The following is a 773,198-nucleotide window of genomic DNA, read 5'->3' on the forward strand; positions in this document are numbered from 1 at the left end:
ACAGCTCTTCCTCGAGCTCCGACTCGACGGTCCTTTCGGAGCTATCCAAGGCGGTGCTCGGCGTGGCCACGAGGCAAACTTCCCAATTATCCGTGATTCTGTCCACGAAAGTGGCGAATCCGCTCGGCGCGGTTGGACGCTGCTCCGCGCCCGTCTGCGGTGGTCGAGGTCGCGTTCCCCGAAGAAGCGCGTCCTGACATCTACGCCCAGTTGCGCGAAGAATTGACGAGCTGCCGCCCGGGGGCCACGACGGCCGGAGCGCGAGGTTCCGCGGCGGGCCGACAAGCCCTGGAAGCGGACGGATGACGGCGTTTGTCAGGCGTGGGGCTCGTTGGCTTGTACGGCGCGCAGCGTCTTCTTGCCCTGGAGCTGGGTGATCCATCGGGTGGCGGCTTCGCCGCGGTTCACGGTGTCCAGCGTGAAGCTCCCGTCGGCGCGCACGGTGATGGTCGTCTTCAGACAGCGGCCGCGCACGTAGTCGGCGTAGAAGTGCAGGGTGCCGTCCGCAAAGCGCAGATGGCGGAGCATGTCCCCCGCGGTCCACTCGTCGCCATCTTCGAAGTGCATGTCGGATACGCCGCGCGGCCGGGCGTGGGCGAAGGAAAGGACGCCCAGGGCGTAGATGAAGCCGAACGCATAGTGCTCCACGTCGCTCGAGAGCTCGCCGTCCTCCTCTTCGATGCCGAGCCGCCCTTCCATGCGCACATGCCGGTCGTCCGCGCTGGTCGGCGTGATCTCGGTGTCCAGTACCGTGATCTCCGCCAGCACCGCGTCCTTCAGTAGCTCGTACTCGATGGGTACGTCGTCTTCCCCTGCCATGGAGCGATTGTGCAGCACTCTCGCCGCCGTCACAACGGGGGAGGAGCTGTATCGGACCGCCATCCGGAGCCAAGCGTGCGGTACTCAGCGTTTCGGGAGGACGAGCCTCCCAGTGCTCTGGGGCGGACTCCTTGGTTCTTTTGCACAGCGCCCGTTGTGGCAGTATTCATCGAGTTCGCAGTCGCTCCTTTCCACGCACAGACGCCAACCTCGCGCTTGCGTGCACGCGCTCGCCGCCATGCAAGCTGAGCCGCCAGGCACGAGGCAACAAACCTCGCCCGTCTGACAGTCGCCAGGTTCGTCGCACGTGATGTCGTATCCCGGTTCCGGACAAGCGCTCGTGGCAGCAACGCAGGTCTTGGATTCGGACTGCGCCGACATGCAGCAACGCTGCTGTGGAACCCTGCACGGTGCGTCTCCGCAGGCTACGAGGCCGGGATCGCGTCTCGCGCGATGAACCCAACTCCCTGCATCCGGTCGTCTCACGCGTGTCGCGGCGGGAGGCTCAGGCCGTCGGCGCTGCTGTGCAGAGGTCGAAGCATTCACCCGGGCTTCTGTCTTGCGGCTCATCCACCAGGCCGCCGCCACCGCGACCACCAACCCTGCGATCGCGACGAACCCGCGGGTGGATTGCCTCACACTAGCCACCGACCTGGCAGTTCACGAGGTCCGTGCAGTTGTTCTGACAGCATACGTGGCCGCCTTGACAGCCGCCCGGCACGCCCGAGGGAAGATCTCCACACCAGCATTCTGGTTTGGACTGGCCCTTGAACTGCAAGCACTTGCCCTCACAGAGCTTGCCATTGCAGCAGCTCCGCTTGACGAGAACGTAGTTCGGCCCAAGCTTCGGCAAGCACGCCGAGCCGCCGTCGACCTCAACGTATTCCCCGGCCTCGAGCGGATATGCGCCGTCGCATTTGGGGCTGAAAGGTCCGACGCATTGGAAGCCACAACACACTTCCGGCCACAGGCAGCCACCCGTTGCCTTTCCGCACTCGCAGCTTTGCCCGAGGTAGCACGCCCCCGCACAGTACTTGCCTTGGCAGCATGTGGCGTATCCTGGGTACCCTCCGACATCATCGCATGATGCTGGCGTGCCGCCGCCGACGCCGGCGGAGGCGCCGCCTCCCGCTGTGCCTGCGGCACCGCCCGACATGGTGCCTCCCGACCCGGCAACGCCACCATCTAGGAGTGGTGCGCCTCCGGAGCCGCTGCCGCCATCTGGCGAAGTCCCACCGCCACCTTGAGTTGGCCCACCCCCGAGTCCAGCGTTTGGCGGAGAGCTGGACAGGTCCGAAATCCCGGAACGCGTGCCGCAAGCGGCCAAGACAACGGCCACGGCGACCACAAGGGAGAACCCTACTCGTGTCACGGCACGAAATCCGTGCTCACCCAAGCGTTGCTGGACAGGTGCTGGGGAGATCCCAAGACACTGGTCTCATTCGTACACTCGAGCTCCGGTGCCGGTCTCGAGTCTGTGAACGCGGCGACGTTCTGCCAGAAGCCCACCGGCGCGAGATCGAATCCCACCGGATTCCACATTTGAGTCAGTCCGAAATAGTCCCCCCAATAGCCTTCCGAGTTCGGACACGAGTACCACTCGATGACATGGTCAGAGCCACCTTGCGGCAGGACCAGTGGTGCCAGAGGATGGAACCCCGTGAAAGCAGGGACGCTCACTCCGCCCACGGTCCGGCTACCAATCGTTGTGCCCCACGGCGCAACGTAGTGGTCAGTAGGGTCAACCACGAAGGTCGTGGAAAGGTAGGCCAGCTGCCACTCCAACGGGCTTGATACGGGATCGCTGCGCAGTGCGTAGTCAAGCGTAGGCTGGAATTGCTTCCCGTCGTTCGTTCCGACCAACAGCTCCTCTGTGTTCAGAAAGGGAGAAGTGGAACATTCAGCAAAGTCCTGCGTCTCGCCGACCTGAATCCGGTCAATGCCTTTGGCGTCCTTGTAGTGAAACGCAAAGCGGAACACTCCCGCGTCACCCTCGAATCCAACGTCGAAGTCATGCCGAAATGCGTTCCGGATCGTACGTTGTTTGGCGCCTACCCCTACCTGTGCATTGGGCGTGGCGGACCCTGGGATCATTGCGTTCAGGTCACAACCCGCGAGAGAGTTGATGATGAAAGCCCCGAACTGGCCTTGCCCGAATTCCAGTACGCGAAGTTCCGGCGCAGAGGTGGAATCAGACACGTGAACGGACTCCATCCAGACGTTTCCAGCGAGATCCGACTTGATTCTAGGCTCCCGCTGACCCACCCCAAGCGAAGCTTCTCCGGCCGGCACCGCCACCTCTTGGAAGTTCCGCCACCCTGGTTCAGTGCCAGATTTACTACGAAGAGGCGGACGCTTCCTAGATTCGGCTCGCTCGGATCCGGGTGCTGGGCGAAGAAGTCCTCTACCGCAACCCACACCCGGCCTTCATCGTCCACCCCGACGGCCGTCTTGTCGAGCAGTCGCGTTCGGCACCACCCCTCTTCGCACTTGAATCCAGAGTTGGGGCAGTCAGAGTTTGCTGTGCACGTTTCTTGGAGTGGGTTTGCGTACGGCACCGCTACGCATTGCGGGCTGAAGGTCGTTCCACCGTCTTCGGAGCGCGCCACGCAGAATCCGTCGACTGCGGCCAAGACGTGACCGCTAGGTTCGGAGATGGTGTCGGCTCCCCCACTTTCGGCGAGAAACGAACTGTCTGACGCTCCGAGCTGAGCTAGGTACACACGGCTCGCGTTCAGTGGGTCGGTCACGTTGGACGGATCGGCCCAGATCGTCCAGCCGGAGAAATGGATCTTCCCTCCGTAGGCCCAGCCTACGCCAGCGGGACTTGGGAATCCCGTTGCGAATCCCATCAGGGAGGAACCCTTGCGGACTTCGCGCACCGTGTTGGCGTTCGAGAACACGTATTCGAGCTGGCCGCTCAACAGCGTATTCGTGTAGTCGTTGAATGACATCACGGCAACATCTGTCACGCCGATGCCGGGCACGTTGTTCTTCGCGGTCGTGAGCGCCGTTTCGGATTGGACTTCCTGGTCGGATATTCCAGGCCCGATGATTGGATCTTGGAAACAGCTCACCGCCAGCGCCCCACCAAGCACGCTAGCAGCAACAATTTGCCGCTGGATTCGCATAGTCCCTCCCATTCCGTGATCGTACTCCGCGCGTGGGCTCGGTCAACCACGCATCCCGTTTGCGCCGCCCCAACATCCACCTGCTACCCCTTCCACAACCTCCACAAACCTTCCGGCAGTTCCACGTCCAGGCGCCACCACACGCGCATCGGCTGTTCGCCTTCGTGGCGGAGGTAGTGCGGCGTCAGGAAGCGATCCGCGTAGCGGTGCTCCGGCTTGGTACCGCTGCCTTTGCGGAGCTTCACCATCAGCACCGTGTGCGGCTGGCCTTGCACGTTCACGTCGCGGTGGCCCACCTGCCACGAAGGATTGTTCGCGTGGCCAAGGGTGACGGAGCAATTGGCCTGAGTGTAGGTCCGGGTGCCACCTCTGTCCGAATGCCAGGTCCGCTTGAAGCCTGGGCATCGTCGCACCTTGGAGGTAGGCTTCGAGGTAGTTGGAGGTTCGCCATGGCGACCGGGGTGATGGGATATGGGGAACGGGTATCCACCGTGGCATTGAGTGCACGGCATGGTTCGGTTGAACCGCTGCGAAAACGCACCCGGCGGAGACTGATGGCAGGAATTGTCGGAGTTGTTCTCACCTTCGGTTGCTCGGTTTCGGACCCAGCAACCCCACCTCTCATTGGGGCCCCGCAGGAGCCCAACCAGTCTGGCGAACAAGCTGAGACCGACGCAGTCGTGGCTCAGGCCCTGGATGGAACGACAACAATCGTCGTCGGTCACCGGTTTACCGGCCCCTACTTCCTGAACAACGAGCCAGGGCAGAATCCGGACATTTTCTACGGCCCGAACACGGCGGACGGCGTCGTGTTTCGTCGAGGCTCTTCCATCATGGGCCGCTCCTTTAGCACCAACGGTGGCTTTGCTTGGCAGGCCCCCGGGAAGATCTACCCTGAGTTCGGGTTCGGGGATCCCGTTGCCCTCCTATGGAGCGACCCCGCGCTCGCGGTCGGGTATGCCAACAAGTCCCTGGTCGCATACGCGAGCCTGGCAGTGAGCAAGCAATCCTTCGATGCCGTAACGTCAGGAACCGATGCGCAAGACTTGCTCTTCGGTTGGCCGCCAGACGTGGACACGCCAGACGGGCAAGGCATAGTGGACAGCGTCTGCGTGGCGCTGTCCTTCGACGGTGGGCTCCAGTTTCAGGACGTTGTCTGCGCTCGCGACGCAGATGTTGGAATTGTTGGGACTGATCAAACGACGGCAGCGATTGGTCGAGGTGACCGAGTCTATGTTGCGGTGGACGACTTCTCCGATGACGAGATCCTCTTGTACGAGCTCATCTATCTCGGAGTTCCCGCTCCATTCCTCAACAAGATTCCCGTTGACCCTCTGATGGGTAGCGCTTCGCACGGACCGGAGCTTCGGCGCGACCAAAGTGGCGAGGTGTGGATGTCGGGCACCGACGCGTTTGGCACGGTGAAACTTTGCCGCGTGACCGACCAAAGCTGCGAGTTCGTTGGCAATGTCACGTCGAATGTAGACCTGTTCGCGATCTTGCCCGCAGGTGTAGCCTCGCCGCAAACGCTCCGGTCTGGTTCTTCCGCTGACTTCGCCGTGAATCGCGTGGTTGCTGCGGAATTGATGCTTCGCGAGTTCATTTTCGCGTACTCCCGAACCGGCAACCCAACACTCGGACCGTATGTGGGCTTGACGCGATGTGTCCTTGCTTCACTCTCTGGCGCACTAACGTGCGAGGACGTCGATGAGTGGGGGACTCTAGCGCGCCTTGGAATGCAGCTTCAACCGAACATCGACCTAGTAGACAAGAGTGAGGCACAGGACGGATTCGGGGCAGACTGGCGCTACGCTTTCTACGAGTTCGATAGACCTGAGATTGGCAACGGAAGAGCCCAGATTGCCTTGGCGACACTTTCGGGCACGTTGCCCTCTGCGATTTCCCCTACCGTGACGTTCCAACCACTTGGCGCCCCGGACCCATTGGTGTGCCCAGCGAGGTACCCAAGCGGGGACTACTGGGGGGACTACTTCGCTCTCGTTGCCGTGCCGCCGATTCCGACCAACCCAAACTGGCGCCATGTTGCGGTGTACTCCAGCGACGAATCACGCGGTTGTGAGTCGAGCCATCCACGTCAGGGCAGGAATCTTCACGTCGTATCGTGGGGTTGGGTGGATTGATGCGTGCTCTATGGGTCGTTGTTCCATTCGTCCTGCCGTGCTGTGGAGGAGAGACTGACGCGGTAGGAACTGGCGGGGGTGGCACGGGTGGCCTGGACGCCAGCATGCTGGACGCGTCTGACGCCTCATCTTACGACGTTCAGGTGGAGACGTCGGTAGGAGGGGCGGCTGGGGAGACCGCCGACCAGAAGTACGCATGGGTCTGCAAGGATGGTGGCCATCCCAACACCGGAAAGCTCCGGTTTTCCTGCTGCAATGGGCACGTGTGCCTAGGAACGTGTGAACAGGGACAGTGTCAGTGCGGGGACATAGCCGGCGGCTGTGCGTTGCCGTCACTTTGCTGCCTGCTCGCGAAGGACAGCGACCTCTTGGTCTGCGGCGGAAGTGGCGTGTGCGATTCGCTTGGATGAACGTTTCGGCGTTGTTGATTGCGTGCGGGGGGCTCGCTGCGCCCGACGTCGCGAACAATGACGCGTCCCGTGACCAAGACGCCGACGGTGCTGGCCAAGGTGACGCGACCGGAGTGTCGGATGCAGCGCAGGAACAGCAGGAGAAGGACAGCGCGTCCACCGAGGGTGGATGCAGCCTGGTTGGTTCTGGCCCGGGACTGGAAACATGCTGCAACGGCCAGATGTGCCACGGCGAATGCAATCCAGCGGCGGTCTACGCCTGCAGCTGCAACGGCTCCGTGTGCCCTCCAAACGCAGCTTGCTGCCTCATTGAGACAGATGCTGGCGGCCTCATCGGGCCGTACTGCGTCGCGGTCAAGGACTGCGCGCTGCCATGAACCCCCACCGTCCAGCTGAATGCGGGGTTCGGTCGCGAGCTTCCGCGCCGCCCCAACATCCACCTGCTACCCTTTCCACAACCTCCACAAACCCTCCGGCAGTTCCACGTCCAGGCGCCACCACACGCGCATCGGCTGTTCGCCTTCGTGGCGGAGGTAGTGCAGCGTGCCGCAGTAGACGAAGTCGTCGCGGTCGTCGTAGCGCGTGAACAGGTGCACGCGGCGGCCTTCGGCGTCGTGCTGGGTGATGTGCCGGCCCTTCGCGGACTCCAGCTTCGTGCTCGCTTGGCTCTCCCACTGAAACTCCGCCGGCGTCAGGAAGCGATCCGCGTAGCGGTGCTCCGGCTTGGTGCCGCTGCCCTTGCGGAGCTTCACCATCAGCACCGTGTGCGGCTGGCCTTGCACGTTCACGTCGCGGTGGCCCACCTGCCACGAAGGATTGTTCGCGTGGCCAAAGGCGCGGGCGATGGCGTCGCGGTTGTACTTGCCCCACAGCGTGAGGCCCGTCGCTTCCTTCACCACGCCCAGCACCCGCGCCACCGGCTCCACCTTTGCGCCGGCGGGCAGCGCGCGGTCGGCGTGCGCGGGGTTGTCGCTCCGCAACAGCCAGCCGCCATCGGGCTTCCGGATCGGGACCTTCAGCGCCGCGAACGTGGTGTCCGGCGCATCGTGTCCCACTATCAGGAAGGGACGTCCTTCCACCTCGGTTACCGCGCCGCCCCGCCACCATTCTGCCAACACCAGATCCCCGTCTTGGATCGGGTGGTCTCCGCCATTCATGGAGTCCCCCGAAGCGCGCACCACGAAGTGGCGCTGCGCATCCACCGCGCGCTCCGTCTCCACCGCGAGCGCGCTCTCCGCATCCACCGTGGGGTTGCCCTTGCCAAAGGCGCCGCACGCCACTTCCAAGTCCGGATAGAACGGCAGCTTGGGGAAGGGGATGACCTCCGCCCCCGGCGCCGTCTCGAGCGCGGGGCTCTCCGCACGCCGTAGCAGCCAGCGCTCGTTCGTGCGCAGCAGCTCCACCGTGTGATGCGTGCCCGGCTGCCCCGCCGCGGGCCCGAACCACCCGCGCATCAACGCCGGCAGCACGTTGGCGCCGCCCCCCGCCGCCGTCACCACGTTCACGGCGATCTTGGCGAAGCGAAACGTGTACCTCTCGCCGTCCACCTCCACCGGCGTCTCGCCGCTGGGTGTGTCCGATCGCACCGCGCGATCGAAGCGCAAGATCGGACGCCCGCCGGAGTGCGAAACGGCCAGCACGATCGGCGCATCCCCCGCGCCCACCGGCGTCTTGCGCTGCAGCTTGTGGAGGTGATCACGCAGGCGTAGCTCCACGAGCTCCGCCGTCATCGCCTCGAAGCCCTCGCGATCGGCCTCCGCCACCGCGTACGCAGGCTCGAAGCGATCGCCCTCCAGCCGAAACCACGGCTCGCTCGTGCTCTCTCCCCGCGCCCACACCCGAAGCGGCATCTCCCGCCACTTGCGCGCCGCCGCGGTGGAGAACGGATGCCGCTCGGTGTCTTCCCGAAGCTCCGCGAGCAGCAGCGGCTGCCGCGCGATGGCCTCGTGGGAGCGCTGCGCGTTGTCCGTCACGTCCATCCCCTCGAACAGCGCATCCGCATCCAGCAACGTTTGCAGGGCCACGGCCTTGTAGGCCTTGGTCATTTTGGTGTTGGTCAGATCGCGGAACCACGCGGCGTGACGCGTGAGCACCCGCGCTTCTTCTTCCGTGAGATCGCCCTGCGCCTGCACCAGCTCGAACCAGCCGCCGTAGCGTTCTTTCGCGGGCCTCAGGCTCACACCGGTGCTGAACAGCTCCGCCGCCGTCGGCCGCCGCCCGTGGCTGTCGCGAAAGGTGACGTACTCGTACAAGAGCGCGTCCTCCTTGCTCACCCGCGCCAGGCGCTCGAGCATGTCCAGCGCTTCGGTCTCGATCTCCACGGAGCAGCCCTCCGGCAGCGTGAGCGCGTGCTCGCGAAGCCGCGCGAGCGCCACCGCTGCCGGCAGCTCGTCCCCCGCCAGGTACACCAGGCCCTGCGGCTTCTGCAGAAAGCTGCGATGGTTGCCGATGAAGTCCACCACCGTGAGGTGTGTCTTGTCGTCCGCCCGGCGCAGGCCACGCCCCAGCTGCTGCAGGAAGATCACCGGGCTCTCCGTGGGGCGCAGCATCAGCACCACGTTGATGTCCGGCACGTCCAGCCCCTCGTTGAACACGTCCACCGCGCAGATGATCTCGAGCTCCCCCGCCCGCAGCTGCCGCAGGGACTCCGCCCGCGGCGCGCTCGTCGCATCACTGTGCACCGCCGCTGCGGCGATGCCGCGCTCCCGAAAGAACCGCGCCATGAAGTCCGCGTGCGCCGTGCTGCAGCAGAACGCCAGCGTGCGGCGTGGCAGCGTGGGCGCCTTGTTCAGGTACTCCGCGAGCGCTTGCTCCGCACGCGCGCCCGTCTCCAGCGCCGCTGTCAGCGCCTCCGCGGAGAAGCGACCGCGCCACGGGATCGGCTCGTAGTCCACCACGTCCTTCGCGCCGAAGTAGTGGAACGGCACCAACAGCCGACGACTGATGCCCTCGATCAGGTTGGCCCGGTACACCAGGTTGTCGTCGCAGAGCTCGAGCAAGCTCGCGCCGTCCAACCGATCCGGCGTTGCCGTGAGCCCCAGCAAGAAGCGCGGCCGAAAGTGCCCGAGCACCTTGCGATACGTGGCCGCCGCCGCGTGATGAAACTCGTCCACCACCACGTAGTCGAAGTGGTCCGCCGGAAACCGCGCCAGCTGATGCTTCCGCGCCAGCGTCTGCACCGAAGCGAACAGCACCTCCGCCTCCGTCTCCGCGCGCCCCATGCCCAGCGTGCCCAGGGTCTTGTCCGGATGCACCCGCGAAAAGCTCTCCTTGGCCTGGTCCAAGATCTCTTCTCGGTGCGCCACGAACAGCGCGCGCTCGCCGCCCATCGCCCGAAAGTCGAAGGCCGAAAGGAACGTCTTGCCGAGCCCCGTGGCCAGCACCACCAGGCCCCGCCGCTTGCCCTCGCCGCGCGTCTTCTTCAACGCCAAGAGCGCGGCTTCCTGCACTGAAGTGGGCTTGGGAGCTGCTGCTCGTTCTTCTGGTTGGTGCGCCGCGGCCACCGGCACGGGCGCGCGCTGCTCGTAGTCGCGAATCACCTTCGCGCTGAGCGGCACGGCGGCCTCCGACTCCCAGAGCCGCGCAAACCGCGCGACGATCTCCCGGAACGCCGCGCCGTCGCTGGACGACACCAGCCGGAGGTTCCACTCCACGCCGTCCTCCAGCGCGACGCGGCTCAAGTTGCTGCTCCCCACGTACGCCACCCCGTCGTCACTCCACGCGCCGTCGTCACTCCGCCCACCGTCGTCACTCCGCCCACCGTCGTCGCGCCTCGCACCGCCGTCGCGCCGCGCATCGCCGTCGCGCCGCCCACCGTCGTCACGCCGCCCATCGCCGTCGCGCCGCGCATCGCCGTCGCGGGGCGCGGCTCGGAAGATGTACGACTTCGGATGGAACGTCGCGGGCGGTTCGGCGTGGTACAGCCGCGCCTGCACGTGCTCGTGCTCCTCACTCAGGCGCCACAGCGCGCGCAGCGCGTCCGCACTGGTAACGCCCATGTAGTCACCGGTGAGCACGCGAATCTGCGCGCCTCGGCGCGCCGCATCGGCAATGTCCCCCGCGAGCAAGGCGAGCCCAGAAGGTTGCACGAACGCTGCCAGCAGATCTGCCCTGTCCGCCCGCGTCAGCGCGGCCCGCAGCGCCCGCACGAAATGCTGCTCTTGTCCCGCAACGAGCGCCGGCAAATCCTCGAACCTGCCCGCGCCCACCACGCTTGCCCTGTCCGTCGAGCCCGCGTCCCGCGACGCGCCCGCGCGTCGCGTCGCATCGGCGCCGCCCGTCGAGCCCGCGTCCCGCGACGCGCCCCCGCCCGGCACGTCCCTGCCGTCGTTCCGCGCATCCGCGTCGTACTTCTGCCGCGTCGGGATCACGCCGCGCACGCCGCCGCGGGGGTCGTCCATGTCGCCGTGGCGCCGCGGTATCACGTGAATGTGCAGGTGCATGACCGTCTGCCCTGCGGCCTGGCCCGCGTTGAAGCCGACGTTGTATCCGTCAGGCGCACTGCCCGCGTCGAGGTCGCGCTTCACGTGCTCCACGGCGCGCCACAATTCGCCCTGCTCGAACGCGTTCGCGTCGAAATACGTCGCCACGTGGCGTCGCGGAATCACGAGCGTATGCCCTTCCGTCACCGGGAAGCGGTCGCGGAACGCCACCACGAGCTCCGACTCGTACACGAGCGGCGTGTCGCCCAGAGAGCAGAAGGGGCAGTCCGGCACGAAGGTAGGGTACGCGAAGTTCCGCCGTCCGGCGCCGCTTCACGTCCCAGATGCGACCAGTCCCGTCGCTCTCGCGCGTTTCCGCGGCGGAACGACAGCATCAGCCAACGCATGACGGCGGCATCTTTGACGCTGGAGTGTGCGCACCCGTTGCGAATGCGTCCGCGCTACTCGCGTCATGGCTGACCCCATCAACTTGGCGGACCCAGCATTCGAACCCAGTGGCGAGCAGCTTCAGGGCCTCGCCTCGAGAGCGTGCGCGGGCGTGCGTGCGGCTCGTGAAGCAAGGCAGGAACGCATACGCCTCCAGATTGCACGCCAGCGCGAGATTGCGTTGCAACACTTGGCCGAAGTGGGCGCTGCGAGGGCAGAGCCAAGCGCTTGAAACCTGTCCTGCTGGCGGAACGCTGGCTCGCTCAGGTGCCGATCTACTTGCGAAAAGTGACATTAAGCAGCGGATTTCGCAATCGCGACGGCGAATGTCGGCCGATATTATTGCGTAATCTAACGAAAATAGTAACTTTTCATGAGTCCAGTGGCGCGGCCCGTATCCAGACCCAAGAGGCTCGCAACCCAGATTCGCGAGCTGCAATCCCAAGGGAAGTACAGCTTCACTCGGCAGGACGTGGTTGCGCCGCAGCGTTCTGGGGTTGCCTTCGAGGCAGCGGCTCGTCGTCTGAAGAAGCAAGGTCGACTGGCAACTCCTCGGCGGGGCTTCTTCGTGATCGTGCCTCCAGAGTACAGCGAGGCTGGGTGCCCTCCCGCGAGTTGGTTCGTCCACGACCTGATGAGCTTTCTCGGCCAGCCCTACTATGTCGCCCTGCTCAGCGCTGCGGCGATCCACGGAGCGTCGCACCAGCAGCCGATGGCTTTCCAGGTGGTGACCGATCGTCCGACGCGCACAGGGAAGGCGGGACGGGTGCGGATCGAGTTCCATATGAGCACGATGGTCGACCACGCGCCGGTGGTCGACGTACTGACGGAGACCGGCGCCATGCGCGTCGCCACGCCCGAGGTTACAGGCTACGATCTGGTGCGCTTTCCTGAAGCGGGGGGACATTGGAACAACGTGGCCACTGTGCTCGGTGAGCTTGCGGAGAAGATGGACGCTGCAAAGCTCGTCGAGCTTGCCTCGAAGTACACGGTCCCCGACGTTCAGCGCCTAGGCTATCTGCTGGACGTCATCGGGCGGCAGGACCTCGCCGTACCTCTACTGAAAGCGCTCGACCAGCGGCGCCGCCGTCCGGTCTTGTTGGCGCCCGCTGAAGGGAGCGGGACAATGGCGCCCGACGAGCGGTGGCGCGTCGTCCCTAATGTGACCGTGGAGGCGGACCTGTGATCCCCCGCGCGCAGATCACCGGCTGGCGCCGACGTGCTCCCTGGCCGAGCGACGAACAGGTGGAGCAGGACTTGGTTCTTTCCCGTGCGGTCGTGGAGCTGTTCAGCCAACCTCTGGTTGCCGAGGCGATGGCGTTTCGCGGAGGAACGGCGTTGCACAAGCTGTTCCTGAATCCGCCCGGGCGCTACTCGGAAGACATCGACCTGGTGCAGGTCGATGCAAGTCCCATCGGGGCGGTGCTCGACGCCATTCGCGCAGTGTTGGATCCATGGCTGGGCGAACCGAGAAGGAACCTTGGCCAGGGACGTTTCTCCCTCGTCTACCGCTTCGAGACCACCTTTCAGCCGGTCCGGCAAATGCGGCTCAAGGTCGAAATCAACACACGAGAGCACTTCACCGTGCTGGGACTCCACCGGTGCGCGTTCGCGGTCGAGAGCGCTTGGTTTTCTCGCGCCGTCGACGTCAACACCTACCAGCTCGAGGAATTGCTCGGTACCAAGCTCCGCGCGCTGTACCAGAGGAAGAAGGGGCGCGATCTATACGACCTCTGGCTTGGGCTTACGACGCTGAGCGCCGACGCCTCGAGGGTGGTCCAGTGCTTCGAGCGCTACATGGAGCACGGTGGCACATCTGTTTCGCAAGCAGAGTTCGAGATGAACCTCGCGGCCAAGCTGGAATCCAAGCAGTTCCGCGAGGACCTCCAGCCGCTGTTGCCGTCGGATACCAAGTACGATGTGGCCGCCGCGGAAGCGTGCGTGCGAGCCGCGCTCGTGGAGCGGTTGCACGGTCAGCCCTGGAAGAGCCGGAAGCGTTAGGCCGCCGACCGGGCCCGCAAGCCTGGAGAATCGTAGAGGACAGTCCGGTGCGTTTCCGCGGGGGAACGACAGCATTCGGAAGGAGCCGTGAGCGACTGCGGCGCGGCTCAGTGCAGCGAGTTGGCATCGAGGGCGGGCTCGGGATCCATCGGACCGCTGGCCCAGGGCGTGTGTTCCCAACCGCTGATGAAGATCTCGTCCGCTCCGCAAGCGGGACACCACGCGTTGATTCGGTTGTCAGTGAGCTTCTCCACCCACAGCAGGCCCATGCAACGCTTGCGACCGGGACGCCGCGAGCACTCCACCGGGGTTTCCCCCATCGTCTTCGGCCGCAGCGTTGCCGCGTACTCGATCAGCCGTGCAATGCGGAGTGCCTGCTGGCGGAGCCGTACCGGTCCTTCCGGCAGCTGCCCGGCGTCGTCCAGCCAGTGACGGATATCGACGACGAGGATGGTTGGCTTCATCGCTCCCTGCCCGACGGCATTGTGCACCACCGAGGGCGCGCTGTCGTGCTTGACGCTCGCGGCGCGCGCTCACAGCGTGCGAGCCCATGATGGTGCAGGAACGCGGGCGGGCGCTGGACGCAGGCGGCCACTATCCGTTGTTTCCCGCTGGGGACCACCGAGAGCCGGGCGAGCGCAGCCACGCCGTCGCGCTGGACGATGGCGTGGGGGACGTGAGCGCGCCGCTCGCATCCTTCGGCAGCGAGATCGGGCGTTGCCTGCGCGCGTGATCCTGGACGCCCAGCACCACGGCGCCCCTATGACGACCTGTACCAAGCGGACTGGGACATCCTCGTGCGGCATGAGGGCTGGCTCAACGACAACCACTGCGTGAACCGAGCTGTCCGTGCGCAGGTGATGGTCGAGGTGCCCCCGCTCTCCGGCGAACCGTCGAAAGCGGTGGGCGACGAGAGGCTGAACCTGAACAAGCGAGGCTTCGCGCCCGAGCCCTCCAACGCGCTGGTGCGGGGCATTTTGCTGCACGCGAAGGGCGGGGGATCTGAGTCGGGGTCGAAGGCGTTGGTCAGGGCGGAGCATCTCTGCCGCAACGACCGTGCGTGTAGCCAAGTCGACGACCTGATCGCGGCAAGCTATCGTCTGCGTCGTGGCAGGTCGCGTCCTCATTCCGACGGGTCACGACCTCACGCCACTCCTCGTGGTCGGGTGTGAGGTGGACGGCTCCGTGGTTCCAGCACCGGGGCAGTCGGCGCTCTATACATTCGACCACCAGTTCCAAGGAACCGCCTGCGCGCAGATGTCCATTCATGGGGCGGGCCTGCTGCTCGAGCACAACCTGGAGCGCCTGGCGTGGTCCGAGGCACCCGCGACCGCCCTGCTGGCGATGAAGAGCCTCGGTGAGCACCCCATCGCGCGTGACGGGTGGACCGCCCGGGAGCGACGCGCAGTGGACGACTGGCTGGCGGACTCTCCGCTCGTCGCCCGAATGCCGCAGGCGTGGGTCACTGATCCCAAAGCCGTCGCTGCCTTTGCCGCTTGGCTGAGGCGCGTTGTGCTCAAAGACTGTCCCGCCATCGAGCGCTACACCGAAGCGCTGGCCATCTCTCAGTACTTGCCGGCCTTGCCGCCCACACTGGCCGATTGGCGGGTGTTGATCTGCCACCCGCGGCGTGCCCCCGAGTACAACTTCAACTCGGGCGGCAGCATCCCGGAACAGCCGACGCCCCGCGCAGCGCTCGGCCCGACGCTCGGCGAGGTCTGGTCGCGAATCGAAACCACCGCCGTGTCGCTGTCGCGTTGTGACAGCGCGCCTCGCTTGTACTTCGTCTGGGCCAACTCGGATTGACCGAACCGTGCCCATGCCGCCCGTCCACGACAGTTTCACGGTGAAACACGCGCTCCCAGTGTGCCCGGTGGAAGTAGCGCGAGTAGTCGTGCGCGACGGGCATCGCGTCGCGCCAACAGCAGCGAGCGCTTCGTGCAAATCGCAGGTACGCGCGGATCCGAAGCGAGCGCGCGTACGTGGTATCGCCTTGGCGGAGCCGCTGCTGACGTTTCGATGTGCGGCTCCGTTCAGGAGGACGACCATGACGCTCGATACCGCCACCGTGAGGCGCACCGCCCTGTCCCTTTCCGTTGCCGTCGGCCTGGCCGGCTCGTTCTACGCGGGCATGGCGTACGCGCACGACAGCCAGCTCGACGACGCCCACGCGCACTTGGTGAAGGCCGTCGCACTGCTGAAAGCTTCCACCAACCCCAACGCCACCCACGCCAAGCGGCCGTTCGGCGGACACCGCGGTCGCGCGATCAGCCTGATCGAGCGCGCCGAGAAGCAGATCGCCGCCGCGGCGGCGTACGCGGACAAGTAGCGGCGGAGGCGGCGGGCGACCTCGGTTCAGGCGTGCCAGTCTGCGATCGGGTCCGTCGCAACTTCGTCCGATGCGAGTGGTTCCGCGCCGAGCCAACAGCCTTGCGAAGAGAGATCGGACAGACAGTGTCAGTGCTTGGCCATGTCGCCTGGACTGGCGGAGCGGGCGAGCTAGCATCGGCGGATGAAGCCACGCGGGGGACGCGAAGTGGGAAAGGGGCACGAGTTCGGCGGGGACTGGACGACCCAGAAACTCGACGTTCTTCAAAAGTACATGCGGGCGTACACGACCGCTCTGCGCGACAAGCCCAGCGTTGAGCGGCCATTTCGAAAGGCGTTCATCGACGCGTTCGCTGGGACTGGATATCGGAATGCCCGCCGATCCGATGGCGAGTCGCAATCGCAGGAGCTTCTGTTCCCAGACTTGGCCGAGAAGGAGCCCCAAGACTTGCTGGATGGTTCGGCGCGGCTGGCTCTTCTGACCGAGCCGTCCTTCGATCACTACATCTTTGTGGAGCGCAGCCCTGCGCGTTGCGCAGAGCTCGAAGTGCTCAAGAGCGAGTTTCCGGATAAGGCCGACCGGATCGACATCCAGCAGGGCGACGCGAATGACAGAATTCAGAGCCTGTGCCGGAAAAACTGGACATCCAATCGCGCCGTGCTCTTTCTAGACCCCTACGGGATGCAGGTGGAATGGGAGACCATCAAGGCTATCGCCTCGACCAAGGCCATCGACATGTGGCTCTTGTTCCCTCTCGGGATGGGTGTGAACCGGCTGCTCACGAGGTCTGGGGACATCCCCGACGGCTGGAGGCACCGATTGGACCTGCTGCTGGGGTCTACGAGCTGGTATGAGGAATTCTATGAGGTGGAGAGCACACGGACGCTCTTCGGCGACCACCAAGATCACGTCGTGAAGGCGACCATGGAAACCATCGGCCGGTACTTCAACGATCGATTGAAAGATGTGTTTGCCGGCGTTGCCGAAGAGCCCGGTGTTCTGCGCAACTCGGCCAACAATCCCCTCTACCTCTTGTGCTTCGCCGTAGGCAACCAGCACGGTAGGCCCACGGCATTGCGCATTGCGGAGAGCTTGTTGAAGAAGGTGCGTTAGTGGCTCGAGGCTCCGGCATCGAATGGACCGAGTCCACCTGGAACCCGGTCACCGGCTGCACGAAGATCAGCCCCGGGTGCAAGCACTGCTACGCAGAGCGCATGGCAGCGCGCCTGCAGGCCATGGGGCAAGCGAACTACGCGAACGGCTTCGGGCTCACGTTGCAGCCGCACATGCTGGAGCTGCCACTCGGCTGGAAGAAGGCGCAGACCATCTTCGTCAACTCCATGAGCGACCTGTTTCATCACGATGTGCCGCTTTCCTACGTCCGCCGCGTCTTCGACGTCATGGCTCGGGCGCACTGGCACCGCTTTCAGGTGCTCACCAAGCGGGCGGATCGCCTCGCGGAGCTGAGCCCAAAGCTCGAGTGGGCGCCCAACATCTGGATGGGCGTGAGCGTGGAGAGCGACAAATACCGGAACCGCATCGACGGGTTGCGTGCGACGGGCGCTGCGACGAAGTTTCTGTCGCTGGAGCCGCTGCTGGGTCCGCTGCTAGATCTGGATCTGCGCGCCGTGGATTGGGTCATCGTGGGCGGAGAGTCCGGGCCCCGCTCGCGGCCAATGGACGCCGAGTGGGTCTTGGATCTCCGCGACCAATGCCGCCGCGCCCAGGTTCCGTTCTTCTTCAAGCAGTGGGGCGGCAAGAACAAGAAGAAGGCCGGCCGAGTACTCGACGGACGCACCTGGGACGAGGTGCCGGACTACGTTACAACGAAGTCGGCCGCACCTGCCCCGCGGGCTCTATCCACTGTCGCAGCGCCCTCGCGAACGCTCGGCTGACGTCGTCGTCGTGCCCATTCACGATGGCGGCGTACTCGGCGAAGCCAATGGTGTTGGCGGCGCTCTCCGCTTCGGGCTGCACGTACAGGATTCGAAGCGGCGGTTCGGGCGTTCCCACGAGGTTCCGGACCTGCGCCAAGCCTCGCGTTGCGCGTGCGCGAACGCTCGGAAACACCTCGTCATAGAGCTGCGCGGGTACTTCAACCAGCCCCAGAGCGGACAGATCGCTCAGCAGATGCAGGTACTTCTGGAGGTACTTCGAGCTGGATGCTGCCGCCACCGCGATCACGCCATCCACGATGGCGCGTAGGCCGGCCTTCTTGGCAAGCTCGAGGTACTGGTCTTGCTTGGTTCGGCGCGACGTCTGCGCCGTCTTGAGCTCCAGCAGATAGAACGTGTCGCAGCTCGCCGTCGCCAGCAGGTAGTCCGCCTTCGCGGTCTTGTTGGGGGATGGCTCCCCGTCGCCGTACAGCATGCCGCGGCGGAGCGGCAGCTCGGGGATCATCACCGTGTGGAGCTCGACCCCGACATGCGCGCTGACGACTTCTCGGAGGTACAGCGCGAAGAAAACGTCCGCGCGTCGCTCGAGCTGGTACGCCGGAAGGTGACGCCAGCGGTCGAGCAGGGCGAACACAGTGGTGATGCTTGGGTTCGAAGGAAGACTGCGGCCGGCGGATAACCGCTGGCTCTGCCGGTCATCGAGCTCGCGTGCCATTTCTCGAGCCACCGTCTCACGGGGCGCAACCGCTGTCATGGGCCCGCCGCCTTGACCTCCGGGTATGGTGGCCTGAACGTGACACTGTGACCGAGTCCAAGACGGAGACCGACGACCATGCGGGGCCGTCGCCGGAGCCGGAGGAGCAGTACGAGCCTGCGCTACTGGTCGCCTACCCGACGCCGGCCGTGCTTCCGCTGCCGCCGTCGGGCGCCGTGGTAGGGCGTGTCTGGTTCGAAGATCGCGGCGTGGCGGACTCCAAGATCTCCCGAGAGCACGTGAGCTTCGCGCGGGCTGGAGCCGCGACCGGAATCACTGACGCCCGCGCGCGCAACGGCAGTTGGCTGGACGGCATTCGGTTGCAGCCAAATGTCCGCGCGCCGCTTCGAGACGGCAGCGTCATTCGCCTTGGACGCACCCTGTTGGTGTTTCGCGAGCGCTATCGGGGCGAGGCCCAGCCGCAAGCGCCCATTGGAGAACTCGTCGCACCGCTTGGACTCTCCGCGCTTCGTCGGGAGATGCTGGCGCTTTCAAAGCGCCCCACGCAGAACGTTCTCATCGAAGGGGAAACCGGATCCGGAAAGGAGCTCGTTGCTCGCGCAATCGCGGCCCAGCTCCGTCCAGGTCGCCCGTTCGCTCCCGTGAACGTCGCGGGTGTGGCTTCCGGAGTGTTCGAGTCGCAGTTCTTTGGCTATGTGGCGGGCGCGTTCTCGGGGAGTGGGCGTGGCTCCCCAGGAATCGTGATGCGGCACCACGGCGGATGCGTCTTCCTGGACGAGATCGGCGAGCTTCCCGCTGAGATGCAGCCCAAGCTCCTGCGTCTGCTCGACAATCGCGAACTGTTGCCTGTGGGTGCAGACCACGCGACCACGGTGGACGTGCTGATCATCGCAGCCACCAACCGCCCTCTCGACGAGATGGTCGAGCAAGGCGCATTCCGCCGCGACTTGCTCGCGCGTTTCGCCGCCGCGCGACTCGAGATCGCGCCACTGCGGGAACGCCCCGAAGATGTGTTCGCGATCGCCGCTGCGCTGCGTGACCGAGCAGGAATGCCGCTGGACCCGCTTCAGGTAGAGGTGGAAGCAGTGGAGCGACTCATGCTGCACGCGCTTCCCGCCAACGTGCGCGAGTTGGAGGCCGTACTGTTGCGTGCCGGGTCACTCGATCCGTCCGGCGCCCTGAGGCTGTCATCCGTGGAGAAGGTGGTCGGGCCCGCTCCAACGTCGCGACCCGCGCCGCTGGTCCCGGAGCGGGTGCGACAGGTGTTGGACAAGTGTAATGGAAACCGCAGCCGCGCAGCACGCGAGCTCGGCGTGTCTCGAGGGCAGCTGTTGCGGTTTCTGGCCGCGAACGGGATGGGTTGAGTCACCGGCAAGAGAACTTGCCGCAACGTCGCGGCGGAGGGTTCTTTGGATCGTCCAAGAAGAAGGTCAGGTTCTTCACATGAAGTCCGATAGCGCTTGTGAAACGCCCGCCCTTCACCAGTCCCCTGCAAAGCACGCCGCGCTGCAGGTCGGCGTGCACTTCTCCTCTTGCTATTACCATCGCCCCGTTCTTGATGGTTACTGAAAGGCCGTGCTGGGCTACCAAGCCAGCGGTCACCTCCAGATACTCGGATGCGAGCTGGTTGTTCTGAGTGGTCTTGAGAGCGGTGCACGCCTCGTCTCGTCCCACGCCAGCGATCCGGAAGCACACCTCGGCGTTTGGGTAGCGACATTGTATGTCGGCCGTCTTGCCATTGTCCTCGACCGCCGCACCACCCGTTCGCAGGCGGAACGTTGTCTTCGCAGGGATTACGTCGTTGCAGCGTCCTCCGCAGTCCGTGCCAGAGCCGCATTGCCCAAGCGTGTCGGACGGACAAACGAACTCCGTCGCCGGCGCTGATGTTGCCTCTGGCAAGCTCGGGCTGAGTGAAGTCTCCTCACTTGTCCCGCCGGCGGTAATCGTTGGAAGCGGCGCTGGCGCTTCGCCTCGCGTCAGCACCTGCCAGGCACCCGCAGCGCCCAGCGCCAACGCCGTGCCCACTCCGAATAACCCGGCCCACAGCACCAGCGGCGAACCGCGCTCGGCCGCACGCTCCGGCAGCGAGACGTGGGGCGCGCTGGTCGGCTCCTGGCTCGGGCGCACGCCCGAGAGTGTTGGCTGTGCTGTTGTTGCTAGCAGCGCGGAAGCCTCGAGGTCCGTCACCGGTGCTGCGACGGAGGGTAACGGCCCCGGCATCACGTCGAGGCGTGCTGCCAGGTGTGCGCCGGTCGGGAAGCGTTGGGAAACCTGGAGCGCCAAGCACCCTGCCGCCAAGTCGCGCCAAGCTCCGGGGGGCACACGCGTGAGCCACGGCGCCCCGCCGTGGGCAAAGCGTCGGTACTCCTGCAGGTACTCCGCGTGCTCGGAGCCCGCACCGAGCCCGGTGGGATGCACGCCGCCCATCAGCTGCCAGAGGATGACGCCATACGCGAAGACGTCGGCTGCAGGACTGGGCAACGATGTTCCGAAGGCCAGCGGGTCGAGCAGTTCCGGTGCCATGAACGCGGGCGTGCCGACGACGTGACCCGCCGCTGTGAGCGGACGTGGGTTCTTGTCGCGGACGGCGATGCCGAAGTCCACCAGCTTGACGCCCGCTGGGTCGCCAGCGTTCGCCCAGAACGTGTGTGCCAGCAGAACGTTCTGCGGCTTGAGATCCCGGTGCACCAGGCCTTGTGAGTGGAGGTACCCGAGCGCATGGGAAATGTGACGTGCGACCCACGCGCGCTGGTCTGGACCGAGCTGTTGATCCGCGAGCGCCCTCGTCAGCGTGACGCCGTCGACGAAGTCGAGCACGATGCCCAGTGTGCTGCGCGAGAGATCTTCGAAGAGTCCGTGACAACGAACCAGTGAGGGATGACTGAGGGCGGCGAGGGCACGTGCCTCGCGGCGGGCACGCTCCATCTGGGAAGTGCGCGCGTCGCTGATCTCCACGAGCTTGACGGCTCTGGGCTGCCCTTCGAGTGCATCGGTCGCCTTCCACACGGACCCCTGGCCGCCTTGGCCAAGTGGCGCCGTCAGCACGTACCGGTCGATGCGTTCCCCCGCAGCGAAGTGCACGACGGCATTGTAGTCGACTCAGCTCTGGCGGCGGCGTTCATCTAGCGTCTGCGATCACCTCTCACGCTGGGTTCGGCGATCGCGATCACCCCTGCTGCCAAGGAAATGCAGCGCTTTTCCTGCAGGTACGCCGGCATGCCGGTTGCTGAGGCCCTGGACGAAAGGAGAAGCCATGACTTCGACGTCCGAGCAGAACACCCCACGCGAGTTCGTGAGCGCCGTGGAACGACTGATGTATCCACCGGAGATACTGGTCCGCCGCGTGCGAGAGCATCTCGCCGCCCGGGGCGGCAACCTGGAGCGTGCCGCTCACAGCATCATCTCCGAGCAGTCCATGTCGTCCGCCATTGCCGGCGGCCTTGCGGCGGTGCCTGCCGTGATGCCAGGCGTTGGTACCGCCCTGACGGTAATGGGCGGCGTGCTCACGGAGATGCTCTACGTGCTCAAGATGGAGTCCGAGCTGTGCATGATGTTGGCGTCGCTTCACTCCTTCGACATTCATAGCCCCCAGGAGCGGCGCCTCGCCATGTTGCTGGCCTCTGTGGGCACCTTCGAGGTGCAGCAGAAGGAATCCGCGCTCGCGAGCCTCGGTATTGCGTCCATGGAAGCCGTGTGGAACTACGCCCCGCGGGAGACCGGAAAGTTGCTGCTCGAGGTCGTGGGTCAGGGCCTGGTTCGGAGTGCCGCCGGACGTAGCGCGCGCACGTTGTTCCTGGCTGTTCCGTTCGTGGGAATCGGCATCGGCGCGATGACGAACAAGATGCTCACGCAACGCGTCGGCGTACGGGCGCACGCCGAGCTCGGGTTGCGGCGCCAGGTACTGGGCAAGGGAACGCCCTGGGCTACTTCCGACAAGGAACCCTCTCCAGCGACGTGACGTCTCGTCGTGTTCAGTCGTGAACCGCCTGTCCGGATGCGACCCGTCTCGTCGCATGGGCCCCCTACAGTGAGGGGTGAAAGGGGTGATCAGTGATCAAGCGCGTATTGGGATTCATGCTCTGGGCTCTGCTCGTGGCCTGCTCCGGTGGCACGGATGACGGCGGTGGCGCCGCGACCAACAAAGCAAACCCGTGTGCGACGCCCGGGGCCACCTACCTGGTGCATTGCAGCGAGCAGTCCGGGGACTGCGGGTCGATTCCGGATTCGGTCACGAACATCGGCAGCGATGGAACCGTGGCGAATCCCATCAAGTGCGCCAGAATCGAGCAGGATGGCTGCACGGCGCGGGACACGGACTGCAAGCAGAGCGCGAACGGCTGCAACATCAGCTCCACATTCAAGACCACGTTTGCGCAAGACGGCAGCTCCGCCACGTCCCTCAACACGATCTCGGTGACCTGCTCGGACGGCTCCTTCTGCACGTCCACCTACGCCTGCACGCTCACCCGCCAGTAGCCCGGCGCCGCTCTCGCGGCATCGACCGTGCGAGACTACGGTCGACCTTGGGGTGCGGGCGCACCAGGCGCAGTCGGTCGCGCCGCCCAGCACTGTACAAAGAGATGTCCTTCGTACTTGCTCTCGGTCTCGACTCTGGCCGCTGCTACGTTGGGGCCGCCCCACGCGGCGCCCTGTGAGGTCTGGCCAACGATGGTGCCGTCGTCGCGCAGCACGGCGTATCCGTGAGGGCAAAGCAGGCCAGCCTTCTCGTAGCATGCGCCTTGGTCACGCTTGCAGGTGATCCACGCGCCGGGGATGCCGTTTGGCGCGGTGACCAAGCGATAGCTGACGGGGTTCTTGTGACCACCGCACGCCGTACACGCGAGGAGCGTCAAGAGCGAGACGAGGCGCATGACCGTGGCATGATCTCCTGGCAAACGCCTCGCGTGCAAGGGGCGGATCCAGGCGTACTTGTGGGACGCACGGGAGGTGGCTGGAGCACGATTCGTCACGCCGAAGTCGGAGCAAACGCGGCTTCCCATTGTGCAAACCCTGCACAACTTGTCTGCCAACTTGTGCGAGCTCTGCACAAGCGCCGCCGTGGCCGAAAACCCATGCGCCTGAGATCGTTCGGTTCCGAACGAATTTCGGCGCGCGAAACCCCCTGCGAAGCCGCGGAATCACCCGGGCGTGTTTCGCCACAAAGCAAAAATTGTCATGACTTTTTTTGCTTTGTAGCTAAATTTGCCGGCATGCACGCCCGGGCTCTCTTGCCCATGATTCGCGAAGATTTGGCAGAAAAGATGGTCTTCCTGGCCGGCCCTCGGCAGGTCGGGAAGACCACACTGGCGCGGCAAGTCTTGGAGCTAGAGGGGGCTGGCGCCTACTTCTCCTGGGACAACATCCAGCATCGGCGGGCTGCCCGCGCCGGACAGTGGCCGGAGCCGCCGGCGCTCTTGGTGTTGGATGAGCTGCACAAGCAGCGCGGTTGGAAGCGCTGGCTGAAGGGCGAGTACGACGCGCACGTTGGGGAGTATCGCTATCTCGTGACTGGAAGCGCGCGGCTCGACGTGTACCGCCGCGGCGGGGACTCGCTCCAAGGGCGCTACCATCATCATCGCTTGCACCCCTTCAGTGTGCGCGAGTTGGCGGGACTGCTCCCCGGCGCGGAGCCCGGCCAGCCGCTGGCATTGGGTACAGGTGCGGGCTCGGCGAAGGAGAGCACGACTCAGCTGCTGGAACGTGGCGGCTTCCCCGAGCCGTTCCTGAGCGGGAGTGAGCGCAGCCGCCGCCGCTGGCGAAAGGAACGCAGCGAGCGCTTCGTGCGCGAGGACGTGCGCGAGCTCGAGGCCGTGCGAGACCTGGCGAACATCGAGCTGCTGGTGGACATGCTGCCCGAGCGCGTCGGTAGCCCTTTGTCCGTCAACTCGCTGTGCCGGGATCTGGAAGTCAGCCACCGCGCGGTGTCCAACTGGCTCGAGATCCTCTCGCGGCTGTACTTCTCCTTTCGTCTGCCGCCGTACACACACCGCGCCATTCGGGGCCTCAAGAAGGAGCAGAAGACCTACCTCTGGGATTGGTCTCTGGTATCCGACCCCGGACCCCGCTTGGAGAACATGCTGGCCAGTCACCTGCTGAAGCTGTGCCACCACTTGGAAGACGTCGAAGGCCGCGCCGCCAAGCTCCACTATCTTCGTGATCGTAACGGTCGTGAGCTGGACTTCCTGGTCACGGTCGACAAAAAGCCGTGGTTCGCCGTGGAAGCGAAGACGACGGAAACCGCCATTGGCTCGCCCCTGCGCTACTTCCGGGATCGCCTCCACATTCCGCACGTGTACCAGTGCGTGCTCCACGGCACGCGCACCTACGTGCAAGACGGCGTCACCGTCGTTCCCGCGTATCGCTTCCTCGAAGCCGTCGCCTGATGTCGCCTCGCCGCGGAAACGTCCAAAGCGGGCGTCGCGCCGAACCAACATCAAACCGCTGAAGGTCGGGATCCACTGGATCCGCGCGCTCGCCCTGGGGCGAGAGCCAACGGATCCGCTGGCGGCAGCGGCGGCCGGCGTGTCGCGGAAAACGCGGTTGGCGCGCGGCGTGCTTGTGTCCGGCGCGCCGGGAGATCCTCGGCGGGAGGAAGTCGAAGAGCACATGAAACGCGCGTCGCAGTCATCGCCCCCGCGCCTGATTCCGGATTTGCCTCCGTGCGCGCCTGCGCGCCACGTGCCGGCACCGAAAGGGGTGGGACGAGCCCTCGCTGCGGCGGTGTTGCTCTTCGTTTCGAGCGCTCACGCCGACGTGCTGGTGGACGAGCCCTTCGACGACGCCAACGTGGCGGCGCGCGGCTGGTTCGATGCCACCAACGTCACGATCGACAGCAGCGGTTGTCAGCAGGGCGGCTGCCTGCGCTACCACTACGCACCGGGGGACGTGACGCCTGGCGGCAAGGGCACGTTGCGCATCCAGTTCCCGGAATCCGAGGTGCTGTTCGTCCGCTACTACACCAAGTACAGCGCCACCTGGAAGTTTCGCCCGAGCTACGGCCCCCACGAGCTGTACGTGCTCACCAACCTGGACGGCAAGTGGATCGGCCCGGCCGAAACCCACCTCACGGGCTACATCGAGCACGTGGAGGGCAAGCCGACCATCTCGGGACAGGACACGCTGAACGTCGATCAATCCCAGATCGGCGTGGACCTCACCCAGATCACCGAGCAGCGCGGCGCCCACGGCTGCAACGGAGCCAGTGACGCCTACGGCAAGGGCGACTGCTACTCCACGGGTACGCTGTATCGCAACGGCAAGTCCTTCAAGCCGTCGGGGCTCACCCCGGTGTTCACGGCGACGGCGGGGCCCTACTTCCAAGGAGATTGGCACGAGGTGATCGTCGAGATGCGCCTCAACAGCGTGACGCCGACCTCCACCAGCAAGGACGGCCACGTGCGTTACTGGTTCGACGGGCAGCCCGTGATCGACATCTCCGACATGGTGTGGCGTACCGGCAAGAGCTCGAGCATGCGCTTCAACGAGTTTCTGATCGGGCCCTACTATCACGACGGCGCGCCGCAGAATCAGGACTGGTACATCGACGAGCTGCGCATCGCGACCACCGCCGGCGAGGTCGGCCTCAATGCCACTCCCACCGACGCCGGCACGGGCGGCACTCCCGGCGCGGGCGGAAGCGCCGGCACGGGCGGCACTCCCGGCGCGGGCGGCACTCCCGGCACGGGCGGCACTCCCGGCGCGGGCGGCACTCCCGGCACGGACGCAGCCACCGGCGGCAATCCCGGCACTGACGCCGGCGCGGGCGGCGCTCCCGGCACTGACGCCGGCGCGGGCGGCGCTCCGAGCGGAGCGGACGACAGCGGCTGCAGCTGCCGCACACCGCGGAACGACTCGTCGCCCCGCGGCTTCGGTTGGCTCGCGCTGCTGGCCGTCGTCGCGGCGAGACGAGCGCGACGGGCATCGCGCCGCACCGACAATCAGTTGAAGTCGATGAAGGGGACGTAGGTTCCGGCGAAGACGCCGAAGCGAGCCACGCCACGGGTGCCGTCACCGTATTTGATGCCCGGCGCGTAGCCGCCGTCGACGCCCACCAGCAGTGACGCGTTCGGCAGTCCGATGAGCAGACCCGCGCGCCCGCCCAGGAACACGGCGGTTCCGATCTCGGGCTCCGCGGTGCTGTCGCCGTCCGTGGAGGCGTACTGGGCTACGTCCAGCAACGTGAGACCGAAGTGGCAACCGAAGGGCCCAAAGACGCGCGCGTTGCCGATGCCGCAGACCGACGGCGCTCCGGGCAGGGACTCCACGGAGAAGCCGACGGGGAGCGTGAGCTGGCCGCGGCGATCGCCCTCGGTGGCCCAGGTGCCGGGCGTGTACGCAGCGCCCACGGCGGCGCCGGCGGAAACGACGACGTCTCCCTTGCGGTCCTGACGCTCCGTCGCGGCGTCGATCAAGGACTCCATCGCCTTCTTGCGTTCCTCTGCGCGGGTATCGAGCTCTTCTTGGCTCAGCGTGCTGCCGTCGGTGCTGGGGCGGTACGACGCGCTGTACGCCACGAAGGCGCCCGCGATGCTGAAGGCCTTCCGCGCCGTGGCGGTGGACACCGGCAGCTTGCACAGCTTCGGCTTGATGGCGTCTTCGTCGCAGGCGGTGTCGATCGCGTCACCCACGAAGGCGCTGGCGCTCTGCACCGCGCGCCCCACGTCGTCGTCCAGCACCGCGTTGACCAGCGCCCGAAGGTGCTCGATGGTCTCCGACCAACTGGCGAGGCGTCCGTTCAAGAGCTCCGGATGTTGCTGCACCCGCTCCGCCGCGGCTGCCAACACCGAATCTACCGTCGGGCTGTCGCCTTGATCTTCGATCGCCAAGACCACGGGCCCGAGCCAGCGGAGCTGGGCGCTCACCTTGCCGAACTTGCCCGCCAGCTCGTCGAAGTCGCAGTGCTCGCTCTTCAGGCACTGCTCCAGCGCCGGCCCCGCAGTGGCGCGCAGCAGCTCCACGTTGCGTTCGATCTCCCCGCTGACCCGCTCCTGCAACGCATGCAGCAGCACGTCGAGCTCCACGTTGATCGCCGCCTTGGCGGTCGCGCGGGCGGAAATACCGGGCGGCGGCCGAAGCACGTCCATGATGTGGGACAGCACTTGGGGCAGCTCCGGCCAGGCCTCGGCGTACTTCACGCCCTGCAGCTGTTTCAGGAGCTGGTCTGCGGTGCAGGGTCCGTCTTCCAAGCACGTGGCGAGGGCGGCGAGGCCCTTGTCCAAGAGCTGCGTGGACTTCTTCCCCGCCGATGCCCAACGCATGATGTCCAAGACCGCGACCTGAACGTCCCGCTCGGTGGTGATGCTCCGGCCGTCGAGCAGATCTCCCACCAGCCGTTCGATGCTCTCGAGGGGTTGGCGGAACTGCGCCTCTCCCTGCGAAGGCACGGCGACGCGAACGATCTGCGTCACGCCGAGATGAATCAGATCCTTGGCCAGTGCGCGCTGCAGAAGGCGTCCGGAGGCGGCAATGTCTTCGATGCGCACGGTCTTGAGCACCGCACAGGTGCTGGGAAACGCGACATCGTGGGGCGGAACGATACCCCGGAACGGTCCTTTGCTGCCGCCCAGCTTGTCGCTGCAGAAGAAGTCTTCCATCGCCCGGCGCAGGAGCAGGCTGCCCGTCTTCTTCGCGCGCTCCACGGCCACGTTGGCAACGACGCGCAGCGCATCCTCCGCCAACGGGGTGAGCGGCTCCAGCGACCGCGTCCGCGCAACCGGCGTTGCGGCGCGCCGCAAGAGCTCTGCGCCCGTCATGCTCACCGGGTTGGCGCCGAGCTTCACCGTCACGCTCGAAAGCGCCCCGCCGCCATCGGAGAGGGAGTCCCGGAGCTCGAAGGGCCACTCGTTGGTCTTCGACGGCAGCATGAAACCGCCGCACAAGAGCGGACCCGCGTCCGCCGCGGCGGGGGGCTGCTTGGGGGGCGCGTACTGCAGCAAGTGCGCGCGGCGCTCCTCGCCAAGCGCGAGGATCTCCGAGCCGCACTCCAAGCAGGTGGCAACCCCAGCGGAGCGAATGCTGCGCGTCAGCGGCGCGGACGCTTGCGGATCCCACTCCAGCACGTGAGGCTCTTGCGGATCCCCGGCGTTGAAGGGCGCCGTGTACAAGGTGCAGCGAAAACGCGTGGCCGGCTGGGTGGATAGGGCGACGGTGTACACCTGGTACTCGCCCGCCGGCGCTTCCTGTGATGCGAACGCCGGATACGCCGGCGCCGGCGTGGTCGAGCGCTCCTTCGGCGCCGAGCCGCACGCCGTGAGCAGCCATCCGCAAAGCCCTACTGCCGCCGTTTTCTTCCACGCCATGACTCGATCTTCCTTTCCGTGTCCGAAATGAACCCGGCAACGACATCCGCCCGCACGTACACCCCGCCGTCGCCACACGGCAGCAAAGAGCTCGCCACCGCTCGCGACGTGATGCCCACCACCACCCAGCGATGCTTCACCCACGACAGAAGCGGCCCGCCGCTGTCGCCGTTGCAGGTATCCAGGCCATTGCTGCGCGGCAGCACCAGCTCCACCCCCGGCTTGCAGGCCGTGCTCACGCTGCTTGCTGGATCACACGACCAGCCGCGAATGCGCAGATCCCAATAGCGCCGCTGTCCCGCGCCGCGGCTGGCGTGGGCGTCCGTGGCGCCGTAGCCCACGGCCCGCACGCGCTGGGGCGGCTGCGTGCTGTGCGACACTTTGTAGGCCGTGACGGGCGCGTCCTCGGTCAGCTCCAGCACCGCGATGTCCAGCCCGCGAGCGGGCGGCAGGTAGTGGCGCCGCACGCGCCGCTCCGCCACGGGCTTCGAAGCGTCCTGTCCAAAGCGCACGCGAGTGATGGGCAGACAGTGCCGAGCCGTGAGCACCGCGCGCTTGCCGATCACCACGCCCGAGCATGCAAAGCCGCGCTCCGTGAACAGCGCCGCCACCTGCACGTGGCCCGCCGGTAGCGCGGTGGACTTTCGGTACTGCTTGCCGTGCTCGCTGGCCCTTCGGGTTTCCGGTACGGGTGGCGGCACTTTGGTCGGTGCGGGCCGGTCCGTATGGATCGTGCCTTGCGGGTCCTTGTCGCGATGGCCGCCGAGGAGCGTCGGCCCGACCCGCATCGGCTCATCCTGGCGATGGTTCGCATGCCCGGCTGGCGCTGCGTTCGTCTCGCGATGATCGGCGTGTGGCGCTGCCGGCGGCGGATCCGCCTTCGCACTGCTCGGTAGCGAGGCGCTCAGCACGAACGCCAGCACCCGCCCAATGCACCTCGGTCCGCTCCCGATTGTCCCCATGTGCCCCCGTGCCACCGCCAACCCTCGGTAAAACAGAACGAAAATACTCAATCGCGATCCGCGCCGTCAAGGACCGAGAGCGCGTGCTCACCGAATGGACAGTAGGAATCGTAGCTATTGTAGTTTTGGATTCATGTCGGCCCGCCGCGGTAACGTCGCGGCGCGTATCGCACTGCAAGCCCAACGACCGACGCGTGCACGCACCGTCGTCGTTTCCTCGCATCTTGCAGGCCCGCGAGCACCGCGCGGACGTGTTCGAGCTTAGGTGCGTGTAGCGTGCGTCATTCGTTCGTGCGCCGGACCGCGGCCGTGAAGCGCCGAAGGTTTCCGGGCATCGCGCCGGGCCGACATCATTCGTCAGCTGGGTGTAGTATTGGTTCATGGTGGGGCGCTTTCTCTGGGTGGGCATGGCCGCAGTGGCGGTCTGTGGCTGCGGTTCACGTTCGACGCTGTTGGACGACGGACCCGTGGGCAGCGGCATCGGCGGCGCGATCGGTGGGCTGGGTGGCACGTCGAGCGGCGGCGCGGACGCGGGCTTGGGCGGCGCGCCGAGCGGCGGCGGCACGAGCGGAGGGGGCGGCACCGCGGGCACGGGCGGCATCGCGGGCACCGGCGGCACCGCGGGCACCGGCGGCAGTGCCGGGAGCGGCGGCAGCATCAACGACTGCGCGAGCCTCACGCCGCTCGATCCGGTCCTCGAGCTCGAGCAACTCAGCGGCGAAGACCACCGCTCGCCAGCTCTGACGTACTTGAGCGCAGACCATGAGAAAGTCGTGGTTGCGTTCGTGCCGCAGAGCCAAGTCGCGTTTACGCCGCTAGACGTCGCTACGATCTCAGCCTGGGAACCGTGGCCATCAGTGCCCGGCTTGAACACGAAGCACTTCAACATCGGTGGGCCGCTGCTCCCAGCAGACTATCGAGCATGGGCAACGGAGTCCTTCGACGGGACGTTCTCGGTGGGACTGAAGGCCCAAGCTCCCTTCCCGAGCTTTTCTTGCCGCAGCTTCGATCCGAGCTGGACGCAGGCGGACCTCTCGAAGTGCTTCCCCATGCTGGGCGACTTCTTCGCCAAGGGGCCGGCGCCGTTGCATCTGGCGGCTACGTTCCAGGACACCTGGCTACAGGTTCGCCTCGTCGGAGATCCGTCAACGACCAAGACCGGCGCGATGGGCTGTACGCCCGGCGGCATCGTTGCGAGCGCGGTGGGGCACGGAGACGGTTGGCTCGTGGCGCATTCGAACTCGCCCGGGCTCACCCTCACCGACTGCACCTTCAACGTGCCCGGTCCGGCGACAGTCATCGAGATCGAGCGCGTGGCAACGGACGTGAGCGTGACACCAGTGTTGAAGATCAAGGAATCGGCGCCCATCGCCGCGGTGCAAACCGTGGCGCATCCGTCGGGGCTCTACGTCGTGTGGCGCGTGGTCAGTGGCGGCAAGAGCGCCCCGATCCGCATCGCGCGGGTGGACGTGAGCACGTCGTCCGTCGTCGGGCCGGTGGATCTCACCGCGCCGAGCGACGCCCCCCTCGAAGGCTTCTCCGCCACGGCCATCGGCAATCGCTTGGCGGTCGCGTGGGGAAACGACGACGGCAACGGTGGTCCCGACATCGTCGTGAGCGTCGCCGACGAGAACGGCACGGTCTTGGGCCGTGGCACCCTCGCAGACCACTTCAGTGAACGAGTGTCCGCCGTCGGATCGCCGAACGGAGACAGCGTGGTCGTGGGCTGGGCCGAAGGCCCGTCGTCCGGCGCGCACCAAGTGAAGCTCGCGCGCTTCGACTGCCTTGCGGGCAACTGACGCGGTCGCGCGCCACGACGGGCATCGCGCCGCACCAACATGAATCGGCATGAGTCGTTCGGAACCGAACGGATTTCCGCGGGCGGAACCCCCGTGGGGCTAGCGCCGGTATCGCTCGCTCCACGCTCGCGCGCCGTCGAGGCCCAGCCGCGTGAGCCGCGGGATTACGAGGCGTTCCACCGCGTCGTAGAAGACCTCGATGCGCACTTCCGGGTGCAACACGCCGAGCGCGGCGTACGCGGGATCGAACGCGCGCCGCTGCTCGAGCCAGCGCAGAGCCGGCACCGCCTGCTGGCGTTCGCAGGCGGCGAGCCCCGCCGCCGCCTCGCGCTGCAGCATGGCGCGCTGGCCGGGGAGCAACAGCGGCCAAAGGGTGGCGAGCGCCGTCCAGCCAAGACGCTGATGGCGTGCTTCGTCGGTCAAGATGGCCGCGAGCGCCGCGCGCGTGAGCGGCTCGCTCGCCCTCTGTTTGCCGGCGCGAAACAGCAGCATGGAGAGGGTCTCGCCGATCGCCACCTCCACCAACAGCAGCGCCGCCGTGCGCCGCCACGGCTCGGCCAGCGCCGCGAGCCGCGCGCGCACGGGCTGCGCGTCGTACTCGGGCTGCGGCGCGCCGAGCGCCGCGCCAACGCGAGCACACAGCTGAGCGTGGCGAAGCTCGTCACGCACCGCATCGCGAAGCCGCGCCGGCCAGGGTGGTGGTAGCAGCTGCCGCGCAGAATGGGCGAGGGCGCGGAAGATCAGCGCGGAGCGCAGCTCTTCCGCTGCGCGCATGGGCCAGGCCAGTGTCGCGAAGCGCAGTTGCTCATCGGAGAAGCACTCGAGCTGCGGCGGGGGCAGCTCACTGGTCAGCGGCCGCATCGCTGGCGTCCACGCTGGCATCGCCGCCGCCGTCCGTTCCCGCGTCTCCGGGCCCACACGTGTCGAAGGTCGGATCGTACGCTCCGCCGTCGAGCTTGCAGGCACACGCCGGCGACATTGGCTCGCCGCAATACTCGAAGCGACAGCACGGATCGTAGTTGGCGTTGCAGCACGGAACTCCGCCGCTTCCGGACGTGCCGCCACTCCCGCCGGTACCCCCCGCGCCGCCGTTCGAGGCGCTCCCGTCACCGTTCTCACTGGAGCACGCCACCATCGCGAGCGTCCCTCCGGCGAGCAGCAGGTCACGCAGGCGGCGTTGCCAAGTCATGGCGGAAAGGGTGCGCCGGAGCTAGCTGCTCCGCAAGGCATACGACCAGAGTCGTCGTGCTGGCACAGTTTGGCGTACGCGCCCCGGCCAGAAACGCATCCGTGGCACAGCCTGGCATGCTCTCGCGCACCCGAGTGAAGCTCGCGCGCTTCGACTGCCTCGCGGGCAGCTGATGAGAGCGCGCGCCACGACGGGCATCGCGCCGCACCAACATCAATTGGCATGAGTCGTTCGGAACCGAACGGTTTTCTGCGGGCGGAACTGGGCAACTTGGAGCGTTGAGCTGGCACAAGTGTCTGCGTTTGGACCCGCGCGAAGCAGGCGCAAAATATTTTGCACCCGCACGGTGGGTCGAGAATGTCCACGCCAATGCGACATAATGTGTCGCGCAATGCACCTGGTTTCGGGGCGTGCGCGACGTTAGGATGCGCTCTCGGGAAGGAGGTTTTGATGCGCTACGCGATCCTGTTCGTCTTCGGTTTGATCACCCTTGGCGCCTGCTCGTCGGGAGGCAGCTCCGGCGGAAACAACAACAGCGGGGGTGAGAAGTGCGTGCTCGACTATCTGGACACCTTCGGTGGCACGACGTGCAAAGCCTCCGTGGTCTGTGAGTCGCAGAACAAGTATCAATTCATCTGTGATGCCTCCACCGGCGGCGGATGGGATTGCCACTGCGAGAAGAACGACCAAACCGTGGGCCAACCGTTCGTGACCGGTGACTGCAAGGCCACGCAAGACGGCTACCTCTCGGTGATCCGCAACGACTGCGGCTGGTGGGACTTGCAGCTGTAGCCGCCGCGCGTCGCGACCGCGCGCTCAGCCGCCCTTCGTGGCGTCTGCGAGCGCGCGGTCCAGCGCTACAGCGAGCGCACGTCGCCGCGCGTCGACGTAAAGGCTGCCTTCCTTTTCGGCTTCGCCATGGCCGCGCAGCCGCTTGCCGTCGGTCTCCACTGCGACGTCCACGCTCAGCTTGGCGCTCTCCAGCTTGACGCCGGCGGGGGCGGCGACCAACAGCGGCACCGCGCCGCAGCCGTCGTGCGCCCCGACGATGGCCGGGTAGTTCTGCTCGTCCTTTAAGTCCACGTGCACGCTCATCTTGGCTGCGCGCGACCCCGGATGGGGCGGCGCGGCGTCTTCGAGGATCTCCTGGGTGGCCTCGTGGACGTACGCCGCGATCTCCTTGGGAACCTCGACGCCGTTGTTCACCACGGTGACCTCGGTGAGCTCCAGGCGGTGCTTCGAGAGCTGCGCCGAGCGCTCGGGGGCGTGCACTTTGGGCGTGGCGTAGGTGCAGCCGAAACAGCGGGTCGCCGCCACGACGAACAGCGCGATCCCGACCTTGTAGCCCCTGCTCACGGGCTCGACGCTTCCACGACGCGATGTGCTCGACAAGGGACGGCATCGCGCTGCACCAACAAAGGCAGCCGACAAGTGATTTCAGTATTGAGCGCGGCTGAAGAAAGTTACCTTACGTAACGCTTGTCCGCCCGCTTCGACCAGGACAAGGCCGGACGCGAGGTAGGTCCGAGAACCACGTTGCAATTGGAGCGCTGATTGGATGGACTGGCTCGTTGATGCACGAGAGGGGAACCGGATGCGAGCTGGATTCGACGACGCAGCGCGGGTGAAGGCGCTGCGTGACTACGAGGTGCTGGACACGCCTCCGGACATTCTGTTCGACAGCATCACGACCTTTGCCGCATCGCTCTTCGGAGTTCCCATCTCGCTGGTGAGCTTGGTGGACGCGGACCGCCAATGGTTCAAGTCCAAGGTTGGACTGAGCGCGGAGGAGACTTCTCGAAACGTCTCCTTCTGTACGCACGCCGTGGAAGACGACGGTCCCCTCGTGGTTTCCGACGCAACGGCGGATCCGCGCTTTGCCAATAACCCCTTGGTGTTGGCGGACCCCAACATCCGTTTCTACGCCGGCGTCCCATTGCGTTCGCCGGAAGGGCACGGCCTGGGCACCCTGTGCATCGTCGACTCCCAGCCCCGCAGCTTGGACGCCGATCAGCTGGCGCAGCTCGACGCGCTGGCCAAGCTGGCGACGTCCGCCCTCGAGCTCCACCGCAAGGAAGCCATCTTGCAGCAACAGTTCGACGCGATGGAGCACCGGCAGAAGACGAAAGAGATGCTCGCCTCCATGGTCGTCCACGATCTGCGTGGACCGCTTACCGCGATCCTGGCGCTGGCCATGAGCAACGCGGATCAGAGCGATCTACTGCGGGATATCTTGGCGTCCGCTCGGCGCATGCAGCGCATGCTGCTGGACGTTCTGGACATCTGCCTGGCAGACGTGGAGTGCCTGAAGGCACGCACGGTGACCACGGATCTCTCCGAGCTGGTGCGCGGGATTCGTACGCAGCTCCACGAGCCGCTGTATCGCGATCGCCTCGAGCTCGAGCTCCCGCCGGAGCCCGCCGTCGGTCAGCTCGATCCGGATCTGATGGAGCGCGTCTTGTCGAACCTGATCGAGAACGCGTTCCGCTACTCGCCCGCGAAGTCGCCGGTGAAGGTGCGCGTGTCCGCCTCCTCCACTGGGCTCGAGGTGGACGTGGTGTCCCAGGGCGAGCCGCTCTCCGCCGGAGAGGCCGCGAAGGTGTTCTCGCCGCTCGCCCGCGGTGAGGTGGGGCGCGGCCACGGCCTCGGCTTGGCCTTCTGCAAGCTAGCCGCAGATGCGCATGGCGGATCCATTCGGGTGGAGCCCGGTAGCCCCAGTGGCAACCGCTTCGTCCTCGCCCTGCCCGTCGGCAACATCGCCTGATCCCCGCTCGGCAGCGTCGCTTGCCACGAGAGCGTCCGAAAAACGCTCACGAGAGTGATCAAACCGGGACACATGGTCGACCATGCCCCCCGGTTCGATCACGAATCGGAGCAAATAGTTGCCCTACATCTGGATGTCGGGACGGCGCGATACCCGTCGCGACGCCGAGCGCGTCACTTCAACGCCGGCAGCAGCACGGCGATCGTCTTCTTGACACGGGCGGACCCGTCGCTCGCAGCGAACGCCTCCAGCCGCGCTTTCAGCTTCTCGACTGCGGGGGCGTCCTCCAGCAGCCATTCGGCCTTGGGGCGCGCTTTGCCGCTTCGCGTCTCAAAGGGCAGCAGATTCGTGGTGGCGACCAAGATCGCGTCGAGGGCAATCAGACTCAGGGGCCGGCCCCGCGTGAGCCATCCTTCCAGTCGTGCCCAGCGCGGACGGCTGGCGGCCACGACGGGTCCCCACTCCCGCGCGGCGATCTCGGGCGGCGAGCGTTCGAGATGATCGAGCAGCGCGGCGCTGGCCACGGGTTCGAGGAGCTCCACGCGACCCCCGTAGCGGGTCAGCGCCAGCTCCACCGCACGGCGGGGCGGAAAGACCGCGGCGGCGCTCTGGATGCGTGCGCCGTTCGAGAGCTCGGGGTCGTCCCAGTGCCGCGTCAACCACTCCGCGGCGTCGAGCCGTAGCGCCGCGGTCACGCGCACGAGGATCTCGTCGCGCTCGGTCCAGCTCGGCGCGACGCTGAGGCGCTGGTCGGCCGCTTCCAACACACTTTGGGGCTGCCCGACGAGCCACGCCCCGTCCTCGTCCTTCGTGTCGCCGGCGCGCGTCAGCCAGTGCTCGCCGTCATCGTCCTTCCAGCTCCACAGACCGTCGTTCAGCTCCCGCGCCAGCTCTTCCAAGTACGCGCGCAAGGATTCCGCGCGCTGGAGCATCTCCGTGGTCTCGTGGTCGCGCTCGAAGACGGCGCCGGAGTCGGCGTCGATGAGCAGGAAGTTACCGCCGAAGTCGCTCGCGAACGGCAACCAGCGCGAGCTCCACTCTCCGAGCAGCCCCTGCGCGTGCAGCTCCTGCAACTGCTCCCACTCCGAGCCGAGGGACGCACAGCCCAGGAGCACATAGCCGCCGAGCAGGCCGCCGACCTCGCGCTCGCCGTCGTTGATCTTCAAGAGCTGTTCGAGCTCTTCCGGAAGGGGTCCCACCAGCTTCCGCGCCTGCGCGAGGGCTTCCGCGCCGGCGCCGGGCGCAAGCAGCACCGTGCCAACCCGCGCCAGTGCCAGCGCGGCCAAATGTCCGCGAGTGAGAAGAACGGCGTAGCAACCCGCGCCAGCGCGGATCGCGTCTAAGACAGCGCGGCAAAATGTCCGCGGGTGAGAAACACGGTGAAGCAACCCGCGCCAGCGCCAGCGCGGCCAAATGTCCGCGGGTGAGAAACACGGTGAAGCAACCCGCGCCAGCGCGGATCGTGTCTAACCCCAGTGCTCACCTGAGTCGGTCCTCTCTCACAAGCTGCGGCCCAGCGTCCGTTCGGCGCGGAATCAGCCCGCGCGCATCGCGCTTACCGCGGAACGAGCAATGCCAGTGCACGACGGAGCAGCTCTTCCAGCGAGAGGCTGCGGGCTTCGGCAGCGAGCTTCTCCGTCGCCTTCTTGGCTTCGGCCTTCTTGAAGCCTTGGCTCGTGAGCGCCAGGAGGAGCTTGTCTTGCTTCTCCCGCGCCTCCGCATCCGCAGCGTCCTCGGTGTCTGAACGCCTTCGCTGACGAAGGCGAATCTTCTCTTCGACGTACTCGCGACCGAAGGTCTTCTTGGCCGCATTCAAATTGTGGCTCCTGCAGTACACCCGACCATTGGAGGCGCCATCGCCACCACCGATGCCGGTGGCTTCGATGTGGTCGTACTGGAGAAACGCCGTCGCCGTGCAGCGCACACCGGACTCCGACACGAAGCAGCACTGGGCACCGTCGCGCTCGTACACCTCGCGCCGGGCTGCACGGCCGGGCTCGCCCGGCTTCGTTCCGCGGGAGCGGCGCGGCTTGTCCGTCTTGCCCCAGCGCTTCTTCTCCAGCTCGCGGATCAGCGCGTCGAGCGCCCGCTCGACCACGACCTCCAGCTCCCGGCTCACGTGGCTCATCAGGTTCTGGGCGTGCTCGAGCTTCGCTTTCAGGCTCTCGCTGGCGCTGAAATGTACCTCGAAGCGCCCTTCCGAGAGCGGCTCGACGCCGGCCCGCGACCCTTTCCCGGCACTGGGTTTGACCCGATCCGGGACGTCGGGCTTCGGGAACCAGCGCGCGAGCACCACGCGAATCCCCGCGCTCGTCTTGCCGGCGGCTTCTTCCAGGAGCGCACTGTGATTTTCCTGCGTGAGCCGCGGAGCCAAGAGCGAAAGCCCGGAGAGGTGCAGATCTCCGCTCGCGAGCAGCGTGAGCACGACCGGAAACGAGCGCGCTGCCCGCGCCCCGGCGATGCTCCGATACGCCGTGCCCTCGCTCATCCCGAGGCCACGCACGCAGAAGTCGTACATGGACGAGTATCCCTCGTCGTACACGAGCTCGCGCCGGTCGATTTCAGCGAGATGCGCGACCAAGTGCGCGATCGCCTTGCGCCGCCCGGCGTTGGCCACGACCGCGCTGGACCAGAGGTCGCGATTGGAGAGGTCTTGAAGTGCGGAGAGCGCAGTGCGCTCGGTGGCAGACGGTTCTACGGAAATGGCTTTGGACGATGACATGACAAACCCCCGTGGTTTCCCCGGGCATACCATGGGAAATTTCGCCTTCTTCAGCGCCCTCTCGAGACGCTTTCGCAGACGCGGACAGCTCGAAGAGCGATTTGCTTTCGAACGCGCGCCCAGTGGGCGCACGCGTGCTGCGCAGGCACTGTGCGAACGAGAGCGACGAAATGAGAGCGCAGAGCGTCCGAAATCTCGTCAACTGAAATCGTCTTCGCGGTGTCGAATTCTGTCGTCCGCTTCGCACTCGTCTCGGATCGCCATCGTTGCAGACATTCCGGCCGCTTGGTCCGCCATCGAGCGACGCGCGGCAGCGGCGGCACCTGTCCGTCGCTCTCGCCGGAGTGGCACCGATGGTGGTCAACCCAGGTGAACAGTGGGTCTAAGCCCAGTGCTCACCTGAGTCGGTCTCTCTCACAAGCTGCGGCCCAGCGTCCGTTCGGCGCGGAATCAGCCCGCGCGCGTATCCCGCTTATCGCGGAACGAGCAATGCCAGTGCACGACGGAGCAGCTCTTCCAGCGAGAGGCTGCGGGCTTCGGCAGCGAGCTTCTCCGTCGCCTTCTTGGCTTCGGCCTTCTTGAAGCCTTGGCTCGTCAGCGCCAGGAGGAGCTTGTCTTGCTTCTCCCGCGACTCCGCATCCGCAGCGTCCTCGGTGTCTGAACGCCTTCGCTGACGAAGGCGAATCTTCTCTTCGACGTACTCGCGGCCGAAGGTCTTCTTGGCCGCATTCAAATTGTGGCTCCTGCAGTACACCCGACCATTGGAGGCGCCATCGCTACCACCGATGCCGGTGGCTTCGATGTGGTCGTACTGGAGATACGCCTTCGCCGTGCAACGCACGCCAGACTCCGATACGAAGCAGCACTGGGCCCCGTCGCGCTCGTACACCTCGCGCCGGGCTGCACGGCCGGGCTCGCCCGGCTTCGTTCCGCGGGAGCGGCGCGGCTTGTCCGTAACGCCCCAGCGCTTGTTCGAAAGCTCGCGAATCAGCGCGTCGAGCGCCCGCTCGACCACGACCTCCAGCTCCCGGCTCACGTGGCTCATCAGATTCTGGGCGTGCTCGAGCTTCGCTTTCAGGCTCTCGCTGGCGCTGAAATGCACCTCGAAGCGCCCTTCCGAGAGCGGCTCGACGCCGGCCCGCGACCCTTTCCCGGCACTGGGTTTGACCCGATCCGGGACGTCGGGCTTCGGGAACCAGCGCGCGAGCACGACGCGAATCCCCGCGCTCGTCTTGCCGGCGGCTTCTTCCAGGAGCGCAGCGTGATTCTCCCGAGTGAGCCGCGGAGCCAAGAGCGAAAGCCCGGAGAGGTGCAGATCTCCGCTGGCGATCAGCGAGAGCACCACCGGAAACGAGAGCGCTGCCCGCGCCCCGGCGATGCTCCGATACGCCGTGCCCTCACTCATCCCGAGGCCGCGCACGCAGAAGTCGTACATGGAGGAGTAGGGTTGAATTACGTGTCCAGACCGACAGCGCCCCGCGCCTGTGCTCATTCGATGCCAGTCGGCGCCGGCCCCGCCGGCATTCTCGGTGGGGCTGCGCCCCACACCCCGCACGGGGGCCCAACCCCGTGCCGCGACCATTCCAGCCGGCTGCCTGATCCAACACCGCGCCGGTCGATTTCGGCGAGGTGGGCGACCAAGTGCGCGGTGGCTTTGCGCCGACCGGCGTTGGCCACGACCGCGCTGGACCAGAGATCGCGATTGGAGAGGTCTTGAAGTGCGGAGAGCGCAGTGCGCTCGGTGGCAGACGGTTCTACGGAAATGGCTTTGGACGATGACGACACAAACCCCCGTGGTTTCCCCGGGCATACCATGGGAAATTCGCCTTCTTCAGCGCCCTCTCGAGACGCTTTCGCAGACGGGGACAGCTCGAAGAGCGATTTGCTTTCGAACCGCGCCCAGTGGGCGCATGCGTGCACTGCGCAGGCACTGTGCGAACGAGAGCGACGAAATGAGAGCGCGGAGCGTCCGAAATCTCGTCAACTGAAATCGTCTTCGCGGCGTCGAATTCTGTCGTCCGCTTCGCACTCGTCTCGGATCGCCATCGTTGCAGACATTCCGGCCGCTTGGTCCGCCCTCGAACGACGCGCGGCAGCGGCGGCACCTGTCCGTCGCTCTCGTCGGAGTGGCACCGATGGTGGTCAACCCAGGTGAACAGTGGGTCTAAGACAGCGCGGCCAGTGTCCGCGGGTGTGGCGCCGCCCGCGTTTCGTGACGCGAGGTTCCGCGACGGCCTTCGTGTTCGTGACGCGAGGTTCCGCGACGGACCAACAAACCCATTACATGAAGGTGGAGGGCGACCGCGCTTGGCGCGGCTACGGGCTGGCCAGGGCCTTCTGCAGCAGGGCGCGGATCTTGGTGTCGGCGTTGCGCTTGGCGTGGGCGGTGCCGGCGGGGGTGCCACCGAGCGCGAGCCACTGCTTCGTGATGGGATGGTAGGCGCGATGCAGGCCGACCGTGGGGGAGCCGACGACGGGGGAGAAGTGCCCGGCGTCGGGCGCGCACACCAGCTCGTCACCGTACTTGTCGACGTGGCCGCTCTTCTCGAGGCGGTCCCACGCGATCTGCGCCAGCTGGCAGCTGGGCCACAGTTGGTCGTCCGCGCCCGCGATCATGAGGATGGGGCCTTGGGTTTGTTCGACGCGGAAGCTCGCGAGATCGAGCTCCGTGGGCGTTGCTTTGGCGATGGAGGACTCGAACAACGCGCGGTCGTGCTCGAGCTCCACGCCGTCGGCGTCTTGTGTGAACGTGGGTTGCGCCGTCCAGTCGAAGGGGACGAAGGCGAGGCCTTGGCTTTGGTAGGTCCAGGAGCTGACCTCGGTGTTGCCCAACTGCGGCGCGCCCCAAGAGACGCCGCTGGGTACCGACGCAATTACGGCCTTCACCCAGGGGAAGGTGGCGCCGAGGGCGAGGGCGAGCTCTCCGCCGCGGGAGCCTCCCATCACGGCGATGCGAGTCGTATCGGCTTCGGGGCGCGTTTCGAGCCACTGGCGCGCGGTGTCGAAGTACTCGAGGGGTACCTGGGTCAGGTACTGCGGTAGGCCCGGGACGTTGAAGTACGCGAGGGCGAGCACGCTGTAGCCGAGGGAGGCGTAGTACCACGCCAGGGTTTGACCGCCGGTGAGGCCGCCTTCGGAGCCGCCGAAGGTGATGAGCGTGGGATGGGCGCCACCCGGGGGCGCGTAGAAGGCGCCGACGAGGCCGCTTTCGACGACGTCCATCTGCGTGACGTCGTCCGCGAGGTAGTAGCGACCGAGCGTGCCTTCGGCCACCGTGGCACCCTCGCTCTCGACGCGGACGCGAAAGTCGTCGAAGGCGAGCTCGTCCGCGGTGTCCGTCGCTGGAGTCATCGACCACACGAGCCCTTCGGGCTCCACGCCGGTGTAGCTGCCGTCGACGGCGGACGTGGTGTCGACGTTCACGGTGCCGCTCGCGTCCGCGGTGTACGTCGCCCACGACTCTGCCTCTTGATTGACGATGTCCGCGCGGGCGCGCAGCGTGACGCTGCTGCCGGGCGGCATGCCGGTCACCTCGATCGTGACGGGGTCGCCCCAGAACGCGCGCACGGCTTCCTTGCCGTCCATCAAGAAGCGCACCGCGGGCTCCGGCGCCGCGGCGTCCGCGCCCCCGTCGACCTTGGGCGTTGCGGGGTCGTCGTTCGAAGAGCTGCAGGCGAGGGCGAACACGCCTGCGACCAGTGCCAAGCGACGCATGCCGCGCCCCAAAGCAACGCGCGTGCCCGCGGAAACGCTGGAAAATCGCGGGCGCCGTCGACCGCCCGTGCGCGGCGGTCGTTTGCGGGTGTGCGTTCCTTGACGGCTCAAAGGGGGGCGAGCGCGCCGCGAACAGTTTACATGTCAACCGATTTCGCGCCGCGAACCCCCCTTGAAATGCCGCCGGACCCGTGGATTCGAGCCGGTAGCGCTTCCGTTCATGCTCGCCGCCGCGTAACCATTCCCCCTCGTGGAACCCCCTCACGAGAGCTTTGGCCGGGTATTGTTGGAGCGCCGCGGAAACGAGGGCCGCGTCACCGTGCGCGGCTGGCCGCCCGCGAGCGTGCTCGCAACGCCGCTGTTGGCCGTCGCGGTCGCCACCAATGTGGTGCTCGCCGCGGTAGTGGTCTACGCGCCCGCGCAGCGCACCCTGCACTGGGTCCTGTCGTTCGTGGGCGCCGCGCTGGCCGTCGCTGCCACCGTGTTCGCCAGCTTGGAGCCGTGGGTCCAAGAGGTCCGCGAGCTCGAAGTCTACGAAGTGCCCGGCGAGAGCTCGGACGACTATCGCACGGCATCCACCCGCAGCACCCTGCGCCTCCGCGCCCCCGGCGTGGACGTGCCCGTGAGCGACGTGCGCAACGTTACCCGTACCACGTGGCGCGTGAAGCGAGACTACGGACCGGACGAAGATCGCACCGCGGTGTTCGTCGTGCTGCCCCGCAAGGTGCTGCGCGTCGTCGAGCTCCGCAAGACCACCGACGGCGTCGCCTTTGCCAGGGCCATCGCCTCTTTGCTGCAAGACGCACCCCTCCGCACGCCGAACGCCGAGCAGGCCCCCACCAGCTACGGGTCCCTCGCCGCGGGCCCCTTCGGCGTCGTGTGCATGCTCCTGGCGCTCACTCCCATGGTCATGGATGACGCGAGTCTCGTCGTCCGCGTGGGCAGTCTGCTCAGTGGCGCCGGACTGCTGCTCCTGGCCTGTCTCGCGGTGCTCCCCTTGGTCGCCCGCCGCGTGGATCGCAAAACCGCCGTGAAGTACTTCGACATGACCTCCTAGCGCCCCGCGCGCCGCTCGGGCATCGTTCCGTCATGGAAGCCGGGACCGTCCGCCTCGAGCGCAAAGACAACACCGCCATCATCACGTTGGATCACCCAGAGCGTCGCAACGCCATGGGCGAAGCGATGTGGGTCGCCCTCGACGAACGCATCGCCGAGGTGGAGACGGACCTGCCCCGCGCCGTCGTGCTCACCGGCGCCGGGGACAAGGCATTCTGCGCCGGACAAGATCTGTCCCCCGACAATCCCCAGGTGCAAGGCTTGGTCGAGGCCATCCAGAGCCACGACCAAGGCCCCGTGCGCACGTTCCTGGAGCGCGAGCGCCGCGTCATCGATCGCCTGTGCGCGCTGCCCGTCCCGCTGATCGCCGCCGTGAACGGCCTCGCCTATGGCGGCGGCGCCGAGATGGCCACCCGCTGCGATCTGCGCGTGGTCGATCCCGGCGCGGTGTTCTGCTTCTCCGAGGTGCGCCTCGGGCTGATGCCGGACTGGGGCGGCGGCGTCGCCCTCACGCGCCTCATCGGTCCCGGCCGCGCGGCGGATCTCATCCTCACGGCGCGCAAGGTCTCCGCGGAAGAGGCGCTGTCCCTCGGTCTCGCCAATCGCGTCAGCGAGAGCGACGGCGCCCTCGCCGCGGCCCTCGAGCTCGCCGGCGCCATCGCCAAGAACGGCCCCCGCGCCGTGCGCCGCGCCCTCGAGGTGCTGCGCCGCACGCCGGGCCTGTCACAGTCCGACGCCCTCACGCTGGAAATGGATCGCGCCGTCGCCCTGATCGCCTCCGGCGAGTGCGCCCACGGCATCACCGCCTTCATGTCGCGCAAGCAGCCCGAGTTCCCCGACCTCTGAGCGCTCCAACAAACCTGGACCAGGCTGAAAGATGCATTTCGAGTGATCGAACGGCACCGTGCCGGCCATCTCGATGACGTGAACCGGGCCATTTCGTTTCTTCAGCATCAGGATGTTGGTCCGGCGCGATCCCCGTCGCGCCCCGGACGTCGCGACCCATCGCGGTGCCCCTGGCGTCGCGCCGGCAATCGGGTCAGAGTCGGGTGCATGCGGGGCGGAGGCGGCGCGGGCCGAGCGGTAACGGCACTGGCACTCGTGCTCGCCGGGTGCGGCGGCAAGAGCACGCTCGACACGGACGGCGCGCCGCACATGAATCCACAGCCGGAGGTGCCCGGCGGTGTGTACACCCTGGACTTCACGGGCACCGTGGGCGGCGGTTTCGAGGTGAGCGCGTGGCAGCACGTGGCGTTCTCCGTCGACCTGGCGCATCACTTGCGGAGCTACGCGCTTCCGAACACGGGGTACGAAGCCACGGCGCCCGGTGTGTACGCTGCCCCCTTCACGTACGCGGATTGCAACGCACAACACACGCAGATGCTCGACCACGTCGAGTACCCGGACTCCGACCTTCCCGCCACGGATTCAGCCCACGTCGCCACCCTGAGCGTCGAGATGCTGCCGTCGCAGTACGAGTCCAACTTGGGCCAAGGTGAGGTGTGCTTCGGCTACCGCGACGTCGGCGGCACTTGGCACTGGAAGTTCGAGCCAACGGACGTCACCTGGGACGCCGCCGCTGAGCGTTTTCGCGCGGAGTTTTCCACGAACGTCGACTCCACCACCGGCCTCGCGCTGTTTTACGACGCGTACGACAGCCAAGGCCGGAAGATCACGAAGATCCAGTACACCGCACAGCAGTGACGGAAGCAGCGCCGCCGGCTATCTTCGTGCCATGGCGGCATCGGCGGGGAAGCAGGCGAAACGCTCCAAAAAGAAAACAGCTGCGGTCGGAGCGTTGATGCACGGCACGGCGGCCTACGGCGCGCGCTACTTGAAGAAGGGATTCGGCTTCACTGCCGAGGACGACCTGGCTTGGGCGCTCGGCTATCCGCATCTCCGAATGCTGACCGACGAGCCCGACGAGTACTTCGCGCGCTGGAAGCTCGGCTACCCGCTGTCCGAGGAGTACGCCGCGCGGATCAGAACAAGAACGAACGCGTGCTGTTTGCTTTCGACACGGACATCCACGCCAAGATGTCCTGGGGTGACGAGCAGAGCGTGTTTCTGTTCGTGGCGGAGCGGGCGCTCATGAACGGCAAGCTCGAGCGCGTACGCGTGGGCTGGTGAGGTTCCGCGGCGGACCGACATGAATACGAAGAAGGCCCTGGCCAGTGTCCTGATCACGACGGCGTGCTCCACCGGCACGGCCGGGCCCGCCATGCCGAAGCCCCGCGTGGCGACGGGCGAGGTCGGTGCGCCGCCGGCCATCGCGTGCTCGCCGAGCGCGCACTACGAGGCGGAGCGCGGCTGCACGGAGGACTTGTACGGCGTGCCGCTGCGCGTGACGCATCAGAACGCCATGACGAGCAGCTTCCGGCTGGTGGGCGTGGCCCTGGCGCTGGACGGCGATCTGGTGTTCGACAGCAACGATCCGGCGCTGCTCGAGCGCAAGGCGTTTCCGGTGCTCACTACTAGCGTGCGCTCCGGGCATCACGATCTGGGCGTGCTGCTCGTGTACCGAGGGCACGGGTACGGCGTGTTCGCCTATCTGAAGGGCTACAAGTTCGAAGCGCGGGCGAACCACGCCTTCGAAGCACACGGCGACCGGGGTGTGAACGTCCGCGTGGTGGGGTACGAGAAGGGCTCGCCGACGACGCCGGTGGAAGAGCGTCCCGCCGTTCGCTTCGAATAGTGCGATACTCGGTGCATGAACCGAGGGCTTTGGGTGCTTGCGGCGATGGGGATGCTCGGCTGCGGGAGCGACGACGGCGCGGCCCCGAGCGGCAGCGGCGGCTCCGCGGGGACGAGCGGAAGCGGTGGAGTGAGCGGAAGCGGTGGAGTGAGCGGCAACGGTGGAGTGAGCGGCAACGGTGGGGCGAGCGGCAGCGGTGGTGTCAGTGGCAGCGGTGGTGTCAGTGGCTCGGGCGGCAGCGGTGGCTCGGGCAACGTGGTGACGGCCGCGTCGTGCGCGCAGGCGGACGTGGAGAGCGCGATCGCCGGTGCAGGCGTGGGGGACGAAGTGGCCGTACCCGCGGGCGACTGCACCTGGTCCGGACTCACGCTCGACAAGGCGGTGCACCTGCGGGGCGCCGGAAAGGGTCAGACGAACATCACCCTGGGCGGCAACAACACCCTCACCAAGCAAGCGGCGGGTGTGGTGCGCGTGTCGGACTTCAGCTTCGAGAAGAGCGGCGGCGGTAACGAAAGCAAGGGCTGGACCGTCGGCGGATCCTGGAAGAACGCCGAGCCCGTCGTGATCGAGAAGAACGAGTTCACGATCTCCGGATCGGGACTGTTCCTGATCGACGTCGTGGGCGGCGTGGTCATCGCAGCCAACGATTTCACCGGGGAGTGGGACGACTCCTTCTTGCAGCTCAAGGACACCCAAGACGCGGAAGGCTCTTGGTCCAGCGCGGACAGCCTGGGAGACAAGGACACATCCGGAAAGCTGAACGTGTACGTGGAAGGCAACACCTTCTACGGTGGCACCAATCAGGGCATCGACGCGGACGATGCGTCGCGTGTCGTCTACCGCCACAACGTGCTCACCTATTCGTCCTTCAACACACACGGCTGGGCGTCGTCCCCCGCGGGGGTGCGCCACTTCGAGGTGTACGACAACCAGTTCAAGCACCTCGGCGGCTCGGAGCCCATCGCCAACCAGAACTGGGCCATCTGGATCCGCGGCGGCTCCGGCGTGATCTTCGAGAACCAGATCGACGACCTGGCCGGCTCCTACTGGGGACAGAAAGAAGAGATCCGCTTCACCATTCGCGGCGCCGAGGATGATCGCCCTCAGGGTTCCTGTGCGAACACGAGCTACCCGGTGCCGCACCAGATCGGTCAGGGCCACGACGGTGCAAAGACCATCACCGACCCGCTCTACCTGTGGGGCAACACCGGCGCACAGGAGATTTCCGCTGGTTGGAACTGGGGCAACCCCTGCGGCTTCAGCTTCGACGACTTCTTCCAGTGGGGCCGGGACGCCGTGAAGGACGGCACGCCCAAGCCCGGCTACACGCCGTACACCTACCCGCATCCGCTGGTATCATCGAAGTAGTGTCCGAGCGGCAGATCGAGATGACCTGGCGCTGCACGATGTGCGGCTACCAGAATTTGGGGCGGCACACCGTCTGTCAGAGCTGCGGCGACGCGAAAGACGCCAGCGAGAAGTACGAGATGCCGGCGGACACCCGCAAGGCGCGTACCGTCACCCAGCCGTCGCTGCTCGCCATCGCCCGCGGTGGCGCCAACTGGCGCTGTCCATATTGTCGCAGTGATCAGCGCCGGGCGGATGGAACCTGTCGCCAATGCGGCGCGCCCTCCGGAGATGCGAAGCCGAGCCCCCTGCGCGCCGTCGCCGCCAAGGTGGCCATCGGCATGCGCTGGGCTCGCATGGCGTTCTACGTCGCGCTCGTGGGCTTTGTCTTCTTCGTGCTGATTACCTGCGGCATCTGGCGCTACCAAGCCAAGACTCAGGTCATCTACAAGATGGCGAAGGTGAGCGCCGAGCGCTTGCGCCTGCCCTTCGAGGACGTGCACGGCACCGTGCAGCAAGTGAAGTGGCAGCATCGCATCGAGGTGCAGCGCTACAAGAAGGTCGCCAAAGAGGGCTTTGCCGAGAGCCGCCCGCCAGATGCTCTCGAGGTCAAGGCGGCGGGACAGCGCTTCCACCACAACGAGACGGTGCAAGTGGGCTCCCACACCGAGCACTACACCGTGACCGAGTCGGACGGCTTCGACACCGAGAGCTACACGGAGCAAGAGGCGTGCGGGCAAGACTGCACCAGCACGCCTCAAAGCTGCCGCGAGGTGTGCACTCCCAACGGCAACGGCTTTGCTACTTGCCGCACGTCGTGCAGCGGTGGTGGGCAGAGCTGCACCACGCGCTACTGCTCCGTCACCAAGTATCGTCAGGTGCCGCGCACCAAGCAGGTGCAAAAGAGCCGCGAGGTGCCCGAGTACGGCCAGCGCGCCGTGAACCAGGCTTGGTTCACCTGGACGGTGTGGGAGTGGGCACCCCAGCGCACCTTGGAGAAGCACGGCACCGGAACGCAGACGGAGTGGCCTACGGACAAGGAGGTCGCTCTCGGCAAGAAGCTCGGCAAGGGCGAGCAGGAACGCGCCCAGCGCGTCGAGGTGTACACGGTCGTCGTGCGCACGCCCGCGGGACTACGCGAAGCGCCGCTCCCGAACGAGGCGGCCCTCGCCACGCACTCCGCGGGTGAAAAGCTCACGCTCCGCACCTGGCCCAGCGGCCTCGTCCAACTCCTGTGAATGCCTCTGGGCATTTGGATGTTGGTCCGGCGCGATCCCCGTCGCGAGCCGCGTCTCAGAAACTCCCGTTCAGCCCCAACACGGCTCCCCCCGGCCGCACCCTGAATCCGAGCTGCGGCGCGGCCGCACGTGACGTCGCTGCCGAGCGCTGCGGCGTGGCCGCGCGTGACGTCGCTGCCGAGCGCTGCGGCGTGGCAAAAGCCAACGCGATCATCAGCCCACCGAGGATCTGAGGCACGCCTGCGACGTTGCCGTAGAAACTTCCGCAGTAGTCCGCATGATCCGGCGCGCCTTCCACCGCGTGCGACGAGAAACGCTCATCGCCGTCATTGCACCGACTGCTGTCGTACATGAACGGGCCCGCAAACGGGATGTACAGCAACTTCTCGTTGCCGAGGGTCCACTTGCCGTCGGGACCAATATCGTCGCCGCCGGATAGCGCCGTGCCCAACGCGAGCCCATAGCCCAGGGCGAAGAACGCTCCACCCGCCACCCAGAGCCAGGTTCGGGGATGCGTCTTCGTCTGGGTCGTTGGCGGGTTGGTGGGCGTCGGCTGGGCGTGGACCGGAACCACCATGGTGAGCAGTGCTACGGTGAGCGTGATCACGCGAACGCAGCGCACCGAAAGACCCCGACCCATGCTCCAATCGTAGCACAGACGCGCGACGAGTCCTGACGCCGTTGGTCGAAGCCGCGTCGAGTGATACCCTGCTCGCATCGTGAAGTCGTATCTGAACGCGGGAAGTGCGCTGCTCGCTGCCCTGGTGTTGCTCGCTTGTGGCGGCGCGGAAGACGCCGCGTCCAACGAGGGACCGCCCCAGAGCACGCCGGACGACGGCGGCATCGGGCTCGCGGATGCGGAGCCGGGCACCTTCGAGGCGGGCGCGCTGGACGCCCAGCCACAAGAAGACTCCGGTGCCGAGCCTGTGGACGCTGCGGCGGGTACGGATTCAGGTACGGGTCCGGGCCCGGGTCCCGATCCCGGACCGCCGGCTCAGTACCAGGTCGAGATGGTGTACACGACCGCGAACATTGGGCGGAGCTACAACACCAAGGCCGACGTGCAAAAGGTCTTCGACAAGGTCGGAGACGTCATCGGGGGCAAGAGCGGTCCCAAGTTCATCGGTTGGCAAGAGATCGGTGAAGGAGACCCGTGCGGAGCCAGCTGCGAGATCAACGCCCTCTTGGCGCGCTTCACCACTGCCGGCGGTTGGAAGACGGTACATCCCAACGGCAAGAAGCCGGGCGGCGGCAGCGAGCTCGTGAAGGTGCCCATCACGTCCAAGGGCGCCAACGACACCATCAGCACGCGCGCCACATTTGCCTCGCCGGGGTGGGCCGGCGTGAGCCCGACGCGCTTCGTCGTCGTTTCGTTCCACAAGAACCGGAACCTCTCCACCATCAACACGCATTTCATCGCCGGTGCTTGGTCCTGCAAATCGAACGTGGCTCAGCGCAAGGACTACTGGAAGCAGGCGTGGAAGGTGCTGAAGTCGGAAGTCGCCACCGAGATCGGCAAGGGCCGCAACGTCGTGGTCACGGGAGATCTCAACCGCCCGCGCGCTCAGGACAGCTGTAACCCCGCATGGGATCCGAGCTCCCTGAACGCGCGCGCTTCCGTGGTGGGCGGCGCGGGCATCGACTACGTGTTCGCGGTTCCCGCCGTGGGCTACAAGTTCGTTGTCTCCAAGAAAGCCGACGGCACCAAGAAGCAGGGTGTCATCGATCTCGGCATCGACGGCCACAACGCCCACTGGGTCATCGGCAAGTTCGTGGCGAACTGAGCGCCAAATCCGTCATCGGCGGTGCGTGGCGCCGGCAAGCTCGCGGCGAACGGAGCGCCAAAAGCGTCATCGGCGGTGCGTGGCGCTTGGACGTCGGCAAGTTCGCGGCGAACGGAGCGCCAAAAGCGTCATCGGCGGTGCGTGGCGCTTGGACGTCGGCAAGTTCGCGGCGAACGGAGCGCCAGCAGGTGTACGTGGTCTGGCCGGACATGTCCCTTCACGATGACGATGTCATGTGTCCGACATATCTCGCGAATCAGCTCACGCGCCGACCCACCTCCCCCTTGAGCGCCGGCTTGCGGTACTTCGTGGAGAACACGAAGTGGTAGCGCAACCGGTAGACGGTATGAGCGGCCCGGCGGCATTCACTCATCCGGTAGAATGTACCGCAAGCCTCCTAAAGGCGTCGTCTGAAGGCGAGGGGTTCCACCCTCCCAGAGTCAGGCACCTGAGCGCCAAAAGCGTCATCGGGGCGGTTATCGTTGGTGGCGGTGCGTGGCGCTTGGACGTCGGCAAGTTCGCGGCGAACGGGCGTCATCGGCGGTGCGTGGCGCTTGGACGTCGGCAAGTTCGCGGCGAACGGAGCGCCAAAAGCGTCATCGGGGCGGTTATCATCGGCGGCGGTGCGTGGCTCTTGGACATACGCGGCGATAGCGCTCTTGGCCCTCGGTTGTGCCAGTGAGCCCAAGGCGGATGAGAGCGCGCCCACGCCGAAGGCGGATGAGAGCGCGCCCACGCCGAAGGCGCCCACTCCGCCTGTAGCCTCGCCGCCATCGGCCTCGGCTCCCGCAGCAAAGGCCGAGATCCACGCGTCCGTCGCGCCGATTCAAGCGAGCGGGCGCACCTGTCGCGAGCAGCCCGCGCAGGACTTCCTGCTGCGCAAGGATCAGATCGCGAAGATTGGCGCGTCCAAGGAGGAGCGCGCCAGCATCTTCGCGGCGCGCAAGCGCTCGGTCGACTATCGCACGCAGCAGTACGGTCACGTGTCCGGCTTCGGCAGTCGGCGGGACAACAAGTTCCCGCCCTACCACTACGCCAAGCGCACCAAGTTCATGGGTGTGCCGGTGGTGGTGCACGAGAAGATCATCCCGGCCCTCGAGTGCGTGGAGGCCGCCCTCCGGCGCGACTGCACGGAACACCCCTACCAGCCGAAGTCCGTGGGCGGCATTCGCGTGGACAACACCTTCAAGGACTACGAAGTCTCGAATCACCTGTACGGTATCGCGGTGGACATCGATTCCCATCTGAATCCGTGCTGCCACTGCGTCGGACATTGGCCGGACGCGGACGCCTGCAAGAGAAAGGTGAGCTCGGTCTACGAGCGTATGAAGATGCCGCGCTGCTGGGTGGAGGTGTTCGAGCGCTACGGTTTCCACTGGCTCGGTCACGACGAGCTGGAGGACACGATGCACTTCGAGTTCCTGGGCGATCCGGACAAGATCGTCGAGTAACTCCGCAATCGCCCCTCGCGAACGCACGTATCAACGGAGCGTGCCGCAAGTCGTCCTGGGCATGGGCAGGTGGCGCCAGGGAGCGCACGTCCGTGCGCGGAGATCGCCTGCAACCCGGCGGGCTTGAGGGGTAAGGAGCCCGAAAATTAGTACGCATATCAACCGATTTCGGCGCGCCAAGGCCCCCGAAACCCGGAGTAGAAGGCCGTTGCAGCTGACAACGGGTGAGCCAGCGGCACCTCCGCCGTGCGCGGAGATCGCCTGCAACATGGCAGGGTTGAGGGCTAAGGAGCCCGAAATTAGTACGCATATCAACCGATTTCGGCGCGCCGAGGCCCCCGAAACCCGGAGTAGAAGGCCGTTGCAGCTGACAACGGGTGAGCCAGCGGCACCTCCGCGCGGGCGCGGACGAGGGCTGACGCGGGCGGAAGGGTAGACGAAGGGCAACGCAGGTCGCGGAGGCGGGCAGCGACGAGGACTGACGCAGCGTGATGCGCCAGCGCGGTAGCGACGAGGGCTGACGCAGGTTGTCCAGGACATGATCCGCGCCAGCGCGGGTGGCGACGAGGGCTGACGCAGGTTGTCCAGGACATGATCCGCGCCAGCGCGGGTAGCGACAGGAGCAACGCAGGTTGCGCAGCCGGGTAGCGACGAGGGCTGACGCAGGTTGTCCAGGACATGATCCGCGCCAGCGCGGGTGGCGACAAGAGCAACGCAGGTTGCGTAGCCGGGTAGCGACGAGGGCTGACGCAGCGTGATGCGCCAGCGCGGAGCGCCGAGGGCTGACGCACCGTGATGCGCCAGCGCGGAGCGCCGAGGGCTGACGCAACTTGTCCAGGACGCGATCCGCGCCGCCGCGGGTAGCGACGAGGGCAGACGCACGGGAAGGGTAGCGACGAGGGCGCTGACACACGGGAAGAGCCAGGGGTTGGGGCGCGCGAAAATTAGTACGCATATCAACCGATTTCGGCGCGCCCGCCCCCTGAGATCCGAAGCAGAAGGCCGGTGCGGCTAGGCAGCGGGTGAGCCAGCGCACTTCCACGCCAGCGCGGGTACCGACGAGGGCTGACGCGCGGGAAGGGTAGCGACGAGGGCTGACGCAGGATGTCCAAGACATGATCCGCGCCAGCGCGAGTGGCGACGAGGGCTGACGCGCGGGAAGGGTAGCGACGAGGGCTGACGCACGATGTCCAAGACATGATCCGCGCCAGCGCGGGTGGCGACGAGGGCTGACGCAGGTTGTCCAGGACATGATCCGCGCCAGCGCGGGTAGCGACGAGGGCTGACACACGGGAAGAGCCAGGGGTTGGGGCGCGCGAAAATTAGTACGCATATCAACCGATTTCGGCGCGCCCGCCCCCCCCCGAAATCCAAGGCAGAAGGTCGTTGCAGTTAGGCAGCGGGTGAGCCAGCGCACCTCCGCCCCAGCGCGGGTAGCGACGAGGGCTGACGCAGGGGGAAGGGTAGCGGGACGAGGGCTAACGCAGGGGGAAGGGTAGCGACGAGGGCTGACGCAGGGGGAAGGGTAGCGACGAGGGCTGACGCAGGTTGTCCAGGACATGATCCGCGCCAGCGCGGGTGGCGACGAGGGCTGACGCAGCTTGCCCAGGATATGATCCGCGCCAGCGCGGGTAGCGACGAGGCGTGACGCAGGTTGTCCAGGACATGATCCGCGCCAGCGCGGGTACCAACGAGGGCTGACACACGGGAAGAGCCAGGGGTTGGGGCGCGCGAAGATTAGTATGCATATCAACCGATTGCGGCGCGCCCGCCCCCCTGAGATCCGAAGCAGAAGGCCGTTGCGGGTAGGAACGGGTGAGCCAGCGCACCTCCACGCCAGCGCGGGTAGCGACGAGGGCTGACGCAGGGTTGGAACCAGGGGTTGGGGCGCGCGAAAATTAGTACGCATATCAACCGATTGCGGCGCGCCAGCCCCCCCGAAAATCTTGGGGGCGGGCGACGAGCGACGTAGCCCTCAGCGCGGGCTCGCATCCCATGGATCGGCGAAGAGCAGGTGCAGGGCGTCGCGCCGGAGGTCGTCGTCCAGGCGCTGGTGCCGCGCTGCGCGCCACGCTTCGGCGAGCTGCTCCGCGGACGCGATCCTGCGCTCCGGATCCTTGGCCAGTGCCAGGGCGAGCACGGCGTCCACGTCGGAGGGGACGTCTGCGAGGTCGCTCGGGCGGATGGGTTGCGCGTGGACGGCGGCGTACATGGTCGCCGCCCCCGTGGTGCCGGTGAACGCCGGCCGCCCGGTGACCACGCGGTACATCACCGCGCCCAGGGAGAACACGTCCGCGCGGCGGTCCACGTTCTTGCCCAGGGCCTGCTCCGGCGCCATGTACGACGGCGTGCCCACGGCGCCCCCTTGCGTGAGCGTGCCCGCGCTCGTCAGCATGGTGGACACTCCGAAGTCGAGCACCTTCCACACGCCGTCTGCAGTGAGGAACAAGTTCGGTGGCTTGATGTCGCGATGCACCACGCCGGCTTCGTGCGCCGCGTGCAGCGCCAGGCACACGTGCTGCACCAGCGTGTCGACCTCGTCGAGGGTCAGGGACTTGCGCTGGCGGAGGTCGGCCCCCAGGTCCGCGCCGTGCAGCAGCTCCAGCGCCAGGTACGGCGCGCCGTCGTCGTCCACGCCGGAGGCGAACAACCGCGGAATGTGGGGTGACGAGAGCGCGGCGATGATCTGCGCCTCGCGAAAGAAGCGCGCCACCTGGTCGTCGGACTCCGTCATGTGCGGCAGCAGCACCTTGAACGCGACCTCGGCGCCGTCCTTGGTGGCGCGATACACCTCGCCCACGGCGCCGCGGCCGATCACGCTGTCGAGCACGTAGCCATCGACGCTACGCCCCGTCAGTCGCCCCATGCGGGCGCCAGCCACGGCGCGATCCAGGTCGTCCCGCGCTTCGTGCAGCAGCGCGTCGCGCTGGCGGATCCCGCGGCGCGCTCGCTCGAGCTCCGCCATCGCGAGCAGCGTGTTGCGCCGCCCGCGGGACGAGAGCCAGTAGGTGACCACGAGCAGCGTCGCCACGCTGAGCGCGGTGAAGATCACGTGGCGACCGCCCAGGAACACTTCCGAAGGGATCATGCCGGTGGGCGGCACCACGTGGAGCACGACCAGCGCGGAGAGCGCCAGGTAACCAAGGATGGCCACCGCGGCTACCACGCGCCGCCGCGTCTTCGAATCCCCGAGGCCGTAGTAGTACACGATGGCCGGCAAGATCACCGTGGGCCCACCTACGAGACCAAAGTACACGCACGACCCGAGCACCAACACCACCACCACGAGGCCAATCACGGTGGACGTGCCATCGCCATAGGCGCGATGCCGCGTCGCCACGATCAGGATCAGGAGCGCCACCGCCGCCGCGGTGTAGATGCCGAGCAGCGTCCAGGTGAGGCCGGTCTTGTTCGGCATCAATGCCACGATGGCGATGAACACGACCAGCGCGAAGAACACCGCGCGCAGCGCTCCACGCCGAGTGCGCGTCTCTTCGCTTGCCAGCACACTGCCGTCCACCACGGGGGACGTGTCTTCCGGCTCGCTGACGGTCACCCGCTGACAGTGCCGCGACCCCCGAGAGCAAACAAGGGGTCCAGATCATGCTGGTTCGCCGCGGAACCAAGCGTGAAACGCGCGGGGGGGTAGTCGCTGGACGAACGCTCTGGAAGTTCGAGAATTGTTCTCTGCAATGCAAAATAGAGAACAAAGTGGCCCGCCTGTTCACGACCCACCCACTCTCTCTCCAGACGGAGTATTCGGAGCTCAAGCGCTTGGCGCAGGAGCAGCACTCCGTATTCGTCGGCACCCCCGGTTCCGTCACGATTCGCACGGTGACCGGGCGTGGGTTCTACTACCGGCAGTACTACGACCCCAACGGCAAGAAGGCGGCGGACTACATTGGCCCGGTGGGCGCCGACGAAGCCGAGCGCGCAGCGCAGACTACGTCGGAGCGAATCGAAGAAGCCAACGCTCTGCTCGCCCGCGCGCGCATTCTGGCGCGCGCCGGCTACGCGCGCGTAGACTCGAGAACGGACGCCATCCTTTCGGCCCTCTTCGACAATGGCCTCTTCGAAGCCGGTACCGTCTTGGTGGGCTCTCACGCCTACGGCGCGCTCTTGAACGAGCTGGGTGTCCGCGCTGCCGGCTACGCGACGAACGACGTGGATCTCGCCCGGCCCCGGTCTCTGGCGCTGCCGGAGCTGAGGTCGTTCGAGGAGATGTTGAAGGATTCCGGTCTCGAGCTGCTGCCCGTTTCCCAGTTCGGAAAGAAGCCGCCGACTTCCTTCAAGCCCGCGGGGGCAGACCCCCTTCGCATCGATCTACTGGCACCCACGCGGCGAACCAGCATCGGCGTGCTGGCGATCCCCGAGCTTTCGGCCCATGCAACGGCGCTGCCTCACTTCGCCTGGCTCCTGGAGCACGTGGAGCACTCGGTCGTACTGGGCAAGTCCAGTGTGATCCCTGTCAACGTTCCTCGCCCGGAGATCTTCGCGTGGCACAAGATGGTGCTTTCGCAGCTGCGTTCGCGGTCTCGGGACAAGGTCCAGAAGGATCGCATGCAAGCAGCAGTGCTCTTTGCGGCGCTCGCCGCGCTGGAGCCCAGCGCGCTGGAGGCTTCGTATTCCGGGCTTTCCCGCCCCACGCGCTCGCTGGTCAAGGCGAGCGCCCGCCACGTGGCGGAGCGACTCATGACGTCCAAGCACGAGAGCGCTGCGGCCCTGCTCCAAGAGCTAGCGGGTTGAGGCGTGCCGCGATGGGCCCGCGGCGGACCAACAAGAGCAGCGAGTGATAGGATGTGGGCATGCGGTGGAAGGTCGCGCTGTGGGTGGCGGTTTCGGTGCTGGGTTCGTCGCAGCAGGGGCACGCCGAGGGGGCGACGTTTCGTTCGCGAGTGCCGGCGGCGCTGAGCGCCATCAACGGCGGTGACGGCTACCTGGGGGACACCAACGAGAACGGTGTTCTCGGCTGGGGCGAGAGCTACCTGATGATGTCGCGGGTGGCGCTGTACCGCACGACGCACGATCCGGCGCTGTTGGTGGCACTGGCGCGGGAAGTCCAGGGCATGCTGGACGCGACGGACGCGGCCCGCGGCGTGAAGGACTTCTTGGGACGCAGCCGCGAGTGCTGGCAGGCGACGAAGTATTCGGGCGCCGGCAAGGAACCGTACTGTTGGGCGGTGCACAGCGGCATGCTGCTGGCGCCCATGATCGAGTTCGTGGGGCTGGTGGCGGAGCACCCCGAGCACGCGGAGCTTTCCGTGGAGGGGCTCGGGACCGTGCAGAGCATCGCGGACGCGGCGAAGCCAAAGCTCATCGAAGCCGTGGACGTGTTCGACGCAGATCTGGTCTCGGGACCGGGCAGCGGCGAGATGCATTACATCGCGGAGGCCAAAGCCACGTTCACGTCGTTCGCGGGTGGCCCTTTGCCGCTGAACATGATGAACGCCCTCGGTCGGGCGGAGCTCGCGCTGTGGCAGCTCACCGGCGACACCAAGTACCGCGACCGCGCGGAGGGCCTATCGCGCTACCTGAAGAACCGCATGAGCAAGAACGGCACCGCCTACGCCTGGACCTACTCCGGGCAGGCGTGGTCCAGCGGCAAGGGCGAGGACATTTCTCACGCGGCCATCAACGTGGACTTCGCGGTGAAGAGCTTCGAGGCCGGTTTGGTGTTCGACGCGAGCGACATGACCCGCTTGTGCCGCACGCTCTTGGATCACGTGCACGTGGACACCAACACGGCAAAGGATCTGGTGGACGGCGGCGGTGGGACGAACACGTATCAGATGCAGCTGGGCGCGTGGCTCGGCCTCGTTCCGTACTGCCCCGGAGCGTGGCCCACGGCGGCGAACCTGTATCGCGACGTGACGAAGGGCAGCGCCAGCGTGGTGTACGGGCTCGCGTCGCTGGCCACGACGGCGCCTGCCGTCACCGGGCACGGCTTCTACGTCGCGGACTGGAGCGACAAGGGCGACTACCAGAAGGCGACGGCCTTCGGCGCCAACCTGGTGTACCCCGCGCCGGACTCCACCAAGAGCAGCGTGATGGCGGTGCGCTACCGCGCCTGGAAGGCCACCCAGGTGGAGCAGTGGGACGGCGCCGCGTATCACTTCCAGCAGACGCTGGCGCCCGCATCCGCGGAGAGCCTCGCGTACGTGCCGTTCGATCCCAAGTTGTTCTTCGCGTACTACAAGGGTCAGGCGCTGTATCAATTCACCGACAGCTTCGTGGCGAGCGAAGGTATCGAGGTGTGGAAGAGCGCGGCCACGGAAGCGCCGGCGATCACCACGACCAGCTTGCCGGAGCCGACGAGCGCGGGGGCGTATCAGACCACGCTCACGGCGACGGGAGACGCGCCGCTGCTGTGGTCACTGCCGAAGTCCCCCGCCGGCGTGACGATCGACGAGCAGAGCGGCGAGGTGACCGTGGAGTCCTTGGCCGCGCCCGTCGAGATCAGCGCGCGGGTCGACAACGACGTGGGCCACGCCGAACGGAGCTACACTCTGAGCTTCGGCACGGCCGGCAGCGGCTGGGGCGGCGGCGCCGGGATCAGCGGCGTTGGCGGCAGCGCCGGCGCTTCCACCGGCGGCAGCGCGTCCGCGAAGCCGACAGAAGACGACGGCGGTTGCGGCTGCCGCACCCAGCGCGCGCCGAGCGGTGCCGGCGCGTGGCTGGTGCTCGGGCTCTTGGGCTTGGCCCGACGCCGACGGCTCTAAAGACCCGTGACGCGGAACACCAGGCCCTCGGCCACCTTGCTGTCACCGCGATCGGCCCCCACCGCGAAGTAGAGCGACTTGTCCGGCGCCACCGCGAAGGACGGGATCCACGCGGACTTGAGCCCGAACAACTTGTCCAGCTCGACCTTGCCGACGAACTTTCCCGTGCTGCTCCACACCACGAGCTTCTTGTAGTTCGCGTCCAGCACGCAGATGCCCGCGCTGCAGCCGCTGGAAGCGTGCACCCAGCCCAGGCCGTCGTCCGCGAAGCTCTTGTCCAGGTTGCCCAGGCGGAAGAGCTCCTTGCCCGCGGCCGTCATGGCGATCACCACCCGCGGCTCCTTCGGGTTCTTGTCCTTGGCGACGACGCCGCCCACCAGCACCGTGTCCCCCATGAAACCGATGCTGTTCACGTTCTGCAGATCGCCCTTGCGATTGGGCTTGCTCAGGTCTTGCAGCACCCAGGGCTCGCTGGTGCACGTGGTATCGGAGAAGCTCACCTTGGCGGTGGTCGCGTTGGCAAAGCTACCGATGCCCCACTTGCCGGAGGGATGGATGGCGACGTACCCCTGGGGCCGAGCGTCACACTTGTAGAAGACCTTGCCGTCCTTCAGCACGGTGCTTCCGAACACGCCGTTGGAGGCCACCACCAGGTTCTTGGAGGCGCTCACGGTGCGCGTCTTGGGGTCCGTGGTCATCACGCCGTCGGTGCCGAAGTCCTTCACGGGGGTGAGCTTGCAGCCGCCGCTGGTGGAAATGTCGTATGCGCGCAACTTCTCGTCCGCGTCCGCCACGTAGGCGCGGTTGCCCTGAATCGCGATGGACGGCATCACGCGCGTGCGGCTATTGCCCAAGGGGCCACCGCCCTCGATGCTGCACACCTCCGCCTTCACGGTGATCGTGCCCATCGGCTGGTCCGCGGGCGACGCCACCACCGGCTTGGACTGGGCGACTTGTTCTTCGAAGCTCGGCTTGCCGGCGCTCGCCGTGGCGGCCGGCGTGGCCGCCGGAGCCGCGCTTGCCGCCGGGGCTTTTTCTTCTTCCTTCTTGCAGGCCAGGAGCGCGACGCCCACCACCATTACCGGGACCAGAGTCGTGTTTCGGATGCTCATGATAAATCGCCGCATGGTCTCCCAAGCGAGCGGCCGTAGCAACTGATTAAGGTCGTTTTGAGATCCTTGAACCGCTCTGCGACGCGGACGATGACCGGGGAGCCCGCGCTACACTGTCGCCCATGCGCGCCCTGATGTGCCTCGCGGTGCTGCTCACGGCTTGTGGCTCTCGCAGCGCCTTGAACGATTCGACCCCGCCCGCCCAGGTTTCGGATGCGGATCCGTGTGCGCCTCCGCTTGTGGACGCCTGCGCCGAGTCCTACGCCAGCGCGCCGGCGGGCACGGAGCTCTGGAGCACGAGCCCCGACGTGGGCACCGCCTCGCTCATCGGACCCGCAGCCGCCGACGAGCGCGGGACGACCTTCTTCTTGGCGGCCGAAGGCGGACTGTACTTGAAGAAGGTGTTCGCCCTCGACGCCTGCGGAGCGCTCCGCTGGCAGGTCGACGTGTCGCAGTGGTTGCCGGGCAGCGGCTACGTGCCTCAGGTCATGGTGACCGGCGGGCATCTGTTGCTGGTCACTGTCGGCGCGCTGGTGGCGCTGGATCCGGACACCGGCGAGCTCGTGTGGATCGCGGATCTGGATGCGTTCGCCGAGGGCGGCGGCCTGGGCGTGAGCCCCGGCAAGGTGCAGTCCCTCGGTTACACCGCCGCCCGCAAGGACGGCACCGTGTTCAGCGTCGTCGCCAACGACAGCGATGCGTGGATCGTGAAGGTGACCCCGAGCGGCAAGCCCAGCCCCGTCGCCAAGGTGGCGAGCTACGTGGGCGGCTTCGGATATCCGCTCGGGAAGCAGCAGTTCGTCCTCGATTCCGCCGGGCACATCGTGCTGGCAGGGGGCACGCAAGATCGCGTCGAAGCGTTCACGGCGGCCGGAAAGAGCGTCTTTTCCGCGGAGGTTCCCAGCTGGGGCGTGGGCGGCTATCTCGCATCGGGGCCGAGCTACGTCACCGGTTGGTACCTGTGGCTCATGTCGCTGGATGGCACGCTCATGAACGATTCCGTCGGCGGCGGTCCGAACTTCATCTCCTGGGGCAACGCGACGGTCATCGACGAAGCCGGAGAGCTCTTCAGCATCGGCGCGCGGAACCTGAGTCCCGGCACGTCCAAGCAAACCTTCGATCTCGTGGGGCGCTTCTCCGCCACTGGAGATCCGAAATGGAGCATCATCGGTTCGGACTCCTGGATCGGAGGTCCGATCTTGGACGACGGCGACCACGTGCTCTTGATCACTGGGCCCAGCTTCGAAGCCGGAACCACGACGAAGCTTTCGGCGCTCAATCGCGCCAACGGCCTGCCCGCGTGGCAGCGTGAGCTACCGCCGTCCGGCAAGGTGCCGAGCCGTTGGCTGCTGCAGAATGCGGCTGGCGCCCTCGTGACGGTCGTCGATGATCGAGTGCACGCGTACGCGAGCGGCGGAACGCAGCCGCCCACTTGCGCGTGGTGGCCGACGCCCCAGGGCGGTCTCGGGCAGCGCCGCGCGCCCCGTGGGATTTGACGTCCGGGACGGGTATCGCGCCGAGCCGAAAACCTCTGGCATGGGTATGTTGGTCCGCCGCGGAAACATCACTTGGGCACCGACCGCAACGTCCAGTTGCTGCCGTAGCCCAAGGGCTGCGCGCTCTCCATGAAGTAGTAGTGGCCGGCGTCCCAGGTGAGCCCGCGCACGCGATAGCTCCCCGTGGAGATCGTCGTCACGCTGCCGCCGACGATGGGCATGCGGTAGACGTTGGGCGCGTCGAGCTGGTACCAGACGACGTCGCTGCCATCCACGGCCATTTCCCAGGCCTTTTGTGGGCCGGCGATGGGAGTCGGTGTGCCGGCTGCTTGTGGGATGCGTAGCAGGCCCAGGTTGCTGTGGACGTACACGTAGGCGGCGTCGGCCCATACCACGTGGGCCTTCAAGAGCCCCGTCGCGCTGGGGACGGACGTGGCCAACACCGTTTCGGTGAGCGTGTCGCGAGCGACGCGCAGGATGGTGTTGGAGCTTCCGCTCGTCTTCGCTCCATACAGCGCATTGGCGTCGGTCCAAGAAGGAACGAAGCCTGCCGGCCCCGGCACCTTCTTGGTTGCGAGGGCCGGGAGCTCGATGCGGGTGAGGTACGATCCGTAGTTCGCCCACACGGAGCTCTCGGTTCGATCGAAGTGCAGGTAGCTGGTGTTGCTCGGCTCGAAGGGCAGCACCACCTCGCAGGGAGACTGGGCGTTCGCATCGATCGAGAAGCGCTTCAAGAAACGCGCGCCGCTGGTCGCGCTCACCATGCGCGCGTACACGTCGGTGCCGCGGATGGTGAAGTGTCCGATGCTTCCGATGAACTGGTTCTGGAACGGCTCCAGGCAGTTCCCCGGCTCGAAGTGATGCAGCCCGGTGCCGTCCGTCCCGACCATCCACACGAAGCCGTCGTGGGCCCAGATCAGCTTCTTGCCGTCGGTGCTGAGCCCTTCCAGGCGATCGAAGTCGAGGCCCGCGGCCACCACGTTACAGCTGGTGCACGGGACCTGGCACACGCCGTCCACGCAGGCATTGGCGCAGGTTTCGCCATCGTCCCAACCCGTTTGATCCGCCTTGCACGTCTGCACCTGCTGAGGCGCACTCGGGTTGCAGCGCTTGTCCGTCAGGTCGCACGCGGGATCCTTGCAGACGTTCGCGGTCGCGTCGCAGCCGAAGTCGCACAGCTTCGAGACCTTCACGCCGCCCGTGTTGCAGATCACGAGCTCGCTGCCGTTGCAGCCGGGAATGCACGCTTCCGGCTTGCCGCCCTCGCCGCCGCTGCCCCCCGTAGGCATGCCGCCAGTACCACCGGAAGCGGTGCCCCCCGTGCCACCGGTCGAGGTGCCACCGGCGCCGCCCATCGCGGCGCCTCCCGTGCCGCCATCGACGACGCCGCTGCCGGCTGCGCCACCCGCCGCGTCCTTCGTGTTGCCGCTGCTCGAGCCGCAAGCGGTTGCCGAAAGCAACATACCGTAGATCCACGCACGCATTTCGGAGCCTCCCTGCAAGGACTCCTCAACGTTGCATTCGCCGCGCGGCAGTACCACCCGCGCGGCGCGCAAATAAGCCGATGTAAGAGGCGCGGACCCCACGGACCCCCGGGACGTCGATCGGGGATCCGCGGGAGCCGATAAGGACTAGTTCGCCGCCAAAGATGCGCTGAAGGCCGCGGTGGACAACGGATACGTCGCTTGCGTGAGCGGCACGACGAAGCCATCGTCGAAGCGATTGAAGAACACTGCGAACGCGAGCCCAAGGTTCTTGGACTGCTGGCGCACGTCCTTGAAGAAGTACTTCGCCATGTCGGCGTCGCTGTGTTGCGCGCCGAACTCGGAGAAGCCAATGGGCTCGCCCTTGTACCAGGACTGGGACTTGAGCCAGCTCACCCTGCCGGAGCCCATTTGCTCGAACGTCTCCGTGGCGGGATGGCTCGAGCCGGAGTACGGGTCGATGGTGTACATGTCCGGCGTGGGGGAAAGCTGTGAGCCCACGGCGGCGATGTCCGTCACGTCGAAACCGCCGTACCAGTACACGGTGATGATCTTGGGCGCCTTGCTCTCGGTGAGCGCGATGAAGTTGGAAAGCGCCTTGGCGTAGGTCGCGGGTGCCGTCGCTCCGCCCGTCAGGATGCCCTGGTTGACCTTCACTTCCCACTCGTGCTCGAAGGTGGCGTACACGTCGACGTTCTTGCTGGCCGCGTAGTCGCTCACGGCCTTCAGGGCATTCACGTAGTCGTTGATCCAGGTCCAGCCCGGACCGGACTTGGCGGCGATGTCCACCAGGTAGGTGGTGTTCTTGGACGTGATGGTGATGAGCGGGCGGATGCCCTTGTCGACCCGCGCCTTTTCCCCGTTCACGTTGAAGCTCGCCTGGTTCGGCTGGTAGTAGGTGGAGGCGATGTCGGGGTACTTCCCGAAGGTCGTCTTGGTGTCGTCGTCGGTGTTGGGGCCCCCGTTGTAGACGCCAAGGAGTGGGAGCGGATTGCTCCCGCCCGTGCCGCCGCTACCAGCGGCGCCGCCCGTGCCGCCGCTACCAGCGGCGCCGCCCGTGCTGCTGCCCGCCATGCCGCCGCGCTGCCCGCGCTGCCGCCGGTGCCGCCGCCGGCCATGCCGCCGCTGCCAGCGCTGCCGCCGGTGCTGCTGCCGGCCGTGCCGCCGCTGCCCGCGCTGCCGCCGGCCGTGCCGCCGCTGCCGCCGCTGCTTGCGCCGGCCGCGCCGCCCGCCGCAGGGTTGCTCGCGGACTGGTCGTCGCTGCAGCCACCCAAGATCGTACCCGCCAACACAATGATCGCCCAGCTCGCCCGCATGCCCACGAGCGTTGTCGATCTCCGAGCCGCGCGCCAGCCCTCCCGCGTGCGAAATAATCGGATGTAATGCTCAGCTCTTGCCGGCGCTCTGCACGCGCTTGGCGAGATCCAGCAGGTCCGCGCCACGCAAGGCGCCCTCGATCAGCTCCGGCAGGCGCGTCGGGGTGCAGCCGAAGCACGGCACGCCCAGCGCGGACAGACGGCGCGCGAGGTGGTCGTCGTAGCTGGGCACGCCGCTGTCCGACAGGGCCAAGAGGCAAATGGCGCGCACACCGGAGGCGACCATCTCTTCCATGCGGCGCACCAGCTCCGCCTGATTGCCGCCTTCGTACAAGTCCGTGATCAGGATGAACAACGTTTGCGAAGGCTCTTGGATGAACTGCTGACAGTAGGCGACGGACTTGTTGATGTCGGTGCCGCCGCCCAGCTGCACGCCGAAGATCATGTCGACGGGGTCGTCACCGCACTTCTCCGTGAGGTCCACGACTTCCGTGTCGAAGGCCACCACGCGGGTATCGAGGGCCGGGAGGGAAGCGAAGATGGCGCCCATCACCGAGCCGTACACCACGGACTCCGCCATGGATCCGCTCTGATCCATGTCCACGATCACGCGCCAGTTGTTGCTGCGCTGCGCACGGCTGAAGAAATAGACGCGCTCGGGAACCAGGCAGCGCCGCACCGGATCCCAGTTCTTGAGATTGCGCCCGATGGTCCACTTGTAATCCAGGGACGCCACGTGGGGGATGGGGCTGTGCTCGTTGCGGTTCAACGCGCCGGCCACGGCCTGGCGGATGCGCTGTTCGAGCAGTTGCTTGATCTGCTCCACCACCGCTCGCACCACCATGCGCGCGGTCTCCTTGGTGCGCTCCGGGATCTGACCGCTCAAGGACATGAGCGTGCCCACGAGGGCGACGCTGGGCTCGACGTTGGCCAGCATCTCCGGCTCGAACAGCAGCTGCTTCAGGCCCTTTCGCTCGATGGCGTCTTGCTGGATGACGGTGACCACGTCTTCGGAGAAGTAGGTGCGCACGTCCGCCAGCCACTTGGCCAAGCGCGGCGCGGAGGCGCCGAGTCCGGCACTGCGCCCGCCCTCGGCGGCGCCTTCGGTCTCGTCGTAGATGGCGGCCAGGGCCTCGTCCATCAGGAGCTCGTCCGCGTTCAGGGCGCAGCTGCCGCCGCCCAGGTTGTCGAACTCCGACTGGGTGCCCTTGCCCAGCACCAGGCGCCAGCGCGTGAGCTGTTCTTTGTCCAGCTTGGTCATCACAAGTCGTCGAAGTCGAAGTCACCGAGCTCTTCGAGCTTGGTCTCTTCGGCTTCCGTCAAGGGGCGCTCGAGCTCCTGGCTCAGCTCGTCTTTGCCCACGCCCCAGCACTCCGCCAGGTTCTCCGTGATGGTGCGCTTCTCCGGAATGCTGAAGCTCCCGAAGGCGCGCCGCAGAAACACCAATGCCCGCCGGAACTCTTCGCCGTCCAGGGACGCGACGTAGTCCGCCAAGCGCTGCCACAGTCCGAGGCGAGAGAGCAGCACGTAGCGGTTGCGCGACGCGAGCCCCTCGAACCACCCCGCGCCCAGATCGGCGTCGATACCGGGAGACAGGCGCCGGCTCACCTCGCGAGAGAGCTCCGCGGTGTCGATCAGGTTCCGCTCCAAAAGCAGCGCGCAGGCGTAGCCGCTGAGCAGCGGGTTCAGGTCGTCCGCGGCGGACAGCGCCGAGAGCTCCGAGAGGTACAGCTCTTCGTCCACCAGCTCGTCGTTCTCCACCGCCACGCGGTCCAGATCCGAGAGCGCGTCGCGCACGCCGCCGGCGGATTGGTTGTCGCACTTGGCGGCTTGCGGCAGGGCGAGCACGCCCTGCACGAACAGCTCGCTCACCAGGGGCATGAGCGGTTCGCGATCGAACTGCCGTACGTCGCCGTAGCGGATCACCCGCGCCAGCTCCGCCGCGGCCTCCGCGATGGTCACGAAGTCGCTCGTGGTCGCGGCCAAGGCCTGCACCGTGGCCCGCGCCGCGTCCGCGGTCTTCGGCATGCCGCAGTCACACGCCTGCCGCACGATGCGCGCGGCGTCCGCGGCATTGCCGCAGCTCTCCAGGCGCTGCTTGAAGGCGTAGCTGGCGGCCAGGTCCACGGTTTCTCCGAGCAGCACGGCTTCCACCAGCTCGATCTCGCTCTCCGGCGTCCACTGGAGCTGCCACATCTCTTTGTAGGAAGCGCCGCGATCGTCGAGCCGCACGGGCTTGGCGAAGCTCACGTTCAGCACCGCCAGGCGGTGCAAGAAGAAGCTGCGGTTCAGATCCAAGAACGCCGCGTCCTCGCTTTTCGCCCGGCGGTTCTCCCGCAGGTCCAGCGCGAGCTCCGCCTTCACCGTGGTCTTGTACTTCTCCAGCTTGAGGCGCCGGAGCTGCTCCGCGAAGTCCAGCTGGATGCTGGTTTGGCTGACGCCCGGCGGCAGCTCGCCGATCTCCGTGCCCACCTCCACCCGCGCGCGGGCATCGCCGATCACCGAGGCCTGGCCGTGGCCGATGAGCGTCCGGGCGGCATCTTGCAGATCCAACAGCGTGGGCGCCTGCCCGGAGTGCAGCGCAGACAGCGTGCGCGCGAGACGCACGCCCTCGATAACCTCCGCCGTGGAGCGCGAGGTGCCGCCTTTGCGAAGGCGCCGTACGATCTGCGAGAGGTAGTTCGCCGCCAGGTGGTCCATCTCGCCGGCTTGCATCGCGTCCCACAGCATCTCGAAGTACGCGGGAGCGTGGTTGCCCGCGCCGTAGCCGGACTGCGAAGACAGCCGGAAGTAGGAGTAGGGCATCAGCGTGAGCTTGGTCTCCGCCCGTGGCAGCTTCTCGAGCTCTGCGTCCGTCATGGCGGGCAACGCGGTGTCGATCACCGGCGCGTGGAACGCGCCCACCAGCACCGCGATCTTGTCCGGGGCGTGTCCCCGCTTGATGGCCTTCTCCACCTGGCGCCGCATGAACGCCTCGCGCACCAGGTTCTCCGCGAAATCCCGCGGCTTGCCGGCTTCCAGCTCCCGCAGGCCGCGGCCCAGCTCCAGCGCAGCGGAGCGGTAGCTGTCGTCCGCCAGGTTGTGCTCGAAGTGCCGCTCCCAGTAGCTGGTGTAGCTCGGTTCACCGAAGCGCTCGGCGATCGCGTCGTAGGTGCTCTTCCGCGGCGGGTCGTCCGCCGTGGTCTCGGGCTCCGCGTCGTGCTCGCGGACCAAAAGACCCAAGAAAATATCCGATGGAAGATCGATGAGCTCGACCTCCACGTCGTGCTCCAGCGCCCACGCCATGGCCTGATACTCCGGGCTGTAGCGCGCCAGCGGATACACGATGGTGCGGATGGGAACGGCCTGCGTGTACGCCAAGATGGCGACCGGCGGACGCGTGCGGCGATCGCAAATGTGCTCGATGAGCTCGTTCGCGTCGGACAGTCCCTCGATCTGCACGAGCGTGGGCTTCACGCGATCGAGGAACGCGCGCACGTGCCACGCGCCCGCGGGCGACAGGTGGCGTGTGCCGAAGACCTGCACCACGACTCAGGCTTCCTTGCTCTCCGCGCGCTTCTTGCTGGGGTTCATGGTGTTGCACGCTTGGTACAGGTCACGCCACTCTGCCCCGCGCTTCTTCATCACGTTCTTGAGGTACTCGATCCAGATGCCCTGATCCTTGTCCTCGTCCTTCACCACGGCGCCTTGCAGGCCTGCCGCCAAATCGTGCGCGCCCACTTCGCCGTCTCCGAAGTTGCCGGCCAGGGCCATGCTGTTGGTCAGGAGCGAGATGGCCTCTGCAGTGCTCAGCACGCCGGAGGGCGTCTTGACCTTCGCGGAGCCATCCAGGGTTTGCCCTTCACGCAGCTCGCGAAACACCGTCACCACCTTGTCGATCGCGTCCTCTGCGGGCACCGGCGCTGCCAGCTGGAGATTTTCCGCCAGCTCCGCCACGCGCTTCTTCACGATCTCGATCTCCGTATCCAGATCCGCCGGCGGCGGCAGCACTACGATGTTGAAGCGGCGCTTGAGAGCGGCAGACATGTCGTTCACGCCGCGGTCTCGGGTGTTCGCCGTGGCGATCACGGAGAAGCCGCGCTTGGCCGGCACCTCCCGCGCCAGCTCCGGCACGGAGATGCGCTTCTCCGACAGCAAGGAAATCATGGCGTCTTGCACTTCCGGCGCGCAGCGCGTGATCTCCTCGAAGCGCGCGATGCTGCCCTCTTCCATGGCTCGGTAGATTGGGCTCTTGATGAGCGCTTCCGGGCTGGGACCGTTCGCGATCAGCATCGCGTAGTTCCAGGTGTAGCGAATCTGCTCTTCCGTGGTGCCCGCAGTGCCCTGCACCACCTTGGTGGAGTCTCCGCAGATCGCCGCCGTGAGGTGCTCCGAGAGCCAAGACTTGGCCGTGCCCGGCTCCCCGATGAGCAGCAGCGCGCGATCCGTGACCAGCGTGCTGATGGCGATCTCCACCAACCGCTGATGGCCCACGTACTTGGGCGTAATGGCCGTGCTGCCCGCCTTGCCACCGCAAATGTAGGTGAGCACGGACCGCGGCGACATACGCCAACCGGTGGGGATCGGATGGCTCTCGTTCGCCATCAACGCTTCCAGCTCCGGCTGGAACAGGTGCTCTGCGCTCAGGCGCAGCGTGTCCGAACCGTTCTTGGCGTCGCTCTTCTTCTTGGATGTTGCCATTCAGCTGCTCGCGTCTCGTATGAGGCTGTCTTCCAGCCAGTCCGTCTTCTTGTCCGGGAACTTGGCGATGGCCGCTTCCACCAGCTGCTTCGCGGTCTGTGCCGGCAGCATCTGGAGCAGGCGTCCGATTCGATACTGATCGTAGGCGTAGCGCGCTTTGAGATTGGTCTCGATCTCCTGCGCCACGACCTCCGCGGCCTTCGGGTGCTCGCTCATCACCAGGGCGTACACCAGCTCACCGCGGTCGTTCGATTTTTGCTTGGGTAGGCGCTCGAACAAGTACTTCTGCGCCTTTTCATGCCCCGGGCGCACCAAAGCGCACACCAGCCGCGTGTGATCCACCTCCAGCGCGCGATCGAGCCAGCGTTCGTCCAACGGTGACTGTGCGAGCTCTTCCGACACTCGGCGCGAGAGCACGTAGTCGTAGTAGCCGTAGTAGCCGCGCCCCGAGCTGATCAGCAAACCAGCGACGCCTTCGGCTTGTGACTTGCCCTTCCCTTTCAGGCTCGAGAGCAGCGGAGCGAAGGCGTCGTACACCTCCGACGGAGACTTGGTGAGGATGGCCGAGCCGAGCACGGCTTGGGTTTCGTTGGCGCCCAGATCCGAAAGGGCGGAAACCAACGCGTCGGTGGCGGCTTCGTCCTCCAGGTGTGCGATGGCGTGCACCACCGCTTCCTTCAGATCCTTGCCGAATACTGGTGCCTTGCCGCTGTCCTTGCGCTTCTCGTACTTGCCGCGCTGTTCGAACAGACGCAGCAGGAGCTTCTTCGTCGCGGTGTCCTTGCGGCCCCAAAGCCCCGGCAGCAGCACCGACACCGCGGCGATGGGGCCGCCGTTTTCCAGCTCGTTCACTGCGTGTTCGAGCTTCTTCAGGAATGCGGCGTAGAGCGCCTTGCTGGGCGTGGCGGCGATGGACGCGCAGGCGGCCGCGACGTCCTTGCCGTCCAAGCTGGAGACCAAGAGCTCCGTCACGTCCGCGTGCTCGTGGTGGCCCAAGGCCGCCAGGGCCGCGCGCCGCACGTCCTGGCTTCGAGACTTGGCTTGCGCCAAGAGCACCGGGATGTCCTCCTTGGAATGGGCCAGCGCTTCCACCGCGGCCACGCGCATCTTGGCGGAGGCCTTGTCCTCCAAGGCGGTACGCGCGATGGGATAGCCGCGCGCGGGATCCAGCCGGCACAAAATCTTCAAGCGCCGGGCGTCTCCCGCGCTGCCGTTCAGGTCGATGTCGTCGCGCAAGAGCGGCACCACGGCTCTCTGCCCGAACGACGGCAGCACCGTCTCCGCCAGGAAGTCCGCGAGCTCCGGGTACACGTCGTTGGTACCCCGCACGATCAGCTCCGTGAGCCGGATGTCCTTCAGGGCGCCGCGTTGATGCGCCTCCTGCACGATCTCGAGGCGTCCACTGCCCGTGGTGGTGAGTGCGTCCACGATGGGCTTCAACGTGCGCGCCGACGTGCGCTGCGTGCCGAAGCCCACGTCCTCGCTCTCGAGATCTTCGAGGCTGCCGTCCCGACCGGTTTCCGCTTGCGTCACCACGATGGCGTTGAGCAGCGTGCTCAGCTTGAGCAGGTTCTCGGCGGACTCCTTCTCGCTGCCGCCGATCAGCGTTTCCACGGCTTCGGCCACCTTGGCGAACACCGGCGCCTTCTTGCCGGTGGCCTTCAGCGGATCCACCAGGCGTTTCAGTCGGAAATCGTCCACCGCCAGGTGGCTGCCGGCGATGGCCAAGCGTCGTACCTCAGTGAAGCAATCGATCAGGACCGGGATGCTCATGGTCGATCCTCCTTCAGAACGTCAGGCGCAGGACCTGGTCCGGGTCCACGAAGGTCAGTGGCTTCAGCTGCAGCTTCCGCGTGTTGAAGTCGTAGTGAAAGCGCCCGAGCAGCGTACCTCGCTTCATCAGCTTGGCCGGCAACAGCGGCAGCAGGTGACAGGTGCGCGGCTCCTCCCACGCCTGGTCGTCCGCGAGCACCAGGCGCTCCCCGCCGGCTTCCAACACCGGCGTGCCCTGCACCTGACCAATGCGGTCGAACTTCAAGATGGCCAGCGGCGTCTTGTCCGCCAGCGGGGTCCGAAGCTGATTCTTCACTTCCTTGATCAACGCTGACAGATCCGTACGCGCCAGGGAGCACACCTTCTCTCTGTCTTTTTTGTTGGTGTCCCGCGGTACCATCGCTTCCCAGCGCACCCGCGGGTTCATTTCCCCCGGATAGGTGCAGAGCTCTTTCGCCTGCACGATGTGAAACACGCTGTCGTCGCTCTTGATGAAGCGCGCGGCGTGGTACGGTCGATACGTCTTGGTCAGCACCACGCGACCGGAGCCCAGGTGCACCCACACGCCGGTGTCCACGTGCTCTTGCCGCGCGCGGTCGTCGTGCGTCGCGAAGGCGAGCTGCATCAGCTCCGCTTCCGGCTCCACCAGGCCCGCGTCCGCGAGCTCCCGGAGCTTCCAGGCGTGGCCCAACCAGGCCGCGATGCTGCTCTCGGTATCTTGCGTCATTTCCGGGTTTTCGCGCTGCTTTTCCAGCGCTTCCCGGCCGCGGCGCACCAGCGCGTAGAGCCGCCCCATGCGGTCCAGCGCTTCGCTGTACACGGCCTCCCGAGCGTTCGCGGAAAGCTCTTCCTGCTCGTAGCCGCCGTCGGAATAGAAGCAGCGCGTGAGCTCGAGCAGCGCGGTCTGCGCCCCCGGCAGGTAGGCGTCGCGCAGCTTCTTGGCGTCCGCCTCGATGCGCTTCGCGCTCTTGGCGTTCAAGTTGGAGAGCCCCAATCGAGTGAGATCGAAGAGCAGCGCTTCGAGCAGGTCCAGCCCTTCCAGCTGTACCTTGATCTTCTTCTCCAGCGCTTTCTTGTCGACCTGGACGGGCTTGTCCGCGCGCTCCTTGCGCTTCTCTTCGCGCTTTTCGATCTTGTCGCGCTTCGAGGCGACGTCCTCGGGCACCTCGCTCACGGAAAAGGCCTTGCCCTGCGCGTAGGCGTACATCAACGCCAGAGTGTGCTTGCACGGAAACTGCCGGCTCGGACACGAACAGCGATACACCGGACTGTCCGGCTTCACGAAGTCCGCCGACATGGCGTAGGGCTGCTTGCCGCTGCCCTTGCATTGGCCGAAGACGATGGTCTCCTCGGCGTCCTTCTTCAGATCCAGCAGCTTGCCCTTGAGCAATAGCGCGCGCGCGTTCTTGATGGCGGCGGCGTTGGGCGCTGCAGCGTCCACGAAGCTTTCATCGATGCTCAGCATGTTCCCCGGCAGGGGAGGTTAGGGCGTCTACCGCCGCGTTGGAACTGCTACGGCAAACCGCGGGGGAATCGCGGGCACGGGCATGGAGAAACGGGCACGGGCAGGCTGCCACCTGCAACCGTGGCGCGTGGTGGATTCAGGCAGCCGACGGCACGGGCACGAAGATGGGCACGCGCACTCGGTCGCTCGATGACAAAATACGCGCGGCGACGGCCCACCCAGGCCGCCGCCGCGCGCGTCTCGATACCTGGAAGGGGTCAGGGACAGTAGGTGCAGCAGTCCCCGAACTGGGCGCAGCTGGAGTCGCAGTAGCACTGGCCGCCGTTGCCGCTGCCGCCGCTGCCGCTGCCGCCGGGGCAGCTGGCGCAGCAGTCGCCGTACTGGGCGCACTGGGCGTCGCAGTAGCACTGGCCGCCGCCGGCGCTGCCGCCCGCGCCGCTGCCGCTGCTGCCGCCGGTGCCGTTCGGGCAGCTGGCGCAACAGTCGCCGTACTGAGCGCACTGGGCGTCGCAGTAGCACTGGCCGCCGCTGCCGCTGGAGCCGCCGGTGCCGGCGCCACCGGTCCCGCCGGTGCCGCCGCTGCCCGTGCCGCCGGTGCCGTTCGGGCAGCTCGAGCAGCAGTCGCCGTACTGGGCGCACTGAGCGTCGCAGTAGCATTGATTCGGATCCGTGCCGCTCGGGCTCGGCGATCCAGCGCCGAACTTGCTGGCGCGGATCGCGTGGTATCCACTGGCCTGCAGCGAGCTTACCGTGCGCGCGCGGAACTGCATGTCCTCTGCGGTGCTGGCTTGTTCCAGAACGCAGGCTTCGGTCTGCGCCGCGTCGTTCCAGCCTACGAACATCATGATGTGACCCGAGCTACCCTTGCGGTACACCATCGCGTCTGCGGGGCTCAGCTCGCCGAAGGAGCCGAGGCTCGACCACTCGCCGGTATCCTGGATGAAGTTGGCCGTCGTGTAGGAAGTGCCGAGCTCCCAGCACATGGACACGAACCCAGAGCAGTCCGTGCGGTAGCCGCTGTAGCTCTGGCTCTGGCTGTAGGGCACGTTGGCATCCAACCAACCGAAGCCGCGCTCGATGGCCGTTCGCCGGCCGCCGGACACGCTGTTCAAGATCGTGTCCCGCGACAGGTTGCACGCCGTCTTGAGCTCCGAGCTCGAGGTGTCGCCGATGTCGCCCTTGATGGGCGGCGGCGCGGTTTCCACCGCGCAACCGGTGGCGATGACGAAGAACACGAACGCGAGTGAGGCTCCCGAGGTACGCATGCCCGATGGGTTTGCAACCCGTGTGCCGACGGATCCGGACGCGGATTTCCGGGCAAAACGCTCGATCTTTTGCCCCAAATCCGGATTGGGTCGCTCCGGCGTCCGGACGAACCTCACGCTGCGTCGCGTCGATGGTCGCTTGCGTCCGCTCGTTCGGCGGCAAAGCCTTCAAGGATGAACCGTCTTACTTCGTGTCTTCTCGTAGCGATCGCGATCACGGGTTGTGGCGGGCAGTCCACCGACAGCAGCGGAGGAGGTGGCACGACCCAGAGCCAGCCGCTGTGTGATGGTTCGGAGACCCTTCGGTTCGTCTTGTACAGCGGCGGCGGTTACGTGGAGCAGGAGTACGGGTTCACCAATCCGTACGGCTACTCCCTCTTGGCGATCACGGGGCAGTGCGAGGCCTACGTGAGCCAGAGCTACATGATGGGGGTGCGTCACCTCACGCTGACGAAGGAGCGAGCGGAGACCGTGGCTCAGGAAGTGCGCCGCGCGTCCATCGCTGCCTGGAGCTCGCATCAGGACATGAGCTGTCCGGACGCTGGGGGCAACTTCATCTCCGACGGCCAAAGCCTCGCGTCCTGCTCTTGCGGCTGCGATCCCGACGCCCCCGCCGGGCTGTCCGACGCGCTCGAGAAGGCCTACCAGTGGCACGACACGCTATGGGCGGAGGGCAGCCCCCTGACGGGGCCGGTGGCAGTGGCGGCGGCGCCGGACAGCTCTCCGGCCCCGGGCGTGACCGCGGTGCCCTGGAGCCTGTCGTGGCCCATCACGGACCTTCCGACGCCCAACACCAGCGCCGGAAAGGTCGTGACGGACACCGCGGATCTGGCCACGCTGCGCCAGCTGAGAGCGGACGCGGCGCTGAGCTCGCTCTCGTACGTTCCGGTCGTGGACGGCGAGCAGTATCGACTCTACGTGCGGGACGAGCTGCCGACGGAGCTCGCGACGAAGCTCGACGTGCTGCTCGGGAAGTGACGGTTCCGCGGCGGACCGACATTCAAACGAACCGGGTCAGAAATCGAAGCGACCCGCCATGGATGGCGAGAGCAAGAAGAAGGTCCCGAAGCCGTCTTCCTTGGGCAGCGCGAGAATGCCGGAGCGCGCGAGGTTGCCATCGGGCCGACGTACGTCGTCCAACGCCACCCGGCGGTCGCCGTCGTCGTGGCTCTGGGCGTTCGACCCGGTTCTCGGTGCGTCGGGGGCGAACATGATCAGCAGAGCGACGCCGAGGTCTACCGACACGTGCTTGGAGAAGCGATAGCCGAGACGCGCTTCCGGTCCCACGAAGGGGATCCAGAGCCGCTGCTTCTCTTCCGGGATGCTGGCGTACTGTGTGCTGGGCGTTGCTTCCGGACTGGCGGGCGGCGCTGGCTGGTACACCGCGTTGCCGCTGAAGCGACCGCCGTTGGTGAAGTTGGCGGTTACTCTCGTGGCCCCCGCCCACACCCGGAAGGTGAGCGGCGTGGTCTCGAAGAAGCGATAGCTCACCGAGGCCGCGGCCAGAGGGCCGAGGATTTGCGTGGAGTCCTCGTAGTCCGTGGAGGTCCAGTCGCCGGTTTCACTGCTGCCGACGATGGGACGTGCGGTCGTTTCTTTCAGATATAACGCGCCCAGCAGTAGCTCGAGACCGAGCCCAGGCGTGAGCTGATAGCCACCGCGCGCGCCGGCCAAGAAGCCCAAGGGGCGTGCACGGTCGCAACCGCTGCTGCAGCTTGCGTCCGCGCCGCCACCCAACGACGGCGCCCACGCGGGGCCCGCCACTGCCTCGAGGTACACGTGGGGAACGAAGCCGGCCTGCCAGATCGGGTCGGAGAGATCGCGCTCGAGCTCGACGCCGACGACGCGGAGCTTGCCGGCCGAAAGGTGAAGGCTCTTTCGATACGGATTGAAGCCCTTCTGCGCTACCTCGAGGGAGTGGCTGCCGCTCGCGAGCCTCCCCTCCCACACGCCGTTGCCGACGTTCACTCCGTCGATGTTCACCTGTGCGCTGGAGGGAGTGGGCACTACGCGAATGGGCGCGTCCAAGACGACGGCGCGCAACGAGAGCGAAGTCGTCGTGTCGAGCCGGACGACGGTTTCGCTCGGAGGCGTGCCCACCTCCCCCTCTCCCCGAAGCAGCACGGAGTGTGCGCCGACTGCCAATGGTCCGCTCCATGGTGTCGTGCCCACCACGGCACCGTCCACCACTACCTTCAGTCGTCCTCCGGAAGCTTCCGCGACCGTGAGGGTGCCCGTTGCCCGCAAGCTCACCAGACGGGCGCTGACGGTCTTCAGCTGTCGCCCAGCCACCTGCACTTGGGTTTCGAAGGTCTCGTACCCTGGCTTGTAGGCCCGCACGGTGTGACTGCCGGCGTCCACGTCGAGCGGTCGTTGTAGCGGAACGGTTCCTCGTTGTCGGCCATCCACCACGACGACGGATCCCGCCGGCGCGATCTCGATGGACAACTGCCCCACGCGCTGCTCCAGCTGCGCGATGGCCTTGTTCACGAGCTCCGCCTTGTCCGGTGGCAAGCTGCTGCCGAACTTGGCCAGCAGCTCTCGGTACATCTCCAGCGCTTCTACGTGGCGCTTCAGCTGCCTCAGGCTGATGGCGGCGTTCTCCAGCGCGACCCGAGTGGGGTACACCTCTCGGGATGCCAGGAACTCGGCCAGCGCGGCATCCCAGTCGCCGTTCTGAACCAGCTCCACGCCCTTGATGAAGTGGTCCTTCGCCTGTTGCTTCTTCTGCACCAGCGCCGGATCGTCGTCCGCGGGGTACGCCGCGGCCGGGGGCGATTGGGCCCAAGCCGGTACCGCGATCAGCAGCAGCAACGGGGCAACGAGAAACCTCAGCGTGACGCGCCCCATGTCAGTTGAACTCTCCAAGGTCCTTGGCAATCTGCGGAGTTCCGTTGTTCGGCGGCGGCTTGGCGGATGTCGTTGGCGGAGGCGTGGCCTTGACCGGAGCCTTCGTGGGTGCGCGGCCAGCGGACGTCGGCGCCGTCGCTTCTTCAGGCGGCAGTTCCAATTTGGACGGGATCAGGCCGGTGCGAGTGACGGCAATCGTCCGGTCGATCGTGCGATCCCCGAGCAGCACGATGATGTGACGAGTTTCTCCCGGGTTACCGGTGATCTGTACTCGCCCGTCCGGCGCTGGCGTCAGCGTCCCGTCCACGCTCACCTGCACACCCGGCGGACCCACGCGTAGAGAAAACGTACGGAGCTCGGAGTGGGTGGCAGTAGGCTCTTGAGATTCTGCGGCCACTGGCAGTGGCGCAGACGCTGTCCCGAAGCTCGTTGGTGGCGGCCGCGTCTTCCACAGCGCCGTGAGCCCGACACCCACGACCACCGCGCCGAACAGGCCCGCCAGCGCCAAGGGTACCACCGGCCGCCGCGTTGGGATGGTGACCGAGTCCGCCGGCGACGTGGTCAGGCCCGTACGAGTAGTCGCGCGTAGCAAGCCGTCTTCCGACAGCTCGAGGCGTGGGGCGATGTGCGTGCGATGGTCAGGCGACACGGACACGAGCATGTCCCGGGTGATGCTCGCCACGTCTGGTTCCGCGAGCGCCTCCAGCAGTGCCGCGCGCATTTCTCCGGCGTTTGCGTAGCGGCGTTCGATGTCCCGCGACATTGCTCGGTGGGTGATTTCTGCGAGCTCTGGTGGCACCCACGGAGCGCGATCCTGCAACAACGGAATGTCTGCCGTCAGGATCCCCACCATCAGCTCCCCCAATGAGCGCGCACTTGCGAACGGCAGCGTGCCGGACAGCAGCTGGAACATCATCACGCCCAGCGACCACACGTCGCTTTGCGGATCGATGTCCGTGGAGCCTTGCGCTTGCTCCGGCGACATGTACAGCGGGGTGCCCAGCATGGCGCCTGTGCGGGTGAGGCCGTGTGACGTCTCGAGGAACTGCTCCATCTTCACCTTGGCGATGCCAAAGTCGAGGATCTTGATCATCAGATCTCCGGAGTCTCGCTCCGTGAGGAAGACGTTGGCGGGCTTGATGTCGCGATGAACGATGCCCAGCTCGTGCGCCTTGGCCAGTCCCGTCGTGGTCTGCAACATGAGCTTGGCCACGACTATTGGATCCAGGGCGCCCAGGCGATCGGCGACCTGCTCCAGGTCCTCCCCGTTCAGGAGCTCCATTACCATGTACGGAGCGCCTGTGTCCGGATCCGTCCCGGAATCGAAGATCTGCACCAGGTGATCGCTCTCGATCACCGAGCTGGCGCGAGCCTCCCGGAAGAAGCGCTTCACCACATTGGCGTTCTGGGCCAGCTCCGGACTCAGAAGCAGCTTGACGGCGCAGCGTTTGAGAAGCGCAAAATTTTTTGCCTCGTAGACGGCGCCCATTCCTCCGGCGCCGATTTTGCGAATGAGCTCGTATTTGCCCGCGATTCGCCGCCCCGAGAGCTCGGGAGAGACGTGTGGTTCGTGTACGAGAGTCCCCGCCATTCGCGACGAGAAAGCGTAGCCCAGGACGACGCAAGTGCGAAGCCATTGCGTCGTCCTGGGCTATAGTGAGCGCGATGATGCGGTGGGTGTGGGGTGCAGTCGTGCTGTGCGTGGCGACAGGAGCGCAGGCAGCAAGTCACGAAGTCGTAGTTCCCGAGCACGCGGACGGCGCTTTCCGCCTTCGCGCGGAACGCGCTGAAATATCGGTGCACTTGCTGGACGCGGTGCATGCGCCTCGACGCGGCGATCGATATCCCGAGGCCGTGCGTGGCGGCGCGTTGGAGTTCCGCCGCACTCGGGCGGGCGTAGAAGATTTCGTGACCATCCGAGGGCCGGATGCGCCAGCTGAGTTGCGCTACGACGTCGAGCTCGTAGCGGGCGTGGAGGGGCTCCGCTTGGTGTCGAATACGCTCGAGCTGCTGGATGCGAGCGGTGCACCACGCTTACGCGTGACGCGCGCGGTGGCGCGCGGCGCGGACCAGCGGGAAGTGGCCTTGACCTTGAGCGTCGAGGGCTGCGCGGTGGACACGAGCCCGCGCCTGCCATGGGGCCGCCCACCCCTGAGCCCTGGTAGCGACCATTGCACGGTGGTCGTGAGCTGGACGCCTGGCTCGCTCGCGTTGCCGGCCGTGGTGGACCCTGGATGGGAGACCACGGGGGAGATGTCCCAGCTCCGCAGCATGCACGCGAGCACGCTGCTAGCGGACGGCCGGGTGCTGGTAGCGGGCGGCCGTTTGCTCTCTGGAGGAAAAGCGGCAGAGGTCTACGATCCCGCGACGGGCACATGGGCGACAACCGGGAGCATGCTCACCAATCGCGGTCGCAGCGTGGCGGTGACGCTCGACTCTGGGCGGGTGTTGGTGGCCGGCGGTACCACGGAGACTTCGTCGAGCCTCGTGCCAACGGAGGCATGCGAGATCTGGGATCCCGCGACGGGCAGTTGGTCCGCCACAGCGAGCCTGACCCAGGCGCGCAGTTCCCACACGCTGACGCGGCTGGCGGACGGTCGTGTGCTGCTCGCCGGGGGAATTTCCGCGGCAAAGACGACGCTGTCCACGGCCCGCATCTACAGTCCGACGGCGGGCACTTGGGGGAGCGAAATCGCGATGTACGCGCCTCGCTCGAGCCACCGAGCGGTCACCCTGGACGACGGTCGCGTGCTGCTGGTGGCCGGCTCGCTCGATGCCTCCTCGGAGATCTTCGACCCTGCGGGCGACTCGTTTCTTCCCAGCGCGACCATGTCTTCCCGCCGCGATGACCCGGAGGTCGTGAAGCTGCCGGATGGCAGGGTGTTGGCGGCTGGCGGTCTGGACCTGACGACGTCATTGAACAGCGCAGAGCTGTACGACCCCGCCCAAGGCGTCTGGACACCGGTGGGGAACTTGAGCATTCCGCGCTTCAGTGGCTTCGCCGCGGCCAGTGCAGGGGTCGTCATCGTGGGTGCAGGGAGCGACGATCTGTTCGCCCTGGAAGGCTTCGCCACGACGGAGACTTTCGATCCGGCGACGCTTCAGTTCAGCGCCGGGCCGCCGCTGAACGAGAAAAGGAAGTCGCCTTCCGTCAACGTACTCACCAACGGCGCGATTCTGCTCGTTGGCGGCGGCACGAAGGGGGCGGAGTTGCTCGCGGCGCAAGCCGCTGGCGGCGCGTGCACCGCGTGTTCCGACTGCTCGACGGGATACTGTGTGGATGGCAAGTGCGCGGACTCACCGGGCGGCACGGCAGCGGCATGCGCTTGCGATGCCGCTTGTGGCAGCGGTTTCTGCACTGACGGCGTGTGCTGCGATACACGCTGTGATGGCACCTGTCAGGCGTGCACGGCGGTGGCCAAGCAGGCCGGAAATGACGGGGAGTGCGGTCCCGTAGCCCCGGCAACGGATCCAGACTCGGAGTGCCAAGCCAACTGTGCCGGGGCCGGCGTGTGTGGCGATCAGGGCGCCTGCGTGTGCGTGCCGCAGGGTTCGGCTACGTGCGTTGGTAGCCAGCTGGTGACGGAGTCCTCCACGGTGGACTGTGCGCCCTACGCTTGTGAGCAGGGGCAGTGCAAGAATGCATGCTCCACGAGCGCGGACTGTGCGGGTGGCGTTCCCTGCAACGGGGGCAAATGCGGGGGGACTGCAGCAGCATCCAACAGCGACGATGGCGGTTGCGGTTGTCGAGCGGAGCGAACTTCGGGGGCGGGTAGCGGCCTGCTTGCGGCGCTTTCACTACTGCTCTTGATCTCCTTGCGGCGGCGGCGATGAAGCGCGCGGTCGGGGTAGTGCTGCTATTCGGGCTTTCCTGTGGCGCTCAGGGTGACCCCGTTCACAGAGGGCGGAAGGATTTCGGACTCGCCCTGCACGCAGAGGTGCCCGTGAACGTGCGGGTGCTTCTGCCGGAAACCGCGGGGGACTGGGCGAGGGTGGATGACATCCGGAGCGATCTGTGGGTCCGCTGCCGGGCGCTGGACGAAGAACCCGTGCCCGTCGAGCTTCGCGATGGCGCCTTCGTGTATCCCGGCGCGGCACCGGGAGGTGGGGACGTGTTGCAGGTCACGGGTCGGGGAGGGGTAGAGGACTTCGCCTTCTTTGAACGCCGTCCTGTCCGTCAGCGCCTCCGTTACGAAGTGGACGTCCGTCACGTTGCGGGTCTGCGCTGGGTCGGTGGCAGCGTCGAGTTCTTGGACCAGAGCGGCAGCCCGCGCCTTCGCGTGGCTCCGCCCTACTTCGTGAACGCGGCGGGACAAACGCGGCCCGCTCGCCTCGAGCTGCGCGGCTGCGCGGCGAGCCGAGATCCACGCCCCCCTTGGGGGCGCCCGGTGATCGCGCCAGGGGCGCCGTCGTGTGAGCTGGAGGTCGCCTGGAGTGCGACGAGCTATCCCATCGTGGTGGATCCTGCGTGGACCTCTACCCAGCTCATGGCAGAGACCCGAAGTCACCACGCTGCCGTGTTGCTACAGAGCGGCCGCGTATTGGTAAGCGGTGGCGAGGACGAGGGGGTGGATCGCACCAGCGCCGAGATCTACGACCCGCAAACCGACACTTGGGCCAGCACCGGAAGCATGTCCAAGGCTCGTGACTCCCACACACTCACGCTGCTCTCGGACGGGCGAGCGATTGCCGTAGGTGGCGCCCAGTCCGGCGCTGCTCTGGCCAGTACCGAGATCTACGATCCGAACACTGGGACTTGGACCGATGCCGCCGACTTGGTCACGGCGCGGACGAATCACGGCGCGGCGGCGATCCCCGCCGGAGTGTTGGTGGTCGGAGGCGAGTCCGGCGCGGAATACAGCGCCGAGCTCTTTGCTGGCGGAACGTGGTCGGCGCGGATGTCGTCGACCCACTACCACAAGGATCCCATCGTGGCGCTGGCCGACGGACGCGTGTTCGCGGCTGGTCCGCTGCCGGAGATCTACGATCCGAATGCCGACGCTTGGTCGGACCCGTCATACATCAAGAACTCCCGAATCGGTGCGGCTGTAGCCAAGCTCTCGGACGGTCGCGTGGTGCTCGTGGGGGACGTCGGAACCTACGACGACAGCGCTGACGTCTACGATCCCGTGGCGGACACTTGGCAAACGGTTACGCTCCAGGAGCCGCGCTATCTTGCCGCAGCGGCATCGCTTCAGGGCGGCGGTATCTTGGTCGTCGGAGGCACCGACATCACGAAAGCGTCCTCCAGTGCCGGGGCCGAGACCTATTCCACGGCCAGCGGTGCTTTCGCCACGACGGCGAGCATGACCGATCGCCGCTACGCCCACTCCGCGACCACCCTCGCGGATGGTCGCATCCTGGTTTCCGGCGGCATCGCGGTGAAGGCGTTCGCCAAGAACACCTTGCGCAGCGCCGAGGTGTTCTCTCTGCAAAACCAGGGTTCGACGTGCACGAGCTGCGCGGATTGTTCGAGTAAGATGTGCCAAGGCGGCACGTGCATCGACAGCCCCGCGCCAACGGGAGAAGTCTGCAGCTGTGACGCCGGCTGCGCTTCCGGATTCTGCGTAGATGGCGTGTGCTGTGATCAAGCGTGCGTCGGAAGCTGCATGGCGTGCGCTAGCGAGAAGACCGGCCAGAGCAATGGCCAATGCGCTCCAGTCGCCAAGAACACCGACCCCGACGACGAGTGTAATCCCGATCCCACCTCTCCCCGCGTGTGTGGCGCAGACCCGGTGTGTGATGGCGCGGGCGCTTGCTACTGCGCTCCCGCGGGGGCGGGCCAGTGCGTGAACGACCATACGCTGGTGGTGAACGGCAGCGCGCAGGACTGCTCCCCTTACAAATGCGAGGTGAGCGGGGCATGTCGCACGAGCTGCAGCGACTCCAACGACTGCGTGGCTGGCACGGTGTGCGATAGCGGAAAGTGCACTTCGACGACTGCTCCGGCCGGCGGAGACGAGAGCGGATGCGGCTGTAGAGCGGCACCGCGTCAGAGCACGGCGCGCTTTTGGCTATTCGGTCTCTTGCTCTTGCTTTGGAGGAGGCGGAGGTGAAGCGCAGCGTCGTGTTGCTGCTTGGAGCATTGGCGGCATGCACGCCCTCGCGGGAGGAGCCCACCTCCCGTCTCGAACGCGCATTCGGTGTGGAATTCGGCGCGGAGCTCGAAAGCGCTCCGAAGCGGGCAGGGGACTTCGTGTGGTTGGGGCAGCTAGGCTTCCGCTTGTTGGATGCCAACCCCAACGTTGCGTCCACCGGTGGTGGCGTTTACGTGGGCGCTGCGCCCGGGGGCGGAGACGTCGTGTTGCGGGCAGTGTCGACGGGTATCGAGGACTTCGTGGAGCTTCGCGAGGCTCCGCCCCACTCGTGGTTGGACTACGAAATCGACGTGCGCGGCGCGGCGGGGCTCCGGGTGGTGGGAAACCAGATCGAGCTCTTGGAAGCGAGCGGCGCACCGCGCTGGCGGGTGGCGCACCCTTACCTGATCGACTCCCGCCGCAGGCGTTTTGCCGCACGACTCTCTCTGCACGGGTGCGCTGCCGATACTTCGCCGCGTGCGCCGTGGGGTCGACCGGTGCTACCGCCCGGTGCCTCGCGCTGCCGCGTACGGGTGAGCTGGCCGGACGCGAAGCCGCGCTATCCCGTGCTCGTGGATCCAACGTGGACGACGACGGCCGCCATGACGTCCATCCGGGCGCAGCACACGGCTACGACACTGCCCAATGGCAAGGTGTTGGTCGCAGGAGGCCATACCTCCGCTGCTTTGGGGAGCGCAGACGAGACGCCGTCGGCGGAGCTGTTCGATCCCGTCACGGGGACCTGGGCGGCGACGGGCGCCATGAGCCTGGCCCGCGCGCACCATGCGGCGGCGGCCCTGGTGGATGGGCGAGTGTTGGTCGCGGGAGGTTGGGGCACGAACGGAGACGCCATCGCCCAGGCCGAGGTCTATTCGCCTTCGAGCGGAGCCTGGGCGCCGACGGGTAGCATGCTCGACGCCCGAACGTGGTTTCCGGCAACGGTCTTGACCAACGGCGAAGTGCTGGTCACCGGCGGTGCAGATCTCGCGAACGACAACCACGCCGAGATCTTCGATCCCGTGGCTGGAACTTGGTCTGCCGTGCCAAACATGCTTGCTGGGCGCAGCGGCCACACCAGTACCCTGCTGGTGGACGGGCGTGTGTTGGTGGCCGGCTCCGAGCCCGCTGCGGAGATGTTCGACCCCAACTCCAAGACCTGGACCGAGGCGGGTCAGCTCAACCAGAATCGCTTCGATCACCAGGCCATTCGCTTGATCGACGGACGGGTGCTGGTGGTCGGTGGACGCGGTGGGCAAGACAGCCGCGCCAGCGCCGAGGTGTTCGACCCGCAAGTGGGCGCTTGGAACCTGCTTCCATCGAAGATGAGCGTTGGGCGTGCCGAGCTCGCCCTGGCGCGACTGCCTTCGGGCGCGGTGCTCGCTATTGGTGGGTACGACTTGAGTTCCTCCTCCGCAGTTTCGAGCGTGGACAGCTTCGACTCGACCGCGATGCAGTGGACGCCCTTCCCTCCCATGGCCGAGCCCCGTTACGATGCTGCCGCTGCGCAATTGCTCGACGGGCGTGTCTTGGTCGCTGGCGGCGTCGGCTTGTCCAGCGCCGAGATCGTGGCTCTCGTGCCGGCGGGAGGGACGTGCCAGCAGTGTGCGGAGTGTGCCTCCGGCTTGTGCGCTTTGGGCAAGTGCGGGACCAGCAAGCAGCCAGACGGTGAAGCCTGTGTGTGTTCTACCGCCTGCGCTTCGGGCTTCTGCGTGGATGGCGTGTGCTGCGATTCGAAGTGCGCAGAAGGGTGCTTCGCTTGTAGTGCCGCAAAGAAGGGCAAGGGTGACGACGGCACGTGTGAGGCCATCGCTGCGGGTTTGGACCCCGACGGCGAATGCTCGCTCGGCGATGGCGGCGTGAGCGCTTGCGGAAAGCAGCCTGCTTGCAACGGAAGTGGGGATTGCGTCTGCGAGCAGGTCAGCCCCGCGAGCTGTGATGGCGACCACACCCTCACCACGCTGGACAAGGCGGAGGATTGCTCACCGTACCGCTGCGATGAGAGCCCACCGCGCTGTCTTTCGGCGTGTGAGTCCTCCAACGACTGCGTTCCGGGGTACGTGTGCGACCAACTCCCGAGCGGCGGCGTGTGCATTCGGCCGCAAACGGGGGAGACTGAAGATCCGAGCTGTGGCTGCCGCAGCGTACCGCGCCGGGGCGGCGGAGCCGCGCTGTTCGCGCTGGTCGGATTGACGCTCTTCGTCGTGCGGCGGAAGTGGGCAGCGTGACGGTTCCGCGGCGGACCGACATTCGAACGAACAGCTACGGAGTCCAGTGGATGATGGCCGAGCAGAAGCCTTCCGAGGCGCCGCGGGCCACGCAGCGCTCCGGTGACACCGCGGGGGACTTCACGCCCATGGCCACGAACATGGGCGCCACGCACGCGAAGGTGATGCGACAGATCAGCGGATGGTGCGCCTGCCAGTCGTGGTACTCGTGCCGCTGGCGGCCCGGGCCGAGCTCCTGGATGCGCACGCGGCCGGTGTCGAACTGCCGGTTCCAAAACGTCTGCGCGTGATCTCGCATCAGGGCTGGGGAGCCCACGACGCGGAACACCGCGCGATGCACGCCGCCGAGGCTCTCTTTCATGATGAACTCGGCCGCGTCGTTCACGAACGTGTCGAGCTCGGTCACGGGAACATCCGCCATCATCGCGTCCAGGAATGCGCCACAGGCCACCGCCGGGTACCAGGAGCTGGCCAGCACGCCGCAGCCCTCGGCGCGGATCGACAGATTCAGTGCCTGCTGCGCGTCGAGGGGCATGGCCGCGAGGCGTCGCTCGATGCTGTCGACGGGCGTGACGGTCTTCCAAAAATCGAGGATGGCCCGGAGCGGCGCACCTTGGACACGCCCACCGCTGGGCTGGGCCGGGGAGACCATGCACCTCGAAGCTTAGCAAATCCGCATCGTTCCAGGTTTGTCGCGCCAGCGCGGAACCGCGCGGCCGCTCAGCCCAGCTCTGCCACGACGAAGTCCACGAAGGCGCGGACGCGCGCGCTGACCAGGCGCAGCGACGAGTGCACGATGCACAGCGCGTGGCGATCGGCGAGGGCGCCCAATTGCACCAACTGGCCTTCGCGAAGCGGAGCTTCCACCAAGCTCGTGGGCAACAGCGCAGCGCCGGCGCCGGCGATCACCGCGTCGCGGATGGCGACCTTGGACGGCAAGCGCAGCACGGCGCGGGCCGTTACCTCGAAGCGTTTGCCGGACCGGGTGAGCTTCCAAGTGCGGCTGGCGGACGCGGCGGCGAACCGCTCTTGGCTCTGCAAGCGGGCCGGAACCACGGCGGGCCAGGGCTCGCCGGGCGGTGCGGCTTCGCGGGAGGCGATGAGCTTCGGGGAAGCGACCATGAGCAGCTCTTCCGCGCGGAGCTTGCGCACGACGAGGTCCGTGCGATCCGGCGGATCGACGGTGATGGCGACGTCGAAGCCTTCAGAGACGAGATCGCCGATGGTCTCCGCGATGACGGCTTCGAGCAGCACTTCCGGATGGCGCTGAACGAAGCGCGCGAAGAGCGCTCCGGCGTGGAGCTGGGCGAACGCATGCGTGATCGCCACCCGCAGAGGACCGCGGGGCGTGGGGTCGCGATCGGTGAGCTCGCGCTCGGCTTCGTCCAGCTCGGCGAGGGCGGCGTGAGCCCGGGCGTGGAGCGCTTCGCCCTCCGGCGTGAGACGAAAGCCGCGGGTGCTGCGCTCGAGGAGGCGCACGTCGAGCTGCTCCTCGAGCTCCCGCACGTGGCGCGAGAGGGTGGACTTCGGCGCACGGAGCGTGCGGCTGGCCGCGGCGAAGCCACCGTGGGTGACCACGGCGAGAAAGCTGCGGAGCGCGTTCAGATCCACGTCGGGGCACTGTTCCATATTCGGGACAGTGCGTACAGATGGCGCCGTCTACCACCGCAGGCGGAACGCTCCAGGCTATCGCCATGGCTGACCGATTCGAGATCCTGAGGACGTTCTATCGCGTGTTCTACAACGAGCGGCGCTTCGCCGAGGCAGCACCACTGGTGGCAGCGAGCTTCGTGAATCATCACCCCGGCGCACGGGGAACCGGGCCTGAAGGCCTGGCCGCGGACTTCGCCCAACACGGCCCGCCGCCGGAGTTTCGGCTCGAGCCGGTGCGCATGGTGGCGGACGGGGATTTGATCTGGGTGCTGGTGCGCGGCTCCGGCGTGGGCAATGGCGGCGTGGCCGTGGACATCTGGCGCTTCGCGGGCGAGCAGCTGGCGGAGCACTGGGACGTGTTTCGCCGCCTGGACGAGACCGAGGACGCCGACGGACTCCTCGCGCGCCTGCGCTGATTCGACACTTTCGGACGTTTCCGCGGCGGACCAACAACCAGAATTGGAAGTACGAGTATGTTTCCGGGATGATCCGCTCTTTGCTTGGGCTCGCGGTCCTGCCGCTGGCGCTGGGTGCCTTCTATGGTTGTGGGGACGACTCCAGCGGCACGCCGTCGGGTAGCGGGGGCGCCGTGGATGCCGGCACGGATGCGTCCGGTGGCGCGGCGGGGTCGGGCGGCAGCACCGGCGGCAGCGCCGGGGCCGATGCGGGAGGCGCGGCGGGCATGGCGGGTGCGGCGGGCAGCGGGGGTGGCGGCATGACCAAGAGCCAGTACGAGGTGCCGCTCTCGCCACCGGCCTGCGACGAAAGCGATCCCACGGTGCGCATCATCGAGAAGGACGCCGATTGGGCGGACATCAACGACGCGGCCTACCGCGTGTTCTGCGTGAAGCCCGGGGACTACACGGGGCTCGGTACCGTCTCGCTGACGGCGGACGGGAGCGCGGGGAAGGAGCGCTGGATCCGCTATTGGGATCCCGCCGTGAGTGGGGAGGCGCCGCATCCGGCGAAGCAAGCGGAGAGCGCCCGCGCCGTCGTGGAGGAGCTGTACCTGAATGACGCGGACTACTGGGTGATTCAAGGCCTGACGGTGCGCGGAGGTTGGAGCCGCGTGGGGCTCGAGCATGGAACGGAGCACGTGGTGCTCGATCGCCTGCTGTTGGAGTCTGCGCGGGTGGAAATCCGCGACGCATGCAACGACAACACGCTCCAGAACAGCGTGCTCCGAAACGCGCCGCTGGTACCCAACGCCGACCGCATCTGCATCGTGCTGTCGGGGGGCAGCACGAACGACACGGACGTGGCGATTCACGGAACGCGCGTCGTGAACAACGAAGTCTACGACTGCACGGACTCCATCCAGCTGTACCAACCCGGCGGTGTGACCCACAACACGGACTTCGGCGGCACCATCATCGACGAGAACGACATGTACCTCACGCCGGCGATCTATTCCGACTGCAACGGCAACCTGGATCCCAACGGTGATTGCGCTTGCGCCGAGAACGCCGTGGACATCAAGGCCGGCGGCACCAGCGACCAGAACATGGTGCAGGTCAGCAACAACCGCATGTGGGGCTTCAAGCGTTCGGATCCCGCGTGCGGCAGCACCGGCTCTTGGGGCGAGGCGATGGTGGTGCACGTGATCGCCAACTACGTCTTGGCGCAGAAGAACGTGGCCTGGGACAACGCCAAGGGATTGGTGCTCGGCAACTCTCACCACTCCGTGATCGACAACGTGGTGGTGGACACGGAAACGCCCGTGACCACCGAAGATTTCGGGATCCAGCTGAGCGGCTCCAAGAACGAAGCGTATCGCAACATCGTGGTGGACGCGCAGTACTGGGGCCACGTACCGGGGAGCGAAACGGACTGGCGCTGCAACACCTTCATTCGCTCGAACGCGATCTACACGGCGCCGAGCGGCAGCAACACCTTCGACTACAACTTCTACTTCGAGTCCACTCAGCTGGCGCAGCCCGGAGATCACGACATCGTGGCCAGCGCGGCGGAGGACTCGAAGAACGAGGACTTGTGCTTCCTCGCCAAGCGCTGGACCGGGCCGGAGCAGGTGTGTCTGCCGCTCGCCAAGCCCACGGCTCAGAGCCCGCAAGCGAACGCCTGCGATCCGAATCTGGGATCGGTGCCCGGCGTCGGCATTGGCGACGACCCGTGGTGAGCTACCGGCCGCGGAACTTCTTTCGCCAGCGGAGCCACACCGCCTGGATGTGCTCTGCCGCGGCAGCGCGGCGGTCGGCGAACTGAAACTGGAACTCCGCTTCGTCGTAGTGGCGGTGACTGTCCTTCATGACGGCGTCGTCCACGGCGATGGCGTCGTGATCGGGCAACGTGCGGCGGAGCGCGAGCTCCTTCGCGCCCTGGATGTCGTCCGGGTAGGTGGTGAACCAACGCCACCACTGGCCGCTGATGATCTTGCCTTGCCAAAGCTTGGCGGCCGCCTCGGCGGACTTGTTGCTGCCGGGGATCGGTGTGTACCGCGTGAAGTCGTAGCTGGGAGTGCGGGCCAGGCGTTTGGTCTGCGGGTTGTAGGGCACGATGGCGTCGCTCCCTCGGCGCCGCGGGGCGAAATCCGCATAGGTGCTATGGGCGTAGAAGTCGCCGATGGCGTGTAGCGCCAGAGCCAGATCCCAGAGCTTGCCCGTCTCGAGTCGCTTGCGGGCGCGGGCCCAGCCTTCGTCGATGTACGCGAAGTCGAAGTGATCCCGCGGGTCGTAGGCGAGCGTGTTGGCGTCCACGATCAGGCTCGCGCGCTCGACCGTCGCCAGGTCCGAAGACGAGATGCCGCTGAGGGCGCTCTTGAAGATGCTGTCGTGCACGCTGGCCGCAAAGGTCGGGTCGAACTCGCCGAAGAATTTGCGATTGGCCAGATAGTCCCCGAGGGGCCGCTGCGCGTCGTCGTCGCTGCTCCGCACCCGCCAGAGGTGCTCGCGATTGAGAACGAAGTGGGGCGTGTATTGGTAGCTGGGGGTTGGTTCGGCGCGGGCACGCCGCGATTTCGAACGTCGCGGTCCTCGTGCCTTCGACCCTTTCGTCAGCACGGCGAGGGGCTCGAGGATTTCCCACGCGCCGCCCTCGTTCATGTACACCACCCACGCGTGGTCCCACGTACGGCTCTTGGCGCCGGCGCGGTGCTCCGTGATGCTGCCCAGGGCGACGCGCAGGCAATAGCCGGAGATTCCGCTGTGCTCCAGCAGGGCGGCGAGCAAGAAGGCGATGTCTTCGCAGTCGCCGCCGCCGGCCGCGAGCGTCTCGCTCGGCACGAGCCAGCTATCCGCCTTGCGCGACCCCGGCGTGTAGCGCAACGTCGCGCGAAGGTGCTCTTGCACGGCTCGCACGCGGAAGTCGAAGGAGCCCTGCCCGCGGGAGTCGAAGAGCGCGCGATCTTCCGACCCGAGCCCTTTACGGACCTCGTCGAGGTGCCGGCGAATGAGCGCGCTGCCGTCGAGGCCCAAGAACTCCCGGATGTCCACGTCGTATCCGCGCTTGCCCTTCGCAACGGGAACGCGTCGCGCCGCCGGCACGATCGGATCGTGGACAATCTCGTCGCCACACCAACGAAAGCTCTGATGCGGCCGCACCGCGGTCGTCTGCATGCACATGTCGCCACCTCCCGTCCGCATCAGAGCACGAAGCTCGCAGCGCGCAAAACGCCGCGGCGGCGGGCGGCGCGCGGCGGCGAGCGGGCAGCGCGGCAGCGCGAGGGCGGCGCGGCGGTGGGCGGCGCGGCGGTGAGCAGCGCGGCGGCGGGCGGCGCGGCGATGGGCGGCCGGCTGGCCGTCGAGGGATCGAGACAGCGCGGGCGGCAGCGCTGCGGGGCAGATCGAGGGGATCTGTCGCGCCGAAACCGGTTGATATGTAAAGTAGTTTCGGGACGACGCGGTGCCCCCCTGATGTAGGCGGGAGGCCGGTGGGCCTTTGACGCCCCCTGCGCCAGCGCGGGTCGTGTTCAGGACGGGGACCGGGGCAGCAACGCGCTCGACGCAACACGCGCCAGCGTGGGACGAGGCGGGGCCGCAGCGTAGCGTTGCGGTAGCCGCCCGCCGCGCCAGCGCGGATCGTGTCTAGGACGAGGAGTTCAGTATCACCGGGACATCGAGGGGGCGTGTCGCGCCGAAACCGGTTGATATGTAAAGTAGTTTCGGGACGCGGTACCCCCCTGATGTAGGCGGAAGCTAGACGACTACCATCGACGCAACACGCGCCAGCGTGGGACGAGGCGGGGCCGCAGCGTAGCGTTGCAGTAGCCGCCCGCCGCGCCAGCGCGGATCGTGTCTAGGACGAGGAGCGCACTATCGCCGGCAGATCGAGGGGGATCTGTCGCGCCGAAACCGGTTGATATGTAAAGTAGTTTCGGGACGACGCGGTACCCCCCTGATGTAGGCGGGAGGCCGGTGGGCCATTGACGCCCCCTGCGCCAGCGCGGGTCGTGTTCAGGACGGGGACCGGGGCAGCAACGCGCTCGACGCAACACGCGCCAGCGTGGGACGAGGCGGGGCCGCAGCGTAGCGTTGCGGTAGCCGCCCGCCGCGCCAGCGCGGATCGTGTCTAGGACGAGGAAGGGTGCAGCGACGCCTTCGCCGTCACCCGCGCCAGCGCGGATCGTGTCTAGGACGAGGAGGGGCTCAGCGTCGCCCTGGTCGTCACCCTCGCCAGCGCGGATCGTGTCTGGGACGAGGAGTGCAGTATCCGGGAGATCGAGGGAGGATCTGTCGCGCGGAAATCGGTTGATATGTAAAGTAGTGTCGGGGCGCGGAACCCCGTCGGCGGCCATAGACGCCACCCGCGCCAGGGCGGATCGTGTCTGGGGCGGGGGGACAGCGCGGCGACGTCCTCGTCGCCACCCGCGCCAGCGCGGATCGTGTCTGGGACGGGGGACGACGCGGCTACGCCCTCGTCGCCACCCGCGCCAGCGCGGATCGTGTCTAGGAAGAGGAGGGGCGCGGCGTTGCCCGCGATCGAGGGTGATCTGTCGCGCGGAAAGCGGTTGATATGTAAACTAGTTTCGGGGCGCGGGGCCCCCCCTGATGCGGCCGGAAGCCGGCGGCGGCCTTAGACGCCACCCGCGCCAGGGCGGATCGTGTCTGGGACGGTGAACGGCGCGGCGATGCCCCCGTCGCCACCCGCGCCAGCGCGGATCAGGTCCTGGACAATGCGACCGTATCTGTCGCTGCTGGACGCGAGGGCCTCGAAAATTTGCTCAGAATCGTGATCACCTCGGGGGGCATGGTCGACCATGTGCGCCCGTTTGATCACTCTGTCGCGCACTTTGTTGCCCTACCTCGTCGAGGCGCGCGCTCCCGTGGGAGCGCCGGCCGTTGTCGGGTAAGCTCGCATCCAGAGCGTCATGGATTGCCCGGACTGCGGTGCCTTCAACTCCTCCACAGAACGGGAGTGCTCGGAGTGTGGGGCGGTGCTGACGGACAAACCGGGCAACAAACCGGGGAAGGTTGGCGGCCGTGCATCTGCGACTTAGGCGCAGCGGTGGGCTGGAGCGCTGCTCCTTGCATGGGCGGGTATCGGCCTCGCGTTCCTCGTCAAGGGAAGCGCGGACGGAGGCGCGATCATGCTGCTCTCCATCCTGGTGGACGTTCTCGTTGGCGGCTCGCTGGTCGCGGGCAGCAACCGCCTTCGCGCGCTTGCGGTGATTCGGGTGGTGCTGGGGGGCGGCCTCATTGGGCTCTCCACAGTGCTGGCGGGGGACGCCCTGGGGTTGGCGTTGCTCGGAATGGCCGCTGCCGTCCTGATGCTGCTGTTCGGCGACCCCAAGCGGGATCGACGCATCCTGTTTGCAGGAGTCTTCGTTGCGGCGGGAGCATTCACGCTTTCGGGGCTTCGCACCGAACGAAAGAAGCCGAACCAGCTTCTCACGTTGGAGCTCGGCGGCGAGGCGCTTGGCGCTGCGGTGCCTTACACGATCCAGATGCCGCCGCGGTGGCTGCAAGACACACCGCGGAAAGGTTGGGACGCGAGGCTCATCCGTACTGGGACGGGTGCGATGGTCGACGTGAAGATCGAAGCAACACCCCAAGGCCCGATCGTCGACCAGCTTGCGGCGGAGGCCCTCCAGCCCGGGGAGCAGGTGGTACAGCGTCACCGACTCCAGAAGTTCGGGGACGCTTCGCTCGTTCAGGAGGTAGCGGGCGAGGGGCAGACAACGCTGATGGTGGCCACGGTGGTCACTCGTCGGCATGTGTACACGTTGGTTGGCATCGCTCAGCGCAATGACTACTCAGTGGTGGCTAGCGAAATGGAGAAGATGTTCGAGAGCCTCCAACCACCGACTGAAGAGGAAGCGCTACCTCTCGAAGCGGGCAAGGTCCTTTTGGGTCGCGTGGGCGGTAGAACCACCGGTTACAGTTTCGACTTCCCCGACCACTGGCATGCGCACCGTGCGCAGGCAGGCGACGAAGGTCCATGGGACTTGTGGGCCATGCGCCCTTTCCGTGGTGCAATGCTTCAGGTCGAGGTATTTGCGGCACCAACCGCTCTGGATGGAAATGCCTCTGGCCAACGTTGGCTGCGTTCGATGCGAGAGAAGTTCGAACGCGTGAACGTGCTGGAGGAGTCGGGTTCTGCGACGGACAGGTCTCGCTACAGCATGCACATCGAAATTTCCGACCAAGGGCATCGTTGGTTCGAGCTGCGGCGCTTTGGTCGGCGCGGCATCATCGTGCACGGGTTTGCTCCGACCGCATCTGGGACGGAATTGCGTGCCGAGGTTCAACGACTCGTAGCTTCGCTGCGCTTCGACTGACCGCGTGGTTCCGGGACGGAGCGGGTGACCGCGTGGTTCCGGGACGGAGCGGGTGACCGCGTGGTTCGGTGACGGAGCGGGTGACCGCGTGGTTCCGCGGCGGAGCGACATGGAAATGTAGAGGGACGGGTCAGGCGTGGCGGTAGTCGACGCTGAGGCGGAGGCGCGGTGCGCGCTCGCTGGACACGGCGCAGTGCACCGAGAGCCCGCTGAAGGAGAGCACGTTTCCCTCACGCGTAGCGGTAGTCGACGCTGAGGCGGAGGCGCGGTGCGCGCTCGCTGGACACGGCGCAGTGCACCGTGAGCCCGCTGAAGGAGAGCACGTTTCCCTCACGCGTAGCGGAAGTCGACGCTGAGGCGGAAGCGCGGTGCGCGCTCGCTGGGCAGGGCGCAGTGCACCGTGAGCCGCTGAAGAAGAGCACGTTTCTTCAGGCGTAGCGGTAGTCGACGCTGAGGCGGAGGCGCGGTGCGCGCTCGTTGGGCAGGGCGCAGTGCACCGTGAGCCCGCTGAAGAAGAGCACGTCCCCGGCGGCGAGATCTTGGCTGTGCCAGCGCGTGTCGGGCGGCAGGGTGATGGCTTGCTTCATGGGTTCGCCGGAGTGCGGGAGCAAGCCGCGGCGGTGGGACCCGGGGAGCAGCGCGAGGGCGCCGAGCTCCACAGGGCAATCGCCGAGGGGAAGCCACGCGGTCCATAGCTCGCCTTCGCCGGATATGTAGAAGCGATCTTGGTGGGGGCGCGTCGCGCGTTCGTCGCCGTCGCCGGAGACGACGCGGCACAGGTCGCCGCGCTCGGCGCGGGGCGCTCGGCCGAGGACGCGTGTGAGCGTCTGGATCAGGGCGGGATGATCGCGGAGCGCGCTGAACAGCGGGTCCGGCAGCAGTCGTTGCAGGAACGTGATCCAACGCGGGTCGTCATAGGCGCCGAGGCCGAGCCCCGGCGTGGAGACGGCCGCCAGGCGCGGCGATCCCTGCGCGAGCCAACCGAGGTCCGCCGCGATGTCGAGGGCGCGGGCGCGCAGCTCGAGCACGACGGACGTCGGCAACAGGCGCGGGAAGAACAGGTAGCCGTCGCGCTCGGCGAGCACGTGAACGTCGTCGGCGTTGGCGTCGATGAATGGCAGCATCAGCGCGCTCCAGCGGCGGGCACGCGGGGCGGAGCTGCGAGCTTTTCCAGCGTGTACGCCGCCTTCTTCTCGAGCACTTCACGGGCCAGGACCAGCACCGCCGGCGGGAGCTCGTAGAAGTTGCGATCGAGGGCCGGGTCCGTCGCGTAGGCACGCCGCACTTCGGCGGTGGACCACTCCGTCGGAAACGGCGCGTAAGGCAGCGGCGGCTCGCGGAGCCACCACTCCGTGAAGCCGTGCGCCTCGTGGTGGAGCTCGTACTCCGGCGTGCCGGGGTGCGGCACCAGCACGCCCCGAGCATTGAAACCACCAGCCAGCGGCCGCGCGCGCTCGATGAACCGGAGCGTGCCTTCGAGCTCGCGCTCGGTCTCGCCGGGCCATCCCACCATCACGTTGACCACGGTGGTGATGCCGACCCGCGCGGCGTCCGCCAACACCTCCAGCACACGGGTCGTGGTGACGCCCTTGCCGATGCGCAACAGGCGTTCGCTATCGCCGCTCTCCACGCCCAGGTCGATCCCGGTGCAGCCCGCGCGCGCGAGCAACGTCAAGATTTCGCGATCGAGGTGGGCGGGATGCGCGGTGCAGGTGAAGTGCATGCCGAGGGGCGCGAGGGCCGAGCACAGCTCGCGCACGCGGCGGCGGCCGACGGCGAAGCTGTCGTCGAAGAACGCAAACGCGGTGATGCCGTGCTGATCGCGCAATGCGGCGGCCTCGCGTGCGACGCTCTCGGCGCTGCGAAAGCGGAAGCTCCGTCCGGTGACTTGGTTGGCGCAGAAGGTACATGCTTCGGGGCAGCCGCGGCTCGACAGCAAGCCGCTGTACACGGGGCAGGTGTAGTGCTTCGGATCGAACAGGTGCAGCGCGCCGAGGGGGCTCGGCAGCGCGTCGAGGTCGCGTAGGAAATCCTGAGTCGGAGTGAGATGCGCGGGGCGCTCGAGCAGATCCGGCAATGCGCGCTCGGCCTCCCCCACGATCACGTGATCGAAGCCGTGGGCCAGCGGTTCCGTCGGGCGCACCGTGGCGTGCGGCCCTCCCGCCACCAGCGTCTGCTCCGGCAGCGCCTGCGCGAGCGCATACGCGGGCTGTGCTTCCAGCGTCTTGACGTGAATGCCGACCAGCGTCGGCTCCGCCGCGCGCACCGCCGCCGCGACCTGGTCGGTGGGCGCGCGACTCGCGGCCGCGTCCACGATCTTCACTTCGTGGCCGCGCGCCTCGAGGCTCGCCGCGAGGTAACCGAAGGCGAGCAGCGGCGAGCGCACGGGCTCGCGCCCCGCCGGGTTCACGAGAACGACGCGGGCCACGGGGCTACGGCAGGATCCCGCAGCTGGAGATCACGTCACCCATCACCACCGGACCCACGGGAACGTAGGGCGGCGCGAAGGTGGGCACGGGTCCCTTGCCCATCAGGTTTTGCACCACCTGTGTCACCTTCCACACCTCGAAACGCAGCGACACCGCCTGGGCGAACGCCTGGATGCCCGCCGTTGCGTCTTTGCTCTTCGCTTGCTCGCCGAGTCGGCTGATCACTGCCGCCTCCAGCGCGCTCACGCGGAATGCGGCATCGCCCTTGGGGGAAGCGCCAATGACCAATGGAAAGGGCACGTTCGCGGTGGGGGGCGCTGCCGGCGCAGGCACTGCTGCGAACGAGGGATACGCCGCGAAGGACGACAGCACGAAGTCGTCCGCCCAGGTCTTGTAGGCCGCGAACACGGTCTCCATGAACGCCTTGGCGACGTCCTCCGGCACGCCGTGGTTCTTCAGGTTCAACGCATGCAGTGGGCTCGCGCTCGACGTCGTCACGTTCAGACGCAGGTTGCTCAGCGTCACGGATTGGATCTGCCCACCCTTGGCGCACGTGAACTGAGACGCCGTCTGCTCGATCAGATCTTCGGCCTCCTTGCTCGCCGCGCTGGCCCAGGTAGCCCAGGTGTTGTCCGCCGCGACCACCGGCACGTCCAACGTCACCTGATTGGTGACCCGCGCCGACAGCGGCTCGTTGATGCGCTTGGAAGGATCGAGGGCGGCCTGCACCTTCGTGGCCCCGGCTTTCGGCGCCTTGAAGGCCACGGTGACGACCTTCTTCTGCCCCGCCGCCAGGTTGAGGGTTCCCTTTTTCGCCGTGGCGCCGGTGGTGATCACCCAGTCCAGGTTGGTGACGGGCGCGTCGCCTTCGTTCACCAGTGTGAGCTTCACGGTCACGACGGTGCCGGGTTTGGCCACCGGTGGGCTCACGGACAGCCCAAGAACCCGCACCAGGTCCGGGTTCTTCGCCTTCTTGAGCACCGGTTTGGGCGCGGGCTTGGTGCCCACGGGCTTGGGCGTGTCCGCGTTCGCGGTCGCCGCCGTCGCCAACCCAGCCGCCGAGAGAAGTGGCACACCCCGTCGAAGCAAACCGCGCCGCATCATGATGTCCTCCGGGCCGTGCAGTATCCGACGGACCCGCGCGCTAGTCTATTCGGGCCATGCCCGGGTCGTTTGCATTTGGTTGGGACGCCGCGGAAACAGCCCGGACGTACGAGCACTTCTGCGAGCGGCACGACCGGTACCGCCGCGCCAACGCGGAGCTCTTGACCGACGCGGAGCTCTTTTCCGCAGCGCAGGTCCTCGACTTTGCTGCCGGCACGGGGCGGACGGCGGAGGCGGCACTGAAGACCCTCGGTAGCGACGGCCGCGTGCTGTGCGTCGAGCCGGCGCGGGCCATGCGCGCGATCGGCCAGCGGCGCGTGACGGACCCGCGGGTCGCGTGGTTTCCGGAGCTTCCCGCCGAAGGAACGTTCGATCGCGTGCTGTGCGGCGCCGCGCTGTGGCAGATGGACGAGATCGAACGTGTCGTAGCGGAGCTTTCCGCGCTCGTACGTCCAGGTGGACGGCTGTGCTTCACGCTGGTCGCGAGCTACGTCGGCGCCGCGGAGGGGGACGACGGCATGGCCGCGTTTGCACCCGCGCTGGCACGCCTGGCGAAGGGGCGCGCCCCGCGCGCGGAGGCGAGCTTCGCCGCGCCCACCCTCGAACGGATCCTGGCGGCCCTGTCGCCATTGCGCGCCACCACTCGGCCCTTCACGCACCGGCAGACCGCGGAAGAGTACCGCGATTGGCTGAAGATCCCGGTGCTGACGGACGCGCTCCTGCCGGATCTCTCGCCCGACGAGCGCGCGCGTCGCATCGACGCCGCCTTCGCGGGGCTGAGGGCGGAGCGGGAGGAGACGTGGATCGTGGTGACGGCGACGTAGCGGGATCATCGATGTACACTCCCCCCTCGCGATGGCGTGGTGGGACAAGCTCAAGGGGTGGTTGGCGAGCGGGACGGACGTCCCCGAAGTCGCACGAGACGAGGCGAGCGAATCGGACGTACGAAGTGAGGCGGCGGCGGGCGAGCCGGTGCGATCCGACACCGAGATCGAGCGCGAAGCGCGCGCGCTGTTCACTGCCGGCGACTCAGCGGGTGCCATTGCTCTGCTGCGTAACGCGGCCGTGCTCTTCGCTGCGCACCAAGATTCCGACTTACCCTGTCTCTGCGCTGGCTGTCTCGAGCCCGAGCTTGCCGGTGCCGAGCACGACGGCATCCGCTACGTGCGGGAGTTCACCATCGCGAGCCATCGCGTGCTGTTCTTCTGGATGCCGGAAGAGCTCGCAGCGAATGCCAAACAGGTTCGCAAGTCGCTGCGGGCGGAGCTCCGGCGCCAACTGGACCGACGAGCGAGGCAGGTGGACAAGCCCCGGACGGGCATCAATCCCTTCACCAAGGAGCGCATCGAGATTCCGCCCCGGCGGCCGCGCCCTGTGACCAATCCGTTCATCGGGGAGAAGGTTGGGTGACTGAGTCGCGTCGCGAGCGGATCGAGCATATCCGAAGGCTCCAACCGAGTCGTGTGGAGGACATGTTCGAGCTCCGTGACGCGATCCTCTGCGATCGCAATGCCTCGGTGCGCGCGGTGGCCTTGCTGCGACTCAAGGGCCCGGCCGCGCGGGCGTGCCTGCCGTACGTGCGGGAAGCCGCCGTTGATCGGGCGCCGACCGTACGCGAGGCCGCGTTTGCGGTACTGGCTCGAGCCCGCGACACCGAGTCTCTGAATAGGGCCGAGGCGGCCTGTCGTTACGATCGCTCGTTCCGGGTTCGGCGTGCCGCGACGCTCTTTGCGGCACGCAGCTGCGGAGCGGCGGGGCAGAACGTGCTGCGGCTCGCTGCCGCGGACCCGTTCTGGCGGGTTTCCGTGGTTGCCCGTCGCGAGCTCGCGAGACTGGGCATGGAGCTCGAGCTCGATGCGCCCCCCGAGCCCCCATTCACTCCGTTCGAGGGCGGTGATCCGGATCCCGCCGTCGTGGCCGCGCGTCTCGCGCGCGCCGTCGAGCCTCTAGAGCTGCGCGGGCTGCTCGCCGCTCTGGGTCACTCCCACGAGTCGCTGCGGCGCTTCGCAGTCAAGACCATTGCCGCATCCGGTTCACTCGACGTCCTGATCGAAGCCACCCGCTGGTTCGACGACGAGCGCTTTGCCTACGGTCCCGAGGCGGCGCAGGCGACGCTGGCGCGGGCCGGAACGTTGGGTAACGATGCGGCGCGCGCGGTGTTGCAGTGCGAATCCGCTTCCTCGGGCGCGCTTTCGTGGGCGCTGTCTGCCACGCCCCAGGCGCTGGACTGGCGGCAGTTGGAAGCGCTGGCCGTCCATGCGGACTCTCGCGTGCGCCGCGCCGCGGTCGCCCGTCTGCCCGAAGTGGCGCCGCACAGAGATGCATTGTTTTCACTGATGCGGCAGCTGCTCAGCGATGCCGATGGACTCGTCCGCGAGCATGCCGCCTTCTGGTTGGCTCGCACGAAGAGCCGCGACGCCCGGGCCGCGCTCCTCGAGCTCGATCCCTCCGAGCAGCTCACGCCCGTGCGAGCATTGCTCGTAGAGCTCCACGCGGATCTGCATCACTTCGACGGACTTCGCTCACTGGCCTCCGACGCGCACGTCGCCGTCCGAGCGCCCGCCCTTCGCGCACTGAGTGAAGCACGGTGTCTTTCGTCCGGCGAGCTCGATGCCGCCGAAGCCGACCCGGACCCGTGGGTTCGGGCTGCGGTGGTCGCTCAAGAGCGCGCGTTCAAGGGCCTTGCGGATGCTTCGTCCCTCGTGCGTCGTGCCGCGCTCGACATCGCGGAAGACGACGTGCGCACCCACTGGGCGCTCCACGATGGCTTTCGCGATGTCGAACCGTCCATGCGAGCGGAGGCCGCACGCATCGCTGCACACGACGCGAGTGACGCCGCGGCCCTGGCATTGCTCGCGCTCGCACGCGACGGGGACTTCGGAGTCCGCGGCTTTGCCGTCGAGACGCTCTACGATCGATTGCCGCAGTTGCGCGCCCTGCTCACCGCCGGCACGCCCACGGCCGATCAACGTGTCGCACTGTACACGGCACTGCGCCTCGGCGGTGAGCGCGATCTGCCGGATGACGTCGACCCCAACGTCGCCGCGCACATCGCGCTCTTGCAGGACGTCGAATCGGGTGGCGTTTCTCGCGTCCCCGTACAGCGGGTGGTCGCCGCGGAGACCAAACGCGAGCTCCCGACGGGGCCACGCCGCCCTCTCGGAAACAGCGGGATCGTCGTCGGCCCGTTCGGGCTTTCCGGCGCATACGACTTGCGCCGGCGCGACTTCGCCTTGGCCAGGGAGCGCGGCGTCAATCTGTACTTCTGGGAGCCGACCCACTTCGAGTTGGCCCGTTTCCTGAGAACGCGGGAAGGAAGGGATTCGATCGTCGTCGCCGGGACCTACGAGGCCGATCCGAATCTCATCGAAAAGGACGTCCGGCGCGTGCTCAGGGCGCTACGGCGTGATTCCATCGACGTGTTCCTCGCCTTCTGGACTCGATCGTCCACGCGGCTCGACGAGATCGCGGAGTCGTTCGAAGCTCTGCAACGCCGCGGCTTGATCCGCGCGCGTGGCATCTCCACTCACGACCGTTCGTTGGCGTGCGAGGCGTCGGCACGCGGCCTCGAAGTCGTAATGGTGCGGCACAACGCGGCGCACCGCGGCGCTGAAGCGCACGTGTTCCCCGACTGCGTTCGCCGTGGTACCGGTGTGCTCACGTTTTCGAACCTCTGTTACGGCCGCATGCTCCAGCGCACACCGGTACGGCTCTCAGCTCCCGTGACGGCGCCCGATTGCTATCGCTACTCGCTTTCGCAGCCGGGGGTGAGCGCCTGTGTGGCGGCACCGCGTCGCTACCGCGAGCTGATCGAGAACCTGGAGGTGCTCTCGACTCCGGAGCTGGAGTCCGGCCGGGCGCGGGAATTGCGTGAGCACGGCGACCACGTCTACGAGCGATCAAAGGGTTGGCGCGTCGAGAGCGCTCCACCCCAGGAGCAGCGGGTTCCACTTCTCGAACCGGCGCACTTCGAGGCCACCGCAATGCACCCGTGATACAGTTCGCTGGCCCTCCCGTGTTATTCCCTGAGCTAGCTATTCGTCCGCGATGTTCCGTCGCGGCTGATCATCACCGGCATTCTTCGCACGGTCGACACGCGGGCCGCACAGCGGCTCGTTTCCCGCGTTCGTTCCTGCTGAGCAAGTAGATCGGGTAACCGGGAGGGCACTCGATGGACGTCGCGACGCTGATCTCGAAGCTCTACCCCCTGCTTGACGATCCCGTCGCGAACAGCAGCACCATCCTCTCTCTGCTGCGGCGAGGCGGAGGCCTCGCGGAGTACGAGGTTGCGCGCTCCCTGGTTTCCAAGCGTACGGAACCCATGGTGCGGCAGATGTTGGCGGACCCGGATCCCGTGGTCCGCCGTCGGGCCGTGCGCTGGGTTCAGCTCACCTTTGCGTACTCGCCAGCGGTCAGGATCGTGCGCAACGCCGCCAAGGACCGCTCACGCATGGTGCGCAGTGCCGCCTTTCGAGCGGCTCGCGCGTTGCGGGTGACGGACGTGGCGCTACCGGCGCGTCGCCTCGCCAAGGTTCCTGCGACCACGCAACGCGAGGGCATCAACCCGTTCACCCGGGAACGGATGGTCATTGCGGCAAGGTCGCCAAGTGTCAGGGAAATCCGCGGATACGCGCCCGCGGGCTGGCACTTCGGCCTATTTCGGGCACGCCCGCCGAGCCGTAGACCAGCGCCCCCCCTCGCCGCCTTGAAGGGGAGACAAGACGTTCTCGAGCTATTGGGCGTGTCCGAGCAGGAGGTGACTCGTTTGCTGCGGCCCGGCTCTGGGCCTGGCACTTCCTACGTGGCCTTCGAGATCCCCAAGGCCAGCGGTGGCGTCCGAACGCTGCATGCTCCCAAGCACGTCCTAAAGCGGCTACAGCGCAAGATCGCGACCGAGCTCTTGGATCCGATCGAGCCTCATGCGGCGGCTCACGGTTTCGTTCGTGGTCGTTCTACCGTGACCAACGCGCAGCCGCATGTGAACGCACGGCTGTTGGTAAAGATGGACATCGCGGACTTCTTTCCGACGGTTCACTACGGTCGCGTCGTCGGATTGCTGGAACATCACGGTGCGGGAAAAGAAGCTGCCAAGCTCCTTGCGGCCATCACCACGTATCGCCCCAAGCTCCCGGATGGGCGAGTCTCGTGGCCCAGCGTGCTGCCCCAGGGAGCGCCCACGTCGCCCGTGCTCTCGAATCTCGTTTGTCGACGCCTCGATGCACGACTCACCGCGCTGGCCGCAAGGCTCGGCGCCACCTACACGCGCTACGCCGACGATCTCACCTTCTCCTTCCAGGGTGATCCCGAGCAGGGGCTTGGCCGCTTCTTCTGGTGGGTGAATCAGATCCTCCATCAGGAGGGGTTCATCGAGAACATTGGTAAGCGCCGCGTGCACAGACCGTCGGGTCAAATGCGCGTGACAGGGCTGGTCACCAATCAGGGCCTCTCCGTACCGCGGGAGGAAAGGCGTAGGTTTCGCGCGATCCTCCACGCTTGCGAGCAACGCGGTGTCAGCTCCGAGACCACCGGCCATAGTGAACCCCGCGCCTACCTGCTCGGGTTCGCTGCCTACGTCGAGATGGTGCAACCCGAGGTTGGTAAGAAGCTGCGCGCTCAGGTGAAGCGGCTCCTGGCAAAGAGCTGATTTGCTGCGCGACGGGATTCGCGCCGCACCAACATCCAGCTGGTGCTCAGGAGGTCCATGCTCGACGCCTTCTCAGCAACACCACGCCCAGTAATGCGAGCGCGCTCGCGGCCCAGGGCGTGCCTCCGGCATTTGGCTGCGACAGGGAGCAGCCGCCCGCGGTGGCCGTGTCGGGGCTCGAGTCCGCGTCGCCATTGAAGCCGTCGTCCTCGAAGTCCGCGTCGTCCATGGTCTCGTCGGGATCTTCGTCGCCGTCGAGCAGCTCGATGCCATTATCTGCGTTCTCGCTGCCGTCTTCCGCGTTCCACTCCTCCGCCGCCGTCGTGCCGCCGCTGCCCGTCGCGCCGCCGCTGCCCGTCGCGCCGCCGCTGCCCGTCGCGCCGCCTTTGCCGCCGGAACCGGGGTGCGGATCCGGGACGTCGCACGCCTGGTAGTCGTGGTCGAGGTACTTTGCGGGCTTGCAGTACGTCTGGGCGACGGACTTGCACATGGCGGCGCTGTCGATGTTGGCGGAGAGCTTGTGGCTCTTTCCGTCGCTGCACCACACCCGGCAGCCGCACGCCTGCTTCGGCAGCTCGCAGCTCACCACCTTGAGCGACAGATCCACCTTGGGACCGAAACCGTGGGAGTGCTTGCCCCACGGCTTGCTGTAGTCGCGGAGGCGCCAGCGCGAGTGATAGATGCCCGGCTTGTTGGGCGCCTTGCCCTTGATGGCGCCCTGTACGAACGTTGTCTTGCGGCAGCCGTTCTTGTTGCTGCAGTTCTTCGCCTTGCGATCACCGCGCACCACGCTGTTCGCATCGTTGCGCAGGCTGTAGCGCTTGTGCCCCGTGATGCGATCCTTCTTGCCGTTGGCGGTGACCAGGAACACGTCGTTGCCGATGTGCTGGCCGCGGCCCTTCACGTCGCGCCACACGGCGGTGCCCACGTTCTTGAAGGTGAAGGACATCTTCACCGTGTCGCCCGCGCAGGCGATGTAGTCGGCCTTCTTGCCGTGGTAGCGGCGCGCGTTGCTCCACTTCCGTGTGGCCTTGGCCTTCAGCGTCTTTTCGACCGTGATCTTGTTGTAGCGGATGGCGTGGAACGTCTCGCCCTTGGAGGAGACGCTGATGATGGCGCCGTTCAGGGAAACGTCGGAGCTGAACTGGTGCGCATAGTTCGGAGTGGCGCTACAGCCAGGCTCCTCGATGAACACGGCGCTCTTGCCCTTCTGCACCCAGTTCTTGAACAGCATCACGTGGCCGTCGTTGTTCACCGCGTCTCCGGGGCGCAGGTCGATGGCCTTGATCACGTGTGTCACCGACGTGTTGAAGGGTGCGAAGCCCAACGTGGTGAGCCCCGGCGCCGGCAAGCCCCAGGACCAGGACACCAGTCCGGAGCAATCCGAGCGGTACGGGTCCCACTTCGGGTTGTTCTGACGGCTACAGGTGCTGGAGCAGGCGACGTCGTAGTCGTGAGCGTGATTGGGCGCCTGACAGTACTTGAGCTTGGCGTTCACCCACTCCATCGCGCGCTTCACGGCGTCGTCGGAAGAGATGGCCTGTGCGGCCTTGGCCACTTCTTCTTCGTCCGAGACGTAGGCGTCCCCGGGGCTCCCGCCGCAGGCGGCCAGGGAAAGGACGGCGATGAGCGCTGCCGCGACGAGCTTCTTGACCATGCGGCGTGCGAATGCACGCTCCGTTCCGACGCGGAATATCCGCGCTGGAGCGGTTCCGCGCCGAACACACAAAAACAAGCAAACAGCAGCAGGGATGCCGTTCCGGCGATCGACGGTGTCAGAACATGTTAGCGGATGGCTGACACGGCGAGCGGCGCTTCCGATGAGATACAATCGCCTGCATGTGGGGCCGAGCCATCGTTCTGCTCGTGCTCGCGCTTTCCGGCTGCAGCGTCACCAGCGACTTGAACGACCTCAAGGGTGGCGTGGCGATGGACGCGGGCACGCAACAAGACGCGGCGGAGGAGTCGGCGCTCAGTTGCACCCCGGGAGGGTCGGCGTGCCAGTCCACCGCGGGCTGCTGCAGCGGCGTGTGTCTGGCGGACGACACTTGCGCCAGCTGCAAGCCGGAGGGCTCGACCTGCGGCGCGGACTCCGAGTGCTGCGCAGGGCTTGGTCAGGCGTGCTCCAACGGCGTGTGCTCGGGGTGCCTGCCAGTGCAGGCGAGCTGCAAGCTCGGCAGCGATTGTTGCTCCGGAGTGTGCGGCTTGGATCAGTGTCGCGCGTGCGGCGCACCGGGAGACGCCTGCGATCTGGCCACGCCTTGCTGCTCGGGCTCGGTGTGCAACGGTGGCGTGTGCACCACGTCGCCCTGCGAGAAATGCATGACGGCGAGCTGCCAGACCGAGCTCGATCACTGCGATAGCGTGCCCGAGTGCGCCGCCATTCGGCAGTGTCAAAACGACTGTGCGAACACTGGGCGCGACCCGCAGAGTTGCTTGCAACAATGCTTCGCCGCCCACCCGGACGGCACCGACGCCTTCAACGAGCTGCTGGCGTGCGTGCTGTCGAGCTGTTTGTCGATCTGCGGTCAGCCTTGAAGCACGTCGCCCTGGCGCAGCACGCGGATGGTGCTCGCGTGCGCGTCGAAGAAGTCCGGATAGTGGATCAGGCGCATCTTTTCTCGTAACGCTGCCGGCAATTCCGCCAAGCGTTCGTAGGGCGTGTGCGCGGGGCCCAAGTTGGTCTCGTGCACGATGACGTTGGCAGGCTCGAGGAACTCGATGAGTGAGGGATCGAACGCGGTGTCGGCCGAGTACCCCAGGGAGTGGCCGTCGGCTTCGATGAACAGCGCCGTGGTGGGGATGTGATGCAGCGTGCGCCGCGTGCGAATGCGAAACGGGCCCACCTCCGCGCAGCGTTCCCACGGCAGCGCCCGCGCGTCGAAGTAGTCCGCGAAGCGCATCTCGCGAGTGCGCTGACCGTCGTACAGCTCGGACATGCTCGCCGCCAGGCGCCGAGGCCAAATGTCCGCGAGCACCTCCGGTGAGGCGTACAAGCTCAGACGCTTGTCTTCCGCGAAGTGCTTGAAGAAGCCGTAGCCCTCGAGGCCGTTCACGTGGTCGCCGTGCAGGTGGGTGATGAGCACGTGGTCCACGTCTTTGGCGTGCGACTTGGCGAGCACCCGGCGGTAGCTGTCGGGGCAGTCGATGGCCAAGCGAAAGCCGTCGTACTCCACGAGCAGCGCCGAGGTGTCGTAGAGCTCGGAGAACGCGTCGCCCACGCCCAGGGCCGTGACCTCAAAGCGCGCCAAGGGACCCCCTGCGCGCGAGCTTCGCCGAGAGCGCCCGCGCCACGTTGGGTGTGCACAGCTCGGAGAGGTCGGCCCCGGCTTCCGCGAGCTGCTTCAGCCGGCTCGAGCTCACCTCCGAAAGCGCCGGATCCGCCGGCACGAAGAAGGTGGTGATCTCCGGCGCCAGCTGGTGATTCACGTTGGCCAGCGAAATCTCCGCCTCGATGTCGGTCACGCCGCGCACTCCGCGCACGAGAAATCGCGCATTCACCTGGCGCGCGAGCTCCACCACCAAGCCGTCCGTTTGCGCCACCTCCACGTTTTCCAGTTGGCAGCTGCACTCGTGCAGCAGTGAGACTCGCTCCACCGGCGTGAGCAGCGATCGCTTTGCGGGGTTGTCCGCGACGACGACGAACAACAGGTCGAAAGTCCGCGCCGCGCGTTCCACCACGGAGAGGTGTCCGCGGGTCACGGGATCGAAGCTGCCGGCGTAGACGGCTATGCGCATGACCGAGCCTCCAGTCCAGGTTCATGGTCTTGTTGGTCCGCCGCGGGAAAGAACCGGACGACCGCCACGAGGGCCAGCGCGGCGACAAGGATCAACGCTCCGGGCTTCATGACGCGAGCTCCGGGAGCGATGCCCCCAGCAAGCCTTCCGCCATGCGCAGGGTGGACCGCGCGGCGCTGCCACGGGGGATGCAGCTCCGCGCGGTGGCAGCGAGCACGAAGTAGCCCTGTATGCTGGCGACGATGGCGGCGGCGGCCGCGACGGGATCCTCCGCGTGAAGCTCTCCCGCGGCGATGCCGGCGCGGAGGATGGTGCTCACGAGCTCCACCAGATCGCACACGGCGCGCTCGTACTCGAGCTGCACCTTCGGCTGCCGCAGCGCCTCCCCACTGAGCAAGATCCAACACGCGAGGGCCTCGGGATCCGCGGACTTGCCGAGACCCAAGTGGAAGTCGACGAAGGCCGACACCTGGTGGGCGGCGGAGCCGTCGAGCGCTGCGAGATGCTCGAGCAAGCGCTCGCGATGGCGCTGGACGACCCGCGCGAGAGCGACCAGCAAGATGTCGAGCTTGCTCTGGAAGTGGTAGTGCACGAGACCCGGCGTGAGCCCCGCGCGCTTCGCGATGTCCGCGATGGAGGCGCCGTCGTACCCGCGCTCCGCCATTACTCCGATCAGGGCGTCTGCGATCTGGGCCCGGCGGGCTTCGGTGTTGGAGGGGCGCGGCACGATCTTAACTTGGTTGGTTGACCAACCAATATATGAGGCCTGAAACAAAGGCTGTCAACTCACCAAGAAAGCCCGTTGAAATGCCAGCGCTTCTCTCACCAAGGAGGAATACCTACGGCCCTTCCCGGGTTTCTCGTCCATGCGCGGGCGAATATTTGCGGTGATCGCGGCGGTCTCGCTGCTGGTTGGCTGTGACCACACCACCAAGCACCTGGCGGAGACGTCCCTGCGCTACAGCGGTCCCAAGGTGCTCGTTCCTGGCGTGCTCGACTTGAGCTACGTGCAGAATCACGACGTCGCCTTCAATTTGCTCAGCTGGATGCCGACCACCTGGCGCGCACCGCTGTTGCTGGCCATCGGCGTGCTGGCCGTGGTGGGCCTCGTGGTCTGGCTCGCCAAACGGCGCAGCGCGCCGCCGCTACAGGCCGTCGCCGTAGCGCTGATCTTGGCCGGCGCTCTCGGCAACACGGCGGACCGCTTGCTGCGCGGCTACGTGGTGGACTTCATCCACGTGCACCGCTGGCCGGTGTTCAACGTGGCGGACATCGCGGTCGTGGTTGGAGTGATCTTGCTGCTCATCGGGCCCAAGATCACGGAGTGGCGTTCCCGCGCCGCACCAACACCCTCATGATCAAAGGCAGACACGGGCGTCATCAATGCAAGACTGCTTGCCCTTGCAACGCCGTTTGACCCTCTCGCAGGCGAGCTCGCGGTAGTCCGCGGCCTTCTCCGTGTCCTGCTTCACGCCCCAGCCATTGCGATAGGCCTCCGCCGTCTGGATGCAAGGGCTGTCGTCCTCCGTGTGATTGCACAGGGACTCCTCGAGCTGTGCGGCGAAGGGGCGCTTGCGGGACTCGGGCAGCCAGCGATACAGGTGGAAGAGCTCGTAGCAGGCGGCGCCGTAGCCCAGGCGACAGCTCCGCTCGAGCAGGTCCATACCGCGCTGCTTGGGCGTGCCACGCACGAAAGTGAGGCCGAGGCGTAGGCAGCCCGGCGCATAGTCCGCGTCGCACTGTTTTTGGCAGTCGGCAAACTCGTTCGGCGGCGCGGGGGTGTCCCAACGGGGGACGCGTCGGACCTTGCCGGGCTTGCCGCAATGCATTTGGCACATGAGGTCGCGCGGGCTGCAGCCGCAGATGGGACGGAGGTCTTGTTTGCTGCCCGCGTTGCCACAGCGGCCGGCGGGGATCTTGCTCTGCGAGACGCAGCCCTTTTCGTCGGTCCAGGTTTCCGCTGGATGACAGAACGTGTCGGGCTTGCCCCAGCGGGAGAAATCGATGTCGATGCGGGGCACGCTGCTCACCGGGGGCGAAGCGCTGGCGCTCGCCGTGGTGGGCGGCGGAAGCGGCGTGCTGACGGTAGCGGTGGCGGGCGGAGAAGGCTCGGGCTGCGCCGCCGGGGGCGCTGGCGACGTGCAGCCCGCCGCGAGGACGAGAGCGAGCGCGGCGGGCTTCATGACGCTCAGTTTAGTCGCTACGGCGCTTGCGTCACCACGAAGCTCCGACCGCAGGAGCGGGTGGCCAGGTCGAAGATGCAGATTTCGTGGTCACTCTTGCGAAGGAACAGCGCGCTGTCGTCCGCGGCAATGTTGATGTTCTTGGCCTCGAAGCCGGTCTCGATTTCGCTGGTTTGCGCGTCATCCACGTTCAGGTCGTAGAGCAGGCTCTGGAGCACGTAGGCGTGCTTCGAGTCGCTGCTGATGACGAAATTGTCGAGGGTGATCTGCGGACCTTGGATGTGGTGGAACGTGCGGCTGGTGACGTCGAACAGGCGCGCGCCCTCGCTCTCCACGTAGGCGGAGTCGACCAAGAGCACGTTGCCGTTGGGGGTGATGGCGAAGCGCGGGAGCTTGGACCCCGCTTCCGCGAACTCGTACTTCAGCGTGGCGGTGTCGATCAGCATCAGGTGATAGCGCTCGGCCGAGCTCGTGGGCGCCTGGCTCGGGTCGTCGAACAGCGAGAGATCGACGGCGTCGCGATCCAGGAACGCGACCGCGGTGGTGCCGTCCGGCGACAGGGCTACGGGGCCGAAGCCGGGTAGGTTGTGATCGAAGCCCTCCTTGCCGGGGCTCAGATCGATCACACTGATGGGATCCTTCTGGCAGGTGGTCGGCGCCAAGAGTGCCCGCGTCGCGTCGCCGCTCACCGCCAGGCGATCCGCGCAGTTGGGTACCGTGATCGTGGTCTTGGCCTGCGTCTCCAGGTTCAAGATGGTCACGCGCGTGGAGGGCGCATCGCCGTCCCACTCGTTGAGCTCCACGACGATGGCGCGCTGGTCGTCCGGAAGGATCTGCACGTCCACCAGGGCTTGCGGGAAATCGAAGCTACCGAGCTCCTTGCCCGTCTGGGCGTCGAGGATCTCCACGTCCTGCAGCTGCGCCGCCACCACGAAGCGGTCGTCCTTGGAGGACATCAGGCGCGTCTTCGCGCTGTCCGTGTCGGACACCGCGGTGTGCCACAACACTCGGCGATCGTTCACGTCTACCGCGAGGATCTCGTCGCTCGCACTGGAGCCCACGTACACCACGGGTCGCTGTTTGGAGAACGCGAGGCGCTCCGGCGAGCTCACCGGCAAGCCGCTCACCTTGCCGCTGTCGACGTCGCCCACGGCGAGGCCGTCTCCCCGGCGAAACAGGACATAGTTCCCCACCGGGGCAACCGCGATGTCCCCAAACCCCAGCGCCACACCCCCGGGTTCGTCCCCGACGCCGTGCTGATTCTCGTTGGCGCCGCCGCCTCCGCACGCGAGCAGCGCGCCGACCAGCAGGGTGAGGGCCCCCGTAAGCTCGAAACGATTAAGCATAAGCCACCTCCACGGGTAGCTACAGCAAGCGTCGTGCCGAGCGATTCGCGCAGGGGTTCGCAGTGCGCGGGCGCAGGACCGCGGCAGTCCGGTCAGCGGGTGTTGCTCGGGCGCACACTCTGGACGACCAGGAATGGACCGGCGCGCCCGACGAGCTGGGTCCGTCCCAAGTAGTCGCGCATCTCGACGTGCTTGTCCTCACCGACCCAGGTGCGCAAGAGCCCTGGGATTTCCAGCGCGTGCCAGCGGGGCTGGTCGAACAGTGCGCGGAACACGTCCGCGAGCGTCCCTCCGCCCGACGGGAGCGCCTTGCCGTCCATGGCGTCGTGCAGTGCCTTGCCCTGTTGAAATGAAAGCGACGGACCGCGCTTTCGGATCTCGCCGAGCTTTCCGAAAGACACGACGTCGCCGTCCGCCAACGCCGCGTGCACCTGGTCCACGAATGCTTGCAGTGCCGACGCTTCGACCACCTCCGAGGCGGGGATCACCACGTCGGGCACGTTCTCGTGGTCCTTCGCCGGCTTCCACGGGTCCTTCGCCTCACGCTCGGCCGCGGTGAGCCAAGCTTCGATCCAAGCGTCGAAGGTGAGCCCATCTTCCGGACGCAAACCGCAGCGGTTCGCGCGATCGTCCACCCAGATCTTGCCGCGCTCCGCGCCCGCCGTGACCAGCAGCGCGAGGATGCCGCAGCCGAGATCCGACACGGGCATCGCTCCCGGAAGCTTCCCAGCGTGCTTGTCGACCTCCGCGGTGTACGGGAAGTCCTTTCCCAGCGGGCCGAAGCGCCGCTTCCAGGGTTTCGGACCACCGCCATTGTCCAGCATGCCGGGGGTGAACAGCCCGTTGCCCGGTCCCGCGCCGCTCGCGCCCACCTCCAGGAGCCAGCGTCGGTATTGCTCCGGAAGCGCGCCGCCATGGCTCTTCTCGAACTTCCGCACCTCGTCTTCCGACCAAGGCTCCGCCAGCTGCCATTTGTGGTGCGCTGCTCCGAACACGCTCATGGCGTTCGCGAGCTTCTCGATGCGCTGCTTCATGCGTCGATACTAGCGACGTCAGCCTTCAGGGGGCGCCCAAATCAGAAGCAGCTGCCCCTCGTCCATGTCGAAGCAAGCGATCAGTGTGTCGAAGGCCTCCGAAAAGCTCACCTGCCAACACGTGGTGCCGGCCGCCAGGTTCGCGATGTCCCCGTACAACAGCGACGTCGAGTACTCCGTCTCCGAGAGCGTGTCCTCGACGGTGTGGCGGAGCTCGCCGCAGTCGCCAGATCGCGCCGAAGGATTGCCGCGCCCGTGGGTCATCACCTCGTCCCAGCGCTGTGCCGCCGTCGGATGCGAAGACTCCAGCGCCGTCCGTACCCGTGGCCACAGCTTCTTGAAGCGGCGCACCGCCTCGGCCGCATCGGCAATCGGACCTGTCGGCGCGATGGCGGGAGACGCCGAACGCGGCGGAGTCGTCCGCGGCGGTGTGCTGGGCGCTGGGCGTACCGAAGGGCTGGGCGTTGGGGTGGGGCGCGGCGGAGAGGTCGGGCGTGGCGCGACGCTCGGCGCCGGGGACGGGCGTGGCGCGACGCTCGGCGCCGGTGGCGATCCGCACGCCACGAGCAAGATGGTTCCGGTCCAAGTCAGCCCAGCCGGCCTCATACGTCGGGACTATCCCATGTTCCTGGGGTTGTTGGTGCAGCGCGGAAACCCCGCCGAAAGGGCCCTTTCGCGCCGTCAACTTCGCCGCGCGCGCTCAGCACGTCACCTGCGACAGGAGCCGCCGCAACCGCGCTGGCGCGAGAGTCGGGGCCTGAGTCTTCGGCAATGGGGGGGCAGCCCGAAGACGCGCCGTCGCGCCGAACGAGACTAGCTCTCCTCCTGCGACAGGAGTCGTCGCACCCGCGCTGGCGCGGAAAATGGGGACGGGACCCCCAGGGGCTGAGGCCAGCGGCCGAAGCCGGTGCTCAAGCCCGTGCCCAGCTTCTCCACTGCGACAGTATCCGGCGCATCCGCGCCGCTCTCCAGCTATGGCAGCGTGCGACGCAGCCGCGCTGGCGCGGAAAATGGGGGCGGTGTCCCCCGAAGAGAGCTCGTGCTCGATGGAGTTCTCAGGCCTACGCTTCGGCCTCCGCTAGGGCAGTTGGGCCTAGCTCTCCTCCTGCGACAGGAACCGACGCACCCGCGCTGGCGCGGAAAATGGGGGCGGGTTCCCCGAGGCTGAGCTTGGCAGACCGAAGACGCGCGGTTGCGCCGAACGAGCCTAGCTCTCCTCCTGCGACAGGATTCGACGCAGCCGCGCTGGCGCGGAAAATGGGGGCGGTGTCCCCCGCTGAGCGAGGCCTGTGCTGAACATGGACCGGCAATTGCCTGCGGCCGTGGCGACAGAAAGTGTCGCAAGTGAGTTGCCTTCGGAAGAACGTGGTTCCGCGGCGAACCAAAAAAAGAACGATTCAGGTCGATTTCCTGCGCCCCGGGGTTGACAACTTTTGTAGCCACTTCGCCCGATCTTGCCGCTCGCGAGAATAGCGGCCCTTCCTCGCGCTGAGCCAAGCGCTCACGCGCGATCGCACGGTCAAACGCTTCGAGAGTCGTTCTTTCTCCGATCGCGCAACCTGAGCCAACCTCGAAGCAACGAAAACCCGATGATTATGTTTCCCCCATGCAACAACCCGAAATTTCGGCCTCAGGGCCGTCGCCGGATGGACAGTGGGGGGCCGCGACGCGGCCGAGCGCCGATGCAACTGAGGAGGGCACGCCCGCAGAGGCAGTGAATGCGGTGCCGAGCTCGCCGACGGGCATTGTAGAAGGTGGCGAAGCGGCACTGCGATCGCTGCACGGCGCGCTCGAAGGCGCCTCGCGGCTGCAAGGGAGCGGTGCGGATCCCTCGCCAACGAATGAGGAGTGCGCGAATTCGATACCGCGCACGGCACAAGGTGGCGAAGCGGCACGGCGCGCGCTGGCCGAAGACCGCGTTGGGAGGCCCCCACGGCCTGGTGTCGCTGCGGCCTCGCACGGCGAGGCTTTGCGGCCTGCGCCGATGGACCGGGACATCGCGGTCTCGCGAGCGTCGTCGGACTCGGCGACTTCGCGCGCTTCCTTCGACGACGTGGATAACGCGGAACTGCTCGAGTCGACGAAGCTCCTGGTCGGTCGCTCGAATGGGGTCACGGCACAGTTGCTCGCCCACTTGGCCGAGGTGGACGCGCGCAAGGCGTACCGCAAGATCGCGTGCGCCTCGCTCTACAAGTACTGCGTTTACGAGCTGCGCATGAGCGAGGACGAAGCGCAGCGTCGCGTGAAGGCGGCGCGCGCGGTGCGGCGGTTTCCGGTGCTGCTCGACATGCTTACGGATGCGTCCCTCCACCTGACGGGTCTCTTGCTGCTGGCGCCTCATCTCACCGAGGAGAACTGTGACGCCGTGCTCGAGCGCGCCAAGTTCCGCACCAAACGGGAGGTGCAGGAGCTCGTGGCGGAGATCGCGCCGCGGCCGGACGTCGAGCCGTCGCTCGCGCCCATCTTCAAGCCGAAGCACCGCGATCCGTTTCGCAAGCCGAGTTGGTCGCGATTCATGGCGGCGCTCGCAGGGCCGATTCGCGCCATGCAGGCGAGCAACGAGCCGTTCGGCGTGCCGACGGATCCTGACGGAACGCCTGCGCCGATCCCGGCGCCGCCGTCCCCCAACGCCCCACCGCTCACGGCAAAGGAGGGGCCGTTTCCGGTTCTCGAACCTTTGTCGCCCGGGCGCTGGCGTCTCGAGATCTGTGTCGGGCAGGATTACGTCGATCAGCTCGAGGAGCTGCGCGACTTGTTGCAGCATCAGATCCCGGACCGCGACATCGTGGCCGTTCACGAGAAGGCGATGAGCATGCTGTGGAAAGCTGCGCGCAGCAGCCGAAGAGGTGCGACGGATCGACCGCGCAAGCGCACAGTCGTTCCGGATGATGATGGTCGGGGCGGCGCGGAATCAGCGCTGAGCGTGGGTTCGTGGAGCAACGGCGCGAGCGGCGAATGCGCGAGCAGCGAAGGCGCGAGCGGCGAAAGCGCGAGCGGCGAAAGCGCGAGCGGCGAAAGCGCGAGCGGCGAAAGCGCGAGCGGCGAAAGCGCGAGCGGCGAAAGCGCGAGCGGCGAAAGCGCGAGCGGCGAAAGCGCGAGCGGCGAAAGCGCGAGCGGCGAAAGCGCGAGCGGCGAAAGCGCGAGCGGCGAAAGCGCGAGCGGCGAAAGCGCGAGCGGCGAAAGCGCGAGCGGCGAAAGCGCGAGCGGCGAAAGCGCGAGCGCGCGCGGCGAGCGCGAGCGGCGAAAGCGCGAGCGGCGAAAGCGCGAGCGGCGAAAGCGCGAGCGGCGAAAGCGCGAGCGGCGAAAGCGCGAGCGGCGAAAGCGCGAGCGGCGAAAGCGCGAGCGGCGAAAGCGCGAGCGGCGAAAGCGCGAGCGGCGAAAGCGCGCGCGGCGAAAGCGCGAGCGGCGAGCTTGCACGCGGCGAGCTTGCACGCGGCGAGCTTGCACGCGGCGATAGCGCCGACGGCATTGTCGACGATGTGCAAGACTTCGACGAGCGAGGTGGAGTTGCCAACGCCGCGGGAGCCCGGCCGAGGTCTACATCGAAGGCAGCCTCGATGACGCGGTCCCTCGCTCGGCGGCACGTCCCTGCGGAGATCGTGCGCGCGGTCTGGGAGCGTGACGAAGCACGCTGCACCTATGTGGACAATCGCGGCTGTCGCTGCCCGGAGACGGGAGGGCTCGAGATCCATCACGACCGCGCGTTCGCCAAGGGAGGGGACGAGACGCTTGGGAACTTGGCGCTTCGGTGTCGAGCGCACAATGACCTCGCGGCAGAGGAGGACTTTGGGGCCGAGCTGATGGACCGCAAGAAGAGCGCGCGGCGGCGACCCAATGCAGGGGGAGCTGCGCTGGGGCCATGAGAGCTTTCGGGCGTGGGAGAGCGAGCATCCGCGCTGGCGCGGGACGAAGATGGAGAGAGCATCCGCGCTGGCGCGGGACGGAGATGGAGAGAGCATCCGCGCTGGCGCGGGACGGAGATGGCTCCCGCGCGGCGCAAGTGAGAGAGCTTGCGCGGGACAAAGATGGCTCCCGCGCGGCGCAGGTGAGAGAGCTTGCGCGGGACAAAGATGGCTCCCGCGCGGCGCAGGTGAGCGAGCATCCGCGCTGGCGCGGGACGAAGATGGCTCCCGCGCGGCGCAGGTGAGAGAGCTGGCGCGGGACGAAGATGGAGCGAGCTCCCGCGCGGCGCGGGTGAGAGAGCTTGCGCGGGACGGAGATGGAGCGAGCTCCCGCGCGACGCGGGTGAGAGAGCTTGCGCGGGACGGAGATGGAGCGAGCTCCCGCGCGGCGCGGGTGAGAAGAGCTTGCGCGGGACGGAGATGGAGCGAGCTCCCGCGCGGCGCGGGTGAGAGAGCTTGCGCGGGACGGAGATGGAGCGAGCTCCCGCGCGGCGCGGGTGAGAGAGCTTGCGCGGGACGGAGATGGAGCGAGCTCCCGCGCGGCGCGGGTGAGAGAGCTTGCGCGGGACGGAGAGGGAGAGCATCCGCGGGCGGAGCTCCCGCCGGCGGGCGCGCGACGGGAATCCCTGCGGGCTCGCGCGGAGCTCGTCTGACTGCAGAACGCGTCGCGCGCTGTTCCGCGGCGGACCAACCCACAAGACATGTTGCGTGCGCGGCGACGTTGGCAAAGGCTAAGGCGAGCTGTGTTGCGTCTTGTCGGCACCATTGGGTTGGCGCTCGCGCTCGTGCTCTGGGCGACGCCGAGCGTTGCCCAGGGCGTGACGATGCCGAAGGTGACGCACGAAGTGCCCGTCACCTATCCGCGCAGCGCGATCGACGAAGGATACTTCCAGCGCGTCGAGGTGATCCTCGAGCTGGTCGTCGACGCCACGGGCACCGTGACGAACGCGAAGGTCGACACTCCGCGCGGGTACGGCTTTGACGAAGCGGCGGTGACGGCCGCGCGGCAGCTCCAGTTTGCCCCCGCGCAGAAGAACGGCACGCCCGTCGCAGCGCGCATCAAGTTCAAATACGTCTTCGACCCTCCGCCGGCACAGCTTGCAGGTCGCGTGTTCGACCGGGACACGGGGAAGCCGCTGGCCGGCGCCACGATAGAAGTCGTGACCTCCGACGGCGCGGTCCAGCGCACGGAATCCGCCGCGGATGGTCGCTGGAGCTTCCCGGCACTGCCGCCCGGTCCGGCCAAGTTGACGGTCAGCGCGGACGCCCTCGAGCCCATTTCGCGCGACGCGACCCTCGCCCGCGCGGAGCGCGTGGACGTCACGACGCGCCTCGGCGCGGCCCCCGAGGTCACGCCACCCGAGACGGCCAAGCCAAAGGTCCTCGAAGTCACTGTCCACGGCGAGAAGCCGGCTCCGGCGGTGTCCAGCCTCACGCGCGCGGAGGTGCGGCAGCTCCCGGGCGCCTTCGGCGACCCATTCCGAGCCATCGAGTCGCTGCCCGGCGTCACCCCGATCATCTCGGGTTTGCCCTTCTTCTACATTCGCGGCGCGCCACCCGGAAACGTCGGCTACTTCCTGGACGGCGTTCGCGTTCCGTACCTGTATCACATTGCGATCGGTCCTTCGGTAGTACAGCCAGCGATGGTCGATCGCGTGGATCTGTACCCCGGCGGCTATCCCGCTCGCTTCGGTCGCTACGCCGGCGGCATCGTGTCCGCGGAAACCACTGAGCCCCTCGCGAAGCTGCACGGCGAAGGCAACATTCGCGTCTTCGATGCCGGCGCGATGGTCGAAGGCGGCTTCGCGGACGGCCGGGGCACGGTGCTGCTGGGCGGGCGCTATTCCTACACCGCCAAGATCATCTCGCTGCTCGCGCCGGACGTGACCATAGACTACCGGGATTACCAGGCGCGAGTGAGCTACGACGTCACCTCGCGGGATCGCCTCACGCTGTTCGCCTTCGGGTCTTACGACCTGCTCGGTCAGACCACCATCGGCATCTTTCGCGTGCTGTTCGGCTCCGAGTTCTACCGCGGCAACCTGCGCTACGAGCACCGCCTGAACGACGGCATGGTGCGCACGGACGTGACCCTCGGCTTCGACCAGACTCGCGTGGCGGATCAACAGAACGTGCAAGACCGTTCGCTGGACGTGAAGAGCGAGCTCCACAAACGCCTCAGCTCCAAGAGTCAGTGGCGTCTGGGCACCCAGGCCACGCTCGATCACTACACCGCGGACAAGGCGGCGTACGCCGATCCGGAGGACCCCGACACCATCGCCTTCAACAATCGTTTTCCGCCGCGCAGCGATCTGGCGCTCAGTGCCTGGACCGACTTCGTGTTGGATGTGGCGCCCGGCATCGAGGTGACGCCCGGCTTGCGCTTCGACTTGTACACCTCCGGATCGTCCACGCTGCCCGCCTTCGACCCGCGCATCGCGGCGCGCTTCGCGGTGAGCGACAAGGTGCACATCGTGCACGCCTACGGCCTGGTGCATCAGCCGCCGGCCTTCGTCGTTCCGGTTCCCGGTCTCACGCCGGGCAACCTCCAGGGCGGCCTGCAGTCCGCGCTGCAGAGCAGCGCCGGCGTGGAGGTGGACCTGCCGGAGGCCACCACCGCCAAGGTGACGGCGTTCGAGAATGCCTTTTTCAACATGAGCGACGCTCTGGGCACGGCCAGCGGGCGCGGCGGAATCCAGCGGGATACGCGGAGCCTCGGCTCCGCCGTCGGCGTCGAGCTGTACCTGCACCGTCGCCTCACCAAGCGCTTCGGCGGCTACCTCTCGTACACGCTCTCGCGCTCCACCCGCAGCCTCGGAAACGAGAGCTTTCCGAGCGCTTTCGACCGCACCCACGTGGCGAGCGGCGCCTTGGCCTACGATCTCGGTCGCCGCTGGCGCGCCGGCAGTCGCGTCGTGTTCTACACGGGCGCCCCCAAGACCTCGTCCACCGGCGGGCTCATCCGTGGGCCCCGGTCGTCGAGCCCCGAGCGCGATCCGAGCTTTTACCGCATCGATCTTCGCCTCGAGAAGCGCTGGTACCTGACCAAGACCGCGTGGCTCGCCTTCGTGGCCGAGATGCTCAACGCCACCTTGCACAAGGAGGTGTTCCGCGGCACGGAGATAGGTCCCGTGAGCATTCCCAGCGTCGGTTTGGAGGGAGGGTTCTAACGTGCGATCGACCATCGCCATCCTGGGCCTCGCCTTCACCGCCTGCCTGCCGAAGGACACGCGCCCGGTGCCCGGCAGCATCCACGTGACGGTCAGCGCCAAGAGCGCGCCCAGTTGGATCACTTCCGACGGCTGGTCGGTGACCTACGATCGCTTCTTGATCGACGTCGGCCACGCCAACCTGAGCGGCGACTCCTGCGCCGAGTACTCCGACGCGCGCTACGATCGCATCTTCGACGGTCACCAGCTGGGGCCGCAGAAAGTGAGCGAGAGCTACGCCCTCGGTCACTGCTCGTTCCGCTTTCGGCTCAACAGCCCCGACCTCGAAACGTTGCTCGGCGCCGGCGTGACGGAAGCCGACAAGACCGAGATGCGCACGCCCGGCAGCGACTTTTCGGCCAAAGACCGCGGCGTGAGCCTGCTGGTCGCGGGGCACGCGACCAAAGAGGGCGTCGAGAAGTCCTTCTCCTGGTCCTTCCGCCGCCGCGTCGGCTACTCCGACTGCGCGGTCAAGGAAGACGACGCCAACCGCAGCGGCGTCGTGCTGCGCAGCGGCGAAACGCTGCCCATCGACATCGAGCTCCACGGAGAAGCACTGCTCCAGGTGGATTCCGAGCCGGAAGACGCGCCCCTGGTGTTCGACACCTTTGCCCAGGCGGACGCCGACGACGACGGCGTCATCACGCTCGAAGAGCTCGACGCAGTGCCCTACCTCGTCACCTCCACCAAGGCAGATGCCGGGGGCCCTCCGCAGAGCTTTGGTCAATTCGTGTACGTGACCCAGGTTCCCCGCGTGGCGCGCTACCTCGGCACGGGCACCTGTACCATCGTCCAGCAGGCCGACTGACATTTGTCGGTGCAGCGCGGAACCTCGCTTTCGACGCGGCCCGGAGCCGTTATCATCATGGTAACCCCGTGCCCGACCCCACCCAGAAAGTGCGCGTGCTGGTCATCGATGACGAGCCGATGATCCGCACCATGATGGCGCGGCTGCTGCGCAAGCACGAGGTGACCGTCACCGACGGCGGCAAGGCCGCGCTCGCGGAGCTCGAGGCCGGGCGCCGCTTCGACCTGATCTTGTGCGACGTGAGCATGCCGCTGATGACCGGCATCGAGCTGTTCATCACTTTGAAAGAGCACTATCCCGAGCAGGCCGCGCGGGTGGTGATGATGACCGGCGGCGTTACCGACGCGAAGGCCCGGGCCTTCCTCGAAAACGGCGTGCCGCGGTGGGTGGAGAAGCCGTGCTCCGCGGCACTTTTGCGGGAGCTCGTGGAGAAGGCGACCGAGCAGCCGGCTTGAACCTTGGGGCGTTTTGCGCCGATTACGGAGTTTCCGCGCCGGGCCAACAAAACCAAAACGTGCATAATGGCTCTCGTGCGTCGCTTCTGGAGCCAATGCATTGCGCTGCTGATCTGCGTGGGGTGCGGAGAATCCATCCCGCCGCCGGTGCGCTACGCCTCGACCAAGGTGGACGATCACAGCGCCAAGCCGAACCCCGCCAACAGCGATCCCAAGCTCGAGCCCGGCTTCGGTCCGTACGACGTGCAGACGGTGTTCTACATCGAGAAGAGCAACGACAAGGACCACGTCGACTACGCCATTCGGCTGGATCAGCACTGCACGCCCACCAGCGACGGCGCCATGTTTCCGTACTGGCGCGAGCTGCAGCACGACCCACCCACCGGCTCCCATCCGCTGAAGGGTCTGCAGTACATGGCGTACGGCTTTTCGGATCAGCGCATCCAGAAGAAGAAGCGCGTCGGCGGCGAGTACCTGGCCAAGCTCAAGCAGGTGGACCGCGTGCTCCTGATCGTGACCAAGCAAGGGCCGGACGGCTACTGCACGGCCACGGCCTACACGACCATCAAAGGCGTGAAGAACGCACGCCTGGATCACATCTACGTGAAGGTGGCGGGCATGATGAGCGCGGACTGGGTGGACGTGTACGGGGAGAACATCGTCACCGGTGAAAAGCTCGTGGAGCGCCTCACGCCATGAAGTGGCTGGCGCTCGCGCTGCTCTTGCTTTCCTGCAACCGAGAACAGCGCGCGCAGCACGAGGCCTTGGCCCAAGAGCTCCGGCCCGCGGCCGCGGAGCTGTGCAAGATCCAGCGTGGAGAAGGCGGGGGCTGCTTCGGAGATTGCGTGATCTGGTCCGCTGCGCAAGAAGGCGTGGCCCTGCGCAAGGCCGGTGCGACCCTCTCGCAGCTCGCCAAGATCGCGGATCCGGACACGGAGCGCATGCTCGCGGACGTGCGCAGTAGGGCACGCTCGCTGCATGCCGCCTTGAGCGCATGCGACCTGCAGGTCGAGCGCACCGGCAAACCCGGGGACGACGTCAAGCGCTGCGCCCAAGCCCGCCAGGCGCACTCCAAGGAGTCGTGGGCGCTCCTCAAAGCGGTGGACACTCTGGAAGCCTCAACCGAGGAGCGCACCGGAGTGGAGCTGCCGCCCACGCGATCGTGTGTTGATTGACAGCAGAATGTTGGTACGGCGCGAAACCCGTCGCGCCTCCCGTCACGGCGATGAACCCATGAGCGAAAACGACCTGTTCAATCGCGCGCTGCCCCACGACAGTCGCAGCGCGCTCTTCGGCGGCAAGAATGCCGTGCGCGTGTGGAGCTTGGATTCGAGCCCCATGCCCCCCTTCACGGCCCTGCTCGCGTGTGAGCTCGAACCCGACGGCAGCGTCGGCGCGCACGTGCAGCAAGAGTTTCCGGAGGTGGTGATCGTGATCGAAGGGCGCGGGAGCGCGACGGTTTCCGGTCGCACCGTGCCACTGCATTCCGGCGTCGTCGTATCACTACCGCAAGGGCAGACACTCGCAATCGAGAATGCGTCGAGCTCGGAGCCGCTGCGCTACCTCATCGTGAAGGCCCGCGACGTTTGAACGTCGCGGCGTTGGATGGCAGACTCATGCCTTCTTACTTCGTGTTGCTTCGGGCGGGAGACAGATGCCATCGATCGTACGAGGTGGTTCCGGTGTGGGTTGGCGATTGCCGGCGGAGAGTGATCGCTGGATCTTGTGGCTGGAGGGCGGCGTTCAGGCACTCTTGAGCGTGGAATCGGCGCCCACCGGGGCAGCCGTTCGGGTGGATCTGGTGCGCCCGCAGCTCACCCGTTTCGTGGAGGTGGTGTTCAGCGAAGGCATCGGCGGGCTGACCGCGACGCTGCTCGAAGAGATCGTCTCGGCCGCGGTGGAGGGCGATCTGGTGTTCGCGCCGGCGCACAGGAACGCTTGGGCCATTGCCATTCGTTCCACCGCGCAGCTCTTGGGGGGTTCCCGAGGGGCTCGCGACGAGCCAACAGGCTCGTAAAACTACAACCGCACGCCAAGCCCTCGATCAACGCGAGCAGAGGCTCTAGATTTCGCGAATGCTCGGGCGTGCGCTGACGGGTCTCTGGGTGCTGACGTTCGTCGTCGGCTGCGGCGGCGAAAGCGACGCCGAGCTGTACGGCAGTGGTGGCGCGAACAGCGGCGGCGCAGCAGGGAGTGTGAGCACGGGCGGCAGCGCGGGCAGCGCCGGCAGCGATGGCGACGGCGGTAGCGCGGGAGCTGCGGGGCAGCCGGCGACCGGCGGCGCGGCGGGGACGGCTGGCGCGGCGGGGGGTGGCGGCGCGTCAGGGTGCGGCTTGCCGCCGGTGGCGGCGGGCACGGAGGAGCGCACCATCACGTCGGGTGGCAGCGAGCGCAAGGTGCGGGTGCACGTGCCGGCGAGCTACGACGCGAGCAAGAGCGTGCCTCTGGTGATGATGTTCCACGGCTACACGGAGACGGCGGAGCAGTTCGAGACCATCAGCCAGATGACCCCGGTGAGCGACGCTCAGGGCTTCATCGTGGCCTACGGGCAGGGCATCCAGAACAGCTGGAACGCGGGCAAGTGCTGCGGCACGGCTTCGGCGCAGAAGGTTCTCGACGTGCAGTTCGCGAGCGACATCATCGACACCCTGGCCGGCGTGCTGTGCATCGATCAGAAGCGCGTGTACGCGGCGGGCTTCTCCAATGGTGGCATGCTCAGCAATCGCTTGGCGTGCGACCTGTCCAACCGTATTGCGGCGTTCGCCCCGGTGGCCGGGCCGCTGGCGATGGACGGCTGCAATCCCACGCGCTTCATGCCCATGATCGAGTTCCACGGCACTGGGGATTTCGTCGTGCCCTACAACGGCGGCGGGCTCGGGGGCGCCGTCAGCGTGCCGGAGAACTTCGCCTTCTGGAGCAAGAACGCCGCCTGCACCGACAAGAACCCGGCGCAGGTGTACGACAACGGCGACACCCAATGCGTGGAGGCGTCCCAGTGTCAGGGCGGCGCCGCGGTGCGGCTGTGCACCGTGAACAACGGTGGCCACCAGTGGCCGGGGGGCAAGAGCGCGGGCCCCACCGGCAAGCTGACGCAGGACATCAACGCCAGCGAGGAAATGGTGAAGTTCTTCCTCGCCCACCCGCTGCCCTGAAGTATCAGCAGGTGTTGGGGCCGGCCACGCCGTTGAACTGATCGCAGAGGCCCTGGCCGCCGGCGTGGTCGCCGATCTCGTCGCACTCGCCGGGTTGGTCCTTCACCAGGCCGGGGCAGTCGTAGCCCATGGGACACTCGTTGTCGGTGGAACAGAGCGGCGTGCAATAGCCGTCGCTGGAGCTGCCGTGCTCCGTGTCGCAAGCCTGGCCCGTCGGGCACTCACTGTCCGTGGTGCAGTGCTGATACGAGCCCGGGTTGGCGCCGCCACCTCCGCCCCCGCTGCCACTCGAGCACGCCGCCGCGAACGCTCCCACGATCGCGATCGCCATCAACTTCCGTGTGATCATGACCACCTCCGCCCGTGATCACCCGTCAGTCTAGCGTTCAGCCGCGCGAGCTCGCCGGACTTCGTTCGCTGAGCTGCTCCAAGAGCTCGAGCTGGGTGCGTTGGATCTCCGCCATGTGTTCCCATTGGGTATGCAGCAGGTGATCCATTTTCTCGTGAAGCAGCGCGATCTCGAGCTCTGCCTTCAGATTCACGCGATAGTCCTGTTCCGCTTGGGCACGGTCACGCACGGCCGACCGGTTCTGCGACATCATGATCACCGGCGCTTGGATCGCGGCCACGCAGGACAACACCAAGTTGAGCAAGATGTAAGGGAAAGGGTCGAAGGCTCGCGTGGCCAGCACGACGGTGTTGAGCGCCATCCAGGCGACCAGCACGATCAGAAAGCCGATCACGAACGGCCAAGAACCGCCGACGCGCGCTACGCGGTCCGCCAGAGCTTGTCCGAAGCTCAGGTTCGCCTCGGGAGCTTCGTCCAGGGGAGCGTGCTGCGCGGCGCGGCGTGCGACGTCGGCGTCCACCGCCGAGAGCTCGCCTCGCTCTCGCTCCAGTCGCTCTACGACGTTCTCGACGCGCGCGGCGTTCAGACAGTGGGCGCAGGCGCGGGCGTCTGCTGGCAGCGGGTGCCCCGCGGCGTTCTCCAGATAGGGGCGAATGTTGGGACGAAGCACGGCGACCGAGCGGAGCTCGTGAGAGCCAAACGGTTTGCCGCACACTGCGCAGGGGACGGACTCGTGATGGGGACGAGCGGACATGGCGCACGTCTACACCCGCCGCGGGCGCGTGACATGGAGCACTTCGCTACCGCCGGTGCCTCGTCTTCTCACCCAGCGGGTACTACGGTGGCGGAGCCATGAAACGCACCGCGAAGATCGCCATTGGAGTGGGGGCCGCGCTGGTCCTCATGCAGTTGGTCATTTTGCCCCACGACAATCCGCCGGTGACGGCCGAGGTCCAGGCCCCCGACGACGTGAAGGCCGTGCTCCACCGCGCCTGCTGGGACTGCCACTCCAACCAGACGGTGTGGCCCTGGTACAGCCGCGTCGCCCCGGTCTCCTTCCTCGTCTATCGGGACGTGGTGGAGGGGCGAAAGCACCTGAACTTCAGCGAGTGGGACAAGCTGAACGACAAGCGCCGCGCCCACAAGCAGAAGGAAGTGGGCGAGCAGGTGCAAGAGGGGGAGATGCCGCCGTGGTTTTACACTCCGATGCATCCCGACGCGAAGCTCAGCGACGCGGACAAAGCGCTGCTCGAGAAGTGGGCCGAGGGTTCGGCGAGCGAATGACGCGTTGACGACCCGCGCGGTGCGCCCTACGCCTCGGGGCATGCTCCTGCGCCGCGCACTCCCCCTGCTGCTCCTCACTGCCTGTTCCTCGCCGCCGCCGGCCAACTCCCCCGAGCCCACGCCGCCGCGCGCGGACGTGGCTCCGGTGATCGTGGAACCGCCCACCTCCGCCATGGCGGAGAAGCCCGAGCCTGCTCCCAAGCCGAAGCCGCCGGAGCCGATCCCGGTGCCGGAGGCCATCGCCGCGCTGATGCGCGCACCGGACCGCAGCGAGGCGGATCGCGCGCTGGATGCTGGGCGCAAGGAAGACCAGCTGCTCGCGTTCATCGAGCTTCAGTCCGGCGCCAAGGTGGCCGAGCTCGGCGCGGGCTCGGGCTACACCACGGAGATCCTCGCGCGCGCCGTGGGCCCCAAGGGCAAGGTGTACGCGCAGAACAACAAGTTCATCCTGGAGCGCTTCGCGGAGAAGCCGCTCACCGAGCGCATGAAGAAGCCGGTGATGAAGAACGTCACCCGGCTGGACCGCGAGTTCGACGACCCGTTTCCGAAGGACGTGAAGGACCTCGACGCGGTCGTGAACGTGCTCTTCTATCACGACACCTTCTGGATGAAGGTGGACCGCGACAAGATGAACAAGGCCGTGTTCAAGGCGCTCCGCCCCCGCGGCTTGTACGTGATCGTCGATCACAGTGCGCAGAAGGGGCACGGCGCCGAGGACGTGAAGACGCTTCATCGCGTGGAGAAGTCGGTGGTGCAGCAAGAGATCGAGCGCGCCGGCTTCCACCTGGCCAAGGAGGGCCACTTCCTGGAAAACCCGGAGGACTCGCGGGACTGGAGCGCTTCCCCGGGAGCCGCCGGGGACAAGCGTGGCAGCAGCGATCGCTTCGTGCTCGTGTTCGAAAAGCCGGATCCGAAGTCGATGTGAGGCGTCACTCCGCTTTGCGCGGCAAGGTCATGGCACAGCGGAAGCCGATGCCGTGGCTCAGGGCCTCGGGGTCCTGCGCGTAGCGGAACGAAGGCCGGAGCCAGCTCTTGTAGCTGCCGTTCCAGCCCCCGCCGCGGATCACCTTGCGGGTGCCGCTGGCGGGGCCCTTGGGGTTCACCTTCTCGCTGGCGGTGTAGGGGCCTTGCCAGTCCGCGACCCACTCCCACACGTTGCCCACTACGTCCATGGGGCCGAAGCGCGAGCGGCCGGCGGGGAAATGACCGACGGGCGCCGTGGTGGGGAAGCCGTCGCTCGCGTCGTACAGCGCGGTCAGGGACTCGCCGTGCTCTTCCCCCCACTTCACGCACTCCGTACCGCAGGCGTTCAGGTGCGCGGCCGTGGGTTCTTCGTCTCCCCAGGGGTAGATGCGGCCATCCGGACCGCGGGTGGCGTACTCCCACTCGGCCTCCGTGGGCAGCCGCGCGCCGCGGGTCGTGCAGAAGTGATCGGCCATGTCCCAGCTCACGCAGTTGACGGGATGATCTCCGCGATTGGAGCTGTTCACGTTGCACAGCGGTCCGTACACCTCGCGCTGGTGCTCGGTGATGCCGGGCCAGCGCACGTCCGCCGAAGGGCGCTTGCACTTGCCGTCGTTCGAGCACGACAGATACGCGCTCATCGTCACTTCCGTGAGATCCATGCAGAAGGAGTCGAGCTTTACGCTGAAGGACGGCTTCTCCGTGGGCAGGGCTTCGTCCAGGTCCGAGCCCATGTAGAACTGCCCGGCCGGGATCTTCACCATGTTGTCCGGACACGAGAAGCGCCGAGCCGCCCAGGCGGCGACCTTCTCCGGCGCCGCGACGGACTTCGACTCCAGCGTCCGCGTCGGTTCCGCGGTCTTTCGCCAAAACCAAAATCCACCTCCCCCCGCAACCAATAGTCCCAATGCTCCCGTCATCGCCAGCAGGATGCCGGTTCGCCGCGAGGGCGCGGGGGGCACCGGCCGGGAGATGGTCGCCGCGGGAGTGCTGTGGGAGTGCATGCTCGGCCCCGTCGCGGACAGCTGCGTCGCGTCCACCGGCGCGCTGTGGCGAGCCTGCGGCTGCTGCGCGGGCGGCGCGAAGGAGCCCGGGGAACCAAAGGGCGTCGTGGGGGGCGCGGAGTGCTCCGTGAGCGGCGCGCTCTGCACGGTGGTGTCCGGCTGGGAAGAGAGGGCGGACAGCTGCGCGGGGCGCAGCGTGGGGGCGTGAGGATTGCTCTCCGCCAGGCCCGCCTCCAGGGCCGCCCAGAACTCCCCGGCGCTGCCGTAGCGCGCTTCCGTGTTCACGGCGACGGCGCGAGCGAGCACCGCCTCCACGGCGGCGGGCACCTTCACGCCCAACGCGGCGGGAGTCGGGCGCCGTGCCTCGTCCATGCTGGCGTGGGCGAGATCCACGATCTCTTCACCCTCCAGCGCGCGCCGACCGGCGAGCAGCTCCACCAACACCAACGCCAAGGCGTACACGTCCGTCCACGGCCCCGTGGCACCTTGCCCTTTGCTGAACTGCTCCGGCGCTCCGTAGTCCGGCGTGAAGGTGCGGATGGTGCCGCCGGTGGTGGCCAGCGCGGCGCGCACGCGCTTGTCTTCCATGACCTTGGCGACGCCGAAGTCCAGCAGCTTGACCTTGGCGCTCGCCGAGCGCGGCTTGCCGAGGACCAGAAGGTTCCCCGGCTTCACGTCGCGATGCGCGACGCCGCGCTGATGCGCGGCATCGAGGGCGGACGCCACCGGGGCGAGCAGGCGCATCGCCTCTTCCAGGGACCAGCGGGTGCGATCGCGCTCGAGATACAGATCCAGGGCCTCCCCCGCGAGCCACTCCAGCACCATGTACGGGAGCCACTCCCCGCTGGGGCTCGTGTAGGTCCCCACGTCCCAGGCCTGCACGATGCCGGTAGAGACGCTGGACAGCTCCGCGAGCAGCGCACCCTCCCGCACGAACGCGTCTTGCAGTCCGCTGCGCAGTTCTCCCGCCGGCACGGCCAGCGCGTTGAAGAACTTCACTGCGACGGGCTTTTTCCAGATGCGATGCCGAGCACGGTAGACGACGGAGAACCCACCAACGCCGGCCACCTCCTCGATGTCGTACTTCTGCGCGAGCGTTTCGCCCTGAAGCCCTAGCGGATCTGCCTCACTCTTGGGCATGGGCTTACGTTCATAAGGCTACGGCGGCGCGAGCGGAACGGTTTCCGACTGTTTTTTCCGCGTTCGATCCGACCGCCAGGCTGCCTCGTAGGCACCTGATCCGAGCAAGATTCGCCGAAGGCGAATCTTCGAGCCGTCAGTCCGTGCCGGCGTCGGAGATGGCCCCGGCCGGCGCCGCAGTGGCGGTGACCCGCAGATAGAACTCGGCGCAGGTGTCGTTGTGGATCTGGATGAACTCGTCCGTTACGGCCTCGAGCACCGTTTGGTTGCCCGCGCTCTCGGCGGCCTGGAAGTTGTCGCCGGTCTGATACTCGTGGAACGCGAGGTAGGTGTCGTAGCAGCAGGGTGCCTTCCCCAGGTGGTGGTAGAGCCTGTAGCGACGCCCCGCTGGGAAGTAGAGCCAGCGGCCGTACCAGGGCGAGGTCTCGTACACCGTCGCTGTCGAGTCCACCGTGCCCTCCTGGTAGCTCACGGGATCCGAACCGCTGACCTCGCAGTTGGAGCCGCACCCGGAGGTGGCGCCGAGCAACATCGCAGCGGCGAAGAACGCGCGCGGGAGGGACATGGCGCGGGAGTGTAACACCAACCCGCGCAGCGCTACGCCCTGTTCAATTCAGCCAATTGGCGTCGAGGATCCGCTGGGCGACGGCGTCCGCGACCTCTTCCACGCGGGCGATCTCTCGTGCCTTGAAAGGCCGCGAGGTGCGCCCCACCTCGATCATCGCGAACATCGCGCTGTTCAGCATGACCGGCACCATGGCCACGCCGCGCTGACCGGAGATGGCCCGCGACAGGCGCCCGGCGATGTAGCGTCCGGCTTCGCCGAGGCGCTGCTCCCCCACGACGGTGTGGCCGGCTTGGGCCGAGAGCAGCGACGGATCGTTCTCCGCCAAGCGCTCACCCAGGAGCTGCTCCGTGTTGGGGCCGTGGGCGAAGCTGCACACGATGGCGTTCAGATCCGGCCGCACGCGATGCACCAAACCCAGGTGCGACGAGGAAGCCGTGACCGAAGTGGACAGCGCCAAGAGCAGCGCCTGATCCAGATCCGTGGCGCTCTCGAGCACGCCGACGGGATCCACGGCCACCGGGCGAATGGACGGCGGCACCGGATCGTTGGCGGAGGCCGATAGCTCTTCGGAGCTCGGCGGCAGCGGCGCTTCGTGGTGCGGGTTGCTGGCGCGCACCTCCATGCTGGCGCTGGCCTCGGCCAGCTTGGCCACGGCTTCGTCCCGCTTGGAGTCACTCAACCCTTCGAGCTCCTCCAAACGGCGCCAAACCTTCCAGGAGGCGTGACGAACCAGAGCGCCCTCGGGGATGCGCCCAGCGGCGACGCCCCGGCTCATCAGCTCGAAGCTGACGGGACCCACGGCTTCCACGCCATTGGTGACGAACCAGCGGTCGTCCACCGTCATCTCACTCGACTCCAACTTCACGTCTACCGCTTGCATGGTGCACAACCCCTCGTGTCGTAGGACGTGGAGAAACTCCCCACAGACGCCCACAGAACGGAGCCACTTGTCCCAGGCCCGGGGGAAAGTCAAGGAAGGGCCGGGGCGTTCTTGAATGACGCCTCATTTCCGGCATTTATGCCGGGCAGGCGGCGTTCGTCAGCGGGCATCCCTGCTGTACAGCCGTTCCCGTCCCGATCCGAGCTACGGTTCCGCAGCGATGTCCCAGGGAAAGGTATGGCTGGTGGGCGCGGGGCCGGGAGAGCCGGGGCTCATCACCGTGCGCGGGCTCGAGGTGCTGAGCCAAGCGGACGTGGTGCTGTACGACGCCCTCGCGCATCCCTCGCTCCTCGATGCCTGTCCGGGCGCCGACAAGCGCTACGTTGGCAAGCGCTACGCCTTCGACAACCCGCCGCAGGCCGGCATCAATCGCGTGCTCATCGAGGAAGCGAAGCAGGGCAAGAAGGTGGTGCGCCTCAAGGGCGGCGATCCGTTCTTGTTCGCGCGCGGTGCGGAGGAAGCCGAAGCCCTGGCGGACGCTGGCATTCCTTTCGAGGTGGTGCCCGGTGTTCCCTCGCCGGTGGCAGCCGCGGCCTACGCCGGCATGTCGCTCACGCATCGCGATCTGTCGTCGAGCACCACGTTCATCACCGGAAGCGACAAGGCCGGCAAGGAGTGGTCGCCCGACGCGTGGAAGAAGCTCGCGACCGCGACGGACACCATCTGCGTGCTGATGGGCATGCGGCGTATCGAGGACATCACCCGCGCGATCATCGACGGTGGTCGCGACCCCGGTACTCCCGCGGCCGTGATCCAGTGGGGCGCGCGGCCGGAGCAGCGCGTAGAGGTCGCCACGCTCGGGACCATTGCCCAGCGTGTGCGCGACAGCGGCATCACGAACCCGGCCATCATCGTGGTCGGGCAGATCGTGTCTTTGCGCGACAAGCTCTCCTGGTACGACTCGCGGCCGCTGTTCGGGAAGCGCATCTTGGTGCCGCGCCCGGCACACCAAGCGGTGGCCACGGCGGAGGCAGTGCGCGCGCGTTCGGCTCGGCCCATCGCGTTCCCGGTGATCGAGATCGTGGATCCACCGGAGCCGGAGCGGCTCTTGGCCGCCGCCCGCGACGTGCAGCGCTACGACTGGGTGCTGTTCACCAGCGCCAACGGAGTGGATCGCTTCTTCGCTGCTCTCGCCCAGGTGGGCCGTGACGCCCGCGCTTTCGCGACGGCGAAGATCGGCGTGATCGGGCCCAAGACCGGCAAGGCGCTGGATCGCTTCGGTCTCAGGCCGGATCTGGTGGCCAAGGAGTACGTGGGGGAAGCCTTGGCGGAGGCCATCCTCGGCGCCGGGGACGTGCGCCGCGTGCTCATTCCGCGAGCCTTGGAAGCGCGGGAGGACTTGCCCAAGCTGCTCGAGGCCAGCGGCGCCGAGGTGAACGTGGTGCCTGCCTACGAGACACGCCCGGTGGGGAAGAAGCAGGCGGAAGAGCTCCGCGACATGATCGAGAGCGGCGACGTGGACGTGGTGATGTTCACCTCCGGATCCACCGTGAGCTCCACCGTGGAGCTCTTGGGTGACCGCGCCGTCGAGCTCCTCGGCCGCATCACGGTGGCGAGCATCGGACCCATCACCACACGCGCGGCGGAGGCCCGCGGCGTGACGCCTGCGGTGACGGCCAGTGAGTACACCGTGGACGGGCTGCTTGACGCGCTGGAGGCGCAGTTCCGTCCCTGACGGGCATCGCGCCGGACCGACATGATCCCGTAAGCTTTGCACGTGAGCGGTTACCTCTTGCGGATTAGCCACGCCGGCGCGGAGCTCGGAGAGTACGCCGTGCGGCCGTTGAGCAAGCTCCGCATCGGACGCGCGCCGGAGTGCGATGTCGCGATCGAGCACCCGACCGTGTCACGGACTCACGCGATCTTGGACGTTGGCCCGTACCAGATCGAGATTCGAGATGCAGACAGCGCGTCCGGGACCTGGGTGAACGGTCTCCACGTGCAGCGGCAAGTGGTGCGTGCGGGGGACGTGATTCGCGTGGGCGCCGTGGAGATCGAGATTCGCTCTACAGATACGGCGTGAGCCAGGCGAGCTGCGGCGCGTCGACCGGTGAGCTGCCGAGGTTTTGGGGCTCGAGGGTGAACATGTAGTTTCCCCACCAGGGCCCCGCGGCCCACCAGGTGAAACCGATCCACACGTCCTGGTGTTGCTTCATGTAGCCGAGCATGTCGGCGATGGCGGCCTGACAGGTAGCGTTGTTGCCGCCGGCGACCTCGCCCAAAAACCCCTTCTTGCCGTTGGAGGAGAGCCAGGCGGTGACGTCCGCGAGCTTTTGGGACCCGATGGTGGCGCTCTGGCAATTGGCGTTGGTGCCGGAGTAGTCCGCATCCAAGTACTGATGCAGCTCGAAGGCGAAGTTGTTTGCCGAGTCGACGACGCCGTTCATCACTTGGCTGTTCGGCGTGCCGTACCAGTTTTGCGTCCAGCTGTGGGCGCCGGTCCAGGCGTTGCCCGGCACCAGCACCAGCTGCGTCGCGCCCGCGTTGCGAATGGCCGTGATGGCGGCGTTGGCCGCGGCCAGCCACTGTTCCGTGGGCATGTCGTGGGGCTCGTTCATGAGGCCGAACAGCACGTGGGCGTCTGCCTTGTAGTGCCCAGCGAGCTTGCCCCAGAAGTCCGCGAAGTCGGCGTTGCTCACGACGCCGCCGCCGATCACGTCGCCGTAGTAGCGGGCGTAGTTGTGGGGATCGAGGATCACCGAGGCGCCCTTGCCGGTGGCGTAGCTCACCACGGTGTCCAAGCGTGACAGCTCCGTGGCGTCCAACGCGGCGCCCTTGCTCTGCTGCAGGCGCTCCCAGCGGAACGGCACGCGGAAGATGGAGAGCCCCTTGCCGATGAAGTAGTCGAGCTCTTGCTGGGTGGGATACGTGTACGTGGTGCCGTAGGTGCCGGGCAGATTGCTCTCGCCGAACTCTGCCCCCGAGAGATTCACGCCGGCGTACCAGCTGGTACCGCCGCCACTTCCCGCGGCGCCGCCACTGCCACTCGCGCCGCCACTGCTGCCCGCAGCACCCCCGCTGCCCGCAGCACCGCCGCTGCCCGCAGCACCCCCGCTGCCCGCAGCACCCCCGCTGCCCGCGGCACCTCCAGTGTTCGACCCCGCGGCGCCACCCGTGGCGCTGGCGCCGGAGCCGCCGTCCGGATTGGCTCCGCCGCCGCCGCCACTGCTGCCGCAGCCGACAGCCATCGTCACCGCGACCAGCACACCGAAAGCTCGCGACATGTCGAAAAAATAGCACGCTATGCCGGCCCCTGCGCGCCCGTCGACAACTCCCGCTTATCGTTGGCGTTACTGCTATTGCATTGGGAGCCACGCCTCTCGGACGTATCGTCCAGCCCATGTTGCATTTGGGGTTGGTCCGCCGCGGAAACCGCGCGCCGCGCCGAGACGTCGCGGTCGTCGCGGCTCTGCTCTTCACGTCCCTGCTCGCCTGCAAGAGTCAGCACTCGGTCGACGGCACCATCACCGTGAACGGCGCGCCCTTCGTCGCGAAGCAGTGCGTCGTGGGTAGTCTCACCATGAATGGCGTCACCACGCATTCCGTCACGCTCACGGACGCGACGGACAACCGCCTCTCCTTCAGCGACTCCAACGGCGTCACGGTCAGCTTCACTCCCGCGGGGGGCAGCATGGAGAACGGCGGCACCGGCTGCGGCGTTGCGCGGTTCTCCGGCAGCGTGAAGGATCCGCACACGCTCAAAGTCCAGCTGGACGTGAGCTGCCGCGGCGGCGGTTACGCGACGGTCGCCAAGGCCGACGTCACCAAGTGCGGCACCTTCGGCCTGTGACGTCCGTCCGGGACGGGCAGCGCGCCGGACCGACAAACTCCCGGCCTTTGGACCTGGGGCGGGGGGCCGGCGGGGCACAAAACCCTGCGGATTCTGGGGAAACGCCGCAGCAAGCTTGCAAATTGGCGCCGGGCGGCTACTTTTCCGCGCCTCACTGACGTTCACTGTTACGGACGGACGACGCCCTCTCGAGCTCGAATCGGGATTGCGGAGCTCGCTGCAACGGCAACGACTCCTGAGATCCACCACCCAATGCCGGCGTTGGGCGTGGGAACTTCGAGCCGGGACAACGAATCGAGACAAGTCATGGGTAATCGTCTTTACGTGGGCAACCTTTCCTTCAACTCCGACAACGACACGCTTCGCCAGGCCTTCGAGCAGTTCGGCGAGGTGACTGACGTGCACGTCGTTTCGGACCGCGAGACCGGTCGGTCGCGAGGCTTCGGCTTCGTCACCCTCGGCTCCGACGAAGCCGCGCAGAACGCCATTCGCGAGATGAACGGCGCGATGCTCGACGGTCGTGCGCTCAAGGTCAACGAGGCCGAAGAGCGTCAGAACCGTGGCGGCGGCGGCGGTGGTCGCGGTGGTCGCGGCGGCGGCGGCGGCGGTCGCTGGTAGTCAGCGTCTTCGCCAAAGGAACGGTGGCTCACCCGGCTTCGGGTGGGCCACTGCCTTTTTGTGCTGGATGTCGGGGCGCCGCGGAACCTCGCGGGACGAGCGTATGCTGAACGCGGACCTGCATGAGCGCCGCCACGAAGAGACCGCGCCGAGGCATTCGAGCGGCCATCCGCGCCAACGTCCTGGTGCTGGGGCTCGGGAGCCTGTTCACGGATTTCTCGAGCGAGATGATCAATCCGCTCTTGCCGCTGTTCTTCGCGGGGCTGGCCCCTGTGATCGGCGCGGCGTTCTGGGTCGGCCTGTCGGAGGGCGTCGCCGAGACCACGGCGAGCATGCTCAAGATCTTCTCGGGTCGCATCAGCGATAGACTCCACAAGCGCAAGTCGCTGGTGCTCGCCGGTTATGGTGTTTCCAGCCTGGCCCGGCCGGCCATCGCGCTGGCCGCCCTCGCCTGGCACGTGGTGGCGCTGAAGTTCTTCGACCGCGTGGGTAAGGGTCTGCGCACGTCACCGCGCGACGCCTTGATCGCCGATTCGGTGGACGCGGGGCACCGGGGGCTCGCCTTCAGCTTCCACCGCGCGATGGACCACACCGGGGCCGTGCTCGGTCCGCTGACGGCGATGGCCCTGCTTTATCTCTGGCTCGGCTACGCGCGGTGGGGCGGCGTTGGTGGCGGCGTGAGCGCCGAGGAGATGCACGCGATGCGCGTGCTGTTCGGCGTCGCGCTGGTTCCGGGCGTGATTGCCGTAGCCGTGCTCGCTCTCGGCGTGCGTGAGATCGTCCCTGCGGCGGAGTCCGGACCTGGAGGCACGGGGGAATGGCGTCAGCTGCCGCGGCGCTTCAAGCTGTTCGTGGCGATCGTGTCGCTGTTCGCGTTGGGGAACAGCTCCGACATGTTCCTGCTGCTCTATGGGCACGAGCTGTTCGGATGGGGGCTCATGCCGTTGATCCTGCTCTGGATCGCGCTGCACGTTTCCAAGATCGTGTTCAGCATCCCGGGCGGCATCGTGAGCGACAAGCTCGGGCGCCGTCCGGTGATCATCAGCGGCTGGATCGTCTACGCGCTGATCTATCTCGGGTTGGCCGTGGTCGCCGCCGAGTGGGCGTTCTGGCTCCTGCTCATCGCCTATGGCTTCTACTACGGCATGACGGAAGGCGCGGAGAAGGCGCTGGTGACGGACTTCGTTCCGAGCAGCCAACGCGGGACGGCGTTCGGCATCTACCATGGTGCAATCGGCTTGGCGGCGCTTCCTGCGAGCCTGCTCTTCGGGGTGTTCTGGGAAGCGATCGGGCCGCGCGTCGCGTTCGGCATCGGCGCGGTTCTCGCCGGATTGGCCGCTGTCGGGCTTTCCGCGCTGGTGTCTGTGGACGGGGCTCGGAGCTGAACGGCTCCCGTGCCGCGGCGCGCAACGCAGCGCACGCCTTCCGTTTTGCGGCACGACGCACTAAACGTGAGACTTCGTTCCCGGAGGAGAATCGCGATGGACGTGCGCGCTGCAGTGGCCCGAGAGGCCGGCAAACCCCTGAGCATCGAGACGGTTCAGCTCGAAGGCCCGAAAGCGGGCGAGGTGCTGGTGGAGCTCAAGGCGACTGGCGTGTGCCACACCGACGAGTTCACGCTCTCGGGCAAGGACCCGGAAGGGATCTTTCCGAGCATCCTCGGTCACGAGGGCGCCGGCGTGGTGGTGGACGTCGGGCCCGGCGTCACCAGCGTGAAGAAGGGGGATCACGTGATCCCGCTGTACACGCCGGAATGTCGCGAGTGCGAGTTCTGCCTGAACCCCAAGACCAACCTGTGCCAAGCGATCCGCGCGACCCAGGGCAAGGGCCTGATGCCGGACGGCACCAGCCGCTTCTCTTCCGGCGGTAAGCCGCTGTTCCACTACATGGGGACCAGCACCTTCGCCAGCCACACGGTGCTGCCGGAGATCGCGGTGGCGAAGATCCGCGAGGACGCGCCCTTCGAGAAGGTCTGCTACATCGGCTGCGGCGTGACCACGGGGGTGGGCGCGGTGATCAACACCGCCAAGGTGGAGCCGGGCTCCAAGGTGGTGGTGTTCGGTCTGGGCGGCATCGGCCTGAACGTGATCCAGGGCGCGCGGCTGGTGGGCGCCGACATGATCGTGGGCGTGGATCTGAATCCGGGTCGTAGGGCGATTGCCGAGAAGTTCGGCATGACGCACTTCGTGAACCCCAAAGAGGTGGAAGGGGATCTGGTGCCGTATCTGGTGAACCTCACCGGCGGCGGCGCGGACTACACCTTCGAGTGCGTGGGCAACGTGGAGCTGATGCGCCAGGCCCTGGAGTGCTGCCACAAGGGCTGGGGCGAGTCGGTCATCATCGGCGTCGCGCCGGCGGGCGCGGAGATCGCCACTCGGCCCTTCCAGTTGGTCACTGGTCGGGTGTGGCGCGGCTCCGCCTTCGGCGGTGCTCGGGGCCGCACGGACGTTCCCAAGATCGTGGACTGGTACATGGACGGCAAGATCGACATCGACAGCCTGATCACCCACACGCTGCCTCTGGATCGCATCAACGAGGCGTTCGACTTGATGCACGAGGGCAAGTCCATCCGCACCGTCGTGACCTACTGACGCATGGCCATCGAGACGCTGAAGCAGCACCGCATGTTCGGCGGTGTGCAGGGCTTCTACACCCACGACAGCTCCGAGACCGGCACCCGGATGCGTTTCTCGGTGTTCCAGCCCGCCGGTGCGGAGCGCGGCGCGCCGGTGCTCGTGTATCTCTCGGGGCTCACCTGTACGGACGAGAATTTCACCACCAAGGCGGGGGCTCAGCGCGTCGCCGCGCAGCACGGCCTCGTGCTCGTAGCGCCGGACACCAGCCCCCGCGGCCTCGAGCTACCGGGCGAGCACGACAGCTACGACTTCGGCAGCGGCGCGGGCTTCTACGTGGATGCCACCGAGGAGCCGTGGTCGAAGCACTACCGGATGTACAGCTACGTGGTGGAGGAGCTGCCGCGCTTGCTCGAAACACACTTCGGCGTGGACCTCGGGCGCATGGGCGTGTTCGGTCACTCCATGGGTGGCCACGGCGCGCTGGTCACGGCCTTCCGCAATCCTGATCGCTTTCGCAGCGTGTCGGCGCTTTCGCCCATCTGCGCGCCCACCCACTGCCCGTGGGGCAAGAAGGCCTTCAGCGGCTATCTCGGGACGGACGAAGCCGCGTGGAAGCAGTACGACGCCAGCGAGCTCGCGGCCACCACCCGCTTCCGCGGCGAGATCCTCGTGGATCAGGGCAGCGCGGACGAGTTCCTCGAGCGCGAGCTGATGCCGGAGCGGCTCACGGCGGCCTGCAGCGCGGCCGGCATTCCCCTCACCCTCCGCATGCACGACGGCTACGACCACAGCTACTACTTCATTGCCACCTTCGCCGCGGACCACGTCGAGCACCACGCGCGGGTGCTCTGCAACTGAAGGGCCCTGCTCTCTTTCAGTGAATGTCGGTTCGCCGCGGAACCGCTCTGCCAACCCGCGGTTGGCGGCCGGTAACCGAAGGTTGGCGTTGGCTCGCCGCGCTCGCTAGCGATTTCGCGAGGTTGGCGGCCTAGGGCCGTGGCTTGGCGCTTGCTGTGCTTCGGAGCGTGAAGACGACTCGGCGATACGCCTCTCGCTCCTTGGCTCTGGTCTTGCTGGCCGTGGGCGCGCTCCTCGCCGGCGGTGCCGCGATGACGGGCTGCACCGCCGAGGTGGGTGACGGCGAGCCTCTCGGCTTCTCTCAGCAGGCGGTGAGCGCGCCACTGGCGAAGGCGTACTGCAGCATTCCGGTGACCGGCAAAGGCACCAAGAGCATGGAGGAGGACTACCTGCCCCATGTCATCCAGTGCGAGAACGGCGGCGCCAATCTCCAGGCCCTGAAGGCGCAGGCCATCGCCGCGCGGTCCGTGGCCTACTACGCGATGGCGACCAAGGGCTCCATCTGCGACGGCCAGGGCTGCCAGGTGTACTCCTGCGGCGCGACGCCTACGGCGAAGCAGAAGCAGGCCGTGAAAGAGACCGCGGGCATGTACCTGTCCTACGGCGGGATGCTCACCTACGGCTTCTACGTGAACGGTGACTCGAAGACGTCGCCGCCGAGCTGCAAGGGCAGCACCAGCGTCTCCATCGAGAAGTACATCACCTACAACGAGGGCAAGACCGGCACCTCGGTGAAGCAGACGTCCCTCGGCTACATCGGACCGCCCGGCTACGGGCAGAACCGCGGCTGCATGGGTCAGTGGGGCGCGCGCTGCCTGGAGAACGGCAAGGGCTACGATTACAAGCAGATCCTCCAATTCTACTACGGCAAGGACATCAAGATCCTCACGGCCTCGGGCTCCTGCGTGGCGCCCACCGACACCGACGGCGATGGCGTGCCGGACAGCAAGGACAACTGCAAGACCACCAAGAACGCGAATCAGACGGACACCGACAAGGACGGCAAGGGCGACGCCTGCGACGGCGACGACGACGGCGATGGCGTGGCCGACACCAAGGACAACTGCCCGCTGAACAAGAACGCCGGCCAGTTGGACACCGACGGCGATGGCAAGGGCGATGCGTGTGACGCCGACGACGACAATGACGGCGTGAAGGACGCTGACGACAACTGCCCGAAGACGGCCAACAAGGGCCAGGCCGACGCCGACAACGACGGCATTGGCGACGCCTGCGAGAAGGACACGGATGGCGACGGCGTGGTGGACGACACCGACGTGTGCCCGAACGACAAGGACCCGGAACAGGTCGACACCGACGGCGACGGCGACGGCGACGTGTGCGACGACGACGATGACGACGACGGCGTGCTGGACGTGGACGACAACTGCCCGCTGGTGGAGAACCCCGCGCAGGCGGACAAGGACGAGGACGGCGTGGGCGACGCCTGCCAGAGCACCGGCGGCGCCGGAGGGGCCGGCGGCCTGAGCGGCGAAGCCGGCGGGGGCGGGGTGCAGCAGAGCACCAAGACCCTGGCCGGGGACGACGGCGGCTGCAGCGTGGGCGGGTCCGGCAAGGGCTCCGGCGGAGAGCTCCTGTTGCTGGCGGCCGCAGGGATCATTCTCGCCCGGCGCCGGTCGTGCTCGAATGGGAGCAAATCATGAAACCGTTTCGTGCCATCGCTGTGCTTCTCGGCGCCGCCGCCGCGTTTTCGCTCTCCTCCGGCTGCGCCCTGCAGACGGCGGACGAGCCGGACTTCCACGGGGAAGAAGAAGAGCCCGTCGCGTCCGTGCAGGAGAAGCTGACCACCGTGGCCAGCGTGGTGAGCACCAGCTGCTCCACCTCCAGCGTGAAGGGGCTCAGCGAGCAGATCGTCGCCCAGATGAACTGCAACGTGCCGAACTCCATGGCGCAGGTGCCCTCCCGACCCAACCTGACCATGGGCAGCGCGGTGTTCCCGTTCATGCAGTCCCCCGCCAAGAACGCGTTGGTGAAGGCCCTCGACGCGCACCCGGGCACCAACATGAAGGTGAACTCGATGTTCCGCACGGTGGCGGCGCAGTACGTGCTCTACCGTTGGTACAAGCTGGGCAAGTGCGGCATCAGCCTGGCCGCCACTCCGGGGTCGTCCAATCACGAGTCGGGGCTGGCCATCGACGTGAGCCAGTACAGCACCTGGAAGAGCGCGCTCACGGGTAACGGCTTCAAGTGGCTCGGCTCGTCGGATCCGGTGCACTACGACTACGCGGGCAGCGGCGCCAAGAACTTGAAGGGCGAGGACGTGCTCGCGTTCCAGATGCTCTGGAACCTGAACAACCCCGGCGACAAGATCGACGAGGACGGCTCCTACGGTCCGCAGACGGAGGCGCGGCTCGCGAAGTCCCCCGCGGCGGGCTTCACCAAGGAGCCGAGCTGCGGCGTGACCGACACCGACGGCGACGGCGTCGCCGACGACAAGGACAACTGCCCGAAAGACAAGAACAAGGACCAGCTGGACACCGACGGTGACGGCAAGGGCGACGTCTGCGACGGGGACGACGACGGCGATGGCGTGGCGGACGCCGCGGACAATTGTCCCCTGGTCGAAAACCCGGAGCAGGCGGATCTCGACGGCGACACCGTGGGCGACGCGTGCGATGACGACATCGACGGCGACGGCATCCCCAACGACCAAGACGCTTGCCCGCTCGAGGATCCGTGCAGCGGTGCAGCCGGGGCCGGGGGCCAGGGCTTTGGGGGCGCCGGGGGTGCCATCGGCGTCGGGGGTGAAGCCGGCGCGCCGAGCGGCACTGGGCAGGGGACCAAGCTGCTCAGCGGCGACGATGGCGGCTGCAGCGTGACGGCACCGCGGCGGACCAACAAAGGAAGCCTGACCTTGGTGGCGTTGGGGTTCGGTCTGCTGCTGCTTCGCCGTCGTCAGGCGTCGAGGTCGCGCAGGCTCTTGGTGTAGCCGCTGGGCGGCGCCACGAAGGCGGCGCTGTGGAACAGCTCCAGCAGCAGGCCGCGGTCGCTGCGGCCGAGGGCGGCGAGGGCGGCGGCGAGCTCTTGCAGCAAGGGACCGGGAATGCGGCTGGAGGCGACGATGGCGTCGGCGGGTACGGTCCCCGCGGTGGTGACCATCGAGAGCTCGTCCTGGCGTGAGCCGGCGCGGAACCAGCCGGCATCGAGCACGCGACGCGTGCCGGACTCGAGCACGGCGTAGGTGGCGCCCACCTCGGCGGAGCCGCGTAGCACGTGCTCGACGACGCCTTCGTGCGTCCTGCCGAACACGCCGTGGGAGAAGAAGGTCTCGGGATCCTTCTGCGCGGCGGCCACGAAGCGTCGCGGGACCACGTAGCCGGCGGCGCTTCGGGGATCCACCCAGGCTACGGACTTGCCCTCCAGGGCCGAGAGGCCGTCCCAGCCCTTGTCCTTCTTGGCGAAGAAGGCGGAGTGGTACACGCCCGAACCGCCGCGTGCGAGACAGGCGACGGGTACGGCGCCGCGTTGGCCGATGGCGCTGGCGGCGAGCAACGGGGGAGCCCACAAAAGATCCACGCTGCCCGTGGTGAGGCGCGAGAGCAGCTCTCCGTAGCTGCGTTCCACCTGGGGGTAGATGACGCGATTCACTCGAGCGCTGAGCGCGGTGCAGAAGCGATCGAGTCGCGTCCTGGTCGCGGGGTCCGTCGATGCGATGGCGAAGGCCCATGCACCACGACGCCGCGAGGAGGCCTCGCGTTCCGTCTCTCCGCTCACTGCGGAGTTAGCATAGCACCGCTTACTGACAGACGCCGGGCTGCACGCAGCTCTGGCTGCTGCTGCAACCATATACGGAGGCGTTGGGGTCGTTGCAGTCCGGGTCCCAGGCGCCGCATTCGCAATCGCAGCCGTCCAGGGCGGCGAAGTAGCTGGGATCACACGTCCAGCTGCCGGGCACGGCGATGTCGCTGATCGTCAGGGCATAGGTGCCACAGTCCGAGGTGCTGTAGCCGTCCACGATCACGTAATACGTGGCGTCGGCGGAGGACGTGTTCTCGAGGGTCAGGCTCTCGTTGCCCAGGGTGTCGGAGATGTCCACGCAGGTGTTGCCGGTCTTGTCGGCGCAGCTGGTGACGACCCACAGCGCCGCGTCGAAGGCGATGTTGGTGAGATCGACGCGCACCTTGGTGCCGGGCTGCAGCGTTAGGGCGTACAGGCGCTCGGGGCCCGGGGAGTCGTTGAAGCTGCAGGCGCTGGTCGGGCTCTGGGCCACGTCGTACTGGCTGGTGGCGGTGCAGGTGTCGCCGGTTTCGTTCAGCGTGGTGCCCGCGAAGGTGCCGAGATCCGTGGCGGAGCACGAGAACCCGGTGCAGCCGGAGGTGTCGTACTGGCAGCTGGAGGAGCAGCCGAGCTGACCACCGGTGAAGCCGAAGGTGCTGCAGGTGCTGCTGCCAAGGGCGGTGCCGTCACACGCTTCCCCGGACTCCAGGACGTTGTTGCCGCAGCCGGCATCGAAGCTGGCGGAGGATACGTGCAGGCACGCGCCGCCCGGCACCGGCGTGGAGACGTAGTTGCTGTCGATGGTGACCTCCACCAAAGTCACGTTCGAGAGCGAGCCGCTGATGCCGCCGGAGCTGATGGGCGGCTTGTTCACCTGGATGCTTCCGGCGGACTGATAGAAGTACTTCGACGCGGTGGTGCCGCTCACGTCTTGGGTGACGAGCACGCACTGATCGCAGGTGGCGAAGCTCGCGTTGTTGCCGCTGGCCAGATCGAAGCTGCCGGTGGTGTCGGAGTAGAACTGAACGTAGAAGCTGTCGGGCAGCGCGCCGCCGAGGGTGGCGCCGGGGGAGCCGACCACGCCTTGCGCGGTGGACGTGCCGTTGGGATCGATGCTGAACGCGGTCGGAGACAGCTCGATACAGGACGACGTGCCGCCGGCGCCTGCGCTCCCAGCGGCGCCCGCAGTGCCGCCGGTGCCGGCGCTGCCTGCGGCACCTGCAGCGCCGCCGGTGCCCGCAGTGCCGCCGGTGCCCGCAGTGCCGGCGCTGCCTGCGGCACCTGCCGCGCCGCCGGTGCCCGCAGTGCCGGCCGTACCGCCGGTCGCACCGAAGCCACCAAAGGCGCCGTTCCCCGCTCCGCCGTCGAAGAACCCGCCGGAACCACCACCCCCCACGCTGTCCTCGCTGTTGGCGCAGGCCGCGAGCAGCACGGGCACGAGCAACAGAATCGCCGTCTTGGTCATTGGCAGGCGCTGACCTATGTCCGAAACCGCCGCCGCGCAAGCGCGGGGCTTTCCGCCGTCATTCCGCTATGAGATAACTGCTCGATCATGACGGATGGGCCGACGCGCGCCAGGCCTCTGCCGACCGTGGTTCGCTACGCGAAGGTTCGCGTGACGGTGACCCGTGGGCCGGACGTGGGGCTCTCCTTCGAAACGGCGGGGCTGCCCATCCACATCGGGACCGCTCCCGAGAACGATCTGGTGCTGACGGACGACACCGTCTCGCGACGCCATGCCGAGTTCGAGCCGACGCCCCTCGGCATGCGGCTGCGGGACGTGGCGTCGACGAACGGCATCATGCTCGGTGGCGTCCGCATTCGCGACGCTTTCGTCCCGGGGGACGTGCAGGTGGCGCTCGGCGAGACTTGGATCGCCGTCAACTGGCTCCAGGAAACCGTGGGCCGCATGCAGGTCTCGGTGGATCGCTTCGGCGACGTGCTGGGGCAGTCGCCGCGCATGCGCGAGATGTTCGCGGATCTGGACCGCATCGCACCCACGGACGTCACCCTGCTCTTGGAGGGAGAAACCGGCACCGGCAAGGACCTGATTGCCGAGGCGGTGCACGCCGAGTCGCCTCGGGCCAGCGGCCCCTTCGTGGTGTTCGACTGCGGAGCCGTCGCCCCCACCGTGATCGAGAGCGAGCTCTTCGGTCACGAGCGCGGCGCCTTCACCGGAGCGCAGAGCCAACACGTGGGCGTGTTCGAGCAGGCGGACCGTGGCACGTTGTTCTTGGACGAGATCGGTGAGCTGCCCCTCGAGCTCCAGCCGAAGCTGCTGCGCGTGCTCGAGAAACGTGAGATCCGTCGCATTGGCGGTCGGGCGCCCATCTCCGTGGACGTGCGCATCATCGCGGCGACCAATCGCAACCTGCGTTCGGAGATCCAGCGCGGCAACTTCCGCCAAGATCTGTTCTTCCGGCTGGCGGAAACCCACCTGGTGGTGCCGCCCCTCCGGGACCGCATGGAAGACCTCGACCAGTTGGTCGAGCACTTTCTGTCCCTCGAGCGCCCGCCAAAGCAGCTGTCGGACGTGCCGCCCAGCGTTTGGGAGATGTTCCGAGCCCACCGCTGGCCGGGCAACGTGCGCGAGCTCCGCAACGCCGTGCAGCGCCTGACCATCACGCCGGAGCGGCCGATTCAGGGCGGGGTGATGGAGCACTCGAGCGTCGGGCGGCCGGCGCCGAGCTGGGTGGTCGGGGACCGCGTGGTTCCGCTGCGAGTGGCGCGGCGTCAAGCCGGGGACGATTTCGAGCGGGAGTACCTGGAGCAGGTGCTCGGGCGCAGCGACGGCAACGTCACCCGCGCCGCGGCGCTGGCGGAGGTCTCTCGGCAGATGATGCAGAAGCTCATGCGCAAGCACGGCATGGGCGAAGGGCGCTGAGCGCACCAACCTGGAGCGGTGCCCCCTGAGGGCGCGCCAGCACGGCGCAGCGTTCGGAGTTTTCGAGGGATTTCTCGACGGCACGCCCTTCGCAATGGAGCTCGTCCAAAAGGAGAGCTCAGATGGCATTCAGCATTTGTTTTTGGGGCGTTCGCGGAAGCATCGCTTCGCCCGGTCCCGACACAGCGGCCGTGGGCGGCAACACCAGCTCGGTGGAAGTGCGCTGTGGTGCTCAGCGCGTGCTCTTGGACGCGGGGACCGGCATTCGCCGCTTGGGTGAGTCCCTGCTCGCCGAAGGCCCGGTGCGGGCGACGCTGCTATTGAGCCATCACCACTGGGATCACATCCAGGGGCTGCCGTTCTTCGTTCCGCTGTACGTGCCGTCCACGGAGCTGACCGTGATCGGTCCCACGCCGGAGCGGGTGAGCGTGCACGACGTGCTGGAGCACCAGATGACGAGCCCCGTGTTTCCGGTGCGCCTCGACGAGGTGCCGTGTCGTCTGGACACGCGCGAGGTCGTGCCGGGCGCGGAGCTCTTGCTGGACGACGTGCGGATCCGTGTCGCGAAGGGCAACCACCCCGGCGGCTCCCTCGCCTATCGCATCGACTACGACGGCAAGAGCGTGGTGTACGCCACGGACACGGAGCACTACTCCTGCGTGGATCCGGCGCTGGAGCGCTTGGCGCAGGGCGCGGACGTCCTGATCTACGATTCGCAGTACACGCCGGCGGAGTATCGCGGCGAGACCGGGCCTTCGAAGGTGGGCTGGGGGCACTCCACCTACGAAGAGGGCGCAGCCCTGGCCCGCGCCGCCGGTGTGCGGCAGCTCGTGCTGTTCCACCATGATCCCAAGCGCACCGACGCCGCCGTGGCAGAGCTGGAAGCGAAGGCTCAGAGCCAGTTCGCGGGCTCGGTGGCCGCGCGGGAAGGCATGGTGATCGACGTGGGGCGACGCGCGCAGGCGGCGTGACGTCGGACGGCGATGCAGCCTATGCTCGTCGCGCGGTCCGTGCCGCTCGCCATGTCACGCCTGTCCCTGCTCGTCGATCTTTCCGCGCTGCTGGCGCGAGAAGTCGATCTGGACGCGCTGTTGGCGTCCGCGTGCGAGCGCCTGAGCGAGGCGCTCTCGGCCGATCGCGCGAGCATCTGGCTGGTGGACGCCGAGCAGGGGGACCTGGTGACGCGCGTTGCCTTGTTGCCCGAGGTGCCTGCCCTGCGGCAGCCCGTGGAGCGCGGTATCGCGGGGTACGTGGCGCGCAGCGGCGAGACCGTGCGCGTGGACGACGCGGCCAGCGACGAACGCTTCGACCCCAGTGCGGACCGAGCCACGGGGTACACCACCAGGTCCATGCTGGTGGTGCCGATTCGCGAGCATGCGCGAGCGCCGGTACGCGGCGTGGTGCAATTGCTGAACAAGCGTGGCGGGCCCTTCGACGGCGAGGACGAGCGCTACTTGGAGGCACTGGCTACACAGCTGGGCCGTGCGCTGGCGCTGACCACGTTGCGGGCCCAAGACGCCAGCGAGCCGGGCGTCACCCTGCGCGGGCCGTTCAATCGCATCATTGGTCGCAGCGATGCGATGAAGAAGGTGTACGAGCGCATCGGCCTCGCGGCAGAGACCGATGCCAACGTGCTCTTGTGCGGCGAGACGGGTACGGGCAAAGGGCTCTTCGCCCGGGCCATTCACGTGAACTCGCCGCGCCAAGGCGGTCCGTTCGTGACGGTGGACTGCACCACGCTGCCCGCTCAGCTGGTGGAGAGCGAGCTGTTCGGTCACGAGCGCGGCGCCTTCACCGGCGCAGAGCGCCGCGTGCGTGGCAAGGTGGAGATGGCCCACGAGGGCACTCTGTTCGTCGACGAAATCGGCGAGCTACCCCAGGAAATGCAGGGCAAGCTGCTGCGCTTCCTGCAGGACAAGAGCTTCGAGCGGGTGGGCGGCCGCGAGACCCTCGCTTCCGACGCGCGGATCATCTGCGCTACCCACCGCGACCTCCGCCAGCTGGTGGCGGAGGGGAAGTTTCGCGAGGATCTCTATTATCGCGTGCGCGTGGTGGAGGTTTCCGTGCCGCCGCTGCGCGACCGCGGGCCGGAAGAGATCGAGATCCTGGCGCGGCACTTTGCTGCCACCTACGCCGAGCGCTACGGTCGGCCCTCGCTGGAGCTGTCGCCCGAGGTGCTCACGCGCTTGCGCGCACACCGCTGGCCTGGCAACGTCCGGGAGCTCGAGCACTGGGTGGAGAGCGCCGTCGTGCTTTCCCCCGACGGCCACGTGACGGAAGACGCGCTGCCCGCGTCGAGCTCCGGCGCCGTCGCTTCCGCGCGGGGTGACGGTGTGTGGCTGCCCTTGGGTCTGCCCCTCGACGAGGCGTCGCGACGCTACGTGGACGCAACCGTGAAGGCCGTGGACGGCAACAAGACCGAGGCGGCCCGCAGACTCGACGTTGGGCGCAACACGATTGGTCGCGTGCTCAAGCGCCGAAAGTGATCAGTGAGCTTCCAGGGCGCCGCGCCGGAGCAGGCCGGCGAGCATGCGAACGACGTCGCGCCGCGGATAGCCGCTGGCGTCGATCACGTCGTCCACCGTGGCGCCTCCGTCGACCAGTGCCAAGAGCGCGGCCGCGCGGGGGGAGAGGTTCAACGGTCGGGGATCCTGTCCCCGCGGCGTAACGACCAACAAACGATCATGGCCACCCACGCGCGCTTCGAAGATGCGATCCAGAATCGGGAACGCGATGCCCATGAGCTTGTAAATCCCCGAATCCTTACCAGAAACGGCCAGCTCCAGCAGGCGCTCGGCGTAGTAGACAGCGTCGTCCAGGGCGCCTTCCGCGTGGGCCGCCTGGGCGTCGTGGAGCAGATGCTCGGCGCGCTCCACGGAGGAGTCCGGCGGCTCCGGGAGAGGCGTGAGTGACGCGACCGGCGACGACGCGTACTCCACCGCGTGGCCGTCCGGCGGGGTGGTCATTCGATAGCTGCCCTTGGAAAGCTTGGAGCCCGGGATCACGGGCTCCGTCCGCGACACGCCGGCAGAGCGCGCGGCGTTCTCGAGCGCCCAAGCGAACTGCGAGACACTCGGGTAACGCTCGCTGGGGTCCTTGCTCATGGCGCGGGCGATGACCGCGTCGAGCGCATCAGGAACCCAGGGCGCGACCTCCGATAAGCGTAGCGGTTCTTCGTGCACCACCTGGTAGAGCACGGAAGCGGGATCCTCTCCCTCGAAGGGAAGCCGCCCCGAGAGCAGCTCGTAGGTCATCACCGCGAGAGCGAACTGGTCCACTCGATGATCAATCAGCTGGCGGCCGCGGGCTTGCTCCGGCGCCATGTACTCCGGCGTGCCCACGGCCGTGTGCTCGTCGGTGATGCGCGAGCGGGAATCGGCCATCTTGCTGACGCCGAAATCGAGCACCTTGACGAAGTCGCGCTCCCCATTGACCTGAACCAAGAACACGTTGTCCGGCTTCAAGTCGCGATGGACGACGCCGCGAGCGTGGGTGGACGCCAGGGCGGAGGCGATCTGTCCGGTCAGCGCCAGCGCCTCTACGACGGACAGGTGGGACTCGCGATCCAGGCGATCTGCCAGGGTCTCGCCTTCTAGGAACTCCATCACCAGGTACGGCTCGCCCGTGGGCGTCACGTCGACGTCGAACACCTGAACGATGTGAGGATGGCCGAGGAGCCCGACGATCTCCGCTTCACGCTGGAAGCGCGCGACGGCTTCGGGCTGCTTGCAGAGCCGCCCGAGCAGCACCTTGATGGCGACACGGCGGTGGAGCCGCACGTGAGCGCCTTCGTAGACCGCTCCCATGCCCCCCTCCGCGATGAGTCGGACCACCTCGTAGGTGTCTTTCAAGACTCGTCCGACGAACGCGCTGCCCGCCACGCGCCCGCTCGATCCTTCCGTAGGGGGAGCTGGCTGTGTCTCGTTTTGGGAGCGATCGTCCGCAAGCACGATGCAAAGCGAGGCAAGCTGCGTGCCCGCGGGACGAATGGCCGCTCCGTCCGTCGATCGGACAAACCTCGCGCACATGTCGCTGAGCAGGCGCAGTACATGCGCCGCCGCCACCGCCGAGGGAAATGCCTGCGCCTCTAGAAACGCACTCGCGCGATGAAGAACTTGTTGTTCAGCTCTTCGTTCGTGATCTTCGTGAAGTCTTTGGGATTGCCGAGCTCGCTCTTGAGCGACCCGATGCGTCCGTGCTCGGTCGTGAAGTACATGGTGGTGACGCCCTTGGCGCGCTCCGCCGCGACCCAATCTTTGAACTTTTGACCGGAAGCAACGAAGGCCGGCACGTGATTGCCAGTGTAGAAGTTCTCGCCCTTCCAGTTCATCTGGTAGGCGACCAACGGTGCCTCTGGCCCCGGCCGGTCCTTGTAGTAGGCCATTACCGTTTCACGCTGACCCCAGTGGGGCGCTGCGCGGAACAGGTACACGTTCACGCCCCAGGCCGCCCACATCACGCTCACGGCCAAGAACAGCGCCGCCGCGTGGGTACGGATCCTGCGGAAAATGAACAGGGCGCTCACCCCGCTGGCCACTACCGTGAAGCCCGTGAGGATGCCCTTGAAGTCCAAGGACTGGGGCCACGGACGGCGGTAGTTGTAGGTGAACAAATGCATCAGCCTCGCCTGGCCGTCGATGTCTCCCGTAGAGGTGACGAACATGTCGCGGCCGGCGAGCAGTACCACCGCCGCTGACGCGAGCCCCAACGCGCCGAGGATTGCGCTGTCGAAGCGGCGCGACTGGTCCAGCTCACCACCCTTGCGTCCGTAGATGGCCATCACGGCAACCGCGAGGGCCAGTCCCAAGCACAGCGAGGTGATGGCGAGCCACGGCGTGGCGGCCGGAGCTTTGTGGTCTTCGAGCGTGCGCCCGACGATCGATCCCGGGAACAGACGGAACGCGCCGTAGACCAGCAGCGTAGCGGAGCCGAGCATGCCGCTCACGTAGGGGATCAGGCGCTTTCGCTCCGGGAGCTCCGCGCGATCGAGGCAATGATCGACGAGCACACCGACCAACGCCGCCGTGGGCGGGACCACCGGGAAGATGTAGTGGTGGAACTTGGTCAGCGTGATCGTGAACATGCTGAACGCGCTGATGAACCACAGCGCGAAGAACGCGCCCGCGTCGCCGCGGGGATCGGATACGTCGTTGCGGCGCCGCGCCCACCACACCAGGGCGCCGGCGGAGAGACCGGTCCAGGGGAATAGGCCGTAGCCCAGCTGCCAGATGTAGTAGCGGAAGCTGACGTCGTCTCCCACGTTGGTGTCGTGCACGTGGACGAACGCGCGCTTGTACATGTCGTGGAACAGCAGCCGATCCGTGAACGGCTGGCCGTGGCGCATGAACATCTGCACGTACCAAGGGAGCGTGACGCAGCACACGAGCAACCCGAGGCCGAGCAGCTCCATGCGCGTGAGGTCTTTCCAGCGCTTGGTGGCGGCGATGTACATGCCCGCGATGAAGATGGGCAGCACCAGGCCCGGAGCGCCCTTACCCAACGCGCTGAGCGCCACCATCAACCACGCGGCGATGAAGTACAGCCGCGCCTTGCGCCGCTCGCCGCGGTTGATCCACAGCAGGAACGCGCCAATCCCGCCCCACACCAGCGACGCCATCCAGGGCTGGAAGTCGCGGTTGACGGGCAGTGCCTTGCGGCAGGGCTCGTTACCCGGCAATCCGCAGTTGCCGCCACCGGAACCCGAGAAGAAGTCGTCCAGGTGCGGCCGGAAGCCGTGGGGCGTGGCGTCGAGCTGTAGCGTCAGGTTGCGCGAGGCCAGGTACAGGACTTGCGGCAGCACGCACAGGGCCACCAGGGCGAACACCAAGTGGTAGCCGGAGATGCGCAGCGCGCGCTTCCCGAGCTTCACCTCGTACACCTTCACGCGCTCTTCGGGATCCGTGAACAGACCGAGGAGCAAGAGCCCCATGGCCGCCGTCAGCGGCCCGACATAGGGCATGTCGGTCATCGTTTGGTGCCCGATCAGGAACCAATAGGGCATGGTGACCAGCACCAGGCCACTCAAGAGGCCCGCGCGCCGCCCGTAGACCTTGGCCACGCCCTTGTACAGCAGGTAGCCGCCCACCACCGTGAGCAGGAACACCGGCATGCGCGCGGCCCACTCCGGCTCGGGAACGCGTCCCTGGGAGGCGCCGATGAGCATCTTGTCGGGCATGAAACCCACGCCCAACGCCGAGAAGAACAGCGCCTGGATCCAGAAGTCGAAGACCGGCTTGGACCAGAACCAGCCATCTTGAGCCCACCACAGGGAGATCCAGTCGTCTCTCGCGAGCATCTCGCGAGAAACCTCGCCGTAGTGGGTCTCCCAGGGATCACTCAGGGAGTAGGCCCCCAAGAGCGGCAGGTAGATGAGGGCGGTGATGACCACCAGCCAGAACCCGTGACGGTGGAGCAGGCTCCGCACCTGGCCCGTCTCGTCGGTCTTCCAGGGACCGAGGGCTTCACCCACTCGATACATAGCGACCACACACCATATGAAGGCCGCCGTGATCAGCAGGGCGCCGGTCAGCCGCGGAAACGGCAAGGTCCCCGCCACGGCCAAGCGCAGGAACAGGAACAGAGCCGAGCCGGCAGCGGCGAGCTCGATCAAGCGACCGCCGACGGCACTCCCGCTCACTGTCTCCACCACCCGGACGACGGGATCGTCGAAGGTTCCGAGCAGATCGAAAATGCCGATGACCGCGACCAAGCAGCCGAGCAGCCCCACCGGAACACTGAATCCAAAGTGGCGATCCGTCGTCATCAGCAGGAACGGGATCGCCGCGCCCAGCACAGCGATGAGGGTGCCGCGCACCGGGTGAAGGGGATTGCCCGGCGGGATGACTTCCTCTTCTTGCTCCTTCTTGGACGCCGGCGCTGCGGCAGCGGGCTCCTGCGCCGGCGCCTCCTCCTGCTCGCCGTGCTCCTGCGCCTCGTCTTGCTCGTCGCCGTGCTCGGAGACGGGAGCCTCGTCCTGCTCGGAGACCGGGGCCTCGTCCTGCTTCTCCGGCGCGTCCTCAGGGGCGCCCGAGTCCCGAGTGGACTCGTCTTTCTCGCCGTCGCTCATGGCCCTCGATTGGGTCGCCTTCCTAGCCTGAAAACCCCGGTCAGTCCATCTTGGCCGTGGGGCCGGCCCGGGTGCGTCGAGCTTCCAGCAGAACCCAGCCGTCGCTGGTGGATTCCCCGCAAATCGAGAGGTCCGAAAGCAGCGCGGCGAGCTCGCTGCGCCGCTCCTCCAGCACGCCCGTGACCAGCAGGGTGTCGCCGGTGACGCGGACCAGGTCGGGGGTGAGATCGAACAGCGCTGGGGCCTCCACGTTGGCGACGACCAGATCGTGTCGCTGCTTCACAGCCGCCAGTGGTCGCGCGGAGAAGCGACACGCCAAGCCGTTCAAGCGCGCGTTGGCGCGAGCGTTGTCGACGGCACGTCGATCCACGTCGATGCCCAGGCAGCGACGGGCGCCACAGGCTGCGGCGATCATCGCCAACACGCCGGTGCCGGTCCCTACGTCCAATACCGCCGTTCCCGGGTGGGCGCGCACGTAACGCTCCACCGCCGTGGCTGCCAATCGCGTCGTGGCGTGGCTGCCGACCCCGAACACCAGATCCGGCTCGAACCAGAGCACGCGCGCGCCTTCGGTGGGGCTCGCGTCGTGCCCGGTCGGTGCCAGCACGAAGCCCTCGGCGACCCGCACCGGCTCGAGGTATTCCGTCCACGGCGTCTGCCACTCGCTGGCGGAAAGCCGGCTCAGCTCGGGCTCGAGGCCGCATTGCTGCACCGCCGCCACCAGCGGTGCCAGAGCACGGCGGCTCTCGGCGTAGGCCACCAGAGCGCCGTCCCGCTCCTCGAGTCCGCCGGCCGCCGCGGAGAACAGCGCCGCGGCCACGCGCTCGGCCTGGTTCGGCGCCACACGCACCTCCAGCATCCACACGTCGCCCCGCGTCATGCCGTCCTCGTGCGACAATGGCGCCCATGGGGAGCGAACGGCCGCTGTGTATCTTCGTGAGCGACATCCATCTGACCGATGCGCTGCACGGTTCGGCGGTGCCGAAGGTCGACGCCTTCGAGCGCTTCTGGATACGCATACAGGCCGCGCGGGGTCAGCGTCCCGCACGTCTGGCGTTCGTGGGGGACCTGTTCGACATCGTCCGCTCGCCCACCTGGCACGAGACGCCGCATCGGCCGTATCACGATCCCAACCCGGACACCGTCGCGGTGGTGGAGCGCATCGTGGACGGTATCATCGAGCGCGAACGGCTGTTCTTCGAGGCCATTCGAACGCGTGTGGAGAGCGGCGAGCTCGAGGTGCACTACGCCCTCGGAAACCACGATCGGCTGCTGGCCTACGCACCCAAGGCCCGGCGGGCGATCTGGAAAGCCCTCACCGGGAAGTGCGTCGACGTGGAGCTCCCGCGTGAGCTGTCGTTTCCCGATCACGGCGTGCTCGCGTACCACGGTCACGCGGGCGATCCCATCAACGACGATCCGGACGGCGGCGGTACCATCGGGGACGCCCTCGCCTCCGAGCTCATCGTCAGGTTTCCCAGATCCGTTCAGACGATGATCGGGCAGCGTCACGAAGAGCTCGAGGACATCGACGACGTGCGTCCCATCTACGCCGTGCCGGCCTGGGTGCGGGAGATCGGCATTCGTCAGCGCGAGCTGTTGGGACCCGTCGGACGGACCTGGCGGGAGCTCGTCGGCGAGTTCCTGGACAATCCCTTCGTACGCCGCTGGATGCGGGACCAGCACCGGGCGCTGGGTCTGGATACCGGCAAGAAGCTCAAGCTGATGCTGGAGCTGTCCACCGGGCGCCTCATGGCACACACCCATGATCAGCGGCTGACCAAGCTGTACAAGCTGTTCCAACACGCCTTCGATGGCCGCATGGCCCAACGTGCCGTGGCGGAGCTCGAGGCGCGCAAGCAGGCTCGCTTCGTGGTGAACGGCCACTCGCACTTCGCGTCCATGCTGCCGCTCGGCAATCGCGACGGCGCTCCCGCCGTGTACTTCAACACCGGCACCTGGCGCACCCTGCATCAGATAGGGCACGGGCTGGCGGGCAGGCCGAGCTTCCTCGCCTACGACGCCATGAGCTATCTGGTGTTCTTCCCCGCCGACGACCCCCTGGGGCGGGACTTCGAGTGGTGGAATGGCGCGCTGGTGACGCGTCAGAAGGGCCAGTAGATGTCCGGCGGTGGGTAGCCGGGCCGTGCGAGCAGGTAGCCTTGACCGAAGTCCGCGCCGGAGTCTCGCACGGCGGAAAGCTCGTCCACCGTTTCGATTCCCTCCGCCACGACTCGGGCCCCGAGGTCGTGGCACAGCTTCACCACCGAGCGTACCAGCACCTGCTGGCGGTGGTACTGGTGCAGCTCGCGAACGAGCTCGCGATCGAGCTTGATGACCGCGGGCTCCAAGTCCAACACGCGCTTCAGGTTGCTGTGCCCCGAGCCCAAGTCGTCCACCACCAGGTGCGCGCCGGTGCGATTGCACACTTCCTTGAGCACGCTCTTGCACAAGTCGAAGTACTGAAACGCAGCAGATTCCGTGATCTCCAGATACAGCTCACCCTCGTGGAAGTTCACCGGGTCGTCCGGGCGCACGAGCCATCGTGAGCTGAGCTCTTCGGGGTGGATGTTCAGGAACAACCGCGTCCCCAGGGCGCGGGCGATGGCGACTTCTCGGATGGGTCGTCCGAGCCGCCCACACGCGCGCTCTTCCACGGCGCGTTCGAACAACTTCGACGGATCCGCATACTCCGGCCACTTGCAGCGGGTCAGCGCCTCCACGGCGAACAGGCGCCCGCTTCGCAGGTCCACGATGGGTTGCATCGCGATGTCCAGGTCTTCCGCCGTGATCAAGCGGGTGCTCCGCGCGCGCGGGTCCCCGGGGCGGCGGGAGCTCAACTCCTCCTCCGAGTAGGTCCAGCGAATGCGCTTGCCGCTCATGGTCGAAATCCCCCGAAACGAACCGCCAGGATACCACGAGGGCAAGCCCTCAGTCGGCGCGCTTCGAGCTACCCGTGAAACGCAGGCCTCGAATGCGCACCGCAGGTGCGGCGACGGAACCGCTCTCGGACCACCAGTTCGGCAGCAGTTTTCGCTCCTGCGTCATTCCGTCACAGCGGGCGAAGGCCTCGAGAATGCTGTCCGTGAAACGCAGGGTGACGACCGGCGTGGTGACCTTGCCGCCTTCCACCAGGAAGGTACCGTCGCGGGTCAGTCCGGTCATCACGGCGCGACGAGGCTCCAGCATCCCATTCACGTAATGTAGGCGCCGCACGTACAGCCCACGCTCCATGCCCTGAATGAGCGCTTCGGTGCTCGGTTCACCGCCACCCGCCACGACCAATGCCGAAGGGGCAGGGGAGCTCCCTCCGAAACGAGACGGCGCCGCCGCGTTGCCCGTGGACGTCGTTCCCATGCGCTCAGCCCAGGTGCGGTCGCTGACGAACCCCTTGGCGATGCCGCCGTCCAGGAGCTCCACGCGCCGTCGGAGCACCCCCTCGCGATCGAAGGGTGGCGCGAGGGAAAGCTCGCCGAGGGGATCTTCCGTCACCGTGAGCAACGGTCCGGTGATGCGCTCGCCCAGGCGTCCCGACAGCGGGCTCGAGCCTTGGTGCACTTCTTGGGCGCCGAAACCGATGACGGCGAGCCACTCCAAGAGCTCCGCCACGGCCTCCGGCTCCAGCACCACGTCGTAGCTCCCCGGCTCGATGGGCACCGGATTCTTGCCGCGCAAAGCGTCCGCGATGGCGCGCTCCGTTTCGGCCTGGAGAGCCAGCGCGTCCAGATCCCGGTGCGCCGACTGGCCATGGCCGGCGGCGCCGCCGGCGCCGGCACTCTCGAGCGCCCAGACCTTGAAGTGCGCGAGCGTCGCTCGGTACGAGCGCGCCACGCCCCGCGTGTTCGCCACCGCGTCCATGCTCGTGGTGGTGTCGAGCACCCCGGTGGCATGAAGGCCTGCCTTGGCAATCGAGTCCAGCACCGGCGCGAGCCGCGCGACGCGTTCTTCCGGAGTTGCCCGGGCCGTGCTGTCCGAGTAGCGCGCGGGCAGCACCGTGACCGTGCCTTCGTTGGGGGCGAAGCCGGGAAAGGAGTCGTCTTCCGGAAGGGACGGCGCCATGCGCGCGGCGGTCTGGATCGCCTCCACCAGGCCGGCTTCGTCGAGCGAGCTGGTGGACACCTCGGCCACGCGCTTGCCCTTCGCCACGCGTACCGTCGCGTGGGGCTCTTCGAGCTGCATGTGCTGGCCCAGGTCCCCGACGTAGAACCGCGCGAAGCCGCGGCGGGCGAACCGCCCCGTCGCCTCGGCCTCGGCCTCTCCCGCTCTGTGGAGGGCGGCGGTGAGCAGATCCAGGAGCTCCGTCGGGGTCACGAGTGTCCGACCTCCGTGTTGCGGAAGCGCGCCGGCGGCGCGCCATGCGCGACCTGCATGGCCTGGATTGGATCGCCCTTGCCGCAGTTGGCCAGGCCCCAGATGCGTGTCTCCTCCGGCCCGCAGATGGCATCACAGCTCCGCCACAGCTCTGGGGTCACTCCGGTGTAGCGGGCGTCTCTCAAGAGCCGCACGCGCTTCCCGTTCTTGATTTCCCAAGCGAGCTCGCAGGAAAACTGAAAGTTGAGGCGCAGGTCGTCGATGCTCCAGCTCTGGTTGGTGTCGAACAGGATGCCGTCGCGCGTGTCCAGGATCAGATCTTCGAGGGAACCGGAGCGCGGCTCCAGCGAGACGTTGATCATGCGGATCATCGGGACGCGATTGAAGCCGTCCGCGCGCACCGTGCCCGTGCTCGCGCGGCCGAGCGCCGCGGCGGTCTCGCGGGAGGACAGGTAGTCGACGAAGATGCCGTCCTGAATCAGGGGCGACTTCTTGGCGGGCGTGCCCTCGTCGTCCCAGCCGAAGGTGCCGAGCCCGCGGGGCGCGACCGAATCTGCGGTGAGGGTGACGATGTCCGAACCGTAGCGCAGCTTGCCGAGCTGCTCGGGTTGCAGGAACGAACCGCCCGCCAGGGAGATCTCCGCGCCCAACGCGCGGTCCAGCTCCGTGGGGTGACCACAGGACTCGTGGACCTGGAGCGCCAGCTGGTTCGACGCGAGGATCACGTCTCGCTTGCCCTCGGGGCACTGCGGCGCCGAGAGCAACTCGATGGCTTCTCGACGAATGCGCGGGGCCGCCTGAGTGAGCCCGGCTTCGGCGATGGCCTCGTAGCCCGCCTGTTGGCCGTTGGTGCCTGGGGTACCGGGGAAAGAGCGACGCTGAGAGCGACCGTCGTCCGCCACCGCGACGGCGAGCATGCCGATGTCGCCGTACACCAGGTGTTGCTCGACGTCGGTCCCCTCCAGGGTGAGCAACAGCTTGTCGATCTCGGTCCAGCTCATCCACGCTTCGGCGCTTCGAATTGGCGGGCCGCCGCGTCGGAGCTCCGCTTCTGGTACGGAAAGGTCCTCGAGCTTTTGCTCCAGGGACACACCGAAGGGATCGACGGCCACCGGGGTTTCGTAGTGGCCCACCTGGGGCTCGATGGGAGCGAGCACCACCGGCGCTCGGATCAACCGGGAGCTCGCCAGCGCAATGGCCACGGCGTCGTCCACCATCTGGGTCATGGCCTTGGCCGCGGGTATCGCGGTGCAAGCGAAACCCCAGGCTCCGCGTGCGATCACGCGCACCGCGAAGCCCGCGCTCTGGTGCTCGCCGATGCCATCCGGCGCGCCGTCCCGGACCCGTAGGCGTTCACTCCGATCGCGGTGGTAGCGCACTTCGGCGTGGGTCACGTCGGGGTGGCGCTTCGCGCGATCCAGGGCCGTGCGACACAGCTCTCGGACGTCGGCGGAAATGGGCATGAAGGAGCGAAAGTGTACGGGACCCGAGCCGCCAAAAAAAGCTGTATGCTGACGTGTGATGCCCGAGCCCGACAGCTCTCCGGTGACGATCGAGAGCGAACGGCTGGTGCTGACCATGCCTGGGCCCGAGGCGGCCAAGCGCCAGCTCTCGTACTTCGCGAACAACCGTGAGCATCTCGCGCACTGGTCGCCTCCCAATCCGCCGGGCTTCTACAGCGAGGAGTTCTGGCGCTGGCGCCTGGCGGAAAACCGCTCCGAGTACGTCGCGGATCGCTCCATGCGGCTCAGCATTCTGTTGCGAGGGGACCCCGCGGGGACCGTCATCGGGACGGCCAACTTCAGCGAAATAGTGCGCGGCCCGCTGCAGGCGTGTTTCCTCGGCTACTCCATCGACCACCGGCACCAGGGTCGGGGTCTGATGAAAGAGGCCCTACGAGCCGCGATCCCGCACGCTTTCTCGCGGCTGAACCTCCATCGCATCGGTGCCAACTACGTCCCCACCAACGAGCGGTCGGGGAGGCTGCTCAGGAGCTTGGGCTTCGTGGTGGAAGGCTACGCCCGGGACTACCTGTACATCGACGGCGCGTGGCGGGATCACATCCTCACGGCGCTGACGAACCGCGAGCTCACGAGCCCCGGCGTCCGCAGGCAGGATTTCAGCACCAATCCCATCCAGAAACTGTCAACAGACTCTAGCTCGTCGACGCGAGAGCCACGCCAGCGCGAGCCCTGCCACCGACAGCGCGCCGAAGCCGCCCGCCGGCGCCGCGGGCGCGCTGCACGCGCAGCCACCAGCCGGCGCCAGGTCCTCGTCGGTCGTTGCTTGGGCGCCGCCGCTGCCCGCCGCGCCGCCCAGCCCGCCGCTACCGCCGAAGCCGCCGGTCCCAATGGGCGGAGGCTTCGGCGCGGGCGCGTCAAGGCTCACGGCGCGGTACATCGCGTCCCGGTCGCCGCGATTCACGATCATCACGTACACGTCCGTCGCGCCCTCGGGGATCGGGATCTCCGCGCGGTAGGTGTCCGCGAGCTTCTCGACCTCCACCGGATCGCCGGCGTTGCTGACGGGGGACGGCGAGTACGAAAACTGGATCGGGTCGGCGTCGAAGCGCACGAGCAGCGCAGGGTCGTAAGGGTCGCCCTGCCCGCCGTAGATGTTCTGCTGCCGCTCCTGGTGCGCCCACACCACCTTCAGCGTCTTGGCGCCCTCTTCCAGTGTGTCGTGGATCTGGATCAGGCCCGGGACGTAGTCCGCGGACGGGGCCACCGGCGCGGCGAAGCGCCCGGGAGCCATGAAGGCGTTGCCCACCACGTAGCTGTTGGCGTTGATCGGCTTGCCTTCGTACTCGAGCACGCGCTTGGTGGTGGGCAGCACGCCGCGGCTCTGGAGCTCGTCCCGCAACGCCTTGCCCACCGTGGTGCCCAGCGGGGAGGAGTCCACGCTGGAGGCGATCAGCTCACCCAAGTCGTCGTAGCCCACGTCGCCGCTGGGCGCCGCCATCAGCGCTGCCAGCACCGCCGCGTCGAAGGTGTTGCGATCCGTCTCTGGAAGCGACTTGCGCACGGACCATAGCCCGCCCGAGAAGAAGTTGGAGTCCTCGTGCACCTCGCCGGTGAGAGACTCGGGGCACGTCGCCTTGTTGTCCAAGGTGCGGATCACCCCGCCGTAGCCGGCGGACACGTTCTTCGCCGCGTACTCGCCCACGTTCGGGTCGCCGGTGATGGCACTCGAGAAGTAGTCCGCCAGGCCCTCGTTCATGGCGCCGGGCGAGACCGACGAGCCCCACTGATCGAGGTGCCAGTGGCTCACGAAGTCGATGGTGCGGTTGGCCATCGCGTGGCCGAACTCGTGGTAGACCACATCGCCATCGTAGGAAAAATCGGCGAAGGTGCCCTGGCCGAACCACAGCCCTTGCCCGTCCGGGCCAAAGCCACCACCGAAGGGATTCTCCGGCGTGAAGAAGGCGTTGTCGTACGGCTCCAGATCCAGAGTCGTGTCCTTCATCTTCTTGTAGTTGCCGCTGGAGTACCCGGCGGGCATCCGTAGGTTCACGATCGCTGGGATCGGCACGGCATCCAGCTGGGGCATGCCCAGTTGCTCGAAGAAGTCGTACACCACCGTCAGGTGGTAGAACATGCTGACTTCCGCGTATTCGTCCTCTTTCAGCGTGTCGCCGGTGTACGTGTAGGGGAAGTCTCCCTGGGCATTCGCAACGGCGTGCTGCTCCATCTCGCAGGCGTGGATGGAGAACTGACCACCGGACAGGGTGTGCTTGTCGATGCAGTTCTGCACCGTGATGCGGGGCCCCGTCAGGGTGGTCGCTCCTTGAGGAAGATCCACCAGCTGCACCATTTCGGTCTGCGGCGTGGTCACCGGGTTCTGCGCGTGGACGGTAGCCTCGCGGTCGAACACCACCGCGTCGTACATCATCGCCACCTTGCCGGTTCGCGCGTCCACCATCACCACGGGCGCTGACGGCAAGTTCGCTACGTTGCCGCGGTACAGGCCCCACACCAGGCGCGCCGTCGACCCCGTGGGCAGCCACACCAGACGGGCATCCTTGGCCGTGAAGCCGGACACCTTGCTCGCTGCTTGCGCCGCGCTCACGAGCGGCGTGGTGTCCGAAGGAAAGTCACGCACCAGGCTCACGGCCGCGAAGGATCGACTTCCCGAGACGACGCTGGCGCCGCGCCCCATGACCGGGATGCCGGCGTGGCGCTGCTGGAAGCGATACACGCTGCGTCCGTCCGCAGTCTGCATCACGGGAGTCGGAACCAAAGTTGCCGTGCTCGCATCCACGAAGCGCGCGCTCAACGCAGAACGTGCGGAGGTCGCAGTGGTGATCGATCCCAGAGCGTGTGCGATCTCGGTGCGGGCTTGCGCGGAAGCGTTGGTCGACAGCGTCAGCCCGGCGAGCAGTCCGAGGCCTGTGAGTGCGCGGAGCGTGGTCTTCACGGTGCTCCCCTTGGCGGTGTGGGTGGAGGTGTGGGCCGGAAGCGTTTCCCACCACGCCCCTCCATGCAACCGGTGGAATCTTCCGTCCCAGCCGCAGCAGTAGACCCGCAAATTCGTGCCAGTTTTTCGGGCTTCTCGATCTTTTTGGAAACTTCGGGCCCCGCCCTCGTGTCAATTCACAGCGAAACCGAACGACACGCCGCGAGCGCAGCGGGGCCCGACACGCGGGCCAGCGCTCTTGTCACCCGGGCGTGCACCACCCCCAACCCGGCATCTGCCAGGAGAGAACCGTCATGGCCCAGCTCCATCTCGATAGTCCCTTTTTCGTTCCCAACGCCGCGACCAACCCGTTCCGTCCCGTCGCTCGCACCGTGGAGCCGGAGCTGGAGGGCCCGTCGACCTACGCGATGGTGCAGAACGGTCCTCCCGTCGCCGCGAGCGAGGTCGAACAGATCGGCGCCACTGCCATCGAGGTGATGTTGCTGTGGGGCGACAACGTGCTGCACGTCGAGCACCTCTCTCCCCCGCGTCCGTTTCACCTGGGTGAAGCCGGCGACTACGAGATGCCGGCGGAGCGCCTGGGCGCGACCCGCGCACCTCTCGTCGTCATGGACTCCGGCGAGCCGCGCGTCGTCGTTCCCGCCGGCGCCACGTTGACCATCAACGGTTCGTCAATCCCCGAGACCAGCGCGGCGCCCGTGGCCGAGCTCGTGGGTGCCAAGAGCTACCCGCTGCCCGAGGGCGCGAGCTTCGAGATCGCGATGGGCGACCTGATCTGTCGCGTGGGCGCCACGGCCGCCGGCAAGCGCGCCAAGCGTAGCTTCTTCGCCACCGACGACCGCTCCACGGGGCTGTACTTCGGTCTGTCCACCTTGGCGGCGGCCGCCATGGTCGCCGCTGCGGCGTTCTTCGTGCCGCCCATGGGCCTGACGGACGACGAGGGCTTGGACCAGGATCGCATCTTGGCGATCCAGCAGTACCTGTCGGCGTCCGCCGAGCGCGAGCGCACCCAGCAAGATACGCAAGACGTTGCCGACGACGCCAACAAGGGCACGGGTGAGGTCGGCGAGGCCGCCAAGGGCGAGAGCGGCAAGATGGGCAAGGTCAACGCCGCCAACACGAACAAGCGTGTCGGCGTGAAGGGTCCGAAGGACAACACCGATCCGCACCTGGCCCGCGAGGCCGCCCTGAGGGAAGCCTCGAACTTCGGCCTGATCGGCATCCTGAACCAGGCATCCGGCGATCCCAACGCGCCCACCGTACCGTGGGGCCGCGCCGATTCCTCCGGCACCGACGACATGAGCGCCCTCGGCAACATGTGGGGTGACGACATCGGCGAGAGCGGCGGCACCGGCGGCCTGGGCCTGTCGGGTCTCGGTCTCGGTGGCGGCGGCCGCGGCGAAGGCATCGGCATGGGCATGGTCGGCACTTGCGGCTCCGCGGTGTGCTCTGGTCTCGAGCACGGCTTCGGCTCCTCGAACGGCCTGGCCGGCGGCGACCACAAGCCCAAGGCCCCGCAGGTCCGCCTCGGCAACACCGAGGTCACCAGCGGCACGCTGCCCGCCGAGGTCATCCAGCGCATCGTGCGGCAGAACTTCGGTCGCTTCCGCATGTGCTACGAGAACGGCCTCAAGAGCAACCCGAACCTTGCCGGTCGCGTCGCCGTACGCTTCGTCATCAACCGCGATGGCGCCGTCACCCAGGCCAGCAACGGCGGCAGCGACTTGCCCGACAGCGGCGTGGTCGGCTGCGTGGTCAGCGCCTACTACGGGCTCAGCTTCCCGGCGCCGAAAGACGGCATCGTCACCGTGAACTATCCCATCATGTTCTCGCCCGGTAGCTGAGCGAGCCCTTTCACCCCCGCGGCCATCGAGATCCCCTCGGTGGCCGCATTTCTTTTGGGCTCTCCTCACACATTCGTGGGTACCCGAGCGCGATGAGGAGGGCTCAGAGGGACGTGCCATTCGACTGGGTCATGGTTTTTCTGGTCCGGCGCGGCAAAAGGCCGAAGCGTCCCCTCTGCGCGGAAGACGTTCGCCAGTGAAGGCCGGCGAGCTCAGCGCGGGGTGAGTCTGCGCAGGGCCTCGCGGATCAGCTGGTCCAAGGGCAAGCGTTCGGCCTCTGTGCCGAGTGCCGCGACCACGCGTTCAGAGCGCGGGATGCTTCAGAAATCGAAGCTGAACCGAAACGCCCTCAGCGCGCGCGGACGTGCGCCCCTGCGCGCATCGTGACGCGAGACGCAGTGGCGAGGCATTGCGCGCCCGAAATCCTGTCTACTGAATTCGACATCGCGTCGCGACTTTCTTCGGGGGGCTCACGCCACGCGCTGCGCGGGTTCCATTCGCTGGCGAAGGTTGTTGGTCCGCCGCGGGACCTCACGTCACGCCCTTTCGCCTCTTGGGCCACAAGAAGAACGCCGCGAGCAGCGTGCACAGCCCCGTCGCGGCGAACAGCGGAACGGCTTCCTGATGTCGAGCCTCGGGGACGTCCGGAACCACTTCGTTGGGGTCCTTCGGATCGTAGCGAATCTGGACCTTCGCACCAACCGCCGCCGGTGCGTCGCAGTAGTTGGATTCGGCTTGCACGCCGCGCCCGTCGATATCCCAGGAATAGACGGGACACTCGGATTGGGTGTGGTTCGAACCCTCGTAGTGATGCAGCCGCACCACGGTCGCGGTTGCCGTCGCCGTCATGGTGTCGGGGCTGGTCCAACGGTACAGCCCGTAGCCGACCAGCGCGCCGGGGCCCAGGAGGAAGAACAGTCCGCCGATCACGAGTCGCGGGAGGTCTTTGGCGGTGAGGTGCACTCTCTGCTTCGCGTTGAAGACGTCGTCGACGCTATGGGACGCCCGAATGCGGGTCAACCGACACCATCGTGCATTTTTCAGCGACAATCACCCGGTGGACGACGAGGTCGAACGCCTGAAGCAGCTGCTCCAGGGCACCCTCGCTCCGGAGGAGCGAGGGACGCTCGAAACCGAGCTGACCGAGCGTCCCGCGCTGCGCCGCAAGCTCGCGGACTTGGCCATCGCTCAGGACGCCAAGGGCTGGGAGCAGACGGCGCGTGTCTCCCACGCGTTACCGCGACCGGAGGCGGCATTCGTGGAGGGCGTCGACGTCGGCGCCACCCTGGGACAGGGCGGCATGGCCATCGTCCGCATCGGGCGTCAGCTCAAGCTGGACCGCCCGGTCGCGGTCAAGACGCTGCGCGGCGATCGGCGCAGTGATGGTGACGTCGCTCGCTTGCTTCGGGAGGCGCGCATCACCGGGCGTCTCGAGCACCCGAACATCGTGCCGGTTCACGACATCGTCCGCGGGGAAGACGACGTTCCACAGGTCGTGCTCAAGCTGATCGAGGGCTACACCTGGACCGAGCTGATGCGCGACCAGGATCGCGTGGAGATGCTCTTTGGCGCGACCGACCTGTTGGAGTGGAACCTCGACGTGCTGATGTCCGTGACCCGCGCTCTCTCCTTCGCCCACAGCCGCGGTGTCATCCACCGCGACGTGAAACCCGCGAACGTCATGTTGGGCTCGTTCGGTGAGGTGTATCTGCTCGATTGGGGCATCGCACGAGACCTCGACGATCCGATCGAAGAGATGGAAGAGCTCGAGCTGGCGGGCACTACCGGCTACATGGCACCGGAGCAGTTGCCCGGCCGCACCGCGCCGCTAGGACCGTGGACCGACACCTACCTGCTCGGCGCGACGCTCTATCACGTGCTCGCGGGGCGGCCGCCCCACTCCGGCGTTCCTCTGGAAGAGCGCGTTCTCGGCGAAACGACCGTGGCGCCGTTGCCGGACGACGTGCCGGCGGAGCTGCGCCGCATCGCCGCTCGGGCGCTCGAGCCGGATCCGAAGCAGCGGACTCAGCGGCCCGAGGAGCTGCGGCTGGCCGTCGCCACCTTCCTACAACACCGCTCGGCGCTCCGTCTCGTGGAGCGGGGCGAGCGGGAGCAAGCTGCCGCGGAGCGCGCGCAACAGGTCGGGGACGATAGCGAGTGGGAACGCGCCGTGGTCTCGGCGGAGCTGTCCTACCGGGCTGCCCTCGACGACTGGAAAGACTGCGAGGCCGCCAGCCGAGGCCTCGACCAGCTCACCGTCGCTCGTATCGAACGCGCTCTGGCGGGCGACGATCCGCTCGCCGCCCGGCGCTTGGTCGAATCCCACGCCGGGCTCTCGGAGGAGCTCGTGGCGCGGGTGGAGACCGCCTGCACGCTGGCCGCGAACGAGGAAGGCCGACTCCGCCGCATCGTCACGGATCTGGATCGCGGCTTTGGCTACAAGGCCCGCGGCGTGTTGGGAGCGCTGTTCGGGCTCATCTGGGTCGTGTTCTGGTGCGTCGTCGCGTTCCGGCCACCGAAGACCGTCGCCGTGCTCGTTGGCTTCACTGCGACCGTCACCGTGGTGGGCGTGACGGTCGTCCTGACCCGCGCCAAGGAGCTCCTGGCCAGTCGCCTGAACCGGCACAGCATGTTCGTGGTGCTGGCCGGTCTGATCGCCGGCATGGTCTGGTGCATCGGGGCCAGCCTGCTAGGGCTCGAGATGCGCGTCGTCGTCATCGGCATCTTGCTGGTGTCCGCCATGTTCACGAGCGGCATGGCCACGCTGATGGACCCCTGGGGCACCGTCTCGGCCGTAGGCTTCACCTTGTGCTTCCTGGCGGCGTGCTATCGCCCGGCGTGGACGCCGTGGGCGGTCGTCGTGGGAAATGTCGTGCTGATCGTGAATCAGATCGCGCTCAGCATCCTCCGCCCTCGCATCGGCTTCGAGAAAATGCCGAAGGTGCGCCTCCGCGGCCGCGCCGCGAAGCGCTGACGCGGACGTTCTCCGTTCCTCTGGATGTTGGCTCGCCGCGAGCCCGTTGAGGACCCCCACCTCCTCGAGCATCGCAGAGCTCCGGGTTCGTTCAACGGTGAGCCTTGGCCCAGCTCACCAACGCTCGGAGCTTGCCCGACGACCTGAGGGACTCGAGGTCCAGACCAAAGCGCAGCACCAACTACGACGCCCTCCCGACGAATGCTCTCGTCCTACAGCTCCTCGGCTCCGAAGGTGTCGCAGCGTGTCGGATCGCCGGATTCCATGCCGCGTTGGAACCAGCGCACGCGCTGTGCGCTGGTGCCGTGGGAGAAGCTCTCGGGATTGACGCGCCCGCGCGCGCGACGCTGCAAGGTGTCGTCGCCGATGGCGGCGGCGGCTCCCAACGCCTCCTCCACGTCGCCCACCTCCAGCAAGCCCTTGCCCTTTGCGTAGGCACCCCACACGCCCGCGTAGCAGTCCGCCTGGAGCTCCAGGCGCACCGAGCTACCTGTCGGACCTTCGTCCTTGCCGCCGCCGGCCACGCGCTTGGAGGTGCCGAGCAGGTTCTGTACGTGGTGGCCGATCTCGTGAGCGATGACATAGCCCTTGGCGAAGTCCCCCTCGGCCCCGAGCTTCTTCTGCAGCGCGTCCAAGAAGTCCAAGTCCACGTAGGCCTGGCTGTCTCCGGGGCAATAGAAAGGACCCACGGCAGCCTTCTGAAAGCCACACGCGCTCTGTACTGCGTCGCGGAACAGCACCAAGGTGGGCGCGCGATAGGGCTTGCCGAGCTTGGGCAGCGCTTGGCCCCAGGCGTCTTCGGTGGTGGCCAGGATCTTGCGGGCGAAGATCGCTTCGGGATCGTTCGGATCCGCGGGAGCGCTCTGAGTCGTCGGCGTCGCCTCGCCGGACACGTTCGACAGTAGCTCCAGGGGGTTCTTACCGGTGACGACGGCGAGCACGAGCACGATCAGCACCGTGGTGCCCGACAGCGCGACGGCGCCCTTCTTGGCGGGGCTCCCGCGCCGATCTTGGACGTTGTCGCTCTCCCGTACGCCGCCGAGCTTCATGAGCGCGGTCTACAGCCGCCGGTGGGCAGCGGCAATCCGGGCCTGACCACCACCCTTTTGGCGGGAAGCCAATCGCGGTACGCAGGTCGGAATGTCGTTTCGCACCGTCCTGTCCAGCGCGCTGTTTCTTCTCGTCGGCTGCGGAGGGGCAGCACCGCCACCCGCGGTGAAGGCACCGACCCAGGCCACGAAACAGGGCGAGGAACCGGAGGCGAAGACGACGAAGGGGAAGCTCGCGCAGCTGCTGTCGCAAATCCCCCCGGCGGCTCCCGTCCTCGACGCACTGCCGGTCAAGGCCCGGGCGGATCTCGAGTCCCTCAGCAAGGCCCTTGGACCCGAGGCCAAGGCGCAGGTGCTTTCGGTCCAGGGGGCAGAGGTACGCCCCCTCCTGCACTTGGCCCTCGGCGGCAGCTCACCGCAGGCGTACCTCGCTCTCGGCAGCACCCGGCGCGGAGCCGACGAGCTCTTGGGTCTGCAGCTTCCCGAAGACGCCGCGGGTTGGAAGCAGCTGGTGGAGGCGACTCGAGAGATCGGACTTCGCGCAGCGGCACAGTGGCTGCGCGGCCGCGGAGACGACGTGAAGAACCGATTCACGGTGGAGCTCGCGGAAGGCATCGACCACGCGGCGACCACCCTGGACCGCGACGACCTTCGACGTCTCGCTCGACGTGCTGCGGTGGAGGCGGAGCCGACGCCCACGCGGTGGATCGCCGTAGTCAACGCGGAGGCGTGGATGCTGCACGTGGATGCCGCGAAGCAGGCCCTGGCGCAGGTGAAGGCTGGCGATCCGGCGCTGGCCGACGCCATCATCGGCGCCAAGAAGTCCATCGCCCGTGCCGAGCGCGCACTGAAGAAGCCGAGCACTTTGGATGAGGCCATCGACGTGGCGCGGGCCTATCTGGCTTTGGGGCTCACGGACGAAGCACAGAAAGTGCTCGAACCCTACCGCGACAAGGCGAGCAGCCATTTGGCTCTGTCCGCCACGCTCGCCGTAGCTGAGGTGGGCGGTGGCATCTGCCCGCGGCTCGTGGGCGTGGTGGCCAACGAGCTCTTGTGCGCTCACTCCTGGAACGGACTTGCTGCGGCCAAGAAGTACACGGACCTGATGAAGAAGGCTTGGACCGCCGGCCAGGGTCGGGACGAGCAGGCGATGGAAGCGTACATCGGTCTCGTCTACGTGGTGCCGTGGATCTACGCGGCCATGATCTCGACGGGACAGGATCGCGCGGCGTTGGCGGAGTCCTTCAAGCGGCGCATCGGCGAGCTGGTCGTTGCGAGCAAGGACGCCGTGAAGGTGAGCCCGAGCTTCGAAGGCTTGTCGCTGTTCGTGGATACCCTCGCAGCGGCCCTGGCCGCCGCAGAGCGCAAAGGCAAGGACGAACGCGTCGTCGTGAAGAAAGAGACACAGGACGCGCTCTTGGCCCGCGCTCGACAGCTGACCAAGACACGCCCGAACGATCGCTTCACCCACGCTGGCGTGCTCGCGGTAGCCGCCATGCTGGCGCAGGAGCAGGACATGCTGCCCTTGGTGGACGCGCTGCCCGACGACATGAACGCTCACGATCGGCTGATCAAGCAGGTGCTCCGCGTGTGGTCCGCCGTGGGCGCGCGCAAGGCTCCGCTAGCCAGTGACGCCGCCGGTGACATCGCGCAGCTCTTGCCCGACGAGAAGTCCAAGCCCCTGGAGCGAGCCAAGCTGGTGCTGATCTTGGCGGAGAGCGAAGCGGCGGTCACGCACGACGCACGCTCTCAGGCGATCCTCTCCAAGGTCGCTTCGCAGCTCCTCGCGGAGGGCGTGCCGGCGGAGCTCCGGCTGCGGGCCGTGGCCGATCGCGCGGGGGTGCTCGCGGACCAAGGGGACCCCGGCGCGGCGGCGGACTTGTTGGAGAAGGTGGTGTCGACGGCGGCGCCGACCATTGCCTCCACCACCGACAAGGACCTCTTCTTCGTGACCCGGGCGTATTTGTTCGCGCTTCGAGGCATGAGCACCAAAGGCGATGAGCGCGTGGAATACCGGGACAAGCTCCAGGCGTTGCTCGAGAGCCCGGACGCGGACGAGGCGCCGGCCAGCTTGGATTTGTTCGCCAAGCTGTGGCTCCGGGAGCTGAGCTATCAGATCGAGGTGGAGCGTTGCGGCACGTTGAAGGTGTGCGCAGATCGTGCCGCGACGAAGCGGAAGATGCCGGAGAAAGAGATCGTGGATCGCATCGGCGCGCAATCCGCGACGCTGCTGCAGCACGGCGTCGTGCCCGCGGGGACGTTGAACCTGTCGTTCAATTTCTCGGCGACCTCGGGACTGGAACCGCTGGTAGGCTTCGAGCCGCGCATCCTGGCCTTGCCGGCTCCTGCCTGGGCACTGAAGTGACGGCGGGGCGCGACGGGGATCGCGCCGGACCAACATCCATGAAGAAGAGCACGATAGTGGCGGTGCTGTTCGCCATGTTGGGCATCGCCGGCTGCCGCGACAAATCGAAGGCTCCGGTCCCCGCAGCATCCGCGTCTGCTTCCGTGAAGCCTTCTGCCGACGTGGTGTCCGAAGCGAGCGAGGCAGCACCGGAGGTGGACGCTGGGCCCAGCGTGGTGGCCTCCGGCAAGGTGGACGGCAACGCACTGGTGGAGCGCCACTTGCCCGCGCTCCAGAAGATGTCGCCGGTGACGGTGCTCTTGGGAAAGTCACCCTTGGAGCTGGGCGAGGCGATTTGTCAGGCGGTGGTGCCCAAGCGGCGTTGGGACACGCCGGTGCTGCTCAAGCCGAACCTGTGCGGCTTCGACGGCATTCGGGATCCGGACAAGACCAAGGGGGACGACGGATTCGTGGGGCGCACCACCCACGTGGACTTCACCCGCGGCGTGATCCACTGCCTGAAGAAACGAGGTTTGTCGAAGATCACCATCGCCGAGGGGTGCGGCATCTCCCACGACTATTGGGAGCAGGTGGCCAGCCGCACCGGCTACACGGCGATGGCCAAGGAAGAGCACGTGGCGCTGGTGGCGCTCGATGACGATGGCGTGTTCGACGTGCAGGGCGACAAGCCCGGCCTGCCCATGGCCATCACCGGCATCGCCAAGAGCCACGTGCCCTCGCTGTTGATGCCCAAGATCCTGGCGGAGCACCTGGATCACGGACTTTACATCTCGCTGCCCAAGATCAAGGCGCACCGCTACTCCGTCACCTCCATGGCCATCAAGGGCATGCAAGGGACGGTGATGCGCAGCGACGCGCGGCCCGCGTACCGGCAGAAGTACCGCATGCACGCGGAGCTGAACGCGATCATCAAGGAGCACAAGGCGGCGCGCAAAGCGGCCAAGGAAGGAGACGCGGCGCCGCCGCCGGAGGATCCGATGGAGCGCCGCAAGGCCTACGTCGCGTCCTTGCGAGCCTTTGCCGAGCGCATGGTGGACGTGCTGCAGCTGGAGACGCCCGACGTGGTGCTCGCGGACGGAGCGCCGGCGATGGGCGGTGACGGTTTCTGGAAGCTGTATCCCACGGCGGAGATGCTCGCCGTGGGCGGCGAGAACCCCGTGCTCGTGGACCGCGTGGGGGCCGAGATCTTGGGCCTGTGGAAGAACGATCGACTGAAGAACGAGCTCCTCGGTTTCGATACCTCACCGCTGATCCGCATTGCGGAGAAGCGCTTCGGTCTGAAGCTGGACGAGACTCGGGTCACGGGCAACGGTGCCGGGCTCATCGGCAAGCCGCGCCCGACGCACTACGTGTCGATGGATCGCTTCTCGATCCACTCCGACACCACGCCGGCCTGGTCGCCCATCTCGCTGTCCGTCGCCCCGATCACGGCGTCCACGGCAAAGGAGAAGCCGACGGCCCACGCCGCCGCGCTGAAGGGCGACACCATCGCCGTGGACGGCAAGCTGGACGATGCCGCCTGGCAGCGCGCCACCCCCGTGAGCTTTTCCACGGATTGGTCGGGCAAGCCCACCAGCACCAAGACCCGCACGCGTTTCTTGTGGTCGAAGGACGCCTTGTACGTCGCCTACGAGATCGAAGGCACCGGCCTCCACACGGATCACGCAAAGCCCGTGACCCAAGAGCGCGAGTACTTGTTCCGGGAAGACTGCGTGGAGCTGTTCTTGGGCCACGACGCGAGCGAGCCGCGTCACTACCTGGAAGTGGAGCTCGGCCCCTTCGGTCACTTCCTGGACATCGACGTGCACCTCGGCAAGAAGCACGACCAGAGCTGGTCCAGCGGTCTGACGGTGAAGACCACCCAGGACCCGGCGCGGCACACGGCCATCATCGAGGCGCGGCTCAGCGCGCCGGAGATCCAGAAGCTCTTGAGAGCCGGCGCGAAGATCCCGCTCGGCTTGTTCCGCGTGGAAGCGACCAAGCCGAAGCAGTACTTGGCCTGGAGCCCCACGCGCACGGCGAAGCCGAACTTCCACGTCCCCGAAGCCTTCGGCCAGCTGCTGCTGGATTGATCACGGACACAGCGCGGTCGCGCAGTCCGGCCAAGTGGGCTCCGGATTCGCCGAGCCCGTGATGCGACACGGCGTGGCTTGACACGTCGCCAGCGTACCCCCCGAGAACACCTGTTGCGGAGCGCAGCTTTGGGCGGCGTCGGTGCCCAGGCTCGCGCCCACCAGCTCGTGGCTCGTGGCGTCGAAAGTGAGCGTGGGCGCGGCGGTCCCGGCCTTGGGTGCAGCTTGCACGGTGAGCGTGTCCGCGCAGCTGACGAGGCCCCACACGGTGTCGGGCTTGGCGCACACCTCCGAAAGGTAGTCGTCGTAGCTTCCTTGGAAGCACGAGAACTGCGTGCAGAAGCAGGCGAGCCCCTGAGCGCTCGCCCCGTAGCTCGCGCCTTGGGCGCAGGTGCAGCCCTTGATCTCGGGTTCGTCGCTCGACGACGAGCCGCAGGACATCAACGCCAGCGCCAGGACCATTGCCCACCCCGATTGCATGCGCAGAGTTTAGCACCTTGCGGTGCGTCCGGCGCGCCACTACCGAGAGCACATGATCCGCGCCCTGGTGACCTTGGCTCTCGGCCTGTCGGCGTGCACCCCGGCGCCGGCTTCCCCGCCGGTGTTGCCGGACAACACCCCCGTGACGCCGAACGAAGCTCCGGTGCACTTCGTCCCGGGCCCGTTGGTGGTCGAGCCCAAGCTCCCCGCGGAAGTGTCGGGCTGGGCCGGCATCGGCATGTACGAAAACCTGATCGCGTCGGGTTTCTCCGCGGATTCCAAGCTGTTTGCGAATTGCCACGTGGCCGAAGGTCAAGGCCTGCAAAAGACCTGTGAGCTCCTCGATAGCGGCCACCACGTGGCCCGCAGCGTCACCTCCAGCGTGGATTACGGCGACGGCCATCCGAGCAAGGACGACCCCGAGATCCAGAAGCAGCTCGCTGCGCTGGGCGTGCCCGCGGCGGAAGCACTGTTTCGCTATGCCGAGGACCTCGTGATCGTGTGGGAGACCCCGGACGAGAGCGAGCTCGACTTCGCGCTGAAGGAGAAGGCCACGGGTGTGGAGACCCCCGTGGCGCGCTTTCAGCGCGACGACGGCATGAGCCTCGCGCCCGAGCGCGTCGTGGTTTCGCCCAACGGCCATCGTCTCGCCTTCGTGAGCTACGTGATCGGCGGCCCGCCGCTCACCACCGCCGCCGAGATCGTGGACGCGGACGCCGCGGCAAAGAAGGCATACGAACACGCCGCCGCGGCAGCCTCGGGCGGCACCAAAGATCGCCTCCTCGCGCGGGCCAGGGCCATCTCCGGATCCTCGTAGTCTGGATGTTGGCTCGCCGCGGAAACGTCGCGCCGCGGACGTCTCACTTCCGCGCAGCCACGTCGATCACGCGCGGCGCACTGCGGTGGCCGGCGAGGTCCACCGCCACGATGGCCAGCTTCATCGGCCCTTCGTCGCGGGAGTCGAAGCTCCAGCCGTCGCACTCGAAGTAGCCGAAGCCGAGCAGCGGCGCGAGCTCGGGCTTGGCGTAGTACTTCGCCTCTTGCATCCGTGCGAACCCGGACGCCGGAGCCCGGAAGTCGAAGGCCCCGTCCTTCTGGGCGCGCCACACCTCGTAGCGGACGGGACCCGCGTCCTTCGCCGGCTGGGCGTTCACGAACACCGGAGGTCCTTCGAGGTAAGGGTCGAGCGTCACGATTCCGGGCGCACGTTTCGGTCGTTCTGGCCGGTAGGCGGACACGGGACCCGTCCAGGTCGGCGGGTCGCTGTCCGGACCCGCGCCCACGCGGAACGTTCCGGCGAAGAGCTCGGCCTCGGGACCCAGAGCGTGGATTTCGTAGCGCGAGCCCGGACGCAGGCTCTTCTGCGGCACCAGCTCGTACACGTCTCGTTCTTCGAACTTGCCGCGCTGCGCGCTCACCGTCACTCGGTCGATCGCCTTGCCCACGACGGGCGCGCTCCGAAGCTCGAAGCTCAGAGCCGGCGCGCTGCACGGGCCGTCCGGTGTGCAGCCTCCGAGCGTTCGCCACGCCTCGTACTCGACGGTCACCCACAGGTGCGTGTTGGTCGGGGCACGCACCAGCGGCCCAGGGAATACCTCGAAGGCGTGCGGCTTGCCGCAGGTCATCGCTCGCACGCCCGGCGCGAGGGCAATGCCCGCCACTGCCGCTAGCTTCGCTGCCCACCTCACCGGTACCATCCAGCGTGATGATACAACGGGGACTCCTGGCGCTGGTGCTGGTGTCGTGTGCCGCTCCTCCCGCGCCACGAGCGCCCACGGTGCAAGTGCCGAAAGGCGCTTCGCTGCCGCCGACCAAGGAACCGCAGCGGAGCCTGAGCCTGGAGCTGGTGAGCGAGGCCGGGGAGTACCTGGGCAAGGCTCCGAGGATCGAAGAGCGTTTTGCGACGTGCGGCACCCCGAGCGAAGGTTGGGCGCTCCTCCGCTGGGAAGAGCCAGGGAAGATCGAGGTCGTGGAGTCCGCGTCCCTGAGCTCGACCTTCCTCGGCTGCCTGCTGGAAGAGGCGCGTGCGGTGCCCGGCGCCGACCGCCCCACGTACCCGTCGAGCTACCTTTTGTACGTGCGCATTGGCTGAGAAAGACGTGATACCCTCGCTCCCATGTCGCTAGAGCTACCGGCCGAGTCGTTCATCGCAATTGCTGCCGTGGGTTGGGCCGACGGTTGGATGCGCAAGGCGGAGGCCGAAGGGCTGATGCGCGCCGCGCAGGCGTGCGGTGTGGAGGGGGAAGCGCTGAGCCGCGTGGAAGAGGCAGTGAAGAGCGGCTCGAAGATCGCCGACGTGGACGTGAGCGCCATGAGCGGTTGGCAGCGGGCGCTCACGTACTCCATCGCGTGCTGGCTTGCGCGCTTGGACGGCGTGGTCAACTCCGAGGAGCTGGCGCACTTGAAGGAGCTCGGCGGCGTGCTGGATCTACCGCAGCCCAAGCTCGACGCGGCCGGTTCCGCCGCCTTCGACATCGCCATGCTGCCCGGCGGTCATCGGCCCGAGAAGTTCGACTTCGACGCCCTCGCGGAGCGCTTGAAGGTGAAGCTGCCGTCCCTCGTGGGTAGCTGAGACGATCCGTTCGGTTCCGCGGCGAACCAACAAAAAAACCACGAGAAGCCGACGGGGTCTGACCTCAGTCCGGTCCCCATCCCACGCGATGCCAGGGGCCGAGGCTGCAGCCGGTCTCCACGCAGCGGAAGAAGCCGCTCTTGGGCGCGCCGCCGGGGGGAGCCGGCACGTCGGTGAAGGTTTCGCCGCCATCGAGGGTCTCGCGCAGCTCTCCGGATTTCGAGATGAGCAGCGCCCGATCGTGGATGCTGGCCATGCGTCCTTCCAGCTGCTCGCCGGTGACGCTGTCGTCTGGGTGGATCTCGAGCACGCCGGGGGAATCACCGGCGATCAGGAAGCGCAGCGTGCCGTCGTGAATGCCGAGGGCGTCCCAGCGGATCCCCCCCTTGGCCCACTTGGGAAACCGGTTCGCGTCGATGCGGCGTACCTTCTTCTGTCCCGAGTCGGTTACGATCAGATCGCCGTTTCCGTTCATCCAACCGAAGCGATACACGGCGCCGTTTTCCGCCGCGGTGCTCACGTTGAAGGGAACCTTGGACAAGAGCTTCTGCGGATCCGGCGGTGCGGGCACGTCGACCCAGGTGCCGTCGCTCTTGCGCAGGCAAGCGGCCCCGGGGACGTTCGAGCCGTCGCAACGCTTGGGCAGCGCGAGGGGTGCGCCGGAGGGCGGATCGCCGAAGTCTTGGGTGTAGGTGCCCTTGAAGCTCCGCTCCACGGTCGGCTTTTCCGTGGTCGACTCGATGCGCATCAAGGTCATGGCCGGGCCGTCGTTGCAGCCGATGAACGCCGGCGTCCCTCCGCGGATCGGAAAGCAGTTCTCGTGTCCGGCAAACGCACCTTGGATCGTGTTCGTGATCGCTCCGGTGCGTCCATCGAGCACCAGTAGGTCTTCGCCCTTCACGGCCAAAGCCGTTTCGGCGTCCATGGCGGTGACCAACGGGTCGAGCAGACGCTCCGCTGCCGACGGTTCGGGCGGCGGCCGCGAGAAGTCCGGCCACGGCTCCTGGAACGCATCCACGTTGTCGCTCACCGTCATGCCGGGCTCGTTCGGACGCGGCACCAAATGTCCGTCGGCGTCCAGACGTTCGCTCCCGCCTTTGGAGCTGACGACGATGCCCTTGCCGTCGTAGCCGAGGTACTGCACGCCGCTGGCCGGGCTCTTCTTGAATGGCTGGCCATGGGCCGTCGAAACGTACAAATCGCCGGTTTTGCTCACGGCGGCGACGACGCCTTTGGGCGTGCCGAACAGCATGACCATGTCCTTCACCGGAGGCGCGATCTTTTCTCCGTTGGGCAGTGCATACAGAGCGCCTTCCACGAAGACCTGACTGCGGCCCACGCCGATGCGCGCTTCGCTGCTCGCGCGCCGGGTGATCAGACGAGGTGCGGCTTCGAAGGCGGAAGCGAAGTACACGTGGCTGTCACTCGTGAACAGCACACCGCCTCCCAAGAGCTCGGGTACGCGTACGGGGCGCCCCAGGCCGGGTAGCGGCTTTTCATCCAGCACCGTGGCCTCGCCGTCGCTGATCAGAATGCGCCGACCGGCGACGACGGCGGCTTGCTTGCCGTTGTCGAAGTGCCGGAAGATGTCTCCCGGCACCCAGCGGGAGAGCTTCTGGGGTGGCAGCGAGGGCGCTGGGACGTCGGGGGCGGAGGTCGGCGTGGCGCTGGGGATGGGCGTCGCGGGGGCTGGGGGCGGCGCGCCGCCGCAGCCGCTGAGCAGGGTCGCGCCAAGCAGAGCTCGGAACTTCATTCCACGGATGCTACCCCCGCGGAGCGCGCTTCTTCCACGGCGCGAACGAGCTGCGACGGGTGGAAGGGCTTTTGCAGCAATCGCGCGCCGGGCGGCAGCTCCACCTCCGCGCCGGAGTAGCCGGACATGTAGACGAAGGCGACGTCGATGCGCTCCTGGATCTCCTGTGCCAGCTCCGGCCCCGACATTCCAGGCAAGATCACGTCGCACACCACGACGTGAGGCCGTCTGCCGGCGTCGATCTCGGCCAAGGCGACCTCGGGCCCGGCGGCTTGCACCACTCGGCAGCCCGAGCGCTCCAGCATCCGACACAGGACCTTGCGAATGATGGGGTCGTCTTCCACCAACAGCACCATGAGGTCCTCGCTCGAAGGAGCCTCGTGCACCGGCTCGCTGCGATCCCGCGTCACGGGCTGCGTGGTGGCTCGCAGCAGAACCGAGACCGTGGTGCCCTGTCCTTGCTTCGACTGGATGCGGACATGCCCGCCATAGGCGGTGACGATGGAGCTCACCGTTGCCAGCCCGAGCCCGGTGCCGCGATCCCCCTTGGTAGTGAAGAAGGGCTCGAGAGCGCGGCGTTGGATCTCTTCCGGCATGCCGACGCCCGCGTCGATCACCGACACGCTGACCCAGTCGAGCTTCTCGTACACGACGAGCTCGCTCGCGATGCGGATTTCGCCTCCACGCGGCATCGCGTCCCGCGCGTTGACCACCAGGTTCAGGAGTATCTGCTCGAGGTGAGTGGGATCCACCTCGATGCGACAGTCCTTGCCGAGCTCGGTGCCGAGCTGCCAGCGCTCACCGAGAAGACGCGACAAGAGCGGAGCGAGCTCGGAAATGGCACGCGCCACGTCCACCACGCGCGGCTCGGCGCTCTGGTGCTTGCTGATCGCAAGGAGCCGGCGGGTGAGCGCGGCGGCGCGCTCTGCGGCGTTCAAGATTTGTCGCAGGTCCTCGGCCACGCTTTCCGTGGGCGCAACGCTGTCTCGGGCCATGCTCGCGTAGCCCATGATGGCGCCGAGGAGGTTGTTGAAGTCGTGGGCGATGCCTCCCGCCATGGAGCCCACGGCCTCCACCTTCTGAGCCTGAATCAGCTGTTTCTGAAGCGCCTGGCGCTCGCTGCGATCGACCAGCATGGTCAGGGCGCCGACGATCTTGCCGTGGCCGTCGCGAATGGGCGCCCGCGACAGCGAAACCTCCACCAGGTTGCCGTCCTTGTGAAGGCGCTGTGCCTTTCGTCCCGAGAACGTCACACCGGACTGAATACGCTGGAGGAATCCGGGACGTTCGCTCTCCGACATGGGCGCGGGCTTGCCGACGATCTCGCCTTGCGACCAGCCCAAGAGCTTCTCCGCCGCCGGGTTCCAGAGCGTGACCACGCCATCGAGGTTCACGGAGTAGATGGCGATGGGAGACGCCAGCACCACGTCCTCGAAGGCACGGCGCTCGGCTTCGCGCTCGGTCACGTCCCTCAAGATTGCGAGATGGCGACCGGGTAGCACGTTGGCAGTGGCCTTGTACTCCAGGAGGGCGGTGCTTCCGTTCGGACGTCGAAGCCCCACGAGGTCGCTCTGCGCGCCGTCGTTCATGAACGCGGACCAACGCTCCGGCACGTCGTAGTCTGGTAGCGTGAAGTCGGAGATCTTCCGGCTCAACAGCTCTTGCCGCGTCACGCCGAAGATGCGACACGCGGCGGGGTTCGCCTCCAGGTAGCGTCCCTCGTCGTCGGCCAGCAGGATTGCGTCGCGCGCCCCTTCGAAGATGGCGCGTAACAAGAGCTCTGCGTCGGACTTGCGCAAAAGCTCCGCCCGGCATCGGGCGAGCTCCTCACGCAGGCGGCTGAGTTCCTCCCCGCTCACCCTTCCAGCCTACGCTTCGTCAGCGCGGCGGAAAAGAGAGCCGTACCGTCTCGAAACGAGGCACATACCAAGCAGAACTGCCGCGAACCATCTCGAAGAGCGCTGGCGAGATGCAGTGCGACAGCCGCATCCGGAGTCGTCCCCAGGGGACGCCGAGCCTTTGGCGAATCCGCCACCACCCCCGCCGCCATCTTGTGTGGGAATGGCTCCGCCATCGTCCCACCCCGCATCACTTCCACCTGCTCCGGCGGTCGCGACGGACTCGATCACGAGCTCCGGATGGGCGTTGGGAGATTCCTTGGAGTTGTAGCCGGAGCCGTCCACGTCCTTCGACGTGATGGCGAAAGAAACCAGGCCGTCGTGCTGCACGGCGGAGGTCACGTCGAAGGCGTAGACGCCGCCGACTGCCACCGCGCCGAGGCTGTCCAGAACGGCGGTTTCCACGGCGGGACGGTTGTCGTGGGAGAGCGTGGATTCCTGCCAGCTGTCGTCGAGCACCCGGTGGATGTCCCCACCACCGCCGGCGTTGAATGCCTCCAGGAACAGCTTGGCGCTCTTCACCTGCTGAACGCCCTGAACGTCGAAGCGCAAGAAGATGGTTCGGCCGTCGCCGCCTGCCCGAAGCTCGGGGTCGCTGCCGTGGGTGGCGCTGGGCGCCGCGGGCTCGCTCCAGGTGTCCGCCACCGGCTCGAAGGAGAGGCTCTGGGGGGCGCCGGCGCTGCCGCCGCTGCCGGCGTCGGCGACCGGCGTCGCGGTGCCGCTCACCTGCAGGTTCTTGTAGATGACGTCCTTCTGCGGGCCGTAGGTCCCCGGCGGTGCGTTGTCCGTGCCGATGAACACGTAGCGCAACCGCAGCGGCGTGCCGTGGTTGTGGGTCACCAGGGGCTGGCCGTCGAGGTAGGTGCTGACGTCACCGTTCAGCGACCACTTCACCTCGATGGTGTAGGTCTGGCTCGGGTCGATGAACCCCAGGGGTTTCATGACGCGCGTCTCGTCGCGGCCGGCCGGAGGTGGGTCGAAACCCGCGGTGCTGGACAGGAACTTGAACAGGTTGTCGTAGCTGGCTCCCGTGCGGATGTTCCAGAACGCGCCCTTGGGCACGTCGGCGTCGGACTGGTGTGGCGAGCCATGGGCCGCCTCGTACATGTTGATGATGTGCTGCTTGTCGAACTGGTGCTGGGCGCTGTCGCTGTTCGGGTTCCAGTTGGTCACCTGCACCGAAAGGGCGCCTTCGGTGAGCACCTTGCCCAGGTCCCACTGGATCTGCTGTCCCGCTTGCCACCCACCACCGCTGACGAACTGGCCGCCGCTCTGGGAGCCGGACGTGGATCCGTTCAGCGGGTCGTCCAACACCACCTGGGCCGCGGCGGTGTTCGAGACGCACACCACCGCGACGAGAGCCCCGAGTCCGAGCCGACGCATTTTGCGATCATACGCCCACCGGGAGAGGCGAGCATCCGGTAGTCTTTGGCTCATGAGGCGGGTGCTGATCGGGTTGTGCGTGGCAGCCGTGGTGCTGCTCGTCGTGGGGTTCGTGTTTCGGAGTCGGACCGCGACGCCGCCCGCGGTTGTGGAGCACGCGGAGCGAGCGAGCCAGGGAGACCAGCCGCTGTTCGCGCAGCGCAAGGGGCCGCCCACGGCACAGGTACTGGCCACCGCGCCGGAGCGAACCGTGCGGGACAAGAAGCGCCGGGACGAGCTGCGCGCGAGGATCTACCGTGCTTTCGGGCAAGCGCTCCCGGTGGAAGGAGATGCCGCGACGGGTATCGCGCCGAACCAACCCAAGCTCGGCAAGAAGTACGTCCAGAACCGGATCCGGGACGACTTCGTGCCCCTCGCCAAGGAGTGTTACGAGGCGGCGCTGGAGCGGAGCCCGGAGCTTTCGGGAACCATGGTGCTGGAGCTCACCATCGTGGGGGACCAGAGCGTGGGCGGCGTGGTGGACAGCGTGCGCCTGGCCGAGGAAAGCACCCTGGCGGACCCGGAGCTCAGCGAGTGCATGCGCCAGTCCATGATGAGCATGAGCTTCGTGCCCCCAGAGACGGGCGGCGTGACCACCGTGCGCTACCCGTTCGTGATGAACCAGAGCGACGCGGGCACTCAGGGGTAGATCGAGCGGCGGGTGAGGCGTCGGGCCTCTTCGCACAGGCGTGACAGCGCCAGCGCGTGAGCGCGCCCGGGGGCCACGTAGGCGTGAGCACCGAGGGCCTTGCGCAGTACGTTCTTGCTTTCCACGTCCAGATCCAAAAAGCCGCGTTCGAGCTGACTTCGGAGCTCCGGATCGAGGCGCGCGCTGGTGCAAATGCAGTCCGAGGGCACGCTCCCGGCGTTGACGATCACGTCCACCTCCGCGGCGTTGGCCTGGGCCAGCTCTTGCCATCCGGACTCCACGGCGGCACCGGCACCGCCCGAGAGGCGAGCGAAGGTGGCGCCGGCATCGGTCTCGCGACGAAGCACTGCCCGCGCGACCGCGTCGTGGGTGCCGAGGAAGCTCTGGCGGCCGAACAGGTTCTCCGGTGACAGGCCGTTGTCTCGGAGCCAGATGCAGGGAACCACGTAGCCGGAGGCGCTGCGTGCATCCACCCAGGCGACGTGCTTGTCCCGCAGATCTTGAACGCCGCGGATCCCCGAGTCCCGGCGCGCGAAGAGCACCGAGCGATAGGTAGCGGCGTTGTCTCGCTGGGAGAGCACCAACACGCGCGCCGAAGCGTCTTCCACGAGCTCGGCGGCGACGAGAGGCGGAGCCCACACCATCTCCACCGTCCCCTGACGAACGTTTCGGGCCAGGTCCGAGTAGGAAGGCGCGACTTGCGGATACACGATGACGCCCACGCGCCGGCTGAGCACCTCGCAGGCGTTCTTGAGCCAAGAGCGCCGCGCCGGATCCAACGTCACGACGCTGAACGCGACCGTTCCCTTCGCTGCTCGCCGCTGCACTGCTTCCCCTCTCCTCGACCCGCGAGTGTACCAGATGGTATGTCGCGATAGATGACTCGAACCGAGGTTCTTCTGGGATTGGCCATCGGACTCTTGTCGGCCTGTGGGGGCGCGCCCCCTGCGCCGAAGACGAGTGAAGCCCCGGCTGCCGTGGCAAGCGCGCCGGGCGAGACGGACGGTACTGCGGAAAACGGGGTGGAGGCCGTGGCCGAGGGCTCCGGCACGGTGATCAAGTTCCAGGTGCCTCCGGTGGGCGCCGTTCGAACGGATAGCCAGAGCTTCGACTTGGCCATGGACATGACCGTGAAGGGAAAGGGCAAGCCTCAGACCCAACACACGGTCGAGCAACGCAAGAGCGTGGTGCGGTCCACGGTGCTGGCGATCCAGGGCAAGGCCATCACCAAGAAGAAGGTGACCTACGAGAAGGACGAACGCGTGCAGATCGTGGGTGCTCGCACGCAATCGATGCCGAGCCCGCTGACGGGCAAGACCTACGTGCTGTCCCTGAAGGGCGGGAAGCTGCACATCGAGCGCGAGGACGGCGAGGCCGTGAGCGAGATGGAGGACAAGGCCATCCGCGTGCGGAATCAGAGCTTCGGAAAGCCCTCGCGCTTCGCCGCTTTCGTTCCGGAAAAACCCCTGGAGAGTGGGCAGACCTTCGAGCCGAATGCCGAGGCCCTGAGTGAGATGTTCGGGGGTGGCGACAAGCGCTTTGGCAGCGTGAAGTTCCGCTTCGAGGGGCGAGAAGGCGACCTGGCGCGCTTCTCGTTCACCCTGGTGATCACCGAGAAGTCCGGCGTCACCATGAAGTCGAAGGGGCACGTGCTCTTGCGGGTGGACACCGGCTGGCCCACGGAGATGGCGCTGGATGCCGACGTGAGCCTGAGCACACCCGGAAAGGCTCCGGGGGAATCCGTGTCGGGCACTGGCACCGCGCACATGGAAGTATCCGCGAGCTACGAAGGCTGATGTTTGTCGGGGCGGCGCGATACCCGTCGCGCCGCGGTCCGCGTCGGGGTTTACGCGCGCGGCGTCCGCGCTATGAACGATCCATGAGCCAGCGTCCCGAAAGCATTCCGCCCGGTACTCGCGGTCCCGGCTATCAGCGAGCTCCCGACCACCGCGTGGCGTTCCTGCCGTCCGCCAAGAAGGTCGTGGTGAAAGCAGGGGATCAGATCATCGCCGAGAGCACGGACGTCGTGATCCTCGAAGAAGCGAACTATCCGCCGCGCTACTACTTGGCGCGGAAAGACGTGAATGCGGAGCGCATCCAGCGCGTGGAGGGCAAGACCACGTTTTGCCCGTTCAAGGGCCTGGCCAGCTACTTTTCCGTGGTCGGTCCCGACGGCTCCATCGCGGATGCCGCTTGGAGCTACGAGCAGCCGTATCGCGAAGCGGAGATCCTCAGGGATCGCATCGCTTTCGATCGCGACAAGGTCAGCGAGGTCGTCTGACAAGCTCTTGGCGCGCGTGCCACTGCATTGTGCCTGGTTGAACCAATACCGTGCGTGACGACGTAGTCTCCCTCGACTAAGGCATCCGACTTCGGTGGCGCATCGTCGCCACGAGGGAAGGTTGTCATGAGCAGCGGACTCACGATCGTGGGCTCCGGGCATCATCTGCCCGGTCGTCCGATCACCAATCACGATCTCGCGCGGGTGATGGACACCAATGACGAGTGGATCCGCCAGCGCACGGGCATCGCGCAGCGACACTTCTGCCCCGAAGGGCAAGGGGTCTCGGATCTGGCGCTACCGGCGGCCCAAAAGGCCCTCGAGGGCGCCGGGCGCTCTGCGGAAGACATCGACTACATCTTGTTCAACACCATGACCCCGGATCACATGTTCCCGGGATCCGCTCCGCTGCTCGCGGAGCAGCTCGGTTGTCGTGGGGTGCCCGCCCTCGACCTGCGCGTGCAGTGCGCCGCCATGGTGTACAGCTTCCAGCTGGCCGACTCCCTGGTGAAGAGCGGCGCTGCCCGTAGCGTCTTGATCGTGGGCGCGGAAGCCCACGCCGGCTTCATGCCCTGGCGCGATTGGGAGGTGGTGGAGGGCAAGAGCCAGCGCGCGGTGCCGCAGGAAGACTGGGAGCGGGCCACGCGCCACCGTTCCCTCGCCATCATCTTCGGTGACGGCGCCGGGGCGCTGCTACTGGAAGCCGGCAGCTCGCCGCGGTCGGGCATCTTGGCCGTGGACGTGCACAGCGACGGCCGTCACACCGACAAGCTGTTGATCCCCGCGGGCTTCCGCACGCGCCCGTTCATCTCCGAGACCACCGTCGCGGAAGACTCCTGGATCCCCCGCATGGAAGGCCGCGAGGTGTTCCGCCGGGCCGTCACGCTGCTACCCAAGTCCGTACGCGCGGCGTGCGCCAAGGCCAAGGTGAAGCTCGACGACATCGACTGGTTCATCGCTCATCAGGCGAATCAGCGCATCAACGATGCCGTGCGCGAGCGTCTCGGCGTTCCAGAAGAGAAGGTGCCGAGCAACATCGAGCGCCTGGGTAACACCAGCGCTGCCACCATTCCCATCTTGGTGGACGAGATGCGCCGCGACGGCCGGCTGCGGCCAGGTCAGCTGGTGTGCTTCCTCGCTCTCGGCGCCGGGCTCCATTGGGGCAGCGTCATCTGGAGAGTCTAAGCGTCGTCGCTTCCGCCGTCGCCCAGCCAGCCCTTCTTGCGGAAGTACAGCAGCATGCCGCCGGCGATCACCACCATGGAGACGATGGCCGTCGGGTAGCCCCAACGCTGATGGAGCTCCGGCATGTGGTCGAAGTTCATCCCGTAGATTCCAGCGACGAGGGTGAGCGGGATGAAGATGCTGGCCATGATGGTGAGCACCTTCATGACGTCGTTGGTGCGATTGGCGACCACGGACATGTAGGTGTTGGTCAGCTCGCTGGCGATCTCGCGGTAGGAATCGGTGACCTCGGCCACCTGCACGCAGTGGTCGTAGGTGTCGCGCAGGTACGGTTTGGTGGCATCCGTGATGCGCGGGGCTTGGTCCCGGAGCAACATGTTGAGCGCTTCCCGCAGCGGCCAAACGCTGCGGCGCAGCGCGATCAGCGTGCGCTTGGTCTTCTGCACCTGCACCAAGACGTCCGGTCGCGGCCGCGCCATCACCTGCTCTTCCAGATCTTCCAAGCGGTCGGCGAAGGCTTCCAGTAGCGGGAAGTATCCGTCTACGACGGTGTCGATGATGGCGTACGCCAGATAGTCCGCGCCGAGCTCGCCGATGGGCCCGACGCGTTCTCGAAATCGCACCCGCACCGGCTCCAGCGGATCGCCATAGTGCTCCTGAAAGGTGAGCACGAAGTCGTCGCCGATCAGCACGCTGAGCTGCTCGACGTCCATCCCGCCGGCATCGTTCAGCTGCAGCATGCGCACGAAGGCGAGCTCGTGATTGGGGTAGCTGTCCACCTTGGGGCGCTGCGGAGTGTGCACGACATCCGCCAAGGCCAGGCGATGGATGGAGAAGCAGCCCGCGATCTCCTTCAACACGCCTTCGTCCCCCAGACCTTGCACGTCGATCCACGTGAGCCTGGAAGCTTCCACGATCTTCGGCAGCTCCGCCGGATGCTCGACGGCGTGCTCCACGATGCCCTTCGCCGTCTGCGCCAAGACGTGGATCTTGGGCTTGGGCAGGTCCGTATCGATGACCAGGGCACCCGGTGGGGCGCCCACCGGCGCAGAGCGGCGGCTGAACAGATCGCTCACGCCGCGGATCACCGCGCCGGGCGCCGCGGTGAGCACCGTCACGCCTTTGCCCACGGTTTCCACGGACTTCTCGACCGTCTTGCCGACGACCTCCACCGTCTTCTCGACCGTGCCCTTGCTCATCCGCCGAGGAGTCTACAGCGTTGTCACGAGAATCGGGCGGTGCTCGATTCGTGATCTGGCTTCGATCCAGGCCGTTCGAGCCACGCAGGCCCTCCCTGAGCGGTCAGCGGGGCGCGTGTGGATTGACGCAGCGGCCGCCGGCGCGCCACCGTTTGCGGATGCGTCGATGGCACGCGATTGGGCTCGCCGCTCTCTTCGGTAGTGTTTGGATTCCGGCCTGCGGTGAATCGTCGGACGCCGACAAGGCCAAGGATGGCGGCACTGCCGGCGGCGGCGGCTCCCTCGGAGATGGCGCTGCGCCGGCTGACGCGGCGCAGAGTGACGGTAGCTCCGTCGTTCCGGTGCCCGGCAGTGGCGAGTGCGCCTGGACGCCGGGAGAGCGGCCGACGGCGGCGCTGCCCCCCGCCCATGACAACGAGTACGTCGTCGACCTGACACAGTGGAACATCTCCAACAGCGGGAAGGATCCCGTGGAGACCCGCACGCGGCTCAACGACGCCATCAAGTGGGCGACGGACAACGGCTACGACAAAGTCGTCATTCCCCCCGGTACCTATCTCGTGGGTGAGGCCACGAACGACGCCTACATGGCCGGCATCGACCTCCAGGGAGACATGACGCTGGAGCTGTCACAGGGGACAGTGCTTCAGATGGCCGCCAACGATCGCTGGAACTACTGCGTGATCAACGTCGATAGCCACAGTAACGTCACCATCCGCGGGGGTGAGATCGTCGGTGACCGCGGCAGCCACGACTACGGCAATCCGCCCCAAGCCCACGACGAAGGTCACGGGATCTGCGTGTGGACCAGCGCGGATCGTGTCTTGATCGAGAACACGGAGATCCACGACATGACCGGCGACGGCGTGCTGATCGTGGGCGCCAAGGAAAAGGACGGCGTGCCCGAGAAGCCGACGACCAACGTCACGATTCGCAACAGCGACATTCACCACAACCGCCGGCAGGGGGTGTCCATCGTGGGGGGTAAGAACGTCGTCATCGAGAACAACCGGATCCACCACATGGAGGGCACGTCGCCGCAGTTCGGGATCGACATCGAAGGTGCCGGGCGAGTCGACCAGGACATACTGATCTACCAGAACGCCTTTCATCACAACGCTGGTGGCGACTTCGTGACGTCGTCCGGTCACAACGTCTGGGTCGAGGAGAACACCATGACCCAGTGCATGGTCGATGCCCAGGGCAACTACGATCCGTCTCTGCCTTGCCTCCTGGACAAGCAGGTAGACGGCCCGATCATCATCTGGAAAGAGACCGACAACGTCATCATCAACAACAAGATCCGAATGTCCAAGCCGAGCGTGAACGGCTTCTGGGGGATCCTGGGCTACGTCAGCTCCGCGGACAAGACGCCCACGCGCGAGAACGAGGTGGGCAACTACATCGCGGGCAACACGTTGTACGACGCCGGCATCCACATGGCGCACAACATGCGCTACTTCGTGTCCAACAACACCTTGAACAACGGCTTGATCCTGGGCTTCGACTTGGCGTGCACGCGCTTGGAGAACAATCGGATCAATCGAACCAAGAGTGAGAACTACAAGCTGAGGAACGTTGCTGGTGTCGCGAGCGGCAACATTCTGAACAAGAGTGAGGGGGCGAAACCGGAAGAAGACGTGGAGCTCTACTTCCCGATGGCCGACGACGCTCCCTTCCGCAACTCGTCTCCGGTGTTCTGGTGAAGACGATGCACAAGGTCGCCATCGGCGCCGCCGGCTTCTTGGCGCTCCTCGCCCTGGCAGCGACGGCGTTGAATCCGCCTGCGGACATCCAGAAGGAAGCTCCGCTGCGCAAGGTCGACCACCGACCCGGTGAGGGGACGTGTCCCGGGACCTTGGGGCCGGACATGCTTCGGCTGCCCGAAGGCTTTTGTATCGACAAGACCGAGGTCACCCGTGGGCAGTACGAGGCCTGGCTCGACGGCAAGCCTTCCACCAGCGGCCAGCCCAGCGCGTGCGCCGACAACGACGACTACACACCGACGTGTAGCTGGAGCCCCGGCTCCAACAAGACGGAGCAACCGGTGGTCTGCGTCGATTGGTGCGACGCCCAAGCCTTCTGCCAAGCCGCCGGCAAGCGACTGTGCGGCAAGCTGGGAGGCGGCGGCGCTTCTCCCTTCGAGAGCTACGACGATCCGAAGGTCAGCGAGTGGCAGGCGGCGTGCACTTCCGGCGGCAAGTACGAGTACACCTACGGCAACACCTTCGATACGGACATCTGCCGGGATGCCGACGCCGACGACTACACCACCTGGGGTCTTGCGGACGTCGGCAGCTTTACCCAGTGCCACTCGCCGGATGCCGCGTACGCCAAGGTCTTCGACCTGAGCGGGCACGTTGCCGAGTGGGAAAACAGCTGCGTGGACGACAGCCCCGAGGCGCCTTGCAGAATTCGGGGCGGCAGCTATCAGCACCACGCTCACGGCACGCGCTGCGCCATGGGCAAGGAGCTGAAGTGGCCGAGAACCCGCAAGATTGACTCGGTCGGCTTCCGCTGCTGCGCCGATTAGCTCCTGCTTGTCGGTGCGGCGCGACGCCTCGCGGACGTCGCCTGCGCGTCACCCATTTGGGTGACGTTTCCGCGGCGCACCAACAAAAGAAGACGACGAAGCTCGAATCGAACGGCGCTGGTCTCCGTCGGACGCTAGTCTACACACTTGCCTCGAGTGCGTTGACGGGGGCCGGCGCGACTCGGGGTTTCAATCGGCTTCTGGCTCCGAGGGGTATTGATGGCGTTACTTTCGAGTCCTTTTGCGCGGGCCCGCGCACTGGGAGCGGTGTTTCTGGGCGGCGTGCTGTTGTTCGGATGCTCGAGTGAAGGGGACTCGGGCGGCGGCGGGACGCAGAAGAAGGCGGCGCGCGTGAGCTGCGCCGACGTGAAGCACGAAGTAGTGCCGGTGCCGTCGGTCGCCGGAGTGGGTCCGGACTACCTGGGCGACGCGGACACGGACGACAACGGCATCTCGGATCGTGACGAATGGGGCTTGTTGGAGTTCGCGCCCGTGGACACGGACGAGGACGGCACGCCGGACTACCAGGACGTGGACGACGACGGTGACGGCCTGGTGGACGTCAACGACGCCGAACGCACCGAGGCGCTGAGCGTGACGGACGAGCTGGGGCTCACGGAGAAGTTCGGCATGCTCTCGAATGCGTGGACGGAGCTGCCGACCGGCGCGGCGCCGCGAGCGGCGCGGCCTGGGGATCACCTGATCGTTTCCGGGACCGGTCTATCGTGCGATGCGCTGGTGGCGTTCGAAGGCGGTGCGGAGACCAAGAACGCCTGGCCCGTCTCCGCCAGCGACACGGAAGTGGAAGTGGTGGTGCCCGAAGGCGCCGGGGACGGCGTGGCCGTGATCCAGGACGGTGTGCGCAGCAACACGCTGACCGTGAGCGTGGTGGACGCGGGGGCGCCGCTGGTGTTCGAGCTATCGCCGGCTTCCGCGGCGGTGGGCAGCACCCTGGAGCTCACAGGGGTGGATCTCTCCGGCGTGACGTCCGTGTTCTTCGGCAGCACCGAGGTGGCGCCTACGGCCAAGAGCGCGAGCAGCGTACAGGTCGTGGTGCCGGCGGACGCCAGCGCGGATGTGGTGCGCGTGTCCGCGGGGGACGTCTCCAGCAACGCGGTGTTCCTGCGCACGACCACGCCGGCCACGGTGAAAGTGACGGCGCCCTCGGGGATCACGCCCACGCGGGTGGTGTACGGGCCGGAGCAGGAAGTGCCGCTCGGCGCCGATGGAACCGCCGCCATCGAGATCGCCGCGCGCGGGCTTCGGACCATCGACGTGTTCGCGGGCGACCAGGGGGTGCTGCAAGCGCTGTCGGCGCCGGGCATGAGCGAGGTGACGGTGGATGCATCGTCCACGGCGGTGGCCCTCGCGGTGCAGGCGAGCGGCGCGGCGCATCGCATCTCGCCGGAGTCTTTGGAGAAGCTCTTGCAGATCGCCGCGCCGCTGTCCGCCACGCAGGCGCTGGCGGCCGCCGTGGAAGCGGATCCGGCGTCGCTTTGGACTGCGCCCTCGGCGGAGCTCTCTGCGCTGATCTACGAGGCGGCGAGCAGCGTGCAGACGGAGGTCGATGCCGCGGTGGCCGCGGGCACGCTGGCCACGCCCCAAGCCGCTCCATCGCCCGTCGCGGGGCCCATTCCCATGGCGACCATCGACCCCAGTGGGCCACAAGCCGACATCTCCGTGACGCAGACGCAGGGCACGCCGAACATCAGCGTGGACAACGACACGCAGCTCAACGTCAGCGTGAAGGTGTGGGACACGGAGCGAAAGGTGGCGCTGCAAGACCACTCCGGCTGGGGCTACGGCAAGAGCGTCGTGGGCGGCCAGACGCCCATCACGTTTCTGTTCACCGCCAACCACGTGGACCTCGACCAACCGCGGGGGCGTGACAGCCGCGTGGAGATCGTGACCCCCGGCATACTCTCGCCGCAGCCCACGGACCCGCTGGCGGTGAAGACACAACGCATGCTCCAGCTCCGCACGGTGATGGAGAAGGTGATCTGGCCCATTCTGACCACGGCCATCGAGGTCAAGGTGAACCCCAAGATCTTGGTGGAGCTGTTCAAAGCTCACGCCCCGGGTGCCACCGCGGACTTCTTCGACAACATGAACAAGGGCGCCGTCACTGCCGCCGTGAAGGTGGTCGTGAACGCCTTCATTCGCGACGCGCAGAACGTCGGCCCTCTGGTGCGCGGCGCGGTGGGCTTCCTGGCGGCCAAGGCCGGACCCAAGGTCATCGAGTACGTGGCCAAGCGCTTCGCCAAGAACATGGTGCCGGTGCTGAACGCGCTGGATGCCGCGTTGTCCGCGGCCAGTACCGCGATTGCCGCCATCGACGCCCTGAAGGCGGCTGCGGATCTGGGCTCCACGCCGGGGCAGCTCGAGTGGAGCGTGCTGTTCGACCTGGGCATCAGCAAGCTGAGCCCGCTGACGATCAAGAAGCTGGACGTGGACGTCTCGAACGTGGAGCTCTGGGGTAACCAGTTCTATCCCAAGTTCGAGAACGGAAAGTACGTGATACCGACCGTCACCTTTACGGACAAGGGTGCCACCGGCTTTGGCACCTACTTGAACGACCGCTCCGACGTGAAGTTCTTCATCAGCTCGGACGGAACCCGCATCGATCACATCCGCTTGCCAGCGTACTACGTGCGCACCGCCGTGGGCCCGATCGAGGTACGCGTCGACAAGGGCTCGGACAGCGCCGTGGCTCCGGACGACATCAAGGTGCTGACGGACTTCGAGCTGACCAAGCTCGAGCCCGCTACGGGCGTGGCGGACGATCACTTGACGGTGACGGGCAAGGGTTTCGCGAACGACGTCCACTTCGAGTTTCGCGAGGCCAACGTACCCGAGGCACAGGCCCAGCTGGTGGACGCCACCCTGGTGAGCCATACGGACACCTCTGCGGAAATCATCGTGCCCCAGCTACCCGCCGGAAAGAAGCAGTGGCTGGTGCGGGCCTATCAGAACGGCGCGCTGGGCGTTCGCAGCAACGGCCTCTTGTTCGTGGTGAAGGGTGGCGCGTATCAGTTGGTGCCCATCGGTACGCCGACCTCTGGCGAATACGGAGAAGGCGTTGCCGTCAACGAGAAGGACGAGGTGCTGGGCATCGCCTGGGGTGGCGTGAACAGCGGCGGCAAGGGCCGGGTGTTCATCTGGAGCCAGGCCAAGGGCATCCAGATTCAGCCGGACGCGACGGCGACCAACGGTGAGCTATTGGCCAGCAACGTGTACGGCCTCTCGGACAACGGCGACATCATCGGAACGTTCAACGGCGGCATCTTGTACACCGGCGGCGCCGTGAAGCCGCTCTCCCAGCCGGCGTCTCCCGTCTCGGGTTGGACCTGCTCTCAAGCGCTGTCCACCGGTGCGTTCTTCCGCATGACGCCCGGCGGAAAGCTGGTCGGCACCGCCAATTGCGGCGCTGGCGGCTTCACGCCGGTGGGCTACGCCGCCACCTGGGAGCCGGCCGCCCTCTTGGCACCGGGCTTTTCGGGACCCAACACCAGCAACACCGAGGCTCACGGCATGAACGGCTCAGGGATGGTCGTGGGTTGCGCGGATTTCACGCCCCTTCGGCAGGCCGCGGTGTTCTCCGGGGGAACGGCGCAGCAGCTCCAAACGGTGGCGGAGGCTCCCAGCTCCTGCGCCATGGACGTGAACGACAGCGGCGTGATCGTCGGCTCCGGCGGCAACGGCACCACCAAGGTCGCGTTGATGTGGCCGAGCGCCGGCGCCGCACCGGTGACGTTCCCCAATGCCCCCATCGGCGGCATCATCGACATCAACAACGCCGGCGTGATGCTGGCGGGCCCCACGCCGGAAACCTTCGCCTACGCGCCGGTGTACGTGAGCGACGACGGCGGTGCTACGTGGACCAAGGTGGGCGGGGATCCCGTGGACGTAGGCGGCGTGACCTACGCGGTGACCCGTGCCTACGCCATCAACGACAACGGCGTGATCGCCGCCACGGCGGCGATGGGCTCCTTCGGAACGCTGGTTCCCGTGGCCCTCGTGCCCAGCGGCTGACGGCTCAGTTTGCGGGCGCCAGCAACAGGTAGTGGAACACGCCGCGCGCCACGAGCGTTCCGTCGGCCGCCAACACGAAGTCGTAGACGTAGTTGAGCTCCTGTGGCGGTGTCACGTCCTGCCAGGTGGCGCCGCCATCGCTCGAGCGAAACAGGTGCGCGACCAGCAGGGCGTAGACCGTGTGCTTCCCCGGTCGTGGATCCCAACCCACGCGCCAGGAGGGGGACACGTTGTCGGAGGACTGGAGATTCTGGTTGAAGGTCTGCCCGCCGTCCGTCGAGACCAGCCCATAGTATTGGTCTCCAATGCGGCCGACGGCGCCGATGTGCTGCCCATCGGTTCCGTAGCTCACGTCCACCACGGTGGGGGTCACGCTGGTGGTCTGGCAGCCGGTCTTGCCGCACACGGCCACGGCATTGCCGCAGGGAACGACCACCTGACTCCCGTCCTCGGGATTCACGTCGAAGGTGTTGACGGCGGCCGAGGACGAGCAGCCCGTCGTCTGGATCACGTCGCTCACGGTTTCGCCGTCGTTCGTGAAGCTGACGCTCGCGTCGGTCCGGATCGCGAGCACGCCGTCGGACGTGTAGCGAACGTCCGCGAAGGCGAGGGAATTGAACGGAAGCTGGGAGCCAATCGACGAATCGGTGAAGGATTGCCCGCCGTTGGTCGAGTAGTAGACGTGCCCGCCGCTCGCCGGATCGTTCTCCGGACCCTGGATCCAGAGCGCTGCTGCGATGTTCTCGGGGTTCTTCTTGCTGTAGGCGATGCCGTGGGGCTCGGCCATGGCCGTCTGGGCCAAGTCCATGAGGGACGTCGCTTGGGGGAACGAGTTGCCGCGATCGTGCGTCGTCGCGGCGACCAGCGTCGTTCCGCTCAGGGAGAATGTGCTCGCCAGGACCGTGAACGTCTGGGCGTCCACCGGGTGCGGCGCGATGCTCGGACCGAAATCGAGAGGAATGGGCAAGCTCGTCCAGTCGGTCGTCTTGCTCCAGCTGCCGCCACCCGCGGAGCCGCCCGCTCCGGCCGACCCGCCGCTGCCCGCAGCGCCCCCGCTACCCGCCAGGCCGCCGTTGCCACCGCTACCGGTGCCCGCGGCGCCGCCCCCACCCGTCGCGCCCCATCCGCCGCCCCCGGCGCTGCCCCCGGCTCCCCCGCTGCCACCGTTCGAGGAACCGCTCCCGCCGCAGCCGACGGCAGCCAATGCCAACAGGCCCGCCCAAGCTCTCAATCGTAGTGTCACGAGCCGTATGTGTTGCGCGAGACGCACGTGGGTTCATCGAGAGCCACGACTATCCCTCGGGGCAGACCGTGGCCTCGAACGTGCCCTTCACGGTCGTGCCGACCACCGGCGAGAGCGTGAGCGTGCCGGAGACCGAACCCCGCATCCGCTCTGCGCTCACGGGGGTGAGCGACAGCTGCACGTTCGACGTGCTGGGACCAGCGGCCTCGTGCACCGCTTCACCGGTCCCGGGCTTCGAGTAGTAGAGCCGCCAGCTGGTGTAGCGTCGACCGCCCGGTCCGTTCCAAGGGCCTTCTAGAGCGAGCAGGAACGCGAAACCGTCGCCGCCGATCGGCCCGACAATCTGCCATATCGGCACCTCGAGGTCTGGCACCAGGCCGACGGCATTGCAGTCCGCGCCCCACGCCCCAGCGTTGAAGAACGCGATGGCAGTTCCCCCGCGCGGAAGCCGCTTCACCAGGACCGGGCCCGCGAGGACGACCGCGTCGACGCCGAAGCGCTCCCGCTGGACCTGGATCTCGAGCGGCGGAGCGGCCGTAGCTGCCGCGGTCTTCGCGGGCGCGGGTTCCGCCGTCGGGCCACAAGCCAACAGAGCCGGCCCCAACGTGAGAGCCCAGATCCGAACGAGGTGAGTCATGGGCGCGGCGGATCGTACCCCGTCTTCGAGCGGGTGGACGGACTCGCGACGGGTATCAAGCTCTCAGAGCTCTTTGGCGAGCTCGCGTGCTTCTTCCAGGCGTGCCTTCTGGCGCTTCAGGCCTTCGAGCTGCTCGCGGGCATGTGGAGTTCGAACAGCGGCGCTTGCCGTGAGTGTGCGGCGGATCCTGTCGCTGTCGAAGTTGCTAAGACGACGCGGAAACGCCGAATCTCGAAACAACGCGGTGGACACGACGTGGGCTCGGGCGTAGTCTTGAATGGTCGGGGGAAGGCGGGAGGCAAGCATGAACGTCCGAGAAGTCGCTGGTGCGATTGGCGCGATCGTCGTCGTAGCCGTTGGGGGGGGGTGCACGAACTCCACGGTCAGTGAGGGAACCGGCGGCCCACCAGATCCAGCCAATGTCCAGGAGCAGGCGGAAACGGCAATCGCGACCGGCTATGACGGAAGCGACGCGCCCGTTCTGTCTACGACGTACAACGACTTCAGTATCGGCAAGACCTTCGCTGGACAGGACGAGTTCGACTATCCGATACCGCCTGGCGGGGCACTCGGCGACCAGAGGATCATCAACCGGGGCGCGTCGCTCATGAGCACAGCCTGGAGCTCGGACGGTGATTCCTGGACGTATCAAGCCAAGATTCGCCCGCCTCGAGAGCTGCCGTTCTGCGTTCACAACGCAGAGTGCCCGTCGAACACCTGCCTGAATGGCAGGTGCTCCTGCACAACGCACGCGGACTGCATGCCTCCCGCGGCGTCCTGCAACGCCGTCACCGGGCTTTGCGAAGGCACCACCTGCGGTGTGGACGGTGACTGTCCTCCCGGATTCGTGTGCGGCACCGCAGGAGAATGCAAGCAAGAACCGTGGGCGATGATATTTGGCGATCCATCGATGGCGGTGGATGAAACCCGTCCGTTTTTCGTCTACGCGGTGCAAATGGGCTCGTCGGACGCGAGCTACGATCTGGCGCCCGATCCCGGTCTGCCCAACGTGCACTTTGCATTCGATGGGTTTTGCATCGCGCGCGCTGCCGACGGCGGCTACTCGTTCGGGGCGGGTCCCTATCCGAATCCGCCAATCATCGTTCCAAACCGCGCCTACTGCCAACGCGTTACCGCCCCGAGCCCTCCCGGGACAGACACCAATCCCAACGTGGGGATCGACAAGACGGCGGTTACGGTGGACTGGCAGGGGCGGGTGTGGGTGGCTACGGAGGATCGGGTAGCGGGAACCATTGCCATATTCCACTCCCAGGATTTCGGAGCGGGCTGGAATCACTTCACGCGAGTCGAGATGTGCACTGGTTCGGCAGGCGATCCGGAAGACTGCATCCCGCAGTCGGAAGCGCAGCACCTCGGGTCGTTCGAACCGGTGCTCAGAAGCGCGCCGAAATGCGAAGACAAGCTCGACTCGCCGCACTGCTTCTTCGCGCCGAATGGACTCGGCAGCGTGTGGCTGGAGAGCGTGCGGTTCGACGCTGGCGGGCCACACCTAGTTCAGTTGAACTTCGGTCCAGATCCAGACCCGAATCTGTCACAAGTCTGCACGAGCGGGAGCGACTGCGCGAGCGGCTTGTGCACCCCCAATGGTTGCCATTGCGATTCCACGGCCCAGTGCCCGACAGGCTTCACCTGCGATCCCGGGTCGAGCCTCTGCGGGCCCCCAGCGTGCAACACCGACCAGGATTGCCTGGCGGGCTGGTCGTGCGACATCGCTGATCACGGATGCACGCAGCCGAATCGGTGGGCGGGTGTCGACCTCACGACTGAATGCGTCGGTCCCGCCGTAGCCACGCTGACGAACCTCAATGCAACGTATGGGACGAACGATCTGGGAGACGGTGACCAGGACGGAGCGCATGGCATTCGCGGCGCATTTCGGCATTCGTTTGACATTGGTATTGATCCGAACGGGAACGTCGTGGACCGGTTCGCATACCTGTACCAGCTTGCAGATGTTGGGCAACTGAAGATCCAGGTGGGTCAGCTGTCGACGCCGGAAGGCGGTCCAGCCCCGGTCTGCAGCGTCCCGATGGGATGGTCGACCGAGACTCTGAGTGCAGTGTCCAGTGACCCCTCCGGCGGGCAGCAGTTCTGGCCAACCTTGGATTGGACGGATCGCTCGAACGTGCTGGGTGCTGGCAGTACCCGGAACGAAGAGTGGCAGCTCGGCTATCTATCCAACCACCGCGCTGTGGACAGAACGAAGAGCTATGTCGTGCCCTACGGGTCCACGGTGGCAACCTCCTTCGGCCAACCCGCGCTGTCCTCCTACATTCCGCTTCAGCCAAATGGCCAGGGCGCATACCTCGGAGGCGACGTGGACGATGGGTTCCCATGCGCGCGCGAGTCTGGGTACTGGGGAGACTACTTCTCAATCACACAGTTCCCCAGGACTGTGCAGTTAGGCGGAGTCTTCCCTTCCGTCTGGTGGTACAACGCTGCCACGTTCACGTTTTCTGGGCATCGACCGGATGGGGCTGGACCGATCTGCAACGTGTACGACAGCACCACGCTCGGCGCTCCAATGGACGTGAACTCCGCTACGTGGCCCAGCCTGGTTCTCAATCCATGACGGCGCCGTGTCTACGATTCGAGAGGGACGTCGTGCTGATGTTGGTGCTGGTGAGCGCTTGCGGTGCGCGCAGTAGCGCCAGGGCACTCCAAAATCCCGTTGCCGACGGCGCGGGCGGAGTCGGTGGGCAGCGCGAGGATGCCGGAACGCAAGGGGAGGATGCTGCGGCTGCGAGTGGCGGGCCGGGACAGCCGGACGCAACTTCGGTTGATGCGATGGACAGTATGGACGGTGCAGTTGGCGTGACCGACGGCGGTCCGACCTGTGCGGAGGTTGGCAAGCACACTGGCATCTCTGCTTGCTGCAGTGGTAGCTACTGCGCGGGCGGCTGCGTCGGCAAACAACCGTACTGTGTGTGCGGGGCCATTGTTGGAGGGTGTCCCTGGCCCCTGGTGTGTTGCGCAGCCAAGGGTGGGGGCTGCTGGGCGGAGGAATGGTGTCCGCAATGACAAGTCGAACAGCAGCACTTCTGATCCTAGTGGCGCTCGCGGTACGGTGTGGCGGCCAATCGACGACATCTCCTGACCCAGCGTCCGAGAATACCATCGGAAGGGACGCTAGCGTCTCGAGTCCCCGGCCATCGCTAGACGGAGGCGCGGCTTCCGATGCAAAGAAGCCCAAGACTGGCTTGAAGCTTCCCAAGGAAAGCGGTCCTCCACCCAGCTACGACTTCGTGGAAGTCGACGGCGGCAAGGATTGCGACGGTGGGAACATCAACGTGTGCTTGAACGAAGTGCGAGGCTGTTGCAACGGCGTGATGTGTAAGGGCTACTGCTTGCTGTTCGAAGGACATTCTGATCCGGTCTGCATGTGTGCCGGAGTGGACGGAGGCTGTCCTGGCGACTGGGTTTGCTTGGGAGCATGCGCGCCTTCGGAGGGCTGCAACAAGACCCCAGGCCCGTACTGATGCTCTCGGCCAAGCGCCGCATCGCCTATGCCGCAATTGCCGGCTGCTTTGCGTACATGGCGGCGGTTCTCGTCCGCTGCACTTTCACCTCGCCTCCGCCGGTGCTGGAAGCGCACTCCCCACCGGAATCGGCAGTTCGCACGACGCCCCACCCGACCACCGGTGGATCACGAAGCGCTGTACCGCCTTATCGGCGGGTGCACTGTGGCACCGACACTTGCGGTGCGGCGGAGGCCTGCTGCTTCGGTTTGGCGCCGCATTGCGCAAGTGCCGTATCGGACTGCGATCCGAGCGAGCTTGCCATGCTTTGCGACGACGCGCAGGACTGCCCAGGAAACCAAGTTTGCTGCGGCCAGAATCGACAGTTCCGGTGTCAGGCGAAGTGTGAGGTTGCGGGTTGGCAGCTCTGCGCGACCGACAGCGAGTGTGCCACCGGAGCGTGTGCAAACGGCAATTGCGTATCTCTCGTCAAGCCGAGCGGCCTAGCACTGCCACGGCGAATCAACGTTGATGGTGCTGCTCCGCGAACCGTGCCGGTCGGTCCCAGAGCTCCGACAGCGACCGCTCTGCCGCCGCCGCAGGGCGTGCCCCGTCGCTGACTCTCGACCGGTGGGAAGCTAACTGCATTGCGCTGACCGCGACGGGTATCGCGCCGCCCCGACAAGCTCTCAGAGCTCTTTGGCGAGCTCGCGTGCTTCTTCCAGGCGTGCCTTCTGGCGCTTCAGGCCTTCGAGCTGCTCGCGCGCTTCGGCGACCACCTCCGGCGGCGCCTTGTCCACGAAGCCCTTGTTCGCGAGGCGCTTTTCGAGGCCCACGATGTCCTTTTCGAGCTTCTTCAAAGAACGCTCCACGCGCTCGAGCTCGTGAGCGGCGTCCACCAGGCCGAGCAGGCCCACGAGCACCTCCACGTCTCCCGCAACGCTGAGCACGGACCCGCGGGGGCGCTCGCCGCCGGGCGCTTCCACCACCGGCGCGCCGTCCGTCCGCACCAGAAATTCGATCAGCGCCGCGTGCTCCGTGAGCACGCCGCGGATCTCTTCGCTCGCCGTGCGCAGCCGTAGCGGCACCTTGGCGCTGGGCTTCACGTCGTGCTCCGCGCGGGCGGCGCGCGCGGAGCCGATGGCGCCCATCAACGCCGACATGTGGCGGTCGGCCTGCGCGTCGGCGCGGCCATCCGTGGCGGTGGGGTAGGGCGCCAGGGCCACGCTCACCGGCCGCGACGCGGGCCGCGGTACGGCTTGCCACAGCTCCTCGGTGATGAACGGCGCGTAAGGGTGCAGCGCGCGCAGCGTGGTCTCGATGGCGTGGGCCAGCGTCTGCCGCGTTTCGGCCTTCTCGGCGTCCGTGCCGGAGTTGAACACCGGCTTGCACGCTTCCAAAAACCAGTCGCAGAGCTCGTCCCACACGAAGTGGTACAGGGCGGAAGACCCTTCATCCAGCCGGAACTCCTCGATGCCGCGAGTGCTCGTGGTCACCGCGTCGGCAAGCCGCGACAGGATCCAGCGGTTGGCCAGCAGCGTGGGCTTCGGTGCTTCTCCCGTGAGCGTTTCGCCCTCGATGTTGGGCAGCGCGAAGCGCACGGCGTTGTACAGCTTGTTGCAGAAGTTCCGGTAACCCTCGATGCGCTTGGGCGAAAGGGCGATGCGCTTGGCCTGGGGCGAGTAACTGCACAGCGTCAGGCGCACGGCGTCGGTGCCGTAGGCGGGAAAGCCCGTCCCCATCTGGGCGGCGGAGGGATACGCCTTCTTGAACTTGGCGAGGGCTTCCTTCACCGGCGCGCCGGGCAGCGCCTTCTGTACGATGGTCTCGAACTCGGCGCCGTGGATCAGATCCAACGGGTCTATCGTGTTGCCCTTCACCTTGCTCATCTTGTCGCCGGTCTCGTCCACCACCAGACCGTGGAGCAACACCCGGCGGAAGGGCACCTCTCCCAAGAAGTGCAGGCCCATCATCATCATGCGGGCCACCCAGAAGAACAGGATGTCGTAGCCCGTCTCCATGTCGCTGGAAGGGTAGAAGCGCTTCACCGCCGGTGTCTCGTCCGGCCAGCCCTGCGTGGAGAACGGCCACAGCGCGCTCGAGAACCAGGTGTCGAGCACGTCCGCGTCGCGCTCCAGCGCGCCTTGGCACTTGTCACAAGCCTTGGGCTCGGGGTCCCGCGTGACCAGGATGTGGCCGCAGCTCTTGCAGTAGAACGCCGGCACCTGGTGCCCCCACCACAGCTGCCGCGAGATGCACCAATCTTGGATGTTGCCGAGCCAGTGGTCGTAGGTCTTCACCCACTCTTCCGGGATGATCTGGGTGCGGCCGTCCTTCACGGCCTCCAGTGCGGGCTTGGCCAGGGGCTCCATCTTCACGAACCACTGGGTGCTGATCATCGGCTCCACCACCGTGTGGCAGCGCTGGCAGTGGGGCAGCTGCAGGGTGTGGGGCTTGCTCCCGCGTTCCAGGCCTTTTTCCGCCAGCGCGGCCTTCACCGCCTTGCGGGCCTCGGGCACCGTCATGCCCTTGAACTCGCCAGCTTCCGCGTTCAGCCGGCCGTCGAGCTCGAGGATGTTGATCTCCACCAGCTGGTGGCGCTTGCCCGTCGCGAAGTCGTTGAAGTCGTGGGCCGGCGTGACCTTCACCGCGCCGGTGCCGAACTCCATGTCCACCAAGATGGCGTCCGTGATCACCGGGATCTGACGATCCAAGAACGGATGCTGGAGCTTCTTGCCGTGCAGGTGCTTGTAGCGCGGGTCGTCCGGGTGCACCGCCACCGCCGTGTCGCCCAGCATGGTCTCCGGTCGCGTGGTGGCCACCACCAGCTCCGTCACTCCCGCTCCCGCGTCCGCTTCCGCCACGGGGTAGGCGAGCTCGTACATCTCGCCCTGGGCCTCGTCGTTGTCGACCTCCAGGTCCGACAGCGCCGTGCGGCAATCGTGGCACCAGTTGATGAGCCGCGTGTCGCGATAGATGAGCCCCTCTTCGTACAAGCGCACGAAGCTCTCGGTCACCGCCCGGCTCAAGTCCGGGTCCATCGTGAACTTGCTGCGCTCCCAATCGCAGGAGCAGCCCAGCACGCGCATCTGCTCTTCGATGCGGCCGCCGCTTTCCTTCTTCCACTCCCACACGCGCTCCACGAACTTCTCGCGCCCGAGGTCGTGCCGCGTCTTGCCCTCGCGCCGGAGCTGCCGCTCCACCACGGTCTGCGTGGCGATGCCGGCGTGGTCCATGCCCGGCTGCCACAGGGCGTTATAGCCCTGCATGCGCTTGTGGCGGATGAGCGCGTCCTGCAGCGTGCCCATCAGCGCGTGGCCCATGTGCAGGGAGCCCGTGACGTTCGGCAGCGGCAGATCGATCACGTACACCGGGCGCTCGTCCCCGGGCTCCACGCTGGCCCGGAACACGCCCTTGTCCATCCAGAATTGGTACCAGCGGGGCTCGACGTCTTTGGGCTCGTAGGCCTTGGGCATCTCGGTCATGAGGGGGCGCACTTTATATCGTACGCCGCGCGGCGTGCCAGCTCCGCTCGCGGAGGCGCGAGATCGCGCCTCCCGCTGTCCGCGCCGCGCCTCGCCGCCCAGCGCGGCCGCGAAGGTGCCGTCCGTGCTGGGCTCGCGGCGGACCAACAAGAAAATGCAAGAAGGGTTTGTTGGTCCGGCGCGGAAGGAGCTCGTTGCGGGCAGCGCATCACAGGCCCGCGATTGGACGACGCTCGCGACTTCGGGGATGAGCAACGAGCCGATGCGCTTGCCGTCGCACGTTCCGCAGGAGCTGCGCCGCGTCGAGCTGATGTTCTATCTTTCCGCGCGGCGGTCGCTGCAACGCCGGACCTCGACCACTTCTGCGGGGAGTGGCCGCGATGCTACTCCTGCTTAGAGGACTCCTCCGCGATCAGCTCGAGCTCCGCAATGCGCTCGAAGTCCTTCGGCCGGCCCGCAGCTCGCTTCAAGTGGATGAGCGTGGGCAGGTCGACGAAGAGGCACTCGCCTCCAAACACCTCCCGCCGCTCGGAGTGTGGAAGCAGCGCTTCGTAGCTTCCGCCGCCCGTGGCTTCGCCGAGCGCGTCCAGATCACCGGCGGTCGTGGTCAGCGTGAAGTTCAACCCCCGAGTGATCGTCTCCGGTTCGAACTGGAACGGAAGGCCTGGTGGTGCGCCGCGCAGGTAAGGGGACAGCGGACGGAGTGCGGTGGCGAGCCGCTCGATGTTCTCCGGCGTCCGGCGATAGACGATGTCGAGATCGACGGTCACGTGGGCCGACCCATGTGCCGTGGCAGCGAAGCCGCCGATGATCACGTACTCGACACCGGATGCGTTCAGCGCCGCCAACAGCGTCTCGAAGTCGGTCATGCCCCGTTCGCCTTCACACGCGAGTGCCGTACCTCTTCGGCGAAGCGAAGCGCGGCGATCATCTTTTCTGCGCGCTCGGTCGTGGTGAGCCTGAGGTTCTCGCGAAGGAGCGTGCGATCGACACCCGGCTTGTACGCTTCCACCACCGGATCCGGAGCGAGCTCTGCGTCGTGCTTCGGCGCGGGAAGTGCCACGCGCGTACTATACCCCACCACTGCGCGGGACAGCGTGGGACGTCCGAGCCGGGCATCGCGCCGGACCAACAAGAAAATGCTTCAAGGGCTTGTCGGGACGGCGCGGAAGCTCACTCCGAGCTCAGCGTCGCGGCGGCGGCACCGCGGCGAGGGGCAAGAACACTGGCGTCGGGCGCGGAACCACGTGTGAGGCTCCCTCTACGCAGGATACTTCGATGAAACCCAGGCGCTCGTAGGACGGAGCTGCCTCCGACTTGGCATCGACCAAGATCCCGACACACCCGACCTCCTCACGCATGCGCTCGGCCAGCTCGATACAATGGCGCATCAGCGCTTTCCCGATGCCTGCGCCGCGCGCCGCTTCGTGCGTGGCGAGGCGGGCGATGCGCAGTAGTGGAACGGGGTACGGCGGAAGCCGGCGTTTGCCTGGCACCCCTTCGGCGTCGAGCGTTGCAGGACTGACGGTGGCGAAGCCAAGCACGCTTCCATCGGCGACCGCGACGTAGGTGACGCCGATGTGGTGGCGGAACTGATTCTGCCCCGCGTAGCGATGAAAGAAGAGATCGAGGGCTTCGTCGCCGGAGCGAAACGAGGCGCGGTCGTCCTCGGGGCGAAGTGCACGGATCTCAACGATCATCGAACAGGCGCTTCATGTCCTCGGTGGGTGCGGGAGGATGCTCGAGGAGTCGCTTGATCTCGCGTGCGCTTGCTTGTTCGAGCACGACGCGCGCGGGCACGATGGCGTCCGGTGGCAGCTCCTCCAGCGCCTGCAGATGATGGAGCAAGGCCTCCTCGATCAAACGGCTTCGGGTCACGCCCGAGGACCGTGCATAGCGCTCGAGCCGCTCCTTGGCGGCGGCAGAGATGTGGGCAGAAATCTGAGTAACATCAGCCATTTCACCACGAAGCATACGATCTACGTCAACGTAGGATCGCCCGGGGACCGCCAGCTCAGCGCGCCGCGAGGGCCGTGGCGAGCGCGTGGTCGAGCTCGGTTCGCGTGTAGGGCTTGGGCAGCACGGCGGCGAAGCCGTGCTCGGCGTAGTCGGACATGGCGCCGTCGTCCGAGTAGCCGCTCGATACGATGGCTCGCACGTTCGGATCCAGCTCCTGAAGGCGCGACAGGATCCACACGCCGCCCTGACCCCCGACCAGCGTCAGGTCGAGAATGACGACGTGGAAGGGCTTTCCAGCGCTCCGTGCGCGTTCGTAGCTCTCGACGGCGCCCTCTGCGTTGTCCGCTTCCTCGACCTCGGCTAGCCGGGCGCCGAGCATGCGCCGGAGCACATGGCGCACGGCGGGCTCGTCGTCGACCACCAGCACCCGCAGGTGTGTCGGCAGCTCCGCCGGCGTCGTGGAGGCCGGCTCCGGCCGTGAGTCTTGAACGGGTATCTCGACGTGGAACGTGGAGCCCTTCCCGGGCGTGCTCTCCACGCGGATGCGTCCGCCGTGGCGGCGTACGATCGAGTCGGTGGTGGCGAGGCCAATGCCGGTGCCCTCGGGGCGCGTGGTGAAATAGGGCTCGAAGATGCGCCCGAGCAAATCTTCAGGGATGCCCGCGCCTTCGTCGCCGACCGTGAGCACGAGATGCGGGCCGGGCTCGAGGGGCGGGGCCGATGCCTCCAGCATGCGCCGTTCGAGAGCAACGCTGATGCGCTGGCCCGGCTCCGACGCCTGAACGGCGTTCAGCACCAGATTCTGGACGACCTGCGCCAGCTGCGCCGGGTCGATGTCGATGACCCCGAGGTCATCGGAAGCCACCACGCTACAGACGACGTCGCGGCCGTGCAGCACGAAGCTCGCGGCGTCACGCACGATGTCCGCCACGTTCGCAGTGGCGCGAACCAGCGGCGCGCCGCCTCGCGAGAAGGTCAACAGTTGTCGGACCAACGCGCCCGCGCGCTGAGAGGCGTCTTCCGCTTCCCGAAGTAACTTCGAGAGATCCGGATCGTCGATCTTCCCGCGCGCAATCGAGAGGCTGCCCAATATGGCGACGAGCAGGTTGTTGAAGTCGTGCGCGATCCCGCCCGCCAATACTCCCAGCCCCTCGAGTTGCTCGGCGCGCCGCATGCGCTCGTCGAGGGCGCGGCGTTCTTCGGCCGTGATGCGATTGTGCATCGCGATACCGATGGTCCTGCCGATGGACAGCAGGGTGCTGCGCTCGTGCTGAGACAGATCCGCAGCGTGCTTGTAGATGAGGTTCAGCGCGCCGATCACCTCGTCGCGATACAGGACCGGGACGCTGGCGACCTCCACGAACCCGTCGCGTTCGAGCGCCGCGCGGGTCTTCGGCTCGACGCGCCCGTCGCGGGTCAGATCGCGAGACGTGACGACGGACTTGCCGCGCACGGCGACGCCGGTCAAGCTGCCTTCGAGGGGAAGTACGCGCGCGGCTTGGAGGACCTCCGCGCTGAAGCCGCGGGCCGAAACCAGCTCCAGCCGCTGCTTCTCGCGATTCACGCGGAACAGCCCGACGGACGGATAGTTGGTGTACGTCACTATCGCGTCCACGGAGCGCTCCACCAGGTCCGCGAAGTCGCTGGACAGGTGCACGGCGTCCGACACGGACACCACGGTCCGTAGCGCGCGGGCGTGTTCTTCCAGCTCGCTGCGCGGCAGTTGTCCGACGTCGTCGTCGGGTTCCGGCCGCCCTCCTGGCGTCATCGCGAGGTCGATCCTACGGCCGGAGTCCGCTGGAGCCCAGTGAGACGAACGATCGGCCCCGGAAGACGCGTCAGAACGGCATGGGCGCGCTGAGATCGCTCAGGACATCGCTCCGCTCCGCGTGCCTGGCCGTCTCAGACTATTTAGTCAGGCAGCAGCTGGCGAGCTGGGCATCGCGTGGGGCGGTCGCTTCCGACTGGGACAGTTCGGATGCCGCTGGCGAAGGAGTCATCGTTGGCATAGCTTTATGCTCACGCGATGAAGGTTCGATTGTTTGCATCGGTGGTTGGTCTCTCCACTGTGGCCCTTGTTTCCAACGGATGCTCGGGTGACTCCAGCGACGGGAAGACGCCCGCTGGCGGCGGCGGAAGCGCCGGCGCTGGCGCAGTGGGTGGTGGCGGCACCGGCGCGACGGGTGGCGGCACGGGCGCGACGGGTGGCGGCACGGGCGCGACGGGTGGCGGCGGCGCTTAGCGGGGTTGCCGGTACGGCTGGCGCGGGCGCGACCGGTGGTGGCGGGATCGGCGGCGTTGCCGGGACGGCAGGCACGGACGCCGGCGCCGACGCCGATGTCGATGCGGGGCCGGATGGGTCCGATGACGGTGGAGCTGACGCGACGGTAGCTTGTAGCCCACAGTGCGGTAGCGCGGAGCTGTGCGACGGCGCGCACGCCGGAACTGACGACAACTGTGATGGTCAGGTCGACGAGGGCTGCCCCTGCGTGCCAGGGCTCACCGAGCCCTGTTTCAAGGGTGATCCGGGCTACCGCCACACTGCGGGTTGTTTCGACGGCACTTCGACCTGCACGGAGCAGGGGACTTGGGGAGCCTGCTTGGGCGGTGTTCATGCAACCGACAGTTGCTTCAACGTGAACCCCGGATGCCACGCGATCGAAGCAAAGCCCTTCGTGCCGGTTCAGCTCAAACCGGGTACGGGCAACTTCAGCTCGGACGCCGTCCCCGGCACGGAGGCGTTCAGCATCACGTGTCCTCCAGGAGTGCCCAAGTGCCCCCAGGTTCAGTCGGGCGACCAGCTCGTAGTGCTCCAGTCCGGTGAGTACTCCGTGAAGTATTCCAAGGTGAGCCAGGGCACTTCCACGACGGACACTTGCGACTATCCGTTGATCGTTCGCGAGCAAGGGCTGCGCGTCGAGTTGTCTTGGGAGCACACCGCATCGGACAGCGGCGTCGATCTCGACCTTCACCTACACGAGCCCGGCACCACGACACCCTGGGGGTTCGCTGGCACCACAACGCAGGACTGCAACTGGTCGAACTGCACTGCGGACGCCTTCGTGGGCGGCCTCCCAGCACCCAAGTGGTTTGCCGATCCACCGGCGACTCCGCCCGCGGCAGTCAACTGGTGGCTCGACGGCGTTCAACAGAACAACACCTGCTACTTTGCTCCGAAGGGGGCCGGGGCCACGTGGCAAAGCATCGGCAAGGGATGCCACAATCCACGACTGGACCTGGAGAGCGTCAGCTGCGACTTCACTTCGACCGACCCGAATTCGGCGCAGTTTTGCGCGCCGGAGAACACGAACATCGACTACCCGCCGACGGACAAGTGGACTCGCGTTGGCGTCCACTACTTCTCGAATCAAGGGCAAAGCTACTCCGTACATCCCGAGGTGAAGATCTTCTGTGACGGAGCCCTGGTCGCCCATTTGGGTCCGCACGGATACTATTCGCCCGAGAAAGCCGTTACCTTCGCGTCGTCCGACGGCAGCGGCACCAGCGGCAACAAGTTTTGGTCGGTTGCCGACGTCGCGCTCACCTCCGACGCGTGCGGCAAGCCGCGCTGTGAGGTTCAACCCATCTACGCGGATGCCAGCGCGCGCACGCCCTTCTTCGGCACGGATACCACGGCGGCACTCAGCTTCGTGCCGGCCTATCCACCGCCTTGATGATCGGCTCGCCCAGCCGCTCCTGGACGGTCGCGGAAATGCGAGCGGAGATCCGAGCCTCAGCCGTTCGATACACGACGGAAACCCAACGTGCCGGGGTCGCCGCCATCTAACCGAAATGGCGACGCTGCTCGAGGTCTACGCGCCGGAGTCGCCGTGACGTGTCGCGAGGAATCGCGCCGGACCAACAAGAAAATGCTTCAGGGGCTTGTCGGGACGGCGCGGAACCTCATTCTGCGCGGGGCGTACGCAGCACGAGCTGTGCGCGCTCGGGCGTCATCAGTCGCGAGAGCAGCGGGTCCGTCAGTAGCACTACCGGTAGCACCTGTGCGGCGTCCACCGGATACCAGCGGCTCAGACGGCTCTCGAGGACCTGCCAGGCGCGTTCCGGCTGCCTCTTGCGGATCAAGGCGCGCGCAACGTCTGCGGCCGCGTCGAAGTGCAGGTACGGGTGCTTCGGATCCCAACGCGCGATGATCTCGTCGTCGATCTCGAACACCACCGCCAGGGAGAAGCAGTGTACGGCTAGCTCCTTGGGCTTGCCTTTGAAGCGCTTGCCCGTGCTCGCCTCCGCTACGGCTTCGTCGTAGCGCCTGCGCTCGGGCTTGGGTCGTGGCGGAGTAGCACGGCGCTTCGACTTCACCCGCAGCAGCGCCTTCATGTCGTCACTGACGTTGCCGGCGTACACCGCCCCAGGGTTATTCAAGAGCGCCTTGGCGCAGGGCACCATCTCCGCCCAGCGCCCTTGAAACGCCAAGATCTCCGCCGCCGAGGCCGAAGCGGCGGCGTCCCCGGCCGCGTGCTGCGCCAACAGCGTTTCGAGAGCGGCGTCGACGTCGCCCCGGAGTGCTGCTTCGACGGCGGCCTTGCGCGTCCTCGGTTTGCCCTTCGGCGGTGCTTTCGGCTTCTCCTTGGGCGCCACGTAGCGGAGCAAGACTCGCGGTTTCTTCTTCTTGGCGGGCCACAGCTCGATGCGGATCTTCTCGCGCTTGGCAATGCCGCTATGCGTCGCCCGCAGGCGCCAGCTCCCGGGGCTCACGCGGAAGCGCTTGGCGTCCGGCAGGTAGTCCGTGCAGCCGAGCACCGCCACTTCGCGTTCGAGCCGGATGCTCGCTTCAGTGACGTGGTCGGCGCCGTCCGCCAACGGCGGCTCTTCTTTCAGAACGTGGACCGTCACGGTCACGTCGTCGGCGTTCTGGGTGCCGATGCCCACGATGTCGCCCGCCGCAGCGATGCGATCGGACGATGCCTTGGCCGTCCAGGCGTCCGCCAGATCGCCCTGGGCGTCCGGTGCTTGCACGTGGATCTGGTGATGGTCTGCAAACAGCTTCATGGCGGCTCTACCTCTTCGTGGTGCCGAGCTCGACCGCATGTGCATCACGCGCGAGCTGCCCCTGCGCGCAATTCAGCGACGACCAGCTCGGCGTACTGACCATGACGATTGGGTACGCCGGGCCCGGGCGTGGCTCAAGGCGCGACGGGCATCGCGCCGGACCAACAAGAAGATGCTTCAAGGGCTTGTCGGGACGGCGCGGAACCCTCAGTTCCCGCGCTGCGTCGGGATGGGCAGGCACTCCATGATTTCCACTGAGTCTCCAGGGAAGATCGTGAAGTGGGGGTGACTCTCGAAGAGCGCGGCGGCTGCATCGTGGGTCTCCGCCTGCACGACGACATAGGCGGCCAGGGCGTTCTTGATGTCGGTGATGCCTTCGGGAGAGGCGCTCTTCGTCTTGCCAAGCGGGGCGCCTCGGTCGACGATCGCCCCCGCGTGCTTCGTGCTCCAGTCCACCCAGGCCTGGAAACCGGCCGCCTCGCGTTCCTTGCGGCTCTTCTCGTCCAGCGCGTTCCACCCTGATTTCTCCATCGCTTCTGGAGTGCCCACGAATACTGCCAAAAACTGTTTCATTGAATGGCTCCTCAGTTAGTCCTAAAGTAGGACTAACTGGTCCTGGTTTGCAAGTAACACTTTCGTCCTCATGACGGGTCCCCGCAGCTACGCCGATCCTTGCGGGATCGCTCGCGCCCTCGACGTGATCGGGGAGCGTTGGGCGCTGCTCATCGTGCGTGAGCTGGTGTTCGGTCCCAGGCGCTTCACCGATCTGCGCGCGGCGCTCGGGGCGAGCCCCAACGTCCTGTCGCAGCGCCTCGGTGATCTCGAGCAGGCGTCGGTCGTGCAGCGAACCGCCAGCGGTGGCTCGCTCTACGAGCTGACGGACTGGGGTCGCGAGCTGCACCCCATCCTGCTTCAGCTCGGACGTTGGGGCGCGCGCTCGGCCCATCGTCCACAGGGCAGCATCAGCTCTGCGGCGCTGCTGCTCGCCCTCGAAGCGACCTTCACGCCTCAGCGCGCCGCGGGCCTCAGCGCAACGTACGATCTGCGCCTGGACGGCGAGCGCTTCGGCGTGCGCGTCGACGCAGGAACCATCGTCGTCTCGCCCGGCAGCCCGCGCCAGGCCGACGTGCTGATCGCGACGGACGCGAACACGCTGCGCGCCGTCGTGTTCGGCGATCGTGAGCTTGCGGAGGCGGGCGTCGAGACGAACGGCGACGCCCGCTTGGTGCGGCGTTTCTTTCGGCTATTCGCGCGCCCAGAGCTCAGTTCGCGTTGAACTGGATGTTGTCGAAGAGCGCGACCTCGTAGTTGAACACCCACATGGTGGTGTACGTACCCGTGATGCGCGTGTCGTTGGCGGTAGCCGTCACCATGGCTGGCAGCATCGCTTCGTGGTAGCCGTCGGCGCCAAGGTAGAACGGGGTGCGAACTTGGATCGTGTCCACGTAGGTTCCGGTACAGGCTGGCCCAGTGTACATGGTCACCGTGTAGTTGCCGTTTTGGTAGTAGGAGTACAGCCCGCAGGGGTAGGCATTCAACGGATGCGTCGTCCCTGCCTTGACATCCGAGGGTGCAGCGAACAGCGTCACTGCCCCGACAGCAATCAATGCGCTCAGCTTGAGAATGTTCATGGACTTGCCTTCTGTTGGGTTCGGGACAGCTCGTGGCTCAGGGTCCGCATCCGCTGTCTGAATGCGGCCTGCTTTTGCAGGCGGTGCATCGTGTCGATGCCCTCGAGCCGAGCGATGGCCTCGTGACCGGGCTCGACGGTGAGCGCGTTGACCTCGCCGCTCGCGTGGGCGCGGGCCACGAGCTGGTCGAGATAGCGATCCACCTCGGCTTCGCTCTTCAGAGGTACGACCTCCGCGTCCACGACGCGTTGGATGCGCGCTCGCATGGAGCCGTCCACGGGAGCCGCCTGCCCTTCACGGTGCATCAGGTTGAGGCCGCCCACGACCGCGACCATCGCCAGCAGGCTGACGAGAGCTGGGGAAGCGCTTTGGCTCATGGCCGGCGTTCAGTTCACGAAACGTGCCGTTGATCAGGGCGCAACAAACTTCGGCGAATGGCCGTGCCCTGGGTGCGCGCGCACGTGCGCCGCACGTGCACTGCACGACTTGATCGCGATCTGGTTCGGGGAGAACCCCGCGGGCCGAGCGTACGCGCTACCATGACGCAGGCGCTCAGGTGGCTCGGTCTAGTGTCCTTCCTCGGAGTCACGCTGGCGTGCTCCTCCTCCAATTCCAGCGGATCCGGTGTCGGAAACGACGGCGGGGGCGGTAGCGGGGGAACCAGTGGCGACGCCGGCGACTCGGTCAGTCAAATCTGCGCTGCCGTCGCCGAGTTGCCGTGCTCGTCCCTCAAGGACCCCGAGGCCTGCAAGGACCTCCTACAGCAACAACAGCAGCACGCCGAAACCGCCGGCTGCGGCGCCGAGAACCAAGCGCTCTACGACTGCCGAGCCGCCCATCCGGACGTATGCAACAACGGACAACAGTCAACGAACCCTGAATGCTCAGCAGCCGAGAGTGCGGTTTACGAGTGCGCAAAGGCCGCCCCCCAATGCACGGGTGGCGGGCTCTTTGGAGACGGCGGTTCGACATGCGGCTGGAGCTGTGACGACATCGCCGAATCTTGCACTTCGGCGGGTGGCGACTGGTCTTGCACCTGTACTTCCGGGCCCAAGGCCGGGGCGACGTTCACGGTTACCGGGGACGCCTGCAACACGGCCACGCTCAACGCCAATTGTGGTTGAGGAAGCCCGCAGAGGGTCGTGCGGACGCGACGAAGTTGCGTGAGTGTCCCGGCGCGCCCCTCGTCGAGCGCCGTCGCGCCGGACCCGCCTTCGCCACGCCCGTCCGGCGAGCTTCGCGTGCTGTTGCGGGCAGCGTCGTCGACGACCTGGGCGACGTTCGAATCGTTCGCGTGAACACTGCGGCACGCCGTCCTTCAGGACGTTTTCGGCCGTCGAGTCCGCCTCACAGTCCGAAGTAGAAGCGCAGCTCGAACATCAGCTGGAAGACGTCGAAGCCCGTGCGAGTGCTCGGCAAGCGAAAGCGCCCGCCCAGGTCGCCCAGCGCGCGGCTGCGGCTCTTCAGGGTGTAGCCCGCGAAGACCCCCACGAAGCCGTCGGTGTTGCCGAAGTTCGGCAGCGTGAGGCCCGCCTCGGGGCCGAGGTACACGTGATCGCTCGGGCCGATGGGCAGCTCGAAGGGGACGACGAGATCCGGGTCGTCGCCGGAGCGGAAGCGTTTGACGATGAATGGACCCGTGTCGAGGCGGACGACATCTCCCAGGTGAAACGCGAGCGGCATGCCCGCCGTGACGCGCTCCCGGTCTTGAAGGGGCAGTGAGACCTCGCCGAACACTCCGAGCTCCACGTCCCGGCGCAAGAAGCGGTGCTCGCAGGCTTCGTCCTTCGAGTCCTTCGAGCTGGCGGTCCGCAAAGTCGATTCGAAACGCCGCGTCTCGGGCGCGGTGCTCTTCGTGACGTGGGACGAGACGGGATTTTCGCAATTGGGCACGCTCCCCGCCTCGAGCGGCGCCACGCTCGGCGTCGACTACGGCACCATGCCGCTGCTCGAGATCCGGGCCAAGGAGTCCGCGTCGCCGCCCACGCTGTTCCGACTTACCGCCGATGTGGCAGCATGAGGTGGATGGCCGTTCAACGCGGGGACCAAGTCACGGTTACGGGGGGCAGGAGCAAGGGCCAGACCGGAGTGGTCTTCTGGATCGGCCCAGACAAGTACGGCTCCGGGCAGCGCGTGGGCATTACGACCGCGGCGGGAGAGAAGGTCTGGGCCAAGGACACCCAGGTCCGTGCGGTCGATGGTGCGGGGCGCTCCGAGGACGGCGCCGCGCCGAAGTTCGAGTACTTGGAAACGGAGGACTACGACAATCCCTGTGTGGGCGCGCAACTGCGCTTCGTCGACGAGCTCGACGAGGCGTCTTTGCGCAAAATCGGTGAACGCTGGATCACGTTCCGCCGTGCCCGCACCCATCTCCAGTGCTGGCGCTTCTCGGATACCGCGGCGGAAGTGATGATCGAGCCGAAAGGACTCGATCGCGATGCGTTGGACGCACTGGAGTCCTGGCTGCGCGACTTGCACCGAGTCGTTCCCATCGCATCGGCGCGCCTGTTCATGGGGTCCGGGCCGCCGCTCGAAGGAAACCCCGCGCCGCACCCCGCGCTGGAAGCCGGGGTCTTGGCCAAGCTGCAAGAGGCCGATAGCGGTGCACGGGGCGAGCGGATCGCCGCGCTGGAAGAGCGCTTCGCGAAGCTGGGCTTCACCCTCGTGCCCGTCGACGAACACGACTACGCCTCGCGCAATCCCCAGGGAGCGGAGGCTTGGGCCAAGCGCTGGTCGAAATCAGGCAAGCTGATCGGGACGCGATCGCACCCCGCCGTTCCCATCGAGGCCGCGAAGCTCGACGAGCTCGACCTTGCGAAGAAGCTTCGCCCCTACAACAAGCTGGTGCCCTTCCCGAACGCGGCGCTCCTGGGGGCCGTAGATTCGAAGCAATACTTGCTGCTGCTCTGCGACGAAAGAGGCGTTCGTCGAGTCTTCGAGCCCAGCGACGGCTTGCTACGGGACTTCACGTGGCTCGATCAGGATCACGTGGCCGTGCTGACCGGTGCGCGCCTGGTGTTGCTCCGCGTCACCGCGTCAGGCGCGTTCGCCGAGATCGCCTCGCTGGACGTGGCGGGCGCGAACATGACGCTCTTCGACCACGGCCTGATGGCGGTCCGCAAAGTCGATTCGAAACGCCGCGTCTCGGGCGCGGTGCTCTTCGTGACGTGGGACGAGACGGGATTTTCGCAATTGGGCACGCTCCCCGCCTCGAGCGGCGCGACGCTCGGCGTCGACTACGGCACCATGCCGCTGCTCGAGATCCGGGCCAAGGAGTCCGCGTCGCCGCCCACGCTGTTCCGACTTACCGGCAAGCCCAAGCGCAAATCCAAGCGCCCGTAGGTGGCCTGCGCCGGACCGCGGAGCTCCTGGCACGCTCCGGCACGAGTCCGCGGGCATGGAAGCTGCAGCATTCTCGGTCCGTGCAACACCGATGGAAGTCGCAGGTTGGTCGAGCAGCTGAACAACGACACCGACTGCGATCCCGTCGTGACCCATTGCGAGCTCGGTTGCCTGCGGATGCGCGCTGCGGCGTCTCCGGCGTGTACGCTGGAGACCCGGACTGCGTCAGCGCCGAACCGAGCGCGCCGGACGACGAGAGCTGGCCCAAATGGGGCTCTTATCCGGGATGCTGCCGGGCCGACGGGACCTGCGGAGTCTCTGATCCCGCTCCCGGAGCGGGTTGCGTTGCCAGCGCCGAGCTCGGCCTCGAGACCGTGTACTGTGATGGCGGCCCAGCGGACGCCGGTGCCACCCTCGACGCCGCGCCCGACGCGAACCCTGACCCAAACTGACGATCAGATCTACGAAGACCACTTCGGCGGCAGCGCGAAGCGTCGCCGTGCCCGGCCGTTGCGGTCTCGTACATGGCGTTACTGGCAGAACGTCGTGGTCAGCGTTCCGCTGAGTGACTGGCCGGGCCATTTCCCGCTGGCGCGGGACAGATCGTTGACGGTGACGGTCCAATCTTGTCCGCTCTGAGTCGCGTTGCCGCTACCGACGCAGATCAGGGTGTCCGCTTCCGAGCCGGTGCCCGGCATGGTCAGCGCGCCGGCCATGGCTCCGGGCGGCCCCTCCAAGAAGAGCCGGCCGTGGTCACCGAACTTCGCATAGAAGCGCTCTTCGCCCTGGTAGGAAAACCATGAGTGGACTCCGTCGGACACGGTGAGATCCAGCGGCGCGCCGTCCAGGCTGCCCGTGATGGTGTCGTTCATACCCAGGTCCGGTAGGAACAACTGGAGCGAGCCGCTGGCCGCCGTTCCCGGGCAGTTGCCGAGGGAGTGGAGCCCCGCGAACACCATCGGTGACTGGTTGCCCAGGGTGGTGCTCACCGAGTCGGCGAGCAGCTGTGCGCCGTTCAGCGCCATCCCGACTGGCGCGCTCAGCCAGCCGGGCCCGTTGACGTCTTTCGCGCCGAGCGGGAGATCCCAAATGACGATGCCGCCGCCGGTCAAGAAGTCCAGGGACTCGATGCCGCCACCGGAGTACCCGCGGTATCCGCCGAGGAGGCCGTCAACCGCGGCACCGTCGAGATCACCGTTCACCCACAGGGAAAGCTCGCCACATGGGCCGGCGTCACCCCCGGCATCGGCGCCCGCGCTGCCTGAGGACCCGCCCGTACCTCCGGCACCGCCAGTTTGCACCGAACCACCGCTGCCGCCGTTGCCGAGCGGAGGTCCGCTGCCCGAGCTCGATCCACAGGCAACCGCCAAGAGCGACAGGACCACAGCGAAGAGCGCGCCCCTCATTCCGTGAGCATACGCTGATCGGGGGCACGGCTACCTCGTCGAGTCGATTTCTCGCGCATCTTCCTCGGGTTGCTGACCTCTGCGGTTCCGCGCCGGACCAACAAACCAGTCAAACGGCTTCGCTGATGGCTTTTTCCAGGCGTTTCACGCCTTCGGCGATGGCGTCCGCTTGCACCGTGAGGGTGGGCCGGAAGCGGATGGAGGGGCGTCCGCAGGGCAGCACGATCATCTGATCCTCGAAGCACTGGCGGATGATCTTGTTGCGGAGCTCTTGGGTGGGCACGTCACATGAGCCCGCGGCCGCGCGCGTTGTCCACGGTGCCCGCGAAGCGTTCCTGGATCTTCTCCAGGCCCGCGAGCAGCTCGGCGCGCGCGTAGGACAAACGAAGCGGGGGTGATTGGGTATGGGCGGCGGGGTTGATTTGGGTATGGGCGGTGGTGGGATTGCAGGGGATGTCATTGTTGGGGGTTGCCGGCACGACGCGGGCACGGCTCGAACGCTGCGGCAGGCGTCGGAGGAGGCGGCGATGAGTCGCCTACCAGCTCTGGTGCACGGCGAACTCGGAGCGTCGCGTGTCCAGGCTGAGGAAGCTGTACGCGCCTTCGCTGCAGGAGCCGCTGTTCAAGAACATGGCGCCGGGGTGCTGGGCGCGGGTGGCCATGTGCGTGTGGCCGGTCACGACGATGTCCGCGCTTCGGAGCTCGGCGACGCCCACGGCCCAACGCTGGAAGGTGCACGCGCCGGAATCCAGCGTCACGCCGCCACGTCCGGCGTCCAGCTTCTGGAAGAAGCGATACAGCGGCGAGAGCCCGATGCGACGGATCCAGGCGCCCAGCCACACGCCCAGCTCGCTGAGCCAGCGGGCGCGCTGGAAGATCAGATCGTGGTGATGCCCGTGGGTGAACAGGATGCGAGTGCCGTCGGCTTCCAGCGTCAGCTCTTCCGGAACGCCCAGAGCACTGCCGGCTATCAGATCGTGGTTGCCGTGCACGTAGGTGTACTTCGGCAGCTGAAAGCGCTGAGCGATCTCCGGGTGTGCCGCCTGCGCCGCTCGGAGCTCCTGTAGGGGCTGCCCCAGCGCCGCGCCGGTGAGCGTTTCCCAAATGTCACCGAGCAGCACGATGCGCTCGAAGTTCTGCTCCAGGTGCGCAAGAAAGCGCAGGAACTCCGAGTCGTCGTGCCCGAAGTCGTCCGCCGCGTCCCGCGCGCCCAAGTGCAAGTCCGAGATGACCGCGATTTCCATTTCGGTTCTCCCGAGCCTGCTAGGTATTCCCTTCGGGTGACGTGAGGGTGTGGGCACGGAAAGATCCGTGAAAACTACGGGGCTCGACGTGACAGCCGTGTGTCGTCGTTCGCGACGGGTATCGCGCCGGACCAACATGAAGACGTTCCAGAGGATTGTCGGGGCGGCGCGATACCCGTCGTGAACGGACGACGCGGCCGGCGCATCCGAGGCGTCATGCGAAGCGGGTGGATGCTGGGGGCCATGGTGTTTTCCCTGTGTGCGGCGTGTGGCAGCTCGGATAGCGGCGGCGGCACGGCGGGCAGCGGCGGTGGTGCCGGGAGTGGAACCGGCGGCGCGGGCACGGGCGGCAACGGAGTCGGCGGCGCGGGCACGGGCGGCAACGGAGTCGGCGGCGCGGCGGGTGGCGGGACAGGAGGCAGCGGAACCGGCGGCGTGGCCGGCACCGGCACCGGGGGCAGCGGCAGCGGCGGCGTGGCCGGCACCGGCACCGGGGGCAGCGGAACTGGGGGCGCGGCGGGCAGCGGCGGCAACATCCTCACACCACTGCCGCCGGCAGGAACCACGCAGTGCGGCTCGGGCGTGTTCACGGCGGCGGAGCAGCAGACGACGTGCTCGTCTCCGCCCACGGTCGGCTCGCTGCACCCGAGCTATCCGGCGCAGTGCTCGCTGGCCACCACCGGCGGCGGGCAGTGGGAAACGTGGTGCACCGCCACCGGCGTGAGCTACGTGTGGGTGCTGTTCCACGACGTCGCGCTGTCGCAAAGCTGCAGCTACTTCGCGCCAGATTTCACCTTTTCACATCAAGAGCTGGCGTACGGCGCTACGGGAGAGAGCGGTAACCCCTACGAAGCCAAGCCGTTCACCAGCTCGAGCTTCTCCAGCAAAGCGCAGGACGTCGGCATGCACTTCGACATCTCGGGTGGCGCGAACGCCTCGAAGACGGGGGGCGGCCAGATCTGGATCGCCGCCGACGGCAGCTGCGGCTCGCCGATCCCGAACGACGTGAAGGCGACATTTCTGTCCTTTGCATTCACCTGGAGCGGGTAACTTCGGAGCATCTTTACCCGTGGGATGCCGCGCCAGAACGCTCTCGAGCGAGCGCGTCGTCGTCAACCTCGAGCTCGTGCAGGTCGTCGGCTGCCCGTTGGCGGAGCGACCCCAGGGCACACGCTTTCGCGTCTGGCCCTGACGGGTATCGCGCCGAACCAACAAGCAGGCTTTGTTGGTCCGGCGCGGCAACGGATTTGCGTTTGGGCTCGGGCGTGGGACCCTCGGAAGATGGCCGGTACCCGCGTGTTGCCCGTCGATGCTTCGCGCATCGAAGAGCTGTCTCGGGCCCTCGGCGCGCTCCGGGCCGGGCGGGACCCGGCGGGGATGCGCGTCTTTCTCGCGCGCTATGAAGCGGACCAGCGGCAGGCCGAGCGCGGGGAGTCTCTCGTGATTCCACGGCGCGCGTGGCAGGAGCGCTGGCTCGAAGTGCGGGATCTGCTCGGCAATCGCATGCCTCGCGTCACGGTTCCCAATCAAGGGAGCGACGTGGTCGTGCGCAAGCTCGGCTGGAAGCGGCTGCAGAAGGAGACGGCACGCGCGTGGGAGCTCTTGCGCGTGGCAGCGCCGGATGCCGTGGTGGCCAAGCAGAAGGACACGGTTCGGGCGGCGTATCGCGCGGCAGGCTGGGCGGACAAATACGCGCCCGAACCGCCGCCGGCCATCGACCTGGACTTCTGGTCGCTGCCCGTACACGAGGAGAGCGACGGCATCTGGATCGGGGAGCTGGAGCCAGAGGTCGCGGAGCAACACGCGTGGCTCCACGCCCAGGAGCTGATGGAGCGTGGCGTGGCGCTGTGTGCGCCACCGCTGACGGAGCCGGACGAGCTCGAGCAAGCGCTGCCGGTGCTGGGCAAGCCGCTGCTCGACACCGCGCGCCCGGCGGCGCGGGGCTGGGTGGAGCCGAGCCTGCTGCCGCGTTACACCGTCGGAAGCGAGGCAGAGCGCGCGGCGGGAGCCGGCGCCGTGGTGTGGTGGCGCGTGCTGTGAGCGCGCACAAAAGCCTCGGCCTTTGGCTAGGTGCGCAACGGGTGCGCCAGAACGACTGATTTTCGTGCAGTTTCGAGGGCGCGGCGATTGCATTGAAAGGGAGCGTGTACGAGCTCCTCGGTGCAACGGTGGACTCGGTGCATGGCCTCGCGATGATCGCGTGGGGTCTCGGTCTGCCGCTCCTGTTCTGGCATCGCTGGCGGCGGCTCACCCGCGCCTACGTGATCTACTCCGTGGCGTTCATCTTGATTTCCGTCGGCTCGCACTTGCTGCTCGGAGAGTGTCTGCTCACACGCCTGGCCCGCGAGCTGTACGACGCCGGGCATCACCCCGAGCTTCGGGATCAAGTCTCGTTCATCGTGCGGGCCACGGAGGCGGTGGCCGGCATCCGCCCGAACGAGCGTTGGGCCGTCTTGGTGTGGGAGGGCGCGCTCTTGATCGGCAGCGCGGGCTTGCTGCTGCACTTGAGGCGCGAGCGCTCGAGGGAAAAGCCGCCGCGGGGCGGCGCGTCGCGGCCCGCGGTGTAAAGCTTCTGCATCCGTCGCTTCTACGCCTTCGCCCTGCCGCCCCTCACGGTGCTGCTCATTCACGTCGTGTTCCGCGCGTCGGTGGCCTACGCCATCGCGTACGCCCCGAACGGCGGCGGCCTCGGACGCGCGCACCCGGAGCTGGGACCGCCCCCCGCGGGGGCGCGCGCCGTGTCCGTCGCTGCCGGCGATGCCACGATTGCGGCGTGGGTGCTCGCGCCGCCCTCCCCGCGAGCCACCGTGGTGCTACTCCACGGTTTGCGGCTGGACCGCAGATCGCTGCTCCCGTTCGCGGAGAAGCTCCACGCCGCGGGCTATCGTGCCGTGCTGCTCGACCTCCCGGGGCACGGCGAATCGACGGGCACACACTTGGGCTACGGCGCGCCGGAAGCGCGGGACGTCTCCCAGCTGCTCGACGCCCTTCACGTCGCGGGCCCCGTGGGCGTCTTCGGCTACTCCTACGGCGGCGCCGTCGCGCTGCATCTCGCTGCTCGCGATCCCAGGGTGCACGCCGTGCTCACGGTGTCCACCTTCGCGACGCCGCGGCGCGCCGTCTCCGACTACGAACGGCGCTACTTCCCCGCGTGGGTACCGGATCGCTGGGTGGACGACGCCCTGGGCGACGCGGCCTGGATCGGCGCGTTCGATCCGGACGTCACACCCACGCCTTCACGCGCGTCCGTCGTGCTGATGCACGGCGGCGCGGACACGCAAATCTCCCCGGACAATGCCCGGACCCTCGCGCGGGCCGTCCCGGGCGCCCGGCTCGTCGTGCTGCCCGGTCAGTCGCACGCGTCCATGCTCGGAGATCCGGGCGGTGCCGTCAGCGATACGGCCCTCCAGCTCTTCGCGTCGATGCGATAGCCTGCACGGGATGCGCACCGCCCTTCTCGTCGCCGCGCTGTCGCTCGTCGGCTGCAGCAGCTCCGAAGACGCGACGCCAAAGGTCGATGCGGGCGTCGACGCGCCGGCGCCCTCTGTGGCGAGTTTCGAGCTGGAGCAGAGCTTCACCATCGCCAGCGGCGGGCACCTCGCGTTTCCGGATCTCGCGCGCCTCGCCGATGGCTCGCTGCTGCTCGTGTATCGCAAGGGTGCGACTCACGTGGACGCGAGCGGCCGCATCATGAAGCAGTTCGGCAGCGCGGACGGAACCAGCTGGAGCGATCCAGAGGTGCTCTACGACGCGCCGGACATCGACGACCGCGATCCTTCCGTGACGGTGCTCCACGGCGGAGACGTGCTGGTGAGCTACTTCCAGTACCTGACCGAGGCGCTCAGCGGAGGCACGCTGGCGACGCACCACGTGTTCTTGGGTCGCTCCACGGACGGCGGTCAGAGCTTCGGTCCCTTCACGCAGATCGACGGCGGCAGCATGTCCCCGTCGTCTCCCGCGCTGAACGCCGATGGCCTGTGGGTGGACGCCCAAGGAACGCTGCTCGAGGTCGAGGCGTGCTCGAGCCCCGTCGTGGAGCTCGGGAGCAAGCTGGTGTTGCCGGTGTACGGCGGCCATCCGTTGAACCTGGCCAAGCTCGCCGCCATGCCGCGTTCGCAAGTGTCGTTCCTGGTCTCCACGGACGGGCAGACCTTCACGCAAGAGGCCGTGCTGGCGCTGAGCGACGTCTGGCTCCAGGAGCCCGCGCTGCTGCCGCTCTCGAACGGCACCACGCTGCTGCAGGTGCGCACGGCTTCGGGTGCCAGCCCCAGCAGCCCCGGGCCGCTCATGCAGTCCACGTCCACGGATCTCGCGACCTGGTCGGCGCCCGAGGGTCTCGGCTTCGTCGGCCACGCGCCGAGCCTGATCGAGCTGCCCGGCGGCTTGGTGCTCAGCGCCTACCGCTGGCTCGACGACGCCTTCTCCGAGGAGCGCGTGTCGTTCTCCTGGTCCCTCGACGCCGGAACGACCTTCAGCGCGCCCATCGACGTGGCCGACTGCGGCGGCGTCGAGTGCGGCTATCCGTCCATGGTGTCGCTGGGCGCGGATCGCTTCCTGCTCGTCTACTACGCTCCCGGCGGCAGCAGTATCGAGGGCGTCATCTACCACTACACGCTGAGCTGATGCGACGAGGGATCCTGCTCGCCGTCGCGTTCGTCGCTTGCAGCCCCGCAGCGCCGCGCCCGCTGCCGATGCCGGCTCCACAGGTGGAGCGTCACGGCGTCGAGCTTTCGTCCGGGGATGGCGTGGTGTGCGCGCGGCTGCCCTCGGATCGCGTCACTTGCGTGAGCCTATCGGACATCACACGGCCGAAGCAGCTGGATGCGACGGGCGTGGAGGAGCTGTCGGTCCGCGGTCGCACCGCGTGGTTGCGTACCGCGAGCGGCTGGACCTCCGTCACCCTCGGCGACCCCGAAAAGAGCGCACCCCCGGAGCCGGGCATCCACTACCGCGACTGGAGCTGCGCTTTGAGCGGCGGCACACTTTCCTGCAATGGCGCCAGCTTGGCGCGCGACGTCACGGGCGTGTGGAGCGGCGGCCACCTGTGTGTGCAGCGGAGCGACGGCATGCTCGCCTGTCTGCGGGACGACGCCACCCTCGAAAAGCCCAGCTGGGACTCCATCGCGCGCTACCCGAAGCTCCAAGGCATGGGCGCCGGGCGCGCCATCGGCTGCGCTGCGGTGGATGCCGGGCGCGTGGAGTGCTGGTGGTGGCACGAGCTATGGGACGACGAGGTCGACGCCGGCATGACCTACGACGGCGAGCTCCGCGGTGAGCCGACGCCCATCCCGGGGCTCTCGGGCGTGGTGTCGCTCAGTGTTGGTGCCGCTCACGCCTGCGCCCTCGAGCGCGACGGTCGCCTGTCGTGTTGGGGGCAGGTGAGCCCCGTGCCGGAGCGCCCGCCGACGGGCGTTCGCTTGCCGCTCACCCGCGCCACCGCCGTAGCCGCCGGCGCCGAGCACGCCTGTGCGCTCCAGAACGAGCGCGCTTGGTGTTGGGGCTCGAACGAAAACAAACAGCTCGGTCGCAACAGCGGGCGCAAGGATCTGCCGCTGCCCATCGACTCCGTCGGCGGCGTGGAAGAGCTCGCTCTCGCCGGCGATCACACCTGCCTTCGCACCCGCCGCGGCAGCGTGCACTGCTTCGGCGATCCGACCGCGCGCGCGCCGGGGCAGAGCTCCTTCGTCAGTGCCGTCCCCGGCATCAAGGACGCGACGGCCTTGGTCATCTCGCAAGATCTCGGCTGCGTCGTGCAGGGCGGCAACGTCAGCTGTTGGGGCAAGCTCGCGGGCTCGCTTCCGAAGCTCGCCGGCGCTTCCGAGCTGAGCATCACCGAGCGCTGGGTGTGCGGCCTCGTGCAGGGCGCCGTGCGCTGCCGCGATCGCAAGAACGCGGAGGTGCGCACGGCGTTCCGCAAGGACATCGCGCACCTGTCCGGCAGCTGCGCCCTCGGCATCCGTGGTCGTGTCACCTGCTTCGCCTGGATGCCGCACGAGTCCCACGATCCGGAGTTCGGCGAAGTGCTGCAAACCGCCGACATGGGCATCGAGCGCGCGGAAGCCCTGTGGGTGAGCGCCGGCGAGGGTTGCGCACGCATCGCCGACGGCTCCACCCGCTGCTTTCGCATTCCGCCCATGGACATGCCCGAAGCGGGGGACGCGGAGCCATTGCCTTCGCCCCTCGCCTTCGCGAGCACGCTCACCGGCGTCACCTCCGTCGCCTTCGGCCGTCACCGCGTGTGCGCCACCACCATCGATGGACACCTCCACTGCGCCGCGGAAACGCTGCCGCCCTTCGCTCCCCGGGAGCCCTGGACCCTCGAGCCCCAGCGCGTGCACCTCGAGTAGCCGGATTTCATGTTTGTCGGTCCAGCGCGGTACCCCCGCGGTCCGTCCCCATTGCGCGTCTCCGATTTCGACCCAATGCTTCGCGGGTGAGCGTGGTCGCGCTGGGCACCTGGGGTACCTGGGCCGTGGTCGTCGTGTCGGCGGCCCTGCTGCGGAGTCGCGCGTATGCGATTTTTCGCGGTATCACCCTGGGCGTTCATTCGCTCGTGTTTCTCGCGCTGTGGCCCACGTTTCAGGCCCTCGGCGTGTTGCCCATCGCGCTGTACCTGCACGCCATCGTCTTCTTGCAGTCGCTGGTGCTGGTGAAGCCGCGCATGCGCTCCTTCGCGTACCGCGCGCTGGTCAGCATTCCGGCTTCGTACTTCGCAGCCGGTACCCTGCTCGCGTTCCCCTGGGCCATCGCCGCGGCGTTCGGCTTTTCGCCGCATGGCTTCTGGCTGCCCTATCTCGTTGCCCTCGTCGGCATCGTGCAATCCCTCACCGGCAAGGAAGAAGAAGTGGACGTGGTGGTCGCGGACGGTCACGTCGTGGACGGCGTACAACGGCATCGCCCGACCACTGCGCCGGTGGGGCGGCCGCTACGCATCGTGCAGATCACCGATCCGCACCTTGGCCCCTTCATGTCCGTCGCGCGGCTGCGCCGCATCGTGGAGCGCGCCGTCGCCAAGAACCCGGATCTGGTCGTGCTCACCGGGGACTTCCTCACCATGGAGTCGCAGAAGGACCCAAAGCTCCTGGCCACCGCCCTCGAGCCACTGCAGGCGCTCCCGGGGCGCGCCTTCGCTTGCATGGGCAACCACGATCACGAAGCGCCGGACACGGTGCGCTCGGCCCTGGCCCACGCGGGCGTGACGTTGCTCGTGGACGACGCCACGGAGGTGGAGACCGCCGTCGGCCGCGTGCAGATCCTGGGAATGGATTTCCACTGGGGCGGGCGCAAGGAGCGGATGGCCGCCGTGTGCGAACGCTACCCGCGCGTGGCCGGCGCCTTGCGCATCGTGCTGCTGCACGATCCCGGTGCCTTCAAGCACCTGTCCAGCGGACAAGCGGATCTCGTGCTGAGCGGCCATACCCACGGCGGCCAGGTGGGTCTCCTGAGCCTCGGTCTTCACTGGACCATGCTGCGTCTACTGATGAACGCGCCGGATCACGGCCTGTGGGCCAACGGCACCAATCGCCTCTACGTCCACCGCGGCACCGGCCACTACGGCTTCCCGCTCCGCCTCGGCGTCCCCGCCGAGCAAAGCGTCTTGCGCGTGCACGCGCCTGATCGCGATGGGGAGTCCTACTTGCAGCAATACGCGACGTCGTAGGCAACGCCAGCGCTCACCTTGCCGTGCTCCGCGCAGGGCGTGGTGAAGGCCGAGGTTCCGCCGATGTTGCCGCAGGCCGCCAAGCACTGCCCGTTCTTCACGCCCCACGCAGGAGCGGGCTGGCTCAGCGGGTCGCAAATGCTCGCGGGCTCCTTGCAGCAGTAGTCGACGTCGTAGGCAACGCCAGCGCTCACCTTGCCGTGCTCTGCGCAGGGCGTGGTGAAGGCCGAGGTACCACCGATGTTGCCGCAGGCCGCGAGACACTGGCCGTTCTTCACGCCCCAGGCGGGAGCCGGTTGCGTGCTCGGGTCGCAGACGCCCGCCGGCTCCTTGCAGCAGTACGCGACATCATAGGCAACGCCAGCGCTCACCTTGCCGTGCTCTGCGCAGGGCGTGGTGAAGGCCGAGGTGCCGCCGATGTTGCCGCAGGCCGCGAGGCACTGGCCGTTCTTCACGCCCCAGGCGGGAGCCGGCTGGCTCTGTGGGTCGCAGGTCGCCGAGGGCGGCGGCGGCGCGGCTTCGTCCCTGCAGCAGTAGTCGACGTCGTAGGCGACGCCCGCGTCCTGCTTGCCGATCTGGTCGCAGGGCTTCGCGGAAGCCAGCGTGCCGCCCAGCTTTCCGCATTGCGGCAAGCATGCACCGCCCTTCTCTCCCCATTCCGGCGCCGTCTGGCTCGCGTCGCAGGGTCCGCCCGCCGGCTGCGTGCAACAGAAGGCGACGTCCCAGGCTTCCCCCACGTCCGTGAAGCCCTGGCTCGCACACGGAGACGGGGAAGCGATGGTACCGCCGAGGGCGCCGCACGACGGCAGACACTGTCCGTTCTTCACGTTCCACGACGGCGCTGGCTGCGTCTCGGGGTCGCACGTGGAGCTGGCCGGTGTGTTGGGCTGAGCGCCGGCCACTTGGACGGCCTCCCCGATCACGCGGTGTAGGCCGAGGAGATCGCTGTCTGCGTAGCCGGTGTCTGCAGGGTCGCTCGGATCCCAGTGGCTCTCGTCCCAGCGGTACCAGATCACCACGGGCACGGCCGCTTTGCGCAGGCTCGAGAGCATCTGGGTGACGTACTTGGCGTGCTGAGCGTGGCTCAGCGCCCGGCCAACGCCGCCATCCGCGTTGAGGATCCCGGCTTCGGTGGCCCACAACGGCTTTTTGATGCCGCGGTCGTTCAGCGCCTTGCGGAACTTCTTCGTGATCGTACCCACCGACGCCATGTCCCACTCTTTCTTGCTGGGCACCTTGTAGGGGTACGGGTGGTACGAGACGGCATCGGTGTACTTCGCGCCGCCGGCGTTCAGCCACTTGAAGAACGCCGTGCCCGGCTTGTTCACGGAAAGCCGGTTCCACCCGCAACACGTCACCAGGCCCTGCTGCCCCGGAGCCTCGTCCTTGACGGCCTGATACGCACGCTGGCTCAGCTCGAGCAGCTGTCCGTGGCTGCCGTCCCAGTACATCGCGAGATTGGGCTCGTTCCACACCTCGTAGGCAGGCGGCTCGTCGTTGGCGCTGCGCTTGCCGAGGTATCGTTTCACCACGGCGCGCACGAAGGCGGACCAGTCATCGAGGTTCTTCGGCGCGGTGGCGCAGGTGTCGATCATTCCTGGCGCTTTCTTGCACGCGGGTCCGTCCACCGACGCCCAAGTGGGCGAGCCGTAGAAGACATAGACCGGTCGCATGCCTGCCGCGACGATGTCGTCCATGTCCTTGTCCAGCTGCGTCCACACGTAGCTGTGCACGCCGTTGACGGGCGGCTTCGGCTCGATCTGCGCCCAGGTGACGTTCATGTCCCAGATGCGGCCCAGGGCGAGCTGTTGGGCACTGCCCTTCGCTGGCCAGTCGCCGTATCGGACCCCACCTCCCACCAGGTTCACCGCCGGGACGTTGGCGCCGAGCTGGATTGGCGCTCCCACGATGGCCTGGCCTGCCTCGGCATTGCCCGCGCTCTCGGAGTTGCCCGGATCCCCGATCTGGCCCACCGAACAGGCGGAGAGGGCCAGCGTCCAGCACAGGAGCCAAGGCGCAGGGAGCCGAGCACTGATGCGGACATGGGGCATGTAACGCCTGGGTGTGCACGTCCCGTTCCACCCGCGCGCGTGCGAAAAGCCGGTGTCCCGTTGCACCGGGCCTGACAGGGCGACGCCAGGGTGGCGCGCTTTTCCCGGTCGATCCGCCTACACAGGTGTCAGACATGTTCGCTGACACCGTGTTCGGAGCACCCTCGACAGACTTTACATTAACGGACATCGAGCTCCCGCGCGGCTCGGGCCGTGCGCGCGGATGCTAGCAAGCAATTGGAGGGGGCCGTCGAAGGCGACGCTTCGTCGGTCGGCAGCCGGACCCTCGACAATCGCTGACGGAAAGGATCATGGTCATGAGGTCTCTCGCGCTCGGTATCGCCTTCTTCTTCGTGGCGTCGAACGCACACGCGGCAGATCACTACGTCGACAACGCCGCTTCCGGCAGCAACGATGGCTCTTCCTGGGCCGATGCCTGGAAGTCTTTCAAAGACATCGACTGGGGCACGGTTCAGCCTGGCGAGACGATATACGTCAGCGGTGGCGGAGACACGAAGACGTACCTCGAGCAATTGACGGTCGGAAAGAGCGGGGCTGCGGGGAGTCCGATCACCGTCGCCGCGGGCAGGTACTCGTCGAGTCCGTCAGGTCACGATGGCCGCGTCGTGATCGACGGCGGCGGAACCGGGTCGCAGAGCATCTACGTGCAGAACAAGAGCTACGTGACCCTCAAGGGGTTCGAGTGCACGAATGCGCAGAAGGGCATCTACGTCGAGGACAACGCCGACACCATCGTTCTCGATTCGATGGACATTCATGATTTTCGGGGTCAGGCGGGCATCATGCTCAACGGTGCCAGCTCGTACACCGTCGAGAACGTCACCATCCAGAACTCGAAGATCGTCGCTCCCGAGATGTATGACGCGGAGACGGACGCCATCTACATCCAGCGGGCCCAGCGAACGACCATCCACGACAACTACATTCACCAGCGGAACCAGGATCCGAAGGCCCACACCGACGCGCTTCAGGCGTACTTGGCGAGCGGCTTCGTCATCTACAACAACTACTTGATCAACGACTCCGTCTACAGCCCCGAGGGCGGCGGGACGCCGATCATCCTCGGCTCCGAGGGCACCAACCCTGTCGTCATCTACAACAACTTCCTGTACATGGGCGGGATCTGGGATCCGTCCGGTAATCACAACTCGGCGCTGTGGACGCGCTGGTACGACAACGATCCCATGCCGCCGACTTGGGTGATTCACAACACCATCGTGGTGGCCGGTCCGCGCTGCAGGGATTTCATCCAGGAATACGACGCCGTCACGGTCAACAACATCTTGGCGATCTTCAATGCGGGCGAGAGCTTGGCCAACCTCGAAGAGAGCCTGCCGCACCCCATTCCCGTCGACAAAACGAGAAACAATCTCTTCTGGCGGAGCTCCGGCGGTCCGGGATTCTCGGGCCAGTTCACGGGTAATGGCCAGACGGGAAGCGTGTCCGGGTGGACGAGCTGGGTGAACGACTATGGCGGAACAGGAGTCAACGCAGACCCGTTGTTCGTCGACGACTTCATTCATACCTTCGGCGACGGAACCGACGAGGGCGCTTTGAATGGCGAGCTGCAGGCGGGCTCTCCCGCCATCGACCAAGGGGAAGACGCCAAGCCCCTGATCGACACGTTGAACTCGACCTACGGGCTCAGTCTGCCGTGGACGGACATCAACGGGAATCCGAGGGACAACACGCCCACGATCGGCGCCTACGAGTACTGCGAGGGCGCGGCCTGCGCCAAGCCCGATGGCGGCGCCGGCACCGGCGGCGGTGGCGGTACGGGCGGCGGCGGTCTGGACGCTGGCGCAGGCACCGGCGGTGGTGCTGGTCTGGATGGTGGCGCCGGCACGGGCGGATCGAACGCGGGCACCGGGGGCAGCACCGGCAACGGAGCCAGCTCCAGCGACGACGGAGGCTGCGGCTGCCGCATGGAGCGTTGGAGCCCCGTCGACGGCCTGCTCGCGCTCGTCGCCCTCTGTGGCCTCGGGCTGTTCACCCGACGTCGACGGCGAACGCGCCGGTGGTAGTTGAGCCTGTTTCGGGCGGCAGCGCGGCCCAAAGAAGATCCCAGCAGGTAATGGTTTGTTGGCTCGGCGCGGAATCCCCCGGGCGCGCTTTCTACCGCGGAACGAGCAGCGCCAGCGCACGGCGAAGCAGCTCTTGTAGCGAGAGGGTGCGAGCTTCTCCGGCGAGCTTCTCCGGCGCCTTCTTGGCTTCGCACTTCTTGAAGCCTTGAGTCGTCAGCGCCAAGAGGAGCTTGTCTTGCTTGTCCCGCGCCCCGGCATCGGTAGCGTCCTCGGCGTCTGAATGCCTTCGCTGACGAAGGCGCATCTTCTCTTCGACGTGCTCGCGGCCGAAGGTCTTCTTGGCCGCACTCAAATTATGGCTGCGGCAGAACACCCGACCATTGGCGGCGTCATCGTCACCACCGATGCCGGTGGCCTCGATGTGGTCGTACTGGAGAAACGCCTTCGCGGTGCAGCGCACACCAGACGGCGACACATAGCAACACTGGGCGCCGTCACGCTCGTACACCACTCGGCGAGCTGCGCGGCCGGGCTTGCCCGGCTTCATTCCGCGGGAGCGACGCGGCTTGTCCGTCTTGCCCCAGCGCTTGTTCTCTAGGCGCGATCGCCTTGGGCCGATCCGCGTTGGCGACGACAGCGCTCGACCAGAGCTCCCGATCGGAGAGGGATAGAAGTGCGGAGAGCGAAGCGCGCTCGGTGGCAGGCAGTTCTGAAGAAACGGCTTTGGACGGTGACATGATCCACCCCTTTGTTTCCTTCGGCATACCACGGGAAATTTCGTCTTCTTCAGCGCCTCGCATGCGCGCTTTCGAGCACGCGGGTACTTCCAAGATCGATTTCGTTTCGAACACGCCTCCACGCGGGGCACCTGCGCTGTGCAGGCGTTGTCAGAACGACATCGGCGAAGTCGGAGCGCAGAGCGTCCGAAAGCTCGTCCACGGGATTCGTGTTTGCCGTGTCGACTTCCGTGATCCAACGAGCATTGCCATCACAGGAACTTCGGCGCGCCGCTCTGTTTCTCGCACTCTCGGGGGAGACACAGATAGCCACTGTGGCCGCGCCCGCGCGGGATGTGCTTGATGCCAGGACAGGAGCGTCGGTACCGTCTGGTGCATGTCTGCACGCCTCATCGAGCGGAGAGACATCGGTACCGCCCAGGAGCTACTTGCGACGTTGGCGTTCACCGATCGACAGTGGGTGGAAACCGGGGGCCAGTCGAACTGGTGGTTTCGCGGCCAGAGCGATGCCGAGTGGGAGCTGAGTCCTTCCGCAATGCGAGACACGAGTCGCTTCATTCAGCGGGGAAAGCACTGGGGCATCGGAGCGCTCGACGCGCTCGTAGCAACGTCGCTGAAGCAACAGCTCGAGTGCGAGCACAACGCCTTTCTTCAGTTCTTCGAGAAGTGCCTCGAGTCTGGCTTATCCATCCCAGAAGACAGCCAGATCTTCCGAACTGATTTCGTGAGTAAAACGTTTCCCCAGGTCGAGGCCCAGTTGCAAAAGGGCATCGACTTTCCCTTCGTGCTTCATCGCTCGATTTACGCCCTCGCGCAACATCATGGCGTTCCAACCCGGTTGCTGGACTGGAGCACCAACCCGCTCGTCGCAGCGTACTTTGCAGTCAAGGATGTCGCCCGGTACCAGGCACGTTTCGCCTACGCGCAGAAGCGGGAAGAAGAGAGCCCAGACTATCAGGAACAGGTACGGGAGGGTGCCGAGCCCAGAGAGGAAGCTCCGTACCCCCCGAAACCGAAATGGCACAGCGATCGGTGCTCGGTGATCGCGCTTCGGACTCCAATCGCGTTCGACCGGCTCTCATCACTGGATCCGGGTCTATCGCGCATTACGGCACCCTACGCTCAAAATCCCCGGCTGCGCGCGCAGCAGGGCCTGTTCACGATCTTGCTGAACAAGACCGAACCCACTGGCGGCGCATTTCGTCAACCGTCGATCGAGCGATTGATCCGAGACGTATACGCACACGATGATTGGGAAGAACCAAGCGAAGAGGGCCCCATCGTGCTCAAGCTCACGCTGCCGCACTCCGAGTGCCGCAAAGCTCTCCGAATGCTCGCGGAAGCCAACGTGCACGCTGGATCGATCTTCGCTGACTACGACGGCGCGGTCGAAGCGAACAACGAGATCGGATACCACCAAGGCTGAGCTGGCACCTGCTGTGGCCGGGTCGGGCTCCTTCGTCAGCGGTGGTTCCGCGGCGAACCGACAAGAATGCTCAGCTGGAGAGTGCCTTCAGGTGGGTGGCCAAGCCGTGGAGCTGCGCGCTGCCGATGATCTCGGCCTGCCGCTTGATCCGGCGCGCGAGGGCGCCCACGTGGGAGAGGGCGCCGGTCCATTCCTCTTCGGAACGGATGCGCGTTTCTCCGCTCTCGGTGGTTTCGAAATAGAAGCGATGCTCGGCGCGGAGCAGGGCGTTGCCTCCGCTCCAGGCGATCTCCTTGGGTGCGCGCACCCACAGGATTTGAATCACGGCGGGGAGCATCAGCATGCCGGTGTCGAGCTTCACGTGCACGCGGTCGCCGCTCTTCAGGATGCGAGAGGGGCCGCGCATGGGAGTGAACTCCGGCGGCATGAACGCCTTCCAGCTGCGGAAGTCGCTGAGCTCGGCGAAGGCGCGTTCCATGCTGCCACTCACGGTGACATCGGCGTTGGCGAAGAAGGACATCAGCGAAAGCTCTTTACGATTTGGTACAGACCGAAGCCAAGCGCGCCGAAGGCCAAGACGTAGTGGAGCGGACTCGACTCACCACGGAAGCTGAGCCAGGTCATCAACGCGCCGCTGGCGAGCCACAAGCCGCCGTACAGACGATTCTTGCCGCGCCGCTCGTGCTTGGCGAGCTGAATGGCACGCTCGAAGGCGGCCTTCACCTCGTGCTCGTCGAGACCCTGTTGCACGAGATGGATCACGACTTGCTCCCCCTTCTCGCCGCGCTTGAAGCGCGCCATCACCTCGGGAGCCCAACGCTCGGCGGCTTTCTCCGGATCGCTGGGCTCGCTGCGCGGCGGCGGCGCTTCCCCGCTTTCGGGGGACTCTTCCGCGGTCACGTCACTCCGCAGTCAAACGGCGGATTTCTTCCTTGATCAGCACTTCCGCGAGCTGCGGGACGACCTCCCACACGACCTGCTCGAGGACCTCGCGGGAGAGCGCCAAGACGCCGTCCACCTGATCCTTGGTCAGACCGAGGCCCGCCAAGCGATCGGCGAACTCGCCGTCCCCGCTGGTGGCGGTCGCGGTCGCTTCGGTCGCTGCGGGTGCCGGGGCGGAACCGCCGAGGGGCAAGCCCGTGGCGGGAGTAGGCGCGAAGGGGACCGTCGCCGGCTTGGGCTGCGGGGGCGGCGGTTCCGGCGCTGGAGGCGGAGCCGCAACGGGAGCGGGCGCGGGCGACGGTTCCGGCGCGGGGGGAGGCGGCGTGCCATACGACAGCGTTGGCGAGCGCCCCGCCGCGGGGCGCGCCCCGAGGGGTGCCGCAGCGGCCGGCGCCGGTTCGGCGGCGGGCGGCGTGCGGTAGGGCGTCGCTTGAGGAGGCGGAGCACCGACGGCGGCCTGCGGTGCCTCCGCCGCTTTGCGGGCCACGGTGCCGGTCTTGTCGATCAGCTGTTGGGTGTCGAACGGCTTGTCCATGAAGTCGTCCGCACCCACGGTGGAGCCGCGCGCCTTGTCGTAAGGCTGGTGCTTGCTCGAGAGGATGATGACCCCGGTGCCCGGCGCCTCGCGCTTGATGGCTTGGCACAGGTCGTACCCGCTCTCGCCACCCAAGATGGCGTCCACGAGGGCGACGGTGGGTCGTTCAGAACGCAGCAAATCGAGCGCTTGCTGTGAGTTCTCGGCGAGGACCACCTGGTAGTCCTCCCCTGCAAAGGTGATTTCAAGCACCTTTCGCATCGTCTTGCTGTCGTCGACGGCCAGGAGCGTGGTGGTCAAAGGTCCTCCCTGAAAGGGCTCAGAAAACCGCGACGGGATCATGGCGGGGGCTCAGGAAAAGTGTCAAGGATTTCGCCGATCGCCGGTTCACGGCCGGCCGCTGGGCCGGGAGCGGATTGACGCCCTGGGGACCGCGGCGCACTTTTTCCCCGTGAGCCTCCAACTTTCCAAGCGTGCCCGCGCCATCCTGTACGCGGTGATGACCGAGTTCATCGCCACCGGTGAGCCCGTCGGTAGCCGCACGCTGGCGAAAAAGTACGGTTTTTCACTGTCCGCCGCGACCATCCGCAACGTGCTCGCGGATCTGGAGGAGGCCGGCTACCTGGCGCAGCCCCACACCTCCGCAGGGCGGGTGCCCACGGAAGCGGCCTTCCGCTTGTTCATCGACGCACTGCTGCAGGTGCGAGAGCTGTCGGCGGACGAGCGCTCGCGCATCGCCGAATGGTTCGAGGATCTGTCCCCCGGGGCGGACATCGTGCGGGAGACCGGCAAGCTGCTCGCGGATCTCACGGGCTCGGCGGCCGTCTTGGTGCGGCCCCGCATCGAGACCCGGACCGTGCGCAAGGTTCGCTTCATCCCGACGCGGCCGGGGGAGCTCTTGAGCGTGATCGTGCTGTCCGACGGCACGGTGGAGAACCGCTACATCGCCGTGGACGGGGGCCTGTCCGAGGGCGACCTCTCCCGCGTGCACGCCATGTTGGAAGAGAGCGTGGAAGGCAAGACGCTGGCCGGCATTCGCGATCACTTTCGTCAAGAGATCGAGGAGAGCCGAGACGAGCTGGCCAAGCTGCGGGAGATTGGTCTGTCGCTGGTCAACGCCGCCATCGATCGTGCGGACCGTTTGATGGACGTGGTGATCGAGGGGCAGGCGCGGCTGCTCGAGAGCACGGAGTTTGCGAGTACCGACAACCTGCGCGAGCTGCTGCGAACTCTGGAAGAGCGCGAACGTCTGGTGATGCTCCTGGATCGCACGTTGGCGTCGAGCCGGGTGCAGGTGTTCCTGGGCGCGGAGACCAGTGAGGCGCCGGTGAGCTTGGTCGCGGCGCCCTATCGCGAGGGTGGGCGCCCGGGTGGAGCGGTGGGGGTGATCGGTCCCACACGCATGGACTACGCGAGCGTGGTGCCGTTGGTCGGGGCCACCGCGGACGCCATGAGCGCCGCGCTATCCCGAACCCAGGAACGGTCGAAGCCGGCGGACCCCGAGACGCCGGATTCGTCGGACTGACGAAAACCCGTGGTAGGCTGACCGCGATGCCAACCGCGCCTCCCGGACTCCCCGGCACGCCCGCCGGCGACAGCCCCGTCGATCGTGCTTTGGCGCTTTCTTTGGCGGACGAAAAGGACTCCGCGCTGCGCTGGGCCGCGGCGCTGCTGCGCAGCGAGCCGGCCTCGCCCTTGGCGCTGCTCATCACCGCGCGGTTGGTGAGCGCCCTCGGTCGCCGAGAGGTCGCCATCGAGGGACTGGAAGCGTGCGTCGCGCGCGCCGTGGATGCCGGCAATCTGCCGCTGGCCGTGGCGGCGTGTTGCGATCTCCGCACCCTGCGCGTGGATCCAGCCCAGCACCTGGACGACGTCGCGCGCACTTTCGCGCGCCGCTCCACGCGCCTATTGGGCAAGGGTGCCTCGCCGCCCGAGCTACCGGGCAAGGCGCAGGAGTTTCAGCCGCTGGCCTCCGCCCTGAGTGGCAAGGCGCTGCTCAACAAAGCGCAGGAGATGATCCACACCGCGCGGCAGCTCTTGGAGCAGGACCAGGAGGAGCGCGAAGAAGAGCCCAAGGTCGTGCCGCATCCGTTGTTCTCCGGCCTCGACGAGTCCGAGCTTCGCTCGATGGTCGGCATCTTCGAGACGCAGACGGTGCAGAGCGGCGCAGTGCTCATCGAAGAAGGCACCAGCGGCGCCGAGGCGTTCATCGTCGCTCGCGGAGAGCTCGAGGTCCGCCGCGAGGTGTACGACGACAGCGGCAACGCCACCGGGGAGTCGCTCATGCTCGCGCTGCTCGGCAACGGCGCGTTGTTCGGCGAGATGGCACTGCTTTCCCGCGCTCCCCGCGCCGCCAGCGTCATCGCTCGCCGCCCCAGCATCATCTTGGTGGCCCGCAAAGACGCCCTGGACGCCATCGCGGAAAAGCAGCCCGAGGTGGGCGAGCTGTTCGCCGACCACTGTCGCCGCCGGATGGTGGAAAACCTGGTCCGCACCAGCAGCATCCTGTCCGCCGTGCGCCCGGACGAGCGGCCCGCCCTGGTGGAGCGCTTCGTCACCCGCACCTACGAAGAGGGGGAACGCCTCATCTTCCAGGGCCGGGAATCCGAGGGCCTACACCTGATCGCCTCCGGCGAGGTCGCCGTCATGCATCAGGAAGACGACGACTCCACCTTGATCGCCAAGCTGGGCGTCGGCGAGGTCGTGGGCGAGGTGGCCCTCGTGCTCCACCGCGCTTCCAGCGCCGACGTGATCGCGAACTGTCCCACCGTCACGCTGCACCTGCCGCGGGATCGCTTCTTGGATCTGATCAAGAAGCACCCGGCGATCCTCGCCCAGCTCTACGAGCTGGCCATCAAGCGGGACGAAGAAACGACCAGCCTCGTCGCCCAAGAAGCCACCGAAGCAGACGACTACGTCCTCGTCTGAGCTCCGCCTCTCTACATTTGCTTGTTGGTCCGCCGCGGAACCACGCGGCTCGCGCGCTCTCAGCGGAGCTGACTGTCCTTGCTACCGCGGCGGTTGTACGCACTGACGGCGTGCTGCCCTTGGTCTTCTTCTTGCTGGCAGGCAATGCACTTGCGCACACCGGGGAGCGCCGTGCGCCGAGCTTCCGGGATGGGCTCGCCGCAGCTCACGCATTCCTTCCGGCTCTCCCCGGAGCCCAGACGACGGCGCGCGCGCAGCACTTCGTCCTCGATGCTGGCGTCGATCTGATCTTGTACGGCTCCGTCTCGGGCCCATCCGTTGGCCATGCGCTGCTCCTCGCCGCGGCGTTGCCGCGGCTTCAACTATGGGACCAAAGCCGCCGAGAGCAAGCGCGGAAGGGGCGCGACGCGACGGGGCTCGCGGCGGACCGACATACTCGAAATTCAGATGGGGGCGGCCATGCCTTTGGTGGTCGGCGCCACCTTGGAGGGCTGGGTTGCTGCGTTCGGGGTGTCTGCGCCATCCTTGTCTTCCAGTTGGTCGATGTACTTCTGCAAGCTCGGGTCGAGCTTCTTCAGGTACGGATCGCGGCTGCCCCAGAACTTGCCGAAGACCACCACCTTGCTGGGCTTTTTCGGGTCGCTGCTCTTCTCGCCTCACGGCAGTGCGCGATAGCTCACGGTGATCACCGGCACGATGTCCGCGGGCTCTTGGACGTCCAGTGGGCGGAGCACGCCGAGATCGAGGGCCCAGTTCTCGTAGGGGAGGCGGAAGCCGGGGCCCACCGCGATGGCGTGGTACTCGCCGGCTTCGTTGCCGAGGGGCACGACGGTGTCCACCTCGAGCAGCAGCGACGCCCAGTCCGCCACGTTCCAGATGAAGCCGACGCCGGTGAGCACCAGCGTGGCGGGGCCCGCGAGGAGCGCCGTGCTCGCGACGGAAGCGCTCGACTTGCAGGGCGTGTCGAAGCACAGCTGGGCGGCGCCGCCGATGCGTCCGAGGAAGAAGTTTCCTTCGTCGAGCCCCGCGATGCCGGTGATGGATCCGATGGCGGCGACGCGCACCGGGCCCTCGTTCACGAACGCGTTCTTGAGGCTCAGGTCCAGGGGGAAGACGTTGTCCTCTCCCAGGGGCGGCGTGCCGCTGAGGGTGACCTGGGTGTCGTCGCTGATGGCGTAGCCCGCCTGCAACAGCACGATGTCGATGCTCGAGAAGTACACCGTGCCCGCGGGGTGGGTGTACGCGGTGGGCATCAAGATGACGTGATCCGCGTGCGCCTCGCCGGTGCGCAGGCGGCGTTGCTCGACGCGGGGATCCGGCGGCGGCGCGTAGGTCGGGGGTGGGTAGCCGTAGCGGGGGTAGTAGGGGTAGGGGTTGTAAGGAGGCGGGAAGGCGGGGTACCCGGGCGTCGGGGCCTGACTGGGAGCGGGCGCGGGCGTGACGGCGGATTCACGCGGCGGCGTGACCACGGGTGCACCCGCGTCGGGCTCGGGAGCGGGCGGCGGCTGTGGCGCGGGTTGGGCGCGGAGGCTTGCGGCGGCGAGCGTCACAGCGACGATCGGGCCGAAAATACCGCTGATCCGAGGCCTCATCCTGTCCCGCCTGCGACGATAGCCGCGATGATGGCGAGCTGCTACGTTGAGAAAGGTTTTGCTCATGGCGGGGTTGGTGCCGTCATTGCATTCACGTGGTGTTCCAGTGCGACGCTTCGTGTGGATGACAGCCCTGGTGCTGGTAGGCGCCTGTGGGCGTAGCGGCCTCGACGCCGAGTGGGACGAGCAGTGGCTCGACGGCGGAGGTCCGGATGGGCAAGTGGTGAAGCCGCTGCCGGACGGCGCGCTGCCGGATGGTGGCAGCAGCACCTGCACGCCAACGGAAGAGGTGTGCAACGGCGTGGACGACGACTGCGACGGCCAGGTGGACGAGGTGCCCTCCATCCCCTGTGAAGGAGGCGGCGCGCAGTACTGCGTGGCAGGGGCCTACAGCCTGTGCCCCGATCGCTGCGAGGTGTGCATCCCCGGTGCAGAGCGCGTGTGCTTCAACTCCTACTGCAAGTACTGGGGGCAGCAGACCTGTGCGGCGGACGGCAAGGGCTACGGCAAGTGCAAGGAGAACGAGCCGCCGCCGGAGTGCAAGTCCATCGCCAAGGACAAGCAGTACTCCAAGGAGCTCGAGCAGTGCTGCGTGGACAACGGCTATTGCTGCGTAGACGACTTCGATTTGGACGAAGACGGCAACAGCTCCGAGATGATCGGCCAGTGCGAGGACGTACTTTGCAAGTAGCCCGATGGGCGCTCCTGCTCGTCGTGCTGGCCTGGTCGACGGTGGCGGCAGCTGCGCCCTGCAATCGACCGGACCTGCTGGACACCATGCCGCCGGATGGCGCGGACGGCGTGCCGCTGAACGCGGTGTTGTTCGCGCACTATGCGCCCAGCGCCGAGTACCTGGACGAGGAGATCACGCTGGAGCACGTGGGCGTCGGCGAGCAGACCTTCAGCGGGACGTTCAACGCCAACGAAGGCCTGGTGAGCATCGATCCCGGCGGGCTCGTCGCCGGCGACGAATACAAGATCATCTGGCCGCGCCTACGCGGGCACTCCACCGCCAACCTCGGTCGGGGTGCGGAGGTCACCTTCACCGCGGGCTCGAGCACGGACGACGCAGCGCCGAGCTTCGACGGGCTCACCGGTGTGGACTGGGACTTCGTTCGCGAGAAAGACGACTGCACGGACTCCGTGGAGGAGCGCTTTACCTTCGATCTGGATCTCGGCGCCCGCAGCGACGACGGCGGAGCGGAATCCCTCACCCTGCTCGTGTTCCAGACCAAGGGACCGCACGTGTCGCCGAGTGCGCCGGAGCCGGTGCTGGTGCAGCGGATGCCCGGCGGCTCCAAGGTGCGCGTCGTGCGCGCCCTCTCCGACAGCATCGGCGAAGTGTGCTTTGCCGCCATTGCTCGGGACCTCACCAACAAGGCCAGCGCCAGCGGCAATCGCGAGACCTGCGTCACCACGGTGAAGCCGCCCTTCTTCGAAGGCTGCAGCGCGACGGGACAGGGAAGCACGGCGGCAGGGGCGAGCGTCGTGCTGCTCTTGGGTTTGGGCCTCCTGCTCCGACGGCGGGCGTAGCGGAATGCGCCTCCGAATCGTGCTCGTGGTTCTGTGCTGGGCGCTGGGCGCCAGCGCGCAGCCCTATCCGCCTCCGCCCATGGCCCGGCCCGCCCCGCCGCCCCCTCCGCAGTTTTCGGAGTGGCACCTCGCGGTGCAGACGGAAGCCGCCTTCGGTGTCGCGCCGGACACCTTCTACAATCATCTCGCCGGCGCGCGTATCGATCGCCGCTTTGCGCCGGACGTGAGCCTCGGGCTCTATCTCGGGTACGCGAACTTGAAGGGCAAGGACGGCCGCGCCCACAACGGCCTCGGCTGGGCCATGCTCGAGTATCGCCCGATGGTGAGCGACACCATCGGCATCCCACTGCGCTTCGCACCGGGCTACCTGCCCAAGAACGGCCCGCTGCTTCGCTCGTCGGCGGGCGTCTCCTTTCAGCTGGCGGACGGCGTCGACATGGTCCTGGACTTGATCACGCCCACCGTGTGGGTCACCCACGACCAGACCGTGCTGTCCTTCGACGCGAGCGCGGAGCTGGGTTTCGACTTGTGATTTCCAGCGCGAAAGCGCGTTCCCACCGCTTCCGCGCCGGAAAGACCAAGGCTTCTTGACCCGCAGCAAACCGACGGCTAAGCCCGCGGCATGAAGTCGGGTTCCTTCGTGAAGCTCTTTTCCGCAGTGCTGGCTTTCGGGGCTCTCACCGCGTTCGCTCCGGCCGCTTCGGCCGAATCCAAGATCGCCGTGGTGGACACCCAGCGCGCGATCATGGAGACCGAAGACGGCCTGCGGGCGCAGGCCACGCTGAAGAAGCTGTTCGACAAGCGCCAGCGCGAGCTCGACAAGAAGCAGGTCGATCTCCAGAAGGAGCGCGAGGACATCGAGAAGCAGAAGGACGTCCTCAGCAAGGCCGCGCTGCAGAAGCGAATCGAGAAGTGGCAGCGGGAGATGATGAGCCTCCAGGGCGTGTTCGTGGAGTACAACAAAGAGCTGCAGAAGAAGCAGAACGAGCTGACGCAGCCCATCTTCCAGAAGGCCATGGGCCTCATCCGCCGACTGGCCACGCAGGACGGCTACGACATCGTGGTGGACAAGCAGGCCGTGCCCTACGTGCGCAGCGATCTGGATCTCACCGACAAGATCATCACCATGTACAACCAGGGTGGTGGCGGTGCACCGGACCCCAAGGCCGGAGGCAACGACAAGGCTCCGGCTCCCAAGGCGCCGACCCTCAAGGCTCCGGCCAAGCCCTGAGCTCGTGCCCGGCGTCGACCTTCTGGCATCCGTCGGAGTCGTCGAGCTAGCCGAGCAACTGGGGGGCACACTCGACCCGGAGCTGGCGGCGCGGCGAGTGGCCCGCGTGGCCGAGCCCGGTGCCGACACCCGGGAGTCGGATCTCGTCGTCGTTGCCTCTGCTCGCTGGGTTCCGCCGGCGGCGGCAGGGCGTGGCGTGTTGCTGTGTACTCCCGGGCTCGCTTCCCGCTTGCCCGAAGGGCGGCGCTTTCGTCACGAGCACCCGCTATGGGTGATGGCCACGCTGCTCGCGGAAGTGGCGGCGGAGCGCATGGCGCCCCCCTCGTCGCGCGATGCAGTGGTGGCCGTTGGCGCCGAGGTGGATCCCAGCGCGCGGGTGCGGCCGGGCGCCGTGGTGCAGACCGGCGTGAGCATCGGCCCTCACTCGGTGATTGGCGAAAACGCCGTGGTCTGCACGGGGAGCAGCATCGGCGCGCGGGTGGTGATCGGGCCGAACGCCGTGATCGGACGCCCGGGCTTCGGCTGGGCGCCGGGGCCGGAGGGCCGCGTGCGGCGCATTCCGCAGCTCGGCGGCGTGGTGATCGAGGACGACGTGGAGATCGGCGCGCTGTCCACGGTGGATGCGGGCACGCTTTCGCCCACCTTCATCGGCACCGGCGCGAAGCTCGATGCGCACGTCCACGTCGGACACAACGTCCGCATCCACGCTGGCTGTCTGGTTGCGGCACAGGTCGGCTTCGCCGGATCGGTGGAGCTCGGCGAAGGAGCCATCGTCGGTGGGCAAGCCGGCTTCAAGGATCACGTGAGCGTGGGCGCCGGCGCGAGCGTCGCGGCCAAGTCCGGCGTCATCGGGGATATACCAGCGGGGGCGACCGTGGCAGGATTCCCTGCCGTTTCGCGTTGGCGCTGGCTGCGCGGCATGGCGGCGCTGCTTTCCTCCAAACGCTCATGACGACCAACCCGAAGATCCTCGAGCTGGACATCCAGGAGATCCTGGAGATCCTCCCCCACCGCTATCCCTTCGTGATGGTCGATCGCGTGACTGAGATCGTGCCGAACGAGCATATTCGCGGCATCAAGATGGTCAGCGTGAACGAGCCTTGGGCCAGCGGGCATTTCCCCGGCCGGCCCATCATGCCTGGCGTGCTCATCGTCGAGGCCCTGGCGCAGATCGGCGGCATCCTCACCTATGCCTCGGACCCCGTCGATCCCAGCCGCCACCTCATGTACTTCCTGGGTATCGACAAGGCGAAGTTTCGCCACACCGTCACCCCCGGGGATCGCTTGGACCTGCACGTGAAGGTGTTGCAGCATCGCACCAACGTCTGGAAGTTCAGGGGGGAAGCGACGGTCGACGGAACCCTGTGCGCCCAGGGCGAGCTGCTCGCCTCCATCGTGGAACGAGAAGGCTGAGGCGTGGCCACGCAGATTCACCCGACCGCCGTGGTCGAGCCCGGAGCCGAGCTCGATCACGACGTGGTGGTGGGTCCGTTCTGCTACGTGGGCCCGGAGGTGAAGATCGGCGCCGGCAGCGAGCTCTTGCTGCACGCGTCCGTCCTCGGCCCCACCACGCTCGGGCGTGACAATCGCGTGTTCCCCCATGCCACCCTGGGGGCCGAGCCTCAAGACCGCAGCTATCGCGGCGAGCCCACGCTGCTCTCCATCGGAGATGGCAACGTTTTCCGAGAGCAGGTGTCGGTCCACCGCGGAACCGTGAAGGGCGGAGGCTGCACGCGCATCGCGGACCGGTGCCTGCTGATGGTCGGCGCGCACGTCGCGCACGACTGCGTCGTGGAAAGCGACGCAGTGCTCACCAATCTCACGACCCTGGGCGGCCACGTCGTGGTGGAGCCAAGTGTCGTCTGTGGCGGCCACGTCGCGGTCGCGCCCTTCGTGCGGCTCGGCCGCGGCTGTTTCGTCGCGGGCGGCGCGCGAGTGGAACGTGACGTCCCGCCGTTCGTGATCGCTCAGGGAGACCGCGCGCGGGTCCGCGCACTCAATCGCGTGGGTCTCGAACGGCTCGGCGTGCCGGACGCCTCGCGCAAGGCCTTGGAGCGAGCGTTCCGTCTGCTGTGGCGCTCGCGCGAGCCCCTCGCGGTAGCGCTGGAGCAGGTGCACGCGGAGCTGGGCCAGGACGAGCTCGTCGCGGAGTTGGTGCGCTTCATCCGTCCGCGGCTCCCCGCGCTGGCGGTCGTGGATCGCGCGTCCGCGTAGCTCCCTCCCTCGAGCGCGCTGCACGATGCCCGCCGGGGCCGCGGCGGACCAACAAAAGAAGACGGCTACTTGGACTCGAACAAGTCGTCGAAGACGCGATCGAACTCGTCGTCGTCGTTGACGGCGCGGGCGCTGGACTCACGCGCTTGCGACTCCGGCGACAGCGCGGCGATGCGGTCGCTCACGTCGCGGTAGCCGGGATCGCGCCGCGCGATCTTCTGGAAGTAGTAGAGCGCCTCTTTCGGACTGCTCTTCATCTCGTAGACGTTGCCCAGGTCGTAGTAGAGCGCCATCTCCTGCTCCACCGTCTTGTGGGGCGATTCCAGTGCTCGAATGTAAGCCTTGGCGGCGTCGTCCAGCTCGGTTCGCTCCAGGCGAATCATGCCGATCATCGCGTAGCACATGCAGTCGCGCGAAGGATCCTTGGCGGCGAGCTCGAACTCCGAGATGGCGTCGCCCAGGAGCCCCATCTCCTTGTACGCCACGCCCAGGTCGTAGTGGGTGGCGCTGTCGTTCTCGGCGACCTGTGCGCGGACGCCTTCCTTGAACTTGGCGAACACGTGGTCGACGTCGATGTCGTCGCCGCCGATGCTCTGCGCGGGCGGGGCGTCGGCAGGCTCGAGCTGATCCAGCGCTTCCAGCGACGCAGCGATGTCGAACGCGCGATCCCCGTCGTCTTGCTCCGTGGCCGCGGGCATCGCTGCGGGCTCGAGCTGCGAGCGATCGATGGTGCGGCTCTCGCCGGCCGCGGCAATGGCGCCGTCGATCTCGCGCAGGCGCTCGATGAGCAGCGGGTGGTTCGGAGTGCGGGCGAGCTGATCCGAGATGATGGCTCGGGCGTCGTCGTACAGGCCGCGCGCACCGAAGAACTCCGCCTCCTCCAGGGCCTCTTCCACCGCTTCCGAGCCCTGGCCGGAGGTTGGCTCGGTGCTCGTCTCTTCTTGCAGCAGCCCCTGGGACGTGGGCGCCTCCGGACCGTAGGCGATCTCCTCTTCGTCCACCTCGGCCACGGCTTCTGTCCCGAGGGGGAACGAGGGCAACGGGCCTTCCACGAACGGTTCGTCCATGGACGCGGAGGCGAAGGGATCCTGCGTGGGCGGGTAACCCTGATCTTCCGTGAACGGCTCGGCGCTGGCCATCGCGCTGGAGGCGCTCACCTCTTCCAGATCGTACGAGGGCAGCGGCGCGTTGGGGTCGTAGCCGTCCGGCGAGGTCTGGCCGGCGTAGGGATCGTAGCTCTGCTCGGGGTACTCGTAGCCCTGATACTGGTCGTAGCCTTGCTGCTGGTCGGCGTACTGTTGCTGCTCGCCGTATTCGTAGCCCTGGTCGGCGTACTGCTGCTCGGCGTAGCCACCCTCATCGGGGTTCCAGGCGTAGTCCGCTTGAGTGGCTTCCCCCGTGAGCGCTGCCAGCATCTCGAGCGCGGCGGCGTGATTGGGCTCGGCCTCCAGCACTTCGTAGAGCAGCACCTCGGCGCGGGCCGGATCCCCTTGCTCCGCGTGGATGGCGGCCAGCGTGATGCTCTCTCCGATGGCGCCGTCGCGATCCCCGCTCTCGATCAGGATTTCGCGCAGCTTCTCGCGAACCTCGGTGGAGCCCGGATCGATCTCGAGGGCGATGTGAATCACCTCGAGGGCCTTGGAGTAGAGGCGCAGACGCCGGAAGGACTCCGCGTCGATCACGGCCTTGCGAGCGTGGGCGCGCGCGTCCAGAGAGTCGGGATCGACGAGCTCCTCGGCGACCTCGACCTGGTCGTCCACGACCACCACGTCCGGCGAGCTTCCCCGGAACGGCCGCATCTCCGGGTGGCTCGGCCGGAGCTCGAACGGCTCCTCCGACGCGATGGCGCCGTCGTCGTCCATCAGCTCCACGTCGGCGTCGTCCACGTGGACGGCCGATGGCTCGTGTACGGGTTCCGGCTCGGGCGCTTCCGCCTGGGACAGCGCGCGGACCTGCTCGTCGTTGGGGGCGACCGCTACCAGGTGTGCGACCAGCTCCCGGAACAGGTCCATCTGGTTCCCGTCCCGGGCGATGCGCGCCATTTCCTTGTACACCTCGATCGACTTTTCCGGCTGGTCGATGAGGGTGAAGGCCTGCGCCAAAAGGGACAGGGTTTCGAGGTCCTTGGGGTCCGCCTGGAAGCAGAGCTGGAGCTTTGCCAGGGCTTGCAGGCCGTCTTCGCGGGTGCCGCGCTGGAGGTACAGCTCCGCGGCCACCTTGGCGAAGCGCGGCTGGGCCTTGAAATGCAGGATGCGCTCGATGACCTTGAGCGCGTCGTCGCGACGGCCGAGTTGGAGCAGCAGCTCCGCAGCCGTCCAGAACGCGTCGATGGCGTCGTCCAGCGCCTGGACTCGACAGCACGCCTCCGCGAGCCTCAAATGGGGCAGCGGGTTGCTGGCATCGAGCTCGACCATCTTGCGGAAGATGTCGATGGCGTCGCGGTCTCGGCCTCCGCGTTGGAGCCGGGTGGCGACCTCGTCGTAGGCCTGCAGCGCGTCGCTGGTGAGGCCCAGCTGCGTGTAGATTTCCGCCAGCCGCGGCACCAAGTGCCCGTAGCGGTCCGCGAGGTGGGGCGCGTGCTTGCGAATCAGCTCGCGGATCTGTTTGTAGACGGCGATCGCCTTGAGCGCGAAGCCCTGGGAGGCGTAGTACTCGCCGACTCGATCGTAGGTGGCGATCGCTTCGGGGTACGCCTGCATGCGAGCTTGCAGGTCACCGATCTTGAGGAGCGTGCGCGCGTCGTTCGGATCCTGCGCGACGATCTTTTGATACTCCTCTACCGCCCGGTCATACCGTTTCTTGTCGACCCACTTCTGGGCGGCCTGGATGATCTTCTCGCGATCGGTAGACACGACGATGCCGCGCGCCCTTACGAGCGACGGTGATCAGAGACGAGGGAGCGCCAAATCCTACGCGATAACGGGGGGTTTGGTCAAGAAACGCTCAGCCTCAGAAGGGCTTGAGGATGACCAGGGCGGCGGCCCCCAGAGCGCACACGAAGAGGGCACCGCCCAGGGCAGCTATGGGCCCGGCCTCACTACGCTTTCCGCTCTCCAGGGCCTTGGCCCGGGCGCCGATCACGTGGTGCAGGGCGATCACGGCCAAGGCCAGCGGGAGTTTGCCATGCATCCAGTGGGTCTGGACGAAATAGAGCTTCAGGTTCAGGAAAAGGAGGGCCAACGCTGCCAAGAACGAGACGCCGAAGGCCGGGGCGGCCAGCTTTCGGTAGATGTTGCGGCCGATCTGACCTCGGATCTTCGGCTCCGCGCTGCCCACCAAGGCAACGGCCACCGCGAGGATCGAGCCGATCCACACCAGATTGGCGATCACATGAACCAGCAGGAGCAGGCCGTGGGTGCTCATCGCGCGGGAGCATAGTGCCCCGCCCTCCAAACGACGAGATCGGGGCGCAAATTCCCAGGCCCGGGGTGCCCTTGCGGAGGCGTGCCGGCCGGAGCATGGTCCCTCTGATGCCGACCGCCAGCGCCACCTACCGTGCCCCCTTCGCTCCCGGTGGGGCGCAGGAAATCGACACCGAGATCTGCCGCAAGCTGCTCGAGATCGCCCTGTCCCGTGGTGGGGAGTACGCCGACCTGTTCTTCGAGTACCGGGCCGCCGGAGGCATGGCTTTCGAGGAGGGCATCACCCGCAGTGCCACCCGGGGCGTGGCCCTCGGTCTGGGCGTGCGGGTCCAGCGGGGGGACGCCACGGGCTACGCCTACGTGGAGGACTTGACCTGGGAGGCGATGAAACGAGCGGCCGAGACGGCGGCACGCATCGCGACGGGTGGGGGCTCGCCGGCGCCTCAGCGCTTGGACCCCATCGTGTTGCCTCAACGCTATGAGCTCGATGCGCCCACGATCGACGCCCCCGGCCTCGACAAACGCTCGCTGCTCGAGCGCGCCAGCAAGGCCGCTCTGGCTCACGACCCCAAGATCGTGAAGGTGGAGGCGTCTTTCGCCGAAGAGGTGCGTGAGATCTTGATCGCCACCAGTGACGGCCGCTTCATCCACGACGTGCAACCGATGATGCGTTTCGGCGTGAGCGCCCTGGCGGAGGACGGTGGGCGTCGCGAGTCGGGGCGCAGCGGCGGCGGTGGTCGCATGACCTTGGGCTACTTCGGGGACAAGAGCCCGGAGTGGCATGCGGAGCGCGCGGCGCGACAAGCGCTGACCATGTTGGATGCGCGGCAAGCGCCCGCCGGCCAGCTCGAGGTAGTGCTGGCGCCGGGGGACAGCGGCGTGCTGCTGCACGAGGCCGTCGGTCACGGTCTGGAAGCGGACTTCAATCGCAAGGGCACCAGCAACTACACCGGTCGCGTGGGTGAAGACGTGGCCAGTGAGCTGTGCACGGTGGTGGACGATCCGACCTTCTCCCAGAGCCGCGGTTCCATCAACGTGGACGACGAAGGGCTCGAGCCTCACCGCAGCGTATTGATCGAGAACGGCAAGCTTCGCGGCTACATGCAAGATCGCATCTCGGCCAAGCATTTCGGCGTTACGCCCTCCGGTAACGGGCGACGGGAGAGCTTTCAGTGCGCGCCAATGCCGCGCATGACGAACACCGTGCTGCTGGCGGGGCCGCACGATCCCGAAGAGATCGTCCGCAGCGTCAAGCGCGGCGTGTACGCCAAGACCTTCGGCGGTGGTCAGGTGGACATCTCCAATGGGGATTTCGTCTTCTCTCTGACCGAGAGCTACCTGATTGAAGACGGAAAGCTCACCGCGCCCCTCAAGGGCGTGAATCTGATCGGCAACGGTCCGGACACGCTCAACCAGGTGACCATGCTCGGCAACGATCTCGAGGTGTCCGACGGCATCTGGACCTGCGGCAAGGATGGTCAGAGCGTACCGGTGGGGGTCGGCTGCCCGACGATCAAGATCGCGCGGATCACCGTCGGTGGCACCGAGATCGGGTGAGGTCGTCCGCAGCCGAGCCCGCGCGTTCATCGGCGTGATCGGACACGGCCCGCTGCTGGAGCGGGAGGACGGCGCTGCGTCCGTACTGCGCCAGCTGGGCGCCACCGTACGCACGCTGGATCTGTGGGACGATCCCGTGAACCTGATCGAGGACGAGGACGACGAATGCGGGATCTCCGCCCGCGCCCTGGTGTTCGAGGCCTTGGATCGCCCGGACCTGGCCATCGCAGCGCTCAGGGCGGTGCGCAAGGAGCACTACTTCGACGGAGTGGGGGCGCTCATCGCCGTGAGCGTGGGCCAGGTCGCGCGAGTGGATCCGGCTTCCGGCTTCGACGACTTCGTCATGAACCCCTACGTTCCGGAGGAGCTCTACGCGCGGATCCGCTCGCTGGAGTGGCGTCGCAGCGAGTTCGCTTCGGAGGAGCGCCACAAGGTCGGCGGCATCGTGGTGGACAAGGCCGCCCACGAGGTGTCGGTCGACGGTCGCCCGATTTCGCTCACCGCCAAGGAGTTCGCGCTGCTCGCCTATCTCTGCGATCGCCGCGGCAAGGTGCTCTCCCGCGAGCACTTGCTCGCGAACGTGTGGGGCAACCGCTACGAGGGTGGTCCGCGCACCGTGGACATCCACGTGCGCCGCTTGCGAGCGAAGCTCGGCGACGCGCTGCCGCTGGAAACGCTGCGCGGTGCCGGCTACAAGCTGCGCGCGCCGGACGACACATGATCGTCGTGAGCATCGGCTGCCCGGCGGGAATCGGCCCGGAGGTGAGCGTCCGCGCCGCTGCCCGCCTCAGCCGAATCCCTCGGGTTTTGGTGGGAGACCGCGGAACCATTCTGGCCGCAGCTCGGCTGTGTGGCGTAGCGGAGAGTCGCTTCGCGGACTTCGGTCCGGCGTCGCGGGGCGCCGGCAAGATCTGGATCCAGCACGTGGGGCCGGAGCTTTCGGAGCGCGATCGCCAGCGGCCGACGCGCCAAGGCGGGCGCGCCCAGCTCGCCTGGATCGACGCCGCCTACGACCTGGTGCGCGCGGCGCCGCGTCGCGCCCTGTGCACCGGTCCGGTGAGCAAAGTCGCCATCGCCCGCTCCGCCGTGCGCGGCGCGGCAAGCTTCCGCGGTCACACGGAGTGGCTCGAAAAGCGCGACGGCGCTTCGTACAGCGTGATGTGCTTCGTCGCGCCCACCTTCGCCACCAGTCTGGTCACCACGCACCTGCCGCTCTCCAAAGTGCCGCGCCGCGTGGACGCCAGCAAGGTGCGGGTCGCCACCGTCGAGCTGGCGCACATGCTCCAGCGCCTCGGCACTCCGCGCCCGCGCATCGCCGTCGCGTCCCTCAACCCCCACGCGGGAGAAGGGGAGCTGCTCGGAACGGAAGAGCAGAAGGCCATCGTCCCGGGCATGCGCGCCGCTCGCCGAAGCCTCCGAAGCGTGGAGCTCGTGGGGCCCATCGGCGCCGAGACGGCTTTTCGTCGCGCCCACGCCGGTCACGTGCACGGTGTCGTCGCCATGTATCACGACCAAGCGACGATCCCGACCAAGCTCGTCGCGTTCGGTTCCGCGGTGAACGTCACGCTCGGTTTGTCCGTGGTACGCACCAGCGTGGATCACGGCACGGGCTACGACATCGCATGGCAAGGCCGTGCGGACGAAAACGGCATGATCGCGGCAATGCGCCTCGCCGAGCGCTTGTCCCGGGCTTGACACCCGTCGCGCGGCGGGCCAAGCGGTCCGCATGCGCTGCGTCGTCTTCTCTCTGCTGTTGGTCGCGTGTCAGAGCGCACCGCCCCCCTCGGGCGCCGCCACGCCGAGCGCGCCGCCCACCGCGAGCCCCGATACGCCGGTTTCCTCGCCTCCCATGCAACCCGGGCCCACCCCGCCAGGAAACGAACCCGCGTGGGTCACCAAGGCCGTCGACCCGAATGCCCCGGACGATTGGCGCACTTGCTCCGAATCCAGCGAATGCACGCTGGTGCAGACGACCTGCTGCGACGTCTGCAACGGCGGCAGCGTGGTCACCGTCAACAACGCGCACGTAGCAGATGCAGAGCGTCAGTACGACCGTGGCGACTGCAGCCGCTCCGTGTGCACCGAGCGCGGGTGCATGACGCGGGCCGCCTGCGAAGGCGGGCGCTGCGTGCTGCAGTGGGGAAACTTCCGCTGACGCTCAGCGCGGCGGCAGCAGGTTCTCCGGGATGATTCCGGGTGGAATCAGTCCCGCGAAGTACGCGCCCACGGCACCGGCGACCAGGAGCAGCACCAAGAGCAACGCGATGATCCCGCCCTTGCCGCCCTTCTTCTGGGGTAGCTCCCCTTGACTGATGGGAGGCGGGAGCTGTTGGCCCGGCGCGGAAGCCGGCATCGGATGCGGCTCGGACTGAGGTATCGGATGGGGCACCGAGACCGGCGCTGACGCAGGGGCCGACGGGTAGTGCTCTTGCCGCATGTTCTCGTCTTCCAAGGCGGCGAGATTTCCCAGCTCGAAGCCTTGCTCCGAGGGCACGGGGTTCTGCACGCTGGAGCCGAGCCCCAGATCCTCTGCCCAGTCCATTCCCAGATTGAGGGGCGCCGAACCGATGTCCGCCGAGGAGCGATCTTCACTGCCCTCTTGCAGTGAGGTGAACTCGAAGAGCGCTTGCTCGATGAGGGAGCCGATGATCGACTTCTTGTTGGCCTTGCGGGCCGCATCGGTCTGGCGCTTCTTGACGACGGGCTCCACCAAAGCCGCGATGTCGAAGGAAGAAACGGGGCTTCCGAGGCCAAAGAGCACCGCGTTCAGGTCTCGCCCGAGGTCCCGCGCGGACTGGTAACGGGCCGTCGGATCCTGCGCCAGCGACTTCGCGATCACCGCTTCCAGATCCGGAGACACGGCGGGGTTCAGCTGTCGGATGGGCGGAACCCGTGCGGACTGTACCTGGCGTACCGTCTCCAGGTCCGTCTCGCCCTGGAACAGACGTCGGCCTGCGAGCAGCTCCCACAAGATGATGCCCACGGCAAAGATGTCCGTGCGGCCGTCGACGGGCTGGCCCAGGGCGGCCTCCGGCGACAGGTAGCTGAACTTGCCCTTGATGATGCCGGGCTCGCTCTTCTCGAGCTGGCTATTGGCTTTGGCCAGGCCAAAGTCCACGATCTTGACCTCGCCGTGCCGCGTGATGAGCACGTTCGGCGGCGACATGTCGCGATGGACGATGTGGAGGTTGTTGCCCTTGGCGTCCATCAGCTCGTGGGCGTAGGCGAGGCCCTCGCAGATGCGTACGCAGATGAGGCAGGCCACGCCGGGCGGAATCGCCTGGCTGTGCTTACGGCTGTACTCGATGATCGCCTTGAGGTCGGCGCCATCGACGTACTCCATGACGATGAAGAAGGTGTCGTCGCCGACGCCGATGTCGAACACCTGAACGCAGTTGGAATGCGACAAGTGCGCCGACAGCCGCGCCTCGTCGAGGAACATCCCCATGAACTGCTTCTTCTCGGCGAGGTGCGGAAGAACGCGTTTGATGGCGACGGTCTTCTTGAAGCCTTCGAGACCCGCGCTCTCCGCGCGGAACACCTCGGCCATGCCGCCAGAGGCGATCTTCTCGATGACTCGATAACGCTGTTGCTGCTGGGCCATCGTCCTTGCGCGCGAAAACGGAGCCTAGGGCTCGGCGGAGGGAGCGGTCAAGCCGAGGCTTCAGCTACGGGTTTCCGAATAGCGGGACAGCTTGCGCAGCATGGTGAAATGACCGTCCGGCACCGGATCGAAGCGACTGGCTTCGAACAGCGCGATCTCGCCCCGGAGGGACAAGAACGCCGCGGTGAGCTGGCGCTGGGCCGTGGGCGACAGACGCGTGCTCGCCATCAGCACGTCGCCCGGGATCGGTCCGATCAAGAGGATGACGCGGACGGCACCAACGGCTGCGGACTCCGAAAGCCAGGGGGCGGTCTTCAGCTTGCCCGTGACGGGGTCGAGCCCCACGTGCGTGGCGCCGGTGTCCGCGCGGCCTTCCAGCACGGCCTCGAGCACGGCCTCGTGGCTGCCCAAGAACTGCTCGTCGCGGAATGCCGCGTCCAGATCGATGCCCAGGGAGCGCAGGTGCCAGCGTGGGACCACGTAGCCGGAAGCGCTCTCTCGGGTGACCCACGCGGGCCGCGCGCCGTGGAGGTCTTCGGGCTTCTTGATGCTGGAGCTGGCTCTGACGAAGACGGCGCAGTAGTACCCCGAACGCTGCGTACGCTGCACGACGGCCACGGAGCTGGCGAGTTTCTGATCCTCGAGCTCCACGGCGACCAGCGGCGGAGCCCAAGCGATGTCGATCTCGCCTTGCCTCACGCCGTTCACCAAGGCGGAGTAGCTCTCCGCCGCCTTCGGTTGGATGGACATTCCCGTCGCGCGCTCGAGGTCGCCGCAGAACTGGGCCAAGGCTTCACGAGCCTGCTCGGGGTTCGCCACCACGCCGAAGTGAAGAGTCGTCACGGTCTCCGCGATGGTACTCTCCTCGGAGCCGCCTGCCACGACATCCAACCGTCGCGAAATGACGACGCAAATTTCACGCTGGTGCGGCGCCGGGGAAGCGATGCTAAGACGCGATCATGGCACACGACGAAGCGGTTCTTGCCAGTCACCCGGACGAGCTCGAGCCTGACGAGCCGCGCACGCCGTTGTGGATGCCGTTGCTCGGTGTCGTGCTGTTCTTGACTGCCGCCATCTTCTGGATCGCGACTCGTCCAGCGGGCAAGACCGCGGACGAGCTCAGCAAGGCTGCTGCGGCCAAGGTGCAGCAGGAGGAGCCCCCGGCTCCGGCGCCCGAGCAGGCGGCCCCCACACCCACGCCCGCCCCCATGCCTGGGCGAATGCCCGCAGGGCGCCCAACTGGCGGGCGCCCAACCGGCGGTTGAGGCAGCTAGGGCTTCCCGGTCGGGAAGCACGATAGCTCGAAAAGCCGCTCGCATTTTGGCCGGAGCTGTGTCAGGCTCCGCGCCCTTCCCGGGGCCGTAGCTCAGCTGGGAGAGCGCCTGACTGGCAGTCAGGAGGTCAGGGTTCGATCCCCCTCGGCTCCACTTTTCATAGTCCCACCCGCCCACCCCCACCGTAATCCTCCTTGGGGGCAAGCCCCAAAACCCCCGACGCGACTCGCTCCGCTTCGCGGTCGCTCGTCGCGGGCTCGCTCCGCTCGCCGCAACGCAGACTCGCGTGTGGCGATAGTTCCAAAGAGCACCCAGCCGGCGCCGGTCCCGGCCGGTGTTCCCACTCACCTCTCAGTTCCGAGACGTGATCTGATCGTGCCAAAGTCGGACTAAGGGGTTCCAGCTGCCGGGGCCCCAGCCCCAGCAGCCTTCGCGCGAGCGAGTGGTTCGCTGGCAAGCCCCCAAACCCCCGACGCGACTCGCTCCGCTTCGCGGTCGCTCGTCGTGGGCTCGCTCCGCTCGCCGCAACGCAGACTCGCGTGTGGCGATAGTTCCAAAGAGCACCCAGCCGGCGCCGGTCCCGGCCGGTGTTCCCACTCACCTCTCAGTTCCGAGACGTGATCTGATCGTGCCAAAGTCGGACTAAGGGGTTTCAGCTGCCGGGGCCCCAGCCCCAGCAGCCTTCGCGCGAGCGAGTGGTTCGCTGGCAAGCCCCCAAACCCCCGACGCGACTCGCTCCGCTTCGCTCGTCGCGGGAATGCGACTCGCTGCGCGAGGCTTGTCGCGCGCGGGTGTGCCGTCGCTCGTCGTGGGCTTGCTGAGCCCGATCGACGGTGACTCGGCGGTGTCCCGGGGGCTTGCGGATTGCTTGTTGGCTCCACGCGGAACCTCGCGGAACGCGGGCGCCATGGTTGGCCGGGCGCGGTGTGTGCGATGGACTCCACGCTGGTCGCTGGCGTGTTGTCGCGGATCGTGACCAGGGTGCGGCGACGCGAGGGGCCCTTCCTTCGAACGCGCTTCGCGATGCCCAAGGCGGTCGGGCCCGGAGTGGCTCGCGGCGGACCAACAAGAAGACGTAGATCAGAGCTTCGCGAGCTTCGGGGCGCGGGCGGCGAGGAACGTCAGGATCTCGTTGCGGGCGTCGCCGATGTCGAACAGATCGAAGACCACGGCGTCGAGCTCGCGGCGCAGTGCGGTGTCGATGCCGGAAGCGGTGGCGCGGCGGCACAAATCGGAGAGGCGCGCGTGGCGCTCGGGGTCGCTGGGGGGCGCGGGCAGGGCGCGGAGGTGGGCGACCTTCATCTGCGGGAACGCGGCCTGGCGCGCGTCGCGGCGCGCGGCGAGGTGCAGCGCGCGGTAAAGGGCGCTGTTGAGCAGCGCGACCACGAGCTCCGGCGCGAAGGCGTCGTGGGCGAAGCCGGCCAGCAAGCTGTTGCGAAAGGGCAGCCCGCCGTGGAGCGCCGCGATGGGCCACGCGGCGGTTTGGCGGATCACGAAACGCGCGCGGCGATAGTCGTCCAAGGGGCGGACGCGGCAGCGCGAGCGCGCGAGGACGTCCGCGTCGCGGTGCAGGTAGAGGCGCGGCGCGTCTTGACGGAACTCGTGCACGTTCCGCCCCTCGAGCAGCGGATAGTCGTGCAGTGCGTCGGGGGCATCCGCGCGCCGGAACAGCCGGCGCGACACTTCGCCGCTGCTCTGAAAGCCCATCTCGCCGAACAGCTCGGCGGGCAGCGGCGCGCGCTCGGCGAGACGTGACAACGCCGCGGGGACGCTCACCTCCGCGGCCTGGGCGGCGCTTCGCTGCCGCTCCACCAGACGCCAGGCGCGATCGCCGCCCCGCGGGTCCGCTCCGGGGTCGGCGATCAGGACGATGCACGGCTGCGTGACCCCGACGAAGGCGTCCTGGCCGAGCTCGAGCAGCGGCTCCCGCGGGGTGTGACTCTCCGCGAGGACGTGTCGCACGGGGCGATAGCCGTCCAGATCCGAAAGTGGGCTCGGGACGATGAGGGCGATGGTTCCGCGGGGCGCGAGGGCCGCAGCGCGCTCGACGAACAAGCCGTGCAGCGTGGGATAGCCGCGCAGCGTGCGGTAGTGCTCGCGGAAGTACGCGCGGAGCTCCGGCGCGAGGGGCTGTGCGGCGCGCCCGGCGTAGGCGATCCAGGGCGGATTGCCGATCACCACGTGGAAGCCGTCCGCGGCGTCGGGGAAGGCGGCGCGCCAGTCGAAGCCGCCGGTCGGAAATAGCGTGCGCGCCGGACCGGGCGGCGCGCCGACCAGCGCGTCGCCCACCGCGAGGCGTGGCACTGCGCCCGCGGCCAGCGCCACCGAGGCCTCGGCCACGGCGACGGCCAGGGCGCTCTTGTCCACGCCGAACAAGCAAGAGCGCGCGACGGCGGCGGTCGGCGCGCCGCTCTCGGCCGCGATGACGCCCAGCGCCGCGAGCAGGAACACGCCGGCGCCCGCCGCGGGGTCGCACACCCGTGTGGCGAGCCACGCGGCGCGCCGCTCGCTTTCGGGCAGCGCCGCGATCTCCGCTGCCCGTGGTGTCAGCGCTTCGCGCGCGACGCGCGCGGCCACCGCCGGCGGCGTGTAGAAGCTGCCGCTCTGCTTCCGCGCTCGCGTGCGCACCCAGCGGCCGTCCTTCACGGAGTGAGCCACGAGCAGCTCGTAGGCGCCGCCCACGGCTTCCACGGGCTCCTTTGCGAAGGCATCCACCAGAGTGTCGTGTCGCTCGACGCTCGGAAGCAGCCGGAGCGCCTTCGGCAGCTCTTGCTGGTGGCTCTCGGCCCAGGCCGACACCACATTGCGCATGGTGTCTTCACGCACCTGGTCTGCGTCCGCGCCCTCCTCCAAGAGGGCTGACGCCACCTCGAGCACGCTGCTCTCCATCGCCGAGCGGGCAGCCATGAGCCCGCGCAGCTTAACTCCTACTGGCGCAGTCCGGGGCCTCCGAGCTCGCCTCCACACCGAAGTCCGCGCCTGGGATCGCTCATCTCGTTCGCGAGCGCGTCAAACGGCCGGACGACGGCCGCGGGATTCCGCGCCGAGCCAACAGGAAAATCAGAATGTTGGTTCGGCGCGATACCCGTCGCGCTGCGAGCTCCGACGGAGTCGTCAGGGCCCAGCCCTCCCGCTGCCCCGAAGCTTCCTGCGTGGTAGTGTTCACACGCATGGTTTCACGCGCGCCGACGGTCTTCACCGAAGTCGAGTACCTCGCGCTCGAGGCCGCGAGCGACACGAAGCACGAGTTCGTCGATGGCGCCATCGTCGCGATGGCAGGAGCCTCCCCGGCACACAACGCGCTTGCGGCGAACATGACCGCCTCGTTGCGAGCGTTGTCGCGGGGCAAACCCTGCGTGACGTTGACGAGCGATCAGCGTATCCACGTCCCTACCACTGGCCTCTACACGTACGCGGACGTGCTCGTAGCGTGCGGTGAGCGCCGATACAAGTCGGGCCCGCCGGCGTCGATCCTCAATCCTATGGTCGTCGTGGAAGTAACGTCGGACTCTACGGAGGACTACGACCGCGGCAAGAAGTTCGTCAACTATCAGAGCATCCCCGAGCTACGCGACTACGTGATCGTTTCCCATCGTGAACGCCGGATTGATCACTACCGGCGTGCCGAAGGTGGTGAGTGGATCGTCGCCACGCACACGACGCTGGACTCCCGCATCGCTTTGACCGGTCTCGATGGCACCCTCACACTGGGCGACATCTACGACGGTGTCGACCTGGCAGAGGGAGCGTAGCCCGCCGAGTCAGGGCGGACGCCGGTCAGTCCCCGGGGACGTCGAGCGCCACGCCGAAGCGATCGCACAGTGACACGGGGTGCCCCGTGGCTCGGGCCGCGGCGATCAGGTTCGCGAGGGATCGACGCGTCGACTCCAGAAACGTCGGCGGGAAGGGGCGCCACTCCACCTTCAGGCTTTCGAGCGGCGGATCGTCGTTTCCCGTGCGTGCCGGCGTCACGCGCTCGTCGTCCAAGCGCACGTGGTACCGGGGCCCGCCGGGGTTTGCGCCGCCGAGGGTCACTGTCGTTCCGGAGGTACGCACGAGCATGCCCATGGGCGACGCGACGACGTCCCCGCTGCGCTCGTCGACGACCCAGGGACCGGGGGTCTGGGCCAGCCGCTCGTCGAGGGCCGCCGGCCCGAGGGCGTGCCGTTCCTCGATGCCGAACGCGAGCGGTCGGACCCCTGTCGGGGGCAAGCGCAGGCGACCTTGGCGGGGATGATGACGCCCATGGCGACGCGGCAGGGAGACTCGCGAGCTTCCGCGCCGAACCAACAAGAAAATCAGAATGTTGGTTCGGCGCGATACCCGTCGCGCCCCGAGATCAGGCGGAGTCTTCGGGCTGCGCGGGAGCTTCGTTGTCCGGCACGGAGTGGCTGGCGGAGCTGCCCTCGGCGCTGCCCTCCTCCTCTGCCTCGCGCTTGGCGCGCTCGTTGGCGATGCGCTGCATCACGGCGGGCCGCGGCGCTACCGTCAGGGCCATGGTGCGGCCCTCCATCGCCGGGGATTGCTCCACGTGAGCGATGTCGTCGAGGTTCTCGAGAATGTAGGTCAGCTGCTTGTGCGCGATCTCGGGGTGGGTGATCTCGCGACCACGGAAACGGCAGGTGACCTTCACCTTGTTGCCACCCTCGATGAACTTGCGCGCCGCCCGAACCTTCACGTTCAAGTCGTGGTCGTCCGTCTTGGGGCGAAGCTTGATCTCCTTCACCTCCACGACGGTCTGCTTGCGCTTGGCTTCCCGCTGCTTCTTCTTCTCCTCGTACTTGTACTTGCCGAAGTCGAGGATCTTGCAGACGGGAGGCATGCTCTTCGGGTTCACCTCGACCAAGTCGAGGCCCTTCTCCCGGGCACGCTTGAGGGCATCTTCCGTCGCCATGACGCCGAGGTTCTCGCCATCCTCGGCCACGACCCGGACCTCGGGCACGCGAATGCGGTGGTTGATACGGATTTGCGGACCTCGCGGCTCGCGGCTGAATCGTCGCCCCATTGCCATGTGCTGGTACTTCTATGCCCTTCTCCGGCCGAGCCGGTTCATCCGTCTTTCACGTGCAGGCGCGGCGGCTTGGCTTCAGCCAGTAGTCGCGCCTGAAACTCGGAAACTTTCATGGCCCCGAGCTCGCCGTCTTCCCGGGAGCGCGGGGTCACGCTGTCGCTCTCTGCCTCTTGATCGCCAATCACGGCGATGTACGGCGTGCGCATCATGCGGGCGTTGCGGATCTTGGCGCCGAGCTTGTCGGAGCCGGCATCCAGCAGCACGCGCAACCCGGCCTCCGAGAGCCGCGCGCGCACGCCCTCGGCGTACTCCGCCTGCTTCTCGCTGACGGTCACCAGGGTGGCCTGCTCCGGCGAGATCCAGACCGGGAACTTGCCGGCCACATGCTCGATGTACATGCCGAAGAAGCGCTCGATGGATCCCAGGATCGCTCGGTGCAGCATCACCGGCGTGTGCACGGCGCCGTCCGCCCCCACGTATTCCAGACCGAAACGCTCGGGCATGGAGTAGTCCACCTGGATGGTGCCGAGCTGCCAGCTGCGGCCAATGGCGTCCGTCACGTGGAACTCGAGCTTGGGTCCGTAGAAGGCGCCCTCTCCGGGCAGCTTCTCGAAGGGAAGCTTGGACTCCACCAGCACGCGCTCGAGGGCCGCTTCGGCTTGGTCCCAGAGCTCGTCCGAGCCCACGCGCTTTTCCGGTCGCAGGGCGAGCTTCACCCGGACGTCCGCGAATGAGAACGCGTGGTACACCTCGAACAAGAGCTGGTTGAAGCTCTTGATCTCGCTCTCCATCTGCTCCGGCGTGCAGAAGATGTGCGCGTCGTCCTGGCAGAAGCTGCGCACCCGCGCCAAGCCGTGGACCACGCCGCCGCGCTCGTAGCGGTGCAGCCGCCCGAAGTCCGCGATGCGCCAGGGGAGCTCGCGATAGCTGCGCTTCTTCTGTCCGAAGATGAGGCAGTGGCTGGGGCAGTTCATGGGTTTCTGGCCCAGCGTCTTCAGGTCGAAGGCTGCCGCGGAGTGCTTCTCTTCGAACTCGCTCTTGGCTTCGTCCACGTCGTCCGCGGTGACCGGCAGGTACATGTTCTCGCGGTAGTTCGCGAGGTGACCGCTGGTGGCGAACAGCTCCAGATCGAAGATCTGCGGGGTGATGACCTCGTCGTAGCCGTAGTCGACGTACAGCTCGCGGATGTAGTCCACCAGCCGGTTGTAGATGGCGGCGCCGCGCGGCAAGAAGAACGGCATCGCCGGCGCGTAGTCGTGGAACATGAACAGCTCGAGCTCTTTGCCGAGCTTTCTGTGGTCCCGCGCCCGCGCCTCTTCCAGGCGCTTCATGTGCTCGTCCAGCGCCTCTTGGGTCGGGAACGCGGTCCCGTAGATGCGCTGCAGCATCGGGTTCTTCTCGTCCCCGCGCCAGTAGGCGCCGGCCACGCTGAGCAGCTTCACTGCGCCGAGCTTGCCGGTGCTGGGCACGTGCGGCCCGCGACACACGTCCACCCAAGTGCCCTCCGGGCGGCCTGGGCTGCCGTGGCGATACAGGCTCACCGCCTCTCCCTCGGGGATGGCGTCGATGATCTGGCACTTGTAGTGCTCGCCCATCTCCGCGAAGAGCTTCTTCACCTCTTCGCGATCCACCTCTTCCCGATAGAACGGCTTGTTGGCCTTGATGATGCGCCGCATCTCTTTCTCGATGCGGGCCAGGTCCTTGTCCGTGAAGGGGCCGTCGGGGCGATCGAAGTCGTAATAGAAGCCTTGGTCGATGGCCGGGCCGATCGTCACCTGCGTGCCGGGGAACAGCCGCTGGACTGCGTCCGCCATCACGTGTGCAGCGGAGTGACGCAGCACCGCGAGGGCGCGGGGGTCCTCCACGGTGAGGGGAGTGACGTCGCTGTCGGGCGCCACCGGCGTCATCAAGTCGACGACCTCGCCGTCCACGAGCACGGCGAGCACGGCCTTGTCGAGCTTGCCCGCCTGTTCGAGAAGCTCGCGCGGAGTGGTGCGCTGAGACTCCGTCACGGCCGTCACGAGGTCACGGTCGAGCGCACGCGGTTTGTAGGCGCGGGCAGGATTGAACTGCCGACCCCTACCGTGTCAAGGTAGTGCTCTACCACTGAGCTACGCGCCTGGATCTGTGGAGATCGGGAAAGCAGGGGACCGATCGACTACATCCCGGCCTTCAGGGTGTCAAGACGTGCAGACTGCAGCCTGACGATCCTGTACGGGCGTGCACCCTCGACGGAACCCCCAAAATCGGCCCGACCCCCCAGCTTGCGCGGCCCTCGGAATGTCGGTATAGCCGGCGTCCCTCGTGGCCCGGCGACGCGCTCGCCGCGCACGTGGATGAGCGTTCGCCGCCCGGGTTTCGGCGCGTGCGGACCAACCGATTCGCTTCAGCTGGCAACGCACAAAGAGGTAATCGCTTGGCAACGGCCGCATCCTTCTACCAAGCCGTGCCCCCGGCACCGGGCCGCCCCCAGCAAGGGCAGCCCGCCGAGGTGAAGCCCGCCGTGACCCAACCGGAGAAGCCGGGAGGGAAAGACGCCCCGCCCGCAGGTGGCGAACAGCCGGGCTCCCTCAGCTTGCTGTTCCCCATCTTGCTGCTGCTCCCGCTGCTTCTCATCATGTTCTTCTCCTCGCGCTCGCAGCAGAAGAAGCAGCAGCAGGTGATTTCTTCGTTGAAGAAGGGGGATCGCGTGGTTACCCAAGCCGGGCTCGTCGGAAAGCTCGTCGAGCTCGGGGATCGCTACGCCAAGGTGGAGGTCGCACCGGGCGTGAAGGTCGAAATCTTGAAGTCCGGCCTTCTCGGCAAGGACACGGGGGACAACGCCCCCGAGAAGAAGTGAGCGGCAGGCGTGGTCCAACACATCATCGCGTACATCTTCGGCGGCATCTTCGCGGTGTTCGCGCTCGGCGGTTACCTCAGTCGATCCAAGCGGCTTCCGCTGTGGGTCGGGGCTCTGAGCGCAGCGGCTGCGGGTGGAGCCGCCTGGAGCGATGCCTTCTGGCCCATGGTGGCCCTGGGTGTCCTGACTCTGGCGGCGGGCTTCGCCGCTACCAACCTGGTGGACCTGAACTGGCGGGTTCGCGCCGGCGTGGTGCTCTCCGTGGGGCTGTTGGGCTTCTTCGCCCTGTGGCCCACGCTGGAGGTGCTGACCAAACACAAGCTGCCGTGCCCCACTTTCGTGAAGGATCGCATCGGCTTCCGTCTGGTCGCCGGTCTGGATCTGCGGGGTGGCTTGCGCCTGGTCTACACGGTGGACGTGGACGAGGCCATCAAGGACAAGCGCGACCGCTACTACGAGGAAATGCGGGCGGAGCTGGCCAAGATCCTCAACCTGCACTCCGGGGACGAGCGGCCCAGCGAGGAAACGCTGGCGAAGCTTCGTGAGAAGGTGAAGCTCGAGGCACCCCGGCGCCCCGCCAACGTGATCCGCCTCACGCTTCTCGGCGACACGGATCCCAACATCATCGATTCACGCTTTCTGGAGCGCTTCCGGGGTGACCTCACCTATTCCCAGAGCGCGGACAAGAAGAGCTGGAACTTCCGCATCAAGGAAGAGGCGGAGACGGGCATTCGCCAGCGCGCTGTGAATCAGGCCCGGGAGATCATCCTGCGCCGCGTGGACGAGCTCGGCCTGCGCGAGGCCGCGGTGAGCACGCGAGACGAGGACATCATCGTGGAGGTCCCGGGCGAGGACGAAAAGAGCTTCGCCAACATTCGGGACATCATCAGCCAGACGGCTCGCCTCGAGTTCAAGCTCCTGGACGACGACACCGACTTCATGGGTGAGGTCGCCAAGAAGGCCACCAAGGAGAGCCTGCCGGAAGGCCTGGAGTTCCAGCGGGAGAGCGCTCCCGTGGGTCTGGACGAGAACGGCGACCAGATCAACAAGCAGCTGGTCTACGCGTTCCTCCCCATCAAGAAGGACGAGAAGGCCCAGCAGACGCTGCAGCGCTTCAAGGAGTGGGTCAACACGCTGGAAGTCCCGCCCGATCGCGAGGTGGGCTTCGAGCTGGTCTACAAGACGGACCCCGACACCCTGAAGGAGACGGAGAACGGCTGGCGCACCTATCTGCTCAAGAGCCGGGCCGAAATCACGGGTGATCTGGTGCGGGACGCCGCTGCGGTGCCGGATCAAGGGCAAGGCAGCCTGGGCGGCTGGCACGTGGCCATCACCTTCACGGACCAGGGCGGCCACATCTTCGACAAGATCACCAGCGCCAACGTGAAGCGGCGCTTCGCGATCATCTTGGACAACCGCGTGGAGAGCACCCCGGTCATCCTGACGCGCATCGCCGGCGGCAACGCGAGTATCACGCTGGGCTCCAACGATCCGGAGATTCAGCTGCGAGACGCGCGAAAGCTCGAGCTGGTGCTGCGGTCCGGTGCGCTCCCGGCCCCCATCTCACCCACCAACGAGCAGCGCATCGGTCCGTCCTTGGGGCGGGATTCGATTCGCCTGGGCGTGGAAGGCGCGTTCGGCGGCGGCCTGTTGGTGCTGATCTTCATGGTCCTGTACTACCGGCGTGCCGGGTTCATCGCGGATATCTCCGTGAGCATGAACCTTTTCCTACAGCTCGCCGTGCTCGCCAGCTTCAGCGCTTCCATGACGCTGCCCGGCATTGCGGGTCTGGCACTGACCATCGGCATGAGCGTGGACGCGAACGTGCTCATCAACGAACGCATCCGTGAGGAAATACGAGCCGGAAAGAGCCCAAGGGCTGCCGTGGAGCTCGGCTACAACAAGGCACTGTCCGCCATCGTCGACGGGCAGCTCACTACCTTGATCTCCGGCATCGTGCTCGCTCAGTACGGCACCGGTCCCATCAAGGGCTTCGCCGTCACCCTCATCGTGGGCGTGACCATCAGCATCTTCACCAGCTTGGTCGTCAGCCGCGTGCTGTTCGACCTTTGGGTCCGCGGTTTCGGCCGCCTCAAGCGCCTCGACATCGGCTGAGCCATGCAATTCTTCCCAATCGGCAAAGTCTTCGACTTCATGAGCAGCCGGCGAATCTTCGTCGGCGTCAGCGTCGTCGTGGTGCTGAGCTCCATCGTCGCCATCATCTACCCTGGCCCCCGCCTGGGAACGGACTTCAAGGGCGGTACGGAGATCGAGGTCGCCTTCAAGGCCCCCACGTCCAGCGGAGAGATTCGTGAGGCCGTGCGGAACGCCGGGTTCTCGAACCCGGACGTCATCAAGGTGGACGACGAGAACAACCCGAACCGATTTCTGATTCGGGTGCAGGAAGTCTCCACCATCAGTGAAGGCAAGCGCGCGGAGATCGAGGGGCAGCTCTGCTACGGCGAGAACCTCGACGCGACCCAGTGCCCGGAGGCCAAGCAGAGCACCGAGGTGAAGTTCTCTCCGGGCGGCGACAAGATCACCGTTCGTTTCCGGGATACGCCGGATCTCGCTTGGGTGAAGGAGCGCATGAGCAAGGTGGGGGGCATCGAGCTCCGCGCCGGTGCCAACAACCCCACCATCCAGAATGCCCGCGATCACAAGGTGGAAATCCAGCTGATGAGCAAGGGCGACCAGCTCATGGCCGGCCTCCGCAAGACGCTGGGTATGGACAAGGTGCCGGATACGGCCCTCCGCGTGGAGTGGATCGGTCCCAAGGCGGGCGCCCAACTCCGGGACGCCGCGCTGAAGAGCATCGCGATCTCGCTCGTCTTCATCATGGCCTACATCGCGTTCCGCTTCGATCTGCGGTTCGCTCCCGGCGCCGTCATCGCCCTGATGCACGATGCCGTGGCCACCATCGGTGTGCTGATCGCGCTGCACAAGGAGCTGAACCTCACTACCGTAGCCGCAATCCTCACCATCATCGGCTATTCGGTGAACGACACGGTGGTGGTCTACGACCGTGTTCGCGAGAACCTGGGCAGGCTCCGTGGGGCCACCTTCGTGAGCCTCATCAACGTGAGCCTCTCGGAAATGCTGAGCCGCACCATCCTCACCAGCGGCACCACGGTCATCAGCTTGTTGGCGTTCTTCGTGTGGGGCACCGGCGCGCTGAAGGACTTCTCCCTCACGCTCATCATCGGCATCCTGTTTGGTACCTATTCGTCGATCTACGTCGCCTTGCCGCTTACCGAGTGGCTGGACCGACTGCTCTTTGCCAAGGGCAAGGACAAAGGCAAAGGCAAAGGCACCGGCAAGAAGTCGAAGAAGCGGACGACCAAGAAGGCGTCCGCCACCATCTGACGTAACAGCACCCTCCGGCGCCGTTGCCCTCGGGTAACGGCGCTTCTTTGTTTCCATCGACGTTCCGCCGTGAGTCCTCCGGCACGGCGGTTGCTGAGGTGCTCTCGGCGCCGCCATGGCGCCGGAAAGGGCGACGTGTGATGAAGACTCGGAGGATCGCTTCGTTGGCTGTCTTGCTGGCGTTGGCGTCGGGTTGCAAGCAGCAGCACGCCGACGGCAAGCTGTACTTGGCGGGCACGGACAACGGTTCCCGCTCCGTGATCTCCCTCGATACCAGCGCGGAGCCCTACAAGCTCGAGGTGGTGCTGAAGTACGGGTCCACCATCGACACCGCCTTCACCGTGGGCACGTTTCGTCGTGCTGCCGATGTTCGGCCCTGGCGGAATCCCTGAACGGCTATCAGATGCTGTACCGCAAGGACGATTCCGTGGGCGCAAACCCACTCTCTTGGGTGAACGCGTCCTACTGGGCGAACGGTGGCGGAAAGAGCTACCAGATCCTCGACCTCGAGGAGCACGGCGGGAAGTTCTACGGCTGCGGCGCCACGATTTCCGAGCCGCCCATGATGTTCTTGCCGAACCCCAGCGCCAGCGAGCCATGGCAGATGAGCGTGGTGCAGCTGGGATCCTTCAGCGGCGAGATGTGGGGCATCGACGTGGATCCGTCCGGCGGCGTGGTGGTGGGGGGCGTGAACCAGGACACGCACCGCGGAATGATCTACGTCTCGCAAGCGAACCCCAGCGACCCCGCGGACTGGCAGGCCTTCGACGTGGGTCAGCTGTTTCCCTCTGCCGCGACGTGGATTCGGGGCGTGTGCACCAACGGCTCGCGCATCGTGGCGGTGGGCGAGTATCCGAAGACCAGCGATCCCCTGCTCTTGGTTTCGGACGACGGCGGCAAGACCTTCACGGACATGACGCCGAGCGCCCCCGACGCCCTGAGCGAGTGCGTGGTGTATCCGAGCGGTGCCTTCACCGTGGCGGGGGGTGAAGGCTTCGTGGGCAGTTACGTTCCGGGCTGAACGCGACGGGTATCGCGCCGGACCGACATCCAGAAATCCCTGATGGATGATGATGTTGGCCCGGCGCGGAAGCCCGCGCAGAGGAAGCGCGTACAATGCGGCCATGCGAGTGGGGCTCCTGGCGCTTTTCGCCGGCATTTCGCTGATCGCGGCGTGCCGGCGAACGACCGCACCGCGCTACCCGACCCCGCCCGCCAGCCTCGGCGGAAGCGGCAGTGGCGCCGTGGTGGCCGAGGGCTGGGGTGGACCGCCGCCGAGCTGGCCGCTTCCCGGAGGGCCGCACCCCCTCGCCGCGCAGCCTCCGCCCGGCGCGGAGCAGAGCATCCAGGCGTTGGGGAGCGCCATCGCGGCGCAGGTGCAAAACCCCTACGAACGTCTGCGCGTGCTCCACGACTGGGAGATCCTCCACGTGCAAGGCACGGGTGGCGAGCTGCCGCGCGGGCAAGCGGCAGATCCCGAGCTCGTGTTCCGCCAGCGCACGGCGACGAGCGCGGGCTATGCGGCGCTGTTGGCGGAGCTGGGCAAGGCGGCGGGGCTCGAGGTGCTGGTGGTGACGGGCGTCGTTCGCGCGCCGTACGCGACCGCCGCCACGGCGGATCACGTTTGGAACGTCGCCCGCATCGGCGACGGCTGGTTCGCCGTGGACGTGGCGTGGGACGGCGGCCACACACGTCCCGGTGCGCCGCCGGGCTACCGGACGGACTTCCTGTTTCCACCGGCGGAGCTCCTTCTCAATTCGCACTTCCCGGACGACGCGCGCTGGCAGCTCCGCGAGCGGCCCGCGAGCTTTGCGGAGTTCGCGGCGCAGCCCGTTCTCGAACGTCCGTTCTTCGAACGCGGTTGGGAGCTCACGGCGCCGCTGCCTTATCGCGCGCCGGCCCAAGGGCAGATCGCGGTGCAGCTCCGCACGCGCGTCACGCAGCGGGTGCCGGGCCAGCTCATGGCGCTGTATCAGGGGCAAACCGCGGGGTTTCGCGGGGCGCCGTGTCAGGTGCTGCCGCCGCCGGCAAACGGGCAGACGGAGGTGGTGGTGGAGGCCGGAGCGGCGCTCACCGTCACCTGTGCGCTGCCCGAGACGGGTGAATACGCGGTGCAGCTGTCGTCGCGTCTCCCCACGCAGTCGGTCAGCACGCCGTTCTTCACCGCCTACGTCGACAATCTCGTCGCTGCAGCACCACAGAAGAAGAAGCGTCCGCTCACGCCGTTGGGCTTGCCGCCCGGATTGATCCCACCCGGCATCATCCCACCGGGACTCCTGTCTCCCGGCTGAACGCGATCACTGCGACGTGCAGGCGGACTCGCGCTGCAACTTTTCGAACGCAGTGTTGTTGCGCATTTCAAATTGCAGCGAACGAGATCGCTCGCTTGAAGTGGTCGGCTTTTTCATTACGGTCACGCACTTCCGTCGCCTGCTGTCGCTACGTGTGGGTACGAACGGTACACCGACGTGCTGCGCATGACGCGCGCGGCGGTCACTCGTTTCGGGAGAGCAAAGATGCAAGCACGTTATCTGACACCCTTGTTGTTGTTCGTTCCTCTTGCCTGCGCGGCGCCGACTGACAGCGGCGTGCTCAAAGGCAACGGGGGTAGTGGTAACGCGACGGGGAGCGGCGGCGGAGGTGGCGTCGGCGCGGTCGGTGGTGGTGGTGGCATCGGAGCCACGGGGGGCAACGGTGGCTTTGGCGCCGGCGGCACCGGCACGGGTGGTTTCGGTGCCGGCGGCACCGGCACCGGCGGCTTTGGCGCGCAGGGCGGCACGGGTGGCGGCGGCGTTGGGGGCGGCACGGGGGGCTTCGGTGCCACGGGCGGCGGAGGCGGATCCGGCGGCACCACGGTGACCAGCGTGGAGTGCAACCCATGCTCCACGGACTCCCAGTGCGGGGATGGCCAGAGCGCGGGGTGCTGGATCGGCAATGGCACCGGGCAGCCCGCGTATTGCGCTCTCGACTGCACCTTGGGTCAGGTGTGTCCGTCGGGCTCGAGCTGCATCCAGGATACGGGGGACCAGTACAAGACGTGCATCCCGGACGGAGGGTCCTGCGGCGGTGGCCCCACCACCGTGCAATGCCAGCCATGTGCGAGCGACTCCACCTGTGGTGATGGCCAGAGCGCTGGCTGCTGGCTACAGGGTGACAGCACGACACCAGGCTACTGCGCCCTCGACTGCACCAACAGCAACGCGTGTCCGTCGGGAGCCACCTGCATGCAGGATCCCAACGACCCATACAAGACCTGCGTTCCCAGCAGCGGCAGCTGCAGCGGCTTCGGTGGTGGCGGTGGCACCGGTGGCTTCGGCGGCGGCGGCGGTACCGGCGGCTCCGGTGGTGGGACCGGGGGCTTTGGCGGCGGTGGCAGCGGCGGCACGTCCGGCGGTGGCGGTACCGGCGGGAGCACCACCACCTGCACGGACACCTGGGCGAGCTACGGCCAAGCCTTCTTCGCGAACAACTGCGCGAAGTGCCACAGCTGGGCCGGATCGCACTCTTCCGTCCAGAGCAAGCTCAGCTCCATCACCGGACGCATCCAGTCCGGGAGCATGCCGCCCGGTGGCATTTCCGCGGCGGACAAACAAAAGATCTTGGCTTACCTGGGCTGTGGAGCACCCTGATCAGGCGCCGGCGATTTCCGCTTCCAGCTCTTCCCAGCGTTCCATCAGCTCTGCGACGGTGGTTTCCAGCTTGGTTTCCTCCGCCCGGAGCTTGGGCGCTTCGTCCGTCTCGAAGAATCCGGGCTCGCAGTAGCGCTCCCGGATCTGCGCCAGCCTGAGCTCCGTCTGCTCGATGCGCTCCATCACCGAATCGCGCTCTTTTGGCAGCGCGCTCTGGCGATTCTTGCTGACCTTCTTGTCCTTCTGCGGGCGCTCGCCCCGTTGCGCTTTCTTCTCGCTCTTGGCGCGGAGCTCCACGCTCTCCGCGTCCAGGTGGTCGTCGCCTTCGCGCTCCAGGTACTCGTCGTAGCTGCCCGCGAAGTCGTTCAGGCCGTCGGCTTTGACCTCGATCACGCGGGTGGCCAGCTGGGACACGAACCAGCGATCGTGGGACACGAAGATCAACGTGCCCTCGTAGCTTTCGAGAGCGGCCACCAGCGCCTCGATGGATTCCAGATCGAGGTGGTTGGTGGGCTCGTCCAGCACCAGCACGTTGGGTTTTTGCACCATCAAGCGGCTCATCACCAAGCGGGTGGCTTCCCCTCCGGAGAGCGCGCCGATCTTCTTTTCCACGTCCTCCCCCGAGAACAACAGGCGTCCGAGCACACCGCGCACGAAGCTGGTGCCCTCCTGCGGGCAGATGTCCCACAGGTAGTCGAGGGCGGTCTGCTTCGGATCCGTGAGCTGATCTTTGTGGTCCTGCGCGAAGTAGCCGACCTGCGTCTCGTGTCCCCAACTGACGGTGCCGGCGTCGGCGTCCAGGTTTTCCGTCACGATCTTCAGCAGCGTGGACTTGCCCAGGCCGTTGGCGCCGATCACCGCCACGCGCTCTCCCCGGCGAATGGTGAGTGACACGTCGCTCAGCACCTGCTTTTCGCCGTAGGCCTTGCTCACGTCCTCGAGAGCGATCACGTCCTTGCCGCTGGGGCGGACGATGTCGAAGCGGAACTTCGGATAGCGCCGGGAAGACTGCGGCAGTTCGACGATCTCGATCTTCTCGATCTGCTTCAGTCGGCTCTGGGCCTGCCGCGCCTTGGTGGCCTTGGCGCGAAAGCGCTCCACGAACGCCTTCTTGTCGGCGATGGCCTTCTCGGCCTTGGCAATTTCGCTCTCCTTGCGGTCGCGCGTGGCGACCTTCTGCTCCAAGAAGTCGTTGTAGTTGCCGGGGTAGAGGTTGATGGTGCGGTAGTCCACGTCCAGAACGTGGGTCGCCACGTTGTTCAAGAATCGGTGATCGTGGCTGATGATCACCGCGCAGCCCTTGTAGCTCGAGAGAAAGCGCTCCAACCAACGGATGCTCAAGATGTCCAGGTGGTTGGTGGGCTCGTCCAAGAACAGCGCGTCGGGCTGGCCCACGAGCACCTGCGCCAGCAGCACTCGGAGCTTGTAGCCGCCGCTCAACGTGCGCAGCGGTTGACGGATCGCGCTCTCCGGAATGCCGAGGCCGACCAGCACCTGCGCCGCGCGGGATTCCAGGGTGTAGCCGTCGTGCGCGCGCAGGATTTCGTCGAGCTCGCCCATGCGGTGGGCGTCGGGCATCTCCTGCTCGGCGAGGGCGTCGTGCTCCGCCAGCGCCTTCCAGGCGATCTCGTCGCCCATCATGGCCACGTCCAGGATGATCTGGTCGTCGTTCAGGAAGCGATCCTGACGCAGCACCCCGACACGGGCGTTCTTCGGAAAGGTGACCTCGCCGCCGCTCGCGGGCTCGTCCCCGGTGAGGATGCGCAGGAAGGTCGTCTTGCCCGAGCCGTTGGCGCCCACCAGGCCGTAGCGGCTGGCGGGGTTCAGCTGCAGCGTGACGCCCTCGAACAAAGTCTGCGGGCCGAACGCTTTCTCGAGGTTCACGATGCCAATCACGGGGCCGCCACCTAGCATGATTGTGACAGGTTGTCCGAGCACTCCGGTGCGCGAGACATTCTGGCTGGGTTCGAACGCGCGTTTGTGCGATTTCCTGCGGCGTTTCGCGTGGCACGGCGATCGCATTGGAGTGCGTCGTGCTCCGCCCGCGCGCTCCCCACGGCATCGTCACCGGCATCGTCATCGCGGTGCTCTCGGGGGGCGCGAACCTGTCCGTCGCCGGAGTGCTTCCGGAGCTATGGGCGCAGGCGGAGCCGGTCGTCATCGAGCCGGTCCAAGAAGTCGTGCCACCCGCGCCCGCGGGTCGCGGGCCGGCGCCGGTGCTCAGGGCGGACCCTTTGGCAGCGCCGCGCTGCGCGGGCCTGACGCTCACGGCCGTGAGCCAGCTCGACGACGACCATGCATCGCTGGCCAGCATCCGAAGCGCGCGCGGCAGCGTGACGCGCGGCTTCAAGGGATCCGTGGAAGACCGTCGCGTGGTGTACGTCGGCGAGAACCCACGGCTGCGGCGGCCGGCGGTGTGGTTGACGGCGGGGAAGGCGCTGTGCCAGGTGGTGATGGGCGACGCGCAGAGGCTCGTGGCGCCCCCGCCGCCATCCACGTCGGGCGAGCTCGAAGTGGACCGCTCCGTGCTGGAAACCGCGCTGGCTCACCCGGAGACGTTGGGCGCGCGCATCGACCTCTCCACTCTGTCGGGGGCGTCGGGCCTCCGGCTGCAGGCCGTGACGCCGGGCAAGTTGCTCCATCGCTTGGGCCTTCGCCGCGGCGATCGCATCGAGAGCGTCAATGGTTTCACGCTGAAAGACGCCGAACAGGCCATGCGAGCCCTAGCGACGCTGGCCCGCGCGACGCACTTGACCGCCGTCGTGGTTCGCGACGGCGCCCGGCGGACGGTCGACGTTTCGCTCCGGTGAAGTAAGCTCGGGGTCATGCGGGCGTTCGCTCTCGTGCTGTTGCTCACGGCCTGTTCCGCGCCGGTCCAGCATCAGGATGTTGGTTCGCCGCGGAAGCCCGCGGCCTGGTACGCACCGCGCGTCGCGCGCCCCGGCCTTCCGAACCTGCATCGCGTCTCGTCGCGGCTGTACCGCAGTGCTCAGCCCAGCACCGAGGGCATGCGCGAGCTTCCGGCGTTGGGCGTGACCACGGTGGTGAACCTCCGCTCGCTGCATTCGGACAGCGAAGAGATCGGCACGCTGCCCCTGCGCAGCGAGCACATCCGGATGAACGCCTGGCACCCGGAAGACGAAGACGTCGTGCGCTTCTTGCGCATCGTGACCAATCCCGAGAGTGGAACCGTGCTGGTGCACTGTCAGCACGGAGCAGACAGGACCGGGCTCTTGGTGGCGGTGTATCGCGTGGTGGTGCAGGGCTGGTCGAAGGAGCGCGCCATCGACGAGATGACGAACGGCGGCTTCGGCTTCCATCCCGTGTGGAAGAACCTCGTCGCCTATCTGCGCCACTTGGACGTGGCGCGCATCCGCGCCGAAGCAGGCCTGGTGGCAAACACGCCCGCGTAGCGTAGACTCGTAGAGTGACTCAGTCGCTTCACCAGCGTTTCACCTTTGCGGAGTACGTGCTCCTGGAAGAGATGAGCACGGTAAAGCACGAGTATCTCGATGGTCAGGCTTGGGCGATGGCAGGCGGTTCGCCACAGCACGCGGCTATCGCCGGTAACGTGATTGGCCACCTTCGCCAGAGCCTGAAGGGGAAACGCTGTCGAGTCTTTACCTCGGATTTGAGAGTGCGTGTCGTCGAGACCGGTCTCGGAACCTACCCCGACGCATCCGTGATTTGCGGCGACATCGAACTCGATTCGGAAGATCCCAAACGCCACACGGCGGTAAACCCGATCTTCCTGCTCGAGGTACTCAGTCCGACCACGGCCGATTACGACGCTGGGGAGAAGCTGGAGCATTACAAGCGGATTGAAAGCTTGAGGGAGGTGCTGCTCGTATCTTCCTCGGAGCGAAGCGTGACTCACTGGCAACGCGAGCGCGGCGGAGAGTGGACAGCTTCGACGGTGCTCGCGCGCGGCGAAGTCGAGCTTCGCAGTATTGGGTGCATCCTCCCCCTCGACGAGATCTACTTCGATCCGCTCGAAGCGTGACGCCTCCCGCCACGCCGCACGGGCAGCGTGGCGGGAAGCGGCGGCTCACATCGGTTCGATGGTGACCTTCACCACGCTGGAGGCGGCGGGCAGCGGCCACAGGTCGGAGCTCGACGCGCGCACGGTGCCGTCCCCCTCGCTGGCGCCCATGTTCGGACCGGACTGAAGCCCGGGGCCCGCCATGTCAGGCCCCAGCGCGGAGCCCTGGTTCTGTTCCGTGCCCGCGTCCCAGGCCGCCAGCTGCGCGCCGACGTCGTTGGCAATGTCGGTGTCGCTCCGGGCAGCGCCGCTGCCGTCCAGAAGCGCAATGCCGCCCTCGCCCAAGGACAGGAAGGTGTCGTTCGAAGGTACGGCCATGCTGGCGATGCTCAGGAAGCGATGGCTCGCGTCGGCGGTGACCTGGAACGTCACGCTGTTGCCGGGCATGATCGGCCCGCTGCCCTCGGAGCCGGAGCTCATCACTCCGCTCATGGCGGAGAGCTCGCTCAAGAGGGTGGTTCCCTTGCCGTCCTCGGCCAAGGCTTCCAGCCCCGGCGAAGCGGGCATGCCGGTCTTGAACATGCTGGCGGTCGCGTCGTGGATGGCCCAGGCCACCGGAGAGATGAGCCCCACGAAGGCCGTGTTGGCACTGACGTTCTCGACCGTTACGTCGAACTTGAGGCCGCCCGCGTTCTTGATGGTGACGCCGGCGAACTTGCTCAGGTGGGTCGCGTCCCAGTCGTTGGTGGTGTCGGAGTAGCGGCGCACCTTGTCGTTCGGATCTGCGGGGCCGGTGTTGGGAGCGGCTTGCCGCGGCGCTTGGTTCGGACCCACGCCGGGCGCCTCGTTCATTTCCGTGCCCACGTCCCATAGCGAGAGCGTGCGCATGATGTCGGCCTGCACGTCGGCGGCGGGGCGCGCGGTGCCAGCGTCCATCAATGCCACGCCCTCGGGCGGCGTGCCGACGATGGTGTCGTTGGTCTGCCCCACCATGCTGGCGAAGGAGAGCATGGGCGCTGCCGCCGTCGGCGTGACGGAGAAGGAGAGGGACGCGCCCGGCAGCGTCAGCGAGCCGGCGGAGTCGACCTCGCCGATGCCGCTGGCGCCGGTGTTGGCCGTCACCAACATGGAAGGATCGCCGTCTTCCGCCAGGTTCTCGAGGCCCGCGGGTGCGGTATTGCCCAGGGTGAACAGGCTCCAGCTCGAGTCGTGGGTGGCGTAGAACGCGGGCGAGATCGGCGACATGGCCACGCCCATGGCCTTGGACACGTTCTCCATGGTGATGGTGAACGTGCCGCCGCTCTCGCTGACGGTCACGTTGGCGATGGCCGATGCCACGGGCAGCGCGCGAGTCGGGTCCGTGCGCGGCGCCACCACGCCTTCGGCGGGGCCGGTGTTGGGGGCGGCTTGCCGCGGGGCCTGGGAGCCGCCGAATCCCGGTGCTTCGTCGCGCTCGGTACCGGCGTTCCAGAGCGCGATCTGCGAGGTGACGTCTTGCGCCGCCAGCGGCGCGCCGCTGCCGTCGAACAGCGCGATGCCGCTGCCGTCGTCGCCAATGAAGGTATCGTTGGATTGTCCGTACATCGCCGCCATTGAGAGCTTGTCGCCGGGGTGCGCGGTGATCACCGCTTCGAAGCTGTCGCCGGGCAACGCGGGGCCTGCGCTCGACTTGCCCACCGGCGTGTCCACCGCCATCGCCGTCATTCCGGCGGTCGTCAGGCTGGTGACCAACGCGCTCGGGTCGCCGTCCTCCGCGACGCTCTCGAGTCCGAGCCCCGGATCCGCCTTACCCACCTCGAAGAACGGATTGGGTGCAGTGTGCAGCACGAGCAACGTGGGCGATACGCCGGAGGGCAGCGCGCTCGAGCCGGACACGTTCTCGATCTTCACCTTGAAGCTCGATGTCGCGCCGGCCATGCCGCCGCTGCCCGCCATGCCGCCGCTGCCCGCCATGCCGGCCATGCCCCCGCTGCCCGACGCGCCGCCACTTCCCGCCATGCCACCAGTGGCACCGCTGCCGGCCGTGCCGCCACTGCCGCCCCCGTCGTCGTCGCTCCCGCAGGCGGGAAGGCCGAGGGACAAGATCGCAGAAAGAAGTACGAAAGTTCGTGTGCGCATCATGATGATCGATCCCCTTTTGTCGGTGGTTCGTATTCGCAAATGAAGAGACGGCGCCGCCCGAAGGGGCAGCGCCACGAGAGAGACCTCGACGGGATCCGAGAGCGATGGGGCTCTGGGATCGCCGAGGCTCACCCTCCGTGTGCGCCTACGCGTTGCCGCCGGCGGGAGTTACCGCCGACCTCGATCTTTTTTGTTGGTGCGGCGCGAAGTCCCGTCGCGTTTTGTCTCTTCCGCGAGCAGCTCGAGGAACAGTGAGGCGGAGCGCCCCGGATCTCGTCGTCGTGTCACGAGCTGTGGCGTGAACACGTATTCGTCGCCTTCCACGAAGCCGACGCGCGTGAGCGCGCCGGACCTCAAGTCTTGCTGCACGAGGTGCTCCGGCATCCAGCCGAAGCCCACACCGGCGAGCAACGCCTGACGCTTGGTGTGGAAATCCGAGAGGCGAAACACCTGGGGGCTGCCGAGGGACAGGCGTCCGGTGCGCGGCTCCGCGTCGCGTGCGGAATCCTCGACGATCAGCTCGACGTGCTCGGCGAGCCGCGCGCGGTCCACGCCCCCTGCATTCAGCACGGGGTGATCCGCTCGTGCCAACAGCAACATGGAGATCGGCGGTAGCGGCTCTGCCACGTGGTGTGCATCGCCAACGTAGTCGATGCTCAGCATCAGATCTGCGCGCTCTCGCACGAAGCGTTCGCGCACTCCTGCAAGATGCTCGATCCGAAGCGCGACGCGCGTGGGCACGCCGCGTTCGCCGAAGCGACGGAGGGCGCCGAGGATCGGGGGCATCGGCAAGATGCCTTCCACGACGATGGCGAGCCGTGGTTCCCATTCGTCCCGGAGCTCCCGCGCCATGCGGCGCAAGCGGTCCGCGTGCTCCAAGAGGCGCCGCCCTTCGTCGAGCACGCGCCGCCCAGCGGGGGTGAGGGCGGCGCGGTGACCGCTGCGGTCGAACAGCCGCAACCCCAGGGACTCTTCCAACGTCTTGACCGAGTAGCTGACGGCGCTGGTGGCCCGGGAAAGCTCCCGGGCCGCTCGGGCAAAGCTGCCCAACCGCTCGATCGAGTCCAGCACCCGCAGCTGGTCCAGGGTGAGGGGGTTGTTCAAAGAATCTGAATGACTTTTATCAGGTCTTTGTAATTTCTAGAATAGCGCTCGGCTGCTACCCCATCGTTCGCGAGAGCGAGGAGGAACGATGCATCACCACGTGCGCGGCCGCGTCACCCGTCAGGCCCATGTCGATCTGCCCACCGGAACCGTGGAAGAGGAGTTCGGTCGCGGCGGCTTCTTCGGCGCCGCGAGCCACCTGTATCGGGCGGAAGCGCCCGTGGGTTGGACCCGTATCGAGGGCGAGCTCCGTCCCCACGCGCTGCACGCCGCCGAGCTCCAAGGACTGGGCGGCGACTACCTCGCTTCGCGCGCGGCCTTCCTGCAGAACGACGACGTGACCCTGCGCTTCGCCCGCGTGAGCGAGCCGGTGCCGTATCACTTCCGTAATGCCGACGCCGACGAGGTGCTGTTCGTCCACACCGGACGCGGTCAGCTCGAGAGCGACTTCGGCACCATCGACTATCGCCCGGGCGACTACCTGGTGATCCCCCGCGGCACCGCGCATCGCCTGGTGCCCGCGGACGTCACCAACCTGCTGGTGATCGAGTCTCGGGACGAGGTCACTCTCCCGGAGCGCGGCATCCTCGGTCATCACGCGCTCTTCGATCTCGACGTGGTGGAGGTTCCCGAGCCGGCGCCGAGCACGCTCTCCGCCGACAATGGTGAGTGGGAGCTGCGCGTGCAGCACCGCGGCAAGGTCACGAGCATCTTCTACCCCTTCAACCCTCTCAACACCGTGGGATGGAAGGGTAACCTCAGCGTATGGCGGCTGAACGTGGGCGACATCCGTCCGATCCTGAGCGAGCGCTATCATCTGCCGCCGAGCGCTCACGCCACCTTCGCCACGCCGAGCTGGGTAGTGTGCACCTTTCTGCCGCGACCGCTGGAGACGGGTGATCCGGGCGCGCTGCGCGTGCCCTTCTATCACTCGAACATCGACTACGACGAAGTCATCTTCTACCACTCGGGAGACTTCTTCAGCCGCGCGGGCATCCGGCCTGGGATGGTCACCTACCACCCGCAGGGCATCCACCACGGACCGCAACCCGCGGCAGTGTTGGCGGCCAAGGACAAGACGCGCACCAACGAGATTGCCGTGATGGTGGACACCCGGCGGCCCCTCGATCTCACCGAGGCCGGCAAGGGCGTGGAGCAACCGGACTACTGGAAGAGCTGGCAGTCGCCGGCGGAGGGCAAGGACCGATGAACGCAAATCCCCTGGGCATCGACGGCATCGCCTGCGTGGAGTTCTCCGCACCCAGCGCCGAGGGCCTCGGCGAGCTCGGACGTCTGTTCAAGGCGCTGGGTCTCTCGAAGCGCATGCGCCACGCCTCCCTGGAGGTGGACGCCTACCTCGACAAGGACGTGCGCTTCCTCGTCAACCGCGAGCCCCATGGCTTCGCCGCGGATTTCGCGCGGGCCCACGGCCCCTGCATCTCCAGCATGGGCTGGTGGGTGAAGGACGCCCAGCTCGCCATCGAGGAGGCCGTACGCCGGGGCGCGCGGCGCTATGAGGGTGCCGGCCTGTTTGGTGACGCTCCGGCCATCTACGGCATCGGCGATTCCTTGATCTACTTCCTCGAGCGGCCGGCGACGGGTTTCTCGGCGCAGTTCATCGCGCTGGATCGACCGGAGCTCGTCTCGAGCCGCGGCTTCCATCTCATCGACCACCTCACGAACAACGTGGAGAAGGGCACGATGGAGCAATGGACGCGCTTCTACATGGACGTGTTCGGCTTCACCGAGGTGCGCACGTTCGACATTCGGGGCAAGAAGACCGGGCTCACTTCCTACGCGCTGCGTTCCCCCTGCGGCCAGTTCTGCATCCCGATCAACGAGGGCAGCGAGGAAAAGAGTCAGATCGAGGAGTACCTCCGGGAGTACCGCGGGGCCGGCATCCAGCACCTCGCGCTCCTCTCGAGCGATCTGCTCGGCAGCTTGCAAGGGCTGGGCGTGCCCACGCTGGACATCGACGACGAGTACTACCGCACCGTGTTCGACCGCGTTCCCGGTGTGCGGGAGGATCACGGCGCCATCGAAGCGGCGAAGGTGTTGGTGGATGGTGACGCCGACGGCTACTTGCTGCAGATCTTCACCCAGAACGTGATCGGTCCGATCTTCTTCGAGATGATCCAGAGGGAGAATCACCTGTCTTTCGGAGAGGGTAACTTTGGTGCCCTGTTTCGCAGCATCGAGCGGGACCAAGAGCGGCGCGGCGTGATCTGATCGCGGGGAGCGCTATGCTTGCCGCGTGACGCGAGTTTTTCTGCTATTTTCCGTGCTTCTGGTGGCGTGCGGCAGCGCGCACCAGGAGCAGAAGGCGCCCCAGGCGGCGGTGGTGGTGCCGGAAGCGGCGGATGCCGGTTCCGGCAGCGCAGCGCCGCCGCCGCGGGTCAGTGCGCCCGCGCCCGCGCCGCGCGACGATGGCGTGCGTGCCAGCGTGCGCGTGGAAGTGACGAACGACGGTGGCGTGGTGCAGCTGCACTCGACGCCGGATGCCGGCGTGAAGGTGTGGGGCACCGCGAAGCGCACCGACGGAGGCTTCACCTTTCAGGGTGGCTTTTCCTTTGGCAACGCCGACGCGGGGCCGTGAGCGGACCGCGCTCGGTTCCGCGGCGCACCAACATCAAACCCCCAAGAGAGGGGCCAACGGGTCCGGTCGATGACCCGTTGGCCCCGAGGCGGGACTGGTCTCGGTTCAGATGCAGGAAGGGTACGCTCAGACCTGACCCGGGCACATCAGTCGCACGCCACGATTCTCTTCCAACTTGCGGTACTCACCGTCCACGCAGGGTGCGGGAACGATGGTGGGGGCCGGTGCGGGGGTGGGCGCAATGACCCGCGACCGATGCTTCCGCATCTTTTGCTGCACGGAGGGTGCCAGGGATGCGGGAGCCACCTTCAAGACTTCCTCTCGGATCTGCACGACGTTGCCCGGCTCGATCTCGATGGTGACGGGCTCGATCATGGTGGGCGTCGCGCGCAGCGCCGGCGTGAGCTCCGCCGGGTGAGGGCTGGTGAGAGTGAGGGGGTCGTTCTGGATCGCCAGCACGAGCCCGAGCGCGCCGGCTCCGAGCCCGAGCGAAACTACGGTGACGAGGGCTTTCATGACGGCACCTCCTGCGCTGCCGCGCGCGTACTCTCTGCTGAAATGTGGGCTGCATCCCACATGCCAGCGCTCGCGGCTGGTGTGTAACTGGCGATAAACGTTGAAGAATGACGATGGCGCGGGTCGACCTCCGGGACCCCGTTTCCAGAAAATCGTGCGGCGCGCCGCCCCTTCGACGCAGCTGCCGCGCGCCTCGGCGGAGACCGTAGACGCGTCGACGGCAGCGCCGCGTGACGCTGCCGTCGGGGGCTCGGAGTGCCGATGCCTACGCTGCGGTTTCCAGATCCAGGCCCGCTGCGGCGTACTCCAGCATGCCTCCCGCCATGTTGATCACGCGGGTGAAACCCTGGGACGCCAGGTAGCCGGCGGCGCGCCCCGAGCGAGCACCGCTGCGACACACGAGCACGTAGAGGTCGTCCTTGTTCCAATGCGTGGAGGCCGCGGCGAACTCACCCAGCGGCACCAGCTCCGATCCGGGCACGCGACCGCTGACGAACTCGAAGGGCTCGCGCACGTCGATGATGCGGGCTGCGTCCAGGGCTGCGACGACGGCGTCGGGGCCGGTCTCGCGGTAGCCCGCGGGGTGCTTCACGGCCTGATTCCACAGTTGATCTTGAGTCATCTTCCTTCCTTCCGGTCAATTCAGCGTGCTTTGGCCGCAGGCGCGATTGGCGGGGACTGCGACGTCGATCTTCTTGGGGTTGGGCAGCCCGAGGTTCTGCATCAAATCGATGAAGGTCGTCTCGTTCTTGCCGGCCACCCGTGGGTTCAAGAGCTTCTCTTCGTGGATGGTGGACATCGTCATGCCCTTGTAGTCGTGGCCGGGCCACACCCGGGTTTCGTCGGGCAGAGCGAAGAGCACCTTGGTCAAGGAGTGCCACAGCGTCTTGGGATCGCCATTCTGGAAGTCCGTGCGGCCGGTGCCGCGGATCAGGAGCGCATCACCGGTGAACACGTTGTCACCCACGCGGTAGCTCAAGCTGTCGTCCGTGTGTCCGGGAGTCTCCAGCACCTCGACGCGCACCTCGCCCAGCTCGATCACGTCACCGTGCTTCACCTTCTTGTCGACGCAGTCAGCGCCCAGGGGAGAGCCGACGGTGGTCGCCCCCGTGCGCTCCCGGAGCACGCCGCTGGCCGTCACGTGGTCCGCGTGCACGTGGGTGTCGAGCACGTAGGCGAGCTCGAGGCCGAGCTCGGAGATCACCCGCAAGTCGCGATCCACTTGTTCGAGCACGGGATCGATCAGTAGGGCGCGCTTCGTCTTGGGGTCGGCGACGAGATACGTATAGGTGGACGATTCCTTGTCGAAGAGCTGTCGGAAAATCATGGTTCGTTTCTCCCGCCAGCCCTCGTTGCAGTGCACGTGCCATCCGCATTTGTCGCGAGAGTTGACCGTCTCTGAAACCGCCTGAAACGGCGATCGAAACGTTCCGCTGCGGAATGTAACGGCCGCACCCCCGGCAATCCCGCAAGAAGCGCGGCGGATCGCCGGTCCATGGTCGTGGCACGGGCCCTGCACTGGGGCTGCCGCATGGACACCTTCACTCCCTTTGCGTCGCTCCTCGGCGGCGTGCTGATCGGCCTTTCGGCCTCGGCAATGCTGTTCCTTCACGGACGCATCGCCGGCATCAGCGGCATCGCCGGCGGCCTCGTGAACCCGAAGCGTGGGGACACCGCGTGGCGGCTCTACTTCATCGGCGGCCTCGTTGCCGCGGGCATCATCGCTGCGCTGCTCGCGCCCAGTCAGTTCCAGGTCGGCATCGAGCGCTCCAGCTGGGCAGTGGCCATCGCCGGCTTGCTGGTGGGCTTCGGTTCTCGCCTGGGTAGCGGCTGCACCAGCGGCCACGGCGTGTGCGGCATCACGCGCTTCTCGCCGCGTTCCTTGATCGCGACGGCAACGTTCATGACGACCGGCGCCATCGCCGCCTTCGTCGTGGGTCATCTGTTCGGAGGTTCGGTCTGATGCACGGCATGCGCATTGTCACGATGTTCGGCTCGGGCCTGGTGTTCGGCCTGGGTCTGGTGGTCGCGGGCATGACTCAGCCCGCAAAGGTGGTCGGCTTCCTGGACTTCACCGGCAAGTGGGATCCCAGTCTCGCCTTCGTGATGGTCGGCGCCATCCTGGTGCACTGGGTGCTCTACCGCTTCATCCTGCATTGGCCGAGCCCCATCTTCGCGAGCGACTTCGGCATTCCGAAACGCCGCGACATCGACAAGCGCTTGGTGCTCGGCTCGGCGGTGTTCGGCCTGGGCTGGGGTCTCGCGGGCTACTGCCCGGGGCCGGGGCTCGTGAGCCTGGGCTCGCTGGGCGCCAAGTCCTTCGTGTTCGTCGCCACCATGCTCACTGGAATGCTGTTGTTTTCGGCTTTCGACAGCTGGCGCCAGAAGAAGCCCGAAGCCGAGAAGAAACCTGCTCCCCGCATCGACCTGATGGATGCCGGAAGCATCGACGCCTGAGCCTCAAAGGAACGAAAACGATGTTGATTGTTGCTCTTCTTCTCTCGATTCTGATCGGCGTCTCGCTCGGCGTCCTCGGCGGTGGTGGCTCCATCCTCACCGTTCCCATTCTCGTCTACGCCATCGGCATGCCGCCCAAGCAAGCCATCGCCACCTCGCTGTTCGTGGTCGCGGTGACCAGCGCGGCCGGCATGATCAGCCACGCGCGAGCCGGCCGCGTTCGCTGGCGCACCGGCGTCATCTTCGGCATGGCCGGAATGTCGGGCGCCTACGCTGGTGGACGCATCGCGCAGTACATTCCCGGCAACTGGTTGCTCATCGCCTTCGGCCTGATGATGGTTGCGACCGCAATCGCGATGCTCCGCCCCAAGAAGAAGGCGGCCAAGGCCGAGGCGGCACCGGCGGACGACAAGCGCGAGCTGCCGATCTTCCGCGTGCTGCTCGACGGCGTCATCGTCGGTCTGGTCACGGGCTTGGTGGGCGCCGGCGGCGGCTTCCTGGTGGTTCCCGCGCTCGCGCTCTTGGGCGGCCTGCCCATGGGCGTGGCCGTTGGCACCTCGCTCCTGGTCATCTCCATGAAGAGCGCTGCGGGCTTCGTTGGCTACATGCACAGCGTTCCGGTCGACTGGACCATGGCGCTGATCGTGAGCGGCGCGGCCATCGTGGGCAGCCTCATCGGCGGCAAGCTCGCGGGCAAGATGTCCCAGGAAACCCTGCGCAAGTCCTTCGGCTGGTTCGTGGTGGTGATGGCCATCTTCGTCCTCGGCAAGCAGCTGCCGGCGGGGTTCGTGTCGAACCTCTTCGCCAGTGGTCTCGGCTGGGCGCTCGTGGGCGCGGTGGCGCTGGCCATCGGCGGCACCGTTGCCTACCGCTTCCTCGCGGCTCGGCGGGGCGACGCGGAAGAGGTGCTGCCCGCCGCCGAATAGTCTTCGTTGCTCCCTCCCGCGCGCGGTCCGTCCCATCCGGGGCGGACCGCGTTTCTTCTGTTTGTCGGTTCGCCGCGGTGCCGGCGCGCCCTCGGGGAACGGGTCGGGCACGGAGAACGGACACAGGAGATCGGGCGCAACACCAGCGTGGCCTGGTGGCACGACGAGTCAATGCTTGGCCTTGGCCCTCGCGCTCCTTAGGCGCTCACTCACTTCATTGCTTTCGATGCTGGCGTCGAGCCTTTCAGCCCATTGACTCACGTAGTTCAGGTCGAGTGGCGTGACTTGTAGGAGCGCCACTAGATCGTCCAAGTCACGTGGACGATCGGAGAATGCTTTCAACACGGCCACGTCCTCGGCACTGGCAAGCCAAGTATCGTGCTCGCCCAACCGAGCTTGCTTTCGCCTGTCGAGGATCGACTTGCCGAGCGGACCCACCGCGTTGAACATGTCGATGAAGACACCCGTTGCAACGTGTCGAGAGCGGAAAACCCCGAAATTTTCTAGCTCTTCTGCCATGGCCGGAACATCGAAACCAGCGGAGCGAAGTTCCACGACAAGGTCGTTCTCATGTCCTTCCAGATCGACCCAAAGGTCGGCGTCACGCGTAGCGCGCGGAACGGCCCAGGCGCTCACCGCCAACCCACCCACCAGGGCGTAGCGTAGCCCGAGATCGTGCAGGACCTGGAGCGCGGCTCCGAGCGCCTCGTGCAGTCCAGGTTGCATCAACGGCCCACGGGGTAGCGGCGTGCCTTCTCGCCGAGGTCTGCCGGAGGCGACGTGACCCAAGCGGCCCCCACGGACTTGGCAAGCTCGCGCGCGATGTCGCTCAGCTCCAGTGCCTGCGTCAACCGCTCCGAAGGGGTGGTGTGCTTCGCCTCGCGCACACGGAGCTCATACTCTTCATCCTTTCGCTCGGACAGGCGTCGGATCCGCTGAAGCTGGCTCACCACCTGAGTATACCGGCTGTGTCGCGCTGCGGGCCAGGTCCTCTGAACAAGATTGGGGGCTGCAGCTATGACGACACAACATGCCCGTGCAGTAATCGCGCCGCACCAACAAGAGAAACGAGGGGATGCTACTTGGAACGACGCAGCAGCACGACGAAGGCGCCGCTGCCGCCGAGCACGCCGGGGGCCGAGCAGAAGGCGAGCACTCGGTGCGATAGCGTCTCGCTGAGCAGCGTGATCATTTCGTCGCGCAGGACGGGGCCGCGCGCGCCGGAGTGCAGGCCGCGGCCGAACACCACGAGCACGCTGCGCTGGCCGCGGCTGTGGGCATCCTGCAGGAACTTGGCGACGGTGCGGCGCGCGTCCGCGGCGACGCTTCCGTGCACGTCCACGCTGGAAACGGGGCGCGGCTGCCCGCGGCTCAGCTGCGTGAGGCGGCGTTTGTCGAGGCCTTCGGTGTAGCCTCGGGCCCACTCCACGCCACGTTCCACGATCAGTGGCGGCAGCGTCGAGCTCTCGAGCTCGGAGCGCGATGGCGGTGCCGCGGGTGCGTCGGGCTCCGGTACTCGGGCGGGCTTGTCGGGCAGCGGCTTCACGTCGGGCGCGAGGTCCCGAAAGCTGTCTCGTTTGCGCGCTGCCACACGAGACATTTCACCAACGGCCCGCGCTTCCGCAAGCGTCAAGCTACGGCGAGCGTCACCAGCATCGCGATCACCGCCGGAGCGGCCTGCAAGAGCAGGATCGTCTTCTTCGCGGTGAAGCCCCCGTAGATCCCCACCACCACCACGAAGGCCAGCACGGCGAGGGTGGCGGAGCTGTCCCCGCGGAACGCGAACCAGAGCAGCAACGCGGCGAGCGCGCCGTTGTACACGCCCTGGTTTTGCGCCAGGACCTTGGTCGTTTCGGCCTGCTCGGACGTCTGGCCGAAGATGCGACGGCCGGTGGGCGTGGTCCACAGCACCGCTTCGAGCACCATGAAACCCACGTGGGCGACGGCGACCACGACGACGGCGGCCAGGGCGGGGAGCGGAAGCATGGGTGGCATTCTTGAGCGATCACTCAAGAATGCGCAAGCCCGATGGCGAAAAGCACGCGATCCGCCGCGCGGCGCAGCTGGCGCGGGGAGGCGCCCGCCCGGGCGAGGACGTGGATGCCGGCCACCGAGGCCGCCAGCAGGGCCGCGTCGGCCTGCGCCTGGCGCTTGCCACGGGCGGCGAGGCAGCGCGCGAAGAACGTCTCCATGGCCGTCAGCTTGTCGGCGACCAGCTTCTGGGACGCGTCGTCCAGCTGGGCCGTTTCCATGGCGGAGGCCACCAATAGGCAGCCACGAGGTGTGCGCTTGGGGCTCACGATCGCATCGAGCCAAGCGATGATGGCGTCCTCGCTCGGATTCCGGGGTAGGCCTTGAGTCGCCAGGTAGCGCTCCAAGGATTTGCGGAAGCACTCCTCCTTGCTGCCGAAGGCTCCGTAGAAGCTCCCCGGCTGGATGTGCATCGCCTCGCACAGCTCCCGCACGGAGGTCGCGGAGTAGCCGCGGGTCCAGAAGACCTTGACCGCGGCGTCCAAGGCGGCTTCGAGGTCGAAATCGCGAGGGCGAGGCACCCGGTCTGAATACCAGAGGTTCACAGACTGGTCAGCGCGTCTCGGCGCGCCTGCGCGAGCTTCGGCCACATGGCGACGAGGATGTCACGAGAAAGGCTCGCGTAGGACGCCTCACCGGAACGAGCGAGCTCGTCGGCGAAGTCCTCGTCCAGCTCCGGATTCTTGCGCAGCTGATACTCCACGCTGTTGGCCAAGCGCATCAGCGCCACCGTGAGCCCCACGCTGCCGCCTTCTTGATAGGCGCGGCCGGGTTGGTGGTGCCAGGCCACGGCCCGTCCAATCTCCGCCGGTAGCTGCCAGTAGTGCAGTAAGTGGCCTCCGAGCACTGCGTGGTCCCAACCGACGATCATCCGCTCCATCACGTGGACGCGGTCGGGAACTTCCAGCACGGACGGCGATGCCTCGTAGTTCAGCTCCTTGGACTGCAGCGCGAACAGCTTGCCCACGTCGGACAAGAGCCCTGCTGCAAACGCGGTGTCGAGGCACTGGCTGCCCCACTCCGTGGCCAAGGTGTGGGTCATCGCCGCCACCGCCACGCAATGGTCGCGCACCACGCTGGCAACGCCGGCCGCGTCCTCGAACATCCCCAGCGCCGCCGCGCTCAACACCAGCTGACCGGTCTGCCGGAAGCCCAGGCGCACCACCGCCTCGCTCACCGTGGCGCACGGGCTCCGGCCTGCGAAGATCACCGAGTTAGCCACCTGCAGCAGGCGCGAGCTGAGCGCCAGGTCGTGCTCCAGCACCCGCGTGACGCGCTCCACCGGCGTTTCCGGGTGAGCCAGTAGCCCCATCGCTTCGGACGCCGTCTTGGGAAAGGGTTTCAGGGCCAAGCTCCGGCCCAGAGCCGCCGCGAAGGAGCCCGACGCTTCACTCAGGGTGCGCTCGGGGTCGGGGTCCCCGAACCACAGCTGCTCGACCACGGACTGAGCGAGCTCATCGGAGACTCTTGGCGCCGGTTTGGCAGGGGCCGGGATGGGAAGGGGCGGAGGAATGGCCATGCACTGGGAGAACGGCCGCTCGGGCGGGGGCTTGAGCCAAGGGCGGGTGGCCAGGGCGCGTCCCATGGTTAGGTTCGAACACTGATGCTGGAACGTGGCTACCTCACCATCGGTCGACTTCGGGGCATTCCCATCCGCCTGCACTGGACCATTCCTCTCGGTGCGTTGCTGTTTTCCGGCTTCACCTTCGCGCCGGCGTTCTGGGTCGGCTTCTTCCTCTTGGTCCTCATCCACGAGCTGGGCCACGCCACCGTGGTCCGCGCCTACGGTCACCAAGTCCTGAAGGTGGACGTGACGGGCTTCGGCGGCATGTGCCACTGGTTCGGCAACGCCAGCCGCATGGAGCGCGGGGCCATCGCTTGGGGCGGCGTCCTCGCGCAGCTCGCGCTGTTGGGGGTGAGCGTGGCCGTGCTGGCGCTCACGGGGGGAGCGCATTCTCGCTGGAGCCTCGAGCTCGCCAGCGTGTTCGTGCGCACCAACGTTTGGATCATGCTCTTGAATCTGTTGCCCATCCCACCGCTGGATGGCGCGGAGGCTTGGCGCTTCGTGGCGGATCTGATTCGGGGCAATCCGTTCCCGCGTCCCCGTTGGCTGCGACGACGCCCTCCAACGCGGCCGTCTCCTCCCCCCTGGCAAGCGCCTCCCCCCGCCAAGACTGAAGAGGATGCCGCGGCAGCGCGGAAGCTCGCGGAAGCCCTGCGCGACATTGGCGACGCCGCAGGCCGCGCGCGGCGGAACTGACGTCAGAGTGCCTGAAGCCCGTAGGGCGGCGACGCGTTGACGAGCACGTTGGCTCGGCACTTCGCGTGCACTGGCACGAACTTCACGCCGTCCTTGTGCGCCGTCAGGGTGTACTCGCCTTCCGGCACGTTCAAGAACACGACGCCGCCGTCCTCCGAAGACTCGGTCAGTGTCCGGTCCGGAATCACGTTGGCGTTGAAATAGATGGGGCCGCTCGTCGCGTCCACCGCGGGCTCGATGGTAACGGTGGCGCCGGCCTCACCGTGGGCGCCCGAATCGTAGATGGATTTGCCGACCCGCGTGATGGTGCTGACGATCTGGCAGCGCTTTGGGTCCGGTGTGATCTTCAGCCCGGAGGCGAGGATGTCGAACAACGTCTGGTTCGGCACCTGGAACGTCACCTTTTCCAGGTCACCGCGCGGGAGCGTGAAACTCTTGGTCTGCGCCTCGGGAAAATCTTGCGCCACGAGGACGAAGGTGGCCGTTTGCCCGGACATCAAACCATCGAGCTCGAAGTGGCCGTTGGTGTCGGTGACGGTGCTCACGTCCGGAGCTTCCAGCACGCTGAGGGTGCCGCCATCGATGTGTCCGTAGGGATTTCCGGGCAAAGTGAAGGCGAAGGCGTCACCGGATACGTGGACCGGGATGGGCTCCGGTGGCTTTGCGCCATCGTCGCTGCTGGAGCACGCCAAGGTGCACATCAAAGGGATCAGGGCGGTGCTGCGGATGCGTACCGAGACCATTGCCGGAGTCTGTCGGAGTCCCGGGCCCGTGTCGACGTCTCTTGATGAGACGGACGCAACCTTTTCGTGTGGTCGGGAGTGGGAGTACGCCCGACCGAAGTTGCGGGATGGCTCAATCCTCCCTGCGGACGCGTATATGATGGACGCTTAGAGATCTGTGCCCTCCATCCCGGTGAACAACAACGCACGTGAGAGTGCCTCGACCCCACGCCCCGTCAGCGGTGTGGAGGTGCGGTCGTCCGGTACGTTCTCCATGCCGGCGATCGACGACACGCCCGTCATCACCGGGCCGCGGCTGCGGCAAGCAATCGCGCGACAGAGAAGCCGCAACGCGCGCGTGCTCTCGTGGGTTCGTGCTGTTGGTGCTGTCGCCCTGGCGGCGGTGTTCGTGGTCTATCGAAACGTGTCGGAGTGGCAAGACGGGGTGTGGCTCGCCGCGCCCTATGCGTGCATCGCCATCGCCTTGGCGGTCGACGCCCAGCTGAGCGAGGCAGGCACGCGGCGTTCGTGGCGGGCGGTTCCGCTGCTGGACGTTCCGGTCATCGCCGGACTGGAGTTGCTGTTCGTTCGATTTGCTCCCAATCCGTCGGCCCTCATCAACTTCAACTCCGCGACGCTCCTCTTGTGCGTGTTGGGGGTTGCACTTTCGCTGAGCCTTCGCTTGACGGTTCTCACGGCCGTCGAAGCTGCGGCAGTGCACGTCGCGCTCCAGGTTCACACTGACTCGCCACTGCGCCACTTGGCCGTGACAGGGGTTCTATTCCTGCTCGGCGCTGCTCTTGGCGTGGTCTTTTCGGTGGCGCAAACTCGCCTGCTCAAGGACAGCGAGCTTCAAAAAGCGGCGCGACGTCAAACGCAAGACCGCCTTCACGAATCCGAGGATGGCTTCCTGAACCTCTTGGATCGGCTGCCGGATGCAGTGCTCGGCTGCCAAGATGGACTGGTAGTGTTCGCGAATCAGCGCGCGGCGGTCTTGTTCGGGTTCGACGACGTGAGCGAGCTCCACGGGCTGAATCCCGACGATTGGACCCATCCAGAGGACGTGGACATCGCCAGCAAGCTACCGCGGGCGAGCTTTGCGTCCGTTCATCCGCGAGACATCCGAGTCCGGAAGCGAGACGGGACCGAGCTGCCGGTGGAGGTGCGCACGGCGTGGCGCCTGATGAACGGGTACCCGACGGCCATCGCCGTGTACCGCGATCTTTCCGAGCGCAGGCGGTCGCAGGCTCAGCTGATCGCGGCCGATCGGCTGGCGGCCATGGGTGCTTTGGCGGCGGGCGTCGGACACGAGATGAACAACCCGCTGAACGCGCTCGCGCTGAACGTGGATCTCGCGGAGGAACAGGTCGCGGAGCTCGCGCAGGCCGGCGTCGACGTGGGGGAAGCCGACGAAGCCTTGCGAGACGCACGTTTGGCCATCGACCACTTGAAGACGATCGTGCGGGACCTCGGCACGTTCTCCCGTGCCGACGAAGCACGGGTCGAGCCGGTGGACATTCGGAGCGTGATCGATTCCACGCTGCGGTTGGCGGCGGCGGACCTGCGACACCGAGCTCGAATCGACAAGCGGTTCCAAGAGGTGTCCTTCGTGGCCGCCAACCCGGCGCGGCTAGGGCAGGTGTTCCTGAACCTGATCGTGAACGCGCTTCAGGCGATGCCGGAGGGGCGCACCGAGGACAACCAGATCGTCATCAGCGTGTACCAGGCGGAATATCAGGTAGTAGCCGAGGTTCACGACAATGGGCCGGGCGTTCCGCCCGAGCAGCTCGAGCGGATCTTCGAGCCCTTCTACACGACCAAACCTCCGGGCGAAGGCACGGGGCTCGGCTTGGCCGTGAGTCTGCGGTTGGTTCAGTCGTTCGGCGGCGAGCTGCGTTGCGAGAGCACGTTCGGAAAAGGAACCACGTTCTCCGTGACGCTGCCCGCGACGGTGGCCCGCCCCTCGCATCGGCCCCGGGTGGAACCCTCCGGCCCGTTCCCGATCATTCGCTGATGTCTTTGCAGCAGCGAAAACCGAGGTGGTAGTTCATGTGGCTCATGGGGTCGTCCACGCGAGTGGCGTGCCACGCTGGTGCCCGCCAGCGGCAGTCGTCCTCGTGAGCCTCCTCGCGTAGGAAGATGAACCAACTGCCCTTCATCTCGGTCTCGCCGAGCCCACCGCGGCTGCCCAGGTCTTCAGGCTTCATCGGCAAGCTCATGTGCTCCGCGGCGTTGCCGTGCTGGTCGTACACGCCGAAGGAGCTCACGCACTTGGGGAAGGCGCCCGCCGGGTAGGTGTTGCTGCCGCAGGTCTCCCAGCCGCCGCCGTTGCACTTGCGGCTCTTGTGAGACGCCGTCGCGCACAGCGCGTGGTTCTTCTCGGGACCGTACGCCCACACCTTCTGGCGGTCCTTGTTCTTGAAGTACCACATCTCCATGCGCCGAGGGCGGTCCCACAGGTACTCGTCTTCGGCCTTGCGCAGCTCTCCTGCACAAGCGCCTTCCCACTCGTGGGCGTCACATAGACGCTTGCCGACGGCGCGGCACATGTCCGACGCCTGCTTCGCGCTGGCGTACACCGTGGGGTACTCGCAGGGGATGTCCGGGAACTCGTACTGATCGATGCACACCGGCGTGACGCCGGCGTCGGGCTTTCCCGTGACCGGAACCATGTAGCGCGCCTTGCACACCGACTCCTTCTTCGCGAGCTCGGCCAGCGCCTTGGGGGACTCGAGGCCCGCATCCTTTCGAATGCGGTAGCACTCGGAGCGCTTCATCGGATGCTCGCTGATGTCGGGGTTGCCTTCGCTGATCACTCGCGAGTCGCCGATGATCTCTCGCAGAGCGGCGATTTCCTTGTCGCCGTAGCCGAGCTCCTTGCGCATGCGGGCGTACATCCGCTCGCGCTCCTCGTGGGCGTTCTTGCCTATTTCGTCGCCGGGGGGGCTCAGCGGGGCGCGCGGGGGGGAGGGGGCGGCGTCCGGCGCTTCGGCAGAAGCGCTGGGCGGCGTCGCCGCGGACGCGGCGGCGGCCGGCGGGCGGTGGCGGGTGTGGCGCGCAGGCGCCACGCCACGGCACCGACCACCAGGCCGGCACCGACGACCACTCCGAGCAGGGCGATCCGCGCTTTCACGACGGGGAACCTTAGCTGCTTGGCCGGCTTTCGGCACCACGATGAAATAACGCCCGAGCCGCCGTCGAAGAGCCGGGCATGAGGCAGACGCTCGTGGAATTCGAGGGGCTCGGCCGGAGCTATCCGTCCGGGGAAGGCTGGGTGCACGCGCTCGAGGGCATCGATCTCCGGGTCGGCCGTGGCGAGCTGATGGCCATTACCGGCGCGTCCGGCTCGGGCAAGTCCACGGCCCTGAACATCATGGGCACCTTGGACACGCCCAGCAGGGGTCAGTACCGCCTGGACGGCATGCCGGTGGAAGGGCTCGAGGACGGGGAGCTGGCGCTGCTTCGGAACCGGAAGATCGGCTTCGTCTTCCAGGCGTTTCACCTGCTGCCGGGCTCCACGGCGCTGGAGAACGTCGAATTGCCGATGATCTACGCGGGCCTGTCACCCCGCGAGCGTCGCGAACGGGCCCACCGGGCTCTGGAGAAGGTGGGCCTGGGAGACCGGACCGCGCATCGTCCGAATCAGCTGTCCGGTGGGCAGCAGCAACGCGTGGCGATCGCTCGCGCCATCGTGAACGAGCCCCTGCTGCTGTTGGCGGACGAGCCGACGGGGGCGCTGGATTCCAGCACCACGCGGGAGATCCTCGAGCTGTTTCGTGACTTGAGCGAGCAAGGGGTGACGCTCGTGATCGTCACCCACGATCCCAATGTCGCGGCGTTCGCGGCGCGCGTCGTCGAGTTCTCCGACGGTCGCATCGTGCAGGACACGGGGAGGGCGGCATGAGCGACTCGACTCATCCGGTGACCGTTCCCGCGCGCAGGCGGTCGCGACGCAAGCTCGGCTGGGTGCTGCTGCTGGCCGTGCCCGCCCTCGCCTTCGGCGTCTGGCGCGCCACGCGCTCGGGCGAAAAGCCGGTGGACCCGGCATTGGTCGTCACCGCCGCGCGGGCGCCCCTGGCCGTCGAGGTCGTGGACGTCGGGCGCATCGAGGCGGTGGATACCGTGGAGCTCGCGTCGCGCGTGCCGGGACGCGTGCTCGAGGTGTTGGTGGACGAGGGCGACCGGGTGAAAGCGGGTCAGCTCCTGGTGCGCCTCGACGGGCGCGAAGCGAAACGCGAGCTTTCCCGCGCGGGCGCGGAGCTCGCCCGAGCGAAGGCGCGGCGCGCCTTCGCTCGGAGCGAGGCGAAGCGCAAAGGGCGGGGGGCCGCGCAGGGCATCGTTTCCGCGGTGGACCGACAAACAGCGGAACAGGAAGCAAAGCTCGCTGGCTTGGACGCGAGCCTGGCCGCCGTCGCGGTGCGCCAGGCTCGGGACCAGCTGAAGGACACGGAGCTCGTGGCTCCCATCACCGGAACCGTGACTCGGCGTTCGATCGAGCCGGGGGAGATGGTCAAGCCCGGTGTGCAGTCGTCGTTCGAGTCCGTGGCGCTGCTCACCATCGCGGACTTGTCGCGTTTGGTGGTCAAGACGGAGCTCAATCAGATTGACGTTGCCAAGGTGAAGCTCGGGCAGCGCGTGAAGCTCTCGTTGGATGCGCTGCCGGGAGAGACCTTCGCGGCGCGCGTGACCAAGATTGCACCGGCCAGCGTGCGCCCTGCCGGCAAGGACCTGGACGTGTTCCCCGTGGAGGCCGAGCTCATCACGGCGGACGCCAGGATCAAGCCGGGCATGACTGCGGACGTTCGCATCTCCATCGAGGACAAGCCCAGTGTGGTGGCGCTGCCGCTGGAGTCGGTGCGGCGCGATGGCAAGCAGACCTTCGTCACGCGGCTGGTGGGCGACAAGGAGCACGAGCACACCGAGCGGGTGACGGTGGTCTTGGGCTCCGAGAACGACCACCAGGTGGAGATCGTATCCGGCGTCGGGGAAGGGGACCGCGTGGTGCTGGATCCGCCTTCGGCCGACGAAAACCAGACGAAAATCTGATGCTCGCGGCGCACTTGAGAGTCGCCGCATCGGCGCTTTCCGCTCGAGCCGGGCGTTCCCTGCTCACGGTTTCGAGCATCACCTTGGGCACCCTCGCGATCGTGTTGATGACCTCGCTGGCGGGGAGCGGCCTCGAGACGTTGATGCGCGGCATCGAAGAGCTCGGCGCTGCGCGCATGCTGTTGCTCTCGCCCAAGACGCCGGAGCGGGCGGAAGATCGCGCGGCGAAGCCTCGACCCTTCACGCCGGAAGAGCGTGACGCCCTGGTCGCGGGTGTGCCTCATCTCCGCAGCTCGTCCCTGTGGGCGTCGGTGCGAGGGCGCGAAGCCGTGAGCGATGGGGGCAAGACGGTACGTACGGACCTGGTGGCGGCGGATCCGGACTTCTTCGAGGTGATGCACATGGCGGTGGCGCGGGGTCGTGCGCTTTCGGCGGTGGACGAAGCCGCTGCGGCGCCGGTGTGCGTGGTTGGCCCCGAGCTCGCGAAGAAGGTCTGGCAGGACGGCGCGATCGGACATCGCCTTGCCCTGGGGACGCTCCGCTGCCGGGTGGTGGGGGAGCTCGCGAAGAACTCGCGATTCGGAACCAACTTCGGCTTCGACTGGGACGACGTGGTGGTGGTTCCGTTTCGCCTGGGCCGGGAGCACGACCCGGAGATTGCCGCGGGCGCATTGATCACGTTGGAGACGGACGCCCCGGAGTCCAACGACATCGTCTTGCGGGTGGTGAACGCGCGGCTCGCGGCTCGCCGCCGCGGCATCGACGACTTCACGTTCTACGACCTGTCGAGCGTGGTGACGAAGTTCCGCACGACCTTCGCTCTGATGCAGGCGCTCGTGGGTCTGGTGGCGGGCATCGCCCTCGTGATCGGTGGCGTGGGCGTGATGAACATGATGCTGGTGAGCGTGAGCGAGCGGGTTTGCGAGATCGGCGTGCGCAAGGCCTTGGGCGCCAGCGCACAGGCGATACGAACCCAGTTCGTCGTCGAGGCAGCCCTGTTGTCCACCACCGGCGGCACCCTGGGCGTCGTCATCGGCGTGCTCGCATCTTTGGGGGCAGGCGTCGTCCTGCGGCACCTGCTGCCGACCTGGGTTGCGGTGGTATCTACCGGTGCGGCCCTGACCGCGTTCTCGTCCGCCGTCGTCATCGGGCTGGTGTTCGGCTGGCTCCCCGCCCGCCGTGCGGCGCGACTGTCTCCCGTGGAGGCCATGCGGCGATGAGCTTCATCGAGATCACGCGGACGCTCCGCTCCCTGACTCAGGCGCCCGGGCGCCTGTTCTTGACACTGCTCGGCATCGTCATCGGCAGCGCGGCGATCGTGCTGGTGATGAGCTTGCTCGAGGGCGGTAAGAGCGCGTTGATTCGAACCAACCAAGGCGTGACGGGCGCGGACTTGGTCGTGGTTTCTGGCAAGCGCCTGCCGGAGCGGGCGCGCCTCTTGGGCCGTCCGGAGCTTTCCCGAGCGGACGGAACGGCGCTGGCGAAGACTCGGCTCTTGCAGGACCGCAGCGTCCATGCGGACGCCAGCCGGGACACCCGCGCGTACTTTCGCGGCAAGAACAAGCGCGTGCGGGTGGTGAGCGGCAACCCTCGCGTCGCGGAGCTGTATCGCGTCGAGACCGCGAAGGGGCGCTTCTTGGTGGCGTCGGATCTGGTTCAACGCCGCCGGGTGTGTGTGGTGGGCGACGAGATCTACGAAGAGCTGCTGCGCCGGGCGCCCCTCGATCGCGAGCTGGCGCTGTCGATCGACGGAACGCGCTGGCAGATCGTCGGCGTGCTGAAGAAGAAGCCGATGATCGGTTCCACCACGGGAACCTGGGTGTGGGGGCGCAAGGTCGTCGTGCCGGAAACGAGCTACGACCTCCGCTACGCCCCCGAGCACGGCGCGGACCGACTCATCGTGCGCGCCGGGACGCGCGTTCGAGCCGTGCGCAGCACGATTCGCGCGCTCGTCTCGCATCTGCACGCCGGCGCGGAGAACTTCGAGCTCGACGATCCCAGTGGCGCCAAGCAAGAGGAGCTGATCCTCTCCGTCATCGGGCTCCTGCTCCTGGGGACGGGCGTCTTGGCGCTGTTCGTGGGTGGCATCAACGTGATGAACGTGATGCTGGTGCGGGTGACGGAGCGGACCCGGGAGATCGGATTGCGCCGGGCTCTGGGCGCCACGCGGGGGAGCATCCTGAGGTTGTTCCTGGCCGAATCCGTGCTGCTGTCCGGGGTCGGCGGGTTCTTGGGCGTGCTCCTGGGCAGCGGTCTTGCGGCCCTTTGCGCCCTCGGCCTGTCACAGGTCTTTGGCAGCTTTCCGATCCAGGTGTCGAGCCTCTCGCTGCTGCTGGGAGCGGGGCTGTCCCTGGTGACGGGGGTGGTGTTCGGCGTATTGCCGGCGTGGCGTGCGGCGAAGTTGGATCCGGTGGTCGCCCTCAGGGTGGAGTGATATGCCGCGCGGAACAGGTGACTTCAAGCTCGAGTGAGAAGCAATCCTCCGACGTCGAGGAGAAAACACGGCCCACCACGTCCGTGCGCGCCCGCCGCTTCTTCGCCAACGTGCGCGGTGCCATCGTGTTTTCGCTCGGCCTCGCCGCCGTGGACTTCGTGCTCCGCTTGGGCGCCGTCGGATATCAGAACCCTCGCCGCTGGGAGGCCAAGGAAGTCGGGCTCTATGCCCTCGGCTTGCTGTGGTCCTTGTTCACTTGGATGCTCTTCTCTCGGCTGCTTCTTCGGCTCCGAGGGCGTCCACGGTTGGCTCTGGGCCTGCGCATCGCGACGGCTTTCGTCGCCGCGCTCTTGTTCTCCCTGAGCTTCGCCTACCTGAAGAACTTCGATCAGTCTCCGAGCTGGCAGGTGTTGAAGTTCGCCGTAGCCGAACCGAAGTGGCTCATTCGTCTCGGCTCTTGGGGGCTCAAGGCGAGGGACCTGCTCGCCTTCGCGATCACCGCGGCGGCCGCGTTCTGGCTCTTGGCACCAGCGAAGAGCGCGATCCTCCGCCGTCCTCGTCCCATCCTGCGCTGGGTCCGGAACTTGTCCTACGTCGCCCTCGGTGTCGTCGTGCTCGGAGTTCCAGGGTTTCAGTCGCCGCTGCCGGTCGACACCAACGCCGCTGCCGCCGTGGTGCAGTTCGCCATTGCCCAGAGCCAGAGCCGGCGCCATCTCGTGGCTCCGGTGCGGCCCCCCATCCCCAAGCGAGACCCCAATGGGCGGCCCAACGTGCTGGTCTTCGTGCACGAGTCCCTGCGGGCGGATGCCGTCTTTCCGGGTCTCGACTACGCGAACACCAAGCTCGATCCCAAGAAGATCTCCCCCTATCAGTCGTCGATTCCGGAGCGGCAGGAGGAGGGCTTTTTCTTCTTTCCGTACGCCCGCACCAACTCCACCGCGACGGAGTCCAGCGTGCCCAGCATCGTGTCGGGCATCGATCCGGGCGGTCCGGCGGACGCCTACGGGCGTGCTCAGTCCCTGTGGTCCGTGGGCAAGGTGTTCGGTGCCCGGACGTTCCTGTTCGCTGCCGAGGCCTACTCCTGGTCGCATTTCGACGAGTTCTTCATCGACAAGAACGTCGACCAGGTGCTGACGGGCACGGAGCTCTCGGAAGCAGTGCCCATCGGAAGCACCGCTGCCGACGACGGCGCCGTGGTCGACGCCGCCATCGGTCACCTGAAGAGTCTCGCGCAGACGCCCGGACCCTTCGTGGGTGCGATTCACTTCGACGCTACCCACCTTCCGGGGTGGGCCGGGCCCGGCACACCACCTTTCACCGGTGCCCCCGGGGATCCCGAGCGCTACGCGATGTCCATTCGCTACGTGGATGGCCTCGTAGAGCGCGTGATGAAAGCGCTGCACGAGACCGGGCTCGACCGAAACACGATCGTGCTGGCCACGTCGGATCATGGCGAGAACATCATCCCTCGACGCACGCCGGATCGCTTGGGCGCCTACTACGAGCCCACCGTGCGTATCCCGTTCTGGATCCGCGTCCCCCCGGAGCTTCTGAAGAAGCACCCTGCTTGGCAGAAGGAGCTCGAGGCCTGGCACGACAAGAACGTGCAGAACCTCGACTTCTTGCCGACCATTCGTGACTTCTTGAGCTTGGGGGACGAGCCGGAGCTCTTGCCGCCCCACATTCCGGGCCAGAGCCTGCTCCGGCCTCCACCGGTCGACAACCAGATCGCCGGGCAGAGCACCTGCGCCATCCGAGCATGGGCACTGGAGGGCTTCTACGCGGTGCGGGGTCGCACCAAGGTGATCGTCTCCAACGATCGCACCACGGCACAGATCTACGATCTGGACGCGGATCCCTTCGAGAAGAAGAACCTGTGGAAGGACGACGCTTGGAGAAAGCGCGTGATGCCTTGGTTGGAGCCCCTGGTGAGGGCGGGCGAGGGCCGCAGCGCCGTGTGTCGCCGCCTGGAACAGATCTGCCCGGTCAGCGTCACTGACAGGTGAGCGCCACGCCCCACAGGTCGGTCCGGCGCCCGTCCTTCACGCGATAGACAATCGTCACACTGGAGCCGTTGCTGGCGACGGCTCCGCGCTCCATGGAGATGGGGGTCTCGCGTTCGGTCAGGAATAGCGGAGCGCCAATGGGCTCGAGCTCCGACGACAGCACGCGCACCGTGAGCCGACCCGTGTCTCCGTCGATGAAGCTCACCAGCCACGAGCCGCCCGTCAACGTTGCCGCGCTAATCGCCACCGTGTCGCCGTCGGTGATCTTGGTGGGTTCCACCTTGGAGGGCGTGGCACCCGTCTTCACTCGGGCCGCAAGCGCTCTTCGCGGCCCGCCTTGGCGCTCCCGCGCCGTCACCAGCAGCAGCGCCGCGTCATCGCTGGCCGCCACCGTGGGCGCCCCGATGTCCGTGCCGGTCACGGACACTTCCGCGAGCTCGCTCTCCTTCTCTCCGCGCTCCGAGATCCAGCCGAACAGCACGAAAGGGTCTTGGACGCCGCGGCGGAAAGTGACGGCGAAGCGGTCCCCGCTCTTGGCGAAGCCGGGGTCGGTGATGTCCACGCCGCGGCCACCTTCCCACACCACTGCGGGCTCGGAGCCGGGCTCCCCGGGGCGCACGATGCCGAAGTAGTTGATCCCGAGGCGAAAGGGTGTGCTCGCGGGAACCGTGCGCACGGAACGCAGCCGTGGGTCGTCGTGGTCCACGGCGAAGCGCTTGCCCCCGAGCGGCGTGACGCGGAACACCGGGCGGGTGAAGTCCTCGTGATAGAGCGACGTGGCGGAAAGGTCCGAGCTCACGCTGACGCCCTCGGCGCCGAAGCGCGCGGACGCGAACCCGACGAGGGTGCGATCACCTTCGCTGCGAGCGGTGACGGGGGATAGGGGGAAGACGTCGCTGGCAATGCGTGTTGTCGCGTGTGCCACCCGGCAGCCCTTCAGGGTCTTCTCGACGACCGGAGCCGCAGACGCCGATGCCGTCGGTTCCGGTGCTGCGCTGGAAGCCGCGGCGCTGGGTTCAGTGGTCGGAGCCGGCACGCGCTCGCCTTCCCGCGATAGGAACCACAGCGCACCGCCAACCACTACGACGCCTGCGAGCAACACTGCGCCGATGGCCGCCGCGACCAGGGGCGCCTTCGATTTCTGCGCTGCCGGCGCCGGCGCTCCAGCCCACGCCGGCGGTGCGGAAGGCGCCGGTGGAGGTGGTGGCGGAGGCGCTGGCGCATCCGGAATTCCCCAGCCGGGAGCCGGTGGCGCTGCATACGGCACCGTGTCGGGTTCTACAGGGGATGTTGGTGCGGCGCGGGCCACGGGCGGCGCGAACGGCGAGGCCGGCATCGGCGGCGGCGCGCTCGCGGGCGCTGGCGGCGGCGCGGGGGACGACGCCACGAGTACCGGCGCTGCGGGCGCATCCGACGGCAACACGTCGGAGCGCGACACGCTGTGCAACGTGGTGGTCGGCACCGGCGGCGGGGACGGCGCGACGTCGGAGCGCGTCGCTCCGTGCAGGGTCGTCGTGGGCGGAGCTGGCGGCGCTTGCACTCGCGGCAGGGCCTCGCGGGCGGGCGCCGGCGGCGCGGACGCCCCGTAGCGCATCGTTCCCGGCGCAGCCTCGTCTGCACCCTCGCCCCCATAGCGCACGGTGCCTGGCGGCCGGGACGACGCGGGCGCTTTCTGCGGCGCGGGCACTTTGGACGGCTTCTCCACCCCGGTGCGCGTCCAAGGGATCGGGTACGGCTGCGTCGGTGCCGTGTGCTCGCTGTGGTCGAACGGCTCGAAGGCGCCCATCGTCGGCACGGTTCGGTCGTCGTGCTCGTGATCGTCGAGAGGTACCTCCATCGTTACCGTGGGCAGGTCGTGGACGGCCTCCACCAGGGTCGGCAGGTCGTCATAGGACTCGCGCTGAGGCTCGAAGGGCGTCCCCGACACCGTGGACTCGTCGTCGTGGGAGCTCGGCGGCGCGAGGTCCCGCATCGTCGGCTCCTCCGGCGCGGCCACGAACGCGGGCCTCCGCGACGACGGCGGCGGAGGCGGCGTCGGGCGACGTGGCGCCGAGGGCGGCGCCGGCCGCGGCGGCCGCGGCGGGGGAGGAGGACGTTGAGAGCTCGGCATTCGATGCCCGGACGACTGTAGCGCTCTCGGGGCGTAGGATTCACCTCGACGGGATTTCCGGGCGGAACTAGCGGTCTGCGCGCACTTCGGCCCATTGCTGGACGGGAACTCTCCACGCCCTTCGTTGTCAAAGGCCGCATGAGAGGCGGCCTGGCGCTGGTGAGTGTGACGTTCGTGGTGGGTTGCTCCGCGGGCCCTCCGCCGGCGGTTGCGCCAACGTCACCCTACGCGGCCCGGCACACCATGCGCACGTCACCCCCGGTCCAATCGGAGAACGACGCCGTCGAGCTTGCCCGACTCCATGCCGGTATCGAGGCCGCCCTCTCCCCCGTGGCCGTCGATGCACCAGCTCCGAGTCCGGAAGAGCTGACGCCCATCCCGCCTCTCGTCCGTGAGGTGCCCGTGAGTGCGTGGGTCGCCCCCGACCCCAACGTGCGCTTGCCGGCGGACGCCATTCGTCGAGTGGTGCGCCAGGCTGCCGGCAAGTTCCGCGGCTGTGCCCTCCAGCGTCATCCGGACGCCCACGGTCGCGTCGACGTGCGTTTCACCATTGGTCCCGATGGCGCCGTGTCCGTCGCGCGAGAGGAGAACGTGACCTTGCCGGATCGCGCGCTCCGGCGCTGCATCCTCGAGACGTTCTTCGAGCTTCGTTTCCCGGTGCCGCCGGGCCAAGTGATCGAGGTCAGCTATCCGCTGGTGTTCGCCGAGGGAGAGCGACCCGTCGAGCTGCGCGAGGCGGCACGGGTCGCACAGAAGCCGCCGCCGGGGTTCGAAGAGGCGTATCGCGCGGGCCGGCCCGTGCCGGGGCTCGCGCCGACCCGACATGAAAGCGAACAAAGCCCGAAACCGGCGTCGAGTTGTCCGTCGGGAGATCCCATGTGCCCGGAGCTGTGATGCTACCGTGAGCGCGTGAGCATCCTGATTCGGAATGGTCGCGTGGTGACCGCGGCGGACGACTACTTCGCCGACGTGTTGGTCGAGGGTGAGCAGGTCACGCGCATCGGCAAGAACCTGGAGGCCACGGCGGACGAAGTGATCGACGCTGCGGGCAAGCTGGTGATCCCCGGCGGCATCGACCCGCACACGCACCTGGACATGCCCGCCGGCAACGTGACCAGCGCCGACGACTTCGATACGGGGACGCTGGCTGCGGCTTTCGGCGGGACCACGACCATCATCGACTTTCCGACGCAAACGATCGGCAAGTCCATGCTCTCGGCGCTGGACGAGTGGCACGACAAGGCGAACGGCAAGGCGCACATCGACTACGCCTTCCACATGATCGTCTCGGATCTGCCGGAGAGCCGGCTGCCCGAGATGAACGAGCTGGTGGAGCTCGGGATCCCGTCCTTCAAGTTGTTCATGGCCTATCCCGGTCGCCTGTACTTGGACGACGGCGTGCTGTATCGCGCCTTCCGTCGGGCGGGGGAGCTCGGGGCGCGCATTCTGATGCACGCCGAGAACGGCATCGTGATCGACGAGATCGTGAAGGCGGCGGTGCGGGACGGAAAGGTCGGCCCGGAGTGGCACGCGCGCACGCGGCCCACGCGCATGGAAGCCGAAGCGGTGCATCGCTCCATCGCCATCGCGGAAGTGGCGGACGTTCCCTTGCACATCGTGCATCTTTCGAGCGCGGACGCGCTGGAAGAGGTGAAACGCGCGCGTGCGAGAAACCAGGACGTGCAGGCGGAAACCTGCCCGCAGTACCTGTTCTTGGACGACACGCTGTATGACAAGCCGAGCTTCGAGGCGGCCAAGTGGGTGATGACTCCGCCGCTGCGTGACAGGTCGAACCTGGAAGCACTGTGGCGCGGGCTCTCTTTTGGGCACCTGGCCATGGTCGCAACGGACCACTGTCCCTTCTGCTTCGCCGACAAGGAGCTGGGGCGCGGCGACTTCACCAAGATCCCGAACGGCGCTCCCGGAATCGAAAACCGAATGAGCCTCATCTACCAGGGCGTGGCGGCGGGGCGCTTCGACCTGAACCGCTTCGTGGAGCTCACGTCCACTGCCGCGGCGAAGAGTTTCGGCCTGTTTCCCAAGAAGGGCACCCTTGCCGTGGGCAGCGACGCCGACATCGTGATCTTCGATCCCGACAAGCGCTTGACCATCGGTGTGAACGAGAAAGCGACCCACCACATGCGCGTGGACTACAACCCTTACGAGGGCGTGGAGGTCGTGGGCTATCCGGAGACGGTGATCTCACGCGGGCGAGTGATCGTGGAGCGCGGCAGTCAGCGCACCAAGGGCGGTGGTCGCTTCGTTCCGCGGGCGCGCGTGGGCGAGCTGATCAGAGCGTGAGCACGCCGCCAGCTTCCGGAACTGACGCGCCCGCGTCTCGGGCGTCCGGCAGCGGTCGCGGCTCTTCACCCGAGCCCGACGGCGGGGCATTGGTGTTGTCGAAGCCGCCGTACGCGTTCGGGTCCTTCGCTTCGCGATCGTCGGCCTGGGCCTGCTTGTCGCCCCACTGATCTCCACCCCCGGCGCCGCCGTAGCCCGGCGTCGCGGTCACGCCGCCGTCGTCGCCGTAGTCCGTGTTGGTCTCGTCGTCGCTCGGCACCTCGGGCTGCGGATTGATGTCGCAGCTCGATAGGGCGAGCAGCCCTGCCAAGAGTAGCCAGCGATGACGTAAGCGCATGGAAGCCGAATCCCCGGCACAAAGGGCACCACACAAAGCCCCGGCGCGCAACTCGACGCTGTGTGAGTTCTACTGATGCTGAAACGGCGTGCAGTTCCAACCCCACGCCAGTAGAAGCCGAGCATGAGCTTCGTTGGCTACGCCTGCTCGCGCTGCGGCGGCCGCTTCACCCCGGAGCAAGCGACCTACCGCTGTCCCAAGGGCTGCGAGAACCTCGACGTGGTGCTGGATTTCTCGGCGGCTCAGAAGCAGGACATCAGCCAGAGCCGGGACCCCTCGCTCTGGCGCTACGCCCCGCTGCTGCCGGTGGAGGTGCCTCCGGACGAGGCGGGGCCCCTGCGCGGGGTGGGCGGGACGCCGCTCTACGCGGCGCCTCGCGGAGCGGCGCGACTCGGCCTCGGCCAGCTGTGGCTCAAGGACGAGGGCCGCATGCCGACGGGCTCGCTGAAGGACCGGGCCAGCGCGGTGGTGGTGCAGCGCGCCAAGGCCATCGGTGCGCCGCGGGTGATCACCGCGTCCACCGGCAATGCCGGCGTGGCCCTCGCAGCGATGGCACCCTGCGCGGGCGTGGAAGCGATCATCGTGGTGCCCGAGACCGCGCCTGCTGGCAAGCTCGCTCAGCTGGCGATCTTCGGCGCCCGGGTGGTGCTGGTCAAAGGCAGCTACGACGACGCCTTCGAGGTCAGCGACGCGGCCGCCCGGGAGCTCGGTTGGTACTGCCGCAACACCGCGCACAACCCGTTCACCGTCGAGGGCAAGAAGACCGTCGCCTTCGAGATCGCCGAGCAGCTCTCGTGGCGCGCGCCAGAGTGGGTGGTGGTGAGCGTGGGCGACGGCAACATCCTGGTCGGTGTGCACAAGGGCTTCCGCGAGCTGGTGGAAATCGGCTTCATCGACCGCATGCCCAAGATCCTCGGCGTCCAGGCCGAGGGCTCGTCGCCCATCGCGCGCGCCTTCGAGGCCGGCACCGACGTGATCGAGCCGGTGGTCACCCACACCCTGGCGGACAGCATCGCCGCGGGGAAGCCGGCGGACGGACCGCGCGCGCTTCGCGCCGTGCGCGACACCGAGGGCGCCTTCGTGATCGTGTCCGACGACGAGATCCTCGCCGCCATCGCCGCCTTGGGGGCGGACGCCGCGGTGTTCGCGGAGCCCGCGGCAGCCGCCGCCTACGCCGGCCTCGAGCGTGCGCGGGTCGGGGGCATCGTCCCCGCCGGCGCGGAGGTGGTGACCCTGGTCACCGGCAATGGCCTGAAGGACGTAGCTGCCGCCACCCGTGCCGCCCGCCACGTGGCGCCGGTCATCGATCCCACTCTCGATGCCCTGCGCGCCGCCCTCGGGGTGTAGAGTCCCGCAAATGATCGATCTGACCGTCGACCCAAAGGGCCTCGAGAAGGCCGTGGCCCGGGCCCGTGAGAAGAACATCCTGATCCCGACCTTCGCGCAGATGGCGGATCCCAAGAAGATCCCCGCGAAGATCGTGGAGCAGCTCCGGGGCGTGGGCTTGTGGGACGTGAACCCCCTGAACCTGTTCCGCATCACCTGGCACAACGAGCCGGTGGAGAAGGGCGGGGGTTTCGGTTCGGTGAACTACCTGGAGCTGCCACCGGAGCTCACGGGGGTGGAGGCGCGCATCATCGCGTTGGTGGGCAAGTGGTTTCCGACCGGCGCCCACAAGGTGGGGGCCGCGTTCGGTTGCCTCGCACCGCGGCTGGTCACCGGGCAGTTCGATCCCACGTCTCAAAAGGCGGTGTGGCCGTCCACGGGCAACTACTGCCGCGGCGGCGCCTACGACTCCGCGCTGCTCGGTTGCGAATCCATCGCCATCTTGCCCGAGGGCATGAGCCAGGAGCGTTTCCGCTGGCTCGAGAGCGTGGCCGGCGAGGTGATCAAGACCCCGGGCACCGAGAGCAACGTGAAGGAGATCTTCGACAAGTGCTGGGAGCTCAGGAACAGCGGCCAGTCGTTGATGATCTTCAATCAGTTCGAGGAGCTCGGGAACTACCTGTGGCATCACGAGATCACCGGCCGGGCGATGGAAGAGGTGCTCCAAAAAGAGCTCGGCCCAAAGGGCAGACTCGCGGGGCTGGTGGTCACCACCGGGTCGGCCGGCACCATCGCCGCCGGGGATTACTTGAAGAAGCAGTTCCCGGGCAGCCGCATCGGTGCCAGCGAGGCGTTGCAGTGCCCCACGCTGCTCTTGAACGGCTTCGGTGAGCATCGCATCGAGGGTATCGGCGACAAGCACGTGCCCTGGATCCACAACGTGAAGAACACGGACGTCGTGCTCGCCGTCGACGACGAAGCCACGATCTCGGCCATTCGTCTGTTCAACGAGCCTGCGGGGCAGAAGTACCTGAGCGCTCGCGGCGTGCCGGACGCGTTGGTGAAACAACTGCCCTTGTTCGGCATTTCCGGAGCCGCCAACCTGGTGAGCGCCATAAAGTTCGCCAAGTGGTTCGAGCTCGGTCGTGAGAGCGTGGTGATGACCGTGCTGACCGACTCCATCGACATGTACCAGAGCCGCCTCGCCGAGCTTCGGACCGAGCGCGGTCAGCTCACCGAGGCCGATGCCGCCGTGGCGCACCAGCGCTGGATCGCCGGGGCCACCACGGACGCCATGGAAGAGCTGTCGCACCCCGCCAAGAAGCGAGTGCATAACCTGAAGTACTACACGTGGGTCGAACAGCAGGGGAAGACCTACGCCGAGATCCAGCGCCAGTGGCACGACGACGAGTATTGGACGAGCATCCCCGAGCTCCGCTCCAAGCTGGACGAGCTGATCCTGCAGTTCAACGAGAAGACGGGCCTCGGCTGACACCTCGCCGCGGCAAGAGGAGGGCGCGATGAGCGAGTGGGACAACAACCGAGACGAGGCCCTGCGCCACGCGAAGAGCCTCGCACGCGTGAGCGTCGTGACTCGGGTCGTGGGCATCCTGGCGACGGTGGGTGCCGTATTTCTGCTGTTTGCCGCGCTCGACATGAGTAGCCGGAGCGACCGCACGGGTTTCTCCATCATGTCCATCGCCGTGATCTTGTTCGGCATCGTGGTGTGGAGCGTGGGGGCGTTCCACGGTGCGGCGTCCCGCGCCATTCCCGCGCTCTTGGAGCGCGTGGACCATCTCTGCGCGCTGAACGCGCCGTCCGCGGAGCTGCCGTCCGTGCTCGCGCCCGCCGTCGAGGCCGCGCCGCTCGCGGCGGAGGCTCTGCCGCCCCCCGAGGCCGCGGACCCCGCCGCCGAAGCCGCGGCGTCCCCCGAGGTCGAGCCCGCTGCTTCCGCGGCGGACCAACCAAAAATGCCCGAGTCAGAACCAGAGCCGGAGCCCGCTCTGGAGGCGGAGATCGACAAGGCGCCGTGTCCGCATTGTGGCGGTCTGATCCACCCGCAGGCCACGCGCTGCGTGCACTGCATGAAGAAGATTCAGCGGTAGCTTCTTGTCGGTGCGGCGCGGAAACGTCAGTAAGAAAAGCGCACGCTGAGGTTCGGTGACACCACGGGGTGCGCTCCGCGCTTGGCGTTGCCGAGGAACGCGTACACCCGGGTGTTCACGTCGACGGCGATGAAAGACGTCTTCCATACGTCGACGCCCAGACTTCCGCCCAGCGCCATCTCGTTCAGCCCCAGGTTTCGCACGTAGCCGGCGCGGAAGCCGAGGTACGGGTTGAAGAACGTGCGGTCCCCGCCGCCCAAGAAGTCCGAGTAGAGCTCGCTGCCCAAGGTGGCGACGAAAAGATCCAAGCCACGCTGCCCATCGCCGGACGTGCTCTCCATGAAGTCGGCGTCCAGATTCAGCGCCCGGAAGAAGTACACGGACACGCCGCCACCCGCAAAGGAGCGGTTGTCCGCGTCACTCGGGAAGTCCCAGGCCATGGTCGCGCGCAAGCCGGGGTGGAGCTGCGCGGTGGGCTCCACCGTCTCGTGATCCGGCTTGGCCTTCAGCGTGATGTACACGGTGGAGCGCTGAGCGCGGTCCTTCAGGTAGCGTAGGTCGCCCTGCACGCGATCGAGGCGCGTGCGGACTCGAGCCATGGCGGCTTCGAGCGCGACCATGTCTTTCACGTTCTCCGCCTTTTGGAGCAGCTTCTCGTAACGCGCGAGGGTTGCCTGCAGGTTCTGCAGCAGGATCTGAGCGTCGTGGTACTCGCGGCCGATGTCGCGGCTCTTGATCTGGCGGGATTCGAGCTTGCCGATGCCGCTCAACCCGCTCAAGAAGGACTGGATCTGCGCCGAGGGAACGCGCACCGAGACGGAGGCCCCGGCGGCGGAGGCGTTGTCTTCGATGACCTCGTTGACCACCTGGCCCCTGACATCCGCAACGGCCTTGCGGACGCGCACCAACGCCGATGCCACCGACGCGACCTCGAGCGTGACCCGCGCTTCGATGTCGATCATCTCCTTCGTGGTGCTGGCTTCGGACTTGTCGGTCTCTATGGGGGCGGGAGGAGGAGGCGCCGAGCTCGCCGCGTTGCCAGAACCCGTCGCGCCGAACAGCTCCAATCCGGCGCTGGCGACGTCGCGAACGGCGGGCGCTCCAGCGATGGGTCCCGAGAGCGCCACGGTCTGGGCGACTTGACCGGACATGATCTCTTCGTCTGCGTCGCCCTGGCTCAGACTCTCGTGCTCGGGCCGGTAGTCGGTTGCGGGCTCGATCTGGATGGGAGCCGGCGCGCGTGGAGGGCCGTTGTCGTAGTGGTAGCTGGAGCACGCAGAGGCCGTGAACAGCAGCGCGAGAACAGGCAGGAGCCGCCGAGACATGCCTCCGTTATACGCGCCTCGGCCGGGGTTGTCGGCCGTCAGCCGACCGCGGGAACGGGTACCTCTTCCCGGCTCTCCTCCGAGGCGCGGTGATCCCGCGCCAACAGCACGTAGATGGCCGGCACTACGAACAGCGTGAACAGCGTCCCGATGGCCATCCCGCCCACCAGCACGATGCCGATGGAGTTTCGAGCAATGGCACCGGCGCCGGTCACCAGCGTCAGCGGAAAGTGCCCGGCCACGGTGGCGACGGTCGTCATCAGGATGGGGCGCAGCCGGGTTTCCGCCGCCATCTTCACGGCCTCCAGCTTGCCGTGACCCAGGGCCTGCTGGGCATTGGCGAACTCCACGATCAAGATGCCGTTCTTGCTCACCAGGCCCACCAGAGTGACCAAGCCCACCTGGGAGTAGATGTTCATGGTGGTGGTCCAGCCGTCCGTGAGTGCGAATCCCATCCCGGGTGGCCCCGTGAACTTCAAGAACGTGAAGATCATGGCGCCGAACATGGCCAGGGGGACGGAGCCGAGCAGGATCACCAGCGGGTCTCGGAACGAGTTGAACTGGGCGGCAAGCACCAGGAAGATCAGCAGCAGCGCCAAACCCATGGCCGGCAGGAACTTGCCGCTCTCCTGGCGTAGCTGGCGGGACTCTCCCGTGTAGCCCACGCGATAGCCCGCCGGCAGGATCTTCTTCGCCTCCTTTTCGAGCACCTGCAATCCGCCATCGAGGGAGCGCGTTGCGATGCCCGAGAGCTTCACGGCGTTCAGCTGCTGGAAGCGGTTCAGCGTTCTCGGCTCGATCTCGTCTTTGATGCTCGCCACGGCCCGCAGGGGCAGCGGCTTTCCGGCAGGGCCGGTGATGTACACGTCCTCCAGCTGGTTCGGTGTCAGGCGGCTGGCTCGCTCAATCTGAGGGATCACCTTGTAGCTGCGCCCGTCGATGTCGAAGCGATTGACGAAGTTGCCGCTCAAGAGCGTGCTGAGATCCGTCCCCACGTCTCGCATGTTGAGCCCGAGCGCGGCTATCTTGGAGCGGTCCAGCGTGATCTCGGCCTTCTGCTGATCGATCTTCACGTCGATCATGGGCGGGAAGGCGAACTGGCCGCTCTCCCCGGCGACCTTCGAGAGTTGCTGAGCGAAACGCAGGATTTCCTCGTGGGGAGCAGTGGACGCGATCACCACCTCCACCGGGAACAAGCCCGGACTGGGCAGCGGTGCCGGGACGAACATGGGCGCGCGAATGCCCGCGAGGTTCTGGGACTTCTTCGACAGATCTTGCTGAACCGCGAAGATGTTCCGATCGCGCTCCTCCCAAGGCTTGGTCAAGATCCCGCCGAAACCCCCGGTGGGGAAAGTGATCTGGAAGCTGTGATCGAACTCCGGCTCCGAGGCGAACATGCGACCGACCTCGGTGGCGCTGGCGCTCACCTGCTCCAGGCTGGCATTGGCGGGCACGTCCAGCGAGGTGAACACCACGCCTTGGTCCTCCTTCGGCGCCAGCTCCGTGGGAGAGAACATGAACATCGGAATGCAGGCCAGGGACAGGCCGCCCCACACCACGTACACCGCGCCGCGGCGCTCCATGGCCCAGCCCAGCATTCGGGCGTAGGTGCGGCGGATCCAGTCGAAGCCGGCGTTGATGGAGCGGGTCAACCAGCCGTCGGACGGCTCGTTCCGCAGCAGCAGCGACGACATCATGGGCGACAGAGTGAGCGCCACGATGCCGGAGATGAACACGGCGCCCGCCAGGGTGAAGGCGAACTCGCGAAACAACGCGCCGGTGAGCCCGCCCTGGAATCCGATGGGCGCGTAGACCGCCGCCAGCGTGATCGTCATCGCGATCACCGGGCCCACCAGCTCTCGAGCGCCGGCGAGCGCCGCTTGAAAGCGCGACTTCCCGAGCTCGATGTTCCGTTCGACGTTCTCGACCACCACGATGGCGTCGTCCACCACCAGACCTACGGCCAGCACGATGGCGAGCAGTGTGAGCAGGTTGAGCGTGAAGCCGAACACCTGCATCAAGAACACCGCACCGATGAGCGACACCGGGATGGCCACCACCGGCACCAGCACGCTCCGCAGCGAGCCCAGAAACAGGAAGATGACCACGATGACGATGAGGATCGTCTCCAGCAAGGTGCTGACGACCTCGTGAATGGCGCTGTCGATGTACTTCGTCGAGTCGAACGCCACCTGCGCCGTCATGCCCGTGGGCAGCTCCTTTTGCAGCGTTTCGATCTCGGTGCGGACCCGGGAAATGACGTCCAGGGAGTTGGCGTTGGGCAGCACCCACACGCCCATGAACACCGCGCGCTTGCCGGAAAGTCGCACGTCCTGGTCGTAGGTCTCGGCGCCGAGCACTACCTCCGCCACGTCCTTCAAGCGCACCAGGGTGTCGCCGTCGCGCTTGATCACGAGCTGGCGAAAGCCCTCCACGCTCTGCACGTCGGTGCCGGCCGTGAGGTTCACCTGCACCAACGCGCCCTTGGTCTGGCCCACGGCGGAGAGGTAGTTGTTTGCCGCCAGTGCTTGCCGCACCTCCCCGGGCGTGACGCCCAGGGCGGCCATGCGCGCGGGCTTGAGCCAAGCCCGGATGGCGTAGGAGCGTCCGCCCAGGATGTCGGCACGCTGCACGCCCTCGATGGCGGAGAGCCGCGGCTGTACCACCCGCACCAGGTAGTCCGTGACCTGATTGTCCTCCAAGATGGTCGAGCCAAAGCTCAGATACATCGCAGCGATGCGCGCGTCCGAGGGCTCGATGCTGATCGACGGCACCTGTGCTTCCGGCGGTAGGTCCGCGCGGACCTGGTTCACCCGCGCGGTGATGTCTGCCAAAGCGCCGCTGGCGTCGGTGTTCAGCTTCAGCCGCACGTTGATGGTGGACAGGCCCTGCGTGCTCTCCGACTCGATGTAGTCGATGCCATCGGCGGCGGCGATGGACCGCTCCAGCGGTGTGGTGATGAAGCCGCGTACGAGATCCGCGTTGGCGCCCACGTAGGCCGTGCGCACCACCACGGTGGCGCTCTCGAGCTTGGGATACTGCCGCACGTTGAGCGTGCGGATGGCCTGCAGCCCGGCCACGATGATGACCAGGTTCACCACCACGGCCAGCACCGGCCGACGAATGAAAAGATCGGTCAGCTTCACGAAATCCTCAGCGGTTTTCGACCTTTGGCGCGAGCGAGGGCTCGAGCTTCACGTTGTCGCTCTCGAACACCGGTGCGTTGTTGCGCAGCTTGAAGGCGCCCAGCGACACGATCTGCTCGCCGGCTGCCAGGCCCTTTTCCACCGCCACGAAGTCCCCGCGGCTGGGGCCCGTCACCACGAACTTCTGATGCGCGATGAGCGCGGGCTTGCCGTCCTCTGTCTGTTTGGCGCCGGGATCGTCCTCGCCCTTCTCGCCCACGACGAAAATGGAGTCTCCGTAGGAGGCGTGCACGATGGCGGTGGCGGGGACCGCCACGATCTTGCGTCGGTCCGGTAGCACCACCTGAACCCGCACGAAGGCTCCGGGGGGCAAGGTCGCCTCGGCGTTGGGAACGGTGGCGCGCAGGCGCACCGAGCGCGTGGTGGCGTCCACGTTGGGCTCGACGGCGCTGACGCTGCCGGCGTGCTTCTTCTGGGTGCCTTCGATCCACACCCGCACCGGCGTGCCGACCTTCACCTCGTCCAGCTGTTCCTGGGGCAGCGTGAAGTCCACGAAGGTGCCCTTTTCGGCTTCCAGCTCCGCGATGGGGGTGCCGGGGCTCAGGTATTGCCCGACGTTCACCTCGCGAATGCCGAGCTTGCCCGAGAAGGGCGCGCGGATGATCTTGAGCGCGATCTGCGCTTGGCTCGCGGCGATGTCGGCGTTGGCCGAGCGCAGCGCAGATTCGTCGGCATCCAGCTGGGCCGGCGTGGCCACGCCGTTCTTGGCCAGCATGCGCGTGCGCTTGACGTTGGTCTCCGCCAAGTCTCGCCGGACCCGTTGCGCGGTGAGCTGCGCCTGCTCTACCCGAGTGTCGAGCTGCACCAGCACCTGGCCCTTCTTCACCGTGTCCCCCGACTCGAACTGAATGCGGGTCACGGTGCCGGCGGCCTGGGTGCTGACCGCCACGCCGCGGGAGGACGCCACGCTGCCCACCGCGTCCAAGGTGGACTCCCAGGTCTCCACCTTGGACTTGGCCAGCGCCACCGCTTCCGGGGGCGGTCCGGCGGCCTTGGCTTTCTCGCCGAAGGAAATCAGCGACGCGATCTGGGCTCCCTTGATGGCGCCCAAGCCACCCAAAACGATTAGAACTGCGATGACAGCAACGAAATAGCGCCTCCAGTCAGCGGGATAGATAGCGTCCGACTTGACGATCGTCAGCTCCCGCCCGAGCCCATCTGTCGCGCCGCCCGTCCGACGATGAAGCGCGCGCGTCCAACCCGCGACGCCGCGCCTTCGTCCTGTCACACCCCTGGCAGGAGCCCCCCTCGCTCACGGTGTGTCGCTAGCCCCGGGGCCAAAAGCAGCGGAGATCCAGGGTGCTTTTGGCTGCAAGCGTCTCATGCTCGGGTCTGGGGTATACGGGGCGAGATGGTTCGAGTCTGTATCGACCTAACCCCCAACGAGATGATCGACCGGTTCGGTGGAATTGGTCGCTACGGATACCTCCTGCTGGAAGCATTGCAGTCGTTGCCCGAGTCGGAGCGCTTGGGCGTGGAACTCTGCGCACTGGAGAGATCGACGGGGCCCATCTTGGGTGCCGGACAAGCCTTGTCCAAGCGCGTTCTCGAGCGGAAACCCATCCCGCTGCGTCAGCATCGGTGGCAGAGACGACTGCTTTCCGGCCGGCTGTTGGCTACAGCGCGGGTCGATGTGTTTCACGCGGTACAGCCGCTGGCGCTACCTCTCTTCTCCAATGTGCCGACGGTCGTTACTTGCCACGACATCATTCCGCTCGCGTTCCCTAGACCGAACCCGCCGCTGAAGAGCGCGTGGATCAAGTCGAGAGAGACCGTGACATGGACTGCCCGTTTGCGCCGAGCATCCCGCATTCTCGCGATTTCCCGGCAGACCGCGGATGACTTGAACGAGCTCCTACGAATCCCGAGCTCTCGCATCAGCGTCGTCCACCACGGCGTAGATCTCGACTTGTTCAGACCAGATGTGGACACAGCAAACGCGAGAAAGAAGTTCGACCTTCCTCCGCGTTGGTTCGTTAGTGTCGGAAGTGATCACTATCGCAAGAACCACACGACGCTATTCGACGCCTGGTGCGAGGTGAGCAAGGACATACCGGAAGGGTTGGTCGTGGTCGGAAAGGCACTCTATGAATCGACGCTGCAGTCGATTCATGAGCGGGTCGCGCAACTGGGGTTGCAAGGTCGGTTCCGTTGGCTGGACGACGTGGAAGATCCAGATCTACCCGCGCTCTACAGCGGGGCGACAGCTGCCGTTGCTCCCTCGCTGTACGAGGGTTTTGGCATGACGCTACTGGAAGCGATGGCCTGCGGTGCGCCTGTAGCCGCGGCCAGGAATGGCGCATACGAGGAAGTTGGTGGCGAAGCTGCCCTGTATTTCGACGGGAGGTCGGTGAAGAGCCTGGCAGGGGCATTGCGCGAGCTCTCTCGGGATTCCCACTTTCGTGAACGACTGCGGAGACAGGGCCTCGAGCATGTGCGCGACAAGACATGGGCAAACACCGCTCGCGCAACTCTCGAGGTGTATCGAGACGTAGCTCGAGCCGACAAATGAGCGAAGAGGCCGAGCACTCTCAAACCGGAAGTCAGGCGGGGCACACCGGACGTGCCCTGGTGTCAGGCACGTTCTGGATCTCGCTCTCAGAGGCAATGACGACCCTAATGGGGGTTGTCAGCAACATCGTGGCGGCACGCATCGTCGCGCCGGCGCAGTTCGGCATCATGGCGACCGTTACATTGACCGTCGCCATATTGGAAACCTTCACGACCTCCGGCTTCGACGAAGCACTCGTTCAACGGGAGGGTGATGTCTCGGCATACCTTGACACGGTGTGGAGCTGGAACGTGCTGCGGGGGCTGGTCTTCGTGGTTCTTCTCGCTGGAGCTGGCCCGCTGCTCGCCGCCTGGTACCACGAGCCGGCGCTGAACTGGGTTGCTTTGGCCACTGCGCCCTACGCCTTGTTTCAAGGACTACGGAACGTTGGCCCGGTCGCGTATCAGCGAGAGTTGCGGTTCCGACGCATATTCGCGATGAACCTGGGACAAGCGGGGCTGATGCTCGTCGTGTACTTGCCCGCGATACTCATACTCCGCGACGTAAGAGCGCTCATAATCGGATATCTCGCCTCGGCATTTGGCGCCCTAGTCGTTTCATACGTAGGGCACCCCTATCGGCCACGCTTCAGGCTTTCCGGCTCCAAGCTGCGTGAGTTGGCGCGTTTTGGCAAATGGGTGACGGGGATGGCGGCGGTAGGATTCGTGGTGACTCGAGGCGATGATCTGTTCATCTCGAAGTACCTTGGGCTCACCGCGTTGGCCTACTACCAACAGGCGTATTCGCTCTCCAATCTTCCCGCGACGCACGTAACACACGTGTTGGCCCGAGCGAGCTTCCCCGCCTATTCCCGCTTGCAGGGCGACCCGAAAGCCATGCGCAAGACTTTCGTCGACGTTTCTCGCGCCACGCTCTTGGTGAGCGCCCCCCTCTCCGTGCTCCTATGGGCTGCCGCGCCGGACCTGGTCGATCTCGTGCTCGGGCCGCGATGGCATCCGGTGATCCCGCTTATCCGAATTCTCGTCGTAGCTGGGTTCTTGCGGTCATTCGCTGCGCTGGCGGGCTACTACTTCTATGCTGTGGGTCGTCCTGACTTGAACTTCAGGATGAACCTTCCTCGGCTGTTCGTGACGCTGGCACTGCTGTGGCCGTTCAGCGCGATGTGGGGGCTGGCGGGTGCGTGTTGGGCGATCGTGCTTGCGATTGGCTCTGCCCTGCCGGTCTGGTTCACTGGAATGCGCAAGGTGGCGCAGCTTGGAGTCGTAGAAGTGGTCCGCCATCACCTGTTGGCAGGTCTGGTGAGCGTTGCGCTTGCGGCGGTGCTCCTTCCCAGCAGGCACCTGTTCCACCCCATCGACGGAATTGCCGGCGCGTTGCTGTGGCTGGTCCTTGGTCTTTCAGCTTGGCTTTGTGCTTTGTGGGTGCTGGGGAAGCTGACTCCGTGGTCCGTCTTCGCCGAGATGCAGCGGCTGCGTACCGCCAGCCGAAGTCCTACAAAGTAGCCGAACTCATCCTGGCCTACGCAGCACGACCCAAGTGACGATGGGCCAGGCGGGGTCGTCTCGTGTGGCAATCTTGTGCAGAGGATGCCAAGTCGCGTGGGGGATCGGGTCGAAGCGCATGCCCAGGGCGTCAACGAGCCACACTAGGCGGTTTCCCCAGCCCCCCACACCGACGATCTCATAGTCGCGACAAAGCAGGTGGAGCGCCTCGGGCGTGAAACGCCAGTAGTCCGCTGGTGCATCGTGGATCGGATTGATGAAACAGGTCGTATGAATTGCAACGCCTCCAGGCACCAGCACGCGTACTGACTCCGCGATTGCGGTACGAGGATCGTTCACGTGTTCCAAGACCTGATCGGTGACGACGTTGGCAAAGGTGCCGTCCTCGAACGGTAGGCTCAGCAGGTCACATTCGGGATAGTTGGCTTCGAGCACGCTGGCTGGCGCGATACCGAGAACTTCGCACAGCGGGCGTGAGTGACTCACAGCCAACGTCCGGCCATCGTTCCGAACGACGGGCGCGTACCGGCGGAGCGCTTCGTACATGGCGTAGCGAGTAATGTGTGGCCCGCTGCGCAATCCGCGCGCCGTGAGCCGCACGGTCGTTCGCACGAGCGACTTGATGATTTGTGACATCACGAAACACGCATCTTGAAAAAGTGGTGGTACGGAAACTCCCGCACTCGGAAGTCCTCATCTACGACCAGTCCCGCATGCTCGAAGGTCTGGACTACTCGCGGGAGAGGGTAGCCTTCCTTCCCTATTTCCCAGTAGTGCTCGCCGTTGAACTCGTGCCGCTTTGGGTTCGGGTCGGGAATTGAGTGAAAGACGTCCACGAGTCGCCGCTCGAAGCCGTAGCGTATTTCCACGCTCACGTAGGGTGTCACGTCTGGAAGGCTGACCAACACCCATCGGCTGGAAACACGCGCAAGTTCTGAGGTGGCGCCGGCAAGCTGGTCCCAAGGGAGATGCTCCAAGGTCTCGAAACAGCAGACCAGGTCGAACGAGCCTTGGTCGAAAGGAAGTTCGGTGACGCTCCCCACTACGTCGGGCTCGAGCCGCGCATCCGCATCCAGGGTCGTGACCTGCATGCCGTGGCGGCGGAGCTCGCGGTGGACGAAGCCGTTTCCGATGCCAATCTCGAGCACGCTCGACGGCTCTGCGCTGACTACTGTCTGGATCTGATGCCAGTAGCTGATGTAGCGCTCCTTGGAGTCATACACGAGGTTCCGGTAGTGCGAAGGCTCGACCTGCGGTGTGAAGGGCATGGGCGCGACGAAGCCTACACCAGCTCAGTGTCGCGTCTAGCCGTGGCGTGGCGTCGGCCTATGCGCTCGCGTCTTCTGACAGCATTTCATCGACGAGTGACCAGAAGCGAGTCGCCGCCGAAGAAAGCACGCTCAGGGCCTTGTCGTCTGGTAGCTGCCACCAGGGTTCGAGGGCGACGCCTACGCGATCATTCGTGATGACCTTGCATCCCATGAATCTCGCTTCGACCGGGAGCCGTCCGGCCCATTCCGGAGACGGTGGCAGATGAACGAAACGCTTCGAGTCGAGAAACACCTCGAGGACTTCGTTCGGGGGCAGATTCCTGATCACGAAGGGATCGTCAGAGACGCGGCGCGCGTAGCGCATCGACTGACTGAATCCCTTGGCGCGGAATGCAGAGTACGACAAACACACGTCGATCGGGCGTTCCTTGGTCGTTGGTCTTTGCCGGAATTCGTCCAACGTCTTGCTCGAGAATACGCTGGACCCGAGTACTCGAGAGCGCGCGCATGTGTACCAAGGATTCCGTTCGAAGAGGCCCTGCTGGTATCGGGTCAAGAACATCACGCCCGCGCTCGCTCGAGTGAGCGTCAGCACGTCGCTTCGTTTGCAGGTACACCAATGGAAATGGCGGTGAAGTGGACGCTTCCAGAAGGTCATGTCCCCGCGTACCCTGCAGATTCGCATGTCGTGTTCGAACAGGATGACCCGCGAAAGCCTCGCGAGACGCAGCAACTGCTTCGTTGTCGCTTTTGCGGAGTTGCCGATGACAAATGCCGTGGCCTCACTCAGGTCACGTTCCGTTAGCTGGGCAAAGGTACGAGTCTGAACGGAACAGGGGGCCGCTTCTATCACCGCTTGGTCAGTGAGCTCCGCGCCGCCCGGGTACTTGTGGACCTCGTCGCGGTCCACGTCCGAAAACTGATCGGCCACGAAGAGGACGCGGTCAGAGGACGACAACGAGCCGCTCGACATTGGCCAGGACTATACCCTCTCGGCGGAGCATGGGTCATGGCCAGGAGCGCATGGAATTGCTCGCTCAAAAGCCAAGAAGCGCCCTTCCACCGTGTCGAACCCCCCATGCGGTGGACGATCCCAGGGGCAGCGTTCTTGGCGTTTGTTGGTTGTGGCGGCGCGGAAACAGCCCAGCCGGAAACCCCGACGTCGGACGGGCAGTCCCTGGTTCAAGCGGTGAGCTTGATGTGCCGCGCGGACACCCTCTCCGGCGCAGCCGCCGAAGAAGATCCCCTCGACCGCAGCGCGAAGCGCGACCAGTGGCTCAGCGACAACGTCAAGAACCCCGACGCGATCTACTTCCGCACCATCGCGCGCACCCGCGCCCCGAAGGAGCACGCCGCGCTGCTTCGCGAGCAAGCGGCGGAGCTTGGCGTCCGGCTCTGTCCCGAGGCGGACCGCATCGAGAACGACGAGCTGTGACGTCCGGGGCGCGACGGGCATCGCGCCGGACCGACAAGCTCTCGAGTCAGGGGCGGCGGCGGCGCTTCGAGGGACGGCGGCGCTGCTTCAGTATTTCGGTGGCCTTGCGTTGGGTGTCGAGCTGCTCCTCGGTGGCGCCCAGGGCGCGCAGCAGCTCGATCTGCCGCTTGGCGTAGTCCTCGGAGACGAATGCCAAGTCGCCAGCGACCATCGCGTCGAGCATGCGCTCGTAGGCCTCGACGGCTCGCGCGAGCCAGCTGTTGGCCGTGGGCTCGATCTCGGGGTGCGTCCTCAGCAGCGTCACCACCATGCCGACGAGGGTGACCCGGTGGTTCAGGGTCAGCTCGGGAGCCGCGCGCACCAGCTGCTCCCGAGTGGCGTCGAACAGCAGCAGGGCGTAGCGACGGAGCATCCTGTCTGCGAACAGCTCGATGCGCGGCTCGCTCTCTTCGTCCGGGTGCATCTCCATCGACAGCAACGTCTTCGCGCCCTCGTCGAAGGCGATCAGGGTCCAGTGGTCGGCCTGGGTGTCCAGATCGCGGGCGTAGCCGGGGTTGGAGCGTCGGATCTCGTCGAGCAACTCTCGTGCGGCCTTCAGCTGGCGGGTAGCGCGGCGTGCCGCTTCCCGGGCGATGACCTGGCGACCCGCCGCCGCGAAGCGGGTGGCCGCGAAATCGTAGGCCAGCGCCAAGCACGAGTGAGTGGTGAGTCGATCCAGCTTCTTTGCCCGGGGTGCATCGCGCTCGTAGCGGGCGACGACCTGCGCAATGACGCTGAGGGCGGCATCTGACGGCACCCGCACGAGCTCGACCTGCGACGTGCCGCTCGGCGTGGTGAGGTCGACGCGGGCGTGGTGAAGCGACTGCGGTCGCAGTGGGCAGCGTACGAGCTTCGGAGCGCCGGCCATGGAGCCCTGAACGTGCGAGGGCGGCAGCGCGTCCAACGTGTCGTCGCTCAGCATCTCGACCGGCGCAGCCCGGGCGCGTGTCCCGGCGCCGTCGGGCGTGCTCGCTGCCGACGCGCGCTTGGCGAACAGCGGGGCGTCGGCCTCGAAGACATCGTCGTTGGTCGGGTAGGCGAAGCTCGCCACCGCCGCTTCGTCCACCCGCGGCCGCTCTCCGTGGGCTGGCGGCGGCAAGATCCCGTGCGCCCGCGCATAGGCTTCGATCAGACGGTCTGGCGGTAGCGAGACGCCGCCCGCGTGCACCGGCGCTGCGGTCACCAGATCGAACGTCACTGCATCTTCTCGCCAGGTGGCCGTGACGTGAGTGGCCCCTTGCGTGTTGACACCGCCCCAGTAGCGCAGCGCGAGCCCGTGGCGCCGACGCAAGTCGTACAGGCACGCGCCTCGGATCTGCGCCGCGGGCCCGCAGGCGCCGACGCCGGTGAGGACCAGATCCGACAGCCGATGAACCGCCGACGAGTACGCCAGATCGGAGAACGCGCGCCCGCTGGCGACCACCACGGAAGGATCGCGCCCGAGCTCGCGTTCGAGCTTGGCGCACAGGGTGTCGTACCGCTTCTGCGCTTCGGCAAGGTCCAACTCGGCGCGCTCTTCCTCGGCGTCCAGCGCGTCCGCCGCGAGCAAGAAGCGCCCAAGACGCAGCCGCCCCGCGGCGCGGTCCGAAAGCGCGCGCGTCACGAGCTCCCGGCGCGCTCGCTGGATCTCCTCCGGCGAGCGAAACGTGGCCTTGTTGCCCAGGGTCACGTTCACCTCGGGCTCCGCGCTCCGCCCCGCGAGCACTCGTGTCACCCAAGTGTACGCGCGCGGCAGCGCCGCCGGAGCCGTATGCAGCAGTCCGGAGAGCAACAGCGCGAGCACCAACGCTTGCCGACTTGTGCGACTTCGTGCCAAGAGAACCCTCGAGGGGAGTGTAGGGGAGCGTGCATGTGTCCGGAACCAGAACAGCCGCACTCGACGTGGCAGAGCACACTGGACCAGTCCATCTGTTTCTTGGCCTCCATGCCGGGGCAAGCGCCCGATGACCCGCGAGATCTCGCCGAGCGGTTTCTGGCAGACTGCCGTCCGCGTCACCTTCGGCCCCACGCGCTTCTTCCAGGCTCCGCCGGGTTCCCGCAGTCGCTGGACGCCACGCACCTTCGCCATTGGAGTCATGGCCATCGCCCTACCCGTCGGACGGCTGTTCGACGTCTTGCTGTGGGAGGGCGGCGGGGCGGCGCCGGCGATCTTCTCGGCGTTGGGCTACTTGGTGCTGAGCCCCATCTTTGCGATCGTCTCGCTCTACGTCTCAGCCGGCCTCACCCACCTGCTACTACGCGCGGTGCGTGGGGCGAACGCACGCTTCTCTGAGACGCTTGCCTGCGTCGGATACTGCATGGCGCCCGCTCTCATCGGTGTCGTGCCGGTCTTGGGCGGTGTCGTTGGCAACATCTGGCAGCTCATCCTGCTGGTGCTGGGTCTCCGAGTGGTGCAGCGAACATCCAGCGTTCGCGCCGCGGTCGCCGTCGTGGGGCCGCCGGTGTTCCTGGTCGCGTTCGCGTTGTTCCTGCGCGCAGACGTGCTCGAAGCGTTCAAGATCCCATCGGGAGCGATGTTGCCCACGCTCGAGATCAACGATTACGTGTTCGCGAACAAGTTAGTCTATGGCCCCAAGGTGCCGCTGTCGCGAGCACGGATCTACTCGCGGCTACCGCCGCGGTACGGCGACGTCATGGTGTTCGAGTATCCCGATCCGAACCCGGAGAACGAGCGGCAGGACTTCATCAAGCGCGTGATCGCACTCCCCGGTGACGAGCTGGTGGTGGAGGAAGGGCATCCGATCGTCAACGGCTGGCGGGTGCCGTCGTGCCGAGTCGGGCGCTACGAAGTGCAGGTCGACGATGGCAAGATTCCCGGTGACCTGTTCGTGGAGTACCTCGGCAGCACCGCATACCTGACCTTCTACGAGGCAGAGCGTTACGACGGTCGGCAGGGCCCCTACCGCGTCGCTCCGGGTGAGGTTTGGGTGATGGGCGACAACCGCAACAACAGCTCCGATTCGAGAGCTTGGGCTGGAGGCAGAGGCGCGGGTGTTCCTTTCGAGAACATCAAGGGGCGAGCGAGCATCATCTGGATGGCGTTTGGCACCGACGGCACCATCACATGGCCGCGGCTGTTTCATTCGGTGATGGGCCCGCCACTGCTCCCGAGCTCCGCGCCGCCGGAGGTGCGGGAGGCACTGCAGCACTGCCTGGCCACGCGTCCACCCGCGGACGCCGCCACGCCGCCTTCCCCGTCACCCTGAGGCTTTGCGCCGTCTTGGCGACGCGAGACGGCGACGACGACTCTCAACAGTCCGGAGCTCGGGTCACGGCGTGTCCTTTGGGTCGCTCGAAGTCTAGCGCCTTGGGCTCGGGGCCAGACTCGACGCCACGTCAAATTCGTTCGGGTGCACGTTCCTGTTCGATTCCTTGTTGGTCCGGCGCGAACCCCGTCTCGCCCCGACACGCTTTGGCGCGATGCCCGTTGCGGTCCGGCGCTTCCGCGCCGGACCGACATAGGAACATCAAGCATCGACGTGGTGGAGCGGGCTGGCGCCGTTCTGCGGATGGGGATCGGCCTGGGTCGCTTGCGGGGTGTCGCTCGCTTCGGTTCCGTCATGCCCTTCGTTCAGGAGCACGGGTTCGGGCGGCGTATCGCTCTCGGGGCGCATGGCGTCTTTGACCAAGCCCTTCAGATCGAGGCCGCTCAGGGTTTCGAGCAGCGCCGGCATTTGCGTCAGTACGTCGCCCACGCCGCGAGTGATGCGCTCGACACCGGTGTTGGATGCCTCGCCAGCGGAGCCACTGTTGACCAGCACGATGCGATCGATCTTGCTCAGGGGCGCGGCAACGGCAGCGGCCATCTCCGGCAGGCGTGTGATCAAGAGCTCGGCAAGCGCGGCGGAGTTGTAGCTCTGCCACGCCTGGGCGCGCTGCTTCATGCCGTCGGCTTCCGCCTCTAGCTTGGCCTTCAGGCCCGCGGCTTCCGCCAAGGCGCGCTCGTGGACGGCATGTGCCTCGGCCTCGCCGCGTGCCCGGATGACCTCGGCCTCGGCGAGGCCGCGCAGGCGCTGTGCCTCCGCTTCGGTCTCGGCCAAGATGCGTTGCTCTCCGCGATGAGCTTCGGCCAACGTGAGCAGTCGGCGGCGTTCGGCCTCCGTCGGCTTGTCCACGGTTTCGATCAGCTGCTTCTCGCTGATCTGAATCGACAGGTCGCGGAGGGCGATCTGCTCGGCCAAGAGCTGCTGCTGGGAGCGGGCCAGGCCCAAGTCGTAGGCGACGTCGCTGACGGCCTTGGCGTCCGAGACCTGGGACGAGAGCTCGTGGAGGTGGCGTTCCTTCTCGGAGCTCTTATCAGCGATCTTCTGTTCCGCCTCGAGGCGCGCCAGCTCGGCTTCGCGGTGCGCCGCCGAGGCGCTGACCTTGGCCTCGCGTTCCGCGGCAGCGCGACCCAGGGTGGCGTCGCGTTCTGCGAAGGCTTCACCCAGCACGGCGTTCTTCTGAACCTCCGCCAGCTGCGGGCGCCCGAGGGCTTGCAGGTAGCCGGATGGGTCCTGCACCTCGCGAATGGTGAAGCTCACGACCTCGATGCCCATGTGCGCGAGATCTGCTGCCGTGAGACGTTGAACGGTCTGCGCAAAGGCTTCGGGATTGGCGTGAATTTCTTCGAAGGGCAGCGTGCTGATCACCGCACGCAGGTGGCCTTGCATCATCTGATGGGCGATCTCGTTCATCTCCTGCGGGGTCTTGCTCAAGAACATTTCCGCCGCCGTCGCCACGGCGATGGGATCGTCGCTGCGCACTTTGATCTGAGCGATGCCATCCACGACGATGGGAACCCCGAACTTGGTGAAGAACTCGGGCGTGCGGATCTCCAGCGTCATGAGCTCGACGCTCATGACGTCCAACCGTTCGCGGAGGGGGATCACGAGGGTGCCGCCGCCGTGATAGATGGAGAAGCTCTTGCGTACGAATTCTCCGCTTTCGCGGTCGTGATACGTCGCGGGCCGACCCGACACGATCAGCACGCGGTTGGGACCCACCTTTCGGTAGCAGGTCGTCAAGACGGCAGCCGAAGCCACCAACAAACCGAAAACTACTGCGGCAACCATTGCGATCATTGAAATACCTCCTTGAGATCGCCAGGCAGGAGATCCACACAAACGAAACGCTTCTCGGCTTTCACGATCAGCACCGTTTCGCCCGTTGGGATCGGCCCTGCTTCGAGAGCCTTTGCCGGAACGCGCACGCGCTTTCCGTTCGCGACGACGGTGACGGCTCCTACGCCACGAGCGGGGATCGCGATCACCACCGTGGCCACGGCGCCGACGAGCGGCGCTCCGCGCAAACGGCCGTGGCTCGTCGCGCGCAGCGTCTCGACGAGAGCTGGCAGGGCCAAGTACGCGATGACGGCGACGAGAAACACCAGCGCCGCCAGCGCGCAGAAGGTCCTCGGACTCTCCGGGTCGTCGAACATGCGAGCCGCTGCTGGAACTTCCGTGCCAAGGCGGAGCGTGGAAGGCCCGCGGCGCGTTCCTCGGAATTTCAGGCGGTGTCCCGTCGCGGCGGGCGTTGGGTCGACCCGCTCCAGCTGGTGAAAAACCTCAACCTGAGGGAAAGTCTCACCCTGGGATGGAGCGGCAGATCTTGGTCTTGAACGCGCCCGCCGGAGAGCTCGACGAGCTTTCGGGGCTGCTCTCGGAGCTTCCGGGGGCTGTGCTCACGAAGGTCCGGACCCGCGCCCAGCTCTTCGCTCGCCTCGGCGAGGAGCCGCCGGTGGAGCTGGTCGTCATCGACGTGGACGTCGCGGACGGCCAGGCCGACGGGCTCTCGCTGCTGCGAGAGCTTCGCGCGCAGAGTGACGATTTGGCGCTGATCGCCGTTGCCGCACGCGGCAGCGTGGACGGAGCGCTGCGCGCCATCGAGGCGGGAGCGAGCGACTTCTTGGTGCGTGGCGAGCACCTGCGCGAGCGCGTCGCGACGCAGCTCGGCAAGGTGCAGCAGCTCTGGCGGCTCGCCGAAGCCCGCCGCGTGCTGGTGCTGGAGAATCGCGAGCTGTCACGCCACGCCGAGCAGAACTGGCACATGATTGCGCGTTCCAGCTCGATGCAACGGTTGTTCGAAACCGTCGCGCGGGTAGCGCCGGTCCCGCGCCCAGTGCTCGTGCTGGGCGAGCGCGGCACGGGCAAGGAGCTCGTCGCGCGCGCCATCCACGAGGCCTCGAAGCCGAGCGGACCGTTCGTCGCCGTGAACTGTGCGGCCTTCTCCGACGCCCTGCTCGAATCGGAGCTCTTCGGTCACGAGCAAGGCGCGTTCACCGGTGCCAGCAAGAGGAGCTTGGGCAAGTTCGAGCTGGCTCGCGGGGGCACGCTATTCCTCGACGAGATCGGCCACATGTCGTTGGCCTTTCAGCAGAAGGTGTTGCGCGCCGTCGAGTACGGGACGTTCCTGCGGGTGGGGGGCAACCAGGAGATCCACTCGGACGCGCGCATCGTGGCGGCCACCAACTCGGAGCTCTCGGCCAAGATCCGAGAGGGCTCGTTCCTGGCCGATCTCTACGACCGCCTCGCCTTCGAGGTGCTGCGGATCCCGCCGCTACGCGAGCGCCCGGAAGACGTGGAGCCGCTCGCCGAGCACTTTCTGCAGCGCTTCATGCGGGAGGTGCCCGGCTTTCGAGGTAAGCGGTTTGCGGCCGAGTCCCTCGACCTGCTCCGCGAGTACGCGTTCCCGGGCAACGTGCGGGAGCTCAAGAACATCGTGGAGCGGGCGGTGTATCGCGACACCAGCAGCACGCTGGATCCCGCGGACATCGGTATCGCGCCGGACCACTCTCCGCATCTCGCTGCTGGTAGCTTCAAGCAGCGTATCGAAGCATTGGAACGCGAGCTGATCGAAGCGGCACTTTCGGAGGCGTCGGGCAATCAAGCGCAAGCGGCGCGCGCCCTGGGCCTCTCCTATCATCAGTTCCGCTACTATCGACAGAAGCACCTGGGCTGAGCGGGCCCGCTTTCCAACGGAGGTTCCGCGGCGGACCGACAATCCTTCAGAAATGATAGCGGAAGGAGAAGTCGTTTTCCGTGATGGTCTGCGCGGGGCAGAGCTGGACGAACAGGTTCGCGGAGTCGTCGCTGACCAGGGACGTCACGGAGTCTTCGCACGAGTAGCGCACGCTGAGCGTGTCGCGGTTTTCGGTGCAGCAGCCCCGGGTGCCGAGGGCGGACTCGGAGTACACCGGCTCGGTCGCGTTGCCGTGGCAGCTCTTGATGTGCGTCGCACCCACGTCACAGGCGACGAAGATGCACACGTGGAGCTTGTCCGTCAGAAGCTCTACGGTGGGGTCGTTCAGCTTGGTGAGGCTCTCGTCGCTGCCGTGAAACGTGAACATGCGCTGCGGCTGGCAATCGCTGAAGGAGGCGTTCTTGGATTGCCAACTGTCGGCGTCCACGGCGGCGGGCAGCGGTGTGGCGTTGACCTCGTCCGGAAGCGGGCTGTCGGGCGGGCAGCTTTGAGCGTTGTCCCCGCAGCCCAGAGCGAAGAGCGAAAGGCAGAACAGCGCGCGTTTCATGGGCACCCCGTGCCCGGCGCGGGGGGCGGCACGATGGCGGGAGCGCCTTCGGGAAATGGCCGCGGGTGCTCGAAGTCGAACAGATCCAGGAGCGGCCAAGCATTGGCGTCGCGCCGCGTGAGGGCGCCGAGGTCCCAGCGGTTCTCGATGAAGCGCGTGATGCTGGTGTGATCCGTCACCACCTGGCCGACATGGCCGGGAACGGACCAGGGCGAGACGGCCAGCAGCGGCACGCGCACGCCCAGGCGATCGAAGGCGTGGCTCGCGGGCAGCTCGTCGTCCGGGGGGCAAGCGGGCGGCGGTGGTACGTGGTCGAAATAGCCGCCGTGCTCGTCGTAGGTGACGAACAGCACGGTGTGCGGCCAGCTCGCGGGCTCGGCCACGGCCTTCACCACGCGTTCGATGAAGGCTTGGCCGCGGCGCACGTCCGCCGGCGGGTGATCGTCGCTGCGCTCGTCCCCGGTGAACATCGGCTCCACGAAGGAGACGCCGGGCAGCACACCGGCCGCGGCGTCCGCTTCGAACTCGCTCACTGCGTGAGGCCAGAGCGTCACCGCCGAATCCGGAAGCATCAGCGGGGTGAGCGGCACGCTGTTGTCGGAATACAGGCGCACCGACACGCCCTTGTCGACCAGACGATCGAAGATGGACAGGGACGATAGCGGCGGCGGCTCGATCTGCTTCCAGTTTCCTTCGTTGGGCGTGGAGGTTCGGCCCCAGGAGGTGCCGGCCAAAAGGAAGTAGCGGTTGGGCCAAGTCGGCCCCAGGAGCGACGAGAAATGGCGTTCGCTGGTCGCGAAGGTCTCGGCGAGCCAATAGAAGTACGGCAGCTGATCGCGGGTGAAGTAGCGCATCGGCTCCGGGGAGTCGTGGTTGGTCACCACGAAGCCGTCCATCTGTCCGAAATGCCACTGAGCGTGGACCTTCTCCCACTCGTGGTTCACGTCACCGTCGGCGCAGAACTGCTGCTCCACGGCTTGAGGAATGGGGATGCCGTGAGAATCGAGGTTCACTCCGCTGGTGCGCACGTCGGCGCCTGGGAGCTCGGCCAGGAAGTGATCGAAGGAGCGGTTCTCCAACATCAAGATCACGACGTGATCGAAGGGCAGCTCCGTGCCGTGGGGCAGTGCGCCGACGCTTTCCGTCGTGAGGCTGCCCGGACCGAACTGGCAGGCGTGGCGCTCGGCGCGCTTGTCGTCCCACGCCGGCGTTGCCGCGTCATCGGCCACCTCTTGGATGGTGGGTGCGGCGTCCGCGCAGGGGCTGAGCGTCGGTTCGGGGAGCGGATCGCAAGCGTTGCACGCGGGCAGCCCGAGGGACAGGCCCAAGCAGGCTACGGCGCGTCTCGTCGTTGCCCCCATGCGGCGACAATACGCGGTTCGAGGTTGGCGGCAAGTTTGCCGTGTGGTGGCGTGGCTTGCGGGAGGTTCCGCGGCGGACCAACAGGCCCTTGCTGGAGATGACTCGAGGGTCGTCGTCGAAGGAGGGCAAGCTGCCGGCGGAGAAGCCGACACCACCCCGTGCAGCGCGACGACATCGGCCCCGCGTGCTGCCAACCGCGGGGCTTTCGCGCCAACCCGAAGTTGGCACCATGGAGGCCGTTTCTCCGATCTTTTGTCGGGGCGACGCGGGCACGACGCTTGCGTAGGGAAACGACGTGGTCCGCCTTCTACGTCTGCTCCCCTTCACGCTCGTGCTCTTGGCCGTCGCGTCCGGCTGCGGCGCTCCACCCCCCGGCACGTCGGAAGACGACGTCGTGGGAACCACCTCGGAGGCGATCGCGAGCTCCGACGTCATCGCCCGAGCGCAGGCCTGGGTCGACGCCAAGGTCCCCTACTGTCAAGCGCCCAATCACAAGTGGGACGCAGCGTGCCAGAAGACCTGTAACCGTACGGGAGCGGCGGCGAAGCCGGAGTGGGACCCGTACCGTAGCGATTGCTCCGGTTACGTCTCCTACGCCTGGGGGCTCCCGCCGCCCGGGCTGGTGGTGACGGGTCTGGTGCAGTCGTCCGTGTCCAGCTCGATCAATGCCGTGGACCTCCAACCGGGAGACGCGCTGCACGCCTCGGACAACTCGCACATCATTCTCTTCGCCGGCTGGGTTGGGGGCGGGCACTCCCAGATGACGATCATGCACGAAGGCGACTGCGGCAAGGTCGCGGAGAAGAAGAACTACTCCGTCACCTCCATCAGCGGCAGCACCGTGCACTTTAGCTGGGGTGGCACGTACAAGGCGCGCCGCTACAACTCGATCAGCTTCGAGCCCCCGTCCTGCGATCGCAGCGCCGGCGGCTTCACCTTCAGCTGCGATGGCGAACAAGCTGGCATGCATTGCGCCAACGTGAACGAGCCCGAAGACACGGACAGCTGGAGCGACAATTTCTTCTGCAGCGAGAGGGATCTGGGCATGCAGTGGTCGACCTCGGGCCTCATTGACGGCATGGACTGCACGGCCGTGGGAGAGCCCGCGGAGGCCGAGAGCAGCGGCTGGAGCGACGACTACCTGTGTCTACCCGAGCAGAGCATCTTCGCGCTGTCCTACTCCAGTGCCGGCCCAATCGAGGGCAAGAGCTGCGTGCAGTGGAACGAGCCCGCCGAGAAGGACTCCTGGAGCGACAATTACGTGTGCACCGAGAAGGTGCATGTCTTCGCCAAGGGGCAGTTCACCTTCAGCAGCGTGGGCCCCATCGAGGGCAAGCACTGCGTGTCCGTCGACGAGCCGGACGACGCCGAGGCCTGGGACGACAACTACTTCTGCAGTGACCAGGACCTCGGCATGCAATGGTCCAGCGCCGGGCCCATCGCCGGCATGAAGTGCACCCACGTCGGCGAGAGCGCGGACGCCGAGGGCGCCGCCTGGGACGACGACTACCTGTGCCTACCGGAAGGTGCTTCCTACGCGCTCACCTGGAGCGAGACGGGGCCCATCGCCGGCAAGAGCTGTGTCCGCTGGTACGACCACCAAGAGAAGTCCGACGTGTGGCTCGACAACTGGCTGTGCGCGGAGACCCTGGCGGCGTGGTCCGACGCGGACAACGGTGACCCGATCCCCGCCACTGGAGACGGCTCGCAGTCGCAGCAGACCAAGCGCCTGCCGGCCGACGCCAGCTCGGGCTGCGCCCTGGGCGGGCGCGCGGGCGGCGACGCCGGCAGCTGGGGCGTACTCTTGGGCCTCGCGCTCTTGCTCCGCCGGCGCCGCACCCGCTGATCCTTTCTTGAAGCGACCGGAGGCGTGCGATGCTCCGGGCCATGTTGCAGGTTCCCCGCGGGCACTTGTTTCTGGGCGCGGAAATCGATCCCGCCACCAAGGAGCGCTTACCCGATCGCGTCTTTCTCGACTCGTCGCGCTTGACCACCCACGGCGTGGTGGTGGGCATGACCGGCTCCGGCAAGACCGGCCTCGGCGTCGTGCTGTTGGAAGAAGCACTGCTCTCCGACGTGCCCACTCTGATCCTCGATCCCAAGGGAGACATGGGGAACCTGCTGCTCCACTTCCCGGAGCTCAGTCCCGAGAGCTTTCGCCCGTGGATCGACGAGGACGCCGCGCGCCGCGACGGCATGGATCCCGACGCCGCAGCGCAGAAGGTGGCAGAGAGCTGGAAGCAGGGTCTGGAGAGCTGGGACATCCGTCCAGGGCGCATTCGCGCGATGGACAACAGCGCCGTGTTCTCCATCTTCACTCCGGGCTCCAGTGCCGGCGCGCCCCTTTCGATCCTGGGCAGTCCGGTATCCAGCACGTCTCGCGACGTCGAGAGCGTGCGCGACGAGATCGAGGCCTTCGTCTCGAGCCTGTTGCGATTGGCCAGCATCGAGGCCGATCCGCTGTCGAGCCCCGAGCACGTGCTGCTCGCCACGCTGCTCGAGAACGCTTGGCGCGACGGTCGCACCCTGGACGTGGGCGCGCTCGTGCTCGAGCTCCTGGATCCGCCGCTACGGCGCGTGGGCGTCTTCGAGGTGGACGCCTTCTACCCCAAGAAGGAGCGGGAAAAGCTCGCGCGGCGCCTGAACACGCTGCTCGCCTCGCCATCCTTCGCCAGCTGGCTCGAAGGGCCGCCGTTGGACATCGGCGCCCTTCTGTACACGCCGGAAGGCAAGCCGCGCGCGTCCATCTTGTATCTCGCACACCTGTCGGACGACGAGCGGCAGTTCGTGGTCACGTTGGTGCTCTCCAAGCTCGTCACCTGGATGCGCGGACAGCCCGGCACCTCGAACCTGCGCGCCCTGGTGTACATGGACGAGGTGTTCGGCTACGCGCCGCCCACGGCGTCGCCTCCGTCGAAGAAGCCGATCCTCACGCTGCTAAAGCAAGCGCGGGCCTTCGGCGTGGGGCTGGTGCTCGCGACGCAGAACCCCGTCGATCTCGACTACAAGGCCATGAGCAACGCGGGCACCTGGCTCGTCGGGCGCCTGCAGACGGAGAGGGACAAGGAGCGCATCGTGGAGGGACTGCGCTCGGCGGGCGGCGGCATCGACGTCGCAGAGCTGTCGGCACGCATCGGTGCCCTCGACAAGCGCCAGTACGTGCTGCACCAGACCGGTGAGCCGCTGCGGCTACTGACGACGCGCTGGGCGATGTCCTACCTGCGCGGTCCGCTCACCCGTGACGACGTGCGGCGCTTGTCGGACGGCACCACGGGAATCGCTCCACCAGCTCCGGCGCCGACGTCCACCGCCGCCGCGCCGGCGCCTGCGACTCCGGTCTCCGGCGCGTGGCAACCGCCGGCGCCGCCACCCGCGACCGAGGTCGTCTCCGGCGCGTGGCAACCGCCGGCGCCGCCCGCGCCCGGCTCTTACGCGGATCCCGGCGCGCCGTGGCTCTCCACCGTGGGCGGCGTGCCGGGTGGACGCGTGCTGGCGCCCGCTGCGGTGTTTCGTGTCGGGCTGGTGTTCGACGAAGCTCGCGCGGATCTCCGCCACGAAGAAGAGCTCGAAGCCGTGCTGTTCCCCCTCGGGGACAGCTTCGACACCAGCCGCTTGACGCTGGTCGACTACGACGATCGCGACTTTCGCCCGGAGCCGCCGGCCGGAACCGTGTTCGCTCAGAGCGCCGCGCCGATCCTTGACGCCAAGTACTTCGACGCCCTGAGCAAGGCGCTCATGGAGCACCTGTATCGCACGCGCACGGTCACCATCTTCGCCAACAAGGAGCTCGGCCTGTACTCGCGGCCGGGCGAGGATCTCGGTGCGTTCCAGGCGCGTGCCCAGCAAGCCGCGGACGAGCGCGCCAACCAGGACGCTGCCAAGCTGCGAGACAAGTACGCCTCCCGTATCGACAAGCTCCGCGATCAGATCCAAACCGCGCAGCAGAAGGCCGCCGACGCGCGCTTCGCGGCGTCCCAGCGCAGTCGGCAAGCCACCGCCAGCGGAGTCGGAGAGCTCGTCGGTCTGCTCGTCGGCGGACGAAGCAGCGCCAAGAACCTCGCTCGCATGGCGGTGCGGGGCTCGGGCAGCTCCAAGGACCAGCGCCGCGCCGAGGTGGCCGACCAGCGCGCCAACGACAAGCTCACGGAGCTCGCCGCTCTGGAAGCCGAGCTCCGCACGGAGCTCGAGCAGATCGGCGAAGCCGCCCGAAGGCGCGCCCAAGCCATCGAGACGCTGGACGTCAAGCTCGAGCGCGACGACATCCAGCTGCGCGCCAGTCGCTTGGCGTGGCTCCCCGCCGGCTGATCCTGGCCTCGAACGAATTTCGCGAAAGGTGAGGCTCGCGGTTCGGGTTGGCGTGGGGTTTTCGGGCGTGGGCGTGAGACTGCGGGCGTGGGCTGATGGCGCGTTGAAGCTACGCGAACGTGCGGCTTCGTGTGAGACTACCGCGAGGGTGCCGCGGCGGACCAACACTAGCGGCCGATGAGAGGTTGACGGCAGCGAGGGGCGCGACCATCACGCAGGCATGTCGCGATCGATCTTGAAAGGCGCCCTCCTCTTGGCAACCCTGAGCGCATGTGGGGGAGCGCCGACAGAGGAGCCCGCCATGCCGCCCCCTTCGCCCATCGCCACCACGGACAAGCCCGCGGCCGCGGCTGACGCGGGGTACGAAGTGCTGCTGGCGGAGTGGCAAGGACCGGATGGCGGCGTGCCGCCGTGGGACAAGGTCGAGACGCGGTTTCTCGAGCCCGCGGTGACGAAGGGCGGCGAGATGTACTTGGCGGAGATGCGCGCCATCGGCGAGAGCGCGGAGCCCGCCACGTTCGACAATACGATGGCCGCGATGGAGCGTGCGGGCAAGCCGCTGGATCGCGTGCTCACGGTGTACTCCGTGATGAGCAGCAGCATGAACACGCCGGAGGTGCAGAAGCTCTCCGAGGTGATCGAGCCGAAGCTCCAAGAGATCATGGACAAGGTGCACTTCGACGCGAAGCTCTTTGCGCGGGTGAAGGTCGTGTACGACGCTCGCGAAAAGACCGAGCTGTCCCTCGAGCAGCGTCGCCTGGTGGAAAAGACGTACGACGACTTCGTGCGCCGCGGGGCGCAGCTGGATGCCGCCGGAAAGGCGCGGCTGGGGACCATCAACCAGAAGCTGGCGAAGCTCTTCACCGACTTCGGCAATCGCGTGCAGGCCGATGAAGACACCTGGGTCACCTTGAAGAAGGACGACCTCGCGGGCCTTCCGGAATCCCTGGTCAAGAGCTTCAAGGCCGCCGCGGAGGAGCGCAAGGCGGACGGTTGGGTGGTGGTGAACACGCGCTCCGCCGTGGAGCCCTTCTTGAGCTTCTCCGACAGGCGGGAGCTGCGCGAGAAGGTCTGGCGCGCCTTCGTGGACCGTGGAGATCACGGCGACGCGCACGACACCAACGACATCATCAAGCAGATCGTGAAGCTCCGAGCGGAGCGCGCCAAGCTCCTTGGCTACCCGAGCCACGCCCACTGGCGCATGAGCGACACCATGGCCAAGGACCCCAAGAAGGCCGAGGCTCTCATGATGCGCGTGTGGCCCGCGGCGGTGGGGCGCGTGAAGCAGGAAGTCGCCGACATGCAGAAGCTGGCCAAGAAGGAAGGCCAGAACATCACCATCGAGCCTTGGGACTATCGCTACTACATGGAGAAGGTTCGGAAGCAGAAGTACGCGCTCGATCAGAACGAGTTCAAGAACTACTTCGTGCTCGAGAACATGATCCAGGCGGCCTACTACATGGCCGGCAAACTGTATGGCTACGCCTTCGAGGAGATCACCGGCAAGGTGCCGGTGTTTCACCCGGACGTGCGGGTGTATCGCGTCACCAACAAGAAGGACGGCAGCTTCGTCGGCATCCTGTATCGAGACGACTTCGCCCGGCAGTACAAGCGCTCCGGCGCCTGGCAGGACACCTACCGCACGGCCCAGAAGGTGGACGGCGTGGTGCACGCCATCGCCTCCAACAACAACAACTTCGTGAAGGGCGCCAAGGGGGAGCCGGTGCTCATCAGCTTGGAGGACGCGCGAACCCTGTTCCACGAGTTCGGCCATGCCCTCCACGCTCTCACCAACGCCACCACGTATCCGTCCATGGCCAACACGCCGCGGGATTTCGTCGAGTTCCCGAGCCAGGTTCACGAGAACTGGGTGCTCACCCGGGAGATCCTCGACAAGTACGCCCGCCACGTGAAAACCGGCGAAAAGATGCCGGAATCCCTGATCAAGAAGATGCGCGCCGCGTCCACCTTCAACCAGGGTTTTGCCACCGTGGAGTACCTGGCGGACGCCATCTTGGACATGCAGATCCACACGGATCCGAGCGGCGAGATCGAGCCCGATGCCTTCGAGAAGAAGGCCTTGAAGGACATCGGCATGCCAAAGCAGATCGTGCTCCGGCACCGCTTGCCGCAGTTCATGCACCTGTTCACTTCCGACGCCTATTCCGCGGGCTACTACAGCTACCTGTGGTCCGACGTGATGGCCGCGGACGCCTGGCACGCCTTCGAGGAAACGAAGGATCCCTTCGACCCGAAGACGGCGGAGAAGTTCAAGAACGTCATCTTGGCCACGGGCAACGCCGTCGATCGCGCCGAGGCCTACCGCCAGTTCCGGGGCCGCGATCCCAAGGTGGAAGCGCTGCTGGAAAACCGCGGGTTTCCCACCAAGTAGCAAGAGAATGTTGGTGCGGCGCGATACCCGTCGCGTCGCGCCGCCCTTGACCGGCGCGGTGCTCGCGGGCACACTCCGCGCGTCCGTCATGATTCGTCACTCTCACAAAGCAACCGAAGCGCTCCGGCAAAATCCCGGAAACGCCACCGGTTTGTGGCGAGTGGCGGCCCGACGGAACAGCGATTGAGACTCCTCAGCGACTGAAGCTCCAGCGGGCCGCCCACCAGGTGGCCCGATTCGTTTTGTGCTTCGGGTCCCTCGGGCCGGCGCGCGTTCAAAAAGGCGCGTTGATCATGCTCCTCACCATTTCCACGTCCCACGTTCCGGCGACCGACCTGGGCTTCCTGCTCGCGAAGCACCCGGACAAGTGTCAGTCCTTCGAGCTGAGCTTCGGCACGGCCCACGTGTTCTACCCCCAAAGCTCGCGGGAGCGCTGCGCGGTGTCGCTGCTGGTCGACGTCGACCCGGTGGCGCTGGTGCGCGGCAGGAGCGCCGACGCGGCCGGGTCGCTCCAGCAGTACGTGAACGACCGCCCCTATGTCGCCTCGTCGTTCCTGAGCGTGGCCATCGCGCAGGTGTTTGGCAGCGCTCTGCACGGCAAGAGCCGGGAGCGCCCGGAGCTGGCAACCCAGTCGATCGAGCTGGAAGCGCGCCTCTCGGTGGTGCCCTGCCGCGGCGGTGAGGCGCTGCTGCGCGCTCTGTTCGAGCCCCTGGGCTACGCCGTGGTGGCGGAGCGCATCGAGCTCGATTCGGAGTTCCCCGAGTGGGGGCCGAGCCCGTACTTCGACGTGACGCTCTCGGGCAGCGCGCGGCTCTCGGAGCTCCTGTCCCAACTGTACGTGCTGCTGCCGGTGCTGGACGACTCCAAGCACTACTACGTTTCGGAAGACGAGATTGAAAAGCTCGTTGCCAAGGGCGAGGGCTGGCTTGGAGGTCACCCGCGGCGCGAGCAGATCGCGAAGCGCTATCTGAAGCACAAGCACGTCTACGCGCGCCAAGCGTTGGCGCAGCTGTTGGTCGACGAGCAGTGTGACCCCGAGGCGGCGGACGAGGACAAGTCGCGGGAAGAGACGGAGCTCGAGAAGAAGCTGAGCCTGAACGAGCGGCGTCTCCGCGCCGTGGTGGAGGTGCTCACGGCCGAGGGCGCCGAGTCCGTGGTCGATCTCGGCTGCGGCGAGGGCAAGCTCTTGCGAGCGCTCGTGGGGGACAAGCGCTTCTCGCGTATCGTAGGGGTCGACGCCTCCCTCCGCGCGCTGGAAGTGGCCGAGCGGAGGCTCCGCCTCGACGAGCTGCCGCCCAAGAAGCGCGCGCGCACCCAGCTGTTGCACGGCGCGCTCACCTACCGCGACGCCCGGCTCGCGGGCTTCGATGCCGCATGTTTGGTGGAGGTCATCGAGCACGTGGACCTTCCGCGCCTCGCTGCGCTGGAGCGCGCGGTGTTCGAGTTTGCGCGGCCGCGTCTCGTGGTCGTGACGACGCCCAACGTGGAGTACAACGTTCGCTTCGAGGGCCTCTCGCCCGGGCGGCTCCGGCACCAGGACCACCGTTTCGAGTGGACGCGGGCGGAGTTTCGCGAGTGGGCGCGCCGCGTGGCCGAGCAGAATGGCTACCGCGTGCGCTTCTCGGACGTGGGGGACGTGGACGAAGCCGTCGGTGCTCCGACGCAGCTGGGAGTGTTCTCCAGATGACGATCCAGATCCCCAAGCTCTCCCTGGTGGTGCTGGTGGGCGTGTCGGGTTCCGGCAAGTCGACCTTCGCGCGGAAGCACTTCCTGCCGACGGAAGTGCTCTCCTCCGACGTCTGCCGCGGGCTCGTCTCGGATGACGAGAACGACCAGAGTGCGACACGCGATGCGTTCGAAGTGTTGCACTACGTCCTGGCCAAGCGCCTCGCGCGGGGTCTGCTCACCGTGGTGGACGCCACCAACGTCCAGAAGGACGCTCGAAAGCCGCTGGTGGCGCTGGCGCGGGAACATCACGTCATCCCCGTGGCCGTCGTCTTGAGTCTGCCCACGAAGCTGTGCCTGGCGCGCAACGCGTCGCGTCCGGATCGCACCTTTGGCGCGCGCGTCGTCGCGCAGCAGCAGAGCCAGCTGCGCGGTTCCCTGCGAACGCTACGTCGCGAGGGCTTCCGTCACGTGACGGTGCTGTCCAGCCCGGAAGAGGTCGACGCAGCGGTCGTCGAGCGGGTGCCGTTGTGGAACGACAAGCGCGACCAGCACGGCCCCTTCGACATCATCGGTGACGTGCACGGCTGCTTCGCGGAGCTGTGCGCGCTGCTGGAGAAGCTCGGCTACGCGGTGCGCCGCGAGACCGCCAGCGCCGAGCCGCCGCCGGGGCGCAGGGTGGTGTTCCTGGGGGACTTGGTGGACCGCGGTCCCGCCACGCCCGCCGTGCTGCGCTTGGTGATGAACATGGTCGCTGCGGGCCACGCTTTGTGCGTTCCGGGCAACCACGACGTCAAGCTGATGCGCAAGCTGCGCGGCAAGAACGTTCAGCTCAAGCACGGCCTGGCCGAGTCCGTGGCGCAGCTCGAGCCCGAGCCCGAGAGCTTCAAGACGCAAGTGGCCGACTTCATCGACGGTCTGGTGAGCCACTACGTGCTCGACGACGGCAACCTCGTGGTCGCCCACGCCGGCATGCGTGAAGCGCTGCAGGGTCGCGGCTCCGGTGGCGTGCGCGAGTTTGCGCTGTACGGCGAGAGCACCGGAGAAACGGACGAATACGGTCTGCCGATCCGCTACGACTGGGCTCAGGAGTACCGAGGCCGCGCCATGGTGGTGTACGGCCACACACCCGTCCCCACGGCGGAGTGGGTCAACCGCACGATCTGCGTCGACACCGGCTGCGTGTTCGGTGGCGCTCTCACGGCGCTTCGCTATCCGGAGAAGGAGATCGTGGAGGTGGAAGCGGAGCGGGTGTACTTCGAGCCCCAGAGGCCGCTCGCGCGCGTCCCCACTGCGCGCGAATACCCGGATCTCTTGGACATCGCCGACGTCCGTGGCAAGCGCATCGTCGACACGCGCGTCCACCACACCGTCACTTTGCGCGAGGGCCACACGGCGGCCGCGCTGGAGCTGATGAGTCGCTTTGCGGTCGATCCGCGCTGGCTGATCACCCTGCCGCCCACCATGTCGCCCTCGGAGACGGCTCCGGAGGGGCCGCTCCTCGAGCGGCCGCGGGAGGCCTTCGCCTATTTCCGGCGCCACGGGGTGGAGCAGGTGGTGTGCGAGGAGAAGCACATGGGCTCCCGCGCAGTGGTGGTCGTGTGTCGGAGCGAAGCCGCGGCGGCGCGCCGCTTCGGTGTCGCCGACGGCCGCGCGGGCGTGGTGTACACGCGCACCGGTCGTTCGTTCTTCAACGAGCCCGCGTTGGAGCGTGAGCTGATCCAGCGCGTCCAGAACGCCGTCAGCCACGCGGGTCTGTGGTCGAGCCTGGCCACGGACTGGCTGTGTCTGGATGCCGAGCTGCTGCCGTGGTCGGCCAAGGCGCAGGCGCTCCTGCGCGAGCAGTACGCAGCCGTGGGCTCTGCCGCTGGTCGATCTCTCGACGCCGCGAGCATCGCGCTGGCCCAGGCGCGCGCACGTCTGACCGGCGAGCACGCCCAGCACCTCGAAGCCCTCCAAGCGCGGGTTGCCCAGCGAAGGGCGGCCGCCGCCGGCTTCGTGGCGGCGTATCGGCAGTACTGCTGGCCCGTGTCGTCCCTCGAAGGCGTGAAGCTCGCGCCCTTCCACCTGCTCGCCAGCGAGAGCGGCGTGCACGTGGACCGCGACCACGTGTGGCACATGGGTACCCTCGCCGCCCTCGCGGAAGCGGAGCCGTTGTTCTTGGCGACGGAGCATCGGGTCGTAGATTTGGCAGACGCGCAGAGCGAAGCCCGAGCCACGGAGTGGTGGGAGTCGCTCACGCGCGGAGGTGGCGAAGGCATGGTGGTGAAGCCGCTGGGCCTCCTCGCGCGTGGCAAGCGCGGCCTGGTGCAGCCGGCCATCAAGTGCCGGGGTCCCGAGTACCTCCGCATCATCTACGGTCCGGAGTACCTGCTGCCGGAGAACCTCGAGCGCTTGCGCCGCCGCGGCCTTGGCACCAAGCGCGCCCTCGCGCTCCGGGAGCTGGCTCTCGGCATCGAGGCGCTCTACCGGTTCGTGGAGCGCGAGCCCCTGTATCGCGTGCACGAATGCGTTTTCGGAGTGCTCGCCCTCGAAAGCGAGCCCGTGGACCCGAGGTTGTGATCATGGAGTGCATCCTGTTGATGGGCGTTCAAGCTTCGGGGAAGTCCACTTTCTTCAAGCAGCGATTCGCCGACACCCACGTGCGAGTGAACCTCGACATGCTGAAGACGCGTCATCGAGAGTTGCTGCTGCTGCAGGCGTGCATCGACGGCAAGACGCGGTTCGTGGTGGACAACACCAACGCCACGCGTGACGCTCGCTCTCGATACATCTCGAGGGCAACGGCGGCGGGTTTCGCGGTGCGCGGCTACTACTTCCAGTCGCAGGTGGCGGCGTGCCTGGCGCGGAACCAAGCGCGTGAAGCGGCGGTTCCAGCCTCCGCAATCCGGGGCACCCGCCGGCGCCTCGAGCTGCCGTCGCCGGAAGAAGGGTTCCGGCAGTTGTTCTACGTCCGCGCGGCGGATGGCGCTTTCTTGGTGGAGGAGTGGTGCGATGAAGTTCGATGAGATCGATGCCAAGCTGCGGGTGTTCGAGACCTCCCACGACCACTGCGTGCTGCCGGGAGTGTTCATGGTGGCGCGCCTCGATGGTCGCGGTTTCACGCGCCTGACGAAGGAAGTCCTCGATCTCGAGCGCCCCTTCGACGTCCGCTTTCGCGACGCCATGCTCGCGACGGTGGAGCACTTGATGTCGTGCGGTTTCCGCGTGGTCTACGGCTACAGCGAGAGTGACGAGATCTCCCTTCTCTTCCACCTCGACGAGAACGCGTTCGGTCGCAAGCTCCGTAAGCTCCACTCCGTGCTGGCGGGGGAGGCCAGCGCCAAGCTGAGCCTCACCCTCGGGCGGCTGGCTGCCATGGATTGTCGCATCTCCCAGCTGCCCACGGAGAAGTTGGTCGTGGACTATTTTCGTTGGCGCCAGGCGGACGCGCACCGCAACGCCCTCAGTGCGCACTGCTACTGGGCGCTTCGAAGGGAAGGGCTCTCCGCCGCGCAAGCGACGAGCCGGCTCAGGAGCCTGACCGTCGCGGACAAGAACGAGCTGCTCCTCCAGCGGGGCGTTCGCTTCGACGCGCTGCCCGCGTGGCAGAAGCGGGGCGTGGGCGCGTACTTCGAGCGGGTGACACGCGCCGGAGTGAATCCCAAGACCGGGGAGACCACGACGGCGCGCCGCCGCGTGCTCGCGATCGATGCCGAGCTGCCCTTTGGTGCAGACTACGACGCGTTCGTGGAGGGACGGGTGCGCGACGCTCGCGCCGAGGACGAACCTGGGACGTGACGTGCGTTCGTGGAGGGACGGGCGCGCGACGCTCGCGCCGAGGACGAACCTGGGACGTGACCGGCGGCCGCGAGGTTCCGCGCCGGAGCGACAATCCCTGGAGCGTCAGGCAGGGCTCTTGTCGATTCTTGTTGGTGCGGCGCGATGCCCGTCGCGGTCGTGCCCGCAGTTTGCGGCTGCGAGCACGACACGTCGCTACACGCTCACGGCAGTGCGCGTGGAGCGGCGGTACGCCCCCGGCGCTTGGCCGATCCAGCGCTTGAACGCCTTGCTGAAGGCCGCTTCGCTGCCGTAGCCCGCCCGCTCTGCGGCTTCTGCCACGGCGGCGCCGTCCCGCAAGAGCGCGGACGCCTGCTGCATGCGCATGCGGGTGACGTAGTGCAGCGGCGGCTCGCCCACGAGGCTGGTGAAGCGATCCGCGAAGGCGGAGCGCGACATGCCCACGCGGCGCGCCAAGGTGGCCACCGTCCACGCGCCCTCTGGGTTCTGATGAATCAGGCTCAGCGCCGAAGCGATGTGCGGCTCACTCAAGCCGCGCAGCCAGCCGGACTCCTTGCCCAAGTTCTCCGTGAGGTGCGTGCGCGCCACTTGCACGAACAGCACGGTGGCGAGCAGTCGGATCACGGCTTGCCCGCCCGGACGCTCGGAGCCGAGCTCGTGGGCCATGAAGCTCAACATGGGCTCGAGCCAGGGGGCGGCGCGACCGTGCTCGCCCCGGCTGACGATCAGGTTCGGCAAGATGCCGACGACGGGGTTCTCGCTCGCTGCTTCGAGCTCCAGGGCGCCGCCCACCAGGGTGCAGCCCGGGCCGGGGCCGCCGAAGCGCACCGGATCCGAGCCGCAGCCCGCGATCAGCGCCTGGAGCGACGTGGCCTCGGTGGTGAGCGCGTCCCGGAGCACGTGTCCGCTACCGTGAGGGAAGACGCACAAGTCCCCCTTGCCCAGGGGAATGGCGTCGGGCTGACCATCGACCTCGAGGAGCGCTGCGCCGTCCAGGATGGCGATGAAGGAGGTCTTCTCGTGGGGTTCCACCGCTACGCCCCAGGGCGCGCCGAGCTCCATCTTGCCGTAGCACACGGAGCTGACCCGCACGGTTTGCAGCACGTCGGCCAAGACCGTGGACGCGGGATCCACGGCGCGGACGTGTTCGATGGGTTGGGGATAGAAAGCCGAGAGTGCCGCTGTCATGTTGCTTTCTCCTCACGAGCTGCTGGGCGGGTGGATAGGCCCGGCGCGGCGGCCAGGCGGCGCATGCAATCGAAGTTGACGTTCTTGAAGCGCGCGAGCTCTTCCGACGTGGGCACTCGATCAGCTGGCAACATGGCGAGACCGACCGCCAGCTTGGCCCCTTGCAGGATCGTCATGAGCGCCTCCACGTCGATGTCCGAACGAACGGCTCCGAGCTCCTGCCCTCGGCGATAGAGCGCGGTCAGATGCTCCCGCACTTCCTTCATGAAGGGACCGAGGCGATCCACGAGGTCGGGGTTGCGAGCGAGGGCGACGCTGAGGCGCGCCAGTAGATCTCCACGCACCGGAGATCCTTCCAGCTCTGCGGTCGCGCGCGCGTTGAGCTGCTCCATCTCGTTCCAGAACTGGTCGGCGGACGATGGGATGGGGAGTGCGGTGAGGCTGGCGATCCACGCGGCCCCCGCCTTGGCGATCACGGCCGCAGCGAGATCCGCCTTGTCGTCGAAGTAGTAGTAGAACGCGCCCTTGCTCAGGCCGGCCCCGGCCAGGATGCGATTGATGGACGCACCGTCGTAGCCATGCTCGGCGAACTCCTGAGTGGCCACCTCCAAGAGGGCGTTGCGTTTCTCCGGGGCAGCACGTTCGAATCGGGGACGGGGCATCGGACCAGGGGCACAGACCAGGTGGTCTGTTCGCGTAGTCTGTACCATGAGGTCTAGCCGATGCAAGCTCGTTCTCCGGCTGTGGGTGCCCAGAGGTCGGGGAATCGTTTACCGAAATCCTGGGGATTCCAGCGCCAATGACGATGCAGCGAAGTCCTGCGTGACATGTCAGCGCCGGATCACTGCCCCGCCAGAGAGGTCGATGATGGCGCCTGTGATCCATGCGCTCTGGTCGCTGGCGAGAAACAGCGCGGCATCGGCGACGTCTTCGGGGGTTCCCAGGCGGGCCAAGGGATGGGCGTCCGCCAGCGAAGCCCGCACGTTCTCCGGGATACGCTCACGGTTCCGCGCGGTGAGGATGGTTTCCGGCGCAATGCAGTTCACGCGCACACCGTGGGGCCCTGCACGCAGCGCGAGATCTTGTGTCAGTTGTTCGAGCCCAGCCTTGGCTGCGGCGTATCCCAGTGGGTTTTTCACGTGGGGTCGGCGCGCCGAGGCGGATGAGATCGTGATCACGGCGCCGCGGCCACGCTGCTGCATTCCGGGCAGGAACGTCTTCAACGTGAGGAAGGCCGAGGTGAGATTGCCGCTCACCGCCGCGTGCCACCCCGCCTCCGTGGCATCTTCGATGCCGCAGGGGGGCTCGAAGGAGCCGCCCGCGTTCACCACCAACACCTCCACCGGGCCGAGCTCCGACTCGATGGCGGCGCGCATGCGCTCGAGCTCGTCGGCGTGGGTCACGTCCGCGGTGAAGGCGCGAGCGCCCGGGATCTCCGCCTGCGTGCGTGCCAGTGCGTCTGCGTCTCTGCCATGCAGCGCGACGCGAGCCCCAGCATCGCCAAACCGCTTGGCGATCGCTGCGCCGATGCCCCGCGAGCTTCCCGTGACCAAGGCGACGCGACCTGCCAGCGCGCTCATTGAAACACCATGCACAGCACCGTGATCGCCAAGAGCCCAGCGGCGATGCGATGGCCAAGGGCCGCGCGCGCTCGCGCTCGCTCTTCCTGGTCGATTGCAGTTCGTACCCGACCGACGACCAACGCCTGCACGATTGCCGCGATCACGGCTGCCAACGCGCCGAGCCCCAGCACCGTGTGCCCCCCGCTGGTTCCGAACATCTGAGCCCACAGGTAGGCCCCGGCGACCACGGTGACCGCGGCAGCACCCATTTGCGCGCCGAACAGCTCCGCCGCCCCTTTGCCTGCGTTGCGCGCCAGGGTGAACGTGGACCCGGCCCAGAAGGTCGCGCTCAGCACGTGCAATCCCAAGGCGAGATAGATGACGATGGCCATGGTTTCCTCCTCGGGGATCGTATTTAGATATACAATCTGTATAGTCAATGGCTGAGCCCAGAAAAAAGACGAAACGGCCGTATCGCAGCGAGAAGCGCGATGCGGCGCGGGAGGCCACCCGAGCGGCCATCGTGTCCGCGGCGGGCCAGCTGCTGCGGGATGAGGGGTGGCAGAGCTTCTCGCTGGACGCGGTGGCGCGCGCTGCGGGCGTGACTCGCCTTACCGTCTACAACCAGTTCGGTGGCCGTCGCCCGCTGCTGGAGGCGGTGTTCGACGCACAAGCGCTACGCGGCGGCCTGACGGACTTGGTCGCTGCAATGCAGATGTCGGATCCGCGAGCGGCCCTCGTGCGGGTGGTGCGGACGTTCTGCAGGTTCTGGTCGGGGGCCGGACCGATGCACGGGGTCATGGCCGCTGCGATGGCGGACAGCGAGCTCGCTCAGGCCATCGCCCAGCGCAACGAGCGTCGCCGACAGTTGTTGGAAAGACTCGTCGAGCGCATGCCGGACGTCCCCAAGAAGCGCACGCCGGTGCTGGTGGACACGCTGTTCGCCCTCACGAGCTTTGCGTTCTACCAGGAGCTCGCTACGTCACGTCTCGGCGCCGAGAAGGCCTGCGGCACCGTGGTCGATCTCGTGGTCGCCACCCTCGAGCGCGCTACGGGATAGTCAGCCGCACTTGTCCTTCAAGCATTGCTTGAAGGCGGCGCACGTCGCGTGCTCCGCGGCGCAACCGAACAGGGCGTTCGTGTACGTGGTGGTGGCCTTGGTGGTGTCGCACGCCGCAACGCAGGAGCTTCGGACGTCCGCGTAGGGGTTCGCGCAGCCGTCGTTCTTCTCGAAGTCCACGAAGTGGGTGCACGCCGTGGAGCAATCGACGGACCCGTAGGGGTTTTGGGTAGCGCTGCAAACGTCGGCGCCGCCGGCAGCGCCTCCCAAACCGCCGCCGGCGACGCCACCCGTCGCCCCTCCTGCCCCGGAGCCGCTCGCTCCGCCCGAAGTCGATCCAGCGCTGCCTCCGCTGCCGCTGTCGTCGTCGCTTCCGCAGGCGCCAAGCCCCACGACGAGCGCGGCTGCCCCACAGAACCAGATCGACTTCATGCTCAGCTCAATACGTTCTGGCGTGACGGCGCCTTCCTCACGTCAGTCCACTAACGGCAACGTGCACGACGCACGAGGAATTTCGCGGCACACGTCTTGCCTGATGCGCGCCCCATGTCGCTGCGCGGATTCACGCTGGGCTTGGTTTGCTTTTCGCTCTTTGCCTGCGGAGGCTCGGACGACGCCGCTCCTGCGAGCGGAGCGGGGGGAAGCGCCGGCATGGCGGGAGCAGCGGGAGCGGCCGGCGGGTCGAGCTGCCCAGCGGGATCCCATGCGGTGGGCTCCGAGTGCGTGTCGACCCTTGCAGCTTGGAGCTCGGGTCCGTCCCTGTCGGGCTCGCGAGATCACCACGTCACCTTCGTGGTGGACTCCAAGTACCTCTACGCCGCTGGCGGCGTTCGCGACATGAAGACGCCGCTCTCCTCCGTGGAGCGCAGCGCGATCGCTTCCGATGGCAGCTTGGGGCCCTGGGAGGCCGCGACCCAGCTGCCGGAAGCATCGGTAGGAGCGGGCCTCGGCCAAGTGGGTGACACCATCGTCGTCGCCGGCGGGATCCGGATCTCCGGCAACAGCGGCGCCCCCAGCACCCGCACCGATGTCGGCCACGCTTCGGCGGATGGCTCGGTGAGCTGGTCGGTGGGGCCAGAGCTCTCCGTGTCGCGCTTTCATGCAGCCGCCGTTGCCGTAGGGGCTCACGTTTTTGTGATTGGGGGTTTGACCGGCGCGGGCACGGACAACACGCCCGCCGTGGAGCGCGCGGAGGTGCAGGCCGACGGCAGCGTGGGCGCGTGGCAGATGGCCAAGGAGCTGCCCGAGAAGCGCAGTCATCAGAGCGTGGCCGCCACCGAAGACGCGATCTACGTCGTGGGCGGCCTCACCGGGGATCCCGCGGGCGTGCACACCACCTTTTCCGACGTTTTGCGGGCCACGGTTTCGGCCGACGGCAGTCTCGGGGATTGGACCACGGTGGGCTCCCTGCCCGTGCCCCTGGCCACGCACTCGAGCCTGATTCACCTCGGGTACCTGTACGTGCTCGGCGGCGTTGAAGGGAATCCGCCGTCGGAGCAGAACACCGCGGCGGTACGCCGAGCCAAGATCGAAGCGGATGGCAGCGTTGGCGAGTGGGAAAGCCTCGAGTCTTTGCCCAAGGCTCGCGCGCATTGCCACCAGACGCCGCTCGTGAATGGCATCATCTACTCCGTTGCCGGCGCCTTCGAGCACGCGAGCATGACCGACGTGTTCTTGGGCACGCTCGAGTGACGGCCCGCGGGCGGCGCTTCTTCGCGAAGAAGCGCCGCCCGAAAGCTCATCCGCGGATCAGTCGATCCGCGTCACCACGCCGGCACCCACGGTGCGGCCGCCTTCGCGCATGGCGAAGCGCATGCCCACCTCGAAGGCCACCGCACGCCCGAGCTCGACCTCCACTTCGGCGCGAGCACCGGGCGCGAGCTCGGTGGCGTCGAACAGCAGGCGGCCCGGAACGTCCGTGGCCCCGAAGTACAGCTGCGGCATGTAGCCGGAGCGGCAGGGCTTCTTGCGGCCGCCTTCCGCGCTGGAGAGCAGCACCACCTCGGCCCGGGCGTGACGGTGCGCGGCCACCGAGCCCGGTGCCACCAGCACCTGACCCCGCACCACGTCGCCACGACCCACGCCGCGGAGCAAGAGCCCCACATTGTGCCCGGCCACGGCGCTCGGTACGTCGCGGTGAAACTCCTGGATGGAGGTCACTACCACGCGACCCAGCGCGCTACCGGCGATTTCCACCTCGGATTGAGGTGCGAGCACGCCCCGCACCACGCGCCCCGTCACCACCGTGCCGCGACCGGGGATGGTGCAAACACCCTCCACCGGCATCAGGAACGGCGCCGTGAGGTCACGCGCGGGCTCGACGATGCTGGCGTCCATCGCCTCGAGCAGCTCCAGGATGGGACGAACGTCCCCGTCCGTCTCACCCCGACGAGCGGCTTCCAGCGCGCGCAGGGCAGAGCCCCGCACGATGCGCACGTCGGCATAGCCGGCGCCCGCGAGCAGCTCGCGTACCTCGAGCTCCACGAGCTCGAGGAGCTCGGGATCCGCGATGTCCACCTTGTTGATGAACACCACGAGATGCTCGACGCCGATCTGCCGCGCCAGGAGCACGTGCTCTCGGGTTTGGGATTGAGCACCGGAGGAGCCATCCACGAGCAGGATGGCGCCGTCCATCTGGGACGCACCCGTGATCATGTTCTTCACGTAGTCGGCGTGTCCCGGACAGTCGATGTGGGCGTAGTGACGCTTCGCCGACTGATACTCCACGTGGGACGTATTGATGGTGATGCCGCGCGCGCGCTCCTCGGGAGCCGCGTCGATCTCGGCATAGTCCCGCGCCGTACCGCCGAAGGCGCTCGCGCTCACGAGCGACAGCGCGGCCGTCAGCGTGGTCTTGCCGTGATCCACGTGTCCGATGGTGCCGACGTTGACGTGTGCTTTGTTGAACATGACGGGTTCTCGCTTTCCTTTCCTCCTCGGGCGAACCGTTCGCCCGACAAGTGCTTGCGAGGCCCCGAAATCAGGGAAAACCGGCACGAAAAAGCCCCTCAGGCATTCGCGCCGGAGGGGCCTCGGAAGGCTTTCTGATGTGCGCTGCTAAGCGCCATCCTCCGGCAAGCTCGCATACGAATCCGACCGCGAGCTCGACGAGAGCTCGGCCGAAACGAAGCGCGATGCCGAAAGACGGAAGACCATGGGGAGCGGGAAAGATACGGATCCGGAGACCGCTGTCAAGCTATCGTGAGCGAATGCGGATCTGGATCGGAGTGATCTTGGCAACGGCACTCGTTGGTTGTGGCGAGAGCTCGAGCAACGCGTCGGCGACTGGTGGCGCTGCGGGTAGCGGTGGCGCTGCAGGTAGCAGTGGCGCTGCGGGTAGCGGTGGCGCTGCGGGTAGCGGTGGCGCTGCGGGTAGCGGTGGCGCTGCGGGTTTCGGTGGCGCTGCGGGCAGCGCGGGTGCTGGCGGCGTGTCGAGCTGCACGCTCACGGACTCCGGCCCCGTGACGGTTTCGCAGGATGGCCAAGTGGTGGAGAAGCTTCGCATCACTTCCAACGGCGGTGCCGCCATCACGGTGGACGGCCACAGCGGAGTAACGATCCGTGACGTCGAGATCCTGCACGACGGCGGGCCGGGCATCGCCTTCTCGAACGCCACCAATCTGCTGATCGAGCGAGTGCACGTGGTGCACACCGGCGCGCCCGCCGTGGGCGAAAATCCGTCGGACGATCGCGTGAACGTCTCGGGCTACGGCTCCACCGGCGTCGTCATCCGCCACGTGAAGCTCGAACGCGGCTCCTCCGGCATCTACTTGGTCGAGTCCCCCGGGGCCAAGCTCTCGTTCATCGAAGGGCACGACTTCCGCGGGCCTTTCCCCCGCGGGCAGCTGGTGCAGTTCGACAAGTCCTCGGATGGCGTGCTGGAGGACTTCTCCTGCATCAATCCACCGGACTCTTCCTGGCCGGAGGACAACGTGTCCGTGTATCGCTCGTCGAACGTCACCGTTCGTCGCGGGCTCCTGTCGGGCAACAACTCGCCCTCCGGCGTGGGGGTGATGTTCGAGCTGAGCGACGGCACCTCCAGCGGAGGGCTCGCGGAGGACGTCGACACCGTTGACCAGGGCAACGGCAGCTTCTCGGGCTATCCGGCGAAGGACGTCGTCTTCCGCCGCACGCGCGCTCGGGATAATCACTGCGTGGGCCAAGCCGGCCGGGACGCGCCGCTCTCCAACGCGTTGGTCTGGGCCGGCAGCCCGGACTCCTCGAACCTGACGCTGGAGGACTCGCGCTACTTCGGTCTGTGCAACCCGGGCAACACGGTGTGGGACCAGAGCGTGTTCACCAAGGTCGACATCCAAGAAGAGGACTTCACGCCGCGCGCGCCCATCGTGGAAACGTTTTGTTGGGAGTAGCTACGGAGCGCCGTTCACGAGCACCAAGGTGGGCGATTCCGTCACCGTGAGCGCGATGCTGCCGCTCTGTGGCGTCACCGTGCTCTCGTCCCCGGTGGTCGAGCCGTCCTTCAGTGTCACGAGGGTGGCGCTCGTGGCGTTCACGCTCAGCGCGTAGTCACTGCTGCTGCCGTCGCTGGTGGGCGACCACACCACGTACGCGCCCTCGTTCGCCGCGGCGTCGTACAGCTTCACGACGCGCACTGGTGCTTCCACCGTGCCTGCGTAGGCCATGCTGCCCAGTCGCGCCCGCACCGTGGCCAGGAAATAGAAGGCCGCCTTTGGGGAAAAATCGCCCTTTTCGTTCATGAGCCCGCTGGTGGAAAACTGGATGTGGTTGTCCGGGCACTTGCTGTCGCTCCCGGTGCAGGCGTCCCGCGACACGAACACGAAGGCGCGATCCAGGCCAGAGCCCATCAGCTCGAAGAAGCTCCGCACCAGCCACTCGGCTTGCACCACGTCTGCGGAGGTGGAGCCGATCGCCGGAGCCCGCAGTCGCGACTTGGGATGGGTGTCGTAGCCGAACTCCGTCAGCCAGATCTCTTTTCCGGCCAGGTGCTGGTCGCGATAGCTTGCGATGCTCTTCATCAAGCCCTGGATGTCGCACGCTTCCGGGGCCAGCGCCGGCACCGGATTGGCATCGCCGAACTGACTGTCGCCGAAGCAGTAGTAGTGCACGTTGATCACGTCCGCGGGAAAGCTGCCGCCGCGATTCTTGTCCGCCCAGGCGCGCATGCCGTCCAGGTAACTGGTGACGTTCTCCACCCACTCCTTCTTGCCGGCCCCCGCGAGCCCGGCCATCACCAACTTCGCGTTCGGGTCCGCGTTCTTCACTCCGAAGGTCTTGCCCATGGCGCCCTGGTGTCCGTCGTAGTCCGCGCTCGACATGGCCGCGAACTCTTCCGGCGTGAACAAGTACGAGCCGTCGGAGTGGGTCCAGTCGTTGTCCGGCTCGTTGCCGTTCTCGAAGTAGTCGAGCAAACCGAGCCCCGTGGCCACCTGCTGGTTTGTGGCCAATTTCAAGGTCTTTTCGTCCACCTTGGCGTGTCCGTACCGCGCTGCGTACTGGTACATGAAGCTCGAGTGCGCCAGGTAGGACGTGGCATTGGTGGTGCTGGCGCCGCCCTTCACGGGAGGCACCGCGTCGTTCAGGTACTTCACCGTGCCTTGCAGTGCCGGAAACACCATCACGCCGTCTGCGCCGAGGGTGGAGTAGTAATCATCGAAGTCCCAGAAGCCGTTCCACATGGAGAACTCGAGTTGGTTGTCGGGGTAGCCCGAGTAGCCCGACGCGCCGTTGCCGTCGGTCCAGCTCCAGTTGTGGTACTCGCGCACGTTGCCGATGGCGGCGAGCTTGTCCTTCGGATCGTCGATGAACGCGTTGAGGCCGAAGAAGTCCGATACCGTGGGTCCCGTGCTGGACCCACCGCCGCTGCCCGCCGCGCCGCCCACGCCTGCGCTGCCGCCGCCGCCCGCGCTGCCGCCGCTGCCCGCCGCGCCTGCGCTGCCGCCGCTCCCCGCGCTGCCGCCGCTCCCTGCCGCCGCGCCGCTGCCTGCCGACCCTCCGCCGCCCGCGTCATCGCCGCCGCCGCAACCTGCGACGCTCAGAGCCAGAGTCAGTGCCAGTGCCGCAAAACGCGTGCGCCCAAAGAGGTCCATGGTGGTGCTCTTCGCAATCGCCGTGCCCGCGTTGCCCCGACAAAATCCCCAAGAAAACTCGGAAGCGTCGTGCGACAGATGGGTCGCACCGGACGATTGGGTCGCACCCGATTCGTGAGGTGCATGTGGGTGTTTGTCCGTCGCGATGCCCGTCGCGAACAGAAACCGGTTCTCGCCGTGGACGTGAACTTTGGGCATCAGCGGACGTAAAAGGCGCGCGGATCCGGCTTGGATCCAGTGGTACGACAATTGCTCCCCGCCGACCCATGAAAACGCGACACCTCGTGCTCTCGGGTCTGACGGCGCTCTCCTTCGCCTTCGTGGGTTGTGGTGGCAGTAGCGACGGCGGTGGGGCGAGCTCGTCGACCGTGGCCATCGACGACGTGCCCAAGCTGTACGCTCAGGCGCTGTGCTCCGCGCAGAAGAAGTGCTTTGGCGACGTGCTCGATCTGTTCTTGGCGGGAGAGAGCTGCACGGCGAACTTCGAGACGGCGATCGGCGACGAGCTTCCGAAGATCAAGCAGGGGATCGACGACGGTACCGTCAGTTACGACGGCACCAAGATGCAGGCGTGCTTCGACGCCATCGCCGCGCGGGGCTGCAATCTCGAAGGCGAGCCTCCGGAGTGCACCGCGGCGATCGACGGTACCGTCGCGATCGGGGGCGACTGCCAGATGAACGTCGAATGCGCTGGGGCAGACACCTACTGCAAGAGCTCGGGGACCTGTCCCGGAGCCTGCGCCAAGCGTGAGCAGGCGGGCTCGGACTGCAACCACGACGACGACTGCGCCGCGGGACTCAAGTGCTCGGGCACGACGAGCAAATGCGTAAAGCCTGCGGCCGCGGGGGAAGCGTGCGGCGGAGGCGGCACGGCGCCGGATTGTCAGAGCGGTACGTTCTGCGTTGGCTCCGACGATCAAGGCAAGGTGACGGGAACCTGCGACACCGTGGACCAGGCCTTCAGCGGCAAGCAGGGCGACGAATGCTACTTCGGGGGCAAGCCACTGTGCACGACGGATCTGCGATGCATCGTGGAGAGCGTGGACACCACGACGGGTAGCATCACCGCCAAGTGCGGCCCGCCGGTCTCCTCCGGCGCGGCGTGCAAGGTGAGCCTGGTGGATGCCTGCCCGGCGGACGAATACTGCAAGGTCCCGCAGAACATGCTGGACGGCACGTGCACGCCCAAGCCCAAGTCCGGTGAAGCCTGCGTCCAGGTGTTCGAGGACCCGATTTGCGGACCGGGGTTGCGGTGCGACGACGGCACCTGCCGTCCGCTTCAGCACCTGGGGGCGTCCTGCGCGGGAGACGACGTCTGCTATAGCGGCAACTGCGTGGGCGGCGGCTGCGTTTCGGCGGGTGGCTGCCAGTAGATTCCAAGCGCGACGCTCGAGGGTCCGTGCGACACTCGCCGTCGGAGAACGGGTTCTCTCCGACGGCGAGGTGACGGATGCGACGCATACTCGGGATCGGTACGGGACTTTGGGCGCTTTCGCTGCCGGGGGTGGCCCTGGCAGCCGGCATCTCCGACGTGCACGTGCAGGGCTCCTACGAGACCGGCGGTGTGATCGTCACCCTGAGTGGCGCCAGCGGCAACGAGAGCGCCACCCTGGAGGTCAAAGGACCGGGAGACGCGGACTTCAAGCCGGCGCATCCCTTCGTTCGCTACGACGAAGAGAACCTTGCCTCGAGTCTGTTTTCCCTGGCTCCTGGCAGCGACTACCAGGTGCGGGTGACGCTCACGGATCCCGATGGCGTCAGCGGCGAGAACCCGGTCAGCGCCACGCTGTCCACCCTCGCTGTGCCCGCTTTGCCCACGCCGAAGCGTACGCGCTACGTGGGCCCGGGCGGACAGGACGCCGCGAGCGCGGGAGATTCCGAGACGAACCCCTGGGCCACGCTGAGCTACGCCCTCGGCCAAGCGCAGCCGGGGGACGAGATCCGCCTGCTGCCCGGAACCTACGCGCCGGGAAGCCTGAGCGACGTGCAGGCCACGGCGGACGCGCCGATCGTGATCCGCGCCCACGATGCCGCGAACAGGCCGGTGATCGACGCCGGCGGTGGTGCGACGGCCCTCGAGCTCTATCAGGTCAGCCACGTGGTGCTCGACGGTCTCGAGATCACGGGAGCCGGCGGGGACGCCGATGGCGTGGGGCTGAAGCTCAGCGCTAGAGTCTGTTGACAGTTTCTGGATGGGATTGGTGCTGAAATCCTGCCTCGATGAGAGTTTAGCTTGACATGCGTTCAGCTATTGGTAGGCTGCGCGAATGGGGGTTCGAGTCGCGCTTTCCGACGCCGAGTGGGCACACATTGCACCGTTGGTTTCCGCTCTCACGTCACGTGGTCCAAAGGGCGACGATAATCGTCGCTTCATCGAAGCAACGCTGTGGATCCTACGGACGGGCGCACCGTGGCGCGACTTGCCGGAGGTGTTTGGGAAGTGGGGCAGTGTGTATCGGCGCTTTCGGCGCTGGGCGCTGGCGGGTCGCTGGCACCAGCTTCACGAAGTGCTGCAAGTGCGGCCTTCCGATGACCTGTTGATGGACAGCACCATCGTGAAAGCGCATCCACATGCGGCGGGCGCGCTGAAAAAGGGGGCGGGCAATCATCAGAAGGTCTCGGCCGTTCTCGCGGTGGCTTTTCCACAAAGGTTCATGCGCTCGTTTCAGCCGAGGGCGCGCTGGTGCGCTTCATCGTCACGGGAGGCGAGGCGGCTGACGTGACGCAGGTGAATGCACTCGTCGTGGAGCGGGGTGCGGGACAGGCTGTCATCGCTGACCGGGCCTACGACAGCAATGCCGCACTGGCGCATATCCAGGCGTCAGGGTTCGAGGCGGTCATCCCCTCGCGCAGGAATCGCAAGGTCCAGCGCGAGCTCGACCGCGACAAGTACCGGCTCCGCAACACGGTGGAGCGCTGGTTCGGGCGAGTGAAGGCGTTTCGCCGCGTGGCCACGCGCTACGAGAAGACCACGCGGAGCTACGCCGGATTCGTGATTCTTGCGGCTGCTCGCGTTGCTCTCACGGGGTGGCCCGGGTGACTCGGCACACCACCTTCAGCTTTACGCTCCAGCCAACGCGCGAGCAGGAGGAGCTGCTCCGGCGGCACGTGGGAGCGGCGCGCTTCGGCTTCAATCAGTGCCTGCGCTTCGTCATCAACGCCCTCGAGGCCGAGGAGAAGCCGCCATGGTCGGGCTTCGATCTCATCAACGACTTCAATGAATGGAAGCGATCGGAGCGAGCCGGGGTGGACGAGGACGGGCGCGTGGGGCTCTCCTGGCGCTCCGAGGTCGTCCAGCAGGTGTTCGAAGAGGCGGCGGTCGATTTGGGGCGGGCGCTGCAAGCCTTCTCGGCGGGTCGCAAGGGAGAGCGCTCGGGTAAGCCTCCCGGCTTTCCCCAGTTTAAGAAGAGGTCGGAAGCGCGGCAGTCGTTCCGCATCCGTAACAAGAAGAACGACGTCCGCGTGGGCGAGGGCGACCCGCGCTCCGTGCGGCTGCCGAAGCTCGGCAGCATTGCCGTCCGGGAATGCACGCGCCGGCTGCGCCGCATGCTGAAGAGCGATCGCGCCAAGGTGCTGTTCGCCACGGTCAGCACCCGCGAGGGCGGCCGCTGGCGCGTGACCTTGAACGTCGAGGCCGCCGAGCTGCATCCCGCGCGGCGCCACGGCAGCGCGGAGGCTCCGCCGGTCGGCATCGACCGCGGGCTCAAGACCTTCGCGGTGCTTGCCAGCGAAAGCGGCGAGCAGGTCGAGCACATCGAAAGCCCACGTCCACTCCGCGCCGCGCTACCGAAGCTGCGGCGCAAGAGCCGCAGCCTGTCCCGGAAGCAGCCGGGCTCGCGCAATCGGTACAAGGCCCGCGCCCAGCTTGCGCGCGTGCACCAGCGCATTCGCAACATCCGACACGATTTCACCCATCGCCAATCGAGCCGACTGGCCCAGACCCACGGTCACTTGGTCATCGAAAAGCTGAGTATCTCGGGGCTCATCAAAACCCGACTCGCCCGCGCCATCGCGGACAGCGCCTGGGCGCTGTTCGGAGCACAGCTCGCCTACAAAGCGAAGTGGTACGGCGCAACGCTCACCGTGGCTGACCGCTTCTACCCCAGCACACGCCGCTGCAGCGCGTGCGGGGCCATCGGCGAGCGGCTCGACCTCGGGGAGCGCACCTTTCACTGCAGCAGTTGTGGTCACGAGGCCGACCGCGACGAGAACGCTGCGGTGTGCTTGGCTCAGTACCCTCGCGTACTCGGCCAAGGAGACTGGCCTCCTGTCGCCGCGAAGCACGCGGAGACGCAAAACGCCTGTGGAGAGGGAAGCTCTGGCGAACCACCGCTCTTGGTGGTCCGTGAAACTACCCTCGTCGAAGCAGGAAGGGCCTATGCCCAACGCCCGAGAAGGGCGGTGTTGGCCAAAACTGTCAACACGCTTTAGCTCTCACGTGACGGTTCGAAACTGCAGCGTGCACGACAACGGGCACTGGAACGTGCTCGTGACCAAGAGCGCACAGTTTTCCGGCGGCATTCTGGAAGGGGGCTTTCACCTGATCGAAGACAACGAAGTGTTCGACGGCGACGCGGCCACCTGTGGAGGCGCCAGCAACTCCGCCTGCCCGGGGCAGACGTATTATGGCATCCACCTCGACAACAATCCTGGTGCGGGCACGGTGATCCGCAACAACGTGGTTCACGGCAACGTGGACAACCTGGTCGTGTGTGGTGACGAGTCCGCGGGGAGGGATCTGGCGGAGGCCACCAGCCACGTGCTCGAGCTCACCGGCAACGGAGAGGGCTGGACCAACCACGATACCGTGGTGAGCGGCAACCACGCCTACGACGCCAAGGACGACGACATCGAGCTCGACGGCATCTGCGTCAACGCGCGCATCTTCGACAATCGCTTCGGCAATGCGGAGAATCCCATCAGCATGGCGCCGGGGCTACCGGGCCCCTACTTCGTCCTGCGCAACGTGATCAGCGGGGACATCCAGCAGGCGGCCATCAAGATGAACACCGCGGGAACGCCCAACAGCCTGATCCGCAACTTCTATTTCTATCACAACACGATCGCCCGCTCGACGCAGGGCACGCTCCTGAACCTGTGGTACGCGGTGCCCGGAGATCACGACGTGCCCATCAAGAACGTCGTGTTTCGCAACAACGTGTTCTGGGCCATGGCTGGTGGCCGGGCCACGGACGTCAATAACCAGGGCAGCGAGCATCCGAGCTTCGACTACGACCTCTGGTACACCTCGGACACTCAGAACGTGTTCCAGTGGTGGAACGGCTCGAGCACGGACAAGTACGACACGTTCTCCGAATGGCAGGCCGGTACGGGACAGGAAACCCACGGACTGTTCGCCGAGCCGGGCTTGGATTCGGACTTCGTCCCCACGAGCTCGAGCCCGGTAGTGGACGCCGCCCTCGTGATCGATGGCGTCAACGACGGCTTCGCTGGCGCCGCGCCGGACATCGGCGCGTATGAAGTGGGCGACACGCCGGCCGGGGGTACCGGGGGCGGCGGTGGTGGAGCCGCCGGCGCCGGTGCCGCGAGCTCCGGCGGCAGCGGTGGCGCGGGGGCGGTGGCCGGCAGCTCCGCGGCGACGAGCAGCGGCAGCGACGACGGCGGATGCGGCTGCCGCAGCACGCCGAGAGGAAGCACGGGGCTCGTCTCGGCGCTTCTGCTCGTGGGCTTGGGGCTGCTGCGTCGCTTCAACGGCGCCCGGTCTTGAGGCCGAGCTTCACGGTGGGCGTGGTGGAGTTCCTGTGCACCACGATGGCGATGGCGACGGTGCTGGTGCGGTAGCCTGCCGGAGGCGCGCTGCCGCCCAAACGGACGCTGGTCGTGTGCCCCTTGGTGATGCCCTCCATGCGGCGTCCGTAGAGCGCCTTCAAGTCGCTCAGCTGGAAGTTGCCCCAGCTCTTGGCCGAGGTCTTGAGCGCGTAGTGGCAGACGACCAACGCGCTCGCCGAGGCGTCATCCACGGGGGTGTAGCTCAAGCGCGCGTAGGCGGTCACCGCCGAGAAGGGGATGCTGACGAAGCCCGCACCACGGAATCTGTCGGAGTCTCGCTGGAGCTTCGCTTGCAACGGAGCCTTGTTGATCTCCAGCTTCTTCGCGCCACCGGTGACGATTTCCTCGACTGTGCGAGCTGGCTTGCCGGTGAGGTAGGTGTACGCGAGCGACTTGTGAAAGTCGTCTTCGCAGCGCGTGCGGTAGTCCGCGGAGGACGATTGCGCAAAGGCGGCGGGAGCGAGCAGCAGAGCGGAAGCGGCGGCGGCAAAGGCCCAGGCGGTACGAAACATGAGGTGTCTCCTTGGCAGCTACGGGTGGGCGCGACCGCTGCAACCTCCGGACCAACGCCGAACCTGGCTTGGATGCCCGGCAAGTAGCGCGGGACGTTGCGCGCATGAGCAATCCATTGCCTACGCAAGGAGCGCGGAAGCGGTCGCCCAGTCGGAGGCAAATCCCGACTTTCGAACCTGATTAAGATCCTGGCTCGCGCCTTGCTGTCTTGGCTGCACAATGCAGGTGACAGAAGAGATGTCGGGAGATCGCTGGCTCTTTCACTACGCACCGCCCACGGAGCTGCGGCGCCATCCTTCGGTTCGCATCTGCTCCACCCGGTTGATCTCGGATGGCTCGCCCCGGTTGGTGCTCACCGCCAGCCCCGGCGCCAGCTCAACGCTCACGGCGGCACGCTTCGACGAGGTGCGTCGTGTCCATCAGCTCGTCTCTCACCCGCGGCTCCCTGTGGTCGCGGAGCGGGGACGTCGCGACGGCATCGAATACCTGGCCTTCGAGTGTCCGGCCATGGCCGATGGGAATCACGTGCTCCGTCAGCTGGCGGAGCGCGGGTTGAAGTTGAGCTATGCGGCGTCGGACGCGTTCATCTCTGGCATCCGGGAGGCGATGCAAGCCGCCCACGCCGTCGTCGATCCGGTGACTGGAAAGCGCCTCGCGTTCGGTCGCGTGTGCTACGGCAATCTGCTGTTCGACGCCGACGGGCGCTACTGGCTCCTGGCCTTGGGGAAGAACTTGCTGACGGAGCTCGACTCCGGCGCGCCGAGCGGGGAGCTGTCGTTCCACGCGCCGGAGGTTGCGGCGGGGGGCCCGGCTTCTCCGGGCGGAGATTACTTTGCGCTCTTGCTGCTGATGCGTTCCCTGCTGCCCTACGTTGAAGTCCCGGCGCGTATCGGTCGTGTGCTGCGCGGTGATCTTCAGGCCGACGACGAGGAGCTTCTGCGGGGACTGATGTGGTTCGACCAACGCATCCTGGCGGCACCTGCGCCGAAGCGGGCCACGGTGGAGGAAGCCGTCGCGATGAGCGCACGGGTGCGCGAGCTCCTGGGAACGGGGCTCGACCACGATGGCTTCGCAGCCGCCGTGCAGCACGCGTTGGGGCGGGACTCCTCCCCTCTCGAGACGGCCACTCTGGTGGTGGGTCCGGAGGGACGCTGGTTCCGTCCCCTCGGCGGGCCCCTCATCGATCTCGAGCCCCATTCAGCCCAGCGCCGCATCTTGATCGCCTTGGTAGATGCCCACGAAGAAGGGCGTTCTCTCACGGTTCCGGACTTGATCAGAGTCGGTTGGCCTGGCGAGCAGGTGGCGGCCTTGGCCGGGGCCAACCGCGTGTACGTCGCCATCGCCACGCTCCGACGCCACGGGCTCCGCGGGTTTTTGCAGCGGAAGGGCAAGGGCTACCGCCTCGCTCCGGGCGTCGCGGTCGAACAGCGGGACAAACCTTAAGGTTTTATTTAGGTCGAGCCGCGGGCTCGGCGGGGTATCAAGAAGGGTCGGTTAGTGTTGGCTCGCTCGAGCGGAGGACCAGAGATGAAGCGGCTCACATGGCTGGGTGTGATGGGCACGGTGGGGCTCTTGGCGGCGGCGTGCGGGGATGCCGGGACCCCCTCGGTGGACGAGGCACACCAGCCCCTCGGCCCAGCTCCCTCCGGGCCAATCATTCCCGGACCCGTGGGCGGGCCGCGATTCACGCCCTCCGTCGCGGTGCACGGCATGTGCTCCACCATGAAGGCCATCGACCTTTCGAGCGAGCGCTGCACCTTGGCCGACTTGCCGGACCTGCTCGCCTTCCTCGCCTCCGACGCCATCAACCAACCCGTCTTGGATTTCCTGAACGATGCGGTGGCCCCTTTCAACGGCGAGCTGCAATGCTCGTCTTACGTGGATGCGGGCGTGACGAAGTATTGCGTCGACGTGGTCGATCGCGACGTCAATGGCTTGCCCCTGGATCAGGGGATGAAGAACTACTTCGTCGCCTACACGGCGGACATGCGCATGCCGCTGGCCCCTGATGCACCGAACTGGGACCAAGCTCTCTTGGACCCCAACTACATTGCGCCGCCCGTAGAGCTCTCCGTCGCCGGCTACGTGACCCGGGATTGCGACCTCGCGCATCCGGCGTCGTGCTGGAAGACCAGCACTCCTGCGACCTTTCCGCGAGACCTGCGGGTGCTCAAGTTCGACCCGCGCGACTGCATGACCTGCGGCAACTACAAGGGGCCGGGCTACAAGAACTACTGGCTCTCCCGGGTCGGCTTTTCGGACGCGGACTACGCGCACTTCTGGCCGGCGCTGCCTTCGTTCTCCTACTGGGGCTATTCCTGTGCGTACGAGCGGGATGCCAGCGCGTCCAGCTACATGCTGCTCACCAAATCCCAGTGTGACTCGGAAGAGCTCTACTACCGCATGCAGCGCTGATTGATCTCCCGCAGGGGGGAGCGGTACCTTTCGAGCAGGGCTCGGGCCCTGCCCCATGAACCGCTCCACCACAGCGACGGATGGCTGACGGGAGCGCGGAGCTCCGGAGCTACGCGAGCGTTCTCCAGACCGAAGCGCCGCTGGAACCGGACGCCGCGGCGCGAGTCGTTCGCCAGGTGGCCGAGCTACTCGCGCCGCTGCATCGCTCCGGCGCGGCGCACGGACCGCTGTCTCCGGATTCCGTGCTCGTCACCAGCGACGCGGACGGGCGATGCATCGTCCGTCTCACGGACGCCGATGCTCCGGACACCTTTCGCGCGCCCGAAGGCGGAGCGCCCACCGCGGCCAGCGACGTGTGGTCGCTCGGGGCGCTGCTCTATCTCTCTCTCACTGGGCAAGACGTCGAGGTCACGCCCGATGGCGTGCCGAGCCTCCAGCGCGTGGCTCCCTGGGTCGATGGGGATCTGACCCAGCTCACGCACGGTGCCTTGGTCATCGATCCGGCGCTCCGATGCCCCAGCGCTGGGGAGCTGGCCTCCGCCCTCGCTGGCTACTTGTCCGACGCCGAGCCCGAAGCCTGGACGCTCACTACCGTAGCGGACAACGCCCGTGCCCGCGTGGCGGCGGTTGCCGCGCCGGTCGCCCGCTGGAACGCGCCGACGCGACCGGCCGTGGCTGGCTTTCCCGAGGCGCTGCTCGGCACCGAGCTCGGCGGCTATCGGCTGCGCGCCCTGCTCGGCAGCGGGGGCATGGGAGCGGTCTTCGAGGCCGAGGGCGCGGACGGCGTGCCCGTGGCCGTGAAAGTCATTCGCCCGGAGGCCACCACGGACGACACCGTGCGCCGTTTCGCTCGGGAAGCGAAGAGTGCGATGCGCATCGAGAGTCCTCACGTGGTTCGCGTGTTCGACGTGAGCACCGAGGGCGAGATGCCGTTCATGGTCATGGAGCTCCTGAAAGGGGCGGACCTGGCGGCCACGCTGGAACGCACCGGAGCGTTGGATCCAGCCGTGGCGGCGCGCATCTTCGTGGAAGCGTGCGCTGGTCTCGGCGCGGCTCACGACAAAGGCTTGGTTCACCGGGACATCAAGCCCGGCAACATCTTCCTGCATGTCGACGACGACGCGGTCACGGTCAAGGTGTGCGACTTCGGCATCGTGAAGCCGGTGCCCACGATGACGCAGGAAGCCACGGAGCTGACGCGCACTGGGGGCCTGGTCGGGACCCCGGCCTACATGTCTCCCGAGCAGGTGCAGGACCCACGGGCCGTGGACGCGCGCAGCGACCTGTGGAGCCTCGCCCTTTCGTTGTATGCAGCGCTCAGCGGCAAGCCCGCGTGGCACGCATGCAAGAACGTCGGGGAGCTGATGGCGGCCCTCTACACCAAGGAAGTGCCGCCGCTGCAGGACTTGGCTCCCTGGATCGACCCCCAGCTCGCCCAGGTGGTTCACTCCGGTCTGATGCGCGACCGCGACCGGCGCGTGTCCACTGCCGCCGAGCTCGCCGCCAACCTGGAGAGATTTGCGGCACCGGCCCCGCTGCGGCAATCGGACATCGTCGGGATCCCCGAAGGTGAGCGCGAGCGCGTTGCACAGCGGGTGTCGACCATCGCGGGAACCGAGCTATCGCCCACACGCAGGGCCACGACAGGTCTGATGGCCCTGGCTGCCGTCGCCGTGGCCGCCGCGGGCGTGTTCGCCTGGCAGCGCAGCAAGAAGCAGGAAACCCCCGCAGCCGTGGCCGGCTGCCAGAGCGCCGCGGGGTGCACGGCGGAGCTCGGACGAGCCGCGCGCTGCCGGAGCGACGGCCGTTGCGCGCCGCTGGCATCCGACCTGTGCAAGGTGGACGCCGAGCCGCGCGCGCTGGAAAGCGACGCGACGATCTGGATTGGCACCATGTTTCCCGCGGATCACGGCGATCGCAACATGGCGGAGTTCGGCCGCACCGCCCACATGGCGACGTCCCTCGCGGCCCGGGAGGTGATGTCCATCGCCGGCGGCATCACTTCCGTGGGAGGCGGGGAGACGCGCCCCATTGGCCTCGTCGCGTGCAACGACGCCAAGGACCCGAAGGCCGCAGCGGAGCACCTGGTGAACACCGTGGGCGTGCCCGCGGTGATCGGCTTCGGCTCCAGCAAGAGCGTGGTGGAGCTTTCCACCAGCTTGTTCCTGAAGCACGACGTGCTGGTGGTACCGGCGCTCAACTCCAGCGCGCTGATCGCGTCCATTCCCAGCGAGAAGCCTCGCCTGGTGTGGCGCACTGCGGGCAACACGACGACGCGGGCGCAGGCGCTGGCCAAGGTGATCCCCGCGTATCTCGAACCGCGGCTCCGCCGCGAGGTTCCGCGGCTGACCAACAAACCCCTGAAGGTGGGGCTGTGCGTTCGGCACGATTCTCCCGGCATCGCGTTTTCTTCGGAGCTCACGCAAAGGCTCGTGTTCAACGGCAAGTCGGTCACGGAAAACGGTCGCGACTTTCGCGAGCTCAGCCTCTTGGAAGGCGAGGAGAGCATCGTGAACGATCTCACCATCGCCGACTTGGTCGACTTCCAGCCGCACGTGATCGTGTTGCAGAGCATCGACGACGTCGTGACGCGACGCGTGCTCTCGCCCCTGGAGGAACGCTGGTCCGAGAGCGTGCCCTATCGCCCGTTCTATCTGGTGGCAGGCTCGCTGGAGGCGGGGGCGCTACCGGAGTTGATCCGCCGCTACCCCACGGTCCAGAAGCGGCTGATTGGCGTCACCACGCCGAGCAGTACGCCGGCCAACGAGGCGTTCACCCGGAGCTTCAACGCGGCCTATGGAACGAAGCTCGCTCCGACGGAAGCGCCGGCGGCGCCGTACGATTCGGTGTACATGCTGGTGTACGCGCTCGCGGCCGCGGGAGACGGCGCGGTGACGGGCTCCGCCATCGCCAAGGGCATCGAGCATCTGTTGCCACCGGGTAAGGCCGTGGACGTCGGACCCATGCCGCTGCTCTCGGCGCTGACCACGTTGCGGAAGGGCAAGCACATCGATCTGCAAGGTGCCTTTGGGCGCCTGGATTTCGATCCCAAGACGGGGGAGTCGGCGAACGACTGCGCGTTCTTGTGTGCGCGCGCCGCGGACGAGTACGTGGAGTCCGGTCTGGTGTACGACACCGCGAAAGACGCGCTGAAGGGCGAGTTTTCCTGCTACGGCTTGCCGTAGCCGAGCTTCCTCAGCCCGTGCACCTTGATCTTGTGCACCAAGGTCCTGAGGGGCATCTGCAATCGGCGTGCGGCGTGGGTTTGATTCCAGCCGCAGGCACGCAGCGCGTCGAGCAGTACCTCCGCTTCGAGGCGATCCATCTTGGTGCGGAAATCTTCTGTTTCGCCCGAGTCGATGGCTGGTGCCGGGGTGGAAGGCCGCGCTTTGGGCGCACCGGCGCCGGCCAGGCTCATGGGCAAGTCGTCCACGCCAACGACCTCGGCCTCCGCAATCACCACGGCGCGCTCGATGGCGTTCTTGAGCTCGCGCACGTTGCCGGGCCAGGCGTGCTCCATCAAGAGCGCCATGGCGTCCGGGGCGATCTCTCGCAGGGCTCGATCGTTGGCCGCGTTGGCTTCGGCCAAGAACCGCTCCGCCAGAGCCGGGATGTCTTCCTTGCGCTCCCGCAGCGGCGGAATCTGCAGCGTCATGGTGTTGAGTCGGTACAAGAGATCTTCACGAAAGCGTCCCGCTTGCACCATCGCGGGCAGATCTCGATGGGTGGCGGCGACGACCCGGGCGTCCACGGAGATCTCCTCCGTGGAGCCCACCCGTGTGATGGTCTTCGCCTCCAACACCCGGAGCAAGGCGGCCTGAGCCGAAGCCGGAAGCTCGCCGATCTCGTCCAAGAACACGGTCCCGCCGCTCGCGCTTTCGAACACGCCGAGACGCTGACCGGTGGCGCCGGTGAACGCACCTTTCTCATGGCCGAAGAGCGTGCTCTCCAGCAAGGACTCTGGGATGGCGGCGCAGTTCACCGACACCATTGGCCCGCTCTGCCGTGGGCTCGTCTCGTGCACGTAGCGCGCCAGCACCTCTTTGCCCGCGCCGGTCTCCGCCAGCAGCAGCACGGGGATTGCGCTCTTCGCCACGCGCAGGGCCGTCTTGAACAGCTCCTTCATCGCGGGGCTCTCACACACCGGAGCATCGGCGTCCGGCGTGACGAGGCGCGTGCCTTCGTCCTCCGCGACCACCACCGGTGACGCCTTGGTGGCGCGCCGGAGGGCACGACGCGCCACTTCCGAGAGCTCCTCCGCTGACGTCGCGCTGGAGGGGAACAACGCCACACCGCAAGCGAGCCGAGGCTTGATGGTGCTCACCAGATCCCGGGCGAAGAGCAGAGCCTGTTCCAGGCTGGCCTCCGTGAGCAGGATCTCCGCCGTGGTGGCGCTGTAGGCCGCCAGGCGATCCACGGGACGCATGCGCTCCTGGAGCTCGGCTACCCATCTTCGGAGCGGCGTGCCCTCGTCGTGGAGCGGTCGGGTCATCACCACCGCAGCCGGTCGCTTGAAGAACCTCGCCCGATCGAGCTCCCGCGCCAGCGTGCGCTGGAAGCGGTCGTGTCCTTCCATTTCCCGTGCGTCGTCACCACTGAGGGACAGCACGTGGAGGGAAGCGACGGCGCCGCCAAAGGTGACCTCCTGCTCGCTACCAATGACCGTCGTCTCGATGCGCTGCGCGGCGAGCCAGGTGCCGTTGGTGGAGCCCAGGTCCGTTACCTCCACCTGACCTTCCGTCAACAGCCTGAAGCGCACGTGCGTGCGAGAGAGGCTGGGGTCGTCGATGGTGATGGTGGCGTCGTCGCCGCGGCCCACCACTACGGGTTCCCCCGCCCGCAGGGGGACCAACGTGGCCTCGTCGCCGTGGTAGATGAGGAGCGATACCTTCGAGGCCCGGGGCTGGTCACCAAATGGCCTCAGTGCATGCCCAGGATCGACCCGCTCGGTTTCCGCGCGATCCACCATCGCGCGAGAGTGTACGCCGGTTCACGCTGGCGCGGTAAGCCTGGGCGTGAAGCGGTCCATGAACCAACGAACGATGGTCGGAAACCAGCGTGTGATGCCATAGACCCGGGGAAACACCAGTCGCGCTCGGCGGCGCTCCATGCTGACGCGCACTTCGCGGGCCAGCTCCTCGGCGCTCGCCGTGGGCTGCCAGCGCAGCGCCGCGTTGGATTCGTAGGCGCTCAGCGCGGCGGTGGCCATGTCCGTTTCGGCGATGATACCGGGATACACCGTGAGCACCGAGACGCCACTGCCGCGGAGCTCGCCCCGAAGGGCCTCCGAGGCGGCAGCCAAGCCGCCCTTGCTCGCGTTGTAGTAGGTCATGCCCGGAGTGGGCGCGAGGGCCGCCATCGACGCGACGTTCACCACGTGACCCGAGCCCCGGGCCGTCATTTGAGGCAGCACCTTCGCGATCAAGCGAAGGGGCGTGAGCAAGTTGAGCCGTACGGAGGCCTCCCCTCGGGTCACGTCCACCGCGGCGGTGGGCGCGACGACCTGCGCGCCGGCGTTGTTGACCAGGACGTCGACCGGACCCTGCGCTTCTTGGGCTCGTTCGAGCCAAGCGTCGTCGTCTTCGCTCAGGTCGGCGCTCACCACGTGGGTCGGTACTGGCAGCTCTGCGGCCAGCTCTTCCAGGAGTGCTCTGCGGCGCGCCACCAGCGTGAGTCGCGCTTCGGGCATCTGTGCCAGCTCCCGCGCGAGTGCAGCTCCAATGCCCGACGACGCGCCCGTGATCACGATGTGCATGGCATTCTTCTACTTGGCGCTCGGCATCCGGCTGCCCGAGCGAATTCGCACAGCGAGTGTGCGTCTGCGAAAACGCGTGTACGGTGGTTCCATGAGATGGCTGGCGCTGGGGATGGCGATGGCATTGATTCCGCTGGGTTGTGGCAGTGACGACGACGCCGGCGGGAGCGCCTCGGGGGGCAGCGGTGGCGCCTCGGGAGCGGGTGCCACCGGGGGCACCGGCGGGGGCAGCGCGGGAGCCGGCGGCGGTAGTGCGGGCACCGGCGGCGGCGCCGCGGGGGCCGGCGGGGGCAGCGCGGGAGCCGCCGGCGACGACTGCAACACCACGGCGGAGTGCAAGCAGAAGTACGGCTCCGGCGCGACGGACTGCCTGAACAGCCAGAGCGACCAGAGCGTGTGCATGTGTGGCACCAGCCCCTGCACCCAGGGTGGCTTCAGCGGCCGCATCGCCGTGAGCGCCGACGGCAACTTTCACGATCGCGACGACATCGGCGCCACGCCAGTGACCCTCGCGATCCTGGCCCAGGCCAAGCTTCAGGCGAAGCTCGTGCACTACGATCACAGCTCGCACCTGGCCCAGAACGACAGTGACCAGTACGGCGACATGATCGCCAGCACCACGGGGCATCTTTCGGAGTTCGGCTTCGATCAGAACGTGGTCTTCGACGACCAGACTCAACTTTCCGCGGCAGTGGCGAACATCGCCAAGGTGATCGACGCTTCGACCGCCAGCGATCCGCTCACGTTCATCGTGGCGGGACCGTTCGAGGTCACTTACCAGGGCGTTGCTGCGGCTTCTGCCGACAAGCTGCAGTACGTTACCCTGCTCTCGCATTCCACCTGGAACGAGGACCACGAGCACGTGCCGGCGGAGCACACGAAGGACGAGCTCCTGGCCGATTTCCCCGCGGTGAAGTTCATCAAGATCAGCGACCAGAACGCCAACGCCTTCAAGAGCAGCCCGTCTGCGTGGGATTGGATGAACGCCGCGGGAGCGGATCTGACCTGGGTGCGTGGCCGAATGGTGCAGGCGGAGTACGCCGAAGGCGACAACTCCGACGCCGGCATGGCCTTCTATCTGGTCACCGGCAACGAGAAAGCGACGATGAACGACATCAAGACGTTCTTCGGTCAGTAGTTGGCAAAGGGTTCACCGCGCACTATCCCCCTGCTCGATGGCCTCCGTCTCCCAGCTCAGCGCACGGCTCGGGGGGAATCCGACGGTGCTCGCTCTTTCCGCCGCGCGTCTGGGTGACGCCGTCGGGAACAGCATTCTGTTCATCGTCATCCCTCTCTACGTCGCCAAGCTGCCGGCCCCTTGGCTTCCGCTGCCGGAGCCCACTCGTGTCGGGATCCTGATCAGCATGTACGGGCTGATCTTCTCGCTGCTTCAGCCCGTGGGCGGCGCCCTCACGGACCGCGCGAAGAACCGCAAGGCCGTCATCCTCCTGGGCTTGGGCATCACCGGCGCGGGCATGTTGGTGTTCGTCGCAGCGTCGCGCTTCTCCCACCTGTTGCTGTTGAGGGCGCTGCAAGGGTTCGGCGTCGCGCTCACCATCCCAGCGTCTCTATCCATCATGGCGTCGGCCACGGATCGGAGCTCTCGGGGCGGCTCGATGGGCATCTACACGTCCATGCGCATGGTCGGCTTCTCCATCGGCCCCGTGCTCGGTGGCTACCTGTTGGACCACGTCGGCTTCGACGCCGCTTTCTACGTGGGCGCGGGCTTCATCGCCCTGGCCATGGTGCTGGTGCAGGCCTGGGTCCGGGAGTCCGGGGACCGCGACGTGTCCATGGAAGCCCGTGCGAAGCTCGCGCCCTCCGTGTGGCGCTCCCCCGTCGTTCCGCTGGGCGCTGCCACCTTCGTGATGGCCGCTGCCTTTTCCATGCTTCCCACCCTCGAGAAACAGTTCAACGCGCGGCTGCATCAGGGCGCCTTCGGCTTCGGTCTCGCCTTCAGCTCCTTGATGTTGAGCCGCCTCCTGTTTCAGTTTCCCCTCGGGCGCCTGTCGGATCGCATCGGCCGCAAACCCCTGGTGGTAGGGGGACTGCTGCTCATGGGTGCGGTCACGGCGCCGCTCGGCCTGGTCGCCACCACCGCGCAGCTCACGGGGCTTCGCGTGCTGCAGGGCATCGCGTCCGCGGGCATCGCGGCGCCGGCGTTCGCGCTGGCTGCGGATCTGTCCAGCCGCGGCGGGGAGGGGCGACAGATGAGCGTCATCACCATGGGTTTCGGCCTCGGCATCGCCCTCGGGCCGCTGCTGGCGGGCGTGCTCGCGCCGCTGTGGTTCGACCTGCCGTTCCTGCTCGGCGGTCTCTCGGCCATTCCCGCCGCCTGGATCGTACAGCGCTGGGTGCCCGAGACGGTCTCGCGCTCCTGAGTCACGGCTCCATGGCCCTTTACATTTGTATGTTGGTGCGGCGCGAGCCCCGTCGCGCTCAGGCGCAGGCCATGTAGCAGTCGTGGTCTTGGAGCGAGCAGCCACTTTCCGCCGTGTCGGCACAATACGGAGGTGGCGGTGTGCACGGATCGTACTCACAGCAGTTGGCGCCGCTGCACCCTGCCGGTCCACCGCTGTTGCAGCCGTCGTGGGATCCCGCCGGACACTCGCCGCCATCCGGCCTGTCGAAGCAGCCGGGCAGCGCGCCGCCGCAGCATGGATGAATGCACACCTGAGTCCCAGCGCACGTCTGTGTGCCGCAGGCGAAGGTGCCCGTCATTCCTCCGCTGCCGGCGTTGCCACCGGACCCAGTGCCGGCGCTGCCGCCGGCTCCGCCGCCGTCACCGCCGTCCACTGCCGTCTGTCCCGATCCGCTGCCACTGCTGCAGGCTGCCACGGTGAGCAGGACCATCAGTGTCGAGAGCCATCGCTTCATGGTGCCCGCGCCAAGCAACCCGCGTGCCCGTAGTTCTGTGCCGACCTGTGCCGGTGCGCACTTCGAGGTCATTGGGTGTATCCTCCGTGGGTCATGCCTACCGTCGAGCTCACGTTGAACGGCGAAAAACGCCAACTGGAAACCGAAGATGGGGAATCCCTGCTGGACGCACTGCGGGAAAGAGCCGGGATCTGCTCCACCAAGGACGGCTGCCAGCCCCAGGGTCAGTGCGGCTGTTGTCTCGCGCTGATCGACGGTCAGCCCAAGGTCACCTGTGCCATGACGGCGGAGCGCGCCGCGGGCAAGGACATCGTCACCCTGGAAGGCGTGGCCGAAGAAGAGCGGGCGCAGATGGCCAAGGCCTTCTTGTCGGCGGCGGGGCTGCAGTGCGGCTTCTGCATTCCGGGCATCGCGCTGCGGGCCAAGAGCTTGCTCGACAAGAACCCCGACCCCTCGCGGGAGGAGATCGCCAAGGCCATCGACGGCCACCTGTGTCGCTGCACCGGGTACGTGAAGATCGTCGACGCCATCCAGCTGATGGCCAAGGCGCGCCGCGGGGAGCCGATCCCGGAGCCCTCGGAAGAGGCGAAGGTGGGCAAGGCCTACAAGCGCTACCGGGGAGACGAGATGACCCTCGGGATGCGCCCCTACGTCGCGGACATGACGCGCGAAGGGATGCTGCACGGAGCCGTGCTGCTGTCCAAGCACGCCCGCGCCAAGATCGTGCGTATCGATGTCGAGAAGGCCAAGGCGCATCCGGGAGTGGTGGCCGTGGCGACGGCCAAGGACGCTCCGGGCGATCGTTACAACGGGCTCTTGTACAACGATTGGCCGGCGTTCATCGCGGAGGGCGAAGAAGCGCGCTGCGTGGGGGACGTGTTGGCTGCCGTCGCCGCGGTGGACGCCCGCACCGCACGCCTTGCCCTGGAGCTCATCGAGGTGGAGCTCGAGGTGCTTCCCGCCGTGACCACGCCGCAGGCGTCCCTGGAAGCCGGCGCGCCCCAGGTGAACCCCACGCACGCGAACCTGCTCAGCCGTTCGCTGATTCAGCGCGGAGACGCGGACGCTGCCTTGAAAGCGAGCGCTCACGTGGTGAGCGGCACGTTCAAGACGCAGCGCATCGAGCACCTGTACCTGGAACCCGAGGCGGCCCTGGCGGAGCCTCTGCCGGACGGCAAGATCGGCGTGTTCACCCAGGGGCAGGGCGTGTTCGACGACCGCCGGCAGATCGCTCGACTGTTGAACGTGAGCGAGGACGAAATCTACGTGGAGCTGGTGCCCAACGGCGGCGCCTTCGGCGGCAAGGAGGACATGTCCATCCAGTCGCAGACGGCGCTGCTCGCCAAGATGACGGGCAAGCCCGTGCGCCTGGTGCTGTCGCGCGAAGAGTCCATTCGCATGCACCCCAAGCGCCATCCCATCACCATGGACTACACCGTGGGCGCCGACGCCGAGGGCCGCATCACCGCCGTGAAGGCCCGCATGATTGGCGACTCCGGAGCCTACGCCTCCGTGGGGGGCAAGGTGCTGGAACGCGCGGCGGGTCACGCCTGCGGTCCCTACCGCGTTCCCAACGTGGACGTGGAAGCGCTGGCCGCCTACACCAACAATCCCCCCTGCGGCGCGATGCGCGGGTTCGGCGCCAATCAGGCCAACTTCGGCATCGAGAGCTGCCTGGACATGCTGGCCGAGAAGGCGGGGCTGGACGGCTACCAGATCCGCGAGCGGAACGCCGTCGTCGTGGGAGACACCTTCTCCACGGGGCAGATCTTGGACAAGTCCGTCGGCATCAAGAAGACCCTCGAGGCCGTGAAGGCCAGCTACTACGAGGCGAAGAAGGCCGGCAAAGCCGTGGGCATCGCTTGCGGCATCAAGAACACCGGCATCGGCAACGGCGTGGAGGAGTGGGGCAAGTGTCGGCTCGTGGTCGAGAAAGACGGCACCGTCTCGCTCTACAACGGCTACACGGAGATGGGGCAGGGGCTGCTCACCATCTTGATCCAGTTCGCCGGCGAGGTGACCGGGCTTCCGGGCAAGGTGTTTCGCCCCAAGGTGGACTCCACCTTCGCCCTCGGTTGCGGACAGACGACGGGCTCGCGCGCCACGCTGTTCGCCGGTCGCGCCGTGAAGAGCGCGGCACAGAAGCTCAAGGTGGATCTGGACAAGGGCATGACCCTCCGGGATCTGGTGGGCAACGTGTACGCGGCGGACATCGTCATCGACGACACCACCGCGCTCGGCGCAGAGGCCGCCCGCATCAAGACCCACACGGCCTTCGGCTACGCGACGCAGGTCTGCATCCTCGACGACAAGGGCAAGATCGAACGCTTCATCGCAGCCCACGACGTAGGGCGCGCCATCAACCCCGCCCTGTGCAGCGGTCAGATCGAAGGCTCCATCCACATGGGCCTCGGCTACGCGCTCACGGAAGAGCTGCCCTGCGACAACGGCATGCCGGTCACCTTCAAGCTCCGGGAGATCGGCGTGCTGCGCGCCCGGGACATGCCGAAGTGCGAGGTAATCCTGGTGGAGGATCCCGAGCCGGAAGGTCCCTTCGGTGCCAAGGGGGTCGGCGAGATTGGTCTGGTGCCCACCGCGGGTGCCGTGGCCGGTGCGCTGGCCGCCTTCGACGGCGTGCGGCGCTTCGAGCTGCCCATGAAGGACTCGCCTGCCGCCAAGGCAGTGAGCGTCGGGCGTATCAAGGGAGATCGCACCCAGTGGACGTGATCTTCGTCGACGGCGGCGACGGGCCGTCGTTACACATCGAGAACGGCATCATCCGCAGCGTGGGACCGGGCATCACTTGCCCACCGGAGGCCATTCGCCTCCAAGGCGGTGTCGCGCGCCCTGGGGCGGTCAACGCCCACACTCATCTGTACAGCGGGCTCGTGCCGCTGGGCATGCCGCCGCCCGCAGAGCCGCCGGAAGATTTCGTCCAGATCTTGCAGCGGGTGTGGTGGCGCTTGGATCGCGCGTTGGATGCTGGCTCGCTGTCCGCCGCGGCTCACCTGTACGTCGCCGAAGCGCTGCTCTCCGGCACCACCGCGCTCGTCGATCATCACGAGTCCCCGGCGTTCATCGAAGGCTCGCTCGACATCTTGGCGGACGCTGCGGAAACCCTGGGCTGCCGTTTGGTCACCTGCTACGGCGCCACGGACCGCAACATGGGCGAGATGGAGGGGGCACGCGGCCTGGCGGAGTGCGCGCGGTTCTTGAAGCACAACGAGCGCAGCCTGGTGCGCGGCATGGTGGGCCTGCACGCGTCCTTCACCGTGACCGACGACACGGTGCGCGCTGCGGGAGAGCTCACGCGGGAGCTCGGCGTCCCGCTCCACGTGCACGTTGCAGAAGATCTGGCCGACGTCCACGACGCCGAAGCCCACGGTCACGATGGTCCCCTCGAACGCTTGCTCTCCCTCGGTGCGCTACCGCCGGGGTCCATCCTGGCGCACGGCGTTCACTTGACGGAGGCGCAGGTGGAGCGGGCGGAGCAGGACGAGCTCTGGTTGGTGCAAAACCCCCGCTCCAACGCCGGCAATCGTGTCGGCTATCCCCACGCCCTCCGGGTCAGCCATCGCGTGGCCCTCGGGACGGATGGCTACGCCGCCGACATGCGCGCGGAAGGCGCGGCCCTCGAAGAGCAGTCCCGGGTGAACGGGCAGCCCATCACGGCGGAGCGCCTCGCGGAGCGCCTCGACGGAGGCCATCGCATCGTGGGTGAGCGCTTCGGCCAGCGCTTCGGCTCCAAGCTGGAGCCGGGCATGGCCGCGGACGTGGTGGTGTGGGACAGCGACGCGGACGCCGAAACGCCGGGCACCGTCGCACGCCACGTGATCGTGGCGGGGCGCGTCGTCGTCGAAGACGGCCGCCTCAAGAGTGGGGATCTGGCTCAGATCCGCGCCCACGCTCGAGACGAGGCCCCGCGCCTGTGGAGCCGTATGGAGCGCTACTGACCGGGGTGTGACCGCGCCGGACCGACAAAAGAAAGATACGTCTGCTTTTGTTGGACCGGCGCGATACCCGTCAAATCAAGCTCTTCAAGTCGAGCATTTCCTCGACGTTGGGCATCAAGATCAGCTCCACGCGACGGTTCTTCGCGCGGCCCGGCTTGGTGTCGTTCTCACTGACCGGATCGGTGTCTCCGTAACCCGCCGCGCTCCAGTGCTTCGAGTCCAGCCCGCCGCCGCCACCCTTCTCTTCGGGTGACGCGATCAGGAACACGAGCACCTCGCGGGCGCGCATCAAGGACAGGCCCCAGTTGTCGCGGAAGGTCTCTGCAGCGCGCCGCAGCGGCTGATTGTCGGTGTGGCCGGCGACCTGATACTGCCGATCACGAAGCGCGTCGTCCCCGCGGATCACCTCGGCGACCTGCAACAGGATCTTCTGGCCGTCCTTCTTGAGGGTGTCGCTGCCGGACGCGAACAGCACGTCCCCCGGGAGGGAGATGACCATGCGGTTGTTCCGAATCTGGACGTTCAAACCCAGGTTCGTGAGCTTTTGGAGCTTGTTCCTCAGCGCCTCGAAGCGCGCCTTGATGCGCTCCAGTGTCTGCGCGCGCTGGCGGTACTCCTCCAGCGCGCTCTTCATCTGCTCCAAGTTCTGCGACAGCGCTTCCTTGGCGGTGCCCTCTGCGCTGAGCTTCACGCCCATCTTCTCGAGCTCTTCGTTGAGCTTGCGGACGCGGTCTTGCTCCTTGGCGAGCTCCGCTTCCACGTCGTGGTTCTTCTTGGAGAGCGCGTCGTATTTCGCGAGCTGCGCTTGCCACTCGTCTTCCGAGTATCCACAGCCCACGGCGACAGCCAACGGCACCAACAACAGAGCACGCTTGAGCACGACTTACCCCTTTCTCGATTCGCGCAGAGCCTACAGCGCTTTTCGCAGGCACGGAATAGTGACGGCGCGGGGCTCGGGCCGCGGTCAGCCGGCGAGCGCGCGAAGATTCGCGGCGGAAAAGCGCTCCACGCGTGAGCGGAGCAATTCAATCACCTCCGCCTCCGTGCGCTCCGGCGCTTCCGGCAGCTGGACGAACCGTCGCGCCAGCGCTTGCCAGCGTCCCAACATGAGCAGGACCCAGACCTGGAAGAAGTCCACCCCGTCGAACACGATGGCGTCCTGGCGACCATACTCCGCGCGGTTGGCTTCGAACTCCGCCGGGTACTCGCTCCAGTGACAGCGCGCGTGGACGTGATGATGAATGTGATAGCCGTCGTTGAAGCAGCGGCGGTTGTAGCGCGTGTTGATGCAGGTGATGCTGTTTCGGTAGGGGTTCTCCGGCTGCTCTTGGCACACGAATGCGTGCTGTCCCCAATTGCCGATCATCATCAGGACTCGCACCAAAAGCAGTGGAAGTACCAGCACCACCAGCGTGGCGCGCCAGTTCAGGACGCCGAGCGCCAAAGTGCCGAGCCAGAAACACAGCTCACCAATCAAGAGCCGCCGGAGCAGCTTCGCGTTGCCCCGCCCCGCGTGGTAACGCGAGAGATCGAGCAGTCCGAAGCACAAGAACCGCGTGACGTAGGCCAGCCAATCTCCGAAGCGATCCCGCTGGTGGAGTAGCGTCGAGCTGGTATCGCGCGGCAGGTTGCCCTCGCGGTGGTGCATGCCCAGGTGATGCACGAAGTAGCTTTCCGGCGTCTGACCGAAGAACGGCGCCAGGACCCAGGCGGGGATCTGATTCAGGAAGCCCACCTCGGAGCGAAACAATCGCCGATGCGAGGTGCAGTGCAGCATGAGGATGTAGCGGTCGAGCACCCAAGCCGCCCACACGGCGAGGTACGCAGCGCCCAGAAGCCAGAAATGCTCGCGCACGAAGAACAGCCCCACTCCCGCGAGGGCCACCAGGAAACACTGGAGGATCAGGCGAATGAAGGGGAGATCGCGAGGGTCGTTGAGCAGGCGCGCAGCGCCGGAGGTCACGGGCGTAGCTGTTTGCGGATCTTGCGAGTGAACGTCTTCGTGCATTGGCCGTGGCTGCCCTCGTAATCGATGATCTCGCGGATCAATCTGGTCTTGGCATCGTCAGACAAGGCGCTCTCCTTGACCTCGGTCGCGAGCTGCGCGCCTTGGTGGGTAGCGGGCCAGGTCTGCTTCTTCGCCTGCTCCGCCGCGCTCTCCTTGCGGAAGTGGGCAGGCTTGGTCTTGGTCACGTCGCGGATCCCGGGCTCGTCCAAGCCGCGGCGGCCGGAGCCATGGCAGGCCGGACAACTCGAGGAGCGTCCGTACGCGTTGGTGATTCGACCTTCCCCGCTGCAGATCACGCAAACGTCAGAGTCCATGGCTCACGCCTTCAGCACTTGACCGGCGCGCGAGCTTTTTCATCCGCGCACCATACGCCGGCTCGAGGCCAACTGCACGCCCGCTGTGGACCACGCTATGCAAGTTGCAGGAAAGCGCAGCACTTTTGCCTGTGCTAAATGCGTTCCCCTGATGCGAATCGTCGGAGCCTTCGGGTTGGTCTTGGGCGCTTGTCTCAGCTTGGGTTGCGGTTCGAGTGATTCGGGGGACATCACTGGCTCCGGGGGAAGCGGCGGCGCGGGGGCCAGCGGCGGCAGCGCCGGCAGTGCTGGCAGCGCGACCGGAGGCAGCGCGGGAGTGGATGCCGGAGGTGCAGCGGGCAGCGGTGGCGCGGCGGGGGCCAGCGGCAGCGGCGGTACGGGTGGCGGGCCTTCCCACGCGCTGAAGACGGTGTTCGTCATCATGATGGAGAACCACAGCTGGTCCACCATCCAGGCTTCCAAGTCCGCGACCTACATCAACGATACGCTGGTCCCCGCGGGCGCCCACGCGGAGCAGTACTTCACGCCGCCCAAGCTCCACCCGAGCCTCCCCAACTACATCTGGCTGGAGGCGGGCAGCAACCTCGGAATCCTGGACGACAACGATCCCAGCATCAATCACCAGGCCACTGCCAACCATCTGGTGACGCAGCTGGAGACGGCGGGCATCTCGTGGAAGGCGTACACGGAGGGCATCAGTGGCCAGACCTGTCCGCTGGTGAGCTCGGGGCTGTACGGCGCCAAGCACACACCGCAGCTCTATTTCGACGACGTGACCGACGCCAACGACCCGAACAGCAAGCATTGCATCGAGCACGTGCGTCCGTTCAGCGAGCTGGCGGCCGATCTGAAGTCCGGGAACGTCGCGCGCTACAACTTCATCACTCCGGATCTGTGTCACGACATGCATGGTGAGGTGCTGGGTCTGAGCTGCAACCCACTCACCACCGACATGATCAAGCTCGGGGACCAGTGGCTCGCCAGTGTGATCCCGACTCTCACCACGTCTCAGGCGTTCAACGACGGTGGGGTCATCTTCGTGATCTGGGACGAGGGCGACGAAAAGACGCTGCAGCCCGCCAGCGATGGCCCCATCGGCCTGATCGTGCTCTCGCCCGTGGCCAAGGTGGGCTACGCCAGCACCACGAAGCTCACCCACAGCGCGACGCTGCGCACCATCGAGGAGATCTTCGACGTTCCGTTTCTGGGCGGCGCCAAGACCTCGCCGGACCTGGCGGAGATGTTCACGGCGTTTCCCTGAGTCAGAAGCCAAGCCTGGGGTCGAAGCCCGCTGGCCGATGCGGCCGCACAGGCCGGGGCTTCGGTGCAGGAGCGGGCTTCGCGGCGCTCGGCTCCGGCTTTGGTTCCGGGGGCACGTCGAACTCGACCGTCGGCGCCGCGTGTAGCCGAGGCGGTTGTTCCGCTGGGTTCAACCCGACCCACAGCGCCGCGGTGGTGGCCGCGATGGACAGCGCACCCGCAGCGAGGAGCCCGCTTCGACGACGTCGGGGCGGGCGCAGCTGAATCTGGGTCGTGCGGTTGCGGACGCCGCTCACGGAAGTCCTTCGCGGCGCCCGCAGCCAGCGGGTGGCGATGGACGTTCCGGTCAGGTCTTCGGTCACGCCACGATCCAAGAGCCAGTGACACAGCGCGCGGCCGAGATCTTCCGCCGACTGCCAGCGCCGGCCGGGCTCGTGCTCCAAACCCCCGCGGATGATGGAATCGAGCACCGGGTCCTGCAGCCCGCGCGCCGAGGGGGGCACAGGTGCTTCTTCGGCGATGCGACGGAGCAGCACCAGCGGCGGATCGCCATCGAAGGGCGGGCGACCCAGCACGCATTCGTGAAGCAGGCAGCAGAAGGCCCACAGATCCGAGCGTTGATCGACCGCGGCGCTGCCGCGAGCCTGCTCGGGTGACAGGTAGCTCACGGTGCCGAGCACGGTGCCCTCTGCGGTGAGACGGCGATCTCGGCTCTCCTGGACTCGGCGAGCGATGCCGAAGTCGAGCAGCGTTGGCCACAGGGCGGTGCTGTTTGGCCTGGTCGCGAGGAACACGTTTTCCGGCTTGAGATCCCGATGAATCACACCTTGGTCGTGGGCGTGGCCCAGGGCGTCGAGCACCGGAAGCAGCGTCTGCACCGCGAGGGTGACCGGCAGCGTCTTCTCGCGATCCAGGCACTGTCGCAGGTCCTCACCATCGAGCAAGTCCATCACCAGGTAGGGAGCGCCGTACGCCGTCACGCCCAAGTCGTGGACGGCGACCACGTGCGGATGGGCGAGCCGGGCAGAGAGGCGAGCCTCGCTTTGCATGCGAGCCGCGAGCTCCTCCGCGTCGTACCCCTGACGCAAGAGCTTGATCGCCACTTGCACGTCGAGGTCGCGGTGATACGCGGCCCACACAGTGCCCATGCTTCCACTCGAGATGGGGCGGAGCAGCCGGTACTTGTTCGCGATGACGGCGCCCGGGCGGGGCGAAATGGTCGGCACTCGGGGGACGATGGGGACGGACACGGTGACGGCGTGAGAGCAACCCGCGTGCCGCGCGCGGAGCAAGGAAATGCGGGGTAGAGCGCCGGTTCGGTGGGAGGCGCTTTGCCCCGCCGCGGCAGGAGCGCCTCGTTCAGGAAGCGAGTTTCCCCCGACCTTTCGTGGCATTCGGCTTGCACTGACGCCGAGCATGGACGGCCGAGGCGCGAGGGCGCTGATGCTCGCGGCGTGCGCCGCGGTGGTGAGCTACGGGATCCATTTCTGGAGTCCCGTGCTGGTGCCGGTGCTGTTGTCTCTGTGCGTCGCCGCCGCGGGTCAGCCCGTGTTCGAAGGCGCGCAGAAGCGTGGAGCCCCGAGCTACCTGGCGGCGGCCCTGGCCATGCTCGTGGTGATGGGCGCCGTTTTCGGCTTTGCCGTGCTCATGGCGGTAGCAGGCAACGAGCTCGCGGATTCGCTCCCCAAGTACGAACGCGCCATCCACCAATTTCAGACCCAGGCCGCCATCGAGCTGCAACAGCACCACCTGACACGGCTGTCGGTGAGCGTGGCGCGCTTCGATTTCGGCAAGACGTCCACGGCAGCAGCCGAGGGCATGCTCTCATCGGCGGCCGGTATCTTCGGCAACGTGGCATTGGTGCTGGTGCTCGCCGCCTTCTTCATGCTCGAGCGCGCCGTCTTCTATCAAAAGCTCTCTCGCATCCCGAGCGCGCCTCGCGCCCGGGACGTCTTTCATCGTGCCCTGGGAGACGTGCAGAAGTACCTGTGGCTGAAGACGCTCATGAGCGGCGCTACGGGCATTCTCGCGGGCGCCCTGTGCGCGGCGCTGGACGTTCCCAACGCAGTGCTCTGGGGCTTGGTCGCCTTCGCGCTGAATTACGCACCCAACGTCGGCAGCCTGGTCGCCGCCATCTTGCCGGTGGGTCTCACGCTGATCTTGCGTGGTCCGCAGCCGGCAGCTGCGCTGGCCGCCGGCTATCTCGTCATCAACGTCGTGATCGGTAACGTCGTCGAGCCCAAGGTGATGGGCCAGAAGCTGGGGCTCTCGCCCCTGGTCGTCGTGGTCGCCATGGTGGCGTGGGGCTTCCTCCTGGGTCCGGTGGGAGCGCTGCTCTCCACTCCGCTCACCATGGTGTTCAAGATCACCGTCGGACACTCCGACGATCTGCGCTGGGTCTCGCGGCTGCTCGGAAATTTCTCCGAGGCGCGGGACACCACCGAGCCGCCGCTCCGCGGCAGCTTGGCGCCGAGGGAAGCGCAATGAACGACTCCCGAGCTTACGTGCGGCGCCGCACCCGCACCGCCATCGGCATCATGCTGCTGGGCGCGGGGGCGGCTTCCGGATCCATGCTGCTGGCGGCGGTGGGCTGCGCCCTACTGCCGCTCCGGACGGCGGCGACGGCGTCGTCGCGGAGGCGTCGCGTCGGAACGAGGGGGGCGCGGCGCGTCGCCTCGGGCCGGGGGACGCCCGCCGAGGGGAGCGTCGACGGTGATACGCCGGCGGATGAGTCGCTCGATGTCGCCGAGGAGCTTTCGCTCGTCGCCGTCACAGAAGGAAATCGCGCGTCCGCTGTTACCCGCGCGCCCCGTCCGCCCGATTCGGTGGACGTAGCTCTCGGCGACGTTCGGTAGGTCGTAGTTGATCACGTGGGAGACGCCGTCTACGTCGATGCCCCGGGCGGCCACGTCGGTGGCGACCAGCACCCGGGTGGATCCCGCGCGGAACGACGCCAAAGCGCGATCCCGGGCAGACTGGCTCTTGTTGCCGTGAATGGCCGCCGCCACGATGCCCACCCGCTCCAGATCCCGCGCGACGCGATTGGCGCCGTGCTTGGTGCGCGTGAACACCAACGCCCGCGCCACCTCCGGCCCGCGGAGCAGCTCGTGCAGCGCACCGCGCTTGTCCGCGCGGGCCACGAACATCACGGACTGCTCCACCGTCTCCGCGGTGGAAAGCTCCGGACGCACGCTGACCCGCGTGGGGTTCTTCAACATGCTGGCGATCAGCGACTCCACGGACGCCGGCAGCGTCGCCGACAGCAGCAGCGTCTGCCGCTCCCGCGGGGTCTGCGCCACGATGCGCTTCACGTCGTGGATGAAGCCCATGTCCAGCATGCGGTCGGCTTCGTCCAACACCAGGTGCGTCACCCCGCCCAGGTCCACCAGACCTTGGCTCATCAGGTCCAGTAGGCGACCCGGGCAGGCGATCAAGATGTCCGGCTTGGCGTTCAGCGCGCGCTCTTGCGGACGCTGCCCGACGCCGCCGTACACCAGCGCTTGGCGCAGGCGGAGGTGATGGCCATAGGCTGTCACGCGAGACGCGATCTGCGCCGCGAGCTCCCGAGTGGGAGTGAGGATCAACGCACGGATGCGGCCGCTGGAAGGCTCCCGAGCCAGCCGCTCTAGAATGGGCAGCACGAAGGCGGCCGTCTTGCCGGTGCCCGTCTGAGCACAGGCCACCACGTCCTTGCCGACGACGGCGTGAGGCACGACCTTGGCCTGAACCGGCGTGGGCGTCACGTAGCCCTCGCGCAGCACGGCGTTCACGATGGGGCCCGACAGGCCCAGAGCGGAGAATGCGGACGAATCCGCAGAAACGATGTCAGTCACTAGGTTCTCTCTCGCGGCACACGCCCAGCGAGGGCGCAGGTGATATCGCTGTTTCCGTCTGTGCCGCGGGGCCGGAAGGGCGTGGCTCGAGCCGAAAGGGGCTCGGCCATCACGCCTCGACCGTGGTTCGGGTGACGTGAACGGCGGCTTACTAGCGCACTACCCCGACTCTGGCAAGCCGCGTCAGCTGCCGAGGCAGCCGAGCCGGAGCTCCACCTTGGCGGCGAAGTCCGCCTGTACGGTGGTGCACGTCGTGGGGCACAGGTTCACCTGTGTGGGGCTCGCGGGGTTGTCGTAGTACCAGCCGTCGCCGCTGCACTGCGCCGCGCCGGTGACCTTGGGCAGGGTGGTGGCGGGAGGATTGCCGCCCGGGTAGTAGTCCACCTCCACCTTGCTCCAGTCCGGCACGCCGCCGGAGGGCGTGGGGATCGCCAAGGTGCAGCCGATGGCCTGCTGCTGGATCACCTTCAGCGCTTCCACGAACACGGCGGGGTCCCCGTTGCCCACGTTCCAGTGGTGGCAGGGCCCGGCGCCGTCGCCACACGTATCCAGCAGCGTGCCCACGGCGTCTGCGTGGGCCTGGGTGCCGCCCCCCGCCGCGATCGTCTCCAGTCCCGCGAAGTCCGCGCCCGTCATGCCGATGACGTAGCTGGGAATGCCGGTGCTGGTGAAGTGCTGCGACACGATCTGCGCCAGGCCGCTCCCCGTGCTCACCGGACAGGTGTTGGGCTTGCCGTCGGTGATCAGGATCGACACCATCACGCGGTTGGGATCTTGATTCGCCTGACTGAAGGCGTTGGCGCCGACGATGGCATCTTGCGTCGGCGTGAAGGTGCCGAGGGGCCCCTCCGTGTTCAGCGAGCTCACGAGGGCTTGCGACGCCGAGGGCAACAGCGTGAGGCCCACGGCGGGCGTTCCGTAGCCGGGTGCCGGGCAGGTGCCGGCGCTCGCCAGGGGGAAGTACTGCAGCGCCGCGCGGTTGCCTTGCGCCGCGCTCGACTGGAAGTACTGGCCCAGAGCATTGACGGCGCGACACCACTTGCTGTCGACGATGGGGTCGCCCACGTTGCAGTCGCTGGCCGGGGCGTACCAGGCGAAGCCCGGCTCGGACATGGATCCGGAGCGGTCCAGCATCACGACCATGTCCAGCTCCTTGAGCTTCGCCTCCACGTTCACCGATGCGCAGGCGTCCGCCAGCGAGCCGTCGTCCACCGGGCCGTCGTAGCTGAACACCACGTCGGGGATCGCCGTCGCGTCGGAGGCATCGCTCACGCTCGCGTCCGTCAGCCCACCGCCCGCGCCGCCGCTTCCGGCGCTGCCCGCCTGTCCCCCGCCGCTGCCGGCGCTGCCCCCGCCTCCCGTCGCCGCGGATCCGCCGACGTTCCCGCCGCCCGCCACGCCGGCTTCGCCGCCCTGGGCACCAAAGCCACTGCCGCCGCTGCCCGCAAGCTCGGGATCCCCGCTGGAGCACGAGCTCATCGCTGCCACCATCGATAGCGTCAACACGCCGAAAGCCGCCGTCCGGGTCATGGGCGGCGGAAGCTAGCTCAACCCGATAGCGGGTGCACCTGATGGGACGCACGTGTGCTCGCGCTCCGCGAGTTTCCCGCGAAGCGACGATCGATTCTCGCGAGCGGCCAGGTGCCCGCAGTACCCGTTCTGATCAGGTGGCCGCGCTGGGCGAGATGCGCTCCATCGCGGCGTGGTGCATCTCGAGCACGAAGGTGAGGCTCACCGCGACGAACAGGGCGATGAGCAAGATCGAGATCCACGCGGTGGCGACGGCGTGCTCCCCCATGGGCTGCTTTTCGGAGTCGGACATGTGAGCCTCCCTCACGTCGAGTAAAGCGACGACGTGCTCTCATTGTTCCATGAATTTGTTGGGACGGCGCGAGCCCGACGCGGCGCGTGGTTCCGCGCCGTCCCGACAAACCCTTGCAACACGCAAAGCTACAGCGGCGGCTTCTTCGCCTTCTCGACGTCGAAGGTGTCGGCTTCCACGAAGATGTAGCGGGCTCGGGGCACGGCGGTGCGAATGCGCGCTTCCATGTCGTTGGTGCGGCGCGCGACGTCTTCCACCTTGAGATCGCGCTGCCACTGGAGCTTGAGCGCGACGAGGAATTCGTCTTCGCCCAGCTGCATGCTGCGCATGCTCATCAAGCTCTCCACCCCTTCGGTTTGCAGGACCTCCTTGCGCACCAGGTGCTGCGCCTCCTTGGAAGCGGCTTCGCCAATCAGCAGGGATTTCGTCTCTCGCGCCACGAAGAACGCGATCACCACCAACAGCACGCCGATGCCGAAGGTGGAATACACGTCCCAGAATGGATTGCCCGTTAGCAGCGCCAGGATGATGCCCAAGAGCGCGAAGCTCAGACCGATGAGGGCGCCGGTGTCCTCCATCCACACCACGATGATCTCGGTGCTCTTGGAGTCCTCGATGAAGCTGATGAGACCTTGCTCCCCGCGGAGTTGGTTCACCTGACGTGTCGCCGCGAGCCAGGACCAGCCTTCCAGCGCGATGCTCACCAGCAGCACGGCGATGGCCACGCTGGGATGCTCCATCTCCGCGGTCTTGCCGGCGGCGAGGGTGGCGCGTAGCTCGTGGAGCTTCTCGAAGCCTTCGTAGATCGCGAACAGCCCGCCCAAGCTGAACAGCATGATGGCGACGATGAAGCTCCAGAAGTAGCTCTCCATCTTGTAGCCGAACTCGTGGCGATCGTCGGGCGGCTTCGATGCGCGCGCCATGCCCAAGAGCAGCAGGAATTGATTGCCCGTGTCGGCCAGCGAGTGGATCGCCTCCGCGAGCATGGCCGACGAGCGGGTGAAGACGAAGGCGGTGAACTTGGCCAGTGCGATGCCGAAGTTCGCGCTGAGCGCCAGCAGGACGACTTTCTTGGACGCGTGAGCCGACACGGGGCCGGAGTCTGTCTCAGGGGATTTCCGGAGACAACGCGCGAGTCACTTCTTCTTCTTTTTCTTGGTGGGCAGCTTGGCGGTCTTGCCGCTCTCCACGGCGTCGCGCAGCACGCGCTCCATTTCCTGCCCGAACACCACGCGCATCGCCTCCGCGCTGGTGGGGCGAAGCTCCTGGAACAAGCGGGACCAGTCGCCATCCGACGGCGGCCGCACTCGGCCGCTCTCGGCGTGCGCGAAGAACAGCTTGGTGAGCTCCCGCGCGGCGCGACCCACGTGCTTGCGCAGCACGCTCTCCGCTTCCTTCGCCGTTTCCAGATCGATGCCCGCGCTCTCCAGGCGCATGGCGACCGAGAGCAACGCCGGGCTCTTCACCAAGAACACGTCCCCGCGACGCTCCATGGCGCCCAGGCGGACCAGCTCCGCGGCCAGACCCGGACGCTGGCTTCCGGTGAGCTCGGCCAGCTCTTCCTTGCTCACGGTGCGCGGCTGATCCTGGGCCCAGGAGCGCGCCAGCTCCTCGTCCAGTCCCAGCCACTCGCCGATGTCGAGCTCGCCCTTGTCCATGCGGGTGACCAGCGCCCGAATGGCGTCGATGCGAAGTCCGCGGTCCTGCAGTTGGGCGATGAGTGCCAGGCGTTCCACGTGGTCCGGCCCGTAGTAGGCCACGCGCCCCTTCTTCTCCGGAGGCGGCAGCACGCCCTTGGATTGATAGAAGCGGATGGTGCGGCTCGGTACCTCGCTTTCGCGCGCGAGCTCGTCGATCGTGAGCTGTCCGGGTTCGGGCATGGGCTGAAGGTCGTCTTCGACCAATACCCCCGTCGGGGTAGCGAGCGGTAGTGAGACGTGCATGGCTCAGCTCATCGATTGCAGGGCCGCGCGAGTGGCGCCCAGCGGGCCGTGGTCTTTCGACAGTCTTCGGATCCAGCGAAGCGCGTCAGCGAGCACCCGTCCCCAGCTCGCGCTGTGGTACTGGACGCCGTACTTTTCGCACGCTGCTCGCACCTCGGGGGCCACTTGACGCAGCCGCTGGGGCGGCAGCTTCGGAAACATGTGGTGCTCTATCTGGCGGTCGAGGCCGCCGCACAGCACGCTCACCGGCCAGCTGACCTCGTAGTTGTTGGTGGCCTCCGCCTGCATCGCGTACCACTCGCCGCGGCCTTTGGCCTTGTGCCCGTGGGGGTAGCTCTTCACGTGCTCACCCACGTGACCACAGAAGATGGTCGCGGCGGAGTAGATGTCCCGCAGGGTCTCCGCGAGCCAGTTGCCGAGCATCACCTTCCAGAAGAAGGGGCCGGCGAGCAGCGGGAACAGCACGTACTCCTTGGCGTAGTAGGGGACGAACTTGCGCAGCGCCCGCTTCCAGGCGAGCCGCCGGCTTTGCTTCGAGCGGTCGGGCAAGAAATCCAGGCCGCCCGGTTGCCCGTTGTCGAAGTACAGATCGTTCAAGCCGGTGAAGTGCAGGTTCATCAAGAAGCCGAAGTTCGGAAACAGCACCAACAACGTGAACGGCAGCTGAAAGCGCTGGCGAGGGTGATAGGGCGTGCGCTCCGTGAGGCGCACGGGACCAAAGTGAATGTCCGCATCGCGCCCGGCGACGTTGGTGGCGCCATGGTGGCGCCCGTTGTGCCCATAGCGCCAAGACTCCTCGTCGATGGGCGTGGCCCAAGAGAAACGCTCCGAGTGGAAGCGCTGCGCCTCGGGCAGTTTGTCGTAGGCGCCGTGGAGCGCGGTGTGTCCGATCTCGGTGGCTTCCAGCTGCTTGTGGAGCCACAGCGAAAGCACTCCGGCGCCGAACCCCAGCGGCTCGAAGCTCACATGGATCAGCACACGTCCGACGACCTCCGCGGCACGACTCACGAAGCGCAGGCGCTTCACGTAGCGGACGTCTTCGTCCCCCATCTCCCCTTCGACTCTCTTCTTGATGGCGTCTATCTCGCGGCCGAACGCACGTAGGCGCTCGTCGCGAGCCAGCTCGGTGTGCATGGAGCTCTCCTTCCCCGGCGGCTCGCCGTACTTGCCCCCAGTTGGTGAGACAGTAATAACCGTAACAGTTATTACTGTCAAGATCGAAGGGCGGGGATTTGCCGGGGATTGCCGGCGGCGCTGCCCGCGGTCGGGATTACGGGATAGGCTGTGCGCTGATAGCCTTGACGGGGTACCCCATGACGGATTCTGAAGAGTACGGGCCGGATTCGATCGAGCGGCGACGCGCGGCGCGCTACGCCATCGAGGTGGAGCTCGGCGTGCACAGCGAGAGCAACTTCTTCACGGGGCTGACCCAGGACATCTCCGAAGGCGGCTTGTTCGTCGCGACCCACGTCCCGCTGCCGGTGGGCAGCGAGGTCACCGTCAACTTCACGCTGCCGGCATCTCCGGAAATCTCGACGGAGGGCGTGGTGGTGTGGGTGCGCGCACCCGTGGAAGGCAAGCCCGGAATGGGCGTGCGCTTCAAGCAGCTCGCCCCCAACCACGAAGCGCTGATCCACCGCTTCATCGCAAAGCGGCCGCCGTTGTACTACGACGTGGACTGAGTGATCCGTCTCGACTCGGTTTCCAAGCAGCACGGCAAGCAGATCCTGTTCCTGGAAGCGTCCATGGGCGCGTTCCGCGGGGAGCGGGTGGGTCTCGTGGGTCCCAACGGGTCCGGCAAGTCGACGATCTTTCGCCTGATCGTCAAAGAAGAGGAGCCGGACGGGGGTCAGGTGATCATCGATCGAGGCGTCACCATCGGCTACTTCAGCCAGGACGTGGGAGAGATGGCCGGCCGCTCCGTGGTGGAGGAGACCATGGCGGGTGCGGGGGAGGTGAGTGAGGTCGGCCACGAGCTGCACGCTCTCGAGCAGGCGATGGCCGATCCGACTCGAGCGGACGAGCTCGAAGCCCTGATCGAGCGCTTCGGCGTGGTCCAGGCGCGCTTCGACGAGCTCGGCGGCTACGGTCTGGAGGCGAGAGCTCGGGAGATCCTGGCTGGCCTCGGCTTTTCGCCGGAGGTGGTGGAAGGCGACGTCAAGAAGCTCTCCGGCGGCTGGAAGATGCGGGTGGCCTTGGCGCGCATCCTGTTGATGCGGCCGGACGCGCTGCTCTTGGACGAGCCCACCAACCACCTGGACATCGAGTCCATCATCTGGCTCGAGCGCTTTCTGAAGGACTTCGATGGTGCCCTCGTCATCACCAGCCACGATCGCGCGTTCCTCAATCGTATCGTCACCAAGATCGTGGAGATCGACGGCGGGGAGCTGACCAGTTACTCGGGCGACTACGATTTTTACGAGACGCAGCGCGAAATCGCCGCGGCGCAGCAGCAGGCCCAGTACGAACGGCAACAGGCGATGCTGGCCAAGGAGCAAGCGTTCATCGATCGCTTCAAGGCGCGGGCGAGCCACGCGGCCCAGGTGCAGTCCCGCGTGAAGAAGCTCGACAAGATCGAGAAGGTGGAGCCGCCCAAGCGCCGCCGCGTGATCGAGTTCGATTTTCCGAAGCCGCCACGCTCTGGGGACGACGTGGTTCGCCTGGAGCACGTCGGCAAGCACTACGGCTCCAAGGTGATCTACGACGGCTTCGATTTCCTGATTCGTCGTGGCGAGCGCTGGTGCGTCATGGGCGTGAACGGTGCGGGCAAGTCCACGCTGCTCAAGCTGGTGGCCGGCCAGAGCCAGCCGGACTCCGGCCACGTCGTGCTCGGGGCCAGCGTGAGCGTGGGCTACTTCGCGCAGCACGCGATGGAGCTCCTGGAGCCGGACCGCCGCGTGCTCGAGACGCTCGAAACCACGTTCCCGCGGGCTTCTCCGGGGGTGTTGCGGACGCTCCTCGGGGCCTTCGGCTTCTCAGGGGACGACGTGGACAAGCCCGTCCGCGTGCTCTCCGGAGGAGAGAAGGCCCGCGTGGTGTTGGCCAAGATGCTGTACGACCCGCCGAATTTCCTGGTGTTGGACGAGCCGACGAACCACCTCGACATGGCCACCAAGGAGACGCTGCAAAAGGCACTCGCGAACTTCGATGGCACCCTCTTGTTCGTGTCGCACGATCGCGCGTTCCTCTCCGCGCTCTCCAATCGCGTGTTGGAGCTCACAGCGGACGGCGTGCATCCCTATGGCGGCGGCTACTCCGAGTACGTGACCGAGTCTGGCCACGAAGCCCCCGGCGTCAGCTGACGAAAACACGACAAAAATGTGCTCTGCTTGCCTGGGCCGAGGCTCGGCTGTATGTTCCGCCGGTCACAGCGTTTTCGGTATCGCCTGCCTGCCTCTCGCCTGAGATTGCGGAAAGTCGTTCCTCCGACAGCGGTCCTGTGGAGCAGCGGTAAGCGCTGCACCGTCGATCCAAGGGCGCGGCACCTCGAACGGCGGACGCGATGCGGATGCATCTCTGCCGCGCGAGAGTAGCTAGCAAGATGAACAATCGACTGTATGTAGGCAACCTGGCGTTTCACACCACCGAAGACACCCTGCTTCGCGCCTTTGGAGAGTTCGGCGAGGTCTCCGAAGCGAAGCTCATCATCGATCGCGAGACGGGTCGCTCCCGCGGCTTCGCCTTCGTGTCCATGAGCTCCGAGCAGGACGCGCAGCGCGCCATCGAGCAAATGAACGGCGCCGACTTGGATGGTCGCCCCCTCAGAGTGAACATTGCCGAAGAGCGCCGTCCCCGCGGTGACGGCGGCGGTGGTGGTGGTGGTGGCGGTGGCGGTTTCCGCGGTGGTCGCGGGAACGATCGCGGCGGCCGCCGCGGCGGTCGCTGGTGAAACCAAACGTCCACGGACAAGGTGCGCGGAGCTCCGCGCACCTTGGTAGCGTGGCAAACCCCGCTGTCGGGGCACCTATGAGCCGATCGCGAGATCTCCGTGCTCTCGAACTTGCCGTGGATGCGGCAGGCAAAGCGTGGGCAGTTGGCTTTGCCGAAGCCCTCGGTCGTGAGGGCCGTTCCGTTGCTGGGGGATTCCCGGGAACGATTTCCGAAGCGCGGGCACGCGTCGTGCAATGCATTGCCGGCCGGCCCCGCGCTCTCAGCCAGAGTGAGCTGGATGCGCTCACTCGGCGGGCCTACGATGCAGCACGCCGTTTTTGGCTGCAAACCGCGGGCCCTACACCCAACGACGACACCTGAACCCAACGAGAGGAGTCTGATGGCGACGAGTCCCAGTTTCATGAAGCGTCAAAAGGAACGCGCACGCCAAGAGAAGAAGCGAGACAAGGCCAGGAAGAAGGAGCAGCGCAAGGCTCAGAAAGACACTCGGCCGGACAACGTCCCGCCGGGGGAAGATCCCGACATTGCTGGCATCGTGCCGGGCCCTCAACCGCTCCCCGAGGAGATGGACGACGCCTGACTTCGGCGCCGCCTTTCCCGGGCCGCGGCTCATGACATAGACTCCGGCGTTCCCCATGACGGAGCGCCTCAGCATCGACAGTGAACGGCTTTATGCCTCGCTCGACGAGCTCGGTCGCATCGGAAGCTACACGGACGAGCGCACCGGGCTCGTGGGCGTGAATCGCCTCGCGCTGACCGCCGCGGATGGCGAAGGGCGCCGCCACGTGGTGGGCCAAATGCGTGCGCTGGGCCTCGAGGTCCGGGTGGATCGCATTGGCAACGTGCTCGCCACGTTCGCCGGCCGCGAGCCAGAGCTGCCGCCCGTGATGATCGGATCGCACATCGACTCCGTGCAGACGGCCGGTCGCTTCGACGGCTGCCTCGGCGTTCTCGGCGGGCTCGAGGTCGTGCGCACGCTGAAGGGCGCGGGCATCGTGCCGCTGCGCTCCATCGTGGTCGCCTTCTTCACGGACGAAGAGGGCTCGCGTTTCGGTACCGACATGTTGGGCAGCGCCGTGGCGACCGGGCGCATTCCCTTGGAAACGGCCTACGCCCTCGAAGACAAGGCGGGCGCCGTGCTCGAGAGCGAGCTTTCGGCCATTGGCTTTTTGGGTAGCGCGCCGGAGCGCCTGGCGCCGCCCCATGCCTACGTCGAGTGTCACATCGAGCAAGGGCCCGTGCTCCGCGCCGCCGGATTCGACGTGGGCGTGGTGACGGGCGTGCAAGCCATCGCCTGGTACGAGCTCTCCATCGTGGGCAAGAGCGCCCACGCGGGCACCACACCCATGAGCTTGCGTTCGGATCCCACGGTGGCGGCTGCGCGCATCGCACTCGAGCTCCGCGAGATGACCCGCTCGGGAAAGTTCGGCGATGGCATGCGCACCACCGTGGGCTCGGTCCGCACGCTGCCCGGGTTGGTGAACGTGGTCCCCGCGGAAGTGGTGTGCACCGTGGACCTCCGCAACCCGGACGACGCGCTGATGCGTGCCGCGGAGGAGCACTTCTTGGCGCGGCTCCCGCAGATCGCCGCGGAAGAGAAAGTGACGATCACGGAGCGCCGCACCGCGCGCACCGACACCGTGGCCTTCTCGAAAAAGATCATGGATCGGGTTTCTTTTGCCGCTCAGGCGCGGAACCTCGCTGCCACCCACATCGTCTCCGGTGCCGGCCACGACGCGCAGGAACTGGCACGTCTGTGCCCCACGGGCATGGTGTTCGTCCCGGGGGAGCACGACGGCATCAGTCACAACCCGCGAGAGCTCTCCACCAAGCAGCAGTGCGCAAACGGCGTGAACGTGCTGTTGGACGTTGCTCTGGAGCTCGCGGAGGAGGGCGACGGCGCATGACGCGAATCGTGCGCGTGGCCCTGACGCAGACCCGAAACGCCTATCCGCACATGCCGAGCCGGATGGAGGATCTCCATCAGCTGAAGGGCCGCCTGGAAGACGTGCGCAAGGCGAACGTCGACCATCACGTCGAGCTGATGGCCGAGGCCAAGCGGCAGGGCGTGCAGATCATCTGCTTCGGCGAGCTATTTCCGGCGCCCTACTTCGCGCTGCAGCGCGACCCGATGTGGTTCGCCCTGGCGGAGGACGCCGAGACCGGGCCCACCATCTCGGAGGTGTCGCGCGCGGCGAGGGAGCTCTCCATCTCAGTCATCGCGCCCATCTACGAGCAGGGCAAGAACGGCCGGCGCTACAACACCGCGGTGGTTATCGACGACGAAGGCAAGCTGCTCGGTCGCTACAAGAAGACGCACATTCCGTGGGGGGCGAACGATCACGGATCCTTCGACGAGCTCTTCTATTACGACGCGAGCGACGGCGACAATCGCTCGTCCACCGCCAACATCTCGAGCAATCGTTACTTTCCGGTGTTCCGCACGCGTCACGCCAACATTGGCGTGGCCATCTGCTACGACCGCCACTTCGAAGGAGTGATGTACACCCTCGCGGGGCAAGGCGCGGAGATCGTATTTTCCCCCGCCGTCACCTTCGGGAGCAAGAGCGAGCGCATGTGGCCGCTGGAGTTCCCGGTGGACGCCGCGCGCCACAACGTGTTCATCGCCGGTTCGAACCGCGCGGGCAGCGAGCCACCCTGGAACCAGCCGTACTTCGGGCGGAGCTACGTGGTGGGTCCCAATGGCCCGTGCGAAGACGTGAGCCGTCACGAGCGCATCGTGATCGCCGACGTCGATCTGGCGATGCTCGATCACCCGGATCCCAGCGGCTGGAACCTGCCGCGGGACACCAAGCCCGAGATCTACGACGATCCCGGCTGATCGGTGGTAAGTGGGCTTCATGAAGCTGGCGCCGCTGTTCCTGTTCGCGCTCCTCTCGTCCGGTTGTCCGGGGAACACGCCGCCGGCGGAGCCGGATCCGGGGCCGTCCAGCTACGAGACGGACATGCCGGCGGAGCCCACTTCCCTCGAGCCCGCGCCGCCGCCGCCCGAAGCCGGACGCATTCACCTAGGTGCGGCGATGCTCATCGGCGGTGAAGGACTCACGGACGACGCTCAGAGCGCCGCGTCGAAGGCCTTCATGAAGGCTTTCGACGACGGCATCTCGCATTTTCGCCAGTGCTACGCGCCGGGTCTCGAGAAGAACCCTTCGCTTTCTGGGCAGGTGGACGTGCGCGTCGTCCTCGATCAATCCGGGAACATCTACGAGCTGAAGCTCACCTCCGCCGAGCTCGACGATCCTGCCGTCGTGGACTGCATCGTGTCCGCGTTTCGCAAGCTGCGGTACGCGCCCCTACAGGGCGGTCGGTTCTTCAGCGTGACCGCTCCGGTGAAGCTCGATCCCAAGTGATCCGCCAAGCGGCTCACAGCATGGATTCGACCAGGAACGCGGCGATGATCAGGAGAAACACACCGACCGCGATGAGCAGCGCGAGCAGCTCGGGCCGGGACGCACCCAGGTGGTGCGGCGACGGGATACCGCTTTTCCGTTCGAGGACCTCGAATTCCAGGTCTTCGTTGGTTGTCGTGTGGGCTGACATGACCTGTGCCTCCACCAACGGATCCGTGCAACTGTCGTTCCGCGCGAGAATTTCCGGGTTGCGACGGCGCTTCGAGCGCACACGACGCGCCGAGCCGCGGCGCGAGCGCGAGCATTGCGCCTTGACGAGCGGGGCGGACGGACACAGTCGAGTCAGGGCGACACGGCGACGTTCGGACCGCGGTGTGGCCGCGGCGGACCGACAATCAGAAGACGGTGAGGGGCGCCAGTGCCGATCCTGAATCGCTTCGATCCCTGGGTCGTTCCGCTGCTCAGCTATCGAGTTGCGTTGCCGTTCAAGGCGACGGAAGCAGCAGAGCGGGTGTTGCCGCTGGTAGCCGCGCCGCTGGAAGCGACCACGGAGCAACGTCCGTTCCGCGGCGAGGTGAAGGACGGCGAAGCGCGCTTGACCGTGCGCGTGCCCACGTCCGGGGTGGCTTCGGGGGTGATCCAGCACGAGCGCGCGTTGGCCGTGGTGCACGGTCGCTTCAGCGACAGCGACGGCGGCTCGGAGCTCGAGCTGGTGGTGCGTCAGCCGCTGCCGGCGTTCGTAGTGCTGCTACTGGTGTGGATTGGGTTCATCTTCACCGTGGTCCGCGGCGCGGAGCCGGTGCTCTTGTTCATGCCCATCTCGGGGCACGCCATCCTGCTGATCTTCTTCCGCATGACGGCCCGCGAGCGCGCCTTGGGACCGCTGTCCCGAGTGCTCGGCGAGAAGTTGTAGCGTTCTGGCGGCTTCGGCACGTTTGGGGGAGCGCTCGACACCGACGGCGTCCAGACCGTAGGCGTTGGCTACCGCGAGCATCGTGCCCATGCCGCAGAAGGGATCAACGACCGTACGGCACTGGGTCTCGGCGATCAGAAACCGGGCTACCACCTCACAGGCGCGGCTGCCCATTGCACGGGCCCACGGCATTTCCCCGAGACCCACGATCACGTCCGCGCTGGCATTCCGTGGATCCAAGCGAAGCTTGCGACTCATGCACAAGAGGTGCGCGTAGCCGGGGCGCCCGTGAGTGACCGTACCCGGGGCGGCGCGACACACCATCTTGTGCCACAGACACAGAGCGCCGACGCGAGCAGCTCCCTGTTGCACCAGGTACGACTTGTCGGTCCACGCCCCGTCGCTCTTCACGTCGGTCTGAAAGAAGATGGCGACGGAGTCCTCTGCCACCGTGCTGCAGACGAGCGCCACGGTGTCCACGAACCACGCCTCCCACGAGGCCCGACGTGCCTTGCGGAGCTCGGAGCGGTCCGGCAGGGACGTGACGACGGCGTGGTCCGGACGTAGCTCTGCTGCCTGGAGCCAGGCCACGCCGTCGGTGGTGTGAACGATGCGTGACGCCACGGAGCGCTTTTAGCCCGTGGCGCACGGCGCAGCTATACCGTCCGCCCCTGAACGGCGTTCGCGATGATCGAAACGACGGCCAGGATCAAGAAGGCGAAGAACAGAAACTTCGCGATGCCGGCGGCGGCACCGGCGATGCCGAAGAAACCAAACACTGCCGCGAGCAGTGCGACGATGAAGAAGACGAGAGCCCAACGGAGCATGACCTTTTCCTTTCGCTGAGGGTTCGGACGCCGAGCGCCCTGCAGGATGACGATGGCAACCCGCATGCCAGCGCGGGAACGCGGAATTCCTAGGGGAAAGAAGCGGATTTGGTGCGAGGCACAACGCCGCACTGGGGTGACGCTGTGCGCTCGCGGTGAGCCTCGCCTCAGGGCAATTGCGTCGTTTTTGAGCGGCACGCCCGTTGCTCAATTGCAGCCGGGCGCATGGACACCACCTCCGCACACGCTGCATCCCTGGCAGTCGCGATCGCTCTGGCCGCGGGCATGCTCACGCAGGTCATCTCGCACCACTCGAGCATCCCGGCGATCCTCTTGCTGCTCGTCACCGGTGCGCTGCTCGGGCCCGATGGCCTGGGCCTGGTGAACCCGACAGTGCTCGGCTCGGGGCTGAGCGGCGTGGTGGACGTGGCCGTCGCGGTGGTACTGTTCGAGGGCGGACTGAACCTGAACGTGGCACGCATCGCCAAGCGCGCGTCGCCCATTCGTCGCCTGGTTTCCATCGGAGCTCTGGTGACCGGTCTCTCGACGGCCGCCCTCGCGCGTTGGCTCTTGGGCTGGGACCTGCGCCTGTGCGTTCTATTGGGTGCGCTCTTGGTGGTGACGGGGCCAACGGTGGTCAATCCGCTGCTCAAGCGCGTTCGTGTGGATACCGGCGTCGCGACCGTGCTCGAGGCGGAGGGGATCTTCATCGACGCCATCGGCGCCACGCTCGCGGTGATCGCGTTGGAGGGCGTGCTCAGTCCGGGCAGCGCCGGCTGGGGGCCGGTGCACTTGGTGGCGCGGCTCGGCGTCGGCGCGGCGCTCGGTCTCGTGGGTGGCATCGCGGTGGTGGGCATCTTTCGGTCGCGCTCCCTGGTGCCGGACCGCTTGGAAAACGTCACCGCTTTGGCCCTGGCGGTGCTGCTCTTCACCGGCTCGAACGCGGTGATGCCCGAAAGCGGCATCGCGGCGGCGGTGGTGGCGGGCATCGTGGTTGGGGCGAAGAAGCCACGCTTGTGGCGGCGACTGCACGACTTCAAGGAGCAGCTGACGGTGCTGCTACTAGGGCTCCTTTTCGTGCTGCTCTCCGCCGACGTACGGTTGAGCGAGGTCTTGGATCTCGGCTGGGCCGGGCTCTGGGTCGCTCTCGGTGTGGTCTTCGTGGTGCGCCCGCTGGCCGTGCTGCTGTCCACGATTGGAACCGAGCTCTCGTGGCACCAGCGCGCGCTGCTCGCCGCCATCGGCCCGCGGGGCATCATCGCGGCAGCCGTCGCGACGTTCTTCGCCACCGTGCTCATGGAGCAAGGAGTCGAGGGTGGGCGCGAGCTTCGGGCGCTGGTGTTCCTGGTCATCGTGGTCAGCGTGGCGAGCGCCAGCGTGCTCTCGGCGCCGTTGGCTTCTGTGCTCGGCCTACGCCGGCAAGGGCGTCGAGGTTGGGTGGTGTTCGGCGCCAATGCCCTGGGACGCCTGGTCGCGCGGTTGCTCCAGGACAGTGGTCAGCCCGTCGTGTGCGTCGACTCCGACCCCGTCCTGTGTCGCAAGGCCGAGGACGCGGGGCTCAGTGTGTTCCACGGCAACGCCATGGACGACGTGATGCTCGCGCGCTTGGAGCCGACCTCCCGCACCGGTGCCGTGGCGCTGTCCCCGAGCGATGCGGACAACTACGTATTCGCCCAGCGCTTTCGCGAGCGGGCGGATCAGGCGGAGCTCTTGGTGGCGCTGTCCGCGGGCGGCACCGAGATCACCGACGAGATGCTAGAAGAGCATGGCGTCGGAAAATTCGGCGGAGCGCAGTTCGACGTCAGCCGCTGGAGCGGGTGGATCGAAGCCGGCGCTGCGCGGCTGCGCCACTGTGTGCCGGTGCCCGATGCGCTGGCTCAGCGCGAGCAGGACGCTCGTCGAAATCAGCTGGTATTGCCCGTCGCCCGTGATCGCAGTGACGGCGCGCACCCCGCTGCCGACGCGGGGAAAGGAGCACCCGTGTGGTTGCTCATCAACGAAGAGCGCAAGGACGAAGCTGTCGACTACCTGAGCGTGCTCGGCTTGCGAGAGATGTCGCGGCGTTCGTTGCCGACCTGGCGAGGGAGCCGAGGATGAAGAAGAGATGGTTCTGGGTGGTGCTTGGAGCGCTCGCCGTGATCTGGCTGGCGCCCAACGTGTTCTTGTGGTCCCACTGGTTGAATCACGACATCGGAACCTACGCACCGGGGGTGAAGCTGAGGCTGGACGGCGCGTGGGCTCCGTTGCCGTGGATGGTGCGGGCCGACCGAGCTCGCTTCGTGGTGGACGAGGACGCCGTGGACTTCGAGGTGGTGCTTCGCGACGTCAGCCTCACGGTCTCGCTGTTCGGCCTTCTGGATCGAACTCTCTCCCTGGACGACGTGGAGGCGGACAGCGGCACGGTCGCGCTGAGGAGCGCCTCTCCAGGGACCGGTAAGCGACGGGCCGCGCTTCCGGAGATCGCGGGAGTGCCCCTGAAGCCACCCACCCACGCGCCCTCTACCATCGATAGGGACAAGGCCTGGCTCATCGAGATCGCCGGTATCGATCTCCATCTTTCGGAGTTGTGGGTGGACGCGATTCGACTCCAGGGCAGTGCACGTGTTCGCGGCGCGTTTCGCTATCGAGCGCTCACGCTGCTGGACATCAACGACGCTCGGGTGGACGTGCGCGACGCGGCGCTGGCAATGGGGAAGGACGAGCCGTTCGCGCGCGCGATGTTCGCGGACGTGGAGGCCAGCACATCCCGCATCGACGTCTCCAAGGACGCCTGGGGGCTGGTGGACCAGCTCTCGGCCACGCTTTCCGCGCACACCGAGCTTTCCGGCAGCAGGTGGCTCGCCAGCTATTTCCCCGAGTTGCCAGCGAGCACGACCTCGCCTGGGCACGTGGACCTCGCGCTCGCGGTCGACGAAGGGCGTCTCGCGTCTCCGTCCTGGGCGCACGTTGCGTTTCCAGAAGCGGAGCTGAGTCATGCCAACGTTCGCGCGACGGGGAGCATCGACCTGGCCCTGCTCGTGGACGACGCGCGGAGCTCGCCGCGGGTCTTGGTCGAGGCGCCGAAGCTGAAGATCACCGAGCCGCGCGCGTTCTCAGCGACCGGAGCGCGAGCCTGGGTGCCGTTGCCCACTCGTCGCTTGCGAAGGCTCGGCTCCGTGACGGACGCGCACGCTGCGGTGGATCGCCTGGAAAGCGGCGACATGGAGAAGCTGACGCTGACGCCTTCGTTCGGGGTTCACGGCGGCAGCCTCGTGGCGTCGGGGAGCTTCGACCAATGGCACCAGCGGCGAGCGGTACGGCTCGACGCAACGCTACGGCGCGTTTCCGTTACCTACGACACGTACGGCCTCTACACCGACGCGCGGCTCGAGGGTCGCGTTCGGCTGGCCGGCGACCGGCTGGCCTTCGCTCGGGGCAGCCTGAACCTCGACCGCGCTCGGCTTCGCATCGAAGACGACACGGTCGAGGATTGGAGCGCGCAGATGGACGTGAAGACCACTCGCTCTTCCACGGGCTGCAACCGCGGCGTTGTCGCCCTTGCGGCGTCTTCTGCCGAGCCGATTCACGCCTTCGCGGGCGGGGGCTTGCTGGAAAAGGCGCTGGCGCCCGAGGGCGCCGTGAAGGTCGACGCGGATCTCACCGAGAGCTCCAAGAGCTGGAGCCTCCGCCTTCGGAACGGCCGCGTTGGGTCCACGCCGGTGCGAGGCATCGTGTCCCACCGCGACACGACTGCTGCGGCGTTCTTCATCGACGGTCCCGTGATCTCCGTGGGGGTGCGCGTCGACGAAAAAGGCGTTCACGTGAAGCCCTTTGCGGGCTCGGTGCCCGACGGCGTAGCGGCCGTCACTTGTGGCGCCTGAGTGGTACGGCGCTTGCTGGATGACCTCAGCATGAACACGAACGAAACCAGTCACCTGCTGGACGTCGTGTCGCAGTTCGAGACCGCCATGCTCGTTACCCATGACTTGAGCGGAATGCTCCGAGCGCGCCCGATGTCGATCGCGGAAGTGGAGAAGAACGGCACGCTGTGGTTTTTCACGGCGCACGACTCCGGCAAGGCACCAGAACTCGAGAAGGACTCGCGGGTCGCCGTCGTGATGCAGGGCCCCTCGCGCTACGTGTCCATCACTGGCACCGCGCGGCTCACCCGAGAGCCCGAACGGCTCGAGCGCCTGTGGCGCGAGAGTTGGCGACCATGGTTCCCCGGTGGAGCCCAGGATGCCACCGCCGTCGCCGTGCGAGTGCTGCCCGTGGCCGCGGAGTACTGGGACCTCAGCGGTCTCTCCGGCGTGCGCTACGTGGCGGATGCCCTCGGTGCCATGGTCCGCCGCCAGCGCGCCAGCGACGACGGCGACGCCAGCTATCACCAGAAGTTCGCGTGAGCTACTGAGGCACGACCTGGAAGAAGTCCCAGGCCGGAGTGTGGTTGTTCTCTTCCGGCACCTGCGCCGTGACGTACAGCGCGGGGTAGGTTTCGTCCACCGTCACGCTGCCGCCGCTCTCGCTGGTGACTACCGCGGAGACGAACAGCTGAGGGTTGGACGCGTCTCGCCGTGTTGATGAGAACACCACCCAGTAGTACGTCTTGCCTTCGAAGGTTTCTGCGGTGGGCGCCCACCGCGGCCAGGAGTTGGTGAGCCCCGGGCTGGTCTTGCCGGTGCAGGCCGGCGGGTCATTGGCGGAGAGGCGAGTGGCGGTACCGCCGCCGGACGGCACGACGAACACTTCGCCACCGGGCTCGTTGTAGGAATCCGCCCAGCCGTTGGCGTCCTGGTAGGGCGCGGCGCGGTTGAAGGCGAGCAGCGTGTCCTCCGGTGAGATCACCGGATAGTACTCCCAGTATGCCGGGTCGCTGGCGCCTGGCAGCGGCGTCGCCGTGCCCCCTTGCCGGTTGGCGAAGGGGATCGTGTAGATGTCCATGTGCGGATCGGCGTCCGTCACGCGGGCGATCACGCCCTCGGAGGTGACCGGTGCGGACACGTAAGCGATGGTGGAGCCGTCGTGCCAGAAGGTGGGCGACGCCACCTGGCCGGGATCGCCGCTGCGCGCGAAGATCCCCCAGCCGGCGTTGGGATCCGTCGTGTGCAGGTCCGTCCACACCAGCTCGTTCTTGTTCTGGGTCAGCGTCGGGTCGAAGAACACCGCTACGGCCACGGCGTCCGTGGCCGAGTAGTGCGCGGGAGACAGCACCGGTGCCGATTGCTTGGTGCGACCCAGGAGCGAAAGCGCCGTGGCACTCACCACCGTGTCCGCCGGCGCCGTGCCCTGGCCATCCACGCTGCGCACGTCCACGGACCGGGTGCCCGCGCTGCCATCGCGCACGTAGAAGGTGAACTTGCCGTCCGGCGCAGAGGCGTGACACGCCACGCAGGTGGTGTCGCCGCCGACGATGGCGGGAGTGAGCACGGTAGAGACTGCCGTGTCGCCAATCGTGAAACCCTTGAGCGCCGTCGCCCCGCTGCCGGGCGCGCCGCTGGTCCAGTACACCACGGAGCCGGGGGCCGACACGGGCGCGATGTGCAGCTTGCCTTCTGCCCCCGTGGCCGGACCGCTCACCACGTTGCCGTTGTCGATCTGTGCACCGCGCAGGGTCACGTCGATGTCGTGCCCGGAGCTGTGTTGGGTCAGCGCCTGCCACGTGGTCTTGGCGAAGGTGTAGGAGGTTTGCGAGGTGTACACGACCAGGTCGTTGTCTTGGTTGTCCACGTGGAGCCGCAGCTCGAACACGTTCTGACCGGCCCCTGGTGTCCACTCGAAGCGCAGCGGCGACCAGTTCTTCGGGATCAACGCGCCGAGCGCCGGCTCGAACAAGCAGGGGCCACCGGTGGGGTCCCCGGCGCCCGAAAAGTGTGACGGCGTGTCCGACGGCAGCGTGCTCTCGACTTCGGGATCCTTCGGAAAGTCTTCGTAGCTGGAGGGAACGCCGCCGGTCCCGCTAGCTCCACCCAAGCCGCCTTCGGTGGCTGAACCGCCGGACCCGCTCGACCCGCCGCCGGTGCCCGGGCCGTTCTGGGCGACCGTGTTCTCGTCCGACGAGCAGCCCCCAAAGACTCCCGCGATGCCCAACGTGAACGTCAGAATCAGCGTCGGTACGTTCCAGCGGCTCATGGACGGAAGGATACACCATCTCCGCGTTCAGACACGGAGCCAGGAGTACGCCTCCGCGAACACCTCGCGGCCATCGCGGGGCACCGGACTGCCGTGAGCGAGGACGATACCGTCGCTGTCCCATTCGAGGATCCGCCGCACCTGCTCTCTCGCCCGCGCTCGGTTGCCCACCACGATGCGTTCCAAGTAGCCTTTCCCCGGCGCCGTGTTCGCCATCAGCCGCGCGACCATGCGGGTGGAGCGCGCCGGGTGCGTGCTCAGGTTCAGGAGCGCGTCCAGGCACAACAGCGTTCGGGTCGCAGTGTGGAAGAACACGACCTCGTCCTCGAAGCGCGCGGAAAAGTGCACCTGTTCCAGGTCGCCGCCCCAGATCTCGTGGGGCTCGTCCCGCATCACATGGTCGAACCTCAGGTCCTGGCGTTTGTCCACGAGACGCGGACAGGCGCATAGCGCGGCGTCGGGATAGGCATCTGCCCATTCGCCGGCATACAGGTGGTGATAGCGACTGGCACACACGATGGCGCGCACCGGTCCCAGCGCGTCCACCTCGTCGCGCAGCCGGGCCTCGAGCGCCACCGGTCCGTGCACGAAGAGCCCGCCGTCGGACAGCTGCACCACGGTCATGCGCGTCCCCGTCTCCACGCCCCAGAACTTCTGTGGTCGCGCCACCATCCAGATCCGCTCGCGAAACGGCGTGAGCTGCATGCCAAAACGCTATCATCGGAGTTTCATTTTTTTGTGGGTCCGCCGCGGAATCCGCCCGTTGTCGCAGCGCAATGTCCGTCACTGGAGCGTCGCGGCGGCCTTGACACAGCCGGGGCCGCGGAGCATGTTCACCCCACCCCACCAGGGGTGGGGCTCGAAGGGAGAAGCGATGATCGCGCTGAAAGTCACCGGCATGACCTGTGGGCACTGCGAAATGGCCGTAAAGAAAGCACTTTCTCAGGTGCCTGGAGTCAAGAACGTAGTGAGCGTGGACCGCCAGAAGGAGGAGGCCGTGGTCGAGGGGGATGCCGCGATCCCCGCCCTCGTCGCGGCCATCGAGGAGGAGGGCTACCAGGCGGAGCCGCGCACGTGAAGCACTGTGCCCACGGTCTGAAGTTGGATCCCGAGACTCGGGATCAGGCGAAGAAGCGGCTGCTCAGCATTCGCGGCCATGTGGAGGGCATCATGCGCATGCTGGAGGACGATTCGGTCTACTGCGTGGATGCCCTCAAGCAGATCAAGGCCGTGAACGGCGCACTCGAAAAGGTGGGCTCGCTGGTACTGCAGAGCCATCTCAAGGACCACGTCGTCACCGCTGCCCAGCGGGGCGACGTGGACGAGATCGTCGCCGAGCTCATGGAAGTACTGAAGTACCGCTGAGGTTTCGGAAGATGAGCGATGGACAACAGAACCTCCTGAAGTTCGACGTCGGCGTTCAGGGCATGACCTGCGCGAGCTGCGTGGCTCGCGTGGAGCGGGTTCTGAAGAAGCAGCCGGGCGTCGTGAGCGCGACGGTCAACCTCGCGACGGAGAAAGCGAGCGTCGAGTACGATCCGCAGGCCGTCAACCCACAGCGCCTCAAGGTCGTGATCGTGGACGCGGGCTACGAAGCCGTGGATCTCGCGCGCGAGACGGACACTCAAGAGGAAGCGCGTCAGGAGGAGCAACGCGCGCTGACTCGGGATTTGGCCGTCGGCGCGGCGCTGAGCGTCCCTTTGGTGCTGCTCGCCATGGTGCCCATGCTGGTGCCTGCGGCGATGCATGCCCTGCATCGAGTGGCGAGCATGCAGGTTTGGGGCTTCGTGCAGCTGCTGCTGGCCACTCCCGTCGTGTTCTGGGTGGGCCGTCGCTTCTTCCGGCAGGGCGCCGCGGAGCTCCGGCACCTGTCCCCGGGTATGAACACGCTGGTGATGATGGGATCGAGCGCGGCGTACTTCTATTCGCTGGTGGCGCTGGTTGCGCCGGGCATCTTTCCCGAAGGCACCGCCCACCTGTACTTCGAGGCCTCGGCGGTCATCATCACCCTGATCCTGCTTGGCAAGCTCCTGGAAGCGCGCGCCAAGGGCCGCACCTCCGATGCCATCAAGAAGCTGGTCCAGCTGCAGGCAAAGACTGCGCGAGTGATCCGCGACGGCGCCTCGGTGGAGATCCCCGTCGACGCAGTGGTGCCCGGCGACCGCGTCCAGGTTCGTCCCGGTGAGCGAGTTCCCGTGGATGGCGTCGTGGTGGAGGGACAGAGCTTCGTGGACGAAAGCATGATCACTGGCGAGCCCATACCCGTGGAAAAGGGCGCGGACTCGACGGTGGTCGGTGGCACGATCAACAGCAGCGGCGCATTCGTGTTCAAGGCGACCCAGGTGGGCGGGGACACCGTGCTCGCGCAGATCATACGCCTGGTGGAGCAGGCCCAGAACGACAAGCCGCCCATCCAACAGGTCGCGGACAAGGTCGCGGCCGTGTTCGTGCCGGTGGTCATGGTCGTCTCCCTGCTCACTTTCGTGGTCTGGATGCTGGTCGGTCCGAGCCCCACCTTGAGCTACGCGTTCGTGGCCGCCGTCAGCGTGTTGCTCATCGCTTGTCCCTGCGCCATGGGACTGGCGACTCCCACTGCGATCATGGTGGGAACCGGCAAGGCCGCGGAGCTCGGTGCGCTGTTCCGGGAAGGAGCGGCCCTTGAGACCATGGCCCATGTCGACACCGTGGTGCTGGACAAGACCGGTACGCTCACGAAGGGTCGGCCCGAGCTCACGGACGTGGAGGTGTTCGGAGGCGAGGAAGCGGACGTGCTCGCGTGGGTGGCCGCTGCGGAAGATCAAAGCGAGCATCCGATTGCTCGCGCTTTGGTCGCTGGTGCCAAGGAGCGTGGCATCGAGGTGCCCCGGGCCGAGTCCTTCCAGGCCGAAGCCGGCTACGGCCTTTCGGCGCGAGTCACTGGCCGCCGTGTGGAAGTGGGCGCGGATCGCTTCATGAAGAAGCTGGGCATCGACGTGTCGTCGTCGGCCGACGTCGCTCGACGCTACGGAGAGGACGCCAAGACGCCGATCTACGTGGCCGTGGACGGCGCGCTGGTGGCGATCCTCGCCGTCGCCGACCCGCTCAAGAGCGGTGCTGCGGAGGCCATCGCTGGCTTGAAGGAGCTCGGGCTCACGGCAATCATGCTGACCGGGGACAACCAGCGCACGGCCCACGCGGTCGCCGACCAAGTAGGGATCGACCAGGTGCTGGCAGAGGTGTTGCCGGATCAAAAGGCCGCGGAGGTGAAGCGCCTGCAGGCCAAGGGCTCCAAGGTGGCCTTCGTGGGCGACGGCATCAACGACGCGCCGGCCCTGGCGCAAGCGGATGCGGGCATCGCGATCGGTACGGGTACGGACATCGCCATCGAAGCGGGCGACGTGATCCTCATGCGCGGCGAGCTCTCGGGCATCGTGGACGCAGTGCGCCTCGCACGCCGCACGCTGCGGACCATTCGCCTCAACTTCTTCTGGGCCTATGCCTACAACGTGGCGCTCATTCCCGTAGCCGCGGGGGTGCTCTACCCGGTGCTGCGCATGCTGCTCAATCCGATGCTCGCGGCCTTCGCCATGAGCCTGTCGAGCGTGTTCGTGGTGTCGAACAGCCTACGTCTTCGGGGCTTCTCGCCGCGCTCGGCCCACTGACTCAGCCGAAGCCGCAGCCGCCGGTGCCACAGAACCCGGAGGAGCAGCCACCACCCGTTGGGGGCGCCGGTTCTGCCCGACTGCCGCCGATGGCGAAAGCGCTGAGCTGCTTTTCCACGTTGGCCGACTCGCAGGCCGGGCAGCGCGCGTCGCTGAGCTCGCGCACCAAGTCCTCGAATTTCTGACCGCAATCGTTGCACAAGAAGTCGTAGAGCTTCATCAGGCAGTCCTTCCCAGCGTTTGGAGCCAGGAGGGCTCACAAAGGGTTCGGGCTCAGCTCGGAACGTGGGCGAGAAGCAGAGAGAGCTGCGCTCGATGGTAGGCGACCACGTCGTCCGGCGTGCCCCAGCCGGCGGCCCGAGCGCTCAGGGCCGCCACCACGCGCTGGAGGTCTTCCCGAGACGGCCACCCGTAGTCCGCACCGACCTCGTGGAACACCGCCTTGACCGCCGTGCGAACGCTCCGTTCCACGTCGGCCTCCTCGTCCGTCAGACCGACCGAGCGCCGGGTGCGGGCAAAGGTCTCCTTCTGGGCCTCCAGGAAGCACCGCGTGACGAGCTCTCGAGCCTTCGGGGGCGAGAGGTCGAGCAGGTCCGGCGGGGTGATGCTCCACCGCTGAAACTCCCGCGAAGCCTTCATGACTTCATCAGGGTAGCCGGCGGGACGTGGTTGGCGATGATCGACGTCGTGTGAGCCCGAAACTCGCGCAATTTCGCCCCGCTCGTGACAGGGTGCCGCCATGGAAACGTCGGGCTTCGCGATCACCGTCGAGCTCCCGGTGCTGTGGGGCGACATGGACGCCTTGGGCCACGTGAACAACGCGGTCTACGCTCGCTGGTTGGAAGAGGCCCGGATTCGCTATTTCGAGCGCGTTGCTCCGTTCGAACCCGACGGCGTCGGGCCCATCCTCGCCCACCAGGCGATCGACTTCCGCCTGCCGGTCGTCTACCCGGATCGCGTGACCGTGGGCGTGCGTGTGTCGCGCGTGGGAACCACGTCTCTGACCCTCGCCTACCAGGTGCGAAGCGAGGCCGCCGCCGCGGTCGTGGTCGATGCCCAGTCCGTGATCGTGCTCTACGACTACGCAAAGGGCGGCAAAGTACCGATCGCGGACAATCTGCGCGCGCGCATCGAGCAGCTCGAAGCGGCGTCAGCCGTGAAGACGACGACGTGAAACGAGCTTGACCAGCTCGAGCCACGCGAGACAGAGCACGGCACCTCCCACGATTGCCACCACCAGCTGCCCGGCCGGCACGGGGGCGAAATGAAAGATGTCGCGCACCGGCGGCACGAATAGCGTCGCCCCGAGCACCACGACGGCGCCCAAGAAAATGAGCCGCGCGGGCAAGTTCGGCACTCGCAGATTCCCGATCACCGAGCGCGTCCAGGAGCGATTGGTTGCGATCAGCCCAAGGTTGCCGACCATCAGCGTGGCGAAGGTGAGCGTCCGTGCTTGAGCCTCGGAGGCCCCGTTCGCGAGGGACAATCCGAACACCGCCAGCGAGGCCGCGAGCAGGCTCGTTCCCTGCACGACGCCCAGGCCCACCATGCGAGCGTCGAGCAGCCGCTGGGCGATGGGTCGCGGCGGTCGTCGCATGATGTCCTTCTCTTCCGGCTCTGCTTCGAAGGCGATGGAGCAAGAAGGATCGATGACCAGCTCCAAGAACACGATGTGCAACGGATACAGCGCCAGGGGCCAACCCAAGAGCACCGGAATCAGCGACATTCCAGCGATCGGAACGTGGATCGCGATGATGTACACCATCGCCTTCTTCAGGTTCGCGAAGATGCGGCGCCCGATCCGTACCGCAGCCACTATGGACGAGAAATCGTCGTCGGTGAGCACCAACGCCGCGGCTTCGCGAGCGACGTCGGTGCCGCGGCCGCCCATGGCCACGCCGATGTGTGCGGCCTTGAGCGCTGGAGCGTCGTTCACGCCATCGCCGGTCATGGCCACGACCTCGCCCTCGGCCTTGAGCGCCTGAACCAAGCGGAGCTTCTGCTCCGGGACCACGCGAGCGCAGATGCCCAGGTGCCGAACTCGCGCGCGGAGCTCGTCGTCGCTCAGCGCGTCGAGCTCTACGCCCGTGATCAGATCCGCGTCGGAAGCGAGGCCGGCCTCCTTCCCGATGGTGCGCGCCGTCTCCGCGTAGTCGCCGGTGATCATCACCACGCGGATGCCCGCGCTCTTGCACTCCGCGACGGCGTTCTCGACCGTGGGGCGCAGGGGATCGGCGAGGCCCACGAGACCGACCAGCTCGAAATCGTAGTCGTGCTGCTCTGGCGGGAGCTTGTCGCCGTCGAAGTAGGCGCGGGCAACTGCGAGCACCCGAAGCCCCTCCTGTGCCATGGCCCGAACCCGCTGCTCGACGCTCTTGGCCGCGGGCGCATCCAGGTGGCACAGGTCGATGATGGCTTCGGGAGCGCCCTTGGCGGCGATCACCCGAGCGGCGCCTTCGGGCTCCCTCCACACGTGGGAAACGCTGAGGAGCTCGGGGGAAAGCGGATACTCCCGCAGCAGCGACCAACTGTCATGCAGGTGCTCGGTTCCCAGGAGCTTGCTCTGGCCGAGCTCCTTGAAGGCGACTTCCATGGGGTCGAACGGGTCGCGCTGGCTGGCCAGGATCCCGAACTCGACGACCGAGTGGACCGACTCCGGCAGCGCTTCGTCACCTACCGCGTGAGCCCCCGCCGGCGTCCAGAGCTCGGCGATGGCCATGCGGTTTTGCGTCAGCGTGCCCGTCTTGTCGGAGCACAGCACGGTGGCCGCTCCCAAGAGCTCCACCGTGGGGACACGGCGTGTGAGGACCCCGCGCCTCGATATTCGCCAAGCACCCAGAGCCAGGAACACCGTGAGCACGACGGGGAACTCTTCCGGGAGCACCGCCATCGCCAGGGCGATGCCCGCCAAAAGCCCGCGCAGCCAGTCGCCGCGAGAGAGACCGAACACCACGATGAGCAGCACGCACAGCGTGAGCCCGCCGATAGCGAACTTCTTCACGACCGAAGACACTTCGACTTCGAGGGGTGTCTTTTCCGCCTTCAGCGTGGAAAGAGACGCGCCGATCTTGCCGAGCTCGGTGTTCACCCCGGTTTCGAGCACGCGCACGGCAGCGGTCCCGCTCACCACCAGGGTTCCGGAGTACACGAAGGGTAGGTCGTCGCCCCCGGGGCGGGCGGTTTCCGGCACGCCGAGCGTGGCCCGCTTTCTGGCGGGCACCGCCTCGCCGGTGAGCAGGGACTCGTCCGCCGAGAGGTTCATGCACTCGAGCACGGCCGCGTCCGCGGGCACGCGGTCTCCCTCCGCCAAGAGCACGAGATCGCCGACGACGACCTCGCGGCCCGGGATCCGCTTCTTGGCGCCGTCGCGCACCACGGAGGCTCGGGGACTCGACAGGTCCCGGAGCGCGGCGAGGGCCCGCTCCGTCTTCCGCTCTTGGTAGAAAGTGATCGCGATGATGACCACCACGAAGGAGAGCAGCGTCAGCGCATCCTTCAGGTCCCCGAGCAGCAGGTACAGCGCGCCACCCCCCAAGAGCAAGAGCAGCATTGGCTCGCGGAGCACCGCAAAGAGCTGGGCGAAGAAGCTCGGGCGCTCGTCTGTCGGCAGCTCGTTGGGGCCGTCCGTCACCAGGCGTCGCTGAGCTTCGGCCTCCGTCAGGCCTCGCGCCGAGCTGAGATCGAAGGCATCCGCATCCATGGCTAGCAAGCAGGGTTTGGAGCGGCTGCGGTCCGCTGTCCATGGACGTCCGTCATGGCTGGAACGAGCGTGTGGTGCCGATGTCGGCTTCCTGCGCCCCTTGCCTCACCGTTTCTGAGTCGTCGACGGTTTGGTACCATTTCGAGATGAGCTTCTTCAGGTACTTGGGGATCGTCATCGTGGGACTTGCGGGTGCTCTCGCCGCATCCGGCTGCGCGCAGGGGGATTCCTCCAGCAGCCTGCCGGGCACGGGCGGGGGCTCGGGACAGTGCGGCGCATCGGAGGCGGTGTGCAACGGTAGCTGCACCAACCTGGCGGTGGACGCCAAGAACTGCGGCGGTTGTGGCGTTGCGTGCCTCGCTGGCCAGGTCTGCTCTGCCGGGACGTGCGCCACGGGCTGCGGCGCGGGGACCACGCAGTGTGGAACCGAGTGCGTGGATCTTCAGTCCTCGCCTTCCAACTGCGGCAGCTGCAACAACGCGTGTCCCACGGGGGATCTCTGCGCACAGGGGGAGTGCATCGGCTCCTGCACCCCCGGCACGACGGCCTGTGGTGGTTCCTGCGTGGACCTGCAGACGGATCCGGCCAACTGCGGCGGCTGCGGCACGATCTGCGGCGCGGGGGAGCTCTGCTCTCAAGGCCAGTGCACGCTGCAGTGTGCCGGCGGCCTCGACAACTGCGGCGGCAAGTGCGTCGACACGCAGGCGGACCCGACGAACTGCGGAAGCTGCGGCACGGCGTGCTTGCCCAGTGAGGTGTGCTCCGTCGGCCAGTGCAACCTCCAGTGTCTGGGTGGTACCACCGCCTGTGCTTCCGGAGCTGGCGGCGTCACCAAGTGCGTCGACCTTCAGGTGGACGCCAACAACTGCGGAACCTGCGGCAACGTCTGCCCCAGCGGCCAAGTGTGCTCCGCGGGTCAGTGCCAGCTTTCGTGTACGGGCGGCACCACGGACTGCAGCGGCAAGTGCGTGGACACCAGCCTCGACCCGAACAACTGCGGAAGTTGCGGCAATGCCTGCGCTTCGGGGCAGACGTGCCAGAACGGCGCTTGCGGTCTCGTCTGCAGCGGTGGGCTCATCAAGTGCGGCAACCAATGCGTGAACCTGCAATCGGATCCGGCCAACTGCGGCGCCTGCAACTACGCTTGCAGTCAAGGCCAGGCTTGTACCAACGGCAACTGCACCTTGGTGTGTACCGGTGGCACTACCAACTGCAACAACAAGTGCGTGGACACCAACGTGGACCCGACACACTGCGGGGGTTGTGCCGTCGTGTGCAGCGCAGGACAGAGCTGCGTCAACGGAACCTGCACGGTGGTCTGTGGCGGCGGCAGCGTGAACTGCGGCGGCCAGTGCGTGCAGCTGAGCACGGATCCGAACAACTGCGGTAGCTGTGGCAACAAGTGCGCGTCGGGGCAGTCGTGCCAGAACGGCGTGTGCACGTTGGTGTGCAGCGGCGGCACCACCAACTGCAGCGGCCAGTGCGTGCAGTTGAGCACGGACCCGAACAACTGCGGCAGCTGCGGCCACAAGTGCTCGGCGTCCCAGGCATGCCAGGGCGGTCAATGCGTGACCACTTGCAACCCGACGAACAACATCGGACTCACGGCGACGGCGAGCTCCAGCGGTGGCGGCACCGTGGCGTCCGGCTACGGTCCGGAGAAGATGCGGGACGGCAAGATGGAAGCGACCTGCAGCACCGACAAGTTCCACTGGGTGACCGCGGACAACACGCCGGGCAGCGCTTGGATCGAGCTCGACTGGACCAGCGCCCAGACGGTGGCGCGCATCAGCATCGACACCACCCAAAACACCGTGGTCGCGTGCGGCGGCAGCGCCGCGGGCCGCACGCTGGCGGGCGGCACGATCCAGTACTGGACGGGCTCGACCTGGGCCACCGCGGGCACCGTATCCGGCAAGACCAACGATTGGTCCTTCACCTTCCCGTCGCCGGTGAACACCACGAAGATCCGCATCTACGGCGTCCACGCGACGAACACGACGGGTCAGCAGTCCAATCCCATCATCATCGAGTGGCAGGTCTTCTCCTGTTGATTCACCGTCGCTTCTTGCGGCGCGCGTGCTCGACCAGGTCGGCGAAACCGTCGAGTCGCGCGCCGCTGAAAGCGTGTCGAAACAGGTAGACCTCACGTTCGTGGAATGCGGCGCGAATGTACGGGGTCTTCGACGTCCAGATGCGTAGCGCGTGATCCCCGACGCGCACGAACGCCTGCGCCTTGCTGCCACCTTCGCCGAACAGGAACGTGCAATCCAGGGACGGACAGTGGGCGGCGGTGTGAGCCTTCGGCGTCTTGATCCGGACCGCCTCCACCCAGCGTTTTCCGCGCCGCTCCAACCAAACCAAGCTCGTTTCGAAGAACAGGACCACGCAGTCGGCGTCGTGGATCTGAAAGGACGGCACCTTGGGGTGCACCGTCTCTACGGCCCCGGTCTCGAGGTCCATGCGGCTCAGGGTGCGGTGTCCCGAGAGGAAGGCCCAGCGCCCGCTGGCGTCGATGTCGAGCTCGACGATGCTGCGGTCCATGTAGGGCGAGAAGCTCTCGCTCACGTCGGTGAGGCTCTCGTCTCGATAGCCGAGCCGCGTGCGGCGCGGCAGATCCCCGCCCAGGTCCTCGCGCGGATCCCAGGCCACCAAGAAGCGCCCCGAGGCGGACCGCGCCAGCCGCGGCTGCCCGGGAAATTTCGCCATTTCGTCGTTCACGCGCCAGGGGGACCACACCTCGGGAGGCGCCTCCGTGAAGGTCGCTTCGGTCACCAGCGGAGGCGGCTTGTCGCGCGTGCGGCGCTTCTTGGGGACGTCGTCCTCGAAGGCGCAGACGGCCGCGAAGGCGCCGAGCATCTCGTAGAAGCGTCCGTGAGACTCGAACAGCAAATGCTCACCGAGCACGCGCGCATTGTCCACCCTCGCTCGAGTGCTGCCCAGCCGCTTGAGGCGATCGTGGGACACGCCATATAGCATGGGCTCGCCGTAGTCGCCGTAGACGACGAGCGCGCGTCCGTCGAACACGGGCTCGAGCTCGTCGCGCCGAACGCTGGCGCTGTCCAACACCTGCCACTCTTCGTCCACGAGTAGCAGGCGCTCGACGGTGAGCACGGCGCGGCGCCCTGCGCCGAGACGAACGACGTCGAGCACGTTGTCCGCGGGCCCGAAGCGTGCTGCGAGCTCTTGGAGAGCAGCGGCGCGGCGCTCTTCGTGCTGCGCGCGGTGGTGCGCGCTCTCGGGATCGGGACCCTGCCAAGGAACCAGTCGCACCGGGTGCGCGGCCTCGCGCTCCATCTCTTCGGCGATCTGGTGCTGGTCCAGCGTGGTCCGCGCTCGCTCCTCTGCGGCGTGATCGACGTCGTCGTCGCCGAGGGCCTCCACGTGGTCGAGATCGATCCACAGCGTCTTGCCGTGATCCGCGTGGATGCCGAGGCGCACGCCGGGGCCGTACTTGTTGGCGCCCACCCAGAACACCACGCCGGTGGCACCCAAGGCCCGGCGGCCTCGCACGACCTTTACCCGCGTGCCGACTTCCACCTGAAAAGCGAAGCAAATCGGGGCCGCGGCTTCAAACGCCCACATTTGACTACCGGGTCGGCCGGTCGGCCGATATAGTGAGGGCGATGAGGGCAGTGGCGCTTTGGATGGCAGGGCTGGTGGTCCTTTCTGCGTGTGGCTCCAGCGACTCCTCCGAGGGAGGGGGTGGCTCGGCGGGCACCATCGACGCAGCGACCGGCGGTCAGAGCTCCGGTGGCACCAGCGGCAGCAACAGCGGTGGGGGCGGCAGCGGCGGCACGGGCACTGGGGGCACCGCCACCGGAGGCAGCAGCACGGGAGGCGCGGCGGGTCAGGACGGTGGCGTGACGCCGGACGGCAGCGCGGGCGCTCCTGCCGAGGCCGGTGTCGACGCCGCGCCGGACGCTGGCAAGCTCACGGCCCAGAGCTGCTTCGACAAGATGTTCCCCAACGCCAGCGCTTCCGCGTTGGGGCTCGACTACGATCAGTTCAATCCCACGATTGGCTCGCACTGCAAGGGCACCAATCAGCAGGACATCAAGGGCGTGCAGAAGGTGGTGTTCCTCGGGGACTCGGTCACCGTGGGCACGCCCCCTACGAATCTCAATCCGGGCGCGGTCTACCGAGCAATCTTGGCGAACAAGCTGGCAACGCTGTTCAACATCCAGCCTCCGGGATTTGGTTGGGGCGCCGCGGATCCCATCAATGGCGTGGCGCTTCCGCACGAGTCGGGCGACTTCATCAGCTGCGCCAAGTGGGGAGCTCGCACCGACGACCTGATGCAGGACAACACGCAGGTGGAAGACTGCATCCCGCCGGACAAGCGCAACCTGCACTACCTGGTGATCATGACCATGGGCGGCAATGACATCGCCTCCATCACCAAGGCCGGAGGAGGAAGCAACCCGTCCAAGACCATCCCGGAGCTGTGGCAGCAGACGCAGACTTTCGTTCAGCTGCTGCGGGACACGGTGGAGTGGTTGAAGAACCCGGCCAACGTGCCCGGCGGCGTGGACGTGGTGTTCGCCAACAACTACGAGTTCACGGATGGAACCGGCGAGACCAACGCCTGCGTGTTGGCGGGCCTCGGTGGCATCGAGCCCTGGCAGGACAAGCAAGCGCAGGCGGACATGGTGATCTGGGCCAACGAGCAATACATGAAGATCGCCACGGACACGCAGAGCGACATGATCTTCATGCTCGAGTCGTTCTGTGGTCACGGCTACAAGCGCGACGATCCGACGGGCCCTTGCTATCGCGGCCCGAACACGCCGCTGTGGTTCGACACCACCTGCATCCACCCGAATGCCCCCGGGCACGCCGCCCTGGCGGACTTGTTCTACGAGACCATCGCCGAGTAGCTCAGCGATCGCGTCGCCGGGGCTGGGACCTTCGAGTGGGCGCTGGGCGCGCTACCGGCGAGGCAGCGTGACGAGAGGGCGCAGAGGACGAGGAGGACGACGCGGATTCGGTGGCGTCGTCGTCATCGTCATCGTCGTCGTCTTCACCGGCGGCCTTTGCTACTCCCGCCCAGAACTCGAAATCTGGATAGATGCGCGTCTCCACGGTGACGCAATAGGTGCCGGGAGCCTCCGTGGCGGCGTTGCAGCGACCGGGGGTCTTCGACAATCCGGGGCAAGCGTCGAGGCAGGCCGCAACGTCGTCCCCCGCGAGCTCGCAGCTGGCGGCGCACGCCCGAAGGTCCGCGATCTCCGAGCGCTCTTGGAAGTGCGCTCGATACGCGGAGGAGGACACACAGCCCGTGCACAGAGACAGAAGCAGAAGCGAGTACCAACGCATGGGACGGGCCATAGCAACCGACATACCAGGCAAAACGCCCGCATTTCGGGCGCCAGCCTGAGGTCGTGTCGAGACGATTGTGGCTGCCGCTCCACACCTCCGAGTTCACGCCTCGGGAAGCCCGCCCGGCGCTATGTCGTAGGGCGCCGTATGCGGCGTCTCGCCCTCGCGGCCTTCCTCGCGCTCTGCTTTCGCCCGGCCAGCGCTCTCGCTTGGGCGTGCCCGGACGAACGCGCTGCGGTGCTCGAGAGTCCCCGCGCCGCGCCGGCGCCCCTCAACACGCGCCTGCGGGTTCGCTTTGTCGCCAAGCCCACTCAGCAGGATCTTTCGGAGATCACGCTGGCGAGCACTTGGCCGGCAACAGGAGCGAGCCGCGCTTCGTGCTGCTCGACAAGAAGCAGCTCAGGCGCCGCGTGCCCAAGGCGTTCCTACCGTGACGGGATCTTGCTCATCGCGCGCTCGGCCAAGGCTGTGATCGTCAACGACGGATTCACGCCGGGGTTGGCCGACACGGCCGCGCCGTCGATCACGTACAGGCCCGGGTAGCCGAACACCTCGTGGTTGTCGCTGATCACGCCTTCTTCTGCGCTGCTCCCCATGGTGGCGCCGCCCAAGATGTGCGCCGTGGAGGGCACGCCCAAGAGCGTTTCCGTGAGCAGCGTCATGCGCACGCCACCGGTCTTCTCCGCGAAGCGCCGCGCGAGGTCGTTCGCCTCTTCCATGAAGGCGGTGGGCGCCACCGCATCTTCCGGCAAGCGCGTGACGAGCCCCCTCTGAAATGCCGTCCATGCGCTGCGTCCTCGGGTGAGCGTGATGGTGCTCTCCAGCGTGCGCATGTAGAGCAAGATCTGGCTCTTGGCCGCCCAGTCGCGCACCGTCAGCGCTCGCGCCCAGGCCAACGGATGGCGGGCGAAGCCGCGGGCGGCGCCGACGATGCGCCCGGCCGCCGTGGCCGCGGACGCGTGGGGCAATGCCATCAAGCGGAAGAAGCCGGAGCCCGAGCCGTAGCGCACCGGCTCGATGTGGCTGTGCTCGTCCGTATGCAGGATGGACGTGATGGCCACGCCTTCCGAGAGATCTTGTTGGTCCGGCGCGATCACGCCGATCAGCGCCTCGTTGTTGGTACGTACCCGTTCTCCCAGCCGTCGCGACAGCTGGGGAAGTCCCGCCGCGTCCGCCTGCATCTCGAGGAGAAGCGGCACCGTGCCCAGCACGCCGCCGGCCAAGATCACGCGATCCGCCGTGAAGCTCTGGCGACCCCCGCCGAAGCTGCCGCGGGTCTCCAGCACGTAGCCCCCGCCCGCGCGCGGGCGAATGGCGACGACCTCCGTCTCCGCTCGCACGGTGACGCCGCGCTTCTCCGCCAGGTACAGGTAGTTCTTGTCCAGTGTGTTCTTCGCGCCCGGACGGCAACCCGTCATGCACGCACCGCAGTGGATGCACCCGACGCGCTCCGGACCTTCACCACCGAAGTAGGGATCCGGCACGCGCCTTCCCGGCTCCCCGAAGAACACGCCGACGTCTGCCAGGTGGTGCTGATCCGGGCGGCCGATGTCCTGGGCGATCTCCGCGAGCACGTGGTCTCCCGTCGTCCACCTGGGGTTCCGCGCGGCGCCCAGCATGCGCTGCGCGGTCCGGTAGTGGGGCTCGAGCTCGCTCTTCCAGTCCGCCAGATGGCTCCAGGAGTCGGCCCGGAAGAACGAGTCGGACGGGATCGGTAGCGTGTTGGCGTAGGTCAGCGAGCCGCCGCCCACGCCGACGCCGTGCAGGATGGTGACGTGCTCGAAGAACGACATCTGGAAGAAGCCGCGCAGGCCCAGGTTCGGCATCCACATCCAGCGGCGCAGATCCCAGTTGGTCTTCGGGAAGTCCTCCGGCCGAAAGCGCCGTCCCTTTTCCAGCACCAGCACTCGGTAGCCCTTCTCGCTCAGCCGCAGCGCGGAAACGCTGCCTCCGAAACCGGACCCGACGATGACGAAGTCGTGATGGTCGCTCATGCCGTGCGATCATGGGGCAGGGCCGCGCGGTCGTCGAGCACGCTCGTTCAGCCCGCGTCGTCGTCGAACTCTTTGCGACGACCGTGCTGCACCATCAGCGCGTCGTATTCCTCGAAGGGAGTGCGTCCGTTGGGCAGCTTGCGCAGGTCCACGCCCAGCACCCGCGCCGTGAGCAATCCCGTGAGCGCCAAGACCCGATCCCGCTCCGTGTAGCGCCCCACGCTGCGGAGATCGTTGAGGCAGCGCTTGATGGTGGTGGCCAGCTTGTCCTCGATGCGCTGGGAGACTCCGGGCATGGCGAAGCTCTCGGCGATGTCCGTAGCAAAGCGCGAAAACGGCGGCGCGAAGTCCTCGTCCTCTTTTCGCATGCGCGCTTCGCTGCGGGCCCGGGCGCCGACGAGGTAGTCGTCAATCAGCTGCTCGATTTGGCGCACGTCGAAGGGCTTGCTCACGAAGGTGATGTTCAGCGCCTTGGTTTGCCGCAGCAGGCGCTGATCCGATTCGCCGGTGATCAGCGCGATGGTCATGTCGGCGTTGTTCCGGCGCAGGTACTCCCCGAGCACCAGGCCTTCCATGCCCGGTAGCTTGTGATCGATGAACGCGACCTGAAACGTCCAATAGGGCAACGTCTCGAGACCGGCTTCGGCGGACGCAGCGGGCACCGCTTGGTGGCCACTGCGCGTCACGATGTCTACCAGCAGGTGGCGCATGGCCTCGTCGTCGTCGATGACGAGGATGTTCAGCTGGTCGTGCTCCCCTTCCATGGCCCCAGCAGCAAGGATAGCGGAAACCGAGCAGAGTCGCGCCTTGGCCGCGATTTGCTTGCGGTTTCGCGGGTCTGATGCTCAAGGAGCGAGCGGATTGTGCGCGACGAACACGTCCGTCGCGCCGTTGTCGTCGCCGGGTAGGATGTTGTCGGCGTCGGACTGGAAGGCGACGAAGCGTCCGTTGCCGGAGATGCGCGCTCCGCGACTGTGGCCGTTGGGAGGCTCCGCCCCGTGGCTCACCCACGCGACCTCGCCGCTCACGGTGTCCACGACGAAGACGTTCCAGCCCGTCGTGCTCTCTGCGACGAGGTTCGTCGCGTTCGACGAGAACGCGACGAAGCGTCCGTCCGCGGAGATACTGGGTGCCTCCGCGTCGCCCTGAGCGGGGACGCCGCCGAGCCCATGGCTCGAGAGCCGGAGCTTTCCGGTCGCGGCTTCCCAGAGGTACACGTCGCTCCCCGGGTTTGCGTCATCCGACGTGAGGGGCCGCTTGGAGACGAACACGACCGCGCTGCCGTCCGCGTTGACTCGCGGCGCCCAGGCAAGAAAGAAATCCTCCGAAACACCGGTAGGATCCGTCAGGCGCTGGACTTGCCCCGTGTCCAGGTCCTTCAAGAACACGTCGAAGGTGAGCTCGTTGTCGCCCGCCACGCCCTGACTGCCGGACGAGACGTAGGCCAAGAAGCGGGCGTCCCTCGAGATGCTCGGGGCAAAGCTCCCAGAGCTCGGGAAGGTGTCGGGCTCGGGCACGCTCTCCAGGGTGGGGCCGCCGGGGCCGCGATCCACCATGTAGACATCCGAGATGGAGTTGTCGTCCTTGGGCAACAGGGCCCCATCGGAGGCGAACACCATGCGGCTGCTGTCCCAGCTCAGGGACGAGACCGTGGAAGCGCCGGGCTGGGCGTTGCCGGCTTCCGTGAGGCTCAGCATTTCTGGGCTCAAGCTGTGCAGATCCACCACGAAGACGTCGAAGTTGCCGTTGTCGTCGAGCTTGAAGATCGAATCGCTGGAGGCGAGCGTGAGAAACTCGCCGTTGGGCGAGAGGGCGGGGAGGCGGTTCTTGCTGCCGGGTGCGGAACCGATGGTGACGAGCTGAGTGGTCTCCCCGGGCAGCCAACGAGTGAAGACGTTCTCGGCGGTCGAGGTCTCCGGCGCGAGGTCCGTGGCGTCGGAAGTGAACGCGACGAGGTGGCCGTCACTGGAGATGTCGGGCTCGCGGCTGGATCCATTCGCGAAACCGCCGCCCTCGGCCACGCTGACCAAGCGTAGAGGGGCGACGCAGGCGCCGTCGTCGCACACCTGAGGTGCGGGACAGCTGCAGCTGCCCGCGGCGCCGCCGACGCCGGCCGCACCCGATGCCCCGCCCATGCCCGCTCCGGCGGCACCACCCGTCCCAAAACCGCCTCCTGCTCCCGCTCCGTCCGCGGCGGTGGAGCCGCCACAGGCGACGAGCAGACACGATGCGATCAAGAAAGGCAGGCCCCTCGACATGGTTGGAGCTTACTTTGAGGTCATCGACGGTGCACGCTGGGATTCACGGCGGCTTCACCCCAAGGGCGTCGAGGACCGTGACGGCGAGCAGTATGGCGCCGAGCGTCATGAAGATGCCGCCGACGATCCAATCCGTCTCGAGGTTCTCCGCTTGATTGCGCACGAGCATTGGACCTACTCGGTGCGCACGATCACGTGGAACCCGCGGTCCGTCTCGACCACGTGGCTGAGCTCGTTCACGTCGAGCGAAAACGCGGCGTTGGCGAAGGTGGGATCGAGATCGCTCTTCGAAACGCTGCCGAGCGCACCGCCGGTGGCGGAGCCGGCGTCGCTGTACTTCTTGACCACGGCGTCCCAATCCGCGCCGCCGAGGAGCTCCTCACGAGCCTGCTCGGCCCGAAGACAAGCCTCGCCGCGGGAACGCGTGGCTTCGGCGTGCTTCACGCCGGCGTGGCGCACCAGGATGTGGGCCACGGTGATGTGCTCTGGGGCGTCGCTCTTTGGTGTGCGCGGCGCCGTCGCGTCCGCGAGGCAGCGATCGGCGGCGGACACGGGGGCGTCCGCCGTCTTTTTCGCGGGCGCTTCCGCGGCGGGCGCCGCCCCGCCGCAGGCGGTGAGGAAAAGGGCCAGAGCGATGGTACGCATGGCCCGAAGATAGCAGCTCAGCGCACGACGATGGGCTGCATCCAAGGGACGTCGTCCGGCGTCTTTGCGGAGATATCACTGGACCACTGCTCGTCGTCCAGGCGCTCGAAGTTCTCGGTGATCTTCTCGAAGTAGCTGGAGACCAGACCCACGTAGGCGCGCGGTCCGCTGCAGCCGTTGGTGGTCACCACCATGGTGCGCGGCATGCCAGTGCCCACGTGCAGCACGCGGCCGACGGGAGCGCCGCCCTCGTCCGTGGGCTGGGTGTGGACGTCGGCCACGACGGGGTCGAGCTCGATGGCCTTGGCGGGATTGAAGAACAAGCTCGCGTACCAACCGTCGAAGCCGGAGGGCTCGCCACACCCCTCCTGGATGACCACGGCCTGATTGATGAACGCGATGTGCTCCGCGCTGTGGGGTGCGCCGCTCTGCTGCTCTTCGGCCATGGCTTTCAGGGTGAGCGCCGTCGCCTGCGTCTTGTCGAAATAGCCGGAGACCCAGCTCTGGAAGCCAGGATTGTTGCCGTAGTCCAGCGAGGCCGTGAGCGCGGCGCCGCGCGACGCGATCTCGGCGATCTTGCCGTAGAGCTCGGGATACGGATCCACGAAGGCGTCTGGATAGTCGCAGCTCGCGCCACCGGTGTAGGACTGCTTCACGTACAAAATGGTGTCGTGGCGGAGCTCGGCCCAGGACGCATGCTGGGTGTTCAACAGCCGCCGACCCCAGGCCTCGGTGCCCGCGACGCTGGGCAGGCCGGCCGGGGCCTTCCCTGGAGAGAGCGTTCTGAGCGCGCCCAGCCACAGGTTGTACAGGTTCTCCTGCCAGTAACTCGCGGGGTGGGCGTCGGCCAGGATGCGCATGGACGCCAGATCCGACGCGTACGAGTACTTCTCGAGCTCGGGCCCCAGCAGCAGGCCGGCCTGGTCGTTGCCGAGGGCGGCGAAGCTCACGTCCAACGGATTCGGCATCATGCGCTTCACCGAACCGCCCTGAACGCGGTCGTACACCACGTTCGAAAACACGTGACTGTCGAGCACGTAGCGCTGTCCGAAGAGCAGGAAGGTGCTCGAGAGCGGCATGGTCCCGCTGCCGAGGCCGTTGATCATGATGTGGCTGGAGATGCGCTGCGTGCCGTAGCCGCCGGCGGTGATTGCCTGCGCGATGGTGGCATCGTCCACGGCGGCGAGGCTCGCGGCGTCCGCCACGCCCAGGTCGGCCAGCAATGCGTCGAGCTCCGGCAGCACCATGTTGTCGTGCTCGCCTACGAAGGTGCCGATGGCCGAATCCACGTTCTTCCAGTCTTTCATCGACTGGTCGTTCATCAGCGCGCGCAGCACGTAGGCCGCTTCCAACTGGCGGCGATTGAAGACCTGAGAGTGATCTTGCTGTGTCTCGAGAATGCGAAAGTCGATGCGCCCGAGCCACATCATGGCGCGGAAGTAGCGGCTCAGCTCTTCGCTGTCCTTGTAGTGACCACGCGGCTCGAACTGGGAGAAGTCGACGTCCCGCGAGACGTCGAACAACACCACGTTCTTCCACCCGGAGTGGGCGACGGCGCCTTCGTACAGGGCTTTGGCACTGTCCGCGTCTCCGCCGGCCACGGGCGGCGACCAGCTGCCGGCCAAGAGACTCTTGGCGACGCTGAGGTACAGGTCCGCGTCCAAGCGCGCTTGCTTGGGAAGATCCGCGGCAGCGCCGGATGCGAGGGCGCTTTGCATGGTCGCCAGCATCCGCTGCAACGTCGGGCTCAGGGACACCAGCTCCAGCTGGGCCAAGATGGTGTCGTAGGACTCGTGCACGGCGTACAAGATCGAGTCCGCCGACACGTATACCGGAAGGTCTTCCAGGTAGATGCTCTTGTAGCCGTACACGAAGCTCGGGAAGCGGTGCCGCTCGCTGATGACGAAGCCGTTCTTGCCCAGCGCGGCGTTCTCGTCGGCGTTCAGCTCCAAGCTGGACGCTTGGATGAGATCCAATCCGGAAGCCGCAAGGGGGTCGTAGCCGAGGTTCGAGGTGAAGGGGACGGCGTACTTCTCTTTGAAGCCGTCAGCGTCCAGATCCTTCACGGACGCCAGCGCTTGATCGATGTCATTCAGCTCCGTCTTCTGCTGCTCCGTGAGGCTGGTCTGAACGGGAGTCCCCGGATGCTGAGGGTGGTCCCCCTTCGGATCCGCGGATCCGGGTGTGCCATCGTCGCTGCTGCAGGCGGGAGTCCCGAGCGCCAGCAGCAGGGAAGACAAAAGCGTGTAGCTGCGGAGAGTTGTCATGGTGGCCTCCAAGCGGGAGTGGCACACGGCAACATCGATGTCAGCAAGCGCCATGCCGCAACGGGTCGGATCTGCACCAACGTGGCGGAGCGCCCCGCCTTTTCATTGAAAACCAGCGGGATCCGCCGCGGCACCCTTGGCACGCGGCATGCTGTTTTTGCGGGGGTCATGAACAATGAAGACAGAGCGATCCAGCGGCTCCGCCAGCCGGAGCCAAAGAGAGAAGAGAAGACCGCCCGCCCCGCCGTCGAGGCGCTTGGGGGCGTGAGTGAGTACGAGGCAGAGAGCGCCGGGAGCGTGCGCCGCGCTCTGCGGAAGCCTCCCGAGCCCAAGCATCGCCGCGAGCCGCTCTCGGCACGGCCGGAAGAGCTTGGAAGACGCTTCTTGGAGCGGGCGACCCAAACCCAGCGGAGCTCCGCCCGAGGCACGCCGCCGGAACAGATCGAGCTCCGGGAAGGCGAGGAGAACATGCTCGATGCCGTGGAAGGTGAGGTCGAGACCGAAGACCGCTTGGTGACGCGACTGACGCTCCCGACGGACTGACCGCCCATGACCGACGCGCGAGGCCGCGAGGCGAAAACACCGAGACAAATCCCGTGGCGCGGCCTCGTGGATGTCGGCTGGCGCGTATGGCGCGAAGCCTTCGACGACAAGCTCACCATCGTAGCCGCCGGCGTGGCGTTCTTCGGGATGATCGCCATCTTCCCCGCGTTGATTGCCGTCGTCTCCGTCTACGGCTTGCTGTTCGATCCTCACGACGTGCTCGGTCAGATGCGAGACATGGCGCCCGCTCTGCCCTGGAGCGCGCGCCGCGTCGTGATGACGCAGCTGTCGGAGATCGTACAGGGCTCCGGGACGCAGCTCGGCTTCGGCCTGGTCTCCAGCTTGGTCTTCACGATCGTGGGCGCCTCCAGTGGCATGCATGCCCTGATCGACGGTATCAACCACGCTTACGACGAGAAGGAGACGCGCAGCTGGTTCCGCGTTCGCGCCACGGCGCTGGGGTTCACCATGATCGCCATCGTGTTCGTGGTGATCAGTATCGCCCTCATCGCCGTGTTGCCGCCAATGCTCCCAGTGCACGTGGGCTCTTGGGTGTCCGTGCTGCGCTGGCCGGCGCTTGGCGGCGCATTCATCTTGGGACTCTCGTGGCTGTATCGACACGCGCCCAACCGCAGGCCCCCACGCTGGCAGTGGGTGAGCTTCGGCGCGGTGTTCGCAACGGGAACTTGGCTCCTCGTGTCCTGGCTGTTTTCGCTGTACGCGCAGAGCTTCGGACGCTTCAACCACACCTACGGCACGCTCGGCGGGGCCATCGTGTTGCTTCTCTGGATGTTCCTCTCCAGCCTCGCCATCTTGCTGGGTGCCGAGCTCAACGCGGAGCTGGAGCACCAGACCGAGGTGGACACCACCATCGGTCCCGAGCGCCCGATGGGGGAGCGACATGCGTTCATGGCCGACACAGTGGGACCTTCCGCGCCCAAGCGTGTCTCGCGCCTGCTGGTGCGCGGCGGATCGGCCTGGCGGGCGGACTCGAGGCGTGCTCGAATACCCCCATGAAGCACATCGTTCTTGCCGTCCTCGTCGGCGCGAGTGTCACCGCCTGCGGGTCGAGCCAGTCCGAGCCCCAGAGCCAGCCGCCGCCGCAGGGCTACTACCAGCAACAGCCGCCGCCCACTTATCAGCAGCAGCCCGCGCCGGCCCCTGCGCCCGCGCCGGCTCCCGCCCCGGTGGCCACGCAGCCTGCGCCCGCCCCGGCGACGACGACGGACCCCGCTGCTGCTTCCACGGGTACGCCAACGGCGATCCCCGGGGTCATGAAGAACGCAGATGGCACCTGCTCCATCACGCCCCCCTCCATGAACGGGCAGCCTGCTGCTCCGCTCACGGGTCCCTGTCCTCCCGGCATCTGAGCGGCACCGTGAAGACGCGCTCTTTCGCGCTGGCCGTCTCCATCTTGGCGGGCATCGGGGGCGCGTTCGCGTGCTCCGCGAGTGGCAACAAGAGCTCACCCGGAGGCAGCAGCGGAACTACGGGTTCGGGGGGCACCGGCGGTAGCGGCACCGGCGGCGGCGGGGGCATCGCCATCGACGCCGGCACCGGCGGCAGCGGCGCCAAGCCCGGCGGCGTGCCGCAGACCTGCGAGGCCGCCAACGCGTCGCAGAGCTACATCGGCTGCGAGTATTGGCCCACGGCGACGATGAACGATCAGCTCAACAAGCAGTTCAAGTTCGCCATCGTGGCCGCCAACCCCACGACTACGGACGCGGTCGTCACGGTGGAGCAGAAGGGCTCGCAGGTCGCTCAGGTCACGGTCAAGCCCGGTGGCCTCGAAACCGTGGAGCTGCCCTGGGCCATGGAGCTGCAGTCCGGCTCCGCCCTCGCGCAGGGCGCCGCGTTCCACGTGACGAGCTCCGTGCCCATCACGCTGTATCAGTTCAATCCGCTGGAGTTCCAGCTACCCGGCTGCACCGGTGATCCCCTGGGGTGCTATTCGTACACCAACGACGCCTCGCTGCTCTTGCCCGTGAGTGCCATGCGCGGTGAGCACTACGTCGTCAGCTATCCGGCGCTGCACTTCGGCAGTCAGGATCCGATCGGCGGCACCAGTTGGACCAACCTGCCGGGTCTTCTGTCCGTCACCGCCACGCAAGACGGCACCAACGTGAAGGTGCGCACCAGCGCCAACGTGGCGGCCGGTCCCGGTGTCACCGCCCTCACCGCCGGTTCCGAGACCACGTATCAGATGAACGCCGGCGACGTGCTCCAGCTCACCACGCAGAAGCTGCCGGACCAGCAGATCGTCGCGCCGGGCAAGAAGTGCACGACCGTCACGGATGGCATCCCGCCCCTCGTGACCACGGACTACTTCTGTCCGCCGCCCCAAGAGTACGACCTCACCGGGACCTACGTGAACGCCGACAAGCCCGTGGCCGTGTCGGGCGGGCACGATTGCACCTTCATTCCCTTCGACAAGCGCGCCTGCGACCACCTGGAGGAGACCATCTTTCCGGTGGACGCGTTGGGACAGGATCTGATCGTCACCTCGCCACAGGACGTCGGTTCCATCAGCACCGGTCCCGGGACACCCGCGTACCACTACGTGCGTGTGCTCTCCGCCGCGGACGCCAACGAGATCCAGTTCGACCCGCCGTCCATGCATGCCCCGGTGACCTTGAACGCCGGGCAGTGGATCGAGGTCGGGCCCATCGCCGGGGATTTCCGCGTCACCGCCACGAACAAGATGCTGATCGCGCAGTACATCGCCGGGCAGGAGTTCACCGGCAACGCGGAGGCCGGAGATCCGGCCATGTCCGTGGCCATCCCCACCGAGCAGTATCGCCTCGAGTACACGTTCTTGGCGCCGACCACGTACACCTACAACTTCGTCAACGTGGTCGCCCCAGCCGGCGCTTCCATCACGCTCGACGGCACTGCCATCCCCCCGAGCGAGTTCCAGCCCATCGGCGGCAGCGGCTATGGAGTGGCCCGCCACAAGATCACGGGCGGCGTGCACACCATGAAGGGCGATCAGAACTTCGGCATCGTGGTGTACGGCTACGCTTCGTACACGAGCTACATGTATCCCGGCGGTCTCAACTTGGAGACCATCGTGATCAAGCCCAGGTGACGCATCCTGATGTTGGCACGGCGCGATACCCGTCGCGCCGTGCCGTGTAGTCTTTGGCGCGACGGGGCTCGCGCCGCCCCGACATCAAGAAGCGGAGGAGAGCAAGCCCGCGTGCTCGAACGCGCGGCGCAGGAAACGCACCGGCATGTTTCCGGACTCCAGGAACACCTGGTGGAAGCGGCGATCCAGCGCGAGCCCGTCGAGCCCGTCCGCGTTTTCCTTGGCGACGTCCCGCTCCAGCTGCAGCACGAGGCGGTTGCCGGTGAGGTAGGAGAGCGGATAGCCGCGCTCCTGGGAGTACCAGTTGAGCTCCGCCTGCACGCGCCCCGGCACGAAGCCGGTGACGGCGGTGAGCAGGCTGCCGGCGAGGGCGAAGGGATCGCTAGAGCTTTCGTCGTAGCGCACGCCCACGTCCAAGTACTTGCGGTCGCCCGTCATGAAGAACAGATCGATGGCGACGCGGGCCCCGATGCGATTGATGTCCCGCTTGCCCACCAGTCGCGCTTCGTCGGCCAGGTCGCTCAGGTAGCCGACGTCGAGCATGTAGTCTTCCAGACGCGTGGTCCAACCTTCCGCCTGGTCCATGGCGTCCATGTGGCGCCGGATGACGGATGGATGCCCTGCCGCAGTGGCGAGCTGCAGGTGGTGCCCGGGGATCCCCTCGTGGATCATCATGTTGGGGATGGCCAGCTCGGTGTGCTCGTCCAAGAGCTCTTCGCTCAGGGTGAGGTACACCAAGCTGGTCTTGGTGCCGGCGCGGAAGGGCGCTGGCGAGACCATGGCGCCGGCAGGAATGCTGGGGGCCAAGAACGATGGCGTGCGCAACAGCACCATGTCCTGATCCGCCGGGATGGGGAACAGATCCCGCTCACGAATGAACGAGAGAATGCGGTCGCGCTCGGCTTGGTAGCGATCGAGCACGCTCTCCAATCGGCCGTCCTCGAGCTTCACCGCGTAGCGCTGGTTCAGCACCTTTTCCAGGTCCTCCACGCTGGCGTCCTTGGGCAGATCGTACTTGCCCACCAAGCGCCCTCGAAGCTCTTCGATGGTGGCCGCGTTGTCCGCCAAGAAGCTCTTGGCCATGGCCAAGAGCTCGTCGAAGGAACGATCGATGCCGCGCAAATCCACGATGCGGCGCGCTGTTTCGTGGCCCAGATGAAATTGACGGGTACTCGGCAGCGCCTGGACCTGGCTGACGTAGCTTTCGAGCGCGCCCTCTGCGCGGGTGCGCGCGGCCTTCAGGCGTTTTCGATCCGCAAAGCCCACGCGTTCGGCCCAGGCTTCTGCGGTGTCGAACAGCTGACCGAGGCCGCTCACTTTCTCTACGTCCATGCTCACCCAGCGCGCCACGGGGGTGTCGAGACGAGCGAGGAGTGCGGGCACGTAGTCCGCCACCTGCTCGAGGCGCGTGGTGATGTCCTCCAGACGAGCGGCGTCGGGGCGCGGATCGTTGACGAACAGCATGAAGATGCCGTTGCCGATGTCGTCCCCGGCGGTGGGCATTTGCGCCAGGCGGGTGCGGTCGTTGAAGCGATAGCTGTCGGAGTGGATCTCCGCTTCCAGCATCAGTCCCGCGAGCTCCATGTCCAGCTGCTCGTCGAAGCTGTCCGCGGCAGGCAACTCACCCAGGAGGTCCTTCGCCTCGGCGAGACGTGCGTCGATTTCCGTCTGGCTCGGGTCCGGCAGGTCGCCCAGGTCCCGCTCCACCCCGAGGGTCACCCGGCGATTCGGGTTGCGGCTGAAATGCGCGTGAAAAGCCTCGGTGAAAGCCTTGAAGTCCGCCATGGCGCGGGAGCATACGTCAGCCGTGGGCGCGGAGCCATTCGATGGCGGCACGCACCCGAGCGGGCAGCTGTCGCGACGGGTACACGACGTACACCGCCCGTGGCGCCACCTGGTGCCCGGTGATCTGCACGCGCACGAGGTCTCGGAGCAGGCTGTCGGGAACGCACACCAGACCGAGGCCTTTGCGGGCAGCGTCGACGGCCAGTCGAGGATCGCTGACCACCACGCGTGCCGCTGGCCGTACGACCCGCGGCTGGCCGCGTTGCAGGAGGTGCCAACGCGGACTCTGACGCGTGACGATCGCCGGGAGCTTCGTGACCCGCGCGCGAGAGATGCGCGGCTTGCCTCCGAGCTCTCGCGCCACCAACTCGCGGGAGGCGCCCAGAGCGAAAGGGACGCTCCATAGCGGACGCGCCACCAACTCCGCGCTCTTCACGGGAGCCGCGCGCACGGCGAAGTCGAGCCCTCGCTCGATGACGTCCACCGTCGCGTTCTCCAGCGTGACCTCGAGCTCGACCTTGGGATGTCGCGCCGCAAAGGCGAACAGCGCCGGCGCAACGCGGTCGGCACCGATGCTCACCGGTGCCGTGACTCTCACGGGGCCGCTGAGCTCGCGGTCGTCGCCGAGCTCCGTGGCCGCCCACAGCTCCTGCATCAACGGCGCCGCGCGCTCGAGCAGGGCCGCGCCCTCCGGCGTCACCGCCACCGAGCGCGAGCTGCGCTGCAAGAGCCGCAGGCCGAGTCCCTGCTCCAGGGCGTGGATGCGTCGGCTCAGGGTGCTGGTGGGCACGCGAGTCCGCTCCGCCGCTCGCGAGAAGCTCTCGAGCTCCGCCACGGCCAGGAACAGATTCACGTCGTCCAGGGATATCGTCCCAATCATGGGATGAAGCATCTCAGATCATCCTGATGACGGCGAGAGCCGACGACGTTCTTCTTCCGCCATGCAAGACCAGAAAGTGATCGTGATTGGAGGATCTTCGGGAATTGGTTTGGCCGTCGCGGAAGCGTGCGTGGCCGCCGGTGCGGCCGTCACCATCGTGGGTCGCAACGCGGCACGGCTCGCTGCGGCACGGGTGGCGGCGCGCAAGCTCTCGGCGGACGTCACGCTGGAGGACGACGTGCAGCGGCTGTTCGACGTCCCGGTGCACCACGTCGTGCTCACCGCGGTAGACGCGCGCTACACGCCGGTGCGGGACGGAAACGTCGCGGACTGGCGGCGCACTCTCGACTCCAAGATCGTCGCGGCGCTCTTGATCGCAAAGCACGCCCGCTTCGAACCGGGAGGCTCGTTGCTGCTCACCGGCGGGGTGGCGGCACATCGGCCGGCCCCCGGCGGCGCCGTCGTCGCCGCGGCCAACGGCGCAGTAGAAGCGCTGACGCGAGCGCTGTGCGTCGAGCTCCGCCCGGTGCGCGTGAATGCCGTGTCTCCCGGCTGGGTCGACACGGCCATCTGGGACACGCTGGCGGGGGACGGCAAAGGCGAAGTGTTCGCGCGCCACGCGGAGCGCTTGCCCGTGGGGCGCATGGGGCAGCCGGCAGACGTCGCAGCTGCGGCGCTTTTCCTGCTGAGCTGCGGCTTTGCCACGGGATCCGTGCTGCACGTGGACGGCGGCCACCGCCTGGTGTGACGCCGACACCCCCGTCGGAACTCGACGTCTGTGATCCCGTCCGGGTGGGATTCACTCTTCTTGCAGACGACTTGCCTGGAGGTTTCTCATGCGCACCCTTTCCACGACTCTAGCCTTTGCCGCGTGCCTCGCGCTTTCCGTGTCCGCCTGTGGCAGCGATGACAGCAGTGGCGGCAGCTCGGGCTCGGGCGGAGCTGCCGGGAGCGGCGGTATGTCCGGCAGCGGCGGTATGTCCGGCGCCGCCGGTGGGGGCGGCATGGCGGGCAGCGGCGGCATGGCGGGCAGCGGCGGCATGGCGGGCAGCGGCGGCATGGCGGGCAGCAGCGGGATGGCCGGCAGCAGCGGCGCCGCCGGCATGGCCGGCGCTGGAGGGCAAGCCAACGTCGAAGTGGTGGATTGCGCTTCGGCGACGACCACCACGAACGTCAACATCGAAGGCACCATCGGAAATTTCAAGTTCAACCCGGCGGACGTGACGGTGTCCGTGGGCGACGTCGTGAAGTGGAAGAACGGCGCTGCGGTACCCCACACCACGACGAGCGGTGATCCGACGAACGGGCCCGACGGAAACTGGGACTCCGGCTCCTTGCTCGTCGGCCAGGAGTACTGTGTGAAGTTCCTCGTCGCCCAGAGCTACGACTACTACTGCACGATCCACACGAGCATGACCGGCAGCGTGACGGTGCAGTAAGGGACCAACGCGGGGTTCCGAGCCGGGCCGACATACCCCAACACCCTCCGTTCGGTTCGGCTCGGGACTCCCGCTGCGGACGCAAACGACAGCCAGCAATATTTTTATAGTTGACACTAATTCTCAGGGAATTAGAGTTAGCTATAAAATAATGGCAAACAACACAACTGCTCCGCAACCGTTTGAAATAAAAGCGAATTCACGGCGGCGCGCGCGCCGTTGGGCCCTTGGTGTTGGGGGCATCGCCCTCCTGGGCGCCTCCGCGGCCTTGGCTGCACCACTGCTCGGTGCCAAGGCGGAGAGCGCGCCTACGGTGGTGAAGACGCCGCGCCGAGTACGGGTGGCGAAGGTCACGGCGGCGCCGGAGCAGCGGGGCCAGCGCTACCCCGGCACGCTCCGCGCACACCAGCGGGCAACGTTGGCGTTCGACCTCGGCGGGCGGCTCACCGCGCGCTCCGTCCAGGTGGGAGATCGCGTGAAGAAGGGGCAAGTGCTCGCGCGGCTCGATGCCCGGGCGCTGTCGAACGCGGTATCCAGCACCCGCGCCGAGCTCGACCAGGTGCAGGCGCGGCTCACGCAACAGAAGCGCGATCAGCGGCGCACGGAACGGCTGTGGAAGAGCGACGTCATCTCGGCTCAGGAGCACGAGTCTTCCGCACTCCAGGTGGACGTGCTCGCGGCCTCGGAACGCACCATGCAGGTGCGGCTGCGTGAAGCCCGCCGCATGCTCGGCGAGTCGGTGCTCCGCGCGCCCTTCGACGGTATCGTCGCCGCAGTCCATCGCGAGCGGGGGGAAATGGTCGCGCCCGGGACGTCCATCGTCGAGCTTTCGGGCGATCACCGGCTGGAGATCGAGATCCAGGTTCCAGAGCAAACCCTCGCGCACCTCTCCCCGGAGTCCGACGTAAGGGTGGATCTTCCGTTGGCCGGCAAGAAGAACCTGAAGGGCACGGTGCGCCAAATCGGCCAGGCCGCTTCCGGCACCGGGCGACTGTTCCCGGTGATCGTGGAGCTGCTCGACAGCAGTGGCCTGCGCGCCGGGATGACGGCCGAGGCGGTGCTCGAGCTCTCGGCACAGAAGGCTCTCGCCGTGCCCGTCGCCGCCGTGCGGGATCCCTCCGGGGAGCGCCCCAGCGTGATCCGGGTTCGGGACGATCGAGCGGAAATCGTGCCGGTTTCGTTGGGTGAGCTGCTCGGGGACCAGGTCGTGGTGGAGGGGCCCCTGGCCGTCTCGGACCAAGTCGTGATCGCCGGTCACGCGTTCTTGTTGGATGGAGACAGCGTGCAGGTGGTGCCGTGATCTCGCGGCTGCTCCTGTCGCGGCGGTTGGTGCTCACCGTCGCCCTGCTCTTGTCTCTGGTCGGCGTGCTCGCCTTCGTGACCATGCCGCGGCAAGAGGATCCCAGCATGCCTCCGACCTGGGGCATGGTCATTGCGCCCTACCCCGGTGCGGACGCCGAGAAGGTGGAGCGCCTGGTCGTCCATCGCGTGGAAGAGCGGCTCGCGGAGGTGGAGCAGCTGAAGCACGTGTCGGTCACGGTGCGCCAAGGCGTGGCAGTGATCAGCATGGAGCTCCGGGATGACGTGGCCGATCACGAAGGCGCCTGGGACGAGGTGGAGCGTCAGCTCGAGAGCGCTCAGCGCGAGCTGCCCAAGGAGGTTCCGCCGCTGGAGCTCAAACGCGACCTCACGGACAACCAGAGCGTGGTGTTGGCCATCACGGGCTCCCCCGATCCGCTGGTGCTGAAGGACGCTGCCGAGACGCTGGAGAAGAAGCTCTTGGCTCTGGCGGACGTGACGCGGGTCGAGACGGCCGGTGCGCCGGCGGAAGAGATCCGCATCGAGCTCGACGACGCCGCGGCGCGCCGGCTGGGCATCGGAGAGGCGGACATCGCCCGGGCGATCGGCAGCAACAACGGCGGAATTCCCGGCGGATCCGTGCGCGCCGGGGAGCGCGTGACCACGCTCAGGCCGAGCAGCGAGCTGGCCTCCGTGGAGGACATCCAGGCGCTGCCGGTGATGCTCCCAGGGGGCGCCAGCGTCCCGCTCTCCAAGGTGGCGAAGGTGCGCCGTGTGCAAGCGGCTCCCGTCGGAGAGCGCGTGCGCTTCCAGGGCGAGCCCGCCGTGACCCTGGGCCTGGTGCCCCGCGGCAAGATCGACGTGGTGGCTTTTGGCGAGCACGTGCAAAAAGCCGTGGACCAGGCACGCCCAGCGCTCGCGCCCCTCGAGATCCACCAGCTCACGTTTCAGCCGGCGCGCGTGGAGCACCGGCTCTCGGACTTGAGTCAGTCGTTGCTCTTGGGCGTCGGCATCGTGGCCCTCGTACTGGTGCTCGCGATGGGCTTTCGCCTGGGCCTGCTGGTGAGCAGCGTGGTCCCCCTGGTGGCGGCGGCGTCCCTCGGGGTGTACGCGATGGGCGGCGGCGTGCTGCACCAGATCTCGATTGCCGCACTGGTGCTCGCCCTGGGCATGCTGGTGGACAACGCCATCGTGGTTGCGGAGGGCATCCAGCGCCGCGTGGACGGCGGCATGCCTCGCAGTCAAGCGGCCGTGGAAACGGTTCGCGAGCTCGCTTGGCCCCTGGGCTCGGCCACCGGCACTACGCTGGCCGCCTTCGTGCCCATGCTGTTGGCCGAGGGGCCCACGGGAGAGTTCACCCGCAGCATCCCCGTGATCGTGATGCTCACGCTGGCCATCAGCTACGTGTTCGCCATCACGGTCACCCCCGTCCTCGGGGGTTGGTTGTTGCGCCGCGGAACCTCCAGCGACGGCTGGATGGAGCGGCTGGGGAGCTTTCTGGGCGGCCTGGTGCTGAATCGCAAGAAGAGCGTGGTCGCCTTCGCCATCGCGGCGGTCAGCGTGTCTGGTCTGCTCGCCTCGCGGGTGGAGCAGCGCTTCTTCCCCGGCGCGGACCGCAATCAGCTGGTCGTGAGCTTGGAGCTCCCGGAGGGCGCTCACATCGATGCCATCGACCAGCGGGCGCAGAAGGTGGAGCGGCTGCTGTCGGAGGACTCACGGGTGGAGTCCATCGCTGCATTCGTGGGCCGCGCCACGCCGAAGTTCTACTATAACCTCCTGGATCGTCCTTCGAGCCCGCACCTGGCGCAGCTCTTGGTCACGACCAAGACCAACGCCGACGTCGAGCCCGTTGCAGCCGAGCTCCGCAGCTTCGTCGAGAGAGAGCTGCCGGAGCTCGAAATGGTGGCGCGGCCGCTGGAGCAAGGGCCGCCCGTGCGTGCCCCCATCGAGGTGCGTCTCTACGGCGACGACTTGAAGGATCTGTCCAGCGCCGCGGAAACGGTGCTCGCGAGCGTGCGCCGGGTGCCCGGCGCTCGCGACGTGCGCCACGATCTCGGCATCGGGGTTCCCACGCTGCGCTTCGACGTGCAGGACGCCGTGGCCCTCGACAACGGCCTCGGCCGGAACGCCGTGGCCCAGACGCTCCTTTCGTCCACCCGCGGCGCGCGGGTGGGGGAGCTGCGGGCGGGGGACGACCTGGTGCCCATCGTGGTCCGCAATCCCGATGGCGAGCGCACGCCCGCGGATCGCCTCGCAACCTTGGGCGTGGCCACCCCGGCGGGATCGCGCCTGCCCCTGGCGCAGCTCGGCACCACCAACGTCGAGTGGCAGCCGGCGATGATCCAGCGGCGCGACCGCAAGCGCTTGGTGCGGGTGGAGGCGGAGCTCGATCCGAGCGTTCCTTTCAGCCGCGCTCTCGGAGATCTCGATCAACGACTCGCGGGCGTGAAGCTGCCGCCCGGCGTCAGCCTGGAAATGGCGGGCGCCAAGGAGGGGTCCGGTCAGGCCAACGGAGCCATGCTCCGCACGCTGCCCATCGGCATGCTGCTCCTGGTCTTCATCCTGCTGGCGGAGTTCAACTCCTTCCGGCGACTGTTCATCGTGCTGGTGACGATTCCGCTGGCAGCTACCGGCGTGGTCCCGGGATTGGTGTTTGCAGGACAACCCTTCGGCTTCATGAGCCTGCTCGGCGTCTTCGCGCTGATCGGCATCGTGGTGAACAACGCCATCGTGCTCATCGACGTGATCGACAGCCTGCGCCGCGAGGGCATGCCGGTGGAGGCCGCCGTGCGCGAAGGCGTGCGGCGCCGCACACGGCCGATTCTATTGACCACCACCACCACCGTCGCCGGCCTCTTGCCGCTGGCCCTGTCGAGCACCTCCCTGTGGCCGCCGCTGGCGTGGGCCATGATCTCCGGTTTGATCTCGTCCACGGTGCTCACGCTGTTGGTCGCCCCTGCGCTCTACCTGGTGCTGCTTGGCAAAGAGCGCGCGTCCAAGCCGGAAAATCCCCTCCCTGTGTCGACGGAAGCCGAGGTCGCGGTATGATGAACGAAACCCCCTACATGCCCCCAGTCGCCAACACCGCAGACGTGAACTTGCGGGACACCATTCCCCTTCGCGAGCGGAAGTTCGCCCGCACCAAGCTCGCGCTGCTCGACGCTGCGCTCGAGCGATTGAAGCAAAAGCCCCTCGCAGACATCACCGTGCGGGAGCTGTGTGACGCGGCGGAAGTGTCGGAAGCGACGTTCTTCAACTACTTCAAGAAGAAGGACGACCTGCTGCGCTACTTCATCCAGATCTGGACGCTGGAGGTGCAGATCGTCGCGGAGCAGCGAGCGGGGGCGGATGGCGGCGTCTTCTACATCGAGTCCATCTTCGCCCACACCGCGGAGCGCATCGCCGACAACCCCCGGGTCATGCTCGAGATCGTCGGCCACATGGCCCTGCACGGGGAGGAAGAGGAAGACTGCGAGCCTCCCGCGCTCACCTTTGCGGAGCGCGTGCAGGCGTTCCCGGAGCTGGCAGATGCCGCCGTCAGCGCGGACGAGTGCCAGCTCGATGCCATGTTCCGCGCTGCCATCACCCGCGCCATCGCCAAGAAAGAGCTGCCAGCGGGCGTGAACGTGGACGTGGCCGTGGGCACCATCATCTCGTTCTTCTTCGGCACGCCGCTGTGGCACACACGCATCGATCCCAAGGACGTGGGCGCGCTCTACGCGGCGCAGCTTTCCACGCTCTGGGAAGGCCTTCGCTGTACGAACGCCTGAGGCAAAACCATGACGGCACCTCTTTCGGTCTTCCAGCCCGAACCGCTGGGTCGTGTCTGCGCGGCGTCCGCCGTGCTCGCCGACGTACTGCAAACCGTGCGCGTGACGCGCGTGTGCTACGGACGCATGGAGCTCGCTGCCCCCAGTGGCGTGGCCGTCGAGCCTCAGAACCGGACGGCCTTCGTTGCCGTGGTGCAGGGCAATGCCCGCCTCGAAACGGACGACGTCACGCTCCTCGGTCCGGGCGACCTGTGCGTGTTTCCTCGAGGCACGGACGACGTGGCTCGGCTTTTGGCGAGTGGTCCGGCGCCCACGTGCACGGTGGTGGGGGGCGTGCTCGATCTGGAGGGCTCGGAAGAAAACCCCGTGCTCCGGATCCTGCCGCAGCGAGTCGTCGTGCGGGGTGAACGGGGGCGCGCTGCGCCGTGCCTCGAGCCGCTGCTCGCCTTCATGGAACACGAGCACGATCGTGAGCGCCCGGGTGCCGAAGCAGTGCTTCGGTTGCTCTCGACGGCGCTCTTCGTTCAGGTGGCCCGTACGCACCTCACGGAAAACGCGGAGACGGACGTCGGATGGTTGCGGGCCCTCGGGGAGCGCCACATCGCGAGCGCCCTCGGCCTCATCCATCAGAGCCCAGAGCGCCCGTGGACCGTCGCGACGCTCGCCCGCGAGGTGGGCATGTCGCGCTCGGCCTTCGCGGATCGCTTCACCACGCTGGTGGGGGAGCCGCCGCTCCACTACCTGACTCGCCGTCGCATGCGCGCGGCCGCCGGCTTGCTGCGAGATGGTGCCGCCGTGGCGGAAGTCGCCGAACGCGTGGGCTACGGCAGCGAGGCGGCCTTCAGCAAAGCCTTCAAGCGTTCCGTGGGCGAGGCTCCGGGCGCCTACCGCCGCGCCGCCCGCACCGGGCTTCACGTTTGAGGGCGTCGCTCCGAAGCCTCATCAGTGAGGTCTTCTTGTCGGGCCGGCGCGATCCCGTCGTGGCCGCGCCGAACCGACAAAAGGATCGACGATTTCAGGAGTGGGACCGGCGCGGTTGGATGTTCAGCTCGCGGCGAAGCTCTGCCACGGGACGATGGAAGTCGTCCCAGGGGTTCCAATCCACGCACAGGTCGCGGTTCACCTGGGTGCCGCGCACGAAGGCCTCGAGCATGAGCTTGGGGTCCGCCACCAGCTTCTCGGGTCCGGTGGTGGGCGTGACCTGCACTCCGAGGTGGAATTGGGCGAGCATGAACAGCATGCCGAAGAGCGGATCTTTCTTCAGCATGCCGGCCTGGAAGGACGCGATCTGCGTCTCTTCGATGCTGCTCGTGTCGTACTCCGTGAGCACGTGCACGCAATCGTGGAACAGGATGACCTCCGGCCCGGAGTTCTTCTCTCCGGGGAAGGAGAACTCGTTCTTCGTGACGAAGTCGTAGTAGCCGCGGCCCAGCGTACCCGGCGGGCTGTCGGCCAGGGCGCGATAGCGGGCGGCGAGCTTCGCGTCCTCGATGCCGAAGACGCCCTTGAGCGCGCGCACGAAGCCGCGCACGCCCTGTTCGCTCACATAGGCGCGGGCGCGCTGTCCGATGAACGCGCGGCGCGCGATGTCGATGCGCGCGATCAAGAGGTGCTTGTCGATCAGACGCTGCACGTCTTTCAGCGCCTGGCTCTGGATCCCAAACGCGTCGGCGATGGTTCGAAGCAGCTTGCCTTCGGGCTCCGTCGCCTCTCCATCGATCAGGGCCATGATCACGGCGGCGGACAGGATGCGCTCGCGAAGCTCCGGTATCGGCACGGCTTCTGCGAGGGCCTCGGGCGTGATCGGCTCCAGGGCGTCCAGATCGAAGTCGGTACGCAGGATGTGCTCTTGGGCGCCCTCCAGCAGGCGGCGTTCCAGGTCATGGAGCTCGCCGTCGGCCATGGCCACCATCTTCAACATGCGGAGGCCGGCGCGGGCAATTTCCGGCGGCGGGACGATGAGATCCATTCGCTGATTCGACACGAAGGGCGCGCTGCGATCAAGCGCTGCCCGCTCTTGCGTGTTGCAGGCGCGCGCGCTCGCAAAGTGGTGGTGGATCCACGATTTCGTGGCGCCGTGAGCTGAGCTACCTCAGGGGTATGGAGTTCCTGGTCACGGGTCGCACTCCGCCGGATGGGCGACTCCCGAAGTCCGCGTGGATGGCGGTTTGGTTTCGGAGTGACGTGGAGGAGGCGAGGCGCAAGGCCTTGATCCGCAACAAGCCCGTGGCGCTACGCCAAGCGTGGTGGGGGCCGCGACACCTCGAGCTCACGAGCGCCGGGGACGTGTTCGACAGCGAGATCGCGGGAGCGGGCGGGCTGGCTGCATTTCATGCGAGTCTCGACGCCTTCCTCGAGAAGCTCCACGGGCAACAGGCCGTGCTGTTCGTGCTCGGGTGCTGGCACGACGCCGAGGACGAAGCGAGTGTACGTGATCGCCGCGCGCTACTTGGCGTTGCGACCCCGGAGTTGGAGGCTTCGCTGAAGCAGCATGCAGGGCAGCCCGGGGTTCTCCGTGTGGTGACTGAAGTCGTGCGGGTGGTGCAGCAAGACTCGTGGAGCAAGGAGGACCCGCTCCTGAAACGCATGCTGACACTGCTGGCGACGACGGAGAGCGACGTGCTCTCTGAGCTCGTAGCGGGGCGTTCGGAAGCCGAGGTCGAGCAACTGATGCACGTCTTGCCAGCCCTTGCGCAGCTCACTCTGTATTCCGACGCCGCCAGTGGGATCCCGAGGCTGCTCGCTCTCGCAGAGCCTCGCGCAACGCTGGAACGTCTGCTGCAAGCCGCGGACAGCGCGGAGAGCGTCGGGGTCGCTTCCGCCATCGCCAACAACCTGGGACTGGTGCGCGATCGGGAGCACCCGGAGCGTCCGCTGCGGTTGGCGTTGGAAGTGTATGGCCTCGCGGAACGCCAGGGTGCGCTGTCTCCTCACGATGCCGGCGTGCGCAAGAAATATCAGCAAAAGCTCGAGCGCCTGGCCAAGCGCTGAGCTACTGGGAGCGGGTCTTTGCACGCTTGGGAGGCACGCTGCCGCGCGGGCCCCAGGTTGCGTTCAAACGCAGTACCCGCTGGGCTTCGTTGCGGGAGACATCGACGCTGCCGGCCACCTTGGTGATCTCGTAGAAACCGAGGACTACGGACTCGAGGACGATGGCATAGAAGGGCTCTTTCCAGAACACTTCCGAGTGAACGCGAAACTGCAGCCACGCGGAGCTCGTTTCGAGTCGGACGACCTCGACGTCGAACACGTTGCGAAACACGGTGGGGAACACCCGCGGCATCCATTTCATGAGCGACGCGGGAGTGGTGCCGAGGAGCCGAAGAGCAGCGCGGACCGGCCCTGCGAGCAGCGGCGACTCCACGTGATGGGCGGTGAATCGCGTCCAGAAGCGCCGCGAGCCTTCCGAGCCGAGCAGCTCGAAGACGGCGCGCCCCATGGCCGCGTCGGCTTCGATGGGGATCCAACCGGATGGCAGCGTGGAGTCGATGATGTCCAGCACTTCCGGGGAAAGCTGACCTCGCACCTCGGCCTGCGCACCAGGCCGGAACCGGTCCAAGAAGGCGAGGGTGTCCTGGCTGCTGCGCGCGCGGCACGCCGGGAAGTCGTCACCGTTGCTCATCGCTGATCCAGGCGACGATATCGCCGGGGGGCTCGCCGGTACAAGGAGGGACGCTCAGGGGTGACGGCGGCGTGCGACGAGCAGGCCCGCGGCGAGGAGCGCGAGCGCCGAAAGGCGCGAGGGCGACGGCGGTCCCGGAACGTGACAGCCGCAGCCGCCGCTGTCGTCTCCGGCCGGCGCGGCGTTCGCACCGCCGCCGCTTCCCGGGACGGCGCCCGCCGCTCCCGCGGCGGAAATGGCGCCGCCCGTTCCCGCGCCGCCCCAACCAGACCCTCCAACACCCGCATCGGAAGTCGGCAGCGTGTCCGGCGCCACCCGGAGGGCATCGATGCCGATCTGCTTGCCGTTGTCTCCGGCGTTCACGTAGTTGTCGCCCAAGCGCACCCACTGATCGGCGCCTGCCGCGAAGTCGAAGCTGCCGAGCTCCATCCAGTCGTCGGACACCTGGCTCTGATCGACGAGCACCTTGTCCGAGGTGCCGGCGTGCTGGACCTTGTAGCTGGCGCCGCTGGATGGATCCCCGAGGGCCGGCACCCAGGCCCACACGCGGTACTTGCCGGCTTGATCGAAGGTGAGCTGCCAGAAGATGCCCTGGGCGTAGTCCGGATCGGCGTTGTCCTGCGTTGTGACGTAGGCGTGGCCGCCGTGGCCGGATATGTCAGGCAGCGCGCCGCCGGTGAGCTGGCCGCACTCTTCCTCGATCAGGGTCTCGCTCTGGCCGATCGACGTTGGACACGTGGGAGGTGGCGGAGTGACGGTGCCGCCGTTCTTGCTCACCAGCGTTTGCCCTTGCTGAATGCCGCTGGCGCCGTCCATGGGTTCGGGGATCACGGCGTGACCACCGTAGGAACCGCCGCTACCGGTGCCGCCGAAGCCGGGATCGCGATGCACGGCGAAGTGGACGTGGGGCGTCGAGAAGCTGCTGCAGCTGAGCGCGCCTTGGCAGGATTGGCCCAGGGTTCCGATCTGCTGCCCCTTGGCCACCTTCTGGCCCTTCGTCACCTTCAGGGTGTCGAGGTGGGCGTACATGGTGACGTACTTGTGGCCGTCGCCGAAGTCGTGCTCGATGTAGACCCGCTGTCCGTAGTTGGCCCAGCCCTCGGACCCCCAAGCGGCGTCCAGCACGGTGCCCGCCGCGGCGGCGAGCACCGGCTGACCCTTGCCGGAGCTCGGATAGCCCTCGAGATTCAGATCCAACGCGTACCAATCGTTGGCGCACTGGGAATCGCTCGCGCGGCAGTGCAGGCTGGAGCCCGCATTCGGTCCGTAACCGGACAAGACGTGTACCTTCTCGCCGTTCGCGAAGGGCAACGAGAGATCGGCGCCGTTCGGCAGCTGGACGGCGCCCTCGCTCTGGCAGCTCGCGTATTGACACGCCGCTGCCCTTCGCCCGCTGAGGGAAATGACCAGTGCCATGAGGAGCATCAGCCAGCGATTCATCGTAGTGAGAGTACCGCGTTGCCGAACGCCGGGCAGCGTGGGTGGGGCGCCCACATCGACCTCGATCGTGGCCTGATATAGGCTTGGGTCATGTGGCGCAGCATGGGCTTGGGAGTTTCGCTCGCGCTTTGTCTCTCGTGCTCCAGCAAGTCGAGTCACAGCGTGGAGCCGGCGCCGGACTCCGGCACGGGCGGCGGCGCGGCGGGCAGCGGTGGCGCGGCGGGCAGCGGTGGCGCGGCGGGCACGGGCTTCGGCGTGCCCCAGCTCTTGATCAAGACCGACGCGGACGTGAAAACGATGGCGCTGGGAGGCACCTACGCGCTGTTCGCGGGGGCAAGCCCCGGCACGCTGGGCATCGCAGCCGACTCCACCAACGACAGCTGGTCCGATACTGGGAGCGATCTGTGGGGCGTGGCCACGGACGGCAGCACGTTCTATGCGGCGGACTCCACGCAGAGTCGGCTGGTCTACGGCGGCGTCGGCATACCCCTCGAGCCCAAGTTCGTCGACGTTGCCCCTCTCGTCCCGTACGTCGTCGCGATGTCGCCCAGCGCCGTGTTCTTCGGCGACGAGTCGAGCGCGTCGCCGTCGCTTTGGCGCGTGGCCACTGCTGGCGGAGCGCCTTCTCAGATCGCGAGCGGGATCCCGTCTCCCATCCGCTTGGTGCTGGATCAGGGATGGGTTTGGTTGACGACCCTGGACGAGCCTGTGCTCTACCGAATCGATTCCAAGGCGACGAGCGTCACCCCGCAGGCATTCCTCTCTCTGGCGACAGGCTCCGGAACCCAGGCCATTGCCGTGGGATCGAGCGACGTCTTCTTTGCCAGCTACGAGACGGGCAAGTGTCCGACGGACACCACCAGCACGGCGTATCGCGCCTCGATCGCCACGGCTCAGGCCCAACAGCTGTTCGAGTCCCCTCAGGGCATCACGGCCATGGCGCTGGATGGCGACTGGCTCTATTACAGCACCATCGGCTCGTGCCCGAACTTCGAGGACGCGACCATCATGCGCTTCAACGTGGCGGGGGGGCCAAACGCCGCTCCCGAGCCGGTGGCGACGGGGCAAGCGCGGGTGCGCGACATCGCCGTGGATGCCACCGCCGTCTACTGGCTCAGCGCCGGCGGCTTCGACGTGGGCGGTCCGCCGGCAGGCATCATCAAGCTGCCCAAGGGCTGACGCACGCGCGCCATTCGATCATAGAATGCGCGCGTGGCTGAGCTGGTTCCCTATCCCTTCGAGCGTTTGATATCCCGCGTTTTCCGCGAGCTGGAACAAAACCAGAGCATCTTCGACCTGCCGGTGCGCAAGTTCGTGCGCGGGGTGGGCAAGGACGTTTCCGTGGACTTCCACGGCCGCCGGGCGTCCACGGTGCTGGGCCCAGCAGCAGGGCCGCAGTCCCAGCTGGCGCAGAACGTGGTGCTCAGCTTCCTGGGTGGCGGTCGCATCTTCGAGCTCAAGACCGTCCAGATCATGGACGAGCTCGAGATCCCGCGGCCGTGCATCGACGCCCAGACCATCGGCTATAACGTGGAGTGGTCCCAGGAGCTCAAGCTCGAGCAGTCCCTGGAGGAGTACGTCAAGGCCAGCATGCTGGTGGACATCCTGGTCGCCAGCGGCAAGCTCGAGCTCGAAGAAGGGTTCGACCAGGCCATCTTCGACATGAGCGTGGGCTACGACCTGGCCGGCATCCAGACGGACCGGGTGCAGGCCTTCTTGCACGGCATGCTGGACGCGACGCAGATCGTGGACTGGCTGCGAAAGCAGATCCCGGACGAGTACAAGCAGTTCCGCGATCTGGATTTCCGCACGCGTATCAGTGACACGCTGACGCTGTCCACGTTCCACGGCTGCCCGCCGGACGAGATCGAGCGCATCATGGAGTTCCTCCTCGAGAAGGTGGGGCTCCACTGCATCGTGAAGCTCAACCCCACGCTGCTCGGCAAGGCAGAAGTGCGGCGCGTTCTGAACGACGTGCTCGGCTACTCTGACCACGTTCCCGACGAGGCCTTCGACAAGGACACGCATTGGGACCAAGCGGTGGCGTTTACCGAGCGCCTGGGTGAAAAGGCGAAGAACCTGGGCCTCGGATTCGGCGTGAAGTTCAGCAACACGCTGATCGTGAAGAACGAGCGGAGCTTCTTCCCGGAAACGGAGAAGAGCATGTACCTGTCCGGACAGCCGCTCCACGTGCTGGCCATGAGCTTGGTGGGGCGCTTCCGGGAGACCTTCGGCGACCGCTACCCGATCTCGTTCTCCGCGGGCATCGATCAGAAGAACTTCCCCGACGCCGCGTCCCTCGGTCTGGTTCCGGTGACGGTGTGCACGGACCTGCTGCGCCCCGGTGGCTACGGGCGAATGCAGGGTTACTTCAAGGAGCTGACCGCGCGCATGGACAAGGTCGGCGCGCGCACCTTGGACGACTTCGTGGTGCTCGCGCAGGGTCGAGCACAGGCGGCGCTCGAGAAGACCGGCGCGACACCGGAGCAGCTGCAGGCGTGCCACGCGGCGCTCGAAAAGGGGGAGGACCTCCTTGCGGCCGCTGGCGCAGAGCTCCACGCGCGTTGGAAGAGCAAGGCCAAGCTCCTGAACACCCAGAGCTACGTCGAGAAACTGCTGGCCGACCCGCGGTATGGCCGCGGCGCCACCAACAAACCCCCCAAGAAGGTGGGCTCCCTGCTGGTCCTGTTCGACTGCCTCACTTGCGACAAGTGCATTCCGGTCTGCCCCAACGACGCGAACTTCACTTATCCGCTCCCTGCGCAGGAGGTTCCCATCCTGAAGGCCACGCCCCAAGGCGACGGCAGCTTTCGCGTACGGCAGGAGGGGACCGTGAGCGTGAAGCAGAAGCACCAGATCGCGAACTTCGCGGACTTCTGCAACGAGTGCGGCAACTGCGACGTGTTCTGTCCAGAAGACGGCGGGCCTTACGTGCTCAAGCCGCGCTTCTTCGGCAGCCAGGAGCAGTGGCGAGAGTTTCCGGACCATGACGGCTTCTACGTGGAGCGCGAGAACGGCAGCGTGTCGGTGCACGGACGCTTCGAAGGTCGAGACTTCGTGGCTCGCTTCGAAGGTGACCGCGCCAGCTACAGCGGCGAGGGTTTCGAGCTGTCGTGCCGAGCGGAGGATCCGTCTGCGGAGCTATCCGGCAAGGCTCAGGGAGAGGTGGATCTCACCTACCTCTCCCTGATGCGACTGCTCGGCCACGCCGTGCTGGAGAGCGAGACCATCAACTACGTGAACGCCTGATCACGGCGGACACTTGGCAACCTGAGTGCCGGCGCCGCTGGAGAGCGTAGGACACGCCTCACCGGGGGCGCTGCAGTCGCACACGTGGTCACCGTTGTCGGTGCCCTCCACGCAACAGCCGATGCCGCCGTCCACGTCGCCGCAGCTGGCGACCTCGTCGGAGCAGCCGCCTACGCTGTTCTGATCGATCTCGAAGCAGTGGCACGCTTGGAACAGCCCGGCGCAGCAGATCCACTTCGCCGGCGCGGCCTTGGAGTCGTCCGACGAGCAAGCGGAAGGCGCCAGCGCCAGCAACGCGGACAGTGAGAGTGCGAGAGCCAGTGGAGCTTTCAGCTTCATGGCCGGATCCTGCCCGAGATCCCTTCGTAGGCGGAGAAGGCACATGATTTATGCCGCGCCGGCGTGAGGTCGGCGGAATGACACACCTTCTTTTTGTTGTTGGTCCGGCGCGGAACCCGTCACGGAGCGAGCGGCAAGCGCCGTCGCGCTTCCGTCGCGCCATCCCACGGCTCTTCCACCAGCTCGAACGACGCGTGATCGAAGGGGCGGCCCGGCGCCGGCGCCCTGAGCTCGATCCGCTCACGCACGCCGCGCTCCGCGAGCTCGAGCACCCGGTGGTGGCAGTACGGGTTGTTCCCGGGCTTGCCGAAGATCGAATGCGCGGTCCAAGTGCAGCCGCCGCGGCACTCGTCGGCGTAGTAGCACGTCGCGCAAAAGCCCCACAGATCCGTCCGATCACGATCGCGCGTGTAGCGGAGCTCCCGCGTCTCGTTCCAGATGCGCGACAGACTCTGCTCCCGCACGTTGCCGCCGCCCCAAGCGGCCGTCGGCAGCGAGGGGCAGCCCTTGATCGTGCCATCGGCCTCGATGCCGAGGGCGAACTTGCCGGCCGGACACCCTTGCCACGCGCGAGGCCCTTCGCCTCCGCGGTTTCTCAAGATCGACTCGAAGGGACCGAAGTAGCCGATGTTGTTCGCGGGCCACAGGCGTACTCCCTGGGTCAAGCCCCGCTTCGCGAGCGCCGCGAGGCGGGGGTAGAGCTCGAGGAGCTCGTAGGGTTGCAGCAGCCACTCTGGACGATCGGCGGCGCGACCCATCGGCACGGTGAGCTGGACCTGCCAGCCTTGGGCGCCCTCGGCGACGAGTAGATCGAGCACGGAGTCCAGATCCGGAACGCTCAGACGGTTGAGCTGCGTATTGCCGGTGTGAGGCACCTTGGCCTCACGAAGATGGCGGAGCGCTCGGACCGCGGCGTCGAAGCTTCCGACCAGGTTTCGCTGCCGATCGTGGGCTTCCGAGAGGCCGTCGATCGACACGCTCACGGCCGACACGCCCGCGGCGGCGAGCGCCTGGGCGCGCTTTTGGGTGATGCCCCGACCGCCAGTGGTCATGGTGCAGCGCATCCCGCGCTCCACGATGGCGGCGGCGATCACCAGCCAGTCCTCACGCAGGTAGGCCTCGCCGCCGATGAGGGTGACCTCGCAGGCGCCCATCTCAGCAAGCTGGCGTATGACGTCGAGCGCTTCGTCCGTGGTCAGCTCGCCAGTGCGCGCCTTGCCGGCGCGCGAGCCACAGTGACTGCACGCGAGATCACAGCTCAGCGTGATCTCCCAAACCACGTACAGCGGGCGCGGTGCGTCCGCCGCGTGGGCGGCCCTCATTCCGGTGCCGTGTCCGTGGCCACGTCCGCGGCGGCGTCGTGAGTGCCACCGTCAGTGCCGGCGTCGCTCTCGTCCGGGAGGCCGTAGGCGCAACCGAGCCCCGCGGTCATCGCTGCCAGACCCGCCGCGCCGGCGACGATGACCTTGCCCACGGCGTGACGGCGCCGCTTGGCGCGGCGCGCGCAGAACGGGCACCGGGTCTCAGTGGCTCGCACGTGACGTTTGCAGTCAGGGCACGGAACAAGCATTCGCAAACCTTAGCACGGGCGCACGACGATGCCGCCGAAGCGCGCTTCCTCCGCGCGGCAGCGAACGCCGTCTATGGTGCAGCCTTGGTCGTGCGTGCGCTCGTTGGTGTCGATCACGACGGCGACCAAGCCTCCGAACGGACCTGCGTTCTCGAAGCGGAGCGCGTGCCCGTTCTGGTTCACGGCGCGCCGCACGCAGTCGGCGCACACGTGGTCCGGGTAGCGAGGGCTCCCGGGACGCGGCTCCCTGCAAATGGGGCATGGCGTGTCCGGCCCTGGGTTGGGCTGCATGAAGCTGATGCCGGCCATCAGAGCCGTCCCAAGATCTCGCGGTCGATCGCCGAGTAGTCCACGCTCGCGTCCAGGCGCGCGAGCACGGAGTAGAAGCCGACCTGCAGGCGATTCACGAACAGTACGTTGGCGGGAAAGGAGGTGAAGCGACTTCGCTTCTTGAACGCGAACATCTTCATGTCTTGCACGGCTGCAACGATTTCCGTGACGTACGGGCGGGTGACGCGATACGGACGCTCCAACATCGGCGCAAAGCAGCGCTGCATGTAGTGGGTGAGGGCGTCTTCGTAGTCGCCGGGCACGGTTTGGGCCACTTGCCGCACACCGAGCTGGAACGCTCGCATGTCTCCCGCTGCCGCCGCGCGATGCATGGCGCGGGCGCCGCCAAGGTGCTCGGCCTCTACCGGGAGCACGCAGCCGAAGTCGATGAAGGTGACGCTGCCGTCGGGCTGAAAGAAGTAGTTCCCCGGGTGAGGATCCACGTTGAGCTCCCCGGCGGCGAGGTAGCTGGTGAAGACGAAGCGCCACAGGGCACCCGCCCAGCTCGCGCGCAGCTCCTCCGGTGCGGCGGCGGCCTGCTCCAGCGTCTGGCCGCTCACGAGCTCACTGGTCAAGACCCGCGTGCTGGAGCGTTCGGCGATCACCTTGGGAACGTGGATGTCCTTGCGCTCGGCGAACAAGGCGCGGGAGCGCTCCTGGCGTTCGGCCTCCAGGCGGTAGTCGAGTTCCTCGCGGAAGCGCAGCGCCAGCTCGTCGAGCATTGCCCGCGAATTCATGGCGCGAGGCGTGAGGGCCCCGGCGAGCTTCTCCAGCACGAAGGCGTTGGACAGGTCCGCCTCCACGGCGCGCTCGATCCCTGGATGCTGCACCTTGACCGCGACGTTTCGGCCATCCGGCAAGCGAGCGGCGTGCACTTGTCCCAAGGACGCGCTCGCCAAAGCGTCGTCGTTCCATTCCGAGAACAGCTCGCCGATGGGCGCGGACAGCTCGCTCTCGACAACGGCGCGGATGTCCTCGGGAGACGAGCGTGGCGCGGCATCTTGCAGTACTCGGAGCGCGCGGGCGTACGCTTCTTGGTGCGCCTCGGGAACCAGGCCGTCGATGTAGCTCGCCAGCTGGCCGGCCTTGGCAGCCAGTCCGCGCAGGTTGCCGAGCAGCTCGGCGGCTTGCAGCGCGGCGCCCTGGGCCTCCTTGGACGTGACGAAGCCGGCGCCGCTGCGGATGCCCACGCGGGCGAGCCGCGCGAGCCGCACGATGCGGCCAACGGGGAGCCTCTTTTCCGTCACGGCGCTTCGCGCAGCAAGAACGAGGTCATCACGAACTCTTCCGCGGTCTTCTTCGGACCCGCCGCGTTGGTGAGCGTTCGGTACTGGGCCTTCACTCGGCGTTTCTTGTAGCTGGTGTACAGGGCCTGCGGTCCGTCCGGATGCGGCGCCCAGGAAGGCGCGCGATTCACGGCGGCGTGGGCCTGCTCCCGGGAGATGGTGCTCTGGTTCTCTGCGCGCATCCGCTCCCGGAGAGCCGTGAGCTGCTCGAAGGAGAGACCGAACAAGAACTCCTCGAAGGCCTGCATCTGCTCGTCCGGCACGTCCCCCTCGAAGTACTCCAGAAAGCGCGTGTCGCTGCACTCCCGGAGCAGACGAAAGAACTCGTGAGTGCCCATGGTGGTGCCGATCACCGGTCGGACCTTGTTGCGAGCGCGCCACACGGACTCGAGCACCGGGGCAAAGTCGTCAATCTCCGCCTCCAAGCGATCGTCCCAGATGTGGATCAACGCGTTGGCCGCAGCCAGCTTCACACGATGACTACCGCCCACGTCCGTGAGGATGGAGATGAACAGCTCTTCCGCGAGCTTGGAGTAGATGGATTGACCCAGCTCCAGCTGAGCCCGCTCCGTGAGGGACTCTTCGGCCGCTGCTGCCTCCAGCCCGTAGCAGATGGCCTTCAAGAAGTTGATCTTGGCCACCAGGTAGGACTGCCCAAAGATCACCCGCACCGGTACGTGCAGGTCGAAATCCCACTCCGGGACCGTGCACAAGAGCTCCAGCAGGGGCTCGCCGCTCACGCCGGTGGCGTGGCGCGCTTCCCACGAGCCGACGATGCGCGGTGTCTTTCGCACCAGCTCCGCGGCGTGGGACAGGCGGGCCAGATTGTCCCGGAGCAGGCCGGCCTCGTCGGGCTTTCGCTCTTCGATCACGGAGAGCGCGGCGCGCACCAGCTCACGCTCGAGCTCGTCGAGGAAGTAGAGGTCGCTTTGCCCCCGATCATCCACGCGGGCGAGACTACACCCGCCCGCGACCAGGGGGTAGGGGCGTCACGCCGGGCCGCAGGTGGCGGTGACCGAAGCGCTCTGGTTGTTGTCGTCGCGACACTCGTTGAACGTCTTGTTGTTCGGGTCGATCAAGATGCGCCCGAAGAAGGTGTCGGCGTTGGTGGCGGAGCCGCCGGGTACGGTGAAGTCGATCACCTCCGTCTGCCCCGCGAGCAGCACCTTGGTGGTCTGCACGGTGCCGAGCTGGGATTCGGTGCCGCCCTTGTTCACGAACACGCCGACCGTCACACCGGCGGGCAGCCCCGCGAGCCCGATGTTGCGCACGGAGACGTGCACGACCACCGGATTGGTGCAGTCCACGCTGATGCTCACGGTGGCGTCCGGCGCGTCGAAGATGCCCTTGTCCTGCACGTTCTGGCGGAAGTTGTTGAGCCACGGGAGCTTCCAGTTGTCCTGCTGATTCGCCGGGATGGAGCCGTAGACGTTGGGCGCTACGCAGGCGCTGTCGCGCGAGTCGCACACGTTCGAAACGGAGTAAGCGTGCTGGTTCCACAGCGTGCGCGTGCCGACCCAGGAGTTTTCCTTGTCGCCGAACACGGTGATGCCGCGATACGCCGTGGCACCCGCGGGCGGCTTCCAGGCCGGGCGGTTGTTCGCCGGGTCGTCCTTGTTCCAAGGCGCTACGTCGCAACCCCAGCCGCCGGCGCTCGGATCCGCTCCGTTGGAGACCATCACGATCTCGGAGTGGCCGTCGCCGTCGACATCCGCCACGAGGGACGCTTCCGTCGCGGTGAAGGAGGTCGTGTTGGTGGCCAGGCGCACGGCACCGGTGGTGCCGTCGTACACCCACAAGAAGCACTCGTCGGCGTAGACCACCTCGGCTTTGCCGTCGCCCTCGAAGTCGAACACGCTGGAGCCGGTCACGCTGCTGGAGAGGTCGTGGTTCGGAGCGGACCACATGACGTCCAGCTTGCCGGTTACGTAGTTCGGCTTGACCATCGCGTACTTGTCTCGCTCTGCGATGCCGATCTCGGGCTTCTTGTCGCCGTCGAAGTCCGCGACGGTGGGCGGACCGCTGCCGGTGCCCGGCAGGGTGACGGGGCCGAGCTCCACCTTGCCGTCGGCGCCTTCCAGCACCCACACCTTACCGCCGCTGCTGACGACGACCTCCGGCTTCTGATCTCCATCCAGATCCGCGACGGCATTGAAGCCGTTGGGCACGCCGCTCGGCGCCTGCCACAGCATGGAGCCGTCTTTCTCGTAGGCCGCGTTGCCCGCCACCAGCTCGAGCTTGCCGTCCTCGTCCAGGTCCGCAAAGAACGACAACGCTTGGTTGTTGCCACCGCCGCCGCCCGCGGCGCCCGTGAACAGGTACGTGATGGTGTTGCCGTTGGTGGTCCACACCGAGCCCGCGTAGGCGATCTCCGGGTGGCCATCGTTGTCCATGTCGCCCAGCGCGAGGCCGCCGCCCCAGCCGAAGCTCGCGGAAGCCGTGCCCGTGGGGTGGGGCTTGTCGCTGACGCCGAGCACTTTCCCGTCGCCGTCGATGACGGCGATCTTTCCTTCGCCGGTCATGGCCACGACGTCCATGCGTTGGTCGCCGTCGATGTCTCCCAGGGCCACGCTGATGCCGGCCGCGAAGCCGTTGCTGCCAGCTTCCGCCTTGGCCAGCGTCCAGAGCGTGTCGCCGGTCTTGCCGTCCACCGCGCGCAGCACGCCGTTCTGGCAAGCGCTGACGGTGTCCCCGGTGCAGTGGCAGCAGGTGCCCTTGGAGTTGCCCGATACGAACACGATGCTCGGCGAATCGCTCTCGTCCACCTGCCCATCGCAGTTCGCGTCGTACAGGCGGCCCACCGCGGGCGTGGCCCACACGTCGATCTTTCCGGCGTTCTGGGGCGGCACCTTCTCCTGGCCCCACTGCCACTTCTTCACCGGCGTCAGGTTGCCCGCGGGCGGGAAGTATTCGCACTTCTCGATGCAGGCACCGGCGTCCGGCACGCCGCCATCTCCTGCGCAGATCGGTGGCAGATCCAAACAGCGCCCGTTGGGAGGCACGGGAGCCGTGCACACCTTGCCGCCCGCATCCACCGCGCCCGCGTCACTCACGCCGCCCTCGGGGTTCTCTCCCAACGCCGTCTCGCAGTACTGACCCGGGTCGCAGTCCGCCTGACTCTGGCAGGTCTTGCCGGGAGTCACGCACTGGTCGAAGAGACAAATGTCACTGCCCGTGCAGCACGCACCACCGCAGGCCTTGTCCGCGCTGGAGCAGCACACGCCGTTCACGCACACACCGCTCTCGCAGGGGTTGCCGGGTCCGCACTGAGCCGCACCCCCGGTGCCGGTGTCGATGCCGCCCTCGTTGCTTCCTCCACCGGTGCCCGAAGTTCCGCCCACGGCTCCCCCGCCGCCGAAACCACCTCCCGCCACCTCGTTCGAATCACCGCCGCAGGACAGCGCCAGCACCAAAGGTGCACCGGCGAGACAGGTCGCCAATGCCAAGCGAAACACGCGCATCGTGAGCCTCCAAGGGGGACGAAAGGATTTCCAGGATAACACCCACCGCCCGCGTCCTCACGCCTTCAGAAAGAAGCGCCGCGTCATCCCCGCCGTCCGTCAGCCTACGCCGCCGCGATCTGCATTCCGCTCGTCGGACGTCAAATGATGCAGCCCACCGCATGGGTGTTGGTCCGCCGCGAAACCACGCTTCCCGGACGTCAAGACCCGAGCAGGGGTACGGCCTGGGCGAACGGAAACTCCTCCGGCGCGCTGAAGCCCGCCGCGGGGTAACGCGCGCGGGCCTCCCGCAGGAAGTACGTCCAAAGCCGTCGCGCGAGCGCGTTCGTGCGATCTCGAACGAAGGCCGCGCCGATCCACGCGCCGAAAGCCGCGGCTTCGGCCACGGGAACGAAGGCGAGCTCGTCGGGGTGAGCGTGGGCGAAGTGAGCGGCGAGGTGAGCGAAGACGATGCCGACGTCGGCGTGGCGTTGGAGCAGGGCGTAGGGCACGTCTCGGTGCTGGATGGAGAGGCGCTCGGGAAATGCGCCGATCTCCCGATCTTCCGCCTGCCGGCGCGCGTCGCCGCCGACCAGCGCTTCGATGGTCCGAAGGTACTGCTCCCGCGCCCCGGCCTCCTGCTCCGTGGCGAACACCAAGCGCAGCTCGCTGTGGCTCAGGGCTTCGGCGAGGGAGCGAACCGTACACGACCGATGGACCAGGAGCCCGAGGCCGCGATGCCGCGCGAACGGAACCGCCACGGGCTCGATCACGCCGCGCTCCGCCAACGTCCGCAATGGCGCTTCACCGGCCATCACGATGTCCGGGTAGGTGGCGGCCGGGTGAATCGGCAACACCGCACGTCCCAGCCGAATCCGCTTCGCCGCCAGCATGTCCACCAGCAAGCGCTGGGGCAGCGTGACCAACAGGATGTCGTCGGCGAGGGACGCATCACCGGAATGCAACGCCGCGTCGTCGAAGAGCAGCGGCGTCAGCACCGGAAAGTGATTGCCCTCCGAGAACACCGTGAGCTTCGCGGCGCCGCCGAGGGGACCGACGAAATCCAGCAGCGTGTTGGTATGGCCGGCGAGGGTGGGAACCTTCACGCGCGGAGCATAGTCCCGCCTCCGGCATTCCGCCCGCGACGCCCGAGCATCTGGGTGTTGGTCCGCCGCGAGTCTTCGAGAAACGACCGCCCTCGGCGGACCAAAGCCTCGCGAGCGCGCTGCCGCGTCAGGTGTGCACGAAGGCCAGCGCCACCATGGGCAGCAAGCCGAAGTACACGGCGGCGCGCAGGCTCACGCGAGACGGTTCATAGGCCAAGTGCGCCGTGATGAACGGCACGATGGCTGCAAAGGGTCGCGGAAAGCCGCTGGCGCGTCCGGTGAAGGCGAAGAGAGCAAGTCCCGCGACCGCAAAAGCAAGCAGTGGCAACAGGTGGCGGCCAGACGAGAAGCGAGGCGCGCCGGTGCGCACCGAAGGGTCCACGGAGCTCACCAGCCGAAGAACCAGCACCGCCGCGAGCGCCGCGAGACCGTAGCCCGGGGTCCGCGGTGCCGTGGGCCAGGGACCGACTAGCACTGCGAAGGCGCTGGACACGAGCGCTGCCTCGAGGAGGGCCGCTCGTTTCGTCTGGGCTGCCGGCAACGATGCGGCAACCAGGCCGAGCCCCGCCACGACGGAAACCACGGCGATGGACGTCATCATTTTCCAGACCTGCACTTGTCCGCGACAAGCACCGCAGCGCCGCAGGCCATGCCACCGAAGTACATCACCGCAAGGTCCGCCGGGCCGACCGCCGTGCCCGCCGCGGCGGCGATGACAGCCGCCCCGCACGTTCCTGTCTCCACCACCTGTTCGATCGCGCAATCTGGTGCGGGGCGGCCGGGAGCGGGAGCGCTTTGAGCTCGGCCGGTCGTGTGCGACGGCACGGGCTTGGGCTCGGGTTCCAGACCCGCTTGCTCCTGGAGCGCGCGAGCGATCTTCTCGCGATCGGAGAGCGCCCTCGGTGTGGGGCCGTGGGTGACGGTGATCTTCGGCGCGAACTGTTTCATCAGGGCCTGAACGCCAGCGCTCGGTTGCTTCTGCGCGGGTGCGGGCTTTCGCGCGGGAGCGCCGTCCGGGGGTGCTTCGGGGGCTTCGATGGGCTTTTGCGGTCGCGCGCCGCGGATGGGGTTCGGCATCGTGGGCGTCCTTCGGACGCCGTGACGCCGAGTTGCGGAGGGACTCGAAGCGTCGACGGCGTGAAGTGAGCTTGGCAGAGGCGGGGCGCGGCGTCCGTTCGCGGTGTTTCCGCGGCGGATCGACAAGCAGATGTGGAAGGGTGGGTCGTCGTCGGGGAGGGACGGTGGTACGGGTGAGCATGGTCACGCTGGTGACGGGGGCGACGGGGTTGGTTGGAAATGCCATCGTGCGCAGCCTCGTGGAGCGGCGGCGCGAGGTGCGCGTGCTGGCGCGCACGCCGGACAAGGCGCGGCGCCTGGTGCCGGAGGGCGTGGACGTGGTCCGCGGTGACGTGACGGAGGGCGACAGCTTGAAGCGCGCCTTCGAAGGAGTGAGCGTGGCGTATCACGCGGCGGGGCTACCGGAGCAGTGGCTGCCGGACGAGGGCACCTTCGATCGCGTGAACGTCGAGGGGACCGCGAACATGATCGAAGCCGCGCTCGCGGCAAACGTGAAGCGCTTCGTGCACACCAGCACCATCGACGTGTTCCGGGCGGCGCTGGGCGAGGAGTACGACGAGAGCGTGATCGATCCAGAGCCCAAGGGGACGGCCTACGAGCGCTCCAAGCAGGCGGCGGACCGCGCGGTGGTGAAGGCGCTTTCGCGCGGGTTGCCGGCGGTGTTCCTGCACCCGGCGGCGGTGTACGGCGATGGGCCGGCGGGCTCGCCGGGGCTCAACGACTTCGTCGACAAGCTCGTCAAACGGCAAGCTCCGGCGCTGCTGCCCGGAGGCATGCCGGTCGTGCACTCGGACGACGTGGGTGAAGCGCACGTCCGCGCGGAAGAGCGCGCGGAGGTCGGCGCGCGGTTCATTTTGAGCGAGCGCTACGCCACCCTCGAGGACATTGCGCGCATCGTGCACGAGCTGCGAGGCGTTCCGGTGCCGCGGACGTTGCCCCTATCGGTGGCGAAGCTGGCGTCGCGAGCCACGGAGCTGGTTGCGTCGATCACCAAGAAGCCGCCCCTCATTCCTCGCGGCCAGCTCGAGTTCATGCAGTGGCAAGCGCGTCCCAAGAGCACTCGGGCGCGTGCGGAGCTCGGCATCGATTTCTTGCCCCTCCCGGACGGGATCGCGCGCTTGCTCGGCTCGGAAGTGTGAACGCGCTTCGCGGACTGGTGTTGGCAGCGCTGCTGCTCGTGGCCTGCGCGCCGGCGGAGCGCGCTCCGACCGTGATCACGATTTCCGCGAGCGGCGTGGGCAAGGAGGGAAAGCTGCTGTCGCGGCAGCTCGACCGTTTCATGCAGTTGCACCCCGGGGTGCGCGTGGTGCGGGAAACCACACCGGACGACGCCGAGGTGCGGCACCGCGGCTATGTGCAGCGCTTGGTCGCGGGCTTGCACCAGCCGGACGTCTTGCAGCTGGACGTGATCTGGACGCCGGAGCTGGCAGCGGCGGGGTGGCTGCTCCCGCTCGAGGCTCCGGACGCGCAGGACTTCGTGAAGCCCGCGCTCGATGCGCAGCGCCATCAGGGCCAGCTGTACGCGCTACCGTGGTTCGTGGACGTCGGCATGCTGTACTACCGCAAGGACCGCGGGCCGCCGCCGACGAGCCTGGCGGACCTCGAGCGCGGCGGCCTCGCATGGCAAAACGCGCGCTACGAAGGACTCGTCACGGTATTCCAGGAGGTGCTCGGGGCCTTTGGCGGTCGCATGAAGGACGACCAAGGCCACTTGGTGGTGGATTCGCCCCAGGGTGACAAGGCGCTTTCCTTCATGCGCAGCGCGATCACGCGGGGCTCCGTGCCGCGCGCTGCGCTCTCCTGGCACGAGGAAGAAACGCGCTTCGCGTTCGAGAACGGGCGCGTGCGCTTCATGCGGAACTGGCCCTATGCGGCGTCGCTGCTGACGGTGCCCTTCGGCGTGATGCCGTTGCCGGCAGCTCCGGGCGGGCAGCCCACGGCGGCGCTGGGCGGAGCGGCCCTGGCCGTGAACGCAGCGAGCGAGCACCCGCGGGAAGCCCGCGCGCTGATCGAGTATCTCACCGCGCCGGAACAGATGCTCGAGCGCGCGCGGATTGCGGGACAGCTGCCAGCGCGTCTGAGCGTGTATCGCTCGCCCGAGCTCGAGCTGGCGATCTCGCCGGCGGATGCCCTGCGCATCGTGCGGAGCGCGCGAGCTCGGCCAGCGTCGCCGATCTATTCCGAGCTTTCGGAGCTGCTCCAGATCCATCTGCACGACGCCCTGAGCGGGCGCGCCGAGCCCCATGCCGCGCTCTCGGCAGCGGCGCGGGAGATGAACGCGCGCATCGAGCGGAAGCCGCCGCGCGAAACGTCGCGAGCGCCGTGGATCGTCGCCTTCGGGCTCTTGGCGCTGGGCCTCGGTTTGCTGTTTTTGCGTCGCCGCCCGCGGCCAGAGCCGGACGACCGCCTCGGCTGGCTGCTCACGGCGCCGGCACTGGGCGTCGTGTTGCTCGTAGTCGGCGTGCCGCTGGCGCTCACCGTTTGGGAGTCCCTGCACGCGCACCGCCTGGCGATGCCCTGGCAGGGGCGGCCTTTCGTGGGTGCGCGCAACTACGCGGAGCTGTTCGGCGATCCGCGCGTGAGGGGTGCGCTCGTTCGCACCCTCGGCTTCGTGGGGGTCAGCGTGGCGTTGGAGCTGGCTTTCGGCTTTGCGCTGGCGTTGGGCATGAAGCGCGCGCTGCGAGGGCGGCTGTCCCGCGCGCTGGCCCTGGCACCTTGGGCCATGCCCACGGTGGTGGTCGGGCTCGGTTTTCGCTTCTTGTTCGACGACCAAAGCGGGATCGCTCGCGCCGTCGCTACGGGTTGGCTCAGCTCGCCGACCTTGGCCTGGGTGCCGCTGGTGAGCGCGGACGTGTGGAAGACGACGCCTTTCGTCGCCCTGCTTCTGCTCGCGGGTCTGTCGGCGATTGACGAACGCTTGTACGAAGCTGCGGCGCTGGACGGTGCCGGCGTTTGGCAGCGCTTCTGGTACCTCACGTTGCCGCTGGTGCGGCCCGCGCTCTTGGTGGCGCTCGTGTTCCGAACGCTGGACGCGTTCCGCATCTTCGATCTTGCCTTGGTGCTCACCGGCGGCGGTCCCGGCACCGCCACGGAGCCAGTGGCGCTGCTCGCCTACACATCGCTGTTCTCCCACCTCCGTTTTGGTTACGGCTCCGCCCTGGGCGTCGTCATGTTCGCGGTCACGTTGGCACTGGCGTGGGCCTACGTGCATCTCCTGGAGCGTGCGCAGTGAAACGCTGGGCTCTTGCTTTCGCGACGCTGTTCGGCATCGTAGTGCCCATCGCGTGGCTCATCCTTGCGTCCCTGCGGCCGGAAGCAGAGCTGTTCGATGGTCGCGTCCTGCCCAGCGCGATCACGTTCCAGCACTATGCCGAAGTGCTCTCCCGGCGCGAGCTCCGCGGGCCGCTCTCGAGCTCGCTGTGGGTCGCGAGCATCACGGCCATCTCCTGTTTGGCACTCGGCACTTCTGCTGCCTACGCTCTCGGCCGCCTGCGCTTTTCCGCCCGTAAGAACGTGCTGGCATTGCTGCTCGCGGTCAGCCTGTTTCCCCCGGTGGCGCTGGTGTCACCGTTGTTTCTGCTGCTTCGGGACGCGGGTTTGTTGAATACGACGCTGGGCCTGGTGCTGCCCTATGTGAGCTTCGCCTTGCCGCTGACGGTCTGGCTCCTGACGGGGTTCTTTCGCGAGCTGCCGTCGTCTCTGGAAGACGCGGCGCGCCTGGACGGCGCGTCTCGCTGGCAGGCCTTCCGCTGGGTGCTGTTGCCCGCGGTGATGCCGGGACTCGCCGCTGCCGGGATCGTCACCTTCGTGTTCTGTTGGAACGAGCTGCTCTTGGCCTCTGCCTTCACGTTCACGCCCGAGCATCAGACCCTGCCGGTGGCGCTCACGTTGCTCCGGGGTCGGCATCAGGTGCCCTGGGGTCAGGTGCTCGCCGCCTCGGTGGTGACGACGCTACCGGTGGTGGTCCTGGTGGTGGCGCTGGAGCGCCGCATCACGCGAGCGCTGACCGGCGGCTGAGCTCAGCGACGCGACGACAGCAACCCAACGAGGGACGCCGCGCCGCAGAACCCCACCACGCCCAACAGGAACAGCGCCGTGACGCTCCACCCGGGACCGCTCTCCTTGGAGAGCAGGAACACGAAGCCGAGCAGCGGCAGCAGCACGAGCGCCGTGGTCAGGCCGCTCATGGCTCTCGCGGTGCCCAGTGTGCCGCGGAAGAAACCCGGGCCCGGCGTGAGGCCGACGCCGCGCAGCGTCAGCTCGGCGGAGCCCAGCAACAGCACGTAACCCATGAGCCCTGCTCCCAAGAACAGCCAGTGGCCGAGCGGTGTCGTGCGAATGGACAGCACCATGCAGCAGAGCGCCACGAGAAAGGTGATGCCGGCGCCGATCAGCTGGATCGGATTGGACTCTGGCTCACTCACGACCCAGCAAGCCTAGCGGATCGTGGGCGTTGAAGATCTCGATCTCGTGGCCATGGGCAGAATGCAGGGCGGAGAGTTGCGCCTGATTGGCCCTGCGGAGGGCGCGGTCGGTGTCCGCCCGACGCTGGAAATAGCGGAGTCCTAGCGGTGTACGGCCACCGGTGATTTGGGTCTGGTGAAAGAAGGCGTCCCCGGCGTGCAGCAGCCACTTGTCGGGGCCGCGGACAGCCACGCCGCAGTGTCCTGCAGTGTGACCGAACAGCGGGATCAGCAGAATGTCGGGCTCGCCGTCCAACAGGGAACGAACGGCGTCGAAGCCGAACCAGCGCTCGCCGTCGTGGTTCCAGAGCTTCCAGCGGGGACCGTGGCGGAAGTGGGCTGGAATGTAGCGCCCCGCACGGACCGACACTCTTCCCATCAGTGCGTCGTGCTCGCGCTGATGGACGTGAACCGTCGCATCGGGGAAGTCCTCCAGGCCACCGGCGTGGTCGAGGTCCAGGTGCGTGAGCACGATGTGCCGCACGTCGCTCGGTGCAAACCCCAACGCTCGAACCCGAGCGATGGCGGTCTCCGAGGGATCCAGCTTGGGAGTGACAAGGCGCACCCAGCTCTTTCCGAGACGCGCGGGATCAGCAATGTCTCGGGTGCCGAGCCCAGTTTCGACCAGCACCAACCCGTCCTCGGTTTCCAACAGCAGGGCGTGGCACACGAGGCGCGCTCGCTGAAACGGACCGCCGGTTCCGTTCACCCAACGAGCGCCTCGCGGGCACAGAGTGCCGACGTTGAGGTGATGGATGCGCATGCGGCATGAACTCGCACGAGCCTAGCCATGTGTAAAATATGTTATTTTGATAGTATCAATAGGATTTGCCTATGGATATTCGGTCCCTCCGCTACTTCGCCGCGGCGTTCGAGGAAGGCAGCATCACCCGGGCTGCCCGACGTTGCTTCATATCCCAGCCATCCGTCTCCGGGGCCATCAGCGGACTGGAAGAAGAGCTCGAGACGCGGCTGTTCGTCCGCCACAAGAAGGGCGTGGTGCCCACGCCGCAGGCGAAGGAGCTCTACCCCTTCGCCCGCAAGATGCTGGACGAGACCGAGGCTTTGCGTCGGCGCTTCAAACAGCCGGCGGTAGAGCGCAGGCTGACTCTGGGACTGATGCAGAGCCTCGACATCGCGCGGACGATGGAGCTGCTCCGGCCCTTCAGTGAGGATCCCGATCTTCGGCTGCGGCTGGTAGGCGGCGATGACGAATGTGACGCACGCATCGTTTCTCGTACGTTGATTCGCAAGAACGAGTCCTTCGTCGTCCTGTGGAAAGAACGCTACGTGGTGGCGCTGCCGGCAGCGCACCCGCTGGCCCTTCGCGAGAAGGTGCGTGCCATGGATCTAGTGAGCATCGATCTCGTAGCGCGCTGTCATTGCGAGAACGCCGAGCTCTTCGCTCGAGCTGGCAAGCGGTTGGAAACGGTGGCGGTGGCACAGTCCGAGGAGTGGGCGCTGGCCCTGGTCGCGGCGGGTCTGGGGGTGGCTTTCGTCCCAGAAGGAGTGGCAGCAAACGCTGTGGGCGTCGTGCTCCGACCCATCGCGGACGCGGACTTTTTGCGGGAGGTCGGCCTTGCCTATGGTCGCTCGCCCAGCGCGGAGGTGGAGCGCTTGATCCGCGTCATTCGCCCCCCGCGCCGCGGCCGGCGTCGCGCCTGACCACGGGTCTGCTAAGCTCAGGCCGTGCGAACGGCTTGGATCCTCGGCGCGCTCGTTGTGGGCGCATGTTCTTCCGACATCCAGTACGTGGACGACGACGACTCCGGCGTGAGTGGAAGCGCGGGCACGCACTCCCTGGATGCCGCCTCGGAGTGGGGCACGGGGGGCGGCGCTGGTGGCACGTCGCCCGCGGATTCGGGGACGGACGTGGTGGAAGACGTGACGACGGATGGCCCCGCGCCGTGCGGCAACGTCGTGCACTTCGATCTGCCGGCGTCGGCGGACACGCAGTTGGACCTGCAAGCCGCGAGCTGTGGCACCAACTGCGACGCATCCTCCAACTGGGGTCATGACATGAACCTCGTGGTGGGGCTGGGTTCTTGCCCCGGAGGGTCGACGCACGTGCTCGTGCGATTCGACATCGACGCGCCTTTGAAGGCAGCGATTCTCGGCAGCCGTATCGAAACCATGGACCTCGTGCTGACGACAGATCCGAAATTCACGGTAAACAACATCGCGGGGACGCTGAATGTCTTCGGGATGACCAGCACTTGGGAAGAAGGAACTGGGCTCGAGCGCGATGGCGCCAACTGGTGCTACGCGACCGTGAACTGCTGCACCCAGCACACTGGTTCCAATTGCTGCCAGTATGGCCAGAAGTGGGGCTTGGCTGGCGCCCTTGGCATCAACGACAGCGGCCCTCAGGCGGGCTTTCTCCCGATCACGACATTCGACCAGGACACTCTGAGCGTGACCGTGGATCCAGCCACGATCGTGAAGTGGGCGAACACCGAGCTCAGTTTCATGCTGCGCAGCGATGGCGCCTTGAAGCTGTATCTCAAGTCTCGCGACGCGGGCTACGGCCCGCGCCTGCAAGGCACTTACTGCGACATCGACGGCTCCAACTGACTCAGTTGCAGCCGTCTTTCTGCGCCCACTCGTCCGGATTCGGCTGCGTATTGCAGTACAGGCCGCCGTTCGGGTAGCAGCAGGTGATGGCGCCCGGCGTGTTGCACTGACTGCCCGTAGCGGGCATCTCCGCCGGGCAGCACACGCGATTGGGCGAGGTCGTCCAGTGCGGGTTGGTGCCGGTGCCACCCGTGCAGATCAGCGGCTTCTCTCCTGCGGCGTAGCAACAGATGGCGAAGGCGTTGCAGGGGTCGTTCACCGCGGGCGGGGAGTCCGGGCATGGACCGCTGTTGATGAACGTGACACCGCTCGAGCCGCCGGTGCCCGTTCCGGCAGCGCCGCCCGTTGCGGAGCCCGCGGCCCCGCCGCTGCTGTTGCCCGCGGCGCCGCCACTTGCACTTCCCGCGGTGCCGCCGGTCCCGGCTCCGGAGGCGCCACCGGTGTTGCTGCCACCGGTCCCGGCTCCGGCAGCGCCGCCGGTGTTGCCGCCGCCAGTTCCGGTTCCGGAGGCACCGCCGGTGCTCCCCGCGCTACCGCCGGAACCACTCAGCCCCGCGTCGTCCGATCCACCACACGCGACGAGCGCGATGCCAACCACGAAAGCCCAAGCCCCAAAGCTCTTCATGCTTACCAGCTTACGCTGGTTCTCGTTGAATTGGCATCGCGCACCTTTGCCTACTTCAGCTCCTGTGCCTTCTCGATCAGGCCCACGAGCTCGCGTCGCGCGCTCTGATCGCGACCGCTGCCCACGCCCTCCCGCGCCAACGAAAGCACGCTCTGGTAGCTGGCCGTTCCCTTGTGCGGAGAGTCCCTGAGCAGCATGCCGAAGCCCGCGACCGCCGAAGCGAAGCGGAAGTCGGTGGAGGCTCGTGAGGGCTCCTGGCCGCCGTCGCGCACCGGGAACTCCAGGAGTTGGCTGGTGTTTCCGTCCGGCTGCTTGTAGCGGAGCTTCAGGGTCAAGAGCTCACCACTCGCCGCTGCGGCGCTCGGCTGTCCCGGCGCTTGGTACTTGAGGTCGTCCACGCCTCCCTGTGGCGGCTTCGCGCCCACGGGCACGATCTCGTACAGCGCCGTGACGGTGTGCCCCGCGCCAATGTCGCCGGCGTCCTTGGTGTCGTCGTTGAAATCTTGGTGAGCGAGCACGCGGTTCTCGTAGCCGATCAATCGGAACGACTGCACCACCGCGGGGTTCATCTCCACCTGGATCTTCACGTCCTTCGCCACGGTGATCAGCGTGCCCGCGGCCTGTTCCCCGAGGACCTTGCGCGCTTCGCTGGCGCTGTCCACGTAGGCGTAGTTGCCGTTGCCCTTGTCTGCCAGCTTCTCCAACGTGGAGTCCTTGTAGTTGCCCATGCCGAAGCCGAGCACGCTCAAGAACACGCCGCTCTTTGCCTTGTTCTGAACCAGATCCACCAGGTCGCTCTGGTTGGTGACGCCGACGTTGAAGTCACCGTCGGTCGCCAGCAGCACGCGATTGACGCCGCCCTTCTCGAAGTTCTTCTCTGCCATGGCGTACGCCAGCTCGATACCGTCGCCCGCGTTCGTGGAACCTCCGGCTTCCAGACGATCCAGCGCCGCCAGGATCTCGCCTTGCTGGTCGCCCGCGGTTGGGGGCAGCACCAACCCCGAAGCGCCGGCGTAGACCACGATGGACACTCGGTCGCGATGATCGAGCTGTTCCACCAGCATGCGGAAGGCGCGCTTCAGGAGCGGCAGCTTGTTGGCCGCGTTCATGGACCCGGACACGTCCAGCAAGAACACCAGGTTCACGGGTGGCCGCGTCGCGGCCGTCACTTCCTTTGCCTTGATGCCGATGCGCACCAGCCGGTGATCCTTGGCCCACGGCGCCTGATTCACCTCGGTGGTCACCGAGAAGGGCTTGCCGTCGTTCGGCTGCGGATACTGATAGGAGAAGTAGTTGATCATTTCCTCGATGCGCACGGCGCCCTTGGGCGGCAGCCGCCCGTTCTGCGTCAGGAAGCGCCGCACCAGGGAGTAGCTGGCGGTGTCCACGTCTATCGAGAACGTGGAGCGCGGATCCGTCTTCACGGAGATGAAGGGGTTGTCCTGCAGAGAGTCGTAGCTCTCCGTGTTGTGATCAGGTTGTCGGTCCGGCGCGATTTCCCCGCGGTCCGCCCGTCCCAGGGGCGGCGGACCCATGGCCTTGCTCTTCAGGTCCGCCGGGGCGGTCGCCATCGGCGCAGGTGCCGTCACGGGCGCGGGCTCGTCCAGCATGGCGATCTTGCCAGCTTGCTCCGACAGCTGAGGGGCCGCGCGTTGGTTCAGCGTCGCCAGCGCCACGAGCGTGAGCGGCAGCGCCGCGGCTACGGCGGAGATCGCCCAGAAGCTCTTCTTGCGCAGCAGCGAAACCTTCGCCGGCTGCTTGCTAGGCAGCGCGCTCTCGATGCGTGCCCGGCCCTCCCTCGAGAGCTGGACGTCGTCGCTCTGGAGCTCGTTCGTCAAGAGCGCCGTGGTCTGGCGAATCGCCGATAGCTCGCTTCGGGCGGCTTCGTCTTCGGCAAGCAGCGCTTCGAAGCTCGCGAGATCTTCAGCTTCGAGCTCGCCGAGAGCGTAGGCCGTCAGGCGGGGGTCGTTGGGCTCGATGCTCATTTTGCGCTCCTCGTGCTGGCCAGCGCGGGCGTGAAATCGCTGCCGAGCTCAGCTCGGATCTTCTGCACGGCGGCGTGCAACAAAACGCCGACGTTGTTCACCGTGGTGTCCATGACCTCGGCGATCTCCTTGTAGCGAAGACCCGCCGAGAACTTGAGCTGCACCGCTTGTCGTTGCTTGTCCGTCAGGCTCGCGAGTGCGGCTTCGATCCGGCTCATGGATTGCCGGCGTTCGACGTGGCTCGCGGGCCCGCTGTCCGGGCTTTCCATTCCCTCGTCCTCCAGGTTCATGAGGCGACCCTGTTGACGGAAGACGTCCCGTGCGCGATTGCGACACACGGTAAAGAGCCATTGGGTGAGATGGCCTTCCACCTTGGACCGCTCTGCTTTGCAGAGCGCGACGAAGGTGTCCTGTACGATGTCGGCGGCGTGCTCGCGTCCCGCCAAGCTGGCGGCGTAGCGCAAGAGTGGCTTCTCGAAACGCGCGAGGGCGTCCAAGACGAGCACTCGCCTGTCGTCTTCCGTCACGTCCTGACCTCGAAGGGACAACGCGAGAGCGTGAGATTTATTAGGCCGGTTCGCGACGATTTCGCGGCGGACCGACAAAAATCAAAGGATTCCAAGTGGATCAGCCCGGGGGTGGAGGACGGGCGGGGCGTTTCGGAGGCGACAAAACTTGACCGAAATCAGGCGAAGCCATGCGAAAGTTCGCTTCCATGAGGCTCCGTATCTCCGCTCGGGTACTGGTCGTGCTGGCGCTCGCCTGCGTTTCGGCCTTGATCGCCACCGCAGCGTGCTCTTCCTCGGACGACGCGACCTTCCCATCCTCGGGCGCCTGCACGGCGGATCTCGCGGGGGTCGAGAAGATTTTCGCGAAGTCCTGCGCCACGAGTCAGTGCCACGACTCGAAGAACCCCGCGGGCGGGCTCGATCTCCAGTCGCCGGGAGTGGAGGGGCGGCTCCTGGCCCTCGCGTCCGCTGGCTGCTCGGAGGCGACCGTGCGCGTGGCTCCCGGGGACCCGGACCACTCTCTTTTGTACCTGAAGGTGAGCTCCGACACGCCAGCGTGCGGGGGTCTTCGGATGCCCCAGGGCGGCAAGCTCTCGGACGCGGAGATCGAGTGCATCCGTGGGTTCATCGAGAACCTCCCGGCGGCGGACGCGGGAGTGGATGCTTCACTGGAGGGCGGTGCGGACGCCGGCCCCGACGCCGAGGCGGACGCCGACACGGATGCGTCCACGTGCGACGGCGGCCAGTGCTCGTGCGCCACCGGGCAGACCTTCTGTGGCGGTACCTGCGTCGATACCCTGAGCGACAACGACAACTGCGGCGGCTGCGGTCTGAGCTGCGGCGCCGGCAAGACGTGCTCGGCCGGGGTCTGCGCGTGCACCGGCTCGCAGACGGAATGCGGCGGTACCTGCGTGGACACGCAGACGGACTCGGCCAACTGCGGCGCGTGCGGCCAGGCGTGCGGCACGGGCATGACCTGCAGCGCGGGTAGCTGCGCGTGCACGGGCTCGCAGACTGCGTGCGGTGGCACCTGCGTGGACACGCAGACGGACTCCGCGAACTGCGGCGCGTGCGGCCAGGCGTGCGGCACGGGCAAGGCCTGCACTGCCGGGAGCTGCACGTGCACGGGCTCGCAGACGGAGTGCGGCGGGGCGTGCGTGGACACACAGACGGACTCCGCGAACTGCGGCGGCTGCGGCCAGGCGTGCGGCACGGGCAAGACCTGCAGCGGCGGGAGCTGCGTGTGTGCGGGCTCGCAGACGGAATGCGGGGGAGCCTGCGTGGACACGCAGACGGACTCGGCCAACTGCGGCAGCTGTGGCAACGGCTGTGCCACCGGGGCGTCCTGCACCGGCGGGTCGTGCCAGTGTCCGAGCGGCCAGACGGCGTGCAACGGCGCATGCGTGAACACGCAAACGGATGGGACCAACTGCGGGAGCTGTGGCAACACCTGCGCCACGGGGGCATCCTGCAGCGGAGGCTCGTGTCAGTGTCCGAGCGGTCAGACGGCGTGCAACGGCGTGTGCGTGGACCTCGGGAGCGACGGAGCGAACTGCGGCAGCTGCGGCAACGTTTGCGGCAGCGGCAAGATGTGCTCGGCGGGTGCTTGCGTGGTGGACTGCGGATCCCTCGCCACCTGCGGAACGTCCTGCGTGGACTTGAGCAGCAACGCGCAGAACTGCGGGAGCTGTGGCAACGCCTGCCCCACGGGAGGCTCGTGCGTGAGCAGTGGTTGCCAGTGCCCGAGCGGCAGCAGCAACTGCAGCGGAACCTGCACGGACATCACCACCAGCCAGAACTGCGGCGCCTGCGGCAACGTGTGCAGCGGCGGTACCAGCTGTCAGGGTGGGAGCTGTCAGTGCCCGAGCGGGCAGGCGCTGTGCGGCGGCGTGTGTAAGAGCACGCAGTCGGATTCGCAGAACTGCGGCGGCTGCGGCATCGTCTGTGGCGGTGGCACCAGCTGCCAGGGCGGAAGCTGCCAGTGCCCAGTGGGTCAGACGCTGTGTGGCGGCGTGTGCAAGAGCACCGGGTCGGATTCGCAGAACTGCGGCGGCTGCGGCATCGTTTGCGGCGGCGGCACCAGCTGTCAGGGCGGAAGCTGCCAGTGCCCGAGCGGACAGACGCTGTGCGGCGGCGTGTGCAAGAGCACCGGGTCGGACTCGCAGAACTGCGGCGGCTGCGGCGTGGTGTGTGGTGGCGGTACCAGCTGCCAGGGCGGAAGCTGCCAGTGCCCGAGCGGTCAGACGCTGTGTGGCGGCGTGTGCAAGACGACCGGCACGGACCCGAACAACTGCGGGGGCTGCGGCAACGTGTGCAGTGGCGGAACCACCTGCCAGAGCGGGAGTTGCCAGTGCCCGAGCGGTCAGACGAACTGTTCTGGCGTGTGCAAGACGACCAGCACGGATCCGAACAACTGCGGGAGCTGCGGCAACGTGTGCATGGGCGGCATGACCTGCCAGAGCAGTGCTTGCGCTTGCCCGAGCGGTCAGACGAACTGCGCCGGCGTGTGCAAGACGACCAGCACGGACCCGAACAACTGCGGGAGCTGTGGCAACGTGTGCATGGGTGGCAAGACGTGCCAGAGCAGCAGCTGCACGTGTCCCAGCGGCGAGATGGACTGCTCCGGCGTCTGTGAAGACACCCAGTCGGACCCCAACAACTGCGGTGGTTGCGGCTTGGTATGCGGGATCGGGACGGACTGTTCCGGCGGCGCCTGCGTCTGCAGCCCGGCGAGCGTGTCGTTCGCGGCGGATGTGCAGCCGATCTTCACGGCCAAGTGCGCGAGCGCAGGCTGCCACGCCAGCAGCTCGCCGCAGGCCGGCCTGGTGCTGGCGTCCGGCTCCGCATATGCGAGCATCGTGAACGTCAACGCCGCCCAGTGCGGCGGAACGCGCAAGCGCGTGTTGCCGGGGGATCCGGACAACAGCTACATCATCGACAAGCTGCTGGGCAGCAACCTGTGCGGAGGTGCCAAGATGCCCGCATCCGGAACCATGGACCCCGGACAGATCGATACCATCGCTGCCTGGATCTGCGCGGGCGCGCAGAACAACTGATCAGCCGCGGATGGCTTCGGCCAGGGCGACGAGACGTTCGGCGTTCGCCACGTGCAGGCTCTCCACCAGCTTGCCCTTGACGACGACGACGCCGGCGCCTTCGGCCGACGCCTTCTTGTGGGCTTCGATGATCTCGCGCGCGTCCGTCACGTCCTGCTCCGTGGGGGCGAACACCTCGTTCGCCGCCTCCACCTGCTTCGGGTGGATCAACGTCTTGCCGTCGAAGCCGAGCTCGAGGCCCTGGGCGCAAGACGCGCGGAAGCCCTCGGCGTCGTCCAGATCCAGATAAACGCCATCCAGGATCGAAAGATCGTGGGCGCGGGCGGCCAGCAGGCACAGGCCCAGGGAGGTGAGCATGGGCAGCCGCAGCTGAGTGTGGTGCGCGTGAAGATCCTTGGTGAGGTCCGAGGTGCCCATCACCAGACAGCGGACGCGCGGGCTGGCACCGGCGATCTCCTTCGCCGAAAGCACGCCGATGGGCGTTTCCATCATGCACCAGATGCCCACGCTGTCCGGCGCGCCGTGCTGCTTCATCAGGGCCTCCACCTCTTGAACCTGCTCCGCGGAGTCCACCTTGGGCACCAGGATGGCCCCTGGCGCGGCGGCCGATGCGGCCTTCAGATCCTCTGCGCCCCACGGCGTGGACAGCGCATTGATGCGGATGATGAGCTCGCGCCGGCCGTAGCCGCCGTCCTTGACGTTCTTGCACACGAGCTCCCGCGCGGCGCCCTTGGCGTCGGGCGCGGTGGCGTCCTCCAAGTCCAGGATCAGGCCGTCGGCAGGGAGTGTCTTGGCCTTCTCTTGCGCGCGGGCATTGCTGCCCGGCATGTACAGCACACTGCGGCGGGGGACGATCGGCGTGGTCATGCGCGCCGTAATACCACGCGCGGAACGCGACGGGGATCGCGCCGAACCAACAAGAAAATCAGAACACGAGGCCCAGGGTGTTGTTCAGCTCGGCGTCGGTGCGCTGGACGCCGGTGGGGGGCTCGCTGTCGTAGCGGAGGGTGAAGGTGAGGCCGGCGGTGAGCAGCTTGGAAATGGCGAACTTCGCCGCGGTGACGCTGAGCACTCGGTAGTCCGACGGCTCGTCGAAGCGCGGCTGGAAGTAGGTGGTGGAGACCAGCGTCACGCGGTCGTCGGGTTGGGCCAAGAGCGAGAGGTAGCTGCTGGAGCGGTGGGCGAGGGGAGCGCTGTCGTCGCCGGAGCCGGCTTGCACGTCCAGGGTTTCCGACTCGAGCATGTAGGCAGTGCCCAGGTAGGCGGCGAGGGGCTCGCCCTGCATGAGGGCGAAGCGGGGCCCGGTCCCCAATAGCTTGCGGAAGGTGAGGCGGCGGAAGCGATCGTGCTCTACCTGGGCGAAGACCTCCCACCACCAGCGGGTGGCGAGCGTGAAGTTGTAACGAGCGTGGGCGAAGTAGCGTGCGAGCTGGACGCTGCCGTTCAGCCGCGAATAGTCGCCGTTCAGGGCGAGGAAGCCGAAGTGCGGCTCGCTCCGCCCTCCGATCAAGGCGTCTCCGCCGGCGGTGAGCCCCTCGCTGTTGCCGAGCCGGCCGGCGAAGCGCGCATCGACGCTGCCGCCCAAGCCGTCGTCCTCTAGCTTGGCGCGCATCGGCTCGACGTTGACTTGGGCGGCGGCGGGCCTGGCAAAGGCAAGGCCCAGGACGACCAACGAACGACCGATCGCCTTCTTTCGAGGCGTGATCATCAGCGTTCGTCTCTAACCGAGACTGTTGAGCTTCTCAACACCACCAACGTTGAAGACTTCAACACATGTCCCTGAGGACGGCGGTGATGGACGGCTTTTGTGTGGTGTTTTTCGTCGGGGATCGTTGGCACGGCTGGTGCACTAGGAGCGGCACAGGAGAGTGCCATGACGACCCCCAAAGAGAACAACCACTCGTTCAAAGACACCTTCATCGTCGCGGGGCTCACCCTCCTCGTCTTCGCGCTGCTGCCGCTGATCGCGGCTCTGGGGCTCGCGTTCCAGTTCGTGTTCGTAGCGGTCGCTCCCGTTGCCCTGGTGGGTACCGTAGCCTACGCGCTGTTTACCAAGGCGGAACCGATCATCGCGATGATTCGCGGCATCCAGGTTCCGTCAGACGTCAAGTTCTGGCGTGGACACACCTGGGCGCGCAAGGTCGCTCCCAAGTGCGTGGTCGTGGGCGTGGATGACTTCGCGCAGCGGCTCATCGGACCGGTCGAGTCCGTCGAGACCGTGGCCGAGGGAAACGAGGTCGCGGCGGGTGACGTCATCGCGACGATTCACCGCCACGGTCGTGCCATCCCCGTCGCGGCTCCGATCGCCGGAACCGTGACCAAGGTGAACCCGGTGCTGGTCAGTGAGCCCGGCGCCGTGAACAGCTCCCCCTACGGTCGCGGCTTCATCGCCGAGATCGCTCCGGTGGAGAAGGGCCTCAAGGGCCTGGCGCGCGGTGGCAAGGCCATGCGCTGGATGCGTGACGAGGTCGATCGTCTCGTGATGTTGGCGCAGGGCGGCGTGCCGGTGGCGTCGTTGCCCGACGGTGGCGAGCTCGTTGGCGACGTGTCCGCCACGGTGGACGAAGAGACCTGGCAGCGCTTGGTCACTGCCTTCTTCGAGAGCTGACCGAAACAACGCACAGGAAGGTGTGCCGTGACCCGCTCAATTCCGATTCTACTGGCGATGGTACTGGTATCCGGCGTTGCGCAAGCAGCGTCGCCTGACAACGCGGAGTGTCTCACCTGTCACGACGCGAAGAAACGAGGGGTCACGGGCAAGGCTGCCGTCGACATGGGGGCGTACGGGAAATCCGTACACGCCGACGTGGCCTGCGTGGAATGCCACACGGACGCCAAGGGCGACTCCTGCAAGAAGGGGCTGGCCAAGGCGACGTGTGGCGGCTGCCACGAGAAGGAACAGAAGCAGTTCGCGATCAGCGCCCACGGCGCCGCCAAGACCAAGGGCGGCGCCGCGGCCGTTTCCTGCTCGAACTGCCACGGCACGCACGACACGCTGAAGAAGACGAACCCGAAGAGCTCGGTCTATCCCAAGAATCAGCCTGCGACGTGCGCCGAGTGCCACGAGAAGAAGGACGGAAAGAAGTCCGGGTTCCACCTCGATACGTACCTGCAGAGCGCTCACTGGCAGGGCGTGGCGAAGGACGGCCTGGTGGTCTCCGCAACCTGCGTGAGCTGCCACGGCAACCACGACATGCGTGGCAAGGCGGACGCGAAGTCCACCATCAGTCGCGCGAACGTTCCGAATACCTGTGGCAAGTGCCACGAAGGCATCACCGAGAAGTACTTCACCGGCGTACACGGGCAAGCGCTCAAGCGCGGTAGCTCGGACACGCCCATCTGCACGGACTGCCACGGCGACCACGGCATTCGTGACCACGAGGACCCGAAGTCCAGTGTGTTTGCGACCACCGTGAGCAAGATGACGTGCCCGCAGTGCCACAAGGCGGAGTACATCAACCGCAAGTACGGGCTGCCCACCGGACAGGTGGAGAGCTACGAAAAGACGTTCCATGGCCTGGCGGACCAGTTCGGTGACGCCACCGTCGCCAACTGCGCGAGCTGTCACGGCGCGCACCAGATCCTGCCGCCTTCGGACCCGCGCAGCAGCGTGAACGCGGCGAATCTGCCGGAGACCTGCGGCAAGTGCCATCCCGGCGCGGGCCCGAACTTCGCCAAGGGCAGCGCGCACGAGCCGGCCGCCAAGGCCGCCATTGGCGCGACCGCGGTGAACTGGGTGCGTTGGGTCTACATCGGCATCATCGCCGTGAGCCTATCTGGCATGTTCTTGCACAATGCCCTCGACTACTACGCCACCCTGCGTGAGCGCTATCGCGCGAACAAGGGCAAGAAGCGCTACCAGCGCTTCACCGTGGGCGAGCGCATTCAGCACCTTGTGCTGGTGTTGACCTTCGGCGTGCTGGTGTTCACGGGCTTTGCGCTCAAGTACCCGGATGCCTTCTGGGTGAAGCCTATACTGAACTCTCAGTTCGGGTTCTTGGCTCGAGGCTACGCGCACCGCGTGGCGGCGGTGGCCTTCATGGTCGCGTCGCTCTACCACGTGTACTACCTGATCGTGACGAGCCGCGGGCGGAGTCAGCTCAAGGCGATGATTCCGGGCAAGAAGGACGCAGCCGATGCCTGGCACCAGATCAAGTACTACCTGGGCCTGGCAGAGAAGCCCGCGTTCTTCGAGCGCTTCACCTACGCCGAGAAGTTCGAATACCTGGCGCTGATCTGGGGCTCGATCGTGATGATCGTGACCGGGCTCATCTTGTGGTTCGAGGAAGGCGCCTTGGGATGGCTGCCCAAGTGGGGTTGGGACATCGCCGACATCATCCACCTATACGAGGCGTGGCTGGCGTCGATGTCGATCCTGATCTGGCACCTCTATCACGTGGCCTTCAAGCCCAGCGGCCACGGCGTCAGCATGGTCATGGCCACCGGCGACATGACCGAAGAAGAGATGAAGCACGAGCATCCGGCAGAGCTCGAGACGCTGAAGGCGAGCGACGCCGAGCAGTCCGAACAAGATAGCGAGGCCCACCATGGCAAAGGCACTTCGTACCAGCCCGTGTGAATGGGCCCTGGTGCTCTTGGCCGTGGTCGCGACCGGCTGCGGGAGCCCTGCTGAAGGGGCTCCCGCGACCCAGAGCAAGTCGCGCATCGTGACCGAGGTGGACTGGGAGAACGACGTAACCCTGGAAAGCCTGAAACAGTCGGTGCACGCCAAGCTGGATTGCGCAGACTGCCACACGCCCCGTGAGGGTGCTTCGCCCGAGGAGACGTACAAGGGCGTGGTGCAGTGCCGAGGCTGCCACGAAAAGTCCGAGGCGGTGTACGACGAGAGCGTCCACGGGAAATCGCGCTTGGCCGGCAAGGACGGCGCGGCGCGTTGCCAGGACTGCCACGGAGCGCACAACGTGTTCCCGGCCAAGGACTCGCGGTCCCTGGTCAACAAGCGGCGACTCCCGAACACCTGCGCTCGCTGCCACGACAACCCCATCTTCGCGGACAAGATGGGCCCCGAGGCGGACCCCAGGGCCGCGCGGCACTACGCCGAGAGCATTCACGGCGCGAAGCTGTTGGAGAAGGGCACGGTGGTCGCGCCTTCTTGTGTGGACTGCCATGGTGGGCACGACATCGCGGCGATCAAGGACCCGAAGTCGAAGGTCAGCGCTGCCAACATCGTGGGCACCTGTGGTGATTGCCACGAAGGCATCGTGCAGAAGTTCTCCAAGAGCGTGCACGGCAAGGCGCTGGCGAAAGGCGACGCCGACGCCCCGGTGTGCACCAGCTGTCACACCGCGCACAACATCGACTCCGCCAACGTCTCGTTCAAGCTGGCCAGCGACCAGCGTTGCGGCAAGTGCCACCAGGAGCGCTTCCAGCAGCACCTCGGGACCTACCACGGCCGCGCCCACGTGTTGGGCGGAGCCGAGGTGGCGGCCTGCTTCAATTGCCACGGCAGCCACGAGATCCTGTCGCAGAAGGATCCCGCGTCCATGGTGAGCCCCGAGCACAAGCTCGAGACCTGTCGCACCTGCCACGCCGACGCGCCGCCGAAGTTCGCGAGCTTCATGGCTCACGGTGACTCGAACGATCGGAAGAACTACGCGGCCTTGTACTGGACCGCGCGTCCGTTCCAAGGGCTCCTGTGGGGCGCCGTGGCGTTGTTTGCCCTGCACACCTTGGCCTGGAGCCTACGGTCGGGCATCGCGTTCCTCGCGTCGCCCAGGATGTACCTGGCGGAGCGCCGCCGCCGCCGGCAGCTGCGGGCGGCAGCGCACCCACAGCGCTTCCGCTTCGTGGATCGCTTCTGCCACGTGTTGCTCCTGGTGAGCTTCGTGATCCTGGTTTGCACGGGCATGCCTCTGAAGTTCCACGCAATGACCTGGGCCCAATGGTTCTTCGGTCTGCTGGGTGGAGCCGACGTGGCACGGGCTCTACACAAGCTGGGCGCCGGCATGACGCTGGCCTACGTGGTGATCCACCTCGCCAGCCTGATCGGTCCGGTGTGGCGCGAACGCGCGTCCTTCGCCGGGGCGAGCGGCCGCTTCTCCTTCCGGAAGCTCTTGGCCTACGTGTTCCGACCGGACTCCCCCATGCTCGGCCCTTCGGACTTCCGCGCGATGTGGAAGCACCTGCGCTGGTTCTTGGGTCGCGGTCCGGAGCCCACCTTCGGTCGCTTTGGCTACTGGGAGAAGCTCGACTACTTCGCAGTGGCGATCGGGATCGCAGTGATCGGCGCTACGGGACTCCTGACCTGGATGCCGGAGGTGTTCACCACCGTGCTGCCCGGTTGGTTCGTGAACGTGGCGCAGGGCGTGCACAGCGGTGAAGCCCTGATCGCGGCAGCGTTCCTGGTCATCGTGCACCTGTTCCACGTCCTACCCGGGAAAAGGAGCGAGGTGACCCGGCACGCCAAGAAGTCGGCGGCCAGTACGCGCCTTCCAGCGATGCTGAGCCACTGAGCCCGAGGCCTACGCTCGGGCACCGATGCGCGCCTTCGCCAGGGCGCGCATCGGCCTATTTGGGGAGCCTGTTTCGGCAAGCGAAACACAGCTCGGCGCTCTTCAGGTCCACCTCTTCCACGCCTCCTGCGGCGTACATCACGCACTTGGAGTCGTGGCAGTGCACCAGCCCGTGGCAATGGCCGAGCTCGTGCACGGCTTCCTTGAGCAACCGCGTGGCGAGAAGCTCGGGGTTCCTTGCCAGGCCATACCGCTGATCGTCCAGGCGAAAGGTGGAGATCACCGCAGCCCGGCCGCCCAAGTAGGCTTCGCCCAGCACGAAGGTGAACACAGGCATGAAAAGGTCCGAGCCCGTGACGCCCAGGACGAAGTCCGTGGTCGCGTGCTCCGCCAAGTTGGCAAGAACCTTGCGCGCGTCGTACTGCCGCCGAGCTTCCACGTAGCACGCCTTGGCGTCGCACACGTCTGGTAGCATCCTCACCCGCAGCGCGAAGGCTCGCTCCAGACGCAAGCCGAGCCAGGGCAAGAGCTCACGGCTGTCGGGTAGATCGAAGTGCACCAGCGACAGCTCCTTCACGAGCGATCCTCAGCGGCGCAGTCCGTACTTCTTGATCTTGTTGTAGAGCGTCACGCGGTCCACTTCCAAGAGCCGCGCGGCCTGACTGATGTTCCAGTCGGACTTGTCCAGCATGCGGAGCACGTGGGCGCGCTCCACGTCCGCGAGCGTTTCCCCCTGAGCCGCGGACGGTTCCGCGCGGTGCCCCAAGCGGAGTGCAGCCAGGTCCTGTGCCCTCAGCACGGGTGGCTCCGCCATGACCATCGCGCGCTCGATGGCGTTCTTGAGCTCGCGGATGTTTCCGGGCCAATCGTGCTTCTCGAGAACTGCTAGCGCTTCTGGGTCGATGTCTTGGATGTCCTTGTCCACCTTGGTCGCGAACGCCTTCACGAAGTGGCGCGCCAACAGCGGAATGTCGCCGTCGCGTTCGCGGAGCGGTGGCAGGTCGATGCGAAACACGTTGATGCGGAAGTAGAGGTCCTCGCGGAACGTCTTTTCTGCGACCAGCTCTTCCAGGTCTTGGTTGGTGGCGCACACCACGCGAAAATCCACGCTGATGGGGCGCGAGCCGCCGATGCGGGTGAACTCCTTGGAGTCCAGCACGCGCAAGAGCTCCACCTGAGTGCGCGGGCTGATGCTTCCGATCTCGTCCAAGAACAGAGTGCCGCCGTCCGCTTGCTCGAACTTGCCCTTGCGCCGGTACTGCGCCCCGGTAAAGGCACCCCGTTCGTGCCCGAACAGCTCGGTTTCCAGCAGGGTTTCCGGCAGCGCGCCGCAGTTCACGGGCACCAGCGGGAAGTAGCGGCGGATGCCACGGGAGTGAATGGCCCGCGCCACGAGCTCCTTGCCGGTGCCGCTCTCACCCCGGATCAACACCGTCACGTCCGTGTCCGTGAGGGACTCCACCAGGCTCATCACTCGCGCCATCTGCGGGCTCTGCGCCACGATCTCGCCCTGGTCGCTCAGGGCCGCGACTTGAGCGCGGAGCTTCGTGTTCTCCGTGGCCAAGCGCCGGGTCTGCAGCGCCTTGTTCACCGCGCGACTGAGCTCGTCCGGGTCGACCGGCTTGGTGAGGTAGTCGAAGGCTCCGGTCTTCAGCGCCTCCACCGCGGTCTCGATGGTGCCGTGGGCGGTGAGCATCAAGTACACGGTGTCCGGTGCCACCTTCTTGGCACGTTTCAGCAGCTCGATGCCGTCCATGCCGGGCATCTTGATGTCGAGCAGCACGACGTCCCACGGCTGCGCGGAAAGCTCCTTCAGCGCCGCCTTGCCGTCCTCTGCGGCTCCGGCTCGGAAGCCTTCCTTCTTGAACCAGTGAAAGAGCGAATCTCGAACCGAGAACTCGTCGTCCACGATGAGAATGGATTGGCTGTCGTCCGACATGTTCAGTCTCCGGAAGGTTCTGCCGCCTGCCGGGGCAGCGTGATGCGGAAGGTCGTGCCTTTGTCGAGCTCGGACTCCACGTCGATCTGACCACCGTGGCGGCGCACGATGCCGTAGACCACGGCGAGGCCGAGCCCCACGCCCTTCTCTTCCTTGGTGGACACGAAGGGCTCGAACACATGGGGGAGGACATCGGGCGGGATCCCGATCCCGGTGTCCTTCAGGACCACCGCGATGTCCTTACCTGCGTCCTCGATGCTCAAGGTGAGCTCACCGCCGGAAGGCATGGCCTCCACGGCGTTCACGATCAGGGCTACCAGCGCTTGCTGTAGCTGGTTCGCGTCACAGCTGACTTCGTCCGACGCCGCGGTCCGGGTCAGGGTGAAGTCCACCCCAGCGTGCTTGATCAAGTGCTCCACCGTTTGCACCGCGCGCTCCGCCACGGTGGAAAGGCTTGCCGGGGAGAGGTCCGCCTTGGACTGCCGCGCGAAGGTGAGCAGGTTCTTGACGATGTCACCGCAGCGCGTGGACTCTCGCTCGATGACACCTACGCAGCGGAGCGCCTCCTCGCGGTCGTCGGGGCTCATGTTCTCGTCCTTGATCTCGCGCGCAACGAGCTTGGAGTAGACGAGGATCCCGGCCAGTGGATTGTTCAGCTCATGGGCCACGGTGGCGGCGAGCTTGCCCAGCGACGCCATCTTCTCCATTTGCATCAGCTTGCCGTGGGCGCGCTCGAGCTCTGCAGTCTTTTGCTCTACGGCGGCTTCCAGCTCGGACTCCCACCGTGCCGTCTTCTCCTGCGCGCGCTCGAGATCTTCCGTCATGCGATTGAACGCCTTGGCAAGGTCGGCAAACTCACCGGTGCCCTCCACGGGAATTCGCGTGTCCAGACCGGCGGCCGCCACCCGCTGCGTCCCATCCACCAAGCGTTGTACCGGCCGCCGCACGAAGGCCCAAACGAAGGCAGCCGTCACCAAGCCGCCCACCAGGGCCATGAGCAGCGTGGCGTAGGCGGTGGTCTTCTGCGCCGCCACACGCCCTTCGTCCACGACCTCCATGTCCATCTGCAGGTCCAGCACGCCGAGCACTTTCTGCTTGGGCGGGTGCGCATGGCACGGACCGTTCGAGCACTCCGGGGAGTTTTCGATCAGATGGATGTGGCTCATCACGAGCTTGCCTTGCTCGTCGCGGAAGGTGCGTGAGAAGGGACTGCGAGAGGGCTCGTGGAAGGCGGCTTCTTGGGCGTGACACAGCTGGCACAGCGCGTCCTTCTTGGTCAGCTTGTGCCCTTTGTCGCCGTCCAGACTGGAGAACGCCACCTTGCCCTTCTTGTCGAAGATGCGGATGGCCTTCACGCCGGGCTGCGCTGCCAGCGTCGCAAGCTCGGAATGAACGCCCTTCTTCTTCTTCAGCAGCATGCCGTAGCGCAGCGCCCGCTCCAGCACGGCGCTGGTCTGGCGTGCATGCTCGTCGAAGGAGTGGCGCCACGCTTCTTCGCTACGCCCTTCGCTCCAAGCCGAAACCGCAAGGAACACCGCCGCCATCGATACGAATATCGAGACGAACAGCTTGAATCCGACGGAGCGCTGGATGCGCTTCATGTTCCGTCCTGCGGCAATGGCGAACACTTCGCCTGACGCTCTCTTCCATAGCAAACGGCAGTTCAGAATGAAGCTTCAGGGGTGCGCGCCACAGACGTCCGTCATCCGCAAACTCTGCGCGAATTCGCCGTCCGATTTCGGTCTAGGATGTGACGAGGGGAAGGGGTTTCAGCGATGCGCAGAGCAGTTTTCGTAGCGGTACTGTCGTTGTCCACCGTCGCCGGGGCGCAGCCCGCCGGAGAGCCGCCGGAGCAGCCGGCTGTCGTCGATCCGGCCGTGCCTCCTGCGAGCTCCGCGCCACCCACGGCTCCGGCCCCGCCGGCGAATGGCCCGCCTCCGGCGGGTCAAGGTCAGCCCACTCCTGCGTACGGCCAGCCGGCTCCCGCATATGGCCAGCCCGCTCCCGCGTATCGTCCGCCGGCGTACGGTCCGGCGTGGGGCTACGGGCAGCAACCACCCCCGTACTACGGGCCTCCGCCTCAGGGCTATGGCGCGCCGCCGCCGCCACAGCCCCCGCCGCCTCCTCGTAGCGGCATGGTCGGTGTCGCGCACATGGGGCTCGCGATCGGAGGCAGCGGTGACACGGACCCGTCCTGCGACGGTGCTGGATGCGGCGGGTCGGCGTCAGGCAACGGGTACGACGACGAGTCCGATTTGGTCTTGGGCTTGGACGTCTTGGGTCATCTGAGCCCGGAGCTCAGGGTGGGCGGTGGCTTTCTCTTCTTCCCGAACTCGGCGGCTGATTTCGACGGTGAGAACGTGGACTTGGGCAGCGACCTTTCGCTGCTCCTCGTCGTCGAGGGCGTGTTCGACGTCGGACCCAAGGTGGCGCTGACGGTACGGGGACAGGGCGGGGCGTTCTTCCTGTTTCCAGGAGGAGACCTGGGTGACGCCATCGATAGGCAAAAGGAGGTCTGCGACGCCGTCGGGAACGATTGTGAGGTGAAGGACGGGCCCTACGTTGGGTGGACCGCCGGCGGCGGCTTCGGCGTGTTGGTTGCGGCGGGCAAGATCGGCATCCGTGGGGACATCACGCTGCAGTGGTACGGCGTCGAGACGTTTGGAGTGAACGGATCCACACCGGTCGGCAGTATCGACTCCTCGCTCGGTTTCGCCGGCGACCGCGTGCTGCTCACCGGCGGCGTGGAGTTCTGAGGTCCAGCTTCGAGCTCAGGTCCACGCCAACCGGACAGTGGTCGCTGCCGCGCACGTGGGGCAGCGTGAAAGCGTTCGTCACGAAGCGCATCGCGGCGGGGTTGGCGAGCACGTAGTCGATGCGCCAGCCCACGTTCTTCTCGCGCACGCCGGGGCGCTGGCTCCACCACGTGTAGTGGCCGCCTTCCGGGCAGTGAGCGCGAAAGGTGTCCACCCAACCCGCGCGGAACCACTGCTCCAGCGTGCGCCGTTCTTCCGGGCGGAAGCCGCTGTTCTTCACGTTCTCACGCGGGCGGGCCAGATCGATGTCCTCCCGCGCGGTGTTGAAGTCCCCCATCACCAGCATCGGCTCGTCGAAGTGGCGCGACAGCTCTTTGAGGAGCGCGCGGTAGAACGCGAGCTTGTAGGGAATGCGACTGAGATCCCGGTTGGGGCCGTCGCCCTTTGGGAAATACGCCGAGCACACCACCAGCCTTCCATAGCGGGCGGCGACAGCGCGGCCTTCCCGCTGGAAGCGCGGAGCCAGGCCCAGCTGCACGGGCTCCGGCTCGTAGCGCGAGAGCAACGCCACGCCGCTGTAGCCCGGGCGCTCCGCGGGCGCGTAATGCTGATGCCAGCGGCTCTTGCGGATCTCCTCTGGCACCTGCTCGGGAAAGGCGCGCACCTCTTGGAGCCCCACGATGCTGGCGCGCGATCGGGACAGAAATGCGCCCAGCCCCTTCTTGCTGCAGGCGCGAATGCCGTTCACGTTCCACGAGAGGACGCGCATGCGTGGGAGCGTAGCCTGGCCGGGCGCGGCTCTGTCACTTACACTTCGACAATCGATGCGGCACGCGCGGCTCATGTTGTTTCCGGAGTCTCCCGTGCATGGGTTTGTCGGGACGGCGCGGGGCCTCGCGGAGCCCAATCCCGTCCCGGACGTCGCCGCCCTGGATCCCGCGGTCGAGCGCGTGACCTTCGCGGGCGGCTCCCCCCTGGCGCACCCCGCGTTCTGGGAGCTCGCGACGGACTCGCGGCTCACCAACAAAATTCTGGGAGTCGAAACACCCGCCGCTGCGGTCGCGGAAGCGGGCGTCCTCTTGCGGCTGAAAGAAGCGGGCATCGCGGAGCTGTTCGTCGTTACGCGCGGAACCGACGACCTGTCCGTCGCGCTCGAAAGTGGGCTTCGCGTGTACGTGGTGCTCGTCGCCGAGCGGCGCGGTCTGCGCGCGCTGCTCTCCACGGCGGACACACTGTGCGGCAGGGCCCCGCGCCCGCACGGCCTGCTCGTCGCGTTGGCACGCCCGCGGGCGCTCGCGCCCGAGGCGCGCGCACGACTGTTGCCGCCCGGTGCGGCGGCGGAGCTCTCCGCCCGGGTGTTCGACCGGGCGCGGCGCGCCGGCATGGAATACGGCTTCTTCGACCCGCGGGGCGTCTCGCCCTGTCAGTCGGGCGGCGCGCTGGACGCCTTCGGCACCGTGTTCCACCAACGCTTTCGGCTGCTCGCGCGCCAAGAAGAAGCGCTGGTGCGCGTGCCGGCGTGTGACGGCTGCTCCCTCGCGGACGCCTGCGGCGGTCTCGAACCGGACGTCGTGGAAACCTTCGGCAGCGCGGCGCGGCCCGTCCCCCTCGAGACCAGCATGGGTTGGAAGCTGCGGCCCATCCACTCGCTCGATCGCGTCGACTACAAGAACGCCTCGCCCTTCCAAACCCCGGGTGGCCGCGCGCCGCGCACGCTGCTCCGGGTGAACGGGCACTGCAACATGAGCTGTTCGTTCTGCTTCGTCGACCGCACCGTGCCCGACTTCGCGACCGCGGAGCTGAGCCGCACCATCGAGCAGATGTACCGGCAGGGTGGGCGCCACCTGGTGCTCTCCGGCGGTGAGCCGACGTTGCATCCGGATCTCCCGGAGCTCTTGGCGCTCGGCAAGCGGCTGGGCTTCGACACCATCGAGATCCAGACCAACGGCGTGCGGGCCGCCGACGAAGCCTACGCGCGGAGCCTGGTGCAGGCAGGCCTCACGCGCGCCACGATGTCGCTTCACAGCGTGCGGGCCGAGGAGTCGGATCGGGTCACGCGCCTCCCCGGCGGCTTCGACAAGACCGTTCGCGCCATCGACAACTTTCGCGCCCTGGGCATCAGCACGCAGATCGCCCACGTGATCACCAAGGCGAACTACCGCGAGCTGCCGCAAACGGTGCGTTGGCTCGCGGAGCGGTTCCCCGAGTCGGGCGGGCACCTTTCTCTGTGCCTGGCCATCGCCCAGGGCATCAGCGATCTGGTGTACACCTGGGTGGTTCCGACCTTCACGGAAATAGAGCCGTTCGTGCGTGCGGCGCTCGACGACTGCCTGGAGCAGGGCGTCGGCTTCGGTGGGATGATCGGCCAAGGCGGCTATCCACCGTGCATGTTGCGGGGGGACTTGCGTTACTACCGGGCCGTGCTCGACCAAGTCTTCTTGAGCGAGGACTTCGCCGACCAGTTCTACAAGGCGGAGCGCTGCACCGCGTGCAGCTTCGAGCCCTATTGCGTCGGCGTTCGCAGATCCTACGTGGAGACCCACGGTGACGCGGAGCTGCGGCCTTTCCGCGCCGACGTGTCGGAGCTTTCGAGGCTGAAGCCGGTTCCGGCGTCGTTGGTGCAGCTTCGGACCAAGGATGACTTGACCCGCGTCGCAAAAGAGGGGACTTCTGCGGGCTCCTGATGGCGCGAGACATCGAGAACGATTTCGCGAAGCTGGAATGGCTCGACGACGGCCTCATCCGCATCACGCGGACGTCCAAGGCGCTGGAATCCATGGCGGACATGACGGCCGCCTGGGACGACATCTGTCGTGGCCTCCTGTTCGTGGACCGCGCTCGCGTCCGCATGCTGATCGACACCAGCGCGGCGCCAGGTCGCAACGATCCCGCCTTCGAGCGGGCCTTCGCCCCGATTCGCACGGAGCTGACTCGCGGTTTTGCGCGCTGCGCCGTAGTGGTCCGCATGGCCGTGAGCCGGCTTCAGGTCAAGCGCCATGCGGCCACGGACGGGGCCGACGTGCGCGTCTTCACCGACGCCGACGAAGCCCTGCGCTGGCTGCGAAACGGCGACCTGACGGACGCCGCTGTCCTCAAATAGTGGCCTCCCGCTCGCCGCTGGCGGCATGCTAGGAGCGGGGGATCGGGGCCGCGTGTGAAGCGGCCAAGGAGCAGCACCCCGTGGCCAAGCGCAAGACGATCACCAAGAAACGTTCCCCCCTGGCGCCGAGGACGGCGCACATGCGACAGCCGGCCTCGGCCTTCGACAACGCCTTGGTCCAGTTCTCCCGCGCTGCGGAGATCATCGATCTCACGCCAGATCAGGTAGCCGTCATTCGGGAGCCGCGGCGCATCGTCGAGGTGAAGCTGCCCGTTCGCATGGACGACGGGAGCATTCGTGTCTTCAAGGGGTATCGGGTCCAGCACAACATCGCCCGGGGCCCCGCCAAGGGTGGTGTGCGCTTTCACCCGGACGTGACGTTGGACGAGGTGAAGGCCCTCGCGTTCTGGATGACCTTCAAGTGCGCGACCATCGGCATTCCGATGGGCGGCGGCAAGGGCGGTGTGATCGTGGATCCCACCGAGCTGTCCGTCGGCGAGCTCGAGCGCCTGTCGCGGCGCTACTTCGCCGAGATGATCGAGATGTTCGGGCCGGACCGCGACGTCCCGGCGCCCGACGTGAACACCAACCCGCAGGTGATGGCGTGGTTCATGGACACCTATTCCATGCACTACGGCGGGGACTACTTGCCGGCCGTGGTCACCGGGAAGCCGCTGGAAATCGGCGGTTCGCTCGGTCGTGCATCCGCCACGGCCCAGGGCATGGTGTTCTGCGTGAAGCGCGCAGCGACGCACCTTTCCCTGGAGCTTCAGGGAGCCACCGTTGCCATTCAGGGCTTCGGCAACGCCGGTTCCTACGCCGCGAAGCTGCTTCATGAGCAGGGATGTCGGATCGTCGCGATCTCCGACGTGGCCGGCGCCTTCGTCGACCTGGAAGGCATCGATCCCAACGTCGCGATCGAGCACGTGGCGCGTCACAAGAATCTGGCGGGGTTCGACAAGAAACGCGGCATCGAAAAGCTCGATAACCCCATGAAGCTCCTCGAGCTCCCCGTGGACATCTTGATCCCCGCCGCTCTCGAGAACCAGATCACCAAGAAGAACGCCGCGCGGGTGAAGGCCAAGGTCGTCGCCGAGTGCGCCAATGGGCCGTGCACGCCGGATGCGGACGACATTCTCGCCAAGAAGAACGTGTTCGTGATCCCCGACATTCTGTGCAACGCCGGTGGCGTCGGCGTCTCCTATCTGGAGTGGGTGCAAAACCGGATGGGGTACTACTGGCGCGAGGAACGCGTGAGCGAAGACCTCGAGCACATGATGCACACTGCCTTCGACAGCGTGCTCGAGACCTCGAAGGAACACGACGTCCCCATGCGCACTGCGGCGTTCATCGTCTCGATTCAGAAGGTGCTGAAGGCGTCGGAGCTTCGCGGGCTGTACGCCTGACGTGCCGTAGCGGCGGTGGTCCGCATCCGCGACCGGCCCCGCATCCGGCCCTGTGTCTGGCCTTCCCGGCGGCGGGTTTGCGTGGGGGTGGGGGGAGGGACGTAGACTTCGGCCATCATGAGCAGCGAGAACGATATCCGTCGGGTGGGGTTGGTGTTTGCCGGAGGGCCGGCGCCGGGGGCGAACTCCGTGATTCAAGCGACGACCATGGCCTTTCGCCGTCATGGGCGCGAGGTGCTCGGGTTCCAGAACGGCTACTCCGCGCTCATCGACTACGACGCCGAGCGGCGGCCGCTGGTGTATGGCGACGATTACTTCAAGTTCGAGGACCATCACCTGCGTGGGCTTCGGAACAGCCGCGGCATCATCATCGGCACGGCGCGGGCCAATCCTGGCAAGGCGGTGCACTCGGCGGCGGACCTGGAGAACCCTGAGAAGACGGCGCCCCTCGATCGCGTGGTGCGCGGGCTACTGTCCTTGGACGTGGACGCGCTGGTGAGCATCGGCGGGGACGACACGCTGAAGACCGCGAACTTCCTGTTCGAGTACCAGAAGCGCCTGCCCCCCGAGGCGAAGCGGGTGCGCGTCGTGCACGTGCCGAAGACGATCGACAACGATTACCGCGGGATCGACTTCACCTTCGGCTTCTTCACGGCCGTGGACACCATGGCCAAGGAGCTCCTGAATCTGCGAGCGGACGCCTTGGCCACCAAGAGCTACTACGTGGTGGAGACCATGGGGCGCAAGTCCAGCTGGCTCGCCTACGGAACGGCCGTGGCCGGTGAGGCGCACCTGGTGGTGGGGGTGGAGGACATCAGCGGGGATCTCGCGGTCGAAGAAGACGTGGTGGACAAGTCGGGAAAGCGCGTCAAAGAGACGCGGCTCAACCTGGATGGCCTGTGCGACCGCATCGTCGATCTGATCATCACCCGGGAGAAGCGCGGCAAGAAGTACGGCACCATCGTGCTCGCCGAGGGCTTGGCGGAGAAACTGCCGCACAGCTACCTGGACGGCATTCCGCGCGACGAGCACGGGCACGTGTCCCTGGGCCGCGTGGACATCGGTAAGCTCGTTGCGCAGCTTGCGGCCGAGAGGTACCGCGCTCGAACCAACAAAAACAAGAAGCTCACGGGAGTGCAGCTGGGCTACGAGTCGCGCTGTGCGGCGCCGCATGCGTTCGACGTGATGCTCGGAACGCAGCTGGGTGTGGGCGCGTATCGGGCGTTGGTGGAGCAAGGGTTCGACGGTCACATGGTGAGCGTCACCGGGCAGCTGGATCTGCAGTACGTGGCGTTCTCGGAGCTGGTGAACCCCAAGACGTTGGAGACGGAAGTGCGCTACGTGCGACCGGACAGTGACTTCTACCGCTTGGCTCGCCAGCTCGAGACGCGCGTCGAGCACCAGGATTAGAAGGCCGCGCTGACCATCACGCGGAACATGGGTCCGCGCAGCGCGAGGGTGCCCAGATCCAGGGCGGCCACGCGCTGGGGAGCGCTCTCGTCTTCTTCGTCCGGCGAGAGGCGCAAGTCGCTGGCGGTGCTCCAGCCGTAGCCGCCTTCGGCGTGCACGAACATGCGGAGCTCGCCACGCTCGCCGGAGAGGTTCAGGAACTCGAAGGCGCCGCCGGCGACGGCGTCCACCGCAAAGTCCCAGTTTCGGGCGTACAGCTTGGTGCCGGTGGAGGTTTCGTCCATGCGCGCGATGGTGCGCAGGGCAGAGGCCGAGGGGCGGGCGTAGAAATAGAGCTCCGGCATCATGTGGAAGCGCGCCTCGGGGCCGAGGGAAAAGTGATGCATCTCGAGCTCCGTGCGCTCGCCGCGGGCGGTGCTGCGCTGCATGCCGAAATCCCAGAACGCCACCGCCGCGAGGGACAGTTCATCCTTGGTGTACACCGTGCGAGCGCCACCCAGGCTCAGGTGCGGGACGACGTCATCCTCGGAGAAGGGATCGAGGCCCTTGTCGTTGATGAAGCCCGTGCGCACGCCGATGAGCGCTTGCCAACGCGGATACAGGGACTTGGGGCGGGGCGGCTTGGCCGGCTCGGTGGTGCCGGTGTCCATCGGTGGCGCCCCCTGGGGCGGTGCGTTCACGCCGAAGGGCATGAGCGCGGGCGCCGGTGCGGGAGCGGGGGGCGCCGTCTGTTCCACGGGCGGCGGAGGAGCTGCCGGCTCGGGCGCCGCTTCGGGCTCTTCTGTCGTTGTCGCGGGCGCCGGAGCTGCCGGCTTGGCCGGCGGTGCATCCGGGGCCGCGGGCTGCGCCTCTGCGCCGACGGCAAACAGCGAAATCGCGAGAGCGAGACCAAAGGTGAGAGTGCGCATCACTGGAGCCCTCCGAGCAGCAGACCGGGAAAGAACTTGGACCGAGCGGTGTCGGGGGCGAGGCCGTCGAGCACCGTGGCGCCGAGAGCGCCGTGGGCGTCGTCGCCCGCGGTGCTGGCATGCAGCGCGATCACCGCGCGGCCGCCGTCGGCGCGTTCGAAGTCGTGCACCGCCACTACGTTGCGCTCCACCTCCAGCGAGGTGGGGTGCAAGTCGCTCAGGGAGATGCTGGCAAAGTCCGGAGTCCCCGGCCGGAGTGCCCAGGCGCGCTCGCCATCGGGCGATACCGTGAGGTCGAAGCCCGGCGCGTTGGTGAGCATCGGGAAGCTCTGGCGCTGGTCCAGATCCAACACGTAGAACTCGGCGGCGGACGCGCTCTCCAAGATCTTGAGGTGCGCGTACTTGTCGCCCGGGACGTTCTGCACACTCGCGACGCTGATGCCGATGTCGTACGGATCCACGCTGCGGAAGGGCGTTCCGCTGGTCTTGCCCAGGGACCAGAAGGCGATGCCGGTGGTGGAGTCGCTCCACAGCAACGCCACGTCACTCTTCACGGGCTTGTCCGCCACGTCGTCCGTCACGCGGGTGAGGCGCGTGTAGGCCTTCTTCAGATCCACCGTCTCGATCACGGTGGTTGCCGGATCCACGAGGGTCGCTTGCTGCGCCGAGGGCACCAACGCCGCCAAGCGCAGTCCGCCGTCGGTCTGGACGAAGGCGATGTCGCTCGGCACGCCGCCCACGTCGGCGACGTTCACCGTGGGCTTGAACGGCTTGGTGTCGCCGGCCGCGGGCGCGCCTAGCTCCACGATCACCACGTTGGAGTCGCTCGCCAGGCGCACGGCGATGCGAGCGTCGCTCGGATCGTCGGGCTCGCCGTCGTGGTAGGCGACGGACAGCGGGCGCCCCGCCTTGCCCGAGGGCGTCTGCGGCAAGATGATGGTCACCTCGTCCCGCGTCAGATCCGACAGATCCACCAGCGTGACGTCTTGCTCGGTCTCGACGATCAGGAAGCGGCGGGGCTCGCCGTTCGGAACCTCGAGCTCGGTGGTGAAGGTCAGCCGCTCCGGGCGTCCGCCGAAGCTGCGAATGGTCTTCGGGAAAGGCTCGGAGGTGCCGTCGAGCTTGACCAGGATGAGCTCGTTGGGGTTCACCACGATGCCGCCGGCGTCGTACACCACGGCCCACTCCCCCTGTGGATCGATGGCCAGGCCCTGGAGCGGATCCGTCAGCGTGTAGCGAGCGTCGACCTTGGGATTGATGCCTCCGTCGATGACCGTGAGGCTCGGCCGCTCGTCATCGGGCTTGCGTCGCGGTTGCACGCCCTTCGACAGCACGAAGAGCTTCTCGCGGTCCGGCGAAGCGCTGGTCGCCACCACGTTCTTGCCGACCTTCAGCGGCGTGGCGCTCAAGTTCTGGCCCGATGGGGACGTGAGCATCATCACGCGATCGAGCGGCGAATCCACGATGGCCACCGACCCGGACAGGCCCACGTCTTCCACGGGCACGCTGGTGCGTGCGTCCCATGCGTCGGGGCGCCCCCCGCAGGCGACGGTGATGGTGGCGAGCAAAGGAAGTAGGAGCTTCTTCATGCTTGGTCCTCGTCAGTCCACGACCTTGGCGCCGAGCTCGAAGCCGGTGAGCGTCTTGGCGCTGCCGTCTTCGAGATCGACGAACGTGATACGACCCTCGGGGTGCTGCTGCGCGACGTAGCCCTTGCCGGCCAGGGGCACGATGCCGGTGGCCAGGGGCGGGCTTGCGAGGGGGAGCAAGTCCACTTGAAGGTTCGGCAACCGAACCACGTACACGCCGTACACCTTCTTGCCGTCGTCCCGGATGGTGATCAGGGCGCGATCGCTGTTCGGGGCCGGCCGCAGCGCCACGGCGGTGGGCGGTGCGTCGGTACCGACGATCTTGGGGGACAAGAGCGCCGCGGTGGGCACCACAGAGAAAGCTCCCGCCTTGCTGCTGCCCGCGGTGGTGGAGCCGAGGGCGATGGCGTGCTGCGCGTCCGGCGCTGGGAACACCGCCTGGACCGGAGCCTTGAGCGCCACCGTTCGATGGCCGAGATACCCCGCGCCCGCAGCCAGCGAGAGGATCGTCATGTGATCGTTGGGGACGGCGTTGGTGTACAGCAGCGCCACGCTGGTGTCGGCCGACAGCGCCACGCTTCCGAACAGCTCACCGTCCACTTGCACCTGGTCCATGTCCGCCGGGGCGGCGAGCACGCCGGGAACGGGCAGCACGAACACCTCCGAGCTCTCCCGGACCACCGCCACGGCGCGGGTGCCGTCCTCCGAGAGATCGAGATCCGTGACCTCGCCGGAGAGCGTGATGGGCGTGCGGGTACCGGTCCCGAGATCCACGAAGCTCACGTCGGCGCTGCCGTCTCGGCGCACCAGGGCGTAGCTGCCGTCCGGCGTGATGGTCACGTCTCGAGAAGCGGGGTTTTCGAGCGGGTCGTCGGTCACCTCGATCAGGCTGTCCACGCTGGGCTCGCCGCTGCTCGGCAGCGCCACCACCGAGATGCCGGGCTCCGTCACGGCGAAGGCGCGGGTCTCGTTTGCATCGAAGGTGATCTTCGTGGGCCGATAGCCCACGGAAAGAATGGTCGAGCTCTCCTGTCCCGGGTCCACCCGCACCACGGTCACGTCCTGGAAGCCGTCGGTGGGGTCGGGGTTCTTCACCTGGCTGGCATCGGTCCAGGCAATGGCCCAGTGCCCTTTCGGGCTCACGGCCCAGGCGTTGGCCCCCTGGTGTGTGGCCAGCGTCTTCTGGCTGATGGTCGCGTCGTTGCCCACGCGAAACAGCGTGGCGTCGTGACTGAGCACGTTCAGCACGATGGCCACGTTCGCTTCTGCGTTCGCCGGGTCTGCAATGGCCGCGAGATACGTGGGGCCGAAGCCGGCTTCCACGATGCTCAGGTCCAACGTGAAGGCGTCGATGAGGGCCACGCGGCCGCTGGTCGGGTTGGCAGACCACACGTAGCGGCCCGTGGCTACCGGCGCACGGAAGGAGCTCTCGAGCTCCTTCTCCGGCGGGGGCTTGGCGTCCACACCGGCGTCCAGGGTCGGCGCGCCCCCATTGCCACCCGTGGCGACGCCCCCGTTGCCGCCGCCGCCGGAGAACCCGCCCGTGCCGGACGAGGCACCCGCGGAATCGTCGGAGCTGCCGCAGTGGGCCAGCGCCACGACGAGCGCGGCGAGGAATGGAATCGCGAACAGCGAGTCTCGCATGTCAGTTTCCGTCCACGACCTTCGCGCCCAGCTCGAAGCCCGTCAGGGTCCGCGCCTTGCCGTCGGAAAGGTCGATGAAAGTGATGCGCCCCTCGGGGTGCTCTTGCGCCACGAAGGCCACGTTCGCCACGGGCACCATCCCGGTCGCCAGGGGCGGGCTCGGCAGGTCGATGCGATCCACCTGCAGCTGGGGCATGCGCGCCAGGTAAGCGCCGTAGATCTTCTTCACGTCGTCCCGGGTGGTCACCACCGCGCGGGTGCTGGGTGCAGGCCCGATGGCGACGCTCATGGGCGGCGCTTCCGTGCCTTGGATCTTCGGCGGTAGCACGTTGGCGATGGGAACCAAGCTGAACGCTCCGGCCTTCTGGCTCGTGCTTCCGGGAGAAAGCAGGGCGACGGCGTGGCTGCCGTCTTCCGCCACGAAGGCGGCCTGAACCGGAGCCTTGAGCGCCACGGTTCGATAGCTCAGGTAGCTCGCGCCGGAAGCCGTATCGAGCAGCGTCAGGTGGTCGTTGGGGATCGCGTTCGTGTACAGCACCACGACGTCCCCGCTGGGCGAGAGAGAGGCACTGCCGACGATCTCTCCGTCGATGGTCACGGTGTCGTACTGCGCCGGTGTGGTGAAGATTCCGGGGATGGGCAGCACGAACACCTCGGAGCTCTTCGCGGGCGGCGGCGCGCTGGCTTCGGGCAGGCCGGCTTCTGCGTCGCCGCCGTCCACGTCCGCGTCGCCTGCGCTCGCGTCGATGGCGCCCGCGTCCGGGGTCCCGGCGTCGCTCGTGTCGGTGCTGCCGGGGGCACGCACGACGGCCACGGCGCGACTGCCGTCGCCACTGAGATCCAGATCCGTCACCGGACCGCTGAGGGTGACCGTGACCCGGGTGCCGTCCGCGAGCGACACGATGCCCACGTCCGGGCTGCCATCCCGCCGCACCAGGGCGAAGCTGCCATCGGGCGTGACGGACACGTCTCGCGAAGCCGGATTTTCCAACGGATCGTCGGTGACCGGAACGTCCTTCAGCACCGAGGGGCCGAGCGGGGATTCGAGCTCGATGACGCTCACGCCGGGCTCCGTGATGGCAAACGCCCGCGTTTCGTCCTCGCTCAGGAAGATGCGCGTGGGGCGGTAGCCCACCGAGAGCCGCGTTGCCTGAGCCGCGCCCGAGAGATCGACCACCGTGAGATCCTGAAAGCCTTCGGTGGGGTCGGCGTTCGTCAGCTGCGCGGCGTCGGTCCAGGCGATGGCCCAGTGCCCACCCTTGGAAAGCGCCCAGGAGTTGGCCTCGGGGTGCAGCGGTACGGTCTCGGTGGTGACGTTCGCCTTGGCGTCCGCGCGCAGCACCGTGGCGTCCTCGCTCTTGACGTTGATCACGATCGCTTGGCTCGCGTTCGGATCCGCGGGATCGGGGATCGCCGCGAGGTAGGTGGGACCAAAGCCTGCTTCCACCGTGTGGACGTCCAGCGACGTGGCATCCACCAGCGCGATGCGTCCGCTATCCGGGTTCGCCGTCCACACGTACTTGCCGGTGGCGACGGGCGATCGGAACGAGCTTTCGAGCTCCTTCTCCGGGGGCAGACCCGCGTCCGCGGTACCGCCGAACCCACCGGTGTTGCCGCTGCCGCCGGTGGCGCAACCTGGCCCAATGCATGGGGAGGCTCCGCTACCGCCCGCGGCGCCTGCCTTGTCCGACGAGCCTTCGTTCGCTGCGCAGCGCGCGAGGCCCAATACCACCACAAGCATCGATAGACGGCGGACGTCGATGCCCCTTCGACTCCACATCACCCGCATGGGGCGCGGGAAGATGCAATCGCCGCGCCACGTACCATGAGCCCGGGATTTCGAGGGGTGAGCGTGTCCCAGCCCTGACAGTCCTGTCGCACGGCCCTTCTTGGCGACAGAAGCTGTCGCTACGGCTCGGCCTGCACCCGCCGTTTCAGAGTGAGACCTCGCTTCTTGAGCAGCCGATACATGGTCACGGTGTTCACGCCGGCGCGCTCCGCAGCGGCCCGCACGTTGCCGTCGCAGGTCGCCAAAAGATCAGTCAAATAGCGGGTTTCCAAGGGCGCGAGCCAGCTCTCGCGGAGCTCCGCCAGGGTGGCCTCGCGCTGCTTCTGCCGCTTGGGGGCGGGGCGTGTCGCCGTGAACGACCGGGGCAGGTCCTCGGGGCGGATCTCGTCCCCCGTCGCCATGATCACGGCGTGCTCGATGGAGTTTTTCAGCTCCCGGACGTTGCCCGGGAAGTCGTAGGCATGGAGCACCGCGCTGCAGGCCGCGGAAATGCGCGGGGTGGGCTTTTTGTGGCGCTCCGCCGCCTGTTGCACGAACACCTGGGCCAAGATGTCGAGGTTGTCCTTGTAGCTGCGCAGGGGCGGCAGCTCCAACGTCACCACGGAGAGGCGGTAGTAGAGGTCGTCTCGGAACTGCCCGTCCCGCACCATGGCGGGGAGATCACGGTTGGTCGCGCACACCACCCGGACGTCCACTCTCCGTGGGGGCTTGTTGCTTCCGAGCGGCTGCACCTCTCCCGACTCCATGGCCCGCAGCACCTTGGGCTGTAGCATCAGCGGCAGCTCGCCGAGCTCGTCCAGGAACAGCGTGCCCCCGTCGGCCTTCTCGAACTCGCCCACCTTGTTGAAGCTGGCGCCCGTGAAGGCGCCCTTCACGTGACCGAAGAGCACGCTCTCGAGCAGCGTCTCGGGAATGGCAGCGCAGTTCACCGCGACGAACGGACCGCTCGCGCGCCGGCTGTTGAAGTGGATGGCGTGCGCGGTGAGCTCTTTGCCGGTGCCGCTCTCCCCGTGGATGAGCACGGGGGCGTCCGTGGGCGAGACGCGTTCGATCTGTTGCTCCACCCGCAGCCACGCGGGCGACAGTCCCTTGATCAGGAACGGCCGCCCCGACAGCTCCGCGCTGGCCCGATACAGCTGCGCGCGTCGCAAGAACTTGGCGGACGATTGCGCCAGGGCGGAGAGCTCCGCCACGTGCGCTTCGGTGAAGGCGCCCGTCTTTCGCGACGAAGCGGTGATCACACCGATGGGCTTGCCCTGATACGGGATGGGCACGGCCGCGATGCTGAGCACCTCCTGGAAGTAGTGGGCGTAGTTCGCGTCGGCCCGCGTGTCGTTGCTCAGGTAGGCCTCGTTCTGCTCGAAGGCGGTGAGGGCAATCCCGTTGGGTCGGCCGTCGCGCCGCGGTCGCAACACCACGCCGGGGATGTTCACGACCACGCCGTCCACGATGTGAAAGGTGATCTCGAGCCCCTTGTTCTTCTTGTCCCACAAGAAGATGGCGCCGTTGTTCGCGCCCGTGCGCTCGAGCGCCATGTCCATGATGCGGCGCTCGAGAGACTCGATCTCGGCGGCGTGGAGGATCTCGTCAGCGTCCGAAGCCATTTCGCCATTGAGCAATGAATTATTAGAAAGAGCAATGCTTGTTGCATCTGTGCAACAAGCCGCAGGGGCTTTTTCAGGGGTTTGTTGGTCCGGCGCGCTTGGCACGCGGCTCGCACTAGCGCGGCCCGTCGTCATGGAGTTCCCGGTTCTGATTCAGCCCAGCCCCGCTGGGGACAGCGTCCAGGCCTTCTGCCCGGACCTACCGGGCTGCTCTGCGACGGCGACCAGCGTGGACGAGGCCCTCGAGGTCCTCGGCCGTCGCATCAACGACTACTTCGCGCGGGATGCCGAAGAGGCTCTGCCTCCCGGCATGCGGCGCACCGTCATCGTCCTTTGAGACTCGACAGGAGATTTCCGATGTTCGCTCGCTTCTTCAAGACCGCCTGCATGCTCACCCTCGCCGTCTCCGCTGCCGCTTGTGCCAGCGAGACCGGGAGCTCCGAGAACGTTGCCGGTCAGGGTCAGACGATCACGTTCCCCGCGAACGAGGTGGATCTCGTCGTGCAGTTCGTGAACGACCCCGCGACGGACCTTGCCACGTTGGACGAGAGCGTGGGCCTCGACGTGCGTGCTGCCGAGAACATCCTGTCTCACCGCGCGGGTGCCGACGGTGCGTACCCCAGCGCCGACGACAACGCCTTCGACAATCTGGAGGAGCTGGACGCGGTGGCCTACGTCGGCAACTCCGCACTGCAGAAGCTGCGTGACTACGTCGTGGCTCAGCCGGCGTCCACGGCGGAGCTGGTGGAAGGCGTCGAGTTCACCGCCGCGCAGTCCGACGCCGTCGTGTGGGGCGTCAACACCGCCACGGTGGACGAGCTCCGTTACGACGTGGGTCTGGTCCGCACCGCCGCCGAGAACCTGGTGGCGGGCGCGCCCTACGCCTCCGTGACCGAGATCGGCGAGGTGGCCTACGTCGGCCCCGCGGCCCTCGGCGCCCTGCGCACCCACGCCCCGGTGTGGAGCAGCGAAATGGGCCAGGGCGGCGTGAGCCAGGCCGGCACCTACGACGGCGTGACCTTCGACGAGAGCACGGCAGTGACCGCCCTCGCCATCGCCAACACTGCCACGGAGCTGCAGCTCACCTCCGTGGGCCACATGTACCCGGGCGGCGCGAACGCCGTCGTGGCGGGTCGCCCCTACGTGACGCTGGCGGCCGTGGCCGACACCTACGGCGTGGGTCCGTCGTCGATGCAGTCCCTGCACGACTACGCGAAGAGCGGAGAGTTCACCGGCTCCGGTAACTGAGGGGCACCGAGCCGGTGCGGCGCGCGAGAGCGCGCCGCCACGAAGCGCGCCGCGATCACGAGTCGCCGGCGCGCTTCGCCTATTTAGTCTCTTCCTGTCGTCGTTCGCGTATGGCCTCGGTGAGCGCGAAGACGAGTTGGGCGAGCCAGCACACGGCCAGGCCGTTGGTGGCAAGAGCGGCGTAGCGGGCCGGAGCCCACATCATGAGCAGCGTGCAGAGCGCGGCCAAGGTCGCGATGGCACCAAGCACTCGAAAGCCGGCGCTACACGATGAGAGGAGGAAGGCGCCGGCCGCCACGCCTGCGACCATCAAGCCTCCGAACTTGAGCCACACGCGGTAGCGTAGAAGCGCCAGATGTGCTGTCGCTTCCAAATCTGACGTGAGGCCCAGCAAGATCCAGTTCTCTGCCGCGTCCGCCAGACCCGCTACCACGCCGATGGCGGCGAACAGCAGCCAGCCGCCCCGGCCACGGCTGCGCGCAGCGCCGATGAAGAAGCTGGCAATGAAAGAGGAGTAGGTGGCCAGGAAGAGATAGTCCCAACGATTGCCGCGATCCATGGCGGCAATGCGCGCTGCCCGCGCCGGGTCCCCCGGGGGCCCGAAAACGGCGAGCAGATCGGCCGCCGAGCGCGCCACCTCAAACGCCATGACGGGCTTGCCATAGCCCGCGGCGACGTGCGCGCCTTCGGACGGGAACATGGGTAGCAAGAGCAGCGCGACGGCGACGGTTGCGAGTCCGCACGCCGCGCAGAGTGTCCAGGTGAGGTTCCGCGAGCTCATGGCGGGGACGCGACGGGTATCGCGCCGAACCAACAATAAGGTAATCCGGGCTATTTCGGATCCGTGCAGCAGCGGAAGCTCTGGTCGTAGCGCACGTACATCGGCCCGTGCCCGCGCGTCTGGGGGCGGCAGCGCTGGCGCGCCGGGCCCCAGTGGCCGCCCTTGAGGATCATCTTGTAGCCGTACTTACGCACGCTCGTGGTCCATTCGTCCACGTTGCCGGTGGTGTCCATCACGCCGAAGGGGCTCTTGCAGCGCGGGGACTCGCCCGAGCGCTTGGCCTGCCACGCGAAGTCCACGCCCCAGGCGGTGTGCGCCGTGGTCCGCGGTCGAAAGGTGTCCTTGTCCGGCCCCGCCGCCAAGATGTCGATGGTGCACGCGGTCTTGTCCCGCTCGTAGCCGTAGGGATAGGGCAGGCCTTCTTCGCCCTCGCAAGCGAAGGTCCACTCGCTCTCGGTGCACACGCGCTTGTCGACTTTTTCGCAGTACTGCTTGGCCTCGGCGTAGCGCACGACCACCAGCGGGAACTCGCCGTAGCGGTTCGGGAACTCGTAGCGATCCACGCACACGTCCATGCTCTTCTTGGGCAGCGTGGCGACGGTCTCCTTCCAGCGCGTTTCGTCGAAGCTGTCGCACAGGCCCTGGATGGAATGGTCGTTCGTGCGCCAGTGCTTGCAGGCGCGGTCCTGCAGCACCTGCACGCCGTCGGTGTCGTCGCGACCCTTCTCGTCCAGGAGATACTGCCCGCGCACCCGCGCCATGCCGGCGGGGCAGCCTTCGGGATCCAGCGGCGGCTCCGGGGGCAGCGCCGGCAAGCCGTCGGCACTGGCCTGCCAGTTGAGCTTCTCCACCTGGCGCCAGGTGAGGTGCTTCTCGTCGTAGCTCTTCGTGATCTCGAAGCCCAGGGTGGCGAGCAAGGGCTTGTCCGGGCCCCGCGGGGGTGGCGCGCTGGCGGAGGGGGGCGCGCTGGCCACGGGCCGCGCAGACGGTTTCGCGACGGCCGGCGACGACGCGCTGGGAGTCGGCGCGGGGGCCGGCGCCGTGGGGTGTCGATCGCAGCTCGAGGTTCCGAGCCAAACCAACATCCAGATGCAACAGGGAGCGCCGCGCACGTTTCCGGGAGGCAGCTTGTCCGAAGAGCCGCCCGCACTGCAAACGCTCGAGGACCGGGCAGCATTCGGCTGAATTCGCGACCTCGTTGACGCGGGGCGCGCCACGTGTTCCATACGCGGGGTGCAGCCGGCGGAGATCCTCGAGCAAGAGAGCGCGCTGCCTCTGCCCGCGGAGCCCGGCGCCGAGGCGCGCGAGCTTTCTCGGGCCCTCGGCATCTCGCTCACCCTCGCGGACTGGCTCCACCGCCGGGGTCACCGGGATCCGGCGCTGACCAAGCGCTTCCTGGATCCCAAGCTCTCCGAGCTCACTCCCCCCGACGCGATGGCGGACCGCGAGCTGGCGGCGGAGCGCATCGCCCACGCCCTGGGCAGCAGCGAGACCGTGTGCGTGTTCGGGGACTACGACTGCGACGGCATCACTTCGGCGGCGATCACGACGGGGATCCTGCGCGCGCTGGGCGGGCAGGTGGTTCCGCTCCTGGCCAGCCGCTTCGACGGTGGCTACGGCGTGTCGCCGGCAGCGGTGAAGCGCATCGTCGCGAGCGGCGCCAAGCTGCTCATCACCTGCGACTGCGGCTCATCGGATCACGAGACCTTGGCGGAAGTGCGACGCCAGGGCATCGACGTCATCGTGATCGACCACCACTTGGTGCCGGACGAGCCACTGCCCGCCCTCGCGTTCCTCAATCCGCACCGACCGGAGTGCGGCTTTCCTTACAAGGGGCTCGCGTCCTGCGGCCTTTCCCTCAGCGTGGGGGCCGCGGTGCGCGCCCGCATGGGTCGCGCCTTGGACGTGCGACCCTGGCTCGATCTGGTGGCCATCGGCACCATCGCCGACGTGGCGCCGCTGGACGGCGACAATCGCGCGTTGGTGCGGGCGGGCCTCGCACGGGTGGCGCAGGGCGCCCGCCCCGGCGTACGCGCCCTGTTGGAGCTCGCGAGCTTCGACGCCGCGCGGGTGATCACCGGGGAGGACGTCGCCTTTCGTCTGGCGCCGCGGCTCAACGCGCCGGGTCGCCTGGGCCCGCCGGATCTCGCCCTCGAGCTCTTGCTCGCCGAGACCCACGAAGAGGCGCGCGCCGTCGCCGCGCAGATCGAGCAGCTCAGCAAGGAGCGCCGCGCGATCCAAGATCGCATGCTGCGCGAAGCCGTCGAAGAGATCGAAACCGAAGGTTGGGCGGAGCGCGCAGCCATCGTCGTCGGGCGTGAAGGATGGAACCACGGCATCGTGGGCATCGTGGCGGGGCGTCTCGCGTCTCGCTTCGGCAAGCCCGTCATCGTGGCCGGGTTCGAGGGCGAGCGTGGCCGCGGTTCCGTGCGCGGTCCTGCGGGGGCGCGTCTGCACGACGCCCTCAGCCAGATCGCTCCGGTGCTCGAGCGCTTCGGTGGACACCAAGCGGCAGCGGGGGTGGAGCTGACCTTCGACAAGCTCGGCGAGGTGCGGGAAGCCTTCGAGGCCGCCTGTGCCGCAGCGCCCGCTTGTGGCGAGGCTCCCATCGACACGGACGCCCTCGTGCGGCTGCTGCCCGAGGACGAGCCGGACAAGGTGCTGGAAGATCTCGCGCGCCTCGAGCCCTGCGGTCATCAGAACCCGGCGCCTGGAGTGGCGGTGGAGGCGGCGCTCTTGAGCGCTCGGGAGGTCAAGGGCGGCCACCTCAAAATGGAGCTCCAGCTCCCCGGCGGCCGGCGCCTGGCGAGCTTCGCGCCGTCCATGGGATCTCGCGCAGAAGAGCTTTCCGGTCGCGTGGTTGTCGTGGGCAAGCTGCGCTGGGATTCCTGGCGTGGCGGCCGCGCCGTCGAGATCAAAGTCGACCGTATCGTCGGCTGAGTTACCTTTGGACGCGGATGACCGAGCCGCTGATCCAGTTCCGGAACGTGCACAAGGCCTTCGGCGAGAAGGTCGTGTATCGCGGCTTGTTCCTCGAGATCCACAAGGGCGAGGTGCTCACCATCGTGGGTGGCTCCGGCGTGGGCAAGAGCGTGATGCTCAAGATGCTCATCGGTTTGCTCAAGCCGGACCGCGGCACCATCAAGTTCGAGGGCAACGAGGTCACCGTGATGGGGGAAGAGCAGCTCAGCAAGGTGCGTCAGCGCATCGCGATGCTGTTCCAAGCCGGCGCGCTGTTCGACTCCATCAGCGTGGAGGAGAACGTCGCTTACGGTCTGGAGGAGCACTTCCGCTACAAGATGAGCAAGAAGGAAATCTCCGAACGCGTGGAGTGGGCCCTTGGGCTCGTGGGCCTGCCCGGCATCCAACAGATGTGGCCAGCGGATCTCTCCGGCGGCATGCGCAAGCGCGTGGCCCTGGCGCGCGCCATCGCCGTGCGGCCCGAAGTGCTGCTCTACGACGAGCCCACCACGGGTCTCGATCCCATCAACACCGCGCGGGTGAATCACTTGATCATGGGCTTGCAGGAGCAGCTCCACATCACCAGCGTGGTCGTCACCCACGACATGAAGAGCGCCTTCACCATCAGTGATCGCATCGCCATGGTGCATTCCGGGCGCATCATCTGCGAAGGCACGGTAGACGAGTTCCAGGCTTCGCAGGATCCGCGCGTCAGCGACTTCATCGAAGGCCGCGCCCCCGTCAAAGAGAGCGTCGAGACCCTGCTGGTCAGCGGCTAAGGCCTGTTGTCGGTCCGCCGCGGAACCTCGCGCACGCTCCGCCAGCTTCGTCTTGGTCAGGGCCAGAACAGAGCTCAATGCCGCGTTCCTCGTGCCGTTCCATGTCTCAGTGGCCCATCCTGGGCCCGAGGCGGAGGAAGTGACGATGCGGAACGTCAGGTTGAGCGTGAAACTCATCGTTTTGTTCGTCCTGGTCGGCGTGCTCCCGATGACGGTTGGCGCGTACCTGAACTACCGGAGCACCGCGCAGGCACTGGAGGACGCGAGTCGCAGCAAGCTGGAGGCGACACTCACCCAGAAAAAGGGACAGATCGAAAGCTGGTTCGGCGAGCGCCGTGCGGACATCACCGTGCTGGCCTCGTTTCCCGAGGTGAGGGACGCCGCCGAGCAATACGAGTTGGCCTTCGACGACGGAGGTCCACAGGGCGCCCGGTACCAAGCGGTTCAGCAGAAGTTCGATCCCCTGCTGAGAGGCATCAAGGAGGGCTACGGATACTACGATCTGTTCCTGATCTCGCCCTCCGGAACGGTGCACTACACCGTGGCCCACGAGGCGGATTTTGGCAGCGATCTCGTGAAGGGTTCGTACAAGGACACTGCGCTGGCGAAGGTGTTTCGCAGAGCACGCTCGGGGGAGGTGGCGCTCAGCGATTTCGAGTCCTACGCGCCGTCCAACGGCGACCCCGCATCGTTCATTGCGGCGCCCGTAAAACGTGGCAACGAGGTCGTCGCGGTGCTTGCACTGCAGATGCCGCTCGGAACGATCGATGACATCATGCAAGAGCGTACCGGCCTGGGGGAGACCGGTGAGACGTATCTCGTGGGAAGCGACTTCAAGATGCGAAGCGACTCACGGTTCTCCAAGAAGTCGACGGTGCTCGAGCAAGAGGTTCGCACGCAGGGGACAGAGGCCGCCCTCGGTGGCAAGGCGGGGGTTGGCAAGATTGCCGACTACCGCGGCGTGCCGGTGTGGAGCGCGTATGCCCCGCTCGACGTGCACGGCTTGAGTTGGGCCATCTTGGCCGAGATCGACCAGGAAGAAGCCGAGGGCCCCCTGGTCGGCATCAAGCAGCGAATGGCGATCGCCCTCGTCATCATCGCGTTCTTGGTGGCTGCGGTCGGCTACGTCTTCTCCCGGACCATCACGCGGCCCGTCGAGAAGCTCCGGGCGCTTCTCGACAAGGTCGCGCGTGGAGATTTGAGCGAACGCCCGGACATCGACTCGAAGGACGAAGTGGGCCAGATGGCCGTCTCGATTTCCCAGATGGTCGACAACGTGGCCGAAATGCTGGAGAGCATCCAAGCGTCCTCTCGGACGTTGGCCACCAGCTCTCAGGAGATCGCGGCGAACTCCCAAGACCTGTCCAACCGCACTCAGGAGCAGGCGGCTGCGCTGGAAGAAACCTCCAGTACCATCGAGGAGCTGAGTGCAACCATCAAGGGCAACGCGGACCGCGCCGAGCGCGCCAACGCCATGGCGACGAAGACGGCCGGATTGGCTCAGGGCGGAGGTAGTGTCGTGCGGAACGCCGCTCGAGCAATGGAAGAGGTGACGACTACGTCCAAGCAGGTGGCTGAGATCGTGGGAATGGTCGACGAAATCGCGTTCCAGACCAACCTGCTCGCGTTGAACGCAGCAGTAGAAGCGGCGCGCGCCGGCGAGCAAGGGAAGGGCTTCGCCGTGGTCGCTCAGGAGGTTCGGACGCTCGCCGGTAGGAGCGCCGACGCCGCCAAGGAGATCAACGCGCTCATCAAGAACAGCATCGCGAAGATCGACGACACCAGTCGATTCGTGAGTGATTCGGGTCGCACTCTGGAGGGAATCATCGAAGCAGTGCGGGCCGTCGAGTCGGTCGTTTCGGAGATCAGCCTTGCGAGTCGCGAGCAGGCAGATGCCATCCAGCAGGTGAACGTCGCAGTGACTCAGATGGACCAAGTCGTGCAGCAGAACGCTGCGCTCGTGGAGGAGTCTTCGGCCTCCGCAGAGAATCTCGCCCGGGAGGCCGGCGACCTGCGGCAATTGACCACCGCCTTCAAGTTGAGAACGGACGCCGTGGATCTGGCGCCGGAGAGGCGCCGGCCCGTCCGCAGCCTCGCGCCAGCCGGCGGTTTGGCGGGTCATCCAATGGACGAGTTCTTCTGACGCCTTAGAGGGGCGACAGCAGCCAGCGGAACTTGGTGTAGGCTGGCGACGGAATGCAGCCGGGTGACGTGATCGCGGGGCGCTACGAGGTCGTGCGACAGCTCGGCGCCGGCGGAATGGGCACGCTCGTGGAAGCCGTGCACACCGAGACCGGTCGCAGCGTCGCCCTCAAGCTCCTGGTCGTGGACGCGTTCTACGATGCTCGCGCCGCCCGCTGGACGGAGCGCTTCCGTCGCGAGGCCCGAGCCGCCGGCTCGCTGGACGTCGAGAATGTGGTCGAGGTTCTCGACGCAGGGCGCGACGACATCACGGGCCGGCCTTTCATCGCCATGGAGCTGCTCCACGGGAAGGACCTCTCGCAGCTCCTCCACGACGTCGGCGCTCTCAGAGTGGACACCGCTCTCAAGATCGCCGGGCAAGCGCTCGAGGGCTTGGCCGGGGCACATGAAGCGGGCGTACTGCACCGCGACGTGAAGCCCGGGAACCTGTTTCTGGACACGGACGGCCAAGGTCGCATCACGGTGAAGCTGGTCGACTTCGGCATTGCGAAGATCACCCGGGACGAGCGCCTCTCCAGCATCACCCGCACGGGGCAGCTGGTGGGCACACCGCTGTATCTGTCGCCCGAGCAGGCGCGGGGCATCCCGAGCATCGATGTTCGAGCGGATATCTTCTCCCTCGGAGTGGTGCTCTATCGCATGCTGAGCGGCGTGCCGCCGCGGGTGATGAAGACCGGCCTCGTGGATTTCGTGCTGGAGCTGTGCAGCACGCCCACGCCGCCGATCCGGGAGCGTGCGCCCTGGGTGCCCACCCCCGTTGCGGCTCTGGTGCATCGCGCGCTGCGGTCGGATCCCGACGACCGCTATCAGAGCGCCCGCGAGATGCTCGACGATCTGCGACTCTTGGTGCCGGACCTGGCGCTTTCGGAAGTCGACTTGGTCGCGAGCAGCAAGGCACCACCGCCGCCGCTCTTCGATTCCAGGACCGCGGGCAAGGCCATCATCGCGCCCACCATGGACGACCCCGCGTTGGATCCGGACCCCGTCGAGATCCCGGTCCGCCGCCGCTATGGCGCGGCAGTGGTCGTGGGCGCCCTCGTGCTCGCCGCGGCGGCGGCCGCGACGGGCTACGTGTGGATGCGCTGACGCGGCGCGGGGGAACCGTGGCGAAATGGGCCGGCGCCTCGCGACGGGGATCGCGCCGGACCAACAAAAAAAGCCCCGGCCCTGAGACCGGCTTTCGCCTTCGGCCCGTCGATACTACGCTTTGACTTCCTTCGACGGTCCTCATGGCCATCAAGCGCGACATCAAAGTGGGGCTCTTCGTGCTCGTGGGGCTCATCCTCATGGGGGTCGTGGTGTTTCTGATCGGCGACGAGCGCTCGCTGTTCGAGGCCAAGGACGACTACAAGGCCGTGTTCGAGGACGTCCAGGGTCTGAAGCCCGGCTCGCCGGTGCGCATGGGCGGTATCGACGTGGGCAGCGTGTCCAAAGTCGCCTACTCCGACGACCCCAAGGACCTGAAGCTGTACGTCACCCTGAGCATCGTGCGGGCGGAGGCGCGGCGCATTCGCGTGGACAGCACCGTGAGCATCGAAGGCAAGGGCCTGCTCGGCGACAAGATGGTGGTGCTCACGGCGGGAGATCCGGAAAAGGACCGGATCCCGGCGGGGGGCGTGATCTCCACGGAGCAGACCGCGAGCATGGAGGCCACCATCTCCAAGCTGACGGGCATCGGCGACAAGGTCGACAAGGTCGTCTCCAACTTGGAAAAGACCACCCACGCCCTCTCCAACGAGCAGTTCACCAACGACCTGCAGGGCACCCTCAAGTCCCTGAACAGCATCCTGCGGTCCGTGGACCAGGGGGACGGCTACGCCTCCAAGCTGCTGCACGACAAGAAAGAGGCGGAAAAGCTGTCCCGTACGCTGTCGAACCTGGAGCGGTCGTCAGCGGAGCTGGACCGCACTTTGCGGGGCGTGAACTCCATCGTGGGCCGGGTCCAGACGGGGCCCGGCTTCGCCCACGAGGTGCTGTACGAGAAGGGCCCAGGGGAGTCCTTGAACCAATTCGGCGGTGCGGCCCAGGAGCTGGCCCTCACGCTGAAGGGCATTCGTGAGGGCAACGGCCCCGCCCACAGCATCATCTACGGCGACGATCAGAGCCAGCAGCTGATGGGCAACATCAACGCCATGAGCCGAGACCTGAGGCACATCGTCGCGGACGTGCGGGCGGGCAAGGGCACCGTGGGCGCGCTGCTCGTGGACCCCAGCGTGTACGAGGACATCAAGATGGTCCTCGGCAACGTGGACCGGAACAAAACCCTCCGCGCTCTGGTTCGATATTCCATCAAGCAGGACGAGAAGGCTCCCCGAGTGGACGTAGCGGACCCCAAGCCCGCGCCCATCCCCAAAGCGGCGGAATCCGGATCGGCCTCTTTGCCCGCAGAAGAGAAGCCCTGAAGGACCCAATGCAGGGCAGCGGTTTGTCGTCCATCGTTCTATACTCCCCGTGATGCGTATTCTCGAGCGCCTCGGCCGAGCCCTCGTGGTGCTCGGCGTTTTTGGTCTGGCCTCCTATTTCGCCCTGAATTTCGGCACCGGTGGGCTGTGGCGCGGGCTCGAAGCCGCCCACGCCGTCACTGCTCCGGGCGGACCCAAGGCGCCCTACGATCTCACGCAGCTGTCGGCCGTCAACGAGACGCTGAAGACGATCCGCGACAAGTACGTGGACCCGTCGCGCATTCGGCCCCAGCAAATGTTCCTGAGCGCCCTGAACCAGGTTCAGAAGGAAGTCGCCCAGGTCATCATTCTCCACGACGAGAAGGCCCCCACCGTGAAGGTGCGGGTGGACACGGAAGAGCGTGAGTTCCGCGTCGACAACGTGCAGGGCCCCTGGGACGTGGCGGCGCGGCTGCGCGAGGTCTTCGCCTTCTTGCAGGCCAACCTGAAGGACACCGAGGTCGATCTTCGGGACGTGGAGTACGCCGCCTGCAACGGCATTCTGCGCACGCTGGATCCGCACAGCATCTTCCTGTCGCCGGAGGCGTACCGGGAGATGAACCTGTCCACCTCCGGTCACTTCGGCGGTTTGGGCATCGTGATCTCGATTCGCGATCAGATGCTCACCATCATGCGGCCGATGCCGGACACGCCGGCGGGGCGCGCCAGCCTCAAGCGCCTGGATCGCATCACCAAGATCAACAACGAGTCCACGCTCAACATGCCGCTGGACGACGCCGTGAAGCGGCTGCGCGGCAAGCCTGGCTCCAAGGTCACCATCTGGGTGCATCGCGACGGCACCGACGGCTGGAACGGCTCGCGCCCCTTCGAGCTCACACGCGAGGAAATCCGCATCCATAGCGTGGATTCGCGACCTCTCGGCAACGGCATCGGCTACGTGCGCATCAAGCAGTTCCAGAGCAGCACGGACGACGAGCTGGAAGCGGCGCTCACGGAGCTCGGCAAGCAAGAGCGCATCAAGGGCTTGGTCATCGACCTGCGCGGCAACCCCGGCGGGCTCCTGGACCAGGCGGCGAAGGTCGCCGACCGCTTCCTGGACCACGGCGTGATCGTGGCCACTCAGGGTGCCAGCGAGGGGCGCGAAGAGAAGCGCGCCACGCGTCGCAACACCGAGCCGCCGTATCCCATCGTGGCGCTGGTGAACGGCTCCAGTGCCAGCGCCAGCGAGATCGTGGCGGGGGCTCTCAAGAATCTGGACCGCGCGGTGCTGGTCGGCCAGACCACCTTCGGCAAGGGCTCCGTGCAGCTGGTGTTCCCGCGCATCACTCCAGACGGCGCCGCGCTCAAGCTCACCATCGCGCAGTACCTCACGCCGGGAGACATCTCCATCCAGGGCGTGGGCGTCGCGCCGGACGTGCAGCTGGATCCGATGACCGCCGACAACCTGGAGATGGACCTCTACAGCGAAGAGAGCCCGCTTCGGGAGCGCGACCTCACCAAGAGCCTCACCGGTGCGGCCAAGCGCCCGTCGGATCGGCCGTTCTTCAAGCTGCGCTACAACCTGCCCGAGGCCGAGCGGGCCAAGATGCGCGAGCTGGGCGGGGACATCGAGGACGAGTTCACGCTGGATTTCCCCATCTCCTTCGCGCGGGATCTGGTCGGCAAGCTGCCTCCGGGCCGCCGGCAGGACGAGCTGCGCGCCGCCAAGGGCTTCCTCGAGCACACGCAGGACGCGCAGGTGGCCTCCATCGCCGCGGATCTGTCCAAGCTCGGCATCGACTGGAGCGCTCCGCCGAAGGACGTGAAGGAGGGCCCCAAGGTCACGGACTTCGACGTGAAGGTAGAGACGGACCGCAAGGGCGACACCGTGACTGCCGGCGAGCCGATGACCTTGAAGGTCACGGTGAAGAACAACGCCAAGGAGCCCATCTATCAGCTCCGCGCCATCACCAAGAGTGACAGCGGCTACTACGACGAGAAGGAGCTGGTGTTCGGCCGCGTGAACGCGGGCGAGGCCAAGTCCGCGACGGTGCCGCTCGGTTGGTGCGACATCGACGGCCGCAAGCCCGGTTCCACCAAGCCGCTACCCACGGACGCGAAGCGCAAGTGCAAGCTGCCGATGGACGCCGTGGAACGACAAGACGTGGTCAAAGTTCGCTTCCACGCGGAAGGTGGCGCATCGCCCAAGGAGGCGGAGATCCGCCCCACGGTGAAGAGCCAGCCGCGGCCGATCTTCGCCTACACCTATCAAATCGTGGACAACCGTCCGGGCAACGGCGATGGCCAGCTCGCCCGTGGCGAAGGCGCGACCATGTACCTGACGGTGAAGAACGTCGGCAAGGGTCGTTCCTACGAGACGCAGGCGAACCTCAGAAACCTCACTGGGGACGGCCTCTTGCTCCGCGCCGGGCGCTTCGACGTGTCCAACATGAAGCCCGGGGACGTGCGCCAGGTGGCCTTCACCTTCGACGTGCTCGATGCCCTGAGCGAGAGCTTCGCCAAGGTGGAAGTGAGCGTGGCGGATCGCGATCTGCGGGCCGTCGCCAGCGAGAAGATCACCATTCCCATCACGCGCAGCGGTCTGTTCGTGAACAAGGCGAACGGCACCGCCCGCGTGAACGAGAATGCGCCGGTCCGCGGCCAGCCGGTGGACGATTCCCGTGTCATTGGTGACGTGGCCAAGGGCAGCGTGGTGGAGAAGCTCGGCACCTTCGGCGGCTACGCCAAAGTGAAGCTGGACGGCACGCGCTTCGGGTTCGTTCCCAGCAATCAGCTCACGGACGGTGGCGGCGCCGCCAAGGTCAAGCTCACGCCGCGGCTCACGCACTCCCCGCCGTTGCTCGAGGTGGAGCCCGCGGCTTTGGCTACCCGCAGCAACAAGGTGCACTTGCAGGGCACCGCCACGGACAACGATCGCGTGCTGGACGCCTACGTGTTCGTCGGCGCGCGCAAGGTGTTCTACCAGTCCAACCGCAAGGGCAAGGATCCCAAGAAGCTCAGCTTCAGCTTCGATGCAGAGCTCAATCCTGGCATCAACGTGATCACCGTCGTCACTCGCGAGAGCGAGGACACCGCTACCCGTCGCACGATGATCGTCCGCCGGGATGGCGCCAACGGAGAGGCGCTACCCACGCCCAAGAGCGACGATTTCGGCGAAGACTGGGAGTTCTCCGGCGAGTGATCCCGATGCGGGGGCACGTCCATCGCCAGCGGGGGTTGCTGTTGGGATCCGCCCAGCTTGTTGGTCCGGCGCGAGCCCCGTCCCTGACGGCCGCCCTGCTGCTCACGGCCTCCGTCGCGTTCGCTCAGCCCGCGCCCAGTGCCGCGCCCGCGCCCAGTGCCGCGCCCGCGTCCAGTGCCGCGCCCGCGCCTGCGCCCACCGCCGCGCCCGCGCCCACCGCCGCGCCCGCGTCCAGTGCCGCGCCTGCGCCCAGCGCCGCATCCGCGCCCAGCGCCGCATCCGCGCCCAGTGCCGCATCCGCGCCCAGTGCCGCGCCCGCGCCCGCGCCCCCACCCGGCGCCGCGCCGCCTCCGTACTACTATCCCCCACCGTACTACTACCCCGCGCCGCCGCCTCCGCTCCCCCCGCGGGAGCTTCCCTACAAGGGCGAATCCACCGCGCCCCAGGGCTACCACGCCGACAGTCGCGTGCGCCGCGGGCCGATCATTGCGGGAGCGACGCTGGCTGGCTCGACCTATTTCGTGAACCTGATGGCCGCGAGCATCATAGAGAACGCCGGCGATTCCGATACTCGTACCACGCTGTTGTACGTGCCCGGCGTCGGCTCCTGGGGTTACGCGTTCGAGGGCTGCAGCGGCGCGTGCAGCGCCATCGCGCTGCACTCCGCCGCACACACCGCCGGTGTGGTGTTGTTGGTGTACGGCATGGCGGTGCCCAAGCAGATCTGGGTACGGAACGACGTGGGCTTCAGCGTGGTTCCGCTCGCAGGTCAGGGCATCCAGGGCATCAGCGCCGCTGGAACGTTCTGAGCTCCCGCTTGCGTGGCGCTCACTCGCGAAAGTCGCGGCGTTCGAGGATGAAGTGCTCGAGCACGTGGTCGTAGTAGGCGTCGGTGGTCCCCACGTGGCGGAGCCCGATGCGTCGCGCCACGGCGAGTGAGCGCGCGTTCGGCGTTTCTACGACGGCGTGCAGGACGGGTAGCTTCAGCTCGTGGAAGCCGTAGCGGAGCAAAGCGCGGCCCATCTCGGTTGCGAAACCGCGGCCCCAGTGGGCGCGCGCGAGGTGCCAGCCGACTTCGATGTCGTTGCTGGGCTCGCGGTCGGTGCCTGATTTCGGCAGCGGCTTGAGCAGAGCCGTGCCGACCATCTCGCCGCTCTCGGCGTCGAAGGTGGGCCACGAGCCTTGCCCCTCTGGAAAGCGGGCAATCCGCCCGATGATTTGCCGGAGGTGTTCGCGCTGGGCGTCGAGATCCGCGACCAGGTTCCCGCCGATGAAGCGCACGACCTCCGGATCTCCGTACAGGGCAAAGGCCCCGGCTACGTCACGCTCCGGGTCCCACGCTCGCGCGAAGAGCCTCTCTGTCGTGAACACTGCGGGGGGCTCGGGGTGCGCTGGGGACCGGCCGTTCGACACTGGAGGTGCCTCCTTCGGGGAGCTTGCCATGCTTTGGAGTCATTCGGCGCGTGCGCTCGCACGTGCGCCGTGCGTGCGAGCACGCGATTTGCGGCTTGCTCGTGCGGCGCTGCAGGGGATTTCTGCATGGCACGGAACATGGATCTCGTCGCGACCTCACGGCGAGGGGCGAATCTCCGCTCAGCGCGAATAGAGGAGTGAACCATGCATGTCCGCAAACTCGTCCAAGGCGCGACGCTTGCTGTGCTTCTGAGCGGAGCGGTGACCGCGTGTGGTGGCGCCGACGGTTCGGAAGAAGCGACCGAGCAGTCCGTGCAGGAGCCGATCACGGTCTTGGACAACTGCGCCACGGGGGCGAATGCAAACGCGATTGGCTACTTGACCAACGCGGGTGCAGTGGATGCCTACACGCGAACCTGGCAACAGATCGTCGCCTGCAAGATCATGGGCAGCTACAGCCCCACGACCATCGTCGATTTCAACGTGAACGGCGTGCTCACGCACACCTACGACTTCTATGCGTCACCGCAGTGGACCGTCGCACCCAGCACGAAGTCCGACTGCGAGGACGTCGTGGTCGCGCTCCGGGTGCAACGGCGCAATACGACGACCGGCGCCTGGGAGAACTTCCCGGGCAACTACAAGGAGAAGCGGGGGAGCTGGCAACCCTTCGTCGGCTGCGTACTTCCAGGGTACGTGTCGATCCGCCGTATCAACTCCAACTCGTACGGGCAGACGGAGACGAATCGGTACCGTGCCCGGGCGGTGGCGAACCAACCCAACGGTACCAACGGGTCGATCACGATCACGGGCGTCAACCGCGGCTGACAAGGACTGAAGAACGAGCACGGCGGGTTCCGCGCCGGACCAACAATCCGGCGCGGAAAACTCGGGACGCGCGGCCATTGGCTCTCTCGGCGCGCGGAGTGTCGGCGGCGACCGTTGCGCGTCACTTTACACGCCGGGGCGGCGAGCTTACGAAATCGGTCATGCGCCGCCTTCCCAGCCTGATCGCATTGATGCTCTCCTTTGCGGTACCCGTGCTTGCGGCAGCCCAGCCCGTCGACCCGCCGGCGGAAGGCGCGGCGGGGCAGGACAACGCGGGCACCTTGCCGGACGCTCCGGACGCGCCGCCGAGCGAGCCTGCGGAAGCCGCGCCCGCGCCGAGCGCACCCGCGCCCGCCCCGACCACGGATGCGCCGCCACCTGGTTATGGGCAAGCGCCGCCTCCGGGGTACGGTGAAGCGCCGCCGCCTTCGGACCCGTATCTTCCGCCCTTGGAGCGAAGCTACCCCGCGCCGCCGCCGCCCCAGGCTCCGGACAAGGAAGGCTTCTCGATGCCGCCGTGGTCCGCACGTATCGATCCCTTCAACTGGCTGCTCGAAGGGCGCTTGGGGTTGGAGCTCGAGGCGGGCGTGCTCGACTTCATGACGGTGGAGCTGGTGCCCACCTTCGTGGTCAACGACAGGCCGCCGACGTTGAACCTCAGTGGTGCGCCGGACGTGCTGCGGCAGGAGTCCAACGGTCTCGGGCCCATCAGTGGTGGAGCGTTGGATGTCGGGCTGTGGCTGGATGGCAAGGCGTTTCGCGGCTACGTGATTCGCGTGGGTGTGGCCACCTACGGCTACACCTATCGCACGGAGGACGACGCGGGGGACATCGACAGCGTCGACTCGAGCGAGACCGAGGGGTTTGCGATGTTCGGCAGCCACGCTCGCTGGGGCGCGTTCACGATCGCCGGGGGCATCGGCCTCGGCGTGCAGCTCTCGAAGGAATCTCGCTGCTTCCCGGATGGCGCCACGTCCGTGACCCAGGCCCGGAGCAGCGGATGTGACGATGAGCTTCAGATATCGACGAAGCGAGATGCCAGCGAGATCGTCAACCTCCACAGCAGCATCTATCCCGTGGACTTGTTTGGCCGTTTCTCCCTGGGAATCGTGATCGACTGAGGCAGCGTGTCAGATCCGCCCAGGGTCCGGCGAAGACCCTGGAGTGTGGTTTTCCCGAGGTCACCGACCCCTGCGCCGGCGCTCCAGCCGGCTCAGGAACTCTTCAGACTGCGCTGAGGCGGCCCTCAAGCAGGCAACCGCGGGAGTCCGCACAGTAGTCGTCGGGTCGACGGGCTTCCCGAGGGGCAGAGCGCATGGGTGCGCTCTCAGCCTTTCGTGGAACGAGGTGGGACCCGCCAATCCCGGAGAAGAACATGCGAAACACCGTACTGCTGTTGGCTTCCGTCGTTTTCCTGTCTGCCGCCGCGTGCGACAAGGCGCCCAAAGAAGACGCCGTAGAGAACAACTTCAACCTTGGCGCCTTGGGCAAGGACAAGGACAAGTTCAACCTGGCGAAGGACAAGGACAAGTTCAACCTGGCGAAGGACAAGGACAAGTTCAACCTGGCGAAGGACAAGGACAAGTTCAACCTGGCGAAGGACAAGGACAAGTTCAACCTGGCGAAGGACAAGGACAAGTTCAACCTGGCGAAGGACAAGGACAAGTTCAACCTGGCGAAGGACAAGGACAAGCTTCAGGGCGCCACACCACTGCTCGCCAAATGAAGCGTCTCCTGGTGTTGGCCTTTGCCGGCTGGCACCTGGCGTTCCTGCTGTTTCGAAACCCCGTCAGCGTTCGTCAGGCGTCGTTCGACGCTTGGGTGAGCGAGCGGCGCGCCGGCTCGAGCTGGGCCGGCCGTGCCGCGGCGGAGGTGCTCGACGGGTTGGATCGCGCCTTCATGCGCTACGAGCACGCGCTGGGGCTGGACCAGGGCTGGCGCATGTTCGTGGCGCCACTGGCGCGGGACGTCGCGTTCCCGGCGGTGCGCATCGAGCTCGATGACGGTACCAGCGTGACGCTACGGTCCGAGAACGAGCCCGCGGATCCCGACGGGTTCTTTCTGCGGCCCGCCAAGGAACGTCTGCGCAAGCACGAGACCCAGGTGGTGAGCAGCGAGCTCGCGGACATGGGCCTTTCCAGCTACTGGGAGCGGTACTTGACGCTGACCTGTCGTCAGTGGCGCGCCGCTCATCCCGAGGATGGCCGTCGCGTGGTCGGCCTCACGCTGCTCCGGCGCAGCTATTCCTTGCCCGCGCCGGACCAACAACACCCGGCCTATGGGCAGGCGCGAGTCGATGAGGTGGGGAGCATGAGAGGGGACGCGTGCAACTCTTCCGGCGAGTGAGGCGTTTCTGGACGGAACCGGTGCGACCCGAGCCGTTGGCGGCGTTTCGCATCGCGGCTGGTGTCAGCATCACGCTCTCCGTGCTGCTCGGCATGGCCGGCAACCTGAAGCTGATGTTCGGCGACGGCGGGCTCATCCCCGGCTCCACGGCAGAGGAAGTGCTGGCGCGCACCGGGCGTCTGTCGCTCAAGCACGGAGCGCTCGACGGAGCGCTGGGGTCGTGGCTCCTGATGGGGCTGCTCTTGGGTGCTCTCGTGTGCGTGACGCTCGGCTACCGCACACGGATTGCCGCGGCAGTGGGCTACGTGATCTTGGTTTCCTTCACTCAGCGCAGCCTGACGCTCACCAACGGCGGGGATGACCTCGCGGTGCACGCGCTGTTCTACTTGGTGCTGGCTCCCGCGGGGGCGGTATGGAGCCTCGATGCCCGACGCAGCGGGGGGAGCAGCGCGGTGCCGGCCTGGGCGCTCCGGCTGATGCAGATCCAGCTGTGTTTGATCTACTCGGCTACCGCGCTCTCCAAGATCGCCGTGGCCGGACCGCAGGATTGGCTCACAGGGGAGGCCGTGTACTGGGCGTTGAACGACATCACTCTCACGCGCTGGTCCTACGCGCTGTTGCCGGTGCCGATGTTCCTGTGTCGGATCCTGACCTGGAGCACGCTCCTGTTCGAGGTCTCTTTCCCGCTCTTGGTGTGGTGGTCGAGGACGCGAAAGTGGCTCTTGCTCGCCGGGCTCGGCCTGCACCTCGGGATCCTGCTCACGCTGCAGGTGGGCTTCTTCAGCCCGAACATCCTGGTGTTCTATCTGCTGTTTGTTCCGGCCGAGTCCCTGGTGGCGGCGCGGCAGTGGCTCTTGGAGCGGAAGCGCGCTTGGGGCTCGACGTCAGTGGCCGTCGCTCGGCTCGGTGACGAAGCGCGTTAGGAAGAACAGCGCGCCCATGGCCGCGTATCCGGCGGCCCACGGCCAGGCCGGTGAAAGATCCACCACCGTGTCTCCCGGGGTGAAGCGGTACGAGTGCATCAGGCCTACGGCAGAGAGCGCGGCGCCGGCCCAGCACCAGATGGCGGCGCGGGTGAAGCGCCGCTCGATCAGCTCTACCGTCGCTGCGGAGAGGATCATCGCGGTGAAGATGAAGCCCTGCTCCAGAGCGAAGGCGCCGTGGATCCAGGTGTCGGAGGCGCGGAAGGCCTCGATCAGATCAGGGCCGAAGGCTGGGCCCGCGGGGCCGCCGACACCGGCAGCGCGTAGACCGTTCTTCGCGAGCAGCGCGCCCCAGGCGCCGACTCCCGGCAGCAGCCCGACGACCACGGCGGGGGCATGCGCTTTGGGGACGGCTTGGAACGCCTGAGCGCTGATCACGATGCCTATCCACAGCACGATGGCCATGCCGGCATCCACCGGCACCGCCCACACGATGTGCGCCAGGGTGCCAGTCAAGCACACGATGGTGAAGAAGCCGGCGTTCAAGATGGAGTAGCCGGCGCGAGCGCCCATTGCCTTCCAGCCTGGATGGCCGATGTAGATGGTGGTCGGGAAACAGGAGCCGAAGGCGGCGGCGGCCAGGGTGCCGAGACCGTTCACGGCCAGGGAGGGCGCGGTCGGGTAGCGATCTCCGGCAGCCTCCGCGGACTCCAGGTTCTGGAGCGAGCCGACCACGTTGAAGAGGCCCATGGGGATGATCACGGCGAAGTAGCTGGTGAGATTGCCGGCCGCGATGGACGCCAGCAGATCTCCGAGCACGGGGACTGGGGCGTGCAACGAGATGCCACCGGGCGAGCCGCCGGTGGGAGCGATGCCGGTGATCCAACCGAGCAGCGTGCCGAGGGCCACGGCGACGAAGCCACCGGGGAGGCGTCCTTTGAAGCGCACGCGACCGAAGTAGACGAGCAACACGACGGCGAGGGTGGTCATGCCCACGATGGGCCGCGCGAAGGTGCGGAACAGAAAGCCCAAGGAGATGAAGCCCAGGGCGATGCCCGCCAAGGTGGAGAGCATGGCGGCGCGTGGGGCGGCGCGGCGAAGCTTCTCGGCAACGAACGCGCCGGATAACTCGATGACCCCCGAGCCCAAGGTCGCTGCCAGGCCGGCTTGCCACGCCACTCGGGCCGGATCCGCGGCGCCGGCGCCTTGGGCGGCGAGCTTCGCCGGCAGCATCACCAAGAACACGTGGCCAAAGAGGGACACCGTGTTGATGCCGTAGGGCAGGGCGCACACGTCGGTGCGACCGGTTTCGTCGGCCAGCTTCTTCGCTTGGCGCGCGTAGTACAGGTTGCCGACCACCAGGGACACGGCCACGCCGGGGAGCACGCGGCCGTACACGAGCTCGTTCGAGAAGCCGAGGATGTGACGACAGAGGGCGTCGACCAACAAGAGCTGGACGAGGTTGTCGAGGGCCAGACCGAAGAAGCCGTCCACGTCCCCACGCGAGAACCAGCGCATGGCGCTCTTCTATCTCCGTCCGCCGTCGGCGCGCTAGCCGAGGCGCTCGCGGATGGCCTCGGCCGTACGTTCCCGCACGAACCGGTGACGCGCCTCCGTGGTGTGGCGCGGGTGCCAGAGCAGCATCATGGGCAGGGCCGGCAGGTCCAGCGGGGGCTTGGCGAGCACGAGCTTCACGGTGCTGGTCCTCACCAGATCGTCCGGCAGCGTGGAGACGAGCGTGGTGCGCGCGACGATGGCCGCTGCCGAGGCGAACGAGGAAACGGACGCAGCTACGCGGCGGGAGAGCCCGTGCTGTTCCAGATAGTCGTCCACGAAGCCGCGTCCGCTGGCGTCCGGTCCCGCGAGCACGTGATCCGCAGCGGCGTAGGACGCCAGAGTGAAGCGCCGACGCGGGTGCTTGGGGGAAGAAACCACCACGAAGCGGCGGTCGTACACGTGCTTCTGGACGAACTCCGACAGATCCACGCGCCCCGCGGATGCGGGCAGCGCCGCGAGATCTGGGCTGAGCGCGAGATCCACCTCGCCTCGGCGGCTCTCACTCACGCTCTCCAGTGACAGGCGCCGCAGCCGGATGTCGAGGTTCGGAGCCTCGCGCCAGATCCGAGCCAAGATGGCGTCGGCGAAAGCCTGCTGAGTCTCGTCGCCCATCGCCAGCGTCACGATGCCATGAGCCGTATTGGGGTGAAACGGCGCCTCACTTTCGAAGACCAAGCGGGCGGCGTGGATGGCAGCCTCCACCTTGGGCTCGAGGGCCTGTGCCCGTGGGGTTGGCACCAACGTGCGACCGGTGCGCACGAACAGCGGATCATCCAGTGCGCTGCGCAGGCGCGCGAGCGTGCGGCTCATGGCGGGCTGGGTGACCCCCAGCTCCCGCGCCGCCGCGGTGACGCTACGGGTCTCCAGCAAGCGGTCGAAAGCCACCAACAGGTTCAGATCGAGAGCGGCCAGATTCATGAGTCTTGTGCATGAATAATATCAAAAACATGCATTGGTGGTATTCGAAGATCCGCCCCATGCTGAAGCTCATTGAAGGAGGAAACAGCCATGAATCAGGAGCTTCACGTCGTGTTCGGTGCCGGTCAGATTGGTCCCCATCTGGCGCGAAAGCTGATTGCCAGCGGGCATCGCGTCCGCATCGTGCGTCGCTCCGACAAGCCCGTGGGCACTCCCGGGGTGGAGGTCGTCGCCGGCGACGCTCGGGACGCGGGCTTCGCGATCCGTGCCAGCGAAGGCGCCACCGTGATCTACCACTGCATGAATCCAGGGGAGTACTCTAGCCGCGTGTGGGAAGAGGACGTACCGCGCCTCGGCGAAGCGCTGATCGCGGCAGCCCTCGAGCACGATGCTCGGCTGGTGGTGCTCGACAATCTCTACGCCTACGGTCCCCTCCAGGGGCGCAGGACTGAAGAGACGCCGCTCTTGGCTGCGGGGCGCAAGGGCCAGGTGCGGGTGCGCTGGGCCGAGCGCCTGGAGCAGGCGCGCGTGGAGCAAGGGCTGCGCTACGTCGCCGGCAGGGCCGGGGACTTCTTCGGCGAAGGCGCCGACCAAGCCCTGGTGTCCCCCGACGCCGTGCGCGGCATCCGCAAGGGCAAGCGTCCCATTGCCCTCGGGGACGTGGACGCGCCCCATGCCTTCAGCTACACCCTGGATGTCGCGGCGGCCCTCGCGGCGCTGGGGGAAGCGAAGCAGGACGTGGAGGGAACGGTGTTCCACCTTCCGGTTCATGAGGTGAGCCCCCGCGAGCTGTTCAGCCGCATCGGACGCGAGCTTGGAGTAGAGCGCGTCGAGCCGCGTCGCATCGCCCGTTGGGTCTTGTGGGTTCTAGCGCCGTTCGTCGCGTTGTTCCGCGAGCTGCTCGAGACCTACTACCAGTGGGATGGTCCGTTCCTGGTGGACGATTCGCGCTTCCGGGCACGTTTTTCGGGCGTGGGTGTCTCGCTCTCCGAGGCCGTGCAGAAGACGGCCGCCCTGGCCCACTCGGAAGGGGGCACGATGGCGCGGGCGGCGCATGCGTGAAAGACTCGTCGCGTGCGTGGGGTCATCGGAGTCGTTGTTTTGGTCGCCGGATGTGGCGGTGGCACGAGCTCCGACCTCGAGCCCGGGGGGCCGGACGCCGCGTCGGCGTGCGCCATCCCTGCGCAGACCAGCTACCTGAAGACCAACCGGACCATCGGCAAGTGCCCGCCGGCCGCAAGCCCGGCGTGCTCCAGCACCCTCTTCTCCGGCCCGCCTTTGCTGACGTCCGACGACCTCCAACCCGGAGCGCATTTCGTGGCGGTGTCGGGCGAGTACTTGCTCGCGGAGACGGCGTCGATGGAACCGCTCGTGGTTCGCATGCATCCGGAAGATGCGCCTGTCGCGTACTCGTTTGCCGCGCCTCTCGCGGCAGGGCAACGCGCCGTGGACCTCGATGGGAACTATGTGTTGACCTGCTCGACGTCCGACTGCCGCGTGTTTCGCAGGGAAGGGCTGTCTTTGTACGAGCTTCCGGCGCCCCCCATGACTGATGCGACCAAGGTCGTGGACTGGCTCTCTCAGGACGCCGTGTGCGTCGTCGGAGACGGTGCAAGCTGCTTCGACGGAACCGCTTGGCACGAGCTGGTTCCCAAGGGTCAGCGCTTCGCCGCAGCGAGCGCCACGCTTTCCGCAATCTGGCTGGCCGGCGAGGGCGGGCACGTCGCCCTCGCGACATGGTCCTGTGTAGAGGCGATTGAAAGTGGCACCGACGCCGACTTGACGTCCATCTCCGCAGACACCCAGCGTGAGCTGTGGGCGGTGGTATCCGGGAAGCAAGGGGCGTTGAGCTACGTGAGCCCCGAGGAGAGCGTTTCCTGCAATGTGAGCTCGACCTCTCCCGTGGTGCTGCGAGACTGGGGTCGAGACTGGGGCTGGGACGTTGCGGATCAGCACGACCAGCAATGGATTTTCGGTGAAAGCTCAGTCCTCCGGGGCAAGCCGGCGGTCGATGCCGACTGGTGCGTGTCGGAGATCGGAGAGCCCGCGCTGGACGTGACGTCGTTTGACTGCGGCGTCGCGGAAAACGTCCGCGTGCTCACGTCCACCCGCCTGCTCGGGAACGCGCAATGCGCTTTGGATTGATGCGAGCTTGATGTAGACACGAGACCGTGCCCGACGAGACACCCCGCCGCGGACGCTTCGGCTTCGCGGTGTTTTCGGCCGTGCTGTTGGGGAGCGGCGCGCTCTTGACCATGACGCTGGCGCGCGATTGCAGCGCGGGCAAAGACACCGTCCAGAGCTACATTGCTGCCGTACGGGGGGGAGAGGCCGTGAGCCCTGCCGTGGGCGGCAGCGAGGCCGCGGTGTTGACCGCTGTGCTCAGCAAGAGCGAAAGCGTCTCCGTCGACAACTTTCAGTCTCAAGCCGGCACCAGTTGCTACTGGCTCGACGTACGCGCGGCGGGCAAGTCGACTTCCGTCCAGGTGGTGCTTTCGGAGTCCGAGAGCGGGATGCGGGTCATCGCGGCGTCCATCCGGCGCGATTGCAGCTGTCCCGATCCGGACTTCGAGCAGCGCTGCCACCTGGTGGATTGACTCAGAGCGGCTCGAACTCGCCCCAGCCGCGCTTGTCCGGATACTCGCGCCACGGGCCTTCGCAGCGGTGTCGCGCTTGGCAAGCGTTGCACGGTGGTCCGTACGCCTTGCCTTCCGCGATGCGCCACTTCGTGTAGTCCCCGGACGCGCCGCCCAGATCCACGACGGTGGTGGGCGGGATGCGCCCTTCCACTGCCAGCTCTGCCATGCCGCGCAAGAAACACAGCGGAATGGCTTCCGTCACGAGGTGGGCCTCGTGTGCCTGTGCGCGCTCGCGAGCCCGCCGCAAGGGTTCGACCACGTCTGCCAGCCGCGGGACGACCTCGTCGAACAGCTCGTAGGCCGTGCCGACGGGATGCACGAACGCGAGCTGCAGATGGCGCGCGCCGAGCTCTCCCAAGAGGTTCACCGTGTCCGCCAGGTACGCCAGATTGGTACGCGTGATCACCGTGTTGGTGAGCAGCGGTACGCCTCGAGCCACGACGTTTCGAATCCCGTTCACCGTCTGCTCGAAGCTCCCTGGCGTGCGCGTGAGCGCGTCGTGGACTTCCGCACGTGGACCGTGAAGGCTGAGCGCGAACTCGCTCGCCCCGGCCTCGATCAGCTCCGTCAAGCGGGCGGGGTACGACAGCAAGCGCCCGTTGCTCTGGATCTGGATGTGTCGGTAGCCCCCGAGCTTGGCCCCCTTGACCAGGGATACCAGGCGCTTGTGCACGGTCGGCTCGCCTCCGGTGAACACCACCGAGCTCGCGTGTGCTCGTGCCGAGAGTAGCTCCGCCAACAGCCGGCGGCCGTCCACGGCGGGGAGCCGCTCGCGCTTGTCCCCTTGCGCGCAGAACACGCAGCGGTTGTTGCAGGCGAAGCCCACCTTCAGATCCAGGCGACGCGCGGCGGACACGATGAAAGTGTGAAGCCCAGGGGCGACTCAGCCCATGATTTGAGTCAATCCCCCCGCGGGAGCTTCATCACGTACGCACCATCGACCCAGTAGAGAGCCTCGGGCTCGAGCACCATCGCCTCCACCGAGCTCGCGCGCGGTGCCACCACCGTGAGGTTCGTCGTGCTCGTGGCATCCGCAGGCAGGCGCACGATCTGGTGTCGCGTCACCCCCAGGGTGAGAGCCACGTAGATGCTTCGAGCATCTGCTCGAATGCCCCGGGCGCCTTCGATCCTGCCCAGGGAGGTCGGCGCTCCGCCCTTCGTGTCGAGGGACATCAGCTGGTCTCCTTCAGCCAGCCACAGCAGCCGCTGGCCAGCGACCGTGAGCTGAGGGTTCCCTGCGGCGTGCGCTTCGCGGCAGAGCTCCCGCGGGGCCCCGTCGTTGGGCGCGAAAGACAAGGAGTAGGTGGAGGACAGAACGCCGCCACCGGTCAAATAGTAAACCCCGGCGTCGTCTGCTGCTGCGCCGTGGATGGACCCGGTCGCGATTTGTTCCGCCTCTCCGCCGCTCCAGCTCACTTTGAAGAGCCCGCTCTGGACGTAGTACACGTATCGAGCGTTCGAGGTGAACGGGGAGCGGTGGACCGAGTTCTGAGCCAGCTGCCGGACGACCCCCCCGGATGCATTTCTGAGCTCGAGGTCGTGGACCCAGTCTGCCTCGTCCTTCACCCGTGACAGTGTGAACAGCGCGCCGACCTGCGCTTCCACGGCGTGCGTTTCATCTGCGGTGGAGACGCTGGTCACGGCACCACCGGTCTTCGACAGCAACTCCAGGTCTCCCGTAGCCAGCACCAGCCGCTTGCCGTCCGTAGCCATGTCGTGAACGTCGTCCACCATCAAAGCGTCTCTGTGTGCCAGCTGTGCGATCCGCGGTGTCCGCGGGAAGCAGGTGCCCATGGCCTCCACGTCCTGGTTCATTTCCTCGTGGTCCACCATTCGGAGCAGGTTCACGGAGCGATCGACTTCCGTGCGTAGTACGCGTTTCACCTTCAATACTCGGTTCTCCGGACCCACCACCTCCAATCCCACGAGGTCCTTGATGGACAGCTCCGAGAGCTTCTGGTCGGTAGGTACGGAGAGGCGGGCCGCCATGCCGGGCGCAGGTGGGTCCTTGAAGTTCAGGATGCGCTTTCCGTCCTTGGTCTCCACCCGCGCCAAACACTCGCCGGCCGGCGTCGGGTAGCGGACGTAGTGCACCGTTTCGTCGGGTGGGAGCTCCATCTGCGACAGACCCATGAGCACGATCACGGCGACGGCGAAGCAGGCGACTGGTGCTCCCAGTGCCATCACCACGACGAACCCGTTGACGAGCAGCGTCTGCATGCCAAAGGACGACGCATTCCGACGCACGGTGTCTTCCAACCCCGTGGTGACGACGGCTTGTCGGTGCGCCACGCGCGCCATCGCTTCGTTGGTGACGATGTTGTCTGCCTGGCAGTAGCCGCAACGCACCAACGCCTTGGCTCCGGCCTGGAGGGAGGCGCCGCACACGTGGCACCGCGCCGGCTCACCGGGGGCCGCTGGCGGCGCGGCGGCGCAGCTCTCCAAGAGCTTCTGCCGACTGCGCCGAAGCCACCACACCCCCGCTGCCCCTGACAACAGCACCAAGAGCAGGGGTCCGAACCCCAGGGTGGCGGTGAGCCAGACGTTGTCCGGGCCGGGCCCGAGCACGAGCACCAAGGCGAACAGGGCGAATGGCGCGACCACGAGGACGAGCACCACCAGGAACAGTGCGGAGTAGAGCCAGGACCGCGTGATCGCACGACGCTGCAGTCCGCCGAGCTGACGGCGTCGTGTGCTCATGCCCCGCAGAACCGCGATGGCGGCGTAGATCTCACGCCGGGCCTCCTCCGGTGGCGGCCCAGAGTAGCGGCAGTGTCCGCACGTGATGGCGTCCGGCAACGCCAACGACACCGAGCATGGAGCACCGCAGCGCGGACAGGAAGCGCCGATCATCCCGCGGCATCAAAGCCCGGGACGGGTGGGAGCGTCAATGCAAGTGATGCTACGATCCGACGTGATGCCGAGTGATCTGGTCCCGCTTTCCAAGAAGCCGACGGCGGGGCTCTTGCCCGTGCGCTTTCGCAGGCTGGGGGACGCCGTGCTGCTCACCACGCCCTTCGGAGATTGGGCGTTCGTTTCGCCGGAAGAGCTCACGGAGCTTCGTGCGGGCAAGCTCGAGCAGGGCTCGGAGCTCGAGACACGTTTGGCCCAGGCCGGTCTGCTCGCGAACCAGGTGGACCCTGCGCGCCTGGCGGCGAAGCTCCGCGCCAAGAAGCGATTCTTGCAGAACGGACCGCACCTGCACGTGCTGGTGGTCACGCTGCGCTGCAACGAGACCTGCGTCTACTGCCATGCCAGCCGGGCCAGCATGGATCGCGTGGACACGGACATGTCGAAGGAGATGGCCGAGCAGGTCGTCGACATGGCGCTGTCCACCACGTCGCCCCACGTGACCCTCGAGTTCCAGGGTGGGGAGCCGCTGGTGAACTTTCCGGTCGTGCAGCACGTCATCGAGGTTGCGCGCCGTAAAAACCAAAAGATCGGCAAGAGTCTGGAGTTTTCGTTGGTCAGCAATCTCTCGCTGATGAACGACGAACGGCTCGACTACCTGGTGGAGAACCGGGTGCAGATTTGCACCAGCATCGACGGGCCGGAAGCGCTGCACGACAAGCAGCGCAAGCTCCCGAGCGCCAGCGCGCACCAGGCCGCGAGCCATTGGATCCGTCGCATCAACGAGCGCTACGCGGAGCTCGGGCTGGATCCGTCGCTCTATCACGTGGAGGCGCTGCTCACGACCACGCGGGCAGCGTTGGACCGACCGCGGGAGATCGTCGATGCGTATCTGGAGCTCGGTTGCCGCGCTATTTTCCTGCGGCCGGTGGATCCTTTCGGATTTGCCAGCGCTACGCGCGACAAGATCGAGTACCCCCGCGAGGAGTATCTGGAGTTCTACCGCAAGGCGGTGGACTACATCATCGAGCTGAACAAGCAGGGCACCCAGGTGCTGGAGCGCTTTGCGGCGATCTTTCTCACCAAGATCCTCACGGCCGAGGATCCGAACTACCTCGACATTCGCTCCCCGTGTGGCGCGGCCATCGGACAGCTGGCGTACAACTACGACGGTCGCATCTTCACCTGCGACGAAGGGCGCATGCTGCACGAGATGGGGGACGACACCTTCGCCATTGGCCAGGTCGGCGAGTCTCGCTATCGCGACCTGATGCGCCACGACGTGGTGGCCGCGCTGGCCACCGCCTCGAACCTGGACGCCCAGCCCGATTGCGTGAACTGCACCTACAACCCGTACTGCGGCGTGTGTCCGGTGCACAGCTACCGCACGCAGGGCTCCATCCACGGTCGCATGCGGGAAAGCACGCTGTGCGCCGTGCACAAGGGCATTCAGGACTATCTGTTCGACAAGCTCCGCACCGGGGACGAAGAGACGCGCACGATCCTGCGCCGCTTCACGACCGTGCGCGAGCGCGCTCACTTCATCCAGAGCTGCGCCGCTCCCTGAGTCTTCTTTTGTTGGTCCGGCGCGAGCCCCGGCGCGTGTGCCACGCAGCCCCCGGCGCGCGGCAACGATTGGCACAGCCTGGCGCAAGCCTGCCGCAAAAGGACGGCGTTTCTTGCTTGGAACGTTCCTTGTCTTCTAGCGCGGCGTGAACGTCCTTTCGGAGCAGTGGCTGGCTCGGGTGTCGGCCCTCATCGCGGGGGGCGGCTGCGTGCTCTTGTACCTCGAGAGCCGTCGCCGGCAGCTCGGGGCGCGGCGTTTTGCGGTGGTGGGCGGGCTCTTCGCGGTGCTCGCGGTCGCGGCCTACTTCCACTTCTTCATGCGGCCGAGCTCGATCAGCTACCACCGCTGGGAGATGTTCCACTACTACGTGGGCGCGCGCTACCAGCCCGAGCTCGGCTACGGTCGGCTGTATCGCTGCGCGGCCGTCGCGGACGCGGAGACCGGCGGGCGCGACGCCGTGCTGCATCGGCGAATGCGCGACCTGAAGGACGACACGCTGGTCGAGGCGTCCACCGCGCTTGAGGATCCGAGCGCGTGCAAGCGCGCGTTTTCCCCCGAGCGCTGGCAGGCGTTCAAGAAAGACATCGCGTTCTTCCGGAAACGCTCCGGGCAGCACTGGTGGGACGCGATGCAGACGGATCACGGCTACAACCCCTCGCCGGTGTGGACTCTCGGCGGTAGGGCGCTCGCGTCCCTGGCGCCCGCCAGTGATCGTTGGCTCGGCCTGCTGGCCCTCGTGGATCCCGTGCTGATGGGCGCGGCGATCGCGGCGCTGTGGTGGGCTTTTGGGGGCCGCGTGGCTGCGCTCGCGGTCGTGTTCTGGGGCACGCAAGCGGCGTCGCCCTTTGGCTGGACCGGTGGCGGCTTCTTGCGGCAAGACTGGCTGTTCCTGGCCGTCGCGTCCGCGGCGCTGATGCGCAAGCGGCACTTCTTCTGGGCGGGGTTCACCCTGGCGTGGGCGGGCCTGCTGCGTGTGTTCCCGGTGCTCTTGTGGGGCGGGCCGTTGGTGGTCATGGCTGCCTACGCCGTCCGCAAGCGGACGCTGGCCAAGGAGCACCGGCGCCTGCTTTGGGGTGGCGTCTGTGCGGCGGCGCTCTTGGTGCCGCTGGCCGGCGCGGTGGTGGGCCCGCACTCCTACGCGGAGTTCGGAGAGCACATCGCGATGCACGCGAGCCGGCCATCGTCCAATCGCATGGGGCTTCGCACGCTGTTCTCCGTGGTGCCGGAAGCGCGGCTGGCGGTAACGCTGGACCCGACCGCGGTGGATCCCGTGGAGCAGTGGACCAACGCGCGGAAGGCGCGCTGGGCCGAGCTCCGACCGCTGTTCGCGCTGTGCGCGCTGGTGCTGGTGGGCTTCTTCGTGCGGGCGACGGCTCGGGTGCGAACGACGTGGGTCGCGCTCGGCATGTCACTGAGCCTCGTCGTCATCCTCACGGAGCCCGCTTGCTACTACTACTCCATCTGGCTCCTTGCAGCGCCGTTGGCGCGCGCTCGCCGCTCCCTGGAGATGGCGCTGCTCGCCTTGGCGGCGACGGGTCAGTTCCTGATCCTGCGGGAACGCTGGATGGACGACCGCTTCGTGGCGCTGGCGGCGCTGTACGTGCTGTTCGGCGTGCTTCTGATCGCGCTCTTCAGTCGGCGGCCGCGCAGGCCCCCGCGGCGGGTGCTGGTTTCGGAATGAGGAACGAACGAGGATGAAATGGCCAATCGATTCGAGCAGTGGGTGAGAGTGGGCGCGCTGGTGGGAATGGCGGCGGTGGGCCTCCCGCTCGCTTGCGGCGGCAAGAGCGAGCGCGCGGCCACGGGGAGCGGGGGCACGCAGGGCGCCGACGGGCTCTATGGCGACGCCGTGCAGGACGGCTTCCATTCGGACGGTGCGGCTCCGGACGGCTTCTACGGCGATGCCTATCCGGACGGCTTCCACTCCGACGGAGCGGACGGCTCCTACGGCGACGCGTATCAGGACGGCTTCTACGGAGATGGCGCATCGCCCACCGACGCAGCCGCGGACGCGCCGTCGGACGCGCCTGACGACGCGGCGGCGGACGCCGACGACTCCGGTGAGGACGCCGCCTCCTGGGACGCCAGCTCCGACTGATCACTTCTTCTCGGGCCGCACCCCAAGGCCGAGGTCGATGGTCGCGGGTTCCTTGCCCCGCAGGCGGAAGCCGAAGCGAAAGTAGTTCTTCGGCCGCTCCTCGAACTCGACGCCGTCGGCGCTGAGCAGCGGCGGTCCATCGGAGCGAAACAGCACGTAGAAGTCCCGCTTGGCGATCACGACGAAGTCTTCGTCCTGTGCCTTCATCAGCTTGGAGTCCAGGGTGAAATCGACGGGGATCACCTGGCCGGCCCTGAACTTCACGATGTACGGTGGCTTCTGGAGCTGCGAGAGGAGCGCTGAAGAGCGGTCGCTGTCGAAGCGATCGAAGGGAACGGTGGGCGCATTGCGGGCGACTTGATTGGCACCGCCGCACCCCACGGCGAACAACAGCGCCGCCGGGATCATAAAACTACGATTGTAGTAATTGTGAGCGAGACGAAACATGGGTCGAGCTCCTTTCCAGTAGTTCAGTCGTAGCCGCAGAACTGACTGAGCATCAGCCCGACGGCGATGTAGGTGGCGGCGAGCATCTGCAGCGAGAGGCGCATTTTGGATGTGTTGTGGGGAGCCGTGAGGCGCTTCACGCGGGTCGCCGCGGTGCTACCACCGAGCGCAACGGCGGAAGCGCGTCCTTCGCCTTCGCACACGATGGCCTCGGCGAGCGCCAGCGCGCTGCTACCACGCCGCACGGCGCCTGCATCCGCCGAGAGCTCCGCCGCCGCGTGGATGCGCCGCTCGAGCCAGCGCGCGCCGGGCACGAACCAGAACAGGTCTCGTAGCACGCTCACGATTCCGAACACGAGCACGTCTGCGTGGCGCACGTGGCTGAGCTCGTGCTGAACGGCCGCTTCGCGCACGTCGTCCGGGGCGGACGCGATCGATTTCGAGAGCCAGACGCTCGGGCGGAAGATCCCAGTGACGGCGGTGGGTCGATCGTCGCTTCGCGCGAGCAAGGGAACCCGGCGACCAAACACTCGGCGCTCACCGAGCAGCTGCGCGCCAGCGCGCCCTCTGCGCTCGACGACCCAATACCCCGTCCAAGCGACCAGCCGCCGACCCACCCGGGCGAGCGCTACCAACAGCACGACGCTGAACAGCACGACCACCAGCCCACCGTAGCCGCGAGTGACGAAGAAATGCGTCACGCCGTCGCCCACGCTGAGGGAAAACCACTCCTCCGCCTTGAGCGCAGCGAGCCGCCCGATGAAGCGCGGCATGAAGCGGCTGACGCCGACCCCGAGCTGAAAGCTGCCGAGGTCCCAGCGCTGACCGGCGAAGGGACTGGTCACGTAGGCACTTGCGGGCACGCTCGCGACCAGGATGGCCACGGCCTTGGCGAAGGGCACGCACAAGCACCACTTCTTCAGGCCGTCCGTTGGTGCGATGCGGGCACAGAGCAGCGCGCCGGCCAGCACCAACACGAACGCGAGGGTGACGTTCACCAACTGCGCGCTGCCGATGTAGACGAAGCTCGGCATGCTCACTTGCCCTTGCCCTTCAAGCGCGCGTCGATGTGACGCCGGAGCTCGAGGAGCTCCGCCTGGCTCAGATCTTCGTCCAGGAGCGCGGCGATGGGCGCCAGCCGATCGGAAAAGAGCGCCCGCTGCACCCGCTTCAAGAGGCCGCGCTTGAGAGCGCTGTCCCGTGCCGTGGCGCGGTAGTGGTAGCGATTCTTGCGCTTCTCCCGCCGCACCATGCCCTTGTCGTGCAAGCGCGACAGCACCGTCATCACCGTAGTGTAGGCGTACTCCGCGCCGGCCTTGCTCAGACGCGCCTGGATTTCCGCCACGGTGCTGGCTTCCGTTCGGTCCAGAAGGCCCAGCACCTGCATCTCCAGCGGCCCCAGCGTTTCCGCCATGGGCCAGTACTACTACCGCCGTAGTACGAGTCAAGCCGGTTTTTCCAGCAGCATGTTGGTACGGCGCGAACCCCGTCGCGCAATGGCTTGCGCGATCGCGCACGGTTCGGCCCGCTCGGCGTCGCTTTGTCCGCGGTTTCGTCCTGGTCCGGCGGTTGCACCGCCCCTCGGCGTCCCACTCAGCCGGAGCTCTTCATGTCCATTCATCGTCTCGTCGCCAGTGTCGTCCCCGCGCTCGTGGTCCTCGTCGGTCTCGCCGGAAAAGCCCAAGCCTCGCCCTTCAGCTGCGACAGCGACATCAGCAAGAAGTCCGTCATCAACCTGCTCGCCAAGCACTACGGCAAGGCGCAGGTGTACAGCTTCAATCCTTATGAGCGCCAGTGGGCGCCCTACCTGCTGGAGACGGTGAAGAAGGGGGGCTCCGTGAAGAGCTCGATTCGCTACTATTACAACGCTCACTTGGTGCTGGCGCAGGACCGTGTGACGGCGACGCTCGCCATCACCGGCGGGCAAGCGCAGGGGGTCGAGGTGTACGTGTGCCCCTACAAGGTGACTGGCAGCTTGTCGTCGGCGCGCCTCGCCAACATCCAGGACACTTCACGCAGTACCTCCGATGGCAGTGAGAGTCGGAAAGCCACCGGCAGTGCTCGCGGCGCGAACGTGTTCATGATCTTCCTGCGACCGAAGACCCGAACCGCGAAGAGCTGGTACACGCTATCGGCGGATTGACGCTACAGCATCTTTCATTGATTTGTGACACGTTGCCGCCTGGCGACTCAAGTGAACGGTAGCCAGCCGGCGCCGGCCTCGCCGGTATTCTCGGTGGGGCTACGCCCCACACCCCGCGCGGGGAACCGAGAACCCCGCGCCGCCACTGTTCCATGCTTCTGAAAGACGCTGTAGCCGATCAACGAAGCTACGCGGGAGCATCACGTCCGCTGCTCTTCACCCCCGTAGCCCTCTTCTTGCTGCCCTTGGCGGCCTGCATGATGCCTCGCGGCGGCGGTTGGGGTCAGGGAAGCAACGGACAGGCGGCTTCGGTCTCTCCGCCGTGCGAGCGCGCCTGCGCCCACTACCTGCAGTGCAAGAGCGTGGAGGACGCTCAGGCCCAGAGCGGCTGCGTCAGCGAATGTACGGCGAAGGCGACGGACCCGGCGGCGGTGGACCGCCTGGCCGTCTCGGAGTGCTCGGAGATCGTCGCCGTCTTCGACGCCGCGGCCGGAGGCGGGCAAGGCTTTGAAGGCAGCGTCACCGGCGGCGGCACGGCGCCCGCGAGCTGTCCGGCGACGGGCAGCGGTGAGCTGGCGTCACTGTTGACGCGCTCACCGTGGTGCCACTTCTCCTACAGCGGAACCTCGGGCGGCGGCACCAGCGCGCAGGAGCGCGTCGTGTTCGACGGCAGTGGTCACTTCAGCCTGACCGGCGGAAGCGAGTCCTCCTACAGCGGCCAGACGCAAAACCAGTACGGTGAAAGCACGGGCGCTTGGGGTACGAACGGAAGCTCCTCCGCAGGACAAAGAGGCTGCTGGAAAGCCGAGGCCGGCGTGTTGTTCCTGTCGAAGGACGGGCAATCCTGGAATCAGACGCCGGTCAACGTGTCGCAGAACTCCAACGGCTACCCGATCATCACGGCGAACGGGAAGGAGTACTACACCTGCAACTAACCCCAGTGCTCACCTGAGTCGGACCTCTCTCACAAGCGGCGGCCCAGCGACGATTCTTCCCACCGGGCAGCTTGTCGGTCCGGCGCGGAATCAGCCCGCGCGCGCATCCCGCCTATCGCGGAACGAGCAGCGCCAGGGCACGCCGAAGCAGCTCTTCTCGCGAGAGAGTGCGGGCTTCTCGGGCGAGCTTTTCCGTTGCCTTCTTGGCTTCGCCCTTCTTGAAGCCTTGAGTCGTCAACGCCAAGAGGACCTTGTCTTGCTTCTCCCGCGCCTCGGTGTCTGAACGCCTTCGCTGACGAAGGCGAATCTTCTCTTCAACGTACTCGCGGCCGAAGGTCTTCTTGGCCGCATTCAAATTGTGGCTCCTGCAGTACACCCGACCATTGGAGGCGCCATCGCTACCACCGATGCCGGTGGCTTCGATGTGGTCGTACTGCAGAAACGCCCTTGCCGTGCAGCGCACGCCGGACTCCGACACGAAGCAGCACTGGGCACCGTCGCGCTCGTACGCCTCGCGCCGGGCTGCACGGCCGGGCGACAGTGGGTCTAACCCCGCCCAGCGAGCTGATCGTCCTGAAGAAGGCACGCTTCCCTCCGCGTGGTTCCTTGCGGTAGGGCCGGATACCTCGGAGAGGTCCAGCGTGTCCGGACTCGAGTCCGGCCAACGGAGCCGGGGGCCTTGTCCGCCGAGCTGATGGCGGTACTGATGGCGCATGTTGAAAGCACCTTTCCCGTCCCGTCCGCAGCGCCTGGTCGGTCGTGCGAGCGAGCTGTCGGCTCTGCGCCGGCTGCTCGCGCTCCATCCGACGCGCGTGGCTTTGGTGGGTGGTGGCGGGTCGGGCAAGACTACCCTGGCCCGCGAGCTGGCGCACCGCACTCACCGCAAGTTCAAGGGCGGCGTGCACTGGTTTCGCGTGGGGGACTGGGACGAGCGAGTGCTGGCGGAGATGATCGCGTTGCGACTCGGATCGAAAGAGCGGCGGCTCGCGGACGTGGCTCGCCTGCTTCGCCAGGGTGAAAGTCGCCTGTTGGTGCTGGACAATCACGAGAACGACGAAGCCTCGGCAGCGCTTCTGGACGCCGTCGGTGGGGACGCGCCGGTCAGCTTCGTGGTCACTGCGCGTCGTTGCCTGGTCGCAGGAGTGCATATCTTGCCGGTGGTCCCGCCGCTGGTGCTGGCCGAGCGGCCGCCGTTCCCTCGTGTCGCTCGGCTCACCCGGCCCTTGCGCTCGAATCCAGTGGCCTTGCAGCTCGCCGACGCTCTGGTGGCCGAGCGGGTGGTCACGGCATCCGCACTCTCGCGCTGGCTATCGCAACACGGGATAGGTCGCGTGCGGGCCCTCGCCCACGAAGACGACGTGCCAGAAGTCGCGCTCCTGGTGCGCTTTGCTTGGTCCACTTTGAATTCGCCGGCTCGGCGCGCGCTCGCAGTGCTGACCCACATGGGGGGCGACCACATGGATCGCGCAAGCTTGATGAAGCTCGCGCCGACCCGAGGCAGCTCGCTCGAGCGCTTGAGAGCACTTCGACTGGTCGAGGAGCCCGTTGCCGGACGCTTCACCCTTCATGCCACGGTTCGCCACGCACTTGGCGACCAGACGAGCTTCGACATGCGCGCGTTGTTCGAGCACTACCTCGCCTTGCTGGAGCGCGACCCGTCGCGCCGGATGTTGGAGGAGCAGCACTTGTTCGCGGCGATGGACTACGCCCACGATGCCGGACGACTGGACGACGTCCTGCGAGTGGAGCGGCTGCTCGCGAGCTTCGGAAGCTGACCGAGGCTCGGCCGCTCCGGAGTTCGCGGCGGACCAACAACAGGATTCAGAATTGGTCGTAGCGACCGGGGGCGATGATGCCGTGGGGGTCGAGCACTTGGCGGATGCGCCGGAGCACGGCCCCGAAGTCGTCGTTGGACGGCGGCAGCGCGCGCATGGATTGGATGCCGAGACGAAACGGCAAGTAGCCGAGGGCCGCGAGCTCCGCGAGGAGCGCGTCGTGGCAGGCGCGGGCGCGGGCGTCCTCGCCGGCGACGTCGCGGTCGTAGACGACGAGGGGGAACAGGTACACGGTGCGTTCGGTCTGGGCGACCATCGCGATCAGCGGCTCGAAGCCGTGCTCCGGCATCACGCGCTCGGCCACGGTCACGGCGCGAGTCACGTCCGTGCCACGGAAGGGCAGGGTAGGGCATAGCCACAGCACGCCACAGCGATCGCGATCCGGATCCGGGGACGCGGGCGGAGGCTCGCGCTTGCGCCAGTACACGCTCTGGATGCTGCCTTCGTGGGGGATGCCCTGCAGGAATTGGAACGCGGGCTCGGCTTCGGTGAAGAGCTCGGCGCCGCTGACGGGTGCGCCGCTCTTTTGCTCGATGACGAGCTCGTCGACGTGGGGCTCGAGGAGCTCGCGAACGCGCGCCACGTGGGCGCTGCACTGCGCCTCGGTGGCGGCGTATACCGCGCTCAGGCCGAACCAAGTGGCGCCGCCCCAGGCTTCGCCGATGCGTTCGAGCACACTGCGGTCGAGGGGCGTGCGCTCGCCCGCGGCGTGCCACGGGTACTGCCCTTCCACGCTGAGCACGCGGTAGTCGTTCCAGATCCCGGCGACGGAACGCAGCGTGCCTTCGAGGCGCAACCTGCGGAGCGCGTCCATCGTCGGGGCCAGACGCGTGGGATCCCTGAACCAGAAGCGAATGGCGGCCAGCGCCCCCGGCAGCGGGGTGAGCCACAGGCTCATGCGCGTGACGATGCCGAGGTTCGACTGGCTGAAGATGCCGTCGAGGGCCGGCCCCACGCCCCAGCGGTGGAGCGGTCCAAGGGGCGTGGCGTCGTAGCGGGAAAAGCCCGTGCGCAGGACCTCGCCACTGCCCAGCACCACCTCGAGCCCCGCGACGTGATTGAAGCGATCTCCATTGGGGCCGGTGCCGTCGCCTCGCTCGATGGCGTTGCCGAGCACGCTGGCTTCGGGGCTGGCGCCGGTGGTGTTGGCGAACAGACGGGATTTCCGTTCGGAGAGGAAGCGATACAGCTGGGCGAAGCTGACGCCGGGCTCCACCGTGACGGTCGCGAGCTCTTCGTCGAAGGCCACGATGCGATCCATGCGCGCGAGCTCGAGCAAGACGGCGCCGTCGGCGGTGGGCACGCGGGAGCCGAGGCCCCAGTTCTTGCCGCGGCTCACGGGATACAGCGGCACACCGTGGCGGGCTGCGGCACGCACCAAGTCCTGAACCTGCGACAGGTTTTCCGGACGCACGATGGCCGAAGGCCGCGCGCGGGTGGCGAAGGTGGCGGTGGCGGCGCGGTCGAGATCCGCCGCGTCCGTCAGCACGTGCGAAGCCCCCACGATGGCGCGGAAGTCGAGGAGCGCCTGCATCTTCGAAGACGGTAGCACGGCGCCTCCGGGGTGAACTACGCTCCGCCCGTCATGATGCGCTTCCACGTGAACGTCGACCACGTTGCCACCGTCCGCAACGCCCGCGGTAGCTCCTATCCCGATCCCGTGCTCGCCGCCGGCATGGCGGAGCAGTTCGGCGCGGATGGCATCACGGCGCATTTGAGGGAAGACCGGCGTCACATCAAGGACGCGGACCTCACGCGCTTGCGCGAGAGCGTGACCACGCTGTTGAACCTTGAAATGGCGGCCACCGACGAGATGCGCGGCATCGCGGAGCGGGTGCACCCGGACGTGATCACCCTGGTGCCGGAGCGCCGAGAGGAACGCACCACGGAGGGCGGTCTGGACGTGATCAAGAACCGGCAGGCGATCGAGCGGGTGGCCGAGATGTGCAAGCGCACCGGCATCAAGCTCTCCCTGTTCATCGCCCCGGACGAGAAGCAGATCGCCGCCAGCCGTGCGGTGGGGGCGACCCAGGTGGAGCTGCACACCGGGGAATACTGCAACGCGCGCGGCAAGGAGCAGGCTGAGGAGCTCGAGAAGCTGCGCCTCGGGGCACGCCGGGCCAAGGAGCTGGGGCTGGAGGTCGCGGCGGGGCACGGGCTCACGCGTCACAACGTCGGTGCCGTCGCCGCCATCGCCGAAGTCGTCGAGCTGAACATCGGCCACGCGTTGATTTCCGACGCGCTGTTCGTGGGCTTGGATCGCGCAATCCGGGACTTTCGCGAGGCCATCGGCCGATGATCCTGGGGCTCGGCATCGACGTCGCGTCCATCGAGCGCATGGAGCGTGCCCTGGCTCGCCACGGTGAGCGCATGTGGGAGCGCATCTTGACGACGGAGGAGCGGCGCGAGCTCGAGGGACGGAGCGCGGATCGCGCGGCCGCCTTGGCGGGGCGCTTCGCCGCGAAGGAAGCGCTGAGCAAAGCCTTGGGGGCGCCGCGGGACGTCTGGTTCCATGACGTGGAAGTGCGCCGCGGCGCGCTGGGGGCGCCGGAGATCCGCCTGCTGGGGCCCGCGGTGAAGCGCGCCCAAGAACGCGGTGTGGCCCGCTGTTTCGTGTCCATCACCCATGACGCGGGGGTTGCGGCGGCGGTGGTGGTGCTCGAAGGAGATGCAGGATGATCGCCGTCCTTTCGCGAGAGCAGATGCGCGCCTTCGACCAGCACGCCATCACCAAGTGCAAGGTGCCGAGCGTGGTGTTGATGGAGAACGCCGGACGCAACGCGGCGGAGGTCGTGGAAGGCGTGCTCGCGCTGGGCTCCCGTGTCGCGGTGGTGTGCGGCCCGGGCAACAATGGCGGGGATGGCTTCGTCGTCGCGCGCCACCTGGCGGCCAGTGGCAACGACGTGACGGTGTATCTGCTGGCGGAAGCGCGCAAGCTCTCCGGAGATGCGCTCTTGAACCACGACGCCTGGCTGGGGCTCGGTGGCGCGGTCACGTATCTGCCCACTGAAGATCTCTCCGCCCTGGAGCTCGGAGACGTGGACGTGATCGTGGACGGCATCTTCGGCACCGGGCTGGATCGCGACGTGGGCGGGCGCCAACGCATCGCCATCGAACGGATCAACGCCGCGGGGGTGCCCGTCGTCGCGTTGGACATCCCGTCCGGTCTGCACGCGAACACGGGCGCGGTGTTGGGCGTGGCGGTGGACGCGGACGTGACCGTCACCTTCGCTCATCCCAAGCTCGGCTTGCTCACCTCCGCCGGCGCGGCCCACGCGGGAGAGGTGCACGTGGTGGACATCGGCGTGCCAGCGGAGCTCTTGCACGACCATGGCGCGGAGATCGTGGAAGCTTCGGACGTTGCGGCGCTACTCGAGCCGCGTCCCATCGACGCCCACAAGGTGAGCGTGGGGCACGTGTTCGCGGTGGCCGGATCCGCAGGAAAGACCGGCGCGGCGCTGTTGGTGGCGCGCGGCGCGCTGCGCGCGGGCGCGGGGCTTGCCACGGTGTGCACCTTCCCGGACGCTGCGGACTCCATCGACCTGCGCGCGCTGGAAGAAATGACGGCGCGCATCGACCCGAACGCGCTGGAGTCGTCGCTCGACGAGATCCTGTCCCGGGCCGGCGCCATCGCCATCGGTCCCGGCCTGGGTCTGGACGAGCGCGCTCGCCGAGTGGTGGACCACGTGGTGCTCGGCTGGGACGGTCCCAAGGTCGTGGACGCTGACGCCATCAGTCATTTCGCCGGGCGCGCCGCGGAGCTCGCCCGAGCCAAGGGCAGCTTGGTGCTCACGCCGCACCCCGGAGAGCTCGGTCGCCTGCTCGGCATCGAATCGAAGGACGTGGAGGCGGATCGCTTCGCCGCGGTGGCGCGCGCCGTGGAGCTCACCGGTGCCGTGGTGTTGCTGAAAGGTCCCCGCACGCTGATCGCCGCACCGGGAGAGCTTCCGGTGGTGAACGTCAGCGGCGCTCCCGCGCTGGCGACGGGCGGAGCGGGGGACGTGCTGACCGGAATCATTGCCGCGCTGTGCTCCACGCTGGCTCCGCGTTGGGCCGCCATCGCCGGGGCGTACGTTCATGGCGCGTCCGCCGAGGAATGGTGCGAGCGCGTGGGGGCGGATCGTGGGCTGGTCGCGCACGAGATTGCGGATGGCGTCCCCGCAGTGCTGGCGAAGCTGCGTTCGGAGTGACGTGCTAAAATCCCCGACCATGCGTGCGGCTCTCGCGCTCTCGATGCTGCTGAGCGCTTGCGCTCTGGACGGCCAGGGCACCCTGAATCCGGGAGCCGGAGCGGAGGGTGCAACGACGGGAGGAAGCGGTGGCAACGCGGGGACCACCACTGGCGGAACGGGCGGCACCGTGCCGCAGGACGACGCGGGTGTCGATGCCGCGCCCCCGAAGGACGCCGCGCCGGACGTGCCCACGGGTCCCTGCCTCACACCTCCGGGGACGTGCGTGCAGAGCGTGCCTGGCGGTTGGGAGGTCGTCGGCTTCGCGGTGGATCCCGGTAGCGCTTGCCCGGCGGGCTTCGATCAGACGAACTTGAAGGCGAACCCCACGGCGCCCGGCGCGTGTGATTGCTCCTGCACCATCACGAGCCCACCCTGCGTCACGGGAAGCTCCCAGACCTACGACAGCAACTCGAGCTCCTGCGGCAACACTGGAGCAAAGCTCGACATCAACGGGACCGGCTGCAACTCCTTGGGCTTCAGCGGCAACCTGTCCAACTATCACAAGGCCATGCCGCTGCCCGTGGGAGGCGCCTGCGCCGGAGCTGCCGTTACGGACTCCAGCAAGCTGCTGGTCCACGCCGCCACGCTGTGCGCGCCGTCGAACGCCTGTTTGGAGGAAGTGTGCACCGGAACGTTCCCCGGACCGTTCGGTTCCTGTATCCGTGCGCCGGGAGACGTCGCCTGTCCGGCCGGTCCCTTCGTGAACAAGACGCTGGTGATGGCCGACGTGACCCTCACCTGCAGCGCCTGTGATTCGTGCACCGTCAGCGCGACCTGCGCCGATCCGAAGCTAGCGTTTTTCGGTGATGCCAACTGCACCTCGCCGGTGGCGACCCTCGCGGCCAATGGAACCTGCGTTCCGGTCACGGGCAACGGCAGCGTGAGCGCCTTCAAGTACTTGGTCGACGTCCAGAATGCAGGCTGCGCTGCGAGCGGAGCCAAGCAAGCCAACTTGGCTCCCGTCGGCCCCGTCACGGTGTGCTGCCGCTGAGTGTCCGACTGGCAGTGGACTCGCCGGCGCTGCCAGTTTGACACGCGGGGTGCGTCTCTCGGGACGCGCGGGATTCCCGAAAAATAGGCGAATTTTGCGCTACGCCGCTTGGCACGTGGCTTGCGAAGGCGTCTGCCCGGAGGTTTTCTTCGATGACAGCGACCCGCCCCTTCCGCGACGAGCTCACCTTGCACCTGCCGTCGCTCCATGCCCGTGCCCTCAAGCTCTGCCTCAACGCGACGGAAGCTCAGGACCTGGTGCAAGACACCGTCGAGCGCGCGCTGCGCTTCGAGTCGAGCTACCAGCCGGGTACCAACTTGCGCGCCTGGGCTCAGCAAGTGTTGTTCAGTGTGTTCGTGACGCGCTGCCGGAAGAACCGCCGCGAGCGCCGCGCGCTGGAAGTGCTCACCACGGACCCCTGCGCTTGGACGCGCCCGGACGCCTCGCCGGCGATGGTGGCCCTGTCGCCTCGGGTGGAGCGGGCCATCAGCGAGCTGCCGGAAGCGTTCGAGTCCGTCGTGCGCCTCGTGGATCTCGCCGAGCTCTCCTACAAGGACGCCGCCGAACGTCTCGGCATTCCCGTGGGCACGGTGATGAGCCGTCTGTTCCGAGGCCGCCGCCTGTTGGCCGCCGTGCTCGACAACGAGCCCGCCGCTCCCGCCATCGCCTGCGCCGCCTGACCAACCGCCGCCGGCGAAGCTGGCGATCGCCACCCCAAGCAGCGCCATTCTTCGGGATTTTTTGTTGGTCCGGCGCGTGCAAGGTGGCTGGGCGGAAGGTTCCCAGCATGAGCGTTACACTAACGGCGATGCACGACCCGGAGAGCATCGAGGTCAAATACCGGATCGTTCCGGCGCTCGACGCATGGGAGCTGCCGGAGGAGCCGGTGCCCGAATCGCGTGCTCACGATCTGTTGACGGCCTGCGTGGTCGCGTTGCTGGCCGCCTGGGTCGCCCGCACCAAGCGCGACGCGATTGTTGCTCGAAACTTTGCGATTCGTTGGGTTCGTGAGCGACCGAAGGTGGGAGTGGACCCCGACGTTTGCTTGGTCGAACCGGCGCCGCCCAACGCAGACCAACTGAATAGCCTGTGTTTGTGGCAGCCGGGTCACGTCGCCCCGCGACTCGCCGTCGAAGTCGTGAGCCCCAGCCATCCCTACAAGGACTACGCAGAGATCCAACACAAGTACGCGGCTTGCGGAGTGGCCGAGTTGTGGGTGCTCGATCCGTTGTTACTCGGACCTCGTCGTCTAGGAGGGCCAGTCCCGCTTCAGATCTGGATGGCTGGGGATGCCGGTGGTTTCGAGCGCGTGTACTCCGGGAGCGGGCCGTATCATTCCGATGCCGTGGACGCTTGGCTCTCGTTCGAGACACCTCGAGATTTGTGCATCAGTGACGACGCTCTCGGTCAGCAGCGGTGGATGACGGGCGAAGCGCAGGAGCGGGCGCTTCGTGAGCAGGAGCAGGCGCTTCGTGAGCAGGAGCGGGCAGCGCTCGAGCAGCGAGTGAGAGAGCTCGAAGGCGAGCTTTCTCGGCGCGGGTGAGTCAGCGGTACTCCACCGTGCCGGCGATCACGCGGTGCGTGTGGCCATGGGCGTCTTCCAGGAGCAGCGCGCCGTCCTCTGCGATTCCGCGCCCGACCCCTTCGAGACCATCGACGCGCAGGTCGGCGCCGAACAGGGCGTCGTGGCGTTCGAGCTCCGCGTGCACGCCCGCCAGGCCGGCGTGCCGATAGCTTCCGAGCCGGACCAACATTGTCTCCAGTAAATCGGCCAACAAGGCTTCGCGCTCGACGTCTTTTGCGCCCAAGAGAGCGAGGGACGTGGCGATGCCGGCGAGCTCCGGCGGCAGCTCCCGGGACAGCACGTTGAGGCCGATGCCGGCGACCACGGCGACCACTCGACCCGCCTCGATCTGACTCTCGAGCAAGAGGCCCGCGAGCTTCTTCCTGTCCACCACGACGTCGTTCGGCCACTTCACGGCCACTCGTGCATCGACCTTGGCGGCCACCACGTCGCGCACGGCGAGGCCCAGGGCCAGCGTCAGGGCGCCCAGAGCGGCGGGCTCGAGCTCGGGCCGAAGCATGACGGAGAAGGTCAGGTTCTCGCCGGCGGCCGAGTGCCAACGGTGGCCGCGACGTCCGCGCCCGGCGGTCTGCTCTTCCGCGAGCACCACGGCGCCGTGCGGTGCTCCGCTCTTGGCGGCGCGCATGGCGTCGTCGTTGGTCGAGGTCGTGGACGTCTTCACCGTGAGCGGTCGTCCTAGCGGCAAGGATCGCGCTTGCCGCAGCGCCTCGAAGCGGTCGGCATCGAACGGCGTCATAGCCGCTCGATGTCCAACGCGATGTCCGCCGAAGGCGCGGAGTGGGTGAGGGCGCCAACGCTGATGACGTCCACACCGGCCTCCGCGAGGCTCTTCACGCGCTCCAGGGTGATGCCGCCGGACACCTCTACCAGGGCTTTGCCTCGCGCCTTCGCCACGGCCGTGGCGACCTCCGCAGGCGCAAAGTTGTCGAGCATCACGATGTCCGCCCCGGCAACCAAGGCTTCTTCGAGGGCGTCGAGAGATTCCACCTCGATTTCGATGCGGGAAGTGTGCGGCGCCCGCGCCCGGGCACGCTCCACGGCCAAGCCGATGCCACCGGCGGCCTCGATGTGGTTGTCCTTGATCAGCACCGCGGAGCCCAGGGTGTCGCGGTGGTTGTGCCCGCCGCCGACGCGTACGGCGTAGCGCTCCAACGCGCGGAGTCCGGGGGTGGTCTTCCGCGTGTCGGTCACGCGAGCATGCTTGCCCTCCGGGAGCGCGTCCACGAAGCGCCGAGTGATGGTGGCGACGCCGCTCATGCGCTGCGCGAAGTTCAACGCGGTGCGCTCGGCCATCAGTATGGAGCGAGCGGAGCCTTCCACGACCCACAGCACGTCGTCGCGCTTTGCGCGCGTGCCTTCGTCCAAGAGCAGCTCGACCCGCAGGCCGGGATCGACGCGATAGAAGACTCGGGCGAACACGTCACCGCCCGCCACAACGAGATCCGCCCGCGCGATGGCGCGCCCGACGGCCCGTGCGTTCGCCTCCACAGTGGCTTCCGTGGTGAGGTCCCCACCTTCCAAGTCCTCGGCCAGGGCTCGATCGACGGCGGCATCCAAAATGACGTTTGAAATCACGACCGTGGAAGTTAGAGCGTCTTCGCTTCGGATGGAACGGCGGCGGCGCCGGCTCGGGTGCTATGTTCCTCTGCTTGGAGGATTCCCTCAAACCGACGGTGCTCCTGGTCCTCGACGACGAGACCGAGCGGACGCTGATGGTTCCGGCGCTGGCGTCCGAGGGCTGGGACGTGGCCGAAGGCCTGACGCTGGATTCGGCGCTGCAGGTGCTCTCGGAAGGGGCACAGGTCGTGGTGCTGTACGAGCGAGTGGCAGGCGGACGAGGCACCGAGCTCTTGGCGGAGCTCCATCGGCGGCCGCTGCGCGCGCCGGTCCTGTTCGTGACCCGGGAGCCGATGGATGCGGACGCGGAGAGCGAGATGCGCCGTGCCCACGGCTTGCACGAGCTGTTGCACGAGCCCCTCTCTCCGGCGGTGTTGGTTCAGCACGTTCGTCACGCGTTGAGCAGTCGCCCCGTGCCGCTGGACACCCTAGCCGAGCAGATGCACCGCCTGCGGGCGTCCTACCCACGCAAGCTCAGCCGCCCGGCGATCCCGATCCCGACGCTGCCGGGCAGGCCCACCATCTTGGTGGTGGACGACGAGCTCACGTTCTTGAACGAGGTCCGTAAGTACGGGCGCGGCTTGGCGCTCAACGTGACCACGGCCACCACCAGCGACGCTGCGCTGGAGCGCGTGCAGAGCCAGGCCATCGACGCGGTCATCGTGGATGCCCATTTGGAGCACGGTGAGAGCGGCTTCGCTCTGGCGGCCACGTTGCGGACGCTGCCGGGTTACTCGGAGCTACCCATCGGCGCGGTGTCCAGCGACGGCACCATGAAGAGCCGCATCTCCGCCGCCCACGCGGGCGCCACCGTATTCTTGGAGAAGCCCCTCGACGAGCCGACCTTCGGCGAGGCCGTGCGGCGCTTGCTCGAGAGCGACAAGGGCGGTGAGGCCACCGTGCTAGTGGTGGACGACGACCCCTCCTTCGCTGACGCCGTACGCTCCATCTTGGAGAACCACGGCAGCAACGTGGTGTACGAGAGGAATCCGCTTCGGCTTCTGGAAGTGCTCAGCGAGGTGCGCCCGGACGTGCTCTTGCTGGACGACGAGATGCCGGAAATGAGTGGCACGGAAGCGTGTCGCGTGTTGCGGGCGGCGGACAAGTGGCGAGACCTCGCCGTAGTGTTCGCCAGCTCGTCTACCAGCGTGGAAGATCACCTGGCGTGCTTTCGCGCCGGCGGGGACGACTGCATCTCCAAGCCTCTACTGCCGGAGGAGCTGGTGGCGCGGGTGGGCGTTCGCATCGAGCGGGCGCGCTGGTTTCGCGAGCGGACGCAGCGCGATCCGCTGACGGGGCTCTTGTCCCGCAAGGCTCTTTCCGACGCCGTGGAGGCGCGCATCTCCGACGCCGCCCGGCGGCAGCGTCATTTGGCGATCTGCATGTTGGACGTGGACGGTTTCAAGAGCGTGAACGACGAGCACGGCCATTTGGTGGGGGATCGCGTGCTGGCCAGCTTGGGACGTCTGCTCCGGGCCCGCTTCCGCAACGTGGACCTCCGTGGCCGTTGGGGCGGGGAGGAGTTCGTCGTCGCCCTCAACGAGGAAACGGGGGATTCCGCTGCGGCGGTGGTGGCGCGCGTGCTGCGAGAGTTCGGAGAAGAGACCTTCACGGACGATGCTGGCGAGCCCTTCCGCGTGAGCTTCAGCGCGGGCGTTTCCACGTTCCCGGACGACGGTCGCGCTCTCAAACAACTCCTGCGAGTCGCCGATCAACGCATGTACGAAGCCAAGCGCTCCGGCGGTGCCCGCGCCATGGGTCCGAACGGCATCGCCGAGTAGCTCTGGAGCGGACCCACCTTGGGGTTGGACGAATGAGTCCCACGCCCGGCTGGAAATGGGCCGACGTTCGTTCCGGCCGCCGAGAAATCCCAGCGGATGGATCGGGGCACGCATTTTGAAAGGCGGCGTCCCTCGATGCTCCCGAACTTCGTCCGTCACGTCGTGGCCGGCGCGGCCACCTGCTGCGCGCTCCTCTCTTGGTCCTGTAGTAGCGACCCCGAAGCCCCCGAGGCCACCAGCGCGCCGCCACCGCTTTCGGTCGAAGTGGTGCGTCCAATCGAGCTGACGGACGACGCTCGCCTTCCCGAGCAGGACCCGAACTTCGCGAGCGCGGAGGTCCATGCCGATCATTTGCTGTTTCAGTACAAGGCAGCGCCAACCCCGAACTTCGAAGTGGGCAACGTCGTCGGTGGCGTGCAGGCCGGGGGCTACATCCGACGCGTGACGAGTATTGCCGTCGACGGAACGATGCTGACGGTGAGCACGGAGCCGGCCGAGCTCGTCGAGTTCATTCGCGACGGCGCCTTCCGCGTGAAGCAGCATCCGCCCGACGGTGCCTGGGCAACCGGCGACCCGATGATTGGCGGACACCAGGCTCCTCTCAGCGTCCGGGTACCGCTGCTCAAGCTGGGCAAGCCGGTGAGCTGCGCAGTTGGTTCCGATACGACCGTTGGCGGCGGCATCGCGCTGCTGGACGTGGTTCCGATCTTCGACCTGATCGATTCGGACCTCGATCTGGCTCTCGACATCAAACCGGACCCCGTAGCTGGGCTTGGTAAGCTGGAACAGGCTCGCTTCGTGTTCAGTGCCAGTGTGGAAGCGGGCATTCAGGGTTCGTACGTGGGCAGCGCCGTTGGCACCTGCACGCTGGACATCACCAAGCTCATCGAATCCCAAATCGGCATCTCGCCGAAGCTCCAACTTCCGCCAATCGCCTTCGCCGTCGGACCCGTACCGGTGGTGATCACGCACGCCATCAAACCGACGCTGAAGCTCGACGGCAAGGTGAGCGCGACCTCCGACGGTATCCACGTCAGCTACCTGAGCCGCCACGATTTACGTGTCGGAAGTGAGTACCAGAACGGGCAGTGGCAAGGGATCTGGGAGCCGAAGCGTACGGGAAAGGTGGACGTGTCCGTGCCCTCCGGCCTGGGCTATGCGAGCGCGCAAGCGAGCTTGTGGTCCGGCCTCGAGTATGGCGCCTATCTGTATGATCTGGCGGGCCCCAAGGTCGGGCTCGAGTCGGGCTTCACGGGGAAGGTGTCTACGAATCCCGAAACCTGCGTGTGGAACGCTACGCTACGCGGTGACATCCGAGCTTCGCTTTCGGGGTCGTTGAAGGTGCCGGTGATAGACCGAGAGATCTTCAAGGTCACCGGCTACTGGAGTCTTTTGACCGGCGAGCTCGGCGCGGCGTCCGGTGATCTGCCGAAAGCCATTTGTGAGAAGCCCGTCACGCCTCCGGACGTTCCACCGCCGCCGCCGACGGAGCCGCCGCCGCCCGGAGCACCGCCCGATGTCTTGGAGTGGTGGACGCAGAAGACGACGAAGAGCTCCAAGGGCAACGGCGGGACCAGCGACGAGAGCGCCACGACCGAGGTCTGGGTGGCGCCTTCCGGCTGGGAGCATGCCTCCGTGTCCAAGTACACCTCCGACAACGACTACGCATCCGTGTCCAAAGACTCGACGGTCGTCATCCGTTACCAGACCGGTACGGGCATGAAGACGACCACGACGACCTCGAGCTCGACCGCCACGATCCACGCCACCGGGGAGACCGTGACCAGCAACGACAGCCCGCCACCGACGACGGAACCCTGCGCAAATGGCTGTGCCTGGTCGGGGATCGAGAAGCCTGGCTACGACTACGACCTGAAGCTGCCGAAGCCACCGTACTGCAACGTCAGCGGTGATCTGATCGGCTACGACGGTCAGACGTACACATCCACCACGACGACGTCGGGCGGCGTGACCATCACGGATACCTTCACTTGCAAGAACTGCGGCGGGAAGTCATCTGAAGGTTGCAGCTGCAGTCCTTCGAGCTCGGTCGTTTGCGAGTGAGCTGCAGTGCTGGGCGCTCAACGCTGGGTCAACATTGCTGCGCCTTCGTCCACGGCCAGACCGATGGGCGACAGGCAACAGCCTTCCCGCGCGGCGCCGTCACTTGCGAGCTTGAAGCGACAGTCCATGCCGTCGAAGTAGCAGCCGCGTTCCGTAGCCGGTGTCGCCGCGGAAAGCCCGGTGTTGAGCACGTGGCGCGCCTGATCCCACTGCTCCATGCTGATGAACCGCGGCGAGCCGTTGGCCTGCTCCACGCGCACGCTCTTTTCCTCCACGCGCACGTTCAGCGTCCGCACGTTGGTCCCGTATCGGCTTCCGGTCACCACTTGGAGCTCCACGTGCTTGGCGCTCTCCGGGATCGGCTGATTGGGCGCGACCTGGACCGCACTCTGGGCGGGTTTGGCCGCGCCGCAGGCGGACAAAGCGATGGCCAGGAGACCCGTCCCCAAAAATCGGCTCGAAGGCATTTGTCCCCTCCGTTGCCCCCGAGGGGGGCGGCGTTCACGAGGCGTCGTCGGTGGGACGGGGTTTCTTGCGGCTGACGCCTGCCGTGAGGTCCACGGTGAAGGTGACGCGATCGGCGCTGACGGCGACGGTTCCGCCGGTGACTTCGACGGAAAAGCGGTCCAGCGGCTCCAGCCGCTCGGGAAGGATCGCGGACTTGGTCAGAGCCTGCCCGAAGCTCCACACCATCTTGGTGGCTCGCGGCGTGAGTGCCTCGTTCACCACGCCCACAAAGGCCTGATCCAGGAGTCCGGGCACGTGGGCCAGATCGCCGTCCTCGATGGTGAGCTCGAAAGCCAGCCGATGAGCGAACGAGTCGGCCTGTACCACTTTGGGCGTGAGGAGCAGCTGCAGCCGGTCAATGGTGGCCGGGATCTTCAAACCGCCGACGGCATATCGCAGCCGTCCTCGGGTCACGATGCGCACGCCCCGATCCGGCACCAACGCGATGCTCTCAGGGCGCTCCAGCTCCAACCAGCGCCGGTCCTCGTCCGTCGGGGTCATGTGGATTCGAATCGGAGTCAGCTCGTCGAAGAGCTTCTCAAGCTCGACGTGTCCAATACCCAGTGTGAGTTGCATGAGACCTCTCTCTCGTCAGTAGCGGTAGCGCCACAGCAGCTCGAGCAAAGAGCTGCCGCGGTCGCCGAAGGTGGTAGCTAGGGACCAGCGCCGACTGAGTCGGAAATCCAAAGTGAACTGCGTTCGGTCCGGAGCCTTGCCGGGGGCGGGCTCGCCGATGTTGTAGCCAACCTTGGCGGTGACTCGACGCGTGACCTGCACCGCGAGCTCCGGTCGTGGCTGTTGGCTGTCGCTGGTATCGATGCGGGCGGTCACGTCCACGTCGGTCAGCCGCCGGAAGGCGGCGTTGAGACCCTTGGTGGCGATGCCGCCGCCCACGCTGGCGGCCGTGGCTGCCTTGCCACCATCGCTGCTGCTGCCCGCGCCGATCATTCCGTCCGTGCTCCCGAACAACAGCAGGGCGAGGATCTGACTCTCTCCCAACGCCGGGTCGGAGCGCAGGTGCAGATTGCCGGACTTCACGGGGCCCGAGAATTCGGCAAAGACCACCACGCCGTCTGGGGACTCCCAGCGTGCGGTGGCGACCACCGTGGGGTTCGAGACGTCACCGTCGAAGGTCACCGTCCCGTTGACGATCTCGAACAGCTTGCCTGAGACGTCGATGCGCCCCTGTGTAAGGTGGATGGTGCCGCGGGCCGCGGCCGCCTTGGCGACGTCGAGCGTGACGGCGCCGTCGAGCTTCACTCGCGCCGTCGTGTCCTGGCGCAGCCAAACGTCGTTGCCTAACGTGACCTTCACGCGCAGCGTCGTCGGATCGGGGTTCTCCTCTTCCAGCGGCTGTAGCGGCAGCACCGTGAGCGTACCGTCGTCGTGCCGGACCCCCACCCGCACGTGCTCCGCCGGCTCCAACGACTGCACCGAGCGGGGCGTCAGGGACGGCATCTCCAGATGGAAGGAGGCGACGTCCACCTTCAAGTCGAGATCCCGAGAACCCGTGGTGCGTCCGTCCACGTGCACGCGCCCCCACATGTTGCCGAGGGAAACGCCCTGAAGCGTGAGGGGTATCTTCTCGCCCTCGTCGATCTTCGCGTTCGCGGAGAACGCGACCAGCTCGAAGCCTCGGAGGCGCGCCGATGCAGCCGCCCGCACGCGGCCCACGAGGCCTCGGGCGGAGACGTCGTCCAGGTACAGCGTCCCATCTTTCCGTGCCCGGAGCTTGCCGTGGATGGCGTGCAGCTCCTGGCCAATGGCCGGCACCTGGACCACGCCGTGGGACAGCTCCGCGCTGCCCGAGAGCGTTCGTTCGCCAGGGCCGATACGGGCAGACAGGTCCGCGTCGATGCGGCCGTCGAGCTTGGCGACGGAGCCGCTGACCAGCGGCAGGAAGGTTCCTGCACGAAAGCTCTTGGCCTTGACTTGGGCGGAGAGCACGCGCTCGTCGTCCAGCTTGGGCAAAAGCTCCTTTTGCCAACGGATGCCCGCGTCCAGGGTCGCGTTCAGGTTTCCTCCAGGATGTGCCAAGTGCGCTTCTGCGTGCAGATCGCCATCGCCGGCCTTCATGGAAATCTCCGCCGAGCTCAGCTTCACGCGGGCCACGTGCAGCTGCCGCAGCTGCAAGCGCCCTTCGACCCGAGGGTCCGTTCCCAGCCCAGAGGCCACGATCGTCCCGCTCAGTCGACCCCGAAACTCGCGCGCGCTCAGGATCGGGATGCGATCGAGGGCATAGTTCCTCGCCGTCAGGCGCACGTCCCCGCGAAGCTCGGGCGAACGTCCGGCGAGCAGCGCGCTCCAGGATGCGCTGTAGTCACCCGTGAGGCTCATCTCACCGTCGCCGTGCGACAACGAAACGCCCGCGTTGCCGCGACCGTCGGCGTAAGAGAGCGACGCGCGGAGCGTCGCCGGGGAGACGCGGCGGTTGGCCTTGGAGTGCAGGCCTTCTCCCTGCAGGCGCACGCTCAGCGAAGGATCGCGCAGAGTGCCCCGGAGCTTACCGTGGCCGCTCACCTTGCCGAGCAGACTTGGAGGTCGAAAGCGCGCGGGCCACGTCGACAGCTCGCGCCGAGGAAGCTCCACGTCCGCCTCGTAGCGGACCTCGGCCAGGCGCCGTGCCGCCTCATTGGGGTGCCTGAGGAGTGCGGGGAGCGGCACGTCGCCTCCGAGCTGCAACCGCAGCAACGGGCCATGCTCGTCGAGCACCTTGCCGGACAGCCGAGAGTGCTCCGGGGTGAGCTCCCCTCGGAGGTCGAGGTCGAGGCCATGGAACGCGAGCGGCTGGCGTCGGAGCGCTTCTTGTCGCGTCTCGATCTCGCCACCCTGGACTCGCTCGGTGACTTCCAGATTGAGCGTGCGAAGCTCGAAGCGAACACGAGGGTTCGACTCGCCGAGCTTCGCGCGCAGGTCGACGAACGCTCGGCCATCGATATCGTAGCCGATCGGGTCGGGCAACAGCCGCGCTGCCTCCGAGAGGTCGACGCTGCTGGAGACCAGCAGCTCGCCGCGCAGCTCCGCGAGCCTCAGGGCGCCGTGCTTCGGCAAAGTGAGCTTGGACGTGACCACGCTCACTCGCGCGATGTCCCCAACGGTGATCGTCGCGGAGCCGTCCACGCGATCGTCGGTCACCGCGGCGTCCAGGTTGACGTTCGCGTCGTGCACGCCGAATGCGTCCACGCCGGTCGCGGATACCTTCACGGTGCCGTTCACCAGACCATCGTCGTCGCGAAGCTTGGCGTGGAAGGTCGCGCGTCCGCTCCCGAGTTGCTGGATGCCGAGCAAGCTACCCAGACGATCCAACCGAACGTCTTCCCCACGAACTTCGAAGTCGAAGCCCCGTGGCGCGAAGACGCCATCCGCGGAGAGCTCTCCGATCCCGCTGATGCGCACGCCCTTGGCGCGGACGCCCCCCGCGGCGGGCGTCAGCGTCCCCGCGTCGATGCGAGCACGGACGCCGTCGCCCCCCAGGATGGTGCTCACGTCCGAAACCACCACGCGGGGCGCCAGGCGCAGAGTGAAGGTGGCGTCGGTCTCGGGCAGCGTTCCGCCTTGGGTCTCGACGGAAACGCGCAGGCGACCTCGATCGCCGCGGACGCGCGCGTGCACTCGACGCGCGCGGCGACCCTGGAACGCGACGTCGTGGGCCGTGAACTGCGCGCTGGCGTGGAGCGCGTCGAGGGCGCCTTCGACGTGGCCGCTACCCGACGCCGACGCCGCGGACGCCCCAGCAAACGCGATCCCCGCCCCGCTAGCTTCGAGATCCGCGGACAGCTTCGGCGGCCCACTCTTCGGGAGCGTGACGCTGCCGCTGGCTTCGCCACTCACCCGTCCCTGCGCCGTCTTCCGCAACCGTGACAGATCCGTCACGCTGCCGCTGGCATCGAAGTCGACCCGATGGGCGCCAGTCTCTCCCGCAGCGGGGACGAAGCTCGCGTCCACGTCGAGTCGCACGCCGCGCTCGTTGGCGCGCACTTCGCCACTCACGCGCCGGCCGTTGTAGTGCGCCAGCACGCCGAGGGGCGGCACGCGCGTGCCGTCCACCATGACGGACTTGGTCGTGACCCGCGCGGAGACGCTTGGCTCACCGTTCTGCTGCTGCCGCGCCGTTACGGTGCCGGCGGCGGACACCGGAGCGTCAGGAGCATCCGGGCTGAAAGCCCGGGGGTTCACCTGGCTCGCGTCGAAGCTAACGGTACCCTCGGGTGAGGAGCTCACGCGTCCCGACACCCGCGCACGCACCTGGCCGTCGCCGATGCGGGCGAGCAAGGCCCCCTCGAGATTGGGCAGCGTGCCGCTCACGCGCGCGTCCATGCCCACGCTCTGGTACAGCGGCGCGCCCAGCGCGCGACGGAGCTTGCTTGCCCGCGTGGGTGGCACGTGGACGGTGGCGCGTACACTGCCGGCGGCGTAGCTGCCTTGGGCGTCCACGTTCACGTCCCCCATTGCTCCCTGAAACAGCGCCGTGGCGTCGATGCGAGCGCTCCGCGGATCCAGCGCAAAGGTCCCCCGCACGTGCCCAGCGGGATCGAGATCTCGGAGCAAGCCTCGAGTGGCGATCCCCGCTTGGTCGACGGACGCCCGCAATCGCTCGGGCTCGTAGTGAAATGAGCCCGAGAGTCCGCTGACGCGCCCATCGAACTTCGGCGCTGATGATAGAGCCAGCGACACACGCGTGGATTCGATTCGGACCGCGTCGATGCGAACCGTGACGCTACGGCCCGTGCCACCCCCGCTGGCGCTGCGGGGCTCGAAGGCGCGTGCGATGCCGATGCGTCCGTCGGTGTCCGACACCGTGAACTCGGCCTCGGCGACGCTGGCCGTGGGCAAGTGCACGCGGATGGGACCGCTGCTGCGCCAGCTGGAAGCGAGCGCCCAGAGGTCCACCTCCGCGCTGGCGCCATGCACTTCGAGCACTTCGTGTCCGTCGGGGTCGTGCACCGTCACGCTCGCGCCTGCGATCTCGCCGCGAAGTAGCGACGTGGAGCTCAGCTCTTCGATGCGCACGCTGCCGCGGAACGTGCTCGAGAGCAGCGCGTTCACCTTGCTCAGGGCAATGCGCCGCGCCGGCGGGGTGTCGAGGTGCAACAGCAGGCCGAAAACGCTGGCCAGTAGGAACACCAGTACGAGGCCGATGGCGGCGAGCGCTCGACGCATCAGAACGCCTCCCCGATGGCGATATGCACCGCGATGGGAGCACCGAACAGGGTGGGCGGGACGCCCTCGCCGCTGTCGTCCCCCAGAGTCTGCAGCCCGGGAACGCGATACCCGAGGTCGAGGCGCACCGGACCTACCGGCGTGCCGTAGCGCGCGCCCACGCCGCACGACAAATGCGGTCGATCGAAGCGGAACGTCAGCTCGGTGGGCGCCACGTCGCTGCTGTCGCAGAAGACGGCGCCGGAGAGCGGATCGCTGATGTCGTAGCGGAGCCCGATGGACGCCTCCCAGCGGGTGAGACCACCGAGGGGCAGGGCGCAGCGCGCGCTGTCGTAGTCCGGCGATTGGGGATCGCAGCTAGTGGTCAGCTGCTGCGCCGCCAGATCCGGGCGAAAGAACGGAATCACGCCATGGGGCCCGACTCCGTGAAGGCCATAGCCGCGGTTCGAGCTGGGTCCTCCGGAGAACAGTGCGCGGAAAAAAGCGATTTGAACGTCGCGCGCCCAGGCATCACGACTCACGCCCGGTGGTGGGCGTCGATTCTTGGCGTTGGACTCGATGCTGTCGCCGTAGTTGCGCGGGAACACGAAGCCCGTCGCAGCGCGCATCGCCAACGTCAGATCGCGACCCAGCGGAACGTAGAAGCGCGCCTCGGGCTCGAGCTTCACGTCCTGGGCGTCGCCGCCGAAGGGCCCGCCGGCCACTTGCACTTCTCCGGCGAGGAACACGCCTTGGTGCGGCTCCACGTCGTCGTCACGAAAGTCCAGAGTACCGAACAGGCTGCCGTAGGAGATGAACAGCGGATCGAGGGCGCTATCCAGCTGCCCGGCGTAGGCGAACGGCGTGTTGTATTCGACGTTGTAGCTGGGCCGCGCGTAGAAGCGCCAGAACTTGCGGTCGACGCCGACGGTGCCCTTCGCCTCGCGGTAGCCCAAGATGGGCGCCTTGGAATCCACCTCCGTGGAGAGCAGCACCGGGTAGATGTTGTACTCGCCGCGGACGAAGCCGTTGGTGCGCCCCTCGATGAACCCGGGTTGTCGGAGCTCGCTGTGGAGTTTGGCTTCCGGAAGGTAGTGCGTGGGCGGCTGCAGCGATGGAAAGCGCGTGGGGTAGAACACCAGCCCGGGGCGCAGCTCGACGCTGAAATGGCGCAGACCGCCGAACAGGTTCTTGTGCTCCCAGCCGGCGATCAGATGCACGTCGGCGCGGGTGACGTCCAGCTGGGCGCCCACGCCGAGCTTCACGGCGTGCAGAGTGCTCGGCTGCACCTGCACGTGCAGCGGCACCACACGCTCCGGATTCGGACCCTCGCCCAGCTTGGATTGGATCTCGACGGAGCTGAACACGCCGAGATCCAGCGCCGCTTGTTGCGCATCCTCTATCTCGGCCGTGGAGTAGCGGTCGCCCGGGGTCAGCAACAGGGCATTCCGGAGCTTGCTCTCCGGCAAGTCTTCGAGGCCGGAGACGCTGATCTGGCCGTAGTGGGCCACCGGCCCCGGCTCCACGTCGAAACGAACGAAGGCACGGTCGCTCGGCAGGTCGACCTGCGCCGTGCGCTTCACTTTCGCCCAGGCGTAGCCGTTATCCGTCAGGGCGCGCCGCAGCGCGTCCTCGGCTTCCGAGAAGCTGTCCTCCTCGAAGCGTGCGCCCTTCTCGAGCCGTAGATCCACCGCTTCCCGGGCCAACGTCGCCGTGTCGTCGTCCACGCCGTCGAGACCTTGGATCGCGATCTTCGCGATCGACGTGGGCGGACCTTCCAGCACCTGCACCTCGACGCGGACGTGGTGCGGATCCACGTAGTAGACGCGCCCCGCCCGGGCGCGCGCCTTGTAGAAGCCACGCGCGCGGTAGTAGCGCTCCACGCGCGCCAGATCGCGTTGCAGCACGTAGAGGTCGAATACCTCGTAGTCGAACACCACTCCGCGGAAGAGCCCGAGGAACTTCGGGCTAGAGCGCGTGGCCATCTTCTCCTCGATGTCTCCGCCCGACACCGTGTCGTTTCCCTCGACGTCCACGGCGTCGATGGCCGCGCGCCCGTGTGGCAACTTGGCACACGCAAGCATCATCAGCGCCCCACAGCACACGATGATTTCCGGTATTCGTCGGCAAAAGCTCCACACTCGGGGCGTGGATGTGCAAGGGCCGGACCGCGCGTCGTGCATGCGCTTTGCATGTTCGCTCCGCGTGCTGAACCGTGTGCTTGCGCTGGCCGTGACGCTCGCGCTCTCGTCGTGTGGTGGCGCTTTGCCCCAGCCCAACGCAAAAGCGCCTCCCGACGAGAGCTTCGAGGTCGTGCCCTATCCGCCACCATCCGCGCTGGTGGAGATCGTTCCGCCAGCGCCGCGCTCGGATGCCGTGTGGGTCAACGGCTACTGGTCTTGGGGCGGACGTTTCTACGTGTGGGAGCGCGGCGGCTGGGTGCTACCGCCCGTCGGAACCTACGTCTGCCCCTGGTCTGCACGCTACGAGGACGACGGGACTCTGCTGTACGCGAAGACCACGTGGCACGCGGCCAACGGTCGCGTCATCGACGCACCGCCCTTCTTGCTTCCGGCGGCAACGCCGCCAACGGAAGAAACGCCGGAGCCCGCGACGGTTCCCTGAGTGGCGAGGCACAGCGACCCGCTGGGCGATCTGCCCCAGGGTGTTCACCACTTTTCCCCGGTTTCGCTCCGGCACGGCCATTGCTCGAGAGCTTCGCCGAACGCTTTCAGGGAGAAACACATGAGCAAAGAAATCGACGTAGTTGGTGGATTCAAAACGACACAGGGCGCAACCAACGCCGCCGATCGCCTGGTCGCCGAAGGATTCGATCGTGACGCCATCAGCATCGTGCTCGCTGAACAGGCACGCCAGGAGTTCGTCACCGTGAAGGACGGCAACAAGGGGCTCGAAGGTGCCGCTGCCGGCGGTGCCGCCGGTGGTGTTGCCGGAGCCGTGTTCGCAGGTCTGGCAGCCGCGGCCACGGTCATCGTGCCGGGTCTCGGTCTGGCGGTGGCCGGTCCTCTCGTCGCTGCCTTCGCGGGCGGCGGTGCCGGCGCCACGGCGGGCGGCATCATTGGTGGCCTCGTGGGGCTCGGCATGCGCGAGCACGAGGCCAAGCTGTACGAGAAGACGCTGAAGGAGGGCGGCGTGCTGGTTGCCGTTCGCGTTTCCTCCACGGAGCGCGCCAAGCGCGCGCAGGAGGTGTTGTCGGAAGTTGGCGCCCTCAGGACCGAGATGGAATCGGGCCACGCCATCCACGCCTGAGATCCGTTTGATTTTGTCGGTGCGGCGCGAGCCCCGTCCCGGACGGGCGTCGCGCCGCACCAACATCAATCGGAAAGGCAGCCCTCAGCGCCCCAGCATGTAGCTGTGCGCTAGGTACGCCGTCAGCAAGTTGGATAGCGCGTGGAACACCATGCCGGCACCGATGCCGCGCGTGCGCACGCGCAGCCAACCGAAGACCAACGCGGGAAAGAACACCGCCAGGCGATTGGGGTGCACCTCGGTGGCGATGTGACCGAGGGCGAACAGCGCGCTGGCGATCAAGATGCCCGGCCCGAGCTCGGCACCGAGCACGCGCACCCGACCGCGAAAGGCATCGTCGAAGGACGTCTGCAGGTAGCCGCGATAGAACGCTTCTTCCGGAAGCGCGATGACGAGCAGCTGACCGAGCACGTCTTGTGAGAACGACGGCGGCGGTGCGGGGTGAAACGCCTGATGCGGATGCCACCAGTACAGCCAGCCGAGCCAGAACGGCGGAAAGACGATGAGCGCCATGCCCGCGCCCCAGGCGAGCGCGCGGGCGCCGTCGGTCAACAGGCGCCGCAACGACAATGGCTCGGGCTCCAGCAAGCCGCCGAGGGCGAGGCCGTAGTGGGCGGGTGGATCGGGAGCGCGTTGGCGCAGCGCGACGGCGTAGGTCACGGCGAGGAACGCGAGCCCCACGCCGGTGGCGGCATACGCATCCGGCAGTCCATAGGAAAGCGCGGTCACGAGCGCCGTGGTCAGCGTCGCCACGAGCAGCGGAACTTTCCAGCTGCGGCGCGCGTCACTCACGCGAGGCCCTCCCCTCGGTGAACATACTGGCAGGTATGTGAACGAATTCGCTGCGGTGGCTCCCCGTCGGTAGCGTCCTGGGATAAGGTCCGGACCGCTCAATTCGGGGGTGCGTGGGGCAAACGAATGGCCCGCACCTCACGAGCGATCTCGGAGGAACTATGGTCGACGCGCAACTCGACATTGGCGACGGGAACTTCAAAAAAGGCCGCTTCAACCCGTTCGTGATTCTCATCGGCTTCGTCGCCGTCGTGGGGCTCGCCGTCTTCTTGTTCATCGGCCTGAAGCAGGACGCCGAGAAGCTTACGGTAGAGCAAGCCGAGGAGCAGAAGAAAGCGCTCTTCGTTCTACCCAAAGACGAGCAGATCCCGAAGTGGCGGGAGTGGGCAAAGACGGATCGGAGCGACGAGCTCCGCGCCGAAGCGCTGAAGCAGCTGGCGTGGGCCAAGGACCCCGAGGGCGTGGACCTGGCCATCGCTGCGCTGAAGAGCGAGTCGGAGCCCGTGCAGGCCATGGCGGCCACGGCCCTCGCGGAATACGGCAAGCCCCTCGCGGACAAGGCGCGGGGGCCGCTGCTGGAGGCGCTCAAGAAGGCGGGCCCGGGTTGCAAACCGCAAATGGCGTGGGCGCTGGTGGTGCTGGGCGAGGCGCAGGCCTTCGATCAGATCATGGAGCTGTATCGCGCCGGACACCTGTCCAAGGTGCAACGCCTGGGGGGTGGCGTCGCGTTCGACCCGGAAAAGATCGTCAATCTGGTGAGCTTGGACAAGCTCGCCACCCTCGCCGACGACAAGAGCCCGGCGGTGCGGCAGCTGGTGGCCACGGTGCTGAGCCGCAACGCCGAGCCCAAGTGGACCGACGCGCTGATCAAGCTGGTTCAGGACAACGACGGCGAGATCGCGCGGCAAGCCGCGCCCGGCCTGGGCAAGATCGGGGACGAGCGCGCTCGCGAGCCGCTGCTCAAGGCGCTCAAGGGCGCCGACAAGGACAGCCGGGTCAAGTACCTGGAGGCGCTGCGCGACGGTATCGGCACTCAGGGTCTGGTGCTCGCCCTCGATAGCGTGAGCGACGAGGTCGAAAAGGGCTGGTTCCAGACCAAGCAGATCTTCGACATGATCCACCTGCTGGCGGATCCGCGTGGCGGGGACTCCCTCGAGAAGTACATCGAGACCAAGCCCCACATCCACTGGCAGACGGAAGCTGCCATCGCCATGGCGGAGGTGGGAGACGTACGGGCGGCGCCGACCCTGGCTAAGCGCCTGCGCATGGACCCGCTCAAGATCTACAGCGACCAATACGACCACGAGCAGCTCCTCAAGCGCGACGACAACGAACGCGTGGTGAGCGCCCGCATGCTCGCGGATCTGGCGATCCTTCATCCCGACAAGCGCGACAAGCTCCGCGAGGACGCCGAGGACGCGGTCATCTTCTGGATCCACGAGCTGCCCTCGCCCCATGCCAACGGCCTGCGCGCCCTGGCCGCGATGGGCTCCGAGAAGGACATCGACGCCCTGCGAAAGTGGGCGAATCCGGACGCGCCGTTGCCCAAGGAGGGGCAGCAGCCGCCGTTCCCGGAGGAATGGGTCATCGCCCAGAGCGCCATGCGCTACGTGGGCTGGCTGAAGGACGAGCCGTCCTGGAAGGTGCTGGACAAGTCCCTCACGCGTCGTCCCGCAGATCTGGACGTGACCATGGACGGCCTGATGCAGGGCGGCGTCGCGATCTTGGGCATGGCCCTGCGCGCCATCGGCGTGGGCGCGGCCCACGGCTTCTCCGAGTGGGGTGACGAGAAGGCCTTCAAGCCCCTGCTCGAGTACGTGGAAGAGCCGAAGAACAACGAGCAGAGCCGGATGGAAGCCTGCGGCGCGATGGCGTGGGTCGCCAACAACGACGACATGCTCACCGTCGCCAAGAAGATCCAAGAGTATGACAAGGCCGACAAGGCCGACTCGTTCCGTCGTGCCTGCCTGCTGGAGACGCTCATCACGCGGCCCATTCCGGGAACTTCCGCGGCCATGATGGAGCTGCTCAAGCCCGAGGCGGCCATCGCCACGCGGCACCAGGCGGCGCGCGCCATCGGCAAGGCGGGTTTCGACAAGGAGACCGAAAACAAGCTGTTCGAGCTGATGGGGACCGAGACCCTGATGAACGACGCAGCGCTCGCTCTGATCTTGGGTGGAACCCCGGATGTCGCGGCGCGAGCCGTGGCCATGTACGCCGACAAGCACAAGACAGCTCTCGAGGAGCTCGGTGACCTCTGGTACCGGAGCTTCGGCTACTGGTCCAACGAGGACCTGGAGAAGGGGCGCATCTTCCGCTGGGTGGACAACGCCGTCGCCATCTCCCACGTGGAGATCAAGCAGACACCGCAGGAGTGGGCGCCGGTGCTGCTGATGAAGCAGTTCGACAACCTGCAGTTCGACAACGGCCCGCACTCCTTCACGCGCGTCGTGCTGCGCTACCGTTTGTGGCAGATGGCACAGGACGAGAGCAAGCCGGAGCTCATGACCGGGGCCATTCGCAGCCTCAAGTTCATGAAGGAGCAGGGCGTGCTCTTGGCGCTGCGGGATGGCAAGGGCAAGAGCGGCGAGCTGGCCAAGCAGGCCTACTTCGAGCTCATGAACCCCAAGGTCATCACCGGCGTGAAGGTTCCCGAGGAAGACAAGAAGTGAAGTCGCGGTCGGCGTGGGCTCCGGCACTTTGGGTCGGAGCCGGCGTCGCGGTCATCCTGTCGAGCTGCGCCGGTGGGCATCCCAATGGATCCGAGGGCGGCCTGCGGGTGCTGCGCCTCAGGGCGACCCCCGGCGCTGTGATTCAGGAGGCGTGTACGCCCTCCGGCCCGGAGCAGTGCTTCAACGCACGCGACGACAACTGCAACGGCATCATCGACGAAGGCTGCGGGGTGAACACTGGCTTGGTGCAGTTCGCGGCGGCCTGGGACGAGCCCAACGCGGACGTGGACCTGCAGGTCACGGATCCGGCTGGAGAGCTCGTGGAGGTGGGACGCGCTACTCAGAGCGGTCTGGTGAAGGATCGAGACTGCCCGGGCAAGCGCAAGGAATGCCATGGTCAGAACATGGAGAACGTGTATTTGGAGGACGGGGATCCGCCTCGCGGCAGCTATCGACTGCGCCTCCGGCTGGAGAGCCTCGGCGGTGAGAACCCTCCCATCCACGTGACCGTGGGGGCCCGCGTGGGGCCGAAGACCTACTCCCTCGAGCTCACCCTCGATCGCGTCGGCGCCGAGCGCGAGGTCGTGCTCGAGCTCTGACAATTCCGAAGCGCCAGGGGGATTTCTCCTTTTGAGCTTCGAGGCTCCGGCGTTATCCTAGAAAGTTGGGTGTCCAGAGTCCAACTTGGTCGTGTGACGGGGGCCGTCGACGTGCCGCGCGGCCCCGACGTGAAGCATCGCGTGCGGGTGCTGGCGGAATGGCTGGACGAAGGTGCGGAAATCGAGCTGGAGCTGCCCCGCAACCTCAAATGCGCGGCGTGCGACGGCGGCGGGTGTGATCGCTGCGAGCGTTCCGGGGCCATCAGCATTCGAGGGCGGAAAGAGCTCGGGGAGCTGGTGCGGATCACCCTTCCCGCTCGCGGTGCGGACATGGAGCAGACGGCAAGCGGCCGCGCCATCGTGGTTCGCATCCCCGAGCGCGGGGGTATGGCCGATGATCCTCGGCTGCCCCGCGGTCTGCTCCTGCTTCAGGTCGTCCCCGCAGACCAGGCAGACCCGGGCGTGGTGCGGGTGGAGACGCGCATCGAGCCGGCGGCGGTGCAGAAGCTGCCCAGCGAGCATCCACCGACGATCCAGGCCCCGGCGCGCCGGTCGCGCCTCCTGCTGTGGCTGACCATCGCCGTCATCTTGTGGATATCGTTCCTCATTTGGCTGCGCCTCAGCGGTCGCGGTTGAATCCCTGGCGCTGTTTTCGGACCCTGGTACATGACTGACGTCGCGTGACCTTTGGCCCAACGTTCGGCCTTGGTTGACGCGCAGCAGCATGAGCCCCTAAAGGTTCTGAAGAAGCCATGAATCCCGTAGCAATGGCCGTCGTCATCCTGAGCCTCGTCGGCGTGTTCCTGTGGAGCGCGCACAACCGCTGGGGCTTGCTCAAGGTCGGTGATCACACCCACGAGAGTCGCTTCGATCAAGTCGGCGAGCGGCTGGGCCGGGTTTGGACCTTCGCCTTCTTCCAGAAGAAGATGCGCTACTACCTGGCCGCGGGGCTGGCCCATAACCTGATCTTCTTCGGGTTTTTGGTGCTGCTCTTGCGCTCCCTGATCCTGTGGGGGCGCGGCTTCGATCCGAGCTTCAGCTTCTGGGTGCTCGGGCCGGAACAGCCCCTCGGTCAAGTCTACGACTTCCTCAAGGACATCTTTGCGGTGTTCGTGCTCGTGGGCGTGAGCGTGTTCGTCTACTTCCGCGTGATCAACCCGCAGAAGCGGATGGCCCTCGGCTGGGAAGGCCTGCTCATCCTCGGGATCATCGCGGTGATGATGCTGGCGGACATCTTCTACGACGGTGCCGCGATGAACCTGAGCCATGGCTACGCCACTGCATGTGGCAGTGGTGCGCCGGACGAGTGGTGCCAGCGCGCCCAGACGATCATCGCGCCCTACGGCGGCGTGGCGGCGCACGCGAGCTTTGCGCCGTATCCGTCCCCGGCCGGGTCCCTGGCCGCCACTCTGGTGGCCGGAGCCAGCGTTCCGACCCTGGTCGTGATCGCCCACGTGGGGTTCTGGACGCACGCCACCCTGGTGCTCGTGTTCCTGAACATCCTGCCGTACTCGAAGCACTTCCACATCATCACCGCCATTCCCAACGTCTTCACCAGCGACATCTCTCCCCGGGGCCGGCTGCGGCCGATGGCGAAGGACACGGAACAGCTGATGGGCTTCGTGGAGAAGGCCATGGAGCGCGAGGACATGCTGGCCGCGCGCATCGGCTACGCCCGTATCGAGCACTTCACCTGGAAGGACGTGCTCGATTTCTACACCTGCACCGAGTGCGGGCGTTGCTCGGACAACTGTCCGGCCTACACCACCGGCAAGATCCTCAGCCCCAAGCACCTCACGTTGGATCTGCGCGATCACCTCTACGCGCGCCAAGAAGAGTTCCTCGAGATGGGAGACGTTCCCCGCGTCAAGCTCGAGCTACCCCCGGCGGACGGCGAAGAAGCCGCCGAGGAGGAACCCAAAGAGGAAGAAGCAAAGGCCGAGGGCGAAGAGAGCAGCACAGAGGAGAAGGAGCCGGCGTACAAGCCGGTGGATCTGGTGCCCAACGTCATCCACGAAGACGTGCTGTGGGCCTGCACCACCTGCCGCGCCTGCGAAGAGCAGTGCCCGGTGATGATCACCTACGTCGACAAGATCGTGCAGATGCGTCGGAACCTCGTGATCATCAAGGGCGAGTTCCCGGCGGAGCTGCAGAAGCCCTTCGAGGGCATGGAGGTCAACGGCAACCCCTGGAACCTGTCGCGCATGGATCGGGCGACCTGGACCGAGGGGTTGGACGTGAAAACCTTCGCGGAAAAGCCCGACGCCGAGGTGCTCTACTGGGTCGGTTGTGCCGCCAGCTACGACGACCGCGCCAAGAAGATCGCCCGCGCCACCGCTCAGCTCCTGAGCCAGGCCGGCGTGGATTTCGCCATCTTGGGTGAAGAAGAGACCTGCACCGGGGACTCGGCGCGCCGCGCCGGCAACGAGTACCTGTTCACCATGCTGGCGGAGACCAACATCGCCACCATCAAGGGCTACCAAGAGCAGGGCGGCGCCAAGACCATCCTCACCACCTGCCCGCACTGCTTCAACACGCTGGCCAACGAGTATCCGGATCTCGGAGGCAAGTTCGAGGTCGTGCACCACGCGGACTATCTGCTCGAGCTGGTCGCCAAGAAGAAGCTCGATCCCAAGAAGAGCGTGAAGGCCAAGGTCGTCTATCACGACTCCTGCTACCTCGGTCGCTACAACGACATCTACGATTCACCGCGGGAGATCTTGAAAGCGATTCCGGGCGTGCAGCTCTTCGAGCCGGAGTACTGGACCAAGAACAAGGGTCTGTGCTGCGGCGCCGGCGGCGCGCAGATGTGGATGGAAGAGCAGAACAAGGACCGCGTGAACGTCAAGCGCACCAAGCAGCTGATCGAGACGGGGGCGGAGACCATCGCCAGCGCGTGTCCGTTCTGCATGACCATGCTGACGGACGGCATCAAGGATCAGTCCAAGGAAGACGACGTGAAGAACATGGACGTCGTCGAGCTCCTGGCCATCGCGTGTGGCATCGACGAAAAGGCCAAGGCCGCGCCGGAGCCAGAAGAGAGCGAAGCCGAGACCGAGAAGGAAGAGGCGGAAACCACCGCTTGAATGCCGATCTTTGTTGGTCCGGCGCGAACCCCGTCGGTTCCGCGCCGGACCGGCAAGAATGCCCGAAGCAAAAGTCGCATTCCGGCCATTTCCCCGCCGCGCGTCCTTCTGCGTGCTCGCAGGTCCGCGCGAGGTATACTCGCCGCCAGATGGCGACTCCCCGCGTGCACCCGAACGACTTCGTGCTTGCCGACTGCGAGCCGGAACCGGTGAGTGAGCGCGCGCTGGTGGACACCTTCGCGTGTGACGCCTGCGGTGAGCAGTTTCACGGCCCGCCGGCGGGGTCGGGCCTGTTGCTGTGGACCCGCGGAGAAGAGCTGCGTCTGGAAGAGCCCCCACTGTGCGAGGAGTGCGCGCTGAAGATCACCATCGGCGCGCTCATCAAGTGGGAGAGCGAAGAAGAAGAAGAGGGCTGAGCCCTTCACTGCAGAACGGCGTCGGCCTGATCCACCACGGCCAACGGTGGGCGGCGCTCCAGGAGCTCGAGCGCAGTGGCGCGCAGCACGTTGCTCACGTCGGTGCCGCGGAGCACTTCGACCAGCTCGGTGCGCTTGCACACGGACAGCATCGGGATGGCAATGGCCGGCGGCGAGCCGGGGTTGAGCAGGATGCTCAGGCGCACGCGGCTACGGGTCAACCAGCGAGGGTACTGCACGACCTCGCGCAGCACTTCCAAGCGAGCGGGGCGGCGGGTTACCAAGCGCAGCACGTCGGCTTCAGTCAGCTTCGGGTTCTGCAGCAGTTGGCGAATCACCAACGGGTGCGGGTCGCTGAGCAGGCGGTCGAAGGCGCGACGATTCGGGCGGCGCGCCAGGCTGCGGCGTTCGCCCAAGGTCAGCTCCCGCCCCACCCCGTAGTCCGGCACCGGCAGCTCCGTGGCCGGTCGCTCCACCACCACCGGCGCGGGGCCCGCGCGGACCAAGCGATCGAGCGACAGCAGGCGGCGGCCCGCGGCTTCCTCCCGCAGCGCCTGCACCAGGGCGTCGTCGCCCCGCTGCGCCAAGAGCATGACCACAGAGAGCAGCGCTTCTCGCGCTTCCGGATCGCTGCGTTCGCTCTCTTCGCACAACCCGTGGAGCAGGGTGGCGGCTTCCGACACGGACCACAGCTCGAGCTGCTCCTCGAGCCAGCCGATGCGAAGAGCGGGCTCCGAGAGGGCGAGCAGGAGCCGCTTGAGGCGAGCGACGGTGACCACGCGCCTTCGAGGGTAGCGCAGGGCACCGGCACGCGGAAGGTCGGGGCAAGACGGAAGAGGACTGGGGACGGGGCGTTCCTGGCGCTAAGCTCCCGACCGTGAACGACGCGACGCCGCTCCTGTCTCGCCTCGCGGCTGCTTGGCGCAAGCCCGTGGGCGTCTCGTCGCGTCAGGCGCTGAGCGCGCTATTCATGTGCGCGCTGTTCGCTGGAGCGCACCTCGCGCGCATCGGCACCCCGCTGGCCCGCATCACCACGGGCAGCCTGCTGCTGGGGTCCATCGCGCTCTTCTTCGTGCGCTGGTGGAAAGAGCGGCGGGACTGGTTCGATCCGCGGCGCACCCTGGAGCGCACGCTGCTGCCCGCCGACAAGAAGCTCGGCGAGCGCGCGCTGCGAGCCCTGAGCCTGGTGCAGCGGACCCATCGGGAAGACGGCGCCGGCTCCAAGGAGCTGGCCCAGGTCCACTTCGAGCGCCTGTTGGCGCGGGCGTCGGTGGATGCCGTGGCGGAGGCCGCGGATCGGCGCGCGACCACGTTCCGTCGCATCTCGCTGGCGCTGGTGCTGGCGGCGTTCGCGGCGCTGGCGGTGGGGCCGCCGCGGGTGCTGGAGGGGATCGACGTGCTCTTGGCGCGGGGCGGCCGCGCGCCGGTGCCCATGCCCTGGCTCGACGCGCTGAGGGTCACGGCCCAGCCGCCTTCGTACCTGCGGCAGTCGGACCGGCACTTGTTTCCGAGCATTCCAGCGCGGCTTCCGGCGGGGACGCTGCTCTCCATCCACGGCGTGCCGCTTCGCGACGGGCGGCAGCTGGTGCTCACCGACGGCGACGGCGAAGTGCCCTTCGTGAGCGACGGTCGCGGCGGCGTGGTGGCGCGCTGGACGGTGGAGCGCGACGCGGAGCTGGTGGTCGCTGCCCGCTTCGGCAAGGTGCTGATCGAGGAACCGGACAAGGTCACGGTGGAGAACCAGCCGGACGAGCTGCCCGTCGTCACGTTGGAGGGGGCCCCCAAGACCCTGAAGTTGGCGGACGTCTCGCGGGTGGAGCTTCGCTACGAGGCCCTCGACGATCACGGGCTGAGGCAGGTGGACCTGGTGCTGCGCTCCGGAGGGCGGGAAGAGCGCCGCACGCTGGCCAAGCTCGACGGCAACAAGACCAGCGAGCGTGGTGGTCACGCGCTGACGCCGCGGGATCCGTTCCTGCGCCGCATGTTCCTTCCCGTGGTGGTGACCGTTGAAGCGCGCGATGACGATCCCGTGGGCGGCCCCAAGTGGGGCGTGAGCGAAGCCATCACCTTGATTCCGCCGGCCGTGGGGGAGCCGGAAGCCAATCGCTACGCTGCCCTGCTCGGCGCCCGCAATCTGACCACGGACTTCCTCGCGTGGCAGATGCTGGAGAAGGGCGAGCTAGCGGCCAAGGACCGCAGCAAGGAAGAACGGCGCCGAGCCGAGCGCGTCGCGGATGCGATGCAGAACGCCGTGGACGACGTGTACGGTGGGCTCACGGTGCCCGACGGCCTGCGCGCGTTTTTGCTGGGACAGATGCGCATCCTCACCCGTGCGCCGCGGCCGGGGGAATCGGTGCAGCGCAAGACGGAGGAGGTCGTGCTGGGGGTGGACGTCGCGCTCTCCACCGTGGCGACCCACGATGCGCAGAGCGTGGCCAAACGCTTGGGTGACGTCGCCGAGGAAGCGGCGGCGGGCGCGGAGCAGGCGCGGGAGAGCGAGAAGCGAAAGCTCGGGCTCACGCGGCTGGATTCGGCCATCGCGGCCCTCGACGAGGGCGCCGAGCGTCTGGGAACGCTGGGGGCGTTGGGTCGCGACCTGGGCAGTGTGACGCTGGCGGATCTCGGTCGCGTCAAACGCGCCCGCAAGTCGGAAGATCTGTTTCACGCCGAGCTCGCCGCACGGCATCTGGCGGCCCGGCTCCGGCGGCCGACGCCTTCCTTCGGCAGTGCTCAGCGCGGCGGCGTGGAGTCCGGAACGCCGGGGCAGAACGGCGCTCACGGCGGTTCGCCCTCGCAGGCGTCGGAGCGCTTCGATCAGCTGGCCAGCGAGCTGGAGCAGCTGGTGCAAGAGCACGCGAGCGAGATCGACCAGGTGGAGCAGGCGCTCGGCGAGGCGGAGCAGGGCGTGGATCTCGACAGCCTGAAGGACGAAGCGCGGGAGCGTGCGGATGCCATTCGCCGCTCTCTCGGCGGCTTGCCGCAGACGGGTGCGGACCCCGGTTCCGGTCGTGCGGCGGCGGCGCTCGGGAAGGAGCACGCGGGCTCGATGGCGCAGTCCCTGGAACGGCTGTCGCTTTCCGATGCGGTGCAGAGCGGCAAGGACGCCCTGAGCGCCCTGGAAGACGCCGAGCGCAAGGCAAAGTCGCCGCGCAGTCCTTCGGACTGGGTCGACGAAGAGGATCTCTCCCGCAGCCGCGAGGAAGTGAAGCGTCAGCTCGGCTGGGCCCAGGAGCAGCTCGACAAGCTCAAGCGCCAGGCCGAAGCGAAGGCCAAGGCTCAGCTGGAGAAGTCCGGGGAGCGCGAACAAGGCCATTCGCGCCGCGCGGGTAACCTGGCGGCCCGGGGCAAGAACGGCGAGACGGCGCTGCCCCAAGACGCTCTCGAGGCGCTGGAGCGCGCCGAGGGCTTGATGCGGCAAGCGGCGCGAGCGTTGAGCGAAGGCAAGGGGGAGAAGGGTCTGTCGCTGCAGCGCGAGGCGCAGCGCCAACTGGAGCGCTCGAACAACGGCAAGACGACGGACACCGAGAGCGATCGACCGGAACCGAGCTCCGGCAAGGAGAGCGGCAACGGGGGCATCCGCACCGGCGGGGACGTGCCCAAGAAGGACGACGGCAAGCGGGCGGAGGAGTTCCGCCGCCGCGTGCTGCGTGGCCTGGGCAAAGCCAAAGACGGGCGTTTGGCGCCCGCCGTTCGACGCTACGCGGAGGGGCTCTTGGAATGACCCGAGCGCTTCGCATCGTGTTGGCTTCCGTATTCGTGGTCAGCGGCGCCCTCGCCGTGCCCGGTGGGCGAGCGCAGAGCATTGCCGACGCCATCACCGAGCTCGACGTCATTCACGCCAAGGAGCTCTTGGACAAGACCGACTCGGACTCACCGACGCTGTCCTTCGAGCGTGCGCGCTTGGCCATCTACGTGGGGGACTGCGATACCGCGGCGGCGATCTTGTCTTCTCCCTCTTTGGCCAACACACCGGAGGGTGCCGGCCTGGCGGAGCTGGCAAAGAGCTGCGCCGGGGCCACGGCCGCATCCGTGGTGGTGGAGGACGAGAAGCACGGCGTTTGGGTGCGGCTGCAGGACGAGCGAGATCGCGTGCTGGTGCCGATCATCGTGGACGTCGCATCGAAGGCGCGCGCCCGCATCGGGGCGGATTTGGGCAGTACACTCCCGCGTCCGCTCCGCATCGATCTGGTGCGCGACCTGTTCTCGCTCTCCGCCGTATCTGGCCTGCCGCTGCAGGCGGCGGAGACCACGGGCACCGTCGCGGTGGCCCGCTGGGGTCGCGTCACGATGATCTCTCCGCGCGCCACGGCCTTGGGCTTCCCTTGGGAGGACACGTTGGCGCACGAGATCACGCACCTCACTTTGTCGCGAGCCACGCGGGACCGCGCTCCGCTGTGGCTGCAGGAGGGCATCGCCAAGCGGGAAGAGACTCGCTGGCGTCCGGCGGAGCCCTTCGACGCAACACCTTCGCCGGACGAGACGGCGCGGCAAGCGCTGCTCACGGGGCGTTCCGTCGGTATCGACAAGCTGGGCCCGAGCATCGCGATGCTGCCGACCCCGGAGGCCGCGTCCATCGCCTTCGCCGAGGTCACTAGCTTCATGGAGTACTGGATCCACGAGAATGGCACCGCGGCCCTGGCGCTGTTGCTGGCGGATCTGAAGGGCCTGTCCACGCCCGATCCCAGCGCGGCCATGCGCAGCGTCACTGGCTACGATCTCTCGTTCTGGATCCTCCGCTGGCGCAAGTACCTGCGAGAGCTGCCCGAGCCCAAGCACGAAAAGACCCTGGGTCCCCACGGCAGCAGCTCGGAGATGGGGGAGGTGGCCCGCCGGCTGCGCCTCGGAGACCTGCTCTTCAACCGGGGCTACCCCAAGGCCGCGGCGGAACAGCTGGCGGCGGGGGTAGCGGCAGTGCCGGACGAGGCCATCCTCCGGTTCCGCGCGGCTCGAGCCTTGGCGGCCAGCGGGGACGAGGACCAGGCCCGCGAGACCCTGGGCACGCTGAAGGACATCCGAGCCGTCCACGGCGGCTGGTTCGCGCTCCACGGACGCTGGCAGCGTCCGGCCGACCCAAAGGCCGCCGAACGGTCCTTCGGCCTGGCCGTGGCGGTAGACCCCCTGAGCGAGACGGTGGCCTGTGAAGGGGTCTGGACCCCCCGGGTTCCGCCCGGGGCCAAGCCGGGGCCGGTGCCCCCACTGCCCCACAACGCGGCGCGGCGCGGGCTGTGTGAGGACGCACGAAAAAGCCCGCAGAATTGACCGTTTCCGGCCGACCGCCTACCATCGGCTGCCCATCTCCGCGATATTTCGAGATTTCCGGTGAGTGTTGCCACCTACGCCGCGGCTCAGCTGCTTCGCGCGATCCCCCGGGTTCGCCTCAGTCGGGCTGTTGGTCGCCTGTGTGAGGCGCCGTTGCCTGCGACGGTGTCGCGTGCCGTGACGGGGATCTACTCCCGTGTGTACGACGTCGATCTCGGCGAGGTCGCACCACGAACGCTGCCCTACGACAGCTTCGACGAGTTCTTCACGCGACCGCTCAAGGACGGCGCGCGGGACATCAGCGAGGACGCGGTCGTGAGCCCCGCGGACGGGCTCTTGGCCTCCACCGGTGGCGTGGACGCGAGCGGGCGCATCTTCGTGAAGGGACGACCCTACGACACCAGCGAGCTCGTCGGGGATCCCCGCGACGCTGCAGGCTTCGCCGGCGGCAGCTACGCGGTCGTGTACCTGTCGCCGCGGGACTACCATCGGGTGCACTCACCAGTGAGTGGCAAAATGGATTTCGTTCGCGGTATTCCTGGGGACCTGTATCCGGTCAATGCCATCGGCGAACGTCACATCCCCAGGCTGTTCGTGCGCAACAACCGCGTGGCGATGTTCCTCCAAACGCCGGGCCTTGGCCGCGTGGCGGTGGTCATGGTCGGCGCCGTGATCGTCGGACGCATCAGCGTCCGCGCCATTCCCGAGCCGGCCGTGCCGGAAGGGGACCACACCATCGACCCGCCCCTCGAGCTCCAACGCGGTGACGAGATCGGCGTATTTCACCTTGGATCCACTGCCGTGCTCCTGGTCGAGCCCGGCATTCAGCTGGCCCGCAGCGTTGGCCCCGTGCGCTATGGCGAGTCGTTGTTGAAGGCGGCATGAGCGACGAGCAGAAACTCGACGACGAGGCGCCGCCGGAGATCCCCGACATCTCCTCGAGCCCTCCGCCCCCGCCCAGCGAAGGTGTGGGTGACGAGCTCGAGGACGACATCGAGATGGACGAGCACGACGACGAAGACGTCGCCGTGGAAGACGAAGAAGTATCCGTCGCCGGCGACGACGAAGAAGAGATAGAGCCGGAGCCGATCTCTTCCGCGCCGCCTCCGAAGCGACGTCGCGAGCGCGCTCAAACCGCGCCGCACACGCCCGTCGCCCGGGCCAGCGTGCAACCGCCGGCGGGCGATGATCCGATGCTCGGTGTGCCCGAGCCGGGCTCCCTGAAGCCGCCACCTCCGCCGAAGCTCACGCCGCCGCCGGCGAACATCTCCGTCACCACCCGCGACGACGACGCGCGCCCGGCGTCCGTACCGCCGCGCCCGGCGTCCGGTCCGCCGCGTCCCGCGTCGGTTCCTCCGCGTCCGGCGTCCACGCCGCCGCGCCCGGCGTCCGGTCCGCCGCGTCCCGCGTCGGTTCCTCCGCGTCCGGCGTCCACGCCGCCGCGTCCGGTCAGCGCGCCGCCGCGTCCTGCGTCCGTGCCGCCGCCGAAACCAGTGTCCAAGCCGCCCAAGGTCGCGGCGGCGGACAAAGAAGAGTCGCCCTGGCCGCCGATGGCGGAGGGTGAGGTCCCGACGCCGTCGCCCCCCAGTGTTCGCGCGATCCCGGCGGAAACCGACGCTTCTGCCGCCACCTCCTACCCGCCGCCCCCAGTGGCGCCCAAGTCGGAGCCCGCGCCCGAGCCGGAGCCCGAGCCCGAAATCGAGCGCGCCCCCGAGTCGCTGCGTCCGGCGCGCATCATCTCCGTGGGTTCGAGTGACGAGCCCGTTCCGGAGCCGGAGCCGAAGGCGGCCTCCGAGCTCGCCGGCGCGGAGGAGCTGTCCGACGACGACATCGCCCCCGACTCTGTCGAAGAAGAAGAAGAAGAGCTTCGCGATGAGGACATCGCTCCGAGCTCCGAGCCTCCCGATGCGCTCGACATCGACGTCACGGTGGAGCCCGCGACGGACGACGACGCCAAGCCCGCCAAACCCCCGCCGCCGCCACGCCGTGGGGCGGAGGCCGAGCTCAAGCCGGAAGCCCTACCGCCCCGGGAGAAGACCCGGCGCGCGTGGTGGGAAGAGCTCTTCGGCGAGGACTTCGCCCGTGCCTTCAGTCACGAGAGCCCAAAGCAGATCACTCGAGATGCAGACTTCATCGAGGAGTCCCTCGGCGTCGCCAAGGGCGGGGTGGTCTTGGATCTCGCGTGCGGCGCGGGGCACCACGCGGTCGAGCTCGCCCGTCGAGGCTACGGCGTCGTGGGCTACGATCTGTCGCTGTACCAGCTGGCCCTCGCCGCTGACGTCGCGCAGGAATCCAGTCAGAAGCTGAATCTGCTGCAGGGCGACATGCGGGAGATGGCCTTCGAGGAGATGTTCGACGGCATCTTCTGCTGGGACACGAGCTTCGGCTACTTCGAGGAAGAGAAGAATTTCGCGGTGGCCCAGCGGGTCTTCCGCGCCCTGCGTCCCGGAGGAATGTTCCTGTTGGACGTGGCGAATCGAGATTTCGTCGTGGCGAACCAGCCCGCGCAGACCTGGTTCGAGGGCGATGCGTGCGTGTGCATGGATGACATGAACGTCGACTTCATCACCAGCCGGCTGCGCGTGAAGCGCTCGCTGATTCTGGACGACGGTCGCTCCATCGAGTGCAACTACTCCATTCGGCTCTACGGGCTGCACGAGCTCGGCAAGCTCCTGCACGACGTGGGCTTCCGCGTGACGGAAGCCAGTGGGCATCCGTCCACGCCGGGGGTGTTCTTCGGCGCCAGCTCGCCGAGAATCATCATCCTCGCTCAGCGCCCGTGAAACCCGCCGGGCGCTTCTCCCTGGCGGTGGAGCGCCCCACCAGCGTGCTTCTGGGCGCTAACGTACTGGTCTACCTCGCCATGCTGGCGGTGGGGGGGCGCGCGGAGTGGTCGGCATTCTCCACGCGGACGCTGATGCGCTTTGGCGCGGACTACGCGCCCCTGGTCTTGGAAGGACAGGCGCAGCGTCTCGTCACCTCCATGTTCTTGCACCTGAACCCGCTGCATCTACTGATGAACATGGCAGCGCTGGTCACCATCGGTCCGGCGCTGGAGGAGCGCTACGGGCGCCTGCGCTTCGTGATCCTGTATTTCGCCTCTGGTGTGGTGGGGTCGCTGGCCTCGGTGGCGTGGCACCATTTGAACGCGCCGGCGGTGAGCGCGGGCGCCTCCGGGGCGCTGTGCGGGATCATCGCTGCCGGAGCCGTGGCGGCGCATTTCGCTGGGGCCGAGGGTCGTTCTACCCGCAACTCCCTGGTCGGTTGGCTTTTGGCCACCCTCGCTTTCGGCGTTCTGATCCACGCCGACAACGCGGCTCATCTCGGTGGCATGGCGGCGGGGGCGCTGGGCGGCATGCTGTGGGCCAAGCGCCCGGCGGGTAGCACGAGATCCACGCTTCCGAGCTATTTGTCCGTGGCCGTGATGGTGGCCGCGTTCGGCGTGACCATCGCCAAGCGCCACGACAGCGAGACGGCGGGGCAGCTCGTGAATCGCGGCGTGGAGCTGTCCCGCGGCGACGACGAAGAGGGCGCGGCGCGCCTGTATCGCCGCGCCGTCGAGCTCGAGCCCAAGGACCCCATTGCTCACTATGATCTGGGCCTCGCTCTCGAGAATCTCCAAGACTACGACGGCGCCATCGCCGAGCTCGGGCGGGCGTTCGAGCTCGAGCCCAGCGACGATCGCAAGCGCGCTCTCGCCCTGTGCCACTACAACAAGGGCGTGATGCTCGCCGGCAAGAAGGACACCGCGGGAGCGATCGACGAGTATCGCCGTGCCTTGGAGCTCTTGCCGGACGACGCCTTGATTCGAAGCACCCTCGGCCTCTCGCTGTTGGCGGGCGGGGACGGCGTCGCCGGCGCCACCGAGCTCGGTCGCGCCCACGAGCTCGAGCCCAAGAACACGGACATCGCCAAGGCCTACGCCCAAGCGTTGGTCCTTCGCGGCAATCTGCTGCTGCATGACGACAAGCCCAAGGAAGCCATCGCGCAGTACAAGAAGGCGATCGCCGTCGACGAGCGCTCCTTCGGGGCCCACCTGAACCTGGGCCGAGCGCTGCTGAAGACGAAGGACTTCGACGCGGCGGTGAAGTCGCTGGAGCGCGCCCATGAGCTCGCGCCCTCGGACGTGACCAAGGACGCGTTGGCGGCAGGTCTCGAGGCGCGGTCGGCGGTGCGGGACCAGGCGGGCGACACGCTGAACGCGCTGGACGACGTCGGGCGCGCGACGACCCTTCGGCTCGCGCCGAAGTGACGCTACTCGCAGAAAACGCCGCCGCTCTTCTCGGTGCAGGAGCAGTCGCTGCCGAGAACCTTCGTCACACAGCCACAGGAAGCATCCGCGGCGCACTCCGGAAGCCAGCTGCAGGCGGCGCCCCCGGTCGCCTTTTCGTCACAGTAGAAGCCCTTGGGGCAGAGCCCCTCGCCGCACTGGAAACAGGTCCCGTCGTCGCAGCTGGGCAACGTGGGGCCGGCCGGCTCTGCGTTTTCGCTCCCGCCACCTTCGCCGCTGCCACCTTCGCCGCCCGCCAGGGAGCCACCGTTCTTGGCGTCCGCGCCGCCGGCCGCACCGCCTCCGCAGGCAGCGACGAAGAGCCCCAGGGCGATGACGATGCGCGTTCGATTCACCAACGGTAGGTATACGTCCCGCGGCCCGCGCGCTACAAGCGCTGTGTGGATCTCACCCGAGAGCTCGCGCACGTCGTGCCGGGTGCGCGCGTGAGCGCAGCGCCGTCGGACCGCATCGCCTACGCACGAGATCTGTGGCCGCGGCGCTTGATCGAGGTGCGCGCCGGTCGCCCCGCGGAGCACCCGCCCCGCGCCGTGGTCTGGCCCCGCTCCACGGACGAGGTGGCGCGGGTGGTTCGCTACTGTCACGAGCGCGGCATTCCCATCGTGCCCTTCGGGGCCGGCAGCGGCGTGTGCGGCGCCGTGGAGCCGGACGCCAGCGTCGTGATCGATCTCAAGGACATGGCCGGCTTCCACATCGACGCCGAGGCACCGCTCATCGACGTGGAGCCCGGCGCCATGGGCATCACGTTGGAAGAGGACATCCAGGCCCGCGGTTTCACCATCGGACATTTTCCGTCGAGCATCCTTTGCTCCACCGTGGGCGGCTGGCTCGCCGCTCGCGGCGCCGGCCAGTGCTCGGGGTTGTACGGCAAGATCGAGGACATGGTGGTGAGCGCCGAGTGCGTGCTGGGCGACGGCGAGGTCGTCGAGCTCCAGCGGCGCTTCGGGGGACCCAACATGGTCCCTCTGGTGATTGGCAGCGAGGGCACCCTCGGCGTGATCACCAGGACGAAGCTCCGCTTGCACCGGGCACCGGCGGCTCGCGCCTACGGCGCCTTCTCGTTCCCGACCATCGAAGCCGGCTGGGACGCGTTGCGGGTCCTGTTCCAGGCAGGCCTCCGCCCGGCCGTCGCCCGGCTCTACGACCCCATCGACTCGGCGCTCATGCGCCAGGGTACGGTGAAGGCGCCGGTCGTCGCTCGCCCACAAGCGCTGCCGAAGAAGCGCAGCACCCGCCTGGTTTCCGTGCTCAGGAACGCGCTGCGCGCGCCGCGTGCGTTGAACGCCGTGATCGAGGCCGCGGAGGGCAATCTCCTCGGCGGCTGTACGCTGGTGCTCGTGTTCGAGGGCGAGAGCGAGGCGGCCCACTCGGATCTCGAGCGCGCCACGCTCCTATGCCGCGAGCTGGACGGCGCGCTCTTGGGTGAAGGACCGGCCCGCCGTTGGTTCCAACACCGCTACGGCGTCAGCTATCGACAATCTCCGGTGTTTCGCCTGGGTGCCTTCAGCGACACCATGGAGGTGGCCGCCCCCTGGTCGCGCCTCGCGGATCTGTATGACGGCGTGCGCCACGCCCTCGGCGAGCACGTGTTGGTGATGGCGCACCTCTCCCACGCCTATCCCGATGGCTGCAGCATCTACTTCACCTTCTCCGGCGTGGGGAAGGACGACGACGATGCCCTCGCCATCTACGAACGCGCCTGGCGTGACGCCCTCGGCGCCGCCATCGCGGCCGGCGGTACCCTGAGCCACCACCACGGCGTCGGTCGCAGCAAAGCGCCGCGCCTCGGGGAGGAGCTCGGCTTCGGCGTCGAGCTGATCCGCCGCGTGATGCGCGCCTGGGATCCCGCCGGCATCTGCAATCCGGGTGCCCTCACGCCCCGCGAGGACGGGCCCGCTCCCCAAGCCACGCCACCACCCACGCTGCCCCAGATCGACGAGCACTCGCTGCTGGCGCGCTTCTCCGGCGACACTCCGCTGGGCGTTGCACACGAGCTCCTGGCGCGCTCCGGCCTCGAGCTGGGCCTGTCCGAGCCCCCGGATCCGTCCCTCACGATCGCGCGTTTCATCGCCGAAGGCCTGCCGGGCGCGCCGGATCCGTGGAGCGACCCCGTGGCACAGCCCATCGCGGGCTTCGACGCCACGCTCTCCACCGGCGAGCAGCTCAGCGTGCGTCCGTCCCCGCGCCGCGCGGTAGGACCAGATCTGTCGTCCTTGTTCGTGGGTGCTCGCGAAGCCGTGGGAAGCATCGATGGTGCCACGCTCACGGTTCGCCGCCGCGGCGCGCCCGCCGCACGCCAGCTGCCCTTCCACCGAGACCGCCACCCGAAGCTGGAAGGTCCGGAGCAAAATGCGTGGGAGCGGCTGGTCCGAGCCGCGCACAAGAAGTAGATCCTGCTTTGGCCGCCATCCGTAGTGCAGGTTGCCGAATCAAGAGCAGAGGACATGAGTCGGGGACCAAGAACGCTTCTTTTGGCAGCGAGCCTGGCGCAGCTGGTCGCTTGCAGCCGCCCCACGCCGACTGAAGGCGCCGGTACTGCGACCCGTCCCCAACCTCCCCCACGAGCATCGAGCACCATGCAGGCAAAGCCACCGCCCGAGACCCAGGCCACGAGCCAAGAGCCGCCTGCCACCGTGACGCATTCCGGCGACCTTGCCAGCTGGAAGCAAGACGCCGAGAAGCGAGCGCACGGTCGGCTCCCCGAGTCCCCCAACAAGCTCCGCTGGTCGCTTCGACCGACCCCGCCGTTCCCCGAGCACTGGCCGGTGACCGGCACGCCCACGGCGGTCGCGTACTACGCCGGGGCCTACGTCTTGGGCCTGCCCAACCTTCGCGACGGCGAGTACAGCGCCGGTTTGGCCTATCGCATCGAAATCAGGACCGACGGCAGCGCAGCGACCACCATTTTGGCCGATCCCACGCGTGAGGTGGGCGTCCAAGGCGTGCGACCGCTGACGGGCGACGAGGTTCTCATCGTGAAGAAGCGTGCCGAGGTCGAGCAGGCCTTGCTCGCCGCCGCCCGCACCGGAGTCATGCCCAACCCGGACGCGGCGAACGAGCTGCGCGCGTACTACAAGCTGTGGTTTTCCACCAACGGCATCGGGAGCGACATCCGCAAGTACCACACGGAGTTCGCCAAGTGGTTGGGGCTGCCCTGACCGAGTCTTGATGTTGTTGTCGGGGCGGCGCGATCCCCGTCGCGCCCACCCTGAGACACCGTGTCACGAAGCGGCACGCCGCGGCGTGACAAGTCGTCAGCACGACCATCGCGCTCGCAACGTTGTCAAAGCGTGCGGCGGACGGAATCGCACGTCGCGCGCCCGCGTCTTCTACGTCGAACGCACGCCACTTCGGCGTTCGTCGAGGAGGACGAAATTTGACGCACATCAACACAATTGCTCCCATTGCGGCCGCGCTCGCGGCCACCACACTGCTCACCGTTTCCGCTGCCGCCCAGGAGTCGCCTCCCGCGGGCATCCCGCCTTGGTCGCTGGGCGTCGGCGCCCAAAGCTCTGCGGTCATCGGCAACAATCCCACGCTCGCCGGCGTTGGCCCCGCCGGCGTGATTTCCCTCGAACGCCGCCTGAGCGCCCCGCTGGCACCAACATCCCCATTCCCCGCATGGCGACGACATCTGCCACGCGTACGAAGCTGGATTTCGAGCGCGCCCATTTCCGAGCGTGGGTCTTCCGTGGTGCCACCGTCGTCTACTTGCAGGTGCCGCTGTCACCGCCCTGGCCGGAAGGCTTGCAGGTGACGAGCTGGGCGGGGAATCCGCCGACCGCGCATGGGACGGCTGACGGGCAGCCCAGGGACTGCCATTCGTCCTTGAGCTCCGCGAGGTCACTGATGGCGTCCTTGTTGGCGCCGTTCACGTTGTCGAAGTAGCCGCACGCGTAGACGGTCCGATCGACCGGGAACTCGCACTGGGATTCCGTGGCGGCAAGGGAGCACTTCTTCGCCTGGGCCAGCGCGCTCTGGTGTTGCTGCTCGAGCGCATCGCACTGAGCGCTTGCCCCCGAGCTACCCGCAGCTCCGCTGTTTCCGCCTTCGCCGCTGTCTCCTGCCGTGGCGCCGCCCACGCCCGTGCGTCCACTGAGCGCCCCGGTTGCGCCGCTCCCCGCACCGCCATCGACGGCGCCTTGGCTGTTCGAGTCCGTAGAGCCTCCGCAGGCCGAAAGGAGAACGACTGCGAGCACGATGGTGTTTTTCATGAACAACGACACAGCAAGTCGTGTGCCGCCCCACGTGGCGCGAAGCGCCGCTAATCGCTGCGCGCCGAGGCGCAGCAGGTAACACCTGCCCAAGATCTGGGAACGGCGAGGTTACAGAAGGCCGCGTTCAGAACGGTCTGCTGCCTCGCCCGGCCGAGCCTGCGGCATCAGGGGAAGGCAGGGCAGCCGGTGGTGACGTGGGTGGCGCCCGCGACGCGATCCACGCCGCCCTCCATTTCCTGGACGAAGCTGCCGTCCGCGAGTCGATTGCACTCGAAGCTGTGGGTCTTCGGCGAGCTGCCGTAGAAGAACAACAGCTTTCCGTTGAATCCCGGCTGAATCATGTTTTCGAAGGCCTGCGCGTAGACGTTGGTGCGCACCGTGCACTGGGCGTTGCCGCCGCAGCGCAGGGTGCGAAGGCCCCAGATCGCGAAGAAGTTGTCTTCCACCGTGATCGCGTTTTCGGCGAAGTTGGTAGCGAACAGGACGTCGTTCTTGCCGCCGCTGGCATCGGGGTCGATGTAGTTGCCGCGGAGGGCGATGGCGCCGGTAGTGGTGGCCGCCTCGCCGATCTGAAAGCCATCCGCGTGGGAGCTGGGAGTGAGATTCAGCGAGTGCATGTAGTTGTACTCGACCAGCAGGCCGTCCACGTCACCGTTGACGTAGAAGAAGTCCTCGCAGCCCGTGATCTCGTTCTTGGAGATGGTGACGCTCTGCTGGTTGTCGATCAGGAAGACCTTGGAGTTGCTGCCACAGCTGATGGTGCTGTGAGAGAGCGTGAAGTTCTTGTGACCGGTGGCCTTCACTGGATACAAGCCGTTGCAGTCGATGGTCACGTTGTCGAGCGTCACGTCGTCGCTCGCGATTTCCAAACAACCGTCGATGGTCACGTCCTTCAAGGTGGTGGGCGCGGTGATCGTCAGAGGGCCCGCGTAGGGTGTCGTCGGAGCAGGCACCCCGGCCCCAGCGCCAATGGTGACGCCGACGTCGGCAGGCACCACGTGCCCGTAGGGGCCCGACGTCGAGCCGCCGCTGCCTCCGGCGCCGCCGCCCGCGGCACCACCGGTTCCGCTGCCCGCCGTTCCGCCGGCGCCGCCGGCCGCGGCGCCACCGCTCCCCGCGTTCCCACCGACGCCAGTTCCGGCACTGCCGCCGCTCGCGCTACCAGCACTGCCGCCCAGCCCCGCGCTTCCGCCGGCGCCCGAAGCGGCCGGATCGTCGCTACCACAGCCACTCAGCACCAACCCCATCGCCACCAGCACGCCCACGCTTCGCATGTATCGGAGGGTAGACGCCGGCTCGGGGCGCCGCCCTTACAATCCCTGCGTCGATTCACTCCGCGCTGGGACGGAGCTCGGGTCCGAGGCGGCTCAGGGCGGCTTCCACTTGGTCCTTGTCGGCGCGGGTCGCCTTGCCGGCACCGGCGCGGGAGAGCGCGAGGCGCAGCGTGGCCGCCTCCAGGGCGGACAGCGCCGTGGTGCGCTCGAAGGAGAGCTCGGGCACGCGCAGACGCAAGAGCACCTGGCCGTCTTCCAGCACTTGCTCGCCGATTATTTCGCCCTTGGGGCGGCCTTCGCCCAGGAGCTGACGGATGAGGCCGCGTACGCGCGCCGCACGCCGCCGCACGCGGCGAACGCTGGCATCCTGATACAAAGCGAAGAAGCGATTGCGCGAGAACGTCCGCGGCGCCAGCACCAGAGCCACCAAGAGCCCCTCCAAGTCCACCTTCGGACGCCGCGGGGTCACGCCGGCTCGTCCTCGGGCGGACCGCCCGGATCTTGTTCTTCCAGCAGCGCGGCCTGTTGGAAGCTGACCACGGCGTCGATCAGCTCGTTCAGCTCGCCCTCCATCACGCGATCCAGCTTGTACAGCGTGATCCCCACGCGGTGATCCGTGATGCGATTCTGAGGGAAGTTGTAGGTACGGATCTTCTCCGAGCGATCACCGGCGCGCACCATGCCGCGGCGTTCGTCTCGAATCGCTTCGTCCTGCTTCTTCTGCTCCAGATCCAAGAGACGGCTGCGCAGCACCTTGAGCGCCTTCGCCTTGTTCTTGATCTGGCTGCGCTCGTCCTGGCACTTCACGATCATGCCGGTGGGCAGGTGGGTGACTTGCACCGCGCTGTTGGTGGTGTTCACGCCCTGGCCGCCGGGGCCGCCGCTGGCAGCGATGTCGAAGCGCAGATCCTTGTCGTCCAGCACCACGTCCACGTCTTCGGCCTCGGGCAGCACCGCCACGGTGGCCGTGGAGGTGTGGATGCGACCCTGCGCTTCCGTTGCGGGTACCCGCTGCACGCGGTGCACGCCGCCCTCGTACTTCAAGCTGGAGTACACCCGGGTGCCCGTGACCAGCGCGATGATCTCCTTCAGCCCGCCGGCGGCCGCTTCGCTCTGGCTCATCACCTCCATGCGCCAGCCCTTGCCCTCGGCGTAGCGGGTGTACATGCGAAACAGATCCGCGGCGAACAGCGCGGCTTCCTCGCCACCGGTACCCGCGCGGATCTCGAGCAGCGTGTTCTTTTCGTCGTTCGGATCTTGCGGCAAGAGCAGGATCTGGATCGACCGCTCGAGCTGGGTCTTCTCTGCTTCCAGCCCCGGCAGCTCCTCTTCCGCCAGCGGCCCCAGCTCGGGATCCGAGAGCGCCTCGCGGTCGTCGGCGATCTGCTTTTCGAGCTTGCTCCACTGATCGAACGCCGCCACCACCGGCTCGAGCTGCGTGCGCTCGCGGTTCAGCGTGCGCAGCTTGCCCGGGTCGGCCAGCACCGACGGATCGCACAAGAGCTGTTCCAGCTCCTCGCGTCGCCGAACGATGGAGCGAAGCTTGTCGACGGGGATCACGTCACGCTGCCGATGGAGTCTCCGAGGCCAGTGACTCGAAGCTCTCGAAAGTGGCGTCGCCGTCGGCGTTGGCTCGCGCGCCCAGCTCCCGGCGCAGCGTTGCTCGAAGGGCCGCCAGGGCCACCTCCAGCTGCGCGTCGTCCGGCTCGATGGTGGTGATCTTCTGCACCAGGAATCCCGGCCACAGGAGCAGCTTCAGCGGTCCCTTGCCGTAGCGCGCGAGCAGGCGCTGCATCTCGAAGGTGATGGCCGCGATCACGGGCAAGAACGGCAGCTTCATCAGGAAGAAGAGCACGTTGTCGCCCAGCTTGCCGAGGCCCAGCTCCGGCAAGAACGGTCCCAGCGCGCTGAACACCAGGATGGACACCAACGCCACCATCACCAAGAAGGTGGTGCCGCAGCGCGGGTGGAGCGTGGTCTTCGTGCGTGCGTTGTCCACCGTGAGATCTTCGCCCGCCTCGTAGGTGTAAATCGATTTGTGCTCCGCGCCGTGATACTGAAACACGCGATAGATCTCGGGCATGCGCCGGATCACGAGCATGTAGCCGATGAGAATGCTGAGCTTGGCCGCGCCCGTCAGTACCTGGAAGCCGACGCTGCGCACGTCCAAACCCAGGTGGAACACCTTGCTCGTGCCCGCGGCAAACGCCTGGGGCAGCGCCACGAACAGCCCGATGGCGAAGGCGATGGACAGGAACGTGAACAGCTTCTTGCCGCCCTCGCCGCTGCTCTGCCCCGGGTCGTCCGGCTCCGTCGTGAGCAGCGCGATGATGGGCAGCGATAGCATCGCCAGCGTGCCCGGCTTCTTCGCCGCCTTCTCTTCTTCTTCCAGGTCCGCTTCGTAGATGTCGGCGCTGAAGCGCAGCGCCTTGCTGCCGAGCTTCAACGCTTCTACCAGCGTGATCACGCCGCGCACCATGGGCCATCCCCGCATGCCGGTGCGGGTATCCAGCATGGCTTCTTCGCGCACCACCAGGGCGCCATTCTTGCGGCGCACCACTGCGGCAAAGGATTGCGGCGAGCGCATCATGACGCCCTCGATCAGAGCCTGCCCACCGATGTACGGACGGGCGACTCCATCAGGGCCTAGGACGGGAGGCTGATTCGACACTCCGGGCAATATAGCGTCGATCCGGCCCCTGCGTAGCCCGTCCCTCACCCAAAGCTCCTCCCCCCGCTGGATCCTGAGGATGTCGCTCCGGCGCGGAACCTCGCGGCCACCCGGAAGCCTCGAATCAGGGGCAATACGCCGACTTCGGCGCGAGCGTCAGTCGTGCCCCGGATCGTAGCTGAGCGTCGCGTCGAAGCTCCCGGAGAGCTCACTGCCGTCCGCAAGCTCGCCTGCAATCAGGAGGCGCATGGGGCTGCCTTTCACTCGACCCCGAACAGCGAAACCAACACGGCAGCTCCGCTGCCATGGACTGTTCGGAGTGGGACGCCGTCGCCGCGAGTGACTCGGCGACGCGCGTCCCTCCACGGTGTCTACGAAGCGGTGCCGTACTTCTTGCGGAACCGGTCGATGCGGCCCTGGGTGTCCATCAGGCGCTGCTTGCCGGTGTAGAACGGGTGACACGCACCGCACACGTCCACGGTCATTTCCTTGGCGGTGGAACGGGTCTTGAACGTGTTCCCGCAGGCGCAGGTCACCTCGATCACTTCGTACTTGGGATGAATGCCGTCCTTCATGGCGGTGCTCCGGCGCTGGCGGCCACGGGGGCCGCTCGAATTGGGGGGCGCAACCTAGCTCCGAACAGGGCCCTGTTCAAGCCCCCCAAGTGCCGGTCGGGCCCCGAGGTTCCGCGGCGGACCGACATAAGTCATCGAAATCACGGCGATGAAGCGCGGCTGGCAGCTGTTTTCGGCCCGCAAAGAGCGCGCGCCGAGGCCGATGCAGGCTGCCGGCAGCGGAAATGGGCCCTTCGAGATTGATGACCCTCAAGTCCTGTGCCGGCCTTCCGTTCCCCTCACTGTGCCGCTGAGTCTCGAGGTTTCCGCCGCGTCGGACGGGATTGCCGTTGGGAAATTGGGTCCCGTGTGCATCGTCCTGTGGCGAGCGGCCGTGACGCACCCCCGCTTCCACGAGCAGCGTGTGGGCCTGCTCGACGTCGCCGAGGGGAGCGGCGGCAACGCGGGGTTCTTGTGTATCATCGAGCCCACGGCAGACCCGCCCAACGCGGAGCTTCGGCAAGCTTCCGCCGATCTCATCAACGGTCTCGACATGAAGCTCAAGTGTGTGGCGTGCGTCGTGGAAGGAAGCGGCATCAAGGCCGCCATTGGACGCAGCGTGCTGACGGGCATGTCGATGTTGAGCGGCCGGGGCAAGACCCCCTTCGAGGTCATGTCCGACGTGGACGAGGCGGAGGACTGGATGCGCGAGCACTTGTCGGTACCAGCGGGGAGCGTCGTTCGGGCTGCCGAAACCCTTCGGCACGCGCTGGACGCCACGGAGGGTTCGAGGAGTGGGAGCGGTGTCGGACGCGTCGATTCTTGGGGTCTGCGCCTTCGACGCTCGACATAGCGCTTCCGGTCTCGCCGGACTTGCCCTCCACCATGCCCGGCACTAGCGCGCGCCGTCGGGCGCGTCGTGATCGCTCCCAGCATCCACGGCGGCGGCGTGGGAGCGAGCCTCGGACCAACATAGCTCGGCAAGATCACTCGGGTTTGTCAGCGATTGGGCAGGGTGGGTGAGTGGGGGTATGGTGGTCCCGTCACGCGGTCAGCGCCCACGTTGGGCGTTCAAGTGCACGGAATCGTTGGCGTATGCGGCAAGGTCCGTAACTTGACGTTACGTCATTCCTGGCTCATAGCTGGGGAGAGGCCCATGGATCCCACGCGTCGTGATGCTCTCAAGCGCTTGGCAATGACCGGCGCCGTGCTCGGCGGAGCCGCCGCGACGGTGAAGCTCAGCTACGACCGCGGTGGCTTCGGCCTGGCGGACGCCGAGGGCGAGCGCCAGGTGCGCGACTTCGAGGTGAAGCACGACCAAGGGCCGATCATGGCCATCGCCAAGAGCTCCACCGATCCGGCGGAGCTGGTGCGGCGAGCGGTGAATGCCCTGGGCGGGATGAAGCGCTTCATCTCGCGCGGGGACATCGTGGCCATCAAGCCGAACATCGGCTGGGACCGCATGCCGGTGCACGCCGCGAACACCAATCCGTTGGTGGTCGCCGAGGTGGTGCGGCTGGCCTTCGACGCGGGCGCCAAGAAGGTGATCGTGACGGACGCCTCCTGCAACGAGCCCAACCGCTGCTTCCAGCGCTCGGGGATCTGGCGCGCGACCTACGCTCTGGGGGCCACGGTGATCTTGCCGGCGGCTCATCGCTTCCGCGACGTCCGCATGCGCGGCGACGTGCTCGACCAGTGGCCGGTGTACACGCCGCTGGTGAACGCCGACAAGGTCATCAACGTTCCCATCGCCAAGCACCACAACTTGAGCAAGTTCACCGCTTCGATGAAGAACTGGTACGGCCTGCTCGGCGGCCGCCGAAACCGCCTGCACCAGAACATCGACGTGTCCATCGCGGACCTCGCTACCTTCATGCGCCCGACCCTCACGGTGATGGATGCCACGCGCGTCTTGCTCCGCAATGGGCCGCAGGGCGGCAACATCGACGATGCCAAGGACATGCACCAGGTCGTCGCCAGCCTCGATCAGGTGGCGGCGGACGCGTACGGCTGCACGCTGATCGGGGAGAAGCCCGAGAACGTGAAGTACCTCGCCCTCGGTCACGAGCGTGGCATCGGCAACATGCACGTCGACCAGGTTGCCAAAGTGGAGGTCTGAGTGTCCGGGCACACCGAGCCGGTCGTCAGCGATCTGCCCGAGCCCATCCCGTGGCTGAGCGGGGCGGGAGCGGTGCCGCCGCTGGATCGCGCGCCCGAGCCGGAGAAGACCTGCGGCTCCGGTGCCTGCAGTTGCTCCACTCCGTCGCCCGAGCCGCCACCCCCCGTGGTGCGTGCAGAAGCCAAGGGTGTTGGGGCTTGGGGACGCATCAAGAAGAAGATCCGCCCCAAGAAGAAGAAGCGTCCGGGCTCCGGCATTCCGGCGCGCAAGGGTATCCGCATCCTGCTCTGGGTGCGGCGGGCATCGCAGATCGGCTTCTTCGGTCTGTTCATGTTCTTCCTGTTCCAGACCGCGTTCCGCGGCACCTTCAGCGCCGCTGCGGATCAGCCGGTGCGTTTGCCGCTCCCTGTGGAGGGCTTCCTGCTCGCCGATCCGTTCGTGGCGGCGATGACCCTGCTCAGCACTCACACCATCTACCGGGGCCTCGCCTGGTCCCTGGTGGTGCTGGCCCTCACGCTGGTGTTCGGGCGCGTGTTCTGCGGGTGGATCTGTCCCTTCGGGACGATGCACCATTTCTTTGGTTGGATCTTTCCGAGCCGCTACCTCAAGGGCAACAAGCGGGTCGACTCCAACAAGACACACTGGTGGCAGGCCGGTAAGTACTACCTGCTCTATGGTTTTCTCGGCGCGGCCGCGGTGGGGAGCGCCATCGGCGGGTTGATGGACCCCATCTGCGTCGCGGTGCGCACCGTGGGCCTGGGCGTCGTGCCCGCCCTGCAGTACCTGGGCGTTCGCAGCGCCACCGTCGCCGCGGAAACGAACCTGCGCTCGGTGCAGACCGTGAGCGACGGCGCGCAGGATTTCTTCGCGCAATCCGTGTGGACCGCGAACCAGGCGTACTTCAACCAGACGTGGTTCATCGTCTTCTTCCTGGCGGCGATCTTGTTCATGAACCGCTTCATCCCGCGGTTCTGGTGCCGAGCGCTGTGTCCGCTGGGCGCGTTCCTCGGCGTGTTCGCGCGCTTCAGTCTGTTCGGCATGGAGAAGGATCACGCCAAGTGCACGGACTGCAACCTGTGCCTGGTGCACTGCCAGGGCGCGGACAGCCCCCAGGGCGGCGTGAAGCATCGGCAGGACGAGTGCCACATGTGCCTCAACTGCGAGTCCGCCTGTCCGGAGGACGTGATCAAGTTCCGCTTCTTGCCGAACCGGCGGAGCGAGATCAAAAAGCCGGACCTGGCACGCCGTACGGTGATGGCGTCCGGCGCGGCCGGCGCCGTCGCCATCCCGGCGATGCGCATCGCGAACTGGCCGGACAAGGACTACAGCCCCAAGGTCATTCGACCGCCGGGGTCGGTGGAAGAGCGCGACTTCTTGGAGCGTTGCATCCGTTGCGCCGAGTGCATGAAGGTGTGCCCCAACAACGCCTTGCACCCCGCGTTCTTCGAAGCGGGGCTCGAAGGCCTGTGGACGCCGATCCTGATCCCGCGCATCGGCTACTGCGAGTTCTCCTGCGTGCTCTGCGGTCAGGTGTGCCCCACCGGCGCCATCCAGAAGATCGACGAGAAAGAGAAGATGGGCATCGGCCAGAAGCCCATCTCCATTGGCACTGCCATGTACGACCACGGCCGCTGCCTGCCGTGGGCCATGGCCACGCCCTGCATCGTGTGTGAAGAGTTCTGCCCCACGTCCCCCAAGGCCATCTGGGCCGAAGACGTGGACGTGCCCAAGCGCGACAGCAAGTACGAGGAAAAGGGCGAGAAGGCGAAGATGCTCACGGTGCACGTGCAGCGCCCGCACGTGGATCCCAGCTTGTGCATCGGCTGCGGCGCCTGCGAGAAGGTGTGCCCCATCGTGGACAAGCCCGCGGTGTACGTCACCAACGCCGGCGAGACCCGTTCCAAGACGAACGTGATCCTGCTCGAGAACACGAGCTACTCGCAGAAGAGCTGAGCGGCCCCGTCCGCCGGCGTCAGTGCGTCGCCCAGAAGTCGAAGAACACCGAGGGGTCGAAGGACGCGTCGAGGATGTGTCCCTGGCCCGCGAATTCCACGAAACGCGAGTCGATACCCAGGACCAGCAGGCGCTCGTCGGTGGCGCGGGCGTCGGCGCCGGAAGAACCCGAAGGCGAGCGAGCAAGAGCTCCAGCGCCTGTTCGAGCTGTGGTTGACGGAGAATGACTGAGCAGAGCTCGAGCACCTTGCCGTAGCACGAATCGTCGATCCGCCGCGGCGCGCTGCGCGGTATGCTGGCGGACCATGAAGTCCGCGAGCCGCGTCCTCTTCGCCGCGTTCGTCCTGATCGGCTGCAAATCCACGCCGGAGCACTCGGCGGCGGCGGAAAGCGCTACCGCCAAGGTCGTAGCGCCTCCCGCAGCGTCGCTGCCTTCGGAGGCACCGCCGCCCTCCGCCGCGGCGGCCTCTGCCGCGCCCTCTTCTTCTGCACCGCCGCCGGCAGCCTCAGCGGCGAAGGAAGCGTCGCCGTGTCCAGAAGGCGCTCGCAAGAACGACGCCGCCCGCTACTGCATCACCCTGCCGCCGAATCCCCTCGCCGTCAGCTACGAGGGCGACAGCCCCGCTCAGGGCATCCGCGAGGAGCTCGAGATCGCCGGCGACCGCGTCGTGATCACGATTGATCCCGCCAAGTCCGGCAAGTCTGCCGCGGCGCTGAAGAAGGAGGCCGTCGCCGAGCTGGGGGCGTCCCTGGTGGAGAGCGGCGATCTCCCGAACGGCTACTGGACGGACGCCAAGAACGAGAGCGGCGACGGGCACATCATCCAGGGTGTCGTCGTCTCCAAGTACGAAATCACGTGCACCTACTGGGTGAACAAGGACGAGAAGATCAAGGACGCTCGCGCCGTGTGCGGGTCGCTCCGGACGTTCTGAGCTGATTCCGCGGCGGACCAACAAGATCTGTCACAACCACTCGCCGAAGCGTTCGCCCATCATCAGCACCGTGAGGTGGATGTTGGCGGTGGGGATCGTCGGCATGATGCTGGCATCCGCCACCACCAGGTTCTCGACGCCGTGGACGCGGCCGCGGGCGTCGGTCGCGGGCCCCATGGGCACGGTGCCAGAGGGGTGGTAGCCGGAGTCGCAGGACTTCTTGATCCAGGCGTGGGCCTTGTCGTCGCTGCCGAGCACTTTCGCGCTGGGCCAGAAGGGCGCGGCGAGCTTGTGGAGCACGGGGGTGTGGGCGAGCTCCTGGGCCAGGCGCATGGCCTGCACGGCGCGGGTGCGATCCTGATCGTCTTCCAAGAGGCGCGACTCGATGACGGGCTTTTCTCGCGGGTCCGCCGAGCGCCAGTGCAGGCGGCCGATGCCGCGGGACTTGTTCACCGCGCACATCAAGCTCACCAGCGGGAAGTCCACCCGCGGTAGGTTCACCTTGGAGCCGGGCTGCAGCATCATGTCGTTGTCGAGACCGCTGCCCTCGGAGCCGTAGCGCAGCACGGTTTGGATCAGCGGCGCCGTGCGCGCGATGCCGGAGCGGAAGCGCGGCCGCAGGAAGATCGCCGTGCCCGGGTGATCGAGCAGCTGCTGTCCGACCGGGACGTCGGCCACGAGCTCCACTGCCAGGCGTTCGAGGTCGGCTTTTGGGCCCACGCCGGAGCGCAACAACAGATGCGGCGTGTTGATGGCACCGGCACAGAGCACGACTTGCGAGGCCTCGAGGCGAGTGCCATCCACGAGCTCCACGCCCCAAGCGCGGCGGCCCTGGAAGAGCACGCGGCGCACCAGTGCGTTCGCGCGGATTTCCAGATTCTGTCGCGCACGGGTGGCGGCGTCGAGGTAGGCCGCGGCGGCGCTGATGCGCCGTCCGTCGATCTTGTTCATCGCGTGGGGCCCCACGCCGTGGCTACCGGGCGCGTTCGAGTCCGGGCAGTCCGGAAAGCCGAGCGCGCGACACGCCTCCACGAACGCGGCCTGCCAGGTCACGAGCTCTTCCGGCGGGTGCCGGCGGATCGGCAAGGGGCCGCTCGTGCCGTGGTGCGGTCCGTCGAAATCCAGATCTGTTTCCAGGCGCTTGAAGGCGGGCAGACACTTTTCCCAGGTCCACTCGGGGAAGCCCCACTCGTCGTAGTCCTCCGGCTGACCGCGCAGGGCAATGCAGGTGTTCACCGCGCTGGAGCCGCCCACCACACGGCCCCGCGGGAACGGAAACACCACCTGCGGCAGCGTGGGGCGATGCTTGTAGCCCCAGTCGTGGTGCACCATGGAGTTGCGCCCGCCGTCGGCGAGATCGGCGGGCAGCGTTTCGGGATCCGGGTAGTCGGGGCCCGCCTCCAGGAGCAGGACGTCACGATCGCGTTCGGCCAGGCGTCGGGCAATCACCGAGCCCGAAGAGCCCGCGCCGACGACGATCGTCCTGGCCATCGGCCGAGAGCATCGTCGCTCCCGCGCCGAAGTGCCAGCGCCCGATCACGGCGTGGGCAGCATGCCTTCGTTCTCGGCGCGCTTGATGGCGCGCTCGTCCTTCTTTTGCTGCGCGGGCGAGCCCTGCTTGGTCTTCTCGGCGGCGTCCGTGAGCTCCTTGCCCTGCGGACCTTCCACGGCCTCTTTCGCGCGTTTCGCAGCATCCGCGACCTCGCCCTTGTCGATCTTCTCGCGCACGCCGGCGTCATAACGCCGCGTTCCGCGATAGCTGCCTTCTCCTTCGAGCTGGTTCTTCTTGTCGGTCATGACGACTCCTTTCTTCGACGAGAAGCAGTGCAGCGGCCATGCCAGCTCGGATCTGCGCGTTTGTCGGCTCGTGAGCGAGGCGAATTGTCACGGCGTGCACGGGCCGTCACGCCGCACCCACAGCGTGAGACCGGACAGCTGCACGCGTCCCTCGTCGTCCACGGCTGTGGCGTGGGTGAGCTTGCCCACGGGCGTGCCGTCGGGTGCATCGAGCAAGCAGCTGCCGGCGGGCGCGCCCTCTGGCGCTGCGCCACCCACGACCTCGGCCACCTTGTCGAGCTCTGCCTCCGGGGGCGGAGTCGGATGCAGCGTGCGCGCGGGGATGAACCCCTGCACGGTCACCCAATAGCCGTCATCGTCCTCCATGCTCACGCTCACCTTGGCGCGGTCGCCCTTCTTTTCGATCAAGCGCGCGCTCCAGCCGAACACCCTGCCACCTTGCTCCAGCGTGGCGACGGGAACGCCGCCGGGGTGGGTCAGGACCGCGAGTGGAGCCTTGTCGTAGTCCGCGCCGGGAAACTCGATGTCGTGAGTGTCCGGGGATTGTCGGGGCGGCGCGGAAACGACGTACTCGGTGCCCACGGCGCTCGCCGGCAGCGTGGCGTCGAGGCTCAGCGTGTTGCTCCCGAAGTACAGCTTGGTGCGGACATGGACGCGGCCGCCCCGGGTGTCGATGACGTCCACGGCGATACCGCCGCCCAGGGTGCCGACGTTCTTGCTGCCGTCCACGCCGTCGATGGGCGTCGCGCCGGTAGTGACGCGCGTGAGCGCGACGTCCGGGACCCAGAGCCACAGCTCCGCCGTGGGCAGCTCGGCGATGACGCGCGCCGCGCCGGGCGCCCGGGCGAGCAGCGCCGCGCGGCCCGCGACGTCCGTGGCGGGCGTGCCCCCCAGACGGAAGCTGCCGTGGGTGCCGTCCTTGACGAGGACGGACGTGGTGGCGGAGGCCACCGGCGTGCCGGTGGCCTCCGCCGCGGCGGGCGGCGCCGGCGGCGCCGCGGCGCCGGCGGCGCGGACACTGCGATCGGCGCGGGCGGCGCCATGCGGCGGCGCCGGCGCGGTGCGCCCGCGCACGACACGATCACGACGGCACACGGCAGCAGCGCTCGTCTCATGGCCGCCGAGGGTGCCTCGCCTTCACAGCTCGAGCAAGAACCACTCGAGGTCCGTCCTCTGGAGCTTTTTCCGCACCAGCGGGTGCCGGCAGCGCGAGAGCGCTGCCGGCCGCTCGCTGGTGCGCCGGAAGCAGAAGCGCCGCGGCAGATCGGTGTACAGCGAGCGCGGCGGCCGGTACGTCTGGTCGTCGAGATCCTTGAGGTACGTCCCCGTCTCGTACGTGTTGTAGAACACGCGCCGGATCTGGAGCACTTCGCGCAGGTACCACAGGGCTGCGGCCAGCGTCGCTTCCGCCCACATGCGCGTGTGCGGCGCGAGCACGTGCTCCACGTAGGAGAGCACGTGGTACACGCCGACGTGAGAAGGAAATCCGAACAGCTCCGCGTGGCTCAGCTCTTCCGGGCGGAGGCTCGCGAGCTCGCGAGCCTCCGCCAACGCGTTGCGCACCCAGTCGCTCTGGATCTCCTCGATCAGCGCCTCACTGGAGTCGAAGGCCACGTCGATGCGCGCCCACGCGAGCGTCAGCTCGTGGCGCGCCACCGGGTGCCCCGCGCAGATCCAAGGGTGCTCGTCCCAGAGTCGGTCCCGCGGGTAGGGCGCCACCAAGCCGAAGCACGGCCGGTGGTGGCTCCGCGGGAAGTTCAGCTGCAGGACGAGGTTCTCCCCAGGCCGCGTGGTCTGAAACGCGGCCGGGCGCCACTCCCCGACACGCCGCGCGCCCCAGCGCCCCAGCGTGATGCGGTAATGCTCGACGCTCGGCGCCGAGACGCCCAGGAGCAGGTCCCGCGTGAGCTGCGGCGCGCGCGCCGCCACGTCCTTGACCACGGGCTTGTCGAACAACGCGCTGAAGCGTCCCTGCTTGAGGGCGCGCACACTTTCGCCCTCGTCCGCCGCCCAGGCAAGCAGCAGGAGTGCGTAGCGATCTTTGAAATAGGGGAACACTCTCGGGTGCTTGCGTTCGAGCACCCACTCGATGTCGGCAGTTTCCAAGACGCACCTCGGCGTCGAAGCGCGCGCCAGCGGCACGCGACGGACAAAGCTCGAGCGGTACGCGCCGAGGCGCGCCCAGCTATGGCACCACGCGACGCGCGCTCAGCCGACCGCGAATGGACGGAGGCCGCGCCGCGCGTGGACGGCGAAACTGCGCAAGATGTACAGCTCGGTACGCATGGGGGCTCTCCTGGCGCGCAAAGATATCCGCCGCGGAAGCTCTGTCAAGCGACGGGCTTCGCGCCGCACCAACAAAATCTAGGGGATGGCCACGAAGATCGGTGCGCCGCCGTCGCCGCCGGTGTTCAGGTTCACGCGCGTCGGCTTCTTCCTGAAGAGCGGAAAGGAACCGAGCATCCCGCCTTGGTTGATGTCGACCTGGACGCTGCACGGACCGTTCATGGAGCTGGTGTCTTGCATGTCCCAGGTGCCTTGGTAGCTCGGACCCGTCCCACGAACGGCGGCGCCGGTTTCGTCCTGCACCAGCAAGTACCAACGGCCGTCGTCGGCGAACTCCACGCCCACGGAGTCTTGTGTCGCGTAGAGGAAAGTGCCCGAGCACTGCCACCAACGCCGGCTCAAGCGATAGCGCATCTCGCTGGTGGTGCAGGCATCCGACACCGGCGTGCCCGCCATGGCGCACAGCTCGTCCAGCGTGGCCCCGCCGGAATTCCACGGCTCGTCCAGCACGGCGCCGGAGCCGCCGTTGCCTGCGCCCGCGGCAGTTCCGCCCGCTCCTCCGCTGGCAAGGCCGCCGGTGCCGTGATTGGCGGCGCCACCCGGCAGGGGTTGTTCCGTCTTCCCTCCGCAGGCGGCGACCAACGAGAGCAACGCCGCCCCTACCTTCGTTGCACGATAAGCCATGGGGCAAGCCTAGCACCCAGACAGAATCAGTCGCGCTCGAACACGGGCTCGCCGAAAAGCCAGGTTTGCTCCACTCGCAGGTCACGGGTGACGCGCGGATCCGCGCTCAGCACCGCGATGTCAGCGCGCTTGCCGACCTCCAGGCTACCCACGCGATCTTCCAGCCCCAGGGCCCGGGCGGCGCTCTTGGTGTAGAGCGCCAGCGCTTCGCTCGGCGAGATGGCCTGCTCCGGATGCAGGCGGCGCCCAGAGAGGGTCTTGCGCGTCACCGCCGAGCTCATACCCACGAGGGGATCGAAGTGCGTGACCGGCGCGTCGGAGCTGCCCGCCACCAGCACGCCGGCGTCGAGCAGACGGCGCAGCGGCATGAAGCGCAAGCTCGGCGGCAGGTGCAGGTGGTCGCTGGTGGGCAGCAGCAAGAAGCCGGGTTGCGTCACCACCGTCACCCCTTGGTCGGCAATGCGCCGGACGTGGTCCGCGTCCAAGATGCTCGCGTGCTCGATGCGCGGCCGGAGCTTGCCGCGGTCGTTCCTCAGCGCGGTGAGCGCTTGGCTCACGGCGGCGTTGCCGATGGCGTGCAGGGCGACCGCAAGCCCTTGGCCGGTGGCTTCGGCGACGATGCGCTTCGCGCTTTCGTCGTCGTAGTACATCAGCCCGGTGCGAATCGCCCCCCGGGAGTAGCGCGCGTCCACGTCGGCGCTCGGGCGCAGGGGATCGAGGGATCGACGCAGCAGCGCCGACGCGAGGGTGCGCAGCGCCATGCCCGCGGCCTGCCCCGGCCCCAGGCACAGCGCACAGCGATTGGCGCCGTCGAGGATCAGCTTCAGGGCGCCGGTGGACAGCGCGTCGTCGCCCTCCCCGGTGGTCACGTTGCCCACTCGGTCCCACGCCGGCTCGAGGATGCCGCGATCCGAGCTCGGCATCATCACCACCGGCAGTCGGAAGCCGCGCTCGGCGCGAGCCTTGCGGTACAGGAGCGCGAGGTCGCTCGACACCGTGGCATCGGCGATGCGGGTGATGCCCACGGCGAACAGCTCGCGCTCGTACTCCACGAAATGATCGAGGATGTCGTCGAGCTTCTCCGCGATGCGCGACGCGCGCGCCTTCGCTTCGGCGGGGCCCAGCGCTGCTTCCACCAGGCGTCCAGTGAGCCGCCCACGAGCATCGCGATCGAGCAAGCCGCCGGGAGGGTCGGGGGACTTCGCGTCGAGCCCGAGGAGCGCGAGCGCCCGCTCGTTCACCACGCCTTCGTGGCAGGAGTAGTGATACGCGAACACCGGGTGCTCCGGTGCAGCGGCTTCCAGCTCCGCCGCGGTGGGATGGCGGCGCTCTGCCAGCACCTGCTCGTCGTGCCCGAAGGCGTAGATCCACTTCCCCACCGGTGTGCGCTCGGCCGCTCGGCGAATCTCCGCCAGTAGCTCTTCGATCGCGCGGCTGTGTCGGAGATCCACCGCGCTGCGATGCACGCAGGCGATGGACAGGTGATGGTGCGGATCGATGAATCCGGGCACCGCCACGCGACCGTCGAGATCCACCTGCGTGGCATCGTCGAAGCGCGCGAGAAGCGCCCGCGCGCTGCCCACCGCCGCGATCTTCCCCGCCTCGATGGCGATGGCCTCGGCCGGTTCGGGCGTGAGCACCGTCCCCGTGAGAACGGTGGTCATGGATCCCTGCCTACCAGACCACGCACTTGTTCTGTGGGTTCATCGGCGTTCCGGCTTGGCACGAGAAGGCTTCGGCGAACTCCGGCAGATTCCGGAGCGTCCCGTTCACGCGCCACTTGGGCGGAGAGTGAGGATCGATCTGCGCCGCCATGCGCGCGTACTCGTCGCGCTGCCGGCTGCACCACACCTGGCCCACGCTCAGGAAGAATTGCTGGTCCTCGGAAAACCCGTCGGCAATGCCTTCCTTGGCGTCCTTGCTGAGCTCTCGGTAGGCATGGAAGGCGAGCTTGGCGCCGCCCAGATCGGCGATGTTCTCTCCGAGGGTGAGCTTGCCGTTGAGCTTCACGCCGGGGATCGTTTCGAACTGGGAGTATTCGTGGGCGACGCACTCCGTCTTGTCGTCGAAGCGGTTGCGGACCTCTGCGTTCCACCACTTGCGCAGGTTGCCGTTCTTGTCGAATTGGGAGCCCTGGTCGTCGAAGCCGTGAGTGAGCTCGTGACCCACCACCATGCCCATGGCGCCGAGGTTCACGGGAACGCTCGCCTTCACGTCGTAGAACGGGGGCTGCAGGATCCCCGCCGGGAACACCATCTGGTTCTTCAGCGGGTTATAGTAAGCGTTCACGGTGGGCGGGGTCATCTCCCACTCGCCGCGGTCCACGGGCTTGCCGATGCGCGCCAGGATGCGCGCCTGGTCGAAGGCGCGACCCCGGAGCGCGTTCCCCGCGTAGTCTCCCGCCTTCACCTCGAAGTCGTACGTCTTCCACTTGTCCGGGAAGCCGATCAAGAACGCCATGGCCTCCCGCTTCTCCCGGGCCGCCTGCCGCGTTGGGGTGTCCATCCAGTCCACGTGGCCGAGCTCCTGACCGAAGGCGCTGCCGATGGCGTGCACCAGTGACTCCGCCGCCGCCTTGCTGTCGCCGCCGAAGCGTAGCTTTACGAACGGCTGCCCCAGAAGCTCTCCCAGTGCTTCGTCGGTGGAGTCCACGCAACGCTTCCACCGGGCTCGGATCTCTTTCTGCCCGGTCAGGGCTCGAGCCATCTTGAAGTTCTCGTCGACGAACTTCTTGCCCAGGAGCTCCGCCGTTCCGTTCAGGATTTGCCAGGTGAAGTAGTTCTGCCACTTGGCGACGGGCACCTTGGCGACCAGCTCGCTCACGCCGCGGAAGAACGGCTTGCTGGTCACGTTCACGCTCGGCACGCCCACCAGTCCCACGCCTTTGAGGTAGACGTTCCAGTTCACACCTGGCGACAGCTTCTCGAGCTCGTCGCGGCTCACCTTGTTGTAGAGCCCTTCGGGATCGCGCCGCTCGACCCGCGTCTTGCTCACTTTGGCGAGCCCGGTCTCGATCTCCATCACGTCCGCCGCGGCAGCCTTCGCCCGGGCCTTGGGCATGCCGCCCAGGGTCAACATCGCCTCCACGTGCGCGAGGTACTTCTCTCGAAGCTCCTTCGATTTGTCGTCGTCCTTCGTGTAGTAGTCCCGGTCCGGCAGTCCCAGGCCGTTCTGGTCCAAGTAGGTGAGGTACTCGGTCGCGTCCTTGAAGTCCTGCTCGGCGGAGACGTCGAACAACGCCCAGATCTTGCGCTTGTGGAGCTCGATCAGAAGGGGCGTCACGTCCTTGCTGCTCTTCAGGGCCTTGGCCTTCGCGAGCAACGGTTGGATGGAAGACAGCCCTGCCTTCTCGACCTGAGCTTCGTTCATGCAGGCGCCGAAGTACTCGCCGAGCTTCTTCTCCCCGGGGTCTTCGCTTTTTTCGGCGTTCTGCAAGATGTTCTCGAGGTCCTTCTCGTTGCGCTCGTCGATGGACGAGAAGCTTCGGGACCAGCGCGACTTGTCGGCGGGGATTTCCGTTTTCTTGATCCAGTTGCCGCAAGCGAACTCGTAGAAGTCCGCGCAGGGGTCGGCGCTGCGATCCAAGGCGTCGGCGTCGAGGCCGACAGCCTTCAGGGTGGTGTCGAACCGCTCACGCGCGGGCGGACCCTCGGGCGCGGGGGCTGCCACAGTGGGAGGCGGTGCGGCAACGGGGGGCGCGCTGCCGCCGCAGGAGACCAGGACGACGGTGCTGATGACGGGGAGTGCTCGCATGGCCGCGGGACTCTACGGCAGCTGTGCCCGGGTGTGCCACCGAGTGCTCTGGCACATTGCTGGAATCTGGCCGAAAACCGAGGGGGTGAGCGATCCTGCCGTTTGCGGGTGCTGGCCCGCGTCTTGCTCTAAGGGTTGGGTTGCCATGACAAACTGGGCGAGCTGGGTTCGGGGTCTTTCCGTAGCGCTGAGCGTCAGCGCAGCGGTTTGGGTCGTGGGTTGCGGCCGAGCGGACATCTCCTCCGGAAGCGGTGGAGCGGGCGGGGTCGCCGGCATTGGTGGCACCGCCGGCATCGGCGGCACCGCCGGCATCGCCGGCATCGGTGGTGGTGGTACTGGTGGGACGGTGTTGTGCGGCAACGGCGTCTGCGATCCGTCGGAGTCGCCCGAGTCGTGCCCCAGCGACTGCGCCGGCTTCTGTGGCGACCAAGTGTGTCAGCCCGGTGAGGAGGGATGGTGCCCGGATTGTGATCCCGGCTACTGCGGTGATGGGATCTGCCAGCAGGGGGAAGAGGGTTGGTGCGAGGACTGTGGCACCTGGTACTGCGGTGACGGGGTTTGCCAGCCCGGCGAAGAAGGCTGGTGTCAGGACTGCACCGGCTACTGTGGTGATGGTGTATGCCAGCCCGGCGAAGAAGGCTGGTGCGAGGACTGCGGCGGCTACTGCGGCAACGCCATTTGCGAGCCCGGCGAAGAGGGCTGGTGCCCGGACTGCAATGGCTACTGCGGGGACGGCTTGTGTCAGCCGGGAGAAGAAGGCTGGTGCAAGGACTGCGGCACCGGCTGCGGAAACGGTGTCTGCGAGCCCGGTGAGAACGCCGCTTCGTGTCCCAAGGACTGCCCCGACTATTGCGGGAACGGCTACTGCGGCCCCTACGAGGATCCGTACGCCTGCAATCCCGACTGCGGCTTCTGCGGCGATGGCGTGTGTGGCCTCGGCGAGAGCTCCAAGAGCTGTCCGCAGGACTGCAAGACGCCGGTAGTGTGCGGCAACAAGGTGTGCGAAGCGGGCGAGACGCCTTACACCTGCCCGCAAGACTGCGGCTCCTGCGGCGATGGCCTGTGCGAATACCCCGAGACCTCCTACAGCTGTCCCGAGGACTGCGGCTACCCGGGCTACTGCGGCAACTACGTGTGCGAGCCGGGGGAGACTCAGTACAACTGCCCAACGGACTGCGGCTACCCGGGCTACTGCGGCAACTACGTGTGCGAGCCGGGGGAGACTCAGTACAATTGCCCAACGGACTGCGGCTACCCGGGCTACTGCGGCAACTACGTGTGCGAGCCGGGGGAGACTCAGTACAACTGCCCAACGGACTGCGGCTACCCGGGCTACTGCGGCAACTACGTGTGCGAGCCGGGGGAGACTCAGTACAACTGCCCAACGGACTGCGGCTACCCGGGCTACTGCGGCAACTACGTGTGCGAGCCGGGAGAGACCCCCAAGAGCTGTCCCATCGATTGCGGCAAGGCCTTCTGCGGCAACAACATCTGCGATCCGGGCGAGTCGCCGTACACCTGTCCCCAGGATTGCGGGTACTACGGCTACTGCGGCGACGGGCTGTGTGGTCCCGGCGAGAACATGCAGAACTGCAGCATCGACTGCTACTACCCGCCGCCCCCGCCTTACTACTGTGGCGACGGCATCTGCGCTCCAGGTGAATGGAACACGTGTCCCTGGGATTGCGGCATCTATCCGGGGACTGGGGGAGCGGGCGGTTTCGCTGGTGCGGCCGGCGCCTTCGGGGCTGGTGGCGCGGCACCGTAGTCGCCACTTGATCGAAAGCGTTTGCGCGGGCTGAAAACTTTCAGTCCGCGCGCACGCGTCGTGTAGGCAGGTGTGGTCGGCACCGAAGTCGCGTTGCGACGTCCCAGCGTGGATGGTAGACGCTTGTCTGTTTTCTTCCCGGCTCACGCCGCGGATTCGGAGGACACATGCGGCGTTTCGTCTGGGTATCGCTTTCGGTGCTGGCTCTGGGCTGCGGCAGCTCCACCAGTGGCGGTTCGGGAACTGGTGGCAACGGCGGTGGCGGTGGTGCCGCTCCCCAGTCTCTCGTCAATGGACTGCGGGTCAGCGAGGTCAGCATCTACCAGGGGCTCAAGATCCCCCTGGAGGTCGAAGGCGTCCCGGTGGATCCGCGGCCGACCCCCGTGGTGCAGGGGCGCGAAGCGCTGCTGCGTGTGTTCGTGCAGCCGAATCCGGACTGGCAGCCGCGCGAGGTCATCGTGCGCCTCGAGCTGTCGAACTCCCAGGGCCTGGTAGGAGCGCAGGAAATCCGCCGCGTCGTCAATGGCGGCTCGGTGGAGGCGGATTTCATGAGCGCCTTCAACTTCGATGTCGCCGCCACGGACATCGCTCCGGACACCACGTATTCCGTTGGTATCTACGAGGTCGAGCCGTCGCAGACGGCTCCTTCACCTGGTTCGCGCTTTCCGGAGACGGGCGTCGCTTGGCTGGGCGCGCTGGACGACGGCCCTCAGATCAAGATGGTGCTGGTTCCGGTGCAGTGGAACGCGGATGGTTCCGGTCGTCTGCCGGACGTGAGCGAGGCTCAGGTCGAGAAGCTTCGTCAGCAGATGTACAAGATGTACCCCGTTCGCAAGGTGGACATCCGAGTACGCGAGCCCCTGTCTTGGAACCAGAACGTGAGCGCTTTCGGTCAGGGCTGGGGAGAGCTGCTCCAGACCGTGCTGTACTGGCGCCAGGACGACCTGAAGAACAACGTCGCCAGCGACGACGAGTACTACTACGGCATGTTCAACCCCTCGAACAGCTTCTTCAGTTACTGCCAGCAGGGGTGCGTGGCGGGGTTGAGCTCCGGCTCCGTGAGCCCGAAAGACAGCTTCCTCCGGGGCAGCATTGGCCTCGGGTATCCGGGGGAGTACACCGCGGGCACCTTCGTCCACGAAACCGGTCACGCCCATGGTCGCCTCCACGCACCGTGTCCACCCTTCGGTCAGATCCAGAGCGTGGATCCCGCGTTCCCCTACGGGGACGGCGGCATCGGCACCTGGGGCTACGACTTGCTCACGCACCAGCTGATCGATCCCGGCGGGGCCAGCAAGGACATGATGGGCTACTGCGACCCGACGTGGATCAGCGACTACACGTATACGGCGCTGTTCAACCGCATCGCCGCGGTCAACGGTGTGGCAGACGTCATCACCCTCGCGCCGCAGAAGAGCTGGCAGACCATCAGCATTGCCGCGGACGGGAGTCTGGCCGTTGGCGTGCCGTTCCGCGTGCGTGGCACTCCCGACGGCGAGCCCCGCGAGGTGGAAGTCACGGGGCCGGGAGGCTCGAGCCGCACGGTGACGGGCTACTTCTATCCCTACAGCCACATCCCCGGCGGCATGGTGCTGATCCCGGAGCCACAGGCAGGGGATCGGGCCGTTCGCATCGGCGGTCGCCACCTCGCCCTGTGACGAGCCCACTCGGGTCTTGCGCGGGGGCTTCCGCCCACGGATGATGGGCCCGATGTCCAGCGTCGACGAGTCCCGGGCCACAGCCCTACGCGTGGCCAAATGGCTGGTCGACAAGGGGCGCCCGGACGAGGCCGTGACCTTGCTCAGCGCCTGGGCCGCCGCGGGTCCGAACGACAGCGCGGGCCAGGAGCTCTTGGCCGAGGCGCTGCGCGTCGACCCCAGCGCTCGGGTCGCACAGATGGCCTTCGAGCGCATGGAAGGGATGACGGGGGACCACGGCGCCCTCGACGAGGCCATCGCTCACTTCGACCTGGACGGTCTGAAGAAGCTCGAAGCCGAGATGCACCGCCCGACGTTTCGCCGGGCGCAGATGGGCTTCAACAACAACATCAAGTTCCAGGAGCAGGTCTTCCACGTGCAAACGGAAGACTCTGGTCTGGATCAGCCGCACATCATCACGCACCTGTTCGCGGATGGTGGGCGGGTCATCAAGAGCCACAAGCGCTCCTACGAGGGAGAGGTCCAGCGCGACGACGTCGCGGAGTACGTCCGTTCGCTGATGAAGGCGCAGCACCTCGAAATGTGCTTGTCGCTCCGGGAGGGGAAGTTCGACGCCATCATCGCGGGGCACGAGGTGGGCGGCATGCAGCTACTCACGGAGCCTCCGAACGTCGACGCGATTCGCAAGCTCGCGAGCAAGAAGCAGCAGCGCGCCTCCGCGCCTCCGGCCAAGGTCCAGCCGCCCAAGGCGGAGCCCACGGTGAAGCCCACGCCGCCACCGGTGGCCAAGGCCCCCACCCCAGAGCCGCCCACCGCGGCGCCGGCACCGGAAGCCGGGGCGCACCATTTCACGCTCCACGTCCTTCGCAGCCTGGCGGGCGGTCCCGAGCGTTACACCCCCACGGGAGACGACGCCATCATCGGTCGAGACGGTGCCGTGAGCTTGGAGGGAGAGCACTTCTGTCACGCCCGAGAAGCCCTGCTCCGCTTCGTGAAGGGCCGTCTGTGGCTCACGGATCTCGAGGGCGGGAACGGCGTGTTCCTGCGCATCCGCACCCCGGTGGAGCTGGAGCTCGGGGACGAGTTCGTGATTGGCGATCAGCTGGTCCGCGTCGACAAGAACCCCGTGGCGGACGACGGTCCGGACCCCGATCCCACGTACTTCTACTCGTCCCCGAAGTGGCCTTCGTCGTTCCGCATCGTGCAGATCCTGGAAGGCGGCGCGTTGGGGGCTTGCGTGGTGGCGCGGGGCAACACCCTCCAGATCGGCTCGGCCATTGGAGATCTGGTGTTCCCGGACGATCCGCTGGTGGGCGCCCAGCACTGCGTGGTGGAGGAGCAGGCGGGCAGCGTGGTGCTCACGGATCTGAATTCCCGCACTGGCGTGTTCGTGCGTATCCGAGGCGAGCAGGAAGTGTCCCATGGGGACGAGCTGCTCGTGGGGCGCACCCGCCTGGTGGTCGACCTGAAGTCCTGAGCCCGAGCTTCAGGATTGCGACCTGAAGTCCCGAGCTCGAGCTTCAGGATTGTGTTGGTCCGCCGCGGCCACACCGCGGCCCGAACAAAAAGAAAAAGACCGGAGCCCAATTTGGGCCCCGGTCTTGTTCACGCTCGAACCGAGCTCACTCCGCGGGAGCGTCGCTCGGGGCTTCGGGAGCCTCGGGGGTCTCCGGAGCAGCCGGGGCCTCGGGGGCCTCGGGGGCCTCGGGCGCCGCGGTCTCGGGAGCCTCGGGGGTCGCCGCCGTCTCGGTGTCGGGAGCCTGGGCTTCCGGCATTTCGCCACCGCCGCAAGCAACGGCGAGAGCACACAGGGGGACGGTGAGAGCGAGAACGAAGATCTTACGAATGGCCATTTCTTAGATTCCTCCTCCGAGCCAACACAACTTCGGCGACCCGGACCACCCAAGCAGATGCCCCAGACTCGAAAACCGGCTCAACAAAAAACTCAGATTTCCCAGGTCACGACGGAAGCTCTAGCAATTTCGGTGTGTTACAATTGAGTGCCGAAGGGCGTCGGGGGCCGGTGAAGGGCCGGCTGCCGGGGCTCGGGAGCGACTTTCTCTCGATGTGAGCCGAAACAGGGTCCCCCAGCGTCCATGGAATGGATGTCCCAGAAGTCCGACGGCCGCGCGCGTCTGCGCCTAGTGGGTGGCACTGCCACCCCGCGGGCGCGCCGCCGTGCCCTGGGGCCCGCCGCGGAGCTCGAAGACGCTCAGCTCGTGGCCCTGGCCCGGGATGGCCATCGCGAGGCCTTTGAAGCCTTGTATCGCCGGCACGTCGGCTTCGCTCTCAACCTGGCAGTCCGGATCCAGGGCAACGCCACGGACGTGGAAGACGTCGTCCACGACGCCTTCATCCGAGCCCAGCACCGCATGGCGGAGCTGCGCGACGCGGAGCTGTTTCGCTCTTGGCTCGGATCCATCGTGGTGCGTTTGGTGCGGACCCGCCTACGTCGGCGGCGGCTGATGACGGTGCTGGGCATGGGGCAGGCGGAGCCCGTGGAGCTGGACGCCATCGCTTCCGGGGAGGCGAGCCCCGAGGCCCGCGCGCAGCTCGCGCAGATTTACGCCCTGCTCCGCACACTACCTTCGGACGAGCGCATCGCCTGGACCCTGCGTCACGTCGAAAATCACCGGCTCGAGGCCGTCGCGGAGCTCACGGAGTGCTCCCTGGCGACGGCCAAGCGCCGCATCTTGCGCGCGCAGCGCTTTCTCACTGCGCATTTCGTTTCTCCGTACGCGGAGGACACCTGAATGAGCAAGCCTTCGAAACTTCCCGAGATCGATCCCACGGCCCTGCGAGAGCACGGGACCGAGGAACAGGTCGATCGCATCTGGCGCCAGCTCGAGGCCGACCTCGCAACGGAGCCGGTACGCTCGCGCACCGCTCTGTGGTGGGCACCGGCAACGGCGGTGATTCTGTTCGGCTCCGGCGTGTTCGTCGGCGCCCGCTGGGGACGCAGCGAGCCTCCGGTCGCTGCCACCACCGTTCAGGCCGAGGCACCGCGGGAAGAGCCGGCGTCGGGTCCTGAGCTTCCGTTCGCTCCGGTGCTCGATCCCCTCGCGCCGGAAGAGCCGAAGCAGAGCCAACCCCGACGCATGCCGCGACACAACGCCAGCATGCCGGAGCCGGAGGACTCGTCGTCCGCCGTGATGGAGAGCTCGCCGCCCACGGCGTCGCTGCCGCCGGCGGCAGTACAGCCGGAGTGGCAACGCCTGGCGCAGCAGGGTGAGTACCTCGCGGCGCGGCAGGCGGTGGAGCGCATCGGAGGTTTCGACGCGGCCATCGCCAACGCTTCCGCCGATCAGCTCATGATCCTGGTGGATGTTGCACGGGCCACCGGCCAGCGCGGTCGGGCAGTTCAGGCACTGCGCCGCGTCGTGGACCAATTCCCCGGAGATCCCAACGCGCCCTTGGCAGCGTGGACCCTGGGCACGATCCTGGAACGGGCCGGAGATCGCGCGGGCGCCGCCAAGGCCTATGCCGCGTATCGAGCCTTGTCTCCCAAGGGGGACTTCGCGGAAGATGCGCTTGCACGGCAGGTGGAGGCCGCCGTGCAAGCCGGAAACCTCGAGAGTGCTCGCAAGCTCGCGCAGCAGTATGAGAAGGACTTCCCGAAAGGACGCCGCCTGCGTGACATCCGCGCGCAAGTGGCCAAGCTCGCTGGGGAAGCAGCACCCGAGACGGAAGGGGACGGCGGCGCCGCTCGCTCCGAGGACGAGACGCCGTCCACGGAGTCGGAGGACGAAGCGCCTGCTTCTGGCGGCGCTGCTGCTGTTCCTTGAGCTGACCCTCCTCGCCCTACCGGCCGAAGCCAATCCCGCCCCCCGGGCGGTGGTCGAGATCACCCCCAAGGCGGAGCGGCAGGTGGATGCGCAGCTCACTCGCCGCCTGATCCAGCTCGAGATTTCCGACGTCGAGCTGCCTCCGCGCCCAGGGGAGCCACGGACCGGGACGGTGTTCTTCCGGGTGCTCGCTCCGCAGCCGGATCGGCTCCACGTTGAGCTCTGGGATCGCGGCGAGTTCTACGGCGCACGCCGCGTCTCCATTACCGGCAGCGTGCAGCTCAGAGCGCGGCGCATCGCCCTGGGCGCGGCCGAGCTCGCGCGTCGCTTGCGGCAGCGACGCTTGACCGACGCGCGACACCGCCAGGAAGAGACGCAGCGAAAGGCGGAGGAACGCGCACGCGACGCTCGGGAAAAGCGACCCGACGGCGTCGTGCTCTCCGCGGGTGCCCGCGGGGCCGTGGTCGGACCGGGAGACGCGTGGATCGCGGGACCGCGGCTGCAGGGCGCGTGGTACTACCCGGGAGGCACGCGCATGGGCTTGGGGCTATCGTCGCTGTTCGGGAAGGCGGGTTCGCCATCCCTGCGCTGGCTGGAGCTCGAGCTCGCGCCGGCCCAGTCGTTTCGCGTCGCACCCACCGCGGATCTGGCCCTGGGCGTCAGCGTGGGGGCCGCCGCGGTGCACGTCAACGGCGTGCCCAGCGTGGATGACGTCTCCGGCCAGGCGGACACCTGGTCCGCCCGGGCCGGGGCCTTCGCGCTGCTCGAGGCCAAGCTGGGCTCCGGCGTGTTCTTGAGCGCGGGTCCCGAGGCGGGGGCCGTGCTGCGCCGCATTCCCTACGTCGACGCCGAGGGCGAACGGCAGCGCTTGGGCGGGTTGTGGCTCGGGGCCCGTGCCGCGATCGTCATCGATCCGAACTGATCGTCACGAGCTCGTAGGGAGTCGTCGACAATTGCAAACCGGGCGGCGCTTCCCCGAAGCCGGTGCCAGATCTTCCATCATGCGTCGCCGTCGTTGGCTCGCCGCCGCCTTCACGCTGCTCGCCCTGGTCGCGATCGCCGAACCCACGGCGGCGCGCATGTGGCGAGCGGCGACTCTGCTGGTCGCGCTGTCCGCCGCGCACACACATCAGACCGCGAACGCCGCGCCGACGCTGATCGAGGAAGTGCTCTTCGTTCCCGGACGACACGGTCCCATTCGCGCGCGGCTCTATCGCCGTGCCGACGTCCCCCGCGGCCCGGGACTGGTGGTGGCCCATGGCGTTCACTACCGGGGCATCGACGAAGCGCGCTTGGTGCCCTTCGCCCGAGAGCTCGCTCGGGCAGGGCTCACGGTGCTGACTCCGGAGCTTCGAGATCTCGCGGACTATCGCATCACCACGAGGGGCGTGGACACGATCTCGGACGCGGCGCTGTATCTGAGCGAGCGGCGCGACGCGGTAAACGGGCCCAAGGTCGGGTTGCTCGGCTTCAGCTTCGCCGGCGGGCTCTCCCTCGTGGCCCAGGAGCGTCCGGAGCTCTCCGGTCGGCTGTCCTTCGTCGCCAGCGTGGGTGGCCACCACGATCTGTCCCGCGTGCTCGGCTTCCTCCTCGAAAATCGCATCGAGACGCCAAAGGGCACGCTGTCGAAGCGCGCGCACGAGTACGGCCTGGTGGTGCTGGTGTACGGGCAGATCGACACGCTCGTTCCCGCGGCGGACCAACAAACCCTGAAACAGGCCTTTCGCGAGTGGCTCCATGGCAATCGTGAACGGGCGCGGGCCATCGCTTCTCGGCGCACCACGCAAGAAGGTGAGCGCTTGTTCTCCTTGTTGGAGAACGGTCGTCTCGCGGAGCTCGGGCCGCGGCTGAAGCGGTACTTGAACGAGCACCAGGCCGAGCTCGCGGCGCTGTCACCCCGGGGGCGTCTGGTGAGGGCCACCATACCCGTGTACCTGCTGCACGGCAGCGGAGACGACGTGATCCCCGCCAGCGAGACGGAGTGGGCGGATCTCGAGCTCGGCGAGCGCCCACACCTCGCGCTGGTCTCGCCGTTGCTCGAGCACGTGGAGGTGAGCCACAGCGCGGACGTCCTCGATCAGCTCGCGCTCGTGCGCTTCATGGCGGAGCTCTTGTGAGCTACTTGCAGGTGAAGTCGAAGCCGCAGTGCCCGCTGGCGCACTCCTTGTCGCGGGCGCAGGCTTCGCCGGAGGGGAGCGGCGGCTGGCATTGATCCAGCTTCCAGTTGCAGATCCCACCCGCGCATTCGACGTCCCGCGAGCACGCGCTGCCTTGGGGACCGGGGCTCGAGCACAGGTTGGTCTTCCAGTTGCAGATCTGCGGCGCGCAATCGCCGTCGGTCCAGCACTTCTGGCCCGTGACTCCGCCGCTTCCACCGCTGCCGCCGGTCTCGACGCCGCCGCTTCCGCCGGTTGCGACGCCGCCGCTGCCGCCGGTCGCGGCGCCGCCGCTGCCGCCGGTTTCGGTGCCGGCAGCGCCGCCGGTTGCGGCGCCGGCAGCGCCGCCGGTTTCGGCGCCGGCAGCGCCGTCGGATTCAGGCGCCGGCAGCGCCCCTTCACCCGCCGCCCCGCCCGCTTGCAGCGCGCCGGCCGCCCCACCGGCCCCGGCGCCAGCGCCATACAAGCCGTCTTCGGCGGATCCGCCGCAGGCGCTCATGATGGTCAATATGAAGAGGCTCGCCAAAGCTCGTGTCGTTCGCATCACGAGGGGGAGTGCGGCGTGGCGCTGACTTTGATCACGAAATCGACTCCACGTTGACGGCACGGAGCGCCGGGCCGCACCATGAGGTAGTTCGGCATGGCACGCGTCTGCGCTCATTGCGGTAACCAAGTGGACGTCGAGCGGTTCTGCCCGACCTGCGGCGCCGAGCAGCTCGTCGCCAGCCCCGAAGGAGACCCGCTCATCGGCCGAATGGTGGCAGAGCGCTATCAGGTCCTCGAGCTCATCAACGCCGGCGGGATGGGCAAGATCTATCGCGGGGTGCAGCGCGTGCTGGAGCGGCCGGTTGCCATCAAATGCATCTTGCCCAGCTTGGTGGACGACGAAGGCGCGGTGATGCGCTTCCTGGAGGAAGCTCGCGTGGCCAGCCGCCTCAATCACCCGAACATCGTGAGCGTGTACGATTTCGGCCGAACCGGCGCTGCGGACGGTGGCTACTCGTTCTTGGTGATGGAGTATCTGGGCGGCCCCGACCTGGCCGACATCCTGCAGAGCGAGCCCCTGCTGCCGCTGGACCAGATCGTGGACATCACCGAGCAGACACTCGGTGCGCTGGCGGAAGCGCACGAGCATGGCATCGCCCACCGGGACATCAAGCCGGGCAACCTGATGTTGGAGCCTCGACGTCGGGGCGGTTATCACGTCAAGCTGATCGACTTCGGAATCGCTCGGCTACGGGATCGCCGCCGCCTCACCCAGATCGGCGTGATCATCGGTACGCCCCAGTACATGCCGCCGGAGAAGCTCCGGGGCGAAGAGCCCGGCGCTGCTGCGGACCTCTTCGCGGTCAGTGTGATGCTGTACCAGATGCTGACCGGCCGCCTGCCGTTTCCCGGACCCGCTGCCATGGACGTGGCGCGTCAGCAGCTCGAGCCCGGTGCGCTCCTGGATCCGCGGGAGGTCGCGCCCGATCGCAACATCCCCGACAACCTGGCGCACGCCTGCATTCGCGGCTTGGCCCAGGACCCGTCGCTTCGATTTCCAGACGCCCTGACGATGGCGATGGCCATCGCGGCGCCTGGAAATCGCGCCCTCTTGCGGGCTTCTCGCATTCCGGGGCGCCCGGCGCCGTCGGAGTCCGAAGTGCGGCGCGCCGTCACGCAGGCGACGCGCCGAGATCGCACGACGCAGCAGGCCGACGCCGGCGAGGACGACGGGGCATGGCTTCGACGCGCGCCGTGGGCCGCCGAGCTCTTGTCCCCGGAGCGGCCCATCTTGGTCTGGGGTCCTGCCGGTGTCGGACGCAGCTGGATGCTGACGCGCGCGCTTCGAGAGCTACGGCAACGCGGCATTGTGGCCGAGCGGCTCGAAGCGCCCCCGGCTCCGCTGAACCAGATTGGATACGGCGGCCTGCGCAAGATGCTGCGTCGGCTCGCGCGCCTGGTCACGGACGCCGACGTTCGCGCGGCGGTGGACGGCGCGGACACGGACGACCTTCGCCGTGCCCTGCAACGCATCTTCGCCAAGCATGGCGCGATCCGACAGGATCCGCTGACGGCGCGGTCGGGGGCGACGCTCGCCTTGCGTTGGGCGATCGAGCAGGCCCTGCGACGCCAGCCGGCTCAACTGTTCTGGCTGGCGCTCGACGACGTGGATCGCATGGACGGTGCAACCTTGGCGGCCATCGCCGAGCTGACGCGAGGGCCGAAGGTGCCCGGTCTGTCTTTGGTGCTCACGGCGGAGTCGGATCTCGAGGCCCTCCTGCCGCCGGCGGTGCTTCGCCATCAGCTGTGCGGATGGCCACGCGACCAGGCATTGGAGCGGCTCGGGGCGCAACGGGGCCTGTTGCAGCGCGGCGACAATGACATCGAGCCGATGTACGTCGAGCAGTTGATGGCCAGCTTCGAGGATGACTCGTGGTCGGCACCGACCACCATGAACGAAGCCATCGAGCAGCGACTGCGGGTGCTCCCGCCGAACGCTCTGTGCACGCTGCAGGCGCTGGCGGTATGCGGGCCGAGCCCGATCCAGACGCTTTCGGAAGTCGTGGAGCGCGCCGAGGACGTGAGCTCGAGCCTGCTTCCCCTGGCCAAGCTCGGCTTGATCGACGTGGAGGACAGCCAAGTTCGGTTCACGCACGAGTTGACGGCGCGCGCGACGCTACGGCTAGCGCCGGCCGGAGCTCTGGCTGCGGTGCACGAGCAGGCCGCCCGCATCGCCGAACGTCGCGGTGTGGGCGTGGAGCTGCAGGCGTACCACGCCCTGCGGGGTCGGCCGGACTCGGCGGCCTTCTTGCTGGTCGAGGAGAGCGTGCGCTTGCGGCTGCAACGCGATGACGCGGCGTCGGCAATCTCCGCACTGGAAGACGGCATCGAAGCGGCTCGCACTCTGCTCCTCCGCGACCAAGATCAGATCGCCAAGAGCGGATGGTTGGTCTTTGGCAGCAAGCTCGGGGAGCTACTCCGGCAGGTGGGGCGCGTGCGCGACGCGGTCCGGGTCTTGTCGGAGACCCTCGACCTCACGGAGCCGCATTCGTCGGCTCGTGCCCGCCTCCTCGGGCAGCTCGCTCGCATCGCCGACAGCGAACGTCGCATCGTCGAACGGGAGCTCCTCGCCGCAGAAGCCCTGCGCATCGCGACGGAGGTGGGGGAGACGCAGCTGGTGGAGGATCTCCGACACTGGGGAAGTGCACCCCCACCGCCGCAGGAGCGCGTCATCGTGGAGTCCGGGCCTCCGGAAGAGACCCAAAACGTGTTGGTCGTCGAAGACGACCGAGAGCTGGCGCGAGCGCTGGGGCGTTGGCTCAAGCGCAAGGGTCACGTGGTGACCAAGTGCCACTCGCTGGCCGAGGCGGCCGAGCTCCAAGGCCCCTATGCCTGCGGCATCTTCGACGTGATGCTGCCCGATGGCTCGGGCCTCGAGCTCGCCGAGCGCTTGCACGACGCGGGTGTGGTCGACGCGCTGGTGTTCTTCACGTCCTCCGAGGAAGCCGACGTCGCCGTGATCGCCGAGTCGCTCGGCGAGATGGTGCGCAAATCCCGTGGCTTGCTGGAGCTGGAAGCGGTGGTGGACGCGGCGCTGCGCGGCAGCGAACGCGCCCCGACTCCCGAAGTGGCGTGAGCGTTCAGCCCGCGAGGAGTCGATCGCGTTGGGCTCGCGAGAGGTTCACCCAGCGACCCTCGATGCGGAAGCCGTCGCCCTCGCGCTTGCAGCTCTTCACCTTGATGCGAAGGGTCCAATCGTCCAGGCGCCCTTCCAGTGGCGAGCCCGGGGGCGAGGACAGCGTGGACAGGACCGTCACGGTGTCGCCGTCGGTTTCGAGCACCTCCGCGGTGCCGCCGCGAGTCAGTGCCAGAGCCGTCATCCCTTGCGCGCCCGGGAGATGGCGGCGCGCGCTTCGCGGTCCGCTTCCCGCTCTCGCAGCGTTTGCCGTTTGTCGTGCTTCTTCTTGCCGCGGGCCACGCCCACTTCGATCTTGGCGCGGTTGCTCTTGAAGTAGCACTTGGTCACGATCAGCGTCATGCCGTCCCGCTCCTTGGCGGACTGCAGACGCACGATCTGCTCGGCGTGCAGCAGCAGTTTTCGCTTGCGCCGCTCTTCGTGACCGAAAGCCGCGTGCTTCAGCGGCGGGATGCGCATGCCCTTGACCCAGGCTTCGCCCTTCTCGATGTCCACCCACGCGTCCGTGAGGTCCGCGCCTTGCTCGCGCAGGGAACGCACCTCGCTACCGATCAGCACGAGCCCCGCTTCGTAGGTGTCGCCAATCTCGTAGTTGAAGTGGGCGCGGCGGTTCTTGCTGACCAGGCGGTCGCCTCCCAGCTGCTTCTGTTCCGCGCTCTTGGCCATGGGGGCGCCGAATTTGACTAGCTTTGCTCCGAAGTGCAAGCAGCGCTCTTCTCGAGCCGCACCATGTTCGATTTCGGCACGAACAACGTCTGCGAAAACCCGCGCCCCTCGAACAGGCGCTGGAGCGCGACGTTGGCCGCGGAGGTGTCGGTGGCGAAGCGAGTCAGGCCCTCAGCGCGCAAGAAGGCCTCGCCGCTATCCAGCAGCGCGCTCGCGACCCCACCACGGCGCGCCTCCGGCTCGACCCAGGTGGTGGAGAACAGGCCCAGGGGGCCGGCGTCGTCCGTTTCCACGCGGACGATGCAGTGGCCAACCACGTGGCCTTCCGTGTCCTCGGCCACGAACACCTCTCCGCGGCAGGCCGAAGGATCCAGATGGAAGCGGACGCGGCGCTCGAGCCAGTCCATGGAGTACATGTTGGTGCCCACGTCGGGGCCCAACACCTCGATCAGAGTCTTCCGCATGCGCTCCGCCACCAGGCGGATCTCCGCGTCGTCGTCTCTGGAGATGGGCCGGATCACGCTACCGGCGATGGTATCATCGGCTCACTTCCCGAGCAGCTCGGGCAGCTTCTGCGACAGCGCGTCGAAGCCGTAGGACTGCAGCAGCTCGATCTTGGCGCCGTGACTCAACGCCAGCGCCCCGCTGTTGACCGACAGCCCGAGGGTCTTCTCGAGAGCGCCGTCCTTGTCGACGAGCACCGGCATCTTCAGGTTGTAGGCGTCCCGCGTGGCGACGCAGTGGGTTTCGTCCGGAAGCGCTCCCGTCGCCGTCTGGGTGACCACCACGAACATGTCGAAGTCGTCGTTCTGGTACTGCGCGTACAGCGCCTGCGGCTCGCCGTTGTCCATGTGCGCCTTGCACACGGGGCACCAGATCGCGAAGGTGTACACCGCCGCCGCTTGATGCGCGCACAGACTGTGGAGCTGCACCGCGTTTCCGTCGCAGTCGTACAGCGTCACGTCCGGTGCGAGGTCTCCCACCTGGGTGCCGTAGGGAGGGGCTGGCGGGCAGCCGAGCGCCGTCGTGCCGCTGCTTCCCCCAGCTCCCGCCATGCCGCCGCTGCCGCTTCCGGCCGCGCCGCCGGTGGACGTGCCCGCGCTGCCGCCGCTGGCCCCGCCGCCGGTGCCGCTCCCCGCCGTGCCACCGGTTCCGCTGCTCCCAGCCACGCCACCACCACCGCCGCTGCCGCCTCCGCCTTCATTTCCGCTGCACCCCGTGACGGCGAGAGCAGCGCAGAAAACCAGGGCAACGGGGCGACGAAGAACGCGAGTGACAAGCATGCCCCCCAGTATGCCGCACTCCCGGCGCCGGTTACCCTCGACGTCCACGCGCCGGCGGCGCATCGTCGCTGCCATGAATCGCCTGGAAATGGGCCACCGAGTCGTGCTTGCGGAGCTGGCCGAGACGCCGCTGGAGGGCATCGAGAAGCTCCAACTGCTGGAGCAAGAGCCGCCGGACCCTGCCAGCCTGCAGCCGAACGACGTGATCGTCCGGGTGCGGGCCGCCGCCGTGGGCTGGGTCGACCTGATCATGACCAGCGGTCAGTACCAGCACGTCCCCAAGCCTCCCTACACCCCGGGCCTCGAGTCTGCGGGTGAGGTCGCCTGGGTGGGACCGGACGTTTCCGGCTTGGCCGTTGGCGACCCGGTATTGATCGACGGTTTCCTGGCCGGTCCTCGCTCCCTGGGCGCCTACCAGGCCTACGGCGGCTTCGCGTCCTACGTGGTGGCGCCGGCGGTGGCCGTGCATCGCATCCCCGGCGAGCTCTCCTTCGACCAGGCAGCTGCACTGCTCGGCAGCTACGAGACGGCGTACCACTGCTTGGTGGCCCGCGGCCGGCTGCAGTCCGGCGAGGTCGTGCTGATCCACGGTGCTTCGGGCGCGACCGGTCTGGCAGCGGTGCAGGTCGCCAAGATCCTCGGCGCCAAGGTGATCGCGACGGGTCGCAGTGACGACAAGCTCGCCGTCGTCCAGCAGAACGGCGCCGATCACGTCATCAATACCAAGGGCGAAGGCGGCGCGCTCCGGTCCTTCAAGGACGAAGTCAAATCCCTCACCGGTGGTCGTGGCGTGGACGTGGTCTACGACGCCGTGGGCGGCGACATTTCTTTGGAGAGCCTGCGCTGCATGCGCTTCGGTGCGCGCTTTCTCGTCGTCGGCTGGGCCGCCACGCCCTTCGTGGCCCGAGGCAAGGGTCAGCGGGGCGCGCCCAACGCCAACATGCTGCCCACCAATCTGATCATGATGAAGAGCCTCGACGTCCTCGGCTGTCCCACCGTGATCTCCACGGTGCAGGATCCGTCCATTCGCGCTCCGCGCCTGGCGCAGGTGAAGCTGTGGGCCGAAGAGGGCAAGATCCGCCCCCACGTATCCCACGTGTTCCCGCTACGGGAAGCCAAAGCCGCCATGCTCGCCAAGTGGAAGGGCGAGGTCATTGGCGGCTGTGTGCTTCATCCGTAGCGAGCTCGCTCTACACCACGCTGCTGCGGCGGCCCGTGACCAGCGACAGCACCGCCAAGATCAGAAACGCGACGAAGCAGATCTTCGCGATGGTCGCAGCGAGTCCGGCGATTCCGAAGAAGCCGAGCAGGCCAGCAATCAGTGCAACGATGAAAAACGTAATGGTCCAACCCAACATGTGATTTCCTCCTGACACCGCTTGCTTTTTCAATCGCCGTGCCAGGCGAAATTGCCGGGAAAATGCCGAGATCTGCCCTGGAACAGAGGCGAGGCACGCTGTCACGCTGGCACCGAGTCGCCCCAAGCGAGCCGCCCCTGTACGTTTGAATGTCGGTTCGGCGCGGAACCACGCGGACGGACGGCGTGGTTCCGCGCCGAACCAACATTATTCGTCAGTCGCGGATGCCGAGGCTCTTCGGCACAACACGGCGAATCGCATCAGGGCGCGAGCAGATCGAGGGCGTAGTCCCAGTCCGTCTTGCCGGAGGGGTCGGCGACGTTCAGCGCTTCGATGGTGGCGATGTACGAGAGCCCGATGCCGTCCGCCTGCTCCGTCAGGGCGCGTGCGTGGAACGCGTGGTGGAACAGCATGTTCTCGTTCAGTGGGATGGTCGCCGGGGTGAGGGGGTTGTGCACGTAGAACGGCGGGTCGTCCGGGGTCATCAAGCCGAGCATGTCCACCTCGGCGCGGTAGGCCTGGATCTTCGGGGTGTCGAGCTCGTCGATGGACTGGATGCCGTAGAACGCGAGCAAGCGCGGGCCCAAGCCCTGCTTCACCGCGGCGTCGAGGAAGGAGATGCCGAAGTCCTTGAACACCACGCTGTCCCACTTCTTCAGATCGTAAGTGGCTTGTGTGGAGTTGGCCGCGGCGCCCAGCACTCGCGTGGACTCCTGCGACACCGGATCGGAGCTGCTCGGCTCCGCCATGTCGTCGTGGAAGGCGAGCCACAGGCTGGTGCCGGCGCCGGCGGAGCCGCCCTCCAGCACGATCTTGTCGGTGGCGATGTTGAAGTCCGCGGCGTGGTAGCGAATGAACTGCAGCGCCCGCTTGCTGTCGGTCAGCGGTTTGATCACGCCCACGTCGTCCCCGTCGGCTAGCACGCGGTACTCGATGCTGGCGTAGGCCACGCCCTGGGCCATCAGGTTCTTGATGCTCGCGGAGTTGCCGCTCCAGGTGTCGTCCTTGCTGCCGCCCACGAAGCCGCCGCCGTGGATGTGGATCATGAGCGGGGCCGGCGAGGCGCCGTCGGGGATCATGATGTCGAATACGGTGCGGGGATCCGTGCCATAGGGCACGTTCTCGTAGTACTTCACGGAGGTCGAGCCGACGTCGAAAGGCGGAGTGGATGCGCTCGGCAGCGTGAGATCCACGGAGTACACGTTCTGCCACTCCGGCGTGCCCCCGGCACCGGCTGCGCCCGCCATGCCGCCGGAGCCCGCGGCGCCGCTACTTCCGGCGGCGCCGCCGCTTCCCGCCGCGCCGCCGCTCCCCGCCGTGCCGCCGCTCGCGGGCGCACCGCCGTCGTCGCTGCTGCCGCAAGCGGTGGTCAGAGAGAAGAAGGCGGCGAAGAGCAAGAAGGCCGAGCGCTGCATCCGCCGAGAGTAGCATGGGCCGGCGTGGCCCCGGCGCCCCGCCCGAGGCCGGCTTTCGTGGCGTGGACGCCGCACTCGCCCGCGGGATCGCGCGGGATTCGCTTCGGCACCGACCTTGCTCTGGGGCGGACGCCATGTTGCGCCTTCACTCTCTTCTCGGCCTCGCCTTCGTCCTCGCTTCCGTCGCCTGTAGCAGCGGAGGTGGCGGCTCCGGCGGCTCGCTGCCGGACGGTGGCGGCGGCTACGGCGGCGGCACCCCGGGTGGAAGCGGCGGCTACGGCAATGCTTCCGGCAGCAGCGGCGCCGGCAATGCTTCCGGCAGCGGCGGGGCCGGCAATGCCGGAGGCTTCGCTGGCGGCGGCAACGCCGGTGGTTTCGGCAACGCGGGCGGCACGGCCGGTGCGGGTGGCACGGCCGGCGGCGGGGGTACTGGAGCTTGCAGCGGCGTGCAGGTGCAGTGCCCCAAGGGCTGCGCGGATCTCGCGACGGACCCCGCGAACTGCGGCAGCTGTGGCTACGCCTGCAAGACGGTGCCGGGCGGCACGCCGGTGTGCCAAGGCGGACAGTGCGCCGTAGAGTGCGATCCGGGAACCACGCTGTGCACGAACGAATGCGCGGATCTGAAGTCGAACCCCGACCACTGTGGCAGCTGTGGCAAGCAGTGCTGGGATCCGCAGGGCGGCGTCGCCGTGTGCAACCAGGGAACCTGCGGCGGCAGCTGCACGACGCCCGGACAGATCGCGTGCAATGGCAACTGTGTCGATCCCAAGTCGGATCCGAAGAACTGCGGCAGCTGCGGCAAGGTGTGCACCAGCACCACCGGCACCCCCGTGTGCAACAACGGCAGCTGCGGCTTCGAATGCGGAGCGGGGGAGACACTGTGCAACGGCGTGTGCGTGAACCTGCTCCTGGATCCGACCAACTGCGGCAGCTGCGGCACCGTGTGCGACGACGGCATCTATAGCTACGGCGTGTGCAACGCCGGCAGCTGCGAGAAGAAGTGCAGCTTCAAGAACTGCGGCGGCCAGTGCTGTAGCTCCAACAGCTACTGCTGCAACACGGGTTACTTGTGGTGCCAGGTCAACGGCAAGGGTTGCTACTGACCAATTCGGCCTCGAGGATCCCGGAGTTCTGGTGTTCTCCGTCACCAGCTACCACCGGGAGGACTTGGCTCCCAGGTTTCGGCGCGCGTATTCCTGGGAAGACCTCCGTCTGCCGCCACTGGTGGACCGGTTTTGGTTGGTGGCGAAGCGCGAGCTCGACCAGTGAAGGGCGCCGCCGCAAGCGATCTGTCAGTGATGAACCCAGTCGGCATCGCCGGCGAGGATCTTCGCGTCGTCGCCATCGAGCCAAGCCTGTGCGGCGGCGTCCCCGCTCACCCTCGCATCCAAGAACGCGTACACCGACGAGCGCAGAGCGCGTGACAAACGAGAGAGACGCTCGTCGGAGGAGCTCTGGTCCTCCAGATTGAACGTAGGGTGGCTGCCGACGCCGGGTGGCAGGTGAGAGTACAAGAGCCAACGTGAGCCATCGGCCGGTTGTTTCTCGAAGGCGATGCGCCGGTCGGCTCCCGTGAGCTCGGGCTTGCTCGGCTTGATGTCGTTGTCCCCCGTCAGCATCAGTACCGGGCCGCGCATGTTCTGCCAGGTGTTGCTGGTGCCATCGTCGAAGAAGCCGGCGTAGCCCGGTCCCATCGGGCTGAGCGCCACGGCTGCAACGGGAAGCGAATGCGTCATGGTCATCGCTGGCGCAGACGGCGACGGAAGGAACACGGCGCCGTGGGTGACGACCGGTGCTCGCGAGCCCGCGGACCAACCGGCGACGACCACGCGGGTCAAGTCGATGGCGGGACCACCGGCCTTCACGCTGGCGTCGGAGAGACTCGGCAACGCATCCAAGACGGTGATCACGTCTCGTGTCTTGACCAATGCGACCAGACCCGTCGCGTCTTCGTCGCCGCCGCTCGTGCCGCATTCCGCCGGCGGTACCTTGCCGAGATCGCAGAACGCCTGGGCGCTCTCGGCCGTGAGCGGAATGTGGGCGATGTGGATCACTGCGTAGCCGTGATGGGCCAAGGCTTCTCCCCATTCGACCGAGTTCTGGTGCCCCGCCGCGTTGAAGCCACCGCCGTGGGACCACACCACGACGGGGAAGGGGCCGGGGCCGTCGGGAACTCGCGCCAGGAGGGGCAGCTCGCGTCCAGTCAGGGCATCCGTGACGCTCAACCCCTGACGCACGGTGAACGAGAGCCCGCGGCTCGGGTACTCGCAGGCATCCACGTTCGTCGAGCTGCACGCCGACGCGCCCGCAGATCCACCGCTACCACTCGCGTTGCCATCGTCGCTACCACCGCACCCGCCGAGGGTCAGCAGGGTGACCAAGCGCAAAGCGTTCCACCGCGCGCCCAACCACACACTTCCCATCATCGCATCTTACGTCGGCCACCGCGACCGAGCCAACTGCAGGCTTCCGTGCGTGCGGAGGACAGCTGCTTCTCGTCGCGTCGGGGGCGAGCAGGGGCTGCTACTGACGAGCAGTGAGCCGATGCCAGGTCAGGCGTCGAGGTTCAGAAGCACCTGCCGAGCCAAGCGCCTGCCTTTCGGGTCCCTTCGGCGACGGGGCTTCCGTTTCTTGGAACTGCTGGCAGGAGGTGGCGGCGCGGGGGCGTGGCGCGTTGCGCCCACTTCTGCGCCGCAATGCGTGCAGCTCTTCGGGTAGTGCCCGGTGACGACGGACCAGTACGACGCCTGCGCCGGACCCCGCGCGATGTCACGAAAGCAGAACGGGCACTTCGCGTGGGTCACCAGCGGTAGTGCCATCACTACCAGCATGGGATACACGACCAGGAACGCGAACAAGTTCAGGGTGCTTCCCTGGTACAGGGCCGCGGCGACGGCGAGATACACGGTCCGGCGTACGCAGGTGTAGACCAGGCATCCTTTTCGGTATCGGCGCCAAGCGTCGGGGGAAACAGCGCCGGTTTCTACGGCGTCGATCACAGCGGCGGTTCGATAGGGACTGCTCATGGGACTCACCTCGAGGAAGCGTCACGCGGGACGCGGGCCTGCCAGATCTCGGCTTGGGACTGCGTGAGCCCGGCCCCGCGATGGTCGACACCCGGTGCCGGGGAGGCCGCGCCGGTGGAAGACACCTGCAACCCGGCTGCGGGGTTGAGCATCTGACCGGTGGTGTGGATGTGATCCATCGCTGCGCGATCGCGGTCGGTCATGGCCCGCCCCTGGGCCAGTTCGACATCCAACGCGTAGGTGACGGCGAGGACCTTCCTGCGCGGCGCTGGGTTCGGCGGCTCCCGCGGTTCGGCGTTCCGTGCGCATGGCGGACTACTCGACGAAGCCGTCGTTGGGTTGCGGTGTTTCGTGCCGTGCGGAGCGCGAGGTTCCGCGGCGGACCAACATCCAGATGCCAAATGAGCGTTTGTCGGTTGGCTCGCCGCAAAACCTCCCGCTTCGCCCCCGCGGGTCGAAGAAGTTCGGTATTGCCTCTGCTGGCAATGCGGGATAGGGCCTGTGACGCTCGGCAGTTTGTACCGAGCGCAGAGGAGGTTCGTCTTGATGGCTAGGCATGCAGCGGGGTTTGTCGTCCTGCTGGCAGCCGTTTCCCTGACCGCGGCCACGGGCTGCGGTTCCGACTCGTCGTCTGCCCCGGGAGGTGGCGGCAAGGCCGGAACCGGCGGCACGGACGGCGGGCTCGGCGGATCCGCGGGAAGCGGTGGATCTGGAGGGATCGGCGGTGCAGCGGGAAGCGGCGGTGCGGCCGGAAGCGGCGGTGCGGCCGGAGGCGGCGGTGCGGCCGGAAGCGGCGGCGCGGCCGGAAGTGGCGGCGCGGCCGGAAGTGGCGGCGCGGCCGGAAGTGGCGGCGCGGCCGGAAGTGGCGGCATGAACGCGGGTCACTCCGGGATGGCGATGCTGTCCGGAGGAACCGTGATGAGCAGCACCAACTACAAGCTGGTCCTGTCCACCGGACAGAGCCCCGGCGGCAACGGCGTGATGACGTCGACGAGCTATCGCCTGCAGGGCGGCATCGTCGGCGCGACCCAGTGATCTTCAGAGGGACGGAACAACATGGCACGTAGATTTGGAATTCTCGGTATCTCGGCCGCTGCGGCGGCGATCCTGGCAGCCTCCACCGCTTCGTCGGCGGTGCCTTCCACGCTCACCCAGCAGGGGCGCTTGTTCGATAGCGGCGGCTCGCCGGCGACCGGAGCAGTGTCCATCACGTTCGCGGTGTACGACGCGGCAACCAACGGCACGGCGCTGTGGACGGAGACCCAGAACGTCACCTTGGACGAAGGCTATTTCTCGGCGCGTCTCGGCGAGACCACGGCCATCCCGTCCACCGTGTTCGACGGTTCGACGCGCTACCTTGGCGTCACCGTGGGCACGGATCCGGAGATGACCCCGCGGCAGTCCCTCGTCAGCGTTCCCTACGCGCTGATGGCGAACAACGCCGTGGGCGACATCACGCCCACGAGCGTGACCGTGAACGGCACCCAGGTGATCGACTCCAGTGGCAATTGGGTCGGCCCCGCGGGTTCCTTGGCAGGTCCGACCGGTCCGACCGGCCCTCAAGGTCCCACCGGTCCGGACGGCGCGACGGGCGCGCAAGGTCCGCAGGGCACGCCGGGTGCCCAAGGTCCTGCCGGTCCTCAGGGTCCCGCCGGACCGCAAGGTCCCATCGGCCCGACGGGCCCCACGGGCCCAAGCTGGACGGTGGGCGCCGGGCTCACCCTCGCGGCGAACAACCTGTCCGTGGCCACCAATGGCATCACCAGCGCGATGATCGCGAACAACACCATCGTGGACGCGGACATCTCCGGCGTGAACTACAACAAGGTCGGCCTGCAGGCGGCGTGCCCTGGCGGTTACTCAATGGTCGGCGGCACCAACGGCAACACGTGCTGGTCGGGCTGGCGTTCGCCCGCGACCTATCCGAACGCCGCACGCGACTGCTTCGACGAAGGCACACACGTCTGCAGTTACGAGGAATTCTACCATGCGTGGCAAGGTGGGACGAATCCCGCCTTTCTCTCGAACGACTGGATCGGGAACATCGTCGGAGACGACGCGGTCTTGTGTGTCAACAACACGACGACGGTGACCAACTTCGAGGGCACCTGCGCCAAGAACGACAGTCATTGGTATCGTTGCTGCACGGGTCGTCGCTGAGCTTCGCGTCGGCTGAGAGCGCGCGGCGAGTCCTTGCTGGATTCGCCGCGCATGCGTTCGTACGGTGCTCATGATGGCTGGTTCAGAGTCCACTTCGCCGCTGCTGATGGTCGCGACCGCTTCGGGCGTGCTCGCCTGCGCGGGCGTCGTGTGGCTCGCGTTTCGCGTCTCGGCGCTGGAGGAGCGCAAGCTCGAGCCCACCATTGTCGCAGCCGCGTCCGTAGTTCCCACGCCGCTCCCAGTGGTGTCCGCCGTGGCCGCGCCAGTCCCAACGGTCGCGCCCGCGCCGCCGGCGCCCCTCGACCCCGCCAGCGTGAAGAAGGACTGGGAACAGAGCGTGGGCGCGCGGGCGGCGGCGATCTGTTACACGGATGCGGCGGATGCCCCGACGCTCACCGTGGCGCTGCGCATCGGAGCGCAGGGCAACGTGCTCGCGGCGGTCGCCACGCCGGACAGCATGAAGCGCGCGCCCAAGCTGGCAACGTGCGTGGCAGGAGTGCTGAGCAGCGTGCAGCTCTCGGCGCCGGGCAAGCTGGTGCAGGGCACGGTCGAGCTCGCGCCGCCGAAGAAGACGCGCTGAAGCACCTCAGCGCGGCGGCCAGGTGGAGCGGACGATCACCCGGGTCCAAGTCGCCGGCTCGAACAAGGGCTCGCCCGGACTGATCCCGAAGCGAAAGTCCTTGGTCTGGAGCTCGTAGTACCGCTTGCGAGGGGCGTTGCCGCGATAGCCGCGCGGCTTCAGGGCCATGGCCAGCTGGGAGCACGCTTCTTCGAAAGAGCCACCCGGAACCAACAGCACGACGCTTTCGTCGCCTGCGACACAGAGGTAACCCTTGTCCGGACCGAGCGCCGCCTCCAGATCGCGGTAGCGCTCGCCGAGCTGCGCCGCGGGGATCGCACAGCTCGCCCGGACGCTGAGCTCGACGCTGGTGCCGTTGGAATCAGCAAAGCTACCGCTTATCACGGTCCCTTGCTTTCGATAGCTCCAACGGAAGCTTCCTTGGGCGGCGTCCACGCCGATCTTCGTGTAGCCCTTCGCTTCCAAGGCCTGGCTGTAGAGCGCCGTCACGTCGGGTGGAGCTCCCTTCTGCGCCACAGCGAGCACCGTGTCGCTCGATCGATCACACACCGCGGCCTTGCCCAGGGGAAAGCCCTCTTCGGCCCAGATCCCGCTGGGCTTCTTGCCGTGGGAGCACGCCTCGGGCGGGCTCCAACAGGCCGTGAGAAGTGCGCTGAGGGCGAAACAGGGCCAAAGGCTCCAGGGACGCATGGGACGAGTCTGTGCCCGTCGCTCCTTACATGGGTCTTACTTGTCAGAGTCCGCGCACCCAGCGTTGCCAGGCGGGATGGGCCTCTTCAGGGGACATGCCTACCACTGCTGCGAAGGCCGAGCGGCCCGTGGGATCCGTGGCGAAGTCGTCGCGGAAGCGGTGATAGAAGGGCCAGAGCTTGCCCTGCGCGTCGAGCCATTGGCACAAGTAGCGCGCCATGGCGTAGTGGAGATCTTCTCTTGCGCCGCGGAACGTCGCGTCGCTCATTCCGAACAGAGCGGGAAGCTGCGCTGCGTCCCGTTCCTTCGGGGAGCGCCAGGCGTTGATCAAGCGCGGGTGGCGCCAGTTCTTGCCGCCGTGGATTTCGCCCGCCCGAGGGAGAGAGAAGCGCTCGAAGAGTGAAGCGATGCCTTCGTCGATCCAGTCCGGAGCTTCGGGGAAGTCCGCCTCCACCAGGGGGTGCACGAGCTCGTGGGTGAGGGTGCCAATGCCGGGTGCGACGTTCATGACGATGGCGCGCTCGGTCGGAAGATAGAAGCCGTAGGGCGTGTGGCAGGGCTCGTTCCAGTGGCGCAGGCACCAGGCGCGATAGCCCGTGGCGTCGGGGTACAGGAGCACGCTGATGGCCTTCTTGGGTGGCGTATCGAAGCGGCCGTTGAAGTAGGCGTCCAGGGCGCGATTCGTGACGGACACGGCGCCGGCCAGGGCGCCGCGCCGCGGGGTGACCAGCAAGAACACACCGTGCGCGACTTCCGTGTGGACGTCTGGGCCGAGCTCCTCTCGGACGCCTTGGCGGCGCGCGTTCAAATCTGCCGCGAGATCGTAGGGGAGGGGCGTCACCGCGGGGGGCGCAGCGGCGTGGTCCGCTGCGGACGAAGGAGGAGCGGCAATGGGGTCTGCGACGGACGAACGTAGAGCGACAATGGGATGGTCCGCGACGGGATCCCGCGTCGGGCTGCAGGCCGCGACAGCGAGGGTGAGCGTGGTGCAGGAGAGGGTCCGAAGAGTGCGCACGCAGGTACGTCGTTCGAGCGAGCCAGTTCGTGACACGGACCGCGCCCGCCGGGCGTCGATGCGCTGTGCCATTGGCACAATCGAGATCCGGCTGTCTGGATCGCGCGGTGGCCGCAAGCCGGAAATCCACGCTGGCACGCTAGCTGCTTGGCGCAGCCCGCATGCGACCCGTGGTGATCGGATTCGGGCTGCTCGCGCTGGTGGCGGGCTGTGGGAGCACGTCTGCAGACGCTGGACCTGCTGCGGGGGGCGCGGCGGGAGCGGCAGGGTACGGTGGCGCCGCCGGCGCAGCGGGGGCGGGCGGCGCAGCAGGCATGGGTGGTGGCGCGGGCGCAGCGGGTAGCGCGGGAGCGTCGCCGACCGACGACACGCTTTGGGCTCACCGCGGCGACGGGTCGGGGGGCGTTCGTGCCGTGACCGCCGGAGGTGGCGGTCGCGTCGTGGTGGTCGGCGCGTTCGAAGGCAGCATCGACTTTGGTGCCGGTGTCATGACCAGCGCTGGAGGCAACGACATGTTCGTGGCGAGCTTCGACGCGCAAGGCAACTGCGTGTGGAGCCGACGATTCGGCGGCTCAAAGGACGACGCCGCCAACGTCGTAGCCATGGACGAGACCGGCATCGTGTACGTTTCCGGCGCCTTCCAGGAGACGATGAGCGTCGGCGATGCAGCGGTACTGACCGGCGCGGGTTCGTACGACGTTCCACTGATCGTGCTCGATGGCGACGGCAAGGTGCTGCGCGCTGAACGCTACGGTGGCCCTGGTGGCGACATTGCCTTCGGGATCGACGTCCGCGACGGCGTCGTCGCGCTGATCGGCGAGAGCGGCGGCCCGATCAGCTTCGGGGGCGCGACGTTGAGCGGCGTCGAGTCGAGCTTCGTGGCCGCTCATACCACTGCCGGCGCCCACGTCTTCAGCCGTATGTTCGACGAGCTGTCCGTGGAGTCCGTCGCGATCGACCCGACGGGCCACATCGCCATCGGGGGCTCGTTCAACGATCCGACGGATCTGGGGACCGGTCCCATGACGCCGGTGGCGAGCACCGACGGATTCGTCGCTCGATTGAAGCCGACGGGGGAGACGCTCTTCGCGCATCGCATCGGCGACGGCAGTACCGTGTTCGGCTACTCGGTCGCGACGGGGCCGACCTCCGACATCGTGTTCGCCGGAATGGCTCAGAGCCAGGGGAAGCCCGAGTCCTTCGTGCAGCTCGAGCGCGTCACGTCGGAGGGCAAGGTGGTGTGGAACAAGAAGCTGGGTGCCGCCGACTACGCGGCGGCCAATTCCGTCGCCGTCGATGCCGCCGACAATGTCATCATCGGCGGGTTGGTTCGCGATGGCGTGGTCGATCTCGGCTGCGGTCCGCACACGGTGGTCGCCGACCCCGAAAGCTCCTATGCCGGCGACGTACTGGTCGCGAAGCTCGACCCAGCGGGTACGTGCGTGTGGAGCAAGGTCTTCGGGCCTGCCGGCATGCAGTTCGCCGCGGGGGTCGCCATCGACGACCTGAACCGCGTCAGTGTCGGAGGTTACTTCCAACAGAGTATCGACTTCGGGCAAGGGCCCATGGTGGCGACTCACCCCGCGGAGCCGTTCCTGGCGACCTTCGCGCCGTGAAGGCGGTTCCGCGGCGGACCGACGTAAGCTGGCCCAGCAGGTGTTTCCGGGCGAGGGCGCAAGGCGTAGTCTATGTAGCGCGGCAAGGCCGCATCTGGGATTCGGGAGCTCCCATCGGGAAGGAGATCCGAGATGAAGCGGCTGTTCGCATCGTTGCTCACGGGTACCGTTCTCCTCGCAGCACCAACTGCATTGGCCGACGTCTTCTACAAGGTCGACTTCGAGAACGGCGACACCAAGGCCGTCGTTGGCAACTCCAGCCAGGAGCTGATCGACGGCACGATTGACGCGGTCGCCAACCCCCATCCGGATGCGAACAATGGCTCCGCCATGGTCGGGCGGTTTCGCGTTCCGCTGAGCGCGAGCAAAGTGCGTGCGGAGCTGTCGAGCCAACGCCTGCCGACCGACGGCCAAACCTATCGCTACCGGTGGTCGTACTACATACCCAACGACTTCTTCGACGGAGCGACCATCGACTGGCTGGTCAACTCGCAGTGGAAGACGTGGCCCTGCGAAGTCTGCAATGCGACCTACGACCCGGCCATTTGCGGCGGTTGCGCCGGTATCTTCGACGACCTCCGGGTGACGGACGGCCAGTGGTGGGATTTCTGGTGGAGAGCCGAGCCGGACTGCAACGAGCATTCCGAGGCCGTCGCGCTGGGGCAGTGGGTTCGCTTCGAAATGCTGGTCTACTGGACCACCGGGTCGGATGGATACGTGCGGCTGTGGCGGGATGGGAAGTCGAGCAAGTCTTTGGACGGCATTCGCACGTTGTTCACGTCTTTCGAGAAGGGCACGTGCGACATGTACTGGGCCGTCGGACTGTACGCACACTGGTCCGGGACCAAGAACGACCTGGAGATGTTCGTCGACGACATCGAGATTTCCGATGAGACTGCGCCGCCCGATGGCGGCGTGGCGGACGCGGGAACGTCGAAGGACGGTGGCGCGCCCCTCGTGGATGGTGGCGGCGGAACTTCGGGCAGCGGCGTCGACGCGAGCAGTGGCGGCAGTAGCGCGAACGGTGGAACGGGCGGAAGCAAGCCCACTGAGGACGACTCGGGGTGCTCGTGCGGCGTCGGGCCGCGGCCCCGAGCGCCCACGGGGAATTGGCCAGTGGCGGCGTTGGTGTTGCTGCTCGCTTCCGGTCGCTGGGTCGGGCGCACGCGACGTTCCCGCGTGGAGTGAGGTTCCGCGGCGGACCGACATAATCGGTAGGAATCCGGCACTTCCGTTTGGGCGCGGGGGCGCCATGCTATGAGCCGCCCTCTTCATGCTGCCCACGCGTCTCGAAGGTGCCCGGACTCACAATCTCGCCGGTGTGGATCTCACGCTGCGGCCGGGCGAGCTGGTGGTGGTCACCGGCGTGAGCGGCGCGGGCAAGAGCAGCCTCGCGATGGACACGCTGTATGCCGAGGGGCAGCGGCGCTTCGTGGAGAGCTTCAGTCCGTACGCGCGGCAGTTCCTGGAACGGCTGGAGCGGCCGCCGATGGAGCGGCTCGATCCGGTGCCCGCGGGCATCGCCGTGGATCGTCGGGCGCCGGTGAAGAGCTCGCGGTCCACCGTCGCGACGATGGCGGATCTGGAGCCGTATCTCTCGGCGCTGTTCACGCGGGAAGCCGCGGCGGTGTGCCCAGTGCACGGGGCGGAAGCCGTGGGCATGGACGTGGAGAGCGCCGTGGGGCGCGCCCTCGATGGCGCCGGTGGTCAGCGCGCGGTGCTGAGCTATCCGTTGCGCATCCAGGACGCCGAGCAGTACTTGGAGGTGCGCGAGGCGCTGGCCAAGGACGGCTACCGGCGGCTGTGGCTCGGGGGAGAGGCGCGGGAGATCGACGGCGTGAAGCCCAGCGAGGCCATCGCTCACGGAGCGGAGGTGGTGCTCGACCGGGTGACGATGAGCGCGCGCGAGAAGTCGCGCATTGGTGCGGCCATCGAGAGCGCGTGGCAGCGCGGTCACGGTATCGCCAACGTACATGCGAACGGGACCGCCCTCATGTTGCGTCAGGGGCTCTCCTGTCCGGAGTGCGCGCGGCCGCTGGATCCGCCGCGAGCGGGGCTCTTTTCCTATCAGTCGCCGCTGGGGGCGTGCGCGGAATGCCGAGGTTTCGGGCGCACCATCGGCGTGGACCTGGGCAAGGTGATTCCGGACGGCGACAAGACCTTGAAGGGTCGTGCGATTCGTCCGTGGGCGGGCAAGAGCACCACCTGGGAACGCGCGGAGCTCGCCAAGATGTGTCGCCGCAACGGCGTGCCGATGGACGTGCCTTGGCGGCAGCTGTCCCCCGAGCACAAGGGCCTGGTGCTCCACGGCGATGGGGACTGGCACGACGGCTTGTTCCCCGGAGTGATGGGCTGGTTCTCATGGCTGGAGACGCGCACCTACAAGATGCACGTGCGCGTGCTGCTCTCGCGCTACCGTTCCTATGACGAGTGCAAGGCGTGCGCTGGTCGGCGACTGAACGAGCGTGCGCTCTCCTACCACGTGGGGGGCATCAACCTGGCGGAGTGGCATGGGCTGGAGGTTGGTGCGGCGCGACAACGACTCGGCGCCCTCACCACGCGCACGGGGCAAGGTGAGATCGCGCGACGGGAGCTCGAGAGCCGGCTCACGTATCTGTCGCGCGTGGGGCTCGGCTACCTGACGCTGGATCGCCAAGCGCGCACGCTCTCCGGTGGCGAAGCGCAGCGGGTGACGCTGACGGCGGCGCTCGGAACCTCGCTGCACAACGCGCTGTTCGTGCTGGACGAGCCCACCGTGGGGCTGCACCCGGCGGACGTGGCGCCGCTCACCCAGATCTTGTCGGAGCTCGCGGAGCGCGACAACGCAGTGCTGGTGGTGGAGCACGACCCTGCCGTGATCCGCGCGGCGGATCGCGTGGTCGAGATGGGGCCCGGCGCGGGGAGCGAGGGTGGTCGGGTCACCGCGGACGGCAGCGTGGAGGAAGTGAAACGCTCCGGGGGCGCGACGTCGCGGGCATTGAGTGGCCACCTCGCGCGGAAGAAAGCGCCGCGCCTGGCGCGGGGCGAGATCGTGGTGCGCGGCGCGCGCGAGAACAATCTTCGCGGCGCGGACGTGACCCTGCCGCTCGGCGTGGTGTGCGCCATCACCGGCCCCAGCGGCTCGGGCAAGAGCACGCTGGCGGTGGACATCGTGTACCGCGCGCTGGCACGGGCGCGTGGCGCCTTCGACGTGGAGGCGCCGGGCGCGCACGACGGCATCGACGGCGCCAAGGCCGTGCGCCGCGTGGCGCTCGTGGATCAAGCGCCGTTGGGGCGGACCTCGCGCGGCAACGCCGGGACGTACACCAAGGCCTGGGACGCGATCCGCAGTCTGTTCGCCAAGGAACCGGAGGCGCAGGCGCGAGGTCTCGCGGCGTCGAGCTTCTCCTTCAACGTGGAAGGCGGGCGCTGTGACGCGTGCTCGGGCGAGGGCTACGAGACCGTCGAGATGCAGTTCTTGGCGGACGTGCGGCTGGTGTGCCCGGTGTGCCAGGGGCGGCGCTTCAAGGAGAGCGTGCTCGGCGTGCGCCATCGTGGCCTGAGCATCGCCGAGGTGTTGGACGCGACGGTGGACACCATCTTGCAGGTGTTCGCCACGGTGCCGGCCATTTTGCGAGCGCTCGGCCCGGTGAAGAAGCTCGGTCTCGGCTACTTGCGGCTGGGGCAGCCGCTCTCCACGCTGTCCGGCGGAGAAGCGCAGCGGCTGAAGCTCGCGCGCGCGTTGGGAGACGATCACGAGGGGTCGCTCTTGGTGCTGGACGAACCGAGCGCCGGGCTCCACGCCGACGAAGTGGGGCACGTGCTCGACGCGCTGGACGTGATCGTGGACGGCGGTGGCAGTGTGATCGTGGTGGAGCACGACCTGGACGTGATCCGGAACGCGGACTACGTCGTCGATCTGGGGCCCGCCGCAGGTGTCAGCGGCGGCGAGGTGGTAGCGACGGGAACGCCAGCGGAAGTCGCGCGGGCGAACACGCTGACGGGACAGGCCCTGGCGCACCGGCCACGCCTGCGCGGCAAGAGCAGGAAGCGCGCGAGCGCGACGGCACCGGCGCTCTCGGTGGAGCGCGCTCGCGAGCACAACCTGCGCGACGTGAGCGTGTCGGTGCCGCACCAGGCGCTCACCGTCGTGACCGGGCCCAGCGGCTCCGGCAAGAGCACGCTGGCCTTCGACGTGGTGTTCGCCGAGGGGCAGCGGCGTTTCCTCGAGACCCTCACGCCCTATGCGCGGCAGTTCCTGCCCACCATGCCACGACCCGACGTGGACGCCGTCACCGGCGTGCCGCCGTCCATTGCCTTGGAGCAACGGACGGCGCGGGCCGGCGCGAAGTCCACGGTGGCGACCGTGACGGAAGTGGCCCACTACCTCCGGCTGCTGTTCGCCAAGGTCGGCACTCCGCACTGCCCGGATCACGACGCGCCCATCGCGACCGCGAGCTCGAGCTCGTTGTTTGACGTCATCCGCAGCGAGCGCACGGCCTATTCGCTGATGGCTCCGGTGGTGCGCGCCCGCAAGGGCCTGTACCTGGACGTGTTCACCGCGGCCGCGCGCGACGGCATCGACCGCGCCTTGTGTGACGGCGAGTGGGTGAGCACCGACGACCCGCCACGCTTGGCGCGGAACAAGGAGCACACCATCGATCTGCTGGTGGCCGAGGTGCCCCGGGGCGGACGCCTGGACGACGCGGCGTTTCAGCGCGCGCTGTCTTGGGGCGACGGCGCGGTGAAGCTTCGCACCGCCCGCGGCAAGGAGAAGCTCCTGTCCACCAAGAGCGCGTGCCCCGAGTGCGGGCTGTCGGTTCCTGAGCTCGATCCGCGATGGTTCTCCTTCAACACGCAGCAAGGGCGCTGCGAGCGGTGCGAGGGAGAAGGTGTCTTGGTCACGGAGAAACGGCGCGGCCGCGGCAAGAAGGCCGAGACCGTGACGGAAACACGGGTGTGCCCGGACTGCGGTGGGTCGCGCCTTTCGCCGGTGCCGCGGGCGGTGCGCGTGCATGGCGAGCGCTATCACGAGGTGACGGCGCGCTCCGTGCGCAGCGTGCTGAACGCCGTGAACAAGTGGCGTTTCCGCGGCGGGGCCGCGAAGATCGCCGAGCCCGTGGTGGCGGAGCTCCGGCGGCGCTTGTCGTTCTTGTGCGACGTGGGTCTCGACTACCTGTCCTTGGATCGCGCGGCGCGCACGCTCTCGGGCGGCGAGATGCAGCGCCTACGGCTCGCGGCACAGCTGGGCGCCGGGCTCACGGGAGCGCTGTACGTGCTGGACGAGCCCACCATCGGGTTGCACCCGCGGGACACCGGGCGGCTGATCGAGAACCTGCGCAGCCTGGTGGGCATCGGTTCCACGGTGGTGGTGGTGGAGCACGATGCCGACACCATTCGCGCCGCGGACCATTTGATCGATCTCGGTCCCGGCGGCGGCACCCACGGAGGGCAAGTGGTCGCGGCGGGCGCGCCCGCCAAGGTGCTCTCCACCGCGAAGTCACCGACGGGCAAGGCGCTGTCGGCGCCGCCGGATCTGCGCGCGTGCCTGGCGGTTGCCAAGAGCACGCCGCGGCTCACGCTCAGGGCGGCCAGCGAGCACAACTTGAAAGACGTGGACCTGGCGCTGCCCCTCGGACGCTTCAACGTGGTGGCCGGCGTCAGTGGCTCCGGCAAGAGCACGCTGGTCCGGCAGGTGCTGTTGCCGGCGTTGCGCAAGGAGCTCGGCCTCGCCGCGGAGCCGGCGGGTGCGCATCGCGGTCTTGCCGGAGCCAAGGCGCTGGTGCGGGCGGTGGCCGTGGATCAGTCCCCCATCGGGCGTACGCCGCGCTCGGTGCCCGCCACCTTCCTCGGCATCTGGGACACGATTCGCAAGCTGTTCGCGGCCACGCCGGAGGCGCAGGTGGCCGGCTTCGGTCCTGCGCGCTTCTCCTTCAACACGCCCCATGGTGGCCGCTGTCCGGCCTGCGACGGACAGGGCGTGACCACGCACGAGATGAGCTTCTTGCCGGACGTGGTCACACCGTGCCCCGCGTGTGACGGCAAGCGCTTCGAGCCGCGCACGCTGGAGATCCAGTACTTGGGTCATAGCATTGGAGACGTGTTGGACCTCACGGCGGAGCAAGCCGCCGAGGTGTTCGAGAATCACTCGAACATCGCGGCGCCGCTGCGCACCTTGGTGGACCTCGGTGCCGGCTACATCCACTTGGGCCAGGGCTCCCACACGCTGTCGGGAGGCGAAGCGCAGCGCCTCAAGCTGGCCGCCGAGCTCACCGCCACCGTGCGCCACCAGGCCACGCTCTACGTGCTGGACGAGCCCACCACGGGGTTGCACCTGGCGGACGTCTCGAAGCTCGTCCACGTGCTGTCCCGTCTGGTCGAGCGCGGTGACACGTTGGTGGTCATCGAGCATCACCCCGTGGTGATCGCCGGGGCGGACTGGCTGGTGGAGCTCGGTCCCGACGGCGGCGAGCGTGGCGGGCGGATCGTTGCGCAGGGTTCTCCCGCGGCGGTCGCCAAGAAACGAACGCCCACGGCTCAGGTGTTGCGAGATATCCTCCCGTGATGGAGCACGAACGGGTGCGCCTGCACCTCGAGGGTGCAGTGCGCGCCGTCACCAGCGCCTCTACCCCGACGCTCGACGACGCCACCCGCGCGCGCAGGCAGCGGCTCTTGGTGCATCTGCGCGACTACATCGACGCCGGCCGCTACCCGATCAACGACGTGCTGGACGAGCCCACGCCCATTTTCGTCGACGCGCGCGGGGCGCGCTGCGCGGTCGCAGCCCTGTTGGAGGCAACGGGAGAGCACGAGCTGGTGCAGCACGTCGCCCGAACGCAGAACCTCGCGCGGGTGCGGGAGCTTTGCGTCCTCGGGGAGTGGCTCGCGCACCACGGTCTCACCGTGGACGAGGCGGCGCGCATCCAGCCGGCGTATCAGGCTCATCTGGAGCCGGACTGGCGTCCCACGGTGGCCGCCATCGCGGGCGCACAGGTGGGGCGCACCGAAGACATCGGCTGGGAGACCGTCGTGGCGGCCGGAGTCCGCGCGGGCCTTCGCCGGAACGTCCACGGAAACGACGACAGGGGGAACTCCCAGTACGGCAGTTGGGCGCTCATGGGGGAGTACGCTCGCGAGGCGGTGATCGAGCGGGGCGCCGCGCACCGGCTGTCCGTGGTGCTGCAGTGGGAGCCGATCGGCAACATGGACGATGCCCAGTGGTATCTCCTCGGCGGTCCCGTCTGGTCCCTGGATGGGGACGACGAGCCCGGGAGCGGTTTCGGCGCGCAGCTCGGCGTCGGTTTCAGCTTTCGTCGCCGCGCGCTGCCACTTCTGATCGAGCTCAATGGGGTCAGCGAGCGTCAGGCCGGTTTCGTCACGGCGCGTGCTGGTCTTCAGCTCGGCGCCGTGTGGTGAGCCGCAGGGCGAGCCACACACCCCCAGCGGCGCCGCCACCCGCGCCCAGCAGCAGGTCGAGGGTTCCCACGGGATCGTCGATGGAGCCCACCCGGAGCAGGAGCTTGCCCATGCCGAACAGGGCTATCCCGCTGATGGCGCCGACGCAGAGCCCGAGCCACACAGCGGCGAAGCGGCCTCCGACGCCCGCGAAGGTGCTCGGGGTTTCCGCGGGGCGTGCGGCCGCGGCGCTGCGTTCGTATTCCGCTTCTCGCTCCGGGGTACGGGGCGGCAGCTCGAGGGCGTCGCGAAGCTCTGCCGCGGCCCGCAGGTGCACCGCGTGCCCCGCGTAGGCGCCCAGCACGGGCACCTTGGTGCCGCGCTGGGTCACGACAGCGAGTCGACCGAAGGTCTTCGGGGGCTCGTGGCGGTGTTGGAAGAACGTGCGACGGGTCGACCACTCGATGACCACGTCGTTCACGTCGCGCGGTAGCGGGGTCTCACCCGAAGCCAGCCGGATCCCGAGCAGCCGTCGTCGCCAGCGCAGGCCTTCGCCGGACACCTCGACGCGAAGCGTGCCGCTGCCTTTCGCGGCCCACAGCAGCGCAGCCAGCGCGAGCAGAAGCGCGACGGCGCCCGCCGCGGCCGGCCAGCGCTCGTTGTCCTGGCGCACCATCCACCGTGAGTCGGCGTTGGCCACGTGCTCCTTGATGCTCCGTGCGACGTACCGCGCCTCACCCACGCTGGTGCTGCTCAGCAGGAAGGGCTGGCCGTTCACGTCGAGGCGAACCTGGCCGCGGACGCCGTTCTTCGATCGGATCTCGGTGGCCTGCGCCCCATGCAGCTGGCTCAGAGGGAATGCGCGCGAACGTGACCTGACCAGTGTCGTTCGCTGGTAGACGCAGGTCGTGTCCTCGCAACGGAGCTCGCCGTGGTCCAACCCCATGACCACGAACAGCGCGCCAACCAGCACCAGCGGCGCCGCCAGCGCGAGCAGGAGGCGCGGGACGGGAAACGGCCCATAGTCGAAGCCGGCCTCGGGGCTGGGGGCGGCCGGACGTCGATACGGTGCGCTCACCGCCCACGACCCAGATCGAACGGATACTTCAGCGTGAGCATGCCGCCGAACGCCGGGACTTGCCGCGTTCCGTCCCCGACGTGGATCACGGGCGCTTCCGCGTGGAAGCCTGCGGAGAGGATGCCGATGGACACGAAGACGGCACCCGTGACGTCGAAGGCGTCGGCGTGGTCTTGGACGAAGGCGCGCTGCGCCATCCCGAGCTGGCAGCCGAGCAGCGACCAAGTGGCTTGCCCGCCGAGGGCCCAGCGCAGGTGCGGGTCCCTCTCCTCGTGCTGCAGGTCGAGGCCACCGACCTGCAGCTGCGTGTAGGCGCCGAACCCCCAAAGGGAATCGGTGCGTCCGCTCGCGGGCGGAAAGTGATGCACGCTGATCTCCAACCCCTCGTCCAAGAAGGTGGTTTCGCTCGACGCCAGCAGCTGCGCGCTCAGCCCGACGGGCAAGAACCAATGGTCGGCGTAGGGGGCGGCATCGAACAACGCCGCCGCTCCGCCATGCGCTGCGGCAGGCGCCGCCCCGAGCAGGACCGCCAGGGCGATCAGCACACGTTTCACGGGACCACGCTACGTCATCCACTGCTCGCCAGCCATCCGCCTTGACCGGGGCAACGCATGGGTTATGATCGGCGTGTCTTTGCAAATGGGGTGACAGGCTTCTTCAAGACCTTCTGAATTCTTTCGTACTCGTTCCCGGCGTGCCGCGCTCCGCGCGAGAGACCCGGGTTCCCGCATCCTTCTGGCTCGCGGCAGGCGCGTCCTGTCGCTGCGAAGGTGCGTGCTGCGGGGTGGTAGGAGTGGCTCCTACGCCGGGATAGCCTCCCGGAGAAGCTCGTTCGATTCGAGCCCCCGCTACTCGAGTCAGCGTCGTGCCCGGGCACCACCCCGAGGTGACGCTGGCATTCGACAACCCCACCGAACTCGCGGCTTCGAGACGAAGTCGCATGGCTCAACTTTATGAAATTACGAGGAAATTAGTCATGGAAACCATCATCGACGTGGCGCGCCTGCGCTGCGAGATCGCCGAGCTCGCTCGGCAGTCGAAAGACCTCAAGGCACGCTTGCGGCGCACCTGGACCGAGCCGATGGCGAGCGCACAAGTCGAGCTCTCGAAGATCCGTCGGCGAGCCACACAGCGCCACGTGCTGTTGGCGTGGACCCGCGGACGTTTGCACATCAAGCGTCCTCCACGCGACGGCTACGTGCCGGACCGCAACGCTTGCTACGTTCATCTTGCCGAGTCGAACCTGTGGGTGCAGTGCGAGTTCTCCCCCGAGCGCTATCGCGACTTGATCGTCGGCGAGCTCGCTCGTAGCTACGCGGAGGCTTCATGAGCCACACTCTGATCGACATCGGCGTCAACCTGGTACACCGGCGCTTTGCGCCGGATCGGGAGGCCGTGCTGCGACGCGCCCAGGCGGCCGGCGTAGCCGCGATGATCGTTACCGGCACGCGGGTCGCGGAGAGCCGAGCCGCGCTGCGCCTGGCCCGCGCCCACCCGGGAGTGCTGTGGTGCACCGCCGGAATTCATCCGCACTCTGCCCGGGAGCTCGACGACGAATCCATGTCTCAGCTGCGCGAGCTGGCGACCGATTCGCCGGTGGTCGCCATTGGCGAGTGTGGGCTCGACTACGACCGGGACTTCTCGCCGCGACCGCTTCAGCGCGCGTGCTTCGAACGGCAACTGGACCTGGCGGCGGAGCTGAACCTGCCGGTGTTCCTTCACGAGCGGAAGGCCCACGCGGACTTCCAAGCCATCCTGCGGGAGCACCGTCCCCAGCTGGCGGGCGTGGTCGTGCACTGCTTCACCGGCTCCCGCGCCGAGCTCGAAAGCTACCTCGAGCTCGATTGCCACGTGGGTCTCACGGGTTGGGTCACGGACGCGCGGCGTGCCGGGCCGGTGCGGGAGGCGATGGCCACGCTCCCCCGTGATCGCGTGATGCTCGAGACCGACGCGCCCTTCCTGCTGCCGAAGACGGCACCGCGTTCCTCGGGTCGCAACGAGCCGTCGCACCTGCCGCTGGTCCTCGAGGCCGTCGCCGAGCTCATGGAGCTCGACAGCCACACCCTGGCGTCCCTGGCCACGAGCAACACCGAGCGCTTCTTCGGCCTGCGAGTCGGCCAGCTCACTGCTGCCTCTCATGCTCGATCCCCGTGAACGAAGTACACTGCCGACCGATGCGCCTCCTGTTCCTCTCCCTGCTCGCCCTCGGTCTCTTGTCCGCCTGTTCCGACGACAACACCGTGACCCCACCAAAGACGACGCTGGACTCGGGAACCGGCGGCAGCGCCGGCTCCGACGCCGGTGACGCGGCTGCCAGCTGCGGAACGGACGAGACTTGCGTGCCTTTCGCCCCGGGGGACTGGTTGGGTCCGTTTGCCGTGTGGACTGGCGCTGCCGGGGACGACCCACCCAGCTGTCCCTCCGCCCTCCCCACGGAAGAGCTCACTGCGCAGGCCGAGCCCGTCGGCGCCGACGCGTGCAAGTGCAACTGCACCACCAGCGGTCTCGGTTGCCCGGACACGGTCACCATCCAGGGCTACCCCGATCTCGCGTGCTCGAGCACCACGTGTACGCCCTTCACCGTCGGCACGTCTTGCGTGGATCTTTCGAACAATTGCGGCACCATCGCCGCCGCGCAGATCGATCCCGTGCAGCCGACCGGCTCCTGCGCCAGCGGCAGCGTGGGCCTCGCGGAGCCCAAGTGGAACAAGCAGGTACGCGCCTGCTCGGGCGGCATCTGCGAGGGTGGCGCTTGTATCGCGGCCGACGTGGACTTCGCGAAGACCTGCATCTTCAAGTCCGGCGACGAGCAGTGCCCTTCCGGCACGACGTTCACCGAGCGCGAGCTGTACTACCAGGGCGCCGACGACACGCGCGCGTGCCCCGAAACGACCTGCCCGTGCAGCCTCGATGGCACCTGCGGTTACGTCGATCTGTTCTCTGACACCGCCTGCAGCGTGCCCATCACCGGCGCGTCCGCCAGCCTTTCGCTCTCCGCTTGCTACGCCAACGTGAAGAGCGGGCACTTCGCGACCGCCAACGCGCTGGCCTGCGTTCCCAGCGCCGCGGCGGGCAAGCCGAGCGGCAGCCTCACGCCCACGGGTCCCGTCACCGTGTGCTGCCAAGCGCAGTGAGACGGGACTGTCCCCGGACCAACAAGATCTCGAATCTGGATGTTGGCCCGCCGCGGAACCACGTGTCGCAGACGCAATGTCGCTGCGCGTGGACTCGCTGTGCGGCTCGTGTACCCTCGTCTCATGGTACGCGCAGCGCTCGTGGGGCTCGGGATCATCGTCGTCGCGCTCGCTGGATGTGGCGACGATTCGACGGCCGGGCAAGCTGACGCAGGTTCCGGCGGCACGTCGGCTTCCGGTGGTACGTCGGGTTCCGGCGGCACGTCGGCTTCCGGTGGCACGTCGGGTTCCGGTGGCGCGTCGGGCGCGGGAGGCAGCACGGGTTTCGGCGGGAGCTCCGGTGCCGGAGGCACGTCCGGCGCCGGCGGAGCATCGGGTCTCGATTTCCCCGGCAGCGCCGCCGTGTCGACCACGATGCGCTTCCAGTTCTTGGATCCCCAGACCCACGGCTTGCCCATCTGGGGGCCTGCAGGCCAAGGCGCGACCTACGTCTGGCGTGCCTACCCGCGACAGCAGCCGGGCTACTACACGACGTTCTTCTGGGGAACCACGGGCAACTTCACCTGGGGCGGCTACACGTACTACGGCTTTCATCCCTATCCACAAAAGGACGGGACCGTGCACCGTTGGGAAATCGCGGGCGACAACGGCGGGGATTTCCTCGGCGACGACGTGATCTACGATCGCTGGTTCACGCAAGTCGCTCGCGTGTGGGCCGACGGCAGCGGCAAGCACATGGAGTTCTATTGGGACTGGCCGGACCAGAGCAAGCTGCTCGCGCACACGGCGGGCACGAGCTACGGCAACGGCGATCCGCCCGCCCCCGCGCTCACTTGGGGAGACGCGCCCTGGCCGTCGTCCACGGGGATCTACGGACCCTCCGGAGAGGGCAACGAGGTGTACGACGGCATCTTGCGGGGCATTCAGATCTACAGCGACAAGCTCTCGCTCGCGGACGTCCAATCCGAGATCGACTCCCCCGTGTCCACGGCGGCCGGCAAAGCCAGCATCTGGTACTTGAACATCGACCCGACCCCAACGGACATCTCGGACAAGAGCGGGCAAGGGCACGATCCCGAGTGGGTCGGAGCGGAGCGGCCTTCCCTGTACCAGGAATGAAGGCCTTGGATTTGGCTGTTGGCCCGCCGCGGAACCACGCGTGTCACAGCAAGTTGTCGTGGATGGCGGTGAGCAGCGGGCTTTGCTGTCCAGCCGGGGCGTTCGGCACATAGCCCTCGGTGATCTCCCACTGGATCACGCCCCCGAGGCCCTGGTCCTTCACGTACTTGGCCTTCTCGGCGATGGACTGCTCGTCGTCGTAGGAGATGTACGAGCAACCCTCGGGACCCTTGCCGCCGGAAAACGATAGGTACGGCACCTTCGCGAAGTCGTCCCACTTGCGGTCGCTCGCGGCGTAGTAGCTCCCGAGGATGTGGGCATAGCTCATGGTGCCGTCGTCCGCGGCGATGGTCGATCCGGAGAGAGCCTGTACGGGTGCGGTGACTGGCGGCGTGTAGCACAGACCGTAGAAGCCGATGCCGATGCCGAGCTTCGCCTTGGGAACACCGGCCGTGACGTACGCCTGCACCGAAGAATCGATCGACGTCGGCGTGGCGCTGTCCTGGCTGTAGAGCGGGCTCGAGTGCCAGCTCTTCCAGCCTTGCCAAGGGCCGGCCATGCCGTAGCTCATGATGTCGAGCTGATCGTACTGGGCCGCGATCGCCGCGTAGCCGCTGAGATCTTCCGGCAGATTGGTGTTGATGATGCCAATGGGGATCGTCATCAGCGCGCCCGCGTGCGCGGCCTTCACGGAGCTCGCGATCTCCGCGACCATCGCTTGGTCCGCGGCCTCGAGCGGCTCCCAGTCGATGTCGATGCCGTCGTAGCCGTCCTGCTCGATGAGCTTCACCAGGTTGGCGATGAACGCGCTCTTCGCGCTACTGGCCGTGGCGGCCAGGAAATCCGGTCGCGAGTCCGCCCCGCCGATGGACGCGATGGCCTTCACTCCGTGAGCGTGCGCCGCTTGCACGATGTCCTCTGCGAGGGTGGCGCTACCGCTCAGCAAGCTGAGCCCACCGCTCGCGCTCGGCGTGTAGAACGACACCGCGATCTGCGTGAGCCCCGACCACTCGATGGCCGAGACCGGATACTGACTCTCCTGCCAGCTCGCGTAGTACCCGAGCGACCACTTGCCGCTCGGCGCGCCCCCGCTGCCGCCCGCCCCAGCACTGCCGCCCGTTCCCGCGCTGCCGCCGCTGCCCGCAGCGCCGCTCGCACCGCCGATACCGCCGCTGCCCCCGCTCTCTCCCCCGGACCCACCACTGCCGCCCCCTGACGTCGCACCCTGTCCGCCCGAGCCGCCGCCGTCGGAACCACCGCCACAACCCGTGAGCACGACGGCACATACGACCACGAAGCCCGGCAGCGAGAGGGTACGCATGCCCACCAGGGTACGCCTACACCTGTGACGTCACCAGCGGGCGTGCTCAGAACCGATACGCCGCTCGCAAGCTCGGCCCCCACACTGGCTGCGGATACAGATCTGCGTTCAGCCACAGCTCGACGTCGAGGGCGCTCGCGTAGCTGTGAAAGACTCGCGCTCCGCCCAGCACCGCCAGCTCCAGACCGCCCCCACCGATGGATCCGGGCTTCGTCTTGCGCTTGAACCACAGCCCACCGATGCCCGGGGCCACACCGAGGAACAGCGGACCGATCGCGAAGTCGGCCCGATAGCGGAGCGCCACGCCGCCGCTGGTCAAGCCCGCGGCGGTCCGCCCGACGAAGCCCTGACCGCACAAGAAATCCCCGCCGCGCTCGGTCCAGTGTCCGCCGCACAGTTCGAACTCCATCCCGTACACCGGGATGTCGTAGATGCGTCGATACGTTGCCCCGACGTCCAGCAGCATCGCGCCTTGATCAGGCTGCGGTTCCGCGTCCAGCTCTTGATAGCGGGTCAGGGCTGCTTCTTCGTCGAAGTCGGGTGCGGCCAGCACCAAGGGCAGCGCGAGCGCCAAAGCCACTACGGGCACAGCGGGGCTCCCGCGTCCGAGCGCCAAGCGCTCGCATCACACATCCCCAGCGCTTCGATCTCGCTACAAGATAGCTTGCGAATGCACTTGCTCTGGACGACGTCCAGCGCCGGCGTCTGCCCTGCGCAACCCTCCTCATAGGTGCAGCTGATGGCGCCGTGCAGAGCGCCGCAGCAATCCTCGAGGTGCGCATACGCCTCCTCGCACTGAAGCTCCGACTCGCGAAAGCCGCTGCTCACGCTCACGCTGCCGCCGACCAACACGGAAATCGCGAACGGGCCCAGTACACCCCGCGCCCATCGCCAGCGTCTCTTGCTCTCCTGATTCGTTCTCATGTCGGTCCGCCGCGATCCCGTCGCGTTCCGCTGGCGCCTCATCGGCAGTACAATCCCGGCGCGGCGTCCGGCTGCGTCAGGGCCAACGTGAGCGCGTCGCTACAGCGCACTTGGTCGTCGTGACTCAGGGTCGTTTCCGCTTGCACGCCGCCGTACCCCGAGTGGGTCCAACCCTCCGCCTCGAGATCGGCGCTTCCGGAAAGCACCGTGAGGTACAGCCGGCCATCGGGCCCTACCAAGCAGACGTCGTACAGCCCGGAGCTCTGGGGCGGCGGATCCCGAAAGCACACGTCTGCCAGCGGCTGTGACGGTCCCATGGTGGCGGCTTGCAGGTCGATGGGGCACGCGCCCACCTGGGTGCACGCTCCCGCGTCGTCACCTCCGCCCGTCGGCGCGGCCGCGTTGCTCGCGCACGCGCACACCATCAGCAGTCCTGCGATCGCCGCGTCACGACCCGTCCCCATGCTCCAAACGTAGCTCGACGCTCGACCCCGGTCACGGCATTGCGAAAGTTGACGTGACGAGCGTCAGGACTCGCCGCTCTCAGAAACGGCCGCTCACGGTGAGCCCCTGCAAGCCGGTCAGCGTGTCGCGGTCGAGCTTCGCGCTCGTGCCTTTGGGCAGCGCGGCAGTCGTGCCGGGAGACACGGTGAAGCTCGCAGAGTCGGGCGTTAGCGCAAGCATGAAGCCTACAGTCACCCCTATCGTTCCTACGGCAGCACCAAGGAGGGACTTGGTCGTGTCGAACTCGCTCTCGGTGCGACACGTTCCGAATGAGCACTTCTCTACGTCGTGCGATGACGTGACCATTAGGTAGGTTCCGGTCGCGATGCCAGCCCCCATTACGACCCACCCCAGCGTGCGAGTCCCAGACCTCTCGTGCCAATGACCGTGCAGCACAGAGTCGCCACGAGGCACAACGACCGGATCGTCCGCCTGTCGCGGGCCCCCGGTACCTCTGGATAGCGCCAGAGTGTAACTCCCGGCTGGAATGGACACGTCGCAAGGGGCCGCGCACAGCTCATCGTAGCCAGACGCGACGTGGGTCATGACAGAGCGTCGATGCAGCGTGACGCCCGGCGTGTCGGACTCGAAGTGGATCCGCGCTTCCTTGCTGTAGACGACCGCGAAGGGCTTCGTCTTCTCTTCCTTCGGTGTCGCCGTTTCTGGTTCCTTGGGCGGAGTGGGCTCGGTGGGTGCCGCCGGCTCTTCCTTCGGCATTCCGGAAGCCGGGCCCGCGTACTTCACCTCCGACATCGAGAGCTTGCGCTGCTCTCCCGTCGCCGTGACGAGCACCACGTAGTCGTTCGGAACCAGCTCGCTGATGGTGCCGCGCAGCATGCCGCCGTTGTTGAGCAGCACGACGTCCGGGGCCGACACTGGCTGAGTAGGCTCAGGCGCTGCGGGCGTTTGACCAGCATCCGGCGCCGGACTCGCGGGGCCTTGAGCCAAGGCAGCGCCAGTCAGCAAGCCCAGGACAAACGTGGATCTCAGGACGAGCGCGGTTCGTGCCAAATTGTCCTCCCAGCGACGGATGCTACTTCGTGTCCGAGCCTCCGATCCATCTCTCGTGACGTTTTCTGCGACAGTCCCTGTCGCAGGGCGAAGCGGTGTGGGGAAACGGCCTACTCCGGGAGGGACGTGCGCTCGCGGGCTGATTCCGCGGCGGACCAACAAACTCTCTCCCAAGGACAGGATGGGAGCGGGGAAAGCGCGGGGAAATGCGGCTGGGGTTTACGTTCTGGGGAAAGCCCGGGACCATGGGGCATGGCACGGCGAACGCGACGGGCTTTCGGGTTGGGTGTGGCGCTGGCGCTCGCGGCGGGCGTGGCGGCGGGGCAGACGGTGACGGTGGATACGTCGGCGGGGAATCGCCAGCAGACCATCGACGGCTTTGGGACGTGCCTAGCAGGGACGGAAGGACAGTCGTCGTGGTTTCAGCAGCTCTACTTCGACGACATGCAAGCGTCGATGTTGCGCTTCGACATCGTGCCGCGCTTCGCGGCGCCGTATTCGGACCTGCACTACAACTCGCCCTGGTTCGGTCAGGCGTCGCCGATGGACCTGCCTGGACCGGACGGCAACAACGTGCGCACGTACACCAGCGCGGCGGACTACACCCAGAGCTTCGGTGGACAAAAGGCGCAGATCGCCGTGATGGGCCCCAATATCGACGACAACGTGAAGCTCTTCGATTTCGGCGACGAGGTGCCCAAGACGGCGGGAACGTTGGCGCAGATCGGGCAGCAGAAACAGGGCGCCGACTTCAAGCTGTTCGCGTCCATGTGGTCACCGGCGCCATGGCTCAAGGTGTCGTCTGGCAACACCATCAGCGGACAGAGCGATCCGCTGCCCAAGAACGGAACGCCGTGGCCGTTCATCTGGGGCGGGAACTTCTCTGGCGGCAAGCTCGATACATCCGGCACCCCGCGAGCAGAATTCGACGATGGGACGGGACCGACGAGCGCGCTGACGCAGTTCGCGCGGGCGCTGGCGGCCTACCTGCGGGGCTTCCAAGACACCTACGGCGTGAAGCTGTACGCCATCAGCATCCAGAACGAGCTGAACTTCGAGACCTTCTACAACAGCTGCACCTACCCGCTGGCGAGCGGATACATCGCCGCGTTGAAGGCGGCGCGCGCGGAGCTCGACAAGTACGACGACCTGAAAACGATTCGCATCATGGGGCCGGAAGATCTCCTGGGCGGCGACGGCTACGGCATGTGGCAGTACGGCGGCGGCAACAACGTCACCCACAAGAACCTGCAGTACCTGACGGAGATCGCAAAAGATCCGGACGCGGTGAAGGCCATCGACTTCTTTTGCATCCACGGCTACGCGGCGGATGGCGTGAGCTCCGCTGGCGCGACGCCCCAGCAGTGGCAGTGGTGGGCGGACGGCTGGCAGACGAGCCCGAGTGCTGGGCTCCCGGCAGCGGTGGACGGCTTTGCGTCCTACGGCAAGAAGAGCTGGATGACGGAGACCAGCGGTGAAGACACCGCGTGGCTGTCGCCGGCGAACGGATTCCCTGGCAAGGGCGCCTTCAGCATTGCGTTGAAGATCCATCAGGCGCTCACGGCGGGGCAAGAGAGCGCCTGGGCCTACTGGCAGATGACGGATGGCAGCGACGTTAGCGCATACACGCTGACGGACGCGACGCAGAAGGAGAGCTCGCCGAAATACGTGGCGGCGAAGCATTTCTTCCACTTCGTGCGGCCGGGGTCACAGCGCGTGCCGGTGACGGTGAGCGGATCGAGCACGCTGGTCGCGAGCGGTTTCGTGCACGACGGGCAGGGCACGTTGGTGCTGGAGCTGATCAACACGGACGCGAGCGACGCGACGGTGAGCGTGGAGGTGCCGAGCAACCCGCCGGACATCACGAGCTTCGACGTGCGCACCTCGAGCGACGGCAGCTTGTGGCAGACGTCCAGCGCCGACGTGAGCGGGGGTGCCGTGAGCGTGACGGTGCCGGGCTACGGCGTGGTGACGCTGGCCGGGCAAGGTACGGGGACCGGGACCGGGGGTGCCGGCGGCACGGGCGGGGCCGCGGGGGGACCGAGCGGTGGCGGCAGTGCCGGACAGAGCACGGGCGGCAGCAGCGGCGCGAGCGGCGGCGGTGGCGCCAAGGCCAGTGGCTCCGAAGACGATGGCGGCTGCGGCTGCCGCGCGGCGCCGCGCTCCGGGTCGTCCGGGGCGGCGTTGCTCTCGCTGTTGGGCCTGGCCCTGCTTCGGCGTCGGCGGCGCTGACTTTTTTCGAACCTTTCGCGCCCTCTGGTTCCGAAGCAGGGAAAGGAAGGTGAGCATGTGGTCGAGCTTCTTCGCGGCCGGTGGCTGGCCGATGATCCCCACGGCACTGTTCGGGTTCTTGTTGCTGGCGGCGAGCGTGCTCTACGCGCTGCGATCGGACCCACGTTGGGCGCGGGCCACCACCGCTCTGGGCGCCGTCACGTTGGCGATGGGCGTGGCGGGCTCGGTGATCGGCATCTGCATGTCGTTGCACTACCTCCCGCAGGTGGAGCCGCCGCGGCAGCTCGGCATCCTGGCACTCGGAGTAGAAGAGTCCCTGCACGGCACCTTGATGGCGCTCTTGTGCGTCACCGTCGCCGGGGTCATCGCCGCCGCGGGGCATCTCCGCGCGCGGGCGTGATGGTCTCCGATGAAGCTCTGTTCGAGCGCCTTGTAAAAGGTGACCTCGGCGCCTTCGATCGCCTGTACGAGCGCTTCGAGCGGCCCCTGTATGGATTCATCCGCGCCCAGCTGCAGGACGCGACCGAGGCCGAGGACGTGCTGCACGAGGCGTTCATGGCGGTGCTCCGGGCACGCGAGCAGCGGGACGAGCTGCGGAGCTTCCGCTCTTGGCTCTACGGCGTGGCGCACCACCTGTGCCTGAACCGCATCCGCGCTCGGAAGCGCGGCGCGAAGGCGACAGACGCGCTGCGCGGGAGCGAGCCGGAGGCGGCCGCTCCGGCGGAGCTGGCACTGATCGTGGCGGAACGCGCCGAGGGACTTCGCCGCGCGGTGGAGCGCCTGCCGCGCCCGTTGTCGGAGGTGTACCACCTACGGGCGAGTGGGCTTTCGTACCAAGAGGTCGCCCGCGCGATCGGGGTGCCCCTCGGCACCGTCAAATCCAGGATGCACGAGCTGATTCAGCGATTGAAACAGGAGCTCGACTCATGAGCCACGTCGAAGCCGAGCTCATCGGCTATCACTTCAACGCTCTCTCTCCGGCTGCGCGCGAGCGCGTGGAGCACCATCTGCTGGCGTGTCCCCGGTGCTGCGCGGCCCTGATCGCGCTCAAGCGCGCGATCGAGGTCCCGGACGGCGCGCCCTCGCCAGCGGCGAGGACGCGCCTGCGCCGGGCCGTCGCCCAAGAGCTGAAGCCGCGGCGGCGTTGGGAAACGCCCCTGGCGGTGGCCGTCGCGGCGTGCAGCGTGCTGGCCCTCGGTGCGGCGACGCGGGCGCTGACCGCCGGCCCGGGCGCGCCGCCGTACGCGCTATCGCGCTGACTCCCGTGCGACGATCAGCGCCCGCATCAGCTCCAGGGTGAGCTGCTCGTCGTGCCGTGGCTCGACGTCGGACGGATCGATCTCGTCCTGACTTCGTCGCTTCGCCTGTACCGTTTCCGCAGAAGTGGATACCCGCTCGCGCCCAGCCTTGGATTCCATGAGCTGCCACGGAGCAAGGGACGTACCCGAGAGCGGCTCGCGAAATCATTCGAGATTCGAGCTCGGGCCTTGGGGAGTCTTGCCCCAGTGGGGCGAACGCGTCGAAGCCGCGTCCCCATCGGAGATGCGGCTTCATCGCGACGAACCGTGCGTCAGTTCTTGCCGTCGATGCGCTGCTTCACGGAGTCCGCGAAGCGCTCGACCTGCTTCTTGGCTTCTTCCTTCTCGTAGCCGTAGCGTTGCTGGAGCACGCCCACGAGCTCTTCGGTCTTGCCGTTGGCGCGCTGGATGTCGTCGTCCGTGAGCTTGGCCCACTGACCCTTGATCTGGCCCTTCAGCTCGTTCCAACGACCTTCGATGATGTCTCGATTCATGGTTTTTGCTCCTTCTGGCGGCGTGGTTGCCGTTCGGAGCAGACGCAGTGCGGGAAGCGTGCCAGCCCTGAATTCCGAGAAAATCGCCGTGGATCGTGTCAGCTTTCCCCAGCATCGGGACAGATGTGACGCCTCGCGCCATGTGCTCTGCGTACCGCTTGCACGGTCGCGTCGAAGGCCGACCAATCGTCCCGCTCGGCGATGTCGTCCCAGATCCGCTCGATCTCGTCGATCTCCAGTCGGACGGGGCGCGCACGTTCGAAGTAGGCGTGAGCCAAGCGCTCGGGTGACAGCGGTGTGCGAGCTTCCAGCCCTCGGGCTACGGGCTCGAAAGCTCGCCGGCGGTAGTACTCGGCGTCGGGGCTCTTCATGGCCCGCGGCGCGCTGGCGCAGAACCAGTCGAAGAAGAACTGGTCGTAGCTCATTCGGCTTTCGGCGAGGAAGTCCCACACCGCTTCGGCGAAGGCGGCATCCGCGTCGGGCTCGAGGGCACTGACTCCGAGCCGGTCCAGCAAGCCCTCCACCCGGGCTCGGCGAAAGGCGTCCATGAACCCGACGATGGCGGAACGTCGCTCTTCCTCGGAAGCCAGCGGCGCCAGCGAGCTGGCGAGGCGCATGAGGTTCGCGAGCACGGCGCGGGGCTGGCGGGCGAAGGCGTAGAGCCCGGTGTGGTCGAAATACGCGGCGGTGAAGTCGGGATCGTAGTGGGGCAGGAAGCGATAGGGGCCGTAGTCGAAGCTTTCGCCGGTGACGACCATGTTGTCGCTGTTGAGCACGCCGTGCACGAACCCTGCGACCATCCAGCTGGCGCACAGCTCGGCGCTACGTTTGGTGACGGCCCGGAGCAACGAAACCGCGTCGTCGGCTTCCGGGATCAGCCAGCGGCAGCAGTAGTCGACCAGGCGCGCCAGGCGCTCGGCGTCGCCCAGGTAGAACAAGCGCTGGAAGGTGCCAAAACGAACGTGCGAGTGGCTCAGCCGCACCAGCACGCTGGAGCGGGTGGGGGAGGGCTCGTCGCCGCGATACAGCTGCTCACCGGTTTCGAACAAGCTCAGGCTCTTGGAGGTGCTCACTCCGAGGGCCTCGAGCATCTCCGTGGCGAGCACCTCTCGCACGCCGCCCTTGAGCGTGAGTCGACCGTCACCTCCGCGGGAGTAGGGCGTGGTGCCGCTGCCCTTGGTGCCGAGATCGAGCCAGCGCCCCTGGTCGTCTTGAACCTGCCCGAACAAGAAGCCGCGGCCGTCTCCCAGTGCCGGGTTGTACACGTCGAACTGATGACCGTGGTAGCGGAGCGCCAGCGGCTGTTCGAGGTTCTGCGGCAAGGGCTCGAAGCGCGCAAAGTGCTTCTCGAAGTCGATGCCTTCGAGCCCAACGCGAGCGGCCCAGCGCCGGTTCTCGAAGCGCGAGACGTGCTTCGGAAAGGGCGCGGGGGTGACGACGTCCCAGAAGCCGTCGTCCAGATCGCGAACCGGGATGCTCACGCGGCCATTCTGCGTGCCGTCGCTCGCCCCTGCACGGCGACGGCCACCGCCAGGCCGGGCAGGGTCAGCCGCAGCTCTTCTCGGTCGACCCAGCCGTTCACCTCGAGCTCGGCCAGCGCCCGCAGCAGGCGCTCCGGCGAAAGCCCCGTGAGGGCCGACAGGCGCGGTCGGGTCACCGCCCGGTCCGCCTGAAGCAGCTCGAAAATTGCGGCCAATACCAGGGAATGAGTTATCTGGAGGTCCATGCGCTGGTCATAGATCCAGCACTGAAAACCTGTCCAGTTTTCGGTTGCACTTCGATAAGCGTCATTGCGCCGTGAGCACCCGCTCGCCGAGCACGCTCTGGTTGCCGTCGCCATCCTTCGCGACGACCCGGAGCAGGTGCGGGCAGCCGCCGAGGTTGCCCACGGCAACGTCGCCGGAATAACCGACGGCAGGGCAGCCCGTGTACATCGGGTACACGGCGCACACGTCCGGCCGTTGCACGTTCACGGGCAGCGTCTTCACCACGGTGCCGTCGAGCTCTACGCTCACGGTGTCGATCTTCTGGGTGTCCAGCACCCAACCGGCCACTTTCAAGCTCTGCCCCGTGGCGGTGTCCTTCGCCGGGGCGTCCACCACGCCGAAGGGAGGACGTTTGCCGAGCGCCGTTTCGAGCTCGCTCTTCACGGTGCCGTAGTTGCCGAGCGCGAGGTACGACAAACCCCGCACGGCTTTGCCGGCGCTGAGACCGAACTGCATCTGCGCTCGCACGTTGTGGAAGTACGGCGCGCTGGGAGGCCCGCCGCGCCAACCCTGGAACTTGTTGACCCCCTGATCCATTGCGATGGCAACGCCGTAGGTCTTGCCCGAGTCTTGCCAGGTGACCCACGGCCCGGGGGACGTGAAGTTGTCGTAGAAGAAGCCGTCGTTGCCGGGCGTGCTCAGGCTCACGGTCTGGCCGGCGGAGTTCAACAGCAGCGGCAAGTCCGGGCCGCCCTTGCCATTCGAGACGTACAGCGTGGGGAACTCCTGGCCGGTGACCGGATGGTTGATGGTCTCCTGGCTCGAGACCTCGGTGTCGACCTCCACCACGTGCTCCGACACGAAGCGGAAGCGCATGCGGTACTGCACGTTCACCGGCACGCCGTTCGCTCCGCAGGAGCTCTGGGTGCAGTCCTTCTTGTCCCAGTCCGGGTTCCACTGCAGCGGCTGCACCACCACCTCCAGGGCGTCGCCCGATTGGCCGTGGGACAGGACCTTTGCCCCGTGATTGCACTCGTCTCCGCCCTGCACCGGATTCCAGCCCAAGAAGGTGATGGAGTTGCCGCAGCTCGCGCTGGACGAGGCACAGGAGGCATTCCACGCGCACGGCTGGCGGGCGCGCGTCGGATCGTAGATCGCGATCTGCAGCTCACGCCCCGTGTCGTTCGCGTCGATCACGTTGGAGCCGGCGTTGGCGCTGAGGCCGAAGAACACCACGGTGCCGCCCCAATCCAAGCGAGATCCGATGCGGGTGAGGTTCGTGGGACTCTTCAGGAACACGTCCGTGTGGCCACCGCTGGTCTTGGTCTCGATGCCGCCGAAGCCAGGGCTGGGCAGACGCAAGGTCCAAGGATCCACGTCGGCCTTGGCGGTCACCGGCGCGCAGCCGTCCGGCACGCTTCCGCCACCACCACCCGATCCCGAACTGCCCGCGCTCCCGGCAGTGCCTCCCGTTCCAGCGCTGCCCGCGGTCCCGGCGCTGCCCGCGGTCCCGGCGCTGCCCGCGGTCCCGGCGCTGCCCGCGGTCCCGGCGCTGCCCGCGGTCCCGGCGGTCCCGCCGCTGCTGGCGTCCACGCCTGAATCCGCCGTCACTCCGCCACTCCTGGGGCTGCCTCCGGAAGAGGTGGAAGAGCACGCCGCCAGCACCAACGCCCACACGAATCCGTAGCGCATGGCTGGGGATTGTCGGCCATCCCGCGCCGCCGCGCTACCCTGGCGACGTGAAGCTTGCGCCCGTGATCGTGCTCGCCGCGCTGACCGCTTGCCACCGAAGCGGCGACGACAAGAAGCCTGCGCCGACCCCTTCGGTGACCACCGTCCCGCAAGCTCCTCCCCTCGTCGTGGCGTCAGACCCGAGCCTCGAGCGCAAGCCCAAGATTGCGGTGTACGAACGAGACCCATGGGCAATGGTGATCGGCTCGGAGGTTCCGGCGGTGGTCGTCTACGACGACGGCACGGTGATTCGGAAGCAGAGGGAGGGCCGCGTGGAAGCGCCGAAGGCATGGATCGATCGGGTCTCGTCCGAGCTCTTGCCGGTAGCGGAGCGGCAGAGCATCTACGGAGCCACCGACCAACCCACGACGACCATCGTGGTGGACACGGGCAAGGGCTGGATCCTCCGGAGCGTGTACGGCATGGCACCGGGATGTCGGGCGAAGGGGCGCGACAAGGCCGCCGCCGGCTTTCAGTCCGCCTGTGAAGCGCTGCGAGATCTGAAGCTCTCGGGTGAGCACGCCTATCACCCGGAAACTCTGGAGGTGATGCTCTGGGGCTACGAGCATGCGCCGGGCGATCCCAAGCCCTGGCCCGCGTCCCTGCCCGAGCCGCCCAAGGTGGCACCTCCAGAATCTGGGACCGTGAAGCACCGCATCCCGGGGCGCTACCAGAGCGAGCTCGACGCCTTCTTGGGATCCTTGGCGTCGCGTCAGCCCGTGGGCTTCAATGGCCACAAGTGGTCCGTCGCTTATCGGGTCGCGGTACCCGGCGACGTGTATCTGTACAAGGTGCAGCAGGAGCTGGGGCGTGCGCGGTCGAAACGTTGAGTGTGCCACTGGCACAGCCCCGATCCTCGAGTCGGCCGCGCCGGACCAACACCCAAGAAATAGCGGGAAAACCGGGGTGGCACGGCGGCTGCACAGCGGCCCTCTCATGCGTTGGCTGATCTTGGGCGCGGCGGGCCTCGTGCTCGTCGGTTGTGGCGGCTCCACCAAAATCGACTTCCAGACGGGCGGCAGTGCGGGCGCGGGCAATGTCGGCGGCACGGGCAATACCGGCAACGTCGGCGGCACGGGCAATACCGGTAACGTCGGCGGCGGCGGCACGGGCGGCACCGGCAACGTCGGTGGTGGAGGCATGGCGGGGACCGGCAATGTCGGCGGCGGAGGCACCGGCGGCGCGACGTTCTGTTGCGCAACGGACTCCGACTGCCCGCAGGCGGATCAGCCCGGCTTCGAGCTCGAGTGCATCAACGGCAGCTGCAAGCAGGTGCCGGCGCCAGGGTCGTGCTGGGCCGACAAGGACTGCGGCGGCGCGGCCTGCATCGGCGGCAGCGTGTGCCCCTGCGAGATGGACTGCTACCAGGGCGACACCCTGGGCAAGTGCGACGGCGCGCCGCAGTGCTGCTCCAAGGACACGGACTGCACCACGAAGCCGAACGTCCCGCTCACCTGCGTCGCGGGCAACTGCGAGCAGGTGCCTCCGTCCGGTCAGTGCTGGACGGATGCGGACTGCAACGGGGGAACCTGTGGGGGCGCGTGCATTTGTCCCTGCGGCGCCGTGTGCGCCTGCGGCGGGCAGATGGGTTGGTGCACCAGCGTGATCCCCGCCTGCTGCACCAGCAGCGCGGCCTGCGGCCCGGGCGCCGTGTGTGCAAACTCGGTGTGCAAGAAGTCCGAGCCCCCCTATTGCTGGGCGGACGAGGAATGTCCTGCGGGACAGAAGTGCGTGGGGGCCAACGTGTGTCCCTGCAACGCCTTGTGTGCCATTGCAGACAACCCCGGCAAGTGTCAGTGACAGGCCGGGAAGGCGCCGAAGCGCGCGGTCCTCGCGCTGGACTGTGAGTCATACAGCGCGGGGATCCCGCTGGGGAACGAGCGTAGCAAGGACATGAAAGCCTGCGCTTCCTTGATCTCGCGGTTCTCGGCGTCCTTCACTATTGCGTCGGCGCAGGTGGTGGGCTTGCCATCGGCGCCCAGCGGTGTGGCGCCCACGGCGTCGGCGAACTGGCAGATGTAGCTCGACGTCACGATGCTGATGGGCTCCTTGGGAGACACCGAAGGATCCGTACGATCCCAGATCAGGAGATCGTAGTCTTCCGTTCCGTTCGAGTGATCCGAGTCGATCCAGATCTTTTCGACGATGCCCTTGGAGGCGTCGAGAAGATCCGTCACCTGCTCCACCTTCGGGCGCGAGCAGTCGTACTCGACCATCACCCCGGCGGGGGCGAGGTCGAAGTCGCTGTTTTCGGGACCCCACGCGGCGGAGAACTCGAAGATGCCGCGCACGTAGAAGATCGAAAGCCGCGCCACCACCAGCGGGTAGCCCACGGTTCCGTCCAGCGGGCTCGCGCCCAGCGGCACCACGTCGAAGGCATCCGCAGCGCTGATCACGCCGGTCTTCCCTGCGCGCAGACGGCTGCGGATCACGCCGGCGGACTGCAGCCCCATCTGCACGGGCTCCACCGCGTCCATCGCCCTGAGCTGCGCGTCGGCGCTCAGGAACAGCACGGCGTGGGTGTCCCACACGTCGAAGCTGGTGCTGCCCAGCGGGCGGAAGTACAGGTCGCCGGGCTTGGCTGGGTCGTCCATCACGTCTGCGCCCTCCACGCGGGAGAGCAAGCCCTCGAGGTACGACTTGCCGTCCAACGTGCCCGCCTTCTCCAGCGACGCGAGCAGGGCGTCCACGTCCACTAGATCCGTGGACGGAACGAGGTGATCGTCGACTCCCACCATGGCGTGGCCGTCGGGCTGGTACACGGCGCCGCCGCTTCCGAGCTTCCATTCCGCGCGCCCCACGGTTCCGCCGCGCGCCCCCCCGTTCAAGATCGCGACCTCGCGATCGGGGCCCTGCACCATGATCGCCTCGGCCTCGCTGTTGTGCGTGTGGCCGCTGACGATGGCGTCGATGCCCGCGACGTGCTCGGCGATCAGCGTGTCTTCGCCGTTGTCCGGTGCTGCCGGGTTCTGCACGCCGGCGTGGGACAGCGCGACGACCAGATCCACCTTCGGCCGCAGCTCGTCCACCAGCGGCTGCAGCTCCGCGTACAGCTTGGGCAGCACGACGTCCGGGTCGTTCGATTGGTCCGCCTCCACGCCGAGCTCGGAGAACGCGACGGGGGCCTTGTTGGGCGCCACGTCGGAGGCGTTCACGCCGACGAAGCCGACGAAGCCGACGCGCACGCCTTCCGGCGTGGTCACGATGCGCGTGCGGTGCAGCATGGCGCCGTCCGTCGCATCTTCGCTGAAGTGCGCCGCGAGGGCGTCGTCCGCCGCGTCCGTGTCGGAGAAGTGGATGTTGCTCGCGACGATGGGCGGCGCGCCGCCCCCGGCCTTCGCTGCCGACAGCGACTCCGCCAGCGCGTCCGGACCGTAGTCGAACTCGTGGTTGCCCAACGTCGTCACGTCGTAGCCGAGCTTCACCATGGTGCCGTAGTCGATGCCGTCGGAGCGGAAGCCGACCACCGCGAGGGTGCCCATGGTGTTGTCCCCCGCGCTGACCGTGAGCACGCTCTTGCCCGCGGCCTGGGCCGCGCTCCGCTCGCTCTCGAACAGGGCCGCGCGCCGCGCGACGCCGCCGACCAGCTCGCCGCTCCCTTCCGTGGTCGCCAACGGATAGTCGTCCAGCTCCGGCGAGATCGCGAACAGCTGAGAGTGCTCGTCCGAGGTGTACAGCAGCACCAGGGACTTGGACTTCCCTTGGGTCACCTCCGGGTCGCTCGAGCACGCGAGTAGACCCAGAGCCAACACCACACCCGAAAACCGCGCCAAGGTCATGCTTCCGGCGCTGCAAGCCACGTGCCGTTCCAGATGCCGCGTTTCCCACGCCGCTTCGCGCAATGGCTGCGTTTGTTTGTTGGCTCGGCGCGGTTCCGTCCCGACGCGGATGGCGTTTTGACGGGGCTCGCGCCGCCCCGACAAAAGCAAACGCTCAGTGCTTCTTCGGCAGCTTCAGGCGGCCGCCGGTGGACTTGGTCGTCGGCTGCGGCGTGGGCGGCGGCGGCAGCGTGGGTTGCGACGTGGGCTGCGGCAGGGACGGCGTGGTGCTGGTCGGCTGCGGCGCGGTCGTGGTCGTCGGCTGCGGCGCGACGGTGGGCTGCGGCGTGGCGGTGACCGTCGGCTTGGGCTTGGAGGTGTACACCGTGGTCGCCTTGGGTGCGGGCGTCACGGCGACGGGCTGCTCCACGGTCTCGGGGGGCGGCGTGTCCACCGTCTGCTCGACCGTCGCTTCCGGCTTCACCTCGGTGGTGGCCCCTGCCGGCAGATCCAACGACTGCGGCGGAGCTTCGTCGCTGCTGTCGCGCGATTGCACGATGAGCACCACGGCGATGATGCCGCCGAGCAGCGCGAGCAGTCCCACCAAGGACCCAATGAGCAGCCCCGATCCGCCGCGCTTGCGCATTGCCGGCGGGGGCGGCGGGGGCAGCGCGATCCCCGGAGCCATGCCCGGCGCCATCATCGGCTGCGGCTGCGGCGCCATCGGCGGCATCGGGCGCTGCGGCGGCGGGAACGCCACGTCCATCAGCGGCGGCTCGCCGGGCATCGTCTTGCCCCCTTTGAGCCAGGGCGCGTCCGCGAGCTCGGCCTGCGCGCCGCCGTCGTCCGTGAGCGTCTTGGAAACGCTCGGCTTGGGGGCGGCCGTCATCTCCGCGGTGGGCTTGCCACCTTGGGGCAGCGCTTCCGTCTTGGGTTTGGGGGCGCCGTCGCTCATGGCTACCGCTCCTGTATAGCAGCTGTGCGCGGGGGCGTCAGGACGCGGCCTCGCGGTACACGTCCAGGGTGGCCCGCGCGCAGGCCGCCCAGGAAAACTCGCGAGCCCGCTCGAGGCCGGCCGCGCGGAGCTTTTCGCGGAGCTCGGCGTCCGTGGAAAGGCGGCGCATGGCTTCGACCATCTCGCCGTGATCGGTGGCGGAGGCGTGCAGCGCCGCCGTGCCCGTCACCTCCAGCAGGGCCGGGGCGCGGGAGGTGAGCACCGGCGTGCCGATGGCCATCGCTTCCAGCACGGGCATGCCGAAGCCTTCGGCGTGGGATACGAACAACAGGGCGTTCGCGTGGCGGTACAGCGTGAGCAAGAGCTCGTCCGAGATGAACGAGACTTGAATCACCTTGGCCTTCACCTCGGGGCGCTGAAACAGCTCCAGCATCTCCCGGTCGGAGCGTGAGAAGCGGCGCACGAGCACCAGCTTTTCTCGAGGGCGGTCTTTCGTCGCCTCCACGAAGGCGCGGATCATCCGCACGTGGTTCTTGTAGGGCGAGCCCTGGCCCACCACCAGGCTGTAGCTCACGTCGCGCGGCACCAGCGTGTCCAGATCCTCACGCGGTCCCGCGCGCTCCGGGGAGTAGCGGTCCAGATCCACCCCATGGTGCACGACCCGCACCTTGTCCCGCTCGCTCGGATACTCTTGGGCGATGGCGTCGGCGGTGGCGCGAGAGATGGCGATCACGCGGCGCGCTCCGCGGATGGCGCGGCCGAAGTGCCAGCGATACCAGGCCGCGTTCACCAGGCGCTCGCCGCGTGCGCTGGCGCACAGCTCGGGAGTCTGCACCCACATCAAGTCGTGGATGGTGACGACCCATGGGCAGTCGAGACCGAGGGGAACCAGATCCGCCGGTGAATGAAACAGATCCGCCTCTTGGAAGGTGCGGGCGCGGGCGCGGCCGAGCCCCAGCGTCCAGGCGCTCTTGGTGTCTCCCGGATATTCCACCACGCCGAAGCGCGGGCCCACGGAGGGCGACACGCGACCCTTTCGGCGAATGGCGGTGATCTCCACGTCCCCGCGCTGGGTCTGGAATTCCTGGAGCAAATGCGCGGTGTAGTTGCCGATCCCGCTCCTCGGGCTGTCGGCGCTCCGCGCGTCGATCACGACGTTCATTTCGGCGCGGGAGGGGTCTAGAGGTCGTCCCGGCGTCGCAGCGTGACCAGCGAGGTGACCGGAATGCGCTCTTTCTTGCCGTTCAGCGGCCGCTTCACCCCGGTGGGGCGGTGACGGGCCACGTAGCTGCAGTACTCGATGCCCGTGCGCACGGCATCGATGGTCGACAGCGAACGGAAGCTCGGCCAGAAGTTGTTGCAGGTACCGCAGGGATCGATGTCCCGCCGCTTGCCGGTGCGGTGCATGTCGCGATAGCGCTTCGCCATCGGGTGGTTGAACAGCTCGAGCACGCTCGACTCCCGCGCGTCCCCCCAGCCGTAGTCGCCGTCCTGATCCATGCAGCACAGGGTGACACGGCCGCTGGCCAAGATGTCCAGGCGCTCCACGTGCTCACAGCCGTAGCTGGGCACCGGATAGTAGTTGCTGTTCACGTCACCCTTGTAGTTGAACAGGCCCACGATGAACGGGCGCGCGCCGTGCGCCCGGCAGTACTCCACGAACTTCGTCTGCTCCTCCACGGAGGTGTCTTCCAGACGGGTCATGCGGAACGTGATGCGCCGCGCGACCTTCTTTCGACGGGAGCGGTCCGTCAGGTACTCGAGGTTATCGAGCGTGCGCTGGAGGGACAGTCCCATCACCTGCTCGTAGCGGTCCGGGTCCAAGGTGTTGAGGCTGATGTACAGATGATCGAGCCCCACCTCTGCCAGCGCGTCGATGCGCTTGGGCGTCATCGCGTGGCCATTGGAATAGAGTCGCAGCTTGGTTTTTGGAAGGCGGCGATGGATCGTCTCCAAACGCGGCAAAATCTTGGGATCCGAGAAGGGGTCCCCCTGGATGAACGGCTCGATGGCTTCCAGCGGGAACTGTCGACAGTCCTCCACGAGCTTCTCGAACAAGTCGTCGTCCATCGGACCCTTGTCGCGCGCCAACGCGTTGTTCGGGCAGAACACGCACTTCGCGTTGCAGTGATTGGTCGTCTCGATGGCGACCAGCCGCGGGTACTCGGTCATGGGCCAAGACCTACCACGGCGGCCGTCGGCTGCACGAAATTGGGGCGCGGGGCAGCGGAAGTGCCGGTTGTCAGGAGGGATTCCGTGGCAGCTCCAGCGCGCCGATCACGGCAACCTGGATCTCGAGGCGGCGCTCCGGGCTGATGGGCGCACCGGACAGCTCCACGATGTGAAAGCGATCCCGCACCTTGCCCTCGAAGGTCTTCACCTCGGATTCGTCGATGGTCACCTTCTGCTCGAACAGCGCCTGAGACAGCGCCAAGAGCAGACCGGAGCGGTCGCTGGTCTCCACTTCCAAGGTGGAGAGCTGGCCGTCGGCGTCCTCCAGAAAGCGCACCACGGTTTCGCCGCCGGCCGGGGGAACCGTGCCGCGTTCCCGGGCTTGCTTCAGATCCAGCTTGCCTTCCAGCAGGTCCAACAGCAGCTGCTCGAAGCTCGCGGCCTCCTCCGATCGAATGCTCTCGCCGCGACGCTCGGGCTCCGCGCGACGGATCCAGAACAGATCCACGGCTTCGGCGATGCCCACCGGCGTCTTGCGGGTGTGCGCCTCGGCGTCCATCACGTCGAAATCGGACAGCACCAGGGCTGCGCTGATGGTCGCCAGTAGGCCCGGGCGATCTTCCGCCACCACGCACAGAACCGCTTGCGCGCCCTGGCTGGCGTCGAGCAACCCCACTTTGGCTGCGGTTCCGGCGCGATCCCGCGCGATGCGCGCGTGGCGTTTGGCCGCGGTTTCGTCGTACAGCGCGCGATAGCTCGCGGGCATCGACGCGTAGAACTCGCGGACGTATTCGAGGGTGGCCTCGGTCACGGCTTCCACGGGTCGTGTCTTAGCGCGAACAACGTTGCCGTTGGGTTTCCGGCGATCATTTCTTCTGATCGTTGGGCGGTGGAAACCCGGGGATCTGCGGGAACGTCGGCAACGGGGGCAATCCCGAAGGAAGCGGCGGTAAGCCGCTCGGCAGCGGGAAGGTGGGAAAGGGCGCGGTGGTGCCCGCGTCCGCCTTGCCGGCGTCCGTGCCCGCGTCCTTCTTGGGCACTGGGGTGCCGCCGCCGGTGCTGGTCTTGGTGGGGACGGGCGTTGGCGTGGGAGAGGGCGTGGGCGACGGAGGTACGTCGGTGGTCGCGTTGGGATCCGGACCCTGCGCCGTGATGGTGGTGGTGGGCGTGGGCTCGCCCAGCGGATTGGTGGGCGTGGGGTCGTCGGTCTTGTTGTTCCGGAGCACCACGACCAGCGCGATGGCGCCGCCGGTCACCAGCACGCCCAAGAGCAGCGCGATGATCGCGCCGCCTCCGCCGCGCTTTCTCGTGGGCATGGGCGGCGGAGCAGCGCCGTAGCCCGCCGACACGTAGTGGGCCTGCTGCGGGGGAGCGGGCCTTTGCATTTGTTGTTGGTGCGGCGCGGGCACGGCCTGGGCGCGGGCGCCCTGGGCGGCGAGCTCGGCGATCAGCTCCTTGCTCGCCTCTTGCGTGCCGCCCTTGGGCGGCTCGTCTCCGCCCACGGCGGTGGCGGGGGGCGGCGCGGGCTGCACCGGGACCGGCGCCATCGGTGCGGGGGGCGCGGGCGCCGTGGCGTCGTCGTCCGGCGGGAGCGTGGGGGCCACGCCGCCGCGGGTGGGCGCTTCGTCACTCGGCGCCTTGGGCTCGAGGGGAGGAAGATCCGCCGTCTTGTCCTGGCGCTTGGGCGGCGGCTCGCTGGGGCTCGGGATCACCGCGGCGGGCGCGGGCGTCGCGGCGAGGCGGCCGGCGTGGGACAGCTCCCCCGACAGCGGCGCCAGGGCCAGTCGCATGCTGAGGGCGCTGTCGAAGCGACGGCTGCTCTCGGGGTCGATGGCTTGATGCACGACCTTGGCGAGCTCCTCCCCCAGGCTCGCGTCGTGCTCGGTGATGCGCTTCACCTTGCCCGCCGCCACCTGGGACACGATCGCCGCGGCGTCGTCCCCGTAGGCCGGCCGCTCGCCGGTGAGCATCTCGTACAGCATCACGCCCAGGGAGTAGAGGTCCGCGCGGTGATCCACGCGATCCGCCGAGTACAGCTGCTCCGGCGCCATGTACTCCGGCGTCCCCATGATGGCGCCGGGGCGGGTCAGGCCCTTCTGGTACTCGTTCGCTTCCCGCAGCTTGGCGATGCCGAAGTCCAACAGCTTGAGCAACGGACCGCCGGTGCTGGGCGTGATGAACACGTTGTCCGGCTTGAGATCGCGATGCACCACGCCCAGGGCGTGGGCGGCTTCGAGGCCGCTCAGGATCTGCAGCGCGAAATCGATGGCCTGATCCTTCGGCAGCTTCACGCGGCGATCCAACAGCTGCTGCAGGGATTCCCCGGTGAGCAGCTCCATGACCAGGAACGGAGAGCCGTCCGGCGTCTGGTCCACGTCTGTCACGCGGGTGACGTGAGGGCTCTGGATGCGCGCGGACACGCGAGCCTCTTGCAGGAAGCGCGACGCCAGACCCGGCCGCTTGCTGAGCTCGCTGTGCAGGAACTTGAGCGCGACGTTGGTGCCCAGCAGCTCGTGGCGCGCTTCGAACACGGCACCCATACCGCCGTCGCCAATCAAGCGGACGATGCGGTACTTGCCGCCAACGACGTCACCCGGTGATGGTCTCATGTGCGGTCAGTCGTCTTTTTCCGCGGCCCGTGCGGCGCGCTGGAGCTCCGTGAGGAACGCCAGCGTACCCGGCTCGGCGCGGTCCACGTACAAGATGCCGTCGAGATGATCCGTTTCGTGCTGCACGACCGCGGCAGGGACGCCTTCCCAGATGAAGTCGAGGGGGGAGCCATTTCGATCCAGAGCGGTAACGTGCACTTTGCGGGGGCGGGTGACCCGACCACGGATGCCGGCGACGGACAAGCAACCCTCCATCAGCGTGATGGTTTCTTCCGGAGCCGAGAGCGCGCGAATGACTGGATTAACCAGTATCAGCAAGGGCACCTCGGGAAAGTCCGGATAGCGAGGATTGTCGCCCACTTCGATGACGCAGATGCGCACCGACTCGTGCACTTGCGGCGCCGCAATGCCCGCTCCGTCGGCGTCGCGCATCGTCTCGATCATGTCGTCGATGAGCGCTTGCACGCGTGGCGACGGAATCTCCACTGGTGGGACCTCTTCCGCGCGACGGCGCAGCACCGGGTGTCCCATCTGGGCAATCTTGCGAATCGCCATGAGCCCATGTTAGCAGGCCGCCAGGCTAAGAGAAGGGGGCGTTGGCCCCGAAAGTTGAGCACATGGCACGGTCCACGATCCTCGGTGTTGGCAGCTTCGTTCCCGACAAGGTCGTCACCAACGACGACCTCGCCCAGATGATGAACACCAGCGACGAGTGGATTCAGCAACGCACCGGTATCAAGGAGCGTCACTTCATCGCCGAGTCCGGCACCGGCGCGAGTGACCTCGCCGTACCGGCCACCGAGCGTGCGCTCGAGCACGCCGGCGTGAAGAAAGAAGAGATCGACGCGATCATCTTCGCCACGCTCTCCCCCGACTACACCTTCCCCGGTTCGGGATGCCTCCTCGGTCACAAGTTGGGCTTGCCCGGCGTGCCCGCCCTGGACATCCGCAATCAGTGCTCCGGCTTCTTGTACGGCCTGTCCATCGCGGACGCCTGGGTGCGCGCCGGCATGTACGAGAAGGTGCTGCTCGTGGGCAGCGAGGTGCACTCCACCGGGCTCGACTTCACGGACCGCGGTCGCGACATCGCCGTGCTCTTCGGCGACGGTGCCGGCGCTGCCGTCATCGGCAAGAGCAAGGACGACGATCACGGCCTGCTCTCGGTATGCCTCCACGCGGACGGCGTGGGCGCCGAAGATCTATGGATCGAGGCGCCGGGCTCCAAGTACATGCCGCGCATGACGCAAGAGATGCTCGACGAAGGCCGCTGGTTCCCCAAGATGAAGGGCAAGCAGGTGTTCCGTTGGGCAACGGACAAGATGCCCGCCGTCGCCCTCGAGGCGCTGGAGAAGGCCGGGCTCGGCATCAAGGACGTGGATCTCTTCGTCCCGCACCAGGCCAACATGCGGATCAATCAGTTGGTGGGCTGGCGGCTGGAGCTGGACGAGGAAAAGGTCGTCCACAACATCGAGAAGTACGGCAACACCACCGCCGCCACCATCCCGATGGCCCTTGACGTCGCCTTCAAAGATGGGCGCATCAAGGAAGACACTCTGGTGCTGTACGCCGCCTTCGGAGCCGGGTTCACCTGGGCCGGCGGCGTGATGCGTTTCTGAGAATCGCTTCCGTCTCTTGTCGGTGCGGCGCGGAACCTCGCAGCACGCCACCGTCGCGCTGAGCCGTTTCCGCGGCGGACCAACAAGCTTGCTCTCAGGGGCACCCGGGGTTCGGGGACTGGAGCTTGCCGTCTACGGTGTTGCCGGAGATGTCGTTCGGATTCGGCGTGTTGCCCGCGTTGCACCAGTCGCCGGACGCGGACACGCCAATGTTCGTCATCACGTTGTCCTTGAAGGCATGCCCACCGGCGTTGGCGGAGTGGATGTACAAGATGCGACCACCGGTGATGTTCTGGAACTGGTTGTTCCGAACGGTTGCGCTCGTCACGTTGCTGCTTCCGTTTGCGCCGAAGTCGACCAGGCTGCGGCAAGTGGAGGCGATGGTGAAGTTCTTGAACACGTTGTCCTCGATGAGGGCGCCCTTGTGTCCGACTATGACGCCGCTCCCGCACGTGGCGGCGTTCCGGCGGCAGTCTTCCAGAGTGTTCTTTCTCACGATCGTGTCGACCGAACCGGCGACCGCAGTGAGCATGACGCAGGCGCCTTCGTTGTGCGCGATGTAGCAGCCCTCCACCCGGCTGTTCACGATCCCCGGTGACGCGGATACCGGATTGGGCTCGAAGTCGATTCCAGCCTGGGGCATGGTGCCCTTGGCGTCGATGAGCTGGCACGACGCCTGGGAGCCGTTGCCATCGCCCAGTACCTCGCACGTGTCGCAGTTGATGATCGAGATGTTGTTGCGATAGGCGTGGCTGATGACGGGGTCCTTCACGGTGATTCGCAGCGGATACGTCTTCGGATCCGCCTGATCCGACGCACCCACATAGAGACCGTCCGTCACGGCTTCGCTCGATTGGATACCGTCGAGCAAGACGTCTTGGCTCCCGCGAACGTAGATGTTGTGCGCTACCGTCTCTGCTGGCGTGCGGTTGCCGCGGTTCCCGTCGAACTTCAGGCCCTGAATCGTGATGTAGCGTCCCCCTTCGAGGCGCAGCAGCCAGTTGCCGGAGACGACGGGATAGCCATCCGGCGCCTTGATGGTCGCTCCGTTCCCGCGCAGGACGTAGGGCGCACCCGGAGTGCCGACGGGATCCTTCCAGTTGAGCGCGACGGCGATGCAGGTCGCTCCTTGCGGGAATTCCAGCGTCTGATTCTTCCAGTTCGCGAAGTCCGCCAGCGCGGCATTGATGCAACTGCTCGCGTTCGTGCTGCCGTCGCACTTGCAATCATATGGGGCGGCAGTGATCGACGAGCCGGGCAGCGGAGGCGCGCCGCCGCTGCCGCCCGCACCGCTGGCGCCTGCGTTGCCGCTCGCGCCAGCGGTTCCGCCAGTGCTCGCACCACTGGCGCCGCCGGATGCGGAACCTGCCGTTCCCCCAGTTGCAGCAGTGCCGGCGTTCCCTCCGGCGCCGCCGCTCGCTGCGCCCCCGGTCCCCGCCGAACCGCCGCTTCCGGAGACCGGATCATCGTCCGAGCTGCCACACGCGCTCAGACCGGAGAAAGCCACGACGCAAAGTACACGGAGCTTCTGGCGGTTCATGGTCGGTCGCGTAGCAAGGTGGGTGCCAAGATGTTTGTCCGGCATTCTGCCTCGCCGAGAAGGGCGCGGGAAGTGACGCTTCCCAGACGAGAAGGCGCATTTCCCGCTGCCGCCAGAGCCGCCCCGCCCTTCGCAGGTGGCTGTCGTGCATGCTATGCACGATGGTACGTGTCCCGGTCTCGGCTCTTCGCATTGGCCGCACTGCTGAGCCTCACGGCGTGCTCGCGCCTCCTGGACTTTTCGGAGGTCACCGGCGGAAAAGCGGATGCTGGGGGAACGAACGCATGCGGTAGCGGCGAGACCCAGTGTAGCGACGAATGCGTCGATCTGACCTCGAACGCGAACCACTGCGGAGCCTGTGACACCGACTGCGGCGGTGGCGCGTGCACGGCATCGAAGTGCCAGCCCTTCTTGCTGGCCCCTCTCGACGGTTGCCATAGCGTGGTCGTCGACGAGACCGGCAGCAACGTCTACGTCACTCGCTACCTCCCCGAGGCCTCGAAGGCGGAGGGCGGCGTCTACAAGGTGGATCTGCAAACGGGTGAAGTCACCGGCGTCGCGTTGGGCCAAAGCGGGGCGGCGTGGCTGCGACGTGCGGGCAAGACTCTGTTCTGGACAACCGAAGCCGCGCCGGAGGCGGTGTGGAAGCTCGACGTGGACATGCCGGGCGCCACTCCCGCGCAGGTGTACCCCAACGCCGGAGACTCGACGCCGAGGCGTCCGTTCGGGCTCGCAGTAGACGGCTCCTTCGTCTACTTCACTGACAAGAACGGTGCCATCGGCCGGGTCCCCGTAGCTGGTGATACCAGCGAGCTCTTGTATCCAAACCTGTCAGGCGTGCCAACGACCTTGGATGTGCTCGGTTCCTGGATCTACTACTCGGAGCACAATCCCGATCCGGGCACGGATGCCATTCGGCGCGTGCCACTGTCTCCCTCCACACCGCCGGACTCGCCGGAAGCGGTTGCGACGAAATTGGAGGGCGCCTGGGGCGTGATCGCGCGCGAGTTGCCCAACGACGATTCAGGTTTGGAGTTGCGCGTGTTCGCCAGCGTGGCCAATGGCGCACTGATCGCCACGCCCAAACCTGCTGGTGGCTTCTCGACGACGGCGGTGAGCAACGAAACGGGTGTGGCGGCGCCCAGCGGCGCGGAGATCATACTGCTCGACGACGAGCTCTACTGGGCGACGCGAGGCGGCGTGGGGGGTTCCATCCAAAGCTATCGGTTGGGCAGCATAGGAAGCGCGAGCGAGTTTGCCAGCACCAACACGCCGGTCGGCGTGACGAGCGTCGGCGACTTCCTGTACTGGTGCTCGCTGGACTTCGGCTTGGTGCGCGCGCGATTGTGAGCTCAGACTCCGTGACGCGCGCGCAGCATGTTGAAGTAGCGACGCCCCACGCCGGCTGCTCGCGCAGCATCGGTCACGTTGCCCGAGTGTGCTGACAGAAGCCGCTCCAAGTACGCCCGCTCGAACTCCGCGACGGCCTCGCCCCGTGCCAGCGCGAGCGCCTTGTCGACTTGGAAGGGCACTTCCAGGCGCTCGCCAGCTCGCGTCCGGTTTCCTTCTTGCAGCGTTGGAGCCAGCTCCCCGAGGGCGAGCCGCCGAGCCACGGCGTTCTCGAGCTCGCGCACGTTTCCCGGCCAGTGGTAGTCCTCCCAGGATTCGAACAAGTCGTAGGGGATCGGAAGAGCCCGTCCGCCGAGCCGGTCCCAGAAGTAGCGCGCGAGCAGCGCCACGTCTCCGGGGCGTTCTCGGAGCGGCGGCAGCTCGACCCGGGCAATGTTCAACCGGTAGAAGAGGTCCTCCCGGAAGCGACCGACTTGAACCTCGAGATCCAGATCTCGACGTGTGGCCGCCAGAATGCGGACGTCGACGCGTATCCAGTCTTGCCCACCGACCCGGCGGATTTCCGAGCGCTCCACGGCCCGCAGGAGCTTGGGCTGCAAGGAAAGGTCCAGGTCGCCTATTTCGTCGATCAGGAGAGTGCCGCCGTGGGCTTGCTCGAAGACGCCAAGTCGGGATGTCGTAGCTCCCGTAAAGGCGCCCTTCTCGTGTCCGAAGAGCGCGGCCTCGACCAAGCTCGGTGCGACGGCCGTGCAGTCGAACACGGCGAACGGGCGCTTCGAGCGTGGTCCCCCTTCGTGAAGCGCTTCGGCCACCACTTCCTTCCCGGTGCCGGTTTCCCCTTCGACGATCACGGGAACGTTGGCGACGGCCAGGCGCTCCAAGAGAGGGTGCAGGCGGCGCATGCACGGGCTACCCCCGATGAGCGGCCCGTAGCGGTCGCTTCCGTTGAGCCCTGGGGTGGGTTCGTCACCGATCTGGCTGACTCGGATCTGAGTGGCCCCCACACCGATGGTCTCTCCACCACGCAAGTAGGCCTCCGCCACACGTACCCCGTTGACGAACGTTCCATTGGTGGAGCGCTGGTCGAACAAGTGAAGCTCGGGGCCTTCGACGGATAGCGCCACGTGGCGGCGAGACACGAGGGAGTCTGTCAAGCTGAGGGCGCAGGTCGCGCTCTGCCCAACCAAGAACTGTTGTGGTGCTGCGGGATCGAGCTCCATCCGGGTGCCTTGGTCTGGCCCGTCCACGACGTCCAGAATGAAGCGTGCGCTCCGCGGCAGCAGCGCGCTCAGGGAGCGTCGAACGGTTGTATCGTCTCGCCCCGACACTCAAAATCGCCCTGAGGCGCTCACCAGGAATCCATGCCCCGATGTGGTGGTCGGCCCGTGGGAGAGCACCAAGTAGGATCCGCTGGCGGCACCGACGACGCCCACCGCCAACGCGATGTCCGAATATGTGGCCTTTCGTTTGGCGGAATCGACCTTGGATTGATCGCACGTTGGGGCGCAGTCCTCCTTGAACCCGTCCAGATCACTCTTGGCGCTCAGCCACAAAGCCGCTGACGCGCCGAGAGCCACGGCACCAATTCCGACCAGCGCGTAGCCGAGGTACGGGGGCGGCTCCGTGGGAGAGGTGCTGGAGGCACGGGCGGGGGCGCGTGGTCGGAGCGCGACCGAGACTCGGCGCCGTGACTCGCCCGGGGCTGCCACGAACTCTCGGGAGACCTTGATGCCGTCGGTGGCGGTCACGCTCAACCGGTGCTTGCCGGGGTCCACGTCGACCGCGGCTCCCACCCAGGATCGCCCTAGCTCATTGCCGTCCAGTCGTACGGCTACGTCAGAGCGATCACGACCCTTTTGGTCACGCACCACGATGACCACGGACGGGATCTCGCTGCGGAGCTCCATGAGCCACTGGGTGCATTGACTCGCGATCTCACCGGGGCATTCGGCGGCGGCGCACTCGCGGAGGTTCTTCCGTGCTTCGAGCAACTGACCAGCGAGACGCTTCTCCTGCGCTGCCACGTGAGCGGCGATGCACGCGTCCACGGACCGTTCTTCTGCTACCGCAGGTCCAGCCCCAAAGCACAGCGCGGTCGCGAGGAGCGGAGCGACGCACCGATCTAGCGTTGACCTAGGCATTCCCGCTTCCAGTGTACTACGCCGCGTTCGTCGACGGTGTAGGGCGGTTTGCAGCTGGTTGGGGGAACCTTCGGTGACGCGGGAGGCTTGGCGGTCGACCTGGGGCGCAGTACCGGCGGCTTCGCCGATGGCGTGGCGGAGGCGGGAGCAGATGCTTCCGGTCGAGGAGCGCGGATCGAGGTCGCCGGCCGCGGTTCGGACGTGCTGACCGCGGGAGGCGGGAGCTTCGGTTCAGCGGCGGGGGCCACGTCTGGTTGCGAGCTTGCGGTCAATACCCGCCCGCCGATCAAGATCCCCGCGCCCAGCAATCCGAGGGCGCCAACGGCCAGACCCACGCCGCGTAGACCCCGTCGCTGTCGTGTCGACGGGTTGCTGTCCGCGGTCAATGCCGTTCCAGTGCCTTCGGCGCGTCGTGGGAGCCCCGTCGCCAGGCTCGGTGTCCCGGTCTCCATGCTCGAGATCGTGGCCGCTCGGTCTTCGAGGACGCTTCCCGCCAGCCCGTGGACCCAGCGCCCCACTACCGTCGCGCTTCCGGGCGCACACGCTTCCTCCAGGGCGTAGGCCATCTCCTCTGCGGTTTGCCAACGTTCAGCGACGTTGCGGGCTAGGCCCTTCATGACCACCGAGTCCAGCGCGGGAGGAACGTCGCTTCGCACGCGCGACGGCGGATCCACGATGCGCGTCAGGACCCGATTGACCACGGCCGCATCGTTGTTCGCCGCGAACAGGCGGCGCAGAGTGAGCATCTCCCAAAGAATGACCGCCGCCGCAAAGAGATCCGTACGGGCGTCCACGTCATCTCCCAAGATTTGCTCGGGTGCCATGTAGGCTGGCTTGCCTTTGAGTTGCCCTTCGCGAGTCGCCTGCAGGCGCCCAACGGCGCGCGCCACTCCGAAGTCCACGATGCGGGGAACTCCATCCTCGCCCACCAGTAGATTCTGCGGCGTGAAGTCGCGATGCACGATCTGGAGGGGCCGGCCGGTCTCCGCCTTCGCGGTGTGGGCCGCATGAAGTCCGTGCAGCGTGGGAACCATGATTCCCGTGATCAGGTCGAACGGCGGCAGCAGTCGGTCTCGCGCTGCTGCGCGCACCAGACGCGACAGCGATTCACCGTGCACGTAGTCCATCACCAACAGGACGTCGTTCTCGTGGATCACGACGTCGAGTACCGAGGTCACGTTCGGATGACGGATCCGGGCCGTCAGGCGTGCCTCGTCCAGCAGCATCGCGACGAATTCCGGTTCCTTGGCCAGGTGCGAGTGCAGCTTCTTGATTGCGACGGTGCGCGCGAAGCCACCTGGACCCACGACCCGGCCATAGTGGACTGATGCCATACCCCCAGAAGCGATTTCACCGAACAGGGCGTATCGCCCAATCACTTTGGGCTCGGACTCGGACACCAGCTTCGAATCCTAGCCGCTGGGGGCGCTGGGACCAATAACTTGTCCCGCGGACGGGAGTCTCGAATTCTCCTCGCGGGTCCGCCTTGACGCGGCGAGACTTGCGCCGCCCGCACTCCGACATACCTTGAGCCGAGGTATGTCGAAAACGACGGTCGCTCCCAAGCCCGAGGTGGTCTCGTCGCTCCGCTTCTTCGTGGATCCCCGCGTCGGCTTCTGGTCGAAGCTCCTGGTGCTGCTCGCGGCACTCTACGTGGTTTTTCCGATCGACCTGATTCCGGATCCCATCGTCGTCATCGGATGGCTAGACGACATCGCGGCCATGGTCACGGCGCTCACGGCACTGTTGTTCGCTTTCCGGCGCTTCAAGAGCCAGGCCACGGCGGTGCTGCCCGGTCGGGGGACGGCCGTGCCTGGTGTGATCGAGACCGACGGCACCGAGGTGCGCTGAGCGCCACGCCGGACCGGCTCCCGCGTGTGGTGTATCCTCACGGCGGTATGGACGATTCGTGGCTATCGAGCAGCGCTGCTCGGCTCTGGCACCTCGTCGCTCAGCGCTGTGAGCGCGGGGCGGACACCGGGGCGATCGATCAGCGCATCTGGGACTTGTTTGGCGAAGAGTGGGCCGTGGTCTTCACCGATTTGGCTGGCTTTTCTCGCGGCGTGGAAAAGTTCGGGATCATCCACTTCTTGCAGGTGATCTACGAGCACAAGAAGCTGCTGTTGCCGCTGGTAGAGGAGCACGACGGCATCCTGGTCAAAGCCGAAGGGGACAGCTTGATGCTCCTCTTCCGTCGGGCGGTCCGTGCTCTGGACTGCTGTCAGGCCATGATGCAGGCGTGCGAGCACGTGAACGGCCGGCGGAAACCCGAGGAGCAGATCTTGCTGTGCGCCGGCATCGGCTACGGCCGCATCCTCCGCGTGGGGGACGAGGACGTGTGGGGCGCCGAGGTGAACGCCGCGAGCAAGCTCGGAGAAGACCGCGCCAAGGCGGGCGACATCCTGATCACGGACGCGGCCCGGGCGCAGCTCGCCCTGGAGGGCCGCGTCGAGCTGTCACTGGAAGAGATCGACGCGGAGGTGCCTGCGTCCTTGCACAACTTCAAGCTCCGGCGCTGAGGCTTGGCCGGTCGCTGCCACGGGACGCGGCCAGCGCGATCTGCTCTCGCAGGCGTTCCACGTCCACGGGCTTGTCACACACGCGCTCGTGCATGCGCTCGCAGAACTCGCGGGTCTCCGCCGTGAAGGCGCCCCCGGTGGTGAACACCACGCGCTGGGCGACCTGGGGGCTTCGCCGTTCGATTTTCTCGTACAGCTCTATGCCCGTGGTTCCCGGCATCATCACGTCCGTCACGATGGCGTCAAATGGCTCTCCGTCGTCCAGCCGTTCGAGGGCTTCGGTCGCCGAGCTGCACGCCGTCACCTGGTAGTGGCGTCGGAGCTCCCGCGCCAGCGCCCGAAGCACCGCGGGTTCGTCGTCCACGACCAGGACCCGATAGCGTCGGTCAGGCATCGAGCGGCGGGGGCGCGGGCGGCTCGCGGGCTCGGATTCGGGTTCGGTCGCCGGCAGAACCACTCGAAATGTGGTGCCTCCGACCGCTCCGCCGTCGATCTCGATGTCTCCCCCCAGGGCACGCACCGTTTCACGGCAGATGGTGAGGCCCAATCCGGTTCCCGCCCCCACGGGCTTGGTGGTGAAGAAGGGATCGAAGACGCGATCACGGATCTCCGGCGCGATACCCACTCCGGAGTCCCGCACCTCGCACACGGCGCGGGCACCGTCGACGAACGTGCGCAGCTCGATCACGTTGTGACTCGGATCTCCTTCCGGGATGGCGTGCAGGGCGTTGACCAGCAGATTCAAGACCACCTGCGCGAGCTTGGTCTCGTTTCCGAGCGCCGTGGCGTGGTCGCGGTGCTCGACCTGAACCTTGGCGCGTTGCCGGATCTCGCTTTGAACCATGGCAACGGCGCTGTCGGCGACCTCGGAAAGGCGCAGGCGCGTGCGCTCTTCCTCGGAACGCGAGAACACGCCCACGGCCCGCACGATGTCGCGGATGCGCCGCGCGCCGAGCAGCGCGCCGTCCAAGAGCTCGCGGCCAGGGCCGGCGGCGGCGTCTCGTTCGAGCTCCTCCAGGTTCAAGATCACGTAGCTCAGGGGATTGTTGATCTCGTGGCTGATACCCGCCGCCAGCGTGCCCACCGCCGCTAGTCGGTCCGCCTCCATCAGTCGTCCCGTCAGCTCCTTCTTTTGCGTCACGTCGTGCGCGACCAGTACGAAACCGGGCTGGTCGTCGATCTCGACCTCCGCTGCGCCGAGCTCCACCAGGGTGTCGCTCCCCAGGTGCAGCTCGACCCGCGAGTCGGTTTCGAACAACTCGTCGCGGGCCCCCCGGGCAGTGGGCAGCAGCTCCCACAAGCTTCGATTCAACGCTCGAGTCTCCGGGATCCCCGTGAGCTCGGCCATGCCCCGGTTCCACAGACGCACCTTGTCTTCGCTGTCGACCAAGACCACGCCGTCCGCCACGGCGGCCACCACGTCGCGATACAGCCGCGCCTGCGCGCGCTGTTGGAGCCGGGCGTCGGCGGTCTCGGCCTCGCTCGTCTCCAGCATCTGGAGGTACTTGCCGACGTCGTGCGCGACCAGGCTCATGGCCAGCGCCAGGAAGCCATACTCCACGGTGGAGAACGCGGGCCAGTGTCCCAGGGCCGCCATCGCGAAGGTATGCGCCGCCACGCCGCACCACACGGTGAGCCCGATGAAGAAGTAGCGTGTCTCCCGACGCCGCGACTTGGGCGCGCGGCTGACGACTACCGTCGCGAGGATCGCCATCAGGACGCCGTATCCGGAGAACAGGTCCACCAGCGTGTTCTGCGTCCGGCGGTAGACGGGGTTGTCCCCGGCGATGGCGGTGAAGGGTTGAACGTCCGTCACGACCCAAGGGGAGAGCAGCAGCACCGTGCTCACGCTCCAGGAGGTGAGCAGCGCGGCGCGCCGCCGCGGCGTGAAGCGCGCAGAGACCGCCAGCGCCCAGGCCAGGGCGGCGTGGGCCGCCGTCCCGAGCAAGACCCCTTCGAGGCGGGACAGCACCAGCGCCGTCTCGGCGCCGGCGTCGTAGTGGATGGCCATGCTGGTGGCGTAGCCCCCGGTCACCACGCACAGGATCGCGAGCCACAGGTGCTCGGAGCGATGGCGTCTCAGCGCGTACAAGCGCGCCTCGTAGGACGCGAGGAGGCCGGCCATTCCAGCGATGGCGGCATCGGCGACCGAGAGGGGGGAGACGTTCATGAGCCCGAGGACGGGATTGCCCGCACCTCGACGAACGGCGATCGATGCAGAAGCTTGAGACCCGCCGCTGATGGAATCAGAGCCCGGCTTCCATGAAGCCGCCGTCGAAGCCGGCTTCCACGCCGCCATCGGACTCGCCGCAGTCGCTCGGGACCACTAGGCCGCCATCCTCGTTGATCAAAGTCACGCCGTCGGAGCAGATGTTCTCCGGGCCTTTGCCCTCGTGAGCGTAATAGAAGTCCGAGAACACGTCGGGCTCGAAGCAGTCGCTACGGAGCGTCACGCCCCAGGCCGCGGCCGCCCAGCGGGTGGGTAGAAGTGGGTCCGGCGTCAGGATCACCCGGCGCTTCACCGAGCTCGTTTTCAAGCACAACGGATCCGCGGATAGTTGGGCGATCCACGTCTTCGCGGCGTCCACCTCGCTGCCGCAGTCCGTGCAGCTGTAGGCGACGACCACGGCGCCGTGCTCCATCGCGTGCACCCAGAAGCCACGCGGGATGGCCTGATCGTAGATGCCGAACTCCGCCCAGAAGCCATAGTGGGGCCCCGAGGTCGGAGGGTTCGACGAGTACTCCACCAGGGAGCACTCGGCCACGTGGGGGGAGGGCAGCAGGGGGTAGTGCTGGAGCACGGCGCCGCACGTGCTGCCGTCCACCGGCATCGGCTCGTAGCTCGGCGCGTCAGCGCCGGCGTCCTTTGCCGGTGTGTCCGTGCTGTCGCCGCCGCAGGCTGGGACGAGCAGCGCGAGCGGGAGCGCGAGCCAAAGAGCCGAATGCACGACGACGAGCGTAGGACGTTTCCGCGGCGGGCCAACAAACAAATCTCGAGCTTGTCGAGCAAGGGCTTGCTCGATCGTGCAACGCCGGGACCCTCGAGACTCGCCTTTGCCGAAGCATTGGAGCTGGCACGACGGTTGCTGTTCTTTGCAGGGCCATGGTCCTTCCCGAGGGCAGCGTCCTCGCTCAGCGTTACCGCCTGGAGCGGATGATCGGGGCGGGGGGATTCGGCAGCGTGTACCGCGCGACCCACCTGGTGACCGAGCGGCCCTGCGCGGTGAAGGTGCTCTTGCCGCACCTGGCTCGGGAGCCGGAATTTCGAGAGCGCTTCTTTCGGGAATCTCGGCTGACGGCGCAGATCTCGAGCCCGCACATCGTGCAAGTGCTGGACGCTGGCATCGACGACGCTTCCGACACGCCGTACATCGTGATGGAGCTCTTGCGTGGGGAAGATCTCTCCCGGCGCCTCAAGCGCAAGCGCCGCTTCGAGCTTTCGGAGGTGGTGCAGTACCTCACGCAGCTCGCCAGCGCGCTGTCGGTCACCCACGCCCAGGGCATCATCCACCGCGATCTGAAGCCCGGCAATCTGTTCATCGAGAGCCGCGACGACGGTGGTCCGCTCTTGAAGGTGCTCGACTACGGCATCGCCAAGGTGCTCGAGAATCGCTCCACGCGGGGAGCGACCCGCAACATGGGAACGCCGATGTACATGGCGCCGGAGCAGTTCGGAAGCGAGCGCCTGACGCCGCGCGTGGACGTCTACGCCGTGGGCATGCTGGCGTTCACCTTCCTGGTAGGGCGCCAGTACTTCGCGAGCGAGTGGACGCCGAACGAAAACCCCTTCGTGATGGCCGACATCATTCGTCGTGGACCCACGGAACCGGCGAGCGTGCGGGCGCGGCGCTACGGCGTGAGCTTGCCCGAGGGCTTCGACGACTGGTTTCGGAAGGCGACGCACCCACAGCCGCCGCAACGCTTCGCGACGGCCGACGGCGCGGTGATGGAGCTGACGCGGCTGTGTCTGCAGCGACCGCGGCGCGCGCCGCTGACACCGACACTGATCGACATTCCGCTTCGGCCTCCACCCGGACGCTCAAGCTCAGTTCCGGTGGCCCTGGCCTCCGTCGCGATCGCCGTGTGGCTCGCGATCCTGACCGTGGCGGGGCTGGCCCTCGAGGGAGCGCGCCAAGCCGGGTTCGCGAGCCCGGAGCAGTTACCGCTCTTGCCCGCGCGGGTCCTGCCCCGCTAGCTGGCCGGCTCCACCGTGATGGTCGCTTCGAAGGGCACCGTGTCCGGCGGGTTGTCCGGATCGAAGCCGAGGATGCCGCTCAGGGTGTCGTAGGCGCCCTTCTCGTCGAAGCCGGCCAGGGCGATGAGCGCGTTGACGATGTCGTCGAGCACCATCTGCCCTGCGAGGGTGAGCTCCGTGCCGAACGCCGTGGGTGTCACGTCGCCGCTCACGACCATGCCGGAGATGCGTACCTCCAGCGTGACCTCACCACCGCCCGGCGGGGAGATCGGGATCTTGGCGTCGAAGGGCTCCGTGGCGAAGGCTCCCGAAGCCGGCGTCGCGGAGGCGACCATCACGCGGGTGAAGTCGAGCTTGCCGTCAGCGCGCGTCTCGGGAATCAGCGCGAGCTTGGGCGTGGCGCCCGGCACCCAGCCGAAGTGCATGCGGGGCACCAGCGTGGCGAGGAGGTTCCGCGCCAAGTCGCTGTCCGGCTTCACCAGGTAGAAGCCGTCCTTCGCGGTCTGGGCGCGGACGTTGGCGCGCACTACGGCGCCCTTCAAGGGCAGGGGCTCACCGGACAGGGTGATGTTGCCGCTCACGGCCCACACGGCTTCCTGGTTCGGGTAGTCGTGGCTGGTGTCGGCGGTCGTGACGGTGGTGCCATCGCCCAGATCCAGGCTGCCGGTGAGTCCCTCGATGCTGGGCCAGCTGACGTTCACCACGCTGCCCGGGGGCGCGAGCACCGGATCGAGCACCACGCTGCTCTCACCGCCGATCTTGCCGTCGATGATGTCCGATGCCTGCTCGTGTCGGTTCTTCCAGTACCAGAGCAAGTGCGTCTTGGTGTGTACGCGATAGGGATAGGTCGTGCCGTTCGACACCGCGGTCTCCGGCGTCAGGCCGCCGCCGTATTCCTGCTCCGGCGGGTAGCGGTACATGGTCTCGCGACGTCGGATCACGGTCTCGGCCTGGGTCAGGGTTTCGGCCGCCGCCGCGAGCTTTTCCTTGGCGCGCGCGGTCGGGTCTCCCGTGCCCTTCAAGGTGTCTTCACGATAGGCGAGCACGGCGTCGTACAGCTGTTCCGCCTGCTGCGCGCGCAGCTTGTCGATCTCGATGCCGTCGGCGATCTCGTCGAACCACGGCAGCCCGGCGCTGGGCACGTCGGGTCGCACTGCGGCAAGCCGCGCCTGCCAATCGTCGTAGGCGTCCACCATCTCGAGCAGGCGCTTCTGATCTCCGAAGCGGAAATCCGACAGCTGACTCTTGTCCCAACCCATGACGGTGTTGAACGACGTGCGCACGGGCCGGAACTCGAAGCCCGTCACCGCCGCGATCTCGTCTCCCGGGTCTTCCCCGGCCAGGTAGGTGTAGAGACCGCCGGGCTTGCCGCCCACCCGCGGCTTGTCGAGCAGGTAGTCCTTCTGGTGATCCATCAGCTCGTTCATCACCTGGACCACGGTGTCGCGAGCGTTACAGCTGTCGGGCCAGCTGTCCTGGGTGCAGAAGGGATCGGCGATCTCGCCCAGCACGGCGTCCATGCTCACGTCGGTGTTCCAGTGCCAGATGCCGACGGCGTAGTCCTGCTGCCAGTAGCCCCACTCCTGGCCGCTGTTGAACATCTTGTGGCCTTCCAGCGTGCCCCCGTTCTTGGCGAGCAGTGGGCGAACCAGCTCGATGTCCCGGTGCCGCGCCCAGATGTAGAGCGGCAAGTACGCCGGGATGGGATTGTCGAAAGACAGCCACCACGCGCCTTCGGGGAAGTACGTCAGCGGGCGCCCCGCTGCGGAGGCCTTCTGCATCAGGCACAGCTTGTGGGCGAAGCTCACCTGATCGTAGACGTGGGCCGGCCCTTCCAGCGGATAGAACATCACCGTGTGCACCTGCGTGCCGAAGCTCGGGTCGGTGTGGAACGCGAGATCGTAGTAATCGCCGCGGCCGGCGGAGTTGGTGCCCGGTGGGCAGCCCAAGTCGTCGTAGTTCGGCGTCGGCTGGGAGCCGGTGGTGTGATCGTTCACCACGATGCGCAGGTCGGGGCGAATGGCTTGAGCGCGATGCCCCGCCCACTCGATCCACTGCACCGTCTCCTGATCCGGCGTGACCGTGAATTCCGTCGGGCCGAAGTGGATGCCGAACTCGGTCACGTCGTCTCCGGCGCCGTCGAGCTGAGCGTCCACGTAATCCTCGATCTGCTTCTGCGGCGGTACCGAGGAATTGGGATCCACCACGGCGGTGGCGCCCTGCTGCTGATTGTGGAGCGTGATGCCGCGACCGGTCGGGAAGCCCATGAGCCGGCGCAGGGCGTCCAGCTCCTGAGCCCGCGCGGCGCGCGATTCCTGACTGGCGATGCCACGACCCGCACCTCGGAAGCGATTTCCGCGGTTCTTCACGATCCAATCCTCCACGTGCTCCGCTTCGTCGATGGGAAAGCTCGAGTCACTGAAGGCTTCCAGGTGCTCCAGGGGGTGCGCGCCGTGGAAGGTGTAGGAGCGCGCCGCGAAGTCCGGCACGTAGTCCTGAAGCGGCTTTCCGTCGGCATCTCTCTGAGCGATGACCGTCGCCGTGCGCGCGCGCTCGCGGACCTGCGCCCTGGGCACCTGCGGCACCCACTCTTGTTCCGGATGATAGAAGCGCGCGCCCAGCCGGCGGAGCAGCTCGTAGATCGCGTACTGGTCGGCCAGCTTGGAGGCGCCGGAGAGGAACACGAAGGTGGCGCCGTTGCCGTGGTCGAGTCGATTGGTCCACGTGCCGCGGTCGTTGCTCACGATGCGATAGGAGCCGTCCGGCAACTCTGCCACGTCGCCCTGCTCGGCGAGGTCGATGACGATGGCCAGGCCGGCGCGCTCGTGCTCGGCGGCGTTCGTCACGTCGTCCTCGCTGGCGCTGGCGGGGAGCCGTACCACCGTGGGCGCGATCCCCACCATCGTCGCGACGTACTTCTCGAGAGCGCTCACGGTGCGCTCCACCGCGGGGTCCGCAGCTTCCGGCAGCAGCACCACCACGGCGCCGCTCTCCGCCCCGATGTAGGGCTCGTCGTCACCGCAGCCGAAGAGCGTCAGGCACAGCAATACCAGGGGCAGGACAAAGCGCCTCATGGGCTCAGCATGCCACGTGCTACGAGGCCTCCGTGACCGAGATCCGTCATCCCCGGCCGCTGATCTCCGGGACGCTCGTGCGGCGCTACAAGCGATTCCTCTCCGACGTGCGACTTTCTGGCGGGCGTGTGGTCACGGCCCACTGCGTGAACCCCGGCGCCATGGAGGGGCTGGTGCGACCGGGTGCGACGGTGTGGCTCAGCGAGGTGGACGCCGATTCCAAGCGCAAGCTCCGCTACACCTGGGAGCTGATCGAGGTCGATGGGGGTTTGGTCGGCGCGAACACTCTGGTTTCGAACCGCATCGTGCGCGCCCTCCTGGAGACGAAGCCCCGGGGCTTCGCCCACGACGAGCTGCGCGCGGAGTATCCCTACGGCGAGGGATCTCGCGTGGACTTCTGGCTTCGGCGGGGCCAGAAGGAGCACTTCGTGGAGGTGAAGAACTGCCACCTGGTGTACCCGGACGGGCGCGGCTACTTCCCGGACTCGCGCAGCGAGCGCGCCGCGCGGCACCTGGCGGAGCTGTCCCAGGTCGTGCGCGCCGGGCATCGCGCTACGGTGCTCTTCACCGTGCAGCGCCCGGACGTGCGCGCCGTGCGCCCCTCGGACGTGCACGATCCGGCCTTCGCCGCGGCGGCCCGCGCCGCCCTCGCCGCCGGCGTGCACTTTCGCGCGGTGCGCATTCGCCCCACGCTTTCGGGCTACACCGTGGAGGGAGCGATCCCGGTGGATCTTCGGCCTTATCCCACGCGCCGCATCGAGGGCTGGCGTCGCGACAACGCCTCCACCTCCGGATCTCAGGGCTGAAGCGCCAGCGCCAGCGCCGGCAGCACTTCGCCGGCACGCCCTTCGACGCGCAGCGTGGCTTCTCCGTCCGCTCGCGTCGGCCCAAGATTCACCAGCGCCACGGGGATGTTCCGCTCTCGGGCGCGCCGCACGAAGCGGTAGCCGGAGAACACCGCCAAGCTGGAGCCGACCACCAAGAGCGCATCGGCGGTGTCGAGCAGCGCGAAGGCGTCGTCCACCACCGGCCGCGGTACGCTGCCCCCGAAGAACACGACGTCGGGCTTCAACACGCCACCACAGGCCCGGCAGTCCACCACGCGGAAGTCGTCCACGCCGCCCAGCTCCGCGTCCCCGTCCGGGGCCATCGCCGCGTCCTCCGGGGAGAACCCTGGATTTTCTTGTAGCAGCCGCGCCTGCACTTCGCTCCGCGGTTCCACGGTGTCGCAGCCCAAGCAGCGCACCCGCGCGAGGGCGCCGTGCAGCTCCACCACCGTCCGGCTGCCCGCGGCGTGGTGCAGGCCGTCGACGTTCTGGGTGATGACGCCGCTCAGGTGCCCGCGCCGCTCCAGCTCCGCCAGCGCGTGATGCCCGGCGTTTGGCCGAGCCGCGGCCATCTTCGGCCAGCCGACGACGCTTCTGGCCCAGTAGCGCTGTCGCGCTGCGGAGCTCTCGACGAACTGCCGATGCTGGATGGGATTTCGCGCCCGCTCTCGCGTGGTTGGGCCGCGATAGTCCGGAATGCCGCTCTCGGTGCTGATGCCGGCGCCGGTGAGCGCCACGAAGCGCCCCCGCGTGAGCAGCTCCGTCAGCGTCTCCAGGCTCATCCCATGATCTATACAGCACCGCGGCGCCGCGTCACGTGGTAGCCCAGGCCAGTGACGCGCACGCTCTGGTCCGTACTCGGCAACTCCCAGCGCCTGGATGGCGGCGCGATGTTCGGCAACGCGCCGCGGCCGCTGTGGCAGCGCTGGATCGAACCGGACGACAAGAACCGCATCCCGCTCGCCTGCCGCGCCGCTCTGGTGCGCGAAGACTCGGGCAAGACGCTGCTGCTCGAGACCGGCATCGGCGCGTTCTTCGAGCCCAAGCTGCGAGAACGCTACGGCGTGGTGGAAGAGCGTCACGTGCTGCTCGAGAACCTGTCCGCCCTCGGCGTGGAGCACACGGACGTGGACGTGGTCGTGCTCTCGCACCTGCACTTCGATCACGCCGGCGGCCTGTTCGCGCCTTGGCGCCCGGATGCCTCCCTCGAGCTGCTGTTTCCGAAAGCCACCTTCGTGGTCGGCGCCGAAGCCTGGCAACGCGCGAAGACGCCCCACCCGCGAGATCGCGCCTCGTTCATCCCGGAGCTCGTCCCGCTGCTCGAAGAGAGCGGTCGTCTCGAGGTCGTCGAGGGGGCCACCTCTCGCGCTTTGGGACCGGACTATCGCCTTCACTTCTCCTCCGGCCACACGCCGGGGTTGATGCTCACGGAGATCCCCGCCGCTGACGGTCCCATCGTGTTCGCCGCGGATCTGGTGCCGGGCGCCGCCTGGGTGCACCTGCCCATCACCATGGGCTACGACCGCTTCCCCGAGCTGCTCATCGAAGAGAAGACGCAGCTGTTCGCTGATCTCCTCGCGCGCCGCGGCCGTCTGTTCTTCACTCACGACCCCAAGGTCGCCCTCGCTCGCCTCGCTCGCGACGATCGCGGCCGCTACCATACGGCACAGCCCACCGAGCACGTCCAAGCGTTGCCCTGTTAGCCCGCTCATTTCGATTTGATGTTGGCTCGCCGCGGAAAAAGCGTTTCCGCGGCGGACCGACAAAGAAAACGAGCTCCAGCGCCACCGAGCCCGCAGCCGGGTGAATTCAAACCCCTCTTGGCGACCAGGGGACGTCGGGGATGCCCGCTTCGTGGTTCGCGCGTCGCGCGAGAGCGAACAGCAGATCGCTCAAGCGATTCAGATAGACCACGACCTCGTCGCGGATCGCCGTCGCGTGGCGAGCGGCGAGGGTGCGGCGTTCCGCGCGGCGACACACGGTGCGCGCATGGTGCAAGGCTGCGGCCGCCGCGCTGCCTCCCGGAAGCACGAAGGTCGTCAGCGGCGCGAGGCCCTCTTCCGCGGAATCGATGGAACGCTCCAGGCGAGACACGTCTTCGTTGGATACGGGCGTCATCCCGAGCTTGTCTTCCTTGCCCGGCGCGCACGCGAGCTCTGCTCCGAGCGTGAACAGATCTTCTTGCACGCGTGCGAGCACGGCATCCACGGACTCCGGCAGCCCAATCGCGCGCGCGGCGCCGATCACGGCGTTCGTCTCGTCCACCGTTCCGTAGGCTTCCACGCGAGGGTCGTCCTTACCGACGCGCTGTCCACCGAAGAGCCCCGTGGAGCCGCCGTCTCCCGTCCGCGTGTAGAGCTTCATGTCGACCCATTAGAGCACATCCCACGCTGTGCTCACGTCGAGCTGTCAGCCGACGGACTGAGCGAAGGCAGCGTAGCCCGCGCGCCACAGCTCGAGGTCGGTCTTGGCACCGTCCACGATCTGGACGCCGAAGCCTGGGGGCACGGTGGCCGTCTCGCTGTGAGCGACCCCGCGGCGCCACGCCACCTGACCGACGAGGCGCACGCGCCGCTCACTGCGAGGTGGCGTCAGCTCGAGCCACACCAGGTCGTCCTCCGGCGGCGCCAGCGTCCGCACGTACAGACCCCCCGCGCTCAGATTGAAGCTGAAGCCGATGTCGTCTTCGTCGCGCCCGGCGCCTCGGAACGCCACCGCGGTGCCGTACAACAGGCGCGCGCTGGCTCGCTTGTTCTCGCAGGAATGAGACAGCTCGTTCAGCAAGAACAGCACGTTTTCCGGAGGAGCGTAGCCGTCCATGGGGGTGGCGTGCTCCACCTCGCCGAGCGCTTCGCGCCAGGCTTTGAGCTCCCGCGGCGGGCACGGCACCAGCCACAGGGCATCGGACCGGCCGGCGGCGTCCTGCACGAGCTCCTCGGTGCCGCCCTCCAGGTCACTGCCGGCGACCACCACACGCACCTCGGGATCCTCGGCAAAGCCGCGGGCGTCGTTGGCGCTCACCGCGAAGGTCACCGTGAATCCAGCATTGCGAAGAACACGTCCGAGGGCGATGCGCCGCCGTCGATCCGGATCGGCGATCACCGCCTTGCCGCGGCCATTGACCGGACTTTCCGCCGCTTCCCGGGGCAGGGCCCGCAATCGGCGCAGCAACCGCCAGGAAGGCTCCAGGGACACCACGTCGTCTCCGCCCCAGCCAAAGGCATCCCCGAAGGCCAGGTCCGTGACGTCCTCCACCCGGGACAGGATGGGCGTGCGTGCGGTGCTCGACTGGATGCGAGCATCGAGGGCGATCTGAGCTGCATCGCTCCGCTCCCCGTCGATCAGGATCGCCTGGGGCTGATGGTCCGTGAGCCACGCACTGGCGCTCTCGGCGTCCTCCTCCAGGTGCAGCTCGAACGCCGATTCCTGAGCGACGTTCGAGAGTTGGTGGCGCCGGGCGCGGTTGAAATGGCCGAAGGCGAGGAGCGAACGAGCGGCAGTCATGGTGCTACCGATCCGAACGGACGGACCGGAGCACGCTTGAGCCTCAGGCGGAGAAGATCTCTTGGATCTGGGTCTCGATGCTGGCGCGGCTCACCTTCTTGGCGAGGGCCAGCTCCTGGATCAGCAGGCTCTTGGCCTGGTCGAGCAGGCGGCGCTCCCCGAAAGAGAGGTCCTTGTCGAACTTGAGCCGGTACATGTCCCGCAAAACCTTTGCGATCTCGCCGGGGAGACCGCTCTTCAGCATCTCCGTGTAGGCCCGGAACCGTCGGTTCCAGGGCTGAACGTCCACGGCGACCTCGGGGGCCTTGAGGATGTCGATGATCTTGTCGGCTTCCCGCTTCTTCATCACGGGGCGGAGGCCCACGCGCTCCGCGGCATCCGTCGGGACCATCACCTTGAGGCCGGAGTCGATGATCTTGAGGACGAAACAGGTGCTGGGCCGACCGCCGAGCTCCCGCTGCTCGATTTCCACCACCTCGCCCACGCCGTGAGCGGGATGGACGGCCATGTCACCATTCTTGAAAGCCAGGCGGGGCGCCTCGTTGACCTGCGACGATTGCATTGACGTCTCCTGCCGTTGGGCTCGGCCGAATTGGCGGCTCAGCGCCGCGGACCGCGCCTCCTACCACCGGCCGATGCTCGGGGTCAATCTGCCTTTCTCCGAATCCAAGAGACTGAAAATCAAGGCGTTTCCTCGGGCAACCCGGGTGCTTTGGGCTCTCCCGGGGCCTTCGGCGGCGACCCTCCACCGGCCGGAGCTGGCCGAGGAAGGTCCATGATTTCCCATACTTCCGACAGAACTGCAGCTCGCAGGCCCTGGGCCAGAGGCATCACGTCGAGCTCCACCGTCATCTTCAGCTGATCCGGCAGCGCCGACACGATGGGCGCGGCGGCGGGATGGTCCAACCCCAGCAATCTTCCGAGGTTGCTGGCGGCCAAGTCGTCCCAGGCGTCCACCAGTCGGGTGGTGGCGTCCGGCTTCGGCCAGTCCCCCGCCAAGACCAGCGTCACCTCCACCTTCTTGCCGGGCAGCGGCCGCACCGAGACACCGATGGCGACGGCATTGATGAGCAGTCCTCGGGCGCCGCGGGCCCACTCTCCTTCGAACGGGCCCGGGGCGTAGAACGCCAGGGGAGCGGACCCCACGGATTTGGGCAGTGCCGACAGCGCTGCCCCCGACAAGGCTGGGGGCGACTTCTTGAGCTTGCCCAGGGCGTACAGCTCGACGACCCGCGCCGGGGTGGCCGAACCCACCGATACCGCGCCGAGCTCACCATCAATCAAGACCAGGGACTCGGGGGTCCGCCCGATCACTCCGGTGATGCGGCGGATCTTCTCGTGGGGAGAAACGACGCGAGGGCCTCCTACCAGGCGTTCCGAAAATTGTCGCTGTACCGCGGAACCGGAGTTGTCGAGCTGGAAGAGATACAACGTCGAGTAGTCGAAACCCGCGGCGACCCCCGCCGGCAGCTCCCGGAGCTCCACCCCGCTGCTCTTTGCGAAGGCATCGAGGCGCGGCTCGGGCAACAGCAGGGCCAGGGCGTCCTTCAAGGAGGGGGCACTCGATAGCTCCGCGGGCCGCACGACCACCATCCAGCGCAGGCCCGCCGCGGGCACGAAGTCGGTGAGCGGCCCTTCGTGGAGCGGCGCGGCGGCCTTGGGCGTCTCTGCGGCGGTCTTGGGCGCCGGCGCGGGAGCCCCGCACGCCGCGAGCAACGTCGCGGCGATCACGGCTCTGCCCCAGCGTCGCGTCACTTCACCAAGATTCGGCAAAAGCGTCGCTTTTTCGAGCCGATACGCACCAAGTACGGACCGCCGGTGGCCAGCTGGTAGAAGCCGTCCGTCACCCGTTCGCCCTCGACCTCCACCCCGCCCTGGGTGATCAGCCGTCGAGCCTCCCCCCCGGACTTGGTCAGTCCCGCCTGGGCGATGGCTTTGGCCAGCTGGATGCCGTCCCCATCCGGGGCGACGCTCACTTCCGGTACGTCATCCGGAACGCCGTGGCCCAAGTAGGTCGCCTCGAAGGTTCGTCGAGCTTCCGCTGCGTCATCCGAGCTCCAGAAGCGCGTGACCATCTCGATCCCGAACGCCGCCTTGGCGGCGAGGGGATCTTCGTTCGTTCGCAGCTCTGCGATCTGAGCGGTCGTCTTGGCCGAGAGAAGCTCGTAAAAGCGCCAGATCACGTCGTCCCCGATCTGCATGCACTTGCGGTAGATCTCGACCGGCGCCTCGGTGAGTCCGATGTAGTTGTCAGCGGACTTGCTCATCTTCTTGCCCACGACCCGCCCTTCTTCGATGCGCGCGTCGATGCCCTCCAAGATTGGGGTCGTCATCACGATCTGGGGCGGCTTGCCATAGCGCTGCATCAGATCCCGCCCGACCATCAGGTTGAAGAGCTGATCCGTACCCCCCAGCTCCACGTCCGCATCGAGCGCGACGGAGTCATAGCCCTGGAGCAATGGGTAAAGAAATTCGTGTAGATAGATGTCCCGATGCTGCTCCATGCGCTCACGGAAGTCGCGTCGCTCGAGGGTACGCGCCACGGTGCGCTTGGCGGCGAGGTCGATGACCTGATCCAGTGCCATCGAGGCTAGCCACTCGCTGTTGTAGCGGACCTCGGTCTTGTCCCGATCCAGCACTTTGAAGGCCTGATCCTGATAGGTCTTGGCCGAAGCCAGCACCTGCTCCCGGGTCAGCCGGGGTCGCATTTCGTTCTCCCCCGTGGGGTCCCCGACCATCGCCGTGAAGTCGCCCACCAGGAACACGCAGCGGTGCCCGAGGTCCTGGAACTGTCTCATCTTTTGGAGCAGCACCGTGTGGCCGATGTGCAAGTCCGGACGCGTGGGGTCGAAGCCCGCCTTGATGCACAGGGGCCGTCCGCTCTCCAAACGCTCGAGGAGCTCGTCGCGCTGATGAACGTCAACGACGCCGCGAGTGAGCTCGACGATCTGCTGCTTGGGGTCGATCACGCGGGCCTTATACCCCGCGGACCGTCAGTCGTCGTTGTCGTCGTCGTCGTCGCCATCGTCCGTGAGGACGCTGGAGTGGCGGCTGTTGTTCACCAGCTCCTTCAGCTCCTTGCCCACCTTGAAGAAGGGCAAGCGCTTGGCGGGCACGGGAACGGGCTGGCCGGTCCTCGGGTTGCGACCGTCGTAGGGCTTGTAGGGCCGCACCGTGAAGCTGCCGAAGCCACGGATTTCAATGCCTTCGCCACGTTGGAGCGCTTCCGTCATCGCGTCGAACACGCAATTGACGACCTGCTCCGCGCGAGCCTTGGTGAGCTCCCCACGGGCCGCGATGGCTTCGATGAGCTCGCTCTTGGTCATCCCCGTCTCCGCCTCCTCGGCAACGGTTCATGGTTTTCCCTAACGCCTGAACTGTCAACGCTTTTTCAGCGTGGGCCGGTGGCGACGACCTCCAGGTAATCCAGGGCCACGCCTGGGGAGTGGGTGGCGACGCTGACCCGGTGGCTGCCCGGCCCGAGGGCCAGCGTTGGCCCCTCTGTGCTCCAACATTCGCCTTTTTTGTGCGGCGCTCGCGTCTCGGTTCCCAGCACGATGGTGCGTCCCTCGGTATCGCTTTCGGCCGCCCAGCCAGCGCGCAGTCGGAATTGCTCCGCCCGAAGCAGTGGGAGCTCCACGGTGATGGCTGACCCCTCGCCGCTGGAGCGCAGACTCAGGGCTCGACCGCCCGACGCGCAGCCGGCGAAGACGGGCATCGCCCAACCCTTGGACACCGCCAGCGGAGGCCACTCGGCTTCGGCCTCGAAGCGGGGGGTGGCGGGGGGCCGCAGGGTGAGGGGCTCGATGCGCGGGTTGGAGCTCGGGGTGAAGGGGTCGAAATCGTAGCGGTACACCGGCGGGCGCCCTAGCGACTCCCACAGCACCCAGTCGTGGGCATCGTCCCGACGGCGCGCGACCTGAAGGCGGCGGGCGTCGGGATCGAACCCCAGATTGAAGCCGTGGTCGGTGTGCACGAAAACCAGGCCCTGGTCGACACCCGCTCGGGCCAGCACCTCGGGCTCGAACATCGGCCGTCCACCTTCGCGCTCGGCGAGGGCCACGTGGGCGTAGCTGCCCCGTAGGGCAAAGCCGGCCAAGGCCAGCGGTAGCGCGAAGCGCGCCAGGGACAGCTCGTACACCCCCCAAGCCACCAACGCATGCTCGAGCGGCAGCGCGTCGGCGTACAGCCGCGCACCACCACCTGGGTAGGTGGCGTCGAAGTAGAACGGGACGTACGCCAGCAACACCAGGACGACACCGGCGACGGGAATGCGCAACCGCGCGTCCCGCAGCGCGCGCGCGACGGCGAAGGGGACCATCAGCGCCAGAGGCTCGGCGTTGGCCACATCCAGGCCATGGTGCAGCAGTCGCCGCCCCGTCGTCCCCAGTGCAGCGAGCAGATCGAAACCCTGGGGTAGCCGCGCTCGCACGAAATCCCCATGCTCGAACAGGCAGCCGACGCCGGCCCCGAATCCGTAGCGAAAACAGCCGGGGGGTCCGTCGGACAGGGAGTAGTAGCGCAGCTGGCTCGAGCCCAGGAGCTGCCCCGTGGTGGCGTGCTGATGGGCCAGCAGCAGCAGCAGGCCGACGCTGCTTCCCAGCAGTACCCAGGGCAGCCGTCGCAGTTGGCGATCCCGCAACACGATCCCCGTCACCAACACCAGCGCCACGCCGCCGGTCACGGGTCGCGTGGCACAGAGCCACCCCGCAGATAGCCCGGCGAGCAGCAGCCAGCGATTGCCCTGAAGCGCGAAGAGCAACGCGGCGGCGAGCAACAACGCCGACAGCCCGTGCGCCATGGTGTCCGCCGTGTGGTAGCGCAGGGCGGCGCAGGACACCGACAGCGCCGCGGCGAGCAAAGCGAGCTTTGGACGCTGGAACAGTCGCAGCGTCAGGGCGTAGGTGACGACGACCAACGCTGCTGCCAACACGGGACCGATGGCGAGGGGGGCGCCGAACAGGAAACCCAGGGCCAGCACCGCGGGGTAGCCGGGGGGGAAGAGAACGCCAAGGGCCGTGCTACCCGGTGGCGTCACGAGGAAGCGTCCGCGAAAGGAGCCGGAGGGCAGCGGAGTGGAGAACACCAGCTTGCCCTCGGCCATTGCCCGCGCTTCCAAGAAGTAGCTGGTGGCATCGATGATCCGAGGACCGCCGCGGAGGTAATGCAGGACGTAACCCCAGGAGAGGAGGGCGGCCGTCAGCGCCAGCAGTAAGACGGCGCGGCGCGGGTGCGCCAGCAGGGGGCGGAGCAGTCGCTCTCGTGTGGCCTGGGGCAGTAGCGCCACGAGCACTGCGCCCGCAGCGACAGCGAGGGCCGCCCAGGCGGGGCCATCGGGGGGCAGGCCGAAGCTGTTCAGCCCCGGTGTCACGGGCGCTGCAGCACGAACAGGTGATGCAAGACGTGCTCGCCTCGCTCGGCCGTGAGCTCCACGGACGAGGTTTCCTTCACCACGTCCGCCGGGACCATGAGGGGCACCTCCACCCAACCCTCGCGCGCCGGAAGGAACACCTTCCCGATGGAGTGACCGTTCACGGAGACCATGATTTCTGCAGGCTGGGCCGGGGCGCCGCGGAACAGCAGGCGCGTGGGCTTTCGGGGAGCGAGGTGGTGGAGAACGAACCGCTCCCGGGAGCCCTGTGGCGCGATACGCCCGGCGTCCCACACGTCTTTCGTGGGCGAGGCCGGGTTGGGCAGGAGCTTCATGTCGACATAGCCGACCGCGCCGTCGAGGACGTACTGATGAGCGGCCTCGTTCACGATGTCCGCGAAGTCCAGCTCGTCCGCCACGCGCTCGCCCGGCGCCGTGGCGAAGGGACGGTCGCTGCCTTCGAAGGAGCTCCAGTGGGGTCGGTACAGGACCTTGGCGGCTCCGCCGCAGATCACGTTGCCCTCCACCGGGACTTCCGCCAGCACCTCGCCGAACCACAGCGGGAAGGTGCCCCACCAGGAGGGGTAGATGGCGAGCAGGTCCGGGCGATCCGAGGGCGGGATGCGCTCCAATAGCTCGATGCCCGCTCCGATGCCGAGGCGCGTCGCCCGATCGAAGGGCAACCGTTTGTAGCCACCCAAACCGATGATGTCCAAGGCGGGCAGATCGGAGACGTAGGGAATGGCACCGGCATCTCCGACCAACACCCGATGAGGACGCGGTTCGAGCAGGCGCAGCAATCGTCCCACGCGCATGTGTTGATCGCGGATGTTCCGCGAGGCGCGACCGAAGAACCAAACCTGGTCTCGGAACTTGGAGCGTTGGTGGTAGGCCGAAAGACCGACGGCCACCACGGCGATGGCGGTGGTGGCCACGCGTAGCACCTTGCCGCGGCGCCCCAGGGCCCAGGTCTTGCCGATGAGCACCGCCGTGCCGAGGGCGGCGGCGAGCAGCATCCAAGCCACCGCGGGCATCACGTAGCGCTCGTTCTGCCAGCGCACCTGGCCGTTCAGAGCCGTGATGGCCACCCAGATCACGGTGCTCCCCACGAGCATCGCGCCGTAGCGCCGCGTGGTCCGGGGAACCAGCGAAACGAGCGCCAATACATAGGGGATGAATCCCACGCCACGCACGTCCGACAGGTGGTAGTCGCCGATGCGCATGAACTGGTACTTCACGTGGAACCACCAGGCATCGAGCACCTGACTACGGTTCAGGTGCGGGTGATACATCTCGAGCTTCACCAGCGCGCCGGCGGCGGTGCTGTCCCCGGTGTAGATCTTGTTCAGGACCGCATGGCCGATGACCATGAACGCTCCGGGCAAGGCGGAAAACAGCACCGCCCGCAGCGCCGTTCGGGTTCCGTGACGCTGTCGAATCACCGCGCCGGCGCTGAGGGAGAAGAGAGCCACCAGCACCGCCGCTTCGGGACGGGTGGCTACCAAGAAGCCACCCCAAACGCCCAACAGCAGCGCCATCCGCCCCGGGCGAGGGGGGGGCGCGGCGTCGGGTGGTCCTCGTAGCAGATCGTCCCACGCGATCAGCGTTCCAACCCACACGGCCAGGAACAGAGCGACCTCCATCCCGCTGAAGAAGCTCCAGTCGAGCACCCCGACGCCGAGCAGCGCCGGGAGCAGCAAGTAGCTGGTCCAGCGGGGCAGATCCCGGAACAGCCGGCGACTGCCCAGGAGCAGGGCGAGCACCGATACGCAGGCGATGATCGCCGCCCAGATCATCAAGTTCATGCGACGAAAGCCGACCCAGTAGCCGAAGGCCAACACGAAGGGGTACAGCAGGCTGGTTCCGCCGCTCGAGTAGCCATTGCCCTCGGACCACTCGAAGGGATGGCCGCGGGCGATGGCCCGGGCGAAGTCGAAATGGATGAAGACGTCGTCCAGCGGTGCAGACCACTCGCCGGGTTTCGCCAAGGGAAGCGTTCCCGTGTAGCTCGTCTGCAGCCGCATCGACGCATAGAACAAACACGCGACCCAGAGCGTCGCCGCTCCTGCGACGAGGGCGTATAGCCAGCGTTCCGCGCGGGCTCCCAGAAAGAGCCTGGGCGACCGCGCGGCGGGGCTCGGGCTCCGTCCGTCGCCGTCCATGGTCGAAGGTCGCCGATCTACCACGGCCAGCAGCTCTGGGTGGCCCTCGGACCGATTTGTGGCAGGGGTGGGGGGGACCTGATTCCAGGCTTGCTAGAACCCGGCGGAGGCGCTCTACTAGCCCTCCCGCTCGTTACGCGGAGCTCCTTACAGGATGCGTTGGTACATCGAAGTCTCTCGCGTTGGCGAGGATTCAAAGCCCGAGAACCATTGCCTCGAAGCGAAGCAATGGCAGGCGGCGTTGCAAGAAGCACGGCGCCGGCGCGGTGACTCGGGACCTCTCTCCAAGTTCTCCATCGAGCTCTTGGATGAGGGCTACCGCGCCGTGGATCCCGGTCAGCGCGTCCGCTACCTCGTGAAGAAGGCGCCTTCGGACGCGCCCCTCGTCGACCCCTCCGCCGCCAAGAAGTTCATCGCCGAGCCACCTCCCAAGACTCAGCCCATGGCGTCGCCCCAGCCCGTCAGCGAGGAGATCGAGGTGGACGTGGACGTGGACATGGCGGCACCCACGGATCCCGAGGCCGCGCCGCTGACGGACCCCGCGGCCTCCAAGCCGCCCACCACGGAGCGGATGCTAAACGGTCCTGCCATGTCTTCGGAGCCTGCGAAGCCAGCCGAGAGCACCCCGCCCAAGAAGGCGTCGCACCCGAATATCGTCGTGCCGGAGGACGCGGTGCCTCCGCCGCCCACCAAGCAACCCGCCAGCGCGGCACGGGTTTCCGCTCATCCCACGCAGCGAAGCCTGGAACCGGCGCGCGCGCCGGACTTCTCCGTCATCCGCAAGCGCGAAGAAGATCCTTCGGAGAGCTCTCCCATCGCGTACCGCGAGTACGCCTACGCCGTCGCCGAGGGCACCTCCGAAGTGGCCGCGGAGGTGCTGCTGTGGATGCGCTTTCGGGAGCTCGACGCGGCGCTCCAAAACGAGACCGCGCGGAAGTTCGTTCAGCTGGCGGTGTTCGACCACATCTTCGAGCGTCGCCCGGAGCGTGCGCCCATCGCGACCTTGGCGTGGAAGGACTGGCGGGGCGAGCCCGTCCTCAGCTTCCCGAATCGCAAGTCAGCGCCGGCCGCGCCACGATCCGCAACATCCTCCGCTCCACCCCGGCCGAGCCCTTCGGGTCCGGTATCCGCACCACCCGCTGCGTCGGCACCCGCGCCGGCATCGCCTGCCGCGTCAGCACCGCCTGCCGCATCAACACCCGCGCCTGCCGCGTCGGCACCGCCTGCCGCACCAACACCCGCGCCTGCCGCGTCGGCACCGCCTGCCGCGTCGGCACCGCCTGCCGCGTCGGCACCGCCCGCCGCGTCGGCACCGCCCGCCGCGTCGGCACCGCCCGCCGCGTCGGCACCGCCCGCCGCGTCGGAACCAGTACCTGCGCCCTCAGCGGCGCCCCAACCGGTCGTCGAAGCGGCGCCCGCACCGGTCGTCGAAGCGGCGCCCGCCGACGACAAGCCCGCTCACAAGGGGCGCCGTCGCGCAGGCGAAGACCTGATCGGTGAGCTGTTCGAGTCCATGCACGATCTGCACTTCATCCCCGACATGGTCGGCGGCGTGGAGTTCGTCCTGGAGACCCTGCGCGCCACGCTGCCCAGCGAGGCGGCGCTGGTCCACGTCTTCGACATCAACGCTCGCAACTTCGTCGTCGTTCGCGCGGATGGTGGCAGCGTCGAAAAGGTCCTGCTCCACCGCACCCCCGATACCCATCCGCTGTTCGCCGTCGCCATGCGTCGCACCCGCGCCACGCGGGTGGAGGACGCTTCCGACGACACGCGCTATGCGGACGGCCGTTGGACGGCCATCGGTGTGCAGCCGAAGGCCGCGCTCTTCGGTTCCGTGCAGCTCGGTGGCCGCTACCTGGGTGCCATCGAGCTCGCGAACCCCGAGGGCGGCGCGCCCTACTCGGAGCACGAGGCCCACGCCCTCGACTACATCTGCGAGCAGCTCGCCGAGTTTTTGGTCAATCGTCCCATCATCTTGGACCCCGAAGTGGTCCTGCCCAAATCCTGAGCACCGAGGCGCCCGCCCGCGCGCTATCTTGGGGGCGTCATGAGCGATCGGACGCGACGCGAGCGCCTGCTCACGTTCCTCCTCGTCCCCATCATCGTGGTGGCGGTCGTGGTGCTGCTCGTGGTCACTTTCCGCAACAGCTTCCAGCTCGAGAAGCTCCGGGAGCAGTCCGTGGTGGAAGCCACGTTGACGCTCGCTAACGAGAAGTCGGATCGCCTCGACAAACGCATCATCGAACAAGACAACGCCGTCTTGTCGCTCGTGGATCTCGACGATCGTTTCCGCTTCGGGACCGACTGGCTGGCGGTCGCCGCGCGCCAGACGCCCACCGTGCGCGGTGTGCTGTTGCTCGACATGTCCACACCCGCGCATGACGTCGTAGCCTTCGCGTCCCGCGCACCGGCGCCGGAGGCGGAGGCCTTTCGGCGACTGCTGGTCGGCTCCGTGGTGCCGGATCTGGAGCTCGGCACCGAGCCGCGCAGCCAGCTCCGCCACCTGCACAAGAGCTACGGCGGCCAGAGCTACTTGCTCAGCTACTGGCAGCGCGAGGTGAGCGGTCGTCGCTACTTGCTGGTGGCGTGGCACGACGTACCGCGCATCGTGCACGACTTGTTCCCCACGCTCTACTCCGAGCGCGATCGCCACAGCCGCGTGAACGTGGTGGATACCGAAGGGCGCATCGTGTACGGACCGCCGCTGAGCCGCGGTGGCTTCACCATCGGGCGTCGGTTCGAGACGACCCTCTACAAGTGGCGTCTCAACGTCACCCTGATCTCCGCCGAGGAGCTCACGGCCGCGGTAGCGCGGCGCCGCGCGCTGGAGCTGGCCCTCGTGGGGCTGTCGTGGCTGGTGGTGATCGCGGGGCTCACCGTGGTGCTCGTGGCCGCGGGGCGCGAGCGCAAGCTCTCCAACCTGAAGAGCGACTTCGTCGCCAACGTCTCCCACGAGCTGAAGACACCGCTTTCGTTGGTGCGCATGTTCGGCGAGCTGCTCCAGAGCGGCCGGGTGGACAGCAACGAGAAGCGGCAGCAGTACCTGGAGATCATCGTTTCAGAGAGCGAACGTCTCGGCGTGCTCATCGAAAATGTGTTGGATTTCGCCAAGGTAGAGCGAGGCAAGGCCGCCTATGACTTCACCACCGCGGATGTGGGGGACGTGGTGGCGCGCGCCGTGGAGGCCTGTCGCGTCCGTTCCCAGCGGGACAAGGTGGATCTGGTGCTCGACGTCTCCGAGGGCATCCCCAACGCAGAGCTCGACGAGCGCGCGATCGAGATCGCGATCATCAACCTGGTCGACAACGCCCTCAAGTACGCGCCCGATAGCGACCGCGTCGTGATCAGCGCTCGCGAGAGTGAAGGTTTCGCGGAGATCCGCGTTACGGATCGTGGTCCGGGCATCGCCGCGGAGGACCGCAAGCGCATCTTCGAGCGCTTCGTGCGCGGCAAGACCGCTCTGAACAAGCAGGTGCGGGGTAGCGGGATTGGCCTCGCGCTGGTCAAGCACATCGCCGAAGCCCATGGTGGCCGAGCCTGGGTGGAAGCGGTGGCGCCGCACGGCAGTGCTTTCGTGCTCACCATTCGACTTGGAGATCCGTCGTCGCGCCCCGCGTTTTCCGCGCGAGAAGCGACGGCGTGACCCGAGGTACCGCGCCGAACCGACAAACCCATCTTCAGAGAACCAGCACCGAGAAACCGAAGAACACGTCGCTTCGGCGGCGCCACCGAAGAAGAAGAGGAAGAGCGGCGCCAGCCAGTACGTCAAGAGCATCGCCGAGGCCCTCGCTTTGGGCGAACCGGAGCGCACCTGCGTGGCTTTCCTCACGCGGAAGGGCCTTTCCGAGCGCCAGATCGAGCAGGTCATGACACGCGCGCGCAGTCGGGTGCAGCGGGATCGGGACGAAGCGGAGCTGGCTGTGGAAGACGCGCGGGCCGTTCGCGACGGCGAGCGTCAGAAGCACCTGCTGGTCGGCGGCCTCTGGTTCGCCGGCGGACTGCTGCTCACGCTGGTGACGTTCTCAGCTGCGTCCGGGGGCGGGCACTACGTCCTCGCTTGGGGACCGATGGTGTACGGTGCCATCCGCATGCTCCGTGCGCTCTGATTCCGCATCATGTCGGGGCGGCGCGATACCCGTCGCGTCTCAGGGAGCGACTTCGCCGTCGTCGCTGGTCGACTGCAGCTTCTGCAGGTCCTTGTCGGTCAGGTAGATCGGATTGCCGTTTTGGGGCGCCGGAGCAGCGGGGGTCGGCTCCGGCGCGGCGGCTCGAGGCGTCTCCGGTGCGGCGGCGGGCTCCGGCTCGTCCGGCTCGTCCGGCCCTTCGTCGGGCGGCGCACTTTCCGTCGTTGCGGACGCCGGCTCGGTGGGCGGCGCGGCCAGCGGCTGCGGCGCGGGAATCGAGTCGAGCAGCGCGTCGTACTTCGCCTTCACCTTTGCGAAGTCATCGCGCTGGCTCGGCGGCAGCACGCGCATGCCGTCGAGGTTCAGCGTCTCGGCATCGAAGAACTTGCCGTCGCGTTTGGCCGTGAAGTGGAGGTGCGGCCCGGTGGAGCGGCCCGTCGAACCCACGTAGCCGATGGTCTGCAGGCGTGTGACGTGATCCCCGACCTTGAGCCCTTCGGCGAAGCGCGACAGGTGCGCGTAGCCCGTCTCGATGCCACCGGCGTGCTGGATCTTCACGAGGTTGCCGCTGGGGCCGGCGGGGCCGATGAAACTGATGGTGCCGTAGGTGGATGCGCCGACCGGCGTGCCGGCCGCCGCTCCGAAGTCCGTGCCCGTATGCGCCACGATCTTGTGCAGGATCGGGTGCATGCGTTTCGGGTTGAAATGCGAGGTGATGGGGGCGTCTTTCACCGGCTTGCGCCAGCCTCCCTCGTAGGGAGAGCGCCCGTTGGCGTCGTAGTAGGCGCGGGTCTGAGGCCCTCGGTAGAAGTACACTCGCAGAGGCTTGGCCGAGGCATCTGCGGGCCTGAGCTCCAGCGCTTCCACTCCCGCGTAGCGCGACCACTCACCCAGCACGGTGATGCCCTGAGCCACGACGCGGATCACGTCACCGCGCTTCAGCTCCTCGAGATCCATGTGGCCGTCCAGGGCTTTGGCGAGCACCGCGGAGATCCCGGGATCGAGCCCGGCCTTTTGCGCCGAGTCATCCACGCTGCCGTCGATCACGAAGGCGGCCTTGATCTGCTCGTGCTCCACCTTCAAGTCGAGCTTCTTGCCGTCGAGCAGGCCGTCCTTGCCCTCGCGCGCTTGGTAGATCTCTTCGGCGCTCACGATGTACTCGAAGGCCTTCACCTTCTTGGTGGAACGCTCGACGAGAGCAGCGAACTTGTCGGTCTTGTCGCACTTGTCGAGGTTCTTCAGGTCCTTCAAGGCCGTCAGCACCCGGTAGGCCTGAGCCTTCTCCAGACCCGCGTCCTGGACGGCACGCAAGAACGGAGAAAGCCCGATGGTGCCCTCGATGAAACGCATCCCGGGCTCGTCCTTGCCGTCCTTCACTCGCCACGGACCCTGGACCTTCTGGCGCTTCGGACGGACGGGCGGTGGCGCCACGGCGCTGGCGACGGGGGTTGCGGCGGCGGACTCGGCGGGCTCCGGCTCGGCGCCGTTCAGCTGCCACGGCCGAGGCTCGAGCCCCATGACCAACGCGACCAGGGACGCCACCGTCGCCAAGCCCAACAGCGTCCCGAACAGCGCAACCAGGGTGGGGGAAAGCTGCGGACGTCCTCGGCCGATGGCGGGGGCAGATGGCGGTCGATGGGAGATCGGCCCCGAGACCTCGGCGTCGAGCTCGTCCAGACCGCTCCGGGCACGAGCCGGCGGGTCGGGATCGGTGCTGCTCTGGGGCGACCGCGCTTGCCGCGCCGCTGCCGCTCGGGCGAGGAGCCGCGCCTTGATGGGGTGTTGGCCCGGTTCGGGAGGCGCCTCCAAGACCGGGGGCTCCTCTACCTCGGCGGGCTCTTCTGCGGCTATCGGAGCGGAATTTTCGGGATCCGCCGCGCCGCTGGTGGTGGATTCCGGGGACACCTCGGCATCGAGCTGGAGCTCCGGCTCGGTCTCACCATCGTCACGGGCCAGCGGGTCGACGATGCGACCGACGTGTCGTGCGCCGCCCGGTCCAGGTTGGGACGCCACGAGGCGGGGCCTAGCAGCGGCCTGGCCCAGCGGCAAGCCGTGGTCGCCGGCGGCCGGGTTTGGCATGCTCCCCGACCCCGGGACTTTTCCCGCGGCCCGGTTTCAACCACACTGCCGATTCATGGACGACCACCTGAAGCAGCTTCTGGTCCTCGGACGCGAGCACTACCAGAAGCGCGAGTACGACAAGGCGGAATATCTGCTGCGCCAGGTGGCGGAAAAGAACGACCAATACGCTGACGTCCACCACATGTTGGGGGTAATCACCCACAGCCGGGGGGACTTCGCTCAGGCGGAGCAGCACTTCGAGCGGGCGGTCGAGCTGAACCCAAACTACACGGAAGCCGCGCTGAACCTGATGGTCACCTACAACGACCTCGGGAAGTACGAGGCTGCCCGGGAGATCTACGCCAAGATCCGCGACCGCGGTGAGGGGCACGAGCGCCAGCCGGACCCCTTTGCGAAGGGCAAGATCGCGAACATGCACGCGGAGCTGTCGCAGGCCTATCAGGACATCGGCATGACCTTGGATGCCATCCGCGAGCTCGAGAAGGCGACCGCCTTGTGCCCCACCTTCGCGGATCTGCGCACCCGTCTCGGCGTCTTGTATCGCGACACGGGTGACAAGGTGCACGCCCGCGAGCAGTTCGAAGCCGCGAAGCAAGCCAACCCCAAGTACCTGCAGGCCCGCGTGCTGCTCGGCGTCCTGCTGCTCAGCGCCGGAGAGAACGACGCCGCGCAGGCGGAGTTCGAAGCCGTGGTCGCCCAAGATCCGGACAACAAGAGCGCAGCCACATATTTGCGGATCGTGAGCGCCCAGCGCGAAAAGAGCAGCCGGCCGCCGAGTGGCGGCGACGCTCCGACCTCGTGAGCCCACGCAAGAAGCCGAGTCGCTGGCGCCGGCTGTGGACGCGGCTCCGCGGCGGCGAGCTCTCGCCCAAGCGCGCCAGCGCTTCCGTGGCGGTGGGGCTCTTCGTCGGCTCACTGCCGCTGTACGGGTTGCATTTGCCGCTGTGTTTGCTGGTCTGCGTCCCGCTCCGGCTCGACGCGGTGACGGCGTACTTGGCAGCCAACGTGTCGAACCCGCTGTTCGCGCCCTTCCTGGTCACGGCCGAGGTGGAGGTCGGGGCGCTGGTCACCAGCGGCGGCTTCGTGGAGTTCACGGTAGAACAGGCGCGCGCGCTGGGCGTGGGTGGCTTCGTGCTCCAGCTTGCCGTCGGATCGGTGGTGGTGGGCGCGGCTCTGGCGCTGGTGGGGGGCGTGGTCACGCGTCGCTTGGTCCGAGAGCCCACGGCCGAGAGTCGCGCGCTGCGCGGGGCCGTGGAACGGACGGTCCAGCGCTACGCCGACGCGCCCCGCGCCCATCGGTTCTATGTCGCCCTCAAGCTGGAGAGCGATCCGCTGACGGGACGGCTGGCCAAGCTCGCGGATCTCGGTGAGGTCGCGGACGCCGCGTGTGGCCGCGGGCAGTTCGCCCTGTTACTGTTCGAGCTCGGAGCCGCGAAGCGCGTCGTGGGCTTCGATTGGGACGCCACCAAGATAGAAGTGGCTACGGCCGCTGCGGAAGGCGACATCGAGCTCTCCGTAGCCGACCTTCGCAACGTGGAGCTTCCGGAAGTGGACACGCTGCTGTTGCTGGATGCGCTGCACTATCTCGGCGTCGAGGAGCAGGACTTGGTGCTCGAGCGGGCCGTCGCCAGTGTGCGTCCCGGGGGGCGCGTTCTCATCCGCGAGCTCGACGGGGCGACGCGCGGTGGACGCTTGGCGCTCCTGTTCGAGCGCATGGCCGTGCGAGCGCGGTTGAACTCCGGCGAGCGCATCACCGCGCGGCCCATCGCGGACATCGTCGCTCGACTGGCGAAGGCAGGGTTCGCCGTGCGTGTACAGAGCGCCGGGGGGCTTTTGGGCAACCGCCTGGTGGTCGCGGAGCGCCCGGCTCAGCTCGAGAGCTCGGCGACTTCGGCGTCGAGCACCTCGGCCAGCGTCTCGAGCGCTGGCGCCACCATGGAGGCCACGGTGGGGGCCGCACCCGTGAGCGCCTGAACCGACGTCACGCCGTGCTGGCTGATGCCGCAGGGCACGATGAGTCCGAAGAGCTCGAGATCCGTCGACAGATTCAGGGCAAAGCCGTGCATCGTGATCCAGCGACTGATGCGCACCCCGATGGCACCGAGCTTGGCCAGGCGGCGAGCGTCCTTCGCACCGGGCCAGCGACTGGGCTCGGTGGCGTCCACCCATAGCCCGATCAGGGCCTTGTCGTCGGGGATCGCGCCGGCATCCACGCCGAACGATGCCGCCAATCGCCGCATGGTTTCCGTCAGGTCCCCCACGTACCTGCGGACGTCCTGGCGGTCGGGAGAAAGGTCCAGGATCGGATAACAGACGAGCTGCCCGGGGGCGTGGAGCGTCACGTCGCCTCCTCGTCCAGTGTCGATCAGATCCACTCCGCGAGCACTCAACAGCTCGCGAGGCAGGAGCACGTGCTCGGCGGCCGCGCCACGCCCCATGGTGATCACGGGCTCGTGCTCCACGAACAACACGGTGTCGGAACGGGAACCCGCGCGCCGCTCTTCGTGATAGCGCTGCATCAGCTCGTGAACTGGGGCGTAGCGCTGCCGTCCGAGCCACACGCCGTGGAGACGACGCTTCTTCATTCCGGAACGTGCTTGCCGTCGGCTTGCAGTTGCTCGCGCAGCTCGTCAATCCGATCGGTGAACGTGCCAGCGAGATCCGGATCGAACTGCGAGCCGGAGCAGCGCGTGATCTCGTTCACGGTGACCTCGTGGGGCAACGCACGGCGATAGGCACGATCGCTGGTCATCGCGTCGTAGGTGTCCGCGATGGAGATGATGCGAGCAATGAGCGGGATCTCGACTCGCGAGAGGCCCAGGGGATAGCCCCGGCCATCCCAGCGCTCGTGGTGCAAGTGGACGCCGGGAATGACCGGTTCCAAGAACTTGATGGGGTCGAGGATCTCCCGCCCGTACACCGGGTGCTTCTTGAAGATCTCGTACTCTTCTTGGGTCAGCTTGCCCGGCTTGTTCAGGTTCATGACGCAGCCGACCTTGCCGATGTCGTGCATCAAGGCCGAATGCCGCACGACCTCGATCATGGCGTCGGACAACCCGAGCCAGCGAGCGAGGGCGACCGCGTACAGGGCGACCCGCTCGGAGTGTCCTGCGGTGTAGCGGTCCATCTTGTCGATGGTCTGCGCCAGACCCTGGATGGTCTGGTTGAAGGTTGCCTGCAAATCCTCGTACAGCCGTGCGTTTTCGATGGCCGCGGCGGCGCGGGAGGCGATGATGCTCAGCAGCTTACGCTGCCCCTCGTCGAAGCGCTTGCTAGGGGTGAGAGAGACGGCCGAAAGCCACCCAATCAAACGGTCCCGCATCTTGAGCGGGACCACCGCGATGCTGGAGACCGGGGGACCCGGTAGCTTCGCGAACAGATCCTGAGCCCGGTTGCCCTGCTCCACGAGGGGATCGCCGGACGACAGGCGCGTCACGATCTTCTCCACGTCCAGCTGCCCGACGTTCTCCGTCTCGGAGACACTCGCCCCACGCTCCACGTGGCGCTCGAAGTAGCTACCCTCGCCGTCCTCCAGCCAAGTCGAGGCGACGTCGGCACGGACCTCCCCCAAAGCGCTATCCAGGAGCGTGGCGACTACCTCGTCGAGGGACAAGCTGGCGCTGATCGCTTCGCTCACCTTGTATAGCGACACCGCCTCGCGCAGACGAAGGTTCTCCGCGGCTAAGCGCCGCTTCTCGAGCCCGCGCTGCACGATGTGCACGATCTCCTCGACCTTGAACGGTTTGAGGATGTAGTCGTACGCACCGCGCTTCATGGCGTCGATCGCGGTTTCCACGGTGCCAAAGCCCGTCATGATCACGGTGATCGTGTCGGGGTGAGTGTGGGAGACTTCCTTCAGTAGCTCGAGGCCGCCCATCTTCGGCATCTTGAGGTCGCTGATGACCAAGTCGTACTGGGCTCGCGCGAGCTCCGAGATCGCACTGGCGCCATCTTCGGCGGTGCGGACTACGTAGCCCTCCATGCCGAGGAAGTCCGCGAGGATGTCGCGAATGAATTTCTCGTCGTCGACGACGAGCACACGCGGGCGCTCGTCCAAGGGGGCTTCGTTCGAGGCAGCCATCCAGTTCGTGGGGGAGTGATCGTAACAGAAGTTTTCCGGCGGACTCGACTATCCGCGGCTGGGCCTGCGTCTAGCGCCGAAACCGGTGAGCTGTCGAGCCGCCGCCGTCAGCTGCGTTGACCCAGAAGCCCACCCAGCGAGCGACGCGGCGGCTCCGGATCGTGGGCTTTCAGGTAGTGCAGGTTCAACCCATTCACGAGGGCGTGGGCCACCAGCGGGCCGGCCAGCGAGCCGCTGAGTTGGAAGACGCCTCCGAGCAGGAGCCCGACCAGCGTCGCCCACGCCACCCACACCCAGCGGCTCGGCCCACGGATCTGGTGCACCAGCCCGAACAGCAGCGCTTGGGGCACGAGGCCGAGCCAGGGCGCCAGTAATCCTCGAAACAAGAGCTCTTCCCCAACGGCGCTGAGAGCCGCCAGGGCGATGATCCCGCTCAGTGACATGCCCCGCGCGAGCGGACGCAACTCCGCATGGAGCCGCCGCGCCCACGAGAAGCGGGTGACGAACAGCCGCGTCGACATCACAATCAAGCCGCCGAGGGCAGCTCCCAACATCGCGCTGTAGATGTGACGACCAGGGTCGCCGAGCATTAGCCAGGGGTCCGGATGGACGAGCGGAGATCCCGATCGCCACACCACGGCGATGAGGCTCGAAGCCGCGCCCAAGATGGCGTAAGCGGCAGCGAACCGGCCCCAGCGGAACATCGCCAAGACTATGGCATGCATGGGTCCGCGGCGCATCTGCCCGTCGGGGCTTCGCGTTCGGTCGAACCCTGATATTGTTCCGACGTGGCCACGCCGGAAGACCCGCCCGAGGTATTGGAGCGGTTCCATCAGACCCTCGAGCTCGTCGAGATCATCGCTCGGCAGGTGGGCCGCAGCGTGGGCCGCATGGCCGACCTTTCAGACCTGATCAGCTATGGTCGCGAAGGGCTCTTGGATGCTGCGCGGCGTTTCGAACCAGAGCGTGGCGTTCCGTTCCGTGCGTACGCGAATTATCGCGTCAAGGGAGCCATCATCGATGGCATCCGGGCCATGTCGCACCTGCCGCGGCGCGTTCACGAGCGCCTTTCGGCGTTGGAGGCCGCGTCGCGCTACTCGGAGGGTGCGGCCGAGGACACTTTCGCCGCGGCGGCTAAGAGCAATGCCGAGCAAGCCCTGTCGGATCACCTGGCGGGGATGGCCGCGGCCATGGCCATCGGCTTGGTGGCGCATCCCGGACGGGGCGAAGAGGGGGAACACGTCGGAGTCGCCACCACCGCAAATCCCGAGGATGCCGTGGCGACGGTCGAGCTCTTGTCCGTCGTGCGGGAGGCCATCGACACGCTCCCCGACCAAGAGGCAGAGCTGGTGCGACGCCACTACCTCGAAGGCGAGCGTTTCGACCACGTGGCGAAGGACCTCGGGCTGTCGAAGTCCTGGGCCAGTCGGCTCCACACCCGCGCCATCGGTCGTCTCAGCAAGCGCCTCCGTGGTGTGAACGGCTGACGGCGCCTTTCTTCGCAACTCGGTGGGGAGGGTGCCGACTCGAGGCCCATGTCCGCTCCCATTTCCGGTGCCGCTGGCGCCGAAGCTCGTATGCAAATCGTCACGGACGCCGCGGATTCGGCGCAGTCCGCCGCCCCTGCCGCGCCGGCGGAACGAACCGGGCCGTCTTTCGGCAAGGTCCTCGAGCGTCTTGGTCACGAGGTGGACCGGGGCGAAGGCATCGTGAATCGAGCGGTGCACGGCGGCGGGCACATGGACGCCCGCGGCCTCATCGCGCTGCAAGCCGGGATTTATCGCTACACCGAGGCCGTGGAGCTGTGCTCCAAGCTGGTGGATCGTGCGGGCTCGGCCGTCCGCACCACGCTGCAGGGGTCCGGCGGCTGAACCGTCGGGGGTGCTATCCTCCACCCCATGCCGGAGCGCGTCCTGGTTGCAATGAGCGGAGGTGTCGATTCCTCCGTCGCGGCGGCGCGCCTGGTGAAGCAGGGTTTCGATGTGGTCGGGGTCACCCTGCACCTGTGGGACTACCCCGACGACGGTACGGTGAAGGGACGCTGCTGCGCGCCGGAAGACGTCCATGACGCGCGCAGGGTCGCGGATTTCCTGGGTATCCCCCACTACTCCTTCGATCGGCGCGGACTGTTCCAGAAGGAAGTGATCGACCCCTTCGTCGAGAGCTACCTGGAGGGTGAGACCCCGAGCCCCTGTGTGCGGTGCAATCGAGGGGTGAAGATCCGGGAGCTCCTGACGCTGGCGCAGCGCCTGGAGGCCGCCAGCGTCGCGACCGGCCACTACGCACGCATCGGTGGGCCGCCAGAGTGCCCGACTCTCCTGCGCGCCGTGGATGGCGACAAGGACCAGAGCTACTTCCTGCACATGCTGAGCCCCGATGTGTTGGGTCGCTTGCGTTTCCCTCTCGGTGCTGCGACGAAGGCGGAGGTTCGCGCCGAGGCCGAGCAGCTGGGCCTGCCTGGCGCGAGCAAAGGCGAGAGCCAAGAGCTGTGCTTCGTTCCAACGGGGCGGTACGATGCTTTCGTGACGGAAAGGGCCGACAGTCGCGTTCGTCCTGGTCCCATCGTGGATGCTTCCGGCCGTGTGGTTGGCGAGCACGACGGGATCCACCGCTTCACCCGAGGTCAGCGGAAGAACCTCGGCGTCTCGCTCGGGTATCGCGCCTACGTTCTCGACATCCAGGCGCAGACCGGCCGGGTGACGGTGGGACCCCGCGAGGCGTTGGGAGCGCGAGCCGCACGCCTGGCGGACGTCTCTCTGCGTGGGGACGAGAGCCTACCCCTCGAGTGCGAGGTCGCGGTGCGCTATCGGGCGCGACCGGTTCCCGCCCTCCTCACTCCGGTGGAGGGTGGGGTACGGTTGGAGCTGCGGGAGAGCGTCCCCGCGGTGGTTCCAGGCCAATATGCCGTGTTCTATCGCGGCGAGGAAGTGCTCGGCGGCGGTGTGATCCAAGCCACGGAGGCATCATGAGCCGCTGGGTGCTGCTGCTCGCCGCGCTGCTGCTGCTCGGCTGTACGACGGGGGAGGGAGACGGTGAGGTCAAGAGCGACAAGCTCTACGTGGAGGACTGCTGGAATGGCCCCTTCGACCTCAAGCCGACCTTCTTCGGGGCGAACCCTTACCTCAACACCCTCACGATTCGGGTGCAGCGCGGTGACAACATCGAAGAGGTTTCCGATGGCCTCATCGTAGTCGTGAATGATGTCTCGGGGATCCGCGGAGCGCGGTTGAACCAACCGCTCAAGGTGGGGTTGCCTCCCGGCGTGACCCCCCCGGGAGTGCCGGTGGTCTATGACCCCGAACCTCCGCTGGTGAGTCTCTCCCTGTACCTCCACGATACCTGTCACAAGCAGAACGGTACGCTGTACTCCCTCGACGGGACCATCACCTTCAAGTCGCTGTTCAGCGGTGACTTGAACGAGGGTAATGCGGACGATCGGCTGACCGACGCCAAGTTCGAGGCGAGCTTCGCCGACCCCCGCCACCTCCAGCCCGATCTCACGGTGGACCCCGAACGGATGAGCACCGTGACCGGGTGGTTTCGCTTCTTTTTCGAGCGCGGGCAGCCAGCGCAGCCGTTCCAGTGACGCCCTGCGCGAAGTGCGCTTCGCAGGTCCCGTGTGGGAGCGCAACCCACCCGCACGGGAAGGGCTCGTCGGGTTGATTCCAAGCCCGAGCGCCGCTACGCTTCTTCAGAGATTTTCATGACTTTTGCAGGTCGAGGAGTTCGCTCTGTCGCTGGGCTGCTACTCGCCATCCTGTGTCTGGCGCTGCCCGCTTCTGCCACCCCCAAGGCGTTCGGTCAGGCTGACACTGCGTGGCACACGGGCGAGCTCGACAAGGCGATGAAGCTCTATGAGGATGCGCTCGGCGAGGGTGGGCTCGAGCCCAACGAAGTCGTGATCGCCCACTCTCGCATCGGAACCGTGAAGGCCGCGCTCAAGGACACGAACGGCGCCCTGAGTGCTTTCCGGATCGCGGCCGCCATCGATCCCGACTTCGAGCTGCCGGCCGACAGCGGGCCCGTGGCCAAGAAGCTGTACGCACGAGCACACAAAGAGGCGGAGGCGTTGGGTGGGCAGCGGCTGTCCATCGCAGTGAAGGCAGCAGACACCATCCCGGCGCAGCGGCCGTTTACCATCGAAACGGAAATCCCCGAAGGGTTTGCGGTGCTCGTCGCCGAGGTCGTGGTCACTGTGGAAGACCCGGTGACTGGCAAGCGCTGGCGACGAAAGCATGCGTCCGACCCGAAGGTGAAGTTCGAGTTCCCCAAGCGGGTGGCCATTCGCGGCGCGCGTCTGAAGGTGCGTGCCGCGGCCGTCGACTCTCAGAACAACGCGTGGACGGTGGGGGAAACGAAGATCAAGGTCGAAGGTACACGAGAGCTCACCGCCATCAGCGACGAGCCCGTCGGTGAGACGCCAAAGAAGGACAAGAAGGGCGGAGAGGACTTCTTCAGCGGTCCGATCCCCTGGATCGTGGGCGGCGCATTGGTAGTGGGCGGCATCATCCTGTACGCCGCCACTCGGCCGCCGGACGACGTCACCGTGGGGGCGCCAGCCTGGCAGTAATGGCAAACGACGCTGCACCCGGAGGGCCGCCGCGCCCCAGCGTCACTGGGTCCTCGCCCAGTGATCGCGAGCGGCGAATCGCCGAGGGCAGCGACTCGCTTCCCGGGGGTGGCACCTATTTCCTCGGTCGCTACCGTATCGTCGACGAGATCGGCGTTGGCGGCATGGCGAGCGTGCACCTGGCGCGAGCGGACGGACCCGGCGGCTTCCAGAAGTGGGTGGCCATCAAGCGCATCCATCGCCATCTCGCGGAAGACGAGACGTTCATCCGCATGTTCTTGGACGAGGCGCGCATCGCCGCCCGCATCTCGCATCCAAACGTCGCGCAGGTGTTCGACCTCGGCAAGCACCGGGACACCTACTGGATCGCCATGGAGTACCTCCACGGCGAACCGCTGCGCGAGATCATGCGGGCCGTGGAGGAGGGTGGCGCGCCACCCATGAGCCCCCAGCTCGCGGCACGCATCGTAGCCGACGCGGCGGAGGGGTTGCACGCCGCCCACGAGCTTCGGGACAAGGACGGCAAGCTCCTGAATCTCGTGCATCGCGACGTCACGCCGCACAACTTGTTCCTCACCTACGACGGTGCCGTAAAGGTCGTGGATTTCGGCATCGCCAAGGTCACGGGGCGTTTGGCCAACACCCGGGCGGGTACGCTCAAGGGCAAGCTCGCGTACATGAGCCCAGAGCAGGTTCGCGGCAGCGCCATCGATCGCCGCACGGACATCTTCGCCTTGGGTGTGGTGCTCTGGGAGCTGACTACGGGTCGTCGCCTGTTTCGGATGGAGAGCGACCTCGAAACTCTCGAGCGCGTGCAGGCCTGCGTCGTGCCACCGCCGTCGAGCATCGTCGAGAACTACCCGGTCGAGCTCGAATCGATCGTGATGCGCGCACTGGCAAAGGATCTCAATCGCCGCTACCCCACGGCGCGAGAGATTTCCCGCGCCTTACAGCAATATTTGATGAAGTCCGCCTCGTTCGTGGGCTCGGAGGAGATTGGCAGCTACGTCAAGCACGTGCTCAGCGATCGCTTCCAGCGCCGCGAGGCCCACTTGCAGTGGGCCGCAGAAGTGACACAAACCATCTCTCTCGATCAGCTCGAGGGAGGAAGCGAAACGGACGACGAGGTATCTCTGTTGAGCTATCGATCGGATGTCCAGCAGGTCCCGCGAACTGCGCCCGCCGCTCCGGGTCCACCCCCCCCGGTGGCGCCTTCTGTACCCGTACGTCCTACGCCTTCCCGAACGGCGAGCAGCGCGTCTCCGCCCGTCTCTCGCTCGCGGCCCATGACGGCGCCGATGTCGGCACCTCGGCCCGCAGCGGGCGCGCCGGCGCGTCCGCTGCCAAGCTTCGAAGGAACCGGAAACACTGGCACCGAGGATCTCTTGGAGCCGGAGGAAGACGACGATTTGGCGAAGACCCGGGTAACCGGAATGCCGCAAATGCCAATGCAACGCGATCCACGAAAGTCTACGGCCCTCGGTTTGGGGCCGCCTCCCGCGCCGGCGGCACCTCCGGAGATGCACGACTACGGTTCCGAAGACGAGGACGCCGTCACGACTGTGATGGCGCCTCCCTCGGAAGCCGAAGAAGCGCAAACGATCAGCACCGTCCACGAACCGCCCAAGCCGTATCGGCCGGCGGCGCAAGAACCGGACGACGCGATCGTCGTCGCGCCGACGCTCATGATGCCCCCGGAGGGCACCATGCAGACCGTCGCCCCCCAGCAGGCGGGGATGTATGGTCCGGCGCCTTACTCCACGGCCCAGCCGCAACAGCGAGAGGGCAAGTCTTCCATCCTCATCGCCGTGATTGCGGCGGCCACCACGCTGATTGCCCTCACGCTCACCGCACTGGTGGTCCTCAAGATCACGGAGAAGCCGCAACCTGCCCCCGTCGCTACGGTCACTGCGCCTCCCGCGCCGACGCCCACGCCGGCGCCGACTCCCACGGCCCAACCGTCGCCGGTGATCGCGACGGGTACTCCCGTCACGCCGACTGCGACGGCGGCCACGAACGACAAACCGGTGGACCCGAGCTCGCTGCCGAAAGAGACGTCGGACAAGCCGAAGACGACGACACCGAAGGCCGTTGGCGGTGGCTACAAGCCCGTGCCGGCCGCCACCAGCACTCCGGCTCCCAGCAAGGAGCCCGGCTTCCTGACCGTGGTGTGTGACCCGTTCTGTGACAGCGTCACCGCCGGCGGTAGAAGTCTAGGTCCTTCCCCAGTGGTTCGCGCTGCGCTGCCGCCGGGCACGCACGGTGTGGGTCTCAGAAGTCAAGGCGTGAAGAAGTCGATAAGCGTGACGATCGTTTCTGGTCAGACGACCGCTCGTCGCGTGAAGATGTCCCCATGAAGCGAGCGCTTTCTTTGGCACTCGGCCTGTGTGCGGCCGGGGCCCTGTTTTCGTCCTGCGCATCGAAGCCGGAGGTGAAAATCGTCCTGCTCGACCCCTGCGCGGACAGCGGACAGTCGTTCCGCGAGGCAGCGTCCTACGCCGAGTTCGTGGTGTACAAGAACCGCTGCCCCACCGACGAGACGCTCGCCGCCGGCAAGACGGACGGCGCCGTCTACAAGTCCACCGTCGCGGCGGACGGCAAGCTGCCGGAGGTGGGCGATCTCGGCAAGGGCAAGTACGGCTTCGCCGCGTTGATGCGGGACGAGAACTGCAGCGTGATCGGGTTCGGCTGCACCGAAGCCGACATGGACACCATTCGCGAGGTACGCGTCGCGGTACGCGCTTGGACCAACCCGTGCACCGACTCGCAGTGCGATCTGTGCACGCCGCTCTCGGGTCCCGGCTGCGATCCTCCGAAGACATGCTCCGCCGGCCGTTGCATCGAAGAAGACGCTCCGAGCTGCGATTTGACCGTGGTGGCGGGCGGCGCTTTGCCGGAGCCCGCAACGGCTACGGCGCGCCTCACGGGCCCCGCCATCGTGGCCACCCCGGATGGCTACGTGATCGCCTATCGCGAGCAGGACGCGGCGGGCACCACGCTCAGTGCCAACGTCATGGGTCTGTCCGACAACGGCACCCTGAAGCCGCCGTCCAAGTTCAACCTCGGCGGTTGCACCGGCGTGGAAATGAAGGACGGCATCGGTATCGCGTATTCCGGCAACGGCGGCCTTGCCGCCACCAGCCTGCCGAACTGCGGCGGCACGGGCGCCGGCGCGGTGTTCGTCCCGTTCGACTCGCTGGGCGTCGTGGGAGATGCCAAAGGGCCGAAGAACTCTACGTTTCAGGAGTTGACTGTGGCCAGCAATGGCCTCGCGGCGGGCGCGGCTGTTGGGGACTACGATTTCGTGTTTCGCGTGGTCCTCTCGACGCCTGAAATCCAAAGGGCCGTAGTTACAACGAACCCCACACCTACGAATTCTCCCTTCAAGGAGGTGCCCATTGTTGAGCCGTTCGGTACCGAAGATGTTCCATTCGCGATGGTAGCCACCAGTCCGAAAGTGCGTGCCTACATGGCGCCGGTGCCGAGCAAGTCAGGAATGGTCTTGCAAATGGGCCCCAATGCATCCGACCCGTTCAACATAACGGGCGAGGTGATGCTGCCGGACGCATCTTGGGGCGCCATCACCGCGTGGGACGACACCGTCGCGGCCATCGTTCCTTCCGTGGCGGGTGTGTCCATGAAAGCCGTGGCTCTGGGCGGCACCACCCTCTCGGACGTGGCTTCCGGAACCATCGGCTCCGGCGCCGTGAAGGGCGGCGCCATGGCCACGCTGCGGGACAATCTCTTCATCCTGACCAGCGCGGCCAGCAACCTGACGGTGCATCGCGTGACCGGCGTGGAGGGCACGCTGGCCTCGTCGTCCTCGGACGACGTCGCGCTGCCGGACAAGATCGGCACCGTGCAGCTCTCCAACTTCGACGGCAACCACGTGGCCATGGCCGCGGCTCGCAGCCGCGTCGCGGTGGTGTGGTTGACCCGTGGCACCCTGTCGGCGGGGGATCCCACCGGTGGCTGGGCGCTGCTCCGGTGCTCCGATTGACGTGAAAAGCGTGGTGGACGAGCAGCTGCGAGGTGAGGCGCGGGAGTTCTCGCTCCGCTTCACTTGTGACAGCTGCCAAAACTTCGATCCGGACGCCTTGGCGTGTGGCAACGGCTACCCGACGGAGCCGCATCGCTCGGTGGACCTGGCCTGCGTCCAAGAGCTCTTGTTCTGCAAAGACTTCGAGCTGGCCTGAGGTGGCCCGCAGTCACCCGCCGACGCTGCTCACGACGCTGTCCGCCACCCTGCGGCGGGGGTGCAGCGTTCAGCGAGGCGACCACATCCTGGTGGCGGTGTCCGGGGGCGGGGACTCCCAGAGCCTGCTGCACGCTCTCGCTCGGCTCGCGCCCAAGCTCGGCTTGGTGCTGTCGGCCCACGGCGTGGACCACGGCCTGCGTCCCGAGGCCTCCGCGGAGCTCGACATGGCGCAAGAGCTGGCTGGGGATCTCGGCGTCGCCTTCGGTCGCAGCCAGCTGTCCGTCCGCCCAGGCGCGAATCTGATGCACCGCGCCCGGCGAGCCCGCTACCAGGCTCTGCGCCAAGCCGCCGCGGACGTGGGCGCGGGCCTGATCGCCACGGCCCACCACGCCGACGACCGGGCGGAGACGGTCTTGCTCCGACTGCTGCGAGGCGCGGGCCCGCGCGGTCTGGCCGTGTTGCCCGCCCGGGATGGTGACCTGCTCCGCCCTTTGATTCACGTCCCCCGCGCAGCGGTGGTCGCGCATCTCGCGCGTCATCACATCGAATTCGCCAGGGATCCGTCCAACTTGGACCGGCGATTTTTGCGCGTGCGCGTTCGCCACGAGCTCATGCCCTTGCTCGAGAGCATGTCCCCGGAGATCGTGTCCCACCTGAACGCGTTGGCGGATCAGTTAGCCTCAGGCCCTGTTCCACGCCTGCTCGACGATCAGGGCCGCCCCGTGGATCTGGGCCGCGCCCAGGTCGAAGCGCTGCGCCAGCTCGTCGCGTCGGGGTCTGCCAAGGCCCACGTGCGGCTGTCGGACAGCCGCGTCCTGCGCCTCGATTCCGGCGGGAAGCCGGTGGTGGAAGATGCCCCAGCCCCGGCCCGGCGGGGCCGGCCACGGGGCAGGGGTGCCAAGCCGGGCAAAAGTGATTAAGTGTGCCAAAGCCCAGTGAATCGACGGGCCCGGTTTCGGATGGCATGATTGGAAAGCCGCTCTGGCGCATCGATTGGTGATTCGAGGTTCTAAGTGAAGCAACCGCACAAGACCCTGCTCCTGTGGGTCGTATTGATCGTCGCTTTCCTGGCCATCTGGCAGTTCCTGAGCCCAGATGGACCGCAGCGTCAGCCCATGCCGTTCTCGGAGTTCATGGCGCTGGTGAAGGCACCGAAGGAACAGCGACACGTCGATACGGTGGAGATCAAGGATCGCGAGTACGCGTTCCAGATCAAGAACCCGGCCAGCAAGGGGCCGCCGGAGCGTGGCATCACCGTAGGTCCGGAGAGCGACGACATCGTCACGGAGCTGCTCAAGAACGACGTGAAGGTGAGCTTCCAGAAGGACGAGGCCAACCCGTTCCTCACCACGACGCTCACCATCCTGTTGCCGATGCTGTTCTTGCTGGTGCTGTTCTACCTCTTCATGAGGCAGCTGCAGGCCGGTGGCGGCAAGGCCATGAGCTTTGGCAAGAGTCGCGCGCGGCTGTTGAACGAAGCGCAGAACAAGATCACGTTCGCGGACGTCGCCGGCATCGACGAAGCGAAGGACGAGGTCGAAGAGATCATCGCCTTCCTCAAGGACCCAAAGAAGTTCCAGAAGCTCGGCGGTCGCATTCCGAAGGGCGTGCTCATGATGGGCCCGCCCGGCACTGGCAAGACGCTCTTGGCGCGCGCCATTGCTGGAGAGGCCGGCGTGCCGTTCTTCAGCATCTCCGGTTCGGATTTCGTCGAGATGTTCGTGGGTGTGGGCGCCAGCCGCGTCCGTGACCTGTTCGAACAGGGCAAGAAGCACGCGCCCTGCATCATCTTCATCGACGAGATCGACGCCGTGGGTCGTCACCGCGGAGCCGGCCTCGGCGGCGGTCACGACGAGCGCGAGCAGACCCTGAACCAGCTGCTGGTGGAGATGGACGGCTTCGAGTCCAACGAAGGCGTGATCATCATCGCCGCCACCAACCGGCCGGACGTCCTGGATCCTGCCATCCTGCGGCCTGGTCGTTTCGACCGTCGCATCGTCGTGCCCCGACCGGACGTGCGCGGTCGCGAGGGCATCCTGGGCGTGCACACCAAGAAGGTTCCGCTCGGTCAGGACGTGGATCTCGCCATCCTCGCCGCGGGTACCCCCGGCTTCGTGGGGGCGGATCTGGAAAACCTGGTGAACGAAGCCGCGCTGCTCGCTGCCCGTCAGGACAAGGACAGCGTGGGCATGACGGACTTCGAGCTGGCCAAGGACAAGGTCCTGATGGGCAGCGAACGCCGCAGCATGGTGATGAGCGAAGAAGAGCGCCGCACCGCTGCTTGGCACGAGGCGGGTCACACCCTGGTGGGCATGCTGGTGGAAGGTAACGACTCCGTCCACAAGGTGAGCATCATCCCCCGCGGTGCGGCCCTCGGCGTCACCCAGTTCCTGCCCACGGAAGACCGCCACCTGATGACGCGCAAGCAGACCCTGGCGCGCATCGCCATGGCCCTCGGCGGCCGCGTGGCGGAAGAGGTCGTGTTCGACGAGCAGACCACCGGCGCCCAGGACGACATCAAGCGCGCCACCCGCCTCGCCCGCGCCATGGTGTGCGAGCTGGGCATGAGCGAGAAGCTCGGTCCGATCGCCTACGGTGAGAACGAGGAGAGCGTGTTCCTGGGCCGGGAGATGACCTCTCGTCGGGAGGACTACTCCGAGAACACCGCCCAGAAGATCGACGAAGAGGTCCGCAGCATCGTGGAGCGGCAGTACCAGGTCTGTCGCCAGGTGCTGACGGGCAACCGCGACAAGCTGGATCGCCTGGCCGAGGCCCTGCTCGAGCGCGAAACGCTCGACTCCGAGGAGATCAAGGCGGCAGTGGACGGGCGCGAGCTGCCGGCCCGGGACAAGGTCGTGATCCCGAGCTGGAGCGACAAGCGCACTCAGCAGCAAAAAGAGAAGAAGCGCCCGGCGAGCATCTTCGGCGCGCCGAAGCCCGCACCGGGCTGAGCCTCACTCCGGATCGCAAACCCCGTCGCAGGTCTGAATCACACTGCCGTCGGGGCGAAAGAACGCGTCCAGCTGGGCCTGGGTCGCGTCCAACCGACGCACGGCTTCGTGGACGGGCGTGCCGTCCACCGGGGGGATCGCCTTCAGGCCCGGCGGCGGATCGATGCCAAAGTCGAATTCCACCAGCGCGGAGTCCGTCGGCGCGCCAACCGACGACAGCCCAGCGATCTCCCGCGGCGCCGGGGTGAGATACGGAATGCCCAGCGCGCGGGCGTGCAGCTCGGCGGCGAGGGGGTTGACGGCGGCATCGCCCAAGCCGCTGTGCATCAGCACGTGTCGCGCTGCGGGTGACCCCGGATAGGTGTCCGTGACCACGTGAGGGGCCACCGACAATGGGTCGATGCGATCGAAGCTCATCTGGGTGAGCACGGCGAACTTCTGCTGGTCCAATGCGTCGGGGAATTGGATGCCCACGAACAGCAGGAACGCGTTGAATGGCTGGGAGCGGAACATGATGTAGGAGAAGTCCGCGCCGCCCACCCCCAACGCCACCCGCTCGATGCTCGGAGACAGCGCCACGTAGGTGCCGCCCAAGATGTGGCCCATGCTGTTGCCCCAGAAGTACAGGGCGCTCGCATCGTAGGCGGGCGTACCCTGCACCGAGAGCTCCGGCGCTTGCGCCAGCTTGCCTCGAGCCACGGCGGCCACGCTGATGAAGTTGGCCATCGCTTGGTGCACGCGATCCGTGAACATGAGCGTGGTCGCCGCGTCGTCCACGATGTGATTCACGACCGGGATGCGGTCTTCGTCGGACATGCCCACCCAGTTGGCGGCGACCACGACGAAGCCGAGCTTGTCCGCGACCTCCGAGGGCAGGTCTTCCGCCTCGGAACGTGATCCGAAGAACCCGTGGCCGTATTGCATCAGGCGCGCCGGTGGATCGCCGGCCTTGCGGTTCGCCACGCTCTTCGGGATCATGATGCTGAAAGGCACGTCGAGCTCTCCGGAAGGGGCGACGTTGCCGTCGGCGTCCCGGAGCAGCGGGGTCATCGGCGCGTCCTTCTCGACGTACTTGGGGACCTTCACGGTGGCTTGGATCTTGATCGCCACGTGGTCGTTCACGTCCTTTTCTACGCTCGTGATGGCGAAGCTCGGCTCGGCCTTGGCCAGACGGTCCAGCAAGTCTTTCCGGACCGCGAGCAGATCGCCCACTTGGTTTTCCTCGCTGCGGGTGGAGAAGTCCCAGGCCAGCTGTAGCTCCGAGCGCGCCACGCCGGCTTCCGCGAGCGGCGCGAAGACGTCCTTCTCGAAGTGCTGGGCGAGCGGCGCCAGCACCGGATCGCCGCGCGTCTGCTTGTCCCGGAGCCGCCGGAAGCCTTCCGGCGGCTCGATGAGCGCGCCGGCGGGGTCGTGCAGCCGCCGTAGCGCGACCACGTAGTGATGCTCGTTCGAGAGCCGCACCAGGGGGCGCACCACGAGCCCGCGTCGGGCGTCGTCCTCCGCGCGAGGATCCACCTCGGCGAAGTGCAACACGCGCTCCCCGGTGTCCGCATCCAGCAGCACCGTGGCGCTGTCCCCCAGACTTTTTTTCACGTCGTCCGTGTGGAACACGAGCTCGGTGTCGTCCACGCCGCTGGGAAACAGCGCGAGGATCTGCGTCCCGGGCGAAAATCCGTCGGCGGGAAACAGCGCGCCGAGGTTCACCGCCGCGCCGTCCTTGTCGTGGACCTGTGCCGCCTCCGGTACTTCGAAGCGCTTGCCCGCCGGCAGCGTCGCGTCGTCCTTCAAGAACTGATCCGAAGGAAATGGCAGCAGGCAGTCCCACTCCGACGCGATGGGGTTGCAGCCTTCGGGTATGTCCAGCGGGGGCAGCGTCGGCTCCGCTTTCTCGTCATCCCCGCAGCCGCTGAGCAGCACGGCGGCGAGCAGCACACCGAGGTATCGAACGCGCATCAAGCTTCCTCCGAGAGTTGACGCGCTCGCGCCAGCAAGGTCTCCCGTTCGTTTCGCGACGGATCTTCCACGACTTCTTCCAGCAATGTGGTCAGGATCGAGCCGAGCTTGGGCCCCGGCGCCACGCCCACTTCGCTCATGAGGTCGTGGCCGTTGACGGCGAGGTCGCGCACGGAGAGCGCATTGCCGGCCTCCAGGATCACTTGCACGCGACCCTCCAGGGCGGACAGGCGCCGGAGATCCTCGGACGCGTCCCGACCCTTGGCGCTGACGTCCGCCCGGCTCAGGGCATACAGGTCTTCCAGCAGCTCGGGGGTCACGCGCCGCACCCAACGGCGCACGGCGCTGTCGGACCAGGAGTCGTCGTAGCAAATCAGGTGGTGGCGCACGAGCTCTACGATGCGCTTGCGTTCGTCGTTGGAGAAACGAAGCCGCGCTAGCATCGGATCCGCCATCTCCGCGCCGATCCGCTCGTGCTCGTAGAAGGTGTAGTCCTCGGTCTTGTCGCTGAAAGCGCGGGAACGCGGCTTGCCCACGTCGTGCAACAGCCCCGCCACGCGTAGCACTGCCGAAGGCACGCAATTGTCCATGCACTGCATGGCGTGCCCCCACACGTCGAAGGCGTGGTAGCGGTTCTGCTCGCAGCCCACGGACTCGAGCAGCTCCGGTGCGGAGATCGCGAGCATGCCGTGGTTCTTCATGACCTCGAAGGCGCGGCTCGGCTCGCGAGCCTTCATCGTCTTCAGCCATTCGTCGCGGATGCGCTCGGGGCTCACCTTGCGGTAGCTGGCGAGAGACGGCTCGATGGCCCGGGCCGTACCGGGCTCGATGTCCATCTCCAGCGTGGCCGCGAAGCGCGCAGCCCGCAGCACCCGCAGGCCGTCCTCGGCGAAGCGCTCGGCCGGGTCGCCCACGGCGCGCAGCACGCCCGCGCCGAGGTCGCTCACCCCACCGAAGGGATCGATGAGCATGTCCGACAGCGGATCGTAGGCCATGGCGTTGATGGTGAAATCGCGCCGCGCGAGATCCGCCGCGATGTCGTCCACGAAGTACACGGCGTCCGGCCGGCGCCCGTCGGAGTAGGTCGTCTCCCCGCGGAGCGTGGTCACTTCGTAACCCACGCCGCTCAGGAGCACCGTCACCGTGCCGTGCTTGATGCCGGTCGGGATCACCTTTCGGAACAGCTTCTGCACCTGCTCCGGGCGCGCGTCCGTGGCCACGTCCCAGTCGTTGCGAATCGCGCTCTTGCCGCCCCGAAGGTGCATCAGCACGTGGTCGCGCACACAGCCGCCCACTACCCAGGCTCGGAATCCCGCTTCGGCCAGCCGGGTGCACAGGCCCCGCACGTCCGCCGGGACCTCGCTCTTCAAGAGAAGCGTCTCACTCACCCGGACGTTTTACCCGCGGCCCGCGCGGGCCGCACTCAATCGTTCCAGGGATTGACGATTCCCGGATCGCCGAAGCCCGGCTTGGTCTTGGTAGCGGGCGGCTTCTTGGTGGCAGGCGGCTTCTTGGTGGCGGGCGGCTTCTTCACGAACCGCGGTGGCTTCGCGCCCGGGAGCTTGTCCAGCTTGACGCTGCGGCGCGCTTCGCTCGCGTCCACCGACAGCGTCTTGGTCTCGTAGCCCTCCCGCCGGATCTGGATTTCCAGAGTCTCGCCGTCTCCGACCTCGAGCACCACGGGGCTGGCGCCCTTGTCGTCTTCCCCGACGAACACGTGGGCGTCGAGGGGCTCGATGGCCATCACCACCTCGTGCTTTTCCGGCGCTGCGGGCGCGGCGGCGGCAGAAGGCGGAGTCGGTGGCGCGACGGGGGCGGGCGCAGCGCTGGGCACCTTCGCCGTGGGCGCCGCCGGGCTGTCGGAGCTCTTGGCGAAGATCGCGATCACGATCACCATGGCGGTGACCACGCCGGCGATGCCCGCGAACAGCGGCCAGCGTGTGCGCAGGGCCACGCGCCCGACGGGGGACGCGGGCATCGGCGCGGGCATGCCGCCGCTCTGCCCCTTCTTGAAGTAGTCCGCCGGGACGTTGAAGCCGCCGGAGCGGTTCATCATCTCCGGCACGGCGCTGGGGATGGCGCCGTCCTTGACCTTGTCCAGATCGGCGACCAGCTCCGCCATCGTCTGGTAACGCTGCTCCGGGCGCTTCGACAGGCACTTGAGCACGATGGCTTCCAGGCCCGGCGGGACCTCCTGGGGCGCAGGCACCAGGGCGCGGATCGGAACTGGCGCCTTGTACATGTGCTGCGTCAGGATGCCCATGAAGTTGTCGGCGTCGAAGGGCACCTTGCCGCTGGCCAGCTCGTACAGGATGACGCCAAATGAGTAGATGTCGCCGCGGTGGTCCACCGGCGCGCCCGCCGCCTGCTCCGGCGACATGTAGTGCGGCGTGCCGAACACCGCGCCCGCTCGCGTCAGCTTGCCTTCGCCGCTGGTGGAAACCTTGGCGATGCCGAAGTCCAGGATCTTCACGAAGTCTTTGCTGGTGCCGCGCTCCACCAAAAAGATGTTGTCGGGTTTCAGATCGCGATGGACGATCCCGGCTTCGTGAGCGGCCGCCAAGCCCTCGGCCAGCTGCCGCGCCACCTCCAAGATGCGGGGCACGGGCACGGCCTTGCCGTCGTCCACGATCTTGGTCAGCGGAATGCCGTCCAGGTGCTCCATCACGAAGTAGGTGGAGCCGTCCGGAAACTGGCCGAAGTCGCTGATGTCGATGATGTGGGGGTTGCCGATGGCGCTGGCGGCCTTGGCCTCGTTCAGAAACCGCTCGGTGACTTCCTTGTCCCGCGCCAGATCCGAGCGCAGGACCTTCATCGCCACCTTCTTGCCGATGATGGTGTGGCGACATTGGTAGACGACGCCCATGCCGCCCTCGCCCAGGACCGTCTCCACCTTGTAGCGGCCGTCGATGGTGCAGCCGAGGTACGGGTCCTTCTTCGGCATGACGGCTTCGCCGTCGGGCCCCGTGATCTGGCTGATCTCGGAGATGTCCACGAGCGACGCGGAGGGCACCACCGTGACGAGCTTCAGCTCGCTGTCTCGAGATACACCCGGGCCGCCGGCGGGATTCGTCGCCGCGCTCACGGCGCGCTGCTCCGCGCCACCGGCCTTGGCATTGTCCTCAGGCATGGAGGATCCAAAGAAATTTACGCAGGGCTCGTCTCTTTCACCAGTTTTACGTGCGATTCCCGCAAGGGATCTGCGGCACTGGCCATGGGTTCACCTGGCCCGGGTGCGTGCTCGGGATTTCTAGCAAGGGGCGGGCCCAGCGCGCACGCGGCGTTTCCTGGCATTTCCCGGGCAAGTGTCAACCGGTGGACGCGGCGGGCTGTGAAATCCTTGCGTAGACCGGGGTCGCGGCGCCCTTCTTCTGGAAAAGTGCCGCCGGGGTCGCCTCGATGTCCCAGGCTCTGCTACATCCCCGCCTCGTGGGCTTTCCCCTCGATCTCGCCGTCCGCTACATGCGCTCCAAGAAGAGCGGGTTCGTGTCCGTGGGCACCATGTTCGCGGTCATCGGCGTGTCTCTCGGCGTCGCTGCCCTGGCGACGGTGATGAGCGTGACCGGTGGCTTCCGCGCGGAGTTTCGCAAGAAGGTCCTCGGGGTCAACGCCCACGTCCTGATCCTCAAGTACTCGACGGACTTCCGCGAGTACCGGAAGGTGATGGAGCAGATGAAGGAAGTCCCCGGCGTGGTCGGTATCGCGCCCTTCGTCATCGATCCCATGATGGTGACTCACGGGGACAAGACCGCGACGGGTGTGCTGCTCAAGGGTGTCGATCCCCAGCGCATGCCGGAGGTCTTGGATCTACCGAAGCACATCGTGGAGGGCAGCCTGAACGGCCTGCGGTTGCCCGGGGCCAAGCCACCGGAGCGACGCCGCAAGTCCTTCCTGGATGATCTGCCGGACGAGCCGTTGGCTCCCAAGAAGAAGAAGAAGGCGGGAGCGACGGACCTGCCCAGCAAGAACCCCGTGCTGCGCGAGATCGAGAGGGAGATCGCGAGTGCGGATGCCGGTGCGCCCGCCGCCGCGGATCTGGACGCGGGGGTGGATGCCGGCCAGGAATGGACCGTCGACGACAACGCCCCCGTGGGTGACATCGTCCCCGACGGTGGCTACCAGTCCGAGCTGCCCGAAGACGACGAGCTACCGCCCGACGTCGATCCGGATCCGTGCGCCAATCCCGACGCTATCAGCAAGCTGCCGGGCATCGTGGTGGGCAAGACCCTCAAGGAAAACCTGGGCGTGAAGCTCGGGGATTGCGTGCAGGTCACCAGCCCGACCATCGGGTTCACCTATTCCCGGGGCTCGATCCACGCTCCGGTGGCCAAGCAGTTCCGCGTGATTGCCGTGTTCGATGCGGGCTTCGACCAGTACGACTCCAAGCTGGTGTACACCGACCTTTACGAGGCGGAGGGCTTCGGGGATTCCGGCGACAGCGTCACCGGTATCGAGATGAAGGTCGCCGACATCGATCAGGCGCGGGACATCGCGCGCGACATCGACAACCGCCTGGGTGACGGCATCTATCACACGATGGACTGGGAAGAGCTGAACCACGGGCTGTTCACCGCCCTGCGCATTCAGCAGATATTGATGAGCCTGGTGCTGGCTCTGATCATCGTGGTGGCGGCCTTCACCGTGATCGCCACGCTGATCATGGTGGTGCTCGACAAGAAGAAGGAGATCGCGGTGCTCAAGGCGATGGGCGCCAAGAACTCCGCCGTCCTCCGCGCCTTCCTGTACCAGGGCGCCATCATCGGCGTGCTCGGTACCGCCATCGGCCTGGGGCTGGGCATCGCGGTGTGCCGCGGTCTCCTGGTCTACGGCTTCCCGCTCGATCCCAAGGTGTATTTCATCTCGCGGCTGCCGGTGCAGGTGCGCCCGGTGGAGTTCGCCATGGTCGGAGTGTTCGCCATCGTGGTGTGCCTGGTGGCCACCGTGTGGCCGGCCATGTACGCCGCGCGGCTTCGCCCCGCCGAGGCGTTCCGCGAGCAACAATAGCCACCACCTGCCGTCCGGGCCCTGGCCGGGCATGGCATTGATTTTGTCGAACCGCCGCGGAACCCCGCGGGCCGGACGGCGCGGTTCCGCGTTGAACCAACAGTGTCACGAACAGCGACACGGAAGCGCCGCTTCACGGCCGGCGGCGTCCGGGACGGCGCGGAGACGGCGGCGTCAGGGACGGCGTGCGGACGGCGGCGTCCGGGACGGCGCGGAGACGGCGGCGTCAGGGACGGCGTGGAGACGGCGGCGTCAGGGACGGCGTGCGGACGGCGGCGGCAGCTGGGAGCGGCGCACCAACGACAGCACTCGGGCGGCGAGCTCGGGTCCGCGAAACGGCTTGCTCACGAAGTCGTCGGCGCCCGCCTTGAACGCCGTGACCACGTCCGCCGTGGACGAATGCGCGGTGAGGAACAAGATCGGTAGACGCGCGAAGCGGTCTTCTTTCCGCAGTCGCTGGCAGAAGTCGATGCCGCTCATGCCCGGCAGGTTCCAGTCGAGGACGACCAAGTCCATGGGCGCATCTCGCAGCGCGTCGAAGGCTTCTTCCGCGCTGCCCACGCCTGCGGTGTGGAACCCGGCGCTCCGGAGCATGGCGCTGACCACGTTGAGCAGATCCGGATCGTCGTCGACGACCAATACGTGGGTATCGAGAGGCGCGCGGATGTTGAACGACGGTGCCGCCATGCTGGGTGGCGGGATGGTGGGCGGCTCGATGGAGTTGGCGAACTGCCACAGCATGGACCAATCGCGATCCGTGAAGGCGAGACGCAGGCCATAGCCGCGGTCCACGGCGCAGGCGGCGACGGCGGTGGCGTCCTCCCCCACGGAGAAGGTGGCCGTCACCCACTCGCCGTCGCGCAGACCATCGGTAAATGGAAGCTCGAGCTCTTGCTCGTCACCGCCAGCTTCCATCAGTAGTGCGAGCGCTTCGAAGCTCTCGAAGGTGTACAGGATGCCGCGCACGGACGGGGGAGCCTAGCGCGCGGGGCCCAGGCTTACCAGTTAGCGGAATCCATCGTTTTTAGGGGACTTTTGCCGTTACGGCGGGCAGCGACGGGTGGCCCAGAGCGTGCACGCGAGGGTCAACAGCATGAGCGCGACGCTCGAGCTCCACTGCGGCAGGTGCATCACCGGCGTGGCACCGAGCAGATTTCGAACGTGCCCGCGGGGAAACGGCAACGCGACGGCGGTGGCGCTCGCGCCGAGCACCCAGTCGAGGATCAACGCCCACAGTCGTCCGCTTCCGCGCTCGCCGAAGGTAGACGCCGCCAAGAACCACGCGCCGTAAGCGATGCCGGCGAGGGCACCGATCCACGCGCTGGTCAGCAAGTCCGACACCAGCTTGGGATCCGCCGGCAGCCGGGTGATAAGCACCGCGAGGGCGGCAAGCACGAGGCCCACGACGGCGCTCAGAGGCAGAACGACGGCGAACAGCCCGAGCACGGTGGCGCGGCGGCTGGCGCCGTGGCGCGCGGCGGCGAGGACGGCGTCGTCCAGCCGTGCGCTGCCAACGGCGCGGGTCACGAGGCCGTAGCTCGACAGCGGCAACACCACGCCCAGGGCGATGCCGGCCAGCGAGCGGTCCGCCGCCAGCTCGATGGCGATGCGTCGCTCCAGCAGTGCGACGACGATGACGGCGACGACGGCGCTGGCTGCGGCCGCGATACTCGAGCGTCGCGCGACGCGGCGCCACGCGAGTTCGGCTCCAAATGCCGTGGCGCTCACGCCGCGCCGCCTTCCGCTTTGGGAGCGCGCGCGGCGCGGTAGGCGTTTTCGTAGGCGGCGCGCCACAGCGCGGCGGTGGCGGCGCGGGCGTCGTCTACGCTCGGGAGCACGGGCTCGATGGCGTCGATCACCGCGCCGGAGCTTTGTGCCGCGCGAAGCACGGCGAGGGCGAGGGCGTCGGCGTCGGGGCCGCTCGCCCGCAGCTGTCCGGGATGCGCGTGCTCGTCCAGCTCGACGCCGGCCACGGCGTCCTCGTTGGACAGGGCGGCCGCGAGCGGTCGCGGCGATTCGGTGCGGAGGGCCAGGGTGAGGCCCGCGCCGGGCGCGAGCTCCGCCGCCAGGGGCAATCCGGGACGCCGCACGAAGCGACCGCGATCGAGGAGCACCACGCCGCCGCCGAGCTCCGCGGCGTCCCGCGGGCTCGCCGTGGCGCACAGCACGACCGCGCCGCGGGCGGCCGCGCTGGCGATGGCCTCGACGACCGTGCGCCGCGGGATGATCGCGACGTTCGCCAAGGGCTCGTGCAGTGCGAGGGCGAGAGGCTGGGCGTGGCTCAGCGCCAGCGCCAGGGCCACGGCGCGGCGTTCCCCAGCGGAGAGCCGCGCGGGACGGCGCGCCGCCATCGTCTGTAGCCCGAAGGCCGCGAGCACGCCGTCCGCATTCTGCGCGTCACCCCGCAGTGCAAGGGCGGCGGCCACGTGCCGCGCCACCGTGGCGTCCTCGACGGCGGGCTCTTCCGCGAGCAGCGCGCCCACGCGCCGGCGCAGTCCCGGCGTGCGTAAGGGATCCTCGCCGTTCAGGGTGAGCGTGCCGCGCTTTTTCCGCGCCGTACCAGCAACCAGCGAAACCAGAGCGGCGGTGCCGTCGCTGGGCGAGCCGAGGACCACGTGCACGCCGGCTTCCAACGCCACGCTGGCGCCGACGAGCTCCGCGGCGAAGATCTTGTCGAGGGACAGCGTGGTCACGCCGCGCCTCCGAGGCGAGCGAGCTGATCGAGCAGCAAGCCGAACAGCGCGGGCACGCTGGGCACGTGCGGCCACAGCACCCTGAGCAGGTGAGGAACGACGATCAGGAAGGCGAGCGTGGAACGCGTGTGGCGTGGACTGAGCGCCCGCGCGAGCTCGACCAGCAGGCTGATGACGACGGCGAGGAGAACGACGTAGCCCGTGACACCGACCACCAGCAGCACTCGCGGCAGCAGCAAGCGGAAGGAGCCACTTGCGGCCAGGGCCAGCAGGGCGACGACGAGGGCCGGGAGGCCGACGACGCGGAGCACGCGGCGGACGGTGGCGATGGCCCGCGCCATGGCCAGATCCCGAAGCGAGAAGCCGCGTTGGGCGGCGAGGGCGCGCACGGCGTGATCCTCGGGCTTCCGTCCAGGACCGGCGGCTGCCAGGGCGACACCGCCACCGCCCAGCCAAGACAGCCAGAACAGCGCATTTTGGACGACGACGTCGGCGGAGCTACCGGAGCCGACCAGGGCGACCGCCAACACCAGACCGGCGTAGGTGAGGCCCAGCAGCACGGCCACCGCGCGCGCCGCTTGGGCGGCAAAGTGGCCGCGCAGGCCTCGATCGAGCAGGCGAACGAGGGCCGAGCGACGGATCCTCCTCGAGGGACGGGGCGCGGGCGCTGGCGAGAGCGCGGCACTGGGACTGGCGCTGGTCACGCGGGGGGCAGCATAGCTCCGAGCGCGCCGAATCGGGACACCGAGGTCACTTTTCCAGCTGAGCCAGCACGAAGGTCGCTACGGCGTCGTCGGGGCTGAGGGCGAGGGCGCGGCGAGCATGGCTCGCGGCCGAACGGGCGGCGCCCTGCGCCAGCTCCGCCGTGGCCAACCATCCCAGAGCGGCGACGGCGATGTCGTCCCGACCCTGCGCCATTGGGCGGAGTAGCTGCACGGCCTCACTCAGCTGCCCGCGGCGGATCAAGCTGCGGCCTTCCGCGATGGCCAGCTCTGCATTTTCCGGGAAGCGCTCGCGCCCCTCGGACACGATGGCGTCCGCTTCGTCCCAGCGTCCGAGCTTGACCAGAGATGCGCCCAGGCCCACGTAGCCGCTGGGCTCCTCCGGAGCGACCTCCACCAGGCGCTTGAACTGCTCCCGCGCGTGCTCGTACATCCCGGCTTCGTAGGCGAGGCGCGCGAGGTTGGCGCGAGCGGCGGCGAACCCCGGGTCGATGCGCAGCGCTTCCTGATAGTGCTTCGATGCGCGATCCGGCCGGCCGAGCTTTTCTTCCAGCACGCCCAGCGCGTGGTGGGGCTGGGCCACGTCGGGGTTGATGCTGCGGGCGCGGCTGAGGAGCTTGCGGGCACGCTTCATGTTGCCGCGTTGGAGCTCCACCAGGCCTTGGTTGGTGAGCGCTTCGGTGAAGCGTGGGTTGTACTCGAGGGCCAGCTCGAAACGGGCGTCGGCGGTCTCCAGATCCCCGCGTTCCAGTGCTTCCACGCCTTGGGCGTTCAAGTCCACGGCCTTGGCGGGCAAGGGCGCCGAGCCCTTGCAGGCCACGGTGCTGAGGGCGAGGAACACGAGGGCGAGGCCGGCCAGCATGCGCATGGGGGCGTTTCGGGCCGCAGCGCGGCCAGTTTCCCGAAAAATCCGAGCAAATTTGCTCGGAGAGGCGGGAACCCGGTTGCACGAGGGGCCGCCTGCGAGGATGCTCCCGCCCATGCCGCAGGACCGGGACCCCTCCGACGAGCGCGACGAGCTCGACGAAGAAGAGGAAGACGAAGAAGAAACCGAGGAGGAGGAGTCCGAGAGCGGCCGTCGTGCGTCGTCCGATGACGAAGGCGAAGACGACGAAGACGACGAAGACGACGAAGACGACGAAGACGACGAAGACGACGAAGACGACGACGAAGAGGAGGCGGCGCCTCCCCCCCGTCGCGCGTCGCGGGAGAAGTCTCGGCGCCGGCGTCCCCCCGCCGGGCGACCCGTGGTCAAGACCGAGAGGGAGATCAACTCCCCGCGGCTCCAGACCCTGGGCATGCTCGGAGCCATGGCTCTCGCCACGCTGGTGATGTGGGGGAGCGCGCGTTTTGCCTGCAACGCTCACCCCACCCAGACCCGCAAGCCCCGGGACGTGACGACTCAGGAGCTGGCGCGAGATCCAAAGGATGCCGCTCTGGAGATGGCCCAGCGTTGGGCGAGCTACGACTTCACCGGCGCGCAGGAGCTTGCGGGCGGGGAGCTCGCCAAGCAGCTCGAAGCCGCGCACCTCGAGTGTGCGAAGGACGAGAAGGGCTGTGAAAAGAAGAAGCAGGACGCCGAAGGCAAGGTCCTGGCCACGGCGGTGCTGCTGAGCCGCGAGGGCAGCAAGGCCAAGGTCCGCGTCACCACCAGCGGCGGTGCCACCGGTGACAAGACTGCCGTCTACGAGGTCGAGCAGTCCGGCTCCGTGTGGAAGGTCACCAGCGAAGCCGGAAAGTAAGCCCAATCACCGGGTTTCGAAGCGCGCGTCCCGGAGCTGCGCGACGCGGTCCAGCTGCTTGGGGGCCTTGGGGTTTGCGGCCCAGGCACGCACGACGCGACCTTGCTGGTGGTCGTCCGCCACCAGCTCGGCGTATTCCCCGGGCCGAAGCTGCGACGCTTCGGGGCTCGGCAGCAGCACGGTGGTGGTGGCCGTGACCTGGTTCGGATCGGCCTCGCACGTCGTCTCGAACTCCAGCGTGGCGAAGTTCTCCTCGAAGTGGACGTCGGCGACGCGGCCGGTCTCGGCGCACAGCTGAAGGCCCGCCGCGGGAGCCAGGACGACGCGAGTCCGTCCTTCGCCTCCGGGGGCGATTTCCGCGAGCAATCCGCCCCGGCGCTTGATCGCCGAGCCGGTGTCGAAGCCGTCCACGGTGGAGGTGAGATCCGGTCTCACGTCGGGCTGGAGGTACTCCGCCACGGGCTCGATCTGAAGCGGCGTGGTGTAGCCGAAACGCTCCTTCAACGTGCGTGCGTCCATGCCGGCGTTCTGGGCGCTCACGTACTGTTCTCGGATGCGATGTTCTTCCACCTGCGACTGATACACCGCCGTGCCCGCTTCCACGCTGAACCAACGTCGGCCCGCCGCCTTCTCCATGAGCAACGCGTTCTCGGCGCGCGCGTCCAGAGCGTTGCCGGCCGCAGCGTGGAGCAGGACCAACTGGCGGGTGACCTCGACGACGTAGGGATCGAATCGACAGCCGTCGTCCTGGCACTGGCTCACGTACTTCGCGCGCAACGCGGAGAGGCCGTCGACCAGGTCCTTCGGTGCCTCGCCGGCCTTTCGGGCGGCGTCCACCTTTTCTTCCAGGGTATCGAGGGCCTGGTACTGCTCGGAGTACTTCGCGAAGTACTCCTTGCGATTGCGCACCGCCTCCGCGAAGGACTCCAAGTAGATGTGCTTCCGGCGCGCGTCCAAGCGACTGGCCGCCGCGGCGACGGCGTCTTTCGCATCCGAAGCCTTGTTGGCGAAGACCGCACGGGCGGGCTCTGAAAGCTCGATGCCCCGCAGGCGCTCTCCGAGCGCCGTGCGATCGAAGATGCCTGCGTAGTAGTTGCCGATGGCGATGGCCATCGGGTCATTCCCGCAGTGCTGGGCGCACTCCACCAGGTTCAGGGCGACGTCGAGCGAGTCGGGACGGCGATCCTCGAAGCTCTGGTGACGTCGCAACATGGCGGCCAGGCTGGTGGACTCGTCTGGAACCTCCGAAAGGTTGTCGCAGGTGTGCATCAGCACGCTGTCGACTTCGGTCTCCTTGCGCCACGTGCGCTTGTGGCACTCCGCGCTGTCGTAGTGCGTGCGCCCGCGCTGCTTGGGAGGAGCGAGCTTGACGATGCCGCACGCCGAGAGAAAGAGCGTACCAGCGACGAGGGTTGTCCACCTGCGTTTCATCGGAGGGCCGAGCGTCCTGCCGAACCGCAGAAGATGCAAGCAGGGCTACTTCAGCGGGCCGATGTACGATTTTGCCGCCACGACGTTGTCGTACCACTTCGTCGCCTTCCCGTTCGGGTTCGATCCGATGTGGAACGACAGGCCGAAGCGGTCGATCTTCAGCGCCGCCACGTCCCTGAGGCGCAGGTTGCCGAAGTCCGCCACCAGCTTGCCGTCGAGCCAGATGGCGATGCGGCCATCCTTCTGCCCCGGCGTGTTCGCCCGCACCATGTACTCGTAGCAGTACCACTTGCCGAGCTCGGGGATGATGTCCGGACGGCTCACGAAATCGGCGCCGAAGTCGAAGGGCTCGCTGGAATTGGGAAGCACCATGCCGGTGGGGAAGAAGTGGTCTCCCCACTGACTGCGTTGCTCCGGGTGGTACACGTACACGTTGAGATCGCCCGGGGACGGCGTGGCGGCTTCGCCGCGCCAGCTCTCCAGGTTCACCAGGAATTTGTTGGTGCCGTCCGCGGGTACGCCGGGCGTTGCCTGTCCGTTCACGAAATAGTGCGCCGAGACGCTGGCGCCATTGTGGCTCGAGCCGACGACGTCGAAGGGCGGATCGAACTTCGAGTAGTAGCGCAGGAACAGCGCGTCCTGTTCCGGGCTCACGAGCTTGTCCGTGGCATCGCTGAGCTCCGCGTTCTGCTGCGGCAAGCTGAGCTCCAGCGCTTGCTGGCCAGCGTACACGTTCGGCGCGTCCGTCGTCAGGGCCACGTATTGATTCTGATACACCGCGTCCCAGCGGCTGTTCAGATCCGAAGCCTTTGCGTAGCTCTCGAAGTCGTCGGCGAAGATCACGTCGGGATCGGTCTCGATCCCTTGATCCCCAGGGTGCTGTGCGGCGATGCCGTTGTCTCCTTCGGGCAGCCCGCCACTGCCGCTGCCGCTGCTGCCGCCCGTGCTCGTTCCCGCTTGACCGCCGCTGCTCGTGCCTCCAGAGCCGCCGCCCGTCCCTCCGCTGCCGCCGCCGCCGCTACCCCCGACGCTCACGCCGCCGCTGCCGCCGCCCGCGGCACCGGAGCTCCCGTCGGAGCCGCAGCCTCCCGTCAACAGCAACAGCGCGATGACACCCCATTCCCGCATCGGACACCTCGCCTACGAGTGTAGCGCTTCCTGTTGGTTCGACGCGAACCCCATCGCGGGCCGCGGGTGGGCTCGCGGCGGACCGACAAACAAAAGGCGGTGGGTTAGAGGCGGGCGGCGCCGACGTCTTCGAGCCAGTCTTCGAGCTCGGAGGAGCGTGGTGCGCCGGCCGACACGTGGCGCACGCGGCCTTCGCCGTCGATCAGGATCAAGGTGGGCAGCACCGTGATGCCGTACGCCTTGGAGAAGCGGCCGTCGTCGAGGGCCACGTCGTAGGCGAGGTTCCACTGATCTTTGGCGCTCTTCGCCGCGATGGCGTCTTGATCCACGCTGACGCCGATGAAGCGCACGGGGTTCTTGCGCGGCGCGCGGGCGGCGTCGGAGAGCATGGGAGCGGTGCGACGACACACGCCACACCAGGAGGCGAACACCTCCACCACGACGGGGGTGCCCTTTTGGTCGGCGAGGCGAAAGCGTTCGCGATTGCCGGCGACGACGGGCAGATCGAAGGCTTCGGCTTGGGTGCCCGTCTTGGGGCCGGAGCGGCCGCGGGAGATGAACAGCGCGGCGCCCAAGGCCAAGACCAGGAGCAGGGCGTAGCGCAGGAAACGGCCGCTGCCTTCTTCGCGGCGCTCTCTTACGGTGCCAGCCATTTTCGTCCTACCAGAAAGCCGGCCAGCACCAAGAGCAGCACGGCGACGCCGTGACCGATCCACAGGTGCCAGGTTTCACCGCTGGGGCAGGCGACGCCAATGGCCGCGGCGCCGGCGAGGCCGCCGACGAGCCCGGCGAGCGCGCCGGAGAGCCCGGGGGTGAGGGGATCCGTTCCACGCCACACGAACAACGTGCCGCCCGCCGCGATGGCGCCGAAGAGCAGTGCGTGCAGGCCGCAGCCGACGGCGCCGCCGGCGTGGTGACCATGGAAGAACTCGCCCAGCGGCAAGCGTGTGCTGGCGGCCAAGGCGAGGTAGGCGAGGAACAGCACCGGTACGGCCACCGCCACGATCAGGCGGAAGCTTCGCGAGACGCGCTTGCCCGGGGGCCGCGCCAGGCCAACGCCGAGCACGGCGGCCTGCACCAGACCCCAACCGGCGGCGCCGAACAGAGCGGCCCGGAGCGCGCCGTCGGGACGCGAGCGACCCGCGCTCAGATACGTGAGCACGCCGACCACGAGCGCGGAGAGTAGCACCGAGAGCAAGACGCGTTGGGTTGCGGTCAGCCCGCGCCGCGCCTTCAGGTTTTGTGTGCACTCCTTGCGGATGGACGCCGACAGGCGATCCGGCGGGGCCGGGGGCTCCGGCCACTGCAGCTCGCTCAGGGCGTCGTCTCGAGGCAGGTCGCTCATGGGTTTCGGTTGAAGGCCTCGAGCTCTCGCCGGAGGTGGTTGTAGCCGCGGTGGACGCGGAGTTTGACGGCCGTGGGCGTGGTTCCAAGCACTTCCGCGGCTTCCGCCACGGACAGGCCGGTGATCTTCGTGAGCTGGATGGCCTCCCGGTAGGCTTCCGGCATGGCGTCCAAGGCGCGCTCGAGGGCCGCGGAGACGTCCGTGGGCACTCCGGAGCTCTCGCTCTCCGGCTCCGGCAGGTTTCCGTCGCGACTCAAGTCCTCGCTGCGACTCTTTGCGGCGCGCCGTTCGTCGTAGAAGGAGCGGCGCGCGATGGCCAGGATCCAGGGCAACAGCGGGGCGCCCCGTAGATAGCTAGCGCGGGCGCGATGCACCTTCGTGAAGGTGATCTGCAGCAGGTCTTCGGCTCGTTCCCGATGTCGCGTGAGGCGCAGTAGGTAGCCGTAGAGCTTGGGTGCGACGAGGGGGTACAGCTCGTCGAAAGCGCGGGCGTCGCCGTCAACGTAGCGCTCCATCAGGGCCTCGAGGCTCGGGCTGGAAGAGCTATCGGAGGCCACGGCCGGTACGGTAAAGGGCAGCCCGCCGCCGGCGCTAGCACCCACGCCGACCTCGGCGGGGGTTAGCCAGAGCGCCAGGTCCACCCCCCAACCTACGCAGGTCGGGGGGCGGGGGTTTCGGCGGGCTGGTTCGGCCTCAGATCAGGGACTTCAGGTCCAGCATTTCCTCGACATCGGGCATGATCACGAGCTCGACGCGGCGGTTTTGCTGGCGGCCTTCGGGGGTGTCGTTGGACGCCACGGGGTCCGTGTCTCCGTAGCCCGCAGCGTGCAGCCGGATCGGGTCCAGGCCACCGCCACCGCCCTTGGCGTCGATGGGATTGACCAGGAACAGCAGCACCTGGCGGGCGCGCATCACCGACAGGCCCCAGTTGTCGCCGAAACGGCCGCCCTTGAGGGGCTTGTTATCCGTGTGCCCGGCGATCTGGTAGTAGCGCTGCGACAGCTGCTTGTCGTTGCGGATGACCTCCGCCACCGCCGCCAGCACGTCCTTGCCTTCCTTCTTGAGGTCGTCCTTGCCGGAGGCGAAGAGCACGTCTCCAGGCAGGCGAATGACCATGCGATTGCGGCGAATTTCGACCTTGAGGCCGAGGTTCGTGAGCTTCTGGAGCTTGTTGCGCAGGAGCTCGAAGCGGGCCTTGATGCGCTCGAGGGCCGCGGCGCGCTGCTTGTACTCCTCCAGAGCGGTCTTCAGCTGCTCGAGGTTCGCCGCCAGCTGCTCCTTCTCGGTGCCGGTCTGCTGCAGCTGCTGATTGAGGGTATCCAGATTGACGCCCATCTTCTTGAGCTCGTCCGTCAGGTTCTTGATCCGCTCCTTCGCGTCCGCCAGCTCCTGACGGGTTTGAGCGTGGGCCGCGGTCTCGGCGTCGTACTTCTGGTTGAGCTTGTTGTACTTATCGAGCTGGGCTTGCCACTCGTCCTCCGAGTAGCCGCAGCCGGCTACGGTGAACACGGCAAGAAGCAGGGCGATCAAGCGCTTGGTCACTGCGAATTCCTCCCGGGGTGAAAGTCCCCAGCGTGATTTCAGGACCTCGGAACTTCGCGGAGCGAGGCCGGGGAGTCAAGTCCGTGAGCCCCGCCATTTCTGCCACAAAAGTCGTCGCGGGACGACTCGGCGGAGTCGCCCCGCGACGGGGGTGCTTGCTTGGGATGCGTTTGAAGCTAAGCGGTATCCGAGCGCGCCGAGAGTGTTCCCGGCGCGTACAGAATCAGTTCGGTGCCCAGTCGATCCAGGCGCCGGTCATCCAGTCGTCGTTCGCGTCCTTGAACGCACCGACGTAGGTGGCGCTGGTGTCGAAGCCGGCGGGCGGCGTGGCACCGGCGATCTCGGTGGCGGGCTGGGGCTTGGGGATCGCCGCGAAGCAATCCGACAGCGCCGGATCCGTCTCCGAGTTGTTCTTGCCGGCGGTGTTGAACCAAGCGATCTCGTCGAAAGCGCCGTCGTCGTCCGCCTGGGTGTCGGTGTTGGAGCCGTCCTCGGCGTAGGCGACGTTGGCCGGGCTGTTGCCGAAGAACACCGAGCTCATCATGTCCACGCTGGTCGGGGGCACGTCGCGGAAGTCCACGCCGCCCTCGAAGCCGGTGAGGATCACGTTGCCGAAGGTGCCGGTGAAGCCGCGACGGAACACCGCGCCGTACTGCTGGTTCGGGATGTCCTTGTTCACGCCGCACAGAGTGGCGTTGTAGATCGTCGGGTTGCTGACCGGCGCGACCGTGGGGTTGGTCTTGTCGTTGTCCATCTCGAAGCCATTGGGGTCGTCCGAGATGGGCGTCCGCTGGATGCCGAAGATGAACTGCAGCTTGCCCTGGAAGCCCTGGTCGCCGTCGAACATGTCGTCGCCGCCGTTGTTGCACACCAGGTAGGTGGCGCTGACGGTGCCGCCGAAGAACTCGAAGCAATCGTCCAGGGTGTTGGAGACCATGATGTGGTCGATCTGGGTACCGGAGCCGACGCTACCGAAGGTGAGGCCGTTGATCTCGTTGCCGTCACCGATTTCCACGCCGGAGTACTCGATGCGCACGTAGCTCATCTTGCCGGAGCTGTCGGCCGGCTCGGTGCCGCCGTAGGCCTCGTTGGTGGTGAGACCCTCGATGCTCGGGAAATCCGCCTCGTTGTTGGGCGCCTTGCCGAGCAGGATGATGCCGCCCCAGTCGCCGGCGGAACGGGAGCCCGCGGGCAGAGCGCTGGTGAACAGGATGGGCTCGTCCTTGGTGCCCACGGCGTCGATCTTGCCGCCGCGCTCCACCACGATGGTGCCCAGGCTGGCCTTGTCGCCCTTGATCTTGGTGCAGGGCTCGATCTTCAGGGTGGCGCCGTCGTTCACGCGCACGGTGCCCTTGAGCAACCAGGTCTTGTCCGCGGTGAGCGTCATGTCGGCGTTGAGATCGCCTTCGAGAATGGCCTCGGTCTTGTCGGTGGTCAGATCGCAGCTCGTGCCGCCGCCGCTGCCGGCTGCGCCGCCGGTGCTGCCACCGGCCTGCCCGCCGGTGCCACTGCCGGACGCGCCGCCGGTGTTGCCACCACCCGTCGCACCGCTGCCGCCGCTGCCGCTGCCGCCGGGGCTATCGCTGCTGGAATCGCTTCCGCAGGCAGCCGCCATCAAGGGAAGAGCGGCCAGTGCGGCCGCAAAAAAGACGTTGGAAAAACGCATCGGGATGAACCTCCTTGGCGAGCGGGACTGTGCCGGCGGTCCGTGACCGCGAGGTTCACGGTTCGTAACTATTGAGTGTCAGCTCCCTGTGGATTGTGGCGAACGCGTTGCGAATCGAGTGCGGTCTCGCCACGACGAGAGCACGCGATCGGCGACACGCCGCGAAAGCTGCGAGCGGATTCCGGTAGTTGCGACACCACTGTTCAACGTCTCCAACGGAGATCCGCAGGAGCGACTCGAATGGCGCTCGCTCTACTGATTTTGTCGCGGCGCCGCGGAAGCGTCGTGCCAGCACTGCGCGACGTTCCCGCGGCAGTGCGCGCCGCGCCGGCGCTGAGCGACGTTTCCGCGGCGAGCCAACAAACTCTCGAAGACATGGGGCTCGACGACGGATTCGCTCCGCACCAACAAATCCATGCCCCTCCCGATGTTCCCCAGGCGAACATCCTCCATCCCCCGTCGATGATCTTCTTACGAACATCTGCCGGGGGATAGATCTCAGCGCGGTCAGTACGTGTAGCTCGCGCCCAGGGAGAACGTGGAGCCGATGGTGTACTTCTGGACGATGTTGTCGTCCCGCGCGTCTTTGCCTTGAGTGAAGTTGTAGGGCGCGTTCAGCAGGTTTGTCGCGGTGAACTTGACCTCGAAGTGCTTGCCGATGCCCTGGCCGGCGCTGAAGTCGAGCTGATGGCGAGGTTGCTCGTAGACGTCGGGAAGGCCCTGCGTGCCCACCGCAGAGATGCGGGGACCGAACACGTTGTACAGGATGCGACCGCTCGTGCTGCTGTCGTGGTTCTCGTAGTCGAGGGCGACGTTGATGACCCAAGGAGACTGATTGGCCAGAGGGCGAGACGTGTTGGTGACGAAGCCAACCTGGTCGTTCTTGTCGAGCTGCACCCTGGACCGCGCCGCGGTGAAGTTCGCGATGACGTCGAAGTCGGAAAGAGCCTTGGTCAAGAACTCGAGGTTCTTACGCGCCTCGAGCTCCAACCCGATCAGCGTCGCACCGTCGGCGTTCTGGTAGGTGATGACGCCGTCACCCGAACCGGAAGACTTGACGACGCGTTCGATGGGTTTGTCGAAGTCCTTGACGAAGAAGCTCATCGCCATGACCTCGCGGAGGGTCGGGAAGTACTCGAAGCGCAGATCGCCATTCGCGATCTTGCTCATCTTCAGGTCCGGGTTGCCTTCCTCCGGCAATGCCCCGTAGTAGGGCGACGTGCGCACCGGTGCGATTTCCTTGAGCTGTGGGCGCGCAACGGTTCGAGAAACGCCGATGCGAAGGTTGGAATCCTTGGTCGCCGCGAAGACGAGGGAAGCGGAGGGCAGCATGTCCGTGCTCCGCAGTCGCGGGCTGACTTCCGTCAGACCGTCCACCGTGTGCGTGTCGATGGATTGCCGCGTAACCTCCAAGCGCTCGCCCACGATCGCGCGCAGATCACGCGTGATCTTGGCGTCCGTCATCAGGTAGCCGGCATAGACGTTCAGATTGCTGGTGAACTTGTCGGTTCCGCGGGTGCTTTCGTCGAGCAGGATGGCCCCGCTATCCACGTTCCCCGGAGTAAACAAGCGATCTGGGCAGGAAGTGTCGTACTCCAGCCCAGAGCAGAAATAGGTGTTCTGATCCGTGCCCGAGGTCGTCCGGAACGCGTAGCGACGCGCCTCGAACTCGCGGCTGCGCAGATTCACGAGTCCGCCAAGCTTGAGCTTGGTGGGGTTCGTGGACTTGTCCAATGGCTGAGTGAAGTCCAGCCCACCGCCGACTGTGTTCTCGTGCTGCTTTGCGAAGAAGTGCGAGCCACTCTCCGCACCATCGCGGTAGGTCCAACCGCCAAGGCTGCTGTCTTTGGTGTAGGCCACGTCCCGGGTGTCAGGCTCGTCGCGAGTGGCGCGGGACAACGCCAGGTTCCAGTCGAGCTGGGCCTTGTCGAGGTCGACGAACGTATGCTCGCCACGCAGCTGGCCGAAGTAGAGGGCCCGGCTCGCGAACTGGAGGCGGGTGACGTGGATGTCCGCGCCTCGGTTCTCGTCGCGGCCTTCGAGCTCGCGAGCGGTGTCGTCACTCGCCCGACTGTGGAGGCCAACCAAGGAGAGCTGGTTGTTTTCGTCGAACTTGTAGCTCACGCTTCCGAAGGCACCCCACTTGACGGAGTCGATGCCTCGTTCCGAGCGCAAGGGGAGGAGATTCTTGATGCCGCCGTTTGGGTTGAAGGCGAACTTGCCCAAGCGCTCGTCATCGATGATCTGAAAGCTCCGGCCGTAACTCACGGCGAGCATCGTTCCCAGCGCGCTACGCTTACCGGTGCGAAAGCTGTCTCCGACCACCACACTGGCGCCAAAGTTCGGTGGCGTGAACGCGCGCTGGGTGGACATGTAGCTGTTGAACTTCTGTCCCCAGGTGTGAAGCTCCGGGTCCAGCACGAAGTCACCGTTCGGCTTCACGACGCCCTTGGACAGCTTGTAGCTTGGCAATCCGCCGGGGAGTGCGCGCGTGCCGTCGTCGATTCCCAGCCAGTCCATGCGGCCGCCGCGGTAGCTCAGGCGATCGCGGAAGGTGGACTTGGTGTTGTAGCCCATCGACGCGGACGCTTGCAGCAGGGTTTCGCGGGGCAGCTCGCGGGTTTGGATGCGTACCGAGCCGCCGGCGAAGTCGCCGGGCATGTCCGGCGTGAAGGTCTTGGCGATGGTGATGTTGTCGAGCACCAGGGCCGGAAACAGATCGAGCGGAACGGTTTGCCGGTCGGGCTCGGGGCTCGGGAGCGGCGCGCCGTTCAGGAGCGAGTTCGTGTAGCGTTCGCCGAGGCCGCGGACGTACACGAAGCGGTTGTCGACGATGGTGGCGCCGACCACGCGCTTGGCGGCCTCCGCGGCGGTCTTGTCGGGGGTCTTCGCGATCTCGGCGCGGCCCACGGCGTCGCCCACGGCGGCGGCCTGCTTGCGCGCCAGGTTCTGGCCTTCCACGCCGGTGCGGTCGACCTCGGCTTCGACCTCCACCACGTCCTCGGCCTTCTCGTCGGGCACCAGCTGGAAGTCCGCCTTCGACACGTTGCCCGCCGTCACCTGCACGCCGTCGAGACGGCCGGGGCGGTGCAGCTCGTAGAAGAAGCGGAGGTTGTAGCTGCCGGGCGGCAGCTCCAGCCGATAGCGGCCGTCCAAGTCCGTGATGGTCTTGTATTTGGTGCCCACCACCGTGACCTGCGCTTCGATCAACGGCTCGCCGAGCTTGGTGTCCGTGAGCACGCCCCACACCACGCCCTTGCCCTTGGGCGGCGGGCGCGAGGGGTCCGGTCCTTCGCCGTAGTCCTCGTCGCCCGAAGCGTCGGCGGTGGCATCGCCGGCCGGCGGAGCTTCGTCTTGGGCGCGAGCCAGACGCGGGAGCACGACGAACGCCGTGAGGGCGATGGCGGTGTGAACGACGTTTCGGGAGCGCATGTTCCTCCGGGCTCTGGCTAGATCTTCGCCCAGCGCCCGCTCGCGGACGCCGGGACGAACCCTCTCGGGCTTCACTACTTCACGACGGTTTCGGTCAGAATCGCGATTGAACGGGCGCCAGCGGCGCGCGAGAGATCCATGGCCTCCACGGCGCTGCCGTAGGGCGCTTCATCGTGGGCATCGAAGTAGAGGACCTTCTGCTTCTTGGCCGCGAGCATGCGCGGCAAGCGCTCGGCGATCTCGTTCTTGGCGAGCACCGTCTTGTTGATGCGAATGACGCCGGCCTTGTCCACCGTCATGACCAGAGGCTTGTTCGCGTCCTTGGGCGGCGGCGTGTCCTTCTTCTCTTTGTCTTCGGGAGGAAGGTTCAGCCAAAAAGTCTTGGTCATGAGCGGGGTAACGACCATGAAGATGATCAGCACCACCAGAGCGATGTCGACCAACGGCGTGACGTTGACGACCGGTACGGGCTGAGGCCGCTTGCCGCCGCCTCCGGAGCTGACGTTCATTCCCATGGCAAAACCCTCGGCTCAGCTGGCGCCGGCCTTCTTCTTCTCCGTGACCTTCAGGCTCAGTCCCTTGAAGCCCATGCCCTGAAGCTTGGCGAAGACGGTGCGCACCTTCTTGTAGGGCATGGCTTCGTCCGTCAGCAGCATCAGCGCGCGGTCCGGGTCTTCCTTGTGGAGCTCCCGGACCTTGGCTTCGAGCTCGCTTGGATCCACCCGTTCCTTGTCCAGCAGCACGTTGCCGTTCAAGGCCAGCGTGACCTCGATCGGGTTCATGTCCTTGGGCTTGGCGTCCGGCTGCAAGATGGCCGGAAGCTCCACGTGCTCGCCCTGGTTCAGCGCCGGCGCGATCACCATGAAGATGATCAGCAGCACCAACACCACGTCCACCAGGGGCGTGACGTTGATCTCCGGCTCAGGCTGCTTGCTTCGTCCGGAGCTCTGCAGGCTTGCGCCCATACTGATTCTCCATTTCGTCGAGCAGCTCGCCAGCGCTGCGAGTGAGCGCGGCTTCCACCGTGTTCACCCGGCCGGTGAGGTAGTTGAAGAAGAGCACCGACGGAATCGCGACGGTCAAACCAAAAGCAGTCTCGATGAGAGCTTCTGCAATGCCCGAGCTGACCGCGCCCAAGCCACCCGAACCGGTGGAGGCGATGCCTTGGAACGCCGCGATGATGCCGACGACGGTGCCCAAGAGGCCCACGAAGGGAGCCACGGAGCCGACGGAGGCGAGCACGCTCATGCCGCGGCGGAGCTCTTGCCCCAGCGCGTCGCGCTTGCGCTCTGCTTCGTTGCGCGCCTTCTCCACGGGAGTGAGGCCGCCGTCCAAGTCTTCGTAGCCGCGCAGGTAGCGCTGCACGATGGCGCCAAAGAGCCGTGCCAGGGCGGACGCCTTGTGCTGCTCCGCCACGGGCAAGATCTCCTCGATCTGCCAGGAGTCGATCAGCGGTCCTGCCTTTTGGACGAAGAGGCGCGACTCCTTGGCGGAGCGAGACAGCGCGATGAAGCGCTCCACCACCACACCGATGCTGGCGATGCCCATCATCAAGAGCACGCCGGCGATCAGCTTGCCGGCGAGGCCCATCGAGGCCCAGATATGGCCGAGGTCGAACGTCATCTTCGATTCTCCTGTGACTCAGGTCTTGAGGCGGAAGGGGAAGCGCGCGATGCGGTACACGCTCACGGGCTGCCCATCGAGGCGGGCGGGAGTGCAGCGCGCTCCCTGGACGGCGGCGGCGCTCACGGAGCGGAGCTCCGCCGGGCCACGAACCACCTGCACGTTGGTGATGGCACCGCTCTCGGTGACCACGTACTTCACGATCACGGTTCCTTGGATGCCGGAGCTCCGCGCGGACTCGGGGTACGCTGGCGCGCCGATGCTGCAGCTCGGCGGCGTGACGTTCTCGCTCACGCGGATCGGACCGCGGGGCCGCGGCTTGGGCTTGGGGGGCGGCGGAGGTGGAGGCGCCGGCGTGGGCTCGACCACGGCCTTGCGGGCGCCACCACTGCCACCGCCGAGGGCGTAGGGATCACCATCGCCGTAGGGGTTGTCGGAGTCGGTGGGCTCCGTCTCCGCGGGCTTGTCGTCGGGAACCTCGTCCGGCGGCTTGAGGCTCGGGAGTCGGGGTCCGGCGTTCTGGACCTTCGGGGTCTCGGGCTCCGGCTCGGGCGCGGGCTCCGGTTCCGGTTCCGGCTCGGGTTCGGGTTCCGGTGTGGTGGCGAGCGCGACCGTGAGCGGCTCTTCTTCGCTCTGCATTACGACCTGGCTGGCCGTGGTGGCAACGATGACACCGACGGCCACTGCTCCGATGGCACCGATGGCGTAGCCAAAGGCGAGTCGTTTCTGCCGTACCGGATCTCTTCCGGATGTCGTCCAGGCGGTGAAGTCCATGTCGAACGCGGCGGGAGCTTGCGCGCGAACGGTGACGAGCATGTGGCATCACCGAAAATTGGCCGTGAAGGGATTGGTCTCCGTTTCGTCGCGAGAAACGCACGTTTGCTGCGGAAATCGTCACAGTTGCTGCGGAAACGTTTTCGGCATCCTGGCACGACGTCGTCACGGACTGGTCACACGGGACAGGTAATCGAGCACAGATGGCCGCCATCTTGGTCATCGAGGACGAGACCGACATCCAGGCTGTCCTCGACTACAACCTGAAACAAGCCGGGCACGACGTGCTGACGGCGACCCACGGCAAGGACGGGCTGCGCCTGGCACGTGAGCAACATCCGGACCTCGTGCTCCTGGATCTGATGTTGCCCGACGTTCCGGGTACGGAAGTTTGTCGGGCGCTCAAGGAAGACCCCGCCACGCGTTCGACACCTGTCGTCATGCTCACCGCACGGGACGCGGAAATCGACCGTGTGGTGGGCTTCGAGCTGGGCGCCGACGACTACGTCACCAAGCCCTTCAGTGTCCGCGAGCTGCTGTTGCGCATTCGCGCGATCCTGCGGCGGAGCGAGTCTGCGCCCGCATCCGGTGCCAGCATCGAGTTCGGCTGCTTGCGCGTGGATCGCGAGGCCCACCGCGTCTGGGTGCAGACCGAGGAGATCGAGCTCACGGCGCTGGAGTTCAAACTTCTGGTGACGTTGTACGAGCGCCGAAACCGCGTTCAATCTCGCAGCACTCTGCTGGACAGCGTGTGGGGGATGGACGCGCGCATCAGCACACGCACCGTGGACGCGCACGTCAAGCGCCTGCGAGAGAAGCTCGGGGACGCTCGGGACTACGTCGAAACCGTGCGCGGCGTGGGCTACCGCTTCGCCGAAACGCCCCCCGAAGGCTGACGGATCAACGGGCCTTGATGCCGCGGAGCATCAAGGCCGGTAGGCCGTCGATGCGCCGCACCTCGGACTCTGCCAACGGCAGGTCGTGGAGCAGCGCTCGGGCATCTTCCAGGTCCAAGGCCTGCCCTGCGACCCAGGTTCGGAACACCGGCACCATGGCCCAGCGCATCGGCACGGGCATGGGCAGCTCGCGTACGAAAGCGTGGACGTCCTCCAGACGACAGCCGCGATCCGCCTCCGCGATCAGCAGGTGCCCGCCGGGAGTCAGGACGCGCACGCACTCGGACACGCCGCGGCGTTGATCCGGCCAGTGTTTGATGGAGGCGATGCTCATGACCGCGTCGAAGCTGTCGTCCTCGAAAGGAAGGTCCAGGGCAGAACCCTGCGTGAACTCGATGGCGAGCCCCGCGGCGGCCACCCGCTTGCGGGCTCTGCGCACCTGATCTCGCGACAGGTCCAGCCCCGTGATCCGAGCGTCGGGTCGGAGCTTGGCCGCGTACATCGCGTTCTGGCCGCCGCCCGAGCCGACGTCCAACAGCGTGCCCCCACGAGGCAGCGCCGCTTCGAGCTCGTCTTCCAACACCCAGGAGAGCGCCGTGACTCCCGGCGCGATGAAGCGATCGTAGACGAAGCTCTCGAGCGAGCTGTACGGGTCGCTGATCCGGTTCAGCAGCATCTCATGCTCGCGCGAGCTGTCGGCGCTCGCCCGCGGGCCGCTTGCCGCGCGCCCAGAAGTAGCAGAGCAGCGTGAGCTCCAGGTAGCCGTGGAACATCGCCAGGCTCAGGTACATGGACCGGGTCTTGTGTACGTTCACGAACGCGAAGGCGATCACCGCGATGGCGGTCAGAGCGATGGCCACCACGCCTTTGGTCCCGAAGTCCGCGAGGAGCGAACGCGCCGACATGCGAAAGGTGGTGGTGCCTTCGCTGCGCAGGTCTTCCTGGGGAATGAGCAGGAGCCACGCCGAGTAGTGCACGGACTGCAAGAACACGTAGGCCATGGTGAGGCCCACGGCGTTCTTGGGCGAGAGGCCGGGGGCCACCCAGTCCGCCGCGACCAGCAAGTGCAGCCCGAACGCCTGGAGACCACCGGTGGCCTGGGCCCAGTGGAAGGGCTGGGCCGTGAAGAAAAAAGCCGTCGCGGCTGCCATCAAGGTGAGGGGGACGAGCACCGAGCGGAGCCGGCTTCGAAACAGTGCCAGCCACAGCACCACCGCGACGAGATTGTGCACGTGGACGAACACCAGGCGCACCATGCGGGGATCGACCACCGTGACCCACGCGAGGGCGCCCAGCACCGGAAGCGCCGCGGCAGCGCGCCCACGCCCGCCGCCGCTCCATGCTCCCGCGAGCAGCGCGAGCGCCATCCAGCCGCAGACCAGGAGCTGTTCGGTCATCAGCGCGTGAACGCCGGCCTCGTCGGCGATGCGGACCAGGAGCAAGGTGCCACAGCCCAGCCAGACGACGTTCTTCCACCACCCAGGAAGCTGTCGACGGATCACGAGGTAGCGGATGTCCGCCGCCACGTGCGCCACGCCGAGGAGCACCGGCCCGAGGATGAACAGCAACATCGGGACGGTGGACGCGAGCGTGAAGGCCACCAGCGCGTGCGCCCCCGCCCACAGAGCGACGCGGCTGTCCCGCTTGCCGAGAGCAGTGCCCACAAAGGGCATCGGCAGCATGACGCGCATGAGCGCGCGACGCACCCGATCCAACGGGGCGGTCGCGCGCTCGAGAACCGCGGCTGCCGTCACGGTGGCTCAGCGCTGGCGGCGGCGGCCCAGCGCCATGGCGCCGAGACCGAGCATCAACATCCCAAACGCGACGGCCCCTTGGCCCGGCGCGCCGCTGAGGCTGCAGCCGCCGTCGTCGCTGGACCCGCCGCTCTTGGAGGCCGTTCCGCCGGTTCCGGTGCTGCCGGCGGATCCACCCGTGCTGCTGCCGCCCGCGGCGCCGGCCGCACCCGCGGCGCCAGCCGCGCCCGCCCCGCCTCCAAGTCCGGAATCCAGTGCCGGCACGTCGGCCAGTGCCAGCGAGGGGATGGCGAGAGCGAAGACGAAAGCAGTGGCAGACAGGAACCGACGGGTATTCTTCATGGCTCGGATCTTCGCCTGACTCGCGTCGTCGCGCAACGACACTGCGAACGATCAAGTCAAAGGGTGAACCCGAGCCAGCGCAGGGCGAGCCCTGCGGCGACGGAAAACCCGTTGGCGAGCGCGGAGATGGAGAACGCCTTCAGCCACCCGAGGCGCGGGAAGATCAACTGGTAGCCCCCCATCTCCAGGAGCACCGCCCAGGCCTCACTCAGCAGGAAGGTGACGCCCCAGCTCCAGCGTCCTTGGCCGAGCTCCGGGAAGACGAACCACACCGCCGGATGGCTGGCGACATTGACGAGCAAGAGCGCCGCGACGCGCCGCGGGTAGCCGCGCTCCACCTTGCCGAGCAGGGGGACCGCAACGAGAGCTTCCGCGCCGACGGTAACCAAAAATGCCCGAAACCAGAGCTCGAGGTAGCTCACCATTTCCGCTGGGCGTCACGATAGCCGCGCTCCGGTGTACGCTCCACGTCATGCGGAGCGAAGCGGTGCTTTTCTTGGGTCTCCTGTTGGCGGGGTGTGGTGGCAGTGACGAAAGCGGCTCGCCGAGCTCCGGCGGCAGCGGCGGCGCTGGGGGTAGCGGCGGCACCGCAGGCATGGCGGGAGCCGCAGGCGGCGGCGGCGTGGCGGGGGCCGCAGGGAGCGGCGGCGGCGTGAGCAGCTTGCCAGCGAAGCCCAGCAACGGCTGCACTCTCGGTGGGGCGCCGGGTACCGGCAGCGGCACCCGGACGCTGAGCTTTGGCGGAGTGGACCGCAGTTACGAGCTGCACGTCCCCACCAGCTACGACCCGACGAAGCCGGCTCCGTTGGTGATGAACTTCCACGGGCGCACGGCGAGCTCCTTCGGCCCCGCGGCTCCCGCGCAGGAGGCCGTGAGCAAGCTGAACGAGAAGGGAGATGCCGAAGGGTTCTTCGTGATCAACCCCCAGGGCATCACCGACTCGGACGGCTATCAGACCTGGAACGCGGGGCTCTGTTGCGCCGAGGACAAGACCCGCGACGACGTCGGCTTTGCCGACGCGATCCTCGACGAAGTGGAAGCGGAGTTCTGTCTGGACACCGCTCGGATATACGCGGCCGGGCTATCCAACGGTGGCTTCATGTCGCATCGCCTTGCCTGCGAGAAGTCCGAGCGCTACGCGGCGGTGGCGCCCGTCGCTGCCTTCAATGGCATGACGACATGCGATCCCGCGCGCGGCATCACGCTGGTGTCCTTCAACGGCACGACGGATCCGCTGGTGCCCTACAACCAGGCCGTGCCTTCCAACGCCGACTGGGTGAGCCGCCTTGGCTGCGATGCCACGCCCAAGGAGACGTTCAAGAACGGAGACAGCAGCTGCAACACCTGGACCGGCTGCAAGGACGGCGCGGAGATCGTGCTGTGCACCGTGGAAGGCGGCGGACACACCTGGCCCGGAGGCTTGGATCTCTCGAGCCTGGGTTTCGGCAAGACGACTCAGGACATGAGCGCCAACGACGTGATGTGGGAAGTGTTCCAGCGCCACGCGCTACCGTGAGTCACTTCGTGCAGGCGCTCATTGCGTCGTTCTCGGCCTTGCACGCGGTCGGGTCCTTGGCGCTGGGAAGCGCGAGGGTGCACTGGTAGTCGATGCCGGCGTTGCAGTCGTAGTAGGCCTTGGCGACGTCAGGGCACTTGCTGGCGAAACTGGGTGTGACCGAGTCACACCCGCCCTTGCAGATCTTGGTGTAGTCGGCGATGCAATTGTCGCCCTTCTCTTGCTGATCGCACATCGCGTAGCAGGCGCTACTGAGCGCTGCGGAGTTGCCTCCGCCGGTGCCGCCGCCGTCGTCGTCGCTGCCGCCGCACGCCGATGCCAGGACTGCAAAGATCAGGATCCAGCTCCGCGTCCCCATGTTCCGAGTATGCCGCAGCCTGCGACGATAAGCCGCAGGGATCGCCCTGCTCCGCGCTGCTAGAACCAGCGGAGCGATGGGAGGAGCTCAGATGCGTAAGGTTTTGGTGCTCTTGGCGATGGCCGCGCTCAGCGGCGGGTGTTCTTCGGACGACAGCAGCAGTGGGTCGGGCGGGACCAGCGGGTCCGGTGGCTCTGGTGGCGGCTCCGCCGTGAACTGTGGGGCGATCATGGACGTCTGCATGCCCAAGGACGACGGCACGCCCGGCGACGTTCACGACTGTCACATGCTGGCCCACGAAGGCGTGGACACCGACTGCGCTGCTCAGAAGGACACCTGCGTGTCGACCTGCAACGCCGCGCCGGGGTTCGACGGCGGCATGGGCGGCATGGGCGCCATGGCCGGCGCGGGCGGCATGGGCGCCATGGCCGGCGCGGGCGGCATGGCCGGCGCGGGCGGTTAGCTCCCGACCAGGCGCAGCGGCGGCGCTTTGGCCATGGTCAGGCGTCGTCGCGTGGGCAGCGGCTCCGGCCGGGGCATGCCCAGCAAGAAGCCTTGGCCGTAGCGCACGCCGATGCTGCGCAACGTCTCGAGGTCCGCGGGCGTCTCGATGCCCTCGGCCACCAGGGCGATGCCCGTCTGGAAGCAGAAGCGCGAGAGCGCGTGGATCAGGTGCTTGCGCCACGGGTCCACGCTGACGTCCTGACACATCTCGCGATCCAGCTTCACGATCTCCGGGCGCAGTTGGACCATCACGTGCAGGGAGGCGTGCCCCGCGCCCAGGTCGTCCAGCGCGATGCCGAAGCCTTGGCACGAGTAGTGGGGCAGGAGCTCCGCCAGGCGCCGCGCGCCCAGGTGAGGATCGCGCTCCGTGAGCTCGAACACGAAGCGACGCGGATTGAGATCGCGCGCGTCGAGCAAACTGCGCGTCGTTCCGGGAACGAAGCGCGCGTCCGAGAGAATGCGCGTGTCGACGTTCAGGAAGAAGCGACTGTCGCCCTGCGGCGAGTAGCGTGCGATGGCATCCACCGCAGCCGTCCGCCAGCCGTGCTCGAGGTCGAGCAGCTTGTCGCTGGCCACCGCGAGATCCACGAGCTCGAGAGGTCCCGGAGCGGGCGCTCCGAGAAGCTCCGGGTCGGCGCGCCCGAGCACCTCGTGGGCGTAGACCTCACCGCTGGCGAGGTCGAAGATCGGTTGGAACGCGACGCACAGGGCCTGCCGCCCGAGGATCTCTTCGAGCATGTGGGCCACAGGCTAGAGACGTCCCGCGAAGGACCCGCGTCCATCGCGAAACAATTTGGCTCAAGGCGCCGCGTTCGCCGCCCCGGGGGTGGGCGCGCACACTGCGAAATCCCCGGTACCGTCGGGAAGGCGGCACCACGTCTGGCCGTCCGTCACTGCGTCGATGGGCAAGGCCGCCGACGCCACGATGGTAGTGGTGCTGATCAGGAACACGCCATCACCGTTGGAGGCGCTGATGCCAAAGCCGACGTGAAAGCAGCTGGCCGGTCCGTTGAGGCAGTCCGTCTGCGGGTCGTTGCTGGCGCCCGTTTGACCTGCGACGATGAGCAAGCGCTCGCCGGCCGCGAGTGACGTGCCGGAGGGGAACGTCAGCGCTTCGGTGAGCTTCGGACAGCCCGTGTCGTCCTGGTCCGCCAGCACCATGCCGCTCAAGTCCGCCGACACCGAGCCCAGGTTGACGATCTCGACGAAGTCGTCGCCCTTGGCGGAGATCTCGTTGATCGCGAGGTTCGAGGTGGCGGTGCCGTCCGCGTAGCCGCACGCGCCTGCGCCGCCGTCACTGGTCTGCCCTGCGCTGCCGCCGGTGTTGCTTCCGGCGCTGCCACCGGTCGCGCCGCTGCCGCCGGTGTTGCCGCTGCCGCCCGCGCCACCCGTCGCGCCGCCGCCGGTGTTGCCGCTGCCCGACGAGCCGCCGCTGTTCGGCGAGGCGCTGTTGCTCTCGGAGCAAGCGCAGGCGGCAATCAAGCAGAGCATGGAAGTGAAGAGCATCTTGTTCATGGTCGAGTCCTCGTCAGAAAACGATGCGGCTGATGAGCCGCGCTTCCCAGTAGTCGCTCTCCGGAACCGCCGTGCGAGCGCGATCCGTCGGAAGCGAGCGAGTGAACGCCGCAAATGCCGTGAGCGGCGTGGCGATTTCGTAGCCCGCGGCGCCGGTCACCATCGCCACGGTGTCCTTGCCGGCGGGGTCTTTCCGGGTGTCGCGCACCCAGAAGGAACCCCGCACGCCGAACAGCAAGTGCTCGATGGGCTCTGCCCGGATGAAGCCGTCGGCGATCCACGACCGCTGCGAGCCGTCGTCCTTCGTGCCCCAGGCGTAGGTGGCCGAAGCGCCGGCGCGGATCATGTCGCCCTGCCACAAGAGCGCGCCCGTGGCGCGGTCCGCCCGTGCGAGCCCGGTGCCGGAGGAGCCGAGCTGATAGCCGACGAACACCGCCAGCGGTTTCAGCGGACCGGCCGGCAGTGGATGGATCGACGCGGCGGCCTCCGCGTTCTTGCCGCGGTTCAGCTCGCGGTTCGTATAGCCTTCGCCATTCTGCGCGCCCACGCCCACCCAAGCGTAGTCTTTGGGCAGCGTGTAACGGACGTTCGCGCCCACGTCCGCGGGCGTGAGCAGGCCGCTGCTCTCCCGCGGATCCGGCGCCACCGCCCGGAGCATCCACGTTCCCTCCAGCTCCGGGATGGTGAGCAGCGGCACCACGCCGGCGCGACCCTCGAAGCCGTACTTGGAGTAGCCCGCATACGCTTCTCGCAGCCGCATCACCCAGCTGTCCCCCGCCACGCCGATCAGCGCGCCCTCGCTCGCCGATCGCACCGCCTCGATCAACACGCGGCCGTGGGCGTCTTCGGCTTCGGCGTCCAGCGCCAGGTGCACTCGAGGCACGTCGAACTGATGAAACCACTGACTCCTGCCGCTTTCATCCAGCGTGCGCCGGTAGGCGTACTGGGCGAACACTTCCAGGCCGGGCTTCACCTGCAGCGTGAGGGGCGTGGTGGCGGCCGACGTCGCCGGGGCCGCCGTCCCCACGAAATTGGGCTCTTCCTGCGCCAAGGCCGAGGTCGACGAGAGCAGCAGCGCAGCAACGAGGGATCGCTTCACGGGGAGATCTCCGGCGGCGTTCCGATCAACGCCGCCATGTCCTGAGGAACCTGGTCGCTTTCCGACGCAGGCATTCCGAGGCGCGGTCCGAGGTCTGCCAGGACCTCGCCGAACAGCTTCGCGTCGTGCTCGACGCGATCGGCATAGGCCAGGGACACCCGAACCTGCTCATTGACGAATTCTTGTTGGTCCGCCGCGATCACGTTGGCGACGTCCACCGCCGCGCCGGAGTGAATCCGCGCTTGCAGCGCGCCGAGCTGTCCGCCGAGCTCCGCGATGGCTTGCGGCGTTCCGAGATCGTCCTCGAAACGACGCGTGCGAAAGGTCTTCTGCCCTTCGCTCTCGAGGCGGATCTGACACGGCATGCCGCTCAGCGTGCTCACGCCCCACAGCGGAGAGGCGTCGGGGCGGGCCCAGGCCGCGCGGGAGGTCGCGAGGATACGCTGGGCCGGCGTGTCGTAGTACACGCCGGGCGGCGTCCAGCCGCCGACGAAGGAATCCGTCAGCTCGCGAAGCTCGAGGATGACGTCGTCCTCCGGCGCGTCCGTCGGACCGCGCACCAAGAGCAGCAGGCGGACGCGGGGCCAACTGGCGACGCCTTGTCCGTAACGGCGAACGGCATCGAGCACCGTGAAGTACGCCGCGTCCGGAGGAGTCGCGAGACTCTTCCGATACTCCGCCAGCGTGTCCGGCAGGGCGTCGAGCACGAACGCCGGCAGGTCTCCCAGAATGTCGCCGGGATCCGCGGGATCGAGGTTGCCCCGAAGCAGCCGTCGCTTCGTTCCGGTGAGCTCGGTGAGCTGAGGCAGCTCGTCCCGTGATGCGACGTCCTTCGCAGATCGCTTCAGCAGATCCGCAGCAATGGCGCCCGCCTGGCTGTCGTCGAGGCGCGTGGCCGGCGCTCCGTTGGCGAGGGCCTGGATGGTGCTGGCGTAGCCTTCCACCGTGGCCCGGGCGATGTCTTCCTGGGCAGCCACAGCCACCAGGCGCGCGCTCTCGTCGCTGGGGTTCGAGACGCGCGTTCCGATCAGCATACCGACCACCAGGCGTCGGAGATCCCACAGGTAGGGGACGTGGTCGGCGCTGTCGAAGTCGTTGGGCTCCACTGCCAGGGTGCCGTCGCCGGCGATGAGCACGCCGTAGTTCTCGGGGTGGGGGTCGCCGGTCCCGAGCACCAGCGGCGACACCAACGAGAAGCGAGAGCCCGACAGCTCCGAGCCGGTCTGCCAGTCGTGCAGGAACATCGGCAAGTTGCCGCGCTGGTAGGAGTAGGTGCTGGCGGCCATGCGCGCGTACTTGCCGGCCACCAGCGCGGGGCGAGCGCGGATCAGCGGCTGGTCCGCGCGGCTGAACACGCTGGCCAGCTCGGCCTTGCGGGCATCGTCCGCTCGCTCGCTGCAGCCAAACAGCGCAAGGGCGAGGAGCACCGGCAGCGCGCGCATCACGAGCGCCGCTACCAGAGCACGCCACACGGAACAACGCCGGAAGCCCGGCTCCATCGCGATGTCACGCGGAGATCACGGAACTGTCACCGCCACCCGCTGTTCGTCGGGCGTGAACAGCTCCCCCAGCGCGGACGCACTCTCGCTGGCCGGTGGGATCCCTTGGATTTCCCGCACCGTTGCCGCGATGTCCGCCAGGTGTCGGGGCACGGGAGGGCTGACCCGGCCACGCGCTCGAATGCCGTAGCCGGCGGCGACCAGCCACACTCGGGACGACTCCGGAGCGTCCTCGCCGTGGCGAATGAACTCCGCGGCCCGACCGTGGTCCGTCGTAACGAACAACGTGGTGCGGCGTCCTTCACCTCCGAGCTCGTCGAGAATGGTGGCAAGCTCACCGACCACGGAGTCCGCGTAGCTGAGCGCTCGCAGGTAGCTACGGTAGTCGTCTTTGTGCGCGTACTCGTCGGTCTCACCGAGACCCAGGAACATGAAGCGCGGCTTCTTCTGTTTCAGATAGCGGAGGGCGATCGCCGCGGTGGCGCGGTCACGGCGGAAGTCCGCATGGCCGGGGGAGGGGCCAGCCATTTCTCCCGCGTCCAAAAGCTCCGCGCTCTTGACGTCGTACTCCAGCAGCTCGCGATTTTCACCGCGCGTCCTGCCGGTGGACACGATGAGCTTTTCCGGGTGGGTTGCGGCCGCGTGGTTGATGCCCTGCCAGGAGGAGATCACGGCCACCTGCTCCGGAGCGACGCCGGGCAGAGAAGCGATGTCGTCCGCCACCGTGTGCCACTTGGTTCGCGAGCAGTCGTTGTTCGTGCAGCCCGTCGGGCGCACGCCGGAGAGCATCTCCATGTAGCCGGGGAGGGACACGAAGTTCGGCCCGCTGGCGTAGATGTTGGTGATGGCCGCGCCGCCTCCATCGATGATGGTGTGGAGGTTCGGCATCAGCTCCCGAGGGGCGAGGATCTCGCTCTCGGACAGGCCCTTCTCTGCGGCCAAGTCGCGCTCCACGCCGAGAAACACGTCCTCCCAGCGCACGCCGTCGATGGCCATCACCACCACGGTGGACTCGCGGCCGTCCTCCCTATCCTGCAAAAGGCCCAGCTTCGCGGCGCCGCTGCTCGTCGGGTGAGCGGAAGCTCGTGTGCGGTTGTTCGCGCAGCTGGTCCAAGCCATCAGGCTCGTCAGCAGCAGCGCGCGAAGGACGACTCTCGGTGCTCTCGCTGTTCGTGTCTTCACGAGTGCAAAAGCTCACACGTCCATGTGTCGAGGATCGCTCTGGAAAGCGTCGCCGGCGCAACTTGCGAGTGACGTGTGCGTGGCGTGCAGCATCGTCACCGATGCGTGACGGCGACGTTCTCCATGCATCACACCGTCGTCACGCGTGGACGCTACGAGAGCGGACATGTCGATTCGAAGAGCTCTCGCGCTGGTTGCGATCGCGACGGTGGGTTGCGCGTCCCTGTCGAGCACGGATCCCGTGGTGAGTCCGAAGCGCGAGGTGCCGCGGCCAGCCGACAAGCCTCAGATCGTGATCGCGGTGACCATCGACCAACTGGGCAGCTGGGTGCTGGACCGGCACCTGTCGCGGCTGGACGCGGACGGGGCGATCCGCACCGCCATTGCTCAGGGTACGTACCACCACCGCGTGGCGTATCCGTACGCGTCCACCTACACGGCGCCGGGTCATGCAGCAATCCATACCGGAGCCGCGCCCTACCAGAGCGAGATCCTGTCCAACGAGCGCTTCGACCCGGAGCGGGGCGAGGTGGCCTGGGTGGACGACGCTGCCTATCCGCTCTTGGGAGACGAGAAGCACTCCGCGAGCCCGCGGGTCCTCGCCGTTCCCACCGTGGGGGACGCATTGAAGACCGCCACGGCAGGACGCGCACTGGTGCTGTCCGTCTCCTTGAAGGACCGCGCGGCGGTGCTGAGCGGCGGCAAGCACGCGGATCTGGCGCTGTTCTACGACTCGAGCATTCCGGGCTTCACCACCTCGAAGTACTACGCGAAAGAGCGTCCGCCCTGCGTGACGCAGTCCGAGCGCGCCCAGCCCCTCGATACGTTGCTCGCACCCTGGACCGCACCGAAGAACGTTTCAGGGCTCGACGCGCAGGAGGGCGAAGGCTCCTGGAAGGGCTGGACAGCGAGCTTTCCCCACGACCCCCGAGAGTCCAGCGCGCCTTACTCGGTGATCAAGGCCACCCCCGCGATGACAGATTGGATGGTGGAGCTGGCGAGCACCTGCGCGGACGACATGGGTCTCGGCAAGGACGACGTGCCGGACCTGCTCGCCCTCAGCATTTCCGGAACGGACTACGCCGGGCACGTGTTCGGCCCCGAGTCTTGGGAGTACGTCGACAATCTGGTTCGAGCCGACCGCGCGGTGGGGCGCTTGATTCGCCACTTTCAGCGACGCGCGCGCGTGTCGGTGCTGATCACCTCCGATCACGGCGTGACGCCCCTGCCGGAGACGTCGCTGGCGGAGGGTCGACCTGGTGGGCGCTTGATGCCGAAGGAGCTCGTGGCTTCGCTGAACGCCGCGGTGTCGGATCGCCTGGGTGCCGGCGAGTGGGTGACTGCGTTCGTGGCGCCGTTCGTGACTCTGGCGCCGGCTGCCGAGAAGCGTCGCTCCGAGGTGGTCGAAGCCGTGGTGGAAGCCGCGCGGGCGCTGCCGGGAGTGTACGGTGCCTTCGACGTGCTCGACGCCGCACCGCTGCGTCAGAGCCGTGATCCCATCGAGCGCGCCGTGGGGCTGTCCATCGACGCCCGCCCGCCGGGCGACGTGTACCTGGTGCCGAGCCCCGGTTTCGTGGTGGATCCGGACCTGGCAGTGGGGCAGGGCACGAGCCACGGTGGGCCGTGGGCAACGGACCGCGAGGTGCCCGTGCTGTTCTTCGGTGCCGGCGTCGAAAAGAGCGTCAGCCACGAGACGCAGGACGCGCTCAGCACCGCGGCCACGATTGCGGCGCTATTGGCAGTGCCTGCGCCGAGCGGGGTGGCGCTGCCCGGAGTTTCCGCGCCGTAGCGCTCAGCGCCCCAGGTCGACCACCACCGTCTGACTCTGCGACTTCACGATGAGCGGCATGTAGGTGAGCGTGAGTCCCTTTGCGGTAGTCGGGATCTCGAACGTGACGAACCCCTCTGCCTTCTCGCCCGACGAGAGGCGAAGAGATTTGAGGTCTGGGGTGCAGCCGCCGAACACGCTCGAGTAGGTGTAGCCACTGGAGTCCGTGACCTTGGCGTAGAACGGGTTGACCGGGACTTGGCGGCTACCCGTGGCCTCGATGTGGATTCGAACCCCGAGCTTGATGTTTCCCGGCTTCGGCTTGAAGTACTTGGGAACCTTGCACTCCTGCACGTCCGAAGCGGTCAGTGCGTAGTCGGGCAACTTGGCGGTCTCACCGATGGCGACCTTGGTCGCCGGTTGGGAATCCTGATCGGGTGGCGCCTCGGCTTTTGCGACGGCTTGCGGTGCGGGCTCGGGACAATCGGGTTCCGGCGCTTCGGCTCGTTCTGCTTCCAGCTGTCGGATCCGCTGCTCCAGCTGGGCGATCCGCTGCTTCGAAGCGTCCGTTTGCCGGGCGCACCCGGTCGTGCATGCGACCACAAGGGGAAGGCAGCCCCTTCCCACCCAGACGATCTGCCTCATGGGCCCTACTGTACTCGGAACTGGAGCAGCGAGGATCCCGCGTGGTTCCGCGCCGTGAAGAAAGAAATGTCTCTCCTCACACATTCGTGGGTGAGGGCTTGTTGGTTCGGCGCGATTCTCTCCACGTTTCGGCCATTGCGAAGGGCGAAGCGCACAGTGGTCGCCTGCTGTGTCGATCACACAACGACCTCCACGTTCGGCAAACGTACGGCAGTGAAGTCATCGGCGAGAAGATCCAGCGCGCCGGATCAGCGCCGACTCGAGACGAAGTGCCGGACACGACTCCGGACGCCGAGGAGTAGTGTGGCAAGCTCCGCGTGGCGCTCACCAGCATGGGCTCCAAGAAGGCGGAATGCCGTCAGGTAGTCGCAGCGCTACGCCCGGAGGCCGCACGCTTGCCTTTGGACCAGCTCATTCGCGAGGCGCTGCTCCGACTCACGCCGCGCTGAGCCTTCGCTGGCGAATGTCGTTTCACGTTCCGAGCAGGGGGAACGCGGCGGACCTTTTCCGCGCTGGACCAACAATCCCATGCCAAGCGTTGGTCCCACCTCTACGGCCGCCGTGATCGCCCTTTGCACCCACTAGACCCCTGTTCACCTGGGTTGACCACAACAGACGCCACTCTGGAGAGAACGACTGACGGTCGCGCCGCCGTTGCCGCGCGTCGTTCGAGGGCGGGCGCGCGCGGCCTTGTGAGCCAAGCGACCGGAAGAGCGCAACACGAGACGAGCGCGAACGGACGACAGAAATCGACACCGCGAAAGCGAACTATGTTGACGAGCTTGCGGACGCTCCGCGCTCTCATTTCGCCGATCTGGTTCGCACAGCGCCTGCACAGCGCATGTGTGCCCAGTGGTGGCGAGTTCGAAACGAAATCGATCTTCGAAGTGTCCGCGCGCTCGAAAGCGCAGCCAGGGGGCGCTGAAGAAGGCGAAATTTCCCGTGGTATGCCGGAAGGAAACCACGGGGGTTCATCATGTCATCGTCCAAAGCCATTTCCGTAGAGCTGTCTGCCACCGAGCGCACTGCGCTCTCCGCACTTCAAGACCTCTCCAATCGCGATCTCTGGTCCAGCGCGGTCGTTGCCAACGCCGGGCGGCGCAAAGCGATCGCGCACTTGGTCGCGCACCTCGCCGAAATCGACCGACGTGGTGTTGGAGGAGGCAACCGGTTGGAATGGTCGCGGCACGGGGTTGGGCCCCCGTGCGGGGTGTGGGGCGCAGCCCCACCGAGAATGCCGGCGGGGCCGGCGCCGACTGGCATCGAATGAGCACAGGCGCGGGGCGCTGTCGGTCTGGACACGTAATTCAAGCCTACTCCTCCATGTACGACTTCTGCGTGCGTGGCCTGGGGATGAGCGAGGGCACGGCGTATCGGAGCATCGCCGGGGCGCGGGCAGCGCTGTCGTTTCCGGTGGTGCTTTCGCTACTTGCTAGCGGAGATTTGCACCTTTCCGGGCTTTCGCTCTTGGCTCCGCGACTCACGCAGGACAATCACACTGCGCTGCTGGGAGAAGCCGCCGGCAAGACCAGCGCGGGGATTCGCGTCGTGCTCGCGCGCTGGTTCCCGAAGCCCGACGTCCCGGACCGGGTCGAGCCCAGAGCAGGGAAGGGGTCGCGGGCCGGCGTGGAGCCGCTCTCGGAAGGGCGCTTCGAGGTGCATTTCAGCGCCGGAGAGAGCCTGAAAGCGAAGCTCGAGCACGCCCAGAATCTGCTGAGCCACGTGAGCCGGGAGCTGGAGGTCGTGGTCGAGCGGGCGCTCGATGCGCTGATTCGCGAGCTGGAGAACAAGCGCTGGGGCGTTACGGACAAGCCGCGCCGCTCCCGCGGAACGAAGCCGGGCGAGCCCGGCCGTGCAGCCCGGCGCGAGGTGTACGAGCGCGACGGTGCCCAGTGCTGCTTCGTGTCGGAGTCCGGGGTGCGCTGCACGGCGACGGCGTTTCTCCAGTACGACCACATCGAAGCCACCGGCATCGGTGGTGGCGATGGATCCTCCAATGGTCGGCTGTACTGCGCCAGCCACAATTTGAATGCGGCCAAGAAGACCTTCGGTCGCGAGTACGTCGAAGAGAAGATTCGCCTTCGTCAGCGAAGGCATTCAGAGGCTGAGGACGCCGAGTCGCGGGAGAAGCAAGACAAGCTCCTCCTGGCGCTCACGAGCCAAGGCTTCAAGAAGGCCGAAGCCAAGAAGGCGACGGAAACGCTCGCTCGAGAAGCGCGCACCCTCTCGCGAGAAGAGCTGCTTCGGCGCGCCCTGGCGCTGCTCGTTCCGCGATCGGCGGGCTGATTCCGCGCCGAATCGACAAGCCACCCGACAAAGAGATCGTCGTTGAGCCGCCGCTTTGCGAGAGAGGACCAACTCAGGTGAGCACTGGGGTTAGGATGTGAGGAGAGGCAAGAAAGAAGACGCGTTAGGCCTTGGCCGGCTCGCTCTTCTTCATGATCTTGTTGCTCACCAGCACGTAGACCACGAACACCACCAGGCATGCCGGGATGATGTAGATGAGGTCGTGCTTCACCATGGCCTTGCCCTGGTGCACGAGGTCCGCGTAGCTCATCGCGGCGGTGCTCTTGCCGAGATAGAAGCCGATGCCGGTGAGAATGGTGACCCAGATACCAGCGCCAAGCCCCGTCCACAGCGAGAAGCTCTTGATGGGCATGCGCGAGATCCCCGCGGGAATGCTGATCAGCTGACGAATCGCGGGCAGCAGGCGGCACACGAAGGTGGCGCCGGCGCCGTACTTGCGGAAGACCTCTTCGGCGCGCTCGAGCTTCGCTTTCGGAAGCAGGAAGTACTTGCCGTACTTCTCCAGGAACGGCGTGCCGAGCCAGCTGAACAGGTAGTAGTTCACGAAGGCGCCGACCAGCGATCCACCGACGCCGGCGAGCACCGCCACTGCGGCGTCGCCCATGGGGGAGCCGAGCGTCAGCTCGCCGCGGGCAGCGAGGAAGCCGGCCGGGATCATCACCACTTCACTGGGGAAGGGGATGAAGGAGCTCTCCACCGCCATGAACAGGAGGATGAGCAAGAAGCCCCAGGTGGGCGCATGAGCGGCGGCCGTCTCGATGTACTGGATCAGAGCGTCGGTCATTGGGTCGCGGGGGCGTAGCGCAGCCACAGCGGGAAGTCGAAAGAAGCGATGTGTCACAAAGTATCACGAGCAGCTTGTCGTTACGCCGCGGAACCTCATTTCCCGAGAGTTTCCGCGGTCGTCATCCGGTCGTCACGCCGCCCGCCCATACTGCTCAGCCCGACATGGAGCCGTCCCACCCGGATCCACACTACGCCGCCGAGCTGTTCGAGCTGCGGGAAGGCGTGCTCCTCATGGGAGCGCGGGTGGAGGAAATGCTGTCGGCGAGCTGGCGGGCGTTTCACACGCGCGATTCGCTCCTCGCCCAGCGCACCGCCAAGAACGACTCGCAGGTGGATCGCCTCGAGGTGGAGCTCGACGAGCGCTGTCTTCGGGTCCTCGCTCGCTGGAAGCCCGTTGCTTCCGATCTGCGCTTCGTGACCGCGGTGCTGAAGCTGGTGACCAACCTGGAGCGAATGGGCGATCTGGCGGAGAGCATTTGTCGGCGGACACTGCAGCTCAACAGCCTGCCGCCGGTGGCTACGGCGGCACCTCTGGTGACGATGGCGGAGACGGCGTTCCAAATGGTGGCGGACTCCCTGGACGCTTTCTCGCGACAGGACGCGGCCCGGGCCGGCGCGGTGATCGGGAAAGATCGCATCGTGGACGCCTGCTATGCCCAGAGCTTTCCCGCACTGCTCACGCTGATGGCCAAGGACGCAACACGGATCCCGGTGGCGACCGCGCTGTCGGACGTGGCGAAGTCTCTCGAGCGGATCGCGGACCAAGCCACGAACGTCGCCGAGTTGGTCGTGTTCATCGTGGACGGCCGCCAGCTCAAGCACCTGGATCGCGCGCGCGACGGCCTCGCCGCGAGCTGATCGTTTCGTCGCTGACACCCCGCCGCCACGCGCGTAGTCGGAGTTTTCAGCGATGTCGCGGGGGCGTGGCTCCGGTGACAACCAGCGCTGCGAGCATGGCGGCAGGGAAAAAAAGCCATGCTCCATGCCGCATTCGTCGTGGTCATCGCGGGAGCTTCCTTTTCCGTGCTGGCCCTGCTCGTGACTCGGGTTGCCGTGCTTCGGGTGCTTCGCCGCAAGCCCGAGCGGCGCGTCACCCCGGCGATCTCCGTGCTGAAACCCGTGAAGGGGTTGGACGAGGGCTTGTTCGAGAATCTCGCCTCCCTCGCTCGTCAGGACTACCCCGACTTCGAGGTCCTGATCGGCGCCGAGAGCCCCGACGACCCCGCCCTGGCCATCGCTCACCAGGTTCGTAGGGAGTTCCCGGCGGTGCGCATTCGAGTGATCAGTGGGGCGCCCGCGTTGGGGGAAAACCCCAAGGTGAACAATCTGGCAATGCTGGCGCGCCACGCCGAGCACGACTGGATCTTGGTGAGCGACTCCAACGTGCGGGTCGAGCCCGACTACCTCTCCGCCATGGCCGCCGAGACGGCGGATCCGAAGGTGGCGCTGGTTTCCTCGGTGCTGGCCGGCAACGGCGAGCGAAGCTTGGGGGCCCTGCTCGAGAACCTGCACCTGTCGTCTTTCGTGGCGCCTAGCGTGTGTGGCGCGGAGGTGATCGCGAATCACCCGTGCGTGGTGGGCAAGTCCATGCTGATCCTCCGGGAGGCGCTGGAGGCGCAGGGCGGCTTTCGCTCCGTGGCCAACGTGCTCGCCGAGGACTACCTCCTGGGGCAGCGATTTCACCGAGCGGGACATCGCGTGGCCCTTTCGCCTCACGTGGTCACCACCTTGAACGCCGAACGCAGCGTCCGGGACTTCCTCGCACGGCACCTGCGCTGGAGTCAGATGCGACGTCGCATCAATCCCGTCGCCTATGCCCTGGAGCCGCTTTCGCTGCCGACGCCGTGGTGGCTGTTGGCCCTGCTCCTGTCGACCTTCGAGCCCGCCGGAGCAACGTTCGCGGTGGGAGTCGCGGCACTGCTCGCGACCTTGGTCACGCTCGCTGCGGACGCCGTGTGTGCGCGGCAGTTGCGGGGACAGTGGGTCGACCCAGTGGACCTCGCGTGGCTGCCGGTGAAAGACCTGATGATTGTCGGGGTCTGGTCCCTGGCGCTGGTGAAGAAGACGGTGTGCTGGCGCGGCAAGCTGATGCGGATCGGAGCTGGATCGGAGCTGACACCGCTACCCGCCGAGGCGGCGCCGGCAGCGGAGGTCGCGTGACGGCGTTTTCTTCCCGAATCTCGGAGATCGAGCCCGGGGCGTCGCTCTCGCTCGGACGCTGTGCTACCCACACGTTCAGCGGACGTCACGTGCCTGTCACATGCGGGGGTTACGTCCCAGGACGAGCCATGGCCAAAGTCCTCGTCATCGAAGACGAACGGGATCTGCGCGAGGTGCTCGGGTACAACCTGGAGCAGGCGGGGCACACCGTGCTGCTCGCGGAGCGCGGAGCGGAGGGGCTCCGGATGGCGAAGGAGCACCGACCGGAGTTGGTGCTGCTCGACCTGATGCTCCCGGACATCTCCGGCACCGAGGTGTGTCGTTCCCTGAAGGAGGACGCGACCACCCGCGGCATGTCCGTGGTGATGCTCACGGCCCGGGGAGAAGAAGTGGATCGCGTGGTCGGCTTCGAGCTGGGAGCAGACGACTACATCGTCAAGCCGTTCAGCGTTCGGGAGCTGCTGCTCAGGATCCAAGCCATCTTGCGGCGTGGCAAGGTGGTGGAGACGTCCCCTGACGCGATGATCGAGTTCGGCCGTCTCAAGATCGACCGAGAGGCGCACCGCGTATGGGTGGAGGGCAAGGAGATCGAGCTGACCGCCCTCGAGTTCCGCCTGCTGGTGACGCTGTACGACCGCCGAAACCGTGTGCAGACGCGTTCCACGCTGCTCGACGACGTGTGGGGCATCCAGGCGGACATCACCACTCGAACCGTGGATACTCACGTCAAGCGTTTGAGGGAGAAGCTCGAGGGGGCCCGCGACTACGTGGAAACGGTTCGTGGGGTCGGGTATCGCTTCCGCGGTAGCCCGGACGAGGCTTCTGCTTGAAGCTGGGGATCCGCACCAAGCTCTTTCTGATCTCCCTGGGGCTCATCGTCCTCACCGTCGTGGTGTCTTACGCATATGCGCGGTCCACGGTGGACAAGGCGCTCACCGAGCAGGTGCGACGAGACCTGGCGGTGCGCGCCACGCTGGTGGCGCACGACGCCCAGAAGCTCCGCGCGCCCTTGGACGATCGCGCCAAGTGGGATGCCTTCGCGGGAGAGGTCGGGCAACGGGCCGGCGCGCGGGTCACGATGATCCGCAACGACGGCGTCGTGATTGGGGACTCCGAGGTCCCTACGGAGCAGCTCGCCGGGCTGGAGAATCATCGCAACCGTCCAGAGGTGCGCCGAGCCCTGGCGGGGGAGACCGGCGAGGACTCTCGCATGAGCGAGACCGTCGGGCATCGCTTGATGTACGTGGCGGTGCCCTTCGAGCACGATGGGACGGTAGTCGGCGTGGCGCGCGTCGCGCTGCCCCTCACCATGGTGGACGTTGCACTGTCGGGACTCACCAACGTCCTCAGCATCGCGACGCTGATTGCGCTGGCCGTCGCCATCGTGATGTCCACGGTTGCGGCGCAGCTCGCGTCTCGCACGGCGCGGTCCCTCACGGACGCCGCTCGACGCATGGCGGGGGGCGACCTGAGCGTGCGCACGAAGCAGAAGGGCCACGACGAGTTTGGCGAGCTCGGGCGCGCACTGGACCGGCTGGCCGAGTCGCTTTCCACTACCCTGGAGGAGCTCCGCAGCGAGCGTGACCGCGCGGCCGGCATTCTGAGCGGCATGCAGGAAGGCCTGTTGATGTTGGGGCGGGACGGTCGCGTGGCGTTGGTGAACCCCGCCCTGCGAGAGATGCTGCTCCTGGGGGCGGACGCCGTGGGCAAGACGCCGCTGGAGGTGATTCGTCACGCCGACTTGAAGGAGCTCTTGGATGGGGCGCTCACCTCGGAAGAGAGTGGCAGCGTGGAAATCGAAGTCGGGGGCCTGCGGCCCCGCCGCCTGATGGTCCGAGCCACACCGCTTGCGGGAAAGGAGGGTGGGGTGTTTGCGGTGTTCGTGGACGTCACCGAGATGCGGCGGCTGGAGACGCTCCGGCGGGACTTCGTGGCCAACGTGTCGCACGAGCTGCGCACGCCCGTGACGGCCATTCGGTCGGCTGCCGAGACGCTGGAGGCGGCGGTGGATCGCGATCCAGTGGCGTCTCGCCGCTTCGTGGACATCATCGACCGCAATGCGACGCGACTTCACGAGCTGGTGGAGGACCTCCTGGACCTGTCACGCATCGAGTCGCGTCAGTACAAGCTCAACGCCGAGCCGATGGACATCGAGCCGGTGCTGTCCCACGTGCTCGGCTTGTTCCGGGAGCGGGCCGACCGCGGGGGCGTCGAGCTGCTGGTGGAAGCCAGCGACGACTTGCCGCTGGTGAGCGCGGACCGGCGTGCGATCGAGCAGGTGCTGTCCAACCTCGTCGACAACGCCGTGAAATACTCGACCAAAGGCTGTCAGGTGACGCTGTCGGCGAAGCTGAGCGATGGCAAGGTGGAGGTGAGCGTTGCGGACACCGGCACCGGCATCGAGGAGCGCCACTTGCCGCGCTTGTTCGAGCGCTTCTATCGGGTGGACGCCGGTCGCTCTCGGGAGCTCGGCGGAACGGGCCTCGGGCTCAGCATCGTCAAGCACCTACTCGACTCCATGGGCTCACGCATCGACGTGGAGAGCACCCTGGGCAAAGGCACCACGTTCCGGTTCACGCTGCGCGTGGTGGACGTCGACGCACCGCTCACCGCCGCCGCGGAAGTCCGCCCCGTCCTGCACTGAAGCTCATTCGTCCGGAAGGTCGTACTTGAGCGGGTCGATGACCGGCAGCGTGGGGCGGGATTCCTTGCGGGGCTCGTGGTCGTGCCGCAGGGGGTCGTCTTCCGGCAGGGTAGGGAGCAGCGGGCGATGTGGGGGCGCGACGCGTGTGTGCACTGGGGGGACCTTGGGTGTGGGCTCCTCGACGTCTTCCCATCCAGAGTCGATCTCGCTCAGGTCCGGTGCCTTGGCCTTCTTTGAGTCCACGCCGGGCATTCGGGCTCACATATAGCAGCGCCACCGCGATGTGCGCCAGTCGGGGTCAGGGAAGGGTGAGGGCGGAGAGCACCTCTCGCCACGCCGCGTCCATCCGTTTGGCCTTGGAGGCGTCCCCCACGAGCATCACGCTCAACGCGGCATCGGGGCCCAACGGCGCGATGAGTAGCTTGACGGAAACACTGCCCCCGTCTTCTCGAGCACTGCCGCTCAGCACCCGGACCGCCTTGCCGTCCACGCTCGCTGTGGCCTCCGTTACCTGGCGGATTCCGAGAGCCGCGAGCGCTTGCTTGCGATCTTCCGTGACGGCGCCGAGCGCGCCGCCCGGATGGCGGCCGAGGAGCAGGGCGAGCTCGCCGTCCGTGAGCTCGTAGCCGCCCGCGTCGTTCTCGCCTCCGCGCCACGTACTCGGCAGCTTCAGGGTGGCACCCCAGGCCCGGACTGCTGCGTCGGCGGTTTCGTCGGCGACCGCCGGCTTGGGCTCGGACCGTTTCTGGCAGGCCGACAGCGGGAGAGTCAGCAGCAGTAGCCAGAACGTCACGCGGGTCATCGAACGGTCCTCGGCGACACCCAGTTTTCTCCGTATTCACCCATGCGTCACCATCCCGTCACAGCGACAGAGGCATATCCCGCGACACGAACGCCATGCGAAATCCTGCTCTACCACTCGCCGCCCTCCTCCTTGCCGCTCCTTCCGCTCTGGCGCAACCAGCGCCCCCCGAGCCGCCCATAGTGGAACCCCCGCCGGCCGCAGAGCCCGCGGCTCCCACGGAGCCGCCCGCTGCGGAGCCCCCCGCTGCCGAGCCGCCCGTAGCAGAGGCGGCGGTCGTCGAGCCGCCGACGCCCGCCACGGAGCCCGCGCCCGCCGCAGAGTCCGCTCCGGCCGAGCTTCCCAAGAAGCTCGCGGTCGGTAAGGAGGGATTCTTTCAGCCCGGCGCGCTGCTGCAGGGTTGGTTCTTTGCGGCCCGCGACTCCGGCGAGACCATGACCACGTTCCGGGTTCGTCGTGCGGAGCTGAAGATCAAAGGCCAGATCCTCCCGGATTTCCTGGCCTACGAGGTGATGATCGACCCCGCCAAGCTGGTGGAGGACAAGACCAAGTCGGTGACGGTCGAGGGGCAGGACCCTGCGCCAACGACTGCGGGGACCGTCGATGCACCAGCTCCCACGGGGATCCTGCAGGATCTCTACATCACGTTCTTGTCGGAGTACGCGGACGTGTCCATCGGTCAGTTCAAGATCCCGGTCTCGTGGGAAGGCTACAATTCTTCGAAGAAGCTCCTGTTCCCCGAGCGGGCACTGAGCAGCAAGAAGTTCGGGGACCGCCGCGATCTTGGCATTCGCGTCGAGAAGAAGCTCGGCGATCACTTCTATTACTTCGCCGGTGTGTACAACGGAGAGGGCCAGAACCGCGCCGATACCAACAACCAGAAGGACGTGGCCTTGCGCCTCGAGGCCTATCCCATCGACGGCGTCACGCTGGGTGCCGTGGGCTATGTGGGCGTGGGCGAGCGCGACCAGCCTGGCACCAAAGACCGCGCCGAAGGCGACGTTCGGGTAGAGCTCGGCGACGCCTTGCTGCAGGCGGAGTACATCCATGGCTGGGACGGCCCCAAGGGGGCCCGCGCCGAGTCGCATGGCTTCTACGGCGCGCTGGCCTACACGCTGTTCGGCAAGCTACAGCCCGCAGTGCGGGTGGGCTACCTGGACAACGACCTCGACACCAGCGACGACGCCGTCATGCACTACGAGGGCGCGCTGAACTACTACCTGCAGGGCCAGGAAGCGCGCCTCTCCGCCAGCTACAGCTTTTTCGACAAGCAGCAGGGAAGCGATCCAGGGGAGCTGATCCTGGCCGCACAGGTCTCGTTTTGACGAGCGTAAGCCTCCGAGATCACGAATCAATTATCCGTCACTGATTTGTCACACAGCTGTTTCGGACGCGCCGCCCAGGGGTCCAGCGCCATTGCTAGTAGAGCCACCACCATGATCGATCGACGCAGCCTCCTCTCCCTCGTTCTCGCGGGTACCGCCGCGCTCGTCGTCGCCTGCAACAAAGGCGGCGACAAAGCATCGGGGGGCGAAGCCACGGGCTCGGAAAACGTGACCCTCAACGGTGCGGGAGCCACGTTCCCCTACCCGCTCTATTCCAAGTGGATGAGCGAGTACAACAAGCAGCATCCGAACGTCCGCATCAACTACCAGTCGATCGGCTCCGGGGGAGGCATCCGTCAAATCAGCGCGCGCACGGTGGACTTCGGCGCCACGGACGCCCCCATGAAGGACGAAGAAGCCAAGAAGGCGCCGGGCACGCTGATCCACATTCCGACCACCCTCGGCGCGGTGGTGGTGACCTACAACGTGCCCGACTACACCGGCAGCCTGAAGCTGACTCCGGACGTGATCGCGGACGTGTTCCTTGGCAAGATCACCAAGTGGAACGACGAGCGCATCACGGGGCCGAATCCCGATGCCAAGCTGCCCGACAAGAACATCTCCGTCGTCTATCGTTCGGACGGTAGCGGCACCACGGCGGTGTTCACGGAATACCTCGCCAAGGTCTCGGACGAGTTCAAGGACAAGGTCGGTGCCGGCAAGAGCGTGAAGTGGCCCACGGGCCTTGGCGCCAAGGGCAACGAGGGCGTGACCGGGCAGATCAAGACCACGCCGGGGAGCATCGGCTACGTGGAGCTGGCCTACGCGCTGCAAAACAAGCTGCCCACGGCCGCAATCAAGAACAAAGCGGGCGAATTCGTGCAGCCCGCCATTGCCGCCATCACCAAGGCTGCGGATGGCGTGGAGCTGCCGGACAGCATGCACGCGAGCATCACGGATTCGGCGACGCCGGGTGCCTATCCCATTTCGAGCTTCACCTACATTCTCGTGTACGAAGACGCGAAGGACGCGGCGAAGGGCAAGGCGGTGGCGGAGTTCCTCAAGTGGGCAATCCACGACGGTCAGAAGTTCGCCGATGCTCTGCACTACGCACCGCTTCCGGACGCAGTGGTGAAGAAGGTGGAGACCAAGCTCGAGACGTTGCGCTCAGGCGACAAGAAGCTCTTGTCCGGAAGTTGACGTGACACAATCCAGCGACGTTTCGCTCGTTCGGCCGCGGCCGAAGTGGCTTGCCCGCTTCGGTCGCGAAGTCAATTGGGGAGACTTCGCTTTTCGTACGGTTGCGGCCCTGTTCGCGGCGTTGGTGATCCTCACCCTCGCCGCGATGGCGCTTCAGATGTACGCCGCCTCCGCGCCAGCGATCGAGAAGTTCGGGCCCGGCTTCATCACCAGCACGGAATGGAATCCGGTGCGCGACGAGTTTGGCGCGCTGCCGTTCATCTACGGCACCGTGGTGTCCAGCCTGCTCGCGCTCGCCATCAGCGTGCCCATCTCTCTGGGGGTTGCGATCTTCTTGTCGGAGCTGGCGCCGCTCTGGCTGCGGGGGCCGGTGGGCTTCCTGGTGGAGCTGCTGGCGGCCGTACCCAGCGTGATTTACGGCCTCTGGGGCATTTTCGCCTTGGCTCCGTTCCTGCGAGAAGTGGTGGAGCCCGCGCTGCAGAAGGTCTTCGGCTTCCTGCCGCTGTTCTCGGGGCCGCATCAGGGCTTCGGCATGCTCGCGGGCGGCATCATCCTCGCGATCATGATCACGCCGACGGTTTCCAGCGTGAGCCGAGAGGTGCTGCGCGCCGTGCCGCCTACGCTGCGCGAGGGCGCGCTGGCGCTCGGGGCCACGCGCTGGGAGGCCGTGCGTTCCGCCGTGTTGCCTTACGCGCGCAGCGGTTTGGTGGGCGCGGTGATCTTGGGCCTCGGCCGCGCGCTGGGCGAGACGATGGCGATCACCATGGTGATCGGCAACCGCGCCGAGATCAGCGCGTCGCTGTTCGCGCCTTCTTACACGATGGCGAGCGTGATCGCGAACGAGTTCACGGAAGCAACCGGAGACGTCTACCTCGCGGCCCTCGCGGAGATCGGCCTGTTGCTGTTCGCGGTCACCCTGCTGCTCAACATCTTTGCCCGTCTGCTGGTGTGGCGTGTGGGGCGACCGCCCGCGGGAGCCAGGTAGCGATGGAGAACGAGCCCTACATTCGTCGAAAGATCGTGGACGCCGTCGTGCGCGGGGCCTGCGTGGTAGCCACCATAGTGGCCATCATCCCGCTGGGGCTGGTGCTGTACTACGTCACGATTCGCGGCATTGGCGGGGTGAACCTCGACTTCTTCACGGAGCTGCCGAAACCCGTGGGGGAGACCGGCGGCGGCATGGCCAACGCCTTGGTCGGTACCTTGGAGCTGGTGGGCCTTGCGTGCTTGTTCGGGATTCCGCCGGGCGTGCTCGCGGGGGTCTACCTCGCCGAGTTCGGAGACAACCGCTTCGCCAAGCTGGTCCGCTTTTCGGCAGACGTGATGAGCGGCGTCCCCAGCATCGCCGTTGGCATCTTCGTCTACACCCTGATCGTGTTGGCCACGAAGAGCTTCTCCGCCCTGGCGGGAGGGGTGGCGCTGGCCGTGCTGATGCTGCCAACCGTGACGCGCACCACGGAAGAGCTCTTGCGCCTGGTGCCGGAGGCGCTGCGCGAAGCAGCCCTGGGGCTGGGCGTGCCCAAGTGGCGCGCGACGTTGCGCGTCGTGTTGCGCACGGCGGCACCGGGCATCGCCACCGGCGTCATGCTGGCGGTCGCGCGAGTTGCCGGCGAGACGGCGCCGCTTTTGTTCACGGCCTTCAACAACCAGTTCTGGTCTCAGGGCTTGGATCAGCCCACCGCGTCGTTGCCCGTTCAGATCTACACCTACGCCGTCTCGCCCTATGAAGACTGGCATCGCCAGGCGTGGGCGGCGGCGCTGGTACTGGTTGCGATGGTCCTGCTCCTGAACGTGTCGGCGCGCCTTCTGGTTCGCCATCGAGTGAGGTCCCGATGAGCACACAGATCGAGGTATCCCTGCCCATGGTTCGGCCGCCGGAAGCACGTGCGAAAGCGCGAGAAGAAGGCGTGGTACGATCTTCCCCGGTGCACGAGGTCGCGGACGTCCCCGCGAAGATGCAGGCGCAGAGCCTCCACGCCTACTTCGGGGCCACCGAGGTGATCAAGGGCATCGACCTGCCCGTGGCGGAACGCAAGGTGACTGCCATCATCGGCCCCTCGGGTTGCGGCAAGTCTACCTTCATCCGCTGTCTGAACCGCATGCACGAGGTGGTCCCGGGGGCCCACGTGAAGGGTCACGTGCTCCTCGATCATCAGGACATTTACGCCAAGGACGTGGACCCGGTGCGCGTGCGCCGTCGCGTCGGGATGGTGTTCCAGAAACCGAACCCTTTTCCGACGCTTTCCATCAAGGACAACGTGCTGGCCGGCCTTCGCTTGAACGGTTTGAAGGTCAAGACGCCGGACGAGCTCGCGGAGCGGGCTCTGCGCCAAGTCGCTTTGTGGGACGAAGTGAAGGACACCTTGGGTCGCTCCGGGACCAGCCTCTCCGGCGGTCAGCAGCAACGTTTGTGCATTGCGCGTTCTCTCGCCCTGGAGCCCGAGGTGCTGCTGATGGACGAGCCCTGCTCTGCCCTCGACCCCATCGCGACCGCTCGTGTGGAGGAGCTGATCCACGAGCTCCGCGATCGCTACACCATCGTTATCGTCACCCATAACATGCAGCAGGCAGCGCGAGTCGCGGATTTTACAGCGTTTTTCTACCTGGGGGAGCTGGTGGAGTACGACCAGACGGACGTGCTCTTCACGCGCCCCAAGGAAAAGAAGACCGAGGACTACATCACCGGTCGCTTCGGTTGAGGGACGATCCACTCATTTTGAGGTAAACCGAAATGAGTCAAGAGCCACCCATGGACCTGCGTCACACGGATCGCGAATACGAGAGTGAGCTGCAAACCCTGCGGGAGCAGGTGCTGCTCATGGGCGCACGCGTGGAGGAGATGCTCACCAACGCCATGAAGGCGTTCGTCGAGCGCAATCCGAAGCTGGCGCGCGACACCATGGCGGTGGATCGGCAGATCGATCAGCTCGAGCTCGACATCGACGAGCTGTGCCTCAGGATTCTCGCCCGGCGCCAGCCTGTCGCGTCGGACCTGCGCTTCATCACCACCACCCTGAAGCTGGTCACGGACCTCGAGCGCATCGGCGATTTGGGAGTGAACGTGTGCGAGCGCGTGGTGGAGCTATGCGATGAGCTCCCGCTTCCCGCTGCGACCACCATCACGCGCATGTCCGACGTGGCGAAGGAAATGCTGCACGATGCATTGGACGCGTTCGTGGCGTCGGATTCGATCAAGGCCGAGGCCGTGATCGAGCGGGACAGCGCCGTGGACGCGACCTACGCGCAGCTCTTCCCCGAGCTGGTGCAGCTGATGATGTCCGACCCGAGCTGCGTGTTCCGCGCCACGCGGCTGCAGTCCGTGGGCAAGTACCTCGAGCGCATCGCGGATCATTCGACCAACATCGCCGAGATGGTCGTGTTCATGGTCAAGGGCGAGGACGTACGCCACGCCTGGGTGCTGAGTCAGGGCGGCGGCTGACAGGCCGGCATGCGGGTGGCATGGTGGTGCAGCCAGCGCCATGCCCAAGAAGAAGCTCCGCCTCGAGATCCTGCCGCAACCGGACGACACCACCTGCGGGCCGACCTGCCTACACGCGGTCTACCGCTACTACGGCGAGGACCTCCCGCTCGACAAGGTGATTCGGGAGACCCAGACGCTTCGCGAGGGCGGGACGTTGGGCGTGCAGCTGGCCAACCACGCTCTGTCCCGCGGCTACCGCGTCACCCTGTACACCTACAACCTGTTGGTGTTCGACCCGACCTGGTTCGAAAAGCCCGGGGTCGACCTGGCGGACCGGCTCCGGCGGCAGGCCGAGGTCAAGCGCTCCCCCAAGCTGCGGCAAGCGACCCGCGCCTACCTGGAGTTCCTGCAAAAGGGAGGGAAGATCCGCTTCGAGGACCTGACGGCCAGCTTGATCCGCCGCTACCTGGGGCGCGAAATCCCCATTCTCACCGGCTTGAGCGCGACGTATTTGTACCGTTCGGCTCGCGAATTGGGCGAGCACGTCATCGAGCTCGACGACATTCGCGGAGAACCCATGGGGCACTTCGTCGTACTGAACGGTTACAACCGCGAAGAGCGTCTGGCTCACGTGTCGGATCCTTGGGAGCCCGAGTCGCGAGGTCGATCGCGACAGTACTGGATCGACATCGATCGCGTGATGAACGCGATCTTGCTCGGCATCGTCACCTACGACGCCAACCTGCTCATCATCGAGCCTTCAGATGCGCGCGCTCATCGTCGTCAATAATCCTCGAGACTGGTCCTTTTCAATCCCCGGCGTGGAGGTAGTGTCCGCCCGGAGCTACCTCACCCGCACGGAGTACAGCGACTTGCGCGGCGTGACGGTGTTCAACCTGTGCAAGTCGTACCGCTATCAGAGCCTGGGGTATTACGTCTCGCTGTTGGCGGCTGCCCGGGGGCACCGTCCGGTGCCCAGCGTGACCACCATCCAGGATCTGAAGGCGAACGAGATCGTCCGGATTCGCTCTGACGAGCTCGACGACCTGATCCAGAAGAGCCTGGCCCCGATTCAATCGTCGAGCTTCGTGCTCAGCATCTACTTCGGGAAGAACCTGGCCAAGCGTTACGACCGAGTGTCGGCGCATCTGTTCAAGCTCTTCTACGCACCGCTGTTGCGGGCCACCTTCAACCGCTCCCGCGGCGGACACTGGTTCTTGTCGAGCATCCTGCCCATTTCCTCGGGCGAGATCCCCGAGACGCATCGCGACTTCGTGGAGGCGCAGGCGCGCCACTACTTCCACCAGCGCCGTTGGGTCGCACCCAAGGTGAACGTCTCCCGCTACGACCTCGCCATCCTGTTCGATCCGGAAGAGGAAGAGCCGCCCTCCGATGAGCGAGCGATCGCAAAGTTCGTGAAGGCGGCACAGCGCTTGGGCATGAGCGCTACCGTGATCGGCAAGGACGACTACGCGAATTTGGCGGAGTTCGACGCCCTCTTCATCCGCGAGACGACGAACGTCAATCACTACACCTATCGCTTCGCGCGCCGAGCCCACGCGGAAGGCATGGTCGTCATCGACGACCCGGACTCGATCTTGCGCTGCACCAACAAGGTCTTCCTGGCGGAGCTGTTGGAGCGGCACAAGGTGCCGGCTCCGCGCACCGTCGTGCTCCACCGCGACAACATCGGCCAAGTTGCCGAGACGTTGGGCCTGCCCTGTATCCTAAAGCGCCCCGACAGCGCCTTCTCCCAGGGCGTGATCAAGGTCTCTTCGGAGGACGAGCTGCGCCAGGAGGCGGAGCGCATGTTCACCAAGTCGGAGCTCGTGATCGCGCAGGAGTTCTTCCCCACGGACTTCGATTGGCGCATCGGCGTTCTCGCCGGGGAGCCGTTGTGGGCGGCCAAGTACCACATGGCGCCGAAGCACTGGCAGATCATCAAAGGGCATGGCAGCGGGCGCCGCTACGGCCGGGTGGAGGCCGTGGCCATGGACGACGTGCCGCGCCCGGTGGTGCGCACGGCGCTCAGGGCGGCCAACTTGATTGGCGACGGGCTGTATGGCGTGGATCTCAAGCAGCGCGGGCGCCGGGTCACGGTGGTCGAAGTGAACGACAACCCCAGCTTGGAAGCGGGCTACGAGGACACCGTGCTGAAGGACGCGCTCTACGATCGCGTCATGCAGGTGTTCGTGGATCGCATCAGCGCGCACAGTCGGGGGCTGTAGCCGTGGCGGACGAGTCCCCCAAGCTGCATCTGTTCGAAGGCTTCGGCGTGGAGCTGGAGTACATGATCGTCGATCGGAGCACCGGCGCAGTGTTGCCAGTGAGCGATCGCTTGATCGAGGCGGCCAGCGGCGAGATCCAAGCTGAGATCGAGATGGGAGAGCTCTGCTGGTCCAACGAGCTCGTGCTCCACGCCATCGAGCTCAAGACCAACGGCCCAGCCCCCGCGCTCGAGCCCCTTGCTGGCTTCTTCACGCGGGACGTGAGCCGCATGGCGGAGCTCCTTCGTCCCCTGGGGGGCACGCTGATGCCCACCGCCATGCACCCGCTCATGGACCCGACTCGCGAAACGCGGCTGTGGCCCCACGACTACGGCGAGGTGTACCAGACCTTCGACCGCATGTTCGATTGTCGCGGTCATGGCTGGTCGAACCTCCAGAGCACGCACCTGAACTTGCCCTACCAGGGGGACGAGGAGTTCGGCCGACTGCACGCCGCCATCCGCGTGCTGTTGCCGGTCTTGCCGGCGCTGGCGGCGAGCTCGCCCATAGTGGAAGGGCGCGTCACCGGCATCGCCGACAACCGCCTCGAGTACTACCGCGGAAACTGCAGCAAGATCCCGATCGTGACGGGTGGGGTGATCCCGGAGCCGGTGTTCTCCCAGCAGGGCTATCGTGACGAGATCCTCGCGCCCATCGCCGAGGCCGTCGCGCCCTACGACGACGAAGAAGTCCTCGACCCGGAGTGGGTGAACGCCCGCGGCGCGATCGCGCGGCTCGAGCGCGAGAGCATCGAGATTCGTGTGCTCGACGTGCAGGAGCATCCCGCCGCCGACATCGCCATCGTTGCCTTTGTGGTGGAGCTCTTGCGTGGATTGACGGAAGAGCGCTGGTCGAGCCTCGAAGCGCAGCAGGCGCTTTCCGTGGAGCGCCTGGAGCCGATCTTCGTCGACTGTGTGCGGCGGGGCAGTCGTGCTCGGATCGAGGACGCGGACTACCTGGCAGCGCTGGGGGCAAGACCCGCCGAAGCGGCGGGGGTGTGGCAGCAGCTACTGGCCCGGGCGCGGCCGGTGGCAGAGCGCGAGGAGTGGCTTCGGCCGTTGAAGGTGATCCTGGAGCAGGGCACGCTCACCGAACGCATCGTCCTCGCCACCCGCACCCGGTCCATCCGCGACGTGTACGAAGAGCTGTCGCGCTGTCTCATGGCCGGCGTGCCCTTCGAGGCGTCGTGAGGGTGGTGCTCACGGTCGAGCACGCGACGAACCACGTTCCCGTGGAGCTTCGGCCACTGTTTGCCAGGGCGCGGCGCGTCCTCGACAGCCACCGCGGCTGGGACCCCGGGGCGCTCCAGCTCGCGCGCGCGCTGAGACGCCGGTTGGATGCCCCGCTGTTCGCCGGCACCGTATCCCGGCTGGTGATCGACCTGAACCGCAGCCTGCACCATCCGGCCCTGGTCTCCCGCTGGACACGCGACGTTCCTCGCGCCGATTTGGTCGCCCACTATTGGCAGCCTTTTCGCTCCGCGACTCGCGAGGCAATCGACGCGGCGGGCAGCGTCGTTCATCTGAGCTGTCACTCGTTCACCCCACGGCTCGGTTCCGAGGTGCGCAACGCCGACATCGGTCTGTTGTACGATCCGGCGCGTCCGCGCGAGGTTGCGCTGGTGCGCCGCATCCACGCGCTGCTCGGCGACGAGCTTCGCGTGCGCCGGAACTACCCGTACCGCGGCACCGCGGACGGCCATACCCAGAGTCTGCGCCGCAGCTTGCCCAAGTCGCGCTACATCGGAATCGAAGTCGAGCTGTCGCAGGCCAGGCTGGACGCCATTCCTCGCGTCGCGCGGGCTATCGCGCGCGCCGTTTGAGCGCGTCCAGATCCAGGATCTCGATGCGACCGTAGGAGAGCCGCACCACACCCTCGGCCTCCAGGGTCTTGAGCAGTCCGTTGACGGTCTGCCGCGAGCTCGAAAGCATACGCGCCAGCTGCTCTTGGCTGGCTTCGATCACGCGGCTGCTGCGATCGCGCCACTGGCCGTGGCTCTCGGCCATGATCACCAACCGGTGCGCCAGGCGGTCCGCCAGGGGGCGTGCGCTGTTGTCCTCCATGGCGGCGAAGGTCAAGCGCAGCTTGCCCATGGCCAGCGCTCCAAGAGCGCGCCAAAAGGCCGGATCCCGCTCCAAGATCGCGTCCAGATCGCTCTGCAACACGTGCACCAAGAGCGAGTCCGTCGTGGCGATTCCGTTGAGCGGCGATGGTTCGCCGTCCAACACGGAGATCTCACCGAGCCACGTGGGCGGCTCCACCACCGTGATCAGCGCTTCGTCGCCGCTGTCGAGCGGCGACGAGATCCGTATGGCGCCTTCCAGCACGGCGAACAAACCGTTTGCCGGTGCGCCTTGGGTGATGACCTGCTGTCCCGCGGGGATCTTTCGCACGGAGCCCGCCGACAGCAGCGCTTCCTTTCGGCTGTCCGACAGTCCGAAGAACCATCGCCCTCCGTCCAAGAGTGCTCGGTACTTTCGCGCGTTTTCCCGGTCCACGGCGGAAACTCCTCGAACTGTCGTGGGGACGACACTGTGTTGCCAGAGCCAACTCCATATTGCCGGACGAAAGGGAACGTCCGATGAAAAAAACACTGCTAGCGCTCGCCGCGGGATTCGCCTTGACCGCCTGCGGTGGCACCGCGGAATCCAGCAACGGCGTCTCGCGCGAGGAAGCGCAGGGACAGGCCGAAGGCGCACTTCTCGCGCTGGACGCCGGCGACTACGCGCAGTTCTCGCGGGACTTCTCTCCCACGCTGCTCGAGGCGCTGCCAGAGAAGAACTTCGCGGAGCTTCGCCACCGTCTCGAAGAGACGAGCGGGCACTTCCAGTCCGTCGAGAGCCTGAGCGAGGTTTCCGATCCGGGCTACGCAACGTTCGAGATGACGGCCAGCTTCGAGAGGGAGCCGGTCCGGGTGCTCACCTGGTACCCCATCGGCAGCCACGAAATGCAGGGATTCTGGATGGATTCCGAGAACCTCCAGGCCTTCCACTCGGATGACTAACCGCGCCGCATCCCCGCCTTGCGTACCTGCTGCTCCAGATTCCTGAAGCGCTCCGCCAAGGCTCGCACCAACTTGCTGCTCCAGCCCTCGATGCCGAGCTCGTCGTTCATCGTGCGCTTGTCGAGCACCAGCACGGTGACCTGATCCACTGCCTCGACACTCGCCGCCCGCGGCTCGTCCAGCAGTAGGGCCATCTCGCCGAACACGTCCCCGGCTTCCATGATCGCGAGCGTCTCGTCGCCGTCGGGCAAGTCCCGAAACGCCCGGCAGCGTCCGCTCACGATCATGTAAGCCGTGTCGCCCACGTCGCCCTCACGCACGATCACCGTGCCGGGCATGAAGATTTGACTGGGCAGGTACAGGCCGCCCCGCAAGAAGCGTCGCACGTCGTCCTGTAGCTCGAGCACGCTCTGGAAGCGCTGCGCGGGCTCCGGCGCCACGGCGCGCGCGACGATCGCGCGCAGGCGCTTCGAGACGTCCATGCCAAAGGTGACGGCCTCCAGGGGCACCACCTGCCCGGCCACGGCCTTGGCCAAGATTTCCTTCGCGCTCTTGGCCTTGCCGTAGGGCGTGTGGCCGCTGACGATCTCGTAGAGCAGCGCGCCGAGGCCGAACACGTCGCTGCGTTCGTCCATTTCCGCGGGATTTCCCCGGGCCTGCTCCGGCGCCATGTATGCCGGCGTCCCCACCGGGCCGGGGGCTTCCATCTGCGACATCTCGCCGGATGCCGGGCGGGACTTGGTGAGCCGCGAGAGCCCCCAATCCATGAGGTACACCTGGCCGAAGCCGGCAATCATCACGTTCTCGGGCTTCAGGTCGCGATGGATCACGCCCCTGTGATGGGCGTAGGCCACGGCGTCACAGATCTTGAGAAAGATCTCGAGGCCCTCCTGCAAGCGCTCGGTCGACCCCGCCGGCCGGGCGGGATCCGCGAGCCAACGATCCAGGCCGATGCCCTGCACCAGCTTCATCGTGAAGTAGGGAACGCCCTCGGGGCTGATGGCGAGCTCGTGCACGGGTACGATGTTCGGGTGCTCGAGCTGCCCGGTGATCTGCGCCTCGGCCACGAAGCCGTCGCGGTACATGGGCACCGTCGCGAGCTTCTTGTCGAGGCGCTTCAAGGCGACGGGCCTCAGCAGGTTCTTGTCCATCGCCGGATGGACCCGTCCCATGCCCCCGCGTCCCAGCTCCGGGTAGATGGCCAGGTGGGAGGGCGTGGGGATCGCCTCGGACCGAATCACCTCGGGCTTCACCGCATGGTCCCCGTTGACGGGGATCGCCTCGATAACGGTTACCGGCTCGACATCGGCACTGTCTCTCTCGCTCACGGTCCTCTCCCAAGCGCCGAGACTACCACCCCCAGCGGGCATTTTTTGTTGGTCCGCCGCGGCCCACGCCAGATTACCGTCCGGCCGTGTCCGACCGACGCCCGTCCCTGCGCGCCATCATCACCGGATTTCTGCTCGCGGTGCTGCTCTGCGGAGTCAACTCCTACCTGACCCTCTCCTTCGGCGTGATCGAAGAGGGGCCCACCATCGCGGCGTTGCTCTTCTTCGCCGTGTTCTTCCTGTCGAGCAACAAGATCACCAGCACGGAAATGGTGATCGTGGCCACCATGGGCAGCGCGGGCGGCAGCTTGGGGTTCATCTCCAACTTCTATGCCGCCAAGGCGATGACGGGCGACCCGTACACCCTCGGACAGATGGTCGGCTTCGCGGTGGTCACCAGCCTGGTCGGCATGGTGTTCGTGCTGCCGCTCAGGGAGCTGCTCATCTTGCGCGAGAACCTGCCGTGGCCTGGTTCCAAGGCGACGGCGAGTGTGATCGAGGCGCTGGTAGAGAAGGGGGATCCGAAGCAGCCGTACTACTTGGTGGCCACCATCGTGATCGCCATGGCGTACGTGATCTCGAACACGGAAGATGGCTTCAACGTGGTCCCCGCCGAGACGGCTCTCCCGGTGTTCGGCCTCGCCGCCTTCGGCGCTGCCATCGCCTGGTCGCCGTTCGCGATCGGTGGGGCGTACCTGATGGGGCTCCGCACCTGCTTCGGCTTCCTCGTGGGCGGTGTGGTGCTGCTCACCATGGCTCCCCACGTGGACACTCCGGCGGCGCCGCACCGCTACGTGTGGCCGGGCATCGGCTTCCTGGTGGCCTCGGGGCTCACGCTGATGGCCGTGAACTGGCGGGTGATCACCGCATCTTTGAAGTCTCTGGTGAGCCTTCGGGGTGGGCTGGAGGACGACGATCGCGTGATGTCACCCCGCGCCCTGGGACTCTTCGCGGCCGTGGCGTTGGTCGTCACCGGCGTGTTCTCCGTGATGGGCATGGGGCTCAACCTGGTGCTGGTGCTGGTCCTGGTGGTCATCGGCGGCTTCTTGCAGAACGTGATCGCGACCCGCGCGGCCGCCCAGACGGCCTTCAATCCCGCTCGCGTGATGGGCGTGCTGCTGCAGGGCATCACCGCCGCAGCCGGCGGCTCCAGCGCGGCGACCAACCTTGCCGGTGCCGGCTTCGTGGCGGGCAGCGGCGCGCAGGCGGGGAACCTCACGGGGGACATGGCCTACGGACGTTGGTTCAAGGTCCCCGCGCGCTGGCAGTTCTGGACGCAGCTGCTCACCATCTTGCCCTGTGCGTTGGTGAGCGCGTGGGTGTTCCAGAAGATCCAAGCCGCGCGCCCGCTGGTGCTCGAGGGGCCAGGACACCCCGCACCGGTGGCGAAGATGTGGGCGGCCACGGCGCTCATCTTCGACGGCTCCACCAGCATGCCGCCAGGCGCGATGTCGGCGATGCTCGTCGCCGGCGCCATCGGCGTGGTGTACGTGCTGCTCGAGAATCGACCGTCTCTCGAACGATGGATGCCGTCGTCCATCGGCATCGGCATCGGACTGGTGCTGCCCGTGGCCTACGACTTCGCGTTCTTTCTCGGCGGCGTGCTCTTGTGGGTGGTGCTCGGGCGTTGGCTCAAGGTGCGGGGCATCACGCTGACCACCATCGCGGTCGGCTGCATCGTGGCCGAGGGACTTGGCGGCGTGCTGAAGCCCGTCCTCCACATGCTGCACCTGATTCCGGGCTGAGAGGCGCCCCGCGGGGGTTGCGCGCCGGACCGACATAATTATGTCTAAGACATATCTATGTCAGAATCAGGCTTGGAGCACTCGGCGGGCGAGCGAGTCGACCGCTACAAGCTGATCCGGCCCCTGGGCCAGGGTGGCATGGGGGAGGTGTGGGTCGCCGAGAACGCGGTGATGGGCGCGCTGGTGGCTCTCAAGTTCTTGGGGCGCCATCGAAGCTCATCCGCCCAAGAGCGCCTCTTGCGGGAAGCCCGAGCAGCGGCTCGAGTGCGGCACCCCGCTTGCGTGCAGGTGTTCGACGTCGGCGTCGACAAGAAGGGGGATCCGTTCTTGGTGATGGAGCTCCTCGACGGGCTATCGCTGGCGGACCTGCTGGAGCAACGAGGTGCCTTGGAAGTGCGGCAGGCGGTGGAGCTGGGCGCGCAGGTTGCTGACGCACTTTCAGCAGCGCACGAGCTCGGCATCGTTCATCGCGACGTCAAGCCGGACAACGTCATGCTGGTCGAGGTCGACGGGCGCAAGGTTCCGAAGCTCCTCGACTTCGGGGTCGCGCGCTCCACGGAAGACGCCGTGAAGCTCACGCTGGACGGCAGTCTGGTGGGCACGCCGGCGTACATGGCGCCGGAGCAGATCACGCGCGCCGAAACGTCGGACCCACGCATCGATGTGTGGGGGCTGACCGTCACCTTGTACGAGATGATCGTGGGCACGGTGCCGTTTTCCGGGTCCGGGCTCACGGACGTGCTCGCTTCGGTGACGCGGGCGGAGCCGCTGTGGCCGGGTGCGGTACCAGGCTTGGACACCGCGCTGTGGCGCATCATCGACCGCGGCTTGGCCAAGGACCGATCGGCGCGTTTCCAGTCTGCGGCAGAGCTTTCTGCGGCGCTCAAGGACTGGTTGGCCCAGCAAAGCACCGGCGCCGAGCACGCGAAACCCGAGGCCACGTCGACGCTGGCGGCGCCCGAAGAAGCGTCGGTCGGTTTCGACGCCGTCATCTTCGCGTCACTAGGAAAGGAACGAACGTGAGCGTCCCCGAGCTGTCATTCTCTCGAGCAGAGCCCATCTCCGTCCGCACTTCCAACGTGGATCCTACCGGCATCGCGGCGATGTCCGATGCGGATCTCGACGAGCTCCCTTTCGGCGTCATCGAGCTCGATCGAGACGGAGTGATTCACCGCTACAACCTGGCAGAGTCACGCTTCGCCCGGCTGGATCGCGCCTCGGTCCTGGGCAAGCGCTTCTTCCAAGACGTCGCACCCTGCACGCGCACGCCGGAGTTCCAGGGACGCGTGGACGAGTACTTCGCCCTGCCACTGGTGGAGCGGGCGGACGTGCGGCAGTTCAGCTACCTGTTCGACTTCAAGTTTGGCGCGCAAGAAGTGTCGGTCGAGATCGTGCGCTCGCCGAACGCGGATCGCGTCGTCTTGTGCGTCAATCGACTGAGCTTCGATCAACCGCGCAGCGGCCTGCCCGAGGGTTTCGCCGCGTTCTCCCAGGCGGAGCTCGCCCCGGACGAACGAGAGCACGGCGTGCACCGGGACACGCAGGAGCAACGCTTCGTGCGAGTGCCGGTCCCCTTCTTTCGCGCTCTGCACCAGACCTGGACCAAGCTGGCACCCAACGGTTGGCGCGTGTTCAGTCGCCACTGGGGGATCACCTGGGGACGCCGTTCCGTGGTGGAGCTCGAGACGGCGGCCCTCGAGGCGGAAGCCAAGGCCCTGCGCGAGCTGCCCATGAAGACGGTGTTGTCGCTGGTGCGCGAATGGTCGCGCGCGCAGGGCTGGGGCGACCTTCGGCCGGATTTCTCGCCGGCGCGGCAGGGTGCGTTCGTCGTCCACCTCGAGCGAAGCGCGTTGGCGGAGGCGGTGGGCATGACCGGGCAGGCCGGGTGCGCGCTGATCGAGGGCTGGCTCGCCGCCGTGTTCAGCCATCTGGCGCGCCGCAAGCTGACCACGCGCGAGATTCAATGCCGCTGCCAGGGTGACGATGAGTGCGTGTTCGTGGTGGTGAGCGAGGACCGGGAGGCCGAGCTCGAGCGTGCCAGCGAGAACGTGCGCGACGTGAGCCGAGTGGTCGAAGGTCTCCGCAAGGGGAGGTCGCGATCGTGAATGAGCTCGACGACTTTGGCCTCAGCGAAGAAGAAGGCGCCCAGCACACGGAATTCTACTTCGATCAGTTTCCCTGGGCGGGAGACATGACGACCCTGGAGCAGATGCTCCCCGAGGAGTTCTTCGCCCTCGTGGATTGACCGCGCCAAACTGTGCCACGACACGGGCACGGGACTTGCTGGTGCCGGAGCCATGACCCAGCACGTGTCCGATCTGGTGGTCTCCACCAGCGAGCGGGCGCCGGCGACCACTGCCAGCGGCGCCCGCGTGGTCGCGATCGTGTCGTGCGCTGCGCTGATGGGCTTGGTCGTACGCAACGCGTGGATCGCGGACGACGCGTTCATTGCATTTCGAGCCGTCAAGAACTGGGTGGACGGCTACGGACTGGTGTCCAATCCCGGTGAGCGGGTTCAGGCCTTCACCAGTCCTTTGAACACGCTGCTGATCGCCGCCGGCCGTTCGGTCTTCCCCAACGTGTACAGCGTCGCCCTGCTCCTGGGGCTGCTCTCTACCGCCGCTCTGGCCGTCCTGACGGTGCGCGCGTCGCGCTCCGTTGCGCCGGTCGTGCTGTTCGCCAGCTCCGGCGCGTTCATCGATTTTTCCACCAGCGGCCTCGAAAATGCCTTGGCGCATCTCCTGCTCGCCGTCTTCGTCCTTTCTTTCTTGTCGGAGCGCCGCGGAAACGTCGTGTGGCTGACGGCGGGGCTGGTCGTGCTCAATCGTCTCGATCACGCCTTGCTCGTCGCCCCTGCCGTCGCGCTGATGGCGGTGGAGGAGAAGTCGTGGAAGCGCCCGCTCTTCGCGGTCGTGCCCGTGCTCGCTTGGGAGGCGCTGTCCCTGGTGTACTACGGCTTCTTGCTGCCCAACACGGCCTACGCCAAGCTCACCACCACGCTGCCGCGTTCCGAGCTGTGGGGACAAGGGCTCTCGTACTTCGTGGAGAGCCTACAGCGAGACCCGGTGACCCTCGCCTGCATCGCCGGCGTCGTGTCGGCCGTGCTCTGGCTCGGGGACCGCCGCGCCCGCGTCGTCGCCCTCGGGATCGTCGCGCACCTGCTCTACGTCGTGTGGATCGGCGGCGACTTCATGTCCGGTCGATTCTTCACGGCGCCCTTCGTGGTGGCCGTCGTGCTCGGCGTGCGGCAGCTCTTGCCGCTGCTGGAGCTGCGCGCTCGTGTGGCATTGGGAGCCGGTGCGCTGTTGGTGGGCGCCACCAGCGGAGCGTCCCCGCTCCGCCCGCTGAGCTACCAGTGCTCGGTGCCGCCCTCGGGCATCGTGGACGAGCGGGCCTGCTACGTGGAGCACACCGGCCTCCTGCGGAACCTGCGTCGCCCGGGATTTCAGGAGCATGACTACTTCCTGAAGGGCGCCGCTTGGAGAAAGTCCCACCAGCGAGTGGTAGCCAGCAGCTTGGTCGGCCTCGCCGGCTTTGCCGCGGGACCCGAGGTGCACGTCGTGGACACCTACGCGCTCACGGATCCACTGCTGGCCCGCATTCCCTTCTCGGCGGGGGAGAAGTGGCGCATCGGGCATTGGTCGCGGCCCATCCCGGCGGGTTACCTCGAGTCTCTGGAGCACGGCGACGACGAGATCAAAGACTCTACGCTGCGGGAGTATTACCAGCACCTGCGCCGCGTCGTTCGCGGTCCGCTGTGGAGCGGGGAGCGCTGGCGGAGCATCTGGCTCTTGAACAGCGGCCGGCTGCGCCCGCCGGGCTGATCCGTGCGCAGGGCTGCCTCGTACCGAGGGAATGCCGCTTACTGCTCCCCGTCCTTCGGTAGCACGTTTCTATAAATTCGTAGCACGATCCGAACGTGCGTGATACGGCGGAGCACGTGAGACGTCGGCTCCTGGTCCTTCTGCTGGCACTTTCGTTGCCGGCCCTCGCCCACGAGGTCACGCCGCCGAAGCTCTCGGGCGCACCCACTGCTGCGTGCCCCGATCATGAGACCTGCCTCCACGAGCTCGTGGTGCCGCTGCTGCTCACCGTGGGGCCCGATGGCCGGGTTCAGGACGCCGAGGTCGATGTGTCGCTCGGGGAGCCCTTCGACAGCGCCGCACTTCGGACGGCTCGCGGCTGGGACTTCGAGCCGGCGCGAACGGCCGACGGTCCCGTGGCCGCAAAGGTGCGGGCCGCCGTCCGATTTTTGGCCTCCGAGGCGCCCACGGTCGCGCGCGAACCAGAGCCGAGACTGGCTCCCGCGGAACCCACGCCGGTCAAGCTCGTGGGCCATGGCGAGGAAGAGCACGTCAACGTTCATGTGCACGGTGCGCCGCCGCCGCGCACTGCCTCCGAGAGCCAGCGCGACAGACGCGTGTTGGGGGCAGCGCCGCACCGCACCGCGAGTGATCTGCTCACGACCGTGCCGGGCGTCTTCGTCTCCCAGCACAGTGGCGAGGGCAAGGCTCATCAGATCTTCTTCCGCGGGTTCGACGCCGTGCACGGACAAGACATAGAGATCTGGGTTGCCGGCGCGCCGGTGAACGAGGTCAGCAACGTTCATGGCCAAGGCTACGCAGACTTGCACTTCGTGATGCCGGAGGTGGTGCGCCAGGTGCGCGCGCTGCCCGGGCCGTACTCTCCCCGCCAAGGCGACTTCGCCGTGGCCGGCACCATGCTCTTCGACCTCGGTTATCCCGAGCCCGGATTCACCGCCAAGGCTTCGGCGGGCAGCTTCGGTGCCAAGCGAGGCTTCCTCGCGTTCCACCCGGCAGGCGAGTCGGAGGAAACTTTCGCCGCCGCGGAGGTGTACGAGACGGACGGCTTCGGCGTGGGGCGGTCGGCGAGCCGAGCCAGCGCGATCGCCCAGTGGCTGCATCCGCTGGCGGACGAGCTCTCGCTTCGGCTGATGGCGACGACCTACTCTGGCCGCTTTGGCAGCGCTGGAGTGTTGCGTCTGTCGGACATCGAGAGCGGTCGCGTCGATCGCTTCGACAGCTACGACACGCGCCAGGGCGGACACTCCACCCGCTCGAGCTTGCTGGCGGAGGTGACCGGTGGCGTGGAGCACTGGCAGCTCCGCTTCGCCCCGTATGTAGTGTGGCGCACGCTCTCGCTGCGCTCGAACTACACCGGCTATCTCGTCGACCCCGTCAACGGTGACACCAGCGAGCAGCTGAACGACGCAACCACCGTGGGGCTCAACGCAAGCCTCGAGCGCCAGCTCAGCTTGCTCTCCGATCACGATTCCATCGAAGTGGGCGTGTTCGGCAGGCAAGACTCGATTTCGCAGAGCATCTCCCACGTCAGCACGCTGGACGGCCACGTCGTGGATACCCCCGTCGACGCGGACGTGAAGGCGGTGGACGCCGGTGGCTACGTGGACGTTGCCGTGCGGCCCGTTCGTCGCGTGGTGCTGCGCGCCGGCGTGCGTGCGGACGGGCTCGGCTTTTCCACGCGCAGCGGCGGCGCGCGCTCCGCCCAAGGCGTCGTCGTTGGCAAGAAGGCCACGCTGGACGTCGCTGTCGCGCCGCGGGTGCACGCCGTGGGCAGCTACGGCGAGGGGTTCCGCTCGCCTCAGGCTCGGAGCCTGGGCGACGGTGAAAAGACGCCGTTCACCACGGTGCAGTCCTTGGAGCTCGGACTGCGCTACGCGGACGGCAAGCGGCTCAGGGCTTCCATCGCCGGCTTTCGTACCACGCTCAGCGAAGATCTGGTGTTCGACGAGACCACGGCCAGGAACGAGCCCGTGCCGGGCACGCTGCGCCTCGGGGCGGTGGCGGACGTGGTGGCGGAGCCCACGCCCTGGTTCACCTCCGCCCTGGGCGCGACCTACACCCGCGCCACGTTTCGCGAGTCCCAAGGCTCGCGCTACGAGAAGGGCGCACTGCTCCCCTTCGTGCCCCAGGTGGTGGTGCGCTCCGACATCGCCGTGCGCCCGACGCTGGCCCGAGTCTGGGGCCGCGATCTGGTCGCGACGGCCGGAGTCGGCCTCACCACGCTGTTCCGACGACCGATCCCCTATGGCGAGCTCGGCCACGACGTCTTCCTGATGGACGCCCGCGCCAGCGCGCGCCTCCGCGAAGTGGAGCTCGGGATCGAAGCCTTCAATCTGCTGGGTGCGGACTGGTACGACGGCGAGTTCGTGTACGCCTCGAGCTTCGATCGTCAGGGTCCCCTATCCAGCTTGCCAGTGCGACACGTGACGGCGGGGCCGCCCCGCAGCGTGCTCGCCTCAGTGACCGTCTACTTGTGAGGAATCCATGAAAAGAACGTTACAGCTCCTGGCAGGCGTGGCTCTTTATGCGGTGTGGGTGGCGACGGCCGCGTGTAGCAGCGACACCGCGACGGAAACCAGCGGCGCCCGGGTTACGTTGAAGACCCGCGTCGTCGCCAACGGCGTCGACGCCTTCACCAACGACTACGGCTGGACGGTGAACTTGTCCCGCGCGCTGGTGTCGACGGGGCCTCTGTACTACTTCGAAGGCGCTCCGCTGGAGGCGTCGTGGTGGGGGATCCGACCGGCCTATGCGCATCCCGGGCACTACCAGGCAGGGCAGACGGACGGCGAGATGCTCACGGAATGGAGTGTCGACCTGCTCGCAGGACCCGCGAGCCTGGCGGACGGCAACGCCGTGACGGGTACCGTGCGCTCGGCGACTTTTTCCTTCAACCCGCCGACGGCCGGTCCGGTCAAGGATCAGCTCGACGGGCACGTGGTGCTGCTCGAGGGCATGGCTCAGAAGGACGACGACTCGCGGCTCTTTCGCGCCGTTGCGGACGAAGCCGAGTTGCTGAATGCCGAAGGCAAGCCGTTGGTGGAGGGCTGCCCGTTCGAGAGTGGTGCCATCGGCAACAGCGGAACCGTCACCCTAACCATCGACGTCCCCCTGTGGCTCGATCAGGTCGACTTCGAGCAGCTGGTCCCGAGCACGAACGGCGAGCCCGTCAGCTTCGAGCCCGACAGTATCGTCGACAAAGCATTCCTTCGGGGCTTGAAGAAGGCCGCGGCCTATCACTTCTCCTACGGTGCATCATGAAGCGAGAAGCATTTCTGGTGTGCGCGCTACTCTGCTTCGGGTGCAGCTCGGAAGACGCCGCCGGGGCGGGTAGCGTGTCTTTCGAAACCTGGGGAGAGGACTACATCGAGCAAGGCATCGGGTCGGAGCAGTTCGAAGACGGCTGGTCCGTTCACTACGATCAGTTCTTGATCAACCTCGGGCAGTTCCGCATCGCATCCTCCGCCGGCGAAACGGCTGCCACCTTGCCCACCTCGCAACTATTCGACATGACTCGACCCGGTCCGCAGCCGGTGGCAGAGGTGCACGACCTCGAGGCCCGCAAGTGGGACCGCGTGAGTTTCGCGATCGCTCCCGCGGACGCCTCCACGTCCACCACGGCGAACACCACGGAAGCCGATCTCGACATGATGCGTCAGGGCGGCTACTCCGTGCTCGTGCGCGGCACCGCCACGGACGGCACCACGCAAAAGAGCTTTGCTTGGGGCTTTCCGTGCACCACCACCTACGGCGAGTGCCACGCGGAGCTCGACGGCAAGGAGACCGACGGCGTGATCGTCACCAATGGTGGAAACGACACCGTTCAGGTCACCATCCACGGCGACCACTTCTTCTACGACGACTTGGCATCGCCCGCGGCAGTCTTGCGCTTCGCGCCGTTGGCAGCGGCGGATGCAGATCAGGACGGCGAGGTCACCCTCGCCGAGCTCTCGGCGGTGAAGCTGTTCGAGGTCGACGTGGGAACCTACGGCACGGGCGCGGCGAACATCGACGATCTCGGCGCCTATGTGTCAGCCCTTTCCTCTACCATCGGCCACTACCGCGGCGAAGGGGAGTGCGTGGTCAGCGTGAAGAAGTAGGCGCCGCCCGACACCCCTGTCGGAAACCATCACTTTTCATTCGTCGCACGATCGCGTCTCCTGAAGTGTGACGATGAAGCCGCCAAACGCCTCGAAGCTCTCCTACGCCCTGCTGCTCCTGGCCGCATCCGGTTGCTCCGGTGACGCCTTCACGAACGCCCCGAGCGCTGGCAACGCCGGTGTCTCGGGGCAGGCCGGTAGTGGCGGAGGTGCGGGCGCGACGCACGACGGTGGAGCCGGGCAGGCCGGGGCCGGCGGCGGGTCAGGTGGCGGCGCCGGGCAGGCGGGCGGCGCCGGGCAAGCGGGCGGTGCTGGCCAGGCAGGGTTCGACGCAGGCGCTGACGCGGAGATGGACTCGGGCGAGGCCTGCGCCGTCGTGCCCTTTTTCTTGGACGGCGACGGTGACGGATACGGTGGCACCACCACCTTCACCGGGTGTACGCCGCCGGATGGCTCCCAATGGGTCCTCGTGGGTGGCGACTGCGACGACGGCAATCCGGACGTCCACCCCGAGCAGAGCAACTACTTCGTTTCCGGCTACGTGAAGACGGGCGGCACCGGCATCTCCTTCGACTACGACTGCAGCGGCAGCGAAGAAGAGTCCGGCGCGAGCCCCAAGGCCAATTGCCACAGCCAGGCGCTTTCCTGTGTGGGCTCGGGATACCTACCCGCGAATCCGGTGCGCAGCGGTCCCGGCGTGGACCCCTACTGCGGCAGCGACCAGCGGGTCAGCTGCAGCGTCGTCAATCTGAAGTGCAGCGCGAGCGCGCCCACCAGCGACGCGGCCATCGCCTGCCGTTAGCGACTGGGCGGCGAGGAATAGGCGGCCTCCACGTCCGGCTTGAAGAACGGTTCACTCTCCACGCTCAGCTCGAGGGCGTCGAGCACGGCCTGCTGAATGGCGTCTTCCGTCTCGGGACTGGGGTCCACGAACTCGATCGCCAAGGCATACATGCCCGCCACCACTGCTTGCCGCGAGACCTTGCCGCGCACGGCAATCGGCGCGTGTGCCGGCAGGTCCAGCCGAAACAACAGCAAGCGATTCTCCGGAAGCGGACGGCTGCCGGTCAGCAGCGCGCCGGCGGCGGAAAGGTTCTGCATCACGAAGCGCTGCGCTTCGGTCCCTCCTCGAAGCAGCACGGCGCTTGCCGGTAAATCGATCCTGCGATGCGCACGGCGCTCCTCCACCACGATGTCGACCATGGGTCACCTCCCTACACAATCGGGGCGAAGCCAGGACAAGCGGCGCGAAGAACCTTCATGGTAACCGAACCTGCGGCGCTGTCGTGCGTCGATCGCCCCATGCACACGCCGCGCCAGCGAGATCCTGAATGATTTTGTCGGGGCGGCGCGGAACCACGCGCACGCCTTCAGACGTCGCGGCTACGCCGGTCGAGGCACTTGCGCACGATCTTGGCGAGCTCCCCCGCCGTGAACGGCTTGTGCAGCACGGTGTCTTCCTCGCTCACTCCCCGCGCGCGAAGCGCCCCTCCGCCGTGGCCGGAGACGAACAAGACCTCCATGCGCGGATGCAGCTTCTTGAGATCGCGAGCAACCTCGGAGCCGACCCCATCCGGAACGGCGACGTCGGCGACCATCAGCGCAAAGTGGTCCTTGGACGTGCGCTCCGCCGCGAGCTGCGCGCTCTTGGCGCTCTCGGTCTCGACCACTTGGTAACCGTGCGACGTGAGCACGCGGGCGATCAGGCTGCGGACTTGCGGATCGTCCTCGAGCACGAGCACCGTCTCGCTTCCGGCGGCCGCTGGAGGTGCGGAAGGTCTTCGCTCCGTTTCCGGCACGCCGGAGCTTTCGGGAAGGTACGTTCGGAAGACCGTGCCGGCACCAACCTCGGTTTCGACGAGGATCATCCCGCGCGCCTGCTGCACGATGCCGTAGCAGGTGGAAAGTCCGAGCCCCGTGCCCTTGCCCTGGTCCTTGGTGGTGAAGAAGGGCTCGAAGATCCGCTCCACTACGTCCGGGCCAATTCCGACGCCGTTGTCCTTCACGGCCAGCACCACGTACGCCCCCGGCTCCAGGTCCAGGCAGGGCTCGTTTCCGACCATTTCCCGCAGGATCTCGACGGTCACGGTTCCGCCTTCGGGCATTGCGTCCCGCGCGTTGACCACCAGGTTCACCAGCACTTGCTCCAGGCTGCCGGCGTCCGCGTAGACCGTGTGGGGTGCGTCGGGGATGCTCACCTCGAGCTTGAAGGTTTCGCCCAGGAGGCGGCGCAACATCGGGGTGACGTTCGTCGTCAGCTCGCCGACGTCCACGACCCGAGGCTGGCTGGGCCGCTGCCGCGAAAACGTCAACAGCTGCCGCACGAGGTTCTCCGCGCTCGACGCCGCCCGCAGCACTTCGTTGATGTCGCCGTACGCCTGCTCCTGAGGATGGAGCCCATCCTTCACGAACTGGGCGAAGCTCGAGATGACGGTCAGCACGTTGTTCAGGTCGTGGGCGATGCCACCCGCGAGCTGTCCCAGAGAGTCCATCTTCTGCGAATGACGAAGTTGCTGCTCCAGCACGCGGGCGCGGGACACGTCCAGGGCAACGCCGATGACGCCACTCACGTCTCCGTCCGTCATCAGCGGTTCCACGTGGGCGTCGTACACGCGATCGGCCAGCGTGACTTCGAAGTGAGCGGAGTTTCCGTCCAGGGCTTGCATGTGCGCATCCGTGGGTGCGCCGCCGCCGAACAAACGCTCGACCCGCGAGCCCCAGGGAGGCGCCTCCGTGCGGCGTGCCACTTCCCCTGCGAGCGAGGTGAGCACCAGCTCGCGGTCCGCGGTCCACGCCAGCGCTGGCAGCTGTTCGAAGACGACCCGTAGCCGCGCTTCGCTCTCCATCAGGCGTTGATTGGAGCGCTGCAGACTCTCACGTTGCTCGTCCAGCTCCTTCACGTACTGCCGGAGCTCGGCCTCTTGCCGCGCAATCTGTTGGCGCATGCCGGAGGTTTCGAGGGCGTTCTTCACGGAGCGTCGGAGGCCGGCTTTCTGGAGCTGACCCTTGACCAGGTAATCGAGCGCGCCCCGCTTCATGGCTTCCACCGCCAGGGCTTCATTGCCCTGGCCCGTCAGCATCAGGACGGGGAGCTCGCGCTCTACCAGGTCGTGGAGCATTTCGATGCCCTCTACGTCGGGCAGACGATGGTCGAGGAGCACGCAGTCCACGCGCTCCTTTTCGCACAGGCCCAGGCCTTCGCTACCCGAGGCGGCCTCCAACACGGAATAGTCCGGTGCCAACAAGCGCCGGATGTTCTCGCGGTCGACCTCGCTGTCGTCCACGACCAGAACGCGATGCGTTGCCTCCACTCTCAAACCTCTCCCGAAGGCAGCTCCACGATGCGCCAGTAGTGGTCCAGCATGGCGACGAGACGGAGGAAGTCGTCTCCTACGTCTTCCTTGACCATATAGCCGGCAACGTTGAGCCCGTAAGATGCCATCTTGTCTTGCTCGCTACGGGAGGTGGTGAGCATGAACACGACGCTGTCTTTGAGGCACTCGTCGGCGCGGATCTCCTGGAGCAGCTCGATGCCGTTCATGCGGGGCATGTTGATGTCGAGAAGTACGACGAACGGCCGCCCGAGCTTGTCGCGACCATTGGTGCCGCGTAGGATGTCCAACGCCTCGATGCCGTCATTCGCGTGGTGGATAGGGTTGGCGATGCGATGCCGGGAAAAGGCTCGCGCCACGCCCTCCCGATCCACGGCGTTGTCCTCCACCAAGAGGACGTTCACGCTCGCGTGTTTCATGGATGCTCCTCGGCCTTGGGCCAGGTGAAGCGGACCTTGGTTCCCCGCTCGTCCGACTCGAGCCCCACCTGCCCCCCGTGACTCTCCACGACCTTCTTCACGATGGCGAGGCCCATGCCGCTGCCTTCCACCTGATCTCGTGGGCGGAGCGTCTGGAACATCCGGAACACTCGCTCGTGGAACTGTTCTGGGATCCCGGGGCCGTCGTCCACGATGCCGACTTCGATCCAGCCCTCTCGTTCTTCCACGCACACCGAGATGCGGCCGCTGTCGCGATCGTGGTGCTTCACCGCGTTGCCGAGCAGGTTCCGCAGCACCTGTTCGAGCGGCGCCCGGGCTGTCCGGAGCAGGGGGGAGGGGCCTTCGATGGCCAGCTCGAAGCCAGAGGGCACGGAGACCAATGCGGTGGCTGCATCGATGGCATCCCGCAAAGCGAAGCTTTCGGTCGCCTCCGAGATGCGTCCGGCTCGCGAGTACAAGAGAAGATCTTCGAGCAGTCTCTCCATCCTCGAAACGCGGTCTTGGAGCTGACGCAAGTGACGAGCGCTGTCGGCGGGCAAGGAGTCCCCGACGTCTTCGGCGATCCACATGGCCAGGTTCTGGATGTCCCGAAGCGGAGACTTCAGGTCGTGAGACGCCACGTAGGCGAACTCGTCGAGGTCCTTGTTGGAGCGCTCCAGCTCCTTCGTGTAGCGCTCGACCTCGAGCTCGGCGCGATGGCGTTCCGTGGTGTCTTCGAACAGCAGCCCGAGATGCAGCGGGCCGAGAGGAACGCTCCGGCACTCGTAGCAGCGGCGGTCCGAGGGGGGGCCGAGGGCGACCTCCCAGTGCCTCGGCGTCTGATTCGCTAGCGTTTCCGTCAGGTACTGGGGCACGTCGGTGCCCAGTACCTCGGGGTTTCGCTCGGCAATGGTCTTGCCCACCCCTTCCAGGATGCTCGCACCCGCGACCTTGGCGGCGCTCGGGTTCACCGCCATCAGCCGATAGCTGGCCACATCCGTCGCGTCGTCGCACTCGTAGATGGCCATGCCCAAAGAAGCGTTCTGGAACAGGTCGATGTACAGTCCGAGACGGTGCTCCGCCGTGCGGACTGCCGACTCCTTGGCTTCCACGTAGGCGCTGCCCACCGTTGCCATGGTGATGTCCAGAAAGCGATCCACGCCCTCCAAGAGCCGCACCGTCTGCGGATCGGGATCCGGGAGCACCACCCCCAGGATCACGTGACGGTAGGCGGCCAAGAGCGCCACCCAGTCCCGGAGCTCGATACCAAGCTGCGCGAAGCGCTTGCCGCGCGCGCCGAGCTCCGAGAGGTAGGGATCCCAGCGTCCTTCATAAAGCGCCGCGCGCTCGAGCTCGCTGTTCGCGACCAGCTCCTGCTCGAGCTGGTCGTGATCCACGCGCGACTCGAAGGCCGGGATCGAGCGTGCAGTGCGCAGGAGCTCGCGGCTCACATGTGAGCGACGCTCGTCGAGAACGCGATAGAATTCCGCGAGGGCTCGACGGTCCTGCTCAGACAAGTTGCGTATGTACTTGAGTCCCAACTCTCGCCACCCCCGAGTGGATTGCCATTCTTAGCGTGCCTCTGAAGGGTCACACTGCCAAGAGCCGATTTGACACGTCCAAGGAGCTGGAGCCGCTGTTGGGAATTTAGACAGAGCCCGGACGGCGGTCAGAGGAAAGCCCTTGTTTTCAGCAGGTTCAGCAACGTTCCTGCAATCTGCTCGGAGTCTTGCCCAGCGCTTTCGACCGTTGCATCCGCCTGCTCGGGCGCCTCGTGCTCGAGCGGTCCGTGGCTTTGGTCATAGCTGCCCCGGGAGTCGCGCTGGCGACAGACCTCTGTAGGGGTATTTACCCACACCTCGACGAAGCGACGAGTTCCGACGCGCTCCCGAACGGCGGCACGGTCGCTCGCTCGGGGCGAGCCGAACGCGAAAATCGCGACCAGCCCAGCGTCCGCCAGGCGCTGGGCGAGCTCGGGCGCGTGGGGCGGACTCGCCCCGCGCACGCTGGGCGTTAGCGTCGCGCCGTCGTCGGGATCCACGACCACGGCGACATGACCGTGATCGAAGAGCTCCCGTTCCAAGGCGTAGGCAATCGCGCTCTTGCCTGCAGCGGGCAACCCCGTGAGCCACACCACGCCGCCGCGTTGGCCAAGCCGCTGTTGGCGCTCCTCGGCGCTCACCCGTCCCGTGGGCAGTCCGCCGCGCGCTTCCGGCTCGTGCGCTTCGGGCTCGTCCGTGACGATCATGCCGGCCGCTACGGTGTCATTGGTCAGCGCGTCGATCAGGACGAACGCGCCGGTGGCGCGGCTGTCGCCGTAGGCGTCCACGAACAGCGGGCGGTGGGCGCTCACGGTGACGCGACCGATGTCGTTCAGCGCGAGGTGGGAGGCGGGGCGTTGCTCGAGGGTCTCCAGATCCACCGTGTAGCCGACGCTGTCTATCTCCGCCCGAACCGCTTGGGTGGTGTGCTTGAGGACGTAGCTCCGCCGGAGATCCAGGGAGCGTTCGCTCATCCACACCAACATGGCTTCGAAGCGACGCGTGGGACGGGGCGCCGCCTCCGGATGCACCAGCATGTCGCCGCGGCTGATGTCGATCTCGTCCGCCAAGCGCACGGAGACGCACATGGGGTGCCGCGCCTCTTCGAGCTCGCCTTCCCATGTGTCGATGCCGACCACGCGGCTCTGCTTGCCGCTCGGGAGGGCCAAGAGCGTATCCCCAGCACGCAAGGTTCCGGCGGCAATTTGCCCGGCGAAACCCCGGTAGCCGAGGTGCGGGCGCAGCACCGTCTGCACCGGGTAGCGCAGCGGACCGTCCCGCTCGTCGCTCGCGAGGGGGACGGTTTCGAGGTGCTCGAGCACCGTGGGCCCCACGTACCAGGCGAGCCGAGGGCTGCGCTCCACCACGTTGTCGCCTACCAGCGCGCTCACCGGGATGAAGGTGATGCCCTCGAAGCCGAGCCCATCGGCAAAGGACAGAAAGCTCTCGCGGATTTGGTTGAAGACGGATCTGCGGTAGTCGACGAGATCCATCTTGTTCACGCACACGACGAGGTGCGGAATGCCCAGTAACGCCGCTATGAAGGCGTGACGCCGGGATTGCTGCAACACGCCGAGCCGAGCGTCAATCAAGATGACGGCCAGATCCGCCGTGGACGCCCCCGTCGCCATGTTGCGGGTGTACTGAACGTGCCCGGGGGTATCCGCGATGATGAACTTGCGCCGGTCCGTGGAGAAGTATCGGTAGGCGACGTCGATCGTGATGCCTTGCTCCCGCTCGGCCTTCAGCCCGTCCGTGAACAGCGAGAAGTCGATCTCGCTGCCCTCCTGCTTGGAGGCTCGCCGCACGGCGCTGAGCTGGTCCTCGTAGATCCCGTGGGTGTCGTGTAACAGCCGCCCGATCAACGTGGACTTGCCGTCGTCCACCGACCCGACGGCGACGAATCGCAGGAGCTCCTTGGTCTCGTGCCGATGCAGATAGGCGCTGATGTCCTTCTGGATCAGCTCGCGTTCACTGTCGTCCACTCGCATGGCCGGCTCAGAAGTAGCCCTCGCGCTTCTTCATCTCCATGGAGCCTTCTTCGTCGAAGTCGATCAGCCGACCCTGGCGCTCGGAGTGCGTGGCCAAGAGCATTTCTTGAATGATTTCGGGGAGTGTCGTGGCGTGGGAGCGCATGGCGCCGGTGAGCGGGTAGCAGCCCAGGGTGCGGAAGCGCACGTGCTCGAGGCGCGGTTTCTCCTTCGGTCGGAGTCGCATTCTTTCGTCGTCCACCATCACCAACGTGCCATCGCGTTCCACGACCGGACGCGGGGCGGAGTAGTACAGCGGAACGATCGGGATCTTCTCCAAGTGGATGTAGAGCCAGATGTCGAGCTCGGTCCAGTTGGAGAGCGGGAACACGCGCACGCTCTCGCCCTTCGTGATCTTCCCGTTGTACAGGTTCCAGAGCTCGGGCCGTTGGTTCTTCGGATCCCACTGCCCGAATCGATCTCGGAACGAGTAGATGCGCTCCTTGGCTCGGGAACGCTCTTCGTCTCGGCGCGCACCACCGAAGGCCGCGTCGAAGCCACCCGCGCTGAGCGCTTGCAACAGCGCCTGCGTCTTCATGATGGTGGTGTACTTCTGGCTGCCGTGGTCGAACGGATTGATGCCTTGCTCCGCACCTTCGCGATTGGTGTGGACGATGAGATCGAGCCCCAGCTCCTTGGCCGTGTGGTCACGGAACTCGATCATCTCCCGGAACTTCCAGGTGGTGTCGATGTGCAGGAGCGGGAACGGAAGCTTGCCGGGGTGAAACGCCTTCTGCGCGAGGCGCAGCATCACGCTCGAGTCCTTGCCGATGCTGTACATCATCACCGGTCGGCTGAACTCCGCTGCGGCCTCCCTCAGGATGAAAATGCTCTCCGCCTCGAGCTGCTTCAAATGGCTGAGCCGCCCCGCGACGAGACCGGCTCGTCGCGGGGGCTCGGCTTCAGGGGTGGGGAGTGTGGGCATCGCCACGAGGTGTATTTAGCACTTTTCCACTCGGAATTATGGATAATTAAATAAAGTAATAATTCCGAATTGTTGTGTTCCCAGACCGTGGTTCCGCGGGTGGCCAACAAGACCTTGATGCTGGTCCGGCGCGGAACCTCGCGGTGCCCCTGCCCGGCAGTGATACGACCGAGCCATGGAACCGAGCGTGGGTTCGGCGCCGAGGTCCACGGGGATCACCGTGCTCGGCGTGGTCATGATCGTGTTCGGCGGACTGGGGCTGCTCAGTGCTCCGACCACCTTGCTCAGCCGTGAGCTCGGTCGGCAAACGGGCTCGGGTCGCATCCAAGAGCTGATGTGGTCCGGCGGCTTCGGTGTTTGGATGATGCTCTCTCTGGGCATCGGCACGGTGATGGCGGCGTTGCTGCTGGCCAGCGGCATCGGCGTCCTGAAGCGGCGTGCGTGGGCCCGAAAGACGACCATCGCGTACGGGATTGCCGGCATCGCCTTCGGCGTGATCGGACAGCTCGTGAACATCCTGTTCCTGTACCCGAAGCTCGCGGCCTTCGAAGGTGGCACCGCCGCGGAGCGTGGGGGCGCCGTCGGCGGCATGGTCGGGGGTGTCGTCGGTGGCTTGTTCGGGATGGTGCTGCCCATCCTGCTCCTGATAGTGATGACGCGCGAGACGGTGAAGGCGGAGGTTTGCGAGTGAGTGACGAGATCAGCGTGAAGCGTCTGGAGCCCGTAACGGACGAGCTCGCCCTTCGGCGCGGACGAGTAGTGGCCGAGGCACTGCTTCCCGGCGTCACCATGGACAAGCAGGCCGACCCGAGCCTGGGCACCTTCCACGGCGCAGAGCTGTGGCGAGTGGAGAAGAACGGACAGCCGCTGTTCGACGTCTGGATTGGCGCGCTGCCGCGGGGGGTGGTGTTCGAGCCCGGCACGGAGCAGGCGGTCGGGCAGCTGTTCGACGGACAGGCAGGCGATTTCGAGGGGATTTGTCGGGCGGCGGTGGAAGCCGAGGGGCTCCTGGGGCGCTGGGCCCGCCGCGCCTTTGCGTTGGCCGAAGCCGCCGAGGCGAGCATCGTCGAGCAACCGCCGCCAGACGAGATGCTCGATGCGCTGCCTGCGGCGGGAACCTTCGTCCACGTGAAATGGAAGAAGCGCTGGTGGCCCGCTCAGGTGCAGAGCGTCGCCGAAGACAGCTGCCGTGTTCACTACGATGGTTGGGAAGCGAACTGGGACGAGTACGTCCCGCTCGACCGAATGTGCCGTGCCCCTCAGCGTGTGGATGGCGTGGCCGTGGGGGACGCCGTGAGCGTCGACTACCGCGGGGCATGGTACGCGGCGACGGTGCTCGCCGTGCAGCCGGACGGACGCCTGCGCATCCACTACGACGGTTGGGATGCGAGCTGGGACGAAGACGTCGTGCCGTCCCGCGTGAAGCTCGGCGCGCCGGATGCCCCTGACGCCGGCGCGCTGCCCGGCACGCCGCTGAGCGGCGATCTCGAGGCCGGCGCGAGCGTGTACATCGAATACGACGGCGCCTGGTACGGCGGCACCGTGCTCGCGCGCAACGGACAGCTGTATCGGATCCACTATGACGACTGGGATTCGAGCTGGGACGAAGACGTCCCTACGGCGCGGCTAAGAGGTCGTTAGGTCGGCGCGCCGGCGCACCGCGGCGGCGAGACGGCTGAGGTACTCGTGGCGCGAGATCTCGAAGGCGCCCATGCTGGCCAGGTGCTCGGTCAGAAACTGCACGTCGAACAGCTCGATTCCGGCTGAAAAGCAGGCGTTGACGGCGCCGATGAGGGCGACTTTGGAAGCGTTGGTTTCACGGTGGAACATGCTCTCCGCGGCGAACAGGCCCCCTCGTTGCACGCCGTACAGCCCACCAACGAGGCGGCCCTCGAGGAACACTTCGAAGCTGTGGGCATCACCCCGCTCGTGGAGCGCGCGGTAGGCGTCCACCATTTCCGGCAAGATCCATGTGCCACCGCTGCGACCCCGACCGCACTCCATCATCACCGTCTCGAAGAGCGTGTTCCGTCGAAGCTCGAAACGGCGGGAGCCCAGCACGCGTCGCATGCTGCGCGAAACGTGGAGCGACCCCGGGTCGACGATCGCTCGCGGATCCGGGCTCCACCACAACGGTGGCAGCCCCACGTCGTACCAGGGGAAAATGCCGCTCTCGTAGGCCAGCCGCAGGCGCTCGACCGATAGATCTCCGCCAACGGCAACCAGGCCCTCTTCGTCCGTTGCTTCGGGATCCGGAAAAAAGAGAGGACCGCCAGGAACGATCAACAGTGGTCGAGCTCTTCGCCCCACGCCCCGAAGATAGAACAACTCCCCTCAGCTCGACAGTCTGCGTTCCAGCTCGTCCAGACTATCGACCCGCTCCATGCCTCGGGGTAGCGCCTCCGAAGGGGGAGCGGCGCGCCCGCCGAGCAACACTCGCGTGCTGGCGGGCAGCGCTCGGGCGAGCTCGACGAGCTCGTCCGAGAGCGAAGAATCGTCGTCCGAAACGCAGGACAGCAGCACCAACTCCGCCCCCGACAGCTTGGCCGCGTTGGCAATCTCCGCGGCGGGGAGGCTGGGGCCGAGATACACCGTCCGGCAGCCGCGGATGGCTGCGACCACGGCCGCCATCAGAGCGCCGAGCTCGTGCAGCTCTCCCGCCGGGGTGGTGGCGATCACCGTACGACGAGCGAAGGCTCTGCTCGAGTGAGAACGGAGCAGCGCGCCGATGTGATCGCGAACCAGCGTGGATGCCACGTGCTCTTGCGCGACGCACAGCGTGCCTTGCTCCCAGAGCTGGCCGACGGAGCGAAGGACGGGAACGATGACGTCACGGATGAAGCGCCCTGGACCCAAGCTGGAGCTGGCGCGAGCCAGCACGCGCTCCGCGCCCTCCAAGTCCATCGCCTCTATGGCGTCCACATAGCGCCGCGCGATCTCGTCGGCGGGTACACCGGTGACTGGCACCGCGCGGTGCTCGTTCAGCATGCGACTCAAGTCCGACGCGGCGAGATTCGCCAGGTCGCTGATGGCGTAGCCGTAGCCGATCAGCGCCTTGAGCAGTCGCACGCGATCGACGTCTGCATCCGTGTACAGCCGATCTCCCGCCGGGGTGCGGACGGGCTGCAGCGTTCCGTAGCGCCGCTCCCACGCTCGAAGGGCGTGGGTGGACACGCCCGTCATACGCGCCACGGCTCCGATTCGGTAGCGCGCATCGGAAGGGGGCAGGGTGGTCATGGGCGTTCAACCTGGCAGGTGCGGCAGTGTTTCGGCGACCCCCGGGTAGCCCGCGAAGAACCAACACCACCAGCCCAACATCATGATGCCATGCCCCGTGAGGATGCCGACGTGGCTCCACATCTCCACCCGGTCCGCGTACTTTCGCACGTAGCGGCGCCAATGGAAGGCCTCGTCCACCAGGCTGTAGACGAACGATAGGACCGTCAGCACCATCGCGGGGATCCAGAGGGCATGGGGGCGACTGTAGGCGGCGCACAGCAGCACGGAGCTACCGATGCCGCAGAAGATGGTGATGGCGTGGACCAGGCCTTCGGCGCCGCTGATCTCTTGCTTGTAAACGGTGCGGTGGCCGATGGTGTCGACGGCGATGCTCACGGAGAAGATCACGGCGCCGACCGGCACGAGCCAAGCTTCCGCCGGGAAGCGCACGCCATGCACGTGGCCCACCACCAAGAAGCCTCCGGTGGACAGCACCAGTCCCAGCATCAGGCCGACCCAGGAGACGTAGACGGTCCAATCCGTGCGATCGAACTCGCGGATGCGTCCGACGTACACCAGGACCTCGTGGAGGAAGCCCGTGCGCGGGTGCTCGAAGCGTTCAGAGGCCAGGGACGTCATCGGGATACTGCACTACGGTAGTTGGAAGGGTGGGGGGTGAGGGGCGGAGAATGCGCCGGGGCAGCTCCCGACCTTCTGCGAGGAGGGCTCGAGCGACGAGCAGCGCCTTTCGCCAGCGGGGCACCACCGCGCGGGGAGCGACGGGATCGTGCCCACGCCGTTCAACCACGCGGCCGATGTCGGAGTACACGAGCCGCGCGGTACGAATGGAGAGCGCCGACGAGAAGCCCAAAGCGGGGAGCCCGGCGTCGCCGCTCTGGTAGTAGCGCTCCGCCAGAGCCAGCAGGCCGCGGGTCGCGTGGGCGCAGGCGTCTCGCGCGCTCTGGGTCAACGGCTGGCCGGGCCGGAGCTGGGTTCGAAGCAGCTCCGCGGGCAAATACAGCCGCCCGCGCTGCCAGTCCTCCAGCACGTCGCGACTGATGTTCGTGAGCTGCATGGCCATGCCGAGATGGGCGGCATGCACCAGGGCGCGATCGTCCCTCACACCGAGCACGTGACACATCATCAGGCCGACGGTGCCGGCCACTCGATAGCAGTACTGCAGGAGCTGCTCCGTCGTTCGGTAGTCCGTCCCCTGGGCGTCCATCTCCATGCCCGCCAAGAGCTCTGACGGGTACTCGACGGGGATTTGGCGCTCGAGCACCACCCGCTGGAAGGCAGCCAGGGTGATGTCGGACTGCGCGCGTCCTGCATAGATGCACGCCAGCTCCGTGCGTAGGCGCGCGACCGCGTCGCCCTGGGCGCCTTGCGGCACCAGGTCGACGGCGTCGTCCACGCGGCGGCACCAGGCGTACAGCGTCGCCGCGTCGGTGCGAGCCGCGGACGGCAACATCGTGGAAGCCAGCGCGAAGCTCCGGCTGCCTGCGCGCAGCGTCCGCAGACACGTGACGCGGGCGTCCTCGTCGCGTGGGGCGAGCATCGGCAGCTCCCGCGGCCAGGAAGACGTCACGCGGCGGCTTCTTTCGCCTGGTCCGCCAAAATCACGCCGACCGTGGCCTTCGCGGAGTTGATCACGCCCGGGAGCCCGGCGCCGGGATGCGTCCCGGCCCCCACGATGTACAGGCCCGGGATGCGCGGGTCTCGATTCTGGGGTCGGAACCACGCGCTTTGCGTCAACGTCGGAGCCACGGAGAAGGCCGACCCATGGAAGGCGCCGAGCTCCGCTTGGAAGTCCAGCGGTGTGAACCAACGGCGGGTCACGACGTGGGAGCGAAGATCCGGCATCAGCCGCTCGAGGGAGCCGAGAATGCGATCGGCGTACTCCGGAGCCACGCGTTCCCAGTCGATGGCGGCGTTGCCCAGGTGGGGCACCGGGCTCAGGACGTAGAACGTGGCGGAGCCTTCCGGTGCCAGGCTCGGGTCGGTCACGCTGGGCGCGTGCAAGTACAGGCTGAAGTCCTCCGGTAGCGCGTTGCCGTGGAAGATGTCTTCCAACAGGCCCTGATAGCGCGGGCCGAAGACCACGGAGTGGTGCGCCACGTCGTAGGGGCGATCCGTGCCGAAGTAGAGCACGAAGAGCGACATGCTCCACTCCGCGCGCTCGAGCTTTCGCGCCGTCTTTTCGGCGGCGCGGTTGCCCTGGTACAGCTTCGCGTAGGTGTGGTGCACGTCGGCATTCGACACGACCAGGTCGAACGGCTCGCCGGCGCGTGCGTCCGTGGTGATGCGATGGCGCGTCCGTCCCGAGCTGGCGTCGAGCTCGATGTGACGCACGGGGCTCGACAAGCGGAGCTCGCCGCCGAGCTCACGGAACAGCCGCACGAAGCTCTGCACCAGCGCGCCGGTGCCGCCCCGCGGGAAGTACACGCCCCACTTTCGCTCCAGGTAGTGGATCAGCGTGTAGATCGAGCTGGTGTCGAAGGGATTTCCGCCCACCAACAAGGAGTGGAAGCTCAGCGCTTGGCGGACGTGCTCGTCCTTCACGTAACGGGCGACCGCGTGATACACGCTGCGGTCCGCCCGCAATCGGGCCAGCTCCGGCGCCACGCGCACCATGTCCATGAAGCGCAGAAACGGAGTTGCCGCGAGCTCCTCGTAGCCCTTCTCGAACACCCGTCGCGTGTAGTCCACGAACTCGAGGTAGCCTTCGGCGTCCTTCGGGTCCCGCGCTCGGATTTGCTCGAGCATGGCGTTGCCGTCGCCGTCGTAGTCGAAGCTGTCGCCGTCGTCCCACAAGAGCCGGTAAAACGGCCGCACGGGCAAGAGCTCCACGTAGTCTTCCATCTTGCGGCCGGCCGCCTGGAACACTTCTTCGATGCAGGTGGGCGCAGTGATGACCGTGGGTCCGGCGTCGAACGTGAAGCCGTCCTGCTCGTACACGTAGGCGCGTCCGCCGGGCTTGTCGCGAGCTTCGAACAGCACCGTGGGGATCCCCGCGGCCTGCAGGCGAATGGCGGCGCTCAGTCCGCCGAAGCCGCTACCGATGACCGCCGCGCGGCGGGCGACCGCGTGCGCACCGCTCTCGCGCTCAGCCATAGCTCACCTCCAGCTCTTCGATCTCGCGTTCCAGCTCGTGGAAGGCCGGCGCGTCGCCCACCACCGAGCGGAGCGCCGAGAGGGCCACGAACAGGTGTCGCCGGATGCGCTTTCGGCCGTGCCGCTCGACGCGTTCGCGGAGCTCCTCCGCCAGAGCTTCGGGGTGTAGGTCGCCGCGGGCCACCTCGCGTCCCAGCGCCACCAGCCGCGCGTAAGTCACCGCGTCCAGCTGTCTGGAGAGCCACGCCCAGACCCAGGTCGGGCGCGCGTGGATCAGATCTTCGTGGCCCTTGTGGCAGCGCTTCTCGCTGGTGAGCCCGCCGAGGTCGTCCGCCATCTGCAGCCCGACGCCCAGCTCCCGGCCGAAGTTGCCCAGGGCTTCGGCCACCTCCGCCCGGCCATCAGCGGCGACGGCGCCGATCTGCGCGGCGAGCTGCATCAGGGCACCGGTCTTCAAGCGCGTCGTCGCGCTCACCACGCCCCACGCGTCGCGTTGGGACAGGTCGTAGGCGCACACCGAGAGATCGAGCGCCTGTCCTTGATGGGCTCGGAGCAGAGTTTGGGACAGCAAGCGACGCAGCCGGAGCTCGACCCGCGGGCTCACGTCCAACCGGGACACCAGCTCGTGGGGCCAGAAATAGAGCCAAGAGCCGGCGTTCAGCGCCGTGGGTATGCCGTGCGTGATGTGAAGGGCCGGGCCGCCGCGTCGGTAGGCGGATTCGTCCTCGATGTCGTCCACGATGAGCGACCCGGCGTGGAGCGCTTCCACGATGCAGGGCAGCTCACGCGGTGGCTCGCCGTGCCCCCCGGCGATGCGCCACGCCACGTCCACCAAGCGCGCGCGAAACTCCTTGCCTGGTCGGGAAAGGAAATCGGCGAGCGGTTGGTAGAGGGAGTCCTCCCAGGCGCTCCAGGGTACGGACTCGCTGTCGAGGGCGAGGAGCTCGCTCAACGGACGAGCTTCGAACTGCTCGTCGAGAAGCTCCGCAAGCGGGGTCTTCGGCTCCAGAACGAAGGCGGTATTGGTCATGATGCGACGGCTCCTCGCGTGAACGCCACGCGCAGCGAAAAACCACGGGGTGGACGACCGCAAAGGATCCGTGCGCGGTCGCTCGTCGTGGTGTTCAAGGCGTAGAAGCGGCGAATGCTCGCTTCCGGCAGTCGGTAGAAGCGCTCGAGGACGTTGCGCTGGTCTTCTGGCGAAAACGCGCCAAAAAGCAGCCGATTCAGGAACGTCGCGTAGCGCAGCTGACGCCCGTGCTGCGCCGCCAGCCGCGCAAGGGCGGGGCGAAGCTCTTCAGGGCCGTTCTCCGCGACGACCTTCGCGAAGCGCACCGCGACGGGAAAGCTGTAGCCCGTCGTCGGGTGGAACCAGCCGCCGCCGTACCCCGTTCGCAGCGCGCCGTCGCTCGGGTCGGGCGTCGACATGCGGGTCGGCAAGGGCAGCACGCCGCGCTCCTCGCGCTCCACGGACTGGATGTCGAAGCCCTGCCTGTGTGCCCATCCGATGATCTCCTCGCGCAAGCGTGGAGCATCGAGGTTTGCCGTCGGCGAGAAGTAGGTGTCTTCGACGAGCACCCGGTCTTCGTCGAACGGCAGCGCGTAGATGAATCGGAACCCATCCGTCTGCGGCACGCGGGCGTCCATCAACAGTGGCTCGCTGATGGGCGAGGGTCGTGAGAGCCGCAGCTCCAAACCCAAGAACTTTTGGAAGTGCGTGCCGGTCTCGCACGGCAGTTGGTTGGGGCCGCGGCCGTCGAACACCTGCTTTGCCCGCAGCGCCCCGGCGGTTTTGATAGTCACGGTGTTGGCAGAGACAGCGCAGGCTTCGACCCCCGTGAGCAGCGTGATCCCCGGCGTGCTCTTCAGGACCTCTCGGAAGCGGTCGCTGGTGACGGCCGCGTAGGGAGACGAGACGGTGCGGGCCAGCTCGGGGAACTTCACCGAGTAGCCGGGCCAGCGCCGCACCACGAGGGGCTCCACCCAGGGCGCGTCGTCCGCGTCGTCCGCATGGAAGCACCACACGTGATTGCCGCCCACCTCGGCTTCGCGCTCCACGATCAGGATTCGGCTTCCGGGCCGGGAGGTGGCCAGGGCGAGGGCGATCAGCCCGTTCGCAAGCCCTCCTCCAACCAAGATCGCATCCAGCTCCGTCATGACTAACCTTTGACCATGAGTTGTCTAAGGTATAGGTGGACAATTAGGGGCGTCAATCCTAGGTGTCTAGTTAGTGTCTAGATTTTCACCAGCCCGTGTCCAAGCTTCGGCGCTACTCGCGGTGGAAGGACTGCGGAAAGACTACGGCCGCCGCCGGGCGCTCGATGCACTGAGCCTGGAGGTCGAACGGGGCGAGACCCTGGGCCTTCTCGGCCCCAACGGGGCGGGCAAGACCACCTTCATGAGCTTGGTCGCCGGACTACTGAGACCGGATGGGGGGCGCATCGAGCTTCGCGGTCTCGGGCCCGTGACCTCGCGATCGGTTCGCGGGCACATTGGCATCGCCCCCCAAGAGATGGCGCTCTACCCGCGCCTGAGCGCGGAAGAGAACCTGGTGTTCTTCGCTCGACTGTACGGCCTTCGGGGCGCGGAGCTTCGCCGGGGCGTGGAGCGCGCCCTCACGATTGCCGGGCTCACTGAACGGCGTCGCGATCGGGTCGGCGGGTTCTCCGGTGGCATGCAGCGTCGCCTGAACCTCGCCGCGGCGGTGGTTCACTCTCCGGACTTGGTGCTCCTGGACGAACCCACGGCCGGCGTGGATCCGCAGTCCCGCAATCACATCTTCGACAGCCTCGAGCGCCTCAAGGACACGGGAACCACGTTGATCTACTCCACTCACTACATGGAGGAGGCCGAGCGTCTCTGCGATCGCGTCGCGGTGATGGACAACGGGAAGCTCCTGGCCCTGGGTCGGCTTCAGGAGCTCGTGCAGAGCTACGGCGGCGGATATCGCGTCACCGCGGAGGTGCTCGAAGCTCCTCCTCCGCTCACCCTCGCCGACTGGAACGGAGCCAAGCTCGATGCGGTCGTGGATGAGCCCTTCGCGTTGCTGTCGGAGCTGATGCGTGCCGAGCCGCGGCTCTCGAGCCTGTCCCTCGAGCGCCCCAGTCTCGAAACTGTGTTCTTCAACCTGACCGGCCGGAGCCTTCGAGACTGATGCGAGCTGCCGTCTTCATCGCGCTGAAGGACCTCCGGTTGCTCTCCCGGGACCGCGTGGCCCTGTTCTGGGTGTTGGGCTTTCCCCTGGCGTTCGCCCTGCTTTTCGGCAGCGTGATGTCTTCTGCGCTGGACGAGGCCTCGCGGCGCATCTCCGTCGTCGTCGTGGCCGACGATCGAGATTCGCCCCTGGCCAAGGCATTGTCGGAGAGCGATCGGCTCGACGTGCGCTCCATGTCCCTGGAAGACGCCCAACGAGCCGTGCGTCATGGGCGGGAGTCCGCTTACCTGCGCTTGCCGGAAAGCGGCGAGCCCGTGCTGGGGGTCGATCCGGCGCGAGCCTCCGAAGTTGCCCTGCTGAAGAGCGAGATCGCGCGAGCAGCGCGGGGGTCGAGCGTAGAAGCGCTGCCGATGAAGCAAGTGAAGGTCGGTGCACCGAACCGGTCGCCCTTCGATCTCGCGTTTCCCGCCGCCGTGCTGTGGGGACTCATGGGCTGTGCCGCCACCTTCGCGGTTTCGATGGTGAGCGAGCGCACGAGCGGAACGCACGCGCGACTGGGCGCCGCGCCGATCTCACGAGCGACGGTCCTGGTCGGAAAGGCTCTCGCCTGCTTCGCGGCTTGCCTGCTGGATGCGCTGCTCTTGCTAGCCCTCGGCAAGCTGGTGCTGGGCGTCAGCTTCGAGGGCGTCGCGGCGCTGTCCTTGGCGGTGCTCGCGACCGCCGTGTGCTTCGTGGGCATCACCATGCTGCTCAGCATGTTGGGCACCACGGAGCAGTCCGTGGCGGGGGCCGGGTGGGCGACGCTGATCTTGCTCGCCATGATCGGTGGAGCGATGGTCCCGCTGGCCGCCATGCCGTCCTGGCTGCTGCCCATCACCGATATCTCCCCAGTAAAATGGGGCATTTTGGCGTTGGAAGGCGCGTCCTGGCGCAGTTTCTCCGTGGCCGAGCTGCTCTACCCGTGCGCGATCCTGGTGGGGATCGGCACGGGCACGTTCGCGCTCGGTCTCGGGCTCTTGGCTCAGCGCGGGCGCTGACTCACTGCACGCAGGTGCTGTCCGTGTAGTAGTACGCCTGCTTCTTGATGAGCTCGCACTCGCTCGCACACACCTTGGCACCACACTGGCGCGTGTTGGGTCCGATCAAGACGCTCGGACACTTGGCAGGAACGCCCCAGCACACGCCGGACAGATCCAAAGCGCCGCACATGCCGGAGGAGGTCAGCGAGTAGTTGCAGTAGGTGCCCTTGGGGCACTGGCCGCCGATGAGCCCGCCGCAGGTCTTCGCGCCGCTCTTGCAGGCGTCGGCCGCCTTCACCGCGACTCCGGCGTTCGCCGCCACGCTGTCGTTCCAGTAGCTCACGCCGTCGCAACCGCAGATCGGCTTGCGAGCATCGTTCTCCGTCGGAATCGCCTGGCAGGTGCCATCTCCGCAACCGGGCGCATTGCAGTATTGTCCCGAGGGACACGCCGTGCCGCCCCACTTGCACGCGACGCCACCGCCGCCCCCCGCTGCGCCGCCGCTGCCCGCGGCACCACCGCCGCCGGCTGCGCCACCGCTGCCGGCCATACCGCCGCTGCCGGCCATACCGCCGCTGCCGGCCATGCCGCCGCTGCCGGCCATGCCCCCGCCTGCGGCGCTTCCACCGCTGCCACTGCTTCCGCCGCTGCTCGACCCCGCGCTTCCGCCGCTGCCTCCCGTGGAGCCTGCGCTTCCGCCGCTGCCGCTCGAGCTCGAGTCGTCGCTCGAGCACGCGACCATCGCCAATGCCAACGTTCCCAGAAGCATCCCTCTAAGCATGCCGACAGGATAAGGGATCGGCGCCCCAGCCACCAGTTCCGGCTTCGGCGGGTCACGATCGGATGAAAAACGCTGTACGCTCCCGCCGCCCGCATGAGCTGGTTTCGACTCTGGCTGCGTTTCGCTCACATCGCCTTCGTCTGTGCGGGCGCGTTCCTCGTGTACGGCTTTCGCCGGCTATTCGCGGGACGGCTCTCCGAAGAGCGCCGCCAGCGTTTGATCGGCGAGTCCCTCGCGTCTCTCTTGGAACGCCTCGGCGCCACGTTCATCAAGTTCGGACAGATCCTGAGCACGCGCCCGGATCTATTGCCGCCCGGCGTCATCGAGCCCTTGGCGCGGCTCCAAGATCAGGTGCCGCCGGCGTCCTTCGCCACCATCGAACGCGTGCTTTCGGAGGAATGGACGGACGAGCAGCACGCGCAAGTCCGAGAGCTGGATTCCGCACCGGTTGCGGCCGCCTCCGTGGCACAAGTGCACCGCGCGGTGCTGCAAGACGGAACCGTCGTAGCGCTCAAGGTCCAGCGCCCGGAAGCCGCGTCGCAGGTTCACCGGGACCTGGCGATCCTCGGTTTCTGGGCGCGCCTTTTCGATCGCTTTCGCGCGCTGCGCATGCTGAGCCTCCCGGGCGCCGTCGAGCGCTTCGGCCATGCCCTCGAGGGACAGCTCGACTTCCTGGGCGAGGCCGCGAACAACCGGCGTTTCGCCGAGGCCTTCGCCGACAACCCCAACGTCGGTGTGCCGGCCTTGGTGGACCCCCTGTGCACGCGACGCGTCGTGGCCATGGAGTTCGTGGATGGCGTGAAGGCCACGGAGCCCGAAAAAGTGGGTGGGGACCGCGAGAAGCTCGCGCGCCTGGGTGGCGAAGTGGTGCTCAAGATGATCTTCAGCGACGGCTTCGTTCACGCCGACTTGCACCCAGGCAACATCATCCTGACCAAGGACGACCGCCTGGTGCTGGTGGATCTCGGTCTCGTCAGCGAAATCCCCGGAGATCTCCTGCGGCCCTGGGTGGAGACGTTCATCGCGCTCTCGCAGCAGGACGGCGCCACCGCAGCGCGGCTGTTCTACACCTACGCGCCCACCGTGGGGGGGACGGACTACTCCGCCTTCGAGCGCGACGTGGTGAAGAACCTCGAGCAGCTCTATGGCAAGAAGCTCGGGGAAGTGGAAGTGAGCAAAGCCGTGAGCGGCATGATGAACGTGCTGCGCAAACACCACGTGCAGATCGATCCCGCCTTTACGGTGGTGAACATCGCGCTCCTGGTAGCCGAGGGCCTCGGCAAACAGCTGGATCCCAGCATCGACCTGGTGCCGCTGGCGCAACCGTATCTGGCGCACGCCATGCTCACGGCGCCTGCGGGGCGCCCCCCGTACCGATCGGTTCCCAGCGCTGCTTGAGAGAAAGCTTGTCGGCTCGCCGCGGAACCTCAGGATCGCGGGCGCGGGACGAGCACGTCGTCGTGGGTTCCGAGCTTGCCGTCGGGTCCGGCGCTGACGGCCTTCATGTCGGAGTCGTCACACTCGATACGGAACCGTCCGCCCCAAGGATCGTCCACCGTCGCGTCCCGCGCCAGGGCGCCCTCGTGCTCGAGCTGACTGATCGTGGGGCAGCCGCTCGGATTGTCGCGACGCCACTCCAAGGCGGCGTCACGAATGCGCTGTGCGTCGCGCACGGTGGAGTCGACCTCGCGAACGTTGGCTCGGGGAGCAACGAAAAGGGCCAAGGCTCCGACGATGACCGCCAGTACCGTGGCACTGAGGACGAGCTCGACCAGGGTGACGCCGCGCTGGCCGGCTCGATGGGGATAACTTCGGGAGCTCATCACGGCAAAAGGAGAGCAACCCTCGTGCCACGCTGGAATACCGAAGAATCTTGGGTCTCGACGCATTCGATTGCGTCAATCTGACCACGTCTCGGGGTGAAGCCTTGGCTACTCGTGACAGATTGTCAGCGCGATCGAGAACCGCGCGGGAGAGTCAGCAGGTGCCACAACCGAAACTGTCGACCTCGTCGACACAGAAAGAATCCCACTCCGTGCTGCAGCAGTAGCTGTCCGTCGCGCATACGCAGCTCGCGATGGCGGAGTTGGAGCAGCCGGGGGTGATCTGCGTGGTGCAGCAAGTGCCGTTGCCGCTCGAGCCGCAGACGCCGCACCCCGCGCTGTCGACCTCGCCGACGCAGATCGAGTCCCACGACGAGCTGCAGCAGAAGGGATCGATCGCGCACACGCAGGTGCTGACTGTACCGTCTTGGCAACCCGGTGTGCTGTGCGTGGCGCAACAGTCGCCCAAGCCCCCGCCCGAGCCGCCGGTGCCGCCCGAGCCGCCGGTGCCGCCAATGCCGCCGGTGCCGCCAATGCCGCCGGTGCCGCCAATGCCGCCGGTGCCGCCAATGCCGCCGGTGCC

The 773,198-nt window shown here is 67.1% G+C and carries 686 protein-coding genes, 2 tRNA genes and 1 pseudogene; 352 read left to right on the plus strand and 337 right to left on the minus strand.

Annotation, left to right across the window (positions count from 1 at the left end; all coding sequences use genetic code 11):
* Positions 1 to 315: 315 nt before the first annotated feature.
* The 5 genes from H6717_29780 to H6717_29800 form a co-directional block, all read right to left on the minus strand.
* On the minus strand, positions 316 to 819 hold the full coding sequence (locus H6717_29780; GenBank protein ID MCB9581257.1) for a hypothetical protein: 504 nt from the start codon (positions 817 to 819) through the stop codon (positions 316 to 318).
* A 640-nt stretch (positions 820 to 1,459) separates the two neighbouring features.
* On the minus strand, positions 1,460 to 1,672 hold the full coding sequence (locus H6717_29785) for a hypothetical protein (GenBank protein MCB9581258.1): 213 nt from the start codon (positions 1,670 to 1,672) through the stop codon (positions 1,460 to 1,462).
* Positions 1,673 to 2,187: 515 nt separating this feature from the next.
* The gene (locus H6717_29790; protein ID MCB9581259.1) at positions 2,188 to 2,799 is read right to left on the minus strand and encodes a hypothetical protein; all 612 of its coding nucleotides are present in this window, start codon (positions 2,797 to 2,799) and stop codon (positions 2,188 to 2,190) included.
* 119 nt (positions 2,800 to 2,918) lie between these two features.
* Positions 2,919 to 3,950, minus strand: coding sequence for a hypothetical protein (locus tag H6717_29795; GenBank protein MCB9581260.1), 1,032 nt, complete (start codon positions 3,948 to 3,950; stop codon positions 2,919 to 2,921).
* Between the two features lie 83 nt (positions 3,951 to 4,033).
* Complete coding sequence (locus H6717_29800) at positions 4,034 to 4,246, minus strand: hypothetical protein (GenBank protein MCB9581261.1); 213 nt, start codon at positions 4,244 to 4,246, stop codon at positions 4,034 to 4,036.
* Between the two features lie 153 nt (positions 4,247 to 4,399).
* On the opposite strand from H6717_29800, the gene H6717_29805 reads away from it, so the two are divergent.
* The gene (locus H6717_29805) at positions 4,400 to 6,091 is read left to right on the plus strand and encodes a hypothetical protein (protein MCB9581262.1); all 1,692 of its coding nucleotides are present in this window, start codon (positions 4,400 to 4,402) and stop codon (positions 6,089 to 6,091) included.
* Between the two features lie 104 nt (positions 6,092 to 6,195).
* The gene (locus H6717_29810; GenBank protein ID MCB9581263.1) at positions 6,196 to 6,501 is read left to right on the plus strand and encodes a hypothetical protein; all 306 of its coding nucleotides are present in this window, start codon (positions 6,196 to 6,198) and stop codon (positions 6,499 to 6,501) included.
* A 443-nt stretch (positions 6,502 to 6,944) separates the two neighbouring features.
* Here the strand turns inward: H6717_29810 and H6717_29815 are convergent, their stop codons facing one another.
* Positions 6,945 to 11,216 carry a DUF3427 domain-containing protein gene (locus tag H6717_29815; GenBank protein MCB9581264.1) on the minus strand — a complete coding sequence of 1,424 codons (4,272 nt, stop codon included), beginning with the start codon at positions 11,214 to 11,216 and terminating at the stop codon, positions 6,945 to 6,947.
* 526 nt (positions 11,217 to 11,742) lie between these two features.
* Between H6717_29815 and H6717_29820 the strand changes: the two genes are divergently transcribed.
* Both H6717_29820 and H6717_29825 read left to right on the plus strand, forming a co-directional pair.
* Positions 11,743 to 12,555 carry a type IV toxin-antitoxin system AbiEi family antitoxin gene (locus H6717_29820; protein ID MCB9581265.1) on the plus strand — a complete coding sequence of 271 codons (813 nt, stop codon included), beginning with the start codon at positions 11,743 to 11,745 and terminating at the stop codon, positions 12,553 to 12,555.
* Positions 12,552 to 13,370 carry a nucleotidyl transferase AbiEii/AbiGii toxin family protein gene (locus tag H6717_29825; protein ID MCB9581266.1) on the plus strand — a complete coding sequence of 273 codons (819 nt, stop codon included), beginning with the start codon at positions 12,552 to 12,554 and terminating at the stop codon, positions 13,368 to 13,370. The genes H6717_29820 and H6717_29825 overlap by 4 nt, the downstream gene beginning before the upstream one ends.
* 107 nt (positions 13,371 to 13,477) lie before the next feature.
* Here H6717_29825 and H6717_29830 read toward each other — a convergent pair whose 3' ends face one another.
* Entirely contained in the window at positions 13,478 to 13,834 is a 357-nt protein-coding gene (locus H6717_29830) for a hypothetical protein (GenBank protein ID MCB9581267.1), read from the minus strand.
* A gap of 86 nt (positions 13,835 to 13,920) precedes the next feature.
* Here H6717_29830 and H6717_29835 point away from each other — a divergent pair, with 86 nt between their 5' ends.
* The 5 genes from H6717_29835 (at position 13,921) to H6717_29855 (ending at position 17,594) form a co-directional block, all read left to right on the plus strand.
* A complete protein-coding gene (locus tag H6717_29835) occupies positions 13,921 to 14,103 on the plus strand; it encodes a hypothetical protein (protein ID MCB9581268.1) in 183 nt (60 codons plus the stop codon).
* Positions 14,104 to 14,477: 374 nt separating this feature from the next.
* A complete protein-coding gene (locus H6717_29840; GenBank protein MCB9581269.1) occupies positions 14,478 to 15,176 on the plus strand; it encodes a hypothetical protein in 699 nt (232 codons plus the stop codon).
* 241 nt (positions 15,177 to 15,417) lie between these two features.
* Positions 15,418 to 15,699, plus strand: coding sequence for a hypothetical protein (locus H6717_29845; GenBank protein ID MCB9581270.1), 282 nt, complete (start codon positions 15,418 to 15,420; stop codon positions 15,697 to 15,699).
* A gap of 183 nt (positions 15,700 to 15,882) precedes the next feature.
* A complete protein-coding gene (gene tcmP, locus H6717_29850; protein MCB9581271.1) occupies positions 15,883 to 16,812 on the plus strand; it encodes a three-Cys-motif partner protein TcmP in 930 nt (309 codons plus the stop codon).
* Entirely contained in the window at positions 16,812 to 17,594 is a 783-nt protein-coding gene (locus tag H6717_29855; GenBank protein ID MCB9581272.1) for a phage Gp37/Gp68 family protein, read from the plus strand. Before tcmP ends, H6717_29855 begins: the two co-directional genes overlap by 1 nt.
* On the opposite strand, the gene H6717_29860 is transcribed toward H6717_29855, so the two are convergent.
* Positions 17,521 to 18,309, minus strand: a complete 789-nt coding sequence (locus tag H6717_29860; GenBank protein ID MCB9581273.1) for a hypothetical protein — start codon at positions 18,307 to 18,309, stop codon at positions 17,521 to 17,523. The two genes, H6717_29855 and H6717_29860, sit on opposite strands and share 74 nt — an antisense overlap.
* Before the next feature lie 86 nt (positions 18,310 to 18,395).
* Here H6717_29860 and H6717_29865 point away from each other — a divergent pair, with 86 nt between their 5' ends.
* Entirely contained in the window at positions 18,396 to 19,673 is a 1,278-nt protein-coding gene (locus tag H6717_29865) for a sigma 54-interacting transcriptional regulator (protein MCB9581274.1), read from the plus strand.
* Between the two features lies 1 nt (position 19,674).
* Here the strand turns inward: H6717_29865 and H6717_29870 are convergent, their stop codons facing one another.
* Positions 19,675 to 21,390: a serine/threonine protein kinase gene (locus tag H6717_29870; protein MCB9581275.1), complete on the minus strand. Its 1,716-nt coding sequence runs from the start codon at positions 21,388 to 21,390 to the stop codon at positions 19,675 to 19,677.
* 172 nt (positions 21,391 to 21,562) lie between these two features.
* On the opposite strand from H6717_29870, the gene H6717_29875 reads away from it, so the two are divergent.
* Together H6717_29875 and H6717_29880 are read left to right on the plus strand one after the other, a co-directional pair.
* Entirely contained in the window at positions 21,563 to 22,267 is a 705-nt protein-coding gene (locus H6717_29875; protein MCB9581276.1) for a hypothetical protein, read from the plus strand.
* A 92-nt stretch (positions 22,268 to 22,359) separates the two neighbouring features.
* Entirely contained in the window at positions 22,360 to 22,785 is a 426-nt protein-coding gene (locus tag H6717_29880; GenBank protein ID MCB9581277.1) for a hypothetical protein, read from the plus strand.
* A 35-nt stretch (positions 22,786 to 22,820) separates the two neighbouring features.
* Here H6717_29880 and H6717_29885 read toward each other — a convergent pair whose 3' ends face one another.
* The gene (locus H6717_29885; GenBank protein ID MCB9581278.1) at positions 22,821 to 23,180 is read right to left on the minus strand and encodes a hypothetical protein; all 360 of its coding nucleotides are present in this window, start codon (positions 23,178 to 23,180) and stop codon (positions 22,821 to 22,823) included.
* 339 nt (positions 23,181 to 23,519) lie between these two features.
* Here H6717_29885 and H6717_29890 point away from each other — a divergent pair, with 339 nt between their 5' ends.
* Both H6717_29890 and H6717_29895 read left to right on the plus strand, forming a co-directional pair.
* A complete protein-coding gene (locus H6717_29890) occupies positions 23,520 to 24,692 on the plus strand; it encodes an ATP-binding protein (GenBank protein ID MCB9581279.1) in 1,173 nt (390 codons plus the stop codon).
* 313 nt (positions 24,693 to 25,005) lie between these two features.
* Entirely contained in the window at positions 25,006 to 26,274 is a 1,269-nt protein-coding gene (locus H6717_29895) for a heparin lyase I family protein (protein ID MCB9581280.1), read from the plus strand.
* On the opposite strand, the gene H6717_29900 is transcribed toward H6717_29895, so the two are convergent.
* A complete protein-coding gene (locus tag H6717_29900; protein MCB9581281.1) occupies positions 26,247 to 28,607 on the minus strand; it encodes a hypothetical protein in 2,361 nt (786 codons plus the stop codon). The genes H6717_29895 and H6717_29900 overlap by 28 nt on opposite strands.
* Positions 28,580 to 29,395: a trypsin-like serine protease gene (locus tag H6717_29905; protein ID MCB9581282.1), complete on the minus strand. Its 816-nt coding sequence runs from the start codon at positions 29,393 to 29,395 to the stop codon at positions 28,580 to 28,582. Before H6717_29905 ends, H6717_29900 begins: the two co-directional genes overlap by 28 nt.
* 554 nt (positions 29,396 to 29,949) lie before the next feature.
* Between H6717_29905 and H6717_29910 the strand changes: the two genes are divergently transcribed.
* Positions 29,950 to 31,368, plus strand: coding sequence for a hypothetical protein (locus H6717_29910; GenBank protein MCB9581283.1), 1,419 nt, complete (start codon positions 29,950 to 29,952; stop codon positions 31,366 to 31,368).
* 99 nt (positions 31,369 to 31,467) lie between these two features.
* On the opposite strand, the gene H6717_29915 is transcribed toward H6717_29910, so the two are convergent.
* Positions 31,468 to 32,229: a ferritin-like domain-containing protein gene (locus H6717_29915; protein MCB9581284.1), complete on the minus strand. Its 762-nt coding sequence runs from the start codon at positions 32,227 to 32,229 to the stop codon at positions 31,468 to 31,470.
* The gene (locus H6717_29920; GenBank protein MCB9581285.1) at positions 32,210 to 32,557 is read right to left on the minus strand and encodes a hypothetical protein; all 348 of its coding nucleotides are present in this window, start codon (positions 32,555 to 32,557) and stop codon (positions 32,210 to 32,212) included. The genes H6717_29915 and H6717_29920 overlap by 20 nt, the downstream gene beginning before the upstream one ends.
* Positions 32,558 to 33,007: 450 nt before the next feature.
* Here H6717_29920 and H6717_29925 point away from each other — a divergent pair, with 450 nt between their 5' ends.
* On the plus strand, positions 33,008 to 33,349 hold the full coding sequence (locus tag H6717_29925) for a hypothetical protein (GenBank protein ID MCB9581286.1): 342 nt from the start codon (positions 33,008 to 33,010) through the stop codon (positions 33,347 to 33,349).
* Positions 33,350 to 33,373: 24 nt separating this feature from the next.
* On the opposite strand, the gene H6717_29930 is transcribed toward H6717_29925, so the two are convergent.
* Positions 33,374 to 33,913: a hypothetical protein gene (locus H6717_29930; GenBank protein MCB9581287.1), complete on the minus strand. Its 540-nt coding sequence runs from the start codon at positions 33,911 to 33,913 to the stop codon at positions 33,374 to 33,376.
* Positions 33,914 to 34,151: 238 nt separating this feature from the next.
* Here H6717_29930 and H6717_29935 point away from each other — a divergent pair, with 238 nt between their 5' ends.
* A complete protein-coding gene (locus H6717_29935) occupies positions 34,152 to 35,321 on the plus strand; it encodes a GAF domain-containing protein (protein ID MCB9581288.1) in 1,170 nt (389 codons plus the stop codon).
* A 173-nt stretch (positions 35,322 to 35,494) separates the two neighbouring features.
* Here the strand turns inward: H6717_29935 and H6717_29940 are convergent, their stop codons facing one another.
* The 4 genes from H6717_29940 to H6717_29955 form a co-directional block, all read right to left on the minus strand.
* Positions 35,495 to 36,607: an SMI1/KNR4 family protein gene (locus H6717_29940; protein ID MCB9581289.1), complete on the minus strand. Its 1,113-nt coding sequence runs from the start codon at positions 36,605 to 36,607 to the stop codon at positions 35,495 to 35,497.
* Positions 36,608 to 36,876: 269 nt separating this feature from the next.
* On the minus strand, positions 36,877 to 38,043 hold the full coding sequence (locus H6717_29945) for a hypothetical protein (protein ID MCB9581290.1): 1,167 nt from the start codon (positions 38,041 to 38,043) through the stop codon (positions 36,877 to 36,879).
* A 472-nt stretch (positions 38,044 to 38,515) separates the two neighbouring features.
* Positions 38,516 to 39,478, minus strand: coding sequence for a hypothetical protein (locus tag H6717_29950; GenBank protein ID MCB9581291.1), 963 nt, complete (start codon positions 39,476 to 39,478; stop codon positions 38,516 to 38,518).
* Between the two features lie 881 nt (positions 39,479 to 40,359).
* The gene (locus tag H6717_29955; GenBank protein ID MCB9581292.1) at positions 40,360 to 41,757 is read right to left on the minus strand and encodes an acyl-CoA thioesterase/BAAT N-terminal domain-containing protein; all 1,398 of its coding nucleotides are present in this window, start codon (positions 41,755 to 41,757) and stop codon (positions 40,360 to 40,362) included.
* Positions 41,758 to 42,007: 250 nt separating this feature from the next.
* Here H6717_29955 and H6717_29960 point away from each other — a divergent pair, with 250 nt between their 5' ends.
* From H6717_29960 to H6717_29985, 6 genes are all read left to right on the plus strand, one after another.
* Positions 42,008 to 42,814, plus strand: a complete 807-nt coding sequence (locus H6717_29960; protein ID MCB9581293.1) for a hypothetical protein — start codon at positions 42,008 to 42,010, stop codon at positions 42,812 to 42,814.
* 32 nt (positions 42,815 to 42,846) lie between these two features.
* A complete protein-coding gene (locus tag H6717_29965) occupies positions 42,847 to 43,659 on the plus strand; it encodes an enoyl-CoA hydratase/isomerase family protein (protein ID MCB9581294.1) in 813 nt (270 codons plus the stop codon).
* Positions 43,660 to 43,914: 255 nt separating this feature from the next.
* Positions 43,915 to 44,517 (plus strand): hypothetical protein, encoded by a 603-nt coding sequence (locus H6717_29970; GenBank protein MCB9581295.1) that lies wholly within the window; start codon positions 43,915 to 43,917, stop codon positions 44,515 to 44,517.
* A 445-nt stretch (positions 44,518 to 44,962) separates the two neighbouring features.
* Positions 44,963 to 45,508: a hypothetical protein gene (locus tag H6717_29975; GenBank protein MCB9581296.1), complete on the plus strand. Its 546-nt coding sequence runs from the start codon at positions 44,963 to 44,965 to the stop codon at positions 45,506 to 45,508.
* Between the two features lie 15 nt (positions 45,509 to 45,523).
* The gene (locus H6717_29980) at positions 45,524 to 46,876 is read left to right on the plus strand and encodes a hypothetical protein (protein MCB9581297.1); all 1,353 of its coding nucleotides are present in this window, start codon (positions 45,524 to 45,526) and stop codon (positions 46,874 to 46,876) included.
* Complete coding sequence (locus tag H6717_29985) at positions 46,876 to 48,093, plus strand: hypothetical protein (GenBank protein MCB9581298.1); 1,218 nt, start codon at positions 46,876 to 46,878, stop codon at positions 48,091 to 48,093. The genes H6717_29980 and H6717_29985 overlap by 1 nt, the downstream gene beginning before the upstream one ends.
* Positions 48,094 to 48,148: 55 nt before the next feature.
* Here H6717_29985 and H6717_29990 read toward each other — a convergent pair whose 3' ends face one another.
* Entirely contained in the window at positions 48,149 to 48,733 is a 585-nt protein-coding gene (locus H6717_29990; protein ID MCB9581299.1) for a hypothetical protein, read from the minus strand.
* 79 nt (positions 48,734 to 48,812) lie between these two features.
* Here H6717_29990 and H6717_29995 point away from each other — a divergent pair, with 79 nt between their 5' ends.
* Positions 48,813 to 49,877 carry a hypothetical protein gene (locus H6717_29995; GenBank protein MCB9581300.1) on the plus strand — a complete coding sequence of 355 codons (1,065 nt, stop codon included), beginning with the start codon at positions 48,813 to 48,815 and terminating at the stop codon, positions 49,875 to 49,877.
* A 128-nt stretch (positions 49,878 to 50,005) separates the two neighbouring features.
* On the opposite strand, the gene H6717_30000 is transcribed toward H6717_29995, so the two are convergent.
* Positions 50,006 to 50,242, minus strand: coding sequence for a transposase (locus H6717_30000; protein MCB9581301.1), 237 nt, complete (start codon positions 50,240 to 50,242; stop codon positions 50,006 to 50,008).
* Positions 50,243 to 50,500: 258 nt separating this feature from the next.
* Here H6717_30000 and H6717_30005 point away from each other — a divergent pair, with 258 nt between their 5' ends.
* Entirely contained in the window at positions 50,501 to 51,328 is an 828-nt protein-coding gene (locus H6717_30005; protein ID MCB9581302.1) for a M15 family metallopeptidase, read from the plus strand.
* Positions 51,329 to 53,303: 1,975 nt separating this feature from the next.
* Here the strand turns inward: H6717_30005 and H6717_30010 are convergent.
* Positions 53,304 to 54,884 (minus strand): serine/threonine protein kinase, encoded by a 1,581-nt coding sequence (locus H6717_30010; GenBank protein MCB9581303.1) that lies wholly within the window; start codon positions 54,882 to 54,884, stop codon positions 53,304 to 53,306.
* Between the two features lie 155 nt (positions 54,885 to 55,039).
* On the opposite strand from H6717_30010, the gene H6717_30015 reads away from it, so the two are divergent.
* Together H6717_30015 and H6717_30020 are read left to right on the plus strand one after the other, a co-directional pair.
* Positions 55,040 to 56,074 (plus strand): hypothetical protein, encoded by a 1,035-nt coding sequence (locus tag H6717_30015; GenBank protein MCB9581304.1) that lies wholly within the window; start codon positions 55,040 to 55,042, stop codon positions 56,072 to 56,074.
* A 59-nt stretch (positions 56,075 to 56,133) separates the two neighbouring features.
* The gene (locus H6717_30020) at positions 56,134 to 58,047 is read left to right on the plus strand and encodes a hypothetical protein (protein ID MCB9581305.1); all 1,914 of its coding nucleotides are present in this window, start codon (positions 56,134 to 56,136) and stop codon (positions 58,045 to 58,047) included.
* On the opposite strand, the gene H6717_30025 is transcribed toward H6717_30020, so the two are convergent.
* On the minus strand, positions 58,044 to 59,159 hold the full coding sequence (locus H6717_30025; GenBank protein MCB9581306.1) for a hypothetical protein: 1,116 nt from the start codon (positions 59,157 to 59,159) through the stop codon (positions 58,044 to 58,046). The two genes, H6717_30020 and H6717_30025, sit on opposite strands and share 4 nt — an antisense overlap.
* A gap of 122 nt (positions 59,160 to 59,281) precedes the next feature.
* Between H6717_30025 and H6717_30030 the strand changes: the two genes are divergently transcribed.
* Complete coding sequence (locus H6717_30030) at positions 59,282 to 60,655, plus strand: PQQ-binding-like beta-propeller repeat protein (protein ID MCB9581307.1); 1,374 nt, start codon at positions 59,282 to 59,284, stop codon at positions 60,653 to 60,655.
* 68 nt (positions 60,656 to 60,723) lie between these two features.
* On the opposite strand, the gene H6717_30035 is transcribed toward H6717_30030, so the two are convergent.
* Complete coding sequence (locus tag H6717_30035; GenBank protein ID MCB9581308.1) at positions 60,724 to 62,139, minus strand: hypothetical protein; 1,416 nt, start codon at positions 62,137 to 62,139, stop codon at positions 60,724 to 60,726.
* A 147-nt stretch (positions 62,140 to 62,286) separates the two neighbouring features.
* Complete coding sequence (locus tag H6717_30040; GenBank protein MCB9581309.1) at positions 62,287 to 63,213, minus strand: hypothetical protein; 927 nt, start codon at positions 63,211 to 63,213, stop codon at positions 62,287 to 62,289.
* Between the two features lie 42 nt (positions 63,214 to 63,255).
* Between H6717_30040 and H6717_30045 the strand changes: the two genes are divergently transcribed.
* On the plus strand, positions 63,256 to 63,522 hold the full coding sequence (locus H6717_30045) for a hypothetical protein (protein ID MCB9581310.1): 267 nt from the start codon (positions 63,256 to 63,258) through the stop codon (positions 63,520 to 63,522).
* A gap of 3 nt (positions 63,523 to 63,525) precedes the next feature.
* On the opposite strand, the gene H6717_30050 is transcribed toward H6717_30045, so the two are convergent.
* The 6 genes from H6717_30050 to H6717_30075 form a co-directional block, all read right to left on the minus strand.
* Positions 63,526 to 64,716: a VWA domain-containing protein gene (locus tag H6717_30050; GenBank protein ID MCB9581311.1), complete on the minus strand. Its 1,191-nt coding sequence runs from the start codon at positions 64,714 to 64,716 to the stop codon at positions 63,526 to 63,528.
* Positions 64,716 to 66,980 (minus strand): hypothetical protein, encoded by a 2,265-nt coding sequence (locus tag H6717_30055; GenBank protein ID MCB9581312.1) that lies wholly within the window; start codon positions 66,978 to 66,980, stop codon positions 64,716 to 64,718. The genes H6717_30050 and H6717_30055 overlap by 1 nt, the downstream gene beginning before the upstream one ends.
* 6 nt (positions 66,981 to 66,986) lie before the next feature.
* On the minus strand, positions 66,987 to 68,135 hold the full coding sequence (locus H6717_30060) for an AAA family ATPase (GenBank protein MCB9581313.1): 1,149 nt from the start codon (positions 68,133 to 68,135) through the stop codon (positions 66,987 to 66,989).
* Positions 68,136 to 69,908: a HEAT repeat domain-containing protein gene (locus tag H6717_30065; GenBank protein ID MCB9581314.1), complete on the minus strand. Its 1,773-nt coding sequence runs from the start codon at positions 69,906 to 69,908 to the stop codon at positions 68,136 to 68,138.
* Positions 69,909 to 69,921: 13 nt separating this feature from the next.
* Positions 69,922 to 71,373, minus strand: a complete 1,452-nt coding sequence (locus H6717_30070; protein ID MCB9581315.1) for an SWIM zinc finger family protein — start codon at positions 71,371 to 71,373, stop codon at positions 69,922 to 69,924.
* Between the two features lie 257 nt (positions 71,374 to 71,630).
* A complete protein-coding gene (locus H6717_30075; protein ID MCB9581316.1) occupies positions 71,631 to 72,638 on the minus strand; it encodes a hypothetical protein in 1,008 nt (335 codons plus the stop codon).
* A 174-nt stretch (positions 72,639 to 72,812) separates the two neighbouring features.
* Here H6717_30075 and H6717_30080 point away from each other — a divergent pair, with 174 nt between their 5' ends.
* A complete protein-coding gene (locus tag H6717_30080; protein ID MCB9581317.1) occupies positions 72,813 to 73,616 on the plus strand; it encodes a hypothetical protein in 804 nt (267 codons plus the stop codon).
* Positions 73,617 to 73,652: 36 nt separating this feature from the next.
* Here the strand turns inward: H6717_30080 and H6717_30085 are convergent, their stop codons facing one another.
* Positions 73,653 to 75,488 (minus strand): PEGA domain-containing protein, encoded by a 1,836-nt coding sequence (locus H6717_30085; protein ID MCB9581318.1) that lies wholly within the window; start codon positions 75,486 to 75,488, stop codon positions 73,653 to 73,655.
* Position 75,489: 1 nt separating this feature from the next.
* Positions 75,490 to 77,079, minus strand: a complete 1,590-nt coding sequence (locus H6717_30090; protein MCB9581319.1) for a serine/threonine protein kinase — start codon at positions 77,077 to 77,079, stop codon at positions 75,490 to 75,492.
* Positions 77,080 to 77,153: 74 nt separating this feature from the next.
* Here H6717_30090 and H6717_30095 point away from each other — a divergent pair, with 74 nt between their 5' ends.
* The 3 genes from H6717_30095 to H6717_30105 are packed head-to-tail and all read left to right on the plus strand — an operon-like array spanning position 77,154 to position 83,790.
* Positions 77,154 to 79,322, plus strand: a complete 2,169-nt coding sequence (locus H6717_30095) for a hypothetical protein (protein MCB9581320.1) — start codon at positions 77,154 to 77,156, stop codon at positions 79,320 to 79,322.
* Positions 79,319 to 81,544, plus strand: a complete 2,226-nt coding sequence (locus tag H6717_30100) for a hypothetical protein (GenBank protein MCB9581321.1) — start codon at positions 79,319 to 79,321, stop codon at positions 81,542 to 81,544. Before H6717_30095 ends, H6717_30100 begins: the two co-directional genes overlap by 4 nt.
* The gene (locus tag H6717_30105; protein MCB9581322.1) at positions 81,541 to 83,790 is read left to right on the plus strand and encodes a hypothetical protein; all 2,250 of its coding nucleotides are present in this window, start codon (positions 81,541 to 81,543) and stop codon (positions 83,788 to 83,790) included. The genes H6717_30100 and H6717_30105 overlap by 4 nt, the downstream gene beginning before the upstream one ends.
* Positions 83,791 to 83,824: 34 nt before the next feature.
* On the opposite strand, the gene H6717_30110 is transcribed toward H6717_30105, so the two are convergent.
* Positions 83,825 to 84,442 (minus strand): hypothetical protein, encoded by a 618-nt coding sequence (locus tag H6717_30110; protein MCB9581323.1) that lies wholly within the window; start codon positions 84,440 to 84,442, stop codon positions 83,825 to 83,827.
* 68 nt (positions 84,443 to 84,510) lie between these two features.
* Positions 84,511 to 85,419, minus strand: a complete 909-nt coding sequence (locus H6717_30115; protein ID MCB9581324.1) for a LysR family transcriptional regulator — start codon at positions 85,417 to 85,419, stop codon at positions 84,511 to 84,513.
* Positions 85,420 to 85,484: 65 nt separating this feature from the next.
* On the opposite strand from H6717_30115, the gene H6717_30120 reads away from it, so the two are divergent.
* Both H6717_30120 and H6717_30125 read left to right on the plus strand, forming a co-directional pair.
* Positions 85,485 to 85,859 carry a nuclear transport factor 2 family protein gene (locus H6717_30120; GenBank protein MCB9581325.1) on the plus strand — a complete coding sequence of 125 codons (375 nt, stop codon included), beginning with the start codon at positions 85,485 to 85,487 and terminating at the stop codon, positions 85,857 to 85,859.
* A gap of 68 nt (positions 85,860 to 85,927) precedes the next feature.
* Entirely contained in the window at positions 85,928 to 87,580 is a 1,653-nt protein-coding gene (locus H6717_30125; GenBank protein MCB9581326.1) for a hypothetical protein, read from the plus strand.
* A 1-nt stretch (position 87,581) separates the two neighbouring features.
* Here H6717_30125 and H6717_30130 read toward each other — a convergent pair whose 3' ends face one another.
* The gene (locus H6717_30130) at positions 87,582 to 89,021 is read right to left on the minus strand and encodes a transglutaminase domain-containing protein (GenBank protein MCB9581327.1); all 1,440 of its coding nucleotides are present in this window, start codon (positions 89,019 to 89,021) and stop codon (positions 87,582 to 87,584) included.
* A gap of 1,964 nt (positions 89,022 to 90,985) precedes the next feature.
* Here H6717_30130 and H6717_30135 point away from each other — a divergent pair.
* Positions 90,986 to 92,176: a hypothetical protein gene (locus tag H6717_30135; GenBank protein ID MCB9581328.1), complete on the plus strand. Its 1,191-nt coding sequence runs from the start codon at positions 90,986 to 90,988 to the stop codon at positions 92,174 to 92,176.
* Positions 92,177 to 92,604: 428 nt separating this feature from the next.
* On the opposite strand, the gene H6717_30140 is transcribed toward H6717_30135, so the two are convergent.
* The 3 genes from H6717_30140 to H6717_30150 are packed head-to-tail and all read right to left on the minus strand — an operon-like array spanning position 92,605 to position 95,709.
* Positions 92,605 to 93,300 (minus strand): phytanoyl-CoA dioxygenase family protein, encoded by a 696-nt coding sequence (locus tag H6717_30140; protein ID MCB9581329.1) that lies wholly within the window; start codon positions 93,298 to 93,300, stop codon positions 92,605 to 92,607.
* Entirely contained in the window at positions 93,300 to 94,604 is a 1,305-nt protein-coding gene (locus H6717_30145) for a radical SAM protein (protein MCB9581330.1), read from the minus strand. The genes H6717_30140 and H6717_30145 overlap by 1 nt, the downstream gene beginning before the upstream one ends.
* A gap of 4 nt (positions 94,605 to 94,608) precedes the next feature.
* Positions 94,609 to 95,709: a hypothetical protein gene (locus H6717_30150; GenBank protein MCB9581331.1), complete on the minus strand. Its 1,101-nt coding sequence runs from the start codon at positions 95,707 to 95,709 to the stop codon at positions 94,609 to 94,611.
* A gap of 56 nt (positions 95,710 to 95,765) precedes the next feature.
* Between H6717_30150 and H6717_30155 the strand changes: the two genes are divergently transcribed.
* The 4 genes from H6717_30155 (at position 95,766) to H6717_30170 (ending at position 101,353) form a co-directional block, all read left to right on the plus strand.
* Positions 95,766 to 96,533 (plus strand): class I SAM-dependent methyltransferase, encoded by a 768-nt coding sequence (locus H6717_30155; protein MCB9581332.1) that lies wholly within the window; start codon positions 95,766 to 95,768, stop codon positions 96,531 to 96,533.
* A gap of 31 nt (positions 96,534 to 96,564) precedes the next feature.
* Positions 96,565 to 97,119, plus strand: coding sequence for a hypothetical protein (locus H6717_30160; GenBank protein ID MCB9581333.1), 555 nt, complete (start codon positions 96,565 to 96,567; stop codon positions 97,117 to 97,119).
* Positions 97,120 to 97,181: 62 nt separating this feature from the next.
* Positions 97,182 to 99,704, plus strand: a complete 2,523-nt coding sequence (locus H6717_30165) for an aldo/keto reductase (GenBank protein MCB9581334.1) — start codon at positions 97,182 to 97,184, stop codon at positions 99,702 to 99,704.
* A 176-nt stretch (positions 99,705 to 99,880) separates the two neighbouring features.
* Positions 99,881 to 101,353, plus strand: a complete 1,473-nt coding sequence (locus H6717_30170; GenBank protein MCB9581335.1) for a hypothetical protein — start codon at positions 99,881 to 99,883, stop codon at positions 101,351 to 101,353.
* 46 nt (positions 101,354 to 101,399) lie between these two features.
* On the opposite strand, the gene H6717_30175 is transcribed toward H6717_30170, so the two are convergent.
* Positions 101,400 to 103,010, minus strand: a complete 1,611-nt coding sequence (locus H6717_30175) for a hypothetical protein (GenBank protein MCB9581336.1) — start codon at positions 103,008 to 103,010, stop codon at positions 101,400 to 101,402.
* 182 nt (positions 103,011 to 103,192) lie between these two features.
* Here H6717_30175 and H6717_30180 point away from each other — a divergent pair, with 182 nt between their 5' ends.
* Positions 103,193 to 103,891, plus strand: coding sequence for a hypothetical protein (locus H6717_30180; GenBank protein ID MCB9581337.1), 699 nt, complete (start codon positions 103,193 to 103,195; stop codon positions 103,889 to 103,891).
* Here the strand turns inward: H6717_30180 and H6717_30185 are convergent.
* The 3 genes from H6717_30185 to H6717_30195 form a co-directional block, all read right to left on the minus strand.
* Positions 103,882 to 104,580: an MBL fold metallo-hydrolase gene (locus H6717_30185; protein ID MCB9581338.1), complete on the minus strand. Its 699-nt coding sequence runs from the start codon at positions 104,578 to 104,580 to the stop codon at positions 103,882 to 103,884. The genes H6717_30180 and H6717_30185 overlap by 10 nt on opposite strands.
* Positions 104,581 to 104,590: 10 nt before the next feature.
* Entirely contained in the window at positions 104,591 to 105,091 is a 501-nt protein-coding gene (gene coaD / locus H6717_30190; protein MCB9581339.1) for a pantetheine-phosphate adenylyltransferase, read from the minus strand.
* Between the two features lie 106 nt (positions 105,092 to 105,197).
* Entirely contained in the window at positions 105,198 to 105,818 is a 621-nt protein-coding gene (locus H6717_30195) for a TetR family transcriptional regulator (GenBank protein MCB9581340.1), read from the minus strand.
* Between the two features lie 139 nt (positions 105,819 to 105,957).
* On the opposite strand from H6717_30195, the gene lspA reads away from it, so the two are divergent.
* On the plus strand, positions 105,958 to 106,449 hold the full coding sequence (gene lspA / locus H6717_30200) for a signal peptidase II (GenBank protein MCB9581341.1): 492 nt from the start codon (positions 105,958 to 105,960) through the stop codon (positions 106,447 to 106,449).
* Here the strand turns inward: lspA and H6717_30205 are convergent, their stop codons facing one another.
* The 5 genes from H6717_30205 to H6717_30225 all read right to left on the minus strand — a co-directional run bounded on the left by H6717_30205 (position 106,450) and on the right by H6717_30225 (position 113,086).
* Positions 106,450 to 107,274, minus strand: coding sequence for a sel1 repeat family protein (locus H6717_30205; GenBank protein MCB9581342.1), 825 nt, complete (start codon positions 107,272 to 107,274; stop codon positions 106,450 to 106,452).
* A 17-nt stretch (positions 107,275 to 107,291) separates the two neighbouring features.
* On the minus strand, positions 107,292 to 108,620 hold the full coding sequence (locus tag H6717_30210; protein ID MCB9581343.1) for a WD40 repeat domain-containing protein: 1,329 nt from the start codon (positions 108,618 to 108,620) through the stop codon (positions 107,292 to 107,294).
* Positions 108,621 to 108,712: 92 nt separating this feature from the next.
* Positions 108,713 to 109,654 carry a hypothetical protein gene (locus H6717_30215; GenBank protein ID MCB9581344.1) on the minus strand — a complete coding sequence of 314 codons (942 nt, stop codon included), beginning with the start codon at positions 109,652 to 109,654 and terminating at the stop codon, positions 108,713 to 108,715.
* 18 nt (positions 109,655 to 109,672) lie between these two features.
* On the minus strand, positions 109,673 to 110,005 hold the full coding sequence (locus H6717_30220) for a hypothetical protein (GenBank protein MCB9581345.1): 333 nt from the start codon (positions 110,003 to 110,005) through the stop codon (positions 109,673 to 109,675).
* Between the two features lie 2,442 nt (positions 110,006 to 112,447).
* Positions 112,448 to 113,086, minus strand: coding sequence for a pentapeptide repeat-containing protein (locus H6717_30225; GenBank protein ID MCB9581346.1), 639 nt, complete (start codon positions 113,084 to 113,086; stop codon positions 112,448 to 112,450).
* Positions 113,087 to 113,211: 125 nt separating this feature from the next.
* Here H6717_30225 and H6717_30230 point away from each other — a divergent pair, with 125 nt between their 5' ends.
* The 9 genes from H6717_30230 (at position 113,212) to H6717_30270 (ending at position 121,180) form a co-directional block, all read left to right on the plus strand.
* Positions 113,212 to 113,517: an HNH endonuclease gene (locus H6717_30230; protein MCB9581347.1), complete on the plus strand. Its 306-nt coding sequence runs from the start codon at positions 113,212 to 113,214 to the stop codon at positions 113,515 to 113,517.
* A 782-nt stretch (positions 113,518 to 114,299) separates the two neighbouring features.
* Entirely contained in the window at positions 114,300 to 116,726 is a 2,427-nt protein-coding gene (locus H6717_30235; protein MCB9581348.1) for a TonB family protein, read from the plus strand.
* A gap of 1 nt (position 116,727) precedes the next feature.
* Positions 116,728 to 117,573 (plus strand): hypothetical protein, encoded by an 846-nt coding sequence (locus H6717_30240; GenBank protein ID MCB9581349.1) that lies wholly within the window; start codon positions 116,728 to 116,730, stop codon positions 117,571 to 117,573.
* Between the two features lie 68 nt (positions 117,574 to 117,641).
* The gene (locus tag H6717_30245; GenBank protein ID MCB9581350.1) at positions 117,642 to 118,028 is read left to right on the plus strand and encodes a response regulator; all 387 of its coding nucleotides are present in this window, start codon (positions 117,642 to 117,644) and stop codon (positions 118,026 to 118,028) included.
* A gap of 75 nt (positions 118,029 to 118,103) precedes the next feature.
* Entirely contained in the window at positions 118,104 to 118,727 is a 624-nt protein-coding gene (locus H6717_30250) for a DUF4833 domain-containing protein (GenBank protein MCB9581351.1), read from the plus strand.
* Positions 118,724 to 119,203, plus strand: a complete 480-nt coding sequence (locus H6717_30255) for a hypothetical protein (GenBank protein MCB9581352.1) — start codon at positions 118,724 to 118,726, stop codon at positions 119,201 to 119,203. The genes H6717_30250 and H6717_30255 overlap by 4 nt, the downstream gene beginning before the upstream one ends.
* Before the next feature lie 58 nt (positions 119,204 to 119,261).
* Complete coding sequence (locus tag H6717_30260) at positions 119,262 to 119,618, plus strand: cupin domain-containing protein (protein MCB9581353.1); 357 nt, start codon at positions 119,262 to 119,264, stop codon at positions 119,616 to 119,618.
* A 94-nt stretch (positions 119,619 to 119,712) separates the two neighbouring features.
* Positions 119,713 to 120,045 (plus strand): hypothetical protein, encoded by a 333-nt coding sequence (locus tag H6717_30265; protein ID MCB9581354.1) that lies wholly within the window; start codon positions 119,713 to 119,715, stop codon positions 120,043 to 120,045.
* A 58-nt stretch (positions 120,046 to 120,103) separates the two neighbouring features.
* On the plus strand, positions 120,104 to 121,180 hold the full coding sequence (locus H6717_30270; GenBank protein MCB9581355.1) for a hypothetical protein: 1,077 nt from the start codon (positions 120,104 to 120,106) through the stop codon (positions 121,178 to 121,180).
* 4 nt (positions 121,181 to 121,184) lie between these two features.
* Here H6717_30270 and H6717_30275 read toward each other — a convergent pair whose 3' ends face one another.
* Positions 121,185 to 121,529 carry a hypothetical protein gene (locus H6717_30275; GenBank protein ID MCB9581356.1) on the minus strand — a complete coding sequence of 115 codons (345 nt, stop codon included), beginning with the start codon at positions 121,527 to 121,529 and terminating at the stop codon, positions 121,185 to 121,187.
* Between the two features lie 37 nt (positions 121,530 to 121,566).
* On the minus strand, positions 121,567 to 122,283 hold the full coding sequence (locus H6717_30280; protein ID MCB9581357.1) for a DUF1003 domain-containing protein: 717 nt from the start codon (positions 122,281 to 122,283) through the stop codon (positions 121,567 to 121,569).
* Between the two features lie 98 nt (positions 122,284 to 122,381).
* Between H6717_30280 and H6717_30285 the strand changes: the two genes are divergently transcribed.
* Both H6717_30285 and H6717_30290 read left to right on the plus strand, forming a co-directional pair.
* Positions 122,382 to 122,813 carry a heme-binding domain-containing protein gene (locus tag H6717_30285; protein MCB9581358.1) on the plus strand — a complete coding sequence of 144 codons (432 nt, stop codon included), beginning with the start codon at positions 122,382 to 122,384 and terminating at the stop codon, positions 122,811 to 122,813.
* Positions 122,814 to 123,039: 226 nt separating this feature from the next.
* Complete coding sequence (locus tag H6717_30290; GenBank protein MCB9581359.1) at positions 123,040 to 123,738, plus strand: class I SAM-dependent methyltransferase; 699 nt, start codon at positions 123,040 to 123,042, stop codon at positions 123,736 to 123,738.
* 4 nt (positions 123,739 to 123,742) lie between these two features.
* On the opposite strand, the gene H6717_30295 is transcribed toward H6717_30290, so the two are convergent.
* From H6717_30295 to H6717_30305, 3 genes are all read right to left on the minus strand, one after another.
* Complete coding sequence (locus tag H6717_30295; protein MCB9581360.1) at positions 123,743 to 125,920, minus strand: SUMF1/EgtB/PvdO family nonheme iron enzyme; 2,178 nt, start codon at positions 125,918 to 125,920, stop codon at positions 123,743 to 123,745.
* A 136-nt stretch (positions 125,921 to 126,056) separates the two neighbouring features.
* Positions 126,057 to 126,485, minus strand: coding sequence for a hypothetical protein (locus H6717_30300; GenBank protein MCB9581361.1), 429 nt, complete (start codon positions 126,483 to 126,485; stop codon positions 126,057 to 126,059).
* 43 nt (positions 126,486 to 126,528) lie between these two features.
* A complete protein-coding gene (locus tag H6717_30305; protein MCB9581362.1) occupies positions 126,529 to 127,368 on the minus strand; it encodes a DUF4339 domain-containing protein in 840 nt (279 codons plus the stop codon).
* A gap of 220 nt (positions 127,369 to 127,588) precedes the next feature.
* Here H6717_30305 and cobA point away from each other — a divergent pair, with 220 nt between their 5' ends.
* Both cobA and H6717_30315 read left to right on the plus strand, forming a co-directional pair.
* Positions 127,589 to 129,103: a uroporphyrinogen-III C-methyltransferase gene (gene cobA, locus H6717_30310; protein ID MCB9581363.1), complete on the plus strand. Its 1,515-nt coding sequence runs from the start codon at positions 127,589 to 127,591 to the stop codon at positions 129,101 to 129,103.
* A gap of 42 nt (positions 129,104 to 129,145) precedes the next feature.
* Entirely contained in the window at positions 129,146 to 129,451 is a 306-nt protein-coding gene (locus H6717_30315) for an FHA domain-containing protein (protein ID MCB9581364.1), read from the plus strand.
* Here H6717_30315 and H6717_30320 read toward each other — a convergent pair.
* Positions 129,435 to 130,616 carry a glycoside hydrolase family 5 protein gene (locus H6717_30320; protein ID MCB9581365.1) on the minus strand — a complete coding sequence of 394 codons (1,182 nt, stop codon included), beginning with the start codon at positions 130,614 to 130,616 and terminating at the stop codon, positions 129,435 to 129,437. The two genes, H6717_30315 and H6717_30320, sit on opposite strands and share 17 nt — an antisense overlap.
* Positions 130,617 to 130,768: 152 nt before the next feature.
* Here H6717_30320 and H6717_30325 point away from each other — a divergent pair, with 152 nt between their 5' ends.
* The 7 genes from H6717_30325 (at position 130,769) to H6717_30355 (ending at position 138,220) form a co-directional block, all read left to right on the plus strand.
* Entirely contained in the window at positions 130,769 to 131,218 is a 450-nt protein-coding gene (locus tag H6717_30325; protein MCB9581366.1) for a hypothetical protein, read from the plus strand.
* Positions 131,219 to 131,524: 306 nt separating this feature from the next.
* The gene (locus tag H6717_30330; protein MCB9581367.1) at positions 131,525 to 131,836 is read left to right on the plus strand and encodes an RNA-binding protein; all 312 of its coding nucleotides are present in this window, start codon (positions 131,525 to 131,527) and stop codon (positions 131,834 to 131,836) included.
* Between the two features lie 122 nt (positions 131,837 to 131,958).
* Entirely contained in the window at positions 131,959 to 133,221 is a 1,263-nt protein-coding gene (locus H6717_30335; protein ID MCB9581368.1) for an MFS transporter, read from the plus strand.
* A gap of 96 nt (positions 133,222 to 133,317) precedes the next feature.
* Entirely contained in the window at positions 133,318 to 134,427 is a 1,110-nt protein-coding gene (locus H6717_30340) for an S-(hydroxymethyl)glutathione dehydrogenase/class III alcohol dehydrogenase (GenBank protein ID MCB9581369.1), read from the plus strand.
* A gap of 9 nt (positions 134,428 to 134,436) precedes the next feature.
* A complete protein-coding gene (gene fghA / locus H6717_30345) occupies positions 134,437 to 135,270 on the plus strand; it encodes an S-formylglutathione hydrolase (protein ID MCB9581370.1) in 834 nt (277 codons plus the stop codon).
* A gap of 482 nt (positions 135,271 to 135,752) precedes the next feature.
* A complete protein-coding gene (locus H6717_30350) occupies positions 135,753 to 136,934 on the plus strand; it encodes a thrombospondin type 3 repeat-containing protein (GenBank protein MCB9581371.1) in 1,182 nt (393 codons plus the stop codon).
* On the plus strand, positions 136,931 to 138,220 hold the full coding sequence (locus H6717_30355; protein MCB9581372.1) for a thrombospondin type 3 repeat-containing protein: 1,290 nt from the start codon (positions 136,931 to 136,933) through the stop codon (positions 138,218 to 138,220). The genes H6717_30350 and H6717_30355 overlap by 4 nt, the downstream gene beginning before the upstream one ends.
* Here the strand turns inward: H6717_30355 and H6717_30360 are convergent.
* Both H6717_30360 and H6717_30365 read right to left on the minus strand, forming a co-directional pair.
* Positions 138,187 to 139,077 (minus strand): PhnD/SsuA/transferrin family substrate-binding protein, encoded by an 891-nt coding sequence (locus H6717_30360; protein ID MCB9581373.1) that lies wholly within the window; start codon positions 139,075 to 139,077, stop codon positions 138,187 to 138,189. The two genes, H6717_30355 and H6717_30360, sit on opposite strands and share 34 nt — an antisense overlap.
* The gene (locus H6717_30365) at positions 139,028 to 140,473 is read right to left on the minus strand and encodes a hypothetical protein (GenBank protein ID MCB9581374.1); all 1,446 of its coding nucleotides are present in this window, start codon (positions 140,471 to 140,473) and stop codon (positions 139,028 to 139,030) included. The genes H6717_30360 and H6717_30365 overlap by 50 nt, the downstream gene beginning before the upstream one ends.
* 126 nt (positions 140,474 to 140,599) lie before the next feature.
* On the opposite strand from H6717_30365, the gene H6717_30370 reads away from it, so the two are divergent.
* From H6717_30370 to H6717_30380, 3 genes are all read left to right on the plus strand, one after another.
* A complete protein-coding gene (locus tag H6717_30370) occupies positions 140,600 to 141,892 on the plus strand; it encodes a sigma 54-dependent Fis family transcriptional regulator (GenBank protein ID MCB9581375.1) in 1,293 nt (430 codons plus the stop codon).
* A 122-nt stretch (positions 141,893 to 142,014) separates the two neighbouring features.
* On the plus strand, positions 142,015 to 142,863 hold the full coding sequence (locus tag H6717_30375; GenBank protein ID MCB9581376.1) for an MBL fold metallo-hydrolase: 849 nt from the start codon (positions 142,015 to 142,017) through the stop codon (positions 142,861 to 142,863).
* Positions 142,864 to 142,914: 51 nt separating this feature from the next.
* Positions 142,915 to 144,378: a sigma-54-dependent Fis family transcriptional regulator gene (locus H6717_30380; protein ID MCB9581377.1), complete on the plus strand. Its 1,464-nt coding sequence runs from the start codon at positions 142,915 to 142,917 to the stop codon at positions 144,376 to 144,378.
* Here H6717_30380 and H6717_30385 read toward each other — a convergent pair whose 3' ends face one another.
* From H6717_30385 to H6717_30395, 3 genes are all read right to left on the minus strand, one after another.
* Entirely contained in the window at positions 144,379 to 145,773 is a 1,395-nt protein-coding gene (locus H6717_30385; protein MCB9581378.1) for a serine/threonine protein kinase, read from the minus strand.
* Positions 145,774 to 145,979: 206 nt separating this feature from the next.
* Positions 145,980 to 148,958: a glycosyltransferase family 39 protein gene (locus H6717_30390; protein MCB9581379.1), complete on the minus strand. Its 2,979-nt coding sequence runs from the start codon at positions 148,956 to 148,958 to the stop codon at positions 145,980 to 145,982.
* Positions 148,959 to 148,998: 40 nt separating this feature from the next.
* The gene (locus H6717_30395) at positions 148,999 to 149,838 is read right to left on the minus strand and encodes a 50S ribosomal protein L11 methyltransferase (GenBank protein MCB9581380.1); all 840 of its coding nucleotides are present in this window, start codon (positions 149,836 to 149,838) and stop codon (positions 148,999 to 149,001) included.
* 26 nt (positions 149,839 to 149,864) lie between these two features.
* On the opposite strand from H6717_30395, the gene H6717_30400 reads away from it, so the two are divergent.
* Complete coding sequence (locus tag H6717_30400) at positions 149,865 to 151,079, plus strand: hypothetical protein (GenBank protein MCB9581381.1); 1,215 nt, start codon at positions 149,865 to 149,867, stop codon at positions 151,077 to 151,079.
* Here the strand turns inward: H6717_30400 and H6717_30405 are convergent.
* The 3 genes from H6717_30405 to H6717_30415 are packed head-to-tail and all read right to left on the minus strand — an operon-like array spanning position 151,064 to position 154,732.
* Positions 151,064 to 151,840, minus strand: coding sequence for an EAL domain-containing protein (locus tag H6717_30405; GenBank protein ID MCB9581382.1), 777 nt, complete (start codon positions 151,838 to 151,840; stop codon positions 151,064 to 151,066). The two genes, H6717_30400 and H6717_30405, sit on opposite strands and share 16 nt — an antisense overlap.
* Positions 151,841 to 151,889: 49 nt before the next feature.
* Positions 151,890 to 153,269: a TldD/PmbA family protein gene (locus tag H6717_30410; protein MCB9581383.1), complete on the minus strand. Its 1,380-nt coding sequence runs from the start codon at positions 153,267 to 153,269 to the stop codon at positions 151,890 to 151,892.
* Positions 153,266 to 154,732, minus strand: coding sequence for a TldD/PmbA family protein (locus H6717_30415; GenBank protein MCB9581384.1), 1,467 nt, complete (start codon positions 154,730 to 154,732; stop codon positions 153,266 to 153,268). The genes H6717_30410 and H6717_30415 overlap by 4 nt, the downstream gene beginning before the upstream one ends.
* A gap of 58 nt (positions 154,733 to 154,790) precedes the next feature.
* Between H6717_30415 and H6717_30420 the strand changes: the two genes are divergently transcribed.
* Positions 154,791 to 156,302: a GNAT family N-acetyltransferase gene (locus tag H6717_30420; protein MCB9581385.1), complete on the plus strand. Its 1,512-nt coding sequence runs from the start codon at positions 154,791 to 154,793 to the stop codon at positions 156,300 to 156,302.
* Positions 156,303 to 157,978: 1,676 nt separating this feature from the next.
* Positions 157,979 to 159,529 carry an AgmX/PglI C-terminal domain-containing protein gene (locus tag H6717_30425; GenBank protein MCB9581386.1) on the plus strand — a complete coding sequence of 517 codons (1,551 nt, stop codon included), beginning with the start codon at positions 157,979 to 157,981 and terminating at the stop codon, positions 159,527 to 159,529.
* A 531-nt stretch (positions 159,530 to 160,060) separates the two neighbouring features.
* On the opposite strand, the gene H6717_30430 is transcribed toward H6717_30425, so the two are convergent.
* The gene (locus H6717_30430; GenBank protein ID MCB9581387.1) at positions 160,061 to 160,549 is read right to left on the minus strand and encodes a DUF3592 domain-containing protein; all 489 of its coding nucleotides are present in this window, start codon (positions 160,547 to 160,549) and stop codon (positions 160,061 to 160,063) included.
* Here H6717_30430 and H6717_30435 point away from each other — a divergent pair.
* Positions 160,539 to 162,503 (plus strand): protein kinase, encoded by a 1,965-nt coding sequence (locus tag H6717_30435; protein ID MCB9581388.1) that lies wholly within the window; start codon positions 160,539 to 160,541, stop codon positions 162,501 to 162,503. The genes H6717_30430 and H6717_30435 overlap by 11 nt on opposite strands.
* A 212-nt stretch (positions 162,504 to 162,715) precedes the next feature.
* Here H6717_30435 and H6717_30440 read toward each other — a convergent pair whose 3' ends face one another.
* Complete coding sequence (locus tag H6717_30440; protein ID MCB9581389.1) at positions 162,716 to 163,552, minus strand: zinc metallopeptidase; 837 nt, start codon at positions 163,550 to 163,552, stop codon at positions 162,716 to 162,718.
* A gap of 91 nt (positions 163,553 to 163,643) precedes the next feature.
* Between H6717_30440 and H6717_30445 the strand changes: the two genes are divergently transcribed.
* Entirely contained in the window at positions 163,644 to 165,917 is a 2,274-nt protein-coding gene (locus H6717_30445) for a hypothetical protein (GenBank protein MCB9581390.1), read from the plus strand.
* A 38-nt stretch (positions 165,918 to 165,955) separates the two neighbouring features.
* Positions 165,956 to 167,989: a DUF362 domain-containing protein gene (locus H6717_30450; GenBank protein MCB9581391.1), complete on the plus strand. Its 2,034-nt coding sequence runs from the start codon at positions 165,956 to 165,958 to the stop codon at positions 167,987 to 167,989.
* Here H6717_30450 and H6717_30455 read toward each other — a convergent pair whose 3' ends face one another.
* Positions 167,990 to 168,469 carry a hypothetical protein gene (locus H6717_30455; protein ID MCB9581392.1) on the minus strand — a complete coding sequence of 160 codons (480 nt, stop codon included), beginning with the start codon at positions 168,467 to 168,469 and terminating at the stop codon, positions 167,990 to 167,992.
* A 52-nt stretch (positions 168,470 to 168,521) separates the two neighbouring features.
* On the opposite strand from H6717_30455, the gene H6717_30460 reads away from it, so the two are divergent.
* On the plus strand, positions 168,522 to 169,286 hold the full coding sequence (locus H6717_30460) for a hypothetical protein (GenBank protein ID MCB9581393.1): 765 nt from the start codon (positions 168,522 to 168,524) through the stop codon (positions 169,284 to 169,286).
* Between the two features lie 43 nt (positions 169,287 to 169,329).
* Here H6717_30460 and H6717_30465 read toward each other — a convergent pair whose 3' ends face one another.
* Positions 169,330 to 170,157: a hypothetical protein gene (locus tag H6717_30465; GenBank protein MCB9581394.1), complete on the minus strand. Its 828-nt coding sequence runs from the start codon at positions 170,155 to 170,157 to the stop codon at positions 169,330 to 169,332.
* A gap of 17 nt (positions 170,158 to 170,174) precedes the next feature.
* Between H6717_30465 and H6717_30470 the strand changes: the two genes are divergently transcribed.
* Positions 170,175 to 170,561 carry a hypothetical protein gene (locus H6717_30470; GenBank protein ID MCB9581395.1) on the plus strand — a complete coding sequence of 129 codons (387 nt, stop codon included), beginning with the start codon at positions 170,175 to 170,177 and terminating at the stop codon, positions 170,559 to 170,561.
* 24 nt (positions 170,562 to 170,585) lie between these two features.
* The gene (locus H6717_30475; GenBank protein ID MCB9581396.1) at positions 170,586 to 171,041 is read left to right on the plus strand and encodes a hypothetical protein; all 456 of its coding nucleotides are present in this window, start codon (positions 170,586 to 170,588) and stop codon (positions 171,039 to 171,041) included.
* 64 nt (positions 171,042 to 171,105) lie between these two features.
* Here H6717_30475 and H6717_30480 read toward each other — a convergent pair whose 3' ends face one another.
* Genes H6717_30480 through H6717_30490 form a run of 3 tightly spaced genes read right to left on the minus strand, consistent with a single transcriptional unit; the run spans position 171,106 to position 176,075 of the window.
* The gene (locus H6717_30480) at positions 171,106 to 172,794 is read right to left on the minus strand and encodes a hypothetical protein (protein ID MCB9581397.1); all 1,689 of its coding nucleotides are present in this window, start codon (positions 172,792 to 172,794) and stop codon (positions 171,106 to 171,108) included.
* A complete protein-coding gene (locus tag H6717_30485) occupies positions 172,791 to 174,653 on the minus strand; it encodes a PAS domain S-box protein (protein MCB9581398.1) in 1,863 nt (620 codons plus the stop codon). Before H6717_30485 ends, H6717_30480 begins: the two co-directional genes overlap by 4 nt.
* A gap of 9 nt (positions 174,654 to 174,662) precedes the next feature.
* A complete protein-coding gene (locus H6717_30490) occupies positions 174,663 to 176,075 on the minus strand; it encodes a DNRLRE domain-containing protein (protein ID MCB9581399.1) in 1,413 nt (470 codons plus the stop codon).
* A gap of 52 nt (positions 176,076 to 176,127) precedes the next feature.
* Here H6717_30490 and H6717_30495 point away from each other — a divergent pair, with 52 nt between their 5' ends.
* Positions 176,128 to 176,763 carry an AgmX/PglI C-terminal domain-containing protein gene (locus tag H6717_30495; GenBank protein ID MCB9581400.1) on the plus strand — a complete coding sequence of 212 codons (636 nt, stop codon included), beginning with the start codon at positions 176,128 to 176,130 and terminating at the stop codon, positions 176,761 to 176,763.
* Here the strand turns inward: H6717_30495 and H6717_30500 are convergent.
* On the minus strand, positions 176,754 to 177,590 hold the full coding sequence (locus H6717_30500; GenBank protein ID MCB9581401.1) for a phosphate/phosphite/phosphonate ABC transporter substrate-binding protein: 837 nt from the start codon (positions 177,588 to 177,590) through the stop codon (positions 176,754 to 176,756). The two genes, H6717_30495 and H6717_30500, sit on opposite strands and share 10 nt — an antisense overlap.
* A 51-nt stretch (positions 177,591 to 177,641) precedes the next feature.
* Here H6717_30500 and H6717_30505 point away from each other — a divergent pair, with 51 nt between their 5' ends.
* From H6717_30505 to H6717_30515, 3 genes are all read left to right on the plus strand, one after another.
* Positions 177,642 to 178,559 (plus strand): hypothetical protein, encoded by a 918-nt coding sequence (locus H6717_30505; protein ID MCB9581402.1) that lies wholly within the window; start codon positions 177,642 to 177,644, stop codon positions 178,557 to 178,559.
* Between the two features lie 83 nt (positions 178,560 to 178,642).
* Positions 178,643 to 179,044 carry a DUF427 domain-containing protein gene (locus tag H6717_30510; protein MCB9581403.1) on the plus strand — a complete coding sequence of 134 codons (402 nt, stop codon included), beginning with the start codon at positions 178,643 to 178,645 and terminating at the stop codon, positions 179,042 to 179,044.
* 126 nt (positions 179,045 to 179,170) lie between these two features.
* Positions 179,171 to 180,229, plus strand: a complete 1,059-nt coding sequence (locus H6717_30515; protein MCB9581404.1) for a ketoacyl-ACP synthase III — start codon at positions 179,171 to 179,173, stop codon at positions 180,227 to 180,229.
* Here the strand turns inward: H6717_30515 and corA are convergent.
* Positions 180,226 to 181,428, minus strand: a complete 1,203-nt coding sequence (gene corA / locus H6717_30520) for a magnesium/cobalt transporter CorA (protein MCB9581405.1) — start codon at positions 181,426 to 181,428, stop codon at positions 180,226 to 180,228. The two genes, H6717_30515 and corA, sit on opposite strands and share 4 nt — an antisense overlap.
* A gap of 158 nt (positions 181,429 to 181,586) precedes the next feature.
* On the opposite strand from corA, the gene H6717_30525 reads away from it, so the two are divergent.
* The 3 genes from H6717_30525 to H6717_30535 all read left to right on the plus strand — a co-directional run bounded on the left by H6717_30525 (position 181,587) and on the right by H6717_30535 (position 187,993).
* Positions 181,587 to 183,134, plus strand: a complete 1,548-nt coding sequence (locus H6717_30525) for a right-handed parallel beta-helix repeat-containing protein (GenBank protein MCB9581406.1) — start codon at positions 181,587 to 181,589, stop codon at positions 183,132 to 183,134.
* Entirely contained in the window at positions 183,131 to 183,961 is an 831-nt protein-coding gene (locus tag H6717_30530) for an SUMF1/EgtB/PvdO family nonheme iron enzyme (GenBank protein ID MCB9581407.1), read from the plus strand. The genes H6717_30525 and H6717_30530 overlap by 4 nt, the downstream gene beginning before the upstream one ends.
* Positions 183,962 to 184,180: 219 nt before the next feature.
* Positions 184,181 to 187,993 carry a hypothetical protein gene (locus tag H6717_30535; GenBank protein ID MCB9581408.1) on the plus strand — a complete coding sequence of 1,271 codons (3,813 nt, stop codon included), beginning with the start codon at positions 184,181 to 184,183 and terminating at the stop codon, positions 187,991 to 187,993.
* Between the two features lie 4 nt (positions 187,994 to 187,997).
* On the opposite strand, the gene H6717_30540 is transcribed toward H6717_30535, so the two are convergent.
* From H6717_30540 to H6717_30550, 3 genes are all read right to left on the minus strand, one after another.
* The gene (locus H6717_30540; GenBank protein MCB9581409.1) at positions 187,998 to 189,236 is read right to left on the minus strand and encodes a hypothetical protein; all 1,239 of its coding nucleotides are present in this window, start codon (positions 189,234 to 189,236) and stop codon (positions 187,998 to 188,000) included.
* Positions 189,237 to 189,285: 49 nt separating this feature from the next.
* Entirely contained in the window at positions 189,286 to 189,873 is a 588-nt protein-coding gene (locus H6717_30545; protein ID MCB9581410.1) for a hypothetical protein, read from the minus strand.
* A gap of 63 nt (positions 189,874 to 189,936) precedes the next feature.
* The gene (locus tag H6717_30550) at positions 189,937 to 190,125 is read right to left on the minus strand and encodes a hypothetical protein (protein MCB9581411.1); all 189 of its coding nucleotides are present in this window, start codon (positions 190,123 to 190,125) and stop codon (positions 189,937 to 189,939) included.
* Between the two features lie 52 nt (positions 190,126 to 190,177).
* On the opposite strand from H6717_30550, the gene H6717_30555 reads away from it, so the two are divergent.
* The gene (locus tag H6717_30555) at positions 190,178 to 192,466 is read left to right on the plus strand and encodes a hypothetical protein (GenBank protein ID MCB9581412.1); all 2,289 of its coding nucleotides are present in this window, start codon (positions 190,178 to 190,180) and stop codon (positions 192,464 to 192,466) included.
* A 628-nt stretch (positions 192,467 to 193,094) separates the two neighbouring features.
* Positions 193,095 to 193,373 carry a hypothetical protein gene (locus H6717_30560; GenBank protein MCB9581413.1) on the plus strand — a complete coding sequence of 93 codons (279 nt, stop codon included), beginning with the start codon at positions 193,095 to 193,097 and terminating at the stop codon, positions 193,371 to 193,373.
* A gap of 668 nt (positions 193,374 to 194,041) precedes the next feature.
* On the opposite strand, the gene H6717_30565 is transcribed toward H6717_30560, so the two are convergent.
* Positions 194,042 to 196,828, minus strand: a complete 2,787-nt coding sequence (locus H6717_30565) for a valine--tRNA ligase (GenBank protein MCB9581414.1) — start codon at positions 196,826 to 196,828, stop codon at positions 194,042 to 194,044.
* A gap of 133 nt (positions 196,829 to 196,961) precedes the next feature.
* Here H6717_30565 and H6717_30570 point away from each other — a divergent pair, with 133 nt between their 5' ends.
* On the plus strand, positions 196,962 to 197,234 hold the full coding sequence (locus tag H6717_30570; protein MCB9581415.1) for a suppressor of fused domain protein: 273 nt from the start codon (positions 196,962 to 196,964) through the stop codon (positions 197,232 to 197,234).
* Here the strand turns inward: H6717_30570 and H6717_30575 are convergent.
* From H6717_30575 to H6717_30595, 5 genes are all read right to left on the minus strand, one after another.
* Positions 197,221 to 197,706: a nucleotidyltransferase gene (locus H6717_30575; GenBank protein ID MCB9581416.1), complete on the minus strand. Its 486-nt coding sequence runs from the start codon at positions 197,704 to 197,706 to the stop codon at positions 197,221 to 197,223. The genes H6717_30570 and H6717_30575 overlap by 14 nt on opposite strands.
* Positions 197,703 to 197,900, minus strand: a complete 198-nt coding sequence (locus tag H6717_30580; GenBank protein MCB9581417.1) for a hypothetical protein — start codon at positions 197,898 to 197,900, stop codon at positions 197,703 to 197,705. Before H6717_30580 ends, H6717_30575 begins: the two co-directional genes overlap by 4 nt.
* A 121-nt stretch (positions 197,901 to 198,021) precedes the next feature.
* Positions 198,022 to 198,537: a GNAT family N-acetyltransferase gene (locus H6717_30585; protein MCB9581418.1), complete on the minus strand. Its 516-nt coding sequence runs from the start codon at positions 198,535 to 198,537 to the stop codon at positions 198,022 to 198,024.
* A complete protein-coding gene (locus tag H6717_30590; GenBank protein ID MCB9581419.1) occupies positions 198,527 to 198,811 on the minus strand; it encodes a ribbon-helix-helix protein, CopG family in 285 nt (94 codons plus the stop codon). The genes H6717_30585 and H6717_30590 overlap by 11 nt, the downstream gene beginning before the upstream one ends.
* 40 nt (positions 198,812 to 198,851) lie before the next feature.
* Complete coding sequence (locus H6717_30595; GenBank protein ID MCB9581420.1) at positions 198,852 to 200,564, minus strand: response regulator; 1,713 nt, start codon at positions 200,562 to 200,564, stop codon at positions 198,852 to 198,854.
* 258 nt (positions 200,565 to 200,822) lie between these two features.
* On the opposite strand from H6717_30595, the gene H6717_30600 reads away from it, so the two are divergent.
* Both H6717_30600 and H6717_30605 read left to right on the plus strand, forming a co-directional pair.
* Positions 200,823 to 201,038, plus strand: a complete 216-nt coding sequence (locus tag H6717_30600) for a hypothetical protein (protein ID MCB9581421.1) — start codon at positions 200,823 to 200,825, stop codon at positions 201,036 to 201,038.
* A complete protein-coding gene (locus H6717_30605; GenBank protein MCB9581422.1) occupies positions 201,022 to 202,470 on the plus strand; it encodes a hypothetical protein in 1,449 nt (482 codons plus the stop codon). The genes H6717_30600 and H6717_30605 overlap by 17 nt, the downstream gene beginning before the upstream one ends.
* Positions 202,471 to 202,699: 229 nt before the next feature.
* Here the strand turns inward: H6717_30605 and H6717_30610 are convergent, their stop codons facing one another.
* Both H6717_30610 and H6717_30615 read right to left on the minus strand, forming a co-directional pair.
* On the minus strand, positions 202,700 to 203,803 hold the full coding sequence (locus H6717_30610) for a hypothetical protein (protein ID MCB9581423.1): 1,104 nt from the start codon (positions 203,801 to 203,803) through the stop codon (positions 202,700 to 202,702).
* A 207-nt stretch (positions 203,804 to 204,010) separates the two neighbouring features.
* Positions 204,011 to 204,376 carry a hypothetical protein gene (locus H6717_30615; GenBank protein MCB9581424.1) on the minus strand — a complete coding sequence of 122 codons (366 nt, stop codon included), beginning with the start codon at positions 204,374 to 204,376 and terminating at the stop codon, positions 204,011 to 204,013.
* Between the two features lie 70 nt (positions 204,377 to 204,446).
* Between H6717_30615 and H6717_30620 the strand changes: the two genes are divergently transcribed.
* Complete coding sequence (locus H6717_30620) at positions 204,447 to 205,079, plus strand: transcriptional regulator (GenBank protein ID MCB9581425.1); 633 nt, start codon at positions 204,447 to 204,449, stop codon at positions 205,077 to 205,079.
* Here H6717_30620 and H6717_30625 read toward each other — a convergent pair.
* Together H6717_30625 and H6717_30630 are read right to left on the minus strand one after the other, a co-directional pair.
* Positions 205,066 to 205,434, minus strand: a complete 369-nt coding sequence (locus tag H6717_30625) for a hypothetical protein (protein ID MCB9581426.1) — start codon at positions 205,432 to 205,434, stop codon at positions 205,066 to 205,068. The genes H6717_30620 and H6717_30625 overlap by 14 nt on opposite strands.
* On the minus strand, positions 205,431 to 205,811 hold the full coding sequence (locus tag H6717_30630; protein ID MCB9581427.1) for a hypothetical protein: 381 nt from the start codon (positions 205,809 to 205,811) through the stop codon (positions 205,431 to 205,433). Before H6717_30630 ends, H6717_30625 begins: the two co-directional genes overlap by 4 nt.
* A 162-nt stretch (positions 205,812 to 205,973) precedes the next feature.
* On the opposite strand from H6717_30630, the gene H6717_30635 reads away from it, so the two are divergent.
* Positions 205,974 to 206,558, plus strand: a complete 585-nt coding sequence (locus H6717_30635; GenBank protein ID MCB9581428.1) for a hypothetical protein — start codon at positions 205,974 to 205,976, stop codon at positions 206,556 to 206,558.
* A 223-nt stretch (positions 206,559 to 206,781) separates the two neighbouring features.
* Here the strand turns inward: H6717_30635 and H6717_30640 are convergent, their stop codons facing one another.
* On the minus strand, positions 206,782 to 207,327 hold the full coding sequence (locus H6717_30640) for a hypothetical protein (GenBank protein ID MCB9581429.1): 546 nt from the start codon (positions 207,325 to 207,327) through the stop codon (positions 206,782 to 206,784).
* 132 nt (positions 207,328 to 207,459) lie between these two features.
* Between H6717_30640 and H6717_30645 the strand changes: the two genes are divergently transcribed.
* Together H6717_30645 and H6717_30650 are read left to right on the plus strand one after the other, a co-directional pair.
* Positions 207,460 to 208,776: a hypothetical protein gene (locus H6717_30645; GenBank protein MCB9581430.1), complete on the plus strand. Its 1,317-nt coding sequence runs from the start codon at positions 207,460 to 207,462 to the stop codon at positions 208,774 to 208,776.
* Between the two features lie 155 nt (positions 208,777 to 208,931).
* Positions 208,932 to 209,228: a hypothetical protein gene (locus H6717_30650; protein MCB9581431.1), complete on the plus strand. Its 297-nt coding sequence runs from the start codon at positions 208,932 to 208,934 to the stop codon at positions 209,226 to 209,228.
* Positions 209,229 to 209,306: 78 nt separating this feature from the next.
* Here H6717_30650 and H6717_30655 read toward each other — a convergent pair whose 3' ends face one another.
* The 4 genes from H6717_30655 to H6717_30670 all read right to left on the minus strand — a co-directional run bounded on the left by H6717_30655 (position 209,307) and on the right by H6717_30670 (position 211,426).
* On the minus strand, positions 209,307 to 210,182 hold the full coding sequence (locus H6717_30655) for a hypothetical protein (protein ID MCB9581432.1): 876 nt from the start codon (positions 210,180 to 210,182) through the stop codon (positions 209,307 to 209,309).
* 109 nt (positions 210,183 to 210,291) lie between these two features.
* The gene (locus tag H6717_30660) at positions 210,292 to 210,465 is read right to left on the minus strand and encodes a hypothetical protein (protein MCB9581433.1); all 174 of its coding nucleotides are present in this window, start codon (positions 210,463 to 210,465) and stop codon (positions 210,292 to 210,294) included.
* Between the two features lies 1 nt (position 210,466).
* Entirely contained in the window at positions 210,467 to 210,661 is a 195-nt protein-coding gene (locus H6717_30665; protein MCB9581434.1) for a hypothetical protein, read from the minus strand.
* Positions 210,662 to 210,718: 57 nt separating this feature from the next.
* Positions 210,719 to 211,426 (minus strand): UDP-2,3-diacylglucosamine diphosphatase, encoded by a 708-nt coding sequence (locus H6717_30670; GenBank protein MCB9581435.1) that lies wholly within the window; start codon positions 211,424 to 211,426, stop codon positions 210,719 to 210,721.
* A gap of 216 nt (positions 211,427 to 211,642) precedes the next feature.
* Between H6717_30670 and H6717_30675 the strand changes: the two genes are divergently transcribed.
* The 7 genes from H6717_30675 to H6717_30705 all read left to right on the plus strand — a co-directional run bounded on the left by H6717_30675 (position 211,643) and on the right by H6717_30705 (position 219,086).
* Positions 211,643 to 212,476, plus strand: coding sequence for a hypothetical protein (locus H6717_30675; protein ID MCB9581436.1), 834 nt, complete (start codon positions 211,643 to 211,645; stop codon positions 212,474 to 212,476).
* Between the two features lie 231 nt (positions 212,477 to 212,707).
* Positions 212,708 to 213,466, plus strand: coding sequence for a hypothetical protein (locus H6717_30680; protein ID MCB9581437.1), 759 nt, complete (start codon positions 212,708 to 212,710; stop codon positions 213,464 to 213,466).
* Positions 213,467 to 213,570: 104 nt separating this feature from the next.
* On the plus strand, positions 213,571 to 213,993 hold the full coding sequence (locus H6717_30685; protein MCB9581438.1) for a hypothetical protein: 423 nt from the start codon (positions 213,571 to 213,573) through the stop codon (positions 213,991 to 213,993).
* A gap of 48 nt (positions 213,994 to 214,041) precedes the next feature.
* Positions 214,042 to 214,857: an alpha/beta fold hydrolase gene (locus H6717_30690; protein ID MCB9581439.1), complete on the plus strand. Its 816-nt coding sequence runs from the start codon at positions 214,042 to 214,044 to the stop codon at positions 214,855 to 214,857.
* 10 nt (positions 214,858 to 214,867) lie between these two features.
* Positions 214,868 to 216,049, plus strand: a complete 1,182-nt coding sequence (locus tag H6717_30695) for an exo-alpha-sialidase (GenBank protein ID MCB9581440.1) — start codon at positions 214,868 to 214,870, stop codon at positions 216,047 to 216,049.
* Entirely contained in the window at positions 216,049 to 217,773 is a 1,725-nt protein-coding gene (locus tag H6717_30700) for a hypothetical protein (protein MCB9581441.1), read from the plus strand. Before H6717_30695 ends, H6717_30700 begins: the two co-directional genes overlap by 1 nt.
* A gap of 86 nt (positions 217,774 to 217,859) precedes the next feature.
* Positions 217,860 to 219,086 (plus strand): metallophosphoesterase, encoded by a 1,227-nt coding sequence (locus tag H6717_30705; GenBank protein ID MCB9581442.1) that lies wholly within the window; start codon positions 217,860 to 217,862, stop codon positions 219,084 to 219,086.
* On the opposite strand, the gene H6717_30710 is transcribed toward H6717_30705, so the two are convergent.
* Entirely contained in the window at positions 219,059 to 221,137 is a 2,079-nt protein-coding gene (locus tag H6717_30710; GenBank protein MCB9581443.1) for a hypothetical protein, read from the minus strand. The two genes, H6717_30705 and H6717_30710, sit on opposite strands and share 28 nt — an antisense overlap.
* Positions 221,138 to 221,454: 317 nt before the next feature.
* On the opposite strand from H6717_30710, the gene H6717_30715 reads away from it, so the two are divergent.
* Positions 221,455 to 223,182 carry a right-handed parallel beta-helix repeat-containing protein gene (locus tag H6717_30715; protein MCB9581444.1) on the plus strand — a complete coding sequence of 576 codons (1,728 nt, stop codon included), beginning with the start codon at positions 221,455 to 221,457 and terminating at the stop codon, positions 223,180 to 223,182.
* Positions 223,183 to 223,273: 91 nt separating this feature from the next.
* Here H6717_30715 and H6717_30720 read toward each other — a convergent pair whose 3' ends face one another.
* On the minus strand, positions 223,274 to 223,729 hold the full coding sequence (locus H6717_30720) for a hypothetical protein (GenBank protein MCB9581445.1): 456 nt from the start codon (positions 223,727 to 223,729) through the stop codon (positions 223,274 to 223,276).
* 566 nt (positions 223,730 to 224,295) lie between these two features.
* Here H6717_30720 and H6717_30725 point away from each other — a divergent pair.
* Complete coding sequence (locus H6717_30725) at positions 224,296 to 225,345, plus strand: FRG domain-containing protein (protein MCB9581446.1); 1,050 nt, start codon at positions 224,296 to 224,298, stop codon at positions 225,343 to 225,345.
* Positions 225,346 to 225,415: 70 nt separating this feature from the next.
* Here H6717_30725 and H6717_30730 read toward each other — a convergent pair whose 3' ends face one another.
* The 3 genes from H6717_30730 to H6717_30740 are packed head-to-tail and all read right to left on the minus strand — an operon-like array spanning position 225,416 to position 227,122.
* The gene (locus tag H6717_30730; protein MCB9581447.1) at positions 225,416 to 225,865 is read right to left on the minus strand and encodes a hypothetical protein; all 450 of its coding nucleotides are present in this window, start codon (positions 225,863 to 225,865) and stop codon (positions 225,416 to 225,418) included.
* Positions 225,865 to 226,245, minus strand: a complete 381-nt coding sequence (locus tag H6717_30735; GenBank protein MCB9581448.1) for a hypothetical protein — start codon at positions 226,243 to 226,245, stop codon at positions 225,865 to 225,867. The genes H6717_30730 and H6717_30735 overlap by 1 nt, the downstream gene beginning before the upstream one ends.
* A 1-nt stretch (position 226,246) precedes the next feature.
* Positions 226,247 to 227,122 (minus strand): response regulator, encoded by an 876-nt coding sequence (locus H6717_30740; GenBank protein ID MCB9581449.1) that lies wholly within the window; start codon positions 227,120 to 227,122, stop codon positions 226,247 to 226,249.
* A 40-nt stretch (positions 227,123 to 227,162) separates the two neighbouring features.
* Here H6717_30740 and hrcA point away from each other — a divergent pair, with 40 nt between their 5' ends.
* A complete protein-coding gene (gene hrcA, locus H6717_30745; GenBank protein ID MCB9581450.1) occupies positions 227,163 to 228,347 on the plus strand; it encodes a heat-inducible transcription repressor HrcA in 1,185 nt (394 codons plus the stop codon).
* A 26-nt stretch (positions 228,348 to 228,373) separates the two neighbouring features.
* Complete coding sequence (locus H6717_30750) at positions 228,374 to 229,750, plus strand: cyclic nucleotide-binding domain-containing protein (protein MCB9581451.1); 1,377 nt, start codon at positions 228,374 to 228,376, stop codon at positions 229,748 to 229,750.
* A gap of 59 nt (positions 229,751 to 229,809) precedes the next feature.
* Here H6717_30750 and H6717_30755 read toward each other — a convergent pair whose 3' ends face one another.
* From H6717_30755 to H6717_30765, 3 genes are all read right to left on the minus strand, one after another.
* On the minus strand, positions 229,810 to 230,076 hold the full coding sequence (locus H6717_30755; protein MCB9581452.1) for a DksA/TraR family C4-type zinc finger protein: 267 nt from the start codon (positions 230,074 to 230,076) through the stop codon (positions 229,810 to 229,812).
* 117 nt (positions 230,077 to 230,193) lie between these two features.
* Positions 230,194 to 230,370 carry a hypothetical protein gene (locus H6717_30760; GenBank protein MCB9581453.1) on the minus strand — a complete coding sequence of 59 codons (177 nt, stop codon included), beginning with the start codon at positions 230,368 to 230,370 and terminating at the stop codon, positions 230,194 to 230,196.
* A 36-nt stretch (positions 230,371 to 230,406) separates the two neighbouring features.
* Complete coding sequence (locus H6717_30765) at positions 230,407 to 231,342, minus strand: hypothetical protein (protein ID MCB9581454.1); 936 nt, start codon at positions 231,340 to 231,342, stop codon at positions 230,407 to 230,409.
* Between the two features lie 124 nt (positions 231,343 to 231,466).
* Between H6717_30765 and H6717_30770 the strand changes: the two genes are divergently transcribed.
* The 7 genes from H6717_30770 (at position 231,467) to lpxA (ending at position 236,320) form a co-directional block, all read left to right on the plus strand.
* The gene (locus H6717_30770) at positions 231,467 to 232,033 is read left to right on the plus strand and encodes a hypothetical protein (GenBank protein ID MCB9581455.1); all 567 of its coding nucleotides are present in this window, start codon (positions 231,467 to 231,469) and stop codon (positions 232,031 to 232,033) included.
* Complete coding sequence (locus H6717_30775) at positions 232,009 to 232,875, plus strand: hypothetical protein (protein MCB9581456.1); 867 nt, start codon at positions 232,009 to 232,011, stop codon at positions 232,873 to 232,875. The genes H6717_30770 and H6717_30775 overlap by 25 nt, the downstream gene beginning before the upstream one ends.
* Before the next feature lie 4 nt (positions 232,876 to 232,879).
* Positions 232,880 to 233,407, plus strand: a complete 528-nt coding sequence (locus tag H6717_30780; protein MCB9581457.1) for a hypothetical protein — start codon at positions 232,880 to 232,882, stop codon at positions 233,405 to 233,407.
* 90 nt (positions 233,408 to 233,497) lie between these two features.
* Positions 233,498 to 234,106 (plus strand): OmpH family outer membrane protein, encoded by a 609-nt coding sequence (locus H6717_30785; GenBank protein MCB9581458.1) that lies wholly within the window; start codon positions 233,498 to 233,500, stop codon positions 234,104 to 234,106.
* Positions 234,107 to 234,110: 4 nt separating this feature from the next.
* Entirely contained in the window at positions 234,111 to 235,058 is a 948-nt protein-coding gene (locus H6717_30790) for a UDP-3-O-(3-hydroxymyristoyl)glucosamine N-acyltransferase (protein MCB9581459.1), read from the plus strand.
* Complete coding sequence (gene fabZ, locus H6717_30795) at positions 235,055 to 235,519, plus strand: 3-hydroxyacyl-ACP dehydratase FabZ (protein ID MCB9581460.1); 465 nt, start codon at positions 235,055 to 235,057, stop codon at positions 235,517 to 235,519. Before H6717_30790 ends, fabZ begins: the two co-directional genes overlap by 4 nt.
* Before the next feature lie 3 nt (positions 235,520 to 235,522).
* A complete protein-coding gene (gene lpxA, locus H6717_30800) occupies positions 235,523 to 236,320 on the plus strand; it encodes an acyl-ACP--UDP-N-acetylglucosamine O-acyltransferase (protein ID MCB9581461.1) in 798 nt (265 codons plus the stop codon).
* 65 nt (positions 236,321 to 236,385) lie between these two features.
* On the opposite strand, the gene H6717_30805 is transcribed toward lpxA, so the two are convergent.
* Together H6717_30805 and H6717_30810 are read right to left on the minus strand one after the other, a co-directional pair.
* Entirely contained in the window at positions 236,386 to 239,172 is a 2,787-nt protein-coding gene (locus H6717_30805) for a tetratricopeptide repeat protein (protein ID MCB9581462.1), read from the minus strand.
* 97 nt (positions 239,173 to 239,269) lie between these two features.
* On the minus strand, positions 239,270 to 239,683 hold the full coding sequence (locus H6717_30810) for a CopD family protein (GenBank protein ID MCB9581463.1): 414 nt from the start codon (positions 239,681 to 239,683) through the stop codon (positions 239,270 to 239,272).
* Positions 239,684 to 239,790: 107 nt separating this feature from the next.
* On the opposite strand from H6717_30810, the gene tldD reads away from it, so the two are divergent.
* The 4 genes from tldD (at position 239,791) to H6717_30830 (ending at position 243,394) form a co-directional block, all read left to right on the plus strand.
* Positions 239,791 to 241,239, plus strand: a complete 1,449-nt coding sequence (gene tldD, locus H6717_30815) for a metalloprotease TldD (GenBank protein MCB9581464.1) — start codon at positions 239,791 to 239,793, stop codon at positions 241,237 to 241,239.
* 85 nt (positions 241,240 to 241,324) lie between these two features.
* Positions 241,325 to 241,960 carry a response regulator transcription factor gene (locus H6717_30820; GenBank protein MCB9581465.1) on the plus strand — a complete coding sequence of 212 codons (636 nt, stop codon included), beginning with the start codon at positions 241,325 to 241,327 and terminating at the stop codon, positions 241,958 to 241,960.
* 29 nt (positions 241,961 to 241,989) lie between these two features.
* On the plus strand, positions 241,990 to 242,934 hold the full coding sequence (locus H6717_30825; GenBank protein ID MCB9581466.1) for a 4-hydroxythreonine-4-phosphate dehydrogenase PdxA: 945 nt from the start codon (positions 241,990 to 241,992) through the stop codon (positions 242,932 to 242,934).
* Between the two features lie 31 nt (positions 242,935 to 242,965).
* A complete protein-coding gene (locus H6717_30830; protein ID MCB9581467.1) occupies positions 242,966 to 243,394 on the plus strand; it encodes a hypothetical protein in 429 nt (142 codons plus the stop codon).
* 3 nt (positions 243,395 to 243,397) lie between these two features.
* Here H6717_30830 and H6717_30835 read toward each other — a convergent pair whose 3' ends face one another.
* Both H6717_30835 and phnD read right to left on the minus strand, forming a co-directional pair.
* Positions 243,398 to 244,843, minus strand: a complete 1,446-nt coding sequence (locus H6717_30835; GenBank protein MCB9581468.1) for a protein kinase — start codon at positions 244,841 to 244,843, stop codon at positions 243,398 to 243,400.
* 60 nt (positions 244,844 to 244,903) lie between these two features.
* Positions 244,904 to 245,686 carry a phosphate/phosphite/phosphonate ABC transporter substrate-binding protein gene (gene phnD / locus H6717_30840; GenBank protein MCB9581469.1) on the minus strand — a complete coding sequence of 261 codons (783 nt, stop codon included), beginning with the start codon at positions 245,684 to 245,686 and terminating at the stop codon, positions 244,904 to 244,906.
* 116 nt (positions 245,687 to 245,802) lie between these two features.
* Between phnD and H6717_30845 the strand changes: the two genes are divergently transcribed.
* Positions 245,803 to 246,108 carry a hypothetical protein gene (locus H6717_30845; GenBank protein MCB9581470.1) on the plus strand — a complete coding sequence of 102 codons (306 nt, stop codon included), beginning with the start codon at positions 245,803 to 245,805 and terminating at the stop codon, positions 246,106 to 246,108.
* Positions 246,109 to 246,198: 90 nt separating this feature from the next.
* A tRNA-Ala gene (locus tag H6717_30850) sits at positions 246,199 to 246,270 on the plus strand.
* Positions 246,271 to 247,197: 927 nt separating this feature from the next.
* Here the strand turns inward: H6717_30850 and H6717_30855 are convergent.
* Positions 247,198 to 249,024 (minus strand): N-6 DNA methylase, encoded by a 1,827-nt coding sequence (locus H6717_30855; GenBank protein ID MCB9581471.1) that lies wholly within the window; start codon positions 249,022 to 249,024, stop codon positions 247,198 to 247,200.
* Between the two features lie 263 nt (positions 249,025 to 249,287).
* Here H6717_30855 and H6717_30860 point away from each other — a divergent pair, with 263 nt between their 5' ends.
* Positions 249,288 to 249,869, plus strand: coding sequence for a Uma2 family endonuclease (locus H6717_30860; protein MCB9581472.1), 582 nt, complete (start codon positions 249,288 to 249,290; stop codon positions 249,867 to 249,869).
* Between the two features lie 25 nt (positions 249,870 to 249,894).
* On the opposite strand, the gene H6717_30865 is transcribed toward H6717_30860, so the two are convergent.
* From H6717_30865 to H6717_30880, 4 genes are all read right to left on the minus strand, one after another.
* Positions 249,895 to 250,329, minus strand: coding sequence for a hypothetical protein (locus tag H6717_30865; GenBank protein MCB9581473.1), 435 nt, complete (start codon positions 250,327 to 250,329; stop codon positions 249,895 to 249,897).
* A gap of 127 nt (positions 250,330 to 250,456) precedes the next feature.
* On the minus strand, positions 250,457 to 251,128 hold the full coding sequence (locus tag H6717_30870; protein MCB9581474.1) for a translation initiation factor IF-3: 672 nt from the start codon (positions 251,126 to 251,128) through the stop codon (positions 250,457 to 250,459).
* A 38-nt stretch (positions 251,129 to 251,166) separates the two neighbouring features.
* Positions 251,167 to 253,149 (minus strand): threonine--tRNA ligase, encoded by a 1,983-nt coding sequence (gene thrS / locus H6717_30875; protein MCB9581475.1) that lies wholly within the window; start codon positions 253,147 to 253,149, stop codon positions 251,167 to 251,169.
* 28 nt (positions 253,150 to 253,177) lie between these two features.
* Positions 253,178 to 253,249, minus strand: a tRNA-Val gene (locus tag H6717_30880).
* A gap of 295 nt (positions 253,250 to 253,544) precedes the next feature.
* Between H6717_30880 and yajC the strand changes: the two genes are divergently transcribed.
* The 7 genes from yajC to H6717_30915 all read left to right on the plus strand — a co-directional run bounded on the left by yajC (position 253,545) and on the right by H6717_30915 (position 260,962).
* Entirely contained in the window at positions 253,545 to 253,967 is a 423-nt protein-coding gene (gene yajC / locus H6717_30885; protein MCB9581476.1) for a preprotein translocase subunit YajC, read from the plus strand.
* A gap of 9 nt (positions 253,968 to 253,976) precedes the next feature.
* On the plus strand, positions 253,977 to 256,082 hold the full coding sequence (gene secD / locus H6717_30890) for a protein translocase subunit SecD (GenBank protein ID MCB9581477.1): 2,106 nt from the start codon (positions 253,977 to 253,979) through the stop codon (positions 256,080 to 256,082).
* A gap of 3 nt (positions 256,083 to 256,085) precedes the next feature.
* Positions 256,086 to 257,333 carry a protein translocase subunit SecF gene (gene secF / locus H6717_30895; protein ID MCB9581478.1) on the plus strand — a complete coding sequence of 416 codons (1,248 nt, stop codon included), beginning with the start codon at positions 256,086 to 256,088 and terminating at the stop codon, positions 257,331 to 257,333.
* A gap of 140 nt (positions 257,334 to 257,473) precedes the next feature.
* The gene (locus tag H6717_30900) at positions 257,474 to 257,725 is read left to right on the plus strand and encodes a hypothetical protein (GenBank protein ID MCB9581479.1); all 252 of its coding nucleotides are present in this window, start codon (positions 257,474 to 257,476) and stop codon (positions 257,723 to 257,725) included.
* 11 nt (positions 257,726 to 257,736) lie between these two features.
* Positions 257,737 to 258,354 (plus strand): hypothetical protein, encoded by a 618-nt coding sequence (locus tag H6717_30905; protein MCB9581480.1) that lies wholly within the window; start codon positions 257,737 to 257,739, stop codon positions 258,352 to 258,354.
* Between the two features lie 103 nt (positions 258,355 to 258,457).
* On the plus strand, positions 258,458 to 259,624 hold the full coding sequence (locus tag H6717_30910) for a hypothetical protein (GenBank protein ID MCB9581481.1): 1,167 nt from the start codon (positions 258,458 to 258,460) through the stop codon (positions 259,622 to 259,624).
* Positions 259,625 to 259,849: 225 nt separating this feature from the next.
* The gene (locus tag H6717_30915; GenBank protein ID MCB9581482.1) at positions 259,850 to 260,962 is read left to right on the plus strand and encodes a hypothetical protein; all 1,113 of its coding nucleotides are present in this window, start codon (positions 259,850 to 259,852) and stop codon (positions 260,960 to 260,962) included.
* Here the strand turns inward: H6717_30915 and H6717_30920 are convergent, their stop codons facing one another.
* A complete protein-coding gene (locus tag H6717_30920; GenBank protein ID MCB9581483.1) occupies positions 260,963 to 262,858 on the minus strand; it encodes an ABC-F family ATP-binding cassette domain-containing protein in 1,896 nt (631 codons plus the stop codon).
* 137 nt (positions 262,859 to 262,995) lie between these two features.
* Between H6717_30920 and H6717_30925 the strand changes: the two genes are divergently transcribed.
* The 3 genes from H6717_30925 (at position 262,996) to H6717_30935 (ending at position 264,965) form a co-directional block, all read left to right on the plus strand.
* On the plus strand, positions 262,996 to 263,772 hold the full coding sequence (locus H6717_30925) for a hypothetical protein (GenBank protein MCB9581484.1): 777 nt from the start codon (positions 262,996 to 262,998) through the stop codon (positions 263,770 to 263,772).
* 15 nt (positions 263,773 to 263,787) lie between these two features.
* Positions 263,788 to 264,375 (plus strand): dual specificity protein phosphatase family protein, encoded by a 588-nt coding sequence (locus H6717_30930; GenBank protein ID MCB9581485.1) that lies wholly within the window; start codon positions 263,788 to 263,790, stop codon positions 264,373 to 264,375.
* 71 nt (positions 264,376 to 264,446) lie between these two features.
* Positions 264,447 to 264,965 (plus strand): Uma2 family endonuclease, encoded by a 519-nt coding sequence (locus H6717_30935; GenBank protein ID MCB9581486.1) that lies wholly within the window; start codon positions 264,447 to 264,449, stop codon positions 264,963 to 264,965.
* 45 nt (positions 264,966 to 265,010) lie between these two features.
* Here H6717_30935 and H6717_30940 read toward each other — a convergent pair whose 3' ends face one another.
* Both H6717_30940 and H6717_30945 read right to left on the minus strand, forming a co-directional pair.
* The gene (locus H6717_30940; GenBank protein MCB9581487.1) at positions 265,011 to 267,065 is read right to left on the minus strand and encodes a spondin domain-containing protein; all 2,055 of its coding nucleotides are present in this window, start codon (positions 267,063 to 267,065) and stop codon (positions 265,011 to 265,013) included.
* A gap of 168 nt (positions 267,066 to 267,233) precedes the next feature.
* The gene (locus H6717_30945; GenBank protein ID MCB9581488.1) at positions 267,234 to 268,169 is read right to left on the minus strand and encodes a LysR family transcriptional regulator; all 936 of its coding nucleotides are present in this window, start codon (positions 268,167 to 268,169) and stop codon (positions 267,234 to 267,236) included.
* 88 nt (positions 268,170 to 268,257) lie between these two features.
* Between H6717_30945 and H6717_30950 the strand changes: the two genes are divergently transcribed.
* From H6717_30950 to H6717_30960, 3 genes are read left to right on the plus strand one after another with little or no spacing between them, the layout of a single operon-like run.
* Positions 268,258 to 269,379, plus strand: coding sequence for a homogentisate 1,2-dioxygenase (locus tag H6717_30950; protein ID MCB9581489.1), 1,122 nt, complete (start codon positions 268,258 to 268,260; stop codon positions 269,377 to 269,379).
* Positions 269,376 to 270,398, plus strand: a complete 1,023-nt coding sequence (gene hppD, locus H6717_30955; GenBank protein ID MCB9581490.1) for a 4-hydroxyphenylpyruvate dioxygenase — start codon at positions 269,376 to 269,378, stop codon at positions 270,396 to 270,398. Before H6717_30950 ends, hppD begins: the two co-directional genes overlap by 4 nt.
* A gap of 25 nt (positions 270,399 to 270,423) precedes the next feature.
* A complete protein-coding gene (locus H6717_30960) occupies positions 270,424 to 270,765 on the plus strand; it encodes a hypothetical protein (GenBank protein MCB9581491.1) in 342 nt (113 codons plus the stop codon).
* A gap of 126 nt (positions 270,766 to 270,891) precedes the next feature.
* Here the strand turns inward: H6717_30960 and H6717_30965 are convergent, their stop codons facing one another.
* The 3 genes from H6717_30965 to H6717_30975 form a co-directional block, all read right to left on the minus strand.
* Positions 270,892 to 271,281, minus strand: coding sequence for a hypothetical protein (locus H6717_30965; GenBank protein MCB9581492.1), 390 nt, complete (start codon positions 271,279 to 271,281; stop codon positions 270,892 to 270,894).
* 265 nt (positions 271,282 to 271,546) lie between these two features.
* A complete protein-coding gene (locus tag H6717_30970) occupies positions 271,547 to 271,903 on the minus strand; it encodes a rhodanese-like domain-containing protein (protein ID MCB9581493.1) in 357 nt (118 codons plus the stop codon).
* Positions 271,904 to 271,918: 15 nt separating this feature from the next.
* The gene (locus H6717_30975; protein ID MCB9581494.1) at positions 271,919 to 272,608 is read right to left on the minus strand and encodes an MBL fold metallo-hydrolase; all 690 of its coding nucleotides are present in this window, start codon (positions 272,606 to 272,608) and stop codon (positions 271,919 to 271,921) included.
* A gap of 204 nt (positions 272,609 to 272,812) precedes the next feature.
* Here H6717_30975 and H6717_30980 point away from each other — a divergent pair, with 204 nt between their 5' ends.
* From H6717_30980 to H6717_30990, 3 genes and pseudogenes are all read left to right on the plus strand, one after another.
* The gene (locus H6717_30980; GenBank protein MCB9581495.1) at positions 272,813 to 273,244 is read left to right on the plus strand and encodes a YeeE/YedE family protein; all 432 of its coding nucleotides are present in this window, start codon (positions 272,813 to 272,815) and stop codon (positions 273,242 to 273,244) included.
* Positions 273,245 to 273,252: 8 nt separating this feature from the next.
* Positions 273,253 to 273,642, plus strand: a pseudogene (locus H6717_30985) (YeeE/YedE family protein).
* Positions 273,643 to 273,758: 116 nt separating this feature from the next.
* Positions 273,759 to 274,664 carry a sulfite exporter TauE/SafE family protein gene (locus tag H6717_30990; GenBank protein MCB9581496.1) on the plus strand — a complete coding sequence of 302 codons (906 nt, stop codon included), beginning with the start codon at positions 273,759 to 273,761 and terminating at the stop codon, positions 274,662 to 274,664.
* 168 nt (positions 274,665 to 274,832) lie between these two features.
* Here H6717_30990 and H6717_30995 read toward each other — a convergent pair whose 3' ends face one another.
* The 6 genes from H6717_30995 to H6717_31020 all read right to left on the minus strand — a co-directional run bounded on the left by H6717_30995 (position 274,833) and on the right by H6717_31020 (position 278,280).
* Complete coding sequence (locus tag H6717_30995; GenBank protein ID MCB9581497.1) at positions 274,833 to 275,390, minus strand: hypothetical protein; 558 nt, start codon at positions 275,388 to 275,390, stop codon at positions 274,833 to 274,835.
* The gene (locus H6717_31000; protein ID MCB9581498.1) at positions 275,390 to 275,614 is read right to left on the minus strand and encodes a hypothetical protein; all 225 of its coding nucleotides are present in this window, start codon (positions 275,612 to 275,614) and stop codon (positions 275,390 to 275,392) included. Before H6717_31000 ends, H6717_30995 begins: the two co-directional genes overlap by 1 nt.
* Positions 275,615 to 275,742: 128 nt before the next feature.
* Positions 275,743 to 276,264, minus strand: a complete 522-nt coding sequence (locus tag H6717_31005) for a Smr/MutS family protein (GenBank protein ID MCB9581499.1) — start codon at positions 276,262 to 276,264, stop codon at positions 275,743 to 275,745.
* Between the two features lie 29 nt (positions 276,265 to 276,293).
* Complete coding sequence (locus tag H6717_31010; protein ID MCB9581500.1) at positions 276,294 to 276,650, minus strand: DUF1304 domain-containing protein; 357 nt, start codon at positions 276,648 to 276,650, stop codon at positions 276,294 to 276,296.
* Positions 276,651 to 276,673: 23 nt separating this feature from the next.
* Positions 276,674 to 277,216, minus strand: coding sequence for a TetR/AcrR family transcriptional regulator (locus tag H6717_31015; GenBank protein MCB9581501.1), 543 nt, complete (start codon positions 277,214 to 277,216; stop codon positions 276,674 to 276,676).
* Positions 277,217 to 277,236: 20 nt separating this feature from the next.
* Positions 277,237 to 278,280, minus strand: coding sequence for an HDOD domain-containing protein (locus tag H6717_31020; GenBank protein ID MCB9581502.1), 1,044 nt, complete (start codon positions 278,278 to 278,280; stop codon positions 277,237 to 277,239).
* Between the two features lie 18 nt (positions 278,281 to 278,298).
* On the opposite strand from H6717_31020, the gene H6717_31025 reads away from it, so the two are divergent.
* A complete protein-coding gene (locus H6717_31025; protein MCB9581503.1) occupies positions 278,299 to 278,955 on the plus strand; it encodes a hypothetical protein in 657 nt (218 codons plus the stop codon).
* A 2-nt stretch (positions 278,956 to 278,957) separates the two neighbouring features.
* Here the strand turns inward: H6717_31025 and H6717_31030 are convergent, their stop codons facing one another.
* Positions 278,958 to 279,698 (minus strand): hypothetical protein, encoded by a 741-nt coding sequence (locus H6717_31030; protein ID MCB9581504.1) that lies wholly within the window; start codon positions 279,696 to 279,698, stop codon positions 278,958 to 278,960.
* A gap of 253 nt (positions 279,699 to 279,951) precedes the next feature.
* On the opposite strand from H6717_31030, the gene H6717_31035 reads away from it, so the two are divergent.
* Entirely contained in the window at positions 279,952 to 281,691 is a 1,740-nt protein-coding gene (locus tag H6717_31035; protein ID MCB9581505.1) for a PAS domain S-box protein, read from the plus strand.
* Here H6717_31035 and H6717_31040 read toward each other — a convergent pair.
* A complete protein-coding gene (locus tag H6717_31040) occupies positions 281,681 to 282,745 on the minus strand; it encodes a hypothetical protein (GenBank protein ID MCB9581506.1) in 1,065 nt (354 codons plus the stop codon). The two genes, H6717_31035 and H6717_31040, sit on opposite strands and share 11 nt — an antisense overlap.
* 143 nt (positions 282,746 to 282,888) lie before the next feature.
* On the opposite strand from H6717_31040, the gene H6717_31045 reads away from it, so the two are divergent.
* Genes H6717_31045 through H6717_31065 form a run of 5 tightly spaced genes read left to right on the plus strand, consistent with a single transcriptional unit; the run spans position 282,889 to position 289,163 of the window.
* Positions 282,889 to 283,581 (plus strand): ABC transporter ATP-binding protein, encoded by a 693-nt coding sequence (locus H6717_31045; protein MCB9581507.1) that lies wholly within the window; start codon positions 282,889 to 282,891, stop codon positions 283,579 to 283,581.
* The gene (locus H6717_31050; protein ID MCB9581508.1) at positions 283,578 to 284,723 is read left to right on the plus strand and encodes an efflux RND transporter periplasmic adaptor subunit; all 1,146 of its coding nucleotides are present in this window, start codon (positions 283,578 to 283,580) and stop codon (positions 284,721 to 284,723) included. Before H6717_31045 ends, H6717_31050 begins: the two co-directional genes overlap by 4 nt.
* Positions 284,720 to 285,943 carry an ABC transporter permease gene (locus H6717_31055; GenBank protein MCB9581509.1) on the plus strand — a complete coding sequence of 408 codons (1,224 nt, stop codon included), beginning with the start codon at positions 284,720 to 284,722 and terminating at the stop codon, positions 285,941 to 285,943. The genes H6717_31050 and H6717_31055 overlap by 4 nt, the downstream gene beginning before the upstream one ends.
* Positions 285,940 to 287,157, plus strand: coding sequence for an ABC transporter permease (locus H6717_31060; GenBank protein MCB9581510.1), 1,218 nt, complete (start codon positions 285,940 to 285,942; stop codon positions 287,155 to 287,157). The genes H6717_31055 and H6717_31060 overlap by 4 nt, the downstream gene beginning before the upstream one ends.
* Positions 287,158 to 287,174: 17 nt before the next feature.
* Complete coding sequence (locus H6717_31065; protein ID MCB9581511.1) at positions 287,175 to 289,163, plus strand: sulfatase-like hydrolase/transferase; 1,989 nt, start codon at positions 287,175 to 287,177, stop codon at positions 289,161 to 289,163.
* On the opposite strand, the gene H6717_31070 is transcribed toward H6717_31065, so the two are convergent.
* Complete coding sequence (locus H6717_31070) at positions 289,150 to 291,135, minus strand: hypothetical protein (protein ID MCB9581512.1); 1,986 nt, start codon at positions 291,133 to 291,135, stop codon at positions 289,150 to 289,152. The genes H6717_31065 and H6717_31070 overlap by 14 nt on opposite strands.
* 276 nt (positions 291,136 to 291,411) lie before the next feature.
* Here H6717_31070 and H6717_31075 point away from each other — a divergent pair, with 276 nt between their 5' ends.
* Complete coding sequence (locus H6717_31075) at positions 291,412 to 292,167, plus strand: AgmX/PglI C-terminal domain-containing protein (GenBank protein MCB9581513.1); 756 nt, start codon at positions 291,412 to 291,414, stop codon at positions 292,165 to 292,167.
* 15 nt (positions 292,168 to 292,182) lie between these two features.
* Positions 292,183 to 293,574, plus strand: a complete 1,392-nt coding sequence (hydA, locus tag H6717_31080; protein MCB9581514.1) for a dihydropyrimidinase — start codon at positions 292,183 to 292,185, stop codon at positions 293,572 to 293,574.
* On the opposite strand, the gene H6717_31085 is transcribed toward hydA, so the two are convergent.
* Positions 293,564 to 293,911 (minus strand): hypothetical protein, encoded by a 348-nt coding sequence (locus tag H6717_31085; protein MCB9581515.1) that lies wholly within the window; start codon positions 293,909 to 293,911, stop codon positions 293,564 to 293,566. The genes hydA and H6717_31085 overlap by 11 nt on opposite strands.
* Positions 293,912 to 294,034: 123 nt before the next feature.
* On the opposite strand from H6717_31085, the gene thrC reads away from it, so the two are divergent.
* The 3 genes from thrC to H6717_31100 are packed head-to-tail and all read left to right on the plus strand — an operon-like array spanning position 294,035 to position 297,342.
* Positions 294,035 to 295,258, plus strand: a complete 1,224-nt coding sequence (gene thrC, locus H6717_31090; GenBank protein MCB9581516.1) for a threonine synthase — start codon at positions 294,035 to 294,037, stop codon at positions 295,256 to 295,258.
* 10 nt (positions 295,259 to 295,268) lie between these two features.
* Complete coding sequence (locus tag H6717_31095; protein MCB9581517.1) at positions 295,269 to 296,729, plus strand: pyridoxal-phosphate dependent enzyme; 1,461 nt, start codon at positions 295,269 to 295,271, stop codon at positions 296,727 to 296,729.
* Positions 296,730 to 296,757: 28 nt separating this feature from the next.
* Positions 296,758 to 297,342 (plus strand): hypothetical protein, encoded by a 585-nt coding sequence (locus tag H6717_31100; protein ID MCB9581518.1) that lies wholly within the window; start codon positions 296,758 to 296,760, stop codon positions 297,340 to 297,342.
* Between the two features lie 26 nt (positions 297,343 to 297,368).
* Here H6717_31100 and H6717_31105 read toward each other — a convergent pair whose 3' ends face one another.
* The 3 genes from H6717_31105 to H6717_31115 are packed head-to-tail and all read right to left on the minus strand — an operon-like array spanning position 297,369 to position 302,924.
* Positions 297,369 to 298,667 carry a DUF4349 domain-containing protein gene (locus tag H6717_31105; protein ID MCB9581519.1) on the minus strand — a complete coding sequence of 433 codons (1,299 nt, stop codon included), beginning with the start codon at positions 298,665 to 298,667 and terminating at the stop codon, positions 297,369 to 297,371.
* A gap of 38 nt (positions 298,668 to 298,705) precedes the next feature.
* Complete coding sequence (locus H6717_31110; protein ID MCB9581520.1) at positions 298,706 to 301,813, minus strand: efflux RND transporter permease subunit; 3,108 nt, start codon at positions 301,811 to 301,813, stop codon at positions 298,706 to 298,708.
* A gap of 7 nt (positions 301,814 to 301,820) precedes the next feature.
* Complete coding sequence (locus H6717_31115; GenBank protein ID MCB9581521.1) at positions 301,821 to 302,924, minus strand: efflux RND transporter periplasmic adaptor subunit; 1,104 nt, start codon at positions 302,922 to 302,924, stop codon at positions 301,821 to 301,823.
* 336 nt (positions 302,925 to 303,260) lie between these two features.
* Between H6717_31115 and H6717_31120 the strand changes: the two genes are divergently transcribed.
* Both H6717_31120 and H6717_31125 read left to right on the plus strand, forming a co-directional pair.
* A complete protein-coding gene (locus H6717_31120; GenBank protein MCB9581522.1) occupies positions 303,261 to 304,385 on the plus strand; it encodes a glycosyltransferase family 4 protein in 1,125 nt (374 codons plus the stop codon).
* Entirely contained in the window at positions 304,382 to 305,887 is a 1,506-nt protein-coding gene (locus tag H6717_31125) for a lipopolysaccharide biosynthesis protein (protein ID MCB9581523.1), read from the plus strand. The genes H6717_31120 and H6717_31125 overlap by 4 nt, the downstream gene beginning before the upstream one ends.
* A gap of 6 nt (positions 305,888 to 305,893) precedes the next feature.
* On the opposite strand, the gene H6717_31130 is transcribed toward H6717_31125, so the two are convergent.
* The 3 genes from H6717_31130 to H6717_31140 are packed head-to-tail and all read right to left on the minus strand — an operon-like array spanning position 305,894 to position 308,131.
* Positions 305,894 to 306,523 (minus strand): methyltransferase domain-containing protein, encoded by a 630-nt coding sequence (locus H6717_31130; GenBank protein ID MCB9581524.1) that lies wholly within the window; start codon positions 306,521 to 306,523, stop codon positions 305,894 to 305,896.
* Positions 306,523 to 307,155, minus strand: a complete 633-nt coding sequence (locus tag H6717_31135; protein ID MCB9581525.1) for a class I SAM-dependent methyltransferase — start codon at positions 307,153 to 307,155, stop codon at positions 306,523 to 306,525. The genes H6717_31130 and H6717_31135 overlap by 1 nt, the downstream gene beginning before the upstream one ends.
* Before the next feature lie 58 nt (positions 307,156 to 307,213).
* Positions 307,214 to 308,131 (minus strand): hypothetical protein, encoded by a 918-nt coding sequence (locus H6717_31140; GenBank protein MCB9581526.1) that lies wholly within the window; start codon positions 308,129 to 308,131, stop codon positions 307,214 to 307,216.
* A 105-nt stretch (positions 308,132 to 308,236) separates the two neighbouring features.
* Here H6717_31140 and H6717_31145 point away from each other — a divergent pair, with 105 nt between their 5' ends.
* A complete protein-coding gene (locus H6717_31145) occupies positions 308,237 to 308,593 on the plus strand; it encodes a hypothetical protein (protein MCB9581527.1) in 357 nt (118 codons plus the stop codon).
* Positions 308,594 to 308,639: 46 nt separating this feature from the next.
* Here H6717_31145 and H6717_31150 read toward each other — a convergent pair whose 3' ends face one another.
* A complete protein-coding gene (locus tag H6717_31150; GenBank protein ID MCB9581528.1) occupies positions 308,640 to 310,448 on the minus strand; it encodes a hypothetical protein in 1,809 nt (602 codons plus the stop codon).
* 127 nt (positions 310,449 to 310,575) lie between these two features.
* On the opposite strand from H6717_31150, the gene lepB reads away from it, so the two are divergent.
* Positions 310,576 to 311,838: a signal peptidase I gene (gene lepB, locus H6717_31155; protein MCB9581529.1), complete on the plus strand. Its 1,263-nt coding sequence runs from the start codon at positions 310,576 to 310,578 to the stop codon at positions 311,836 to 311,838.
* A 261-nt stretch (positions 311,839 to 312,099) separates the two neighbouring features.
* Here lepB and H6717_31160 read toward each other — a convergent pair whose 3' ends face one another.
* Both H6717_31160 and H6717_31165 read right to left on the minus strand, forming a co-directional pair.
* Positions 312,100 to 313,695: a hypothetical protein gene (locus H6717_31160; GenBank protein MCB9581530.1), complete on the minus strand. Its 1,596-nt coding sequence runs from the start codon at positions 313,693 to 313,695 to the stop codon at positions 312,100 to 312,102.
* Positions 313,692 to 314,051 carry a hypothetical protein gene (locus H6717_31165; GenBank protein MCB9581531.1) on the minus strand — a complete coding sequence of 120 codons (360 nt, stop codon included), beginning with the start codon at positions 314,049 to 314,051 and terminating at the stop codon, positions 313,692 to 313,694. Before H6717_31165 ends, H6717_31160 begins: the two co-directional genes overlap by 4 nt.
* A gap of 155 nt (positions 314,052 to 314,206) precedes the next feature.
* Here H6717_31165 and H6717_31170 point away from each other — a divergent pair, with 155 nt between their 5' ends.
* Positions 314,207 to 315,571 (plus strand): sigma-54-dependent Fis family transcriptional regulator, encoded by a 1,365-nt coding sequence (locus H6717_31170; protein MCB9581532.1) that lies wholly within the window; start codon positions 314,207 to 314,209, stop codon positions 315,569 to 315,571.
* Positions 315,572 to 315,617: 46 nt separating this feature from the next.
* On the opposite strand, the gene H6717_31175 is transcribed toward H6717_31170, so the two are convergent.
* Both H6717_31175 and H6717_31180 read right to left on the minus strand, forming a co-directional pair.
* Positions 315,618 to 316,139: a hypothetical protein gene (locus H6717_31175; protein ID MCB9581533.1), complete on the minus strand. Its 522-nt coding sequence runs from the start codon at positions 316,137 to 316,139 to the stop codon at positions 315,618 to 315,620.
* On the minus strand, positions 316,136 to 317,500 hold the full coding sequence (locus tag H6717_31180; GenBank protein ID MCB9581534.1) for a hypothetical protein: 1,365 nt from the start codon (positions 317,498 to 317,500) through the stop codon (positions 316,136 to 316,138). Before H6717_31180 ends, H6717_31175 begins: the two co-directional genes overlap by 4 nt.
* A 296-nt stretch (positions 317,501 to 317,796) precedes the next feature.
* Here H6717_31180 and H6717_31185 point away from each other — a divergent pair, with 296 nt between their 5' ends.
* The 7 genes from H6717_31185 (at position 317,797) to H6717_31215 (ending at position 329,644) form a co-directional block, all read left to right on the plus strand.
* Positions 317,797 to 319,347, plus strand: coding sequence for a hypothetical protein (locus H6717_31185; GenBank protein MCB9581535.1), 1,551 nt, complete (start codon positions 317,797 to 317,799; stop codon positions 319,345 to 319,347).
* Between the two features lie 41 nt (positions 319,348 to 319,388).
* On the plus strand, positions 319,389 to 321,806 hold the full coding sequence (locus H6717_31190; GenBank protein MCB9581536.1) for a DUF87 domain-containing protein: 2,418 nt from the start codon (positions 319,389 to 319,391) through the stop codon (positions 321,804 to 321,806).
* A gap of 220 nt (positions 321,807 to 322,026) precedes the next feature.
* Positions 322,027 to 324,198, plus strand: a complete 2,172-nt coding sequence (locus H6717_31195; GenBank protein MCB9581537.1) for a M3 family metallopeptidase — start codon at positions 322,027 to 322,029, stop codon at positions 324,196 to 324,198.
* A 293-nt stretch (positions 324,199 to 324,491) separates the two neighbouring features.
* Positions 324,492 to 325,886: a 3' terminal RNA ribose 2'-O-methyltransferase Hen1 gene (locus H6717_31200; protein MCB9581538.1), complete on the plus strand. Its 1,395-nt coding sequence runs from the start codon at positions 324,492 to 324,494 to the stop codon at positions 325,884 to 325,886.
* On the plus strand, positions 325,883 to 328,426 hold the full coding sequence (locus H6717_31205) for a polynucleotide kinase-phosphatase (GenBank protein ID MCB9581539.1): 2,544 nt from the start codon (positions 325,883 to 325,885) through the stop codon (positions 328,424 to 328,426). The genes H6717_31200 and H6717_31205 overlap by 4 nt, the downstream gene beginning before the upstream one ends.
* A 2-nt stretch (positions 328,427 to 328,428) precedes the next feature.
* Entirely contained in the window at positions 328,429 to 328,872 is a 444-nt protein-coding gene (locus tag H6717_31210; protein ID MCB9581540.1) for an AAA family ATPase, read from the plus strand.
* Positions 328,859 to 329,644 carry a guanylyltransferase gene (locus H6717_31215; protein ID MCB9581541.1) on the plus strand — a complete coding sequence of 262 codons (786 nt, stop codon included), beginning with the start codon at positions 328,859 to 328,861 and terminating at the stop codon, positions 329,642 to 329,644. Before H6717_31210 ends, H6717_31215 begins: the two co-directional genes overlap by 14 nt.
* Positions 329,645 to 329,839: 195 nt before the next feature.
* On the opposite strand, the gene H6717_31220 is transcribed toward H6717_31215, so the two are convergent.
* The 4 genes from H6717_31220 to H6717_31235 form a co-directional block, all read right to left on the minus strand.
* Positions 329,840 to 330,832 (minus strand): AraC family transcriptional regulator, encoded by a 993-nt coding sequence (locus H6717_31220; GenBank protein MCB9581542.1) that lies wholly within the window; start codon positions 330,830 to 330,832, stop codon positions 329,840 to 329,842.
* Positions 330,829 to 331,494 (minus strand): TetR/AcrR family transcriptional regulator, encoded by a 666-nt coding sequence (locus tag H6717_31225; protein MCB9581543.1) that lies wholly within the window; start codon positions 331,492 to 331,494, stop codon positions 330,829 to 330,831. Before H6717_31225 ends, H6717_31220 begins: the two co-directional genes overlap by 4 nt.
* 168 nt (positions 331,495 to 331,662) lie before the next feature.
* Positions 331,663 to 332,412 (minus strand): SDR family oxidoreductase, encoded by a 750-nt coding sequence (locus H6717_31230; GenBank protein MCB9581544.1) that lies wholly within the window; start codon positions 332,410 to 332,412, stop codon positions 331,663 to 331,665.
* The gene (locus H6717_31235; protein ID MCB9581545.1) at positions 332,409 to 332,786 is read right to left on the minus strand and encodes a hypothetical protein; all 378 of its coding nucleotides are present in this window, start codon (positions 332,784 to 332,786) and stop codon (positions 332,409 to 332,411) included. The genes H6717_31230 and H6717_31235 overlap by 4 nt, the downstream gene beginning before the upstream one ends.
* A gap of 47 nt (positions 332,787 to 332,833) precedes the next feature.
* Between H6717_31235 and H6717_31240 the strand changes: the two genes are divergently transcribed.
* Entirely contained in the window at positions 332,834 to 333,454 is a 621-nt protein-coding gene (locus H6717_31240; GenBank protein ID MCB9581546.1) for a TetR/AcrR family transcriptional regulator, read from the plus strand.
* On the opposite strand, the gene H6717_31245 is transcribed toward H6717_31240, so the two are convergent.
* The gene (locus tag H6717_31245) at positions 333,455 to 333,886 is read right to left on the minus strand and encodes a hypothetical protein (GenBank protein MCB9581547.1); all 432 of its coding nucleotides are present in this window, start codon (positions 333,884 to 333,886) and stop codon (positions 333,455 to 333,457) included.
* 114 nt (positions 333,887 to 334,000) lie between these two features.
* Here H6717_31245 and H6717_31250 point away from each other — a divergent pair, with 114 nt between their 5' ends.
* On the plus strand, positions 334,001 to 335,146 hold the full coding sequence (locus H6717_31250; protein MCB9581548.1) for a hypothetical protein: 1,146 nt from the start codon (positions 334,001 to 334,003) through the stop codon (positions 335,144 to 335,146).
* Between the two features lie 57 nt (positions 335,147 to 335,203).
* Here H6717_31250 and H6717_31255 read toward each other — a convergent pair whose 3' ends face one another.
* Positions 335,204 to 336,364 carry an elongation factor Tu gene (locus tag H6717_31255; protein MCB9581549.1) on the minus strand — a complete coding sequence of 387 codons (1,161 nt, stop codon included), beginning with the start codon at positions 336,362 to 336,364 and terminating at the stop codon, positions 335,204 to 335,206.
* Between the two features lie 299 nt (positions 336,365 to 336,663).
* On the opposite strand from H6717_31255, the gene H6717_31260 reads away from it, so the two are divergent.
* Positions 336,664 to 337,824 (plus strand): right-handed parallel beta-helix repeat-containing protein, encoded by a 1,161-nt coding sequence (locus H6717_31260; protein ID MCB9581550.1) that lies wholly within the window; start codon positions 336,664 to 336,666, stop codon positions 337,822 to 337,824.
* Here H6717_31260 and H6717_31265 read toward each other — a convergent pair whose 3' ends face one another.
* Positions 337,825 to 339,522: a hypothetical protein gene (locus H6717_31265; GenBank protein ID MCB9581551.1), complete on the minus strand. Its 1,698-nt coding sequence runs from the start codon at positions 339,520 to 339,522 to the stop codon at positions 337,825 to 337,827.
* Between the two features lie 266 nt (positions 339,523 to 339,788).
* On the opposite strand from H6717_31265, the gene H6717_31270 reads away from it, so the two are divergent.
* The 6 genes from H6717_31270 to H6717_31295 all read left to right on the plus strand — a co-directional run bounded on the left by H6717_31270 (position 339,789) and on the right by H6717_31295 (position 345,250).
* Complete coding sequence (locus H6717_31270) at positions 339,789 to 340,895, plus strand: hypothetical protein (GenBank protein ID MCB9581552.1); 1,107 nt, start codon at positions 339,789 to 339,791, stop codon at positions 340,893 to 340,895.
* Positions 340,896 to 340,972: 77 nt separating this feature from the next.
* A complete protein-coding gene (locus H6717_31275; protein ID MCB9581553.1) occupies positions 340,973 to 341,704 on the plus strand; it encodes a hypothetical protein in 732 nt (243 codons plus the stop codon).
* 85 nt (positions 341,705 to 341,789) lie between these two features.
* Positions 341,790 to 342,245 (plus strand): IS5 family transposase, encoded by a 456-nt coding sequence (locus tag H6717_31280; protein MCB9581554.1) that lies wholly within the window; start codon positions 341,790 to 341,792, stop codon positions 342,243 to 342,245.
* The gene (locus H6717_31285) at positions 342,242 to 342,562 is read left to right on the plus strand and encodes a transposase (GenBank protein MCB9581555.1); all 321 of its coding nucleotides are present in this window, start codon (positions 342,242 to 342,244) and stop codon (positions 342,560 to 342,562) included. The genes H6717_31280 and H6717_31285 overlap by 4 nt, the downstream gene beginning before the upstream one ends.
* On the plus strand, positions 342,559 to 343,953 hold the full coding sequence (locus H6717_31290; GenBank protein ID MCB9581556.1) for a transposase: 1,395 nt from the start codon (positions 342,559 to 342,561) through the stop codon (positions 343,951 to 343,953). Before H6717_31285 ends, H6717_31290 begins: the two co-directional genes overlap by 4 nt.
* A 7-nt stretch (positions 343,954 to 343,960) precedes the next feature.
* The gene (locus H6717_31295) at positions 343,961 to 345,250 is read left to right on the plus strand and encodes a hypothetical protein (GenBank protein MCB9581557.1); all 1,290 of its coding nucleotides are present in this window, start codon (positions 343,961 to 343,963) and stop codon (positions 345,248 to 345,250) included.
* Here H6717_31295 and H6717_31300 read toward each other — a convergent pair.
* Positions 345,231 to 345,824: a hypothetical protein gene (locus tag H6717_31300; protein MCB9581558.1), complete on the minus strand. Its 594-nt coding sequence runs from the start codon at positions 345,822 to 345,824 to the stop codon at positions 345,231 to 345,233. The two genes, H6717_31295 and H6717_31300, sit on opposite strands and share 20 nt — an antisense overlap.
* Positions 345,825 to 346,044: 220 nt before the next feature.
* Here H6717_31300 and H6717_31305 point away from each other — a divergent pair, with 220 nt between their 5' ends.
* The 3 genes from H6717_31305 (at position 346,045) to H6717_31315 (ending at position 351,425) form a co-directional block, all read left to right on the plus strand.
* Entirely contained in the window at positions 346,045 to 347,268 is a 1,224-nt protein-coding gene (locus H6717_31305) for a hypothetical protein (protein ID MCB9581559.1), read from the plus strand.
* Positions 347,269 to 347,352: 84 nt separating this feature from the next.
* The gene (locus tag H6717_31310) at positions 347,353 to 348,240 is read left to right on the plus strand and encodes a hypothetical protein (protein ID MCB9581560.1); all 888 of its coding nucleotides are present in this window, start codon (positions 347,353 to 347,355) and stop codon (positions 348,238 to 348,240) included.
* 80 nt (positions 348,241 to 348,320) lie between these two features.
* A complete protein-coding gene (locus H6717_31315) occupies positions 348,321 to 351,425 on the plus strand; it encodes a protein kinase (protein ID MCB9581561.1) in 3,105 nt (1,034 codons plus the stop codon).
* On the opposite strand, the gene H6717_31320 is transcribed toward H6717_31315, so the two are convergent.
* Together H6717_31320 and H6717_31325 are read right to left on the minus strand one after the other, a co-directional pair.
* The gene (locus tag H6717_31320) at positions 351,410 to 353,209 is read right to left on the minus strand and encodes a sigma 54-interacting transcriptional regulator (protein ID MCB9581562.1); all 1,800 of its coding nucleotides are present in this window, start codon (positions 353,207 to 353,209) and stop codon (positions 351,410 to 351,412) included. The two genes, H6717_31315 and H6717_31320, sit on opposite strands and share 16 nt — an antisense overlap.
* Before the next feature lie 21 nt (positions 353,210 to 353,230).
* Positions 353,231 to 353,995 (minus strand): SDR family NAD(P)-dependent oxidoreductase, encoded by a 765-nt coding sequence (locus H6717_31325; protein MCB9581563.1) that lies wholly within the window; start codon positions 353,993 to 353,995, stop codon positions 353,231 to 353,233.
* Between the two features lie 91 nt (positions 353,996 to 354,086).
* Here H6717_31325 and H6717_31330 point away from each other — a divergent pair, with 91 nt between their 5' ends.
* Positions 354,087 to 355,133 carry a hypothetical protein gene (locus H6717_31330; protein ID MCB9581564.1) on the plus strand — a complete coding sequence of 349 codons (1,047 nt, stop codon included), beginning with the start codon at positions 354,087 to 354,089 and terminating at the stop codon, positions 355,131 to 355,133.
* Positions 355,134 to 355,170: 37 nt separating this feature from the next.
* Entirely contained in the window at positions 355,171 to 356,376 is a 1,206-nt protein-coding gene (locus H6717_31335) for an MFS transporter (GenBank protein MCB9581565.1), read from the plus strand.
* Positions 356,377 to 356,434: 58 nt separating this feature from the next.
* On the opposite strand, the gene H6717_31340 is transcribed toward H6717_31335, so the two are convergent.
* Entirely contained in the window at positions 356,435 to 356,872 is a 438-nt protein-coding gene (locus H6717_31340; protein ID MCB9581566.1) for a hypothetical protein, read from the minus strand.
* 93 nt (positions 356,873 to 356,965) lie between these two features.
* On the opposite strand from H6717_31340, the gene xdh reads away from it, so the two are divergent.
* Together xdh and H6717_31350 are read left to right on the plus strand one after the other, a co-directional pair.
* Positions 356,966 to 359,599 (plus strand): selenium-dependent xanthine dehydrogenase, encoded by a 2,634-nt coding sequence (gene xdh, locus H6717_31345; protein MCB9581567.1) that lies wholly within the window; start codon positions 356,966 to 356,968, stop codon positions 359,597 to 359,599.
* The gene (locus tag H6717_31350; protein ID MCB9581568.1) at positions 359,590 to 360,825 is read left to right on the plus strand and encodes an amidohydrolase family protein; all 1,236 of its coding nucleotides are present in this window, start codon (positions 359,590 to 359,592) and stop codon (positions 360,823 to 360,825) included. The genes xdh and H6717_31350 overlap by 10 nt, the downstream gene beginning before the upstream one ends.
* A 70-nt stretch (positions 360,826 to 360,895) precedes the next feature.
* Here the strand turns inward: H6717_31350 and H6717_31355 are convergent, their stop codons facing one another.
* The 3 genes from H6717_31355 to H6717_31365 all read right to left on the minus strand — a co-directional run bounded on the left by H6717_31355 (position 360,896) and on the right by H6717_31365 (position 363,147).
* Positions 360,896 to 361,681, minus strand: a complete 786-nt coding sequence (locus H6717_31355) for an OmpA family protein (protein ID MCB9581569.1) — start codon at positions 361,679 to 361,681, stop codon at positions 360,896 to 360,898.
* A 108-nt stretch (positions 361,682 to 361,789) separates the two neighbouring features.
* Positions 361,790 to 362,833: a fatty acid desaturase gene (locus H6717_31360; GenBank protein MCB9581570.1), complete on the minus strand. Its 1,044-nt coding sequence runs from the start codon at positions 362,831 to 362,833 to the stop codon at positions 361,790 to 361,792.
* Positions 362,785 to 363,147 (minus strand): molecular chaperone DnaJ, encoded by a 363-nt coding sequence (locus H6717_31365; protein MCB9581571.1) that lies wholly within the window; start codon positions 363,145 to 363,147, stop codon positions 362,785 to 362,787. The genes H6717_31360 and H6717_31365 overlap by 49 nt, the downstream gene beginning before the upstream one ends.
* Positions 363,148 to 363,298: 151 nt before the next feature.
* Between H6717_31365 and H6717_31370 the strand changes: the two genes are divergently transcribed.
* Positions 363,299 to 364,408 carry a phosphoesterase gene (locus tag H6717_31370; protein ID MCB9581572.1) on the plus strand — a complete coding sequence of 370 codons (1,110 nt, stop codon included), beginning with the start codon at positions 363,299 to 363,301 and terminating at the stop codon, positions 364,406 to 364,408.
* Position 364,409: 1 nt separating this feature from the next.
* Here the strand turns inward: H6717_31370 and H6717_31375 are convergent, their stop codons facing one another.
* Positions 364,410 to 365,657, minus strand: a complete 1,248-nt coding sequence (locus tag H6717_31375; GenBank protein ID MCB9581573.1) for a serine/threonine protein kinase — start codon at positions 365,655 to 365,657, stop codon at positions 364,410 to 364,412.
* A gap of 166 nt (positions 365,658 to 365,823) precedes the next feature.
* On the opposite strand from H6717_31375, the gene H6717_31380 reads away from it, so the two are divergent.
* Positions 365,824 to 366,894 carry an AI-2E family transporter gene (locus H6717_31380; GenBank protein MCB9581574.1) on the plus strand — a complete coding sequence of 357 codons (1,071 nt, stop codon included), beginning with the start codon at positions 365,824 to 365,826 and terminating at the stop codon, positions 366,892 to 366,894.
* A 110-nt stretch (positions 366,895 to 367,004) separates the two neighbouring features.
* On the opposite strand, the gene H6717_31385 is transcribed toward H6717_31380, so the two are convergent.
* The 6 genes from H6717_31385 to H6717_31410 form a co-directional block, all read right to left on the minus strand.
* Complete coding sequence (locus tag H6717_31385) at positions 367,005 to 368,198, minus strand: DEAD/DEAH box helicase (GenBank protein MCB9581575.1); 1,194 nt, start codon at positions 368,196 to 368,198, stop codon at positions 367,005 to 367,007.
* Between the two features lie 225 nt (positions 368,199 to 368,423).
* Positions 368,424 to 369,770: a VWA domain-containing protein gene (locus H6717_31390; protein MCB9581576.1), complete on the minus strand. Its 1,347-nt coding sequence runs from the start codon at positions 369,768 to 369,770 to the stop codon at positions 368,424 to 368,426.
* A gap of 133 nt (positions 369,771 to 369,903) precedes the next feature.
* On the minus strand, positions 369,904 to 370,062 hold the full coding sequence (locus tag H6717_31395; protein ID MCB9581577.1) for a hypothetical protein: 159 nt from the start codon (positions 370,060 to 370,062) through the stop codon (positions 369,904 to 369,906).
* A 128-nt stretch (positions 370,063 to 370,190) separates the two neighbouring features.
* Positions 370,191 to 371,153, minus strand: a complete 963-nt coding sequence (locus tag H6717_31400) for a cation diffusion facilitator family transporter (protein ID MCB9581578.1) — start codon at positions 371,151 to 371,153, stop codon at positions 370,191 to 370,193.
* Positions 371,154 to 371,198: 45 nt separating this feature from the next.
* Complete coding sequence (locus tag H6717_31405; protein MCB9581579.1) at positions 371,199 to 372,005, minus strand: MerR family transcriptional regulator; 807 nt, start codon at positions 372,003 to 372,005, stop codon at positions 371,199 to 371,201.
* 3 nt (positions 372,006 to 372,008) lie between these two features.
* A complete protein-coding gene (locus H6717_31410) occupies positions 372,009 to 373,139 on the minus strand; it encodes a fatty acid desaturase (protein MCB9581580.1) in 1,131 nt (376 codons plus the stop codon).
* Positions 373,140 to 373,318: 179 nt separating this feature from the next.
* On the opposite strand from H6717_31410, the gene H6717_31415 reads away from it, so the two are divergent.
* The 7 genes from H6717_31415 to H6717_31445 all read left to right on the plus strand — a co-directional run bounded on the left by H6717_31415 (position 373,319) and on the right by H6717_31445 (position 379,267).
* The gene (locus tag H6717_31415; GenBank protein MCB9581581.1) at positions 373,319 to 373,687 is read left to right on the plus strand and encodes a TIGR02266 family protein; all 369 of its coding nucleotides are present in this window, start codon (positions 373,319 to 373,321) and stop codon (positions 373,685 to 373,687) included.
* Positions 373,688 to 375,307: an ABC-F family ATP-binding cassette domain-containing protein gene (locus H6717_31420; protein ID MCB9581582.1), complete on the plus strand. Its 1,620-nt coding sequence runs from the start codon at positions 373,688 to 373,690 to the stop codon at positions 375,305 to 375,307. It abuts the gene before it with no gap.
* A 239-nt stretch (positions 375,308 to 375,546) separates the two neighbouring features.
* Positions 375,547 to 375,894, plus strand: a complete 348-nt coding sequence (locus H6717_31425; protein MCB9581583.1) for an RNA-binding protein — start codon at positions 375,547 to 375,549, stop codon at positions 375,892 to 375,894.
* A gap of 381 nt (positions 375,895 to 376,275) precedes the next feature.
* A complete protein-coding gene (locus H6717_31430; protein MCB9581584.1) occupies positions 376,276 to 376,476 on the plus strand; it encodes a hypothetical protein in 201 nt (66 codons plus the stop codon).
* A gap of 55 nt (positions 376,477 to 376,531) precedes the next feature.
* A complete protein-coding gene (locus tag H6717_31435; GenBank protein ID MCB9581585.1) occupies positions 376,532 to 377,803 on the plus strand; it encodes a Zn-dependent hydrolase in 1,272 nt (423 codons plus the stop codon).
* Positions 377,800 to 378,738: a hypothetical protein gene (locus H6717_31440; protein ID MCB9581586.1), complete on the plus strand. Its 939-nt coding sequence runs from the start codon at positions 377,800 to 377,802 to the stop codon at positions 378,736 to 378,738. Before H6717_31435 ends, H6717_31440 begins: the two co-directional genes overlap by 4 nt.
* A 19-nt stretch (positions 378,739 to 378,757) precedes the next feature.
* The gene (locus tag H6717_31445) at positions 378,758 to 379,267 is read left to right on the plus strand and encodes an AgmX/PglI C-terminal domain-containing protein (GenBank protein ID MCB9581587.1); all 510 of its coding nucleotides are present in this window, start codon (positions 378,758 to 378,760) and stop codon (positions 379,265 to 379,267) included.
* 13 nt (positions 379,268 to 379,280) lie between these two features.
* Here H6717_31445 and H6717_31450 read toward each other — a convergent pair whose 3' ends face one another.
* Positions 379,281 to 379,538, minus strand: coding sequence for a hypothetical protein (locus H6717_31450; protein MCB9581588.1), 258 nt, complete (start codon positions 379,536 to 379,538; stop codon positions 379,281 to 379,283).
* A gap of 147 nt (positions 379,539 to 379,685) precedes the next feature.
* Here H6717_31450 and H6717_31455 point away from each other — a divergent pair, with 147 nt between their 5' ends.
* Positions 379,686 to 380,180 (plus strand): hypothetical protein, encoded by a 495-nt coding sequence (locus H6717_31455; protein MCB9581589.1) that lies wholly within the window; start codon positions 379,686 to 379,688, stop codon positions 380,178 to 380,180.
* A 427-nt stretch (positions 380,181 to 380,607) separates the two neighbouring features.
* Positions 380,608 to 380,787 carry a hypothetical protein gene (locus H6717_31460; GenBank protein ID MCB9581590.1) on the plus strand — a complete coding sequence of 60 codons (180 nt, stop codon included), beginning with the start codon at positions 380,608 to 380,610 and terminating at the stop codon, positions 380,785 to 380,787.
* Between the two features lie 49 nt (positions 380,788 to 380,836).
* On the opposite strand, the gene H6717_31465 is transcribed toward H6717_31460, so the two are convergent.
* Complete coding sequence (locus H6717_31465) at positions 380,837 to 381,007, minus strand: DUF1328 domain-containing protein (protein ID MCB9581591.1); 171 nt, start codon at positions 381,005 to 381,007, stop codon at positions 380,837 to 380,839.
* A 225-nt stretch (positions 381,008 to 381,232) separates the two neighbouring features.
* On the opposite strand from H6717_31465, the gene H6717_31470 reads away from it, so the two are divergent.
* From H6717_31470 to H6717_31480, 3 genes are read left to right on the plus strand one after another with little or no spacing between them, the layout of a single operon-like run.
* Positions 381,233 to 383,104 (plus strand): sodium:proton antiporter, encoded by a 1,872-nt coding sequence (locus tag H6717_31470; protein MCB9581592.1) that lies wholly within the window; start codon positions 381,233 to 381,235, stop codon positions 383,102 to 383,104.
* Positions 383,101 to 384,867, plus strand: a complete 1,767-nt coding sequence (locus H6717_31475) for a hypothetical protein (protein ID MCB9581593.1) — start codon at positions 383,101 to 383,103, stop codon at positions 384,865 to 384,867. Before H6717_31470 ends, H6717_31475 begins: the two co-directional genes overlap by 4 nt.
* A gap of 30 nt (positions 384,868 to 384,897) precedes the next feature.
* Positions 384,898 to 385,389 carry a pyridoxamine 5'-phosphate oxidase family protein gene (locus H6717_31480; protein MCB9581594.1) on the plus strand — a complete coding sequence of 164 codons (492 nt, stop codon included), beginning with the start codon at positions 384,898 to 384,900 and terminating at the stop codon, positions 385,387 to 385,389.
* 1 nt (position 385,390) lies between these two features.
* Here H6717_31480 and H6717_31485 read toward each other — a convergent pair whose 3' ends face one another.
* Both H6717_31485 and H6717_31490 read right to left on the minus strand, forming a co-directional pair.
* Positions 385,391 to 387,115, minus strand: coding sequence for a hypothetical protein (locus tag H6717_31485; GenBank protein MCB9581595.1), 1,725 nt, complete (start codon positions 387,113 to 387,115; stop codon positions 385,391 to 385,393).
* 27 nt (positions 387,116 to 387,142) lie between these two features.
* The gene (locus tag H6717_31490) at positions 387,143 to 387,820 is read right to left on the minus strand and encodes a DUF4336 domain-containing protein (GenBank protein MCB9581596.1); all 678 of its coding nucleotides are present in this window, start codon (positions 387,818 to 387,820) and stop codon (positions 387,143 to 387,145) included.
* A 169-nt stretch (positions 387,821 to 387,989) separates the two neighbouring features.
* On the opposite strand from H6717_31490, the gene H6717_31495 reads away from it, so the two are divergent.
* From H6717_31495 to H6717_31505, 3 genes are read left to right on the plus strand one after another with little or no spacing between them, the layout of a single operon-like run.
* On the plus strand, positions 387,990 to 388,193 hold the full coding sequence (locus H6717_31495; GenBank protein ID MCB9581597.1) for a heavy-metal-associated domain-containing protein: 204 nt from the start codon (positions 387,990 to 387,992) through the stop codon (positions 388,191 to 388,193).
* The gene (locus tag H6717_31500) at positions 388,190 to 388,480 is read left to right on the plus strand and encodes a metal-sensitive transcriptional regulator (GenBank protein ID MCB9581598.1); all 291 of its coding nucleotides are present in this window, start codon (positions 388,190 to 388,192) and stop codon (positions 388,478 to 388,480) included. The genes H6717_31495 and H6717_31500 overlap by 4 nt, the downstream gene beginning before the upstream one ends.
* A gap of 11 nt (positions 388,481 to 388,491) precedes the next feature.
* A complete protein-coding gene (locus H6717_31505; GenBank protein MCB9581599.1) occupies positions 388,492 to 390,756 on the plus strand; it encodes a copper-translocating P-type ATPase in 2,265 nt (754 codons plus the stop codon).
* A gap of 1 nt (position 390,757) precedes the next feature.
* Here the strand turns inward: H6717_31505 and H6717_31510 are convergent, their stop codons facing one another.
* Both H6717_31510 and H6717_31515 read right to left on the minus strand, forming a co-directional pair.
* Positions 390,758 to 390,976: a zinc ribbon domain-containing protein gene (locus H6717_31510; protein MCB9581600.1), complete on the minus strand. Its 219-nt coding sequence runs from the start codon at positions 390,974 to 390,976 to the stop codon at positions 390,758 to 390,760.
* A gap of 53 nt (positions 390,977 to 391,029) precedes the next feature.
* Entirely contained in the window at positions 391,030 to 391,395 is a 366-nt protein-coding gene (locus H6717_31515) for a hypothetical protein (protein MCB9581601.1), read from the minus strand.
* A gap of 100 nt (positions 391,396 to 391,495) precedes the next feature.
* Between H6717_31515 and H6717_31520 the strand changes: the two genes are divergently transcribed.
* The gene (locus H6717_31520) at positions 391,496 to 391,930 is read left to right on the plus strand and encodes an acyl-CoA thioesterase (protein ID MCB9581602.1); all 435 of its coding nucleotides are present in this window, start codon (positions 391,496 to 391,498) and stop codon (positions 391,928 to 391,930) included.
* On the opposite strand, the gene H6717_31525 is transcribed toward H6717_31520, so the two are convergent.
* Entirely contained in the window at positions 391,907 to 394,456 is a 2,550-nt protein-coding gene (locus H6717_31525) for a cation-translocating P-type ATPase (protein ID MCB9581603.1), read from the minus strand. The two genes, H6717_31520 and H6717_31525, sit on opposite strands and share 24 nt — an antisense overlap.
* Before the next feature lie 146 nt (positions 394,457 to 394,602).
* Between H6717_31525 and H6717_31530 the strand changes: the two genes are divergently transcribed.
* Positions 394,603 to 396,510 carry a hypothetical protein gene (locus H6717_31530; GenBank protein MCB9581604.1) on the plus strand — a complete coding sequence of 636 codons (1,908 nt, stop codon included), beginning with the start codon at positions 394,603 to 394,605 and terminating at the stop codon, positions 396,508 to 396,510.
* 1 nt (position 396,511) lies between these two features.
* Here H6717_31530 and H6717_31535 read toward each other — a convergent pair whose 3' ends face one another.
* On the minus strand, positions 396,512 to 397,996 hold the full coding sequence (locus tag H6717_31535) for a hypothetical protein (protein ID MCB9581605.1): 1,485 nt from the start codon (positions 397,994 to 397,996) through the stop codon (positions 396,512 to 396,514).
* 86 nt (positions 397,997 to 398,082) lie between these two features.
* Here H6717_31535 and H6717_31540 point away from each other — a divergent pair, with 86 nt between their 5' ends.
* Entirely contained in the window at positions 398,083 to 399,336 is a 1,254-nt protein-coding gene (locus H6717_31540; GenBank protein ID MCB9581606.1) for an SGNH/GDSL hydrolase family protein, read from the plus strand.
* 1 nt (position 399,337) lies between these two features.
* Here the strand turns inward: H6717_31540 and H6717_31545 are convergent, their stop codons facing one another.
* From H6717_31545 to H6717_31570, 6 genes are all read right to left on the minus strand, one after another.
* Positions 399,338 to 399,775, minus strand: coding sequence for a hypothetical protein (locus H6717_31545; protein MCB9581607.1), 438 nt, complete (start codon positions 399,773 to 399,775; stop codon positions 399,338 to 399,340).
* A gap of 428 nt (positions 399,776 to 400,203) precedes the next feature.
* Positions 400,204 to 401,772: a GMC family oxidoreductase gene (locus H6717_31550; GenBank protein MCB9581608.1), complete on the minus strand. Its 1,569-nt coding sequence runs from the start codon at positions 401,770 to 401,772 to the stop codon at positions 400,204 to 400,206.
* A 47-nt stretch (positions 401,773 to 401,819) separates the two neighbouring features.
* Positions 401,820 to 402,536 carry a response regulator gene (locus tag H6717_31555; GenBank protein ID MCB9581609.1) on the minus strand — a complete coding sequence of 239 codons (717 nt, stop codon included), beginning with the start codon at positions 402,534 to 402,536 and terminating at the stop codon, positions 401,820 to 401,822.
* Positions 402,537 to 402,617: 81 nt separating this feature from the next.
* Positions 402,618 to 404,030, minus strand: coding sequence for a PD40 domain-containing protein (locus H6717_31560; GenBank protein MCB9581610.1), 1,413 nt, complete (start codon positions 404,028 to 404,030; stop codon positions 402,618 to 402,620).
* Between the two features lie 174 nt (positions 404,031 to 404,204).
* On the minus strand, positions 404,205 to 404,675 hold the full coding sequence (locus H6717_31565) for a peptidylprolyl isomerase (GenBank protein MCB9581611.1): 471 nt from the start codon (positions 404,673 to 404,675) through the stop codon (positions 404,205 to 404,207).
* Between the two features lie 17 nt (positions 404,676 to 404,692).
* Positions 404,693 to 406,942 carry a DUF3160 domain-containing protein gene (locus H6717_31570; GenBank protein ID MCB9581612.1) on the minus strand — a complete coding sequence of 750 codons (2,250 nt, stop codon included), beginning with the start codon at positions 406,940 to 406,942 and terminating at the stop codon, positions 404,693 to 404,695.
* A 168-nt stretch (positions 406,943 to 407,110) separates the two neighbouring features.
* Here H6717_31570 and H6717_31575 point away from each other — a divergent pair, with 168 nt between their 5' ends.
* From H6717_31575 to H6717_31590, 4 genes are read left to right on the plus strand one after another with little or no spacing between them, the layout of a single operon-like run.
* Positions 407,111 to 407,485, plus strand: a complete 375-nt coding sequence (locus tag H6717_31575; protein ID MCB9581613.1) for a hypothetical protein — start codon at positions 407,111 to 407,113, stop codon at positions 407,483 to 407,485.
* A gap of 6 nt (positions 407,486 to 407,491) precedes the next feature.
* On the plus strand, positions 407,492 to 408,502 hold the full coding sequence (locus H6717_31580; protein MCB9581614.1) for a YihY/virulence factor BrkB family protein: 1,011 nt from the start codon (positions 407,492 to 407,494) through the stop codon (positions 408,500 to 408,502).
* The gene (locus H6717_31585; protein ID MCB9581615.1) at positions 408,499 to 408,855 is read left to right on the plus strand and encodes a hypothetical protein; all 357 of its coding nucleotides are present in this window, start codon (positions 408,499 to 408,501) and stop codon (positions 408,853 to 408,855) included. Before H6717_31580 ends, H6717_31585 begins: the two co-directional genes overlap by 4 nt.
* A gap of 8 nt (positions 408,856 to 408,863) precedes the next feature.
* Positions 408,864 to 410,573: an IgGFc-binding protein gene (locus tag H6717_31590; GenBank protein ID MCB9581616.1), complete on the plus strand. Its 1,710-nt coding sequence runs from the start codon at positions 408,864 to 408,866 to the stop codon at positions 410,571 to 410,573.
* Between the two features lie 84 nt (positions 410,574 to 410,657).
* Here H6717_31590 and H6717_31595 read toward each other — a convergent pair whose 3' ends face one another.
* Both H6717_31595 and H6717_31600 read right to left on the minus strand, forming a co-directional pair.
* On the minus strand, positions 410,658 to 412,358 hold the full coding sequence (locus H6717_31595) for a DUF885 family protein (GenBank protein ID MCB9581617.1): 1,701 nt from the start codon (positions 412,356 to 412,358) through the stop codon (positions 410,658 to 410,660).
* A gap of 16 nt (positions 412,359 to 412,374) precedes the next feature.
* Complete coding sequence (locus H6717_31600) at positions 412,375 to 413,238, minus strand: LysR family transcriptional regulator (protein MCB9581618.1); 864 nt, start codon at positions 413,236 to 413,238, stop codon at positions 412,375 to 412,377.
* A 61-nt stretch (positions 413,239 to 413,299) separates the two neighbouring features.
* Here H6717_31600 and H6717_31605 point away from each other — a divergent pair, with 61 nt between their 5' ends.
* From H6717_31605 to H6717_31630, 6 genes are all read left to right on the plus strand, one after another.
* Complete coding sequence (locus H6717_31605) at positions 413,300 to 413,986, plus strand: SDR family oxidoreductase (protein MCB9581619.1); 687 nt, start codon at positions 413,300 to 413,302, stop codon at positions 413,984 to 413,986.
* 88 nt (positions 413,987 to 414,074) lie between these two features.
* Positions 414,075 to 414,677 (plus strand): hypothetical protein, encoded by a 603-nt coding sequence (locus H6717_31610; protein MCB9581620.1) that lies wholly within the window; start codon positions 414,075 to 414,077, stop codon positions 414,675 to 414,677.
* A gap of 268 nt (positions 414,678 to 414,945) precedes the next feature.
* Positions 414,946 to 415,977 (plus strand): efflux RND transporter periplasmic adaptor subunit, encoded by a 1,032-nt coding sequence (locus H6717_31615; protein MCB9581621.1) that lies wholly within the window; start codon positions 414,946 to 414,948, stop codon positions 415,975 to 415,977.
* Positions 415,974 to 419,024 carry an efflux RND transporter permease subunit gene (locus H6717_31620; GenBank protein MCB9581622.1) on the plus strand — a complete coding sequence of 1,017 codons (3,051 nt, stop codon included), beginning with the start codon at positions 415,974 to 415,976 and terminating at the stop codon, positions 419,022 to 419,024. The genes H6717_31615 and H6717_31620 overlap by 4 nt, the downstream gene beginning before the upstream one ends.
* Positions 419,021 to 419,746: a TetR/AcrR family transcriptional regulator gene (locus tag H6717_31625; protein ID MCB9581623.1), complete on the plus strand. Its 726-nt coding sequence runs from the start codon at positions 419,021 to 419,023 to the stop codon at positions 419,744 to 419,746. The genes H6717_31620 and H6717_31625 overlap by 4 nt, the downstream gene beginning before the upstream one ends.
* A 9-nt stretch (positions 419,747 to 419,755) precedes the next feature.
* A complete protein-coding gene (locus H6717_31630; protein ID MCB9581624.1) occupies positions 419,756 to 420,667 on the plus strand; it encodes an AraC family transcriptional regulator in 912 nt (303 codons plus the stop codon).
* A 94-nt stretch (positions 420,668 to 420,761) separates the two neighbouring features.
* On the opposite strand, the gene H6717_31635 is transcribed toward H6717_31630, so the two are convergent.
* Complete coding sequence (locus H6717_31635) at positions 420,762 to 421,715, minus strand: hypothetical protein (GenBank protein MCB9581625.1); 954 nt, start codon at positions 421,713 to 421,715, stop codon at positions 420,762 to 420,764.
* Positions 421,716 to 421,846: 131 nt separating this feature from the next.
* On the opposite strand from H6717_31635, the gene H6717_31640 reads away from it, so the two are divergent.
* Positions 421,847 to 422,737, plus strand: coding sequence for a hypothetical protein (locus tag H6717_31640; protein MCB9581626.1), 891 nt, complete (start codon positions 421,847 to 421,849; stop codon positions 422,735 to 422,737).
* A 1-nt stretch (position 422,738) separates the two neighbouring features.
* Here H6717_31640 and H6717_31645 read toward each other — a convergent pair whose 3' ends face one another.
* Together H6717_31645 and H6717_31650 are read right to left on the minus strand one after the other, a co-directional pair.
* Positions 422,739 to 423,368 (minus strand): hypothetical protein, encoded by a 630-nt coding sequence (locus tag H6717_31645; GenBank protein MCB9581627.1) that lies wholly within the window; start codon positions 423,366 to 423,368, stop codon positions 422,739 to 422,741.
* A gap of 54 nt (positions 423,369 to 423,422) precedes the next feature.
* Positions 423,423 to 424,808 (minus strand): peptidoglycan DD-metalloendopeptidase family protein, encoded by a 1,386-nt coding sequence (locus H6717_31650; GenBank protein ID MCB9581628.1) that lies wholly within the window; start codon positions 424,806 to 424,808, stop codon positions 423,423 to 423,425.
* A gap of 90 nt (positions 424,809 to 424,898) precedes the next feature.
* On the opposite strand from H6717_31650, the gene H6717_31655 reads away from it, so the two are divergent.
* The gene (locus H6717_31655; protein ID MCB9581629.1) at positions 424,899 to 425,987 is read left to right on the plus strand and encodes a hypothetical protein; all 1,089 of its coding nucleotides are present in this window, start codon (positions 424,899 to 424,901) and stop codon (positions 425,985 to 425,987) included.
* Positions 425,988 to 426,020: 33 nt separating this feature from the next.
* Positions 426,021 to 428,057: a glutamate synthase gene (locus tag H6717_31660; protein ID MCB9581630.1), complete on the plus strand. Its 2,037-nt coding sequence runs from the start codon at positions 426,021 to 426,023 to the stop codon at positions 428,055 to 428,057.
* Here the strand turns inward: H6717_31660 and H6717_31665 are convergent, their stop codons facing one another.
* The 10 genes from H6717_31665 to H6717_31710 all read right to left on the minus strand — a co-directional run bounded on the left by H6717_31665 (position 428,058) and on the right by H6717_31710 (position 437,205).
* Positions 428,058 to 428,396, minus strand: coding sequence for a hypothetical protein (locus tag H6717_31665; GenBank protein MCB9581631.1), 339 nt, complete (start codon positions 428,394 to 428,396; stop codon positions 428,058 to 428,060).
* Positions 428,397 to 428,515: 119 nt separating this feature from the next.
* On the minus strand, positions 428,516 to 429,718 hold the full coding sequence (locus H6717_31670) for a radical SAM protein (GenBank protein MCB9581632.1): 1,203 nt from the start codon (positions 429,716 to 429,718) through the stop codon (positions 428,516 to 428,518).
* A complete protein-coding gene (locus tag H6717_31675; GenBank protein ID MCB9581633.1) occupies positions 429,715 to 429,933 on the minus strand; it encodes a hypothetical protein in 219 nt (72 codons plus the stop codon). Before H6717_31675 ends, H6717_31670 begins: the two co-directional genes overlap by 4 nt.
* Before the next feature lie 42 nt (positions 429,934 to 429,975).
* Positions 429,976 to 430,275: a hypothetical protein gene (locus H6717_31680; protein ID MCB9581634.1), complete on the minus strand. Its 300-nt coding sequence runs from the start codon at positions 430,273 to 430,275 to the stop codon at positions 429,976 to 429,978.
* Complete coding sequence (locus H6717_31685; GenBank protein MCB9581635.1) at positions 430,275 to 431,543, minus strand: AarF/ABC1/UbiB kinase family protein; 1,269 nt, start codon at positions 431,541 to 431,543, stop codon at positions 430,275 to 430,277. The genes H6717_31680 and H6717_31685 overlap by 1 nt, the downstream gene beginning before the upstream one ends.
* A complete protein-coding gene (locus H6717_31690) occupies positions 431,540 to 432,529 on the minus strand; it encodes a hypothetical protein (protein ID MCB9581636.1) in 990 nt (329 codons plus the stop codon). The genes H6717_31685 and H6717_31690 overlap by 4 nt, the downstream gene beginning before the upstream one ends.
* Before the next feature lie 42 nt (positions 432,530 to 432,571).
* Positions 432,572 to 435,043: a VCBS repeat-containing protein gene (locus H6717_31695; GenBank protein MCB9581637.1), complete on the minus strand. Its 2,472-nt coding sequence runs from the start codon at positions 435,041 to 435,043 to the stop codon at positions 432,572 to 432,574.
* Positions 435,044 to 435,243: 200 nt separating this feature from the next.
* Complete coding sequence (locus H6717_31700; protein ID MCB9581638.1) at positions 435,244 to 436,128, minus strand: hypothetical protein; 885 nt, start codon at positions 436,126 to 436,128, stop codon at positions 435,244 to 435,246.
* A 127-nt stretch (positions 436,129 to 436,255) separates the two neighbouring features.
* Complete coding sequence (locus tag H6717_31705; protein ID MCB9581639.1) at positions 436,256 to 436,744, minus strand: hypothetical protein; 489 nt, start codon at positions 436,742 to 436,744, stop codon at positions 436,256 to 436,258.
* On the minus strand, positions 436,726 to 437,205 hold the full coding sequence (locus tag H6717_31710; GenBank protein ID MCB9581640.1) for a hypothetical protein: 480 nt from the start codon (positions 437,203 to 437,205) through the stop codon (positions 436,726 to 436,728). The genes H6717_31705 and H6717_31710 overlap by 19 nt, the downstream gene beginning before the upstream one ends.
* A 179-nt stretch (positions 437,206 to 437,384) precedes the next feature.
* Between H6717_31710 and H6717_31715 the strand changes: the two genes are divergently transcribed.
* Genes H6717_31715 through H6717_31725 form a run of 3 tightly spaced genes read left to right on the plus strand, consistent with a single transcriptional unit; the run spans position 437,385 to position 441,222 of the window.
* Positions 437,385 to 438,344, plus strand: coding sequence for an NAD-dependent epimerase/dehydratase family protein (locus H6717_31715; protein ID MCB9581641.1), 960 nt, complete (start codon positions 437,385 to 437,387; stop codon positions 438,342 to 438,344).
* The gene (locus H6717_31720; protein MCB9581642.1) at positions 438,341 to 440,437 is read left to right on the plus strand and encodes an extracellular solute-binding protein; all 2,097 of its coding nucleotides are present in this window, start codon (positions 438,341 to 438,343) and stop codon (positions 440,435 to 440,437) included. The genes H6717_31715 and H6717_31720 overlap by 4 nt, the downstream gene beginning before the upstream one ends.
* Entirely contained in the window at positions 440,434 to 441,222 is a 789-nt protein-coding gene (locus H6717_31725; protein ID MCB9581643.1) for a carbohydrate ABC transporter permease, read from the plus strand. Before H6717_31720 ends, H6717_31725 begins: the two co-directional genes overlap by 4 nt.
* A gap of 2 nt (positions 441,223 to 441,224) precedes the next feature.
* Here the strand turns inward: H6717_31725 and H6717_31730 are convergent, their stop codons facing one another.
* Both H6717_31730 and H6717_31735 read right to left on the minus strand, forming a co-directional pair.
* The gene (locus tag H6717_31730; GenBank protein MCB9581644.1) at positions 441,225 to 441,629 is read right to left on the minus strand and encodes a hypothetical protein; all 405 of its coding nucleotides are present in this window, start codon (positions 441,627 to 441,629) and stop codon (positions 441,225 to 441,227) included.
* Complete coding sequence (locus tag H6717_31735) at positions 441,622 to 442,431, minus strand: MBL fold metallo-hydrolase (protein ID MCB9581645.1); 810 nt, start codon at positions 442,429 to 442,431, stop codon at positions 441,622 to 441,624. Before H6717_31735 ends, H6717_31730 begins: the two co-directional genes overlap by 8 nt.
* A 71-nt stretch (positions 442,432 to 442,502) precedes the next feature.
* On the opposite strand from H6717_31735, the gene H6717_31740 reads away from it, so the two are divergent.
* Positions 442,503 to 443,333 (plus strand): LysR family transcriptional regulator, encoded by an 831-nt coding sequence (locus H6717_31740; GenBank protein ID MCB9581646.1) that lies wholly within the window; start codon positions 442,503 to 442,505, stop codon positions 443,331 to 443,333.
* 24 nt (positions 443,334 to 443,357) lie between these two features.
* Complete coding sequence (locus H6717_31745; protein MCB9581647.1) at positions 443,358 to 444,242, plus strand: hypothetical protein; 885 nt, start codon at positions 443,358 to 443,360, stop codon at positions 444,240 to 444,242.
* A 1-nt stretch (position 444,243) separates the two neighbouring features.
* Here the strand turns inward: H6717_31745 and H6717_31750 are convergent, their stop codons facing one another.
* From H6717_31750 to H6717_31760, 3 genes are read right to left on the minus strand one after another with little or no spacing between them, the layout of a single operon-like run.
* Positions 444,244 to 444,867 (minus strand): hypothetical protein, encoded by a 624-nt coding sequence (locus H6717_31750; GenBank protein ID MCB9581648.1) that lies wholly within the window; start codon positions 444,865 to 444,867, stop codon positions 444,244 to 444,246.
* 50 nt (positions 444,868 to 444,917) lie between these two features.
* The gene (locus H6717_31755) at positions 444,918 to 446,852 is read right to left on the minus strand and encodes a von Willebrand factor type A domain-containing protein (protein ID MCB9581649.1); all 1,935 of its coding nucleotides are present in this window, start codon (positions 446,850 to 446,852) and stop codon (positions 444,918 to 444,920) included.
* Positions 446,849 to 447,298, minus strand: a complete 450-nt coding sequence (locus H6717_31760; GenBank protein ID MCB9581650.1) for a sigma-70 family RNA polymerase sigma factor — start codon at positions 447,296 to 447,298, stop codon at positions 446,849 to 446,851. The genes H6717_31755 and H6717_31760 overlap by 4 nt, the downstream gene beginning before the upstream one ends.
* A gap of 269 nt (positions 447,299 to 447,567) precedes the next feature.
* On the opposite strand from H6717_31760, the gene H6717_31765 reads away from it, so the two are divergent.
* Positions 447,568 to 450,417, plus strand: coding sequence for a hypothetical protein (locus tag H6717_31765; protein MCB9581651.1), 2,850 nt, complete (start codon positions 447,568 to 447,570; stop codon positions 450,415 to 450,417).
* Here the strand turns inward: H6717_31765 and H6717_31770 are convergent, their stop codons facing one another.
* Both H6717_31770 and H6717_31775 read right to left on the minus strand, forming a co-directional pair.
* Positions 450,418 to 451,284, minus strand: coding sequence for a CoA ester lyase (locus tag H6717_31770; GenBank protein MCB9581652.1), 867 nt, complete (start codon positions 451,282 to 451,284; stop codon positions 450,418 to 450,420).
* Between the two features lie 58 nt (positions 451,285 to 451,342).
* A complete protein-coding gene (locus tag H6717_31775; protein ID MCB9581653.1) occupies positions 451,343 to 452,125 on the minus strand; it encodes a DUF481 domain-containing protein in 783 nt (260 codons plus the stop codon).
* 165 nt (positions 452,126 to 452,290) lie between these two features.
* Here H6717_31775 and H6717_31780 point away from each other — a divergent pair, with 165 nt between their 5' ends.
* Genes H6717_31780 through H6717_31790 form a run of 3 tightly spaced genes read left to right on the plus strand, consistent with a single transcriptional unit; the run spans position 452,291 to position 456,890 of the window.
* Entirely contained in the window at positions 452,291 to 453,025 is a 735-nt protein-coding gene (locus tag H6717_31780; GenBank protein ID MCB9581654.1) for a glycine cleavage system protein H, read from the plus strand.
* A gap of 27 nt (positions 453,026 to 453,052) precedes the next feature.
* Positions 453,053 to 454,996 carry a cytochrome b/b6 domain-containing protein gene (locus tag H6717_31785; protein ID MCB9581655.1) on the plus strand — a complete coding sequence of 648 codons (1,944 nt, stop codon included), beginning with the start codon at positions 453,053 to 453,055 and terminating at the stop codon, positions 454,994 to 454,996.
* Positions 454,965 to 456,890 carry a cytochrome c3 family protein gene (locus H6717_31790; GenBank protein MCB9581656.1) on the plus strand — a complete coding sequence of 642 codons (1,926 nt, stop codon included), beginning with the start codon at positions 454,965 to 454,967 and terminating at the stop codon, positions 456,888 to 456,890. Before H6717_31785 ends, H6717_31790 begins: the two co-directional genes overlap by 32 nt.
* 55 nt (positions 456,891 to 456,945) lie before the next feature.
* On the opposite strand, the gene H6717_31795 is transcribed toward H6717_31790, so the two are convergent.
* The 3 genes from H6717_31795 to H6717_31805 are packed head-to-tail and all read right to left on the minus strand — an operon-like array spanning position 456,946 to position 460,430.
* Positions 456,946 to 457,467 carry an archaemetzincin family Zn-dependent metalloprotease gene (locus H6717_31795; GenBank protein ID MCB9581657.1) on the minus strand — a complete coding sequence of 174 codons (522 nt, stop codon included), beginning with the start codon at positions 457,465 to 457,467 and terminating at the stop codon, positions 456,946 to 456,948.
* Positions 457,468 to 457,476: 9 nt separating this feature from the next.
* The gene (locus H6717_31800; GenBank protein ID MCB9581658.1) at positions 457,477 to 458,829 is read right to left on the minus strand and encodes a sigma-54-dependent Fis family transcriptional regulator; all 1,353 of its coding nucleotides are present in this window, start codon (positions 458,827 to 458,829) and stop codon (positions 457,477 to 457,479) included.
* Positions 458,830 to 458,831: 2 nt separating this feature from the next.
* Positions 458,832 to 460,430 (minus strand): HAMP domain-containing histidine kinase, encoded by a 1,599-nt coding sequence (locus H6717_31805; protein ID MCB9581659.1) that lies wholly within the window; start codon positions 460,428 to 460,430, stop codon positions 458,832 to 458,834.
* A gap of 174 nt (positions 460,431 to 460,604) precedes the next feature.
* On the opposite strand from H6717_31805, the gene H6717_31810 reads away from it, so the two are divergent.
* Entirely contained in the window at positions 460,605 to 461,585 is a 981-nt protein-coding gene (locus H6717_31810; GenBank protein MCB9581660.1) for a hypothetical protein, read from the plus strand.
* On the opposite strand, the gene xth is transcribed toward H6717_31810, so the two are convergent.
* Positions 461,563 to 462,354: an exodeoxyribonuclease III gene (gene xth / locus H6717_31815; GenBank protein MCB9581661.1), complete on the minus strand. Its 792-nt coding sequence runs from the start codon at positions 462,352 to 462,354 to the stop codon at positions 461,563 to 461,565. The two genes, H6717_31810 and xth, sit on opposite strands and share 23 nt — an antisense overlap.
* Before the next feature lie 55 nt (positions 462,355 to 462,409).
* On the opposite strand from xth, the gene H6717_31820 reads away from it, so the two are divergent.
* The 4 genes from H6717_31820 (at position 462,410) to H6717_31835 (ending at position 467,501) form a co-directional block, all read left to right on the plus strand.
* Positions 462,410 to 464,269, plus strand: coding sequence for a radical SAM protein (locus H6717_31820; protein MCB9581662.1), 1,860 nt, complete (start codon positions 462,410 to 462,412; stop codon positions 464,267 to 464,269).
* Positions 464,269 to 464,685, plus strand: coding sequence for an STAS/SEC14 domain-containing protein (locus H6717_31825; GenBank protein MCB9581663.1), 417 nt, complete (start codon positions 464,269 to 464,271; stop codon positions 464,683 to 464,685). The genes H6717_31820 and H6717_31825 overlap by 1 nt, the downstream gene beginning before the upstream one ends.
* 140 nt (positions 464,686 to 464,825) lie before the next feature.
* A complete protein-coding gene (locus tag H6717_31830) occupies positions 464,826 to 466,091 on the plus strand; it encodes a Glu/Leu/Phe/Val dehydrogenase (GenBank protein MCB9581664.1) in 1,266 nt (421 codons plus the stop codon).
* A 117-nt stretch (positions 466,092 to 466,208) separates the two neighbouring features.
* Positions 466,209 to 467,501, plus strand: coding sequence for a 6-phosphofructokinase (locus H6717_31835; GenBank protein MCB9581665.1), 1,293 nt, complete (start codon positions 466,209 to 466,211; stop codon positions 467,499 to 467,501).
* Here the strand turns inward: H6717_31835 and H6717_31840 are convergent.
* The 5 genes from H6717_31840 to H6717_31860 form a co-directional block, all read right to left on the minus strand.
* On the minus strand, positions 467,498 to 468,412 hold the full coding sequence (locus H6717_31840) for a hypothetical protein (GenBank protein MCB9581666.1): 915 nt from the start codon (positions 468,410 to 468,412) through the stop codon (positions 467,498 to 467,500). The two genes, H6717_31835 and H6717_31840, sit on opposite strands and share 4 nt — an antisense overlap.
* Positions 468,409 to 469,998, minus strand: coding sequence for a hypothetical protein (locus tag H6717_31845; protein ID MCB9581667.1), 1,590 nt, complete (start codon positions 469,996 to 469,998; stop codon positions 468,409 to 468,411). Before H6717_31845 ends, H6717_31840 begins: the two co-directional genes overlap by 4 nt.
* 12 nt (positions 469,999 to 470,010) lie before the next feature.
* The gene (locus H6717_31850) at positions 470,011 to 471,642 is read right to left on the minus strand and encodes a hypothetical protein (GenBank protein MCB9581668.1); all 1,632 of its coding nucleotides are present in this window, start codon (positions 471,640 to 471,642) and stop codon (positions 470,011 to 470,013) included.
* Between the two features lies 1 nt (position 471,643).
* Positions 471,644 to 473,374 (minus strand): hypothetical protein, encoded by a 1,731-nt coding sequence (locus tag H6717_31855; protein MCB9581669.1) that lies wholly within the window; start codon positions 473,372 to 473,374, stop codon positions 471,644 to 471,646.
* 176 nt (positions 473,375 to 473,550) lie between these two features.
* Positions 473,551 to 475,035 (minus strand): sigma-54-dependent Fis family transcriptional regulator, encoded by a 1,485-nt coding sequence (locus tag H6717_31860; protein MCB9581670.1) that lies wholly within the window; start codon positions 475,033 to 475,035, stop codon positions 473,551 to 473,553.
* 133 nt (positions 475,036 to 475,168) lie between these two features.
* On the opposite strand from H6717_31860, the gene H6717_31865 reads away from it, so the two are divergent.
* Together H6717_31865 and H6717_31870 are read left to right on the plus strand one after the other, a co-directional pair.
* Positions 475,169 to 475,372 (plus strand): type II toxin-antitoxin system HicB family antitoxin, encoded by a 204-nt coding sequence (locus tag H6717_31865; protein MCB9581671.1) that lies wholly within the window; start codon positions 475,169 to 475,171, stop codon positions 475,370 to 475,372.
* A 20-nt stretch (positions 475,373 to 475,392) separates the two neighbouring features.
* On the plus strand, positions 475,393 to 476,283 hold the full coding sequence (locus tag H6717_31870; GenBank protein ID MCB9581672.1) for a hypothetical protein: 891 nt from the start codon (positions 475,393 to 475,395) through the stop codon (positions 476,281 to 476,283).
* 79 nt (positions 476,284 to 476,362) lie between these two features.
* Here H6717_31870 and H6717_31875 read toward each other — a convergent pair whose 3' ends face one another.
* Both H6717_31875 and H6717_31880 read right to left on the minus strand, forming a co-directional pair.
* Positions 476,363 to 476,983 carry a hypothetical protein gene (locus H6717_31875; protein ID MCB9581673.1) on the minus strand — a complete coding sequence of 207 codons (621 nt, stop codon included), beginning with the start codon at positions 476,981 to 476,983 and terminating at the stop codon, positions 476,363 to 476,365.
* A 131-nt stretch (positions 476,984 to 477,114) separates the two neighbouring features.
* Positions 477,115 to 478,038 (minus strand): SUMF1/EgtB/PvdO family nonheme iron enzyme, encoded by a 924-nt coding sequence (locus tag H6717_31880; protein ID MCB9581674.1) that lies wholly within the window; start codon positions 478,036 to 478,038, stop codon positions 477,115 to 477,117.
* A 211-nt stretch (positions 478,039 to 478,249) separates the two neighbouring features.
* Here H6717_31880 and recJ point away from each other — a divergent pair, with 211 nt between their 5' ends.
* The 7 genes from recJ to H6717_31915 all read left to right on the plus strand — a co-directional run bounded on the left by recJ (position 478,250) and on the right by H6717_31915 (position 489,398).
* Positions 478,250 to 480,004, plus strand: coding sequence for a single-stranded-DNA-specific exonuclease RecJ (recJ, locus tag H6717_31885; protein MCB9581675.1), 1,755 nt, complete (start codon positions 478,250 to 478,252; stop codon positions 480,002 to 480,004).
* Positions 480,005 to 480,021: 17 nt separating this feature from the next.
* Positions 480,022 to 480,804, plus strand: coding sequence for an ABC transporter ATP-binding protein (locus tag H6717_31890; GenBank protein ID MCB9581676.1), 783 nt, complete (start codon positions 480,022 to 480,024; stop codon positions 480,802 to 480,804).
* Between the two features lie 166 nt (positions 480,805 to 480,970).
* Entirely contained in the window at positions 480,971 to 482,947 is a 1,977-nt protein-coding gene (locus H6717_31895; protein ID MCB9581677.1) for a HAMP domain-containing protein, read from the plus strand.
* Positions 482,948 to 483,000: 53 nt separating this feature from the next.
* Complete coding sequence (locus tag H6717_31900) at positions 483,001 to 484,092, plus strand: serine/threonine protein kinase (GenBank protein ID MCB9581678.1); 1,092 nt, start codon at positions 483,001 to 483,003, stop codon at positions 484,090 to 484,092.
* Positions 484,093 to 484,235: 143 nt separating this feature from the next.
* Positions 484,236 to 485,408: an MCE family protein gene (locus H6717_31905; protein ID MCB9581679.1), complete on the plus strand. Its 1,173-nt coding sequence runs from the start codon at positions 484,236 to 484,238 to the stop codon at positions 485,406 to 485,408.
* A gap of 52 nt (positions 485,409 to 485,460) precedes the next feature.
* A complete protein-coding gene (locus H6717_31910; GenBank protein ID MCB9581680.1) occupies positions 485,461 to 488,589 on the plus strand; it encodes a PDZ domain-containing protein in 3,129 nt (1,042 codons plus the stop codon).
* 5 nt (positions 488,590 to 488,594) lie between these two features.
* Positions 488,595 to 489,398: a hypothetical protein gene (locus tag H6717_31915; GenBank protein ID MCB9581681.1), complete on the plus strand. Its 804-nt coding sequence runs from the start codon at positions 488,595 to 488,597 to the stop codon at positions 489,396 to 489,398.
* Between the two features lie 19 nt (positions 489,399 to 489,417).
* On the opposite strand, the gene H6717_31920 is transcribed toward H6717_31915, so the two are convergent.
* A complete protein-coding gene (locus H6717_31920; GenBank protein MCB9581682.1) occupies positions 489,418 to 489,960 on the minus strand; it encodes a GNAT family N-acetyltransferase in 543 nt (180 codons plus the stop codon).
* Between the two features lie 246 nt (positions 489,961 to 490,206).
* Between H6717_31920 and H6717_31925 the strand changes: the two genes are divergently transcribed.
* From H6717_31925 to H6717_31945, 5 genes are all read left to right on the plus strand, one after another.
* Positions 490,207 to 490,830 (plus strand): hypothetical protein, encoded by a 624-nt coding sequence (locus tag H6717_31925; GenBank protein ID MCB9581683.1) that lies wholly within the window; start codon positions 490,207 to 490,209, stop codon positions 490,828 to 490,830.
* 161 nt (positions 490,831 to 490,991) lie between these two features.
* Positions 490,992 to 491,951 (plus strand): hypothetical protein, encoded by a 960-nt coding sequence (locus H6717_31930; protein ID MCB9581684.1) that lies wholly within the window; start codon positions 490,992 to 490,994, stop codon positions 491,949 to 491,951.
* A gap of 254 nt (positions 491,952 to 492,205) precedes the next feature.
* Positions 492,206 to 492,556, plus strand: coding sequence for a hypothetical protein (locus tag H6717_31935; GenBank protein ID MCB9581685.1), 351 nt, complete (start codon positions 492,206 to 492,208; stop codon positions 492,554 to 492,556).
* Positions 492,553 to 493,176: a hypothetical protein gene (locus H6717_31940; protein MCB9581686.1), complete on the plus strand. Its 624-nt coding sequence runs from the start codon at positions 492,553 to 492,555 to the stop codon at positions 493,174 to 493,176. The genes H6717_31935 and H6717_31940 overlap by 4 nt, the downstream gene beginning before the upstream one ends.
* Complete coding sequence (locus H6717_31945; GenBank protein ID MCB9581687.1) at positions 493,173 to 494,099, plus strand: HTTM domain-containing protein; 927 nt, start codon at positions 493,173 to 493,175, stop codon at positions 494,097 to 494,099. The genes H6717_31940 and H6717_31945 overlap by 4 nt, the downstream gene beginning before the upstream one ends.
* Here H6717_31945 and H6717_31950 read toward each other — a convergent pair.
* Positions 494,061 to 495,617, minus strand: a complete 1,557-nt coding sequence (locus H6717_31950; GenBank protein MCB9581688.1) for an NCS2 family permease — start codon at positions 495,615 to 495,617, stop codon at positions 494,061 to 494,063. The genes H6717_31945 and H6717_31950 overlap by 39 nt on opposite strands.
* A gap of 33 nt (positions 495,618 to 495,650) precedes the next feature.
* Positions 495,651 to 496,574 (minus strand): LysR family transcriptional regulator, encoded by a 924-nt coding sequence (locus H6717_31955; protein ID MCB9581689.1) that lies wholly within the window; start codon positions 496,572 to 496,574, stop codon positions 495,651 to 495,653.
* A 90-nt stretch (positions 496,575 to 496,664) separates the two neighbouring features.
* Between H6717_31955 and H6717_31960 the strand changes: the two genes are divergently transcribed.
* From H6717_31960 to H6717_31970, 3 genes are read left to right on the plus strand one after another with little or no spacing between them, the layout of a single operon-like run.
* Complete coding sequence (locus H6717_31960; GenBank protein MCB9581690.1) at positions 496,665 to 497,636, plus strand: NAD-dependent epimerase/dehydratase family protein; 972 nt, start codon at positions 496,665 to 496,667, stop codon at positions 497,634 to 497,636.
* 12 nt (positions 497,637 to 497,648) lie between these two features.
* On the plus strand, positions 497,649 to 498,719 hold the full coding sequence (locus H6717_31965; protein MCB9581691.1) for a hypothetical protein: 1,071 nt from the start codon (positions 497,649 to 497,651) through the stop codon (positions 498,717 to 498,719).
* Positions 498,720 to 498,745: 26 nt separating this feature from the next.
* The gene (locus H6717_31970) at positions 498,746 to 499,171 is read left to right on the plus strand and encodes a hypothetical protein (protein MCB9581692.1); all 426 of its coding nucleotides are present in this window, start codon (positions 498,746 to 498,748) and stop codon (positions 499,169 to 499,171) included.
* Between the two features lies 1 nt (position 499,172).
* Here H6717_31970 and H6717_31975 read toward each other — a convergent pair whose 3' ends face one another.
* Both H6717_31975 and H6717_31980 read right to left on the minus strand, forming a co-directional pair.
* On the minus strand, positions 499,173 to 500,069 hold the full coding sequence (locus H6717_31975) for a radical SAM protein (protein MCB9581693.1): 897 nt from the start codon (positions 500,067 to 500,069) through the stop codon (positions 499,173 to 499,175).
* Positions 500,070 to 500,113: 44 nt separating this feature from the next.
* Positions 500,114 to 501,913, minus strand: coding sequence for a hypothetical protein (locus H6717_31980; protein MCB9581694.1), 1,800 nt, complete (start codon positions 501,911 to 501,913; stop codon positions 500,114 to 500,116).
* Positions 501,914 to 502,130: 217 nt separating this feature from the next.
* On the opposite strand from H6717_31980, the gene hxsB reads away from it, so the two are divergent.
* The 3 genes from hxsB to H6717_31995 all read left to right on the plus strand — a co-directional run bounded on the left by hxsB (position 502,131) and on the right by H6717_31995 (position 505,728).
* Positions 502,131 to 503,630 carry a His-Xaa-Ser system radical SAM maturase HxsB gene (gene hxsB / locus H6717_31985; GenBank protein MCB9581695.1) on the plus strand — a complete coding sequence of 500 codons (1,500 nt, stop codon included), beginning with the start codon at positions 502,131 to 502,133 and terminating at the stop codon, positions 503,628 to 503,630.
* Between the two features lie 145 nt (positions 503,631 to 503,775).
* Positions 503,776 to 505,311, plus strand: a complete 1,536-nt coding sequence (locus H6717_31990; protein ID MCB9581696.1) for a hypothetical protein — start codon at positions 503,776 to 503,778, stop codon at positions 505,309 to 505,311.
* An 18-nt stretch (positions 505,312 to 505,329) separates the two neighbouring features.
* A complete protein-coding gene (locus H6717_31995; protein ID MCB9581697.1) occupies positions 505,330 to 505,728 on the plus strand; it encodes a hypothetical protein in 399 nt (132 codons plus the stop codon).
* Here H6717_31995 and H6717_32000 read toward each other — a convergent pair whose 3' ends face one another.
* The 3 genes from H6717_32000 to H6717_32010 are packed head-to-tail and all read right to left on the minus strand — an operon-like array spanning position 505,729 to position 507,589.
* Positions 505,729 to 506,175 (minus strand): hypothetical protein, encoded by a 447-nt coding sequence (locus H6717_32000; GenBank protein ID MCB9581698.1) that lies wholly within the window; start codon positions 506,173 to 506,175, stop codon positions 505,729 to 505,731. It lies immediately after the preceding gene.
* A 23-nt stretch (positions 506,176 to 506,198) separates the two neighbouring features.
* The gene (locus H6717_32005; GenBank protein MCB9581699.1) at positions 506,199 to 507,209 is read right to left on the minus strand and encodes a M56 family metallopeptidase; all 1,011 of its coding nucleotides are present in this window, start codon (positions 507,207 to 507,209) and stop codon (positions 506,199 to 506,201) included.
* Positions 507,210 to 507,211: 2 nt separating this feature from the next.
* Positions 507,212 to 507,589 carry a BlaI/MecI/CopY family transcriptional regulator gene (locus H6717_32010; GenBank protein ID MCB9581700.1) on the minus strand — a complete coding sequence of 126 codons (378 nt, stop codon included), beginning with the start codon at positions 507,587 to 507,589 and terminating at the stop codon, positions 507,212 to 507,214.
* Positions 507,590 to 507,784: 195 nt separating this feature from the next.
* Between H6717_32010 and H6717_32015 the strand changes: the two genes are divergently transcribed.
* Both H6717_32015 and H6717_32020 read left to right on the plus strand, forming a co-directional pair.
* Positions 507,785 to 508,318, plus strand: coding sequence for a hypothetical protein (locus tag H6717_32015; protein MCB9581701.1), 534 nt, complete (start codon positions 507,785 to 507,787; stop codon positions 508,316 to 508,318).
* A 152-nt stretch (positions 508,319 to 508,470) separates the two neighbouring features.
* The gene (locus tag H6717_32020; GenBank protein ID MCB9581702.1) at positions 508,471 to 509,253 is read left to right on the plus strand and encodes a hypothetical protein; all 783 of its coding nucleotides are present in this window, start codon (positions 508,471 to 508,473) and stop codon (positions 509,251 to 509,253) included.
* A gap of 112 nt (positions 509,254 to 509,365) precedes the next feature.
* Here the strand turns inward: H6717_32020 and H6717_32025 are convergent, their stop codons facing one another.
* On the minus strand, positions 509,366 to 509,731 hold the full coding sequence (locus tag H6717_32025; protein ID MCB9581703.1) for a hypothetical protein: 366 nt from the start codon (positions 509,729 to 509,731) through the stop codon (positions 509,366 to 509,368).
* A gap of 235 nt (positions 509,732 to 509,966) precedes the next feature.
* Between H6717_32025 and H6717_32030 the strand changes: the two genes are divergently transcribed.
* On the plus strand, positions 509,967 to 511,028 hold the full coding sequence (locus H6717_32030) for an ATP-binding protein (GenBank protein MCB9581704.1): 1,062 nt from the start codon (positions 509,967 to 509,969) through the stop codon (positions 511,026 to 511,028).
* Between the two features lie 46 nt (positions 511,029 to 511,074).
* Here H6717_32030 and H6717_32035 read toward each other — a convergent pair whose 3' ends face one another.
* On the minus strand, positions 511,075 to 512,622 hold the full coding sequence (locus H6717_32035) for an FAD-binding oxidoreductase (GenBank protein MCB9581705.1): 1,548 nt from the start codon (positions 512,620 to 512,622) through the stop codon (positions 511,075 to 511,077).
* A 51-nt stretch (positions 512,623 to 512,673) separates the two neighbouring features.
* On the opposite strand from H6717_32035, the gene H6717_32040 reads away from it, so the two are divergent.
* The 6 genes from H6717_32040 (at position 512,674) to H6717_32065 (ending at position 517,854) form a co-directional block, all read left to right on the plus strand.
* Positions 512,674 to 513,387 (plus strand): pyridoxine 5'-phosphate synthase, encoded by a 714-nt coding sequence (locus H6717_32040; protein MCB9581706.1) that lies wholly within the window; start codon positions 512,674 to 512,676, stop codon positions 513,385 to 513,387.
* Positions 513,384 to 513,767 carry a holo-ACP synthase gene (locus H6717_32045; GenBank protein ID MCB9581707.1) on the plus strand — a complete coding sequence of 128 codons (384 nt, stop codon included), beginning with the start codon at positions 513,384 to 513,386 and terminating at the stop codon, positions 513,765 to 513,767. Before H6717_32040 ends, H6717_32045 begins: the two co-directional genes overlap by 4 nt.
* Complete coding sequence (locus tag H6717_32050; GenBank protein MCB9581708.1) at positions 513,764 to 515,278, plus strand: NAD(P)H-hydrate dehydratase; 1,515 nt, start codon at positions 513,764 to 513,766, stop codon at positions 515,276 to 515,278. The genes H6717_32045 and H6717_32050 overlap by 4 nt, the downstream gene beginning before the upstream one ends.
* A gap of 19 nt (positions 515,279 to 515,297) precedes the next feature.
* Positions 515,298 to 516,311, plus strand: a complete 1,014-nt coding sequence (locus H6717_32055) for a hypothetical protein (GenBank protein MCB9581709.1) — start codon at positions 515,298 to 515,300, stop codon at positions 516,309 to 516,311.
* A 152-nt stretch (positions 516,312 to 516,463) separates the two neighbouring features.
* Positions 516,464 to 516,991 (plus strand): RNA polymerase sigma factor, encoded by a 528-nt coding sequence (locus H6717_32060; GenBank protein ID MCB9581710.1) that lies wholly within the window; start codon positions 516,464 to 516,466, stop codon positions 516,989 to 516,991.
* Between the two features lie 107 nt (positions 516,992 to 517,098).
* Positions 517,099 to 517,854, plus strand: a complete 756-nt coding sequence (locus H6717_32065; GenBank protein ID MCB9581711.1) for a Uma2 family endonuclease — start codon at positions 517,099 to 517,101, stop codon at positions 517,852 to 517,854.
* A gap of 1 nt (position 517,855) precedes the next feature.
* Here H6717_32065 and H6717_32070 read toward each other — a convergent pair whose 3' ends face one another.
* Together H6717_32070 and nadC are read right to left on the minus strand one after the other, a co-directional pair.
* A complete protein-coding gene (locus tag H6717_32070) occupies positions 517,856 to 518,632 on the minus strand; it encodes a biotin--[acetyl-CoA-carboxylase] ligase (GenBank protein ID MCB9581712.1) in 777 nt (258 codons plus the stop codon).
* Entirely contained in the window at positions 518,629 to 519,471 is an 843-nt protein-coding gene (gene nadC, locus H6717_32075; GenBank protein ID MCB9581713.1) for a carboxylating nicotinate-nucleotide diphosphorylase, read from the minus strand. The genes H6717_32070 and nadC overlap by 4 nt, the downstream gene beginning before the upstream one ends.
* Before the next feature lie 74 nt (positions 519,472 to 519,545).
* On the opposite strand from nadC, the gene H6717_32080 reads away from it, so the two are divergent.
* On the plus strand, positions 519,546 to 521,294 hold the full coding sequence (locus tag H6717_32080) for a response regulator (protein ID MCB9581714.1): 1,749 nt from the start codon (positions 519,546 to 519,548) through the stop codon (positions 521,292 to 521,294).
* 135 nt (positions 521,295 to 521,429) lie between these two features.
* Positions 521,430 to 523,358, plus strand: a complete 1,929-nt coding sequence (locus H6717_32085) for a hypothetical protein (protein ID MCB9581715.1) — start codon at positions 521,430 to 521,432, stop codon at positions 523,356 to 523,358.
* A gap of 17 nt (positions 523,359 to 523,375) precedes the next feature.
* Here the strand turns inward: H6717_32085 and H6717_32090 are convergent, their stop codons facing one another.
* Genes H6717_32090 through H6717_32105 form a run of 4 tightly spaced genes read right to left on the minus strand, consistent with a single transcriptional unit; the run spans position 523,376 to position 531,091 of the window.
* Entirely contained in the window at positions 523,376 to 523,825 is a 450-nt protein-coding gene (locus tag H6717_32090) for a hypothetical protein (GenBank protein MCB9581716.1), read from the minus strand.
* Positions 523,826 to 523,859: 34 nt separating this feature from the next.
* On the minus strand, positions 523,860 to 524,441 hold the full coding sequence (locus H6717_32095) for a hypothetical protein (GenBank protein MCB9581717.1): 582 nt from the start codon (positions 524,439 to 524,441) through the stop codon (positions 523,860 to 523,862).
* A gap of 15 nt (positions 524,442 to 524,456) precedes the next feature.
* Positions 524,457 to 529,025: a translocation/assembly module TamB domain-containing protein gene (locus H6717_32100; GenBank protein ID MCB9581718.1), complete on the minus strand. Its 4,569-nt coding sequence runs from the start codon at positions 529,023 to 529,025 to the stop codon at positions 524,457 to 524,459.
* Entirely contained in the window at positions 529,025 to 531,091 is a 2,067-nt protein-coding gene (locus tag H6717_32105) for a BamA/TamA family outer membrane protein (GenBank protein ID MCB9581719.1), read from the minus strand. The genes H6717_32100 and H6717_32105 overlap by 1 nt, the downstream gene beginning before the upstream one ends.
* Positions 531,092 to 531,209: 118 nt before the next feature.
* On the opposite strand from H6717_32105, the gene H6717_32110 reads away from it, so the two are divergent.
* Both H6717_32110 and H6717_32115 read left to right on the plus strand, forming a co-directional pair.
* Positions 531,210 to 531,629 (plus strand): YXWGXW repeat-containing protein, encoded by a 420-nt coding sequence (locus H6717_32110; GenBank protein MCB9581720.1) that lies wholly within the window; start codon positions 531,210 to 531,212, stop codon positions 531,627 to 531,629.
* Between the two features lie 120 nt (positions 531,630 to 531,749).
* Entirely contained in the window at positions 531,750 to 532,274 is a 525-nt protein-coding gene (locus H6717_32115) for a hypothetical protein (protein ID MCB9581721.1), read from the plus strand.
* Between the two features lie 84 nt (positions 532,275 to 532,358).
* On the opposite strand, the gene H6717_32120 is transcribed toward H6717_32115, so the two are convergent.
* A complete protein-coding gene (locus H6717_32120; GenBank protein ID MCB9581722.1) occupies positions 532,359 to 532,787 on the minus strand; it encodes a CPBP family intramembrane metalloprotease in 429 nt (142 codons plus the stop codon).
* Positions 532,788 to 533,227: 440 nt separating this feature from the next.
* Here H6717_32120 and H6717_32125 point away from each other — a divergent pair, with 440 nt between their 5' ends.
* The 5 genes from H6717_32125 to H6717_32145 all read left to right on the plus strand — a co-directional run bounded on the left by H6717_32125 (position 533,228) and on the right by H6717_32145 (position 539,839).
* Positions 533,228 to 535,738 (plus strand): HEAT repeat domain-containing protein, encoded by a 2,511-nt coding sequence (locus H6717_32125; GenBank protein ID MCB9581723.1) that lies wholly within the window; start codon positions 533,228 to 533,230, stop codon positions 535,736 to 535,738.
* Positions 535,735 to 536,337: a hypothetical protein gene (locus H6717_32130; protein MCB9581724.1), complete on the plus strand. Its 603-nt coding sequence runs from the start codon at positions 535,735 to 535,737 to the stop codon at positions 536,335 to 536,337. Before H6717_32125 ends, H6717_32130 begins: the two co-directional genes overlap by 4 nt.
* A gap of 69 nt (positions 536,338 to 536,406) precedes the next feature.
* Positions 536,407 to 536,973, plus strand: coding sequence for a hypothetical protein (locus H6717_32135; GenBank protein ID MCB9581725.1), 567 nt, complete (start codon positions 536,407 to 536,409; stop codon positions 536,971 to 536,973).
* A 116-nt stretch (positions 536,974 to 537,089) separates the two neighbouring features.
* Positions 537,090 to 539,423 carry a (Fe-S)-binding protein gene (locus H6717_32140; GenBank protein MCB9581726.1) on the plus strand — a complete coding sequence of 778 codons (2,334 nt, stop codon included), beginning with the start codon at positions 537,090 to 537,092 and terminating at the stop codon, positions 539,421 to 539,423.
* Between the two features lie 149 nt (positions 539,424 to 539,572).
* On the plus strand, positions 539,573 to 539,839 hold the full coding sequence (locus tag H6717_32145) for a hypothetical protein (GenBank protein ID MCB9581727.1): 267 nt from the start codon (positions 539,573 to 539,575) through the stop codon (positions 539,837 to 539,839).
* 5 nt (positions 539,840 to 539,844) lie between these two features.
* Here H6717_32145 and H6717_32150 read toward each other — a convergent pair whose 3' ends face one another.
* Entirely contained in the window at positions 539,845 to 540,618 is a 774-nt protein-coding gene (locus H6717_32150; GenBank protein ID MCB9581728.1) for a hypothetical protein, read from the minus strand.
* 98 nt (positions 540,619 to 540,716) lie between these two features.
* On the opposite strand from H6717_32150, the gene H6717_32155 reads away from it, so the two are divergent.
* The 5 genes from H6717_32155 to H6717_32175 are packed head-to-tail and all read left to right on the plus strand — an operon-like array spanning position 540,717 to position 549,350.
* Positions 540,717 to 543,560 (plus strand): DUF4175 family protein, encoded by a 2,844-nt coding sequence (locus tag H6717_32155; protein ID MCB9581729.1) that lies wholly within the window; start codon positions 540,717 to 540,719, stop codon positions 543,558 to 543,560.
* Positions 543,557 to 545,098, plus strand: a complete 1,542-nt coding sequence (locus H6717_32160; GenBank protein ID MCB9581730.1) for a hypothetical protein — start codon at positions 543,557 to 543,559, stop codon at positions 545,096 to 545,098. Before H6717_32155 ends, H6717_32160 begins: the two co-directional genes overlap by 4 nt.
* A gap of 60 nt (positions 545,099 to 545,158) precedes the next feature.
* Positions 545,159 to 545,983 (plus strand): phosphatidylserine decarboxylase, encoded by an 825-nt coding sequence (gene psd / locus H6717_32165; protein ID MCB9581731.1) that lies wholly within the window; start codon positions 545,159 to 545,161, stop codon positions 545,981 to 545,983.
* A complete protein-coding gene (locus H6717_32170) occupies positions 545,980 to 547,881 on the plus strand; it encodes a methyltransferase domain-containing protein (protein ID MCB9581732.1) in 1,902 nt (633 codons plus the stop codon). Before psd ends, H6717_32170 begins: the two co-directional genes overlap by 4 nt.
* Positions 547,878 to 549,350 carry a rhomboid family intramembrane serine protease gene (locus H6717_32175; protein ID MCB9581733.1) on the plus strand — a complete coding sequence of 491 codons (1,473 nt, stop codon included), beginning with the start codon at positions 547,878 to 547,880 and terminating at the stop codon, positions 549,348 to 549,350. Before H6717_32170 ends, H6717_32175 begins: the two co-directional genes overlap by 4 nt.
* 2 nt (positions 549,351 to 549,352) lie before the next feature.
* Here the strand turns inward: H6717_32175 and H6717_32180 are convergent, their stop codons facing one another.
* The gene (locus tag H6717_32180; protein ID MCB9581734.1) at positions 549,353 to 549,724 is read right to left on the minus strand and encodes a hypothetical protein; all 372 of its coding nucleotides are present in this window, start codon (positions 549,722 to 549,724) and stop codon (positions 549,353 to 549,355) included.
* A gap of 45 nt (positions 549,725 to 549,769) precedes the next feature.
* On the opposite strand from H6717_32180, the gene H6717_32185 reads away from it, so the two are divergent.
* Together H6717_32185 and H6717_32190 are read left to right on the plus strand one after the other, a co-directional pair.
* The gene (locus H6717_32185) at positions 549,770 to 551,779 is read left to right on the plus strand and encodes an FAD-binding oxidoreductase (protein ID MCB9581735.1); all 2,010 of its coding nucleotides are present in this window, start codon (positions 549,770 to 549,772) and stop codon (positions 551,777 to 551,779) included.
* 186 nt (positions 551,780 to 551,965) lie between these two features.
* Positions 551,966 to 552,547 (plus strand): hypothetical protein, encoded by a 582-nt coding sequence (locus tag H6717_32190; protein MCB9581736.1) that lies wholly within the window; start codon positions 551,966 to 551,968, stop codon positions 552,545 to 552,547.
* Between the two features lie 549 nt (positions 552,548 to 553,096).
* Here H6717_32190 and H6717_32195 read toward each other — a convergent pair.
* The 6 genes from H6717_32195 to rpmE form a co-directional block, all read right to left on the minus strand.
* Positions 553,097 to 553,603 carry a hypothetical protein gene (locus H6717_32195; protein MCB9581737.1) on the minus strand — a complete coding sequence of 169 codons (507 nt, stop codon included), beginning with the start codon at positions 553,601 to 553,603 and terminating at the stop codon, positions 553,097 to 553,099.
* A 167-nt stretch (positions 553,604 to 553,770) separates the two neighbouring features.
* Positions 553,771 to 554,880, minus strand: a complete 1,110-nt coding sequence (locus tag H6717_32200) for a right-handed parallel beta-helix repeat-containing protein (GenBank protein ID MCB9581738.1) — start codon at positions 554,878 to 554,880, stop codon at positions 553,771 to 553,773.
* A 55-nt stretch (positions 554,881 to 554,935) separates the two neighbouring features.
* Positions 554,936 to 555,349 (minus strand): hypothetical protein, encoded by a 414-nt coding sequence (locus H6717_32205; protein MCB9581739.1) that lies wholly within the window; start codon positions 555,347 to 555,349, stop codon positions 554,936 to 554,938.
* On the minus strand, positions 555,346 to 556,440 hold the full coding sequence (prfA, locus tag H6717_32210) for a peptide chain release factor 1 (GenBank protein ID MCB9581740.1): 1,095 nt from the start codon (positions 556,438 to 556,440) through the stop codon (positions 555,346 to 555,348). The genes H6717_32205 and prfA overlap by 4 nt, the downstream gene beginning before the upstream one ends.
* 1 nt (position 556,441) lies before the next feature.
* Positions 556,442 to 557,470 carry a DUF1385 domain-containing protein gene (locus H6717_32215; GenBank protein MCB9581741.1) on the minus strand — a complete coding sequence of 343 codons (1,029 nt, stop codon included), beginning with the start codon at positions 557,468 to 557,470 and terminating at the stop codon, positions 556,442 to 556,444.
* A 452-nt stretch (positions 557,471 to 557,922) separates the two neighbouring features.
* Positions 557,923 to 558,126 carry a 50S ribosomal protein L31 gene (gene rpmE, locus H6717_32220; GenBank protein MCB9581742.1) on the minus strand — a complete coding sequence of 68 codons (204 nt, stop codon included), beginning with the start codon at positions 558,124 to 558,126 and terminating at the stop codon, positions 557,923 to 557,925.
* A 373-nt stretch (positions 558,127 to 558,499) separates the two neighbouring features.
* On the opposite strand from rpmE, the gene H6717_32225 reads away from it, so the two are divergent.
* From H6717_32225 to H6717_32240, 4 genes are all read left to right on the plus strand, one after another.
* Positions 558,500 to 558,958, plus strand: a complete 459-nt coding sequence (locus H6717_32225) for a hypothetical protein (GenBank protein MCB9581743.1) — start codon at positions 558,500 to 558,502, stop codon at positions 558,956 to 558,958.
* 303 nt (positions 558,959 to 559,261) lie between these two features.
* A complete protein-coding gene (locus H6717_32230) occupies positions 559,262 to 560,224 on the plus strand; it encodes a DUF362 domain-containing protein (protein MCB9581744.1) in 963 nt (320 codons plus the stop codon).
* A 45-nt stretch (positions 560,225 to 560,269) separates the two neighbouring features.
* Complete coding sequence (locus H6717_32235) at positions 560,270 to 562,177, plus strand: 4Fe-4S binding protein (protein ID MCB9581745.1); 1,908 nt, start codon at positions 560,270 to 560,272, stop codon at positions 562,175 to 562,177.
* Positions 562,178 to 562,482: 305 nt separating this feature from the next.
* The gene (locus H6717_32240) at positions 562,483 to 563,109 is read left to right on the plus strand and encodes a hypothetical protein (protein MCB9581746.1); all 627 of its coding nucleotides are present in this window, start codon (positions 562,483 to 562,485) and stop codon (positions 563,107 to 563,109) included.
* A 30-nt stretch (positions 563,110 to 563,139) separates the two neighbouring features.
* Here the strand turns inward: H6717_32240 and H6717_32245 are convergent, their stop codons facing one another.
* From H6717_32245 to H6717_32275, 7 genes are all read right to left on the minus strand, one after another.
* Positions 563,140 to 564,600, minus strand: coding sequence for an FAD-dependent oxidoreductase (locus tag H6717_32245; GenBank protein MCB9581747.1), 1,461 nt, complete (start codon positions 564,598 to 564,600; stop codon positions 563,140 to 563,142).
* A gap of 45 nt (positions 564,601 to 564,645) precedes the next feature.
* Positions 564,646 to 564,906 carry a hypothetical protein gene (locus tag H6717_32250; protein ID MCB9581748.1) on the minus strand — a complete coding sequence of 87 codons (261 nt, stop codon included), beginning with the start codon at positions 564,904 to 564,906 and terminating at the stop codon, positions 564,646 to 564,648.
* Positions 564,907 to 564,993: 87 nt separating this feature from the next.
* Entirely contained in the window at positions 564,994 to 565,980 is a 987-nt protein-coding gene (locus tag H6717_32255) for a hypothetical protein (GenBank protein MCB9581749.1), read from the minus strand.
* 63 nt (positions 565,981 to 566,043) lie between these two features.
* Positions 566,044 to 567,012, minus strand: a complete 969-nt coding sequence (locus tag H6717_32260; protein ID MCB9581750.1) for a hypothetical protein — start codon at positions 567,010 to 567,012, stop codon at positions 566,044 to 566,046.
* A gap of 258 nt (positions 567,013 to 567,270) precedes the next feature.
* On the minus strand, positions 567,271 to 567,876 hold the full coding sequence (locus H6717_32265) for a hypothetical protein (GenBank protein MCB9581751.1): 606 nt from the start codon (positions 567,874 to 567,876) through the stop codon (positions 567,271 to 567,273).
* A gap of 26 nt (positions 567,877 to 567,902) precedes the next feature.
* The gene (locus H6717_32270; protein ID MCB9581752.1) at positions 567,903 to 569,540 is read right to left on the minus strand and encodes an amidohydrolase; all 1,638 of its coding nucleotides are present in this window, start codon (positions 569,538 to 569,540) and stop codon (positions 567,903 to 567,905) included.
* A 10-nt stretch (positions 569,541 to 569,550) separates the two neighbouring features.
* Complete coding sequence (locus H6717_32275; GenBank protein MCB9581753.1) at positions 569,551 to 571,629, minus strand: M13 family metallopeptidase; 2,079 nt, start codon at positions 571,627 to 571,629, stop codon at positions 569,551 to 569,553.
* 145 nt (positions 571,630 to 571,774) lie between these two features.
* Here H6717_32275 and H6717_32280 point away from each other — a divergent pair, with 145 nt between their 5' ends.
* From H6717_32280 to H6717_32290, 3 genes are all read left to right on the plus strand, one after another.
* The gene (locus H6717_32280; GenBank protein ID MCB9581754.1) at positions 571,775 to 573,397 is read left to right on the plus strand and encodes a hypothetical protein; all 1,623 of its coding nucleotides are present in this window, start codon (positions 571,775 to 571,777) and stop codon (positions 573,395 to 573,397) included.
* A gap of 167 nt (positions 573,398 to 573,564) precedes the next feature.
* Positions 573,565 to 575,055, plus strand: coding sequence for a hypothetical protein (locus H6717_32285; protein MCB9581755.1), 1,491 nt, complete (start codon positions 573,565 to 573,567; stop codon positions 575,053 to 575,055).
* A gap of 52 nt (positions 575,056 to 575,107) precedes the next feature.
* On the plus strand, positions 575,108 to 576,532 hold the full coding sequence (locus tag H6717_32290; protein ID MCB9581756.1) for an FHA domain-containing protein: 1,425 nt from the start codon (positions 575,108 to 575,110) through the stop codon (positions 576,530 to 576,532).
* Positions 576,533 to 576,677: 145 nt separating this feature from the next.
* Here the strand turns inward: H6717_32290 and H6717_32295 are convergent, their stop codons facing one another.
* Positions 576,678 to 576,908, minus strand: coding sequence for a hypothetical protein (locus H6717_32295; GenBank protein MCB9581757.1), 231 nt, complete (start codon positions 576,906 to 576,908; stop codon positions 576,678 to 576,680).
* 243 nt (positions 576,909 to 577,151) lie between these two features.
* On the opposite strand from H6717_32295, the gene H6717_32300 reads away from it, so the two are divergent.
* The 4 genes from H6717_32300 to H6717_32315 all read left to right on the plus strand — a co-directional run bounded on the left by H6717_32300 (position 577,152) and on the right by H6717_32315 (position 580,957).
* Entirely contained in the window at positions 577,152 to 577,808 is a 657-nt protein-coding gene (locus H6717_32300; protein MCB9581758.1) for a sigma-70 family RNA polymerase sigma factor, read from the plus strand.
* Positions 577,809 to 578,840, plus strand: coding sequence for a tetratricopeptide repeat protein (locus tag H6717_32305; GenBank protein MCB9581759.1), 1,032 nt, complete (start codon positions 577,809 to 577,811; stop codon positions 578,838 to 578,840).
* 49 nt (positions 578,841 to 578,889) lie between these two features.
* A complete protein-coding gene (locus H6717_32310; protein ID MCB9581760.1) occupies positions 578,890 to 579,762 on the plus strand; it encodes a hypothetical protein in 873 nt (290 codons plus the stop codon).
* 79 nt (positions 579,763 to 579,841) lie between these two features.
* Entirely contained in the window at positions 579,842 to 580,957 is a 1,116-nt protein-coding gene (locus tag H6717_32315) for a hypothetical protein (GenBank protein MCB9581761.1), read from the plus strand.
* A 1-nt stretch (position 580,958) separates the two neighbouring features.
* Here the strand turns inward: H6717_32315 and H6717_32320 are convergent, their stop codons facing one another.
* On the minus strand, positions 580,959 to 581,540 hold the full coding sequence (locus H6717_32320; GenBank protein ID MCB9581762.1) for a hypothetical protein: 582 nt from the start codon (positions 581,538 to 581,540) through the stop codon (positions 580,959 to 580,961).
* A gap of 96 nt (positions 581,541 to 581,636) precedes the next feature.
* On the opposite strand from H6717_32320, the gene H6717_32325 reads away from it, so the two are divergent.
* Entirely contained in the window at positions 581,637 to 584,618 is a 2,982-nt protein-coding gene (locus H6717_32325) for a protein kinase (GenBank protein MCB9581763.1), read from the plus strand.
* Between the two features lie 4 nt (positions 584,619 to 584,622).
* Here H6717_32325 and H6717_32330 read toward each other — a convergent pair whose 3' ends face one another.
* The 4 genes from H6717_32330 to H6717_32345 are packed head-to-tail and all read right to left on the minus strand — an operon-like array spanning position 584,623 to position 586,627.
* Entirely contained in the window at positions 584,623 to 584,862 is a 240-nt protein-coding gene (locus H6717_32330) for a hypothetical protein (GenBank protein ID MCB9581764.1), read from the minus strand.
* Positions 584,859 to 585,344 (minus strand): SsrA-binding protein SmpB, encoded by a 486-nt coding sequence (smpB, locus tag H6717_32335; GenBank protein MCB9581765.1) that lies wholly within the window; start codon positions 585,342 to 585,344, stop codon positions 584,859 to 584,861. The genes H6717_32330 and smpB overlap by 4 nt, the downstream gene beginning before the upstream one ends.
* Before the next feature lie 17 nt (positions 585,345 to 585,361).
* A complete protein-coding gene (locus tag H6717_32340; protein ID MCB9581766.1) occupies positions 585,362 to 585,865 on the minus strand; it encodes a GNAT family N-acetyltransferase in 504 nt (167 codons plus the stop codon).
* Between the two features lie 24 nt (positions 585,866 to 585,889).
* A complete protein-coding gene (locus H6717_32345; protein ID MCB9581767.1) occupies positions 585,890 to 586,627 on the minus strand; it encodes a redoxin family protein in 738 nt (245 codons plus the stop codon).
* A 73-nt stretch (positions 586,628 to 586,700) separates the two neighbouring features.
* Here H6717_32345 and H6717_32350 point away from each other — a divergent pair, with 73 nt between their 5' ends.
* Positions 586,701 to 587,807: an NADPH:quinone oxidoreductase family protein gene (locus H6717_32350; GenBank protein MCB9581768.1), complete on the plus strand. Its 1,107-nt coding sequence runs from the start codon at positions 586,701 to 586,703 to the stop codon at positions 587,805 to 587,807.
* Between the two features lie 10 nt (positions 587,808 to 587,817).
* Here H6717_32350 and H6717_32355 read toward each other — a convergent pair whose 3' ends face one another.
* Both H6717_32355 and H6717_32360 read right to left on the minus strand, forming a co-directional pair.
* Complete coding sequence (locus H6717_32355) at positions 587,818 to 587,985, minus strand: DUF1328 domain-containing protein (protein MCB9581769.1); 168 nt, start codon at positions 587,983 to 587,985, stop codon at positions 587,818 to 587,820.
* A gap of 260 nt (positions 587,986 to 588,245) precedes the next feature.
* Positions 588,246 to 589,400 carry an alpha/beta hydrolase gene (locus H6717_32360; protein ID MCB9581770.1) on the minus strand — a complete coding sequence of 385 codons (1,155 nt, stop codon included), beginning with the start codon at positions 589,398 to 589,400 and terminating at the stop codon, positions 588,246 to 588,248.
* A gap of 134 nt (positions 589,401 to 589,534) precedes the next feature.
* On the opposite strand from H6717_32360, the gene H6717_32365 reads away from it, so the two are divergent.
* Positions 589,535 to 590,503, plus strand: a complete 969-nt coding sequence (locus H6717_32365; protein MCB9581771.1) for a hypothetical protein — start codon at positions 589,535 to 589,537, stop codon at positions 590,501 to 590,503.
* Between the two features lie 189 nt (positions 590,504 to 590,692).
* Here H6717_32365 and H6717_32370 read toward each other — a convergent pair whose 3' ends face one another.
* The 3 genes from H6717_32370 to H6717_32380 all read right to left on the minus strand — a co-directional run bounded on the left by H6717_32370 (position 590,693) and on the right by H6717_32380 (position 592,629).
* Entirely contained in the window at positions 590,693 to 591,823 is a 1,131-nt protein-coding gene (locus H6717_32370) for a hypothetical protein (GenBank protein MCB9581772.1), read from the minus strand.
* A 129-nt stretch (positions 591,824 to 591,952) separates the two neighbouring features.
* Complete coding sequence (locus tag H6717_32375) at positions 591,953 to 592,426, minus strand: hypothetical protein (protein MCB9581773.1); 474 nt, start codon at positions 592,424 to 592,426, stop codon at positions 591,953 to 591,955.
* 5 nt (positions 592,427 to 592,431) lie between these two features.
* A complete protein-coding gene (locus tag H6717_32380) occupies positions 592,432 to 592,629 on the minus strand; it encodes a hypothetical protein (protein ID MCB9581774.1) in 198 nt (65 codons plus the stop codon).
* A gap of 340 nt (positions 592,630 to 592,969) precedes the next feature.
* Here H6717_32380 and H6717_32385 point away from each other — a divergent pair, with 340 nt between their 5' ends.
* The 3 genes from H6717_32385 to H6717_32395 all read left to right on the plus strand — a co-directional run bounded on the left by H6717_32385 (position 592,970) and on the right by H6717_32395 (position 595,166).
* Complete coding sequence (locus H6717_32385; protein MCB9581775.1) at positions 592,970 to 593,461, plus strand: hypothetical protein; 492 nt, start codon at positions 592,970 to 592,972, stop codon at positions 593,459 to 593,461.
* Between the two features lie 21 nt (positions 593,462 to 593,482).
* On the plus strand, positions 593,483 to 594,586 hold the full coding sequence (locus H6717_32390) for a collagen-like protein (protein MCB9581776.1): 1,104 nt from the start codon (positions 593,483 to 593,485) through the stop codon (positions 594,584 to 594,586).
* A gap of 73 nt (positions 594,587 to 594,659) precedes the next feature.
* Positions 594,660 to 595,166: a hypothetical protein gene (locus tag H6717_32395; GenBank protein MCB9581777.1), complete on the plus strand. Its 507-nt coding sequence runs from the start codon at positions 594,660 to 594,662 to the stop codon at positions 595,164 to 595,166.
* Between the two features lie 6 nt (positions 595,167 to 595,172).
* Here H6717_32395 and H6717_32400 read toward each other — a convergent pair whose 3' ends face one another.
* Together H6717_32400 and H6717_32405 are read right to left on the minus strand one after the other, a co-directional pair.
* A complete protein-coding gene (locus tag H6717_32400; GenBank protein ID MCB9581778.1) occupies positions 595,173 to 595,856 on the minus strand; it encodes a hypothetical protein in 684 nt (227 codons plus the stop codon).
* Positions 595,857 to 595,899: 43 nt separating this feature from the next.
* Positions 595,900 to 596,871 carry a hypothetical protein gene (locus H6717_32405; GenBank protein MCB9581779.1) on the minus strand — a complete coding sequence of 324 codons (972 nt, stop codon included), beginning with the start codon at positions 596,869 to 596,871 and terminating at the stop codon, positions 595,900 to 595,902.
* A gap of 161 nt (positions 596,872 to 597,032) precedes the next feature.
* Between H6717_32405 and H6717_32410 the strand changes: the two genes are divergently transcribed.
* The 4 genes from H6717_32410 (at position 597,033) to H6717_32425 (ending at position 605,882) form a co-directional block, all read left to right on the plus strand.
* Positions 597,033 to 598,487 carry a hypothetical protein gene (locus H6717_32410; protein MCB9581780.1) on the plus strand — a complete coding sequence of 485 codons (1,455 nt, stop codon included), beginning with the start codon at positions 597,033 to 597,035 and terminating at the stop codon, positions 598,485 to 598,487.
* 132 nt (positions 598,488 to 598,619) lie between these two features.
* Positions 598,620 to 599,675, plus strand: coding sequence for a heparin lyase I family protein (locus H6717_32415; protein MCB9581781.1), 1,056 nt, complete (start codon positions 598,620 to 598,622; stop codon positions 599,673 to 599,675).
* A gap of 85 nt (positions 599,676 to 599,760) precedes the next feature.
* Entirely contained in the window at positions 599,761 to 605,031 is a 5,271-nt protein-coding gene (uvrA, locus tag H6717_32420; GenBank protein MCB9581782.1) for an excinuclease ABC subunit UvrA, read from the plus strand.
* Positions 605,031 to 605,882, plus strand: coding sequence for a hypothetical protein (locus H6717_32425; GenBank protein MCB9581783.1), 852 nt, complete (start codon positions 605,031 to 605,033; stop codon positions 605,880 to 605,882). Before uvrA ends, H6717_32425 begins: the two co-directional genes overlap by 1 nt.
* Here the strand turns inward: H6717_32425 and H6717_32430 are convergent.
* Both H6717_32430 and H6717_32435 read right to left on the minus strand, forming a co-directional pair.
* The gene (locus tag H6717_32430) at positions 605,842 to 606,939 is read right to left on the minus strand and encodes a hypothetical protein (protein MCB9581784.1); all 1,098 of its coding nucleotides are present in this window, start codon (positions 606,937 to 606,939) and stop codon (positions 605,842 to 605,844) included. The two genes, H6717_32425 and H6717_32430, sit on opposite strands and share 41 nt — an antisense overlap.
* A complete protein-coding gene (locus H6717_32435; protein ID MCB9581785.1) occupies positions 606,936 to 607,493 on the minus strand; it encodes a hypothetical protein in 558 nt (185 codons plus the stop codon). The genes H6717_32430 and H6717_32435 overlap by 4 nt, the downstream gene beginning before the upstream one ends.
* Positions 607,494 to 607,915: 422 nt before the next feature.
* Between H6717_32435 and H6717_32440 the strand changes: the two genes are divergently transcribed.
* The 4 genes from H6717_32440 (at position 607,916) to H6717_32455 (ending at position 611,192) form a co-directional block, all read left to right on the plus strand.
* Complete coding sequence (locus H6717_32440; protein ID MCB9581786.1) at positions 607,916 to 608,269, plus strand: hypothetical protein; 354 nt, start codon at positions 607,916 to 607,918, stop codon at positions 608,267 to 608,269.
* Entirely contained in the window at positions 608,266 to 609,093 is an 828-nt protein-coding gene (locus H6717_32445; GenBank protein MCB9581787.1) for a TatD family hydrolase, read from the plus strand. Before H6717_32440 ends, H6717_32445 begins: the two co-directional genes overlap by 4 nt.
* A 20-nt stretch (positions 609,094 to 609,113) precedes the next feature.
* Complete coding sequence (locus H6717_32450) at positions 609,114 to 610,073, plus strand: hypothetical protein (protein MCB9581788.1); 960 nt, start codon at positions 609,114 to 609,116, stop codon at positions 610,071 to 610,073.
* A 123-nt stretch (positions 610,074 to 610,196) separates the two neighbouring features.
* Positions 610,197 to 611,192 carry a hypothetical protein gene (locus tag H6717_32455; GenBank protein ID MCB9581789.1) on the plus strand — a complete coding sequence of 332 codons (996 nt, stop codon included), beginning with the start codon at positions 610,197 to 610,199 and terminating at the stop codon, positions 611,190 to 611,192.
* Between the two features lie 43 nt (positions 611,193 to 611,235).
* On the opposite strand, the gene H6717_32460 is transcribed toward H6717_32455, so the two are convergent.
* The 5 genes from H6717_32460 to H6717_32480 all read right to left on the minus strand — a co-directional run bounded on the left by H6717_32460 (position 611,236) and on the right by H6717_32480 (position 614,817).
* Positions 611,236 to 612,513, minus strand: a complete 1,278-nt coding sequence (locus H6717_32460; protein MCB9581790.1) for a glycoside hydrolase family 18 protein — start codon at positions 612,511 to 612,513, stop codon at positions 611,236 to 611,238.
* Between the two features lie 46 nt (positions 612,514 to 612,559).
* Entirely contained in the window at positions 612,560 to 613,102 is a 543-nt protein-coding gene (locus H6717_32465) for a hypothetical protein (protein ID MCB9581791.1), read from the minus strand.
* On the minus strand, positions 613,093 to 613,437 hold the full coding sequence (locus H6717_32470; GenBank protein ID MCB9581792.1) for a hypothetical protein: 345 nt from the start codon (positions 613,435 to 613,437) through the stop codon (positions 613,093 to 613,095). The genes H6717_32465 and H6717_32470 overlap by 10 nt, the downstream gene beginning before the upstream one ends.
* 38 nt (positions 613,438 to 613,475) lie before the next feature.
* On the minus strand, positions 613,476 to 613,901 hold the full coding sequence (locus H6717_32475; GenBank protein MCB9581793.1) for a hypothetical protein: 426 nt from the start codon (positions 613,899 to 613,901) through the stop codon (positions 613,476 to 613,478).
* Positions 613,902 to 613,980: 79 nt separating this feature from the next.
* Positions 613,981 to 614,817, minus strand: a complete 837-nt coding sequence (locus H6717_32480; protein MCB9581794.1) for a hypothetical protein — start codon at positions 614,815 to 614,817, stop codon at positions 613,981 to 613,983.
* 387 nt (positions 614,818 to 615,204) lie between these two features.
* Here H6717_32480 and H6717_32485 point away from each other — a divergent pair, with 387 nt between their 5' ends.
* From H6717_32485 to H6717_32500, 4 genes are read left to right on the plus strand one after another with little or no spacing between them, the layout of a single operon-like run.
* Positions 615,205 to 617,184 (plus strand): hypothetical protein, encoded by a 1,980-nt coding sequence (locus tag H6717_32485; protein MCB9581795.1) that lies wholly within the window; start codon positions 615,205 to 615,207, stop codon positions 617,182 to 617,184.
* 55 nt (positions 617,185 to 617,239) lie between these two features.
* Positions 617,240 to 617,584 (plus strand): hypothetical protein, encoded by a 345-nt coding sequence (locus H6717_32490; protein MCB9581796.1) that lies wholly within the window; start codon positions 617,240 to 617,242, stop codon positions 617,582 to 617,584.
* Positions 617,581 to 618,114, plus strand: a complete 534-nt coding sequence (locus H6717_32495) for an RNA polymerase sigma factor (GenBank protein ID MCB9581797.1) — start codon at positions 617,581 to 617,583, stop codon at positions 618,112 to 618,114. The genes H6717_32490 and H6717_32495 overlap by 4 nt, the downstream gene beginning before the upstream one ends.
* On the plus strand, positions 618,111 to 618,443 hold the full coding sequence (locus tag H6717_32500) for a zf-HC2 domain-containing protein (protein ID MCB9581798.1): 333 nt from the start codon (positions 618,111 to 618,113) through the stop codon (positions 618,441 to 618,443). Before H6717_32495 ends, H6717_32500 begins: the two co-directional genes overlap by 4 nt.
* On the opposite strand, the gene H6717_32505 is transcribed toward H6717_32500, so the two are convergent.
* From H6717_32505 to H6717_32525, 5 genes are all read right to left on the minus strand, one after another.
* Positions 618,432 to 618,602 (minus strand): hypothetical protein, encoded by a 171-nt coding sequence (locus H6717_32505; protein ID MCB9581799.1) that lies wholly within the window; start codon positions 618,600 to 618,602, stop codon positions 618,432 to 618,434. The genes H6717_32500 and H6717_32505 overlap by 12 nt on opposite strands.
* A gap of 152 nt (positions 618,603 to 618,754) precedes the next feature.
* Positions 618,755 to 618,976, minus strand: a complete 222-nt coding sequence (locus H6717_32510; protein MCB9581800.1) for a CsbD family protein — start codon at positions 618,974 to 618,976, stop codon at positions 618,755 to 618,757.
* A 98-nt stretch (positions 618,977 to 619,074) separates the two neighbouring features.
* Positions 619,075 to 620,457 carry a YdiU family protein gene (locus H6717_32515; GenBank protein MCB9581801.1) on the minus strand — a complete coding sequence of 461 codons (1,383 nt, stop codon included), beginning with the start codon at positions 620,455 to 620,457 and terminating at the stop codon, positions 619,075 to 619,077.
* Complete coding sequence (locus tag H6717_32520) at positions 620,454 to 620,702, minus strand: hypothetical protein (protein MCB9581802.1); 249 nt, start codon at positions 620,700 to 620,702, stop codon at positions 620,454 to 620,456. Before H6717_32520 ends, H6717_32515 begins: the two co-directional genes overlap by 4 nt.
* A 61-nt stretch (positions 620,703 to 620,763) precedes the next feature.
* Entirely contained in the window at positions 620,764 to 622,374 is a 1,611-nt protein-coding gene (locus H6717_32525) for a hypothetical protein (GenBank protein ID MCB9581803.1), read from the minus strand.
* 47 nt (positions 622,375 to 622,421) lie between these two features.
* On the opposite strand from H6717_32525, the gene H6717_32530 reads away from it, so the two are divergent.
* Both H6717_32530 and H6717_32535 read left to right on the plus strand, forming a co-directional pair.
* A complete protein-coding gene (locus tag H6717_32530; protein ID MCB9581804.1) occupies positions 622,422 to 623,243 on the plus strand; it encodes a hypothetical protein in 822 nt (273 codons plus the stop codon).
* Positions 623,244 to 623,349: 106 nt separating this feature from the next.
* Entirely contained in the window at positions 623,350 to 624,213 is an 864-nt protein-coding gene (locus H6717_32535) for a hypothetical protein (protein ID MCB9581805.1), read from the plus strand.
* Here the strand turns inward: H6717_32535 and H6717_32540 are convergent.
* The 7 genes from H6717_32540 to def all read right to left on the minus strand — a co-directional run bounded on the left by H6717_32540 (position 624,207) and on the right by def (position 632,462).
* Positions 624,207 to 626,213, minus strand: coding sequence for a CapA family protein (locus H6717_32540; protein MCB9581806.1), 2,007 nt, complete (start codon positions 626,211 to 626,213; stop codon positions 624,207 to 624,209). The genes H6717_32535 and H6717_32540 overlap by 7 nt on opposite strands.
* 133 nt (positions 626,214 to 626,346) lie before the next feature.
* The gene (locus H6717_32545; protein MCB9581807.1) at positions 626,347 to 627,126 is read right to left on the minus strand and encodes a hypothetical protein; all 780 of its coding nucleotides are present in this window, start codon (positions 627,124 to 627,126) and stop codon (positions 626,347 to 626,349) included.
* A gap of 37 nt (positions 627,127 to 627,163) precedes the next feature.
* Entirely contained in the window at positions 627,164 to 628,288 is a 1,125-nt protein-coding gene (locus tag H6717_32550) for a glycosyltransferase family 4 protein (GenBank protein MCB9581808.1), read from the minus strand.
* A gap of 17 nt (positions 628,289 to 628,305) precedes the next feature.
* Complete coding sequence (locus H6717_32555; protein ID MCB9581809.1) at positions 628,306 to 629,298, minus strand: radical SAM protein; 993 nt, start codon at positions 629,296 to 629,298, stop codon at positions 628,306 to 628,308.
* Positions 629,299 to 629,368: 70 nt separating this feature from the next.
* On the minus strand, positions 629,369 to 630,118 hold the full coding sequence (locus tag H6717_32560) for a hypothetical protein (GenBank protein ID MCB9581810.1): 750 nt from the start codon (positions 630,116 to 630,118) through the stop codon (positions 629,369 to 629,371).
* Positions 630,119 to 630,164: 46 nt separating this feature from the next.
* Positions 630,165 to 631,907, minus strand: a complete 1,743-nt coding sequence (locus H6717_32565; GenBank protein MCB9581811.1) for a protein kinase — start codon at positions 631,905 to 631,907, stop codon at positions 630,165 to 630,167.
* 6 nt (positions 631,908 to 631,913) lie between these two features.
* Positions 631,914 to 632,462, minus strand: coding sequence for a peptide deformylase (gene def / locus H6717_32570; GenBank protein ID MCB9581812.1), 549 nt, complete (start codon positions 632,460 to 632,462; stop codon positions 631,914 to 631,916).
* Positions 632,463 to 632,524: 62 nt separating this feature from the next.
* Here def and H6717_32575 point away from each other — a divergent pair, with 62 nt between their 5' ends.
* Positions 632,525 to 633,523 (plus strand): ketoacyl-ACP synthase III, encoded by a 999-nt coding sequence (locus H6717_32575; protein ID MCB9581813.1) that lies wholly within the window; start codon positions 632,525 to 632,527, stop codon positions 633,521 to 633,523.
* A gap of 94 nt (positions 633,524 to 633,617) precedes the next feature.
* Here the strand turns inward: H6717_32575 and H6717_32580 are convergent, their stop codons facing one another.
* On the minus strand, positions 633,618 to 635,063 hold the full coding sequence (locus H6717_32580) for a hypothetical protein (protein ID MCB9581814.1): 1,446 nt from the start codon (positions 635,061 to 635,063) through the stop codon (positions 633,618 to 633,620).
* Between the two features lie 168 nt (positions 635,064 to 635,231).
* Here H6717_32580 and H6717_32585 point away from each other — a divergent pair, with 168 nt between their 5' ends.
* On the plus strand, positions 635,232 to 636,413 hold the full coding sequence (locus tag H6717_32585; protein MCB9581815.1) for a hypothetical protein: 1,182 nt from the start codon (positions 635,232 to 635,234) through the stop codon (positions 636,411 to 636,413).
* A gap of 2 nt (positions 636,414 to 636,415) precedes the next feature.
* On the opposite strand, the gene H6717_32590 is transcribed toward H6717_32585, so the two are convergent.
* From H6717_32590 to H6717_32600, 3 genes are all read right to left on the minus strand, one after another.
* On the minus strand, positions 636,416 to 637,633 hold the full coding sequence (locus H6717_32590) for a sigma 54-interacting transcriptional regulator (GenBank protein ID MCB9581816.1): 1,218 nt from the start codon (positions 637,631 to 637,633) through the stop codon (positions 636,416 to 636,418).
* A 108-nt stretch (positions 637,634 to 637,741) separates the two neighbouring features.
* Positions 637,742 to 638,461 (minus strand): hypothetical protein, encoded by a 720-nt coding sequence (locus tag H6717_32595; protein ID MCB9581817.1) that lies wholly within the window; start codon positions 638,459 to 638,461, stop codon positions 637,742 to 637,744.
* A 74-nt stretch (positions 638,462 to 638,535) separates the two neighbouring features.
* On the minus strand, positions 638,536 to 639,888 hold the full coding sequence (locus H6717_32600) for a protein kinase (protein ID MCB9581818.1): 1,353 nt from the start codon (positions 639,886 to 639,888) through the stop codon (positions 638,536 to 638,538).
* Between the two features lie 205 nt (positions 639,889 to 640,093).
* On the opposite strand from H6717_32600, the gene H6717_32605 reads away from it, so the two are divergent.
* Both H6717_32605 and H6717_32610 read left to right on the plus strand, forming a co-directional pair.
* Positions 640,094 to 640,405 carry a DUF1232 domain-containing protein gene (locus tag H6717_32605; protein ID MCB9581819.1) on the plus strand — a complete coding sequence of 104 codons (312 nt, stop codon included), beginning with the start codon at positions 640,094 to 640,096 and terminating at the stop codon, positions 640,403 to 640,405.
* Positions 640,406 to 640,452: 47 nt separating this feature from the next.
* Entirely contained in the window at positions 640,453 to 641,073 is a 621-nt protein-coding gene (locus H6717_32610) for an adenylate/guanylate cyclase domain-containing protein (protein ID MCB9581820.1), read from the plus strand.
* On the opposite strand, the gene H6717_32615 is transcribed toward H6717_32610, so the two are convergent.
* Both H6717_32615 and H6717_32620 read right to left on the minus strand, forming a co-directional pair.
* Positions 641,057 to 643,243, minus strand: a complete 2,187-nt coding sequence (locus H6717_32615; protein ID MCB9581821.1) for a response regulator — start codon at positions 643,241 to 643,243, stop codon at positions 641,057 to 641,059. The genes H6717_32610 and H6717_32615 overlap by 17 nt on opposite strands.
* 76 nt (positions 643,244 to 643,319) lie before the next feature.
* Positions 643,320 to 644,021: a DUF3105 domain-containing protein gene (locus H6717_32620; GenBank protein MCB9581822.1), complete on the minus strand. Its 702-nt coding sequence runs from the start codon at positions 644,019 to 644,021 to the stop codon at positions 643,320 to 643,322.
* Between the two features lie 155 nt (positions 644,022 to 644,176).
* On the opposite strand from H6717_32620, the gene H6717_32625 reads away from it, so the two are divergent.
* Entirely contained in the window at positions 644,177 to 645,268 is a 1,092-nt protein-coding gene (locus tag H6717_32625) for a serine/threonine protein kinase (protein MCB9581823.1), read from the plus strand.
* Here H6717_32625 and H6717_32630 read toward each other — a convergent pair.
* Positions 645,265 to 648,342: a hypothetical protein gene (locus H6717_32630; protein ID MCB9581824.1), complete on the minus strand. Its 3,078-nt coding sequence runs from the start codon at positions 648,340 to 648,342 to the stop codon at positions 645,265 to 645,267. The genes H6717_32625 and H6717_32630 overlap by 4 nt on opposite strands.
* 32 nt (positions 648,343 to 648,374) lie before the next feature.
* Between H6717_32630 and sfsA the strand changes: the two genes are divergently transcribed.
* On the plus strand, positions 648,375 to 649,148 hold the full coding sequence (sfsA, locus tag H6717_32635; GenBank protein MCB9581825.1) for a DNA/RNA nuclease SfsA: 774 nt from the start codon (positions 648,375 to 648,377) through the stop codon (positions 649,146 to 649,148).
* On the opposite strand, the gene H6717_32640 is transcribed toward sfsA, so the two are convergent.
* A complete protein-coding gene (locus H6717_32640) occupies positions 649,139 to 649,951 on the minus strand; it encodes an NAD-dependent protein deacetylase (GenBank protein ID MCB9581826.1) in 813 nt (270 codons plus the stop codon). The genes sfsA and H6717_32640 overlap by 10 nt on opposite strands.
* Before the next feature lie 108 nt (positions 649,952 to 650,059).
* Between H6717_32640 and H6717_32645 the strand changes: the two genes are divergently transcribed.
* The gene (locus tag H6717_32645; GenBank protein ID MCB9581827.1) at positions 650,060 to 650,872 is read left to right on the plus strand and encodes an MBL fold metallo-hydrolase; all 813 of its coding nucleotides are present in this window, start codon (positions 650,060 to 650,062) and stop codon (positions 650,870 to 650,872) included.
* Positions 650,873 to 650,978: 106 nt separating this feature from the next.
* Here the strand turns inward: H6717_32645 and H6717_32650 are convergent, their stop codons facing one another.
* From H6717_32650 to H6717_32685, 8 genes are all read right to left on the minus strand, one after another.
* Positions 650,979 to 651,533 (minus strand): cob(I)yrinic acid a,c-diamide adenosyltransferase, encoded by a 555-nt coding sequence (locus H6717_32650; GenBank protein MCB9581828.1) that lies wholly within the window; start codon positions 651,531 to 651,533, stop codon positions 650,979 to 650,981.
* 45 nt (positions 651,534 to 651,578) lie between these two features.
* Positions 651,579 to 652,673 (minus strand): hypothetical protein, encoded by a 1,095-nt coding sequence (locus H6717_32655; GenBank protein MCB9581829.1) that lies wholly within the window; start codon positions 652,671 to 652,673, stop codon positions 651,579 to 651,581.
* Positions 652,674 to 652,716: 43 nt separating this feature from the next.
* Positions 652,717 to 653,181: a CarD family transcriptional regulator gene (locus tag H6717_32660; protein MCB9581830.1), complete on the minus strand. Its 465-nt coding sequence runs from the start codon at positions 653,179 to 653,181 to the stop codon at positions 652,717 to 652,719.
* A gap of 173 nt (positions 653,182 to 653,354) precedes the next feature.
* Positions 653,355 to 654,428 carry a hypothetical protein gene (locus H6717_32665; protein ID MCB9581831.1) on the minus strand — a complete coding sequence of 358 codons (1,074 nt, stop codon included), beginning with the start codon at positions 654,426 to 654,428 and terminating at the stop codon, positions 653,355 to 653,357.
* Positions 654,425 to 655,642, minus strand: a complete 1,218-nt coding sequence (locus H6717_32670) for a tyrosine--tRNA ligase (GenBank protein MCB9581832.1) — start codon at positions 655,640 to 655,642, stop codon at positions 654,425 to 654,427. Before H6717_32670 ends, H6717_32665 begins: the two co-directional genes overlap by 4 nt.
* 24 nt (positions 655,643 to 655,666) lie before the next feature.
* On the minus strand, positions 655,667 to 655,999 hold the full coding sequence (locus H6717_32675) for an integration host factor subunit beta (protein ID MCB9581833.1): 333 nt from the start codon (positions 655,997 to 655,999) through the stop codon (positions 655,667 to 655,669).
* 65 nt (positions 656,000 to 656,064) lie between these two features.
* The gene (locus H6717_32680; GenBank protein MCB9581834.1) at positions 656,065 to 658,044 is read right to left on the minus strand and encodes a hypothetical protein; all 1,980 of its coding nucleotides are present in this window, start codon (positions 658,042 to 658,044) and stop codon (positions 656,065 to 656,067) included.
* Entirely contained in the window at positions 658,041 to 660,068 is a 2,028-nt protein-coding gene (locus tag H6717_32685) for a hypothetical protein (GenBank protein MCB9581835.1), read from the minus strand. The genes H6717_32680 and H6717_32685 overlap by 4 nt, the downstream gene beginning before the upstream one ends.
* Before the next feature lie 292 nt (positions 660,069 to 660,360).
* Between H6717_32685 and H6717_32690 the strand changes: the two genes are divergently transcribed.
* From H6717_32690 to H6717_32700, 3 genes are all read left to right on the plus strand, one after another.
* Positions 660,361 to 662,214, plus strand: a complete 1,854-nt coding sequence (locus H6717_32690; GenBank protein MCB9581836.1) for a hypothetical protein — start codon at positions 660,361 to 660,363, stop codon at positions 662,212 to 662,214.
* 39 nt (positions 662,215 to 662,253) lie between these two features.
* Complete coding sequence (locus tag H6717_32695) at positions 662,254 to 663,849, plus strand: HAMP domain-containing histidine kinase (GenBank protein MCB9581837.1); 1,596 nt, start codon at positions 662,254 to 662,256, stop codon at positions 663,847 to 663,849.
* A 223-nt stretch (positions 663,850 to 664,072) separates the two neighbouring features.
* Complete coding sequence (locus H6717_32700) at positions 664,073 to 664,312, plus strand: hypothetical protein (protein ID MCB9581838.1); 240 nt, start codon at positions 664,073 to 664,075, stop codon at positions 664,310 to 664,312.
* A 39-nt stretch (positions 664,313 to 664,351) separates the two neighbouring features.
* Here H6717_32700 and H6717_32705 read toward each other — a convergent pair whose 3' ends face one another.
* A complete protein-coding gene (locus tag H6717_32705) occupies positions 664,352 to 665,287 on the minus strand; it encodes a M23 family metallopeptidase (protein ID MCB9581839.1) in 936 nt (311 codons plus the stop codon).
* A gap of 1,177 nt (positions 665,288 to 666,464) precedes the next feature.
* Between H6717_32705 and H6717_32710 the strand changes: the two genes are divergently transcribed.
* Together H6717_32710 and H6717_32715 are read left to right on the plus strand one after the other, a co-directional pair.
* Positions 666,465 to 667,214, plus strand: a complete 750-nt coding sequence (locus tag H6717_32710) for a tetratricopeptide repeat protein (GenBank protein MCB9581840.1) — start codon at positions 666,465 to 666,467, stop codon at positions 667,212 to 667,214.
* Positions 667,211 to 668,386, plus strand: a complete 1,176-nt coding sequence (locus tag H6717_32715; GenBank protein MCB9581841.1) for a DUF2062 domain-containing protein — start codon at positions 667,211 to 667,213, stop codon at positions 668,384 to 668,386. The genes H6717_32710 and H6717_32715 overlap by 4 nt, the downstream gene beginning before the upstream one ends.
* Here the strand turns inward: H6717_32715 and lipB are convergent.
* From lipB to H6717_32730, 3 genes are all read right to left on the minus strand, one after another.
* Complete coding sequence (lipB, locus tag H6717_32720) at positions 668,281 to 668,997, minus strand: lipoyl(octanoyl) transferase LipB (protein ID MCB9581842.1); 717 nt, start codon at positions 668,995 to 668,997, stop codon at positions 668,281 to 668,283. The two genes, H6717_32715 and lipB, sit on opposite strands and share 106 nt — an antisense overlap.
* Entirely contained in the window at positions 668,994 to 670,493 is a 1,500-nt protein-coding gene (locus tag H6717_32725) for a response regulator (protein MCB9581843.1), read from the minus strand. Before H6717_32725 ends, lipB begins: the two co-directional genes overlap by 4 nt.
* Positions 670,494 to 670,600: 107 nt before the next feature.
* Positions 670,601 to 671,218: a CPBP family intramembrane metalloprotease gene (locus H6717_32730; GenBank protein ID MCB9581844.1), complete on the minus strand. Its 618-nt coding sequence runs from the start codon at positions 671,216 to 671,218 to the stop codon at positions 670,601 to 670,603.
* A gap of 63 nt (positions 671,219 to 671,281) precedes the next feature.
* Here H6717_32730 and H6717_32735 point away from each other — a divergent pair, with 63 nt between their 5' ends.
* From H6717_32735 to H6717_32780, 10 genes are all read left to right on the plus strand, one after another.
* The gene (locus H6717_32735) at positions 671,282 to 671,980 is read left to right on the plus strand and encodes a sigma-70 family RNA polymerase sigma factor (protein MCB9581845.1); all 699 of its coding nucleotides are present in this window, start codon (positions 671,282 to 671,284) and stop codon (positions 671,978 to 671,980) included.
* Positions 671,981 to 672,028: 48 nt separating this feature from the next.
* Positions 672,029 to 672,364: a hypothetical protein gene (locus H6717_32740; protein MCB9581846.1), complete on the plus strand. Its 336-nt coding sequence runs from the start codon at positions 672,029 to 672,031 to the stop codon at positions 672,362 to 672,364.
* 27 nt (positions 672,365 to 672,391) lie between these two features.
* Entirely contained in the window at positions 672,392 to 673,462 is a 1,071-nt protein-coding gene (gene mnmA, locus H6717_32745) for a tRNA 2-thiouridine(34) synthase MnmA (protein ID MCB9581847.1), read from the plus strand.
* Complete coding sequence (locus H6717_32750; GenBank protein MCB9581848.1) at positions 673,456 to 674,079, plus strand: hypothetical protein; 624 nt, start codon at positions 673,456 to 673,458, stop codon at positions 674,077 to 674,079. The genes mnmA and H6717_32750 overlap by 7 nt, the downstream gene beginning before the upstream one ends.
* 117 nt (positions 674,080 to 674,196) lie before the next feature.
* Positions 674,197 to 675,063 (plus strand): hypothetical protein, encoded by an 867-nt coding sequence (locus tag H6717_32755; GenBank protein ID MCB9581849.1) that lies wholly within the window; start codon positions 674,197 to 674,199, stop codon positions 675,061 to 675,063.
* A complete protein-coding gene (locus H6717_32760; protein ID MCB9581850.1) occupies positions 675,063 to 677,420 on the plus strand; it encodes a serine/threonine protein kinase in 2,358 nt (785 codons plus the stop codon). The genes H6717_32755 and H6717_32760 overlap by 1 nt, the downstream gene beginning before the upstream one ends.
* Entirely contained in the window at positions 677,417 to 679,063 is a 1,647-nt protein-coding gene (locus H6717_32765; GenBank protein ID MCB9581851.1) for a hypothetical protein, read from the plus strand. Before H6717_32760 ends, H6717_32765 begins: the two co-directional genes overlap by 4 nt.
* A 1-nt stretch (position 679,064) precedes the next feature.
* Positions 679,065 to 679,259: a hypothetical protein gene (locus tag H6717_32770; protein MCB9581852.1), complete on the plus strand. Its 195-nt coding sequence runs from the start codon at positions 679,065 to 679,067 to the stop codon at positions 679,257 to 679,259.
* Between the two features lie 25 nt (positions 679,260 to 679,284).
* Positions 679,285 to 680,181 (plus strand): tRNA lysidine(34) synthetase TilS, encoded by an 897-nt coding sequence (gene tilS, locus H6717_32775; protein ID MCB9581853.1) that lies wholly within the window; start codon positions 679,285 to 679,287, stop codon positions 680,179 to 680,181.
* A 93-nt stretch (positions 680,182 to 680,274) separates the two neighbouring features.
* Positions 680,275 to 682,212, plus strand: a complete 1,938-nt coding sequence (locus tag H6717_32780; protein ID MCB9581854.1) for an ATP-dependent metallopeptidase FtsH/Yme1/Tma family protein — start codon at positions 680,275 to 680,277, stop codon at positions 682,210 to 682,212.
* Between the two features lie 3 nt (positions 682,213 to 682,215).
* Here H6717_32780 and H6717_32785 read toward each other — a convergent pair whose 3' ends face one another.
* From H6717_32785 to H6717_32795, 3 genes are read right to left on the minus strand one after another with little or no spacing between them, the layout of a single operon-like run.
* Positions 682,216 to 684,165, minus strand: a complete 1,950-nt coding sequence (locus tag H6717_32785; protein MCB9581855.1) for a hypothetical protein — start codon at positions 684,163 to 684,165, stop codon at positions 682,216 to 682,218.
* Positions 684,165 to 685,553: an HD domain-containing protein gene (locus H6717_32790; protein MCB9581856.1), complete on the minus strand. Its 1,389-nt coding sequence runs from the start codon at positions 685,551 to 685,553 to the stop codon at positions 684,165 to 684,167. The genes H6717_32785 and H6717_32790 overlap by 1 nt, the downstream gene beginning before the upstream one ends.
* Positions 685,554 to 685,588: 35 nt before the next feature.
* On the minus strand, positions 685,589 to 687,109 hold the full coding sequence (locus H6717_32795; protein MCB9581857.1) for a serine/threonine protein kinase: 1,521 nt from the start codon (positions 687,107 to 687,109) through the stop codon (positions 685,589 to 685,591).
* A 485-nt stretch (positions 687,110 to 687,594) separates the two neighbouring features.
* On the opposite strand from H6717_32795, the gene H6717_32800 reads away from it, so the two are divergent.
* Positions 687,595 to 689,169, plus strand: a complete 1,575-nt coding sequence (locus H6717_32800; GenBank protein MCB9581858.1) for an ABC transporter permease — start codon at positions 687,595 to 687,597, stop codon at positions 689,167 to 689,169.
* Positions 689,170 to 689,421: 252 nt separating this feature from the next.
* Here H6717_32800 and H6717_32805 read toward each other — a convergent pair whose 3' ends face one another.
* The 5 genes from H6717_32805 to H6717_32825 form a co-directional block, all read right to left on the minus strand.
* Positions 689,422 to 690,135 (minus strand): response regulator transcription factor, encoded by a 714-nt coding sequence (locus H6717_32805; GenBank protein ID MCB9581859.1) that lies wholly within the window; start codon positions 690,133 to 690,135, stop codon positions 689,422 to 689,424.
* Positions 690,136 to 690,210: 75 nt separating this feature from the next.
* Positions 690,211 to 690,897, minus strand: coding sequence for a hypothetical protein (locus tag H6717_32810; GenBank protein MCB9581860.1), 687 nt, complete (start codon positions 690,895 to 690,897; stop codon positions 690,211 to 690,213).
* Entirely contained in the window at positions 690,894 to 691,862 is a 969-nt protein-coding gene (locus tag H6717_32815) for an ATP-binding cassette domain-containing protein (GenBank protein ID MCB9581861.1), read from the minus strand. The genes H6717_32810 and H6717_32815 overlap by 4 nt, the downstream gene beginning before the upstream one ends.
* The gene (locus tag H6717_32820; GenBank protein ID MCB9581862.1) at positions 691,859 to 692,566 is read right to left on the minus strand and encodes a hypothetical protein; all 708 of its coding nucleotides are present in this window, start codon (positions 692,564 to 692,566) and stop codon (positions 691,859 to 691,861) included. Before H6717_32820 ends, H6717_32815 begins: the two co-directional genes overlap by 4 nt.
* 46 nt (positions 692,567 to 692,612) lie before the next feature.
* On the minus strand, positions 692,613 to 693,452 hold the full coding sequence (locus H6717_32825; protein ID MCB9581863.1) for a tetratricopeptide repeat protein: 840 nt from the start codon (positions 693,450 to 693,452) through the stop codon (positions 692,613 to 692,615).
* 112 nt (positions 693,453 to 693,564) lie between these two features.
* Between H6717_32825 and H6717_32830 the strand changes: the two genes are divergently transcribed.
* Complete coding sequence (locus H6717_32830) at positions 693,565 to 694,326, plus strand: hypothetical protein (GenBank protein ID MCB9581864.1); 762 nt, start codon at positions 693,565 to 693,567, stop codon at positions 694,324 to 694,326.
* 6 nt (positions 694,327 to 694,332) lie between these two features.
* Here the strand turns inward: H6717_32830 and H6717_32835 are convergent, their stop codons facing one another.
* From H6717_32835 to H6717_32890, 12 genes are all read right to left on the minus strand, one after another.
* A complete protein-coding gene (locus H6717_32835) occupies positions 694,333 to 695,757 on the minus strand; it encodes a hypothetical protein (GenBank protein ID MCB9581865.1) in 1,425 nt (474 codons plus the stop codon).
* 45 nt (positions 695,758 to 695,802) lie between these two features.
* A complete protein-coding gene (locus H6717_32840; protein ID MCB9581866.1) occupies positions 695,803 to 696,885 on the minus strand; it encodes a hypothetical protein in 1,083 nt (360 codons plus the stop codon).
* 104 nt (positions 696,886 to 696,989) lie between these two features.
* Positions 696,990 to 697,538 carry a TlpA family protein disulfide reductase gene (locus tag H6717_32845; GenBank protein MCB9581867.1) on the minus strand — a complete coding sequence of 183 codons (549 nt, stop codon included), beginning with the start codon at positions 697,536 to 697,538 and terminating at the stop codon, positions 696,990 to 696,992.
* Positions 697,523 to 698,230 carry a DUF1109 family protein gene (locus tag H6717_32850; protein MCB9581868.1) on the minus strand — a complete coding sequence of 236 codons (708 nt, stop codon included), beginning with the start codon at positions 698,228 to 698,230 and terminating at the stop codon, positions 697,523 to 697,525. Before H6717_32850 ends, H6717_32845 begins: the two co-directional genes overlap by 16 nt.
* Entirely contained in the window at positions 698,227 to 698,871 is a 645-nt protein-coding gene (locus tag H6717_32855) for an RNA polymerase sigma factor (GenBank protein MCB9581869.1), read from the minus strand. Before H6717_32855 ends, H6717_32850 begins: the two co-directional genes overlap by 4 nt.
* Positions 698,872 to 698,923: 52 nt before the next feature.
* Positions 698,924 to 699,772, minus strand: a complete 849-nt coding sequence (locus tag H6717_32860; protein MCB9581870.1) for an OmpA family protein — start codon at positions 699,770 to 699,772, stop codon at positions 698,924 to 698,926.
* Positions 699,773 to 699,995: 223 nt separating this feature from the next.
* Positions 699,996 to 701,438 (minus strand): hypothetical protein, encoded by a 1,443-nt coding sequence (locus H6717_32865; GenBank protein MCB9581871.1) that lies wholly within the window; start codon positions 701,436 to 701,438, stop codon positions 699,996 to 699,998.
* A 507-nt stretch (positions 701,439 to 701,945) separates the two neighbouring features.
* Positions 701,946 to 704,870, minus strand: coding sequence for a TonB-dependent receptor (locus H6717_32870; protein ID MCB9581872.1), 2,925 nt, complete (start codon positions 704,868 to 704,870; stop codon positions 701,946 to 701,948).
* 74 nt (positions 704,871 to 704,944) lie between these two features.
* Positions 704,945 to 705,385: a biopolymer transporter ExbD gene (locus H6717_32875; GenBank protein ID MCB9581873.1), complete on the minus strand. Its 441-nt coding sequence runs from the start codon at positions 705,383 to 705,385 to the stop codon at positions 704,945 to 704,947.
* A gap of 15 nt (positions 705,386 to 705,400) precedes the next feature.
* Positions 705,401 to 705,835 carry a biopolymer transporter ExbD gene (locus H6717_32880; GenBank protein MCB9581874.1) on the minus strand — a complete coding sequence of 145 codons (435 nt, stop codon included), beginning with the start codon at positions 705,833 to 705,835 and terminating at the stop codon, positions 705,401 to 705,403.
* Positions 705,792 to 706,493 carry a MotA/TolQ/ExbB proton channel family protein gene (locus tag H6717_32885; GenBank protein MCB9581875.1) on the minus strand — a complete coding sequence of 234 codons (702 nt, stop codon included), beginning with the start codon at positions 706,491 to 706,493 and terminating at the stop codon, positions 705,792 to 705,794. Before H6717_32885 ends, H6717_32880 begins: the two co-directional genes overlap by 44 nt.
* 18 nt (positions 706,494 to 706,511) lie before the next feature.
* Complete coding sequence (locus tag H6717_32890; protein ID MCB9581876.1) at positions 706,512 to 707,309, minus strand: energy transducer TonB; 798 nt, start codon at positions 707,307 to 707,309, stop codon at positions 706,512 to 706,514.
* Positions 707,310 to 707,470: 161 nt separating this feature from the next.
* On the opposite strand from H6717_32890, the gene H6717_32895 reads away from it, so the two are divergent.
* Positions 707,471 to 708,163 carry a response regulator transcription factor gene (locus H6717_32895; GenBank protein MCB9581877.1) on the plus strand — a complete coding sequence of 231 codons (693 nt, stop codon included), beginning with the start codon at positions 707,471 to 707,473 and terminating at the stop codon, positions 708,161 to 708,163.
* A 4-nt stretch (positions 708,164 to 708,167) separates the two neighbouring features.
* On the opposite strand, the gene H6717_32900 is transcribed toward H6717_32895, so the two are convergent.
* The 4 genes from H6717_32900 to H6717_32915 are packed head-to-tail and all read right to left on the minus strand — an operon-like array spanning position 708,168 to position 710,684.
* Positions 708,168 to 708,839, minus strand: coding sequence for a class I SAM-dependent methyltransferase (locus H6717_32900; GenBank protein MCB9581878.1), 672 nt, complete (start codon positions 708,837 to 708,839; stop codon positions 708,168 to 708,170).
* 1 nt (position 708,840) lies between these two features.
* A complete protein-coding gene (locus H6717_32905) occupies positions 708,841 to 709,917 on the minus strand; it encodes a hypothetical protein (protein ID MCB9581879.1) in 1,077 nt (358 codons plus the stop codon).
* 6 nt (positions 709,918 to 709,923) lie between these two features.
* Positions 709,924 to 710,259, minus strand: coding sequence for a hypothetical protein (locus H6717_32910; GenBank protein MCB9581880.1), 336 nt, complete (start codon positions 710,257 to 710,259; stop codon positions 709,924 to 709,926).
* Positions 710,260 to 710,315: 56 nt separating this feature from the next.
* Positions 710,316 to 710,684, minus strand: coding sequence for a hypothetical protein (locus H6717_32915; GenBank protein MCB9581881.1), 369 nt, complete (start codon positions 710,682 to 710,684; stop codon positions 710,316 to 710,318).
* Positions 710,685 to 710,731: 47 nt separating this feature from the next.
* Here H6717_32915 and H6717_32920 point away from each other — a divergent pair, with 47 nt between their 5' ends.
* Positions 710,732 to 711,775 carry a hypothetical protein gene (locus H6717_32920; protein MCB9581882.1) on the plus strand — a complete coding sequence of 348 codons (1,044 nt, stop codon included), beginning with the start codon at positions 710,732 to 710,734 and terminating at the stop codon, positions 711,773 to 711,775.
* Between the two features lies 1 nt (position 711,776).
* Here H6717_32920 and H6717_32925 read toward each other — a convergent pair whose 3' ends face one another.
* Positions 711,777 to 712,133: a hypothetical protein gene (locus H6717_32925; protein MCB9581883.1), complete on the minus strand. Its 357-nt coding sequence runs from the start codon at positions 712,131 to 712,133 to the stop codon at positions 711,777 to 711,779.
* A gap of 91 nt (positions 712,134 to 712,224) precedes the next feature.
* Here H6717_32925 and H6717_32930 point away from each other — a divergent pair, with 91 nt between their 5' ends.
* Positions 712,225 to 712,596, plus strand: coding sequence for a hypothetical protein (locus H6717_32930; GenBank protein MCB9581884.1), 372 nt, complete (start codon positions 712,225 to 712,227; stop codon positions 712,594 to 712,596).
* Here the strand turns inward: H6717_32930 and H6717_32935 are convergent.
* Genes H6717_32935 through H6717_32955 form a run of 5 tightly spaced genes read right to left on the minus strand, consistent with a single transcriptional unit; the run spans position 712,593 to position 717,869 of the window.
* A complete protein-coding gene (locus H6717_32935) occupies positions 712,593 to 713,375 on the minus strand; it encodes an EAL domain-containing protein (protein ID MCB9581885.1) in 783 nt (260 codons plus the stop codon). The two genes, H6717_32930 and H6717_32935, sit on opposite strands and share 4 nt — an antisense overlap.
* Positions 713,376 to 713,435: 60 nt before the next feature.
* Entirely contained in the window at positions 713,436 to 714,152 is a 717-nt protein-coding gene (locus H6717_32940) for a lamin tail domain-containing protein (GenBank protein MCB9581886.1), read from the minus strand.
* A gap of 13 nt (positions 714,153 to 714,165) precedes the next feature.
* Positions 714,166 to 715,251 (minus strand): hypothetical protein, encoded by a 1,086-nt coding sequence (locus tag H6717_32945; GenBank protein MCB9581887.1) that lies wholly within the window; start codon positions 715,249 to 715,251, stop codon positions 714,166 to 714,168.
* Positions 715,248 to 716,723, minus strand: a complete 1,476-nt coding sequence (locus tag H6717_32950; protein MCB9581888.1) for a DUF2252 family protein — start codon at positions 716,721 to 716,723, stop codon at positions 715,248 to 715,250. The genes H6717_32945 and H6717_32950 overlap by 4 nt, the downstream gene beginning before the upstream one ends.
* A gap of 45 nt (positions 716,724 to 716,768) precedes the next feature.
* A complete protein-coding gene (locus H6717_32955) occupies positions 716,769 to 717,869 on the minus strand; it encodes an alkaline phosphatase family protein (GenBank protein MCB9581889.1) in 1,101 nt (366 codons plus the stop codon).
* A 229-nt stretch (positions 717,870 to 718,098) separates the two neighbouring features.
* On the opposite strand from H6717_32955, the gene H6717_32960 reads away from it, so the two are divergent.
* Positions 718,099 to 719,721: an alkaline phosphatase family protein gene (locus H6717_32960; GenBank protein MCB9581890.1), complete on the plus strand. Its 1,623-nt coding sequence runs from the start codon at positions 718,099 to 718,101 to the stop codon at positions 719,719 to 719,721.
* Between the two features lie 3 nt (positions 719,722 to 719,724).
* Here the strand turns inward: H6717_32960 and H6717_32965 are convergent, their stop codons facing one another.
* On the minus strand, positions 719,725 to 720,345 hold the full coding sequence (locus H6717_32965; protein ID MCB9581891.1) for a DUF4352 domain-containing protein: 621 nt from the start codon (positions 720,343 to 720,345) through the stop codon (positions 719,725 to 719,727).
* A gap of 1,323 nt (positions 720,346 to 721,668) precedes the next feature.
* On the opposite strand from H6717_32965, the gene H6717_32970 reads away from it, so the two are divergent.
* Complete coding sequence (locus H6717_32970; GenBank protein MCB9581892.1) at positions 721,669 to 722,631, plus strand: hypothetical protein; 963 nt, start codon at positions 721,669 to 721,671, stop codon at positions 722,629 to 722,631.
* A 124-nt stretch (positions 722,632 to 722,755) separates the two neighbouring features.
* Here the strand turns inward: H6717_32970 and H6717_32975 are convergent, their stop codons facing one another.
* Positions 722,756 to 723,436, minus strand: coding sequence for a DedA family protein (locus H6717_32975; protein MCB9581893.1), 681 nt, complete (start codon positions 723,434 to 723,436; stop codon positions 722,756 to 722,758).
* Positions 723,437 to 723,600: 164 nt separating this feature from the next.
* Here H6717_32975 and phoU (H6717_32980) point away from each other — a divergent pair, with 164 nt between their 5' ends.
* The 4 genes from phoU (H6717_32980) (at position 723,601) to H6717_32995 (ending at position 728,242) form a co-directional block, all read left to right on the plus strand.
* Entirely contained in the window at positions 723,601 to 724,296 is a 696-nt protein-coding gene (gene phoU / locus H6717_32980) for a phosphate signaling complex protein PhoU (protein MCB9581894.1), read from the plus strand.
* Positions 724,297 to 724,413: 117 nt separating this feature from the next.
* Positions 724,414 to 725,598 carry a glycosyltransferase gene (locus H6717_32985; GenBank protein MCB9581895.1) on the plus strand — a complete coding sequence of 395 codons (1,185 nt, stop codon included), beginning with the start codon at positions 724,414 to 724,416 and terminating at the stop codon, positions 725,596 to 725,598.
* 128 nt (positions 725,599 to 725,726) lie between these two features.
* The gene (locus H6717_32990) at positions 725,727 to 726,428 is read left to right on the plus strand and encodes a response regulator (GenBank protein ID MCB9581896.1); all 702 of its coding nucleotides are present in this window, start codon (positions 725,727 to 725,729) and stop codon (positions 726,426 to 726,428) included.
* Positions 726,425 to 728,242, plus strand: a complete 1,818-nt coding sequence (locus H6717_32995; GenBank protein MCB9581897.1) for a PAS domain-containing protein — start codon at positions 726,425 to 726,427, stop codon at positions 728,240 to 728,242. The genes H6717_32990 and H6717_32995 overlap by 4 nt, the downstream gene beginning before the upstream one ends.
* Before the next feature lie 3 nt (positions 728,243 to 728,245).
* Here the strand turns inward: H6717_32995 and H6717_33000 are convergent, their stop codons facing one another.
* Complete coding sequence (locus tag H6717_33000) at positions 728,246 to 728,494, minus strand: hypothetical protein (GenBank protein MCB9581898.1); 249 nt, start codon at positions 728,492 to 728,494, stop codon at positions 728,246 to 728,248.
* Between the two features lie 46 nt (positions 728,495 to 728,540).
* Entirely contained in the window at positions 728,541 to 729,044 is a 504-nt protein-coding gene (locus H6717_33005; GenBank protein MCB9581899.1) for a hypothetical protein, read from the minus strand.
* Between the two features lie 182 nt (positions 729,045 to 729,226).
* Between H6717_33005 and H6717_33010 the strand changes: the two genes are divergently transcribed.
* The 10 genes from H6717_33010 to H6717_33055 all read left to right on the plus strand — a co-directional run bounded on the left by H6717_33010 (position 729,227) and on the right by H6717_33055 (position 739,079).
* Positions 729,227 to 730,369 (plus strand): hypothetical protein, encoded by a 1,143-nt coding sequence (locus H6717_33010; GenBank protein MCB9581900.1) that lies wholly within the window; start codon positions 729,227 to 729,229, stop codon positions 730,367 to 730,369.
* 111 nt (positions 730,370 to 730,480) lie between these two features.
* On the plus strand, positions 730,481 to 731,569 hold the full coding sequence (gene pstS, locus H6717_33015; GenBank protein ID MCB9581901.1) for a phosphate ABC transporter substrate-binding protein PstS: 1,089 nt from the start codon (positions 730,481 to 730,483) through the stop codon (positions 731,567 to 731,569).
* Between the two features lies 1 nt (position 731,570).
* A complete protein-coding gene (gene pstC, locus H6717_33020; GenBank protein MCB9581902.1) occupies positions 731,571 to 732,554 on the plus strand; it encodes a phosphate ABC transporter permease subunit PstC in 984 nt (327 codons plus the stop codon).
* A 2-nt stretch (positions 732,555 to 732,556) separates the two neighbouring features.
* Complete coding sequence (pstA, locus tag H6717_33025; protein MCB9581903.1) at positions 732,557 to 733,405, plus strand: phosphate ABC transporter permease PstA; 849 nt, start codon at positions 732,557 to 732,559, stop codon at positions 733,403 to 733,405.
* Between the two features lie 26 nt (positions 733,406 to 733,431).
* A complete protein-coding gene (gene pstB / locus H6717_33030) occupies positions 733,432 to 734,268 on the plus strand; it encodes a phosphate ABC transporter ATP-binding protein (protein ID MCB9581904.1) in 837 nt (278 codons plus the stop codon).
* Positions 734,269 to 734,318: 50 nt separating this feature from the next.
* Complete coding sequence (gene phoU, locus H6717_33035) at positions 734,319 to 735,008, plus strand: phosphate signaling complex protein PhoU (GenBank protein MCB9581905.1); 690 nt, start codon at positions 734,319 to 734,321, stop codon at positions 735,006 to 735,008.
* A gap of 40 nt (positions 735,009 to 735,048) precedes the next feature.
* The gene (locus tag H6717_33040) at positions 735,049 to 735,780 is read left to right on the plus strand and encodes a peptidase-C39 like family protein (GenBank protein MCB9581906.1); all 732 of its coding nucleotides are present in this window, start codon (positions 735,049 to 735,051) and stop codon (positions 735,778 to 735,780) included.
* Positions 735,755 to 737,218 (plus strand): RimK family protein, encoded by a 1,464-nt coding sequence (locus H6717_33045; protein MCB9581907.1) that lies wholly within the window; start codon positions 735,755 to 735,757, stop codon positions 737,216 to 737,218. Before H6717_33040 ends, H6717_33045 begins: the two co-directional genes overlap by 26 nt.
* A 62-nt stretch (positions 737,219 to 737,280) precedes the next feature.
* Positions 737,281 to 738,447 (plus strand): glutamate--cysteine ligase, encoded by a 1,167-nt coding sequence (locus H6717_33050; GenBank protein ID MCB9581908.1) that lies wholly within the window; start codon positions 737,281 to 737,283, stop codon positions 738,445 to 738,447.
* Positions 738,411 to 739,079 (plus strand): N-formylglutamate amidohydrolase, encoded by a 669-nt coding sequence (locus tag H6717_33055; GenBank protein ID MCB9581909.1) that lies wholly within the window; start codon positions 738,411 to 738,413, stop codon positions 739,077 to 739,079. Before H6717_33050 ends, H6717_33055 begins: the two co-directional genes overlap by 37 nt.
* On the opposite strand, the gene H6717_33060 is transcribed toward H6717_33055, so the two are convergent.
* Positions 739,060 to 739,755, minus strand: a complete 696-nt coding sequence (locus H6717_33060; protein ID MCB9581910.1) for a Crp/Fnr family transcriptional regulator — start codon at positions 739,753 to 739,755, stop codon at positions 739,060 to 739,062. The two genes, H6717_33055 and H6717_33060, sit on opposite strands and share 20 nt — an antisense overlap.
* Positions 739,756 to 739,838: 83 nt before the next feature.
* Here H6717_33060 and H6717_33065 point away from each other — a divergent pair, with 83 nt between their 5' ends.
* Positions 739,839 to 740,261, plus strand: a complete 423-nt coding sequence (locus H6717_33065; GenBank protein ID MCB9581911.1) for a DUF3887 domain-containing protein — start codon at positions 739,839 to 739,841, stop codon at positions 740,259 to 740,261.
* Here H6717_33065 and H6717_33070 read toward each other — a convergent pair.
* Positions 740,258 to 741,589: a protein kinase gene (locus H6717_33070; GenBank protein ID MCB9581912.1), complete on the minus strand. Its 1,332-nt coding sequence runs from the start codon at positions 741,587 to 741,589 to the stop codon at positions 740,258 to 740,260. The genes H6717_33065 and H6717_33070 overlap by 4 nt on opposite strands.
* 86 nt (positions 741,590 to 741,675) lie before the next feature.
* On the opposite strand from H6717_33070, the gene H6717_33075 reads away from it, so the two are divergent.
* The 9 genes from H6717_33075 (at position 741,676) to H6717_33115 (ending at position 752,060) form a co-directional block, all read left to right on the plus strand.
* Positions 741,676 to 743,334, plus strand: a complete 1,659-nt coding sequence (locus H6717_33075) for an OPT/YSL family transporter (GenBank protein MCB9581913.1) — start codon at positions 741,676 to 741,678, stop codon at positions 743,332 to 743,334.
* 57 nt (positions 743,335 to 743,391) lie between these two features.
* The gene (locus H6717_33080; GenBank protein ID MCB9581914.1) at positions 743,392 to 744,357 is read left to right on the plus strand and encodes a serine/threonine protein kinase; all 966 of its coding nucleotides are present in this window, start codon (positions 743,392 to 743,394) and stop codon (positions 744,355 to 744,357) included.
* A complete protein-coding gene (locus H6717_33085; GenBank protein MCB9581915.1) occupies positions 744,354 to 745,439 on the plus strand; it encodes a PAS domain-containing protein in 1,086 nt (361 codons plus the stop codon). Before H6717_33080 ends, H6717_33085 begins: the two co-directional genes overlap by 4 nt.
* Complete coding sequence (locus H6717_33090) at positions 745,436 to 745,579, plus strand: hypothetical protein (protein MCB9581916.1); 144 nt, start codon at positions 745,436 to 745,438, stop codon at positions 745,577 to 745,579. Before H6717_33085 ends, H6717_33090 begins: the two co-directional genes overlap by 4 nt.
* A gap of 52 nt (positions 745,580 to 745,631) precedes the next feature.
* Positions 745,632 to 747,158, plus strand: a complete 1,527-nt coding sequence (locus H6717_33095; protein ID MCB9581917.1) for a hypothetical protein — start codon at positions 745,632 to 745,634, stop codon at positions 747,156 to 747,158.
* 116 nt (positions 747,159 to 747,274) lie between these two features.
* Entirely contained in the window at positions 747,275 to 749,635 is a 2,361-nt protein-coding gene (locus H6717_33100) for a TonB-dependent receptor (GenBank protein MCB9581918.1), read from the plus strand.
* A 7-nt stretch (positions 749,636 to 749,642) separates the two neighbouring features.
* Positions 749,643 to 750,419, plus strand: coding sequence for a hypothetical protein (locus tag H6717_33105; GenBank protein ID MCB9581919.1), 777 nt, complete (start codon positions 749,643 to 749,645; stop codon positions 750,417 to 750,419).
* 14 nt (positions 750,420 to 750,433) lie between these two features.
* Positions 750,434 to 751,258, plus strand: a complete 825-nt coding sequence (locus H6717_33110; protein MCB9581920.1) for a hypothetical protein — start codon at positions 750,434 to 750,436, stop codon at positions 751,256 to 751,258.
* 73 nt (positions 751,259 to 751,331) lie between these two features.
* Positions 751,332 to 752,060 (plus strand): hypothetical protein, encoded by a 729-nt coding sequence (locus H6717_33115; GenBank protein MCB9581921.1) that lies wholly within the window; start codon positions 751,332 to 751,334, stop codon positions 752,058 to 752,060.
* Here H6717_33115 and H6717_33120 read toward each other — a convergent pair.
* The 6 genes from H6717_33120 to cysD all read right to left on the minus strand — a co-directional run bounded on the left by H6717_33120 (position 752,057) and on the right by cysD (position 759,505).
* A complete protein-coding gene (locus H6717_33120) occupies positions 752,057 to 752,461 on the minus strand; it encodes a PilZ domain-containing protein (GenBank protein ID MCB9581922.1) in 405 nt (134 codons plus the stop codon). The genes H6717_33115 and H6717_33120 overlap by 4 nt on opposite strands.
* A 167-nt stretch (positions 752,462 to 752,628) precedes the next feature.
* A complete protein-coding gene (locus H6717_33125) occupies positions 752,629 to 754,569 on the minus strand; it encodes a response regulator (protein ID MCB9581923.1) in 1,941 nt (646 codons plus the stop codon).
* Between the two features lie 2 nt (positions 754,570 to 754,571).
* Positions 754,572 to 755,009 carry a response regulator gene (locus H6717_33130; GenBank protein ID MCB9581924.1) on the minus strand — a complete coding sequence of 146 codons (438 nt, stop codon included), beginning with the start codon at positions 755,007 to 755,009 and terminating at the stop codon, positions 754,572 to 754,574.
* Positions 755,006 to 756,526: a PAS domain-containing protein gene (locus tag H6717_33135; GenBank protein ID MCB9581925.1), complete on the minus strand. Its 1,521-nt coding sequence runs from the start codon at positions 756,524 to 756,526 to the stop codon at positions 755,006 to 755,008. Before H6717_33135 ends, H6717_33130 begins: the two co-directional genes overlap by 4 nt.
* Positions 756,527 to 756,678: 152 nt before the next feature.
* Entirely contained in the window at positions 756,679 to 758,541 is a 1,863-nt protein-coding gene (gene cysN / locus H6717_33140) for a sulfate adenylyltransferase subunit CysN (protein ID MCB9581926.1), read from the minus strand.
* A gap of 7 nt (positions 758,542 to 758,548) precedes the next feature.
* Positions 758,549 to 759,505, minus strand: coding sequence for a sulfate adenylyltransferase subunit CysD (gene cysD, locus H6717_33145; protein ID MCB9581927.1), 957 nt, complete (start codon positions 759,503 to 759,505; stop codon positions 758,549 to 758,551).
* A 175-nt stretch (positions 759,506 to 759,680) separates the two neighbouring features.
* Between cysD and H6717_33150 the strand changes: the two genes are divergently transcribed.
* Positions 759,681 to 760,196, plus strand: coding sequence for a hypothetical protein (locus H6717_33150; GenBank protein MCB9581928.1), 516 nt, complete (start codon positions 759,681 to 759,683; stop codon positions 760,194 to 760,196).
* Positions 760,193 to 761,146, plus strand: a complete 954-nt coding sequence (locus H6717_33155; GenBank protein ID MCB9581929.1) for a hypothetical protein — start codon at positions 760,193 to 760,195, stop codon at positions 761,144 to 761,146. Before H6717_33150 ends, H6717_33155 begins: the two co-directional genes overlap by 4 nt.
* Here H6717_33155 and H6717_33160 read toward each other — a convergent pair.
* From H6717_33160 to crtY, 7 genes are read right to left on the minus strand one after another with little or no spacing between them, the layout of a single operon-like run.
* Entirely contained in the window at positions 761,132 to 761,794 is a 663-nt protein-coding gene (locus H6717_33160; protein MCB9581930.1) for a leucyl/phenylalanyl-tRNA--protein transferase, read from the minus strand. The genes H6717_33155 and H6717_33160 overlap by 15 nt on opposite strands.
* Before the next feature lie 45 nt (positions 761,795 to 761,839).
* Entirely contained in the window at positions 761,840 to 762,742 is a 903-nt protein-coding gene (locus H6717_33165) for a MerR family transcriptional regulator (protein MCB9581931.1), read from the minus strand.
* 6 nt (positions 762,743 to 762,748) lie between these two features.
* Positions 762,749 to 763,363, minus strand: coding sequence for a hypothetical protein (locus H6717_33170; GenBank protein MCB9581932.1), 615 nt, complete (start codon positions 763,361 to 763,363; stop codon positions 762,749 to 762,751).
* On the minus strand, positions 763,344 to 764,312 hold the full coding sequence (locus tag H6717_33175; GenBank protein ID MCB9581933.1) for a phytoene/squalene synthase family protein: 969 nt from the start codon (positions 764,310 to 764,312) through the stop codon (positions 763,344 to 763,346). Before H6717_33175 ends, H6717_33170 begins: the two co-directional genes overlap by 20 nt.
* Positions 764,309 to 765,838 (minus strand): phytoene desaturase, encoded by a 1,530-nt coding sequence (locus tag H6717_33180; GenBank protein MCB9581934.1) that lies wholly within the window; start codon positions 765,836 to 765,838, stop codon positions 764,309 to 764,311. The genes H6717_33175 and H6717_33180 overlap by 4 nt, the downstream gene beginning before the upstream one ends.
* Positions 765,831 to 766,868 (minus strand): polyprenyl synthetase family protein, encoded by a 1,038-nt coding sequence (locus H6717_33185; protein ID MCB9581935.1) that lies wholly within the window; start codon positions 766,866 to 766,868, stop codon positions 765,831 to 765,833. Before H6717_33185 ends, H6717_33180 begins: the two co-directional genes overlap by 8 nt.
* Entirely contained in the window at positions 766,865 to 767,995 is a 1,131-nt protein-coding gene (gene crtY / locus H6717_33190) for a lycopene beta-cyclase CrtY (GenBank protein MCB9581936.1), read from the minus strand. Before crtY ends, H6717_33185 begins: the two co-directional genes overlap by 4 nt.
* Before the next feature lie 73 nt (positions 767,996 to 768,068).
* Here crtY and H6717_33195 point away from each other — a divergent pair, with 73 nt between their 5' ends.
* Together H6717_33195 and H6717_33200 are read left to right on the plus strand one after the other, a co-directional pair.
* Positions 768,069 to 768,992 (plus strand): ABC transporter ATP-binding protein, encoded by a 924-nt coding sequence (locus H6717_33195; protein ID MCB9581937.1) that lies wholly within the window; start codon positions 768,069 to 768,071, stop codon positions 768,990 to 768,992.
* Positions 768,992 to 770,029, plus strand: a complete 1,038-nt coding sequence (locus H6717_33200; GenBank protein ID MCB9581938.1) for an ABC transporter permease — start codon at positions 768,992 to 768,994, stop codon at positions 770,027 to 770,029. The genes H6717_33195 and H6717_33200 overlap by 1 nt, the downstream gene beginning before the upstream one ends.
* Position 770,030: 1 nt before the next feature.
* Here H6717_33200 and H6717_33205 read toward each other — a convergent pair whose 3' ends face one another.
* Entirely contained in the window at positions 770,031 to 770,792 is a 762-nt protein-coding gene (locus H6717_33205) for a hypothetical protein (protein ID MCB9581939.1), read from the minus strand.
* Positions 770,793 to 770,885: 93 nt separating this feature from the next.
* Here H6717_33205 and H6717_33210 point away from each other — a divergent pair, with 93 nt between their 5' ends.
* A complete protein-coding gene (locus H6717_33210) occupies positions 770,886 to 772,190 on the plus strand; it encodes an AarF/ABC1/UbiB kinase family protein (protein ID MCB9581940.1) in 1,305 nt (434 codons plus the stop codon).
* A gap of 29 nt (positions 772,191 to 772,219) precedes the next feature.
* Here H6717_33210 and H6717_33215 read toward each other — a convergent pair whose 3' ends face one another.
* Complete coding sequence (locus H6717_33215; protein ID MCB9581941.1) at positions 772,220 to 772,615, minus strand: type II secretion system protein; 396 nt, start codon at positions 772,613 to 772,615, stop codon at positions 772,220 to 772,222.
* A 154-nt stretch (positions 772,616 to 772,769) separates the two neighbouring features.
* Positions 772,770 to 773,198: hypothetical protein (locus tag H6717_33220; GenBank protein MCB9581942.1), on the minus strand; the 429-nt coding region annotated here is incomplete at its 5' end.

Source organism: Polyangiaceae bacterium, from assembly GCA_020633235.1.
Taxonomy (GTDB): Bacteria; Myxococcota_A; Polyangia; order Polyangiales; family Polyangiaceae; genus JACKEA01.

Coding starts and splice junctions, on each gene's coding strand:
- H6717_30375 (MCB9581376.1), top strand. CDS start 142,015: ATGGCATTCAGCATTTGTTTTTGGGGCGTTCGCGGAAGCATCGCTTCG.
- H6717_31570 (MCB9581612.1), bottom strand. CDS start 406,942: ATGACAACTCTCCGCAGCTACACGCTTTTGTCTTCCCTGCTGCTGGCG.
- H6717_29980 (MCB9581297.1), top strand. CDS start 45,524: ATGAACCGAGGGCTTTGGGTGCTTGCGGCGATGGGGATGCTCGGCTGC.
- H6717_30915 (MCB9581482.1), top strand. CDS start 259,850: ATGCAAGCACGTTATCTGACACCCTTGTTGTTGTTCGTTCCTCTTGCC.
- H6717_30870 (MCB9581474.1), bottom strand. CDS start 251,128: ATGGCAATGGGGCGACGATTCAGCCGCGAGCCGCGAGGTCCGCAAATC.
- H6717_33180 (MCB9581934.1), bottom strand. CDS start 765,838: ATGGCTGAGCGCGAGAGCGGTGCGCACGCGGTCGCCCGCCGCGCGGCG.
- H6717_32010 (MCB9581700.1), bottom strand. CDS start 507,589: ATGGCGGAAACGCTGGGGCCGCTGGAGATGCAGGTGCTGGGCCTTCTG.
- H6717_31425 (MCB9581583.1), top strand. CDS start 375,547: ATGAACAATCGACTGTATGTAGGCAACCTGGCGTTTCACACCACCGAA.
- H6717_32470 (MCB9581792.1), bottom strand. CDS start 613,437: ATGAGAACGAATCAGGAGAGCAAGAGACGCTGGCGATGGGCGCGGGGT.
- H6717_32630 (MCB9581824.1), bottom strand. CDS start 648,342: ATGAGGCGCTTTGTCCTGCCCCTGGTATTGCTGTGCCTGACGCTCTTC.
- H6717_32985 (MCB9581895.1), top strand. CDS start 724,414: ATGCTCCATGCCGCATTCGTCGTGGTCATCGCGGGAGCTTCCTTTTCC.
- H6717_31010 (MCB9581500.1), bottom strand. CDS start 276,650: ATGCTTCCGCTCCCCGCCCTGGCCGCCGTCGTCGTGGTCGCCGTCGCC.
- H6717_30150 (MCB9581331.1), bottom strand. CDS start 95,709: ATGATGCGGCGCGGTTTGCTTCGACGGGGTGTGCCACTTCTCTCGGCG.
- H6717_30110 (MCB9581323.1), bottom strand. CDS start 84,442: ATGGTCTCCCCGGCCCAGCCCAGCGGTGGGCGTGTCCAAGGTGCGCCG.
- H6717_32520 (MCB9581802.1), bottom strand. CDS start 620,702: ATGGACCTCCAGATAACTCATTCCCTGGTATTGGCCGCAATTTTCGAG.
- H6717_31380 (MCB9581574.1), top strand. CDS start 365,824: ATGGACGGCCGAGGCGCGAGGGCGCTGATGCTCGCGGCGTGCGCCGCG.
- H6717_32425 (MCB9581783.1), top strand. CDS start 605,031: ATGGAGCACGAACGGGTGCGCCTGCACCTCGAGGGTGCAGTGCGCGCC.
- H6717_32600 (MCB9581818.1), bottom strand. CDS start 639,888: ATGGCATCAGTCCACTATGGCCGGGTCGTGGGTCCAGGTGGCTTCGCG.
- H6717_31460 (MCB9581590.1), top strand. CDS start 380,608: ATGGCGACGGAGTCCTCTGCCACCGTGCTGCAGACGAGCGCCACGGTG.
- H6717_30130 (MCB9581327.1), bottom strand. CDS start 89,021: ATGTGCATGCAGACGACCGCGGTGCGGCCGCATCAGAGCTTTCGTTGG.
- H6717_30585 (MCB9581418.1), bottom strand. CDS start 198,537: ATGATCGTTGAGATCCGTGCACTTCGCCCCGAGGACGACCGCGCCTCG.
- H6717_32700 (MCB9581838.1), top strand. CDS start 664,073: ATGACACGCGCGCGCAGTCGGGTGCAGCGGGATCGGGACGAAGCGGAG.
- H6717_29805 (MCB9581262.1), top strand. CDS start 4,400: ATGGCGACCGGGGTGATGGGATATGGGGAACGGGTATCCACCGTGGCA.
- H6717_30325 (MCB9581366.1), top strand. CDS start 130,769: ATGTTGCATTTGGGGTTGGTCCGCCGCGGAAACCGCGCGCCGCGCCGA.
- H6717_32365 (MCB9581771.1), top strand. CDS start 589,535: ATGTTGCGCCTTCACTCTCTTCTCGGCCTCGCCTTCGTCCTCGCTTCC.
- H6717_30255 (MCB9581352.1), top strand. CDS start 118,724: ATGAAGTGGCTGGCGCTCGCGCTGCTCTTGCTTTCCTGCAACCGAGAA.
- lepB (MCB9581529.1), top strand. CDS start 310,576: ATGACCCGCGAGATCTCGCCGAGCGGTTTCTGGCAGACTGCCGTCCGC.
- H6717_30620 (MCB9581425.1), top strand. CDS start 204,447: ATGACGGGTCCCCGCAGCTACGCCGATCCTTGCGGGATCGCTCGCGCC.
- H6717_31085 (MCB9581515.1), bottom strand. CDS start 293,911: ATGCGCTTACGTCATCGCTGGCTACTCTTGGCAGGGCTGCTCGCCCTA.
- H6717_32650 (MCB9581828.1), bottom strand. CDS start 651,533: ATGAAGCTCTACACGCGGACGGGAGACGGCGGCTCCACGGGGCTCTTC.
- H6717_32475 (MCB9581793.1), bottom strand. CDS start 613,901: ATGGGGACGGGTCGTGACGCGGCGATCGCAGGACTGCTGATGGTGTGC.
- H6717_32835 (MCB9581865.1), bottom strand. CDS start 695,757: ATGAAACGCAGGTGGACAACCCTCGTCGCTGGTACGCTCTTTCTCTCG.
- H6717_32660 (MCB9581830.1), bottom strand. CDS start 653,181: ATGGCCGTCCATCCCGCTCACGGCGTGGGCGAGGTGGTGGAAATCGAG.
- H6717_30725 (MCB9581446.1), top strand. CDS start 224,296: ATGTCTGCACGCCTCATCGAGCGGAGAGACATCGGTACCGCCCAGGAG.
- H6717_32545 (MCB9581807.1), bottom strand. CDS start 627,126: ATGAGCGACGGCGCCCCCAAACCCAAGACGGAAGCGCTGCCCCAAGGT.
- H6717_31560 (MCB9581610.1), bottom strand. CDS start 404,030: ATGTCGAGGGGCCTGCCTTTCTTGATCGCATCGTGTCTGCTCGTCGCC.
- H6717_31655 (MCB9581629.1), top strand. CDS start 424,899: ATGTGGCGCAGCATGGGCTTGGGAGTTTCGCTCGCGCTTTGTCTCTCG.
- H6717_31245 (MCB9581547.1), bottom strand. CDS start 333,886: ATGAAGTCGATCTGGTTCTGTGGGGCAGCCGCGCTCGTCGTGGGGCTT.
- H6717_30490 (MCB9581399.1), bottom strand. CDS start 176,075: ATGCGTCGGCTCGGACTCGGGGCTCTCGTCGCGGTGGTGTGCGTCTCG.
- H6717_31310 (MCB9581560.1), top strand. CDS start 347,353: ATGAAGCGGCTCACATGGCTGGGTGTGATGGGCACGGTGGGGCTCTTG.
- H6717_32690 (MCB9581836.1), top strand. CDS start 660,361: ATGCGTTGGTACATCGAAGTCTCTCGCGTTGGCGAGGATTCAAAGCCC.
- H6717_30300 (MCB9581361.1), bottom strand. CDS start 126,485: ATGTCCCTCCCGCGCGCGTTCTTCGCCGCTGCGATGTTGCTCGGCGCC.
- H6717_31415 (MCB9581581.1), top strand. CDS start 373,319: ATGACGGATTCTGAAGAGTACGGGCCGGATTCGATCGAGCGGCGACGC.
- H6717_30525 (MCB9581406.1), top strand. CDS start 181,587: ATGCGTCGATGGCACGCGATTGGGCTCGCCGCTCTCTTCGGTAGTGTT.
- H6717_30210 (MCB9581343.1), bottom strand. CDS start 108,620: ATGCTTAATCGTTTCGAGCTTACGGGGGCCCTCACCCTGCTGGTCGGC.
- H6717_32550 (MCB9581808.1), bottom strand. CDS start 628,288: ATGAACGTCGTGATCGACGCGCGGAGCGCCGACAGCCCGAGGAGCGGG.
- H6717_33000 (MCB9581898.1), bottom strand. CDS start 728,494: ATGCCCGGCGTGGACTCAAAGAAGGCCAAGGCACCGGACCTGAGCGAG.
- H6717_30175 (MCB9581336.1), bottom strand. CDS start 103,010: ATGGTCAAGAAGCTCGTCGCGGCAGCGCTCATCGCCGTCCTTTCCCTG.
- H6717_32965 (MCB9581891.1), bottom strand. CDS start 720,345: ATGAGGCAGATCGTCTGGGTGGGAAGGGGCTGCCTTCCCCTTGTGGTC.
- H6717_32955 (MCB9581889.1), bottom strand. CDS start 717,869: ATGGCTTGGACCAGCTGCGCGAACAACCGCACACGAGCTTCCGCTCAC.
- H6717_31020 (MCB9581502.1), bottom strand. CDS start 278,280: ATGGGACGCGCCCTGGCCACCCGCCCTTGGCTCAAGCCCCCGCCCGAG.
- H6717_32850 (MCB9581868.1), bottom strand. CDS start 698,230: ATGAGCGACCTGCCTCGAGACGACGCCCTGAGCGAGCTGCAGTGGCCG.
- H6717_31215 (MCB9581541.1), top strand. CDS start 328,859: ATGAAGTTCGATGAGATCGATGCCAAGCTGCGGGTGTTCGAGACCTCC.
- H6717_30115 (MCB9581324.1), bottom strand. CDS start 85,419: ATGGAACAGTGCCCCGACGTGGATCTGAACGCGCTCCGCAGCTTTCTC.
- H6717_30495 (MCB9581400.1), top strand. CDS start 176,128: ATGAGGCGGGTGCTGATCGGGTTGTGCGTGGCAGCCGTGGTGCTGCTC.
- H6717_32330 (MCB9581764.1), bottom strand. CDS start 584,862: ATGACGGCTCTGGCACTGACTCGCGGCGGCACCGCGGAGGTGCTCGAA.
- H6717_30695 (MCB9581440.1), top strand. CDS start 214,868: ATGCGCACCGCCCTTCTCGTCGCCGCGCTGTCGCTCGTCGGCTGCAGC.
- H6717_32625 (MCB9581823.1), top strand. CDS start 644,177: ATGGTCCTTCCCGAGGGCAGCGTCCTCGCTCAGCGTTACCGCCTGGAG.
- H6717_31930 (MCB9581684.1), top strand. CDS start 490,992: ATGCGCCGCCTTCCCAGCCTGATCGCATTGATGCTCTCCTTTGCGGTA.
- H6717_32840 (MCB9581866.1), bottom strand. CDS start 696,885: ATGCGGGAATGGGGTGTCATCGCGCTGTTGCTGTTGACGGGAGGCTGC.
- tldD (MCB9581464.1), top strand. CDS start 239,791: ATGCCGACCGCCAGCGCCACCTACCGTGCCCCCTTCGCTCCCGGTGGG.
- H6717_31555 (MCB9581609.1), bottom strand. CDS start 402,536: ATGGAAGGGGAGCACGACCAGCTGAACATCCTCGTCATCGACGACGAC.
- H6717_31950 (MCB9581688.1), bottom strand. CDS start 495,617: ATGCGCTGGTTCTCGCGTGGGGACGTGGACGGCTTCTTCGGTCTGGCC.
- H6717_32050 (MCB9581708.1), top strand. CDS start 513,764: ATGATCGCCGTCCTTTCGCGAGAGCAGATGCGCGCCTTCGACCAGCAC.
- H6717_30535 (MCB9581408.1), top strand. CDS start 184,181: ATGGCGTTACTTTCGAGTCCTTTTGCGCGGGCCCGCGCACTGGGAGCG.
- H6717_30590 (MCB9581419.1), bottom strand. CDS start 198,811: ATGCTTCGTGGTGAAATGGCTGATGTTACTCAGATTTCTGCCCACATC.
- H6717_32565 (MCB9581811.1), bottom strand. CDS start 631,907: ATGAGACCATCACCGGGTGACGTCGTTGGCGGCAAGTACCGCATCGTC.
- H6717_30280 (MCB9581357.1), bottom strand. CDS start 122,283: ATGTCCGCTCGTCCCCATCACGAGTCCGTCCCCTGCGCAGTGTGCGGC.
- H6717_30555 (MCB9581412.1), top strand. CDS start 190,178: ATGAACGTCCGAGAAGTCGCTGGTGCGATTGGCGCGATCGTCGTCGTA.
- H6717_29885 (MCB9581278.1), bottom strand. CDS start 23,180: ATGCGCCTCGTCTCGCTCTTGACGCTCCTCGCGTGTACGGCGTGCGGT.
- H6717_32070 (MCB9581712.1), bottom strand. CDS start 518,632: ATGACGCCGTTCGATGCCGACCGCTTCGAGGCGCTGCGGCAAGCGCGA.
- H6717_30940 (MCB9581487.1), bottom strand. CDS start 267,065: ATGATGCGCACACGAACTTTCGTACTTCTTTCTGCGATCTTGTCCCTC.
- H6717_32725 (MCB9581843.1), bottom strand. CDS start 670,493: ATGGCTGCCTCGAACGAAGCCCCCTTGGACGAGCGCCCGCGTGTGCTC.
- H6717_31630 (MCB9581624.1), top strand. CDS start 419,756: ATGACGGCACCTCTTTCGGTCTTCCAGCCCGAACCGCTGGGTCGTGTC.
- H6717_30230 (MCB9581347.1), top strand. CDS start 113,212: ATGACGCGGTCCCTCGCTCGGCGGCACGTCCCTGCGGAGATCGTGCGC.
- H6717_30045 (MCB9581310.1), top strand. CDS start 63,256: ATGCCGCCGCTGCCAGCGCTGCCGCCGGTGCTGCTGCCGGCCGTGCCG.
- H6717_32290 (MCB9581756.1), top strand. CDS start 575,108: ATGTCCAGCGTCGACGAGTCCCGGGCCACAGCCCTACGCGTGGCCAAA.
- H6717_30420 (MCB9581385.1), top strand. CDS start 154,791: ATGCCCGAGCCCGACAGCTCTCCGGTGACGATCGAGAGCGAACGGCTG.
- H6717_30670 (MCB9581435.1), bottom strand. CDS start 211,426: ATGGAAATCGCGGTCATCTCGGACTTGCACTTGGGCGCGCGGGACGCG.
- H6717_32875 (MCB9581873.1), bottom strand. CDS start 705,385: ATGGGAATGAACGTCAGCTCCGGAGGCGGCGGCAAGCGGCCTCAGCCC.
- H6717_32190 (MCB9581736.1), top strand. CDS start 551,966: ATGCAGGCAAAGCCACCGCCCGAGACCCAGGCCACGAGCCAAGAGCCG.
- H6717_32390 (MCB9581776.1), top strand. CDS start 593,483: ATGGCACGTAGATTTGGAATTCTCGGTATCTCGGCCGCTGCGGCGGCG.
- H6717_32610 (MCB9581820.1), top strand. CDS start 640,453: ATGGACGATTCGTGGCTATCGAGCAGCGCTGCTCGGCTCTGGCACCTC.
- H6717_30065 (MCB9581314.1), bottom strand. CDS start 69,908: ATGAGCATCCCGGTCCTGATCGATTGCTTCACTGAGGTACGACGCTTG.
- H6717_32895 (MCB9581877.1), top strand. CDS start 707,471: ATGGCCGCCATCTTGGTCATCGAGGACGAGACCGACATCCAGGCTGTC.
- H6717_30635 (MCB9581428.1), top strand. CDS start 205,974: ATGACGCAGGCGCTCAGGTGGCTCGGTCTAGTGTCCTTCCTCGGAGTC.
- H6717_32920 (MCB9581882.1), top strand. CDS start 710,732: ATGCGGAGCGAAGCGGTGCTTTTCTTGGGTCTCCTGTTGGCGGGGTGT.
- H6717_31070 (MCB9581512.1), bottom strand. CDS start 291,135: ATGCGGGACCTCGCGCCGCCGAGCTCCCACGACGACGAGTCCACGGTG.
- H6717_31060 (MCB9581510.1), top strand. CDS start 285,940: ATGAGCTTCATCGAGATCACGCGGACGCTCCGCTCCCTGACTCAGGCG.
- H6717_31495 (MCB9581597.1), top strand. CDS start 387,990: ATGATCGCGCTGAAAGTCACCGGCATGACCTGTGGGCACTGCGAAATG.
- H6717_30040 (MCB9581309.1), bottom strand. CDS start 63,213: ATGGCGGGCAGCAGCACGGGCGGCGCCGCTGGTAGCGGCGGCACGGGC.
- H6717_31875 (MCB9581673.1), bottom strand. CDS start 476,983: ATGTTCCCGTCCGAAGGCGCGCACGTCGCCGCGGGCTATGGCAAGCCC.
- H6717_30785 (MCB9581458.1), top strand. CDS start 233,498: ATGAAGTCGGGTTCCTTCGTGAAGCTCTTTTCCGCAGTGCTGGCTTTC.
- H6717_33065 (MCB9581911.1), top strand. CDS start 739,839: ATGAAAAAAACACTGCTAGCGCTCGCCGCGGGATTCGCCTTGACCGCC.
- H6717_32730 (MCB9581844.1), bottom strand. CDS start 671,218: ATGCATGCCATAGTCTTGGCGATGTTCCGCTGGGGCCGGTTCGCTGCC.
- H6717_32320 (MCB9581762.1), bottom strand. CDS start 581,540: ATGCGAACGACACGAGCTTTGGCGAGCCTCTTCATATTGACCATCATG.
- H6717_31810 (MCB9581660.1), top strand. CDS start 460,605: ATGCGCAGAGCAGTTTTCGTAGCGGTACTGTCGTTGTCCACCGTCGCC.
- H6717_31035 (MCB9581505.1), top strand. CDS start 279,952: ATGCCGGCGATCGACGACACGCCCGTCATCACCGGGCCGCGGCTGCGG.
- H6717_30080 (MCB9581317.1), top strand. CDS start 72,813: ATGAACCGTCTTACTTCGTGTCTTCTCGTAGCGATCGCGATCACGGGT.
- H6717_33050 (MCB9581908.1), top strand. CDS start 737,281: ATGATCGTCGATCGGAGCACCGGCGCAGTGTTGCCAGTGAGCGATCGC.
- smpB (MCB9581765.1), bottom strand. CDS start 585,344: ATGGCCAAGAGCGCGGAACAGAAGCAGCTGGGAGGCGACCGCCTGGTC.
- H6717_32295 (MCB9581757.1), bottom strand. CDS start 576,908: ATGGCCATTCGTAAGATCTTCGTTCTCGCTCTCACCGTCCCCCTGTGT.
- H6717_30545 (MCB9581410.1), bottom strand. CDS start 189,873: ATGACTCACCTCGTTCGGATCTGGGCTCTCACGTTGGGGCCGGCTCTG.
- H6717_31800 (MCB9581658.1), bottom strand. CDS start 458,829: ATGTCGGACGACAGCCAATCCATTCTCATCGTGGACGACGAGTTCTCG.
- pstS (MCB9581901.1), top strand. CDS start 730,481: ATGATCGATCGACGCAGCCTCCTCTCCCTCGTTCTCGCGGGTACCGCC.
- H6717_31075 (MCB9581513.1), top strand. CDS start 291,412: ATGAGAGGCGGCCTGGCGCTGGTGAGTGTGACGTTCGTGGTGGGTTGC.
- H6717_29910 (MCB9581283.1), top strand. CDS start 29,950: ATGGTGGGGCGCTTTCTCTGGGTGGGCATGGCCGCAGTGGCGGTCTGT.
- H6717_32740 (MCB9581846.1), top strand. CDS start 672,029: ATGTCCGCTCCCATTTCCGGTGCCGCTGGCGCCGAAGCTCGTATGCAA.
- H6717_30090 (MCB9581319.1), bottom strand. CDS start 77,079: ATGGCGGGGACTCTCGTACACGAACCACACGTCTCTCCCGAGCTCTCG.
- H6717_31050 (MCB9581508.1), top strand. CDS start 283,578: ATGAGCGACTCGACTCATCCGGTGACCGTTCCCGCGCGCAGGCGGTCG.
- H6717_30700 (MCB9581441.1), top strand. CDS start 216,049: ATGCGACGAGGGATCCTGCTCGCCGTCGCGTTCGTCGCTTGCAGCCCC.
- H6717_31205 (MCB9581539.1), top strand. CDS start 325,883: ATGACGATCCAGATCCCCAAGCTCTCCCTGGTGGTGCTGGTGGGCGTG.
- H6717_32970 (MCB9581892.1), top strand. CDS start 721,669: ATGTACGACTTCTGCGTGCGTGGCCTGGGGATGAGCGAGGGCACGGCG.
- H6717_30085 (MCB9581318.1), bottom strand. CDS start 75,488: ATGGGGCGCGTCACGCTGAGGTTTCTCGTTGCCCCGTTGCTGCTGCTG.
- hppD (MCB9581490.1), top strand. CDS start 269,376: ATGAACGCAAATCCCCTGGGCATCGACGGCATCGCCTGCGTGGAGTTC.
- H6717_31125 (MCB9581523.1), top strand. CDS start 304,382: ATGAGCGAAGAGGCCGAGCACTCTCAAACCGGAAGTCAGGCGGGGCAC.
- H6717_29905 (MCB9581282.1), bottom strand. CDS start 29,395: ATGCGGGTCGGGCCGACGCTCCTCGGCGGCCATCGCGACAAGGACCCG.
- H6717_32940 (MCB9581886.1), bottom strand. CDS start 714,152: ATGAACAAGATGCTCTTCACTTCCATGCTCTGCTTGATTGCCGCCTGC.
- H6717_31580 (MCB9581614.1), top strand. CDS start 407,492: ATGACCGACGCGCGAGGCCGCGAGGCGAAAACACCGAGACAAATCCCG.
- H6717_29990 (MCB9581299.1), bottom strand. CDS start 48,733: ATGGGTCGGGGTCTTTCGGTGCGCTGCGTTCGCGTGATCACGCTCACC.
- H6717_31980 (MCB9581694.1), bottom strand. CDS start 501,913: ATGAGCACACGACGCCGTCAGCTCGGCGGACTGCAGCGTCGTGCGATC.
- xdh (MCB9581567.1), top strand. CDS start 356,966: ATGCCTACCGTCGAGCTCACGTTGAACGGCGAAAAACGCCAACTGGAA.
- thrC (MCB9581516.1), top strand. CDS start 294,035: ATGAGCTTCGTTGGCTACGCCTGCTCGCGCTGCGGCGGCCGCTTCACC.
- H6717_32885 (MCB9581875.1), bottom strand. CDS start 706,493: ATGACGTTCGACCTCGGCCATATCTGGGCCTCGATGGGCCTCGCCGGC.
- H6717_30140 (MCB9581329.1), bottom strand. CDS start 93,300: ATGCTGCCATTCATCGACGCCAACGCCGACGACGTTCACGTGCTCGCC.
- H6717_31235 (MCB9581545.1), bottom strand. CDS start 332,786: ATGGCCATCGTCATCTATCTCGCCTTGGGATTGCACGTGCTGAGCGCG.
- H6717_31585 (MCB9581615.1), top strand. CDS start 408,499: ATGAAGCACATCGTTCTTGCCGTCCTCGTCGGCGCGAGTGTCACCGCC.
- H6717_31160 (MCB9581530.1), bottom strand. CDS start 313,695: ATGATCGCAATGGTTGCCGCAGTAGTTTTCGGTTTGTTGGTGGCTTCG.
- H6717_31525 (MCB9581603.1), bottom strand. CDS start 394,456: ATGGATGCGGATGCCTTCGATCTCAGCTCGGCGCGAGGCCTGACGGAG.
- H6717_30565 (MCB9581414.1), bottom strand. CDS start 196,828: ATGCCCAAGGCCTACGAGCCCAAAGACGTCGAGCCCCGCTGGTACCAA.
- H6717_30120 (MCB9581325.1), top strand. CDS start 85,485: ATGGCTGACCGATTCGAGATCCTGAGGACGTTCTATCGCGTGTTCTAC.
- H6717_30440 (MCB9581389.1), bottom strand. CDS start 163,552: ATGAAGCTCGGCGGCGTACGGGAGAGCGACAACGTCCAAGATCGGCGC.
- H6717_33045 (MCB9581907.1), top strand. CDS start 735,755: ATGCGCGCGCTCATCGTCGTCAATAATCCTCGAGACTGGTCCTTTTCA.
- H6717_31665 (MCB9581631.1), bottom strand. CDS start 428,396: ATGAAGCTGAAAGCTCCACTGGCTCTCGCACTCTCACTGTCCGCGTTG.
- H6717_31320 (MCB9581562.1), bottom strand. CDS start 353,209: ATGGTGGATCGCGCGGAAACCGAGCGGGTCGATCCTGGGCATGCACTG.
- H6717_30995 (MCB9581497.1), bottom strand. CDS start 275,390: ATGCAACCTGGACTGCACGAGGCGCTCGGAGCCGCGCTCCAGGTCCTG.
- H6717_32845 (MCB9581867.1), bottom strand. CDS start 697,538: ATGGCTGGCACCGTAAGAGAGCGCCGCGAAGAAGGCAGCGGCCGTTTC.
- H6717_30810 (MCB9581463.1), bottom strand. CDS start 239,683: ATGAGCACCCACGGCCTGCTCCTGCTGGTTCATGTGATCGCCAATCTG.
- H6717_31405 (MCB9581579.1), bottom strand. CDS start 372,005: ATGCACGTCTCACTACCGCTCGCTACCCCGACGGGGGTATTGGTCGAA.
- H6717_30770 (MCB9581455.1), top strand. CDS start 231,467: ATGACAGCCCTGGTGCTGGTAGGCGCCTGTGGGCGTAGCGGCCTCGAC.
- H6717_32910 (MCB9581880.1), bottom strand. CDS start 710,259: ATGAAGAATACCCGTCGGTTCCTGTCTGCCACTGCTTTCGTCTTCGCT.
- H6717_32990 (MCB9581896.1), top strand. CDS start 725,727: ATGGCCAAAGTCCTCGTCATCGAAGACGAACGGGATCTGCGCGAGGTG.
- H6717_31190 (MCB9581536.1), top strand. CDS start 319,389: ATGTTGCAGGTTCCCCGCGGGCACTTGTTTCTGGGCGCGGAAATCGAT.
- H6717_32125 (MCB9581723.1), top strand. CDS start 533,228: ATGGTCGACGCGCAACTCGACATTGGCGACGGGAACTTCAAAAAAGGC.
- H6717_33080 (MCB9581914.1), top strand. CDS start 743,392: ATGTCAGAATCAGGCTTGGAGCACTCGGCGGGCGAGCGAGTCGACCGC.
- H6717_32490 (MCB9581796.1), top strand. CDS start 617,240: ATGTGGTCGAGCTTCTTCGCGGCCGGTGGCTGGCCGATGATCCCCACG.
- H6717_32440 (MCB9581786.1), top strand. CDS start 607,916: ATGGAAACCATCATCGACGTGGCGCGCCTGCGCTGCGAGATCGCCGAG.
- H6717_32755 (MCB9581849.1), top strand. CDS start 674,197: ATGACTTTTGCAGGTCGAGGAGTTCGCTCTGTCGCTGGGCTGCTACTC.
- H6717_30205 (MCB9581342.1), bottom strand. CDS start 107,274: ATGAAGCCCGCCGCGCTCGCTCTCGTCCTCGCGGCGGGCTGCACGTCG.
- H6717_32375 (MCB9581773.1), bottom strand. CDS start 592,426: ATGAGCAGTCCCTATCGAACCGCCGCTGTGATCGACGCCGTAGAAACC.
- H6717_31935 (MCB9581685.1), top strand. CDS start 492,206: ATGCGAAACACCGTACTGCTGTTGGCTTCCGTCGTTTTCCTGTCTGCC.
- H6717_29945 (MCB9581290.1), bottom strand. CDS start 38,043: ATGTCATCGTCCAAAGCCATTTCCGTAGAACCGTCTGCCACCGAGCGC.
- H6717_31605 (MCB9581619.1), top strand. CDS start 413,300: ATGCAAGACCAGAAAGTGATCGTGATTGGAGGATCTTCGGGAATTGGT.
- H6717_32410 (MCB9581780.1), top strand. CDS start 597,033: ATGCGACCCGTGGTGATCGGATTCGGGCTGCTCGCGCTGGTGGCGGGC.
- H6717_30365 (MCB9581374.1), bottom strand. CDS start 140,473: ATGACCAAGACGGCGATTCTGTTGCTCGTGCCCGTGCTGCTCGCGGCC.
- H6717_31435 (MCB9581585.1), top strand. CDS start 376,532: ATGACGGAGCGCCTCAGCATCGACAGTGAACGGCTTTATGCCTCGCTC.
- H6717_29835 (MCB9581268.1), top strand. CDS start 13,921: ATGATGGTGCAGGAACGCGGGCGGGCGCTGGACGCAGGCGGCCACTAT.
- H6717_30025 (MCB9581306.1), bottom strand. CDS start 59,159: ATGAGCATCCGAAACACGACTCTGGTCCCGGTAATGGTGGTGGGCGTC.
- H6717_31670 (MCB9581632.1), bottom strand. CDS start 429,718: ATGAGGGCCGCCCACGCGGCGGACGCACCGCGCCCGCTGTACGTGGTT.
- H6717_30630 (MCB9581427.1), bottom strand. CDS start 205,811: ATGAGCCAAAGCGCTTCCCCAGCTCTCGTCAGCCTGCTGGCGATGGTC.
- H6717_32085 (MCB9581715.1), top strand. CDS start 521,430: ATGCTCCCGAACTTCGTCCGTCACGTCGTGGCCGGCGCGGCCACCTGC.
- H6717_32960 (MCB9581890.1), top strand. CDS start 718,099: ATGTCGATTCGAAGAGCTCTCGCGCTGGTTGCGATCGCGACGGTGGGT.
- H6717_30710 (MCB9581443.1), bottom strand. CDS start 221,137: ATGCCCCATGTCCGCATCAGTGCTCGGCTCCCTGCGCCTTGGCTCCTG.
- secF (MCB9581478.1), top strand. CDS start 256,086: ATGCAATTCTTCCCAATCGGCAAAGTCTTCGACTTCATGAGCAGCCGG.
- phoU (MCB9581894.1), top strand. CDS start 723,601: ATGGAGCCGTCCCACCCGGATCCACACTACGCCGCCGAGCTGTTCGAG.
- H6717_30100 (MCB9581321.1), top strand. CDS start 79,319: ATGAAGCGCGCGGTCGGGGTAGTGCTGCTATTCGGGCTTTCCTGTGGC.
- H6717_30780 (MCB9581457.1), top strand. CDS start 232,880: ATGCGCCTCCGAATCGTGCTCGTGGTTCTGTGCTGGGCGCTGGGCGCC.
- H6717_32090 (MCB9581716.1), bottom strand. CDS start 523,825: ATGCCTTCGAGCCGATTTTTGGGGACGGGTCTCCTGGCCATCGCTTTG.
- H6717_32005 (MCB9581699.1), bottom strand. CDS start 507,209: ATGCCGAGCTTCGTCTACATCGGCAGCGCGCAGTTGGTGAACGTCACC.
- H6717_32245 (MCB9581747.1), bottom strand. CDS start 564,600: ATGGCCAGGACGATCGTCGTCGGCGCGGGCTCTTCGGGCTCGGTGATT.
- H6717_30980 (MCB9581495.1), top strand. CDS start 272,813: ATGGACACCTTCACTCCCTTTGCGTCGCTCCTCGGCGGCGTGCTGATC.
- H6717_31105 (MCB9581519.1), bottom strand. CDS start 298,667: ATGTCTCGGCGGCTCCTGCCTGTTCTCGCGCTGCTGTTCACGGCCTCT.
- H6717_31175 (MCB9581533.1), bottom strand. CDS start 316,139: ATGAAACGCGCGCTGTTCTGCCTTTCGCTCTTCGCTCTGGGCTGCGGG.
- H6717_31850 (MCB9581668.1), bottom strand. CDS start 471,642: ATGCGAGACTCGCTGTTCGCGATTCCATTCCTCGCCGCGCTCGTCGTG.
- H6717_30295 (MCB9581360.1), bottom strand. CDS start 125,920: ATGCCCAAGAGTGAGGCAGATCCGCTAGGGCTTCAGGGCGAAACGCTC.
- H6717_31225 (MCB9581543.1), bottom strand. CDS start 331,494: ATGCCCCGTCCCCGATTCGAACGTGCTGCCCCGGAGAAACGCAACGCC.
- uvrA (MCB9581782.1), top strand. CDS start 599,761: ATGCTGCCCACGCGTCTCGAAGGTGCCCGGACTCACAATCTCGCCGGT.
- H6717_31470 (MCB9581592.1), top strand. CDS start 381,233: ATGGACACCACCTCCGCACACGCTGCATCCCTGGCAGTCGCGATCGCT.
- hrcA (MCB9581450.1), top strand. CDS start 227,163: ATGGCGGGGGCTCAGGAAAAGTGTCAAGGATTTCGCCGATCGCCGGTT.
- H6717_32060 (MCB9581710.1), top strand. CDS start 516,464: ATGACAGCGACCCGCCCCTTCCGCGACGAGCTCACCTTGCACCTGCCG.
- H6717_30720 (MCB9581445.1), bottom strand. CDS start 223,729: ATGAAGCCGGGCAAGCCCGGCCGCGCAGCTCGCCGAGTGGTGTACGAG.
- H6717_31845 (MCB9581667.1), bottom strand. CDS start 469,998: ATGAAGAAGCTCCTACTTCCTTTGCTCGCCACCATCACCGTCGCCTGC.
- H6717_33215 (MCB9581941.1), bottom strand. CDS start 772,615: ATGAGCTCCCGAAGTTATCCCCATCGAGCCGGCCAGCGCGGCGTCACC.
- H6717_32360 (MCB9581770.1), bottom strand. CDS start 589,400: ATGCAGCGCTCGGCCTTCTTGCTCTTCGCCGCCTTCTTCTCTCTGACC.
- H6717_31165 (MCB9581531.1), bottom strand. CDS start 314,051: ATGTTCGACGACCCGGAGAGTCCGAGGACCTTCTGCGCGCTGGCGGCG.
- H6717_29810 (MCB9581263.1), top strand. CDS start 6,196: ATGCTGGACGCGTCTGACGCCTCATCTTACGACGTTCAGGTGGAGACG.
- H6717_32500 (MCB9581798.1), top strand. CDS start 618,111: ATGAGCCACGTCGAAGCCGAGCTCATCGGCTATCACTTCAACGCTCTC.
- H6717_29845 (MCB9581270.1), top strand. CDS start 15,418: ATGACGCTCGATACCGCCACCGTGAGGCGCACCGCCCTGTCCCTTTCC.
- lipB (MCB9581842.1), bottom strand. CDS start 668,997: ATGAAGAAGCGTCGTCTCCACGGCGTGTGGCTCGGACGGCAGCGCTAC.
- H6717_32510 (MCB9581800.1), bottom strand. CDS start 618,976: ATGAATCGAGACATCATCGAAGGTCGTTGGAACGAGCTGAAGGGCCAG.
- H6717_30975 (MCB9581494.1), bottom strand. CDS start 272,608: ATGATTTTCCGACAGCTCTTCGACAAGGAATCGTCCACCTATACGTAT.
- H6717_32865 (MCB9581871.1), bottom strand. CDS start 701,438: ATGCGTTTTTCCAACGTCTTTTTTGCGGCCGCACTGGCCGCTCTTCCC.
- H6717_31120 (MCB9581522.1), top strand. CDS start 303,261: ATGATCGACCGGTTCGGTGGAATTGGTCGCTACGGATACCTCCTGCTG.
- H6717_31465 (MCB9581591.1), bottom strand. CDS start 381,007: ATGCTCCGTTGGGCTCTCGTCTTCTTCATCGTCGCACTGCTCGCGGCA.
- H6717_32040 (MCB9581706.1), top strand. CDS start 512,674: ATGATGCGCTTCCACGTGAACGTCGACCACGTTGCCACCGTCCGCAAC.
- H6717_30480 (MCB9581397.1), bottom strand. CDS start 172,794: ATGAAGTTCCGAGCTCTGCTTGGCGCGACCCTGCTCAGCGGCTGCGGC.
- H6717_30395 (MCB9581380.1), bottom strand. CDS start 149,838: ATGACGCGGGGCGACGTGTGGATGCTGGAGGTGCGTGTGGCGCCGAAC.
- H6717_31695 (MCB9581637.1), bottom strand. CDS start 435,043: ATGCGCGTGTTTCGCTTGGCATTGGCGACCTGTCTCGCCGGTGCACCT.
- H6717_30435 (MCB9581388.1), top strand. CDS start 160,539: ATGCGGGTCAACCGACACCATCGTGCATTTTTCAGCGACAATCACCCG.
- H6717_33185 (MCB9581935.1), bottom strand. CDS start 766,868: ATGACCAATACCGCCTTCGTTCTGGAGCCGAAGACCCCGCTTGCGGAG.
- H6717_30305 (MCB9581362.1), bottom strand. CDS start 127,368: ATGCAAGCGGTAGACGTGAAGTTGGAGTCGAGTGAGATGACGGTGGAC.
- H6717_32880 (MCB9581874.1), bottom strand. CDS start 705,835: ATGGGCGCAAGCCTGCAGAGCTCCGGACGAAGCAAGCAGCCTGAGCCG.
- H6717_30350 (MCB9581371.1), top strand. CDS start 135,753: ATGGCGACCAAGGGCTCCATCTGCGACGGCCAGGGCTGCCAGGTGTAC.
- H6717_31045 (MCB9581507.1), top strand. CDS start 282,889: ATGAGGCAGACGCTCGTGGAATTCGAGGGGCTCGGCCGGAGCTATCCG.
- H6717_31775 (MCB9581653.1), bottom strand. CDS start 452,125: ATGATCACGCCTCGAAAGAAGGCGATCGGTCGTTCGTTGGTCGTCCTG.
- H6717_32445 (MCB9581787.1), top strand. CDS start 608,266: ATGAGCCACACTCTGATCGACATCGGCGTCAACCTGGTACACCGGCGC.
- H6717_30905 (MCB9581480.1), top strand. CDS start 257,737: ATGCTGTACCGCAAGGACGATTCCGTGGGCGCAAACCCACTCTCTTGG.
- H6717_31750 (MCB9581648.1), bottom strand. CDS start 444,867: ATGAAGAGCTTTGGGGCTTGGGCTTTCGTGGTTGGCATCGCGCTCGTC.
- H6717_30335 (MCB9581368.1), top strand. CDS start 131,959: ATGAGCGCCGCCACGAAGAGACCGCGCCGAGGCATTCGAGCGGCCATC.
- H6717_32695 (MCB9581837.1), top strand. CDS start 662,254: ATGAGCGATCGGACGCGACGCGAGCGCCTGCTCACGTTCCTCCTCGTC.
- H6717_31940 (MCB9581686.1), top strand. CDS start 492,553: ATGAAGCGTCTCCTGGTGTTGGCCTTTGCCGGCTGGCACCTGGCGTTC.
- H6717_32870 (MCB9581872.1), bottom strand. CDS start 704,870: ATGCGCTCCCGAAACGTCGTTCACACCGCCATCGCCCTCACGGCGTTC.
- H6717_32030 (MCB9581704.1), top strand. CDS start 509,967: ATGTTGAAAGCACCTTTCCCGTCCCGTCCGCAGCGCCTGGTCGGTCGT.
- H6717_31710 (MCB9581640.1), bottom strand. CDS start 437,205: ATGCCGAACCCCATCCGCGGCGCGCGACCGCAAAAGCCCATCGAAGCC.
- H6717_30360 (MCB9581373.1), bottom strand. CDS start 139,077: ATGGTTGCAGCAGCAGCCAGAGCTGCGTGCAGCCCGGCGTCTGTCAGT.
- H6717_30930 (MCB9581485.1), top strand. CDS start 263,788: ATGCGGGCGTTCGCTCTCGTGCTGTTGCTCACGGCCTGTTCCGCGCCG.
- H6717_30260 (MCB9581353.1), top strand. CDS start 119,262: ATGAGCGAAAACGACCTGTTCAATCGCGCGCTGCCCCACGACAGTCGC.
- H6717_31300 (MCB9581558.1), bottom strand. CDS start 345,824: ATGTTTCGTACCGCCTGGGCCTTTGCCGCCGCCGCTTCCGCTCTGCTG.
- H6717_31325 (MCB9581563.1), bottom strand. CDS start 353,995: ATGCACATCGTGATCACGGGCGCGTCGTCGGGCATTGGAGCTGCACTC.
- H6717_32115 (MCB9581721.1), top strand. CDS start 531,750: ATGAGCAAAGAAATCGACGTAGTTGGTGGATTCAAAACGACACAGGGC.
- H6717_31505 (MCB9581599.1), top strand. CDS start 388,492: ATGAGCGATGGACAACAGAACCTCCTGAAGTTCGACGTCGGCGTTCAG.
- H6717_29830 (MCB9581267.1), bottom strand. CDS start 13,834: ATGAAGCCAACCATCCTCGTCGTCGATATCCGTCACTGGCTGGACGAC.
- H6717_29920 (MCB9581285.1), bottom strand. CDS start 32,557: ATGACTTGGCAACGCCGCCTGCGTGACCTGCTGCTCGCCGGAGGGACG.
- H6717_32710 (MCB9581840.1), top strand. CDS start 666,465: ATGGACGACCACCTGAAGCAGCTTCTGGTCCTCGGACGCGAGCACTAC.
- H6717_32825 (MCB9581863.1), bottom strand. CDS start 693,452: ATGCGCATGCTGGCCGGCCTCGCCCTCGTGTTCCTCGCCCTCAGCACC.
- H6717_30000 (MCB9581301.1), bottom strand. CDS start 50,242: ATGCCGCCGGGCCGCTCATACCGTCTACCGGTTGCGCTACCACTTCGT.
- H6717_31305 (MCB9581559.1), top strand. CDS start 346,045: ATGCAGGTGACAGAAGAGATGTCGGGAGATCGCTGGCTCTTTCACTAC.
- H6717_32415 (MCB9581781.1), top strand. CDS start 598,620: ATGAAGCGGCTGTTCGCATCGTTGCTCACGGGTACCGTTCTCCTCGCA.
- H6717_32645 (MCB9581827.1), top strand. CDS start 650,060: ATGTTCGGCAACGCGCCGCGGCCGCTGTGGCAGCGCTGGATCGAACCG.
- H6717_30460 (MCB9581393.1), top strand. CDS start 168,522: ATGATCCGCGCCCTGGTGACCTTGGCTCTCGGCCTGTCGGCGTGCACC.
- H6717_31250 (MCB9581548.1), top strand. CDS start 334,001: ATGTCGCTGCGCGGATTCACGCTGGGCTTGGTTTGCTTTTCGCTCTTT.
- H6717_32325 (MCB9581763.1), top strand. CDS start 581,637: ATGGCACGCGTCTGCGCTCATTGCGGTAACCAAGTGGACGTCGAGCGG.
- H6717_30715 (MCB9581444.1), top strand. CDS start 221,455: ATGAGGTCTCTCGCGCTCGGTATCGCCTTCTTCTTCGTGGCGTCGAAC.
- H6717_30935 (MCB9581486.1), top strand. CDS start 264,447: ATGAGCACGGTAAAGCACGAGTATCTCGATGGTCAGGCTTGGGCGATG.
- H6717_32890 (MCB9581876.1), bottom strand. CDS start 707,309: ATGCTCGTCACCGTTCGCGCGCAAGCTCCCGCCGCGTTCGACATGGAC.
- H6717_31645 (MCB9581627.1), bottom strand. CDS start 423,368: ATGAGCAACGGTGACGACTTCCCGGCGTGCCGCGCGCGCAGCAGCCAG.
- H6717_31870 (MCB9581672.1), top strand. CDS start 475,393: ATGTTCGCTCGCTTCTTCAAGACCGCCTGCATGCTCACCCTCGCCGTC.
- H6717_30275 (MCB9581356.1), bottom strand. CDS start 121,529: ATGATCACACGGAAGTTGATGGCGATCGCGATCGTGGGAGCGTTCGCG.
- H6717_32535 (MCB9581805.1), top strand. CDS start 623,350: ATGCGTTGGCTGATCTTGGGCGCGGCGGGCCTCGTGCTCGTCGGTTGT.
- tcmP (MCB9581271.1), top strand. CDS start 15,883: ATGAAGCCACGCGGGGGACGCGAAGTGGGAAAGGGGCACGAGTTCGGC.
- H6717_31480 (MCB9581594.1), top strand. CDS start 384,898: ATGAACACGAACGAAACCAGTCACCTGCTGGACGTCGTGTCGCAGTTC.
- H6717_30855 (MCB9581471.1), bottom strand. CDS start 249,024: ATGGCTGCCCGCTCGGCGATGGAGAGCAGCGTGCTCGAGGTGGCGTCA.
- H6717_32830 (MCB9581864.1), top strand. CDS start 693,565: ATGCCGCAGGACCGGGACCCCTCCGACGAGCGCGACGAGCTCGACGAA.
- H6717_30505 (MCB9581402.1), top strand. CDS start 177,642: ATGACTCGAACCGAGGTTCTTCTGGGATTGGCCATCGGACTCTTGTCG.
- H6717_31210 (MCB9581540.1), top strand. CDS start 328,429: ATGGAGTGCATCCTGTTGATGGGCGTTCAAGCTTCGGGGAAGTCCACT.
- H6717_30060 (MCB9581313.1), bottom strand. CDS start 68,135: ATGGCAACATCCAAGAAGAAGAGCGACGCCAAGAACGGTTCGGACACG.
- H6717_33150 (MCB9581928.1), top strand. CDS start 759,681: ATGGAACCGAGCGTGGGTTCGGCGCCGAGGTCCACGGGGATCACCGTG.
- H6717_30380 (MCB9581377.1), top strand. CDS start 142,915: ATGTCACGCCTGTCCCTGCTCGTCGATCTTTCCGCGCTGCTGGCGCGA.
- H6717_32270 (MCB9581752.1), bottom strand. CDS start 569,540: ATGACCACCGTTCTCACGGGGACGGTGCTCACGCCCGAACCGGCCGAG.
- H6717_29950 (MCB9581291.1), bottom strand. CDS start 39,478: ATGTACGACTTCTGCGTGCGCGGCCTCGGGATGAGTGAGGGCACGGCG.
- H6717_30160 (MCB9581333.1), top strand. CDS start 96,565: ATGGCGTGGTGGGACAAGCTCAAGGGGTGGTTGGCGAGCGGGACGGAC.
- H6717_32380 (MCB9581774.1), bottom strand. CDS start 592,629: ATGACCGACCGCGATCGCGCAGCGATGGATCACATCCACACCACCGGT.
- H6717_32140 (MCB9581726.1), top strand. CDS start 537,090: ATGAATCCCGTAGCAATGGCCGTCGTCATCCTGAGCCTCGTCGGCGTG.
- H6717_29890 (MCB9581279.1), top strand. CDS start 23,520: ATGCACGCCCGGGCTCTCTTGCCCATGATTCGCGAAGATTTGGCAGAA.
- H6717_31955 (MCB9581689.1), bottom strand. CDS start 496,574: ATGAATCTGGCCGCTCTCGATCTGAACCTGTTGGTGGCTTTCGACCGC.
- H6717_30675 (MCB9581436.1), top strand. CDS start 211,643: ATGCGAAGCGGGTGGATGCTGGGGGCCATGGTGTTTTCCCTGTGTGCG.
- H6717_31600 (MCB9581618.1), bottom strand. CDS start 413,238: ATGATTGGGACGATATCCCTGGACGACGTGAATCTGTTCCTGGCCGTG.
- H6717_32145 (MCB9581727.1), top strand. CDS start 539,573: ATGGCGACTCCCCGCGTGCACCCGAACGACTTCGTGCTTGCCGACTGC.
- def (MCB9581812.1), bottom strand. CDS start 632,462: ATGGCGATTCGCAAGATTGCCCAGATGGGACACCCGGTGCTGCGCCGT.
- phoU (MCB9581905.1), top strand. CDS start 734,319: ATGGACCTGCGTCACACGGATCGCGAATACGAGAGTGAGCTGCAAACC.
- H6717_32015 (MCB9581701.1), top strand. CDS start 507,785: ATGTCCATTCATCGTCTCGTCGCCAGTGTCGTCCCCGCGCTCGTGGTC.
- H6717_30355 (MCB9581372.1), top strand. CDS start 136,931: ATGAAACCGTTTCGTGCCATCGCTGTGCTTCTCGGCGCCGCCGCCGCG.
- H6717_32265 (MCB9581751.1), bottom strand. CDS start 567,876: ATGGCTTATCGTGCAACGAAGGTAGGGGCGGCGTTGCTCTCGTTGGTC.
- H6717_30425 (MCB9581386.1), top strand. CDS start 157,979: ATGGCCCAGCTCCATCTCGATAGTCCCTTTTTCGTTCCCAACGCCGCG.
- H6717_31960 (MCB9581690.1), top strand. CDS start 496,665: ATGAATCAGGAGCTTCACGTCGTGTTCGGTGCCGGTCAGATTGGTCCC.
- H6717_30765 (MCB9581454.1), bottom strand. CDS start 231,342: ATGAGGCCTCGGATCAGCGGTATTTTCGGCCCGATCGTCGCTGTGACG.
- H6717_31180 (MCB9581534.1), bottom strand. CDS start 317,500: ATGGGGGCAACGACGAGACGCGCCGTAGCCTGCTTGGGCCTGTCCCTC.
- H6717_30600 (MCB9581421.1), top strand. CDS start 200,823: ATGAAGGTTCGATTGTTTGCATCGGTGGTTGGTCTCTCCACTGTGGCC.
- H6717_32020 (MCB9581702.1), top strand. CDS start 508,471: ATGCTTCTGAAAGACGCTGTAGCCGATCAACGAAGCTACGCGGGAGCA.
- H6717_31925 (MCB9581683.1), top strand. CDS start 490,207: ATGCATGTCCGCAAACTCGTCCAAGGCGCGACGCTTGCTGTGCTTCTG.
- H6717_30470 (MCB9581395.1), top strand. CDS start 170,175: ATGATACAACGGGGACTCCTGGCGCTGGTGCTGGTGTCGTGTGCCGCT.
- H6717_33040 (MCB9581906.1), top strand. CDS start 735,049: ATGCCCAAGAAGAAGCTCCGCCTCGAGATCCTGCCGCAACCGGACGAC.
- H6717_30860 (MCB9581472.1), top strand. CDS start 249,288: ATGGTTTCACGCGCGCCGACGGTCTTCACCGAAGTCGAGTACCTCGCG.
- H6717_31835 (MCB9581665.1), top strand. CDS start 466,209: ATGAGCAGCGAGAACGATATCCGTCGGGTGGGGTTGGTGTTTGCCGGA.
- H6717_33200 (MCB9581938.1), top strand. CDS start 768,992: ATGCGAGCTGCCGTCTTCATCGCGCTGAAGGACCTCCGGTTGCTCTCC.
- H6717_31890 (MCB9581676.1), top strand. CDS start 480,022: ATGACCGAGCCGCTGATCCAGTTCCGGAACGTGCACAAGGCCTTCGGC.
- H6717_30020 (MCB9581305.1), top strand. CDS start 56,134: ATGCGGTGGAAGGTCGCGCTGTGGGTGGCGGTTTCGGTGCTGGGTTCG.
- H6717_31360 (MCB9581570.1), bottom strand. CDS start 362,833: ATGCACGAAGACGTTCACTCGCAAGATCCGCAAACAGCTACGCCCGTG.
- H6717_31490 (MCB9581596.1), bottom strand. CDS start 387,820: ATGCAGCTCACGCCGTTTCGCGAGCGGATCTGGATGGTGGCGCGACCA.
- H6717_32685 (MCB9581835.1), bottom strand. CDS start 660,068: ATGCGGCTGCAGACGAGCTACACGGGAACGCTTCCCTTGGCGAAACCC.
- H6717_31735 (MCB9581645.1), bottom strand. CDS start 442,431: ATGCGCATCCATCACCTCAACGTCGGCACTCTGTGCCCGCGAGGCGCT.
- lspA (MCB9581341.1), top strand. CDS start 105,958: ATGCGCGGGCGAATATTTGCGGTGATCGCGGCGGTCTCGCTGCTGGTT.
- H6717_30165 (MCB9581334.1), top strand. CDS start 97,182: ATGTTCGAGCTCCGTGACGCGATCCTCTGCGATCGCAATGCCTCGGTG.
- H6717_30445 (MCB9581390.1), top strand. CDS start 163,644: ATGTCGTTTCGCACCGTCCTGTCCAGCGCGCTGTTTCTTCTCGTCGGC.
- H6717_32045 (MCB9581707.1), top strand. CDS start 513,384: ATGATCCTGGGGCTCGGCATCGACGTCGCGTCCATCGAGCGCATGGAG.
- H6717_31540 (MCB9581606.1), top strand. CDS start 398,083: ATGAGGGCAGTGGCGCTTTGGATGGCAGGGCTGGTGGTCCTTTCTGCG.
- H6717_31195 (MCB9581537.1), top strand. CDS start 322,027: ATGTCGCGATCGATCTTGAAAGGCGCCCTCCTCTTGGCAACCCTGAGC.
- H6717_32170 (MCB9581732.1), top strand. CDS start 545,980: ATGAGCGACGAGCAGAAACTCGACGACGAGGCGCCGCCGGAGATCCCC.
- H6717_30070 (MCB9581315.1), bottom strand. CDS start 71,373: ATGCTGAGCATCGATGAAAGCTTCGTGGACGCTGCAGCGCCCAACGCC.
- H6717_32505 (MCB9581799.1), bottom strand. CDS start 618,602: ATGGAATCCAAGGCTGGGCGCGAGCGGGTATCCACTTCTGCGGAAACG.
- H6717_30170 (MCB9581335.1), top strand. CDS start 99,881: ATGGACGTCGCGACGCTGATCTCGAAGCTCTACCCCCTGCTTGACGAT.
- H6717_31170 (MCB9581532.1), top strand. CDS start 314,207: ATGGAGCGGCAGATCTTGGTCTTGAACGCGCCCGCCGGAGAGCTCGAC.
- H6717_31565 (MCB9581611.1), bottom strand. CDS start 404,675: ATGCGTACCATCGCTCTGGCCCTTTTCCTCACCGCCTGCGGCGGGGCG.
- H6717_33120 (MCB9581922.1), bottom strand. CDS start 752,461: ATGGTCGACATCGTGGTGGAGGAGCGCCGTGCGCATCGCAGGATCGAT.
- H6717_29915 (MCB9581284.1), bottom strand. CDS start 32,229: ATGCGGCCGCTGACCAGTGAGCTGCCCCCGCCGCAGCTCGAGTGCTTC.
- H6717_30990 (MCB9581496.1), top strand. CDS start 273,759: ATGTTGATTGTTGCTCTTCTTCTCTCGATTCTGATCGGCGTCTCGCTC.
- H6717_31830 (MCB9581664.1), top strand. CDS start 464,826: ATGCGACAGCCGGCCTCGGCCTTCGACAACGCCTTGGTCCAGTTCTCC.
- H6717_33115 (MCB9581921.1), top strand. CDS start 751,332: ATGAAGCCGCCAAACGCCTCGAAGCTCTCCTACGCCCTGCTGCTCCTG.
- H6717_30750 (MCB9581451.1), top strand. CDS start 228,374: ATGCCAACCGCGCCTCCCGGACTCCCCGGCACGCCCGCCGGCGACAGC.
- H6717_32240 (MCB9581746.1), top strand. CDS start 562,483: ATGAAGTCCGCGAGCCGCGTCCTCTTCGCCGCGTTCGTCCTGATCGGC.
- H6717_31100 (MCB9581518.1), top strand. CDS start 296,758: ATGAGCGAGTGGGACAACAACCGAGACGAGGCCCTGCGCCACGCGAAG.
- H6717_31140 (MCB9581526.1), bottom strand. CDS start 308,131: ATGTCGAGCGGCTCGTTGTCGTCCTCTGACCGCGTCCTCTTCGTGGCC.
- H6717_29860 (MCB9581273.1), bottom strand. CDS start 18,309: ATGGCACGCGAGCTCGATGACCGGCAGAGCCAGCGGTTATCCGCCGGC.
- H6717_32615 (MCB9581821.1), bottom strand. CDS start 643,243: ATGAACGTCTCCCCCCTCTCGGTCGCCGATGCCGCCATCGCTGGAATG.
- H6717_30610 (MCB9581423.1), bottom strand. CDS start 203,803: ATGAAGCTGTTTGCAGACCATCACCAGATCCACGTGCAAGCACCGGAC.
- H6717_31640 (MCB9581626.1), top strand. CDS start 421,847: ATGGAGTTCCTGGTCACGGGTCGCACTCCGCCGGATGGGCGACTCCCG.
- H6717_31515 (MCB9581601.1), bottom strand. CDS start 391,395: ATGAAGGCTTCGCGGGAGTTTCAGCGGTGGAGCATCACCCCGCCGGAC.
- H6717_29925 (MCB9581286.1), top strand. CDS start 33,008: ATGCGCTACGCGATCCTGTTCGTCTTCGGTTTGATCACCCTTGGCGCC.
- H6717_32055 (MCB9581709.1), top strand. CDS start 515,298: ATGCGTGCGGCTCTCGCGCTCTCGATGCTGCTGAGCGCTTGCGCTCTG.
- H6717_30835 (MCB9581468.1), bottom strand. CDS start 244,843: ATGGCCCAGCAGCAACAGCGTTATCGAGTCATCGAGAAGATCGCCTCT.
- H6717_32655 (MCB9581829.1), bottom strand. CDS start 652,673: ATGACTGCCGCTCGTTCGCTCCTCGCCTTCGGCCATTTCAACCGCGCC.
- H6717_32930 (MCB9581884.1), top strand. CDS start 712,225: ATGCGTAAGGTTTTGGTGCTCTTGGCGATGGCCGCGCTCAGCGGCGGG.
- H6717_31545 (MCB9581607.1), bottom strand. CDS start 399,775: ATGCGTTGGTACTCGCTTCTGCTTCTGTCTCTGTGCACGGGCTGTGTG.
- H6717_30035 (MCB9581308.1), bottom strand. CDS start 62,139: ATGCGTGCGTGGATCTACGGTATGTTGCTTTCGGCAACCGCTTGCGGC.
- H6717_32760 (MCB9581850.1), top strand. CDS start 675,063: ATGGCAAACGACGCTGCACCCGGAGGGCCGCCGCGCCCCAGCGTCACT.
- H6717_31820 (MCB9581662.1), top strand. CDS start 462,410: ATGCGGCACGCGCGGCTCATGTTGTTTCCGGAGTCTCCCGTGCATGGG.
- H6717_32065 (MCB9581711.1), top strand. CDS start 517,099: ATGAGCGTTACACTAACGGCGATGCACGACCCGGAGAGCATCGAGGTC.
- H6717_30215 (MCB9581344.1), bottom strand. CDS start 109,654: ATGAAGCAGCGCATCGAGAAGCTCGCGAACGCCATGAGCGTGTTCGGA.
- H6717_32350 (MCB9581768.1), top strand. CDS start 586,701: ATGAATCGCCTGGAAATGGGCCACCGAGTCGTGCTTGCGGAGCTGGCC.
- H6717_30320 (MCB9581365.1), bottom strand. CDS start 130,616: ATGGCTGTCGGCTGCGGCAGCAGTGGCGGCGGCGGCGGAGCCAATCCG.
- H6717_31530 (MCB9581604.1), top strand. CDS start 394,603: ATGAGCTTCTTCAGGTACTTGGGGATCGTCATCGTGGGACTTGCGGGT.
- H6717_30575 (MCB9581416.1), bottom strand. CDS start 197,706: ATGACCGACTTCGAGACGCTGTTGGCGGCGCTGAACGCATCCGGTGTC.
- H6717_32370 (MCB9581772.1), bottom strand. CDS start 591,823: ATGGGAAGTGTGTGGTTGGGCGCGCGGTGGAACGCTTTGCGCTTGGTC.
- H6717_31715 (MCB9581641.1), top strand. CDS start 437,385: ATGGTCACGCTGGTGACGGGGGCGACGGGGTTGGTTGGAAATGCCATC.
- H6717_30095 (MCB9581320.1), top strand. CDS start 77,154: ATGATGCGGTGGGTGTGGGGTGCAGTCGTGCTGTGCGTGGCGACAGGA.
- H6717_31790 (MCB9581656.1), top strand. CDS start 454,965: ATGGCAAAGGCACTTCGTACCAGCCCGTGTGAATGGGCCCTGGTGCTC.
- H6717_30655 (MCB9581432.1), bottom strand. CDS start 210,182: ATGAGGGGCGCGCTCTTCGCTGTGGTCCTGTCGCTCTTGGCGGTTGCC.
- H6717_32925 (MCB9581883.1), bottom strand. CDS start 712,133: ATGGGGACGCGGAGCTGGATCCTGATCTTTGCAGTCCTGGCATCGGCG.
- H6717_29875 (MCB9581276.1), top strand. CDS start 21,563: ATGACTTCGACGTCCGAGCAGAACACCCCACGCGAGTTCGTGAGCGCC.
- H6717_31445 (MCB9581587.1), top strand. CDS start 378,758: ATGAAGCTGGCGCCGCTGTTCCTGTTCGCGCTCCTCTCGTCCGGTTGT.
- H6717_32100 (MCB9581718.1), bottom strand. CDS start 529,025: ATGCGTCGAGCGCTCGCCGCCATCGGCCTCGTACTGGTGTTCCTACTG.
- H6717_30965 (MCB9581492.1), bottom strand. CDS start 271,281: ATGAAAGCCCTCGTCACCGTAGTTTCGCTCGGGCTCGGAGCCGGCGCG.
- H6717_31315 (MCB9581561.1), top strand. CDS start 348,321: ATGGCTGACGGGAGCGCGGAGCTCCGGAGCTACGCGAGCGTTCTCCAG.
- H6717_31755 (MCB9581649.1), bottom strand. CDS start 446,852: ATGAGCATCGAGCCCAACGACCCCCGCCTGACGGCCTACGCTCTCGGC.
- H6717_31335 (MCB9581565.1), top strand. CDS start 355,171: ATGGCCTCCGTCTCCCAGCTCAGCGCACGGCTCGGGGGGAATCCGACG.
- H6717_30415 (MCB9581384.1), bottom strand. CDS start 154,732: ATGCCCATTTCCGCCGACGTCCGAGAGCTGTGTCGCACGGCCCTGGAT.
- H6717_30180 (MCB9581337.1), top strand. CDS start 103,193: ATGTGGGGCCGAGCCATCGTTCTGCTCGTGCTCGCGCTTTCCGGCTGC.
- H6717_33210 (MCB9581940.1), top strand. CDS start 770,886: ATGAGCTGGTTTCGACTCTGGCTGCGTTTCGCTCACATCGCCTTCGTC.
- H6717_31340 (MCB9581566.1), bottom strand. CDS start 356,872: ATGAAGCGATGGCTCTCGACACTGATGGTCCTGCTCACCGTGGCAGCC.
- H6717_32400 (MCB9581778.1), bottom strand. CDS start 595,856: ATGCGTCCCTGGAGCCTTTGGCCCTGTTTCGCCCTCAGCGCACTTCTC.
- H6717_32355 (MCB9581769.1), bottom strand. CDS start 587,985: ATGTTGGGTTGGACCATTACGTTTTTCATCGTTGCACTGATTGCTGGC.
- H6717_30970 (MCB9581493.1), bottom strand. CDS start 271,903: ATGACTCAAGATCAACTGTGGAATCAGGCCGTGAAGCACCCCGCGGGC.
- H6717_31280 (MCB9581554.1), top strand. CDS start 341,790: ATGGGGGTTCGAGTCGCGCTTTCCGACGCCGAGTGGGCACACATTGCA.
- H6717_31135 (MCB9581525.1), bottom strand. CDS start 307,155: ATGCCCTTCACACCGCAGGTCGAGCCTTCGCACTACCGGAACCTCGTG.
- H6717_29955 (MCB9581292.1), bottom strand. CDS start 41,757: ATGCGTCGCTTGGCACTGGTCGCAGGCGTGTTCGCCCTCGCCTGCAGC.
- H6717_31130 (MCB9581524.1), bottom strand. CDS start 306,523: ATGTCACAAATCATCAAGTCGCTCGTGCGAACGACCGTGCGGCTCACG.
- H6717_33170 (MCB9581932.1), bottom strand. CDS start 763,363: ATGACGTCCCTGGCCTCTGAACGCTTCGAGCACCCGCGCACGGGCTTC.
- H6717_32315 (MCB9581761.1), top strand. CDS start 579,842: ATGCGTCGCCGTCGTTGGCTCGCCGCCGCCTTCACGCTGCTCGCCCTG.
- H6717_31740 (MCB9581646.1), top strand. CDS start 442,503: ATGGATATTCGGTCCCTCCGCTACTTCGCCGCGGCGTTCGAGGAAGGC.
- H6717_30270 (MCB9581355.1), top strand. CDS start 120,104: ATGCTCGGGCGTGCGCTGACGGGTCTCTGGGTGCTGACGTTCGTCGTC.
- H6717_30155 (MCB9581332.1), top strand. CDS start 95,766: ATGCCCGGGTCGTTTGCATTTGGTTGGGACGCCGCGGAAACAGCCCGG.
- H6717_32785 (MCB9581855.1), bottom strand. CDS start 684,165: ATGCGCGTTCGATACCTCGGTGTGCTGCTCGCCGCCGTGCTGCTCAGC.
- H6717_32195 (MCB9581737.1), bottom strand. CDS start 553,603: ATGAAAAACACCATCGTGCTCGCAGTCGTTCTCCTTTCGGCCTGCGGA.
- H6717_31995 (MCB9581697.1), top strand. CDS start 505,330: ATGGCCAATCGATTCGAGCAGTGGGTGAGAGTGGGCGCGCTGGTGGGA.
- H6717_30950 (MCB9581489.1), top strand. CDS start 268,258: ATGCATCACCACGTGCGCGGCCGCGTCACCCGTCAGGCCCATGTCGAT.
- H6717_29975 (MCB9581296.1), top strand. CDS start 44,963: ATGAATACGAAGAAGGCCCTGGCCAGTGTCCTGATCACGACGGCGTGC.
- H6717_31220 (MCB9581542.1), bottom strand. CDS start 330,832: ATGACAGCGGCACTCTCGGCTTTCTATCCCCAACCCATCGAACACGTC.
- H6717_30135 (MCB9581328.1), top strand. CDS start 90,986: ATGCTGCTCTCCATCCTGGTGGACGTTCTCGTTGGCGGCTCGCTGGTC.
- H6717_31610 (MCB9581620.1), top strand. CDS start 414,075: ATGCGCACCCTTTCCACGACTCTAGCCTTTGCCGCGTGCCTCGCGCTT.
- H6717_32285 (MCB9581755.1), top strand. CDS start 573,565: ATGCGGCGTTTCGTCTGGGTATCGCTTTCGGTGCTGGCTCTGGGCTGC.
- H6717_31370 (MCB9581572.1), top strand. CDS start 363,299: ATGCGAATCGTCGGAGCCTTCGGGTTGGTCTTGGGCGCTTGTCTCAGC.
- H6717_32105 (MCB9581719.1), bottom strand. CDS start 531,091: ATGATGCTTGCGTGTGCCAAGTTGCCACACGGGCGCGCGGCCATCGAC.
- H6717_29900 (MCB9581281.1), bottom strand. CDS start 28,607: ATGGCGTGGAAGAAAACGGCGGCAGTAGGGCTTTGCGGATGGCTGCTC.
- H6717_32250 (MCB9581748.1), bottom strand. CDS start 564,906: ATGACCGACAAGAAGAACCAGCTCGAAGGAGAAGGCAGCTATCGCGGA.
- H6717_31915 (MCB9581681.1), top strand. CDS start 488,595: ATGCGGGGGCACGTCCATCGCCAGCGGGGGTTGCTGTTGGGATCCGCC.
- H6717_32035 (MCB9581705.1), bottom strand. CDS start 512,622: ATGCAGGCGCTCCTCGACTTCCGCGCCATCGTGGGGGCTTCGCACGTG.
- H6717_31805 (MCB9581659.1), bottom strand. CDS start 460,430: ATGAAGCGCATCCAGCGCTCCGTCGGATTCAAGCTGTTCGTCTCGATA.
- H6717_30755 (MCB9581452.1), bottom strand. CDS start 230,076: ATGGCCAACGGATGGGCCCGAGACGGAGCCGTACAAGATCAGATCGAC.
- H6717_32215 (MCB9581741.1), bottom strand. CDS start 557,470: ATGATGCGCTCGCCGCAATCCTTTGCCGCAGTGGTGCGCCGCAAGAAT.
- H6717_33130 (MCB9581924.1), bottom strand. CDS start 755,009: ATGAAACACGCGAGCGTGAACGTCCTCTTGGTGGAGGACAACGCCGTG.
- H6717_32640 (MCB9581826.1), bottom strand. CDS start 649,951: ATGAGCCTGGAGACGCTGACGGAGCTGCTCACGCGGGGGCGCTTCGTG.
- H6717_32000 (MCB9581698.1), bottom strand. CDS start 506,175: ATGTTTCGTCTCGCTCACAATTACTACAATCGTAGTTTTATGATCCCG.
- H6717_30515 (MCB9581404.1), top strand. CDS start 179,171: ATGAGCAGCGGACTCACGATCGTGGGCTCCGGGCATCATCTGCCCGGT.
- H6717_31510 (MCB9581600.1), bottom strand. CDS start 390,976: ATGAAGCTCTACGACTTCTTGTGCAACGATTGCGGTCAGAAATTCGAG.
- H6717_30340 (MCB9581369.1), top strand. CDS start 133,318: ATGGACGTGCGCGCTGCAGTGGCCCGAGAGGCCGGCAAACCCCTGAGC.
- H6717_31270 (MCB9581552.1), top strand. CDS start 339,789: ATGAAAACGCGACACCTCGTGCTCTCGGGTCTGACGGCGCTCTCCTTC.
- H6717_32795 (MCB9581857.1), bottom strand. CDS start 687,109: ATGCCGAAGAAGGACCCGTACCTCGGCTGCACCATCGACGGCCGCTAC.
- H6717_31650 (MCB9581628.1), bottom strand. CDS start 424,808: ATGAATCGCTGGCTGATGCTCCTCATGGCACTGGTCATTTCCCTCAGC.
- coaD (MCB9581339.1), bottom strand. CDS start 105,091: ATGCGCATAGCCGTCTACGCCGGCAGCTTCGATCCCGTGACCCGCGGA.
- H6717_32525 (MCB9581803.1), bottom strand. CDS start 622,374: ATGCGCTACGGATTCGTGTGGGCGTTGGTGCTGGCGGCGTGCTCTTCC.
- H6717_31230 (MCB9581544.1), bottom strand. CDS start 332,412: ATGAGCGCGCTGGCAGGTCGCGTCGCCTTGGTCACGGGAAGCTCGCGG.
- H6717_33105 (MCB9581919.1), top strand. CDS start 749,643: ATGAAAAGAACGTTACAGCTCCTGGCAGGCGTGGCTCTTTATGCGGTG.
- H6717_29965 (MCB9581294.1), top strand. CDS start 42,847: ATGGAAGCCGGGACCGTCCGCCTCGAGCGCAAAGACAACACCGCCATC.
- xth (MCB9581661.1), bottom strand. CDS start 462,354: ATGCGCGTCCTCTCGTGGAACGTGAACGGCATTCGCGCCTGCAGCAAG.
- H6717_31440 (MCB9581586.1), top strand. CDS start 377,800: ATGACGCGAATCGTGCGCGTGGCCCTGACGCAGACCCGAAACGCCTAT.
- H6717_32230 (MCB9581744.1), top strand. CDS start 559,262: ATGGATCCCACGCGTCGTGATGCTCTCAAGCGCTTGGCAATGACCGGC.
- H6717_32575 (MCB9581813.1), top strand. CDS start 632,525: ATGGCACGGTCCACGATCCTCGGTGTTGGCAGCTTCGTTCCCGACAAG.
- H6717_30050 (MCB9581311.1), bottom strand. CDS start 64,716: ATGACCAAGCTGGACAAAGAACAGCTCACGCGCTGGCGCCTGGTGCTG.
- H6717_29780 (MCB9581257.1), bottom strand. CDS start 819: ATGGCAGGGGAAGACGACGTACCCATCGAGTACGAGCTACTGAAGGAC.
- H6717_33005 (MCB9581899.1), bottom strand. CDS start 729,044: ATGACCCGCGTGACGTTCTGGCTACTGCTGCTGACTCTCCCGCTGTCG.
- rpmE (MCB9581742.1), bottom strand. CDS start 558,126: ATGAAGGACGGCATTCATCCCAAGTACGAAGTGATCGAGGTGACCTGC.
- H6717_30455 (MCB9581392.1), bottom strand. CDS start 168,469: ATGCAATCGGGGTGGGCAATGGTCCTGGCGCTGGCGTTGATGTCCTGC.
- H6717_32280 (MCB9581754.1), top strand. CDS start 571,775: ATGACAAACTGGGCGAGCTGGGTTCGGGGTCTTTCCGTAGCGCTGAGC.
- H6717_29795 (MCB9581260.1), bottom strand. CDS start 3,950: ATGCGAATCCAGCGGCAAATTGTTGCTGCTAGCGTGCTTGGTGGGGCG.
- H6717_31255 (MCB9581549.1), bottom strand. CDS start 336,364: ATGTTCAACAAAGCACACGTCAACGTCGGCACCATCGGACACGTGGAT.
- H6717_31860 (MCB9581670.1), bottom strand. CDS start 475,035: ATGGCTTCGGACGCTGACGAGATCCTCCACGCCGCCGAGATCGAGTCT.
- H6717_31780 (MCB9581654.1), top strand. CDS start 452,291: ATGACGACCCCCAAAGAGAACAACCACTCGTTCAAAGACACCTTCATC.
- crtY (MCB9581936.1), bottom strand. CDS start 767,995: ATGACGGAGCTGGATGCGATCTTGGTTGGAGGAGGGCTTGCGAACGGG.
- H6717_32305 (MCB9581759.1), top strand. CDS start 577,809: ATGAGCAAGCCTTCGAAACTTCCCGAGATCGATCCCACGGCCCTGCGA.
- hxsB (MCB9581695.1), top strand. CDS start 502,131: ATGCCGAGTGATCTGGTCCCGCTTTCCAAGAAGCCGACGGCGGGGCTC.
- H6717_32345 (MCB9581767.1), bottom strand. CDS start 586,627: ATGCTTGTCACTCGCGTTCTTCGTCGCCCCGTTGCCCTGGTTTTCTGC.
- H6717_30125 (MCB9581326.1), top strand. CDS start 85,928: ATGATCCGCTCTTTGCTTGGGCTCGCGGTCCTGCCGCTGGCGCTGGGT.
- H6717_31905 (MCB9581679.1), top strand. CDS start 484,236: ATGGCCATCAAGCGCGACATCAAAGTGGGGCTCTTCGTGCTCGTGGGG.
- H6717_30405 (MCB9581382.1), bottom strand. CDS start 151,840: ATGAGCGGCAAGCGCATTCGCTGGACCTACTCGGAGGAGGAGTTGAGC.
- H6717_32590 (MCB9581816.1), bottom strand. CDS start 637,633: ATGGAGCTCGATCCCGCAGCACCACAACAGTTCTTGGTTGGGCAGAGC.
- H6717_31095 (MCB9581517.1), top strand. CDS start 295,269: ATGATCGATCTGACCGTCGACCCAAAGGGCCTCGAGAAGGCCGTGGCC.
- H6717_32485 (MCB9581795.1), top strand. CDS start 615,205: ATGGCACGGCGAACGCGACGGGCTTTCGGGTTGGGTGTGGCGCTGGCG.
- H6717_30680 (MCB9581437.1), top strand. CDS start 212,708: ATGGCCGGTACCCGCGTGTTGCCCGTCGATGCTTCGCGCATCGAAGAG.
- H6717_31395 (MCB9581577.1), bottom strand. CDS start 370,062: ATGTCCGACTCCGAAAAGCAGCCCATGGGGGAGCACGCCGTCGCCACC.
- H6717_32200 (MCB9581738.1), bottom strand. CDS start 554,880: ATGCGAAGCGTGGGCGTGCTGGTGGCGATGGGGTTGGTGCTGAGTGGC.
- H6717_31865 (MCB9581671.1), top strand. CDS start 475,169: ATGGAGTTCCCGGTTCTGATTCAGCCCAGCCCCGCTGGGGACAGCGTC.
- H6717_30645 (MCB9581430.1), top strand. CDS start 207,460: ATGGCCGTTCAACGCGGGGACCAAGTCACGGTTACGGGGGGCAGGAGC.
- H6717_31595 (MCB9581617.1), bottom strand. CDS start 412,358: ATGGCGGACTTCAAGGCTTTCACCGAGGCTTTTCACGCGCATTTCAGC.
- H6717_30615 (MCB9581424.1), bottom strand. CDS start 204,376: ATGAAACAGTTTTTGGCAGTATTCGTGGGCACTCCAGAAGCGATGGAG.
- H6717_31005 (MCB9581499.1), bottom strand. CDS start 276,264: ATGTCTCGTGTGGCAGCGCGCAAACGAGACAGCTTTCGGGACCTCGCG.
- H6717_30330 (MCB9581367.1), top strand. CDS start 131,525: ATGGGTAATCGTCTTTACGTGGGCAACCTTTCCTTCAACTCCGACAAC.
- H6717_31770 (MCB9581652.1), bottom strand. CDS start 451,284: ATGACCACGCCGATCGTCCCCCGCCGCAGTGTGCTGTACATGCCGGGC.
- H6717_31475 (MCB9581593.1), top strand. CDS start 383,101: ATGAAGAAGAGATGGTTCTGGGTGGTGCTTGGAGCGCTCGCCGTGATC.
- H6717_30910 (MCB9581481.1), top strand. CDS start 258,458: ATGCGAGTGGGGCTCCTGGCGCTTTTCGCCGGCATTTCGCTGATCGCG.
- H6717_31265 (MCB9581551.1), bottom strand. CDS start 339,522: ATGGACCTCTTTGGGCGCACGCGTTTTGCGGCACTGGCACTGACTCTG.
- H6717_32450 (MCB9581788.1), top strand. CDS start 609,114: ATGCGCCTCCTGTTCCTCTCCCTGCTCGCCCTCGGTCTCTTGTCCGCC.
- H6717_31520 (MCB9581602.1), top strand. CDS start 391,496: ATGGAAACGTCGGGCTTCGCGATCACCGTCGAGCTCCCGGTGCTGTGG.
- H6717_32915 (MCB9581881.1), bottom strand. CDS start 710,684: ATGGTGAGCTACCTCGAGCTCTGGTTTCGGGCATTTTTGGTTACCGTC.
- H6717_31485 (MCB9581595.1), bottom strand. CDS start 387,115: ATGAGCCGCTGGAACGTACCGACGCTGATTCTGACGTTCACGTTGGGC.
- H6717_31430 (MCB9581584.1), top strand. CDS start 376,276: ATGGCGACGAGTCCCAGTTTCATGAAGCGTCAAAAGGAACGCGCACGC.
- pstA (MCB9581903.1), top strand. CDS start 732,557: ATGGAGAACGAGCCCTACATTCGTCGAAAGATCGTGGACGCCGTCGTG.
- H6717_32460 (MCB9581790.1), bottom strand. CDS start 612,513: ATGCGTACCCTCTCGCTGCCGGGCTTCGTGGTCGTATGTGCCGTCGTG.
- H6717_31025 (MCB9581503.1), top strand. CDS start 278,299: ATGCTGGAACGTGGCTACCTCACCATCGGTCGACTTCGGGGCATTCCC.
- H6717_30595 (MCB9581420.1), bottom strand. CDS start 200,564: ATGACGCCAGGAGGGCGGCCGGAACCCGACGACGACGTCGGACAACTG.
- H6717_31680 (MCB9581634.1), bottom strand. CDS start 430,275: ATGGCCGGCATCAGCTTCATGCAGCCCAACCCAGGGCCGGACACGCCA.
- H6717_31765 (MCB9581651.1), top strand. CDS start 447,568: ATGAGGCTCCGTATCTCCGCTCGGGTACTGGTCGTGCTGGCGCTCGCC.
- H6717_30730 (MCB9581447.1), bottom strand. CDS start 225,865: ATGTCCTTCTTCGCCAACGCCGATGTCACCGTGAGTGGCAGCATGGAA.
- H6717_33205 (MCB9581939.1), bottom strand. CDS start 770,792: ATGCTTAGAGGGATGCTTCTGGGAACGTTGGCATTGGCGATGGTCGCG.
- H6717_31910 (MCB9581680.1), top strand. CDS start 485,461: ATGCGTATTCTCGAGCGCCTCGGCCGAGCCCTCGTGGTGCTCGGCGTT.
- H6717_30030 (MCB9581307.1), top strand. CDS start 59,282: ATGCGCGCCCTGATGTGCCTCGCGGTGCTGCTCACGGCTTGTGGCTCT.
- H6717_29820 (MCB9581265.1), top strand. CDS start 11,743: ATGAGTCCAGTGGCGCGGCCCGTATCCAGACCCAAGAGGCTCGCAACC.
- cobA (MCB9581363.1), top strand. CDS start 127,589: ATGTCCCAGGGAAAGGTATGGCTGGTGGGCGCGGGGCCGGGAGAGCCG.
- H6717_32555 (MCB9581809.1), bottom strand. CDS start 629,298: ATGACCGAGTACCCGCGGCTGGTCGCCATCGAGACGACCAATCACTGC.
- H6717_31330 (MCB9581564.1), top strand. CDS start 354,087: ATGAGATGGCTGGCGCTGGGGATGGCGATGGCATTGATTCCGCTGGGT.
- H6717_32455 (MCB9581789.1), top strand. CDS start 610,197: ATGGTACGCGCAGCGCTCGTGGGGCTCGGGATCATCGTCGTCGCGCTC.
- H6717_30450 (MCB9581391.1), top strand. CDS start 165,956: ATGAAGAAGAGCACGATAGTGGCGGTGCTGTTCGCCATGTTGGGCATC.
- H6717_32275 (MCB9581753.1), bottom strand. CDS start 571,629: ATGCGAGCACTCCCCGTCATCAGCACCGTCGTCCTGGTCTCCTGCGGC.
- H6717_32605 (MCB9581819.1), top strand. CDS start 640,094: ATGTCGAAAACGACGGTCGCTCCCAAGCCCGAGGTGGTCTCGTCGCTC.
- H6717_32705 (MCB9581839.1), bottom strand. CDS start 665,287: ATGGATCTCGAGGAGCTGAAGCGCGGTGACGTGATCCGCGTCGTGGCT.
- H6717_31200 (MCB9581538.1), top strand. CDS start 324,492: ATGCTCCTCACCATTTCCACGTCCCACGTTCCGGCGACCGACCTGGGC.
- H6717_32935 (MCB9581885.1), bottom strand. CDS start 713,375: ATGCTCGAAGAGATCCTCGGGCGGCAGGCCCTGTGCGTCGCGTTCCAA.
- H6717_32580 (MCB9581814.1), bottom strand. CDS start 635,063: ATGAACCGCCAGAAGCTCCGTGTACTTTGCGTCGTGGCTTTCTCCGGT.
- H6717_31275 (MCB9581553.1), top strand. CDS start 340,973: ATGCGACGCATACTCGGGATCGGTACGGGACTTTGGGCGCTTTCGCTG.
- H6717_33095 (MCB9581917.1), top strand. CDS start 745,632: ATGACCCAGCACGTGTCCGATCTGGTGGTCTCCACCAGCGAGCGGGCG.
- H6717_30475 (MCB9581396.1), top strand. CDS start 170,586: ATGTCGCTAGAGCTACCGGCCGAGTCGTTCATCGCAATTGCTGCCGTG.
- H6717_32675 (MCB9581833.1), bottom strand. CDS start 655,999: ATGACCAAGAGCGAGCTCATCGAAGCCATCGCGGCCCGTGGGGAGCTC.
- H6717_30845 (MCB9581470.1), top strand. CDS start 245,803: ATGGCACACGACGAAGCGGTTCTTGCCAGTCACCCGGACGAGCTCGAG.
- H6717_30830 (MCB9581467.1), top strand. CDS start 242,966: ATGCGCTGCGTCGTCTTCTCTCTGCTGTTGGTCGCGTGTCAGAGCGCA.
- H6717_30285 (MCB9581358.1), top strand. CDS start 122,382: ATGAAACGCACCGCGAAGATCGCCATTGGAGTGGGGGCCGCGCTGGTC.
- H6717_31575 (MCB9581613.1), top strand. CDS start 407,111: ATGAACAATGAAGACAGAGCGATCCAGCGGCTCCGCCAGCCGGAGCCA.
- H6717_32765 (MCB9581851.1), top strand. CDS start 677,417: ATGAAGCGAGCGCTTTCTTTGGCACTCGGCCTGTGTGCGGCCGGGGCC.
- pstB (MCB9581904.1), top strand. CDS start 733,432: ATGGTTCGGCCGCCGGAAGCACGTGCGAAAGCGCGAGAAGAAGGCGTG.
- H6717_30900 (MCB9581479.1), top strand. CDS start 257,474: ATGAAGACTCGGAGGATCGCTTCGTTGGCTGTCTTGCTGGCGTTGGCG.
- cysN (MCB9581926.1), bottom strand. CDS start 758,541: ATGCGAGTGGACGACAGTGAACGCGAGCTGATCCAGAAGGACATCAGC.
- H6717_31825 (MCB9581663.1), top strand. CDS start 464,269: ATGGCGCGAGACATCGAGAACGATTTCGCGAAGCTGGAATGGCTCGAC.
- H6717_31365 (MCB9581571.1), bottom strand. CDS start 363,147: ATGGACTCTGACGTTTGCGTGATCTGCAGCGGGGAAGGTCGAATCACC.
- mnmA (MCB9581847.1), top strand. CDS start 672,392: ATGCCGGAGCGCGTCCTGGTTGCAATGAGCGGAGGTGTCGATTCCTCC.
- H6717_32095 (MCB9581717.1), bottom strand. CDS start 524,441: ATGCAACTCACACTGGGTATTGGACACGTCGAGCTTGAGAAGCTCTTC.
- H6717_30390 (MCB9581379.1), bottom strand. CDS start 148,958: ATGAGCGACGGCGAGAAAGACGAGTCCACTCGGGACTCGGGCGCCCCT.
- H6717_31550 (MCB9581608.1), bottom strand. CDS start 401,772: ATGAGCGACCATCACGACTTCGTCATCGTCGGGTCCGGTTTCGGAGGC.
- corA (MCB9581405.1), bottom strand. CDS start 181,428: ATGAGCAAGGGCACGGTCGAGAAGACGGTGGAGGTCGTCGGCAAGACG.
- H6717_33165 (MCB9581931.1), bottom strand. CDS start 762,742: ATGACCACCCTGCCCCCTTCCGATGCGCGCTACCGAATCGGAGCCGTG.
- cysD (MCB9581927.1), bottom strand. CDS start 759,505: ATGCCCACACTCCCCACCCCTGAAGCCGAGCCCCCGCGACGAGCCGGT.
- H6717_31635 (MCB9581625.1), bottom strand. CDS start 421,715: ATGGATCTCATCGTCCCGCCGCCGGAAATTGCCCGCGCCGGCCTCCGC.
- H6717_31390 (MCB9581576.1), bottom strand. CDS start 369,770: ATGACCCGGACGGCGGCTTTCGGCGTGTTGACGCTATCGATGGTGGCA.
- fabZ (MCB9581460.1), top strand. CDS start 235,055: ATGACGACCAACCCGAAGATCCTCGAGCTGGACATCCAGGAGATCCTG.
- H6717_31260 (MCB9581550.1), top strand. CDS start 336,664: ATGCGGATCTGGATCGGAGTGATCTTGGCAACGGCACTCGTTGGTTGT.
- H6717_30075 (MCB9581316.1), bottom strand. CDS start 72,638: ATGCGTACCTCGGGAGCCTCACTCGCGTTCGTGTTCTTCGTCATCGCC.
- H6717_31240 (MCB9581546.1), top strand. CDS start 332,834: ATGGCTGAGCCCAGAAAAAAGACGAAACGGCCGTATCGCAGCGAGAAG.
- H6717_31625 (MCB9581623.1), top strand. CDS start 419,021: ATGATGAACGAAACCCCCTACATGCCCCCAGTCGCCAACACCGCAGAC.
- H6717_30510 (MCB9581403.1), top strand. CDS start 178,643: ATGAGCCAGCGTCCCGAAAGCATTCCGCCCGGTACTCGCGGTCCCGGC.
- H6717_31900 (MCB9581678.1), top strand. CDS start 483,001: ATGCAGCCGGGTGACGTGATCGCGGGGCGCTACGAGGTCGTGCGACAG.
- H6717_31410 (MCB9581580.1), bottom strand. CDS start 373,139: ATGCACACCGAGCTGGCTCGCGACGAGCGCCTACGTGCGTTCGGCCGC.
- H6717_29935 (MCB9581288.1), top strand. CDS start 34,152: ATGCGAGCTGGATTCGACGACGCAGCGCGGGTGAAGGCGCTGCGTGAC.
- H6717_32300 (MCB9581758.1), top strand. CDS start 577,152: ATGGAATGGATGTCCCAGAAGTCCGACGGCCGCGCGCGTCTGCGCCTA.
- H6717_30625 (MCB9581426.1), bottom strand. CDS start 205,434: ATGAACATTCTCAAGCTGAGCGCATTGATTGCTGTCGGGGCAGTGACG.
- H6717_32160 (MCB9581730.1), top strand. CDS start 543,557: ATGACCCGAGCGCTTCGCATCGTGTTGGCTTCCGTATTCGTGGTCAGC.
- H6717_32120 (MCB9581722.1), bottom strand. CDS start 532,787: ATGGCGCTCATCGTCTTTCCGCCGTTCTGGCTCGGCTGGCTGTACTGG.
- H6717_31145 (MCB9581527.1), top strand. CDS start 308,237: ATGCGGTGGACGATCCCAGGGGCAGCGTTCTTGGCGTTTGTTGGTTGT.
- H6717_32975 (MCB9581893.1), bottom strand. CDS start 723,436: ATGACCGACGCTCTGATCCAGTACATCGAGACGGCCGCCGCTCATGCG.
- H6717_30400 (MCB9581381.1), top strand. CDS start 149,865: ATGGGGAGCGAACGGCCGCTGTGTATCTTCGTGAGCGACATCCATCTG.
- H6717_32900 (MCB9581878.1), bottom strand. CDS start 708,839: ATGCTGCTGAACCGGATCAGCGACCCGTACAGCTCGCTCGAGAGCTTC.
- H6717_32395 (MCB9581777.1), top strand. CDS start 594,660: ATGGCTGGTTCAGAGTCCACTTCGCCGCTGCTGATGGTCGCGACCGCT.
- H6717_31030 (MCB9581504.1), bottom strand. CDS start 279,698: ATGGTCTCGGTACGCATCCGCAGCACCGCCCTGATCCCTTTGATGTGC.